This window comes from Spinactinospora alkalitolerans, assembly GCF_013408795.1.
GTDB lineage: Bacteria > Actinomycetota > Actinomycetes > Streptosporangiales > Streptosporangiaceae > Spinactinospora > Spinactinospora alkalitolerans.
The window spans coordinates 5538162-6453603 of record NZ_JACCCC010000001.1 but is presented as its reverse complement, the minus strand read 5'-3'; the positions used below and the strand labels follow the sequence as shown (position 1 = coordinate 6453603).

The 915442-nt window shown below is 70.5% G+C and carries 851 protein-coding genes, 17 tRNA genes, 1 other RNA gene, 19 pseudogenes, 4 CRISPR repeat arrays and 3 riboswitches (2 of these 895 only partly in view); of the genes and pseudogenes, 486 read left to right on the top strand and 402 right to left on the bottom strand.

The annotated features are described in order from the left end of the window. Both HDA32_RS28965 and HDA32_RS28960 read right to left on the bottom strand, forming a co-directional pair. Positions 1-822 carry the 5' end (the start) of an acetoacetate--CoA ligase gene (locus tag HDA32_RS28965; RefSeq protein ID WP_218882640.1) on the bottom strand. Its footprint begins 1128 nt before the window's first position, so only the first 822 of its 1950 coding nucleotides appear in the window; it begins with the start codon at positions 820-822; its stop codon lies beyond the left edge, outside the window. A 27-nt stretch (positions 823-849) separates the two neighbouring features. Further along, positions 850-2256, bottom strand: a complete 1407-nt coding sequence (locus HDA32_RS28960) for a short-chain fatty acid transporter (RefSeq protein WP_218882639.1) — start codon at positions 2254-2256, stop codon at positions 850-852. Positions 2257-2403: 147 nt separating this feature from the next. On the opposite strand from HDA32_RS28960, the gene HDA32_RS28955 reads away from it, so the two are divergent. The 3 genes and pseudogenes from HDA32_RS28955 to HDA32_RS32200 form a co-directional block, all read left to right on the top strand. Then, complete coding sequence (locus HDA32_RS28955) at positions 2404-3006, top strand: TetR/AcrR family transcriptional regulator (protein ID WP_179646166.1); 603 nt, start codon at positions 2404-2406, stop codon at positions 3004-3006. A 383-nt stretch (positions 3007-3389) separates the two neighbouring features. Continuing rightward, positions 3390-4316 carry an endonuclease/exonuclease/phosphatase family protein gene (locus HDA32_RS28950; RefSeq protein WP_312863371.1) on the top strand — a complete coding sequence of 309 codons (927 nt, stop codon included), beginning with the start codon at positions 3390-3392 and terminating at the stop codon, positions 4314-4316. A gap of 1367 nt (positions 4317-5683) precedes the next feature. Further along, positions 5684-5950: pseudogene (locus tag HDA32_RS32200) on the top strand (tyrosine-type recombinase/integrase); the annotation flags it as partial. Here HDA32_RS32200 and HDA32_RS30370 read toward each other — a convergent pair. After that, the gene (locus HDA32_RS30370) at positions 5926-6126 is read right to left on the bottom strand and encodes a hypothetical protein (RefSeq protein WP_218883487.1); all 201 of its coding nucleotides are present in this window, start codon (positions 6124-6126) and stop codon (positions 5926-5928) included. The pseudogene HDA32_RS32200 and the gene HDA32_RS30370 sit on opposite strands and share 25 nt — an antisense overlap. Positions 6127-6527: 401 nt before the next feature. Between HDA32_RS30370 and HDA32_RS32195 the strand changes: the two genes are divergently transcribed. Next, entirely contained in the window at positions 6528-7016 is a 489-nt protein-coding gene (locus HDA32_RS32195) for a tyrosine-type recombinase/integrase (protein WP_376767030.1), read from the top strand. A 94-nt stretch (positions 7017-7110) separates the two neighbouring features. Here HDA32_RS32195 and argS read toward each other — a convergent pair whose 3' ends face one another. The 6 genes from argS to HDA32_RS28915 all read right to left on the bottom strand — a co-directional run bounded on the left by argS (position 7111) and on the right by HDA32_RS28915 (position 12693). Further along, a complete protein-coding gene (argS, locus tag HDA32_RS28940; protein WP_218883458.1) occupies positions 7111-8838 on the bottom strand; it encodes an arginine--tRNA ligase in 1728 nt (575 codons plus the stop codon). A gap of 82 nt (positions 8839-8920) precedes the next feature. Continuing rightward, on the bottom strand, positions 8921-9649 hold the full coding sequence (locus HDA32_RS28935) for an SDR family oxidoreductase (RefSeq protein ID WP_179646163.1): 729 nt from the start codon (positions 9647-9649) through the stop codon (positions 8921-8923). Further along, the gene (locus HDA32_RS28930; protein ID WP_179646162.1) at positions 9646-11166 is read right to left on the bottom strand and encodes a hypothetical protein; all 1521 of its coding nucleotides are present in this window, start codon (positions 11164-11166) and stop codon (positions 9646-9648) included. The genes HDA32_RS28935 and HDA32_RS28930 overlap by 4 nt, the downstream gene beginning before the upstream one ends. Then, complete coding sequence (folK, locus tag HDA32_RS28925) at positions 11166-11696, bottom strand: 2-amino-4-hydroxy-6-hydroxymethyldihydropteridine diphosphokinase (RefSeq protein ID WP_179646161.1); 531 nt, start codon at positions 11694-11696, stop codon at positions 11166-11168. Before folK (HDA32_RS28925) ends, HDA32_RS28930 begins: the two co-directional genes overlap by 1 nt. Further along, positions 11693-12301, bottom strand: coding sequence for a GTP cyclohydrolase I FolE (gene folE, locus HDA32_RS28920; protein ID WP_425566327.1), 609 nt, complete (start codon positions 12299-12301; stop codon positions 11693-11695). Before folE (HDA32_RS28920) ends, folK (HDA32_RS28925) begins: the two co-directional genes overlap by 4 nt. Further along, entirely contained in the window at positions 12298-12693 is a 396-nt protein-coding gene (locus HDA32_RS28915) for a dihydroneopterin aldolase (RefSeq protein WP_179646160.1), read from the bottom strand. The genes folE (HDA32_RS28920) and HDA32_RS28915 overlap by 4 nt, the downstream gene beginning before the upstream one ends. 246 nt (positions 12694-12939) lie before the next feature. Here HDA32_RS28915 and HDA32_RS28910 point away from each other — a divergent pair, with 246 nt between their 5' ends. Both HDA32_RS28910 and HDA32_RS28905 read left to right on the top strand, forming a co-directional pair. Then, on the top strand, positions 12940-14151 hold the full coding sequence (locus HDA32_RS28910) for a hypothetical protein (RefSeq protein WP_179646159.1): 1212 nt from the start codon (positions 12940-12942) through the stop codon (positions 14149-14151). Between the two features lie 53 nt (positions 14152-14204). Continuing rightward, positions 14205-14981 carry a glycosyltransferase family 25 protein gene (locus HDA32_RS28905; protein WP_312863370.1) on the top strand — a complete coding sequence of 259 codons (777 nt, stop codon included), beginning with the start codon at positions 14205-14207 and terminating at the stop codon, positions 14979-14981. On the opposite strand, the gene HDA32_RS28900 is transcribed toward HDA32_RS28905, so the two are convergent. Then, entirely contained in the window at positions 14893-15570 is a 678-nt protein-coding gene (locus tag HDA32_RS28900) for an acyltransferase (protein ID WP_179646157.1), read from the bottom strand. The two genes, HDA32_RS28905 and HDA32_RS28900, sit on opposite strands and share 89 nt — an antisense overlap. After that, positions 15567-16355: an alpha/beta hydrolase gene (locus HDA32_RS28895; protein WP_179646156.1), complete on the bottom strand. Its 789-nt coding sequence runs from the start codon at positions 16353-16355 to the stop codon at positions 15567-15569. Before HDA32_RS28895 ends, HDA32_RS28900 begins: the two co-directional genes overlap by 4 nt. Positions 16356-16688: 333 nt before the next feature. Between HDA32_RS28895 and HDA32_RS31205 the strand changes: the two genes are divergently transcribed. Together HDA32_RS31205 and HDA32_RS28890 are read left to right on the top strand one after the other, a co-directional pair. Further along, positions 16689-16841, top strand: coding sequence for a hypothetical protein (locus HDA32_RS31205; protein ID WP_246334530.1), 153 nt, complete (start codon positions 16689-16691; stop codon positions 16839-16841). Continuing rightward, the gene (locus tag HDA32_RS28890; RefSeq protein ID WP_246334529.1) at positions 16841-17527 is read left to right on the top strand and encodes an SAM-dependent methyltransferase; all 687 of its coding nucleotides are present in this window, start codon (positions 16841-16843) and stop codon (positions 17525-17527) included. The genes HDA32_RS31205 and HDA32_RS28890 overlap by 1 nt, the downstream gene beginning before the upstream one ends. Before the next feature lie 236 nt (positions 17528-17763). On the opposite strand, the gene cas6e (HDA32_RS28885) is transcribed toward HDA32_RS28890, so the two are convergent. From cas6e (HDA32_RS28885) to cas3 (HDA32_RS28855), 7 genes are read right to left on the bottom strand one after another with little or no spacing between them, the layout of a single operon-like run. Continuing rightward, positions 17764-18489: a type I-E CRISPR-associated protein Cas6/Cse3/CasE gene (cas6e, locus tag HDA32_RS28885; protein WP_179646155.1), complete on the bottom strand. Its 726-nt coding sequence runs from the start codon at positions 18487-18489 to the stop codon at positions 17764-17766. Continuing rightward, complete coding sequence (cas5e, locus tag HDA32_RS28880) at positions 18480-19238, bottom strand: type I-E CRISPR-associated protein Cas5/CasD (RefSeq protein WP_179646154.1); 759 nt, start codon at positions 19236-19238, stop codon at positions 18480-18482. The genes cas6e (HDA32_RS28885) and cas5e (HDA32_RS28880) overlap by 10 nt, the downstream gene beginning before the upstream one ends. Further along, on the bottom strand, positions 19235-20401 hold the full coding sequence (gene cas7e, locus HDA32_RS28875; protein ID WP_179646153.1) for a type I-E CRISPR-associated protein Cas7/Cse4/CasC: 1167 nt from the start codon (positions 20399-20401) through the stop codon (positions 19235-19237). Before cas7e (HDA32_RS28875) ends, cas5e (HDA32_RS28880) begins: the two co-directional genes overlap by 4 nt. Further along, positions 20398-21039, bottom strand: coding sequence for a type I-E CRISPR-associated protein Cse2/CasB (gene casB / locus HDA32_RS28870; RefSeq protein WP_179646152.1), 642 nt, complete (start codon positions 21037-21039; stop codon positions 20398-20400). Before casB (HDA32_RS28870) ends, cas7e (HDA32_RS28875) begins: the two co-directional genes overlap by 4 nt. A 4-nt stretch (positions 21040-21043) precedes the next feature. After that, entirely contained in the window at positions 21044-22810 is a 1767-nt protein-coding gene (gene casA, locus HDA32_RS28865) for a type I-E CRISPR-associated protein Cse1/CasA (protein ID WP_281370419.1), read from the bottom strand. After that, complete coding sequence (locus HDA32_RS28860) at positions 22803-23168, bottom strand: hypothetical protein (RefSeq protein WP_179646150.1); 366 nt, start codon at positions 23166-23168, stop codon at positions 22803-22805. Before HDA32_RS28860 ends, casA (HDA32_RS28865) begins: the two co-directional genes overlap by 8 nt. Next, positions 23165-25636, bottom strand: coding sequence for a CRISPR-associated helicase Cas3' (cas3, locus tag HDA32_RS28855; protein ID WP_179646149.1), 2472 nt, complete (start codon positions 25634-25636; stop codon positions 23165-23167). Before cas3 (HDA32_RS28855) ends, HDA32_RS28860 begins: the two co-directional genes overlap by 4 nt. A gap of 433 nt (positions 25637-26069) precedes the next feature. On the opposite strand from cas3 (HDA32_RS28855), the gene HDA32_RS28850 reads away from it, so the two are divergent. Further along, entirely contained in the window at positions 26070-26867 is a 798-nt protein-coding gene (locus tag HDA32_RS28850) for a hypothetical protein (RefSeq protein WP_179646148.1), read from the top strand. A 250-nt stretch (positions 26868-27117) separates the two neighbouring features. After that, positions 27118-28611: a CRISPR direct-repeat array (repeat unit 29 nt; unit sequence GGGACCATCCCCGCGTGTGCGGGGAGCAG). 357 nt (positions 28612-28968) lie between these two features. Here HDA32_RS28850 and HDA32_RS28845 read toward each other — a convergent pair. From HDA32_RS28845 to HDA32_RS31200, 6 genes are all read right to left on the bottom strand, one after another. Continuing rightward, complete coding sequence (locus HDA32_RS28845; RefSeq protein ID WP_179646147.1) at positions 28969-29355, bottom strand: hypothetical protein; 387 nt, start codon at positions 29353-29355, stop codon at positions 28969-28971. 331 nt (positions 29356-29686) lie between these two features. Continuing rightward, positions 29687-29974 (bottom strand): hypothetical protein, encoded by a 288-nt coding sequence (locus HDA32_RS28840; protein ID WP_179646146.1) that lies wholly within the window; start codon positions 29972-29974, stop codon positions 29687-29689. 92 nt (positions 29975-30066) lie between these two features. Continuing rightward, positions 30067-30852, bottom strand: a complete 786-nt coding sequence (locus HDA32_RS28835) for a hypothetical protein (protein WP_179646145.1) — start codon at positions 30850-30852, stop codon at positions 30067-30069. Continuing rightward, positions 30849-31301, bottom strand: a complete 453-nt coding sequence (locus HDA32_RS28830; protein ID WP_179646144.1) for a hypothetical protein — start codon at positions 31299-31301, stop codon at positions 30849-30851. The genes HDA32_RS28835 and HDA32_RS28830 overlap by 4 nt, the downstream gene beginning before the upstream one ends. Before the next feature lie 49 nt (positions 31302-31350). Then, entirely contained in the window at positions 31351-32001 is a 651-nt protein-coding gene (locus HDA32_RS28825; RefSeq protein ID WP_179646143.1) for a hypothetical protein, read from the bottom strand. An 89-nt stretch (positions 32002-32090) separates the two neighbouring features. Continuing rightward, positions 32091-32717 (bottom strand): hypothetical protein, encoded by a 627-nt coding sequence (locus HDA32_RS31200; RefSeq protein ID WP_246334527.1) that lies wholly within the window; start codon positions 32715-32717, stop codon positions 32091-32093. Here HDA32_RS31200 and HDA32_RS31195 point away from each other — a divergent pair. Continuing rightward, positions 32716-33045: a hypothetical protein gene (locus HDA32_RS31195; protein WP_246334526.1), complete on the top strand. Its 330-nt coding sequence runs from the start codon at positions 32716-32718 to the stop codon at positions 33043-33045. The two genes, HDA32_RS31200 and HDA32_RS31195, sit on opposite strands and share 2 nt — an antisense overlap. On the opposite strand, the pseudogene HDA32_RS32190 reads toward HDA32_RS31195, so the two are convergent. Beyond that, positions 32926-33195, bottom strand: a pseudogene (locus tag HDA32_RS32190) (N-6 DNA methylase); the annotation flags it as partial. The gene HDA32_RS31195 and the pseudogene HDA32_RS32190 overlap by 120 nt on opposite strands. Between HDA32_RS32190 and HDA32_RS31190 the strand changes: the two are divergent. Beyond that, the gene (locus HDA32_RS31190) at positions 33175-33657 is read left to right on the top strand and encodes a hypothetical protein (RefSeq protein WP_246334525.1); all 483 of its coding nucleotides are present in this window, start codon (positions 33175-33177) and stop codon (positions 33655-33657) included. The pseudogene HDA32_RS32190 and the gene HDA32_RS31190 sit on opposite strands and share 21 nt — an antisense overlap. Before the next feature lie 398 nt (positions 33658-34055). Here HDA32_RS31190 and HDA32_RS28815 read toward each other — a convergent pair whose 3' ends face one another. Next, positions 34056-34199, bottom strand: a complete 144-nt coding sequence (locus HDA32_RS28815; RefSeq protein ID WP_179646141.1) for a hypothetical protein — start codon at positions 34197-34199, stop codon at positions 34056-34058. 224 nt (positions 34200-34423) lie between these two features. On the opposite strand from HDA32_RS28815, the gene HDA32_RS28810 reads away from it, so the two are divergent. From HDA32_RS28810 to HDA32_RS28800, 3 genes are all read left to right on the top strand, one after another. After that, complete coding sequence (locus HDA32_RS28810; protein WP_312863369.1) at positions 34424-34834, top strand: hypothetical protein; 411 nt, start codon at positions 34424-34426, stop codon at positions 34832-34834. 84 nt (positions 34835-34918) lie between these two features. Further along, positions 34919-35533 (top strand): site-specific integrase, encoded by a 615-nt coding sequence (locus HDA32_RS28805; RefSeq protein WP_179646139.1) that lies wholly within the window; start codon positions 34919-34921, stop codon positions 35531-35533. 39 nt (positions 35534-35572) lie between these two features. Continuing rightward, on the top strand, positions 35573-35899 hold the full coding sequence (locus tag HDA32_RS28800; protein ID WP_179646138.1) for a hypothetical protein: 327 nt from the start codon (positions 35573-35575) through the stop codon (positions 35897-35899). On the opposite strand, the gene HDA32_RS28795 is transcribed toward HDA32_RS28800, so the two are convergent. Further along, complete coding sequence (locus tag HDA32_RS28795; RefSeq protein WP_179646137.1) at positions 35890-36357, bottom strand: helix-turn-helix domain-containing protein; 468 nt, start codon at positions 36355-36357, stop codon at positions 35890-35892. The genes HDA32_RS28800 and HDA32_RS28795 overlap by 10 nt on opposite strands. Before the next feature lie 305 nt (positions 36358-36662). Between HDA32_RS28795 and HDA32_RS28790 the strand changes: the two genes are divergently transcribed. The 3 genes from HDA32_RS28790 to HDA32_RS28780 all read left to right on the top strand — a co-directional run bounded on the left by HDA32_RS28790 (position 36663) and on the right by HDA32_RS28780 (position 37905). Beyond that, positions 36663-36893 carry a hypothetical protein gene (locus HDA32_RS28790; RefSeq protein ID WP_179646136.1) on the top strand — a complete coding sequence of 77 codons (231 nt, stop codon included), beginning with the start codon at positions 36663-36665 and terminating at the stop codon, positions 36891-36893. Between the two features lie 94 nt (positions 36894-36987). After that, positions 36988-37620, top strand: coding sequence for a hypothetical protein (locus tag HDA32_RS28785; RefSeq protein WP_179646135.1), 633 nt, complete (start codon positions 36988-36990; stop codon positions 37618-37620). A 42-nt stretch (positions 37621-37662) separates the two neighbouring features. Further along, positions 37663-37905, top strand: a complete 243-nt coding sequence (locus HDA32_RS28780) for a helix-turn-helix domain-containing protein (protein ID WP_312863368.1) — start codon at positions 37663-37665, stop codon at positions 37903-37905. 167 nt (positions 37906-38072) lie between these two features. Here HDA32_RS28780 and HDA32_RS28775 read toward each other — a convergent pair. The 9 genes from HDA32_RS28775 to dnaA all read right to left on the bottom strand — a co-directional run bounded on the left by HDA32_RS28775 (position 38073) and on the right by dnaA (position 50855). After that, positions 38073-38146: transfer RNA gene (locus HDA32_RS28775), tRNA-Ile, on the bottom strand. Positions 38147-38328: 182 nt separating this feature from the next. After that, complete coding sequence (locus tag HDA32_RS28770; protein WP_179646134.1) at positions 38329-38931, bottom strand: DUF3566 domain-containing protein; 603 nt, start codon at positions 38929-38931, stop codon at positions 38329-38331. 134 nt (positions 38932-39065) lie between these two features. Further along, a complete protein-coding gene (gene gyrA, locus HDA32_RS28765) occupies positions 39066-41648 on the bottom strand; it encodes a DNA gyrase subunit A (RefSeq protein WP_179646133.1) in 2583 nt (860 codons plus the stop codon). 55 nt (positions 41649-41703) lie between these two features. Continuing rightward, complete coding sequence (gene gyrB / locus HDA32_RS28760) at positions 41704-43641, bottom strand: DNA topoisomerase (ATP-hydrolyzing) subunit B (RefSeq protein ID WP_179646132.1); 1938 nt, start codon at positions 43639-43641, stop codon at positions 41704-41706. 393 nt (positions 43642-44034) lie between these two features. Further along, on the bottom strand, positions 44035-44565 hold the full coding sequence (locus HDA32_RS28755) for a DciA family protein (protein ID WP_179646131.1): 531 nt from the start codon (positions 44563-44565) through the stop codon (positions 44035-44037). Then, the gene (gene recF / locus HDA32_RS28750) at positions 44558-45691 is read right to left on the bottom strand and encodes a DNA replication/repair protein RecF (protein ID WP_179646130.1); all 1134 of its coding nucleotides are present in this window, start codon (positions 45689-45691) and stop codon (positions 44558-44560) included. The genes HDA32_RS28755 and recF overlap by 8 nt, the downstream gene beginning before the upstream one ends. 131 nt (positions 45692-45822) lie before the next feature. Next, the gene (gene gnd / locus HDA32_RS28745) at positions 45823-46728 is read right to left on the bottom strand and encodes a phosphogluconate dehydrogenase (NAD(+)-dependent, decarboxylating) (RefSeq protein ID WP_179646129.1); all 906 of its coding nucleotides are present in this window, start codon (positions 46726-46728) and stop codon (positions 45823-45825) included. Between the two features lie 55 nt (positions 46729-46783). Next, positions 46784-47923: a DNA polymerase III subunit beta gene (gene dnaN / locus HDA32_RS28740; RefSeq protein ID WP_179647021.1), complete on the bottom strand. Its 1140-nt coding sequence runs from the start codon at positions 47921-47923 to the stop codon at positions 46784-46786. Positions 47924-48716: 793 nt separating this feature from the next. Beyond that, positions 48717-50855 (bottom strand): chromosomal replication initiator protein DnaA, encoded by a 2139-nt coding sequence (gene dnaA, locus HDA32_RS28735; protein ID WP_179646128.1) that lies wholly within the window; start codon positions 50853-50855, stop codon positions 48717-48719. Between the two features lie 739 nt (positions 50856-51594). Between dnaA and rpmH the strand changes: the two genes are divergently transcribed. The 9 genes from rpmH to HDA32_RS28690 all read left to right on the top strand — a co-directional run bounded on the left by rpmH (position 51595) and on the right by HDA32_RS28690 (position 59025). Then, complete coding sequence (gene rpmH / locus HDA32_RS28730) at positions 51595-51738, top strand: 50S ribosomal protein L34 (RefSeq protein WP_179646127.1); 144 nt, start codon at positions 51595-51597, stop codon at positions 51736-51738. Positions 51739-51958: 220 nt separating this feature from the next. Next, the gene (rnpA, locus tag HDA32_RS28725; protein ID WP_179646126.1) at positions 51959-52414 is read left to right on the top strand and encodes a ribonuclease P protein component; all 456 of its coding nucleotides are present in this window, start codon (positions 51959-51961) and stop codon (positions 52412-52414) included. After that, positions 52404-52721, top strand: coding sequence for a membrane protein insertion efficiency factor YidD (gene yidD, locus HDA32_RS28720; protein WP_179646125.1), 318 nt, complete (start codon positions 52404-52406; stop codon positions 52719-52721). The genes rnpA and yidD overlap by 11 nt, the downstream gene beginning before the upstream one ends. Before the next feature lie 47 nt (positions 52722-52768). After that, complete coding sequence (gene yidC / locus HDA32_RS28715) at positions 52769-53731, top strand: membrane protein insertase YidC (protein ID WP_179646124.1); 963 nt, start codon at positions 52769-52771, stop codon at positions 53729-53731. A gap of 150 nt (positions 53732-53881) precedes the next feature. Next, positions 53882-54388: a Jag family protein gene (locus HDA32_RS28710; protein WP_179647020.1), complete on the top strand. Its 507-nt coding sequence runs from the start codon at positions 53882-53884 to the stop codon at positions 54386-54388. Positions 54389-54691: 303 nt separating this feature from the next. Further along, positions 54692-55342, top strand: coding sequence for a 16S rRNA (guanine(527)-N(7))-methyltransferase RsmG (gene rsmG, locus HDA32_RS28705; RefSeq protein WP_246335326.1), 651 nt, complete (start codon positions 54692-54694; stop codon positions 55340-55342). Further along, the gene (locus HDA32_RS28700; protein ID WP_376767003.1) at positions 55339-56415 is read left to right on the top strand and encodes a ParA family protein; all 1077 of its coding nucleotides are present in this window, start codon (positions 55339-55341) and stop codon (positions 56413-56415) included. The genes rsmG and HDA32_RS28700 overlap by 4 nt, the downstream gene beginning before the upstream one ends. 31 nt (positions 56416-56446) lie before the next feature. Continuing rightward, on the top strand, positions 56447-57400 hold the full coding sequence (locus HDA32_RS28695) for a ParB/RepB/Spo0J family partition protein (RefSeq protein ID WP_179646122.1): 954 nt from the start codon (positions 56447-56449) through the stop codon (positions 57398-57400). Positions 57401-57933: 533 nt separating this feature from the next. Beyond that, on the top strand, positions 57934-59025 hold the full coding sequence (locus HDA32_RS28690) for a peptidoglycan recognition protein family protein (protein WP_179646121.1): 1092 nt from the start codon (positions 57934-57936) through the stop codon (positions 59023-59025). A gap of 164 nt (positions 59026-59189) precedes the next feature. Here the strand turns inward: HDA32_RS28690 and trxA are convergent, their stop codons facing one another. The 8 genes from trxA to HDA32_RS28650 form a co-directional block, all read right to left on the bottom strand. Beyond that, positions 59190-59513: a thioredoxin gene (gene trxA / locus HDA32_RS28685; protein WP_179646120.1), complete on the bottom strand. Its 324-nt coding sequence runs from the start codon at positions 59511-59513 to the stop codon at positions 59190-59192. Between the two features lie 78 nt (positions 59514-59591). Continuing rightward, on the bottom strand, positions 59592-60524 hold the full coding sequence (gene trxB / locus HDA32_RS28680; RefSeq protein ID WP_179646119.1) for a thioredoxin-disulfide reductase: 933 nt from the start codon (positions 60522-60524) through the stop codon (positions 59592-59594). 146 nt (positions 60525-60670) lie between these two features. Next, the gene (locus tag HDA32_RS28675; protein ID WP_179646118.1) at positions 60671-61525 is read right to left on the bottom strand and encodes an anti-sigma factor family protein; all 855 of its coding nucleotides are present in this window, start codon (positions 61523-61525) and stop codon (positions 60671-60673) included. Further along, positions 61522-62142 carry an RNA polymerase sigma factor SigM gene (sigM, locus tag HDA32_RS28670; RefSeq protein ID WP_179647018.1) on the bottom strand — a complete coding sequence of 207 codons (621 nt, stop codon included), beginning with the start codon at positions 62140-62142 and terminating at the stop codon, positions 61522-61524. The genes HDA32_RS28675 and sigM overlap by 4 nt, the downstream gene beginning before the upstream one ends. A gap of 8 nt (positions 62143-62150) precedes the next feature. Then, entirely contained in the window at positions 62151-63686 is a 1536-nt protein-coding gene (locus tag HDA32_RS28665) for a protein kinase family protein (protein WP_179646117.1), read from the bottom strand. Between the two features lie 264 nt (positions 63687-63950). Further along, complete coding sequence (gene murJ, locus HDA32_RS28660) at positions 63951-65735, bottom strand: murein biosynthesis integral membrane protein MurJ (protein WP_179647017.1); 1785 nt, start codon at positions 65733-65735, stop codon at positions 63951-63953. Positions 65736-65875: 140 nt separating this feature from the next. Next, on the bottom strand, positions 65876-67591 hold the full coding sequence (gene murJ / locus HDA32_RS28655) for a murein biosynthesis integral membrane protein MurJ (RefSeq protein WP_179646116.1): 1716 nt from the start codon (positions 67589-67591) through the stop codon (positions 65876-65878). 414 nt (positions 67592-68005) lie between these two features. Continuing rightward, on the bottom strand, positions 68006-70507 hold the full coding sequence (locus tag HDA32_RS28650; protein WP_179646115.1) for a DUF6049 family protein: 2502 nt from the start codon (positions 70505-70507) through the stop codon (positions 68006-68008). A gap of 445 nt (positions 70508-70952) precedes the next feature. Between HDA32_RS28650 and HDA32_RS28645 the strand changes: the two genes are divergently transcribed. Continuing rightward, positions 70953-72488, top strand: coding sequence for a CCA tRNA nucleotidyltransferase (locus HDA32_RS28645; RefSeq protein WP_179646114.1), 1536 nt, complete (start codon positions 70953-70955; stop codon positions 72486-72488). A 220-nt stretch (positions 72489-72708) separates the two neighbouring features. Here HDA32_RS28645 and HDA32_RS28640 read toward each other — a convergent pair whose 3' ends face one another. Further along, positions 72709-73314 carry a TetR/AcrR family transcriptional regulator gene (locus tag HDA32_RS28640; RefSeq protein ID WP_179646113.1) on the bottom strand — a complete coding sequence of 202 codons (606 nt, stop codon included), beginning with the start codon at positions 73312-73314 and terminating at the stop codon, positions 72709-72711. Between the two features lie 99 nt (positions 73315-73413). Between HDA32_RS28640 and HDA32_RS28635 the strand changes: the two genes are divergently transcribed. Beyond that, positions 73414-74148 (top strand): SDR family NAD(P)-dependent oxidoreductase, encoded by a 735-nt coding sequence (locus HDA32_RS28635; protein ID WP_179646112.1) that lies wholly within the window; start codon positions 73414-73416, stop codon positions 74146-74148. 153 nt (positions 74149-74301) lie between these two features. Here the strand turns inward: HDA32_RS28635 and HDA32_RS28630 are convergent, their stop codons facing one another. The 4 genes from HDA32_RS28630 to HDA32_RS28615 form a co-directional block, all read right to left on the bottom strand. After that, the gene (locus tag HDA32_RS28630; RefSeq protein ID WP_179646111.1) at positions 74302-74937 is read right to left on the bottom strand and encodes a LysE family translocator; all 636 of its coding nucleotides are present in this window, start codon (positions 74935-74937) and stop codon (positions 74302-74304) included. Positions 74938-75111: 174 nt separating this feature from the next. Beyond that, positions 75112-76446: an MFS transporter gene (locus HDA32_RS28625; protein ID WP_179646110.1), complete on the bottom strand. Its 1335-nt coding sequence runs from the start codon at positions 76444-76446 to the stop codon at positions 75112-75114. Between the two features lie 102 nt (positions 76447-76548). Continuing rightward, positions 76549-77628 carry an inositol-3-phosphate synthase gene (locus HDA32_RS28620; protein ID WP_179646109.1) on the bottom strand — a complete coding sequence of 360 codons (1080 nt, stop codon included), beginning with the start codon at positions 77626-77628 and terminating at the stop codon, positions 76549-76551. Positions 77629-77715: 87 nt separating this feature from the next. Further along, on the bottom strand, positions 77716-78339 hold the full coding sequence (locus HDA32_RS28615; RefSeq protein ID WP_179646108.1) for a PadR family transcriptional regulator: 624 nt from the start codon (positions 78337-78339) through the stop codon (positions 77716-77718). A gap of 846 nt (positions 78340-79185) precedes the next feature. Between HDA32_RS28615 and HDA32_RS28610 the strand changes: the two genes are divergently transcribed. From HDA32_RS28610 to HDA32_RS28580, 7 genes are all read left to right on the top strand, one after another. Further along, positions 79186-81816 carry a transglycosylase domain-containing protein gene (locus tag HDA32_RS28610; protein ID WP_179646107.1) on the top strand — a complete coding sequence of 877 codons (2631 nt, stop codon included), beginning with the start codon at positions 79186-79188 and terminating at the stop codon, positions 81814-81816. A gap of 3 nt (positions 81817-81819) precedes the next feature. Next, complete coding sequence (locus HDA32_RS28605) at positions 81820-83226, top strand: glycosyltransferase family 87 protein (RefSeq protein ID WP_312863366.1); 1407 nt, start codon at positions 81820-81822, stop codon at positions 83224-83226. A gap of 125 nt (positions 83227-83351) precedes the next feature. Next, positions 83352-83642, top strand: coding sequence for a 30S ribosomal protein S6 (gene rpsF / locus HDA32_RS28600; RefSeq protein WP_179646106.1), 291 nt, complete (start codon positions 83352-83354; stop codon positions 83640-83642). A 61-nt stretch (positions 83643-83703) separates the two neighbouring features. Next, positions 83704-84282, top strand: a complete 579-nt coding sequence (locus tag HDA32_RS28595) for a single-stranded DNA-binding protein (protein WP_179646105.1) — start codon at positions 83704-83706, stop codon at positions 84280-84282. 119 nt (positions 84283-84401) lie between these two features. Then, positions 84402-84638 carry a 30S ribosomal protein S18 gene (rpsR, locus tag HDA32_RS28590; protein ID WP_179646104.1) on the top strand — a complete coding sequence of 79 codons (237 nt, stop codon included), beginning with the start codon at positions 84402-84404 and terminating at the stop codon, positions 84636-84638. A gap of 25 nt (positions 84639-84663) precedes the next feature. Further along, positions 84664-85110, top strand: a complete 447-nt coding sequence (gene rplI, locus HDA32_RS28585; RefSeq protein ID WP_179646103.1) for a 50S ribosomal protein L9 — start codon at positions 84664-84666, stop codon at positions 85108-85110. A 357-nt stretch (positions 85111-85467) separates the two neighbouring features. Next, complete coding sequence (locus HDA32_RS28580; RefSeq protein WP_179646102.1) at positions 85468-86229, top strand: peptidoglycan recognition protein family protein; 762 nt, start codon at positions 85468-85470, stop codon at positions 86227-86229. A 10-nt stretch (positions 86230-86239) separates the two neighbouring features. On the opposite strand, the gene HDA32_RS28575 is transcribed toward HDA32_RS28580, so the two are convergent. After that, positions 86240-87592 carry an MATE family efflux transporter gene (locus HDA32_RS28575; protein ID WP_179646101.1) on the bottom strand — a complete coding sequence of 451 codons (1353 nt, stop codon included), beginning with the start codon at positions 87590-87592 and terminating at the stop codon, positions 86240-86242. A gap of 338 nt (positions 87593-87930) precedes the next feature. On the opposite strand from HDA32_RS28575, the gene dnaB reads away from it, so the two are divergent. The 3 genes from dnaB (at position 87931) to HDA32_RS28560 (ending at position 92045) form a co-directional block, all read left to right on the top strand. Continuing rightward, positions 87931-89688 (top strand): replicative DNA helicase, encoded by a 1758-nt coding sequence (dnaB, locus tag HDA32_RS28570; protein ID WP_179646100.1) that lies wholly within the window; start codon positions 87931-87933, stop codon positions 89686-89688. Positions 89689-90160: 472 nt separating this feature from the next. Beyond that, positions 90161-90334, top strand: a complete 174-nt coding sequence (locus HDA32_RS28565; RefSeq protein ID WP_179646099.1) for a hypothetical protein — start codon at positions 90161-90163, stop codon at positions 90332-90334. A 118-nt stretch (positions 90335-90452) separates the two neighbouring features. After that, positions 90453-92045: an OmpA family protein gene (locus tag HDA32_RS28560; RefSeq protein WP_179646098.1), complete on the top strand. Its 1593-nt coding sequence runs from the start codon at positions 90453-90455 to the stop codon at positions 92043-92045. 79 nt (positions 92046-92124) lie between these two features. Here the strand turns inward: HDA32_RS28560 and HDA32_RS28555 are convergent, their stop codons facing one another. Both HDA32_RS28555 and HDA32_RS28550 read right to left on the bottom strand, forming a co-directional pair. Continuing rightward, entirely contained in the window at positions 92125-92796 is a 672-nt protein-coding gene (locus HDA32_RS28555; RefSeq protein WP_179646097.1) for a class I SAM-dependent DNA methyltransferase, read from the bottom strand. A 42-nt stretch (positions 92797-92838) separates the two neighbouring features. Then, positions 92839-93192, bottom strand: coding sequence for a VOC family protein (locus HDA32_RS28550; protein WP_179646096.1), 354 nt, complete (start codon positions 93190-93192; stop codon positions 92839-92841). 367 nt (positions 93193-93559) lie between these two features. On the opposite strand from HDA32_RS28550, the gene HDA32_RS28545 reads away from it, so the two are divergent. Continuing rightward, entirely contained in the window at positions 93560-93847 is a 288-nt protein-coding gene (locus tag HDA32_RS28545) for a GntR family transcriptional regulator (protein ID WP_179646095.1), read from the top strand. 159 nt (positions 93848-94006) lie between these two features. Here the strand turns inward: HDA32_RS28545 and HDA32_RS28540 are convergent, their stop codons facing one another. From HDA32_RS28540 to upp, 7 genes are all read right to left on the bottom strand, one after another. Then, entirely contained in the window at positions 94007-94654 is a 648-nt protein-coding gene (locus HDA32_RS28540; protein WP_179646094.1) for a hypothetical protein, read from the bottom strand. 266 nt (positions 94655-94920) lie between these two features. Then, positions 94921-95832, bottom strand: a complete 912-nt coding sequence (locus HDA32_RS28535) for a haloalkane dehalogenase (RefSeq protein WP_179646093.1) — start codon at positions 95830-95832, stop codon at positions 94921-94923. Between the two features lie 604 nt (positions 95833-96436). Next, positions 96437-96664: a hypothetical protein gene (locus HDA32_RS28530; protein ID WP_179646092.1), complete on the bottom strand. Its 228-nt coding sequence runs from the start codon at positions 96662-96664 to the stop codon at positions 96437-96439. A gap of 222 nt (positions 96665-96886) precedes the next feature. Next, positions 96887-97411, bottom strand: coding sequence for a PH domain-containing protein (locus tag HDA32_RS28525; protein WP_179646091.1), 525 nt, complete (start codon positions 97409-97411; stop codon positions 96887-96889). 15 nt (positions 97412-97426) lie between these two features. Next, positions 97427-97591 carry a hypothetical protein gene (locus HDA32_RS28520; protein ID WP_179646090.1) on the bottom strand — a complete coding sequence of 55 codons (165 nt, stop codon included), beginning with the start codon at positions 97589-97591 and terminating at the stop codon, positions 97427-97429. 159 nt (positions 97592-97750) lie between these two features. Further along, on the bottom strand, positions 97751-97975 hold the full coding sequence (locus HDA32_RS28515) for a three-helix bundle dimerization domain-containing protein (protein WP_179646089.1): 225 nt from the start codon (positions 97973-97975) through the stop codon (positions 97751-97753). Positions 97976-98381: 406 nt separating this feature from the next. Beyond that, positions 98382-99035, bottom strand: coding sequence for a uracil phosphoribosyltransferase (upp, locus tag HDA32_RS28510; RefSeq protein ID WP_179646088.1), 654 nt, complete (start codon positions 99033-99035; stop codon positions 98382-98384). A 597-nt stretch (positions 99036-99632) separates the two neighbouring features. On the opposite strand from upp, the gene HDA32_RS28505 reads away from it, so the two are divergent. From HDA32_RS28505 to HDA32_RS28480, 6 genes are all read left to right on the top strand, one after another. Further along, the gene (locus HDA32_RS28505; protein WP_179646087.1) at positions 99633-100136 is read left to right on the top strand and encodes a tRNA adenosine deaminase-associated protein; all 504 of its coding nucleotides are present in this window, start codon (positions 99633-99635) and stop codon (positions 100134-100136) included. A 99-nt stretch (positions 100137-100235) separates the two neighbouring features. After that, a complete protein-coding gene (locus HDA32_RS28500) occupies positions 100236-100733 on the top strand; it encodes a tRNA adenosine deaminase-associated protein (protein WP_179646086.1) in 498 nt (165 codons plus the stop codon). Further along, positions 100730-101224 (top strand): nucleoside deaminase, encoded by a 495-nt coding sequence (locus tag HDA32_RS28495; protein ID WP_179646085.1) that lies wholly within the window; start codon positions 100730-100732, stop codon positions 101222-101224. Before HDA32_RS28500 ends, HDA32_RS28495 begins: the two co-directional genes overlap by 4 nt. A gap of 10 nt (positions 101225-101234) precedes the next feature. After that, positions 101235-101319 (top strand) — tRNA-Ser (locus tag HDA32_RS28490). Positions 101320-101694: 375 nt separating this feature from the next. After that, the gene (locus HDA32_RS28485; RefSeq protein WP_179646084.1) at positions 101695-101979 is read left to right on the top strand and encodes a hypothetical protein; all 285 of its coding nucleotides are present in this window, start codon (positions 101695-101697) and stop codon (positions 101977-101979) included. Positions 101980-102024: 45 nt separating this feature from the next. Then, a complete protein-coding gene (locus HDA32_RS28480; protein ID WP_179646083.1) occupies positions 102025-104820 on the top strand; it encodes a DNA methyltransferase in 2796 nt (931 codons plus the stop codon). A 196-nt stretch (positions 104821-105016) separates the two neighbouring features. Here HDA32_RS28480 and HDA32_RS28475 read toward each other — a convergent pair whose 3' ends face one another. Both HDA32_RS28475 and HDA32_RS28470 read right to left on the bottom strand, forming a co-directional pair. Beyond that, entirely contained in the window at positions 105017-105265 is a 249-nt protein-coding gene (locus tag HDA32_RS28475; RefSeq protein WP_179646082.1) for a DUF397 domain-containing protein, read from the bottom strand. An 8-nt stretch (positions 105266-105273) separates the two neighbouring features. Then, entirely contained in the window at positions 105274-106119 is an 846-nt protein-coding gene (locus HDA32_RS28470; RefSeq protein WP_179646081.1) for a helix-turn-helix domain-containing protein, read from the bottom strand. 175 nt (positions 106120-106294) lie between these two features. Here HDA32_RS28470 and HDA32_RS28465 point away from each other — a divergent pair, with 175 nt between their 5' ends. Beyond that, a complete protein-coding gene (locus HDA32_RS28465; protein WP_179646080.1) occupies positions 106295-106792 on the top strand; it encodes an ATP-binding protein in 498 nt (165 codons plus the stop codon). Between the two features lie 325 nt (positions 106793-107117). Then, entirely contained in the window at positions 107118-107588 is a 471-nt protein-coding gene (locus HDA32_RS28460; protein ID WP_179646079.1) for a hypothetical protein, read from the top strand. Between the two features lie 73 nt (positions 107589-107661). On the opposite strand, the gene HDA32_RS28455 is transcribed toward HDA32_RS28460, so the two are convergent. From HDA32_RS28455 to HDA32_RS28450, 3 genes are all read right to left on the bottom strand, one after another. Next, entirely contained in the window at positions 107662-108993 is a 1332-nt protein-coding gene (locus HDA32_RS28455) for a hypothetical protein (protein ID WP_179646078.1), read from the bottom strand. A gap of 409 nt (positions 108994-109402) precedes the next feature. Continuing rightward, the gene (locus tag HDA32_RS31630; RefSeq protein ID WP_281370418.1) at positions 109403-109528 is read right to left on the bottom strand and encodes a hypothetical protein; all 126 of its coding nucleotides are present in this window, start codon (positions 109526-109528) and stop codon (positions 109403-109405) included. Positions 109529-109583: 55 nt separating this feature from the next. Next, entirely contained in the window at positions 109584-110063 is a 480-nt protein-coding gene (locus HDA32_RS28450) for a hypothetical protein (protein ID WP_179646077.1), read from the bottom strand. 672 nt (positions 110064-110735) lie between these two features. On the opposite strand from HDA32_RS28450, the gene HDA32_RS28445 reads away from it, so the two are divergent. After that, positions 110736-111431 carry a DUF3558 domain-containing protein gene (locus HDA32_RS28445; protein WP_179646076.1) on the top strand — a complete coding sequence of 232 codons (696 nt, stop codon included), beginning with the start codon at positions 110736-110738 and terminating at the stop codon, positions 111429-111431. On the opposite strand, the gene HDA32_RS28440 is transcribed toward HDA32_RS28445, so the two are convergent. Further along, positions 111388-111858 (bottom strand): SDR family NAD(P)-dependent oxidoreductase, encoded by a 471-nt coding sequence (locus HDA32_RS28440; protein WP_179646075.1) that lies wholly within the window; start codon positions 111856-111858, stop codon positions 111388-111390. The two genes, HDA32_RS28445 and HDA32_RS28440, sit on opposite strands and share 44 nt — an antisense overlap. Before the next feature lie 296 nt (positions 111859-112154). Between HDA32_RS28440 and HDA32_RS28435 the strand changes: the two genes are divergently transcribed. Next, positions 112155-112952, top strand: coding sequence for a hypothetical protein (locus tag HDA32_RS28435; RefSeq protein ID WP_179646074.1), 798 nt, complete (start codon positions 112155-112157; stop codon positions 112950-112952). Positions 112953-113059: 107 nt separating this feature from the next. Here HDA32_RS28435 and HDA32_RS28430 read toward each other — a convergent pair whose 3' ends face one another. After that, complete coding sequence (locus tag HDA32_RS28430; protein ID WP_179646073.1) at positions 113060-113359, bottom strand: type II toxin-antitoxin system VapB family antitoxin; 300 nt, start codon at positions 113357-113359, stop codon at positions 113060-113062. Positions 113360-113573: 214 nt separating this feature from the next. Next, positions 113574-114260, bottom strand: a complete 687-nt coding sequence (locus HDA32_RS28425; RefSeq protein WP_179646072.1) for an SMI1/KNR4 family protein — start codon at positions 114258-114260, stop codon at positions 113574-113576. 270 nt (positions 114261-114530) lie between these two features. On the opposite strand from HDA32_RS28425, the gene HDA32_RS28420 reads away from it, so the two are divergent. Together HDA32_RS28420 and HDA32_RS31625 are read left to right on the top strand one after the other, a co-directional pair. Then, positions 114531-115031 carry a phosphoribosyltransferase gene (locus HDA32_RS28420; protein ID WP_179646071.1) on the top strand — a complete coding sequence of 167 codons (501 nt, stop codon included), beginning with the start codon at positions 114531-114533 and terminating at the stop codon, positions 115029-115031. 213 nt (positions 115032-115244) lie between these two features. Further along, on the top strand, positions 115245-118424 hold the full coding sequence (locus tag HDA32_RS31625) for a serine/threonine protein kinase (RefSeq protein ID WP_179646070.1): 3180 nt from the start codon (positions 115245-115247) through the stop codon (positions 118422-118424). A 227-nt stretch (positions 118425-118651) separates the two neighbouring features. Here HDA32_RS31625 and HDA32_RS28410 read toward each other — a convergent pair whose 3' ends face one another. From HDA32_RS28410 to HDA32_RS28370, 9 genes are all read right to left on the bottom strand, one after another. Further along, positions 118652-122842, bottom strand: a complete 4191-nt coding sequence (locus HDA32_RS28410; protein WP_179646069.1) for a DUF4132 domain-containing protein — start codon at positions 122840-122842, stop codon at positions 118652-118654. Positions 122843-122983: 141 nt separating this feature from the next. Next, complete coding sequence (locus HDA32_RS28405) at positions 122984-123805, bottom strand: hypothetical protein (protein ID WP_179646068.1); 822 nt, start codon at positions 123803-123805, stop codon at positions 122984-122986. Between the two features lie 615 nt (positions 123806-124420). After that, positions 124421-124969 carry a DUF6879 family protein gene (locus HDA32_RS28400; protein WP_246334524.1) on the bottom strand — a complete coding sequence of 183 codons (549 nt, stop codon included), beginning with the start codon at positions 124967-124969 and terminating at the stop codon, positions 124421-124423. A gap of 50 nt (positions 124970-125019) precedes the next feature. Further along, entirely contained in the window at positions 125020-127032 is a 2013-nt protein-coding gene (locus HDA32_RS28395; protein WP_246334522.1) for an ATP-binding protein, read from the bottom strand. Positions 127033-127178: 146 nt separating this feature from the next. Next, positions 127179-127763 carry a DUF6879 family protein gene (locus tag HDA32_RS28390; RefSeq protein ID WP_179646066.1) on the bottom strand — a complete coding sequence of 195 codons (585 nt, stop codon included), beginning with the start codon at positions 127761-127763 and terminating at the stop codon, positions 127179-127181. Beyond that, complete coding sequence (locus HDA32_RS28385; RefSeq protein ID WP_312863365.1) at positions 127760-128056, bottom strand: hypothetical protein; 297 nt, start codon at positions 128054-128056, stop codon at positions 127760-127762. Before HDA32_RS28385 ends, HDA32_RS28390 begins: the two co-directional genes overlap by 4 nt. Positions 128057-128068: 12 nt before the next feature. Continuing rightward, complete coding sequence (locus HDA32_RS28380) at positions 128069-128230, bottom strand: hypothetical protein (protein WP_179646065.1); 162 nt, start codon at positions 128228-128230, stop codon at positions 128069-128071. Between the two features lie 216 nt (positions 128231-128446). After that, the gene (locus HDA32_RS28375; protein WP_179646064.1) at positions 128447-128800 is read right to left on the bottom strand and encodes a hypothetical protein; all 354 of its coding nucleotides are present in this window, start codon (positions 128798-128800) and stop codon (positions 128447-128449) included. Continuing rightward, positions 128801-129274 (bottom strand): hypothetical protein, encoded by a 474-nt coding sequence (locus tag HDA32_RS28370; RefSeq protein WP_179646063.1) that lies wholly within the window; start codon positions 129272-129274, stop codon positions 128801-128803. A 158-nt stretch (positions 129275-129432) separates the two neighbouring features. Between HDA32_RS28370 and HDA32_RS28365 the strand changes: the two genes are divergently transcribed. Further along, positions 129433-130359, top strand: a complete 927-nt coding sequence (locus HDA32_RS28365; RefSeq protein ID WP_312863364.1) for a DUF5753 domain-containing protein — start codon at positions 129433-129435, stop codon at positions 130357-130359. A 14-nt stretch (positions 130360-130373) separates the two neighbouring features. Then, positions 130374-130568, top strand: coding sequence for a DUF397 domain-containing protein (locus HDA32_RS28360; protein WP_179646061.1), 195 nt, complete (start codon positions 130374-130376; stop codon positions 130566-130568). A 172-nt stretch (positions 130569-130740) separates the two neighbouring features. On the opposite strand, the gene HDA32_RS28355 is transcribed toward HDA32_RS28360, so the two are convergent. Further along, a complete protein-coding gene (locus HDA32_RS28355) occupies positions 130741-131004 on the bottom strand; it encodes a YetF domain-containing protein (RefSeq protein WP_312863363.1) in 264 nt (87 codons plus the stop codon). A gap of 118 nt (positions 131005-131122) precedes the next feature. Between HDA32_RS28355 and HDA32_RS28350 the strand changes: the two genes are divergently transcribed. From HDA32_RS28350 to HDA32_RS28335, 4 genes are all read left to right on the top strand, one after another. Further along, on the top strand, positions 131123-131326 hold the full coding sequence (locus tag HDA32_RS28350) for a DUF397 domain-containing protein (RefSeq protein WP_179646060.1): 204 nt from the start codon (positions 131123-131125) through the stop codon (positions 131324-131326). 19 nt (positions 131327-131345) lie between these two features. Beyond that, positions 131346-132599 (top strand): FAD-binding protein, encoded by a 1254-nt coding sequence (locus HDA32_RS28345; RefSeq protein WP_179646059.1) that lies wholly within the window; start codon positions 131346-131348, stop codon positions 132597-132599. Between the two features lie 132 nt (positions 132600-132731). Beyond that, positions 132732-133280, top strand: coding sequence for a TetR/AcrR family transcriptional regulator (locus HDA32_RS28340; RefSeq protein ID WP_246334520.1), 549 nt, complete (start codon positions 132732-132734; stop codon positions 133278-133280). Next, positions 133277-133939, top strand: a complete 663-nt coding sequence (locus tag HDA32_RS28335; protein WP_179646057.1) for a pyridoxamine 5'-phosphate oxidase family protein — start codon at positions 133277-133279, stop codon at positions 133937-133939. Before HDA32_RS28340 ends, HDA32_RS28335 begins: the two co-directional genes overlap by 4 nt. Positions 133940-134131: 192 nt before the next feature. Here HDA32_RS28335 and HDA32_RS28330 read toward each other — a convergent pair whose 3' ends face one another. From HDA32_RS28330 to asnB, 14 genes are all read right to left on the bottom strand, one after another. Continuing rightward, on the bottom strand, positions 134132-134854 hold the full coding sequence (locus tag HDA32_RS28330) for a thioesterase II family protein (protein WP_179646056.1): 723 nt from the start codon (positions 134852-134854) through the stop codon (positions 134132-134134). A 109-nt stretch (positions 134855-134963) separates the two neighbouring features. Then, a complete protein-coding gene (locus tag HDA32_RS28325; RefSeq protein WP_179646055.1) occupies positions 134964-135443 on the bottom strand; it encodes a holo-ACP synthase in 480 nt (159 codons plus the stop codon). Positions 135444-135451: 8 nt separating this feature from the next. Further along, positions 135452-136270: a hypothetical protein gene (locus HDA32_RS28320; RefSeq protein WP_179646054.1), complete on the bottom strand. Its 819-nt coding sequence runs from the start codon at positions 136268-136270 to the stop codon at positions 135452-135454. Between the two features lies 1 nt (position 136271). Continuing rightward, positions 136272-136544, bottom strand: a complete 273-nt coding sequence (locus HDA32_RS28315; RefSeq protein WP_179646053.1) for an acyl carrier protein — start codon at positions 136542-136544, stop codon at positions 136272-136274. After that, the gene (locus HDA32_RS28310) at positions 136541-137863 is read right to left on the bottom strand and encodes a type III PLP-dependent enzyme domain-containing protein (RefSeq protein ID WP_179646052.1); all 1323 of its coding nucleotides are present in this window, start codon (positions 137861-137863) and stop codon (positions 136541-136543) included. The genes HDA32_RS28315 and HDA32_RS28310 overlap by 4 nt, the downstream gene beginning before the upstream one ends. Continuing rightward, entirely contained in the window at positions 137860-139224 is a 1365-nt protein-coding gene (locus HDA32_RS28305) for a preATP grasp domain-containing protein (protein WP_179646051.1), read from the bottom strand. Before HDA32_RS28305 ends, HDA32_RS28310 begins: the two co-directional genes overlap by 4 nt. Before the next feature lie 4 nt (positions 139225-139228). Continuing rightward, entirely contained in the window at positions 139229-140194 is a 966-nt protein-coding gene (locus tag HDA32_RS28300; RefSeq protein WP_179646050.1) for a 3-oxoacyl-[acyl-carrier-protein] synthase III C-terminal domain-containing protein, read from the bottom strand. Continuing rightward, entirely contained in the window at positions 140191-141045 is an 855-nt protein-coding gene (locus tag HDA32_RS28295) for a class I SAM-dependent methyltransferase (RefSeq protein WP_179646049.1), read from the bottom strand. Before HDA32_RS28295 ends, HDA32_RS28300 begins: the two co-directional genes overlap by 4 nt. A 27-nt stretch (positions 141046-141072) precedes the next feature. Then, positions 141073-141330, bottom strand: a complete 258-nt coding sequence (locus HDA32_RS28290; protein WP_179646048.1) for an acyl carrier protein — start codon at positions 141328-141330, stop codon at positions 141073-141075. Positions 141331-141379: 49 nt separating this feature from the next. Continuing rightward, positions 141380-141799 carry a holo-ACP synthase gene (locus HDA32_RS28285; RefSeq protein ID WP_179646047.1) on the bottom strand — a complete coding sequence of 140 codons (420 nt, stop codon included), beginning with the start codon at positions 141797-141799 and terminating at the stop codon, positions 141380-141382. Continuing rightward, a complete protein-coding gene (locus HDA32_RS28280) occupies positions 141799-142626 on the bottom strand; it encodes a class-II aminoacyl-tRNA synthetase family protein (protein WP_179646046.1) in 828 nt (275 codons plus the stop codon). Before HDA32_RS28280 ends, HDA32_RS28285 begins: the two co-directional genes overlap by 1 nt. Next, positions 142623-143546 (bottom strand): diiron oxygenase, encoded by a 924-nt coding sequence (locus HDA32_RS28275; protein WP_312863361.1) that lies wholly within the window; start codon positions 143544-143546, stop codon positions 142623-142625. Before HDA32_RS28275 ends, HDA32_RS28280 begins: the two co-directional genes overlap by 4 nt. A gap of 699 nt (positions 143547-144245) precedes the next feature. Continuing rightward, positions 144246-145439, bottom strand: a complete 1194-nt coding sequence (locus HDA32_RS28270; protein ID WP_246334517.1) for an MFS transporter — start codon at positions 145437-145439, stop codon at positions 144246-144248. Positions 145440-145687: 248 nt separating this feature from the next. Continuing rightward, positions 145688-147529, bottom strand: coding sequence for an asparagine synthase (glutamine-hydrolyzing) (gene asnB, locus HDA32_RS28265; RefSeq protein ID WP_179646043.1), 1842 nt, complete (start codon positions 147527-147529; stop codon positions 145688-145690). A 226-nt stretch (positions 147530-147755) separates the two neighbouring features. Here asnB and HDA32_RS28260 point away from each other — a divergent pair, with 226 nt between their 5' ends. Beyond that, on the top strand, positions 147756-148121 hold the full coding sequence (locus tag HDA32_RS28260) for an ArsR/SmtB family transcription factor (protein WP_179646042.1): 366 nt from the start codon (positions 147756-147758) through the stop codon (positions 148119-148121). Positions 148122-148419: 298 nt separating this feature from the next. Further along, positions 148420-148908 carry a hypothetical protein gene (locus HDA32_RS28255; protein ID WP_179646041.1) on the top strand — a complete coding sequence of 163 codons (489 nt, stop codon included), beginning with the start codon at positions 148420-148422 and terminating at the stop codon, positions 148906-148908. 230 nt (positions 148909-149138) lie between these two features. Here the strand turns inward: HDA32_RS28255 and HDA32_RS28250 are convergent, their stop codons facing one another. Next, the gene (locus HDA32_RS28250) at positions 149139-149909 is read right to left on the bottom strand and encodes a MerR family transcriptional regulator (RefSeq protein WP_179646040.1); all 771 of its coding nucleotides are present in this window, start codon (positions 149907-149909) and stop codon (positions 149139-149141) included. A 55-nt stretch (positions 149910-149964) separates the two neighbouring features. Between HDA32_RS28250 and HDA32_RS28245 the strand changes: the two genes are divergently transcribed. The 3 genes from HDA32_RS28245 (at position 149965) to HDA32_RS28235 (ending at position 152584) form a co-directional block, all read left to right on the top strand. Then, positions 149965-151608 (top strand): amidohydrolase family protein, encoded by a 1644-nt coding sequence (locus tag HDA32_RS28245; protein WP_179646039.1) that lies wholly within the window; start codon positions 149965-149967, stop codon positions 151606-151608. 117 nt (positions 151609-151725) lie between these two features. Next, complete coding sequence (locus HDA32_RS28240) at positions 151726-152226, top strand: histidine kinase (protein WP_179646038.1); 501 nt, start codon at positions 151726-151728, stop codon at positions 152224-152226. Then, positions 152159-152584, top strand: coding sequence for a sensor histidine kinase (locus HDA32_RS28235; RefSeq protein WP_179646037.1), 426 nt, complete (start codon positions 152159-152161; stop codon positions 152582-152584). Before HDA32_RS28240 ends, HDA32_RS28235 begins: the two co-directional genes overlap by 68 nt. An 81-nt stretch (positions 152585-152665) precedes the next feature. Here HDA32_RS28235 and HDA32_RS28230 read toward each other — a convergent pair. Next, positions 152666-152750: transfer RNA gene (locus HDA32_RS28230), tRNA-Ser, on the bottom strand. Positions 152751-152892: 142 nt separating this feature from the next. Between HDA32_RS28230 and ffs the strand changes: the two genes are divergently transcribed. Next, an RNA gene (gene ffs, locus HDA32_RS28225) (signal recognition particle sRNA small type) lies at positions 152893-152988 on the top strand. 189 nt (positions 152989-153177) lie between these two features. After that, positions 153178-155223, top strand: coding sequence for a DNA polymerase III subunit gamma and tau (locus tag HDA32_RS28220; RefSeq protein WP_179646036.1), 2046 nt, complete (start codon positions 153178-153180; stop codon positions 155221-155223). Positions 155224-155465: 242 nt separating this feature from the next. On the opposite strand, the gene HDA32_RS28215 is transcribed toward HDA32_RS28220, so the two are convergent. Next, positions 155466-155885 carry a hypothetical protein gene (locus tag HDA32_RS28215; RefSeq protein WP_179646035.1) on the bottom strand — a complete coding sequence of 140 codons (420 nt, stop codon included), beginning with the start codon at positions 155883-155885 and terminating at the stop codon, positions 155466-155468. A gap of 256 nt (positions 155886-156141) precedes the next feature. Here HDA32_RS28215 and HDA32_RS28210 point away from each other — a divergent pair, with 256 nt between their 5' ends. Next, positions 156142-156327, top strand: a complete 186-nt coding sequence (locus HDA32_RS28210; RefSeq protein ID WP_179646034.1) for a hypothetical protein — start codon at positions 156142-156144, stop codon at positions 156325-156327. A 40-nt stretch (positions 156328-156367) separates the two neighbouring features. Here HDA32_RS28210 and HDA32_RS32235 read toward each other — a convergent pair. Then, a pseudogene (locus HDA32_RS32235) lies at positions 156368-156490 on the bottom strand (class III lanthionine synthetase LanKC N-terminal domain-containing protein); the annotation flags it as partial. Positions 156491-156991: 501 nt separating this feature from the next. On the opposite strand from HDA32_RS32235, the gene HDA32_RS28205 reads away from it, so the two are divergent. Further along, positions 156992-157288 carry a metalloregulator ArsR/SmtB family transcription factor gene (locus tag HDA32_RS28205; RefSeq protein ID WP_179646033.1) on the top strand — a complete coding sequence of 99 codons (297 nt, stop codon included), beginning with the start codon at positions 156992-156994 and terminating at the stop codon, positions 157286-157288. 22 nt (positions 157289-157310) lie between these two features. Beyond that, positions 157311-158030 (top strand): SdpI family protein, encoded by a 720-nt coding sequence (locus HDA32_RS28200; protein WP_179646032.1) that lies wholly within the window; start codon positions 157311-157313, stop codon positions 158028-158030. A 305-nt stretch (positions 158031-158335) separates the two neighbouring features. On the opposite strand, the gene HDA32_RS28195 is transcribed toward HDA32_RS28200, so the two are convergent. Then, positions 158336-158842 carry a hypothetical protein gene (locus HDA32_RS28195; protein WP_179646031.1) on the bottom strand — a complete coding sequence of 169 codons (507 nt, stop codon included), beginning with the start codon at positions 158840-158842 and terminating at the stop codon, positions 158336-158338. 134 nt (positions 158843-158976) lie between these two features. Between HDA32_RS28195 and HDA32_RS28190 the strand changes: the two genes are divergently transcribed. Together HDA32_RS28190 and HDA32_RS28185 are read left to right on the top strand one after the other, a co-directional pair. Further along, the gene (locus HDA32_RS28190; protein WP_179646030.1) at positions 158977-159297 is read left to right on the top strand and encodes an exonuclease/endonuclease/phosphatase family protein; all 321 of its coding nucleotides are present in this window, start codon (positions 158977-158979) and stop codon (positions 159295-159297) included. Positions 159298-159384: 87 nt separating this feature from the next. After that, positions 159385-159744 (top strand): YbaB/EbfC family nucleoid-associated protein, encoded by a 360-nt coding sequence (locus HDA32_RS28185; protein ID WP_179647012.1) that lies wholly within the window; start codon positions 159385-159387, stop codon positions 159742-159744. A 369-nt stretch (positions 159745-160113) separates the two neighbouring features. Here HDA32_RS28185 and HDA32_RS28180 read toward each other — a convergent pair whose 3' ends face one another. Next, positions 160114-160863: a DUF6882 domain-containing protein gene (locus HDA32_RS28180; RefSeq protein ID WP_179646029.1), complete on the bottom strand. Its 750-nt coding sequence runs from the start codon at positions 160861-160863 to the stop codon at positions 160114-160116. A 217-nt stretch (positions 160864-161080) separates the two neighbouring features. Between HDA32_RS28180 and recR the strand changes: the two genes are divergently transcribed. The 9 genes from recR to HDA32_RS28135 all read left to right on the top strand — a co-directional run bounded on the left by recR (position 161081) and on the right by HDA32_RS28135 (position 167552). Then, a complete protein-coding gene (recR, locus tag HDA32_RS28175) occupies positions 161081-161680 on the top strand; it encodes a recombination mediator RecR (RefSeq protein ID WP_179646028.1) in 600 nt (199 codons plus the stop codon). 219 nt (positions 161681-161899) lie between these two features. Continuing rightward, positions 161900-163171, top strand: a complete 1272-nt coding sequence (locus tag HDA32_RS28170) for an aspartate kinase (protein WP_179646027.1) — start codon at positions 161900-161902, stop codon at positions 163169-163171. Beyond that, positions 163168-164229 (top strand): aspartate-semialdehyde dehydrogenase, encoded by a 1062-nt coding sequence (locus HDA32_RS28165; protein WP_179646026.1) that lies wholly within the window; start codon positions 163168-163170, stop codon positions 164227-164229. Before HDA32_RS28170 ends, HDA32_RS28165 begins: the two co-directional genes overlap by 4 nt. A 258-nt stretch (positions 164230-164487) precedes the next feature. Beyond that, the gene (locus HDA32_RS28160; RefSeq protein ID WP_179646025.1) at positions 164488-164715 is read left to right on the top strand and encodes a hypothetical protein; all 228 of its coding nucleotides are present in this window, start codon (positions 164488-164490) and stop codon (positions 164713-164715) included. 327 nt (positions 164716-165042) lie between these two features. After that, positions 165043-165270 carry a hypothetical protein gene (locus HDA32_RS28155; protein ID WP_179646024.1) on the top strand — a complete coding sequence of 76 codons (228 nt, stop codon included), beginning with the start codon at positions 165043-165045 and terminating at the stop codon, positions 165268-165270. 332 nt (positions 165271-165602) lie between these two features. Further along, positions 165603-165830: a hypothetical protein gene (locus HDA32_RS28150; RefSeq protein ID WP_179646023.1), complete on the top strand. Its 228-nt coding sequence runs from the start codon at positions 165603-165605 to the stop codon at positions 165828-165830. 352 nt (positions 165831-166182) lie between these two features. Then, positions 166183-166416 (top strand): hypothetical protein, encoded by a 234-nt coding sequence (locus HDA32_RS28145; RefSeq protein WP_179646022.1) that lies wholly within the window; start codon positions 166183-166185, stop codon positions 166414-166416. 335 nt (positions 166417-166751) lie between these two features. After that, positions 166752-166982, top strand: coding sequence for a hypothetical protein (locus HDA32_RS28140; RefSeq protein WP_179646021.1), 231 nt, complete (start codon positions 166752-166754; stop codon positions 166980-166982). Positions 166983-167309: 327 nt separating this feature from the next. Next, positions 167310-167552: a hypothetical protein gene (locus tag HDA32_RS28135; RefSeq protein ID WP_179646020.1), complete on the top strand. Its 243-nt coding sequence runs from the start codon at positions 167310-167312 to the stop codon at positions 167550-167552. A gap of 158 nt (positions 167553-167710) precedes the next feature. Here the strand turns inward: HDA32_RS28135 and HDA32_RS28130 are convergent, their stop codons facing one another. The 8 genes from HDA32_RS28130 to HDA32_RS28095 form a co-directional block, all read right to left on the bottom strand. Further along, a complete protein-coding gene (locus HDA32_RS28130) occupies positions 167711-168466 on the bottom strand; it encodes a GntR family transcriptional regulator (protein ID WP_179647011.1) in 756 nt (251 codons plus the stop codon). After that, on the bottom strand, positions 168463-170256 hold the full coding sequence (locus tag HDA32_RS28125) for a S9 family peptidase (RefSeq protein WP_179646019.1): 1794 nt from the start codon (positions 170254-170256) through the stop codon (positions 168463-168465). The genes HDA32_RS28130 and HDA32_RS28125 overlap by 4 nt, the downstream gene beginning before the upstream one ends. 458 nt (positions 170257-170714) lie before the next feature. Beyond that, on the bottom strand, positions 170715-170939 hold the full coding sequence (locus HDA32_RS28120) for a hypothetical protein (RefSeq protein WP_179646018.1): 225 nt from the start codon (positions 170937-170939) through the stop codon (positions 170715-170717). Between the two features lie 83 nt (positions 170940-171022). Further along, positions 171023-173077, bottom strand: coding sequence for a SpoIIE family protein phosphatase (locus HDA32_RS28115; RefSeq protein WP_246334513.1), 2055 nt, complete (start codon positions 173075-173077; stop codon positions 171023-171025). A gap of 144 nt (positions 173078-173221) precedes the next feature. Continuing rightward, positions 173222-173431 (bottom strand): hypothetical protein, encoded by a 210-nt coding sequence (locus HDA32_RS28110; protein ID WP_246334511.1) that lies wholly within the window; start codon positions 173429-173431, stop codon positions 173222-173224. A 980-nt stretch (positions 173432-174411) separates the two neighbouring features. Next, positions 174412-174984, bottom strand: a complete 573-nt coding sequence (locus HDA32_RS31180; protein ID WP_179646016.1) for a DUF2034 domain-containing protein — start codon at positions 174982-174984, stop codon at positions 174412-174414. 321 nt (positions 174985-175305) lie between these two features. After that, positions 175306-176217 (bottom strand): Lrp/AsnC family transcriptional regulator, encoded by a 912-nt coding sequence (locus HDA32_RS28100; protein WP_179646015.1) that lies wholly within the window; start codon positions 176215-176217, stop codon positions 175306-175308. Positions 176218-176527: 310 nt separating this feature from the next. Further along, complete coding sequence (locus HDA32_RS28095) at positions 176528-177211, bottom strand: phosphatase PAP2 family protein (RefSeq protein ID WP_246335317.1); 684 nt, start codon at positions 177209-177211, stop codon at positions 176528-176530. A gap of 714 nt (positions 177212-177925) precedes the next feature. Between HDA32_RS28095 and HDA32_RS28090 the strand changes: the two genes are divergently transcribed. The 4 genes from HDA32_RS28090 to HDA32_RS28075 all read left to right on the top strand — a co-directional run bounded on the left by HDA32_RS28090 (position 177926) and on the right by HDA32_RS28075 (position 182480). Then, positions 177926-178603 carry a GntR family transcriptional regulator gene (locus tag HDA32_RS28090; protein ID WP_179646014.1) on the top strand — a complete coding sequence of 226 codons (678 nt, stop codon included), beginning with the start codon at positions 177926-177928 and terminating at the stop codon, positions 178601-178603. Between the two features lie 410 nt (positions 178604-179013). Beyond that, positions 179014-180114 (top strand): pyruvate dehydrogenase (acetyl-transferring) E1 component subunit alpha, encoded by a 1101-nt coding sequence (gene pdhA, locus HDA32_RS28085; RefSeq protein ID WP_179646013.1) that lies wholly within the window; start codon positions 179014-179016, stop codon positions 180112-180114. Positions 180115-180133: 19 nt separating this feature from the next. Next, entirely contained in the window at positions 180134-181132 is a 999-nt protein-coding gene (locus tag HDA32_RS28080) for an alpha-ketoacid dehydrogenase subunit beta (protein ID WP_179646012.1), read from the top strand. Between the two features lie 19 nt (positions 181133-181151). After that, a complete protein-coding gene (locus HDA32_RS28075; protein WP_179646011.1) occupies positions 181152-182480 on the top strand; it encodes a dihydrolipoamide acetyltransferase family protein in 1329 nt (442 codons plus the stop codon). A 382-nt stretch (positions 182481-182862) separates the two neighbouring features. Here the strand turns inward: HDA32_RS28075 and HDA32_RS28070 are convergent, their stop codons facing one another. Further along, complete coding sequence (locus tag HDA32_RS28070; RefSeq protein WP_179646010.1) at positions 182863-183270, bottom strand: GNAT family N-acetyltransferase; 408 nt, start codon at positions 183268-183270, stop codon at positions 182863-182865. Positions 183271-183383: 113 nt separating this feature from the next. Here HDA32_RS28070 and HDA32_RS28065 point away from each other — a divergent pair, with 113 nt between their 5' ends. The 5 genes from HDA32_RS28065 to HDA32_RS28045 all read left to right on the top strand — a co-directional run bounded on the left by HDA32_RS28065 (position 183384) and on the right by HDA32_RS28045 (position 188584). Next, positions 183384-183914: an NUDIX domain-containing protein gene (locus HDA32_RS28065; protein WP_179646009.1), complete on the top strand. Its 531-nt coding sequence runs from the start codon at positions 183384-183386 to the stop codon at positions 183912-183914. A 190-nt stretch (positions 183915-184104) separates the two neighbouring features. Then, a complete protein-coding gene (locus HDA32_RS28060; RefSeq protein WP_312863360.1) occupies positions 184105-184695 on the top strand; it encodes a TetR/AcrR family transcriptional regulator in 591 nt (196 codons plus the stop codon). A 76-nt stretch (positions 184696-184771) separates the two neighbouring features. Beyond that, a complete protein-coding gene (locus tag HDA32_RS28055) occupies positions 184772-185635 on the top strand; it encodes an ABC transporter ATP-binding protein (RefSeq protein WP_179646008.1) in 864 nt (287 codons plus the stop codon). Next, entirely contained in the window at positions 185632-187200 is a 1569-nt protein-coding gene (locus tag HDA32_RS28050) for a fluoroquinolone export ABC transporter permease subunit (protein WP_179646007.1), read from the top strand. The genes HDA32_RS28055 and HDA32_RS28050 overlap by 4 nt, the downstream gene beginning before the upstream one ends. 199 nt (positions 187201-187399) lie before the next feature. Further along, positions 187400-188584 (top strand): glycoside hydrolase family 64 protein, encoded by a 1185-nt coding sequence (locus tag HDA32_RS28045; RefSeq protein WP_179646006.1) that lies wholly within the window; start codon positions 187400-187402, stop codon positions 188582-188584. 54 nt (positions 188585-188638) lie between these two features. On the opposite strand, the gene HDA32_RS28040 is transcribed toward HDA32_RS28045, so the two are convergent. Next, positions 188639-189568, bottom strand: a complete 930-nt coding sequence (locus tag HDA32_RS28040) for a Gfo/Idh/MocA family protein (protein WP_179646005.1) — start codon at positions 189566-189568, stop codon at positions 188639-188641. A gap of 192 nt (positions 189569-189760) precedes the next feature. On the opposite strand from HDA32_RS28040, the gene HDA32_RS28035 reads away from it, so the two are divergent. The 4 genes from HDA32_RS28035 (at position 189761) to HDA32_RS28020 (ending at position 193746) form a co-directional block, all read left to right on the top strand. Next, the gene (locus tag HDA32_RS28035; protein ID WP_179646004.1) at positions 189761-190561 is read left to right on the top strand and encodes a L,D-transpeptidase family protein; all 801 of its coding nucleotides are present in this window, start codon (positions 189761-189763) and stop codon (positions 190559-190561) included. Positions 190562-191255: 694 nt separating this feature from the next. Continuing rightward, positions 191256-192185: a ferritin-like domain-containing protein gene (locus tag HDA32_RS28030; protein ID WP_179646003.1), complete on the top strand. Its 930-nt coding sequence runs from the start codon at positions 191256-191258 to the stop codon at positions 192183-192185. A gap of 76 nt (positions 192186-192261) precedes the next feature. Then, positions 192262-192528, top strand: coding sequence for a hypothetical protein (locus HDA32_RS28025; protein WP_179646002.1), 267 nt, complete (start codon positions 192262-192264; stop codon positions 192526-192528). Between the two features lie 33 nt (positions 192529-192561). Beyond that, positions 192562-193746, top strand: coding sequence for an oxygenase MpaB family protein (locus tag HDA32_RS28020; RefSeq protein ID WP_179646001.1), 1185 nt, complete (start codon positions 192562-192564; stop codon positions 193744-193746). 61 nt (positions 193747-193807) lie between these two features. Here HDA32_RS28020 and HDA32_RS28015 read toward each other — a convergent pair whose 3' ends face one another. Further along, positions 193808-195295, bottom strand: coding sequence for a SulP family inorganic anion transporter (locus tag HDA32_RS28015; RefSeq protein ID WP_179646000.1), 1488 nt, complete (start codon positions 195293-195295; stop codon positions 193808-193810). Positions 195296-195847: 552 nt separating this feature from the next. Here HDA32_RS28015 and HDA32_RS28010 point away from each other — a divergent pair. Genes HDA32_RS28010 through HDA32_RS28000 form a run of 3 tightly spaced genes read left to right on the top strand, consistent with a single transcriptional unit; the run spans position 195848 to position 197608 of the window. After that, positions 195848-196090, top strand: a complete 243-nt coding sequence (locus tag HDA32_RS28010) for a hypothetical protein (RefSeq protein ID WP_179645999.1) — start codon at positions 195848-195850, stop codon at positions 196088-196090. Positions 196091-196144: 54 nt separating this feature from the next. After that, positions 196145-196465 carry an ArsR/SmtB family transcription factor gene (locus HDA32_RS28005; protein WP_179645998.1) on the top strand — a complete coding sequence of 107 codons (321 nt, stop codon included), beginning with the start codon at positions 196145-196147 and terminating at the stop codon, positions 196463-196465. 48 nt (positions 196466-196513) lie between these two features. Continuing rightward, positions 196514-197608, top strand: a complete 1095-nt coding sequence (locus HDA32_RS28000; RefSeq protein ID WP_179645997.1) for an ArsO family NAD(P)H-dependent flavin-containing monooxygenase — start codon at positions 196514-196516, stop codon at positions 197606-197608. A gap of 45 nt (positions 197609-197653) precedes the next feature. Here HDA32_RS28000 and HDA32_RS27995 read toward each other — a convergent pair whose 3' ends face one another. Beyond that, positions 197654-198064, bottom strand: a complete 411-nt coding sequence (locus tag HDA32_RS27995) for an arsenate reductase ArsC (RefSeq protein WP_179645996.1) — start codon at positions 198062-198064, stop codon at positions 197654-197656. A gap of 180 nt (positions 198065-198244) precedes the next feature. Here HDA32_RS27995 and arsB point away from each other — a divergent pair, with 180 nt between their 5' ends. After that, on the top strand, positions 198245-199348 hold the full coding sequence (gene arsB, locus HDA32_RS27990; protein ID WP_218882634.1) for an ACR3 family arsenite efflux transporter: 1104 nt from the start codon (positions 198245-198247) through the stop codon (positions 199346-199348). Between the two features lie 113 nt (positions 199349-199461). On the opposite strand, the gene HDA32_RS27985 is transcribed toward arsB, so the two are convergent. Then, positions 199462-200805 carry an NAD(P)-binding domain-containing protein gene (locus tag HDA32_RS27985; protein ID WP_179645995.1) on the bottom strand — a complete coding sequence of 448 codons (1344 nt, stop codon included), beginning with the start codon at positions 200803-200805 and terminating at the stop codon, positions 199462-199464. A 95-nt stretch (positions 200806-200900) separates the two neighbouring features. On the opposite strand from HDA32_RS27985, the gene HDA32_RS27980 reads away from it, so the two are divergent. Both HDA32_RS27980 and HDA32_RS27975 read left to right on the top strand, forming a co-directional pair. Beyond that, positions 200901-201779 (top strand): helix-turn-helix domain-containing GNAT family N-acetyltransferase, encoded by an 879-nt coding sequence (locus HDA32_RS27980; protein WP_179645994.1) that lies wholly within the window; start codon positions 200901-200903, stop codon positions 201777-201779. Positions 201780-201995: 216 nt separating this feature from the next. Continuing rightward, a complete protein-coding gene (locus HDA32_RS27975; RefSeq protein ID WP_179645993.1) occupies positions 201996-202532 on the top strand; it encodes a hypothetical protein in 537 nt (178 codons plus the stop codon). Positions 202533-202610: 78 nt separating this feature from the next. On the opposite strand, the gene HDA32_RS27970 is transcribed toward HDA32_RS27975, so the two are convergent. Continuing rightward, positions 202611-203285 (bottom strand): YqeB family protein, encoded by a 675-nt coding sequence (locus HDA32_RS27970; protein ID WP_179645992.1) that lies wholly within the window; start codon positions 203283-203285, stop codon positions 202611-202613. Between the two features lie 506 nt (positions 203286-203791). Here HDA32_RS27970 and HDA32_RS27965 point away from each other — a divergent pair. The 4 genes from HDA32_RS27965 to HDA32_RS27950 all read left to right on the top strand — a co-directional run bounded on the left by HDA32_RS27965 (position 203792) and on the right by HDA32_RS27950 (position 207681). After that, complete coding sequence (locus HDA32_RS27965; protein WP_179645991.1) at positions 203792-204775, top strand: SDR family oxidoreductase; 984 nt, start codon at positions 203792-203794, stop codon at positions 204773-204775. Between the two features lie 180 nt (positions 204776-204955). Further along, positions 204956-205441 (top strand): hypothetical protein, encoded by a 486-nt coding sequence (locus tag HDA32_RS27960; protein ID WP_179645990.1) that lies wholly within the window; start codon positions 204956-204958, stop codon positions 205439-205441. A gap of 502 nt (positions 205442-205943) precedes the next feature. Then, positions 205944-206159 (top strand): hypothetical protein, encoded by a 216-nt coding sequence (locus HDA32_RS27955; RefSeq protein ID WP_179645989.1) that lies wholly within the window; start codon positions 205944-205946, stop codon positions 206157-206159. Between the two features lie 229 nt (positions 206160-206388). Beyond that, positions 206389-207681, top strand: a complete 1293-nt coding sequence (locus HDA32_RS27950) for a glycoside hydrolase family 6 protein (RefSeq protein ID WP_179645988.1) — start codon at positions 206389-206391, stop codon at positions 207679-207681. Between the two features lie 115 nt (positions 207682-207796). Here the strand turns inward: HDA32_RS27950 and HDA32_RS27945 are convergent, their stop codons facing one another. The 21 genes from HDA32_RS27945 to HDA32_RS27845 all read right to left on the bottom strand — a co-directional run bounded on the left by HDA32_RS27945 (position 207797) and on the right by HDA32_RS27845 (position 227919). After that, entirely contained in the window at positions 207797-208384 is a 588-nt protein-coding gene (locus HDA32_RS27945; RefSeq protein WP_179645987.1) for a TIGR03086 family metal-binding protein, read from the bottom strand. 664 nt (positions 208385-209048) lie between these two features. After that, positions 209049-210131 carry a LuxR C-terminal-related transcriptional regulator gene (locus tag HDA32_RS27940; protein WP_179645986.1) on the bottom strand — a complete coding sequence of 361 codons (1083 nt, stop codon included), beginning with the start codon at positions 210129-210131 and terminating at the stop codon, positions 209049-209051. Between the two features lie 235 nt (positions 210132-210366). Continuing rightward, positions 210367-211506, bottom strand: a complete 1140-nt coding sequence (locus tag HDA32_RS27935) for an alpha/beta hydrolase family protein (RefSeq protein ID WP_179645985.1) — start codon at positions 211504-211506, stop codon at positions 210367-210369. Positions 211507-211559: 53 nt separating this feature from the next. Next, complete coding sequence (locus HDA32_RS27930) at positions 211560-212780, bottom strand: NAD(P)/FAD-dependent oxidoreductase (protein ID WP_179645984.1); 1221 nt, start codon at positions 212778-212780, stop codon at positions 211560-211562. After that, complete coding sequence (locus HDA32_RS27925; RefSeq protein WP_218882633.1) at positions 212755-212958, bottom strand: ferredoxin; 204 nt, start codon at positions 212956-212958, stop codon at positions 212755-212757. The genes HDA32_RS27930 and HDA32_RS27925 overlap by 26 nt, the downstream gene beginning before the upstream one ends. Before the next feature lie 31 nt (positions 212959-212989). Beyond that, a complete protein-coding gene (locus tag HDA32_RS27920; RefSeq protein ID WP_179645983.1) occupies positions 212990-214189 on the bottom strand; it encodes an amidohydrolase family protein in 1200 nt (399 codons plus the stop codon). Next, the gene (locus tag HDA32_RS27915; protein WP_179645982.1) at positions 214186-214773 is read right to left on the bottom strand and encodes an amino acid synthesis family protein; all 588 of its coding nucleotides are present in this window, start codon (positions 214771-214773) and stop codon (positions 214186-214188) included. The genes HDA32_RS27920 and HDA32_RS27915 overlap by 4 nt, the downstream gene beginning before the upstream one ends. A gap of 222 nt (positions 214774-214995) precedes the next feature. Then, positions 214996-216288, bottom strand: a complete 1293-nt coding sequence (locus HDA32_RS27910) for a TRAP transporter large permease (RefSeq protein WP_179645981.1) — start codon at positions 216286-216288, stop codon at positions 214996-214998. 62 nt (positions 216289-216350) lie between these two features. Next, a complete protein-coding gene (locus HDA32_RS27905; protein ID WP_179645980.1) occupies positions 216351-216857 on the bottom strand; it encodes a TRAP transporter small permease in 507 nt (168 codons plus the stop codon). Then, positions 216857-217927, bottom strand: coding sequence for a TRAP transporter substrate-binding protein (locus HDA32_RS27900; RefSeq protein WP_179645979.1), 1071 nt, complete (start codon positions 217925-217927; stop codon positions 216857-216859). Before HDA32_RS27900 ends, HDA32_RS27905 begins: the two co-directional genes overlap by 1 nt. A 429-nt stretch (positions 217928-218356) precedes the next feature. After that, positions 218357-220000, bottom strand: a complete 1644-nt coding sequence (locus HDA32_RS27895; protein WP_179645978.1) for a thiamine pyrophosphate-binding protein — start codon at positions 219998-220000, stop codon at positions 218357-218359. Beyond that, positions 219991-220779, bottom strand: a complete 789-nt coding sequence (locus tag HDA32_RS27890) for an SDR family NAD(P)-dependent oxidoreductase (RefSeq protein ID WP_179645977.1) — start codon at positions 220777-220779, stop codon at positions 219991-219993. Before HDA32_RS27890 ends, HDA32_RS27895 begins: the two co-directional genes overlap by 10 nt. Then, positions 220776-221054: a hypothetical protein gene (locus HDA32_RS27885; protein WP_218882632.1), complete on the bottom strand. Its 279-nt coding sequence runs from the start codon at positions 221052-221054 to the stop codon at positions 220776-220778. The genes HDA32_RS27890 and HDA32_RS27885 overlap by 4 nt, the downstream gene beginning before the upstream one ends. A gap of 21 nt (positions 221055-221075) precedes the next feature. After that, positions 221076-221591, bottom strand: a complete 516-nt coding sequence (locus HDA32_RS27880; protein ID WP_179645976.1) for a 3-phenylpropionate/cinnamic acid dioxygenase subunit beta — start codon at positions 221589-221591, stop codon at positions 221076-221078. A gap of 5 nt (positions 221592-221596) precedes the next feature. Further along, positions 221597-222913: an aromatic ring-hydroxylating oxygenase subunit alpha gene (locus HDA32_RS27875; RefSeq protein ID WP_179645975.1), complete on the bottom strand. Its 1317-nt coding sequence runs from the start codon at positions 222911-222913 to the stop codon at positions 221597-221599. 3 nt (positions 222914-222916) lie between these two features. Continuing rightward, positions 222917-223963 (bottom strand): dihydrodipicolinate synthase family protein, encoded by a 1047-nt coding sequence (locus HDA32_RS27870; protein ID WP_179645974.1) that lies wholly within the window; start codon positions 223961-223963, stop codon positions 222917-222919. A gap of 68 nt (positions 223964-224031) precedes the next feature. After that, positions 224032-224877 carry a DODA-type extradiol aromatic ring-opening family dioxygenase gene (locus tag HDA32_RS27865; protein ID WP_179645973.1) on the bottom strand — a complete coding sequence of 282 codons (846 nt, stop codon included), beginning with the start codon at positions 224875-224877 and terminating at the stop codon, positions 224032-224034. Further along, positions 224877-225128, bottom strand: coding sequence for a hypothetical protein (locus HDA32_RS27860; RefSeq protein ID WP_179645972.1), 252 nt, complete (start codon positions 225126-225128; stop codon positions 224877-224879). The genes HDA32_RS27865 and HDA32_RS27860 overlap by 1 nt, the downstream gene beginning before the upstream one ends. Before the next feature lie 410 nt (positions 225129-225538). Further along, entirely contained in the window at positions 225539-226000 is a 462-nt protein-coding gene (locus HDA32_RS27855) for a RidA family protein (RefSeq protein WP_179645971.1), read from the bottom strand. A gap of 39 nt (positions 226001-226039) precedes the next feature. Further along, positions 226040-227167 (bottom strand): PLP-dependent cysteine synthase family protein, encoded by a 1128-nt coding sequence (locus tag HDA32_RS27850; RefSeq protein WP_179645970.1) that lies wholly within the window; start codon positions 227165-227167, stop codon positions 226040-226042. Then, positions 227164-227919 (bottom strand): helix-turn-helix transcriptional regulator, encoded by a 756-nt coding sequence (locus HDA32_RS27845; RefSeq protein ID WP_179645969.1) that lies wholly within the window; start codon positions 227917-227919, stop codon positions 227164-227166. The genes HDA32_RS27850 and HDA32_RS27845 overlap by 4 nt, the downstream gene beginning before the upstream one ends. A gap of 165 nt (positions 227920-228084) precedes the next feature. On the opposite strand from HDA32_RS27845, the gene HDA32_RS27840 reads away from it, so the two are divergent. From HDA32_RS27840 to HDA32_RS27830, 3 genes are all read left to right on the top strand, one after another. Next, the gene (locus HDA32_RS27840; protein ID WP_179645968.1) at positions 228085-229458 is read left to right on the top strand and encodes an APC family permease; all 1374 of its coding nucleotides are present in this window, start codon (positions 228085-228087) and stop codon (positions 229456-229458) included. 7 nt (positions 229459-229465) lie between these two features. Then, on the top strand, positions 229466-230656 hold the full coding sequence (locus HDA32_RS27835; RefSeq protein ID WP_179645967.1) for an FAD-dependent oxidoreductase: 1191 nt from the start codon (positions 229466-229468) through the stop codon (positions 230654-230656). A 567-nt stretch (positions 230657-231223) separates the two neighbouring features. Next, positions 231224-232261: a DUF2332 domain-containing protein gene (locus tag HDA32_RS27830; protein WP_218882631.1), complete on the top strand. Its 1038-nt coding sequence runs from the start codon at positions 231224-231226 to the stop codon at positions 232259-232261. Here HDA32_RS27830 and HDA32_RS27825 read toward each other — a convergent pair. Next, positions 232258-232701 (bottom strand): 3-oxoacyl-[acyl-carrier-protein] synthase III C-terminal domain-containing protein, encoded by a 444-nt coding sequence (locus HDA32_RS27825; protein WP_218882630.1) that lies wholly within the window; start codon positions 232699-232701, stop codon positions 232258-232260. The genes HDA32_RS27830 and HDA32_RS27825 overlap by 4 nt on opposite strands. 255 nt (positions 232702-232956) lie before the next feature. Here HDA32_RS27825 and HDA32_RS27820 point away from each other — a divergent pair, with 255 nt between their 5' ends. From HDA32_RS27820 to HDA32_RS27810, 3 genes are all read left to right on the top strand, one after another. Continuing rightward, positions 232957-233442, top strand: coding sequence for a DUF1440 domain-containing protein (locus tag HDA32_RS27820; protein ID WP_179645965.1), 486 nt, complete (start codon positions 232957-232959; stop codon positions 233440-233442). After that, a complete protein-coding gene (locus HDA32_RS27815; protein WP_179645964.1) occupies positions 233439-234464 on the top strand; it encodes an SDR family oxidoreductase in 1026 nt (341 codons plus the stop codon). Before HDA32_RS27820 ends, HDA32_RS27815 begins: the two co-directional genes overlap by 4 nt. Positions 234465-234588: 124 nt before the next feature. Then, a complete protein-coding gene (locus tag HDA32_RS27810) occupies positions 234589-234813 on the top strand; it encodes a hypothetical protein (RefSeq protein WP_179645963.1) in 225 nt (74 codons plus the stop codon). A 74-nt stretch (positions 234814-234887) separates the two neighbouring features. Here the strand turns inward: HDA32_RS27810 and HDA32_RS27805 are convergent, their stop codons facing one another. Together HDA32_RS27805 and HDA32_RS30360 are read right to left on the bottom strand one after the other, a co-directional pair. Further along, positions 234888-235487: a class I SAM-dependent methyltransferase gene (locus HDA32_RS27805; protein WP_246334508.1), complete on the bottom strand. Its 600-nt coding sequence runs from the start codon at positions 235485-235487 to the stop codon at positions 234888-234890. A 381-nt stretch (positions 235488-235868) separates the two neighbouring features. Further along, positions 235869-236297 carry an NUDIX hydrolase gene (locus tag HDA32_RS30360; protein ID WP_312863358.1) on the bottom strand — a complete coding sequence of 143 codons (429 nt, stop codon included), beginning with the start codon at positions 236295-236297 and terminating at the stop codon, positions 235869-235871. Between the two features lie 181 nt (positions 236298-236478). On the opposite strand from HDA32_RS30360, the gene HDA32_RS27795 reads away from it, so the two are divergent. The 9 genes and pseudogenes from HDA32_RS27795 to HDA32_RS27755 all read left to right on the top strand — a co-directional run bounded on the left by HDA32_RS27795 (position 236479) and on the right by HDA32_RS27755 (position 243177). Further along, a complete protein-coding gene (locus tag HDA32_RS27795; RefSeq protein WP_179645962.1) occupies positions 236479-236673 on the top strand; it encodes a hypothetical protein in 195 nt (64 codons plus the stop codon). A gap of 22 nt (positions 236674-236695) precedes the next feature. Further along, complete coding sequence (locus HDA32_RS27790) at positions 236696-237184, top strand: DUF4913 domain-containing protein (protein WP_179645961.1); 489 nt, start codon at positions 236696-236698, stop codon at positions 237182-237184. 31 nt (positions 237185-237215) lie between these two features. Further along, a pseudogene (locus HDA32_RS27785) lies at positions 237216-237908 on the top strand (M48 family metalloprotease); the annotation flags it as partial. 154 nt (positions 237909-238062) lie between these two features. Continuing rightward, complete coding sequence (locus HDA32_RS27780) at positions 238063-239466, top strand: type IV secretory system conjugative DNA transfer family protein (protein ID WP_179645960.1); 1404 nt, start codon at positions 238063-238065, stop codon at positions 239464-239466. A 98-nt stretch (positions 239467-239564) separates the two neighbouring features. After that, a complete protein-coding gene (locus HDA32_RS27775) occupies positions 239565-240668 on the top strand; it encodes a hypothetical protein (RefSeq protein ID WP_179645959.1) in 1104 nt (367 codons plus the stop codon). Positions 240669-240721: 53 nt separating this feature from the next. Then, the gene (locus tag HDA32_RS31970) at positions 240722-241006 is read left to right on the top strand and encodes a hypothetical protein (protein ID WP_179645958.1); all 285 of its coding nucleotides are present in this window, start codon (positions 240722-240724) and stop codon (positions 241004-241006) included. 2 nt (positions 241007-241008) lie between these two features. Next, complete coding sequence (locus tag HDA32_RS27765) at positions 241009-242280, top strand: zeta toxin family protein (RefSeq protein ID WP_179645957.1); 1272 nt, start codon at positions 241009-241011, stop codon at positions 242278-242280. A 135-nt stretch (positions 242281-242415) separates the two neighbouring features. Further along, positions 242416-242724, top strand: coding sequence for a site-specific integrase (locus HDA32_RS27760; RefSeq protein ID WP_179645956.1), 309 nt, complete (start codon positions 242416-242418; stop codon positions 242722-242724). 3 nt (positions 242725-242727) lie between these two features. After that, positions 242728-243177 carry a hypothetical protein gene (locus tag HDA32_RS27755; RefSeq protein WP_179645955.1) on the top strand — a complete coding sequence of 150 codons (450 nt, stop codon included), beginning with the start codon at positions 242728-242730 and terminating at the stop codon, positions 243175-243177. Between the two features lie 292 nt (positions 243178-243469). On the opposite strand, the gene HDA32_RS27750 is transcribed toward HDA32_RS27755, so the two are convergent. The 3 genes from HDA32_RS27750 to HDA32_RS27740 form a co-directional block, all read right to left on the bottom strand. After that, positions 243470-243850, bottom strand: coding sequence for a hypothetical protein (locus HDA32_RS27750; protein ID WP_179645954.1), 381 nt, complete (start codon positions 243848-243850; stop codon positions 243470-243472). Positions 243851-243886: 36 nt separating this feature from the next. Next, positions 243887-244477 (bottom strand): transposase, encoded by a 591-nt coding sequence (locus tag HDA32_RS27745; RefSeq protein ID WP_344732058.1) that lies wholly within the window; start codon positions 244475-244477, stop codon positions 243887-243889. Between the two features lie 179 nt (positions 244478-244656). Next, positions 244657-244860: a cold-shock protein gene (locus tag HDA32_RS27740; protein WP_179645952.1), complete on the bottom strand. Its 204-nt coding sequence runs from the start codon at positions 244858-244860 to the stop codon at positions 244657-244659. A gap of 355 nt (positions 244861-245215) precedes the next feature. Here HDA32_RS27740 and HDA32_RS27735 point away from each other — a divergent pair, with 355 nt between their 5' ends. From HDA32_RS27735 to HDA32_RS27695, 9 genes are all read left to right on the top strand, one after another. Continuing rightward, on the top strand, positions 245216-246886 hold the full coding sequence (locus HDA32_RS27735) for a DEAD/DEAH box helicase (protein WP_179645951.1): 1671 nt from the start codon (positions 245216-245218) through the stop codon (positions 246884-246886). Between the two features lie 500 nt (positions 246887-247386). Further along, positions 247387-247689: a hypothetical protein gene (locus tag HDA32_RS27730; RefSeq protein WP_179645950.1), complete on the top strand. Its 303-nt coding sequence runs from the start codon at positions 247387-247389 to the stop codon at positions 247687-247689. Between the two features lie 352 nt (positions 247690-248041). Beyond that, the gene (locus HDA32_RS27725; RefSeq protein WP_312863357.1) at positions 248042-248416 is read left to right on the top strand and encodes a pilin; all 375 of its coding nucleotides are present in this window, start codon (positions 248042-248044) and stop codon (positions 248414-248416) included. After that, positions 248413-251484 carry a type IV secretory system conjugative DNA transfer family protein gene (locus HDA32_RS31965; RefSeq protein WP_312863356.1) on the top strand — a complete coding sequence of 1024 codons (3072 nt, stop codon included), beginning with the start codon at positions 248413-248415 and terminating at the stop codon, positions 251482-251484. Before HDA32_RS27725 ends, HDA32_RS31965 begins: the two co-directional genes overlap by 4 nt. Beyond that, positions 251481-252293: a replication-relaxation family protein gene (locus HDA32_RS27715; protein ID WP_179645949.1), complete on the top strand. Its 813-nt coding sequence runs from the start codon at positions 251481-251483 to the stop codon at positions 252291-252293. The genes HDA32_RS31965 and HDA32_RS27715 overlap by 4 nt, the downstream gene beginning before the upstream one ends. 52 nt (positions 252294-252345) lie before the next feature. Next, positions 252346-253395 carry a C40 family peptidase gene (locus HDA32_RS27710; RefSeq protein WP_312863355.1) on the top strand — a complete coding sequence of 350 codons (1050 nt, stop codon included), beginning with the start codon at positions 252346-252348 and terminating at the stop codon, positions 253393-253395. A 447-nt stretch (positions 253396-253842) separates the two neighbouring features. After that, on the top strand, positions 253843-254214 hold the full coding sequence (locus HDA32_RS27705) for a hypothetical protein (RefSeq protein WP_179645948.1): 372 nt from the start codon (positions 253843-253845) through the stop codon (positions 254212-254214). A gap of 128 nt (positions 254215-254342) precedes the next feature. Further along, the gene (locus HDA32_RS27700) at positions 254343-256256 is read left to right on the top strand and encodes a polymorphic toxin-type HINT domain-containing protein (protein WP_179645947.1); all 1914 of its coding nucleotides are present in this window, start codon (positions 254343-254345) and stop codon (positions 256254-256256) included. Continuing rightward, on the top strand, positions 256253-256771 hold the full coding sequence (locus HDA32_RS27695) for a regulator of G-protein signaling domain-containing protein (RefSeq protein WP_179645946.1): 519 nt from the start codon (positions 256253-256255) through the stop codon (positions 256769-256771). The genes HDA32_RS27700 and HDA32_RS27695 overlap by 4 nt, the downstream gene beginning before the upstream one ends. Positions 256772-256886: 115 nt before the next feature. On the opposite strand, the gene HDA32_RS27690 is transcribed toward HDA32_RS27695, so the two are convergent. The 4 genes and pseudogenes from HDA32_RS27690 to HDA32_RS27675 all read right to left on the bottom strand — a co-directional run bounded on the left by HDA32_RS27690 (position 256887) and on the right by HDA32_RS27675 (position 259882). Beyond that, on the bottom strand, positions 256887-257246 hold the full coding sequence (locus tag HDA32_RS27690; RefSeq protein WP_312863453.1) for a DUF397 domain-containing protein: 360 nt from the start codon (positions 257244-257246) through the stop codon (positions 256887-256889). A 95-nt stretch (positions 257247-257341) separates the two neighbouring features. Then, on the bottom strand, positions 257342-258202 hold the full coding sequence (locus tag HDA32_RS27685; protein WP_179645945.1) for a helix-turn-helix domain-containing protein: 861 nt from the start codon (positions 258200-258202) through the stop codon (positions 257342-257344). A 330-nt stretch (positions 258203-258532) separates the two neighbouring features. Continuing rightward, a pseudogene (locus HDA32_RS31170) lies at positions 258533-258998 on the bottom strand (IS5 family transposase); the annotation flags it as partial. Positions 258999-259285: 287 nt separating this feature from the next. Next, positions 259286-259882, bottom strand: coding sequence for a TetR/AcrR family transcriptional regulator (locus HDA32_RS27675; protein ID WP_179645944.1), 597 nt, complete (start codon positions 259880-259882; stop codon positions 259286-259288). A gap of 386 nt (positions 259883-260268) precedes the next feature. On the opposite strand from HDA32_RS27675, the gene HDA32_RS27670 reads away from it, so the two are divergent. The 18 genes from HDA32_RS27670 to HDA32_RS27585 all read left to right on the top strand — a co-directional run bounded on the left by HDA32_RS27670 (position 260269) and on the right by HDA32_RS27585 (position 280444). Next, complete coding sequence (locus tag HDA32_RS27670; protein ID WP_179645943.1) at positions 260269-260445, top strand: hypothetical protein; 177 nt, start codon at positions 260269-260271, stop codon at positions 260443-260445. Next, positions 260442-260960 (top strand): flavin reductase family protein, encoded by a 519-nt coding sequence (locus tag HDA32_RS27665; protein WP_179645942.1) that lies wholly within the window; start codon positions 260442-260444, stop codon positions 260958-260960. The genes HDA32_RS27670 and HDA32_RS27665 overlap by 4 nt, the downstream gene beginning before the upstream one ends. A 168-nt stretch (positions 260961-261128) precedes the next feature. Further along, positions 261129-262484 (top strand): MFS transporter, encoded by a 1356-nt coding sequence (locus HDA32_RS27660; protein WP_179645941.1) that lies wholly within the window; start codon positions 261129-261131, stop codon positions 262482-262484. Between the two features lie 270 nt (positions 262485-262754). Further along, a complete protein-coding gene (locus HDA32_RS27655; RefSeq protein ID WP_179645940.1) occupies positions 262755-264287 on the top strand; it encodes a 4-hydroxyphenylacetate 3-hydroxylase N-terminal domain-containing protein in 1533 nt (510 codons plus the stop codon). A 67-nt stretch (positions 264288-264354) separates the two neighbouring features. After that, on the top strand, positions 264355-265122 hold the full coding sequence (locus HDA32_RS27650; protein ID WP_179645939.1) for an SDR family NAD(P)-dependent oxidoreductase: 768 nt from the start codon (positions 264355-264357) through the stop codon (positions 265120-265122). A 148-nt stretch (positions 265123-265270) separates the two neighbouring features. Beyond that, positions 265271-266767: a class I adenylate-forming enzyme family protein gene (locus HDA32_RS27645; RefSeq protein WP_179645938.1), complete on the top strand. Its 1497-nt coding sequence runs from the start codon at positions 265271-265273 to the stop codon at positions 266765-266767. A 65-nt stretch (positions 266768-266832) separates the two neighbouring features. After that, positions 266833-268110: an aminotransferase family protein gene (locus HDA32_RS27640; RefSeq protein WP_179645937.1), complete on the top strand. Its 1278-nt coding sequence runs from the start codon at positions 266833-266835 to the stop codon at positions 268108-268110. A gap of 2 nt (positions 268111-268112) precedes the next feature. Beyond that, complete coding sequence (locus HDA32_RS27635) at positions 268113-269600, top strand: NAD-dependent succinate-semialdehyde dehydrogenase (RefSeq protein ID WP_179645936.1); 1488 nt, start codon at positions 268113-268115, stop codon at positions 269598-269600. A 1068-nt stretch (positions 269601-270668) separates the two neighbouring features. Beyond that, the gene (locus HDA32_RS27630; protein ID WP_179645935.1) at positions 270669-271058 is read left to right on the top strand and encodes an MmcQ/YjbR family DNA-binding protein; all 390 of its coding nucleotides are present in this window, start codon (positions 270669-270671) and stop codon (positions 271056-271058) included. A 6-nt stretch (positions 271059-271064) separates the two neighbouring features. Beyond that, the gene (locus tag HDA32_RS27625; RefSeq protein ID WP_218882626.1) at positions 271065-271430 is read left to right on the top strand and encodes an MmcQ/YjbR family DNA-binding protein; all 366 of its coding nucleotides are present in this window, start codon (positions 271065-271067) and stop codon (positions 271428-271430) included. An 83-nt stretch (positions 271431-271513) separates the two neighbouring features. Further along, positions 271514-273022, top strand: coding sequence for a GMC family oxidoreductase (locus HDA32_RS27620; RefSeq protein WP_179645933.1), 1509 nt, complete (start codon positions 271514-271516; stop codon positions 273020-273022). A 14-nt stretch (positions 273023-273036) separates the two neighbouring features. Next, the gene (locus HDA32_RS27615; protein ID WP_218882625.1) at positions 273037-274029 is read left to right on the top strand and encodes a zinc-binding dehydrogenase; all 993 of its coding nucleotides are present in this window, start codon (positions 273037-273039) and stop codon (positions 274027-274029) included. Positions 274030-274369: 340 nt separating this feature from the next. Further along, entirely contained in the window at positions 274370-275161 is a 792-nt protein-coding gene (locus HDA32_RS27610) for a hypothetical protein (protein WP_179645932.1), read from the top strand. 810 nt (positions 275162-275971) lie between these two features. Next, positions 275972-277084, top strand: coding sequence for an alanine dehydrogenase (gene ald, locus HDA32_RS27605; protein WP_179645931.1), 1113 nt, complete (start codon positions 275972-275974; stop codon positions 277082-277084). Positions 277085-277250: 166 nt separating this feature from the next. After that, the gene (locus tag HDA32_RS27600; protein WP_312863354.1) at positions 277251-277769 is read left to right on the top strand and encodes a MaoC family dehydratase; all 519 of its coding nucleotides are present in this window, start codon (positions 277251-277253) and stop codon (positions 277767-277769) included. Then, the gene (locus tag HDA32_RS27595) at positions 277766-278710 is read left to right on the top strand and encodes an amidohydrolase family protein (protein ID WP_179645929.1); all 945 of its coding nucleotides are present in this window, start codon (positions 277766-277768) and stop codon (positions 278708-278710) included. The genes HDA32_RS27600 and HDA32_RS27595 overlap by 4 nt, the downstream gene beginning before the upstream one ends. A 16-nt stretch (positions 278711-278726) precedes the next feature. Continuing rightward, complete coding sequence (locus tag HDA32_RS27590) at positions 278727-279182, top strand: hypothetical protein (protein WP_179645928.1); 456 nt, start codon at positions 278727-278729, stop codon at positions 279180-279182. Between the two features lie 134 nt (positions 279183-279316). Then, positions 279317-280444: a zinc-dependent alcohol dehydrogenase gene (locus HDA32_RS27585; protein ID WP_179645927.1), complete on the top strand. Its 1128-nt coding sequence runs from the start codon at positions 279317-279319 to the stop codon at positions 280442-280444. Here HDA32_RS27585 and HDA32_RS27580 read toward each other — a convergent pair. Next, positions 280390-281510, bottom strand: a pseudogene (locus tag HDA32_RS27580) (IS630 family transposase). The gene HDA32_RS27585 and the pseudogene HDA32_RS27580 overlap by 55 nt on opposite strands. Before the next feature lie 315 nt (positions 281511-281825). Between HDA32_RS27580 and HDA32_RS27575 the strand changes: the two are divergent. The 4 genes from HDA32_RS27575 to HDA32_RS32185 all read left to right on the top strand — a co-directional run bounded on the left by HDA32_RS27575 (position 281826) and on the right by HDA32_RS32185 (position 285260). Next, positions 281826-282362, top strand: a complete 537-nt coding sequence (locus HDA32_RS27575; protein WP_179645926.1) for an NUDIX hydrolase — start codon at positions 281826-281828, stop codon at positions 282360-282362. A 160-nt stretch (positions 282363-282522) separates the two neighbouring features. Then, a complete protein-coding gene (locus tag HDA32_RS27570) occupies positions 282523-282894 on the top strand; it encodes a hypothetical protein (RefSeq protein WP_179645925.1) in 372 nt (123 codons plus the stop codon). Between the two features lie 137 nt (positions 282895-283031). After that, complete coding sequence (locus tag HDA32_RS27565) at positions 283032-284825, top strand: polymorphic toxin-type HINT domain-containing protein (RefSeq protein ID WP_179645924.1); 1794 nt, start codon at positions 283032-283034, stop codon at positions 284823-284825. Between the two features lie 9 nt (positions 284826-284834). Next, a complete protein-coding gene (locus tag HDA32_RS32185) occupies positions 284835-285260 on the top strand; it encodes a DUF6896 domain-containing protein (protein WP_376766999.1) in 426 nt (141 codons plus the stop codon). A gap of 131 nt (positions 285261-285391) precedes the next feature. Here the strand turns inward: HDA32_RS32185 and HDA32_RS27560 are convergent, their stop codons facing one another. Next, positions 285392-285577 carry a DUF397 domain-containing protein gene (locus HDA32_RS27560; protein WP_179645923.1) on the bottom strand — a complete coding sequence of 62 codons (186 nt, stop codon included), beginning with the start codon at positions 285575-285577 and terminating at the stop codon, positions 285392-285394. 29 nt (positions 285578-285606) lie between these two features. Beyond that, complete coding sequence (locus HDA32_RS27555) at positions 285607-286467, bottom strand: helix-turn-helix domain-containing protein (RefSeq protein WP_179645922.1); 861 nt, start codon at positions 286465-286467, stop codon at positions 285607-285609. A 1169-nt stretch (positions 286468-287636) separates the two neighbouring features. Here HDA32_RS27555 and HDA32_RS27550 point away from each other — a divergent pair. Beyond that, positions 287637-288257 (top strand): tyrosine-type recombinase/integrase, encoded by a 621-nt coding sequence (locus HDA32_RS27550; RefSeq protein WP_312863353.1) that lies wholly within the window; start codon positions 287637-287639, stop codon positions 288255-288257. Between the two features lie 696 nt (positions 288258-288953). Here the strand turns inward: HDA32_RS27550 and HDA32_RS27545 are convergent. The 6 genes from HDA32_RS27545 to HDA32_RS27520 form a co-directional block, all read right to left on the bottom strand. Then, complete coding sequence (locus HDA32_RS27545; RefSeq protein ID WP_179645920.1) at positions 288954-289946, bottom strand: NUDIX hydrolase; 993 nt, start codon at positions 289944-289946, stop codon at positions 288954-288956. 130 nt (positions 289947-290076) lie between these two features. Then, positions 290077-291171 (bottom strand): hypothetical protein, encoded by a 1095-nt coding sequence (locus HDA32_RS27540; protein ID WP_179645919.1) that lies wholly within the window; start codon positions 291169-291171, stop codon positions 290077-290079. Continuing rightward, the gene (dcd, locus tag HDA32_RS27535) at positions 291168-291716 is read right to left on the bottom strand and encodes a dCTP deaminase (RefSeq protein WP_179645918.1); all 549 of its coding nucleotides are present in this window, start codon (positions 291714-291716) and stop codon (positions 291168-291170) included. The genes HDA32_RS27540 and dcd (HDA32_RS27535) overlap by 4 nt, the downstream gene beginning before the upstream one ends. Then, positions 291713-292255 (bottom strand): dCTP deaminase, encoded by a 543-nt coding sequence (locus HDA32_RS27530; RefSeq protein WP_376766998.1) that lies wholly within the window; start codon positions 292253-292255, stop codon positions 291713-291715. The genes dcd (HDA32_RS27535) and HDA32_RS27530 overlap by 4 nt, the downstream gene beginning before the upstream one ends. Positions 292256-292258: 3 nt before the next feature. Beyond that, positions 292259-293182, bottom strand: a complete 924-nt coding sequence (locus HDA32_RS27525) for a phosphotransferase (protein ID WP_179645916.1) — start codon at positions 293180-293182, stop codon at positions 292259-292261. A 29-nt stretch (positions 293183-293211) separates the two neighbouring features. Further along, complete coding sequence (locus tag HDA32_RS27520; RefSeq protein WP_179645915.1) at positions 293212-294171, bottom strand: cytidine deaminase; 960 nt, start codon at positions 294169-294171, stop codon at positions 293212-293214. A gap of 77 nt (positions 294172-294248) precedes the next feature. Between HDA32_RS27520 and HDA32_RS27515 the strand changes: the two genes are divergently transcribed. Together HDA32_RS27515 and HDA32_RS27510 are read left to right on the top strand one after the other, a co-directional pair. After that, the gene (locus tag HDA32_RS27515; protein WP_179643860.1) at positions 294249-294764 is read left to right on the top strand and encodes an IS630 family transposase; all 516 of its coding nucleotides are present in this window, start codon (positions 294249-294251) and stop codon (positions 294762-294764) included. A 17-nt stretch (positions 294765-294781) separates the two neighbouring features. Further along, the gene (locus tag HDA32_RS27510; RefSeq protein ID WP_179645914.1) at positions 294782-295336 is read left to right on the top strand and encodes a transposase; all 555 of its coding nucleotides are present in this window, start codon (positions 294782-294784) and stop codon (positions 295334-295336) included. 405 nt (positions 295337-295741) lie between these two features. On the opposite strand, the gene HDA32_RS27505 is transcribed toward HDA32_RS27510, so the two are convergent. Both HDA32_RS27505 and HDA32_RS27500 read right to left on the bottom strand, forming a co-directional pair. Beyond that, positions 295742-295814 (bottom strand) — tRNA-Arg (locus tag HDA32_RS27505). 181 nt (positions 295815-295995) lie between these two features. Beyond that, a complete protein-coding gene (locus tag HDA32_RS27500; RefSeq protein ID WP_179645913.1) occupies positions 295996-297261 on the bottom strand; it encodes an aspartate aminotransferase family protein in 1266 nt (421 codons plus the stop codon). Positions 297262-297493: 232 nt separating this feature from the next. On the opposite strand from HDA32_RS27500, the gene HDA32_RS27495 reads away from it, so the two are divergent. Beyond that, complete coding sequence (locus HDA32_RS27495) at positions 297494-298966, top strand: NAD-dependent succinate-semialdehyde dehydrogenase (protein ID WP_179645912.1); 1473 nt, start codon at positions 297494-297496, stop codon at positions 298964-298966. Between the two features lie 185 nt (positions 298967-299151). Here HDA32_RS27495 and HDA32_RS27490 read toward each other — a convergent pair whose 3' ends face one another. The 5 genes from HDA32_RS27490 to HDA32_RS27470 form a co-directional block, all read right to left on the bottom strand. After that, complete coding sequence (locus tag HDA32_RS27490) at positions 299152-299475, bottom strand: glyoxalase/bleomycin resistance/dioxygenase family protein (RefSeq protein ID WP_179645911.1); 324 nt, start codon at positions 299473-299475, stop codon at positions 299152-299154. Between the two features lie 146 nt (positions 299476-299621). Further along, positions 299622-300320, bottom strand: coding sequence for a GntR family transcriptional regulator (locus HDA32_RS27485; protein ID WP_179645910.1), 699 nt, complete (start codon positions 300318-300320; stop codon positions 299622-299624). An 81-nt stretch (positions 300321-300401) separates the two neighbouring features. Next, complete coding sequence (locus HDA32_RS27480; protein WP_179645909.1) at positions 300402-301145, bottom strand: maleate cis-trans isomerase family protein; 744 nt, start codon at positions 301143-301145, stop codon at positions 300402-300404. A 50-nt stretch (positions 301146-301195) separates the two neighbouring features. Next, positions 301196-301957 carry a maleate cis-trans isomerase family protein gene (locus HDA32_RS27475; protein ID WP_179646998.1) on the bottom strand — a complete coding sequence of 254 codons (762 nt, stop codon included), beginning with the start codon at positions 301955-301957 and terminating at the stop codon, positions 301196-301198. 302 nt (positions 301958-302259) lie between these two features. Further along, positions 302260-302742 (bottom strand): DUF3830 family protein, encoded by a 483-nt coding sequence (locus tag HDA32_RS27470; RefSeq protein ID WP_218882624.1) that lies wholly within the window; start codon positions 302740-302742, stop codon positions 302260-302262. 490 nt (positions 302743-303232) lie between these two features. Here HDA32_RS27470 and HDA32_RS27465 point away from each other — a divergent pair, with 490 nt between their 5' ends. The 4 genes from HDA32_RS27465 (at position 303233) to HDA32_RS27450 (ending at position 308242) form a co-directional block, all read left to right on the top strand. Beyond that, positions 303233-304213, top strand: a complete 981-nt coding sequence (locus tag HDA32_RS27465; RefSeq protein WP_179645907.1) for a D-2-hydroxyacid dehydrogenase — start codon at positions 303233-303235, stop codon at positions 304211-304213. A 229-nt stretch (positions 304214-304442) separates the two neighbouring features. Then, positions 304443-305915, top strand: coding sequence for an amidase (locus HDA32_RS27460; protein WP_376766996.1), 1473 nt, complete (start codon positions 304443-304445; stop codon positions 305913-305915). Between the two features lie 392 nt (positions 305916-306307). Beyond that, positions 306308-306817, top strand: a complete 510-nt coding sequence (locus tag HDA32_RS27455) for an NUDIX domain-containing protein (RefSeq protein ID WP_179645905.1) — start codon at positions 306308-306310, stop codon at positions 306815-306817. An 843-nt stretch (positions 306818-307660) separates the two neighbouring features. Next, the gene (locus HDA32_RS27450; protein WP_246334503.1) at positions 307661-308242 is read left to right on the top strand and encodes a TetR/AcrR family transcriptional regulator; all 582 of its coding nucleotides are present in this window, start codon (positions 307661-307663) and stop codon (positions 308240-308242) included. A 398-nt stretch (positions 308243-308640) separates the two neighbouring features. Here HDA32_RS27450 and HDA32_RS27445 read toward each other — a convergent pair whose 3' ends face one another. Both HDA32_RS27445 and HDA32_RS27440 read right to left on the bottom strand, forming a co-directional pair. Next, entirely contained in the window at positions 308641-310818 is a 2178-nt protein-coding gene (locus HDA32_RS27445; protein WP_179645903.1) for a bifunctional polysaccharide deacetylase/glycosyltransferase family 2 protein, read from the bottom strand. Continuing rightward, positions 310815-311528, bottom strand: a complete 714-nt coding sequence (locus HDA32_RS27440) for a hypothetical protein (RefSeq protein WP_179645902.1) — start codon at positions 311526-311528, stop codon at positions 310815-310817. Before HDA32_RS27440 ends, HDA32_RS27445 begins: the two co-directional genes overlap by 4 nt. 736 nt (positions 311529-312264) lie before the next feature. Here HDA32_RS27440 and HDA32_RS27435 point away from each other — a divergent pair. The 3 genes from HDA32_RS27435 to HDA32_RS27425 all read left to right on the top strand — a co-directional run bounded on the left by HDA32_RS27435 (position 312265) and on the right by HDA32_RS27425 (position 313783). After that, complete coding sequence (locus HDA32_RS27435) at positions 312265-312927, top strand: response regulator (protein WP_179645901.1); 663 nt, start codon at positions 312265-312267, stop codon at positions 312925-312927. Between the two features lie 64 nt (positions 312928-312991). Beyond that, positions 312992-313429 carry a pyridoxamine 5'-phosphate oxidase family protein gene (locus tag HDA32_RS27430; RefSeq protein ID WP_179645900.1) on the top strand — a complete coding sequence of 146 codons (438 nt, stop codon included), beginning with the start codon at positions 312992-312994 and terminating at the stop codon, positions 313427-313429. Positions 313430-313438: 9 nt separating this feature from the next. Further along, positions 313439-313783 carry a VOC family protein gene (locus HDA32_RS27425; RefSeq protein ID WP_179645899.1) on the top strand — a complete coding sequence of 115 codons (345 nt, stop codon included), beginning with the start codon at positions 313439-313441 and terminating at the stop codon, positions 313781-313783. A gap of 84 nt (positions 313784-313867) precedes the next feature. Here the strand turns inward: HDA32_RS27425 and HDA32_RS27420 are convergent, their stop codons facing one another. After that, positions 313868-315565, bottom strand: a complete 1698-nt coding sequence (locus HDA32_RS27420; RefSeq protein ID WP_376766995.1) for a sensor histidine kinase — start codon at positions 315563-315565, stop codon at positions 313868-313870. Between the two features lie 660 nt (positions 315566-316225). Between HDA32_RS27420 and HDA32_RS27415 the strand changes: the two genes are divergently transcribed. After that, entirely contained in the window at positions 316226-317116 is an 891-nt protein-coding gene (locus HDA32_RS27415) for a hypothetical protein (protein WP_179645898.1), read from the top strand. 367 nt (positions 317117-317483) lie between these two features. Next, a complete protein-coding gene (locus HDA32_RS27410) occupies positions 317484-318281 on the top strand; it encodes a hypothetical protein (protein WP_179645897.1) in 798 nt (265 codons plus the stop codon). A gap of 352 nt (positions 318282-318633) precedes the next feature. On the opposite strand, the gene HDA32_RS27405 is transcribed toward HDA32_RS27410, so the two are convergent. Continuing rightward, positions 318634-319341, bottom strand: a complete 708-nt coding sequence (locus tag HDA32_RS27405; protein WP_312863352.1) for a TenA family protein — start codon at positions 319339-319341, stop codon at positions 318634-318636. Next, positions 319329-319436: riboswitch (TPP riboswitch) on the bottom strand. (Overlaps the previous gene by 13 nt.) Before the next feature lie 81 nt (positions 319437-319517). Beyond that, positions 319518-320756: an LCP family protein gene (locus tag HDA32_RS27400; RefSeq protein ID WP_179645896.1), complete on the bottom strand. Its 1239-nt coding sequence runs from the start codon at positions 320754-320756 to the stop codon at positions 319518-319520. Between the two features lie 577 nt (positions 320757-321333). On the opposite strand from HDA32_RS27400, the gene HDA32_RS27395 reads away from it, so the two are divergent. Then, entirely contained in the window at positions 321334-321840 is a 507-nt protein-coding gene (locus tag HDA32_RS27395) for a hypothetical protein (protein ID WP_179645895.1), read from the top strand. A 252-nt stretch (positions 321841-322092) separates the two neighbouring features. Here the strand turns inward: HDA32_RS27395 and HDA32_RS27390 are convergent, their stop codons facing one another. The 3 genes from HDA32_RS27390 to HDA32_RS27380 form a co-directional block, all read right to left on the bottom strand. Next, entirely contained in the window at positions 322093-322686 is a 594-nt protein-coding gene (locus tag HDA32_RS27390; RefSeq protein WP_179645894.1) for a hypothetical protein, read from the bottom strand. Between the two features lie 43 nt (positions 322687-322729). Further along, positions 322730-323356 (bottom strand): hypothetical protein, encoded by a 627-nt coding sequence (locus tag HDA32_RS27385; RefSeq protein WP_246334501.1) that lies wholly within the window; start codon positions 323354-323356, stop codon positions 322730-322732. Positions 323357-323454: 98 nt separating this feature from the next. Beyond that, the gene (locus tag HDA32_RS27380) at positions 323455-324072 is read right to left on the bottom strand and encodes a TasA family protein (protein ID WP_179645893.1); all 618 of its coding nucleotides are present in this window, start codon (positions 324070-324072) and stop codon (positions 323455-323457) included. Positions 324073-324559: 487 nt separating this feature from the next. On the opposite strand from HDA32_RS27380, the gene HDA32_RS27375 reads away from it, so the two are divergent. From HDA32_RS27375 to HDA32_RS27325, 11 genes are all read left to right on the top strand, one after another. Continuing rightward, positions 324560-325051, top strand: a complete 492-nt coding sequence (locus tag HDA32_RS27375; protein WP_179645892.1) for a hypothetical protein — start codon at positions 324560-324562, stop codon at positions 325049-325051. Between the two features lie 32 nt (positions 325052-325083). Beyond that, positions 325084-325944 carry a hypothetical protein gene (locus HDA32_RS27370; protein WP_179645891.1) on the top strand — a complete coding sequence of 287 codons (861 nt, stop codon included), beginning with the start codon at positions 325084-325086 and terminating at the stop codon, positions 325942-325944. Between the two features lie 494 nt (positions 325945-326438). Next, positions 326439-327272, top strand: coding sequence for an MBL fold metallo-hydrolase (locus tag HDA32_RS27365; RefSeq protein WP_179645890.1), 834 nt, complete (start codon positions 326439-326441; stop codon positions 327270-327272). A 454-nt stretch (positions 327273-327726) separates the two neighbouring features. Next, a complete protein-coding gene (locus HDA32_RS27360) occupies positions 327727-328479 on the top strand; it encodes a signal peptidase I (protein ID WP_179645889.1) in 753 nt (250 codons plus the stop codon). 45 nt (positions 328480-328524) lie between these two features. After that, the gene (locus tag HDA32_RS27355; protein WP_179645888.1) at positions 328525-330099 is read left to right on the top strand and encodes a sensor histidine kinase; all 1575 of its coding nucleotides are present in this window, start codon (positions 328525-328527) and stop codon (positions 330097-330099) included. Further along, positions 330086-330799 (top strand): helix-turn-helix transcriptional regulator, encoded by a 714-nt coding sequence (locus HDA32_RS27350; protein ID WP_179645887.1) that lies wholly within the window; start codon positions 330086-330088, stop codon positions 330797-330799. Before HDA32_RS27355 ends, HDA32_RS27350 begins: the two co-directional genes overlap by 14 nt. Before the next feature lie 67 nt (positions 330800-330866). After that, the gene (locus tag HDA32_RS27345; RefSeq protein ID WP_179645886.1) at positions 330867-331112 is read left to right on the top strand and encodes a DUF6343 family protein; all 246 of its coding nucleotides are present in this window, start codon (positions 330867-330869) and stop codon (positions 331110-331112) included. A gap of 27 nt (positions 331113-331139) precedes the next feature. After that, a complete protein-coding gene (locus tag HDA32_RS27340) occupies positions 331140-331382 on the top strand; it encodes a hypothetical protein (RefSeq protein ID WP_179645885.1) in 243 nt (80 codons plus the stop codon). Positions 331383-331594: 212 nt separating this feature from the next. Then, complete coding sequence (locus tag HDA32_RS27335; RefSeq protein ID WP_179645884.1) at positions 331595-332530, top strand: Rieske (2Fe-2S) protein; 936 nt, start codon at positions 331595-331597, stop codon at positions 332528-332530. Beyond that, positions 332523-333974 carry an aldehyde dehydrogenase family protein gene (locus HDA32_RS27330; protein ID WP_218882623.1) on the top strand — a complete coding sequence of 484 codons (1452 nt, stop codon included), beginning with the start codon at positions 332523-332525 and terminating at the stop codon, positions 333972-333974. Before HDA32_RS27335 ends, HDA32_RS27330 begins: the two co-directional genes overlap by 8 nt. Before the next feature lie 143 nt (positions 333975-334117). Continuing rightward, positions 334118-334375: a hypothetical protein gene (locus HDA32_RS27325; protein ID WP_179645883.1), complete on the top strand. Its 258-nt coding sequence runs from the start codon at positions 334118-334120 to the stop codon at positions 334373-334375. Positions 334376-334396: 21 nt separating this feature from the next. Here HDA32_RS27325 and HDA32_RS27320 read toward each other — a convergent pair whose 3' ends face one another. Beyond that, the gene (locus tag HDA32_RS27320) at positions 334397-334903 is read right to left on the bottom strand and encodes an Lrp/AsnC family transcriptional regulator (RefSeq protein ID WP_179645882.1); all 507 of its coding nucleotides are present in this window, start codon (positions 334901-334903) and stop codon (positions 334397-334399) included. Between the two features lie 131 nt (positions 334904-335034). Between HDA32_RS27320 and HDA32_RS27315 the strand changes: the two genes are divergently transcribed. Together HDA32_RS27315 and HDA32_RS27310 are read left to right on the top strand one after the other, a co-directional pair. Continuing rightward, positions 335035-335187, top strand: coding sequence for a hypothetical protein (locus HDA32_RS27315; RefSeq protein ID WP_312863351.1), 153 nt, complete (start codon positions 335035-335037; stop codon positions 335185-335187). 440 nt (positions 335188-335627) lie between these two features. Next, positions 335628-336896 (top strand): glycoside hydrolase family 16 protein, encoded by a 1269-nt coding sequence (locus HDA32_RS27310; RefSeq protein WP_218882622.1) that lies wholly within the window; start codon positions 335628-335630, stop codon positions 336894-336896. 130 nt (positions 336897-337026) lie between these two features. Here HDA32_RS27310 and HDA32_RS27305 read toward each other — a convergent pair whose 3' ends face one another. The 3 genes from HDA32_RS27305 to HDA32_RS27295 all read right to left on the bottom strand — a co-directional run bounded on the left by HDA32_RS27305 (position 337027) and on the right by HDA32_RS27295 (position 341807). Further along, positions 337027-337620, bottom strand: coding sequence for a hypothetical protein (locus HDA32_RS27305; RefSeq protein WP_179645880.1), 594 nt, complete (start codon positions 337618-337620; stop codon positions 337027-337029). Then, positions 337596-338618: a serine/threonine-protein kinase gene (locus HDA32_RS27300; protein ID WP_179645879.1), complete on the bottom strand. Its 1023-nt coding sequence runs from the start codon at positions 338616-338618 to the stop codon at positions 337596-337598. The genes HDA32_RS27305 and HDA32_RS27300 overlap by 25 nt, the downstream gene beginning before the upstream one ends. A 93-nt stretch (positions 338619-338711) precedes the next feature. Continuing rightward, entirely contained in the window at positions 338712-341807 is a 3096-nt protein-coding gene (locus HDA32_RS27295) for a type I restriction endonuclease subunit R (RefSeq protein WP_179645878.1), read from the bottom strand. A gap of 400 nt (positions 341808-342207) precedes the next feature. Here HDA32_RS27295 and HDA32_RS27290 point away from each other — a divergent pair, with 400 nt between their 5' ends. After that, entirely contained in the window at positions 342208-342627 is a 420-nt protein-coding gene (locus tag HDA32_RS27290) for a YciI family protein (protein WP_179645877.1), read from the top strand. 178 nt (positions 342628-342805) lie between these two features. Further along, positions 342806-344083, top strand: coding sequence for an RNA polymerase sigma factor (locus tag HDA32_RS27285; protein WP_179646993.1), 1278 nt, complete (start codon positions 342806-342808; stop codon positions 344081-344083). A 26-nt stretch (positions 344084-344109) separates the two neighbouring features. On the opposite strand, the gene HDA32_RS27280 is transcribed toward HDA32_RS27285, so the two are convergent. After that, positions 344110-344442, bottom strand: coding sequence for a DUF4333 domain-containing protein (locus HDA32_RS27280; RefSeq protein WP_179645876.1), 333 nt, complete (start codon positions 344440-344442; stop codon positions 344110-344112). A gap of 1306 nt (positions 344443-345748) precedes the next feature. On the opposite strand from HDA32_RS27280, the gene HDA32_RS27275 reads away from it, so the two are divergent. After that, complete coding sequence (locus HDA32_RS27275; RefSeq protein WP_179645875.1) at positions 345749-346996, top strand: amidase family protein; 1248 nt, start codon at positions 345749-345751, stop codon at positions 346994-346996. Here the strand turns inward: HDA32_RS27275 and HDA32_RS31165 are convergent. Beyond that, positions 346977-347072 carry a DUF397 domain-containing protein gene (locus tag HDA32_RS31165; RefSeq protein WP_246335295.1) on the bottom strand — a complete coding sequence of 32 codons (96 nt, stop codon included), beginning with the start codon at positions 347070-347072 and terminating at the stop codon, positions 346977-346979. The genes HDA32_RS27275 and HDA32_RS31165 overlap by 20 nt on opposite strands. A 319-nt stretch (positions 347073-347391) precedes the next feature. Here HDA32_RS31165 and HDA32_RS27265 point away from each other — a divergent pair, with 319 nt between their 5' ends. After that, on the top strand, positions 347392-350952 hold the full coding sequence (locus HDA32_RS27265) for a WD40 repeat domain-containing protein (RefSeq protein ID WP_179645874.1): 3561 nt from the start codon (positions 347392-347394) through the stop codon (positions 350950-350952). On the opposite strand, the gene HDA32_RS27260 is transcribed toward HDA32_RS27265, so the two are convergent. The 3 genes from HDA32_RS27260 to HDA32_RS27250 form a co-directional block, all read right to left on the bottom strand. Next, positions 350946-351245, bottom strand: a complete 300-nt coding sequence (locus tag HDA32_RS27260; protein WP_179645873.1) for an NIPSNAP family protein — start codon at positions 351243-351245, stop codon at positions 350946-350948. The genes HDA32_RS27265 and HDA32_RS27260 overlap by 7 nt on opposite strands. A 63-nt stretch (positions 351246-351308) precedes the next feature. After that, entirely contained in the window at positions 351309-351569 is a 261-nt protein-coding gene (locus tag HDA32_RS27255) for a DUF397 domain-containing protein (protein ID WP_179645872.1), read from the bottom strand. Positions 351570-351580: 11 nt separating this feature from the next. Beyond that, positions 351581-352429: a helix-turn-helix domain-containing protein gene (locus tag HDA32_RS27250; RefSeq protein ID WP_179645871.1), complete on the bottom strand. Its 849-nt coding sequence runs from the start codon at positions 352427-352429 to the stop codon at positions 351581-351583. A 183-nt stretch (positions 352430-352612) separates the two neighbouring features. Between HDA32_RS27250 and HDA32_RS27245 the strand changes: the two genes are divergently transcribed. After that, entirely contained in the window at positions 352613-352951 is a 339-nt protein-coding gene (locus HDA32_RS27245) for a hypothetical protein (protein WP_179645870.1), read from the top strand. Between the two features lie 2 nt (positions 352952-352953). Further along, entirely contained in the window at positions 352954-353475 is a 522-nt protein-coding gene (locus HDA32_RS27240) for an ATP-binding protein (RefSeq protein WP_179645869.1), read from the top strand. 69 nt (positions 353476-353544) lie between these two features. Here HDA32_RS27240 and HDA32_RS27235 read toward each other — a convergent pair whose 3' ends face one another. From HDA32_RS27235 to HDA32_RS27225, 3 genes are all read right to left on the bottom strand, one after another. Beyond that, positions 353545-354843, bottom strand: coding sequence for a restriction endonuclease subunit S (locus HDA32_RS27235; RefSeq protein ID WP_312863350.1), 1299 nt, complete (start codon positions 354841-354843; stop codon positions 353545-353547). Further along, on the bottom strand, positions 354840-356810 hold the full coding sequence (locus tag HDA32_RS27230; protein WP_179645867.1) for a type I restriction-modification system subunit M: 1971 nt from the start codon (positions 356808-356810) through the stop codon (positions 354840-354842). Before HDA32_RS27230 ends, HDA32_RS27235 begins: the two co-directional genes overlap by 4 nt. A 120-nt stretch (positions 356811-356930) precedes the next feature. Continuing rightward, a complete protein-coding gene (locus tag HDA32_RS27225) occupies positions 356931-359000 on the bottom strand; it encodes an N-6 DNA methylase (RefSeq protein ID WP_312863349.1) in 2070 nt (689 codons plus the stop codon). Between the two features lie 207 nt (positions 359001-359207). On the opposite strand from HDA32_RS27225, the gene HDA32_RS27220 reads away from it, so the two are divergent. The 10 genes from HDA32_RS27220 to HDA32_RS27180 all read left to right on the top strand — a co-directional run bounded on the left by HDA32_RS27220 (position 359208) and on the right by HDA32_RS27180 (position 371033). Further along, positions 359208-360908: a TIGR04141 family sporadically distributed protein gene (locus tag HDA32_RS27220; RefSeq protein WP_179645865.1), complete on the top strand. Its 1701-nt coding sequence runs from the start codon at positions 359208-359210 to the stop codon at positions 360906-360908. Between the two features lie 141 nt (positions 360909-361049). Beyond that, the gene (locus HDA32_RS27215; RefSeq protein WP_179645864.1) at positions 361050-361691 is read left to right on the top strand and encodes a DUF4352 domain-containing protein; all 642 of its coding nucleotides are present in this window, start codon (positions 361050-361052) and stop codon (positions 361689-361691) included. Further along, positions 361688-362440 carry a hypothetical protein gene (locus HDA32_RS27210; RefSeq protein WP_179645863.1) on the top strand — a complete coding sequence of 251 codons (753 nt, stop codon included), beginning with the start codon at positions 361688-361690 and terminating at the stop codon, positions 362438-362440. Before HDA32_RS27215 ends, HDA32_RS27210 begins: the two co-directional genes overlap by 4 nt. A 195-nt stretch (positions 362441-362635) precedes the next feature. Next, positions 362636-363079, top strand: coding sequence for a type IV toxin-antitoxin system AbiEi family antitoxin (locus HDA32_RS32250; RefSeq protein ID WP_512700861.1), 444 nt, complete (start codon positions 362636-362638; stop codon positions 363077-363079). A 109-nt stretch (positions 363080-363188) separates the two neighbouring features. Further along, a complete protein-coding gene (locus tag HDA32_RS27205; RefSeq protein ID WP_179645862.1) occupies positions 363189-363542 on the top strand; it encodes a DUF559 domain-containing protein in 354 nt (117 codons plus the stop codon). A 297-nt stretch (positions 363543-363839) separates the two neighbouring features. Beyond that, positions 363840-364193: a DUF5808 domain-containing protein gene (locus tag HDA32_RS31610; protein ID WP_179645861.1), complete on the top strand. Its 354-nt coding sequence runs from the start codon at positions 363840-363842 to the stop codon at positions 364191-364193. A gap of 228 nt (positions 364194-364421) precedes the next feature. Continuing rightward, on the top strand, positions 364422-365819 hold the full coding sequence (locus HDA32_RS27195; RefSeq protein WP_179645860.1) for an AAA family ATPase: 1398 nt from the start codon (positions 364422-364424) through the stop codon (positions 365817-365819). Positions 365820-366098: 279 nt separating this feature from the next. Then, positions 366099-366506, top strand: coding sequence for a YybH family protein (locus HDA32_RS27190; RefSeq protein WP_179645859.1), 408 nt, complete (start codon positions 366099-366101; stop codon positions 366504-366506). Between the two features lie 168 nt (positions 366507-366674). After that, the gene (locus tag HDA32_RS27185; RefSeq protein ID WP_179645858.1) at positions 366675-368861 is read left to right on the top strand and encodes a WD40 repeat domain-containing serine/threonine protein kinase; all 2187 of its coding nucleotides are present in this window, start codon (positions 366675-366677) and stop codon (positions 368859-368861) included. 111 nt (positions 368862-368972) lie between these two features. Then, complete coding sequence (locus tag HDA32_RS27180; RefSeq protein WP_179645857.1) at positions 368973-371033, top strand: WD40 repeat domain-containing serine/threonine protein kinase; 2061 nt, start codon at positions 368973-368975, stop codon at positions 371031-371033. Positions 371034-371327: 294 nt separating this feature from the next. Here HDA32_RS27180 and HDA32_RS27175 read toward each other — a convergent pair whose 3' ends face one another. From HDA32_RS27175 to HDA32_RS27165, 3 genes are all read right to left on the bottom strand, one after another. Then, entirely contained in the window at positions 371328-371606 is a 279-nt protein-coding gene (locus HDA32_RS27175) for a GlsB/YeaQ/YmgE family stress response membrane protein (protein WP_179645856.1), read from the bottom strand. 200 nt (positions 371607-371806) lie between these two features. Then, positions 371807-372583, bottom strand: a complete 777-nt coding sequence (locus HDA32_RS27170; protein ID WP_179645855.1) for a GAF and ANTAR domain-containing protein — start codon at positions 372581-372583, stop codon at positions 371807-371809. 511 nt (positions 372584-373094) lie between these two features. Continuing rightward, positions 373095-373316 carry a hypothetical protein gene (locus HDA32_RS27165; RefSeq protein ID WP_179645854.1) on the bottom strand — a complete coding sequence of 74 codons (222 nt, stop codon included), beginning with the start codon at positions 373314-373316 and terminating at the stop codon, positions 373095-373097. 168 nt (positions 373317-373484) lie between these two features. Between HDA32_RS27165 and HDA32_RS27160 the strand changes: the two genes are divergently transcribed. Further along, entirely contained in the window at positions 373485-374327 is an 843-nt protein-coding gene (locus tag HDA32_RS27160; protein ID WP_179645853.1) for an LLM class F420-dependent oxidoreductase, read from the top strand. Positions 374328-374373: 46 nt separating this feature from the next. Here the strand turns inward: HDA32_RS27160 and HDA32_RS27155 are convergent, their stop codons facing one another. Continuing rightward, positions 374374-375648 (bottom strand): multidrug effflux MFS transporter, encoded by a 1275-nt coding sequence (locus HDA32_RS27155; protein ID WP_486387597.1) that lies wholly within the window; start codon positions 375646-375648, stop codon positions 374374-374376. 927 nt (positions 375649-376575) lie between these two features. On the opposite strand from HDA32_RS27155, the gene HDA32_RS27150 reads away from it, so the two are divergent. Beyond that, positions 376576-378954 (top strand): Tex family protein, encoded by a 2379-nt coding sequence (locus tag HDA32_RS27150; protein ID WP_312863348.1) that lies wholly within the window; start codon positions 376576-376578, stop codon positions 378952-378954. 632 nt (positions 378955-379586) lie between these two features. Here the strand turns inward: HDA32_RS27150 and HDA32_RS27145 are convergent. From HDA32_RS27145 to HDA32_RS27115, 7 genes are all read right to left on the bottom strand, one after another. Further along, positions 379587-380225 carry a hypothetical protein gene (locus tag HDA32_RS27145; protein WP_179645850.1) on the bottom strand — a complete coding sequence of 213 codons (639 nt, stop codon included), beginning with the start codon at positions 380223-380225 and terminating at the stop codon, positions 379587-379589. Positions 380226-380372: 147 nt separating this feature from the next. After that, positions 380373-380615, bottom strand: coding sequence for a hypothetical protein (locus tag HDA32_RS27140; protein ID WP_179645849.1), 243 nt, complete (start codon positions 380613-380615; stop codon positions 380373-380375). 73 nt (positions 380616-380688) lie between these two features. Continuing rightward, positions 380689-381282 carry a hypothetical protein gene (locus HDA32_RS27135; RefSeq protein ID WP_218882620.1) on the bottom strand — a complete coding sequence of 198 codons (594 nt, stop codon included), beginning with the start codon at positions 381280-381282 and terminating at the stop codon, positions 380689-380691. 166 nt (positions 381283-381448) lie between these two features. Then, complete coding sequence (locus HDA32_RS27130; protein WP_179645848.1) at positions 381449-381982, bottom strand: globin domain-containing protein; 534 nt, start codon at positions 381980-381982, stop codon at positions 381449-381451. A gap of 638 nt (positions 381983-382620) precedes the next feature. Next, the gene (locus HDA32_RS27125; protein ID WP_218882619.1) at positions 382621-383493 is read right to left on the bottom strand and encodes a hypothetical protein; all 873 of its coding nucleotides are present in this window, start codon (positions 383491-383493) and stop codon (positions 382621-382623) included. 617 nt (positions 383494-384110) lie between these two features. Further along, the gene (locus tag HDA32_RS27120; RefSeq protein ID WP_179645847.1) at positions 384111-385577 is read right to left on the bottom strand and encodes a phytoene desaturase family protein; all 1467 of its coding nucleotides are present in this window, start codon (positions 385575-385577) and stop codon (positions 384111-384113) included. A gap of 422 nt (positions 385578-385999) precedes the next feature. After that, the gene (locus HDA32_RS27115) at positions 386000-386932 is read right to left on the bottom strand and encodes an SAM-dependent methyltransferase (protein ID WP_179645846.1); all 933 of its coding nucleotides are present in this window, start codon (positions 386930-386932) and stop codon (positions 386000-386002) included. 260 nt (positions 386933-387192) lie between these two features. On the opposite strand from HDA32_RS27115, the gene HDA32_RS27110 reads away from it, so the two are divergent. From HDA32_RS27110 to HDA32_RS31600, 3 genes are all read left to right on the top strand, one after another. Then, a complete protein-coding gene (locus HDA32_RS27110; protein WP_179645845.1) occupies positions 387193-388587 on the top strand; it encodes a YcaO-like family protein in 1395 nt (464 codons plus the stop codon). 367 nt (positions 388588-388954) lie between these two features. After that, positions 388955-389221 carry an acyl-CoA dehydrogenase family protein gene (locus HDA32_RS31605; RefSeq protein ID WP_218882618.1) on the top strand — a complete coding sequence of 89 codons (267 nt, stop codon included), beginning with the start codon at positions 388955-388957 and terminating at the stop codon, positions 389219-389221. A 5-nt stretch (positions 389222-389226) separates the two neighbouring features. After that, a complete protein-coding gene (locus tag HDA32_RS31600) occupies positions 389227-389367 on the top strand; it encodes an acyl-CoA dehydrogenase family protein (RefSeq protein WP_218882617.1) in 141 nt (46 codons plus the stop codon). 473 nt (positions 389368-389840) lie between these two features. On the opposite strand, the gene HDA32_RS31595 is transcribed toward HDA32_RS31600, so the two are convergent. Next, complete coding sequence (locus HDA32_RS31595) at positions 389841-389963, bottom strand: hypothetical protein (RefSeq protein WP_281370416.1); 123 nt, start codon at positions 389961-389963, stop codon at positions 389841-389843. An 84-nt stretch (positions 389964-390047) separates the two neighbouring features. Between HDA32_RS31595 and HDA32_RS27100 the strand changes: the two genes are divergently transcribed. After that, positions 390048-390257 (top strand): hypothetical protein, encoded by a 210-nt coding sequence (locus tag HDA32_RS27100; protein ID WP_179645844.1) that lies wholly within the window; start codon positions 390048-390050, stop codon positions 390255-390257. A 91-nt stretch (positions 390258-390348) separates the two neighbouring features. Here HDA32_RS27100 and HDA32_RS27095 read toward each other — a convergent pair whose 3' ends face one another. Further along, positions 390349-390936 carry a hypothetical protein gene (locus HDA32_RS27095; protein ID WP_218882616.1) on the bottom strand — a complete coding sequence of 196 codons (588 nt, stop codon included), beginning with the start codon at positions 390934-390936 and terminating at the stop codon, positions 390349-390351. Positions 390937-391435: 499 nt separating this feature from the next. Next, a tRNA-Ser gene (locus HDA32_RS27090) sits at positions 391436-391524 on the bottom strand. Positions 391525-391839: 315 nt separating this feature from the next. On the opposite strand from HDA32_RS27090, the gene HDA32_RS27085 reads away from it, so the two are divergent. Beyond that, complete coding sequence (locus HDA32_RS27085) at positions 391840-392874, top strand: glycoside hydrolase family 43 protein (RefSeq protein WP_218882615.1); 1035 nt, start codon at positions 391840-391842, stop codon at positions 392872-392874. 100 nt (positions 392875-392974) lie between these two features. Here the strand turns inward: HDA32_RS27085 and HDA32_RS27080 are convergent, their stop codons facing one another. Continuing rightward, positions 392975-393493 carry a SigE family RNA polymerase sigma factor gene (locus HDA32_RS27080; RefSeq protein ID WP_179645843.1) on the bottom strand — a complete coding sequence of 173 codons (519 nt, stop codon included), beginning with the start codon at positions 393491-393493 and terminating at the stop codon, positions 392975-392977. Between the two features lie 365 nt (positions 393494-393858). On the opposite strand from HDA32_RS27080, the gene HDA32_RS27075 reads away from it, so the two are divergent. From HDA32_RS27075 to HDA32_RS27065, 3 genes are all read left to right on the top strand, one after another. Beyond that, positions 393859-394815 carry a hypothetical protein gene (locus tag HDA32_RS27075; protein ID WP_179645842.1) on the top strand — a complete coding sequence of 319 codons (957 nt, stop codon included), beginning with the start codon at positions 393859-393861 and terminating at the stop codon, positions 394813-394815. Positions 394816-394817: 2 nt separating this feature from the next. Then, the gene (locus HDA32_RS27070; RefSeq protein ID WP_179645841.1) at positions 394818-395684 is read left to right on the top strand and encodes a MauE/DoxX family redox-associated membrane protein; all 867 of its coding nucleotides are present in this window, start codon (positions 394818-394820) and stop codon (positions 395682-395684) included. A gap of 810 nt (positions 395685-396494) precedes the next feature. Beyond that, positions 396495-396809, top strand: a complete 315-nt coding sequence (locus tag HDA32_RS27065) for a hypothetical protein (protein ID WP_179645840.1) — start codon at positions 396495-396497, stop codon at positions 396807-396809. Between the two features lie 193 nt (positions 396810-397002). Here HDA32_RS27065 and HDA32_RS27060 read toward each other — a convergent pair whose 3' ends face one another. Continuing rightward, positions 397003-398202 (bottom strand): ATP-binding protein, encoded by a 1200-nt coding sequence (locus tag HDA32_RS27060; protein WP_179645839.1) that lies wholly within the window; start codon positions 398200-398202, stop codon positions 397003-397005. A gap of 582 nt (positions 398203-398784) precedes the next feature. Between HDA32_RS27060 and HDA32_RS27055 the strand changes: the two genes are divergently transcribed. Both HDA32_RS27055 and HDA32_RS27050 read left to right on the top strand, forming a co-directional pair. Next, positions 398785-399474 carry a hypothetical protein gene (locus HDA32_RS27055; RefSeq protein WP_179645838.1) on the top strand — a complete coding sequence of 230 codons (690 nt, stop codon included), beginning with the start codon at positions 398785-398787 and terminating at the stop codon, positions 399472-399474. A gap of 103 nt (positions 399475-399577) precedes the next feature. Next, entirely contained in the window at positions 399578-400369 is a 792-nt protein-coding gene (locus HDA32_RS27050) for a heme ABC transporter ATP-binding protein (RefSeq protein ID WP_179645837.1), read from the top strand. A 108-nt stretch (positions 400370-400477) separates the two neighbouring features. Here HDA32_RS27050 and HDA32_RS27045 read toward each other — a convergent pair whose 3' ends face one another. Both HDA32_RS27045 and HDA32_RS27040 read right to left on the bottom strand, forming a co-directional pair. Next, on the bottom strand, positions 400478-401566 hold the full coding sequence (locus HDA32_RS27045) for a ribonucleotide-diphosphate reductase subunit beta (RefSeq protein WP_179645836.1): 1089 nt from the start codon (positions 401564-401566) through the stop codon (positions 400478-400480). A gap of 94 nt (positions 401567-401660) precedes the next feature. Continuing rightward, positions 401661-405218 carry a ribonucleoside-diphosphate reductase subunit alpha gene (locus HDA32_RS27040; RefSeq protein ID WP_179645835.1) on the bottom strand — a complete coding sequence of 1186 codons (3558 nt, stop codon included), beginning with the start codon at positions 405216-405218 and terminating at the stop codon, positions 401661-401663. A 196-nt stretch (positions 405219-405414) separates the two neighbouring features. Continuing rightward, positions 405415-405634, bottom strand: a riboswitch (cobalamin riboswitch). A gap of 86 nt (positions 405635-405720) precedes the next feature. Here HDA32_RS27040 and HDA32_RS27035 point away from each other — a divergent pair. The 3 genes from HDA32_RS27035 to HDA32_RS31150 all read left to right on the top strand — a co-directional run bounded on the left by HDA32_RS27035 (position 405721) and on the right by HDA32_RS31150 (position 407410). Continuing rightward, entirely contained in the window at positions 405721-406362 is a 642-nt protein-coding gene (locus HDA32_RS27035; protein WP_179645834.1) for an HAD family hydrolase, read from the top strand. A 63-nt stretch (positions 406363-406425) separates the two neighbouring features. After that, positions 406426-406848: a VOC family protein gene (locus tag HDA32_RS27030; RefSeq protein WP_179645833.1), complete on the top strand. Its 423-nt coding sequence runs from the start codon at positions 406426-406428 to the stop codon at positions 406846-406848. Positions 406849-406882: 34 nt separating this feature from the next. Continuing rightward, positions 406883-407410: a VOC family protein gene (locus HDA32_RS31150; RefSeq protein ID WP_425566304.1), complete on the top strand. Its 528-nt coding sequence runs from the start codon at positions 406883-406885 to the stop codon at positions 407408-407410. On the opposite strand, the pseudogene HDA32_RS27025 reads toward HDA32_RS31150, so the two are convergent. From HDA32_RS27025 to cutA, 5 genes and pseudogenes are all read right to left on the bottom strand, one after another. Next, a pseudogene (locus tag HDA32_RS27025) lies at positions 407407-408075 on the bottom strand (DUF6597 domain-containing transcriptional factor); the annotation flags it as partial. The gene HDA32_RS31150 and the pseudogene HDA32_RS27025 overlap by 4 nt on opposite strands. 48 nt (positions 408076-408123) lie before the next feature. Next, a complete protein-coding gene (locus HDA32_RS27020; RefSeq protein ID WP_179645831.1) occupies positions 408124-408678 on the bottom strand; it encodes a hypothetical protein in 555 nt (184 codons plus the stop codon). Between the two features lie 32 nt (positions 408679-408710). Further along, a complete protein-coding gene (locus HDA32_RS27015) occupies positions 408711-410360 on the bottom strand; it encodes an NYN domain-containing protein (protein ID WP_179645830.1) in 1650 nt (549 codons plus the stop codon). Positions 410361-410872: 512 nt separating this feature from the next. Then, the gene (locus HDA32_RS27010) at positions 410873-411499 is read right to left on the bottom strand and encodes a hypothetical protein (RefSeq protein ID WP_376766993.1); all 627 of its coding nucleotides are present in this window, start codon (positions 411497-411499) and stop codon (positions 410873-410875) included. After that, positions 411496-411840, bottom strand: a complete 345-nt coding sequence (gene cutA, locus HDA32_RS27005) for a divalent-cation tolerance protein CutA (RefSeq protein ID WP_179645829.1) — start codon at positions 411838-411840, stop codon at positions 411496-411498. Before cutA ends, HDA32_RS27010 begins: the two co-directional genes overlap by 4 nt. A gap of 55 nt (positions 411841-411895) precedes the next feature. On the opposite strand from cutA, the gene pyrE reads away from it, so the two are divergent. After that, a complete protein-coding gene (gene pyrE / locus HDA32_RS27000) occupies positions 411896-412429 on the top strand; it encodes an orotate phosphoribosyltransferase (protein ID WP_179645827.1) in 534 nt (177 codons plus the stop codon). Between the two features lie 121 nt (positions 412430-412550). Here the strand turns inward: pyrE and HDA32_RS26995 are convergent, their stop codons facing one another. Then, entirely contained in the window at positions 412551-412913 is a 363-nt protein-coding gene (locus HDA32_RS26995) for a RodZ domain-containing protein (protein ID WP_312863347.1), read from the bottom strand. Positions 412914-413292: 379 nt separating this feature from the next. On the opposite strand from HDA32_RS26995, the gene fbaA reads away from it, so the two are divergent. From fbaA to HDA32_RS26950, 9 genes are all read left to right on the top strand, one after another. Next, on the top strand, positions 413293-414315 hold the full coding sequence (fbaA, locus tag HDA32_RS26990) for a class II fructose-bisphosphate aldolase (protein ID WP_179645825.1): 1023 nt from the start codon (positions 413293-413295) through the stop codon (positions 414313-414315). A gap of 145 nt (positions 414316-414460) precedes the next feature. Then, positions 414461-414877, top strand: a complete 417-nt coding sequence (locus tag HDA32_RS26985; RefSeq protein WP_179645824.1) for a DUF3151 domain-containing protein — start codon at positions 414461-414463, stop codon at positions 414875-414877. 203 nt (positions 414878-415080) lie between these two features. Beyond that, complete coding sequence (locus HDA32_RS26980) at positions 415081-416364, top strand: adenylosuccinate synthase (protein ID WP_179645823.1); 1284 nt, start codon at positions 415081-415083, stop codon at positions 416362-416364. Between the two features lie 58 nt (positions 416365-416422). Beyond that, positions 416423-417676: a phosphoribosylamine--glycine ligase gene (gene purD / locus HDA32_RS26975; protein WP_179645822.1), complete on the top strand. Its 1254-nt coding sequence runs from the start codon at positions 416423-416425 to the stop codon at positions 417674-417676. Between the two features lie 71 nt (positions 417677-417747). Further along, entirely contained in the window at positions 417748-419055 is a 1308-nt protein-coding gene (purB, locus tag HDA32_RS26970; protein WP_179645821.1) for an adenylosuccinate lyase, read from the top strand. After that, positions 419055-419711, top strand: coding sequence for a hypothetical protein (locus HDA32_RS26965; protein WP_179645820.1), 657 nt, complete (start codon positions 419055-419057; stop codon positions 419709-419711). The genes purB and HDA32_RS26965 overlap by 1 nt, the downstream gene beginning before the upstream one ends. Positions 419712-420064: 353 nt before the next feature. Then, entirely contained in the window at positions 420065-420973 is a 909-nt protein-coding gene (locus HDA32_RS26960; protein WP_179645819.1) for a phosphoribosylaminoimidazolesuccinocarboxamide synthase, read from the top strand. Positions 420974-421322: 349 nt separating this feature from the next. Further along, the gene (murA, locus tag HDA32_RS26955; protein WP_179645818.1) at positions 421323-422624 is read left to right on the top strand and encodes a UDP-N-acetylglucosamine 1-carboxyvinyltransferase; all 1302 of its coding nucleotides are present in this window, start codon (positions 421323-421325) and stop codon (positions 422622-422624) included. Positions 422625-422872: 248 nt separating this feature from the next. Then, positions 422873-424132: a transcriptional regulator gene (locus HDA32_RS26950; protein WP_179646985.1), complete on the top strand. Its 1260-nt coding sequence runs from the start codon at positions 422873-422875 to the stop codon at positions 424130-424132. A 394-nt stretch (positions 424133-424526) separates the two neighbouring features. Here the strand turns inward: HDA32_RS26950 and hisC are convergent, their stop codons facing one another. Next, on the bottom strand, positions 424527-425609 hold the full coding sequence (gene hisC, locus HDA32_RS26945; protein WP_179645817.1) for a histidinol-phosphate transaminase: 1083 nt from the start codon (positions 425607-425609) through the stop codon (positions 424527-424529). A gap of 113 nt (positions 425610-425722) precedes the next feature. Here hisC and HDA32_RS26940 point away from each other — a divergent pair, with 113 nt between their 5' ends. Beyond that, on the top strand, positions 425723-426445 hold the full coding sequence (locus tag HDA32_RS26940) for a hypothetical protein (protein WP_179645816.1): 723 nt from the start codon (positions 425723-425725) through the stop codon (positions 426443-426445). Between the two features lie 22 nt (positions 426446-426467). Here the strand turns inward: HDA32_RS26940 and HDA32_RS26935 are convergent, their stop codons facing one another. Continuing rightward, positions 426468-427574, bottom strand: a complete 1107-nt coding sequence (locus HDA32_RS26935) for a FecCD family ABC transporter permease (RefSeq protein WP_312863346.1) — start codon at positions 427572-427574, stop codon at positions 426468-426470. Between the two features lie 11 nt (positions 427575-427585). Next, positions 427586-428581 carry an ABC transporter substrate-binding protein gene (locus tag HDA32_RS26930; protein ID WP_312863345.1) on the bottom strand — a complete coding sequence of 332 codons (996 nt, stop codon included), beginning with the start codon at positions 428579-428581 and terminating at the stop codon, positions 427586-427588. Positions 428582-428673: 92 nt separating this feature from the next. After that, positions 428674-428861, bottom strand: a riboswitch (cobalamin riboswitch). A 293-nt stretch (positions 428862-429154) separates the two neighbouring features. Here HDA32_RS26930 and putP point away from each other — a divergent pair. Both putP and HDA32_RS26920 read left to right on the top strand, forming a co-directional pair. After that, the gene (putP, locus tag HDA32_RS26925) at positions 429155-430684 is read left to right on the top strand and encodes a sodium/proline symporter PutP (RefSeq protein ID WP_179646983.1); all 1530 of its coding nucleotides are present in this window, start codon (positions 429155-429157) and stop codon (positions 430682-430684) included. 117 nt (positions 430685-430801) lie between these two features. Next, positions 430802-431374: a putative glycolipid-binding domain-containing protein gene (locus tag HDA32_RS26920; protein WP_179645814.1), complete on the top strand. Its 573-nt coding sequence runs from the start codon at positions 430802-430804 to the stop codon at positions 431372-431374. Positions 431375-431414: 40 nt separating this feature from the next. Here HDA32_RS26920 and HDA32_RS26915 read toward each other — a convergent pair whose 3' ends face one another. After that, the gene (locus HDA32_RS26915) at positions 431415-431972 is read right to left on the bottom strand and encodes a Uma2 family endonuclease (protein WP_179645813.1); all 558 of its coding nucleotides are present in this window, start codon (positions 431970-431972) and stop codon (positions 431415-431417) included. 211 nt (positions 431973-432183) lie between these two features. On the opposite strand from HDA32_RS26915, the gene HDA32_RS26910 reads away from it, so the two are divergent. Next, positions 432184-433005: an alpha/beta fold hydrolase gene (locus HDA32_RS26910; protein WP_179645812.1), complete on the top strand. Its 822-nt coding sequence runs from the start codon at positions 432184-432186 to the stop codon at positions 433003-433005. 3 nt (positions 433006-433008) lie between these two features. Here the strand turns inward: HDA32_RS26910 and HDA32_RS26905 are convergent, their stop codons facing one another. Further along, positions 433009-433344 carry a hypothetical protein gene (locus tag HDA32_RS26905; protein WP_179645811.1) on the bottom strand — a complete coding sequence of 112 codons (336 nt, stop codon included), beginning with the start codon at positions 433342-433344 and terminating at the stop codon, positions 433009-433011. A 179-nt stretch (positions 433345-433523) separates the two neighbouring features. Between HDA32_RS26905 and HDA32_RS26900 the strand changes: the two genes are divergently transcribed. Continuing rightward, the gene (locus tag HDA32_RS26900) at positions 433524-434285 is read left to right on the top strand and encodes a maleylpyruvate isomerase family mycothiol-dependent enzyme (protein WP_312863344.1); all 762 of its coding nucleotides are present in this window, start codon (positions 433524-433526) and stop codon (positions 434283-434285) included. Between the two features lie 31 nt (positions 434286-434316). Here the strand turns inward: HDA32_RS26900 and HDA32_RS26895 are convergent, their stop codons facing one another. Next, entirely contained in the window at positions 434317-434715 is a 399-nt protein-coding gene (locus HDA32_RS26895) for a MerR family transcriptional regulator (RefSeq protein ID WP_376766992.1), read from the bottom strand. Positions 434716-434759: 44 nt separating this feature from the next. Here HDA32_RS26895 and HDA32_RS26890 point away from each other — a divergent pair, with 44 nt between their 5' ends. After that, positions 434760-435980 carry an alkene reductase gene (locus HDA32_RS26890; RefSeq protein WP_179645809.1) on the top strand — a complete coding sequence of 407 codons (1221 nt, stop codon included), beginning with the start codon at positions 434760-434762 and terminating at the stop codon, positions 435978-435980. Here HDA32_RS26890 and HDA32_RS26885 read toward each other — a convergent pair. Further along, positions 435907-438816 carry a glycoside hydrolase family 48 protein gene (locus HDA32_RS26885; protein ID WP_179645808.1) on the bottom strand — a complete coding sequence of 970 codons (2910 nt, stop codon included), beginning with the start codon at positions 438814-438816 and terminating at the stop codon, positions 435907-435909. The genes HDA32_RS26890 and HDA32_RS26885 overlap by 74 nt on opposite strands. A 917-nt stretch (positions 438817-439733) precedes the next feature. Between HDA32_RS26885 and HDA32_RS26880 the strand changes: the two genes are divergently transcribed. Beyond that, entirely contained in the window at positions 439734-442439 is a 2706-nt protein-coding gene (locus HDA32_RS26880; RefSeq protein ID WP_179645807.1) for a cellulose binding domain-containing protein, read from the top strand. A 479-nt stretch (positions 442440-442918) separates the two neighbouring features. Here HDA32_RS26880 and HDA32_RS26875 read toward each other — a convergent pair whose 3' ends face one another. The 6 genes from HDA32_RS26875 to HDA32_RS26850 all read right to left on the bottom strand — a co-directional run bounded on the left by HDA32_RS26875 (position 442919) and on the right by HDA32_RS26850 (position 449476). Then, positions 442919-443401 (bottom strand): phage antirepressor KilAC domain-containing protein, encoded by a 483-nt coding sequence (locus HDA32_RS26875; RefSeq protein WP_312863342.1) that lies wholly within the window; start codon positions 443399-443401, stop codon positions 442919-442921. Positions 443402-443918: 517 nt separating this feature from the next. Then, entirely contained in the window at positions 443919-444857 is a 939-nt protein-coding gene (locus tag HDA32_RS26870) for a Gfo/Idh/MocA family protein (RefSeq protein ID WP_312863341.1), read from the bottom strand. A gap of 44 nt (positions 444858-444901) precedes the next feature. After that, positions 444902-446074, bottom strand: coding sequence for an ROK family transcriptional regulator (locus tag HDA32_RS26865; protein ID WP_179645805.1), 1173 nt, complete (start codon positions 446072-446074; stop codon positions 444902-444904). 84 nt (positions 446075-446158) lie between these two features. Continuing rightward, positions 446159-447025 (bottom strand): carbohydrate ABC transporter permease, encoded by an 867-nt coding sequence (locus HDA32_RS26860; protein ID WP_179645804.1) that lies wholly within the window; start codon positions 447023-447025, stop codon positions 446159-446161. Continuing rightward, entirely contained in the window at positions 447022-448038 is a 1017-nt protein-coding gene (locus HDA32_RS26855) for a carbohydrate ABC transporter permease (protein ID WP_179645803.1), read from the bottom strand. The genes HDA32_RS26860 and HDA32_RS26855 overlap by 4 nt, the downstream gene beginning before the upstream one ends. 46 nt (positions 448039-448084) lie before the next feature. After that, positions 448085-449476 (bottom strand): ABC transporter substrate-binding protein, encoded by a 1392-nt coding sequence (locus HDA32_RS26850; RefSeq protein ID WP_179645802.1) that lies wholly within the window; start codon positions 449474-449476, stop codon positions 448085-448087. Between the two features lie 227 nt (positions 449477-449703). Here HDA32_RS26850 and HDA32_RS26845 point away from each other — a divergent pair, with 227 nt between their 5' ends. The 4 genes from HDA32_RS26845 (at position 449704) to HDA32_RS26830 (ending at position 455160) form a co-directional block, all read left to right on the top strand. After that, positions 449704-450750 carry a zinc-dependent alcohol dehydrogenase gene (locus HDA32_RS26845; protein WP_179645801.1) on the top strand — a complete coding sequence of 349 codons (1047 nt, stop codon included), beginning with the start codon at positions 449704-449706 and terminating at the stop codon, positions 450748-450750. 5 nt (positions 450751-450755) lie between these two features. Then, the gene (locus HDA32_RS26840) at positions 450756-451574 is read left to right on the top strand and encodes a sugar phosphate isomerase/epimerase family protein (RefSeq protein WP_179645800.1); all 819 of its coding nucleotides are present in this window, start codon (positions 450756-450758) and stop codon (positions 451572-451574) included. Then, entirely contained in the window at positions 451571-453061 is a 1491-nt protein-coding gene (locus tag HDA32_RS26835) for an MGH1-like glycoside hydrolase domain-containing protein (RefSeq protein WP_218882612.1), read from the top strand. The genes HDA32_RS26840 and HDA32_RS26835 overlap by 4 nt, the downstream gene beginning before the upstream one ends. Before the next feature lie 62 nt (positions 453062-453123). Further along, the gene (locus HDA32_RS26830) at positions 453124-455160 is read left to right on the top strand and encodes an amylo-alpha-1,6-glucosidase (RefSeq protein WP_179645799.1); all 2037 of its coding nucleotides are present in this window, start codon (positions 453124-453126) and stop codon (positions 455158-455160) included. A 276-nt stretch (positions 455161-455436) separates the two neighbouring features. On the opposite strand, the gene HDA32_RS26825 is transcribed toward HDA32_RS26830, so the two are convergent. The 3 genes from HDA32_RS26825 to HDA32_RS26815 form a co-directional block, all read right to left on the bottom strand. Further along, positions 455437-455685, bottom strand: a complete 249-nt coding sequence (locus HDA32_RS26825; protein ID WP_179645798.1) for a DUF2795 domain-containing protein — start codon at positions 455683-455685, stop codon at positions 455437-455439. A gap of 1827 nt (positions 455686-457512) precedes the next feature. Next, on the bottom strand, positions 457513-459126 hold the full coding sequence (locus tag HDA32_RS26820) for an amidohydrolase (RefSeq protein WP_179645797.1): 1614 nt from the start codon (positions 459124-459126) through the stop codon (positions 457513-457515). A gap of 114 nt (positions 459127-459240) precedes the next feature. After that, positions 459241-460560 (bottom strand): MFS transporter, encoded by a 1320-nt coding sequence (locus HDA32_RS26815; RefSeq protein ID WP_179645796.1) that lies wholly within the window; start codon positions 460558-460560, stop codon positions 459241-459243. 289 nt (positions 460561-460849) lie between these two features. On the opposite strand from HDA32_RS26815, the gene HDA32_RS26810 reads away from it, so the two are divergent. From HDA32_RS26810 to HDA32_RS30335, 3 genes are all read left to right on the top strand, one after another. Beyond that, positions 460850-462376 carry a PucR family transcriptional regulator ligand-binding domain-containing protein gene (locus tag HDA32_RS26810; RefSeq protein ID WP_179645795.1) on the top strand — a complete coding sequence of 509 codons (1527 nt, stop codon included), beginning with the start codon at positions 460850-460852 and terminating at the stop codon, positions 462374-462376. 470 nt (positions 462377-462846) lie between these two features. Beyond that, positions 462847-463302, top strand: a complete 456-nt coding sequence (locus HDA32_RS26805) for a VOC family protein (protein WP_179645794.1) — start codon at positions 462847-462849, stop codon at positions 463300-463302. Continuing rightward, positions 463299-463484 (top strand): hypothetical protein, encoded by a 186-nt coding sequence (locus HDA32_RS30335; protein ID WP_218882611.1) that lies wholly within the window; start codon positions 463299-463301, stop codon positions 463482-463484. Before HDA32_RS26805 ends, HDA32_RS30335 begins: the two co-directional genes overlap by 4 nt. Before the next feature lie 507 nt (positions 463485-463991). Here the strand turns inward: HDA32_RS30335 and HDA32_RS26795 are convergent. From HDA32_RS26795 to HDA32_RS26785, 3 genes are all read right to left on the bottom strand, one after another. Further along, positions 463992-464624 carry a maleylpyruvate isomerase family mycothiol-dependent enzyme gene (locus tag HDA32_RS26795; RefSeq protein WP_179645793.1) on the bottom strand — a complete coding sequence of 211 codons (633 nt, stop codon included), beginning with the start codon at positions 464622-464624 and terminating at the stop codon, positions 463992-463994. A 105-nt stretch (positions 464625-464729) separates the two neighbouring features. After that, the gene (locus HDA32_RS26790; RefSeq protein ID WP_179645792.1) at positions 464730-466109 is read right to left on the bottom strand and encodes a sodium/glutamate symporter; all 1380 of its coding nucleotides are present in this window, start codon (positions 466107-466109) and stop codon (positions 464730-464732) included. Between the two features lie 112 nt (positions 466110-466221). Next, complete coding sequence (locus HDA32_RS26785; protein ID WP_179645791.1) at positions 466222-467355, bottom strand: NAD(P)/FAD-dependent oxidoreductase; 1134 nt, start codon at positions 467353-467355, stop codon at positions 466222-466224. Between the two features lie 75 nt (positions 467356-467430). Here HDA32_RS26785 and HDA32_RS26780 point away from each other — a divergent pair, with 75 nt between their 5' ends. Beyond that, positions 467431-468354, top strand: coding sequence for a MurR/RpiR family transcriptional regulator (locus HDA32_RS26780; RefSeq protein WP_179645790.1), 924 nt, complete (start codon positions 467431-467433; stop codon positions 468352-468354). A gap of 229 nt (positions 468355-468583) precedes the next feature. Here HDA32_RS26780 and HDA32_RS26775 read toward each other — a convergent pair whose 3' ends face one another. Together HDA32_RS26775 and HDA32_RS26770 are read right to left on the bottom strand one after the other, a co-directional pair. Then, positions 468584-468739, bottom strand: coding sequence for a hypothetical protein (locus HDA32_RS26775; protein ID WP_179645789.1), 156 nt, complete (start codon positions 468737-468739; stop codon positions 468584-468586). A gap of 218 nt (positions 468740-468957) precedes the next feature. Further along, positions 468958-470577, bottom strand: a complete 1620-nt coding sequence (locus HDA32_RS26770; RefSeq protein WP_312863340.1) for an amidohydrolase — start codon at positions 470575-470577, stop codon at positions 468958-468960. An 88-nt stretch (positions 470578-470665) separates the two neighbouring features. On the opposite strand from HDA32_RS26770, the gene HDA32_RS26765 reads away from it, so the two are divergent. Continuing rightward, complete coding sequence (locus HDA32_RS26765; RefSeq protein WP_179645787.1) at positions 470666-472141, top strand: APC family permease; 1476 nt, start codon at positions 470666-470668, stop codon at positions 472139-472141. A gap of 124 nt (positions 472142-472265) precedes the next feature. After that, positions 472266-472892 carry a TetR/AcrR family transcriptional regulator gene (locus tag HDA32_RS26760; RefSeq protein ID WP_179645786.1) on the top strand — a complete coding sequence of 209 codons (627 nt, stop codon included), beginning with the start codon at positions 472266-472268 and terminating at the stop codon, positions 472890-472892. A gap of 65 nt (positions 472893-472957) precedes the next feature. On the opposite strand, the gene HDA32_RS26755 is transcribed toward HDA32_RS26760, so the two are convergent. Further along, on the bottom strand, positions 472958-474220 hold the full coding sequence (locus HDA32_RS26755; RefSeq protein ID WP_246334499.1) for an MFS transporter: 1263 nt from the start codon (positions 474218-474220) through the stop codon (positions 472958-472960). Positions 474221-474306: 86 nt separating this feature from the next. After that, positions 474307-475377 carry an MBL fold metallo-hydrolase gene (locus HDA32_RS26750; protein WP_179645784.1) on the bottom strand — a complete coding sequence of 357 codons (1071 nt, stop codon included), beginning with the start codon at positions 475375-475377 and terminating at the stop codon, positions 474307-474309. A gap of 113 nt (positions 475378-475490) precedes the next feature. Here HDA32_RS26750 and HDA32_RS26745 point away from each other — a divergent pair, with 113 nt between their 5' ends. Continuing rightward, positions 475491-476414, top strand: coding sequence for a LysR family transcriptional regulator (locus tag HDA32_RS26745; RefSeq protein WP_179645783.1), 924 nt, complete (start codon positions 475491-475493; stop codon positions 476412-476414). Positions 476415-477020: 606 nt separating this feature from the next. Here HDA32_RS26745 and HDA32_RS26740 read toward each other — a convergent pair. Further along, positions 477021-477518, bottom strand: coding sequence for a S1 RNA-binding domain-containing protein (locus HDA32_RS26740; protein WP_179645782.1), 498 nt, complete (start codon positions 477516-477518; stop codon positions 477021-477023). Between the two features lie 378 nt (positions 477519-477896). Continuing rightward, positions 477897-478322, bottom strand: a complete 426-nt coding sequence (locus HDA32_RS26735; RefSeq protein ID WP_179645781.1) for an ATP-binding protein — start codon at positions 478320-478322, stop codon at positions 477897-477899. A 158-nt stretch (positions 478323-478480) separates the two neighbouring features. Here HDA32_RS26735 and HDA32_RS26730 point away from each other — a divergent pair, with 158 nt between their 5' ends. From HDA32_RS26730 to HDA32_RS26695, 8 genes are all read left to right on the top strand, one after another. Further along, positions 478481-478789: a putative quinol monooxygenase gene (locus tag HDA32_RS26730; RefSeq protein WP_179645780.1), complete on the top strand. Its 309-nt coding sequence runs from the start codon at positions 478481-478483 to the stop codon at positions 478787-478789. After that, positions 478786-479988, top strand: a complete 1203-nt coding sequence (locus tag HDA32_RS26725) for a helix-turn-helix domain-containing protein (RefSeq protein WP_179645779.1) — start codon at positions 478786-478788, stop codon at positions 479986-479988. The genes HDA32_RS26730 and HDA32_RS26725 overlap by 4 nt, the downstream gene beginning before the upstream one ends. Before the next feature lie 153 nt (positions 479989-480141). After that, positions 480142-480546, top strand: a complete 405-nt coding sequence (locus tag HDA32_RS26720) for a plasmid replication, integration and excision activator (RefSeq protein WP_179645778.1) — start codon at positions 480142-480144, stop codon at positions 480544-480546. Positions 480547-480658: 112 nt separating this feature from the next. Next, complete coding sequence (locus tag HDA32_RS26715) at positions 480659-480907, top strand: hypothetical protein (RefSeq protein WP_179645777.1); 249 nt, start codon at positions 480659-480661, stop codon at positions 480905-480907. Continuing rightward, positions 480907-482307 carry an FtsK/SpoIIIE domain-containing protein gene (locus tag HDA32_RS26710; RefSeq protein WP_179645776.1) on the top strand — a complete coding sequence of 467 codons (1401 nt, stop codon included), beginning with the start codon at positions 480907-480909 and terminating at the stop codon, positions 482305-482307. Before HDA32_RS26715 ends, HDA32_RS26710 begins: the two co-directional genes overlap by 1 nt. Beyond that, positions 482308-483993 carry a replication initiator gene (locus tag HDA32_RS26705; RefSeq protein WP_179645775.1) on the top strand — a complete coding sequence of 562 codons (1686 nt, stop codon included), beginning with the start codon at positions 482308-482310 and terminating at the stop codon, positions 483991-483993. Positions 483994-483998: 5 nt separating this feature from the next. After that, positions 483999-484217, top strand: a complete 219-nt coding sequence (locus HDA32_RS26700) for an excisionase family DNA-binding protein (protein ID WP_179646979.1) — start codon at positions 483999-484001, stop codon at positions 484215-484217. Continuing rightward, complete coding sequence (locus HDA32_RS26695) at positions 484218-485408, top strand: tyrosine-type recombinase/integrase (protein WP_179645774.1); 1191 nt, start codon at positions 484218-484220, stop codon at positions 485406-485408. It abuts the gene before it with no gap. 100 nt (positions 485409-485508) lie between these two features. Here HDA32_RS26695 and HDA32_RS26690 read toward each other — a convergent pair. Beyond that, positions 485509-485579, bottom strand: a tRNA-Gly gene (locus HDA32_RS26690). A gap of 180 nt (positions 485580-485759) precedes the next feature. Here HDA32_RS26690 and dcd (HDA32_RS26685) point away from each other — a divergent pair. Next, positions 485760-486335, top strand: a complete 576-nt coding sequence (gene dcd / locus HDA32_RS26685; RefSeq protein ID WP_179645773.1) for a dCTP deaminase — start codon at positions 485760-485762, stop codon at positions 486333-486335. A gap of 33 nt (positions 486336-486368) precedes the next feature. Here dcd (HDA32_RS26685) and HDA32_RS26680 read toward each other — a convergent pair whose 3' ends face one another. Next, complete coding sequence (locus HDA32_RS26680; protein ID WP_179645772.1) at positions 486369-486980, bottom strand: rhomboid family intramembrane serine protease; 612 nt, start codon at positions 486978-486980, stop codon at positions 486369-486371. Between the two features lie 529 nt (positions 486981-487509). On the opposite strand from HDA32_RS26680, the gene HDA32_RS26675 reads away from it, so the two are divergent. From HDA32_RS26675 to HDA32_RS26665, 3 genes are all read left to right on the top strand, one after another. Next, positions 487510-488781 (top strand): quaternary amine ABC transporter ATP-binding protein, encoded by a 1272-nt coding sequence (locus HDA32_RS26675; RefSeq protein WP_179645771.1) that lies wholly within the window; start codon positions 487510-487512, stop codon positions 488779-488781. Next, the gene (locus HDA32_RS26670) at positions 488781-490037 is read left to right on the top strand and encodes an ABC transporter permease (protein ID WP_179645770.1); all 1257 of its coding nucleotides are present in this window, start codon (positions 488781-488783) and stop codon (positions 490035-490037) included. Before HDA32_RS26675 ends, HDA32_RS26670 begins: the two co-directional genes overlap by 1 nt. 110 nt (positions 490038-490147) lie before the next feature. After that, a complete protein-coding gene (locus HDA32_RS26665; protein WP_179646978.1) occupies positions 490148-491074 on the top strand; it encodes a glycine betaine ABC transporter substrate-binding protein in 927 nt (308 codons plus the stop codon). Positions 491075-491174: 100 nt separating this feature from the next. Here the strand turns inward: HDA32_RS26665 and HDA32_RS26660 are convergent, their stop codons facing one another. After that, positions 491175-491666, bottom strand: coding sequence for a hypothetical protein (locus HDA32_RS26660; protein WP_179645769.1), 492 nt, complete (start codon positions 491664-491666; stop codon positions 491175-491177). A 166-nt stretch (positions 491667-491832) separates the two neighbouring features. Continuing rightward, complete coding sequence (locus tag HDA32_RS26655) at positions 491833-492144, bottom strand: hypothetical protein (RefSeq protein WP_179645768.1); 312 nt, start codon at positions 492142-492144, stop codon at positions 491833-491835. 122 nt (positions 492145-492266) lie between these two features. On the opposite strand from HDA32_RS26655, the gene HDA32_RS26650 reads away from it, so the two are divergent. Beyond that, entirely contained in the window at positions 492267-492692 is a 426-nt protein-coding gene (locus HDA32_RS26650) for a TIGR03668 family PPOX class F420-dependent oxidoreductase (RefSeq protein ID WP_179645767.1), read from the top strand. Here the strand turns inward: HDA32_RS26650 and HDA32_RS31145 are convergent. The 6 genes and pseudogenes from HDA32_RS31145 to HDA32_RS26625 form a co-directional block, all read right to left on the bottom strand. Then, positions 492677-493837, bottom strand: coding sequence for a DUF2267 domain-containing protein (locus tag HDA32_RS31145; protein WP_179645766.1), 1161 nt, complete (start codon positions 493835-493837; stop codon positions 492677-492679). The genes HDA32_RS26650 and HDA32_RS31145 overlap by 16 nt on opposite strands. 413 nt (positions 493838-494250) lie before the next feature. After that, positions 494251-494529: pseudogene (locus HDA32_RS32180) on the bottom strand (ABC transporter permease); the annotation flags it as partial. An 18-nt stretch (positions 494530-494547) separates the two neighbouring features. Next, on the bottom strand, positions 494548-495375 hold the full coding sequence (locus HDA32_RS26635; RefSeq protein ID WP_179645765.1) for a thioesterase family protein: 828 nt from the start codon (positions 495373-495375) through the stop codon (positions 494548-494550). An 85-nt stretch (positions 495376-495460) separates the two neighbouring features. Continuing rightward, positions 495461-495637 carry a hypothetical protein gene (locus HDA32_RS31140; protein WP_246334498.1) on the bottom strand — a complete coding sequence of 59 codons (177 nt, stop codon included), beginning with the start codon at positions 495635-495637 and terminating at the stop codon, positions 495461-495463. A 28-nt stretch (positions 495638-495665) separates the two neighbouring features. Continuing rightward, positions 495666-495923 (bottom strand): annotated as a pseudogene (locus HDA32_RS32175) (ArsR/SmtB family transcription factor); the annotation flags it as partial. Positions 495924-496302: 379 nt separating this feature from the next. Beyond that, positions 496303-496542, bottom strand: a complete 240-nt coding sequence (locus HDA32_RS26625) for a hypothetical protein (RefSeq protein WP_179645764.1) — start codon at positions 496540-496542, stop codon at positions 496303-496305. A gap of 186 nt (positions 496543-496728) precedes the next feature. Between HDA32_RS26625 and HDA32_RS26620 the strand changes: the two genes are divergently transcribed. From HDA32_RS26620 to HDA32_RS26595, 6 genes are all read left to right on the top strand, one after another. Next, entirely contained in the window at positions 496729-497340 is a 612-nt protein-coding gene (locus HDA32_RS26620; RefSeq protein WP_179645763.1) for a hypothetical protein, read from the top strand. Then, the gene (locus HDA32_RS26615) at positions 497337-497543 is read left to right on the top strand and encodes a hypothetical protein (RefSeq protein WP_179645762.1); all 207 of its coding nucleotides are present in this window, start codon (positions 497337-497339) and stop codon (positions 497541-497543) included. Before HDA32_RS26620 ends, HDA32_RS26615 begins: the two co-directional genes overlap by 4 nt. Further along, the gene (locus tag HDA32_RS26610; RefSeq protein ID WP_179645761.1) at positions 497540-497725 is read left to right on the top strand and encodes a hypothetical protein; all 186 of its coding nucleotides are present in this window, start codon (positions 497540-497542) and stop codon (positions 497723-497725) included. The genes HDA32_RS26615 and HDA32_RS26610 overlap by 4 nt, the downstream gene beginning before the upstream one ends. Beyond that, positions 497722-498573 carry a DUF2637 domain-containing protein gene (locus HDA32_RS26605; protein ID WP_179645760.1) on the top strand — a complete coding sequence of 284 codons (852 nt, stop codon included), beginning with the start codon at positions 497722-497724 and terminating at the stop codon, positions 498571-498573. Before HDA32_RS26610 ends, HDA32_RS26605 begins: the two co-directional genes overlap by 4 nt. A gap of 219 nt (positions 498574-498792) precedes the next feature. Beyond that, positions 498793-500031, top strand: coding sequence for a helix-turn-helix domain-containing protein (locus HDA32_RS26600; RefSeq protein ID WP_179645759.1), 1239 nt, complete (start codon positions 498793-498795; stop codon positions 500029-500031). Positions 500032-500081: 50 nt separating this feature from the next. Continuing rightward, positions 500082-500372: a hypothetical protein gene (locus tag HDA32_RS26595; protein WP_179645758.1), complete on the top strand. Its 291-nt coding sequence runs from the start codon at positions 500082-500084 to the stop codon at positions 500370-500372. Positions 500373-500565: 193 nt separating this feature from the next. On the opposite strand, the gene HDA32_RS26590 is transcribed toward HDA32_RS26595, so the two are convergent. From HDA32_RS26590 to HDA32_RS26555, 8 genes are all read right to left on the bottom strand, one after another. Beyond that, complete coding sequence (locus HDA32_RS26590) at positions 500566-500847, bottom strand: hypothetical protein (protein ID WP_179645757.1); 282 nt, start codon at positions 500845-500847, stop codon at positions 500566-500568. Then, complete coding sequence (locus HDA32_RS26585; protein WP_179645756.1) at positions 500844-501260, bottom strand: hypothetical protein; 417 nt, start codon at positions 501258-501260, stop codon at positions 500844-500846. Before HDA32_RS26585 ends, HDA32_RS26590 begins: the two co-directional genes overlap by 4 nt. A 16-nt stretch (positions 501261-501276) precedes the next feature. After that, positions 501277-501462 carry a hypothetical protein gene (locus HDA32_RS26580; RefSeq protein ID WP_179645755.1) on the bottom strand — a complete coding sequence of 62 codons (186 nt, stop codon included), beginning with the start codon at positions 501460-501462 and terminating at the stop codon, positions 501277-501279. Further along, positions 501455-502081, bottom strand: a complete 627-nt coding sequence (locus tag HDA32_RS26575; RefSeq protein WP_179645754.1) for a hypothetical protein — start codon at positions 502079-502081, stop codon at positions 501455-501457. Before HDA32_RS26575 ends, HDA32_RS26580 begins: the two co-directional genes overlap by 8 nt. Continuing rightward, positions 502065-502490, bottom strand: a complete 426-nt coding sequence (locus tag HDA32_RS26570) for a helix-turn-helix domain-containing protein (RefSeq protein WP_179645753.1) — start codon at positions 502488-502490, stop codon at positions 502065-502067. Before HDA32_RS26570 ends, HDA32_RS26575 begins: the two co-directional genes overlap by 17 nt. A gap of 18 nt (positions 502491-502508) precedes the next feature. Beyond that, positions 502509-502661 carry a hypothetical protein gene (locus HDA32_RS26565; protein WP_179645752.1) on the bottom strand — a complete coding sequence of 51 codons (153 nt, stop codon included), beginning with the start codon at positions 502659-502661 and terminating at the stop codon, positions 502509-502511. Then, complete coding sequence (locus HDA32_RS31960) at positions 502658-505093, bottom strand: AAA family ATPase (protein WP_179645751.1); 2436 nt, start codon at positions 505091-505093, stop codon at positions 502658-502660. Before HDA32_RS31960 ends, HDA32_RS26565 begins: the two co-directional genes overlap by 4 nt. A 238-nt stretch (positions 505094-505331) precedes the next feature. Then, complete coding sequence (locus tag HDA32_RS26555) at positions 505332-505562, bottom strand: hypothetical protein (protein ID WP_179645750.1); 231 nt, start codon at positions 505560-505562, stop codon at positions 505332-505334. A gap of 103 nt (positions 505563-505665) precedes the next feature. On the opposite strand from HDA32_RS26555, the gene HDA32_RS26550 reads away from it, so the two are divergent. After that, a complete protein-coding gene (locus HDA32_RS26550) occupies positions 505666-506337 on the top strand; it encodes a helix-turn-helix domain-containing protein (RefSeq protein ID WP_179645749.1) in 672 nt (223 codons plus the stop codon). 331 nt (positions 506338-506668) lie between these two features. On the opposite strand, the gene HDA32_RS31130 is transcribed toward HDA32_RS26550, so the two are convergent. Then, a complete protein-coding gene (locus tag HDA32_RS31130; RefSeq protein ID WP_246334496.1) occupies positions 506669-507121 on the bottom strand; it encodes a hypothetical protein in 453 nt (150 codons plus the stop codon). Between HDA32_RS31130 and HDA32_RS31125 the strand changes: the two are divergent. After that, a pseudogene (locus tag HDA32_RS31125) lies at positions 507099-507614 on the top strand (site-specific integrase); the annotation flags it as partial. The gene HDA32_RS31130 and the pseudogene HDA32_RS31125 sit on opposite strands and share 23 nt — an antisense overlap. 233 nt (positions 507615-507847) lie before the next feature. Here HDA32_RS31125 and HDA32_RS26540 read toward each other — a convergent pair. Next, positions 507848-507920 (bottom strand) — tRNA-Lys (locus HDA32_RS26540). A gap of 340 nt (positions 507921-508260) precedes the next feature. Beyond that, positions 508261-508461, bottom strand: a complete 201-nt coding sequence (locus tag HDA32_RS26535) for a hypothetical protein (RefSeq protein ID WP_179645748.1) — start codon at positions 508459-508461, stop codon at positions 508261-508263. Positions 508462-508916: 455 nt separating this feature from the next. On the opposite strand from HDA32_RS26535, the gene HDA32_RS26530 reads away from it, so the two are divergent. Beyond that, entirely contained in the window at positions 508917-509756 is an 840-nt protein-coding gene (locus HDA32_RS26530; RefSeq protein ID WP_179645747.1) for an alpha/beta fold hydrolase, read from the top strand. 159 nt (positions 509757-509915) lie between these two features. Here the strand turns inward: HDA32_RS26530 and HDA32_RS26525 are convergent. After that, positions 509916-510584: pseudogene (locus HDA32_RS26525) on the bottom strand (carbon-nitrogen hydrolase family protein); the annotation flags it as partial. Positions 510585-510849: 265 nt separating this feature from the next. Here HDA32_RS26525 and tcuA point away from each other — a divergent pair. The 3 genes from tcuA (at position 510850) to HDA32_RS26510 (ending at position 515823) form a co-directional block, all read left to right on the top strand. Then, complete coding sequence (gene tcuA / locus HDA32_RS26520; RefSeq protein WP_179645746.1) at positions 510850-512364, top strand: FAD-dependent tricarballylate dehydrogenase TcuA; 1515 nt, start codon at positions 510850-510852, stop codon at positions 512362-512364. A 139-nt stretch (positions 512365-512503) separates the two neighbouring features. Then, positions 512504-513628 carry a type 2 periplasmic-binding domain-containing protein gene (locus HDA32_RS26515; protein ID WP_179645745.1) on the top strand — a complete coding sequence of 375 codons (1125 nt, stop codon included), beginning with the start codon at positions 512504-512506 and terminating at the stop codon, positions 513626-513628. Positions 513629-513744: 116 nt separating this feature from the next. Next, positions 513745-515823: a tripartite tricarboxylate transporter permease gene (locus tag HDA32_RS26510; protein WP_179645744.1), complete on the top strand. Its 2079-nt coding sequence runs from the start codon at positions 513745-513747 to the stop codon at positions 515821-515823. 78 nt (positions 515824-515901) lie between these two features. Here the strand turns inward: HDA32_RS26510 and HDA32_RS26505 are convergent, their stop codons facing one another. After that, positions 515902-516600 carry a GntR family transcriptional regulator gene (locus tag HDA32_RS26505; protein ID WP_179645743.1) on the bottom strand — a complete coding sequence of 233 codons (699 nt, stop codon included), beginning with the start codon at positions 516598-516600 and terminating at the stop codon, positions 515902-515904. Between the two features lie 150 nt (positions 516601-516750). Further along, positions 516751-517860 carry an isocitrate/isopropylmalate dehydrogenase family protein gene (locus HDA32_RS26500; protein WP_179645742.1) on the bottom strand — a complete coding sequence of 370 codons (1110 nt, stop codon included), beginning with the start codon at positions 517858-517860 and terminating at the stop codon, positions 516751-516753. 91 nt (positions 517861-517951) lie between these two features. On the opposite strand from HDA32_RS26500, the gene HDA32_RS26495 reads away from it, so the two are divergent. Both HDA32_RS26495 and HDA32_RS26490 read left to right on the top strand, forming a co-directional pair. Further along, positions 517952-519049, top strand: a complete 1098-nt coding sequence (locus HDA32_RS26495) for a PrpF domain-containing protein (protein WP_179645741.1) — start codon at positions 517952-517954, stop codon at positions 519047-519049. Positions 519050-519225: 176 nt separating this feature from the next. After that, on the top strand, positions 519226-520128 hold the full coding sequence (locus HDA32_RS26490) for a transposase family protein (protein WP_218882607.1): 903 nt from the start codon (positions 519226-519228) through the stop codon (positions 520126-520128). 60 nt (positions 520129-520188) lie between these two features. Here the strand turns inward: HDA32_RS26490 and HDA32_RS26485 are convergent, their stop codons facing one another. The 6 genes from HDA32_RS26485 to HDA32_RS26460 all read right to left on the bottom strand — a co-directional run bounded on the left by HDA32_RS26485 (position 520189) and on the right by HDA32_RS26460 (position 526971). Next, positions 520189-520608 carry an SRPBCC family protein gene (locus HDA32_RS26485; RefSeq protein WP_179645739.1) on the bottom strand — a complete coding sequence of 140 codons (420 nt, stop codon included), beginning with the start codon at positions 520606-520608 and terminating at the stop codon, positions 520189-520191. After that, positions 520608-520937 (bottom strand): ArsR/SmtB family transcription factor, encoded by a 330-nt coding sequence (locus HDA32_RS26480; protein WP_179645738.1) that lies wholly within the window; start codon positions 520935-520937, stop codon positions 520608-520610. The genes HDA32_RS26485 and HDA32_RS26480 overlap by 1 nt, the downstream gene beginning before the upstream one ends. 273 nt (positions 520938-521210) lie before the next feature. Beyond that, a complete protein-coding gene (locus tag HDA32_RS26475) occupies positions 521211-522524 on the bottom strand; it encodes an MFS transporter (protein WP_179645737.1) in 1314 nt (437 codons plus the stop codon). A gap of 169 nt (positions 522525-522693) precedes the next feature. Then, positions 522694-524325, bottom strand: a complete 1632-nt coding sequence (locus tag HDA32_RS26470; protein ID WP_179645736.1) for a hydantoinase B/oxoprolinase family protein — start codon at positions 524323-524325, stop codon at positions 522694-522696. A gap of 1 nt (position 524326) precedes the next feature. After that, positions 524327-526333 (bottom strand): hydantoinase/oxoprolinase family protein, encoded by a 2007-nt coding sequence (locus tag HDA32_RS26465; protein ID WP_179645735.1) that lies wholly within the window; start codon positions 526331-526333, stop codon positions 524327-524329. Positions 526334-526374: 41 nt separating this feature from the next. Further along, positions 526375-526971, bottom strand: a complete 597-nt coding sequence (locus HDA32_RS26460) for a helix-turn-helix domain-containing protein (protein WP_179645734.1) — start codon at positions 526969-526971, stop codon at positions 526375-526377. A gap of 171 nt (positions 526972-527142) precedes the next feature. Here HDA32_RS26460 and HDA32_RS26455 point away from each other — a divergent pair, with 171 nt between their 5' ends. Continuing rightward, on the top strand, positions 527143-528579 hold the full coding sequence (locus tag HDA32_RS26455; protein ID WP_179645733.1) for an NAD(P)/FAD-dependent oxidoreductase: 1437 nt from the start codon (positions 527143-527145) through the stop codon (positions 528577-528579). 286 nt (positions 528580-528865) lie between these two features. Here HDA32_RS26455 and HDA32_RS26450 read toward each other — a convergent pair whose 3' ends face one another. Together HDA32_RS26450 and HDA32_RS31120 are read right to left on the bottom strand one after the other, a co-directional pair. Further along, on the bottom strand, positions 528866-529255 hold the full coding sequence (locus HDA32_RS26450) for a TIGR03086 family metal-binding protein (RefSeq protein ID WP_246335276.1): 390 nt from the start codon (positions 529253-529255) through the stop codon (positions 528866-528868). Beyond that, on the bottom strand, positions 529216-529485 hold the full coding sequence (locus HDA32_RS31120; RefSeq protein ID WP_312863338.1) for a maleylpyruvate isomerase N-terminal domain-containing protein: 270 nt from the start codon (positions 529483-529485) through the stop codon (positions 529216-529218). The genes HDA32_RS26450 and HDA32_RS31120 overlap by 40 nt, the downstream gene beginning before the upstream one ends. 192 nt (positions 529486-529677) lie before the next feature. Here HDA32_RS31120 and HDA32_RS26445 point away from each other — a divergent pair, with 192 nt between their 5' ends. The 6 genes from HDA32_RS26445 (at position 529678) to HDA32_RS26425 (ending at position 532934) form a co-directional block, all read left to right on the top strand. Then, entirely contained in the window at positions 529678-529815 is a 138-nt protein-coding gene (locus HDA32_RS26445) for an FAD-dependent monooxygenase (RefSeq protein ID WP_218882606.1), read from the top strand. Further along, positions 529805-530056, top strand: a complete 252-nt coding sequence (locus HDA32_RS32170) for an aromatic-ring hydroxylase C-terminal domain-containing protein (protein WP_344732490.1) — start codon at positions 529805-529807, stop codon at positions 530054-530056. Before HDA32_RS26445 ends, HDA32_RS32170 begins: the two co-directional genes overlap by 11 nt. Continuing rightward, positions 530043-530660, top strand: coding sequence for a TetR/AcrR family transcriptional regulator (locus HDA32_RS31955; protein ID WP_179645732.1), 618 nt, complete (start codon positions 530043-530045; stop codon positions 530658-530660). The genes HDA32_RS32170 and HDA32_RS31955 overlap by 14 nt, the downstream gene beginning before the upstream one ends. A gap of 47 nt (positions 530661-530707) precedes the next feature. After that, entirely contained in the window at positions 530708-531151 is a 444-nt protein-coding gene (locus HDA32_RS26435) for a hypothetical protein (RefSeq protein WP_179645731.1), read from the top strand. Positions 531152-531283: 132 nt separating this feature from the next. Then, entirely contained in the window at positions 531284-531772 is a 489-nt protein-coding gene (locus HDA32_RS26430; RefSeq protein WP_179645730.1) for a MarR family winged helix-turn-helix transcriptional regulator, read from the top strand. A gap of 121 nt (positions 531773-531893) precedes the next feature. Continuing rightward, entirely contained in the window at positions 531894-532934 is a 1041-nt protein-coding gene (locus HDA32_RS26425; protein ID WP_179645729.1) for an NAD(P)-dependent alcohol dehydrogenase, read from the top strand. Between the two features lie 285 nt (positions 532935-533219). Here HDA32_RS26425 and HDA32_RS26420 read toward each other — a convergent pair whose 3' ends face one another. From HDA32_RS26420 to HDA32_RS26395, 6 genes are all read right to left on the bottom strand, one after another. Next, positions 533220-534809: a monocarboxylic acid transporter gene (locus HDA32_RS26420; protein WP_312863450.1), complete on the bottom strand. Its 1590-nt coding sequence runs from the start codon at positions 534807-534809 to the stop codon at positions 533220-533222. 38 nt (positions 534810-534847) lie between these two features. After that, positions 534848-535198 carry a DUF485 domain-containing protein gene (locus tag HDA32_RS26415; RefSeq protein WP_312863337.1) on the bottom strand — a complete coding sequence of 117 codons (351 nt, stop codon included), beginning with the start codon at positions 535196-535198 and terminating at the stop codon, positions 534848-534850. 150 nt (positions 535199-535348) lie between these two features. After that, a complete protein-coding gene (locus tag HDA32_RS26410) occupies positions 535349-537052 on the bottom strand; it encodes a sodium/solute symporter (RefSeq protein WP_179645726.1) in 1704 nt (567 codons plus the stop codon). Next, a complete protein-coding gene (locus HDA32_RS26405) occupies positions 537052-537402 on the bottom strand; it encodes a hypothetical protein (protein WP_179645725.1) in 351 nt (116 codons plus the stop codon). Before HDA32_RS26405 ends, HDA32_RS26410 begins: the two co-directional genes overlap by 1 nt. Then, positions 537402-538208: a LytR/AlgR family response regulator transcription factor gene (locus HDA32_RS26400; RefSeq protein WP_179645724.1), complete on the bottom strand. Its 807-nt coding sequence runs from the start codon at positions 538206-538208 to the stop codon at positions 537402-537404. Before HDA32_RS26400 ends, HDA32_RS26405 begins: the two co-directional genes overlap by 1 nt. Next, positions 538208-539203, bottom strand: coding sequence for a sensor histidine kinase (locus HDA32_RS26395; RefSeq protein WP_246335273.1), 996 nt, complete (start codon positions 539201-539203; stop codon positions 538208-538210). The genes HDA32_RS26400 and HDA32_RS26395 overlap by 1 nt, the downstream gene beginning before the upstream one ends. Before the next feature lie 301 nt (positions 539204-539504). On the opposite strand from HDA32_RS26395, the gene acs reads away from it, so the two are divergent. Both acs and HDA32_RS26385 read left to right on the top strand, forming a co-directional pair. Then, a complete protein-coding gene (gene acs / locus HDA32_RS26390) occupies positions 539505-541481 on the top strand; it encodes an acetate--CoA ligase (RefSeq protein WP_179645723.1) in 1977 nt (658 codons plus the stop codon). Positions 541482-541640: 159 nt separating this feature from the next. Further along, positions 541641-541901: a PspC domain-containing protein gene (locus HDA32_RS26385; protein WP_179645722.1), complete on the top strand. Its 261-nt coding sequence runs from the start codon at positions 541641-541643 to the stop codon at positions 541899-541901. A gap of 31 nt (positions 541902-541932) precedes the next feature. Here the strand turns inward: HDA32_RS26385 and HDA32_RS26380 are convergent, their stop codons facing one another. Then, entirely contained in the window at positions 541933-543141 is a 1209-nt protein-coding gene (locus HDA32_RS26380) for an MFS transporter (RefSeq protein WP_179646976.1), read from the bottom strand. Between the two features lie 481 nt (positions 543142-543622). Beyond that, positions 543623-543967: a metallopeptidase family protein gene (locus tag HDA32_RS26375; RefSeq protein WP_179645721.1), complete on the bottom strand. Its 345-nt coding sequence runs from the start codon at positions 543965-543967 to the stop codon at positions 543623-543625. Between the two features lie 158 nt (positions 543968-544125). Here HDA32_RS26375 and HDA32_RS26370 point away from each other — a divergent pair, with 158 nt between their 5' ends. The 4 genes from HDA32_RS26370 to HDA32_RS26355 all read left to right on the top strand — a co-directional run bounded on the left by HDA32_RS26370 (position 544126) and on the right by HDA32_RS26355 (position 546168). Further along, positions 544126-545694 (top strand): metallophosphoesterase family protein, encoded by a 1569-nt coding sequence (locus tag HDA32_RS26370; protein ID WP_246335272.1) that lies wholly within the window; start codon positions 544126-544128, stop codon positions 545692-545694. A 108-nt stretch (positions 545695-545802) separates the two neighbouring features. Next, positions 545803-545875, top strand: a tRNA-Glu gene (locus HDA32_RS26365). A gap of 118 nt (positions 545876-545993) precedes the next feature. Continuing rightward, a tRNA-Asp gene (locus tag HDA32_RS26360) sits at positions 545994-546068 on the top strand. 26 nt (positions 546069-546094) lie between these two features. Next, positions 546095-546168: transfer RNA gene (locus tag HDA32_RS26355), tRNA-Phe, on the top strand. A gap of 75 nt (positions 546169-546243) precedes the next feature. On the opposite strand, the gene HDA32_RS26350 is transcribed toward HDA32_RS26355, so the two are convergent. From HDA32_RS26350 to HDA32_RS26325, 6 genes and pseudogenes are all read right to left on the bottom strand, one after another. Then, on the bottom strand, positions 546244-547497 hold the full coding sequence (locus HDA32_RS26350) for a tyrosine-type recombinase/integrase (RefSeq protein ID WP_179645720.1): 1254 nt from the start codon (positions 547495-547497) through the stop codon (positions 546244-546246). Further along, positions 547497-547673, bottom strand: coding sequence for a helix-turn-helix domain-containing protein (locus HDA32_RS26345; RefSeq protein WP_179645719.1), 177 nt, complete (start codon positions 547671-547673; stop codon positions 547497-547499). Before HDA32_RS26345 ends, HDA32_RS26350 begins: the two co-directional genes overlap by 1 nt. Next, positions 547666-549367, bottom strand: a pseudogene (locus HDA32_RS26340) (replication initiator). The gene HDA32_RS26345 and the pseudogene HDA32_RS26340 overlap by 8 nt, the downstream one beginning before the upstream one ends. After that, positions 549368-550807: an ATP-binding protein gene (locus tag HDA32_RS26335; RefSeq protein WP_179645718.1), complete on the bottom strand. Its 1440-nt coding sequence runs from the start codon at positions 550805-550807 to the stop codon at positions 549368-549370. Between the two features lie 100 nt (positions 550808-550907). Beyond that, positions 550908-551183 carry a hypothetical protein gene (locus tag HDA32_RS26330; protein WP_179645717.1) on the bottom strand — a complete coding sequence of 92 codons (276 nt, stop codon included), beginning with the start codon at positions 551181-551183 and terminating at the stop codon, positions 550908-550910. After that, the gene (locus HDA32_RS26325) at positions 551183-551611 is read right to left on the bottom strand and encodes a plasmid replication, integration and excision activator (RefSeq protein WP_179645716.1); all 429 of its coding nucleotides are present in this window, start codon (positions 551609-551611) and stop codon (positions 551183-551185) included. Before HDA32_RS26325 ends, HDA32_RS26330 begins: the two co-directional genes overlap by 1 nt. 290 nt (positions 551612-551901) lie before the next feature. Here HDA32_RS26325 and HDA32_RS26320 point away from each other — a divergent pair, with 290 nt between their 5' ends. Then, positions 551902-552639, top strand: coding sequence for a DUF5919 domain-containing protein (locus tag HDA32_RS26320; protein ID WP_179645715.1), 738 nt, complete (start codon positions 551902-551904; stop codon positions 552637-552639). Between the two features lie 13 nt (positions 552640-552652). Next, complete coding sequence (locus HDA32_RS26315; RefSeq protein WP_179645714.1) at positions 552653-553129, top strand: NUDIX hydrolase; 477 nt, start codon at positions 552653-552655, stop codon at positions 553127-553129. On the opposite strand, the gene HDA32_RS26310 is transcribed toward HDA32_RS26315, so the two are convergent. The 3 genes from HDA32_RS26310 to HDA32_RS26300 all read right to left on the bottom strand — a co-directional run bounded on the left by HDA32_RS26310 (position 553126) and on the right by HDA32_RS26300 (position 554537). Continuing rightward, positions 553126-553677 (bottom strand): HD domain-containing protein, encoded by a 552-nt coding sequence (locus tag HDA32_RS26310; RefSeq protein WP_312863335.1) that lies wholly within the window; start codon positions 553675-553677, stop codon positions 553126-553128. The genes HDA32_RS26315 and HDA32_RS26310 overlap by 4 nt on opposite strands. A 9-nt stretch (positions 553678-553686) precedes the next feature. Then, a complete protein-coding gene (locus HDA32_RS26305; protein ID WP_179645713.1) occupies positions 553687-554169 on the bottom strand; it encodes a GntR family transcriptional regulator in 483 nt (160 codons plus the stop codon). Positions 554170-554315: 146 nt separating this feature from the next. Further along, complete coding sequence (locus HDA32_RS26300; RefSeq protein ID WP_179645712.1) at positions 554316-554537, bottom strand: hypothetical protein; 222 nt, start codon at positions 554535-554537, stop codon at positions 554316-554318. 438 nt (positions 554538-554975) lie between these two features. On the opposite strand from HDA32_RS26300, the gene HDA32_RS26295 reads away from it, so the two are divergent. The 3 genes from HDA32_RS26295 (at position 554976) to HDA32_RS26285 (ending at position 556594) form a co-directional block, all read left to right on the top strand. Then, complete coding sequence (locus HDA32_RS26295) at positions 554976-555716, top strand: XRE family transcriptional regulator (RefSeq protein ID WP_312863334.1); 741 nt, start codon at positions 554976-554978, stop codon at positions 555714-555716. Between the two features lie 552 nt (positions 555717-556268). Continuing rightward, positions 556269-556330, top strand: a tRNA-Ser gene (locus tag HDA32_RS26290). Between the two features lie 93 nt (positions 556331-556423). Further along, the gene (locus HDA32_RS26285; protein WP_179645711.1) at positions 556424-556594 is read left to right on the top strand and encodes a hypothetical protein; all 171 of its coding nucleotides are present in this window, start codon (positions 556424-556426) and stop codon (positions 556592-556594) included. 60 nt (positions 556595-556654) lie between these two features. On the opposite strand, the gene HDA32_RS26280 is transcribed toward HDA32_RS26285, so the two are convergent. The 3 genes from HDA32_RS26280 to HDA32_RS26270 form a co-directional block, all read right to left on the bottom strand. Then, positions 556655-557005 carry an Hsp15 family ribosome-associated heat shock protein gene (locus tag HDA32_RS26280; RefSeq protein ID WP_179646972.1) on the bottom strand — a complete coding sequence of 117 codons (351 nt, stop codon included), beginning with the start codon at positions 557003-557005 and terminating at the stop codon, positions 556655-556657. Between the two features lie 191 nt (positions 557006-557196). Next, positions 557197-557358, bottom strand: a complete 162-nt coding sequence (locus tag HDA32_RS26275; RefSeq protein ID WP_179645710.1) for a glycine zipper domain-containing protein — start codon at positions 557356-557358, stop codon at positions 557197-557199. A 164-nt stretch (positions 557359-557522) separates the two neighbouring features. After that, a complete protein-coding gene (locus HDA32_RS26270) occupies positions 557523-558044 on the bottom strand; it encodes a hypothetical protein (RefSeq protein WP_179645709.1) in 522 nt (173 codons plus the stop codon). Positions 558045-558143: 99 nt separating this feature from the next. Here HDA32_RS26270 and HDA32_RS26265 point away from each other — a divergent pair, with 99 nt between their 5' ends. Then, positions 558144-558341 (top strand): hypothetical protein, encoded by a 198-nt coding sequence (locus HDA32_RS26265; protein WP_179641204.1) that lies wholly within the window; start codon positions 558144-558146, stop codon positions 558339-558341. Between the two features lie 62 nt (positions 558342-558403). Next, on the top strand, positions 558404-560077 hold the full coding sequence (locus HDA32_RS26260; protein WP_179645708.1) for an ABC-F family ATP-binding cassette domain-containing protein: 1674 nt from the start codon (positions 558404-558406) through the stop codon (positions 560075-560077). Positions 560078-560303: 226 nt separating this feature from the next. Here HDA32_RS26260 and HDA32_RS26255 read toward each other — a convergent pair whose 3' ends face one another. Then, positions 560304-561029, bottom strand: coding sequence for an rRNA methyltransferase (locus HDA32_RS26255; protein WP_179645707.1), 726 nt, complete (start codon positions 561027-561029; stop codon positions 560304-560306). 144 nt (positions 561030-561173) lie between these two features. Further along, the gene (locus tag HDA32_RS26250) at positions 561174-561509 is read right to left on the bottom strand and encodes a YnfA family protein (protein WP_179645706.1); all 336 of its coding nucleotides are present in this window, start codon (positions 561507-561509) and stop codon (positions 561174-561176) included. Positions 561510-561720: 211 nt separating this feature from the next. Between HDA32_RS26250 and HDA32_RS26245 the strand changes: the two genes are divergently transcribed. From HDA32_RS26245 to HDA32_RS26235, 3 genes are all read left to right on the top strand, one after another. Then, on the top strand, positions 561721-563184 hold the full coding sequence (locus HDA32_RS26245; protein WP_179645705.1) for an alanine/glycine:cation symporter family protein: 1464 nt from the start codon (positions 561721-561723) through the stop codon (positions 563182-563184). Positions 563185-563356: 172 nt separating this feature from the next. After that, on the top strand, positions 563357-564136 hold the full coding sequence (locus tag HDA32_RS26240; RefSeq protein WP_179645704.1) for an ion transporter: 780 nt from the start codon (positions 563357-563359) through the stop codon (positions 564134-564136). Positions 564137-564225: 89 nt separating this feature from the next. Beyond that, positions 564226-564657, top strand: coding sequence for a DUF488 domain-containing protein (locus HDA32_RS26235; protein ID WP_179645703.1), 432 nt, complete (start codon positions 564226-564228; stop codon positions 564655-564657). Positions 564658-564844: 187 nt separating this feature from the next. On the opposite strand, the gene HDA32_RS26230 is transcribed toward HDA32_RS26235, so the two are convergent. Both HDA32_RS26230 and HDA32_RS26225 read right to left on the bottom strand, forming a co-directional pair. After that, complete coding sequence (locus HDA32_RS26230) at positions 564845-565471, bottom strand: HAD-IA family hydrolase (RefSeq protein ID WP_179645702.1); 627 nt, start codon at positions 565469-565471, stop codon at positions 564845-564847. Further along, positions 565468-566376 (bottom strand): DNA-3-methyladenine glycosylase family protein, encoded by a 909-nt coding sequence (locus tag HDA32_RS26225; protein ID WP_179646971.1) that lies wholly within the window; start codon positions 566374-566376, stop codon positions 565468-565470. The genes HDA32_RS26230 and HDA32_RS26225 overlap by 4 nt, the downstream gene beginning before the upstream one ends. A gap of 175 nt (positions 566377-566551) precedes the next feature. Between HDA32_RS26225 and HDA32_RS26220 the strand changes: the two genes are divergently transcribed. Genes HDA32_RS26220 through HDA32_RS26210 form a run of 3 tightly spaced genes read left to right on the top strand, consistent with a single transcriptional unit; the run spans position 566552 to position 569351 of the window. Beyond that, on the top strand, positions 566552-566785 hold the full coding sequence (locus HDA32_RS26220; protein WP_179645701.1) for a heavy-metal-associated domain-containing protein: 234 nt from the start codon (positions 566552-566554) through the stop codon (positions 566783-566785). Continuing rightward, positions 566782-566991 carry a hypothetical protein gene (locus tag HDA32_RS26215; RefSeq protein ID WP_179645700.1) on the top strand — a complete coding sequence of 70 codons (210 nt, stop codon included), beginning with the start codon at positions 566782-566784 and terminating at the stop codon, positions 566989-566991. Before HDA32_RS26220 ends, HDA32_RS26215 begins: the two co-directional genes overlap by 4 nt. A 29-nt stretch (positions 566992-567020) precedes the next feature. Continuing rightward, the gene (locus tag HDA32_RS26210; RefSeq protein ID WP_179646970.1) at positions 567021-569351 is read left to right on the top strand and encodes a heavy metal translocating P-type ATPase; all 2331 of its coding nucleotides are present in this window, start codon (positions 567021-567023) and stop codon (positions 569349-569351) included. A 500-nt stretch (positions 569352-569851) separates the two neighbouring features. Here the strand turns inward: HDA32_RS26210 and HDA32_RS26205 are convergent, their stop codons facing one another. The 3 genes from HDA32_RS26205 to HDA32_RS26195 form a co-directional block, all read right to left on the bottom strand. After that, on the bottom strand, positions 569852-570535 hold the full coding sequence (locus tag HDA32_RS26205) for a TetR/AcrR family transcriptional regulator (protein ID WP_179645699.1): 684 nt from the start codon (positions 570533-570535) through the stop codon (positions 569852-569854). Positions 570536-570686: 151 nt separating this feature from the next. Next, on the bottom strand, positions 570687-571382 hold the full coding sequence (locus HDA32_RS26200; RefSeq protein WP_179645698.1) for an AAA family ATPase: 696 nt from the start codon (positions 571380-571382) through the stop codon (positions 570687-570689). A gap of 7 nt (positions 571383-571389) precedes the next feature. Then, positions 571390-571737 carry a TFIIB-type zinc ribbon-containing protein gene (locus HDA32_RS26195; RefSeq protein WP_179645697.1) on the bottom strand — a complete coding sequence of 116 codons (348 nt, stop codon included), beginning with the start codon at positions 571735-571737 and terminating at the stop codon, positions 571390-571392. Between the two features lie 376 nt (positions 571738-572113). On the opposite strand from HDA32_RS26195, the gene HDA32_RS26190 reads away from it, so the two are divergent. Beyond that, entirely contained in the window at positions 572114-573742 is a 1629-nt protein-coding gene (locus HDA32_RS26190; RefSeq protein WP_179645696.1) for a serine/threonine-protein kinase, read from the top strand. 61 nt (positions 573743-573803) lie between these two features. Here HDA32_RS26190 and HDA32_RS26185 read toward each other — a convergent pair whose 3' ends face one another. The 4 genes from HDA32_RS26185 to HDA32_RS26170 all read right to left on the bottom strand — a co-directional run bounded on the left by HDA32_RS26185 (position 573804) and on the right by HDA32_RS26170 (position 579615). Beyond that, positions 573804-574307, bottom strand: coding sequence for a DUF7144 family membrane protein (locus HDA32_RS26185; protein WP_179645695.1), 504 nt, complete (start codon positions 574305-574307; stop codon positions 573804-573806). A 177-nt stretch (positions 574308-574484) separates the two neighbouring features. Then, the gene (locus HDA32_RS26180; RefSeq protein ID WP_179645694.1) at positions 574485-575294 is read right to left on the bottom strand and encodes an MBL fold metallo-hydrolase; all 810 of its coding nucleotides are present in this window, start codon (positions 575292-575294) and stop codon (positions 574485-574487) included. Positions 575295-575410: 116 nt separating this feature from the next. Next, positions 575411-576703 carry a citrate synthase gene (locus HDA32_RS26175; protein ID WP_179645693.1) on the bottom strand — a complete coding sequence of 431 codons (1293 nt, stop codon included), beginning with the start codon at positions 576701-576703 and terminating at the stop codon, positions 575411-575413. Positions 576704-577008: 305 nt separating this feature from the next. Then, on the bottom strand, positions 577009-579615 hold the full coding sequence (locus tag HDA32_RS26170) for a glycoside hydrolase family 9 protein (RefSeq protein WP_179645692.1): 2607 nt from the start codon (positions 579613-579615) through the stop codon (positions 577009-577011). 810 nt (positions 579616-580425) lie between these two features. Here HDA32_RS26170 and HDA32_RS26165 point away from each other — a divergent pair. The 10 genes from HDA32_RS26165 (at position 580426) to HDA32_RS26120 (ending at position 595051) form a co-directional block, all read left to right on the top strand. Further along, positions 580426-581790, top strand: coding sequence for a family 2B encapsulin nanocompartment shell protein (locus tag HDA32_RS26165; RefSeq protein WP_179645691.1), 1365 nt, complete (start codon positions 580426-580428; stop codon positions 581788-581790). A 218-nt stretch (positions 581791-582008) separates the two neighbouring features. After that, the gene (locus HDA32_RS26160; protein ID WP_179646969.1) at positions 582009-583364 is read left to right on the top strand and encodes a family 2B encapsulin nanocompartment shell protein; all 1356 of its coding nucleotides are present in this window, start codon (positions 582009-582011) and stop codon (positions 583362-583364) included. Positions 583365-583375: 11 nt separating this feature from the next. After that, positions 583376-584416: a family 2 encapsulin nanocompartment cargo protein polyprenyl transferase gene (locus HDA32_RS26155; RefSeq protein WP_179645690.1), complete on the top strand. Its 1041-nt coding sequence runs from the start codon at positions 583376-583378 to the stop codon at positions 584414-584416. 154 nt (positions 584417-584570) lie between these two features. Beyond that, the gene (ispH, locus tag HDA32_RS26150; protein ID WP_179645689.1) at positions 584571-585851 is read left to right on the top strand and encodes a 4-hydroxy-3-methylbut-2-enyl diphosphate reductase; all 1281 of its coding nucleotides are present in this window, start codon (positions 584571-584573) and stop codon (positions 585849-585851) included. Positions 585852-586441: 590 nt separating this feature from the next. Beyond that, positions 586442-586585 (top strand): hypothetical protein, encoded by a 144-nt coding sequence (locus HDA32_RS26145; RefSeq protein ID WP_179645688.1) that lies wholly within the window; start codon positions 586442-586444, stop codon positions 586583-586585. 126 nt (positions 586586-586711) lie between these two features. After that, the gene (locus HDA32_RS26140; protein WP_179645687.1) at positions 586712-588160 is read left to right on the top strand and encodes a polysaccharide pyruvyl transferase family protein; all 1449 of its coding nucleotides are present in this window, start codon (positions 586712-586714) and stop codon (positions 588158-588160) included. Positions 588161-588489: 329 nt separating this feature from the next. After that, entirely contained in the window at positions 588490-592005 is a 3516-nt protein-coding gene (locus tag HDA32_RS26135) for a bifunctional glycosyltransferase/CDP-glycerol:glycerophosphate glycerophosphotransferase (protein WP_179645686.1), read from the top strand. 145 nt (positions 592006-592150) lie between these two features. Then, entirely contained in the window at positions 592151-593164 is a 1014-nt protein-coding gene (gene galE, locus HDA32_RS26130) for a UDP-glucose 4-epimerase GalE (RefSeq protein ID WP_179645685.1), read from the top strand. Positions 593165-593199: 35 nt separating this feature from the next. Further along, complete coding sequence (locus HDA32_RS26125) at positions 593200-593394, top strand: hypothetical protein (RefSeq protein WP_179645684.1); 195 nt, start codon at positions 593200-593202, stop codon at positions 593392-593394. A gap of 181 nt (positions 593395-593575) precedes the next feature. Then, entirely contained in the window at positions 593576-595051 is a 1476-nt protein-coding gene (locus HDA32_RS26120; protein WP_312863333.1) for a cytochrome P450, read from the top strand. Between the two features lie 59 nt (positions 595052-595110). Here HDA32_RS26120 and HDA32_RS26115 read toward each other — a convergent pair whose 3' ends face one another. Together HDA32_RS26115 and HDA32_RS31950 are read right to left on the bottom strand one after the other, a co-directional pair. Further along, positions 595111-595320 carry an SHOCT domain-containing protein gene (locus HDA32_RS26115; RefSeq protein ID WP_179645683.1) on the bottom strand — a complete coding sequence of 70 codons (210 nt, stop codon included), beginning with the start codon at positions 595318-595320 and terminating at the stop codon, positions 595111-595113. A 35-nt stretch (positions 595321-595355) separates the two neighbouring features. Next, on the bottom strand, positions 595356-595802 hold the full coding sequence (locus HDA32_RS31950) for a DUF4429 domain-containing protein (protein WP_179645682.1): 447 nt from the start codon (positions 595800-595802) through the stop codon (positions 595356-595358). A 262-nt stretch (positions 595803-596064) separates the two neighbouring features. Here HDA32_RS31950 and HDA32_RS26105 point away from each other — a divergent pair, with 262 nt between their 5' ends. Further along, the gene (locus HDA32_RS26105; RefSeq protein ID WP_179645681.1) at positions 596065-597270 is read left to right on the top strand and encodes an MFS transporter; all 1206 of its coding nucleotides are present in this window, start codon (positions 596065-596067) and stop codon (positions 597268-597270) included. Positions 597271-597608: 338 nt separating this feature from the next. Here HDA32_RS26105 and HDA32_RS26100 read toward each other — a convergent pair whose 3' ends face one another. Next, positions 597609-598931 (bottom strand): PP2C family protein-serine/threonine phosphatase, encoded by a 1323-nt coding sequence (locus tag HDA32_RS26100; RefSeq protein ID WP_179645680.1) that lies wholly within the window; start codon positions 598929-598931, stop codon positions 597609-597611. A 137-nt stretch (positions 598932-599068) separates the two neighbouring features. Between HDA32_RS26100 and HDA32_RS26095 the strand changes: the two are divergent. Next, positions 599069-599212 (top strand): annotated as a pseudogene (locus HDA32_RS26095) (sigma factor-like helix-turn-helix DNA-binding protein); the annotation flags it as partial. A gap of 58 nt (positions 599213-599270) precedes the next feature. After that, entirely contained in the window at positions 599271-600020 is a 750-nt protein-coding gene (locus tag HDA32_RS26090) for a polyamine aminopropyltransferase (RefSeq protein ID WP_179645679.1), read from the top strand. Positions 600021-600075: 55 nt separating this feature from the next. On the opposite strand, the gene HDA32_RS26085 is transcribed toward HDA32_RS26090, so the two are convergent. Genes HDA32_RS26085 through HDA32_RS26075 form a run of 3 tightly spaced genes read right to left on the bottom strand, consistent with a single transcriptional unit; the run spans position 600076 to position 603279 of the window. Then, the gene (locus HDA32_RS26085; RefSeq protein ID WP_179645678.1) at positions 600076-600954 is read right to left on the bottom strand and encodes a carbohydrate ABC transporter permease; all 879 of its coding nucleotides are present in this window, start codon (positions 600952-600954) and stop codon (positions 600076-600078) included. Further along, complete coding sequence (locus HDA32_RS26080; RefSeq protein WP_179645677.1) at positions 600941-601912, bottom strand: carbohydrate ABC transporter permease; 972 nt, start codon at positions 601910-601912, stop codon at positions 600941-600943. The genes HDA32_RS26085 and HDA32_RS26080 overlap by 14 nt, the downstream gene beginning before the upstream one ends. Then, positions 601909-603279, bottom strand: a complete 1371-nt coding sequence (locus HDA32_RS26075) for an ABC transporter substrate-binding protein (protein WP_179645676.1) — start codon at positions 603277-603279, stop codon at positions 601909-601911. Before HDA32_RS26075 ends, HDA32_RS26080 begins: the two co-directional genes overlap by 4 nt. A 623-nt stretch (positions 603280-603902) precedes the next feature. Between HDA32_RS26075 and HDA32_RS26070 the strand changes: the two genes are divergently transcribed. Further along, entirely contained in the window at positions 603903-604994 is a 1092-nt protein-coding gene (locus HDA32_RS26070) for a glycoside hydrolase family 172 protein (protein ID WP_179645675.1), read from the top strand. A 67-nt stretch (positions 604995-605061) separates the two neighbouring features. Here HDA32_RS26070 and HDA32_RS26065 read toward each other — a convergent pair whose 3' ends face one another. Continuing rightward, the gene (locus tag HDA32_RS26065; RefSeq protein ID WP_179645674.1) at positions 605062-606054 is read right to left on the bottom strand and encodes a LacI family DNA-binding transcriptional regulator; all 993 of its coding nucleotides are present in this window, start codon (positions 606052-606054) and stop codon (positions 605062-605064) included. A gap of 313 nt (positions 606055-606367) precedes the next feature. Here HDA32_RS26065 and HDA32_RS26060 point away from each other — a divergent pair, with 313 nt between their 5' ends. The 3 genes from HDA32_RS26060 (at position 606368) to HDA32_RS26050 (ending at position 609656) form a co-directional block, all read left to right on the top strand. Further along, on the top strand, positions 606368-607777 hold the full coding sequence (locus HDA32_RS26060; protein ID WP_179645673.1) for an L-fucose/L-arabinose isomerase family protein: 1410 nt from the start codon (positions 606368-606370) through the stop codon (positions 607775-607777). A 48-nt stretch (positions 607778-607825) separates the two neighbouring features. Continuing rightward, entirely contained in the window at positions 607826-609322 is a 1497-nt protein-coding gene (locus tag HDA32_RS26055; protein WP_179645672.1) for an FGGY-family carbohydrate kinase, read from the top strand. Between the two features lie 61 nt (positions 609323-609383). Then, positions 609384-609656, top strand: a complete 273-nt coding sequence (locus HDA32_RS26050; RefSeq protein ID WP_179645671.1) for a hypothetical protein — start codon at positions 609384-609386, stop codon at positions 609654-609656. Between the two features lie 133 nt (positions 609657-609789). Here the strand turns inward: HDA32_RS26050 and HDA32_RS26045 are convergent, their stop codons facing one another. Beyond that, positions 609790-611565, bottom strand: a complete 1776-nt coding sequence (locus tag HDA32_RS26045) for a glycoside hydrolase family 6 protein (protein ID WP_179645670.1) — start codon at positions 611563-611565, stop codon at positions 609790-609792. A gap of 851 nt (positions 611566-612416) precedes the next feature. Then, a complete protein-coding gene (locus HDA32_RS26040; protein WP_179645669.1) occupies positions 612417-613841 on the bottom strand; it encodes a glycoside hydrolase family 28 protein in 1425 nt (474 codons plus the stop codon). 382 nt (positions 613842-614223) lie between these two features. Between HDA32_RS26040 and HDA32_RS26035 the strand changes: the two genes are divergently transcribed. The 8 genes from HDA32_RS26035 (at position 614224) to HDA32_RS26000 (ending at position 623019) form a co-directional block, all read left to right on the top strand. After that, a complete protein-coding gene (locus tag HDA32_RS26035) occupies positions 614224-615279 on the top strand; it encodes a LacI family DNA-binding transcriptional regulator (RefSeq protein ID WP_179645668.1) in 1056 nt (351 codons plus the stop codon). 197 nt (positions 615280-615476) lie between these two features. Further along, positions 615477-616067: a TRAP transporter small permease gene (locus HDA32_RS26030; RefSeq protein ID WP_179645667.1), complete on the top strand. Its 591-nt coding sequence runs from the start codon at positions 615477-615479 to the stop codon at positions 616065-616067. Beyond that, complete coding sequence (locus tag HDA32_RS26025) at positions 616064-617362, top strand: TRAP transporter large permease (RefSeq protein WP_179645666.1); 1299 nt, start codon at positions 616064-616066, stop codon at positions 617360-617362. Before HDA32_RS26030 ends, HDA32_RS26025 begins: the two co-directional genes overlap by 4 nt. Before the next feature lie 78 nt (positions 617363-617440). Continuing rightward, positions 617441-618457: a TRAP transporter substrate-binding protein gene (locus HDA32_RS26020; RefSeq protein WP_179645665.1), complete on the top strand. Its 1017-nt coding sequence runs from the start codon at positions 617441-617443 to the stop codon at positions 618455-618457. A gap of 107 nt (positions 618458-618564) precedes the next feature. Next, a complete protein-coding gene (locus tag HDA32_RS26015; RefSeq protein WP_179645664.1) occupies positions 618565-619443 on the top strand; it encodes an NAD-dependent epimerase/dehydratase family protein in 879 nt (292 codons plus the stop codon). A 40-nt stretch (positions 619444-619483) separates the two neighbouring features. Then, the gene (locus HDA32_RS26010; RefSeq protein ID WP_179645663.1) at positions 619484-620401 is read left to right on the top strand and encodes a 5-dehydro-4-deoxyglucarate dehydratase; all 918 of its coding nucleotides are present in this window, start codon (positions 619484-619486) and stop codon (positions 620399-620401) included. Then, positions 620398-621468 (top strand): mandelate racemase/muconate lactonizing enzyme family protein, encoded by a 1071-nt coding sequence (locus HDA32_RS26005; RefSeq protein ID WP_179645662.1) that lies wholly within the window; start codon positions 620398-620400, stop codon positions 621466-621468. Before HDA32_RS26010 ends, HDA32_RS26005 begins: the two co-directional genes overlap by 4 nt. A 69-nt stretch (positions 621469-621537) precedes the next feature. Continuing rightward, positions 621538-623019: an aldehyde dehydrogenase (NADP(+)) gene (locus HDA32_RS26000; RefSeq protein WP_179645661.1), complete on the top strand. Its 1482-nt coding sequence runs from the start codon at positions 621538-621540 to the stop codon at positions 623017-623019. Positions 623020-623330: 311 nt separating this feature from the next. On the opposite strand, the gene HDA32_RS25995 is transcribed toward HDA32_RS26000, so the two are convergent. The 5 genes from HDA32_RS25995 to HDA32_RS25975 all read right to left on the bottom strand — a co-directional run bounded on the left by HDA32_RS25995 (position 623331) and on the right by HDA32_RS25975 (position 628237). After that, the gene (locus tag HDA32_RS25995; protein ID WP_312863332.1) at positions 623331-623660 is read right to left on the bottom strand and encodes a VOC family protein; all 330 of its coding nucleotides are present in this window, start codon (positions 623658-623660) and stop codon (positions 623331-623333) included. Between the two features lie 21 nt (positions 623661-623681). Continuing rightward, the gene (locus HDA32_RS25990) at positions 623682-624056 is read right to left on the bottom strand and encodes a VOC family protein (RefSeq protein ID WP_179645660.1); all 375 of its coding nucleotides are present in this window, start codon (positions 624054-624056) and stop codon (positions 623682-623684) included. Between the two features lie 132 nt (positions 624057-624188). Continuing rightward, complete coding sequence (locus tag HDA32_RS25985; RefSeq protein ID WP_179645659.1) at positions 624189-625784, bottom strand: MFS transporter; 1596 nt, start codon at positions 625782-625784, stop codon at positions 624189-624191. Positions 625785-626240: 456 nt separating this feature from the next. Beyond that, the gene (locus HDA32_RS25980; RefSeq protein WP_179645658.1) at positions 626241-627065 is read right to left on the bottom strand and encodes an NmrA family NAD(P)-binding protein; all 825 of its coding nucleotides are present in this window, start codon (positions 627063-627065) and stop codon (positions 626241-626243) included. Positions 627066-627235: 170 nt separating this feature from the next. Beyond that, on the bottom strand, positions 627236-628237 hold the full coding sequence (locus HDA32_RS25975) for a LacI family DNA-binding transcriptional regulator (protein WP_179645657.1): 1002 nt from the start codon (positions 628235-628237) through the stop codon (positions 627236-627238). A gap of 238 nt (positions 628238-628475) precedes the next feature. Here HDA32_RS25975 and HDA32_RS25970 point away from each other — a divergent pair, with 238 nt between their 5' ends. The 6 genes from HDA32_RS25970 to HDA32_RS25945 all read left to right on the top strand — a co-directional run bounded on the left by HDA32_RS25970 (position 628476) and on the right by HDA32_RS25945 (position 636842). Then, the gene (locus HDA32_RS25970; protein WP_246334494.1) at positions 628476-628952 is read left to right on the top strand and encodes a TRAP transporter small permease; all 477 of its coding nucleotides are present in this window, start codon (positions 628476-628478) and stop codon (positions 628950-628952) included. Continuing rightward, complete coding sequence (locus HDA32_RS25965; protein WP_179645655.1) at positions 628949-630223, top strand: TRAP transporter large permease; 1275 nt, start codon at positions 628949-628951, stop codon at positions 630221-630223. The genes HDA32_RS25970 and HDA32_RS25965 overlap by 4 nt, the downstream gene beginning before the upstream one ends. 42 nt (positions 630224-630265) lie before the next feature. Continuing rightward, complete coding sequence (locus tag HDA32_RS25960; RefSeq protein ID WP_179645654.1) at positions 630266-631264, top strand: DctP family TRAP transporter solute-binding subunit; 999 nt, start codon at positions 630266-630268, stop codon at positions 631262-631264. A gap of 45 nt (positions 631265-631309) precedes the next feature. Beyond that, positions 631310-633205, top strand: a complete 1896-nt coding sequence (locus HDA32_RS25955) for a bifunctional sugar phosphate isomerase/epimerase/4-hydroxyphenylpyruvate dioxygenase family protein (RefSeq protein ID WP_179645653.1) — start codon at positions 631310-631312, stop codon at positions 633203-633205. Then, entirely contained in the window at positions 633202-634122 is a 921-nt protein-coding gene (locus HDA32_RS25950; protein WP_376766991.1) for a shikimate dehydrogenase, read from the top strand. Before HDA32_RS25955 ends, HDA32_RS25950 begins: the two co-directional genes overlap by 4 nt. Before the next feature lie 272 nt (positions 634123-634394). Then, positions 634395-636842, top strand: coding sequence for a PEP/pyruvate-binding domain-containing protein (locus HDA32_RS25945; RefSeq protein WP_179645652.1), 2448 nt, complete (start codon positions 634395-634397; stop codon positions 636840-636842). Between the two features lie 36 nt (positions 636843-636878). Here HDA32_RS25945 and HDA32_RS31945 read toward each other — a convergent pair whose 3' ends face one another. Beyond that, positions 636879-637463 (bottom strand): substrate-binding domain-containing protein, encoded by a 585-nt coding sequence (locus tag HDA32_RS31945; RefSeq protein ID WP_312863448.1) that lies wholly within the window; start codon positions 637461-637463, stop codon positions 636879-636881. Between HDA32_RS31945 and HDA32_RS31100 the strand changes: the two genes are divergently transcribed. Next, positions 637370-637708 carry a hypothetical protein gene (locus tag HDA32_RS31100; protein ID WP_179641203.1) on the top strand — a complete coding sequence of 113 codons (339 nt, stop codon included), beginning with the start codon at positions 637370-637372 and terminating at the stop codon, positions 637706-637708. The two genes, HDA32_RS31945 and HDA32_RS31100, sit on opposite strands and share 94 nt — an antisense overlap. A 404-nt stretch (positions 637709-638112) precedes the next feature. Here the strand turns inward: HDA32_RS31100 and HDA32_RS25930 are convergent, their stop codons facing one another. From HDA32_RS25930 to HDA32_RS25890, 9 genes are all read right to left on the bottom strand, one after another. After that, positions 638113-638766 (bottom strand): bifunctional 4-hydroxy-2-oxoglutarate aldolase/2-dehydro-3-deoxy-phosphogluconate aldolase, encoded by a 654-nt coding sequence (locus tag HDA32_RS25930; RefSeq protein ID WP_312863331.1) that lies wholly within the window; start codon positions 638764-638766, stop codon positions 638113-638115. A gap of 47 nt (positions 638767-638813) precedes the next feature. Further along, positions 638814-639800 carry a sugar kinase gene (locus tag HDA32_RS25925; RefSeq protein WP_312863330.1) on the bottom strand — a complete coding sequence of 329 codons (987 nt, stop codon included), beginning with the start codon at positions 639798-639800 and terminating at the stop codon, positions 638814-638816. After that, a complete protein-coding gene (locus tag HDA32_RS25920) occupies positions 639797-640789 on the bottom strand; it encodes an NAD-dependent epimerase/dehydratase family protein (protein WP_179645650.1) in 993 nt (330 codons plus the stop codon). The genes HDA32_RS25925 and HDA32_RS25920 overlap by 4 nt, the downstream gene beginning before the upstream one ends. Before the next feature lie 2 nt (positions 640790-640791). Continuing rightward, on the bottom strand, positions 640792-641676 hold the full coding sequence (locus HDA32_RS25915) for an energy-coupling factor ABC transporter ATP-binding protein (protein ID WP_179645649.1): 885 nt from the start codon (positions 641674-641676) through the stop codon (positions 640792-640794). Further along, positions 641673-642545, bottom strand: coding sequence for an energy-coupling factor ABC transporter ATP-binding protein (locus HDA32_RS25910; RefSeq protein WP_179645648.1), 873 nt, complete (start codon positions 642543-642545; stop codon positions 641673-641675). Before HDA32_RS25910 ends, HDA32_RS25915 begins: the two co-directional genes overlap by 4 nt. Continuing rightward, positions 642542-643339 carry an energy-coupling factor transporter transmembrane component T family protein gene (locus HDA32_RS25905; RefSeq protein WP_179645647.1) on the bottom strand — a complete coding sequence of 266 codons (798 nt, stop codon included), beginning with the start codon at positions 643337-643339 and terminating at the stop codon, positions 642542-642544. The genes HDA32_RS25910 and HDA32_RS25905 overlap by 4 nt, the downstream gene beginning before the upstream one ends. A gap of 30 nt (positions 643340-643369) precedes the next feature. Beyond that, the gene (locus HDA32_RS25900) at positions 643370-644002 is read right to left on the bottom strand and encodes a hypothetical protein (protein ID WP_179645646.1); all 633 of its coding nucleotides are present in this window, start codon (positions 644000-644002) and stop codon (positions 643370-643372) included. Between the two features lie 74 nt (positions 644003-644076). Continuing rightward, positions 644077-645267: a sialidase family protein gene (locus tag HDA32_RS25895; RefSeq protein WP_179645645.1), complete on the bottom strand. Its 1191-nt coding sequence runs from the start codon at positions 645265-645267 to the stop codon at positions 644077-644079. Between the two features lie 98 nt (positions 645268-645365). Then, positions 645366-646133 carry an FCD domain-containing protein gene (locus HDA32_RS25890; RefSeq protein WP_218882602.1) on the bottom strand — a complete coding sequence of 256 codons (768 nt, stop codon included), beginning with the start codon at positions 646131-646133 and terminating at the stop codon, positions 645366-645368. A gap of 206 nt (positions 646134-646339) precedes the next feature. Here HDA32_RS25890 and puuE point away from each other — a divergent pair, with 206 nt between their 5' ends. After that, the gene (gene puuE, locus HDA32_RS25885; protein ID WP_179645644.1) at positions 646340-647323 is read left to right on the top strand and encodes an allantoinase PuuE; all 984 of its coding nucleotides are present in this window, start codon (positions 646340-646342) and stop codon (positions 647321-647323) included. Positions 647324-647497: 174 nt separating this feature from the next. Here puuE and HDA32_RS31095 read toward each other — a convergent pair. Beyond that, positions 647498-647704 (bottom strand): annotated as a pseudogene (locus HDA32_RS31095) (IS256 family transposase); the annotation flags it as partial. A 74-nt stretch (positions 647705-647778) separates the two neighbouring features. Then, positions 647779-648690: a helix-turn-helix transcriptional regulator gene (locus HDA32_RS25875; protein ID WP_179645643.1), complete on the bottom strand. Its 912-nt coding sequence runs from the start codon at positions 648688-648690 to the stop codon at positions 647779-647781. Between the two features lie 137 nt (positions 648691-648827). On the opposite strand from HDA32_RS25875, the pseudogene HDA32_RS32165 reads away from it, so the two are divergent. The 5 genes and pseudogenes from HDA32_RS32165 to HDA32_RS25855 form a co-directional block, all read left to right on the top strand. Continuing rightward, positions 648828-649202, top strand: a pseudogene (locus HDA32_RS32165) (hypothetical protein); the annotation flags it as partial. Between the two features lie 70 nt (positions 649203-649272). Then, the gene (locus HDA32_RS31090; RefSeq protein WP_312863329.1) at positions 649273-650070 is read left to right on the top strand and encodes an MFS transporter; all 798 of its coding nucleotides are present in this window, start codon (positions 649273-649275) and stop codon (positions 650068-650070) included. Between the two features lie 178 nt (positions 650071-650248). Beyond that, positions 650249-651271 carry a zinc-dependent alcohol dehydrogenase family protein gene (locus HDA32_RS25865; RefSeq protein ID WP_179645642.1) on the top strand — a complete coding sequence of 341 codons (1023 nt, stop codon included), beginning with the start codon at positions 650249-650251 and terminating at the stop codon, positions 651269-651271. A gap of 198 nt (positions 651272-651469) precedes the next feature. Continuing rightward, positions 651470-652237, top strand: coding sequence for a glucose 1-dehydrogenase (locus tag HDA32_RS25860; protein WP_179645641.1), 768 nt, complete (start codon positions 651470-651472; stop codon positions 652235-652237). 816 nt (positions 652238-653053) lie between these two features. Beyond that, entirely contained in the window at positions 653054-653812 is a 759-nt protein-coding gene (locus HDA32_RS25855; protein ID WP_179645640.1) for a DUF2637 domain-containing protein, read from the top strand. A 49-nt stretch (positions 653813-653861) separates the two neighbouring features. Here the strand turns inward: HDA32_RS25855 and HDA32_RS25850 are convergent, their stop codons facing one another. After that, positions 653862-654572, bottom strand: a complete 711-nt coding sequence (locus HDA32_RS25850; RefSeq protein ID WP_179645639.1) for a hypothetical protein — start codon at positions 654570-654572, stop codon at positions 653862-653864. A 774-nt stretch (positions 654573-655346) separates the two neighbouring features. Here HDA32_RS25850 and HDA32_RS31940 point away from each other — a divergent pair. Beyond that, positions 655347-655679, top strand: a pseudogene (locus HDA32_RS31940) (helix-turn-helix domain-containing protein); the annotation flags it as partial. Between the two features lie 70 nt (positions 655680-655749). Here HDA32_RS31940 and HDA32_RS25840 read toward each other — a convergent pair. From HDA32_RS25840 to HDA32_RS25810, 7 genes are all read right to left on the bottom strand, one after another. Continuing rightward, positions 655750-656568: a carbon-nitrogen hydrolase family protein gene (locus HDA32_RS25840; protein ID WP_179645638.1), complete on the bottom strand. Its 819-nt coding sequence runs from the start codon at positions 656566-656568 to the stop codon at positions 655750-655752. A gap of 67 nt (positions 656569-656635) precedes the next feature. Further along, complete coding sequence (locus tag HDA32_RS25835; RefSeq protein WP_218882601.1) at positions 656636-657493, bottom strand: ABC transporter permease; 858 nt, start codon at positions 657491-657493, stop codon at positions 656636-656638. Between the two features lie 18 nt (positions 657494-657511). Beyond that, positions 657512-658411 (bottom strand): ABC transporter permease, encoded by a 900-nt coding sequence (locus HDA32_RS25830; RefSeq protein WP_179645637.1) that lies wholly within the window; start codon positions 658409-658411, stop codon positions 657512-657514. An 11-nt stretch (positions 658412-658422) separates the two neighbouring features. Continuing rightward, positions 658423-659097: an RraA family protein gene (locus HDA32_RS25825; protein ID WP_179645636.1), complete on the bottom strand. Its 675-nt coding sequence runs from the start codon at positions 659095-659097 to the stop codon at positions 658423-658425. A 104-nt stretch (positions 659098-659201) separates the two neighbouring features. Beyond that, a complete protein-coding gene (locus HDA32_RS25820; protein ID WP_179645635.1) occupies positions 659202-660326 on the bottom strand; it encodes an ABC transporter ATP-binding protein in 1125 nt (374 codons plus the stop codon). Position 660327: 1 nt separating this feature from the next. Then, positions 660328-661416 (bottom strand): ABC transporter substrate-binding protein, encoded by a 1089-nt coding sequence (locus HDA32_RS25815; protein WP_179645634.1) that lies wholly within the window; start codon positions 661414-661416, stop codon positions 660328-660330. Beyond that, positions 661385-662137: a GntR family transcriptional regulator gene (locus HDA32_RS25810; RefSeq protein ID WP_179645633.1), complete on the bottom strand. Its 753-nt coding sequence runs from the start codon at positions 662135-662137 to the stop codon at positions 661385-661387. Before HDA32_RS25810 ends, HDA32_RS25815 begins: the two co-directional genes overlap by 32 nt. A 549-nt stretch (positions 662138-662686) precedes the next feature. Between HDA32_RS25810 and HDA32_RS25805 the strand changes: the two genes are divergently transcribed. Then, entirely contained in the window at positions 662687-662869 is a 183-nt protein-coding gene (locus tag HDA32_RS25805; RefSeq protein ID WP_179641202.1) for a hypothetical protein, read from the top strand. A gap of 115 nt (positions 662870-662984) precedes the next feature. Here HDA32_RS25805 and HDA32_RS25800 read toward each other — a convergent pair whose 3' ends face one another. Both HDA32_RS25800 and HDA32_RS25795 read right to left on the bottom strand, forming a co-directional pair. Beyond that, a complete protein-coding gene (locus HDA32_RS25800; protein WP_218882600.1) occupies positions 662985-663137 on the bottom strand; it encodes a hypothetical protein in 153 nt (50 codons plus the stop codon). A 736-nt stretch (positions 663138-663873) separates the two neighbouring features. Continuing rightward, a complete protein-coding gene (locus HDA32_RS25795) occupies positions 663874-664923 on the bottom strand; it encodes a LacI family DNA-binding transcriptional regulator (protein WP_179645632.1) in 1050 nt (349 codons plus the stop codon). Between the two features lie 154 nt (positions 664924-665077). Here HDA32_RS25795 and HDA32_RS25790 point away from each other — a divergent pair, with 154 nt between their 5' ends. Together HDA32_RS25790 and HDA32_RS25785 are read left to right on the top strand one after the other, a co-directional pair. Beyond that, complete coding sequence (locus HDA32_RS25790) at positions 665078-665995, top strand: dihydrodipicolinate synthase family protein (protein ID WP_179645631.1); 918 nt, start codon at positions 665078-665080, stop codon at positions 665993-665995. Positions 665996-666066: 71 nt separating this feature from the next. After that, complete coding sequence (locus HDA32_RS25785; RefSeq protein ID WP_179645630.1) at positions 666067-667314, top strand: Nramp family divalent metal transporter; 1248 nt, start codon at positions 666067-666069, stop codon at positions 667312-667314. Here the strand turns inward: HDA32_RS25785 and HDA32_RS25780 are convergent. The 8 genes from HDA32_RS25780 to HDA32_RS25745 form a co-directional block, all read right to left on the bottom strand. Further along, entirely contained in the window at positions 667298-667756 is a 459-nt protein-coding gene (locus HDA32_RS25780) for a hypothetical protein (protein WP_179645629.1), read from the bottom strand. The two genes, HDA32_RS25785 and HDA32_RS25780, sit on opposite strands and share 17 nt — an antisense overlap. A 227-nt stretch (positions 667757-667983) precedes the next feature. After that, the gene (locus HDA32_RS25775) at positions 667984-668322 is read right to left on the bottom strand and encodes an IS3 family transposase (protein WP_179645628.1); all 339 of its coding nucleotides are present in this window, start codon (positions 668320-668322) and stop codon (positions 667984-667986) included. A gap of 166 nt (positions 668323-668488) precedes the next feature. Then, entirely contained in the window at positions 668489-668683 is a 195-nt protein-coding gene (locus tag HDA32_RS25770) for a transposase (RefSeq protein WP_179645627.1), read from the bottom strand. A gap of 158 nt (positions 668684-668841) precedes the next feature. After that, positions 668842-669105: a transposase family protein gene (locus HDA32_RS32160; RefSeq protein WP_376767028.1), complete on the bottom strand. Its 264-nt coding sequence runs from the start codon at positions 669103-669105 to the stop codon at positions 668842-668844. A gap of 177 nt (positions 669106-669282) precedes the next feature. Next, the gene (drmB, locus tag HDA32_RS25760; protein ID WP_179645625.1) at positions 669283-671085 is read right to left on the bottom strand and encodes an MrfA Zn-binding domain-containing protein; all 1803 of its coding nucleotides are present in this window, start codon (positions 671083-671085) and stop codon (positions 669283-669285) included. Then, positions 671066-674245, bottom strand: coding sequence for a helicase-related protein (locus HDA32_RS31935; protein ID WP_179645624.1), 3180 nt, complete (start codon positions 674243-674245; stop codon positions 671066-671068). The genes drmB and HDA32_RS31935 overlap by 20 nt, the downstream gene beginning before the upstream one ends. Further along, on the bottom strand, positions 674242-675759 hold the full coding sequence (locus HDA32_RS25750; protein WP_179645623.1) for a nuclease-related domain-containing DEAD/DEAH box helicase: 1518 nt from the start codon (positions 675757-675759) through the stop codon (positions 674242-674244). Before HDA32_RS25750 ends, HDA32_RS31935 begins: the two co-directional genes overlap by 4 nt. After that, positions 675756-680474: a DEAD/DEAH box helicase gene (locus HDA32_RS25745; RefSeq protein WP_179645622.1), complete on the bottom strand. Its 4719-nt coding sequence runs from the start codon at positions 680472-680474 to the stop codon at positions 675756-675758. Before HDA32_RS25745 ends, HDA32_RS25750 begins: the two co-directional genes overlap by 4 nt. Before the next feature lie 375 nt (positions 680475-680849). Between HDA32_RS25745 and HDA32_RS25740 the strand changes: the two genes are divergently transcribed. The 18 genes and pseudogenes from HDA32_RS25740 to HDA32_RS31070 all read left to right on the top strand — a co-directional run bounded on the left by HDA32_RS25740 (position 680850) and on the right by HDA32_RS31070 (position 703523). Further along, positions 680850-681320 carry a very short patch repair endonuclease gene (locus tag HDA32_RS25740; RefSeq protein ID WP_281370413.1) on the top strand — a complete coding sequence of 157 codons (471 nt, stop codon included), beginning with the start codon at positions 680850-680852 and terminating at the stop codon, positions 681318-681320. Between the two features lie 601 nt (positions 681321-681921). Further along, a complete protein-coding gene (locus HDA32_RS25735) occupies positions 681922-683118 on the top strand; it encodes a DNA cytosine methyltransferase (RefSeq protein WP_218882599.1) in 1197 nt (398 codons plus the stop codon). Positions 683119-683369: 251 nt separating this feature from the next. Beyond that, positions 683370-683648, top strand: coding sequence for a Z1 domain-containing protein (locus HDA32_RS32155; RefSeq protein WP_376766990.1), 279 nt, complete (start codon positions 683370-683372; stop codon positions 683646-683648). 220 nt (positions 683649-683868) lie between these two features. Then, on the top strand, positions 683869-684105 hold the full coding sequence (locus HDA32_RS32150) for a Z1 domain-containing protein (RefSeq protein ID WP_179646960.1): 237 nt from the start codon (positions 683869-683871) through the stop codon (positions 684103-684105). Further along, the gene (locus tag HDA32_RS25720) at positions 684096-684581 is read left to right on the top strand and encodes a hypothetical protein (RefSeq protein WP_179645620.1); all 486 of its coding nucleotides are present in this window, start codon (positions 684096-684098) and stop codon (positions 684579-684581) included. Before HDA32_RS32150 ends, HDA32_RS25720 begins: the two co-directional genes overlap by 10 nt. A gap of 220 nt (positions 684582-684801) precedes the next feature. After that, positions 684802-684990 (top strand): AbrB/MazE/SpoVT family DNA-binding domain-containing protein, encoded by a 189-nt coding sequence (locus tag HDA32_RS32145; RefSeq protein WP_376766989.1) that lies wholly within the window; start codon positions 684802-684804, stop codon positions 684988-684990. An 869-nt stretch (positions 684991-685859) separates the two neighbouring features. Next, a pseudogene (locus HDA32_RS31930) lies at positions 685860-686174 on the top strand (DUF2637 domain-containing protein); the annotation flags it as partial. Between the two features lie 214 nt (positions 686175-686388). Beyond that, positions 686389-686613 carry a hypothetical protein gene (locus HDA32_RS31925; protein WP_312863456.1) on the top strand — a complete coding sequence of 75 codons (225 nt, stop codon included), beginning with the start codon at positions 686389-686391 and terminating at the stop codon, positions 686611-686613. Between the two features lie 591 nt (positions 686614-687204). Further along, positions 687205-689076: direct repeats of the CRISPR family, unit length 29 nt; unit sequence CTGTTCTCCACGCACGTGGAGGTGAACCG. 239 nt (positions 689077-689315) lie between these two features. Next, positions 689316-692090, top strand: a complete 2775-nt coding sequence (gene cas3, locus HDA32_RS25710; protein WP_179645618.1) for a CRISPR-associated helicase Cas3' — start codon at positions 689316-689318, stop codon at positions 692088-692090. 327 nt (positions 692091-692417) lie between these two features. After that, entirely contained in the window at positions 692418-693983 is a 1566-nt protein-coding gene (gene casA / locus HDA32_RS25705; protein ID WP_179645617.1) for a type I-E CRISPR-associated protein Cse1/CasA, read from the top strand. Then, complete coding sequence (gene casB, locus HDA32_RS25700; protein ID WP_179645616.1) at positions 693980-694618, top strand: type I-E CRISPR-associated protein Cse2/CasB; 639 nt, start codon at positions 693980-693982, stop codon at positions 694616-694618. The genes casA (HDA32_RS25705) and casB (HDA32_RS25700) overlap by 4 nt, the downstream gene beginning before the upstream one ends. Before the next feature lie 32 nt (positions 694619-694650). Then, the gene (cas7e, locus tag HDA32_RS25695) at positions 694651-695799 is read left to right on the top strand and encodes a type I-E CRISPR-associated protein Cas7/Cse4/CasC (protein ID WP_179645615.1); all 1149 of its coding nucleotides are present in this window, start codon (positions 694651-694653) and stop codon (positions 695797-695799) included. Further along, positions 695796-696551 (top strand): type I-E CRISPR-associated protein Cas5/CasD, encoded by a 756-nt coding sequence (cas5e, locus tag HDA32_RS25690; protein WP_179645614.1) that lies wholly within the window; start codon positions 695796-695798, stop codon positions 696549-696551. The genes cas7e (HDA32_RS25695) and cas5e (HDA32_RS25690) overlap by 4 nt, the downstream gene beginning before the upstream one ends. After that, the gene (gene cas6e / locus HDA32_RS25685; protein WP_179645613.1) at positions 696548-697186 is read left to right on the top strand and encodes a type I-E CRISPR-associated protein Cas6/Cse3/CasE; all 639 of its coding nucleotides are present in this window, start codon (positions 696548-696550) and stop codon (positions 697184-697186) included. The genes cas5e (HDA32_RS25690) and cas6e (HDA32_RS25685) overlap by 4 nt, the downstream gene beginning before the upstream one ends. Next, positions 697183-698172, top strand: a complete 990-nt coding sequence (gene cas1e, locus HDA32_RS25680; protein WP_218882598.1) for a type I-E CRISPR-associated endonuclease Cas1e — start codon at positions 697183-697185, stop codon at positions 698170-698172. The genes cas6e (HDA32_RS25685) and cas1e overlap by 4 nt, the downstream gene beginning before the upstream one ends. Positions 698173-698178: 6 nt before the next feature. Further along, positions 698179-698484: a type I-E CRISPR-associated endoribonuclease Cas2e gene (gene cas2e / locus HDA32_RS25675; protein ID WP_179645612.1), complete on the top strand. Its 306-nt coding sequence runs from the start codon at positions 698179-698181 to the stop codon at positions 698482-698484. An 18-nt stretch (positions 698485-698502) separates the two neighbouring features. After that, positions 698503-701825: a CRISPR direct-repeat array (repeat unit 29 nt; unit sequence CTGCTCTCCACGCACGTGGAGGTGAACCG). Positions 701826-701940: 115 nt separating this feature from the next. Beyond that, a complete protein-coding gene (locus HDA32_RS31920; protein WP_218882597.1) occupies positions 701941-703275 on the top strand; it encodes an ISL3 family transposase in 1335 nt (444 codons plus the stop codon). Beyond that, positions 703158-703523 (top strand): transposase, encoded by a 366-nt coding sequence (locus tag HDA32_RS31070; RefSeq protein ID WP_312863447.1) that lies wholly within the window; start codon positions 703158-703160, stop codon positions 703521-703523. Before HDA32_RS31920 ends, HDA32_RS31070 begins: the two co-directional genes overlap by 118 nt. A gap of 66 nt (positions 703524-703589) precedes the next feature. After that, a CRISPR array of direct repeats spans positions 703590-704289; the repeat unit is 29 nt; unit sequence CTGCTCTCCACGCACGTGGAGGTGAACCG. Positions 704290-704353: 64 nt separating this feature from the next. Here the strand turns inward: HDA32_RS31070 and HDA32_RS31065 are convergent. From HDA32_RS31065 to HDA32_RS25610, 13 genes and pseudogenes are all read right to left on the bottom strand, one after another. Further along, positions 704354-704680, bottom strand: a complete 327-nt coding sequence (locus tag HDA32_RS31065; protein WP_246334493.1) for a hypothetical protein — start codon at positions 704678-704680, stop codon at positions 704354-704356. A 20-nt stretch (positions 704681-704700) separates the two neighbouring features. After that, positions 704701-705267: pseudogene (locus tag HDA32_RS32140) on the bottom strand (phosphotransferase); the annotation flags it as partial. A 227-nt stretch (positions 705268-705494) separates the two neighbouring features. Then, positions 705495-705860 carry an NUDIX domain-containing protein gene (locus HDA32_RS25660; protein WP_312863328.1) on the bottom strand — a complete coding sequence of 122 codons (366 nt, stop codon included), beginning with the start codon at positions 705858-705860 and terminating at the stop codon, positions 705495-705497. Between the two features lie 284 nt (positions 705861-706144). Further along, positions 706145-706324, bottom strand: a complete 180-nt coding sequence (locus HDA32_RS25655; RefSeq protein ID WP_179645609.1) for a hypothetical protein — start codon at positions 706322-706324, stop codon at positions 706145-706147. A 374-nt stretch (positions 706325-706698) separates the two neighbouring features. Then, the gene (locus HDA32_RS25650; RefSeq protein WP_179645608.1) at positions 706699-707535 is read right to left on the bottom strand and encodes an SAM-dependent methyltransferase; all 837 of its coding nucleotides are present in this window, start codon (positions 707533-707535) and stop codon (positions 706699-706701) included. A gap of 65 nt (positions 707536-707600) precedes the next feature. After that, positions 707601-710558 carry a type I polyketide synthase gene (locus tag HDA32_RS25645; RefSeq protein WP_179645607.1) on the bottom strand — a complete coding sequence of 986 codons (2958 nt, stop codon included), beginning with the start codon at positions 710556-710558 and terminating at the stop codon, positions 707601-707603. Next, positions 710555-711238 (bottom strand): class I SAM-dependent methyltransferase, encoded by a 684-nt coding sequence (locus HDA32_RS25640; protein WP_179645606.1) that lies wholly within the window; start codon positions 711236-711238, stop codon positions 710555-710557. The genes HDA32_RS25645 and HDA32_RS25640 overlap by 4 nt, the downstream gene beginning before the upstream one ends. Before the next feature lie 37 nt (positions 711239-711275). Beyond that, positions 711276-712568, bottom strand: coding sequence for a styrene monooxygenase/indole monooxygenase family protein (locus HDA32_RS25635; protein ID WP_179645605.1), 1293 nt, complete (start codon positions 712566-712568; stop codon positions 711276-711278). Then, a complete protein-coding gene (locus HDA32_RS25630) occupies positions 712565-712891 on the bottom strand; it encodes a DUF742 domain-containing protein (protein ID WP_179645604.1) in 327 nt (108 codons plus the stop codon). The genes HDA32_RS25635 and HDA32_RS25630 overlap by 4 nt, the downstream gene beginning before the upstream one ends. After that, positions 712884-714074, bottom strand: a complete 1191-nt coding sequence (locus HDA32_RS25625) for a cytochrome P450 family protein (RefSeq protein ID WP_312863327.1) — start codon at positions 714072-714074, stop codon at positions 712884-712886. Before HDA32_RS25625 ends, HDA32_RS25630 begins: the two co-directional genes overlap by 8 nt. Next, the gene (locus HDA32_RS31060; protein ID WP_312863326.1) at positions 714041-715348 is read right to left on the bottom strand and encodes a cytochrome P450; all 1308 of its coding nucleotides are present in this window, start codon (positions 715346-715348) and stop codon (positions 714041-714043) included. The genes HDA32_RS25625 and HDA32_RS31060 overlap by 34 nt, the downstream gene beginning before the upstream one ends. Positions 715349-715446: 98 nt before the next feature. Then, positions 715447-715722 (bottom strand): hypothetical protein, encoded by a 276-nt coding sequence (locus tag HDA32_RS25615; RefSeq protein WP_179645603.1) that lies wholly within the window; start codon positions 715720-715722, stop codon positions 715447-715449. 95 nt (positions 715723-715817) lie between these two features. Then, entirely contained in the window at positions 715818-717032 is a 1215-nt protein-coding gene (locus HDA32_RS25610; protein ID WP_179645602.1) for a helix-turn-helix domain-containing protein, read from the bottom strand. Between the two features lie 96 nt (positions 717033-717128). On the opposite strand from HDA32_RS25610, the gene HDA32_RS25605 reads away from it, so the two are divergent. Continuing rightward, complete coding sequence (locus tag HDA32_RS25605) at positions 717129-717860, top strand: HAD hydrolase-like protein (protein ID WP_179645601.1); 732 nt, start codon at positions 717129-717131, stop codon at positions 717858-717860. A 344-nt stretch (positions 717861-718204) separates the two neighbouring features. Here the strand turns inward: HDA32_RS25605 and HDA32_RS25600 are convergent, their stop codons facing one another. The 9 genes from HDA32_RS25600 to HDA32_RS25560 form a co-directional block, all read right to left on the bottom strand. Continuing rightward, positions 718205-719215 carry a sulfotransferase gene (locus tag HDA32_RS25600; RefSeq protein ID WP_179645600.1) on the bottom strand — a complete coding sequence of 337 codons (1011 nt, stop codon included), beginning with the start codon at positions 719213-719215 and terminating at the stop codon, positions 718205-718207. 26 nt (positions 719216-719241) lie between these two features. Then, positions 719242-719973: a phosphotransferase gene (locus HDA32_RS25595; RefSeq protein WP_179645599.1), complete on the bottom strand. Its 732-nt coding sequence runs from the start codon at positions 719971-719973 to the stop codon at positions 719242-719244. Further along, positions 719966-720661: a class I SAM-dependent methyltransferase gene (locus HDA32_RS25590; protein ID WP_179645598.1), complete on the bottom strand. Its 696-nt coding sequence runs from the start codon at positions 720659-720661 to the stop codon at positions 719966-719968. Before HDA32_RS25590 ends, HDA32_RS25595 begins: the two co-directional genes overlap by 8 nt. Before the next feature lie 147 nt (positions 720662-720808). Next, a complete protein-coding gene (locus tag HDA32_RS25585) occupies positions 720809-721333 on the bottom strand; it encodes a P-loop NTPase family protein (RefSeq protein WP_179645597.1) in 525 nt (174 codons plus the stop codon). Between the two features lie 59 nt (positions 721334-721392). Beyond that, positions 721393-722250, bottom strand: a complete 858-nt coding sequence (locus HDA32_RS25580) for a radical SAM protein (protein ID WP_179645596.1) — start codon at positions 722248-722250, stop codon at positions 721393-721395. Beyond that, entirely contained in the window at positions 722228-723295 is a 1068-nt protein-coding gene (locus HDA32_RS25575; protein ID WP_179645595.1) for a hypothetical protein, read from the bottom strand. The genes HDA32_RS25580 and HDA32_RS25575 overlap by 23 nt, the downstream gene beginning before the upstream one ends. After that, positions 723292-725010 (bottom strand): carbamoyltransferase family protein, encoded by a 1719-nt coding sequence (locus HDA32_RS25570; protein WP_312863325.1) that lies wholly within the window; start codon positions 725008-725010, stop codon positions 723292-723294. The genes HDA32_RS25575 and HDA32_RS25570 overlap by 4 nt, the downstream gene beginning before the upstream one ends. A gap of 11 nt (positions 725011-725021) precedes the next feature. Further along, positions 725022-725963: a thymidylate synthase gene (locus HDA32_RS25565; RefSeq protein WP_179645594.1), complete on the bottom strand. Its 942-nt coding sequence runs from the start codon at positions 725961-725963 to the stop codon at positions 725022-725024. After that, positions 725960-726943 carry an NAD-dependent epimerase/dehydratase family protein gene (locus HDA32_RS25560; RefSeq protein WP_218882595.1) on the bottom strand — a complete coding sequence of 328 codons (984 nt, stop codon included), beginning with the start codon at positions 726941-726943 and terminating at the stop codon, positions 725960-725962. The genes HDA32_RS25565 and HDA32_RS25560 overlap by 4 nt, the downstream gene beginning before the upstream one ends. 318 nt (positions 726944-727261) lie before the next feature. Here HDA32_RS25560 and HDA32_RS25555 point away from each other — a divergent pair, with 318 nt between their 5' ends. From HDA32_RS25555 to HDA32_RS25545, 3 genes are all read left to right on the top strand, one after another. Continuing rightward, positions 727262-728620, top strand: coding sequence for an NsdA family TPR-like regulatory protein (locus HDA32_RS25555; RefSeq protein WP_179645592.1), 1359 nt, complete (start codon positions 727262-727264; stop codon positions 728618-728620). 58 nt (positions 728621-728678) lie between these two features. Then, positions 728679-730622 carry an ABC transporter ATP-binding protein gene (locus tag HDA32_RS25550; protein ID WP_312863324.1) on the top strand — a complete coding sequence of 648 codons (1944 nt, stop codon included), beginning with the start codon at positions 728679-728681 and terminating at the stop codon, positions 730620-730622. Positions 730623-730897: 275 nt separating this feature from the next. Then, entirely contained in the window at positions 730898-732982 is a 2085-nt protein-coding gene (locus HDA32_RS25545; protein WP_312863323.1) for an SNIPE associated domain-containing protein, read from the top strand. Between the two features lie 165 nt (positions 732983-733147). Here HDA32_RS25545 and HDA32_RS25540 read toward each other — a convergent pair whose 3' ends face one another. Both HDA32_RS25540 and HDA32_RS25535 read right to left on the bottom strand, forming a co-directional pair. Further along, the gene (locus HDA32_RS25540) at positions 733148-733357 is read right to left on the bottom strand and encodes a DUF397 domain-containing protein (protein ID WP_179645591.1); all 210 of its coding nucleotides are present in this window, start codon (positions 733355-733357) and stop codon (positions 733148-733150) included. Further along, a complete protein-coding gene (locus tag HDA32_RS25535; protein ID WP_179645590.1) occupies positions 733354-734220 on the bottom strand; it encodes a helix-turn-helix domain-containing protein in 867 nt (288 codons plus the stop codon). Before HDA32_RS25535 ends, HDA32_RS25540 begins: the two co-directional genes overlap by 4 nt. Positions 734221-734455: 235 nt before the next feature. Here HDA32_RS25535 and HDA32_RS25530 point away from each other — a divergent pair, with 235 nt between their 5' ends. From HDA32_RS25530 to HDA32_RS25400, 28 genes are all read left to right on the top strand, one after another. Next, complete coding sequence (locus HDA32_RS25530) at positions 734456-734992, top strand: ATP-binding protein (RefSeq protein ID WP_179645589.1); 537 nt, start codon at positions 734456-734458, stop codon at positions 734990-734992. Between the two features lie 412 nt (positions 734993-735404). Beyond that, positions 735405-735941: a P-loop NTPase family protein gene (locus HDA32_RS25525; RefSeq protein WP_179645588.1), complete on the top strand. Its 537-nt coding sequence runs from the start codon at positions 735405-735407 to the stop codon at positions 735939-735941. 335 nt (positions 735942-736276) lie between these two features. After that, the gene (locus tag HDA32_RS25520) at positions 736277-736825 is read left to right on the top strand and encodes a hypothetical protein (RefSeq protein WP_179645587.1); all 549 of its coding nucleotides are present in this window, start codon (positions 736277-736279) and stop codon (positions 736823-736825) included. A gap of 419 nt (positions 736826-737244) precedes the next feature. Then, positions 737245-737649 carry a hypothetical protein gene (locus HDA32_RS25515; RefSeq protein ID WP_179645586.1) on the top strand — a complete coding sequence of 135 codons (405 nt, stop codon included), beginning with the start codon at positions 737245-737247 and terminating at the stop codon, positions 737647-737649. Positions 737650-737691: 42 nt separating this feature from the next. Next, positions 737692-738399 carry an SAF domain-containing protein gene (locus HDA32_RS25510; protein WP_179645585.1) on the top strand — a complete coding sequence of 236 codons (708 nt, stop codon included), beginning with the start codon at positions 737692-737694 and terminating at the stop codon, positions 738397-738399. Continuing rightward, positions 738399-739154, top strand: a complete 756-nt coding sequence (locus tag HDA32_RS25505; protein ID WP_246334488.1) for a CpaE/TadZ family protein — start codon at positions 738399-738401, stop codon at positions 739152-739154. The genes HDA32_RS25510 and HDA32_RS25505 overlap by 1 nt, the downstream gene beginning before the upstream one ends. Then, entirely contained in the window at positions 739151-740503 is a 1353-nt protein-coding gene (locus tag HDA32_RS25500; RefSeq protein ID WP_179645584.1) for a TadA family conjugal transfer-associated ATPase, read from the top strand. The genes HDA32_RS25505 and HDA32_RS25500 overlap by 4 nt, the downstream gene beginning before the upstream one ends. Continuing rightward, positions 740491-741363, top strand: a complete 873-nt coding sequence (locus HDA32_RS25495; RefSeq protein ID WP_179645583.1) for a type II secretion system F family protein — start codon at positions 740491-740493, stop codon at positions 741361-741363. The genes HDA32_RS25500 and HDA32_RS25495 overlap by 13 nt, the downstream gene beginning before the upstream one ends. Next, on the top strand, positions 741360-742250 hold the full coding sequence (locus tag HDA32_RS25490; RefSeq protein ID WP_179645582.1) for a type II secretion system F family protein: 891 nt from the start codon (positions 741360-741362) through the stop codon (positions 742248-742250). Before HDA32_RS25495 ends, HDA32_RS25490 begins: the two co-directional genes overlap by 4 nt. Positions 742251-742272: 22 nt before the next feature. Then, entirely contained in the window at positions 742273-742446 is a 174-nt protein-coding gene (locus HDA32_RS25485) for a hypothetical protein (RefSeq protein ID WP_179645581.1), read from the top strand. A 4-nt stretch (positions 742447-742450) separates the two neighbouring features. Then, entirely contained in the window at positions 742451-742849 is a 399-nt protein-coding gene (locus HDA32_RS25480) for a TadE/TadG family type IV pilus assembly protein (protein WP_179645580.1), read from the top strand. Beyond that, the gene (locus tag HDA32_RS25475; RefSeq protein WP_179645579.1) at positions 742846-743259 is read left to right on the top strand and encodes a TadE/TadG family type IV pilus assembly protein; all 414 of its coding nucleotides are present in this window, start codon (positions 742846-742848) and stop codon (positions 743257-743259) included. Before HDA32_RS25480 ends, HDA32_RS25475 begins: the two co-directional genes overlap by 4 nt. Beyond that, positions 743256-743654: an Rv3654c family TadE-like protein gene (locus HDA32_RS25470; RefSeq protein WP_179645578.1), complete on the top strand. Its 399-nt coding sequence runs from the start codon at positions 743256-743258 to the stop codon at positions 743652-743654. Before HDA32_RS25475 ends, HDA32_RS25470 begins: the two co-directional genes overlap by 4 nt. Before the next feature lie 33 nt (positions 743655-743687). Further along, a complete protein-coding gene (locus HDA32_RS31590; RefSeq protein ID WP_179645577.1) occupies positions 743688-746216 on the top strand; it encodes an AfsR/SARP family transcriptional regulator in 2529 nt (842 codons plus the stop codon). Positions 746217-746971: 755 nt separating this feature from the next. After that, positions 746972-747262: a hypothetical protein gene (locus HDA32_RS25460; protein ID WP_179645576.1), complete on the top strand. Its 291-nt coding sequence runs from the start codon at positions 746972-746974 to the stop codon at positions 747260-747262. A gap of 45 nt (positions 747263-747307) precedes the next feature. Next, complete coding sequence (locus HDA32_RS25455; protein ID WP_179645575.1) at positions 747308-747673, top strand: hypothetical protein; 366 nt, start codon at positions 747308-747310, stop codon at positions 747671-747673. Positions 747674-747749: 76 nt separating this feature from the next. Next, the gene (locus HDA32_RS25450) at positions 747750-748280 is read left to right on the top strand and encodes a hypothetical protein (RefSeq protein ID WP_179645574.1); all 531 of its coding nucleotides are present in this window, start codon (positions 747750-747752) and stop codon (positions 748278-748280) included. 100 nt (positions 748281-748380) lie between these two features. Further along, the gene (locus tag HDA32_RS25445) at positions 748381-749277 is read left to right on the top strand and encodes an ArdC-like ssDNA-binding domain-containing protein (RefSeq protein ID WP_246334486.1); all 897 of its coding nucleotides are present in this window, start codon (positions 748381-748383) and stop codon (positions 749275-749277) included. Between the two features lie 82 nt (positions 749278-749359). After that, positions 749360-749698, top strand: a complete 339-nt coding sequence (locus HDA32_RS25440) for a hypothetical protein (RefSeq protein WP_179645573.1) — start codon at positions 749360-749362, stop codon at positions 749696-749698. An 81-nt stretch (positions 749699-749779) separates the two neighbouring features. Then, the gene (locus tag HDA32_RS25435) at positions 749780-750112 is read left to right on the top strand and encodes a hypothetical protein (RefSeq protein WP_179645572.1); all 333 of its coding nucleotides are present in this window, start codon (positions 749780-749782) and stop codon (positions 750110-750112) included. 101 nt (positions 750113-750213) lie between these two features. Then, a complete protein-coding gene (locus tag HDA32_RS25430) occupies positions 750214-751407 on the top strand; it encodes a DNA polymerase III subunit beta (RefSeq protein WP_179645571.1) in 1194 nt (397 codons plus the stop codon). Positions 751408-751486: 79 nt separating this feature from the next. Beyond that, positions 751487-752404 (top strand): N-6 DNA methylase, encoded by a 918-nt coding sequence (locus HDA32_RS25425; protein ID WP_179645570.1) that lies wholly within the window; start codon positions 751487-751489, stop codon positions 752402-752404. Next, positions 752401-752745: a hypothetical protein gene (locus HDA32_RS25420; protein ID WP_179645569.1), complete on the top strand. Its 345-nt coding sequence runs from the start codon at positions 752401-752403 to the stop codon at positions 752743-752745. Before HDA32_RS25425 ends, HDA32_RS25420 begins: the two co-directional genes overlap by 4 nt. A gap of 117 nt (positions 752746-752862) precedes the next feature. After that, positions 752863-753339 carry a hypothetical protein gene (locus tag HDA32_RS25415; protein WP_179645568.1) on the top strand — a complete coding sequence of 159 codons (477 nt, stop codon included), beginning with the start codon at positions 752863-752865 and terminating at the stop codon, positions 753337-753339. 3 nt (positions 753340-753342) lie between these two features. Further along, a complete protein-coding gene (locus tag HDA32_RS31585) occupies positions 753343-753471 on the top strand; it encodes a hypothetical protein (RefSeq protein WP_281370411.1) in 129 nt (42 codons plus the stop codon). 761 nt (positions 753472-754232) lie between these two features. Continuing rightward, positions 754233-755546, top strand: coding sequence for a hypothetical protein (locus tag HDA32_RS25410; protein WP_179645567.1), 1314 nt, complete (start codon positions 754233-754235; stop codon positions 755544-755546). Then, positions 755543-756100 (top strand): RipA family octameric membrane protein, encoded by a 558-nt coding sequence (locus HDA32_RS25405; protein WP_179645566.1) that lies wholly within the window; start codon positions 755543-755545, stop codon positions 756098-756100. The genes HDA32_RS25410 and HDA32_RS25405 overlap by 4 nt, the downstream gene beginning before the upstream one ends. 116 nt (positions 756101-756216) lie before the next feature. After that, positions 756217-756960: a TetR/AcrR family transcriptional regulator gene (locus HDA32_RS25400; RefSeq protein ID WP_218882593.1), complete on the top strand. Its 744-nt coding sequence runs from the start codon at positions 756217-756219 to the stop codon at positions 756958-756960. A 34-nt stretch (positions 756961-756994) separates the two neighbouring features. Here HDA32_RS25400 and HDA32_RS25395 read toward each other — a convergent pair whose 3' ends face one another. The 8 genes from HDA32_RS25395 to HDA32_RS25360 all read right to left on the bottom strand — a co-directional run bounded on the left by HDA32_RS25395 (position 756995) and on the right by HDA32_RS25360 (position 767130). After that, on the bottom strand, positions 756995-758080 hold the full coding sequence (locus tag HDA32_RS25395) for a C40 family peptidase (RefSeq protein WP_246334485.1): 1086 nt from the start codon (positions 758078-758080) through the stop codon (positions 756995-756997). Further along, on the bottom strand, positions 758073-758945 hold the full coding sequence (locus HDA32_RS25390; protein ID WP_179645565.1) for a replication-relaxation family protein: 873 nt from the start codon (positions 758943-758945) through the stop codon (positions 758073-758075). Before HDA32_RS25390 ends, HDA32_RS25395 begins: the two co-directional genes overlap by 8 nt. An 18-nt stretch (positions 758946-758963) precedes the next feature. Further along, a complete protein-coding gene (locus HDA32_RS25385) occupies positions 758964-761285 on the bottom strand; it encodes a DUF8128 domain-containing protein (protein WP_179645564.1) in 2322 nt (773 codons plus the stop codon). Continuing rightward, a complete protein-coding gene (locus tag HDA32_RS25380) occupies positions 761282-763087 on the bottom strand; it encodes a VirB4 family type IV secretion system protein (RefSeq protein WP_246334483.1) in 1806 nt (601 codons plus the stop codon). The genes HDA32_RS25385 and HDA32_RS25380 overlap by 4 nt, the downstream gene beginning before the upstream one ends. Positions 763088-763089: 2 nt before the next feature. After that, a complete protein-coding gene (locus HDA32_RS25375; protein WP_179645563.1) occupies positions 763090-764019 on the bottom strand; it encodes a PrgI family protein in 930 nt (309 codons plus the stop codon). Next, complete coding sequence (locus HDA32_RS25370) at positions 764020-765576, bottom strand: TrbL/VirB6 family protein (RefSeq protein ID WP_179645562.1); 1557 nt, start codon at positions 765574-765576, stop codon at positions 764020-764022. A 306-nt stretch (positions 765577-765882) separates the two neighbouring features. Then, the gene (locus HDA32_RS25365; RefSeq protein ID WP_246334481.1) at positions 765883-766233 is read right to left on the bottom strand and encodes a pilin; all 351 of its coding nucleotides are present in this window, start codon (positions 766231-766233) and stop codon (positions 765883-765885) included. Between the two features lie 183 nt (positions 766234-766416). Continuing rightward, positions 766417-767130: a hypothetical protein gene (locus HDA32_RS25360; RefSeq protein ID WP_179645561.1), complete on the bottom strand. Its 714-nt coding sequence runs from the start codon at positions 767128-767130 to the stop codon at positions 766417-766419. Between the two features lie 285 nt (positions 767131-767415). Here HDA32_RS25360 and HDA32_RS25355 point away from each other — a divergent pair, with 285 nt between their 5' ends. From HDA32_RS25355 to HDA32_RS25340, 4 genes are all read left to right on the top strand, one after another. Continuing rightward, on the top strand, positions 767416-768291 hold the full coding sequence (locus tag HDA32_RS25355) for a hypothetical protein (RefSeq protein WP_179645560.1): 876 nt from the start codon (positions 767416-767418) through the stop codon (positions 768289-768291). Continuing rightward, a complete protein-coding gene (locus tag HDA32_RS25350) occupies positions 768288-769229 on the top strand; it encodes a DNA-methyltransferase (RefSeq protein ID WP_179645559.1) in 942 nt (313 codons plus the stop codon). The genes HDA32_RS25355 and HDA32_RS25350 overlap by 4 nt, the downstream gene beginning before the upstream one ends. Beyond that, entirely contained in the window at positions 769226-770296 is a 1071-nt protein-coding gene (locus HDA32_RS31915; protein ID WP_179645558.1) for a DNA-methyltransferase, read from the top strand. Before HDA32_RS25350 ends, HDA32_RS31915 begins: the two co-directional genes overlap by 4 nt. Positions 770297-770546: 250 nt before the next feature. Then, positions 770547-772280, top strand: a complete 1734-nt coding sequence (locus HDA32_RS25340; protein ID WP_179645557.1) for a recombinase family protein — start codon at positions 770547-770549, stop codon at positions 772278-772280. Here the strand turns inward: HDA32_RS25340 and HDA32_RS25335 are convergent. Next, a tRNA-Leu gene (locus tag HDA32_RS25335) sits at positions 772262-772346 on the bottom strand. The two genes, HDA32_RS25340 and HDA32_RS25335, sit on opposite strands and share 19 nt — an antisense overlap. Before the next feature lie 129 nt (positions 772347-772475). Here HDA32_RS25335 and HDA32_RS25330 point away from each other — a divergent pair. The 4 genes from HDA32_RS25330 (at position 772476) to HDA32_RS25315 (ending at position 777507) form a co-directional block, all read left to right on the top strand. Continuing rightward, a complete protein-coding gene (locus tag HDA32_RS25330; protein WP_179645556.1) occupies positions 772476-773798 on the top strand; it encodes a M20/M25/M40 family metallo-hydrolase in 1323 nt (440 codons plus the stop codon). 279 nt (positions 773799-774077) lie between these two features. After that, positions 774078-775118 carry a hypothetical protein gene (locus HDA32_RS25325; RefSeq protein ID WP_179645555.1) on the top strand — a complete coding sequence of 347 codons (1041 nt, stop codon included), beginning with the start codon at positions 774078-774080 and terminating at the stop codon, positions 775116-775118. A gap of 188 nt (positions 775119-775306) precedes the next feature. Further along, a complete protein-coding gene (locus HDA32_RS25320) occupies positions 775307-776176 on the top strand; it encodes a chaplin family protein (RefSeq protein WP_179645554.1) in 870 nt (289 codons plus the stop codon). 320 nt (positions 776177-776496) lie between these two features. Continuing rightward, entirely contained in the window at positions 776497-777507 is a 1011-nt protein-coding gene (locus HDA32_RS25315; RefSeq protein WP_179645553.1) for a chaplin family protein, read from the top strand. 375 nt (positions 777508-777882) lie between these two features. Here HDA32_RS25315 and HDA32_RS25310 read toward each other — a convergent pair whose 3' ends face one another. Then, on the bottom strand, positions 777883-778068 hold the full coding sequence (locus HDA32_RS25310; protein ID WP_179645552.1) for a DUF5703 family protein: 186 nt from the start codon (positions 778066-778068) through the stop codon (positions 777883-777885). 234 nt (positions 778069-778302) lie between these two features. Between HDA32_RS25310 and topA the strand changes: the two genes are divergently transcribed. Beyond that, positions 778303-781032 carry a type I DNA topoisomerase gene (gene topA, locus HDA32_RS25305; RefSeq protein WP_179645551.1) on the top strand — a complete coding sequence of 910 codons (2730 nt, stop codon included), beginning with the start codon at positions 778303-778305 and terminating at the stop codon, positions 781030-781032. 281 nt (positions 781033-781313) lie between these two features. After that, a complete protein-coding gene (gene tmk, locus HDA32_RS25300) occupies positions 781314-783371 on the top strand; it encodes a dTMP kinase (protein ID WP_179645550.1) in 2058 nt (685 codons plus the stop codon). 151 nt (positions 783372-783522) lie between these two features. Here the strand turns inward: tmk and HDA32_RS25295 are convergent, their stop codons facing one another. After that, on the bottom strand, positions 783523-784260 hold the full coding sequence (locus tag HDA32_RS25295; protein WP_376766988.1) for an adenosylcobinamide amidohydrolase: 738 nt from the start codon (positions 784258-784260) through the stop codon (positions 783523-783525). 179 nt (positions 784261-784439) lie between these two features. On the opposite strand from HDA32_RS25295, the gene HDA32_RS25290 reads away from it, so the two are divergent. The 8 genes and pseudogenes from HDA32_RS25290 to HDA32_RS25260 all read left to right on the top strand — a co-directional run bounded on the left by HDA32_RS25290 (position 784440) and on the right by HDA32_RS25260 (position 792177). Further along, positions 784440-785612, top strand: coding sequence for a DNA polymerase III subunit delta' (locus HDA32_RS25290; RefSeq protein ID WP_179645548.1), 1173 nt, complete (start codon positions 784440-784442; stop codon positions 785610-785612). A gap of 135 nt (positions 785613-785747) precedes the next feature. Then, on the top strand, positions 785748-786614 hold the full coding sequence (locus HDA32_RS25285) for a PSP1 domain-containing protein (RefSeq protein WP_179646947.1): 867 nt from the start codon (positions 785748-785750) through the stop codon (positions 786612-786614). Further along, the gene (locus HDA32_RS25280; protein WP_179645547.1) at positions 786611-788143 is read left to right on the top strand and encodes an alpha/beta hydrolase; all 1533 of its coding nucleotides are present in this window, start codon (positions 786611-786613) and stop codon (positions 788141-788143) included. Before HDA32_RS25285 ends, HDA32_RS25280 begins: the two co-directional genes overlap by 4 nt. Before the next feature lie 332 nt (positions 788144-788475). Beyond that, positions 788476-790038, top strand: coding sequence for an aminotransferase class V-fold PLP-dependent enzyme (locus HDA32_RS25275; RefSeq protein ID WP_246334479.1), 1563 nt, complete (start codon positions 788476-788478; stop codon positions 790036-790038). Between the two features lie 96 nt (positions 790039-790134). Next, a tRNA-Thr gene (locus tag HDA32_RS25270) sits at positions 790135-790207 on the top strand. A 218-nt stretch (positions 790208-790425) separates the two neighbouring features. Beyond that, a pseudogene (locus HDA32_RS31910) lies at positions 790426-790497 on the top strand (hypothetical protein); the annotation flags it as partial. 88 nt (positions 790498-790585) lie between these two features. Then, a complete protein-coding gene (locus tag HDA32_RS31905; RefSeq protein WP_312863446.1) occupies positions 790586-791644 on the top strand; it encodes an NAD(P)H-binding protein in 1059 nt (352 codons plus the stop codon). A gap of 152 nt (positions 791645-791796) precedes the next feature. After that, the gene (locus HDA32_RS25260; RefSeq protein ID WP_179645546.1) at positions 791797-792177 is read left to right on the top strand and encodes a hypothetical protein; all 381 of its coding nucleotides are present in this window, start codon (positions 791797-791799) and stop codon (positions 792175-792177) included. 523 nt (positions 792178-792700) lie between these two features. Here HDA32_RS25260 and HDA32_RS25255 read toward each other — a convergent pair. After that, positions 792701-794083: a 6-phospho-beta-glucosidase gene (locus tag HDA32_RS25255; protein WP_179645545.1), complete on the bottom strand. Its 1383-nt coding sequence runs from the start codon at positions 794081-794083 to the stop codon at positions 792701-792703. Between the two features lie 174 nt (positions 794084-794257). Here HDA32_RS25255 and HDA32_RS25250 point away from each other — a divergent pair, with 174 nt between their 5' ends. Then, positions 794258-795421, top strand: coding sequence for a carbohydrate kinase family protein (locus tag HDA32_RS25250; RefSeq protein ID WP_179645544.1), 1164 nt, complete (start codon positions 794258-794260; stop codon positions 795419-795421). Positions 795422-795590: 169 nt separating this feature from the next. On the opposite strand, the gene HDA32_RS25245 is transcribed toward HDA32_RS25250, so the two are convergent. From HDA32_RS25245 to HDA32_RS25235, 3 genes are all read right to left on the bottom strand, one after another. Next, complete coding sequence (locus HDA32_RS25245; RefSeq protein WP_179645543.1) at positions 795591-795746, bottom strand: hypothetical protein; 156 nt, start codon at positions 795744-795746, stop codon at positions 795591-795593. 174 nt (positions 795747-795920) lie between these two features. Then, the gene (locus tag HDA32_RS25240; protein ID WP_179645542.1) at positions 795921-797759 is read right to left on the bottom strand and encodes a BCCT family transporter; all 1839 of its coding nucleotides are present in this window, start codon (positions 797757-797759) and stop codon (positions 795921-795923) included. Positions 797760-798027: 268 nt separating this feature from the next. After that, the gene (locus HDA32_RS25235) at positions 798028-798894 is read right to left on the bottom strand and encodes an exonuclease domain-containing protein (protein WP_179645541.1); all 867 of its coding nucleotides are present in this window, start codon (positions 798892-798894) and stop codon (positions 798028-798030) included. A gap of 331 nt (positions 798895-799225) precedes the next feature. Between HDA32_RS25235 and HDA32_RS25230 the strand changes: the two genes are divergently transcribed. Next, positions 799226-799462, top strand: a complete 237-nt coding sequence (locus HDA32_RS25230) for a hypothetical protein (protein WP_179645540.1) — start codon at positions 799226-799228, stop codon at positions 799460-799462. An 83-nt stretch (positions 799463-799545) separates the two neighbouring features. After that, the gene (locus tag HDA32_RS25225; protein WP_179645539.1) at positions 799546-799917 is read left to right on the top strand and encodes a hypothetical protein; all 372 of its coding nucleotides are present in this window, start codon (positions 799546-799548) and stop codon (positions 799915-799917) included. A 14-nt stretch (positions 799918-799931) separates the two neighbouring features. Here HDA32_RS25225 and HDA32_RS25220 read toward each other — a convergent pair whose 3' ends face one another. Next, on the bottom strand, positions 799932-800519 hold the full coding sequence (locus tag HDA32_RS25220; protein WP_246334477.1) for a hypothetical protein: 588 nt from the start codon (positions 800517-800519) through the stop codon (positions 799932-799934). Positions 800520-801311: 792 nt separating this feature from the next. Between HDA32_RS25220 and HDA32_RS25215 the strand changes: the two genes are divergently transcribed. Beyond that, positions 801312-801971 (top strand): hypothetical protein, encoded by a 660-nt coding sequence (locus HDA32_RS25215; RefSeq protein ID WP_179645538.1) that lies wholly within the window; start codon positions 801312-801314, stop codon positions 801969-801971. Positions 801972-802174: 203 nt separating this feature from the next. Next, a complete protein-coding gene (locus HDA32_RS25210; protein ID WP_179645537.1) occupies positions 802175-802795 on the top strand; it encodes an RNA polymerase sigma factor in 621 nt (206 codons plus the stop codon). A 227-nt stretch (positions 802796-803022) separates the two neighbouring features. Here the strand turns inward: HDA32_RS25210 and HDA32_RS25205 are convergent, their stop codons facing one another. Further along, positions 803023-803541 carry an inorganic diphosphatase gene (locus HDA32_RS25205; RefSeq protein ID WP_179645536.1) on the bottom strand — a complete coding sequence of 173 codons (519 nt, stop codon included), beginning with the start codon at positions 803539-803541 and terminating at the stop codon, positions 803023-803025. A 57-nt stretch (positions 803542-803598) separates the two neighbouring features. Between HDA32_RS25205 and dacB the strand changes: the two genes are divergently transcribed. The 18 genes from dacB (at position 803599) to HDA32_RS25110 (ending at position 824444) form a co-directional block, all read left to right on the top strand. After that, the gene (gene dacB / locus HDA32_RS25200; protein WP_179645535.1) at positions 803599-804984 is read left to right on the top strand and encodes a D-alanyl-D-alanine carboxypeptidase/D-alanyl-D-alanine endopeptidase; all 1386 of its coding nucleotides are present in this window, start codon (positions 803599-803601) and stop codon (positions 804982-804984) included. A gap of 92 nt (positions 804985-805076) precedes the next feature. Beyond that, a complete protein-coding gene (locus HDA32_RS25195; RefSeq protein ID WP_179646944.1) occupies positions 805077-806219 on the top strand; it encodes an Rv3626c family coenzyme F420 biosynthesis-associated protein in 1143 nt (380 codons plus the stop codon). 223 nt (positions 806220-806442) lie between these two features. Next, positions 806443-807564: a tRNA lysidine(34) synthetase TilS gene (gene tilS / locus HDA32_RS25190; protein ID WP_179645534.1), complete on the top strand. Its 1122-nt coding sequence runs from the start codon at positions 806443-806445 to the stop codon at positions 807562-807564. Between the two features lie 109 nt (positions 807565-807673). Further along, on the top strand, positions 807674-808225 hold the full coding sequence (hpt, locus tag HDA32_RS25185; protein ID WP_179645533.1) for a hypoxanthine phosphoribosyltransferase: 552 nt from the start codon (positions 807674-807676) through the stop codon (positions 808223-808225). 400 nt (positions 808226-808625) lie between these two features. Then, positions 808626-810689 carry an ATP-dependent zinc metalloprotease FtsH gene (gene ftsH, locus HDA32_RS25180; RefSeq protein ID WP_179645532.1) on the top strand — a complete coding sequence of 688 codons (2064 nt, stop codon included), beginning with the start codon at positions 808626-808628 and terminating at the stop codon, positions 810687-810689. Next, positions 810686-811309, top strand: coding sequence for a GTP cyclohydrolase I FolE (gene folE, locus HDA32_RS25175; RefSeq protein ID WP_179645531.1), 624 nt, complete (start codon positions 810686-810688; stop codon positions 811307-811309). The genes ftsH and folE (HDA32_RS25175) overlap by 4 nt, the downstream gene beginning before the upstream one ends. 106 nt (positions 811310-811415) lie before the next feature. Next, complete coding sequence (gene folP, locus HDA32_RS25170) at positions 811416-812327, top strand: dihydropteroate synthase (RefSeq protein ID WP_179645530.1); 912 nt, start codon at positions 811416-811418, stop codon at positions 812325-812327. After that, a complete protein-coding gene (locus HDA32_RS25165) occupies positions 812324-812761 on the top strand; it encodes a nuclear transport factor 2 family protein (RefSeq protein WP_179645529.1) in 438 nt (145 codons plus the stop codon). The genes folP and HDA32_RS25165 overlap by 4 nt, the downstream gene beginning before the upstream one ends. A 1-nt stretch (position 812762) precedes the next feature. Then, the gene (gene folB / locus HDA32_RS25160) at positions 812763-813146 is read left to right on the top strand and encodes a dihydroneopterin aldolase (RefSeq protein ID WP_179645528.1); all 384 of its coding nucleotides are present in this window, start codon (positions 812763-812765) and stop codon (positions 813144-813146) included. Next, positions 813143-813664, top strand: a complete 522-nt coding sequence (gene folK / locus HDA32_RS25155) for a 2-amino-4-hydroxy-6-hydroxymethyldihydropteridine diphosphokinase (protein WP_179645527.1) — start codon at positions 813143-813145, stop codon at positions 813662-813664. The genes folB and folK (HDA32_RS25155) overlap by 4 nt, the downstream gene beginning before the upstream one ends. A 16-nt stretch (positions 813665-813680) precedes the next feature. Continuing rightward, the gene (locus HDA32_RS25150; RefSeq protein ID WP_179645526.1) at positions 813681-814175 is read left to right on the top strand and encodes a DUF3180 domain-containing protein; all 495 of its coding nucleotides are present in this window, start codon (positions 813681-813683) and stop codon (positions 814173-814175) included. A gap of 499 nt (positions 814176-814674) precedes the next feature. After that, the gene (locus HDA32_RS25145) at positions 814675-815262 is read left to right on the top strand and encodes a PH domain-containing protein (protein ID WP_312863322.1); all 588 of its coding nucleotides are present in this window, start codon (positions 814675-814677) and stop codon (positions 815260-815262) included. Between the two features lie 1596 nt (positions 815263-816858). Continuing rightward, positions 816859-818190 (top strand): PH domain-containing protein, encoded by a 1332-nt coding sequence (locus HDA32_RS25135; protein ID WP_179641201.1) that lies wholly within the window; start codon positions 816859-816861, stop codon positions 818188-818190. Between the two features lie 470 nt (positions 818191-818660). Beyond that, on the top strand, positions 818661-818924 hold the full coding sequence (locus HDA32_RS25130; protein WP_179645525.1) for a chaplin family protein: 264 nt from the start codon (positions 818661-818663) through the stop codon (positions 818922-818924). Between the two features lie 231 nt (positions 818925-819155). Beyond that, complete coding sequence (locus tag HDA32_RS25125; protein ID WP_179645524.1) at positions 819156-820049, top strand: Rossmann-like and DUF2520 domain-containing protein; 894 nt, start codon at positions 819156-819158, stop codon at positions 820047-820049. A 32-nt stretch (positions 820050-820081) separates the two neighbouring features. Beyond that, entirely contained in the window at positions 820082-820954 is an 873-nt protein-coding gene (gene panC, locus HDA32_RS25120; RefSeq protein ID WP_179645523.1) for a pantoate--beta-alanine ligase, read from the top strand. 70 nt (positions 820955-821024) lie between these two features. Then, a complete protein-coding gene (locus HDA32_RS25115) occupies positions 821025-823637 on the top strand; it encodes an L-aspartate oxidase (RefSeq protein WP_376767027.1) in 2613 nt (870 codons plus the stop codon). A 27-nt stretch (positions 823638-823664) separates the two neighbouring features. Further along, positions 823665-824444 carry a type III pantothenate kinase gene (locus HDA32_RS25110; RefSeq protein WP_179645521.1) on the top strand — a complete coding sequence of 260 codons (780 nt, stop codon included), beginning with the start codon at positions 823665-823667 and terminating at the stop codon, positions 824442-824444. Here HDA32_RS25110 and vapC read toward each other — a convergent pair whose 3' ends face one another. Both vapC and HDA32_RS25100 read right to left on the bottom strand, forming a co-directional pair. Further along, complete coding sequence (vapC, locus tag HDA32_RS25105; protein WP_179645520.1) at positions 824445-824864, bottom strand: type II toxin-antitoxin system VapC family toxin; 420 nt, start codon at positions 824862-824864, stop codon at positions 824445-824447. Between the two features lie 6 nt (positions 824865-824870). Further along, positions 824871-825083, bottom strand: a complete 213-nt coding sequence (locus HDA32_RS25100) for a type II toxin-antitoxin system VapB family antitoxin (RefSeq protein WP_179645519.1) — start codon at positions 825081-825083, stop codon at positions 824871-824873. 69 nt (positions 825084-825152) lie between these two features. Here HDA32_RS25100 and lysX point away from each other — a divergent pair, with 69 nt between their 5' ends. The 3 genes from lysX to HDA32_RS25085 all read left to right on the top strand — a co-directional run bounded on the left by lysX (position 825153) and on the right by HDA32_RS25085 (position 828199). Further along, the gene (gene lysX, locus HDA32_RS25095) at positions 825153-826649 is read left to right on the top strand and encodes a bifunctional lysylphosphatidylglycerol synthetase/lysine--tRNA ligase LysX (RefSeq protein WP_179645518.1); all 1497 of its coding nucleotides are present in this window, start codon (positions 825153-825155) and stop codon (positions 826647-826649) included. A gap of 650 nt (positions 826650-827299) precedes the next feature. After that, positions 827300-827605 carry a LuxR C-terminal-related transcriptional regulator gene (locus tag HDA32_RS25090; protein ID WP_179645517.1) on the top strand — a complete coding sequence of 102 codons (306 nt, stop codon included), beginning with the start codon at positions 827300-827302 and terminating at the stop codon, positions 827603-827605. A gap of 69 nt (positions 827606-827674) precedes the next feature. Beyond that, positions 827675-828199: an amino-acid N-acetyltransferase gene (locus HDA32_RS25085; protein ID WP_179645516.1), complete on the top strand. Its 525-nt coding sequence runs from the start codon at positions 827675-827677 to the stop codon at positions 828197-828199. 261 nt (positions 828200-828460) lie between these two features. Here HDA32_RS25085 and HDA32_RS25080 read toward each other — a convergent pair whose 3' ends face one another. Continuing rightward, the gene (locus tag HDA32_RS25080; RefSeq protein WP_179646942.1) at positions 828461-831679 is read right to left on the bottom strand and encodes a UvrD-helicase domain-containing protein; all 3219 of its coding nucleotides are present in this window, start codon (positions 831677-831679) and stop codon (positions 828461-828463) included. Positions 831680-832248: 569 nt separating this feature from the next. On the opposite strand from HDA32_RS25080, the gene HDA32_RS31025 reads away from it, so the two are divergent. The 4 genes from HDA32_RS31025 to HDA32_RS25065 all read left to right on the top strand — a co-directional run bounded on the left by HDA32_RS31025 (position 832249) and on the right by HDA32_RS25065 (position 837043). Continuing rightward, positions 832249-832524 (top strand): hypothetical protein, encoded by a 276-nt coding sequence (locus HDA32_RS31025; protein WP_246335235.1) that lies wholly within the window; start codon positions 832249-832251, stop codon positions 832522-832524. A gap of 220 nt (positions 832525-832744) precedes the next feature. After that, positions 832745-833080, top strand: a complete 336-nt coding sequence (locus HDA32_RS25075) for a histone-like nucleoid-structuring protein Lsr2 (protein ID WP_179645515.1) — start codon at positions 832745-832747, stop codon at positions 833078-833080. 464 nt (positions 833081-833544) lie between these two features. Continuing rightward, the gene (locus tag HDA32_RS25070) at positions 833545-836052 is read left to right on the top strand and encodes an ATP-dependent Clp protease ATP-binding subunit (RefSeq protein ID WP_179643634.1); all 2508 of its coding nucleotides are present in this window, start codon (positions 833545-833547) and stop codon (positions 836050-836052) included. Positions 836053-836320: 268 nt separating this feature from the next. After that, positions 836321-837043 carry a thioredoxin-like domain-containing protein gene (locus HDA32_RS25065; RefSeq protein ID WP_246334476.1) on the top strand — a complete coding sequence of 241 codons (723 nt, stop codon included), beginning with the start codon at positions 836321-836323 and terminating at the stop codon, positions 837041-837043. A 192-nt stretch (positions 837044-837235) separates the two neighbouring features. Here the strand turns inward: HDA32_RS25065 and HDA32_RS25060 are convergent, their stop codons facing one another. After that, positions 837236-838111, bottom strand: coding sequence for an iron-sulfur binding domain-containing protein (locus HDA32_RS25060; protein WP_179645514.1), 876 nt, complete (start codon positions 838109-838111; stop codon positions 837236-837238). Between the two features lie 95 nt (positions 838112-838206). On the opposite strand from HDA32_RS25060, the gene HDA32_RS25055 reads away from it, so the two are divergent. Next, positions 838207-838947, top strand: coding sequence for a hypothetical protein (locus HDA32_RS25055; protein WP_312863321.1), 741 nt, complete (start codon positions 838207-838209; stop codon positions 838945-838947). A 27-nt stretch (positions 838948-838974) separates the two neighbouring features. Here the strand turns inward: HDA32_RS25055 and radA are convergent, their stop codons facing one another. Then, complete coding sequence (radA, locus tag HDA32_RS25050; protein ID WP_179645512.1) at positions 838975-840336, bottom strand: DNA repair protein RadA; 1362 nt, start codon at positions 840334-840336, stop codon at positions 838975-838977. A gap of 303 nt (positions 840337-840639) precedes the next feature. Between radA and HDA32_RS25045 the strand changes: the two genes are divergently transcribed. Both HDA32_RS25045 and HDA32_RS25040 read left to right on the top strand, forming a co-directional pair. Beyond that, on the top strand, positions 840640-841545 hold the full coding sequence (locus HDA32_RS25045) for an SGNH/GDSL hydrolase family protein (RefSeq protein ID WP_179645511.1): 906 nt from the start codon (positions 840640-840642) through the stop codon (positions 841543-841545). Between the two features lie 158 nt (positions 841546-841703). Beyond that, positions 841704-842387: a hypothetical protein gene (locus HDA32_RS25040; RefSeq protein WP_179645510.1), complete on the top strand. Its 684-nt coding sequence runs from the start codon at positions 841704-841706 to the stop codon at positions 842385-842387. Between the two features lie 178 nt (positions 842388-842565). Here the strand turns inward: HDA32_RS25040 and HDA32_RS25035 are convergent, their stop codons facing one another. Then, positions 842566-843276, bottom strand: a complete 711-nt coding sequence (locus HDA32_RS25035) for a class I SAM-dependent methyltransferase (protein ID WP_179645509.1) — start codon at positions 843274-843276, stop codon at positions 842566-842568. Positions 843277-843332: 56 nt separating this feature from the next. On the opposite strand from HDA32_RS25035, the gene HDA32_RS25030 reads away from it, so the two are divergent. Together HDA32_RS25030 and HDA32_RS25025 are read left to right on the top strand one after the other, a co-directional pair. Beyond that, positions 843333-844301, top strand: a complete 969-nt coding sequence (locus tag HDA32_RS25030) for a sugar phosphate isomerase/epimerase family protein (protein WP_179645508.1) — start codon at positions 843333-843335, stop codon at positions 844299-844301. A gap of 14 nt (positions 844302-844315) precedes the next feature. Further along, a complete protein-coding gene (locus HDA32_RS25025; protein WP_179645507.1) occupies positions 844316-844888 on the top strand; it encodes a TetR/AcrR family transcriptional regulator in 573 nt (190 codons plus the stop codon). A gap of 27 nt (positions 844889-844915) precedes the next feature. On the opposite strand, the gene HDA32_RS25020 is transcribed toward HDA32_RS25025, so the two are convergent. Together HDA32_RS25020 and HDA32_RS25015 are read right to left on the bottom strand one after the other, a co-directional pair. Then, on the bottom strand, positions 844916-845089 hold the full coding sequence (locus tag HDA32_RS25020) for a DUF397 domain-containing protein (protein ID WP_376767026.1): 174 nt from the start codon (positions 845087-845089) through the stop codon (positions 844916-844918). After that, the gene (locus HDA32_RS25015) at positions 845089-845898 is read right to left on the bottom strand and encodes a helix-turn-helix domain-containing protein (RefSeq protein ID WP_179645505.1); all 810 of its coding nucleotides are present in this window, start codon (positions 845896-845898) and stop codon (positions 845089-845091) included. The genes HDA32_RS25020 and HDA32_RS25015 overlap by 1 nt, the downstream gene beginning before the upstream one ends. A gap of 174 nt (positions 845899-846072) precedes the next feature. On the opposite strand from HDA32_RS25015, the gene HDA32_RS25010 reads away from it, so the two are divergent. From HDA32_RS25010 to ccsB, 11 genes are all read left to right on the top strand, one after another. Then, positions 846073-846240: a hypothetical protein gene (locus HDA32_RS25010; protein ID WP_179645504.1), complete on the top strand. Its 168-nt coding sequence runs from the start codon at positions 846073-846075 to the stop codon at positions 846238-846240. Then, on the top strand, positions 846237-846404 hold the full coding sequence (locus HDA32_RS25005; protein WP_179645503.1) for a hypothetical protein: 168 nt from the start codon (positions 846237-846239) through the stop codon (positions 846402-846404). Before HDA32_RS25010 ends, HDA32_RS25005 begins: the two co-directional genes overlap by 4 nt. 186 nt (positions 846405-846590) lie before the next feature. Next, entirely contained in the window at positions 846591-847523 is a 933-nt protein-coding gene (locus HDA32_RS25000; RefSeq protein WP_179645502.1) for a proline dehydrogenase family protein, read from the top strand. 78 nt (positions 847524-847601) lie between these two features. Next, a complete protein-coding gene (gene proC / locus HDA32_RS24995; protein WP_179645501.1) occupies positions 847602-848396 on the top strand; it encodes a pyrroline-5-carboxylate reductase in 795 nt (264 codons plus the stop codon). Between the two features lie 84 nt (positions 848397-848480). Next, complete coding sequence (locus tag HDA32_RS24990; RefSeq protein ID WP_179645500.1) at positions 848481-849659, top strand: acetoin utilization protein AcuC; 1179 nt, start codon at positions 848481-848483, stop codon at positions 849657-849659. Positions 849660-849914: 255 nt separating this feature from the next. Further along, complete coding sequence (locus HDA32_RS24985; RefSeq protein ID WP_179645499.1) at positions 849915-850712, top strand: phosphatase; 798 nt, start codon at positions 849915-849917, stop codon at positions 850710-850712. 253 nt (positions 850713-850965) lie between these two features. Then, a complete protein-coding gene (locus HDA32_RS24980; protein ID WP_179645498.1) occupies positions 850966-851169 on the top strand; it encodes a helix-turn-helix domain-containing protein in 204 nt (67 codons plus the stop codon). 184 nt (positions 851170-851353) lie between these two features. After that, positions 851354-851980 carry a TlpA family protein disulfide reductase gene (locus HDA32_RS24975; protein WP_179645497.1) on the top strand — a complete coding sequence of 209 codons (627 nt, stop codon included), beginning with the start codon at positions 851354-851356 and terminating at the stop codon, positions 851978-851980. Beyond that, complete coding sequence (locus tag HDA32_RS24970; RefSeq protein ID WP_179645496.1) at positions 851977-852798, top strand: cytochrome c biogenesis CcdA family protein; 822 nt, start codon at positions 851977-851979, stop codon at positions 852796-852798. Before HDA32_RS24975 ends, HDA32_RS24970 begins: the two co-directional genes overlap by 4 nt. Positions 852799-852800: 2 nt before the next feature. After that, positions 852801-854396, top strand: a complete 1596-nt coding sequence (gene resB, locus HDA32_RS24965) for a cytochrome c biogenesis protein ResB (protein ID WP_312863319.1) — start codon at positions 852801-852803, stop codon at positions 854394-854396. A 3-nt stretch (positions 854397-854399) separates the two neighbouring features. Then, complete coding sequence (gene ccsB, locus HDA32_RS24960) at positions 854400-855419, top strand: c-type cytochrome biogenesis protein CcsB (RefSeq protein WP_312863318.1); 1020 nt, start codon at positions 854400-854402, stop codon at positions 855417-855419. Between the two features lie 246 nt (positions 855420-855665). On the opposite strand, the gene HDA32_RS24955 is transcribed toward ccsB, so the two are convergent. From HDA32_RS24955 to HDA32_RS24945, 3 genes are all read right to left on the bottom strand, one after another. Next, a complete protein-coding gene (locus tag HDA32_RS24955) occupies positions 855666-856145 on the bottom strand; it encodes a hypothetical protein (RefSeq protein WP_179645495.1) in 480 nt (159 codons plus the stop codon). 203 nt (positions 856146-856348) lie between these two features. After that, positions 856349-856711 (bottom strand): PLD nuclease N-terminal domain-containing protein, encoded by a 363-nt coding sequence (locus HDA32_RS24950; protein WP_179645494.1) that lies wholly within the window; start codon positions 856709-856711, stop codon positions 856349-856351. A 70-nt stretch (positions 856712-856781) separates the two neighbouring features. Then, on the bottom strand, positions 856782-856982 hold the full coding sequence (locus HDA32_RS24945; protein WP_179645493.1) for a BldC family transcriptional regulator: 201 nt from the start codon (positions 856980-856982) through the stop codon (positions 856782-856784). A 392-nt stretch (positions 856983-857374) separates the two neighbouring features. Here HDA32_RS24945 and HDA32_RS24940 point away from each other — a divergent pair, with 392 nt between their 5' ends. After that, positions 857375-857752 carry a DUF4229 domain-containing protein gene (locus HDA32_RS24940; protein ID WP_179645492.1) on the top strand — a complete coding sequence of 126 codons (378 nt, stop codon included), beginning with the start codon at positions 857375-857377 and terminating at the stop codon, positions 857750-857752. Positions 857753-857762: 10 nt separating this feature from the next. On the opposite strand, the gene HDA32_RS24935 is transcribed toward HDA32_RS24940, so the two are convergent. After that, positions 857763-859040 (bottom strand): delta-60 repeat domain-containing protein, encoded by a 1278-nt coding sequence (locus HDA32_RS24935; protein WP_179645491.1) that lies wholly within the window; start codon positions 859038-859040, stop codon positions 857763-857765. A gap of 167 nt (positions 859041-859207) precedes the next feature. Here HDA32_RS24935 and HDA32_RS24930 point away from each other — a divergent pair, with 167 nt between their 5' ends. From HDA32_RS24930 to HDA32_RS24840, 19 genes are all read left to right on the top strand, one after another. Continuing rightward, positions 859208-859918, top strand: a complete 711-nt coding sequence (locus HDA32_RS24930; RefSeq protein ID WP_179645490.1) for a demethylmenaquinone methyltransferase — start codon at positions 859208-859210, stop codon at positions 859916-859918. A gap of 345 nt (positions 859919-860263) precedes the next feature. Then, complete coding sequence (locus HDA32_RS24925; RefSeq protein ID WP_179646938.1) at positions 860264-861559, top strand: geranylgeranyl reductase family protein; 1296 nt, start codon at positions 860264-860266, stop codon at positions 861557-861559. A 181-nt stretch (positions 861560-861740) separates the two neighbouring features. Beyond that, the gene (locus HDA32_RS24920) at positions 861741-862100 is read left to right on the top strand and encodes an NADH-quinone oxidoreductase subunit A (protein WP_179645489.1); all 360 of its coding nucleotides are present in this window, start codon (positions 861741-861743) and stop codon (positions 862098-862100) included. 120 nt (positions 862101-862220) lie between these two features. Beyond that, on the top strand, positions 862221-862778 hold the full coding sequence (locus HDA32_RS24915) for a NuoB/complex I 20 kDa subunit family protein (RefSeq protein WP_179645488.1): 558 nt from the start codon (positions 862221-862223) through the stop codon (positions 862776-862778). Next, positions 862775-863533 (top strand): NADH-quinone oxidoreductase subunit C, encoded by a 759-nt coding sequence (locus HDA32_RS24910; RefSeq protein WP_179645487.1) that lies wholly within the window; start codon positions 862775-862777, stop codon positions 863531-863533. Before HDA32_RS24915 ends, HDA32_RS24910 begins: the two co-directional genes overlap by 4 nt. 103 nt (positions 863534-863636) lie before the next feature. Continuing rightward, complete coding sequence (locus HDA32_RS24905; RefSeq protein ID WP_179646937.1) at positions 863637-864929, top strand: NADH-quinone oxidoreductase subunit D; 1293 nt, start codon at positions 863637-863639, stop codon at positions 864927-864929. Then, positions 864926-865633: an NADH-quinone oxidoreductase subunit NuoE gene (gene nuoE, locus HDA32_RS24900; protein ID WP_179645486.1), complete on the top strand. Its 708-nt coding sequence runs from the start codon at positions 864926-864928 to the stop codon at positions 865631-865633. Before HDA32_RS24905 ends, nuoE begins: the two co-directional genes overlap by 4 nt. Then, positions 865630-866928, top strand: coding sequence for an NADH-quinone oxidoreductase subunit NuoF (gene nuoF, locus HDA32_RS24895; RefSeq protein WP_179645485.1), 1299 nt, complete (start codon positions 865630-865632; stop codon positions 866926-866928). Before nuoE ends, nuoF begins: the two co-directional genes overlap by 4 nt. A gap of 133 nt (positions 866929-867061) precedes the next feature. Beyond that, positions 867062-869548, top strand: a complete 2487-nt coding sequence (locus HDA32_RS24890; protein ID WP_179645484.1) for an NADH-quinone oxidoreductase subunit G — start codon at positions 867062-867064, stop codon at positions 869546-869548. Positions 869549-869559: 11 nt separating this feature from the next. After that, positions 869560-870921, top strand: a complete 1362-nt coding sequence (nuoH, locus tag HDA32_RS24885) for an NADH-quinone oxidoreductase subunit NuoH (protein ID WP_179646936.1) — start codon at positions 869560-869562, stop codon at positions 870919-870921. Then, positions 870914-871465, top strand: coding sequence for an NADH-quinone oxidoreductase subunit NuoI (nuoI, locus tag HDA32_RS24880; RefSeq protein WP_179645483.1), 552 nt, complete (start codon positions 870914-870916; stop codon positions 871463-871465). Before nuoH ends, nuoI begins: the two co-directional genes overlap by 8 nt. Beyond that, positions 871462-872388 carry an NADH-quinone oxidoreductase subunit J gene (locus tag HDA32_RS24875; protein WP_179645482.1) on the top strand — a complete coding sequence of 309 codons (927 nt, stop codon included), beginning with the start codon at positions 871462-871464 and terminating at the stop codon, positions 872386-872388. The genes nuoI and HDA32_RS24875 overlap by 4 nt, the downstream gene beginning before the upstream one ends. After that, positions 872376-872675, top strand: coding sequence for an NADH-quinone oxidoreductase subunit NuoK (nuoK, locus tag HDA32_RS24870; RefSeq protein WP_179645481.1), 300 nt, complete (start codon positions 872376-872378; stop codon positions 872673-872675). The genes HDA32_RS24875 and nuoK overlap by 13 nt, the downstream gene beginning before the upstream one ends. A gap of 50 nt (positions 872676-872725) precedes the next feature. After that, a complete protein-coding gene (nuoL, locus tag HDA32_RS24865; protein WP_179646935.1) occupies positions 872726-874678 on the top strand; it encodes an NADH-quinone oxidoreductase subunit L in 1953 nt (650 codons plus the stop codon). Positions 874679-874733: 55 nt separating this feature from the next. Beyond that, positions 874734-876302, top strand: coding sequence for an NADH-quinone oxidoreductase subunit M (locus HDA32_RS24860; RefSeq protein ID WP_179645480.1), 1569 nt, complete (start codon positions 874734-874736; stop codon positions 876300-876302). Beyond that, the gene (gene nuoN / locus HDA32_RS24855; RefSeq protein ID WP_179645479.1) at positions 876299-877960 is read left to right on the top strand and encodes an NADH-quinone oxidoreductase subunit NuoN; all 1662 of its coding nucleotides are present in this window, start codon (positions 876299-876301) and stop codon (positions 877958-877960) included. Before HDA32_RS24860 ends, nuoN begins: the two co-directional genes overlap by 4 nt. 139 nt (positions 877961-878099) lie before the next feature. Beyond that, complete coding sequence (locus HDA32_RS24850; protein WP_179645478.1) at positions 878100-879104, top strand: polyprenyl synthetase family protein; 1005 nt, start codon at positions 878100-878102, stop codon at positions 879102-879104. 220 nt (positions 879105-879324) lie between these two features. Next, entirely contained in the window at positions 879325-880182 is an 858-nt protein-coding gene (locus HDA32_RS24845; protein WP_179645477.1) for a PRC and DUF2382 domain-containing protein, read from the top strand. Positions 880183-880392: 210 nt separating this feature from the next. Continuing rightward, a complete protein-coding gene (locus tag HDA32_RS24840) occupies positions 880393-880791 on the top strand; it encodes a PRC-barrel domain-containing protein (RefSeq protein ID WP_312863317.1) in 399 nt (132 codons plus the stop codon). Between the two features lie 15 nt (positions 880792-880806). Here the strand turns inward: HDA32_RS24840 and rarD are convergent, their stop codons facing one another. Continuing rightward, complete coding sequence (rarD, locus tag HDA32_RS24835) at positions 880807-881760, bottom strand: EamA family transporter RarD (protein ID WP_179645476.1); 954 nt, start codon at positions 881758-881760, stop codon at positions 880807-880809. A gap of 153 nt (positions 881761-881913) precedes the next feature. Here rarD and msrA point away from each other — a divergent pair, with 153 nt between their 5' ends. Then, positions 881914-882582 (top strand): peptide-methionine (S)-S-oxide reductase MsrA, encoded by a 669-nt coding sequence (gene msrA / locus HDA32_RS24830; protein WP_179645475.1) that lies wholly within the window; start codon positions 881914-881916, stop codon positions 882580-882582. A gap of 171 nt (positions 882583-882753) precedes the next feature. Here msrA and HDA32_RS24825 read toward each other — a convergent pair whose 3' ends face one another. From HDA32_RS24825 to HDA32_RS24795, 7 genes are all read right to left on the bottom strand, one after another. Next, a complete protein-coding gene (locus tag HDA32_RS24825; RefSeq protein ID WP_179645474.1) occupies positions 882754-883482 on the bottom strand; it encodes a hypothetical protein in 729 nt (242 codons plus the stop codon). Between the two features lie 76 nt (positions 883483-883558). Next, complete coding sequence (locus HDA32_RS24820) at positions 883559-883837, bottom strand: hypothetical protein (protein ID WP_179645473.1); 279 nt, start codon at positions 883835-883837, stop codon at positions 883559-883561. A gap of 58 nt (positions 883838-883895) precedes the next feature. After that, positions 883896-884486 (bottom strand): Uma2 family endonuclease, encoded by a 591-nt coding sequence (locus tag HDA32_RS24815; RefSeq protein WP_218882589.1) that lies wholly within the window; start codon positions 884484-884486, stop codon positions 883896-883898. Between the two features lie 189 nt (positions 884487-884675). Then, positions 884676-884885, bottom strand: a complete 210-nt coding sequence (locus HDA32_RS24810) for a hypothetical protein (RefSeq protein ID WP_179645471.1) — start codon at positions 884883-884885, stop codon at positions 884676-884678. Positions 884886-885016: 131 nt separating this feature from the next. Continuing rightward, positions 885017-885454: a GNAT family N-acetyltransferase gene (locus HDA32_RS24805; protein ID WP_344733907.1), complete on the bottom strand. Its 438-nt coding sequence runs from the start codon at positions 885452-885454 to the stop codon at positions 885017-885019. Positions 885455-885751: 297 nt separating this feature from the next. Next, positions 885752-886273 carry a hypothetical protein gene (locus HDA32_RS24800; RefSeq protein ID WP_179645470.1) on the bottom strand — a complete coding sequence of 174 codons (522 nt, stop codon included), beginning with the start codon at positions 886271-886273 and terminating at the stop codon, positions 885752-885754. A 151-nt stretch (positions 886274-886424) separates the two neighbouring features. Beyond that, entirely contained in the window at positions 886425-887087 is a 663-nt protein-coding gene (locus HDA32_RS24795) for an SDR family oxidoreductase (protein WP_179645469.1), read from the bottom strand. A gap of 88 nt (positions 887088-887175) precedes the next feature. Between HDA32_RS24795 and HDA32_RS24790 the strand changes: the two genes are divergently transcribed. Continuing rightward, positions 887176-887340 carry a hypothetical protein gene (locus HDA32_RS24790; protein ID WP_218882588.1) on the top strand — a complete coding sequence of 55 codons (165 nt, stop codon included), beginning with the start codon at positions 887176-887178 and terminating at the stop codon, positions 887338-887340. Here the strand turns inward: HDA32_RS24790 and HDA32_RS24785 are convergent. The 4 genes from HDA32_RS24785 to HDA32_RS32135 all read right to left on the bottom strand — a co-directional run bounded on the left by HDA32_RS24785 (position 887330) and on the right by HDA32_RS32135 (position 892382). Continuing rightward, positions 887330-888880 carry a fatty acyl-CoA synthetase gene (locus HDA32_RS24785; protein ID WP_179645468.1) on the bottom strand — a complete coding sequence of 517 codons (1551 nt, stop codon included), beginning with the start codon at positions 888878-888880 and terminating at the stop codon, positions 887330-887332. The genes HDA32_RS24790 and HDA32_RS24785 overlap by 11 nt on opposite strands. 238 nt (positions 888881-889118) lie before the next feature. After that, positions 889119-890105 (bottom strand): 2-oxoacid:ferredoxin oxidoreductase subunit beta, encoded by a 987-nt coding sequence (locus HDA32_RS24780; RefSeq protein WP_179646932.1) that lies wholly within the window; start codon positions 890103-890105, stop codon positions 889119-889121. Positions 890106-890175: 70 nt separating this feature from the next. Further along, entirely contained in the window at positions 890176-892029 is a 1854-nt protein-coding gene (locus tag HDA32_RS24775; RefSeq protein WP_179645467.1) for a 2-oxoacid:acceptor oxidoreductase subunit alpha, read from the bottom strand. 254 nt (positions 892030-892283) lie between these two features. Further along, positions 892284-892382: a putative leader peptide gene (locus tag HDA32_RS32135; RefSeq protein ID WP_376766986.1), complete on the bottom strand. Its 99-nt coding sequence runs from the start codon at positions 892380-892382 to the stop codon at positions 892284-892286. A gap of 185 nt (positions 892383-892567) precedes the next feature. Between HDA32_RS32135 and HDA32_RS24770 the strand changes: the two genes are divergently transcribed. After that, entirely contained in the window at positions 892568-893431 is an 864-nt protein-coding gene (locus HDA32_RS24770) for a M48 family metalloprotease (RefSeq protein ID WP_179645466.1), read from the top strand. 63 nt (positions 893432-893494) lie between these two features. Here the strand turns inward: HDA32_RS24770 and HDA32_RS24765 are convergent, their stop codons facing one another. Then, positions 893495-893992, bottom strand: coding sequence for a YajQ family cyclic di-GMP-binding protein (locus HDA32_RS24765; RefSeq protein WP_179645465.1), 498 nt, complete (start codon positions 893990-893992; stop codon positions 893495-893497). 261 nt (positions 893993-894253) lie between these two features. Between HDA32_RS24765 and HDA32_RS24760 the strand changes: the two genes are divergently transcribed. The 15 genes from HDA32_RS24760 (at position 894254) to HDA32_RS24690 (ending at position 910255) form a co-directional block, all read left to right on the top strand. Next, positions 894254-894335: transfer RNA gene (locus tag HDA32_RS24760), tRNA-Tyr, on the top strand. Positions 894336-895075: 740 nt separating this feature from the next. Beyond that, positions 895076-895294, top strand: coding sequence for a cousin-of-CoaP protein (locus HDA32_RS24755; RefSeq protein ID WP_179645464.1), 219 nt, complete (start codon positions 895076-895078; stop codon positions 895292-895294). 11 nt (positions 895295-895305) lie between these two features. Further along, on the top strand, positions 895306-895635 hold the full coding sequence (locus tag HDA32_RS31020) for a cousin-of-CoaP protein (protein ID WP_246334475.1): 330 nt from the start codon (positions 895306-895308) through the stop codon (positions 895633-895635). Between the two features lie 239 nt (positions 895636-895874). Continuing rightward, positions 895875-896462 (top strand): hypothetical protein, encoded by a 588-nt coding sequence (locus HDA32_RS24745; RefSeq protein ID WP_179645463.1) that lies wholly within the window; start codon positions 895875-895877, stop codon positions 896460-896462. 553 nt (positions 896463-897015) lie between these two features. Next, complete coding sequence (locus HDA32_RS24740; RefSeq protein ID WP_179645462.1) at positions 897016-897792, top strand: DUF2397 family protein; 777 nt, start codon at positions 897016-897018, stop codon at positions 897790-897792. Positions 897793-897900: 108 nt separating this feature from the next. Continuing rightward, positions 897901-899148: a TIGR02678 family protein gene (locus tag HDA32_RS24735; protein ID WP_179645461.1), complete on the top strand. Its 1248-nt coding sequence runs from the start codon at positions 897901-897903 to the stop codon at positions 899146-899148. A 163-nt stretch (positions 899149-899311) separates the two neighbouring features. Beyond that, positions 899312-903697, top strand: coding sequence for a TIGR02680 family protein (locus HDA32_RS24730; RefSeq protein WP_179645460.1), 4386 nt, complete (start codon positions 899312-899314; stop codon positions 903695-903697). Positions 903698-904084: 387 nt separating this feature from the next. Then, the gene (locus HDA32_RS24725) at positions 904085-906166 is read left to right on the top strand and encodes an AAA family ATPase (protein WP_179645459.1); all 2082 of its coding nucleotides are present in this window, start codon (positions 904085-904087) and stop codon (positions 906164-906166) included. A 121-nt stretch (positions 906167-906287) separates the two neighbouring features. Continuing rightward, positions 906288-906363 (top strand) — tRNA-Thr (locus tag HDA32_RS24720). A 106-nt stretch (positions 906364-906469) separates the two neighbouring features. Beyond that, positions 906470-906545 (top strand) — tRNA-Met (locus tag HDA32_RS24715). Positions 906546-906630: 85 nt separating this feature from the next. Beyond that, positions 906631-906795: a 50S ribosomal protein L33 gene (gene rpmG / locus HDA32_RS31015; protein ID WP_179645458.1), complete on the top strand. Its 165-nt coding sequence runs from the start codon at positions 906631-906633 to the stop codon at positions 906793-906795. A gap of 303 nt (positions 906796-907098) precedes the next feature. Beyond that, a complete protein-coding gene (locus HDA32_RS24705) occupies positions 907099-907560 on the top strand; it encodes a MaoC family dehydratase N-terminal domain-containing protein (RefSeq protein ID WP_179645457.1) in 462 nt (153 codons plus the stop codon). Between the two features lie 19 nt (positions 907561-907579). Continuing rightward, positions 907580-908008, top strand: coding sequence for a MaoC family dehydratase (locus tag HDA32_RS24700; protein WP_179645456.1), 429 nt, complete (start codon positions 907580-907582; stop codon positions 908006-908008). 102 nt (positions 908009-908110) lie between these two features. Continuing rightward, entirely contained in the window at positions 908111-909181 is a 1071-nt protein-coding gene (locus HDA32_RS24695; RefSeq protein ID WP_179645455.1) for a UDP-N-acetylmuramate dehydrogenase, read from the top strand. Positions 909182-909664: 483 nt separating this feature from the next. Next, positions 909665-910255 carry a TMEM165/GDT1 family protein gene (locus HDA32_RS24690; protein ID WP_179645454.1) on the top strand — a complete coding sequence of 197 codons (591 nt, stop codon included), beginning with the start codon at positions 909665-909667 and terminating at the stop codon, positions 910253-910255. A gap of 43 nt (positions 910256-910298) precedes the next feature. Here HDA32_RS24690 and HDA32_RS24685 read toward each other — a convergent pair whose 3' ends face one another. Together HDA32_RS24685 and HDA32_RS24680 are read right to left on the bottom strand one after the other, a co-directional pair. Next, a complete protein-coding gene (locus HDA32_RS24685; protein ID WP_179645453.1) occupies positions 910299-911327 on the bottom strand; it encodes an adenosine deaminase in 1029 nt (342 codons plus the stop codon). Between the two features lie 139 nt (positions 911328-911466). Continuing rightward, a complete protein-coding gene (locus tag HDA32_RS24680; RefSeq protein ID WP_179645452.1) occupies positions 911467-912675 on the bottom strand; it encodes a pyridoxal phosphate-dependent aminotransferase in 1209 nt (402 codons plus the stop codon). A 206-nt stretch (positions 912676-912881) separates the two neighbouring features. Here HDA32_RS24680 and HDA32_RS24675 point away from each other — a divergent pair. From HDA32_RS24675 to rplA, 5 genes are all read left to right on the top strand, one after another. Beyond that, positions 912882-912954: transfer RNA gene (locus HDA32_RS24675), tRNA-Trp, on the top strand. A gap of 115 nt (positions 912955-913069) precedes the next feature. After that, the gene (secE, locus tag HDA32_RS24670) at positions 913070-913324 is read left to right on the top strand and encodes a preprotein translocase subunit SecE (protein ID WP_179645451.1); all 255 of its coding nucleotides are present in this window, start codon (positions 913070-913072) and stop codon (positions 913322-913324) included. A gap of 150 nt (positions 913325-913474) precedes the next feature. Beyond that, on the top strand, positions 913475-914302 hold the full coding sequence (nusG, locus tag HDA32_RS24665; RefSeq protein WP_179645450.1) for a transcription termination/antitermination protein NusG: 828 nt from the start codon (positions 913475-913477) through the stop codon (positions 914300-914302). Positions 914303-914531: 229 nt separating this feature from the next. Then, positions 914532-914960, top strand: a complete 429-nt coding sequence (gene rplK, locus HDA32_RS24660; protein WP_179645449.1) for a 50S ribosomal protein L11 — start codon at positions 914532-914534, stop codon at positions 914958-914960. A gap of 82 nt (positions 914961-915042) precedes the next feature. Next, on the top strand, positions 915043-915442 hold the 5' portion of the coding sequence (rplA, locus tag HDA32_RS24655) for a 50S ribosomal protein L1 (RefSeq protein WP_179645448.1). The gene runs 299 nt beyond the window's last position; only the first 400 of its 699 coding nucleotides appear in the window; its start codon is at positions 915043-915045; its stop codon lies off the right edge, out of view.

Below are 915442 nucleotides of genomic sequence, written 5' to 3'. Positions count from 1 at the left end.
CAACCCTGTCGTGCCCGAGGTATAGACGATGTAGGCCGGATGGTCGAAGCCCACTCGGACGAACTCGGGCTCAGCCCCCGGATCACCACTGGGATCAACGTCGCTGTGCACTCGTGCGGTGCCCGCCCGCGTGGCCGGGGCGCCTCCGCCGATGACCATGATGTGTTCCAGCCCCGGCAGACCGGCGGCGACCTCGAGACCCTTGGTCACCAGAGAATGGCGTTTTCCGTTGTACACATAGCTCTCGGCGACGATGAGCACCGCTGGGCTTACCTGTCCGAAACGGTCGAGCACACCGCGGACTCCGAACTCCGGCGCGCACGATGTCCACACCGCACCGAGGGACAACGCCCCCAGGGTGTAGGCGAGCGCGTCGACCGTGTTCGGAAGTATTCCGGCAACCCGGTCACCACGCTGAACGCCGAGGCTGGTCAGCAAACGCTGGGCCTTCCCCACCATGGCGCGCAACTCGCCGCGCGTGACCTCACGGACCCGTTTCGTCTCGTCGGCTTCGACGACAGCAGGATCGTCGGAACTTCCGCGGAGCAGATTCTCGGCGATGTTCACCGAGGCATCGGGGAAGAAACGCGATTCTGTCATCGGCCTGTCCGCGTTGCGGACGAACGTTCGCCGGCCCCGGTCTCCGATCACGTCCGCGTAGCGCCACATGGCGGACCAGAACTCGGCTGGTTCGGCGATAGACCACCGGTGCAGGGCATCGTACGACGCGTCCGCGAATCCTGTCTCCTTCATGAATTCGCTGAGGCGGGTGTGCCGCACGCGTTCCGGGTCCGGGGCCCACATTACGGACTCGCTTGACATCGACATCCCTTCCAGAACGGAGAACGGTCAGACAATGTAGCTGGCGACGAGCAGCGTCGAGGCGAAGGAAATTCCGGAGACCACGAAGACAATGGACGTGTAGCCCAGGATGTCTCGGATCCTCAGCCCGGCGATAGCCAACAGCGGCAGCGCCCAGAACGGCTGGATCATGTTAGTCCACTGGTCCCCGTACGCGACCGCCATCACGGCTATCGACGGGTCGACCCCCAGCTCTTGGGCGGTTTCGAGAAGGACCGGTCCCTGGACCGCGAACTGACCACCCCCGGACGGAACGGCAATGTTGACCAGCCCAGCGGACAGCAAAGCGATAACACCGAAACTGTGTGGTCCCGAGATGTCCACGAAGCGATCCGTCACCCAGGCCATCAGGCCCGTGGATGCCATAATTCCCAAGATTCCAGCGTAGAGCGGGTACTGAAAGGCGACCTCGCCAACGTTGCGCGCGGAGTTACGGATCAGCGCGATCAGCTCGTTGCTGTTCCGCACCAGCAACAGGATCGCGCACATGAACGTCCAGTTGACGATGTCGAGGGTCAGCGCGCCACCGTCAACGAAGTGCACAACAATGTAGACCGCGAGCGGGAACCCGACGACGAACGTGGGGACGCGGCTGTTATCGACTCGTTCCGCCGGCGTGGACACCTCGCCACGGGTGTAGATCTCGTCCGATTCCTCGGTAACGACCTCGATGATTCGCCCGCCAGTCCGCGGACGAAGCAGATAGATCGTGGTCGCCACCAGAACGACGGCCACGACGACGCCGACCATGTTCCACACGCTGAACGTGGTCTGAGACATCGGGACGACTGACCCGGTCATGTCGGCGGCGAAGGAGTCTTCGGTTGCCGCGGTGAGCGATGCGGAGCCCGAGTACCCCATGTGCCAGACCACCCAGCCGGAGTAGCCCGCCGCCACCAGCAACGGGAAATGCAGACGCAACCCCCGTCCCCTGCCTTGCCGCGCGACCTCCTTGGCGAGGAGCGCGCCGACGACAAGCCCGAGCCCCCAGGAGATGAGCGAGGCAATCGAGGTGAGGACGACGACGAACACATACGCTTGCCCGGTCGACCTCGGCAGTCCGCTAAGACGCACCAGTATCCGGCGCGCAGGGCGGGTATGCGCCAGCATGTGCCCCAGCAGCAGGATCAGCACCATCTGCATGGTGAACTCGAGGAGACCCGCGAACCCCTCGCCCCAGCCGACCAGCACACCCTTGGGTCCGGCATCGGTCACCAGCAGCGCCGCGACGGCAACGATCGCCGTCAGAACCACCGCGAAGACGAAAGCGCTGGGGATGAACCGTTCGACGACGACGTTCAGCGGCCGCATCACCGCGTCCACCCGTGAAAAGGAATCACCGGCCGCCGGAACGGTCTCTTGTGATCTCCCTTCGCCCCGCTCTTCACTCGCCACAGGTCTCCTCCCGGTAGTGCCGCGCCGCACCGCTTGGCAGCGACCGCGCTACTTCTGTACCGATCGGTCGGTACACTACCGATAGGACACCGAAGCGTAAAGGGTGGGCGAAAATGGAGGTGCGACAGTCACGATCTGGAGGAAGGCATGAACGCGCGAGAGCCCCGGCGCCGCAGACCGCAAGGCCGGCAGGAACTGTTCCAGAAGGCGGCCGAGCTCTTCGCCACCAACGGCTACCACGGCACCGCCATGAGCGACCTGGAGCACGCCACGGGCCTGGGACGGGGAAGCATCTACCACTACGTCACCAGTAAGGACGACCTGCTCTACGAGATCACCACGCAGTACCTCGTGCGGCTCATCACGGCCGGGGAAGACCTCCTGGCCCAGGAACTCCCGGTCGAGGAGCGACTACGCCGGTTCTCTCGCAAGGTCGTGCGTGTCATCGTCAACCATCAGCCCGAAATGACCGTGTGCTTCCGTGACATGCATGAGGTGCCCGAGCCGATGCGGGCCGAGGTGCTGAGTCTGCACCAGCGCTACGAACACATCTGGGCACAGATCCTTAAGCGGGGACAGGACGCCGGTCTCTTCCGGACCGCGGACACCGTCACCGTCAAGGCAGTCCTGGGCCTGCATCATTACGCGTACCTGTGGATACAGTCCGACGGACGGTTGTCCCCCGAGGAGATCGCCGACGTCTTCGTCGACTTCACCCTGTCCGGTATCACACGCACCGATCGACGGTAGGGCGGACCGTGGCGCCTTGCCGGTAGGTTTCCACGGCCCCGCTGCCGATGGACGGAACGGCCGCCGCCTCCTCCGCGGCTCCGCCGGCCGAGGCCCGCCATGGCCCGCACGGTGAAGATGCCCGGAGAACTCCAGCGGGTGCGGCAACGGAGCCTGCAGCAGGGGTGGGCCGACGTGGCGCGGGGCCGGACGGAACGCGTCGGCGGGCGGCGTCGTCCAATTCGCTCGGGGACCGATGGGTCCGTCACAGCGACACGAGTCGAGGGATGTTCATGAGCCAGGCCGCGCGGACGCGCGATGGGGGACGGACCCTCGAGGGGAGGGAACGGCGGCGTCCCGGTCGGCGTGGCCGTCGCCGGGGGACGGCCGTCGCCGTACTGGCCGTGCTGCCGTGGGTGGTCTTGGCGCTGGTGCGTTGGCTCGGTCTGGACCGCGCCCTGCCGTTTCCGCTGGTGCCCGTGCTGGCGTTCACGCCTTACCTCGCCGCCGCCGCGCCGCTGCCCGTTCTGCTCGCCCTCCTGCTGCGGCGGTGGCGCACCGCTGTCCTCGGAACGCTGGCGGCCGTGCTCCTCGCCGCGCTCGTGCTGCCGCGCGCCGTCCCCGCAGGGCCGCCCGACCCGGCGCCCACCGGGCCGCCGCTGCGGGTGCTCACCGTGAACCTCCACTTCGGCCACGCCGACCCGGTCGAAGTAGTGCGCCTGGTCGAGGCCGAAAGGGTGGATCTGCTCGCCCTGCAGGAGGTCACCCCGGAGGCCGCGGAAGGGCTGGAGCACGCCGGGCTGGGCGAGGTGCTGCCGCATGCGGTCACACACGCCGCGCCGGCGGCGGCCGGCGGCGCCGTCCACTCCCGCTACCCGCTCACCGACCTCGGGGATCCCGGTCGCGACATCGAATCGCTGTACATGCCCCAGGCGCGGGTCGACGTCCCGGACGCCGCGCCGGTGGAGATCACCTCCGTGCATCCGATGTCGCCGAGGAGGCCGGGGTCGATGCCCCAATGGACGGCCGGGCTGCGCGCGCTGCCCGAGACGGAGCCTGGTGGGGCCGTCCGCATACTGGCCGGCGACTTCAACGCCACCCTCGACCACGCCGAGTTGCGCGCCGTGCTCGACGGCGGCTACGTCGACGCGGCCTCGGCGACGGGCCGCGGTTTCGAGCACACCTGGCCGGTCCGGCATCCCCTGCCCATGGTGGCCATCGACCACGTGCTCGTCGACCCCAGGGTCGGCGTCGAGTCCGCCGCCGTGCGCGAGGTCCCCGATATCAAGCACCGCGCGGTGCTGACCGAGCTCGTCCTCCCGGAGGGGTGAGGGGCATCGGGATCCCCGGGCGGCACCGGTGGAGCGCGCGCTTTCGCGCTCCCCTTGCTGCGCGGTACTTGGCACCCTCGCCTCTCCAGCGGGGCGCTTCACGATTCCCCGATGCGGCCTCGCGAAGCCGGGCACCGCCCGGTCGGCCCCCGAAGGGACCTCGGCCGCCGACCGGTGCGGAAGGAGCGCCACGTCTGTTTCCATCTCTGGCCATCGCCAGGTCGTGCATCGATCCGGGAGACGAGCCTGGGGTCCACAGCGGTGTGCCGCCCGGGGCGGCCACGACCTGCACGGCGTGCTTTTTTGTGCTTGCCGGAGTAGAAGGACCGGTCGGCACCCGCCCGGTCGATCGCGATTAGGGTGCCGTCCAGCACCACATATCCCCAGCCTGCGCGCTGAGCCCGGCGCAGGGCGTCCGGCCCGAGGCCGCCGCACGGCGGCGCGACCGGCTCGTCCTCACCCTCGCCCGCACCACAGGCCTGGGCCCCGACCCGCTCCTGGCCCTGACCGTCGAGGCCGCTCGACAGGTCGACACGTCGACACCGCATGTCGACTCCGCGCCCCAACCGCTCCTGGTGCCCGCCTCCACGCAACCGCCGGACTGCCCGGTGTGCGCGTTCGTCCAGTGGCGCGAACTCCTCGACGTCGCCGACGAGCCCGATGCGCACCCGTCCGCCTGCTCGCCCTTCTCAGGGGCACCCGGCACAGCGACGAGCAGGAGGAGTCCCCGACCGAGGGCGGCCCGGCGCCGTCCGCCGCAGACGTATCGGTGCAGGGGAAGGACACGGGACCGCTGAAGGGCGGTACAACGGTGCCCGTCCGTGCTCTGACGGACACGACTGCCCCGTCCGCACGGACGAATGACGGACAAACAAGCAAGAGCCCGGCTCTCACTCGTGAGAACCAGGCTCTGAGCTGGGGAAATGTGTGGACGTACCAGGACTTGAACCTGGGGCCTCATTCTTGTCAGGATGAACGGCCGACTCGCTCCCCCGGCGAAGAAGTTCGCGAATCCGCATGTTTTCCCTGGTCATCGCGCCATAAGCTGTCCGCCTGCTACCGCCCGGCTGGGGTGCGTGTCGGATGCTGCCACGGACAGATCACGGACAGGCCGCGGCTTCCCGCCCAGGCGCCGTTCCACCGCCCGACCATCCCTTTTCCCTTGCCGGACAGGATCACACTCCGTTACCTCTCCGCTGAGACTCCGGTCCCGTCACGAGTCACCGCTTTCCGCCCTTCCCCGCCCGTAGGAGCTCGTCCGGGGAGTCGCCGACGCCGCGAGGCACCGCCGATCTCCGTCGGTGCCTCAGGGACGGCCACGCACAGGAGCGAGGGGGCGTGACGGCGTGGGGTTCAGCAAGAAGCGCATGGGCAAGCACGGCGCGGTCAGGCTCACGGCCTGCTACACCGACATCAAGGGGCGCGAACGGTCGGCCGGCACCTTCGCCACCGAGAGAGAGGCCGACAAGGCGTGGCAGCGCGCCGAGGCCAAGACCGCCGAAGGACGCATCACCAGCCTCAGCCACGGCCGGCGGCGCTTCGCCGAATACGTCGTCGACACATGGCTGCCCAACCACGTCCTGGAGACCAACACGAGGCAGAACGTCACCTACCTCATCCACAGGCACATCCTTCCGGAGTTCGGGAGGATGCGCATGAACGAGATCCAGCCCAGCCACGTGCAGGAGTGGGTCCGCACCTGCCAGAAGAAGAGGCTCGCCGCCTCCAGCATCCAGCGGATGACGACGGTGCTCAGCGCGATCTTCTCCGCCGCCCTGTACAACCAGATCGTCTTCTTCCATCCGTGCAAGGGTGTGGTCCTGCCCACCGTCGGCAAGAGGCCACTGACGATCATCACACCGGAGCAGTTCGACGCGTTCTACCGGGAGATCGAGGGCGAGCGCTTCAGGTTGCTGGTCGAGGTGGAGATCGAGACGGGGCTGAGGTGGGGCGAACTCACCGAACTGCGCCCCAAGGACCTCCACCGGCCGACCTGCATGCTCACCGTCAGCCGAGCCGTGGTGAAGGTGCAGCCGCAATACCACCCGGACGGGCGGCGCTTCCCGGTCAAGGACTATCCCGAGGACGGCGAGTTCCGGCGACTGAAGCTCCAGCGCCCTCTGGTCACCAGGATCGCCGCGTTCGTCCTCGCCAACGGCATCGAAGACGACGACCTGCTCTTCCAGATGCCCCCCACCCGGCGACGCCCCGATCCCCGGCCTGCCGGAGGGAGACCTCGGCCGCACCGAGCCGAACGAGCGGGGCAGGCGGTACGCACACGGCACCACCACCGCCTACACCAGTGGCAAATGCCGCTGCGAACACTGCCGCACCGCATTTGCCCACTACCGGGCCACCCGGCGGGCGCTGAGCAAGGACCGCCCTCGCCGCCGACGCCGGGTCGAGACCGACGGGCACATCCCCGGCGACTGGTTCCGAGCCAACATCTGGAACCCCGCACGCGAGGCCGCCGGAATCCCCAGGGAGATCACCCCGAGATCCCTGCGCCACGCTCACGCGTCATGGCTGCTGGCCGGCGGCGCCGACCTCCAGATCGTCAAGGAGCGCCTCGGCCACGCCTCCATCAACACCACCCAGCGCTACCTGCACACCCTTCCCGACACCGACGACCTGGCGCTCCAGGCGCTGAGCAGCATCCGCAACCGGGCGAAGACCGGCGCGGTGCGCACCGCTCAGTAACAGGAGTGCCGCCATCCCGAACAGCCCTACTGACTCGGAGGGGTGAAACCAACGGACACAGGGGGGGGACGGCCGGAGGTCGTCCCCCCGATGCCTACAACCGTTCGGGGGTGTCGATCCCGAGCAGGTCGAGTCCTCGGTTCAGGACGGCGGCGGTGTGCAGGGCCAGTGCGAGGCGGGACTCGCGTACGGCGCCCTCGGACTTGAGCACCGGGCAGTTCTCGTAGAAGGTGCTGAAGGCCGTCGCGAGCTCGAACAGGTAGGTGCACAGGCGGTGCGGCTGCAGGTTGACGATCGCCATCTGCACCGCGTCGGGGAAGCGGGCGAGCCGCAGCGCCAGGTCGCGTTCGGCCGGCTCGGTCAGCCGCACCGGGGCACCGGGCTCGGGGACCCGGTCCGCGCGGCGCAGGATCGAACGGATCCGGGCGTGGGCGTACTGCAGGTAGACGGCGGTGTTGCCGTCCATCGCCAGCATCCGGTCCAGGTCGAAGACGTAGTCCTTGTCTCGGTCGACGGACAGGTCGGCGTACTTGACCGCGCCGATACCCACCGCGCGGGCGATGCGCGCCCGCTCCTCCTCGGGCAGGTCACTGCGCTCGGCCACGAGGCCGGCGGCGCGTTGGACGGCCTGGTCGAGCAGGTCGGTGAGCTTGAGCGAGGCCCCGGCGCGGGTGCGCAGCATGCGGCCGTCGGGCCCCAGCACGCTTCCGAACCCGACGTGGGTGGTGGTCGTCTCCGGGCTGACCCATTCGGCCTTGCGCGCGGCGGCGAAGATCATCGCGAAGTGCAGCGCCTGCGGTGCGCCGACGACGTAGACGAGGTGGTCGCCCTTGAGGTCTTGGGCGCGGTAGCGGATGGTCGCCAGGTCGGTGGCGTCGTAGCCGAATCCGCCGTCACGCTTGCGCACGATCAGCGGCACCGGCTGGTCGTCGCGGCCGGTGAAGCCGTCGAGGAACACGCACAGGGCGCCTTCGCTGTCCTCGGCGATACCGCGGCGGCGCAGTTCGTCGGAGACGTCGCCCAGCCAGGGCTGGTAGGTGCTCTCACCCTTGTAGTCGTCAGGGGTGAGCCGTACGCCGAGGAGGTCGTAGACGGCCTCGATGTGGTGCTTGGACTCGGTCAGCAGCCGATCCCACAGCTTCAGGGTGTCGGGGTCGCCGGCCTGCAGGGCGACCACGCGCATGCGGGCGCGTTCGGCGAAGTCCGCATCGGCGTCGAACTTGGTGCGGGCCTGCTGGTAGAAGACGTTGAGGTCGCCGATGCTGAAGCTCTGTTCGGCCAGGCCCTCGTCGATGAGATGCTCCACGAGCATCCCGAAGGGGGTGCCCCAGTCGCCGATGTGGTTCTGGCGGACGACCTCGTGCCCGGCGAACTCCATCAGGCGCACGAGGGAGTCGCCGATGATGGTCGAGCGCAGGTGGCCGACGTGCATCTCCTTGGCCATGTTGGGCGAGGAGTAGTCGATGACGACCCGCTGCGGCTCGACGGCGGGGAGGTACCCCAGCCGCTCGTCGGCGGCCAGTCGAGCGGTGCGGTCGGCGAGCCAGGCGGTGGACAGGGTGATGTTGACGAACCCCGGCCCGGCCACGTCGACGCTCTCGGCCATGCCGCCCAGGTCGATGTGCGCCACGATGGCCTCGGCGATCTCACGGGAGGGCCGTCGGAGTCGCTTGGCCAGCGCCATGGCGGCGTTGACCTGGTAGTCCACTCCCTCGCGCTGCGAGGGTCGGACCACCGCGTCCTCGATCGTGCATGCCACGTCGAACGCGGCACCGACGGCAGCGGCGACCCGCTGCCCCAGATCGTCTCCGATGTCCCCCAGCACGGTGACTCCGTCTCTCCCATTGGTCGGCGGACTTGCGCCGCTCTGCTTGGTGTCAAGTCTGTCATGACGTCCCGCCTGCTCATGTGTTCTCCACGGCTCCGAGGTGCTCGCCGGCGTCCACGTGGATCACCTGCCCGGTGACCGAGGTGGCGTTCTCCAGGAAGAGCAGAGCCGCGGCGACGTCGTCGAGACGCGCCGTCCGATGCTGCGGACTGCGCCGGAGGGCGAGCCGCGCGAGCCCGTCCTCGCCGCAGCCGGGCGAGGGCAGGAGCAGGCCGGGGGAGATCGCGTTGACGCGGACCTTCGGCGCGAGCCGTTTCGCGGCCAGGAGGGTCTGGTGCGCCAGCGCCTGTTTGGACAGTTCGTAACCGGGTCGCTCGCCGTCCAGGAGAGGAAGGCGGGCGTCGAGCATGTTGACGGCGTGCCCTCCCGCGTCGGGAAGGGCTTCGAGCAGCACGGTCGCCGTTACCAGGTGGACGAGCATTCCCTCGGTCAGAGGCCCGATGTCGGTGATCGCGTGCGGACCGGGGAAGCGGGAGGCGTTGTTGACGACCAGTGTCGGCGGGTCCTCGCCCCTCCTCACGGCCTGCGCCCATTTCCGCACCGCGTCGGTGTCGCGCAGATCCAACCGGTGAACGGACACGGGAACGTCGAACTCCCGGCGGAGATCGGCCGCCGTGGACTCCAGGTCACCGGTGTGGGCGTGCAGATGGAGGACGTAGCCGCGGGCGGCGAGTCGCCGGGCCAGATGGGCGCCGACGCGCCGCGCGGCACCGGTGACGAGGGCGGAACGCCGATGCCCGGTCATCCGGCCGGTTCCTCGTGCGTCCGCGCCTCCAGCTCCCCGCTGTGGGCCCGGACGAAATACCCGAACACGTCGGGTGAACCGCCGACGTGACGCATCGGTGCGACGAGTCGTGTGAGCCTGGCGAACTCGTGGTGTTCCAGGTGAGCCAGTCGGTCGGCGACGAACAGGCTCCGCGCCGGATCGCGGGTCATCCCGGCGACGCCCATACGCGCCCCCTCGTTGAGGTAGACCCAGTCGGGGCGGGCCACGGCCGCGTAAGTCCGCCGGACCGACTCCAGCAACCGCGGTGACGGCGGGTGTGTGAACAGCGGCATGACATCGATGTCGCTGAGGTAGGGATGCCACATTCCCCACGGGGCCTGCGTCAGGGAGCCGGTCAGTGCGAGCGCGACGTCGGATGAGACGTGCGCGGGAAGCCGATCGCCCAGCTCCCGAACGACCTCTCGGTGGCGGTCGTACTCGCGGACGCACTCCTCATCGCCGTATCGGGCTGTGAGATGGCAGAACAGTTTCTTGATGGTCTGCTCGGTGGCCCACCCCGGTTTCATGGGACGGGATCCGACGGCTTCGAGGAGCTCACGGACCCGAGTGCGGTTCACGGAACCACCGGCGAGGACGTCGTTGAGGGCTCGGACCTCGCGCTCGCCCGCCCGGCGCGTTCCGGGGGTCAGGATCTTGGACAGGGCTTCGACGACGGGGAGGAGGAGTCCGGGACGCACGGCCCCGGGGGTTCGGGGCAGATCGGCGATGTAGAGCTCCAGCTCCTCCCGGAGGTCGCCGAATCCTTCGGGAAGCGCTGCCGCGGGGGTGGCCGGGGTCGCGACCCGGCCGTAGTCTGCGGAGAGGGCCATCGACGCGAACCCTTCGTCCAGTAGGGACATCAGACCGATCTCCTCGGCCGTCCAGGGGATGTAGGCCGCGATGTTCCACCGGCGCATGAGCCTGCCCTGAACGGCGTAGTTGGCGAGCTGGCTCGCCGCCCTCCGCCGAAGCGCCGCCTCGCCGTCCCTCCGTCCGGTCTCGCGCTCGAAGCGCCGGCGCCTGCGGATCTCCTTCTCCATCGCCGTCTTGACGGTCCCTTCCGGACCCGACAGCGCGGTCAGGAAGCGCTCGACGGTCTCCGCCACCTCGGCCTCGTACTCCCGCTCTCGGGCCCCTAAGACCTCGGAGAACCGCAGCACCCGGGGATCGACGTCCTTCGCCTTCGACAGCAGCCGCTCCAGTGAATCCCTGACCTCGGGCCACAGGCTCTCCACCGGTGCCGCCGAGTCGGGAAGCATCCAGCTCCGCCGTACCGCGAGGTCGTCAACGACCAGGAGGAGCCTTGTGGCCCCGTGCCCGCGGAGCTCGGCTCTCACATCGGGCCGTTTCACCAGATCAGCCAGGTGGATCGCCGGATGCCGCCGCTCGGCGCCGTCCAACGAGGCCAGGACGAGGTCGGAGACCGGGACGAAGTGACCGCCGCGGCGCCGGCAGGGCATGCAGACGACGGCGACCGCGCACCCTTCGCCGCGCATCAGGCGCCCACCCGATACGTCCAGGCCGTGCCGACAGGACGCAGGCCGGAGGAGTCCAGCGACGCCGCGATCTCGGCGTAGCTCCGGCCGGACACCGGATGGGTCCGGTCACCGGCCAGCTCGGCCAGTGGGACCGCGACATGGGCGAACCGTTCGATGTCGGGATGCGGGACCGGCGATGACCGTTCCGCGTAGGCGCCGACCAGGTCACCGGCGACCAGGACGTCCAGGTCGATCGTCCGGGACACCCATGTCGGAGACGCGGCGGCGGGGCGGCCGAGCCGGGTCTCGATCCGCCCCAGCCGCGCCTTGAGGCCGCGGAGATCACCCTCCCATTCGAGGCGCACCACCAGGTTGAGGAAGTCCGCCGCGTCGTCGGCCAGTCCGATCGCGGGCGAACGGTAGACGGTCGACGCCGCCCGGAGGAGTCCCATGTCGTCCAATGCGGACAACGCGGCGCCGATGTGCCGGTCGGGGGAGATGTTCGACCCGATCCCGACGAGGACCGGGTCGGTGGGGGTGGTCCTCATTGCGAGGCTCCGCCGAGGGTGAAGAACTCGCCCCGGGTCCGGTCGTCCTCCAACAGGAGGCCGCGCAGGGACGACGTGACCGTCGTGGTCCCCGGGGTCTGGACGCCGCGCAGCGTCATGCAGGTGTGTTCGGCCCGGATGACGACACCGACCCCGCGAGGGGCCAGGCGCTCGTCCAGCCACCCGACGATCTGCTTGGTCAGGCGCTCCTGCACCTGCGGACGGCAGGCGAGCAGTTCGACGACGCGCGCGAGCTTCGACAGGCCCACGATGCGCTCGCCCGGCAGGTATCCGACGGTGGCCCGCCCCGTGAAGGGCAGTGCGTGGTGCTCGCAGACGCTGATGAACGGGATGTCCCGCTGGAGCAGCAGCTCCTCGTACCCCTCGTCGTTGGGAAAGGTCGTCAGGTCGAAACTGCGCGGTGTCAGCAGTTCGACGTAGGCCTTGGCCATGCGGATCGGCGTCTTCGCCGTGGACTCGGTCTCGATGTCGACCCCGAGCGCCCGGAGGAGCGCCGCGGCCGCGCGCTCGGCGGCTTCGACGTCGGGCAGGGGTGTCTCGGGCATGAACCGGTGGCGTTCCTCCACCATCCCGTTGACGCTCACGCGGAGGCCACCACCTCTCGGGAGGGAACAACCGCGAAGTCCTCGATACTGCGCTCGATGACCAGCCCGACGCTGGACGAGAACCGCAGGGCACCGGGTTTGTGGACCCGGACCCGCACGTGTGAGGCGCGGTGCTCCACCACGACGATCCGGGCGATCTCCGCCGCCAGGGCCTCCACGGTGGACCAGGTCCTCCCTTCGGCCGCTCGGATGACGCTCTTGGTCGGGGTCCGGTAGTTCCAGGCGTCGGCCAGGTCGTCACTGTGTCCGGCCGCCCGCGCGTCCACCCGGACCCTCAACTGCACCAGCACGTCCTGGCGGTCGCGCCGTTCCTCGTCGCTGCAACCGATGACGCATCGGAGCCTCAGGTCATCGATCTCGATCACATCCATGCGGACCTCTTTCTCGAGACTCGGGGCCGGTCCCACCGGGAACGTCCGATGCCGGAACCGCCGGTGGAGGGGGCTGTTCGGGCGTTCCCTCCACGGCCTCGCCGCCGCTCGTTCCGCCCGCCGGCTCCGGCGATCCACACCCTGTGGGATCTGCGTCGATCGTGCCGCCCTATGGCCGCACCGGGCCATCCCACGAAAACCCCAATCCTTGGACAGGGAGAGGCCCTCTGGACATAAATTGGTCGGGTGGTGTCCACCGGGTTCGATCCGTCCGTCAGAGAGATCTCCGAAGAACTCAAGAAACTGCGCAAGGGGGTCGGTCTCGCGCGTCCGTCGGTCGTCATGGAGCTCGGCGATGAACTGCGGGAACGGATTCTGGGCCCACTTCCGCAGCAACGGACGTCGGTGGACGAGGCCATGGAACTGGCCGGTCGGCTCCGTGAGACGATCGGCGGACTCAGCGACCACGAACGGGTTTACGTCGAGACCGACTTCAACCTGGATTCCGCGCACTCCTATCCCACGCTGACCGAGCGGCAGGAATCCCTGGCCACCGCGCTGGGATGTGCGTCGAAGACGGTGCGGAGGCGGTCCGAACGGGCCTTGGAGACCCTGGCCCTGCTCATAGCCTCGGGCCCCGGACCGGACAGCGGAAGTCGGAACCGGGTAACCGAGGCTCCGGACGAAGCGGAGACCGGCGAACGGGCCACGGACGGCCGGATCCAGCAGGGGTTCTGGAACGTGTTCCCGGGCGCGCGGGTCGACATCGTGTGCTCGGAGATCCCCGAAGAGGAGCGCCCCTACTTCGCCTCACCCAAGGACCGCAACTACCTCCGGTACGCGAAGTTCGCCGACCTCGACACACTCATCTACGTGCGCACCCGGCTCGCCCAGCTCTGTCCCGAGGCGGTGGCGCGCGACTTCGCCCCGTCGGAGTACCACGACGCCGACGCCGACACACTGATCGTGATCGGCGGGCCCCCGTGGAACGCCAAGTACCGGGAGTTCCTCCCCCAACTGCCGTTCCACTTCGAGCCGCATCCCTTGGGGCACGACGATCCCCTCGTCGTCCCCCAACTCGACCGGCTGACGATGAGGCCGTGCTGGAGCGCCGAGGACGACCTGCTCGAGGACCTGGCCGTCTTCACCCGCCTGTCCCTCACTCAGGGAACGACCGTCCACCTGCTCGGCGGCTGCCTGACCCTGGGGGTGCTCGGTGCGGCAAAGCTCTTCCTGCAGGGGGAGCACGGCGCCCGGAACACGGCCCACCTCCACGGCATCGTCGGTGGGAACGACTTCGTCCTGGTGACCGAGGCCCGCCGGGTGGGCGGCATCACGGACATGGCCGACCTCGAGACCACCCCGCCGCTGCTCCTGCTCTCGCGCTCCAGCAGCGGCCCCTTCCGTCCGATCGTCAACAACACGGACCGCTACCGAGGAATCCGGAGTTCGACGTGAGACCGGACGGCAACGATGGGACCCGTGTCGCAGCCACCGACATCAGAACCTACGTGGTGAACCTCCGACGCCGTCGCGACCGCCGGGAACGGATGGAGCGGATTCTCCCCGCCGAACTGCCCGCGGCGTTCACATCGGACTGGGAGGGTCCGTTCGACGGGCGCTCTCTCGACCTCGAGACCATCAGCGATCTCGGTCACCGCCTCTTCCCGTGGCGCATCGAGTCGGACAACCCCTGGTGGAGCCGACCACTCAAGTTCGGTGAGATCGGGTGCAGCCTGGCGCACCTGGCGTGCTGGCGGGACGCCGCGGACAACACCTCCGCGCCCTACGTCCTGATCCTGGAGGACGACGCGGTCCTCGGATCCGGGTTCCTTCCCCGCCTACTCGACGGTCTGGGCCGGCTCGCCGCGGAGGATCCGTTCGACCTCCTGTACCTGGGGCGCTTTCCTCTCGACCCCGATCGGCCGGCCCTGCCCGGCTTCGTCGTCCCCGGCTACAGTCACTGCACGTTCGGCTACCTGCTCACCCGACGGGGTCTGGGGCGAATTCTGGACGCGGCCCTCGACCAGGCCGTCGTTCCCGTCGACGAGTTCCTGCCGGCGCTGTACACCGACCACCCGAGGGCCGACCTTCGAGCGCGGTTCCCGCGCTGCCTGGAGGCGCGTGCGTTCGACCCGCCGATCGTGCGGCAACTGCCGAAGGAGGAGGCCGGAAGCGACACCGAGGATTCGGCGTTCGTCAGCGAGACGCCGCAGGGGGACGGGGAGACGTCCAGTGCTCGATCAGGGCCCGCAGCCGCGTCCCCGTCCAGTCGCGTATCGGAGTGAGGGTGTTCACGCCGGTCGCGATGTGCTCCGGTGGGACGTCGCGGGTGACGACCGCGCCCGCCGCGACATAGCTGCGGGGCCCGATCCGGATCCCGCCCACCACGCGGGCACCGTAGCCGACCACACTGTCGTCCTCGACCCGTGGGGACTCCTCGTCAGCGTCCCACCAGTCCACATGGGGCCGGGTGTACTCGTGGACGAGGTCGCCCATCACCGTGCAGCGGTCGCCGATCCGAGTGGCGTCGCAGACGAAACCCGCGATCCTGGCCTCGGCCCCGATCGAGACCCGGTCGCAGATGTAGGCGCCGTAGACGATGCGGCTTCCGGGACCGACCCGGGAGTCGTAGCCGATGCGGACCCGGTCCTCGACGAGGCAGCCGTCAGCGATGGAGACGCCCTCGTACACGATGACCTGGTTGAAGAGCATGCACCGATCGCCGATGCCGACCGGCTCGCCGGCCTCCGCTGTTGCGGGGTCCTCCCGGAAGGCACGGATCCGGGCCTCCTTGGGATAGCCCAGCGTGCAGTGCTCGCCGACGGCACTCCCCTGTCCCATCGAGACCGTGCCGTACAGGTGGTCGAGGTTCATCTCCGAGCCCTCTCACTCCCGGCCAGCCAGGCCGTGGTGGTGGCGATGGCCTCGTCCTCGAACTCCGGAGTGTCGAAGCCGTGGTCGGAACCGGCGATGGTGTGGAAGGCGGTGTCGGGCCGGGAGAGCGCCGCGGCCTTGGCGATGTCGAAGGAGACATAGGTGTCGCGGTCTCCGTGGACGACCAGAGCGCGCGTCCCGTCGGCGGCGAAGGCGTCGGCGGGCCGGTAGTGATGGAACTCCTCCCACATGACCCGGCCGAGCCGGAACTCCCCGTCGATCAGCAGGTATCCCTGCTCCCGCACGGCCCGCCGCCCATCGGCTCCGAAGTTCTCCCGCCCCCAGGGCAGTTCGGGAGAGAGGAAGGTGTGCTCCAGGTCGAGCACGGGGTTCCACAGCACCAGGTTCGCGACGCGCTCGCGAAGCAGCCGCAGCGACAGGCACGCCGACACCGCGCCGAAGCTGGCCGCCACCAACGAAACCGGCCCGGGAGCGACCTCGGTGGCTCTGTCGATGACCGATTGCAGGTCGAGCATCTCCCCGGCGATGGTGGCGCCTCGCTGTTCACCTCCGCTCAGTCCATGGCCGCGGTAGGAGAACCGGACGGCGGTGAACCCTTGGGCCGCGAGCCGCTCGGCCAGGCGGACGAACATGCCGCCCTCGTCCCTGTCCACGGTGATCCCGTGGGCCTGGACGACGGTCCCCCGACTCGTACCGGACGCAGGGGGATGGACGACGGCATCGAGTTCGATGCCGTCAGGAGTGGTCACTTCGAGAGGTCGCATGGGGCACCGATCCGGGGAGAGAGGGCGATCGAGTTCCTCTGCGCCATGGGATGGCGGACGGGGGAACGGTAACGCATGGAACGCCCCTCTGTCCGGTTCGAGTCGGCTTCGCCCCCTCCCACTCCGGCCCGGACCGAGAGGAAGTAGTCGATGGCCGATCCCTTGAGTAGACAGGCACGAACAGACCGCGTCATCAGGGAGACGACGAAGGCGGTCGTGTCCGGTGTGGCGGCGGTCGTGGACCGACGGATGTGGCGGGCAATTATGTGAATCGCCTTCATGGCAGGGTCTGCGGATCGTAGGATGCGCGAAAAAGCATCCGGACGGAGTCCCATGAGTGACAGCTTCCTTCGCACCTCTTCCGCGCAGCGTTCGTCATTCCCGCCCGACATCGACATGACCCGGCCGAGCGTGGCGCGCATCTACGACGCGGCGCTGGGGGCAAGGACAACTTCCGCCCCGACCGTGAGGCGCTGGCCGCGCTGATGCAGAACACGCCGGAGACGATCCAGGTGTGCTGGGAGAACCGCAACTACCTGGGCCGGACCGTGCGGTTCCTCGCCGAGGAGCACGGCATCCGCCAGTTCATCGACATCGGCTCCGGCCTGCCCACCCGGGAGAACGTCCACGAGGTCGCCCAGCGTCACCAGCCCGACGCCCGCGTCGTCTACGTCGACAACGACCCCATCGTGCTCGCCCACGGCCGGGCGATTCTGGCCGACAACCCACACACCACGGTGATCACCGCCGACGTGCGCCAGCCCGCGGCGATCCTGGGAGCCGAGGAGACCCGGCAACTCATCGACTTCGACGAGCCGGTTGCGCTGATGATGATCAGCCTTCTGCATTGCATCCCCGACGAGGACGACCCCTTCGGCATCGTCGCCACCCTGCTCGACGCGCTGCCCTCCGGATCCTGGCTGGCGGCCTCGCACGTGGTCTCCCACGTCCCGGCCGAAGCCGAACGATTCACCAACGAACTCAAGGCCACCGGCGCCGAATGGGGCCGGGCCCGCTCCCCGGAGGAGGCCGCCGCCATGTTCACCGGCCTGGAGATCGCCGACCCCGGACTGGTCGAGATCTCCACCTGGCGCGAGGGCGAACCGGCCGACCGGCTGGCCGATCCCGAGAAGATGATCTGGGAGTTCGGGGGAGTGGCGCGGAAACCCTAGTGCCAGGACAGGATGTCCATGGTTTCGGTCCCTGCCGGCACAAAGAGCGATTGACCGCGCACTGCGATGCCGGAATTGCGCGAACTGGAGCAGGCAAGCTCCACGAAGGAAGCCATCCCCACGTGTGCGGGGAGCAGGCCGCCGGGCCCTCGGTTCACCCCGCGTAGCCGGGGCCATCCCCGCGTGCACGGGCGTCCGCGTGATGTCCGCCGACGGCGCCCGTGCCCGCTCTGAGGTCAGCCTGATTGCCGGGCCGGGTGACGGTCGGGGGCCAGGCTGAGCAGACCGCACCCGTACGCCTTGGCACGCCCGAGGCCCTCCTTCAGCGCGGCGGTGAAAGCGTCAGGGTCTGTGACGATGAGGCGCCCGTCGTAGGCCACCGGCAGCACACTGATCTTCAGGCGGGCGTCAGGGCGTGCATCGGGACGGTCGTCGAGCCTGCGGCCAATGCGCGAGGGCGTGGAGGATGCCACGACCTCGGGGGCGCCGTCGGGGGCCGCCGGGACGGCGAAGCCGTGCCGCTCGCCCTGCCGGATCAACCATTCAATCTGCTGCTCCGGTTCGTGGATCGGTTCCCGCTTACCCCTTTTCCGGTTTCCGGGCTCGTCGCCGACGGGAGGCGTGCTCCGGGTCGGGTTGGCGACCAGACGGAATGCCAGTCGGCGGCCGGGCCGGATCGCCGCCAGCACGGGTTGAAGGCACTTCACCTGCACCCGGGACGCCGCATACCCCTCGGGCAGCCGTGTCCAGTCGGGCCGTTCACGGCTCTGTACCAGGAGAACCCGGACACGCCCGTCGCCCTCCAGCCGCCACAGCAGACCGTTGTGCCGTCTCGCCGCGGCCTTCCCATCGGTCACCTCGGCGAACGCGGACATCAGGGTGCGGTGCATCTCGTGGACATCGGCGTGGTCGCGCCGGAAGGTCCGCGACATGACGTTCACGGGAATCCTGCTCAGGAACACGGATCGACTCCAGTGATCATCGCGTCTTTGAGTTTGACATGGCCGGCGCACACCGGTCGGGAACGGAACCGGCGATCGCCGTGCGCGAAGGACTCGGGATGGTCGTGGCGGAGCTCCGCCGGGAAGGTGCGGTCGGACTGCTCGGAGAGGCGGACGTCGGCCACCGTTCTCAGCCAGACGTCACCGTTGACGAGGCCGACCTCGTTGCGCTGCTCATCCCGGTTCTCCAGCCACGGATGCTCCTCCAGCCTCTCCTCCAGAGTCCCCGGGTGGACGCCGGTCCCCCACCGACGTCGGCGCCACTTGTCCCGTTCGATGAGGGGCGCGGCGGGGACGAAGGCCTTTCTGCCGAAGAACAGCGGCCAATGGGGATTGCGCACCGCATCGTCCAGCCGTTCCGCCGTCTCCACTGCGCCTTCGACCACCACCAGGAACAGCGCGTCCGCCAGGTAGTAGCGGTTACTCTCGATGGTGCGGTGCTCCTTGCCCTTGGTGTTGGGGACGTCCTGGGTGACGTGGTAGTCGCGTTCGAGCAGCCCTTCGCGTTCGACGCGCACCCCCATCCGCAGGTCCGCCAGCTCCCGGATCCGGGCGTCGTCGGTACGCTCCACGCCGCACGCCGCGGCGAGCAATCCGACCACGCCCGATTTCGTGGGTTCGGTGGCGGTGAAGCGGTTCGTGAATCGCGACCGCACTCCCCACGACTGCATGGGCGCGTCGATGCGCAGTGCGAGCGTCGCCGTGGTCACCGCTTCTCCCGGGCCGCCGCCACGATGCGATCGGTGAACTCCCCGAGAGAGGTGACCGTCGACGTCGCTTCCAGGTGGGGAAGGGCGCCCGTCGGCGAGGCTCCGATCACCGCCTTGATCTCGCCGTCACCGTAGAAGGCGTTCAGATCGGTGAAGTGCTTGAGCATCCGCTCGGTGGAGTCCCCCATGATGTCGGTTCCCTCGACCGGCTTGAGGAAGGCGTTGGCGAGGTTCCAGGCACTGTGCTCACGGACCACGGCCAGCAGGGCTTCGGGACGGGTGTGAGCGGCCATGGAGTTCTGTTTTCCGCTGGGAGTGGCCTGCACGAACGCCTTGATCCACGCGCTGGTCGCGCGCTCGACCAGGTCGTCCTCGTCGTCGCGGATGGCGAGGTTTTCCTCCAGTTGGGCGAGGTTGACGTTGGCGTAGCGGTAGTAGCAGGCAGCGTTGAAGTCGACGGTGCCGATCATGTCCGCGCCGGCGTCCTCGTCGGTCTCCGCTGACTTGAGGTCGTCGACGGCGGTGTAGTAGTCGAACTCGGTGGTCACGGCGTGGGTCGAGACGGCGTGTGCGACCTGGGAGGCGGCGTCGACGTTGAAATCCCTGTTGTTGGCGATCATCCGACCGAACAGGGCGATGTCGGCGGCGCGGCCGGCGCTGAGGATGTGTCGGGCCGCCTCGACCGCGGCGGCGTCGGGGCCGACTTTCTTGGTCTTGCCGTCCTTCTTCTTCGCGCCTTCGCCACGCCGCGCGGCGGCGGCCTTCTCCAACCTGTCCCGGTGCTGCCGACAGAAATCAGCGAGGTGTTCGGCGGCATCACGACCAAGGAAGAAGAGGTACTGGGTGAGGTCCTCCTCCGTAACCTTGAAGCCGAGCACTCGGAGCGCCTCGCGGACGATGTCCTTGGTCTCGTCGGTGGGCTCCCCTTTCGTGCCGTCGAGGATGCGGGCCGTCGCGAGGAGCAGCCGCTTGGTGCGCACCCCTCTCTCATCGGCACCGAGGCCGAATCGGGGGAACAAGCCGCGGGCCGAACGCTTGAGGCACTGGCTGGAGATCCGTCCGCGGGTGACCCCGCCGAAGGTGACGCTCTTCGGCTGGCCCACGTCGTCGCGGTTGAGGTTGCTGGCGGGGAACGACTGCAACAGGTGCAATTCGATGATCACGAGAGGTCTCCGGCTTCATCGTCGGTGTCGTGGTCGGGTCCGGCATCGCCGTCGTCGGACCGGTCCTTACGGGCGCCACGTTGGAAGTCGCTCGCCCAGCGCAGGTGCACGGTGTGCACTCGGACTCCGCCGATCGGCTCGCGGTGGAGCACGACCAGGTCGTCGAGGAGTGTGCGGTAGTCGAGCGCGATCCCGGATCCGCCGAGCATTTGCACCGCCTGGCGGAGGCGGTTGCGCAACGTCGGCCAGTCGGCGGCGAGCAGCTGCCGCAGGCGCGCCTGGACGGACGCTCGTGCGCTGTAGGTGCGCAGGGCGGTTCCGAGCGGGAGCCTTCGGTCTCCGTCCCGAGGCGAGAGCGGGTGCAGTGCGTACAGCCCGGCCGTGAAGAGCCATGGCTCCGTCTCGTCCCGCTTCCCGCCTTTGGGCGGGTCGAATTCATCGGCAATGGCCATGGCGTCGAGAAGGAATCGATCGTCGACGAGGCTGCGGCGCAGCCTGGCGAGCGTCCGGCGCGCCGTGGCCACCTGGTGCCGGTCCTTCGATTCCAACGCCCTGCCGAACTTGTAGAGCTCGGCCACATAGCCGGACCGCCGCTGCCAATGGCTCTGCGATCGCGGATCCTTGGCGGTCTCCGTCACCGGTTCACTCATCCTCCTCCGGCCCGACGGGCCAGTAGTCGCGGACGGCCAGGCCGTATTCGTGGTACAGGCGCGAGGTGGCGCTCTTGAGCGCACGGTCGTGATCCGCCAGGGCGATCAGATCCCGTCCGGGTTTGCGCGGCGACCGGTCGACCCAGCGGTGACGGGTCTGGTCGGCGATGCGGCGAACTCGATCGCTCCAGCCGCCGAACAGCCCGATCACGGTGCCGGCCACTCTGGCCTCAGTGTCGGTCAGAGGTTCCTCAGGTGGTGTCTCGTGGAGCACCGCCCCCAGGTCCTGCAGCAGCATTCCGAACGGCGCCACCAGCTCGGGCCAATACCACTGCGTCAGAAGTCGCCGCTTTTCCGCGTCGCGTCGGGACAGCCGCTCCCCGAGCGTCGCCGCATACCCCCGCTCCAGGCGGTCCAGTTCCTTGCCGACACCGTCCGCCAACTCGACGGCGTGCCCGAGCAGCTGCTCCAGTTGTGGCAGCCGCCGGTCGGCGCGGAGCAGCGCGATTGGTGTCGGCAGCGACTCCTGGAGCCAGGCACGGACCGCCCCGGCCTGCGGATCGAGCCGCTGGCCGAATACCCGCAGGGTGTAGACGGCCTCCGGGGGAATGTGCTCCCGCCGCGCCATGTCGGCGATGTGGTCGAGGGTCCGCGGCCGTATCCGCTCACCCAGCTCGGGGGCTGGAAGCAGCAGTTCCCTGCTGTGCCGCCAGATACCGCGTAGGTCCTCCAGCACAACCGGGCGCGGCTCCCCCAGGGTGACACCGGTCCTGCCCTTCGCGCCCTTCTTGGAGCGCTTATCCCGCTCGAAGGCGGCCATGTTCTCGACGTCGTAGAGTGGCACGCGCAGCCGTGTCCCGGGAAGGATCGCGGCCCCGTCGACGCGGATCTCGGTGCCGCGGCGGACCGGGCGAAGGCGTATACGGCGGGAGGGCCAGGTGAGCAGTTCGGTCCACCCGGCCGGCGGCGGCCCTTCCTTGACCGGCTTCGGTCCCGTAGGCTCATCCCGCTCCCATATCGGAAGGTCCCCGGGGAAGGTGTTGTGCGGGCGCTCCCGCCCGGGCGCGTACACCGGCATGTTGAGGAGCAGCGTCTCCTTCAGCGTCGCCCCCTCCACGAGGAGGGTCGCGAAGTGGTTGCACAGGCCGCGCTCAGAGGACTTGTCCGTGTCGAACGGCGTCTTCATGCCGCCCGTGTCGTAGGCCTGCACGGTGACGAGCCAGCGGGCGGCGTCGGCGGGGTGCAGCTCCACCCGGTCCTCCGCGACCGTGTGGTCGAAGAGGGTGACGTTGTTGCCCGTGGCCCTGTACATGGTGAGTTGCGCCGCCGAACCGATTTTGGTGTCGGGGATCCCCGGAGTCTGGAAGAAGGGGCGCTCCCCGAACAGGTCGAACCGGTCCCCGAAATCATCCAGATAGGCCTCCAGCGGCCCGGCGGGGAGGCTGGGCGCCTCCCACAGCTCCGCCCACTCGGACTCGTCGCCGGGCCCGTAGACGCGGTGCGCGAAGGCCAGGAGCAGCCGGTGCAGCGCGGCGGTGACCACCGGCGCCTCGGCGTCGATCCACCTCAGCTCGTGCGCCCGCAGCACCGCATCGACCAACCCGACCTGACACAGCCGCCCGTCCAGCGCAACGGCGGGCAACCAGAGCGATCTGAGCAGATCGTAAGTTTCGTGTTGCTGTGGTCCCCGGTGGTTCCCGCCATCCTCATCTGGCGATCTCAGATCATCCCTCCCTCGCCGGCTTCCTGTGTCACTCATGAATCTCCAGCCCTCGCTGCGGGTGGTGGACGATGCTGAACCCTCCGAAGTCCCGGCGGCCGCCGTGCAGGACGAGGGCGTGGTGGTCGGCCAGCCAGCCGGAGTGGTCGAAGACGTCCGGGACGGACAGCACTTCCCGAAGGGTGGCCAGTTCGGCCGGGTCGAGATCGATCGGGTGGGTGAGGTTGACCGCGGAATCGGCGAGTTCGGCCACGGTCTCCGCGGGAAGCTCGTCTGCGCTGAGATCAACGGGGGTTCCGCGGTGGGTGGCGGGGTGGCCGTCCGATGCTTCCCAGAGCGGAACGACCATGATGCCGTCGTCATAGGGCGTGGGAACCCAGTCGTCGTCATCGTTCACCGCGCGCCTCCGCCGTGCTCCTCCATGTCCCGCCTTCCGCTGTTCTTCCGGACCCGCGGCCTGACAGACCGCTTGGTGAGGCGAATCAAGCCGTCGGTGTCCCAGAGCATCGGGATGCACTGAGTGCCGCTCTCGAAGCGGTCCATCTCCTCGCGCGTGCTCCGCTTCCGCCGCGCCGCCTCCCAGCGGGTGCGCAGTCTCCCCTGCGGGATGCGGTCCCCGTCCGCATAGACCGCGTGGACGAGTTCGGGGATGTCCTTCGGAAGCAAGATCGCATCCCGCAGGGACAGCTCGTACTCGGTCGCCAGCAGGTGGCTCTCCGCGTATACAGCTGTCGTGTACGGCGGGAAGGTGAACCCCTTCTCCGATCTCACGACCAGGAGCAGCGGGTCTGCGACCGCCATCGGGCGCTCGACTCGGGCATGCCGGTGCAGTCGGCCTGCCCGCTGAACCAGTAGGTCCACCGGGCATGGGTCGGTCACCACCAGATCGAAATCGGCGTCAATGCCGTGTTCGAGCACCTGGGTCCCGACGACGATCGCACGGCGCGTACCGGACGAATCCGGGCCGCACAGACGCTCCAGGCGCCGCTCCAGCGCGCGACGCTTGTCCGGGTCGGTCTTCCCGTCCAGGTACAGCAGTTCCGGCCGGGGCTCCATGCCCTCCAGGCACCGCGCTATCCGGTCGTGGCTTGCGGTCGCCCGCCTGGTCGTGTTGTGGATGACCGCGGCGCATCCGCCGTCACGGAGGCGCCTGACGACCTCGTCGGCGATGACGTCGTAATTGTCGGGGATGCGCTGCACCGACACCCGGCGCGCCGGGTTGTCAGCGGATACCGGGACCGGAACCGATCTGCGTCCACTTGCGTCAACCCAGGTCAGACGCCATGCGCTGGACTCCGCGCCGTCCACGGCCGGCGCGGGCGGTGTGGTCGCCGCGCCCGCTTTCCACGCCGCGGTGAGCTCTTCGCGCCGCGCGGCCGGGAGCGTGGCCGACATCAGCACGACCGGCACACCGAGGCGCCCGCACCACCAGAGCAGGCGGTCCAGCAGCCTCGACATGTACGCGTCGTAGGCGTGCACCTCGTCGATCATCAGCACCTTGTTGCTCAGCGAGGTGAGCCGCATGGCGACGTGGCCGGTCCGCGTTGCGGCCATCAGCGCCTGGTCGACCGTTCCCACACCGATCGGAAAGGTGAGCGCCCTCTTCCGGGTGAAGGTCGACCTCGCCTCCTTGAGTGCGTCGGAGCATTCCCGCCCGACGTCCTTCGGCATGAGGAGGGACAGCTCGTCCAGGTCTCCGCTCCCGGCTTGCCTCCGCTCCTGCGCCTGCCGCTCCAGGTCGGCGGCGGCCCCGGAGTAGAGCAGATTCGCGCGCAGGGGTGACCCGGTGGCCTTCAGCACCCGGTTCACCTCGGCGTGCACGGGCCCGGCCGTGGCCCTGGTGGGGGTGGCCACGTACATGCCGCCCAGTCCGAGCCGACCGACCAGGGCGGCGCAGGCCTGAATCCCGGCCTTGGTCTTGCCTTCGCCGGTCGGCGCCTCGACCACCAGGATGCCCGGGCGGTCAACGCCGGCGAGCAGCTCCCGAATCCTCTCCTGGAGCGGCCGCGGCCGGTCGTCACGAGGGAAGAGCACGGCGTGCGAGGTGTTCCGCGGAGGGCGCCACGGCGTCCAGTTGACGCGGTTCAGCGTTTCCCCCACCCGACCGATCTCCCGCTTGCGGTACTCGGCCAGGTCTCCCGGCTCGGGGGTGTATTCACGGCGCGGCCTGCTCGACGCGGTCCAGTCACTGAGGATGGTCAATCCGGCCAGGCCGACAGCGGCCGCCGTGGAGAGGGAGACATCGGACCAGCCCTCGCTGTGCGGGTCGAGTTCCCACAGCCGGGCGATCTCGGTGATCAGATCATCGCGCGCACGTGCCCACCTCACGCCTCCGAGTTGGCGCTTCGCCCGCGTGGCCTTCTTGACCTCGTCGGGATCGACGATCCATCCGTGGTGCCCGCCGAGCAGGTCCACAAGGGCGGAGCGCGCCGACCATGAGGCCTTCCTGCCCTTGAGCCAGCCGTCCATATGGACCGCGCTCAGGAGTCCGTGGTGGGTTTCCCTGCGACCGAGCAACGGGTCGGGCCGGACGGCTCGCAGAGCGCCGACCGCAATCTCTCCCAGCAGCTTCTCCGCCTGGTCGATACGGACCGCCTGAAAGGCCGGGGTCAGTTTCCCGATGTCGTGCAGCCCGGACAGCACGGCCGTCCAGGCGCGTCGGTCCTTCTCAGAGCCGAGAGGGGCGAGCCCGCGCTCGATCTCTTCCCGCACGTACGGTCCGAGGACCACGTCGTAGAGCGCTTCGGCGACCACAGCGGTGTCGATCGCGTGGCAGATCAGCGGATGCGGGGTGTTGCCGTTGCCCAGCTTCCCCCAGGCCGCCCGCGCCCAGTTGGTCGGGATGCCTTCACCGTTCCCACTCATCGCCCCGTCCCTTCACGTCCCGATCGCAAAGCCGAGGACGGCAATTCATCTCTATTCGGACATAAATGACCGAAACGGACACGACTATCAGGCGCGGTCGACCGGTACTTTCGGCTCTTTCACGTCAGGATCCCGCAGGTTACCGCCCCCCGGAGACAAGATCACCGAAATCGCGATGACCGAAAGCGGACATCGCCGCCCCGCACCCGGATCTACAGGCTCGGCACCACGGCGGTTCAGAATTCCGTCCGAATTCGGAAACGCACCTGCTCGAATGGTCTCCTTGATGAGACACGTTCCTCACTTCTCCGCAACACCAGAGTGGCTCGATTCGGATTCCCCTCTCCGCCCCGACGTGAAATGAATAGAAACCGGCTCGGTCATCGATCGCTTCACCTCACTCCGCTCCTCGCCCGCCGGCAACGGAGGCCCCATGGCGCACAACAGTCCGTGCGAGAATGCGAAGTCCCCCAAATGCAGGTGTTCCGGATGCGGCGGTAGTCTGCACGGCTGGCCCGGCCACCTTCTCCTCGCCCAGCGGCCCTCGGAGGACCGGGACGCACTACGGTCGGCGGCGGACCAGAGCTGGTTCTCCGCCCTCGGCCCTGAGGGCGGCCGCGCTGCGCTCCTGAAGAAGCCGAATATACCCATGAAACGTGCGGCGGCCGACCGGGCAGTGGCGGATATCGTCGACTGGCTCGCAGGAGATGATGACAAGATCAAACGCGTAGCGACGATCGGCCGCCTAATCTCTGAAGACACTCTCAAAGACCTCGACGCCTACGCGGAGAAAGGAACAACAGATAACAGAGATCTACTGAAGCTCCGAAGCATCATCCCCGGACACTTCTGGTGCTCACTTCTGGCCGATCTATCCGGAGCTGCCGACACCGCGCACGGAAACCTCGAAAAAATACCAGGACAGGCGCAGGAAGCACTCCTCGGCAGCGAGGAGCAGCCGGGCTGGGGAGATGTGCAGCGCTACGTCGCGGGATTCACATTGGCCGCCATATGGACTTACGTGAAGCCGCTCGCGGTCACTTGGGACCTGGAGAGCCTCGTTCGCATCATGCGTATCCTTGCGGTCCTCATCTGCCCAGATCCCGGCCGGCACCCGCGGGTCGCCCGGCTCTGCCTGTCGCCACTGGTGAAGGACGTCATCACGGAGACGGCCGAGAGCAGACTCCACCAGAGCTTCGGCGCCGCACTGGATCCCGTCTGGGGAGCCTGAGCGGCCGCGGTTCAGGGCGAGCCGTCCGCTGGTCGGGCTTCCTTGCAAACCCATAGTCGGCCATTCAGGTGACACGGTCCTTGAAGCGGCCTTGCCTTCCCCCACTACTTAGTCAGTCGCCCCGACACTCCTTGCGGCCAAAGTGACCCGCAATCTGCTTGCCGGGGCAGCGAGCGAATCTTCCCACGTCGGTGGAGCAGCGCTCACTGCCATGCACCCACCTGGACGTGGAACACGTCAGCAGATCGGGCGCCCCATCCCCGCGTGTGCGGGGAGCAGTCGTTGTTGGACGACATTCCCTGCTGCCTGTTGGGACCATCCCCGCGTGTGCGGGGAGCAGCGGGCGATCGCGTCGCGCATGCTGGTGCCGTGGGGACCATCCCCGCGTGTGCGGGGAGCAGCGGAGATCGCCGGTGCGGAGGTCCACCGTGCCGGGACCATCCCCGCGTGTGCGGGGAGCAGGCGGTCGCCAACGCCATCTTCACCGCCGCGCAGGGACCATCCCCGCGTGTGCGGGGAGCAGTGGTGGGCGCCGAGGTCGAAAAGCAGGCCGCCGGGACCATCCCCGCGTGTGCGGGGAGCAGCGCGCAGGTGCAGTGGCGCGACATGGAATCGCGGGACCATCCCCGCGTGTGCGGGGAGCAGCTACGAGACGGACACCCGATAGGGCGCCATCTGGGACCATCCCCGCGTGTGCGGGGAGCAGTCCACGCCGTCATAGAGCGCCTGGGAGTAGGCGGGACCATCCCCGCGTGTGCGGGGAGCAGCGACCCGGGTGAAGGACGGGTTCGCCAAGGTCGGGACCATCCCCGCGTGTGCGGGGAGCAGCCGAGGTCGACCAGCCGGTCCACGTCGGATGAGGGACCATCCCCGCGTGTGCGGGGAGCAGGTCTGGGCCCGCGACCACGCGTTCGTCACGCCGGGACCATCCCCGCGTGTGCGGGGAGCAGATCTTTACCTTTTCGTGACCTAATTCGGTTGTGGGACCATCCCCGCGTGTGCGGGGAGCAGCGGCGTCCGTACTCCTGTGCGCCTAGAATGACGGGACCATCCCCGCGTGTGCGGGGAGCAGTCTGCGCACCAGCCGCGCATGAACCAGTGGCCGGGACCATCCCCGCGTGTGCGGGGAGCAGACCTCTCTGGGGCGGCGGTGGACCACGGTGGTCCGGACCATCCCCGCGTGTGCGGGGAGCAGCGCGGCCGATGCGGAGGCGCCGGGTGAGGCTGGGGACCATCCCCGCGTGTGCGGGGAGCAGACGACTCGAGCCGAGTCGTCTCCGTGGCCTTCGGGACCATCCCCGCGTGTGCGGGGAGCAGGCCAGGCACGCCGAGCAGGCGGAGCGGGCGGAGGGACCATCCCCGCGTGTGCGGGGAGCAGATGATGTGGACGCCTTTACCGGGGTCTCCGCCGGGACCATCCCCGCGTGTGCGGGGAGCAGAAGGGCGGCTCCCCGACTGGGAGGGTCCTCAAGGGACCATCCCCGCGTGTGCGGGGAGCAGTGGCCTCTCGGGCAGGATCCCGGATCGGACGTGGGACCATCCCCGCGTGTGCGGGGAGCAGATGACCCTCGAAACCCTGCCGGCCTACGTCCCGGGACCATCCCCGCGTGTGCGGGGAGCAGTATCGCTCCTCGTCGCGGATGTAGGGCTGGATGGGACCATCCCCGCGTGTGCGGGGAGCAGCGGCGGCCGATCAGGTGCTGGTAGAGAGTGTGCGGACCATCCCCGCGTGTGCGGGGAGCAGGCTGAATGACCTGCATGTTTTCTCGCCTTGGACGCTGGTTTTATTCACTTCTCAAGAATCGGGCAAAACACCCATCAGGTTAGAACCTTTCATGCAGCGGATCTACTCTCAGGTGGGTGGCGCGGCCGCAGGTACACGACGATCATCGCCGACAACTACGGTCGATGGCGAGCCACCGACTGAATACGTAGCAGGAATGCCACGGTCGAACGGTCGCACAGCGACGCAGTCTGGACCCGCTCGAATCGGACCGGTATCGCGGCGTGTGACTGTCGCCGGTCACCTACTCGTCAGCGGCAACACCCCTCTTCCGTTGCTCAGAAGACATCACTCCTGGCAACCGGATGTACCGAGCCGTCACGTGTCGAAGACGCCGATGACGTCGACCCCGCACAGGCGGGCGTGGAACAGGCCGGCCTTTGGGTGAGGGCAGTCCCGGTGTGGGCGGACGCAGAAGTGGTGGCCGGCATAGGTGACGCCGCCGGGCTGCAGCGCCGCTGCGGCCAGGCCGCGTGCCAGGGCGGCGAACGTCGGTGCGCAGTCGCGTCCTCCGTACACGAGGTCGTCACCGTGCGCGGTGAGTGCGTCGGCGCTGCGTTCGGCCAGGGCGCGGCGCTCCCTCGTGGTGAGCCCGGCGACCTCGGGAAGCGCGGTCAGGACGGCGGTGGGCAGCATGGCCGCCAGTAACGCCGAGTCGCCGGATCCGCGTTCCGCTCTGCCGCTGGACCGATGTCCGCGGGTCATCGCCGACGTCCTTCCCTGAACTCCAGCGCGGCCTCGACGGTGGGTTCGCAGCAGGCGGCGACCTCCCGCAGCGAGACGCGGTAGCGCGAGGCGATTTCGGTCGCCACCGCGAAGGCGTTGTCTGGGGCCAGAAACCGTCGCTCCACCCTGCGACGTGCTCGGTGGGGGTCATCGGCAGGAGGAGTTGGGACAGCGGCGCGGCGAGTCCCAGATGGCGCATCCACATCTCGCCCAGGACGGCGCGTTTCGGACCGATGGCTAGCTGTGCTCAGGCTCGCCGGAAATGGATTCCGCAGGCCTTCTTCCAGAGCGCGGTCGCTATGCCGCGGCGTCATCTGCGGGGATGGACGTAGAGCATCGTGGCGATCCCCAGGTGTTCGCTCCAGCGGATCGCGCCGAGCTGGTTGGCGTTGATGTCGTCCCGGCAGTCGCCGTCGCCGATGTGCGGCACGGTCTCGCCGGATGTGCGGATTCCGCCCGCTTCGCAGGGCATGGCGACCAGGTCCCGGACCGTGGAGTGCGGGCCGGAGTCGGCCGGCCGGTGGTCGTAGACGTAGAAGAGGTCGGGCATGGCATCGGGCACGGTGTCCTCCGGGTCGGTGTGGTTGTGAGCGGACATGGCGCTCTTTCGGGCACGGCTGGGAAACCCCGCTCACGCGGGAGTGGCATGAGCGTGGAGGGCGGCCCGGTGTCGGACCGCCGCCCGGCGGGTCAGTGGTTACGGCACAGTGCTGCGGCGCGTTCCTCGCGTGCCGCCTCAAGCCAGTCGGGCTCTTCGGCGGTGCCGATCAGGACGTCGCGGCCGAGTCCCCACAGCACGGCGTTCACCGCCAGGCACGCGGCGGCGAGATCGTCGATTTCGCGCGCCTGCCAGCGGATGCCTGCCGGGTCGATGTCGCGGCGGCGCAGCCGGGCGGCGATGTGCATGAGCCGGGTCCCGGTCCCCGCTCCCTGGATGGTGAGGGTGCAGCCGGGCTGGATCCTGGCGACGTTGTGTTCGTCATCGCGATGCAGTCCGGCCCGGATCGGGTCGGGCATGCCGGTGAACATCTCCCGACGCAGCCGGTGCAGCACGACGCCGAGCAGATCGACGTTGCGGCGGCGGAACGGATCGCCGAGGAAGCCGCTCAGTCCGGCGTCGATGCATCCGGCGGCCACGGCCTGGGCCCCGGTCAGCAGGTTGCGGTCGGAGCCCGGTTCCATCCATTCGAAGAAGGGCACCCAGTGGTGGTGCAGGGTCGGCCAGATAGTGGTGGCGCGGTTCCACTGCGTCCACCGTTCGCGCCTGAAGTCGCCCGGCCCCACCTCCGACAGCAGGTACAGCAGTGGCGGCGCCGCGTAGGCGGTGGGCTGCTCGGCGTGCAGCAGGCTGATCGATGCGACGACGCTCATCGGCACCTCCAGCCGGGACGGCCCGTAGCAGTGGACCCAGCGGTCGGTGACGGCTGCGGCGATCCGGCGGGCGTGGTCGCGGGCGGGTTCGGTTCCGGTGGTCACGGGGTCGCCTCCCAGCCGTCGGCGACGAGGTCGCGGCCGATGCGGACGAGTTCGGTGTGGGCGTGCGCGCGGTCGCTGTGCCAGGTGGTGGTGCCGGAGTCACCGGGCACGCCGAGCGGCATGCGGTGCAGGGCGTAGTGCCTGCCGTGCGGAAAGGCGCGCAGAACGCATTCGGCCTCGGGGAGGCGGAGTCTCCAGACGATGGGCGGCTGGGTGATCAGGCCGAGGGCGCCGGCCAGGGTGGTGACGCACCAGCCGCGGTGCGGCAGACGCACGGTCGCCCCGGCGAGCCGGTGACCCGCGTCGGGCAGACTGTTCCAGGTGGTCCGGACGACGAAGACGTCGCGGCGCAGCTCCACCGTCGTGCACGGAACACCGGTGTCATCGGTGCCGTGGGTGAGCGTGTGGTCCCAGGTGTGGGCCAGACCTGCGTTGAGCAGCCGCGCCATGCCGGGCGGCGGGTTGAACCGGGTTCCTGGATCGGCGGTGCGGGGACGCTCATCGCTTCGCCACCTCCGTGCCGGCGGACCGGCCGTGCGCATCGGCGGCGGTGACCGCGTCGCTGTGCCAGTGGGCGACCGGGATGCTGTTCCGGGTGTCGGGGACCACGACGAGCAGGTCGAGGACGCCGCGCTCGGCGTTGCCGTCCAGGTCGATGCGCGGGTAGGTGTAGCGGGCGCGGCCGTCGTCCAGGGCGGTCAGGCGCCGCTCGTAGAGCGCGTAGTCGGCCGCCTCGGTGACCACGGCGTTGGGGACGGAGAGCAGGCGCGGGAACACCCGTACGGCTGCCCGGGCGCAGGCGGTGTGCAGCGGCGGTGCAATGGTCGCGGGCCTTCCGATGATGCCGATGAACACCAGCGGCCCGGTCTCGATCACCTCACCGCAGTGGCCACAGCGCCGCCCGGCCATCAGCAGGCGCTGGGCGCTGGAGCAGTAGCGTCCCGGAACCGGTGCGCCTGCCCCCGGTTCGCACGGGCAGTGCAGCACATCCCCTCTCACCGGGTCGCGCCAGGTCTGCGGTCGTGGCGGTGTGCGGTGGTACTCGCGGGCGTGCGCCATCAGCGTCGGGAAGCCGGGCAGGTTCTGCGGTGCGGGTGCGAGCGGGAGCGCGATCGCGCCCCGGGTGAGCTCGGCCCAACGAGGAGACATCGATTCCTCCGATGATCGGATGAAGACATGCCGAGATAGGCCCGTCTGTGGGCGTTGCGGTCATGGTCGGTTCGGCGGTGGGGGCGCGGTCATCCGTGCCCGGTGCGTCGGCGACGGTGGTCGAGGATCGCGCGGGCGATCAGCGGAGCCGGGTCCTTCCCATCTCCGGTCGACCGCTCCAGAACGCGCGTGATCAGCGCGCTCAGTTCCTGTTCGCGGGCCTGGTCGAGGTACGTGGCGTTGGCTTCGACCGGGACGTCGACCTCGGTGACGGACCTGACGTGGGTGCGGGGCAGCACCCGGTATCCCTCGCGGTCGAGGTCGAACTCGTAGTAATCCCCGTGCATCCACTCCGGCGCGTCGGGGTGGATCTTCCCCGGTTGCCTGATGTCCAGGAAGAGACCGGTGTCGCTGATCCGGGCGCCGTCGGGCACGTCGCAGACGACGTGGACGCGGTGGCCCAGCAGGAGCGCGTTGCCCGTGCGGTGGTCGCGAGCGGGGCCGTGTTCCCGGGCGACGTGGTTCACGACAGCCCTGGCCGCGTCGGCGGGAGTCCGGTGGTTGCGGCCCTGCGCGCCGCAGTCGGCGCAGCTCCAGTGGCGGCCGTGCCACAGGACGAAGTCGGGCAGGGCCTCGACCGCCTCCAGGTCCAAGTCGTCGGGATGGCGGGACGCCGCGTTCCTGATGCGGCGGAACGCCCGGTCGGTGATCGGCATGACGGACTCCTACCTCCTGGTGAGCGCCGGCCCCCCGAACGGGGCGGCCCGTGTTCGCCTCGGGCATTCGGGGCATGTGCCGGGCGGCGCGCAGGAGCAGGGCCCAGCGGGCGATGTCGACGCCCTGCCGCCGCTCAAGGGCCGCGCGCTGCTGCCAGCCCTCGTCGAGGACGTCGGCGCAGCCGATGAGCACGTCGGTTCCCAGATCCCAGAGGTGGATGTTGACGGCCAGGCATGCGGCGACGAGCGGTTCCCTGTCCACCGCGCTCCAGTGCATCGAGGTCGGGGCGATACCGCGTTCGCGCAGGATCCGCGCCGCCGCCGTTAGCAGTGAGTCGGTTCCCGAGCAGATGTCGCCGATCCGGTCGCCGGGCCGCACTTCCGCGTCGAGCCGGAGCAGCGCGAGAACGCGGGCGACATCGGGCGGGGTGAAGAACTGTCCCGCGTCCCGGCGGATGTGGTTGCCGTCGCGCAGCACCGTCAGCAGTTCGCCGAGCACGTCGACCGTGTGCACGGCCTCGGAATCCGCAGTCAGGCCGAACAGGTCGGCTTCGACCACGGCGCGGGTGATCACGGCTACCTCGTCGGCGAGCCGCTTCCCGTCCCGCGGCTCGTGGAACGGTTCCACGAACGGGAGCACGCGAACCATCAGGTCGGGGCGCAGGCGGACGAACTCCGACCAGATGCCGCGGACCGCCGCGACGATCTCCCCCGGTTCGGCATCGGCCAGGAGCACATCCGGCGCGGGACCGTCGGAATCGGCGCGCCGCACCAGGCACAGCGCGGCGACCACGCTCAACGGCACGGTCGCCCCCGAACCGCCGAACTGCGTCCGCCACGCCCGGTCGACGCGCTCGGCAACTCTGCGGGCGTGCCGCTGCGCCTCGCACGGCCTCGACATTCTCTGCACCACACCCCCCTTGTCCGTGACTATAGATAATTAAGTAATTAATATTCACGAGCATGTCAAGGCGACGGCGTGTGGCGTGTCGTCGAGATGCGGCCATGGCGATCAGTCGTCTTGTGGCCTCGTTCCGAACAGACCACGCATGGGCAGACCCATCAGGGGTGCACGAGTCGACAGGCGCGTCACCGGACCGGCCGGTGCCACATGGGACAACGACGCCTTCGGGGTGCGCGGTCTTCTGCGCACCCCGAAGGGGAGTGGCTACCGTTCCGGCTCGTGCGGGTGGCGCTCGATGGCGCGGGCCGGTTCGGCCGACGTCGGTCGGTTGCGGCGCATGCGGCGGAGCTCCTCGAGGTACTGCGTCGCCGCCTCGGCGAGGAGGCGTGCGGCGCGCAGGTCCTCGTCGACGACCCGGTCCGGTGCGACCGTGGTCAGCTGCGCGTACAGCGCCCCTGGCTGACGGTCAGGATCGGCGTGCGCTCGGGATAGCGGAAGCAGCAGGCGCGCGGGTTGCCCACGCTCGCCGGCCGGCCCTCGTCCTCGAAGAGCCCGCCGGAGTGGAACGTCGCCTGCACGCTGTGGTGGTCGGTGAAGTGGGAGACGCTCAGGCCGCTGAACGGACTGAGGATCTGCTCGATCGGGATCGGTGCCCTCCGTTGTCGCCGGAATGCCCTCGACCGGAGGAAGGAGGGAGCGCTCCGTGTTGTGACACGCCGAGATTCAACCGTTGATAACTAAGTTATCTGCAGTCGGATTAAGCGCCATGACGACAAGTGGTCATTCGGCTTTGGGGAGTCACATGGCGATCAACGGTGGGGACCGCGGCGACGCGGGTCTCGAACTCGATCGGGCCGCCGGGGTGCTGCTGGGGGCGCGATGGGGCGCTTCCGCGGTCCCGTGGGAGTGGCGGCGCGCGGTGCACGGCCGGTCGGGCCTGGACTCGCGCGGCCTGATCGACCTGGCGGCGCGCGCCGTGGCCGGGCTGCGTGCCGAAGGCAGGCGGGTGCTGCTGCACTGCGCGGTCGGGCGCAGCCGGACTCCGGCGGTCGCCGTCCGCTACGCCGCCCTGACCGGAACCGACACCGCGGCCGCGTTCCGCGACGTGCTGAAGGCGCTGAAGCCCAACCGGCCGCTGCTCGACCACGAGCTCGAGCGGGCGGTGTACGAGCTGGCGGGGGAGCACGCGCCGCCGCACCACGACCGGCTGTAGCCGACTCGCCCGCTCGCGGTGCGCGAGAATCGGCCCAGCGCACCGGAGAACGACACGACGCCGATACTGATGGAGGAGTAGGCCGTGGCCGTCCCGGCCCTCACGCACGACGAGCAGGTCCGTGCGACCCTGCCGCCCGGGCTCCGTCCGGTCCTGGACCGCCTCGCCCCCGTCCCGCGGGAGGCGTCCCGTGCCGCGTCACCTGAGGTCGAGGACGAACTCGCCCTGCTGGGGTCCCACCTGGCCGGCCGGTCCGCGAACACGCGGCGCGCCTACGCGGCCGACTGGCGGCGCCGGCGCGTCTGGTGTGAGCGCAACGGCAGGACCGCGCTGCCCGCCGATCCCGGTGACGTCGCGCTCTACCTGGCCTCGGCCCACCTGACCGACCCCGGCGCAGGGCGTCCGGCCAACAGTTCCGCGGCCGTCGCCCGGTGGAGCGGCGCCATCGCCGCGGTGCACACCGCCCACGACCTGCCCACCCCCACCACCCGGCCGCCGGCCGCCGCCGTGCTGCGCCTCCTGCGCGCCCGCGGCTCCACCAGGAGGCCGGCCTCCCGGCCGCTCACCGACGCCGAGTTCCGGCGGCTCCTGGCCGCACTGCCCCCCCCGACGTCCGGCCCGAGGCCGCCGCACGGCGGCGCGACCGGCTCACCCTCGCCCGCGCCACAGGCCTGGGCCCCGACCCGCTCCTGGCCCTGACCGTCGAGGCCGCTCGACAGGTCGACACGTCGACACCGCATGTCGACTCCGCGCCCCAACCGCTCCTGGTGCCCGCCTCCGCGCAACCGCCGGACTGCCCGGTGTGCGCCGTTCGTCCAGTGGCGCGAACTCCTCGACGTCGCCGACGAGCCCGGTGCGCACCCGTCGGCAAACGGCTTCGTCGACTTGTCACCCGTGCGCGTGGCCGCCGACGAGCACCTGCGCGCCCGCGTGACGGCCCCCACCGAGGAACTCGACCAAGGCGCCGTCAACGACCTGGTGCACGCCTACGCCGACCGGGCCGGCATCGACACCACCGGGCTGTCCGCGTTCTCCCTGCGCCGCAACGAGCGCGCTCACCCCTGACCCGCAGACCTCCCGGCCCGCCGCGCATCGCTCTGGGCCAGGTCCCACTCATGGGCCTTGACCACCGTCTCCACGCTCACCTGGAATACCTTGGCCAGCTCCACGGCGTCGCTGTGGCGCAGCCGCCGCACCCGGCCCGACTCCAGGGCCTGATAGGCCCCGACCGTCAGGTCAGGGGTGCGAAGCGCGGCGACGACGCCCTGCTGCGACAGCCCCCGCGCGGCCCGCAGCGTGGCCAGCCCGCCCTCCTCCAGGAAGTCGCGCGGGTCCGCATCGAGCGCGCCGGCCACCAGGACGAGGTTCTCCGGCGTCGGCGCCGCGCTCCCGTCCTCATAACGCAGCACCATCGCGTGGTTCAGTCCGGTGCGCCGCGCCAGTTCCGACACCGACAACCCGGCCCCCTCCCGTGCGGCCCGCAGCACCCGAGGCCGGAAACCCGGCACACCCCGCCTCGCCATCGCAGCACTCCTCATCCCGCCCGACTCGCTGTCCACCCTGCCCCAGCCGGAGGCCGGAACAGTACGTCGGCACAGGGACGACACGCACCGCTGATTGTGTTTATAGATGAATAGAATATCTATAGTAAGAACAGTGGCAGAGGTGGCCGCCTCAGGCCCAAGACGGTCCCGGTGGACTCTTCGTCAGGAGACCCGCGGATGAGCAAGCGACCCACGGCTCCAGGCCCAAGCCCTCGGTCGTCGAAAGCGCCACCGACGGCTACCGGGCGATCTGTGGCGAGAACTGGGAGCGGATCGCGCCCGCCATGGTCGACGCCCTGGAACCGCACCTGCGCACCCGCACCGGCTCGGGCCGCGAACAAGCCCGCGCCACCGCACGCCGCGCGGTGATCGCGACCGGCCTCATCCCCATCGGCGGGGACATCGGCGTCGGCCACGCCACCGAGGTGGTCAGCGCCGTCCTGGCCGCGTTGGCCCAGGAGCGGCGGTTGAACGACCGCGCACTGGCCCACCTGCGCTCACACCCCGCCTCCTGAGGCCGGAACACCCCGCCACCGATCGGACCGGCCGGACCGGAGCCGTCCGTGTCTCCGTCATCCCGGCAACCCACGAGCGAGAAGGAAGCTCTCCATGATCACGTCTGTGCACCGTCCACGGACCGGTTCCGAACCGCAGCGGACCATCGCGGACCGGGGGCGGCCCGTGCCCGCGACCGCGGCCCAGGCCATGCACCGGCTCCAGCGGCTGCTCACCGGCGCCGGCCTGGATCGCATGCTCCTCGGACACGAGCGCGGGGTCTCCGTGCTCTCCGTCCCCTCCGATCTCACCGTCTGGTGCGTCAACGGCCGCATCACCTGGCGGCACGGCACCGACCGCCACGTCACCGTCGAGATCCACCCCGCCACCGATCCCGAAGGCGCCGCCCACCACCTGCTCGCCCTTCTCAGGGGCACCCGGCACAGCGACGAGCAGGAGGAGTCCCCGACCGAGGGCGGCCCGGCGCCGTCCGCCGCAGAAGTATCGGTGCAGGGGAGGGACACGGGACCGCTGAAGGGCGGTACAACGGTGCCCGTCGGCGCCGCCGCGGACCGCTCGCGTCGGCCCGTCACGAGTCGGCTCATCGGCCCGCTTCCTCACCCGCGAAGACAGCACACCGATCGCGGCTCGACGAGCCGGCAGGGGAGCCAACGTCATGCAGTCCGACCCGCCCGACCACGACGACCACGCCCCGTCACCGCCGCACGACCACCCCGGGCGGCGTGACCGTCCCGACAGCGGCCCGCTGCCTCGGCAGAGGGGCAGTCGGTGAGGCCGCTGACCATCGTCGAGCTCTACGCCCTGCCCGCGGCCGTGGACTTGATGACGGCCGCGCAGGCCCTGAACATGGGACGCACCATGGCCTACGAGCTCGCCAGGCGCGGAGAGTTCCCCTGCGCGGTCATCCGCTACGGCGACACCTACCGCGTCCCGACGGCGGAGATCCTGCGGCTGCTGAACGTTCCCATCCCGAACAGAGAATCACCGACAGTAACGGAATCCGGACAATGATCCACGCTCGAAATCCAGTGCCACCGGTCCGCCCGGTGCCGTCCACGGACGGTCCCGTCCGTGCCCTGACGGACACGACCGTCCCGTCCGCACGGACGAATGACGGGCAAACGATCAAGAGCCCGGCTCTCGTGATCGAGAACCAGGCTCTGAGCTGGGAAAATGTGTGGGCGTACCAGGACTTGAACCTGGGGCCTCATCCTTATCAGGGATGCGCTCTAACCGACTGAGCTATACGCCCTGCGTTCCGCAGGAACTCTACCGCATGTGGGGGACCGGGGTGAAACCCGTTGCCCTGGGCGGTGGTGGAGGGGTGCGGGGTCCGCGTTCCTCTCCACCTCTGATTTTAGCGTGTTCGGAAGGGTGCTCGGGCCCCGCGCCGGTGGGGTGCGGGGCCCGAGGCGGGCGTCGGGCGAGCGGGTCCTACTCGGACTCGCTCAGGGTGACGTCGATGCCGCCCACGAGGTCGGCGGCGAGGTTGTAGAGCATCGCGCCGACGGTGGACAGGGCGGTGATCAGGATGATGTTCAGCGCCCCGATGAGGCCCGTGTAGCCGAGGACCCGGGCGGGGGAGAACCAGTTCTCCGGGTCGAGGGAGAGATCGTCGCCCTCACCGCCGTCGGTGAGGGAGGCGATGAGGTCGGTCACCGCGTCGAAGACGCCCAGGGTCGACAGGATCGTGTAGGTCACGGCGACCGCGACGAACAGGATGATGAAGCAGACCAGCGAGATGACGAAGCTGAACTTCATCACCGACCAGGGCTCGACCCTGCTCAGGGTCAGGTGCGCCTTGCGAGCGGACTTCGCGGTCTTCGGAACGGAACCGGACCGCTCCTCCGGTGCTGCCATGATCACGCCACCCTGTTCGGCACTCACGGCCGTCGACGACTCGGCTTCCTCCCGGTCCTCGACGGCCGCCGGAGCCGAGGGAACGGAAGCCTCGTGTTCTTCTTCCTTGCTGCTCTTGTCGGTGTCCACCTCGGCCGACTCCTGGGCAGCGGACTCCCGTTGCGCGTTGTCAGACATAGCCACGTTACCGCTGGACTTTCCATGTGACGGTTGGGACCCGGGAGAGGGGGAGACGAGCCGAACTCCGCGGGATGGATATCAGGTTCTGCTTGCAGACAACCCTATTGGTCTTCACGACCGATTGCCCGGCGCTACTCGGCGCCGGTCGCCTCCACGGACCCGCCGCCCTCGGGGGTTCCGCCCTCGGCCGCCTCGGCCGCCTCCACGGCCTCCTCGACCTCCTCCTCGGCCTCGGCGTTGCGCGCGAGGGCCACGACGTGGTTGCCCTTGCTGAGGTTCATCAGGCGGACGCCCATCGTGGACCGGCCCGACTGCTTGATCTCCGAGCAGTGAGTCCGGATGACCCCGCCGGCCGAGGTGATCGCGAAGACCTCGTCCTCCTCGGGCTGCACCATCAGCGCCCCGACGAGCCTGCCGCGCGCCTCGACGACCTTGGCGGTGAGCACGCCCTTGCCGCCGCGCTTCTGCTGCGGGTACTGGTCGGCCGGCGTGCGCTTGGCGTAGCCGCCCTCGGTGGCCACGAACACGTCGGTGGCGCCCTCGCCGTCCCGGATGACGTCCATGCTCAGCAGGTAGTCGCCCTCCAGGAACCGCATGCCGATGACGCCGCTGGTGGCGCGGCCCATCGGCCGCAGCGACTCGTCGGAGGCCGGGAACCGGATCGCCTGGGCGTTGCTGCTGATGAGCAGCAGGTCGTCGGTCGGGAAGACCAGCCGCACCGCGATGAGCTCGTCGTCCTCGCGCAGGTTGATGGCGATGATGCCGGCGGCGCGCGCGGAGTCGAACTCCTCCAGGCGGGACTTCTTCACCAGGCCCTCGCGGGTGGCCAGGACCAGATACGGCGCGGCTTCGTAGTCGCGCAGCGCCATGACCTGCGCGATCTCCTCGTCCGGCTGGAACGGCAGCAGGTTCGCGACGTGCTGGCCGCGCGCGTCGCGGGCGGCCTCAGGGAGCTCGTAGGCCTTCGTGCGGTACACCCGGCCCTTGTTCGTGAAGAACAGGATCCAGTTGTGGGTGGTCGTCACGAAGAAGTGCTGGACGATGTCGTCCTGCTTGAGCTGGGCGCCCCGCACGCCCTTGCCGCCGCGCTTCTGCGCCCGGTAGTTGTCGATCCGGGTGCGCTTGGCGTAGCCGCCGCGGGAGATCGTGACGACGATGTCCTCCTCGGCGATGAAGTCCTCCATGCGCATGTCACCCTCGGACGGGATGATCTGCGTGCGGCGCTCGTTGCCGAACTTCTGCACGATCTCGGTGAGCTCGTCGCGGACGATGCTGCGCTGGCGCTCAGGCGAGGCGAGGATGTCGTTGTAGTCGGCGATCTGCGCCATGAGCTCGTCGTACTCGTCGGTGAGCGCCCGCGCCTCCAGCGCGGCGAGCTTGCGGAGCTGCATGTCGAGGATCGCGCGGGCCTGGATGTCGTCGATCTCCAGCAGGCCCATCAGGCCGGTCTTGGCCTCGTCGGCGGAGGCGCTGGCCCGGATCAGCGCGATGACCTCGTCGATGCGGTCGATCGCCTTGAGCAGCGCGCGCAGGATGTGGGCGCGCTCCTCGGCCTTGCGCAGCATGTAGCGGGTGCGCCGGACGATGACCTCGATCTGGTGGGCCACCCAGGTGCGCACGAACTGGTCGAGGCGCAGCGTGCGCGGCACCCCGTCGACCAGGGCGAGCATGTTGGCGCCGAAGGTCTCCTGCAGCTGCGTGTGCTTGTACAGGTTGTTCAGCACGATCTTGGCCACGGCGTCGCGCTTGAGCACGATGACCAGGCGCTGGCCGGTGCGGCCGCTGGTCTCGTCCTTGACGTCGGCGATGCCGGTGACCTTGCCGTCCTTGACGAGCTCGGCGATCTTCAGCGCGAGGTTGTCCGGGTTGACCTGGTAGGGCAGCTCGGTGACGACGAGGCACTGCCGGCCCCGGCGGTCCTCCTCGACCTCGACGACGGCGCGCATGGTGATGGAGCCGCGGCCGGTGCGGTAGGCGTCCTCGATGCCGCGTTTGCCGACGACGAGGCCGTTGGTCGGGAAGTCCGGGCCCTTGATGCGCCCGATCAGCGCGTCGAGCAGGTCCTCGTCGGATACCTCGGGGTGGTCTAGGTACCAGTTGACGCCGTCGGCCACCTCCCGCAGGTTGTGCGGCGGGATGTTGGTGGCCATGCCGACCGCGATGCCGTTGGAGCCGTTGACCAGCAGGTTGGGGAACCTGGACGGCAGCACGTCGGGCTCGGCGGTCTTGCCGTCGTAGTTGGGCGAGAAGTCGACGGTCTCCTTGTCGATGTCCCGCACCATCTCCATGGCGAGGTTCTCGAGCTTGCACTCGGTGTAGCGCATGGCCGCGGCGGGGTCGTTGCCCGGCGAGCCGAAGTTGCCGTTGCCGTCGATCAGCGGCATCCGCATGGACCACCGCTGCGCGAGCCGGACCAGGGCGTCGTAGATCGCGGAGTCGCCGTGGGGGTGGTAGTTGCCCATGACGTCGCCGACGACGCGCGCGCATTTGAAGTAGCCGCGGTCGGGCCGGTAGCCGCCGTCGTACATCGCGTAGAGGATCCGGCGGTGCACCGGCTTCAGGCCGTCGCGGACATCGGGCAGGGCCCGGCCGACGATCACCGACATCGCGTAGTCGAGGTAGCTGCGCTGCATCTCGACCTGGATGTCGACGGGTTCGACCCGATGGAGGCTTTCGGTTTCCTCGGGAGCTCCGGGGGTGTTCGCATCCGTCACTGGATGTCGATCCTTTTCTGCTGAGTCGTTCGCTGCCGTGGAGGGAGCCGGCCGGCTAGATGTCCAGGAAGCGAACGTCGCGGGCATTGCGCTGGATGAAGCTGCGTCGCGATTCGACGTCCTCGCCCATCAGCACGCTGAACATCTCGTCGGCCTGCGCGGCGTCGTCCAGCGTCACCTGGAGCAGCATCCTGCGCTCGGGGTCCATGGTGGTGTCCCACAGCTCGTTGGCGTTCATCTCGCCGAGGCCCTTGAACCGCTGCACGAGGTCGCGCGGGCGGGGGTCCCTCTTGCCGGCCGCGATCCCGGCGGCGATGACCTCGTCGCGCTCGCGGTCGGAGAAGACGTAGTCGGCGTCGTTGCCCCGCTGGTCCCACTTGATCTTGTACAGCGGGGGCTGCGCGAGGTAGACGTGGCCCGCCTCGATCAGCGGCTTCATGAACCGGAAGAGCAGGGTGAGCAGCAGCGTCCGGATGTGCTGGCCGTCGACGTCGGCGTCGGCCATCAGGATGATCTTGTGGTACCGCAGCTTCTCGAGGTCGAAGTCGTCGTGCACCCCGGTGCCCAGGGCGGTGATGATCGCCTGGACCTCGTTGTTCTTCAGGATGCGGTCGATGCGCGACTTCTCGACGTTGAGGATCTTGCCGCGGATGGGCAGGATCGCCTGGTAGTGGGGGTCGCGGCCGCCCTTGGCCGAACCGCCGGCCGAGTCGCCCTCGACGATGTAGACCTCGCACTTCTCCGGCTCGGTCGACTGGCAGTCCGACAGCTTGCCGGGCAGGGAGGTCGACTCCAGCAGCGTCTTGCGCCGGGTGAGGTCCCTGGCCTGGCGGGCGGCGATGCGGGCCCGCGCGGCCTGGCTGGCCTTGGTGACGATGTCCTTGGCCTCGCCGGGGTTGCGGTCGAACCAGTCGCGCAGGTGCTCGTGGCAGACCCGCTGCACGAACGACTTGGCCTCGGTGTTGCCCAGCTTGGTCTTGGTCTGCCCCTCGAACTGGGGGTCGGCCAGCTTCACCGAGATGATGGCGGTGAGACCCTCGCGGACGTCGTCGCCGGTGAGGTTGTCGTCCTTCTCCCGCAGCAGCTTCTGGTCGCGGGCGTAGCGGTTGACGATGGAGGTGAGCGCCGAGCGGAAGCCCTCCTCGTGGGTGCCGCCCTCGGCCGTGTTGATCGTGTTGGCGAAGGTGTGCACCGAGGAGGTGTAGGACTGGTTCCACTGCATGGCGATCTCCGCGGAGATCCCCTCGCCCTCCTCCTCGAAGTCGATCACGGAGGCGTGCGAGGCCTCCTTGCTGGCGTTGATGTGGCGGACGAAGTCGGAGAGGCCGCCCTCGTAGTGGTAGGTGTGCACGACGGGGGAGTCGTCGACGAACTCCGGGCGCTCGTCGCGGATGGTGATGGACAGCCCCTTGTTCAGGAACGCCATCTCCTGCAGCCGCCGCGACAGCGTCTCGAAGCTGTAGGCGGTGGTCTCGAAGATCGAGCCGTCGGCCCAGAACGTGAGCTGGGTGCCGGTCTCCTCGGTGGCCTCGCCCTTCTCCAGGCCGGTCACCGGGCGGGTCGTCTCGTAGCGCTGCCGCCAGATGTGGCCGTCGCGCCGGACCTCCACCTCCAGCCGGCTGGCCAGCGCGTTGACGACGGAGACGCCGACGCCGTGCAGACCGCCGGAGACCGCGTAGGACTTGCCGTCGAACTTGCCGCCCGCGTGCAGGGTCGTCAGGACGACCTCGACGGCGGGTCGCCTCTCCACGGGGTGGAGGTCGACCGGGATGCCGCGGCCGTTGTCGGCGACGCGGACGCCGCCGTCGGCGAGCAGGGTGACCTCGATGGCGCTGGCGTAGCCCGCGAGTGCCTCGTCAACGGCGTTGTCCACCACTTCGTAGACCAAGTGGTGCAGACCCCGCTCACCGGTGGACCCGATGTACATGCCGGGGCGTTTACGTACCGCCTCGAGCCCCTCAAGAACCGTGATTGATCGAGCGTCGTAGGCCAAGTGTGAACACCCTCCTGCTGGGGACGCCTGCCGACCTCAGGACAGCGGGTGAGCGACGCGGTGGCCCCGGGTGAAATCGCTGCTGCGCAGCCGCCCCCGCCGGGTACCGCCGCTTCCCCGATTCCCTGCCCCGCTCTTGTGCGGGTCTCGTCGGTGGAAGCGTCCGAAGAACCGTGTCCATGATACCGCGCACAGCGTCAGAAAGTGTCATTCGCGGCTCTGTGCTGCCTCACAACGGACGAACAGAGAGGGAGACGACTCCCCACACGCGCCCCGCCCTGCCATCGACTTCCCGCGCCATTCAGTGCGCGTTCGGGGGATGGGACTCGTGGGGCCGCCGTTGCCGCTGCGTAACCGGGCGGCTTCCGTCCGGTCACGTCCGGCCGGACCGGGTCAGCGCACCCTCCACTGGCCGGCGGCGCCCCGGCCCCGGCCCGGCCCGCGGACCTTGATGGAGCGGACGCTGCCCTGGCCGAGTTCCTCGTTGAGGCGGCGCAGCAACTGGGGCGTCAGCGCGCGGACCTGCGTGGCCCAGGTGGGGGAGTCCACGCTCACCACCAGTTCGCCCTCCTCGAAGGTCTCGGGGCGCACGTGCTCGGCCAGCCGGTCGCCCACGATCTGGGCCCAGCGCCCGAAGACCCCGCCGATCGCCACCTGCTCCTGCCAGCCGTTCTCGATCAGCCACGCGCGCACGGCGTCGCCGAAGAGCTGCGGTTCGCTGCGCGAGCGCACCGGGCCGCGGCGCACCCGGCGCGGAGTGGAATCGGGGGCCGCCCCGCGGTCCTTGGCCGCGGCGCGCGCCTGGGCCAGCGCCTGGCGGGCCAGTTCGATCCCGCTGGGCGCGGAGCGGTCGCCGCCCTGATCGCCACCGCCGCCGGCCGGGGTGCCGGGGGGCGGGGTCGGGGGGTCGGCGTCGCTACTCACGGCGCACGGCCCCCTCCTGCACCCGGAACCGGGCGCCGGAGAGCTCCTCGGGGATGTCACCGGGCACGGCGGCGCTCACGAGGACCTGCTCGGCGGTGCGCACGTGCTCGGCCAGCCGGCGCCGCCGCTCGGAGTCGAGTTCGGCGAAGACGTCGTCGAGGATCAGCACGGGGTCGTCGCCGTCGGCGCGCAGCAGCTCGAACCCGGCGAGCCGCAGCGACAGCGCGTAGGACCAGGACTCGCCCTGGCTGGCGTAGCCCTTGGCCGGCATGTCGTCCAGGCGCAACTGGAGGTCGTCCCGGTGCGGGCCGACCAGGCTGACGCCGCGCTGCAGCTCCTGGGTCCGGGCCTCGGCCAGTGCGCGGCGCAGGGTGTCCACAAGCTGGGGACGGTCCATCGGCAGGGGGACGTCGTCGTCGGCCGCCGAGCCGCGGTAGTGCAGGGTCGGCGGCCCGCCGGACGTGGTGAGCTCGCTGTAGGCCTTGGCGACCAGCGGCTGGAGCTCGGCCACCAGCGCCAGGCGCGCGGCCAGGAGTTCGGCGCCGGCGCGGGCCAGGTGGTCGTCCCAGACGTCGAGGGTGGACAGGTCGGGCTCGGCGCGCTGCTTGAAGTACCGGGCCGACGCCGACTTCAGCAGGGCGTTGCGCTGCTTGAGGACGCGCTCGTAGTCGGATCGGACACCGGCGTACCGGGGCGTCCGGGCGACCAGGAGCTCGTCGAGGAAGCGGCGGCGCTCACCGGGGTCGCCCTTGACCAGGGCGAGGTCCTCGGGCGCGAACAGCACGGTGCGCAGGACGCCGAGCACGTCGCGGGGGCGGGTGGCGGGGGAGCGGTTCAACCGCGCCCGGTTGGACCGGCCGGGGTTGATCTCCAGCTCGACGATGGCGCGGCGCTCGTCCTTGACGACCGCGGCCCGCACGACCGCCCGCTCGGCCCCCTTGCGCACGAGGGGCGCGTCGGTGGCGACGCGGTGGCTGCCGAGGGTGGCCACGTAGCCGATGGCCTCGACCAGGTTGGTCTTGCCCTCGCCGTTGGGGCCGACGAACGCGCTGATCCCCGGCTTCAGTTCCAGGTGGACCGACTCGTAGGACCGGTAGTCGGCCAGTTCGAGATGTGATACGTGCACTGGCCCTCCTCGCGGTCGGTTTCACGTGAAACAGCGGTCGCCGTACATGTGGGAGGGGTGCGCTCAGCGGCCGGAGGGACCGGCGGGTCGGGCGCACTCCCTCCACAGGGATACCAGCGACCTACGACGAATCAGCTCCGCAGGGTCTGCGACGGGTCGTCGACGGTGCGGGTGACGGCGTGCCCGCCGAACTGGTTGCGCAGCGCCGCGATGACCTTCATCGCCGGGCTGTCCTCCTGCCGCGAGGCGAACCGCGCGAACAGCGCGGCCGTGATGGCCGGCGCCGGGACCGCGTGGTCGACCGCGGCCTGGACGGTCCAGCGGCCCTCGCCGGAGTCCTGGGCGTAGCCGCGGAGCTGCTCCAGCTCCGGGTCCTCCTCGAGCGCGTTGGCCAGCAGGTCGAGCAGCCAGGAGCGGACGACCGTGCCCTCGCGCCAGCTTTCGAAGGTGCCGGGGACGTCGTCGACGATGTCGGCGGCCGCCATGAGCTCGTAGCCCTCGGCGAACGCCTGCATCATGCCGTACTCGATGCCGTTGTGGACCATCTTGACGAAGTGCCCGGCACCGACGCCGCCGGCGTGCACGTAGCCGCCGCCGGTGTCGGGGGTCAGCGCCTCGAAGACCGGCTTGGCTCGGGCGACGTCGTCGGCGTCCCCGCCGACCATGATCCCGTAGCCGTTCTCCCGCCCCCAGACGCCGCCGCTCACTCCGGCGTCGACGTAGTGGACGCCCTTGTCCATGAGCTCGTCGGCGCGGCGGCGGTCGTCCACGTAGTGGGAGTTGCCGCCCTCGATGATGAGGTCGCCGGGCGCGAGGAGGCCCGCGAGTTCCTCGATGGTGGCCGCGGTGGGCGCGCCGGCCGGCACCATCAGCCAGACCACGCGGGGCGCCTCCAGCCGCTGCACCAGCTCGGCGATGCTGTCGACGTCGCGCACGTCCGGGTTGAAGTCGAAGCCGACGACGTCGTGGCCCTTGTCGCGCAGCCGCGCCGCCATGTTGCCGCCCATTTTGCCCAGGCCGATGAGACCCAGTTGCATGCTCTCGTTCCCCCTATGTGCGACCGGTCTGTGGATATGTGGATGAGCCCGCGGGTCAGCTCGACAGCCGGACCGGCATGATCAGGTACCGGTAGTCGGAGGCCGCTCCGTCCTCGGCCGGCTTGCCGGTGATGATGGCCGGCTTGGTCGATGTCGTGAACTGCAGGCGGGCGATGTCGGAGTCGATCGCGTTCAGGCCGTCGACGAGGAAGGCCGAGTTGAACGCGATCTGGATGTCGTCGCCCTCCATGGTGGCATCGAGGACCTCCACGGCCTGCGCCTCGTCGCCGGTACCGGCCTCCAGCACGAGCTTGCCGTCGCCGAAGGCCAGGCGGAGCGGGGTGTTGCGCTCGGCGACCAGCGACACGCGCTTGACCGCCTCGATGAACTCCGACTTCTGCACCTCGGCCACGGAGTTGAACGAGTCGGGCAGCAGCGCGCGGTACTTGGGGAAGTCTCCGTCCAGCAGCCGGGAGGTGGTGCGGCGGCCGCCGCCCTCGAAACCGATCATGCCCTCGCCGCTCTCGGCCGCCGACAGCGCGATGGAGACCTCGGCGCCGCCGGTGAGCGACTTCGCGGTGTCGGCGAGCGTCTTGGCCGGCACCAGGGCGACCGCGGACAGGTCGGGGTTCTCCGGCTTCCAGGTCAGCTCGCGCACGGCCAGGCGGTAGCGGTCGGTGGAGGCGAGCGTGACGGTGTCGCCCTCGATCTCGACCCGCACGCCCGTGAGCATCGGCAGGGTGTCGTCCCGGCCAGCGGCGACGGCCACCTGGCTCACGGCGGCCGCGAAGACGTCGCTGCCGATGGAGCCGGTGAGCCCCGGCATCTCCGGCAGGGTCGGGTAGTCCTCCACAGGCAGGGTGAGGAGTGTGAACTTCGCGCTGCCGCAGGAGACGACGACCTTGGCGCCGTCGGTGCTGATCTCCACCGTCTGTGGAGGAAGGTTGCGGGTGATCTCGGCGAGGAGGCGGCCGGAGACCAGCGTGGTGCCGGGCTCCTCCACGTCGATGTCCACCGACACCTGGGCGGAGACCTCGTAGTCGAAGCTGGACAGCTTGAGCCGCTGGCTCCCGTCGTGCTCACCGGCGTCCAGCAGCATCCCGGCCAGGACCGGAACCGACGGCCGGGCCGGCAGCGTACGAGCGGTCCAGGCAACGGCGTCGGCGAGCACGTCGCGTTCGACCCGGAACTTCACCATCCGACTCACTTTCCTCGAAAACCACGGGCCCCTGAGCGGTGCGCGCGGCGAGGCGCGTGGCCGCCGCGCACCCGGCGACCGGCGCCCGACCTGCGGGCACCGACTCGCCCGGGGGGCGGTGCGGCGCGGTCGTGCCACCGGACGCTTCAGGGGACGGGTTCACACGGTACCCGGATTCGAGCCGCGACGCTGCCCACCACACCCTTTTGGCTCCGACCGCCTCCGACCGGGATCGGATCGGCGGGCCGCGCCGGACCGGGTGCGCGGGCCCGTCCTCACCTCGTCGGTGCGATCGGTCTCACCCCGGCCGCGGGGGCGGTGCGGGTCGGGAGCGGACTTGTCCACAGAATCGGGCCGAACCTGTTTTCCAAGCCAATCGAGTTCTTAAGGAGGCGTAGTAGTAGTAGGGGCTGTGGACAGTGTGGATAAGCACTGTTTCAGCAGCTCGGCCCGTGAATTTTTATCCACTGGGGCTGTGGGCGGCGCTTGGGGAAAACCCCGGCGGCTGTGGACCCCCGAATCTCCTCCACAGTCCGTCCACCGGTTTTCCACGTGTCGTCCACGAGTTATCCACGGTTTCCCCACAGAGTCCGCGCCCCCGCCCCTCGGCCGCGATCCCGTAACCCACAGGGCTCCCACAGGTTACCCACAGCCGAAACGGGGTTATCCGCAGGGTTATCCACAGGTTTTCCCCTACTTTGTCCTTACTCCGTCCATGCTCGGTCCATAAGAGGGCTTGACCCGCGCTTGACGGATGTCCGTTCCGCGGTGGTTCTTCCCCATGGGCGGATCAACCGCGCGACTGCTGCTTGATCCGGTTGGTGAGTTCGGTGACCTGGTTGTAGATCGAGCGCCGCTCCGCCATGAGGGAGCGGATCTTGCGGTCGGCGTGCATCACCGTGGTGTGGTCGCGGCCGCCGAACTGCTGGCCGATCTTGGGCAGGGACAGGTCGGTGAGCTCCCTGCACAGGTACATCGCGATCTGGCGGGCGGTGACCAGGACCCGCGAGCGCGAGGTTCCGCACAGGTCCTCGGTGGTCAGCCCGAAGTAGGAGGCGGTCTGGGCCATGATCGCCGAGGCGGTGATCTCCGGGCCCTCGTCGTCGGGGATCAGGTCCTTCAGCACGATCCCGGTGAGGTGGAGGTCGACCGACTGCCGGTTCAGGCTGGCGAACGCGGTGACCCGGATGAGGGCGCCCTCCAGCTCGCGGATGTTGGTGGAGATCTTGCTGGCGATGAACTCCAGCACCTCCGGGGGCGCGGCCAGGCCCTCCTGCGCGGCCTTCTTGCGCAGGATCGCGATGCGGGTCTCCAGCTCGGGCGGCTGGACGTCGGTGATCAGGCCCCACTCGAAGCGGTTGCGCAGCCGGTCTTCCAGCGTGACCAGCTGCTTGGGCGGGCGGTCGCTGGAGATGACGATCTGCTTGTTGGAGTTGTGCAGCGTGTTGAAGGTGTGGAAGAACTCCTCCTGCGTCTGCTCCTTGTTCTCCAGGAACTGGATGTCGTCGACGAGGAGGACGTCGATGTCGCGGTAGCGGCGGCGGAAGCCGTCGGCCTTGCCGTCGCGGATCGAGTTGATGAACTCGTTGGTGAACTCCTCGGAGCTCACGTAGCGCACGCGGGCGCCGTCGTAGAGGCGCTGGGCGTAGTGGCCGATCGCGTGCAGCAGGTGGGTCTTGCCCAGCCCGGATCCGCCGTAGATGAAGAGCGGGTTGTAGGCCTTGGCCGGGGCCTCGGCGACGGCGACGGCCGCAGCGTGCGCGAACCGGTTGCTCGACCCGATCACGAACGTGTCGAAGGTGTACTTCGGGTTCAGCCGGGCGGGCTCGGCCGACGTGTGCGGCTGGTTGCCGTCGGAGGTGTCGGGGGCGCTGGGCAGCGGGGCCGGCGGCACCGGACCGAGGTCGTCACCGGGCGGCGCGGCGCCATCGGGAACCCGGCCCCCGTCCCCGCGCTGGACGGCGGACTGCTGCGGGTTCTCCCAGGCCGGGGTCTCCCAGCGGTTGGGCGCGTCCCACTGCGGGGACGCCTCCCAGCCGCGGTAGCGGGGATCGCCCCGGTCCTGCTGCTCGCGCTGTCGCTCCTGCTGCTCGCGTTGCCGGTCCTGCAGGTAGCGCTGGACATCGGGGGGCATGCCGCCGCCCGAGGGCCGGCCCGGACCCTCGTCCCAGGAGGCGAGCAGGTCCTCGCCCCCGCCGCGCGCCGGGCGGCCGCCGGATCCATAGCCCTGTGGATAACCCGGCCGGGGCTGCTCCCGGTGCGGCCCCGGACCCTCGGCGGCGCCGTCGGCGCGGTGCCCGGGGTGCTCGGCGCGGTGCCCCGGGTGCTCCCTGGAGTCGAAGGCGGGGTCGCCGGGCTGGCCGAAGTGGCCGTCGGGCAGCGCCTCGGAGGTGGCGGGCGAGGTCGGGACGTCCTCGGGCACGATCGGCTGCTGCTGCCAGGACCGGTCGTGCCGCCCCTCGTCGCGGTGGCCCCGCTGCTCGGCAGGGGCGTCCCACTGGGGGCCGGAGGGCAGATCGGGGTAGCGGCCGTAGTCGGCCCGCGGCCCGCCGGCCTCGTGGCCGGAGGGACCGGTGTCGGCGGGCAGCATCGGCTGGACGCCCGACCCCCCCGAGGAGCCGTAGGGGGAGTGCTGCATCGCACCGGGGGGCGGGGCCGGCTGGACGGCGGTGGGGTCGACGGTGACCGCGACCCTGATCTCGCGGCCGAGCTCGGCCGACAGGGCCTGGCTGATCGCCGGGCGCAGCCGCGTCTCCAGGATCTCCTTGGCGAACTCGTTCGGCGCGGCCAGCAGCGCCGTGTCCTCGATCAGGCCCAGGGGGCGGGTCTGGGGGAGCCAGGCGCGCTGCTGCGGGGGGAGGGCGCTGTTGTCCAGGGTGTCCAGCACGCTCGTCCACACCATTGCGAGGTTGACCTGTGCCTCAGACACGGTGACCTGCCATGGGTTCGCCCCCTTCTAGCGGTTTCCTGCCGGGTCCCCCGGGCGCCGGACCCGGTGCGCCGTCCCGCCGTGATCACGAGTGTTGTCCTGTGGGTAACCGGGGGTGTTTCTGTGGACACCGGTGTGTACGGCCTCGCGACTCCGTTCGGCGCCCGTGGCCCCGCGCATCGCCGCGTTTCCACAGCTTCCGCGCTTCATCCACATGTTGTGCACCGGTTTGTACACAGCCTTTCAGATCTCCGGCGACACAGCGTACTTATCCACAATCCCCAGTTGGAGAGCCATGCCGACAAGCCGGGGACCAGGGAAGGACCGGTTCGGGCAACCCTCCGGCGGGGTACTGTTCATCTCCGACGCTATCCACAGCTTAGGTGTCGTTGTGGGAAGCTCACAGTCTGTGGACAACAGGTTTTCCACAGGGGGTTGATCTTGCTTGGGTTCGGTGGGTGACCGGGATCGTCACCGCTGGTCCGGGGCTCGCGCGATTTGACCGCCGCCCGGCCGGCCCGTATCTTCTTTATGCTTGAGTCGCTATCTGTGTGTGCTCGGCAGCGTGCCTGAGACACGCACGTTGCCACGGCCTGCGCGGCCCGATCCGGCCAACAGAGGACGGCGACGTGAGCGGGCGATGTTCCGGCTGAACGTCCCCGCGACAGCAGCAGGAACAACCAGCCCCGCACAGGCGGGGATGATCCGTAGTACTTCTTAACGCCCCTGGAGCCCAGCAGTGAGCAAGCGTACGTACCAGCCGAACAACCGGCGTCGCGCGAAGACCCACGGTTTCCGGTTGCGCATGCGCACCCGTGCGGGACGCGCGATCATCGCGGCGCGCCGGCGCAAGGGGCGCGCGGCGCTGACCGTCAGCCAGTAGCCGCAAACGAGTCAATCGTCACAACGGACCGGTCTGCCCGCTCAGGCAGCCGGTCCGCTTGTTGTGTGAAGAGGCACCCGATCGAGATCTGACCACTGCGTTCGCGAGGCGAGGCGGGAGTTCCGGATCCCGGATCCGCTGTGCCGCCGGCGGCTTGCGCGCACCGCGGCAGCCGCCCCCTGTGCGAACCCGATCGCCGAACATCAGTGAGGACCGGCCGATGTTGTCCCCGTCCAACCGCATGCGGCGCAGCGCCGACTTCGGTCGCGCCATGCGCGGGGGCCGACGCGCCGGCCGGGAGGCGCTGACGGTGGTCTACCTGGAGCCCCCGCGCGTCGCAGGGGCGTCCCCCGCCGCGCGCACCGCCCCCCGCGTCGGCTTCATCGTCAGCAAGGCGGTCGGCGGGGCGGTCGTGCGCAAGCGGGTGCAGCGCCGCCTGCGGCACCTCATGCGGGAGCGGGTCGCCGACCTGCCTGCGGGTAGCCTGCTAGTAGTGCGGGCAAAGCCCTTGGCCGCGACTCAAGGACACGACACGCTGGCCGCGCAGCTCGACGGCGCTCTGGCCTCGGTCACGCGCCCCCGCAAGAATGCGACACGCCGTCGCCGGGGACGCGGCGAGGCCCCGTCCGAGACGCTGCCGGCCGGCGGGAGAAACGGTCGACCCCATGACGCATGACGGACCCAACCCCGTGGCGCGGACGCTGATCCTGCCCATTCGGGGTTATCAGCGTTTCATCAGTCCGCTGTTCCCCCCGGTCTGCCGGTTCTACCCGTCGTGCAGCGCCTACGCGGTGGAGGCGCTTCAGGTGCACGGGGCGCTGCGAGGGCTGTGGCTGGGCGCCCGCAGGATCGGCCGGTGCCATCCGTTCAACCCGGGCGGAATCGACCCGGTCCCGCCGCGCAGGGGCGAGCCGGCCCGAGAACCCAACGGCCCGGGACCCGGCACCGGTGGCGCCGCCGCCCCCGACCCATCGGGCCCGTAGAGGCCAACCCCGTCAAAGCTGGACTTTCAAGCAAAGGGAGTTAGCCGGTGCTGGACTGGCTGTACAACATCGTCGGCACGGTGCTGATCTGGATCCATTCCGGCCTGAGCACCTTCCTGGACCCGGACAGCGGGATGGCGTGGGGCCTCTCCATCGTCACCCTGACGGTCCTCATGCGGCTGCTGATGGTGCCGCTGTTCGTGAAGCAGATGCACACGCAGCGCAAGATGCAGGACATCCAGCCGCAGATGATGAAGCTGCGCGAGCGCTACAAGAACGACAAGCAGCGCCAGCAGCAGGAAATGATGAAGCTCTACCAGGAGAGCGGCACCAACCCCGTCATGGGCTGCCTCCCGCTGCTGCTGCAGATGCCGGTCTTCTTCGCGCTGTTCAGCGTGTTGCGCAGCGTCGCAGAGGGCAACGCGCAGTACGGCTTCACCGCCGAACTCGCCGACAGCGCCCGCAGCGCCCTGGTGTTCCACGCGCCGATCGCCGCGCAGTTCACGTCCTCGGCCACCGAGCTGGAGCAGTTCGGCGCCGACCCGATCATGGCGAAGATCGTCATCGCCATCGCCTGCGTGATCATGGGCGCCACGACGTTCTTGACGATGCGCCAGAGCATGAGGCGCAGCAGCGCGCAGATGGCGCAGATGCCCGAGAACCCCATGATGCAGTCGCAGAAGATCATGATGTACCTGGCGCCGGCCTTCGGCCTCTTCGGCCTGGGCATGCCGATCGGCGTCCTGATCTACTGGGTCAGCTCCAACGTCTGGACCATGGGCCAGCAGCACTTCCTCTACAAGAAGCACCCGGCGCCCGGTGAGGAGGGCGCCGCCGCTTCGGCCAACGGCGCGAGCGCCTCGGCGAACGGGTCCGGCAAGGGACTCTTCGGCAAGCGCAAGGAAGAAGAGGCCCCTGAGCCGGTCGAAGAGCCTAAGATCGAGCGTAGGCAGCCGAAGAAGCAGTCCCGTTCAAAGCGCAGCGGCGGCAATCCGCCGAATCGGCAGTAGGGTCCCGACTTTCCCGGGGGAATTCCGGGCACGGGTGCGCAGGTGTGCGCCTCCGATGCGCATGACCGGCAGGATCGCGACATAAGGAGACACCCCGCTGTGAGCAACAGCAACACCGACAGCGTGGAAGAGAGCAACGCCGCCGTCGCCGTGGCGGACGCGCCGGAACCGGGCGATTCGGCCGAGGACGGCGTCGACGTCGAGGAACTGGAGCACGAGGGCGACATCGCGGCCGACTACATCGAGGGCCTGCTCGACATCGCCGACTTCGACGGCGACATCGACATGGACGTCGAGGGCGACCGCGCGATGGTCTCCGTTGTGGGGGCCACGCTCGACGAACTCATCGGCGACAAGGGCGAGGTCCTGGAGGCTCTGCAGGAGCTGACCCGGCTCGCGGTGCACCGCACGACCGGCAGCCGCAGCCGGCTCATGCTCGACATCGGCGGTTTCCGCGAGGGGCGGCGCAAGACCCTGACCCGGATCGGCGCCGAGGCCGCCGCGGAGGTCAAGAAGACCGGCGAGGTCAAGCCGCTCACGCCGATGACCCCGTTCGAGCGCAAGGTGGTCCACGACGCGATCGCCGCGGCCGGCCTGCGCAGCGAGTCCGAGGGCGAGGAGCCGCACCGCTACGTGGTCGTCCACCCGGCCGACTAGAGAAGCCGCGCCGCTTCGGTGTTTCACGTGAAACACGGGCCATCCGGGCGGTGACATGAAACGACGGGCGCCCCTCACGCATAGGATCGTGAGGGGCGCCCGTCGTTTTGTCGATGACGTGACATGTGGATGAAAAGGCCAAGGTGGTAGCTGATGACCCCTTCTCGAGACTTCGCCTCGCGAGCTCTCGGGCCGGTCGAGCAGTACCGGGGGGAAGCGCAGGCCGACCCGCAGTCCGCGCCGGAGCGCTCCGCCGGGAACGCGGTCCCTCCGGACCGCGCGCACGAACTGTTCGGTGCGTCCATGCCCGTGATGCGCCGGTACGCGGACCTGCTGGCCGACGCCGGCGTGCAGCGCGGGCTCATCGGTCCGCGGGAGGTCCCGCGGCTGTGGGAGCGCCACCTGATGAACTGCGCCGTGGTGGAGGAGCTCATTCCCCGGGGCGCCGAGGTCGTCGACGTCGGATCGGGCGCCGGCCTTCCCGGCGTGGTCCTCGGCATCCTGCGGCCGGACCTCTCGGTTACGCTGCTGGAGCCGCTGCTGCGCCGGACGGTGTTCCTGCAGGAGTGCGTCGAGCTGCTCGAACTGGAGAACGTGGCCGTGCGCCGGGGCCGGGCGGAGGAGATGAAGAAGGAGCTGCGGGCGGACTTCGTGACCGCCCGCGCCGTCGCTCCGCTCACACGCCTGGCGGGGTGGGCGCTGCCGCTGCTGCGCCCGAAGGGCAGCCTGCTCGCCATGAAGGGGGAGCAGGCGGAGAGTGAACTCGAGGCCGCGCGCGCGGATTTGTCCAAGCAGCGCCCTTGCGTCGCAGATGTGATTCGGGTCGGGCGCGGTAAGGTCGATCCCGCCACCACGGTCGTTCGCGTCACGGTCACATCCGAGAGCGGCCGGTCAACCACGTCCAGGTCCCAGCGCGCACCGGGCGGTAGGAAGAAACGCGGACGGAAGAGGTGAACTCATTCGTGCCCCAGAACCAGTCCGATGGTGCTCATGTTTCACGTGAAACCGGATCGGCCCCAGGCGCGGAATTCGTGCTGAACAACGGCTACGACTCCTATGTTTCACGTGAAACACCGCACTGGGAGGGCGGCCCGTCGCTCTCCGCCGAGGCTCCGGAGGCCGCAGTGGTCGCCGCCGGGGCGCCCCCCGGCGGCTTCGACGTCGAGATGGACACGCCGATCGCTCGCGCCGCCCGCACGGCGATGTCGGTGCGCGGCCGCGGCGACGACCTGTGGCCGCGCCCCGATCGCTGCCGCGTCATCAGCGTCGCCAACCAGAAGGGCGGGGTCGGCAAGACGACCACCACGGTGAACCTCGCCGCGTCGCTTGCGATGCACGGCAACCGCGTACTGGTCGTGGACCTCGACCCGCAGGGCAACGCCTCCACGGCGCTGGGCATGGAGCGCACGCAGGAGTCGCGTTCGATCTACCACTGCCTGGTCGAGGACGAGGAGATCCGCGAGCTGGCGCGCCCGGTGGAGGATGTGCCCAACCTGTGGTGCGTTCCCGCGACCATCGACCTCGCCGGCGCCGAGATCGAACTCGTCTCCCTGGTGGCGCGCGAGGCCAGGCTGAAGCGGGCGTTCGCGGCCTACGACAGCAGCGAGCTGGACTACATCCTGATCGACTGCCCGCCGTCGCTGGGGCTGCTGACCGTCAACGCGATGGTCGCGTGCGAGGAGGTGCTGATCCCGATCCAGTGCGAGTACTACGCGCTGGAGGGGCTCGGTCAACTGCTGCGCAACGTCGAGCTGGTGAAGTCGCACCTCAATCCCGCGCTCACCATCTCCACGATCCTGCTCACCATGTACGACGGCCGCACCCGCCTGGCCTCGCAGGTCGCCGACGAGGTGCGGGGCCACTTCGGTGAACTCGTGCTGCAGTCGCTGGTCCCGCGCAGCGTCCGCGTCTCCGAGGCGCCGAGCTACGGCCAGTCGGTCATGACCTACGACCCCGGATCCACCGGAGCGGTCGCCTACATGGAGGCGGCCAGGGAGATCGCCTTCCGCGCGAAGACGGCCGCCTGAAGTCAATGATGAGTTGTGAAGGGAGTCGGCGGTGAGCCAGCAGCGGCGCGGCCTGGGCAAGGGACTGGGCGCGCTCATCCCGCAGGGGCCGGTGGGCGACGGCGTGAACGGGGCGAGCGCGCCGGTCGGCGCACCGGTGTCCGCATCAGCGGGCCCGGAACCGGTCGACGGCGCCTATCTGGAGGAGATCCCGCTCAGCGCGGTGACCCCGAACCCGCGCCAGCCGCGCCAGCACTTCGACGAGGAGGCGCTCGTCGAGCTCACGGCCTCCATCGGCGAGGTGGGGCTGCTCCAGCCCGTCGTGGTGCGCAAGCTGGACGGCGAGCGCTACGAGCTCATCATGGGGGAGCGGCGCTGGCGCGCCAGCAGGGAGGCCGGACTCCAGCGGATCCCGGCGATCGTCCGGGAGACCGGCGACGACGAGCTGCTGCGTGACGCGCTCCTGGAGAACCTGCACCGCCAGCAGCTCAACCCCCTGGAGGAGGCCGCGGCCTACCAGCAGCTCCTGGACGACTTCGGCGCGACCCACGACGAACTGGCCAAGCGCATCGGCCGCTCCCGGCCGCACATCACCAACACGCTGCGGCTGCTGAACCTGTCGCCGGCGGTGCAGCGCCGGGTCGCGGCCGGGGTGATCACCGCGGGGCACGCCCGGGCGCTGCTGTCGGTGGAGGAGTCCGAGACCCAGGACCGCCTGGCGCAGCGGATCGTCGCCGAAGGGCTGTCCGTGCGGGCGCTGGAGGAGGTCATCGCCCTGGGCGCCGACGACGGCAGATCGGCCGAGCGCCGCAGACCGGCCGCGCGGCAGGAGACGCCACCGCAGATCGAGGAGCTGGCGAGCCGCCTCTCCGACGTCTTCGACACCCGGGTGAAGGTCAACATGGGCCGCAACAAGGGCAAGATCGTCGTGGAGTTCGCGACGATGGAGGACCTGGAGCGGATCATCGCCACCATGGCCCCGAACGAACCCGGCGACTGGGACTGACCGGATCGACAGGTCGACTTCACCGACAAGTCGACCTGTCCACGGGTCGCCAAGTCCGCAATCCTTGGCCACTGGGGACCTTTGACATCAGCCCCAGGTGGGATCCGCGGTGACCGGGCGATTCTCTCACGTGGCCGAAGGCCCATAGACGGAAATCGCCCACCCGCGCGCCCACTCCCCCCTGGGGCCGGGCTTGAAGACCCCCTGGGGTCGAGGTGGAGGGGGTCCGCCCGCGCGCCGTCCCTTCTGGGGTTGGCCTTCACGACCCCCTGGGGTCGAGGTGGGCGCGTTCCATCTGCGTGTCACCTCCTCCTGGGGCGGGCCTTACCAACCCCCTGGGGACCGGCGTTATTACAGCCTCTGGCCGGAACCAGCCGGGATCCACACGGCTACCACGGGGTTCCCTAGACTCCTTGGGCCGGGACCGACCGTCCGGCCGGGGCCGTCCGCCGGGCGATCTGTATCGAGGAGCGCTCCGACGCCCCCTCCTCATCTCTCTTGGAGCGCGATCCATGCTGCGAAGGCGACAGTTCATGACCCTCGGAGCCGTGGCCGGCGGCGCCATGGCCGTCGGCGGCGCAACGGCCGCGGCGCGTCCCGCCGCCGCGAGCGGCACGGCCGGTCCGGACGCCTTTCCCGCCACGCTGGCGGAGCGCTCGCCCGGCGGTGCGGGGCCGGTGCGGCCCGAATCGGGGTTCGACCACGTCGCCGTCCTCTCGGCGGAGGGGAGCGCCGAGACCGCCGAGATCAGGTTCGTAGGGGCCGACGGGCCGGGGTCATGGCGTCCGCTGAGCTTCGGCGACCACGCCAGGGACGGCGACGCGGCGGCGCCGGCCGCGCTGCTGGCGGTCCCCGCGGGCAGCGTCGGCTACGAGGTGCGCGCGTCGGACGGCGGTGCCGTGGAGACCGTCGCCATCAACACCAGGGACGGCCGGCCGGTGCGCTCAGGGGGAGCGGCGACCGGGATCCTGACCGGTCCGGGTCGGGGAGGGGGCGCGACGCCGGTGCGCTACGTCTCCCGCGCCGGATGGGGCGCCGATGAGTCGCTGCGCTTCGACGAGCACGGCAACGACCTGTGGCCCGCGGAGTTCTCTCCGGTCCAGGCGCTGACGGTGCACCACGCGGCGATGCCCGTCGACGCCGACCGCAGGGCGACGGTCCGGGCGGTCTACCAGTTGCACGCGGTGGAGCAGGCGTGGGGGGACATCGGCTACCACCTGCTCATCGACCCTGAGGGCACGGTCTATGAGGGCAGGGTCTCCGGGGACGACCGGCTGCCGGTCTTCTCCGGCGTCCCCCGGCCCGGCGGCGCGCGTTCGGTGACGGCCGGGCACGTCGGCGGGTACAACTCGGGGAACATCGGCATCTGCCTCCTCGGCGACTTCACCTCGGAGATGCCGAGCGAGGCGGCCCGGGACGGCCTGGTGCGGGTGCTCCGGCTGCTCTGCCTGCTCACCGGTGTGGATCCGATGGAGCGGATCGACTACGTCAACCCGGTGAACGGCGTGACGGCCGCGGTACACGGGCTGTCGCGCCACCGCGACTGGCTGCCCACCGAGTGCCCCGGCAACGCCTTCGCCGAGAACTTCGCCGCCCTGCGCGAGCGCGTCGCCGCCGGGCTGTGACGCCGATGGGCCGTCGGCGTTTCACGTGAAACATCGGCTCGCGCCCCGCTGAGCGTCCTGCCATGCGCCCCGCTGCGCGCTCCGCCGGCGCGTCACGGCCCTCCCACGGCAACGAGAACGGCCCCCGGGTCTCCCCGGGGGCCGTTTCACGTGAAACATCGGGCTCAGATGTAGCCGTCCAGCTCCTTGAGCATCAGCGACTTCGGCTTGGCGCCCATGATCTGCTTGACGACCTCGCCGTCCTTGTACAGGTTCATGGTCGGGATCTGCATGATCCCGTACTCGCGCGGCACGTTGGGCTGCTTGTCGATGTTCAACTTGACGATCGTGATCTTGTCCTCGTGCTCGTCCGCGATCTCCTTGAGGATCGGGGCGACCTGGCGGCACGGGCCGCACCACTCGGCCCAGAAGTCGACCAGCACCGGCTTGTCACTCTTCAGGACGTCGGCGTCGAAGCTGGCGTCGGTGACCTCTTTGATCTCAGCCACGGGAATGCTCCTCACGGGTGGAACTGGTGGAAACGGGTGTGAAAAGGCTTTTCAGCGGGGCCGGCCGCCCCCGCGCCCTCACTCGCCGAGTTCGGCGAGGTGGCGCTCGGCGTCCAGCGAGGCGGAGCAGCCGGTGCCCGCGGCGGTGACGGCCTGACGGTAGCTGTGGTCGACGACGTCACCGCAGGCGAACACGCCGGGGATGTTGGTCTTGGTCGTGGGGGCCTCGACCGCGAGGTAGCCGTCGGCGTCGAGGTCGAGCTGGCCCTTGAAGAGCTCCACACGCGGGTCGTGGCCGACCGCGATGAACAGGCCGGTGATGTCGAGGACGCTCTCCTCGCCGGTCTCCCGGTTGCGCAGGCGCACGCCGTTGACCTTGGTGTCGCCCAGGACCTCGGTCACCTCGCTGTTCCACACGAAGCGGATCTTGTCGTTGGCGAACGCGCGGTCCTGCATGATCTTACTGGCGCGCAGTTCGTCGCGGCGGTGGATGACCGTCACCGACCGGGCGAAGCGGGTGAGGAAGGTGGCCTCCTCCATGGCGGTGTCGCCGCCGCCGACGACCGCGATGTCCTGGTCCCGGAAGAAGAAGCCGTCGCAGGTGGCGCACCAGGAGGTGCCGCGCCCGGAGAACTGCTCCTCGCCGGGGATGCCGAGCTTGCGGTAGCCCGACCCGGTGGCGACGATGACCGTGTGCGCGCGGTAGGCGGTGTCGCCGACCTTGACGATCTTGGGTGCGGCCGTCAGGTCGACCTCGGTGACGTCGTCGGGCACGAGTTCGGCACCGAAGCGCTCGGCCTGCTTGCGCATGTTGTCCATGAGCTCCGGGCCCATGATGCCGTCGGGGAAGCCGGGGAAGTTCTCGACATCGGTGGTGTTCATCAGCGCACCACCGGCGGTCACCGATCCTTCGAACACCAGCGGCCGGAGCTCGGCCCGTGCCGCGTAGACGGCGGCGGTGTACCCCGCGGGACCCGACCCGATGATGATCACATTACGGACGTCGCTCACGCTTATAGGCCCCTTAACCACTCGTACATTCATTCGCCTTGCGGCGAAGCGGGAAGACTATCCACTTCAACCGATGGTAGGCGTCGGTGATTCCCGCCGGGGTGCGAATGCCCGGGGCAGGGCCTCGGACCTCCGGGTGAGCTGCGCTACGGTCCCGGGATCGAGGTCTCGGCCAGGGTGGTGTCGGCAGGCCCCTTCCCCTCGGAGCAGTCCGTGGAGACGACCCGGAGGCCGTAGCCGTCCGGGCCCGCTGCGCCGGCCGCGCCCTCGAAGACCATGATCCAGGCGGGCTCGCCCTCGTACTCGGCGATGTCGAGGAGCACCGGACGCGCGGCCTTCTCCTCGTCGAGGCCGCGGACGCACGATGAGACGTCGGAGGGGAGGTCGGTGGTGTCCGTGGCTAGGGGAGAGGCCGCCGTCTCCTCTCCGTCGCTCTCAGGGGCCGCTGCGAGCGAGGAGCGCTCGATGACCGAGGCGCCCTGCTCGGCGAGGCGATCCTCGGTGTAGTCGGTGCCGCTGGAGACCACGACGGGGTGGTAGGCCAGCGCGGCGTCGGGCTGGTCCTGCGTGGAGGGCTCCGTCTGGAGGCCGGGGGCCTGGGAGCCCAGGACGGTGTTGAGGACGGCGGCGCCGCCGCCGATGACGAACACCGCGGCGGCCGCGGCGACGAGGTAGGGCATCCAGCGGGTCGGCCCGCTCTTGCGGCGCAGTGGTGTGACCCGGGCGGCTTCGTCGATCGACGGTGCGTGGGCGCCGCCCGGCGCGTTAGGGCGCTGCCGGGACTCGGACCGCAGCGCCTCGTCTATGCGCTCGGCCAGGCCGTCGGGAAGTGGAGGGGCCGGTACCTCCGCCAGCACGCGTGAAACGTCGGCGAGCGCGGCCACCTGCTCGGCGCATTGCCCGCATTCGGACACGTGCGCCTGAACGGAGCGCTCCTCACTTTCCTCCAGCAGTCCTTCGGCCAGTAGTGCGAGGGTCTCCGTATCGACATGAGACGTCACGATCTCCTGCCACCTCCTCTCGGAGGTGTGACGTCTTGGGAGGACTCAGGGTTCCGGAGATGGGAAAGATATGGCAGAAGTCTTGCGCGACCTCGGGCACACCGGCTCTTCACCGTGCCGGACGCGACCTCCAGGATCTCGGCGGCCTCGTCGACCCGGTAGCCCATCATGTCGACGAGGACCAGGGCCATGCGCTGCTCGGCGGGCAGCCGCTCCAGCGCGGCGTGCACGTCCATGGACGCGTCGCTGCGGCCGGTCGGGTCGGGGGCCGTGCCCTTGAGGCGCTCGTTGGAGAGCACGTCGAGGTTGACGTCGTCGGTGGGGACGGCCGGGCGCACCATCTTGCGGCGCATGCGGTCGTGGCAGGCGTTGACGACGATGCGGTGCAGCCAGGTGCTCACGAGCGCATCGCCGCGGAACCGGTGCGCGCCGCGGAAGGCGGAGAGGAAGGCGTCCTGCAGAGCGTCGGAGGCCTCTTCGGGGTCGCCCAGCACGCGGATGGCGACGGCCCACATGCGTTCGCGGTGCCGCCGCACCAGTTCGCCGAAAGCGTGCTCGTCACCCTGGTTGTGCCTGACCAACAGCTCCTTGTCGGGGAGCTCCTGAACAGCGTCCATCACCGTGTTCACGTATTCCCGCGCAGCTCGACCTCGTTGATGGTGCCTCGGTACTCGCCCCCGTCTGAAGGCAGCGGAGCGGTGAACCACACCACGACGTATCGACCTTGAACGGGTTCGTCCAGCTTAATGTCTACTTCGCCGCCGACTCCAGTCCCCTCGTAGACGTCGGTGAGGGCCGACTCCGTCGGCTCGTCGCCCACGCGGAGTCGGAAGTTGTGCTCGGAGTCGCCCAGAGTGACCGTCGCCTCGTGCAGTTCGACGGGCTCACCCATGTCGACGATCAGGCCGACACCGGACTTGAGGTTGCCGAGGTCGGCGCCGTGGACGCCCTTGTAGCCCTGGGTGCTCCACGCCGTCGCGGGGTCGCCGTCGACGGCGAGGCCGGCCTTGTCGCCGTGCTCGTCGCCGTCGTCGCCCTGGGGGTCGAACCCGTCGGCGTCCTGCGGGGCGAGGACCTGCAGTTCCTCCTCGCCGGTCCCGGCCTGCTGCTGTTCGTCGTCGGAGGTGGTCCGGCCCTCGTCGGGACCGCCCATGGTGCTGCCAACGGTCCACGCCCCGACCACGACGGCGACGAAGACGAGCATCGCCACCGCGCCGACCAGGATCCGGTTCGTGAGCGAGGACGCGGGCCGCGATCGTGCGGCCCGGCGGGGGCCGCGGGCGGGAGGAGCCGACCGCGGCGGCGGCGGGGGCGCCGCGCCGAACTGGCCGCTCGAACGGGAGGTCCCGACCGCGGGCTTCGGGGGCGGGGCGTGCCCGGTCGGCGCGACCGGCAGGGGCACCAGCCGCGGGACGTCGGCCAGCGCGTCGGCGATGTCCTGTGCGGTGCGCAGCGGCCCGCTCCTGCCGCCCGCCTGGAAGGCCGATCGGCAGACGATGTCGTTGAGCCGTCCGGGGATGCCGGCCCGGATCTGGCCGGGTTCGCAGGGGCCGCCGGGGACGGCGGGGGCCGGGCGCAGACCGGTGCGCTCGTCGCCCGGCCAGTGGGCGGTCAGCGCCGCGTACAGCAGCCGGCCGATCCCCCGCGCGTCGGCGACGGCGGGGTCGTCGGAGGTGACGCCGCGCAGGGCCGCGTCGACGCCGATGCCGGTGACCTTGACCGCGCCGCCCGTGCTCCAGGTGAGCTTGTTCGGCGACAGGCACAGGTGGTGGATGCCCGCGGCGTTGGCCGCGGCGACCGCCTCGGCGGCCTCGGCGATCAGCCCCGCGGCGCGCTCGGCCTCCAAGGGGCCCTGCGCCAGCAGGTCGGTGAGCGACTGGCCGGTGACCCACTCCTCGACGACGTAGGTGCTGGGGCCGGAGTCGTCGGCGTCGAAGACCTGGGTGACGCGGGCGTCGGCGATGCGGCTGGCCGCTCTCGCGGCGCGCACCACCTCGTTGGTTCGGGGGAACCCTTCGGCGAACGTCCAGACTCCGACCAGTCGGGCCAGCGTCTCGTCGGTCGCCTTCCACAGCGCGGCGCCGCTGGTCTCGCTCACCAACTCGTCGAGTCGGTAGCGACCGGCGAGACGCGCACCTGGCTCAATCATGAAGGTGCTCATGCCGGGAGTGACGGACACGACGGCCGGCGGTTGAGGCGGTGCGGGCGGAGTGCTCCGCCGGACCCTGGACCGCCTCGGTGCGCACGGCCACGTCGCCTGTCCCCAACCTCCCTTCGGGCAGTTCAGAAAAACGCGGGTGATGAAGAGGGGAATTGCCGTTCCATGCTAGGACGCTCGGCCCATACCTCCGGAGGACAAGTGATCCGGGTGTGCGTTGCATAGCGGTCCTTCCGTCGGTTACCCACCGTCATGCGTTCCAGGTGATCAGCGGCGCAGCAGTCGGGTGCTGACCATGTCCAGGAAAGTTGTGACTTCGGTCACTCCCATCCGCCTGGCGACCAGAATGAACAGCGCCGCACCGACCACACCGCCCACGGCCATTGACAAAAGCGACGACCACACCACCCCGGGCAGCAGCCCGAAGGTGAGGTTCATCGCAAAGGCGAAGATCGCACTGGGGACCGCGGCCACGTGCAGCAGGACGAGGGTGCGCAGCATCCGCCGCCCGTCGAGCCCGTTCAGCCGCCGGCGCAGCAGCAGCCACGCCAGCACCGATCCCACGATGTAGTACAGGCCGTAGGCCACGGGCAGCCCCACCACGATGAAGCGGGGCGGCGCGGCGAAGAGCAGGGAGACCGCCACCGAGGCGTGCGCGACCTCGGCGGGGATCGCGATGAGCGCCGGCGTCCTGGTGTCGCCGAGGGCGTAGTAGACCCGCAGCAGCAGTTGGAACAGCGTGAACGGGATGAGCATCACCGCGAAGACCATCAGGATCGCGCCGATGCCCTGGGCGTCCTCGACCGACGTGCTGCCCCGGGCGTAGACCAGGACGCAGAAGGGGACGGCGAACACCACGAGCGCCACCGAGATGGGGACGATCAGCACCGAGGACAGCCGGAAGCCCCGGGAGAAGTCCGAGCGCACCAGGTCCTTGCGGCCCTCGGCGACGTGCGCGCTCATGCGCGGCAGCAGAGCCGTGATGACCGAGACCGCGATGACCGCGTAGGGAAGCTGGAAGAGCTGCGACGCGTACTGGTAGGCGGTGATGCCGGCGCCGGCGGAGGCCTCCCCGGCCTCGGCCGCGCGCACGCCGGCCCGGGTGGCCACGTTCGTCGTCACCAGCAGGCCGGCCTGGGCGACGCCGATGTAGAGCATCATCCACGACGCTGTGCGCACCGCCTCGCCCAGGCCGGAGCCGCGCAGGTCCAGCCGGGGCCGCCAGCGGAACCCCGCGGCGGCCAGCGCCCAGATCAGCACCGCGCACTGCGCCAACTGGCCGAAGGTGGTGCCCAGCCCGAGCAGCGTCAGGTCGGCCTCGGTGACGGAGCCGGGGGTGCTGCCGGGGCCGGCCACCCACAGGAACATCGCGCCGACCGCGATGATCACGATGTTGTTCAGCACCGGGGCCCACATCGGCGCGCCGAACCGGTTGCGGCTGTTCAGCATCGCGCTGGCGATGCCGCTCGCGCCGATGAAGAAGATCTGCGCCAGCAGGAAGCGGGCCAGCGTGACCGCGACCTCGTGCTGGGCCGCGGTGAACTCGCCGGCGTAGATCCTGATGAGCCACTCGGCCGCGAGGATCGCCAGCACGCTGATCACCAGCAGCGCGAGCACGGTGGCGGTGAACAGCCGCTGCTCGGTGGCCTCGCCGCCGTCGGCGTCCTGCTTCTTGCGCTTGACCAGGAACGGGACGAGGACGCTGGCCAGCAGGCCGCCGATGAGCAGGTCGTAGACGGCGAAGGGGACCATGTTCGCCGTCTGGTAGGCGTCGCCGAGCAACTGGGTGCCCAGCGCCGCGGCCAGCACGATGGTCCGGATGAACCCGGTGGCGCGGGAGAACACCGTGCCGACCGCCATGATCGCGCTGGAGCGCATCAGGTTCGGCGGCGCGGAGTGGGCCGCGCCGCCGATCTCGTTGCCCTCTTCGCCGGGCCGGTCGGCGGTCCCGAGGTCGCCGACGTCACTGGGGTCGTGCCGCGGGACGAGGCCGGGCTCCGGCTCGGTCGCCGGCTCCGACCGCTCGACCGCGTCGAGCATCTCCTCGGGCATGGGGAGGCGCCGGGACCGCGGTTTCGTGTGCTCGGGGTTGTCGTCCAGCACCGTGCGGATCTTCCTTGTTCGGGACCTGCGGCGCCGTGCCGCGGGGGTCAGGGGGGACGCGGCGCCGTCGGGAGGGCGGGGGCCGCCGGTCAGCCGCGCCGCGACACCCGGGCGCGCACCAGCTCCACCACCGAACTCAGCTCACGGACCCGCAGCAGTTTGGCGAACAGCACGAAGAGCAGCGCACCGACCGCGCAACCGGTGACGGGCGCTCCGAGGTTCGTGGCCAGGCCCTCGCCGAACCGGTCGGTGAAGAACCACAGGACGCCGACGCCGGCGGCGATGCTCGGTACCGCGGCCAGGTGCAGCCGCAACAATGTGCCAAAGATGCGCCGCCCGTCAAGTCCGCCCAGTCGCCGGCTCAGGATCGCACCGGCGATGAGCAGGCCGGAGAGGAACGAGGCCATGAACCCGGCGGCGACGCCCACCACGACCTGGTCCGGCGGCAGCACGAGGTAGGCGGTGACGGCCAGCGCGCCGTGCACGGCCACGTTGGCGATGCTGATCAGCGCGGGCGTCCTGGTGTCGCCGAGGGCGTAGAAGACCCGCAGCATCAACTGGAAGATCGTGAACGGCACCAGGCCGAGCGCCATGGCGGCGAGGACGGTGCCGATGTTCTGCGCGTCGGCCGCCGAGGTGTTGCCCCGGGCGAACACCAGGATCGAGAGCTGCACCGCGTACAGCGCCAGCGCCAGCCCCAGCGGGACCAGGATCAGCGCCGAGACCCGCAGCGTCCGGGAGAACCCGGAGCGCACCTCGTCCCAGCGCCCGTCGGCGGCGAACCCGCTCATCTGCGGCAGCAGCACCGTGATCAGCGAGACCGCGATGATCGCGTAGGGAAGCTGGAAGAGCTGGTAGGCGTAGTTGTAGGCGGTGATGCCGGCGCCCACCGCCTCGCCGCTGCGCACGCTGGCCACACCCGCCCGGGTGGCGATGTTGGTGGTGATCAAGAAGCCCACCTGGGTCATCAGCGTGTAGAGCATCATCCAGCCGGCCGTGCGCAGCGCCTCGCCCAGGCCGGAGCCGCGCAGGTCCAGCCGGGGCCGCCAGCGGAATCCGGCGCGCCACAGGGAGCCCAGCAGCACCACGGTCTGCAGCGCCATGCCGCAGCTCGTGCCCAGGCCGAGCAGGGTGAGCTCGCCCTGGGTCACCGTCTCCGGGGTGCGGCCCGGTCCGGCGATCCACAGGAACAAGGCGCCGACGGAGATGATCACGAGGTTGTTCAGGACGGGCGCCCACACCGGCGCGCCGAACTTGTCCCGGGTGTTGAGCATCGCGCTGATCAGGCCGCTCAGCCCGACGAAGAAGATCTGCGCCAGCAGGAAGCGCGCCAGGTAGATCGAGGTCTCGGCCTGGGCCGGTGCGAACTCGCCCGCGTACAGCCGGATGAGCAGCTCGGCGGCCGCGATCGCGGCCGCCGTGATCACGAACAGCAGCAGCACCGCCCCGGTGAACAGCCTGTTCTCGGTCGCGGTGCCGCCATCGGCGTCGCGCTTGCGCCGCCTGACCAGGAACGGCACGATGACGCTGGCCATCAGGCCGCCGATGAGCAGGTCGTTGATGACGAACGGAATCGTGTTCGCCGTGTTGTAGGCGTCGCCGAGCAACTGGGTGCCCAGCGCCGCCGCGAGCACGATGGTCCGGACGAACCCCGTCACGCGCGACACCATCGTGCCCGCGGCCATGACGGCGCTGGAGCGCATCATGCCGCCGGAGGAGCGGCCCCCGGAGTTCGCGGCGCCCGCGCCCTCCGAAGGCGCGTCGGGGTCTTTGCTGCCGTTCGTGGTCTCGGTCGCCACCGGCATCGGCTCCTTTCGGATGAGGCGGCGTCCGCGGGCGCGCCTGTCGTCTTCTCTCCCGGCGGTCTCGGCTTTGAGCTTCAACCCCGGGCCTCAGGGTTTAACGCCTGCCCCAGGATGGAGCAGGCGTGCGAGTGGGCGTTCCCTCGCGTGGCCGAAGACCCCTGAAAGGAATCGACCACCCGCGCGCGAAGCAGACCTCTTGCTTTGGGCGCACACCGAAACCATGGTTTCGATCTGATGCCCATGGTGGCGGCGTGGGCGGCGCGGCGCCGGTGCGATCCCTGCAATGGGCCTTCGGCCACGCGAGAGGATCGCCCGGTCACCGCGGATCCCTCCTTCGGCTGAGGTCGAAGACCCCGGTGGTCAAGGTCGGAACTCAAGCCCGAGATCACCGAGGTTCCCGACGGGGACCGCCCGCTACTGGGGCCGGGACCCGTCCGTGGAGTCGGCGGAGGAGTCCGGTCGGTCACCGGACGGCTCACTGCCATTGTGGGGCATCGCGTCCGGTGCGGCGGCAGCATCGTCCTCCCCGACCGGCGGATCGCCGTCCTCGGCACCCTCCCCGGCGCCGGGGGCCGCCGTCCCTGAGATCATCCGGGCGGTCCCGACCCGCGCGCCGGCGGACGCCGACGCCCGCCTCCTGCGCTTACGGGCCCACCTGCGCAGTGCGCGCGGCGCAAGGGCCACGATCAGCACCAACGCCGCCGCGCCGCTGATGAGCAGCGCGCTGGTTCCCAGGCCCGTGACGTTGACCGGGGTGGTGACCTCTTCGGAGCTGATCGGTTCGCCGTCGGCGTTGTGCAGGCTCATGTGCAGCACGGTGCGGCCGTTGATCTTGGCCGAAAGCGGAACGTAGACCGTTGTCTTGCCGCCGGGGCCGATCTCCATCGAGTTGTCGAAGCGGCCGATCGACAGCCGTTCGGAGTTCTCCGAGAAGATCGACAGGTGCACGGTGACCGGGTGGTCGCTCAGGTCGTTGGCCACCAGGATGCCGAGCGTGCCGTTCTTGCTGGCCAGCGTCACCGGCTCGCCGGACATGACCCGGACCTGGGACTTGGTCTCGCGCACCGATGCGGCCACCCTGGTGCGCAGTTGCGCCGCCGTCTCCTCCTCCCCGCGCCACCAGGCCGACTCCAGTCGCAGGACGGCGGGGCGGAACGGGTCCTCGTCGTCGGCCAGGATGCTGTTGAACAGCCGGATGTCGCTGCGGATCTCCTTGACGCGGTCGAGGTGGTCGCCGCTGAGTTCGGCATCGGCGCCCTGCCCGGCGTAGGTCAGCTCCTGGCGGTCCTGCCCGGCGGCGTCGCCGCCCTCGATGTCGGTCAGCGCCACGGGGTCCAGCCACGGGAGGTCGTCGCTGGCTTCGAGCAGGTCCTCGGCGAGCCCGGGGGCCGGGTTCCAGTCGCGGGGCGGGGCCGCCACGACCGTGCGCGAGGTGCCCGGCCGCTCGGCGGTGATCATCGCGGTCTCCGCCGCGAACCGCTGCCGGGCGAGGGCGCTCCCACCCGGTCCGCTGCTGTCCTGAGCGAGCACGTCGGTCAGCCCGCTGTCGGCCACCAGTGCGGTGGCGTCCTCCTCGGCGTCCTCCACCGGCAGGTTCGCCGCTGCCGTGGGGGTGTGCTGGACCCACGGCTGGGCCGGCATCGCGTCGTCGCCGAGAACGAAGGACTCCGCGCCGTTCGCGCTGAGGAAGTCGCGGGTGGCCGCGTTCATGAGGCCGTCGGCGGGCCAGGCAAGGCTCGGGTCGGCGGAGCGGCCCAGCACCCGCTGGACGGTCTGCCGACCCAGGGAGACCGCGTCGTCGGCGTCGTCCTCCAGGCCGGCCTCCAGCAGCGCCGCGATGTCGGGGGTGGCGTAGGGGGTGGCCAGCATCGGGTCGTCGCCGATGACCGCGTTGGCCTGCTCCAGCCACATCTGCGCGTTCGTGCTGGCCTCGTGGTCCTGCAGGCTGGAGTCCGGGTCGTCGGGGTCGGTCTGCGCGGACCCGTCCAGCACCTGGTAGCCGGCCGAGGAGAGGCGGTCGACGTCGTCGAGCAGACCGGGGTCGACCGCCCAGGTGATCGGCACGTCGCCGGCCGCGTCGTCCGGCGCGGCCCCGTCCTCCGCGGCGTCGGAGCCCCCGCCTCCGGCGTCGCCGCCGTCGCCGTTCCCGTCGTCCTCGGTGTCCTGGTCCTGATCGGCGCCCTCACCGGCGCCTTCCGCCCCCTCTTCTTCGGTGAGCTCCTCGCTGAGGGCCCCGCTCTGGGCGCCGGCGCTCAGCAGCCGACCGAGTCGGCCGTCGGGCGCCAGCGACGCGTCGAGCCCGTTGTCCAGGTAGGTGTCGTCGTCGGTGCGCTGGGGGCTGTCCATCAGGGGCCACAGCCAGGCGACCTCGATGGGGTCGACGTCGCCGCCGGCGGTGTAGGGCAGGAACGTGTTCTGCGCGCCGATGCGCTCCCCGGCCCCGTCCACGGCGTCGACCGTCAGCGGGTACACGCCGAAGCCGCCGTCGAGCCCGAGATCCTCGGCATCGGCCTCCAGCTCGTAGGGCGCCGAGGCGTCCGGCGCCAGCTCCTGGTCGAGGGTGAGGGTCGGGCCCAACGCCTGCGGCTCCCGTCCCTCGCCGCCGGCGTGGGAGTCCAGCGCGTCGCGGCCGCTCAGCGGGTAGGAGGAGTAGCGCAGGCGCACGGAGACGTCGGTGAGGGGCTCGTCCGTGGTGTTGGTGATCCGCCCGGTGACCGTCACCGTGCTCTCCTCGTCGACGGCCTGCGGGGTGATCCCCTCGACGATCAGCGGAGCGGCCTCGTCGGCGGCGCCGTCGGCCGACGGCGCGGCGGCGGGCTCGCCGGGGGCGTTGTGGGCAGGTTGGAACGCGGCCAGTGCCGGAACCAGCGCGAGGGCCGTGGCCGTGACCGCGCCTAGATGAGCAATTCGACGCACGCCTCTGGGATTTTCCGAATCGGGTTGCCAATGGCCAACCGGCGGTATCACGTGAAGTGGTGAGACCACGAGCTTCGAGCGCACCGTCGGTCGCCCAAGGCTGTGAGCATCGCTGTAAGGCCGCTGTGAACAGCGGCGGAGGTGCCGAAGCGACGTTCTTCAGGCTGGTCATCTGTTGGTGGTCGGGTGGCGCGCCGCGGTGGCGCCGAAGGTGCCGCTACGACGGGGACCGCCGAAGCGGGAAGGACGGCACCGGCGGGAACGCCACGGCCGGTCGCGCCGGCCTGGTCCGACGATACCGTCTCCGCGACCGACTTTTCGAAGCTTCCCGGCCGTGCGCCGCCGCGGCGTCCCCGGCGATCCAGGTCACGCGGCCGGGAGCGCGCGGTCGCGGCGGTCTTCACCGATTCGCACGACGGGGCCGGGCCACCTAATCTCTGTGCCTGTGTCGAACACCGCGTTTCCCGGCGAAAGCCAAGACCCCCGGACCACCGAGGCGGCCCAGGGCCCCGTCCCCGCGAGCGGATCGGGTCCCGAGCCGACGGGTGAGCAGCCGCTGACGGGTGAGCAGCGCGCCGCGATCGCCGAGCTGCTGGGCTCGATCGACACGATCGCCGACGAGCTGGGGCGGCGCTTCGCGGCGAACGGGCACGAACTGGCGATCGTCGGCGGGCCCGTGCGCGACGCCCTGCTGGGCCGGGAGGTGCACGACATCGACCTCACCACCGACGCCGTCCCGCAGCGCATCCTGGAGACCGTCGAGGGGTGGGCCGACGCCGTCTGGACCGTGGGGATCGACTTCGGCACCGTCGGGCTGCGCAAGGGCGGCTACCAGTTGGAGATCACCACCTACCGCAGCGAGGCCTACCAGCCGAAGTCGCGCAAGCCCGAGGTGAGCTACGGCGACTCGCTGTACGAGGACCTCGTCCGCCGCGACTTCACCGTCAACGCCATGGCCTCCCGGTTGCCGGGCAACGCATTCGCCGACCCGTTCGGCGGCCTCGCCGACCTGGCCGGCCGCAGGCTGCGCACGCCGGGCAGACCCGAGGACTCCTTCAGCGACGACCCGCTGCGCATCATGCGGGCCGTCCGCTTCGCCGCCCAACTCGGCTTCACCCTCGCGCCGGAGGTCAAGGAGGCCGCGGCGGGGATGGCCGACCGCCTGAAGATCGTCTCGGCCGAGCGGATCCGCGACGAGCTGGTCAAGCTGATGCTGAGCCCGGACCCGCGCACGGGCGTCGAGCTCATGGTCGAACTGGGCGTCGCGCAGTACGTGCTGCCGGAGATCCCGAAGCTGCGGCTGGAGATCGACGAGCACCACCGGCACAAGGACGTCTACGAGCACTCCCTGACGGTGCTGGACCAGGCCATGGAACTGGAGCGGGAGCGGGGCATGCAGCCCGACCTGGTGCTCCGCCTGGCGGCGCTGCTGCACGACGTGGGCAAGCCCAAGACGCGCGCCTTCGAGGACGGCGGCCGCGTGACGTTCCACCACCACGAGGTGGTGGGCGCGTCGATGAGCAAGAACCGGCTGAGCGCGCTGCGCTTCCCCAAGGACGTCGTGGCCGACGTCAGCAAGCTGGTCGCGCTGCACCTGCGCTTCCACGGCTACGGCAAGGGGGAGTGGACCGACTCGGCGGTGCGCCGCTACGCCCGCGACGCAGGCCCGCTGCTGCAGCGCCTGCACGTGCTGACGCGGGCGGACTGCACCACCCGCAACCGCCGCAAGGCCGCGGCCCTGGCGCGCGCCTACGACGACATCGAGCGGCGCATCGAGCGGCTGGAGCAGGAGGAGGAGCTCAACAGCATCCGCCCCGACCTCAACGGCAACGAGATCCAGGAGATACTCGGCATCGGCCCCGGCCCGCTGATCGGCAAGGCGTGGCGGTTCCTGCTGGAGCTGCGCCTGGAGAACGGCCCGATGGGCAGGGAGGCCGCGGCCGAGGAACTGCGCCGCTGGGCCGAGAAGCACGCCGACTAGGTCATCGACGGGAGTCGGGAGGCTGCGGTCGCAGCCTCCCGTTCACCACCGCATGACCCGGGAAGGCTGCCGCCAGCGCCGGCGCGCTGACAACAGCCTCGTCAGGCCCGCAGGACCGCAGCAGGACCTGGAAACGGTCCCCGCCCTTTCCCGTCACCGGTCCAGCCGCCGTGTCGACCGGTCGACACGGCGACGTGCCGACACGGCGGCGGATCGCCGCTCAGCGCGCGGTCAGAGCGCCCCAGGCCGCCATGGCGGAGTCGACCACGCCGAGCAGCTCGGAGCAGGACGCGCCGTCGCGGGCCCGGAGCGACAGGCCGTTGTGGACGGTGTCGTAGAAGGACGCGAGTGCCCCGGCGTCGGCGTCCCCGGGCACGTCGCCTTCGGTGACGCCCCGCTCGATGCGCTCCCGGACGGACGCGTGCACCCGGCTGCGGTACCCGGCGAGGAGGTCGCGCACGCCGGCGTTGTCCTCGCTGCAGTTCGTGGCCGCGAGCACGATCATGCAGCCGCTGGGCCTGCCGGGAGTGGTGAAGGCGACGGCGTTGGTCCGCAGCATGGCCTCGACGGCCGCGCGGGCGGTGGGCTCCTCGTCGAGGGCGCGCCGCCAGCCGGAGCCCTCGGTGGCGCTGTAGATCTCGACGGCCTCGCGGAAGAGCGCCTCCTTGGAGCCGAACGCCGAGTAGAGGCTGGGTGAGTTGATGCCCATGGCCGAGGTGAGGTCGGCCACCGAGGTCGCCTCGTAGCCGTTCTCCCAGAACACCCGCATCGCCCGCAGCAGCACGGCGTCGCGGTCGAAGCCGCGCGGCCGTCCTCGTCCGGCCACCGCCCCTCCTTTTTTGTGCCGACTGATACAGAAAACCCTTGACTCTGCATCATACGTCGCGCTCTAATTATGTACCGATCGATACAAAAAGGAGGGTTCATGGGAACGGGCAAGACCGCACTGGTGACCGGCGGGAGCAGGGGGATCGGCGCGGCGACCGCGCGCAGGCTGGCGCGGGACGGGTTCGACGTCGCGCTGACCTACGCGGGCTCCAAGGACCGCGCGCACGCCGTCGCCGAGGAGATCGCGCAGACCGGTCGGCGCGGGCTGGCGCTCCAGGCAGACAGCGCCGACCCTGACGCGGTGCGCGACGCGGTCGACCGGACGGCCGCCGAATTCGGCGGGCTGGACGTCCTGGTCAACAACGCCGGCATCTTCCCCAACGGTCCGCTGGAGGGCGTCACGGTCGAGGAGATCGATCGCACGCTCGGCATCCACGTGCGGGCGCCGTTCGTCGCGGCGCAGGCAGCGGCCGGCCACATGGGGGCCGGAGGCCGGATCATCACCATCGGCAGCAACCTCGCCGAGCACGTGCCGATGAAGGGTGTCGTGCTCTACTCGGCGAGCAAGTCGGCGCTGATCGGCATGGTCAGGGGGCTGGCCAGGGACCTGGGGGACCGGGGCATCACCGCCAACCTGGTCAACCCCGGCCCGACGGACACGGACATGAACCCGGCCGACGGGGAGTCGGCCGACACATTGCGGGGCTTCTCCGCCCTCGGCCGCTACAGCCTCCCCGAGGACATCGCCGCGGCGGTCGCCCACCTCGCGGGGGAGGGCGGGCGCAACATCACCGGCACCGTGCTGACCGTCGACGCGGGCACCAACATCTGAGACCGCGCGAGCGCGGCGGGAGGGCGTCCGTGCGGAACGCCGCGCGGGCGTCCTCCCGCCGCCGGGGCACCGGGCCGATCCGGCGCCTCATCGCCTCATCGCCACATCGACTCGTCGACGTGGCGACCTGTCTCCTCCCGCCGATCCTCCCGGTCACCCCCTCCGGCCGGTGAGCGCGAACTGGGCACCCAGGCCGATCATCAGGACGCCGGAGACGCCCCTGGTGATCTCCATGCGCCGGGGAACGTCGGCGAACCACCGCCGGACCGTGCCGGCGAGCAGTCCGTAGCAGGTGTCGGAGGCCAGCGCGATGGCGACGAACACCGAGCCGAGGACGAGCAGCTGCACAGGCATCCGCCCCAGGGCGGGATCGGCGAACTGCGGCAGGGCCGCGACGAAGAAGACCAGGGTCTTGGGGTTGGTCACCCCCACCACGAACCCGTCCCACAGCACCCGTGCTCCGCGGGCCGCGGTCCGCCCGTCCGGCGGGTCGATCGGGTCGCGGCGGTGCCGGACCGCCTGCACCCCGAGGTAGACCAGGTAGGCGGCGCCGATCAGCTTGACGGCGGTGAACAGCGCGGCGAACCGCGTGACGAGCGCCCCCACGCCCACGGCCACGGCCGCGACGAGCACCAGCGCGCCCAGCGCGTTGCCGACTGCGGTGCGCACCGCCGTGCCGCGCCCGGACGCGATGGCGCGGCCGACCACGAACAGGACGCTGGGGCCGGGGATGACGATCAGCACCAGCGAGGCCCCTGCGAAGGCCAGCAGTGCGGTGGATGCGGGCATGGGTCCTCCTCCGAACCTTCGTGCAGAGCCTAGGCAGGGCGGGTGCGCCGCCGCCAGGGAGTTTCCACGCCCTGTGGACGGACCGCACGCGCCCGAACGGACCCCGCGGACGACGGAGGGACGGATCCGGGGACGTGCGGCCATGGGGACAAGCCGCCATGTCGACCCGGCACACTAGCTCCGGGCGTCCCCGGGACGGCCGTGTCCGCTGCCGGGCCGCCGCCGCGGCGCGGAGGCCGCAGGGGTCCTTCTGGAGCGCACCAGCCAGAACGCGCACATCAGCGCGTAGCACGCGGCCATGGCGACGACGACCGCGGCGGAGACGCCCGACGGCGGGACGGTGACGGCGGCGACGGCCGCGGCGGCGACGAAGGCGGCGTTGAACAGCATGTCGTAGACGGAGAAGACGCGGCCCCGGTAGGCGTCGTCGACATGTCGCTGAACCAGCGTGTCGACGCTGACCTTGACCCCCTGCGACACCACGCCCAGCGCGAAGCCGGCCACCGGGAACAGCGGTTCGGCGAACGGCAGGCCGAACACGGGCAGCGACACCGCGCCGAAGGCGAGCAGAACGGCTATCCACATCCCTGTGGACATCCGCGCGGTCGCCCACGGGGTGGCGACCGCGCCCACGAAGAAGCCCGCTCCGGAGGCCGCCAGGGTCACGGTGAAACCCGCCAGGCCCGCCACGCCCCCGGCGGTGAAGGTGTTGTTGTACAGCAGCAGCGTCATGATCGTGGAGATGCCGTACACGAAGCGGTGCCCGGCGATCGTGGCCAGGCCGTCGCGCGCGGGGCGCCGCCGCCAGATGTGCGCGGCGCCGTCGGCCAGGCCCAGGACGACGTTGCGCAGGGCCGCGCGGACCTCGGTCGACCCGGCGCCGAAGTCGGGGCCGAGCTCTCTGCGCCCCATGGCCGTGGAGACCAGCGCCGCCGCCGCGAACCCGATCCCGGCCCCGAGCAGGATCAGCGCCGTCCCGGTGCTCCCGTCACCGCCGAGCAGCCGCAGCCCGGCACCGGCGCCGGCCCCGAGGAAGCTCGCGAAGGTGCCGCAGGTGGGCGTGACGGCGTTGGCCATGACCAGCCGGTCGCGCGCCACCACGTGGGGCAGCGCGGCCGACAGCGCCGCGAGGAAGAACCGGTTGACGCTGAGCAGGCACAGCGCCGCCACCAGGAACGCCGGGCCGTCGGAGCCGACGGTGACCAGGACGGCTGTGACCACCGCGAGCGCGGCCTTGACCGCGGCGGAGACCAGGAGGACCTGCCGGCGCGACCACCTGTCGATGAAGACCCCGGCGAACGGGCCCACGAGGGAGAAGGGCAGCAGGAGCACGGCGAACGCCGCGGCCACGGCCCCGGCCGTGGTGTGCTGCTCCGGGGCGAAGAAGACGTAGCCGGCCAGGCCGGCCTGGTAGGCCCCATCGGAGAACTGCGAGACCAGCCGGGTGGCGAACAGCCTGCGAAAGCGCGGTCCCCGGAGCACCTCGCGCAGATCACCGTAGAAGGACACGGCCCAAGGGTATGGGGCGGGTTTCACGTGAAACCCGCCCCATACCCTCGCTCTTGGCTCTTCGACCGCGGAGCGCGGTCCCCGCTCCTGCGGCGACCGCGCCTAGCGCTCCGTCTCGTCGGTGATGAACTTCTCGACCAGGGCGTGTGCCTCGCTGTCGGAGTACTGCTCCGGCGGGGACTTCATGAAGTAGGAGGACGCCGAGAGGATCGGGCCGCCGATGCCGCGGTCCTTGGCGATCTTGGCGGCGCGGACGGCGTCGATGATGATGCCGGCGGAGTTGGGGGAGTCCCAGACCTCCAGCTTGTACTCCAGGTTCAGCGGGGCGTCGCCGAACGCACGACCCTCCAGCCGGACGTAGGCCCACTTGCGGTCGTCCAGCCACGGCACGTGGTCGGACGGGCCGATGTGCACCGAGCCGGCCTTCAGCTCGTGCGGGATCTGGGAGGTGACCGACCGGGTCTTGGAGACCTTCTTGGACTCCAGCCGCTCCCGCTCCAGCATGTTCATGAAGTCCATGTTGCCGCCGAAGTTGAGCTGGTAGGTGCGGTCCACGATGACCCCGCGGTCCTCGAACAGCTTCGACAGCACGCGGTGCGTTATGGTCGCGCCCACCTGCGACTTGATGTCGTCGCCCACGATCGGCACCCCGGCGTCGGTGAACTTCTGGGCCCACTCGGGGTCGGAGGCGATGAACACCGGCAGCGCGTTGACGAACGCCACGCCCGCGTCGATCGCGCACTGGGCGTAGAAGCGGTCGGCCTCCTCCGAGCCCACCGGCAGGTACGAGACCAGCACGTCGGCCTTTGCGGCCTTCAGCGCCGCCACGACGTCCACCGCGTCCTCGTGGGACTCCTCGATGATCTCGCTGTAGTACCTGCCCAGCCCGTCGAACGTCGGACCGCGCTGGACGGTCACGCCGGTCGGCGGGACGTCGCAGATCTTGATCGTGTTGTTCTCGCTCGCCCCGATCGCGTCGGCGAGGTCGTGGCCGACCTTCTTGGCGTCGACGTCGAAGGCCGCGACGAACTCGACGTCGCGCACGTGGTACGGGCCGAAGCGGACGTGCATCAGGCCGGGTACGCGGGTCTCCGGGTCGGCGTCCTGGTAGTAGTGGACGCCTTGGACGAGGGAGGCGGCACAGTTACCCACTCCCACGACTGCTACGCGTACCGAACCCATTGGTCCTGCTCCTTCTTGTCTGCTGACTTGTCAACGCCGCCGCGCCGTTCTCGGGCGGGCGCGGCGGCACGGCGACGGCGTCGCCGTTCACACTGCCGATTGGTCCGAGGGCCGGAATCCCGTCCCGTCCTCGGACCCGGCATCGGGGTCCGCCCCCGCTCCGGTTCCGGAGCAGCGGCGTTCCCGCCGGATGAGCTCGTTGAGCCACCTGATCTCGCGTTCCACGGACTCCGCGCCGTGGCGGTGCAGCTCGAACGCGTAGGCGTCGGCGTGCTCCGGCGCGCTCGCCAGCCGCTCGCGCAGGCGCTCCAGCCGCTCGCGCAGCCGGTTGCGCCGCCCTTCGAGGATGTGCAGCCGCACGTCGCCCCGGGTGTGGCCGAACAGGGTGAAGTGCACGCCGAAGCACTCGTCGTCGGCCGCCGCCGGGGCGACCTCCGACAGCAGCCGGTCCAGGTGGTCGTGTCCGGCGGCGGTGAGCCGGTAGACGATGCGGGACCGCCCCCGCGGCGATCCGGCGCAGGCCGGTGCCACCGAGACGTGCTCCCTGCGCAGCATCCCCTTCAGGCAGGGGTAGAGCGAGCCGTAGGAGAACGCCCGGAACGCACCCAGCTCGGAGTTCAGCCGCTTGCGGAGCTCGTAGCCGTGCATCGGGCCCTCGTGGAGCAGTCCCAGAACGGCGAGTTCCAGGACCCGGGCCCTGTGTGCGCTCATCCGGACACCCCCTGCCCCTCGTGGACGCCGTGCGCCGCCCCGCACCCCCGCTCGCGCAGCCGCCGGCGGGAGCCGGATCTGCGGTCCCTTTGCGGCGGAGCGGGGTCATAAACGTGGTTTGTACACGAATGACTATATCGCTTCGATATATAGGTCGCCGTGTTGCCTTGGTAACACGGGGAGAGGTGCGGGTCCACGACCGGATGCCGCCACCTCGACGATGTGAACTGCGCAAACTTGGAGTTACCGGAAATCGGTCCGAACGGGCTCTCCGACCGCTACCCGCACGTCGTACTCTGTCACCCATGTGTTCGGAGTAACGGATCGATACGAAGGGCCGCGTCGACAGGTACGCTCACGCGTGGGTTGTGCTATGCGGCGCCGCCGCCCTAACGTAACGATCGCTTCCAGGGCGGGCACCGACCCCCGGTGCCATGCCGTGAAGTGCTTGGGCGGCCATCCGAGAGGCTCGGGCGGTCGACCCGTCGTTCATCAGGAGCGGCCCAGAAGGGAGCGACGACGCAAGCCGCGCCGGGCGTGCACCTACGTACCCGGTGGTGTCCTCTCCACACGTACGCAGTGGTCATTGCGCACACGAGAGGGGTGTCGCGCTCCGTAGTTTTCGCCCCGAAAGGTCCCGACAGGAGGAAGCAGCGGCCAACGTCTTCGGTCCCCCCGAGGAAGCCCCCGATCCCCAGCCGGACGTCACGACGACCGGCGTCCCGCGGCCGGGGTGCGGAAGTCTTTCACCAGGGCGGCCGGATCCGTGCCACTCGGGTCGCGCATCGCGCACCGACCCTCCCCCACAGTCGCCAGGCCGATCGGCCGTATGAAAAACGAGGACGCGTGAGTACCGAAAGACGACGGAGCGCCGGCGGGCGCCGCAGGGCCGGTGGCCCGGAGGACCCGCGCGGCAACGGCGGCAGGCGGGCCCCCCGAGGCCCTGCCGAGGACGAACGCGCTGCCGGCGGTCGCCGCAGGGCCAGGGAAGACAACGGATTCTGGGACGACGACGCCGAGCGCCGCCCGCGCCGGTCGAGGGACGACTACGACGACGACCGTCCGCGCCGCCGTTCCGCGGCGGCCGCGGCCGCGGCTGAGGGCGGGCGCGAGGGCGCCCGCCGGCGGCCGCGCGGGGACGACCACGGCGACCGTCCGCGCCGTCGGCCCGGCGCCGAGGCCGGCCGCAGGGGCGGCGGCCGCCGGCGCCCGCCCGGAAAGGACGACGAGTACGACGAGCGCGGCCCGGTCAAGCGCTTCTTCGCCAAGGTGTGGAAGCCCGCCCTGGTCGTCTGCGCCATCGGCTTCATCACCGTGGTGGCGGCCTTCGGCGTCGCCTACGCACTGATGCCGAGCCCCACCGAGATGGGCGCGCAGGCCAGCGCGACCGACGCCTCCACGTCGATCCGGTTCGCCGACGAGACCGAGGCCACCACGTTCGGCGAGGTCAACCGGATTCCGGTTGAGCGGGAGCAGATCCCCGAGAGCGTGGTCAGCGGCGTGATCGGCTCCGAACAGCGCGGCTTCTGGGAGGACCCCGCGATCTCCCCGACGGGTACGGCCCGCGCCGTCCTGAGCGGCGGCAGCGCCGGCGGCGGTTCGTCCATCACCCAGCAGATGGCGCGCAACTACTACGACGGCCTGTCCCAGGACCGCTCCTACCTGCGCAAGTTCAAAGAGATCATCGTCGCCTTCAAGGTCGAGCAGTCCCTGACCAAGGACGAGATCCTCACCCAGTACCTCAACACCATCTACTTCGGCCGCAACGCCTACGGCGTCCAGGCCGCGGCGCAGGCCTACTTCGGCAAGAACGTCGAGGACCTCAGCAGCGCCGAGGGCGCGTTCATCGGCGCGATCATCCAGCAGCCGGGCAACTTCCAGAACGTGGAGCCGGGCTCGGAGATGGAGGAGGTCCTCAAGGGACGCTGGGATTACGCCGTCAACGGCATGGTCGTCCTGCACGAGGAGGACCCCGAGCGCGGCATCAGCCAGGCCGAGGCCGACGAGCTGGAGTTCCCCGAGACCATCCCGTTCGAACCGGGCGACAACTACGCCGGCTACAACGGCTACATCATCCAGGCGGTCCAGGAGGAGCTGAAGGAGCGGTACGACCTCACCGACCAGCAGCTCGCCCTCGGCGGGTACCAGGTGACGACCTCCCTGGAGAAGAAGTACATGGACGCCGCGAACAAGGCGTTCGACGAGGGCCTGCCCGGGGGCATGGAGGCCATGCCCGAGCGGACCAACTACGGCCTGGCCTCGGTCGACCCGCGGACGGGTGAGGTCAAGGGCTTCTACGGCGGCGCCGACTTCTCCACCGACACCAACAACTCGCTGACGGAGCGCGCCCAGGCGGGTTCGGCGTTCAAGCCCTACGTGCTGGCCACCGGCCTGTCCCAGGGCATCAGCCTGAACAGCACCTTCGACGGCGACTCCCCGCAGGAGTTCCCCGGCGTCGGCGAGCCGATCCAGAACGACAGCAACGTCTCCCACGGCCAGGTCAACCTGGTCGAGTCCACCGCCGAATCGATCAACACCAGCTTCGTCGAGCTGGCGATCCAGGTCACGCCGGCGGCCGTGACGGAGACCGCGCGGAAGGCGGGCATCCCGGAGGAGCAGTTCGAGACCGCCGAGATGGGTCCCAACATCGCGCTGGGCACCTACCAGGTCACCGCGCTGGACCAGGCGGCCGGCTTCTCGACCTTCGCCAACGGGGGCGTGCACATGCCCCAGCACATGGTCACGGGTGTCAAGGACGCCGAGGGCAACGTGCTGGAGCCCAACGACGCCGACCGACTGGAGAGCGGGAATCGGGCGTTCAGCGCCGACGTCGCCGCCGACGCCACCTACGCGATGACCCAGGTGGTCGACGGCGGCGGTGGCGAGAACGCCGCGCTGCCCGACCGCCCGGTGGCCGGCAAGACCGGTACCTCCAACAGCGCCAAGTCGGCCTGGTTCGTGGGCTACACCCCGCAGCTCTCCACCGCCGTCGGGCTGAGCCGCGACGACGGCCAGGCACTGGACATCCCCGGCGTCGACGCGATCTACGGCGGCACCACCTCGGCCAAGGTCTGGAGGGCCTACATGAGCGAGGTCATGGAGGGCGAGGAGGTCATGCGGTTCCCGCCCCGGGCCAACGTCGGCGACGACCAGAACTTCGCCCCGACGCCGAGCACGACGCCCAGTGAGACGGCGACGCCCGACACCGAGACCTCGGAGCCGCCGGACCTCGAGACCTCGGAACCGCCGGACCCGAGCACGTCGGAGTCGCCGGAAGAGGTGGACTGCGACGACCCGATGAACATGGGAAATCCGCAGTGTGAGGACGAGCAGGGTGAGACCGGCGATCCCGAGAATCCCGACGACTGCGTACCGAGCGTGTTCAACGACTGCGATGACCAGCAGACGGAAGAGCCGAACAACAACAGCCGGGACAACAACAACGCGGCCGGCGACTACGCGGCTCGTAGAGAGTAGCCCGTGACCGACCGTCCCACCGGTGCCGGCGACGACCCCGTCGCCGGCACCTCTCCTATCCCCGTCTCCTCCCGGGCCTCGCAGGTCTCCCGGACCTCCCGCAGCGGTGCGACGCCGTGGCTGCCGCTCACCGGCATCGCGCTGCTCGGAGCGGTGCTGGGCTACCTCGCCAAGGCGCCCTGCCGGTTCGGCGGGGCGTGGCTGGACGGCACCCAGTTCCAGAAGGCCTGCTACAGCGACGTCTTCCCGCTGTACTACCGCGACCAACTGGACGCCGGGACCGTCCCCTACCTCGACAAGCCGGTGGAGTACCCCGTGCTCACCGGCGGCCTCATGCACGTCCTGGCCAGGGCGGTCTCCTGGCTGCCCGATCCGGTGGCGCGCGGCCTGGGCTACTTCGACGCCACGGCCGTCGTGATGGCGGGCTGCCTGGTCGCGGTCGTGCTCTCGGTGGGCCACCTCGCCGGGCGCGGCGGCGTCGCGCCGGCGGCCGGCCGTCCGTTCGACCGCCGGGCCGCCCTCGCAGCGGGGGCGTTCACCGCGCTGGTCCCCGCGGCGCTCCTCACCGCCTACATCAACTGGGACCTGTTCGCCGTGGCGCTGGCCGTCGGCGGGCTGGCGGCCTACGCTCACGGCCGCCAGTGGCTGTCCGGAGCGCTCATCGGCCTCGCGGTCGCCGCGAAGTTCTACCCCTTCCTCTTCTTCGGCCCGCTGTTCGTGCTCGCGGTCCGGGACCGGCTGCGCGACGGCCGCCCCCTCAAGGAGTCCCTCGGCGACTTCGCGCGCCCGCTGGGCGGGGCCGCCGTCGCCTGGGCCGCGGTGAACCTGCCCGTCATCGTGGCGGCCCCCGAGGGGTGGGCCACGTTCTTCCGGTTCAGCAGGGAGCGCGGCGCCGACTGGGGGTCCGTCTACTACGTCCTCGGCGGGTTCGGCCTGTTCGACACCGCCGACCTCGACGCGGTCAACCTCGCCGGCACCCTCGGCCTGCTGCTGGCCTGCGTCGGGATCGCGCTCCTCGGCCTGTTCGCGCGCGGCCGCCCGCCGCTGGAGCAGCTCGTCTTCCTGGTCGTCGCGGCGTTCTTGATCACCAACAAGGTGTGGTCGCCGCAGTTCGTGCTCTGGCTGCTGCCGCTGGCCGCGCTGGCCTGGCCCCGGCACGTCGGCCTCCGGCCGGCCCTGGTGGTCTTCGGGCTGTGGCAGGTGGCCGAGATCGGCTACGTCCTGGGCATCTGGCAGTACCTGCTGTCCGTCTCGCCGCCGGAGGGCACGAGCGGCCTCGGGATCGAATTCGGGGCCTACGCCCTGCTCACGCTGGGCCGACTGCTCTCGCTGCTGCTGGTGTGCGCCCTCGTCGTCGCCGACTGCGTGCGGGCGCCGGCGAAACCGGGAATCGGGGCCGAAACGTCTTGACGGCCTGGTAGCCTTGGCGTTCGTCTGGCTATCCGAGCCCTCACCACCGAATACCGGCGGGGGCTCTGGCCCTCCTGCCATGGAAAGACCATGGCCGCGACAGTCCAGAGGAGGTACGAACGCCTATGCGTCGTTACGAAGTCATGGTCATCCTCGACCCCAACCTCGACGAGCGCACGGTATCCCCGTCGCTGGAGCAGTTTCTGGGCGTCGTCCGCAACGACGGCGGCTCGGTCGAGAAGGTCGACGTCTGGGGGAAGCGCCGCCTCTCCTACGACATCGCCAAGAACACCGAGGGCATCTACGCGGTGATCGACCTCACCGCCGAGCCCGCCACGGTCAAGGAGCTGGACCGCCAGCTCGGCCTCACCGAGGCGGTCCTGCGCACCAAGGTCCTGCGCCCCGAGGTGCACTGACGCGGACCCCGCGTCGCCCCCGCACCCGCCTGATCCGTACCTAGGAATCCGGAGCCAACCAATGGCAGGCGAAACTCAGATCACGCTCGTCGGCAACCTCGTCGACGATCCTGAGCTGCGATTCACCCCCAGCGGAGCCGCGGTCGCGAACTTCCGCGTGGCCTCGACCCCGCGTCAGTTCGACCGTCAGTCAGGGGAGTGGAGGGACGGCGAGTCCATGTTCCTCACCTGCTCCGTCTGGCGCCAGTACGCGGAGAACGTCGCCGAGAGCCTGCAGCGCGGCATGCGCGTCATCGTGCAGGGCCGGCTCAAGCAGCGCTCGTACGAGACCAAGGAAGGCGAGAAGCGCACCGTCTTCGAGATCGACGTCGACGAGGTCGGCCCGGCCCTGCGCAGCGCCACCGCCAAGGTGACCAAGACGCAGCGCCAGGGCGGCTTCGGCGGCGGAGGCCAGGGCGGCGGCGGCTTCGGCGGCAATCAGGGCGGTGGCGGCGGAGGCTACGGCAACCAGGGCGGCGGCTTCGGCGGCGGCCAGGGCGGCCGTTCCGGTCCGCCCGCCGACGACCCGTGGGCCACCGGCGGCGGTGGCGGGGGCTTCGGCGGCGGTGGCGGCGGCTACTCCGACGAGCCGCCGTTCTAACCGCCCCGGCACCCCGGTCGCGCCGGTCGCGGTCCGCGCCGCTTCCCGCGGTTGTCGTTTCTGTTCTGTCCCAATGACCATCCCCGGATGATCCGGGGCTCTTGCAAAGGAGCACCACGATGGCAAAGCCGGCAGCGCGCAAGCCCAAGAAGAAGGTTTGCCTGTTCTGTCAGGAAAAGCTGTCCTACATCGACTACAAGGACACCACCCTGCTGCGCAAGTTCATCTCCGACCGCGGCAAGATCCGCGCGCGTCGGGTGACCGGCAACTGCACGCAGCACCAGCGCGACGTCGCCACGGCGATCAAGAGCGCTCGCGAGATGGCGCTGCTGCCCTACACCAGCACCGCTCGCTAACGGGGATCCGAGGGAGGTTTAAGTCGTGAAGCTGATTTTGACCCACGAGGTCAATGGTCTCGGCGCCCCGGGTGACGTCGTCGAGGTGAAGGACGGCTACGGCCGCAACTACCTGCTGCCGCGCGGGTTCGCCATCCGGTGGACGCGCGGTGGGCAGAAGCAGATCGATTCGATCCGCCGCGCCCGCGCCGCGCGCGACATCCGCAGCCTGGACGACGCCAAGCAGATCGCCGGTCGGCTCGGCTCGCTCAAGGTGCGGCTCACCCAGCGGGCCGGTGACACCGGCCGCCTGTTCGGCTCGGTCACCGCGGCCGACGTGGCCGAGGCCGTCAAGAACTCCGGCGGTCCCGAGGTCGACAAGCGCCGGATCGAGATCCGCAACCCCATCAAGTCCGTGGGTGACCACAAGGTCGAGGTCCGCCTCCACCCCGAGGTCAGCGCCACGGTCGCGCTTGAGGTCGTCGGCGCCTAGAGAGGTTCGAGGACGGAGGTCGCAGGGGGCGGCCGCCGCGGCGCGCGTAGCGCCGGCGGCACGCGCGAGGCCGCGCCTTGGCCGCACGCCCTCGCTGTGACCCCGGGAATCAGACTTCTCCGGGAACGCGGCCGGAAGGAATCGGCCGGTCCCCGATCCGAACGGATCGGGGACCGGCCTTTCTCATGTCCGGTTGATGACACGCCACATTGCTTAAAGTAACTCTTTGATTACTATTGGCAACTTATCCTGTTCGGGTGGGCCTGTTACTCCACCGGAAGGGTGAGGCCATTGTGCACTCATGAGCAGCACGGTGAACGTGGCGAGATATCCAGGCGAAACGTAGTCCGCGGCGCCATGGCGGTGACCGGGGGCGTGCTCCTGAGCGGCGCCGCCGACCTCGGAACGGCGCGGGAGGCGCTCGCCGCAGCGGAGCCCACGCTGTACCACCGCGGTCATTGGAACGCGAGCAGGGCGCGCAGGAACGCCCAGGTCATAGCCAACGGGCCGGACCACGTCGTCGTGCACCACACCGCGACGGCCAACAGCACCGACTACTCCAAGGAGCACGCGTTCGAGCTGTCCCGGCGGATCCAGCGCTACCACATGCAGAACAACGGCTGGGACGACATCGGGCAGCAGCTCACCATCAGCCGCGGCGGGCACATCATGGAGGGCCGCAACACCTCCCTGCCCGCCATCCGCCAAGGCAGGCACGTGGTGGGCGCGCACACCGCCAACCACAACAACCACACCATCGGGATCGAGAACGAGGGCACCTACTCCTCGGGCAAGCCGACCGACGAGCTTCTCGAATCGCTGGCCGACACCTGCACGTGGCTGTGCCTGACCTACCGGCTCGACCCGGGCGGGGCCATCGTCGGGCACCGCGACTACAACGTCACCAGCTGCCCCGGTGACGGGCTGTACGCGCTGCTGCCCGCGCTGCGCAGGGAGGTCGGGGCCCGAATGGCCAAGGTGCGGGCCAGGTGGCGGCAGATGGGCGGCACCGAGTCGCGCGGCGGCAACGCTCCGGCCTTCCCCGACCCGCCGGTGCGCGAGCGGAAGGCGGAGTTCTACCACGGCCCCACGCTCGGCGAGCACGACCGGACCCGGTGAGGAGCGGGCGTCAGGGACGCGTGGCGCCCGTCACCAGCCAGGCGCGTCCGCTGGCCCGCAGGCCCAGTGTCAGGCCGCGGGCCAGCATCCACACCCCGAAGGCCAGCCAGAGCCCCATCAGGCCGAACGTCGAGTCCTCCGGCGTCGCCCACAGCACCAGCGCCGCGAACGGCAGGTGGGCCAGCATCGTCCAGAAACTGGCCCACGCCAGGTAGCGCTGGTCCCCGGCGCCCATGAGGATGCCGTCGAGGACCATCACCACGCCGCTGACCGGCTGCAGGGCGGCCACGACGAGCAGTGCGCCCAGGATGAGGTCCGAGACCTCGGGGTCGGCGGTGAACAGGAGCGGCGCCCAGGGGCGCACCAGCAGCACGACGGCGGCGAACAGCAGCCCGGCCATGACGCCCCACTCGACCATCCGCCGGGTCGCCGCCCTGGCCCCGGGGACATCGGAGGAGCCCAGGTGGCGCCCGATGATCGCCTGCCCGGCGATGGCGATGGCGTCCATCGCGAACACCAGCAGCGACCACAGTTGGAACGCGACCTGGTGCGCCGCGATCTCGGGGTCGCCCAGCCGGGCCGCCACCGCCGTGGTGACCACCAGCACCACCCGCAGGGAGACCGTGCGCACGAACAGCGCGAAGCCGGCCGCGACCGAGGACCTGAGGCCGCTCGCGCTGGGGGCCAGGGAGACGCCGTGCCGCCGGGCGGCGCGCACCACGATCGCCACGTAGACCGCCGCGCCGGCGGTCTGCGCGATCACCGTCGCCCAGGCCGAGCCGGCGATGCCCCAGCCCAGGCCCAGCACGAACGTCACGCACAGCACGATGTTGGCCAGGTTCGACGCGACGGCCACGACGAGCGGGGTCCGCGCGTTCTGCAGGCCGCGCAGCACCCCGGTCCCGGCCATGATGACGAGCAGCGCCGGCGTGCTGAGCAGGCTGATCCGCAGGTAGGTGAGCGCATGGGGGGTGATGTCCGCCGACGCGCCGAGCGCGCTCACCAGCCAGGGCGACAGCGGCCACCCCACGGCGATGACCCCGATGCCGATCAGCACCGCGAGCCACAGCCCGTCGACGCCGTTGCGGATGCCCGAACCGACGTCGCCGGCGCCGAACCGCCGGGCGACCGCCGAGGTGGTGCCGTAGGCGAGGAAGATGCACAGGTTGGCCAGGGTCATGAGGACCTGGCTCGCCACTCCGAGCCCGCCGAGCGCCTCGGTGCCCAGCCGCCCGACGACGGCGGAGTCGGTGAGCAGGAACAGGGGTTCCGACACGAGGGCGAAGAACGTCGGGACGGCGAGGCGGAAGATCTCGCGGTCGTGGGCGTGGCGGAAGGGCGGTGCCGACAGGGGTTTGGGCATGACCCTGCAACGTTACCGGTCAGGTGTTCGAGAGGATGGCCGCGGTTATCCACCGGACCCGGCAAGCCCTGTGGATAACTTGTGGAAAGTTGGCCGTGTACTTTCTTTCACACACAGCCGGTGCATAGTGTCTCCGCAGCTCATACCGCGTGTAGGTAGGTGGGGGAAAAGTTATCCACAGGTGTTGTGCACAAGCTGTCCGCAGAAACCGCCCGTTCATCCACAGGATCTCCCCAGGCTCGTCCACAGGTCGCTTTGCGGACTGTCACCACCGGCGAGGACAATCCAAACTCGAGCACGTTGTCAGTCGCAGGGGGAGAGACCGTGGGGGAGACGCCATGAGTGTTGGCGAGCATCCGCAGGAGGAGGGCGGCTTCGAACGCACGCCACCACACGACATCATGGCCGAGCAGTGCGTGCTGGGCGGCATGCTGCTCTCCAAGGAGGCCATCAGCCAGGTGGTCGAGATCGTGCGCTCGGCCGACTTCTACCGCCCGGCGCACCAGACCGTCTACGACACCGTCATCGACCTCTTCTCGCGCGGCGAGCCGGTCGACGCGGTCTCGGTCAACGCCGAGCTCACCAAGCGCGGCGAGATCACCCGCGTGGGCGGCGCGCCCTATCTGCACACCCTCACCGAGGCCGTCCCGACCGCGGCCAACGCCGGCTACTACGCCCGCATCGTGGCCGACCGCGCCGTCCTGCGCCGCCTGGTCGAGGTGGGCACCCGCATCGCCCAGATCGGCTACGCGGGCGACGGCGAGGTCGACGACCTGGTCGATCGGGCCCAGGCCGAGGTCTACCGGGTCGCCGAGAAGCGCGCGGGGGAGGACTACCTCCCCCTCAGCGAGATCATGCCGGGGGCCCTGGACGAGATCGAGGCGATCTCCGCCCACGACGGCTCGATGACCGGCGTCCCCACCGGCTTCACCGACTTCGACGCCCTCTCCAACGGCCTGCACCCCGGCCAAATGGTCATCATCGCGGCCCGTCCCGCAGTGGGCAAGGCCCTGGCCCTGGACACCCCGCTGCCCACCCCCGGCGGCTGGACCACCATGGGCGAGGTCCGGGTCGGCGACGAACTCCTCGCCGCCGACGGCACCCCCACCCGCGTGGTCGCGGCCACCGACGTCATGACCGACCGCCCCTGCTACGAACTCGCCTTCGACGACGGCACCACCGTCACAGCCGACGCCGAGCACCGGTGGCCGGTCGGAACCGACCCCGCGTCCTCCACCGACATACCGACGACGCGGGAACTCGCGGCTCGGGTCCCCGACGAGAAACCCCATGTCGGAGCCTGCCGCATCACCGACGTCCGGCCGGTGGGAAGCGTTCCGGTGCGGTGCGTGCAGATCGACCATCCGGACCGCCTGTACCTCGCGACGCGGTCGATGATCCCGACGCACAACTCCACCCTCGCCTTGGACTTCGCGCGGGCCGCGTCGATCAAGCACCAGTTGACGTCGGCCTTCTTCAGTCTGGAGATGGGGCGCAACGAGATCGTCATGCGGCTGCTGTCGGCCGAGGCCCGGGTGCCGCTGCACACCATGCGGTCCGGGCTCATGACCGACGACGACTGGACGCGGCTGGCCCGCCGCATGGGCGAGGTCGCCAGCGCGCCGCTGTTCATCGACGACTCCCCGAACATGTCGATGATGGAGATCCGGGCGAAGTGCCGCCGACTCAAGCAGCAGCAGGACCTCAAGCTGGTCATCGTCGACTACCTCCAGCTGATGAGCTCCCCCGGCCGGGTGGAGAGCCGCCAGCAGGAGGTCTCGGAGATGTCGCGGTCCCTCAAGCTCCTCGCCAAGGAACTCGAGGTCCCGGTCATCGCCCTCTCCCAGCTCAACCGCGGCCCTGAGCAGAGAACGGACAAGAAGCCCCAGGTTAGCGATCTACGCGAATCGGGCTCGATCGAGCAGGATGCGGACATGGTCATCCTGCTCTACCGCGAGGACGTGCACGAGAAGGAGTCGCCGCGGGCGGGGGAGGCGGACCTGATCGTGGCCAAGCACCGCAACGGGCCCACGGCCACGGTGACCGTGGCGTTCCAGGGGCACTACAGCCGCTTCGTCGACATGGCGCCCGGGTGACAGGTCGACAGGCCGACACCGCCCCCCCTCGGCCGGAACCCGCCGTCCGGCTGTGCGTCCGGGGCATACGGGCCGAGAGCGAGGGCGGGACGCCGACGCCCTCCTCACGGGCCTGCTCTCCGGTCTCCACGTCCGCGCCGACCGCACGGCGCCGGGCGCGGTGCTGCCCGCCTCCATGGGGACCTCGGCACCGACGAGGACCGGGGGCGGCTCGTCACGGCGCTGCGCATGGTGCGCGCGGCCCGGTGCCTGCCGGAGGGCGAGCAGCATGCCTCGGCAGGGCGATCGGCTCGTCGACCACCGGCGCATCCGCCTGAAGCGGTCGGCCGACCGCCGCTCCTCACCCGTCCACCGGCGCGGGGCCGGCAGGGGTCCGCGCCGTTCGCCGCCTGCGCCGCGCAGCGCGGAGCAGGTCTTTTAGCCGGGGGCCGATCGGGAGCGGTCGAGCGTCGCCACCGCGGTCCTGGTTCCCGTGACCTTCGCGGTCTGCGCGGCCCTCGACGACGGCACGCAGACGGGCACCTACCACGGCCTGTGGCAGCGGATCAGTCTGGGCATCGGCCTCGGCTGGTTCGGCGTGCTGGCCCTCCGGCTGCTGTTCGAGCGGCCCCGAGTGCGGTCGCGGCTCCAGGAGGCCGGCCCATAGGCCGTCCGGCGGAGGGCGGCGGTGCGGCGGAGGCCGCCCGCGCGGTTTCGCCATCCGGTCCGCGCGTACTGGAGGATGTCTCCGGCACCGTTCCCCCCGACGATCGGAGTTTCCCCCTATGGCGCGGACGACGCCCATATCCGTGATCGCGCTGCTGGCATCGGGCAGCCTGCTCCTCAGCGGCTGCGGCATCACCGATGACCCCGGCCCCTGGGCGCAGTGGTTCGGTGAGGAGGGGCCGCCTCCGGTCGAGGAGGAGTTCCCCTACACCAAGGAGGGGCGCATCTTCCAGGACACCGGTCAGGACGCGACGATGCGCTTCTCGATCACCGGGCTGGAGCGCACCCCCGACCACACGGTCATGTACTACGAGGTGGAGTACCTCGACGAGTTCGCGGGCAGCAACCGCAACCTCAGCATGGCGCACACCCTCGTCGACCCGATCACCGGCCGGGTCTACCGCCAGTACCACGACGACGAGGGGCTGAAGTACGGCTCGGTCAGCCCCGGCCCTCCCGGGCTGTATCCGGTGCACGACGGGGTCGCCAACGAATACCGCAGGTACTTCCCGCCCATCCCCGAGGAGGTGCGGCAGGTGACCTTCATCGGCAGCGGGCTGGGGGCCATGACGGGCATCCCGATCCAGGACGTCGACGAGGAGCGGCCGGACCCGGAGGATCCCAACGGCGCCGATCACCTCTCCCCCTCCGATCCGCCGCCCGCGGGGCGCGACCTCACATTCGAGAACCGCCGGCCCGACGACGGCGCCGCGGCGGGCGAGGGCTGGGTGGAGAGCTTCGTCGACTCCGAGATCGCCTCGATCACGCGCGACGGCGACACGGAGACGATCTCGCTGCACTCCGATGTGATGTTCGAGTTCGACGAGTCCGACCTCACCGACGAGGCCGATGAGGTCGTGCGCCAGGCGGCGGAGACACTGGCGCGCAACGTCGATCCGGACAACCCGGAGATCACCGTCATCGGCCACACCGACGGTGTGGGCGGTGACGCCTACAACGAGAGGCTCTCCGTCCGGCGCGCCGAGACGGTGCGGGACCTGCTGGCCGAGGAGATCGGCTCCGGCCACACGTTCGTGGTGGAGGGGCGCGGCAGCACCGAGCCGGTGGCACGGGAGGGCGGACCCGATGACGAGCAGGCGCGCTCCCGCAACCGGAGGGTGGAGTTCGCCTACGGACTCGGCGGCGCCGCCGAACCGGAGGAGGAGTCCGATGACGGCGGGCTGGGCGTCGCGGAGCGCACCGTCGGCTGGCCGGCGCCGTTCACCGACGACAGCGGCGACGTCGTCGCCGAGGCGGAGCGGGACGGCGTGCGGCTGGAGGTGTACCCGCTGCGCAGGGACGGCTCCTACGTGATCGGGAGCGTGGCGCTGACCAACACCTCCGATGAGCCGGTCGACCCGGACATGGGCGGGCTGGACTCGCTGCAGCAGGGCGGGCCGGAGAGGTTCAGCAAGGGAACCCTGGGCGGGTTCCAGCTCCTGGAGCCCGAGACCGGTCTGGTGCGCTACGTCGCGCAGATGAACTTCGGCGGCGGCACCTACAGCGGCTTCGCCGAAGAGGTGCACGAGCTGCAGCCCGGCAACACCTACGAGCTCGTGGCGGTGTTCCCCGCCCCGCCGGCCGACGTCGAGGAACTGACCCTGCGGGCCGGTCCCTTCGGCGAGCTCCCGGAGATCCCCGTCGGGGCGTGAGCGGGACGGGGTGCCGGTCTCCCGCCGTCGTCGGCACCGGCGCCCCGCTCCGGCGCACGACGGGCGGGGCCGCCGCGCGTCATGGCCGGCCGCCGTCGGCCGGTTTGCGGGCCAGCAGGTAGGCCTGCTGCGTCCTCTCCACCCCTTCCCCCTCGTCGGGCTCGCGCAGCAGCCGGGCGCGCACGTCCAGCCCGGCCCGGCGCAGCAGCTCGGCGACGCGGTCCGGCCGCCGCCGGTGGAAGTCGAGCGACACCGCGTGGCCGAACGGCCGTGCCAGGTGCAGCGGCTCGTCGCCGACCTGGAAGGCGAGCAGCAGGTGGCCGCCCGGGGCCAGGACCCGGTCGAACTCGGCGAAGACCTCCGGCAGATGCTCCTGCGGGGTGTGGATGATGGAGTACCAGGCCGCGATGCCGCCGAGGGCGCCGTCCGGCAGGTCCAGAGCCGTCATCGAGCCCTCGTCGAACCGCAGGTCCGGGTGCGCCCGCCGGGCCAGCGCGACCATCCGCGGCGACAGGTCGACCCCGAACGCGGACAGCCCCAGGGCGTGCAGGTGCGCCGTCACGCGGCCCGGGCCGCACCCGAGGTCGGCGACCGGGCCGGCGCCGGCGTCCCGAACGAGTTCGGCGAATCCGGCGAGCACCGCCCGGTCCAGCGGCTTGGCCGCCAGTTCGTCTCGGAAGTGATCGGCGTAGTCGGCGGCCACGGCGTCGTAGAACGTCCGGGTGGTGCGCAGAAAGGACGGTTCGGTCATGGCGGAGTACTGTAGCCCACCCGGACGCGCCGCACCGCCGTCCTACTCCCACTCCAGGCAGAAGGGGTGCCCGGCCGGGTCGGCGTAGACGCGGAAGCGGGGCTCGGTGGCGGAGAGCAGGGTGGCGCCGAGGGCGAGCACCTTCGGTTCGGCCTCGTCGATGTCGTCGACCCGGATGTCCAGGTGGATCTGCTGCGGATGCCGCGGGTCCGGCCACCGCGGCGGCACGTGGTCCGGTGCGTGCTGGAAGCTGATGCGTCCGGTGGTGGCGTCGCCGATGTCGACCCATCCGCCGTCGACGCCGGTGATCGGCACCCCGAGCACCTCGCAGTAGAACCGCGCCAGCGCGTGCGGGTCGGGGCAGTCGAGGACCACCGAGGACAGGCGACCGATCATCAGGGCTCCCTTCGTTGAACCGTCCCGTCAATGGTGCCGGACGGGGAAGCCCCGGGGACACGCCTGTTCCGGCGCGGTCGCGACCGCGCGACGCGATCCGGGCGGGCGGTGCCGCACCCGCGCTGGTGCCCGCGGTGTTCAGCGCCGGAGCCGCCGTCGTCGCGATCGCCGCCGCGGCGGGCGTGGTCGCCACCGTCGGGACGGGGGTCGGCGGCGGCCGGCCCGAGGACCCCATGAGCGGCGTCGCGAACGGCCTGAGCGTGGTGCTGCTCGTGCTGGCCGCCGCCTATGCCGGCGCGGCGGCCACGGTCGTCCCGGGGCGGCGCTTCCACGAACGGCTGTCGACCTGGGGCTGGCGCCCAACACCGTGGCGCGCGCCTACCGCGAGCCGGAGCAGGAGGGCCTGCTCCGCAGCCGCGGAAGCAGGGGGACCTTCGTCGCGCCCCCGCCCGCACAGCGGGCCGCGCCCCCTGAGCCGGGTGCGGCGACCGGGCCCGATGCGGCCGCGCCCGACCTCCGGACACCGGCCCGCGCCCTGGTCCAGTGCGCCCGCCGCGCGGGCGCGGACCGCGAAGCCCTGCTGTCCCTGGTCGCCGAGGAATGGGACGGCGCGGCCGCATCCGAGGCCTCCCCGACCGAAGCGGGCCGGTACTGAGGTTCGCAGAAGCCGCGTCGGGTGGTCGGTGCGCCGCAGCACTTTCGGCGATCGTGACCTTGTGGGGGGTTATCGCAACGTTTTCAGGTCCCGCAAGGTCAAGATCGCCGTGAGGGCCGCCACCCGGCCACCGCGGTGACCACGGCCTCCGGCGGCCTGTCAGGCGCCGGCCTCCTGTGCGGCGGCGAGGACCACCTGCTCCATCTCCTCCTTGGTGGCCTCCGAGGAGACCGTGAAGACCGAGACGTGCAGGTCGCCGGGGAGCGACAGGTGGAGGTGCCGGTTGGAGCCCTCGACGGTCGAGACGAGCTTCAGCTCCCCGCCGAGCTCGTCGGTCCGGTCGGTCCGGTAGGTGTCGACGTTGACATCGACGTCGACCTCCCAGTCCATCTCCTCCTGCGCGCCGGCCGGCCGGACCACCGCGGCCCGGTCGCCGGGGTCGGCGTTCACCGTGAAGACGAGCGCGACCGACTCGCCGCCGGGCTCGGTGCCGCCGACCCAGGTGCAGGACAGCTGTTCGGAGTCGGGGACGTCCTCGACCCCTCCCGCCTCCTCTTCGAGCGCGGCGCCCTCCGGCGCCAGGTCACCGACGAGTTCGGCCGCGCCGATGTCGGCGCACGAGGCCGGTACGGCGAAGGGGGCCTCCTCGGCGCTGGGCTCCGGCAGCGGTGTCGCCTCCCCCGCGGCGGGTCCCTCCGCGGCGTCGTCGGGGAGCACGTCGCAGCCGACGAACAGTGCGCCGGCCGCGACGGCGACGCCGACGGCAGCGACGGACCAGGAGACGGGGGATGACGGAACGAGTCGCATGGGCGGCTTTCGCGGATCGGGGGGATGGAACCGCGCGCGCGGCGACGGGCGCCGGCGCGAAAGGACAACCGGAACCGTAGCAAGAAAAGGCCGACCCGGAGGTGTCCGCCGGCGCCGGGGTCCGGGGCGCCCGCCGGATTCAGGGACCCGGTGCCGGCCGGGAGGGGGTCGACCGGCGGAGGCGCCGTGTCGACTCCGCGACATGTCGCCGTGCCGCCGTGTCGTCGAGGTGACACGGCGGCACGGCGATGTGCACGCCCTTCAGCTCACCGGGTGCGGCGGACCAGGTCGGCGATGATCCGGGCGAGCTCGGGGCCGGCGTCCTCCTGCAGGAAGTGGCCGGCGTCCTCGATGGTCGCGTGCGGCTGGTCCTGCGCGCCGGGAACGAGCTTCTGGAAGGGGCGCTCACCGCCCGCGGTGATGGGGTCGCCGTCGCTGAACGCGGTGAGGAGGGGCTTGTCCCACTCCTTCAGCACCTCCCAGGCGCGCCGGTTGTCGGCCGACGCCGGGTCGTCGGGGGCGGTGGGGACCAGGGAGGGGAAGACCCGCGCGCCTGCGGTGTAGGAGGCGTCGGGGAAGGGCGCGTCGTAGGCGGCGACCACCTCGGGCGGCAGGTCGCTCCGGACGCTTCCGTTGATCAGGCGCCCGATCTGGAAGTCGGGCGTCTGCCGGGCGAACCGCTGCCACTTCAGGAACGCCTCCGTCGGCGGGTGGTCCCCGGTGGGCAGGCCGGTGTTGGCGACCACGGCGCGGGCGAAGCGGTCCGGCGCCTCCGCGAGCATCCGCAGCCCGATGAGCCCGCCCCAGTCCTGGCCGAACAGGGTGATCCCGCGCAGGTCGAGCCGGTCGAGGAGCAGGCTCCGCAGCCAGGACACGTGCGCGGCGTAGGTGTAGTCGTCCTGTTCGGTGGGTTTGTCGGAGCGGCCGAATCCGACGAGGTCGGGGGCGACGCACCGGAATCCGGCGTCGATCAGGGGCGGGATCATCGAGCGGTACAGGTAGCACCAGGAGGGCTCGCCGTGCAGGAGCACGACGACGTCGCCGTCGCGCGGGCCCTCGTCCAGGTGGTGCATGCGGAGGGTGCCGCCGTCGCCGTCGCCGACCTCGGCGTAGTGCGGCGCGAAGGGGAACCCGGGGAGATCGGTGAACCGGTCGTCGGGTGTGCGCAGGACCTGCATGGCGGACTCCTGGTGCGGAACGGGTTCGGGTTGTCGGGGCGGGCCGGCCGGTGGCGCGGTGGCCGAGCGTGCCCAGCAGCCTACAAACGTCCGGGAGAACGCGCCATACCAACGGGTCGGTTTGTCCGTCTCCGACGGTGCCTACCCGAGCCGGCCGCAGCCGAAGACCTGCTGTGCGGCCTTGTCCGCTGCCGGGCGCGCACGAGAGTGCTCGTTTACCGGCTCTTCTCGTCGGTCTCGGCCTTGATTCCGGCGGGGGCGGGCGCTCAGACCATCGGATGGTCATGGGGAGATGGGTAAGGCTGCCTGGCGGCTGCCTGGTGCTCGACGGTCGGGTTCGCACAGGGGGTCGGCTGTCGCAGTGCGCGTAGCGCCGACGGCACAGCAGGTCCGAGCCTTGGACGTCTCACCCCGACCCGCGAGCGCAGTAGTCGGAACTCGATGCGGTTCATGGTGATCCGGGCGCTCGATCCCATCGGAGGACGCAGCGGAGCCAACGGTCGGCGCGCCCCCAATGCGACCACCGGCGGTTTCGACGTGCACAGCCGTGGGGCGGCCGGTCACCTCGGTGACCGGCCGCCCCACGGCGCGATGCGCGATCGCGTTACTGCCAGCGCGCCTCGGGGCGCGTGCGGCCGTTGTCATCGGTGGTCAGCACCCAGCGCAGTAGCGGGCGGGCGGGTGCGGCGGTCTCCTCGGTCTCGCGCGGCTGCGGCAGCGTCATCCCCATCGGGGCGGTGCCGCGGGTGCGGGCGACGGAAGGACGACGCCGACGGCGCGTCGAGACCGGACGGGCGGTGGACAGCGACGCCTCGCTCACCTTCCGGGCCATGGCGACACCTCCTCGTTCAGCTTACTGAGGACTATAGTTAACCTTCCGTTCACCTTGAAGTCAACTTGGATATACCGGCATGTGTCTGAGGGAACACGGGGGCGCAGGGAGGATGCGGAGGAGACGTGGAGGGGCGGCAGCGAAGCGGGCAACCAAGAAGCGGGCAACCAAGAAAGAAGCGCCCGCCGACGGCGGACGCTTCGTGTCGCTGGCGGTGCGCGGCTAGGCCGCGTCCTCCTTGCCAGGGAAGATCAACCCGACGACCTCGAGGTAGAGCTGCTCGGGGTAGGGAACGTAGTTGATCCTGCTCAGAGCCTGGTCCTGACCGGCGGACTCCATGACGAAGGTGCCGTAGCCGACCATGCGCCCCACGATGGAGCGCTCGAAGCGCATGTCCGTGACCTTGCCCAGCGGCATCATGTTGACCTGCCGGGTGATCAGCCCGCTCGTGGCCAGCAGCCGCGCCGAGGTGATGACGAAGTAGTCCACCGACCACTCCGCGACCTTCCACACGAACCAGACGAGGATCAGCAGCCAGGCCCACCAGATGACGGCCAGTACGGTGGAGCTCCCAGCGATCGCGGTGTTGCTCAGAATGCCGGCGAAGATGAGGCTGCCGAGCACCATCGCCACCGGCCCCATCAGGATGGCCGGATGCCGACGCATGGTGATGACCTGCTGCTCGTGCGGCAGCAGGTAGCGGTTGACCGATGCCGGCGCGGCATCGCCCGGGGTTACCAGCCTCATTGGCACGTCGGCCCCCTAAACGGCCAGGGCGTTGACGAAGCGGGACAGTGAATCAGCGGCGCCCATCAACCCGTTGAGCCCGGTCTGGATCACGCCTGCGGCGGATTCGGGCTGAGTGAGCAGATAGAAGGCGACAAAGGCAACGAGGCCATACCCCAGCCATTTCTTCAACTTCGCCATGACCGACTCCCCAAGAAGCTGCTGACCCACTAACCCAAGGTGATTGTTACATCGCGAAGCAAGCCCGTAAAGGCAGATACCGGTTACCGGCGTGGCGTTCCAGTTCGCGGCCGATGTGGTGCTGGTCACCTCGGGGGTCCGGTCGCGGGCGGGCGCCGGTCAGCGTCGCTCCGCGAAGGCCAGGGCCAGGACCTTGAGGTGCTGGCGGGCGATCCGCTCGACGAGGTCCGGCGTCGCCCTGCCGGTCACGTCCTGGGCCCCGTGCCGGGCCGCGTCCACGCATCTGGAGATGGTCGGCTCCGGGTGGACGCCGTCGAACTCGGCGCTGAGCCGACGGATGACGGGGGTGAACTCGCGTGGGGCGGCGGCTGCCTTTTCGGTCATGTCACTCCTTGAGGGGTTAGGGGTGATCGATGGCGCTCCGTGCCCGGCCGTCTGCAACGTGTGACCGCCACAGGGGTCGGGGGACTCAGTAAGGGAATGGAGTTTGGGCAGGTGAGGGTGGGTGTCTGTGCTGGGAGGGGGGTCAGGGGTCGGTGCTGCGGTCGGGGTCTGGTGCTGTTCCCGGGTCAGGGGTTGGCAAGTGGGACAACCCTAATGTGCCACGTCTCCGCCTTGAGTGGAATTCGGCTAATACAAAAAACGCCAGGTCGAAGCGTATTTGTTACCGAAGTGTCCTATGGTGAGAAGTAGAGGGTTCCCGGTTTCGGGCGGACGAAACCACCTATATGTACTTTTCTTTAAAAGAGCGCGCGGCCGCGGCCGGACCGTGCGCGCCGGACGCCCGCGGTCACACGCAGCCGTAGAGCCGGTCCCCGGCGTCGCCCAGCCCCGGCATGATGAACCCGTTCTCGTTCAGCCGCTCGTCGACGGCCGCCGTGACCACGCGCAGCAGCGCGTTGTGCTCGTCGCCCAGCGTCTCGACCAGTTTGGCCTTGACCGAATCCAGGCCCTCGGGCGCGGCGAGCAGGCAGATCGCGGTGACGTGGTCGGCGCCGCGGTCGACCAGCAGCTTCAGCGAAGCCGCCAGCGTGCCGCCGGTGGCCAGCATCGGGTCGAGCACGTAGCACTGGCGCCCGGACAGGTCCTGGGGGAGGCGGTCGGCGTAGGTCGCCGGCTGCAGGGTCCGCTCGTCGCGGGCCATGCCGAGGAAGCCGACCTCGGCCGTCGGGAGCAGCCGCGTCATGCCGTCGAGCATGCCCAGGCCGGCGCGCAGGATGGGGATCACCAGCGGCGTGGGCCGGGTGAGCTGCACGCCGGGAGCGGGGGCCAGAGGCGTCTGCACGGTGACATCGGCCACCCGGACGTCCCGGGTCGCCTCGTAGGCGAGCAGGGTGACCAGCTCGTCGGTCAGCCGCCGGAACGTCGGAGAGTCGGTACGCACGTCGCGCAGAGTCGTGAGCTTGTGCGCGACGAGCGGATGGTCGACGACGTGGATGTCCATCTGGAAAACACACTCCGGTGAGCTGGGGAGACGGGGTGGGGTCGGCGTCCGAGTCTAACGGCGGCCGCGGGCCCGGTCGGATGGGGGTGTGACCGGCGCCACTCCCGGCCGTTCAGCCATGTTCGGCGGTCGGTTCGCACAGGGAGGAGATCGGCTGTCGCGGTGCGCACAAGTCGTCGGCGGCACGGCGGCCCGGGTCCCGAGAGTCCATCCGGCCCCGTGAGCGCGGCGGTCGAAGCCCGGTCGGCGCCGGCCGACGCACTTTGGGACGGTGATTTCCGCGGTTCCGCAGACCGCCGTTTCCCTCCGCTATCGGTCGGTTCGCCGCCGTGTGCGGCGCCACCCACCAGGGGGTTCACGGCCTCGGACGGGCGGGCGCCGCAGTGTGGCCGCTGTGCCGCGTGGGACGAAGTTTTCCGATCGCGTTCTGTTGGGGACGGGGCGTCCGTTCTAATAGGACATGTGAGCGCGGACTTCTATCACGGAGACAGCCCCCCTTGGGGAGACCGAGTCACGGGCGAGGGCAGCCGTTACGATGACGCCGTCCCGGACGATCTGCGATCCTGGCCGCATCAAGGCCTTCCGGGTGGAGTGACGATGACGGGACTCGAACAGGATGACGACGGCTCCAGTGACTTCGCCGCCGTCGCTTATCGCGAAGAGGACTACTGGGACGTCGACCTGCTCCCGGTGGCCCTGACGCAGGATCTGAAGGGACTTCTGCACGCGCTGCGGCAGCAGCCCAGCATCAGCGGCGCGATCGGGCTGGTCTCGGTCGGCGACGACTTCTTCATCATCGCCCGCGTGTACGGGCGCGACGACGTCAGCCTCTTCCTCTCCGACGTCACGGCATCGGTCGACTGGAAGGTGGCGCGCTCGGTCCTGGAGTACCTGGACATCGACGTCCCCGACGAGGAGGACCTCGACCAGGTGCTGCCAGCGGGCGACCTGTCGATCCTGGCCGACCTCGGCCTGGACGAGATGGAGCTCGGGGCGCTCGCGGGCGACCTCGACCTCTACCCGGACGAGGTGCTGGCCAGCATCTCCGAGCGGCTGGGATTCCCGCAGTCCTTCCAGCGTGCGTTGGATGCGATGGGGTAAGCCCCCAACGACGGCGGGCGCACGGTCGGCGCCCGCTGCAGCACGGTCAAGCCGAACGGGGTGGGCCCTGCCTGCCCGGGGAGAGGAGCGGGAGCGCACGTGTCGATCTTCTCAGCGGTTTTCTCCCGGTCCGCCGCCGGCTGGACGGGGGCTGAGATCGATCTGGCGGAGGCCGACGGCATCGACGACGTCGCCGATCTGATGCGCGACGTCGCGGGGGCGCGCGACCCCGGAGCGGCCGAGGGCACCATGATCCTCATGGTGGAGGCCGACGACGAGTGGTTCGGGATCGTCAGGGTCGACGACCACAACGACCCCCAGGTCTTCCTCTCCGACGCGCGGGTCGTGCCCGGCTACCCGCTCGCCGCGCTGCTGCTGGACGGCAAGGGCGACGGGGAGCCCGAGGAGGCCGAGGGCACCGGGCAGACGCCCTACCCCGACCCCGCCGGCGACTCCGGCCTGCTCTCCGACTTCGGCACGTCCGGCGAGGAGCTGCTGGCGCTGACGCTGCGCGAGGGCCTGCTGCCCGCCGACGCCCTGGACGAGGTCGCCGGTCGCGCGGGCTTCGCCGAATCGCTGGACGCGCTGCGGGCATGAGCGGCGCGCAGCAGGCGCGGGACCGCTACGACGAGGCGCTGCGGCTGGCCCTGGACGAGGCGGAGCGCACCTCCGGCAGTGGGGACGTGCCGGTGGGCGCCGTCGTGCTGGACCCGGCCGGGACCGTCATCGGGGCCGGCCACAACGAGCGCGAGGCCACGGGCGACCCCACCGCGCACGCCGAGGTGCTGGCGCTGCGGGAGGCGGCGGCGCACGCGGGCGCGTGGCGGCTCACCGGGTGCACGCTCGCCGTGACCTTGGAACCCTGCACGATGTGCGCCGGCGCGATCGTCCTGGCGCGGGTGGACCGCCTGGTCTACGGGGCGCGCGACCCCAAGGCGGGCGCGGTCGGCTCGCTGTGGGACGTGGTGCGCGACCGCCGGCTGAACCACCGCCCCGAGGTGATTCCGCCCGATCTGGTCGGCCCCGATGTCGCCGCGCGCTGCGGCGCGGTCATAACCGAGTTTTTTGCACTCCGTCGTCTCCGGTAGAGTTGCTCCCGGTGGAGTCGCATAGTGGCCGAGTGCGCGCGCCTCGAAAGCGCGTGAGGGGAGACCCTCCGTGGGTTCAAATCCCACCTCCACCGCCCACCGGAAGCCGCCCGGGCAACACGCCCCGGGCGGCTTCTCTCGTTTGCCGGGGGTTGTTCAGGGGGTTGGCTGTCGCAGTGCGCGTAGCGCCGGCGGCACGTACAGACCTCGCCTTCTACGCTCTCCCGCACCCGCGGCAGAGACGGCCGGGCTCGCAGGCAGGCGTGGGCCCGCTCGCGCCGCCATCATCACGCGATCGCGGCAGCCCACCCCTGTACTCACCTCGCTTGACATAGAAGCGTCGTGCGGGAACCCGGGAGCAGGGATCGCGGGCGCGTGCGCGGAAAAGTCTCCGCCGGTCATTAAGCTCGGTGGCAGCAGTGCGGGTCCTCACCGCACGCGTGCCAGAGCAGTCACCCGATCGGAGCGGCATGCCCGAGCCAACCTCGACCCCCGGCAACGACCACAACAGCGACGGGACCTCGACGAACCCGGCCCGTGAGGAAGGGATGCGGCACGTCTCCAGCCTGCTCACCAACCTGGAACAGTTGATCAAGACCGCCGACAAGGGCGAGCAGGCCACCGCGGGCGATCCCGATGTGGAGTGGCTGAACCAGGTCCTGGCGCACGCGGGCGACGAGCTCCGCAAGACCCGCGAGCACCTCTTCCAGGAGGGGCTCTTCGGAGAGAGCAAGGACCCCAAGCTGTTCTTCTAGCGTCTCTCCTCCCCCGGACACATCCACAGCAGGAGTGGTCAGCGCATGGCAACCCCCAGCACCGTGCTCAGCGGTCCCGAGATCCAGGCCCGCATCGTCAGGTTCGTCAAGCGCTGGTCCGGCTACTCCGGTACCGAACGCAGCGAGGCGCAGACCTTCCTCAACGAGCTGTTCGCGGCCTACGGCAGCGACCGCAGGGCCGCCGGTGCGGTCTTCGAGGACAGCAAGACCTCGCAGGGCATCATGGACCTGCGCTGGGGCGACCGGCTCATCGTGGAGATGAAGGCGCCGGGCGAGACCGCGCAGTTGGAGAAGCACCGCAAGCAGGCGCTGGACTACTGGCGGGAGTCCTCCGATCCGGGCAGCGACAGCCCGGCCGCGCAGTACGTGGTGCTGTGCTCGTTCCACCGGTTCGAGATCTGGGAGCCGGGGCGGTACCCCACGCAGCCGCGCGCCGACTTCCCGCTGTCGGAGCTGGCCGACCACTACGAGAAGCTGCTCTTCCTCACCAATGCCGGTGACGAGGCGCTCTTCCACATCGCCGACCGCAGGATCACCACCGACGCCGCGCAGATCATCGGGCGGGTGAACCACTCCCTGATGACGCGGGACGCCGCGCCGCCGGAGGTGGTGCAGAATTTCCTGCTGCAGATGGTGTGGCTGTTCTTCGCCGAACGGTTCAACATGATCTCGGGCCACCCGAGCTGGCACATCCTGCGGGAGGCGAAGCAGCGCAGGGCCTTCGCCCCGGCGCTGATCGGCGGCCTGCTGTGGTCGTTGAACCAGGACGACCCGCACCTGCGGCACGGCGTGCTGAAGGGCACCGCCTACGTCAACGGCGGCCTGTTCAGCAGGCCCGCGGTGGTCGAGCTCACCGAGACCGAGATCGATCTTCTCCTTGAGGCCGGCGAGTACGAGTGGGACAAGGTCAACCCGACCATTTTCGGGTCGCTGGTCGAGAGCTTCCTCGGCGAGAAGCGCGGTGCGCTGGGTGCGCACTACACCCACGAGGCCGACATCATGAAGATCGTCCGGCCCACGATCGTGCAGCCGTGGCAGGCGCGCATCGACGCGGCGGAGACCTTCCAGGAGTGCCACCGGCTGCTCCAGGAGCTGTGCGACTTCAAGGTGCTCGACCCGGCCTGCGGGTCGGGCAACTTCCTCTACGTCGCCTACCGTGAACTTCGCGGACTTGAGAAGAGGCTCAAGGAGAGGCTGCGCGCGCTGGCGAAGGAGAGCGGCTTCCCGATCCCGGGCGACGCGCTGCCGTTCTACCCCCTGGGCAACCTCTACGGCATCGACGTGGTCCAGGCCGCGGTGCAGGTCGCCCAGCTCACCCTGTGGATGGGGCACCGCCAGGTCGCGGCCGACTTCGAGGCCGCCGAGCGCTTCCTGCCGCTGACCAACCTCGAAGCCCTCCGCAGTCAAGATGCGCTGAAGGCGGACTGGCCCGAGGTCGACTGCGTCATCGGCAACCCGCCGTTCGTCGGCTCTCAGCACCTGCGCTCGGCACAGGGTGATGAGTACCTGGACTTCCTGAAGGACACGTTCGGGGTCGGGATCAAGGACTTCTGCGTCTACTGGTTCCGCAAGACCCACGACCACCTGAAGCCGGGCCAGCGGGCGGGGTTGATCGGGACGAACTCGATCAGGCAGCCCTCGGCGCGCGCGGCCAGCCTCGGCTACGTCGTGGACCACGGCGGCGTGATCACCGACGCGATATCAAGCCAGGTCTGGCCGGGGGAGGCAAAGGTCCACGTCAGCATCGCCAACTGGGTGAAGGAGCCGGGGGAGGCGTCGGGACTGCCGGGGGAGCCGGGAGCACCGGGAGAGTTCGTGCTGGACGGCGAGTTGGTTTCGGGGATCTCGTCGCGCTTGCAGGCCATGTCGGATGGGAGCGGGGACGCGGTCTCTCTGTCGGTGAATCGCGATCACGCGTTCCAGGGACCGATCCCGATCGGCGCGGGGTTCATCTTGGACGAAGAAGAAGCACAGCGGCTGCTCGCCCGAGGCGATGCCGACTACCGGGATGTCGTGCGCCCGTACCTGGTCGGCGATGACATCGCGGACGACCCGGGGCAACGCGCCCGTCGCTGGGTCATCGACTTCGGCCTTCGCGCACTTGAGGAGGCCAATGCCTACCCCGCTGCCATGGAGATCGTTCGGGAGCGGGTCAAGCCGATCCGCGAGACCAACAACCGGAAGATCTACAAGGAGCGCTGGTGGTTGTTCGGCGAGCCTCGGCGCGCGATGCGTCTGGCGTTGGAGGGGAAAGAGCGTTATATCTCTTGCCAGGGGCAGGGTAAGCGTGCACTTTTCATCTGGACGGATGCGTGGACCTGTCCGAGCAATCTAGTGAACGTTTTCGCCTTTGACGACGATTATTCCATGGGAATCCTCAGTTCAGCAGCGCATGTGGCCTGGAGCTGGGCGCAGTCGGGGACACTCAAGGCTGACCTTCGCTATTCGCCGTCCAATGCCTTCATGACCTTCCCCTGGCCCGATCCGGTGACGGAGGAGCAGCGGGAGCGCATCGCTGAGGCCAGCCGGGAGATCATCGCCCGACGGCAGCAGATCTGCGAAACCGAGCAGATCGGCCTTACCGCGCTGTACAACCAGGTCGATGAAGGAGCTTACGCCGACCTCAAGAAGCTGCACCTGGAGTTGGACAAGGCGGTTGCCGCCGCGTACGGCTGGTCGGCCTCTGTCGCGCAGGACCACGATGAGCTCGTCGCTCGGCTTCTCAAGCTCAACCAGGAGATCGCTGAGGGCAAGCGCTCCTACTCCCCGTTCCCCGAGAAGACCGGTGAGGGAGCACTCCAGCCCATGTTCGACGTCTGACTGATGTCTGACGATCGCGTTCGCACAGGGGGTTGGCTGTCGCAGTGCGCGTAGCGCCGGCGGCACAGCAGGTCCGGGCCCTGGAAATTCCACCCCGTCCCACGAACGCGGCGGTCAAAGTTCGATGAGCCGACCGCATGACACCTGTGGCCCGCGCCTTCGGTGCGGGCCACAGGTGTGTCTCAGAGCTGTTGGCCTAGAGCCGGTCGCCCTTCACGGCGGTGAGGAAGGCGTCCCACTCGCCGGAGGCAAAGCCGAGGTGCCCGGCATCGGGACGCTTGGAGTCGCGCATCGCCGCGCCAGTGGGAAGGTCTGCGACCTCGACGCACTCGTTGGCGCCAGCGCTGTAGCTCGACTTGCGGAAGGTGAGGGCGACTTCCACGCAGTTCTGCGGGTTGCTGTAGCTGGACTTGCGGAAGTGGAGTTCGCTGAGGGGTGAGGACACGATCTTCCCTAGTGGATCAGCTCGGACATGAGGTCTATGGAGTCCGCTTCGGACATAGCGGTCATCTGAAGGCTATTGAATACCTTCTTGTAGTCCTCCACCTGCTCGGGCTTTTCCAAGTAAAGTCCGTCCGCTCGGGCTTCCAGGTAGACGACGGATGGGTCCAGCTCATCCGGGAAGTCCAGGATGACGAAGCTGCCGTGGCTACCAGCATGGAGTCCGGCTGAGATTGGAAGCACTTGTAGCGTGATGGTGCTGCTGCGGTCTGAGGCCACGCCGATGAGGTGCTGTAGCTGCTCTTTGGCCATATCAGGAGTGCGCATCAGACGCAGCAGAGCAAGCTCGTCCACGATGGCGAGGAACTCCGGAGCATCGTCGCGGGCAAGAATCTCCTGACGTCGTTGCCTGGACTCTGCGATCCGTTCGATTTCCGAGGCTGACCGCGTTAGGGACGCGGATGCCGAAGCCGCAGCATAGCTCGGGGTCTGCAACAGCCCTGGGATCACAATGGGTTGATAGGTGGAGATCACAGAGGCTTCTGCCTCGAACCCGACGTATGTATCGGTGAACACATCGTCGAACTTGGTCCACCAGCCTCGCTCCCGCGACTGCCTTGCGAGAGTCAGGATCGCTTCGCGCTGCTTCTCGTCGGTCACCTTGTACAGGTTCAGCAGATCTCGCATCACGCTGGCGTCTGGTCGAGCCAATCGGCCACGCTCCATGTGGTTCAGGCGACCACGCGACCAGTCAAGCTTCTTCGTTGCCTCTTCCGCTGTCATCCCCGCCGCTTCGCGCAACCGCCGCAGTTCCGCTGCGAGCCGTCGACGGCGGACGGTTGAGCTCTTCCTCGTCATACCAACCCCATCGATTGCGTGCCGTGGCGAAGCGATCCTATGGTCCACGCCACAAAACAGGCATTTATGTCAGCCTGAGAGAAGTACTTGAAAAACTGTCAGGCTGACTGTTTACTCTCTAAGTGTAGTCACTCACCGACGGTCCGCTCGGCCGCCCGCACCCCCGGGAGTCCCTATGCCTGCCTCGTCCTCGCACGTCTTGCCCGCCGTCCGCTGGTGGGAGCCGCGGCTTTACCCCGGTGAGATCGCTTTCTCGCCGCGGGTGCGGGCCGATGCCCGCACCGCTCTGTCCGGCTTCCCCGATCGGATCGCGGGCGACGTCGAGCTCGTCGTCTCCGAGCTGTTCGCCAACGCGGTGCGCTACACCGCCTCCGGCGACGGCGGCGAAGTGTGGGTGCAACTCTCCATGCCCGACGCCGACCTCCTCCGCCTCGACGTCGCCGACGGCGGGTGGACCGACACCGTGCCCAGGATTCCGGCCCTGGACGGCGTGGACTGGCTGAACAGCGAGGGGCGGCGCGGCCTGCTGCTCGTCGAGGCCGTCACGTTGAACTGGGGCTACGTCGACCCCTACGCCGACCGCCCCTACAACCTCGGCCTGATCGTCTTCGCCGAGTTCGCCGTGGACCCCGCCCAGGTCCCGGCCCCGACCTCGTCGCCGACCACCGTCTGAACCGCCCGGGCAAAGCCGGAGGGAACGCGCTCGGAACATCGCGCCGCCAATGCCGTTCCAGGCCCTGCTGAGCTCGCGCCCGCCTGTGAGGCTGTTGTCGGCGCGTCGGCGCTGACGGCAGCCTTCCACGGTCACCGGTGGTGGATGGAGAGCCGCGTGGTCCCGGCAACCTTCACTCGCCGGCAACCTTCACTCGGTCGCCCGAGAAGCCCGGGAAGAGCGGTGTCCGAGCGTGTCCCTTCCCCGGCACGGCCTCACACGGTTCACCGGCACAACCCCGCCTCCCCCACCTTTCGTCCACAGCCTGTGAGGAACGTCGACCACCATGGCCACCACCACAGCGACCAACCCCGCCGACATCACCGATCCCACCAACCCCACCGGCCGCCTGCGCGCCGTCACCGCGCGCCCGCGCGGCCGACGCTTCTCCGCGGCGCCCCAGCCGCCCCCGCCCCGCCGCGAGCCTTACCCGGTCCGCCCGCTCCGCCCCGGCAACGATCCGGCCGACCCCGCTCCGGAGGGCAGCGTGCTGCCCGCCTGGATGCACCGCGCCAACGCCGAGGCAGCCCAGCGTCCCCAGGACTCCCGGCACTCCCGGCACCAGCACGTCATCACCGACGCAGATCTCGCCCGGCTGCGCGCCCAGGCGAACGGCGTCGCCTACTGGCCGCGGCACAGCGGCAAGAAGCCCCGACGCCCCTGGCACCACCGCCACGCCTTCACGGCCGGCTTCCTCACCGCCCTGGCCCTCACCACCCCGGCGATCCCGGTGATCCTCCTCGTCCTCACCCCGTAGCGTCTGACGCCCGCCGATCTCGACAGCCGCAGCCGTCGCCCGTTTGCCGTCAGGGTGCGCCCGGCACCGTGCTTCAACGCATGACGACCTGAGTCTGTATCGGACTGTCTTCAGACGAGCGGTGGATGAAGGCGACATCGGTCCAGCGCTGGGCGTCACCGGTCTCATAGACGGTGGCTCCTTCGCCGCGCCAGGCGACCTCCTGTTCCGGGCTCACCAGGGGCGGGGTGCCAGAGGGATGGAAGGCGACGAGGGTCCGGGGCGTGTCGTCGGGTTCCGCCGGGGAACCGAAAGCCGCCGCCCCGCTTATCCCGCGCAGGCGGCCCACGCGGCTCGTGTCCTCCTCCTCGTCGTCGCCGACGGCGTCGACGTAGCCGGTCGCCTCGGGATCCTGCGGGTCGGAGATGACCGCCGGGTACCCGTCGTCGAAGTAGATCATCCACAAGGTCGTCGCGGTCGCCTCATCACCGGTGCCCCACGAGATGCGGGCCGGGCGGCCGGCCACGTTATCGGTGGTGAACTCGGCCTCGACCGCGGTGTTCGGATCGAAGACAGCGGACATGAAGTGTCCTTCGATGCCGTGCCCGTGCGGGCCCATCCGGTAGAGGTCGGCCAGCGGGGCCGCGGAGACGAACGCTCCCTCCGAGGGGAAACACCGACCCCCCGATTCGTCCACACACACGTCCCTGCCGTCCAGACCGATGTAGCCGGTTTCACCGTCGCGCTCGTAGCGCAGGGCCGGGTAGCGATCCTCGTGGAGGTCGTCGTAATCGCGGTAGCGGGTCCGTTCGAAGTCGGACTCATCCATCTCGGAGGCGTTGCTGATGCCGGTGGTCTCCAGCTTGTCGGCGCGGACCTCGCCGGCCTCGACGTCGTGGTACAGCTCCACGATGCCGTGTGTGTCCGCGGGAAACAGCCACGCCTGGTCGTAGTCCTGGTCGATCGGCTCGATCTCGAAGAGCGGGTCATCCGGCGAGAACGCCGTCCGCTCCTCAGCGGGGGAGTCCTCCACCGCGCCTTCCATCCGGAAGGTCCGGACCCGGAAGTCGGTCGCAGCGCCCTCGGAGTCGTCGTACTCGGCGACGTAAGCCAGTTTCTCCACCGGATCATCGGGGTCGGCCGTGTCGGATTTGCCGACCTCGGCCCACAGCACGTGGCACAGGTCCGGATCAGCGCATTCCCTGCGGGCGTCGCCGAGGAAGTCCTCACCCTGGTAGCCGGCCGTGGGCCATAGGGTACGCAGTTCAGCCATCCGCTCTGCGCGGTAGCCGACGGCCGTGTCGCCGTCGCCGCTGACATCGTCGTCGCCGTTGCTCCACCAGATCAGTCCTGCGACCACGGCGACGGCCACGGCGCCGACCAGGAGTTTATGGCCGGCGATCCAGCGCAGCAGTCCTCGGTGCATGGGGGATTCTCCGTTCAGCGGTGTGGCAGCACGGTCCGAGAGCACGACCATCTGTACAGCGGCGCCGACCGGCACGGTCGACCTCGCGAGCAGACCGATCGTTCCCGGCCGCTCGGCGCATGTACCGACGGCACCCAAGGGTGCTCGACAGGACCTTCGCGAAGGGGGTCACATGTGAGCGGTCCCGCCGCCGACCGCCGTGTCGCTGATCGTCAGTCACGATGCCTTCCTACCGCACAGATCATGACGCACAGCAGGCGGCAAGCCTGTTCGAGCCGGTCGCGATCTCCGTGATCGGCATGCACAGGATCACGGATGTCCGTGCATGGGAGCACGGCCGCTGCCGCGGTCGCCCCCGTGCGGGGACGCTGCGCACCGCCGGCACGGCTTCGGTCCGGGGAGTGCCCGGTCAGGCCCGTTGGACGCCGTTGGCGTTGCGCAGGTCGGCTTGGGACCATCCCTCTGCCTGGACCCAGTGCGCGAGCAGGGTGCGCGAGATGAATCCCGCCTGGTCGACCGAGAGGGACCGGGCCACCGGGCCGCGCGACCGGGTGGTTCACCGCGGCGACGGGGTCGGATGTCCGCGCGGGTCAGGAAGCGCCGCTGCGGTAGTAGGCCAGGGTGACCCGGTTGCTCATGATCCCCAGCATCAGTACGGCGGGCACGACCGTGAGGAGGGTGCCGCTGCCGGTCAGCAGGGTGAGCAGCGACCACGCCAGGGCCACCGCATGGAAGGCGATCACCGACCAGTAGACCAGCACCGAGCGCCGCTTCATGAAGGCGGCCAGGATCACCGACACCACGCTGTAGCCGCCGACGACCACCAGGACCATCGCCACCACCGCCGCGAGGGCGTCCGGGGTGAAACCGCTCTCGCCCATGGCCTCGACCATGCCGGCGCGGGCCGAGGGCAGGGCCGCGGCGACCACCATGAACGCGGCGAGAAGCAGGCCGAGGCCGCCGAGGACGAACATCAGCACCCGAACGGTCTTGGCCGTGCCCGGCATGGGCGGCGGCCCCGGCCACGCATAGCCGGGGAACGGCCCTCCCGCGGGCGCGGGATAGGGCATGCCCCCGGGATGGGGGTGAGGAGCCTGCCCGCCGGGCCCGGCCTGCGGTCCATAGCCGGGCGGGAAACCAGCGTGATGCTGCTGGTACTGCGGGTGGTGCGGCTGCACGAGGCCTCCAGCATGAGGGCGGGGGAAGAGGGGCGGACGGACCGCGACGCGCTCGCCCCATGCGCGACCGACGGACCAATCCGCACGGTGACCCTACAACCGCACAGCGACACCGGTCCCCGTCCTGGGACCGCAGACGGAAGAAGGGCCGAAAGCGGCCACACGGACCCCGCGGCGTTCCCGCCCTCGGGGCCGGGCACGCTCTGGCGGCCGCTCAGCCACTGCCCGCAGTACGCGGCCGCGATGCGGACCCGGCACGGCGTTCCCGGTGGGAGAGTAGGAGGGTCGATTCCGGTCGCCTCCCCACCAGACAAGGCATCCATGAACGAGAACCGGCCGTCCACGCCCCCGTCCGGACCGGGCAATCCCGGAATGGGAGGGCACCCGCCGCAGCCCGGACCTCCGCCGCACCCGCGTCCCCCGTATCCCGGTCCTCATCCGGGGACGTGGCAGGGCGGGCAACCGCCCCACGGGCCCGGCGGCGCACCCGCGGGCCCGTCGGGACCCGGTGCGCCGCAGCGGGCCGGCCAGTGGATCATCCTCGGCGTCGGCGGGCTCGTCCTGGTGCTGCTGATCGCCATCGGCGTGGTGCTCGTGACCGGGTCGGGCACCCCCGAGGGCACCCCGGAGGCCGCCGCCCCGACCGGGGCCGACGCCGCCGAGGAGGAGGCCGGGCCCGGGAGCACGCCCGATGCCGCGGAGACGTCGATGCGGACATGGGAGCCCTACGCCGGCCCGGCAACCCCGACCGAGGTCAGCGTGGGCGAAGGCCCGCACTCCCTGCCGGAGGATCCCTGCGCGGCCTTCGGTGCCGAGACCCTCGCCGGGATGCGGGTCGAGGAGGACGATCCGTACCTCCACGTGACCGACTTCCTCTCGTCGTGCAGTTGGAGCGGCCGGACCGACGACAACGTCTCCGTCTCCCTGGACCTCGAGTACATGGTCTCGACGGACGACCCCGAATCGGTGTCGCAGGCCGAGGAGCGCTTCGGGCCCAAGAGCGACGTCTTCGGGATGTTCGGCACCAGGCTGGAGAAGCGGGCGATGGACATCGGCGACGAGAGCGTGCTGGTCTACAGCGACAACAGGGACGACACCACCGAGAGGCTGGCGGAGCTGCTGATCCGCCGGGACAACATGCTCGTCGAGGTGAAATGGGGTCCCAGGGGCACCGATTCGATGGGACCCGTGCTGACGTTCGAGCACGCCGAGCAGGTCATGCCCGAGCTCGGCCGGCAGGCGCTGAACCACCTCGGCTGAGCCTGGCCCGGACCCCGCCCGACCGTTGGCCGTGGGCGGGCGGGCTCTCAAGGAGAGCCGGGCCGCAGGCGGCCGCCGCGGCCAGGTTCACGGTCAGGGTCTCGCGCCACAGCTCCACCGTCGAGGCGGCCACGGAGGCGACCGGCGCGACCCCCGCGCAGTGGACGAGCGCGTCCAGCCCGGCGATGCCGGTGACGGCGTCCGCCAGAGACTCCGGACGCCGCAGGTCGGCCGGGACCGGCCGGACTCCGGGGTGCGCCTCGGCGATCGCGGCGAGCCGCTCGGAGTCGCGCCCCATCGCGAGCACGCGCCGTCCCCGTCCCGCCAGGGCGCCGACCACGGCCGAGCCGATGCCGCCCGCCGCCCCCGTCACCACGACCCCGTCGGCCACCTCGGGCGCCGCGGTCTCCTCGGTCGTGTCGGTCATGCGGAGCATCCTGGCACAGCGGCCGAAGCCGGAACGCACGGGCGCCACCGGTTCCGCGCCGGGCCCCCGGAGGGCCGACCGCAGGGAGCCCGCGCTTCCCACCCCGCCCCAGCCGTTCGGCCACGGGCTCGTCCGCTCCACCCCGGCGATCCTCCTCGTCGCCGCGGTCGCTCGGTGGCCGCCCCGGCGACCGTGCCATCATGGCCGTATCCGGCCCCGCGCGGTGGAACACGGCGTCGGAGGGGGATCACCTCGTCTGCCCCCGTGACCGGGGCACCGATCGGAAAGGGACCCCCATGCCTTCCCCGTTTCGCCATGCCGCTGTGCCCATGCTGCTCGCGCTGGCGCTCGCAGGGTGCGGATCCGGAGTCGAACTGCGCCCCAGCGCGCGACTGGACGCGCTGCTGCCGCCCGACGACGTCTACCCCGACGGCTACCTGGTGCAGACGGGCGACGTGGCGGAGATCGAGAGCGAAGGGTCCTCCTCTCCCGACTTCGATCGGGTCGAGCCGGCGGAGTGCGGGGCGGCCATGGAGGAGAGCGGATCCGAGCAGGTGCCGCAGGGAGCCGCCGAGGGGGCGCTCCAGACGGCGAGGCCGGACGGCGCCTCCGGCCCGACCACCTCCTACAGCTTCATCCTGGTGACCGAAGACCCCTCCGAGGACGCCTCCGATACCGGGCCGCAGGTCCGGATGATCGACGCCTGTTCGAGGTTCACCGGTTACGTCGGTGACGAGAGGATGGAGGGGAGGATCAGGCGCCTCTCCCAGGATGACCTTCCGGAGGGGAGCGACGGGTTCATCATGGAGTTCTCCGGCGGGGGAACGGACATGTCGACGCAGATGGCCTGGGGCAAGGCGTCCGATGTCCACTTCGCCCTGCTCTCGGTCCACGTCGACGACGGCTCGTCCTCGCCGTCCGTACCGGAGCTGCTGGACGCGTGCCGCGATGAGCCCAGGGAGGATGGCGAGCGCCCCACCACCTGCTACGACAACCACCGGGTGCAGTCCGAGGCCATTGAGGAGCTGGAGCGCGAGGAGGAGTTCGCGGGCATCATGGCGTCGGCCGCGCGGCACCTGGAGGAGGCTGCGTAGCGCCGGGCCGCGTGTGGGCGCTGTGCCCATCCCCACCTCCCCGGCTGCGGGCACGACTCGGTGGTCCTGGCCGGCGACGCCCTGATCAGGGCGTGACCGGGCCCTGATCAGAGCGCGTGGAAGTCGTGCACGCGGGCGGGCATGGTGCGGCGCTGCTGGAGGGCCGAGCGCAGGGCGCGGTGCAGGCCGTCCTCGAGGTAGAGCCGGCCCTCCCAGTGCACGACATGCGGGAAAAGGTCGCCGAAGAAGGTGGAGTCCTTGGCGAGCAGGTGCTCCAGGTCCAGCGTGGACTTGGTGGTGACGAGCTCGTCCAGGCGCACCTGACGTGGGGGGATCCGCGCCCAGTCCCGGGGCGCCAGCCCGTGCTCGGGGTAGGGACGGCCGGTGCCGACCTGTTTGAAGACCATGGGCTCATCGTATTGGCGCGCCGGTCGCCGGGGCCGGAGCGGGGCCGCATCGCAGGCCGCGGCGGTCCGGCCGGAACCGGAAGAGGCGCACAGGAGCACCGAGGAGACCGGGCAACCGGCGGCGGGGGGAGAGGAGGACCCGGACGGTCGCCCGGCGCCGGATCGGTCAGGCCAGACGCGACCTTTCCAACCTTGGTGGCCTCCGGCGCGGCCGTCACGGGGCCGCCGCGCTCCCCGTTGCGGTCTCGGCCTCGCCCCTGGCCCGGGTCTCCGCGCGCGCGAGCCAGCGCAGGTACCACTCGGCGAACGTCATGCGCTCCTTGCCCGGGCGCCGGAAGGGGACGGCGCCCTCGTCGGTGGCCCGGACGTCGGCCCACATGGTGCCGCGTTCGGGGCCGGTCACGGCGAGCAGCGTGAAGTAGCCGCAGCCGTGCTCGCTCACGCGGAGCGAGCCCTCGTCCAGCGCGTCGAAGAGCTCGTCGTCCCGCTCGTCCCAGGCGTGGTAGTCCCGCACGTACTCGTCCGGGTCGGCGTAGGTTCTCCGAAGGGGCTTGCCGGCCTGGTGCGCCGTGGTGAGCTCCTGCACGTGGACGGGCCGGAAGGGCCGCCGCAGGTGCTCGGCCGACGCGGCGCCGCCCTCCTTCGGACGCGTCAGCGGGAGCACCCCGTAGTCGGGTCCCGCACCGGCGGCGGCGACCTCCAGCAGGAAGCCGCGGTACTCCTCGGGCAGCCTGACGCCGAGCGCCTCCTCGGTCTCCAGCAGCTCGGCCTCGGTGAGTGGGGGCCGCAGCGTGAAGCGGTGGCCGAACCTCCCCACCGAGGCGCCGAACACCCGGTGCGCCCCCGGGGCCGTGCGCAGCGCGAGCACCCGCTCGCGCACCCCCGTCCACATCATGTCCATCGCCGCAAGGTACCGGACCGCCGCGCCGACGACGGCCGGTGGCGACAGGGATGTCCCCTTCCGGTCACGCCGGATCTCCTCGCATGCCCGGCCGGTGCCGTCCGGCCGTGATGATGCGCTGCTCCAGCAGGGCCGCCTCGTCGTCGAGAACGATGGGGGCAAGGCGCCCGGAAGGCCGGATCCGGACCACCGCCGCAGGTCGGGATACTGGTGAGGAGCCCGGCCCGGAGCGGGTTCCGGAGATTCGAGAGACGCTGAGAGGGTGCATCCGTGAACGACGACCGCGAGAACCTGACCTATGAGCTCTTCGGCACCGCCATGCGGGAGCTGGCGCAGGCCGTCGCGGACGACGGTTACGAGCCGGACATGATCCTCTCGATCGCGCGCGGCGGGCTCTTCGTGGCCGGCGGGCTGGGCTACGCGCTGGACGTGAAGAACCTGCACGTGATGAACGTCGAGTTCTACACGGGCGTGGGCGAGACCCTGGACATGCCGGTGATGCTTCCCCCGGTCCCCAGCACCGTCGACCTGAGCCGCAGGAAGGTGCTGGTCGCCGACGACGTCGCCGACACGGGCAAGACGCTGAAGCTGGTGTACGACTTCTGCCACGAGCACGTGGCGGAGGTGCGCAGCGCGGTGATCTACGAGAAGCCCCGGTCGTTGGTGAAGTGCGACTACGTGTGGAAGCGCACGGACCGGTGGATCAACTTCCCGTGGTCGGTGCTGCCTCCCGTCGTCCACCGCGAGGGCCGCCGGGTCCTGGACGCCTGAGCCCGCGCCGCGTCCGGCGAACGCGTCGGCGGTCGATCCGCGCTCTCGGACCGCCGCGCCCGGGTGGCGCCCGCGGGAGGGGCGGTGCCCGTGGGGGCCGCGCACGATGCAGCCGTGCCCGGATCCGGTATAACCGGAGGGCCGGTTATACCGAGCGACCCTTTCCCGCCCCCGCCCCACGACCGCCCCTACGACACCGCCGCGGAGCACGTGATGGAATCCGACGGAGCACGGTCGGCCCCCCTCGCCCCCCTCGCCCTCGACGACCCGGACGAGATCGGCGCCTTCCGGCTCATCGGCCGCCTCGGAGCGGGCGGCATGGGCGTCGTGTATTTCGGACGCGACGCCTCCGGGTACCCCGCTGCGGTCAAGACCGTGCGCGCGGAGTACGCCGCCGACCCCGGTTACCGGGCGCGCTTCGCCCGCGAGGTGGACCTCGCCCAGCGGGTCCGCGGGCGCTGCATCGCCCCGCTGCTGGCGGCGGGACCCGACGAGGAGCGCCCTTGGCTCGCGGTCGCCTACGTCTCCGGCCCGACCCTGCGCTCCCACCTGGCCGAGCACGGGCCGCTGCACGGCGGCGACCTCACGGCGTTCGCGGCCGGGCTGGCCGAGGCCCTCGCCGCGATCCACCGCGAGGACATCGTGCACCGCGACCTCAAGCCCGAGAACGTCATCCTCTCGCCCGAGGGGCCCAAGGTCCTCGACTTCGGCATCGCCCAGGCGCTGGACGAGGTGTCCATGACCCGCATGGACATGGTCGTGGGCACCCCCGGTTGGATCAGCCCGGAGCGCTACGACGGCCGCCGCGCCGGTCCGGCGTCCGACATGTTCTGCTGGGGCGGGCTCGTCGCCCTGGCGGCCAGCGGGCGGCTGCCCTACGGCACCGGCCCGATGGAGGTGCTGCGCCACCGCACCGTCAACGAGGAGCCCGACGCCGCGGCCGACGTCCTGCCCGACGCGCTCCGCGGCATCGTCGGGCGCGCACTCAGCCGCGACCCCGCCGACCGCCCCGACGCCGCCGAGGTGTTCGCCGCCATCACCGGGGAGTCCGTCGACGACGCCGACGCCGCGGCCGCGCAGGAGCACATGACGCGGGTGGCGACCCGGCTCATCGACGCCGACTGGGGCCTGCGGGTCTCCGACGCCGGCGCCCGCTTCCCCACCGATCCGGTGCGCGCGAGCACGGCCCGGCGCCCCGTCACCTTCGCCGGTGAAAGCGTGCACGAGCCCGCCGCGCTGGCCGAGCTGTTCCGCAGGCACAGCGGGCGGGCCGAGCAGTGGCTGCGCGGCGACGGCTCCGGCAAGCTCCGCGACTGGCTCGACGACATCGGCGACACCGTCTACGACCGCGACTACCTGCGCGGGATCGGTTCGGTGGAGCAGGCCGCGGTGGCCGTGACCGCGTTCGTCGCCGGATACCTGCGCGACGGCGTCCCCGTTTACCGGGGGCGCGAGGTCGACGCCGAAGGGCTGCGCCGCCTCGCCGCGGGCGGCCCGGCCGAGCGGCGACTGCTCAGCGAGATCGTCCTGAACGAGGTCCCGCTCATCACGGCCGTGCACCGCTGCGGGCATCCCGGCTGCGGGCCGCGCTGCGCCCGGTTGGAGCGCATCGGCCTGCGGACCCGCACGGTGGTCGACGCGGCGCTCACCGCCGCCGGCCGCATCGGCCTGCGCCCGGCCCCCGCCGAACGCGACCGCGCGGTGGCCGTCGCCGTCGAGACCGTCGACGACCCCACCCGTCGGGCCGCGCGCGAAGCCGTGCTGCGGTCCTGGAGCGCCCTGCCCGTGCCGTGGTGGCGCCATGTCGCCCGGCGCGCGCTGCGCGCCGACCCCGGAACCGACGAGGGGTGCAGCGAACTGGTGCTGGCCCGCCTGGCCGTGCCCTACGCCAGGACCGCCGCCGCACCGGCCTGGCGCCGGACGCTCTCGCCGCGGACCTGGCTCGGCCGGGGAACGCTGCGGGTGGTCGTGCTGTCCTTCCTGCTGTGGTGTACCGTCGGCGCCGCCTGGTCCGGGATCCTGCGCATCGGCGAGATGTCCCCGTCGTCGCACCCCTTGCACCCCGACGCGTCGCGCTACGGCGTCCTCGTCGCCCACCAGACGGTGGTGTGGCCGCTCCTGCTGCTGATGTCGCTCGGCCTCGCCGCGCTCCCGGCCCGCCGCAGACTGGGCGGCGCCGTCTTCGGCACGCTGATCGCTCTGGTCTATGCGACCGTCGCCGTCGTGTCGCCGCCGCGGCTGCCCGTGCTCGTCCCCGACCTGGTCCGCGAGCCGGTGGTCGGCGTCGTGACCGGCATGGGGACCTGGGGCTGGGCCCCGCTGCTGCTGTCCGGCCTGGCGGCGCCGCTGTTGTTCATCTGGCTGGCCGCGACGCTGCCCCAGGACCCCGCCCCCCAGCGCGTCGCCCGCCCGCTGTTGCACGGCAGCGGCGCGCCGGTCCGGATCTCCACCGCGATCGCCGGTCTCGGGCTGGTCGTGTGGTTGCCCGGGTGGTCGGTGATGCTGCTGCTGGCACTGGGGTTCTCCGGCGAGCCCGGAGTCGCGGAGGAGATGCGGGAGGTCTTCGGCGCGCTCACCCTGATCGCCCTGCCGGTGGCCCTGGCCTATGCGGCGCTGGCCTACCTGCTGTGGCGGCCGCTGGGCGGCCACACCCTCTACGTCGGGGCGCTCGCCCAGGTGCTGCTGGGCTCGGAGTTCCACGGCGTCTACCTGTCCATGGGGCTCACAGGCTTCGGCGGGTTCTCCACCTGGCTGGTGCTGGAGCAGCCGGCGCCGGCGACGTGGATCGCGCTGCTGCTGCCGCCCGCCGCGTACGGGTTCGGCGTATGGCTGTGCGAGCGGCTGCGGTACCGCCGCCCGCAGCCGCGGACAGCGGTCCCCGCAGCGGGGTACCCGTACCCGCCCCACCACGGCTACCCGCCCCCGATGCCGGGTCAGTCCACTCCGATGCCCGGATACGCGACTCCCATGCCGGGGTACGGCACGATGCCCGGGTACGCGGCCCCGATGCCCGGGTACGGCGCGCCCCACCCCGGCCCGGTGGCGCAGGGGTACCCGGTGCCGACGTCGCCCCCGTACCTCGGGGGACCGGCCCCCGGGACCGGGGACCACCGCACCGGCCCGCGCGTCCCTGCGCTGGGCCAGTGGGCCCCGCAGTCCCCGCCGAGCCCCCCGGCGACGCCCACCGGCGGCCAGGGGACGCCCCCCGCCCCGACATGGGTGCAACCGGACCCCACCCGGGTGGAGCCGGACGCGACGCGCGTGGGGGTGGACCCCACCCGGATCGAGCCCGATGCCACCCGCGTGGGCGTCGAACCGACCCGGGTGCAACCCGGCGTCGAAGCCCGCACCGAGATCGTCCCCAACCCCGGCGACCGCCCGGAGGACGGCTAGACCGTCGATGGGAACGGGAGGCTGTGGTCGCAGTCCTCCCGTTCACCACCGCATGACCCGGGAAGGCTGCCGTCAGCGCCGGCGCGCCTGGCAACGGCCTCACCAGGTCCGCGGAACCACAGCAGGGCCTGGAGACGATCCCAGTCCCCTCCCATCAGCGATTTAGCCGCCGACACCGCGTGCACTGTGGCGGTCGGCCCTCTGCGGCCCCCGTCGCCGGGTATCGGTCAGTCGTCGCGGGTGCGCCGCCAGGCGAGGTCGAACATCTCGTGGAGCGGGCGGTGGACCAGGCCGGGGGCGAGCGGGGAGACGCCCCGGTTCTTGAAGTCCTCGATGGAGGGGTAGAGGCCGCGTTTGCCCTCCTCCATCACCCAGTCCCTGTAGGGGTGCACGCCCCGCACCCGGGTGAGCCCGCCCGGCAGGACGGTCGTCCGGCCTTCGACCGCGAGATCGGCCTCGACCTCGCGTTCCGGCTGGACGACGACGGCGCCGGTGCCGAGCAGTTCGCGGCGGGCCTGCTCGTGCCGCTCGGGGGTCCAGCCGTTCCATGCGCGCACGTTGGCGTCGGTGGGATCGGTCAGCGCGGCCAGTTGCAGGTAGAGCGCCGCGGCGTCGGCCCCGACACCGAGGGTTCCGCCCACCTCGACGACGAGGTCGGGCGCGCTGCGGGCCGGGTCGGCCTCGTGGTGCCCCTCAGGGACGGGGGTGTCGACGGCGCGTTCGGCCAGACGGGTGTAGCCGTCGCTGAACAGCAGTTCCAGAAAGGCCCACTGCTCGGCGAAGTCACCGTAGGACTCGGTGAGCAGCCGCCGTTTCATCGCGATGTCCGGCTCGTCCCACCGCTCGGTCAGCCGCGCGGGACGGAAGAGGAACTCGGAGGGGTAGCGCGGATGGACGCCGACGACGAACACCCCGTCGTCGTACACCGCGAGGTTCCCGCCCCGGAGGGTGTCGGGCCCGAACACCTCCTCGGCGATCCGGTTGTTCTCCTTCTGCCTGCGCGCCAGGGTCGTCCAGCCGATCTTCAGGACCAGGTCGGGGTGGCGCAGCCGTTCGCGCAGCAGGCCCAGAACGGCGGGCAGCTCCCGCGCGGCGGGATGCCCCACGGGCAGCCGGGTGGCGGCCCACGGCAGCAGTTGGACCAGGGCCTCCAGGTTGCTGCGCAGCCACGAGGACGGAAGTTCGGGCCGGGAGCCGGTCAGTTGGATCGTCGAGTCGGGATCGCGGGTCAGGCCGTCCGAGCGCCGCGGCGACTGCAGCACGGCCAGGCGGTACACGCTGACGTAGCCGGGCGACGTGAGCGTGGTGGCGATGTCGACCCGGTCGGAGGGGAGGCCCTCGCCGCGCCACACCGCTTCGACGCGTTCGACCGCGTCGTCCGGGCCGTCCTTGGCCCACAGCCGGGCGGGATCGCCGGGCGGCACGGCGGCGGCCAGCCGCAGCCGCTGGCCGCTGTCCAAGCGTGCCAGGAAGGTCTGGGCACCCGTCGTCTCGCGGACCTTGGCCTTGAGCGCGCGGCGCTGGTGGTCGTCCAGCGGCTTGCCTCGCTCGGTGGTGGAGGGGAAGCCGTTGAGGACCAGCGTGGCGGCGGACGGGGTGATCTCCAGGCGGTCGGCGAGGCGCTCGGCCGCGGCCCGGGCGGGTATGCCCCAGCGGATGGGGCCGCGCCGGGCGAGCTCGTCGCAGAACGCGGTGATCTGCTCTGCGCCGCCCCAGCCGGGGGCGATGTCGCGGACGAAGACGACGTCCTCGCCGAGCGGGTCGGCCGCGCCGGATTCGGGCGCGGGGCGGACGAACCAGAGGACCTGGTCGGAGCCGGGACCGAAGGTGCTGTAGTGGCCGCCGTATCCACCGAGGTGCAGCACCACGGCGTCGGGGGGATCGGTGAACGCACGGTCCAGGGCGCCGTACTGCCAGCCCCGGGCGGGATCGGCCGCGAACGGCAGCTCGGCCCAGGCGCGCAGGAACTCGATGAGGGCCGCGCGCTGGTCGGGCGGTGTCGCGGGGGAGGCGGCGCGCAGGGCGACGGCGCCGATGCGTTCGATCAGCAGCGCCCAGTGCAGGGCGGGGCGGTCGAGGTCCTCGGGCGGCGCCTCCTCGCCGCGCAGCCGGGCGGCCGTGCTGCGCAGCGATCGGAGGGTGGAGTCCTGGTCGCCGGGGTCGCGGCTCTTGTCCGGGGCGTGCAGGTGGAGACCTGACAGGGCCCGCATCAGCAGGGAGTCGGTCGCGGAGGGTGGCGCGGGCGTCTCCTCGACCGCCGCGGCAACGGCCGGCTCCTCCGCGCCCTTGGCGGTCTCGGCGGCCTTGGTGTCCTCGTTTGCCGGGGCGGGGGCCTTGGGCGCGAGTTCGGGGTGCAGCCGGGTGACGATCGGGGCGAGTGCGGGAAAGTCCAGCAGTCGGTCGCGTTTGAACGGCGGAGGGGTCCTGCGGCGGTAGCCGCGCTCGGTGGCGGGTTCGGGCGCGTCCTCGAAGGCGCCGATCTCGCGTTCGAGGACGGCGGTGCAGCGGGGATCGGCGGCGACGTGGGCCAGGGGGCGGCGCGCCTCCTCGCCGGAGCGGTACCACTCGGTCAGCGAGAAGCCGGCGACGGGGCGGGCCAACGGGATGCGGTGCTCCAGGGCGATGTCGAGCGCGTTGGGGTCGACCGGATCGTCGTCGGCGGGGGCAAGGCGCAGCCCCTCGTCCTCGGCGATGAGAGTGGGGGCGAAGAAGGCGAGCAGCTCCAGCAGGGCCGGGGAGGCGTGGGCACCGCGGGCGCGCTCCTTGACCAGCCGGTCACCGAGCCATTCGGTGACCGAGGAGGGCGGGTCGAGCACGCCGCCGCGCAGCCGCCGGGCGACCGCCTCGTCGGCGAGCAGGCGCTGCAGCACGCCGTTGGACTGGGCGTGGGTCAGCCACATGTCGTCGCCGAGGACCAGCTTGCGCAGGAACGCGTCGTCGGTGCGGGCCAGCCGCACGATGGCGGTGCGGTGCTGCTTCCAGAACGAATCCGATCCGGAGCTCCCGCCGCCTGCGAAGAACTCGCCGAGGTTGCGGACCTTCTCCTCCGCGGGATCCTTGCCCGCCGCCTTGGCGAAGCGGTTCAGGTCGCGGAAGAGCGAGTTCTCGTTGTAGAACCCGCGCAGCGCCCGGGACCGGAACTCCTCGTAGGCGGCTTCGGGGCCCTCGTGCTCGGCGAGGACGGCGCAGAAGGCGTCCAGGTCATCGAGCCCTTCGCGCAGCAGTGCCCGGCGCAGCTCCAGGTCGCCGGCCATCCCGGCGTCGGCGAGCGACTCCTGGACCGCGCGGCGGCACTGTCCGGCCCAGTGGTGGTTGCCGATGTCGGCGAACACCTGCCGGGCCTGGGCCCAGAAGGCCGGCAGGTGGGAGAAGGGCAGCCTGTGGCGGGCGAAGGCCCGCAGCGTGTCGAACGCCCGGCCCGGCTTGGCCGCCGCCTCCTCGCGGGCGCCGGCGTAGAGGTCGAAGGCCCTGAGCGCGACGTCGGCGCGGTCGGGATCGTGGACGACGGCCCAGGCGGGGTAGCCCAGCAGGGCAGGGCGGCGGGCGGCGGACACGGGCGGACCCGGGACGGCGGGTGCGCAGCCGACCCGCTCGGCGCGCAGATCGGCGGCCGGCGCCTCGGTGTCGGAGGACAACCGGACCACGGGCCGCCCGCCCAGGGCGGGGTGGCGGTAGGTGCGGGCGCGCACCGCCTGCTCGGCCGGGTGGCCGTCGGCGTCGACGGAGAGCGCGGTGTCGACGCCGGCGGGGGCGATGAGCGCGCCGAGCAGGTGTCCGCGCCGCCAGGTCCGGTGCCGTTCCGCACCCAGCCGCTCGGCGTTGTACGACTCCAGGGGCCGGTCGGAGCGGACGAGCTGGTCGGTGCCGGGCTCGATGCCGAGGTCCACGGCGAGGTCGCGGACCTCCTCCAGGTCGGTGAGGTGGCGGGGGTGCGGGAAGACGAGGTGGCTCGTCTCCAGCCAGGCGGTCTCGGCGTCCAGGGTGAGCACGCCGACGCGGCCGGTCCCGTCGATCTCGCGCAGCAGCCCGGAGACCTCCAGCGGGGGATCGAGGGGGCGCTCGTCGCAGGCGCGCACCGCCGCGTCCTTCAGCACCCGCTGCCAGGTGGGATCGGGCCACAGGCGGCCCAGCAGCGCCACCGGCACGGGCCAGGAGCCGCGGGTCCACTTCCGCACCAGGCGGCGGCATTCGGTTTCGTGTTCGGCCAGCCAGGCGCGCAGCCGCTCGAGCCGCCGTCCGATCTCGGAGTCGGCGATGTGCTTGGGAGTCCGTTTGAGGACGCGCCCCTTGGGGTTGCGGCACTGGAGGCCGGTGTCGCTCAGGGCCAGTCCGTAGCCGTCGGGACCGGCCACCCAGGCGATGCCGTCGGGGGTGTCATGGTGGGAGGAGTCGACCATGGCCGACATTGTGCCGCCCATGGCGGTGTCCTTCTGCCGGTCGTGGGGGCGGAGACGGGGGCCGCCCGCCGGGCCGGCAAGGGCCCGGCCGGGGCCCGACCGGTCTCCCCGCTGACGCGGGCGGCGGTCGCATCAGGGCCGCGCCGCGAGAGCCGCGCGCCTTCAGTAGCCGCGGTTGTGCCACTGGGGGTGCGGCTGCCCGTACTGCTGAGGGTGACCCTGCGGGGGCTGCTGCCGGGGGTGACCCTGCCCGTACGGAGGCTGCTGAGGCTGCTGCCGGGGATATCCCTGCCCGTACGGGGGGTACGGGACCTGCTGCTGCGGCTGCCCCTGCCCGTACTGCTGGGGGTGACCCTGCCCGTACGGAGGCTGCGGAGCCCGGCCGGGCCGCGGCGCCTGCGGCACGGGCCGCCCGTCGTTCCCCGTGGGGGAGAAGGTGACCATCTCCTGCCCGCTCCGGGGGTCGGTCCAGTACCGCTCCTGCACGCCGTCCTGCCGCTGCGTGAACCGCGGACCGGCGTAGTGGGCGAGCACCGAACGGATCCGCTCCTCCGGCTCCTTGATCTCGTCGATCTGCCCCAGCAGGTAGGCGGGGTGCCCGTTGCGGTCGAAGCTCGGGTCGGTGCCCAGGTTCGCCTCTCTGGTCGGCCACAGCACGATGTAGGGCGCCCGGTCCTCCTTGTCCCCCGGCTTGCGTTCGATGGTGAGCGCGGCGATGTGGGGCCACGGGACCGAGGTGTTCAGGCCTTCCGGGGCGTGGCGCGTCGTGATGCCGTGCTCGTCGACGCGGAGCCGGAACGGTATGAGCGCGTAGGCGACCACGCCGAGGCCGACCAGCAGGAGCAGCGGCGCACCGAACAGGATGATCGGAAGCCGGCCGCCTTCGAAGAACCACCCGATGAGGAGGGCGGTGCCCAGGCCACCGAGGGCGGTGACGACCGCGCCGATGGCGAAGAGCTTCCCCTTTGCCTTTGTGAATTCCATGGTGTCCTGCTCTTCTCTCAAGACGATGGCGGAAAGGCCGCAGGAGCCCCGCCGTCGGGGCGGTCGGCCCACGGCGGACGGCCGCGGCGGGCCCCGCCCGACCGCGTGGTCCCGCGTCTGCCGGTTGCCGTTGGATCTCCGAGGTCCGCACCGTCTGCGACGCACCCGGACGAGCGCGCACGGTATCCGCCTTACCTGGTGCGCGACAAAGACCTTGACGGCTGCTCGGGCCGGATGGTTCCAACGGCGGTGACGCTTCCATGCCAAGTGAGGCGGGTGCAGGGGGTTGGCTGTCGCGATCGCGTAGTGATGGCGGCACGAGCGGGCCCGCACCTGCTTCCGGCCCCGGCCGCCTCTGCCGGGAGGTGCGGGAGAGCGTGCAAGGCGAGGTCTTCTGCGCCTTCGGCGCTGCACGCACTGCGGCAGCCGCCCCGGGCGGATCCCGTTTCCTCCGGCGGTGATCTTGCTCCTGGAGTCATGTCGGACTTGAACATGACCCCGATCGTTTCTGAAAATCCGACAGATCGGGCGAGGGGGCCACCGTAAAAGCGGGCGTTGTGCGCGCCTGCCTGGAGTCGCCAGACGAGGTCGTGCAGCAGGTGATCGGACCGGGGGTCAATGGGCGGGGGTAAGACCGGCGGTTTGCAGGTACTCGTGCAGGGGGACGGCGGCGGCCTGGGCGGTGTGCCGCCACTCGGCGTGCTGCTTGACGCGGTCGGGGTCGGTGACGAGTTCGACGTCGATGAACTCGCCGTCCGGGGCGTAGCGGAGGAGCGCCGAGCGCTCGTCGTCGAACAGCCAGTAGTCCTCTCCGTCGGGCAGGTCCAGTGTGTCGGCGGAGGCGCGGGCGAGGACGCGCACGTCCTCTCCTGCTTCGACGCTGGCGGGGTAGGCGCAGGTGAGTTCGAATCTGAGGTAGTCGGTCAGTGGGTCGGGCACGATGTGGACGCGCCCGATGCCTCCCCCGTTTTCGCGGATGCCTCGGACGGTCCGCTGCCATGGCCGTCGCCAGCTCAGGTCCTGGGATCGGCCTGACTGGAAGCGGCGGTAGGGTTCGCGCTCGTTGTCGGCGATGTAGAAGTCGAGGGTCTCCAATCGGAACGCCGACGTGCGGAACAGTGACGGGAACCGGGCGGCGAACTCCGACGCGGGCATGGTGGGCATGGCACTCCCATAAGGCGGGTGGCGTGATTGGCGAGGTGGGATGGCCTTGATCAGGGCAGGCGTGCGATCAGTGCTTCGACGTCGTCGGCTCTGGGGTCGTCCACGGACGTGAGGATGTCCAGCGCCGCGCCGAGGTGGGTGCGCGCCCGGTCGGGATCGCCCATGGCCGCGTGGGCCTGCCCCATTCCGGTCAGCGCGACGGCTTCGCTGTCGCGGTCGTCGATGTCGCGGAAGACCGCGATCGCCGCCCGGTACTCCTCCAGCGCCTCGGCGTACCTGTGCGCCGAGTTCAGGACGGCGGCCGAGGAGCACCGTCCCCAGGCGACGCTCCAGGTGTCGGCGACCTCGGTGAAGATGCCGATCGCGGTGCGGCAGTAGGCGAGGCCGTCGTCGAACCGGCCGGCCGTCCGTTCGCATTCGGCGAGGCTCAGCAGGGCCATGCCCTCTCCGCGCCGCTCACCGGCGCGGCGGAACGCGTCGATGCCGCGCAGGATCAGCGCGCGGGCCCCGTCGCCGTCGATGTCACCACGCTCCAGGCGGATCGCCCCGAGCTGGCGCAGCGCGAACCCCTCGATCCAGCCGTCGCCCACGTCACGGCTGGCCGCGAGCGCCGCCTCGTAGTGCTCCAGGGCGGTGTCGGCGTTGCCGAGCAGCCACTCGGCGTCGGCGAGCCCGAGCAGGTTGCGCGCCTGGCCGTGCCGGTGGTCGAGCGCGCGGGCCGCGTCCAGGCCCCACTGGTTGAGCCGCCGCCACTCGTGCCAGTGCCGGTGCAGTTCGAAGAGGGGGCAAACGGTCGTGGGGAGCCGCCAGGCGAGGTCGTGCAGCCGGTGGTCGAGCGCGGCCCGCACCGAGCCGACGAGGTTGGCGCGCTCCTGCTCGAACCAGGTGAGGGCGGCGTCGGTGGTGTCGAAGGCGATCGGCTCCGTCCGCGCCCCGCCGTCGGGAACGCCGACGAGGCGGAAGTTGGGCGTCATCGCCCGCACAGCGTTGCGCGCGGTGGTCAGGTACCAGCGCACGAGGAGGCGCAGCACCTCGACGTCCTTGCCGGGGGGCTCGTCGGTGCGGAAGCGCTCGACCGCGTACAGCCGCAGCAGGTCGTGCAGCCGGTAGCGGTCGTGGCCGACCCGTTGCAGCAGGCTCGCCGCGGTGAGCCGGTCGAGGAGGGGGAGCGCCTCCCGCACGGACAGCCCCGCGGACGCGGCGCAGGCCGCAGCACCGAAGTCGGTCCCCGGGTGCAGGCCGAGGCATCGGAACAGCCGTGCCGCTTCGGCGGGCAGCGCGGCGTAGGAGGCGGAGAAGACCGCCCGGACGTCGCTGAGTTCGTCGTCGGCCGTGCCGAGCGCGTCCAGCCGCCGGTCCTCGGCGGCGAGATCGGCGACCATGTCGCCCAGCGACGCATCGGGCCGGTCGATCAGGCGCTCGGCCAGGATGCGCAGTGCCAGGGGGAGGCGGGCGCAGTGGGCGACGAGGTCCCGCGCCGCCTCGGGTTCGGCGTCGATGCGTCGTGCTCCGACGGTGCTCCTGAGGAGGGCGAGCGCCTCGTCCGTTGAGAGCGTGTCCAGGGTCATCCGTCGTGCCCCTTCTCGTGCCACGAGTCCGGAGAGTGTGCTGCGGCTGGTCACCAGCACCAGGCAACCGGGCGAGGCCGGAAGCAGCGGGCGGACCTGCTCGGCGGACACGGCGTCGTCGATCAGGATGAGCATGCGCCTGTGGTCGAGCCGTGACCGATACAGGGCCGCCCTGCCGTCGAGGTCCAGGGGGATGCCTCCGGGCGGGACGCCGAGCGCCTGCAGGAGCGAGCCGAGCGCCTCGGAGGTGTCCAGGCGGGGTCCGGGCCCGTGGCCGCGCAGGTTGACGTACAGGTCGCCGTCGGGATAGCGGGAACGGACGCGGTGCGCCCAGTGCAGCGCCAGCGCGGTCTTGCCGATCCCGGGGGCGCCGCCGATCGCGGAGACGACGACCGCCGTGTCGCCCTCACCGGTGCTCCCGCCCTCCGGCGAAGACAGCAGCCCATCGAGCCGGGCGATCTCGGCCCTGCGGTTGACGAATCCGGTGACCGCCATCGGAAGTTGCCGGGGCGGAGATCCGTCCACAGGGGTGGGGGCGGACGCCGTGATGTGCACGTCGCCATGGACGGCACCGGCTTGCACGACGGCGCCCGCACCTCCCCGGATTTCGTTGCGGGTACCGGCGTCGTCGGGGTTGTCTTTCATCGCCACCGTTCTTCAGCGGGACGCATGTCAGCGTCGAACCGGGTCTCGTACTCGGTGAACGGGATCGACAGGTGCATCGCGCGATCGCGCCAGAGGTTGGCCGCCACGATCTGCCCGGGGTCGTCGACCAGTTCAGGGGCGAGCAGCCCACCGTCGAGACCGTAGTTCATCTTCACCAGCCGGTGGGAGTCGAACAGCCAGTAGTCCAGACGCGGTATCCCGTCGGGCCAGTCGCCCTCCTTGACGGGGAGGATGCGGATGTCCTCACCGGCGGTGACACTGAGCCGGTATCCGCATGCACATTCGAAGCGAATGTAATCCGACAGGGGCTCGGTGACCACGTGCACCCGGCTGTACCGCCGTCCTTCGACGGTGCCCGCGCGGATTTCTTCCCCCCAATCGTGGACGTCAGCGGAGAACCCCTGGAACCCATCGGATATAAATTCCTCGAAGGGGCCTTTCTCGTCACTGACGGAGTAATTTTGGAGCGTCTCCAACCGGAAAGCGGTATAGCGGAAATCTGTGAAGAGGCACTCAAACTCGTCGCGGTCGAGATGCTTCCCTCCACGCGACTCGGTCAATGCTTCGAACCCTGCTTGTAGAGCTCCATCGCCCTGAGGGCGATCTCCGGGTCGATGCGCACGGCGGTCTCGCCAGAGAGGGGGCTCTGCAGTTCCTGTATCTCTGTGGCGTCCAGCTCAGGTCCCTGTACGACGAGTTCGCCGGTATCGGCCATGTAGACGGAGGGGCAATCCTTCAGCTGAGACTTACCGTCTTTCGCCAGTAACGTGAGTCTCATGATTCTCCTATTCATCTCACTATGGAGAACAGGGGAACTCACCGTAACACGCGCCGTCGCGACTCTCTGGTTCATGGCCTGATCCGGCTACTCAATTGCGTAGTTCCGTCTGATCTCCGCGACGCTCTCGTCATCGTCCTCCTGTGAGGCTTGGACCAGGCGTTTCAGATCGGCGGCGAACAATGCGTCGCGCAGCCTCTCTGCTGTCCGCTGGTTCTCGCCCTGATCCGGGCGCTCGTCGGCGGTCATGCAACAACCTCCTCACCGGAGAGAGCCGGAAAGAGTCGTCGGAGATTCGGTCTGCTTCCATCGACGGTAGCCATCGAACTCCCTTCTTGTCGTGCTTCTGTCGTGAGTCGGAGAGATTGTTTCGGGAGGGGAGGGGTGTCCGGCCCTTTTCTCCGGGCCCCCTGTGGGGCCGTGCCCCGGCGGGTGGGTGGGGAGGTTTGCCGGGGCGCGGCGGTCTCATGGGTGGATGAGCGGGGGGCGGGGGCGCTGCCCTGCTCGTGTGGTGCGGGTCGCCGGGGTCTTCGGGGGTGTCTGGCCGCAGTGTCCGCAGCGCTGTTGCCAGCTTTGGCCGTGGGCGTCGAGGTGGTGTCCGGTGTGGCCGGCGGGGCGTATGCACGGCAGGCGGCGCGGCTCGGCGCCGGGGCGGTGCTGGTTGCAGGCGTCGCCGAGCCATTGGGCGATCCGGCGCAGGATCGCCACGGAGGTGTCGCGGGCGCCGCCGAGCCGGTAGGCGCGGTCCTGGGTGCCTTTGACGATGTCGTCGGCCATGGTGCGCAGCAGGCGGGCCTCGTCAGGGGTGAGGTCGAGCATTCAGGTCACCCCGGCCGTGATCGGCCGCCCGCGGGCAGGGGCGGAGTCGGGGCGGCGGTCGAGGTAGGGGCGCGCGTAGGACGGCGGCGTGAACGCGGTCAGCGCGAAGTCGAGGGTGTCGGGGTCGCCGGCGGCCGGCACGATGCCGGTCCTGGTGCGGTGGTGGGCCTGGTACGGCGCGGCCTGGCCGGGGGCGTAGGCCAGGTGCCGGCGGTGCCGGTGGCGTGCGCCGACCTCGCCGAACCGGTCGGAGTCGGCCACCGCCACCGGCGCCGCGGCGTAGGAGCGCAGGCGCTCGGCCTGCCGGGGCCTCGGTTCGGGGACCGCGCTCTTACGGCTTGCCGGGGGAGCGGAGCGAGCCGGAGGAACCACGGGCCCCGGCGGGCGGGGAGTACGGGCGTGGCGCGGGGGCGGCTGGTTCGGGCGCCGCCGCGCCTCGAACAGGGACGCGTAGAGGGTCCGGATGAGTCGCATGGGCGAACTCCTCGGGAGTGGAGCCGGATGGGAGATCCGGCGGGAGCTGTTCAGGTAGCCCCATCGTGCCGCAGCGTGACTGAGATTGCAATATTCACTTCTGATTGATGGAATTATTCTGCACTAGTTATCTCTGTATAGACTGAATGATGCACTAAATGTCACAGAAATCAACCCGACGCGTAGAATCGCGCCACCGGACGTCACCCTCAGCGAGGAGTGCTCACGAGTTGGCTGCCAGTCCTACGCTCCGTCGACGCCGTCTTGCGCGACAGTTGCTGACGCTGCGTGCCAACAAGGGCTTCACGGTCGATGCCGTCGGCAAGGAAGCGAAGAAGCGAAGTCCTGGCCGTCCGTGGTCAGCGGCCAAAGTGACCCGTATCGAGAATCGGCAGCTTCAGCACCTGCGCGAGGCTGATCTGCTCACCCTGCTCGATATCTACGGGATCACTGACGAGGAAGAGCGCGCCGCTTACGTGAAGCTGGCAAAGGAGGCCAGCCAGGCCGGATGGTGGGTCGGCTACCGGGATGTGCTCGGCACCGGCGCCTATATCGACTTGGAGACCGAAGCGACAGAGCTGCGCACATACGAGGCTCTGTACATCCCGGGCCTGCTACAGACCCAGGAATACGCCAGGGCCATCGTTCGAGGTAGCGGCATCACTGATGAGCACCAGGTAAATCGGCGTGTGGAGGCGCGGATGATGCGCCGACAGATCTTGGAGCGTTCTGATGCACCGGTCTTCACCGCTCTGATCGATGAAGCTGCCGTCCGCAAGCTCCCACGTGAGGTAGCTCCCGCGCAGCTCCGGCACCTCATCGTTATGCAGCGCCCTGCCCTCCGGGTGCGTATCGTGCCAGATGCCTCAGGCCCGCATCCCGCAATGAACGGCTCGTTCGTCGTGATGGGGTTCCCGCACGATCCCTCGGTGGTCTACCTGGAGCAGTCAATGACCGGCCTGTTCCTTGAAGACCAGCGCGAAGTGGAGCACTACGAGAGGGTCTTCGCAGCGGTTGAGGATGCCGCGCTGTCCGTCGATGACTCGGTGGCATTCTTGGAAGAGAGCCTGACACGTTCCCAGTAGAAGAGCAGATCATCATGCCCGAGCAGTCCCACCTGGCGTTCCGCAAGAGTTCCTACAGCAGCGGAACGGGCCAGAACTGTGTTGAGGTCGCGGAGACGTCCGCCGGTACGGCCGTCCGCGACAGCCAGAGCCAGCATCTCGGCCATATCGAGTTCGGCACGGTTGAGTGGCGAGCGTTCATCGCTGATGTGAAGGCCGACAGACTGTAGCTGATACACGGCGAAAGCCCCCGGCAAGCGCCGGGGGCTTTCGCCGCTGTTACCTGAACAGTCCCACCGCGATCATAGCGGGCGCCGAGTCCGTCAGCCAGGCACCGCTTCCGGTCGTGCCGGGGCCGTTCCCGTCCGGGGCTCTGTCCGGCCTTGCCCGGGCGCCGGGGGCTTACTCCTGCTGCGCCGGGCTCTTCGGCAGGATGCTGATGCCCCCCGAACGCTCCAGGATGGCGTAGTCGATCTGGTCCATGCGCGACAGGCCCTGGCTCTTGCGCGCGGCGCTGAGGATGTCGCTCTCGTCGACGTGGGACTTGGCCATGTGCTGCCGGATCGGCGTGCCGCTCTCCACGAGCACCACCGGGACGCTCTGCGTCATCTTGGTCACCCAAGGGAACTTCCACTGCAGGTAGTCGAAGGTGCGGTCGATGGCCACCAGGCACCGCTTCCGGCCACATGGGGTCCGCGGTACAACCCCGCCCGTGTTCAAGGCCGTACGGCCCTGGCAGGATGAAAGCGCGTTCCCAAGGACGAACGACCGTGAAGGGGCCGAGATGACCGACCTGTCTCCGAACGACGACCTGCGGTTTCGCAAGTCGGGCTACAGCGGGTCAGTGACGCAGAACTGCGTCGAGGTCGCCGACACCCCCGTGGGCTCGGCCGTCCGGGACTCACAGAACCGGGGGCTCGGGCATCTCGCGTTCGACGCGGCCGAGTGGCGTGCGTTCCTCGATGACGTGAAGCACGGACGCCTGTAGGGCGGAGAAAGGAACACCGATGGCCGCACACGCGACGAACTGGGCGGGCAACGTCGAGTTCGCGGCGCGCAGCCTGCACAGCCCGGCGTCGATCGCCGAGCTCCGGGAGGTCGTCGCCGGGAACGACCGGGTGCGCGCGCTGGGCACCGGCCACTCGTTCAACCGGATCGCCGACACCACGGGCGCACTGGTCACCCTGGATCGGATGCCCGCCGTCGCCGAGGTCGACGCCGACCGCGCATCGGCCCGGGTCGGCGCCGGCGTGCGGCTCGACGCCCTCTGCGCGGCGCTGCGGCGGCACGGGCTGGCCCTGCCGAGCCTGCCGTCGACGCCGCACTTCACCCTTGCCGGGGCGTGCGCCACCGGCACCCACGGCTCGGGCGACTCCGTCGGCACGCTGGCCGCGGCCGTCAGCTCCATCGAGCTCGTCACCGCCGACGGCACGCCCGTCGTCCTCTCGCGCGGCTCCGAGGGGTTCGAGGGAGCCGTCACCTCGCTCGGCGCCCTCGGCGTCGCCACGGCCCTCACCCTCGACCTGTGCCCGGCGTTCGAGGTCGAGCAGCACGTCCACGAAGGGCTTGCCTGGTCCGCGCTCACCGAGCGCTTCGACGACGTCTTCGCCGCCGCCTACAGCGTCAGCGTCTTCACCGACTGGGCGGACAGGATCCGGACGTGGGTGAAGCGCCGCGTCGGCGACCCGCTGCCCGATCTCGCCTGGACCGGCGCCCGGCCCGCCGACGGCGCCCGCCACCCGATCGAGGGGATGCCCACCGCCAACACCACCGACCAGATGGGCGCGGCCGGGCCGTGGGACGAGCGGCTCCCGCACTTCCGCGCCGGGTTCCTGCCCAGCGCGGGCGCCGAGCTGCAGTCGGAGTACTTCGTCGCCCGCGCCGACGCCGCCCAGGCCGTGAAGGCGCTCAGGGAGATCGGGCCGGAGGTCTCGCCCGTGCTCCAGGTGTCGGAGATCCGCACCGTGGCCGCCGACTCCGACTGGCTCAGCCCCAGCCACGGCCGGGACAGCGTCGCCTTCCACTTCACCTGGATCGCCGACGCCGCCGCCGTCGCGCCCGTGCTGACGCGCATCGAGGAGGCACTTGCCCCCTTCGACGCCCGCCCCCACTGGGGCAAGCTCTCCACCACCGCCCCGGAGACGCTGCGCGCCTCCTACGAGCGCTGGGACGACTTCCGCCGGCTGCTGCGCCGGTTCGACCCGGCGGGCAAGTTCCGCAACCCCCTCATCGACCACTACTTCCCCGCAGCACCGGCGTAGCACCGCGCACTCGCGCGGGCACCCGCGGGTGCGGGCGCCGGCGGAGAACCGATTAAACGGTACCGGACGGTTCCGTTGTGGTCGCCGGGTTGTTAACCTGACGGTATGCCGACTCACGCTCGAGAGCGTCTGATGTCCGCCGCCGAAGACCTCTTCTACAGGGAGGGGATCCAGGCCGTCGGGGTGGACCGGCTGCTGTCCGTCTCCGGTGTGGGTCGGGCCTCCTTCTACCGCCACTTCGCCGGCAAGGAGGAGCTGGTGGTCGCGATCCTCAAGAGGTACGACACGCGCTGGCGCGCCTGGCTGGAGGAGGTCGTGACGGCACAGGGCGGGGACCCGCTCGCCGCCTTCGACGCGTTGGGCGAGCAGTTCGCCTCCCCGGACTTCCGCGGCTGCGCCTCCGTCAATGCGATGGTGGAGGCGGCCGACCCGGACTCCCCCGCGTTCCGGGTGGCGGCCGAGCACAAGCGGTCCGTGATCGCCTATCTGGACGGTCTGCTGGCCGAGGCGGGCCACGAGGACCACCAGAGGATCGCCGAGCGCTTCATGCTGCTCATTGACGGGGCCACAGTGACCGCGCTCCGCGAGCAGGGTTCGGCCGCGGCGCAGCACGCCAGGGCCATGGCGCAGAGCCTGCTTGATCGACCCCGCGAGGGAAGCAGAGGGGCGAAGGTCGGATGAGACGCTACGCTCAGGTCGCGTTCACGGAATCCGTGCGGCGGTTTCAGGAGGAGCAGGGGAGCCGCCGGGCAGGCGGGCGCCTGGCGGACGGGGGCGACGACGGCCCCGACGCGCTCGGCCCCGATGAGGCCGAGTTCATCACCGGCCGCGACGGCTTCTACATCGCGACCGTGGGCGAGACGGGCTGGCCCTACGTGCAGTTCCGAGGAGGGCCGTCCGGGTTCGTGCACGTCATCGACGAGCGCACGATCGCCTACGCGGATGTGCGCGGCAACCGCCAGTACATCAGCAACGGGAACATCAGCGCCAGCGACCGGACTGCGCTGTTCTTCATGGACTATCCGGCCCAAGCACGGCTCAAGGTCTTCGGCCACGCCTGTACGCAGGACCTGGACGCGGACCTCGAGCTGCGGCGACGTGTGGATTCCAGGCGCACCGACGGCCGCGTCGAGCGGGTCGTGATCGTCAGCGTCGAGGCCTACAGCTGGAACTGTACCCAGCACATCCCACGGCGGTTCACCGAGAGGGACCTGGCCCCCGTGGCCGAGAGGATGCAGGCCTTGAAGAGGGAGAACCGGGAACTGGAGCTCGAGGTCCGGGCGCTGCGGCGGAGGTTGGAGGGCATCGGGGACCGGGATCCGGGCCGGCCGGGATCCTGACCCCGGCCGGCCCGGCACGGTCGGCGCTCCGCCCGCCCGGGTGAGGACCGGTGCGGCGCACGCTCACCGCCGGTGGCGTGGAAGGCGCCCCGGCCTCCTCGCGGCGGCTCCCCGCGCCCCCGCCGATCCGGAGCCCGTCACCGCGGGACCGGCGGGAGGCCTGTCACCGTACCGCGCTACCTCCACGCATCCTCAGCGGACGGGGCGTGAGAGACCCGCCCTGACCTCGCTGATCACGGCGTCGGATGACGTGAGGAGGAAATCGTGGCCACCGGGGAACCGCACGACGTCCAAGTCCGACTCGGTGTGGTCCGCCCACCCCTGCGCGCCCTCACCGTCGACGTAGGGGTCCTCGTCGGACAGCAGGAAGGTGATGGGCGAGAGCACCCGTGTTCCGGTCGGGCACCGGTAGGTCGCGTTCGCATGGAAGTCGTGGCGGAGCACCGAAAGGATCGACTCCCGGTAGGCGGCGCGCTCCAGCAGCTTCCGCGGGACGGCGTCGGTCCTGCGCAGTTCGGCGACGATGTCGTCGTCGCTCTCGGGGGGCGGCAGCCCCAGCCCGGCCCCCGGGGCGCGCCTGCCGGAGACGAACAGCCGGACGGGGGCCGTGCCGTCGTCCTCCAGCCTGCGGGTCACCTCGAAAGCCACCGCCGCACCCATGCTGTGGCCGAGGACGGCCATCGGCCGATCGGTCCAGGGCCGCACCTCGTCCGCGATCCGTTCGGCGAGCACTGACACGTCGCGGACCGCCGGTTCGCTCCTCCGGTCCTGTCGGCCCGGGTACTGGACGGCAAGGAGTTCGACGCCGGGGGCGAGTCCGCCGGCCAATGCGGTGAACGCACCGGCGGACGCGCCCGCGTGCGGGCAGACCAGCACCCGGGACGCGGCCTGCGGCGACGGCTCAAGGGCACGCACCCAATCCTCCGTTCTCCGGACGTGCGGCCGTGTCATCGCCGCCCTCCTTCTCCGCGGCTCTGCCGGATCGGTTCCACGGCGCGGCGGGCCGCGCCGACGTGTGGTCTCATCAGGCTCTCCTCTGCTTCCATGTGTGTTCGTCCAGACGGCCGGTGATTCCGGTGGCGAGTGCCGCGGGGTCGGCACCGGGACGCGCCGTCGACCGTCCCGAGGCGCGCGCGGGTAGGCCGACGGCGACGGCGATGACCAGTCCGCGTTTGTGCGCGATGGAGACGGTGACCTCCGCGACCCCGACGGCCCGGGCGCGCTCGGCGGCGTGTCCGGTCAGCCGGACCTCCGGAGCGCCGGCCGTGTCGCGCAGCACCGACACCTGGTTGGGGACCACGCCGCCGGAGAAGCCGCAGCGCAGTACCTTCACCACGGCCTCCTTGCAGGCGAAGCGGCCGGTGAGGAACTCACGGGCGCGCTCCCGGCCCCACGCCCCGGCGGCGGCCAGTTCCTCCGCGGAGTAGGCGTACCGGCGAAACCACGGACGTTCGAACAGCCCGTCCAGCTCACCGACGCACAGCACATCGACCCCGACCCGCACGCGGCCGTTCAGTTCCGGGCCGGGGAGTCGAACACCGCGAGGTGGCTGCGCCCCGAGACGGGGTCGGTGTCGCACAGCACGATCCGGCGGTACCGCTCGGCCCAGGATCGCCACTCCTGGGCGAGGGCCAGCCAGACACCGGTGCAGTAGGTGTCCGAGCGGGCTCGATGGCACCCGGCCGCGTCGGCGACCCCCTCCGCACCGACTGAGGGGCCGACGACCAGCAGCGTGCCCTCCGGGTCGGCCGCGGCGATCCCGTACAGCCTCGACGCGGGCGAGTGGGGCGGGCCGACCGCCTCCACGCCGTTCAGGCCCGGCCCCTCGCCCGCACCGAATTCGAGCAGTACCCCGGAGTCGATGAGGCCGTCGGCCGGAACGCCCGGATGCGGTGTCGGCAGCGTGCTCTGTTCGAGAACCGCCACGACGGCCCTGTCACAGCGCCCGGCGCGCTGGAAGGCGCTGACCACGCGCAACGCGGTGAAGGGGGCCGAAATCCCTTGCTGGGAGATCCCGAAGCTGCTCGCCGTGCCACCGAGCAGCATGTTCAGGTAGGGGGCAACGGCCGTGAACGGATGCAGGTCGGGCAGCGCATGGGTGAGGACGATCAGCCCGGGGGCCCTCTCCCGGTCCTGCGGGCCGACGAGATGATCGACGAGATCACTATGGGCGACGCGGGTTCCGGCGCGAACGCCTTCCTCGTCGACGACTCCGCCGAAGGGCTCGACGAGATCGCGGTAGTACTCGAGCAGCGCGGTGTCGTCGGAGGGCGGCGCGCTCTCCGGGGAGACCACCGCTGAGGCGGACCGCAGTACGGGTGTCGTCCCCATTTCACACCTGCTCGGCGCCGGTGGGCGCCGCTTCCTGCGACTGCAGGTAGGTGGCGAGCGTTCCCACCGACGCGAAGTCGTTCATGTCCAGGTTCTCAGGGTCCACCTCGATCCCCGTGCCGTCCTCGATGGACATCAGCAGCTCCAGAACGGAGGTGGAGTCCAGGTGCAGCTCGTCGAACAGGCGGGTCTCCTCGGTCGTGCCCTCCACCTCTCTTTCGAGGACCGAGCTCAATGCGGCCGTGATGGCGGTGATGATCTCCTGGCGGCTCATTTGCGAAGCTCCTGTTCCCGGTACTCGTACGTCTGCTCGGGGTCGGCGGTGAAATCGATCAGTCTCTGCTTGACGAGCAGGTCGGTGCTGCGGTCGCGGGTGCGCACCAGGTGCGGAACCCCGTTGTGCACCAGGACCTCGCTCGGGTAGCCGTGGCTCAGGAACAATCCTGGGGAGGCGGTGGGGCCGTAGGCGCCCGACCTCTCGACACCGAGCAGGTCCCCGGGCTCCACGGCGGGTAGGAGGACCCGTCTGCCCAGCACGTCGTTGGGCGTGCACAGCGGTCCGGTGACGGTGTACTCCCGGCTTCCGCCGTCCCGGCCGCGGCTGAGCGACCGCATCGGAAAGTTGCGTTTGACGAAGCTGCCCACTCCGACCGCCGCCATGTGGTGGTTGGTCCCTCCGTCGGTCACCACGAAGTGCTCGCCCATGGACTGCTTCACATAGAGCGCGCTGACCATGTAGGTGCCGCACAGGGCGGTCAGGTAGCGGCCGAGCTCGGTGATGAGCCGGCACCCGGGGTGGTCCCTGAGAAAGGACCGCACGACATCGTTGATCCCCGCCACGAGGAGGTCGATGTCGAGGTCCTTCTCATTGTCGAAGTAGGCGATGCCGAACCCGCCCCCGAAGTCCACGGTCTCCAGGGAGGTCCCCGTCTCCACCGCGAGCTCCGAGACGATCCTGAGGATCTGCTCGGTGTTGTGCACGAGATCCTCGTGCTTGAGGAAGCGCGTCCCCATGTAGACGTGGAACCCCAGCACCCGTACCCGGCGCAGTCCGGCCAGCATGCCCGAAGCGCCGCGCAGGACCTCCACGTCAGTGCCGAACTGCCTGGGTTTACCGCCCATCGCCAGTCCCGAGCCCTTGGTGTGGAAGTCCGGGTTGATCCTGAGCAGGACGGGCACGTCGTCGACGCCGGCCTCCCGGGCGATCCGCTCGAGGACGAGGAGCTCCTCAAGGGACTCGCACACCGTGGCGTGGAGGTCGCCGGAGACGCATGCCTCGAGTTCCCGGCGGGTCTTTCCCGGGCCGAGGAAGATGGTCCGCTCGGGAGGGATGCCCGCCCACTGCGCGGTGTTGAGTTCCGTCAGCGAGGAGACTTCCGCCCCCGCTCCGAGGGACCCCAGGTAGGAGCAGACGCTGACGTTCGGGTTGGCCTTCAGCGACAGAAGTACGTCGACGGCCGGATGCAGGCGTTCGCGCAGGCCCGCGTAGCTCGCTTTCAGTACCTCCGAGTCGTAGACGAAGAGAGGGGTGCCGAACTCTCGGGCGAGTTCGGAGGCGGAGACGCCCTGAACCCGCCACTCGCCGTCGCTCATACCGATGCCTCCTTGGTCGTGAGGCGGCCGAGCCGGTCGGCGACCCGGCCGTCGAGTTCCCGGAGCCGGGCGTCGTCCGGAGCGATCAGCACCGTGTACAGGCGCCCCTCCCGGGTGCCGGCGCGTTCGATTTCCGCGCGGGCCGCGTTGAGGGTCCCGAAGCACGTGACCACCAGCCCGCTGCCACCGGTCGGCGGCGCCGCCAGGTCCCCGAGTTCGTGGAGGACCTCCTCGAATCCGACGGTGCGTCGGAGCCGCAGTGTGTAGTGCTTGGCCAGCGCCACCGCGGGCGGGCGGTGGAACCTTTCCAGGACCCGTCCCTGGTAGCTCGACATGTTCAACCGGGCGTTGATCTCCAGGACCGGGTAGAGGAGGCCGTCGTCGCTCAGCAGCGCGTCCACGCCGACGATCCCGAAGAAGCCGTCGGCGAAGAGCCGGTTGCCCAGATGCTCGGCGACGGTGCCGATCTCCTCGATGTGGCCGCAACTCAGCCCGGCCGGGATCACATGCCCTTGGTGGACGCCCCCGGAGGTCAGCGCCCTCTTGACGAAGTCGAGCCGGACCCGGCCCGTGCGGTCGACGGTGAACTGGTAGTTGAGGTCGAAGCGCTTGTCCAGGAACTCCTCGACGACGACATGGATACTCGGGTCGCCCGTGCGCTGCGCTCGGCGTTCGACCATGCGCAGCAGGCCTTCGGCCCGCCGCGGCGAGTCGAGGACGAGGAGGCCCTTGCCGGACATCCCGTAGGCGTCCTTGACGATCAGGGGGGATTCCGGCGTCGGGAGCGGCCGCAGTGCGTTCCGGAGCTCTTCCACGGTTTCGCAGGTGTGGCCGGGGATGCCGCGGAGACCGAGCTCCTCGACCAGTCTTCGGCTGTATATCTTGCTGTTGACCCGCTGAGCCGTGTCCGCGTCGGGAGCGGCCAGCTTCAGTCCGGTCGCCGTGGTGATCTCCTCCTCGTTCCGGGAGACCCCCATAGGCATGAGGTAGGCGCCCCGGTCGGCGAGCGCGCGCAGTCGGTTGATCGCCGCCGGCGACGAGAGCACGGCCCTGGCGGTGTCGGCGCCGTCGACGACGATCTCGCCGGGTGGAGGGGACACCGTCCTGCCGAGGTAGGCCCGGTAACCGGGATCGAGGGCCGACCCCAGCAGCAGGTGATCTCCGGGGGCGGCCAGAAGTGCTCCAAACTCCTCCATGCGCTGAACGATCGATGCGGTGGCCGATGCCTGTGCGGACGGGAGGCCTGGAAACCCCCGCGCCCACTCGTGCTCCACTTCGAAGTTGCACAGCCATACGAACTCGGCGTCGCGGTCGCCGACCAGGGCTTCCTTCACGGCTTCGGTGTAAGAGGCGTCTGCCATGCGATCACTTCCCGGAATGGGTGAGCACCATGGCGCCGAAGGTGGCGCCGAGGCCGACGGATGCGAGAACGTAGTTGCGGCCCTCGACAAGGCGCCCTTCGTCGCGCAGGGTGGTGTAGTTGACGAAGACGTCCGACGAGTAGCAGTGGCTGAGCCTGGGAACGTTGTCCAGGAACACCAGCTCCGGATCGATCTTCAGCTCCTTGATCACCTGGCGCCAGGAGATCAGGTTGACGTTGTGCGGAATGATCCGGTCGATGTCGGAGAGGCCGAGGCCGGCCTCGGCCACGGCCTGCCTGATCACGTCGGCGAATTCGGGGGCGTAGACCTGGCCGAAGCGCTGGATCTCCTCGCTGCCCATCTCCAGCCCGGCGGCGAACTCGCCATGGGTCCGGTCAACGTAGGAGACCACCGCGTCACCCGGCCCGTCGAGGGTGATCAGGCAGGCCGCCGCCGCCTCAGCCATGATCGCGCTGTGCGGAATCAACTGAATCCGCGGTGAGTAGGCGCGCTCTCCGGTCACCATGAGGGCGTAACCGGGGCGTGAGCGACTCCCGGTACCGATGTCGGCGCGCATGAGCTCGGCCACGACATCGATCGCGCCCATGCTGCTCACACATGCCTGCTGGTTGAGTGCGAACGCCTCGGCGCCCCGCAGGCCGAGCTCGTCGCGGATCACCTGGGCGGCGTCGGTATCGGGCGGGGCGACGGTCTGCATGGTGTGCGCGAACACGACGTAGTCGATCCGTCGGCCCTCCGGGAGCGCGGCGAGCGCTTGGCGGGCCGCGGGCATGACCAGGTCGAACAGGTCCATGTCCGGGTCGAAACGCAGTTCGCCGAGGCCGTAGATCTTACGGAACACCCCGATCTCTGTCGTGCGCAGGCCCAGCCGTTCGGCCAGGTCGCCGATGTCCACGCGCCGCTCGGGCAGGAAGGACTCGACGCGTTCCAGGGTCGCGGTCCCCGTCATGGGCGGACCTCCTGTTGGGGGGAGGAGATTTCGGTCAGGGCCGCGTTGATCAGCCAGTTCCGCGGCGCGTTCGCGATCCCCCGCGGAGGCGGCGGGTAGGGCCATCGGTCCTCGCCGGCCCCCGGCTCTCCTGGCTGCTTGAGGTCGTGTACGGCCCAGCCGCAGCCGGAGAGGAAGCCAACCGGGTCGTCGGTTCCGAACAGCCAGGGCGTGTCCGCCTCGCGCAGGGCCCGCAGAAAGGGCTGGGTCATCGGATGGGCGAGCAGCGACGCACTGGTCATGTCGACGGCAAGTTCGCTTCCGGGGGCGGACTCCTTGGCCAGGGCCGAGAGCAGATCCGCCGCCTGTTCCTCGGTCAGGAAGAACAGCAGTCCTTCGGCGACCCAGAGGGTGGGGCGTGCCGCGTCGAATCCGACGTCCGCGAGCATCGGGCGCCACTCTTCGGCGAGGTCGGCTCCTACGTGTACGGTGCGCACCCTCGGCCGCGCCGACAGGCCGCTCAGCCGGTCGTGCTTCTCCGCGAGTAGCGCGGCGTGGTCCACTTCGTAGACGGTCGTGCGGTCCGGCCAGGCCAGCCGATAAGGGCGGGTGTCCATCCCGCTGGCCACCATGACGACCTGGTCGATCCAGCCCTCCGCCATCACCCGCCCCACCGAGTCGTCCATGTACCGGGTGCGCACGGCGATGAAATCGGCCACCGCCGCACCCCGGTACTTGTTCAGCAGTTCGAATCCGCGGGGAGCGGCGAGTGTTCTCGCGTATTCGTCCCGGAAGAGCCGGTCGCCGGTCCGTTCGCTTTCGACCGCCCGCGCTGCCGCGGTCCACTGGGCGGTGTATGAGATCTCTTTCATGGAATGCGATCTCCTCTTCCGGCGCGCCTAAGAGCGGCGCGAGTCGGTGAAGTAGGCCTTTTCGATGCTGCCGAGGGTCCGCAGGTCATCGAGGTTGAGGTCGTCCATCGGGATCTCCTTTCCGCTTGCCTGCTCGATGGTGAAGATGAACTCGACGAACGACAGCGAGTCGACCAGGCGGTTCTCGACCAGGTCCTCGCTGTTGTCCAGGCTCTCGCGCTCCGGATTCCGGGCCAGAATCCAATTCCTGACGTCGTCGATCTGGTCGGCAGTGGACTGGGACATGTGATCCCTCTTTCTTGACAGGATGGGCTTGTCCGTTCCATCCGGGCGGTCAATCCGCCGTGGGAGGAGACGGCTCGTACACCGGGTCCGCTATTTCGCATACGGCTGCGGCGACGGCGTAGTCCCCGTCATGCGAGATGCTCACCGATATGTCGGATTGGATTCCTGATGCCTGCGCGAGGGAAAGCGCCTCTCCTTCGAGAGCGACCTTCGGCCACGTTCCGCTCTTGGCCGAGACCCCGATCGACAGCCAGGGAAGAGGCACGCCGTCTTCGCGGAGCAGTTTGAAGACCGCCTCTTTCGCCGCGATACGGCCGGCCAGTGCCGGTACGTCGAGCCGCCCCCCGCGCCTGCAGTTCGAGATCTCGTCCGGCCGCAGCATCCGTTCGAGTACCTCTCGCCGTTCGGCGGCGAGCAGGGGGCGGATCCGGGCCAGCGGTACGAGATCGACGCCGATCCGCTGGGACATCAATCCGATCCGGTGTTCAAGGCGGCCGAACGTGCCACCTCGGCCGCCTTGGCGGCCGTACCGTACCGGTCGACGAGCACGCTCACCCACCGCTCGAGCCCGAAGGCGACGCAGCTCGTGAAGGCGTGCGACGAACCGTTCTCCACGGTGATGCCGCACCTCTCACCGAAGAAGTTCCGGTGCGTGTTGACGGACGCGATCGCCAGGCCGTCGACCGTGAACTCGCGCTTCACCTCCTGCAGTCTCTGCAGAAGCGCCCGCCCGCCCTCACGATCGAAGAAGGGGTCTGTCGCGGCCTCGGAGGTGAAATCCAGGTCCAGTTCCCCGAGGAACGCCTCGATTCTCGCCTTGAAATCCTCGATGACGTTCCGGGTGTGCTCATACGTCCCCAGGGCCACGATTTCCCGCATCCTGAAGCTGAGCAGTCGGCGCAACCCGTCGAAATACTCTTCGTTTCTGAAGCAGTGGTTGGCGAGAGTGACGAGGGCGGAGGAGGGAACCCGCATTCCCTCGAAGAAGAGATAGGCGCCGAAGCACGTGGCGGTGGGGAGGCCGAGATGGGCGTCGGCGAGCTTGCCGGGGTGGAATCTGTGGGCATCGGGCCGTGATTCGTCGGCCGGTCTCAAGGGGCCGGCGACGAGCGCCAAGTGCGGGAAGTTGTCGTAGACGTCGAATTTCTCCAGCTGTGCGACTCGGTAGACGGGAGGCGGAGATATCTTCTTCGCCCCTGCTTTCAGTGCCCACTCGGTGAAAACCGAGTCCAGGGTGTCGAGCAGCTCCGTGTGGTCGGAGTCCAGGATCGCCAGACCGTCGGATACCTTGTTCATCGTCGTTCGGCTCCCTTCCCCGACTGCTCCCCGGAGGAGTCCGAGAGGTCGCGGTCGGTCAACATTCCGGTCTTGGTGAGGAAGGAGAGCGTCTTACGGAACACCTGCTGCTCGAACTCCTTGCGCCTGGGACTCTCAAGAAGCCGCCTGCGGACGTCCAGTGGACTGTCGATGCCCGCGTCCCTGTAGACGTGCGGGTTGTACAGCGACTCGAAGCTGAAGGTGATGTAGCGCTTCAGGTAGTCGCTCACCTGGCCGATCTCGGCTTCGGTCGCCTGCTTCTGGAAGTCCTCGAAAAGGACCCGGACCAGTTCCCGCCCGAACGCGATGTGCCGGGATTCGTCCTGGTGGTGAATTCGGTTGACTTGCCGGATCGTTTCGTGCAGGTTCGTGTCCAGAGCCATTTTCGAATTGAAATGGTCAACGAGTTCCTCGAAGATGAGGATGCGAGCGAAGACGAGAAGACTCTCAGCGTTGCTCGGGGGAATGGTTTCGGCGCCGCCGCGCGGCTGAGCATAGATTTTCCCGCCGTAGCGCAGGCAGAACTCGGCGAAGAACCACATGTGCTCATTCTCTTCGCCGATGAAGTGGTGGAAGAATTCGGAGGGGGTCGCGAATTCCGTCGTGTGGATCCTCTTGGTGACCTCGATCAGGAGTTCTCGGATCCCGTGGACATTGAGGCTGTAGAAATTGATGCTCTCGTATCGGGAAAGCGCGTGGAGCTGCTCCCGCGAGAGGCCGTCCGCGATCTCACTTCCATGTGTGGTGGTCAGCTCCGGGGTCATCCACCACATTCCTGCAGGAAGTTCGTCCGGCCATTCGAATACCCGGTACGGGTTGTAGTAGTCCTCGACCGACTTCGAATTGAGTCTGTCGATGATCTCCTTGAAACGAGGGTTCTCGTCGATCAGGGTGCTCACCACAGCAGAAATACCTCCGAGCTGGGAAAGTGAAACGCCGGTTTCAGTCCACGGCTGCCGGAGATTCCGTGCCCGCTCCGGAGCTGTTCGCTCCCTCGGGCAGCGGTCGCGGAGTCCCGGTCAATTCCGGAACCAGTTATATCCGAAATGACTGAGGCCGGACAGGGGGGTGCTGTGGCAATTTACTACCCTGTGTAATCAATGGTCGCCGGCGCCTCCGTTCTTCTATCCGAGACTTCGGAGGGTTTCCAGTAGAGCGGTTATCGGTTGTATCGGCGCTGATTTTTGGACGGAAAGAGGCGGCCGATATCGAGCGCGCCGAGTGATGGCCGGTCCGAATGAGGACAAGTAATTGACAAAAAGCTGCGCCCGTGCTGCCAAATGTTTTGCCGATTGATAGGCCTGTCTTCAATCCGAGGGCGGGAGGATGTTCCGTTTGTTTTCCGACTCGAATGCATGTCTTCGTGTCGCCGAGCGCCCGCCCGGAGGTTGCGGGGTACTCCGAGCAAAAAACGGTACGTGAAAGAAGTGCTCTCCTGATTCATGCGCGGGCGCCTTCGGTCGGACACGCGAAAAGGCCCTTCGATCTGTGGAGATCGAAGGGCCTTTACGGCACCGGTTACCTCTGGGGGCTGCGGCTTCCCGCGGGGCCGGGAAGGACGGCTTCCGCGGCCCCGCCGTCCGGGAGAGAGCGGCGGGTCAGGTGCTCAGGCCGGCCGCGGACTCCTTGCCGGACTCCCCTTTCTCCGGTTCCGCGGTCGTCGAACCGCGAGCCGACAGCCGGTGTGCCAGTTCGGACAGCAGGAGGGCGAGCAGCGCCAGACCGCCGGCCAGGAGTGTCAGCATGCCCGCGCCGACGAGGCTGATCCCCGCTGCCCCAAGCACGCCGGACATCGTGATGCCCAGGTAAAGGATGGCGGCGTTGAGCGAGATCAGAACGGATGCCGACTCCGGCTTCAGCGTGATGAGGCGGTGCTGTTGCGGTGTGGTGATGGCGAAGGCGGCGAAGCCGTAGAGGAAGACCATGACCAGGGCGGCGGGGTAGAGCGAGGTCGCCAGCGGAATGATGAACAGGCTGGCGGCCAGCCAGACGAGCGCGCCCGCGACCACGGGACGGCTGCCGATGCGGTCGGCCAGTGATCCGGCAACGTAGTTGGCGAGCGTGCCGACGACTCCGACGATGGACATGAGGACGGCCAGCCGCACGCTGCTGCCCCCGGTGGCGGGCGCGAACACGACCGAGATGTAGGTGTAGGGGATGTAGACCGCGGTGAATGCCACCAGGGTCGTCGCCAGGACGGTGACCACTCTGCGGTCGGCCAGGGGGGCGATCCGTTCGCGCAGCCTCTCGGGGGCCGGAGCGTCCACCTTCTTCGGAACCACCGAGACGATCCCGAGCATGGCGATCAGGGCCAGGGCGGCGACGAAGAACATCGCGGCCCGCCAGCCGAGCAGTCCGCCCAGCACGGTGCCGATCGGCGCTCCGAGCGCTGTCGCCGCCGTCAACCCCGTGGTCACGATGGCGATGGCCCTTCCGCGCCGTTCCGGCTGGACCAGTGCCGAGGCGGTGACCGAGGCGATGGGGACGAAGAGGCCGGCTCCCGCCGCCGCCACCATCTGGGTGACGAGGAGGACGGGGAAGGACGGCGAGAGCGCGGTCCCGACGTTCCCCGCGAAGTAGACCGCAGCCGCGATGAGCAGGACCTGGCGACGGGGACGGCCCGCGGTGGAGGTGGCCAGCACGGGGGCCAGAACCGCGCAGGTCAGCGCGAACACGGTGACGACCTGCCCCGCGGTGGGGATCGTGACGTCGAGCGACTCCGCCAACTGGGGCAGGAGGCCGGCGAGGACGAATTCGCACGTGCCGATCGCGAAGGTCCCGAACGCCAGCATAGGGACGCTCCACGGCGACGGCCGGTCGGCCGCCGCCGGACTCGGCGAGGATCGGTCCTGGGACATGCGCTTTGGATCCTCTCTTGGTCGCACTCGCTGAACAGCGAGATGCCGGTCGGGAGGAGGAGTAGCCGAAGGGCCGTTCCGCCGAGCGGTGCCATGTATTGGCGTGTCCATCCACTGCAAGACGGTACCGATCGGTACCGTCTTGCGTCAAGAGGGTGCGGCGAAGGAAGTGTGGAGCGGGGTCAGAGGTCGAGGGCGACCGAGTATGAGACCAGCCACGAGTTGAGGCCGAGCACGGTCTCCAGGCCCATCCGCTCGTATTTCCGGCTGGTGTCGCCCAGCGGCGACTCCAGGAGCGTCCGCACCGCCGCGGTGTCCAGCAGCGGGACCACCGGTGAACCGGGGTCCTCCAGCACGCGGGCCATCTCGCCGCGCAGGGCGAGCTCGTATCCGGGATCCTGGGTCGTCGGGTAGGGGCTCTTCACCCGCTTCACGACGGAGTCGGGAAGCAGGTCTGCGACCGCGGCGCGCAGCAGGCTCTTCTCCTTCCCGTCGAAGGTCTTCATGGACCAGGGGACGCTGTAGACGTAGTCCACCAGTCGGTGGTCGCAGAAGGGCACGCGGACTTCGAGGCCCACCGCCATGCTCATGCGGTCCTTGCGGTCCAGCAGCGCCTGGTTGAAGCGGGTCAGGTTGACATAGGTGAGCTGCCGCATCCGGCGTTCCAGAGGGCTCTCCCCCGGCAGCACGGGGGCCTCGGACACGGCCTGGGAGTAGCTGTCGCGCAGGAAGGCCCGCATGTCCAGCTTGTCCAGGAGGGACGGCTCGAACAGTCCCTGCCCGTCGAACAGCGCCTTCGTGGGCGAGGCAAGCCAGGGGAAGGTCGAGGCGTTCACGGCCTCAGGGGTGTGGAACCAGGGATAGCCCCCGAAGACCTCGTCCGCGGACTCACCGGACAGGGCCACCGTGGACTCCTTCCGGATCTCCTGGAACAGCAGGTACAGCGACGGCCACATGTCGCCCCAGTACGTCGGCGGAAGGTCGGTGGCCCGGACGACGGCTGCGCGCAGCCCGGGATCGGCGAGTTCTCCGCTGTTCAGGATGACCTCGCTGTGTTCGGCCCCCACGTGCCGCACGAGGTCGCGGGCGAAGGGAGCGTCGGGCGATCCGTGAATCGAGTCGCCGCGGAAACCCGTCCCGTGGTCGGCGAAGTCCACGGAGAACGACCGTACGGGGGTGTCACCGAGCCCCTTGGCGGCCAGAGCGGTGATCGCCGACGAATCCAGCCCGCCTGAGAGCAGCGAGCACAGCGGCACGTCGGCGACGAGCTGCCGATCGACGACGTCCTCCAGCAGTGAGCGCACCGTCGCGATGGTGGTGTCCAGGTCGTCGCCGTGCTCGCGGGCCTCAAGGGCCCAGTAGGTGCGCCTGGTCAGCCCGCCGCGCCGCACCCGCACGATCTCCCCCGGGCGGACCTCGGACATTCCGGAGAAGACCGCCTGCCCGGGAGTCTTCACCATCTCCAGGACCTCGCGCAGACCGTCCTCCCCGATCCTGCGCGGAACGTTCGGATGGGGGAGGATCGCCTTGGGCTCCGAGCCGAACACCACCCCATCGTCCAGCGGGAAGTAGTACAGGGGCTTGATCCCCATCCGGTCGCGGACCAGGAGCAGTTCCTGGTGGACGGCGTCCCAGACGGCATAGGCGAACATTCCGTTCAGGCGGTCGACGAGCCCCTCGCCCCATTCCAGGTGCCCGCGGAGGACGACTTCGGTGTCGCTGCGGGTGCGGAACCTGTGCCCGCGGGAGATCAGCTCCTTGCGGAGTTCCCGGAAGTTGTAGACCTCGCCGCTGTAGGTCAGACAGGCGAGGGAGCGGCCCCCCTCTTCGGCGGCCATGGGCTGACGGCCGCCTTCGATGTCGATGACGGAGAGCCGCCGGTGGCCGAGTGCCACATGCACGTCCGTCCAGGTGCCGGAGGCGTCCGGACCCCGGCAGGCCATGGTCTCCGTCATGCGGGAGAGGAGGTCCCGCTCATCGTGGACGCCCTGATCGAAGTTCACCCATCCAGCGATTCCACACATGTGAATTTTCCTCACGGTCGATGGTCGTACATAGGGGGTACGCCCATGTCGCCATGCGCATGCCGCCATGGGCGCGATCGAGGTAGGCGGCGACCTGTACCGAGGCCGGGAGCCGTTCGGGCATGGAGGCCCGTCGCCGGTTCTTATGACGACGGTGATCTATAATTACGATCGTTGTCCATAATTACGATGGGCATCGTAACAAGCGGAGGGAGACGATGAAAGCGTGAGTTCTCTTCCCGAGACGAGTGCGGAGTTCACCTGGCTGCCGCAGCCGGACCTCGCGACCCTTGACGTCGGTGTTCTGCTCCATGCGCTGGCCGACCCCACGCGCCTGCAGATCGTCCGCCTTCTCATGGAGAAGGGGGAGGGCTCCTGCGGCTCTCTGGAGCTTCCCGTCAACCGGTCCACGGTCTCCCATCACCTGCGCATACTGCGCGACAGCGGCGTGGTGTCGACCAGACTGCAGGGGACCTCCCGGCTGAGCCGTCTCCGCTGGGACGAGATCGAGGAGCGATTCCCCGGCCTCTTCCCCGCGATCATCGACGCGGCCCCGCCCGCGGACCGCACGAGCGGCGGCCGCTCCCACTGAATTCCACGGAAATCCGGATGTGCCTGGCCCGGCCGTGGCACAGCGCGCCGCGTCTTTCCCGCGAGCGGCCGCGGGGAACGCGGAACACGGGGCGGTGAAAAATCGCGAACTCAGGGTGAATATCCGGAGACCGAGTGCGCATCCTCCGATCCCGTGCCAATCTGGTACGGGGCCGGAGGCGGCCGGGGCGGCGTGGTGGTGGGCGCTCCGGGACAAGGGCTCTCCGGTGACGACGCGACCGCCGCGCGGCTTCGTCCGCCCCTCGGAAAAAGCGCGGCCGAACCCTGGACGAGGCGCCATGACCACGACCCTCCCTCACCGGATCGCCGCCTCCGCCGCCGTGTCCGGCGCCCTGGCCGCCGTGCTGTGCGGCTGTGCCGGAGCAGACGGCGGAGCGAGCCCGGAACCGGCGAGCCCGAGCTCGGCTGCGGGCAGTGCCGCGGCGTCCCCGGCCGGCGACGGCGCCACGGCCTCGCCCGCCCCTGAGGGCCCGTCGGAGGCGGCCGGCGGCACCGATCTCGACGCCTGCGCCGACGCCGACTGCGAGGTCAGGATCGAGGAGGGCGACGAGATCCCCATGGGCGGGACCCAGGGCATGGACCGGCTGGTGGTCGAGGCGGCCGACCAGGAGCAGGTGTCCTTCACCGCGTACGGCCCCGGCATCATGATGTCGTCCAGCATGGGGGCGCCGTTCGACGAGGAGTCGGCGCTCTACCTCAACGATGTGGCCATAAGGGTCGTCGAAGCCGGCGCCGACCACGCGGTCGTCCGGCTCTCGCTGGAATAGGAGAGCCCCGCCGGGCCTTCGGCTGAAGGCCGCCTTGCCCCCCGTTCGGTACCGGGATGACCGCCGGCAGGATGTAGGCGGACCCGTTGAGCAGGCGCCCGACCATGCGCGGTCGCGGACCGGCCGGGAGGGTGCGCAGACAGGGGTCCCAGGCGCGGGCGCGATCGTTCGCCGTACGCCGTACCCGCGCCGCCCGAACGGGACGAGCACCGGGCCCCGGACTCGGGACACTAGCCCTCCACGTGGCCGAGCCTGCGCACGGCATAGGCCTGAACGGCCGCCGACAGCCAGGGCGGGAGCTCCGGATCGACGGCGGCGATGATGGCGCGCTGCTCCGGGTTATCGATCAGGAGGTCACCGAGGGCGTGGTAGGCCGCAGCGTCGGCCGGCCACATGGCGCGGACCCCCTGGTAGTGCTCGACCATGAGATCGAGCGCCTCCTCGTCGTCAGGGGCGACACCGCGTCTGCGGGCGCGTGCCATGCGGGCGAACAGGCGCCGTCCCTCCTCGGCGGCGTGCTCGTGGTCCTCGCGGGTCCACCCGCTCGTGGCGAGCTCGGCGCTGGCCAAGTGGCCGTCGACGTTCTCGCCGTACCGAGCTCGGAGGTCCTCGCGGAGGCGGTCCTTGGCTTCGGCCAGTCCGACGAAGAAACCCTCATCGCTGACGGGTCGCCCGCCCGAGAGGTCGGCGACGGTGCGGTCGACGGTGTCGAGGATCCGGTCGAGACGGTCCCTCTCGGCGGTCAACTGTTCGCGGTGCCGGCGCAGCGCGGTGAGCTCGTCGGTCTCGCCGTCGAGCGTCTCCGCGATGGTACCGAGAGGCATCGCCAGTTCTCGCAGCAGCATGATGCGCTGCAGGCGCAGGAGCTCCGGGCGTCCGTACCAGCGGTAGCCGTTCGCCGAAACGCGCGCGGGCGGAAGGATCCCGATGTCGTCGTAGTGCCGCAGCGTCCTCGACGAGATCCCCGCCATTCGGGCGACCTGGCTGATGGAGTACTCCATGCCGAGAGACTAATCGCTGGACCTTCTCGTTACGTCAACTTCTACCGTCGTCGGCATGAGCACACATCAACCGTTCACCATCACCGATGTCCGCGTCTTCGACGGTCATCGGATCGCCGATGCGACCCACCTGCGCGTCGCGGACGGACGCATCGACGCCCTGGGCGGCGCCGCGATCGCCCGCGCCGGTGACGCTCTCGTCGACGGGCGCGGCGGCACGCTGCTGCCGGGCCTCGTCGACGCGCACGTCCACCTGCTGCCCGGGTGCACCCAGCTCGCGGCGGCCTTCGGCGTCACGACGCTGATCGACCAGTTCAGCAAGCCCGAAGTCATCGACCCGGAAGTGGCCGCGATCACCGCATCCGCACGAGGGGAAGGGCCCGTCCGGGCCGACCTGCGCACGTCGAGCATCGGGGCGACGGCGCCGAACGGCCACCCGACGATGGCGTACTCGCCCTTCCCGTACGTCACGGGGCCGGCGGAGGCTCGGCCCTTCGTCGAGTCCCGGATGGCTGAGGGCGCCACGCACATCAAGGTGATCTACGACGACGGCTCGGGCGCCATGCTGGACATCCCGTCGCTGGACGGCGCGACGATCGAGGCGCTCGTGCAGGCGGCCCACCGGCACGGCCTCCCGGTGGTGGCGCACGCCTCGACGGCGTCGGGTGCGGTCACGGTCGCGCGGTGCGGGGTCGACGTGCTGGCGCATGCGCCGTTCGACCGCATGTCGGACGGTGAGATCCGCGACGTGGCCGGCATCGGGGTCTCCATGATCGCGACGTTGGGCGTCATCGACGGTTTCCCGGGTCCGGACGGTGTCATGCCGCTGCTGGCTCAGCGTGAGCTCGCGGCCCGTCTGACGCCGCGGTGGCGCAGGGTCCTGGTCGCCCAGTCGACGCGGTGGACGCCGCCGGAGCCACCGGACGGCGCCGCGGCGCGGTACAACACCGCCGCCCTGATGGAGTCGGGGGTGCGGGTACTCGCCGGCACGGACGCGCCCAACCCCGGACTGGTGTTCGGGGCGGGCCTGCACCGTGAGCTCCAGCACCTCGTCAGGGCGGGGCTGCGGCCCACCGAGGCGCTGACCGCGGCCACCGCCGGCCCCGCCGAGGTCTTCGGTCTGGCGGACCGGGGGCGGCTCGACGTCGGCTCGCGGGCGGACCTCGTCCTCGTCGACGGAGACGCGACGACGAACATCGAGGCGACGCAGTCGCTGCGCCACACGTGGGTGCGGGGACGCCTGGCCGCGCCCGAGGCGTACACCGGAAGCGAGACCGAGCGCGAGGGCATCGCCTGGCTCCGGGAGTCGACCGCGAAGATCAGCGCGGCGATCCGGGACATGCGGCCCGACTTCCCGACACCGGAGGACGTCACCCGTGACGACGGCCAGGTCTTGGGGCGCCTCGTCCCGACCTCGGGCGGGTGGCGGGCCACGACGACGTTCGGTGCGCCCCTGGGCGACGTCGTGAGCCGCGAGGAGGCGCTGGACACCCTCCACACGAGAGGGCTGTCGTGCCTGGCCGAACCGTGGTGGGTGCTGACGTTCGACGAGGCGGAATGGCGGGAGGCCGAGCTCGTCGAAGTCCGCCCGGGCCGCGTTCGGCTGCGCTGGACCGACCGGATGGTCGACCAGGACCCGTCCGGTCAGTGGCTCGACCTGGACGACATCGAGCTGATCCGGGAGCGGCCCGTCGCCTGACCCCCGAAGGGCCCGAGGACTCCCCTGAAGCAGGCGGCCTTCGCCGTGCAGGTCCACCGGACGGCTCGCCTGCGCGCGCTACCGGGGCGGTGCCGGCTCCTCGCCGCGCAGACGGCGTTGTCCGTCCTTCTGCTGCTGACGGGTGGATGGCTGTGGCACGGCATGACGGGACCGCTGACCGCCACGGCCCTCGTCGTGCTACGGCCCCGGATCGGATGGGCGGTGGCGGCCGTGGTCACCGCGGCTCTTCTGCCCTTCGCCCTTCTGCTGTCGCTACCACTGGACAAGGCCCTGCACTGGGCCGCCTGCCACACGGCCGCCATGGTGGGCACCTACGTCCTGGCGCGGCTCGTGGACATCGTCCACGAGCGGTTGCGGGACCGGCGGTCATCGGAGCGGAGCGCGCTCGCGGAGGAGCGGGGCCGGATCGCCGCGGACGTGCACGACATCCTCGGCCGGACGCTCACCGCCATCGCGCTCAAGGGCGAGATCATCCCCCGCATGGGCTCCGATCAACCGGGGTTGCAGGATGGCGAGCCGATCCCCGGTGATGCTGACGCGCAGTGCGCGCTCCGAGGTCCGGTCCGCCATCGCGTCCTCGTGGACCACCACCCGTGAGGCGGAGCTGGTGCACGCGCGCTCGCTCCTCGCCGACGTGCCGGTCGACCTCGTCACCGATATCGGGCCGTACTCGGTGCGGGCCGAGACGGAGCAGGTCCTGGCCCTGGCGATCCGGGAAGCGGTGACCAACGCCCTGACGCACAGCAGGGCCACCGAGATCCACCTGTCACTGAGCCAGGCGAAAAGCCTCGTGGCGCTGCGCGTGCGCAACGACGGCGTCCTCCGGACCAACGGCGTCCACGGGACGGGACCGCGCGGCATCGCGAGCCGCTGCTCCGCGATCGGCGGCGACATGGTCGCCGGCCTGGACCGGGCGGATCACCTCACTTCGACCCGCCGGGTCCCGGCGGACTGAACGGCGGCTGAGGCCGAGACACGACGAAGGCCCCGACCGGATCACCGGTCGGGGCCTTCGTCGCTGCCTGTTCAGGCGGTGCGGAGGATACGAGATTCGAACTCGTGAGGGGTTGCCCCCAACACGCTTTCCAAGCGTGCGCCCTAGGCCACTAGGCGAATCCTCCGCGAACAACTCTACATGCCGCCACGGGGTGCCGCGAACGGGTTTGCGGGAGCGCCGCGAGCGGGTCCGAGCGCGGACGGGCGGGGCGGGGCCGGCGCCGCGGCGCTGTTTCGACGAAGCGGCCGCAACCCTATAGACTCATGGACAGCCCCTCGCGCGGCGTCACCTTATGAACCTCCCCAGGGCCGGAAGGCAGCAAGGATAAGTAAGCTCTGGCGGGTGCGCGGGGGGTCTTTCTGTTTTCCGGGGCGCCCCCGAGGTCCGCGCGTCCGGGCGCTCGCGGTCGGCGGTCGGCGAAAGCCGCCCTGGCTGTCGTCGGTTCGCGGTTCAATGGGTGGCGTGGATGCGACCATGAGGCCGGTGACCGCGACCGCGGTCACGCATGCGGCCACACCGTGCCGGTCCGCGGAGGGAGCAGTGAGCGCACCGTGAGCATCGCGTTGTACCGCAAGTACCGGCCTGCGACGTTCGGCGAGGTGCGCGGGCAGGAGCACGTCACCGACCCGCTCCGCCAGGCGCTGCGCAACGGCCGGATCAACCACGCCTACCTGTTCAGCGGCCCGCGCGGCTGCGGCAAGACCTCCAGCGCCCGGATCCTCGCCCGCTCGCTCAACTGTGAGAAGGGCCCCACTCCCGATCCGTGCGGGACGTGCGACTCCTGCGTGGCGCTCGCGCCCGACGGCGGCGGCAGCATCGACGTCATCGAGATCGACGCCGCATCCCACGGTGGCGTCGACGACGCCCGCGACCTGCGCGAACGGGCCTTCTTCGCGCCGGTGAGCTCGCGCTACAAGGTCTACATCATCGACGAGGCGCACATGGTGACCCGCGAGGGCTTCAACGCGCTGCTCAAGCTCGTCGAGGAGCCGCCGCCGCACCTGAAGTTCGTCTTCGCCACCACCGAACCCGAGAAGGTCATCGGGACGATCCGGTCGCGCACCCACCACTACCCCTTCCGGCTGATCCCGCCGAGCACGCTGCGCGAGCTCATGGAGGAGGTCCTCAGCGAGGAGGGCGTGCCGTTCGACCCGGCGGCGCTGCCGCTCGTGGTGCGGGCCGGCGGGGGCTCGGCGCGCGACTCGCTGTCCATCCTCGACCAGTTGCTCGCCGGCTCCGACGAGCAGGGCATCACCCGCGACGGCGCGGTGGCGCTGCTCGGCTACACCGACTCCGGACTGCTCGGCGAGATGGTCGACGCGCTCGGCGCGCGCGACGGCGCGGCGGTGTTCGGCCTGATCGACCGCGTGATCGAGGGGGGCAACGACCCCCGCCGGTTCACCGCCGACCTGCTGGAGCGCGTCCGCGACCTCGTGGTGCTGGCCGCCGTTCCCGACGCGCTGGACAAGGGCCTGATCAACGTCTCGCCGGAGTCCGTGGAGCAGATGCGCGACCAGGCGACCCGGCTCGGCACCGCCGAGCTCACCCGCGCCGCCGAGGTCCTGAACAAGGGCCTGACCGAGATGCGCGGCGCCACGTCCCCGCGCCTGCTGCTGGAACTGCTGTGCGCGCGTGTGCTGCTGCCCGGCGCCGAGGCCGGCGGCGGCGACGGTTCGGCGCTGACGGCCCGGCTGGAGCAGTTGGAGCGCCGGGTGGCCGCCGGAGCCGCTGCGCCCGCACCGGCGCCGCCCGCACCCGCAGCGGCCCCGCCGCCACCGGCCGAGCCGCGCCCGCAGCGCCCGACCCCAGCCGCCGATCGGCCCGACGACCCCGCGCCGCAGCGGCGTCCGGAGCCGCCCCGGGCCGAACCCGCCCGATCGGCGCCGCAGCGCTCCGCGCCGCCCGCCGGCGACGGGTGGGGCGACCTCCCCGACCGCGCGGCGAGCCCGGCCCCCGCGCCGCAGCCCGCGCCGCAGGCGCCGTCGTCGCCCCCGGCCGCCTCCGGGCAGGTCGACGCCGGGACGCTGCAAGGCGCCTGGCCGCAGATCCTGGAGGCGGTCAAGCGCCGCCGCCGGTTCACCTGGATGATCCTCACCGGCAACAACGTCCGGATCGTCGGGGTCGACGGCAACATCGCCCAGCTCGGCTTCGAACGCCCCAACGACGCGAAGGGGTTCTCCAACAGCGGCAGCGACCAGGTGGTCCAGGGCGCGATCCAGGACGTGCTGCGGGTGGAGATGCGGGTGGCGGCGGTCCCGGCGAACGGCGCGCCGCCGCCCCCGGCGCCGCAGCGGCCCGCCGCGCCCGCGCCCGAGCCCGCGGACTGGGACGCCCCGCCGTCTCCGGCGCCCGCCCCGCCGGAGCCCCGACGCACGCCCACGGGACCGCAGGAGCCCGCGCGTCCGCCGTCCGCGCCGGAGCCGCCCCCGGTGGTCGACCGGGAGCCGCCCCCGCCGGAACCCGACCCCGGGCCCGACATCCCCGACCCGGAGAACGACCTCGACGCCACCGACGCCCCGTCCCCGTCGGGCTTCGCCCTGATCGAGACCGAACTGGGCGGCAAGGTCATCGACGAGGTCGACCACAACGCGGTGTAACCGTCTCCCGTTCCGTCCGGTCGGGTTCTGTTCAAAGCGATGAACTCTTGCCGATGACGTCAGATGTCCGCTCTGCCGCATACGGAGGTCGGCCAGAGGGACCGGTCTGTCAAATGACGTGAGGAGAATGGCGCGCCTGGTGACTCGTGGCGATCCCTGCGAGTCAGGCCTCCCGCTTCCCCATGCGCCATACTGCGAGAGCCAGGCAGGCGATGGTGGCTGTGACCGAAACGGCGAATGCTTCAATTGAGCACCGCTGTTTCGTACCAGGCCGCGGTCGCCCCGGCAACGTAGGCGCTGATTACCCCGATCGTCAGTACCGTGTAGCGCGGGAGTACCAGATCGCGGGGGTGGCGCACGCGGGTGCGGTAGAAGAGCGCGAGCGGTCGGCGGGCGTCGACCGCCATGGTTCCCGCCGCGATGATCACGGTGATCAGCATGCTAAGGCCGATCCCATTGTCGACGTAGGCCTCCACACCGTCAGCAGGTGTGGGCGGGGGCAACTCCACGTGCGCTTCTGGACTTGTACCGGCGAAGAGCTCCGCCGCGTACTTCGCCAGAAAGGGACCCGTGAAGCCGAACACCATGTAGACGGCGGCGATGGCAATCCATCTATGCGCCCGGAACAGGCGGAGCCATTCAAGCCGCCACAGGCCAGGCATCACTCGATCTCCTCCCCGACAAGCGACAGGAACGCCGACTCAAGATCGGCCTCCTCGGGGACCAAGCTGTCAGGCCGAGCCCGGCCGCTGCCACAGCCGCCGGTATTCCCACCTCACCCGCATCCACCGACTCCGCGTCGACGAGCACGGTGTCCTCCCGTGGAGACCGGATACGGCGGACCCACGACTCCCGGGCCAGCACCGAGTGCAACCGCTCTGCCGGACCCCGTACCTGGATTCGCCAAGACGGCCGGACGTGTTGCTGCACGAGCCCGGACATCGCCCCTTGATAGACCAGTCGGCCCGCCCGCAGCACTCCGACGTCGTCGCAGACGCGCTGGACATCGGAGAGGAGGTGGCTGGAGAAGATGACGGTGACCGTCTTCCGCAGCCCGGTGATGAGGTCCAGTACTTCGGCGCGCCCCTGAGGATCGGTATTTGATATTGCGTGCGATGAGTGTTGACTCATTCACCAGGAATTTGAAGGCAACGCCCTTGTCCAGACAGTATTCCGAGACTGTGTTGAGGACTTCCTGGGCGGTATCCTTGCTCGCTGATACGTGAATCTTCCACCCTTGCTTGGGTAGTCGGGAAGATCGGGATGTGTAGTGAAACCAAGGTCCTTTTACGCCGGTTACCCATCCCGAGGGTGGAGGTGTCCGAGTCTGGTCTTATCCGTCCTGATCGGCGTTCCACTTATTTGGCTCATCGTAGAAGAGACGATCAGCGAAGCAATACTCAAAGTAATGGAGTTCCACTCTCTGCTCCTAGTTGATCATCTCTGTTCGGTCTGCGGAGTCAAATAGAACGCTAAGAGGGCAGATTAGGATTTTGCGCTCCATGGAGCCTGAATATCTGACCGGATCCGGACGTGGAATCATGTTGACGGTGGCGTGGGACTGGATGGACGGCTTGCCGGTTAACCGGCCTACTTCCGCCTGACCTGTAGTTTTGTATACGCTTCCGATAGGGCCCGGGAGTTCTCCGCGAGCTGCTGGAACCCTATGCGGTGACTCCCGCCCTCGCTGACGCGTGAGGACATTTTGGCCCCCGCTGCTTGCCGGCTGGTATTTTCTTTATTCCCGAATAAAAGAAGGACCAAAGTAGTGTCCAGGAACAAGGCTTACGAGGCGCTGGCGCATCCATCTCGCCGTGCTGTGCTGCGCATACTCCGGGACCGGGATCACGTGACCGCCGGGCAGATGGCGAGTGAGCTGCAGCTGGCCAAGCCCACACTGTCCGGACACCTCAACGTCTTGAAGGCCGCCGACATCGTCATCGGCGAGCGTGAAGGAACGTCCATTCACTACAGGATCAACACGACCGTGCTGGAAGATGTGCTGGACGCGCTGCTGAGCCTGGTGCGTGCCGGTGCGGACACGCGGCAGAACCGAGATGAGTAGGAAAGAGCCCACGGGACACGACGTGGAGAAAGGCGATGACATCTTGCCGAGCCCCGCTGACACCCTCGATGCGAACGCACCGTCGCTCCGTAGCGGTGCACTCGTCACACTCTTCTGTATCGCCGCGATGCTCGCCATGACATGGTCCCTATGGGACCGGCTACCGGAGCTCATCACTACGCGGCGGGAGACGGAGTACCGAGAAGCGACCGAGGTGCCCAGGTGGATTATCTCTCTGGCCACACCGGCCGCACTCATTCTGGTCGCCGGGCTGCTGCCGCTCTCGTTCCGACTCGAAGGCCTGGTCGAGCGGGGGGTCGGTCACCAATTCGGCGGCGGCCGGCGAAACAAGTCGATGCGGCACAACCTCATCCTCATCGTGCTCTCTCCCGTGTTCACCACGGTCCATGTCGCCGTTCTGCTCTTCTACGCGGGGCAGCAGATCCCCGTCATGACCATGGTGACCATCGCACTCGGTGCGCTCATCGCCGTGGTCGGCAATTTTCTGCCGAAGATCGCCTCTGGCCGGCCGCGGTCATCCTCTCCGGAGAGCCGTCGACTTCTCGAAGCCTGGCGTTCCTCGCACAGAGTCGGCGGTTGGATCATGATGGCGGTCGGCGCACTCACCATCCTGCTCGCACCGTTCCTCAATCAGGTGGCATTGACCTTTCTCGTGCCGTTCGCCGTCCTGATCCCCTTCATCTCCATGGGAATCCGTACGGCCGTGTCGCTCCGTCGATGAGGACACTCGGTGAGCAGCCTGGCGCCCCCGCCCCGTCGGGCTTCGCCCTGATCGAGACCGAACTGGGCGGCAAGGTCATCGACGAGGTCGACCACAACGCGGTGTAGCCCGAGCGGCTCCGAACGGCAAGGCCCCGCACCCGGAGACCGGGGGCCTTGCCGTGGTTCACACCGTCGGTCGACCACTGCCCGGGCAAGTCCCTCGACTGCCTTGGGGCTGGTGCGGCGGCGTCGTCGCGACGTCACCCACATAGGCACCGCATTCCGGGCAACCGGCTTCGAGTACCACGGGCAGTCTGCGGATCCTCATACGGCCTCCAGCACCTTGAACTCGGTGTCCGCGGACGGTCCCTGCCCCGATCGCAGGGTGTGCACGAACAAGATGTAGATGGCCGCGCCGGAGTGGAAGAAAACCCGCACGCCGTAGGTCTGGCCGGACTCGGCCGGAGCCTCGGAATACCCCTCGGTGTCTTTGAGCTCCGTGCTACCGGAGTTCGTGATCAGCGCCTTGATGTACTGCTCCAGGTCCCTTGTGCGGACCTGCCCGCCACCGTCCGGCAGGGGCCGCGGCTCGATGGGCGTCGGCGGCTCACCTTCCACGATCGGCTCCTCGGGGCGCTGGTCGGAGCCGTCCGAGGGCGAGGTGCGCACCAGCTGGAGATAAGCTTGCCCGCCGCTCGCGAACTGGAGACGGAACCCGTGGGGGCGCTTGGCGTAATCGGCCTCCGCGAACGTCTGCACGGACGTGATCGAGGGCGAGGCATCGCCGGTGAGCAGGTCCTTCAGGTAAGTCTCGAAACGAGGCAGGCGCATGGGAACTTCCGTGGTGGGTGCGTGAGGCAGCGGTATAGGCGAAGCCCACTATATGAGCGCACCCCGACTCCGGAGGGATGACGCCGAAGTCCGCGTTCCGGTTCGCCGCGTATGAGGTGTGTCGCCCGCCTACGATGCCGGTACGTCCGACCAGCGTGCGCTTCTGGACCGGTCGGCAGTCCCTGAGCGGCGCCGGCGTCTGCTACCTGGACGCCTGGGAGAGCGCGCGCCCCGGAGACCCCGGCCCCACCTTCTCGCCGCGCAATCCGCTGGTGACCGCAGGCGAGATGCCGCTGGAGCAGGGCCGCAGGATCGACTACGTCCTCGTGCGCTGCGGTGACCGCGGGCCGACGCTGAAGGTGTCCGCCTGCGCGCCGGCCTTCGACGAGCTGGTGGGCGGCGTCTGGGCGAGTGACCATTTCGGGGTCGTCGCCGATCTCGCCGTCCCGCCCTGAGAGCACGCGCCTCCCGGCCGGTGAGCGGCTACGCTCGCAGGGGACGGACAACGCGTGCGAGGAGTGACAGTGAACCCTGGTGGCGGAATGGACATGCAGGCGATCCTGCAGCAGGCGCAGCAGATGCAGCAGCAGCTGATGGCCGCCCAGCAGGAGCTTGACGAGGCCAAGGTCGAGGGGACCTCGGGCGGCGGGCTGGTCACGGTCACCGTGAGCGGGCGCGGCACGGTCGAGGACATCAAGATCGACCCCAAGGCCATCGACCCCGACGACGCGTCCGAGAGCGCGCAGACCATCGCCGACCTGGTGCTCGCGGCCATCCGCGACGCCGAGCGCGTGGTCGAGGAGCTTCAGCAGCAGAAGATGGGCCCGCTGGCCGAGGGCCTGGGCGGCATGCCCGGAGGAGGCATGCCCGGAGGCGGAATGCCGGGGCTGCCCGGCTTCTAGCTCTAAGGGCAAGCCCTGGCCTCCGGGGTTTTGAAGGCCCGCCTCAGGAGGGTCTGAAGGGGGCTTGCCCCCAGGGGTCTGTCACCTCAGCCGCAGGAGGGGGCTCGTGCGGGTGCGGTTCTCTCGTGTGGCCGAAGGCTCCTTGAGGTGGACGTCGCACCCGTGCGCGAAGCGGACCTGTTGCCTTCGCTCCGGGCCGACACCGTGGTTTCGGCCCGGAGTACAGGGCGTCCGGTGTGCTTCGCGCGGAGCCGGGCACCCGGCTTACGGGCCTTCGGCCGCACGGCGGGCCGCCCGTTCTCCGCGAGCCCTTTGGTCGGGGTTCACAACCCCCGGTGGCCGGGCAATCCACTGAAGACGGGACCGGCCTCAGGCCCCGGCGGAGCCCTCCCGGTTGCCCGGTGACGGCTGCACCGAGATGTTGCCGAGCCGTCCCTGGTCGTCGAACTCCAGCTGCACGGCGCAGTCGGGGCGTTCGGCGGTGATGCCGCCCGCGGGGGAGTGCTTGACGCGGAAGCCGTGCCGGTTCAGGTAGCCGGTCGCGGTGGCGCGGTGGTCGTGCGGGAAGACCTCCAGGGCCTGCATGATCATGCGGGGCAGGGTGACCGCGTCGAACTCGGCGGCGGGGATGGCGGGGTCGTTCATGACCATGTAGAAGCGCGCGCCCGTGTTCGCCGTCACACCGCCGTACCCGCGCGCGCCGAGCGCGCCCATGGCCGCGATGGAGAGCCGCTCGGCGGCCATCCTCGGGTCGGCGAACTCCGACAGCTCCAGCCGCGGCGTCACCAGCTCGGGAATGTCGTGCCGCTCCCCGATGTTGCGCAGGGCGAGGACCGGAGCGAGGCGCGGCGAGCCGGGCGGGTGCATGTGCTCGTTCGCCCAGGCCCACAGCCAGCTGCCGTCGGTGCCGAACGTGCCGAGCGGGGCCATCCCGACCGTGACGTCGCCCTGCCGGAACGTGCTCTTCTCGACGTCGACGTGCCAGTCCCCCATGGGCTGGTAGTCGTTGAACACGGGCACCTGCTCCATCGCCACGGCGACATGGGCGGCGCCCAGTTCCTCCAGGCCGGGGCCGAACCAACGGCGCTGCGGGGTCTGCGTGCTCGGGGCGTCGTTCATCTGCGTCTCATCCTTCGTCGGGTCCCTGGTCCCGGCCGTCCCGCGGCCGCCTGCGCGCCCGTGCGATGCGGGCGGGTACCGGGGTCAGACGTTGCCGGGCCGGTCCGGGTTGCACCCGTGGGCGCCCGGCCCGAGGTTGCCGGGCCGAGGATTCGCGGGACCCCTCCCACCTCCATTACCTTGGAAACGACGCGAGTGAGTGAGTGGGTAGACGACGATGTACGAGGGCGCGGTCCAGAATCTGATCGACGAGTTGGGGCGGTTGCCCGGCGTCGGTCCGAAAAGCGCGCAACGCATCGCCTTCCACCTGCTCGCGGCGGAGACGGCCGACGTCAAGCGGCTGGTGAACGCGCTCGTCGAGGTCAAGGAGCGCGTCCGGTTCTGCACCGTCTGCGGCAACGTCGCCGAGGACAGCGAGTGCCGGATCTGCCGCGATCCCCGCCGCGACGCCGCGGTGATCTGCGTGGTCGAGGAACCCAAGGACGTCGTGGCGATCGAGCGGACACGCGAGTTCCGCGGCCGCTACCACGTCCTGGGCGGCGCCATCAGCCCCATCGAGGGCGTCGGCCCCGACGACCTGCGCGTCAAGGAACTCATGACGCGACTGTCCGACGGCCAGATCACCGAGCTGATCTTGGCCACCGATCCCAACCTGGAGGGCGAGGCCACCGCCACCTACCTGGCGCGCCTGGTCAAACCCATGGGCCTGAAAGTCACCCGCCTGGCCAGCGGGCTGCCCGTCGGCGGCGACCTCGAGTACGCCGACGAGGTCACGCTGGGCCGGGCGTTCGAGGGCCGGCGCAGTCTGGAGTTCTAGTCCGCCTCCCGGTGCGCGCCGCCGCCGCGAACAGCGGATCCGCGCGGCGCCGTTCCGTGAGCTAGCAGGCCGATTTACGGCAATCGCGCGTATTCGTCCCTTCAGGGGGTAAACCCTCGCGCCGGTGGCCTTGTCGCAGGTGACAAGGGTGCCGAAGAAATACGATCGCTACACTTGACGGTTGATTACCTTGATCCCAACTCCTCAGGAGCGCCGACCGTGGCTCTAATCGTGCAGAAGTACGGTGGGTCTTCCGTGGCTGACGCGGAAGCCATCAAGCGGGTAGCCCAGCGGATCGTCGCCCAGAAAAAAGCGGGATATGACGTCGTCGTCGTGGTCTCGGCCATGGGCGACACCACCGACGAACTCCTCGATCTCGCGGAGCAGATCACGCCGCTGCCTCCGGGCCGCGAGCTCGACATGCTGCTGACCGCCGGTGAGCGCATGTCCATGGCGCTGGTCGCCATGGCCATCGGGAACCTGGGCTACGAGGCCCGTTCCTTCACGGGCTCGCAGGCCGGCGTCATCACGACGTCCCTGCACGGCAACGCCAAGATCATCGATGTCACGCCAGGCCGTATCCAGGAGGCCCTCGACGAAGGCTCCATCTGCATCGTCGCCGGGTTCCAGGGGGTGTCGCAGGACAGCAAGGACATCACCACGCTGGGCCGCGGCGGGTCCGACACCACCGCGGTCGCGCTCGCGGCGGCGCTGAACGCCGACGCGTGCGAGATCTACAGCGACGTCGACGGCGTCTTCACCGCCGACCCGCGCATCGTGCCGAGCGCCCGGCGCATCCCCAAGATCTCTTATGAGGAGATGCTGGAGATGGCCGCGAGCGGCACCAAGATCCTGCACCTGCGCTGCGTGGAGTACGCACGGCGATACGGCATGCCGCTGCACGTCCGCTCGTCGTTCAGTCAGAAGCCCGGTACCTGGGTCGTCTCGGAAGTTGAGGAAAGCGAAGGCATGGAACAACCGATCATCTCCGGCGTCGCGCACGACCGGACGGAGGCCAAGATCACGGTCGTCGGCGTTCCCGACCGTGTCGGTGAGGCCGCGGCGATCTTCAAGACCCTCGCCGACGCCGAGATCAACATCGACATGATCGTGCAGAACGTGTCGGCCGCCTCCACGGCGCGCACCGACATCTCCTTCACGCTCCCCGCCGACTCCGGGCAGACCGCGCTGTCGGCGCTGAAGAAGGTCCAGGACAAGGTCGGCTTCGAGTCGCTGCGCTACGACGACCAGATCGGCAAGGTCTCCCTGGTGGGCGCCGGAATGCGGTCCTACCCGGGCGTCACCGCGCGCTTCTTCGACTCCATCGCCGGCGCCGGCATCAACATCGAGATGATCTCCACCTCGGAGATCCGCATCTCGGTGATCGTCGGTCAGGACGACGTCGACGCGGCCGTCGCCGCGGCGCACACCGAATTCGCGCTCGACGCCGAGCAGGTAGAGGCCGTCGTTTACGGAGGTACCGGCCGATGAGCAACCGTCTTCCCACCCTCGCCGTCGTCGGCGCCACCGGCGCCGTCGGCACCGTCATGCTGGACATCCTCTCCACCCGCGAGAACGTGTGGGGCGAGATCCGGCTGGTCGCCTCGCCGCGTTCGGCCGGCAAGCGCCTCACCGTGCGCGGTGAGGAGGTCGAGGTCCAGGCGCTGGCCCCGGAGGTCTTCGACGGCGTCGACGTCGCGATGTTCGACGTCCCCGACGAGGTCTCCAAGGAGTGGGCGCCCATCGCGGCCGCCCGCGGCGCGGTGGCCGTCGACAACTCCGGCGCGTTCCGGATGGACCCCGACGTCCCGCTCGTGGTGCCCGAGGTCAACGCGGAGCAGACCCGCAACCGGCCGCGCGGCATCATCAGCAACCCCAACTGCACCACGCTGTCGATGATCGTCGCCATCGGCGCGCTGCACCGGGCCTACGGCCTCGACCAGCTCGTCGTCTCCTCCTACCAGGCGGCCTCGGGCGCCGGCCAGGAGGGCGTCGACACGCTGCACGACCAGATCGAGAAGGCCGCCACCGACCGCACGCTGGGCAGCCGCGCCGGTGACGTCCGCGCGGCGGTGGGCGAGCTCGGCCCGTTCCCCGCCCCGCTGGCGATGAACGTCGTGCCGTGGGCCGGTTCGCTGAAGGACGACGGCTGGTCCTCGGAGGAGCTGAAGGTCCGCAACGAGTCCCGCAAGATCCTCGGCCTGTCCGACCTGAAGGTGTCGGCCACCTGCGTGCGCGTCCCGGTGATCACCACCCACGCGCTCGCCGTGCACGCCACCTTCGAGCGGGACGTCGACGCCGGCGCCGCCCGCGAGCTGCTGGCTTCGGCGCCCGGCGTGGTCGTGCAGGACGACCCGGCAAAGGCGGAGTTCCCGACCCCGGCCGACGTGGTCGGCACCGACCCGACCTGGGTCGGCCGCATCCGCCGCTCGATCGACGACCCCAGGTCGCTCGACCTGTTCCTGTGCGGTGACAACCTGCGCAAGGGCGCGGCGCTGAACACCGCCCAGATCGCCGAGGTCGTGGCCCGGGAGTTCACCCGCGACTAAAAGGGGCGACCGGGCCCGCCACGCCCGGTGGGCCCGGTGACGAGAACCGCGAGGGGCGGGGACGCGCTGCGTCCCCGCCCCTTTCGCGCGCCGCAAGGCCATTGCCGTCCCCACGGGCGGGCAAAGCTACGGTATTTCGCCGAGCTGCGGGTTTTTTTCTGGCCCATGCCGGTTATGGTTACTTTCGGTCACTATCCGAACACGCGGAGTGGGGGGAGGTGGCCTGTCCTGAACGAAGCACGAGGAAAGGTGAACCACATGCGTATCGCCAAGAAGGTTGCCGCTGTCGGTCTGGTCACGGGCGCGATGATGACGTTCGGCGCGGGCGCCGCCCTCGCCAAGGGCGGTGACGAGATCACCAACACCAACACCAGCGTGGGTCAGTCCTGCACCGCCAACCAGGGCCTCGGCCTGGGGATCGCCGCGGGCATCCTGGGTCAGGGTCAGGCCAACCCGGCCTCCACCTGCGGCAACAGCAACGGCTAAGAGCGCCGCTGCACGTTCGATCGCCGGGTCGGGCGGGTGCGGGGCGGCGAACCGACCGCATCCGCACGGCCGGTGGAAGCCGCGGGCGCCGCGAGGGTCGAGGAGACCCTCGCGGCGCCGTCGTGTGTACGGGGGCAAGGCGCCGTGCGCGCACCCGCCGGCCTTTCGATCCTTGCCGCCTCTGTGACCGGCAAAGATACGGTATTTCGCCGAGCTGTGAGGTTTTCGTCCGACCCGTACTGGCTATTGTTACTTTCGGTCGCTATGCCAATACATAGAGTGAGGTAAGTGGCCTGTCCGAAAGAAGTACGAAGAGAGGGAGAACACATGCGTTTCGCCAAGAAGGTCGCTGCTGTCGGTCTGGTCACGGGCGCGATGATGACGTTCGGCGCGGGCGCCGCCTTCGCCGGTGGTGGTGACGAGATCAGCAACACCAACACCAGCGTGTCCCAGTCCTGCGCGGCCAACCAGGGCCTCGGCGTGGGCGTCGCCCTGGGTCTGCTGGGTCAGGGTCAGGCCAACCCGACCGCCACGTGCGGCAACAGCAACGGCTAAGAGCGCCGTCGCGCTTCTGACCGCCGTGCCGTGCGGGTGCGGGGTGGCGAACCGATCGCATCTGCGCGGGCCGGTACGGCCGCGGGCGCCGCGAGGGTCGAGGAGACTCTCGCGGCGCCGTCGTGTGTGCGAGCCGAAAGTGCGTGGGCCCACCACCTCCCGGGGGCGGACGGGCATCGCCGTATCCGCGAGTGGCAAAGATACGGTATTTCGCCGAGCTGCGGGTTTTTGGCCGACCCAAGTTGGTTATGGTTACTTTCGGTCACTATCCGAACACGTGGAGTGGGGGGAGGTGGCCTGTCCTGAACGAAGCACGAGGAAAGGTGAACCACATGCGTATCGCCAAGAAGGTTGCCGCTGTCGGTCTGGTCACGGGCGCGATGATGACGTTCGGCGCGGGCGCCGCCCTCGCCAAGGGCGGTGACGAGATCACCAACACCAACACCAGCGTGGGTCAGTCCTGTGTCGCCAACCAGGGCCTCGGCGCGGGCGTCGCCCTGGGCATCCTGGGCCAGGCCGAGGCCAACCCGAGCGCCGGCTGCTCCAACGCCAACGGCTAAGAGCGCCGCTGCACGCTCGACCGCCGGGTCGGGCGGACCGCTGAGTCGCCGAACCGATCGCGTTCGCCGACCGGTGATGTCCTAGGCGCCGCGGGGATCTCCTCGATCCTCGCGGCGTCGTCGTGTGCGCGGAACGACGGTGCGGGGCCGCGCCGCAGGTTGATTCGTCGCTTTCCCGGCTTTTGGGTGCCGGAAAGGAATGGGAACCCCTGGAAACGGCAAAGAGACGGCATTTCGCCGGTCCGCGGACCCCCAGCCGTACCGCGCCGATTACCGTTGCCCGCGGTCACCATTTGACAACCAGGAGTGGTGACGGTCTGTCCTGAACAACGCGAGAAGAAAGGCAAGACGCATGCGTTTCGCCAAGAAGGTCGCTGCTGTCGGTCTGGTCACGGGCGCGGTGATGGCGTTCGGCTCGGGCACCGCGTTCGCCGACGAGAAGGGGGACGGCGAGCCCATCACCAACACCAACACCAGCGTGTCCCAGTCCTGTGTCGCCAACCAGGGCCTCGGCGCGGGCGTCGCCGTGGGGCTGCTGGGCCAGGGCGAGGCCGACACGGGCGCCGGCTGCGGCAACGCCACCTGAGCCCTGCGAGCTTGACCGTCCGGCCGGGCGGGTCCGGACCACCGGTCTGACCGCCTGCACCGGTCGGCGGCGTCGCGGGCGCCGCGAGGGTCTTTCGACTCTTGCGGCGCCTTTTGCGTGTTCCGGGACCGTACTGTACTGAATCGCCGCTTTCCCGGCTTTTGGGCGCCGGAAGGGAATCACCACCCCTGGAAGCGGCAAAGACATGGCATTTCGCCGGTCTGCGGGTTTTCATCTGACCCGTGCCGGTTATTGTTACTCTCGGTCACTATCCGAACACGCGAAGTGGGGGGAGGTGACCTGTCCTGAACGATGTACGAGGAGAGGTAAGACGCATGCGTTTCGCCAAGAAGGTCGCTGCTGTCGGTCTGGTCACGGGCGCGATGATGACGTTCGGCGCCGGCACCGCCTTCGCCGATGGTGAGGGTGACATCATCACCAACACCAACACCAGCGTGTCCCAGTCCTGCGTGGCCAACCAGGGCCTCGGCCTGGGTCTCGCCGTGGGCCTCCTGGGCCAGGCCTCCGCCAACCCGACCGCCGCGTGCGGCAACAGCAACGGCTAAGAGCGCCGTCGCGCGCTTGACCGCCGTGCCGTGCGGGTGTGAGTCGCCGAACTGATCGCACCCGCCGGCCGGTGGCACCGCAGGCGTCGCGGGAGTCCCGAGCTCCCGCGGCGCCGTTTTCGTGCTGCGGGGCGGTGTGGTGGGCAGACCCGGCCCCTTCCCCGGAAGGGAATCGTCGCCCCACGAGGCGGCAAAGACACGGCATTTCGCCGATCCGCGGGTTTTGGTGGAACCCGTGTCGGTTATCGTTACTCTCGGTCACTATCCAACACGAAGAGTGGGGGGAGGTGGCCTGTTCTGAACGATGCACGAGGAGAGGCAAGACATATGCGTTTCGCCAAGAAGGTTGCCGCCATCGGTCTGGTCACGGGCGCGATGATGGCGTTCGGCTCGGGCACCGCCTTCGCCGACAAGAAGAAGGACGAAGGCGACACCATCACCAACAACAACAGCAGCGTGTCCCAGTCCTGCGCGTCCAACCAGGGCCTCGGCCTCGGTATCGCGATCGGCATCCTGGGCCAGGCCGAGTCCAACACGACCTCCGGCTGCGCCAACACCAACGGCGGCTGAGAGCGCGGTCGCGTTTGACCGCCGTGCCGTGCGGGTGTGAGTCGCCGAACTGATCGCACCCGCCGGCCGGTGGCACCGCAGGCGCCGCGGGAGTCCCGAGCTCCCACGGCGCCGTTTTCATGCGTGCGGGCCGCTGTGCGCGCGGACCCGCACGCGGGTCAGCGGTGCGGGTCCGGCCGGGGGCCGCCCCCGGCCGGCGTCCGCGCCAGACTCAGCCGGTAGGACAGCCGGCAGCGCTCGACCACGGCCACCAGGTCCGACGTCTCCACCGGACGCTGCCCGCTGTAGTGCGTCCGCTCCACCACCAGCACCGGCGCCCCCGGGGCGAGCCGCAGCAGTACGGCCTCCGGCTCGGTCAGGGGGAGCACCGCCACCTCCTCCACGACGCGGTCGATGACCACCCCGGCGGCGGCGAGCCGCTCCAGCACGCCCGTCTCCGCATCGGCGTCACCGGGCGCGCGGGTGGTGTTGTGGGTGAGCACCGCGGGCTCCCACGAGGTGTGCACCGCGACCGGCGCGCCCCCGGCCGTGCCGACGCACCGGGTGCGGTACAGCGGCTCCCCCTCCCCGATCCCCAGCCGCTCCGCCATCCGGTCGCACGCCGGACGCGTGATCGTGTCGCGGTCCTCGCCCGCCAGCGGCCGCAGGAGGGACCCCGAGAAGCGGTCGGTGCGCGCGAACCGGTAGGACTCCGGCACCTCGCGCACGTAGTACCCGGAGCCCGGACGGCTCTCCACCAGCCCCTCGGCGATGAGCAGCCGCAGGGCGTTGCGCGACACCTGCTCGCTGACCTCGTGGCGCCGGGCGAGCTGGGCTCGGGAGGGCAGGCGGGCGCCCGGGGGCAGCGCGCCGTCGAGGATGGGGACGCGCAGGGCGTCGGCTACCCGGAGGTAGCGTGGCCGGCCCACGGTCAGGTGTGCCCTGAGCGCGTTCCCTCCGTGCGCAGGCCGGTGCTTCTGAGCGCGAAGTCCAGCTCGGCCGCCATGTGCCGGATGCGCTCCTCGACGACGAACGAGCCGTGCCCGGCGTCGAACCGGTGGACCTCGTGCGGCCTGCCGAGCTCGGCGAGCCGGGCGATGTAGTTGTCGATCTGCCGGATCGGGCACCGGGGGTCGTTCTCACCGGCCAGGACCAGCACCGGGGCGGTGACGTCGGCGGCGTAGGTGATGGGGGAGGAGGCGCGGTACAGGTCGGGCACGTCCTGCGGCGACCCCCCGAACAGGGAGCGGTCGAACGCGCGCAGGGCCTCCATCTCGTCCTCGTAGGCCGCGACGTAGTCGGCGATCGGGACGGCGGCGATGCCGGCGCTCCAGTCGCCGGGGTGGCGGCCGATGCCCAGCAGGGCCAGGTAACCGCCCCACGACCCGCCTTCGAGGACCATCCGGTCGGGGTCGGAGAGCCCGGAGCCCACGGCCCAGTCGCGCACCGCCTTGATGTCCTCCAGCTCGGTCAGGCCGACCCGGCCCTCCAGCGCGTCGCGCCAGGCGCTGCCGTAGCCGGTGGAGCCGCGGTAGTTGACCCGCACCACGGCGAAGCCGTGGTCGACCCATGCGGCGACGTCGGGTGCGAAGGAGTCGAAGTCCTGCGCCTGCGGGCCGCCGTGCACGATGAACACGGTCGGGTGGGGGGCCGCACCCTCCTCCGGCAGCGAGACCAGCGCGTGGATGTCGCCGCCGGGGCCCGCCACGGTCACGTCCCGCACCGGAACCGACGCCGGGGCCTCGGGACCGGGCGGCGCCAGCACGACCGCACCGGTGGTGCTGCGGATCACCGGCGGCCGGGCGGAGCTGGACCAGGAGTACTCGACGGTGCCGTCGGGCCGGGCGGCCGCCGCGGAGACCAGCCCGCGCGGGACGTCCAGCGAGACGAGCTCACCGGTGTCGAGGTCGTAGCGGTGCAGTTGGGAGCGGGCCTGGTGGTCCTGCGAGATCAGCAGCGAGCGGCCGTCGAGGTACCACCCGGCGAGCAGGTCGCCGGGCAGGTCGATCGCGATCTCCCGCTCGATCCCGGCGACGGCGTCCCAGATGAGCGGTTCGAGCCTGCCGCGCCGCTCGTGCAGGACGAGCAGCCGGTGGTCGTCGGGTGCGAAGCCGACCGGGGTGAGGTCCCGGTGCGGGCCGTCCCACAGGTCGGCGACGGCCTCGGCGGTCCCGGCGGCGCCGAGGCGGAGCACGCGCACGGCCATGTGCCGGCTGTCGCCGTGCTCGCTGTGCCCGATGGCGAACAGCGACTCGTCCCGGGAGAGGTCGGCGAGGTAGCCCTCCTGGCGGTGGGCGTAGAGGGTCTGCGGCTGGGCTCCGGGCCTGCTCAGGTGCACGCTGAACCCGTCATCGGTGGACCGGCCGACCAGCGCGGCGCCGGAGGCCCCGAGCGCGAGGCCGCCCGCGTAGGAAGGGGCCAGGCCGGGGGCCGCGGTCTCGTCGGGGCCGCCGGTGAACGGCTGCCGGCGCCAGACGCCGAACTCGTCGCCGTCGGTGTCGTCGAACCACCACGCCCACGTTCCGGTCGGGTCGATCACCCCGGACATGGTGCCCTGGTGCCGCTTGGTCACCTGGCGCTGCTCACCCGTGGTGCGGTCCCAGGCGTAGATCTCCCAGGTGCCGCTCGCGTTGCTGCGGAACAGCCCGCGGTCGGGAGCCTCCCTGGCCGATGACGGGAGACTGATCCTGGCCGCACGGAACCGGTCCTGCCAACGCTCGCCCATGATCTCCAGTAAATCAACGCCGTGCCTCTGAGGAGGAGGAACGCGGAGTCGGGTTGACCACTCCGAGACGGCCGGGGAACGAAACCCCTGTTCAGAGCGGTGTGCCGGGGCGGCGGTGCGTCCAGGGGTCAGGTGAATGTCACCTTTGCGCGGCACAATGACCGGTATGCCGACTGATACACCGATGTCGCTCGCCGATCTCCTCGACCGCGTGAAGCGGACCCGTCGCCTCGGGCGCGCACCGACACCGCGGTTTCGGCCTGGCACGCACGGTGGCGGCGTGGGCGGCGCGGCGCCGGGGCGATCCCTGCCAAGGGCCTGCGGCCACACGAGAGGATCGCCCGGTCACCGCGGATCCCTCCTGGGGCTGAGCTTCAAAACCCCCGGTGATCGAGGTTGAATCTCAAGGTCAAGATCGCCGGAAGCACGCCAGGCCGAACCGGTCGCCGCTGGGCCCGCTAGGTCATGCGTTCGACGCGGGCGGCGTCGTGGTCGCCCTCCTTGCTCCACTCGCCGATGCGGCGGTAGCCGGCGGCGTCCAGGGTGGAGTCGCGGTCGCCGCCCATCGACACCTCGTGCGCGTCGTCGAACTGGTGGTGGCTCTGGGCGCTCTGCGGGTCGACGGCGATGATCCGGATCCTGTCGCCGAAGTCGTGGGCGACGTGGGTTGCGGCGGTGTCCATGGTGTCCCCCCGGACGGTGCGCGATCCTCCTGCTTGCGGCCATCGGGCAGCTACCTCCCGCCGTCCAGCGCAAACCACCGCGCTCACGCCGGGGCCGCTGAGGGCAGTCGCAGCGCGATCATCGCGATGTCGTCGCGCCCGGTCTTGGGCAGTCCGGCCAGCAGCTCGTCGCAGAACGTCTCCAGTGGCTCGCGGGCGAGCGACTCGGCGTGCCGGCGCAGCCGGAGCAGGCCCTCGTCGAGGTGCTCGCCCGGGTGCTCGACCAGACCGTCGGTGTAGAGCAGCAGCGTGCCGTCCGGCGGGAGCGGCTCGACGGCACTGCTGCGCGGGTGGTCGGAGACCAGGCCGAGGAGCGGCTCGGACGGCTCCGTGAGGAAGCGGCCGCCGTCACCGGTGACCAGCAGCGGCGGCGGATGCCCGGCGATGGTGTAGTTCAGTTCCCACCCGCCGTCGCCGGTGCCTTCGACGCGCGCCAGGACGCAGGTCGCGGTGCCCTCGTACTCGTGCAGGGCCGCCAGGGCGACGTCCAGGCGCCGCAGGATCTCCCCCGGGGGCTCCTCCCGGTCGACGGCCAGTCCCCGCAGCATGTTGCGCAACTGGCCCATGGTGACGGCGGCGGACAGGTCGTGCCCCGCCACGTCCCCGATGACCAGCGCGGTCGCGCCGTCGTGCAGCACGAAGGAGTCGTACCAGTCCCCGCCGACCTCGGCTGCGGCGGCGGAGCTCGGCCGGTAGCGGGCGGCGATCCGCAGGCCCGGGACATCGGGCGGCTCCGAGAGCAGGCTGCGCTGCAGGGCCAGCGCCACGCTCTGCGTGCGCTGGAACTCCATGATGTGGCTGAGGGGGACGCGCACCCGGTCGAACATCCGCTCCAGCAGGATCACGTCGTCGCCGTTGAACGGGGTGCGCCCGCCGCACGCTGCGGCGGCCACCACCGCGGCCACGGCGCCGTCGACGACGACCGGCAGGATGATCATGCTGTTGGCCTCGGCCTCGGCCAGCCATCGCCCGCTGCCGGTGGGGGCGAACCCCGGTGGCGGAACCCCGGGAGGGAACGAGCTGCGGACGGGGGAGCGCCGCCGCACCGCGCTGGCGAACGCGCTGTCGGGGGAGAAGTGCTCCTCGCGGCGCGGAGGCACCTCCGGCAGCCCGTCCCGCGCCGCCCCCGCGACGCGCTCGGCGACGAGTAGGCCCTCGACGGGCCGCTCCACGGGCTCGGGGAGCAGGTAGACGCCGCACCCGTCGGCCAGCGCCGGCACGATCACCCGGGCCAGCGCCGAGAACATCTCGTCCAGGCGCATGGCGTCGGCCGTGGCGGCGGCGGCCCGGCCGAGCAGATCCCTGCGACGGCGCTCCTGCCACTGCTCCTCGATGTCGTTGGCGATTCCCACCCACTCCACCACGGAGTCGTCTTCGAGCACCGGCGCGGCGCGGACGTAGAGGTGCCGGAATGCGCCGTCCACCGTGCGTATCCGGTAGGTGTGCTCGAACAGCGGGGACACCTCCCCGGTCGCCAGGGCCCAGGCCCGCGCGACCGGATCACGGTCGTCGGGGTGGACGGCGTTCATCCACCCGAACCCGCGGGCCTCCTCCCACGCCTGCCCGGTCATCTCCTCCCAGCCCGGACCCGCTTCGACGATGGCGCCGCCGGCGTCGGCCACCCACACCACCTGGGTGCCCGCCCGCACCAGGCTCTGGTACCGCTGGAGCGCACGCCGCCGCTCCTCGGAGATCAGGCGGACCCGCTGCACGGCGTCGACCTGCTCGGTGACCTCCACGGCCACCACCAGCACCCCGCGTTCGCCGCCGAGGGAGACCGCCGAGAGGCTGAAGTTGAAGAAGCGCTTCGGTGCGGCACCGCCGAGGCCGTCCACGTCCACGGGCTCCTCGGTGAGGCGGACGGCCTCTCCCGTCTCCACCACCTGGTCGAACAGCGCCAGGTGCTCCTGCGGGATGAGGTCGGAGAAGACCGTGCGCACGGGCCTCCCCAGCGGCCGTTCACCGAAGATCGACCGGTAGAGGGAGTTCGTGTACACCAGCCGGTGCTCCGGGCCGACGGTGACCAGGACCCCGACCGGCACCGGGTCGAACACCTCCAACGCCAGACCGCTGGCCCGGTTCTCGCGGGCATCCATCATCGCGCCCCCCAGGCGATTGGTCCGTGCACGTCAACGCGGTCGTCGAGTACGCGCCGCCCTGACTGGTCCGTATGCCCGGAACAGGGGGACCTATGCCGACGCCCGCGGGGTGCGCGGAGCGCGCTCCGCGCACCCCGCGGGCGCTCAGGCGTTGACGCGCACGGCCTGGAACACCTCGATCCTCCGGCCGTCCTCTTCGGCGGTCCGGCCGGTGGCCTCGAAGTCGACCGAGACGTCGTCCCGCCGGTAGCGGTACGCGCCGCGGGGGTCCGCCACCTCGGCGACCGTGCCGTCGAGGTCGCGCACCACGTCGAAGGCGGGGTCGGCGGGGACGGACAGCTTGATGCTCTTCATGTCCGGCTGGAGGATTGACAAGGGTCACCTCTCGGCTGAGGGCTGGTCTTCGGCTGCCGTCCGGCGCCGATCACGGATCCGTGTCCGGGGCGGCATGCCCAATGTAGGGCTCGTGCGCCCTCCACGCGGACGTATTGGGACGGGGTGTCCCCGATACCGGACGAAGCGGCTGTGAACTGCGGTTTCAGTGGTCGGAAAACCGGGACGAAAAAAACTCGGCACGCATGTTTTCCACCGATCTCATGGGTAGTGGCAGGGCCAACGGCAAAGACGGCGCTGGTGTGGACGGGGGTCACCCAGGACGACGCCGTCGGCTCGCGGCCCCGATCGGGGGATCTTGGGGCAGGGAAGATGCTGGGGGGCTCTCTTCCCGGGCGAGCGGCCGTGTGCGGGGCCCGCGAGGGCGCGCGGCGAGCAGCCGTGCGCCCGCGGGCCCCGCAGGTCTGTGCACGGACCGGATCCCGGTTGCTCTTCGGCGCGGTCGGCCCTGATGGCCCGGGGACGGACCGGCGGAACCGACCGCGATCGCGTTCCCGCTCGTTCCCGCGGAGTGCGGATGACGAACCGGGGTGGCCGGCCCTGGCCATATCGGGGGAAATGCCAGGGCCGGCCGAGCGGGGCGCAGGACCCGCGCGCCGGTAGGGAGGCCCCGCCCTCGTACGGCGGTGCGAAGGGGGAAGATTCGCACCGGCCACGTGCACGAACCTACAAACTCCACCGGGATTTGACCACTTTTTCGTCACATTCGACCCAATATGACTAGGCGAATAGTTAAAACGAGCGGTGTGCGCCCAGGGAGATCAGGGCCTATAGGCACTGGTTCGTGCGTTCGCCCCGTGCCCGGCGGCCCCTCATCGGGTTGTGGCCGCTGCGTTCGCGGGGCGAGGCGGGACTTTCAGGGCCCGGGTCCGCTGTGCCGCCGAAGGTCTGCACGCACCGCGACAGCCGACCCCTGTGCGAACCCGATCGTCGAACACCGGTCAGGCCGCCGGCTCCGATCCGGCGAGATCGGGGCGCCACCTCCCGGCCGCCCACAGCGCGAGCCCTTCGCGGTCCACCAGCAGGATGCCGTCGGCGGCGGCCCGCGCGGCGGAGGTGTAGCCGTGGGAGGCCACGAAGACGCCGACGCGGCCGCGGTGGGTGACGTGCAGGACCCCCTGGAACTCCCGGACCGCGCCGGGCCGGACGGGGGTGCTGTGCAGCTTGCACTGGACCACGAACGGGCGGCCGCCCGGGGCCGCGCCGGTGATGTCGATTCCGCCGTCGCCGGCGCCGCCGACCACCGTGACCCTTCGGCAGCCGTCGCGCCTGAGCAGTTCGGCCACGTAGTGCTCGAAGGCGCGCCCGGTGAGGCCGTCGATGTAGGACAGGTCGGCGTTGCGGGCGAGGAACTCGCGCCGGCGCCCGGCTCGCAGCCGCTGGAACAGCCACAGCACGGCCGCGATGCCGACCACCGCCGGCAGGGCCGCGCCGGTGACCCACAGCCAGGGGTGCTCCGCGCGCGCCGTGACCCACTGCCAGAGCACTCCGCCGATGAGGAGCGCCGCGAGCACGGCTCCGGCTCCCGGCCGCCGACCCCGGCGCCTGGTACGCGAACGCCCCACGAAGGCCCTTTCACCGCAGACGATTGAATTTTTCACTTCCCGGATGAAACTACCGCGCTCGGCGCGCACCGAAACGGCGCGATCCCCGTCCCCGCCGGGGTTCGCGGAAGTTGGCGGCCCGGAGTCGCCGGGGCCGGTTCCCCGGGAGGTCGCCGGGGGAGTGCGGCCCTTCACACCCGTCCCGACCACAAAGGGGCCGCACTCTCGCCGCAGCCTCCGTACACTCCGCCCCGTGCGGCCGACGCGGCCCCTCGGCGGGCCCTTCAGCGCTCACCCGCTCCGCGCGCACTCGGGCCGGGGGGCGTCGTGGGCCTGCTTCACCGGTTCCACGTACACCCAGGTCTCGGTGACCCGGACGCCGGGCAGCGCGCGCATCCGTTCGTAGACCGCGTGCAGGTCGGTGACCGACTCGGCCGCGACGGTCCCGATGACGTCGGCGCGGCCCAGGCAGCGCGCCAGGAACCGGATCCGGCTCCACGCGGCGATCCCGGCGAGGACGCCGGCGTCGGCGTCCTCCAGCCGCAGCATGAACCCGCCGAACTGGACGAGTCCGAAGGCGCCCGGGTCGACCAGGGCGGTCACCCGGACCGCCGAGGCCGCCAGCAGCCGCAGCACCCGGCTGCGCACCGCTCCGGCGGACAGCCCGATCCGGCCCGCCATGTCGGCGAAGGAGACGCGTCCGTCGCGCTCCAGCAGCTCCAGCAATGCCGCGTCGGTCTCGTCGAGGTCGATCTCGGGAACGGTGTCCCGGGGCAGGTGCGGGTCCTTGAGGACGTCGGTGTGGACCACCGTGTTGGCGTCGCGCACGCCGGGCAGCGCCCGGATCCGCTCGATGGAGCCGGTCAGCTCCGGCAGCCCCCTGCCGCGCAGCTCGGCGAGCACGGGGAACCGGCCGGCGGTGAGGCTCACCAGCGCCACCTGCGGCAGCGCGGCGACGGCCGCCGCCACCGGTGCGGCGTCGGCCTCGACGTCGATCGACAGGTGCGCCTGCACGCTCATGCCGCGGACCTCCGGGTGCACCACCCCGACCACACGGATCGCGCCGGAGTCCACCAGCCGCTGCACCCGCAGCCGCGCCGCCGCGCGGGAGAGCCCGACGCGGCCGGCCAGGCTCTCGAACGCCAACCGGCCGTCGGCCTGCAGTTCGCGCACGATCGCCAGATCCGTGTGGTCGAGTTCCACCGCGTCATCCCTCCCGGCGCCTGGGTGTCCGACCTCACATTGTCCATGGGAGAACCGGCCGGGAGCCGCCGCGGACCCGATACGGCCAAACCCGGCCACGCCTGAGACGACGGTGGCCGCCGCGCGGGGTTCCGCGCGGCGGCCACCGTCCGATCACCGCCGACAGGCGGGGGCGGGCCCGCCTCACTGATGTTCGACGATCGGGTTCGCGCAGGGGGCGGCTGCCGCGGTGCGCGCAAGCCGCCGGCGGCACAGCGGCCCGGGCCCCGAAAGCCCCGCCTCGCCCCCGAACGCGGCGGTCAGAGCCCGATCAGGGCTGCTCGACCGGTTCGCCGTCCGCTCTGCGGCCGTACCACGGCCACCAGTACGCGGTCCGCCCCTCGGGGATCATCTCGTCGAGCCGCATCGTCAGGCGCAGCGCCAGCGCGCCGGCGATCATCCCGGCCACCAGGTCGGTGAACCAGTGGAAGTGCAGGTAGACCGAGACCATCGACTGCAGGACCGCGATCGCGGCGATGCAGTAGGCCAGGCGTCGCACGATGTGCGGCCGGGCGGCCCGGTAGCGCACGATCATGTAGAGCACCAGGCCGTAGATCAGGATGGCGTTGGCGCCGTGCCCGGAGGGGAAGGAGACGTCGCCCGTGCCGCTGAAGAACGACGGGTCGAAGGTGCGCGGGTGCGATCGGGCCAGCACCACCTTCATCGTCGCGACCAGGCAGACCATGACGAACCCGCCGCCGCCGGCCAGCACGATCGGGCGCCACGAGCGGTGGTGGTAGGCCAGGTGCAGCGAGACCACGCCGAGCACGGGCAGCGCCACGAAACGCGAGGCGACCGTGTCGGGCCAGAGGATGAGGAACTCCCTGATGTCGGCCTCGAACGGGCGCGGCAGCGTGTTGACCAGGTTGTCGATCGGCTGCAGCACGCCCGCGGAGAGGACCGTCATCGTGACCAGCACCACGGCCAGCAGGATGGCGGTCTTGTCGGAGGCCATGCCCCACGCGAGCTCGCTCGTGCTGGGCCAGACGACCCTCCGGGGCCTCCCGGTCTTGGGGCGCAGGGCGAACGGTCCCGTCGCGACCCGGTTGACGTCGACTCTGCTGAATCGGTAGAGGACTGGAAGGAGGAGGGGATTGCCGGCTCGGTTGGGCGGCTTGGGCCGGATCCGCAATGTATGCATCATGTGCTCAGTGCTGTCTCACGGGTGTGGGCTGGCCTGCGGCACGATCGTGCGTAAGGGGGACGGGCTCGCCGCTGGGACTGGTCGTCGGGTCGGAAGGGACGCGACGCGTCGGGCGGACGCGTCGGCACGGGCCTGGGGGAAGGAGCCCTGGAACCGGTGCGGGCGCAACCGCTCGTGACGGCGCTCCCGCGAGACCGCAGCACACCGCAGGGTCTCTTTCGACCGGGGACCGGGTGACTCTTGTGGGGGTGGTCACCTGGACGCCGCGGTCAGCGTTTCAGAACATTTCCGACAGGAGAGCATACCGTCCCCCGTGGTCAAGCCACCCGGAGACCTGGGAATTACGATCGTCCTACCTCGTGCTTTGCCGATGGGTAAGGCACCGAGCGCGCACTGTTCATCCTGCTGAGACCTCCGCGTGAGCGTTCCGTGAGGAAACAGCGTCACGTGTCGGTGGCGCAGACGCGATGTGGCACTCTCAAATGAGCCTTCGCCCATGGTCCACCCAGAACAGAAAGGTCGTTGATGGTCGACCTCCCGGAGAGGCCGGATGCCCCTTCCCGGTTGGCGCGCAATCCGCTGCGGGAGCAGATCCGGCGCGTGCTGGTCGATGGCCTGCTGTCCGGACGGTGGCAGCCGGGGGAGCGCATCGTCGAACGGCGTGTGGCGGCCGAGCTCAACGTGAGCCAGGCGCCCGTGCGGGAGGCGCTGCGCGAACTGGAGACGCTGCGGCTGATCGAGTCCGTGCCGAACAAGGGGGCGCGGGTGCGCGCGTTTGGTGTCGCGGACATGGCAGAGATCTATCCCGTTCGGGCCGGTCTCGAACTCGTCGCGGCCGAACTCGCCGCCCCGGCCCTGGCCGAGGACATCCGCCCGCTGGAGCGCGAGGTCGACGCGCTGAAGCGGGCCACCACAAGCGGTGACGTGGAAGAACAGATCAAGCACAGCGTCGATTTCCACCGCGAGATCGTGCGCGCGGCGGACAACAGTGTGTTGCTTCACACATGGGAGTCGCTGGGCGTGGAGGTCTGGACGGCGCTCTCGGTCCGCTGGCTCAACATGGAGCTGCACGCCAAGGCCGCCGACCACCACCAGATCACCCGGGCGTTCCGCGACCGCGATCCCGGCGTCGGCCGGATGCTCAGCGACCACGTGCTCAATTACGTGGAGGCCGCGCTGAAGTCCCGGGACGCCGTCGGCTGAGCGTCTGCTCCGCCGCGGTCCGCGGCGCCGTCTCCTGCGCCGTCCGGACCTCTCTCACCTCACCCTTCGCGGGGCAAAAGTCCGGGATCTACTCTAAAGTCGTATTGATCGATCATCGATCAGTACGTAGAGTGTGCGCGACGAACCTCACACGACAACGCTGACGACACGGTGAGCGAAGTGGTCGGATTACATTCCCCGCAACCCCAGCGGCTACACCTGCGGGGGCCGACCGCGCGGCGATCCGAGGAGTCCGGCGACCAGGTTTTCCAGCCACTCCAGCGCCCGCCGTTGAGCCCGGCGACGGCGCACCTTTGCCGTGCTTACGCGTGACCGCGCGGCACGGCGCCGGCTCCCGGCGGACCCACCGGTCCGGTCGGGGCCGACCCCGCACGTAGAAAGGCACCACCATGGCTGACACGGCCAAGAAGGGCGGCGGCACCGCCAGAAGCACGGGCGGCCGCCGGCGGAGCCGCAAGGACGCCGCGCCGAGCATCGCCGACGAGCAGCCGAAGGCGCTGCTGGAGTACTACCGGCAGATGCTGCTGATCCGCCGCTTCGAGGAGCGGACGGCACAGGCCTACACCCAGGCCCGCATCGGTGGCTACTGCCACCTGAACCTGGGTGAGGAGGCCACCGTCGTCGGTCTGATGACCGCGCTGAAGGAGCGCGACTACCTCTTCACGAACTACCGCGAGCACGGCTACGCGATCGGCAAGGGCATCAGCCCGCGCGAGGTCATGGCCGAGCTCTACGGCCGCTCCACCGGTGTGTCCAAGGGCTGGGGCGGCTCCATGCACATGTTCGACACCGAGGCCAGGCTGCTCGGAGGCTACGGCATCGTGGGCGGTCAGCTCCCCCTGGCCGCCGGCGCCGCGCTCGCCGTCTCCTACCGGGGCGGCGACGAGGTCGTCATGTGCCAGATGGGCGACGGCACCACCAACATCGGCGCGTTCCACGAGACGCTGAACATCGCCGCGCTGTGGAACCTGCCCGTCGTGTTCGTGGTGATCAACAACTACACCGGCATGGGCACCACCGTCGACAAGTCCTCGGCAGAGCCCGAGCTGCACAAACGGGGGTCCGCCTACCGGATCGAGGGCGTGCGCGTCGACGGCCAGGACGTGATCGCGGTCCGCGACGCGGCGAGCGACCTCGTCGAGCGCGCCCGCTCCGAGCAGCGCCCGTACCTGCTGGAGACGATGAGCCACCGGATGAAGGGCCACTCGGTCGTCGACCCGGCCAAGTACCGGACCAAGGAGCAGGTCGAGGAGGCCAGGGCCAACGACCCGGTCGCCGCCTTCGAGGCCAGGCTGGAAGAGGCCGGCGTGCTCGACGACGACGCCAAGAAGGAGATCGCCGACTCGGTGCGCGACGAGGTCACCGACGCCGCCGACTTCGCGGAGAACAGCCCGAACCCCGAGGTCTCCACCCTCTTCGACTACACCTACGCCACCCCGGTGGCCAACGAGTCCACCCGAATGCCCGCCGACCCGGTATTCGCCGAGTAGACAAGGAGCGGGTAAACACATGTCCGTCATCACCTACCGCCAGGCGCTGCGCGAGACGCTGCGCGCGGAGATGCACCGCGACGAGGACGTCTTCCTCATGGGCGAGGAGATCGGCGTCTTCGAGGGCTCCTACAAGATCACCGAGGGGCTGCTCAAGGAGTTCGGCGAGCGCAGGGTGCGCGACACCCCCATCGCCGAGGAGGGCTTCGTCGGCGCCGCCATCGGCGCGGCCATGCTGGGCCTGCGCCCGGTCGTCGAGGTCATGACGATCAACTTCTCGCTGCTCGCGCTGGACCAGATCGTCAACCACGCCGCCAAGATCTACGGGATGTTCGGCGGCCAGAACAGCGTGCCGATGGTCATCCGGATGCCGGGCGGCGGCGGGCAGCAGCTCGGCGCCACCCACTCCCAGAACATCGAGCTGTACTACTCGTTCGTCCCCGGCCTGAAGGTCGTCGCCCCGAGCACCCCGGCCGAAGCCGCCGCCATGCTGCGCGCCGCGATCCGCGACGACGACCCCGTGCTGTTCCTGGAGAACCTGGGCCTGTACAACACCAAGGGCGAGGTCCCCGACGACGATGACACCGTCGCCGAGATCGGCCGCGCGGCCGTGACCCGCGAAGGCAGCGACATCACCCTGATCGGCTACTCCCGGATGGCCGCGGTCGCCGGCCAGGTCGCCGAGAAGCTGGCCGAGGACGACATCAGCGTCGAGGTCGTCGACCTGCGCAGCCTCCGCCCGCTGGACCGTGAGACGATCGTGGAGTCGGTGCGCAAGACCGGCTGCGCCGTGGTCGCCGAGGACGACTGGCTGACCTACGGCATCGGCGCCGAGATCGCCGCCACCATCCAGGAGGGCGCGTTCGACTACCTGGACGCCCCGGTCCGCCGGGTCGCCATGGCAGAGGTTCCCATGCCGTACTCCAAGCCGCTCGAAACGGCGGCCCTGCCGTCGGCCGAGTCGATCACCACCGCCGTTCACGAGACCCTGCGCGCCGTCGGCCGGCGGGTCGGTTGATTAGGGGAATGACACCACGATGACTGACATCTACATGCCGCGCCTCTCCGACACCATGGAGGAAGGCGTCATCAGCTCCTGGGTCAAGCAGGTCGGCGACAAGGTCGCCCCGGGGGACGTGCTCGTCGAGATCGAGACCGACAAGGCCGTCATGGAGTACGAGGCCTACGAGGAGGGCTACCTCGTCAAGCAGTCGGTGAACGAGGGCGACACCGTCCCGATCGGCTCCGTGATCGGCGTCCTGGGCGACAGCCCCGAAGCGGCCCCCGACGACTCGGGCGCCGGAAAACCGGAGGAGGGCGAGAAGGAGGCCGCTCCGAAGGAGGCCCCGGCGAAGGAGGAGGCCGAGGAGCGCCAGCCCGCGCCGCAGCAGCCGGCGCCGCAGGAGACCGCGCCGCAGGAGACCGGCAAGGCCGAGGACAAGGGCGCCGGTGCGCCGCGCACCCGCACCTCCCCGCTGGCCCGCCGGCTGGCCAGGGAGTACGGCCTCGACATCGACGAGATCAAGGGCTCCGGGCCCAAGGGGCGCGTGGTCCGCGCCGACATCGAGGCCGCGGCCAAGGAGCGGGGCGAGGCCGGACCGGCCGAGCCCGCCGCGAAGGAGACCCCGGCGCAGGCCCCGGCCAAGGGCGCGCCCCAGGAGGAGTTCGACGACGGCCGCGCCTCCGAGGAGCTCACGGTCACGAACATGCGCAAGGTGGTGGCGCGCCGCATGCTGCAGAGCAAGCAGGAGGCGCCGCACTTCTACCTGCGCCGCACGATCGACGCCGAGGCGCTCAAGGCGTTCCGCGCCGACATCAACGAGCGGCTCGCCGACACCGGCGTCAAGATCAGCTTCAACGACCTGATCGTCAAGGCCGCGGCGACCACGCTGCGCCGCCACCCCAGGGTCAACTCCTCCTGGGTGGACGGCAGACTGCTGCGGCACCACCGCATCAACGTCGGCGTCGCCGTGGCCCTGGACGAGGGCCTGGTCGTCCCGGTCGTCCACGACACAGACAAGACCACGCTGTCGGAGATCGCCACCAGGACGCGTGAGCTCGCCGGCAAGGCGCGCGACGGCAAGCTGAAGCCGCAGGAGATGGGCGGCGGCACGTTCAGCGTGAGCAACCTGGGCATGTTCGGCATCGACAGCTTCTCCGCCGTCATCAACACGCCCGAGGCCGCGATCCTCGCGGTGGGCGCGATGAAGCAGGAGGCCGTGGTGCGCGACGGCGAGGTCGTCGCCCGCAACACCATCGCGCTGGAGCTGTCGGTGGACCACCGCGCCGTCGACGGCGCGGTCGGCGCGGAGTTCCTGAAGGACCTCGCCGAGACCCTGGAAGAGCCGATGCGGATCATCCTGTAGTCCGTCACCGTCCTCAGCAGACGCCCGTCCCGCCGAGCGCGGGGCGGGCGTTCCGCGTTTCCGGGGTCCCGAACGGGCGGGTGCGGCGGCCGCCCGGGGCGGGGCCGCTCACACTCCGGGTCTGCTTCGCGGGGATCCTCCCCGCGCCCCGCCGAGCGGCGGCGGGGCCGGAGTCCGCGGCGGGCCGCGTACCGGATGAGCGGTGAAGTTCCACGTGAAACATGGAGAGGACGCGGAGAGGTCGCCGTGCGGGGCAACGAGGGGCTTCCGAAAGGGGTCGACCGGACCGCGCGGCCGATATGCCCATCCGGGGCGGCCGCACGTTCGCCTCCGGCTACGAGGCCGACCTTCTCTCCCGGTCCTCCCGGGGTCTCGGTCCGGTTCAGGCCAGGCGCAGCAGCCCGGCCGCCGTCGGCCGGAATCCGCAGCCCGCGTAGAACGAGGCGAGGTGCGGTTCGTAGTCGACGTGCAGCCATGCCGCCCCGGCCTCTCGGGCGAGGTCGGCGGCCCGCGCCACCAGGCGCCGTCCCAGGCCGCGTCCCCGCTCGTCCGGGTGCACCGTGACGTCGAGGACGAAGGCGTGCGCACCGCCGTCCCAGGCGACGTTGACGTAACCCGTGAGCCGGTCGTCGCGGCGGGCGCCGACCCAGGCCAGGCTGTGCTCCAGCACCGGGCGGAAGTCGGTCTCGCGGTGCTCGGGCCACGAGGCGCCGAAGAGGTCGTTGAGCTCCGCGTTGCCGAGTGCGGGCCGCACCGCGAGGACAACCCCGTCATGCTGGTGTCCGGTCATGCCGGACAGCCTCGCACGGCTCCCCGCCCGGCGCCACCGCACGATTCAGGAGACCACCGACCGACTCGGCCCGCCCGACCGGCCCCGCCGACCGACCCCTAAGGACGCCCCCCATGACGACCGCCTCCGACGCCTCGAACCAGCCGATCGAGAACGATCTGATCATGGCCGCCGTGGCCATCGTCCCCGGACCGGAGGCGAGCGTGACGTTCGTGCTGCAGAACCGCGGCGCCTACGCGGGGCACTGGCTGCTGCCGGGAGGGCGCATCGGCCCCGGCGAGAGCGCCGAGCAGGCCGCGCGGCGGGAGGCGGCCGAGGAGGCCGGCGTCGCCGTCGGCGAACTCGTGCCCGTCGGCGTCTACGACATCCGCGGGCGCGCCGAGGAGGGCGGGGAGCCCTACGGGTTCCGGGTGCACGTCTACCGCGCCCTCGAACCGTGCGTCGTCCCGGCGGACTTCGTCCTCGACCCGATGGAGGTGAGCGACATCGGTCAGGTCCACCCCAGCGAGATCCTGCCGCACCCCACCGACATGCGCATCCTCAACGAGGCCGGATTCGCCGATTACGACCCGGAGCTGGTCCGGCGCCTCATGGACGCCGACCGCGTGACCATGGCCCGCGTCGGCAGCGGTCCGATTCCGTGAACCCGCGGACCGCGCCGTCGGCCGCGAGAGGACGTGGCCGACGGCGCGGCGACCGCGTCGCGCCCCTCGCGCCCCCGCCTCCCGCTCCTCCGGCGACGTCGACGGCGCGATCCCCACGGCGGCGGCCGCGTCGACGAGGTAATGTTATTAACTAACATCTACTTCGGCGGTGCGGTGGAGGCGGGGGAACGTGGACCGGCGGGCGCGGAGGAAGGCGGAGACGCGGCAGGCGATGCAGGAGGCGGCGTTCGAGCTCTTCCTCGCGCAGGGGTACGAGAACACCACCGTCGCCCAGATCGCCGAGGCGTCCGGCGTCTCGCACATGACGTTCTTCCGCCACTTCCCCACCAAGGAGGACGTCGTCCTCAGCGACGACTACGACCCGATGCTGGAGGAGCTGATCCGCGCGAGGCCGGAGAGCGAGCCTCCGATGGAGCGGATCCGCGCGGCGGTCGGGATCGGGTTCGAACAGGTCTACCCCGGCAACCGCGAGGCCCTCTTCCTGCGCTCCCGGCTGCTGCTGACGACGCCCGCCCTGCGCGCCCGCATCTCGGAGAACCTCGCCGCGTCCCAGAAGGCGTTCGAGCGCGGACTGTGCCGGTCCGATTCGGCGCACGACCCGCCTCTGCGGGTGCGGGTGGTGGCCGCGGCCTGCTCGGCGGCCCTGGCCACCGCCATCACCGCATGGGTCGAGGAGAACGGCGCCTCGGAGCTCCCTGAGCTCGTCGAGCGAGCGTTCGACGCGCTGCGCACCGGCTCGGGTGGCGAGCCTGCGCCCTGACGCCCCGGCGGCCGACCCGCCGACCCTCGGTCCCCACCCCGACCTTGAACGAAACGCCCAGGAGAGGACGCCGAACATGACCGACCCGGTCATCGCGGTCCAGGACCTGCGAGTGCACTACGCCGGCGCCGCGGCCCCCGCCGTCGACGCCATGTCCTTCACCGTCGGGCGGGGGGAGATCTTCGGGTTCCTCGGTCCGAGCGGTGCCGGCAAGACGACCACCCAGCGCGTCCTCACCCGGCTGCTGCGCCGCTACGAGGGTGCCGTCAGCGTCCTGGGGCGCCCGCTGAAGGACTGGGGCGGCGGCTACTTCGAGCGCGTCGGCGTCGGATTCGAGCTGCCCGCCGAGTTCACCAGGCTCACCGCGCGCGAGAACCTCGCCGCCTTCGCGTCCCTGTACCGCGGGCCGGTCGCCGACCCCGACGAACTGCTGCGCGCCGTCGACCTCGGCCACGCCGCCGATCAGCGGGTCGGCACCTTCTCCAAGGGCATGCGCATGCGCCTCAACCTGGCCAGGGCGATGGTCAACCGCCCGGAACTGCTGTTCCTGGACGAGCCGACCTCCGGGCAGGACCCCGTGCGGGCGGCCATGCTGCGCGGCGTGATCCGCGGTGTCGCCGACAACGGGGGAACGGTCTTCCTCACCACCCACGACATGGCCACCGCCGACCTCCTCTGCGACCGGGTGGCCTTCGTCACCGGGGGACGCATCGCCGCCGTCGACACGCCCCGCGGGTTCAAACTGCGCCACGGCCGGTCCGGTGTCGTGGTGGAGTACCGCAGCGACGGGCGCCGGGTGCGGCGCGAGCTCCGGATCGGCGCGCTGGCCGACGACCCCGAGCTCACCCGGCTCCTGCGCGCGGGGGCCGTCGAGACGCTGCACACCCGGGAGGCGTCGCTGGACGACGTGTTCGCCACCGTCACCAGGGAGACGCTGTGAGCAGGCTGCCGGCCGCCGTCGCCCTGGAGGCGCGGGTCGAATGGCGCTACGGGATCGTGGCCGCCGCCGGTGCGCTCGCCCTGCTGTGGACGCTGGTGCTGCTGGCCGTCCCCGCGGAGGGCGCCCGGGTGCTCGCCCCGTACCTGCTGTTCCTCGACACCGCCGGGTTCGGCGCTCTGCTCGTCGTCGCGCTGCTGCTGTTCGAACGCGGCGAGGGCACGCGCGCCGCGCTCACCGCCACTCCGCTGCGCACGGGCGAGTCCGTCGCCGCGCGGCTGATCGTGCTCGTCGCGCTGTCCCTGGCCATCGCCGCCCCGATGCCGGCCGCCGCGCTGCGCGGCCGGCTCGACGAGGTCGCGCGGGCGCTCGCCCCGGTCCTGCTCGGCGTCGCGGTGACGTCGCTGCTGCTGCTCACCCTGTGCCTGGCGATCGGCGCGCGCGCCCGCACCCTGCAGGGGTTCCTGCTGGCGATGCCGCCGGCGCTGGTGCCGCTGATCGCGGTGCCGATGCTGCACGCGTCCGGAGTGGTCGAGCATCCGGTCATGTACGCGGTGCCGACCACGGTCGGCGCCGACCTGATCCGGCTGGGCGTGCGGCCCGGATCGGTCGAGGCGGGGCCCGCGCTCGTGGCCCTGGGGCTGGGCTACGCGCTGCTGTGGATCGCGGCCGGCGCCGTCGCGGCCCACCGGGCGATCGAGTCCGGCGCCGCCGCGGCCCCCCGGCCGGGCCGGGCAAGAGTCCGGGCCCTTGCCCGGCCCGGCCGCCCTTCGGCCGCGGTCGGGCGGGGCGCCGCCGGACCGGGTGCCGCGGCGCGGACCGGCGCGATGCCGCCGGTCCTGCGGTTCGCCCGCGTCGACCTGCTCGGCGTCGGCCGCGACCCGATGCTCCTCGTCCTCCTGCTCGCCCCGGCGCTGCTGGCGGTCGCGCTCCGGTTCGGCTATCCGCCCGCCGTCGAGCACGTGCGCTCCTCCTACGGGTTCGACCTGGCCCCGCACACGCCGGCGGCCCTCGCCGCGTTCGTCCTGCTGCACGTGCCGATGATGTTCGGGGTCGCGGGCGGGCTGCGCGCCGTCGAGGACATCGACGAGCACGTGCTGCCGGCGCTGCGGGTCTCCCCGCTCTCGTTGGGGGCCTACTTCGGCTACCGGATGCTCGTGACCGCGCTCGCCACCCTGGCCGGGCTCGCCGCCGCACTGCCGATCAGCGCGATGGCGGGTGCGGCCGACCCGGCGGACCTGGCGGCGGCGGTCCTGCTCGCGTCGCTCCAGGCGCCGGTGCTGCTCCTCGCGATGACCGCGCTGGCCGGCAACAAGGTCGAGGCGCTGGTGGTGGTGAAGGGTGCCGGGGCCGTGCTGGTCCTGGTGCCCGTCGCGATGTGGGTCCTGCCCGGCGGCTGGTGGTGGCCGCTGCTGGCGCTCTCCCCGGCGTGGCCGGTCCTCGCCCTGCCCGGGTACTCCGACGCGGGCCCGCACCCCCTGGTGTCGCTCGCCGTCGGCACGCTCGTCACGGCGGCGACCGCCGCCGTCCTGATCCGCCGCACGTGGCGGCGCCTCGACGCCGGATGAGGCGAGCGACCTCGGCCCCCGGGGAGGAGGGAGGCCTCGACTCCAGGGATTCCAGAAGTGTGATCTGCATCACCTGTTAACTTTGTTACCAGTAAGGATGCTGCCTTAACGTCGTGTACTCATCACTCAGGGTTGACGTTCGTCTCGCCGGATCGCCAGATTGGTTCCCCACTTCCGACCCCTATGTGAGGAACCTCGAATGATGAAACGAAGGTCCTTCCTCGGCGGTGCGGCACTGGCCGCCGTCGGCGCCCCTCTGCTCGGGGCCGCCGGGTGCGGGCGGCCGTCGACCGCGAGCCTCACGGGAGGCTCCGCATCGGCGGGAGCGCTCCCGATGACCATCGTCAACAACAGCGGCGCCCACGCCGACAGCGCGGTGCGCGTCTACATCGTCGGCACCGACCTGGAGACGGGCCGGCAGTCCTACGTCACCCCCGACGGGACGCTGACGCCGGTCAAGGAGGCCGACAACGTCGACGGCGGCTTCACCGACTACTCCATCCCGCTCGACGAGGTCGGCGCCGGACTCTCGCTGCCCTTCATGTCGGGCCGCGTCTACTTCGCACTGGGGGGCAAGCTCCGCTTCAAGGCCGTCACCGACGGCAACGGCGACGCGGCGCTGCAGTACCCGGCCGGCTGGGTGGAGTCCGACCCGAACTACGACGTCCTCCACGACACGGTCGAGTTCACCCACAACGCGTCAGGCATGTTCTGCAACACGAGCATGGTGGACCAGTTCAGCGTCCCGCTGTCCATCCGGCTGTCCGGTGAGCAGGAGCAGACCACCGGAACGCTGAAGGAGGGCGGCCGCGACGCCGTCTTCGACGCCATCGCCGCCGACGCCGACCACTCCCCGCTCGTGGTCGGCGACCGGCTCCGCGTGATCGCACCGGGGCACGGCGTCGACGCCGGTCTCTTCTCCGGCACCTACTACGACCCCTACGTCGACGAGGTGTGGGCGCGCTACGCGGCGACCGACCTGTCGGTCACCACGAACGCCGGCACCTTCACCGGACGCGTGGACGGCTCGGGCCGGCTCCTCTTCGACGGGGGAGTGGCGCCCATCGCCAAGCCCTCGACCCGCGACGTGTTCTTCTGCGACGGCGCTCTGGCCGCCCCCAACGACGGCGTCACCGGCCCGGTCGCCGCCGTCCTCGGGGCGGCCTTCAACCGCTCCACCCTGCTCGACTCGGCCGAGCAGCCCACGACCGACCCGGCGGCCTTCTACCGCCACGCGGTCACCAACACCTACGCCGAGGTGTTCCACGACAACACCGAGGACGGCAGGGCCTACGGCTTCGCCTTCGACGACGTCGGCGGCTTCGCCTCCTACATCCAGGACCACGCGCCCGCGTCGCTCGAGGTGACGTTGACCCCGTTCTGACCGGTCCCGGCGTGCGACCGCCGGAGCCCCCGGCCGACGTCGGCGGGAGAGGGCTCAGGCCGGGTCCGTCCCGGTGACCTCGGAGACGCGGACGGTGCCGCGCCGCCGCAGCGCCGCCTCGGCCGCGGCGAGCACGTCCACGACCTCCCGGCCGAACCGCACGTCGCAGGGGTCGCCGGTGACGCCCCGGTCCACGTCGCGCACCAGCCGGTCGATCGCCGCGCCGAACGCCTCCACGGGAGTGCGCTCTCCCTTGGGGACCGCGGCCCAGCCGCCGCTGCCGTGGAACGCGATCTCGTGGCGGGTCGCCGCCGGCGCGGCGTCGAGGGTCAGCGAGAGCGTGCCGGCCGCGCCGCCACTGTGCCGGGTGAGGAGGTGCACGGTGCCGCGCGGCCCCTCGACCGCCGCCACCTCCTCCACCGGGCCGAGCACCGGGAGGATGACGGACAGGGCGTGCGGCCCGATGTCCCACAGGCCGCCCTTCTCCCGGCGCCACGGCGAGGCGCCGTAGGGGTTGCCCGGTTGGAAGACGGACGCGAACAGCGTCGCCCGGACGCCGTCCCAGCCGCCCGCTTCGGCGGCCTCGTGCAGGAACGCCTCGACGTCGTCGCAGAACCGGTTGGTGAAGAACACCATCGACGCCAGGCCGTTGCGCCCGGTCTCGGCCGCGATCAGTTCGGCGGCGGAGGCGGACAGCGCCACCGGCTTGTCCAGCAGCAGGTGCCGACCCGCCCGCGCCGCGCGCAGCGCGAGCTCCGCCTGCACGTCGGGGGGCAAGGCGACGGCCACGGCGTCGACGTCGGCGAGCAGGGCGTCGACATCGCGGTAGGCGCCGACGCCGTAGCGGTCGGCGAGCGCCCCCGCCTTGGCGGCGTCGCGTCCCCACACCCCCGCGAACGTGATGCCGGGATGCCCGGCCAGCGCCGCGCCCTGCGTCTCCGCCGCCCAGTACCCCGTTCCCAACAGCCCGAACCTGAGGCCCATGCCCTCGCTCCTTTTCTCGACCGTGGCCATTGTGCCCGGATGCGGCGCCGCGCATCCGCCGCCGACCGGGCGATTCCGGCGAAATCCCGATCCGCGGATTTCTCGTCCGAGAAGGCGCAGGTGGTGCGCTCCCGCCGCCATCCGGGGCGGCAAAGCGCCAATGCCGATGTCAAAGACGGGTAAAGAGCACGTATGGCTATTCGAGAATCCGGAAATCCCCCCAGGTACGCGGCGAGGGCGGCGACGCTGGCGCTGTCGGCGGTCGTGGCGGCCGGGTACGGCGGCGCCGCGGCGCACGCCGGCACCGCCCCGGCCGCGGACGCCCCCGCGGCCCATTCGGCCTCCACCGCCCGTTCGGCCCCCGCCGCCGCGGCCGTCTGGCCCGGGGCCGAGGCCGCGGACCTGCTGCACCGGGGCGACTCGGGGGCCGAGGTGGTCCGACTGCAGGAGCGGCTGCGGGAGCTCGGCTACTGGGTCGGTCCGGCCGACGGCGAGTTCCAGGACCTCACCGTCCAGGCCGTCTACGCCGCGCAGAAGGCGGCCGGCATCGGCCGCGACGGCGTGGTCGGGCCCGACACGCGCGCGGCCCTCGACGAGGGCGTCCGGCCGAGCGCCACCAGCGGGTCGGGCGACGTGGTCGAGATCGACCTGGAGCGCCAACTGCTGCTCGTGGTCTCCGACGGGGAGGTGCGGCAGGTCTTCAACACGTCGACCGGTTCGGGGGAGAGCTACGAGTCCCGCGGGCAGCAGCAGGTCGCCGTCACCCCGACCGGCGAGTACTCGGTGTTCCGCCAGGTCGACGCCTGGGACCCCGGCCCGCTGGGCTCGCTGTACCGCCCCAAGTACTTCAACGGCGGCATCGCCGTCCACGGCTACTCCTCGGTCCCGCCCTACCCCGCCTCCCACGGCTGCGCCAGGGTGAGCATCGCCGCGATGGACTGGCTGTGGGAGAACGGCAGCCTCGACCACGGCACCCCCGTCATCGTGCGGTGACACCTCCGGCGGCCCCGGCCCCGGGGCCGGGGCCGGGGCCGGGGCCGGGGCCGCTTGGGATCGAGGTCGCCCTCGCCCGCAGGCCCATCGTGTCTTCGGCGTGGGCGGGCGCGGCGGTCGCCATGACGCTCAGCGGCACCGCGAGCGCGATCAGAGCGAATTCCCCGCTTTTCGTGGATCTCCCTCCGTGGCGGTACCGGAGCCTCGTGTGCGCGACGCCGTACGGAGGCCCGTAAACGCGCCTCTGAGGAATTTAAGAAGCTATCCGAGGTGATGGGGGGATGAGCGTGTTTTTAGTGGGGAAGCGTCTGAAGAGGGAATGAAACTCGCAATGCGTCCGGTCCGGCTTTGCCTGTGGTTTGTGCTTCGATGCCGTTCGGAGGGCGATCTCCCGTGGAACGCCCAGCAATGGGCCGGGTTTTCCCTGTTCGGGGCTCTGTCGCCCTCTGCGGAGAACGCGTTTCGCGAGATACGAATTCGTAGCCGACGGCCTGGCGGATGGGGTGACATTAAACACAGGAGACGGAAATTCACATTGGACGCTCCGAGGGTGATCATTGGCCGGGATTTCCGCTCCACTCACTTGGAACGCGCTTCTCGCCGTCTCGCGGTGCACGTTTCACGCCGAGTCGGAAAACGGGCGGAAATACTGGTTTGCGGGAATTCCCGCACGAATCGACACCGAGGAAGCAGCGTGTTCAACAATTCCTTCATCAAGAACGCGATCGACCGCAGCGCCGAGAACGGCCTCGACCGGCGCCGGTTCTTCACGGCGGCGGGTGCGGCGGGGCTGGGGGTGGCCGGCGCGAGCCTGGTCCCCGGCTTCGCACTGGCCGACACGTCGAGCGACGGGCCCAGCGACGCAGCCGTCCTGAACTTCGCGCTGAACCTGGAGTACCTGGAGGCCGAGTTCTACCTGAGGGCGGTGACCGGCGAAGGGCTGCCGAGGAACCTCATCGGGGGCAAGGGCGAGACCGGAGCCGTGTCGGGCGGCCGGAAGGTGAAGTTCGAGACCAAGCTGATCCGGCAGTACGCCGAAGAGATCGCCGCCGACGAGAAGGCCCACGTCCGGTTCCTGCGCGGCGCACTCGGCTCGGCCGCGGTCTCGCGCCCCGCCATCGACATCGACGCGGCCTTCACCGCGGCCGCGCGGGCCGCAGGCCTCGTCGGGTCGGGCGAGAGGTTCGACCCCTACGCCAACGAGAACAACTTCCTGCTCGCGGCCTACGTCTTCGAGGACGTCGGGGTCACCGCCTACAAGGGCGCGGCCCCCCTCGTCGACAACAAGGCCTTCCTGGAGGCCGCGGCCGGCCTGCTCGCCGTCGAGGCCTACCACGCGAGCAACATCAGGACCACGCTGCTCGCCCGCGGGCTGGAGGCCCCCTCGGTGCGGATATCCGACGCGCGCGACAGCCTCGACGGGCCGGAGGACCTCGACCAGGGGGTCGTCGACGCCTACGGCAAGGCCAACATCGTGCCCGCCGACGACGACGCCCTGGCGTTCAGCCGCAGCGCCGGCCAGGTGCTCAACATCGTGTACCTGACCCCGGAGGAGGCCACCTCCGGCGGCTTCTTCCCCGACGGCGTCAACGGCCCGATCAACCGCAGCGAAGACAACACTTGAGCCGGTCCCGAAACGCCGGGGCGCCCGTCAGGACCGGCCTGGTCCGGGGCCGCCCCGGCGCACCGGGTTCCGGGGCATGCAATCCCGCCGCCGCGGCATCGTCACCGCGGCAGCGCTCGTCCCGTCGGCGCTGACCGTCCTCTACGCGCTCGGGTGGGGCGCCTTCTCCCTGCTGCCAGGGGCCCTGGGGCTGCCGGTGGCCCTGAGCGCCGTCGCGGGGTTGGTGTACGGCGTCCTCCCCGGCGTCGACGGGAGGCGGGGCGCGGCGGCCGTGTCCGTCCTCGGGTGGGGCGCCGTGGTGCCGGCGACGGCGGCCGGCGGGGCCGCGGCCGCCGGTCGGTAGGGTTCGTGTCGAAAACTCCCTATGGAGGCGTGAATGTCGACCGAATCCGCGCTGACGGCACCGCCGCGGCGACTGCTCAGCGCCGCCGAGGTGCGGGCCCGGCACGGGGAAGCCGGGCTGGACCTCCTCGCTCAGGGGCTGCGCGAGGGCGATCCGGTCGCCGACGCGGTGATCGCGGAGTTCGCCGAGTCCGGCGGCGCGGCGCGCACCGCGCTCGGCGCCGGCCTGAACGACGGCCTGGCCGCGCTCGCCGATCCGCCCCCCGCGGTCGCGGCCCTGCTGCGCGAGTCGGAGGGGGCCGTCGCCGAGGCCGACCGCGACCTGCTGGAGCGCGGCGACCTCGCCAGTCTCACGGTGGACCCGTTCTGGAGCCGGATGGCGTTCGCGCTCGGCTCGCTCGTGCACACCTACAGCGCACCCGGGATCGCGCGGGTCCTCATGGGCACCGGCAAGCTCACCGAGGGGGCCGCCCGGCGCCTCGGCGAGACCGGGCTGTGGCGCGGCAACGCCATCCTGCCCGGCGGGCTGCTGCGCGGCGCCCCGGGCTACGTCGACACCGTGCAGGTGCGCCTGCTGCACGCCCGCGTCCGCGCCAACGCCCTCAAGCGCGGGTGGGACGTCGAGGAGTGGGGCGTTCCGATCAACCAGGTGGACGCCGCCCGGACCTGGCTGGACTTCACCGTCGTGCCCTTCAGGGCGCTGGAGCGGGTCGGCATCGTCCTCACCCCGGAGGAGGAGCGCGACCTCTACCGCTACTGGCGGCACATCGCCGCGCTGGTGGGCGTGGACCCCCGGTTCTACCTCGACGTGCACGACCACGCGTCGGCCGGCGCGCTGCTGGACCTCATCGACGGCACGAACGCCGCCCCCGACGCCTCGGCCCGCGCCCTGGTCGAGGCGCTGGTCGACGCCCTCGTGTCGGGCCTGATGGGCGGCTCGCTGTCGCTGCCGGAACCGTCGGTGCGCACGCTGCTCGCCGCGCTGACCCGGCTGATGCAGGGCGACGAGGCCGCCGACGCCCTGGGGATCGAACGGGTCGACGTCGCCCCGTTCCTGCCGCTGCTCGCCATGGGCAACTCCGGGGTCCGCCGCTGGCAGCGCGCCACCCCGGAGTCCTGGCGGCAGGCGCTGGCCGAGCACACCGAGTACCGCCGCACCGAGTTCGCCCACCTGCCGGGCACGGAGTACCGGGCGAGCATGGCCGACGCCCGGAACTGAAACCGGGGCCGCCCCCGCCCGGAACGCGGGCGGGGGGGGCGGCCCCGGAGGCGTCGCCGGGTCAGTGGCCGCCGCTGAGGGTGCCGGACAGCTCCTTGTGGAGCTCCTCGCTGGGCACGTTGAGTCCGGTGATCTCGACCTCGATGTGGTGCCGGGCGAACTTCTCGGTGGCGTGGTCCAGGGCCGCGACCGCCGAGGAGTCCCATATGTGGGCGTAGGACAGGTCGATGACGACCTTGTCCACGCCCTCCTCGGTGTAGTCGAACTCGGTGATGAGTTCGTTGCTGGAGGCGAAGAACAGGTCGCCGCGCACGGAGTAGACCCGCACGCCGCCGTCGGGGTCGAGCACGCTGGTGACCTGGGTGAGGTGGGCCACCCCGCGGGCGAAGATCACGGTGGAGGTGATGACGCCGATGATGACGCCGATCGCGAGGTTGTGGGTGGCCACGACCACGGCGACGGTGACGGCCATGACCAGGGTCTCGCTCCAGGGCATGCGGCGCAGGGTGGCGGGGTGGACGCTGTGCCAGTCGAAGGTGGCGACGGCGACGAAGATCATCACCGCGACCAGGGCGGCCATCGGGATGACGGCGACCACGTCGCCGAGCGCGACCACCAGGACGAGCAGGAACACCCCGGCCAGGAAGGTGGACAGCCGGGTGCGGGCGCCGGACTTGACGTTGATCATGGTCTGGCCGATCATCGCGCAGCCGGCCATGCCGCCGAAGAAGCCGGTGATGACGTTGGCCCAGCCCTGGCCGCGCGCCTCGCGGCTCTTGGAGGAGTGGGTGTCGGTGATGTCGTCGACCAGCTTGGCGGTCATCAGCGACTCCATCAGGCCCACCAGCGCCAGCGTCAGCGCGTAGGGGGCGATGAGCCGCAGCGTCTCCAGGGTGAGCGGCACCTCGGGCAGGAAGGGCACGGGCAGGCTGCCCGGCAGGTCGCCCATGTCGCCGACCGTGGGGGCCTTGAGGCCCATCACGACCGCGATGGCGGTGAGCACGACGATGGCGACCAGCGGGGCGGGAACGGCCTTGGTGATCAGGGGCAGGCCGAAGATGATCGCCAGGCCGCCGGCCACCAGGACATAGACCGGGACGCCCACGCCGACCAGGTGCGGGATCTGGGCCATGAAGATGAGGACGGCCAGGGCGTTGACGAACCCGGTCATGACGCTGGGCGGCACGAACCGCATCAGCTTGGCCACGCCCAGCAGGCCCAGGACCACCTGGAACACCCCGGCCAGGATCGTGGCCGCGAGCAGGTAGTCGACGCCGTACTCCTTGGACAGCGGCGCCACGACCAGAGCCATCGCGCCGGTGGCCGCCGAGACCATCGCCGGGCGCCCGCCCAGGAAGGCGATGGAGACGGCCATGATGAAGGAGGCGAACAGGCCGACCCGGGGGTCGACGCCGGCGATGATGGAGAACGAGATCGCCTCGGGGATCAGCGCCAGGGCCACCACCAGGCCGGCCATCACCTCGGTGCGCAGCACCGTCAGGGTCGGGAACGTGGGTCTGCGACGCGTCTTCGTCTTCTGCGAGGTCACGGGGGCCAATCTCAAGCGGGCAGCCCCCAGTGGGGCCGCGGTGCGGTCAGGTCTGTCGGTCGGCACGAGCGCATGCGGGCACGGCGCACCGCCACGGCCGGTGCCGGTGGAAGTGGGAGTGACCTCGGGGACGCCTCGGGCGTCCCCGGCGCGGCGACGTTGCCGCCGGCCTGACCGCTCTCATGCGCAGCGGCCAGGAGGAATCGGGGCGAGCGGAGAATCCGCGCGCAAAAGCCCCGAAGGGCTCAACGAGTCACAATCCTACCGTTACGTAAGGGATCGGATCGCGGTGGCGCATGAGAGAGCCCTCACAGCGGTCGGTGAGCGGGGACCCGTGCGCCAGGTCGGCGTGGATTCCGGCGGAAGCGCCGAAGCCGGTGACGGTCCTCTCCCCCCACTCGGCGTCCCTACCTTCACGTGAGAGTAGGGTGGTGGGTGCGCGCCGACTGCGCGCCGCGCCTCGGCGCCCTCCCCTTCCCGCAGGTCATGGGATTACTCCAGCGGCGTCGGGGCGCACCTTCGCCGATTCCCGACCGCGATTGAGAAGGGACCATGGCGTTCTACCGCATCCGCATGACCAACGGCTCCACCCGCACCCAGCAGGCGCTGCGCGTGCGCACCGACGCCCACAGCCTCTACCTGGAGAACCGCTCCGCCGGCGCCTGGCGCCCGGTGCTCGACGTCCGCCTCGACGAGGTCGAGCAGCTCCAGCGCCGCTTCACCGAGAACAACGGAAGCTGGGTCTGGATCAGCGAGGCGCTGCCCGCCCCCGCCGGCGTCCACGCCCGGCCCTGACCCGGACCCCCGGCGGCGTTTGACTCCGCCGGACCGGCGTGGTGGCATCAAAGCATGCTGATGTCCGATGAGCGTTCGGCCGAGGAGTCCGTCGTCAAGCTGTTCGGCGACCCGCTGCGGGCGCGGATCGTGCGGCTGCTGGCGTCGGAGCAGATGTGCACCTGCCACCTCATCGAGGAGACGGGCGCGCGCCAGCCCACGATCAGCCACCACCTGAAGGTTCTGCGCGAGGCCGGGCTGGTCGAGGCCGAGCCGCAGGGCCGCTTCACCTACTACCGGCTGCGGCCCGAGGCCGTCGCGGCGGTGGCGCGGGACCTGGACGGGCTCGCGGCCCGGGCCGAGCGGGCCCAGCGGGTCCGGCGACCGTGCGACTGACCTCGGCGTCCGCCCGGCACGCGGCCGGGCGCGCACCGCGGGCGACGGGTGAGTAGGGCGCCGGGGCCGGGCTCCGCCGTCGACGTGGCCGTGATCGGGGGCGGGCAGGCCGGGCTGGCGGCCGGGTACTTCCTGCGGCGCACCGGCGCCGACTTCGTCATCCTCGACGACCGGGAACGCCCCGGCGGCTCCTGGTCCGACTACTGGGACTCGCTGCGGCTGTTCTCGCCCGCCGCGCACAGCCCGTTGCCCGGCTGGTGGATGCCCGACCAGGACGGCGAGGAGTTCCCCACCGCCGACCACGTCGCGCGCTACCTCACCGCCTACGAGCAGCGCTACGCCCTGCCGGTGCGCAGGCCCGTCAGGGTCACCGGGGTGCGCCGGACGGCCGGTGCGCTGGAGGTGGCGGGCGACGCGGGGACGTGGCGCGCCCGCAGCGTGATCAGCGCGACCGGCACCTGGCGCGCACCCGTCGTCCCGCACCTGCCGGGGCGGGCGGAGTTCACCGGGCGGCAACTGCACACCGCGTCCTACCGGCGCCCGGAGGAGTTCGCCGGCCAGCGGGTGGTGGTCGTGGGCGGGGGCAACTCCGCCGCGCAGATCCTGGCCGAGGTCTCCGAGGTGGCCGAGACCACCTGGGTGACGCGCCGCCCGCCCCGGTTCATGCCCGACGACGTCGACGGCCGCGCGCTGTTCGACATCGCCACGCGGCGCGAACGCGACCGCCGCGCGGGCGGGCCCGGGACCGGGGCGGTGGCCGCGCTCGGCGACATCGTGATGGTGCCGAGCGTGCGCGAGGTGCGCGAGCGCGGGGTGCTGAAGGCCGAGCCGATGTTCGCCCGGCTGACCCGCGACGGCGTCGCCTGGTCCGACGGCAGCGCCCAGCCCTGCGACGCGGTCGTCTGGTGCACCGGTTTCCGCCCCGTTCTGGACCACCTCGCCCCGCTGGGGCTGCCCGACGCCGACGGGCGCGTCGCGACCGAGGGCACCCGCAGCGTCGCCGAACCGCGCCTGCACCTGCTCGGCTACGGGGACTGGACCGGCGGCGCATCGGCCACCCTCATCGGCGCCGGCCGCACCGCCAAGACCGCGGTCGCCGAGATCACGGCGTCACTGCGGGAGGGCGCCGACGGTGCGGACTGAGGCGTCGACGCCGCCGGGGACTCCGGCGGTCCCGAACGCGCGGCCTTACCGGGCCGCGGCGCCGAGTTCGGTGATGAGGGCCTCGACGCGGCGGCGGATCTCGTCGCGGATGGGGCGGACGGCCTCGATCCCCTGCCCGGCGGGGTCGTCGAGCTCCCAGTCGAGGTAGCGCTTGCCGGGGAAGACCGGGCAGGTGTCGCCGCAGCCCATGGTGATCACCACATCGCCGGCCGCGACCGCGTCGGAGGTGAGGGCCTTGGGGCGCTCGGCGGTGATGTCGATGCCGATCTCGCGCATGGCCTCCACGGCAACGGGGTTGATCGCCTCGGCGGGGGCCGAGCCCGCCGAGCGGACCTCCACGGCGTCGCCGGCGAGGTGGGTCAGCAGGCCGGCGGCCATCTGGGAGCGTCCGGCGTTGTGTACGCAGACGAAGAGCACGCTGGGCTTGTCCGACACGGGAGCGGCCTCTCTCGGGGAAGCGGGTGTTCGTGCCGACACCGGCGCCGGTTCCCGGCGCGCACCGGCGGGTGTCCGGTGGCGCGGCTGCCGGAGTCGACCTCAATCTATCAGCCGTTGTTGATATCAGCATAGGCTGATGTACCGTGGGTCCGGTACACGACGACGGGAGGACGGGTCATGGCCCAGGCCGACACGGATGCGCCGACTTCGCGGGCGGGCGAGGTGAAACGGCTGTCGACGCTGGACCGGTTCCTGCCGGTGTGGATCGGGCTGGCGATGGCCGCCGGGCTCGGTCTGGGCGGGCTCGTCCCCGGCCTGCAGGGCGTACTGGACGCGGTGCAGGTCGACGGCGTCTCGCTGCCGATCGCGCTGGGCCTGCTGCTGATGATGTACCCGGTGCTGGCCAAGGTCCGCTACGACCGCCTCGACACCGTCACCCGCGACTCCCGGCTGCTCGTCTCCTCGCTGGTGCTGAACTGGCTGGTGGGTCCGGCGGTGATGTTCGCGCTGGCCTGGATCTTCCTGGCCGACCTGCCGGAGTACCGCACCGGTCTGATCATCGTCGGGCTGGCCCGCTGCATCGCGATGGTCATCATCTGGAACGACCTGGCCTGCGGCGACCGCGAGGCCGCAGCCGTCCTGGTCGCGCTGAACTCCGTCTTCCAGGTCGTCGCGTTCGGGCTGCTGGGCTGGTTCTACCTCGACGTGCTGCCCGGGTGGCTGGGCCTGTCCCAGAGCGGCATCGACGTCTCGGCCTGGCAGATCGCCAAGAGCGTGCTGGTCTTCCTGGGCATCCCGCTGCTGGCCGGCTACCTCACCCGCACCTTCGGTGAGAAGGCCAGGGGCCGCACCTGGTACGAGGAGCGGTTCCTGCCCAAGATCGGCCCGGTGGCGCTGTACGGCCTGCTGTTCACCATCGTGCTCCTGTTCGCCCTGCAGGGCGACGCGATCACCTCCCAGCCGCTCGACGTCGCCCGCATCGCCGTCCCGCTGCTGGTCTACTTCGCGGCGATGTGGGGGGTGTCCATGCTGCTCGGCCGCGCCGTCCGGCTCTCCTACGAGCGCTCCACCACGCTGGCCTTCACCGCGGCGGGCAACAACTTCGAGCTGGCCATCGCCGTGGCGATCGGCGTGTTCGGGGTGACCTCGGGCCAGGCGCTGGCCGGCGTGGTCGGCCCGCTCATCGAGGTCCCGGTCCTGGTCGGCCTGGTCTACGTCTCCCTGTGGGCGCGCCGCTTCTTCGCCCGCGGCACCGCGGACCCGGCGGCGGTCGGCCGCTGAGCCGATCCGTTTGCCCGGCCCCGCTTGCCCGGCCCCGCTTGCCCGGTCCCGGCGCGCCCGCGGGGCGGCCGGTGCCGCCGCGGGCGCGCCGGGTACCGCTCCGGGCCGGTCGCTCACTTCAGGGCGGGGACGGCCGGGCGCGTCAGCTCGACGGGTTCCGGACCGGTGCCGCAGCATCCGCCCTCGGCCTGGGCCGCGGGGTCGTCGAAGAGGCCCGATCCGCCGCACACCCCGGTCTCGGGCAGGGTCAGCTCGACCTTCGCCGCGGCCTCGTGGTCGCCCGCGATCGCCGCGGCGATGCTGCGCACCTGCTCGAAGCCCGTCAGCGCCAGGAACGTCGGCGCGCGGCCGTAGGACTTCATCCCGGCCAGGTAGAAGCCGGGTTCGGGGTGGGACAGCTCCGCGGCGCCGTGCGGGTAGACGGTGCCGCAGGAGTGCACGTTCGGGTCGATCAGCGGCGCCAGCTCCACCGGCGCCTGCAACGCGGCGTCCAGGCCCAGGCGGACCTCCGACAGCCACGACAGGTCGGGGCGGAACCCGGTCAGCGCGATCACCTCGTCGACCGGCTCCAGAGCGCGGTCGCCGTCGTCGACCAGCAGGACCCGCCCGCCGTCGGCACGGACCTCGGCGGTGCGGAACCCGGTCACGATCTCGATGTGCCCGGCCTGCACGGCCTTCTCCGCACGCAGTCCCAGCGCGCCGCGCGCCGCGAGCTGATCGGCGGTGCCGCCGCCGAATGCGTCGCCCACCTCGCCGCGGCGCAGCACCCACAGCACACGCGTCCCCGGCGCCTCCTCGGCCAGCTCGGCGAGCGCGACCAGGGCCGTCAGCGCCGAGTGGCCGCGGCCGACCACCGCCGTGCGCCGACCCGCGTACCCGGCCCGCACCGCCGGGTCGGCGACGTCGGGGATCCGGTGGGAGACCCGGTCGGCGGCGGCCGCCTCGCCGAGGGCGGGCAGGCCGTCGCCGCCCAGCGGGTTGGGCGAGCCCCACGTGCCCGAGGCGTCGACGACCGCGCGGGCCAGGACGCGCTCCTCGCCGCCGTCGGCGGTGCGCACGCGCACGGTGAACGGGTGCTCCTCCCGGTCGGCGTCCACGACCCGATCGCGGCCCCTGCGGCTCACGCCGACGACCTCCGCTCCGAGGCGCACGCGCTCGCCCAGGGCCGCGGCCAGCGGCTCCAGGTAGGAGGCGACCCACTCCGCCCCCGTGGGGTAGGTCTCGTCGGCCGGACGGACCCAGCCGGTGGCGGCGAGCAGCTTCTCCGCGGCCGGGTCCACCAGATCCCGCCACATCGAGAACAGCCGCACGTGCCCCCACTCGCGCACCGCCGCGCCCGCGGAGGCCCCCTTCTCCAGCACCAGCACCGGCAGGCCGCGTTCGGTGCCCTGCGCGGCGGCGGCCAGCCCGACCGGTCCGGCCCCGATGACGACGACGGGTGGTTCGGTAGCAGACATGTCGACGATCCTTTCATCGATCGGCGTCGATTGATACGGACTTTATCGATATCCTTCGATGGACGCAAGCATCGATTGTGGTCGATAATGGGGGCATGACCGTGTCGACGCCCGCCCCCGAAATCCCGACCCTGCGCCCCGACGACGCCGAGACCTATGCGGCCTGGTTCGCCTGCCTGGCCGAACCCACCCGGGTCCGGCTCCTGCACGCCATCGCCTCCAGGCCCGGCACCAGCGGCGTCGGCGAACTCGCCGCCGCACTCGGGATCGGCCAGCCCACCGTCTCCCACCACCTGCGCAAACTCGCCGAGGTCGGGTTCGTGACCACGGCCAAGGAGGGCACATCGACCCGGGTGGCCATCAACCCGGCCTGCTGCACCGGGCTGCCGCACGCCGCCGACGCCGTCATGGGTCTGCTCGCCTCCCGGCCGTGCTGCCCCACCGACCTGCCCGCCGACGTGTCGGTGCGCGCCATGGAACCCGCCGACTTCGGCGCCGTGCGCCGGATCTACGCCGAAGGCATCGCCACCGGCGACGCCACCTTCGAGACCCGGGTTCCCGGCACCGAGGCGCTCGACGCCAAGTGGCTCAAAGAGCACCGCTGGGTGGCCCAGATCGACGGCGAGGTGGTCGGCTGGGCCGCCCTCGCCCCCGCATCCACCCGGGAAGTCTACGCCGGGGTCGCCGAGAACTCCCTCTACGTCGGCGAAGGCGCCCGCGGGCGCGGAGTCGGCAAGGCGCTGATCCACAAGCAGGTCACCGCCGCCGACGCCGGCGGCCTGTGGACCCTGCAGACCTCGATCTTCCCCGAGAACAAGCCCAGCCTCGCCCTGCACCGCAGCGCCGGCTTCCGCACCCTCGGCGTCCGCGAGCGCATCGCCCGCCACCGCGGAGTCTGGCGCGACACCGTCATGCTGGAACGCCGCCGCGACGACGGCTGCGGCCCCGCGGACGGCTGCCACCCCGCCGGGTGACCTCCCGGCCGCACCGGCCGTGCGGGTTCACCGGTGCCCGACCGGCCCTTCGGCGAGGGCGGTCGACGCCCGCGGGGCGGCGGATCGCCGGACCGGCGGGGATCGCCGTCGCGCTGATGGCCGCGCTCAGCGGGGCGGACCCGTACGGCGAGGACGGGACCGCCCGGTGCGGACGCGGGAAGAGTATCCCGGCCCCGTTCGGGTAGCCGGACGGCCATGTGGCGCAGAGCGATGGTGCGGGGCATGGCCGCCGGGCTGGTCGGCGTGGTCGCGATGACGGCCGTCGAAAAACTGGAGCAGTCCTGCACCGGACGTCCGAACTCCCACGTACCCGGGCGGACGCTGGAGCGGCTGCTGGGGCTCAGGGAGGGGGCCGGGCGCCGGTCCGGCTCGCTGAACCTCGCCATGCACGCAGGGCAGGGCGCCCTCCTCGGGGGCGTGCGCGGGATCATGGCGGCCTCGGGACTGCGGGGTCCGTGGGCCTCCGCCATGTTCTTCAACCTGCGGCTGACCAACGACCAGATCCTGGAGAACGCCACGGGCGTGGGGGCTCCGCCGTGGACGTGGCCGCGCGACGAGTTGGTGATCGACCTCGCGCACAAGGCGGTGTACGCGTTCACCACCGGGGCGGTGGCCGACCGCCTGGTCGCCGGTCTCGGGCCGGGACCGGGGCGGGCGCACGCGATGATCCGCCCGGGGCGGCGCACCGGCGTGGGGCCGCCACCTGCGGGGCCGGTTCTCCGGCGGTCGTGACCGGCCCTGAACCGGCGGTTCCGGCGCCGATGAGGTCGCGGCCACGGGAGAGGAGAGGTGCCGACGGCCACCGCCCTCTCACTCCCGGGGCGGTCGTCCGGTGCGGCGCCAGTACTGGCGGCCGTCCCGGTCGCGGAGCACGATGCCCAGCTCGGCCAGCTCCGCGCGCAGCAGCTCGGCGTCCGCGCGGTCCTTCTTCTTCAGCGCCCGCGCTCTGGCCTTGAGCAGCGCGTGGGCGCCGGGGGACAGGTCCGGGAGATCGGGCACCCAGCGCCGGTAGTCGGCCCCGTGCGGGTCGCCGTCCGCGCACCACGGGTACCCGTGGGCCAGGAAGGCCCGTTCGAGCCGCCCGGTGTCGATGTCGCCGCCCTGCCGCACCAGCTCCTCGGTCTCCCGGCCGAGCAGCACGAGCTGCTTTCCGTCGAGGAACACCGCCTCGATCGAGGCGCGCCGCACGTCGCGCGATGAGGAACCGCGCGCGACGGTGACCCGGTCGTCGTCGACGGTGACGGCCATGTGGTCGTCCTCGGCCAGGAGCGCGACCACCAGCCCGCCGACGAGGCCGAGGACCAGGCAGCCGACCGTGGCCTGCGGTTCCGGAAAGGAGGCGATGAGCTCCAGCGGCCCCTGGAACGGCGTCCACGGCAGGGACGCCGCCCAACCGGCGACGGCCTTGACCAGCCACCCGAGCGCGGCCCCGGCCAGGGGAAACCCGGCCCACACCAGGGCGCGCTCCCCGCGTGTCAGGGCCACGACCGTCGCTCCCCGGGGCGGTGGTGCGTCGGACGGCATCGGTCGGGCTCCTCTCGGCCGGGTTCGTGCGTGCGGAACGGGTCCGCGTCGCGCCTCCCGCGCGGGTGCGGGCGGTCGCGTCGACGAAGCGCGGGCGGTCGCCGTCCGGCGGACGACCGCGCCGGTGAAGGGCGACCGGACGGATCCGCCCATGCCCCGACCCTAGGGACGGGCGCCGTCGCGCCGCGTCGGTCGTCGGCACCGGTCCCGCCGACCGACGTCGCCGATCGGCGCGCCGCGGTCGGCTGAAGGTATCGCCCGGTGCGACTTCGGTCGCCTCCGCCGCCGCAGTCTCCCGACTCCCGTCAGCGATCTGGTGTGCTGAGTCGTTGATCCGGTGGATATCGCCGTGCCGGGGGAGAACGCTCAGGTCATCGGGTCGGACCGGGGGATTCGCCGCTCTCGGCGATTCTGCTGAGAGCAGGCGCGGGTTCCCGCACGTCCGGCCGGCGGGCAGAGTGACCGGTATGAGACTTCTGATGCTGGGCGGAACGGAGTTCGTCGGTCGGGCCGTCACCGAGGAGGCGCTGGCGCGGGGCTGGGAGGTGACCGTCTTCCACCGCGGGCGCCACGAGCCGCCGCGGGGCGTCACGGCCCTGCGGGGCGACCGCGGCGCCGCGGACGGTCTGGCAGCCCTCGAACAGGGCGAGTGGGACGCCGTCGTCGACACCTGGACCAACGCGCCGTCGGCGGTGCGCGACGCGGCCCGGCTGCTGGCCGACCGGGTCGGGCGCTACGTCTACGTGTCCAGCCGGTCGGTCTACGCCTTCCCGCCCCCGGCGGGACTGGCCGAGGACGGCCCCCTGGTGGAGGCCTCGCCCGATGACGACGAGGTCGACTACGCGCAGGCCAAGCGGGGCGGCGAGCTGGCCGCGATCGAGGCCTTCGGCGACCGGGCGCTGCTGGTGCGCGCGGGGCTCATCATCGGCCCCTGGGAGAACATCGGACGGCTGCCGTGGTGGCTGCGGCGGATCGCCCGCGGCGGTCCGGTCCTGGCGCCCGGACCGCGCGACCTGGACCTGCAGTACATCGACGCCCGCGACCTCGCCGTCTGGGCCCTCGACGCCGTCGAGCGCGGGCTCGGCGGCCCCTACAACCTCGTGAGCCCGCGGGGGCACACCACGATGGGCGAGCTGCTGGAGACGTGCGTGCGCGTCACCGGATCCGACGCCGAGCTGCGCTGGACCGACCCGGAGCCGATCCTCGCGGCGGGCGTCCAGCCCTGGACCGAACTCCCGATCTGGCTGCCGCGGGGCGAGCTCTACGACGCCCTGTACCAGGGGGACGTCACCAAGGCGGTCTCCGCGGGGCTGCGCTGCCGCCCCGTCGCCGAGACGGTTGCCGACACCTGGGCCTGGCTGCAGGAGCTGGGCGGGGAGCCGCCCCAGCGGCCCGACCGCCCCTCGGTCGGACTGGCCCCGGAGACCGAGGCGAAGCTCCTGCGGGGCTGAGCCGCCGGTCGCGCAGGGATCCGGGCCGGGCGGAGCCGCCGGCTCGGCGCCTTCCGCGACCGTGCGGCCGACCTCCCGCCCCCTTCCGCCTCGCGTTTCCGGACTCCCTAGACTGCGCCCCGGCCATCGGCGCAGCGGGGAGCGGTGCGCGAGACGACTCGAAGAGGACGGGAGGTCGGCATGCTCGACCGCCAGGGACTGCTGAACTGCATCCACCAAGCGATCCACGACACCTCCTACACCATGGCGGCGACCCCCGGCGGCGCCAGGGTGTGGGGCAGCATGCAGAACCGGTTCGGGACCATGCACCAGGACACCGTGGTCACGGTGGACGTCGAACTGAACGACGCCGCGGGCACCGCCAAGGTGATCGACCGGGTCGAGGAGGCGCGACGGAACGTCCTCGGGGCGCAGCGCGGGTTCTCCCGGGGCCCGGCGAACTACAAGCGGATCACCTGGACGCCCGGCCAGGGCAAGCGCACGCTCGACGCGGGCGACCTGCACGCGCGGGTGGTCGGCGCGGTCCGGCGCGCCGGCTGGCGGCCCGTGGAGGACACGGCCGCGAGGACGGGCGCCAACGTCGTGTTCACCGTGGGAATCTGCGTCGCGCTGGTGGCGGCCTTCGTCCTCTCCATGACGGCCCTGATGATCAGCATCTCGGGCTGAGGAACCGGCTCCCGCCCGATCCCGCTCCCCGCGCTCGCTCATCCTCCGCGGCGGCGCGCGTCGTCGGGGGAGTCGGCGCTTGCGCAGGTACCCGCGGCTCGTCGCCCGGGCGACGAGCCGGCCGGCCCCCGACCGGTCGATGCCCAGCTCGTCGGCCACGCCGTTGACCGCCGCCCCCGCTCCGCCGCCCCGCGGCCGCCGGTCACGCGTCCTCAGAGGTCGGGCCACACGTGGGGTTCCACGTAGTTGTGGCGGTCCTGGAAGAACCAGTCGGCGAGGTCGCCGAGCCGTTCGACGCAGTCCTCGTAGTACCGGGCTGGCTCGGCGGTCCGGCGGATTCAGCGGTGTTTGTCGCGACAGCCGCCGGAATCGCCGGAGAGGACCGCCCTCCGGATCGCGGAGGACCGCCGTTCCTAGTGTGGCCGTGTGAACGCGGAGCACCGCCCGTTCGGACGGCCGCGAGCGTCCGCGATGGACCGCACGACATCGACAAGGACTCATCATGAAGAAAAGACGGCGCCGCATGATGGACGACCCCGAGGTCCGCGCCGCGATCGAGCGTCTGGTGGCCGACGTCCCACCGCCCGCCCAGGACCGCGAGGACCGGGTCCGGCCCCTCGTCCACCCCTCGACCGCACCTTCGCGCGCGACTTCGGAGCGCCGGAGGCAGGGCCCTGACGAGGGCGAGGACGCGCGCTCGCGCAAACGGTCCGCATAGGGCCGCCGCGGTCGGCGCGCCCACCGGGTCCCGCCCGGGGCGCGCCGGCCGTCCCCGCCCGGTCGGGGGCCGCCCGGCCCGGTCCGAGCGCGGTCCGGATAATGACGGGATGTCCCCACCTCTTTACAGAACGCTTTCGCTGGTTTAAGGTTCGGCGTTATATGGGAGCGCTCCCATATTCGGGGGATCCACCGTCCACGGGGGCCGCTGCAACGACAAGGACTCGTGCATGTTCCGAAAACTCATGCGTCCAACGCTGGGCGCCGCGCTCGTCCTGGCCGCCGCGGTAGCGGTCGGCCCCTCTCCCGCGTCGGCCGCCGAGTCGGCGTTCTACGTCAACCCCGACACCCAGGCGGCCGAGTGGGTGCGGAACAACCCCGGCGATCCGCGCGCTTCGGTGATCGGTGACCGCATCGCCGATGTCCCGCAGGGCACCTGGTTCACCGAGTACAACCCGAACGAGGTCCGAGGGCAGGTCGACGCGCTGGTCGGCGCCGCAGCGGCCGAGGGCAAGACCCCGATCATGGTCGTCTACAACATCCCCAACCGCGACTGCAGCAACCACAGCGGCGGCGGTGCGCCCGACCACTCCGCCTACCGCTCGTGGGTCGACCAGGTCGCCGCGGGCCTGGAGGGCCGGCCGGCCACCATCGTCATGGAGCCCGACGTCCTCTCGCTGATGGGCAACTGCATGGACCGGGGCCAGCAGGACCAGGTCATGGAATCGATGGCCTACGCGGGCAAGGCGCTCATGGCCGGTTCGTCGCAGGCGCGCGTGTACTTCGACGCCGGCCACTCGAACTGGCACTCCCCCGCGGAGATCGCGTCACTGCTGAACGGCGCCGACATCGCCGGCAGCGCGCACGGCATCTCCAGCAACGTCTCCAACTACAACTGGACCTCCGATGAGGTGGCCTACGCGGAGCAGGTCATCGCGGCCACCGGCCACTCATCGCTGCGCGCGGTGATCGACACCAGCCGCAACGGCAACGGGCCCCGGGGGTCGGAGTGGTGCGACCCGGAGGGCCGGGCGATCGGCACGCCGAGCACGACCGACACCGGCAACGGGATGATCGACGCGTTCCTGTGGGTCAAGCTGCCCGGCGAAGCCGACGGCTGCGCCGCGTCCGCGGGGCAGTTCGTCCCCCAACTGGCCTACGACATGGCGATGGCCGCGCCGGACCCGGGACCCGAACCGGAGCCGGAACCCGAGCCGGAGCCCGGCGACGGCTGCACGGCCGCCTACTCGGTCACCAACGAGTGGTCGGACGGCTTCCAGGCCAACGTGACCGTCACGGCCGACTCCGGTATCGACGGGTGGACGGTGACGTGGGACTTCGCCGACGGCCAGAGCGTCAACCAGGCCTGGAACGCCACGGTCACCAGCAGCGGCACGCAAGTCACCGCGACCGACGCGGGCTACAACGGCCTTCTGGGCTCCGGTGAGAGCACCGACTTCGGCTTCACCGGAAACCACAGCGGGGCCAACGGGATCCCATCCCTGACCTGCACCGCCGACTGAGGCCGACCCGCACACCGGCAACCGGCACCTGAATGGGGAGGGCGCGACGGTGGCGCCCTCCCCGTTCCCCGTGCGCACCGCGCGGGCCGGTTCCGGTGCCGCTCGAGGGCCGGGGTCAGCGCGGTGCCCAGAAGGGGTCGCGGCCGCTGAGGCCCAGGGCGCGGTCGAACAGGGGAGCGTCGGCCGGGACGGCGACGACCGGGCCGAACAGGCCTTCGCGCGCCTGCGGATCGTCGGGGACGCTCGATGCGAAGGCGAAGCTTGCCCGGGCGTCGGCGGGAGCGCACTCATAAGGCCGCCCGATGGCGCGGGAGAGGTCCCAGCCGTGCAGCACCAGCTCGTTGCGGGCGACCATCCCGGCCTCCTGAGCGGGGAGTTCGAACCCTCCCGCGGCAGTGGTGCCCTGCCACGCCGCGGGGTCGCGCCACGCGGCAACGAGGTCGTCGAGGCGTCGCGCCAGGCGCTCGCGCCAGTCGGCGGGCAGGTCCGCGGCCGAGGGCGTCGGGGGCCCTCCGTCGGAAGGCGAGGAGGTCTTCTCGGCGGCGAGCCGGAAGACGCGCGCGAGCGCCAGGACGTGATCGAGCAGGTCGCCCACGGAGTAGCCGGCGCACGGGGTGGGGGCCGCGAGGTCGTCGTCGGTGATCTGCGCGGTCAGGGCCCTCATCCGGTCCGCCGCCGGCGCCAGATCCGGTTGCTCGTTCATGTTCGGCTCCTCTCGTCGCGGTCTCATCCGCCACGGTGTCCACTGAATCGTAGATCCCGGTACCGACGGAGAGAGCGACCGCGCACTCGGCCCGAGTCGTCGACGGCTCCCACCCGCGGGGAGGCGCGCCGTCTTCTGGTGGCGGGGCGCGAGCACCGGCGTGAAGACGGTCGGTCCGGGGTGCCGGACGGGAGGCCACCGGAGATCACCGAGACCGGCAGCGGAGCCGGTCCGGCAGGAGGTGCCGTCTGCCGGGCCGAAAGGCCTGCGGTGTCCGGAAGCAGGCTTACCGCTTCGTCGAGACGGGGCGTCCGGTCCGTCCGGTGGGACGTGCAAGCGGGTCTCATCTCGGTCGAGGTGGAAGGCCGCCGCGGCTTGTCTCCTCGCGGTCGAGACGCCGGGGTCTGCGGTGCGGAACGAGCCGAGGAGAGGAGGACCGGCCAGGCCGCCCGACTTGTTCGGCTCCCACGGCGGGAGCGGCCGTGGTGGTGTGCCGAACATGTTCGTGAACGTCACGCCGGCGGCGAACGGGCCGCCGTCGCGCTGTCCGCGCAGTCGATCGAGGTGATCCGGGTCGGCCAGGCGCTCGCCGGGCTGGGCGCGGCCGCGCTGCCGCCCACGACTCTGGCGCTGATCAGCCACGCGGTAATGGAACCCGGGAGGCTCATTCCCCGGGAATCGTCTCCCGGTCGCGGGAAGACCAAATGAGTTGGACGAGTTCGGCCCGGTTGTGAACGTTGGTCTTGGCGAATATCCGTTTGAGATGCTGCTTTACCGTGTTCTCGCTGACAAATGCCTTCTGTGCGATATGCTTGGTTGTGAGCCCTTGGCTGACAAGTGTGGCGATCTCCTGTTCCCGGGGGGAGAGCACTCCCCATACCGGAAGTGCCGAGGACTGCTCGTCGGCGCACTCGTACAGAAGGCTGATGACCGACTCCTTGCCGGGTCCGCGGTACGACCTCACGATGACCTTCTGTCCGGAGGCCCCGTCGCGCACACTGGTCGTCCCGGCCTGCCGGCCGTCTTCGGCGAATTCTGATATCACACCGTCGACGAGACCTTCGAGGCCAGAGGACCGTGAAGTACCCGGTGCACTGTCCAGGCACCCCATAATACGCTTTGCATTCCGGTTGGCGAACAGTCTTCTTCCCTGGAGGTCACTGACGACGACACCATGAGGGAAATGGTCGAGCACTCCCTGGACCAGAGTCGCCTGCTCTCCCAGCGCGTCCAGTCTCCGGGCACGTTCGATGGCCAGGCTGAGGTGTTCGCTGATTAATCTCGCCAGGCTCAGGTCCTCTTCGCAGAAAGGACGACCATCGGTCGCACGGGCGAAGTTGATGGTGCCGACCACGTTTCCCGACTCCATGATGGGCGCTTCCATGGAGTAGGCGAGGCCCTCGCTGAGCAGGATCGATCTCGCGGCGGACGAGTGCCATCGCAACGGGCTCAGCATCACGTGGGAGTCCGCGGGGAGACCGTGCTCGAGAACCGCCTCCAGCACGGGGTCGTCGCGACGCCCCTGCTCCTCGTAGGCGTGCATGAAGAGGTCACTGAGGGTTGACGTCCTCTCCAGCACCGGAGTCGCGTCATTCACGAAACGGTAGAAACCGATCCCGTCGGCAGGGAGCACTTCTTCTACGGTCCCGAAGTAGACTTCACGGACCTCGTTGATCGTCTGCGTCTGGTTGAGTTCGCGAGCGAATTTGTAGAATCCGTTGCCGGTGAGGTCGACTTTCCCATTCACGGAACCACCCCCCAATTTGCCGACCGATAGGATTCCCTGGCCAGATGGTAACCTGACTCGACACGGCGAACATTAACATTTCGGAAACGAATGTTAACTCCGAATTGCTCTTGCCTGGCTACCCACAGCACATGCAAAACCGACGGGGAATCCGGCCGAAGGCGCAGGGGGCCGCCGGCAGGAGTCTCCCGCCGGCGATCCCGGACTTCCGGCCTCGCAGCCACGAATCGTGTACTCAGATTCTGTGCAGCATCCAGTCGGCCAACCTCGCCGCGGCGACGGCCAGGTAGTCGTAGTTGCAGTGCAGCGAGCCCGCTCCGCCGTAATAGTCGACGGTCACGTCGTCGACGGTCAGTGCCGCCTCGAAACGACGCGCTCCCTTGATGTCCATGATGATGTCGTTCTCGCCGTGCATGACGTATACCGGGATGTCCAGCTTCTCGGCAACGCCGTCGAGGGTGAACCGGGCGAGCTTCTCGCGGGCCTCGGCGTCGTCCTTCGAGCCGGACAGCCACTGGAGCTGCTGCTGCAGGGGAGGGTAGTACTCGTAGAAGTCCGTCAGGATGCTCCAGGTACCGCACCAGGCCGCCACGGCCTTGACCCGCGGCTCGAAGGCCGCCGCACGCGGCGCGTAGTACCCGCCGAAGCTGACTCCGGCGAGGCCGAGCCGGTCCATCTCGACGTCGTCGCGCTCAGCCAGGAAGTCGAGGATGGCCTTCACGGGGACCTCGTAGTCGTGGCGGCTGTACATCTTCTTGAAACGCAGGGAGCCGCCGCGCCCGGGGGTGTCGACCATGACGACGTTCATTCCGCGGGCCGGGAACTCGGTGCCACCGAGGAAGTACAGTTCCTCGGCCCACGAGTCGGCGCCACCGAGCATGAGCACCGTGGGACGCTTCTCGCCTGAGGCGTCCGGACGAACGACGTAGCCGTCCATCGTCTGGCCCTCGAAGGGAACACTGATTCGCTCGATGAGCCCGCCGGTGAGCTCCGCCGCCTTCCGGAAGTTCCGCGTTCCCTCGATGTAGGCCTCGTCCCGGCGCGGATCCGTGGAGGAGAGGAAGAACTCGGAATGCCGCCAGTAGCTCATCGAACGGAACAGAGCGCGGCGACCCGTCGTGATGTCGCCCGCTTCCAGGGCGGAGTGGCCGGCCTCCGCGGTCTCCTTGGCGGTCCGGCTCCACTCCCGCTGCCAGACCTCGGGGTCAGTGGTCTGCGAACCGATACGGGCCGCCGTCCGCGCGCACTCGAACAGGTCGGAACCCCCGACCGCGACCTGGGCGAGCAGCCGCATCGTCTGCAGCGACCAGTCCTCGTGCTGGGGGAACAACTCGATGATGGACAGGGCGTCGCCCTGGGGCTTGGTCTCGGTCACGTCTACTCCTTTTGGTCGTTCCGGAAGGGTTTTCGGGGAGGTGGTCGGGGTCCTCAGCCGCCGATCGCCGACGGTGCCTCCGTGACGTCGCCCCAGAGGACCTGGTCCCGGATAGCGGTGCGGTATCGGGCGAGCTCTCGGGGCACGTTGACGCACACCGCGCCCCGTACCAGGCCGTCGCGCCCGTACAGTGCCACGAGCCTGTCGTCGTCGAGTTCCTTGATGGCGACCTCGCTCGCCGCGGACGCGCGTCCCACGAAGCGCATACGGGCCTCGTACTGGTCGGTCCAGAAGTACGGGACCGCGCTGAAGGCCTCCCCGTGGCCCAGAAGGGTGTGGGCGGCCCGTCTTCCCTGCTCGACGGCGTTCGTCCAGTGCTCGACGCGGATCTCCTCGTCGAACAGCGGGTTGTACCAGCGTGCGACGTCCCCGGCCGCCACCACACCGGGAACGGAGGTCGACAGGTCGGAGTGGCAGACCACGCCGTTGGTCGTCTGGACGCCGCTGCCGTCGAGCCATTCGGTGACCGGGCTCGCCCCGACCCCCGCCACGACGACGTCGGCGTTGACGACGCGTCCGTTGCTCAGGGTGAGGACAGCGCCGTCACCGAGGCGCTCGATCGTCTCCACGGTGCACGTGCAGACGATCTCCACCCCGTTGCGTGCGTGCAGGGCGCGGAACCAGGCCCCGACCTCGTCGCCCAGAGCACGGCTCAGCGGGACCAGTCCGACCTCGACGATCGTCACGTCGAGACCCAGTTGCCGGACGGTCGCGGCGATCTCCAGTCCGATGAATCCGGCTCCGATGAGAACGAGGTGCCGGCCGGGGCGCAGGCGCTCGCGAAGTCGCAGACCGTCCTCGATCGACCGGAGTACCTGGACGGGCGGGGCGTTCTCCGTGCTGGGCAGGCGCCGTGCCCGTGAACCGGTGGCGATGACGAGGCCGTCGTAACCCACGGTCGTGCCGTCGTCGAGCAGGACCGTGCGCCGCGCGGTGTCGAGCTGGACGGCGGCGTTCCCGAGCCGGGTGGTGATGGCGTTGTCCTCGTACCACTCGGGCGCGCGAAGGCTCAGCCTCTCCACCGCCACACCGCTGAGCAGCGCTTCCTTGGACAGGGGCGGCCTGTCGTAGGGCAGTTCGTTCTCCGCTGAGATGAGCGTGACGTCGCCCTCGAACCCGTGCTCCCTCAGCGCCTCAGCAGCGTGCACCCCGGCCAGTGAACCCCCGACGATGGCGATCCGCCGCACGTCAGGAGCTCTCGATGGAGATCGCACGTGCGGGGCATCCTCGTACGGCCGCCTCGGCCTCGGCACGACGGTCCTCCGTCGGGGTCTCGTTCAGCAGCACGGCCTTGTCGGTGCGATCGTCAAGGTCGAACAACCCGGGGCTCTCGATCAGGCAGTTCGCGTACCCCTGGCACGCCTCCAGATCGAGGACCAGCTTCATTCCCATGTCCTGTCACCTCCGTGACGTCCTTCGAGACTCAGTGAGCGCTCGAGTCCAGGTGCGGGATCCGCGGCTCGACGTTCGCGCTGCGCGCGGAAGCGGGGGTGTTCCGGCTCTTCAGCGCGCGAACGCGGCCCGCGGTGATGACCGCGGAGATTCCGGGGATGTCGCCGACGGCGAGCGCGCCGCGCGCGCTGTCACGGGTCGAGCCCCACGGCGCGTCCATGACGACGAGGTCGCCCGCTCGCCCCGGGGTGACCAGTCCGGCCGGAAGGTTCCACGTTCGGGCGTTGTTGCCCGAGGCGGCCGCCCACACGAGCGCGGGGTCGAGACCGGTCAGCGACGCGAGCTCGGCGACGGTCTTGATCACTCCCAGGGGCATGACGCCGGTACCGGTGGGCGTGTCCGACCCGATGACGATCCGGGACAGGGCGTCCTGCCGCACCGCACGCTCGAGAATGCGCACGGCCGACCTGAGGTTCCCGGCCTGGACCAGCTGGAGCGCCATACCGGTCTCGTCCATGATCGTGTCGACCCCGTCAGGGTCCAGCGACGTCGGTCCGCCGTTGATGTGGCCGCAGACGTCCGGTGCCAGCGCCAGCAGGTGCTCGGGCGTGATCGGCTTACTTCCCGGGATGCTCGCCCCGCCGGAGTGGCACATGACCGTGATGCCGTGCTGTTTGGCCCATCTGACCTGGTCGACTCCCTCGGCGGGGTCCTTGTAGCGGCCGAAGCCGAACTTCGCGAGGACGACCCCGGCATCCTGGAGGTCGGCGAAGTCGCGTTCCTGGAGCGTCGGCTCCAGGACCACGGAACCGGCGTGGACGGTCATCCCGCCGGGGTGGAAGTTCTCGAAACAGGTCCGTGCGGCGATGGCCAGGGCCTTGACCCCGACAGCGGTGTGCGGGCGTCCCGGAGCGTGGATCTCTCCGGGGCTCACAACGCTGGTGATCCCGCCGTGGACGTAACCGGCGAGGAAGTCGACGGTCTTCTGCCTCGGTGTGTAGTCACCGAGCACGACGTGGCAGTGGGAGTCGATGAGTCCCGGCGCGACGGTCGAACCCCGGGCGTCCACGACGGTGTCGGCGTTGTCGATCGCGGCTCTCAGGTCACGCGCGTTCCCGACGTCGCTGATCGTGCCGTCGGTGACGACGACTGTGTCCGCTCCGTCCACAATGGGCGCTTCGATGTCACCCGAGAAGACGGTGGCGGCCCCGGTGACAGCGAGCGTGTTCATCGCGCCCCGCCCTTCTCGGCGACCTCGGCTACGCTCATGCCCCCGACCCGCGCGTTGAGCCGACCGCGGTTGGTCACCACGCCGATGACGACGAGCTCGTCCGGGTGAGGCGCGTCGGGAACGCGGATCTGCACGCCGTCGTAGTGGCCGCGCACCCAGACGTCGTCCTTGTACGCGGTCGGCACGTCGATGACGTCGCCGGCGACCGCGGGTTTCGTCATGGACGTGATCCAGGCCTTCCCGCCTCCGATGGCCTCACGGAAGGCGTCCCCGAAGACCGAGGTCAGAGCCGCGTTGACGTGCTCCTGTTCCCCTTCCGAGCCCACGAGGCCGCCCTTGCCGTAGCTCTCCACCGGCTGCCCGAGGAGGCGGACGGCCTCGAGTCCCAGGGACCGTCCCAGCTCGTTCGAGGCGCTGATGACGCCGGAGAGGTCGTCCACGTACCCCTGTCCTGCATACGGGTTCCTGATGACCGCGCAGACGGCGACCTTGCGCAGTTCCTCCCCGTCCGATCTGCCTGCCGACGATCGGACCGCCTCGATCTGTGCGAAGGTCTTTCGGACCTCAAGCGGAGAGCCGGCCACGGGACCTCCTCCTTTTCCATGGTGTTCGCCGGGTTCGTCAGCACCGGCTCCTGCGATTGGTAGCGACGCTACGGCGGCTTTGGTCTCGCCGACATCACCCGGTCGGGTAGATCCGGGGCCTGCGGTGGGCGGCGGCACGAGGGCAGGCTGAAGGCATGCCGGGGCCGGGGGCGGCGGGCCGCCTGCCGCCGCCCCCGGCTCCGGCGGACCGGGAGCGCGGACTCAGTCGACCGCGAAGAGGACCGTCCCCGGCCAGACGATGAAGACCGTCATCGCCACGGCGAACGGAATCAGGAAGGGGAGGGTCCCGCGGAATACCGTCACGGCGTCCAGCGATCTGTCCAGGCCGGAGGTGATGAAGGCGTTGACGCCCACCGGCGGGGTGACCGCTCCGATCGTGGTGACCAGGACGACGATGACCGTGAACCAGACGATGTCATAGCCCAGTCCCGTGATCAGCGGGAACAGTAGAGGGATGCTGATGACGAGGAACCCCAGGGCGTCCATGATCGCGCCGCCGACCAGGTAGATCGCCACGACTATGAGCACGATGACGATCGGTGCGACCGGCAGGCTTGCGACCCGCTCGGCCAGATCGAACGGCAGTCGGCTGAGCGTGAGGAACCGGCCGAAGACGACGGCGCCGGCCACCAGCAGGATCACCATCGCTGAGACCCGCAGCGTCTCGATGACCGACTTCCAGAACACGGCCCAGGTCAGGCTGCGTCCTATGACGCCGATGACGATGGCTCCGAACGCGCCCACCGCGGCCGCCTCCGTCGGTGTGAACAGGCCCGCGAACAGTCCGCCGATGGCGACGAGGAAGAGCACGCCGACCTCGATCACGCCGCTCAGGGAGGCGAGCCGCTGCCTCCAGGTCGCCTTCGGTCCGGGCGGGCCGAGTTCCGGTCTGAACCAGCACATGACGAACACGGTGGCGAGCAGCAGCACGCCGACGAGGATCCCCGGGGCGAGAGCGGCCTGGAAGAGCTTGGTGATGGACTGCTGGGACTGGACCGCGATGATGATGAGCGCGGTCGACGGTGGGATGAGGATCCCCAGGGTCCCTCCGACCGCGACCGCTCCCCCGGACAGGCGCCGGCTGTAACCGTACTTCCTCATCTCCGGCAGGGCGACCGCGCCGATGGTCGCGGTCGAGGCCGAGTTCGAGCCGGAGACGGCCGAGAAGCCGATGCTCGCGGTGATGGTCGTCGCGGCCACGCCCCCGGGGAGGTGCCCGATCCAGGTGTAGGCGGCGTCGAAGAGCTTCCCGCTCATCCCCGTACGGAAGACGATCTGACCCATGAGGATGAACAGCGGGACGACCGCCATCGTGTAGGAGGAGAACTGCCGGTAGACGTCCGCCGCCATCAGATGCAGCGCCGCTTCCACGTCGCTGATGATCACGGCACCGACGAAGCCGACACCGAGCATGGCGAAGGACACCGGCATCCTGAGGAAGAGGATGCCCAGCATGATGACGATGCCGAGGATCGCGACGAGTGTCGGGGTCACGAGATGCTCCGTTCAGCGCGAGGGGGACGGGGAGTGGGGCCGGGGGGCCGCTGGTGAGCTGGTCACCAGATGTCCGCTTCGGCCGACGGAGAACGCCATGAGCGGGTGACGCGGCCGAGGTCGCCGATGAGGGCGGCGAGCAGACCGAGGACACCGACGAGGAGAAGGCACACCAGGGGCCAGAGCGGAATGCGCAGGGCCTCGGTGGCGGAGCCGGTCGCGTACATGGTGAGTCCGTATCCGAGCAGGCTGAGCGCCAGCTGGACGAACAGCGCGATCGAGGCGAGCGTCACGACGGCCCCGATGACGAGGCGGACGCGCCTGCCCAACCGGTTGGTGACGATGTCGACGGAGACGTGCGACCTGTGGACCTGCGCCTCACCGAGCGCCAGCGCGCTGACCACGAGGCCCGCCATCGACACGACCTCGTAGGTGCTCTGGATCGGTGCGGCGAACGTCCGCAGAACGATGTTGGCGACGAGCAGCAGCATCATCGCGACCAGCGCCGTACCACCGATGTGGGCGAGAGACCGCGAGAACCGGTCTGTCACGGCGACGAGCTCCGTCATCACGAGGTCTCCGTTTCGAGTTCTTCGGCGTGCTGGTCGGCCAGCTCGCGCATGCGGTCCAGCACCTCCCGGGCGTCGAAGTCGGCGTCGGAGCGCCGGGCGACCCAGTCGTCGGTGAGCCGCTCCATGCGCGCGTCCAGCTCCTCGCGGACCTCCGGGTCGAGCTCGGCCGTCTCCACGCCGTGCTCGCTCCTCGCCCATGCGATGGCCTCCCCGACGTTCTCGTCGTCGTGGAACTCCGAGGCGAAGGCCGTCATCTCCTCGCGCAGGTCGAGGATGGCCTCCTGTACGTGCTCGGGCAGGGCGTCGAAGGCCTGCTGGTCCATGACGGCCACGAAGCTGTTCGAAAGGCCGAAGGGATAGTCGGTGACGTATCCGACCTGCTCGGCGAGCGAGAAGTCCCGCAGGACCTCGCGCGAGGAGACGTAGCCGTCGATGACACCGATCTGGAGGTTCTCCGCGACGTCTGCCATGGACAGGCTGAGCGGCGACGCGCCCAGGGACTCCAGCGTGGGGATCGTTGCGCCGGAGCTGCGGAGGTCTCGTCCGGCGAGATCCGACAGGCTCCGGACCGGTGTCTGCGTCTGCAGGTAGGCCGGCTCCGTGGTGAACGCGGTGATGATCTGGTAGCCGTCGAACTCCGCGGGCTCGTATTCGAGCAGGAGGTCGAGGAACGCGGCGCTGCCCACTCGCGCGCTCTCGATCCCGACCGGCTGGTTGATCACCGAGGAGAACGGGAACCGCCTGCTGTCGTAGGCCGGGGAGTCCAGACCGACGTCCACCACTCCCGCGGACACGCCGTCGTAGATGTCGCCCGCGGACATCAGCGTTCCACCGGGGTAGGTCTGGACCGTCACCTGCCCGTCGGTCCTCTCAGCGAGCCGGTCGGCCCACTCCTCCATCTGCACCCCCGGAAACGACGCGGCCGGCGCGAAGAACGCGTAGCTCAGCCGGATCTCGTCGTCAGGGGCGATCGCGGCGGCACTCCCTCCTCCGCCCATACACGCGGTGAGCAGGAGCGCGGTGCCCGACGCGGTGATCGCCGCGATAAAGCGGTTCCTTCGAGACATCTCGATCTCCAGAGTTCTGGTCAGCGGCAAGCGGCGGGAACGAGCGGGAAAGCGGCGACGGCCCCGAGACCGCAGCGAGCGTGTTGAGGGACGTTACCGATGGCTGACGGGCTGGTCGTGACCCATACGGGTACAAAGTGCGGCCGGAGTCGGTGACCAGTGGCCGGGGATTACGTTGCGTGGCCGTCTCGTTCGAGGGCCACCCACGTGTCGTGGTGGCGATGGAGGAGTGCCGGCCCCGGATGGTCGGCGGGGACTGCTCAAGCGGGTGGCGTCCGCACCAACCCGGCTCCGGTGCGCGGGAGGCGGGCGCCGCGGTGAACGGGGGGTGCCGGCCGCGGTCGTGTCCGCGGACACCGCCGGGTGCGCCCGGCGCCGGCTCCCACCGGCCCGGGCCTGAACCACCCGGCGTCGCGGGCAGGTGGTGGATCAGTGCCCGGCGAAGTCCTGCTCGGCCCAGGGGCCGACCACCGTCGGATCGATCCGGATGTCAAGGACGAGGACACCGCGCGGTTCGGCGAACCAGTCGGCGGCCTGCGCGAGGTCGGAGTGCTCCCGGACGGTGACCGCCCGCGCCCCGGCGCCCCGGGCGAGCCCCGCGATGTCGACGTCCGGGAACCGCACGAGGTCGAGTCCTGAACCGTAGTGGAGGAAATGGTGGACCTCGGCGCCGTAGGCCTGGTCGTCGTAGACCACGACGAGGACGTCCAGGTCCAGGCGCACGAGCGTCTCGAGTTCGGATACCGCCATGAGGAACCCGCCGTCGCCGGTGGCGAGGACGGTGAGCCGGTCGGGTCTGGCGATGGCCGCGCCCACAGCGGCGCCCAGGCCCAGCCCGATGGACTGGAACCCCGCGCTGGTGAAGACGAATCCGGCGGGGTCGGGCACGGACCAGCCCATCGCCGGCCAGCCGATGAAGTGACCGCCGTCCAGCACGACGGAGCGCTCGGCGGGCAGCATCCCTTCCAACCGGGCGGTGATGTCGGCGGGATGGCATGTGCCCTCGGCGGAGGGCCCGGACTGAGCGAGGTCGCGGGACCGCTCGACCCGGCCGAACTCGCTCGCGGAGGGGCGGTCGCCGACCTCGGCCAGCAGCGCGCGTACCGTGGCGTCGACGTCTGCGACGATGCCGACGCCGACGTGTTCGTTGCGGCCGAGAGCGCTGTGTTCCCGGTCGACCTGGACCACCTTGACCTGCCCGTGGAAGATCGTGTCGCCGCGCGTCGTCCACGTCGTGAGCGTGGCCCCCAGCGCCAGGATCAGGTCAGCGGACTCCAGGGTCTCCACCGCGGTGGAGGTGGAGAACCCTCCCGCGATGCCGACGTCCCGGGGGTGCCCGGCGAACATGCCCTTGGCGACCGCGGTCGTCGCGAGGCGCGCCCCGATCCTGTCGGCGAGCGCGGCGGTCGCGTCACAGGCCCCCGACAGCCATGCGCCTCGACCCGCGAGGAGCACGGGACGGCGGGCGGACAGCAGGTCGTCCGCCAGTTCGGCGACAACGTGGGCCGCTGGTCGCGGACGTCCCGTCGGCCGGAGGATCGAGACGGGGCCGTCAGGTGAGGACGCGGTGGACGCCTGCACGTCCAGCGGCATGTTGAGGACGACCGGACGGTGCTCGTCGAGTGCCCGGCGACAGGCGCGGGCCGTATCGGCCGCGACCGTGCCGGGCCGGTGGAGATGCTCGGCGATCCCGCCCGCGGCGGTGATCAGCGCGGCCTGGTCGAGGTAGAAGTTGGAACGGGTCATCCCGGCCGATGTCGCCCCGGAGAGGACCACGATCGGGCTCCGGCTCTTGGCGGCCTCCGCGAGTGCCGTCAGGGTGTTGGTCAGGCCCGGCCCCTGGTGGACGCTGCAGACGGCGATCCGTCCCGTGGTCCGCCAGTGGGCGTCGGCCATGGCTAGGGCGCCCGCCTCGTGGCGGGCGCCGACGAATCGTGCCCCGCTTCGGACGAGCGCGTCGGTGGCGACGAAGTTGCCGCTGCCCACGACCCCGAAGACGGTGTCGATCCCGCAGGCGGCGAGCGTCGCCCCCACCACTTTCGCCCCGTTGGCGGCGTCTCCGGTCACGTCCATGCACCGCTTCCGGCATCGGTGTTGATGACGATCCCGGTGACGATCCGGGCGGCGCTCGGATCGGCGAGATAGGCGTAGGCGCCGCTGTGGTCCTCCGGCCGCGGCGTGACCCCGAGGACGTTGCTGCGGGCGATGCGTTCGTCGCGCCCCTCGACCCGATCGGCGGTCAGCTCTTGGCCGAGGGACCGCAATCCACCGAAACGCGTGCCACCGGTCCCGCCTGGCGCGACACCGTTGACCCGGACTCTCGGTGCGAGGTCGGCCGAGAGGTGGTCCACGACCCCCCGGAGCGCCCACTTCGAGCTGCCGTAGAGCACGCCGCCGCCACGCGGGTGGAACGCCGACTCCGACAGCGTCAGCGTCACCGAGCCGCGGGCCGCGCTCAGCGCCTCGTGACACACGTTGATCGCCTTCAGAGAGCCGAGGACGTTGGTGTGCCACATCTCGTCGCCCGCCGATTCCAGCTCCGCAGGGGTGAGCTCACGGATGGACACGTAGTGGTCGAACACCCCGACACAGCTGGTGAGGTGGTCGAGGCCGCCGTCGTCGTTGCGCGCGACGGCCAACGCCTCGGCCAGGGCCTCGCGGTCCGTGGCGTCGCCGACGACCACCCGGAGACGGTCGCCACCGCCGCGGCGCAGCACGTCGGCGTGCTCGGGGGATCTCTCGAGCACCGTGACGCGGGCACCGAGGGCGAGGTAGCGTTCGCAGACAGCCTGCCCGATACCCGATCCGCCCCCGGTGACCAGCATGCTCAGTCCCTTCAGGCCCCCGCTCATGGTCCCGGTTTCCTCGCCAGCAGGGACGTGATGAACTCCGGTTCCTGGTAGCTCAGACAGTCCAGCGCGACCGCGTCGAAGCGGACACACGTGTTGCGCCTGGGCGACCAGATCTCCAGCCTCACCCCGTTGCGGGTTTCGACTCTGCGTACGACGACGTCGACGAACTCGTTGGCGACGACAATGGGTCCCTCGTCGCCTCCGTCCCGCGGGTAGTGGAGAACCTCGCCGTCGCCGGGGTTCTCCGCCTCCGGGATGGGAACGGCCTCACTCATGGGTGCGCTCCTTCGGTCGGGTCAGAGGAGGATCGACAGGTTGTGCCCGTTGATGACGGACTGGTCGAGCACCGCGTAGCGCCGCGCCAGCAGCAGCCCGCCGTCCACGCGACGGACCGTGTCCTTGCGGGCGATCGAGTAGAGGTTCGGCTCGACGCTGTCGCCCCGGCTCCGGTAGATGAGGCAGTTCGACGACACGAGGAGTTCGCCCTCCCGCTCGCCCGGGTCGGCCACGACGTTCGTGACGTAGTGACGCGTGCGTGACGGTGGCTGCTCCGCCCAGGCGAAGTCCGTCTCGAGCCGTTCCACCCGCAGCGTGAGCGTCTGCTTGTCGTCGTCGAAGATCCTGGACGTCGGCGAGACCTCCCAGTCGGCCTGGCCCTCCCGGGTCACACGGAGCGGCACGATGTACCTGATGTCGTCCGTCAGGTGGTCGAGCCAGTCCCGAAACCTGCGTTCGTCGAGTGCGAGGGCTTCCCTGTGGAGGAAGTCGGTGGCGTCGAGGACCGCGTCCCGGTCTGGTTTCTTCGATGCCACGCCGATCACACCTGTCCGGTCATGTAGTCGGACCACCGGGACCACAGGTTCCGGAAGTTGGAGTCGTTGACGTAGGGCTTGACCACGTGTCCGGGCCCGGGGAAGTCGGGGTCCCTGACGCTGTCCATCCCCATGACGTAGGGGAACTCGATGTTCCTGGCCATGGTCGACCCGGCCGAACGGGTCACGCGCGCCCAGTTCTCCAGGTCGTCCTGCTCGAAGGTCCCCGCCTGGGCGAAGGTCAGCGTGTAGGCGCGGTAGGCCTCCTGCTTGTACTCGTCCGAGGCGTCCTTGGGGACCAGGCACCAGGAGTACATCTCGGTCTTGCCCGGACCGATCGGGTGGTACAGGCGCATGGTCACGAACCGCACGCCCGTCTGCCCCGGGACGATGCTGAACGGCTGCATGAGGAAGGACAGGTTGGGGAACACCGTTCCGACCGCGGTCCGGGTCTGGGAGAAGACCTCGACCTGTTCCGGCGACAGGCTGCGGCGCATCTCGTCGGCCAGTTCCTCCGGGAACCCCGCGAAGGGCGGGAAGCCCGGCGTGTGGCCGAGCCCGATACCGTGCCCCTTCCCGGGGATGCTCGCGGCCCAGCCCTGGCTGTGCGTCGCCCCCGAGGAGGCGAAGTAGCCGAGGTTGAACCCGAACTGGTGGGCGACCGGGGTGTGGTATCCGTCCCCGGAGAAGTTCTCGGCGGCGATCTTCCAGTCGGTCTCCGTCACCCAGTGGTCAGGGGGACCGTGCACCTCGCTGCCCGAGTTCCCCTGCTTGAGGTAGAGGTCCAGGTAGAACTGGAATCCCCCGAGGTACTCGTCGAGCGGCGGCGCGTCCGGGTCGAGCGTTCCGAACACCAGGCCCGCGTAGGTCTGCGTACGCACCTTGATCAGGCCCCAGTCGCGCTTGTCGATCCTGCCTTCGTAGCCCTCCTTCATGTAGGGGACCCCGACGAGCTCCCCGGAGTTCTTGTACACCCATCCGTGGTAGGAGCAACGGAAGTGCGAGGCGTTGCCCATCTCGGACTTGCACATCATGTTGCCGCGGTGGCGGCACATGTTGAGGCTGGCGTGGATCTCCCCCGACTCGTCGCGGGCGACGATGAGGTTGTTGTTCGCTATGTAGCGCGTGACGTAGTCACCGCGGTCGGGGATCTCGGACTCGTGGGCCAGGAAGCACCAGGCCTTGGAGAAGACCCGCTGCTGCTCGATGTCGAAGATCTCCTGGTCGTTGAAGACACGAGCCGGGAAACGCCCCTGCGCGATACCGTCCCTGATGCTTTCGAGGCCCGCTTCGACGCCGGCACCGATGGGCTTCGTCGCCATGGCTCACACCTTCTCGGCGGTCCGGGACGAGGAGGAGTCCAGCCGCGCCTCGATCTCGGCGGTGATCTGCTTGTAGCGCTCGACGTGCTCGAGCGTCGTCTTGTGGTGGACCTCGGGAAGCAGGTCCTCGGTGTAGGGCACCCGGCTCTTGCCGACGTCCATGTAGCCGGCGGCGTTGACGCGGATCTTCTCGAGGGGAATGTTGTACTTCGCGAACTCGAAGAAGTCCTGTCCGACGATGAAGGGCTCGTGGGCCCACCGCAGACGCTCCGTCAGCCAGCGGGCGTCCTCGGTGCGCCCTTCGCGGAGGGCGTCACGCAGCGCGAGGACGGGAGCGGGACCCATGGCGGTGGTCGACGACCACGCCATTCCGACCAGCTCTTCGCCGTACATCTCCCACGCCGGGAACCAGTCGGTCTCGATCGGCATCAGGGGGAAGTTCGTCCCGGTGTGGGCCATGTCGTTGTGGTACCGGAAGCCGACCGACGCTCCTCCGGCGTACTTGACCGCCACGACCTGAGGCAGGTCGACGAGGGTGCGGTAGACGGAGCGCGGGATGACCCCGCCGAAGGCGGCCGTGTTGTCATAGACGACGATGGCCAGCTCGGGCACAGCCTCGGCGACGTCCCGGTAGAACCTCTCCATGATCGGCGCGACCATGTCGCCCCACATGGGACGGCCGAGCAGGGTCCCGGTGACCCCGATGTCCGCCAGGAACCTCATCCGCGCAATGGTGTCGCGGGTGTTGAGGGTGGTGGCGCCGACGAAGACGGGGAAGTCGGGGTTCTCCGACCGTGCGGTCTCGGCCACACACGAGGCGTACGCCTTCCACTCCTCCAGCGTCAGCGTGCCCATCTCGCCCAGAGTGCCGTTGGTGGCGATCGCGTCCACGCCGTCACGGATGAGGGACCGGATCATGCGCTCGGTCTCCTCGAGGTTCACGGTGTTCTCGGCATCGACCCGGTCCGCTCCCGGAAGGGCCGGCGTAGGGGGGTAGGCCATGACGCCTCGCATGTCGCGACCGGTCACCTTGGGAAGTCTGCTGCTCATCGGGTCCTACCTTCTTCTCGATGTTGAACGGGGTGCTCGTGGGGCGTTCGCGGGTCGGGCGGCCGGATTCAGATCCGCGCCGCGGCGACGGCGGTCCCTGTGAGCCACTCGGGGACCGGCTCGTAGGCCAGGACGTCGAACGGCACCTGGACCGAGCCCGCCGCGACGAGCCACGTCCGGATCTCGTGGGCGCCGTTTCCGGCGGCGTCGATCTCCTCGGCGGTGTAGGAGAGGAGGCGGCTCTCGTCACCGCTCTCGAACCGGCTGATGAAGTCACGGTCGAACTCCGTGTTGACCTGCCCCGACTCCGGCAGACCGACCCAGTGGGACAGGCCGCCCGTGCCGACGACGACCACCCGCTGGACCTCGGTCTGCGCCTCGACCGCGCGGCGGATCATCCTTCCGAAGTCGTGGCAGCGCCTCACGGTCGGCCAGGGCGGGTTGACGCCGTTGACGATGATGGGAACGAGGGGGTACTTCGACTCGGGATCGAGGTGTTTGAAGGGAACGCAGAAGTTCTCGTCGAACTCCAGCCCGCCTTCCACCAGGGCGGGGTCGAAATCCGACTCCAGGGCGAACTCGTACACGTGCCGACCGAGCCGGGAGTGCCCCGGATACTGGTGCTGTTCTACGTTGAGGAAATCTCCCATTTCCTTGGTGACCGGCCCCGTATACGAGTCGCTCGTCGCGACGGCGAATGCCGGAAGGTTTCCCAGGTGGAAATTGGTGAAATGCTCGACGGAAACAGCGATGATCACGTCCGGTGCGAGCGCGTCGATTCGGCTTCGAGCCTCAGCGAAAGCGGATTCCACGGCCTCGCGCTTCGCGGGTTCCGCGCGTTCGGGCCATCCCGTGATGCCGGGTGAGTGCGAAGCGGTGAAAGCACCCACAACACGTCCGGTGGTCTCAGCCATCAGTTCTTCTCCCCCCGTATCTGGGCGTAGTAGTCAGCACGGTCGACCTTCAGCTGGATCGCGCAGAAATAGATCAGGTAGGGGTTGAACCCACGCTCGTACATGGCTTTGAAGTCGAGTTCGCGCATAGCGACGCGGTCCTCACCCCCAATACCGTAGGAATCGAGTATCGGGTCCGGATCAGCGAGGTACCGATCCGCCAGGTTCGGGTCCTTGCGAATGTCCCACAGCAGTTTGTGGAGGCTGTACACCGGCTCACCTTCCTCGTTCCTCTGATGGCTTTTCGTCGACACGGCGCGGATACGCCCGACCAGTGGATTTCCGTTGTGGACCCTCCGACCCGGGTCACGAAGCGGTGGGTTTCCTGGTGTTGGTGTCCAAAGCCTAAGGAAATGGTGTTGCCGGCCGCGTTACCCTTTCGGGTAGTTTCCGGCGAGGAGGCCGGACGCACTCCGGCGTCCGGCGACGCCGGGGCGCTCCGCGTCTTGCGCACGTGGGGGTGTGGGGCAGGGACGGCGGTCCGAGGCGTGCTCCGGCATCGCGGCGGCCTGCCGCGGCAGTTCGGGCGCCTACGCCGAGGCCGTGCGCCGTGCCCTGCCCGGCGCTTTGCGGGTGGCCGACCGACCGCCCACCTCGCCGCCCGCCTCGACCGCGCTGCGACTCAGGCCAGGGCGGCGGTGATCTCCACTTCGACCGGTGCGTCCAATGGCAGGGCTGCCACGCCGACCGCGCTGCGGACGTGCGCCCCCGCGCCGCCGAAGGCGATGCCGAGCAGCTCGCTCGCGCCGTTGAGGACGGCGGGTTGGCCGGTGAATCCGGGTGCGCCGGCGACGAACCCGGTGACCTTCACGACCCGCGCGACCGCGGACAGGTCGCCGACGACCGCCCTGACCGCCGCGAGGGCGTTCAGCGCGCACTGCCGGGCCTGCTCCTCGGCCTCCTCGGGAGAAACGTCGGCGCCGACCTTGCCGGTGATCGCAAGGACCCCGTCCTGCAGCGGGAGCTGGCCGGAGGTGTACACGTATCCGCCGCTGACGGCGGCCGGGACGTAGAGCGCGACCGGGTCGGGGGCCGGGGGGAGCTTGAGGCCGGCGTCGGCGAGGCGTTCTTCGGGGGTGGACATGGCGTCCCTCCTTGCTGTTGAGCGCACGGATGCGGGATGTCAGGCCAGGTGGCCGGTGCGCAGGAAGTCTTCGAGGCGGGCGGAGTAGGGGGCCGGATCCAGGCCGGCGGAGGCGAGCCACTGATCGTCGTAGTAGCGGTCGAGGTAGCGCTCGCCGGGGTCGCACAGGAGGGTGACGACACTGCCGCGCTCGCCGCGTTCGCGCATCTGCGAGACGAGTCGGCAGGCGGCCCAGGTGCCGGTGCCCGTGGAGGCCCCGCACTTGCGGCCGAGCAGGCGCTCCAGGACGCGGATCGTGGCGATCGACGCTGCGTCGGGCACCCGCATCATGCGGTCGATCGCGTCGGGGACGAAGCTGGGCTCGACGCGCTGCCGGCCGATTCCCTCGATGCGTGAGCCCCGGGCGGCGTGCGCGTCGGGGTCGTGCTCCGCCCAGCCGTCGAAGAAGGCGGAGTTCTCCGGGTCGGCGACGCAGATGCCGGTGGCGCGCTGGGTGTAGTGCACGTACCGCGCCAGGGTCGCGGAGGTGCCGCCGGTGCCGGCGCCGGTGACGATCCAGGTGGGTTCGGGGAACCGCTCGTCCCGCATCTGCTGGAAGATCGATTCGGCGATGTTGTTGTTGCCCCGCCAGTCGGTGGCGCGCTCGGCGTAGGTGAACTGGTCCATGTAGTGGCCGCCGGTCTCGTCGACCAGCCGCGCCGCGACGTCGTAGACCTCGCAGGGGTCGTCCACGAGGTGGCAGCGGCCGCCGTGGAACTCGATCAGCTCGATCTTCGAGAGGGCGGTGCTCTTCGCCATGACCGCGATGAAGGGAACGCCGATCAGCCGGGCGAAGTAGGCCTCGCTGATCGCCGTCGATCCGGAGGATGCCTCGATGACGGGGCGGTCCGGACGGACCCAGCCGTTGCACAGGCCGTAGAGGAACAGCGAGCGGGCCAGGCGGTGCTTGAGCGAGCCGGTGGGGTGGGTCGACTCGTCCTTGAGGTAGAGGTCGACGCCCCACGCGGGCGGCAGGGGCACGGCGAGCAGATGGGTGTCGGCGGAGCGGTTCGCGTCGGTCTGGACCTTGCGGACGGCCTCGCGGAGCCAGGCGCGGTAGGCGGGGTCGTAGCGGTCGATGTCGGTCTCGGCGGGGGCGCCGACCGGGGTGCCGGGGAGTGCGGTCATCGGGTGTCGTCCTCCGCTCGTCGGCCGGTGCCGCGTTCGGCGAGTTCGTTGAGGTAGTTGTAGACGGTGAAGCGGGAGACCGAGATCGCCTCGGCGATGATCTCCACCGCGTCCTTGACGAGGAAGACCCCCCACTCCTGCAGCTGCGCCACGATCTGGAGCTTGTGTCGCTTCTTCATCAGTTCCACCGGGATGCCCTGCGCGGCCACGGCCTCCCGGACGAGCGCTGAGGTCAGTTCCTCGACGCTGCGTGGGAAGCTCTCCTTCGGTCCGTCCTCGGCGGGTGGGGCCGGTACCGCGTTCGGCGTCCCCGGCACCAGCAGCCCGCCGATCAACTCGTGCGCCCGCCGCAGGTCGGTGACGTCGACGTTCAGGCACAGCGCGGCGACCGGTGCGCCGCCGGGGAGACGCACGACGATGGTGCTGGAACGGCCCTCGCGCCCGTCGGGCAGCTGCGTGGAGTAGCCGATCAAGTGGTCCGGGGCGCCTGCCCGCACATGCTGGATGAGCAGGTCGGTCGCCGGAGCGCCGGGACCGCGCCCGGTGACGCCGCCCGCGATCCGGTGGACGGAGTCGGGCAACCGGGTGAGGTCGTGCAGCACGACCTCGCATCCCGGGCCGAGCGCCGCCGCCAGCGGGTCGACGACCTGCGCCAATACGTCGAGCATGGCGCCAGCCTGCGCCTGCTCCGATTCCGTCAACTCGATGTCCCCGGACACGGGCCGTGCCCGGGGCGTGTGTGTGCTGTCCATGCTTGCTCCCTCTTCGGCCGGGTCGGACGCGCAGAGCGGCCATGGGCAATTTTCAACCATGAGACAAGGTATTGCAATAGAGGTTGACATCTGCCAATCTCTGTGAGGTCATCCAACTCTGCGTGAGAATGCTCACGGTGTGGCACCTCTACCTGCGGGAGCAGCATGTCCTCAACGGCGCAGCAGGCATCGGCCCAGGGCGGATCGAACCACTTGAAGCGGGAGATCGGACTCGTCGGTGCCCTCGGCATCTCGTTCCACCAGATCGTCGGCGGCGGCGTCATCGCCCTGACCGGCACGGCGATCGCCATGACCGGCGGTGGTACGCCGATCGCCTTCGCCACCGCCACCGTGCTCGTCATGGTCGTCGCCGCGCCGATCTCGGCACTCGGCGCAGCCATGCCGACCACCGGCGGCGCGTACGTCTATCCGGCCCGGCTGCTCCACCCCCTGGCCGGGTACCTCAACATGTGGCTGTGGACGCTCGGCAACCTCTCGCTGAGCATCTACGGCATCGCGGCGGGGCAGTACCTGCACTCGCTCGATCCGTGGTTCGACGCGCAGCTCGTCGCCATCATCATGATCGTCGGCTTCTACGCGGCCAACCTGCTCGGCGCCGCCGTCTCCGCCCGGATCGGCGTGGTCCTGGGTGTCGTCATGATGCTGGCCTTCGGGATGTTCATCGTCTTCGGGCTCCTCGGCGTCGAGCACTGGGAGGTCTTCGCCCATCCCATCCCCAACGGCACGCTGGAACTGTTCAAGGCAGCCGCACTGCTGTCCTTCGCGACCCGCGGCGGTCAGGTCGTGGCCGAACTCGGCGACGAGTTGAAGAACCCCGGGCGCAACATCCCCATCGCCTGCCTGGGCGGCACGGCACTCGCGGGCGTGCTGTACATCCTGCTCGCGCTGCCCTCCGCCGGCGTTCTGCCGATCGAGGAAGTCGCGAACCAGCCGATGTCGGTGGTCGCCCAACACATCACCGGGCAGGCCGGCTTCGTCTTCTTCGTCCTGGGCGGCAGCGTCGTCGCGCTCGTCGGCTCGCTCAACTCCAACCTCTTGTGGGGCACGAAGGCCCTGCTCGCCGCGGTCCAGGACGGCTGGTTCCCGCGCCGGCTCGGCGCCGTCAACCGCCGCTTCGGGACCCCGCACTGGTTGCTCACGCTGATGTTCGTGATCGGCATCGCCCCGGTGCTCACCGGACTGGACATGGCCGACATCGCCAACGCGGCATCCGCTCTCCAGCAGGTCAACGCGGTACTCATCGTCGCAGCGGCGGTCCGGCTGCGCACCGTGCGGCGTGACCTGTACACCGCCGCGCCGTTCAAGCTCGGCGCGAGGACCATGCGAGTGCTGCTGGCCGCCACCGTCCTCATCTCCGCCTGGCAGTTCACGCTACTGACCGCCGACCTGACGCCCTCGGTGATCACCGCAGGGGCGGCGTGGATCGCGCTGGGCGCCGCCTGGGCCGCCTACCGGTACCCCAAACTCCCCACTCGCGACGACGGCGCGGTCGGCACCGCGCCCGCAGGAAAGGACTGACACCGCGATGGAAGAGATCGTCGTCTACGGCGCCCCCTGGTGCCCCGACTGCGTGCGCAGCAAGCGCTTCCTGGCCACGCACGGCGTGCCCTACAGTTGGATCGACGTCGACCGGGACCCGGCCGCTGAGACCCGCGTGCGCGAGCTGCAGGGCGGCGCCCGGCGCATACCGGACGTCGTCTTCCCCGACGGCAGCCACCTCGTCGAGCCCTCCGACGAGGAGTTGGCGCGCAAGCTCGGCCTGGTCGCGCGGGCCGAGCGCGGAATCTATGACCTGATCGTGATCGGCGGCGGCCCGGCCGGGCTGACGGCCGGTGTGTACGCGGCGCGCGAGGACCTGGCCGTGCTCGTCGTCGACGCGGGCGGATTCGGCGGCCAGGCCACCACGACCCAGCGCATCGACAACTACCCGGGCTTTCCTGATGGGATCGGCGGCCCCGACCTGGTGGACCTGTTCATCCGCCACAGCAGGAGCGGCGGCGTCGAACCGCTGCCCGCCACCAGAGTCGAGAGCCTGGCGCGGGACGGCGGTGCCGTGGCAGCCGAGCTGTCCAACGGGCAGCGGATCACGGGCACCGCCGCGCTCGTCGCCACCGGTACCACCTACCGCCGCCTGGGCGTCCCCGGCGAGGAGGAACTCGTCGGCTCCGGCGTCCACTTCTGCTCCACCTGTGACGGCCCCTCCTACCGCGGCCGCCGTCGGCTCGCAGTGATCGGCGGCGGCAACAGTGCCTGCGAGGAGGCTCTCTACCTCGCCCAACTCGTCGATGAGGTCGTCATCCTGCAGAACCTCGGCGACCTGACCGCGGACGCCGTCCTGCGCGAGCGCGTGCGCCGGGCCCCGAACATCCGTGTGCGCACCGGTGTGCGCGTCACCGGGTTCCGCGGTGGCGACGAGCTGGAGGCGGTGATGTTCACCGGCCCCCACGGTGCGGAGGAGATCGCACCTGACGGCGTCTTCGTCTTCATCGGCCTGACCCCCAATTCCGCCTTCCTGCAGGGGAGCGTCGAGCTGGATCCGCACGGCTACGTCCGCACCGACGCCCACCACCGCACCTCGCTGCCCGCCGTCTTCGCCGCGGGCGACGTGCGCACAGGAACGGCCAAGCAGCTGGTCACGGCTGCCGGCGATGCGGTTGCGGCCTTCCTCTCCGCGCGAAAGGAGATCGAGCAGGTCCGCTTGGCCTCCGTACCCTGATGCCCCGCACAGGAAGAGCGGCGCCGACCGGAGCCGGAGCCTCGTCAGGCATCGGTCGGCACCGATGGGGCATCCGCCGTTCGAGTCGACACCGCCTGGAACGCGTCCCGCAGACGTTCCTGCGGTCCTTGTTCGAGGCGCCCCGTCTCGACATCGGCTTCGACGAGGACCGCGGCGAGCTGCGGACCGCGGTGATCCCGCTGCCCGAGACCGCCGCCGCGAAGCCCCTCGTCGGTCCAATGGTCGGCCGGTTCTCCATGCCCTCGGGACCCTGCCGGACCTCGTCCGCGGGTCCGAGCTCTTCTCAGGGCAAGCCGCTGCGCCGACCGGGACATGATCACTAGGGTGCACGAATCGCCCCTGCCCCGCTAGTGTCCTGTCAGGCTGGAGCGTTCGCTATTCGTTGAGGGACCGGCAGTAGCCGGCGAGTCGGTCGAGGATCTCCTCGGCGCTCTTGTGCCAGGTAAAGGGTCGGGGGTTTCGTTCCAATGGCTGGAATCGCCGGGATGCCGGGATCGACCGCGGGAAGCGCCATACCCCGTGGGTAGGGCCCGCACACTCGCTCAGGTGTACCGACACTTCGGTGAGGTCGACGCCGCCGAAACATCGCCGCTGTACGAGCGCGTCGCCGTCGCCCTGAGCGAGTCCGACGAGGCGCTGCGCGCCATCGAGGCGGCGCCGGCGCGCAAGCGGCACCCCACGGTGATCCTCGCCGCGCTGCACGACCTCGCCCTCGCCGGACGCGCCCCGGCGCTTGCCGCGGCCTATGCCGCTGCGGACGGCGACGCTGCCGCTGGCGCGGCGATCGACACGCTGCTGCGAATGACCGACTCGGTCGTGGCCATCGCCGTGCGCCGGCAGACGCGGACCAACGAGACCGGACGCTGCGCCGTGCTGTATCCGGCCATTGCCGAGGCGGCGCGCCGGGTGGGCGCGAATGCGGTTGGGCTGATCGACGTGGGCTGTTCGGCTGGGCTCAATCTCAATGTCGATCGCGTTGGCATCACGTACAGCAACGGACAATCGCTGGGCGACCCGTCATCTCCCGTGCAGCTGTCGTCTTCGATCGTGGGAGACCGGCCCATCCCGACGCGGGCGATGCCCGAGGTCGTCGCCCGGGTCGGCGTCGACCTCGATCCGGTCGACGTGACCGACGCGGATGGCGCCCGATGGTTGCGCGCCTGCCTGTGGCCGGACCAGCCGGAGCGGGCCGCGAGGCTCGAAGCGGAGATGGCGTTGGCGGCGACGGCCCCTCCGCTGCTGCTGCAAGGTGACGCCGTCGAGGTGGTGCCCGACGCCGTCGCCCGTGTGCCCGCGGACGCCCTGCCTGTCGTCACCACGACGTGGGCGCTGTCGCACTTCCCGCTCGAGAGCCGCCTGCGCTTCCTGCACCGCCTCGACGAAGCGGCGGCCGGCCGGGCGGTGGCGTGGGTGTCAGCGGAGGGGGTCGGAGTCGCGCCGACGATACCGACACTCGGCGATCGCCGCGCCTCTGGCCACAGCATCATCGGCCTGGCGGTGTTCGACCGGTCGGCTCTGCACGCCGAGGCCGTTGGCCGCTGCTGGTCGCAGGGCCGCTTGCTGGCGTGGCTGGCAGACTCCTAGTCGCCGCTCGAGCTTCGCAGAAGTGCGGCGTAGAAGGTCAGACCCGGCCCGAACGTCATGGCGACCGCCCATCCCCCGACCGGGGCCTCGCCGGTGGCGCGGACGCGGTTCAGGACCAGCAGGACGGCGGCGCTGGAGCAGTTCCCCGTGTTGCGCGGGGTGTCGTAGGAAGCGGTGAGGCGCTCGTTGTCGAGCGCGAGCGCCTGGCCGCCGATCTCACCGGTGTCCGGGTCCAGCGAAGGGGTCACCTGCAGGACCGGTCCGGCGAGCGCGTAGTGGATCAGCGCTCCGAGCAGGCCCCACAACCACAGGCCGCTCTCAACGCTGATCACGAGGAGGAGCACCGCGTACCCGATCGCGATTGCCGCGGCAAGGAGCTCATGGGACACCATCCCGACGAGGTGGCCACCGGTGTCGCGCAGGCCGAACAGGTTCCCCACGTACGGAAGAGTTCTGTTTCACCGGAAGCCCGAGCGCCTTCTGCGGATAGGCGGGCCCTTCCATGAACGCCCCGGCGGTCAGTCCCGCCCTTGGGAAGGCCGGACGCTCAAGTCTGCGACCTTGGAGGCAGCCACGGACAACGTGGCTGCAGCACACCGAGAAGGCGCCGTTTGGCCCATTCGGCCTCGGGTAGCGGCGCGTCCACACTGCAGCTGCTGGACCGTGAGCACGACGTCCGGAGATAGGAGCGCCTGATGAGGGACGCAACGGTCGACGGTGCGGTAGCCGGTGCGGTCGGGGTCTGGGCGATGGATGTCGCCACGTGGACCATGTATCGCAAGGAGCCGCCGGAGCTGCTCGAACAGGAGAAGCGGGCCCGGGTCTTCGGTAAAGACGTCGCGCATGCCGCTGCCCGCCGCCTCGCCAGGATGGCAGGGAGCGACGTAGCTCGAGACGAGCCCAACGCCGGCGGGATCTTCGTTCACTACCTGCTGGGTATAGGCCCGGGAGTGGCATACGCGCAGTTGCGCCGTCGTCACCCGTGGATCGCAGCCGGTAAGGGCGCGTTGTGGGGCACCGCATTGTTCGTGATCAACGACGAGGTCGCAGGGCCACTCGCTCGCGTCGCAAGCGGACCACGGAGTTATCCCTGGCAGACCCATGTACGCGGCCTGGTCGGCCACGTCGTACTCGGCGTGGCGACCCACGTCGTGCTCGATGCCTTGGACCGGGCGCCGTGAGATGGCCCGGCACGTCACCGGGCGCAAACCGACGGCGCCTGAATGACCAGGTCGTGGTCATCACCGGAGCATCGTCAGGCATCGGCCGAGAAGCCGCCCGACAGTTCGCCGGCCGAGGTTCCTCGCTGGTGCTTGCGGCCCGCAGCGAACAGGCACTGCGGGCGACCGCGGACGAGGTCGAGCAACTCGGTGGGACAGCGCTGGTGGTTCCCACCGACGTGGCGGAGTGGCCACAGGTGCAGGCCCTGGCGGCCGCTGCGCGGGACCGTTTCGGACGGGTGGACACATGGGTGAACAACGCGGTCCTAGGCAGCTTCGGATCTCTCATCGACACGCCGATCCAAGCAGTCGACCGCGTCCTCCAGGTTGGGCTGCGCGGGCAGATCTACGGAGCGAAGGCGGTGCTCCCGATGATGCGGGAACAGGGCGGCGGCACCATCATCGGTGTCTCGTCGGTGCTCGGTATCCGTTCCATTCCGCTCTACGTGCCGTACTGCATAGCCAAGCATGGAAACACCGCGCTGTACGAAGGCCTCAGAGTGGAGGAGCAAATCGCCGGCTCTGGGATCGAGGTCACGACCATCCTTCCCGCGACGGTCAACACCCCCTTCTACGACGCTGTCCCCTCGTTCATGGACACCCGTCCTCCGCTCATCCCGCCGATCTACCAGCCCTCCGCCGTCGCCGAAGCCATCCTGTACGCCGCCGAGCATCCGCGCCGGCGCATTTGCATCGGTGCCGCGGGGCCCATGTCCGCCTGCCAGCGGATCAGTCCACGTGCTGTCGACACGGTCCTTCGTGGCGCGGGCCGTCTTTTCGTCCGCAAGCGACCCCAGCAGCCGGACGCGGGACAGAACAACCACTTTCAACCGATGTCCGGAAGCGGCGCGACGACCGGCCGGGCGCGCATGGCGTTTCCCCGCAGCCGCTACACCCGTACTGTCGGCTTCCACCCCGGCATGGCGAGGACGCTCGCTGCGGTGGCTGCACTGGCAGTCGCACGCCGACTCTGGAAGCGGTGACTGCGGCGGCCCCGAGCATGACGGCGAGGCCACGAGACGACACGGGCCCAAAGGTCCATCGAGGTTGCTACCGCGCCAGGGCCTGGCTCCTGCTCCGAGCCGGTTCTGCCGCGCTGGTGAGCCGATGGCCTGGTTCGCGGCGCTGGTCGGCCTGGTCGCGCTCGAGCGTGTCGCAGAGCTCGCGGTCCCGCAGCGCAACCTCCGCTGGAGTCGGCAGCGCGGAGGCCGCGAGTACGGGGCAGGCCATTACCCGTTCATGGTGGCCCTGCACGCCGGCCTGCTGGCGGGATGCGCCGTCGAGGTGTGGACGCTGGACCGCCCGTTCCTCCCGGCCCTCGTCGAAGAGTGATGAAGGGCAGAGCCGGCGATGATCCGCGCCTCGATACTGATCAGACGTGCCCACCGGCGCGTGCCGGGCCTGCGTCACTCAGCGGCACGGCGGAACCGGTACCACTTCGGCGAGGTCTGGTTCATCGGCCATCCCAGGCCGGTGGTGTCCGCATCCTCGACCGCGAGGAGCTCCCATCCCGGGAACGCGGCCTCGATCTCCGCCTGCGAGACGCCCTCGACAAACCGCCGGTACCGCGACGGCCCGAAGGCGAGCATCAGCAGGGTGGCCCCCCGCGCGGCGAGCGCCGTCACACCTCGCCCCTCCGCGGCCCGCTGATCCGCATCAAGGCCCTGGAAGCAGCCGATATCGAGGAAGAGGTCGAATGTGCCCGGGTTGGCCGACTCAAGGTCGGTCACGTCGCCAACGACGTAGGTGACCTCCGCCGGCCCCTTGCGCCGAGCGGCCTCGACCGCCTCCGGCACGAGATCGACGCCCACCGCCTCCCACCCGCGCCGGGCCAGCTCGGGGGTGAACTGCCCGCGTCCGCAACCGATGTCCAATGCCCGCCCGGGGCTGGTCGAACGCTCTTCCGCCTCGCGGTCGAGCAGGGCGCCGAGCTGTGCCGCACCCGCGGCGCCGTAGCGCTCCCACGGAGTGAAGCCAAGACGGTACATCCACGCGTATTTCGTCATGGCCCCAAGGTAAGTCGATCCCTCGGCGCGAGCCGGTCACCCCCGTTAATCGTCGCCGTAGCAGCACCGCGGCACGCCCAGGGTCTGGCGCGTCGACGAAGGGCGGGACGGACCTCCTCATAGGCTCCGCGCAGCTCGTCGGAGAGCCCGGCCGACTGGGCCCTCTCAGCGGAGGTCAGCCCGTCGGCGTCGGCGACGCGTTCGTCAAGCCGGTCGAACGGGTCGAGCTCGGGCAGGCTGAGCTCCGGCGGGGGAGCCGGTGCAGCCGCGTCAGGAGTGTCGCCAGTTCGGTTGGGACCGCCCACTCGTCCTCGACCGCCTCCCACAGTGTGACCACCGTGCCCGCAGCGTCCCAGGGCCGGCTCCCGTCCAGCGGCCGCCCTACGGGCAGGCCCTCCCGATCCAGCCAGCGGGCCACGCCGACCCTCGGTCGAGCGGACCGACCGAACCCGCTGGAAGAGCGTGTGCCCGATGTGCATGGCCGGCCAGCAGCATGCCGGTGAGCTGCCGCGTCGTGGACGCCTCGAACCACCAGCGCCCGTAGTCGTGCGCGGACACCGCAGCCCACGGTCCGGGGCCGTGTTCATGGACCGAGCCCAGTAGCACACAACCGGTGCGGGCGCCGATGTCCATGGAGAGCAGGCGCGCCAGGAAGAAGTGCTGGACGCCGATGCCTTCGTCGAGCCGGTCGGTCACGATGCGCACCTGCTGGACGCCGCCGACCTTCCCGCCCAGTTCTTCGAAGACCTCGCGGTGCAGGGCCGCCTCGACCCCGTTGTCCTCGGGCTCGACTCCGCCGCCGACCGTCACCCAGTAGGGATCTGTCCGGGGCGGGTGCGTTGCACGACCGGTCCGATGTCAGCAACTTCGTCCGGGGAGTCCGGTCAGGATGCGTGAGCGACATCGAGGTGCGGGCCCGGCTGCCATCGCCGAGAACGCCTCTGCTCGGAACGAGGCGTCGAGTCCACTCGGAGTCGAGGTGTCCGAGCCCATGATCGGGCAGGACACGTTCACGGTCCGGTGCACTTTTGACGAACGGGTCGTCGCCACCGGGACGCGGCAGCGCATCACCAAAATCTCAATGTGCACCGTCGAAGGGGACTGGATCGTACGCGAGGAGGCGTTCTTCTACAGTGCTCCCGGTGCACCAGGGCCGGGTACGGTCACCGCGTTGACACCACTGTGACCACGCGGCCACGCTGGGGCGCGTGACCGACGCGTCCTCTCCCTTCCACCCGCCCGATCCGCCGACCGACGAGCCGCCCCCGCCGGATGAGCGCGAGCGGTCGGGGAGGCGCGCGTGGGTGGACATGGACCCCCACCAGGCCCACCAGGCGCTGGAGCGGCTGCGGGAATGGATGGGCGACGTCCTGGCCTACGAGGTGCGCGCGGCGCAGCTGCTCCGGCCGTGCTGGTATCGCCATCCCGCCGTCGTGCAGACCCTGCTGGACGTGTCCGCCGCCTGGACTCGCGCTTACCGCGGCGCCGACACCGAGATCCCGGGACTGGAGTGGGCCCAGCGCCACCTACCGCACCTGGAGGAGCGCCTGGCCCGCGATCTGCGCCAGTGCACCAGCGTCCGCCACGACCCCGAATCGGTGGCGCTGCCCCGCCCCGCCGCCGCCGAGGTGCACGCCTATCTCGCGTGGTGGACCGGTGGCCGCGACCCCGCCACCGAACCCGGCCCGCGAACGTGAGTGCCCCGCCCGCAGTGGCGTTCTGCGACCAATGCGGCCTACGCCTGGACCTTGCGGCCACATCCTGTCCCCGCTGCGCCACACCGGTCACCGCCCCGCCCCCGACCCCCACCCCGGCACCGACCGCACCACGGCCCGCAGCAGCCGCTCAGGGCACCGGCCGCCGGATCCAGTCGAGCGCAGGCCGCAACCTCGCGGGCAACGCGGTCGGGCTGGCCGCCGCGTGGCCGCGTGGCTGGAGCCGATCGTGGCCGAGGCCGCCCGCCGCCTCGGCGCAACCGGGGTGCCGGTGCTGCGCATCGACGACAGCCGCGAACCCAACGCCACCGCTGGCGCGCGCCACATCGTGATCACCCAGGGCCTGTTGGAATTCCTGCGCTACGACGCCGAGGCGGTGGCCGGGGTGATCGCCCACGAGGTCGCGCACTGGCGCGCGGGTGACGCCGTCACCATGGCATGGGGCAAGGGTGTTGCTCTGCCGCTGTACCTGGCCTACAACCTCGCGGTGCGGGCGGAGCAGGCGACGCGGTGGGGGCCGCTGCGGATCCTGCTGTGGAGCGTCAACGCGACCATGCGCGGGATCGTGGTCCCGGTGCACGCTCGGTACTGGCGGCGGTGCGAGTACGCGGCCGACGCCGCAGCCGCCCAGGCCGGCTACGGCGATGGCCTGTACCGCGCCCTGGCCCAGCTGCGCACCACGTTCGACGGCGCCCGCGCCGGATGGGAGGCGTCCATGCTCGCCACCCACCCGCCGACCGAGCTGCGGCTGGAGCGCCTGGAGGCCCCTGGCCGCGACTACCCCCTGCCTCACGACCTCTCGGCCGGCCAGGGGTTCAGCGCCCCCAGGTCGAGCGCCGAGGCCCCGACAAGGACTGACCGTGACGTTGGCATTCGAGCCCATCCCGCCCGTGCGGCTGCGCCCCGAGCACCGGGTGTTCCTCGGCCTGGACCCCGCCGACAGCCACAAACGCGTCTGGTCGTCGGCGTCGGATTCGGTGGGGATCGTCGGACCGCCCCGTTACGGCAAGACGTCGGGAATCATCATTCCCGCGCTGCTGTACTGGGCCGGGCCGGTGGTGTCCACCTCGACCCGGGGAGACATCCTGGCCGCCACCGGGGACTGGCGCCGCCGCATCGCTCAGGCCGCCGGTGGCCGGGTCTACGTCTACGACCCGTTCGGCAGCGAGGGCCTGGGAACCGCCACGCTGCGGTGGTCTCCCCTGGCCGGGTGCGCCGACCCCAGCGTGTGCTACCGCCGCGTTCAGGCCATGACCGCTGTGGCCGGAGGCGGGATCACCGACGCCGACCACTGGCGGTCGGGCGCCGCGCTGATCCTGCGCGGCCTGTTCCACGCCGCAGCCCTGGCCGACGCCCCGATGTCCGAGGTCCGCCGCTGGATCGCACGCCAGGACGTGCGCCGCCCCGCCGAGCTGATCCGCACCCACCCGGGCGCGGCCGAGGGGTGGGCCGACGACCTGGAGGCGCTGCCGCTGCTGGGCGAACGCGAACGAGGCAGTTTCTACAGCGTCGCCAGGACGTGCCTGGAGGCCACCGCCGAACCCCGCGTCCTGGAGTCCTGCTCCGCCGTTGACCTGGATATCGACGAGTTCCTGCGCACCAACTCATCGCTGTACGTGGTCGGTCCCAGCCACTACCAGGACGCCATCGCACCGATGATCGTCGGCTTGGTCGACGCCATCGCCCAGCGCGCCGCCGAGGTCGCCGTCGGCCAGGGCGGCCGGCTGGCCAGCCCGCTGCTGCTGGCTCTGGACGAGGTCGCCAACATCGCGCCCCTGCGCAGCTTGCCGTCGCTGGTGTCCGAGGGGGGCGGGCGCGGGATCATCACCCTGTGGGCGGCCCAGTCCCTGGCGCAGCTGCGCGCCCGCTACGGCGCCGACGCCCAGCAGGCCATCCTCACCGCCACCACCGCGAAGCTGATCTACGGCGGGGTGGCCAACGATGCCGACCTGCGCAACATCAGCGCGTGGGCCGGAGAACACCGCACCCCCGAGGTGACGCTGTTTGGCGGGGGCATCGACCCGGCGCTCCTGCCGCCGGACCGGCTGCGCGCCCTGGGCACACCGGCAGACACCGCCCGCCAGCACTCCATCAGCGGGTCCTACCGGCCGATCCTGCCGGTCGAGGCGATCCAGCAGATGCCCCCGCACCACGCGTGGCTGTGGTGGCGCTCCGAACCCCCTCTGCACGTCGAGACGCGTCCCGCTGGGCTGATCCCCGAGTACCAGCGCGTCGCCGGATACACTCCGGAGCACCAGCCGTGACCGGCCCCTGGCCCGACGCGCCGCCGCCGTCATGCCCGCGCTGCTCCGCCCCAGCCGCCCGCTCCGGCGCCCGATTCTGCCGCGCCTGCGGCGCCCCCATGGCCGAGCCCGGGACGGCGCCGCCGGCCGAGGCCGGGTGCCCGGGCGCAGCCCCCGCTCCCGAGCCCCCGCGCACACCTCGCTGGAGACGCCCCCGCGCCCTCATCGCCATCGGCGCCGCCGTCGTTGTGGCCGTCCTGGCCGCCACCGGCCAGCGCGCCGCCCAGGTCCGCACCACCGACCCCGCCGCCCCGGTCGAGGAGGTCCTGGCCCTCATCACCGACCGGCGGGGCAGCGCCCTGGCCACCCAGCTCGGCATCGAGTCGCTGCTGGTCACCGATGAGGCTCTGGCCCGCGGATACGAGCCGCCCGAGGACCTGCGCACCGCTGGAGCCTCCTACGGCGCCGCCGACGCCGACACCCGGCGCCCCGACCGTGACACCGCCACCGTCGCCGTCGCCTACCGCCTCGGCGCCCAGGAGCACCGCACATCGGTGCGCGTGCAGCGCGAGACCACCGGATGGGTGCGCGAATGGGAGGTGGTCGACGCCACCGGCCTGGCCGGGGCGCTCACGATCACCAGTACCCACCTGGAGCAGGCCCGCGTGGCCGGTGCGGACCTTCCGACCACACCGCCCGACAGCAGGATGCTGAACGCCCGACACCCCGCCCTGCCCGGCACCTACACCATCACCACCCCGCCGTCCCACCCGCTGTTCGAGGCGGCCGAGCTGGGCGCGGTGGCCGTCGCCGCCGACGACACCGACCGGCGCCCCGCCACATTCGACGTCACCGGTCTGAAGGTCCGCTCCGGCCTGGCCGCCGACGTGCACGAGCAGATCACTGCCCGCCTGGACACGTGCGCCGAGCAGACCGCCCTGGCCCCGCCCGGATGCCCGCTGCACCTGGACCGCGACAGCTACCAGTCCGTCGAGGACGTGTCCTGGACCATCACCGCGCAGCCGCAGATCCGGCTGCTCCCCGCCGACGACACCGCCCTGCACGGGGCCCCGCTGACCGTGGAGACCACCACCCCCGGCGCCGCCGAGGTCACCTACCGCCACACCTACGGTGCCGACGAGCCCAAGCAGGAGACCGTGGACATCACCGTCGGCGGTGGTGTCGGCATTGACGAGGACGGCCGGGCGGAGTGGGAACAATGACGAGGGCCCGCCCCCACACGGCCGACCGGCCACTACGAGGAAGAGGAGCGCACGTGACCGATCCGGATCTTCAACTGACCCCCGAAGAGGAGGACTTCTACGCGAAGTCCTCGATCACCGTCGTGTTCGACATCTTCGCCGACACCGCGACCCGCATCGGCGGAAAGTACGTCCACCTGGCCGATCACGCGGCGACCGAGGAGGAGCGGCGGCACTGGAAGGCCAAGATCTACGAGGTGCGAGACCAGCGGCGCGCGGCCGATCCCGACGACAGGGAAGCACTGGTCGCCCACATCAAGCGGTGGCAGGCCGAGGTCGCCAGACTCAAGGACCGCTGACCGTGGCGATCAGCTCTGAGCGGTACCGCCTATCCGATGAGGCCCTCAAGGACCGCTTCGACGAGTACGTCAGGGCATACGTCTTCGAGGAGCACGCGCCGAGCGGGTCACCCGTGCTGGTGCTGCTGGGAGCGCAACCGGCCGCCGGCAAGTCACGAGCGCAGCAGGCGGTCGTCCGCGCGTATCCCGGGATCGTCTCGCTGAGCGGAGACGACCTGCGCCAGTTCCATCCCGACTACGACGACCTGATGGAGCAGGACCCCCTGGCGATGCCCAACGCCACGGCCCAGGCATCCGGCGCGTGGGTGGCCATGAGTATCGACCACGCCAGGGAAAACGGCTACAGCCTGCTGCTGGAGGGCGTCTTCCGCGACCCGGAGATGACGCTGGGCACCGCCGCGGAGTTCGCCCAGAGCCCGAAGAAGTACCGGGTCGAGGTGGTCTCCCTGGGCGTCCCTGAGGAGGTGAGCCGACTCGACTCCGTCAGGCGCTACCTCTCGCCAGGCGACTCTCCCGCCAGATGGACACCGGCCACCGCCCACGACCTCGGCTACCGGATGAGCCCGCAGACCGTGCAGGCGTGCGAAAACAGCGAGCACGTCCACCGCATCACCATCACCGACCGCTCCGGCGCCGACCTGTTCACCAACGAGCGCGGCCCCGACGGCGCGTGGACCGGCCCCACCGGAGCCAAGGACGCCATGCTCCAGGCACGGCAGCGCCCACTGGACCCGGCCGCCGCCCGCGACTGGCTCGCGCGGCGTGACGACTACACCGCCGCCATGGTCGAACGCGAAGAACTCAACGCCACTACCCTGCCGACGCTGGAGCGGCTGCACGCCGACGCCGACCGCATCGCCGCCCAGGCATACCCCCACCCCGAAGACGCCCGCCTCAAACACCGACATGCGGCCGGACAGCACGTGCACCGCCACATCATCGACTCGGCCGCGCACGGCACCCCCAACAAGCTCCTCCCCGCCACCCCCGAAACCTTCCTAGCCGGCGACCACCAGCTCGCATACCACCGGGACCACCCCGCCGAGCACGGCGACCAGCAGCCCGCCCCCGCCCGCGTAGAACGCGAGCAGCAGCGCCGCGCAAGCATCACCACCGAGCAGGCCGAGGCCGAAGAACAGGTGCGCCGACACGCCCATTCCATGACAACACCAGACCACCAGCAGCCGCAGCACCCAAGCCGGGACGCCGCCGCCGTCGGCCGACCGCGCGATCCCCTCCGCCGCGACGACCACGAGCCAGAGCCCGAAAGGTGACACGGCGACCGCAGGGGTGCGGCCCCATCCGGTCGGGCGCTCCGGCGGCACAGCGGTCCTTCGCGCCATCTGTCTGCGCACAGCAGGGCCGCAGTCCCGAGCAGCCGCCAGGTCCCCGCCCTGAAACTCGACCAGATGTGCGCCCTCATCGAGTGCACCGACCCGACCACCTTGGTCGGCCGGCGCAACCGCACCCTGCTGCTGCTCGACTTCACCATGGTGGCGCGGCGCTCCGAACCCGCCGGCCTCGACCTCGTAGACGTGCGCACCACTGCCAACAGCTTGGAGGTCTTCGTCGCCACCTCCAAAACCGACAAGGATTCCGCTGGCACCACCGCGGGCGCCGTGCTCAGGGAAGCGGAGCGCCTGGAGATCACTATTCGGGACGAGAACGGCCGGGTGCACGAACTCCCCGACGACGAGGGCGAAGCGGATGCGAGGTGAACAGTGAACTCGGCTGAGACCGCCTACTGCTTCAGGTGGAGCTCCCGGCGCAGCAGGCCGGGCAGCCCGATAACAGAGGAGGAGGCCCGCGAGCGCGGCGAGAGCGGCGAAGAGTTCACCGCGGTCGCTGTGCGCCCGGGGCAGCCGACCCCCGCGCTGGTGACGGTGGTCTGGAAGAACGCCTATGCCGCCACCAGGTTCCTGGACGAGCACGGCAGGGAGTCGGTGAAGTACGTCTTCGAGAGGGTCGACGAGGAACGGCTCTTCCTGCACCGGGTCTTCATCCGCACCTATCCCGACGAAAGGCCCGGCCTGATGCTCGGCGACGCCGTCCGCGTCGAGGAGATGCGGATCGGCCTGGACGGCTGCGTCAGTGCACGAAAGGAGCAGGCGCACCCCAGAGGGAAGCGTCACCAAGAGGGCAAACGTCGAACTCGGCTCGCATCATCTTGACCAGGAAGTCGACCATGCCGCAGTCGAAGAGTGCCCATCTGGAGCCGCCATAACGGATCTGTCGACGCCAGGCCACCACCGGCCACCTGTCGGGGTCCGGGTCAAGCATCAGCCAGCCCAACTCGTTGGCATTGCAGCCAGAGCCCCAGGGCAGAACGGCACTGCTGTCCGCCGCGATGCCGGGGACACCGCTCTCCCTGTCCCACAGGTCCTGAGAGGGCGTTTCGTGGGTCGAATCCCCTTTCGTTGCCGGGTTTGGATGAGGCGGGCAGGTCGGGGGACCGCTGGTGGGCTATGGGTGCGGCTGGGTGAACAAGCCCGGCTCGGTCTCGACGAGGATGCCGCGGCTGACCAGGCGTTTGAGCTTGGAGCGGATGTTCTCGACGTTCTTGGACACGATGGGCAGGTCCAGGGTCTGGCACAGGTCGCGGGCGCGCAGCGGTCGGCCGAGGTCGGCGAAAGCGTCCATGATCTGCCGGTAGGCGGGGTGGTCGGGCAGCACGGGAGGCGGCGCGGCCGGCTCGGCGCCGTCCTCGCCGATTAGGGAGAGAAGGGTGGTGCGGGTGATCTGCAGATGCGCGATCGCCTCGTCGAGTTCGCCCAGCGTCGCGGTGAGCTCGCCGATGCGGGCCCGGGTCTGCTCGGCCTCGCGGGCCAGCGCCTGCTCACGCATCGATGGCTTCCGGCAGCGGTTTCGCCTCGCGGTGGCTCATGCGCCGCGCCGGGAGGGAGTGGAGGTGTGGGTGGGCCGCCGGGCCGTCGCGTCGCTCATCGTCCAGTACACGTGCGATTCGGAACTGGCGGGGCGGTGCTCGTAGTCGCGGAGCAGGCGCCGGTGCAGGGCCAGGGTTCTGTAGGTCTGCTCGACCACCCATCGTTTGGGCTGGGGGACGAACCCCCGATCGGCCGGGTTGCGTTGAATGATGTCTACGCCGATGCCCAGCGCGGCGCCGTGGTCGGCGACGGCGTTCTTGAGGCCTTGGTCGGCCAGGGTGGTTTGCACGGTGTCGGTCTGGGCGGCGGCGCGGTCCAGCAGGGCGGTGTCGGCGGTGTTGTCGTGGGCGGAGGCGGCCAGGACCACCACCGCCGCGGCCAGGCCCAGCACGTCCGCGGCCAGGCCGCGTTTGCGTCCGCGCACGCGTTTGCCCGCGTCGTTTCCGGTCGTGTGGGAGGGGACGGCGACCGCCGCGCGGATGCTCTGGGTGTCCAGTACGACCAGGCTCGGGTCGGATAATCGCCCCCGTTTCTCGCGCGTCTGCCAGCTCTGTGACTCACGCCGCGAATCACTCCGGACTGACACGCCCGCGCCGTTGCCTCCGTGCAGGAGTCGGCACTGCCGTTTCCCCTCAGGGACTCACACCTTTTGACGACTGCCCGTGCCGGGCGTACCAAAAAGCCGCCCCCACCCGGGAGGGTGGGGGCGGCTTGAGCGTTGCGGTGGATCCGCCGATCGCGCCGTGGCGCGCGGTGTCGCGGTGCTTAGAGTCCGCGGACCTGCTCGGCCTGCGGGCCCTTGGGACCCTGCGTGACCTCGAACTCCACGCGCTGGTTCTCGTCGAGGTTGCGGAAGCCGCTACCGGCGATGTTGCTGTAGTGCACGAAGACGTCCGGGCCGCCCTCGTCCTGGCTGATGAAGCCGAAGCCCTTCTCGCCATTGAACCACTTCACGGTTCCCTGAGCCATGTCTGTCTCCTGACAGGTCGATGGGTTGCGGACCCGCGGCGCGGGCCCCCTTGATCGCACTCGAGCCGCGGCGCGCCCCACCATCACTGGCCAGACAACTGCTCGCGTCGACTTCAGCGAGCGTCAAACACAAGGTCGAACACATACACAGAAAATCACGATCACCCTGTACAACAACATCCCCCACGACCTATTCCCCGACGGCGAGGCCATGGCCGCGCTTCAAAGCCGCACACTGTGCTGGAGTCGGCAGAACCGAAAATCCGGGTAGTCGCAGAGTGGAAACATCTCGCAGGTGGAACAGACCGCCAACGTGAGTTCCGCGTGGAACCGTCTCGGAGCAAGGAGCTCAGCCATGACCCCGAACGCAACCGACGGCACGATCGGCTTCGCCGACCTGTCACTACGACCAGAGCTTCTGGACGCGCTCTCCGGCCTCGGCTATGAGGAGCCCACGCCGATCCAGCGCGAGGCGATTCCGCCTCTACTGGAGGGACGCGACCTGCTCGGACAGGCTGCGACGGGGACGGGAAAGACGGCCGCGTTCGCGCTCCCGGTGCTCCAGCGGATGTCCCCGGACGGCCGAGGTGCGGAGCCGATGGCGCTGGTACTCGTGCCAACGCGCGAGCTGGCCGTCCAGCTTTCGGAGGCGATCCACCGCTATGGCCGTGAGCTGGGCGTACGGGTCCTCCCGATCTACGGCGGGCAGCCAATCGGCCGACAGCTGCGGGCGCTCGAGCGCGGCGTCGATGTCGTGGTCGCGACACCCGGGCGCGCGCTCGACCACATGAGCCGCGGGACGCTTCCTCTGAGCGGTCTCGAGACGGTCATCCTAGACGAGGCGGACGAGATGCTCGACATGGGGTTCGCCGAGGACATCGAGGCGATCCTCAAAGACACTCCCGACGATTGCCAAACGGTGCTCTTCTCGGCGACGATGCCGCCACGCATCAACGGAATAGCCCGTCGCCACCTGCGTGACCCGATCCGGATCCAGATCGCGCGCGAGACGGCGGCCCCGGGCGAGGCTCCGCTGGTGCGGCAGAGCGCCTATGTGGTCCCGCGGGCGCACAAGCCCGCGGCGCTCGGGCGCCTGCTGGACGCGGAGGCTCCAACTGCCACGGTCGTCTTCTGCCGCACACGCGGCGAGGTCGACCAGCTCACTGAGACCCTGAACGGACGCGGCTACCGTGCCGAGGCACTGCACGGCGGGATGAGCCAGGAGCAGCGCGACCGCGTCATGGGACGGCTGCGGAGCGGGACGGCGGATCTGCTCGTCGCGACCGACGTGGCCGCGCGCGGACTCGACATCGAGCAGCTCACTCACGTGGTCAACTACAACGTGCCCTCCGCGTCCGACTCCTACGTGCACCGGATCGGCCGGGTCGGCCGGGCCGGCCGCGAAGGTGTGGCCATCACCCTGGTGGAGCCGCGAGAGCACCGGATGCTCAAGAGCATAAGGCGGGCGACCGAAGGCAAAATCACGGTCGAGAAGGTACCGACCGTCGCCGACATGCGGGCCCGGCGGCTCGAGCTGACGTGCGCCGCGCTGCGTGAGAGCCTCCTAGAGGACGACCTGGAACGCTTCCGCGTCGTGGTCGAGACGCTCGCCGATGAGTTCGATGTCATGGAGGTGGCGCTCGCCGCGGTGAAGCTTGCGCACGAGGCCTGCGGACCCGCGGCCGACGAGGAGGAGATCCCGGAAATCGCAGTCAAGCCCGGGCGGGACAAACGTGGTCTCCGCGACGCTGCCGGGCGCGGAGAGCGACGCGGTCGTACAGCGGCAGGCGGGATGACGCGCCTTTTCGTCGGCGCCGGGCGCAGTGCCAGGATCCGACCGCAGGACCTGGTCGGCGCGATAGCCGGCGAGTCAGGTCTCAGCGGACGCGACATCGGGGCGATCGAGATCGCAGACCGCTTTTCGCTGGTGGAGATCCCCGAGTCCGCAGCCGACGAGGTGGTCGCGGCCCTGCGGGGTAGCACCATAAAGGGAAAGAAGACGGTGGTCCGCCGGGATGCGCGATAGCCGCGGCCGGGAGTGAAGTGCCCTGGGGCTGTTCTGCACCGGCACTCCTTTGACGGACACAAACACCCGGCAAACCGGCTCTGACCTGCGGTTACGCTGCCACCGCTCGCCGAGGGTTCCCGGGGGCTTCCAACGCCATGTGTACCGAATATGTACCGGCAACGCCGAACCCCGGGCGCACAGCCGGCCACGCGCACGGCCCTTACGGGACACCCCGCCGGAACACGGCTGACGCCCGAAGGCAGCCGTTGCACATTGCAGGCCCGGAGCAGGAGGGACCCACCACCCACACAGCCACCCGACCGGCCCCCGGAAGCTGATAGTGGAGGCGACCTATCCCCTGCCGAGCACGGGGGCGTGATCGCCAGGTTCCGGTAACGGCACCGTCCCGGCCGATGTGCGGGTAAGGAGTTGGGGACCAGGGGATTCTCACCAGTAGTGAAAATGAGGGATGGTCGGCCAGGTTGGAGTCTCTGAACTATGAAGGGCGGTGGAGACGTGTGGGCCTGCCCGGCCTGAAGTCGATGAAGGCCCGCACCGCCCGCGGCCTGGGCATGGCGGGCGAGGCTGAGGTCGAGGCGGAGCTGGTCGCGGCGACCCGGCTGGAGGGGCGGTCGCTGGCCGATCTGGCCGCCGAGCAGCAGGTGCCGTACAAGACCTTGGCCAAGCGGCGTGAGCGTGCCGAGGCCCGGCTGGCGCGCGCACTGACGGGGCGTGCCGGTGCGGAGCCGGCGGGACTGTTCGCCGTGGCGGCTGCTCCGGGGCAGGCGGGGCCGACCGCGGCAGAGCGAAGGGCGGCCTGACGGCCGGTAGTCACGCGTAGGGCCGGTAGCCGCATATGGGAGAGAGGGCTCGGCGCGCTGCGCCGGGCCCTCTTGCGGTCGGCCAGGGCCGCATGGCTTGGCCGCGGCCGCACCGTCCGCGGGTTCTCTGGATTTCTTCTGCCGCGGGTGTCGAATTCCCGGCATTGCTCGGCTTTATGACGGGCGAGTCTGCCGGTGCTGCTCCTGGTATCGCCTTCACCGACGCCCTGGATGCAGGCGAACGAAAAGTTATCCACACCTTGTGGAAAGGGGGAGTGCTCGCGCACGGGAACGGCACCGGCTCACTCGCTGCTCGTGCAATGCGAAGGCGAAGGGAAAAGGGGGCCGGGCCGTGGGGGAGAAGTCGTATGAGAAGCCGCGCACCTGGGTGTGGTGGGCTACCGCGCTGCTGGGGGCCGCGGTGTGGCTGCTGTTCGACGGTACCGGGTCGGCGTGGGCGCAGGAGGACCCGGCTACGACCACCACCCAGGACCTCAGCGCGGTCGTGGAGCGCCTGCGCAACGTCATCGTCTCGCTGGCGATGGCGCTGGCGACCCTGTTCCTGACGGTCGGGGGCCTGCGGTGGATGCTGGCCGGCGGGGACTCCGGTGAGATCGACGCCGCCAAGCGCGCTCTGAAGGGCGCGGGCATCGGCTATGCGATCGCTCTGCTGGCCACGGTGCTGATGACGGTGCTGAACTACGTCGTCAAGGGCACGACTCAGTGACCACCGCCGAACCCCGGCCGGAACCGAATCCGGCTCCGGGGGCGGAGCCGGAGCCGCCGGAGGACACCCCGCCGCCCGCCCCCGAACCGGAGCCCGAGCCCGAGCCGGGGCCGACGCCGGACCCGCAGCCCGGCCCGCCTCCGCCGGACAACCCCGCCGACCCCGGTGATCCGCCCGCCACCGACCAGGAGGCTCCCGAGGAGCCGCTGTTGGAGTGCGGGGTCATGGAGGTCTCCTGCCACATCTCCAATTGGTTCCACGACCTGGTGGAGTCCGCGCTCAACCCGCTGTTCGGCTGGCTGGGGGCCATGGCCTTCCGCACGCCGACGCCCACCGACGGGATGGAGGGCCTCTGGTCGGGCACCCTGACCACCGCCAACGCCCTATACGTGCTGCTGGTGGTGGTCGGCGGGGTGGTGGTGATGTCGCACGAGACCGTGCAGGCCCGCTATGCGGCCAAGGAGGTCCTGCCGCGCCTGGCCGCCGGGTTCATCGCCTCCAACGCCTCGCTGTGGATCGCCACCGAGATGATCCGCGCCGCCAACGCCGTCTCCACCGCGGTCTCCTCCGACGGCATCGACGCCGAGGAGGCCGCAGCCAATCTGCGTGAGCGCATGGAGTGGCTGCTGATGGAAGGCGTGCTGTTCATCCTGCTGCTGGTCGTGGCGGCGGTGGTGCTGCTGGTGGTGTGGTGCGCGGTGGAGGTCGTGCGCATCGCCATGGCCATCGTGCTGGTGACCGCCGCGCCGCTGCTGCTGGCTCCCCAGACCAACCGGATCGCGGCGCTGTGGTGGCGCTACATGGCCGCGCTGCTGGCCGTCCCGATCGGCCAGGCGATCGCGTTCATCGCGTTCATGCGGCTGTTCTTCGAGGGGCGGTTCCAGTACTTCGGGTCCTGGGAGAGCGCCGCCCTGACACCGGGGCCGGCGGTGCAGGGCACGGTCGTGCTGGGCTCGCAGGTGGTGGAGCTGGCCGCCCACGATCCCGGCGGCGAAGGCGGCGTGCTGCTCAACATCATGCTGCTGCTGACCATGCTGTATGTGCAGATCCGCATCCCGTTCTGGGCGATGAAGATCGCCGCGGGAAGCGGCAGCGACTCCTCCCCGCTGATGCGGCTGGCCCGCACCGCGATGATGGTGCTGATCTTTCGCAGGGCCGTCCCGGGCCTGCGCGGCCGGGCCGCGGCCACAGCGCAAGCCCTCGCCGCCACCGCCAGGGCCGCGCCGCAGGGGCAGCGGACCGGCGGGTGGCTGCGGCTGGCGCGGGGGGACGAGTACCCGCTGCGCACCCGCTTCACCGACGATCCGCTGCGCGGCCTGCTCGGCGCGGTCGGCGACCTGGACCCCGACCAGCGGGTGTGCGTGCGAGTGTGCGCCCGGCCCGCGACCGGGCGTCGGACAGCCAGGGCCCGCACGGCCGCGGCCCGGCTCAAGCGCACGCACTCGGCCACGCTCGCCGGGCTGCTGCTCGACCCGCTCGGCCCCGGCGCCAAGAACGTCGCGGGGGCGCCGTGGCCCGACGCCGGCGACAACATCCGCGCCATCCTCACCAAGGCCGCCGCACCCCGGCTGGCCTGCGCGATCTCCTACCAGCTCACCACCACCGCGACCGGCCCGGCCGCGGCAGCGCGGCTGCAGGGGCGCGCCCACGGCATCGCAGGGGCGTTCGCGGCGTTCACCAGCGGCACCAACCACCTGCGCCGCCGCCCCATGTGGCAGCCGGCGCTGTGGGCCGACCGCCGCCACCTCGCACGCGGCTCCCTGCTCAGCGTCCCGGAACTGGCGGCGATCGCGCACCTGCCCACCGACACCGCCGTGGCCGGACTGGAGCGGGCCGTCGCCCTGGGCGTCGCCGAATCGCGCCAGCACACCCACATCATCGGCAAGACCGGATCGGGCAAGTCCACGCTGCTGGCCAACCTGGTCCTCCAGGACGCCGAGGCCGGCCGGGCCGCGGTCGTGATCGACCCGCGCGGCGACCTGATCACCGACATCCTCACCCGGCTGCCCGCACCGGCCGCCGACCGCACCATCCTGTTCGACCCCGACGACCGGACCCGCCCGCCCCGGCTCAACCTGCTCCAGGGCGAAGACCCCGAGTTCACCTCCGACACCGTCACCGGCATCTTCCACCGCATCTACGAGCGCTCCTGGGGGCCGCGCACCGACGACATCCTGCGCGCCACCACCCTGACCCTGACCCGCGCGGGCGACCCGGCCCTGACCCTGGCCCACATCCCGCGCCTGCTCGCCGACGACGCCTTCCGCACCGGCCTGGTCGACGCCGTCCGCGACCCCGCCCTGGCCGGGTTCTGGGACTGGTACAACCAGCTCACCCCTGGCGCGCGCAGCACCGTCACCGGCCCCATCCTCAACAAGGTCCGCACCGCCCTGCTGCGGCCCTGGGTCCGCAACGTCTTAGCCTCGGGCCCCTCCACCATCGACCTGACCCGCGCCTTCGACGAGGGCGGCCTGGTCCTGCTGCGCCTGCCCAAAGGCCTGCTGGGCGAGGACACCGCCGCCCTCATCGGCTCCTTCGCCCTGGCCGCGACCTGGCAGACCGTCACCGCCCGCGTCCACCAGAGCGAGCACCGGCGCAAGGACGTGGCCGCCTACATCGACGAGTGCCACAACTTCCTCAACATGCCCGGCAGCCTGGCCGACATGCTGGTCGAAGCGCGCGGCTACCGGCTCGCCCTGGCCCTGGCCCACCAGGAGCTCGGCCAGCTCCCCACCGAGCTGCGCAAGGCGGTCTCCGCCAACGCCCGCTCCAAGGTCTACTTCAGCTGCAGCCCCGACGACGCCGCCCAACTGGAGCAGCACACCCTGCCCAACCTGGGCTCCTACGACCTCATGCACCTGAGCGACTACCAGGCCGCCGGCCGCCTCCTCGTCGGCGCCCGCGAACGCCCCGCCTTCACCATGCGCACCCGCCCCATGCCCGCGCCCGTCCCCGGCCGCGCCACCGCTGTGCGCGCGGCCGCGCGCCGCCACAGCCCGCCCGGCGGCGGCACGGTCCCGGCCCGCATCGACAAGCGATTCGAAGACACCGAGGAGAACAGCGCATGACCCGCCGCGTCCACACTGCCCACCTCGCCGACAGGCTCACCGACCGCGACTACGCCATCCTCGGCACCGTCCACACCCACCGCGTGCTCACCACCCTGCAGGCCGGTGCGCTCTTCTTTACCGGCCCCACCGCCCGCAACGCCCGCCGGCGCCTGCTCGCCCTGCACCGCTACGGACTCCTCGACACCTTCCGCCCCACCACCCCGGGACCCGGCACGCGTCCCGTGCACTGGACGCTCGCCCCCACCGGCGCGCGCGTGCTGGCCCACCACCGCGGCCTGGGCCTGGACGAACTCGGCTACCGTCACGACACCGCAGCCGGAATCGCCCACTCGGCCAAACTCGACCACACCACCGGACTCGTCCAGACCTTCACCGCCTTCACCCTCGCCGCCCGCGCCACCCCGGGCGCCCACCTCGCGGTGTGGTGGGGCGAGGTCCAGTCCGCGGCCGAATGGGGCGGCTACGTGCGCCCGGACGCCTACCTGCGCTGGATCGAAGAGGAGGCGCGGGTGGACGCCTTCCTCGAATACGACACCGGCACCGAAGCCCTGACCCGGGTCGCCAGGAAACTCCCCGGCTACGCCCGCCTGGCCGCCGCCAGCCGCATGCCCTCGCCCATCCTGTTCGCCGTGCCCGGCACCGCCCGCGAAACCAACCTCGCCGCCGCCCTGGCCCCGCACGCCACCCCAGCCACCCCGATCCGGCTCACCACCCACGCGCTCCTGGCCGTCCCCGGCCCGGCCGCCGCCATCTGGCGCGCCCCGGACAGCGACCACCGCCACCGCCTCGCCGACCCGACCCCCTGAACCATCGGGTTGCTGCAGGAAGCGGGGGAAGAGCAGGAAGAAGGGGAGCAGCGTGGTCAAGGCAGCGATCGCCGGGGCGGCCGCGCTCCTGCTCTTCCCGGTGCTCGTCGGCGCGGCCCTGGCTGGAAGCTCTCCCCGTAGCCTGGCCCCCGCCCACGTCGAAGGCATCCCGGATGTGCTCCTGGACGCCTACGTGCGCGCGGCCGCCGCGCTGGAGGGCATGCACCCCCGGTGCACCGGGATGCGCTGGCAGATCCTGGCCGGCATCGGCTCCATCGAATCCGACCTGCTCGCCGGCCGCACCATCGACGCGCGCGGCGACGTCGACCCGCCGGTGATCGGCCCGCGCCTGGACGGCACCGGCAACGGCGGCAACACCACCCCGCACCACGACACCGACGGCGGACGCTGGGACAACGACACCGAATACGACCGCGCCGTGGGCCCCAACCAGCACCTGCCGTCGGGCTGGGACACCTACGGCGCCGACGGCGACGGCGACGGCACCGCCGACCCGCACAACGTCTACGACTCCGCGCTGGCCAGCGCCCGCCACCTCTGCCTCACCGCCGGAGGCGGCCCCGTCGACTTCACCGACCGCGACCAGCTCGACGCCACACTCTTCCGCTACAACCCCTCCCGCGCCTACGTCGAAGACGTCCTCGCCGAGATCGACCGGTTCGACGCCCTCCCTGCCCCGACGGCAGCGGTCGGCCGCGGCGGAAGCCGGGCCGGACGCACAGCCGCGCAATGGGCCCTGGCCCAGGTCGGCAAGCCCTACATCTGGGGCGGCGTGGGCCCCGCCGGCTTCGACTGCTCCGGCCTGACCATGAAGGCCTGGGAGGCCGCCGGAGTAGACATCCCCCGCGTCACCACTGACCAGGCCCGCATCGGAACCCCCGTCTCCCTCAACGAACTCCAACCCGACGATCTGCTCTTCTACGACACCGGATCAGGCCCCTCGCCCAGCCACGTCACGATGTACATCGGCGACGGCCAAATGATCAACGCCCCCTCCAGAGGCAAGACCGTCCGAGTCGAGCCCGTCCAAAGCGACTACTACACACCTCGGTTCACGCAAGCTGTCCGACCGAGTGGGTGATAGGCCGTTGAACCACGCATCGCTCGTGCCGGCCTCGTTGGTTTCGCCGCAGCGGCCGGTTTCGGAGAGCTTGCCGTCCAGGATGAGGTGATCACCGCACCGAGTCGCCCCGATTGGTCGATGGCGGCACATCTAGCCCGCGTCGAGAAGCGCCTCGCACAGACCATCGACCGCGAAGGAGCTTTCACCATCACCACTCGGCAAGGAGTTCTCACGGGCAGGGCCTGACTGATGTTTGGCGATCGGTCCGCGCAGGGGTTAGCTGTCGCAGTGCGCGTAGCGCCGGCGGCACAGCAGGTCTGAGTTCTGGAGATCCGCAGCACTCCCGCGAACGCAGTAGTCAAAGCTCGATGAGATGACGGCTCAGCCATACGGCCCTTTTGGTCACGGTTGGTTGTGGTTGCGCTACGTTTGCCTGCGTTGCCTATGCGCCGTGGAGTCTTTGTTGTGAAGCGCGAGTTGCCTCCTGATGTGAAGGTCGTGCGGGTCCTGCTGTTCGTGTTGGCGGGGTTGTCGGCGGTGGGGGTGGTGGCGGCGCTGGTGCTGGCCGGGGCGGTCACCGATGCGCTGATCGGGGCGCTGCTGTGGGCGGTGTTTCCCGGGGTGCTGTCGCTGGTGTTCGGGTTGCGGCTGCCCAAGGGCGGGCGTGTCCTGTTCTGGTCGATTGTGGTGCTGCAGGCGTTGAACCTGTTTCTGGCGGTGGGCAACCTCAGCGAGGGCGTCCAGGGGTTCACGCAGATGCTGATCCCGGTCCTGACCTTGGTGTTTGTGCTGCGCGCGCCGTCGCGGCGATTCTTCGCCGAGCGCGCCGCGCAGTAGCGCGGTTGGGCCCGCAGGCCCAATCGGGATGTAAGGGTTGGGCCTTGAGGCTCTATCGCTGTGCGTGATGGTTTCACTACTGTTGACCGGCTTGCCGTCTTCGCCCCTCGACAAACCGGTGAATACCTGTGCTGCGAAGAATCCATGATCCCGAGCGTGGCGCGTCCTTTGTCGAATACACCGCAGTCGTTCTACTGGTGGCCGGTATCGCCTCGGTGCTGCTGGGCTCGGGCCTGCCGCAGATGATCCGGTCCGGGATCGAGAGCGCGGTGGCCTCGGTGTTCGCCGCCGACGGCACCGGTATCGAGACCGCCGACGGCTCCGGTACTCCCGACGGCGGCGGTGGCGGCGGCTCTGCGGATCCGGACGGCTCGTCTGGTTCCGGTTCCTCCTCGCCCCCGGGCGGTGACGCCCCTGGAGGGCAGGCTCCTGGCGGCGAGGACTCATCCAGTCAGGGAAACCAGGAAGGCCAGGAGGGCGGAGAGGACTCCGAAGGTTCTCCTGGGGTGGAGCCCGCCGACCACGACGCCCCGTCCGAATCCCCGGCCGATCCCGGCCCCCAGGAGGAGGAGGGGTTCCTCGACCACGCCGGCGACATCCTTGGCGAGGGGATCTGGGGCGGCGTCAAGCGTGATGTGGCCGACACCGTCGACACCGCGCTGAACCCGATCGACACCGTCACCGGGGCCGCGGCCGGCACCTACGACCTGATCAAGACCAGCGCCGAAGAGGACGGTCTGGCCTTTGCCCAGCGCTGGCATGAGGGCGACCGGGTCGGCGCGCTGGGCGGGCTGGCCTTGGACACCGGGGAGTTCGCGCTGTGGGACTCGCCCTTCAGCCTCGGCAACAACACCCGCATGATCGCCGACGAGGACGTGGTCGACTACGCCCGAGACGGCGAATGGGATGCCGCGATCGCCCGCGGCGGCTACAACCTGGGCACCATGTTCGCCCCCGGGGTCGGCACCCTCGGCAAAACCGGCACGTTCCTCAAAGGCCTCCCCGAAACCCCCGACGCCCCGAATGCGCCCCGGAACCGAGACGGCAACGGCGACCCACCGGACGAGGACACCACCACCCGGGCCGGCGGCGATCCCCCCGGCACCCGACCAGACAACGACCGCGACGGCAGCGACGACGGCGACCGCGACAGCGATAGCAATGACGGTGCTGACGTGCCCAACTGTGCCGCCAACAGCTTCGTTCCCGGCACCCCGGTCCTGCTCGCCGACGGCAGCACCGCCCCGATCGAAGACATCGCGGTGGGTGAGGAGGTGCTGGCCGCCGACCCCGACACCGGCCAGACCGGCCCCCGCCAGGTCACCCGCCTGATCGGCAGCGGCGGCGAGAAGACCCTCGTCCAACTCACCATCACCGACGACTCCGGCCACACCGACACCGTCACCGCCACTGATGCCCACCCCTTCTGGGCCCCGCAATACCGCGCCTGGATCGAGGCCGCCGACCTCCAGCCCGGCACCTGGCTGCAAACCAGCGCCGGCACCTGGGTACAGATCCAGGCAACCCGAACCTGGACGGTCCAAGACCAGCAGGTCCACAACCTCACCATCGCCGACCTGCACACCTACCACGTCACCGCCGGCAAGACAGACCTCCTCGTACACAACAGCGGAGGCCCTCTTAAGCCTGGGCAGAGATGTGTAACGAGCAGTGGTGCTCAGAAGTGGATACCGGATGACAGTAATCTTCCATCCGCAAGTACCCTGATCAATAATGGCCAGGAATACACGCCTCCACCTGGAAGCAGGGGGAGAAGTAAGAATAAGTTCCCAGCGCAAGGTGGCCCCGCGAATGGAACGCTATACAACCGTAATCCGCAGACAGGTAACGTGACAAACTACATCGTTTACGACGCCAATGGTATGGCGATCAAGCGAGTTGACTTGGAGGGGAGAGCGCATGGAGGCGTCCCGACTCCGCATGTGGTGTACTACGAGCGTAACCAACCCAAGCCGGACGGCCGGATATTCCTAGAGGGGCAGAGGCAGGTACGTCCAGCCAAGCCAAGTGAGATCCCATGACGAAACTCGAACACCATGAAACTCCGCGGTGGTTTCCGCGGAAGGTCCCCCGGTTTGTAGTGGAATGGGCTCGGGAGGCCCTTGGAGACCCCAACTGGGGAGACCCCCTTAATTTCCTTGACCAGGATGAGGGCGTGAAGTTCGTGATCGCGTCATCTTGGCTCTTCTGCCCGGAGACAGTCGAGTACCGTGGCGGAATATTCATCAAGCGCAGATTCTCGGAGAGTAACGTCGATCAGTGGCTGAGTGAACATGACATTGTATCGACGCAGGCGACCGTCAATCTGACGGCTATGTGGTCGCTGTTCGTCAACGCCGACTCTCCCGCGTTCGACGACATGGACGAGCGCGAACTCACTGCAGCGCTAGGGGAGTGCTGGAATGGTGTCTTGAAGCAGCGGTACCCTCAGCACAATATTGTGGTGTCCGTTGATCTGGACGAAGAGGACCAGTCGTCCCGCGGCCCGAGTGTGACCCTGTGGAGTTCGGGATACAAGGAAGCCCATCCAGCTTGATGTGCAGGTTATCGCCGTCCATGGATGGCTGGTTGGGGTGTGCCGTTCATAGGAGCGTGATTCCTATAGTGGAAAGTTTCTTCAGGCGAGATGCCTGTATCGGTCGATAGGTTACTCAGGCAATCTTGCCTACGAGAACTCCTGCTTCTCGGTGGCGAAAGCGGCAGTGTTCAGGAAAGGCTAATGATATCGAGCAGGGGATAGTGGGCGTAGCTCCCCGTCTTTCGCGCCGGAGCGGAAAGCCTCCCACTCGGCTCGTGTGAAGGCCAGCGTCGCTGACGCCGCTGTGTCGCGGAGGATGAAGCCGCCCTCGGGAGGAAGGGGGCAGGAGTCGGCCTGAGTACTCGGTGACTCCAGCGGCCACCTGGTCGAGGAAGGCGTCCCAGTCGGGGTTGGGGACGGTGAGCGTGGGGCCGTCAGGGTTCTTGCTGTCGCCGATCTCGGTCACGCCGCTGTGCGGCGAGCGGATGCGCACGCAGCTTTGTCCGCTGCCCGAGCTGTAGGAGGACTTGATCCAGGCGCTGGGGGCCTCACCGGTGTGCTTGTCGGCCGGCCGCTCGGGCGCGTGGGTCACTCGTGCTCCTTCGCCAGTTCCATGAGCAGGCGCCTCGACTCCTCGGTCGCCGCAGCCTTGTCCCGCAGGAGGTTCATGGTCAGCTTACAGCGCCGTAAATCTGCCGGTTTCTCCAGATAGAGGTTGCCGCCCTGGCTCTCGACGAACAGGATGTCGGGGATCTCCTGGTCGAACTCCATGATGGTGAAGGGGCCGGAGAGCCCGGCGTGCGCGCCGACGCTGGTCGGCATGATCTGGACGTGCACGCTGGGCAGTTCGGTGACCTGGAGAAGGTGCTCCACCTGCGCGCGCATGGTGCTCGAACCGCCCACGGGGCGACGGATGGCTCCCTCCTCCAGGATGGCCCAGAGCTGGAGGGGATCGTCGCTTCGGGTGAGCGCCTCCTGGCGCTTGACGCGTAGTTCGGAGAGTTCGTCGACCTCTTCCGGATAGGCCCGCGGCATGGTGGCGTCGATGATCGCGTGGGCGTAGGCGCTGGTCTGCAAGAGGCCGTGCACGAAGACCGTCTCGTAGGCGTTGAGAGCGGTGGCGTCGGTCTCCAGGCCGATGTACACCTGGAACTTCGGGTGCATGATCCGCCCGTAGGACTCGTACCAGCCCTTGCGGTTGGCCTCTGTGAGGAGGTCGAAGAGGAGCTGCCGTTCGGAGTCGTCCTCGACCCCGTACATCTCCAGCATGATCCGCAGGTCGTCCCGGTTGGGGACGAGGTCGCCGCCTTCGATCCGCGATATCCGGGACGTCACGCATTTCAGCTGTCTGGCGACGTCGGCTCCTTTGAGGTCGGCCGCCTCCCGCAGCCGGCGGAGTGCCTTGCCGAGTTTCCTCCGGCCCACCACGGGGCCGCGCCGCTTAACCATCGACACCTCCTGTGCGGCGTGAGCCGTCCGTCCCTGCGCCCCGTCCGGCAGGAGCAGCCACTGGGGTGGGCGCTCAGTCTCTCGCATGTCTTGCACCGGTTCTCCAGAAAACTCTATATAACTTGGCGAATCACTTGCTCTGTAACGTTACGAGAGACGTTATGGAGCGTGTTCCGGCGGCGTGTGTGCGTCGTCACGCTCGGAAGTCCTTGGGAGAGGTCATGGATGACGGACGGGATGTGCTGGTGCGGTGGGTGAAGCCGCAGAAGAGGGATGTCGCGGTGACCCGGGGGCTGGTCGGTGAACTACTGGGGCCTGTGTCGAAGTCGGTCAGAGCCATTCGTTGATCGCGGCGATGTGGACGGTGGCCTCGTATCGCACAGCGAGCTTGTCGTAGCGGGGGGCCACGCAGCGATGGCGTTTGAGTCGGTTGATACCGCACTCCACGGCGTGACGCTGCTTGTAGACCTCCCGGTCAAAGGCCGGTGGCCGACCGCCCTTCGCCCCCCTTCTTACGCCGATTCGCATCCTGGTCTGCCTTGGTCGGAACGGTCGCTCGGATCCCCCGGCGACGCAGGTGGGCCCGGTTGGCCTTGGACGTGTACGCCTTATCTGCCAGGACACGATCGGGACGGGTACGGGGCCGGCCACCGGTCGGCCGCGGCACACAGACACCGGTCAGCACCGGCACGAACTGCGGACTGTCGCCACGCCGGCCCGCGGTCAGCACGATCGCCAGTGGCTTTTGTCCCTGCTCGCAGCCCAAGTGCAGCTTCGTGGTCAGCCCGCCCCGCGAAGGGTGTGCACGAGGTCTCCGGTCTTCAGGTTCTTCTTGGTCGATGAACCCTTTACCGGAGACCTCGCTCATTTCCGGGAACCGACACGCCGGACAGTGCTCAGTCGAGGTAGGACATCACATCCGACTTCGATACAAGCACTAGTGGCGAGACTCGATGCGGCCGAAGCGGTGCGAGGTACGCGGTGAACTCGGAGAAGGACCGAGACCAAGTCTCGAGATCAGTGGTGGCCACACACGATCATCTACCGTGTGTGGCCACCACATCGCAACCTGTCGTTGCAGCACTAGGAAGGGTTGCCTCGCCACGGCGCAAGCAACTCAGAAGCGGCAGCGAGCGCGCCTTCTGTATCGAAGCTCTCGTCGGCCACACGCTGAAGCGCCAAGCCCTTCATCAGGGCCAGAACGACTGCTGCTCGTGCTTCGTCTCCAAGGGTCCGTCCGAGGTTTCGGCGGAAGTTCCGATCAGTTTCTTGGAGCATCGCTTTGGCGAATTCGTTGTGGGTTGCCTCCGCCAAGAACGCGATATAGACCTGCCACCAGTCGCTACCCGTTGATGCGAGGCGGACCACTAGAGCGGTGACACTGCCGAGGTCTGCTGATTCCGTCACGATCTGATCGGTGGCGGCGCTGGCATTCCGCACTGCGCTCTGCAGGGCGGCGCGCAGGATCTCGTCCTTGTTTTTGAAGTGGTGGTTCACCACTCCTCGCGACGTACCCATGGCCGCCGCAATGCGCGCGATCGTGACGGCGCCTACCCCTTCAGTCGCAATGAGCTCACGCACGGCCATAACGATCTGATGTCTGCGCACCCCGCCAACGTCGAGGCGTCCTGAACCGTCAACGATCAAGCGGTCGACGTCAGAGGGCACTGAATTGGTCACTCTCCGCCTCCAGAGTCATGATGGTGTTCCAAGTCGAGTCCAGCCAACCACTCCAGGTGCAGCATCAACATGTTTTCATGTTGCATGACATACGTCAACGGTCGCGAGTACGGCACAGCACAGCGGTCAGCCGCTCCACACGGGCCGCGAGCCCCCAGGTCCAACTCGGCATCGCACGGGTGCAGCATCCCACCTGGCGAGCGCCGTGACACGAGATTTTCGAATCGATAGCACGTGAGACCTTGTGCACCCCGCCAAGTGTGTGCATGATTCTGGTCACGCCCTTGGCATGGAACAAGAAGTCTTCCCGAGGTGCGGCCCATGTCTGCGAACTGTTCAGTTTGCCATCGAGCCCGCACGCTCAACGGTGGAAGGACTTTGAACCCATGCGCTTGATTGACACGCACTACGTGCCAGACCGACCTGACGGCCTGGAGGTCAAGTTCTGGTCGGGGCCGATCGACGAGGTCTCCGACTACACCCCCTACGACGAGACGGTGTCGAGCCGCCCCGCTCCTGGCGGCGTGCCCGCATGCTCTCGTGATGGGCGGTTCTCGGCATGATGGGCGATCAGGCGACAGCAGACGTCCGTGTCGACTTGAAGCAGCACTTCCAGGATGCTTTCGGCCGCGTCGCAGCGACCGTCGGCATCATCGGAGTCTGCGACGAGCACGGGAACGTGCATGGCATGACAGCCACCGCGATCTCATCGCTGTCCAATGATCCGCCCTCGCTGATCGTGCTCCTCAATCGGGAAAACCAGACGTTCCACATGATCTGTGAGCGCAAGCGTTTCTCCGTGAGCTTTCTGTCCGCGGGGTCCGAGGAGCTGGCGTACAAGCTCTCCCGGCCGGGGCAGAACAAGCTCGTCGACGCCGCATACCTCGACCGGCCCATAGGCTGGCCGATGCCGGCGCTGCGAAGCGCGACCGCAACCCTCGTCTGCGATCTCGACGACTGCATTCCGCAGTTCACCCACGGAATCCTGGTAGGCCGCATCACCCACGTGCGAACTAGCGAAGGACCGGCGAACCCGCTGCTTTATCTGCAGCGCAGGTTCCAGCATTGCGCTACCTGACCTTTCGGTGCGATCTCTAGCGTGGAGATGACCCCTTGGCCACATGGCCCCTGGCCGGCGTGCCCGCCATCACTACCAAAAATTCAGGCCATCCACCCAGCTGAAGGGCGATGGCGGGCACCCACATTGCGCGGCCGCGCTATGCCCACTCGAGAAAGCAGGAGTCTCGTGACCACTTCAGTGAAACGCCCGAGCAATCGGACGCTTATCGCCTCGAGCTTGACTGGTACCACCATCGAGTACTTCGATTTCTTTGCCTATGCGACAGCGGCATCACTGGTCTTCAACAAGGTATTCTTCCCGGACCATGATCCGCTGGTTGGTACCATTCTGGCCTTCGGTGGAATTGCTGTGGGGTTCGTCGCCCGCCCCTTCGGAGCTGCGTTGTTTGGGCACTTCGGTGACCGTGTCGGTCGCAAGTCGGCCCTATTCGTGACGCTCAGCATCATGGGGATCGGCACATGTGGGATCGGCCTCGTCCCCAGCTACGATCAGATCGGCATCTGGGCGCCCATCCTGCTCATGGTGCTACGCCTGCTGCAAGGTCTTGCACTCGGGGGCGAATGGGGAGGAGCGGTACTGATTACGCACGAGCACGCCAAACCGGGCAAGGAGGGCGCGCTCACAAGCTTTCCCTCTTCTGGCATGCCGCTCGGCCTGATGCTTTCGACGCTTTGCTTCCTTGGGATGTCGGCCATGATTTCTGATTCGGCCTTCGAGTCCTGGGGATGGCGAGTGCCGTTCATTATCGGCGTGGCTCTAGTGGGCGTCGGCCTCTTCATCCGTAGCAGGATCCCGGAAACCGACGACATGATCGAACTCAAGAAGAGCGACGACCACGCCAAGATGCCGCTCGCAGTGCTTTTTCGGACTCGCATGGCCAGTCTCCTGTTGTGTGCCTTTGCCTTCCTGGCCCAGGGCTTCTACTTCTATGCCGCCTACAGCTTTGGCGTGGCCTACGGCACGGAATCGGTCGGCTATTCGTACAACTCGCTCCTCGTTTCGACTCTGCTCTTCTCGTTCATGTACCTCGTGAGCATCCTCTTCTCGGGCTGGCTTTCTGATCGGCTTGGGCGAAAGAGGGTCATGTACTTCGGTTTTGCGGCAACGTTCGTGACCGTGATCCCATTCTTCGCAATGCTGAGTTCGGGATCTCTGTCGGTGGCGGTCTTGGCATTCGTCATGGCCGGTATTTCGAATGGTTTTATGTACGGGCCATACGCCGCACTGTTGTGCGAAGCCTTCGAGGCGAAGGTCCGTTACACCGGTATCTCGCTGGGTCTCACAATCGGCGGTGTACTCGGGTCCGCGTTCTCCCCGATGCTCTTCACCGAGTCCTTCCGGATGACCAACTCCTGGATGCCTGCCGCTGCCTTTGTGATGGTCTCCGCGATCATCAGCGCTGGTGCCGTCGCAGCGCTGAAGAAGGCCAATGGAAGCGCATCGGGTGCCCTTGGCTCGCGGGGGTCCTTGGGCGAGCAGCCGCCGAGTGCCGACGCGCCAGCAACGGCGATGCGCTCCTAGGCCGTTCGACGTCCACCGCCGACTTGCCCTGGGCGGGCGGCCGCGTCGAAACAGGTTCGTCTCCGCCTGTTCGCTGCTCCCGCCCGGTGCAGGCGCCAACCCCACGGCCCGTCTCCAAGGGGGAGTGGGCTCGGGGGCGCCTCGTTTCGTTGCATTCCTCGTAAAAATTCTTTCAAGTGCACGCCAGCAGGGAACCAAGCGTTGACATGTCGGTCAGCATGTAACTATGCTGATTGACATGCGAGTGTGGTGATCGCTCCGGGACCCCACGTGGAACTCGACATGCCCTGTGCGCGAGAAACCAGCGGACCGGTGATCGCTTGTTTCCAATCGGTGAATTCTTCTGAAAGGACGGCTTTTATGCTTCGCGCTGGTGATGAATACCTTGCGTCCATCCAGGACGGTCGGCAGGTGTATGTTGGGAGAGATCTCGTCGCCGACGTTACGACGCACCGCGGTTTCGCCGGTCCGGCCAGGATCGTGGCTCGCCTGTTTGACCGCAGCTCTGCAGACCCGTCGCTGTCCTACGTAGAACAGGAGACAGGGGAGAAGACGAACGTCAACTTCCTTCGCCCTCGCTCGGGCGAGGACCTCACCTTGCGGCGACGACTGCACACGGCCTGGGCGGATGAGAGTAACGGTCTCTTCGGGCGCTCGCCCGACCATGTGGCCGCTATGGTCACCGGCATGGCGTGCCGCCCGGAGGTCACCGGAAATGACCAGTACGCCGAGAACCTGCTCAACTACTGGCGCCACATTCGCGACAACGACCTCTACCTCTCTTTCGCGGTCCTTCCCCCAGCCGGCAGTAAGTCGGTTAAGTCGTCCGCCGTGCAGAATGCCATGCGTGTGGTCGAAACCAGCGAGGCGGGGGTCAAGGTTCGGGGTTTCAAGATGCTCGCCACTGGCGGTGCTCTTTGCCACGAAATCCTGGTCGGTAACGCCCAGCCGCTGCGTTCGGGCGATGAAGCGGTGGCAGTCAGCTTCGGCATCGCGGCCAATCACCCCGGCGTGAAGATCCTTGCGCGCAAGCCGTACGCCGCCCACGCAGTGAGCAATGTCGACGATCCGCTCGCCGACTTCGATGAGTCAGACGCGGCGATCTACTTCGACGATGTCGTCGTCCCGTGGGACCGGATCTTTGTCCTCGACGACCCGAAGGCAAGCTACGGACTGTTCGTCGAGACTCCGGGGCACACGCTCGGCAACGCCCAGGCCCACATCCGTCTGCTCGCCAAAATGCGTTTCATGCTCGCGGCGGCCAAACGCCTGGGTGACGCGCTGGAGTTCACGGGCAACCCTGCCGTGCAGGGCGTCTTGGGAGGTCTCGCGGCACGGGTGAAGATGCTAGAGGCCTCTGTGATCGCCCAGGAGTCTCAGCCCACACGCTGGGACCACGGTTTCGTGTCCCAGAACCGTGAGTTCATGTACGCGAACAGCAACTGGTCGATGGAGTACTTCTCGGACTTCGCCACCGAGATGAGGCACATGCTGGCCAGCCACGCGTTCCAGCAGCCGGCGGACGTGGGCGCCTTCGGTAACGAGTACACACGCAAACTCTTCCTGGAGCTCCATCGCACAGACGACTTCGAGGTCGCTATGAGCCGGTACCGGCTCATCCGCCTCATGTGGGGCATGGTCGGCTCCGAGCTAGCCAGCCGCAACAACCAGTACGAGCTCTTCTACGCCGGTCCGCCGCACGTCACCCGGAGCCGTATGTACGACTGCTTCGATTGGGAGTCGGCAGAGGCCCGCGTCGACGCGTTCCTTGCCCAGACCGCTGCGGCCGACGGCATCGCCTGAGCGGAAGTCTCAGTGGAACGTAGTGAAGACAACCAGCTGCCCTGCGTAGGACCTTCAGGAGTGAACGATGGGAAGCAGTGATCGACGTGTGGCGCTCGTCACTGGTGGAAATCGCGGAATCGGCCGCGAGGTTGCGCGTCGGCTCGCCGAAGCGGGATTGACGGTCGTGATCGGAGCGCGTGACCTGGCCGCCGGCGAACGAGCAGCCAAGGGAATCCAAGACGAACTGACGGTCGACGGACCCGAAGTGATCGCTGTTCACCTGGACGTGGCAGCGCGAGACGACGAGTTCGGCAACGCGCACAGCGCGGCCGAGGAGATCAGCAGGCGGTACGGCCGACTCGACATCCTGATCAACAACGCTGGACGGATGGTCGAGGTTCGCCCTCAAGACATCATCGGCAAGGATTTGGAGGCGGCGTTCATCACCAACGTGGGAGGTGTCGCCGAGACCACCCACGCCTGTCTACCGCTACTCAAGCAGGCTGAAGCACCGCGCATTGTGAACGTGTCAAGCACGACCGCGTCCCTGAAGCTGACCGCTGAGGACAAGGACTTCGGCGGCGACCACTCGGTGCGGGCGGCCTACTCCACCTCCAAGGCGGCGCTGAACATGCTCACGCTGCACTACAACAAGGCATTCCAGGCTGATGAGTCGCTGAGCCACATCAAGGTCAATGCGATCACTCCCGGATACGTCGCCACCGAAATGAACCGCGGCCTCGGTGCCCGCACTGTCGAGCAGGGTGCTCGCGCCCTGGTCGCGCTGGCGTTGAGAGGCGAGGACTCGCCGACCGGTGGCTACTTCAACGAGGACGGTCCGCTGCCCTGGTGACCTGCGGATCAACGGCCGCTGTCCGAGCTGGCCCGGTGATCCTTGCCGCGACCGGGCCCTGCCGGCCGCATCGGTACGGCCATGTGACCTGCTCCCGGTCGGCAAACCCGGTTACCAGGTTGGTTCAACGAGACGAGGGAGCTGAAACATGAGTAGTTTCGCCGACGACGTCCTCTATATGGGACTGACGGAGGGCCCGGACCGGCACGCGGTCGCCGACACCTTCGGTGACTGGACCTGGCGCGAACTGCACGAGCAGGTCCTCAAGATGGAGGCTTACCTCCGCAGCCTTGATATTCCCCAACTCTCGCGAGTCGTGCTCGTGGGACCAGACAGTGTGTGGCACCACATCATGCTCCTCGCTTGCGCCCGCGCCGAGATGATCTTCGTGCCCGTGAACAATCGCTACACTCCCGCTGACGCCGACCATGTAATGCGGCTGATCAAGCCGGCAGTCGGTCTTCTCCACCCGGATTTCGTGTCGATCTTTGCGCACACCGGCTACCACGCCTCCGGAGAGAGAATGGGGGCGTTCGACCTGGTCACCTGGGACGTCAGCAAAGTAAAGGACCTGTCCAAAGTCCAGACGCAGCGCACGCCGATCCTGATCACGCTCACCTCCGGCTCGACTGCGGCACCGAAGCCGGTGCTGTACAGCTCCGAAGGTGAGAAGGCGGTCTCTCGACTCCACGGCGCACTGTGGCGGCTCAACTCGAGTGACGTCCTGCTCGCACCCCCTGCCTTCTCCTGGATCTACGGCCTGGGTACCGCTAATCTCACCGGACTCATGTCGGGCTCAAGAGCAGTGATGCTCGAGCGCTTCAGTCCAACGCTCATGTGTGACCGAGCCGCAGGCCGTGGTGTCACGGTCTTCATGGGTGTAGTCACTCACTTCCGGATTCTCGTCGACTACTGCGAGAAGACCGGTCGGCGGCCTTTCGGCCCAGAGCTGCGCATGGCCGTCAGCGGGGGAGAACGGCGCGACGAAACCGCTTTCGCCAAGTTCGAGGAGATGTTCGGTGTACCGGTTCTCGACCTTTACGCCTCATCGGAGGGCAGACCCGGCTTCGGCTATGATCCGCACACCGACCCCCGCCCGATGTCGGGTTCCTGCGGCCGGGTCATCCCCGGGGTCCAAGCGAAGGTTGAAGCGCAGCAAGATGGCGATCCCACTGGGCAGCTCCATCTGCGTTCTGAGGGCAACTACATGGGCTACTTCGACCCCGAGAGCCTCGTTGAGCTCGAGATCACTCCCCAAGACTGGCTGCCGATGGGCGACCGGTTCGAGATCAGTGACGACGGCTGGGGTTTCGTGGCCGGTCGGAGTAAGGAAGTGATCATCCGAGGCGGTGCCAACATTTCCCCGGTCGAAGTCGAGGCCGTAATCGCGCAGCATCCCGACGTCACCGGGGTCGCTGTTGTCGGCATCGACAGCGCCAGCCATGGTGAATCCGTGGCAGCCGCGGTCGTTGGGGACTTCGACGACGTAAAGAAGCTCCGCGCCGCTCTTGCCGAGCACTGCCAGGCGCGACTCGCGAACTTCAAAGTCCCCACCGAGTGGCTGGTCCTCGACCGGTTGCCCCGCAACAGTAACGACAAAGTCGACAAAATCGCAGTCAAGGGCCTGTTCAGCGCCAACGCCTGACGCCCTCGTCACCAGCTTATGCGCCCCGCCGATGCACCCGCGCAATTCACTCCCAGGAGACTTCCATGGTCAACGAGGCTCACCCGGTACTGACCGGGCCAGCCCTGTGGAGCGCCCAGGCACACATGCCCTCCGTCCTCGGCCGACAGATCATCATCGAGCGCGCCCAGGGCTCCTATGTCTTCACCGCCGATGGCCAACGCCTCTTCGACGGTACCGCCGGCCTCTGGCACGCCAACGTCGGGCACTCCCGTCCTGAGCTTGCCGAGGCTGCGTACACCCAGATGCAGCGCGTGGAGACTTACCACATCTTCGGCCGATACCTGAACGACCGGGCCGTCGAACTGGGGGAGGTGCTGGCAGGACTCTCGCCGATCGCTAACCCGAAGGTCATCCTCAACAGCGGTGGATCGGATGCCATCGACGTGGCCTGTAAGCTCGCACGCCGTCACTGGCAGGCCGAGGGCCGTCGCACCAAGACGGCGATCTTAAGCAGGGAGTTCGCCTACCACGGACTTCACGCCTACGGCACCAGCATCGCCGGGCTGCAGTTCAACCGCGACGGCTACGGCACGGAGTCCTTGGTGCCTGAGACGGCCCGTGTCTCGGCCTACGACATCAACGCGGTCGAGCAGACCGTCCTGGAGATCGGCGCGAGCAACATCGCCGCGATCGTGGCCGAGCCGATCCAGGGCACCGGTGGAGTTAACCCGCCGCTGCCCGGTTACCTCGAGGGCCTGCAGCGGATCTGCCGCGAGAACGACATCCTGCTTATCGCTGACGAGGTCATCACTGGCTTCGGCCGCATGGGCGAGATGTTCGCCACCGAGCGCTACGGTCTTCAGCCGGACCTGATCACCTTCGCGAAGGGAATCACTTCCGGCTATGCGCCGCTTGGCGGTGTCCTTGTCTCACCGCGCGTTTGGGAGCGCTTTTACCGCGACACCGACGAGACACCCGTTTTCCGCCACGGTGCGACGTACGCCGGCCACGCGACCGCGTGCGCCGTGGCCCTGCGTCACCTGGATCTTTTGGAGGAAGAGAAGCTGCTGCCTCGGGTCAAGGAACTCGAAGGCGCGCTCACCGAGGGACTCAAGAGCCTGGATGGCCTCGCCGGGGTGGCCGAGACCCGCGTGGCGGGCCTGCTGGGCGGGATCTCGCTACGTGAGGACCTCAGCGCCGAGGCCCTCACCGATGCGCTGATCAAGGACGGCTTCATCACGCGACCGCTGCGTGGCAACACCGTGCAGGTCAGCCCGCCATTCATCACCACCAACGAGGAACTCCGCGAGCTCGTGGGTGCCATCGAAGCCGCAGTTGTCGCACAGCACGGAGGTCGCTGACCATGAGCACGTCCGACGTTCTTCTCGAGCCTGATCCGCTGTCCCGCGCTGCTGTGGCGAAGGTCGTCGCCCGGATCGGGGCCGACCGTGCGGCTGTGCCTAACGCCATCCCTGTCCGCGATCCGCATGATGACTCCGTCATCGGTTACGTTCCCGACCTCGGCACCGCTGAGGCGCTGGACGCTGTTTCCCGCGCCGACGCAGCGGGTCGCGACTGGGCCGCCACCACACCGAGACACCGCGCCGACGTTCTGCGCCGCTGGTATGACCTGCTGATCGACAACGCCGACGACATCGCCCTGCTCATCACCCTGGAGATGGGCAAGACCCTGGCCGACGCTCGAGCCGAGGTCACCTATGGGGCTGACTTCGTCCGCTGGTACGCGGAGGAGACCACGCGCCACACCGGCACGGTGCGTGAAGCACCGATGGGTGGCGCGCGGCTTCTCACCCGACGCGTCCCGGTTGGCCTGGCCGTGCTCATCACCCCATGGAACTTCCCGCTGGCAATGGCTACCCGCAAGATCGCTCCTGCGCTGGCCGCAGGTTGTGCTGCTGTCACCAAGCCCGCCACACTCACACCGCTTACTACGCTCTTTGCGGTGCAGCTGGCCGTGGCCGCCGGAGTGCCCGGGGATCTGCTCCAGACCGTGACCACCAGCAACGCCGGCGCCTTCAGTAACGCAGTACTGGCTGACCCTCGGGTCCGCAAGGTTTCCTTCACCGGTTCTACCGGTGTGGGCAAGGTGCTCCTTCGCCTCGCCGCGGATAACGTGCTCAAGAGTTCGATGGAGCTTGGCGGCAACGCGCCTTTTATCGTCTTCGACGACGCCGATCTCGAGCGTGCGGTCGAGGGTGCCTTCAACGCCAAGATGCGCAACGGTGGGCAGTCCTGTATCGCGGCCAACCGATTCCTGGTCCAGGACGGCATCGCGGACGCGTTCGTCGAGGGCCTGACCGAACGGTTGACGTCATTGCGGATGGGTAGCGGTCTCGCGTCCGGCGTCGGCCTGGGGCCGATGGTCGACCACAACGCCGTCGACCGGCTGCACGGTCTCGTCGACGACGCCGTCGGTCGAGGTGCGAAGCTTCTCACTCACGGTCGTACCCACGAGGGCCCCGGCTCTTACTTCGGGGCGACAGTGGTGGACCACGTGCCCGCCGACGCTGAAGTGGCCACCACCGAGATCTTCGGACCGATCGCGGCTGTGCAGCGGTTCTCCACCCAGGAGGAAGCCGTAACGCGGGCGAACGACACTGAGTTCGGGCTCGCGGGCTACGTCTTCACCGAGAGCCTTGACCGGGCGTTCCACGTCGCTGACAGCCTCGGCACCGGCATCGTTGGCATCAACCAGGGTGTGCCCTCCAACGCCGCAGCGCCTTTCGGCGGTGTGAAGGAATCCGGTCTCGGTCGAGAAGGCAGCGCCGAGGGTCTCGAGGAGTACCAGGAGATTCGCTTCTACAACCTGGCCCTGCGCAGCACCAGCTGAACCTGTTGGGTCGAGAGAGTGCCTGGCTGACGGTCGGCAGCCAGCGTGCGCTGCGAATCGTGTCGGATCACTGAAGTGATCTCGTGTGTCCTGAACGTGGAGGATACTGATGTAGGTAAAGCATGCTGAAGCGGTGCTACGTAGAGGATGAAGGTTCTTGGCCCTTTGGAGTCGTCCGGCGGAGGATGGCTCCACCGGCTGCTCCCGGCCCCCGCTCGAAGGAGACTGGTTTCAGGGGGTGGTGGTCATGTCTGGAGTGGGTTCGGTGTAAACGCGGTGCGGATGCCGAGGGACCAAGAGCGCGAAGGCCGGAGAGGGCGCTGTGCCGGACTGTCGAGGCAGGGGCATGGAGCTGTTACTTCTCGTTGGAGTTGGAGCACGCTCCCGGTGGGAGACACTGGGTGCGTCGAGGTGGGTTCGCTTCCCGGGAAGCCGCCCGGGAAGGGCTGCGCCGGGCCCGGGAACTGGACAGAGCCGGGGCGGATCCGGCGGTGTTGACGGTGGCCCGGTGGCTGGAGCGGTGGCTGGCCACCCGCACTCGGCTGCGGCCTTTGACCTGCACTGGTGTGTCCTGCGTTTCTCGGAGTCGGATTTTTGGATTCTGGGACCACGTGACCTCGAGGAGATCGCCGTGGCAAGTGCCGGACCCGGTAGAGAGTCTGGAGGGCTCGGAGACCGCGCTGGCCTTACCAGTCGAGTCGAGAGCGTAGACGACATTGCTCGTCTGTGAGGCGATCCGGGCGGCAGCCGCCTGGGATCGGTCGTCAGGCATCTGCTGCGAAGGCGGCCGGATACCGACCGACGCACGGCGGAGGCGATCCCGTCCTGCGATGTTCACCCGGTGTGGCGCCTCATGGCCTGGCGGCGGATGTGTGCGGCGCCCACGCGCCGTTCACGTCGCCGGCGGCGATGCAGCAGGACTTTTCGTCAGGTTGGTGAGATGGTCAAGGCTGGCAGGGTCTTCGCCAGTCGACGAGAACCCGCCGATGCGGCGTTGACTGCGCGTTCGCCGACACCGAGGCTCGAGGGACGGACCGATCCTGGCGGCGAACGGGATGGAGGTGCACCGTGAAGGGACGGAAGCTGCAGGACGCTGCGCGCGAGGTGGCCGAGGAACTGCCCGCGTCGACGATGGGCCATCCTTTCGGGCCCGAGTACGAGGTCTTCAAGGTCAAGGGCAAGGTCTTCATGCTGCTGACAGAGGTCCCCGGCGATCCCATCGTGGTCCTCAAGGCCGATCCGGAGGACTCCAAGGCGCTGCGCCAGTCGCACCGTGACATCACGCCGGGCTACCACATGAACAAGAAGCATTGGATCACGCTCGAGCCGGGGGAGAGTGTCGACAAGGGCCTGGTCAAGGACCTGGTGACCGATTCGTACCGGCTTGTCGTGGCTGGACTGCCGCGAGCGCAGCGACCCGTGGATCCCGAGAGCTTCGGCGCAGCGGGCGAGGAGTAAGGGGTGATGCTCTCCGGTGAGCAGTTGCAGCAGATCGCCCGCAGAACGGCCGACTCCCCGCCCGGGGTCTCGAACGGACGGCCCTTCACCCAGACTCTGGACGTGTACAAGGTCACCGACAAGGTGTTCCTGATCGTCACCGACGACCCGGACGAGCTGGTCATCACCGTCAAGGCCGAGCCCGACCACGGTAGCGCCCTGCGCCGGGAGCATCCGACGATCACCCGCGGTCGCTATCCGGACAAGGACCACTGGGTGAGCGTCGGCGCCGGCAGTGGCATCGGCGAGGATCTGATCGAGGATCTGGTGGAGGGTTCGTACCAGCGCGTCCGGGACGCCCTGCCCCGGAAGGAACAGCCCGACAGCACGTGATTGGTTGCTCGCTGTTCAGTTCGAGACCCATGGCTCGTTGCGGGACCGAACCCCACGGAAAGCACCTGAGGAGGATCTGGTTCGTGGACCAGTGGGATGTGATCGTGGTCGGTGCAGGCTCTGCCGGAGGAGTGCTGGCGGACCGTCTGAGTGAGGGCGGGCGGCGTTCGGTTCTGCTGCTGGAGGCGGGTCCGGACTACGGCAGCGAGCCGGCCGGGATGCCTGAGGACGTAGCCGCCAGCCCGCGGGAGACGTTCAGCCACGACTGGGGATCGGTCACCGAGCCCGGTGACCTGGGTCGCGAGATCGCCGTGGCCCGCGGCAAGCTGGTCGGCGGCTCGTCGGCCATCAACAACGCGATCGCTCTGCGCGGTCGGCCGGAAGACTACGACGCCTGGGCAGCACGAACCGGTGCGTGGTCCTTCGAGGAGCTGCTGCCCGACTTCCGCGCTGTCGAGCGCGATCTGGACTTCGCCACCGACTGGCACGGTAACCAAGGGCCCGTACCCGTGCGCCGCCACGGTCCCCATGATCTTCATGCACTGCACCGCGGCTTCCGCGACGCCTGCCTGGCCCTCGGGTATCCGCCGGTGGCCGACCACAACGCACCCGGGGCCCATGGCATCGGCCCGGTGCCGGTCAATCGGCTCGACGGTGTCCGGCAGAGCACCGCCTTGACCTATCTCGCCCGAGGCCGCGGTCGCGGCAACCTCACGATACGAGCGAAGACGCTCGTGGACCGCGTGACGCTGGAGGACGGGCGGGCGGTCGGGGTCCGGCTCTGCGACGACCAAGGCACGGTCTTGCGGGCCCGACAGGTTCTTCTCGCCGCCGGTTCCTATGGCAGCCCTGCCCTGCTGATGCGCTCGGGCATCGGACCCGCCCAGCATCTGCGCGACCTGGGCATACCGGTCGCGGTCGAGTTGCCGGGCGTGGGCCAGAACCTGCAGGACCACCCGGTCACCACCCTTGCCTACCGCACGGCGACTGCTCCGCCCGACGAAGTCCTGCAGATGATCCTCACCTGCACATCCGGTGCCGGCACCGAGACCGACCTGCATGTCTTCCCGCTGGGACCGGAAACGAGCGCCGACGACAGCGCCGTGCTGACCCTGTACGTCGGTCTGCTGAGTCCGCACTCCCGCGGACAGGTGCGGCTGTACTCCGATGATCCCCGGCAGGGCCCGCGCATCGACCTCGCCTTCCTCACCGATCCACGGGATGGCGAACGCCTGGTGGCGGGCATGCAGCTGGCCCGCCGCCTGGCACATACCCCGCCTTTGGACGGCATGCTCGGCGAGGAGCTGGCCCCCGGAACCGCCACGGACACCGCCGAGCAACTGCTGGATGCGCTGCGCCGGTCCGTCACCACCTACCAGCACCCGGTGGGCACCTGCCGCATGGGCCCAGCGGAGGATCCGGGAGCCGTCGTCTCACCCACCGGCGCAGTCCACGGCATCGAGGACCTATACGTCATCGACGCCTCTGTGATGCCTGGGCTGCCCACCGCAAACCCCAACCTCACCACCATGGCCCTTGCCGAGCACTGCGCCGCTGCCATGACGACACGAAGCCGCGAAACGGGCTCTTAGAAAGGAACACCACCATGGCAGACACGATGCACGCCATCTGTCTCGCCGGCCCCGGGGGCCCCGAGGCTCTGACGGTTACAGAGGTGCCCACGCCGCAGGTGAAGTCGGGTTGGGTGCGGATCCGGGTGAAGGCGTTCGGGGTGAACGAGTCCGAAGTCACCAGCCGCAAAGGCCAAGCATCTCCCGACTTCAGTTACCCGCGCATTCTCGGCATCGAGGCCGCGGGCGTCATCGACGCCACACCGTCAGAGAGCGGACTGCGGCCGGGACAGTCGGTGGTCACCATGATGGGCGGGATGGGCCGGTCGTTCGACGGCAGCTACGCCGAATATGTGCTCGTCCCCGAGGCGCAGGTGATTCCCTTCACCAGCGACCTGCCCTGGGACACCGTCGGCGCACTGCCGGAGATGTTCCAGACCGCCTACGGGTCCCTGACCACCGGGCTTGCCCTCCAGCCCGGGCAGACCGTTCTGATTCGCGGAGGGACATCCACGGTCGGCCTCTCGGCCATCGCCCTTGCACACGACCTTGGAGCAACCGCGATCGCCACCACCCGAAGTGCCGACCGGGAAGCTCTCCTCCGCGAACACGGCGCAGACCACGTCGTCATCGACACAGGTCACCTCGCCGGCAAGGTCCGGAACCTGTACCCAAAAGGCGTCGACTCGGCACTGGAACTGGTCGGTCTCGACGTCCTGCCCGATACCCTTCGCGCCGTCCGACGGGGCGGGACGGCGTGCTTCACCGGCGCGCTCGGCGGGGTATGGGCGCTTGACGAGTTCTCCCCGCTCGCCGTGATCCCGACGGGGGTGTGGCTCACTGCTTATGCCGGGGAAGCGACTGATCTTCCCGCGACCGTGTTCGCACATCAACTCGAGGCCATCAGCCAGGGACGCATCCGACCTGCGATCGCTCACGTTCACCGTGGGCTTGAACAGGTCGTTTCAGCCCAGACGGACATCGAAACGGGGCATACGCCAGGCAAGCATGTGGTCGTACTCGACTGATTCCGCCTCCTGAGCAGCCTGTCGAAGGCCCGCTGCACTGTAGAGGACCAAACCCCTCCAGTGAGGAGCTGCTGCGCGGGCGTCTTTGCGAGCGATGCAGTCTCACTGACCGCTTCGCCGCCGTGCTGGATGACGGCACCGGTCGCATCAGCCCGGACCTGCGCGCGCTCTTCGATGGGCTCTGCGCGATACCGAACCCGCGTATCAGGCTGAACTGGCTACTCAACCCCAGGTCCCCGAACTGCTCTCCGACCTGGCCACCGGCCGCATCGAACTGACCCACCAGGCCCTGCACATCCTGCCGAGCTGGAGGACGGCCGCCCACCTGCGCGATCTCCTCATGGAGCTTGGCGTCCTGCCGCGCACCGACAAGCAGCTGCTGCACTTCGAGGCCTGGCTTCACTGCCGCCTGACCGAGCTCGACGGTTCCCCGCACCTACCTCTACTGCGCCAGCTCGGAACCGGGCACCAGCTCCCCACACTCCGCCGACGGGCCACACGGCGACCGCTCACCCCCAGCGCTCGGAGATTCGCCAGTGAGGAGCTCACGCGCGCCAGCGAGTTTCCGACCTGGCTCAACGCCCGCAACACGGACCTGGATCAGCTGGCCCAAACCGATATCGACGAGTGGCACACCACCCACCTCTCCCGCGAGATCCGCTCCCTGCGGGCTTTTCTGAACTGGGCGATGGCCACGGGGCGGGCGCCGCGCCTGCACCTACCCGCCCAGCAGACGAGGCGCGGACAGGTGCTGACGCAACGCCGTCGGCTCGAACTCGTACGCAAGGTCCTCAACAGCGGCTATCCGGCCAGGTTGCAGATGGCCGCCTGCCTGATGTTGCTCTACGCCCAGCCGGATCGTCCGCCCCACCCTCGACGACATCACCGAGGCATTGCCGGGGAGGTCATCACCCGTCTTGGCGAGCCGCCCACACCCGTCCCCGAACCGTTCGACGAACTGTTCCTCCAGGCCAAGGAGGAGAGGGCCGGCTTGGCCATGGGCGCAAACCCCGACAGCCGCTGGGTCTTCCCTAGCCGCCGGGCCGGGCAGCCCATCACCCAACAGACGCTGGCCAACCACATCCACGATCTCGGCATCCCGGCGCAGGCCGCACGAACCGCTGCTCTGTGACAACTCGTTCTCCAGGCACCCGCCCCCGTTGTCGCCCGCTCGCTGGGCTTCCACTTCCAGGAGCCAGCAGCCACTGCGCTGTTCGTCGGAGATCCATGGCAGATGTGTCAGCCCCGACACCGGGTCACGTTGCTGACCGCCGCTGCGTCGGCCCGGGGTATCTCTGCCCAGGGGGTTGTGCGCCGCCAATCCCTGTTCCATGAGGGGTCATGGAACAGGCGTGTCGGCACCGGTCACCGCTGGATCGGCGTATTCACCAGTCCGGATCCGGAATCGATCGACGTCGCACTCGCGCCTTGTCAGGCTGTCGGTCCACGGCAGGCGTTTGCCTGCGGAGCACGCCCGGCCCGCATTCGAATCGCTGGCTGAGCGCCGCCTGCGCCGGTCACTCCGCCGCCAGGCCAGTCGTAGCAGCACCGGTCGTCTCCCCCAGTCCGTGTGTGCGCCGAAAGATCTGTAGCGCCAGGACCTTTGGGGGCATGCCGCCGCGTAATGCGAACAGATGTCGGCCCCGGGCGTGATCGGCGCGGGGAGCTACCTAGGACAGCCGCCTTCAGCGCACCTCATGGACCCCGACTGGTCAGCCCGTCCCCAGTGGCGCGGGCGGACCATACCCGTCCTCAGCCCGCCCAGAAGGCCAATTGGTACCCCGGCCTACGGGCAGCACTGCCGACTAGCCTCGCCATTGACATGCCAAGTAACATGTTAATATGCTACTTGGCATGTGATTCGCCCCTCTGCGGTTTGGAACCACATGGCGTCCTCCGTGAGAGAACCCGCCGAACTATTTCTTCGTCAGAAAGGTCGGTCATGAGGATCGGTGTTCCGAAGGAAGTCAAGAATCACGAGTACCGAGTCGCCGTCACCCCGGCCGGGGTGCACGAGTTGGTCGCGCACGGTCATGAGGTCGTCATCGAGAAGGGCGCAGGCAGTGGCTCGTCCATCTCCGACGAGGAGTACTCCGCTGCGGGCGCTCAAGTGCTCGCCACCGCTGAGAACGTGTGGTCCACTGCTGAGCTGATCCTCAAGGTCAAGGAGCCCATTCGCGAGGAGTACGACCGCATGCGGGAGGGCCAGGTACTGTTCACATACCTGCACCTCGCCGCCGACAAGGCTCTCACTGAGGAGCTTCTCGCTCGCAAGGTCACGGCGATCGCCTACGAGACCGTCCAGACCGATCAAGGTGGCTTGCCGCTGCTCAGCCCGATGTCCGAGGTCGCCGGTCGGATCGCTCCGCAGGTTGGCGCAGCCACTCTTCTCCGCAGCGCCGGCGGTCGAGGTGTCCTGCTTGGCGGCGTCCCAGGTGTCCTCCCAGCCGAGGTCGTCATCATTGGCGGTGGTGTCTCCGGGCAGCACGCCACTCGAATCGCGGTGGGAATGGGGGCCCAGGTCACCGTCCTGGACAAGGATCCACACGTCCTCAAGGCGATCGACAAGGAGTACCACGGTCGCGTTCGGACACTCGCGTCGAACGCCTTTACCATCGAGCAGGCGTGCCTCAGCGCCGATCTCGTCATCGGTGCGGTGCTGATCCCGGGTAGTAAGGCTCCAACGCTCGTCTCCAACGACCTGGTCAAGCGCATGAAGGTTGGCTCTGTTCTCGTTGACATCTCCATCGACCAGGGCGGCTGCTTTGAGGATTCTCGTGCCACCACGCACGCCGAGCCGACCTACACCGTGCACGGCTCTGTGTTCTACTGCGTCGCCAATATGCCCGGGGCGGTGGCGCACACCTCCACGCATGCACTGACCTCGGTGACTCTGCCCTACACCGTGGCGCTGGCTGACAACGGCTGGCAGGAAGCCCTTCGGGCGGATGCCCAGATCGCCCGCGGCCTCAACACCCATGACGGCCTGCTCACCAACGCACCCGTGGGCACCGCCCTCGGTCTCGACTCCGTAGAGGTCACCTCACTCCTCTGACAGCCAGCACGCGGAGCGCCGCACGCTCTTGGACTCGCGCACCGTCAGCTTCCCACAGAATGTTGCTCCGTCTGGTGCTGTTATGTGCACCGCCAGAACGAATTCACAGAAATGCTGTTTAGCTTAAATTCATTTCACTCGACATTCTCTTTGTGCTGCGCCCTTAATGCCTGAAAGGTTGGTTATGTCTTCACTCCAAGAGGCCGCTTCGGCCGCCGACGTCTCGCCTCCGATTGATCTACTCGAGGGTCGCTATTATGAGGAGGTCCAGGTCGGCCAGCGATTCATAGCCCCGGCCGTTACGATCACCGAGAGCATGATCACCACCGCGTGTGGCCTGTTCCAGGATCTCGCCCTCCTCCACCGCGACCACCGCATCGCCGCGGAGAACGGGTTCCGCGGCCCGATCGCCCCCGGGGCTCTCACCCTAGGAGCGTGTATCGCTCCGCTGGCACTGGTCATCGGCAAGAAGACCGCGACGCACCTCACCGACGAGATCACCTACCGAGCTCCGGTCTACGCCGGCGACACGCTCGACATCGAGATCGTCGCCGTGCGCCGCGAAGGGAAATCGCGGTTCGGCCTCATTGAATATGCAACGCACGTGACCAACCAGGACGGCCAGAAAGTGGCAGACATCCTCACCAAGATGGGCCACGCCTACGCACCGAAGGAAACAGCATGAGCGACCGCAAATGGGATGTTGTTGACACCCACGTGCACCTGTGCAGAACCACGCAAGAAGGCTGGAACGCGCGCACGATCGAGGACCGATGGGACAGGGGAGGCGACCTGGCCCAGCTGAACCGCTATATGGCTGAAGCCGACGTCGCTTCGTCGTGGATCATCAACGCGTGGCCAACCGAGGCGATGGGGCAGGCAATGCGTGCCCGCGCTCCCCAGGACCTCTCCGAAGAGGACAGAGCTGCTCTCGAGAAGCGCATGCTGGAGCAGCAACGCGAGCGGTGCGACCGCAAGAACGCCTGGTTGTGTCAGGTCGCCGCCGCGAACCCCAAGAAGTTCGCAGCGCTCATAGGTGGCATCGACCCCTACTTCGGTGCCGACTGGGTTGAGGACCAGGTCGTGAAGTATCACGCCGCTGGTGCCCGCGGCGTGAAGATCATCTCGACCTGGGGCCAGTACTATCCCTCCGACCCCGCACTCGAGCGCGCGTTCGCCAAGATCGAGGAATTGGACCTGGTGATCCTCGCTCACAGCGGCGGTCTCGACGGCCACGTCGGTGAGGCCGAGCACGATGACTATGCGTTCCCGGTTCAGTGGCGCCCTGTGCTCGAGCGGCATCCGAAGCTCAAGGTCGTCATGGCCCATCTGGGCTACCTTCAGCCTCTCACCGGCTACGGCACCGAGATGCATGACCAGCGTGTGCAGATGGCGCGGGATTTCGAGAACGTTTACTTCGACCTCTCCTGCGGTTTCGAGGAGGGATTCGACGAGGTCGGTATCGAGTCCGTGCGGCAAGTCGGCGTCGACCGGTGCCTTTGGGCGTCTGACTGGCACAGCCACCGGGCCATTCTCGGCCTGCAGGGTGTGAAGCGCTCCCTCCTCACCGACGACGAAAAGGCAGCGATCCTCGGCGAGAACGCCCGGCGCGTTCTCCCACTGTGAAAGGTCCAGATTTCCAATGAGCATTGTTGTACCGACGACGAATCTTCACGACTCTGCTGTCGCGCAGATCGCGCGGACCATGTTCTCCTTCGCCAACGGAGAGGTCTATCCCGGGCTCATCAACCCGACGTGGGGCACCTACACCAACGTGGGCGAGAAGCGGATGCCCGTCCACCATCGGTGGGAGGGCACGCTGTGGCCCGACATCGTGCTGGTGGACACGGCCAAGGACAACTCACCCCGGTTGATCGTCGAGGTGGAGACCGAGGACACCATCAACGAGGTAACCCTCGACCGGGTCTGGAAGCTGGACATGGACGAGTGCCCGATCTTCTACCTCTTCGTACCAGCCGGGACTGCCACCAGGACCGCCGAGCTGTTGCTGAAGTTCCGAGGCATGTGCAAGGTCCCACGGGCGCTCTACACCTACGAGTTCGATGACCTCTACAACATCGTCGTGACGCCTGTCTGACCACATCCTCCCTGCGCCCGCAGTAAGGACGGCTCCACGAGCGCCACTGCGGGCGCTGTTACGCATCCGAGGAAGGAGCCCGCAGGTCGCTCCTCCGTGAGCCAGGCCCTGACCAACACGAAAGTGAGACGACCATGGCCACAGCAGTTGCTGCGGTTCTCGAAAGCGCCCGTAACCTCCAGTTCCGTGAGTTCCCGATTCCCGAGGTAAGCGACGACGACGCCGTCATGGAGGTCGAGGCCAGCGGTCTCTGCGGCACTGATTATGAGCAGTACCTCGGCGGGCTGAGTTTCGGCGATGGGATGCCGATTATCCCTGGCCACGAGATCATCGGGCGAATCACACGTATCGGGGCCGCAGCGGTGAAGCGCTGGGGCGTCGACGTCGGCGACCGGGTCACCGTTGAGCCGATCATCCCGTGCGGCGTCTGTGAAGGCTGCATCGAGGGGGCCTTCACGCGCTGCCAGTCGGGCCTGGGGTACGGCATGTACCGAGGCACCGGCACAGCTCCGTCGCTGTGGGGTGGTTACGCCACCCACGTCTACCTCCACCCCCGGGCACTCATCCACAAGCTGCCCGAGGACATCCCGACCAACGTCACGACCTTGATCAACCCACTGTCCAACGCCATCCGCTGGATCTACGAAGTCGGAGGCGTTGGCCTCGGGTCGACCGTCGTGATCGCGGGCCCCGGCCAGCGAGGTCTACTTGCCGCAGCCGCGGCCAAGAAGGCCGGTGCAAAGACCATCATCGTCACCGGTACCACCACCGACGGCTCCAGACTCGATCTGGCTCGCAACCTCGGCGCAACCACGACCATCAACATCGACGAGGAAGATCCCGTCACACGAGTCACCGAAGTGACCGACGGTGGCATGGCCGACATCGTCCTCGACGTATCGGCGGGGGCGATGACGCCCATCCTGCAAGGCATTGACATGCTCCGGCGCGGCGGCCGACTCGTTCTCGCCGGCCTGAAGAGCGGGAACAAGCTCAACGATGTGCCTATCGACCAGGTCGTCCTCCGTGAGATCGAGCTGAGGGGCGTCGTCAGCGGAGGCTACCAGTCCACCGAGCTGGCGATCGGTATGATCCGCGAGAGCGCCGAGACACTCGCCCCGCTGTGTACCCACGTCTTCGCCCTGCGAGACGTCACCAACGCGGTCCGGACGCTGGGCCGGGAGATCACCGACGGCACAGACGCCGTTCACATCACGCTGACCTCAGATATGGACCAGTGTTCTGAGTCGTTGATTCGGTGAAGATATGCGGTGATGGTCGCGAAGATCTCCTCGGCGCTCTTGGTCCATGTAAACGGGCGCGGGTTCTCGTTCCAGTCCTCGATCCATGCCTGCAACGCCAGTTCCAGTTCCTTGACCGAGGTGCAGGTGCCCCGCCGGATCATCCGGCGGGTGATCTCGGCGAAGAACCGCTCCACCAGGTTCAGCCAACTGGAATAGGTCGGGATGGAATGCAGGTGGAAGCGGGGATGGGCCGGCAGCCAGTCCTTGATGATCGGCGCCTTGTGCGTGCCGTAGTTGTCGACGATGAGATGGATGTCCAGCCCGGCGGGGGTTTCCCGGTCGATCTGGTTGAGGAACCTGCGGAACTCCACGGCGCGGTGGCGGCGGTGCTGGGCGGAGATCACCGTGCCCGAGGCCGCATCCAGGGCGGCGAACAGGGGGTGGTGCCTGCGCGGATGTAGTCATGGGTCTGGCGCTGGGGCACCGCCGGCATCATCGGCAGCACCGGGGCCGAGCGGTTCAGCGCCTGGATCCGGGGTTTCTCGTCCACGCACAGAACCAGGGCCGCCTCCGGCGGGTTGAGGTAGAGGCCGGTGACGTCGCGGACCTTCTCGATGAAGAACGGGTCGGTGGAGGGTTTCCATTCATCGACCAGATGCGGCTTCAAACCGAAGGCCCGCCAGATCCGCGACACCGCGGTCTGGTTCAGCCCTGCCTTTTTGGCCATCACGCGCGTGGACCAGTGCGCTCTCCCGTCAGGAGGGGGCTCTGCCAAGGTCGTCCTGATGACTTCTTCGCCCTTTTCATCGCTGATCTTGCGCGGCTGGCCGGGCCGGTCCTTGGCGGAGAGCGCCTCCAGCCCGCCGTCGATGTAGCGGTTGCGCCACCTGCCCACCGCCTGCGGCCACACACCCAGTTCCTCGGCGACCTCGCCGTCGGAGCCGCCTTCGGCGCAGCGCAGAATGATCCGCGCGCGCTGCGCCATCACCTGCGCCGATGTGTGTCTGCGCGCGATCTGCTCCAGCACACGCCGGTCCTCAGCACTGACCACCAGGGGCCTCTTGGGCCTACCGCGTTCCGCCATGAGAACATCGCAACCAGTTCTTCACCGATTTAATGACTCAGAACACTAGGTGCACCGCTACGCCGGCCTGGCCATCGTGCGGGCCTAGCGGGGAGACGCGGCCGAAGCGCTCGAACCCGCGAGGCAGATGCTGCTCCGGGCCAGGGGGAGTGGAATCCGGCCGCCTGCACGACCGTGTCCGGTCGGTGCGGTCGGCGCTCATGCGCAGCGGTGAACCGGAGGTACGGGGGTTCTCCGACGAGGTCGATGCGGAACTCGCCCTCTCTCCGTGGTTGTCTGGGCGTGGACCAGGAGTCGGGCCCGAGGAGCCGTCGCATGCGTTGGACCGTCCACTCGGAGGAGCCGCTGTACCGGAACCGGTGGCTGGACATCCGGCTCGCCGACGTGGAGGTCACCGGAGGACGCCACCTGGCCCATCGGGTGATCCGTTCGGCGCCGGGTGCCGGCGCGGTCGTGATCAACGACGAGCACGAGGTGCTGCTGCTGTGGCGGCACCGCTTCATCACCGACTCCTGGGGTTATGAGATCCCCATCGGCGGCATCAAGGACGGCGAGGCTCCGGAAGCCGCGGCGGTCCGTGAGGTCGAGGAGGAGACCGGATGGCGGCCCGGCGGCCTGCGCCCCCTCGTCTACGTCCAGCCCTCCAGCGGGATATCGGACTCCGAACACCACATCTTCCTCGCCGAGACCGCCGAGCACGTCGGAGAACCGGAGGAGGACTGGGAGGCCGAGCGCATCGACTGGGTTCCGCTCGCCCGCGTGCCGGAACTGATCGCCGAACGCGAGCTTGTCTCGGGCACCACCATGAACGCGCTCCTCTATCTCATGGCGATCCGAATCGATCGGGAGTGAGTTACCCGCGGTCTCGCATCGGCTCAGGCTGAGCGCTGCGCGAACGCCCCCGTCTTTGCCGCTGCGGTGCTTTCCTCCGCTTAAGGTGTCTTTGGTGACGGCTTGCACTCTCTTCGCTACGTTTGCGGGCGCCTTTTGAGCTGCCGTGGAGGTCTCTTCTGTGAAACGCCAACTGCCCACTGATCTGAAGGTCGTGCGGATCCTGCTGTTCGTGCTGGCAGGGCTGTCGGCGGTGGGGGTGGTGGCGGCGCTGGTGCTGGTCGAAGCCGTCACCGATGCGGTGGTCGGTGCGCTGCTGTGGGCGGTGTTTCCCGGGGTGCTGTCGCTGATCTTCGGGCTGCGGCTGCCGCGGGGCGGGCCTGTCCTGTTCTGGTCAATCGCGGTGCTGCAGGCGCTGAACCTGTTCCTGGCAGTGGGCAACCTCAGCGAAGGCGTCCAGGGGATCACGCAGATGCTGATCCCGATCCTGACCTTGGTGTTCCTGCTGCGGGCGCCCTCGCGGCGATTCTTCCGTGAGCGCGCCGCGCAATAGCAGGATTCGATCGACGCGTCCAATCAGAGCGCCAAAGCGCGTGGCTACGGGCCGATAAGTCCTGTCGCCGTGTGTGGCCGCTTCGTTACACTTGACCGGCTTGTCGTCTTTGCCCCCTGACAAACCGGTGAACGTCTTTGCTGCGAAGAATCCACGATCCCGAGCGTGGCGCGTCCTTTGTCGAATACACCGCAGTCGTTCTACTGGTAGCCGGTATCGCCTCGATGCTGTTGGGCTCCGGTCTGCCGCAGATGATCCGCAGCGGGATCGAGAGCGCGGTGGCTTCGGTGTTCGCTCCAGGTGGTTCCGGTATCGAGACCGCCGACGGCCCCGGCAGCACTGGGAACTCCGCGGACCCGGGCGGTCCGTCCGATCCCGGCGCCTCCTCGCCCCCGGGCGGTGTCGACCCTGGCCAGGAGGCGCCTTCCGGTGAAGACTCCTCCGGCCAGGACAGCCAGGGCGGCCATGAGGGAGGCCAAGAAGGCGGGGACGTCGCCGAAGGGGCCCCTGAGGTAGAGCCCGCCGGCAACGACGACCCGCCCGAGTCTGCCCCGGCCGGCCAAGAGCCCCAGGAAGAGGATGAGGGGTTCCTCGACCACGCCGGCGACATCCTTGGCGAGGGGATCTGGGGCGGGATCAAGCGCGACGTGGCCGACACCGTCGACAGCGCCCTGAACCCCTGGGAGACCGTCACCGGGGCGGTCGGCGGCGTCCACGACACCATCAAGACCAACGCCGAAGAAGACGTCCAGGCCTTCGCCCAGCGCTGGCACGAAGGCGACCGGGCCGGCGCGCTGGGCGGGCTGGCCCTGGACGCCGGAAAGTTCGCGCTGTGGGACTCCCCCTTCAGCCTCGGCGGCAACACCCGCATGATCGCCGATGAGGACGTCGTGGACTACGCCCGAGACGGCGAATGGGACGCCGCGATCGCGCGCGGCGGCTACAACCTCGGCAGCATGCTCGTGCCCGGCCTGGGCACCGGAGGCAAACTCGGCAAAATCCTCAAAGGCCTCCCCGACACCCCCGACACCCCGCGCGCTCCCGACCGGCCCCAAGACAGCGGAGGCGAGGGCACCACCCGGGCCGGCGGCGAGGCCCCCGCCAACCGGCCAGACGACAACAACGACGGCAGCGACGGCGACCGCGACTCCGGCGCGCCCAATTGCCGCACCAACAGCTTCGTTCCCGGCACCCCGGTCCTGCTCGCCGACGGCAGCACCACACCGATCGAAGACATCGCGGTGGGTGAGGAGGTGCTGGCCGCCGACCCCGACACCGGCCAGACCGGCCCCCGCCAGGTCACCCGCCTGATCAGCAGCAACGGCGAGAAGACCCTCGTCCAACTCACCATCACCGATTCCTCCGGTGGCATCGACACCGTCACCGCCACTGATGCCCACCCCTTCTGGGCCCCGCAATACCGCGCCTGGATCGAGGCCGCCGACCTCCAGCCCGGCACCTGGCTGCAAACCAGCGCCGGCACCTGGGTACAGATCCAGGCAACCCAAACCTGGACCGCCCACAACCAGCAGGTCCACAACCTCACCATCGCCGACCTGCACACCTACCACGTCGCGGTCGGCAAAACAGACCTCCTCGTACACAACGATGGGTTGTGTGGAAATGCAGATCCGTTCGAACTGAGCCGCACAGAGGCAATCCGAGGTAACTCTGGAAGCAGGAGGGTTGGAAGGCTGGCGGAGGACATGCGAGTTAACGGATGGAACGGTCCTCCCGTGAGGGTATTCGGAATCAATGGCCAGAATTACATAATCGACGGTCACCATCGAGTTGCAGCAGCAAAGCACGCCGGCTTGGACAGGGTTCCGTACCAGCAAATATCGGAAGAAGAGTTGGCGAGCTTTGGGTACGACGGGCCAGACGATGTCATTGATGCATATGCAAATGCCCCGGGGGATAAGATTCGCTAGGATGGCCATGTGAGTAGCTCGGGCGATTGCGAGTACGTTAGGGGCTTCGGCAAGCTCTTGGCGTACATGGAGTCCACTGTGAAGAATGATTTGCTTCTAGTGGCATCCTTGTCTGATGTCCACAGGCTAGCGCGCAGAAAAATACTCCCTAAGGAAGGGGTGACGAGGAGCGGTGTCCACTATGTAGTCCATGGTGCTGGGTGCCGGTTTTCTCATGCTGACGGGCGTGAGGTGGACGTCGACTTCCTTTCTGACGGGAGACCAATATTCGATTCATGGAGAGTGCTTAACTATATTATAAGTGTAGACCCCGACTATTTCGGTGGGCGAGAGTCTGTCTATCGCGCATGTAAAGCTATGGTGGGTATGGGGGAAATCTTCGAGCCCCGATCTGCTTGGTTCTCCCTGGTTTCAGGTTCCCCGCCTGAGGAGTAAAGAGGGCCATGCGGGCGAGTGGGACCTCTATCAGGAATGCGTGCATTTCCTTGATGATGTGGCCCTACTGGTAGACCGGCTTACGTTCAACTGTTCGAGTGAAGCTGATCGCCACTCGGCCAGCGGAATACTCAGAGCCCGATGGCTTCAACTGCCTTGATGAACGCGGACCACTCCGGGGCGGGGACGAAGAGCGCCGGGGCGGAAAGAGTCTTAGAGTCGCGGATCCCGTACCGGCCCGAGGGCAGCTCGGCGACTTCTACGCAGTTGCTCTGTGCGGTGCTGTAGCTGCTCTTCCGCCAGCGGATGTCCGTCATCGTGTTCACCTTGCCCTGTCTGGGTCTCTTCACGTCGCTATGTCGATTTTGTCAACGATCAGCCGGGCCGATTCATCCGGGGACAGTGCCAGATCGCTCAGGGCGGTGAACGCGTCCTGGTAGCGCTGGACGCCGACGGTGTCCTCGATGTAGACGTCACTGGTCATGAGCTCGACGTGCACGAATTCGAGTCGGCTCATGCCGAGCACGGTGAAGGCTCCGACCAACGCCGGATGGGCGCTGGTCGCCAGGGGCAGGACCTGCACCGTGATGTTGGGCCGCTTGGTGCACTCCAGCAGATGTTCGAGCTGGGCGGTGAAAACGTCCGAGCCGCCGAGCCGCTGGTGCAGCAGGGCCTCATGCACCACGGCGTGGAAGGCGACAGGGTCTTCATCCCGAACGAGGATCTGCTGGCGCTGCTTGCGTACGGAGACGAACTGGTCCAGCTCGCTGTCGCTGAGAGCGGTGCCGCTGGTGGCCTGGACAGCGGCCCGGGCGTACCCCTCGTGCTGCAGCAGCCCCGGGAGCACGCCGACCTCGAACGTGCTGATGCGAGTGGCGGTGGCCTCCAGGCGCACCAGGTCGAGGTAGGAGGGGGAGAGCCCGTCATCGTGCTCGACCCACCAGCCGCGTCGCTCGGCCTGGACTTCCCCGGCCACCGCGATCAGGGTCTCGCGCAGGTCGGTGTCGGTCACGTTGTAGGCCTCCAGCAGCGGGCGCACGTCCCGGGGCGGAAGCGCCACCAGGCCGTTCTCGATCCGGCTCAAGGACGCGGTGGAGCGCTCCGCGCGGCGTGAGGCCTCCTGCAGCGAGAAGCCGGTGTCATGGCGCAGTTCGGCCAGTCGGTTCCCCAGCCAGCGCTGCCGTAGTGACGGCTCGTCCCCGATCAATGAGTACCTCCCGGATGTTGTGCGCCCGAGGCGGGCACACTCAGCTTGCCATATTTACTGAGCGTAAAGATTACGCTCAGTAAAGAGTGCGTGCATCCTGTGGTGGGCGAACGCAGTGATCACTCCATCACCGAGTGTTGCTCGCCTCTTGGGAGGGGTTATGGATGCCAATGTGCTGGCGCGTTGGGAAACGCGCGATGAGGAAGACGTCGCTGATGCGCGCCGGCGCCTGAAAGCCCGGCTGGACGAGTTGAGTGTGCCGCGTGGTCTGGCCGGTGACGCCGAGCTGATGGCCAGTGAGCTGGTGACCAATGCGGTGCGCTACGGCAGGGCGCCGATCAGCCTGGTGGCGCGGCCCAGCGTGCTGGGGTGCGGGGTGCGTGATCGTGGAGGTCTGCGACGCGCGGCCGGGGCGTCTGCTGCTGCCCTCGCCGGTCCCCGTAGGCGGCATCGGCCCCGAGCAGGAAGGCGGGCGCGGGCTGCCCGCGGTCACGGCGCTCTCCGGCGGGCTGTGCGGGACGTCCCCGCTCGGTACGGGCAAGCCGGTGTGGTTCGTGCTGCCCTCCGGAGAGACATTCCCGATGGTCGAGGCCCTACGGGCGCGCAGTCTTCTCCCACCGGGAACACCCCGATCCCTACTCATGTCAGGCGGCTGCGGCCGCCGCTCAAGCCGCCGTGGTGGAGGCATGCAGCGTCCCTTCCCCCCAAGGGAACTGCCGCCGGTCTCCCTCCCCTCTCGGGTCGGCACCGCCACCACGGCCTCCCGTGCGCTCGCCGGCGACGGGCCCTACGTCCACGCTCCGGACGGACGGCGGCTGCTGGACGCCACCGCCGCGGACGACCGGGCCGTCCTGGGGTACGGCTGGGGACTGCCTGCCCGGCCTCAGCCGCGCCCCGAGGCTGCCGACCCTTCCCGAAGGCTGGACCTCCCTGCCCCGACAGCGGCTCGCGGAGGACCTGCGGCCCCTGCTGGGATGGGAGCACACCGTCGAGGTCCCCTCGAGTGACCACGCCCAGGGATGCCTGCGCGAGGTCGCCGAGCACGGCCGCGCGTGCCGGTGACCAGACGTTCGGCGTGGTCGTGCACGTCCAGATCAGCCACGCCGGACCCGAGGTCTTCACCGGCGGCGGCGCCCTCGGCGTGCGGCCCGTCCTGGTCCCGGCCGAGCGTGGCGGGCTACGGCGGCTTCGGGCTGCTGCTCGCCACCGAAGAGCTGGCCGGACGTGCCCGGCGCGAAGCCCGGCAGGGCCCGGAAGCGCCGCATCCCTTCGCTCCGGCCATCGCCGTCAACGCCGCGCACCACATCCTGTGCGAAGGCCTCCTGCCCGCGGCCGAGACGAACGGGACCTGTCTCGCCCGCCGCCTCACTCGCACCTTGGGAAGCCGGGCGCGCATCGATGCGGGCACGGCGGCGGTCCTCAAGGCGCACCACGGGGCCCAGGAGGCCGACCGTTCGGCGGCGGGGGAGGAGTGGCGGGGGGCCGGCGACTACATCTTCACGACCGGGTGGGGCGATCCGGTGTGTCCCGAAGGGGTGTCGTCGCTGATGTCCACGCTCATCCGGCGCCACAACGAACCGGCCGAGCCGCCGGCGTGCGCCCGGCCGCACGGTCTGCGGCACGTCCACGCGGCGACGCTGCTGCTGGCCGGCGTCCCGACTCACGTGGTCGCCGCGCGGCTCGGGCACGGGGATCCCTCGATCACGCTGCGGGCCTACGCGCACGTGGTCGACGAGCAGGTGGCCGCCGTTGCCGGCACCTTCGCCGACATCGTCGGCGACGCCGGATAGCGCGTGTTAGCAAGGGTGTCAGCACAAAGGCCGGTTCCGAAGACGGAACCGGCCTTTGACCTGGGCGCGCTCGGGAGGATTCGAACCCCCAACCTTCTGATCCGTAGTCCGAGATGTTCCGTTTTAGGCGGTACTTGATTGTGTCGAGGGCCGTCGATAAATCTGGTGTTCTCGCTGGTCAGGGATGCCGAAGTGTGCTGCGGTGTCCAGACGGTGGCGTATGGTGCCCAGAACTCCAGGGCTCCCGAGGGGCTCCCATCAGACGTATCAACCGGTTCCGCTCATAGATCCAGGTACTCGATGGCTGAATGACTCGATCAGAAGGTGCTGGAGTGTGTGGCTGAATATCCTGACCGATGCTTGACGATCGGGTTCGCGCATGGGGCGGCCGTCGCGGTGCGCGCAGCGCCGGCGGCGCTGCGGTTCCACGCCTGGAACTCCCACCCTGCCTCGCGAACGCGGTAGCCAAGGCTCGATGAGTAGGCATCCTGTCGATGCCCGCTTCTACAGTCGTGTCCTTGAGGGGTGCATGCGGAAGGCCGCGTGGACTCCTGAACCCCGAGCGCTATTGTCACCTTCGTCCTCGCGCCGGCTGGTTCAAGTCCAGGGCAATCGCCGCACCCGACGGCACCCCGCTGTGGGGACCTCCCATTCCCCGAACGTAAGGCCGAACGTGAGAAGTCGGCCGGGGAGATACTAGAGGATTCCCGTGCCGTCAGTGGGGATCTCAGCGACCGGTGCCGCAGGATCCGGTTCGGTGATGCCCAGGGCTCGGGCCGTACCGATCGCGGCCTTGGTCTGTCGATCGGCACCGCGTCCCCAACCGCACAGTTCGGCCAGGAGCCGCGGTGGAACCAGCAGGCGGCGATGGACGGTGCCGGTGGCCGGGTCCGGCGCGGCCGGGCCGATGGCGGCGATGGCGGCGGCCATCCGGACCCGTGCGACCGCTTTGCCACCGGGCTGGTCGTCGTGGAGATAACCGAGATAGATCGGATCCGCAATCTCGATCTGAGTCTCCTCTCGGACCTCGCGTACCGATGCCGCTGCGGGGTTACGGTGTTCGAAGTCCTCCAATGTGCCGCCGGGAAGCCCGATGAGGCCGTTGTCGTCGACGTAGACGACGACCCTGCCATCGGGGGCGAACACCCACGCCCAGGCGTGCCGAATCGGCAATTCGTCTGGGACGGGCTCCTCATGCCAACTCCAAGCGGCGCCGCCGCTGTGCACCCCTGGCACGATGCCGAAGCGGCGCATGGCAGCAAGCGTCGATGGGGTGCGCCCGTACTCCAGATGCGCGGTGCGGCCTTCACCGCGGGCGCGAAGTGCGGCATCGATGCGGCGCACATCGGCCGGGGCCGCATAGGCCGGAAGTTCGTCGACGGCGGTGAAGAGGGCGGCGGACGAGTTCTGGCCGGGGACCCCGATCCGGCGAGCGGCGGCAGAGCTGATTCGGCCGCCGTCGAAGATGTAGAGCGCTCCTGCATGGGGGCCGCCGCGGTCGGTGGTCCAATCGGAGACGAGTAGATCGCCGAGTCTCGGTATGAGCCCGATCCTGTCGCCGACCCCTCGGATCGCGGTCTGACGCGGCGTTTCGCCGGACACCAACCTGTCGGCGGGCAGAGTCCACCGCCTTGGGCGGTCGCTTGACCGCACCAGTAGCACTCGGCCGTCCGGGCCGGTGATCAGCACGGAGGCCTCCACACCGATGGCGGTCCACCCTCCGGGTGCAGAGGTCGGAGGATCACCGGTGGATCGGTCGGGGCGGGATGCGGTGGCCACTTCCCCTCCTTTGCGGGCTTCCTGCGGATGGGAGGCTCCCTCACTCCGAAACGGCACGACTGCGATCCCCAGGGCGCCGATCGACCACTCTGTCTGTGAGGGCATCGAGCATCAGGCTGGTCGCCTCGTCCAACCGGTGCATATTCTGCGAAAGCCGGTAGAACGACGCCTCCTCCAAGAGCCGTTCGATGAGGCGCTCCCTGCGCAATCGGTCCGTGTCCGGGAACCAGTCGGCGAGAAACGGATCGTACTTCGACGCCTGTCGTTCAACGTTCTCCATCAGAGAGCGGATAGCCGAATCACGGTCCATGAGCGTGATCCGCGGGGCATCCTGTGAGGCGCCGAACTGCGGGAACACAACGGAGTCGATCCGGCTGTGGGCGGCCAATCCACAACCGGTGACATGTGCAAGCTCCGCACAGCGGACCCAGATGGACCCGGGAAGCGTCGTCCCTGAATCCGACCGGATGGAATCCACGGTGTGATGCCTTCCCCTGTATCCGTTCGCCGGATGGCTCGATCCGGAGAGGAAGCCGGCGGCGACCGGAGCGGAGGCCGCCAGCGCGAGAAGGGAGTCGGTGCGGACGTTGACCGTTCGCGGGGACCCGTATCCGACCAAACCGGTGTCCGTATCGGTTATCGCGACATCGTCGTTCGAGACGAAATCGGCTCCGCCGTGAAGAATCATGCTCAGCACGCTCGATGTCTTTCCCGAGCGCTTGCCGCCCAGAAACGCGATGCCGACCCCGCCGACCTTCACCAGCCCCCCGTGGAGGAACAGATCCCCCTTCGCGAACGCCTGCCAGCGCAGCAGGTGCCGGACGGAGCGGAGCAGCTGCTGGGTCCGCCACGGCGAGGGTTCGCTGACCACTGCGATGCGTTGACCGACGTCATCGACCCAGAGCACTCGGTCCGGCTCGTACTCGGACGGCAGGGCCAGGCGGCGCCAGCCTGGCTCCTTCGGAGCGGTCTCGCGCACGATCACTGCGGGACGCCCCGCTCCGGCATTGTCGAGCGGAGCCACCTCAATGAAGGGATGCGCCAACACAGCGAGTTCCGAAACGGTGTCTCTCGTAGCGGAGACCTCGACCTCGGCGGAACCAACCGACAGCTTCATGCGGATTCCATCATTCATTTGTCAGCGGCTCCGTGCAGTTTATCCCAGTACCGGTCGCGGAAGATCATGGACTTCATCGGCCCCGCCGAACCCTGGTATTTTCCCGAATAGAGCGTGATCTCGCCCATGGGTTTCCAGAACGTCACCTGCGCGATCCGCATGCCGGGGTAGACCCGCAGCGGGAGCGTGGAGAAGAGCTGAAAGGTTATGGTGCCGATCGAACCGATGTCGATTAGATCCGCGGTGACGTGCACGAAGAGCCCGGCCCTCGCTGTGCTCGACTTGGCGTGCACCATCGGTACGAACTCGGTGCTTCCGACTATCTCCCGGGAAGACCCGAGACAGAAACCCATCGGCTCCAGGAGGAGCCCGTCTTCCGGGACCGTGAGCTTGACGACTTCCGGTTCCACCCGGGGATCGATGACCGGATCGCAGTACCGGAGAATCGTGTCATCGAGTGTGAGGTCGATGCTGTTGGGGTTGATGTGATCGGAATCGAATGGGCTTACCGTGATAGCGTCGGCTTCGACTTGGCGCCTGATTTCATGTCCGCTGAGGATCATCCTGGTTCTCGAATCTCTGCGTGACCCTCAATACTTGTGTGCAGCTTGGAAGGCATGGGGCGGTCGTGCCTCCCGTACCACCCTTGATAAGCAAGGACGTCGCCCATGGCAGACCAGAACGAGACCTGCCCGATGATCTGTCCCGGATAGACGTAGATATCGATCGTGGGCAGAAGTTCCAGGGTCCAGCGGTGCACCGCACCGCAATGACCCAAATCGGCCGAGAGCTGGACGAAAAGCCCTAGCCTGCCGATCGAGCTCCTGCCGATCAGCGAGGTTACATACCGATTACTGCCGATCCGTTCCAGCGTGTGGCCCAGATAGAGCTGGCCCTTGCGCAGGAGACAGCGGCCTCCGACCGGCTCCAGTCGGCTCTGGAGCACTCCGGAGTGTGGATCGCCACTCGCCTGAACGCAATGGATGTCCGGTCCCAGGCGGTAGTTGTAACTGTTCGGATTGACGTGTGACGAGAGGAACGGGTCGATGACGATGTCGCCACGGTCCACGGCTTCGGTAATGGCATTTCCGGTTAATATCACTGCTTACCCGCTTATGACCCGGGTCTCGACCAGACTCCTGAAATCCTCGTCGAGAGGGACCGGCGAGCCCCAATTCTGCCATTCCCTTTGCCGGTCCGGCTCGCGTACCGCGTAGAATGAGAGGATGCCGAGCAGCTGCCACAGCTCGAAATGTGGGACCATTTCAAGATCTTCCGTGCAGATGCCTTCCGCGGCCGCATCGAGAAACTGATGGCGCACCTTCCGGTTCCGCAAGTGCGCGCTGATGGCCGCGACCGCGTGCGCCGGGGTGGAGACCGCGGCGATCGGGACGTTGAGAACCACGATGCGGCCATCCGGTGCAACGACGAAGTTCTTCAGGTTCGCGTCGATGGGGACGACACTGAACGGTGCCGGGCAGCGGCTCGCCGCGGATGCGAAGCCGCTGGCCAGCCATTCATCGACGGCCGTGGCGATCCGAGTCCCGTCGTAGAACGGCCTTGCGCGGCTCCAGTACCGATTCCCGTAGTACTCCACGAACTCTCGATGTGTTTCCTTGGTCGGCGCACCGCGCTTATACATGCCGAAACCGTCATGCATTCTCGGCAGGCTCCGGCAGGCCAATACGAACCTGCACAGATGGCTGACGAGGTCGTCAGCCGGCGGCGCGACCGCGTCTCCCGCCAGGGCCGCTGCCAGATCATGTCCTTCGACGTACTCCGCGAAGACGGCGTCGAACGGGTCCCCGCGATCCTTCTCATAGACCTGGAGGATCTTTTGGACAGGAATCAGTTCCGCCAGCCGGGCGTTGGCCTCGGCCAAGTACGAGAGTGGAATGTCGGTGTCGGTCACGTGCTTTGCGATGATCGTCTCTTTGGCGGACCTCACCAGGTAAACAAGGTTATTGGATCCGCTGAGCTCCCGAATCTCTGCGCCAGGGAACTCCGAAATAAGGAATGAACGGAACATGCCTACTCATTAAAAAGAACGCGCGTCGGTTACTTTCCGATATGGTCCGGATCGGTTGCCTTCCACTTCGTCCCAACATACTTGTGGGGCAGCATCTGAGAGAGCGGGACCAAATTCAGTTCTCCCTGCATACTGATTACGGCGTGGATGTCCGGCCCGTAGTCCAGGAGCAGTTCGCGACACAGACCGCAGGGCGGCACCAACCGGGGCTCGCGCTGTGCCTCCGACGGCTTCGGATGGCGGACGGCCAGCACGATCCGCAGGTCCGTCACACCGGCCTCGCGGGCTTTGCCGAGGGCCACCGCCTCGGCGCAGACCGAGGCCCTACCCACCATTGCCTCTACATGCAGGCCGGTGAAGACGCGTCCATCGCCGGCGAGGATCACCGCGCCGATCTGATGCCGATTCTCCGCATAGCGTCGAGATATCATCGCGCCTGCATGGCGGATGAGTGATTCGACGGCGTAGTTTCCATCGCGCTGATCGCCGCCGATAACGCCGTCGGCCGGGCCGGGGCCGGTGATCAGCGTCTTCGCGATTTCGGTCACCTGCGCCTCTAGTCCGGAGAGGCTTCCGGAGTTCTCCAGTGTGAAGTCCACCGAGATCGACTCGAGGCCGGCCTCGGTGGGATGCTCGTCATTTCCGACGGTTCTGTCACCACGCTTGGACTTCCGCAGTCGACGAAGCGGGTCGGGAGCGGATACCTGAACTACCGTGAAGCCCTGCTTCGTCAGGCCGGCGGCATCGGTCGGCCGTGCGTCATCACAGATGACCGCATCCGCTCCACCGAGGATGGCGCCGGCGCACCTGTCTGCGAAGTCGTCCAGAAGGAAGTCGGGTGCCGTCCGTCGGAAGTGCGAACCCAAGAAGTTCAGCAGGGCACCGTCCTGCTGTCCCTCCGGGAGGTCCGTGTTCGCGCGCTCGTAGAAATATCCCTGAACGTCGTAGAGCGGTGCGGCGATCTTTACCACCGCGACTCTGCGCTCCATTTCGGTGAGGATTCGCCTTACTGAGCTTTTCGTTAGTTCTGTGGGCGCGAAGAAGGCGATCGTAGGACCCTGAAGCCATGCCCCTCGCTACCAGATCCGGCACCCCCGCAGAAGCCGTCCCGGCGCTGAGGCGCCCGCAACTGGCCGAGGCCCGGCGCGTCCGCGCCGCCGAACTGCTGGAACAAGGCCGCCCTCAAACTGAGATCGCCCGGATACTCGGCGTGACACCGGAAAGCGTGCGGCGCTGGAAGCGCCGATGGGAACAAGGCGGAACCGCGGCGCTGCGCCGCCGCCCGGCCACCGGGCGGCCACCCAAGCTGGCCGATGCGCAGGTAGAACAGGTGCGCGCCGTGCTGGAGCAGGGCGCTGTGGCCCACGGATTCGAATCGGAACTTTGGACCCTGGAGCGGGTAGGGCGTGTCGTGGAGCGCACTACCGGCGTGGCGCTGGCGCGGGCCTCGGTCTGGCGGCTGCTCACCGTGCGGCTGGGCTGGAGCCTGCAGCGTCCCCAGCGCGTGGCGGCCGAACGCGATGAGTCCGAGATCGCCCGGTGGGTCGCCCACGAGTGGCCGCGCATTAAAAGGGGGCCGTAGAAAACCGGGCATGGATCGTGTTCTTTGACGAATCGGGCGTGTCGCTGCTGCCGGTCGTGCGCCGAACCTATGCTCCCCGCGGACGCACGCCCGCGCTGAGGCACCGGCTGAACTGGAAACGTGCCGGCATGGCCGCCGCGCTGGGCTACCACGCCGCCGATGCATGCCGCGGAGCGCGCTTGTGCTTCGACCTGCGCCCGGGGACCTATGACACCGTCGCGTTGATCGAGGTGCTCGAACAACTCAAGCGGTTCTACCGGGGTGAGCCGGTGGTACTGGTCTGGGACGGGCTCGGGGCGCACTGGAGCCATGCGATGCGGGACTGGGCGGCGCGGCAGGACTGGCTGACCCTGGAGCGGCTGCCCGCCTATGCTCCCCAGCTCAACCCGGTGGAGATGCTGTGGTCGGCCATCAAGGCACGGGAGCTGGCCAATGTGGCCGGGGAACATCTGGCCGACGTTGCCGATGCCGCCGAGGCCGGGATCAACCGGGTGTGTGAGGAGGAGCGGCTTGCCTGGTCGTTCCTGGCCCACACCGGCCTGGAGATCCATACTTCGCGCCCACAGAACTAACGAAAAGCTCAGTACTGAGGTTTGCAGAAGTTGTGCGGGGTGGGATGGCGGGGAGGCTGCGGCGGGAGCGCGGCCCCTTTCCTCGGGCGGGATGCTTTATCGCCGCCGGTGGGCCGCGCCCCGCCGCCGAAGCAGACGGCAAAGGTGTGCGCGAATCCGCGCCACCGCTTCGGCCGGGAGGCGCGGCCCCACGCCGGGCTCACCGGTGAAGGACGCGCCAAGAGGGCCGCACTCTCCCGGCAACCTCCCGCAGAACCGTCCCTGCACCTAAAGGCCCACTCGACTTCTGCAAACCTCAATAGTTTGCACCCATGCACATGGCGGACGTCGCAGGCGCCTATGCATACGAAGAGGCCCTGACCTGTCAGTCCAGGTCAGGGCCTCTTCGTCGCTGTCTCAATGCGGCGCGCTCGGGAGGATTCGAACCCCCAACCTTCTGATCCGTAGTCAGATGCTCTATCCATTGAGCTACGAGCGCTTGTTTCAGTTGTGGTCGGCTCTCTGGCCGACGGGAAAAACTCTAGCACAGGGGAGAGGGCGGTCCCGACCGGTTAATCGGGGACCGGGCGGGGGTGTGAGGGAGGCGACAGGGAGACCGAGCGCGTTCGCGGCCGCTCGGACCCCTGTCGCCCCGCGCCGCCCGCCGTCGGGCGGGACCGTCAGGCGGTCGCCTGGGCGACCGATTCGGCCCAGATCTCCACGGCGGCGTCCACCTGGTCGGCCGTCACGATCAGCGGAGGGATCATCCGCACGACGTTGCCGTGCGGGCCGCAGGTCAGCAGCAGCAGGCCCTTGTCCGCCGCGGCCCGGTGCGCCCGGGCGGCGGCCTCGGTGTCGGGGGAGCCGTCGGCCGCGGTGAACTCGTTGCCGATCATCAGGCCGAGCCCGCGCACGTCACCGACCACCGAGTGGGCGTCGGCGACCTGGGCCAGCCCCTTGTGCAGGCGCTCGCCCATCTGCGCGGCGTTGTCGACCAGGCCCTCCTCCTCGATGACGTCGAGGGTGGCCAGCGCGGCGGCGCAGGAGACGGCGTTGCCGCCGTAGGTGCCGCCCTGCGACCCCGGCCACGCCTTCTCCATCAACTCGCTCGGCGCGGCGATCGCCGACAGCGGGAAGCCGCTGGCGAGCCCCTTCGCGGTGATCACGATGTCGGGCCGGACACCTGCGTGGTCGTGGCCCCAGAACCGGCCGGTGCGCCCGAAGCCGGTCTGCACCTCGTCCATGACGAGCAGGATGCCGTGCCGGTCGGCGCGCTCGCGCAGCCCGGTCAAGAACGACGCGGGCGCCGGGACGTAGCCGCCCTCGCCCAGCACCGGCTCGATGAAGATCGCGGCGGTGTCCTTGGGCGAGCTCACGGTCGCCAGCAGGTAGTCGAGTTCGCGCAGCGCGAACTCGCTCGCCTGCTCCTCGCTCATGCCGTACCGGTAGGCGTAGGGGAACGGCGACACCGCCACGCCGGGCATCAGCGGGCCGATGCCCGCGCGGATCTTGACCCCCGAGGTGGTCAGGGACGCCGCCGCCATGGTCCGGCCGTGGAAGGAGCCCTGGAACACGATGGCGTTCTGCCGCCCCGTCGCCTGCCGCGCCAGCCGCAGCGACGCCTCGACGGCCTCGCTGCCGGAGTTGACGTAGAACAGCCGGTCGACGCCCGCGGGCAGCACCGAGCCGAGGCGCTCGGTGAGCCGCAGCAGCGGCCGGTGCATCACGGTCGTGTACTGGCCGTGGACCAGGGTCGCCACCTGCCGCTGCGCGGCCTCGACGACCTTGGGGTGGCAGTGCCCCGTGCTCGTGACGCCGATGCCGGCGGTGAAGTCGAGATAGCGGCGGTCGTCCTCGTCGTAGATGTAGACGCCCTCGCCGCGCGCGGCGAGAACCGGCGTCGCCTGCTTCAGGATCGGGGAGAGCTCGGCCGACTGCTCAGCCATTCTCGGACCTCATTCCGTAGGATTGTTGACAATCGACAGCGCTATGGAATCATCCGCGCCAGGGTGGTGTCCAGGCACGGACACCTCGCCCCTACCCCGGTCGAGCCGTTAACGAACGCGCCAGGTGGGAAGGCGTATTCAACGGGACCATGTCCGCGAGGGCGACCCGGGGCAGGGGCGACCCACGACGCACGAGCATGAGCATGAGCACGAGCCCGGAAGGGGACTGGATATGACCGCGGCAGACCGTGAGGCACGGGTCGTCGACCAGGTGTCCAAGCAGCTCTTCATCGGAGGGCGGTGGCGCGACGCCAAATCCGGCGCGACGTTCAAGGTGGAGGACCCCTCCACGGGTTCGGTGCTGTGCGAGATCGCCGACGCCGGGACCGACGACGCGTTCGCCGCCCTCGACGCCGCGACGGCCGCGCAGCCGACGTGGCGCAAGCACCCGCCCCGCGAGCGCGGCGAGATCCTGCGCCGCGCCTACGAACTGCTCATGGAGCGCCAGGACGACCTCGCCCTGCTCATGACGCTGGAAATGGGCAAACCGCTGGCCGAGGCGAAGGGGGAGATCGCCTACGCCGCCGACTTCTTCCGCTGGTTCTCGGAGGAGGCCGTGCGCATCGAAGGCGGCTACTCCGTCTCCCCCAACGGCCAGGCGCGCTTCCTGGTCATGCGCCAGCCGGTGGGCCCGGCCATGCTCGTCACCCCGTGGAACTTCCCCATGGCGATGGGCACCCGCAAGATCGGGCCGGCGATCGCCGCCGGCTGCACCATGGTGCTCAAGCCGGCCCAGCAGACCCCGCTGTCCGCGCTCGCGCTCGCCGACATCCTGCGCGAGGCCGGCCTGCCCGAAGGCGTGCTCAGCGTCATTCCCACGACCGACGCCGGCGGGGTCACCGAGCCGCTGCTGCGCGACGGCCGGATCCGCAAGATCTCCTTCACCGGATCCACCCCCGTCGGCCGCAAGCTCATCGAGCAGAGCGCCGAGCAGGTCCTGCGCACCTCCATGGAGCTGGGCGGCAACGCGCCGTTCCTGGTCTTCGACGACGCCGACCTGGACGCCGCCGTCGAGGGCGCCATGATGGCCAAGATGCGCAACATCGGCGAGGCGTGCACCGCGGCCAACCGGATGTACGTGCAGGCCGGCGTCGCCGACGAGTTCGCCCGCCGGCTGACCGAGCGGATGGGCGCGCTGAAGATCGGCCGGGGCACCGACGAGGGCGTCCAGGTCGGCCCGCTGATCGACGCCAAGGCGCGCGAGAAGGTCCAGGGCCTGGTGGACGACGCGGTGAACCGGGGCGCGAAGGTGATGGTCGGCGGCGGTCCGAGCGATGGGGACGGCTACTTCTACCGGCCGACCGTGCTCGCCGACGTGCCGCAGGAGAGCCAGCTGTCGCACACCGAGATCTTCGGCCCGGTGGCCCCCATCATCCCGTTCCAGACGGAGGACGAAGCCGTCGCCGCCGCCAACGACACCGAGTTCGGCCTGGTCAGCTACCTCTTCACCCAGGATCTGGGCCGGGCGTTTCGGGTGTCGGAGGCGCTGGACGCCGGCATGGTCGGCCTCAACCAGGGCGTGGTCTCCAACCCGGCGGCCCCGTTCGGCGGGGTGAAGCACTCCGGCCTCGGCCGCGAGGGCGGCAACGTCGGCATCGAGGAGTTCCTGGAGACCAAGTACGTGGGCATCGCCGGGATCGACTAGCCGGAGAGGGCCGGCCGCGGGGCCGGCGAGGGAACGGGGAGGGCCGGAGAACCGCCGGCCCAGGAGGACCCCGCCCGGGGGCCCGGCTCCGGCCGGGCCCCCTGTTCCCGGCGCCGATGCGGCGGCGGGGATACCGGGGGGCTCACGTTGCGGCCGCGGGCTTCCCCAGGGCGGCGGGGCCGCGGTCAGCCCGCGTGCACCTCGGCCGTCCGGCCGTCCGGGGCGGTCAGCGGATGCCGGCCGGGCCGCGACGGCGGATCGAGGGCGGCGCCGTCGACTCCGAAGCCGAGGCGCACCGCGCCGGTCCGGCGCTCGACCGTGGCCGGGTAGATCTCGAACACGGTGCCGTCGGGCAGCACGGCGGCGTAGCGCTGCGGGCCGCGGCCGTGCCGCTCCCGCTCGAAGCCGAGGCCGAGCGCGCCGCAGAACACGCGGCACTCCTCCACGCGATCGGTGTAGAGGACCAGCAGGGTGCGGGCGGCCGCGGTGGCCGACTCGAAGCCGTGCACCCTGCCGAGTCGTGCAAAGTCGGACTCGGCTCGCGCCGGTTGAGTCCGGGCTCGGCCATAGAGGAGCGCAAGGCCGGACCCCGCCCCGTGGCGAAGCCCGAGCCTCGCGACCCGTGCGTGGCCCGTAGTCCGTGGCCCGGCGGGGCCTACTCCGCCGTGACCGGGGAGGGGCCGGCGCCGCCGTCGCCGGGGTGGTTGATCCGCTCGATCGTTTCGAGCATGTGCGACTCGATGAGGCGCAGCAGGAGCTCCTCGTCGCCATCGGAGATGGCGTCGACCAGCTTCTGGTGCTCCTCCACGAGCTCGCCCGGCTCGGGGTAGGCCTCCTGCATCACCGTCAGGCACATGCGCGTCTCCACCAGCAGCGTCTGCGCCATCCGCTCCAGCCGGGTGTTGCCCGAGCAGCTCACCAGGGTCTGGTGGAACTCCTGGTCGGCATCGCTCATGGCCACCCGATCGCCGGTCCGCCCCGCCGTCACCAGCGCCGCCAGAGCGGCCGTGAGCCGGGCCAGCGCCTCACCCCGGTTCCCGCGCATGATCAGCTCGCACGCGCTGCGCTCGACGGCGAGGCGGGCGGTGTAGACGTCGCGCACGTCATCGGGCGTGAGCTCGGTGACGAAGAGCCCGCGGTGCCGCTCGCTGCGCAGCAGCCCCTCCTGCACGAGCCGCTGCATGGCCTCGCGCAGGGGCCCCCGACTGACCCCCAGCCTCCCGGCGAGGTCGGTCTCCCCGAGCTGGTCCCCCGGGGCCAGCGAGCCGTACATGATCGCCGACCTCAACTGGTTGGCGATGAGGGCGGCCGTGGACTCCCTGGCAACGGGTTCGAGTTCCCCTGGGGTGCTCATGACATTCGATCGCCTCTCTTGAATCGGCGGTGCGGTCAGGGCCGGATCCGACCCTAACCGCACCCTCGTCACGGTCGTTCGCTAGGCGCCCGCCACGGAGACGGCCGGCGCGGAACGGAACAGCGTACCCAGTCCGCTGCGGGGCGAGGTCGCGCCCGCCAGCCGCAGCCCCTCCCACACGCTCACCTGATTGGCGGTGAGCACCGGCTTGCCGAGACGCTCCTCCAGGTCCTCCAGGATCGCCGCGCTGTGCAGGGCGGTGTCGGGGACGAGGACCGCCTCGGCGTCGGCGCGGTCGTTGAGCGCGACGAAGTCCAGCACGTCCGGGGCCGGCAGCGTGCCCACCTCGGCGGCGGTGACGATGCCGCGGCTGGCCATGGAGACGACCTCGATGTCGGCGTCGCGCAGGAACTCCACGAACCGCTGCGCCACGTCGTCGGGGTAGGTCGCGGCGATGGCCACCCGGCGCGCGCCCAGGTGCCGGATCGCGTTGACGAACGCGAACGACGTGCTCGACGCCGGTGCGCCCGCCGCCTCGCGGACGCCGTCGACCTGCTGCTTCGCGCCCTCCCAGCCGAACACGAAACTGCCGCTGGTGCACGCCCACACGGCGGCGTCGACGCCCTGCTCGCGCAGCGTCCGGGCGCCCTCGCCCAGCACGTCGGGGCCGCCGACGTCCAGCAGCGCGTCCACCCGGTGCGCGTCCTCGCGCATCAGGGTGTGGACGAGGCGCAGCGAGACGTCGTCGCCGAGCAGCCGCTGGAACGCGGGGTAGTCGTCCTCGGCGCTGTAACCCGGGTAGAGGAAGCCGATCGTCGCCCCCATGAACCCTCCTTTTCCGGTGTCGGTGTCCGGCCGGGTGCCGTGGCCGCGCACTAGGCCGCGGTCCGGTCGGTGGCCTCCAGCAGCCACTGGTCGTTCGCCACGGCCCTGCGGCCGATGGCGTTGAGCGCGCCCCACATCGTGACCTGGTTGGCGGCCAGGACCGGCTTGCCGAGCGTGCGCTCCAGCGGCGCGATGATGTCGTAGGTCAAAACGTTGGTGCAGCTGATGAAGACGGCTTCGGCCTCGGGGCGGTCGGCGTCGCGGACGGCCTGCACCACCTCGGAGTAGGTGACCTTCCAGATGTGGTTCAGCAGGCCCAGACCGACGCTGTTGACGGTCTCCACGCCGAACTCGCCGAGGTAGCCGAGCAGGCGCTCGGTGACGCTGTCGACGTAGGGCGTCACCACGGCGATCCGGCGCACGCCGAGCGCCTCCAGGGCCCGGATGAGCGCCCCGGAGGTGGTGACGGCGGCGGGTGCCCCCGCGTCGAGGATGCTGGTGTGCAGCCGCCGCTCGCCCTCGGCGCCGTCGACGAAGCTCCCCGACGCGCAGGCGTAGCCGACGACGAGGGGTTCCGGCGCGAGCAGGTCGCGGGTGGCCCGGCGCACGTTCTCGCCGTCGCTGAGGGCCGAGGCCATGTCCACGGTCACCGGCACGGGCACGAAGGGCAGCCGGGTCAGGTACAGCGAGATGTCATCGGGCGCCCACCGCCACAGTTCGCGGTCGAGCGCGAAGTCGAAGGGGGCGACCACCCCCACCCCCGACTGCCCGGGGGGCTCACTCAGCGCGGAGATCTCCACGACGTTGGCCATGTCCGCGGCGTCCGTGCCCGCCCGCTCCTGTTTCGGTCCCGCCGCCTGCTCCCTCGCCGGTTCCGTCGTCGATGTGGCGGCGGCCGCGCGCGGGGACGTCGACGGCCGCGCCGGTTCGGCGGTCCGCAGCCGGGTGTTCTCGACCCGCTCCTCCTGCTCGATGCGGCTCAGTGCGTGACTGGTCGGCCGATCGGTCCGCATTGGTCACTCACCTCCTTCTGGATCTTGTTCAGCGCTCAGCTTTCGACCGGCTCCCGGCCGGTCCTCGGCCGGCTCTCGTGGCGGGGCGTGCGGGGCCGCGGTTACTCTTCGAGCCTTCGGTAGGTCAGGCGCTCGCCGATGCTGCCGGAGCGCCAGACGTCGTTGCAGGCCTCGGCCATGCGGCCCAGGCCGTCGACGATCGTGGCGTAGACGTTGCCGGGCACCCAGCCGACATCGCCGTTGAGCAGGAGGTTGTTGCGGCCGTAGAAGATGGCGAGGTCGATGACGCCGGGGAGCGCGTCGATGCCCTTCTCCTCCTTGAACCGGCGGTCGAGCATGCCGCCGTCGAAGGAGAAGTAGACGACGTCGCCGGGGATGGGGGTGACGGTGGGGTTCTCCTGACCCGGTTCCTCGTCGGCGAACCGGGGGACCATCGCATAGACCTCGTTGCGGGCGTACTTGGCGTGGTAGATGTCGCCGCCCTGGGGGAGGGCGTTCCAGACCGCCTCGCACGTGCGCGGCGCGTCCTTGTCGAGGAGTTCGGCCACGCAGCTGACGCCGCGCTTCTCCAAGCTGATGGTCATGTACCTGGGCATCGTTGGGTCGGCCCTTTCGGGTTGGGCTTACGGGTTGGTGACGCCGGCGGCCCCTGATGGCCGCCGTTTCCGCCCTGCTCGAACGGCAGAGCGGGCCCGCCGGTGCGACCGGCCGGAAGCGCGCCGAGGACGTGCGGAACCAGGGATAGCACTGTCGACTTGGACCCCACTGGCTGAGAGCCGCGGATTGTTGACAATCATACGATTGCTACTTAGCGTGTCAATGGCTTTGAGGGGGCCAAGTGTTACGTGTCTGTGACTTCTGGGAATGGGGGGACGGAGTGATACAACCGCCCCTATCCCCGGGGGTCCCCCAGGGGTAGGGGGAGAAAACGGTCCCCCACTCCCAAGTCCACCCGAGTCGGCCTACCCGCGGCCAGAAAAGTTCACGACTTGTGGATAAGTCGCATCCAGGCATGGGCACCACCGACATCGACAACCATCAGCCGACCGCGTCGAAGAACCGGGAGCCGCCCCCGTGAGCAACGAACCGCCGCACCTCGTCGTCCTGCACGGTGACGACCTGCCGCCCAATCGGGACCGGATCGACGCCGATCCCCGGCTCGCCTCCGTCCGCTACGCCACAGCGGACCGGCTCGCCGAGGCCCTGCCCGGTGCGCGGGCGCTGTTCGTCTGGGACCTGTTCTCCGAGGCCGTCGCCGCGGCCTGGCCCAAGGCCGACTCGCTGCGGTGGGTGCACGCCGCCACCGCCGGGGTGGACAACCTGATGTTCCCCGCCCTGGTCGACAGCGACGTCGTCGTCACCAACTCCCGCGGCGTGTTCGATCAGCCCATGGCCGAATATGTGGTCGGCCTGGTGCTGAGCTTCGCCAAGGACTTCCAGACCAGCCACGACCTCCAGCGGCGCCGGCTCTGGCGGCACCGCGAGACCGAGCGGGTCGGCGGCCGGCGCGCGCTCGTCGTGGGCACCGGCCCCATCGGCCGGGCCATCGCCCGCGGGCTCTCCGCCATCGGCATGACCGTCGAGGGCGTCGGCCGCGTCGCCCGCGACTCCGACCCCGACTTCGGCACCGTCGTGGCCTCCGGCGACCTGGCCGAGGCGCTGCCCCGCGCCGACTACGTCGTGCTCGCCGCCCCGCTCACCGACGCCACCCGCGGCCTGATCGACGCGGCGGCGCTGGAGCGGATGAAGCCCACCGCCCGGCTGATCAACGTCGGCCGGGGTCCGCTCGTGGTCGAGGACGACCTCGTGGCGGCGCTGCGGGACGGCGCCGTCGCCGGCGCGGCCCTGGACGTGTTCGAGACGGAGCCGCTGCCGGAGTCGTCTCCGCTGTGGGACCTGCCCGGGGTCGTCGTCTCGCCGCACATGTCCGGCGACGTCGTGGGCTGGCGCGAGGAGCTGGTGGAACTGTTCCTGGCCAACCTGGACCGCTTCCTCACCGGCCGCGACCCGCACAACATCGTGGACAAGCACCGGGGATACGTGTCCGGTTCCTGACGGGACCGCTCCGCCAGAGGGCGGCCGTCCAAGAGGTCCGGTCGCCCGAGAGGTCCGGTCGTCCGAGAGGCCCGGTTCCCCGATGGATCCGGTTTCCGCGGGAGCCGTCCCCGGAGGGACCCGCCTCCCGGGTGGACCGCCTCCCGGGGAGCTCCGCTTCCCGGCGGACCCGGCCTCCCGAAAAGACCCGCATTCCAGTGAGCCCGAGCGAGATGGAGAGAGGCAGCCCGTGCGGACCAAGGCCCAGGGAGAGAGCCGGTTGAACGCGGACAACGGGGAACCCGTGCCCCACCGGGCGGAGCGGCGAGGTTCGTCGCCCGCCGACCTTCCGGCGACGGAGCTCGTCGCGGCCTACGCCCGCCGCGAGCTGTCACCGGTGGAGGCCACGGAGGCGGTCCTGGACCGCATCGAGCGGGAGAATCCGGCGATCAACGCGTTCTGCCTGGTGAAGCCGGACGAGGCGCGCGCGGCCGCACGCGCCGCACAGGAGCGCTGGCAGCGCGGCGAGCCCGTCGGGCGGCTCGACGGCGTTCCGGCCTCCATCAAGGACATCATGCTGACCCGCGACTGGCCCACGCTGCGCGGTTCGCGCACGGTCGACCCGGAGCAGCGCTGGCCGGAGGACTCCCCGGTCGTCGCCCGGCTGCGCGAGCACGGCGCGGTGTTCGTCGGCAAGACCACGACCCCCGAGCTGGCGTGGAAGGGCGTCACCGACAGCCCGCTCACGGGCGTCACCCGCAACCCGTGGGACCTCGCCAAGACCCCCGGCGGCTCCAGCGGCGGCGCGTCGGCCGCGGTCGCCTGCGGCATGGCGCCGCTGGCCACGGGGACCGACGGCGGCGGCTCGGTGCGCATCCCGGCGAGCTTCACCGGGATCTTCGCCCTGAAGCCCACCTACGGCCTGGTGCCGCACTACCCGGCCAGCGCGTTCGGCACGCTGGCGCACTCCGGCCCCATGACCAGGACGGTGGCCGACGCGGCCCTCATGCTCGACGTCATGTGCGGCGCCGACAGCCGCGACTGGTCGGCGCTGGCCCGGCCGACCGAGAGCTTCACCGAAACGCTGGAGCGCCCGATGTCGGGGCTGCGGATCGCCTTCAGCCCCACGCTGGGATACGTGGACGACGTCGCCCCGCAGGTCGCCGAGTCCGTCGCCGCGGCGGTGCGGGTGTTCGAGGAGCTCGGCGCGCACGTCGAGCAGGCCGACCCCGGGTTCGCCGACCCGGTCCAGGACTTCCACGTGCTGTGGTTCTCCGGCGCGGCCAAGGCCACGGAGCACCTGACGGCCGAGCAGCGCGAGCTGCTCGACCCGGGGCTGCGGGAGGTCATCGAGGAGGGCCTGACCTACTCGGCGCAGGACTACCTCACCGCGATGGCGACCCGCATGGCGCTCGGCGGGCTGATGGGCCGCTTCCACGACACCTACGACCTGCTGCTCACCCCGACGATGCCGATTCCGGCGTTCGAGGCGGGGTGCGAGGCCCCGCCGGACTCCGGGCAGCGCCGCTGGACGAGCTGGGCCGGGTTCAGCTACCCGTTCAACATGACCCAGCAGCCGGCGGCGAGCGTCCCTTGCGGGTTCACCGCCGAAGGGCTGCCCGTCGGCCTGCAGATCGTCGGCCCCCGCCACGCCGACGGCCTGGTCCTCTCCGCCGCGCACGCCTTCGAGCAGGCGCGGCCGTGGACGCGGACCTGGCCGTGAGGCGAGGCGGCCCCGGCGGCCGGTGAATCGGCTGCCGACCGCCGGCCATCGGGGCCGCAGCCGCCGTCTGAGCACCGCCGCGGCCATCGCGCTGTGGGCGGTTCCGCCGGGACCGCCCACGGCACGCGATCGCCAGTGGGCGGCTGCGGCGCACGCCATGCCCACGGAGATACTCACCCGCGGTTGAGCACCGGCGCACTATGCGCCGCGCCGTCCCGGCCCGTGGCGTCCCGTCCATGGACGGCGGCGGTGTGCAGAAGGCGACGGTGTGCAGAAGAGGGCGGATACGGCAGAGCGGGGCACGGCACCACCGCGGAGAGGCCGGTCGGCGCCGCCCGGCCGATCGGGACGCCTGACGATCAGCCGATGCCGAACGGCTGGGGTCGGCTCCCATGGTGCTGAGGAAGCGGTGGACCTCTCGTGTCCTGCTGGCCGACGAGCGCGACCGCCTTCTCCTGCTGTGCGGACGGGATCCGCGCAAGCCGGGGTCGGGGTGGTGGTTCACCGCCGGCGGCGGGGGCGGGCCCGGTGAAGAGTATCCGCGGGCCGCGGTGCGGGAGGTGCGGGAGGAGACGGCGCCGGATCTGCCTGCGCGGCGGCTGGGGCCGGTGGTCTGGATGCGGCAGGCGCTTTTCAGGGTCGACGGCCAAGGTTTCGACCAGTACGAGGAGTACCGGCTCCTTCGCGTCACCGCTGAGGAGGCGGGCGCGATGCGGGTCGGGACCGACGAGGCCCGCTACGGGCGTCACTGGTGGACGATCGAGGAGTTGACGACCACACGGGTGACGGTGGTCCGCCCCAAGAACACGGCTGCCCTCCTGCCCGGCGCTCTGAGGAACGGAGAGCCTCGCGCGGAACCGTTCCATCTGGGGCACGTCAACGAGGACACCGATTCCGGGTAGCACCGTCCGGAGACGGCCGGACCAGCCGTATCAGCCGTATCAGCACCATCCGGCCGCCGCCCTTCCCTGCGGCCCAACCCCGATCACGACGCCCTCGACGCCAGGTTCCCCGGCCTCCTCGACTCCGTTCTGGCCGCCGTCGGCGAATCCGCGGCGCTCGCGGAGCCGGAGCGCGTGCGATGAGGGAACCCGTGGCGAGGGAACGCGCGCCGGAGGGCCCCGAGCGGGGCCGGTGAACGCGAAGGCCCCGCCGGCAAAAGTCGGCGGGGCCCTCAACGCTGCAGGACGGTACGGCGGTCGCCTCACGGCGTGGTGCACAACGCGGCTCCGAAGACCGTCCGTACGCCCACCGGAGTGGCCGTGCCGGACGCGGTATTCCACGAAGGCTTTGTAGTGGAGCCCGGGGGACACTTGCTACCGCACCGACCCGCACACGGCACAACCAGGTGGCCCCCCGCGATATTCCCGGCCCCGCCCGCTCGATCGCGCGGAGCGCGGGACCCCGAAGCGTTCGGGCTGGAACCGGTCGAACCGGTCGAATCGACCGAACCGATCGGGCTCACTGGACCCGCCGAATCCACCGACCGGGCCGGTGAGGGTGCTTGGGCCACGCTGCGCCGCATTGCGATTCGATCCGGCCCCTCCTGTCCCGGATCGGCCTCGCGGCGGACCGCGCGCGGCCCAAGTCCCTCACGGAGACGCCCGTCGGGGTCCCGCCTCGGCGCGTTCATCCTAGCGGCTGCAGACAGACAAGTCTGTCTGGTTTGGTGAAGTGGCCGCTGCTGTACTGTCCTGCATGTGACGGCACCGGTGGACGGCGCTCCCTCGCGCGCCCGGAAACGCTTGATCAGCGCCGCTGACGAGCTCTTCTACGCCCACGGCATCCACGCCGTCGGCATCGACAGGGTGATCGCCCGCGCCGGTGTCGCCAAGGCCACCCTCTACGCGCACTTCCCCTCCAAGGACCACCTGGTCGCCGCCTACCTCACCGAGCGCATCGGGATGATGCAGGGCCGGATCCGGCAGGCGGCCGACGGCGCCCCGCCCCGGGACGGGGAGATGATCCTCGCGACGATCGACGAGGCCGGGAAGTGGTGCGGGGAGGAGAACTGCCGCGGCTGCAACTTCGTCAACGCCGCGGCGGAGTACCCGGAGCCGGGCATCGTCATGGACGTGCTCGACGAGTACCGCCGCCGCCTGCACGACTTCTACGCCGAGCTGGCCGACCGCTGCGGCTACGACCGGGCTGAGCGGCTCGCCGCCATCTGCGTCTCCCACTTCGACGGGATCATGGTCTCGGCGCACATGGACCGCGACCCCTGCGTCGGCGAGAAGGCGAGGGAGTCCCTGACCCTGGTGCTCGCCGCCTGGCCGCACCGCCACACGTCAGACCGCACCGCGCCGACGGAGGCCGACCGGCCGTGAACGCGCCGGCCCGCGCCGCCGTGAATGCGGCGGCCGCCGCACGGTCGGCTTCGGGGCCGGCGACCGGTTCGCGGGTGATCAACAGGCGGTGGAACGGCGGCCCCACCGCGGCCCCGACCACTTCCGCCGGGTCGGTGCCCTCCGGCAGCCCGCCGCGTTCGACCACGGCCACGAACTCGGCGGGCCGTCGGGTGGAGAGCGGTCCCGCCTCGCCCTCGCCTGCCTGACGGCGGCGACAGCGGGGGACTTGTCCACAGGCTGGTGGGTGGGGGTTGGTTCTGGGTCTTGACAGGGTGAGGGTGGGTTTTACGCGGTTCTGCTGAGGTGGACACCCCACCCCAAAGCCCACCCCGGCCCGCCCCACGTGGACAACCCACCACCCGAACCACCCCTCGGCCTTACTGCGCGCCCGCGGGATGACGGCGGTCGGTGTTCGCGGCCTCTTCTCCGGCGAGGGCGCGCAGGCCGCCGATGCGTTGCAGTTTCCGCCATCCCATGCGCTTGCCGGTGATCGCGGTGACGACCGACTTCAGCACGATCGCGTACATCAACTGGCGGTACACGAACTGCTGCAGCGGCAGCACCAGCAGCGGCCACATCCGCTCCCGGTCCAGGCGGAACGCGTAGACGCCCCCGGCCAGTTGCAGCGCGAGCACGGCGCACCAGGCCAGCAGCGTCTTCGCCGGGTCGAGGAAGAGCACCCCGTACAGCGTGAACACGTCGATCAGCGGTGCCAGCACCGGCAGCAGCACCTGGAAGACGGCGATGTTGCCCAGCCCGATCCGGCCGAACCGCCCGGACGCGCCGCGTTCCACGAACGCGCGGCGGTGCTTCCACAGCGACTGCATGGTCCCGTAGCTCCAGCGGTAGCGCTGTCGCCACAACTGCCTCAGCGTCGAGGGCGCCTCCGTCCAGCCGCGCGCTCGTTCCTCGTAGACCACCCGCCACCCGGCCCGGTTGACGGCGATGGTCAGGTCGGTGTCCTCGGCGAGCGTGGCGTCGCTGACCCCGCCGGCCTGCTCCAGCGCCGTCCTGCGGTAGGCGCCCACCGCCCCGGGGATGGTGGGGATGCAGCGCAGCAGGTCATAGACCCGCCGGTCGATGTTGAATCCGATGACGTACTCGATGTGCTGCCACAGCCCGATCAGCCGCCGCCGGTTCGCCACCTTCGTGTTGCCCGAGACCGCGCCGATCTCCGGGTCGGCGAACGGCTGCACCAGCCTGCGCACCGTGTCCCGTTCGAAGACGGTGTCGCCGTCCATCATCACGATGATGTCGTGGCTCGCGGCCGCGACGCCCGTGTTGAGCGCCGAGGCCTTGCCGCCGTTGGGTTTGCGGACCACCCGCACATCGGGGTGCCCGAACGCCTCGGCGACGTCGGCGGTCCGGTCGGTGGAGCCGTCATCCACCACGATGATCTCGACCGGGTGGTCGCCGCCGACCAGGGAGGCCAGCGTGTCCTCGATGCACGCGCGCTCGTTGTACACGGGCACGACGACCGACGCGGGCCGCGCCACGGGCGGTCCCCACCGCCCGCCGTTCGCGCGCCGCCGCCGGGCGTGCCGGCCCGCCGGCAGGAACATGGCGAGCAGCCGGACGATCACGAGTGCGCCCACCACCATGAGTGCCACGGTCAGCACGCGCACCGTGAAGACGGACGCGGTCACGGCGAACAGCAGGCCGTTCCCGCGCGCCTGCTCACCGATGTCGGCCGGCGGGTTGGCGGTCTCGCTGCCGATCACGTCGGCGACGGTGGAGAAGGTGTAGCCCTCGGCCTTCAGCCGCGGGATGAGCACGTCGAGCGCAGCCACGGTCTGGGCGCGGTCGCCCCCCGCGTCGTGCAGCAGGATCGTGCCGCCCTTCCCCGGCTCCGGTGTGCCGTTGGCGACGATCCGGTCGGCGCCGGGCCGCTGCCAGTCCAGCGTGTCGATGTCGGACAGCACCGTGATGTAGCCGCGCTTCCCGGCCTGGCGCATGATCTCCCAGGTCCCGTTGTGGATCGCGGCGGGGCTGGAGGAGTACGGCGGGCGCAGCAGCGAGCTGGTGACGCCGGTCGCCCCGGTGACCGCCAGTTGCGTGTAGGCCAGCTCCAGCCGGCGGCGCTGGTCGGACAGCAGTCCCATGTCGGCGTGCGTGAACGTGTGGATGCCGATCTCGGATCCGGAGTCGGTGATCCGGCGGGTGAGCTCGGGGTTCCGGGCGACCTGGGAGCCGACGACGAAGAAGGTCCCCGGCACGTCGTGCTCGTCCAGCACGTCCAGGACGCGCGGGGTCCACGTGGGGTCGGGGCCGTCGTCGAAGGTCAGCACGGCGGTGCGGTCCGGGACCGCGAGCGTCCGCGGGGCGCCGTGCGTGGGGTCGATGATCGCGCCGCCCTCGGTGAGCCCCGGCGGCACCAGGTTCGACTCGTGCGTGGGGTCGATCCTGCTGTCCACCCCGATCTGGGCTCGGACGACGCCGCTGATCAGCAGCGCCACGATGAACGTGTCCAGCATGACGACGCCGACGATCCAGTGCGGCCGCAGCCGGACGCCCGGAGCCGAGGGGATGCGGTGCGCGCCGCCCCGGCGGGTCATCCGGCCGTCCCCGGCGAGGCGTCCACCGGACCGGGCGAAGGGGACGGGGCGGGTTCCTGCGGGGAGGGCTCCTGCGTAGCCGGCGGCTCGGACGTGCCGGGCGCGGGCGGTTCCGCATCGGTGCGGTCCCCCGGCGCGGGATCGGCGCCACCGCTGTCGCCGCCGCCACCGGCGGGCGGGGCCGGTGCTTCGCCGCCGTCCGCGGCAGGAGGCGGCGCTTCGCCTGCGGGAGCGCCCGGTTCCGCCCCGGCCTGTTCCGCCGGTGCGGCGGGGTCTGCGCCGTCGCCGGATCCGGTCGCGGCCTCGGGGACTCGGGCCGGGTCCGGGGCGGCGCCGGCGCGGTCGTCGGGTGAGGGCGCGGGCGCCCCGGAGGAGCCGGGGGAGCCGGGGGAGTCGGCGGAGGACGGGCTCCCGGAGGAGGGCTCGGTGTCCAGCAGGCCGGGCGGCAGGCCGCTGATGAGCCGATCGACCGCGTTCTGCGGTGCGAACGGCAGCGACAGCAGACCGTGCGGAACGGTGCCCGACCCCAGCAGCACGCCGATCCCGACGACGATGACGACGCAGCATCCGGCCGCGCCGTAGGCGAGGCGCAGGGCGAGACGCCGTCGCCGTCCGGTGGCGTCGACGAACACGGGGGCGCGCCCGGCGGTCGCGGTGGTCGTGCCGGAGCCGTCGGCGAGGGGTCGGCCCGGATGCGTGGTGTCGCTCAAGGCAGAACTCTTCCGGCTAGGAGGCACGGGAGAAAGGGCGCCGAGCGGGGGCGTCGGTCGATACTCAAAACAGCGTACTCTTGCCGACTGAAATGCGAGAGTAAAGAATGGTTTGTCGTTCCGGACCGTCCGGTTCCCAGTGCTTTCAGCGGGTTCCGCGGAGGTGCTCCGAAACGCGACCGGGCGGATGTGAACCTTATGGCCTGGAATGTTGTGCAGCCCTGCGTGTACCTTGCGGCTACCTGGAGTGATCGATCCGGCGCCCGATTCGGAGGAACGAATTTCGGCCCCGACCGTTTTCCGGCCGTCGGGACGCGCCCGTCCCGCATCCGCTCCGCACCCGTCCCGCATCCGTTCCGCCCCCGGTTCTGCAGCCTTTTCCGCGGTCGGTGGAATGGCGGGAAATCCTTTCTGTATTCCCTTTGAATGTGTGCGTATTCTGTTCCGCCGGTGGATTCCGCTCCGCCCGCGGTTTCCGCGCCTTGCGCGGTCGCCCCGTGCGATCGCGGATGAAGCGGACGGCCGGAGTGCGCTGCGGAGCGTTCGGCCGGTCCGGTGCACGGCCACGGGGCGTCACGAAGCGGAATTCGCTGGTTGCCGTGCGTTTTCGGGGGGATATGGCCGCCGGATTCGGGACATTGGTCCCTGCGCAAACGAGCCGTTCGCCGCCTACGGTTCCTCATGTGCGCGTTACCGTCTTTGTCAGGCGACGACGTGACGACTGCGGAGGCGATCGATGGCGAGGACGGCCGCGCCGAATCCGATCAGGGTGTTCCTGGTCGATGACCACGAGGTGGTGCGACGGGGCGTCGCCGCGCTCCTGGAGGGCGAGGGCGACATGCGGGTCGTCGGCGAGGCCGGAACAGCCGAGCAGGCGATCAGCCGCATCCCGACCGTGCGCCCGCACGTCGCGGTGCTCGACGTCCGGCTGCCCGACGGCTCCGGCGTGAGCGTGTGCCGCGACATCCGTTCCGGCCACCCCGAGATCGCGTGCCTGATGCTGACCTCGTTCGCCGATGACGAGGCGCTGTTCGACGCCGTCATGGCCGGTGCGGCCGGCTACGTGCTGAAGCAGATCCACGGCGCCGACCTGGTGGGCGCGGTCCGCACGGTCGCCGCCGGCGGGTCGCTCCTGGACCCGCGGAGCACGGGGCGGATGCTGGAGCGCCTGCGCGGCAGCTCCTCCCAGCCCGACCCGCTCGCCGTGCTCACCCCGCAGGAGCGGCAGATCCTGGACCTGATCGGGGAGGGCCTCACCAACCGGCAGATCGGTGACCGGCTCTACCTCGCGGAGAAGACCGTAAAGAACTACGTGTCCAGCCTGCTCGCCAAACTCGACCTCAAGCGCCGCACCCAGGCCGCGGTCCTGGTCGCCCAGCTCCGCAGCAAGGGGAACTGAAACCGGCGCGGGAGAGGTCCAACCGGCGGGCCACGATGGTGCGTGGGCCAAGACGAGGGGGGACATGACGATCGACACCGCCGGTCTCGAAGTGCTCGAACGGCAGGAGTGCCTGTGGCTGCTGGCCGCGGCGCCGATCGGGCGCATCGTGTTCACCGACAGGGCGCTGCCCGCTGTGCAGCCGGTCAATTTCGCCCTGCACGGCGCGGACATCATCGTGCGCACGTCCTCCGGCTCCAAGCTCGCACGGGCCACGCGCGACGCCGTTGTGGCCTTCGAGGTCGACGACTACGACGTCTGCGCGCGCACGGGCTGGTCGGTCATGGTGGTCGGGACCGGGCGCGCCGTGACCGACCCCGACGAGGTGGCCGAACTCGAACGGCTGCCGCTGCGCCCTTGGGCGCCGGGGCCGAGGTCGCACTTCATCCGGGTCGAGACCGACATCATCACCGGCCGCCGGATCCCGGGTCGCTACGTCGAGCCGGACGGGGCGTGCGGTTAGGCTGCCCCCATGGCCGTTGGAAAGCTGCACGAGGTCGTCGTCGACTGCGCCGACCCCGCCCGCCTGGTGCGGTTCTGGGCGTTCGTGCTCGGGGGCGAGCCGGTCGACCGCTCGCCCGACTGGTCCTACGTCGATCCGCCCGGCGGGCCGCGGCTGGCGTTCCAGCGGGTGCCCGAGCACAAGACCGGCAAGAACCGCCTGCACATCGACGTCGAGGTCGACGACATCGTCCAGGCCACCGACCCCCTGCACGCGTCCGGCGCGGAGGTCGTCGGGGACGTCGTCACCGACGAGCAGGGCTCCTTCCAGGTACTGCGCGACCCCGAGGGCAACGAGTTCTGCCTGGTGCGCTAGATGTCTAGATGTACTGACCGCGGAGGTCGGTGACGCGGCCGGCTCCCCGGCCGTCGGCCCCGCCCCGCCCGCTGAGCGGGGCGGCTACGCCTCCGGCAGCGGGACGCTCCAGGTGAGCAGGGTGCCGCCGGCCTCGCGGGGGGAGGTGGAGAACGCGCCGCCCAGGGCCGCCGCCCGCTCGGCCATGTTGCGCAGGCCGCTGCGCCGCCCCTGCGGGGGGATGCCCACCCCGTTGTCGGACACCTCCAGTGTCAGCTCCCCGTCCGCCGCCACGCGCACGTGGACCTCGGCCGCGCGCGCGTGCCGGGCGACGTTGGACAGCGCCTCGCGCAGGACCGCCAGCAACTGCTCGCCGACGCCTTCGGGCACCGCGGCGTCGATCGGCCCGTCGAGGCCGACCCCCGGCTGGCAGCCGAGCGTGCGGGTCGCGTCCTCCACCGCCGCCAGGATCCGCCCGCGCAGCGACGCCTCCTGGGGCGCGGGCGGGTTCTGCAGCGCGAACACCGTCGAGCGGATCTCGCGGATCGTCTCGTCCAGGTCGTCGATGGCGCGCCGCACGCGGTCGCCGGCCTCGGGGTCGTCGATCAGCCGCAGCGTGCTCATCAGCGTCATGGCGGAGGCGAACAGCCGCTGGATCACGATGTCGTGCAGGTCCTTGGCGATCCGGTCGCGGTCCTCCAGCACCACCAGGCGCTCGGCGTCGCGCCGGGCCTCCGCCAGCTCCAGCGCCACCGCGGCCTGGCCGGAGAACGCGTCGAGCATGCCCCGCGTCGAGGGGTGGAACGGGGCGCGCACACCGGCCTTGCCCAGCAGCAGGACGCCGCGGGTGTGGTCGGGCGTGCCCAGCGGGATCAGCAGCCCCGGCCGGAAGCCCCGGTGGCTGAGCATCAGGCAGTCGGCGTGGCGCAGGTCGGGAATGTCGACGGCCGCACCGTCGCGGTAGGCCGCGCCGCACCGGGTCTCGTCGATCACCACGGAGGTGCCGACGATCTCCTTGGCCAGCGGGCCGTCGGCGATCTCGGCGACGAGGTGGCCGTCGGCGGCGTCGGGCAGCATGACCACCGCGATGTCGGCGTCGGCCATCTCCCTGGCCTGCTGCGCCAGGTAGCCCAGCACCTCTTCGGCCGCGACCCCCGACAGCAGCCGCGTGGTGATCTCGGTGGAGGCCGACAGCCACCGTTCGCGCTGCCGGGTCCCCTCGTACAGCCGCGCGTTCTCGATCGCGACGCCGGCCGCCGTGGCCAGCGCGGTCACGATCGCCTCGTCGTCCTCGTCGAACTCCCCGCCGTCGTTCTTGTCGGTGAGGTAGAGGTTGCCGAAGACCTCGTCGCGCACCTGGACGGGCACGCCGAGAAAGCTGGTCATGTGCGGGTGGCCCGGGGGGAAGCCGTGGAAGTTCGGGTGGTCCTGCATCCTGCTCAGCCGCAGGGGGCGCCGCTGGTCGGTCGGGAACGCCAGCAGCCCCTCCCCGTGCGGGAAGTGCGCCACCCGCTGGGCCTCCTCGTCGCTGATGCCCACCGGGATGAATTCGATGAACCGGCCGTCGGAGTCGACCACGCCGAGGCCCGCGAACTTGGCGTTGACCAGATGCGACGCCGCCTCGGTCAGCCGCCGCAGCACGGTCGCCAGGTCGAGGTCGCTGCCGATCGAGACCACGGCCTCCAGCAGCGAGTGGATGCGGTCGCGGGTCGAGAGCGCGTCCTCCAGTCGGGCGTGGAGCTCGCACAGGAGCTCGTCGAGGTGCATTTGCGGAATCAAGGGGCGCTCAGGGGGTTCGGGCACGTGTCCACACCTCCGAGGACACGCTATCTCCACGAATGCCTGTGGTGAGCACTAAACCGCTCAATGTGAAAATTTGTGTCGATATTCCTATTCCACGCGGCTTTCGGGGCGGAATCCCCACTCGAAAGGCACATGGATAACGGATCCCGAAACGGTGAAGGGACGGACCCGGCGGTTCCGCGTAACCGGCCGGGTCCGCCGGTTCCCGGGGCCACCGGTGGCGGGGATCGCCGCGCGATCCAGAGGGGAGTTCCGCCGGGCCCCGGATTGCGGTGTTCCTCTCCACAAGGAGCCGATCAGGCTCCCACCTGCAAGGAAACCGCGTCGCCCGCGTCGGCGGCAATGGCCGAAGGGCACGCGGTGGCGAGGGCTTTGGTCCCGAACCGGGGGCTCGGTCCGCGCTCCGGAGTCGTCGGTTCCGGGCCCGGATGCGGTCGGGCCGCCGGAGGGTTCGGGCATGCGGTGCGGTTCGAACGCGTGTTCCTGTTTTTGTTCTCAGGCTCTGACCAGGCATTCTTCCCCAAATGGCCGTGGAGTGGCCGATGAATTCCGGTGATCGGTTTGCGGTGATGAGTCAGCGTGCTACGGTCACGTTTTGTCGGCGGGGCGGAGTATTCCGTGTCCGCCCGGCTCATCTGCCGCCGGTGAAGGGATCTCGCTGTGGCGTGGAACGGTCGACGGGGACGCGGTGCGCGCGTCTTCGCAGCCGTGCGCCGCCTCGGGAACCCGATGCTGCGCCGCCTGCTGCTTCTGGGCGGGTTCGTGTGCGCGGCCTGGCTGATCGGTTCGGCGCCGGCGAGCGCCGATGCGCTGGGCGCGGCGGACGAGGCGGCCTCGGCGGTGACCGGGGCGCCCGCGTCGCAGTCTTCATCGCATTCTCAGTCCCCGTCGCAATCCCGGGCCCACGACGATCGCGGGCCCGCTCAGCAGGCCGTCGAGCGGAGCACGCGGACGACGGCGGAACGCGCCGGTTCGGCGGCCCCTCGGGCCACCGAGCCCGCCGAGCCCTCCAGGGCGGCCGCCGATCCGGTTCGGCCCGCCGAGCCGGATGTGTCCGAGGTCGCGGCCGTGCCGCAGGCCGAGGACGCCGTCGACGCGGTCGCCGACATCGGGGAGCGCGTCGAGATCGAGGGGCGGCACCGCGACGACCGTCCCGAGCGCGGGCGGGAGAGCGGGCCGTCCGAGAAGCGGGACGGGCAGGACGCCCGGACCCACGAGCCCCGCGAGGCCGAGTCCGCCGATCGCTCCGACCGCGCGCACGACACCGCTGCGGCCGCCGCGAGCGCGCCGGACGCGGTCGAGCGGCCCGCGGCCGACGACGACGGTGACGCCGACGACCGCGCGCACGACACCGGGGCCACGGGCCCCGGCGCCGCCGTCGCGGGGTCCGCGCAGCCGCAGGTCGCCAATCCCTTCGGCGGGATGTTCGCCGGATTCCTCACCCACACACCGGCCGCGGCGCGCTCCGGCGCCCTGCCGCAGGCCGACCGGATCGCCTCCGACGCGGTGCCGCAGAGCCCCGTGGACGATCCCTCCTTCTCGCCCGACTAGCCGCGGCGACACCGGTCAGCGGAGCGCGCGCGGCGCGTGACCCGCGACGCCGCCCGGCGGCGGTCCGGCGACGGCACCGCCCGGCCGCACCGCCGATTCCCAGCCCTTCTCTCCTACCTGGGGGCTGACGTGAGTCCCGTGCCCCGACCGCACGGAATTGACGTCAGCCGGCGGTTCGCCAGACCACTCGGCTGATCCCGGCGCATCACCGGCGCGCCCATCCAGACGCGCCGCCGACGCGGCCGGAGGCTCCTCCTGAAAACATCCGCCGCGAAGCGCTCACGGCCGGGGCGCACCGCGGTTCCCGGGCGCGGGCACCACCGCCCGCTCTCCCGATACGACAGTCACGATCCGAGAGGACGTTTCGATGCTGAAGTTCACGCGCAAGTCCGCCAAGGCCATCCTGCTCACCGCCGGCGTCGCCGGGTTCGTCGGCCTGGGCGCCGGCGTCGCCTCGGCCGGCGTCGCGAGCCCGGTGGACGACGCGGCGCGCACCGTCGCCCCGCACACCGCCCCGGCGACCGGCCTGACGGAGCGGCTGAGCGGCGCGGTCCCCGGTGCGCCCGGCACCGTGCACACCCTGCCCGCCGCCCACGGCTGCGAGTCGTCCGGCGCACACGGCCTGCTCGGCGGGCTGAACGGAACCAATGGCAAGCTGAACGGCACCAATGGCAAGCTGAACGGCACCGCGGGCAAGCTGGAGGGCACCGTCGACGGGCTGTCCGGGGACGTCGAGCGGACCGTTCCGCTGACGGCGCCGGTCAACCCCGGCGTGGCGGCCCCCGGCGTGGCGGTGCCCGCCGAGGTCTCCGAGGCCTCCGAGGACGCCCGGCAGCGCGTCGACCAGCAGGCGGCCGAGGCCGAAGGCGCCCTGGGTGAGGCCGAGGGGACTCTGGACGAGACCAGGGCCGCGCTCCCGGGCACCGGCGACGCGGTCTCCGAGACCGAGCGGCTGCGGGCCGGGGCCGAGCAGGCCGCCGACGGCGCCGCGGCCGATGCCGCGGAGGTCACCGAGAGCACCGAGAGCACCGACGCGCTCCCCGACGCCGAGGCCGTGTCCGAGGAGCCCGCCTCCCTGACCGAGGAGCCGGTGCAGGCCCTGGAGGACGCCGCCGACGTCGACTCGGTGGACGTCGCGACCCCCGTCGACACGCCGCTGCTCTGAGCGCTGCCGACCCCATGAACGGGTGTCCCGTCGACCGTCCCGGCGGGGCACCCCGCTCCGGCGGAAGGGCCGTCCAGCGGCCCTGATCCCCGGAGCGGTCTCCCGGCATCGGAGGGCGGTGCAGTTCGGGAGACGGGGGCCACCACCTCTTTCCTGATCGGAGGGGGAGGAGAGGGGCGGTGGCCTCAACGCGGCGGCGGCGCCCAGGCGCCGCCGCCGACGCCGATCAGCAGCCGCGCCGGTCGGCGTTTTGCCTTTCCCGCCGATCTCGACCTTGGGTTTCAACCTTGTGGGGCCTAAAAATCCCAGCAAGGTCACGATCGCCGGACACGGTGATCGGTCGCCGCGGCCCTCACGCGCCGGTCGGTGCGCTCCACTCCTCCAGGGTCCAGGCCATGTTCCAGAAGCGGACCTCGTGGTGGCAGCTGTCCTCGAACGCCCGCTCCATCCTGGCGCGTTCGGCCGCGCCGGCGTCGGCCGCCAGCGAGTCGAGCATCGAGCGCAGCTCGGTGGTGACGGACTGGCAGCCGGGATCGGCGTAGAACGTCCACCAGCCGAGGAACGGGTTGTCCGGGCCGGGCCGCTCGTCGCGGACGAACCGGTCGGCGGCCCAGGTGTAGGTCCACGGGCAGGGCAGCAGCGAGGCGAGCAGTACGCCCAGGCTGTCGCGTCCGGCCGCCATCATGTGGTCGACGTAGGCCTGCGCGCTCGGCGCCAGGCGGCCGACCTGGGCCTCGGCGTAGCCGGTGCCGGCGTGCTCGCACAGGACCTGGTGCGGGTGCGACTCCTCGTCCAGGACGAAGGCGATGCTGTCGTGGAAGTGCCGCATCCACCCGCGGTCCGGCGAGAGCGCCAGGCCCAGGCCGTAGCAGCGGATGTAGGCGCTCAGGTACTGGTGGTCCTGGCCCACGTAGTGCAGCACCTTCTCCTTGGCCAGGGTGCCGTCGCGCATCCCGGCCAGGAAGGGGTGGTCGTAGAACGCCTCGAACAGGTCGGCGTGGCGCCGGCCCAGCTCGGCGGTGAAGCCGGTTTCCATGGTGGCGACAGGGGAGTTGCCCACCGCGTTCCCTCCGCTCGTACGAACGAGATCAGGTTCAACGGGTTCGGGCGCCGCGCCCGTCTCAGTCCCGTTCCGGGACACCCCGCGTGGTTACCCGGGCCACGTTACTAGGGCCGCCCGATCGGCGGTACCCCGGAGGGGCCGCGGCCACCGGAGGCGGCGGCCGCGGCCCGCGGTCACCGCCGGTCGGTTCCGGTGCCCTCGCCCAGGCCGTTGACGCAGGGGTCGGAGGTGGCGTCGCGGCCCTCGATGCTCCCGGCGGAGTCGCCGGAGGAGGACTCGGGCGCGACGGGTTCGGTCGAGGGCTCGGCCGGATACGACGGCGAGGGGGTGCCCGACGCGCTCGGATCGGGGGTCGGCGCCTCGGGGCTGCCGCTCTCCAGCATCGCGTCGGTGACCTGGCCGTCGGTGTTGACGGCTTCGAACAGTTGGGCGGCCTTCTCCTCGTCCCAGACCACCCGGTTGGGGTTGTAGGGGGCCGGCCACCACGGCACCGTGTAGAACGTGATGTCGTCGAGGTCGACGTCGGCCAGCGTGGAGCCGATGGAGATCATCTTGTCCAGCGTGAGCTCGTCATCGGTCGCCGTGTGTTCGGTGACGGCCTTGAGCAGGGAGGTCGTCTTGCTCGGGCTGGTGAGGACGTCGCTGCTGGTCACCTGCTCGGCCAGCGCGGCGAGGAACATCTGCTGGCGGTCGATGCGGCCGATGTCGCCGCCGTCGCCGATCTCGTAGCGGGCGCGCACGAACGACAGCGACTCCTCGCCGTCGAGCGTCTGCACCCCGGCCTGCAGGTCGAGCTTTGAGCGCTCGTCCTCCATCGGCTTCGGGATGCACATCTCCACGCCGCCGACCGCGTCCACCACGTCGCGGAAGCCGACGAAGTTCAGGTGCGCGAAGTGGTCGATGCGGATGTCGGTCAGCGACTCGATCGTCTTGACCGCGCACGGCGGGCCGCCGTGGAAGAGCGCGGCGTTGATCATCCCGTAGTAGCCCTCGGTTCCCTCGGTGCCCTCGTAGGGCCTGCACTCGGGGAGATCCACGAGGGAGTCGCGCGGGAAGTTGACGACGGTGACCCCGTTGTCGGGGGAGATGTGGGCCAGCATTAGGGAGTCGGAGCGCTCGCCCACGAAGTCGCGGCCGCCGTATTCGGCGTTGTCGCCCTCGCGCAGGTCGGAGCCGATGAACAGGATGTTCACGTCCTCGCCGATCTTGGGCGGGCGCTCCTCCTCGTCGAGGGCCGAGGCGAGGTCGTGCTGGACCATGTTCCCGCGCAGGGAGCGGTAGTAGCCGTAGACGGTTCCCGCCCCCGCGAGCACGGCCAGCACCAGTGCCACGGAGGTCCAGGCGACCACGCGCTTCCACTTGCGGCGACGGGGCGGGGTTTCGGACGCTGCCGCGGGAGACTCATCGGACATAGAAAAGGGTGCCTTCTATCGGCGGGGCTGGAGGGTGCCGGGGCGAAAAACGGCCAGGGGTCCGGACATGACAGGGCAGAGCGCCACGAGGGGATGCGGACCGCATGGTACCGAGCCGATCTTACGAGAATCCCCGAGGGAACGCGTCCCGGGGAAGACCGGGAAACCGCCGTCCCCTCCGCCTTCCGGCGGAGAGGACGACCGGAACGCCATGGTGGCCTCCTTCGGTCAATCCTCTTTCGAAAGCGGGGTTGCGACATGAGGGCTGCGTTGAGCGCTGACATTCCCGTTCGGTGGGTTTTGAAACGGTTCGTCCGGGTCGGTGGCCGCGCCAATGGCGGAAAGGCGCGCGCAGGAAAGTGGGGAAGAGGGGATGGTGCCGCCCGATCGGACCGGAATGGGCACGGTGCGTACCGCCGCGGTCACGGAGACAGTGGACTCGCGTGGGTGAGGACGCGGCCGTGCTTGTAAGGTTTACCTACCGATGCGAAAAATATTCACGACGTCCTCATTCCTGCCCCGATGAGCCCCGGCGGTCGTGTGTGCCCAGCCTCTGCACGTTTGAAGCGGACCTTTGATGCCGATCTCTGCGCACCCAGCCGATTCCAACCCCGAGCCCGTACGCCTGCCCCACACCCACGTGCACGAGCAGCAGCCCGACCTGGTCGAACGCGTCACGGTCGGCCTACGCGCCCACGAGAGCGTCGTCATGGGCGCGCCGACCGAACGAGACCGGCAGCGCATCGTCGCCGCCGGCAAGGTCGCCGGAAAACGGATCAAACGAAACGTCGCCATCGCTGTGACCGAAAACGGCGTCCTGATCGAGTTCGAGGACCTGCGCGACCCCCTCGCCCAGCCCCGGCAGTCCCCGGAGGTGTCGCGGGAACGAGAGCTCGGCCCGGTCCCCGAGGAGGAGGACGACCCGTCGCCCCTGCTCCGGTTCGACCCGGAACTGCTCAACCCCGCCGGGCCGCGGGGCGGCGAGGTCCCGGACGGGACGGACCCCGAGGCCGACGCCCCCTTGCCCCGCCGGGTTCCCGGCACCTCCCCGCGTCCATGGGAGTGGTCCCGGCGGCGATCTTGACCTTGTGGGCGTTATTTCAACGGTGGTTTCCGGCGGTGGTTGCAGCGGGGTGGTCGATGGTCGCTCTCCCGGCCCTGCTGAACCGCTGCGGGCCTGATGGGGCTGTTGTCAGGCGCGAAGCGTCCGGCGACGCGCTGGCGGCGGCCCTCCAGGTCACCGTTGGTGCACGGAAAGCCCGCGGCCACGGTCTCCGACACCACGCAGCCGTTGCGACAGCCCCCTGAAACCGCCGCTGCGATCACCCCGACAAGGTCAAGATCGGCGAGAGCGGACCGTCGCGGTGAGCCGGAAGTCGCTGGTGGAGCCGGCGTAGTCCGCGGCGTCCCGGTCTTCGGCGAAGCGGACCTTCAGGTACAGCGTCCGGGTCCGGCCCTCCTCCAGCTCACCGAGGTCGGAGCCGATGGTGCGGCCGTCGGCCTGCTCGGCGGTCGCGACCGGCTCCCACTCCAGGCCCGGGTCGCTCCAGTCCTGCCGGGACCGGTCGCTCCAGGCGACCTCCAGCGCCCGGCTCAGCGGTTCGGCGCCTTCGGGGGTCCGGTCGGAGACGGTCGCCGTGGCCAGTTCGGAGACCACCCCGTCGATGTCGCCGGTGTTGCTGAGCTCCAGTTCGAACGCGCCGGACTCCGGCCACATCCGCCCCGGTCCGGCGTCGCCGAAGTCGATCCGCACGGCGCCGGCCGGGCCCGTGCGCAGTGCGACGTCGAGCTCTCCGGCCGTGACGGGCAACGCCCCGCTGTCGGCCTCCGCGGTGAAGGACGCCCGCGTCCCCAGGACGGCGCCGCCGATCGCCCCCGCGACGGCCACCGCGCCGATCCCGGCGAGCACGGGCCTGCTGAGCCGCATCATCCTGCCCTCTCCTTCACGGCCCGCCCGTCCGGCGGGGCGGGCCTCACGCCTGCCCGAGCCGCACGGTGAACGCGAACTCGGTGCCGGCCCCCTGGAAGCGGTTGTCGTGGTCGGGGTCGCCGTCGGGCCAGCGCACCTGGAAGTGCAGCTCCTGGGTTTCGCCGGCCCCGACGGTCCCCGGCCTGCGGCGCAGCGAGTCGAGCACCGAGGCCGACGTGCGGGGCAGGGCCGCCCAGCCGCTGCCGCCGTCCCAGTCGGGGGCTCCGCTGCGCTTGGCCTCGGTGGTGTAGCGGATCTCCAGGGCCTCGCTGAGGTTGGGGCGCCCGTCCGCGCCGCCGCCGGTGATGGAGATCAGCAGCTTCTCGATCCGGGCGTCCACGGAACCGGTGTTGTTGACGACCAGCGTGTAGGAGTCGCCGTCGGAGGCCGGCCACCGCCGCCCCGGTGCGGCGGCGGTGATGGCGACCGGCCCGCTGCCGTCCTCGGGGCCGAGTCCGGCCGCGTCGACCGACAGGTCCCCGGCCCGGATCTCGCCGGCCTGGCCGCGCGCGTTCGCGGTGAAGTAGGCGTAGGTGCCGCCGACGCACAGCATCAGCGCGCCGACCGTCGCCGCCGCTCCCAGGGCCAGGGCCGCCCTCTTCTTCAGGGCCGTCCTCTTCTTCAAGGTCATGGTCGCGCCTCCCCTCTCCAAGGGCGCTCCCGGACGCGTCCGAGGTCCCGCACCGGGCGCCCGGTGCGGGACCTCGCCGCTCGCTCGGCCGTGAACGGTCAGGCGCCCTGGTTCCTCTGGTCCAGGTTCACCTGGAACCTGAACGAGGTGTCGGCGTTCTGGTACGGGTTGTCCTCGTCGGGGGTCCCGTTCGGCCACCGGATCTGGAAGTAGACGTAGGTCGATTCGCCCGCGTCCAGGTTCTCATCCCCCGGCAGATCGCTCAGCGCTCCGGCGTCCAGCGCCTCGAACGCCGGCGGGCCCCAGTTGCCGGGCTCCCACGAGGTGGGCTTGATGACGGCGCGGATCTGCAGGCGGTCGGCCAGGTTCGGCGTTCCGCCGGTCAGGTCGACGATCTCGACGGAGTCGATCTCGCCGTCGACGGAGCCCTCGTTGGTCACCTTCATCCGGTACCAGTCGTCGCCCCAGTGACCGGGCAGGTCGTCCAGGTACACCCGCCCCGGTGCGGCGTCGTCGATGCTGACCGGCTTGTCGGTCAGCCCGCTGCCGCTCTGGGAGACCGTGACCGACAGGTCGCCGGCGGCGACGTTCTGGCCGGTGGTCCGGTCGCTGTCGGTGAAGTAGGCGTAGGTTCCGCCGGTGATCGCCACGGCGGCGCCGATCACGGCTGCCGCGCCGAGACCGGCGACGAGTTTCTTGCGCTTGCTGCTGGCCATGGAGGTCCACGTCCTTTCGAGCCGGGCCGGTCCTGATGGGGGATGGCCCGATGGGGACTTCGGGGGCGGCGGAAGGCGTGCGGCGGGCCGTCGGGGGGAATCGGGGTCCGGCCGCGCCGCGCGGTGTTCCTCGCGGCCGGGCATCGGGCCGGGAACGTCTCCGGCCGCGCAGGTGTCGCCGACTCGCCGGGATGCCCGCCCAACGGGGCGGGCAAGGGGGGCGTGCAGGAGGCGGAGCACGCCGCCCGATCCGCCTCCTGCGTCGCAGCCCTTCCGACTGCCGAGTACGACTCTGCCGGTCCGGAGCCGATCCGGTCATCCCCAAAGTCGATGAAGTCCGTTTCCCCTTTTTTGGCGATGTCGCAGCGAACGCGTTCCGGCAGGGTGGTGGGCCCGGCACGTGCGTTCTCGGTCCGCCGGCGCCGCGCGCACCGCTGCGGCCGACCCCTGCCCCCGATCGCCGCCGTTGCAGTGAGGACGTGAGCCCATGAGCGCGAACCGCGCCCGTGACGTGCGGGGCCGCCCGCCGGGCGCCGCGGCGGCCGCCGCGGCGCCCGGCACGGGTGTCGCCGCGCGGCTGCGGCGGGTGCGCGGCCACCTGGTGCCGGCCCTGGTGCTCGTGGTCCTGGCCGCCGCGGTCGCCGCGTCGATCGCCGGACACCGGCGGGTGACCGACGCCGCGTTCAGCGTGCGGGCGACGACCGGCCCGATCACGGTGACGGGGCCTTCGCCGTCCCCGTCCCCATCGCCGTCGCCGTCGTCGCCCTCGGCCGGGCCGGACGGCACGACCGGGACCCCGTCCCCGACCCCGTCCGAATCGTCGGCTCCACCGCGCGGAGGATCGCGGGAACCGCGGCCCGAGGCGGCACCGGAGGAGTCGGCCGAGGCGTCGGCCAGGCCCGACGGTCCCGACCCCGCGCGGACGCGTCCGGCCTCCACGGCGGACCCGTCCCCGGAACCGGGAGAGGTGCACCCGTGACCCCCGTGGCCCCCGTGTCCCCCGTGGGTTCCATGACCCCTGAGAGGTCCGTGGACCCCGGGACCTCCGTGAGCCCGGGGACCCCCGCGGCCTCCGCGGGCTCCGGGATCCCCGGCCGTCGGCGCGCCCCGCGCCGGATCGAGACGTGGGCGGCGGTCCTCGCGCTGCTCGCCGCGCTGACCGCGGCCCCGGCGTCCGGCGCCACCGCGGACGCGCCCGAGTCCGCCGGCCTGGTGCGCGTGGGCGCGGACGGCGTCGACGCCGCGGGCATGAGCCGCCTGCGCGCGGCCGACATCGCCCCCGGCTACAGCGGACGGTGGTCGGTGACCCTCGCCAACGACCGCGCCGAGCCGGTGGCGGTCGGGGTGCGGGTCGAGGACCTGGCCGACGACGACAACGGCTGCACCCGCCCCGAGGCCCGCGTCGACGGCACCTGCGGCTCCGGGGAGGGCGAGCTCGCGGAGCACCTCAGGCTCGGCGTGGGGCCCGAGGGCGCCGGAGGCGGACGGCCGTCCGGCGCGGCGCTCGGCGACGTGGCGGCGGGGAGCGGCCCGCGGCCGGTCACGGTGCCCGCCCACGGGCGGGTGAAGGTGCTCGTCGACCTGGAGCTTCCCGCGTGGACCGGCAATGAGGTGCAGAGCGACTCCGTGGCCTTCACCCTGGTCTGGCGGGCCGACGCCGGACCGGCGGGGGAGACGGGCGGCGGATTCGACGGGCCCGCTGCCGAGGACGGCGTCGAGGTGCGCTCCGACGCGGTCGGCGGCGCCGGGACGGCCGGGCTGCCGCTGACCGGCGCCGCCCTGACGTCACTGCTCGGCCTGTCCGTCGCGCTGCTGGCCGGCGGCGGCCTGCTCGCGGTCCGGTTCCACGGCCGCCGAAGGACATCCGTCTGATGACCGGGCCGGCGTCCGACGACCCCGCCCCGCGAACGCGGTGGTCGAAACCCGATGGGACGGCCTCAGCGGGGCGGTCTCGGTGAGGCCGTGAAAACCGCCCCGTCCCACCCGCACACCCCCATCGTCGCGACCGGCCGGGACGTACTCGAGCAGGCGGGACAGCGCTGCGGGATGGGGGCACCGTGCCGCCTCGCCTCGAGACAGGATGGAGTCTCTGGTGGAAGAGGTCTCACCGCAAGACCTCGGTCTCCACCGGAAGGGCCCCGCTGGTTGCCCGCCGTGCCACGCCTGATGCGCCGAGGGACCGGGGCCGGGGGCTTTCACGCGAGCGCCTCCGGCATCGTGCAGCCGCTGTTCGGAGGGTCTGCGCTTCTCGCGCGCCCAGTGGGCGGACTCCGACGGCTCCGGTTCTCGGCGGAGTGATCCGGTCCGTGTGTTTCCAGGTCACGTCTGGGTAGCAGCCGGCAGACACACGCCAGGAGGGTTTTTCTGTGAGCATCGAGCTGTCGACTACGGAAGCGGCCGACTTCAGCGAGGGCGAGCTCTACTTCGTGGGCAACGCCACGACGCTGATCCGCTACGCCGGGTTCTCCATCCTGACCGACCCGGCTTTCCTGCACGCCGGGGAACACGTGCACCTGGGGCACGGAGCGTACGCGCGCCGCGAGGTCGAGCCGGCATGCCAGATCTCCGAGCTGCCTCCCGTGGACCTCGTGGTCCTCTCGCACCACCACGGCGACCACTTCGACGATGTGGCGGCGCGGGAGCTCGACAAGAACCTGCCGATCATCACCAACGACCACGCGGTGCGCCTGTTGGGTGAGCAGGGGTTCAACCGGGGGTACGCGCTCGACACATGGGAATCGCAGGAGGTGACCAAAGGCGACGCCAGACTCAGGGTGACCTCGATGCCCGGCAAGCACGCGCCTGACCACGTGGCGGGACTGCTCCCTCCGACAATGGGCAGCATGCTGGACTTCCAGCAGGGTGCGGACCGCCGCTTCCGCCTCTACATCAGCGGCGACACGCTGCTGCACGAGCGGCTGTACGACATCCCCCGCCACTACCCGGGCGTCGACTTGGCGCTGGTGCACGCGGGCGGAACGACACTGCTGGGCACGGTGGTGACCATGACGGGAGAGCAGGCGGTGAGGTGCGTGGAGATCATCGGGCCGAGGACGGCGGTCCCCATCCACTACAACGACTTCTCGGTGTTCCAGTCGGGGCTTGAGGACTTCCAGCGCGCTGCCGCTCGATCGTCTGGGAGCACCGAGTTCCACTATGTCTCCCACGGTGACACCTACCGCTTCCGCCCCGGCGTGTGAGCGCACCACGGCGCACCCGCACGTTTCACCGGCATCGCGGCGGAAGGCACACGGCCGTAGCAGGCCTTGTGGGAGGCGCGGGCCAGAGCGGCCGATGCGGGCCGCGTCGCCAAACCGGCGCAGCGCGCGGGCACCGCCCGGCCGTGGCACGACAGCGCACGCCGACCCGTGATCCGGAGCGCAGAAAAACCGGTATACGGGCGTGCTGACTCGGGGACCGGGACCGTTGATGTCACGGAAGTTCGCGGGAACACGGGAATTTGTCGGCGGTGTTTCGTAAAATCCGTCACGGGCTCCTTTGCCGGTGCCCTTCGACGCGGCCGGGTCCGAATGCCTTTCATGATCCGCGCTTTTTCCGTCGAAGGCGCACGACCCCGGTCCGGGGTCTGTTCCGGTCGGCCGGCGGGAGGGCCGGACCGCCACCGGGGCCCCGCGCAGGCCGGGAGGGGGCCGGATGGACGACAGCGAGGCAGCGCTCGACGGCGGCGGGCCGTCGGCGCGCGGACGGCCCGAGAACGGCCGGTCACCGCGGGCAGAAAGAAAGCGGTCCGTAATTCGGCGCTTTCTTTCCGCGCTTTTCGCCCTATTCGTCACCCTGCTTCTTCTCGGTGCCGCGGGCGTGGTCCTCTCCGTGTCCGTACTGCCCCGGGTCACCGGGGCCCAGGCGCTGATCGTCCTGAGCGGGAGCATGGAGCCGTCGATCCCCGTGGGCTCGGTCGTCATCGCCCGGCCCGTCGATCCCGCCGCCGTCGAGGTCGGCGACGTCATCACGTTCGAGCACGGCGACCCGGCGCAGACCGACTCCTTCGACCCGGAGCTCACGCCCCTGGTCACGCACCGGGTCGTCGAGGTCGAGGAGACGGGGGAGGGGAGCCTCCTCCACACCCGGGGCGACGCCAACGACGTCCCCGACGACCCGCCCGTTCCCGCCGCCGACGTCCGCGGCGAGGTCTGGTACCACATCCCCTACTTCGGCTACGCCCAGCAGGCGATGGAGCAGGGGCCCACGCTGATGTACGTGCTGGCGGGGATACTGCTCGTCTTCGGCCTGTGGCTGCTCGGCGTCGCCCTGAGCGACGACGGCGACGACGAGGACGGCGGCGGTGACGACGACGAGGACGGCGGCGAGGCGGTCGGCGCCGGCGAACCGGAAGCCCGGCCGGCCGCGACCCCGCCGCGGGCGGGCACCCGGCCGCCCGGCGGCTGACCGAGATCCCGGCCGAACACCCCCGTCCTTAAGGAACACCTCGCCGTGCGCAAACTCGCCCTGGAAACCGTGGCCCTGCTGTCGGTGGTCGTCGCCGCCGCGGTGACGCTGCACCACATCGAGGCCGGACCGACCGGGATCACCGCGCAACTGCCCGCGATGCTCGCGATGTTCGCCTCCGGCGGCGCCGCGTTCGCCGCGCTCGTCGCGGAGTTCACCGCCCGGACCGCCGATCAGCCCGCGCTGCGCAGGATCGCGGCCGCCATGATCGTCTACGCGGTGATCGTCGTCCCCGCGACGGCCGCGGGGTCGGCCAACGCGGTGGACACCATCGTCGTCTCGGCCGCTCGGCACACCGCCAGCCTCGCCACCGTGGGGCTGCTGCTGGCCTCGCTGGCCAGGTTCGACCGCCCGCACCCGTGGCCGCTGCCCGGGTTCCGCGGCCCGGTCACCGGAACGCGCGGGACGGTCGTGGCCGTGGCGGCCACCGCGGCCGTGGCCCTGGTGGCCGCGGCCGTGCCGCAGTTCGGCTACCCCGTGGTCACCTCGCGGTTCCTCGTGGTGGGGATCGTGCTGTTCTGGCTGAACGGCGGGGTGGCGCTGATCGTGGCCGGGCTGGTGCGGCGGCGTCGGCTGTGGGTGTGGACCGGGTTCGGCATGATCAGCATCATCGGCGGCAACGTGCCGCGGGTGCTGGAGTGGGAGCCGATCCTCTCCTCCCCGATGCTGGTGCCGGGGATGCGGCTCCTCGGCCTGGCCCTCATCCTGTGCGCGCTGCTCCGGGCCGCGCTGCAGACCCATCAGCAGCTCGTCCTCGACCAGGAGCGGCTCCGCGACGCCCAGGCCGAGGCGTCGCGGGTGCAGGAGCGGATGTCGGAGCAGGCGCACGAGCTCCGCAACGCCCTCGCCGGTGTGGACGGGGCCGCCCAACTGCTGGCCATGGACCCGCAGGACGGCGCCGACATCGACCGCACCGCCCTGCGCGCCGCCATGTCCGCCGAGCTGGACCGCATGCGCGCCATGCTGGAGACCGACCCGTCGCGGCGGCCCAATCGGCGGGTGCGGCTGAAGGCGCTGCTGGAGCAGCTCGTGCTGATCCGGCGGACCACCGGGATGGCGATCGAGTTCGCCGCCGAGGAGGACCTGACCGTCGACGTGCCGCCGGAGATCGTCGCCCAGGTCGTCACCAACGTCCTGGCCAACTGCGAGCGCCACGCCCCGGGGGCGCGGGTGTGGGTGGAGGCTTACCGGCTCGGCGACCGGGCGCGGATCCAGGTGCAGGACGACGGCCCCGGGGTCCCGGCGGGCAAGGAGGAGGAGATGCTGCGGCGCGGCGCGAAGGGTGGAGCGTCCGTGGGGCAGGGCATCGGGCTGCACGTCTGCCGGCAGGTCCTGGACCGGTACGGCGGGCGGCTGCGCCTGGCGCCCGCGATCCCGGAGCGGCCGGGCTGCACGGTCATCGTGGACCTTCCCGTCGAGGCGCCCGAGCCGCAGGGGCAGACGCTGCGCGCCCGCCGCAGCCACCGCGGCTCCCGGGTCCGCTGGGTCGGCAGCCGCCGTTCCCCGTCCGAGGCGGCGTCAACGTCAACGAGTACCGGAGGTGGCCATGTCGATCACTGACGAGCGCGCGGAGGACGACGACGGCGGCGAGGCGAGGACCGCCCGCTGTCCGAACGTGCTGATCGTGGACGACCACGAACTTCTCAGCACCACCATGGAGCTCGCGCTCAGAGCCCAAGGCATCGCGGCGGTCCGGGCACCGGTGCTCGGCGCCGACGCCGTCCGGCGCAGCGCGGCCGACCTGGCCCCCGGCCTGGTCCTGCTCGACCTCGACCTGGGGACCGGCGCGGAGGGGGAGTCGCTGGACGGCGTCCCGCTGGCGCGGGAGTTCCACGCCGACGGCTGGCTGGTGCTGATCCTGACCGGGACGACGGGGCGGGACCGCATCGCCGCGGCGGTCGCGGCCGGCGCCATCGGCTGGATGCCGAAGTCCGCGCCGTTCCCGGACCTGATCCAGACCATCCTGGACGCCGTCGCCGGCCGTCCGGTGATGAGCGGGCAGGAGCGCGAGCGTCTGATGACCGAGCACCGGGACGCGGTGGCGCGGCGGCGCGCGGAGAGCCGCCTCATGGGCCTGCTCACCGCCCGCGAGCACGAGATCCTCGACGCGCTGGTGGACGGCAGGCGGGCCGCGGCCATCGCCGCGGATTCCTTCGTCGCCATCTCCACGGTCCGCTCCCAGATCCGCTCCATCCTGGCCAAGCTGGAGGTGACCTCCCAGTTGGAGGCCGTCGCCCTGGCCCGTTCCCTGCGCCGGTGACCGCCCGGGGCCGCGCCGCGTTTCGGTGTCCGCCGCGCGGTTAGGGGGTCGGGTGGAGGGAGGGAGCATGGGACGTGCCAAACCCCCGAGGGGCAGCCATGACCGGCCCTACAGCGCGCTGAACCTGCGGCTGCTGATGGCGGTGATCGGCGTCGTCGTCTGCATCGCCCTCGGTGCGATCGCCCTCACCGCCGACTTCACCGTCCTGGCGGTCTTCCTCTGGGTGCTCGCCGTGGTGGGGGTGGTCGACATCGTGGTCGTCCTCAGGCGCCGACGGCAGCGGGGACCCGGCCACGGTTCGCTCTTCGAATGACCGGACGGCCGATGAAGGAGGAGGAGCATGTCCGAGCCTCTGGGCCACGAACCCGAACCCGAGCACACCGACGACCGCGGGTTCGCGCCCGTGCTGCGCGACGAGGACGAACCGCAGGCCAGCGACCGCGCCCGCGCGCAGGGCCGCAAGGTCACCGGCACCGGCGTCCCGACGCCGGTGCCGGCCGACGGCGGTTCCGAGGCCCGTTCCGACCTGGAGGGCCCGCCCTGCGACGACTCCGAGCCGGCCCTCGACCGGGACCCGGACTGACCGATCGGAGCCCGCGGACTTTTCGGCGATCTTGGCCTGATGGACTCTTGGAACGTTTGAATAACGCCCGCAAGGTCAGGATCGCCGAGGGAACCACCGCAGAACGGACATGTGCGCCCGCCCGGATCCATCCGGCTCCCGCGGACCTCTGCAGGAGGCCGGGGACGGCGGGCGTCCGGTTCGATCTGCGGGTTTGGGGTAGCCGCCCGCGCATGAGACTGGGAGAACGGATTCACCGGATCGAGCGGGCCAAGGGCCTGGACCGGGTCGCGGGCGCTATGAAGCGGGTGGTGGACGCCGTCCCGGAGGGGCGGTTCCGCGACGTGCTGCACGGCGTCCAACTCGGTCATCCGATGCACCCGCTGATGGTGCAGGTGCCCATCGGGGCGTGGCTGTCGGCCGCCGTCCTCGACTGCTTCCCCGGAACCGAGCGCTCCGCGCGGCGGCTGGTCAACACCGGCATCATCGCCGCCGTCCCGGCGATGGCGGCCGGGGCGGCGGACTGGTCGCGCCAGCACGAGCGGCACCAGCGGGTCGGGGTCGTGCACGCCGCGGCCAACAACGTGGCGCTGATGCTGTACGGCGCGTCCTCGATGGCGCGCTCGCGCGGCAGGCACGGCTGGGGCAAGGCGCTGGGCGCGGCCGGGCTCGGGGCGGTCGGCGTCGGCGGCATGCTCGGGGCGCACATCGCCTACCACCTGGCCGGCGGCGCCAACCGCGCCGACTACGTGACGGACCGGATGCCGTCGGAGTGGCACGACATCGGCATGCTGACGGAGTTCCCCGAGGAGACGCCGATGCACGGCGTGCTCGGCGACACCCCGCTGGTCATCGTCCGTTCGGGCGGCGAGGTGCACGTCATGGCCGAGATCTGCTCGCACATGAGCGGGCCGCTGTCCAAGGGCGAGGTCTCCGACGACTGCATCACCTGCCCGTGGCACGGCAGCACGTTCCGGCTGGCCGACGGCGGCGTGGTCAGCGGCCCGGCCACCGCTTCGCAGCCGGTGCTGGAGACCCGCGTGCGCGACGGGGTGGTGAGCGTGCGCCGCCCCGAGAGCGGCGCGCTGGTGCCCCCGCCGCGCTCCGAGGCGGCCGGTGCGGGCAGTGAGCAGGAGAAGCAGCCGACGACAGGGAGAGCACGTGGTTGAGTCAACGCGCACCGCACCGACGGCGGCGACGGCGGCGGAGGTGCCGTCGGTGCGGGAGGCGAGCGGCGACCTGACGGTGGTCGACCCGCGCGACGGGACGCTCGTGGGGCGCCTGCCCGCGGCGACCGCCGCCGACGTCGACGCGGCCCTCGACCGCGCCCGCCGCGCCCGCGCGCAATGGGCGCGCACGCCCGCGGCCGAGCGCGGCGCCGCGCTGCGGACGATCGCGCGGGTCCTGCGCGACAACGAGGAGAACCTCGCCCGGCTGAACAGCCGCGAGACCGGGCGGCCGCTCGCGGAGGCGCGGGAGGGCGTCGAGGCCGGAGCCGGGACGCTGGAGCAGTACGCCGAGATCGGCCCGCTGCACCGCGGGCGCAGCCTGGTCGGGGACTGGAGCGCCACCGATGTGATGGTGGCCGAGCCGCGCGGGGTCGTGGTCGCGCTGACGCCGTGGAACGACCCGGTCGCGGTGAGCTGCGGACTCGTCGGCGCGGCGCTGGCCACGGGCAACACGGTCGTCTACAAGGCGAGCGAGCGGGCGCCGCACACCGGCGCACTGTTCGCCGAGATCGTCGCGGCGGGACTGCCCCAAGGGGTGCTGACCGGCCTGACGGGGGGCGGCGAGGTCGGCGTCGCGCTGGCGGAGGATCCGCGGGCCGATGTGGTCGCGCACGTCGGCAGCACCGCCGCCGGCGCGTCGATCCGGGCGGCGACGGCGCGGACGGGGGCCAAGGCGCTGCTGGAGAACGGCGGGAACGACCCGCTGGTCGTGGACGCCGACGTCGACCCGGTGTGGGCCGCGGAGCAGGCGGCGCTGGGCTCGTTCGCCAACAGCGGGCAGATCTGCACGTCGGTGGAGCGGATCTACGTGCACCGGGCGGTCGCGGACCGGTTCGTCGAGGCGCTCGTCGAGCAGGCGGCCCGCCGGGTCCCCGAGTCGGCCGCGGCCGGGGAGATCGCGATGGGGCCGCTGGTGGACCGGCGGCACCGGGAGGCGGTGCACGCCCACGTGGAGCAGGCCGTGCAGGCCGGGGCCACGTGCCTGATCGGCGGTGAGATGCCGGGCGGGCTGAGCGCCTATTACCCGGCGACGGTCCTCACCGGGTGCACCGACGGGATGGCCGTGATGCGGGAGGAGACCTTCGGCCCGGTCGCCCCGGTGCAGGTGGTCGACGGGTTCGACCAGGGCCTGGCCGAGGCGGTGCGGGACCGCTACGGCCTGGCCGCGACGGTGCTCACGGCGTCGATGGAGCACGCCCAGCGGGCCTGCCGGGAACTGCCGGTGGGCACCGTCAAGGTCAACGCCGTCTTCGGCGGGGCCCCCGGCGGCGCGGCCCAGCCCCGCGGCGCCAGCGGGCAGGGGTTCGGCTACGGACCCGAGCTCATGGACGAGATGACGACCGTGAAGGTCCTCCACATGGGGCTGCCCAAACAACTCGGGTGACGCCGATATTTCGGCTCTGACCAGCATGGACGTGTGATACAACCCACGGCGCGAAACCGTGTGGAAACGGCCTCCGATGTTGTCTTACCAGTGGCCGCCCCGATCGGGGCGGCCACCGGTGTGGCCGAAGAAGGAGACAGCACGTGTTCCAGGCGACCTTGCCCCGCGACATCGCAGAGCAGGTTCTTCGCGTTCCCGAAGTCGTCGCCGTGGTCCCGTGCCCCCGCGCCACGGGCGCCGCGGCCGACGGCGAAGCCCCGCTGGAGATCCACGTCCGCGCTCGCCGGGACCGCCCCCTGCCCGTGGTCGCCGCGGCGATCCAGGCCGTCCTGGCCGAGTCCGGGCACAGGATCACCGTCCGCCTCGACCCGGTCGACGAGATCGTCGAGTGGCCGCTGTAGGTCCGGTGTAGGTCCGGCGGTTCAGGAGCTCCAGGGGTTCACCGGGACGGTTCCGATCCGGTGGCCGCGGTGGTCGAGCAGGTGACCCATGAGCTTCATCGGCTGCAGGACGGTCGCCCGGTCGCCGATGAGGATGCCGGGCAGGCGCTCGGCGAGGCGGGCCTCGAACCGCTGGGCGTCGCCGACCGAGCGGATCCACGCCGTGATCATCAGGTTGTACCGCCCCGACACCCCGACGCACAGCCGGACCTCCCGCATCCCCGAGACGATCGGGGTGATCTTGGCCATGTCGCCCGACGCGACCCGCACCCACAGGGTCATGGCCACCGGCCACTCCGACAGGGACCGGGCGATCTCGCAGCGGGCCGTCAGGACTCGGCCCGCCGGCATGCGCCCGACGCGGCGCCGCGCGGAATCGGGGCCGGTCACGGTCACGGCGGCGAGGTCGGCGTAGGGCGCCCTGCCGTCCTCGGCCAGCGCGACCGCGAGAGCGCGGTCGACCGCGTCCGGGGCGAAGGGGGCCGCCACGCGCGAGGAGGAGCGGTCCCGGGTGAGCCGGGACCGCTGCCGGCCGTCGTGGTCGCGACCGCCTCCTTGCAGGATCGCGACGGTGCCGGATCACCGCGGTCCAGTTCCTCGCCGCCGCGATCTCGGTCCCGGTGTTCGGCCGCCTCGGCGACCTCTACGGGCACCGCCGCATGCTGCGGGTCTCGCTCGTCAGCGTCACGGTGGGCAGCGTGCTCGTCGCCGTGGCGCCGAACCTGACCGTGCCGCTGATCGGCCGCGCCCCGCTCCTTCCGCGCCGATCTTGACCTTATGGGTCCTAAAAACGTTGCAATAACCCCCGCAAGGTCAAGATCGACGAGCGGCGCCCCGAGCGTCGCGGCCGCCTCCCTGAGGGCTGTCTCCGCGCGACCCTGTGGGAGCGCTCTCAATTTCAGGCCCTTGGTCCTTGTGCCGACCCGGAGCGAATAGTAAGTTCTCTTAACAAATACAAAGGGTGACGAACTCAACCTCTTCCGTCGCCGCAGCGTGCCGGGTGAAGGGCCATCGGCCCGGCCGCCCGGCACCGTGGCGACACCCCGGGTCCGCCGACCCGGCCCCCGCTACCCCCACCAGGGCGCCGCCCGGCCCGTGTCACCCCGCTGCGACGCCCGTCGCGCGGGCCGCCGACGTCCGGATCAGGAAGAACATGAGTGCAGGAAGATCCCGACACCGACGCAGGACCTCCCGCAGGCTCCTCCCGGCGCTGATGTCCACGACCGCGGTCGCCGCGGCGGGGCTGCTCGCCGTGGGCGTGCTGGGTGCGCCGTCCGAGGGGGTGCCCCAGACGAACGCCGAGCCGGTGGCGCAGACCGCGGCGGCCCCGGTGTGGTCCGACGAGTTCGACGGCCCCGCCGGGACCCCTCCCGACCCGGCCAAGTGGAATCTGGAGGTCAACGGCGACGGCGGCGGCAACAACGAGCTGCAGTACTACACCGACAGCACCGACAACGCCGCCCACGACGGCAACGGCCACATGGTCATCACCGCCCGCAAGGGCAACCCCGCCGGCTACCAGTGCCACTACGGGCCGTGCGAGTACACCTCGGCCCGCATGAACACGGCGGGCAAGTTCACCCAGGCCTACGGCAGGTTCGAGGCCCGCATCAAGATCCCGCGCGGCCAGGGGATCTGGCCGGCCTTCTGGATGCTGGGCGACAACTTCGGCTCGGTCGGCTGGCCCGACAGCGGCGAGATCGACATCATGGAGAACGTCGGCCACGAGCCGAGCACCGTGCACGGCACCCTGCACGGCCCCGGCTACTCGGGCGGCAACCCGATCACCGGCTCCTACCGGCACCCCAGCGGGGGAGCGTTCGCCGACGGCTTCCACACCTACGCGGTGGAGTGGGACCCCGACTCGATCACCTGGTTCGTCGACGGCGTCGCCTACCAGACGTTCACCCCCGCTGACACCCGCGGCAACCCGTGGGTCTACGACCACCCGTTCTTCATGATCCTGAACGTGGCCGTCGGCGGCAACTGGCCCGGCTCGCCGGACGCCTCCACCTCCTTCCCGCAGCAGATGGTGATCGACTACGTCCGCGTCTACGACCAGGGTTCGGGCGGCGGCGACAACGGCGGCGGATCCGGGGCGACCGGGGCCATCACCGGCATCGGCGGGATGTGCGTCGACGTGGCGGGCGCCGGAACCGCCGACGGCACGCCCATCCAACTGCACCACTGCAACGGCGGGCCCGCCCAGAGCTGGACGATGGGCGCCGACGGCACCGTCCGCGCGCTCGGCAAGTGCCTGGACGTGTCGGGGGCCGGTACGGCCGACGGCACGCCGGTCCAGTTGTGGGACTGCAACGGCACGGCGGCCCAGCAGTGGGTCTACACCGAGGCCCGCGACCTGGTGAACCCCAACGCCGACAAGTGCCTGGACGCCACCGGGAACTCCTCGGCCGACGGCACCCGGCTGCAGATCTGGACCTGTGCCGGCACCGCCAACCAGAAGTGGAACGCCCCGGTCTGACCGGCGTCTCCACGGCCCCGGCCGCCGCTCCCCCTCCCCGAGCGGCGTCCGGGGTCTTTTCCGACCATGGGGCCCGGTGGACAGGCCCCGGGCCGGCCGAGCGCTGCGGGCGATCACGTCCGGCGCCGCATCAGCCGGGAAGGGACGTTCTCCGTCCCGAGGAATCGGACGCGGAAGGTCGGCGCTCCCCCTGGACGCCGTCGATCGCGTCGCGGACGCGCATCCAGTCGGTGACGACCGCTCGGGAGAGGGCGTCGTCCGGCCCCCGTCCGGCGACCGCGTGATCGGCGATCTCCCGCAGCCAGGCCTCGGCCGCTCGGTGATCGCGCGCCTGTTCCAGGATCGCGCCGATGCGCCGGCCGATCTCCAGGGCCTCCCGGCCGCGCGGCTCGGCCGCGTAGCGGTCGGTGTAGAGATCGCGGAGAGCGTCGGCCGCGGCGGTCATTTCACCGAGTAGTGCCAGGCAGTCGGCGATCTGGCGCCTGCAGTCGACGACGGGTTCGGAACCGGAGCCGAAGTACTCGACCGCCTGGGGGAGCAGCTCCTCGTACTGCCGCAGGGCGTCGCGGTGGTCCCGTGCGCTCACGGCCAGCCCCGCACGCTGCCACAGCAGGCGGAGCCGTTCGCGTTCCGGCAGGTCGGCGCCGTCGATCGCCTTGGTCAGGACTTCCGCGGCCTGGGTGTAGCGTTCGGCCCTCCTCAGCCGCTCGGCCTCGGCGAGCAACGCCGCCGGATCGGCCGCGGGAGCGCTCGGCGCCTGCCGGGCGGGCGCCGTAGCGGCGCCGCCGACACGTGCGCGGACGGCCCGTTTGGGCATCGGGGCCATCGGCCGGAGGTACGGCCGCGTCGGGTCGTGGAGCGGCCTGGTCGGCTCGTCGCCCGTCCCGGGAAGGAGCGGTTCCAGCCGCCGGTACACGGAGTGGGCGTCGTCGGGACGGTCGTCCGGCCGTTTGGCGAGGAGGTCGCCGACGAGGCGCTCGAGTTCCGCCGGAACACCGTCGCGCAGCGCTCCCACCGGTTCGGGAATGGAGTTGACCTGCTGGTGCGTGATGGACGCGACCGTGCGCCCGGTGAGGGCGGGCGCTCGGTCAGGAGCTCGTACATCAGGCAGCCGAGCGAGTACAGGTCACTGCGCGGGGTCGCCGGCTTGTCCTCCAACTGCTCGGGGGCCATGTAGTGGGGCGTTCCCGGTACCACGCCCATGGTGAGTCGGGTGGTCCCGGGGTCGAGGACGGCGGCGATCCCGAAATCCAGGAGCTTCAGTGATCCGTCCGGACCGAGGATGATGTTGCCGGGCTTCAGGTCGCGGTGGACCAGGGACCGATCGTGCGCCGCGGCGAGGATCGAGGCGAGTTGGGCCGTGATCGAGGCGACCCACGGGACGGGCATGGGGGCCTCTTCGGCGATCACATCGCTGAGCAGGTGGCCTTCGATGAACTGCATCACCAGGAACAGGGTGTCCTCGTGCACGCCGGTGTCGTACACGGCGGGGACACCGGGATATTCGACCCTGGCGGTCGCCCGCGTCTCCCGGTGGAACCGTCTCTCTCCGACGTCGTCGCCCCGGTCGGTTTCCGGCAGGGTGTCCCTGCGCAGCAGTTTCACCGCGACCTTGCGGTCGAGGCCGCGGTCGTAGGCCTCCCACACCTCGCCCATCCCGCCGCGGCCGACGAACGCGGTCAGTTCGTAGCGATCGGCGATGACGACGCGCTCTGCGCTCACGTCCGTCCTCTTTCGTTGCCGGTCCGTGTCCCGCGGTGAGGTCCTCTCCTCTCCCCGCGGTTCCCCGCCGCGGGCGCGGAGGAACCCGCGCGGCTACCCCCAGTCCTTCTGCGCGCGGCGCGCGGCTTCGGAGTCGATGAGGTCACGCAGGTCCCGTCTGTTGTTGTAGGCGCGGAAGAGTTCGGCGTCCTCGGGATCGGCCTGGACCCTGGCCAGGAACCGCTTGCGGAACGGTGCGATGAAGAGCCGCTTGAAGTCCTCCGGCGATGCCTTGGCCGCGGCCTTCTTCAACCGGGGCGTCTGCTCCGCCACGTCGACGATCGGTCCGTCGATGTGCTCTTGGCGCAGGCCGAGTCCGTACATGTCGTTGATCTCGGCGATGACATCGGACAGCCGGCCCGTCTCCGGGGTGCGCTCGCCACCGGGCCCGCGCTCGTCGACCGTGAAGCCGCCGAGGGTCCCGGGCTCTTCGGCGGAGAGCCTGATGCGCTGCTCGCTCGACTTGACGGGGCGGTACTCGGCGACCTCGGTCCGGGACAGGTCGATTCCCCGCTCCTCGGCCCGGCGCGGCAGCCGACCCAGCAGGATCCCGCCGAAGCGGTACAGGCCGCGTAGGTCCGCGTCCTCGCTCACCCACTTGGCGATGAGCTGCAGGAAACCGTAGCCGCGCTGGTAGCCGTCGAGTCTGCCGCGGAACTTCTCGGCGGCCGTGCCGTCGTGCCCGATCAGCTCCCCGAACCGCTCCAGGGCCGGTCCGGTCAACCGGACCATGTCGGCGTGGGCGGGGGTGTCCTCCCCCGGGAGGCAGAGCCGGTCGAACTCCGCGATCTCGTCGCGGTCGAGCACGTCGGAGGCCAGGAGTTCGCTGTGCCTCTCGTAGAGGAGGTTCGGATCGACCTCGTCGGCCAGCGTGGTGGAGTAGTAGTCCTGGAAGGCGGCGGCGATCTCGTCGGCTGTGTTGCGGAAGTCGAGGATGAACAGGTCGTTCTGGCTCTTGTGCGGGTGCGTGCGGTTCAGCCGGGACAGCGTCTGCACCGCCTGGACGCCGCCGAGCTTCTTGTCCACGTACATCGTGGTGAGCAGTGGCTGGTCGAAGCCGGTCTGGTATTTGTCGGCCACGACGAGGACGCGGTACTCGTCCTTCGCGCCGCCGGTGCCGTGCGGGTCATCGGCCCGGGTGTAGCCGAACGCCGCGGGGAGCCTCTGCTCGCTGAAGCCGTTGACCCTGCTTTCGGTCAGCTGCTGCCCGTCGAGTCTCAGTTCCCCGGAGAACGCGACGAGCGCGCGGCAGTCCTCCCAGCGGAGCTCCTTGCGGCGTTTCTCGATGGCCCGGTGCAGCAGCACCGCGTGTCTGCGGCTGCCGGTGACGACCATGGCCTTGGAGCGTCCGCCCATCTGCGGCGCGATGTAGCGGTGGAAGTGCCGCACGATGAGGTCGGCGAGTTCCCGGATGCGCACGTCGCTGACGTCGACCATCCGCATCAGGGCTGCCTTGGCCTTCTTCACGTCGACCTCGGGGTCCTCGGGGCCGGTGGTGTCCTGGACGGCCTTGTTGACCAGCTGGAAGCTGCGGTCGTAGGTGATGTAGCGGCTGAGGACGTCCAGGATGAAGCCCTCGTCGACGGCCTGGTGCATCGAGTAGAGGTGGAAGGGCCCCATCGTGCCGTCGTCGCGCTTGACCCCGAACAGGTTGAGCGTCTTCTTCTTGGGGGTGGCGGTGAAGGCGAAGAACGACAGGTTCGGGTAGGCGCGTTCGGCGAGCGGGTCGGCGGCTTCGGGGACGCCGTCGTCCTCGGCGGCCGTGTCGGCGTCGTCCTCGCCGCTGTCGCTGAGCGCGGCTCGGACCTTCTTCGAGGTCGTGCCGCTCTGGGAGGAGTGCGCCTCGTCGGCGATGATGGCGCAGCGCAGTCCCGGGAGCTCCTTCATCAGCTTCAGCGCGTAGGGGAACGTCTGCAGGGTGACCGTGACGATCCGGGTGGTGGAGTCCTGCAGGGCATCGAGTAGACCGGCGGACTTGCCGCCGTCGTCACCGGTGACGGCCTTGAACGCGCCCCTGGTCCGGACGAAGTTCTTGACGGTCGCGCTGAGCTGGTCGTTGAGGACGGTCCGGTCGGTGACGACGAGGATCTTGTCGAACACGGGGACGTCGGGCCCGATCCCGCGCGCCCGCCCTTCCAGCTTCTTCCGGTCCGAAAGCGTGTGCAGGTCGACCAGGCGCAGTGCGAGCCAGGCGATGGTGTTGGACTTGCCGGAGCCGGCCGAGTGCTGGGCCAGGTAGTTCTCGCCGCTGCCGTGCCGCGCCGCGTGCTTCGTGATCTCGCGCACGGCGTGCCACTGGTGGAAGCGGGGGAAGATCAGCGTCGTCCCGCCGTTCTCCTCCTCCGAAAGGAAGCGCTGCAGGATCTCCATGAAGGCGTCCCGCTCCAGCACCTCGCGCCACAGGTAGGCGGTGGGGTAGCTGCCCTCGCTCTTCTCGACGTTCTTGCGGTTGCCCTTGCCGCCGACCTTGCTGGGGCCGTTGGAGCCCTGGTTGAACGGGAGGAACACGGTCTTCCGGCGGGCGAGCCGGGTGGTCATGTGCACCTCGTCGGTGTCGACGGCGAAGTGCACGAGCGCCCGCTTGGTGAACAGCTTCTCCCTCGGGTCCCGGTCCTCGCGGTACTGCCGCATCGCGTGCGCGACGGTCTGCCCGGTGGGCGGGTTCTTCAACTCGGCGGTGGCCACGGGGAGGCCGTTGACGAAGAACGCCAGGTCGAGGGAGTTGCCGTTGTGCGCGGAGTAGCGGAGTTGCGGGGTGACGCTGAGGATGTTCTCCCGGTAGTGGGCCAGGGCGTCGGTCGCCTCGGCGCCTTCGGGCTTGAAGTGGGCGAGTTCGAGGTCGACTCCCTGGTCCTTGACGCCGTTGCGCAGGACGTCCAGGACGCCGCGCTTGTCGAGCTGGTCGGTGATCCGCTTCAGGACGCCGCGCTGGAGGTCGGCCTCCCCGCCGTAGGCGGCCCTGAGCCGGTCCATCCGCTTGCGCTGGGAGGGCTTGCCGAGGAACTCGAAGAGCCGGGCGGTGTCCACGGCGCGCTCGACGTCGTAGCCGCCGTCCTGCTCGACGACCCGCCAGCCCCCCACCCTTGCGAGGTCCGCGACGATCGCGTTCTCGAACCGGGATTCGAAGTACGCGGGGACGGTCGAGCTCATATGGGCGGCTCCCGGTGGCTCATGGTGCCGGGGGTCACGTCCAGTATGCCGACGGGAGGCGATCCCCGCGCGGCGAATGCGACGTATCAGGGCATACGAGGACCGGCCGGTGGGGAGCGCCGCGAGGCGGTGCGGACGCGCATCGGGTTCCGGTCTCGGCCCTATAGGAAAAATGAGCCAATGACCTGGGAAAGCAGGGAGTCGCCACCACTCGCCGGGAAAGAATCCGGATTCCCCGAAGATTTTTCGGGTGACGTGTCGATCCCGGCGTCTCCCGTTCGACGCGTTGGTGAAGGCAGGGGTCGGCCGGTCGGAACCGTCCGCCGGACCGTCCGCCGGACCGGCCGCCGGGCCGGCCGATCGACCTGATCGGGCAGATGGAACAGAAGGAGACACGACGATGCGGTTCATGATTCTGGTCAAGGCCGACGACGACAGCGAGGCGGGCGTCCCCCCGTCCCAGGAGCTCATCGAGGAGATGGGCCGGTACAACGAGGAGCTGGTCAACGCCGGTGTCCTGCTCGCCGGCGAAGGGCTCCACCCGAGCTCGAACGGTGCGCGCGTCAACTTCTCCGGGGACGGCCGGACCGTGGTCGACGGCCCCTTCGCCGAGACCAAGGAACTGATCGCCGGCTTCTGGATGATCGACGTGAAGTCGATGGACGAGGCGATCGAGTGGGCCAAGCGCTGCCCCAACCCCACCGGTGAGGAGTCCGTGCTGGAGATCCGCAAGGTGTTCGAGGACACGGACTTCGAGAACGCGACCGAGGAGCAGATCGCCCGCGAACAGCGCCTGCGCGACCGGATCGCGGAGTCCTGACGTCCGGCGCCCCGGCGCTCTGACGGTCCGGTGCCGCGGTGTCCGGGCACCGCGGCGTCCAGACGGATCGGAGCCCCGACGGCACCGCCGCGGCCGCCCACGGCCGCGGAGACACCACGACCACGGCACCTCCGGCCTCCCTTGCGGGGCGAGGTCGGAGGTGCTGTGATTGGTCGTTGTGACGGGTTCCGACACCCACCGCACGATCGACGCGGTCTGGAGGATCGAGTCGGCGAGGCTCATCGCCGGTCTCGCCCGGATCGTGCACGACGTCGGCCTCGCCGAGGAGCTCGCACAGGACGCGCTGGTCGCCGCGCTCGAACGGTGGCCGGAGACGGGTGTCCCGGACAACCCCGGCGCCTGGCTCATGGCCACGGCCAAGCACCGCGCGGTCGACCTGCTGCGCCGGAACAAGCGCCTTGAACACAAGCTCGAGGAGATCGGCCGCGACGTCGAGAGTCGGCAGGACGGCGCGCCGGGCTTCGACGCGGTCCTCGACGACGACGCCATCGAGGACGATCTGCTGCGGCTCGTCTTCACGGCCTGCCACCCGGTTCTGTCCACCGAGGCGCGGGTCGCGCTCACGCTGCGCCTGCTCGGCGGCCTGACCACCGGCGAGATCGCGCGGGCGTTCCTCGCCGCGGAGCCGACCGTCGCCCAGCGGATCGTCCGGGCCAAACGCACCCTCGCCAAGGCCGAGGTCCCCTTCGAGGTGCCGCCGAGGGCCGAGCTCGCCGACCGCCTGTCGTCGGTGCTGGAGGTCGTCTACCTCGTGTTCAACGAGGGCTACGCCGCGACGGCGGGCGACGACTGGATGCGGCCCGCGCTCTGCGAGGAGGCGCTGCGCCTCGGCCGCGTCCTGGCCGGGCTCATGCCCAAGGAAGCGGAGGTGCACGGCCTCGTCGGGCTGATGGAGATCCAGGCGTCGCGCACGCGCGCGCGGACCGGCCCGTCCGGCGAGCCCGTCCTACTGCTCGACCAGGACCGCGCCCGCTGGGACCGACTCCTCATCCGCCGCGGCCTTGCGGCCCTCGACCGCGCCGAGGAGCTCACCGGCCGGCCCGGCCCCTACGCGCTGCAGGCCGCGATCGCCGCCTGCCACGCGCGGGCGCGCACCCCGGAGGAGACGGACTGGGCGCGCATCGCCGCGCTCTACGCCGCGCTGGCCCGGCGCACGCCCTCCCCCGTCGTGGAGCTGAACCGCGCGGCCGCGCTCGCGATGGCGTTCGGCCCGGCCGTGGGCCTGGAACTCGCCGACGAGCTGGCCGCGGAGCCGTCGCTCAAGGACTACCACCTGCTGCCGAGCGTGCGCGGCGACCTCCTCGCCAAGCTCGACCGCTTCGACGAGGCTCGGGAGGAGTTCGAGCGCGCCGCGTCGCTAACCCGCAACGAGCGCGAACGCGCGCTGCTCCTCGACCGCGCCGCCGCCTGCGGACGCGCGACGGCGTCGCCGTAGCCGCCGCCGTGGGCGCCGACCCCGGCTCACCCGCTGGGCTGCTCGTCGACCTGGATGTCGAAGTTGACGTCGCTGCCTTCGACGGTGGTCGTGGTGACCGTCATCCCGTAGGTCGCGCCGTCGGCGGTGAGCTCGCAGCGGATCTCGGCGCCGACCTCGGCCGGCAGGTCCTCGGGGCAGGTCACGTTGTCCGGCGCCTGCCCGACCTGCTCTTCGAGCATCGCGGCGGACTCGTCGGCCACGGTCTGCCCGTCCACGCTCGATCCGCCGACGCTGAAGTTGAAGCTGCAGGCCCCCGCCGACATCAGCGCCAGTGCCCCCAGCCCGATGGCGGCCCCTCGCCGAATCCCCGCGTTCATGTTCGATGTCCCCTCTCCCGCCCGGTTCCGTCCGGACGGCTGTTGCCGGTACCGGCAGGTTGGACGGCCGGGGGCGTCGCGCGGGTTCCGTGGTGCGGTGAGACCACCCGCGGTCACCCGGGAGGAGAGCGGGGAGGAGCGGGGAGGGCGGGCGATGCGGTGCACCCGCACTCGGGGTGACGGCCCGGGCGGGCGGAGGTCCACCATCTGGTGGCCCCTGGCCTCAATGCCGTTCGGTTAGGTGTTGCGCGATATTCGTCGAGGCGGTTGTGGGTCCGTTGCTTCCTTGGTCGGAGTCTGCGGGGTCGCGCTGACAGCAGCTCTCCCAGGTCGCCACGGGCCCGGCCAAGGCCTGGAGGCGATCCCCGCCTTCCCCCGTCAACGATCTGGCCTTGGAATCCTCCGATGCCGGAACGCTCACCCGCCCCTGCCCCCGCCCGGCCCCGGCGCGGGAGGCCGCGCGCGGCATGGTCGGCGGCGGGCGCCGTTCCGCTGCTGGTCGCCGCCTGGCTGTCTACGGCTCGAGGCCGTTCGCGAGCCTGCCCGACTGCGCGGAGCTGTTCCCGGAGAGCGGACTCGCGGATGTCCCCGGGGTCGGAGGCGGCGGCTTCGAGCAGTCGGACAGGGAAGAGAGCGGCGAGGGACTCGCGGAGTCGACCCGCTGCACCGCGGAGGGCGGCGTGACCGGCGGCCCGATCGGCGGCCCGCTGGAGATCTCGGTCAGGCGGAATCCGCCGATGAACGACTACGCCGCTACGCGGGACGGCGTCGCCGACCTGCGGGAGGCCCTGGAGGGAAGCCTGCCCGCGGACACGGGGACACCGGTCGCCCTCGGCCCCGACGACCCGGCCGACGCAGACAGCGGGGGCGTGGTCCGCAAGCGCGAACTCGCCGCGGGCGGCGGCGGGTCCGCCGCCGCGGTGACCGGGAGCGGGCCGGAACGCAGGAACTCACCAGCGCGAGGTTCAGCGACCGCAACGTCCGCGTCACCGTCCTGCCGATCTCGGCCCGCAGCGGGAACTGGACGTCGCCGCCGACATCGCGATGACGGTCGGCGGCAACCTCACCCGGCACGCCTGGACGTGGTGGTGGCACCGGCTGCCTGCCTGCCTGCCTGCCTGCACCGCGCCGCCGCCGAGCCGGGGAGGGTGGTGGGCGGTGCGCCGGAGCCGCCGACGAACCGGAACCGCGGGTGGGATCCACCGGACCCGCCCGGACTCGCCGGATCGCCGATCGGCGCGCGGGGAGAGGCCCTGGGGGAGGATGAGCAGCGGGCACGGGGACGGGACGGCGGGGACGGGACGCGATGCTTCGGGACGTGGCGCGCCGGGTGGCGCGGGGTGAGACGACGGCTGTGGAGACCACCGCGGCCGCGCTCGACCGGATCGCCGAGCGGGACGGCCGGCTGCGGGCGTTCTGCGAGGTGTGGCCGGAGCAGGCGACGCGCGCGGCGCGCCGGGTCGATGAGGCGGTGTCCGGCGGCGCGGCCCTTCCGCTCGCGGGCGTGCCGATCGCCGTCAAGGCCTGGGGCGGCACCGGATCGGAGATCGCCCGCAGGCTGGTCGCGGCCGGGTGCGTGCCGGTCGGGTCGGCGTCGGCGCCCGGTCCGGGAACGATCTGGCAGACGTGGGGATGCACCGACCGCGGGCCGACCGCGAACCCGTGGTGCGCCGAGCGGGTGCCGGGCGGGTCGTCGGCGGGGTCGGCCGCCGCCGTCGCCGCGGGCATGGTGCCGCTGGCCACCGGCGGCGACAGCGCCGGGTCCGTCCGCATCCCGGCGGCGTGGTGCGGCGTGGTGGGGATGAAACCGACGAACGCGCTGCTGCCCACCGCGCGCGGTGACGGGCTGGGTGCGCTGGGCCCGATCACCGCGGACGCCGACGACCTGGCCGCCGTCCTCGACGTGCTGTTCCCCGATGCGGGGGGACGCTACTCGCGGACCCTGCGGGACCTGCGGACGCTGCGGGCCCGGTGGGTTCGGCGTGATGACCTGCGGGACGCGCCGATCCGGCCGCGCCTGAGCGCCGTCTGGTCGGCGACGCTGGGGTTCGCCGACCCCGATCCGCGGGTCGCCGCCGTCGCCCGCTCCGCGGCCGAGCGGCTCGCCGCAGCGGGGGCCGTGGACCTGCGGGAGGAGCCGGACGTCGAACTCCTCGATCCGGCGCGCGCGTGGACGGCGCTGCGCTCGGGGCCCGACCCGGAGGCGGAGGCCGTCCGGGCGGAGAACGACCGCAGGCTGGGCCGGGTGTTCGAGCGGGTGGACCTGATCCTGACGCCGACGGTGCCCCATCCGCCGCACGGCCACGACGGCCCGGGAGAGCTGCTGAACACCACCCTGACGTGGGCGTTCAACGTGAGCGGCCATCCGGCGCTGAGCGTCCCTGCGGGCCTCGCCGACGATGGCCTCCCGGTGGGCCTGCAGCTCGTCGCCGCCCACGGCCGCGACCCCGTCCTCCCGGCGACCGCGGCCGCTCTGCCCGCCCCGCTCGGGACGCCGCCGTCCTGCGACGGGCGGGCCGACGAATGGGAACGGCCTAGAGCTCGCCGCGCTTGACGGCGGTGAGGAACGCCGACCACTCGGGCGCGGCGAGGGAGAGGTGCCCGGCCTCGGGGTTCTTGGAGTCGCGCAGGGCGACGGAGGAGGGGAGAGGAGCCCTCGAATCCTCGGTCGCCGCAATCGCTCCGGTTGTCTTTCGGTCCTGGATGCGTCTATTTCGGGTCTTCCATCGGCCGATCAGTGATCTCCGTGGCTTCCAGGGAAGACGGCGGGATCACCGGTCTCCGCCGATGAAAATTTCCAACGGTGTGCTTGATCGACTCCTGGCCGTTTCGGGCCGAGGACTGGCCCGCGACCGTGATGCGGGTTAGCGTCGCGTTCGGTGTGCAGCCGTGGCGAGCGGTCGATGCGGCGGCACCGATGATGCATCCCAAGCCGAATACGGAGGGTCTGTGCGGCGTCGTCAGAGAATCGCCCTCCTGCTCCAGCTCCTCCTGGTACTGGCGACCAGCCTGCTCGGGATCGTCACCGACTACGCCACCGGAGAAGGACCGGCCCCGCTTCCACTGCGGGTGTTGGAGCAGGTGGCGGTGCCCGGGCTGGTACTCCTGCTGGTGGTGCTCGTCATCGGGCATTTCGTCTCCTACCGGCTGGAGAACCCGGTGAAGCCCTCGACGCACTGGGAACCCGGCCGCACGCCCTACCCGGGTCTGGAGGCGTTCGACGAGGACGAGGCCGCGGTCTTCTTCGGCCGCGACGCCCAGGCCGAAGAGGTGGTGCGCCGACTCAACGATTCGGCCTCCGATCCGTCCACCCGGTTCATGACCGTCGTCGGTGCGTCGGGCAGCGGCAAGTCCTCCTTCGCCCAGGCCGGCGTCCTGCCCCGGTTGCGCGGTCAACGCTGGCTGGTGCTACCGGTCGTGATCCCCGGAGGGGACCCGATCGGCGCGCTCGCCAAAAGCATCACGGCCATTACGGACGAACCGGTGGAGCCGGTCATCCGCCGACTGCGCCGCAACGCGAACGAGTTCCCGGCCCTCCTCGAACGGCTGCGCCGTCGGTCCGGGCGACGATTCGGCCGCACTCTGCTCATCATCGACCAGATGGAGGAGCTGGTCACCCTCAGCGGTGAGCGCGATAGAGAGCTCTTCCTCCATGCCCTCGGTGAAGCGGCCCGACACGATCGGCACTTCCGGGTGCTGGCGACGCTGCGGGTCGAGTTCCTCGGTGATCTCCTCGACAGCGGGGAATCCCGGTTGTTCACTCAGCCGGTCGCGATCGGTGCGCTCGGCAGGGCGGAACTGACCGAGGCCGTCGAACGCCCGGCGGAAGCCGTGGACATGCGGTTCGAGCCGGGACTGGTGGACACGGTCGTCACCGATACCGGCAGCGGCGACGCCCTACCGCTGCTCGCCCACCTGCTCCAAGAGCTCTACCTCCGGATCGGGGCCGGACGCACCGCGACCTATGCGGACTACCGCGCCCTCGGTGGCGTGCCGGGGGCACTGGCCCGGCACGCCGATCAGGTGGTGGCCGAGCTGCGCGAAGAGGAGGACGCCGCCGAGATCATGCGGGTGCTGCTTCTCTTCGTCACCATCACCAGCACCGAGGCCACCCGGCGCAGAGTGCCGGTGACCAGCCTGGACCCGGGCGAGCGCAGGATCGTCGACGCGTTCGTCGACGCCCGCCTCCTGGTCTCCGATGTCGGCGACGGCGGTCCTTCCGCGCAGGTCACCCACGAGGCCCTGTTCCGCCGGTGGGCACCGCTGCGGCAGGAGGTGGAAACGCACGCGGCCCTGTTGCGTCAGCGCGCGGAGCTGGAGCGGTGGGCGGCCGACTGGAAACAGTCCGGCCGCAGCACCGATTACCTGCTGACCGGAAACCGGCTGACCGTGGCGCAGCAGTGGCTGGACGGTCTGCGGGCGGTCGGCCAGGACCAGCCGGAGCTGGTGGAGTTCGTCGACGCCTCCCGGCGTCGGGACCTCGTGTTCCTGCGCCGAGTCTCACAGTCGGTCGGCGAGTACGTGCTGGCCAACGCTGAGAAGTACCCCGAGCTTGCGGTCCTGCTCTCTCTGGCTGCGCTGAGCGAGTGCGCTCCGACGCCGATGGCGCAGCGTGCGCTGATGTCGGCGCTGACGTTCAGCCACGGCAGGTTCGTGCTGTCCGGCCACGCCGACACCGTTCGCAATCTTGCCTGGTCACCTGATGGAACGCGCATCGCAACGGCGTCCCGGGACGGCACGACCCGAATCTGGGATGCGCGCTCAGGAGCATCGTTACGCGAACTCACCGGGCACCTGGGCATGGTGGAGATGGTGGCGTGGTCGCCTGACTCGGCCCGCGTCGCCACGGCGTCCCGGGACCGCACGGTGCGGATCTGGGACGCCGAAACCGGTCGATCCATCCTCGCCCTCAGCCAGGCGACCGACGTGGTCCGCGGCGTGGCCTGGAGTCCGGACGGCCGCTGGGTGGCCGGTGCCTCGCGCGACCGGGTGGTCCGCCTGTGGGAGGCCGGCACCGGGCGTCTGTCGGTGGAGCTGCGTGGCCATGGGGACAACGTCCTCGGTATCACCTGGTCGCCGGATGGTTCGCGTCTGGCGACGGCGTCGCACGATCGGACGGTCATCGTCTGGGAGCTCGATGAGGCTCGGCCCGATGTCGTCCTGCGTGGTCATCAGGATTTCGTGGAAGGCGTGTCGTGGTCACCGGACGGCACTCGTATAGCCACGGGGTCGGGAGACCACACGATCCGGGTGTGGGACGCCGAGGACGGACGGCAGGAACTTCTCATCCGTGGACACCGGGACCGCGTGTGGAACGTGGCGTGGTCCCCGGATGGCGGAATGCTCGCCTCGGCGTCGGCCGATGGCACTGCGCGCGTGTTCTCGCCGGTGAACGCGGAGGAGGCCGCGGTGCTGCGCGGCCACTCCGATGGGGTGTGGGCCGTGGCGTGGTCCCCGGACGGGGAACAGCTGGCCACCGGTTCCGAGGACGGTACCGCTCGGGTGTGGGATCTGGCACCGCGCGGGGTGGAGGAGAGCTCCTTTCCAGCGCGCACCGACTGCGTGCGCGCAGTGGCGTGCTCGTCTGTGAACGCCGCTGTCGCGGCCGCTTCCGACGACGGCGTGGTTCGGGTGTGGGGGACGAGGGATGCGGATTCCGCCGTTGAGCTGTACGGGCACGCGTTGACGGTTCGGGCGCTGGCCTGGTCCCCGGACGGTGGGCGGCTGCTGACCGGTGGCACCGATCGCACCGCACTGCTGTGGCGCACCGACGGGTCAGAACCGTACGCCCGTATCGACCACGGCAGCGCGATCGTGGAGTCGGTTTCGTGGAGTCCGGATGGTGCCCGCGTCGCCACGGGCGGACAGGATTGCACGATCCGCATCTGGGATGCGGGGGACGCCACTCCGCTGGCGGCTCTTCCGGGGCATCAGGACTGGGTGGTGGGACTGGCCTGGTCGCCCAGCGGCCGGTTCATCGCATCGGCCTCCGACGACCGCACGGCTCGCATCTGGGAGCTCGGTAACGGACGGGAACGCGCTGTGCTGCACGGACACGGCAATTGGGTGGACGCCATCGCCTGGGCTCCGGATGAGAGCCACGTCGTCACCTCGTCGGCCGACTGGACGGCGCGGATATGGAACGTCGCCGACGGCCGCCAGGTGCACGTCCTGAAGGGACACGAGGACCGCGTCCCCTCGGTGGCCTGGTCTCCGGACGGCAGTCGCATCGCCACCGCCTCCTACGACCGCACCATCCGCGTCTGGGACGCGACCACCGGTGAGGAGATCTCGGTGGTCGGTGTGCACCGGGACCGCGTGACGAGCGTGGCGTGGACGCCCGACGGCGAATGCGTGGTCTCGGGATCGTTCGACGGCACAGTGCGGATATGGCGCGCCGACGTGGATTGGGAGCGGACGCAGGCGTTCGCCCGCACCCGCGTGTTCCGAGCGCTCACACCTGAGGAGCGCAACGGGCACATGCTGCCGGTGCCGGACGGGGCTCAGTAGACGCGGGTGACGTCGCGCTTCTCGGTGGAGACCAGGTAGTCGTTCGGGTCGAGGCCCATCGCATCGCGCTTCGGTGACGCCCAGTACTGTCGGTTGCGCTCCTCGAAGCCTTCGGGGCCGTCGTAGGACAACGTCCAGACGAACTGGTTGCGCTCCCGGTCCACCCACGCGCCGTCGATGGTGAAGCCGAACTCCAGGCGCAGTGGAACGACCTCCGCGCGCCAGCGCTCCACCCATGCGTCGAGTAGGCCTTCCTTGGCGGTGTAGACACGGTGCTGGCTGGTACCGGCCATGGGAGAACGCTCCTTCGCGCGGTTGGGAGTGCGGCTGGTGGAGGAGGTCGGAGGGGCGGAAACTTAGAGCTCGCCGCGCTTGACGGCGGTGAGGAACGCCGACCACTCGGGCGCGGCGAGGGAGAGATGCCCGGCCTCGGGGTTCTTGGAGTCGCGCAGGGCGACGGAGGAGGGGAGGGAGGCCCACTCGACGCAGTTACTACTCGTGGCACCGCTGTAAGAGCTCCTGGCCCAGGAGGCGCTCGCGCACTCGACGCAGTTGGCGTTGGTGCCACTGTAGGAACTCTTGCGCCAATCGAGGCGGTTCACTGCTGGCGCTGTCATCTCCGCCGTCCTCAGTCATGGTCGAGTTCTTTTGCAGCGGCCGCAACAGTATCCACCGACTCTTGGGAACTCCGCGCGACCGACTTCAGCCTATCGACCTCGGTGCGGAAGAAGGAGACTTGTTCCGGCTGCTCAAGGAAGAGGCCGGAAATCTTGTGGTCCAGATAGACGACAGGCTTGTCCTTGGCGAAATCGAGCATGGCGAATGCGCCGTCCAGGCCGGTGTGGGCACCGAGGGACAGCGGCAACACCAACAGGGTTACGTTGGAACGCTCGGTGGCTTCCGCGAGGTGTCGGAGCTGTCGGGCCATCATCTTCGGGGTTCCGACGACGCGGCGCAGCACACCCTCATCGATGATCACCTCGAAGGCCGGAGGTTTATCCCGGCTCAGGATCGCCTGTCGGCTCATGCGCGCCGCTACACGGACCTCCGTATCCTCTTCTGAAACGCCTCCCGCTTTCATCAGCGCACGGGTGTAGTCCGGTGTCTGCAACAGACCGGGAACAAGCAGCGGTTCGAAGTTGAAGATGCCGGTGGCCTGCGGCTCCAGCTGGATCAGCGTGCGGGATTCGGCGGACAGCGGCCCCTGGAGCTCCCAGAGGTTGGGCTCGTCGGCACGCTCGGTCTTCGCGAGCAACCGGTCACGCTCTTCACCGGTGACGCCGTAGATGACCAGCAGCGATGCCACGTCCTCGGTCGTGATGCCCTGCTTGCCGGTCTCGATGCGCGACAGTTTGGATGGCTGCCACTCCAACTGTGTTGCGACATGCCGCAGGCTGAGGCGCTTGCTGTTGCGCAAAGATCGCAAATCCGAGCCCAGACCACGGCCTCCGATGGTGCCCTGTCGTGCGGTCGTCATGCCGTCCTCCGGGATCGGAAAGCCCGCCTGATCGGCTGCTTGAGCTACCAGCCTTCGTAAATGCGGACATGTTGCTCTTGTTTCAAGGATTTCTTCGGAAAGCTTGGCACATTGCGAGAGTGTTGAGCTACTGTTGCGATTAGTATCGCAACACTCTCAATGCTGAGGGGGCAAACAATGTCCATGTCCTTGGTCAAGGCGTCCACACCGGGCGAAACCCGGCGGGTGATGCTCGCTCGACTCGCCGACGAGCTGCGTAAACGCGGCCGGCGGGTGCTCGTCGCTCTCTCGGACTCCGACCACCCCGTCCTGTACACCGTGCGCGACGGCGGCCGCCGTGTTGCGGTCGTGGCCGTGCAGGCGGGTGACTCGTGGTGGTACTTGTGGGGTAAACATGAACAGATGTCCGCTGACTCTTCCGGGTTGGCCGCCTGCTTTCTCGGCGCGTCCACGGAGGCCGACGTGATCGACCTCTTCGCCCGGCGCCCCGAACCGCGCGGACACGTGAAGGCGGTGGCCTGACGATGAACGACGACGACCTGTACACCGTCCGGGCCGGGCGCACGTTTCCCGGCACGGTGGACCAGTGCCGTGAGGCGCGGCTGTGGGCGCGGACACTGATGCGGCCGTTCAGGGACGTCGCCGACCCGGTCGAGCTGGTGGTCAGCGAGTTCTTCACCAACGCGGTCACGCACACCGCCTCCGGGGAGCGCGGCGGCGAGGTGTTCGTGAGCATCGTCGGCCTGGTCTACGGCGTGGTCCACCTGGAGGTGGTCGACCAGGGGCCGCGCTCGGACCGCCCGAAGACGGTGGCGCGGGTGCTGATGCCCGACCCCCGGCGCCCCGGCGGCTGCGGTCTGTTCCTCACCTCGGCCCTGAGCAAGGAGTGGGGCCGCCTCCCGGCGGAGGGCGGCCCGACGTATGCGGAGAAGGGCTACACGAGCATCTTCACCACCGAGCACGGCGACGACTACGACGGCCCGATGATCACCTGGGCCGAGTTCATGACAAAGGCCGGCCTGCGCATCCCCGCCCAGCGCTCATAACGCCCGACCTCTCCTCGAGACAGCGGCTGTCTCCCACGCGCGTCGTCACCCACAGCCGCTCACTTCCCCTCAGACCCCCGAGGCCGCGACCTTCCCCGCCCGTCCGGCAGTCGTCACGTCGAGTTGACCGGTGACAGCGGCGGTGATGAGCGCCTGTCGGCGCTCGGCGAGAAGGGAGAGCTGGTGGCTGACCTTAGCTCGGAGTTCTGCGAGCTGGGTGAATTTCTCTTCAAGTGAAGAAACGACTAGGCGCTGTACATCGACCGGAGCTCGCGGGATTGGCCAAGCGCGGATATCTTCACCGCGAAGCTTGACCATGGACTGGGACGAGCCTCGGGCGACTGCCTGGATAAGCCCTCGTACTCGGGGGCCCCGTAGTGTAATCGCTGCGAACTCTGGCAACAGTGCATCGGTTAGCCCGACGCGATAGATTAGGTCAGGAAGAAGGCGCCGGTGGTAGGCATCGGTGACTACAGCGGTATCGCCGACGAGTTCCGGTGTATTTGCTCGGGTGACTAGCAAATCTCCTGTGCGCACTGCGAAGCGCGGTTCGGGGCGTATTCCTTCAGGGAGGCGTTTATTCTCATCGGAGGAGAAGGTGCCATCCTTAATGCTACTCAGCTTTAGAACGCCCCATTCGCTGTCTCCTGCACGGGAGCTCTCACATTGGGGGCTCTCTCCCTGCTCGATCTTAGTCACAAACCGACGAAGCGGGACCTCTCCGTGATCTTGCGCAAGCTGCTCTAAGGTGGACGCGCGCAAAGCTTGTTTACGTTCTTGTGCCAACCAGTCACTCTCTTTGAAGAGACTGGAAACCTGATCGATCCGAGTCAGCTCGGCATCAAGGAATCCGGCAATATGCCGCTGCTTATCCAAGGGTGGCAGGATTACAGGGGCCGACGCCAGACGGTCACCGCTAAGTTCGATCTGGTTCGTTGCTCCGATGACCAGCGCTGAGTAGATGTAGCTGTAGAAGAGGTCGCTGCTTAAGTAATAGAATGCGAATCGGGGATCCCAGCGATTGGCGTCCGTGCGAGCGACCGTTACGTGTGCGTCCGCCATGCAGAGCTTCCCGTCTGGCCCGCCGCTGAAATATCCAACCCGTCCCAAGGTTCCGCGCCCGGTCGAGTTGATGAGTATGTCACCTGGCTGAAGGATACCCTTGATTTTTTTCGTAGAGCCATCGTGTTCATGAAAGCGAGTCCTTGACCAATCGAGTCCGCCGGGCTGGTTCGATGCCTGACTAATAGCCCGCACTGGGCCGTCATCAGCGTAGTTCGGTGTCGTTCCACGTCGAAGTACCGTGGTCACGTGCTTCAGTGGAATCCATTCCCAGCCCTTAGGAGGCGGAGTGCCGGTCAAGCTCACTCCGTCACCTCTCCCAACAGCCGCTGAATCTCTCCCTCAAGCTCCTTCAGTTCCGCGTCGATCTCCTCCAGCGGCCTAGGCGGGACGTACTCGTAAAAGTGCCGGGTGAACGGGATTTCGTAGCCCACCTTGGTTTTGTCCTCGTCGATCCAGGCGTCCGGGACGTGCGGCAGGACCTCCCGCTCCAAGTACGCGTGGACGTCCTCCTCCAACGGCACGTTCTCGTAGTCGCGCAGGTCCGGATCGGGTTCTGGTGAGCCGTCCTTCTTCCGCTGCACCTCGCCCTCCGGAGCGGTGACCGACACCGCCGCCCACACCGCCTTCCTCACCGGTGTGGGCAGTCCCTTCAGCCCGCCGGACAACGTCTCCGACAGCACCTTGGTGAACTCCTGCTTCGTCCACACCGGTTCGCGGCCGACCAGCTTCTTCACGTCCGCGGTCAGTACTTCGCGGCCCTCGTACTTCGCCAGGGGGCGGCTCGACTCCAGCTCGGCCAGAGTCTCCTCCGTCACCTCGAAACGCAGCTTCAACGGCCGCTCGACGGTGATCCGGTGGTAACCGAAATCCGACGGCTTGAAGACCTTCACCTTCGGGTGGCTCTCGCCCTCCTCCAGCGCGTTGACGTAGAGACTTGTCAACTCGTCGATCTGCTGACCGGTGATCTGCTTGCGCTTGTTGCCGAAGCTCTTGCGCATCTTCGCCCACTGGTCGCGGGCGTCCAGCAGGATCACCCTGCCCTTGTGGGCATCGCTCTTGCGGTTGGACAGGATCCAGAAGTAGGTGGAGATCCCGGTGTTGTAGAAGAGCTGGTCGGGCAGGGCGACGATGCCCTCCAACAGGTCCTCTTCCAGGATCCAACGGCGGATCTCCGACTCGCCCGAACCGGCTCCGCCGGTGAACAGCGGGGAACCGTTGAAGACGATCGCGATGCGCGCGCCCTCCTCCTCCCGATCGCGCATGTGGTGAACCATGTGCTGCAGGAACAGCAGAGAGCCATCGTTGATGCGCGGCAGTCCCGCACCGAACCGGCCGTCGAAGTCCAAGTCTCTGTGCTCGCGTTCGACGACGTCCCTCGCCTGCTTCCACTCCACGCCGAACGGCGGGTTCGCGAGCAGGTAGTGGAACCGGCGGTCGCCGTGTCTGTTCTGGGTGAAGGAGTTGCCGAACTCGATGTTGTCGGCCCTCTCGCCCTTGATCAGCAGGTCGGATCGGCTGATCGCGTAGGACTCCGGGTTGATCTCCTGGCCGAAGACGTCCACCTCGGTGTCCGGGCTGCGCTTCTTGATGAACTCCTCGGCCGCCGTCAGCATGCCGCCCGTCCCGCACGCCGGGTCGAGGATGTCGATGAGGAACGACTCCTTCAACCGCTCCTCGTCGGGGGCCAGCAGCAGGTTCACCATCAACTCCACGACCTCGCGCGGGGTGAAGTGCTCCCCGGCGGTCTCGTTCGACAGTTCCGAGAACCGGCGGATCAGGTTCTCGAAGATGTAGCCCATCTGGTGGTTGCCCACGGTCTCCGGGCTGAGGTCGATCCCGGCGAACTCGCCCACCACCTGGTAGAGCAGGTCCGCCTTCACCAGCTTCGTGATCTGGTTGTCGAACTCGTAGGACTCGAAGATCTCCCGGGCGTTCTCGGAGAAGTTCGCCAGATAGGTCCGCAGGTTCGTGGCCACGATGTTCTGCTCGGTGCTCACCGCGATCCGCTTGAGCGTGAGTCCGGAACGGTTGTAGAAGCCGTACCCGCTGGCGTCTGTGAGCATGAGGTCCATGTCCTCGACGCCCATGTCCTTCAGCCGGTCCTTCTCCGCCAACACCGCGTCACGCGTCGGGGCGAGGACGCACTCCAGCCGGCGCAGCACCGTGAACGGAAGGATCACCTTCCGGTAGTCGGCCTGGGAGTAGCTGCCCCGCAGCAGGTCGGCCACCTGCCAGATGAACTGCTCGAGTCGTCCCTGATCCGTGCTCAACTGCCGTCCCTCGCCGATCGTGGATACGTGGATATGCGGAATGGGTCTTGAGTCTCCCCTGCGGCACCGACACCCGGCCGCCCGCACGCCCCTCCCATTGTCGCGCCGCGGTGTCGGCGCTCACTCCTGTTCGGGGGAATCGGGAGCCCCCGGCCGCAGCGTCCCCGCCGCCAGGCCCTCGGCCATCGAGGTCCACAGCCCCCTGCCGACGGCATAGGTCCGCTTCACCATCCGGCGGAACTCCGTCACCTGCTTGAACGTCGCGCCGTACGCGCGCTGCTCGGTCAGCGGCAGCCTCGGCACCTCCACCTTCCGCAGGTCCGATACGCGGGTGGTCCCCGGTCTGCTGGTGGACGTGGCCGCCAAGGACGCGCCGGCGCCGATCAGGAACCCGGCCAGGAACCACGGGTCGAGAACGTCGGGATCGGGCCGCAGCGCATAGGCGGTTCCGTGCAGGACCGCCTTCTCATCGGTGACCACGCGCGCCGCGGGTCGACGCGTGACCCGGGGGAGGACGACATCACCCGGTCTGAGCCGGACCACGTCGCCGCTCCGTGGCACCCGGCCCGACGGGGGGCCGTCGTGGACGACGTCCCCGCCGGTGAGGGCGGCGACGCTGTCCCGGCCGCCACCGCCGCCACTTCCCGTTGCGTCATCGGCCGACCGCGCCTGCAGGATCTCCAGCCCACCGGTCCGGACGAAGTCGCCGATGGAGATCATCGCCTGGTGGCCGCCGTTGCCGCCCCCGCCCGGCCGTACCGCCGGCAGCGCGTCGCTCAGCGCGCCCGCCAGCCGGAGCAGTTCGTCGCGGTCGCCGGTCAGGTCGGTGATACCGGGTCCCGGCCGCTGCAGGTAGCGGCCTGGGGTGACGTCCACCGACTCGTCAAGGAGATCCGAGACCGGCATGACGCGGTGGCGCCCCGGCCGCTCCACCACCGTCGCGGGGTCCTCTGTGAACATCCGATGGACCTCGATCACGGTCGCCGCGACGTCGGGCCATGGCGGGGAGCCCTCCGGCCCCGGACCGGCGGCCGCGTCCTGCCCGTCGGCGGCGTCGAACAGCAGCACCTCGCCCGGCACCGGCTCCCCCTGCACCGGGCGGCGCAGGACCCAGACGGACAGGGGGACGCCCATCGGCGGGGTGACGCCCGCGGGCAGCGAGATCACCGCCCGCAGCGCACCGCGCCGGATGAGATCGCGGCGCACCCGTCGGCCGCTGCTGCGTGACGCGACAGTGGGCGGGAGCACCATGACGACGGCCCCGCCCGGCCGCACGTGCGCCAGGGCGTGTTGCACCCAGGCCAGTTCCGATTCCCGCCGCGCCGGGAACCCGTACTCCCACCGGGTGTCCAGGCTGAGTTCCTCAAAACCCCAATCGACCTGGTTGAACGGCGGATGCCCGATCACGGCGTCCGCGGTGAGACCGGGGAACGCGTCGGCGCGCAGGGAGTCGCCGCAGCGGATGTCGGGGTCGCCCCCGGCCAGCAGCAGCCGGACGCGGGCCAGACGGGCCACCGCCGGTTCGATCTCCTGGCCCATGACCGCGGCGCCGGGGACGGCCTCGGCGACCGTGCGCAGCAGCGAGCCGGTGCCGCACGAGGGGTCGAGGACGGTGCCGTCGGGGCGGCCGGCCAGCCCCAGCATCAGCGCGCCGACCTCGGGGGTGTCGGCGAAGAAGTTGCGCGCGACCGAGGTCAGGTAGCGCTGATGCAGCAGTTCGAAGGCGTGCGCGGCGTCCCCGAGCCCGTTCACGGAGCGGACGGCGTCGAGCAGGGCCGCTCGGAGCGTGTGAACATCGGGCAGGGGCAGCGGCGGCGTTCCGGTTTCCTCGGCCGCCATGATCTCCGTGAGCCGGTCGGCGAACTCGGTTCCGGCGAGGCCCTCCAGGCCGGACGGCTCTCTTTCGGCCAGCAGCAGAGCGGCCCCCACCAGGGCGACCGCGTCGGCGCCGTCCATGCCTGCGCGCAGCGGGTCCAGCGCCTTCCACGCGGTCTCGATCGCGGCTGCCGGATCGTCGTCCTCGTTCAACTTGCCCGACTTCATCAGCCACGCCCTGACCTGGCCGAGGTCGAACAGCGGACTCCCGTCGGTGCCGCCCACAGGCTGTGGAAAGTCCGCGTGCCGCCGTCGCCAGTTGCTGACGGCCGCCCGCCCCACGCCCGCCAGGCGCGCGATCTCAACCGAGTTCACGGTTGTTCCGGACGGGGTGTTCGCCATGAGGACTCCTGTGCTCAGCTGCTGCGACGTGCACTCTATCGTACGCCTGTTTGACTGTTTAAGTAAGAGAGTGGCTAAGTCTCCGTTGACTAGGTTCACAAGCTATGGTTCTATTGTCTTGGTTGATGGGGCATGGTCTGAGGCTCCAGGAAAGCAAACATTCCGGTGAGGAGGCCCCGCATGTCGAACTCACACGTCGGCACCAGGACGAGCCGCCGTTGCGGCAAGCGTGTCGCGGCACGTACACAAGAACTCACCCTGCACCGCCTCATCGGAGTCGAACCGCGCCCCGAAGACATGCGTGCCGTGTTCGACGAACAGGGACTGCGGAATGACGGGCTGCGCATGGAGAGTGTGAACGTCGGTGGCATGGTCGCCGTGGTGGTCCACGGACTACGCGGCGGCGTTCACCCTCCCGACTGGCTGGACAACGCCCGGAGCACCACCGGACTCCACATGGAACTGGAGGTCGGCAATCCGGCGGTCACGGTGCTGATCGCCGTCGACGCGTCCGTGTACGCGTTCAGCTACGGAGAAGGCCACCACCTCGTCCCGCGAGAACTCAGGGAATCCGCTTTCGGACGCCGCTTCGCGGCGCGGGTGGCGGACTCCACCGCGGTCACCACGGTCCGCCGCCGACGGATGGACGTGCCCGGTCGCTACGAGCACACCCGAATCGCCCACGGGGGGAACGTGCGGACCTACGGTGTGCGCCCCGAGCGCGACATCGTCACCGGGCTTCGGGTCCGCTCCGGAGCGAACGGGCTCACCTACACCGGGATCACGGGACGGCTCCCCTATGTGGACTGCGCGGACGGCGTCCGCACCCGCCTCGGAGTCGCTCCCGGCGACCTGGTCAACGACATCCGGTGGATCGCGGAGGTCGAGCGGTCGGTGGACCCCCGCGATGACTTCCGCATCCTCGAGGCCCACACGGAAGAGCGGGATCCCGAACGGCTGCAGGTCCTGTGGGACCTGTTCGCCGAATGCCTGGGCGACCCCGAATCCCTGGAGCTCGCGATCGCCCCGCCCGAGGACGCCCTCGACGATCTGGAGAGGACCCGCTCCTTCGTCGCCCGTATCGGCCCGAAGTCCTGCCCACTGCGGACGGACTGCGACCCGGACAGTCTCCGGACCCACCTCGTGGCCCGGCTCAAGCAGTTGCAGACGGGCAACGTGGTCGCCGCGCTCCGTGCCGGATGGATCCAGCTCTACTCCGACCCCGACGGACGCTGGGAGATCCGGAAGCACACCAGGCCACTGGACTGGATCGAGGCCACCGTGAACATGGAGTCGGAGATCTTCGTCCTTCGCCACGGGCACTGGTACCGCTACGGCGCGGACTACCTCCAGGCCGTCCGCGACAACCTGCAACGGCTGCTCTCACGGGGATCACCGATCGAGCTGCCGGCCTGGGGCGCCGGCGACGAGGGCGACTACAACGACGGCGTCCACGATCCGGCCGCGGGATACCTGTGCCTGGACAGGAACCTCGTCAAGACTCCCGCGCACTGGGGGCGCGGCATCGAACTGTGCGACCTCCTCGGTCCAGGGAACCGGCTCATCCACGTCAAGCAGGCCGCTTCGGCTTCCGCGTTGAGTCACCTGTTCATCCAGGTCAGATCGGCTCTGGAGAGCCTGGAATTCGAGACTGAAGCCCGGGAGCGCTTCGTGAGGCGGGTGAAGGAGCTCGACCCCGACCGCGACATCGATGAGTCCTTCAGGCCGCGCACGGTGGTCTTCGCCGTACATCTGAGGAACCACGGCGAGGTCGACGTGGACACGCTCTACCCGCTGGCACAGGTCGAGCTCTACCGCACGACCAAGGCCCTGGACGAGCGCAACATCGACGTCGAGCTCGTCGGCATCCCGCACGCCTGACCCTCCTCCGCCCTCTCCGCCCGTAGACCTCCAGCCCTCCGGTCCTCCACTCCCGAAGACCCCGCGGCGTCGTCCGCTCTGCTCGTGCTGCCCGGATTCCCGGGGTGGCGCTCCGCTCCTCGACGATTAAGGAAGACGACAATGAACTACCAGCCCGGATACCCCCAGCCCGCGCCGAAGAAGAGCCGCGGATGCCTGTGGGCCTCACTGATCACCCTCGGCGTCTGCGTCCTCTTCGGGTTCGTCGGCTGCGTCGCCGTCGTGGCGAGCATCGACAGCGGGAGCACCGACCCCGGTTCCTCCGGTTCCGACACGGCCGCCGAGGGCGGCGCCTCCGCCGGCGACGGCGGGGACGCCGAGGCCGGTGCGGAGGAGGAGCAGGCTGCGGCCGGCATCGGGGACACGGTGGAGGACGGCAAGTTCGCGTTCACCGTCACCGACGTCGAGACCGGCGTGGAGTCGGTGGGGGACGGGGTCCTGTCCGAGACGCCGCAGGGCCAGTACGTGATCGTGCACGTCACCGTGGAGAACATCGGCGACCGGGCCCAGATGTTCGACGGCTCCAACCAGACGCTGGTCGACGCCGACGACACCGAGTACTCCAACGACACGGGCGCCGAGATCTACCTGGGTGAGGACGCGGAATCGTTCCTCAACGAGATCAACCCCGGCAACAAGGTCGAGGCCCAGGTCATCTACGACGTCCCCGCCGACGTCCAGCCCGACCGCATCGAGCTGCACGACTCCGCGTTCAGCGACGGCGTGACGGTGTCCCTGTCATGAACCCGCACCTTCTGACCACGGTCGGCGTCCTCCTCGCCCTGCTCGCCACCGCCTGCGGCGGCGGGCAGGACGCCCCCGCCGCCGCCGACGCCCCCATCGCGGACGGGAACGACCCGTCCCGCCCGGCCGACTCCCACACCGACTCCCACGACGCACCGGAGGCCGAGGAACCGGAGACCGAGGAACCGGAGACCGAGGAACCCGAACCGGCCTACACCCCGCCCGAGACCGTCTCCCTTGAGGGAAACGGCGACGCGGTCGAGGAGGTCGAGCTCCACGAGGACCCGCGGATCGCCACCATGACGCACGACGGCTCGGCCAACTTCATCGTTCACGGCGTGAACTCCTCCGGCGAGGAGGACCAGTTCCTCGCCAACGAGATCGGCTCCTACGAGGGGACCGTCCTCTACAACGGCCACGTCGGTGACGAGATGGCGGCCGTGCAGGTCGAGGCCGACGGGGCGTGGACGGTCGAACTCAGGCCCCTCACCGACGCCCGGGTCTGGGAGGGGGACGAGGTCTCCGGCACCGGCCACGACGTGCTCCTCTTCGCCGAGGAGTCCGCCGGGCTGCAGACGGTCGCCGCCACCCACGCCGGAGAGGGCAACTTCGCCGTGTGGGCCTACGGCGAGGACTCCGACCTCCTCGTCAACGAGATCGGCTCCTACGACGGCGAGGTCCTCATGCCGACGGACACCGCCGTCATCGCGGTCGAGGCCGACGGCGAATGGTCCATGGCGCTCGACTGACCACGACTCGCACACCTCGGTCGCCCCCCACAACTCTCCGCGGCGACTGGGCGATCCTCTCGCGTGGGCCGAAGGCCCACTCAGGGATCGCCCCGGCGCCGCGCAGACCAACCTGCACCTTGCCCTCGAACAGGCTTTTCCACAGGCCGTGAAGAACGACTTCCGGGAATCCTGCCTCGCCGGCATCCTCGCATCATGCAGAAGCCACCTGTCTCCTCCGGGTTCACTGCTCTCCGGAACAGTGAGCGGCAATCCCCGAGTCACCGCGCCCGGCTCCTGGCTTCCTACCTCCCGCCCCATGCCATCGTCGTGGGCCGGACCGCCGCCCGGCTCTGGGGGCTGGATGTTCTTCCACACGGTACGGAGAGCCGGATCCGGCCCGTCGAGATCGCCGTACCTCCCGATAAGCGGCAACCATGGCGGGCTGGATGCCGCGAGTACCGATGGGAGGTGCCTGAGCAGGACGCCATATCCATGGAAGGCGTGAGAGCCACCACCCTCGAACGGACCGCTCTTGACTGTGGACGGCTCCTTCCCCGTTTGGAGGCGCTGGCAGCGCTTGACCAGTTCGTTCGTATCGGGGTTTCTCGCGTGGACCTGCTGCGGAGGTGCGCCGACATGAGGGGCGCGCCGGAGTGAGAACGCTTCGGGACGTGGTCGAACTCGCGGACCCACGCGCCCAGTCGCCGCGGAGAGCTGGACGCGCTGCTGCATCGTCGACGCCGGCTTTCCTCGCCCTGATCTGCAGGTGCACGTCATCACTGGGAAGGGGTGCGATCGCTATATCGATTTGGGGTTTCCGGAGTACCGGCAAGGGGTCGAATACGACGGCAGAGAGCACCACGGCCGCCCCGAAGACCGTATGCATGACCATGCGCGTCGAGCCGCTTTGCGGGACATGGGATGGAATGTGCTGGTCTGCACTCAGGCAGGCGTGCTGATCGATCCTGGTGTGTTCCTGCGTCAGCTTCTCGGGCGGTTGTCGGAGCGAGGATGGGACCCCGGCAGGACGCGGATGGCGGTGATTCGCAGGAACATCGATCGCATCGAGGCGCTACGGAAGCGTGAGCGGCAGAACAGGGCGCGTGGTGATCTCGTATGAAGGTGCGGGGGATCTGCGCGGCGTCGTGATCGGTGACCGGGCCTACGCCCGCCTGACCGATCCGCTCACCGTGGTGGGGGCGTCGCTGGAGGCGTCGAACTTCCACCCGGCGCGCAGCGGCCGCGCCCACCTGCGGATCTACTGCCACGCGGCGGGGATCGCCCCGCGCAGGGTGGACGAGGTGCTCGCGCTGACCGACCTGACCGAAGCCGCCGACCGCCCGCGCCGAGTAGCAGGAGACCCGATGACGCTTCGACTGATCTCCGTGGAGTTCCGCAAGTTCTTCAGCACCTGGACGTGGCTGTGGGCCTCGCCGCCGCGGTCGGCGCCATCGCGGTCGTCCTCGCCGTCGGCCAGGGCGGGTGGCGGCTGCGGCACGGCGCGCCCGCCGACGAGGACACCGGCTACGTCCAGCGCGACGACGACCGCTTCTGGCACCTCGCCGGGACGGTCTACGCCAACCGCGCCGACCCCGCGGTGTGGGTGTCCAAGCGGGCCATGGGCGTCGGATGGACGATGAACGTCGGGCACCCGGCGGGCCTGGCGATCGCGTGCGTGCTCCTGGCGGTCATCGCGGTCCTGGCCGGACTGGGGATCTGGGGTCTGCTGCCCGAGGAGGGACCCTTCTACGGCTGGGAGCTGCGGCCCTGACCCGATCCGGCACCGGAGCGGGTGGAGCGGACGGAGTGGACGGCCCGCGGAGCCGGGCGTCCGGCCCGATGGCCCGGCCCGCAGCGCGGAGCCGGGTCATCGGGGGTGAAACGGGGCGGCCGCGGGACGAAACACCAGGGCGCCTTCGTCGGCCAAGGCAGTCATTCACGGTGCGCGCCGCTATAGTAACTCTCCGTAATGATTTCTGGCGTTCCAGGGAGGCCGCGGATGCTGCTGAGTTTTCAGGCGTCCAACCATCGATCCCTCAAGGGCAGGCAGCAACTGCTGCTCGTCCCCCTGTCCGAACCCGCGGCCGAACCGGAGACGGAGGAGCCGGCGCTCCCGGTGGCGGGCATCTTCGGGGCGAACGCATCGGGGAAGTCCAACCTCCTGGACGCCATGCGGTTCATGCAGCGGATGGTGCGCTCGTCCATGACGGAGAACGAGCCGGACGCCGGGATCGAGCGGTTCCCCTTCGCGCTGCGCGCGGCGAGCCTGACCGAACCCTCCACCTACGCGGTGGAGCTCCGGCTCGGCGGAGTCCGCTACACCTACGGGTTCTCGGTCGACGACGCGCAGGTCGTGTGGGAGCGGCTGCACTCCTATCCCAGGGGTGAGCGCCGCGTCGTCTTCGAGCGCGACCCGGACGGCTACCGCTTCGGCGCAAGCCTGCCCGGCTCCATGAGCCAGGTCAAGGAGATCACGGAGGACAACGCGCTCTTCCTCACCGTGGCCGCGCGGTCCAGGCAGGAGGCGGTGCGGCCGGTCTACGACTGGTTCGTGTCCCGGCTGGCCTTCCGGTTCGCGGAGCGCTCGCCCGCCTCGCAGGCTCACGCCGCGCGCGCGGCGGACGGCGGTTGGATGAAGGAGCTGGAAGGGCTGCTGCGCGCGGCGGACACCGGCATCGAGCGCCTGGAGCTCAAGCGGCAGGAACCCACCGAGGGCGAGATCGCCGAGATCGAGGAGCGCTACGCCGGCACCCCGGAGAGCTTCCGCAGGCGCCGCGTCCAGGCCCTCGGCCGCGTCGAGGTCCTCTTCCACCACCGCGCGGCGGACAGCGCGGTCGAGCCCCTGGGCATCCGGCAGCAGTCGCACGGCACGGTGGCGCTGTTCGAACTGGGGCAACGCATCATGGCCGCGCTGCGCTCCGGTTCGGTCCTGGTCGTCGACGAGCTGGACGCGAACATGCACTCGCACCTGTCGGCCAAGCTCATCGAGCTGTTCGAGAACCCGGCGACCAACCCCAAGGGCGCCCAGCTCGTCTTCTCCAGCCACGACATCGCCCTCCTCGGCTGGATCCGGGGCGGCAACGCGCTCCGGCGCGAGGAGGTCTGGTTCGCAGAGAAGGACAAGGAGGGCGCCTCCCACCTCTTCCCGCTGAGCGACTACCAGGACGAAGGGGAGGCGAACCGGGCCCTGTGCTACCTGACCGGCCGCTACGGCGCGGTCCCCGAGGTCGCCGACGACGAGTTCGACGCGGTGGTGGCCAGAAAGGAGGCCGCCGCCGCGGGGCCCTGGGCCATCGGCACGGCCTCGGGGACCGCCGGCGCGGGCCGGGAGGCCGGGAGCGGGCGCCTGGTCGCCGTCTCCGGACTCACGCTCAGAACCACGTACCCCACCCGCTGAGGGGCGGCGGCTCCGGTCCGGGGGTCTGCAGCCTGGCTCCAGGAGGCTTGTCCCGGCCGCCCTCGGCCCTGCCTGGAGCCACGGCTCGCCCCGGGAGGGATGGCGCGCGAGAGGATCGCCCGGTCACCGCGGGTCCTTCCTGTGGTTGAGGTTCACGACTCCCTGGGGTTAAGGAAGACGCGCGCCATCATCCGGCCACCGCGGATCCCTCCTTCGACTGAGGCTTCACGACCCCCGGTAAGGCGGAGCGGCATCCTCCCGCGTTATGATGTGTATGTCATGACGACCAATCATGACGCCCACGGCCCCCGCGCGGCTCTCCCCGACGATCCGGCTCTGCTGCACTCGGTCTTCGCCGCCGCGTTCAACTCCGGCGACTCGCGCGCCGTCGACCTGGCCTACGAGGATCGCGGTGTCCTCGTGCCCGCACCCGGTCAGCCCATGACGGGCCCGGCCCGGGTCGGCGCCGTCGAGCATCTGCTCCGGCTGGGACTGCCGATCGACGCGCGGACCCGGCACGTCTACACCGCCGACGACATCGCCCTGCTCGTCGTCGACTGGTCCATTCGCGGCACCGCGCGCGACGGTTCCGACGTCCACCTGGAGGGAACCGCGGCCGACGTCGCCCGGCGCGGCCGGGACGGGCTCTGGCGATACGTCATCGACAACCCCTTCGGCACCGCGTGACCGGCATCGCCTGACCGGCACCGGGATGCCGCCGCGCGGCGGCATCCCGGTGCCTGAACTTCTTCGGCCACATCCGGTCGTTCCACGACGCCGACCCTTCGGTAACCGAATCATCGTCGTATATTGCACTCGCGCCCCGCCCGGTGGGCACGCCCTCCCCATATCCCCATGAGTCCGGAGGTTCGGGTGCAGCCCCTTTCCAATGCCGATCCGCGGCGGGTCGGCCGGTACCGGGTGCTCGCACGCATCGGTGGCGGCGGCATGGGACGGGTCTACCTGGGGCGTTCCAAGTCGGGGCGGCTGCTCGCCATCAAGGTGGTGCATCCCGGGCACGCCGGCGACACCGACCTCCGCACGCGGTTCGTCCGGGAGGTCGGGGCGGCGCGCGGGGTGGGCGGCGTCTTCGGCGTCCCCGTGGTCGACGCCGACCCCGACGCGGAGACGCCCTGGCCGGCCACGCAGTTCGTCCCCAGCGTCTCGCTGCGCGAGGCGGTCGAGCGGTGCGGGCCGCTGCCCGCCCGTTCGCTGGCCACGCTCGCGCCCGGCCTGGCCGAGGCGCTGCGCGCCGTCCACCGCGCCGGCCTGGTGCACCGCGACCTCAAGCCCTCCACCGTGCTGCTGGCCGCCGACGGTCCCCGCGTCATCGACTTCGGGATCGTGCGCGTTCTCGACGGCGCATCGGTGACCAGGACCGGCCAGGTTCTGGGGACGGCGGCGTTCATGTCGCCGGAGCAGGCCAACGGCCTCCCGGTGACCCCGGCCTCCGACGTCTTCTCCCTCGGCTCCGTGCTGCACCACGCCGCCGCCGGGCGGCCCCCGTTCGGCGGCGACGAGCGCACGGTGCTGTTCCACATCGTGCACGACGATCCCGACCTCGGCGCCGTGCCGCCGGGGCTGCGCGACCCCCTGCGGCGCTGCCTGGCCAAGGATCCCCGCGACCGCCCCACCCCCGACGACCTGGTCCGGGACCTGCCGGGACACCTCTCCTCCGGTCCGGACCCCTCCGGGGACAGCGGGCCCGGCGGCCCCGCCGCGCAGCCGGGTTCCGATCGGCGGCCCGTCCCCGTCCCGCAGGCTGACGCCGGATGGCTGCCCCCGCCGGTGCGGGAGCTGATCGCCGAGCGGGACCGCCTGGCGCGCCGCAGCCTCGCCGCACCGCCGGCCCCGGCGTCCGGCGCCCCCTCCCGCCGGCGGCGCCGGACGGCGGTCGCGGCCGCGCCGGCGGCCGCCCTGGTCGCCGGCTGCGGGGCGGCGTTCGGGACAGACCTCTACCTGCGGGAGCGCTCCACCTCGGAGGCCGGCTCGGAAGGGGCCGGAGGGGGCGCCGGGGCCTCCGAGGGGCGCGACGAGACGCTGTACCCGCCGCCGCCCGGCCCGGCGTGGGGTGCCGACTTCGTCTCCGGCGACACCCACCCCGACCTGCTGGAGGACCGGGGCGACGATCCGGAGGCCGCCCCCGTCACCTCCCTGGCCTTCGACCCCGGCGAGCCCGAGCGGCTGTACACGGCCAGGCTCGGCAAGCTCGACCGATGGGACCTGACCGCGGAGCTCGCCGGGCACGAGGACGTCGAGCACGGCGGGGAGCCGCTGGTGGGATCGGTGGCCTTCTCCCCGGACGGCGCGTACCGGGCGACGGGCTCGGTCACCGGAGAGGTCCTGCTCACCGACACCGCCACCGGCGAGACCGGCACCGTGGTCCCGGCGGTGTCCGAGGCCGGACTCGATTCCGCCGAATCCGCCGGGCTGCCGCTCGCCGAACGCTACCCTGAAACAGTCGGTGCCGACTTCAGTGCGGAGAGTGACATTCTGTACGTGGTCGGCGCGGACGGCTGGACGCGCTTCGACGTCGCTTCCGGTGCGCGGCTGCCGACCCCGGAGCAGGCGCGGGGCGCCGGGTTCCGCCTCCACCCCGACGGCGGGAGCGCGGTGGTCGCGGACGGCTCCACCGTGCGCGTCGTCGACCCCGCGACCGGGGCCGAACGCGACCGCTTCGACACGGGGGCGTCCGGCGGCGTCACGGCGGTCCCTATTCCCGGCGGCGAGCGGATCGCCACCGGAGGGGAGGACCACATGGTCCGCGTGTTCGACGCGGAGTCCCATGAGGAGCTGCACGCCCTGGCCGGGCACGAGGGCGCGGTCACCGCCATGGCGGTGGACCCCGGCGGCGAGGTCCTGGTCTCCGGTGACGAGTTCGGCAGGGTCCGCATGTGGAACCTGGCCACGGGCGAATGGATCGGCGGCGACGACTCGCAGCAGAGCCCGGTCCCCGGGTCCGCCTTCGCCTTCAACCCCGGCGGAACGCGCGTCGCCGTGGGGTACGAGAACGGCCTGGCCACGGTCTGGACCCGGCCCTGAGCAGCCCACCGCCCCCCACCACCCCATGAAGCAGTGAAGGTCGGGGCTTTCTCAGACAGCGGGGAGGCCCTGACACCTGGGCCACGATGGAGAAGACGAACGGAGTCCGGCGTGAAACCGCTGACCGAGAAGGACCCGGCCGCGATCGGCCACCACACGCTGCTCGCCCGCATCGGGGCGGGCGGCATGGGCCTGGTCTACCTCGGCCGCTCGCCCGCGAACCGGCTGGTGGCGATCAAGGTCATCCGGTCCGACCTCGCCGCCGAGCCGGGGTACCGCCGGCGGTTCGCCCGTGAGGCCGAGCTCGCCCGCCACGTCAGCGGGCACTTCGGCGCCGCGGTGGTGGACGCCGAGCCCGACGCCGCCCAGCCGTGGCTGGCCACCGAGTACGTCGCGGGCCCCTCGCTGAGCGAGGCGGTCAAGGAGCACGGGCCGCTGCCCGAGCACTCCCTGTACGCGCTGGCGCTCGGCCTGGCCGAGGCGCTGCGCGCGATCCACGCCGCCGGCCTGGTGCACCGCGGCCTCAAGCCCGGCAACGTGCTGCTGGCCGCCGACGGCCCCCGCGTCATCGACTTCGGCCTCGCGCGCACCACCGAGTCGGGCGGGCCCACCCGCACCGGCGAGATCATCGGCACCCCGGGGTTCATGTCGCCCGAGCAGACCTACGGGCACATGGTCTCCTACCCCTCCGACGTCTTCGCGCTGGGCGGCGTCCTGTACTACGCGGCCACCGGGCGCGACCCGTTCGGCGACGGCCCGACGCCGGCGGTCCTGTACCGCATCGCCACCGCCGACATCGACATGGCCGGCGTTCCGGAGTCGCTGCACGAGGTCATCGAGCACTGCACGGCCAAGGACCCCGTCCGGCGCCCCACGCCCGACGACCTGATCGACCGCTTCGAACCCGCGGGATACGGCACCGCGTGGCCGCCCGAGCAGGCGCGCGACGGCGTCGAGTCCATGGAGCGGCGGGGCCGGGAGTTCGCCGACGGCACGGCCGGCCCGATGCGCAGGCGGAGGTGGCCGCTGGCCGCCGCCGCTGCCGGGACCGCCGTGGTCGTCGCAGCGGGCACGCTGACCGCGGTCCGGCTGCTGCCGGGGGAGGGGGCCGCCGACGCCGGGACGGCGGCCGACACCGGTGCGGCCGCGTCCTCCCAGGCCGCCGGTCCCGAGGTGCCCGACTCGCCCACCACGGACCTCACCGCCGAGGACTTCGCCGAACCGGCGTTCGTGCTGACCGACCCCGGCGGCCGCGACATCACCGAACTCGCGTTCAACCCCGAAGGCGACCGGCTCTCGGTGGGCGGCCCCGACCTCTACCAGGCGTGGCGGATGGAGGACCGCCTGCCGGCCGGCGACAACGTCCTGCCCGAAGGGGACGGCGCCGAGTCCATCGCCTACGCCCCGGACGCGGATCGACTCATCGGGGCCCTCGGCCTGAGCGACGGGCGGGTGCGGCTCACGCCGGTGGAGGGCGATGCCTGGACCGCGCAGTTGCACGGCGGCGGGGTCCCGGTCAGCGACGTGGAGTTCTCCCCCTCGGGCGACCGGCTGGCGACCGCCGGCATGAACGGCAACCTCGCCGTCTGGAACACGGAGTCGGAGGAGATGGAGATGGTCACCGACTTCTTCGCCCAGCCGGGCGCCTCGGGCGCGGGGTTCTGGATGCAGATCTCCTGGCACCCCGACGGCGACCGGATCGCCGCGGTCGGCGGTGCCGCCCCCGCGGTCTTCGAACCGGAGACCGGCGAGAGCGTCTTCGTGCTGGAGGCGTCGCAGCGGGTCTGGGACGTGCGGTTCAGCCCGGACGGCGACTCGATCGCCACGTCCGGCCAGGGACACTCCGTCAAGCTGTGGAACGCCCACACCGGCGAGGAGTACGGCGAACTCACCGGGCACACCGGGCCGGTCCACGACATCGCCTACAGCGCCGACGGCGGCCTGCTGGCCGGGGTCGGCGTGGTCGAACCCGAGGACCCCGAGGTCCGCGAGCTGATCGGGCCGTCCTTCGACCCGACCCTGCGGCTGTGGGACGTCGCCGGGCAGGAGGAGATCACCGTCCTCGAATCACCGGACGGCGCGGCCCCCACGGCGGTGGCCTTCAGCCCCGACGGCTCCCTCCTGGCCGCCGCCTACGACAACAGCACGGTGCAGGTGTGGGAGCTGGCTTGAGAGTCCAGTCCCGGCCCAGGAGTCTTCAAGGCCCGCCGCAGGAGGGGTCCGTGCGGGTGCGGTCCTCCCGTGTGGCCGAAGACCCATTGAGGTGAACGTCGCATCCGTGCGCGAAGCGACCCGTGCCTTGGGTCGGGCCGATACCGGGGTTTCGGTCTGGACCGCAAAACGGCCGGTGTGCTTCGCGCGGAGCCGGGCACCCCGCACACGGGCCTTCGGCCACAACGGCGGACCGCCCGTTCACCGCGAACTCCTGTGGCCGGGGTGAAAGACCCCCGGTGGCCAAGGGTGCGGCTACCTGTGGCTGCCCTTGCGGCCGCTCCACAGGCCGGCGACCACCGAGACGCCGACGACCGCCACGACCAGCTGGGTGATGAGCTCCCACCAGTCGATGCCGGGGGTTTCGGCGTACCCGCCGAACCCCGCGATCGCCGTGCCGATGAAGGCGGCGACGATGCCGACCAGGATGGTCAGCCAGATCGGGATGCTCTGTTTGCCCGGGAGGACGAGCCGGGCCAGAGCCCCGATGATCAGGCCGATGACGAGCGCACTGATGATGCCGGTGATCTCCACGATCACACCTCCTCGATAGGAGAGCCATCACTGTGCGTTCTGCCCGATTCACCGAAACTAACGCATCGTTTCGTGATCACCTCTCATGGACGTGATCTTGTGAATAGGATCGGACTCGCCCGGGCGGACGGATTCGGCTGCCCACGAGGAGGGGCGTGGACACCGGCCGGGGGCGACGGAGGGGGTGCCCTCGGCCGGTCTCAGCCGCTCCCCTCCGCCTCCTCCCGCGGTGGGGACTTCTCCGAGGAGGACGGCTCCTCGGGGGACGCGGCCGCCTCGGTGTCGGCCACCACCCGCCTGCAGATGTCGACCAGCCGGATGTTGAGCTCCTGGGACGTCCTGCTGATGATCTTCCAGGCCTCCTCCTCGGCGATGCTGTGCCGCTCCATCAGGATGCCCAGTGCGCTGCCGATGAGGCTCCGGGTGCTCAGGGCCCGGGTCAGGTTCGCCACCTCGATCTTGTGCTGCAGGGTGATCGCGACGTGGTCGGTCACGGTCGCGAGCAGCGCCGTCCCCTGCTCCTCGAACGCGTCGGGGCTGTCGGAGTAGAGCGTGAGGACGCCGATCCTGCGCTTGGACGTGGTCAGGCGCGCCGCGTACATGCTCCGGACGTCGTGGGCCGCGGCCCTGGTCAGGAAGCGGGTCCAGCGCCCGTCGCTGTGCTCGGTCGCGGTGCGCGTGAGGGGATCGGCCAGGGTGATGTGCAGCTTCGGCGACGTGCCCAGGAAGACGTAGGAGTCGCCGAGCCGCTTGGCGACACCGTCGCTGTGCGCGGTGATCCAGGGGCCGTTCTTCCCCGTGCGCGCGGTGACGTGGGCGTGGTCGCACAGGTCGAGGTCGCCGACCATGGCGTCGACGATCCGCTGGGCGGCCTCTTCGAGACCGGGGGAGCTGCCGAGCTCCTCGGTCAGCGACACCAGACGCCGGACCAGCGCGATCCGGTCGTCCGCGCCACCGGGGGCGGGGGCTGCGACCAACTCCCTGTGCTCCGGGAGGGGCGCTCCCTCCGGAAATGCTGAACGGCTGTTCGCTCGGCTCTTCTTCATCGGGTCCGGAATATCTCCACCGTGCCGTGGCACCTATGGCTCGCGCCACGGGGATGTGTGGCGCCGACGACTGATTCCGGCGGCCCCGCGCGCTCCGCACCGACGCCGCCGATCGTCCCCGGAGGGAGATCGGGCGCGTGCACACCGAAGTCCTCATCGTGAATCCGATGAGGTCGCGGCGGAGCGGATATGCGTTTGCGGCGTCATGAGGCCCGTTGGTTCACAGGCCACGCGGGTGCATGAGACGCGCAGGGTCACTGAAATCTAGGCCACGCTTCCGGACCTTGAAGAAACGAGTCTAGAAGAGACCGGAGGCCAACGGGCACAGGGCCTCCCGGTCCGCCCGGCCCCTTCCGGCCTTCCGGCCTTCCGGCCTTCCGGAGCCAGGACCACTGCGCATCGGTGCGGCGCCGCCCGCTCGGCGGCGGGCGGCACCGGGCGATCAGCGCTCCCAGGCGCGCTCGGACCGCGCCTCGTAGTGCTGGAGCGCGGTGGTCAACCCGATGCAGACCTCGGCGGCGGTCTCGAACAGACCCTGGGCCTTCGGGTCCGCGACCTTGTTGGCGTCGTTGCGGGCGTATTCGATCACCTCGGTCAGCAGGCCGCGCAACTGCTCTGCGTGGTGGCGCGGGTCCTCGTCGCCGTGCTGCGCGTGCTCGGTCATCGCGGTCTCCACAGGGCTCGGGATCATGAGCCCGGCCCGCTACCCCGATATCGGTCCGTGACACCGGACGGCCCCGCGCGCGCAGGGAGCCCGGCGGACGGTCTCGGCGGTCTCGGTGGCGGGCCGGCCCCGCGCATGGTCGGGCCGCCCGCGGTTAAGGGGAGACACATGGAATTCGGTGTTTCGACGTTTGTCACTGACGAGGGGATCGGCCCGGCGGCCCTCGGCCGCGCCCTGGAGGAGCGGGGGTTCGAGTCGCTGTTCGTGGCCGAGCACAGCCACATCCCGGTGAGCCGGGAGACGCCCCTCCCCGAGGGCGGTGAGCTGCCGCGCAAGTACTACCGCACGCTCGACCCGTTCGTGGTGCTGTCCGCGGCGGCGACGGCCACCGAGCGCCTCGTGCTGGGCACCGGGATCGCGCTGCTGGTGGAGCGCGACCCGATCATGACGGCGAAGGAGGCCGCCTCGGTCGACCGGGTCAGCGGCGGGCGGTTCGTGCTCGGCGTGGGTTCAGGCTGGAACCGGGAGGAGATGCGCAACCACGGCACCGACCCGGCCACGCGGGTGTCGCTGCTCGGGGAGCGGGTCAAGGCGATCAAGCGGATCTGGACCGAGGACGAGGCGGAGTTCCACGGCGACTTCGTGGACTTCGACCCGATCTACGCCTGGCCCAAGCCGGTGCGGCGGCCGCACCTCCCGGTCCTCGTCGGCGGCGAGGGCCGCACCGTCCTGGACCGGGTGCTGGACTACGGCGACGGCTGGTTCCCCCGCTGGAAGGGCGAGGCCGAGCCGCTGGTGTCGGCCATCGCCGAGTTCCGCGAGCGCTGCGCGCGGGAGGGGCGGGAGCAGCTCCCGGTGACCGTGTTCGGCGTACCCGAGACCCGCGAGGCAATCGCCGCCGCTGCCGGGCTCGACGCCGAGCGGGTGCTGGTCAACCTGCCGACCGAGCCCGAGGACGAGACACTGAAGCGGCTGGACGACATCGCCGTCATGATCGACGAGGCCCGCTGACCCGGCCCGGCCCGGCCGGTCCGGCCCGGCGCGCCCGGCGCCCGCGTCAGAGCACCGAACGCGTGTGGCCGCGCAGCGCCGCGTGCACGAAGATGAGCGCCGCTGCGGCGACGGTGCCGAACATGACCGCGGTCATGCTGGTCAGCGTGGCCTGACCGGTGGAGGTGAGGCCGGAGGCCGCGGCCAGCCCGCCGCCGAGCGCGAACTGCAGGGTGCCCAGGAGCGCGGAGCTGCTGCCGGCCACCGAAGCCGACTGGCTGGAGATGGCCAGCGTGGTGGCGTTGGGCGAGATCAGCCCGGTGCAGAACATCATCACGAACAGCACGGCGGTGACCGAGACCAGGTTCGCCTGCCCGCTGACGCCCAGGACGGCCAGGGCCGCCACGGCGGCGACGCTGCCCGCCAGCCCGGCCAGCAGCCGCCGGGAGGTGTGCATCCTGCCGATGAGCGCGGCGTTGACCTGGTTGCCCAGGACCATCCCCAGGGTGTTGACCGCGAAGACCAGGCTGAACTGCTGGGCGGAGGCGCCGAACTCGTTCTGGGAGATGAAGGAGAACGTCGAGATGTAGGTGAAGGTCATGGCGAAGCTCAGCGCCATGATGAGCGCGGGCCCGATGAAGCCGGGGTCGCGCAGCAGCCTGCCGAACGTGCGCAGCGTGGCCGCCATCTGGGGCGCCCGGCGCCGCTCCTTCGGCAGGCTCTCCGGCATCCCGAAGAACACCAGGGCGAAGCTGATCAGCCCGGCGGTCCCCAGCGCGGCGAAGATGAGCTGCCAGGGACCCAGCAGCAGCAGCTGGCCGCCCAGGATCGGCCCCAGCATCGGCGCCAGCCCGACGATCAGCACCAGCCGGGAGAAGAACTTGGCGGCGGAGTCGCCGTCGAAGGTGTCGCGCACGACGGCCTTGGAGATCACGGCACCGGCGGAGGCCGCGAGGCCCTGCACGAACCGGATGAGGCTGAACATCTCCGCCGACGGCGCCACCATGCACAGGAACGACGTGGCGGTGAACAGCGAGACCCCGATCAGCAGGGGGACGCGGCGCCCCCACATGTCGCTCATCGGGCCGATCACCAGTTGGCCGACGGCCAGGCCGACCATGATGGCGGTCAGCGTCAGTTGGACCTGCGACGCCGGAGCGTTCAGGTCCGCGGCGATCTCGGGGAAGGCGGGCAGGTAGAGGTCGGTCGCGAGCGAGCTGGTGGCCGAGAGCGCGCCCAGCACGAACACCAGCAGCACCACGGAGCGCCGCGGCCGCGGAGCCTCGGTGAGGGTGCTGGTGTGCGAACCGGTCGCGGCCGGACGCGCGGCGACGATGGACACGAGGATCACCTCGGGCGGAGAGAGGGCGCAACAGCGGAGAAGGCGACGAGAAGGAGGATCCGGAGGGAGACTGAAGGGATCTCCTCGGGGGTCACCCCGTCTGCAACCACACGCGCCATACCCGAAATCCATGTGTTCCGCGTTTTCAAACGTGACGTCCCCCACGTGCGCGGAACCGCCCCCGGCCCCCTGTCATGCGGGCATTCCCGCAGGTGAGAGCTGCATCGCCACCTCTTGAGGGCTGGGTCACCATGCCCGCTCTCCTCAGCCTCAGGGGCCGTGAACCTCAACCACAGGAAGGGTCCGCGGTGACCGGGTGACGGTGCACGCCGTCCTCGGCCTCAGGGGGTCGTGAACCTCGGCCGAAGGTGGGATCCGCGGTGGCCGGGCGATCCTCTCGTGTGGCCGTAGGCCCCTCAAGGGATCGCCCCGGCGCCGCGCCGCCCACGCCGCCACCTCGTGTGCCGGGACGCGACCGGGGTTTCGGTGCGCGGTGAGGGCGCGGACCACCGCGCCCGCCGACCTCGGCCACCGAGGGCGTGAAACACCGGCCACAGGGGCGTGAACCCCGGCCCGAGGACGCGACCGCACACCGCCGCTTTGGGCGCCGGGCCGAAACCGCGGTGTCGGTCTGTGCCCATGGTGTCGGCGTGCGCTTCGCGCGTGAGGGCGATTTTGCGTCCACGGGCCTTCGGCCACGCGAGAGAATCGCCCACCCGCACGCCATCCCTCCTGGGGCGGGTCTTCACAACCCCCTGAGGCCGAGGTACGCGTGCCCTCGTCCGCGCGTCCTCCCTCCCTGGAACGGGTCTCGGCCCGCGGGATCGGGGGAGCGTGCCGCGCGTTCGTCGCGGGGGCGGCGCGACAATTGGGCCGGAGTCCTGGACAATGCACCCCGGACCCCAGTTGAGAAGGCGGATCAGGAACGTGACGACGTCCATTCATCAGCGGATCGCCGAGGAGCTCGGCGTGCGCGAGCGGCAGGTGGATGCGGCCGTCGAGCTGCTCGACGGCGGCTCCACCGTGCCGTTCATCGCCCGCTACCGCAAGGAAGTGACCGGCACGCTCGACGACGCACAGTTGCGCACGCTCGAAGAGCGGCTGCGCTATCTGCGCGAACTGGAGGAGCGGCGCACGGCGATCCTGGAGTCGATCCGCACGCAGGGCAAGCTCGACGACGCGCTCGAGGCGCGGATCATGGCGGCCGACTCCAAGGCCCGCCTGGAGGACATCTACCTCCCCTACAAGCCCAAGCGCCGCACCAAGGCGCAGATCGCCAGGGAGGCCGGGCTCGAACCGCTCGCCGACCGGCTCCTCGCCGACCCCGGGACCGACCCGCAGGCGGCCGCGGCCGACTTCGCCGACCCCGACAAGGGCGTGGCCGACGCCGCTGCGGCGCTCGACGGCGCCCGCGCGATCCTGGTCGAGCGCTTCACCGAGGACGCCGACCTGATCGGAGAGCTGCGCGAGCGGATGTGGACGCGGGGCCGCCTCGTGTCGCGCGTGCGCGAGGGCAAGGAGGAGGCCGGCGCCAAGTTCGCCGACTACTTCGACTTCGCCGAGCCCTTCACCCGGCTGCCCTCGCACCGGATCCTGGCGATGTTCCGCGGCGAGAAGGAGGAGGTCCTCGACCTCACTCCCGAGCCGGAGGAGCCGCAGGCCGGGGAGGAGGCGCGGACCGGGCCGGGCGACTACGAGCTGCGCGTCGCCCGGCACTTCGACATCGCCGACCGCGGCCGCCCGGCCGACCGGTGGCTGATGGAGACGGTGCGCTGGGCCTGGCGCACCCGCATCCTCGTCCGGCTCGACATCGACCTGCGCATGCGCCTGTGGCAGGCGGCCGAGGACGAGGCGGTCGACGTCTTCGCCGCCAACCTGCGCGACCTGCTGCTCGCCGCGCCCGCCGGGGCCCGGCCCACCATGGGCCTCGACCCCGGGTACCGTACCGGTGTGAAGGTCGCGGTGATCGACGCGACCGGCAAGGTGGTGGCGACCGAGACGATCCACCCGCACCAGCCGCAGCGGCGCTGGGACGAGGCGATCGCCGCACTGGAGCGGCTCGCCGCGCGGCACGGCGTCGAGCTGATCGCGATCGGCAACGGCACCGCCTCGCGCGAGACCGACCGGCTCGCGGCCGACCTGATCAAGCTGCACCCCAAGCTCAGGCTCACCAAGATCATGGTGTCGGAGGCCGGCGCATCGGTGTACTCCGCCTCGGCCTACGCCTCGGAGGAGCTGCCGGAACTCGACGTGTCGCTGCGCGGCGCGGTGTCGATCGCGCGCCGGCTGCAGGACCCGCTGGCCGAGCTCGTCAAGATCGACCCCAAGTCGATCGGCGTCGGCCAGTACCAGCACGATCTCGCCGAGATGAAGCTGTCGCGCTCGCTCGACGCGGTGGTGGAGGACTGCGTGAACGGGGTCGGCGTGGACGTCAACACCGCATCGGCGCCGCTGCTGACACGGGTCTCGGGCATCGGATCGGGGCTCGCGCACAACATCGTGCTGCACCGCGACGCCAACGGCCCGTTCCGCTCGCGCGCCGCCCTCAAGGAGGTCGCGCGGCTCGGCCCGAAGGCGTTCGAGCAGTGCGCGGGCTTCCTGCGCATCCGCGGCGGCGACGACCCGCTCGACGCCTCCAGCGTGCACCCCGAGGCCTACCCGGTGGTGCGCCGCATCCTCGCGGCCTCCGACACCGGCATCACGTCGCTGATCGGCAACGGCGCGCGGCTGCGCGCGCTCAGGCCGGGGGAGTTCGTCGACGACACCTTCGGCCTGCCGACCGTCACCGACATCCTCAAGGAGCTGGAGAAGCCCGGCCGCGACCCGCGTCCCGCGTTCACGACCGCGAGCTTCAAGGAGGGCGTGGACAAGCTCGCCGACCTCGAACCCGGCATGCTGCTCGAAGGCGTCGTCACCAACGTCGCGGCCTTCGGCGCCTTCGTCGACGTCGGCGTGCATCAGGACGGCCTGGTGCACGTCTCGGCGATGTCGAAGTCCTTCGTCGAGGACCCGCGCGACGTCGTCAAGTCGGGCGACATCGTGCGCGTGAAGGTGCTCGACGTGGACATTCCGCGCAAGCGCATCTCGCTCACGCTGCGGCTCGACGACGAGATCGAGGCCTCCGGCGAGCAGCGCGCGCCGTCGGGCGCCGAGCGCCGGGACCGCAAGGGCGGCGGCAAGCGCGGCGACCGCGGGGGCGGCCAGAAGCAGAACCGCGGCGGCAAGGGCCAGAACCGCGGCGGCAAGGGCCCGGCCCCGAGCGGAGCCCTGGCCGACGCCCTCCGCCGCGCCGGCCTGGCCGAATAGCGCCCACCCCGACGACCCGGGTTCCGCCCCCGGTCCCCGGGCTCCACGGCACCGCCGCGAGCCCCAGGGCCGGGGGCTTTCGGCGCTGATCTTGAGCTCGAGTTCTCGTCTCACCGATGTCCGACGGCCGCGTCCGCACAAGGGGGTCGGCTGTCGCAGGGCGCGCAGCGCCGGCGGCACAGCAGGTCCGAGCCCTGGAAACCCCACCCCACCCCACAGACGCAGCAGTCAAGGCTCGGCCAGACCGAGGGAGCGGCCTTCAAGGCCCACTCGCGCGCGAAGCGGACCCGCCGCTCGGCAGCGGGCCGGATGTGTAGCCGGCGGAGCGGGCGCCGCCGCTCTCTTGAGTTCTGCATTGGTGACGGGCCCGGATCGCCGGTGAACGTGCGGATCCGATCCACTGTGCGGCCTTGTGGTCGGCCGAGTGGCGGGTGGGCTGCACGGAAAAGCAGCGGCGGGGCCGGGGGGGCGGCTCAGGCGGCGCGGATGCCGTTCCGCCGCATCCCTGCTCGTCGAGCTTGGCCTTCTCGTCGATCTTGGCCTTATGGAGCCTAAAAACGTTGCGATAACCCCCGACAAGGCCAAGAAGCGTCGGCGAGAGAACCACCGCAAGGCCGGGCGGCCCGAGGACCTCAGGAGTCGCCGGAACGGGCGTCGTCGGCGGCGGCCCCGTCGGTTCCGATGGTCGAGGCGCTGCGCGGTTTGCGGCGCACCTTGCGGCTCGTCGGCGGTTCCGGGGACGCCGCCGCGGCGGGTGCGTCGGCGGCCGGGGCCTTCGGCGCCGACGCCTGCTTCGGCGCGCCGCCGGCGTGGATGTTGAGGGCCTCCTCCTCGGCGTCGAGCATCTTCTGCACGTTCTGCGGCAGCGCGGGGAGCCGGTCCCCGCGGAAGTGCGCTCCCAGTACTTCGAGCGCGTGGTCGCACAGCATCTGCACGGCCCGTTCGGCCTTGACCCCGCTGAGTTCCTCCAGCTCGGGGAGGCGGCACTCCCGCAGCAGCCGGATGACGTCGCGGACGCGGTCCCGGACGCGGCGGTCGGCGATCGTCACCGACAGGATCTCCGCCTCGGCGAGAGCGGACGACGCCGTGCCGTCGCCGGGGGACGGGGTATCCCGCTCGGTGATGAACAGCCCCGTGAGCTGACGCGTCGCCTCGCGCGCCGCGGCGCGGCCCTCGGTCCTGCGGGAGTGGCGGCCCTGCAGCCAGGTGACGGCGGCGCTGCTCACCAGGCTGATGCCGCCGCCCGCCAGGACGAGCAGGAAATCGTACACGGTGGGGCCTCCGAGGGGTGAGGGGATGATCCGGGTCCGAGCGCCTTCGCGTAGGTGGCGAGCATTGGGGGCAACGGCCGGATTGTCAAGTGCGCGGGCCCGGAGCGCACCGGAAGAGCGGGCGCCCCCGCACGGTGTCCCGCCCGGTCACGGGCACCGCGCGGGGGCTCCGTGCCGGTCGGCCCTCGCGCGGCGGGCCTCCCGCAGGCGCAGCACCACGAAGCAGACGAACGCGACGACGGCGGTGACCACGACCGCCTTGGAGAACACGCCCACGTACCGCTCGACCGTCCACCGGTTCTCCCCGAACAGGTGGTCGGCCACGACGAAGGCGGTGTTCCGGATCAGGCCGCCGAGCGCGGTGCAGACGAGGAACGTGGTCGTCGGCATCCGTTCGATCCCGCAGGGACCGAGACGAGGCCGCGGAGGATCGGGCCCATGCGGCCGAAGAACACCGCCCGGGTCAGTCGCCCATGTGCAGGCGGGAGCCGGCCTTATGGATGAGGCCGAGTTTCTGCTGGGAGGGCCGCTGCTGCTCCCCGTGCAGGGCGTTGAGGGCCACCAGTGCCCCGGTCAGGACCGGCACACTCCACTGCGCCGCGCGCAGTTGCCGGTGGGCCTGCTTCAGCGACACCGCGCGCTCGGCGAGCTCGCCCTCCTTGTCCGACTTGTCCGCCCCGTTCGGTTTCACGGCGGCCTCCAGCCGCTTGCCCAGCATTCGGGCATAGACGCTGGCGGCCAGCGCCGCGCCGGTGAGCACCGTCTTGGCGGCGGTCGAGGCGCCCACGCCCTTCTCGTGTTCCACCCGGGAGCGGTTCGCTTCGAGCAGGGCGGCCCCGCCGACCAGGTGCACGGCGACCGCGGCGGCGTTGGCCGGAGCCCATTTGTTCCATCCCGCGCTGGAGATCCGGACCCCGCGAACGGCGTCGTCGTCCTCCCTGGCGGCGCCGTTGAGGCCGATCGCCCCCATCAGCGATCCGCCGAACCAGGCGGCCAGTCCCAAGTCGTGCAGGCTGCGGATGACGGTGTTGCGATCCGCCACCTTCATCATTTCCATTGATTTCATGACACCCCCCAGAAGATGAACGGCCCGGCAGGAGATCCTGCGGCCGGTGCACCCTCTACCGAGGTGGTGCCGGTGTATGCGCGTTCCGCACGGGACGCCGCTGATCGGAGCGGGCCGGAGGGGGACCGGGCCGCCGAGGGCGGCGAGAGCCCCCCCGTCACCTGCGGGCGGCGCCGTGGGCCGCGGTGCGGACGGTCTGGGCGGTGCGGGGCTCGGCGGTGTTCGCCGCGCGGGCGGCCGCGGCCTCGGCGTCCGCCTCGGCGCCGGCGAGCATGTTCGCGGTGATCCATTCGTAGACCATGATCCACGAGGAGCTGAAGGAGGAGGACCACGACGGGGACAGGTCGCGGACCGCGCGGACCATGGCGCGCCCCACGTTGGGGTAGTGCTCGGGTTTGATACCGAGCTCCCTGTGGTGGTGGGCGCCGAGGCGGCGCAGGTACTGCTGCACCTCCTCCGGCCGGTCCAGGTAGCGCACCACGTCCAGCAGGGCCTGGCTCATCCGCTCGTGCTGGGGGCTCATGTCCGCGGCGAACATCGACCGCGCCTCCGGCGCGATCTCGAACAGGTGCCGGTAGAAGGACTCGGCCAGAACGGTGGAGTTCTCGGGCAGGTCAGAGCACGTCAGGCGGACCTGCTCGATGACGTGGGCGCTGGGGAGCCGGACGTCGTGGATGGACCGGGGGTGCATTTCGCGTCTCCGGGAGTCTGTCGTCGGCCCGGTGGGGGCACCTGAGCGGAACGAGTGGCGGGGACAGGATTCTCGTGTCAGGAGGCGGGACGGCCGGTGGGCCCGGGGAAGGCCGCGGGGCGGAGGCGTCCGGGCGCCGGGGTGCGGCGGCTCCTCGGAGGGGGCGGCGGCCGCTGCCTCGGCCATTCCTGCTCCACCCTTGCCGTCAAAGGTGGACGCGTACCCATCCGATCGTCCGTTGTCTCCGAATACCGAATGAGTGCGCAGAATGACACCCTATGTGTACACCACGCCACCCATGGAGAGCCAACAGGAGGCCTCCGTGCCGCAGGAGGTGACCCTGCGCGTCGCCCGCGCCGACCTGGCCGGACTCGTCGTACAGGCCGAAGCGGGGAAGACGGTGCACCCGACCCGTCGGGGCGCACCCGTCGCCGCGATCGTCCCTTTTGCCTCATCAGCCCCTGCTGCCCCCGCCGACGCGACTCAAACCAGGCGCGCCCGCGCCCTCACCCGGCGACTCCTCGACATCGCCCGCGAGTCTCGACGATCTGCACATCCCCCGATAGCCCCGTCCCACGCCGAAAAGGCGGGCGCCCGCCGGGCGCCCGCCTGTGCTCGTCGGCCCGCGGGCCGGTGCGCTACTCCTCGGATCCGCCGGTCGGGGCGGTCTTCTTCCTGCGGGCGAAGTACACCGCCGCGCCGCCGCCGCCGATCGCGACCAGTCCGGCGGAGACGAGGCCGGTCAGCGCGGCGCCGGTGACCGGGAGGCCGCCGGCGGCGTCGCCCTCGTCAGCGGGCGCGGGGGCTTCGTCGGCCTCGGGGGTCTCCGAGCCCTCGTCCCCGCCGCCGGGGGTCTCCTCGCCGGGCTCATCGCCTTCGGCGGGCGGCTCCTCGGCACCGGGGGTCTCCTCGCCGTCCGACTCCTCCCCGTCGGCGGGCGGTTCCTCGTCGCCGGGGTTCTCCTCGCCGTCGCCGGGCTCTTCACCGCCCGGGTTCTCCTCCCCGTCCCCGGGGGGCTCCTCCTCGCCGGGCTCGTCCCCGCCGGGCTCCTCCTCGCCGCCGGGGGTCTCCTCCTCGCCGCAGTCGACCCAGAAGACCTTGTGCTTGCCGCCGTTGCCGTTCTGGCCCTCGAACTCCCAGAAGACCTTGTAGTGGCCGTCGGGCAGTCCAAGGTCGCCGGTGCGGCCGTGGCCCTCGCCGTCGAGGGTCAGCGAGCCCTCATCGACGACCTCCTTCGTCCCGGTGGGCGGCCAGGACTTGATCCGCCACGAGACCTCCTGAGCCTCGTCGAAGTTGGAGCCGACCAGGTAGAACTCGCAGACCTTCGGTTCGTTGCGCGGGTCCTCCGCGTCCGTCGCGGAGTCGTGGACCTTCACGGTCCCGTTGTCGCCGTTCGGTCCCTTGAAGGGGGCCGCGGCCGCGGTGCCGCCCATGGCCAGCGACGCCGATCCGAGGATCAGGGCCCCGCCGAGGAGGCGCGCGGTGTTCTTGAGCCAGAAGTCGTGTGACAAGAGAGTCCTCTGAGATGGGAGGAAACGGGGGGAATGAAACGAAGATATCGACCTTCCGAAAATCCGGACACCCCTTCAGGTCACAGCTGTACAACTCATGATCATCCGGCCGGACGCGAACCCGCGCCCGCCGTTCCTCACGATGCGCCCGGGACGACCAGCCCGCTCTCGTAGCGTCCTGAGTCGTTGATTCAGTGGATGTCGCCGTGTCGGGGGAGGGCGCTCAGGTCATCGGGTGGCGCCGCTGCGGTCCTGAGGGCATGGCCGGTGTCTGGCGACCGGGTCCGTACGGGGGGTCGGCTGTCGCGGTGCGCGCAAGCCGTCGGCGGCACAGCGGATCCGGGTCCCGCAAGCCCGCCCCGCCCCGCGAACGCGGCGGTCAGAGCCTGATGAGCGCCCCACCTCCGCGGAACACGCATCGAACCGACGACCCGGCACACCAGGTCGCTGATGAGGGGGTGGGAGGCTGCGGCCGCAGCCTCCCGTTCACCACCGCACGACCTGGGACCGGTGCGGCCGGGGAGCCCCGCCGATGCAACCGGGGGGAGTCCCGCACCGCCTTTTCCGCCGATCGTGACCTCGCGGCCCCTGAAAGCGCGGTTTCGACGTCCACAGGGTCAGGACCGGCGGGGGCTCAGCGAGGGCGGCGCGTGGATGCCGAACTCGGTGCGCAGCGCGCTCCGGGCGGCGTGGTAGCCCGCCATCCCGTGCACGCCGGGGCCGGGCGGGGTCGCCGCCGAGCAGAGGTAGACCCCCTTGAGCGGGGTGCGGTACGGGTCCCACCGGAGGGCGGGGCGGGCGAGCATCTGCCGGATCCCGATGGCCCCCGCTCCGATGTCGCCGCCGACGTAGTTGGGGTTGTAGGACTCCATCGCGGCCGCGGGCACGCCGCGGGAGGCCAGGACGGTGTCGCCGAACCCGGGGGCGAAGCGCTCGATCCGCGACCGGACCGCCGCCACCGGGTCGCCGGGGTCGCCGTTGGGCACGTGCGCGTAGGCCCAGACCGGCCGCCTGCCGGGGGCGCCCCGGGACGGGTCGGCGGCCATCGGCTCCGACAGCAGCACGAACGGCTCGGCCGGGAGCGCGCCGCGGGCCACGGCGGTCTCGCGCGCGAACACCTCCATCTGGTCGCCGCCGAGGTGCACGGTGCCGGCCCGGCCGATCTCCGGCACGGCCCAGGGGATCGGCTCGGAGACCAGGAAGTCGACCTTTGCCGCGCCCGGCCCGTAGCGGTAGCGCTCCAGCCGCCCGCGGTACCCGGCGGGCAGCAGCGGGCCGGCGACGTCGAGCACCCCGCGCGGGGCGAGGTCCAGCAGCACGGCGCGCGCGGACCGCACCTGCCGGATGTCGGTGACCGGGCTGCCGGTGTGCACTCGGCCCCCGTGCGCGGTGAAGTCCTCGATCAGCGCGTCGGCGATGCGCGCGCTGCCGCCGCGCGCGACGGGCCAGCCGCTGCTGTGGGCCAGGTGGCCGAGCAGTAGGCCCACGGCCGCGGCCGGCAGGCTCGGCAGCCCGGTGACGGCGTGCGCCTCCGCGCCGGCGAGCAGCGCGGGGGCCTCGGGGCCGGAGAAGAGGTGCCGGGACCACGCGGTCCCGTGCCGCAGGATCCGGGTCGGCAACCGGGGCAGCAGGGACAGGGCGCGCGGGTCGGCGGGGAGCCGGCGCTGGTCGGAGAGCAGCAGGTCCACCATTGCCTCGCTGCGCCGCACCAGCGGCAGCATCAGGTCGCGCCACCGCGCGCCGTCGGCGCCGAGCCGGTCGCAGGTCCGGTCCAGATCGCGGTAGGCGAGCCCGGCGCGGCCGCCGTCCAGCGGGTGCGCGAAGCCGATCTCGGGCTGGAGCAGCTCGACGCCGCGCCCGGCGAGGTCGAACTCGCGGAAGAACCGCGAGGCCGCCGCCATGGGGTGGACGGCGGAGCAGACGTCGTGCACGACGGAGGAGTCGAAGAGCGGCGCGCTGCGCAGACCGCCCCCGGCCTCCGCCGCGGCCTCGTGGATCTCCACGCTGAGGCCGCTGCGCGCCATGACGACACCGGCGGCCAGCCCGTTGGGACCCGACCCGATGATGACCACATCAGCAGACACGGCACCCACGCTCTTCGACTGCGTCGAACGGTCACCCGAACGCTACCGCGCCCGCACCGCCACAAGTTGCGCGCCTCGCCTCAGGAGGAGTCGCGTGCCCGTCCCAGTGCCGCCCGCGCCAGGAGGGATGGCGCGCGTACCTCGGCCCCAGGGGGTTGTGTAGGCCCGCCCCAGGAGAGGTGGAAGAGGCCTTGACTTCAGGGGGTTGTGTAGGCCCGCCCCAGGAGGGAGGGCGCGCGGGTGGGCGATCCTCTCGCGTGGCCGAAGGCCCATCAAGGGATCGCCCGGTCACCGCGGATCCCTCCTGTGGTTGAGGTTCAACCCCCCTGAGGCCGGGGGCGGCGTGCACCGTCGCCCGGCCACCGTGGATCCCTCCTTGGCTGGGGCAAAGACCTCGGTGGCCGAGGACGGTGCATGAAGGATCAGCGCGGGGCCTCGGCGATGACGACGGCCATGCCGTGCGGGGGCGTCTCGACCTCCCGGATGCCGTGGTAGCCGGCCGCGGTCAGCCGTTCGGCCAGTTCGGCCGGGGGCCACGGGGTGATGCCCCTGCGGGCCGCCCGCCACCGGATGACGGCCTCCCGCACGGCGCCGGTCCCGTCCGGCCGCCCGCCGCGCAGCGCGGTGGCGCAGATCAGCCGGCCTCCGGGGCGCAGGGCGGCGCGCACGCGCGGCAGGGCCCGGACGGCGGCCTCCGGCGCGATGACCGACAGCGGCAGCCACGCCAGGTCGTAGGCTCCGGTCTCGGCGAGGTCGGCGACGTCCTGCAACCGCAGCTCGACGCGGTCGAGGAGGCCGCGGTCGGCCAACCGCTCCTCGGCGAGGCGCAGGATCCGCGGCTGGACGTCCAGCCCGACGGCGCGGGCGCCCGGGACCCGGGCGACCACCGTCGCCGCGATGGCGCCGGTCCCGGTGCCGACGTCGAGGAAGCGCAGGCCGTCCCGGCGCAGCAGGTCGCCGAAACCGGGGGCGCGCGCCGCCAGCAGGTCCAGGAACCCGGCCATGTGCTCGCCGGAGGACCTCCCGGCCGAGACGAGAGCGGCGTCGTCGTCCTCGCCGTCGTGCGCCTCGGCGGCGCCCCCGCCGCGTCCCTCGGCGGCGTCGGCGGCGTCGCGCAGGATCCGGGCGATCTGGGCCGGGAAGGCGTCGGCCCGGTCCGCCAGCACCGCGCGGTGGGCGGGCGGCAGCCGCCAGCCCTCGGGGCCGCGTTCGGCGTACCCGGCGGCTCCGAGGAGCGCGCCGTGCTCCTCGGACAGGGGCCGCCCGCCCGCCGCCGCGGCCAGCGCCGCGAGCAGCCACGCGCCGTTCATCAACGCGTCGACGCGGGCCGGCAGGTCCGATTCCGATGTCGCCATGGCGCGAGTGTCCCAGCCTTTCCGGTCGGCGGTCCGGGAGCTCCAATGAGTGACAAAGCTCTCATAACAAGGTAGAAACATGGGTGCGTAGGGATGATCTACGCGTTCGAGGCAACCAGCCGAGGAGTGAGTCATGGCCTGTGCCGGTTACGACCTGACCGTGTCGCTCGACCACGTCGACACCGAGATCGCCCTGGACGTCGACGAGCTGGACGAGGAGACCGCGCAGGAGAGCGTTGCCGCTGCCTGAGTGGACTCCCATGGTCGGAGGGGAGGGGGCCGGGCCCCTTCCCCTCCCGCCCGCTCCGGGGAACGCCGCCTGGTCGGGCGCGCGCGAGCGCGAACTGCCCCTCGCCGAGGCGGAGCGGCGGGTGCACGCCGAGATCCGCGCCCTGGGATGGCGCTCCCGCTACCGGGTGCTCGACGAGGACGAGCCCACCGCGACCCAGTGCGAGCTCTGGCACTCCGACGGGACCGAGGTCCCCTACGGCCTGGGCAGCGGGAAGGGACTGAGCGCGCCCGCCCGCGTGGGGGCGCAGTTCGAGGCCCTGGAGCACGCGCTCAGCGGCCCGCTCGTCTTCGACTCCCTGCCCGTGCGGCTCTGCGACGCCGCCGACCTCCTCTCCGGCCCGTTCGGCGCCGACCGCGCGGTCCGCGACGCCGCCCGGCAGCCCGGCGCCCGGCTCGCGTGCCTGCGCCATTCCGCGCTCGACGGCGGCCCCGACTTCGACGTCCCGCTGTTCCTGTGGGCGCCGTGGTATCCCGTCCCCACGCCGGGAATGCTGGAGCGCCGTTCGCGGCTCGGCGACACCGCCGACTACCGGTCGATGCTGTCCTACAGCGTCAACACCGGCTGCGCCATCGGCGCCACCGACGACGAGGCGCTGCTGCACGCGCTGAACGAGTGGGCGGAGCGTGACGCGTTCTCCCTGTTCCTGCTGTGCGGCGTCTACGACCGCGGGCCGATGCCCGCGCGCATCCCCCGCGAGGCGCTGCCCGGTTTCCTGCGCGAACGGCTGGACCGCGCGGCCGCCGTCGTCGGCGGCCCCGTCGTCCTGCTGGACCTGACCACCGACCTCGGCGTGCCCGTGGTCATGGCCTACGCGCCCGCTCTGGCCGGCTCCTCGGCGCGCTACTACGGGCTCGGCGCGTCGCTGTCGGGCGAAACGGCCGTGGAGCGCGCCGTCACCGAGTTCGTCCAGGGCGAGCTGCTCGCCGGGGTCGTGGCCGAGCACGCCGCCGCACCGCGCGAGCGCCCGGCCCGGCGCCCCGCGGAGCGCCCGACGTTCGACCAGGTCGTGGCCGAGCACGACATCGCAGCGGCGGTGCGCGAGCGGCTCGCCGGCCACCCGCGGCTGCTGGCCTGCGCCCACCTGGACTTCGCCGACCGCCTCGCCGACGCGCCGGTGGCCGGGGTCCCGCCCGAGACCGTCCCGCCCGGGACCCCGGTGGCGCGGCAGCGCGCCGCGGTCGTGGAGCGGATCGCCGCCGCCGGGCACCGGGTCGCGGCGCACCGGCTCGCGGTGCTGGAGCACGGCACGACGGTGGTCCAGGTGCAGTGCCCCGGCCTGGAGCGGTTCCACCTGATCACCAAGGGCCACCTCGCGCTCCCCGGGGAGCGCGGCCGCCGCCTGCGCGCCCGCGACCGGGTGTGACGGGCCGCGGACCGATCCCGTGCGAACGCGGCCGTGAATTCGCCGAACTCGATACCGTGATGAAGACGTCGCCGGGCGGCAGCGACGGCATCCGGCACATGCTGGAGCATCCGGGCCCCGGCATGCGGCGGCGCTGGAGGGCGCTCGGCACACCCGAGCTGCCCCCGCCACCATCGCGGCGCCGGTCGAGGCGGTCGAGGACGCCCACGGCTCCGGCCCGCAGGCCCAGCGCGACCGCGCCCCCGCGCGCGACCGCGGGCACCTCGCCCTGATCGAGGCGCTGCGGCGCGCGGAACAGGGGTGAACACGGCCGCATCGACGTCGCGGCGACGCCCCACACCCCAGACGCTCAGGAAAGAGACACGCCATGCCCAAACCCGCCATCGCCGACTCCGACTTCTTCGGCTACGCCGAGCTCATGCCCGAGTCCGAGCGCGCCGAGCTCGCCCGGATCCGGGAGTACCTGGAGGCGGAGATCAAACCGCTGGCCGACGCCTGCTGGGAGAAGGCGGAGTTCCCCCTCGAGGCGATCGGGAGGTTCGCCGAACTGCGTCTGGCCGGATACTCCTACCCCGAATACGGGACGGGACCGTCCGCAGCCCGCTGTTCGCCGGGTTCCTCAGCCTCGAACTGAACCGGGTGGACCCGTCCATGGCGGTGTTCTCCGGCGTGCACACCGGCCTGGCCATGGGCAGCATCTACGCGGGCGGCGACCAGGAGCAGCGCGACCGGTGGCTGCCCGCCATGGCGTCGATGGAGAAGATCGGCGCCTTCACCTAGACCGGCGGCCCTTCGGGCGGCAGCGGGGGCGCGGCCGGCACCCCCGTCGATGCTTCAGTCGCCGTCCGGCGCCTTGCCGAGGAGGGTGCGGAAGGCGCCGGCCGTGTCGAAGCCGTCCGGGTCGCCCAGGTCTACCTGGCTCCGCGGGCCTCGGGCGGGGACACGGCGTCGTCGTTCGAGGTGCTGCGGACGCTGCGCGATCGGGGTGTGCCCAAGCCCGAGGAGTGCGCGGAACCCGTGGCGCGGCTCTGACCGAAGAACCCGTGCTCTACACGATGATGACCCGGCACCTCTACTCAGGCGCGTGGAGGAGACGATGCGCGGAATCGTGTGTGTGGCGGGTGCGGTGGTGCTGTCGGGGTGCGCCGCGGAGCCCGCCGAGCCGGAGCCGTCGAGGAACCGAGTCATCGACGTGCGCCTGTGGACCGCGGACGGGAGCGTCGGCGGCCCGACCGGCGCGCGTCGGCATCCGCTCACCGCCCGCGCCTCATCAGGATCACGATCACCGTGATGAGGAGCAGGATCGCCACGCCGACGCTCGCGAACATCAGAAGCTGCCCGCCCACCCCGATTTCCAGACCGCTCTCCACCCTCATGGCGGTCCCGCCTACCCGCCGCATCACCCGCTAACCGCGCCGCCGACCATCCGACGCGGCCGGAGACCGGGCGGATCCGTCCCGGTGAATCGCTCATTCCCGCTCCCGGCGGCATCGGGGGCCCGGGCGCAACCGGCGCACAACGGCGGAGATGCCGGGACACGGCAGATCGGCGAGGAGGAGACCGCGGCGAAGCTCACGGGCATCCTGCGCCAAGAGGAGGAGATGGCGCGCTTCCTCGAAGAGAAGCCGCCCGAAGCCGTCCGCGAGGCGCCGGCGGCGGTCGACCGGTAGCCCCGCCCTCCGGTCTCCGGCGCGGCCGTCGCCCCCGGCCGGCGGGAGGGACGGCCGCGCCCGCCGCACCGGCCCGATCCGGAACGGCTCCTCAGAGGGGCAGAGTGTGGCCGGAGGCGAAGTTCAGCGCCGCGGCGAAGGTCAGGTACATCAGCCAGATCCCGGTGGCCAGGTGCGCCGCGCCGAGCGAGCGCTCGCCGGCCGTCTTGCCGAGGGTGGTGACGAACTCGCTGACATACACCCAGGTCAGACCGACGAACAGCAGCCCGACCGGCCATGCCCCGGCCCCGAAGAACACGATGGCTCCCAGCACCGACAGCAGGGTGAACGCCACCGACATGCCCACGTTCGGCCGCGGGTCATTGCCCTGATAGCGGTTCCACCCCAGCGCGAACCAGTGGATGCCGTACGCCGAGAACGCCAGCGCCGCCATGTACAGCGCCGGGTCGTAGGCGAACACCTGGAACCAGGTCAGGCCGACGAACAGGATGACGCCGGTGACGAACTGGCAGAACCCGGGCAGCAGGATGCCCCACACCCCGGATGACCGGTCGACGGAGTCGTCCCGAGCGGGGAACCCGAACAGCTCCTGCGGCCCCCAGATGAGGTAGCCGGTCCCCAGCCCGAAGAAGCCCAGGGCAAGAGGGGGAAACATCGAGTTCTCCAGTAGCGGTTGCATAAGCCCCACTCGTTCCGTTCTCCTCGGCGCCACCTTCCTTGCGAGCGTGCGGGCCGCTGCCCCGGAACCGCAGTGGCAAACACCGAGTACGCACCGACCGGCCGGGGGGAGAACCGCAGGTCTCGGGATGGTGCGCGTGTCGCGGCACCTCGGATTCCCGGGCTCTTCGGATGCCGCCCACGGCGGAGGCTTCCCGGAGTCCCCGACCCGGCATGCGCGTCAGGGCCGCCGTCCCGTGCGGAGCACGGGCGCCGGCCTCATCGGGTCCGCTTCGCGTCGTCGCCGCAGGGAATCTCGGACCGGGCCCGGGAGGTCGTGCGCATCGGCTCTGCGAGGTCGGACCGCTCGGGGCCGGATGCTCCGGGGAGTGGTGTCCGTTGAGCCGGACGGGCGCGCAGGCGTCCGCGATTGCGCCCACCGCGTGCCCACCAGGCCCGGAAACGACGAAACCTGGGGCTTCTCGCCGCTTCCGCGGTGCGAGAAACCCCAGGTCGGAGCGCGGAGGATCGGGGATTTGAACCCCGGAGAGCGTTGCCACTCAACCGCATTAGCAGTGCGGCGCCATAGACCGGACTAGGCGAATCCTCCCGGCTGGGACAAGAGTACCGAGCGGGACGGGCAAGGTGCAAAACGAATGTCCGATGTCGTGGCAGGTGGCCGCGCCGGATGCCCGAGAAGGCGTGCGGCGGATGCCCAAGCCGGTTTACAACGATGTAAATATGTGTGACGATGTGACTCGGGTAACAACGGAGTTGCGCGACGTGGGCGCCGCGGGACGGCCGGAGCGCGTGCGGCGGTATCGCGACCGACCGGGCCGCGCGGGCGCCGCGTCGCTCACCGGCCCTTTCGACGCGGAGCGCCGCCGCAGGCGCCCCCCGCCGCGGATCGAAGGAGTGACGCGTCTTGCACCCCCACAGAACCCGGCACGCGATCCGGTCCGGACTCGCCGTGCTCTTCGCCGCCTCCCTGATGACGGCGCTCACCGGCGCCGCCGCATCGGGCCCCGAGCGACCGGACCCGCCGAAGGGCGGGGCCACCTTCACCAACCCCGTCCACGAGGAGAACTTCCCCGACCCGCAGGCCATTCGGTCGGACGGCTCGTGGTGGGCCTATGCCACCAACGGGGAACTGGGCAACGTCCAGACGCTGCGCTCCACCGACCTCGTGGACTGGACGCCGGTGGGCGACGCGCTGCCCGAACTGCCCGCATGGGCCGACGCCGGTCGGACCTGGGCGCCCGAGGTCATCGAGCTCGCCCCGGACCGCTACGCGCTGTACTACACGGCGGCCGCGCGCGACGCGGGACGGCAGTGCATCGGCGTGGCGATCGCGTCCCGGCCGCAGGGCCCCTTCGTCGACTCCTCCGAGGCCCCCCTCGTGTGCCAGGCCGACGAGGGCGGTTCGATCGACGCGAACCCGTTCCGCGACGCCGACGGCACCCTGTGGCTGACCTGGAAGAACGACGGAAACGCCGTGGGGGTCGACACATGGTTGCAGTCCGCGCCGCTGGCCGCGGACGGACTGTCCCTGAGCGCCGAGCCCACCCGGCTGCTCCGCGGGGACCCCGGCTGGGAGGGCGGTCTGGTCGAGGCCCCCTTCCTCTGGCGCGACAACGGGCGGCTGTTCCTCTTCTACTCGGCCAACGGCTTCGCCACCGCCGACTACGCGGTGGGCTACGCCACCTGCGAGAGCCCGACGGGGCCGTGCACCAAGGCCGCGGAGAACCCGATCCTGTCCTCGTCCGAGCACGCGGCGGGGCCCGGCCACATGTCCCTCGTCGAGAAGGACGGGCGCACCTGGATGCTCTACCACGCGTGGCCGCCGGACTCGATCGGCGAGGAGCCACCCGGGCGCCGACTCTGGATCGACGAGGTGACCTGGGAGGGCGGCAGGCCGGTCGTGCACGGCCCCACGCACGGCCCGCAGCCGGCGCCCTGACCGCTCCCGATCGCCGCGGCGCTCCGATGCCGGGAGCGCCACGGCGATCGGGAGCGCCGCGGGGCCGCGCCCGCCGACGGCCGCGGGCGCGGCCCCGCGGTCAGGTCCTGGCGCGCTCGATGGTGAGGTCGGCGTCGTGGCGCAGCTTGGCGACGGCCCTGGACACGGTGCTCTTCACCGTGCCGACGCTCACGCCCAGCGCCGCGGCGATCTCGGCCTCCGACATGTCCTCGTAGTAGCGCAGCAGCACGGTCATCCGCTGCCGCCGCGGCAGGCGGTCGACCGCGCGGCCGACCGCGTCGGCCAGGTCGGTGCGCCAGGTGGGGTCGTCCACCCGCTGCTCCGGGATCTCATCGGTGGGGTAGACGTCCAGCCGGCGCCGCCGCCACTCCGAGATCTGGGTGTTGACCATCGCGCGGCGCACGTAGCCGTCGCGGGCGTTCGGGCTGGCGATGCGCTCCCACGCGAAGAACGTCTTGACCAGGGCGGCCTGCAGCAGGTCCTCCGCGTCGGCGTGGTTGCCGGTCAGCGACTGGGCCATGCGCAGCAGCGCGGGCCCGCGGCGCTCGACGTAGTCGGAGAACTCCTCATACCTGGTTTGCCGCGTTGACCCACTCACACGACCACCGACCCGGTCCCCTGAGCGCGCACCGGCCGCCGTCCCGGGACGCGCCCTCGATCACAACCTCACGCTCATCACTGTTGCACGGCGGATGTAATCATTGGCTCCCATTAGTGCCATCTTCCAACAAACCGGACTATGGGTGCGGAGCGGGACATCCGGCGGGGGCGGGCCTGCCGTCGCCGGACCGGCGGCGAACTTTCCCCGGCCCCGCGCCACCCGCCGCGCGTTTCGTCCGGACGATTCTGCGCGATTGGGGCCCTTCGGCCCTGGATTGGGAGAGAATAAGAGGGTTCCCGTGCCTCCTCGCGGGTCCGGGACGCCGTTGACGCCACAGCAGGTGCGACCCCCGGGAGGCGACCTTGACGGCGGTGGACGCGCACGCCCGCCGGCGGCTGGCGGCGGCGCTGCTGGGAGACCGCGCCGCGCCCGCGCCGCACGACCCCGCCGAGCGGGTCGCCCGCGGGGTGCTGCTCGACATCAGCCCGCACATGCTCAGCCTGGCCACGCCGCGAGGCGAGGAGCGCTTCGTCTTCGCCCGGTCCACGACGTTCTGGCGCGGCCGCGAGGTCGACTTCAGCAGGCTGCGGCACGGCCAGGACATCATCGTCCGGCGCGACCCCAGCAGCCGCTGGGTGGCCGAACGCGTCTGGTCGGACCCGGCCCGCGTCACCGGAGTCATCACCGCGCGGGACGGCGACGTCCTGGAGATCGACCCCGGCCACGACCGCGAGCGCCGGACCGCCGTCATCCCCTACCGCTCCTCCGGGCGCATGCGGGTGCGCCACTCGGTGCTGGAGCCCGGATACCTCTTCGACGCCATCGGGGTGTGGGAGGACGGGGTGGTCCAGGCGCTGCTGCCGGCGACGTCGCAGCCGACCTACCCGGTGGCCGAGACGCCGCAGCGCCCGCCGGTGCGCCGACGCCCGACGTCCGTATCGGGCATGGTCACCTGGTACGACCCCGTCCTGGGCCGCGACACCCACGCCGACCCGCGCGCAACGGCGCCCGGAGCCGCCTACTCCGCGCTGGACCGCGCGAGCGACTGCGGCCCCGAGTGCGACCGCGCCGCCTCCTGCGCGCCGTTGCCGCTGCTGTCCATCGGGGCGACGCTGCGGCTGCGCAGCGACTGCACCGGCGATTCCGCGGCGGTTCCGGTGACCTCCTGCGGCTCCGCCGTCAGCCACTTCTGCGATCGCTGCGTCACCTGCGCCACCGAGGAGCGCGGCCGCATCGCGCAACTGACCCTGGCCGGCTTCGTCGCCCTGGGCGGGCGCCTGGAGGACGGCTGCTTCAACGCGACCCTGGCGGTGGACTGACCGTGTCCGACGTGCTCGACGTGCTCCGCGAGACCCAGTTCCCGATCCTGACCGCGATGCTGCTGCTCGGCGCGGCGGCCAAGTTCACCGACCGGTCGGCGCGGGGGCAGGGCTGGGTGGCCCTGCTTCCGGTGCGCCTGCGCCGGCCGGCCGCGCTGGCCGCGGCCGGGGCCGAGGCGCTGCTCGGCCTGTCGCTGCCGGTCCTGGTCGGCCTGCCCGGCGACCTCGCCCGCGGCGCCACGGCGGTGCTGTTCGTCGTCGCCGTGGCGACGCTGCTCCAGTTGCGCAGGCGCGACCCGGAGATGGGCTGCGGCTGCTTCGGCGGGGTGAGCAGCACGCCCGTGGGCCGGCGCAGCATCGCGCGGGCGGGCCTGCTCGCGCTCGCCGCCGCGGCGCTCGTGGGGCTGCCGGGTTCCGGCGTCGAGATGGCGGCGGGCTTCACCGCCTGGCACGGTCTGGCGCTCGCGGCCGAAGCCGCGGTGCTCGGCGCGCTCTCCCCCGAGCTGAAGGAGATCGCGCGGCGGCTGGCCCACCCGGTCCCGTGCGAGCTGCGCGAGGTGCCGCTGCGGCGGACGATGGCGCGGCTGCGCTCCAGCGAGGCCTGGCGGGCCAACCGGGACGTGCTCGCCTCCACCGAACCCGTGGACGTGTGGCGGCAGGGCTGCCTGCGCCTCGTGCGCTTCAACGGCCGCAGGAGGGGGCGCCCGGTGGACGTCGTGTTCGGGGTCCCGGTGAGCGGGCGGCGCCCCGCCGTGCGCGCCGCGATCGTCCCGGCCGAGCCCGGCGCCCCGCAGACCGCCCCCCACGGCGCGCCGCGACCGCGACCCGGCACCGGGAGCGACCCGGCGACGCCGTATGAATCCGTATAGCGCTTTCTAGCGTTATCCATAGAAAGCCTTAGAGAGCGTGATGCGCGGAAGCTCTCGTGAAGTGTCGACCCGTACAGCGGGTCCCCGGACGGTTGAGTCCGATGCATCCAGTGGCCGTGGGCTGTCAGGGGGTGCTTGACCGGGGCGTCGGTCTCCCGGTCGTGTCAGTTCGCTGCTGCCGGGGGCGGGAGACGGCGCAGGGCAGCGGGGCGGTCCGGTACCGGAGCGTCGGAGCGGGCGGCCGGCCCTCCGGGGGCGTCACGACGCGTCGCAGAAGACGCGGAGTGCGGTGAGAAGGGCGCCGGGACTTCGTGTCGCGGCTCGGCCGCCGGGCGCCCTTCGATGTGTTCGCCACCTGCGCGCATATCGGATTCACTCATTCGAAGAAAATACAAGGGCGTGGCCGTTAACGGCCCCATATCGCTGCCGAATCGCGGGCCTGCCGCCTCCGGCGCTCAGCGGCATCCGCCGGGCTGTTATCGGAGGTGCGACCGGAGTCGTCCATGGAATGGCTTCGCGCGCGACACCCTCGGCGCCGGGTGGGGGCAGCGCCATCGCTCCTCCCCGCTCGCCGCGGACACCTCGCGCGGCGGCCATTTCCGTCGGTGGATCGCCGCGACTGTACCAGTTCACCGATCGAGTTATCCCAATGGCAGAAAACCGCTTCGCACCTCTCCTGCGCGGCGGCTGCATTCCTCTGAGCCGTTCGACGCGAAACGGTCAGCGCTCCCACGTCGGCCGCCTGTGCGCTGAACGGGTCAAGACCCGTAGAACCGGACCTGCCCGGAAGACAGAAAGAGTTCTCATTTCATGCCGATGAAACGCACCTTGGTCTCCGTCGCCGCGAGTCTGGGTTTGGCGGTGGCGTCCTTCGGGGTTATGGGCGCCGCTGCTCCGGCGGCTGAAGCCGGATTGGTCTGCTCTCCCGTGATATCGAGTGACAGAGGGCACGTCTACACCGTGTGCAAGGGCTCCAGCGGCAACAGTTACAACGAAGTCCGCGCGATCGCCCGCTGCGGCACCCAGAAGACTTATGGCCCATGGGTCAACGGCAATGTCGCAACGAGTCGCGCCTACTGCGGCAACCGCTTCGCGGCAGAAAGCGGTGCCGTCCAGCTGCGCTAAACCGACCGGGGCCGGGGTGGGGAGATGCCGCCGCCCCACCCCGATCGACCCTGACCCGACCTATCCGGACGGCATGGGAGACGGTCGGCCACCGGTGGTTCGCGAATTGCAGGACGAGGTTCCTCTCCTTGAGCGGGTCCATGATGGCTAAAGGGCACAGGCGCTGCTGGGCCGACGGACGCGCGCCGCTTCCTCACTCCGGCTGCCTGCGCAGGAACTTGCCGAAGTGCGGGACGGTGAACGCGATCAGCCCGCGCTCGGCGCTGTAGATCAGGCCCTTCTTGATCAGGTTGTCGCGCGCGGGGGAGAGGCTGGAGGGGCGCCGGTCCAGGGACCTGGCGACCTCGTTGGTGGGCACGGGCTCGTCCCCGAGCGTGGCCATCGCGCGCATGTAGTCGCGCTCGGCCGGGGTGGCGCGCTCGTACCTGCTGCCGAAGAAGCCGACCGCCAACTCCTCCTCGGCCTCGGGCGCGGCCACCCTGACGTCGTCGGCGGTGATGGGGCTGTGCAGGGAGAGATCCCAGGTGACCTTGCCGTAGGCCTGGACGAAGAAGGGGTAGCCGTCGGAGGCCTCGTACAGCGCGTCGAGCGCGCCCTGCTCGAACTCGACCTCCTCCAGCCCCGCCGGAGCGGTGAGCGCGTGGTCGGCGGCCGAGCGGCTCAGGCGGTCGATGCGGGCGTAGCGGAACAGCCGCTCGGAGTAGCTCTTGCTCGCCGAGAGCACGGCCGGCAGGTGCGGCAGGCCCGCGCCCACCACGATCAGCGGGCCGCCGATCTGGGACAGCTCGTGGCAGGCGGTGCACAGGGCCGAGACGTCCTCGGCCGGGACGTCCTGCATCTCGTCGATGAACAGCGCGATGCCCACGCCGAGGTCGGTGGCGATCGACGCGGCGTCGACGAACAGCTCCACCAGGTCGATTTCGAGGTCGCCGGAGTCGGCCCGGCCGCGCACCGCGACGGCGTCGATGCCGGGCTGCCAGCGCGAGCCGGCCTTCGCGCCCTTGGCCGACTTCGGGTCGTCGGTCTTGGCCTGGGCGAACGCCTTCAGCACGCCGAGCACGCGGTCGATGCGCTCCGGCGCCCGGTGCCGCGGGGCGAGCTCGCGCAGCGCCATGTGCATGGCGGCGGCGACGGGTCGGCGGATGGACTGGTCGGGCCGCGCCTCGATCTTCCCGCTGCCCCACAGCCGCTGGATGGCCATCGAGCGGAACGTGTTGAGCAGGACGGTCTTGCCCACGCCGCGCAGCCCCGTGAGGATCATGCTGCGTTCCGGCCGCCCGCGCGCCACGCGTTCGAGCACGATCTCGAACTGCCGGACCTCGCGCTCGCGGCCGGCGAGCTCCGGCGGACGCTGGCCGGCGCCGGGGGCGTACGGATTCCGGACGGGGTCCATGGGATGGGACTCTATACGCGTCTCTAGCGCCGCTTCTAGAGAGCGGTAGAAAGCCGCAGACGAGGTGGCGCCCCAGTCGACGCGCTGGAGCGCGCGGCGATCGTCGAGACAGGAGCGGGGAGCCTGTCCGACCCCACCGAGCCGTATCGCCGTGCGGCCGGGTGCGGGCGCTGCCGTGGTCATACTCCCCGTCTCCCTTCTCTCGAACCTGTGTTCGATTGAGTGAGACTGTAGTGGATCCGGGGGCGGCTCCGCCACTTCCTCCGGGGAGTGTCACGCGGCGCGCCGCGGGCGATCGAGGCCGCCGCGCGCCGTCCGTGCAGGTGGCGGCCGCGGCCGGATCGATCCGAAAACGTGTGGATCGGTGGAACGGACACCGGCCCCGGCTGCGTCCAACCCGGCCGTAAGTCCCCCGTTGTCCGAAAAAGCCCTCGACCCGCTGATGTCCGACGACCGGGTTCGCGCAGGGGGTCGGCCGTCGCAGTGCGCGCAGCGCCGGCGGTGCAGTGGATCCGAGCTTCGCAAAGCCCGCCCCGTCCCGCGAACGCAGCAGTCAGACCTCGATCAGGAGAAGACACCCTCATGGACCGACTCCCACCCCCCAAGAACCCCGGCCCCTGGCCCGCCGCCGACGCCGCGTTCGTCAACCACGGGCGCAGCGGAATCGGATGCGTGCTCGTCGGCGCCGGCCTGCTGTTCTTCTTCACCGTCTGCGCGATCCTCGGCGCGGTGTCGCCGGAGAGGTTCCTCACCGAGAGCGGCAACCCGGGAGCCCAGCGCATCATCGCCACGGTGATCGCCGTCTTCTTCGGCGCCCTGTCGTTGTTCATGATCGCCGCCCTGCCCGCGGCCCTGCGTACGCACGGACTCGCGGTGGACCGGTCCGGGATCTGGTACGTGACCAAGAAGAAGGCGGAGCCCGTGCCCTGGCCGCAGATCCGGGCGATCGGCGGGAGCTGGGTGATGGCGCCGAAGAGGCCGACCACCAGCCTCGGCGGGATGATCGGCAGGGCCATCGTGCGCGCCGCCACCACCGACGACGGGCGCGAGAGGTTCGCCGTCGAGTTCTTCCTGCGCGACCCCCGGTCCGTGGCCGGCCTGACCAGGCTGGAGCTGCTGCAGAAGAGCACCGAGCGCGAGCAGCCGCCCCGGCCCGGCCTGCCCGGCGCGCGGCTGCGCTTCGTCATCCGCGGCATCGGCGACTACCGCGAGATGGCCGCCCACCTCCACCGGTGCGCCCCCGGGCTGTGGGTCGGCGAGTACCGGCGGTAGCGTCGTCCTCCTCGCGCGCCGCGACCCCTGCGGGAGGCGGCGCGGCCCCTCCCGCGGCGGATCCGCGCGGGAGGACGGCACTCGAAGACGCGGGAGAGACGCGATGAGCCACCACACCGTCCACCCGTCCGCGCTGGCCGTGCGCGGGGCGGGCTACGAGGTCGACGGCGCCAAGCTGATCGCCGACGTCGACCTCGACGTCGCCCCCGGCGAGTTCGTCGGGGTCATCGGGCCCAACGGGGCCGGGAAGTCGACGCTGCTACGCACCGTCCACCGGGTGCTGCGCCCCACCGCCGGGACCGTCCGCATCGACGGCGACGACCTGTGGGCGCTGCCGCCGCGCGCGCTGGCTCGGCGCATGGCCGCGGTGCTGCAGGAGAACGTCGCCGAGTTCGACCTCACCGTGGAGGAGGTCGTCGCGATGGGGCGCTCCCCGCACAAGCGGCTGTTCTCGGCCGACAACGACGACGACCGCCGCCTCGTCATGACCTCGCTGGAACTGGTCGGCGCCGCGCACCTGGGCCCGCGCGGCTACCCGAGCCTGTCCGGCGGCGAGAAGCAGCGCGTCCTGCTCGCCCGCGCGCTCACCCAGGAACCCGCGCTCCTGGTGCTCGACGAGCCCACCAACCACCTCGACATCGCCCACCAGATGGAGGTGCTCTCCGTCGTGCGGCGGCTGGGCACCAGCGTGCTCGCCGTGCTGCACGACCTCAACCTCGCCGCGCTGTACTGCGACCGCCTCTACGTGCTCGCCGAGGGCCGCGTCGCCGCGAGCGGGACGCCCGCCGAGGTGCTCACCCCCGGGCTGCTCGCCGACGTCTACCACGTGCGCGCCGACGTCGAGGTCCACCCGCTCACCGGGGCGCCCAACGTCGTGCTGCTGCCGCCGGAATGAGCGGGCCCGGCGCGGGCCGCGGTCACCGGGGGGCGACGGCAGCGGGGAGGCGGCGGCCCGGACCGCGCACCATCCGGTCCGGGCCGCCGTCGCGCGTGATCGAGGGGGTCAGTCCCAGTCCAGGCCGCCACCCGTCTGGTACTCGATCACCCGGGTCTCGAAGAAGTTCTTCTCCTTCTTCAGGTCCATCATTTCCGACATCCACGGGAACGGGTTGTCCGCCTCCCCGAAGATCGGCGCCAGCCCGATCTGCTCGGCCCGGCGGTCGGTGACGAAACGCATGTACCGCTCGCACAACTCGCCGTTGAGGCCGAGAATTCCCCGCGGCACGGTCTCCCGGCCGTAGGCCGCCTCCAGCGCGCACGCCTCGGCCAGCATGGTCCGCACCTCGGCCTGGAAGTCCTCGCTCCACAGGTGCGGGTTCTCGATCTTGATCTGGTTGATCACGTCGATGCCGAAGTTCAGGTGGATCGACTCGTCGCGCAGGATGTACTGGTACTGCTCGGCGATCCCCACCATCTTGTTGCGCCGGCCCAGCGACAGGATCTGGGCGAACCCGGTGTAGAACCACATCCCCTCGAACACCACGTAGAACGCGACGAGGTCGCGCAGGAACGCCTGGTCGGCCTCTGGCGTGCCGGTCGCGAAGTCCGGGTCCTCCAGGTTGCGGGTGTACTTCAGCGCCCACGCGTCCTTCTCGGTGATCGAGGGGACCTCGCGGTACATGTTGAACAGCTCGCCCTCGTCCAGGCCGAGGCTCTCGCAGACGTACTGGAACGTGTGCGTGTGCACGGCCTCCTCGAACGCCTGGCGCAGCAGGTACTGCCGGCACTCGGGGTTGGTGAGGTGCCGGTAGACGGCGAGCACGATGTTGTTGGCCACCAGCGACTCCGCCGTGGCGAAGAAGCCCAGGTTGCGCTTGAGCATCAGCCGCTCGTCCTCGGTGAGGCCGTCGCGGGACTTCCACAGCGCGATGTCGGCCTGCATGGCGACCTCGGTCGGCATCCAGTGGTTGTTGCACCCGGCGAGGTACTTGTCCCAGGCCCAGCGGTACTTCAGCGGGAGCAGCTGGTTGACGTCGGCGCGCGCGTTGATCATCGCCTTGTCGCCGACGCCGATCCGCGCGGCGTCGCGCTGGATCTCGCCGAGGCCGGTGGTGCGGGCCGCACCGGAGTTCGCTTCGAACAGGCTGGTCATCGTGGTCGTCTCCCGGGACGGGGGTGAGTGGGGCAGGGGACGCGGGCGCGGGCGGCGGCAGCGGCGCCCGCGCCCGCGAAACGTCGGCGCGCGGCTACTGGCACGCTTCGCAGTCGGGGTCCTCGACGGAGCAGACCGCCCCGGGATCGGGGTCGGCCACCGGGACCGGGCTCGGGCTCGGCGCCGGGCTCGGCGCCGCCGGAGCGACCGCGACCGCGTTGAGCCTGCCGTCGGTGCCCCGGAGCGTGCTCTTCTCCACGTGCGTGGCGCTCTGCGAACGCAGGTAGTAGGTGGTCTTGAGCCCCTTGCGCCAGGCGCGGCGGTACAGCTCGTCGAGCTTGCGCCCGCTGGGCGCCGCCACGTAGAGGTTCAGCGACTGCGCCTGGTCGATCCACTTCTGCCGACGCGCGGCGGCGTCGACCAGCCAGGCCGGGTCGATCTCGAACGCGGTGGCGTAGAGCTCCTTGAGGTCGGCCGGGACGCGCTCGATCGCGCCGAGGCCGCCGTCGTGGTACTTCATCGCCGCCACCATCTCCGCGTCCCACAGTCCGCGCGCCTTGAGGTCGCGGACCAGGTACGGGTTGACCACGGTGAAGTCGCCGGACATGTTCGACTTCACGTACAGGTTGCGAAAGACCGGCTCGATCGACTGGCCCACGCCGGTGATGTTGGCGATGGTCGCGGTCGGCGCGATCGCCATGACGTTGGAGTTGCGCATCCCCACGGTGCGCACCCGCTCCCGCAGCGCCTCCCAGTCCAGGCGCTCGGTGCGGTCCACGTCGAGCGCGCCGCCGCGGGCCTCGTCGAGCAGCCGCAGCGAGTCGATCGGCAGCACGCCCCGGCTCCACAGCGAACCGTCGAAGCTGGGGTAGGCGCCGCGCTCGGCGGCCAGGTCGGCCGAGGCCGCGATCGCGTGGTGGCTGATCAGCTCCATGCTCTCGTCGGCGAACTCCACCGCCGCCTGCGAGGCCGGCGGAACGCGCAGCGCGAACAGCGCGTCCTGGAAGCCCATGAGCCCCAGGCCCACCGGGCGGTGCCGCAGGTTCGCCCGCTCGGCCTCGGGGACCGTGTAGAAGTTCACGTCGATGACGTTGTCGAGCATCCGCACCGCCGTGCGCACGGTCCGGCGCAGCCGCTCGGCGTCCAGACCGTCCGGGCCCACGTGGTTGGCCAGGTTCACCGAACCCAGGTTGCAGACCGCCACCTCATCGGCGCCGGTGTTCAGCGTGATCTCGGTGCACAGGTTGGAGGAGTGCACGACGCCGGCGTGCTGCTGCGGCGAGCGCAGGTTGCACGGGTCCTTGAAGGTGATCCACGGGTGGCCGGTCTCGAACAGCATGGTGAGCATGCGCCGCCACAACTCGACCGCGCGCACCCGGCGGTGCACCGTGATCCCGCCGGCGTCGGCGGCCCGCTCGTAGGCCTCGTAGCGCTCGGCGAACTCCGCGCCGTAGAGGTCGTGCAGGTCGGGCACCTCGTCCGGGGAGAACAGCGTCCACTCGCCGTCGGCCTCGACCCGCTGCAGGAACAGGTCCGGCACCCAGTTCGCCGTGTTCATGTCATGCGTGCGCCGCCGGTCGTCACCGGTGTTCTTGCGCAGGTCGAGGAACTCCTCGATGTCGATGTGCCACGTCTCCAGGTAAGCGCACACCGCGCCCTTGCGTTTTCCGCCGTTGTGTACGAGACCGGCGGCCGTCATGTACGACTCGTCTCCCTCGACCTTGAGGTCGAAAACCGAGGGAGCGGTGTCCGCGGCGTTCACGTCGCGGACCCGGGAGAAGACCATCCCCTCGTGTTCGATCCGGTTCGACTTGGTGAGAGGACGGCATCCCAGCAGCTCGGCAACCCCGGAGACCGCAGGGACCCGGATGTCGAAGGCTTTCACGGCTTTGGAGGACGGGATCCTGGTGCCGTCCGATCGGGTGCCGACATGGCCCTGCTCGCGTTCCCGGTACCGCCCCGCCGCCGGAATGCCCAAGCGCAGCAGCTGATAGCGCACCCCTTCCGCGAGTGGCCGGGAGGCCGTCGTGAAGTAGATCTCCACTCCCCGCGAGACTCCTCCGTCCGTTTCGAGTAGCCCCTGGAGGAGCGCGCGCGTCTGCGCATGCGGAAGATGGGAGAACCGGCGCGCTATGCGCTTCCTGCGGTCATCGTCGTAGAGGTCCGCGTGGGTGAAGGGAAGTGTCGGCTCACCGGCACCGGTGACACGGCCGGTAGCGGGATCCCGCAGCACCCCTCGTCCGGATGCCCAGCGGATCTGCAGGCAGGCCTCGTCCCGGCCCGTCTCCCGGAAGTGGATACCGTGCTCCATGAGGTAGTTCCGCACGAACACCAGATGAGTGTCCAGTTCCGGGTCGCCCGAGACGCCCCACTCGAGTCCCCCCTCCGAGAGGTGGCCGTCCCCCAGGAGGATCCCGTAGAGCCGGGCATCGTCCTCGGTGAACCCTTGGACGGGTAGGACCTCCTTCGGGATGACCTGGCCGACGTAGTCGCCCTTGCTCAGCTCACCCGCTTCCACCCATTCAGGCCGCACTTTGCCGTTGGCCGGCCATTCCAGGGTCCGGGTGTTCGACTGCTCCAGTTGAACGCCCTGAATGGCGCGGAACGGGTGCCCCGCGGTCACCTTCAGCGTCTCGATCGAATGCTTGATGTCCACTTCGACCATCGGATCGGTCTGGTCGTAGGCGAAAACCTCCGTTACCTCGCGGTAATGACCGCTCTTCCCCAAGACCAGATCGCCGATTCGCACGTCGCGGATCGCCTTGACGCCATCGGCCGTGTACACCGATGTCTCCGGCGCGAAGCACTGGTTCACCGCCACCGCGGTGTCGTTGGCGATCTTCAGGAACGGGACGACGCCCTGGCTCTGGCCGTTGGTGCCCTTGATGTGGGCGCCCATGCCGCGCACCGGGGTCCAGTCGTTGCCGAGGCCGCCGGAGTACTTCGACAGCAGCGCGTTGTTGCCGATGCCGTGGAAGATGCCCTGGAGGTCGTCCTCGACGGTGGTGAGGAAGCACGACGACAGTTGGGCGCGGCGGGTGCCGGAGTTGAACAGCGTCGGCGTGGAGCACATGAAGTCGAACGAGGACAGCAGCTCGTAGAACTCGATCGCGCGGGCCTCCCGGTCGTCCTCCTTGAGCGCCAGCCCCATGGCGACGCGCATGAAGAACGCCTGCGGCAGCTCGTAGCGGACGCCTCCGCTGTGCAGGAAGTAGCGGTCGTAGAGGGTCTGCAGGCCGAGGAAGGTGAAGTCCAGGTCGCGCTCGGGGCGCAGCGCGGCGCCGAGGCGGGCGAGGTCGAACGCCGCGAGCTCGGGGTCGAGCTGCTCCAGCTCGACGCCGCGGGCGACGTAGTCGGCGAGGTAGCCGGCGTAGCGGTCGGCCATGGCCGCCTGGTCGGCCTCGTCGAAACCGCCGGAGAGGAAGGTCAGCGCCTCGCGGCGCAGCTTGTCCAGGAGCAGGCGCGCGCTGGCGTAGGAGTAGTCGGGGTCGGCCTCGACGAACGCGCGCGCCGCCATGACCAGCGCGAGCTCCAGTTCGTCGGGGCGGATGCCCGGGTAGAGGTTGCGCCGCGCCTCGGCGATGACGGTCTCGGCCGAGGCGCCGTCCAGCCCCGCGCAGGCCTCCCCGACCACCAATCGGACCCGGTCCATCGGGTCCGAGGGGGGGAGGCGTCGCCGCCGAGGGGGCGACGTCGGTGTCGAGGGTCATGGTGGCTCCAACCAGGTAGACGAAAACCGGTTGGGGTTTCGAGGTCGGAGCGCACACGAACGGGGCGGGCTGCGACGGCCCACGCTGATCTACCGGGTTCGCGGCGGCCCACCCTCGAGGCCCCGTTGCGGTGCGCGCCGCGCGCGCACGCCGGTGGCAGGTCTTCGGACTCGCGGGCACCGGGCCCGTGGCCCGTCCTACCGGCCGTCGCTTCCCGGGCGCCATGGCGCGGCACCCAGTGCACAAGACGGCTTCCGTTCCCGCTCACCGCTGCGGGGCAGTCCCGGATTCGCACCGGGTTCCCTCTTGCCTCACCCGAACCTCTCACCCCGGGTGAACCACCAGCGGAAGGGATACTACATCTGGTGCCCACCACTCGCGACAACCTCAAGATATCGGCGTGCTGGTTCGGCTGGTGCCTCACGGAGGCGATAATGGGACGCGATGACGTTTCTGCATGTGTTCGACATGGACGGCACGCTGCTCAACGGGTCGACGGCGAGTCTTGAGGTGGCCGGGGTCCGCGGCACCGTCGCCGAGCTCACCGAGTTGGAGCAGCGGTTCGCCGGCGGGGTGATCGACACGCGGGGGTTCGCCCGCGAGATCCACAGCCTGTGGAGGGAGCTCACCGCGGCGCAGGTCGAGGAGGCGTTCCGGGCGAGCCCGTTCCTCACCGGCGTCGCCGATGTCTGCGCCGACATCCGCCGCCGCGGCGAGCGGTCCCTGGTGATCACGATGTCGCCGGACTTCTACGCCCGGCACCTGCTGGAGTTCGGCTTCGACGAGATCGTCGCGTCGCGCTTCCCGCCCCCTCCGTTCGCCGAACCGGTCGTGCCCGAGAACATCCTCACCCCCGCCGACAAAGTGCGGATCGTCGACGAGGTCCGCGGGCGCGAGGGCATCGGGCCGGAGCGGTGCGTCGCCTACGGGGACTCCATGAGTGACGCCCCGCTGTTCCGGCACCTGGAGCGCACCGTCGCGGTCAACGCCGACCACCACCTCGCCGGGATCGCCCGCGCCGAGTACCGGGGGCCGGACCTGCCTGGCGCCTACGCCCTCGGCAGGGAACTCCTCCGGTCCCCCTGACCGGCGGGGACGCGTCCGTTTCCTTCAAGACCGCCGCGGCGGGCGCGGTCTAGCGTCGTCGGCATGGCAATCAGGTTCAATCTCATCGGTATCGCGGTCGCCGACATGGGGCGGTCGCTGGCGTTCTACCGCCGCCTCGGGGTCGACGTCCCCGCTGAGGCCGACTCCGAGCCGCACGTCGAGGCGGAGCTGGGCGGCGGGCTGCGGATGGCCTGGGACACCGACGAAACGATCCGCTCCTTCGACCCCGACTGGAAGCCGGCCCCCGGCGGCGGACGCCTCGGCCTGGCCTTCGCCTGCGACGACCCCGCCGAGGTGGACGCCGTCTACGCCGAGCTGACGGCGGCCGGCTACGAGGGGCACATGGCGCCCTGGGACGCGTTCTGGGGCCAGCGCTACGCCGTGGTGAACGATCCGGACGGCAACGGCGTCGACCTCTACGCCCCGCTGTCCGGTCAGCCCGTCGGACCGGGCAGGGGCCGGTAACCGGGGCGGGGGAGAGGTGCGGCATGATCGTCGGATGCCGCACCTGGGACTGGTGACCCTCGTCGTGCGCGACTACGACGAGGCCGTCGCCTTCTACGTGAACGCCGTCGGCTTCGAGCTCATCGAGGACACCCGCATCAGCGACGAGAAGCGCTGGGTCGTGGTCGGCCCGCCGGGGGCGCGGGAGACGGCCGTGCTCCTCGCGCGGGCCGCGACCCCCGAGCAGGCGGCGCGCATCGGCGACCAGACCGGCGGGCGCGTCGGCTGGTTCCTCAACACCGAGGATTTCGACCGGGACCACGAGCGGATGCGGGCGGCCGGGGTCGTGTTCGAAGAGCCGCCCCGGCACGAGCCCTACGGAACGGTGGCCGTCTTCCGGGACCCCTACGGCAACCGCTGGGACCTGATCGGGCCGCGCCGCGACCGCGGCGCCGACGGCACCGGTTCCGGTGCCCCAGGGCGGGGCGAACCGCCGGACCCGGCGCGCTGGCCCACCAGCGAGCCCGGGGGGACGCCGGTCAGGGAGCGCACCTCGCGGGTGAGGTGGGCCTGGTCGGCGTAGCCCGCCGCGGCCGCGGCCAGGGCGAGCGGCGTTCCCGCGCGCGCCATGTCCAGCGCCCGGTTCATCCGCAGGATCCGGTCCAGGGTCTTCGGCCCGTACCCGAAGGCGGTCAGGCAGCGCCGGTGCAGTTGCCGCTCGCTCAGCCCGACCGCGTCGGCCGCGGCGCGCACCCGCGGCCCGGCGCGCCCGCTGCCCGGCGCCGTGCCGCCGGGCGGCGGGCGCAGGTGGGCGAGGACCGCGGGGGCGATCGGGTCGGCCAGGCCGCTGTGGCGCGGCAGGTCGGCCGCGATCGACTCCAGGACCCGCCCCGGGGCCGGCGCCTCGGCGAGCCGCTCGGTGAGGATCCGCACCTGCTCGGTCGGCCACAGCTCCGCCAGCGGGACGCGCAGGTCGCGCAGTTCGGCGGCCGGTGTCCCGATGACGGACGGGCCCAGCCCCGGGTCGAACCGCAGTCCGGTGTAGGCGTCACCGGGCGCGTCGGTCACCGTGTGCGCGGCCGTGTCGGGCCCGGCGACCAGCAGTCCGCCGCCGATCCAGATCAGGTCCATGCACCCGTCCGGCAGGACGCGCCGCACCCCGCCGGTGCCGGTGCCGGTGTCCGCCTCCGGCGCCCCGCCGCGCCACAGCACGGCGCCGGCCACGCGTGACGGCCTCTCCTGGTACATCGCCGCCGGCTCCTTCCTCGCGCAGAACCGGTTCCGTCCCCTGCTCGCCTACTCGTCGAGGAGCCGGTCCAGATCGTCCTCCGGCTGACCGAGGTCCATGCGGATCCGGAACCGGGCCCGCAGCAGCTCCAGCAGCAGGTCGTGCACGTAGGGCGAGACGTCCTGGTGGCGGAACCGCTGCACGCCGAGGGTCGCCCAGTCGTGGGCGCCCTTCAGGTCGTCGTGGGCCTGGAGGGTCTCGGCGATGTGGATGTAGGTGGGCAGGTTGCGCGCGCCCTCGGCGCGCAGCCGGTCGAACTGGGCGTAGGCGTCGTCGATGCGGTCGAGCTCCAGCAGCGCGCCGGCCTGCAGGGCTCGGGCGTCGATGATGGTGGTGCCGCCGTCGTCGATCGCGCGCTGGTACATGGCCGTGGCGCGCTCGAACTCCTGCGCCATCTCCCACTGCTCACCGGAGCGGACGAAGAGTTCGGCGCGGGAGATCTCGCTGTCGGCGTCGACCCGGTTGGCCAGGTCGGTCAGTTCGCGCGCGACCGCGTCGTGATCGCCGGACTGCACGGCTCGGAACTCCAACCGGTCGAGGTCGGCCGTTGTCACCCGGGTCACTGCACCCTCCTTACGTCCTCGCCGTCACCGACTCAGGCGCGAGCACGCTCCAAGGCGTTCCAGAAACCTTCCCGCAGCGCGTGGCGGACCTCGTCGCGCAGCAGGAAGTCGACCGGCAGCGCCGATCCCTGCAGCAGCCGTGCCTCCAGGTCGGAGGGCATGCGCGGCCTGCGGGCCAGGACGGCCTCCAGCCACAGCACGGGGGCGTCGCGCGCTATCGACTCCGCGAAGTCACTGCCCTCCTTGCCTGCGACGCCGACGGCGTCCTCGGCCGTCCGCATCGATGAGGGGCCCGGCTGGACGTAGCCCAGGCGGGGCGTCGGGTTGGTGTAGGGCCCGTGCTGGACCCGGTGGTCGGGGCGGGGGCCAGTAGCGGGCTCGGAGCCCTGCTGGGCTCGCTGAGCGCTCCTGAAGCCGGAATCAGCTTCCGTACTGGCCCCAAAAGTAGGGTTTGGGCCGCTGTTACCCCCAAACCCGGGATTCTCGCCCGTGTTCGGCCCGTACCGGGGGTCCGGCCCTGGAGGCGCGCCCCGGGATGGTGGTGGCGCCTCCCGGTCGTAGGGCGAGCCGCCCATCATCGGATTGCGGTGCGCCCCCGTCTGGTGCTGCTGCGCGGGGTGCTGCGGCGGAACGCCGCCCTGGCCCGGCCCGGTGTTGCCGTAGCCGCCCTGCTGCCGGGCGTCGTGCATGCCGGGGTGCGCTCCCGTCTGCGGACCCGAGGGGACCTGGTTGGGGCCGGTGGGCGGGTTCGGCGCCATGCTCGGGTGCGCGCCCGTGGGCGGCGACTGCGGCGGAGCGGGGTTGCCCCGGGGGAACCCGCCGGTGTCGATCGGCCCGGAGCTGTTGCCGCGCGGCTCCATCCCGGCCGACCCCTGCGGCGCGAGGTGGTCGCCGCCGCGCTGCTGGGCGATGCTCTGCTGCATCGCGCGCAGCTGGTCCATGGCGCTGCCGGTCATGGCCGGCTGGGCGCCGGTGCCGGCGAACACGGTGTCCATACCGGAGGAGGACGGCACGGGCTCGACCCGGGTGGAGCCCGCGTGCGCCGTCACGGGCTGGCGGGTGACGGCTCCGGTGTTGGCGCGGGAGCGCCCGTTGCCGAGCGGGCCGTGCGCGGCCGGCACGGTGTCCTCGGCGGGGTCGGGGGCGCCGGCGAGCAGGTTGACGTGGGGACGCAGGTGCCCGGCACCGATCTCGATCAGGTCGTCGCACTCGCGGCGCAGCGCGCGCGAGATGGTCCAGTTGCCCTCGACCGAGATGTGCACGACGGTGACCCGCACGCCCAGGTCCTGGACGTCGGCCACCACCTGCGCCATGTCCTCGTCGCCGCTGACCAGCACGGCTTCGCACAGCACACCGGTCCTGGCGAGTGTGGTCAGGTCCCGTTGGACATAGCTCTCGACGCCCTCCCGTCTGCCCGGACGGATACGCGCGGCTCGGAACTTGATGCCGGGAATGTCCGCGATGCCGTCCTGCTCCTGGGCGCGGCGACCGTCGGCGGTCGCCTCGTACCAGTAGCAGCGCAGCAGCGGAAGCCCCGTGCGGTCACGCGCCACCTCGTTGAGCAGCTGAACGAGTCCCGCGTAATCCCAAGACACGGAGTCGCGATTGCGAGTTCCGTGCACAGCCATCGCACCGTCGGCCAGGAGGTAACCGGCGTCTACGAACAGCGCGCAGCGATCCACGCGACACCGCCCCTTCCCTCGATCTGGTCGCCCGGACCGGTGAGGATCCGGGTGTCTGCCGGCACTTGACCAAAGACAGGCCGGGCCACAGCCTAGCCAAGTCTGTGCCGGTTTGTGTGCCGCCCCGCACACCGGCAGTCGCCGAACGCGTTCGCCGGATGCGCGCGGGGCGCCCGGATCCCTTGCGGGGCAGGGGTTCCGGGCGTTCCCGGTCACGTCGGCGCTGTGACCGCCGCGGTTCCCGTACACCGGATTTCCGCGAGGCGTCACCAGATCGTCGATGGAAGGCCGGTGGGGGTTGACGGGGGTCGACGGAGGGCCGCCACGAGGGGGGCGGAAGGGCCGCGAAGGGGCGGCGGGTGGTCCGCGGCCGCCCCCCTGACCGTCGGCGGGTTGACGGGGAAGGTGGGGACCGTTTCCAGGTCACGCGGTGGTGAACGGAGGACTGCGGCCACAGCCTCACGACTCCCGTCAGCGATCCAACGGGGCGCCGCATCGACGTCAAGGGACCCCTAGGGCGGACCGGAGGGGCCGGAGGGAGCGTCGACGAGCCCCAGCAGGGCGGCGGCCACGTCGGCCGGTCCGCCCGCCCCGGTCCGGCCGGTGGTCAGGTCGGCCACCGGCCAGCCGCGCAGGGCGGCCAGGTGGGCGCAGTCGGCGTGGCGCGCGTCGGTGAGCAGGTAGCCGCACGGGGCGTCGGGCCAGTCCTGGGGCATGGGCAGCGGCTCGGTGAAGAACTCCGGCGGGCGCGAGCGGGCGTCGGGCTCGCCGGGGGCGTCCCGCAGTTGCGCGGCGGCGATCTCGGCGCGCGTGGGCGTGCCCGGCTGCGGCAGGGGCGCGTCCAGCAGCACGTACCCGCTCAGCGCCCGGTGCGCGGCCCGCTGCGCCGCGCCGATCTGCGGCAGCAGCGGCCCGGCGGCCCCCGCGGCGACGAGCAGGACCGGCGGGTCGAGCGCGGCCCGGCCGATCTCCAGCGCGGCCCGGGCCACGTAGCGGGCGGCGTAGGGCGGGCGGTCGTCGTCGGCGATCTCGGCGATCGCCACCGCCGCGCCCAGGTCGGCCAGCGCCTCGGGCAGCGGCCCCCACTGCCGCGCCGTCGCCAGGGGGCTGTGCAGCAGGACGACGGAGGGCGGGGTCACGCCGACGGCCGGGTCTCGCCGACCAGCCAGTCCAGGTACTCGGGGCTGCCGCCCTCGATGGGCACGGCGATGATCTCGGGCACGTCGTAGGAGTGCTCCTCGACGAGGTGGGCGGTGAGCGCGCCGAGCCGGTCGCCGGCGGTCTTCATGACCACCAGCCACTCCTCGTCGGCCCGAACCTCGTCCTCCCACCGGTAGAAACTGGTGATGGGGCCGCTGACCTGGGCGCACGCGACGAGTCGGGCCTCGGTCACGGAACGCGCGAGGCGCTCGGCGTCGGCCCTGCCGTCGGTGGTCGTCTCGACCCGCACCTGCTCCGCGACGTCGCCGGGGTCGGCCATGGGCACCTCTTCCGCTGCTCGGTCCGGTGATCGACAGGTTCTAGGCTCGTGAACCATGAGCGATCGCGACGATCTCCTTCGACACATCAACGATAAGGCCGTGGTCCGCGGCAAGGTCACGCTGTCGTCCGGCATCGAGGCCGACTACTACGTCGACCTGCGCCGGATCACGCTGAACGGCGAGAGCGCCCCGCTGGTCGGCAGGGTCATGCTGGACGCCACCGCCGACCTCGACTACGACGCCGTCGGCGGGCTGACCCTGGGCGCCGACCCGGTGGCCGCCGCCATGCTGCACGCCGCCGGGGCGCGCGGGCGCCGCCTGGACGCCTTCGTGGTGCGCAAGGCGGGCAAGGCGCACGGCCTGCAGCGCCGCATCGAGGGCCCCGATGTCGAGGGCCGCCGCGTGCTCGCCGTCGAGGACACCTCCACCACGGGCGGTTCGGTGCTGACGGCGGTCGAGGCGCTGCGCGAGGCCGGTGCCGAGGTCGTGGGCGTCGCGGTGATCGTCGACCGGGGCGCGCACGAGAAGGTCACCGGGGAGAGCCTGGCCTACCGGGCCGCCTACGAACTCTCCGACCTCGACGTCTGAGGCGGCGCCCGAAGGGGCCTTCGGGGCTTCGGGGGCTTTAAGGGGCTCCGGGACCTTCGGACCGGCGCCCGAAGAGCGGTCCCCGCTGCGCCGGGGCCGCGGGAGCCGCGGGGCAGCCGGACTACTCGGCCTGGGCGGTGAAGCTGTAGCCGGGCTGCTCCTCGCTGACGTCCTTGCGCTCGCCGTTGACGAAGACCTCGACCGCGTCGGGGGCGCCGATGGTGACGTCCAGGACCGGCTGGTCGTAGGTGACGAACTGCCCTTGCTGCATGGTCGTGTCGGTGAGCACGTCCTCGCCGGGGATCCGCACGAGCACGTCACTGGATTCACCGATGACCCTGATGTAGAGCACGCCCATGTCGGCGGTTTCGGCGTTGGGGGTGGCCAGCGCGCCGGACTCGTTGGGCACCACGACGTCGCCGTTTCCCGGGAGGGAGCGGTAGAAGAAGTACCCGCCCAAGACGACCAGGGTGACCAACAGCACGACCGCTCCGACGATGGCCGCCAATTGGCCAACGCCCCGAGGATCATTGCGATGTCGTCCCACGGAGCTGAATGTAGCGCGAATCACCGCGAACAATCGACGGGCCCCGGTGACTTGTCGCTTCTTCAACCACTCTTACACGAAGAGTCATGGAATGGACGCGGAAAGTCAACGGCGCGGGCGCTCCGGTGTCCGCCCGCCGTCAGGGGAGGATGGGAGGGAAACGGTGGACGCGTTTTGGTCTAGACCTTTCGTTCGCCGCCGCTGTTCGCGATACTGGCTCGGGTAACCCAACGGGTCATCCAGTGCCAAACCTGGTCTCACGCCAAACGCCGGGACCAGTTCGTCAACACTCCAGGTCAATCAGGGAGTCATCACCATGCCCATCGCCACCCCAGAGGTCTACGCCGAGATGCTGGGCCGCGCGAAGTCGCAGGGCTTCGCCTACCCGGCGATCAACGTGACGTCCAGCCAGACGCTGCACGCGGCGCTGCGCGGTTTCGCGGAGGCCGAGAGCGACGGCATCGTCCAGGTCTCCACCGGCGGTGCTGAGTTCCTGTCGGGTACGACCGTGAAGGACATGGTCACCGGCTCGGTGGCGTTCGCGGAGTACGCGCGCGTCGTGGCCGACAAGTACCCGGTCAACATCGCGCTGCACACCGACCACTGCCCCAAGAACAAGCTCGACGGCTTCGTCCGCCCGCTGCTGGAGATCTCCAAGGAGCGCGTGGCCAACGGGCAGCAGCCGCTGTTCCAGTCGCACATGTGGGACGGTTCGGCCGTCGAGCTGACCGAGAACCTCGAAATCGCCGAGGAGCTGCTGGCCGCGGCCAAGGCCGCCAACATCATCCTCGAGATCGAGGTCGGCGTCGTCGGCGGCGAGGAGGACGGCATCGTCGGCGAGATGAACGAGAAGCTCTACACCACGCCGGGCGACGGCCTGCGCACCGCCGAGGCCCTCGGCCTCGGTGAGAAGGGCTACTACATGGCCGCGCTGACCTTCGGCAACGTGCACGGCGTCTACAAGCCGGGCCACGTCAGGCTGCGCCCGGAGGTCCTCAAGGAGATCCAGGACGCCGTCGGCGCCAAGTACGGCAAGGACAAGCCGTTCGACCTGGTCTTCCACGGCGGCTCGGGCTCCTCGCTGGAGGAGATCCACGCGGCGATCGAGTACGGCGTCGTGAAGATGAACATCGACACCGACACCCAGTACGCGTTCACCCGCCCGATCGTCGACCACGTCATGAAGAACTACGACGGCGTGCTCAAGATCGACAACGAGGTCGGCAACAAGAAGGCCTACGACCCGCGCGCCTACGGCAAGGCCGCCGAGGCCGGCATGGCCGCCCGCGTGGTCGAGGCCTGCCAGAGCCTCAAGGCCGCGGGCACCAGGATGAAGTAGGGCCCCGGCCCCGATCGGTCCCCGGTCCGCCCGGACCGGGGACCCCGCCGTCCGCGGTCGGCCTCCTGCGGGCGGGGCGGCGCCGCGGCCGGCGGAGCACCGCCGTCCAGACCGGCGAGGCTTCGACGCCTGGCAGGATGAGGTCATGGACCTGCATCAGAACCTGCTTGGAGAACCTCCGGCCACCCGCCTTCCCGATGACGTCGAGGCGCGCGAGGCGCTGGCCGGGGCCGCCGAGCCCGGCGAGGCCGCGGCGCGGTTCCCGTCCTTCTCCGTCGCGTGGGCCGAACTCGCCGCGCGGGCGCTGGACGGCGGCGACCCGGTGGCCGCCTACGCCTACGCGCGCACCGGCTACCACCGCGGGCTCGACCAGTTGCGCCGCGCGGGCTGGAAGGGGCACGGCCCGATCCCGTGGGAGCACGAACCCAACCGCGGCTTCCTGCGCGCGCTGCACCTGCTCTCTGTCGCGGCCGAGAGCATCGGCGAGACCGAGGAGGCCGAGCGCTGCGCCGCATTCCTGCGCGACAGCAGCGCCGAGGCGGCCGAGTCGCTCAACGCCTGATCCGCGGATCACCGCGCCGATGACCAGGCGCTCCGGTGCCGTGGCCCCGGGTGACCGCTCTTAACGGGCGATCCCCGGTCGTGTACCCTCGATACGCAAGAGCCCCTGTCGCGTCTTGCGCCAGGGGCTCTAGCGCGTGCAGGGGCACCGTGCGACGGTCCTCGGTCGGATCAAGAGGAACCAAGAGGAAGAGGTAGACGCCGATGCCGGCGATCACACTCGTTGGAGCCCAGTGGGGGGACGAGGGGAAGGGCAAGGCCACCGACCTCGTCGGCAACCGCGTCGACTACGTGGTGCGCTACCAGGGAGGCAACAACGCCGGCCACACCGTCGTCATCGGCGACCAGAAGTACGCGCTGCACCTGCTGCCTTCGGGCATCCTCTCGCCGGACGTGGTCCCGGTCATCGCCAACGGCGTCGTCATCGACCCGGGCGTGCTGTTCGAGGAGCTGCGCGGCCTGAAGGAGCGCGGCGTCAACACCGAGCGCCTGCTGATCTCGGCGAACGCGCACCTGATCATGCCCTACCACCGGGCGCTGGACAAGGTCAGCGAACGCTTCCTGGGCAAGGGCAGGATCGGCACCACCGGCCGCGGCATCGGCCCCACCTACGCCGACAAGATCTCCCGCGCCGGCGTGCGCGTGCAGGACATGTTCGACCCCAAGATCCTGCGCAAGAAGCTGGAGCTCGCGCTCAACGACAAGAACCAGATCCTCACCAAGGTCTACAACCGCCGCGGTCTGGACCTGGAGCAGATCCTGGACGAGTACCTCGGCTACGCCGACATGCTGCGCCCGCACGTGGCCGACACCGGCCTCGTGCTGAACAGGGCGCTGGACGAGGGCAAGACGGTCTACCTGGAGGGCTCCCAGGGCACCCTGCTCGACATCGACCACGGCACCTACCCGTTCGTGACCTCCTCCTCGCCCACCTCCGGCGGCGCGTGCGCCGGCTCCGGCATCGGGCCGACCCGCATCACCAAGGTCGTCGGCATCATCAAGGCCTACACCACCCGCGTCGGCTCCGGCCCGTTCCCGACCGAGCTGCTGGACGAGTCCGGCGAGTGGCTGCGCCAGCAGGGCCACGAGTACGGCGTCACCACCGGCCGCAACCGCCGCTGCGGCTGGTTCGACGCGCCGATCGCCCGCTACGCCACCCGGGTCAACGGCATCACCGACTTCTTCCTGACCAAGCTCGACGTGCTCTCCGGCCTGGAGCGCATCCCGGTCTGCGTGGCCTACGACGTCGACGGCGTCCGCAACGACGAGATCCCGATGACCCAGACCGAGTTCCACCACGCCACGCCGGTCTACGAGTACCTCGACGGCTGGAACGAGGACATCAGCCACGCCCGGTCCTTCGAGGAGCTCCCCAAGAACGCCCAGAGCTACGTGCGCACCCTTGAGGAGATGGCCGGGGCGCCGATCTCCGCCATCGGCGTCGGCCCCGGCCGCGACCAGACGCTGGAGCTGCGCGCCCTCGTCTGAGGCGACGCGCCGGTCCTGCTGCCCGTTCCCCACGACGAAGACGAATAGGTTTCCTCCTGTGAAAGCCCTCGTTCTCGGCGGCGGCGGCCGCGAGCACGCGCTCGTCCGCGCGCTGTCCCTCGACCCCGGTGTGACCGCCCTGCACTGCGCCCCGGGAAACCCGGGGACGTCGGAGCTCGCGGAGAACCACGTCGTCAACGTCACCGACGGGCTGGCCGTCGCCGAGCTGGCGACCCGCATCGGCGCCGAGCTCGTCGTGGTCGGCCCCGAGGCGCCGCTGGTCGCCGGGGTCGCCGACGAGCTGCGCCGGCGCGGCGTCCCGGTCTTCGGCCCCGACAAGGAGGCGGCCCGGCTGGAGGGCTCCAAGGCGTTCGCCAAGGAGGTCATGGCGGCCGCGGGAGTTCCCACCGCCCGAGCGCGCGTCTGCGCCTCCGACGCCGAGGTCGCCGCTGCGCTGGAGGCGTTCGGCGCCCCCTACGTCGTCAAGGACGACGGGTTGGCCGCGGGCAAGGGCGTCGTCGTCACCGACGACGCCGGCGCGGCCCAGCGGCACGCCCGCGAGTGCGGGCGGGTGGTCGTCGAGGAGTACCTCGACGGCCCCGAGGTCTCGCTGTTCGTGCTCAGTGACGGAAGCAACGCCGTCCCGCTGCTGCCGGCCCAGGACTTCAAGCGGGCCCGCAACGGCGACGAGGGCCCCAACACCGGCGGGATGGGCGCCTACGCGCCGCTGCCGTGGGCGCCGCCCGGCCTGGTCGACGAGGTCATGGACGCCGTCGTGCGGCCGACCGTCGCCGAGATGGCCCGGCGCCGCACCCCCTACCAGGGGCTGCTGTACGTGGGCCTGGCGCTGACCTCGAAGGGCCCGCGGGTCGTGGAGTTCAACGCGCGCTTCGGCGACCCGGAGACCCAGGTCGTGCTGGACCGCCTGGCCACCCCGCTGGGCGCCCTCCTGCAGGCCACCGACCTCGGCGGGCTGGGCAAGGCCGGCGCGCTGGAGTGGCGGCCGGGCGCGGCCGTGACCGTGGTCGTCGCGGCCGAGAACTACCCGGGCGACCCGGTGAAGGGCGGCGCCGTCACCGGCCTCGACGCCGCCAACGCCGTCGAGGGCGCCTACGTGCTGCACGCCGGCACCGCCCGCGACCGCGACGGCGGGATCGTCGCGAGCGGCGGCCGCGTCCTCAGCGTCGTCGGCACCGGCGCCGACCTGGCCCTGGCGCGGGAGAGCGCCTACGCCGCGGTCGCCGAGATCGGCCTGCCCGGCTCCCACCACCGCACCGACATCGCGGAGAAGGCGGCGACGGGGGAGGGGTGAGGTCCGGCCCCGATCTCGCCGAACTCGTCGCCGTCCGACGTAGAGCGCGCGGCACCTGCCAAAATGGGTGCGTGATCGAGCGCTACACCCTTCCGGAAATGGGCCGCGTCTTCAGTGACGCGCACAAGTACGAGCTCTGGTGCCGGGTCGAGACCCTGGTCCTGGAGGCACACGCCGTGGCGGGCACGGTCCCCACCGACGTGGTGGAACCGGTGCGCAAGGCGCCGCCGCCCACCCCGGAGCGGGTGGCCGAGATCGAGGCCGTGACCCAGCACGACGTCATCGCGTTCCTCACCGCCTGGGCCGACAACACCGAGCCCCGCGACGCCGCCAAGTGGGTGCACTTCGGCATGACGTCCTCGGACCTGCTCGACACCGCGCTCGCGGCGCAGCTGGTCGAGGCCACCGACATCCTCCTGGCCAAGGCCGACGACCTCGTCGCGGTGCTGCGCGACCACGCGCTGGAGCACCAGGCGACGCTGCGGGTCGGCCGCACGCACGGCATCCACGGCGAGCCCGACGTGTGGGGGCACCGGGTCGCCGACTTCGCCTTCGCCATGGCGCGCTCCCGCGACCGGCTGCACCGCGCCCGCGAGGCGGTCGGCGTGATGGCCATCTCCGGCCCGGTCGGCACCTACTCCAACATCGACCCCAGGATCGAGGGCTACGTCGCCGAGAAGCTGGGCCTGCGCCCCGCCGAGGTGTCCACCCAGGTGGTCATCCGCGACGGCATCTCCGAGTGGGTGGGCGCGCTGGCGATCATGGCCACGGTGTGCGAGGCGATCGCGCTGGAGGTGCGGCACGGCCAGCGCACCGAGGTGCGCGAGCTGTGGGAGCCGTTCGGCAAGGGCCAGAAGGGCTCCAGCGCCATGCCGCACAAGAAGAACCCGATTCTGTCGGAGCGCATCTGCGGTATGGCGCGGATCGTGCGCGGCCAGATCGTGCCCGTCATGGAGGGCATCCCGCTGTGGCACGAGCGTGACATCTCCCACTCCTCGACCGAGCGCATCGCGCTGCCCGACGCCGCCGTCGCGACCGACTACCTGCTGCACCTCACCACCCGCCTGATGCGCGGCCTGGTGGTCGACGGCGAGCGCATGCGGGCCAACCTCGACTCCACGCACGGCCTCATCTACTCCTCGACCGTGGTCTCCGAGCTCATCGAGACCGGGATGTCGCGCGAGGACGTCTACGCCCTCGTGCAGGCCGCTGCGATGCGGACCTGGGAGAACGGGACGGCGTTCCGCGAGACGCTGCGCGAGGAGGCCGGAGCCCGCGGCGTCGAACTGGACGAGGCGCGGCTGGACGAGGTGTGCCGGCCGGAGCGCTTCGTGCGGCGGCTCAGCGGCGTGTTCGACCGACTGAAGAGCCTGAGCTGATGCTCACGACAGACGGCTACACCGGCGTCGTCCGGCAGCGGCTCTACGAGACGCGGGCGCGGGTGATGGAGCACCAGCAGGTCGGGCCGGGCCAGGCCCTGGTCGGTCTCAGGTCCGACAACGTCGCCCTGACCCCCATGACCCTCTGCGTCGCCGTGACCCAGATCGAGCACGCGACGCTGCCCATGATCCGCGACTTCTGCCGGCACGCCGACGCCTACGCCAAGCGGCTGGCCGGCGGGGGAGTCGGCTGGGTGAGCGGGGCCTGCACGATCGCCGCCGTCGTGTGCGCGCGCTCCGACCACGACGCGCAGGTCTTCGCCGGCCAGCAGACCCAGGTGGGGTGGGGCACGACGCTGCGCCCCGTCCTGGTCGACCTGAGCACCGGCAACGTCAACACGTGGCTGGGGACCCAGTTCGTGGGCGCGCTGGCGATGGGCTTCGTCCGGGACAACGTGCGCCGCTACTTCCCGCTGCCGGCCGAGGCCGGGGCCCGGCTCAACGCCGGCCCGCCCCCGGGTCCGCAGGCGCCCCCGGGCCACCCCGGACCGCCCCCGCAGGGGCCGCCGCACGGCGCGCCGCCCTACGGCGGCCACCCGCAGGTGCCCCGGCCCCCGGGACCGCCGCACCCGCCCTACCCCCCGCAGCGCCACTGACGCCGCACACGTCCGCCGATCTTGAAGTTATCGGGGCTGAAACCGCTGGAATAACCCCGATGACTCCAAGATCGGTGAAAGAAACACCACGAAACGGACACCGTGTGCGCCTGTCCGAGCCCACACGGCCTTCGAAGACCTCGGTATTGAGGTTTGCAGAAGTCGAGTGGGCCTTTAGGTGCAGGGACGGTTCTGCGGGAGGTCGCCGGGAGAGTGCGGCCCTCTTGGCGCGTCCTTCACCGGTGGCGATAAAGCATCCCGCCCGAGGAAAGGGGCCGCGCTCCCGCCGCAGCCTCCCCGCCATCCCACCCCGCGCAACTTCTGCAAACCTCAGTAAGGAAGTAACGGACAGCATGAGCGGCTTCGTCGAAAAACCCGTGCCCGTGGAGGTCCCGGGCCTGACCCACCTGCACACCGGCAAGGTCCGCGACCTCTACGCCGCGGCCGACGGCTCACTGGTCATGGTCGCCAGCGACCGGATCTCGGCCTACGACTGGGTGCTGCCCACCGAGATCCCGGGCAAGGGCCGGCTGCTCACCCGGCTCTCGCTGTGGTGGTTCGACCGGCTCGCCGACCTGACCGACAACCACGTCGTCTCCGACACCCCGCCGCCCGGGGCCCCCGCGGACTGGGCCGGGCGCACCCTCGTCTGCCGCGCCCTCGAGATGGTGCCGGTGGAGTGCGTGGCGCGCGGCTACCTCACCGGGTCGGGGCTCGCCGAGTACGAGGCCGACGGCACCGTCTGCGGCGTGCCGCTGCCCGAGGGGCTGGTGGACGGCTCCCGGCTGGCCGAGCCGATCTTCACCCCGGCGACAAAGGCCGAAGTGGGCGAGCACGACGAGAACGTCTCCTACGAGGCCGTGGCCGCCCGGCACGGCGAGGCGCTCGCCGCCGAACTGCGGGAGCGCACCATCGCCGTCTACGCGCGGGGCCGCGAGATCGCCGAGGAGCGCGGCATCCTGCTCGCCGACACCAAGTTCGAGTTCGGGCGCGGCGCCGACGGCCGGCTCGTCCTCGCCGACGAGGTGCTCACCCCCGACTCCTCCCGGTTCTGGCCGGCCGACTCATGGGAGCCGGGCCGCCCCCAGCCCTCGTTCGACAAGCAGTACATCCGCGACTGGCTGACCTCGTCGGCCTCCGGCTGGGACCGCGCGGCCGACGCCCCGCCCCCCGAGCTCCCCGACGAGGTCGTGGAGCGCACCCGCGCCAAGTACGCCGAGGCCTACGAGCGGCTCACCGGGCGGGCTCCCGACATCGGGTGATCCGTCGCACTATGGCACCGGCCGCCGCGCGCAGCGCGTACAGTTGTAGCTGCCCTTGGCGGCGGCGCGCGGCGCCCCATATCCGCCCGAGTCCGCGCCGGGGGCGCTCGCACAATCACCAACGGGCAATCGGCTTGACCGCTCGTGGCTGCTATGACGCGATTTCGCGAGGTATCCGGTGAATCGCCGCGCGATCAGCGGGCGTACGACGTGCGTTGCTATAGAGTCGTCGCCAGATGGCTACCGTATGAGCCCGCCTCGTCGGAACGCTCCGCGTGAGATCCGCGTCTGAAGCACACAGGTAATCCCGGCGAGTACCACCCCAGCAATCAGCCTCACGAAGGAGCACATGAGCATGGGCCAGGAGGTTCGTTACCGCGTCCGCGGCGGCCGTCCCCTCAACGGGACCGCGTTCATCCAGGGCGCGAAGAACGCCGTCCTGCCGATGATCGGCGCCGCCCTGCTCGCGGCCAAGGGGCGCACCGTCCTGCGCAACGTCCCCATCATCGAGGACGTACGCCGTGCACTGGAGCTCGCCGAGCACATCGGCGCGAAGGTCGAGTTCCACGAGGCCGAGCGCACCATCGTCATCGACGCCTCCCAGCTCAACGACCCCGAGCGAGCCGTGCTCCCCGCCGACATCGCCGCGCGCTTCCGCGGGTCCGTGCTGTTCGTGCCCGCCCTCATGCACCGCATGGGCCGCGCCCGCATCGAGGGCGTGGGCGGGTGCAACCTCGGCAGCCGCAACCTCGACTTCCACTACCGCGGCTTCGCGCGCCTGGGCGCCGAGGTGTCGGAGGACAACGAGCGCAACCACATCAACGTCGAGGCCGGCAACCTCAAGGGCGGCCACCTCTACCTCGACACCCCCTCGCACACCGGCACCGAGAACCTGATCATGGCCGCGGTGCTCGCCCCGGGCACCACCGTCATCGAACACGTCGCCCTCGAACCCGAGGTGCTCGACGTGATCGAGTTCCTCACCCGCATGGGCGCCAGGATCAAGGGCGGCGGCACCGGCATCATCACGGTCGAGGGCGTCGAGGAGCTCACCGCCGTCGAGCACACGATCATGTCCGACCGCATCGACGCCGGCGTGTTCGCGATGATGGCCGCGGCCACCGGCGGCGACGTCAGCCTGGTCGGCGCCCACCTGACGCACCTGGGCGTCGCGCGCTGGAAACTGGAGCAGATGGGCGTGCAGTTCGCCCAGCAGGGCGCGGTGCTGCACGTGCACCGCGACCCCGCCATGGCGCTGCGCCCGATCAACGCCGTCACCTCCCCCTACCCGGGCTTCGCGACCGACCTGCAGTCGCCGCTGATGGCCCTGGCCACGCTCGCCGAGGGCGAGAGCTACATCCACGAGGCCATCTACGACGGCCGCTTCGCGCTGGCCGACGAGCTGAACAAGATGGGCGCCAAGATCGAGGTGGACGGCACCCGCGCCATCGTGCACGGCCCGAACGCGCTGCACGGCGCCGAGGTCGTCGCACACGACCTCCGCACCGGTGCCGCGCTCGTCCTCGGCGGCCTGGTCGCCGAAGGCGAGACCGTCATCGCTCCGGGCTACCTGGTCGACCGCGGTCACGCTCAGTTCGCCACCAGGCTGGCCGCTTTGGGCGCCGATGTCATCCGCGAAGAGCCGGTCTAACCTGTAACGTCCCAGCTCAACCCTTGGCGGGGGCGAAGGCTCCCGCCAAGGCCTTTGACGTTCTGTGTCAAACGATCTTCATCGGCCTCGAACAATGGGTACGATCGCGGCAATCATGCCGTGACAGGAATTGGGTCGGGACCAGTGGGCGCACATAGTGAAGAGCGTGGAATGGTAGCGGGGAGCAGCCCGAGGTGAGTGCGCAGCGTACTGGCGATTTGACGATTGGCGTCATCGGGCCGCACGAAGTGGTGGAACGCGTCATGCTGATGGGCCCCGGGTCGACCGGGCCGCTCAACGCCAGACTCATCGCCGCTGCCTATCGAGATGAGCAAGAGGCCACCGACAAGGTGCTGCGCCTGGGGTCCGCGATCGACGCCTATTTGTTCGCGAGTCCGGTCCCCTACGAGTTCGCTCGCAAGGCCGGCGTGCTGACGATGCCCGCCACCTACGTCCCTCTCGGCGGGGCCAGCCTGCACGAGGCGCTGCTGCGGGCCACCCTGGACGAGAGGTTCGACCCGACCAGGGCGAGCCTGGACGTGCTCGGCCGGACCGACGTGGTCGAGGCCTACTCCGAGGTCGACCTGCCCGTCGACGGGATCCACGTGCACGAGGAGCTCGCCAGCACGGCGGCGCTGACCTCGTTCCACGAGGGCCTGTGGCGGCGCAAGGCCACCCGGATGGCCATCACCTGCGTGCGGGGCGTCGCCGAGCGCCTGGAGGCGGTGGGGGTGCCCACGCTCCGGCTGCGCCCGACCAACGCGGGCGTGCGCAGCGCCCTGCAGACGGCGGGACTGCTCGGCGCGCACCACCGGCTGGAGGAGGCGCAGTTGGGCGTCGTCATCGTGGACGTGCCGACGCTGCGCGACTCCACCCGCCGCTCCACGCCCCGGTACTGGCGCGACGAACTGCGGCTCGCCCTGCAGCGGCTGCTGCTGCAGGAGGCGCACCGCATCAACGCCACGGCGCACCCGGTGGACGACCACACGTTCATGGTCACCGCCACCCGGGGGTCGCTCGTGTCTGCCACCGAGGGGTTCCGCCAGCCCCCGTTCGTCGAGCGGATCAAGGCCGAGCTGGGCATCGCGATCGAGGTGGGGATCGGCATGGGCCGCACCACCCAGGACGCCGAGACGCACGCCCGCGCCGCGCTGAGCCGGGCGCAGGCCACGCGGCAGAGTTTCGCGGTCGACCGGGAGGGCCGCTCGCTGGTGCCGGCGCAGCGGGCGCCGCAGCGCCAGAGCAGCGAGCAACTGCGCACCAAGGGCCGCGAAACCCTGCTGCGGCTGTCGGAGAAGATCGCGGAGGAGGAAGGGCCGCTGGTGGTCGACGCCGAGGGCGCCGGCCGCATGCTGGGCGTCACCCCGCGCACCGCCCGCCGCCTGCTGCGCACCCTGGTCGAGGAGGGCCTGGCCTGGCCGCTCCCGCCCAACCGGACGCTGCAGCCCGGCCGCCCGCGCCAGTTGTACCGGCTGATCGTGGAGAAGCTCGACAAGGCCGGCAAGTAGCGCCGCCGACGCGGTGAGCCGGTAGCGGAGGAGGGGCCCGCCGCCCGCGCGGCGGGCCTTTCGGTTCTCCAGGTGGCCTTGGCCCCAGGGGGCCTTGAGGGCCCGTCCCAGGAGGGGGCTCGTGCGGGTGCGGTTCTCTCGTGTGGCCGAAGGTCCGTTGAGGTGAACGTCGCACCCGTGCGCGAAGCAGAACCGTCGCCCTTACCTCGGACCGACACCGGGGTTTCGGTCTGGACCGCAGGGCACCCGGTGTGCTTCGCGCGGAGCCGGGCACCCCGCACACGAGCCTTCGGCCGCACGACGGGCCGCCCGTTCACCGCGAACCCTTGTGGCCGAGGTTTCAAGACCCCCTGTGGCCGAGGTTCACGACCCCCTGCGGCCGAGGCCGGGATCGCTACCCGTTTCGGGTGGGGAAGGCCCCGGCGACCGCGAGGAAGGCGTCGTCGGCGTCCGGCGCTCCGATGCTGATCCGCACGCCCTCGCCGGCGAAGGGCCGGACCGCGACGCCCGCGGCCTCGCATTCGGCGGCGAAGTCGAGGGTGGCCTCACCCAGGCGCAGCCACACGAAGTTGGCCTCCGTCGGCGGCACCGTCCAGCCGTCGCCGATCAGCGCGTCGCGCACCCGGCCGCGCTCCTTCACCGTGGCCGCCACGCGCTCCAGCAGCTCCTCCTCCGCGGCCAGGGAGGCCTCGGCGGCGATCTGGGCCACGTGGTTGACGGCGAAGGGCACCATCGTCTTGCGCACGGCCTCGGCGACGTGCGGGTGGCCGACGAGGAAGCCCACGCGCAGCGCCGCCAGGCCGTAGGCCTTGGAGAAGGTCCGCAGCACGGCGACGTTGGGGCGGTCCCGGTACAGCCGCAGGCCGTCGGGGACGCCGGGGTCGCGGACGTATTCGCGGTAGGCCTCGTCCAGGATCACCAGCACGTGGTCGGGCACCCGGTCCAGGAACGCGGTCAGCTCGGCCTCGCGCACGGCCGTTCCCGTGGGGTTGTTGGGGTTGCAGACGAACACCAGCCGGGTGCGGTCGGTGATCGCGGCGGCCAGGGCGTCGAGGTCGTGGGTCTCCTCGCGCAGCGGCACCTGCACCGGTGTGGCGCCCGACAACCGCACCAGCAGCGGGTAGGCCTCGAAGGAGCGCCAGGCGTAGACGACCTCCGCACCGGGTTCGGCGGCGGTCGCCAGCAGCTGCTGCAGGATCCCCACTGAGCCGGCGCCCAGGGCCACGTGCTCCTCGGGGACGTCGAAGCGCCGGGCCAGCGCCGAGGTCAGCCCGGCGGCCCCGCTGTCGGGGTAGCGGTTGAGGTCGGCGGCGGCCGCGCTGACGGCCTCCAGGACCGAGGGCAGCGGGCCGTAGGGCGACTCGTTGGAGGAGAGCTTGTAGGACCGCCCGTCCGGCCCCTCGACCTTGCGCCCCGGCCGGTACGGCGGGATGGAACCGAGCACAGCCCTGAAATACGGCGAATTCCGCTCCGACACCGTTGTCCTTTCATCGATACTCTGTGCAAGGCTCAGATTACGCACAGCAAGGTCATGCTGGGGCTCCCCATTGAACCCCAGCCGCAATATCGCACAGAACAGGAAATAACACCATGGACCACCGGTGGAGGCCGCTGAAAGCGGCGGCGGCGTCGCTCGGAGTCGCGGCGGTTCTCGGCGGCCTGGCCGGATGCGGCGACGCCGACGGCGGCGCGGCGGCGCAGGAGGCCGACCCCAACGCCGAGGCCGCCACCCGGCTGAACGAGGCGCAGATGGTGCAGTTCGGCGAGGCCGATTTGCTGGCCGACCAGAGCGAGACCGGGACCTACGCCCAGTTGGCGTCGGTGCGGCGCACGGAGGAGCTGCGCGAGGACACGGAGCTCGACAAGCCCCAGTGCATGGACGCCGTGAACCAGTGGGGGCGGCTGCCCGAGGTGCGCGAGGCCCCCGCCTCGGTGGCCTCCTTCGGCGGTCCCGGCGCGACCATCACCCACACGCTGATCGGACTGTCGGAGCAGGCCGCCGTGAAGGCGCTGGACGCCGCCCCGCCCGAGGAGTGCGCCAGCTACGAGGCGACCGTCGAGAACGGCCTGAAGGCGCCCTACACGCTGCGCGACCTCGATCTGGCGACCGTGGGCGAGGAGTCCAGGGCCTTCGTGGTCGAGACCGAGGTGCAGGGCGAGCCGGTCCTGCTCTACGGCATGGTCTACCGCAACGGCGACTACCTGGGCAGCACCTCCGTCCTCGGCCCCGACGCCGACGCGCTGGAGGACACCCTGGTGGAGTTCTCCGAGGCCGCCCTGGAACGCGAGGAGAAGGTCCTGGGGCGGGGATAGAGGGGAGGGGCGGGCGCGGCTCTCACACCCGCCCCTTCGTCCTGCGGGCGTCGCGGCGCATCAGCCACAGGAAGAACGGGCCGCCGCACAGGGCGGTGAGGATGCCCACGGGGATCTCCTCCGGGCTGGCCAGGGTGCGGGCGGCCAGGTCGGCCAGGACCAGGAACGCGGCGCCGAGCAGGGTCGCCACGGGCAGGGCGCGGCGGTGGTCCGCGCCCACCAGCAGGCGGGCGACGTGCGGAACCATCAGGCCGACGAAGCCGATCATGCCGCTCACCGCGACCATGACGCCGGTGACCAGCGACGTCGCCACGACCATCACCGCGCGGAACCGGTCCACGGACAGCCCCATCGTGACGGCGGCCTCCTCGCCGGCGAAGAGCAGGTTGAACGCCCGCGCCTGGGTGAGCAGCAGGGCCAGCGCCACCGTCACGACGGCCGAGGGGAGCAGCAGCTCGTCCCAGCCGGTGCCGCCGAGCCCGCCCATGGTCCAGCGGGCCACCTGCGCCATCGCGTGCGGTTCGCCGGAGGTGATGATGAGCAGGCTCGCGACGGCGGAGAGCACCTGCCCCACGGCCACGCCGGCCAGCACCAGCCTTGTCGTCGTCATCCTGCCGCCCACCCGCGCCATCGCATAGACCAGGAGCAGCGCCACCAGCGCGCCGAGGAACGCCGAGACCGACAGGGAGTACAGCCCGAACAGGTTGATCCCGAGGATGACCACGGCGACGGCGCCGAACGTCGCGCCCGACGACACGCCCAGGAGCAGCGGGTCGGCCAGCGGGTTGCGCACCAGGGCCTGCAGCACCATGCCGATCAGCGCCAGCCCCGCCCCGACGACCGCGGCCAGCAGCACCCGCGGCAGCCGCGACGTCAGCACGATCGTCTCGTGCACCCGCGGCCAGGTGGGCTCGGCCAGGCCGGGCAGCGTCCGGTGGATCAGGATCCGCCAGGTGTCGGCGAAGGTGATGTCCACCGACCCGGCCATGACCCCGAATGTCATCATCACCAGCAGGGCCGCGCCCAGCAGCGGCAGCACGACCGCCGCGCGCAGCCGGCCGTTGCGCGTGAACGCGGCCCGGCCGCCGCCGCGCGGCCGGGCCGGGGCCGCGGCGGTCCGCGCGCGCACGCCGCGCCCGCTCAGAACGCGTCCGGGTGGAGCTGCTCGGCGATGTCGGTCACCGCGTCACCGGTCCTGACGCCGACCAGGGCCGATGTCAGCGGCAGCACCGCGAAGCGCTCCTCCTCGACCGCCGGCGCGCCGGCCAGCACGGGGTCGGCGAGGACCGCCCGGCGCTTCTCCTCGACGGAGGTGGCGCCGTAGTCGTAGAACAGGATGACCTCGGGGGAACGCGCGGCGGCCTGCTCGATGGAGACGTCGGCGAAGGTGTCGTCGACGTCGCCGAACACGTTGCGCCCGCCGGCCCGCTCGATCAGATCGGAGCCGATGCCGCTGCCGCCGGAGGTGAAGACGGTGGTGTCGATGCTGTCCACGACCAGCACGTCCACCGGTTCGACGCCTTCGAGCCGCGCGCCGACCTCGGCCAGGTCGGCGTTCATCTCCTCGATCAGCTCCTCGGCGCGCTCCTCCACGCCGAAGATCCGGGCGACGTTGCGCAGCTCGGTCTCGACGGTCTCCGTCGTCACCTCGTCGGCGCACTGCTCGATGTTGAGGTAGGTGGCGATGCCCGCATCGGCCAGCGCCGGCCTGCCGCGGCCCTCGGTGTCGTCGAACGCGCTGGTGAATCCGCCGTAGACGAAGTCGGGTTCGGCCTCCAGCAGGACCTCGAACGAGGGGTAGGCGTCGGCGAGCACCGGGACCGAGGCGTAGGCGTCGGCGTACTCGGGCGGGACCTCGTCGTCCAGGTAGGCCGTGCCCACCATCCGATCCTCCAGGCCGAGCGCCAGCATCACCTCTGTGACGTGCTGGTTCAAGGTGACCACGCGCTCCGGCGGCGCGTCGACGCGGGTCTCGGAGCCGCAGTTGCCGATGGTCACCGGGTAGCCCTCGGCGGGCGGGCCGGAGCCGGTCGCGGTCTGCGCGGGGGCGCCGCAGCCGGTCAGCGCCACCGCGGTGGCGAGCGCGGCGGGCAGCAGGAGGCGGTGCGGTCGGTCGGGAACGGGGGTGGTGGGCACGTCTGGGTCCTCTCCCGGGATCCGGGCGCGGCGGGGAGGACCGGCAGCGGCGATCGGGCCCGCGGCCGCTTCCCCCGGGGTCCGCGCCCTCGTGGACGAAGCGGCGACGGCCCAGTCTCCTGACTCCCGGATCATCGCCTCCCCCGGCCTTCCAGCGCTTTCGCGCCGTGGCCCTGCGCGGGGTCGGCTCCTCGGTCACAGTGGCGGGACCGTGCCGGATTCGCACCGGCTTCCTGGTTTCCGTCGCGCCCACAATGCTAGCCGCCGGGGACCCGCGCGGACATGGCGACCGCCGGGGAACGGCCGGGGCCCGCCCGGCGCCGACCGTGCGCACACCCCTGATGACCGGCGAATACGGGCTCTGAAAAGGGGAGAGATCCATGGCCGATACGACAACGCGCACGCGGGGGCGCTGGCCATCTCGACAACCCTGGACCACGAATGAATCGATGATGTCTCGAATCGGTCAGCAGCTCGATATCGGTCATTGCCCGTGCCGGACCGCGCAGTCATGATCCGTGTAGTCCTGCGCCGTCGATTCGTGAGAGATGGGGAAGCCGCGTGAGCAGCTCCATGATCGGATCGGTCGTCACCTTCGCCGTTTACTTCGTGGTGATGGTGGCGGTCGGTCTGCTGGTGTACAAGAGAACGACCTCGCTGTCCGACTTCGTGTTGGGCGGCCGGCAGCTCAACAGTTGGGTGGCCGGCCTGAGCGCCAACGCCAGCGACTTCAGCGGATGGCTGCTGCTGGGCCTGCCCGGCGCGATCTACCTCTCCGGCCTGGGCGAGGCCTGGATCGCGGTCGGCCTGGGCATCGGCTTCTACGCGAGCTGGCGCATCGTCGCCCCCCGGCTGCGCGTCTACACCGAGCGGGTCAGCGACCTCCGCAACGGCGGGGAGTCCAACTCCCTGACGCTCTCCTCCTACCTGGAGAACCGGTTCGGCGACCACAGCGGGCTGCTGCGGGGCATCTCCGCGATCCTGATCCTGGTGTTCTACCTGTTCTACGTCGCCTCCGGCCTGCTGTCGATGGGCGTGCTGTTCGACCAGGTCTTCGGGTGGCCGCCCGCCATCGCCGTCATCGTCGGCGCGTCGATCATCGTCCTCTACACCTTCCTGGGCGGGTTCCTCGCGGTCAGCCTGACCGACGTGATCCAGGCCGCGATGATGTGGATCGCGCTGCTGATCGTGCCGGTCGTCGCGGTCGTCACCATCGGCGGGTTCGGCACGGCCCTGGACACGGTCGGCGACCGCAACGAGAACCTGCTGTCGGCGTTCGGCGGCGCCTCGCTCGCCGACGGGAGCTGGCAGACCACCGACGCCCTCGGCGCCGTCGTCATCGTCTCCGGCCTGGCCTGGGGCATCGGATACCTGGGGCAGCCGCACATCCTGGCGCGCTTCATGGGGATCCGGTCCATCGCCGACATCCCCAAGGCCCGCGTCGTGAGCGTCGGCTGGGCCGTCACGGCCATGTTCCTGGCCGTCCTCGTCGGCTTCTCCGGCATCGCCTACTTCGACACCCCGATCGACAACCCCGAGAGCGTCTTCCTCTCCCTGATCCAGGCGCTCACGCACCCGCTCGTGGCCGGCCTGCTGCTGGCCGCCGTGCTCGCCGCCGTCATGAGCACCGCCGACTCCCAGCTCCTCGTCGCCGCCGCGGCGCTGACCGAGGACGGCTACCGCGCGTTCATGGACCGCGAGGCCCCGGCGCGCAGGCTGGTGCTGGTCAGCAGGCTCGCCGTCATCGGCGTCGCGGTCGCCGCGGGCCTGCTCGCCCTGTACAGCGACGAGAACGTCCTCGGCCTGGTCGGCTACGCCTGGGCCGGGTTCGGCGCGGGCTTCGGTCCGGTCATCGTGCTCTCGCTGTACTGGAAGAAGATGAACTGGATCGGCGCGCTCGGCGGCATGATCGGCGGCGGCGCCACCGCCATCATCTGGGACATCCTCGACGAGCGGGTCCTGGGCACCGGCCTGTACGCGATGGTGCCCGCGGTCGTCGTCTCGCTGGCCGCGATCTTCATCCTCAACCCGCTCGGACGGGCCACCGAGCGGATGGGCGACGACTTCGACGTGATGGAGCGCGAGGTCGGCGCGGGGGTCTGACGCCGGTTCCGGTGAAGGGGCCGCGGGCGCGGGGAGTCCGCGGTCCCTTTTCTCCCATTGGAGGCTGTGACGTCCCGGTTATGGCGCGGGACGCGCCGTGACGGTAGAACGGTCGGCATGACCGCCACGAACGAGCGCCCCGCCGCATGGACCCGGCTCGACGTTCCCGAAGGGCTGTGCCTGGGGACGCTGGCCGCCGAACCCGGCGGCTTCCGGCTGGAGGCCAGCGAGGTCGTGGTGGACCGGCGGGAGCGGTTCTCCTGCCGGTTCACGGTGTGCACCGATCTGGCGTGGGCGACCAGGGAGGTCCGCGCCGAGGTGCTGACGGAGGAAGGGGCGCGCTCGATCGAGCTGACCTGCGGCGGAGGGCAGTGGCGGGTCGACGGCAGGCGCGACCCCGCGCTGGACGGCTGCGTCGACGTCGACGTGGCGGCCACGCCGCTGACCAACACCCTGCCGATCCGCCGCCTCGGCCTGGCCCCGGGGGAGTTCCGTGACATCGGGGTCGCCTGGATCGACGTCCCCAGCCTCAAGGTGCACCGGATGAAGCAGCGCTACACCCGGCTGACCCAGTCGGGCGGCCTGGAGCGCTACGAGTACCGCGCCCCCGGTTTCGGCGCCTTCGACCTGACCGTCGACGGCGACGGCCTGGTCATCGACTACGAACACTTCGCCAGGAGAATCCGCTGACCGGCGCGCTCGGCGGGCGAGGATCAGGGGAACAGCCTGGTCAGATCGACGTCGATAGGAAGGGGACCGCCAGCCGCAGCCGCTCGCGCTCTATGGCGGTGGGCACGTACCGCCCGGTCACGTCGTCGAGTTCGTAGACGTGGACGACCGGTGACTCCTTCTCCTCCTCGATCCGCCGGAAGTGCCGGATCCCGGCCTTGGCGTACTTCAGGGGCCTGGTCTCCCGGTCGCGCTCCTCGGACTCCTCCGAGACGGTCTCGACGACGAGCAGCACGTCCTCCGGCAGGTGGAACGTGCGGTCGTCGTCCGGCCCGCTTTCGCGAAAAGCGATGATGCCGGGCTCTGGCCGCTGGCGATGGCCGAGTTTGACGGTCCTCTCGATCTCGACGCCTATGCCTTCAGGAGCGGCGGCGTCCAAAGCACCTCCCAACCGCAGCATCACCCGCGAGTGGAAGGACCGCTGGGGTGCCATCACGATGAGCGCTCCGTCGATCAGTTCAAGGTGCCGGGGGGCTTCCGGCGGAAGCGAGTCGAGGTCGTCCGCCGTCCAGCCGCCGGGCGGAGGGAAGAACCAGTCGGGCAGCGGCTCAACGGACATCGTCGGCTCCTTCACCCGGATCGACATGACCGGCCTGCCTCCAATCGGCGTATGGCGGAATCGTCGGAGACAGACCTTATGACGAGAATACCCAGCGGGGTGGGGAAAACCCCGGAACCGCTCGCGGCTCCGGGGTGGGCGATCGGGATCACGGTGGATTTCGGGGGAAGACCGCGACGGTGGTCGGACATATGGGGTACACCTGGTGTTCATGGACCCGTCCACCATCGTGTACGACCGCCGGGGCGCGGGCAGTCCGCTGGTGCTGCTGCACGGTCTCGGGCACCGCAGCCAGGCGTGGTATCCGACCATGGCGGAGCTGGCGCGGCGGCACGACGTCATCGCCCTGGACCTGCCCGGGTTCGGCGGGTCTCCGGCTCCGGGCGGCGACGCCCGCTACGACATCCCCGCGCTCGTGGACGCGGTGGCCGGGGTGTGCGACGCGCTCGGGCTGCGGCGGCCGCACGTCGCGGGCAACTCGCTCGGCGGCGCCATCGCCCTGGAACTGGGCGCGCGCGGTGTCGCGGCCTCGGTGACCGCGCTGTCCCCGATCGGGTTCACCACCGCGCGCGAGACCGCCGGAACCCGGCTGCTGACGCTCGGCCTGGGGCTGGCGGCGCGGGTGCCGGAGCGGGTCCGGCTGGCCGCGGCGGACAGCCCGCCGGCGCGGGCCGTCGCCCGGCGGATGCTGCGCGGCGCCCCGGGCGACGCGGGCAACCGGGAGCTCAAGTTCGACGCCACCGTGCTCTCGGCGGGGTCCCCGTTCGTGCGGCTCACCCCGCACGTGGTCGGCTACGCCTTCACCGCTGGCCCCGTCCCGTGCCCCGTGACCATCGGCTGGGGCGACCTCGACCGGGTCCTGCCCGTGCGGGCAGGGCGCCGCGCGCTCACCCGCATCCCGCACGCCCGCCAGGTCACCCTGCTGGGCTGCGGCCACGTTCCCATGGCGGACAGCCCGCGCGCGGTCGCCGCGACGATCACCGACACCTGCCGCGCCGCCGAGCGGGCGGCCGGGGCCGCGGTCCCGGCCTGACCCTCACCGCCGCCGCGCGCCCGGCCGGACCGAGCGGCCCTTGCCCAGCGTCAGCTCGTAGGCGAGCCCGACCGCGTCCTTGGCCGGCATGCCGGTCATCAGCGAGGCCATGCGCCGCTCCGCCTCCTCCTGCGTCCGCGGTCCCCAACCGGTCACCCCGACCAGCAGCGCGCTCCCGGCGAAGTCGATCCCGGCCCAGGCCAGGTTGCGCGTCGGGGAGGAGTCCGGTCGGCCCGGCGTCAGCATGCGCTTGCCCGTGGCGCCCATGATCAGGTGGGGGACGGCGTCGGACAGCAGGATCCCGGCCGCGACGTCGGCCATGACGGTGCGCTTGCGCATACCGGCTTCCTCCAGGGACGCGATGGTTCCTCGCACGCGGGCGGTCCGCCCGGACAGCAGGCTCTCATACGGATCGGCCGAGGCCGCCTTCCGCGGCGCCGCGGCCGTGTGATGTGATGCCGGGGCCGCGGCGCACGGCGCGGCCCCGTGCCCGCACGGGTCGACGACGAGGGGTGAGGGTGCAGCGACACGACCACATCCGGTTCCTGGACGCCGAGGGCGAGCGCATGGCCGAGGCCGCCGAACGGGCCGGGCTCGACGCCGAGGTGCCGACCTGCCCGGGGTGGCGGGTCCGCGACCTCCTGCGGCACACGGGCGGCGTGCACCGCTGGGCGACGGAGATCGTCGGCGCCCCGTGCGCGCGGCCGCCGGGCGGGCAGCGGACCCGGGAACTCATGGAGTCCTGGCCCGAGGACGACGCCGGGCTGCTCGGCTGGTTCGCCGAGGGCCACCGCCGACTGGTGGAGATCCTGGACGCCGCACCGCAGGACACCGAGTGCTGGAGCTTCCTCCCGGCCCCCTCGCCCGTGGCGTTCTGGGCCAGGCGGCAGGCCCACGAGACCACCGTGCACAGGCTCGACGCCGAGGCGGCCGCCGGTGCCGCGGCCGCGGCACCGGTCCCCGCCGACCTCGCCGCCGACGGGATCGAGGAGCTGCTGACGGGCTTCTTCGCCCGGCGCGACGGCAGGATCACCGCCGATCCGGCGCGGACCCTGGCGGTGCGGGCGGCCGACACCGGCCACCACTGGCCGGTCACCGTCGCCCCGCACGGGGTGGACGTCGCGCCGCACCCGGACGCGGCCGAATGCACGGTCTCCGGCCCGGCCGCCGACCTGTACGCGCTGCTGTGGAACCGCGCGGACGGCGACGGACTCGCGGTGGCGGGCGACCCCGCGGTCCTCACGTTCTGGCGCGACCGCGCCCACGTCACCTGGGGCTGAAGAGCCCGGTCCCACCCGGCTTCTGCGGGCCTCAACGGGACCGTGCGGCTTCGCCGGGGGCGGCCGAGGGCGTGCGTGCGGAGTCGATCACCTCGTCGAGGATGTCGCGCGAGGCCAGCAGCCGGTCGATCATGCCGTCGATGCGCTCGCGCTCGACCGCGAGGTTGTGGAGCAGGTCCGGCGCCGGTCCTCCGGCCTCCTTCGAGCGCATGCAGGGCAGCAGCTCGGCGATCTTGGAGCTGCACAGGCCCGCGGAGAACAGGCACTGGATGCGGTCCACGGCCGCCACCGCGGTGACGTCGTACTCGCGGTGCCCGCCCGCGGTGCGCCGCGCACTGATCAGCCCCTGCTGCTCGTAGTAGCGCAGCGACCGCTCACTGACCCCGGTGCGGCGCGCCAGCTCCCCGATGCGCATCGTGACCTCGCTCACAAAGAGTTGAACCTGACACAGGTGTCAAATTCTACGGTGATCCCATGAACGCAGCCGACACCGCATCCAGCCCCCTGCTCGCCCCCTACGCCCTCGCGGCGCTCGACCTGCCGAGCCGGGTCGTCATGGCGCCCATGACCCGGTTCCGCGCCGACCGCCGCGGTGTCCCGACCCCGATGATGGCCGTCTACTACGCGCAGCGGGCCTCCGCCGGACTGATCGTCTCCGAGGGCGTCTGGCCGAGCGTCCAGGGCCAGCAGTACCTCACCGAGCCCGGCCTGGCCACCGACGAGCAGGTGGCCGCGTGGCGCACGGTGACCGACGCCGTGCACGCCGCGGGAGGGCGGGTCTTCGCCCAGATCATGCACGCCGGCCGCAACGGGCACCCGGCCAACCGCATCGACGGGGGGACGCCCCTCGCCCCCTCGGCCGTCCCCCTCACCGCCCCGATGCACACGCTGGAAGGCAAGCGCGCCCCCGTGGCGCCGAGGGCGATGAGCACCGCCGAGGTCGGGCAGGCCGCCGCCGACCACGCCGCCGCGGCGCGCAACGCCCTGCGCGCCGGATTCGACGGGGTGGAGATCCACGGGGCCAACAGCTACCTGCCGCACCAGTTCCTCGCCGACAACACCAACCTGCGCGGCGACGCCTACGGCGGCACGGCGGTCAACCGGGCGCGGTTCGTGATCGAGCTGGCCGAGGCCGTGGCCGACGCCGTCGGGGCGGAGCGCGTCGGGCTGCGGCTGGCGCCGGGCAACCCGGAGAACGAGATGGTCGAGGCCGACCCGGCCCCGGTGTACCGGACCGCGCTCGCCGCGATCGACCGGCTCGGCCTGGCCTACCTGCACCTCACCGACGGCGCCGACTACCCCGCACTGGCCGACCTGCGCCCCCACTGGAGCGGCGCCCTCGTCGGCAACACCGGCGAGCACGAGGTGACGACCCTGGAGTCGGCGGAGCGCCTGATCAGCGAGCGCGGGGCCGACCTGGTCTCCATCGGCCGTCCCTACATCGCCACCCCCGACCTGACGGAGCGCATCGCGGCCGGCGTCCCGTGGTCGCTGCCGGAGGGGGACTTCCACTACGGCGCGGGCGAGCGCGACTACATCGACTACCCCAGGGCGGTGCCGGAGCCCGCGGCGGCGGTGCGGCCACCGCCGCGGGCCCCGGACGGGCTGCTCGGGAAGGGGGTTAACCGAACAGCTCGTCGTGGGCGGCGAACGCCGTGGCGATGTCCACCTGGGCCCAGAACCGGTGGTAGGTGAAGGTCGGGACCTCCCCGCCGTCCAGGTACTCCTGAACCTCGGGCCACGCCGGATCGTCCTCGTAGAAGGACCGGATGGAGGCGAAGGTGGAGCCGGGCTCGACCGGGTCGCCGTTGGGCATCTCCCCGGACCAGCCTTCGGGGATGTAGACCTCGTCGGCGAACCGCCGGTAGTCGGCGCGGGTCTCCTCGGTGGCGATGCCCAGCTCGTCCTGGTTGGCGAGCAGGGCGTCCAGCAGGTCCTCACCCATGGCGCGGGCCTCGGCGTCGCCGGACTCGGCCGCGTAGTACAGCAGCGTCTTGGCCAGGCCTGCGGCCACGCCCACGTCCTGCCCGTGCGAGACGACCTCGACGTGCAGATCGGGGTTGCCGGTGGAGGTGCCGTCCCAGGTGTCGGGCCGGCCCTCCCACTCCATGTCGGCCGGGACGGCGAAGTCGCCGCCGGTGCCGACCTCGGTGTTGGCCATGGCCCAGGGCACCCAGTCGTCCAGGATGGCCCCGGCCCGCTCGTCGCCCGTCTCGTGGTAGAGCTGCGCGACGCGCTCGATGCCCCACACCTGGAAGCCGAACCACCGGTTGGACGGCGGGTCGTGCCAGACCGGCTGCCAGTCGTAGTACATCCCGTAGAACTGCGGGGTGCCCGCGGGCGGTGCGGAGTAGTCGCCGGCCCAGCTGTTGGTGGCGCCGCCGGCGATGCCGCCCTCGGCGGACTGCAGCCACTGCAGGAACTCCAGCTGCCGGTCCATGCTGGTGGCCCAGTCCTCGGTGCCCGTGGCCGAGTCCGGCTCAAGGGCGTCGACCTCCGACAGCGCGTAGGCCGCCAGGGGGTTCTGGTAGCCCTGGTGCGAGGAGCTGCCGCCGATCCGCCAGGCCCACGGGTACTGGGCGCTCTCCAACGCGCCGCCCCAGGCGTAGTACCAGGACATCAGGTAGTGCGCGCTGTTCTTGCCGCTGCCCGCAGCGCATTCGGTGGCGCCCACGCAGTCGCCGATCTCCTTGAAGTACTTGTCGTACATCGCGTAGCGCAGGTAGTCGCCCATCATGGCGGCCTTGTCCACCGACTCCGAGACGGCGCCGGCGTTGCCCTGCTCGCCGGCCCACTGGTGCGCCAGGTAGGCCACCTGCACCGCGCGCGCGTCGGCGTCGGGCGCGTTGGTGTAGCGCCACTGCTCCGAGTAGGTGCCGTCGTCGGTGAACAGGTCGAGGAACCCGTTCTCGCCGCCGTGGTCGAACGTCTCGCATGACGGGTGCGGCACCGTCTCCCAGACCGACTCCTGCGAGCCGCGCTGGAAGGTGTTGACGAACGCGGGCGCGTCGTCGGTGCCGTCGCCGCAGAAGCCGTACCCGTAGGTGTTGTCCACGTCGAGCAGCCAGTGCATGCCGTACACCTCGTCGGTGCCGTAGGTGCTGCTCAGTTCCTGGGCGAGCGGGTCCTCGCCCACCGACACGCCGTTGTCGAGCGCGGACGGGTAGCCCTGCGGGGTGTCGTGCTCGGGGATGTAGGTCGCCGGCGCCGACGGGTCGTAGGCGCCGTTGGTGGGCTGGTCCTCGGTGCCCGGGATGATGAACTCCTCCATCGACTCCCAGGCGTCGTTGAACGGCTCCCACTCACCGGTGATCCTGCCGTAGGCGGCCTCCAGCCACAGGTAGTAGCTGAACGCCTCCGACGTCGTGGCGTGCCCGTGGTCGGGCGCCTCGACGATCAGGGTCTCCACCGAGTGGTAGGGCACGAGAAGGCCGCCGAACTCGCGGAAGTAGCCGCTCGCCGGGTCCTTGATCTTCTCGTACTGCTCCAGGAACGCCGTCTCGTAGTCGGAGGTCGACGCGTCGACCTCGCGCACCTCGACCGTCGCGGCGTCGTAGCCTTCGGCCGAAGCCGTGAAGACGGCCGTGCCGAGGTCGCCGCCGTTGTCGGCGGAGGCGATGGAGACCTCCTGGGCCTCGTCCCAGTCGTCGCCGGTGAAGGTCAGCTCGGCGCCGCCGGAGACGGTCAGGTCCTCGCTGCCCTCGGTGCGGGCCACCTCGACGGAGACGTCACCGGAGGGCTCGTTGGACAGGGAGACGTCGAAGGTGCCGCTGTCGCCCTGCCGCACGCTCAGCGACGAAGGACTCGCCACCAGCGCCGGAGCGGACAGCACCTCGATCGCCACCGGGGCCGATTCGGTCTCGGCGCCGCCGTCGTCGACCGCCGTGGCGGTCAGCGAGTACGGGCCGACCTCGGCGTCGGTCCAGGAGTAGGTGTAGGGGGCGGTGTCGTCGGTGCCGAGGACGGTGCCGTCGGCGCTGAACTCCACGTGCTCGATCGAACCGTCGGCGTCGGCGGCGTCGGCCGCGAGCTCGACGGTGTCGCCTGCGAGGAAGGCTGCGCCGTCGGCCGGCGAGGTGAGCTCGACCTCCGGCGGCGCGTTCCCCCCGGTCCCGCCGCAGTCGACGCCGTTGACGGTGAACCCGGTCGGTTCGCCGTTGGCGCCGCTGATGCTGCCCTGGAAGCCGACCGTCGCGGTCTCTCCGGGGTCGAGGTCGGGGTTCCAGCCCGGGTGGTTGACGGTGACGGTGTCGCCGCTCTGGCTGAACTCGCCGTTCCAGCCGTTGGTGATCTGCTGGCCGTCGGGGAAGGTCCAGCCGAGGGACCAGTCGGGGACCGCGTCGCCCTCGTTGGTCACGGAGACATCGGCGGTGAAGCCGCTGCCCCACTCGTTCGTGACGTTGTACTCGACGGAGCAGGCCACAGCGGCGGCCGCGGGCGTCGCAGGGAGCAGCGCCGCGACCAGAGCGGTCGCGAGCGCGCCCGGCACCGGCGCTCTTCGGCGCCGGCGTGCTGACAGTTGGGGAGTCATCTTCCTGGCAACCTCCGTTTTCGGGGGATCCGCGCGGCCGCGCGGAGCTGTGGGCGTCGCGGGGGACGCGGGGAGGACGTCGGATCCGATGGCGGGCACGGCGAGCGGCGGCGCGTCGGGGCAGGGGCCGCGTCGCGCCGGACCGGACTGTGGAAGGGGGAGCGGGACGGCGTCGGCGCGCGTCCGGCTCGTGCGGGGGAGGGGGATGCGGGGTTCGGGGCGGGGACGGGTCGGTGTCCTTTTGGGAGCGCTCCCATGACCGGAGGAGGAGGCGGTCGCATACGTTCGTCCGGGACGGGCACCACCTTTGTCCAGCCCCGCGGACGCGCGATGTGACCTCAGTCACGGGAGCGCTCCCATAAGAAGGGTAATCACTTCGAAGCGTTATGTAAACATCCCGTAACCAGGCGATTCCCCGCCCGGATTTCCCGGCCGACCTTTTTGATCTTGTTTCCCGCCCGTTGATCCGATTCCCGCTTCGACGGAGGCGGGACGCTCGGATCACCGGGCCCAAGGTGGCAGCGGCGGGATTGTCCCGCCGCTGTTCTCTTCGGATTCCGTCTGCTGCGCCCGCGGGGCGAGGTGGGATCCCAGGGCTCGGGTTCGCTGCGCCGCCGGCGCCTGCGCGCACTGCGACGGCCGACTCCCTGCGTGGACCCGGTCGTCGAACATCGGTCGGCCTCATCCGATGATCTGAGCTCCCTACCTCTGTCGAAACGAGTGTCGAAATCAATGGTGGGAAACGAGACCGGAAATGAATTCCCGCGCACCACTTTCACCCTCCGTTAATGGGTGTTACATTCGTGCGCAGTATCTGGGAGCGCTCCCAGCAAGGTCGGTCCTCCGTCGCGGCACATCCCCCCGGTGCGGACGCACCTTCTCTCAGAAAGCGCGTGCACCGCTGAAGGAAGGCGTACATGCGAAGAGCACTCACGATCGGGTTCGCGGCCCTCACGCTGCTCGCCCCGTCGGCGGGCGCGGCCCAGGCGGTCTCCGCGCCGGCCGCCGCACCGGCCGAGCAGGCGGCCGACACCGCCTACGACTGGCGCAACGTCGAGATCGTCGGCGGCGGTTTCGTCCCGGGGATCGTCTTCAACCAGACCGAGCCGGACCTCGTCTACGCGCGCACCGACATCGGCGGCGCCTACCGCATGAACCCCGACACCGGGCGCTGGATCCCGCTGCTGGACCACATCGGCTGGGACGACTGGAACCTGACCGGCATCGTCAGTCTGGCCACCGACCCGGTGGACCCCGACCGCGTGTACGTCGCGGCCGGCAACTACACCAACGACTGGACGTCGCAGAACGGCGCCGTCCTGCGCTCGGCGGACCGCGGGGAGACCTGGGAGCGCACCGACCTGCCGTTCAAACTGGGCGGCAACATGCCCGGCCGCGGCATGGGCGAGCGCCTCGCCGTGGACCCCAACGACAACAGCGTCCTCTACCTCGGCGCCCCCAGCGGCCACGGCCTGTGGAAGAGCACCGACCACGGGGAGACCTGGGCGGAGGTCACCGCCTTCCCCAACCCCGGCGACTACGTCCAGGACCCGAACGACGAGAGCGGCTACCTCTCCGACAACCAGGGCGTCGTGTGGGTGACCTTCGACCCGACGACCGGCACCGACGGCGGCGCCACGCAGGACGTCTACGTCGGCGTCGCCGACAAGGACAACACCGTCTACCGCAGCACCGACGGCGGCGAGAGCTGGGAGGCGATCCCCGGCCGGCCCACCGGCCACCTGGCGCACAAGGGCGTCCTGGACCACGAGAACGGGATCCTCTACATCGCCACCAGCGACACCGGCGGGCCCTACGACGGGGGCAGCGGCGACGTCTGGAAGTACGACACCGCCACCGGTGAGTGGACCCGCATCAGCCCGGTGCCCTCCGACCACGAGGACAACAACTACGGCTACAGCGGGCTGACCATCGACCGGCAGAACCCCGGCACGATCATGGTCGCCACCCAGATCTCCTGGTGGCCCGATGTCATCTTCTTCCGCAGCACCGACGGCGGCGAGAGCTGGACCCGGATCTGGGACTGGGGCGCCTACCCCGAGCGCACCGAGCGCTACGAGATGGACGTCTCCGGCGCGCCGTGGCTGACCTTCGGCCAGAACCCGGCCCCGCCCGAGTCGACGCCCAAACTGGGCTGGATGACCGAGTCGCTGGAGATCGACCCGTTCGACTCCGACCGGATGATGTACGGGACCGGGGCCACCGTCTACGGGACCGATGAGCTGACCGACTGGGACCGGGACGAGACGTTCACCATCGAGGTCATGGCCCAGGGCATCGAGGAGACGGCCGTGCTGGACCTGGTCAGCCCGCCCGAGGGCGCGCCCCTGATCAGCGGCCTCGGCGACATCGGCGGCTTCCGCCACGACGACCTGGACACCGTGCCCGACATGATGTTCACCGGTCCCGGCTTCGACAGCACCACCAGCCTCGACTACGCCGAGTCCGACCCCGGCGTCGTCGTCCGGGCGGGCGACTTCGACAAGTCCGCGCGGCCCGACGACAGCAGCGTCGCCTTCTCCACCGACGGCGGCTCCAACTGGTTCCAGGGCGGCGAGCCCGAGGGCGTCACCGGCGGCGGCACCGTCGCGGCCGCGGCCGACGGCAGCCGGTTCGTGTGGTCCCCCGAGGGTACGGCGGTGCACCACTCGGTCGGCTTCGGCACCACCTGGACGCCGTCGGAGGGCATCCCGGCCGGTGCGGTCGTGGAGTCCGACCGCGTGAACCCGGACGTCTTCTACGGCTTCGCCGGCGGCACGTTCTACCTGAGCACCGACGGCGGCGCCCACTTCACCGCGACGGAGGCGGGCGGGCTGCCCGCTGAGGGCGACGTGCGGTTCAAGGCCGTCCCCGGCCTCGAAGGCGAGATCTGGCTGGCCGGCGGCGCGGAGGGCGGCACCTACGGCCTGTGGCGCTCGACCGACTCCGGCGCCGGCTTCACCAGGGTGGAGGGCGTCGAGGAGGCCGACAGCATCGGCTTCGGCAAGGCCGCGCCGGGACAGGACTACATGGCCCTGTACACCAGCGCCCAGATCGACGGCGTGCGCGGCATCCACCGGTCCGACGACGCCGGGGCGAGCTGGGTGCGCGTCAACGACGACCAGCACCAGTGGGGCTGGACCGGCGCCGCCATCACCGGCGACCCGCGGGTCTACGGCCGGGTCTACGTCGCCACCAACGGCCGCGGCGTCGTCTACGGAGACCTCACGAACCCGCCGACCGACGACGGCGGCGGTGACGACGGTGGAGGCGACGACGGCGGCGGTGACGACGGCGCTGACGGGTCCTGCCGGGTCGACTACGCCACCCAGGACTGGTCCGGCGGCTTCACCGCGACGGTCGGCGTGACCAACACCGGCGACACCGCCGTCGAAGGCTGGAGCCTGGAGTTCGACCTCCCGGCGGGCCAGCGGCTGGAGCACGGCTGGAGCGCCGAGTGGTCGCAGAGCGGCAGCACGGTCACCGCGACCGGCATGGCGTGGAACGCCGATCTGCGGCCCGGAGCCTCGGTCGAGATCGGGTTCAACGGCTCGGCCCCCGACGGGACCTCACCGCCGTCGTCCTTCACCCTCAACGGCGCGACCTGCAGCGGCGGCGAGTAGCGACCAGCCGGAAAGAGACCTCACCGACCTCCGAGCCGCGGGCGCCGGAACCAGCGCCGGGCCCTGCGGACCCGAGGTCGGAGGAGGGGCGGGGAGACGAGCGGGCCGTCAGGAGTGGGCGGCCCGCTCGGCCGCGCCCTTGAAGCGGGCCGGCCGCCGAACTCCTCCCCGGGCTCGCGCGGCCGGAGACCCTCCCCGGTCTTGACCAGGGTCGGTTGTTCGAGGCCGGAGACGAAGGGCACCCAGTCTCCCCGACGCCGGCTCCCGCCCTTCGCGCCACCTCGTCAGGAGCCCTTCGAGTCGGCGGCCGTCATGCCGGACCCGGCACAACCGGGTCCCTTCCGGCGCGCAGCCGGGGGAGCGGGGAATGCGGGGGGCACGCTCGACGACGGTGCCGAAGACATCGGTGCTCCGCCTCCACCGGAAGCCCTGCGTCACCGCTCATCCGCTCATCTCCGCTCATCATGGGGGCGGTCCGCTCACACCGCCTGTTCCAGACGGTCGAGGGGAGCGGTCCCGCCCAGCCGCCGGTGCAGGTGGCGCAGCCCTTCGGCGGTCACCCGGAGCTGCGGCCTGCCGGGCATGCGCCTGCCGGTGCGGGGGTGGTCGTAGGACGTCGGCCGCAGCCGCAGGTGGCGCTGGTGCCGGGCCAGGGGGACGTCGGTGTCGGGGGAGACCATGCCCTCGGCCCGGATGAAGGCGAACAGCCGCCGCTGGCCCGTGGAGACGGCGGGGTCCCGGTTGAGGATGTAGGCCGCCTCGCGCACGGAGTAGTCCCCGTCGGCCGACACCAGGACGCTCCACGCGTGGGCGGCCGGCTCCGGCTCCCCAAAGGCCGCCCGCGCTTCGAGCGCCTGCTCCGCCGCGTCGGAGATCGCCTTCCCGAGCCGGCTGATGTGTTCGAGCGTCTCGGGACTCATCGAACTGAAATCGGTGCTCTCAATGCTTCCGATCTGTTCCACCGTTCCTCCTGGGAGGTCTTTCCTTGACCGATGCGAGGGTTTGTTCAAAAGCGCTGCTTCGGGGCGGAGCGGATCGACTCATCGGACGGACCCGTCCGATTGATACAACAATGACGGGCCCACGGGAATTCCCCGGTACCTCCTTTTCCGGATTCGATCCTGCCCGCCCGGGATGTCCGCGGCCAAGACCTGCTGTGCGGCATTCTCCGCTGCCGGGCGGCAGGTGGCCGTGATCGGAGAAGCGGCGGCGAGGGCGGCAGGGCGGGGCTGCGGGAATGCCCTCCCGCCCCGTCCCTTCCGTGACGGTCTCGCTCCTGGAGTGCTGTCGGGAGGCCGATATGACTCCAGGATCAAGGCCATTCTCGAGAACCCGGTAAAACGGGCGCATTAAAACGGACGCGTGTGCGCCCGTCCGGACCCGCCGCCGGCCTTGCCGCCGCTTTTCCACCCGGGACCACCCGATGCCCGAGAGCGAGCAAGGCCGCACAGCGGACCGGGGCCGCGTACCCGCCGGCGGTCAATTCCCGGTGTCGCGCCCGGCGTCCCTCGCGGCCATGTCCAGGAGCTCCTGCAGGCGCAGGCCGCGTTGGGCGTCGAGTTCCGGCGGGGTCCCCGAGCGCACCGCCGCGGCGAACTCCCGGCGCAGGACCGGCCAGCACTCGTCGTGGTCGATGCCGCCGGTGTCGTAGACGAGCTCCTCGTCCGGGCCGTACAGCTCCACCCGGGTGCGCGCCTTGGACAGCCGTACCGACCCCGACAGCGAGGCCTGGCTGACCGCGCCGTTCTCGTGCTCGCAGGCCAGCTCGATCCACGTGCGGGGGTCTCCCGTCGCCCGGACGGCGGCGATGCGCCCCACCGAGGCGTCGAGCAGGTCGAGCAGGTGGGGGCCGAGGTCGAGCAGCGCGCCGTGCTCCAGGCGCCACTGCGTGGCGAGGTCCCCGCCGAGGAACGCGCCGTGCAGGTAGCAGGAGCGCGCGCCGGTGACCGCCATCCGCTGCGCGCGCGCCAGGAACCGCCGGGTCTCCGGGTGGTAGCGCTTCGTCAGCACGAACTGGGAGACGACGCCGGCCCGCGCGACCGCGTCGGCGACCGCCCGCGCCCCGTCGAGCGTGGGGGCGAGCGGCTTCTCCAGCAGCACCGCGCGTCCGGCCTCGGCGGCCAGCGGCGCCAGCTCCGCCTGGACGGCCGGGGGCACCGCGAAGGCGACCGCCTCGCAGGTGTCGAACAGCTCCCGCACCGACCCGGCCGCGACCGCCCCGAAGCGGTCGGCGAGAGCCGCGGCGGCATCGGGCCGACGGGCCCAGACGGCGGTGAGCCTGGTCTCGGGGCCCGCGGCGAGCACGGGGGCGTGCATGGTCGACGCCCAGGGGCCGGCGCCGACGAGCCCGACCCGCACCGGCCGGTCCGGGCCGTTCACGCCGTCGCCGCCTCCGACGCCCCTTGCGCCACCGCTCACGCCACCGTTCCCGGCGCCGCCCGCAGCACCACTCGCACGGTCGGTCATGACGCCGCCCCTTCCGCCAGTCGGGCGTCGGCCTGCGCGGGCGCGTAGAGGTGCTCGACCACGAGGTGGCCCACCCCTTGCAGCCCGGCCCGCTCACCGAGCCGTCCGGTGACGACCTGCAGGTTGCGGGTGGCCCTGGGCAGGGCGCGCTGGTAGAGCACCTCGCGCACCCCGGTGACGAAGTGGGTCTCGGCGAGGTCCCCGGAGACCATCAGCACGCCCGGGTTGAGCAGGCAGACGACGGTGGTCAGCACCTCGCCGACCCGCTGCCCGGCCTCGCGGGCCAGCCGCACGGCCTCGGGCAGCCCGGCCATGAGGTGCTCCCGGACCCCCGAGCCCGAATCGGTGGGCACGCCGAGCCCGGTCAGCGCCTTGGCGAGCGCCCCTCCGCTGGCGACGGCGGCCAGGCACCCGTAGGACCCGCACTGGCACAGCGCGTCGGCGCGGTCGTGCAGCCGGATGTGGCCGATGTCGCCGGCCCCGCCGTCGATGCCGCGGTACACCGAGCCCGCGGTGACGACGCCGGCGCCGATGCCGGTGGAGACCTTCACCAGGACGAACGCCGGGCAGTCGCGGTAACCGGCGACCTGCTCGCCCAGCGCCATCATGTTGGCGTCGTTGTCGACGAGGACGGGGACGTCGAAGCTCTTTCGCAGGTGCTCGGGGACGGGGTAGCCGTCCCAGCCGGGCATGATCGGCGGCCGGATCACCCTGCCGGTCCCGAACTCCACCGGACCCGGCACGGCGACGCCGATCCCGCACACCTCCCCGGGGTCGCGCCCCGCCCGCTCCAGCAGCCTCCCGAACCGGCCGGCCAGGGCGTCGAGCACCGGCTCCGGCCCGTCGGCGACGGCGAGGTCGCCGGTGTGCTCGGCCAGCGGGCGGCCCGCGAGGTCGAGGACCGCGGCGCGGGCGCGCGTGGTGTCCAGGCTCGCCGCGAGCACGACGGCGTGGTCCTCGCTGAACTCCAGCCGGGTGGGCGGGCGCCCGCCCGAGGAGGAGTCGACGCCGGACTCGCGCAGCCAGCCGGCCCCGAGCAGCAGGTCGAGCCGCTGGGCCACGGTGGAGCGGGACAGCCCGGTGAGCGCCTGCAGCTCCCTGCGCGTGCTCGCCCGCCCGCTGCGGATCAGCTCCAGCATGCTCCCCGCGCTCGTCGGTGCGGTCGCCATCGCGTTCTCCTCTCCCCTCCTCGTCACGGCCGCCGCCCTCCCCTGCGGGGCGGCCCTCCACGGGGCCGCTCGGTTCCCGGCCGCTCAGCTCTTGTCGGCCCCGCTGGTCAGGCCATCGGTGAGCATGCGCTCCGCCGCGTAGAACAGGGCGACCACCGGAACGGTGAGCACGACCGAGCCCGCCATGAGGACGGTCTTGGGCACCTCGATGCCGTTGGCGAGCTGCTGCAGGCCGAGGGAGACGGTCCACAGGCTCGGGTCGGCGGCCAGGAACAGCAGGGCGAACAGGAACTCGTTCCAGGCGATCATGAAGACGTAGAGCCCGGTGGCCATCAGCGACGGCGCGGCAAGCGGGAGCACAATCCTACGCATGATCGACAAACGTGAGCAGCCGTCCAGCGCCGCGGCCTCCTCGACGCTCCTGGGGATCGTGGCGAAGTAGTTGCGCAGCATGTAGATGGAGACCGGCACGGTCTGCGCGATGTAGACGATCGCCAGCCCCACCAGGCTGCCCTGGAGCCCGATCTTGGCGAACATCACGAACAGCGGGACGGCGAGCAGGGTGGCCGGGAACAGGTAGACCGCCAGGAACAGCGCGCCGACCTGCCGGCCGCCGAAGAACCTCAGCCGGCTGATGGCGTAGGCGCCGGGGACGGAGGCCAGAAGGGTGAGCGCGACCGTGCCCAGCGACACCAGCGCGGAGTTGCCCAGCAGCCGCAGGAAGCCCTGGCCGCCCTCCTCCGTCGGGGTGAGCACGGCGCGGTAGGTGCCGAGCGTGAACTCCGACGCCGACACCCAGATCCGCCCGGGGTCGAGGAGCAGGTCGTCGATGGGCTTCACCGACAGCACCAGCATGTAGTAGAAGGGGAAGAGCGTGATCACCGCGAGGAAGGCGATCACCACCCACCGCAGGACCGCGAAGAGCCTGATCTCGAACTGGGCGCGGGTCACTGTGCCTCCTCCTGCGTCTTCCTGGCGAAGAACGTGAAGTAGACGCCGAGCAGCACGGCGAGCACCGCCGCGAGGACGAGCGCCTGCGCCGCCGCGGCCCCGACGTCGAAGCGGGCGGTCAGGAACTCGTAGACCCGGACGGCGACCACGTCGGTACCGGCGCCGCCGCCGGTGAGCAGGTAGACGTCGTCGAACTTGTTGAACGTCATGATCAGGCGCAGCACCGCGAGCAGCGAGATCACCGGCATCAACTGCGGCAGCAGGATGTGCCGGAAGTTCTGCAGCGGGCTCGCGCCGTCGATCCTCGCCGCCTCCTCCAGCCCCGACGGCACGGCCTGCAGCCGGGCGAGCAGGAAGAGGAAGGCGAAGGGGAAGTAGCGCCAGATCTCGAACGCGATCACGGTCAGCAGCGCGACCGGGACGGGCAGTTCGACGCCGAGGACGGTGACGTCGGTGTTGCGCTGGCTGAGGAAGGCGACGGGGCCGTCCCAGCCGAGCACCCCGGTCCCCCACTCGTTGACGATCCCGTACTGGGGGCTGAGCATGACCTCCCAGACGAACGTCACGGCCACCACCGGGGCGACGTAGGGCAGCAGCATCGAGCCGCGCAGCGCGGCGCGGCCGCGGAACGGGCGGCGCAGCGCGAGCGCGGCGACGAGGCCGAGCGCGATCGAGCCGAAGGTGGAGCCGGCCGTGTAGAGCAGGGTGGTCCACAGCGACGACCAGAACCCGGGCGAGGCGAAGACCTGCTCGAAGTTGCGCAGCGTCCAGTTGCCCAGCAGTCCCTGGGTCTGGATGTCGACCAGGCGTGCGCGCTGGAAGGCCAGCAGCACCGTCCACGCGATGGGCAGCACGACGACCACCAGCACCACGATGAGCGTGGGGGAGACGAAGGCGAGCCCCGCCCGGTTCTCCTGGGCCGCGGCGGTGCCGCGTTTTCGGCGCTGTTCCCCGCCCTTCGGCGCGGATCCGGAGTCCGACCGAGCGGGCGGCTCGGTGAGTCGAGTCGTCATGTGTGCACCTCGGATCATGGCGTACCGGCCGGTTGCGCGCGGCCGGTCACTGGAGCGACGTCTGGATGGCCGTGACGTCTTCGTGGGCCTGCTCGGCGGCCTCGTCCGCGCTGATCTGGCCGCCGGCCATGGCGCTGATCGCCCGCGGCACGGGGAGTTCGCCCATGGTGGCGCCGATCAACGCGCCCCGGCCTTCGGTGATGCCCCAGCGCCGCATGCGGGTCAGGCCGTTGCGCTGCTGGTCGAGGACCTCCTGGGGGAAGACCTCGGACAGCGGCGCCCTGGTGTCGACCCCGGCCTCGCTCTCGTCCCAGGCGCGCTGGAACCGGTCGGGGTCCTCGGGCGTGCCGTTGCGGGCGGGGAACTTGCCTTCGGGGGCCATGCCGAACCAGTCCGCGTAGCCCTCGCCCAGCATGTGCTCGACGAACGCGCGCGAGGACTCCTCGTGGGCGGTCGTGGTGACGGCCCAGGAGGTGACCTCGCCGAACTGGGCGGGGGCGGCTCCGTCGGGGCCCTGGACGGCGGCGACGACGCCGCTGTTGTCGGCCAGCCACCGCGGGTCGTCCTGGCAGCGGGGGCAGCTCGGCAGCGCGTCGGCTCGCAGGCCGGCCAGCTCGTCGAGCAGGAACGACGACCACACGATCATCGCGGATCTCCCGGCGAAGTAGGTCGCGCGGGTGGAGTCCACCGTCTGCGCGCCGCTGGCCGAGTACTGCGTGACCAGGTCGCCGTAGAAGGAGAAGGCGCGCCGGCACTCCGGGGAGTCCAGCGCGACCCCGTCGGAGGGGGCCACGAGGTCGCAGCCGTTGGCCAGGGCGACGTACTCGAAGCTCTGCTGGGTGAAGGCGTCGCCGGGGTCGGTGGCCAGCGAGATCCCGTCCATGCCGGGCGCGTCGAGGGCCGCGGCGGCCTTCTCGATGTCGGCGTAGGTGGTGGGCGGCGCCAGCCCGGCCTCCTCGAACAGGTCCGTGCGGTAGACCAGCAGCTGCGTCCAGGCGTCGGAGGGCACGGCGAGCCGGGCGTCGCCGTCGCCGGTGAGTTCGAGGGCGCGCTCGTTGAAGGTGCCGGGGTCGAGGTCGGCGACGATCCGCGTGGCGGCCTCGGTGTTGAGGAGGTCGTTGGAGGCCATCTGGCGCACCGACGACAGCGGAACCGCCCCGATGACGTCGGGGAGGGTGCCCGCGGCGGCCGAGGACATGATCAGTTGGCCGAGCTGGTTCTCGTCGACCCCGACGAGCTCGACCTCGATGCCGGTCTCCTCGGTGAAGCCGTCGATGATCCGCTGTGTGGCCGCGGTCCTCTCGGTGAGGTTCTCCAGGCTCCACACCGTGATCGTCGTGCCGTCGTCCTGGGCCGGCTGCGTCGAGCACGCGCTGAGCGCCATGCCCGTGGCGGCGGCGGACGCGACGAGCGCCGCCAACCGGCGAGACCTACGCATCGTCTGCCTTTCACATGCGGGTGTGCTGGTCCGGCGAGGACGGGATACGGAATACGGGCGGTTTGCCCGAAATCCTTGCCGGTGTGCCTCATCACAGCACTACTTTTGCGTGCTGACAATACCTAAGATAGAGATAGATCCAACCGAACCTTTACTGTTTTGATCGCCGCTCACGGTCCGGCGCCAGGCATCGGACCCCGGAGCGGGTCCACCCCCGGGAGCCCCTGTTGGAACGAGTCGTCCAGTTCATCGGACCGCGTCAGGTCGAGGTCGCCGAGTACGAGAGCGCCCCGCTGCCGGCCGGGCACCTCCGGGTGCGCACGCGCTACTCGGGCATCTCCGCCGGCACCGAACTCACGGCCTACCGGGGCACCAACCCCTACCTCACGCGGGCGTGGAACCCGGAGTCGCGGCTGTTCGGCGAGGGCGGCGCCGGCCTGGAGTACCCGGTCGTCGGCTGGGGCTACTCCGAGGTCGGCGACGTCGTCGAGGTCGCGCCCGACGTCGCGGGCGGCCCCGGCGTCCCCGAGGTCGGCGACCCGGTGTGGGGCATCTGGGGGCACCGCAGCGAGGGGACCGTCCCCGCCGCGCGGATGACCGACCACCGGCTGCCCGGCGGGCTCGACCCGCTCTCCGGCGTGTTCGCGCGCGTCGGCGCGATCGCCCTGAACGCGGTCCTCGCCGCCGACATCAACCTCGGCGAGACCGTCGCGGTCTTCGGCCAGGGCGTCATCGGCCTGCTCGCCACCCGCATGGCCGAACTCAGCGGCGCACGGGTCGTCGCCGTCGACGCGCTGGACGCCCGCCTCGACGCGGCCTCCCGGTTCGGGGCCGCGGTCGTCCTCAACGCGCGCACCGACGACGTCGCCGAGCGCGTCCGCGCGTGCACCGGGGGAGCCGGCGCCGACACCGCCATCGAGATCAGCGGCGCCTACCCCGCCCTGCACGAGGCGCTGCGCTCGACCGCCGTGGGCGGCCGCGTGGTCGCCTCCGGCTTCTACCAGGGCGACGGCGCGGGCCTGCGCCTCGGCGAGGAGTTCCACCACAACCGGGTCGAACTCGTCTCCTCCCAGATCGGCGGGGTCCCGTCCAGGCTCGGGGGCCGCTGGACCGTGGACCGCCTCCAGCAGACCTTCCTCGACCTCGTCGCGACCGGGCGGGTCGAGACGAAGTCCCTCGTCAGCCACCAGATGCCGGTCGCCGAGGCCGGTTCGGCCTACCAACTGCTCGATGAGCGGCCCGAAGACGCGCTGCAGATCGTTTTGGAGTTCTGATCACCATGGCCACCGCCGACACCGCGCCCCGCATCGCCTGCCAGGAGCAGCTGCTGCCCGGGGACACCCTCCAGCGGAAATGGGAGTTCGCCGTCGCCGCTGGCTACGACGCCATCGAACTGCGCGGCAAGGGCGACTTCGCGTTCCGCGACCGCCTGCCCGAGCTGCACCGCGCCCGGCGCGACGGCGTCGTGATGGCCACCGTGTGCGTCGAGATGCCGCACTTCTTCGGGGCCTTCGACCCCGACCTGCGCCGCGACGCGATCGAGCAGATGAAGTCCCAGTTGTCCGTCATCGCCGAGATCGGCGGCGTGGGCGCGCAGACCCCGGCCTCCTACGGGATGTTCTCCCGGCGGCTGCCCCCGTTCGAGCCGCCGCGCAGCGAGGCCGAGGACCGCGACGTCCTGCTCGCGGGCCTCGCCGAACTGGGCGAGCACGCCGAGCGGGAGGGCTCCGTGCTGCTCCTGGAGCCGCTCAACCGCTACGAGGACCACATGGTCAACCGTCTCGACCAGGCCGCCGACCTGATCCGCGCGGCCGGTTCGAGCGGCGTGCGGATCGGCATCGACAGCTACCACATGAACATCGAGGAGGCCGACCCCGCCGCAGCGGTGCTCGCCGCCGCGCCCCTCATCGGGCACGTGCAGGTCAGCGACTCCAACCGGTTCCAGCCCGGCGCGGGCCACATCGACTGGCCGGTGTTCCTCGCCGCGCTCGACGCCATCGGCTACGGCGGCCACCTGGCCGTGGAGTGCCGCCTGAGCGGAGACCCGACCACCGCCGTCAGCGGGATCCCGGCCTTCCTCCGCAAGGTCGCCGCATGACCCCCGACCCGACCCTCACCGAGGCCGCCGAGGTCGGCGGGGCCGTGGGAGCGGTGCCCGCCGAGCCCGCCCGGACCGGGGCCGCCGGGACCGCGGGTCCCCCCGAGACCTCCGGGGCCACCGGACTCGCCGGGTCCGCCGTCGACGGCGTCGTCGACACCGCCGTCGACACCACTGTCGACACCACTGTCGACGTCGAGCGGCTGCGCCGGGACGCGACGCGGGTCCTCCTGGGCAACTGGACCGGGAGCTCGACCCTGCCCTCGCGCACCCTCTACCCGCACCAGTGGAGCTGGGACTCCGCGTTCATCGCGCTGGGCCTGCGGCACGTCTCGCCGTACCGGGCGCAGCGGGAACTGGAGTCGATGCTGGGCGCGCAGTGGGCCGACGGGCGGTTGCCGCACATCGCGTTCCACCAGGCCACCCCGCACGGCGCGTACTTCCCCGGCCCCGAGTTCTGGCGGTCCGGCGACTCCGGCGCCGGCGCCCCCGCCGGCGTGCCGACCTCGGGCATCGTCCAGCCGCCCGTGCACGCGCTGGCCGCGTGGGAGACCCACCTCGCCGACCCCGAGGAATCGGAACGGCGCGGCTTCCTGGCCCGCGTCCACCCGCGCCTCGCCGCCTGGCACCGCTACCTGTCCAAGCGGCGCGGCCTCGGCGGCCGCGGTCTGGCCGCGATCGTGCACCCGTGGGAGTCGGGCATGGACAACAGTCCGGCCTGGGACGCCCCGCTCGCGCGGGTCGTCCCCGCCCCGGCGGGCACCTTCCAGCGGCGCGACCTCGACCACGCCGACGTGGGAGACCGGCCCACCGACCTCGACTACGGCAGGTACGTCCGGCTCGCCGCCGACTACCGGGACCACGACTACGACGACGGCGCGACGCCGTTCGCGTTCGCGGTCGAGGACCCCTCGTTCAACGCGCTGCTGGTCCTGTCCGAACACGCCCTGGCCCGGATCGCCGAGGTCCTCGACCTCGATCCCGAGCCGCACGAGGCGCGCGCGGCCGAACTCACCGCCGCCATGGTCGGCACGCTCTACGACCCGGACGCGGGGCTCTTCCTGTGCCGCGACCTGATCAACGGCGAACCGATCCGCGAGTACGGCGCCGCCGGGCTGGTGCCGCTGGCCGTGCCGGGGCTGCCGGTGGCCGGTGAGCTGCTGCGCACCGCCCTCGGCGAGCGGTTCCGGGTCGGCCGGGTGCACCTGGTGCCCAGCTACGACCTCACCGGGCACGCCTTCGAGCCGGGCCGGTACTGGCGCGGGCCCGGCTGGTTCAACGTGTCCTGGCTGGTCCACCGGGGGCTGATCCGACACGGCGCGGTCGGGCAGGCCGCGGCGCTGCGCGCGTCCATGCTCGCCTCGGCCGCGCGCACGGGCTTCGCCGAGTACGTCGACCCCCACAGCGGCGAAGGCCACGGCTCCCGCGACTTCAGCTGGACCGCCGCCACGACCCTCGACCTGCTCGCCGAAGGCGAGAGCCGCTGACCGGCCTTCCTCCCCCTCCACCGGATACACACGAGATGTCGACTCGGCGGCAAGGAGACCTGATGACGGATCGACGGGTACTGGTCCGCCGGGGCGTGTTCGCCGCGGTGGACGGGAACGGCGACGTCCACGGCACCGGCGGCGCCGCGCCCGACGGCCTCTTCGCGCGCGACGCCCGCCACCTGAGCCTGTGGCGGATCGAGGTGGACGGCGCCGAACTCACCCCGTTGACGCAGGGCGTGCTGGTGCCTCCGGGCACCCGCGACGAGCCGCCCGCCCACGTGGTCATGCGCGACCAGGCGGTGGGCGCCTTCGGGCTCGCCGAGCGGGTGCGCGTCGTCAACCACGGGGACGCGCCCCGCACCGTGCGCGTCCGCTACCTGGTGGACGCCGACTTCGCCGACCAGTTCGAGCTGCGCGCCGACGACCGCCGCTACGCCAAGCCCGGCGCCCGGCGCAGCCGCGAGGCCACGGCGGACGGTTTCGCGTTCACCTACCGCCGCGGCGACGACTGGCTCGCCAGGACCGTCGTGGCCGCGGACCCGGCCCCCGACGAGATCACGGTCCCGGGCGAGGCCGCGCCCCCGGACGCGGACACGTCCCCGGACGCGGCCGCATCTCCGGACGAGGCCGCGACCGGTTCACGGCACTGCACCGCCGAGTGGACCCTGCACCTGCCCGCGCACGGTTCGGCCGCGCTTACGCTCAACGTGCGCGCGCTGCCGTCCGGCGGCGGAGCCACCGGAGAAGGCGAAGGCGCACCGGTCATCCCGCCCTCCGCCGTAACGCGGGAGGTGACCGCCGAGACCGAGGCGTTCATGTTCGCCGAACCGCGCCCCCGGGACCGCGCCGACTTCACCGTTCCCGCCGTTCCCGCCGATCTCGCCGATTCCGCCGACCTCGTCCGGGCCTGCGAGCAGGGGCTGGCCGACCTCGTCGACCTGCGGGTGCCCGCGACCGGCCCCGGCGGCGAGCCGCTGCTGGTCCCCGGCGCGGGCGTGCCCTGGTTCCTGACCCTGTTCGGTCGGGACTCGCTGCTGACCTCGCTGTTCACGCTGCCGTTCCGATCGGGGCCGGCCGCCGCCGTGCTCCCCGCGCTCGCCGCCGTGCAGGGGAGCGGGTACGACCCCGCGCGGATCGAGCAGCCGGGCAAGATCGTGCACGAGGTGCGGCACGGCGAACTGGCCCACTTCCGCCAGGTCCCCTACGGCCGCTACTACGGCGCGGTGGACGCCACCCCGCTGTTCCTTGTGCTGCTGCACGCCTACACCGAGGCCACCGGCGACCGGTCGATCGCGGAGGCGCTGGAACCCAACGCCCGCGCGGCCGTGGACTGGCTGCTGGGCGACGGCGGCCTGGAGGAGCACGGCTACCTGGTCTACACGCCCGACCCGTCGGGGCTGGTCAACCAGTGCTGGAAGGACTCGGCGGGCGCGATCTGCTTCCCCGACGGCAGGCAGGCGGACGGGCCGATCGCGGTGTGCGAGGCGCAGGGGTACGCGTTCGACGCGCTACGCCGCACAGCAGACCTGGCCGAGCGGGTGTGGGGCGACCCGGCCTACGCGCACCGACTGGAAGGTGTCGCCGAGCGCCTGCGCGCGGACTTCCACCGGGACTTCCCCGTCGCGGCCGAGGGCGGGTTCCCCGCGCTGGCGCTGGACGGCGAAGGGCGACAAGTCGACGTGCTCGCCTCCAACGCCGGGCACCTCCTGTGGTCCGGGCTGCTCGACGCCGAGCTGGGGGCGGCGGTCGGCCGCCGGCTGGTGCGGCCGGACTTCTTCTCCGGGTGGGGCGTGCGCACCCTGGCGTCGGGGCAGGCACCCTACCACCCGCTCAGCTATCACCGGGGCAGCATCTGGCCGCACGACAACGCCGTGATCGTGGCGGGGTTGGCGCGGTACGGCCTGCACCAGGAAGCGGCCCTGGTCACTCGGGGCCTGGTCGACGCGGCGGCCCGGCACGGCCACCGGCTCCCGGAGGTGCTGGCGGGCTACTCGCGCGACGAGCACCCGACCCCGGTGCCCTACCCGCACGCCTGCTCCCCGCAGGCCTGGTCCACGACGACCCCGCTGGCCCTGCTGACGGCGATGGGAGGTTGACCTTCCCTCCCGTCTGCGGAGGCAGGGCGTTCGAGACTCACCGGATGGGACCTGGTGTTCCGAGCCGTTGAGCCGATGCGCACTTCAGTGGAGGAATGCGCTCATATCGCCGCGGACCACAACGGCGAGTGGCGAGGCTGCGGAGCGTGCGGAGCGGCGCACAGTAGGGGTGCGCGGTCCACAGGCGGCTTTACCACTCACCGCTGCGGTCGGCTGGTCTACAGCGGCTACCCCACCGGTGTCGCCGTCGCCTGGGGCATGACCCACGGCGGCCGGTCAGGCGGACCGGTCGCCGCGGGACCGACCCGCCTCCGGGGCGTCGTCGGCGGCGGTGTCGATCGGGATGAAGCGCAGCACCTGGTCCTCGTCGTAGTACTCGGTCTGCGGCATCGCCCGCAGCGCGCTCACCACCTCGACGTCGGCGCCTTCGCGCTCGACGCGGGCGACGATGTCGTCCTTGCTCGCAGGGAAGCCCATGTCGGCCAGAACCCGGCGGACGGGCTCGATATCGCGCGGTGCGGCCATAGCGGATCCCCCCTCGTGGCTCTGTCGGCTCCACCGAACACCGGCAGGACGGCTGCCCGCGCACCCGCGGTTCAAACCCGCCCCCGCGGCGCGCCCGTCCCGACCGCTCCCTCGCCCGGGGCCGCTGTCGGAGGTCCACTGGGACGAGGCCGAGGCCCGCTGGGACGACGATGCCGAGGTTCGAACGAGCAGCGACGGCAGCAGTCGGCCGGGTCCGCTCGTCGGGCGGCGGGATGGTCTGCGGCCGGAGCCCAGACGGCGGCGACAGCGGGGGACTTGTCCACAGGTTGGTGGGTGGGGGTTGGTTCTGGGTCTTGACAGGGTGAGGGTGGGGTTTACGCGGTTCTGCTGAGTTGGGTGGTCTGCCCCCGGATGGGGCGGGGCTTCGCCCGGTGGATTGGTGGAATGAAGGCGAGGGCTCTGCCGGGCGGCGCGGCTCCGGCCTGGTTGTCGGGCGGCGGGATGGTCTGCGGTCGGGGTGCAGGCGGGCGGCGACGGCCGGGAGCCGGCTGGGCCTGCTGGTCGAGTGGCGGGGTGGTTTGGGGTCGGGGTTTCAGGCGGGCGGCGAGGGCCGGAGCGGGGTTCGGGGTGGTGTGTCGGGTGGCCGGCGGGCCAGGGAGCCGGTTTGGGCCGGGGGCCGGTTCGGGCGGGGCGGGATGGTCACGGGTGCCGCTCCAGGAGTTTGGTCTAGACCAATCAGGGGAGGCGGAGGGGTGCCGCCGGGGCTGCGCCTGGTCAGAGACCCGGGCGTGGCGGGCGGGCCCGCCGGGACCGGCCCGCGCGCAACGAGACTGCTGCCGTGAGCGCCGCCAAGCGTCACCAGAGCGGTGTCGTTGCCCGATCCGACCACCCAAAAGCGGCAAAACCGACATTGCGCCGCGCGCACTCGACCGGTCCGGTGATTTTGTCCCGCATCCCGGAAGTCTCCTTACGTGAAGCGGATCGCGGCCTTGCCTCCCTCCCCGGGAAACAGACAAAAGGGCGCATATCCACCCCGCAGGGTGCGTCTACGCGCGCATCACCCCGCACAAGGCGCTACTGAGCGCCGCCCTCGCACGCCCCCGCCCCTTCCGGACCGCCGAGACAAGCGGGAAGAACCGCCACCCCCGACAGACCCAACACCCGACCAGCAGACCCAGCCCACTCCCGGCCCTCGCCGCCCGCCTGCACCCCGACCCCAAACCACCCCGCCACCCGACCAGCAGGCCCGGTCCGTTCCCGTCCTCGCCGCCCGTCTGAGCCTCAGCCCCAGCCCATCCCACTGCCCGACCAGCAGGCCCAGCCGGCTCCCGGCCCTCGCCGCCGGTCTGCACCCCGACCCCAGACCACCCAGTCGCTCAACAAGCAGCCCGAACCGACTCCCGGCCGTCGCCGCCCGCCTGCACCCCGACCGCAGACCATCCCGCCACCCGGCAACCAGGCCGAAGCCGCGCCGCCCGGCAGAGCCCTCGCCTTCATTCCACCAATCCACCGGGCGAAGCCCCGCCCCATCCGGGGGCAGACCACCCAACTCAGCAGAACCGCGTAAACCCCACCCTCACCCTGTCAAGACCCAGAGCCAACCCCCACCCACCAACCTGTGGACAACCCCATTCCCACACCTATAGGTGGCCGCCACTTTCATGGAGAGCAGGGGCGGAGAGGACGCGCCGGACGTCGACTACGGCCGTCCGGCCTGGTCCGAAGTCGCCGGCATCACGGCGCTGGCCGTGCGGCTGAACCTGGGGACGTCGGTGCGGCGCCCCGCCCGGCCCGGTAACGCCCTGCCCGGCTCTGTGGGACGCCGCGGGCCGCTCCGCGCCGGGGGTCCGGTGGGGCGGCGGGGCGTTACCGGGCGTCGTGGGCGATCTCGCCGTCGAGGACGGTGACCCAGGCCGATCCCTCGCTGAGCAGGTCCGCCGGTGTGGCCTCGATGTCGCGGTCCAGGATGACGACGTCGGCGAGCTTGCCGCGGGCCAGGGAGCCGATGCGGTCCTCCATGCCGAGCGCGTGGGCGGCGTCGAGGGTGTGCATGCGCAGCGCCTCGTGCAGGGTGACGGCCTGGTCGGCGCCGATCTCGGCGCCCTCCCGGGTCAGCCGGCGCACGGCGTTGGCGATGGTGTCGAGCGGGCGCAGGCTGGAGACGAAGGAATCGCTGGACAGGACCGGCCGCAGGCCGAGGTCGAGCTCCTCCCGCATCGGCTGCAGCCGGTGCGCCCGGTCGCCCAGGCGGCGCAGGAAGTCGCCGCCGCTGTCGTGCAGGAAGTTCGGCTGGTTCACCGGGATCACCCCGTAGTCGGTGAACCGCTTGGCCTGCTCGGGGGTGGGGTAGCCGCAGTGCTCGATGCGCGGCCGGGGGTCGGGCCCGCTGACCCGGGCGGCCGCGGCGATCGCGTCGAGTGTGTGCTCCATCGCGTAGTCGCCCTGGGTGTGGACGGCGACCTGCCAGCCCTCCCCGGCCGCGCGGGCGACGAGGGTGCGCAGCTGCTCGGGCTCCCAGTACATGGAGCCGGTGAACTGGTCGTGCTCGCCGTAGGGCCGGGTGAACTTGGCGGTCCCGCCCAGCAGGGTGCCGTCGGAGTAGAACTTCATCGCCCCCAGGCGCAGCCAGTCGTCGCCGAACGGCCCGGCCAGGCCGATCGCGGCGAGTTCGTCGAGCTGGTGCGACAGCGGCATGCCCACGGTGCGCACCGGCAGGGTGCCGGCGGCCCGCGCCGCGCGGTAGGTGCGCAGTTCCCGCTTTGACACCTGCGGGTCGCAGATCGTGGTCAGCCCGGCTGAGAGGAAGGGGGTGCGGGCGTCGGCCAGCCAGCCCAGGAGCTGCTCGGCGGGCAGGTCGGTGTGGAAGTTGGGGCCGTGGCAGCCGATGTCCACGGCGAGCGGGAGGAGCAGCTCCATCGCCGAGTCCACCACCATGCCGGTGAGCCGGCCGCCCTCGTCGCGCAGCAGCGCGCCGCCGGCCGGGTCGGTGACGTCCTCGGAGATGCCGCGCCACTGCAGCGCCGCGGTGTTCACCGCGGCCTGGTGCCCGGAGACGTGGTAGACGATCACCGGGTGCTCGGTGGTGGCCTCGTCCAGGGCCTGCCGGGTCGGGCGGCCCTCCGGGTACTTGGCGTCGTCCATGCCGAACGCGCGGATCCACTGGCCGGAGGGGGTGCGCGCGGCCTCGTCGGCGACGGCGGCGACGAGGCCGGCGACACTGGCCACCACCGGGTAGCGGGCGTCGACCGCCGCCAGCGACTCCGCGGTGGACAGCAGGTGGTTGTGGGGGTCGATGAACCCGGGCAGGACGGTGCGCCCGCCGGCGTCGATCTCCCGGGCGCCCGGGCCCGCTGCGGCGCGGGCGCCCGCCTCGTCCGACACCTCCAGGACCCGCCCGTCGGCGATGGCCAGGGCCGTGGCTCTCGGCGCCGCGTCGTCCATGGTCAGGACCTTGGCGTTGTGGATGAGAAGAGCGGACACGGTCGAAAAACCTCCTGGGGGTCGTGGGGCGGTGGGCGGTCTTCCCGGCGACCTCGACGTTGCGCGCCCCGGACCGGCGGTTTCAGCGTGCACGACGTCGAGGTCGGCGCGTCGTCAGGCGGAAGCGATCTCCTCCAGGACCTTGTCGTCGTCGTAGCTGGGCGCCTTGAGCAGGCAGAAGATGCTGAGCAGCGACATCGCGACGAGCAGGGCCGCGACCGGGTAGATGCTGCCGGTGGCGGAGAGCAGCGCGGTGCAGGTGATCGGCGCCAGCCCGCCGAACAGCGCCCCCGCCACCTGGTAGGCCAGCGACACGCTGGTGTAGCGGACCTTGGGCGCGAACATCTGGGACAGGATCCGGGCGATGGGCCCGTAGGTGGCGGCCATGGCCAGCCGCATGACCGACACCGAGACGAAGACCATCACGGTGCCCCAGCTCATCGCGAGGAACTGCGGGACGGCCAGGACCGCGACGGCCAGCAGGCCGATGATCACGATGCGCCTGGTGCCGACACGGTCGCCCAGCCACGACACGCCCAGTGTCGCGACGAGTTCGATGAACGCCGCCGCCGAGAGCGCGTTCAGGATGACCTGCGTGCTGACGCCGGCCTCGGTGGTGGCGTAGGCCTGCAGGAACGTGGTCACGATGTAGTAGCCGCCGACGGCGACCGGGAGCGCGCCGAGGCCGAGGAGCAGCGTCCGCCACGACGTGCGCACCGCCTCGCGCAGCGGGGCCTCCCGGGGCGCGGCCGCCGCCTGCTCGTGTACGGCGCTGAACACCGGGGACTCCTCGACCTTCAGCCGGATGAACAGGCCCACCAGCACCAGGACGATCGAGGCGAGGAACGGCAGCCGCCAGCCCCACTCCTGCAGGAACGGGTCGCCGCCGAACGCCGTGATCAGGCTGAACGACCCGGTGGCCAGCAGCGCGCCCGCGGGGTTGCCCAACTGGGCGAAGGAGCCGTAGAAGGTCTTGCTTCTGCGCGGCGCGTGCTCGACGGCCATGAGGACGGCCCCGCCCCACTCGCCGCCCACGGCGATGCCCTGGACGAAGCGCAGCACCACCAGCGCCAGCGGCGCCCAGAACCCGGCCTGGGCGTAGGTGGGCAGCAGGCCGACGGCGAACGTCGCCGTCCCCATCATCAGCAGGGTGGTGACGAGGGCGGACTTGCGTCCGAGGCGGTCGCCGAAGTGCCCGAAGACGATGCCGCCCACGGGCCGGGCGAAGAACCCGACGGAGAACGTCGCGAACGACGCCATCAGCCCGATCATTGGGTCGGTGCCCTCGGGGAAGAACTGGGTGCCGAAGACGAGTGCGGCGGCGGTGGCGTAGACGTAGAAGTCGAACCACTCGATGGTGGTGCCGACGAACGCCGCGATCGCCGCGCGCGCGGGGTGCGGGCGGGCGGAGGCCTGCGGTGTGCGCTCTGACATGGCTGCTCCGTGCGTGTTCGGTGGCGGGGGATGACGGGCCGCCGCTCTCGGCGGTCCCTGTACTCGGCCCTGACCTGCGGTTGGCGAAGATCTTGTGGTGACGGTAGACACGATCCGCGCCGGACATGAACGACACTGGTGACAGTCTCAGCCGTTACACGTGTGCGGTTCGCACACCATGCCGCGCACCGCACACACCATGCCGCGCACCGCACACACCATGCCGCGCACCGCGCACCACCGCGTCGCGCACCGCGCACCGCACCGCCGAAGGCCGAGGGAGGGCTCCATGGCGCTCACTGTCGGAGGTCTCGTCGAGCTGCCCGGACTGCAGGTCCGGGTGGTCGCGGGCCGCTCGGGGCTGGGCAGGGAGGTCCGCTGGGCGCACGTCACGGAGCTGGCCGACCCCGTCCCCTGGCTGCGCGGCGGCGAACTCGTCCTCACCGTCGGCCTGGGGATCGGCGCGAGCGAGCACGAGCAGCGGGAGTACGTGCACCGGCTGTTCGACGCGGGCTGCGCCGGGCTGGGTTTCGCCTTGGACACCTGGATCGAGCGCATCCCGCCGGTGGTGCCCCGGGTCGCCGAGGAACTCGGTTTCCCGCTGTTGCAGGTCGAAGGGGAGACGCCGTTCATCGCGGTCGTCGAGGCGGTCGCCGACCACCACGCCCGGGCCAGGCTCCGCGAGCAGCAGCGGGTGCTCACCGCCCAGGACGCGATGGTCAGGGCCGCGCTGCGCGCCGGATTCCGCGGCGTCCTGCACGAACTCGCCGGCGCCACCGAGGGCGACGCGGTGCTCCTCGACCCCAACGGGATGATCAGGGAGACCTCGGCGCAGGCCGAGCGGCCGTGGCACGCCGCCGTCCGGACGGCCGCCACCAGCGGGGCCCGCCCGCACGGCATGACGGTGTTCCAGGACGGCGACGCGGCGGTGCTGATGCAGAGTCTCGGCATGAGCGGCAACGCGCTGGGCTGGCTCGCCCTGCGGTGCGCCTCCCCGGTGTCGTCGCACACCCGCGTGCTGGCCAACCACGCGGCGTCGCTGCTCGCCGTCGACCTGCAGCGGTCGCGGGCGGCGCGCCGCGAACGCAACCGCGGGCGCGCCCGTTCGCTCGCGCTGCTCCTCGACGACGCCGCGCCCGCGCACCTCGCCGAGCACGCGCCGGCGCTGCTGGCGCTCCCCGCGGCGCCGTACGAGGTCGCCGCCTACCCGGCGCGGCGCCCTGAGGACCTGCTGGACCCGGCGGCCGACGCCGTCCACGACCTGATGGGCGACACCGCCGCGGCCGAGCGGACCGCCGTGTGCGCGGTCCCCGGCGCGCTCGTCGCCGTACTGCCCGAGTTCGCCGAGGCGCGGCCGAGGCTGGGCGAGCGGCTGCTGGAGGCGCTGCGCGGCGCGGCGCACGGGCCGGACCGCGCCGGTGCCTGCGCCGCCCGCGACGCGGCGGAGCTGCGGACAGCGGCCCTGCGCGCGCAGCGGGCGGCCGCCGTCGGGCCGGGCTACCACCACGCCGACGACGTCGACGCGTGGTCGCTGCTGCGCCGTTCCATCCCCCGGGCCGCCGCGGAGGAGTTCACCACCAGGGTGCTGGGCCGGCTGCGCGAGCACGACGAGCGCAACGGCAGCGCGCTCCTGGTGTCGCTGCGCCGCTACCTGGAGCGCGACGCCAACATCGAGGCCGCGGCCCGCGACCTCGGCGTGCACCGCAACACCCTGCGCACCCGGCTGCGCGCGGCCGAACGCGTCTCCGGGACCCCCTTGACGGCGCGCCACCGCATGGAGCTCGCCCTCGCCCTGTCCCTGGACGAGGGGTATTGAGGTTTGCGCTGGTTGTGTGGAGGGAGGCGCTCAGATCGTCTGGTCGTGGGGGCGGCGGTGGTGGGGCCGCCGGTGGGCTGCATACTCCCCTACTGCGCGCCGCTCCGCGGGCTCCGCACGACCGCGCATCGGTACCGGGGTTCGCGTTGGCTGTGCGGGGCTGTCAGGGGCGGACCGCCGGTGAGTAGGCGGCCCAGGCCTGCTGTGCGGCCTTGCGGCCGGCCGCACAGAACCGCCCCTTTTGCGGTGATCTTGCTCCTGGAGTCATGTCGGGCCCTGAACATGACCACAGGAGCAAGATCGCGCCAAAGCAGGCCCGGTACGCACGTTCGCCGGCGGTCCGATCCCGGCCAACTCGTGCGGACTCCGGCGAATCGGCCGTTCCGCCCTATAGCGTCGGGCGGGGGTGGAGACCCGCCCCCTCCCGAGCCCCTCGGACACCCGGCCGACCCGGAAGCGGTGATGCAGCGATGACGGCCTTCTACCACGTCTGCTTCGCGGTGCCCGACCTCGAAGCGGCGATGCGGGACCTGCGCGGCGCGGCCGGGGTCGAATGGAGCGAGCCCAAGCGGGACCGGCTCGCGGAGTGGGACTACCGGATCGTGTTCACCCGGGGCGGGCCGCCCTTCATCGAACTGATCGAAGGCCCCGCGGGCAGCCCCTGGGACGCGTCGGACGGTCCGCGCTTCGACCACCTCGGCTACTGGTCGGACTCCGTGGAGGCGGGATCGCGGCGCCTCGCCGACCAGGGGATGGCCGAGGACTTCTCCGGCTGCCCCTACGGGCGCCCGTTCGCCTACCACCGGGTGGACAGCATCGGGGCCCGCGTCGAACTCGTCGACGCCGCCCGGCAGCCGGGCTTCCTCGCGAACTGGCACCCCGGCGGGGACGCGATGCCCGCCATCAGCGAGAAAGGCGGTCGATGAACCAGGACACCGCACCGGTCGCGCTGGTCACCGGCGGTTCGACCGGCATCGGCGCCGCGACCGTGCACCGGCTCCTGCTCAAGGGGCACCGCGTCGCCGACAGCATCGCCTGGGTCCTGGACCAGCCCGAGGGCGTCGACGTCAACCACGTCCTCGTGCGCCCCACCGGCCAGGCCGGCTGACGACGGCGGCGGCTTCCACACGCATCTCGACGGTCCCCAAGGTCTAGTGCGCCGAGTCGCTGATTCGGTGAATTCCGTCGTGCCGGGGGAGGGCGCTCAGACCATCAGAACCGCAGCGGTGAGTGGCGGCGCTGCCTGACGACCGCGTACTCCTCATCGGGGCGGTTCGCGGTTTCCCCGATGCGGTTCCCGCGGCGGCTGACGATCTCGGTGTCAGCGCTGCGCAACGGAGACGGGACCAAGAACCACGCAGCGTCCCCTTCCGTGTAGCGCTCATTCCCGTACAGCCAGGCCCTTTTGGTCCCGTGCGACTGGCGGTCGAGGTGCCTCGCGATCTTCAGCCGCGGCGGAGCCCCGTCGCGCGGTCGTGCGGAGCCTGCGGAGCAGCCGCGCAGCAGGGGAGTGCGCGGTCCGCAGGCGGCCTTGCCGATGCCGCCTGGACGATCCGATGATCTGAGCGCTCTCCCCCACCGGAGTCCACGCCATCGTCGCAGCAACCCCACAACCTCAAGACCGGCGGGTGAGTTCCGCTGTGCCGGGGCCTGTGAGGCGGGGGAGGGCGGCGGCGGTCCGGCCGGTGACCAGCAGTAGGAGCGCCTCGATGGGGCCGGTGACCTCGGGGCCCTCCCCCTTCGCCCACGGGACGTCGGTGGCCACCAGGCGCAGGCCCCGCAGCCTGCGGCGGTGGAAGAAGAGCGGGGCCAGCGCCCAGGCCCGGTCGGCCGAGACGCGGGCGGCGGTCAGGGGCATCGCGCGGTGCCGACCGAGCGGCAGGGCGATGTCCTGGCCGTGCACGAGGACGTCCAGGAGCGGTTCGCGCGGCGTCGTCCCCGGAGCCAGGCGGCGCAATCCGACGATGCCCCGCAGGTCCGCGACCAGCTCCCCGGTCGGGCGGGCGGCCTTGCGCCGGGCGGTCTCGCGGACCATCCGGTTGTAGCCGCCGCGCGCCCGGGCCAGCTCCACCAGCGCGGAACCCAGGGTGAACTCGGGCGCCATGCTCAGGTGTGCGGCGACGTCGCGCACCCGCCAGTCGGCGCAGAGCGAGGGGTGCTCCCACTCCTCGGGCGCCAGCCCTTCGAGTAGGCCGGCCAGTGCGAGCCGTTCGGCGTCGATGGTCTGCCATACCTCGTCGCGATCCATACCGGCCCCCGCCTCCGCGATCGGCACGATGCTCTGACCAGGGTAATCGGCCTCTCCGGCCCTTGTCAGCGCATCCCGCCCCGGCCGCCGCCGTCCGGCGCGGCGTCAGACCCCCGCCCCGGCGCCGACGCGCGCGGCCGGCCGCTGCCAGATCCGCAGGACGCGGGCCAGGACGTAGACCGCGAGCGCCGCCGCGACCCCGCCGACCCCCAGCGCCCACGGGCCGTAGTTCACCGCGATCAGCGGCAGGACCGCCGTCAGCAGGCCGCCGCCGGCGATCGGGCTGAAGAACGGCGCGCGCAGCGCGTAGGACCGGGCCGCGTCGGTCTTGAGCTCGGGGTCGGCGGAGCGCAGCAGCATCAGCCCGACGGAGGCCACCGCGGTCAGCGACCCGAAGTTGACGATGGAGTGCTCGAACCAGGAGTCGCGGAACATCCGCGGACCGGCCCAGTAGAAGAAGCCGACCGCGATCAGCGAGGCGACGGCGACGAGCACCGTCAGCGGGACGATGTTGTCCAGAACCACCGGCACCGTGATCGAGGCGACCGCGGAGACGACGAGCAGGTCCAGGGCGACCCCCTGGACGGCGCGCAGGCTGCCGGGGTCGACGGCGTCGCCGAGCGGGGTGCGCACGATGACGGCCTGCACGACGGCGCCGCCGATCATCGCCATCGGGAACAGCGGCATGCCGGGCACGACCAGCTCCAGCGCGGACTGCAGCACCCACCCGATGAGGATCGCCGCGGCGACCAGCGCACCGTGGAAGGCCAGGCCGTCGACGAGGTCCCTGTTGAGGGTGACCCTCCCGAGCCCGGAGCGGGACTCCTCCGGCAGGATGTCGGGCGCCGCCGCACCGCGTCCGCCCGCCGTGACGTGGCTGAGGTGGCCGCGCCGGGCTCCGATGTTGATCAGCACCATCCCCACCACGATCCCGAAGATCAGGCCGGCGGTGGCGCAGGCCAGCGCGAGGGCGCCGCCGTCGGCCCAGCCGAGTTCGGAGTACACCGGTCCCATGCCCGCGGCGGTACCGTGCCCGCCGGGCCAGCTCACCTCGACGAGGGTGCCGAACATCGCCCCGACGTCCCAGAAGGGCATCAGCAGCGCGGCGCAGACGAGCATGGGGATCCCGATCATCAGGAAGTCGCCCATGTAGCCGAACAGCAGTTGCGGCGCGATGAGGTGGTAGCTGCGCCGGAGGTTGGGGATGCGCATCCCGATCAGCATCGGGGCGAAGACGACCGCGATCAGCACCCCGGGCAGCCCGGACCAGGTCGCGGTCATGCTCTCGGGGAACAGTCCCGCGCCGTAGGGGCCCAGCGCGGCCCCGAGGACCCCGCCGATCAGGGCGGCGGGGATGAAGAGCCGCCGCAGCGGGGCGATCAGCAGCCGCAGCACGACCCCGGCGAGCACGAGCAGGCCGAGGACGGTGAGGGAGAACAGGAGGGTGTTGACGGCTTCGCCGCTGACTTCGTCTGTCGGGAACATGCCGCTCCTTCGAGCAGTGATCCGGTGCGGGGGAGGACGGCCGCCGTCACGGCCGTCCGGTGGGCCCCGCTCGGCCGGTTCCGTCGGGGCGCGGGCGCGGCGCCCGCGCGGATCAGAACCGGGCGAACGAGAACGGGGCCAGGCTGTCCGGGCGCGCGCCGGTGCGCGCCCAGAACGCGAGGGCTTCGGCCACCGCGGGGGCGATGGCGAACCCGTGTCCGGTCCATCCGGTGCCGACCAGGGCGTTGGCGGTGCCGGGGACGATGTCGACGATCGGGATCTCGTCGGCGCTGCACGACTCGGGGCGCGCGGCGTCGGCGAGGTCGAGTTCGGCGTCGGCGAGTCCGGCGTAGACCTCGGCCGCGGTCTGCAGATTGCCGAGCACGTTCGCCTCGACGGTCTCGCCCCGGCCGAGGCCGGTGTTCCAGCGGCCGCGCCAGCCCCCGCTGACCATGACGCGGCCGTCGGGCAGCGCCTTCAACGACAGCGACCGGTGGTCGTGGCCGATGAGGTGCGACATGGGCGGCGCGGCCTTGGGGACGACGCGCAGCGCCTGGGGGAGGATCCGCCAGACCGGCGGTTCGAGGTCGAACTGGTCGCGCAGCAGGTCGATCGCCCCGGTGTTGTTGAGCAGCAGCAGCGCCTCCCCGACCTCGTGGCGCTCCCCCCGTGCGGTGCGGACGGCGGTGACGCGGTCGCCGGAGCGCTCCACGGCGGTGACGGGGCTGTGCTCCTCGATGGCGGCGCCCCGCTCCCGCGCGGCGGCGGCGAAGGCCCTGGTGGTGGCGGTGTGGTCGGCCGCGCCGTCGAGCGGGCAGTACAGCGCGGCGCGGACCGCGGGGCCGACGTCGGGCTCCAGTTCCAGCAGCCGGTCGCGGTCGAGCACCTCGGTGGGCACTCCGAGGCGGCGCTGCACGTCGGCGTGGACGCGCGCCGCGACCAGTCCGCCCCTGGTCCCGGTGGTCTCCTGTTCGATGAGGGACAGGCCGCCGGTGCGCTCGTAGCCGGTGTCGGCGCCCAGGCGCTCGGCGAGCATGGGCCAGATGCGGTACGCGGCCCGCATCAGGGGGAGCTCGCGCAGGTCGCGCCGGTTGGCGCGGACGCCGCGTCTGCCGAATCCCCCGGAGGCGCCCGAGGCGATCTCGTCGGCTTCGAGGAGGAGCACGTCCTCCCCGGCGTCGGCGAGCAGCCACGCCGCGGCGCATCCGTGGACGCCACCGCCGATAATCACGAATTGGTGTTTCATCAGGCCGGATCCTCGCTGTGTGACCGGTTTCACCTGGAAGAGTAGTGTTCACTTCATGGATGGGTCAATGGCGAAATGAAAACTTCACACGATGAGGGTGGCGGCTTCCGCGACCGGGTGACGGCGCGGATCGACTCGCTGTCCCCGCGCGAGCGCGCGGTCACCGACTTCCTGCTGAACCACCCCTCCGAAGCCGTCACGGCCTCGGCCGCGGAACTCGCCTCCCTGACCGGGACCAGCGACGCCACCGTCGTGCGCACGGCCCGCTCGCTCGGCTACAGCGGACTGCGCGAACTCAAACGCTCGGTCCTCGACATGCTCACGGCGCGCCGCGACCCCGCCCTCGTGCTCGACCAGCGACTGGAGCGCCTCGGCGGCGCGAAGGTCTTCGACCAGGTCCTCGCCGACAGCGCCGACCTGCTGCGCCGACTCCCCGACGTGCTCGACGGCCGGGCGTTCGACGCGGCGGTCCGGCTGATCGAGGACGCCGAGCGCGTCGTCGTCTACGGCATAGGACCGGCCTCCGCGACCGCCCGCTACCTCGCGGTCGAACTCGGCCGGATGGGCCGCCGCTGCGTCGCGGTCGAGGCGACGGGCTTCCGGCTCGCCGACGACCTGCTCGGCATCGGCGGCGGCGACGCGGTGGTCGTGCTGGCGCCGCTGCGGCTCTTCCGGGAGATCGAGGCCCTGCTGGCGCGCGCCGAGGAGGTCGGAGCCCCGGTCGCCGTGGTCACCGAGGCCCTGGGCCCGGCCCTGCGCGACCGGGTGCGCGCGGTCCTCAGCACGCCGCCGTCCACCTCGGGGGCCGCCAGCGAGAACTTCGCGAGCTGGCTGGTGGCGCACGCCATCACCATGGAACTCGCGGCGCGCGACCGCAGCGGCTCGGTCGCGGCGCGCCAGCGGCTCAACCGGCTGCGCCGAGAGATCGCCGGAACCGAGATCGACACCGACGTCGTGGCCGCGGACAGGATGGACGACGGCGCCCCGCCCCCGCCGTGACGGACGGCGCGGACGTCCTCCCGCCGCGCCGATCCTCCGCTCCTCCGCCGGTCTTGGCGTTGTGGGGCCTGAGAGGTCGCCTCATTCGGGTCTCCCGGTGGTCCGGCCGCGTGCCGATCGTGGAGAGCCTGGTGCCGGACCGGTTTACCGCCTGCCGCCGGGATCTCCGATGCCGATCCGCGCGGCGGCCGGGCCTGCGGCTGAATCGCGGGGAACAACCCCCACAACTTCAGGATCGGCGGGTGAGTTCCGCCGTGCCGGGGCCCGCGAGGCGGGGGAGGGCGGCTGCGGTCCGGCCGGTGACCAGGAGCAGGAGCGCCTCGGCGGCGCCCGTGGCCTCGGCGCCCTCCCCGTCTCCCTTCGCCCACGGGACGTCGGTGGCCACCGGGCGCAGGCCCCGAAGCCTGTGGTGCGCGCGGTAGGGGAGGCTCTTCGTCCAGACCCGGTCGGCCGAGGCGCGGGCGGCTCCTTCAAGACCGTGCGCCGCCCGGGAGCCGACGAGGCCGCACAGCGGACCGTTGCCGCCGGTTCGCCGAAGAACCGGGGCCGTCCAACTCTTACGAACCCCACCGAGCGGACCTTCCGGGCGGGCCCTCCGCCCGGTCAGGCGGTGTGCGTGCGGCGGCCGCCGAGCCAGGTGCCCCGCTCGGTGAGGTGCCGGATCGCCGCCGGATCGACCGCGCGCGGGTCGCCGTCCAGCCAGACGAGGTCGGCCTCGGCGCCGATCCGCAGCGACCCCCGGGAGTCCTCGGCCCCGGCCTGGTGGGCGCTTCCCGCCGTGTAGGCGTCCAGCGCCTCCTCCACCGTGAGGCGCTCATGGGGGAGCCACCCCTCCAGGGGCGCGCCGTCGAAGGTGCTGCGGGTCACCGCCACCTGGATCCCGTCCAGGGGACGCTCGCTGCTGACCGGCCAGTCGCTGCCGAAGGACAGGCGGGCGCCGCTGCGCAGCAGCGACTTCATCGGGTACTGCAGCGCCGAACGCCGCCGCCCCAGGCGCGGGATGGTCAGGTCGGTCTGGAGCGGGTCGAGCTGGGCCCAGTAGGGCTCGAAGTTGGCGATCACGCCGAGAGCGGCGAAGCGGGGCAGGTCCGCCGGGTCCACGAGCTGGGTGTGCGCGATCACCGGCCGCCGGTCCCACGCCGGGTTCCGCTCGATCGCGCGCTCGATCGCGTCGAGCGCGTTGCGGATCCCCGCGTCGCCGATGGCGTGGACGTGCACGTGGAACCCGAGCCGGTCGAACGCCGCCACGGCTCCGGCGAGTTCGGCCGCGGGCCACACCGGCATGCCGCAGGAGTGCGGCGCGTCGTCGTAGGGGGCGAGCAGCGCCGCGGTCCCGCCTTCGATCACCCCGTCGGCGAAGAACTTCACGGTGCGCGCGGTGAGCAGGCCCGCCGCCGCCGGGTCCGCCTCGACCTCCGCCCGCAGTCCGGGGAAGCGCGCCAGTTGCTCCTTCCAGTCGGCCGGATCGGCCCGCAGCCCGAGGTCGGCCCGCGTGCTCATGGCGCCGCGCCGCGCCGCTGCGAGGTAGACCCCGACCATGTCGGGGTCGACCCAGGCGTCCTGGAACCAGGTGAGGCCGCACGCGGCGTAGCGCCGCCCCGCGTCGGTCAGCGCGCGCACGCGGTCGTCGAGGGACTTCGGCTCGACGAGGTCGAGGACGAGGTCGACCGCGCCCCACTCGCGCAGCGTGCCCATGGGGGTGCCGTCGGGGCGGCGGACGATCGCGCCGTTCTCCGGGTCGGGTGTGTCCGCCGTGATGCCGGCGCGGCGCATCGCCTCGGTGTTGACCCAGGCGGTGTGGTAGTCGTACGCGCGGAGCACGACCGGCCGGTCCGGCACGACCGCGTCGAGCCAGCGGGCGTCGAACTCGCCGCGCTCCGCGATCGAGGGGTCGTAGCTGCCGCCGACGATCCACTCCGCGTCCGGGTGCTCCGCGGCCCAGCGGCCGACGGACGCCGCGACCAGCTCGGGGGTCTCCAGGTCGCGGATCGGCGGCCCCTGCAGTTCGAGCCCGCCGAAGACGGGGTGGGCGTGGCCGTCGCCGAAGGCGGCGAGCAGGAGGCCGCCGTCCAGGTCCACCACCTCGGCCGCGGCACCGGCCAGCGCCGCCGCCTCGTCTCCGAGCGCCGTGATCCGGCCGCCCGACGCCGCGAGCGCGTGGGTCTCCTCGCTGTCCTTTCCGGTCCAGACCGTTCCCCCGGTCCAGACGGTCACGTCCGGCACGTCGCCACCTCCGACGGTTGACATTGTTTGAACAAGTGTTCAGATTATAGTGATCCGCATCACCAGCGCATCCTCTGGAAGGTCCGATATGGAACACCCCCCGACATCGGCGGCCGACCGGCGGCCGAGCCCCGCCCAGGGCGACGGACTCGGGCGCGGAGCCATCGGAACCGGCGACCTCGTCTTCTTCGTCGTGGCCGCGGCCGCTCCGCTCACGGTCATGGCCGGCGTCGCCCCGCTCGCGATCTCCATCGGCGGTGTCGCCGCCCCCTCCGGCTACCTGCTCGCCGGTGTGCTGCTGCTCCTGTTCGCGGTCGGTTTCACCGCCATGAGCCGGCACATCCGCAACGCGGGCGCGTTCTACGCCTACGTCGGCCGCGGTCTCGGTCGGCGGGCCGGGACGGGCGCCGCGCTGGTCGCCCTGGTCTCCTACAACCTGATCGAGATCGGGCTGCTCGCGGCGTTCGCGTTCTTCACCTCGCAGACGCTGGACTCGCTGTTCGGCGTCGCGATCCCGTGGCAGGTCTGGGCGCTCGTCGGGCTCACCGCGATCGGCCTCCTCGGCTACCTGAAGGTGACGCTGTCGGCGAAGGTCCTCGGCGTCGCGCTGGCCCTCGAAGTGGCGATCCTGCTGGTGTTCGAGGTGGCGCTGATCGCCGGCGGCGGCGGGCCCGGCGGGTTCGACCTCGCCTCGTTCGACCCCGCCAACCTCGCGACCTCGGGCGCGGGCGCGATGTTCGTGCTCACGGTCGGCGCGTTCATCGGCTTCGAGGCCACCGCCATCTACGCGGAGGAGGCACGAGACCCGGAGAGGAGCGTGCCCCGCGCCACCTACCTCGCCGTCGCCTTCCTCGGCCTGTTCTACGCGTTCACGGTCTGGACGTTCGTCGTCGCCTACGGCTCGGACCGGGTGCAGGCCGTGGCGTCGGGAGAGGGCGGCGCCGACATGGTCTTCGCCGCGGCCGCGTCGTTCGCGGGCCCCTGGGCGAGCGGCACGATGCGGGTGCTGATCGTGGTCAGCGCGTTCGCGGCGACGCTGGCCTTCCACAACGCGGCCAACCGCTACCTGTTCGCGCTCGGCCGCGAAGGGGTGCTGCCGAGCGCGCTCGCCCGGGTGGACCGGCGCACCCGGTCGCCGGTGGCCGCGGTGCTCACCCAGTCCGCTTTCGCGCTGGTCGTCCTGGTCGCCGGGATGCTCCTCGGCGCCGACCCCTACAACGACCTGCTGCTGCTCACCAACGGACCGGGGATCCTCGGCATCATGGCCCTGCAGGCCCTGGCCGCCGTCTCCGTCATCGCCTTCTTCCGGCGCGACCGGCGCGGGTTCTCGGCCTGGCGGATCGCGGTCGCACCCGCTGTGGCGGCGGCCGGCCTCGGGGTGCTGTGCGTCCTGGTGGCCGTGAACTTCGAGCTGCTCACCGCGCGCGGGGCCTCAGTGAACGCCGTGCTGATCGCCACGCCCCCCGCCTGCTTCGCCGCCGGATGGGCCGTCGCGGCCCGCATGCGCCGCACCGACCCCCGGCGCTACGCGAGACTGACCACCGTGGACGCCGAGGAGAACTGACCGATGTTCGGCGGTCGGGGGTGGCGGCCGCAGTGCGCGCAGCGTCGGCGGCACAGCGGGTCCGGGCGTGAGGTCCCCCTCGCCCGCGAACGCAGCAGTCGAGATCCGATGAGGACACAGGACCATGGCACGGACGAAGGACCAGGGCCGCAGGCGCCGCCTCCTGATCGACGCGACCATCGCGGTGATCGCGGAGAAGGGCCCCGCGGCCGTCACCGCCCGCGCCATCGCCGGGCGGGCCGGGGTTTCACCGGCCACCGTCATCTACTACTACCCGCAGATGGACGACCTCGTCGCCGCGGTTCGCGACGACGCCGTGGAGCGGTTCTGCGTGCAGCGCGAGCGGATCGCCGACCTCGGCCCGGACGCCCGGTCCGCGCTCGTCCGGCTGGTCGCGGAGGGGCTCCCGACGGGTTCACACGACGCGCTCATCACCGCGATCGTCCAACTGCTCGCCGTCGGACGCCAGGACGAGCGGCACGCGCGGCACGTCACCGAGTTCTGGCTGCGCCAGGTCGACCTGTTCCAGCGGGTGGTGGAGCGAGGCGCGGAGGAGGGGGTCTTCGCCCCCGCACTCCCCGCCCGGCGGGTCGCCGAGCACGTGGTGGCGTTCGAGGACTCCTACGGAATCCACATCATCAGCGGCAACAGGGCGGTCACCCGGGCCTCGGCGCTCCGGCTGATCCACGACTACGCGGAGGCCGTGCTCGACTGCCGGCTGCCCGAGCAGGCCGCCGCCACCGGGCCGTGACCGGCGCTCCGGCCGCGGCGCCGGGACATCGGTCCGCTGCGCTTTCTCGTCCTCGGCGCCGGGCCTCACCTCATCGAGGCCAGATCCCGGGTGCGGCCCTCCCTGGTCAGCAGGATCGCGGCGGCGGCGGCCGCGAAGGCGAGGATCCAGAGGCCGCCGAGGAGCGTCAGGCCGCCGCCCGCAGCGAGCACCAGCCCGGACGCGATCGCGGGGGTGAAGCCGGCGCCGAAGGTCGACGCGCTCTGGTAGGCCAGGGAGGCGCCGGTGTAGCGCATTCGGGTCGGGAACAGCTCCGCGGTGAAGGCGCCGAAGGGCCCGAAGATGACGCCCTGCAGGCCCTGCCCCAGGACCACCGCGGCGGTGAAGCCCCACACGGTGCCGCTCTCCACCAGCCACAGGATCGGGAACGCGCACGCTGCGGCCCCGACCACCCCGGCGAGCATGACCGGCCTGCGCCCGAACCGGTCGCTGAGCCTGGCGCTGAGGATCACCGTGAGGACCATGACGACGGCGGCCGCCGCCTTGGCGTTGAGCACGCCGGTCTTGTCCGCGCCGCTGTCGACCGCGTAGGAGACGGCCCACACCGTGACGATGCCCGCGATGGAGTAGACGCTGGTTCCCGCGATGATCCCCAGGAACAGGTTCTTCGGGTTCTTCGTGAGGACCTCGACCAGCGGGATCTTCTTGGCGTCGGCCGTGGCCTGGAGCTCCTGGAACAGCGGCGTCTCGGCGACCTTGAGGCGGATGACGAGGCCGACGGTGACCAGCACGGCGCTGAGCAGGAACGGGACGCGCCAACCCCAGGAGAGGAACTGGTCGCCGGGCAGGAGCGTGAAGACGCTGACGACCAGGGTGGCCAGGGCGGCACCCGCAGGGGCGCCCATGTTCGCGAAACTGGCGGCGAAGCCCCGCTTCTTCTCCGGGGCGTGTTCCAGCGCGATCAGCATGGCGCCGCCCCACTCGCCGCCGACGGCCAGGCCCTGGACGACGCGCAGCAGGACCAGGAGGACGGGCGCGATGACGCCGATGTCGGCGGTGGTGGGCAGCAGGCCGATCATGCAGGTGGCGACGCCCATGGTCAGCATCGAGACGACCAGGACGTTCTTGCGCCCCACGCGGTCTCCGAAGTGGCCGAAGACCGCCCCGCCCAGCGGCCGGGCGACGTAGCCGGCCGCCAGGGTGCCGAAGGAGGCGAACGCGGCGAAGCCGGGCCCCATGTCCGTGAAGAAGATCTGGTTGAACACGATCGCGGCGGCCGTGGCGTAGAGCAGGAAGTCGTAGTACTCGATGAGGCTGCCGGTGAAGCTGGAGGCGAGGATCCTCCGCATGTTCCTGGTGTTCAGGCTCTCACTGATCACGTTCTGCCGCGGCGGTTCCGGTGTCCGCGGGGTCCGATTGGCTGCAGTCATCGCTTTCACGCCTGTTCTGGTGCTGCGGGGGATGGGGCTTGCCGGCGGGCGAAGGAGATGCTTTCGAGGTCGTCCGGCACGTGAACCGTGCGGTCGAAGGACTTCTCGGCCTGCCGCCAGACGGCGGGGTCGGCCGTGCCCGGCACGAGGTGGTGCAGGGCCAGTGCCCCGGCGCCCGCCCTGGTCGCGATCTCACCGGCCTCGATCGGGCCGGTGTGGGACTTGCGGTGGTGGTCGACGGAGGCCTGGGCGGTCTCCGGCTCCTCGTGCGCGTAGGCCCGATCCACCCAGTCGAAGTCGATCGCCTCGTGCAGGAGGAGATCCGTCCCGGACGCCAGGCGGACGAGGTTGTCGCAGGGCGCGGTGTCCCCGGAGATCGTGACCGAGCCCTCGGCCGTGTCGAAGCGGAAGGCGAAGGCCGGCGCGATCGGGGGGTGCTTCACCAGGGTGGCGGTGACGGTCACGAGCTCGTCGCGGTAGACCTCGAAGGGCTCCGTCTCCGGAGTCGGGTTCTCGTTCGGGTGGAAGCCGGTGCTGCGGGGAACCTCGATGTCCTCGGCCTGGAAGTACGCCAGCGGCGACGGCCGGAGCGAGTCCATGACCCTGTCGTTGATGTCCGTGGAGTACGCGCGCATCAGCGAGTGCACCATCTCCCGGGTGCCCGGGGTCGGATTCTCCGGGAAGAGCGGCTCCGGCCGCCTGCGCGCCCGCGGCGACACCGGAGGGAGGGCTCCCCGGTTGCCGGGTCCAAGAATCCTGATGGGCGGCTGGTTCGGGTCGGTGATGTGCAGGAAGCCGAAGACCGCCACGCCGGCCAAGTCAATGGTGTGGTCCGAGTGCAGGTGAGTGAGGAAGACCCCTCGGATCGACGGGATGCCGATGCCGGCCATCATCAGTTGGCGCCCGACGCCGTGACCCGCGTCCACCAGATAGGCGGCGTCCCCGACGACGACGGCGGTGGCGATACCGGCCCGCTGTCCCTGGGTCGGTCCCTTCCACCAGCGAGGTCCGCCGGCGGTGCCCAGCGTCACGACGTGCGGGTCCACGTCTGCCGCCGGGGCGAGATCGTTCGTCATCGGTCCTCCGAGTCGGGCGCGTAGCGCGGGTCACATCGACTGGACAACCACTATGGCGGGGGGCACAATTTTTGTAAATTTAAAATAAGTCGACATTAAGTTTAGGAAAACCGGTGAAAGAGATAACGCTGCGCCAGCTCGAGTACTTCCTGGCCGTCGCCGAACTCGGCTCGATCAGCGCAGCCGCCCGCCGCTGCCATGTCTCCGCGGGAGGGATCTCCCTGGCCCTGAACGAGCTCGAGGCCGGCTTGGGCGTGCAACTGATGCTGCGCCGCAAGGCCAAGGGGGCGGTGCTGACGGCGGCGGGGCGCTGGGTGGCCGAGCAGGCGCGGTCGATCGTGCGCGACACCAAGGAGCTGCAGTACGGGGCGCAGATGCTGCAGGGCAGGCTCGTCGGGCCGCTGAACATCGGCTGCTTCAGCACGTTGTCCCCGTGGCTGCTGCCCCGGATCGTCGAGCACTTCTCCCTGAACCACCCCGATGTCGACGTCGATCTGGTCGAGGGGCCCTCCGACCACCTGCAGCGGCTCCTGCACCGCGGCGAGATCGACGTCTGCCTGATGTACTCGAAGCACGTGGAGACCGACCTGGAGTACAGGATCATCACTCCGGTGCGGCTTCAGGTCCTGCTCAGCGCCGACCATCCGCTCGCGGGCCTCGACGAGGTGTCCCTCAACGACCTGAGGGACGAGCCGGCGGTGCTGCTGGGGCTGCGACCCGCGCGCGATCTGGCCGAGACGGTGCTGCGCAGCGCCGGATTCGAGCCGTGGATCAAGTGGCGCAGTACCAACGTCGAAACGATCCGCTCCATTGTCGCCCGCGGCCTGGCCTACTCCGTTCTGATGGGGCGCCCCCTCGGAGACCGCACGTATGAGGGGCTCCCCGTGGCGTATCGGCGGATCAAGGACGACCTCCCGGCGAACTCGGTCATCATCGCCCACCCTCGCGGCAGCTCGCCTTCGGCGAAGGTCCAGACGCTCATCGACTACTGCCGCGGTGAATTCGGCTCGACCCGGGCACCGGGCCTGTCCGACTGACCCCTGAGACGCGGGGCCGCCGGGAGGCTCCGGACCACCCCCTGGCCGGTCGTCGCCCCGGAGGGGCCTCCGAGGCGCGGCGCTCCTGGGCGGCCGGTGGCCCGCACCTCACCACCGAGGTGGGCCCCTGCCGCCCTTGCTGCCGCTTTCCGAGTCCAGACCACCCGCCGTCCGGGGGCGAAGAAGGCCGCACGGCAGGCCGCGGCCGCCTGGGCGGAGGACGCGGCCGTCAGGCAGCCCCGGCATTCACCGCCGCGGCCGGTGATGATCCGGGCGTCCCACCCCACTGAGATACACATCCAACCGATGACTCGGCACACTAGGAGTGGAAGCCGTCCCAACGGAAAGGGCCGGACCCTCGGTAGCGGCGGAACGACGAAGGCCCAGGCTCGGGATCGTGTCCCTGACCTGGGCCTTCGTCTTGAAGAGCGGATGACGGGAATCGAACCCGCGTTATCAGCTTGGGAAGCAAAGGCGGCGGGTCTCCGCTGACCTGGCGTTCGTCTGACCTGCACGGGCGTGGCCGGTTCGCCGCTCATTCCCCGTGAATCCCCATGATCGTCCGCTCCATCTGGCATGGATCTGGCACGGTACCTGAAGGCGGTTCTAGTGAGTTCTGCTGCGGTGGCTGTAACCGACGGCGGTGACGCGGGCTCGTTCCAGGCTCTCCGGATGCAGAACGTCCAGGAGGCATGCCCGGTGCGCGACGATGGTGTGGCTTCCGGGAGCTTCGGCGCTTTTCACGTCCATGGCCACGCCGTCACCCCCGAGACTCAATGTCGTAGGGGTCATGCAGAGGTCGCAGCGCCACCGGAACTCCTCCAGGTCCTTGGCGCGCAGCGATAAACGGACATGGCCGGGCGGGGTCCAGCGCCGAACCTCCTGAACGACCGCTGTGACTTCCGTGCCGACGGATGGCCGTTCCTCAGGTAGTGCGATGAACGATCCGGACGGGCTGTCCATGGCCGAAGCGTCCACGGACGCGATGACGCCTTCGGGGTCGACGATCCGTACGAATATCCCCCATGGCTGATGGTCGATGACCTCTGCTCGTACTGTCTGTCCCGGAATGAGGGCGATTCCTGCACTGTCAGGATGGGCCATGCGTCCAGTATTCCGGTGTTCCACGGCACCCAGCGGTGCGCAACCACGGTTTCCGGTCCGAGGTGCTCGATCGCGCCGGAGCCGGTTACCCGAGACAGGCAGGGTCGCGCGATCGAGTGCCTCGGGACCGAGGGCGCCGGATGGTCGAGGGGGAATGATCAGGGCGGCGTGTGACGCTTCTGCACCCTGTCCGTGGGCGGCGGCGCGCCCCCGTGGGGCGGATGGGGTTCAGGTGACGTTCGCCTCTGCCGACCCCGGCCGTCGGGCGCGCGCTCGGGACCGGGCGGCAGCCCGCAGCCCGAGCGAGGGGCCGGCGTGCCGGTGCGACGGCGCGAAGCGCCGTCGCCTTGATCCCATACAGCCCAATTCGGCAATGCTCTACGCGCAGTCCAGTTCGAACCAGACGGTCTGGTCACCGGGCCTGCCCTTGGCGGCACTCCACCGGTCCGCGATGACCTCGACGAGGTAGAGCCCGCGTCCGTGTTCGGCGCCCGGGCTGGGCTCGGTCATGGCAGGGGAGCTCTCCCAGCTTCCGGCGTCCTGGACGGCGACGCGGACGCCTTCACTCGTCGTGTGCTCGATGGAGACGAGGAAGCCGGTGGTCCAGTTGCCGGACAGGCTGTGCTCGATGGCGTTGGTCGCCAGCTCGCTGGCGAGTAGGGCGGCGTCGTCTTTGCGGGGGCAGTCTTCAAGGCGGTTGGTGATGAAGCGGCGGACGTCGCGGACTGAGGTGGGGTGACCGGGGAACCAGTGGCAGGCGGCATTGATCGGCGGGTGCGGGCTGCTGTTGGTGGGGGTGGGCATCGGGTCTGTACCTCTCGTCTGGCAGCTCGCGGGTAGAGTGAGCTGCATGACTAGTACTATTAGTACGGACACAGTACATTAGGTAGCTGTGATTTGTACTGCGCTTGGCGCACAATTAGTACGGATAGCGAGATGTCGATGCGATGTGAGGAGCGGCTGTGTTCGGACTGGTCGTCAAGTTCACGCTGAAGGACGAGGAGAGCGCCGGGGGCTTTGACGCGTTGGTGGGCGAGACGCTGCCCAAGATCCGGGAGGCCGAGCCGGGCACGTTGGTCTATGCCGTCCACCGGGTGGAGGGCAAGCCGCTGGAGCGGATCTTCTATGAGCTCTACGCCGATCGTGCGGCCTTCGACGCCCACGAGGAGCAGCCGCACGTGAAGCGGTTCCTTGACGCGCGGGGGGCGTTCCTGGCCTCGACCGAGGTGGACTTCCTCGACTTGCAAGACCACAAGGGCGTGACGGGATGACTTCGGAGTATCAGAAGGCGCTCGGGCGCAAGATCGCCCAGTACCGGCGCCGTCGGGGCCTGTCGCAACGCGAATTCGCCGGACTGATCAAGCGCTCTGAGGCGTGGGTGTCCCAGGTCGAGCGGGGCGTGCGCAAGGTCGACCGCATGTCGGTGCTGGAAAACGTCGCCGAGGTGCTGGAGATCCCGATAGCGGACCTGGCGGCTGAGGCGCCCATCGTCGCCGCCGCCAGTGAGGAGGCGCCGGGCAGTACCCGGCTGCGCCTGGTGCTGAGTGCGGCTCATGCGCTGTCGGCGCTGCTGGGCACGCGGGTCACCGCCGATGTGGAGGAGCTGCGGGCGCGCAGTGATCAGGCGTGGGCGCTGACCCATGAGGGCCGGTATCTGGAGCTGACCGAGCTGCTTGAGACGCTGGTTCCCGATCTGGAGGCGGCCGCGCGCTCGGCGGGCAACGGGGAACGTGCGGCGTTCTTCCGGGTGCTGGCCGTGACCTATCAGGCGTGCTCGGCTGCGTTGACCAAGCTGGGCGAGTTCGAAGCGGCCTGGATCGCGGCGGACCGGGCGATCATCGCGGCCGAGCGGGCCGAGGATCCGCTGTTGATGGCGGCCGGTGAGTTCCGGCTGTGCCTGACCTTCCTGGGCGCGCGCCACCTGGATCAGGCCGAGATGACCGGGCGCACTGCGGCCGATGCGCTCGAACCGTTGGCCAAGAAGCAACACGAAGCGATGTCCCTGGTGGGGGCGCTGACGCTGCAACGCGCGGTTGCCGCCGCTCGGCGCAATGACGCCACGGCGGCCTATCGACACATCGCCTATGCGCGCTCGGTCGCCGAACGCCTCGGCGGGGACCGCAACGACTACAACACCGAGTTCGGGCCGACCAACGTCGGCCTGCATGAGGTGGCGGTGGCGGTCGACCTGGGTGACGCAGGCGTGGCGCTGCGAGCCGCTGAGGCGGTGGATGCCTCCGGGCTCTCGGCGGAACGGCAGGCGCGCTTCCTGATCGACGTGGCGCGGGCACACCTGCAACGGCGCAACGCCGATGCGGCCGTCTCGGCGCTGGAACAGGCCGAGGGGGTCACGCCTGAGCAGATCCGTAGCCATCCCATCGTGAAACAGGCCGTGGGTGACCTGCTGACCATTCAGGATCCGGCGGGGCCGGCGCTTCAGGGACTGGCGCGACGGGTGGGAGCACTCTAAGTACTAGCTAGTACTCGAACTACTAGACAAAACTAAAAGTACGGGTTAGCGTGTGGTTCATCGCCACTGACCTTCCGTGTCTGGGAGGGGCGATGGACCACACGTTTTTTCGTGCGCGACCCCGGCCTGCGGGCCGGGCAAGGAGGACAAGCAATGGCGATTCAGGGTGCGTTGCCGGTGGCGTTCGGCACGGTGTTCCCGGCGGGGGCGTATGCGCTGGGGGTTGAGGCGATCACCGATTTTGAGACCAAGCGGCCGCAGTTGGACAAGGAGTCGGGGTTGCCGCTGTGGGCGATGGACGTGATCGACGCCGACCCCGAGGCGCGGGGCAAGGCCAAGAGCGTGAAGGTCAAGGTCGCCGCCGAGGTGTGCCCGACGCTGCCCGATGAGGTGCCGGGCCTGCCGTTCCGCCCCATCGAGTTCGAAGGGATGGCGGTGATGCCCTACGTCGACGACAACGGGCGCCGTCCCCGCGTGGCCTACTCGCTGCGGGCGCGCGGGATGAAGACGCCCGGTGCGGGCCGTCGCTCGGCTCCGGCGGCGAAGGACGCTGCCTGACCAAACGCAAGCGGGGCGGCCAGATGCGCCAACATCTCGCCGCCCCTCGAAACCTTCTCCCACACTCACAGGCTCCCCAGCCGATGAAGAACAGAAGAGGTGTGTCCAGGTTATGTCTGAACAGCCAGAACGCGTAACCGCCCGAGACGTCGAGGACTTCCTGTCCGAGGTCCTGGGCCGCTTCGGCGGAACCGCCCCGGCAACCCCGGCCGAGGATGTGGCGTTCTTCGAACGCAAGGCCGAGTTGATGGGCCGGATCGCCGCCGAATCCGACGATCCGGAAACCCACGCGGCCGCGACCAACGCGCGCGCTCAGCTTGAGGAGACCCGCGCCTTCTACGGCTTCGGGGGTGGGCTCTGATGCTGCGTTCCAGGAACGCCGGGGCCGCGGTGCAGCCGACCGCGCCGGTCCCTGCACAGACGGTGCGGTTTTCGACTCCGGTGGTGGAGACCCCGGGCGTCTTCATCCTCGCCCGCTGGATCGCCCGCCTGGTGGGTCTGCTCGTCCTGCTGCCGTTCCGCTTCCCGGTGGCGGTGGGCACGGTGGCGGTCTCGGCTGCGGTGTGGCACGTCTTCGGCTGGGTGGCGCTCGCGGTCGTCTGGACAATCGCCGATATCGGGCTGTTGGTGTGGTGGCGGCGCTGGCCGGACGCCTTCCGCCACTGTGTGGCGCTGCGGGCCTTGGCGGCCTGGCGGTGGGTGTGGGTGTATTGGCGGCATTGGCAACCGGTGCTGGTGGTTGCCGGGTTGGCGGAGTCCTACCAGGAACGCCAGTACCTGCCGCGCATCCGGCGGGTGGCCTGCTCTGCGTGGTCGGATCGGGTGCGGGTGCGCCTGGTGGCCGGCACCGCCCCGGCCGACGTGGAGCAGCGGGTCACGGAGTTGGCGCACGGCTTCGGCGCGCCGTCGTGCCGGGTGACGGTGCTGGATGCGCGGGATGTGGTGCTGGAGTTCCCGCGCTTCGACACCCTGGCCAAACCGATTGGCGCTTTGCCAGTACCGCGCCATGTCGACTTGGCGGCACTGCCGGTCGGCAAGCGTGAGGACGGCGAGGTGTGGCGGCTGCGGCTGCACGGAACCCACGTGCTCATCGTGGGCGTGACCGGGGCGGGCAAGGGCTCGGTGATCTGGTCGGCCATCCGCGCCATGCTGCCCGCGATCGAAGACGGCACAGCCGAGGTGTGGGCCATCGATCCCAAACGCATGGAGCTGTCCTACGGACGCGCCCTGTTCGCCCGCTACGCCGACACCGGGGAGACGGCGGTGGACCTGCTCGAAGCGGCTGTTGCCACCATGCAGGACCGGGCCGCGCGCTACGCCGGACGCCAACGTGTGCACGTGCCGACGGTCGAGGATCCGTTCGTGGCCGTGGTGGTCGACGAGGTCGCGTTTGTGACCGCCTACCACCCCGACCGCGACATCCGCCGCCGCGCCGAAAACGCGCTGGCCACCCTCACCTCGCAAGGCCGCTCGGTCGGGGTCTCGGTCCTGGCCGCTCTCCAGGATCCACGCAAGGAAGTGCTGAACCTGCGCAACCTCTTCCCCGACAAGATCGCACTGCGCCTCGACGAGGCATCGCAGGTGGACATGGTGCTCGGCGACGGCGCACGCGAGCGCGGCGCCAATGCCCACCTGATCGACCCCGACTTGCCCGGCGTGGCGTTCGTGCGGCTGGAGGGCTCCCCGGTGCCGGTCCGCGTCCGGGCCGCGTTCGTCTCCGATGACGACATCGACGCCATGACGGCTGAGGGGGTCGCCTGAATGCCCACTCCGACCGGCAAGACCACCCGGGCCGAGCGGATGGCCCAACCGCTGGCGCGGGAGGTGGCCGAGCAGATCGCCTCCGACAAGGGCGTGTGCATCCGGCCCGTGAGCCTGCGGCGCACCGACCTGGCCACCGGGCAAACCGAGATCGTGGACGTGCCGTGCGGCTCCACGCTGGAGTCCCGCTGCCCGGCGTGCGCCAAGCGGAAACGGTCCATCCGGCGCACCCAGTGCGAAGAGGGCTGGCACCTGGCCGAAGAGCCGACCGTCACGCCGGATGAACCGTCCGAGGTGCAGCGCTCTTGGGTGGAGAAGCGCGCGGTGGTGGCGGCTGAGCGGGACCGGTTGGCCTCCTCCGGCCGTGCCGATCTGGATGCGTTGGCGGCGCTGGATGCGGCGATTGCCGATCTGGATGAGGAGATCTCGGCGTCGGGGCTGCGGGGCAAGGCCGCTCCCTCTCCGGACTCGGGCTCCTCGTCGAAGCCTCGGCGGGTCCGCTCGACGAAACGGCGCCAGGATGCGCCGGAGCTGCCGAAGCGGCCGATGGTGCGGCGCACCGTGGGCCAGACCTTCGAGGATCCGGCCTCGGGCAAGGTGTTCCGGCCGTCGCTGTTCGCCACGCTGACCTGTGACAGCTACGGGCGGGTGCGCTCGGACGGGACACCTGTCGACTTCTCGACCTATGACTACCGGCGGGCGGCTCGGGATGCGCTGCACTTCTCCAAGCTGGTTGATCGGTTCGTGCAGAACCTGCGCCGGGTGGCCGGCTTCGATGTGCAGTACTTCGCCACCGTGGAGCCGCAACGCCGCCTGGCGCCGCACCTGCACATGGCCACCCGGGGCACCATCCCGCGCGCTGAGCTGCGCCAGATCGCCGCGGCGACCTACCACCAGGTGTGGTGGCCTGCGGCCGACGAGGTGGTCTATGACGGCGCAGATTTGCCGGTGTGGGATGAGGAGGCAAACACCTATGTCGATACGACGACTGGTGAAATCCTGCCCACCTGGGATGAGGCCCTGGACGCGCTCGATGACGATCCGGACGCCCAACCCATGCACGTAGTGCGGTTCGGGCCGCAGGTGGATGCCAAAGGGGTCCTTGTCGGGTCGGCCGATGCCGACCGGTGCGTCCGGTACCTGGCGAAGTACCTGACCAAGGACATCGCCGAATGCCACGCGATCGAGAGTGACGCTCAACAGCGCCACGTTGACCGGCTGGTGGAAGCGCTGCGGTTCGAACCCTGCTCGCCGAAGTGTGCCAACTGGCTGCGCTACGGTATCCAGCCCCAGGACGCCAAGGCGGGGCTTCGCCCCGGCTACTGCCGGTCCAAGGCCCACAAGCGCGAACACCTGGGCTACGCCGGACGCCGCGTCCTGGTCTCGCGCAAGTGGTCGGGCAAGACGCTGGCCGACCACAAGGCCGACCGGCTGGCCTGGGTCCTCGATGCCCTCGGCGTCGACCCCTCGGCCGACCTCGAAGACGGCACCGGGCAACCGGGCTCGCCCGTGCGGCTCTCCGTAGCGAGCAACGACGTCGCATGGGAGCTCGCCCGACCCACCGACCCCGACGTTGCCCCGCGTGAACACCGGCTCCTGCGCGCGGTCGGCGAAGCGCTGAAACGCCGCGCCCAACTCGACGCGGTGAGACAAGCCAATCTTTCGGCAAAGGAGGAAGCTGCGTGACGTCCATGAGGAAGACCCGTGCCACTGGTCGACTGCTCACCGTGGCCCAGGCAGCCGAGCGGCTCAACACCTCCGAGCGCTACCCGCGTCGCCTCATCGAGGAACGCCGGATCACCTTCGTGAAGATCGGGCGACACGTGCGCATCCCGGAAACCGCGCTGGACGAGTTCATCGCCTCCGGCGTCGTCGAGCCGGTGCGGCTGCGGGCGGGGAGGGCCGCGTAGATGGGCGGCAACAACAAGGGGTACCGGCGGCAGTTCGGGGCCGTTCGGCAGTTGGCCTCCGGGCGGTGGCAGGCGCGTTATCAGGGACCTGACGGCATCGACCGGACCGCCGATCGCACCTTCGACAGCCGGAAGTCGGCGGAACGGTGGCTGAGCCTCAAGGAAGCGGAGATCGCCCGACAAGAGTGGGTGGATCCGGACGCCGGGACGGTGGAGTTCGGCGTCTACGCGGCCGAGTGGATGGAAGACCGGGACCTCAGTCCCAAGACGGCGCAGCTCTACGAAGGGCTCTTGCGCATCCACCTGAACCCGACCTTCGAGCACATGCCGATCAAGGACATCCGCGAAGCGCACATCCGCAAGTGGCGCACTGCTCGGCGCAGGTCCAAGGTCGGCAGGAGCACGGTCGCCAAGGCGTACCGGCTCATGCGGGCGATCCTGAACACCGCCGTCCGCGACGAACTCATCCGCAAGAACCCGTGCCGGATCGAAGGGGCCGGCCAGGAGCACAGCGAGGAACGCCCGGTGCTGTCGGTGGCCGAGGTGTTCAAGCTCGCCGATGCGATCAAGCCGCGGTACCGGGCGCTCGTGCTGCTCGCGACGTTCGGCAGTCTGCGTTGGGGCGAGCTGGCCGGGCTGCGCCGGTCGCACCTCGACCTCGAACAGCGGACCGTCACCATTCGGGAGACCGTCTACGACGTGGGGGAGCTGATCAAGGGCGCTCCCAAGTCCAGGGCGGGCTACCGGACGGTCGTGCTCCCGTCGCTGATCGTCGGTGACCTGAAACGCCACCTCGGCGAGTTCTCCCAGGCGGGGCCGAACGGGCTGGTCTTCGTCGGGGTCAAGGGCAACCAGCTCCGGCGCGCGAACTTCTCGAAGTACTGGGCGGACGCCTGCGCGGCCGTGGGGCTCGAAGGCATCCACCTGCATGACCTTCGGCACACCGGCAACACCTACGCGGCCGAGGCCGGGGCGTCGCTGCGGGAGCTGATGAACCGCATGGGGCACTCCAGCACGCGGGCGGCGATGGTCTACCTGCACGCGCGCGACGACCGGGCGCGGGACATCGCCGATGCCCTCGGCGAGAGGGCGGCCGACGAACTCAGGAGGGCCGGGGGAGCGTCGGGGGCCGTCGCGGACGGTGACGACGACGATGAGGACGGGCCGTCCGGCGTGCGGGTTCCCGGCTGAGCATCTGGCACGGAACTGGCACGCGGGCCGCCTCCGGCCCTCTCGACGACGAAGGCCCAGGCTCGGGATCGTGTCCCTGACCTGGGCCTTCGTCTTGAAGAGCGGATGACGGGAATCGAACCCGCGTTATCAGCTTGGGAAGCTGAAGTTCTACCATTGAACTACATCCGCGATGAGGAGCGGTTTCCCGGCTCGCATCGAAGGTTATCGTACCTGAGATCCGCGCGGGGCGGGCAACTCGGGCTCGGACGGTGTCGCCGCGTCCTCCCCTCGTCCTCCCCGTGGTCCGCATGCCGCCTCTGTTCGACGTTCGGTGCGGCGCGGTCCAGGTCAACAGGTAAGTTCTGGAACGTGCTGCTCTCTGATCGTGACATCAGGTCCGAAATCGAGTCCGGCCGGGTCAGGATCGATCCCTACGAACCCGGGCTCGTCCAGCCGTCGAGCATCGACGTCCGGCTCGACCGGTACTTCCGTGTGTTCGAGAACCACAAGTACCCGCACATCGACCCCTCGGTGGAGCAGCCCGACCTCACCCGGCTGGTCGAGCCCGACGGCGACGAGCCGTTCATACTGCATCCGGGCGAGTTCGTCCTGGCCTCCACCCACGAGGTCGTCACGCTCCCCGACGACATCGCCAGCAGGCTGGAGGGCAAGAGCTCGCTGGGCCGGCTCGGGCTGCTCACCCACTCCACCGCCGGGTTCATCGACCCCGGGTTCTCCGGCCACGTCACGCTGGAGCTGTCCAACGTCGCGACCCTGCCCATCAAGCTGTTCCCCGGCATGAAGGTCGGGCAGTTGTGCATGTTCCGGCTCACCTCGCCGGCCGAGCACCCCTACGGCTCGCCCCAGTACGGGTCGCGCTACCAGAACCAGCGCGGACCGACCCCCTCGCGCTCCTACCGCAGCTTCTCCCGCACCGAGGTCTGAGACCGGGCCGGCGCACGCCCGGGTCCGGACGGATCAGTACCCGTAGGAGCCGTAGGATCCCCGTGAACCGTAGCCCCCGGTGACCCGCGCGGGCCTGGTCCGGGTGGGCAGCACGTAGGCGGCGAACAGGCCGCCGAGGAACCCGAACAGGTGGGCCTGCCAGGACACGCCGGACTGCTGGGGCAGCACCCCGAAGATCATGGTCCCGTAGAAGATGACCACGCAGATCATGATGACGATGTCGACCGTCTTGCGTTCGATGATGCCGCGCAGCACCAGGAAGCCGAAGTAGCCGAAGATCAGGCCGCTGGCCCCGAGCGTGACGCTGCCGGGCGGGGAGGTCAGCCACACGCCCATGCCGCTCACGATGACGATGATCAGTGAGGCGCCGATGAAGCGGCCCAGGCCGCTGAAGGCCACCAGCGCGCCGAGCACCAGCATCGGGATGGTGTTGGCGATCAGATGGTCGAAGCCGAAGTGCAGGAACGGCGCGGTGAACACGTGGCCGAGCCGGTCGATCGACCATGGGTAGATGCCGAAGCCGTCCAGTGCGTTTCCTGCGAGGTGGTCGAAGATCTCGAGGATCCACATCACGGCCGTGACGGCCGCGACGACCACGATGGCGCTTATCCGAGACTGCGTCACCCTTACGACTGTATGCGACGAGTCCGGGGAGTGGCTTGGCCGCAATGAGCCACGCCGGTCGACTCCAATCACAGTGGCAACACGCCGAAAATCGCTGGGTAACCAATCTGAGCAGGCGAAACCCATATTTAGTGGCATAGATCACAGTTTCGATCTGTGTGACCTAAATCACTAAATCTTGCTTTTTGCCGTCGGTTTTGCATCCCGAGGTTGGGATTTGGGGTCCGCGCGTCCTAAACGCGTTATTTCGCCGTGACGCACTCTCAGGAAAACCAAGATCTTCGTCTGTATGGTGATCTATCGACTCAAAACGGGCGTGGACAGCACTGTTGGCACGGACACCCGCGGGGTCCCCTCGCGCCTTTAAGGAAGGTACTCCGCTAGCGGTCGCCACGCGCATGCACCACCGTACGCGCGCCGCGGAAGTGGGGCGGGGGAGTGACGCCGGTCCGGGCGGGCCGCCGCTTCCAGCGGCTGAGGAAGCGAAGAGGAGACCGTGCCAGCAGTACGCGCAGACAGGCTTTACAAGGTGTTCGGGAAACGCGCCACCAGAGCGGTCGAACTGCTCTCCGACGGCCGGCACCGCGGCGAGATCGGGCACCTGAACGTCACGGCCGCCGTCATCGACGTGTCCTTCGAGGTCAAGGCGGGGGAGATCTTCGTCGTCATGGGGCTGTCCGGGTCGGGGAAGTCGACCCTGATCCGCATGCTCAACGGCCTCCTCGAACCGACCGCCGGCGCGGTCGAGATCGACGGCACCGACATCACCGAGCTGTCCTCCCGTGACCTGCGCACCCTGCGCAGCAAGAAGGTCAGCATGGTCTTCCAGCACTTCGCGCTGTTCCCGCACCGCACGGTCCTGGAGAACGCGGCCTACGGACTGGAGGTCCGCGGCGTCCCGCGGGAGGAGCGCAGGGAGAAGGCGGCGCAGGCCCTGGAGCTGGTCGGCCTCGAAGGCTGGGGGGACCACGTCCCGCAGCAGCTCTCCGGCGGCATGCAGCAGCGCGTCGGACTGGCCAGGGCGCTGGCGGCCGACACCGACATCATCCTGATGGACGAGGCGTTCAGCGCCCTGGACCCGCTCATCCGCCGCGACATGCAGTCGCAGCTGCTGGAGCTGCAGGCCACCCTCGGCAAGACGATCATCTTCATCACCCACGACCTCAACGAGGCGATGCGCCTGGGCGACCGCATCTGCGTGCTGCGCGACGGCCGGGTGGCCCAGATCGGCACCGCGGAGGAGATCCTCAACGACCCCGCCAACGACTACGTGGCCCAGTTCGTCGAGGACGTCGACCGGACCCGCGTGCTCACCGCCTCCTCGGTGATGGAGCCGCCGATCCCGGTGATCGACCCCGGCCACGGGCCGAGGACGGCCCTGCGCACGATGCGCGAGAACCAGACCGTCTCGGCGTTCGTCGTGCACCGCAACCGCCGGCTGGTCGGCGCGGTGCGCGAAGGGGTGATCGGTGAGGCGGTCCGCACGGGGGCCAAGGCGCTCGACGGCCTCGTCGACACCGAGATCGAGCGCGTGCACCCCGACACCGCCGTCGCCGACCTGTTCGGGCAGGCCGCCGAGAGCCCGTACCCGCTGGCCGTCGTGGACGACGAGGGGCGCCTGGTCGGCGTGATCCCCCGGGTGACGCTGCTCGCGGCGCTGGCCCCCGGCGGTACGGAGGCCGCCGACGGGGCGGGGGAGCCGGAGGAGCCGCAGGGGCAGCGGGCGGACACCGGCGGGCGACCGCCGGAACCGGTCGCCGCCGTCCGGGAAACCGCCGATGACGAAGGGGGACAGCGCTGATGACCGTGTACGCACTCGATTCGGTCCGCTCCGTGAGCGTGCCGCGCATCCCCGTCGGCGTGTGGTTCGAGAACGCGATCAACTGGCTGCGCGCCAACCTCGGCCCCGTCTTCGACCTCATCGGCAGCATCATCGGCGTCAGCGTCGAGACGCTGTCGGAGCTGTTCACCGAACCCCCGGCCGCACTGCTCACCGTGATCGCCGCGAGCGTGGTGACGGCGGGACTGCTGCGCCGGAAGTGGACGCGCCTCGCCGGAGTCATGTGGGCGGCCTTCCTGGTGCTCTACGCCGTGGAGCTGGCCTTCGGCGGCGTCGCCCTGGCCATCCAGTCCATGCCGCCGGCGCTGTTCGTGTGGGCCATCACCCTGTTCGGCGCCGAGTACGTGTATCCGCCGCTGGTCCTCGCGATCCTGCTGCTGGCCGCGCTGGTGATCGGGAGCTTCGTGGTCACGCGCGAGCCCCGGCAGCGCTACATCTGCATCGGCTCGGTGGCGGCCCTGCTCGCCGCCCTGGTGCTGCACTTCATCGTCGGCATGCAGATCGACCTGATCACCGTGCTGCTGCTCGCCGGCCTGGCCTGGGTGGTCGCCGGATGGCGGCTCGCCGTGTTCAGCCTGCTCGGCTTCCTGCTGATCATCAGCATGGACAAGTGGACGGAGGCCATGAGCAGCCTCGCGCTGATCCTGGTCGCCACCCTCATCGCGGTCGTCATCGCCGTCCCGATCGGCGTGCTGGCCGCCTACAGCAACCGGGTCAGCGGGGTCCTCAAGCCGCTCCTCGACTTCATGCAGACCCTGCCCGCGTTCGTCTACCTGATCCCGGCGATCTTCTTCTTCGGGATCGGCCAGGTCCCCGGTGTGATCGCCACGGTGATCTTCGCGATGCCCCCCGGCGTCCGGCTGACCGAGCTGGGCATCCGGCAGGTGGACAAGGAGCTCGTGGAGGCCGGTGAGGCGTTCGGCGCCCCGGAGCTGCAGATCCTGCGGCGCATCCAGCTCCCGCTGGCGCTGTCCACCATCATGGCCGGCATCAACCAGGTGATCATGCTCAGCCTGTCCATGGTCGTCATCTCCGGCATGGTCGGCGCCGGCGGCCTCGGCAACACCGTGTACACGGGCATCGCCCGCAGCGACATGCCGCTCGGCTTCGAGGGCGGTATCGCCGTGGTGATCCTGGCCATCTTCCTCGACCGCCTGACCGGAGCCATCACCCGATACTCCCCGGCGGCCAGGGCGCAGCGAACCGCGGCCGGCTGATCCCCCGGGGGTCCGTCCGGGAGGGCGGCCGGCCCCCGACGAGAACGCGGGCCCGCTCCGCCGTGTTCTCGCTTCACCCCACACAGAGGAAGGAAAGACACGTGCGATCGATGAAGCGCAACTCCCGTCTGCTCGGCCTGGGCGCCGGGCTGGCCTCCCTGGCCCTGCTGGCCACCGCCTGCGGCGGCGGCGAAGGCGGCGTCGCGACCGGCCCCGAGGAGGGAGAGGGGCCCAAGGAGATCAGCATCGGCCTCATCCCCTGGGAGGAGGGCATCGCGGTCACCAACATGTGGAAGGTGATCCTGGAGGAGAAGGGCTACGAGGTCACCGTCGAGAACGTCGACGTCGCGCCCCTGTACCAGGGGATGGCCCAGGGCGACATCGACCTGTTCATGGACACCTGGCTCCCCGACACCCACGGCGACTACTGGGAGGAGTACGGGGAGCAGGTCGAGGACGTCGGCGTCTGGTACGACAACGCCACGCTGGAGCTGACCGTCCCCTCCTACGTGGAGGACGTCGACTCCATCGAGGACCTCGTGGGCAAGGCCGACGAGTTCGGCGGCGAGATCGTGGGCATCGAGTCCGGCTCGGGCCTGGTGCGCACCACCAAGGAAGAGGCGGTCCCCGCCTACGGCCTGGAGGAGTACGAGCTCGTCGAGTCCTCCACGTCGGCGATGCTGGCCGAGCTCGACAGCGCCGTCGCCGAGGAGCGGCCGATCGTCGTCACCCTGTGGCGGCCGCACATCGCCTACTCCGACTACGACCTGAAGGACCTGGAGGACCCCGAGGGCGCGATGGGCGAGGGCGAGCAGATCCACGCCGTCGGCCGCGAAGGCTTCGGCGAGGACTTCGCCGAGTTCAACGGGTGGCTGCAGAACTTCACGATGAACGACGAGCAGCTCGGTGAGCTCGAGGAGCTCACCATCAACGAGCACGCGGACAACCCGGAGGAGGGCGCCCGCGTCTGGCTGGCGGACAACCCGGAGTTCCTGCAGGAGGTCATGGGCGACGACGCCGAGGGCCTGGAGTTCTAGGACTCCAGGACCCTTCCGCGGCCGGTCCCCGGTCGGCGAAGAGACGGCGATGGGCCGCACTCGTCCGGAGTGCGGCCCATCGCCGTGCGCGCCGGGGAGGTCAGGACGCCGCCCCGCCGCCGGAGGTCAGCGACCGGTCCCTGGGCGGGATGCCCGCGGTGCTCATGAACGAGTCGATCCGCGCCGGGGAGACCAGACCGGTGAGCGGCAGGTAGGGCCGGGTCGCCCGCCGTCCCTCGACGGAGGGGAAGATGCGGGGGCGTCCGGCCGCGTCGCACAGCCCGAGCGAGCGGGTGCGGCCGGGCAGCACGTAGTAGGAGCCGATGTCGCTGAAGGGGATCCGCACCACGTAGCGGCCCCGCGTGTAGCGGAACTCACCGGAGTCGACCTCCAGCACCGGCGCGCGGAAGCGGGAGCCGTGCCAGGCCAGGCCCGCCCCGCCGATGACGAGGACGATCCCCGGGACGAGCCCGGTCCAGTGGGTGGGGGCGAGCGCGGCGACGACGAGCCCGAGCGCGGCGACAGCGGCACCGCCCCACAGCTCCGCGTGCTTGCGTCCCAATGGGCAGACCAGGCGGACCCTCTCGGTCACGGACACGCCTCTCTCGCTGTGTGTCGCAGGGAATCTTCGGCAATCGCCGAAGGAACCATATCGGTTTCAGGACGGCCGAGAAGGCCAAATGAGTGATGACGGAAACTCGGGTTTCCGGGTTTGCCGAAATGTGAGATCGCCTGTGGTGCGGGGCGTGTCGCCGCGGTCACACGTTCCAGCGCCCGTCCGGAACCGATGCCACGCAGGCGTCGATGAGCGCGGCCTCGCGATGCCGGGGGCACAGCGGGTCGCCGTCGCATCGGGGCTCCACGCACCGGGGTTCGGCGCAGCCGCGCCCGCCGAGCCGCGCGCGCAGTTCGCGGATGTGCGACGCGCAGTGGCCGCAGTCGGGATCGGTGAGCTCGATGCAGTCACCGACCGCGCAGACCCGCGTGCCGTTCAGCCAGCGCGACAACCGCACCCACCAGGGCCGGGCCGGCTCGTCCATGACTGCGTGGTCGGTGTCCGCGACGCCCATGCCTCCAACGTGCGGGCGCGCGGCGGTCCCGGCAAGCGCCGGGGCCGACCCCGGACGAAGTTCTCTGCAGAGGTTTGGCGGGGGAGCGGAGCGGATACCGGCCGCCGTGCGAGGCTGGAGGCATGCGCTGGAGCCCCGAACAGGCCCGCCGGCGGTTCGGCCGCAGCCGGGTGGCCCGCCTGGCCACCGTCGCCGCCGACGGCAGGCCGCACCTGGTGCCGGTCGCCTTCGCCCTCGACGGCGACACGGTGGCCATCGCCGTCGACAACAAGCCCAAGACCACCCGCAGCCTCAAACGGCTGGCCAACATCGAGGCCGACCCCAGGGTCTGCCTGCTGGCCGACGAGTACGGGGAGGACTGGGCCGACCTCTGGTGGGTGCGGGCCGACGGCGAGGCCGACATCCACCACGACGGCCCGCTGTTCGACGCGGCCCTGACCCGGCTGTGCGCCCGCTACCCCCAGTACCGCGCCGACCCGCCGCGGGGCCCGGTGATCCTGGTCCGGGTCACCCGATGGTCGGGCTGGTCCGCTCATGGACCCCGCTGAGTCCCGGTGCTGTCCGGGGGGCGGTCGGCGGCCTCGTTCTTCTCCTCCTTCTCGCGTTTCTTGGCGCGGCGCTCCCGCTCCCGCCTGCTGAAGGTCGCCTCGCGGACGGTCTCCTCGTCCTCCAGCCCCGAACCGAGGGCGCCGGCGACCGTCCCCAGGGAACTCGCCAGCCACGCCAGGACCGCGTAGTCCAGTGGACCGACCGGATGCCCGAGGACCGACTCCAGGATCGTCGCGGCGATCACCACCAGGGCCAGCGTCAGCAGGACCCCGTACAGTACGACGTACATGCACGCCACGCCGAGAACGATGGTGATGAGGGTCGCGGCGTTGTAGAGAACCGCACGGTGGCGCGCCCCCGGTCCGGTCGGATGCTCCCACAGTCCGTTGTGGAGGATGATCCAGGCACTCATCACGCCCACCGAGATGAGGCTGATCAGCGCCAACCGCAGCGGACTCAGCGCGCCGGCCATGCTCCAGATCGTGGAGTAGAACACGCCGAAGGCGCCGGTGCCCGCGGCCGTGGCGATCGCGCTGTTCAGATTGAGGACGAGCCGCCATGGGCGGTTGTCCCGCACCATGCCGAACAGCAGCCGGACCCGGCCGCGCACCCCGGACAGCGCCAGGTAGGCGTCGACGCAGTCCTCCCCGGAGGAGAAGGAGCGCACGGGGGAGACCAGCTCGCTCGGTCGGCGCCACATGCTGCGGGGGCGCCGGCCCGCCGCGTCGGTCATCTCGGCGATCAGGTGCACGATCGTCTCGCCGGCGCGCGAGCGCAGTCGGACCCACCCGACGGCGGGCAGCGAGACCAGCGCCGCCCTGTGGACCCTGCTGAGGTCGGCGAGGACCGGCAGCGTGCCGACGCGTCTGGGCAGGTCGGTCATGCAGACCATCAGGTCCCAGCCTTCCCGCGGCCTCCTTTCGCGGGCGATCTCAAGGAAGGGGATGGAGTCGTGCTCGTCGAGGGCGAGCGCCTCGGAGACGACGCGGACCTCCCAGGAGACGCGGCCTCCGACCCTCTGGGACAGCCGATCCGGCAGCTCGCGGACCAGCCCTTCGGCGACCTTGGTGGGCAGACCGGGGTCGGCCAGCAGCCCCACCACGGTCTTCCGGTCGTCATCGGTTCCGCTGCCGCGCTCCGGCATCGCTGTTCGCCTTCTTCCGCGCCTCTCTTCTCTTCCCCATCGGGACGTCGGCTACCCGGGTGAGCCCCGATCAAAGACAGATCGCGTCGAAGGCGGTGACGGGGCGGGGCGGGACGGCACCTGGTCGACCGCCCCGCGCGTCCGCCGTCAGACGGCGGTGATCGCGGAGAAGTCCGTGGGCTTCCTGACCAGCCCGCTGTCCAACTGGAACGCCATCGCCGTCTCGTAGGGGCCGCGCCGCACCTCCGGGGAGGCCGGCATCTCCGCGCCGAGGATCGGGACCAGCGCGTCCAGCGCCTTCGGATCGGTGTCCTTGTAGATCCCGAGCAGCGCCCTCGACCGCTCCGGGTCGCCGTGGACGCCGTCCAGCGCGCGCTGCCCAGGTTCACCAGCGCTGAGTCCGTCGCCGCGTCGATCAGCCCGCGGTCGACCTCGCGGACCCCCGCGGCGGTGTTGAGGAAGACCAGGAAGGACACGGTCGCTGCGGCGAGCAGCACCTTCATGTGCATGCCGATGCCGAACCACACGATGAACAGCGGCGCGAGTGCGACCTTCGGAACCGAGTACAGCGCCATCACGAACGGGTCGAGGACGCGGTAGAGCAGGTTCAGCGAGGCGAGCACGAACCCGGCGAGCGTGCCGGCCGAGCACCACCACGCGGCCGCCGCTGACGGCCCTCGCTGATTCGAGATCGGCGAGCGGGCGACGGGTCAGGGGGTGCGGTGGCGCGTGCCGTCTCCGTTGAGGGCGGCGAGCTGCCTCGCCTGGGCGACGAGCGCGCCGCCGGAGTCCCAGATCTCGAAGTCCTCCTCGTGGTGGCCGTCGATGATGTGGCGGGTGGTGACGCGGCAGGCGAGCCATCCGGGAGCGGGGCGGGCCCGCAGGTGAACGGTGAGCTGGAGGGTCGAGGAGCCGGTCTCGCCGATGTCGAGCACGACCGGGGCGGCCGCGTCCACCAGCAGCGCGAGCGCCGGGAGGTCGGCGTCGCGGCCGTCCTTGAACCTCATCCAGAACTCCGCGGTGAGCTCGCCGCCCGGCTCTCCCCGCCACCAGCCGGGGACCCGCGCGAAGCGGTACTCCACGCGCTCGGCGATCGTCACGCCCGGCATGCCCGCACCGCCCAGGAGGTCGGTGCAGGCGTCCGGCGGCGGCAGGAGCGGCGCCGCGTTGCGGACCAGTGTGCGGCCCGCGGCCCGGGCGAGGTCGGTGAAGGTGGCGCAGATCCGCACGGCCTCCTTGCCGCCCTGGTGCAGCCGGGCCTCGCCCGTGGCGAAGCGGCGCCCCGCGCGGGCGACCTCGGTGCGCACCCGCGCCGGGCCGGGGACGCCGGGGCGCAGGAAGAACGCCGAGACGGCCAGCGGGTCGGGCAGCGGCATGTCGCGGCGGAGGGCCTGCAGGCACAGGGCGAGCAGGTAGCCGCCGTTCGCGGTCCCGCCGAGCGCGTTCCAGCGGTCGGTGACCGTCGCGGTGTACTCGTTGTCGCCGGCCCGGGCGGCGCGGGTGTCGGCGTCGAAGCCGCCGGCCGTCGTTGCGGTCATGGGCGCCCCGTTCTCCTCGCTGTCGGGTCTCCGCCCAGGGTCGCGCCGACCGCCCGACCGCGTCGATTACCCCGCAGGTCAACCGCTACCGGGTGCGCCGCGTGGGGCGCACGAATCGCACCGCCTGGGGCGGGGGCGCGGGCCGGAGAGCCGGGAGGCCGCGCGTCTCGCAGCGGCGCCGGTGGTCGCCGACGATGTGCGCGAAGTCGTCCGCCAGGTCGCCCAGCAGGCCCCTGCCCCGCTCCGCGGCGACGCGGCGCACCCGGTTGCGGTGCCGTCGGCTGGCTGACGAGACCGGTGTCGCGCAGCACGGCGACGTGCTCGCTCACCGTCGCCACCGAGATGTCCAGCCGCCGGGCCAGGTCGCCCGTCGTGTCGCCCTCGACGGCGGCCTCCAGCACCAGCGCGCGCGTATGCCCCGGCGGCCGCGCGTGCGGCGTCGCCACGAGTTCGCCGAGCCTCAGCTCGATGCCCTCGCCCGCGCACCACGGGGTCAGGAAGTCCGGCGAGTAGCCGTTCGGCGGAGCCAGTGAGGCGAGCGCCTGCATGGCGGGCGCCATGCTCGCCCGGACCCGCGACTGCCACCACGCGTGCGCGGCCCCTGCCCTACGTCACCGGGCGGCTCCGGCCCCTCCTCCGTCCCGGCCCGACGCGGGGACGATCGCCGTCGACCACCGCCGCCGAACGATCGAGGGCGTTCACCGTGGCCGGTGAACGCCCTCGCCGTCTGTGGTGGGCCCCCAGGGGATCGAACCCTGAACCCGCGGATTAAAAGTGCCCGTGAAGACATGCCGGGCGGTGGCGAGTCGTGACGATCGTCGGTGTTTTCGCTGATAAGCGGCCTTCCTGCATGGCAGACGGTGCCGCTTCCCCCGCTTCTCTCCGGACGGTTCCGGTCCGTGCGGGCTCCCCCGGGGCTCCCGTGCCTCACTCCCGCTTGCGTGGCCGGCCGCCCTTCCGCGCGCGCCGCTCGGCGAGTTCCTGCTCTGCCTGTGCCAGGTCTGCGCGGTCCGTCTCGTCGCCATACTCCCGGATGCGTTCTCGCATCCGGTCGAGGAGATCGTTCGTTCGGTCGGTGGCGAGTCGTTTGCAGACGCGCCCGTATGCCTCCCAGAGCACGACCGGCACCCGGATTGGCCGGGTGGTCGTGTGCTTCGGCTCGTTCATCCGCACTCCCTTGCTTGTAGCTACAGGAATCGTGGCACATCTATTGCGTAGCTACAAGGTTTCTGCCTACCGTGTAGCTACGCAGTTTTACGGGCCTTAGTCCGGACAACGAAGCGGCCCCGAACCGGTGATTCCAGCACCGGCCGGGGCCTTGATCCCAACCCTTAACCAGGAAGGGCAGGACCCATGCTCAACCTTAGTCAGCTCCCCAACCTCGCAGAGGTCACCGACGACGACCGCGCCCACCAGGGCCGCGCGGCCGCGGTGCTGCTGCACCTGCTCGCCCTCGACCTGCCGGGCTGCGACTGGAGCATCACCCACACCGACGGCATGCCGCTCGACGGACACCTGCCCACCAACGACCGCGCCGGCCTCCAGGCATGGGCCGACGCCTTCGGCGTGCCGGTGGACTGGCAGCACCTTCGCGGCAAGTTCCCGCAGGCGCGGTTCACCGTGGAAGGCATCCCCGTGTGCGTGTGGGTGAAGGCCGACCCGGCCGAGGTCGAGCCGGAGCCGGCCGCCCCGGCCGTTCCCGCGGCGGCGGTGGCCATGGCCGAACTGCTGGCGTTCATCTGGCAGCTTCGCGTGTGCGTCGGGGTGCCGCTCGACGGTACGGCGCCGTTCTGGGAGACGACCGGCGACGGCATCACCGCCGAGCTGGAGCCGGGTTCGGAGCCGCTGCTGGCGCTGTTCTCGGCCCGGTACGGATCCCCCGTCGAGCACACCGGGGCCACGGTCGAGACTTCGTTCACGGTGCGCGGCGTGGCCGTGCGCGTGTGGTGCGGGGTGGCCCGGTGAACGTGCGCATCTTCGAGGCGCCGTTCCCGGCGCACATCCCCTTCGTGAAGGTCACCAGGCCGGGCGACGCGGACACGGTCGTCTTGCTGTTCCGTGCGGACCTCGACCACGCGGGCCGCGTGCACGCGGTGCGGTCCGTGCTGGGCGGCAACGTCGCGGCGCGCGCCGTCGAGCTGCTCGACGCGAAGGAGGCCGGCCAGTGACCACGATGCAGATGATCCACGCTTCCGGTGTCCTGGTGGTGCTGGGCCTGGTGCTGCTGGCACTGGCCGTGGCTGTGCTGCGGCTGGTGGCGCTGCCGCTGGCCGTCGTCGCCCTGGCGCTCGACGGACTGGCCGACCTGGCGTCGCTGCCGCTGCTGCTGGCCGGGGGTGAGCGCCGATGAGCAGCGACAGCAAGACCGTTCCCTGGGTGGCGTTCGTCGCGGGTGCTGCCGTCAGCATCGGCGCCAACGTGCTGCACGCGACTAACGGCCCCGGGCCGATGGATGCGGGCCGGGTTGCTGCGGCAGCGTGGGCGCCAGTGGCGCTGCTGCTGGTGGCCGAGATGGTCACCCGGTCGCGGCAGCGCGGTAGCCGTTGGATTGTGGCGCTGCGGTGGGTCGGTACCGCGATTGTGGCCGGGGTCGCCGCGGTGGTGTCCTACGGCCACATGCGGGACCTGCTGATCTCCTACGGCGAAGACCCGTTGGTGGCCTACCTGCTGCCGCTATCCGTTGACGGCCTGGTCCTGGTGGCCAGCATCGCCATTGCGGGCGGCAGCGAGCAGCGGCAGGACGACGGCCGCGCGGCGGCAGGACCAGCGGTAGTCGAACCGGCAGAGCCGGAGAGCACCGTCACCGCTGCCGCTGTGGAGCAGGCGGCAGAACCGGCCCCGGAACCGGCGCCCGCTACCGCGCTGACGGTCGGCCTCGACGAGGCGACCGAGCGCGTGATCCCCGTGGCTGCTGCCGCTGATCCTGCCGCGGCGCGCAGGCGGCAGCGGCGGCAGAGCAGGCGCCAGGAACCGGCGCGGCTGTCGGCCGAGGAGGCGGCAGCGCGCGCGGCCGAGCTGATCGCTGCTGCCGACAGCGCCGGGCGCGAGATCACCGGCAGCGAGATCGGCGCCGAATGCCAGCGCTCGCAGTCCTGGGGCCGCACGGTGCTGCGCGAGCACCGGCAGAACCAGCGCCCCGACCCCGCCGAGGTCGACGGTAGCGCGGCCGAGCTGCCGCTCGTCGGGGCGAATCGGTAGCGCCCGCGCCGCTACCGGTAGCAGCCCCGCTATCACCCGTATCGGTGCCTGACCTGGGGTGGCAGCGGGTAGCAGCCGAACCGGCCAGCACGCCAAATGGCCCCACCGGGCGGGAACCGGTGGGGCCGCTGTCGTGTTGCCAGGTGGCGCCAACCCCTGACGTGAAAACGGCTCTACCCGTAGCCTGATGAGTGCGACCTGATCAGGAAGGGCAGAGCCATGACCGATGGTACTCCGGACCCGTTCGAGGTGTCGCTGTCCTTTGGGCAGCGGCTGAAGCTGCTGCGGACCCGGCGCGGCATGACCCGTGAGGTTCTCGCCGGTCTGACCGGCAAGTCCGCGTCATGGGTCAAGGCGGTGGAGTCGGGCCGGTTGGGTATGCCGAAGCTGTCCATCCTGCTGCGCCTGGCCGAAGCGCTGCGGGCACGCAACCTCTCTGAGCTGACCGGGCAGCAGTCGATCCCGGTGGACATGTTCACCGGCCCCGGGCATGAGCGGCTGCCCGCCGTGCGCGCCGCGGTCAACGCCTTCCCCGCGCTGACGCAGCGGCCGGCCCCGCCGGTGGCGCACCTGCGCGCGCGTCTTGACCAGGCGTGGGCGGCACGGCACTCCGCACCCAACCACCGTGAGGTCCTGGGGCTGCTGCTGCCGGGGCTGATCACCGATGCGCAGCTGGCCGCGCACCAGGCCGACAGCGGGCGACAGCGCCGCGCCGCCCAGGCGGTGTTGGCCGAGGTCTACGCGCTGGCCCAGTTCTTCATTGCCTACCAGCCCGCGCAAGATCTGCTGTGGCGGGTGGCCGAGCGTGGCATGGTCGCCGCTCAGGACTCCGGCGACGCCCACGCGATCGGGGTCGCTTCCTGGCTGATGGCCCAGGCGCACCGGGATGCCGGCGACTGGGACGCTGCCGACGTCGTGACCTCCCAGACGGTGCGCGTGCTGGCGCCGATGCTGCCGGACGGCCCCGATGACGTGCTGGCGATCTGGGGTGCGTTGCAGTTCGAGGCCGGCTACACCGCGGCGCGCCGCGGGGAACTCGGCAACGCCTGGGGGCACTGGGACACCGCCAACGACGCAGCGCAGCGCCTACCCGCGGCCTACTACCACCCGGTGACGTCGTTCTCGCGCGCGATCATGGGCGCCCACGCGGTCACCGTGGCCGTGGAGCTGCGCGCCGGTGGCGAGTCCGTGCGCCAGGCCGAGCACGCCCCGGACAGCGCGATCCCATCGCGGCCGCGCCGCGCGCGCCACCAGATCGAACAGGCGCGCGCCTACCACCTCGACGCCCAACCGGATGCGGCGCTGGCGGTGCTCGACGCAGCGCACGACGCAGCGCCGGAAACGATCAAGTACAACGGGTACGCGCGCCGGATCCTCCTTGAAGAGCTCGACGCCCGGCAGAGCCAGCGCCGACAGCGCGCCACCGCCCTGGCCGACAAGGTCGGCCTACTGACCTAGAGGCACAATCTGTACCCCTTCGCCCCGCCGCACCGGCTTAGCGTCGCGGCATGGCTACCACGACCCCCAGCTCTGACCCGCTGTTGGCCATCCTGCGCGAGCACTACGCAGGCCGGTGGCGGATCCGGCGCACCGATCATCTGTGGATCGCCACGACCGTCGACCGCCGTACCGAGCACGCGCCCACGGTCGCCGAGACCGACGTCGAGGAGTTCGTGCGCCAACTCGAAGACCCGCCGGCGCGAGCGGGCCGGTCGTTGCTTGACCGTGGATGGATGGGCAACCGCCTAGAGCAGATCGGCGACGGGGTGTACTCCAGCCCTGAACAGCCGCAGACGTGAGAGACCACCGCGCGCCGGATACCGCCCGGGGAGTCGGCGCGCGGTGCCGATCCCGCGGTCGGGTCCGTCCGTGTCCTTCCCACTGGCCGCGCGGCTGTGGCCCCGGCACCCTCCAAAGGAGGGAGCGCCGGGGCCACTTTTCGTGTCCGTTTCGCGTGGTTTGTAACTTCCGATAAATGGGCGTTATCGGAAGTTACAAAGCCAGTCGGGTGAGCTCTGCTGTGATCCGCTCGGCGAAGCCGGCCGCGTCGCCCTGGCGCGTCCGGGCGAATACCTCGACCGCGACCAGGGCGAGGTATCCCACCAACGCCACCTGCCGCTTGTGTGCCCTGGCCGGGTCGCTGGAGTCGGCGCCGGACAGCGCGAGCCCGGCCGCGGCCGCAACCGCCCCGGGATCGCTCGAAGCGCTCTCTACCGCCGTGAGCAGGTCGGCGCCGAGCCGGTGCACGAGCAAGGTGTCTGCGTCGAGGTTCATTGCTGTCCGCCTTCCTGCTGTCCGGTGTGCCATGTCTGGATGCCGGTGAAGATCATCCCCAGCATGGACTTGGAGTGGTCGAGGTCGGTGTCGTCGCTGGCGTCAACGGCGACGAGCTGAGTGTGCGAGTTCACCAGCTCCGACACTGCGCGCGCGGAGTGCATGAGTCCTTGCGGCCGGTCGGTGCCGCGCAGCACCGACCGCACATGCTCGACGTCGTCGAGGAGGTCCAGCGACAGTTGAGCGCGCCGGGCCTTGGCGTCGGCCACCTTCGCCTTGGTCGCGTTTTTGGTTCTTGACCGGTCAAACGCGACGCCCGCGGCCGCGGCGACGCGGGACACGGTCGCGGTGGACACCTCGGCGCGACGCGCCACCTCGTTACGGGACAGCCCGGACCTGGCGAGCTCGACCACGCGAGCGCGCGTCTGATCATCGAGGGGCGCGGCCATCGGGTCTCACAGTCCCTTCCTCGCGCGCGCGAGAACGTACCGAGACCGCGTGGGCCCTGCCCTCCCGCTCCAACTGCGCCATGATCGTGTCGCGGTGCTGGGCGTACTCGTCCCGGGTCATGGTGGCGATCTGCTCGCGCGTGAACGTCTGGGCTGCCTCAGCCACGGTTGACCTCCAGCAGACGCGCAGGCACCGCGACACGGTGAACGAGGGTGTGCAGGTCTGTACCTCCCACGGGAAGCCCGCCATGCCGGGCGGCGACCTGGTGCACGATGTCGGCGACGTGGGCGCCCGCCCTGATCTCCTTGACGCCGCGTTCTGAGGTGAAGACCCCGTTACCGGTGGCGCTGGCCACCCATCCGAGACCGGAGGGGTCGCGTTCGCCGGCCTGGCCGTTGGGCACGTCGAGCTCCTTCATGCGGCGGACCGTTTGGCGTATCCACCGGTTGCGGTCGTCGCATGCCTGCGCGAACGCCTCGACGGCCTGTTCGGCCTGGGCGCGAAGCTCGACGATGCGGGTGACGTCGTCGTCTCGCGCGTCGATGTCGGCGCGCAGCGCGTCGAGCTGGCGGCGGCGTTCCTTCTCCCGCGCCTTCTCGGCCTTGCGGCGGGCGGCCTCGACGCGCAGGCGGGCGAAGTGGGACAAGCCGCGCTGCTGCTCCACCTGTTCGGGCGTGACGCTGTCGTCGCCGTCGCGCACCCGTTCTTCGAGTGCCTCGACGAGGTGCTCGGCTTCTGCGGCTTCGTGTTCGGCATCGGCCACGGGATCAGATGTCTTGGCCATGGGTTCCCTTCCGGTAGGCGTCGAGGCTGGTGTGGTCGACGAGCCAGCAGCGGGCGCCGGCTCTGCGTGCCGAGAGTCGGCCGGTGCTGATCAGATGGCGCACCCATCGGGGGGAGCACTCCAGCAGCGCGGCGGCTTCGGTCACGCTCACCACGTTGCCGGGCGCCGCGGTGGCGCTTCCGCTACCGGAACCGGGCGGGTCGTGGCGGGGGTGTTCGGCGGCGTTGTGGAGCGCGTACAGCAGCGTTCGCAGGCCGTTGGACACTTCGCCGCCGTCGGCGCGCACGCGCACGGTGGTGTCGCGCATGAGCGCGCGCAGGACTTCGCCGGCGACCTCGGCCGGAACGACGACGGACCCGTCCGCGCGCAGCAGCGCGGACAGGTCCTGGTGTCGCGGTCCAGTGGACATCGTTGGCCTTCGCGGTCCTCACGTAGGCGAGGTGGGTGGGGCCGGTTCGGTGCTGGCCTCCTCGGTGGCCGATGTGGTCATGGCGTAGATGTCGGCCACGTGCGCCTCGAACTCGCGTCGGATCTGTTCGAGCTGTTCGGCCAGGTCGATCCAGGTGGCTTCGGTGCTCATGCGGCGGCTCCGCGGTTGGGGTATCGGCAGTCGTGGCAGTAGTCGGGAGACTCGGCCGAGCGGAAGGCGTTGCCGCACTTCCGGCATTTGCGCGACGGGCCGAGATCGGATGTCGCGTCGAGGTGCCGACCGGCCCCGGTCCCACCAGTCCCACTCTCTAAAGAGAGTGGGACTTGGGACTGGTCTCCGGCTGTCTCACGGGACTGATTGGGACTGGATGGGACTACCCTCGGTGCCGCCCCTTCGGGCAGCGTGTAGAACGGGCTCTTATCGGTCCCTGTGTTGCGCAGCAAACCCTTTTTGAGCAGGCCGTTAAGCGCGCGGTAGAAGCTCGACTTGGAGGCCTCGGAAGCGTCGCGGAGCTGCGTCCCCGTCGCCCCGGTAGTCCCAAACGAGTCCCGCATGACGTCGAGAAGCTTCCGCTCGGCACCGGCCAGTTCTTCGGCGAGTCCCACGCCCGAATGGGACTGGAGAACCGCGCCGGCACCGTGGAAGACCAAGCGGAGCAGGATCGGCGGAAACGGTTCGGCGTCCTTCTGCTTGGTGCAGTCCACGCGCACGGTCGGGCCGTCCTTGGTGATGCGGATAAGCGTCGTCGCCGCGCCTTCCAATGCGGTGGATCCGCGCAGCGTGTCACCGGCGCGCGCCTCGTGGTGGACCAGCAGCACGCATGCGCCGGTGGCCTCCCGAATGGTGTCGGCGGCTGCGACAAGCTTGCCCATGTCCTGGGCGCTGTTCTCGTCGGCGCCGACCGTCACGCGCGCCTGGGTGTCGATGACGACGAGGACCGGCGCCAGCTCGGCGACGAGCCGCACAAAGGCGTCCCGGTCGATGTGGGACAGCAGTTGGACGGCGACGGGCAGGAACTTCACGCCGTCCATGCGCGTGCCTGCCGCGTCTTCCCATGCGCGCACGCGCTGGCGCACACCGGTGACGCCTTCGGCGACGAGGTAGACGACCGTGCCCGGGTGGCTGATCGTGTGCTGTTGCCATGTGCGGCCGGTGGCCACGCAGCCGGCCCAGTCGAGGGAGACGAAGCTCTTGCCGTGTCCCGGTTTCCCATGGACCCACGCGAGACTGTCCCGGTACAGAACGCGGTCGATGATCGGTTCGGGGTCGGGGATGCCATCGAGCCCATCGGAGTCGATGAGGAGGGCGCGCAGCGCGGACAACCGGTCCGTGATGGGGGCGCCGGGCGATTCCTCGACGGCGGCCCTGGCGTTCGCCGAGTGGACATCAGCGGCGTTTGCCGGAGGCGGCAAGATGTCGGCGATCATTGCCGCTTGATCGCTGTTCGTGTGGCACGTCTGCCGAATGGCGGTGAGCACCGGGCTCGGCAGTCGCCGAGCGGCCGCGGTGGCGCGCGGGTCGTCGAGGGCGGCCCAACGCAGATCGCGGGCGGCGGCGTGTTCATCGCCGCCGTGGTTCAGGTGAGCGAACAGCCGTCCCATGGTGAGCGGGTGCCCGCCGTGTTCCTCGACGGTGGGCAGTCCGGCACTGGTTGAGTGCACGTTGAATGTGGGGATTCCCTTGTACCCGGCGCGCGCGGAGTGCGCCGAGGTTGCATCGCCGGGGCGTAGCCACAGTTCGGCGCCGTCGCGGTCGCTGCCGACGTAGGTCCAGCCGTGCGGTTCAAGCAGGTTGGCCCAGGCGGCTTCTTGCGAGAGAACATCAAAGGGGCCGTCACCATGGGACGGCGTCGGGCTGGCCGCGGGCGCCTGCTCCGCGGGAGCAGGCGCGCCGGATTCCTCGTCGAGCAACTCGCGCAACCGGTCAAGGCTGTAGATCTCGCCGGAATACTCCGCGGTGGCCACTCGCCCCACGCCGGGCTTGCGGTTGACTGTCCCGGGGATGCGCAGAACACGCGCCAGGTCAGACACTCCGGTGCCGTAAGACCAGCCGAGCCGCTCGGCTGCGGCCTTGATGCGGGTATGCCAGCGCCGAGATAACCTCTTGATTTCCTCGCGCGCCTGGACGTCGGCAATGTCGCAGGGCTCATCGAGAAGAACGTGATGGTAGAGCCCGCCGCCGCTGTTGACCAGGATTGTGGGCGCGGGAAGGCCGGCTTCGGCATAGACCTTGTGTGCGGTCTCCTCGTCGGGTGGGAGGCCATCATCCTTGTGGCCGGGGCCGGCATAGTCTAGATCGGTCCAGAACCCCAGGAACGACCGGGAGTCGGCGGCGCCGCCGCGCTTGCCGGGTTGCAGCTCATGCGCGAGCGTGGTCGGGCGGGCATAGATCCCTTGCGACCCGGCGGCGTCGCGTTCGCCCACGTAGGCCACGGCGGCGTTGATGCCATTGGGGTCGGTGGCGAACGTCTTTCCGGCGAAGTCCTCTTTCGAGCCGATGTGCAGCAGGCCGGGCGCGCCCAGGTAGTAGGCCGTCAGGAACTTACCCACGGCGTCGAGGTCGGCACGTGTTGCCTTATTCACCTGCGGTTCTCCGGCCCATGGTCGCAGTCGGTGACGTAGACGACGGCGCCGTCCGCCCACTGCGCCAGCGCACGCGCTACGGGGTCGTTGGCCATCGCTTCGGCGGCTTCGCGGACGCACGCGGCGCACGGCTGAGCTTCGACAGCGGCGCCGATTATCCTGGGGGAAGTCCGAGCGCATTGGACTTCACTACGACCCTCGACGTTGCCGCGTCGGGGGTCGTTCTCATTCCTGGTGTTCACGCGGCAGCACCGCCGTTCGTTAGTTGGTTTGGAGTGCCGCCAATACCGAGTGCTTCTAGGAGGTCGCAGCGGCGGACCCGGTAGGCGTTGCCGATGCGGAGCAGCGGCACGGGGAACTCGCCGGCTCGCGCGAGCTCATAGCTCTTGGTCCTCTGCATGCCGAAGGCACGTCCGGCGGTTACGAGGTCGATGCTCACCGGTAGGGATAGCGCCTCATCGACCGACATTCCTCTGTGGATCATAAAATCACGATTTCTGTGATCGTTGGTTACTGGTCAGCAGTATCCGCCAAGGATCGACAGAGCGCAAGTTTCGAGTTACTGTGATCTCATGTCACAAGATGAGTGGGGTGCTGCGGTAGCGCGCGTAGTAGGCCGAGAGGTTCAGCGGTATCGGAAGCGGCAGGGGCTTAGCGCTGAACAGCTCGCGCAGAAGTGCACCGCTGCTGGCCTTCCCATGAAACGCCCAGTCCTGGCCAACTTGGAGATTGGGCGCCGTCCCACGGTGAGCCTGGTGGAGCTGCTAGTACTCGGCAAGGTCCTGGGAGTGCCCCCACTGCTGTTGATCTTCCCCGTCGGCCGTGAGGAGATGACCGAGGTCCTTCCTGGTCGTGAGATCCCTACCTGGCAAGCCGCTAAGTGGTTTACCGGTGAAGAGGCGTTCCCGACCAGAGCATCGGACGAATGGGTGGTGTCTCACGAGGACCATGCGGCCTGGGAGAAGGGCGGCGAACCTCTCGACCGCTTCCGTTGGAACGATCGCTACTTCGCTGATCTAAGAGGAGCTAGGGGGCGCGCGACCGGCCAGCGCAAGGCCGCTGAGACGGCTAAGACCGATGCCGAACGTGACGCCATGCTCAGTGCAGCCAAAGCTGAAGACCATCTCGCGAAGCAGATCGAAGCCAACATTCGCCGCAATCGACAGGGCATGCGCGAGGCCGGGCTAACCCCCGGCAAGCTTCGCCCGGAGTCGGCGCACATCGACCCGGAGGGCGATGAATGAAGGGCTCGACCTACAAGCGGTGCAAATGCCGCGACGAGGCCGGCCGGGAGCTCGGCCAGTCCTGCCCGAAGCTGCGCAGGAAGAACGGCACCTGGAACCCCCGACACGGCGCCTGGTACTTCCGACTTGAGATCGAAGCCGGCAAGGGCGGCAAGCGGCGCATGGTGCGCCGGGGTGGGTTCGGATCCCAGGAAGCCGCCCAGGAAGCGCTTGACGAGGCCAAGGTCAAGCACGGCCGCGGCCGTGATATCACCACCAAGCTCACCTTCGGCCCGTTCTTTGATGGGTGGCTGAAGGGGAAGGGCAACATCGAGAAGTCGACCGTGCGCAGCTACGAAAACCACGGGCGCCTGTATCTGAAACCGCACCTCGGACACGTCGAGCTCGACCGGTTGCGTGTCGACCACGTCGCCGCGATGTTCGACGCGATCGAGGCGGAGAACGACCGGATCCGGAAGGCGCGCGCGTCCGATGATCCGGAGGTGCGGGCATCGGTGAAGGGCAAGCGGGTGGTGGGGCCGGCGACGCAGCAGCGGATCCGGGCAACCCTGCGCTCTGCGCTGTCGTCGGCGGTGAAACAGCAACTGATCACGGTCAACGTCGCGAAGCTGGTGGACCTCAAGGCGGGCAAGCGACCTAAGGCCGTCGTGTGGACTCCGGAGCGCGCCGCGGTGTGGTTTACCGCGTTCGAGGCGGCGCTGGCCGAGGCGAAGGAGCACGCGCGCGGCCAGGAGGTCGGCGGCTTCAAGATCTGGCGGGCGATGGCCCGGCCGTCGAGGGTCATGGTTTGGCCCCCGGCGCAGGTTGGGGCGTTCCTCGACGCCGCGGCCGGGCATCGGCTGTACGCGCAATTCCACCTGATCGCATTCCGCGGCCTGCGTCGCGGGGAGTCCTGCGGGGTGCGCTGGCCAGACGTCGACCTCGACGCGGGAACCCTGACGGTGCGCAAGCAGATTCGGCAACTCGGCTGGGAACCGGAGGAAGCCGACACCAAGACTGACGCCTCAGACGCCACCATCGCCTTGGACAAGGGGACCGTGGCGGTCCTGCGCGCACACCGCAAGCGGCAACTTGCGGAGAAGCTCGAATGGGGGGAAGCGTGGCAGGGAGACGGCCACGTGTTCACCCGTGAGGACGGATCGCCGCTGCATCCGGCCAGCGTCACCGATGCGTTTGAGCGCCTGGCGTTCGCTGCCGGCCTGCCACCGATCCGGCTTCACGACCTTCGGCACGGCGCGGCGACCATCGCCCTGGCGGCCGGTGTCGACATGAAGGTGGTTCAAGCGATGCTGCGGCATTCCTCGATCACCATCACGTCGGACACCTACACGAGCGTGCTGCCGGAGGTCGCCCACGAGGCCGCGGAGGCGTCGGCGGCGTTGGTCCCGCGGGCCGCTTCGGGGGGCACTCCCAGCACTCTCGGGCTCCCTACGGGCTCCCAAAGCGGGGAGAACGAGAACGGGCGCCCTTCCGGAAGGAAGAACGCCCGGGTGAAGCGGATGTCTAGAAGTGGGCCCCCAGGGGATCGAACCCTGAACCCGCGGATTAAAAGTCCGCTGCTCTGCCAGTTGAGCTAAGGGCCCTCGCGCGTACCACATACCGTGCCACACACGCTCATGTAAGCCTAACGGGTTTTCACCCCCGCCACGGCACCCCGGCCCCGCAGGGAGCGTCACAGTGCCGCCCCGGCCGACCCGGTGCCGCAGAGGCGCGGAACCTGCCGCGCCGCCTCCGTCCAAAACTCAAGAGCCGACATCGACGCTCGCAGAGTGGCTGTTCGCATCGCTGATGTTCGACGATCGCGTTCGTCCAGGGGGCCGGCTGTCGCAGTGCGCGCAAGCCGTCGGCGGCACAGCAGGTCCGAGCCCTGGAAACCCCACCCCACGAACGCGGCGGTCAAAGTTCGATGAGAGGGTCTTACTCTCATCGAGCCGTGAGCCCCATCATCTGCCGCGACTCCGTCGCCTGAGGAGGACGGCCGAGCGGCCTTCCCAGGACGCGTTCGGCGGCCAGCGTGTATTTATCGACCCCGGCTTCCTCCCCGGCCTGCTCGAGCAGTTCGAGTGGCTCGGGCCCTCCCTGGTGCAGCATTCCGACGAGAGGCGGCCTGGTCGTGGCTGCCACGTCCGCGATGCGGTCGGCCGGCACGTCTCCACGGAGTGGGCCGCCCCACGCCTAAATGATCAGCGTGCCGATTACCGGAACCGCGATGGCGAGGGCGAGAGCGGCCCAGCGCACCAGGGCCCGCCTCCGCCACCGCCACGCGGCGATGGTCACCGGGATCGGCAGTACGGCCAATCCGGCCAGGACAAAGGTCGGCGTCAGATCATGATGCCCGCGCCGGGCGGGCCCGCTCGCATTGGAACTGGGCCGCATCCGTCAGTGTCATGAAGCACTCGGGGGTTCGGAGAGCGCCGACGTCCAGAATCCGAGCCACAGCACCGCCGGCGGTGCGAGGAAGGTCGTCGCTATCAGGGCCGGCAGGGCACAGGGAGGTAGGTTCCGGAGACCGGCCGCGCCACGCACGCGGTCGCTGGGCACACAGATGTGCACACATACCGGAGAAAGAGGGCGGCGCCATGGGAGATTGGCAGCTGAACAACACCTACCGCAGCTCCTCGGGCATGGTCCGCTGGGACCGCTTCGGCAATCCGGACGGAGAGGCCGTCGTGCTGCTGCACGGCACGCCGTTCTCCTCGTTCATCTGGCGCGGCATCGCCCGCGCACTGGCACGCCACCACCGGGTCCATGTGTGGGACATGCCCGGCTACGGGCTCTCGGAGAAGTCCGAGGACCAAGACCTCTCCCTGGCCGCGCTGGGCGGGGTCTTCGCCGAGCTTCTGGAGCACTGGAGACTGACCCGCCCCCTGGTGGCGGCCCATGACTCCGGCGGGGCTATCGCGCTGGGCGCCCATCTGCTGCACGACGCGCACTACCGCCGGCTTGCCCTGGTCGACGCCGTCTCCCTGGCTCCCTGGGGGAGTCCGTTCTCCCGGCTGGTCGGCGAGCATGCCGCGGTGTTCGACCGACTCCCGCCCCCGTTGCACGGCGCCTTGGTGCGTGAGTACGTGAACTCGGCCAGCGGCCCCGGGCTGCACCCGGCCACCCTTGATGCGCTGATCGAGCCATGGCTCGCCGACGGCGGGCAGGCGGCCTTCTACCGCCAGATCACCGCACGCCTTGATGACCAGCGCTACACCGACGCGATGCAGGACAGATACGACACGATCACCATCCCCGTCATGGTCTGCTGGGGCGAGGACGACACCTGGGTTCCGGTGGAGCGGGGCCGTGAGCTCGCCTCCCGCATCCCCGGTGCGCGGCTCCACACCATCCCCGGAGCCGGCCACCTTGTGCATGAGGACGGCCCCGCCGAGCTCGCCGCGGCGCTGCTCGCCTTCCTGCACGACCTGGATTGAGACGGTGGTGGAGATCGGGGGAGGAACGGACCGGATCATCGAGGTGGCACGCCCTGTCACGTGGATAACCGGGAGTGCGGGCGGCGGGTCAACAGGCGGGCCGGAGATCGGCGTTGGTGCCGTGGTCAGCTGAGCGTCGCGCGCGATGGCGTCGCTCTCGGGCCCCGCCTGGGCCACCACGGCACCACCGGGCCTCCAGACGCCGGAACGGCCGGCGGTGCTGGAGAACCCGCCGCCGGTCGCCCCCGCGAAACTGGCGATCGCGACCCACACCCGGTGATCGATGGCGACGCGACGGGCTCGCTCGATCTGGAGGGCCGCCTCGTCCGCGGTCTTCACGGTGGCCGCGACATAGGCGTCGGTGCCCAAGGCGGCGGTGTCCGCCGCGTGCCGCGGAACCCCGGTGTCCTTGCAGACGGCGAGACCGAGCCGCCAGCCGTCGACCTCCAGCACGGCCGGCGTGTCGCCCGGGGCGAACCGGTGAGACTCGGTCGTTCCCAACCACATCTTGTGGTAGGCCACGGTGGCTCCGGTGCCGTCGACGGCCAGCGCCGCGATGTGCGACCGCTCCCCCTCGCCGAACACAGGGGCGCCCACCAGCGCCAACGCGCCCGACTCGGCGCAGGCGCCGACGATGGGCGTGAGTCGGGGGTCCTCGGCTGTGAGCGCCGGGGACTCCAGCTCGTATCCGGTCAGGGAGAGTTCGGGAAAGGCGACGATCCGGGCACCGGCCGAGCGAACCGCCGCCGCGTGGGCCATCGCGTTCGCCGCGACGTCGTGGGAGATGAGTCGCGGTTGGGCCACCGCGAGGGTCAGCGGATCGCGCATGCCGTCACGGTATATCGGCATCCTGATCGTCACCCTCACAGGATTGCATGCAATCCGGATACAATTAGGTGGTCGCAGTGAGGGGCGGCAGCGGGGGAGCCCGCCCGATGCCTCCTGGACCGCAGTGGGCCTGTTCCGGCTGTCGCCGACCAGCCGGGCCGGGTGGCCTGTGGCCCAGGAGGTCCGGGAGGCGCCTTCGGGCCCTTCCCTTGCTGAGACCACCTCAATAAGTCCAACGTCGCATCCGATGAAGAGAGGCGCCCGCATGCCCCACAGCAGGACCCCCGCCGACGGGGAGCGTTACGACGTGGTCGTCGTCGGCGGCGGCAACGCCGCCTTTTCGGCGGCCCACTCCGCCAGGGAGAACGGGGCCTCCGTGCTCGTTCTCGAGAAGGCCCCCGAAGCCGAGGCCGGCGGCAACTCCTACTACACGGCCGGTGCGTTCCGGCTGGCCCACGGCGGGCTCGCCGACGTGCGGCCACTGCTGGACGACCCCTGCGACGAGCGACTCGACTCCACACGCCTGCCCGCCTACCCGGTCTCCGCCTTCACCGCCGACATGGAGCGCGTCACCGATGGGCGCAACGATCCGGAGATGACCCGCGTGATGGTCGACGACAGCGCGGCGACCGTGCGCTGGCTCCTGGAGAAGGGTCTGCGCTGGGAGCTGCTCTACCAGCGCCAGACCTACCTGGAGGACGGCGTCTGGGTCTTTTTCGGCGGACTCGCCCTGGGCACCGTTGGCGGCGGCAAGGGCCTGGTCGCCCAGCACACCGAGGCGGCGCGGGCGAGCGGCGTCGAGATCCGCTACGGCGCCCGGGTGACCGACCTGCTGCGCGAGGGCCCGGCGGTCACGGGGGTCGCGGTGCGCGGGGAGGACGGCGAGGAGCGGCGGATCGCGGCCGGAGCCGTGGTGCTGGCCGCCGGCGGCTTCGAGTCCAGTGCCGACCTGCGCCGCAAGCACCTCGGCGAGGGCTGGGAACGCGCGCTCGTGCGCGGAACCCCGCTCAACACCGGGGAGGTGCTGGGACTGGCCTTGGCTCACGGCGCCGCCCCGCACGGCGACTGGTCCTCCTGCCACAGCGTGCAGTGGGACGCGGGCGCCCCGCCCGAAGGCGGCGAGCGCGACCTGACCAACGGGCTGACCCGGCAGAGCTACCCGGTGGGCATCGTGGTCAACCAGGACGGGGAGCGCTTCATCGATGAGGGGGCCGACTACCGCAACTACACCTACGCCAAGTACGGGCGGAAGGTGCTGCGCCAGCCCGGCGGCCGCGCCTTCCAGATCTTCGACGCCAAGACCCGCCCGCTGCTGCGCGCGCACGAGTACGACAACGACGCCATCACCGGCGCCACCGCCGACTCGCTGGAGGAGCTCGCCGCGGAGCTGGGCATCGACCCCGGCGGGCTGACCCGTACGGTGGAGCGCTTCAACGCCTCGGTCCACGGCCCCGAGTTCACCCCCTCCGTCAAGGACGGCCGGGCCGCGCACGTGCGGCCGCCCAAGTCCAACTGGGCGCTCCAGGTCGACTCCCCGCCCTACTACGGCTACGCGGTGGCCTGCGGGATCACTTTCACCTTCGGCGGGCTGCGGATCGCCCCCGGCTCCGCCGGCGTCATCGACACGGCGGGCGCGCCGATTCCAGGGCTGTACGCGGCCGGTGAGATCGTCGGCGGGCTGTTCTCGGGCAACTATCCGGGCGGTTCCGGCCTGATCGCCGGCGCCGTGTTCGGCCGCCGCGCCGGAGCCGCCGCGGGCGCGGCGGCTCGGCGGGGCTGACCCGCGCCCCGGCCGGGCGCCGGGTCGGCTCCGCAGTCCGTTCCCCTCCTTTTTCGGGGATCAGGGTTTACATCACATCGAGTTGCGTGCAAGATGTATCCAATCTGAATCCAATTAGGAACGGGAGGTGGACCCGACCATGCCAGGTTCGCTGACCCGGCGCCGGGCCCTGGGCGCCCTGTCCCTACCGTTGCTGACGCTCGCCGGATGCGCCACACCCGCACCGCACCGCGCCGCGGCGGTCGCCACCGAGGGCGACACCCTTCCCGAGCAGGTCCGGATGGTCATCCCCTACGCCGAGGGCGGGGGGACCGACGTCTGGGCCCGGTTCCTGGGCCCCAACCTCACCGGCGCCATGGACACCCCCTGCCGGATGCTCCCGGAGAACCTGCCCGGCGGGGAGAGCATCATCGGCTCCAACCGCTATGCGCGCGAGGCCGCCAACGACGGCTCCTCCGTGCTCGTGGCCTCCGGGACCACCTACTTCCAGTACCTCCTCGGACGCCCCGAGGTGGAGTTCGACTTCTCCCGCCTGCGCCCCCTGGTGATCAACGCCGGCGGTGGCGTCGTCTACGGTGCCGCCCACGCAGGGATCCACGGGATCGGCGACCTCTTCTCCGAGGGCGCCGACCTGCGCTACGGCGGCATCAGCCCCACCGGGCTCGACCTCAGCGTCCTGCTCGCCTTCGACGTGCTGGGCCTCGATGTGCGGAGCGTGTTCGGCCTGGAGGGGCGCGGCCCCGCCCGCCTGGCGCTGGAACGCGGGGAGCTCAACCTCGACTACCAGACGACCTCGGCCTACTTCACCCAGGTCGAGCCCTTGATCGCCGACGGGCGCGCCACCCCGCTGATGTCCTTCGGCCGGCTCGCCCCCTCGGGCGAGGTGGTGGGCGACCCCGCGCTCCCTGACCTGCCCAGCGTCCGCGATGTCTACGAGGACGTGCACGGCGACGCGCCCTCCGGTCTTGCCTGGGACGCCTACCGCACCTTCCTCGCCGCCGGCTTCTCCTACCAGAAAGGGATCTGGGTCGCTGAGGACACCCCCGACTCGGTCGTCGCCCCCTTCTTCAACGCCGTCCGCCGCCTTGAGAACAACGAGGAGTTCCTCTCCGAAGGCGACAAGGTGCTCGGCGGCTACCCCGTGTTCGCCGGCGACGAGGCCGAGGAGGAGATCCGCTCAGCGCTCACCGTCTCCGCGGAGGTTCGCGACTACGTGTTCGACCTGCTGGCCACCGAGCACGGAACGGTCGTCTCCGGCGCCTGAGCCGCTTCCGCCCGCACGCCTCCTCCGGGCTCCGCGCGCCCTCGCCCCAGGTCCGGCGCGCTCCAGAGACCCTCCACCGCAGTCCCCTGAGTTCCGCAGAACAGACGGGTCCCTCAATGATCGACGCAGCCCTGTCCGCACTAGCCGGACTCCTCGACCCCGCCATGCTCGCCACCCTGGCCATCGGCGTCCTCGCCGGCCTGGTCATGGGCATGATCCCCGGCCTGGGCGGCACCGGTGCCATGGCGGTCCTGCTCCCGTTCGTCTTCCTCCTGGAGACCCAGCAGGCCCTGGCGCTGGTGATCGGCGCCGCCGCGGTCATCCACACCTCCGACACCATCAGCACGGTCCTACTCGGCATACCGGGCTCGGCCTCGTCCAGCGTCACCCTCCTTGACGGCCACACCATGGCGAAGAAGGGCCAGGCCTCCCGCGCGCTGTCGATCGCGTTCGTGTCCTCGGCCGCCGGCGGCCTCATCGGTGCGCTCGGCCTCACCGTCTCGATCGTCGCGGCGCGGCCACTGGTCCTGCTGTTCGGCTCGCCCGAGCTGTTCATGCTGACGGTGCTCGGCATCTCCCTGGCCTCGCTGCTGTCCCGCGGCAACATCGCCAAGGGCCTCCTGGCCGCCTGCTTCGGTCTGCTGCTGGGCCAGGTCGGCGCGGCGCCCACCTCAGCCGAATACCGCTACACCTTCGACTCGCTGTTCCTCGCCGAAGGGCTGGATCTGGTCGCGGTCGCGCTGGGGGTGTTCGGCCTCGCCGAGATCATGGCGCTGATCGCGCGCAGGACCAGCATCGCCGACGGTGTCGCGCTCACCGGCGGCTGGGGCCAGGGCGTGCGCGACGTGCTGCGGTACTGGGGTCACGTGTTGCGCGGCGCCCTCGTCGGCGTGTGGGCCGGCATCCTCCCTGGAGTCGGCGCGACGGCGGGCAGTTGGCTGGCCTACGGGCAGGCCGTGGCCACCTCCAAGGACAAGCGGCGGTTCGGCAAGGGCGACCCGCGGGGCATCGCGGCCCCCGAGAGCGCCAACAACTCCATCTCGGCCGGAGACCTGATCCCGACGCTGCTGTTCGGCATCCCCGGCAGCGCGGCGGCGGCCCTTCTGCTGGGGGCCCTGCTCGTATTCGGCGTCGAGCCCGGCCCCTCGCTGATCAGCGAAGACCTCGATCTCGTCTACACCATCGTGTGGTCGTTCGCGGCGGCGGCCGTGCTCGGCGCCGTGCTGTGCTTCCTGCTGGCCGGCCCACTCGCCCGGCTCAGCTTCGTGCGCTTCCCGATCCTCGCGGCCGGGCTGATCGTCATCATGTTCATCAGCGCGTTCCAGGCCGCGCAAGAGTTCGGCGTCCTGCAGATCATGCTCATGCTGGGGATCATCGGGTGGTTCATGAAGATGTGCGACTACCCTCGAGCGCCGTTCCTCATCGGGTTCGTCCTCAGCGTCCCGCTGGAGCGCTACTACTTCCTCACCGACAGCCTCTACACCCCGGCCGAGTGGATGAGCCGACCGGCGGTCCTGGTGATGGCCGGGCTTCTGGCCGCGCCGCTGCTGTACAAGGGCGCCATGTGGGCCTCGCGGCGCCGCAACGCGCACGCTCCGGCCGACGAGCGCGTCCCCGCCTCCGTCGGCGGCGGTGGCGGTGACGGCACCTCCGCCGACGGCTCCGGCGCGGGTCAGGAGACCGGCGGGGAGAACGCGGAGCACGGCGAGGCGGACCACGAGGCCGGGCAGGACACCGGACTGTTCGAGGGGACCGCCTGGCCGGCCGCGACCGCGGCCCTGTTCGTCGCGCTCTTCGGCGCCGGCCTGCTGCTGAGCCAGGCCTACAGCCCCTCCGCCCGCCTCGTGCCCCAACTGGTGTGCACCGCCGGACTGCTGCTGGCGCTGGTGGTAACCGGACGCGAGGTTTACCGCCTGCGCGCCTCGCCCGCCTCAGGCTCAAGATGGCGCGGCGAGCTCGGGTGGACGGCCTACGCGTTCGGCTGGCTCTGCCTGTTCCTCGCGATCACCTACCTGGTCGGCGCGGTGCTCGCGGCGGCGGTGTTCGTCCCGGTGTTCCTGCGCGCCGTCGCCCGGCTCCGGTATCCGGCGATCGCCGTGTACACGGTCGCGGTCATGGCGCTGCTGCTGGTACTGCAGTTCGTCGCGGGCATGGCTCTGCCGCAGGGCTGGTTCATGCCCGGGTTCCTGCTGTGACCGCCGCCCGCGGTCCGACTCGGACCGCGCCCGCACCGCGCTGGTGTCCGGCGGCGGGGGCCGCGGTGACGGGCCGGTTCAGGCGCCCATCATCTTGGAGAAGCGGATCTCGCGGGCGTTGCGCATGTGCCGCTTTCCGGCCTCCTCCGCGGCGTCCGGGTCGCCGGCGGCGATGGCCTCGATGATCTCGGCGTGCTCGGCGCACCCGGTGACGGCCCGCCCAGGGAAGGCGAACGTGGTCGGCGCCAGGCGGCGCACCGCCTGCTCGGCCTGGCCGAGGAAGCGTTCCAGGTAGAGGTTGCCCGCGGCCTCGCGGATGAGTCGGTGGAAGGTGATGTTGTGCCGGGACAGGGCGGCGGCGTCGCCGGTGTCGGCCAGCGCCTCCATCCGCGCCTGCACCTTGCGCAGCGCCGGGACGAGGCCGGGCTCGCCTCGGGTGGCGGCCAGCCGCGCGGCAAGGCCTTCGAGGTTCTCCCGGATCACGTACAGGGCGAGGATGTCCTCCATCGACATGGGCGAGACGACGGTCCCGTGATGGGCGGTCTTGTGCGCCAGCCCCTCGTCGGCCAGCCGCCGCAGCGCCTCGCGCACCGGGGTCCTGCTCACGTCGAGGGTGGCCGCGATCTCGTCCTCGCGCAGCCAGGTGGACGGGGCCAGGGCGCCGTCGAGGATGGCTTCGCGCAGCGCGTCCGTGACGGCCTCGGTGGTCCTGCCTCGGCTGGGCTTGGACCGCAGGTATCCGCGGACCGGGTGCAAGGGCTTGTCTTCGACGCTCATGCCCGCTTCTTCACTTCCGCAGGACCGTCCCGTTTCGCTCGTCATACCGGTGGGGCGCCCCCGCAAGCGGGGACGCCCGGGCTCCTTACTCTACTTCGCGGTAGGCGGTGGGCGTGGCGTCCCGCCCGCGCGCTGGTCCCCGCACCGCCGTCACATCCGCCCCAGCCCGTCGAGCACGGCCGCCGTCGCCGCGGCGGTGCCGCCCTTGGGGCGGCCCCGGTCGTCCAGGGCCACCGCGCCGGACGCGTAGGCCCCGGCGACCGCCGCGCGCACCGCGCCGGCCTCGTCGACGTGACCGATGTGCTCCAGCAGCATGGCCGCCGACAGGATCTGCGAGGTGGGGTTGGCCGCCCCCGTCCCCGCGATGTCCGGCGCGCTGCCGTGGATGGGCTCGAAGTAGGCCGCGGTGTCGCCGAGGTTGGCGGAGGGGCACATCCCGAGGCCGCCGACGGTGGCCGCGCCGAGGTCGCTGAGGATGTCGCCGAGCAGGTTTTCCATGACCAGCACGTCGAACCGGGCCGGGTGGGCCACCAGGGCGGCCGCCGCGGCGTCGGCGTGGAGGTGCTCGGCCTCGACGTCGGGGTGGCTCGCGGCCACCTCGTCGAACACGTCGCGGAAGAAGGCGAAGGAGCGCAGCACGTTCGCCTTGTCGACGCAGGTCACGCGCCGGACGCCGTCGGCCGGCGCGCCGTTGCGCCCGCGGGCCAGGGCGAAGGCCCGGCGCACGACGCGCTCCACCCCCTTACGGGTGAGCAGGAGCTGGTCGCTCGCGGCGCGCTCGTTGCGCACCCCGCGCCCACGCGAGAGGTAGAGGCCCTCCGTGTTCTCCCGGACGATGACGTAGTCGATGTCCTCGGGCCGGTGCGTGGTGGGCGCGGAGACACCGGGCAGCAGCCGCATCGGCCGGACGTTGGCGTAGGCGTCCAGTCCTCCGCGGAGCAGCCCGCCGAGCAGTCCCGCCTCGGTGCCGTCGGGATGGCGTACGTCTGGCAGGCCGACCGGGCCCTTGATCAGGGCGTCATAGTCGCGGATGCGCTCCAGTGCCCCGTCGGGCAGTGCGGTACCGGTGCGGCGGTGGGCGGCGGCCCCGGCGTCCTCGAGGTGGAACTCCAGGCGCACGCCGCGGGGCCTGAGCGCCGCCTCCAGCACGGCGGTGGCGGCGGCGGTGAGCTCGGGGCCGATCCCGTCCCCCTCGATCACACCGATGTGGAAGGTGCGGTCGCTGTGCGCGGGGCCGGAGATGGGCGCAGAATTTTGCATGCAATTAGTATGCAAATCGGATACGGTTGCGGTCAACCCTCGGCGGGCCCGTCGGGGTCCGGCTCGCCGATCACGTACGCGGAGGTGTCCAATGCAGGTTCGAGCGGTACTGATGCGGGGCGGGACCAGCAAGTGCTGGGTCTTCGACGAGCGCGTCCTGGACCGCCTCGGCCTTGACCGTGACCGGACACTGCTGCGGCTTTACGGCAGCCCCGACCCCCGCCAGCTCGACGGCGTCGGCGGCGCCACCTCCACCACCAGCAAGGCGGTGATCCTCGCCCCCTCAACGCGCTCCGGAGTCCACGTCGACTACACCTTCGCCCAGATCGGCATCGCCGACGAGCGCGTCGACTGGAGCAACAACTGCGGCAACTGCTCGGCCGTCGTCGGGCTCTACGCCGTCCAGCAGGGCTGGGTGCGTCCCGAGGGCGACACGACCCGGGTCTCGGTGTACAACACCAACACCGCGAAGACGATCGTGCAGGACGTGCCCACCCCCGGGGGCGCGGCCACCAACGAGGGCGACAGCCGGATCACCGGAGTCGCCTTTCCCGCGCCCGGCGTCGGCCTTGGCTTCGTCGACCCCGCCGGAGCCGTGACGGGGTCGCTGCTGCCCACCGGCCGCCCCGTCGACGAGCTGCGCTCCGGGCGCGGCCCGGTGCGCGCCTCACTCGTCGACGCCGGCAACCCCGCCGCCCTGCTGTGGGGACCCGACATCGGCCTCATGGGCGGGGAGGAGCCCGTGGACGTGGACGCCGATCCGACGCTGCTGGCCGACCTCGCCCAGGCGCGCGCGCACGCGTCGGAGCTCATGGGGATCTCCGCGCACCGCTCGGTCGCCGACGAGGTCTCCCGTGCGGTCCCCAAGCTCGTGTGGCTCGCCCCTGCCCCCGAGCCCGCTGCTGCGGGCGCCGCCGGCATCGCCGCCCGGATGCTGTCCATGGGGCGCACCCATCCCGCCCTGGCCATCACCGCCTGCGTCGCCATCGCCGCGGCGGCCGCCATCCCCGGCACGGTGGTGCCCGAGGAGGCCCGGACCGTCCCGCTGCTCCTGGACACGCCCTCCGGAACCATCCCGGTGCGCGCCGAAGCCGCCCCCGACGGCCGGATCGACACGGTCTTCGTCGAGCGCACCGCCCGCCGGATCGCCACCGCGGAGCTGGAGGTCCCCACACTGGCGCGGTCCTGACCGCCCGGCTCGACCTGCCCGTGCCGTCTCACTGGGGACCCCGCTGCGAGACGGGACCGGCGAGGGGCGGCGCTTACGACTTGGTGTGCGATAGCTGAGGGTCGGGTGCGACGGGAGTTTGCGCCAACGCAAAGAGCCACGCGAGCATGTGGACTGTGACATCAACATGGGCCCGCGTGGCTCTCGCTCAGCCTATCCTCACCGGCCTGGCCCTGCACCACCTCGGCGCCCTCATCGCTGAACTCGTCGATCCCTGGAGCGCCCAGCAGGACTCGCGCCTGCGACAGCGCCGTGGCCACGGCCGAAAGCGCGCAGCCGGGGCCGGGCCCGGCCACACCCTGATGTTCACCGACCGGGTCATCGCTACCCTGGTCATTCTGCGCTTCCAGCTGCCCCACGCCGCCCTGGCCGCGCTCTACGGGGCGGACCGCTCCACCGTCACCCGCGCCGTCCACGAGATCCGGCCCCTGCTGGCCGCGCGCGGCTGCGCCGCCCCCGAGGCGCCGGGGGTGCGGCTGCACACCCTGGCTGATGTGTTCGCCTACGCCGCCGCCCACGGGGGGCACCTGCGTGTCGACGGTACCGAGGTGCAGGTCCGGCGGCCCCGAGCCAAGCGTCCCGAACGCCGGGCCTTCGTCTCGGGCAAGAAGAAGCAGAACACCGGTAAGGCCACCGCCGTCAGCGATGAGAAGGGCCGCCTGCTGTTCTTCGGCGCGTTTCGGCCCGGGCGTATGCACGATGCGACCATGCTGCGGACCGAGGGCGTGGATGACCTCCTGAGGCAGTATCCCGGGGTGGGAGTCGAGGCCGATTCGGGGTATCAGGGGCTGGTGCGTGACTATCCCGGCCAGGTCAGCGGACCGCCGAAGAAACCGGGCAAAGACGCCTCGGAGGAGGAGGTGCAGCGCTGGCAGGACCAGCGCAAGGCCCAGTCCTCAGGCCGGATCTGTGTGGAGCACGCGATCGCCGAACCCAAGCAGTGGCGCAGTTTGCAGCGCTACACCGGGCGACGTGAACACTTCCCCGAGACCGCTGCGGCCATCGCCGGGCTGGTCTCCGACCGCTGCGTTCAGCGGTAGGCCCCATCCGGGCCGACCGTCCAGACCGGCACGTCCCACCCCTAATCGCGCACAACGTCGTTAGCGCCCGTCCAGTACGCCAGTGAGCGCATCGAGGCAGCGTACCCAGCCGGCCTCGGTCTGTGCGGCCCAGGTCCTGTCGGCGAAGGTGTGGGTGAAGACGAGCCGGCAGCCCTCGCCGTCGGGCACCAGTTCGAAGTGCAGCCCGTGGGCGCCGGTCTCCTCGTCGAACTCCTGGAAGGCGAAGACCTTCGGCGGCAGGAGCTCGGTGATCTCGGCGCGCAGTTCGGTGCTCTCCTCGTCGCGGAACCGGATGGCTCCGCCGACGCGCAGGTCGAGCTCTGTGGCGGCGAAGGGGTACCACTGGTTGAGGTGCTCCGGTTCGGTGATGGCGCGCCACACCTTCTCCGGTGGGTGCGCGAGGCGCCGTTCGAAGCGCAGTGCCCAGGTGTCTCCCACGCGACGCAGGGTGCCGTTCATCAGTCGTCCTTCCTTCCGGGGTTGTCCGGCATGGTGTCCAGGTGCCGTTCGAGGGCGTCGAGGCGTTCGTCCCAGAACCGCCGGTAGGGCGCGAGCCAGGCGTCGACCTCCACCAGCGGCTCCGGCCGCAGCCGGTACCAGCGGCGCTGGGCGTCGCGCCGGACGTCGACGAGTCCGGCGTCCCGCAGCACCTTCAGATGCTTGGAGACGGCGGGCTGCGCGAGCGCGAGCCGGTCGACGAGATCGCCGACGGCGCGTTCGCCGTCGCGCAGCAGATCGAGGATCTCCCGGCGCCGAGGTTCGGCCAGCACCTCGAATGTTGTTGCCATGCGAGGAATATAACCAACATAGAATGTAACCGCAACCGGAAACCGGCCCGATCCCCCGGAGACCCAGGTCCGAGACCTCGTCGCCGTCGGTGCCCAGGGTTCTCAGCGCCGGGGCCCGTTTTTGGCGATCTTGACCTTGTGGGGCCTAACAACGCTGAAATGACCCCGACAAGGTCAAGATCGGCGAGAGGACCACTGCGAAACGGACATGTGCGCGTCGGGTCGAGCCGGGGGCCGTCGCCGCCCCGGAGAAGAGGGCCGGGCGGTCATGCGTCATCCCGCCTCCGGGGTGCTGCCGATCTGGAAGCGGGCGAGGACTGCGCAGCTCAGCGCCATCGCGAAGGCGATCACGCCGGAAAACACCGCGACCGGCCACACCGATCCCGTGGCGTCGAGCATCGCGGTGGCGATCACCGGCGACAGCCCGCCGCCCAGGACCGCGGCGAAGTGGTAGCTCAGGGAGGCCCCGGTGTAGCGGTTCTCCGGGCTGAACAGCTGGGCCACCTCCGCGGCGAGCACGCTGTAGGAGGCGCCGATGAAGACCATGGCTCCTCCAACCGCCACGTACAGGTACAGCGGGTCGGCCATGCCGGCCAGCCAGAACGTGGGGCCCGACCACAGCAGCAGGCCGACCGCGCTGAACGCGGCGATGGCGCGCGGGTTGAACCGGCTCGCCGCCATGGCGGCGATGACGATGGCGCAGCCCTGCACCACCGCGGCGACCAGGTTCGCCGACTGCGACACCGACGCGGGCATGTGCAGCGTCTCCGTCGCATAGACCAGCATGAAGCTGGTCATCAGGTAGTAGGTGACGAAGACGGCGGAGAACGCGCCGAGGCCGATGAGGAGCTGCGTGAACTGGGTCTGAAACACGCGGGCCAGCGGCGCCTTGCGCGACTCCTGGTTGCGCAGCGCCTCTTCGAACTCCGGCGACTCCGCGATCTTGCTGCGGATGAGGAACCCGATGGGCACCAGGATGATCGAGAGCAGGAACGGAACGCGCCACCCCCAGTCCGACATCGCGGCGTCGCCGACGATCGCGCCGGTGCCGATGAAAACCCCGGTCGCCAGCAGCAGCCCGATGGGCGAGCCCAGTTGGGCGAAGGAGCCGTACAGGGTCTTCTTGCGAGCGGGGGCGTGCTCGATACCGATGAGTGCGGCGCCGCCCCACTCGCCGCCGACGGCCAGCCCTTGGAGGAGCCGGCACAGCACGAGCAGGATCGGGGCGGCCAGGCCGATCTGCTCGTAGCCGGGCATCAGGCCGATCGCGAACGTCGCACCGCCCATGGTGACCAGGGTCACGATCAGGGTCTTCTTGCGCCCGATGCGGTCACCCCAGTGACCGAAGAGCACCGCGCCCAGCGGGCGGGCCACGAACCCGGCGCCCAGGGTGGCGAACGACAGCAGGATGCCGGTCATCGGGGCGGTCTCGGGGAAGAAGACCGCGTTCAGGACCAGCGCGGCCGCCTGGGCGTAGATGAAGAAGTCGTACCACTCGATGGCGGTGCCGATCGCCGACGCCGCGGCGACGCGGGGCAGGGACACCGATGGGCGCTGGGCCGCGGCCGACGGGGTTGGACTGTTCACGGCGTGAACCTCCTGGGGGTGACGGACGGTGGGACGGGGGCTGCGGGCCGGGCGTGTCCGCCGTGGGGCGGTGGGGTGCGGGCCGCCGGCAGACGCCGGGCCGCCGCCGTGCGGCAGGGCGGCCCACCGGGTCGGCGGTCCCGCGGAGCCGGTCCGGTGCGGGCTCGGATCAGGCGATCTGGTGGGCACGGTCGGCGGCCCGCTGGTCGGCGGGCCGTCCTGCGGGGTCGCCGAAGCCGCCGCCCCCGCCGGTGACGACCGCGATCCGGTCGCCGGTGTCGAGGACCTCGCTGAAGACACAGTCGAGATGCTGGACGGTGCCGTCGGCGCGGGTGATGCTGAAGTCGCCGGTGCCGCCCTCGGTCCCCCCGGACAGCCCCGAGGCGCCGGTGCGGTGGCGGTCGGCGTAGCCGGAGACCCGGACTCCGTCGCGCAGCGCCTCATAGACCCGGCGGATCCCGAGGCCGCCGCGCTGGGCGCCGTCGCCGCCGCTCCCGCCGACCAGCGCGTACTCGGCGATCCGGAAGTGGTCGTAGTCGGTCTCCAGCGCCTCCACCGGGGAGTTGGCGCAGTTGGAGATGGGGTTGTCGAGCGCGTCGGCGCCGTCGTGCTCGGCGCAGGCGCCCCATCCGCCGCCCAGGATCTCCAGGACCACCTGGTAGTGGCCGGTCTCGGCGGCGAGGTGGCTCACCGCGAACGCGGTCGTGGTGTCGAAGCCGGTGGCGACGGCCTGACCGGGAAGCACCGAGCCGAGGCCGCGCACGATGGCGTTGAACACCCGGCTGGCGGGGGTGAGCCGGGCCCGCACCGCCGCCGGCGGGCGCGGGTTCAGGATGGAGCCGTAAGGCGCGGTGATGGTGATCGGGCGGTTGCAGCCCTCGTTGAACGGCAAGTCCTGATCGTCGAGCATGCATCGGATGGCGCTCTGCGCCGCCGAGACCGTCGAAGCGAACGGGCAGTTGACGTTGCCGTTGATCTGCGGGCTGCTGCCGTCGAAGTCCACCCGGAGTTCGTCGCCGTCGACCGTGATGTGCGCGATGACGCGGGCGGTCCCGCCGTCCCACGGGGAGGCGTCGAGATACTCGGTCACCTCGTGCACGCCGTCGGGGATGCGGGCGATGGCGGCGCGCACCCGGCGCTCGGCGTAGTCCTTGAGCTCGTCCATGGCGTCGAGGAAGTCCTCGGCGCCATGGCGGGCGGTCAGCTCGGCGAACCGCCGCTCGGCCGTGCGGTTCGCCGCGAACTGGGCGTTGAGGTCCCCGATGACCAGGTCGGGAACGCGCACGTTCGCTCGGATCAGCTGGTCGACGAACCCGCCGCCCCAGTCGCGCGACACCGAGAACCGGGACAGCGGCAGCCGCAGCCCCTCCTGGTAAACCTCGGTGGCCTCGGCGTTGAGTCCGGCGTGCCCGCCGCCGACGTCGACGTGGTGGGCGACGCTCGCCGCGAACGCCACCAGGCGGCCGTCCAGGAAGATCGGCGTGAACAGGTAGATGTCCTGGAGGTGCTGGCCGCCGCTGTAGGGGTCGTTCATCAGCAGTGCGTCGTCGGGGGTGAGCGCGTCGATGTCGACGTGCTCGGCCAGTCCGCGCAGTGCCAGCGAGATGCCCGCCGTCATGATCGGGATGCACTCCGCCTGCACGATCACCTCGCCGCGCCGGTCGGTCAGCGCGACGGAGAAGTCCCGCGCCTCGCGCACGATGGAGGAGAACGCGGCGCGCTTCAGGTCGGCGGCCATTTCCCTGGTGATGGACTCGTAGGCCGATTTCAACACGCCCATGCGGGCGGCTTCGAGTGTCATGTCAGTCCTTCTCCAGCAGCAGGTTCGTGTGGACGTCGACCCGGGCCCGCCACCCCGAGGGGACCAGGACGGTGGAGCTGGCGTCCTCGATGACGGCCGGGCCGTCGAACGCGGTCTCCGGGGCGATGCCGTCGCGGTGCAGGAATCGGGCGGTCACCGCGCGGCCGTGCTCGACCAACCGGGTGTGCCCCGATGCATCCGATGACGGGATGACATGAGGCAGCGGTAGATCCGGGCGCCGGTCCTCGACCGTGAGCCGCAGCGCGACGATCTGCACGGTGCGCCCGGGATCGCTGTGCCCGAACCGGCGGGCGTGCGCGGTGTGGAAGTCGGCGATCAGCGATTCGGGGCCGAGCGGGCCGTCGGCGTCGAAGGGGACCGGGAGTTCGAAACCCTGTCCCCGGTAGCGGAGGTCGGCCGCCCACAGGTGGTCGGCGCCCTGCGCGTCGACCCCTTGCCCGGCCAGCTCCTCTGCGGCGTCCTTGGCCATTTCCGCCATCACCGTCCGCAGGTCGGCCGCGGTGGTATCGGTGGCGTCGGAGACCAGCCAGGTGCGGGAGAACTCGCGCCGGAAGCCCGCGGTGAGCAGGCCGTAGGCCGAGGTCAGCCCCGAGTAGGGGGGGATGAGGACGCGGCGCATCCCCAGCTCGTCGGCCACCGCCGCGGCGTGCAGCGGACCGGCGCCGCCGTAGGCGAGCAGCGTCGTCCCGTCGAGTTCGTGGCCCTGCTCCACCGACACGACCCGGATGGCGTTGGCCATGGCGACATTGGCCAATCGGACCGCCTCCTCGGCGACGGCCTCCACGGTGCTGTCGAGCCGCTCGGCGATCGGCGCGAGCGCGGCGACCGCGGCCTCGCGGTCGAGCGCGAAGCGGCCGGCGAGCTTGGTCTCGGCGCGGATGGAGCCGCGCACCAGGTTGGCGTCGGTGACTGTGGGGCGGCGCCCGCCGCGCCCATAGCAGGCCGGCCCCGGGTCGGCGCCGGCGCTCTCGGGGCCGACCGTGAGCAGCCCGCCGCGATCGACCGCGATGATGCTGCCGCCTCCGGCGCCCACGGTGTTGATGTCGACCAGCGGGACCCGGACGGGCAGGCCGTCGACGGCGGTCTCGGTGGCGATCGTCGGCCGGGGCCCGCTGACGAAGGCGACATCGGTGCTGGTGCCGCCCATGTCCATGGTGACGATGCCGTCGAAGCCGGCGTTGCCCGCGGCCGTGATGGCGCCGGAGACGCCCGCCGCCGGGCCCGAGAGCAGCATGGTGACCGGCCGGGCGATGACGGCCGCCGGGGGGACGATGCCGCCGTTGGACTGCATCACCTGCAGAGACCGGACCCCCAGCGTCCCGACGGCATCCTCCAGGTTGCGGATGTACTCGGTGACCCGGCCGCGGATGAACGCGTCGACGGTGGTGGTCGTGGTGCGCTCGAACTCGCGGAACTCCCGGATGACCTCGCTGGACACCGACACGGGCAGATCCGGCGCCATCTCCGCGATCAGCGCCCGGACCCGCTGCTCGTGCTCCGGCGCCGTGTAGGAGTGCAGCAGGCTGACGGCGATGGCGGCCACCCCCGATTCGAGCAGGGCGGCGACCGCCGTCCGCACCGAGTCCTCGTCGAGCGCGCGCACGACCGTTCCGGAGGCGTCGACGCGCTCCTCGACCTCGCGGATCTCCCGCCGCCCCACGAGCGGTTCGGGCTTGCGGTACTTCAGGTCATACATCGTCCGGCGGTCCTGGCGCTGGAGGAACACCACGTCGCGGAAACCGCGTGTGACCAGCAGGCCAATGGGACCGCCCTTGCGCTCCAGCAGGGCGTTGGTGGCGACGGTGCTGCCGTGCAGCAGTTCGGCCCCTTCGACCAGCTCGTCGGGGAGTTCGCGCAGGGCGGTGACGACCGCCTGCGCGGGGTCGGCGGGGGTGGAGAAGACCTTGTCGGTCGCGAGGATCGCGCCACTGTCGTCCAAGACCACCAGGTCGGTGAACGTGCCACCGCACTCGATGCCGATTCGCACGGATGTCCTTTCGTCGAGAGCCGGTTCCGCTCGGGATCCGTTCAGTAGCTGGGCGGGCTGATGCTCCACAGCACTTGGGCGGTGCCGCCGTCGGCCTCCCTGGCGCGGTGGGGGGTGGCGCTGGAGTAGCTCACGGAGTCGAGCGGCCCGAGCAGGTGCGTCTCTTCACCGAGGGTGACCTCGATCCGCCCCGATATGACGAGGAGGAGCTCGTCGGAGTCGCCGTGCGCGTAGGGCTCGTCCCCCGTGCTGCCTCCCGGTTCGAACTCGCCGAGGAAGACCTCCAGATGGTTGTTGCCCTTGGGGGTGAGGCGGATCTTGCGCGCGGCGGTGCCGAAGCGGAACGGCGACGCCTCGGCGTAGCGGTGCAGCGCGGTGTCGTCCGACCAGGACTCGTCGAACAGTTCGCCGACGGTCAGCCCCAGGACGGCGGCGACGCGCTGCAGTGTGGCCACGCTGCCGCTGACACGGCCCCGTTCGAGCTGGCTGAGGAATCCCTCGCTGAGACCGGCCTGCCGGGCGGTCTGGGCGAGGGTGAACCTCTTGGCCTTGCGGCGGCGGCGCAGACGCGGGCCGACGCCCTCCTGGGCGTCGCGACCCGGGTCGGAGGCGGGGGGTGGAGCAGTCGGCTCGGTCATGGTCAGTGAAGCTACCGAGCGCCCCGGCACAATGCAAGATTCTTTTTGCTGTAGATAAGTTTTCTTTACACGCCGCTCTGAACTGTGCTTTCATGGGTGAACTCGTGCCGCGGCGGATTGCGGCCCGCCCGAGCGATCCCCGGAAACCCAGCTCACGGAGTTGTCACGACCATGTCCGGAAGCGCACTGAGCCACGTTCCCCGCGCGAACGGCTTCGCCAACGGAAGAGTGTCCTTCTGGTTCCGGCAGACCGGCAGACCGGGTCCGCGCCCCGCGCTGCCGGGCTCCGCCGACTACGACGTGTGCATCGTGGGCGGCGGCTACACCGGCCTGTGGACCGCCTACTACCTCAAGAAGGCCCGACCCGGCCTGCGCATCGCCGTGCTGGAGAAGGAGTTCGCCGGCTTCGGCGCTTCGGGGCGCAACGGCGGCTGGCTGTCCGCCGAGCTCGCCGGGTCGCGGCGGCGCTTCGCCGCCACGCACGGCCGCGGCGCCGTCCTCGCCCTGCAGGAGGAGATGCGCGCGTCCATCGGCGAGGTCGCCGCGGTGGTCGACAAGGAAGGGCTGGACACCGAGGTCGTCCGCGGCGGCATCTTCAGCGTGGCCGTCGGCGACGCCCAGCGCGACCGGCTGCACGCCAAGGTCGCGGGCCTGCGCGAATGGGGGTTCACCGAGCAGGACCTGCGCCTGCTGTCCCCGGAGGAGCGCGCCGGGCGGATCGCGGTCCGCAACGCCTCCGCCGCGACCTGGTCCCCGCACGGCGCGCGGATCCATCCGGCGCGGCTGGCGCTGGAGCTGGCCCGCGCGGTCGAGTCGCTCGGCGTGGACCTGTTCGAGGGCACCGCGGTGACCGAACTGCGGCCGCGCACCGGCGGTGCACCGGCCTGCGCCCGCACCGACCGCGGCACCGTGCGCGCCGAGTATGTGATCCGGGCGACCGAGGGCTTCACCGCGTCACTGCGCGGCGCCCGGCGGATGCTGCTGCCCATGAACAGCTCGATGATCGTCACCGAGCCGCTGCCCGCTGCGGTGTGGGAGGAGATCGGCTGGCAGGAGCGCGAGCTGTTCAGCGACAACGCCCACACCTACGTCTACGGCCAGCGGACCGCCGATGACCGCATCGCCATCGGCGGGCGCGGCGTCCCCTACCTGTTCGGCTCCCGGTGGGACCCCGACGGCGGCACCCATCCGAAGACGGTCCTGGCGCTGTGGCGCGTCCTGACCCGCTACTTCCCCGCCGCCCGGCACGCCGGAGTCGTCCACACCTGGAGCGGGATCCTGGGGGTGCCCCGCGACTGGTGCTCCAGCGCCGGGGTCGACCACCGCACGGGGCTGGGTTGGGCCGGCGGGTACGTCGGTCACGGCGTCACGGCCACCAACCTGGCCGGTCGCACCCTGCGTGACCTGGTGCTGCGCGAGAGCACCGAACTCACCCGGCTGCCCTGGGTCGACCACAGCGCCCGCAACTGGGAGCCCGAGCCGCTGCGCTGGATCGGCGCCCAGGGCGTCTACGCGCTGTACCGCGAGGCCGACCGCAGGGAGAACGCCGGCCTCGCACGCACCTCCGCCCTCGGACGGCTCGGCGACCTGGTCAGCGCACGGGAGTAGCCGGCGGCTCCGCCCCGGCCGGCCCCGGACGAGTCCGCCACCTGCCCGCAGAGGTGCCGCATGCCCGTCCGGAGAAAGGCCGGTTCACTCGGCCCCGACGGGCTCATTTTCGCCGATCTTGACCTTGTCGGCGTTATTTCAGCGTTTTTAGGCCCTATAAGGTCAAGATTGCCGAAAACGGAGGCGCCGGCGGCACAGCAGGCCGAGTCCTGGAAATCTCGCCCCGCCTCGCGAACGCAGCAGTCAAAACCCGATCAGTCATCGCTCGCTTCGAAACCTCCGTCGCTCACAGCCGCTCCGGTGTTCCCCAAGGGCCGGGTGTCAGCGCGGGGTCCAAAGGGTCGCGGCCGCTGAGGCCGAGGACCCGGTCGAACACGGGGGCGTCCGCCGGTACGTCGACGACCGGGCCGAACAGTCCCTCGCGCGCCTGCGGATCGTCGGGGATGCTCGATGTGAAGGCGAGGCACGCCTGCGCATCGGCGGGATCGCACTCATAGGGCCGCCCGATGGCGCGGGCGAGGTCCCAGCCGTGCAGCACCAGCTCGTTCAGGGCGACCATCCCGGCCTCCCGCCCGGAAAGCTCGACCCCTCCCACTGCGCAGACGCCCTGCCACGCCGCGGGATCCCGCCACGCGGTCACGAGGTCATCGACCGCCGCGCCAGCCGCTCCCGCCAGTCGGCGGGCAGGTTCGCGGCCGAGGGCTGCGGGGGCGGTCCATCGGAGGGCGAGGAGGCCTTCTCGGCGGCTAACCGGAAGGCGAGCGCGAGCCCTGAGACATGGTCGAACAGGTCACCCGCGGAACAGCCCGCGCACGGGGTGGGCGCCGTAAGGTCGTCGTCGGTGATCTCCGCGGTCAGAGCCCTCATCCGATTCGCCGCAGGCTCCAGATCCAGCTGCTCGTTCACGCGGCCGCTCCTCCTCTCATCACGATCTCACCCGCTGTGGTGTTCACCGCATCGTAGAAGCCGGTACCGACGAACGAGGCGACCACGGTGCCGATGTCGCCACCGGTGAACTCTCCCCTTGCCGTGACCGCTGAGCCAGCATGCGATACAAATGTAGCGCTACGATAGTAGCGAACCGGCTGGGGAGGCGGAATGGACGACGTAGTCATCGTCGGCGCAGGACCGACCGGCCTGATGGCGGCCTGTGAGCTGGCGCTGGCAGGCGTGACCAGCCGGGTCGTGGAGCGCGGGGCCGACCGACCAGGGGCGGCTGTACGAGGTGCTGCGTGACGGGCGCTTCGCGCTACTCACCAGGGACGGGGCCGCGTCCGGGCCGTGGAGCGACCGGGTGCGGCCGGTGCGCGCGACCGGCCCGTTGCGGGTGGCGGCGGCGCTGATCCGCCCGGACGGGTACGTCGCATGGGCCGCGGACACCCCGGCCGACACCGATGTCCGTTCGGCTCTGCTGAAATGGTGTGGTCCGGCAGAGAGCACAGATCAGGAGGACGACCCGCACCGTGCCGCCACCTAACCCTCGACGCCGCGACCGGCTGGCCGGCGCCGCCATCGAGGTCCTGGCGAGGGAGGGATCCCACGGGCTGACCCACCGCGCGGTCGATGCCGCAGCCGAGGCCCCTCCCGGGACCACCTCGCGGTACTTCCGCACCCGCGCCGCCCTGGTGAACGGGGTCGTGGACCGGGTGACGCGCCGTCTCGCCGATCGGATCGACGGCAACGTCGTCCAGCCGATCGATCCTGCGGGCCTGGAGGACGCACTGGTCACGGTCCTCCGGCAGATGCTGTCGGCGGACCGGTCCCAGCCGATGGCGCTGCTGGAGCTGCACCTGGAGGGCAGCAGGGACCCGCATCTGCGCGACGTGCTGGCCGACGCCATGACCGCACGGCGGGACCTCATCATCCGGCAGTGCCGTGCAGCCGGGATCGACGTGTCAGCGCAGGACGCGTTGCAACTGGAAATGACGGTCATGGGAATTCTGTTCACCGCGCTGACGGTCAATCCCCAGGCATTCGACGACCTGGACGTCTTTGTGCGCACCGCGGTGCGTTCCACCCTCGCCCGCTATCTGCCCGAGAACGCGGCCCGGTACGGCGACGACGACCCGATGCCCCGCTGAGCGGTCTTTGCCGATCGCCTCGCCGGTGTCATGTGGTTCTCCGGTCGATGCGTGTTTCCTTGGATCTGCGCCTGCAGGGCCTGGACGACAACGTCCACTCCGTCTGGAACCGCTCGGCCCGCCCCATCGAGGGCTTCGCCGGGTACAACTATACGCCCACCCCGCCGGAGACCATCGGGGCGATGTTCCGCTTCGGGGCCTACGACGTCCCCCGCGTCCTGAACGACTTCACGGGCAGCCCGCTGAGCTCGGTGCGCGTCTGGGAGGGGCTCACCGGCTGGTACACGGCCAAGACCGGTGTCGACAACTCCCTCCCGCTGCAGGCCATAGGGGCGTCCCCGTTCGGGTTCGTCAACTACGCGCGCCTGCCGGGCCGTGCGGTGCCCTTCCTGGTCAACCAGCTCACCCGCCCGAGCTTCCACACGTTCGTCCGCAGGCGGCTGAAGACGAACGGCATGGTGGCGCTGCCACTGCTGTGCCGACCGGTGTGAGCGGGCGGCACCGGTTCCCCGCCGAGCTCCTCCGCTTTCTCCGCCACTCGTTGTGGCCCCCCTTTCCCCGGTCCACCGCTCCGGCGGAATTCCGGTGGCACTCGGGATTTCCGCGCTCGGTAGCATCGGGGCATGGACCAGCAGGAGGACTCCGCCGAACCTCGGCTGCCGGACCCGGAGCTGGTGGAGGGCGTGCTGCGCTTCGTTCCGCTGCTGGAGGCCTACTACCGGCGCGCCCCCGACGAAATGCCCGAAGAGCTCCAGAAGGTGTTCCGGCGCCACAGCCTCACTGGTCGGCACGGCGGCGTCCTGGCGCAGCTCACCCTCGGTCAGGAGCTCAGCGTGAGCGGACTGTCCGCCCGGCTGGGCGTGCGGCTCTCGACCGTCAGCGAGCTGGTCGGCGACCTCGCATACGTGGGCCTGGTCGTCCGCCGCGCCGACCCGGGGAACCGCCGGCGCACCCTCGTCACACTGGCCGACGCCTACCGCGAGCCGATGCGGGTGTTCATGGCGCAGCGCGCGGCCCCGCTGCTGCGCGTGCTGGAACGCCTGTCCCCGGACGACTTGAGGGGGTTCACGGCGGGGCTGGAGGTCTGGGCCGACGAGGTGGGCACGGACTGACGGCCTCCCACGCGCCGCGGGACGGTACCGCGCCGCCAGGCATGGGGGCGGCCGGAGTGGATAGAGGCCCTGACGTGCGCCGATGACGGGGGCGCCGCTGCGAAGGGGGAGAGGGAGGCCGATGCGAGCCGTGCAGTACCTGGAGGTCGGGGAGCCGCCGAGGGTCGTCGACGTCGATGCGCCCGAACCCGGACCCGGGCAGATCCTGCTGAAGGTCACCGCGGCGGGGGTCTGCCACTCCGACCTGGCGGTGATGGGCTGGCCCGCCGACGCCTTCCCGTACCCGCTGCCGCTCACGCTGGGCCACGAGGGCGCCGGGCGGGTCGAGGCCGTGGGCGCCGACGTCGGCAGCGTGGCGGTGGGCGACTCCGTGGTGGTCTACGGGCCGTGGGGCTGCGGCACCTGCCGGGCGTGCTCACTGGGCATGGAGAACTACTGCCCGCGCGCCGCCGAGCTGGGCATCCGGCCTCCGGGACTGGGCCGGCCCGGCGCGCTGGCCGAGTACCTGCTGGTGGACTCCGAACGCCACGTGGTGCCGATCGGGGACCTCGACCCGGTGCGGACCGTCCCGCTCACCGACGCCGGGCTCACCCCGTACCACGCGATCAAGCGGTCCCTGCCCCGCCTCCACGCGGGTGGCACCGCGGTGGTCATCGGCGCGGGCGGGCTCGGCCACGTCGGCATCCAACTGCTGCGCGCGGTCTCGGCGACCACCGTGGTGGCCCTGGACGTCCGGGAGGAGAGCCGCGAACTGGCGCTGCGCAGCGGGGCGCACCACGCGCTGCCCTCGGACGAGGGCGCCGTGCGGACGGTGCGCGAACTGACCGGCGGCACCGGCGCGACGGCGGTGTTCGACTTCGTGGGGGCGCAGGCCACGGTGGACCTCGCCGCGCAGATGGTCGGCATGGACGCCGACATCACCGTGGTCGGCATCGCCGGCGGGGTGCTCCCCGTGTCGTTCGGGTCGCCCCCGTACGGCACGCGCGTGGGCACCACCTACTGGGGAACGCGCTCGGAACTGATCGAACTGGTGGAGCTGGCCCGGCAGGGGGCGGTCGGCGTCCACGTGGAGCGCTACGGCCTGGAGGAGGGCCCGGAGATCTACGAGCGCATGGAGGCGGGCCGCATCCAGGGCCGCGCGGTGGTCGTCCCGGGCTCCTGAACGACTACGCGGGCGGCCGGTTGAGCTCGGTCCGAGCCATATAGCCGGGCCGGGTCGCCACAGGCGACGGCACCGCGGTGGCGTGGAGATCCGGGGGATCCCCACGCCACCGCGTGAACGGGGAGACCGGTCCGGGGACCTCCGCCGATCTTGACCGTGCGGGGCCTGAAAACGGTGCGACAACCCCCAAAAGGCCGAGATCGCCGGTGGACGAAAACGGCCCCGGACGCCGAACGCGTCCGGGGCCGCCCTGGGTGGGGGAGGGGTGCCACCCAGTGGGGAGGGTCAGTGCGCGGTGGCCTTCTCCGCGCCCGCACCGGTCAGGGAACGAACCTCCATTTCGGCCTGCTTCCTGCCGTTGCCGTCCTTCGACATCACCGTGCCGAGCCAGCCGAGGAAGAACGACAGGGGGATCGACACCAGGCCGGGGTTGGACAGCGGGAACCAGTGGAAGTCCACGCCCTGGATCATGGCGCTCTCGCTGCCGGAGACCGCGGGCGAGAACACGATCAGCGTGATCGTCACCGTGAGTCCGCCGTAGATGCTCCACAGCGCGCCCGAGGTGTTGAACCGCTTCCAGAACAGCGAGTACAGGATCGTGGGCAGGTTCGCCGACGCCGCGACCGCGAACGCGAGCGCGACCAGGAAGGCCACGTTCTGCTCCTTGGCCAGGATGCCGCCGAGGATCGCGGCCGCGCCGATCACCAGCGCGGTGATCCGGGCGACCCTGACCTCGCCGCCCTTGCTGTCGGCCGCGCCCTTCTTGATCACGTTGGCGTAGACGTCGTGCGCGAACGAGGCCGACGCCGTGATCGTCAGCCCAGCCACCACCGCCAGGATCGTGGCGAAGGCGACCGCCGCGATGAACCCGAGCAGGACCGGACCGCCCAGCGCCAGGGCCAGCAGCGGCGCCGCGGAGTTGACCCCGCCCGGAGCCGCGTTGATCTGCGCCGGCCCCACCAGCGCGGCCGCGCCGTAGCCCAGGACCAGGGTGAACAGGTAGAAGGTGCCGATCAGCGCGATCGCCCACACCACCGAGCGCCGCGCCTCCTTCGCCGTCGGCACGGTGTAGAAGCGCATCAGGACGTGCGGCAGGCCGGCCGTGCCGAGCACCAGGGCGATGGCCAGGGACAGGAAGTCGAGCTTGGTGATCTCGCTCAGGCCGTACTGCGCGCCCGGCGAGAGCAGCGCCTCGCCCTTGCCGCCCTCCGCGGCGACCGCCTCGGCGAGCAGCCCGGAGAGGTTGAAGCCGTACATGGCGAGCACCCACACGGTCATCGCGAAGGCGCCCGTGATCAGCAGCACGGCCTTGATGATCTGCACCCAGGTGGTGCCCTTCATGCCGCCGATCAGTACGTAGATGATCATCACGACGCCGACGGCGGCGATCACCGCGTTCTGCCCGGCCCCGCTCTGGATGCCCAGCAGCAGGTTGACCAGGCCGCCGCCGCCGGCCATCTGGGCCAGCAGATAGAAGAAGGACACCGCGAGGGTGGAGACCGCCGCGGCGGCGCGGACCGGCCGCTGGCGCATCCGGAAGGCCAGCACGTCGCCCATGGTGAACTTGCCGGTGTTGCGCAGCAGCTCGGCGACCAGCAGCAGGGCGACCAGCCAGGCCACCAGGAAGCCGATCGAGTAGAGGAAGCCGTCGTAGCCGTTGAGTGCGATGGCGCCGCAGATGCCGAGGAACGACGCGGCCGACAGGTAGTCGCCGGCGATCGCGATGCCGTTCTGCGGGCCGCTGAACGCCCGGCCCGCGGCGTAGTAGTCGGAGGCGGTCTTGGTGTTGCGGCTCGCCCGGAACACGATGATCAGGGTGATCAGGACGAAGGCGCCGAAGATGCTGAAGTTCAGCACCGGGTTGATGCCCTCGATCACCTGCGACTCCTGCGCGAGGGCGGTGGAGGTTCCGTTCACTTCGCAGCCCCCTCGATCTCCTCGCGGATCTTGTCGGCCATCGGGTCCAGACGGCGGTTGGCGTAGCAGACGTACAGCCCGGTGATCACGAAGGTCGACACGAACTGCAGCAGGCCGAAGACCAGGCCGACGTTGATGTTGCCGACCAGCTTGATCGCCATGAAGTCGCTCGCGTAGGCGGCCAGCAGGACGTAGAGCAGGTACCAGACGATGAAGAACGCCGTCATCGGGAACACGAAGACGCGCAGCCGCCTGCGCAGCTCCGTGAAGTCGGGGCTCGCCTGGATCCTCTCCCACTCGCCGTCGGGCGGCTGCCCGCCGGTGCGGTCGTGCTCGATGTCTGTCACCACAGACCTCCGCGACTGTCGGGGATGTGTCGTGCGACACATTAAGGAGCGGGGGGTCGGCCTCGACACCTTCCCGGGCTCGAATGAGCGAGCGGTGCGACGAACGGTCGACGAGCGGCGCCGGGGCCGCGTCGAGCGGTCCGGTCCGGATCAGGCGGCGTCGGGCGGGCGCTGCGCGGAACCGCGCAGGTGCTCCTCGTCGAGGTGCAGCCGCAGCACCGCCTTCCTTGACCAGGGCGGAGGGCTGCCGCGCAGCGAGACCGCCACCATGGTCGCGAACGCCAGGGGCACCGACCACGGCGCGGGCTGGATGACCAGGATCGCCGGCCAGCCGTCCAGGGGCGGGCCGAACAGCGCGACGAGGATGGCCCCCGAGGACGCCAGCAGCCCGGCGATCACGCCGCTGATCGCGCCCTCGGCCGTCAGCCCGGACCACCAGATGCCCAGCACGAGCAGGGGGCAGAAGGTGGAGGCCGCGACGGTGAAACCCCAGGTCACCAGCAGGCCGGCGTCGAGGTGCGCCGAGGGTAGCGCGAGCAGGACGATGGCGGCGGCGGCCGGCACCGCGGTGAACCTGAGCCTGCGCAGCCCCGCGGGGACGAGGTCGTGCGCGATCGCCCCGGAGATCACCAGCAGCAGGCCGAGCGACGTGGCCAGGAACGCTGCGAACGCGCCCACGGTCAGCAGGGCGGTCATCAGCGTGCCCTCCCAGCCGGTGTCGACCTGGGACGGCAGCGCGACGACCACGGTGTCGGTCGCGCCGGAGAGGTAGAGCTGGGGGAGCAGGACCCGGCCCAGCGCGCCGTAGATCCCGGGGAACAGGTAGAAGACGCTCAGCAGCGCGACGGTGATCGCCGCGGTCCTGCGCGCGGCGCGGCCGTCGGGACTGGTGTGGAAGCGCATCAGGATGTGCGGCAGCCCCATCGTCCCGAGCACGATCGCGACCACCACGGCCATCGTGCCCAGCAGCGGGTGCCCGGCGTCCTCCAGGTTGAGCAGGGGCCGCTGCCAGCCGGGGCCGCCCAGCGGCGCGCCGCCGCGGACCTCCGGCACGGGCGCGCCCTCGGCGAAGACCAGGGTGCGGCCGGCCTCCACGGCGTGCCGGCCCGGCTCCAGGTCGGCGACCGAGCCGTCGGGGGCGATCACCGGGGTGGGCTCCTCGACCTCCAGCGTGACGTCGACCTGGAACGACACGGGCGTGTCGCGCCCGAAGACGGTGAACTCGACCGGGTGCACGGCGTCGTGGCGGACGTCCGGGCCGACCTGCACCACCAGCCAGATGGCCGGGACGATGAACAGCAGCAGCTTCAGGCAGAACTGGAACGCCTGGACGTAGGTCGCCGCGCGCATCCCGCCCAGCGCGATCGTCGCGCTGACGACGGTGCCCGCGATCACCACGCCCACCCAGTACGGGGTGGCGCTCACCGTGCTGAGCACCAGGCCGGCGGTGCGGAACTGGGGCACCAGGTACAGCACGCCGATCACGAGTACGACCAGCGCGCTCAGCCGCCGCAGCGCGGGCGAGGCGAGCCGGGCCTCGGCGAAGTCGGGCACGGTGAGCGCGCCCGACCGGCGCATCGGCGCGGCCACCAGGATGAGCATCGTGATGTAGCCGGCGGTGAAGCCCACCGGGTACCACAGCGACCCGATCCCGTCCTTGACGATCAACCCGGCCACGCCGAGGAACGACGCCGCCGACAGGTACTCCCCGGACACCGCTGCGGAGTTCAGCAGCGGCGACACCCGCCGCGACGCCACCAGGAAGTCCGACGTGGTGCGCATCGCCGCGACCCCGCGCAGCCCGATCAGCAGGGTCACCAGCACGACGGGGGCGACGGCGAGCAGCGCGACCATCAGCGCTCCTCGGCGCGCTCGGCCCGGCGCAACTGCCAGCCGGCCAGCAGCACCATGGCGGGGTAGGGCAGCACCGCCAGCATCAGCCAGGACAGCGGGACGCCCAGCAGCCGGACGCCGTCCAGTTCCGGCCACGCCGCGAACAGCAGGGGCAGGCCGAGCAGCAGCGCCGTGATCAGCGCCAGGGCGAGCAGCCCCTGCGCGCGCTGGCGCCGGTACAGTACGGCCGCGCGCTCGGCGTCGCCCTGGTCCAGGCGCGGCACCCGCCAGCGCCCGCGTGCCCGGCCCCGCGCGTGCGCGAGCCTGGTCTGCGGGCTCGTCACCGCCACCCGCTTGGCGCGGTGCGGCATCAGGGCCGCCCCTCGGAGCGGCCGAGTTCGCCGCGCTGGGCGGCCAGCAGCAACTGCTCGCGCAGCACCCGCGCGCATCGGCGGCTCACCGGCACGTCGCCGAGGTCGGTGTGGGCCAGCAGCCCGCCCAGCGAGTCGCTGCGCAGCTCCAGCACCGCGCTCAGCGCGACCAGGAAGCCCCGGTGCACCCGGGTGAATCCGGTGTCGGCCCAGTACTCCTCCAGCCGGGATATCGGCATCCGCACGACGTGCACCCCGCTCGGGGTGTGCAGCCGCACGTAGTCGCCGTTGGCCTCGGCGAACCGGACGTCGCTGCGCCGCACGTAGCGCGTGCGCCCGGCCGTCTCCACGGGCAGTGCGGCCAGCGCGTCGGGCGGCTGCCGCGCCTCCGCGGTCTCCGCCGCCGGCGGCGCGTCGCCGGCGGCGGCGGCCATCCGGACCACCTTGGCCAGCGCCGTCGACAGACGCTCGGCCCGCACCGGCTTGAGCAGGTAGTCGACGGCCCCGATGCCGTAGGCGGTGACGGCGTGGCGCTCGTGGGCGGTGACGAACACGATCACCGGCGGCTCGCTGAGCTTGGCCAGCAGCGAGGCGAGCTCGATTCCGTCGAGGCCGGGCATCGAGATGTCCAGGAACACCGCGTCGAAGCGGTCGCCCTGGATGCTCTTGAGCGCGCTGATCGGATCGTCGGCGGCGACGACCTCGGCGACCTCCGGTGCGTCGCGCAGCAGCCGGCACAGCTCCTCCAGCGCCAGCGGGACGTCGTCGACCGCCAGCACGCGCAGTCCTGAGGGGGTCGGTGTCATCACGGCATCACTCCCGGCTGGAATCTCGGAACTCGCACGACGACCCGGGTCCCGGCCCGCACGGCGGTCTCCACGACGAGGCCGTACCAGGGGCCGTAGACGTGGCGCAGCCTGCGGTCGACGTTGGCCAGGCCGACGCTGTCGGCGCTGCCCTTGCCCGCGAGGACGGCCTTGGCCTCGGCGGGGTCCATGCCCATTCCGTCGTCCTCCACGCTGATCACGCAGTCGCCGCCCTCGGCCTCGCCGGAGACCTGCACGAGGCCCGAGCCCGAGTGCGGCTCGATGCCGTGCCGGATGGCGTTCTCCACCAGCGGCTGCAGGACCAGGTAGGGCACCGCCACGCCGAGCACCTCGGGGGCGACCCTGATCTGGACCCGGAGCCGGTCGCCCAGGACGGCCCGCTGCAGGGCGAGGTAGGTCTCGATCGCGTGGAACTCATCGGAGACCGTCGTGTAGTCGCCGCGCCGCGCGAGGCTGTAGCGGGTGTAGTCGGCGAAGTCGACCATCAGCTCCCGCGCCCGGTCGGGCTCCGAACGCACCAGGGACGCGATCACGGTGAGCGCGTTGTAGACGAAGTGCGGCGAGATCTCCGCCCGCAGCGCCCGCAGTTCGGCCTGCGCCGCCCGATCGGCCGAGGCCTCGAGGCGGGCGCGCTCCAGCGCGTCGACGATCCAGGCCGCGGCCTCCCGCACCGTCGCCCTGCGCACCTCGCCGGAGATCACCAGCGCGCCGGCCAGTTCGTCGTTGACGTGCAGCGGGACGGCCAGCAGCGGCGGCCTGCCGCCGGGGAGCTCGGTGTGCAGCACCTTCTCGACCAGCGTCCCGGTGGCCTCGTCGGGCCCCGGCCGGCCCGACCACAGCAGGGAACCGGACAGGTCCGCCAACGCCAGCCCCCGCACGCCCAGCAGGACCCGCATCCGGCGCGCCGCGGTGCGGGCGCCGCTCCCGGAGAGCCCGTCCTTGAGGTCGTCCACGACGGCGCGCGCCACGCGCAGCACCGTCACCGGGTTCGGGCGCGAGCGGGACCGCCAGCGCCGGGACGGTCGCTGGCGGGGCTCTCGGCCGGAGGACGGCTGCATCGGCGGTTCCAGCATCGGTGGAGGAACGGAGTCGGCGGTGGAGCGCTGAAGACGGGATAAATACTAAAACGCCGGGGGTGACACCGGTCGACCGTTCGTCCCGCACGCGGCGCCTTCCGTCGCGTGCAGGGTACTGCCGGTCGCACCGGCCGTGTCCCTCCGGCCCCTTGGCCCTACGGTGGCCGGATATCGAACATCACGCGGATCAGGAGTTGACATGGGCAATGAGGTGTTGTCGAACCTGATGACCGAGAGCGAGGCCTTTCCACCGAGTGAGGAGTTCGCGGCGGGGGCCAACGCCACCGCCGCGCTCTACGGCGAGGCCGAAGCCGACCGCGAGGGCTTCTGGGCGCGCCAGGCCGAACGGCTGCACTGGGAGACCAAGTGGAGTCAGGTTCTGGACTGGTCGGACGCGCCGTTCGCGAAGTGGTTCGTCGGCGGCAGGCTCAACGTCGCCTACAACTGCGTGGACCGCCACGTCGAGTCCGGGCACGGCGACCAGGTCGCCGTCCACTGGGTCGGCGAGCCCGGCGACACCCGCGACATCACCTACGCCGAACTCAAGACCGAGGTCTCCAAGGCGGCCAACGCGCTGGCCTCACTCGGCCTGGAGGCCGGCGACCGGGTGGCCGTCCAGCTTCCCATGATCCCCGAGGCGATCATCGCGATGCTCGCCTGCGCCCGGCTCGGCCTCACCCACAGCGTGGTCTTCGGCGGATTCTCCCCGGCCGCGCTGCGCTCGCGGGTCGACGACGCCGCGGCCAAGGTCGTGATCACCTCCGACGGCCAGTACCGGCGCGGCAAGGCCGCGCCGATGAAGGCCAACGTCGACGAGGCGCTGGAGGGCGCGGCGACCGTCGAGAAGGTCGTCGTCGTGAAGCGGACCGACACCGACGTGGCCTGGACCGAGGGCCGCGACCTGTGGTGGCACGAGCTGGTCGGCTCCCAGCCGCCGGAGCACGCGCCCGAGGCGTTCGACTCCGAGCACCCCCTCTACATCCTCTACACCTCCGGCGCGACGGGCCGGCCGAAGGGCATCCTGCACACCTCGGGCGGCTACCTCACCCAGGCCGCCTACACCCACGACGCGGTGTTCGACCACAAGCCGGGCGAGGACGTCTACTGGTGCACCGCCGACATCGGCTGGGTCACCGGGCACAGCTACATCGTCTACGGCCCGCTGGCCAACCGCGCCACACAGGTCGTCTACGAGGGCACCCCCAACACCCCGCACGAGGGGCGGCACTGGGAGATCGTGCAGAAGTACAAGGTGTCGATCTACTACACGGCACCCACGCTGATCCGCACGTTCATGAAGTGGGGCGTGCAGATCCCCGCCTCCTACGACCTGTCGTCGCTGCGCGTGCTGGGCAGCGTCGGTGAGCCGATCAACCCCGAGGCCTGGGTCTGGTACCGCGAGAACATCGGCGGCGGCGCGGTCCCGATCGTGGACACCTGGTGGCAGACCGAGACCGGCGCGATCATGATCTCCCCGCTGCCCGGCGTCACCTCGGCCAAGCCGGGGTCGGCGCAGAAGGCGCTGCCCGGGATCGGCGCGAAGGTCGTCGACGACTCCGGGGCCGAGGTCGCCAACGGCTCCGGCGGCTACCTCGTGCTCGACCGGCCGTGGCCGGCGATGCTGCGCGGGGTGTGGGGCGACGACGAGCGCTTCAGGCAGACCTACTGGTCGCGCTTTGCCGACCAGGGCTTCTACTTCGCCGGCGACGGCGCGAAGTACGACAAGGACGGCGACGTCTGGCTGCTCGGCCGGGTCGACGACGTCATGAACGTCTCCGGGCACCGCATCTCCACCACCGAGGTGGAGTCGGCGCTGGTCTCGCATCCGACGGTGGCCGAGGCCGCCGTCGTCGGCGCCTCCGACCCGACCACCGGCCAGGGCATCGTCGCCTTCGTGATCCTGCGCGGCAACGTCAGCCGGGACGAGGCCAAGGGCGAGACGGCGACCGCCGCGCTGCGCGACCACGTCGCCAAGGAGATCGGCCCCATCGCCAAGCCGCGCCAAATCATGATCGTGCCCGAGCTGCCCAAGACGCGCTCCGGCAAGATCATGCGCCGGCTGCTGCGCGACGTGGCCGAGAACCGCGCGGTCGGCGACGTCACCACGCTGGCCGACTCCTCGGTGATGGACCTGATCTCCTCGGGGCTGCGCTCCGACAAGGCCGACGAGGAGTAACCCGGGGCTCTTCAGCCACGGTTCCCCGGCTCCGCCTCCCCGGTTCCGGCGCGCCTTCCCCTCCCCGCCCCGGGGCAGGGAGGCGGTCAGGGGTGATTCAGGGATCGGCCAGGGGCGTTCCGGATGGGACGGGCGCCGCTCATCGGGCAGGGTGAAGGCATGAACGGAAACCTCGGCAAGAAATCGCTCCGGCGCAGCACCGACCAGCGTATCCTCACCGGCGTCTGCGGCGGCATCGGCGAGTACGTCGGCATCGATCCCAACCTCGTCCGGCTGGCCTTCGCGGTCTTCACCATCCTGGGCGGCAGCGGCATCCTGCTCTACATCCTGGCCTGGCTGGTGATGCCCGAGCAGGGCGCGCAGTCCTCGGTCATCGAGCACGTCATCCGCAACTTCCAGGGCAAGCGCTCCAACCTCTGACCGGCCGGGCCGCTCGCGCACCGCGCGCGGATCACCCGGTCGGCCGGGGCCGGTGCATCAGCTCGATCGTCCCGCCGGACAGCCGCGACCAGGGCAGGCCCAGCGCCACCGCCCCCGCGGTGCCCAGCACGCCGGCCGCGGCGATCACGACGTAGGGATCGGCGATCTCCGCCATGAGGCTGCCGACGCCGATCCCGATGCCCTGCACGGCCTGCAGCCCGGCCGCCACCAGGCCGAACGCCAGACCGCGACCCTCGGGAGGCACGCACAGGACGAACGCGGCGTTGGCGACGAACTGGTAGGCGCCGGCCATGCCCACGGCCACCAGCAGCGCGACCATCAGCCACAGCGGCGGCTGGAGAGCCCAGGCGACGAGCGGCAGCGACGCCATGACGGCCATCGGGCCGAGGAGCCGCATCCGGGTGTCGGGGTTGATCAGGCGGGTCAGCACGAAACCGCCGAGCACGGCGCCCAGGGACGGGCCGGCCATGATCAGGCCGGCCGCGGCCGCCCCGGCGCCGAGGTCGGCGGCCAGCGGGTTGGCCAGCCCGTAGGGGATGACGTAGAAGCCGGCCAGCCAGGCGAGCATGCCGAGCGTGCGCAGCCGGGGGTCGCCGAAGACCAGCCGGAAGCCGCCGCTGGTCAGCTCCCACAGGCGCGGCCGCTCGGCGCCCTCCCGAGCCGGCGCGGGACGCGAACGCACCCCCAGGCAGATGATGCCGGCGGAGACGACGAAGGTCAGCGCGTTGTACATGACCGCTGAGTGCGGGCCGATCAGGGTGACCACGGCACCGCCGAGCACCAGTCCCAGCAGCGTCCCGGCCTGGGCGGTCATGCCGATGATCGCCGAGCCGGCGACGTAGCGCTCGCCCTGCACGATCTCCGACATCAGCGCGGCCCTGGCGGCGCCGAACGGGATCATGGGCAGGATCGAGCAGAACAGCAGCGTCCAGATCGCCCACAGCGGCAGCCCCGGGATGCCGATGCACAGCACCAGCGCCGCGCGGACGAGGTCGCTGACCACGATGACCCTGCGGCGGGGGAAGAGGTCGGCGAGTCCGGAGAGCAGCGGGCCGCCGATGATCTGCGGCAGGAACGTCAGGGCCATGGTCAGCCCGGCCGCGAGCGCCGACCGCGTCTGCTGGTAGACGAGGACCGACACGGCGATGTTGAGCAGGTAGTTGCCGGTCATCGACAGCGCGTGGGCCGACCACAGGGCCCGGAACTCGCCGATCCGCATCACGTCGCCGTAGCCGGTGCGCCAGTTCGAGGACTGCTGCTCCGGCGCCGCGGCGTCGGGAGCGTCCGCCGGGTTCGGGGCGCTCTCCGCTTCGGGGGCGTCCGCGTCCGCCGCGGCGCCCTCCGGCGGCGCGGCGGATGGCGCGCCGGAGGCGGAACCGCGGTCGGAGACGTCGAACCTGTGGCTGCCCGTACGTGGATTGCCCACCCGGCGACTCCCTCGATCGTCCGCATTGACGTCACTCTAGGTCAATAGTTGGTAACATACCGTCCTGGGTCAACGGCGCTTTTCGCAAGCGGTTTAACTGAATTCGTGTCTCATTCGTTGCTCTTCGTGACCATCGGCGCCGCGCCCACTCCTGCGGTCGTCCCCGAGGTGAGGGCCGCCGCGGAAGCGGGAACCGGGGAGGCCGGCGGACGGCGCGGCCCTCCCGCGGCCGCGCGCCGTCACGCCGAGTCATACGCCGCCCGGCCGCGCGCCGTCACGCCCAGCCGAGCTCGTGCAGCCGGTCGTCGTCGATGCCGAAGTGGTGCGCGATCTCATGGACCACGGTGATGCGGACCTCCTCGACGACCTGCTCCGGCGTTGCGCAGAAGGCGCAGATCTCCCTCCAGTAAATCAGGATCCGGTCGGGGAGCACGCCGGCGTATCCGTCCCCCCGTTCGGTGAGCGGAATCCCTTCGTAGAGCCCGAGCAGCCCCGGCTCGGGAGGGTCCTCGTCGAGCGTGATCACCACGTTGTCGATATAGCGGGTCAATTCCTGGGGAATGGTGTCGAGGGCGTCGGCTACGAGCTCCTCGAACCGGGCACGAGACAGTTCGACCACATCTCGTATTGTGCGGCAGAGGACCGGGAGGTGGCGACGGCGCACGGCTGCGGCGCACCTTGACGCGCCGGAGACCGAACGCGGATGTGCGGGAAGGGTGCGCGGTGGAAGATGGAGGGGTGTTCTCTCGGTTGAGGTCCACCCTGCGCGCCACGCGGCTGGACGCGCTCGCCGGCGGCATCGGACGGTTCCGCCGCGGTCGCCCCTGGCGCATCACAGCGGTCGTCATCGCGGCCCTGGTCGGCGGGTGGCTCGGGCTCTCGCTGGGCGGCCAGATCGTGACCCCGGTCGGGCCGGCCGACGTGAGCCTCAGCGTCAGCCCCTCCTGGCGCGGCGAGACCGTGCTCAACGTCGCACCGCTCGGCAAGCTCGGCTTCGACACCCACGCCACCCCGCTGCGCTTCGAGGCCACGATCTCCGAGATCCGGCTCGCCGACGCCCAGGTGCTGCTGGAGGACCCCAACGCCGTCGACCGGCTGGCCGCGAGCATCGGCAGCGACGTCAAGCAGGGCGTGATCCACCTGTTCCTGCGCGCCCTGCTGTCCGCCGTCGGGGGCGCGGCGGCGGCCGGGCTGCTGGCCTTCCGCGACCTGCGACGGGCCGGGTGGAGCGCGCTGACCGCGCTGGCGACGCTGGCCGCGACCGGCGGGCTGACCTACGCGACGTTCACCCCCGGCGCCATCGCCGAACCCCGCTACACCGGGCTGCTGGCCGGCGCGCCGCAGGTGGTGGGCAGCGCCGAGGACGTCGTGAACCGCTTCTCGGAGTACCAGCAGCAGCTCGCGGGCCTGGTGGGCAACGTCTCACGGATCTACGAGGTGACCTCCACGCTCCCGGTCTACGAGGACGACGGCTCGACCATCCGGGTGCTGCACGTCTCCGACATCCACCTCAACCCGGCCGCCTGGGACGTGATCCGGTCGCTGCGGGAGCAGTTCCAGGTGGACCTCATCGTGGACTCGGGCGACATCAGCGACCGGGGCAGCGCGGCCGAGGACGCGTTCGTCGACGAGATCGCCGACCTGGAGGTCCCCTACGTGTGGGTCCGCGGCAACCACGACTCCATGGGCACCCAGCGGGCGGTCGGGGCGCAGGAGAACGCGGTCGTCCTCGACGACGAGGTGCGGGAGGTCGCGGGGATCCGGTTCTACGGCGCCGGCGACCCCCGGTTCACCCCCGACAAGGCCCTCGACAACCCGACCAACAGCGAGGTGGCGGCGCTCGGGGCCGAGCAGGCCGCCTCGATCGCCGACGCCGACCCGCCGGTGGACGTCACGGTCCTGCACGACCCGCTGCAGGCGCGGGCGTTCAGCGGGGAGGTGCCGTTGGTCCTCGCCGGCCACGGACACGACCGCAGGACCGAGGTGCGGGAGAGCGGGACGCGCTTCTTCGTGCAGGGCTCGACGGGCGGCGCCGGCCTGCGCGGCCTCGACCACGGCGAGGACCAGCCGACGCCCTATGAGGCGTCCGTGCTGTACTTCGACGCCGAGACCAGGCGGCTGCAGGCGTGGGACGACGTCACGCTGGGCGGCCTGGGGCTGACGTCGGCGCGGATCGAGCGGCACATCGAACCCGAACCGCAGCGGGAGATCACACCGGCCTCCCCGTCGCCCACCATGCCCGCGGCCGGGACCGGTTCGCGGGAGGCGCCCCCGTTGTCGCCCTCCCCCTCGGCCTCGCCGCCGATCTCGCCGTCACCAAGCCCCTCACCTGCGGTTTCGCCCTAATGATCGGACACCCGGAAACCGCTTTGGCACTTGGTCGCGATCTCCCCTATGCTTAACCCGTCCCCGACGGCAGGCGAAGCGGGAAATGACGACTCGTTCGTCGTCGAGGCCCCCATCGTCTAGAGGCCTAGGACGCCGCCCTTTCAAGGCGGTAACACGGGTTCGAATCCCGTTGGGGGTACGGGCTCCGTCCAAAGCACTGCTGAAGGTCTGGCAGAATGGAGGACACGGAGCGCGGGGCGCGAAACATCCGGTAAGATCGGGGGGAAGCGCCAAGCGGTACAAAAGAAGAACAACAAGGTCCTGTGGAGCAGCTTGGAGTGCTCGCCACCCTGTCAAGGTGGAGGCCGCGGGTTCAAATCCCGTCAGGACCGCTCGCCACACCACACGGTGTACCCGGGGCCAGGTAGCTCAGTTGGTACGAGCGTCCGCCTGAAAAGCGGAAGGTCGGCGGTTCGACCCCGCCCCTGGCCACCCCGATGATCAGCACAGAAGCCCGGAGCCGAACAGGCCCCGGGCTTTTTTGACAGCAACGTGACAGCAACCGCGTCAGCCGAGCGCTTCGCCGAGCCGCCCGAGCGCCCGCCGCTTGTCGTCGAGGGATGCGTGCGCGTAGATCGTCATGGTCACCCCGATGTCGCTGTGCCCCACGATCTCCCGGACCACCTGAGGCGGAACGTCGAGGTTGAGCAGCAGCGTCACGCAGGTGTGGCGCAGGTCGTGGAAGCGCACCCCGCCGAGGCCGGCCCGCTCGCGCAGCGGCCCCCAGCTCCGCCGGAGGTTGTCCGGCTCCAGGGGGGTGCCCCGCTTCGACGGGAACACCAGCCCCTGTTCCTCCCAGTCCGGCCAGGCGTCCGAGCGCTCCGCGAACTGCCGCCTGCGGTGCTCCTTGAGCGCGTCCACGCACAGACCGGGCAGCGGCACCGTCCGCGCGGAGTCGTCGGTCTTGGGCGGAACGAGCTGCAGTTCCCCGCCGACCCGCTGGAGCGTGTTGACCACCTCCAGGCGGCCCGCGTCCAGGTCGACATCGGCCCAGCGCAACCCGAGCAGTTCGCCGCGCCGCAGGCCCAGGCACAGCGCCAGGACGTAGAGCGCGTGGAACCGGTCGTCCCTGGAGACCTTGAGCAGGCGTTTGGCCTGGGCGACGTCGAGGCCGCGGTTCACCGCGTAGCGCGGGGGAGAGACCCTGACCAGCTTCGCGACGTTGCGGGGGATGATCTCCTCGCGCACCGCCGACTCCAGGGCGTTGCGCAGCACCGCGTGAACTGACTGCACCATGCGCGGGGACAGCGTGGAACCGCAGCACGCCTTGGGCTCCAGGGCACAGCACCGCGGTTTCTCCCGAGCGGCGTCGACGCCGTCGTGACAGCACCGGCACTGTTGCCGAACGCGCGTGACGAACGTGCGGACGTCGCGCGCGGTCAGCTTGCCGAGCCGCTTCCTCCCCAGGCCGGGGACGAGGTGGCGCCGGATCACGCCCTCGTAGCCCTGCACGGTCTTGGGACGCCGCTCGGCCCGCACGACATGCTCCAGCCAGTAGGACAGGTACTCCTGAACCGTCCAGTTCTCCGAGGCGACCGGGATGCCCTGATCGGAGTCGGCGAGCAGCTTGTTCAGCTTGGACCGGGCGTCGTCGTAGTCCCTGCCGTAGCCCTGGACGCGCTTGTACGTGCCGTCGGTGGTCAGCACGTAGCCCGCGAAGGCGTAGCGCCCGTCCTTGCGCTGCCAGACACTTCCGTCCCCGTTGGCCCGCTTGCTCCGCTTCCGCCTGCCCCGGTTGCCGCCCGTGGGGTTGCCGGCCATCACGCCACCTCCGCCAACGCGTCGAGGCACTCGGACAGGGACGCAACCGGAACGAGTCGGCGCCGCCCGATCTTCACCGTGCGGAGCCGTCCGGACCGGATGAGGTTGTAGAGGGTCCAGCGGCTCACCCGCAGGCGAGCGGCGGCTTCATCGACCGTCAGAACGAGATCACTCACCACTAAGCCGCCTTCCCGGTTGCCGAAAGATCGGTTTGTTGTGTCTGCCGTGCCGTGCCGCGTCGAGTTGGGCGCGGCGTTTGAGCGACTCCCCCACTGCGCGTAGGAGCCGGTGTTCGCGTGGGGGTACGTCGGGGTCGGTGGGTCGGGCGAGTTTCCAGGCGATGTCGTTACCGGCCACGGCCAGCCGGATCGGCGAGCCGGGTTGCCCGGTGTCGTCGTCGGGGTCGGCTGTGGGGTCGACGCCGAGGGCGTCGAGGACCCAGGCGAGTCGGTCGGCCTTGTGGTCGGCGAGCGTCTTGCCCGACCATTTGCGCGAGACCAGCACGCGGCGTCCGGCGTAGCCGAGGTGTTCGCGCTTGTGGGCTTTGGAGCGGCAGTAGCCGGGGCGCAGGCCCGCTTTGGCGTCTTGGGGTTGGATGCCGTATCGGAGCCAGTTGGCGCAGCGCGGCGAGCAGGGTTCGAACCGCAGGGCCTGCACCAGCCGGTCGACGTGGCGTTCCTGCGCCTCAGTCTCGATCGTGTGGCATTCGGCGATGTCCTTGGTCAGGTACTTGGCCAGGTAGCGCACGCACCGGTCCGCGTCGGCCGAACCCGCGAGCACGCCCTTGGCGTCGACCTGCGGCCCGAAGCGCACCACGTGCATCGGTTCGGCGTCCGGGTTCGGCGTCGAGGGCGTCCAGTGCCTCATCCCAGGTGGGCAGGAGTTCACCGGTCGTCGTGTCGACATAGGTGTTTGCCTCCTCGTCCCACACCGGCAAATCCGCGCCGTCATAGACCACCTCGTCAGCGGCAGGCCACCACACCTGGTGGTAGGTGGCCGCCGCGATCTGGCGCAGCTCCGAGCGCGGGATCGTGCCCCGGGTGGCCATGTGCAGGTGCGGCGCCAGGCGGCGTTGCGGCTCCACGGCGGCGAAGTACTGGACGTCGAAGCCGGCCACCCGGCGCAGGTTCTGCACGAACCGGTCGATCAGCTTGGAGAAGTGCAGCGCATCCCGAGCCGCACGGCGGTAGTCATAGGCCGCCGGATCCACCGGGGTGCCGTCGCTCTTCACCCGCCCGTAGCTGTCACAGGTCAGCGTGACGAACAGCGAGGGCCGGAAGGTCTTGCCCGAGGCCGGGTCTTGGAAGGTCTGGCCCACGGTGCGCCGCACCATCGGCCGCTTCGGCAGCTCCGGAGCGTCTTGCCGCCTCTTGGTCGAGCGCACCCGCCGCGGCTTCGACGAGCCCGACGAGGAAGCCACCGATCCCCGCAGCCCCGAGGCCGAGATCTCCTCATCCAGGTCGGCGATGGCCGCATCCAGCGCCGCCAACTCGGCCGGGTCAGCCGAGCCGGAGGAGGCCAACGCGTCACGTTCGGCGGTGATCACCGCGCGCTGTTCCACCCAGGCCCGCTGCACCTCGGACGGCTCATCCGGAACCACGGTGGGTTCCTCGGCCAGGTGCCAGCCCTCTTCGCACTGGGTGCGCCGGATCGAGCGCTTACGGCGCGCACACGCCGTACAGCGGGACTCCAGCGTGGACCCGCACGGCACGTCCACGATCTCGGTGGCACCGGTGGCCAGGTCGGTGCGCCGCAGGCTCACGGGCTGGATGCACACGCCCTTGTCTGCGGCGATCTGCTCGGCCACCTCCCGCGCCAACGGTTGGGCCAGGCGTTCGGCGCGGGTGGTCTTGCCGGTCGGGGTCGGCATTCAGGCGACCCCCTCATCCACGACCGGACGCAGGGACGGAGCCCCGTACTCGGCCGCCATGGCGTCGATGTCGGCATCGCAGACGAACGCGGCCCGCACCCGCACCGGCACGGGTGAGCCCTCCAGCCGGACGAAGGCCACCCCGGGTAGATCGGGGTCGATCAGGTGGGCATTCGCGCCCCTCTCGCGCGCCCCGTCCCCGAGCACCATGTCCACCTGCGAGGCTTCATCCAGCCGAAGCGCGATCTTGTCCGGAAACAGGTTGCGCAGGTTCAGCACCTCCTTGCGCGGATCCTGCAGCGCGGCCAACACGCTCACGCCGACCGAGCGCCCCTGGCTGGTCAGCGTGGCCAATGCGTTCTCCGCCCGCCGTCGCACGTCCCGATCCGGGTGGTAGGCGGTCACAAACGCGACCTCGTCGACCACCACGACCACGAACGGGTCCTCGACCGTGGGTGTGTGGACGCGCTGTTTACCGGCGTAGCGCGCGGCCCGTTCCTGCATCATCGAGACCGCCGCTTCGAGCAGGCCCACCGCCGTCTCCCCGGTGTCGGCGTAGCGGGCGAACAGGGCGCGTCCGTAGGACAGCTCCATGCGCTTGGGATCGACGGCCCACACCTGCGCCGTACCGTCCTCAATCGCGGGCAGCATCGCGCGCACGGCCGACCAGATCACCGAGCCCTTACCGGCACCCGTCACCCCCACGGTGAGCACGTGGGTTCCGTGCAGCCGCAGCCGCCACACCTCGCCGTCCTCACACAGCCCCATCGGCAGCGCCCGAAGGTCCACCGCCTCAGGGACCTCCAGCGCATCAATGGGCTGGGCCAGGGTGTCGAAGCGGGGGAACTCCAGCACCACATCCCGAGGCCCGTTGACGGTCACCCGGCACGACGGCGCGCCGAAGCCGTGCGCCAGCTCGCTCACCCGCTGTTCCACATCGGTCGGGGCGGTGCCGGCCACCAGGCGCACCCGCACCCGGTCCGACCACTCAGAGCAGGTCACCCGCCGGATGCGCGGCAGGTACTGGCGCTCCTGGTAGGACTCCGCCAACCCGGCGACCACCAGCACCGGTTGCCAGTGCCGCCGATACACCCACACCCACCGCCACGCCGCCAAAGCCCGCAGCGCCACACACCGCCGGAACAAGTCCGGCCACCGACGCCACCACACCAACAGCCCGAGATCGGCGACCGTCCAGACGACCGCGAGCGCCACCCAGCCCAACCAGTGCCACACCGCCACCGAGACCGCCACGGTTGCCACCGCCACCGGGAAGCGGAACGGCAGCAGGACGAGCAGCCCGACCAGGCGAGCCACCCAGCGGGCGAGGATGAAGATCCCCGGCGTCTCCACCACCGGAGTCGAGAACCGCACGGTCTGGGCCGGAACCGGCGCGGTCGGCTGCACCTGGGTGGAACCCGCTCGATTACTGCGCAACATAAGCTGAACACACCTCTTCCACGATCAAAGGCAACGGTCAGGGATGGAGTTGAAAGGGGCGGCCGTAGGTGTTGGCGCACCAGGCCGCCCCGCTTGCACGTCAGGCAGCGTCGGGGGATGCGCGAAGACGCTCCAGCTCCGACAGGTAGGTCTGAGCGGCCGCGACCAGATCGCGGGCGAAGGCCACATCGGCCGTAGTGACCGGGGTATCGTGGCCGTTCGGGCTCAGCGTCAGCGAAACGCCCCCGGCTTGCACGTAGAGGATCGGCTTACTCGTGGGGTAGCGGTGGCACAGCACCCACGCGCCATCCCCCAGATGCAGCCGCAATCCGCCCCAGGAACTCTGCTCCGGCCCACTCGTCTGCGCGCCGCTCATCAGGCACCGTCCTTGCCCGCACCAGCCGGGGCCGAGCGGCGCCCCGCACCCGCACCCGCATCCGCACCGGGTGCCTTCACGCCCCGGGCGCGCAGGGAGTAGGCCACGCGGGGGCGGCGCCCGTTGTCGTCGACGTAGGGCATGACCGCCATGGACTCGAACTCGATGGGCCGGAACGGCAGCCCCGGCACCTCATCGGGCAGGGTCGGGCAGACCTCGGCGGCGACCTTGACCTTGACCGACTTGGCCTTGCCGCGCGCTTCGGGGTCGGCGTCGATCACGTCCACCGCCCACAGCGGCAACCCCGACTCCTTGTCGAGCTGGGGCCGCTTGGTCTCGAAGTCGGTGATCGCCTCCACCCCGAGGGCGTAGGCACCCGCAGGGAACACCGTTGCGAACGCCACCGGCAACGCACCCTGAATCGCCATCAGTCACTCCTGTTCACTCGTTCGATGGACCGAACCGTTTGCCCTTCCGCGCCGATGTCCGACCCGGAAGAGATCGATACATGTATAGCATGTATCGATTCTTGTTGTGAACGACCACGCCCCGCTCTCCTCCACGACCTTGGACCGCTCAGCCGGTCAGACGGCCGACTCCTTCGGACATGTAGGCAGCATCCGGCACAAGGCGGGGACGCCATCACTACATGGCTGGACGTGTTCAGGACGTCCCGATAATGTGAGGCCGTCCCCAGACGTCCTGCGAACACGGGTACATGCCGAACGAGAGATTGCGCGCCGCGCTACTTGAGCAAGGGCTGACGCCGGCCGATCTCGCCGAAGCCGTAGGCGTGGACACCAAGAGTGTCGAGCGGTGGATCGGCCTGGACCGCACCCCCTACCGGCGCCATCGATACGCGGTCGCGGCGCGACTCGGCATGGACGAGACGTACCTTTGGCCGCAGGCCCTCACCCCCAAGCAGAGCGCGGCGGCATCCGAGAGCGAGATCATCGCCGTCCACCCGCACCGCTGGACCGTGCCCCGCGACGCTTGGCGACACCTCTTCGAGTCCGCCAAGGAGGAGATCGGGGTACTCGTCTACAGCGGTTTCTTTCTGGCCGAGGACGCCAGCGTGCTGCACCTGCTCGCCGACAAGGCCAAGGCCGGAGTACGCGTGCGCATCCTGCTCGGCGACCCGGACAGCGCAGCGGTCGCACAGCGCGGCGCCGACGAGGGCATCAACGATGCGATGGCCGCCAAGATCCGCAACGTGATCGTGCTGTACAGGCCGCTGCGCGCCGTGGAGGGCGTGGAGTTCCGCCTTCACAGCACGGTCCTGTACAACTCGTTCTACCGCGCCGATGATCAGATGCTCGTGAACACCCACGTCTACGGGGCTCCCGCTGCCAACGCGCCGGTCTTACACCTGCGCAAGATCGTCGGCGGCGGCATGGTCAACACCTACGCCGAGAGCTTCGAACGGGTGTGGAGCGAAGCCGCACCGCTCGACTGAAAGAGAGCCGACCTTGGCACGCCGCATCGACTACTACGACGACCCCCAGGCCCCCGCAGCCAACAGCCTCGTCCCCTCGGTGAACGTGATCGTGGCCAACGACCGCGACGAGATCCTGATGATCCGCCGCTCCGACAACGGCAACTGGGCCGTCCCCGGCGGAGCCGTCGACCTGGGCGAGTCCGTGCCCGAGGCCGCGATCCGCGAGACCCGCGAGGAAACCGGGATCGAGTGCGAGATCACCGGGATATCGGGGATCTACAGCGACCCCAAACACATCATCCTGTACACGAGCGACGGCGAGGCCCGCCAGGAGTTCTCCATCGTCCTCTTCGCGCGCCCCGTCTCCGGCGAGCCCACGCCCAGCGACGAATCCCGCGAAGCCCGCTGGGTGCCCAAGGCCGACATCGCGGACTACGACATGGACCGCTCCATGCGGCTACGCATCAGCCACCACCTCGACGGCCGACAGGCCCCCCACATCGGTTAGTCGGCAGCGCTCAACCGCTCCTTGACCGCTTGCACCGCCTTCAGCAGGTCGGGCGAGGATCGCGTGATGGAACGGTGAACGATGTCCCCCGGTTCGTAGCGGGTGAGGATCTCCGACAGGCGCTGTTCCACCGGAAGGTGTGTGCCGTCAGGACCGGTCGTCATGTCGGAGTAGGTGAGCGCTTCCAGGAGGTCAGAGCGCGGAAGCTCGAACTCTCCCGCGAGGTCGCCGCGCAGGCCCCGTTCTTCTGCCTCGACCAGCGCGCCGGAGTGGTGCGCGACCAGTGAACACAGCCGTTCGTCTGTGTGCTCAACACTGCGCAGGTAACGGGCACCGTCCAACGGATGGAAACCCGTGGCAACCAGCGCGGGGGAGTATCCGATGTCGTGCAGCCAGGCCGACGCCGCGACGAGGTCGGCGTCACCGCCGAGTACACCCGCCAACGTCTCGGCCTGCTGTGCCACCCCCTGGGTGTGCGCCCATCGTCGCGGCAACGGCTCTTCGAGGAGACGCCGAGCGAGGTCGCGCGCCCACAGCACATGTCCCACATGTACAGGCTAGCCTGACGGCGTTTCGGCCTCCCGGACGAACCGGCCCCTGCCGTGGACGGAGCGGACCAGGCCCGAACCCTCCAGCTCCGACAGCGCCTGCCGCGCAGTACCCCGCGAGACGCCGTAGCGCTGCACGATCGCCGATTCACTGGGCAGCGGCGCGCCGGGAGCGAGGACACCACTGCTGATCTGCTCCCGCAGTTCCGCGGCGATCCGGCGATACTGCGGCAACCGCGCGGAGTCGTCCCCGGCCTTCTCTGAAGGGTCGCAGACGACGCGCCCGGTACCAGGAAGCGCCCGGATCAGCCGTTCCTCTTCCAGCGACGCCAGCGCCCGTCGGACGGTCGTGCGCGACACCCCGAACTCCCGGCCCAGCGCGGATTCCGAGGGGACCGGTGCCCCGGGCGACAGCTCGCCATCGGCGATGCGCCGGCGCAGGGCGTCCGCTATCTGCATGTAGGTCCCCCACGGGGTAGAGCGTGGGCTCACCTGGCGTTCCCTTCGATGTCACTTGAGCCGTACTGCACAATGATCCCAGCCCTCGTTTGCCCTCTTCGCTGGTTGCCTTGCGTCCGACGGGGGGAGCCGCGCGACCGATTGGGGAGGGACGGAGCATCGGCCGCGCGGCGGTCTTTTCAGGCTGTGGGTTCCTCCCGCAGAGGCCGCCCGACCTTGGCCGGAGGGTTCTCCAGCTGCCGCACGAACTCGTCAACGTCGCTCTCAATGAGGGTCGGCGCGTGATCGGCATCGGCCACGCGGGTACTCGCGATCCACAGGCGTTCGGTCCTGCGGATGTTCCACCGCTCCCCGTAGCCCCGCCGGAGCAGGCGCAGCAGCGGGTCCGTCGCCCCCGTCATGCCGCAGCCTCCAGCGGCCGCGCGATGTCCAGGAGGACCGCGACGCCCAGGCGAGTCCGGTCGTCGCGCCGCTGCCGTCGCCTCCACTCTTCGCGGAGGACGTAGGGGCGGACCATGGCCGCTTTGGGCAGTACCGGATAGGCCGGAGGAGCCGGAGTGAACGGGATGGGCACATAGGGCCGCGGGCGATCCGCAGACGCCCGCCCGCGAGGAGGCCGGGCCTGATATCGGACGATAGGGTTCCGCATGTTCCGCCTGCTTCCGTCAGGTTGGGACCACGCCCCCGGAGTGTTCGCCGCACTCGCGGGGGTCTTTGCTGCCTGCGGAAACCCTCGTCTGATCAGCCGGACATGTGTACCTCGTATCGGACATCTTGAGGGACGTCTTGGGACGTCTTCTGTTATCGTCGGGATCCCCCGCGTCCCGGAGGTCACCGACGTGAACGAGGTTCTACGCCAGGCACTGGCCACCGCCCGCCTGACAGACACCGAAGCCGCCGCCCGCCTGGGCGTGGACCCCAAGACCGTCCGCCGCTGGATCACCGGCCAGAAGCCCTACCCCCGCCACCGCTGGGCCATCGCCGATCTCGTGGGAGTCCCAGAGGGCAAGCTCTGGCCCGAGACCGAGGCCAGGAAGGCCGAAGCGCACCCGCCACCGCCCGCAACAGGATTGCATCACCTCTACCCCCACCGCTGGACCGTCCCACACCAGGCATGGCGCGAACTCTTCGAATCCGCCGAACACGAGATCGGGATACTCGTCTACAGCGGCCTCTTCCTGGCCGACGACACAGGCATCCTGCGCCTCTTCGAGCGCAAAGCGCGCGCCGGTACCGCAGTCCGAATACTGCTGGGCGATCCGAACAGCCCCCAGGTCAAACAACGGGGAGAAGAAGAGGGCATCGGTGATGCGATGGCGGCCAAGATCCGCAACGCACTCGTGCTGTACCGCCCTCTACTCGGCGTCGAAGGCATCGAGCTCCGGCTACATCAGACGGTGCTGTACAACTCGATGTACCGCGCCGATGATCAGTTGTTCATCAACCAGCACGTCTACAGCGCCCCGGCATCGGCCACCCCGGTCTTCCACATCGACGGCCGAGCGAGCCACGACATGGCAGCGACCTACCTACAGAGCTTCGAACGCACGTGGGAGTCAGGGACGTCCTATAGCCCTTGAGTACCGTTTGGCTTCCGCACAGCACTGCCGAATTGGGCTATGTGAGATCAAGGCGACGGCGCTTCGCGCCGTCGCACCGGCACGTCGGCCCATCGCTCGGGCTGCGGGCTGCCGCCCGGTCCCGAGCGCGCGCCCGACGGCCGGGGTCGGCAGGAGCGAGCGTCACCGGAACCTCATCCCTCCACACGGGGCCGCGCCGTCGCCCACGGACAGGATGCAGAAGCGTCACACGCCGATTCGATCATCCCCCCTCGGCCATCCGGCGCTCTCGGTCCCGAGGCACTCGGTCGCGCGACTCTGTCTGTCTTCGGTCGAGGCCCCGGCGCGACCGAGCACCTCGGACCGGAAACCGTGGCCGGTCGCCGCTGGGGTCGCCGGAAGATCGGGCCAGGGGAGGAGCGCCCCCTTCCCTCTGCTGTAGTGGTCGGCCCCTGCCGCCCGTTGAGCAGGAAGATACGGGGCGCGAGTGACAGCAACGGTGACAGCAACGGCGGCGACCACGGGCAGCCGAGCGCGGTCACCGGCCCGCGTCGGTCCACGCTCGTTCGGTCAGTCCAGGCCGGTTGCTCCGCCTGAAAAGCGGAAGGTCGGCGGTTCGACCCCGCCCCTGGCCACCCCGATGATCAGCACAGAAGCCCGGAGCCGGACAGGCCCCGGGCTTTTTTGACGGCGTGGACACCTCCCGTGGGCGTGGCTACGATGCGGCGATGCTGAGAACAGTGGGTATGTGGGTGGCCGGTGTCTGCGCGGTGCTGCTCGTGGTCTTGGGAGTGGTCCAGATCCTGCTCGGCTCGGACGAGGGAAGGGTGACGATCATCGCCGGCGTCGCCACGGGCGGCTCGATCGCGTTCCACCGACTCCGGCGGCGCAGGCGGTAGCGCCGGGAGGTCGCCCCGCCCCGAAGAGCTGAGGCCTCGCTCAAGGAAGGGCCGGGAGGGTCAACCGTTGTCGGCGCGGAGGCGGTCGAGCCTGCGGCGGTCGCGCTTGGTCGGGCGGCCGGCCCCGCGTTCGCGGCGGGCCACCGGTGCCGCGGCATCCGGCGGCGGGGCGGGGGTGTTGTCGACGAAGCAGCGCACGGCGACGGGCGCGCCGACCCGCTTCTCGATCACGTGGCTGACATCGACGATCCGGGTGATGCCGTGGACCCGGGCCTTGACCACGTCACCGACGCGTACCGGGGTGGCGGGCTTGGCCGCCCGGTCGTTGACCCGGACATGGCCGCCCCTGCACGCCTGCGCGGCCTCCGCGCGGGTCTTGGTGAGCCGGACGGCCCACAGCCAGCGGTCCAGCCGACCGGTGGGCGGCCCCGGCGGAAGGGGACGTGCCGGCGGGGCCGGCTGCTCCGACGACTCGGCCGACCCGGGTTCCGGCCGGGCCGAGACCTCTCCTGGATCGTTCACGCTGGCGGGTCCTGTTCGTCGACGCGGGCGCACGGCTTTTCGAGGAGGCCCTCATATCGCACTGTAGCGCCCCCGCGGGCTCAATCCTTCTTGTCGGGCTGGGAGAACGCGATCCCGAAAGCCATGCCGATTCCGATGCCGAACGCGATTCCGACGGCCACGTTGTCCATGGTCATCCCCAGAGCGGCGCCGATGGCCACGCCGATGGCCATCCCGCTGCCCATGGCCGCCTTCTTGTTCATGGTTCCTCCCACGCCTCACGTCCCTCACGTCCGGTTTCCGCTCCGCTGTGTGATCGGACGCAGCGGGCGCGCCGCACGGTTCCGATGAGCGGCATCACACGGCGTCGCCGTCCGCATCCGGCCGGTACCGCGCCCCGCGTCCGGCGGCGGCACGCCGGTCCGCCTCAGGGGAGCGGAACGGCGCCGTCGGCGAAGTCCTCGGGCCAGGGCACGCCCAAGGCGTCCCACCACCGCAGGTAGGGGGTGCCGAGGACGGACGGCCGCGCTCCGTCGGCGTCCCAGGTCCGCGACACCTCGTCGAGGTCGGCGCGGTCCACCCCGAACAGGGCCGCGGCCCGCCGCCGGGCCGCGGAATCATCGTTCTCGGGTATCCCGGAGTCCTGCTCGTCGATGGCCGCCTGGTGAACGGTCTTGCCGTCCGAATCGATGATTTCGTTGATCACGCCGTATTCGTCGAAGTCGGTCGCCACGACCGCGCGGGCGGCCGCTCCCGGGACGAGGGCGGCCCCCGCGTCCGTCAGCGGCAGGGGCGAGCGGGGAAAGAGCAGGAAGACCCTGCGGTCCCGGACGAGGACGTGCGCCTCCTCGTCCGCCAGCGCAGGCAGATCGCGTACCTTCCGGAGGAAATGCTGTGAATCCTGATCGGGCAGCAGATCGAAACAGGCCCAGCCGCTGAAGGAGGACATGGCCGGCAGTGTAGGAGGTGCCGCCGACGGAGATCCCCGCGCGCATCGCCGCCCGGGTCGTGGCGGGGCGGGGCGCGCCTCCGTTCCCGCCTTCTCCGGATGACGATGACGGCGCCGCAGACCAGCGGGGCCGTACGGGCAGGAGTGCGGCGGTGGGGAGCGGGGCAGGGGGACACCATGTTCGTCTTCTTCAGCAACCGGCTCGGCTGCTTCGGGTCGATCGCCGTCTCGATCGCGGCGACGGCCCTGCTGCTGCTGATCCTCTACGCCTGCAGTTCGGGCGCCGTCCTCGGCTGAGCGGCGCGCGCCGCGGAAAACGGTTCGCGCCGCCCGCGCTTCCGGCGGGATAGTGGGGTCCCATGGGCCATATCGATCTCGCCGGAGTGGGTTTTCAGCTGCCCGACGGCCGGACGCTGCTGGACGAGGTGTCCTTCCGCGTGGGCGAGGGCATGAAGGCGGTGCTCGTCGGCGCCAACGGCAGCGGCAAGACGACCCTGCTGCGCATCATCGCGGGGGACGAGGCCCCCTCAGCCGGAACGGTGAACCGCAGCGGCGGCCTGGGGATCATGCGCCAGTTCATCGGCTCGCACGCCAACGCCGGCGCCGGGGCCGACGGCGTGGCCGCCCCCTTGGGCGCCGACTCCACAGTGCGCGACCTGCTCCTCTCGGTGGCCGTGCCGCAGGTGCGGGCCGCGGCCCGGGAGCTCGACGCCGCCGAACTCGCCATGATGGAGCGCGACGACGAGGCCGTCCAACTGCGTTACGCCCAGGCGCTCGCCGACTGGGCCGACGCGGGCGGCTACGAGGCCGAGGTGCTCTGGGACGTCTGCACGGTCGCGGCGCTCGGCGTGCCGTTCGCCCGGGCGCAGTACCGCGAACTGGGCACGCTCTCCGGCGGCGAGCAGAAGCGGCTGGCGCTGGAGGCGCTGCTGCGCGGACCCGACGAGGTGCTGCTGCTGGACGAGCCCGACAACTACCTGGACGTGCCGGGCAAGCGGTGGCTCGAAGAGCGGTTGCGCGAGACCGCCAAGACCGTGCTCTTCGTCAGCCACGACAGGGAGCTGCTCGCCCGCACCGCGACGCACCTGGTCACGCTGGAGGGCGGTATGGCCGTCGGCAACTCGGCGTGGGTACACGGCGGCGGGTTCGCGAGCTACCACCAGGCGCGCCGCGACCGGCACGAACGCTTCGCCGAGCAGCGCCGCCGATGGGACGAGCGCCACGCGAGCCTGCGCGAGCTCGTGCGCAACCTGCGGCAGAAGGCGGCCAACAACGACGGGATGGCCAGCCGGTACCAGGCCGCCATGACCCGGCTGCGCAGGTTCGAGGAGGTCGGGCCGCCGCCGGAGCCGCCGCGCGAGCAGAACATCAGCATGCGGCTGCGCGGCGGCCGCACCGGTGTGCGCGCTCTGACCTGCACGGATCTGGAGCTCACCGGTCTGATGAAGCCGTTCTCGGTGGAGGTGTTCTACGGCGAGCGGGTGGCGGTGCTCGGCTCGAACGGTTCGGGCAAGTCGCATTTCCTGCGCCTGCTCGCCGACCCCGCCGCCGTCGCGCACACCGGACGGGCGAGGCTGGGCGCGCGGGTGGCTCCCGGCCATTTCGCCCAGACCCACCACCACCCGGAGTGGAACGGCCGGACGCCGGCCGGGATCCTGGAGCAGGACCACGCCCGCCCGCTGGACCTGGCAGCGCCCGTCCTGCAGCGCTACGAGCTGGCGCGCCAGCGCGACCAGCGCTTCGAGACGCTGTCCGGCGGCCAGCAGGCCAGGTTCCAGGTGCTGCTGCTGGAGCTGTCCGGGGCCACGATGCTGCTCCTCGACGAGCCGACCGACAACCTGGACGTGGAGTCGGCCGAGGCGCTGGAGACCGCGCTGGAGGCGTTCGAGGGCACGGTGCTCGCCGTGACCCACGACCGCTGGTTCGCGCGCTCCTTCGACCGCTACCTGGTCTTCGGGGCCGACGGCGCGGTGTACGAGTCGGCCGACCCCGTCTGGGACGAAGGCCGGGTGCGGCGCGAGCGGCACCACTGAGTCCTCACCGGCCACGTCCGGGGCCCGGGCCCCGGATCCTGGGTGCGGCCCTGCCCGCCGCCGGGTGGCGGGCGGTCCGGACGGGAACGGGAGAAGCGGCGGTGAGGGCGGGCGGGGACCCGCGTCGGCGTGCCCCTGTCCGCCGGTCTTGACCCCGCGGACCCCACCGCCGCCGTTTCAGGCCCCGCCCTCCGCAAGGACCCCGTCGAGATCGGCGAGAAACCGCTCAGTGCAGGTCGGCGGCTCGCAGGAGGACGGCGGCCCGGTTGCCGACGCGCAGCCGCTCCAGCGGGCGGACGCCGTCGGGCACCGCGATCCTGCGGGTGCGGGCGGTCACCGCGAGCACGGCCGGTCCGGGCAGGACCCCGGCGAGCGAGCGCAGCAGGGCCGGGACCGGGTCGGCGCCGGGGACGGCGCCCGACCAGTGGGTGAGGTCGCCGTAGGGCACGTCGGTGAGCACGAGGTCGACCGGGTGCCCGGGCTCGGCCGGTGCGAACGCGTCGCCCGGCCACGCCTCGTGCGGGAGGTCGCCGCCGAGGCCGGACAGCCGCGCCGCGAGCCGGCGCGCGGCGTCGGCGGTCTCCAGGTAGGACGGTTTGCCGAACTCCGCGGCGCGCGCCCGCAGCTCGCCTTCGCGCCCGGCCAGCCCCCGCTCGGTCAGCAGCTCCAGGTTGCGCGCCGCGAGCCGCACCGCCGCGTCGTCGACGTCGGACGCCAGCACGCGCGCCAGCCGGTCGCGGTGCAGCAGCCCCAGCACCGCGGCGAGGTATCCGCTGCCGCAGCACGGGTCCCACAGCGTCACAGGCCGGTTGGGCGAATGCGCGGACGCGCGCTGGAACAGCTCGTCGGCCAACCGCACCGGGAACCCCGGATGTCCGGGCGCCGAGCGCAGCACCTGCCCGCTCGCGAGGTCGGAGCGGTCGGCGCGGTCGGTCGCGTAGCGGTAGGCCATATCCTCCCCATGATCCCGCACTCGCCTCCCGGGGGCCGGGTGGTTCGGGGTCGGGGGTTCAGGCGGGCGGCGACGGCCGGGTGGGGGTTCGGGAAGGTGTGTCGGGTGTTGGGTCTGCCGGGGCGGCTCTTCTCGCTTCCCCGCTCAGCCTCCGCGGGGGGCGTACATGATGACCGCGACCCCTGCCAGGCAGAGGGCCGCGCCCGCCAGGTCGTAGCGGTCGGGGCGGAAACCGTCCACCAGCATGCCCCAGAGCAGGGAGCCGGCCACGAACACGCCTCCGTAGGCGGCGAGGATGCGGCCGAAGTGGGCGTCGGGCTGCAGGGTGGCGACGAAGCCGTAGAGGCCCAGGGCGATCACGCCGGCGCCCGCCCACAGCAGGCCCCGGTGTTCGCGCACGCCCTGCCAGACCAGCCAGGCGCCGCCGATCTCGGCCAGGGCGGCCAGGGCGAACAGCACGATCGATTTGAGAACGGTCACGTTCCCGCAGCCTAGGACGTTGCAGCCGCAGCGGCCGCACCGGGACAGGCCTCTATGGTGATCTGGATCGCTCTTGGGGGTGAGATGCGGCGCTTAACGGGTATAGAACGGCGTTGCCGTCTCGGTGGAACCAGAAGAACCTGGCGAACCGGAAAGAACCGGCGAACCGGAAACCCCCCGGTGAACCAGAGGAACAAGGAGCAGTCCCCGCGTGGAATCCCTCAACGATGCGATCGTCGCCTTCGACAACGCTTTCTGGTCGTACCTCATCATCCCCCTGCTCGTCTTACTGAGCCTGTACTTCACGTTCCGCTCGGGCCTGGTCCAGTTCCGGATGATCCCCGAGATGTTCCGGGCCCTGAGCGGCACCAACGAGACGGCGCCCGACGGCAAGAAGCCGGTCTCGTCGTTCCAGGCCTTCGCGATCTCCGCCGCCGCGCGGGTGGGGACCGGCAACGTCGCCGGCGTGGCCACCGCCATCGCACTGGGCGGCCCGGGCGCGGTGCTGTGGATGTGGCTGATGTCGCTGCTGGTCGGCGCGACGAGCTTCGTGGAGTCCACGCTCGCGCAGTTGTACAAGGTGCGTGACAGGACCGGCTACCGCGGCGGCCCCGCCTACTACATGCAGCACGGACTCAACGCGCGCTGGGCCGGCGTGATCTTCGCGATCGTCATCACCGTGACGTTCGGGTTCGTCTTCAACGCCGTGCAGAGCAACACCATCTCCCTGTCCGTCAGGGAATCGGTGGACGCCTCGGGGATCGGGGTCGCCGGCTGGATGGCCCCCGCGATCGGCGTGGCGCTGGTCCTGGTCACCGGAGCGGTGATCTTCGGCGGCGTGCGGCGGATCGCGCACGTCGCGCAGGCCCTGGTGCCGTTCATGGCGCTCCTCTACATCCTGATGGGCCTGGTCGTGATCGCTATGAACATCGAGAAGATCCCCGGTGTGCTCGCCGAGATCGTGACGCACGCGTTCGGGTTCCGCGAGCTCGCCGCCGCCGGTGTGGGCACCGCGATCGTGCAGGGCGTGCGCCGCGGCATGTTCTCCAACGAGGCCGGCCTGGGCTCGGCCCCCAACGCCGGCGCGACCGCCGCGGTCAGCCACCCGGTCAAGCAGGGCCTGGTGCAGACCCTCGGTGTCTACTTCGACACCCTGATCGTCTGCTCCACCACCGCCTTCATCATCCTGCTGTCCGACCCGGTCTACGGCGAGAACCGCGGCCCGGTCATGACGCAGGAGGCGCTGGAGGCCAACCTCGGCACCTGGTCGCTGCACCTGCTGACCGCCATCATCCTGCTGCTGGCCTTCACCTCGGTGCTGGGCAACTACTACTACGGCGAGGCCAACATCGGCTTCCTCACCCGCAGCACCGGCGTGATGACCGCCTACAAGTGGGTCTTCCTGCTGATGACCTTCCTCGGCACCATCGGCTCGGTGGACCTGATCTGGAACCTCTCCAACACCTCGATGGGCGTCATGGCGCTGGTCAACCTGCTGGCCATCGCGCCGCTCGGCGTGATCGCCGCCCGGCTGGCCAAGGACTACATCGAGCAGCGCAGTCAGGGGCTCGACCCCGTCTTCGAGCGGGACCGGATGCCGGACCTGACCGGCGTGGAGTGCTGGGGGCCCGGCGAGGCGGCGCCGTCACGCAGCTCGGCGGGTATCCGGGCCTGAGTCCGAACGACGGCCCGAACGACACCTCATGACGGGCGTGCCGGACCCGGTTCCGGCACGCCCGAAACCCGCTCAATGCGGGCGATGCGGGACGATCGCCGCCGTGCTCCGGCCGGCCTGCGAGTAGGCTCTTGCCTCCCTACTCTCGGTCACACCTGAGCGGAGCCCTCTCTTGGTCCTGCGGCACCGTGTCCGGGCGGTCGTGGAGGCCCGCTGGTTCCAGTCGGCCGTCATCGCGGTCATCCTGGTCAACGCGTTCGTCCTCGGCGTGGAGACGTCGCCGCGGTGGGTCGACCGCTACGGCGAGACCCTGCACCTGGTGGACATGTGCGTGCTCGCCGTGTTCGTGGTCGAGCTGGCCCTGCGCCTCTACGCGCACCGCGGGAACTTCTTCCGCGACCCGTGGAGCTGCTTCGACCTCGCCATCGTGCTGATCGCGCTGCTCCCGGCGTCGGGCCCCTTCGCGGTCCTGCGCGTGCTCAGGGTGCTGCGCGTGCTGCGGCTGATATCGGTCGTCCCGACCCTGCGCCACGTCGTCGCCGGCCTGCTCAAGGCGCTGCCGGGGATGGCCTCCATCGCCCTGCTGGTGGCGCTGCTGCTCTACGTCGCCGCCGTCATGGCCACGAAGCTGTTCCGCGCGATCGCCCCGGACCACTTCGGCGACCTCTGGGTGTCGCTGTTCACCCTGTTCCAGATCATGACGGGCGACGGCTGGAGCGGCATCGCCAAGGCGGTCATGGAGGAGCAGCCCGCGGCGTGGATCTTCTTCGTCGGCTACATCCTGGTCTCCACCTTCATCGCGCTGAACCTGTTCATCGCCGTGGCCGTGGAGGCGCTGGAGCACGAGGACGACGAGGAGAAGGAGCGGCGGCAGGTCGGCCAGGAGGAGATCCTCGCCGAACTCCGTGAGCTGCGCGCCGAGGTGGCGCTGCTGCGGAGCAGGGGCGACTGACCGGCCCGGCGCTCACGTCGCCGGGGCGCGGGGCCGCGCGTACGCCGCGCCCGCGTATGCCGCGCCCGCGCATCGGGTAGGCGCCGGATATGAACGGTGAACGCGGGGACGCGGGAGGCGCGGGGAGCACAGAGGGCACCGCCGACATCGAGATCCGGCGGGTCCACGACGCCGAGGTGCGCGACGGGTCCGGGCTGCGGGGGCGCCGGGTCTTCCTGGTCGACGGCATGTGGCCGCGCGGCGTGCGCAAGGCCGACCTCCCGCTCGACGGGTGGCCGAAAGGGCTCGCACCGAGCAGGGAGCTGCGCACCTGGTTCGGGCACGACCCCGACCGCTGGGACGGCTTCCGGGAGCGCTACCGGGCCGAGCTCGACGCCCTCGGCGCCGATGCCCTCGCCCCGCTCCTGGACGCCGCCCGCGAGGGGCCGGTGACCCTGCTCTACGCGGCCAGGGACACCGAGCACAACAACGCCGCCGCCCTGCGCGAGCACCTGCTGGACCGACTGCACGGGCCGCGTTGACGCCGCGCCCGGGGGTAACGCCGGACGCGGGCGTGCGAGGGCGGGGCGAGAGGTCGCGGGATCCGGGAGGACGGTCGGCACGGCCGGAGCCCTCAGCCGCGGGCCCCGTCGCCTCCAGGGTGGCCGTCGGACGATTCACCTGTGGTTCTCCGCAGCCTCGACGGGAAGGGGACGCGCCCGCCTCTGCTCATCCGAGCAGGGCGTGCAGGTCGCGGCGGAGCGTCTGGTCGTCGGTGAACGCGATCGAGCGGATGCCCAGTTCCTCGGCCGCGTCGGTGTTCTCGACGCGGTCGTCGATGAAGACGACGTCGCCGGGGTCGGCGTCCATGCGGGCGAGCGCCGCGCCGAAGCTCGCCGCGTCGGGCTTGACCAGCCCGAGGTCGCAACTGAACAGCATGGGGTCGAAGCGGTCGGCCAGCGGTGACTCCCGCAGCGCGGAGGCGAGGTCGCGGGGCAGGTTGGACAGCATCGCGATCCGGTGCCCGCGCGACGCCGCCAGCGCGTCGACGAGTTCGAGGACGCCCGGCCGCCAGTGCGTCCGCGCCGCGATGTCGAGGCGGACCAGCTCCGCGGCCCGGGCCTCGTCGCAGGGCCGGCCCAGCCTGCCGGTGACCGCCCGCCAGTAGCCGGTGCCGTCGAGCGCGTCGATGTCGTAGTCGCGGCGGTCGGCCCAGTAGGCGTCCCAGAACTCGGCCTCCGTGACCGCGCCGGAGGCCGCGGCCAGCGCCGCGGAGTCGGAGGCGTGCGGGTCCTCGGTCAGGACGCCCACGTAGTCGAACAGCAGCCATGTCGGCGCGGCGGTCGCACGGGTCACGGGCTCTCCTCCTCGGTGGCGGCGGCCGGTCCGGGGCGGGCCGCGGCCGCCCATAGGTGGTGCAGGGCGTAGGAACGGAAAGGGGTCCAGTTCCGGGCCAGCTCTTCGGCGCTCTTCGGATCGCCGGAGCGGCCCAGGCGGCGCAGCGCGTTGCGCACGCCGATGTCGGTGGGCAGGAACGCGTCGCCGTCGCCGAACGCGCGCATGCGCACGTAGCCGACGGTCCACGGGCCGATGCCGGGCAACGCGAGCATCCGGGCCGCGGCCTCCTCGACGTCGGCGTCCGGGCCCAGGTCGATCTCGCCGTCGGCGACCGCGCGGGCCAGGCCGAGCAGCGCGCGTTTGCGGCCGGCGGGCATCGGCAGATCGGCGGGGTCGGCCGCGGCGAGCGCGTCGGGGGAGGGGAACAGGTGGGTCAGGCCCATGACCGGCGCGCCGAGCGGGGTCCCGTAGCGCGCGGTGAGCCCGGCGGCGACGGTGCGGGCGGAGGCCACGCTGACCTGCTGGCCCAGCACCGCGCGCACCGCCATCTCGAACCCGTCGGCCTGGCCGGGGGAGCGCGTGCCCGGCGCGCGCTCCACCAGCGGGGCCAGGACGGGATCCCGGCCCAGGCGGGCGTCGATGCGGGCGGGGTCGGCGGCGGTGTCGAAGATCCGGTGCGGCGCGCCCAGCGCGTCGGCGAGGTCTCGCGGGTCCGCGGCGTACACCCGGCAGTCGAGCGCGTGCCCGTCCCGCCGCCACCGCGCCTCCAGCGCGCCGGGGCCGTGCGGCAGCCGCAGCGTGCGCCGGTAGACCGATCCGTCGCCGGCCTCGACCCCGGCGACCGCCCGGGTCGCCAGGAAGCCGAACAGGGCGTCCGCCGCGAACGGCGCCCGCATCGGGACGCGGACCGGTTCGGTGTGCATCTCCACCACGCCCTCCGCCCTTCTGCGCCGATCCCGACCTTATCGACCTCGGAGCGCGGCCCTCTCGGATCCGGGCTTCGGCGTCCACGGGTTCCGGAATCGACGAGACATACCCTAGGGGGGTATGGTACTTATAGAGGGAAGGCGATCGAGTGCGTGTCTCCAGGAGGTTGGAATGGCCGTCACTGTTTACAGCGTTGAGGGAATGACCTGCGGCCACTGCGTCGGCTCGGTCCGCGAGGAGGTCGGCGGGATCGCGGGGGTCGAGAGCGTCGACGTCGACCTGGCCACGGGCGCGGTCACGGTCACCAGCGCGGCGCCGATCGACGACGCCCTGGTCCGCGGCGCCGTCGAGGAGGCCGGATACGAGATGAAGGGGAAGCGGGAGAAGCGGGAGAAGCTGTCATGAACGTCCCCGCGCGACTGGCCGGCTACGGGGCCGGCCTCGTGCTGGTCTTCGGGGCGGCGTTCGGGCTCGGCCAGGTGGTGGAGCCGGCCCTTCCGGCGGCCCCCGCCGGGGCCGGGAGCGACTCCCCCGGTCCCGTGACCGAGGACGGCGGCGGCCCCGCGCCGGCCCGCGGTGCGGAGCACGGCGATCCCGGTCAGGAGCACTGACCATGGCCACATTCTCTGAAGGAGCGGTGATGAACGGCGGTTCCCACGGCGGCGACCGGTCCGATGGCCGGATCGAGCTGGCCATCGGCGGCATGACTTGCGCCTCCTGCGCCGCGCGGGTCGAGAAGCGGCTGAACAGGCTCGACGGCGTGACCGCGACCGTCAACTACGCCACAGAGAAGGCCCGCGTCACCTTCGACGGCGGCGTCGCGCCCGAGGACCTGGTCGCCGCGGTCGAGAAGGCCGGCTACACCGCGGCGCTGCCCGAACCGTCCCGTCCGGCCGGTACCGGCGGGGCCGAGGGCGAGGAGGCCGACCCCACCCGCCCGCTGCGCGACCGGCTGATCGTCAGCGCCGTGCTGTCGGTGCCGGTGATCGCGATGGCGATGGTCCCGGCGCTGCAGTTCACCTACTGGCAGTGGGCCTCGCTGACGCTGGCCGCGCCGGTGCTGGTGTGGGGCGCGCTGCCGTTCCACGTCGCGGCGTGGAAGAACCTCAGGTCGGGCGCCGCGACGATGGACACGCTGGTGTCGCTGGGCACGGTCGCGGCGTTCGCCTGGTCGCTGTACGCGCTGTTCCTCGGCACGGCGGGCGTGCCCGGCATGACGCACCCGTTCGAGTTCACGATCGCCCGCACCGACGGCTCGGCCAACATCTACCTCGAGGTCGCCGCGGGGGTCACCACGTTCATCCTGGCCGGGCGCTACTTCGAGGCCCGCTCCAAGCGCCGCGCGGGTGCGGCGCTGCGCGCCCTGCTGGAGCTGGGCGCCAAGGAGGTCTCGGTCCTGCGCGACGGGCGCGAGGAGCGGATCGGCGTCGACCGGCTCGCCGTGGGCGACCTGTTCGTGGTGCGCCCCGGGGAGAAGGTCGCCACCGACGGCACCGTCGAGGAGGGCACCTCGGCGGTCGACATGAGCATGCTGACCGGGGAGTCGGTGCCGGTCGAGGTCGGCCCCGGCTCCCCGGTCGCGGGCGCGACCGTCAACGCCGGCGGCCGCATCGCCGTGCGGGCCACCCGGGTCGGCTCCGACACCCGGCTCGCGCAGATGGCCAGGCTGGTGGAGGACGCGCAGAACGGCAAGGCCGAGGCCCAGCGCCTCGCCGACCGGATCTCGGCGGTCTTCGTCCCGATCGTGATCGCGCTCGCCGTGGCCACGCTGGGATTCTGGCTCGGCACCGGCGGCTCGGTGGCCGCGGCGTTCACCGCGGCCGTGGCGGTGCTGATCATCGCCTGCCCGTGCGCCCTGGGCCTGGCCACACCGACGGCGCTGATGGTGGGCACCGGCCGCGGCGCCCAGCTCGGCATCCTGATCAAGGGCCCGGAGGTCCTGGAGACCACCCGCGGCATCGACACCGTCGTCCTGGACAAGACCGGCACCGTCACCACCGGCGAGATGACGCTGGTCGATGTGCTGGTGGCCGAGGGCGAGGACGAGGCCGAGGTGCTGCGGCTGGCCGGTGCGCTGGAGAACGCCTCCGAGCACCCCATCGCCCGGGCCATCGCCGCCGGCGCCGCCGCGCGGATCGGCGCGCTGCCGGCCGTGGAGGGCTTCGCCAACGTCGAAGGCCAGGGCGTGCAGGGCGTCGTCGACGGCCGCGCCGTCGTCGCCGGCCGGAGCGCGCTGCTGGCCGACTGGTCCCAGCGGCTTCCCGAGGAGCTGGAGCGCGCCAAGGCAGCGGCCGAGGCCGAGGGCACGACCGCGGTCGCGGTCGGCTGGGACGGGCGGGCCCGGGGCGTGCTGGTCGTGGCCGACGCCGTCAAGCCGACCAGCGCCGAAGCCATCCGCCGACTCCGCGACCTCGGGCTCACCCCGATCCTGCTCACCGGGGACAACGAGACCGTCGCCCGGACGGTGGCGGCCCGGGTCGGCATCGACGAGGTCATCGCCGAGGTCATGCCCCGGGACAAGGTCGAGGCGGTCGAGCGGCTCCAGGCCGAGGGCCGCACGGTCGCCATGGTCGGCGACGGCATCAACGACGCCGCGGCCCTGGCCCAGGCCGACCTCGGCCTGGCCATGGGCACCGGCACCGACGTCGCCATCGAGGCCTCCGACCTCACCCTGGTCCGCGGCGACCTGCGGGCGGCGGCCGACGCCATCCGGCTCTCCCGCAGGACGCTCGGCACCATCAAGGGCAACCTGTTCTGGGCCTTCGCCTACAACGTCGCGGCCCTGCCGCTGGCGGCGGCGGGCCTGCTCAACCCGATGATCGCGGGCGCGGCGATGGCGTTCTCCAGCGTCTTCGTCGTGAGCAACAGCCTGCGGCTGCGCGGCTTCAAGCCCCTGACCGGCAACGGCGAGGAGCCGGTGCGCTCCCCGTCCGACGCCCCGGAACGCAGGGAACCGGCCCGAACGGGCTGAGACCGCGAAGCCGCGGAGACCACGGCGGCCCCCGCCCGTGCGGCGGCCCCCGCCCGTGCGGCGGGGGCCGCCGTGCGCTGCCACCGGCGAGGTCCGCGCCCCTGGCCCGAGACCGGAGTCCGCGGCGCTCGGCCACCGGGGGTTGTGAAGCCTCAGCCACAGGTGGGATCCGCGGTGACCGGGCGAGCCTCTCGTGTGGCCGTAGGCCCCCAAAGGGATCGCCCCGGCGCCGCGCCGCCCACGCCGCCTGCTCGGGCTCCAGGCCGAAACCGGGGTGTCGGTCTGTGCCCATGGTGTCGGCGTGCGCTTCGCTCGCGGGTGGGCGATTTTGCGTCCACGGGCCTTCGGCCACGCGAGAGCATCGCCCACCCGCGCGCCGTCCCTCCTGGGGTTGGCCTTGAAGACCCTCTGGGGTCGAGGTGGAGGGGGCTCACCCGCGCGCCCACTCCCTCCTGGGGCCGGGCTTCACGGCCCCCTGGGGTCGAGGTTGAAACTCAGGATCAAGACCGGCGGGCAGAGGCGGGCGCGGCGGGGGAACATCCGCATCGCTCGGATCCGCCACCGCCCGTCTCCACCGGGTCGAGGCGGCGGATGAAGGCGAGGGCGGCGGTGGTGACCTCCTCGGCCTCTTCGGCGGATTCGCAGACGGCGACCTCGCGGCCGGCCTCGGCGATGACGGTGGTCAGGACCGCCACAGCCATGCGGTCGGAGGGGGCGGAGCCGGCGCCGAGGAGGGCGGCGCTGTGCCGGACCCACTTCCTGGTGCGGGTCCGGCGGACCAGCTCGAAGCCGGGCGGGCCGTCGCCGTCTATGAACAGCCGGGCCAGGTCGCGGCGCTCCCATGACCCTTCCAGGAACGCGCGGGCCCCCACGGTGAACAGCTCCAGCGGGTCCTCCTCGCCCGAGGCGCGGGCCGCGGCCACCGCTGCGGCCGCGGCGTGCTCGTGGGCCTGCTGGTGCTCCTCCCACAGCGCCATGAACAGCTCGGCCTTGCCGCCGAAGTGGTGGTACATGCTGCCGACGCTGGAGCCCGCCCGTTCCACCACCTCGGCCACGCCCGCCTCGGCGAAGCCCCGCTCGGCGAAGACCTCCCTGGCCGCCTTCAGCAGTCCCTTGCGCGTCTCGGCCGTGCGGCTCCACCGCCAGGCCGCCGCGCCCTTCCGACCGGTCGACCCGCGTGGCATGCGACCACCACCCATCCGTGTCCACTCCCGGCCACCGGGGCCGGTCACGACACCGTATCCAGCGCCGCGCCCACCGGGGGGACGACGTCGGGGAGCGGCGTGTGGCGGGGCCGGGCACGGAGGGTACGGCTCCGCGTCCGCCGCGGGCGGGTCAGGACCTCCTGGCCGGCTGCGGCGGGGAGCCCGGAAGGGCCTCCGGAGGGCCTTCCCTCGCGGGGGCGGCGGGCGCGTCCGCCGTGATCCACGCGCACACCTCGGCCGCGGTGGACTCGACCGTGGCGCGCGTGGTGTCCACCAGGGTCACCGGCGGGTCCATCGCCGCGGCCCCGGAGCGGACCCACTCGGCGTAGTCGAGCATCTCGGCGATCCGCGGCTCGTCCCACCCCCGCCACGCCGGACGCGACCGCAGCCGCTCGGCCAGCACCTCGGGGTCGCACACCAGCGCCAGGTAGCGGATCTCGGGGAACAGCGCCCGCTCCGGCAGCGGCTCGAACTCCGGCGGGACGACCGTTCCGCACAGCACGGCCGGCCGTCCGCTCTGGTGGATCATCGCGGCCAGCCGCAGCCACGCCGACCGGAACAGCCGGTGGTCGTCGGCGGGGTCGCGCAGCCCGGCCTGCCACAGCACGTCCTGCTCCAGCAGCACGAACCGGCCGGCCAGCCGCTCGGTGAGCAGCCGGGCGACCGTGGACTTGCCCGTCCCGCTCGGGCCGGTGACGCAGTACAGCGGGAGCCGGAGGAACGGCTGCCGGTGGCCGCATTCGACGCAGCGGACCACCGGATCGCCGGACTCGACGACGGGGGAGTCGGTGCGCGCCCCGCAGCGCGCGCAGATCAGCAGGTTCAACGGCGCGTCAGTCGAAGAGGCCTTCGAGGAAGCTCTTGCGCCGCTTGTGGCCGTAGGGGCGGGGCGAGTCGGGGTAACCGCCGCGGCCGTAGGGCCGTGGGGAGTCGGGGTAGCCGCCGCGGCCGCCCCGGTACGGACCGGGGGAGTCGGGGCGCCCCCGGTAGGGGCCGGGGGAGTCGGGGCGCCCGCCGTGGCCGTAGGGGGCCGCGCCACCGTAGTGGCGCTGCTCGGCGCTGACGATCTGCTCCAGCTCACCGGCGTCGAGGAAGACCCCGCGGCAGCGCTCGCACTGCTCGATGTGGATCCCCATGCGGTCGAAAGTGATCATGCGGCTCTGGCACTTGGGACAAATCACAGCGCCATCGTATGCAAGAACCGCCGGCGCGTGGCGGCGCCGCCGTTTCCGGCCCGCTCCCGCCCGACCGGGGGCACGACCGCAACGCCGGGGACGGACCGGCTCAGCCGCGTCCAGCCGCGTCCAGCCGCGTCCAGCCGTGCGGTCTCCGGGCGGCTCCACTGCGCCGGACCTGCGGCTCCGGCCGGTTCGGCCGCACCGGTCCGTGCGGCGCCCGACCGGCTCGGCGCGCCGGACGGCCGTGCCTCGGGCCGCTCCGGTCCGGTCGGCGCCTCGGTCGCGTCCCCTGCGGCGCCCCGCGGCCTTTTACACTCCCCAGAGTGGCGCCGCGGCCGTCGCGCGCGTCTGCCTCCCAGCACGAGGAACCTCGAACCTTATGAGCACTGAGCAATCGGAACCGGGACACCTGCTCGCCGGGCGCTACCGGATGTCCCATCTGATCGGCGAGGGCGGCATGGGGCGCGTGTGGCAGGGCTCCGACGAGCTGCTGGACCGCCCGGTCGCCATCAAGGAGCTCACCCTCTCCACCCACCTGCCCAAGCACGAGGTCGAGATCCTGCGGACCCGGATGCTGCGCGAGGCGCGCAGCGCCGCGCAGCTCAGCCACCCGTCGATCATCACCGTCTTCGACGTGGTCGAGGGCGACGACCGCCCGTGGATCGTCATGGAGCTGGTGCGCGGCCACTCCCTCAGCGAGCTGATCAAGGAGCACGGCACGCTCCAGCCCGTGCGGATGGCCGGAATCGGCCTGCAGGTGGTCGCGGCGCTGGCCCTCGCGCACTCCCGGGGCGTCGTGCACCGCGACATCAAGCCCGGCAACGTGCTGGTCGCCAAGGACGACCGCGCCGTGCTCACCGACTTCGGCATCGCGCGGCTGGAGGGCAGCACCAGCCTGACCAACACCGGCAACCTCCTGGGCTCGCCCAACTACCTCGCGCCGGAGCAGGCCCGCGGCGAACCCGCCGGGCCGGCGACGGACATGTGGGCCCTCGGCGTGACCCTGTACGCGGCGGTGGAGGGCACCCCGCCGTTCCAGCGCTCCAGCCCCATGGCGACGCTGACCGCCGTCGTCACCGAGGACGTGCCGCCCCCCGAGGCGGCCGGCCCCCTGCGTCCGGTGCTGGAGGGGCTGCTGCGGAAGGACCCCGGGCGGCGGCTCACCGTGGAGCAGGCCCGCGAGGCGCTGTACCGCGTCGCGGCGATGGACCCCGAGGAGGCGCGGGCCGTCCGGGACGGCGGTCCCGAGCCCACCGGGAACACCGCCTCCTTCGCCGCGGCTCCGGCGCCCGCCCCGGCCCCGCCGGGGCCGGGCGCCGGCAGCGGTCCCGGCGACCCCCAGAGGTACGCCAGGTACGTCCTCGCGGCCGTGCTGGCGGTCGTGGCGCTCGTGGTCGTGGCCGGGCTCGCCCTGTGGCTGGGGCGCGAGACCAGCGCCGAGTCGACGGGCGGCGGCGCGGGCGGGAGTTCGGCGGGCACCGAGGCCGGTCTGGCCGACTCCGCGGAGTCGGCGGGGCAGGAGGAGCCCGCCGACGGGGCCGAGGAGTCCCCGGAGCCGGAGGAGGCGGGCCCGCCCATGGCCCGGCACGAGGACGAGACCGGCTTCTCCCTCGACGTGCCCGAGGGCTGGGAGGTGGAGCGCCGCGACGGCGGGGTGTTCTTCACCGACCCGGCCGGCGGCTACCTCCAGGTCGACCAGACCGACGACCCGGGGGACAACGCCAAGGAGGACTGGGAGGCCCAGGAGGGCGCGATCTCGGCCAACTTCGGCGGCTACGAGCTCGTGTCCATCACCGCGCTGGACGAGCCCTACCTCGACGACTACGTCAGCGCCGCCGACTGGGAGTTCGCCTTCGACGGCTCCGGCGGCCGGATGCACGCGGTCAACCGGGCGTTCCACACCGAGGAGAAGGGCTACGCCCTGTTCCTGGTCTCCCCGGAGGAGGACTGGGAGGCCGACCGGGCCCTGCTCGACGAGATGACCCGGTCCTTCGAACCGGCGGGGTGAACCGGGCGGCGCCCGGTGAGTCCGTGCTCACCGGGCGCCGCCGAACGACGACGTCGACTCCTCACGGGCGCTGGCGCTCGTGCGCGCCCGGTGCGTTGGGGGACGTGTCGGGAGCGGCGTGCGTCCCGGACCGCGGTTCGGGCATGGTCGCGGCGTCGCTGCGCCCCGCCCGGTAGGCCGACGGGGTCGCTTCGGCCTTGCTCTGCCCGGTGGTCATGCCGTAGATCGCCAGGACGCTGAGGGCGACCATGATCGCCGACCAGAACGGGTAGGCCGGCAGGAAGGCGAGCTGGATCACGGCGCTGATCGCGGCCAGCGCGACCCCCGCCGTCCGCGCCCAGGCGGCCTCGTTGAGCGACCCGAACGCGGCCGCCCACAGGAGCACGCCCCAGATGAGGAGCAGGGTGCCCCACAGTCCGAAGTTGAAGCCTAAGAGATCAGCCTCGGCTATGACGTAGTAATCCGGAATGGTCAACGCCACCAGGCCCTGCATGATGGTGAACGTTCCCGCGATCATCAGCATGACCGCGGCGAAGACGCTCCATCCGTTGGCTCGCATGTTCATCTGCCCCTCCAAGGTCGTGCCACGAGACTGTGCCGGGCCCGTCGGGGAACCGAGCAGGACGGATCCGCGGGGACCTCCTTAGTCCAGGATGCGCGCGCCCGGGGCAAGCAATGCTCGAATCAACGTAATAACCCCGCAAAGCGGCATAACGGGCGATGAGGGTCCGGTCGCGCGCAGCTACAGCCGCACGGACTCGCCCCGTTGCAGGTAACGGATCCGGTCCTCCAGGCCGCGGGCGAACACCTGCTCCCGGAAGTCGTGCAGCGGGGACTTGAACACCCCGTAGTCGTCGTAGTGGATCGGCGCCGCCCGCCGGGGATCGACCGTCTCGATCAGGTCGGCTCCCTGACGCCCGTCCATGGTCACCATCACGCCGCCGGGCAGCGTGGTGCCGCCCAGGTGGAGCAGTGCGAGGTCGATGTCGGGGTGGCGCCGCGGGATCTCGCGGACGCCGTCGAACATCAGGGTGTCGCCGGTGACGTAGATGCGGATCTCGGCGTCGCCGCCCGTCGGCCCGAACTCGATGACGCTGCCCATGACGGGCGGCAGCAGGCGGTGTACCAGGCGCGGCCCGTGCCGGCCGGGGACGGCGACCACCCGCATCCACGTCCGTTCCCGGCTCAGCGACCACTCCTGCCAGGTGTCCAGGCCCACGGAGCGCTCGAAGCCCTGCGAGCGCAGGCGGCGCGCCGCCTGCCGGGTGGTCGCGACGGGCAGGTCGTGGTCGAGGTTGTGCCGGGCGACCCGGTCGAAGTGGTCGCCGTGCAGGTGCGACAGCACGATCGCGTCCAGGTCGGGCAGGTCGCGCACGTCCAGCGCCGGGTCGCGCAGGCGCCGGGAGACCAGCCCCTTGCCCAGGTAGGCCCACTGTCCGCGGTGCAGGAAGTTGGGGTCGGTGAGGACCGTGACGTCGTCCCAGCGGATGAGTACCGTCGCGTTCCCGACGAAGAGGAGGGAGCGCTCGAGCTCCCCGGCTCCCGGACGCATCGGGGACCACCTCCGCACTTTCTCCGAGGAGTGCCGGACGAAGGCCCTCTATCCGGGAACGCGGGATCGATGCGCGCGGGAACGGCGCACCGCCCCCGCGCGCCGGTCCCGGGCGGTCAGCCCCCGGCGGGCAGGTCGCGCTCGTTCGGGCCGGTGTAGAGCTGGCGGGGGCGGGCGATCCGCGCGTCGGGGTCGGCCAGGAGCTCCCGCCAGTGGGCGATCCACCCGGGCAGCCGTCCGATGGCGAACAGCACGGTGAACATGTCGGTCGGGAAGCCCATGGCGCGGTAGATCAGTCCGGTGTAGAAGTCGACGTTGGGGTAGAGCCTGCGGTCGACGAAGTAGGAGTCGGACAGCGCCTTCTCCTCCAGTTGCAGGGCGAGGTCGAAGAGCTCGTCGCTGCCCTGGCGGGCCAGGATCTGCTGGGCCAGCCGCTTGATCTCCTTGCTGCGCGGGTCGAAGTTCTTGTAGACGCGGTGGCCGAAGCCCATGAGGCGGGTCCTGCTGTCGGGGTCCTTCACCTTCTTGATGAAGGAGTCGACGTCGCCGTCGACCCGCCGGATCTCCTCCAGCATCTCCAGCACCGCCTGGTTGGCGCCGCCGTGCAGCGGGCCGGACAGCGCGTTGATGCCGGCGGAGACGCTGGCGAACAGGCTGGCCTGGGAGGAGCCGACCACGCGGACGGTGGCCGTCGAGCAGTTCAGCTCGTGGTCGGCGTGCAGGACGAACAGCAGGTCCATCGCCTTGGACAGCAGCGGATCGACCCCGGCGCCGCCGCTCGGCGGTCCGAAGGCCATGCGCAGGAAGTTCTCGACGTAGCCGAGGGAGTCGTCCGGGGGCACGGGGGCCTGCCCGGTGGAGGTGCGGTGGATGTGGGCGGCGATCGTCGGAAGCTTGGCGAGCAGCAGGACCGTGGCGAGCTCCACCTGCGCGGGGTCGCCGGGGTCGCAGTCGTCGGCGTGGAAGGCGGCCAGCGTGTTGACCGCGCTCGACAGCACCGTCATGGGGTGGGCGCCGCGGGGGAAGGCGTTGAGCAGGTCCCGCAGGGCGTCGGGGATGTCGGCGTGCTCCCGCAGCCGCTCCGACAGCGCGTCGCGCTCCTGCTCCGTGGGCAGCTCGCCGTGGATCAGGAGGTGGCAGACCTCGACGAACGTGCTCGCCTCGGCCAGCCGCTCGATCGGGTAGCCCCGGTACCGCAGGATCCCCGCCTCGCCGTCGATGTAGGTGATCTCCGAGCGGCACGCCGCGGTGTTGGCGAACCCGGGGTCCAGCGTGACCAGTCCGGTGCCGGACAGCAGGGTCTTCAGCGCGATGGCCCTTTCGCCCTCGCTGCCGGAGAGCACCGGAAGGGAATGCTCGTCCCCGTCGTAGCGCAACGTCACCGCCTGGTCTTTTGCACCTTCGTTCATGCTGGGGAAAACCCTTCCGGATGGGGATGTGCGGGTGGTGAATCCTCTGGGAGAATTATTTGGCCGCTATTATTTTTTATTTTTTACGTATCTGCACGTAGCGGTATCCTAAGGTCATCCGACCAATAGCGAAAAGGTGACGTGAGTCACATTCGAGAAAATGCGTGCCGGAGTTGAGCCACGATTAAAAAGCTCCTCTTTTTCCGGCGCCGTCCGGCGCGCCGCCGCCATCCGGCCGCCACACGCGAAGAGGCGCGGACCGGCGACGTTCTCCGGTCCGCGCCCGGGTGGTCGGGCGGGGGGGCTCAGGCGCAGGCGTCCCCGTTGAGGGTGAACAGCTCCGGTGCCGGATTCGGCCCTGAGGGGCTGGTGCCGATGAAGCCGAAGGTCACGCTCTGGCCCGGCTCGATCGTCCGGTTCCAGTCGAGGTTGCCCGCCGTGAAGGTCGACCCGTTCCGCTCGACCTCGGCGCTCCAGTGGTCGGTGAGCGTCTGACCGGCGAGGAAGGACCAGCGCAGCCGCCAGCCGTCGATGCGCTCCGCGCCGGTGTTCTCGACGGTCACCTGGGTGTTGAAGCCGTCGGCCCACGCGCCGTGCCGGACGTGCTCGACCGTGCAGGCCGCCGGAGCGGGAGACCCGGCGCCGTCCTGGTCGGCGAGGAAGGAGGCCGTCCACGCCAGGGCCGAGTTCCAGTTGATCGTCAGTTCGTTGGTGGACCAGGACTCGATGTCGTCGATGTAGCAGAACTGCGGCGCGCAGCCCTGCAGGTCCGCCTGCGCCACCGGGTCCCAGGTGCCGGTGTTGGAGTTGGGGCCGCCGGAGAGGGTGCCCGGCGGCGGGTTGGGCAGGTCGGGGTCGAGCTGGTGGGCGTACCAGCGGCTGTGCTGGTTGCGGGCGTCGTTCTCGCCGTAGCCGGTCACGTAGGACTGGTTGAGCGCGTTGCGGCCCAGGATGTAGTCCATGCCCTCGATCACGCCGTCGCGGTAGGCCGCGTCGCCGGTGATGTCGTAGGCCGTGGCCATCACCACCATGGTGTTGAGCACCAGGCCGTTGGAGCCCCAGTCGAACACGCCGCCGTCCGGAGCGTAGGACAGGCCGTAGGGGTGGTCGCGCTGCGCCTCCAGGTAGCCGTCGGCGCCCTCGGCCACCGACGCGCGCACGCGCTCGCGGTCGGCCAGGTCGTTGGGGACGGTGGCCAACTGCAGCCGGCCCAGCGCCCCCGTCCACTTCCAGTCGAAGCCGCTCGCGCCGAAGACGTCCTCGGTGTGGACCGGGGAGGAGGTGACCGCGTCGGCGTACTCCTGCTCGCCGGTGGTCAGGAGGAGCTCGGCCGCGGCCCAGTAGAACTCGTCGGCCACGTTGTCGTCGTCGTAGGGGCCGCCGCCGACGCCGCCCGGCTCGGCGTAGTGGTCCGGGTTCGCCTGCGCCGCGTCCCACGCGGTCTCGGCGGCGTCGCGGCACTCGGCGGCGAAGTCCGCGTCGTAGGGCTCGAACAGCCGGGCGCACTGCGCGGCGGTCGCGGCGAGGTTGAGCGTGGCCGCGGTCGAGGGCGGCTGCAGGTAGCGCGGCTGCGGGTCGTCGGCCGGCATCAGGGGCAGGCCGGTCCACTCGGCGTCGTGGATCTTGTGGTGCGCCATGCCGGCGAGCGGCTCGCCCTCCGGGACCTGCATGCTCATCAGGAACTCCAGCTCCCACCGGGCCTCGTCCAGGACGTCGGGGACGCCGTTGCCGCGCTCGGGGACGCGCAGCGTGGAGTCGCCCAGCGCGTCGGGCTGGGCGGTGGGTGCCGTCTTGGTGCGCTCGAAGGTGCTCATCAACTGGTGGACGGAGATGCCGCCGTTGACCACGTACTTGCCGTGGTCGCCGGCGTCGTACCAGCCGCCCGACACGTCCAGCGAGTAGTCGCAGGTGCCCGGGGCGCACGGCACGTCGGTGTCGCCCTGGTTGGGGGCCTCGCCGACGTGGCCGGCCGCGCGGCCGTAGCCCGGGGCGACGTCGTCGGAGATCTCGATCCCGCTGCGCTGGGGGTAGTAGAACGACAGCGAGTCGGTCCGCAGCCGCTCGTAGGGGTCCTCGGCCACGTCGAAGGGGTGGCTGGTCTCGCCGTCGGCGCTGAGCGTGTAGCCCTCGCCGACCTCGGTGTGGTCGCCGAAGTCGATGGTGTGCACGTTCTGCCCCGAGGAGGCGTCGACCCCCTCCGGCGCGGTGCTCCCCTCGGCCACGACCTCGCCGCCGGCGTCGGCCAGCTCCCACGGCAGCGGGTCGGCGGCGTCGGTGACCAGGGTGGCGTTCTTGGGCCCGTGGGGCAGGTAGCCGACCTGGTTCACCCGCACCCGCGGTCCGGTGTCGGGTTCGTAGACCGGCGGTTCGGCGCCGCCGCGCAGCGACACGTCGTCGACGCAGAAGGTCCACGCCTCGTCCGAGCCGCCGACCTGGAACGCGACCTGCGCGTCGTCCCAGCTCTCGGTGGAGGTGAAGGCGAAGGTGCGGGTCTGGGCCTCGGTGTCCAGCCGCGGGCGCTCGTCGAGCTGGGTGGGGTAGGGGTCGACGTCGCGCTGGATCAGGGCGCGGACGGTGACCGGCCGGTCGGCCGATGCGGTGAAGGCGAACTCGTAGGATTCGCCGGCCTCCAGCGAGACGTCGTTCTGCCCGATGATCACGTCCCACGGGCTGGCGGTGCCGCCGGGGACGTCGGCGCACAGCCTGCCGTCGACGGCTTCGACGGTGGTGTTGGCGGTGCCCCACCAGCCGGTGGTGCCGTTGTCGAACGTGCCGTTGACGATCTGCTCGGGCGCCTCCTCCTCGGCGAGTGCGGCGGCGGCGGTCGCGGTCGATCCGGTGCAGGCGAGTGCGGCGGCGAGCGGGGCCGCCGCGAGAGCGAGGGTTCTTCTCCGTCTCGGTCGTCGGATCACGGGAGTCCTTTCGGTGCAGCGCGGCGCGCGGGGATCGGGGGATTGGCCGTGCTCGTGAAAGACATGTGGGAGCGCTCCCACATGACGGAATGCTGACACCGCGACTGCGCAGTGTCAATGGCCGGAGGGCGGCGGCCGAACGTCCCTTTTCCGGCGCGTCGGGAGCGGGGTCGGCCTGCGGGCGGTTCCGGGCGCTTTCGTACCCGAACCGCCCGACAGGCCCGTATTGCCGCACGGTTATCCGGTGATCTCGCTTTTCGCGTTCCGTCTTCCTTTTCCTTCGGATTCCTCCCGGTGTCGGAGAAGGGTCGGAATTCGCGGCTCCGCTTTTTGTCGGGGGATGTGCCGTCCGTAATCGGTCCGCCGGCACCGGGGCGGTGATGTGGAATCCGCGTCGGAGACTTCCGGTTCCGCGTGGCCGACCCTGACCGAAACTCGCGCCCCTCCGTCGTCGTCGCACATGGGGGCCGTGTTCTGTGAGACCGGACCGGAACCGCCGTACGGTCCGAATCCGGGGACCGGCACGCCGATGCGCCTCCCGGGCGGAAAAAGATTCTCCGCCCCGCGTTTCGGGGAATTCATCGGGGTACGATCGGGGCCGTCGCGATCGGCGACATATCGACTCGGCGATGAATTTCCAGCGCGCCCGAATTGCACAACGAGGTGGAATTGCGGGTGGCGGCCGGTCGCCCGTCGCAGCGCGCGGCGTGGTGACCCGATTTCTCTTCCTGCCCGTTTGCTCGTGGATTGGCGGTTTGTGCTGTGACTGTGACGGAACCGGGGACCGGTGTTGACGGCGAACGGCCCCAGATGAGCCTGGGGACCGCGGCCGCGCGCAACCTGGCGACGACGACCAAGTCGACCCCGCAGATGCAGGGGATCTCCTCGCGCTGGCTGCTGCGGATGCTGCCGTGGGTGCAGGCCTCCGCCGGCACCTACCGGGTCAACCGGCGGCTGAGCTACGCGGTGGGTGACGGCCGGGTGACCTTCACCAACACCGGGGCCGACGTGCGGGTCATCCCGCGGGAGCTGTGCGAGCTGTCGCTGCTGCGCGGGTTCGACGACGAGGAGGTGCTGGGCGCCCTGGCCGACCGGTTCGAGCAGCGGGAGTTCGGGCCCGGCGACGTGATCGTCGAGGCGGGGCGCCCCGCCGACCAGGTCGTCCTCATCGCGCACGGCAAGGTGAACATGGTCGTCCCCGGCCACTACGGCGACGAGGCGGTGCTGGGCACGCTGGCCGACGGCGACCACTTCGGCGACCGGGCTCTGGCGCAATCCCCGGGCGACTGGGACTTCACCGCCAAGGCGGTCACCGCGTGCACCGTCCTGACGCTGCGGAGCCAGGCGTTCGACGACCTCAACGACCGCTCCGAGACGCTGCGCGCGCACGTCGAACAGGGGCGGAGCGGCCGGGAGGCGCCCAGCAACGGAGACGGAGAGGCCGACGTCGACGTGGCCTCGGGCCACGTCGGCGAGCCGCTGCTGGCGGGCACCTTCGTCGACTACGAGGTCAGGCCCCGCGAATATGAGCTGAGCGTGGCCCAGACCGTGCTGCGGGTGCACTCCAGGGTCGCCGACCTCTACAACCAGCCGATGAACCAGGTCGAGCAGCAGCTCAAGCTGACGATCGAGGCCCTGCGCGAGCGGCAGGAGCACGAACTCGTCAACAACCGCGACTTCGGGCTGCTGCACAACGCCGACCTCAAGCAGCGCATCCACACCCGCAGCGGTCCACCCACCCCCGACGACCTCGACGAACTGCTGGCGAAGGTGTGGAAGGACCCGGGGTTCCTGCTGGCCCACCCCCGCACCATCGCGGCGTTCGGCCGCGAGTGCAGCCGCCGGGGCATCTACCCGCAGAGCATCGACATGCAGGGGCACAAGGTGCCGGCCTGGCGGGGCGTGCCGCTCCTGCCCTGCAACAAGATCCCGATCTCGCCGACCCGCACCAGCTCCGTCCTGCTCATCCGCCCGGGCGAGCACGACCGGGGCGTGGTCGGCCTGCACCAGACCGGGATCCCCGACGAGTACGAGCCCGGCCTGTCGGTGCGGTTCATGGGGATCAACGACCAGGCGGTCATCTCCTACCTGGTGAGCACCTACTACTCCGCGGCCGTCCTCGTTCCCGACGCCCTCGCCGTCCTGGAGAGCGTCGAGATCGGGCGGGAGGGCTGACCCGCCGTCCCCACCCGGCCGCCCGCACCCGCCGACGAGCCCGGGCCGGACGCCTCGGCCGCCCGCATCGGGCCGCGGCGCCGCTCCGGCGCCGCGGCCCGGCAACCGACACCTGCCATCAGCACGCAGTCCATCAGTACGCGAACGAAACCGGATTGGCGGTACCCGCCGTGACCGTGACCGAACCGAACCGCACCACCGGCAACGGACAATCCCAGATGAGCCTGGGGACCGCGGCCGCGCGCAACCTGGCGACGACGACCAAGTCGACCCCGCAGATGCAGGGGATCTCCCCGCGCTGGCTGCTGCGCAAGCTGCCGTGGGTGCAGGCCTCCGCCGGCACCTACCGGGTCAACCGGCGGCTGAGCTACGCGGTGGGTGACGGCCGGGTGACCTTCACCAACACCGGGGCCGATGTCCGGGTCATCCCGCGGGAGCTGTGCGAGCTGCCGACGCTGCGCGGATTCGACGACGAGGAGGTGCTGGGCGCCCTGGCCGACCGGTTCGAGCAGCGGGAGTTCGCGGCCGGCGACGTGATCGTCGAGGCGGGGCGCCCCGCCGACCAGGTCGTCCTCATCGCGCACGGCAAGGTGCACAAGATCGCCCAGGGGCACTACGGCGACGACGCCGTGCTGGGCACGCTGGCCGACGGCGACCACTTCGGCGACCGGGTGCTGGCGCAGGACTCCGCCGAGTGGGACTTCACGGTCAGGGCGGTCACCCCGTGCATCGTCCTGGTGCTGCGGCGCCAGGCGCTGGAGGAGCTGGACGGCCGGTCAGAGTCGCTGCGGACGCACCTGGAGCGGATCCGATCAGGTGAGGAGGCGCCGCAGAACAAGTACGGCGAGGCGTCGATCGAGCTGGCCTCGGGCCACGTCGGCGAGCCGCTGCTGGCGGGCACCTTCGTCGACTACGAGGTCAGGCCCCGCGAATATGAGCTGAGCGTGGCCCAGACCGTGCTGCGGGTGCACTCCAGGGTCGCCGACCTCTACAACCAGCCGATGAACCAGGTCGAGCAGCAGCTCAAGCTGACGATCGAGGCCCTGCGCGAGCGGCAGGAGCACGAACTCGTCAACAACCGCGACTTCGGGCTGCTGCACAACGCCGACCTCAAGCAGCGCATCCACACCCGCAGCGGTCCGCCCACCCCCGACGACCTCGACGAGCTCCTCTCCCGTCGGCGCAAGTCGGAGTTCTTCCTCGCCCACCCCGAGACGATCGCCGCGTTCGGCCGCGAGTGCAACCGCCGGGGCATCTACCCGCAGAGCGCGGACGTCGACGGCCACCTGGTGACGGTGTGGCGCGGGGTGCCGATCCTGCCCTGCGACAAGATCCCCGTCACCAGGTCCCGGACCAGCTCGATCCTGGTGCTGCGGACCGGTGAGCAGAACCAGGGCGTGGTCGGCCTGCACCAGACCGGGATCCCCGACGAGTACGAGCCCGGCCTCAACGTCCGGTTCATGGGGATCAACGACCAGGCGGTCATCTCCTACCTGGTGAGCACCTACTACTCCGCGGCCGTCCTCGTTCCCGACGCCCTCGGCGTGCTGGAGAACGTCGAGATCGGACACTGAGGGGGCGGCCGATGTCCTCCACTGAGGAGATCACCGGGCAGCGGTCGGCGCGCGAGGTGCTGGCCTGGGGCCGCGATTCGGTCGACCCGGCCCTGCGCGAAGCGGCCGAGGCGCTGCCCGCGTCGATGCGGCGCATCGCCGGCTACCACTTCGGCTGGTGGGACGAGGACGGTCGGCCGACCCGGACCGACGGCGGCAAGGCGCTGCGCCCCGCACTGGCCCTGCTGGCGGCCGAGGCCGTCGGCGGGGCCCCGGCCGCGGCGTCGCCGGCCGCGGTCGCGGTGGAACTGGTGCACGACTTCTCCCTGCTGCACGACGACGTGATGGACGGCGACGCGACCCGCCGCCACCGGCCCACGGCCTGGAGCGTGTTCGGTTCGGGCCCGGCGGTCCTGGCCGGGGACGCGCTGCTGACGCTGGCCTTCGACGTGCTCGCGGCCAGCGGGCACCCGGCGGCCCCGGACGGGATGCGGATGCTCAGCAGGGCGGTGCTGGACCTGGTGGGCGGCCAGAGCGCCGACATCGCCTTCGAGGACCGCTCCGACGTCGACCTGCGCGAGTGCCTGAGCATGGCCGAACGCAAGACCGGAGCGCTGCTGGGCTGCGCCTGCGCGCTCGGCGCCGCGTTCGGGGGCGGCGACCGCGAGCAGGTCGCCGGGCTGCGCGGCTTCGGCGAGCGGTTGGGCCTGGCGTTCCAGTTCACCGACGACCTCCTCGGCATCTGGGGGGATCCGGCGGTGACCGGCAAGCCGGTCCATTCGGACCTGGTCAACCGGAAGAAGTCCCTGCCGGTGGTGGCCGCCCTGACGTCGGGCACCCCGGCGGGGGAGGAGCTGGCCGCGCTCTACCGCCGGGACCGGCCGCTGTCGGGGACCGAACCGGCCCGCGCCGCGGAGCTGGTCGACATCGCGGGCGGGCGCGCCTGGAGCCGGATCCGGGCCGACGACCTGCTGGCGCAGGCGCTGGAACTGCTGCGCTCGATCGGTCCGCCGCAGCGGGCCGCCGCGGAGCTGACCGCGCTGGCCCGGCTGATCGCCCGCAGAGACCACTGACCGGTGCTCGACGGTCGGGTTCGCGGGTGGGACGGGATCTCCGGGGTTCGGACCCGTCGTGCCGCCGGCGCTGCGCGCACAGCGACAGCCCACCCCCTCTGCGGACCCGACCGTCGAATATCAGTGAGACACCACGAGCCGAGGAGGCACACAGATGTCCGTCACCGGAGCGCGCGGCACGGTCGCAGCGCGCAACCCCGGCCGGCTGGAGTCGGGGGCGGTGCTCGTCGCCGACGAGCTGGTCCGCCCCGGCGGGGCCGCCGTCGAATGCCGCGCGGCCGCCCTGCTCGCCGGCACCCTGCGGCGGCAGGGCGCGGCGACGGTCCGCGGCCCCCTCCACCTCGACGCCGACGCCGACGCCGGGGAGGCGGGGGCGCTGGCCGCCGTGCTCCCCGCCTCGGGCGGCGGCCTGACCGGTCTCGGCGCGGCGGCGGCCGACGGCGACCGCGCGGGCCGGACCGCGGTCCGCGCCGCGCTGGCGGCCTGGCTGTCGGTCGCGGGTCCCCGCGAGGTCGTGCTGGCCGCGCCGCGGTCGTTCTGCGCCGGGGTCGAGCGCGCCATCGAGATCGTGGAGTACGCGCTGGAGCAGCGGGCCGGCCCGGTCCACGTGCGCAAGCAGATCGTGCACAACACCCACGTGGTGGCCGACCTGGAGGCCCGCGGCGCGGTGTTCGTCGACGAGCTGGACGAGGTCCCCGACGGGGCCACCGTGGTGTTCTCCGCGCACGGGGTGTCTCCGGCCGTCCACGCCGAGGCCGAGCGGCGGGGGCTGGAGGTGATCGACGCGACCTGCCCACTGGTGACCAAGGTGCACGCCGAGGCCCGCAGGTTCGCCGCCCGCGGCGACACCGTGGTGCTGATCGGGCACGCCGGGCACGAGGAGGTCGAGGGCACCCTGGGCGAGGCGCCGGACCGGACGGTCCTGGTCGAGACCCCCGCCGACGTCGAGGGCCTGCGCGTCGGCGACCCGGAGCGGGTGTCCTACCTGACCCAGACCACCCTGGCCGTGGACGAGACGGCCGAGGTGGTCGACGCGCTGCGTGCCAGGTTTCCGGCCGTGCGCGGGCCGGCCTCCGACGACATCTGCTACGCCACCACCAACCGCCAGGACGCGCTGAAGGCGATCGCGGAAGAGGCCGATCTGGTGCTCGTGGTCGGCTCGGCGAACTCCTCCAACTCCGTCCGGCTGGCCGAGCTCGCCCGGCGCAGCGGCGCGCCCGGCCACCTCGTCGACGACGTCGGCGGCATCCGCCCCGAGTGGCTGGCCGGCGCCCGCAGGATCGGCCTGACCGCGGGCGCCTCGGCCCCGCCCCACCTGGTCGGCGCGGTCGTCGCGGCCCTGTCCGGGCTGGGGCCGGTCACCGTGACCGAGCACGAGACCGCCCGCGAGACCATCCGCTTCACCCTGCCCCCCGCGGTGCGGCCGTCCTCCTGAGATCCGCGGAGTCCCCGCCCGGCCCGAGTCGCCCGTGGTCCGGGCGGCTCGGGCCTGTCGTCCTTCATTCCGGCATGAGCAGGACCGCGCCGCCCTCGGCGACGGGCGAACCGACCCCGCGAAGCCGCCCCCGCACGGCCCCGGTCCGCGCCGTGGTGGTTCCCATGGAAGGTGAACATCGGGGAACGGAGAGGTAAACCTCGGGCGTTGGTGGCGAGTCTTACTTACATGTCCGGCATGTCCGACCTGAAGGGATACGCCGACTCGCAACGGAACCGCTCCGGCACGCCCGCCCGCGCGGAGCCGCTGCGTACGAGCCGAAACGGTGGTCGACGGCGGCCACCGTCATAACGATCCGGCCTTGAGTTCGTAGAGGGATGGCGGCTGAGTACCGGTCTTCCGTCCCTAAAACGCCTTCTGAGCAGGACCTACGGTCGCTGCGGTCGGTTTTGGGGAGAAGAGGAGACCGGATTGTCGGTGTTGTTGCGATATTCGGCAAATGTACGCCTGGTGTCTGCGTACTGGATGCCCCCGACGCTCAGACATCCCCCAACTGGACGTCTTCTCAACCAGAGCGTGCTCTGGCGCGATTGATACGCGACCGCTTCGCGGTGCTCAGCGGCTCCCAGTGCAAGGTGGTCGCCCTCGTCGTGCCCGCGCCTCCCCATGTCACCGACGTCTCCATCGCCGACGACGCCCCCGCGGCGCGGCGCCGCCCCGAGCCCGGCCGTTGAGGCGGGGGAAGAGCAGCCGCCGCGGTCAAAGCGGCCCCGGAAGCCATCAATCGTCCGTCCGCCGATCCCGTTTGGACCAAGCCGGATTCACCGCGGTGAATCCGCACGACCAAGGAGCCCAGCCCTGTGAAGAGGATCCTGATCCGATCCGGAAAGAGTCCGTTCGATGTGGTCTCGCCCGAAGCCGTGATGCGACAGAGCATCGGTGGGGCCAATCTCGGCAACCTGGTCTTCAGTGACTCGGCGTACAAGATGCTGCTCACTCCTGATGTGGAACTCGTGCCCACCCGAGGAGACCGGATCAGACCCGATGACGCGGCCCGGATCAACGAGGAGTACGACGCCGTCGTCCTCCCGTTCGCCAACGCCTTCCGCTCCCAGTACGAGCGGAGTCTCACGACCTGGACGAAGGTGATCGAGCGGTTGAGGATCCCGGTCGTGGTCCTCGGCATCGGAGCGCAGTCCAGCCTCGACTACGACCTGGAGCGGTTGCGCCCGATCGACGAATCGGTCAAGGAGTTCGCCAAGGCGGTTCTGGACAGGTCCCCGTCGATCGGCGTCCGAGGCGAATTCACCGGGCACTACCTCGACAGCCTGGGCTTCAAGGACGTCGAGGTCATCGGCTGTCCTTCGATGTTCAGGTACGGCGGCGAGCTCAACGTCGAGAAAAAGGCCTCGGCCCTTGGCCGTGACTCCAGGATCGCGGTCTCGGTCACCCGCGATGCCGGTGACATCGAGAAGATCGTCATGGCGAATTTCGACCGGTATCCGGAACTCGTCTACTTCGCGCAGGATCACCGCGAGCTCGAATTGCTCTACTGGGGGGACACTTCCGAGGCGGCCGACCGCCACGCGGAGTTCCCGCAGCACCGCAGCCACCCGCTGTTCCGCGACGGCAGGGTTCGCCTGCACCTGGACCCCGTGACGTGGATCCGCTCGCTGTCGGAGTACGACTTCGCGTTCGGCACCAGAATCCACGGCACCATCACGGCTCTGCTGGGCGGGACTCCGGGCATGGTGTTGTGCCACGACTCCCGGACTCTTGAACTGAGCCGGTACTTCGAGATCCCGTACAAGAAGACGACGGAGCTGTCGGCGGACGTCGACGCGGCCGCCCTCTATGAGGAGGCCGACTACACCGCGCTGCTGAAGGGACACGGGGAACGCCTGGACACGATGACCGGATTCCTTGAGTCGCACGGTCTCGACCACGTCTACGCGGCCGGCGGGGACGGAGGCGCGTCGTTCGAGGAGGGCATGCGCGGGCTCGACTTCGCCCCTCCGATCCGCGCCTGGGACGGTGAGGACGACGGCGGCCTCGGCTACCGCCTGGGCTGGCTGAAGGAGAACGCCGCAGAGCTCAAGAGGACCCAGACGCGAGCGGACAAGCACATCGATGCGTTGACCAAGCGGAACAAGGCCCTGGAAGACGCATTGGCCAAGCAGGGCAAGACCCTGGAGAAGGCCGTCAAGCGGATCACGGCACTCGAGCGAACGGCTCGCAACACCCCCTACCGCCGTGTCCGGCGCACCGTGGGGCGCCCCGTGCGGCGCATCCTCAAGGGCCGGGAGTGACGCGGCCGGTCCAGGAGATCCGGACGGTTTTTCCGCGGCCCGTGTTCGGCGCTCCACCGGTGGGCGCCACGCGTCGATCACATGACCACACCTGACTCCGCGTATTCGACGCCCTCTTTGTGTAGTTATAAGGCTTTAGCGGAAAACTTCATAATTTCTAGCATTTTCATGGCTTACTAACTCTCTGTCCATATAGAGTTCCGTGTCATCCCTGTGCTCGGTGATCCCTCTCCCCGCAGTGGTCTCTTCCCTTCCCCCTCATCCCCCTCATCCCGTCTCACCGTTCTGTCGGCCGTGCGCCCTGTTTCCAGGCGGTCTTGGAGAAGCCTGTGGTTACTCTCAGTGTCATCGTGCCCATCTACAACGTCGAGCGTTACCTGGAGGAGTGCCTCCGGTCGCTGTCGGGGCAGACCCTGACCGATCTCGAAGTCGTCATGGTCGACGACGGATCCCCCGACAACAGCGCGGCCATCGCCAAGCGCTTCGCGGCGGACGACCCCCGGTTCACACTGGTCCAGCAGCCCAACGCCGGTCTGGGCGCGGCGCGCAACACGGGCATCCGCAACGCGAGCGGTGAATTCCTCACGTTCGTGGACAGCGACGACGTCATCCCGCCGTACGCCTTCGGATACATGGTCAACAGCCTGCGGGACAGCGGCTCCGACTTCGCGACCGGCAACGTCCACCGACTCGACGAGCTCGGCACGCGGCAGTCCCCGATGCACCGCAGGATCTTCCGGACACCGGCCTCCCGCACCCACATCACGCAGCGGGACACCCTGCTCATCGACCGGCTCTCCACCAACAAGGTGTGGCGGCGCACCTTCTGGGACGCCCACGGCCTCTGGTTCCCCGAGGGCGTGCTGTACGAGGACGAGTCGGTGGTCATCCCACTGCACTTCCTGGCCACGGCCGTGGACGTGCTGTCCGCTCCGGTCTACCTGTGGCGGGAGCGGCCCAGCGATGACAAGTCGATCACCCAGGACCGGCTGAGCGTCAAGGCGTTGGAGGACCGTTTTCGAGCGGTCACCGCGGTGAGTGATTTCATCGTTGAGCGTGGGACGCCGTTGGACAAACGGCGCTGGGATGTTGCGGCCCTCGGCAATGACCTGCGTACCTTCCTGCAGGTTCTGGACCAAGCGGATGAAGTCTTCCTGCAGCGCTTCTTCGATCTCGGCAACGCCTACCTGGACACCGTCGACCCGAAGGTGTATCCGGAGCTGCCGGCGGTCGAGCGACTGAAGTGGTACCTGATCCGTAAGCGACTGGGGCCTCAGCTCGCCGAGATGCTCACCTTCAACAAGAGCGTCGAGCAGAAGAAGGCCGAGGCGGTCCGGCACGGGGCGAGGTTCTACGCGGACTACCCGTTCAAGGACGATCCGGCACTGAAGATCCCGCGCGAGGTCTACCGGCTCGACAAGGAACTGGAGATCCGGCAGAAGGCCGAGGGAATCGCCTGGCGCGACGGCAGACTGGTCGTCACCGGTCGCGCGTGCCTCAGGTTCCTCCGCCCGAACAAGCGGATCCAGCAGTACCTGCGCGCATGGGTCGTCAACCCCGAGACCGGGGCGCACGTGCGGGTTCCCGTCTCCATTCACCGGGCCAACGAGTTCCGGCTGCCGCCGGACGCCGCGACCGCGCGCCAGGACTGGAGCGGCTACGAGATCACCGTCGACCCCGCACGACTCAAAAGCGACGGCCGATGGCGGGCCGGCGAGTGGTTCGTCGAACTGTGGATGTTCAACCGCGCCCTCATCCGGCGGGACCGTCTGGCCCGGCCCACCGCGGGAGCCCCCCAGCGTCCCACCGCCTACGAGGTCGCCCCGAACGTGTGGGTGCGGCCCTCCTGGCGCGGCTCCGACGGCCTCTCCCTCACCATCGACCCCCTGCGAGCCCAGCTCACGGGGCACCGGACCGAAGGCGACGACCTCGTGCTGACCGGGGTGCTCGGGCATGAGGCCGCCCGTCCCGGCTCCGTCGTCCGGCTGAACCGGCTTCCCGGAGACGTCCGGCTCGATGTCCCCCTGGAGGGCTCGTCCGACGGCGCCTTCACCGCCAAGGTGCCGATGTCCGCCCTGACCGACGGGTTCGCGCAGCGCCGTTCGATCGCCGGAGGACCCGACACCTCCGAACGCTGGGAGGCCCACGTCATCGCGGAGGGCGGGCCCGCAGCCCGGCTCTCCATCGCCGACTCCGCCCCCGAAGGGCGGTACCGCGATTCCGGGCGCGAGATCAACGTCGAGCGCGACAACGCGGGCTGGGCCATCCTGCGCATGGGGATCGACCGCCCGACCATCAGCGAGGTCACGTGGGTCGGCGGCGAGCTGCGGATCGCCGGCGACTACCACGTCGACGACCCCACGGGCCTGTCGTTCGTCATCAAGGCCCGGGGACGCACCGAGGAGCACCTCTTCCCGCTGGAGCTGGACGGATCCCGGTTCAGCGTCCGGTTCCGTCCCACGGCGATGCCGGCCTTCGGCGCGCGGCTGCCGCTCGGCGCCGGCGGCTACCGGTGCCTGATCCGCAGGAGCACCGGGCCCAACGAGTGGGACGACGGTTTCGCCCGGGTCGACCACGACCTGGTGCCCCGGCTCCCCGTCGCCGCCGACCTCGACGGCCGTACGGTGTCCTTCGACGCCGTCCGCCACGACGTCCCGGTGCTGACCGTCGGATCCGCGCTGCGCCCCGAGGAGCAGGGGCCCTACGCCCAGCAGTTGCTGCGCGAGACGACCTACCCGCGGCTGCGGAAGCGGCCCGTCACCGACGGGATCCTGTTTGACAGCTACTCGGGGAAGCAGTACTCCGACAGCCCGCGGGGGATCTACGAGGAGCTGCGTCGCCGGGGCAAGAGGTACCCGGCCTCCTGGCTGGCCAGGGACGGCCAGGTCGCGCTGCCCGACGATCTGACCGAGACCCGCCACTCGAGCCGGGAGTACTTCGAGGCGCTGGCCCGAAGCAGGTACATCGTGTCAAACACCCACCTGCCGATGTGGTTCGAGCGCCGCCCCGAGCAGGTCGTGGTGCAGACCTGGCACGGATCGATGCTCAAGCGGATCGGGTTCGACATCGAGCGGGTCCAGTTCGCCAGCCGCGACTACCACGACAAGCTGGTCCGCGAAGTGAACCAGTGGAACCACCTCGTCTCCCCGAGCCCCTGGGCGACGCCGATCCTGCGGCGGGCGTTCCGGTTCGAGGGCGAGATCCTGGAGACCGGTTACCCGCGCAACGACATCTTCCACTCGCCCGAGCGCGAGAAGCTGACCCGCGAGGTGCGCGAGCGGCTCGGGCTGCCCGAGGGCAAGAAGGTCGTGCTCTACGCGCCCACCTGGCGGGACGACAAGTTCTACTCACCGGGCAAGTACAAGCTGGACCTGCACCTGGACCTTCAACGCATGTACGAGACCCTCGGTGACGACCACGTGCTGATGGTGCGCCGCCACCCCAACATCGTCGACCGTGTCCCGGTGGTCGGGCGCGACTTCGTCCACGACGTCTCGACCTATCCGGAGATCCAGGAACTGTTTCTGGTCACCGACGTGCTCATCACCGACTACTCGTCGCTGATGTTCGACTTCGCCAACACCGGTCGCCCGATGCTGTTCTTCACCTACGACCTCGAGGACTACCGGGACAACCTGCGCGGCTTCTACTTCGACTTCGACGCGACCGCGCCGGGGCCGCTGCTGACGACCTCCGACCAGGTGATCGAGGCGGTCCGCGACGTCGACGAGGTCCACGCCGGCCACAAGGCGCGCTACGACGCCTTCGTGAACCGGTTCTGCCCCCTGGACGACGGCAAGGCGGCCGCCCGGATCGTCGACCGGCTCTTCACCGGACTCCACTGACCACCTCTTCCACACCAGGCGGTCCGTGCACCGGCGAGAGCCCGGTTCGTCCGGCGGGCCCACAGGAAGACCCGGCATCGAGATCCCCGTTCGAGAGCCCTGCTGCCGGCGGCAGGGCTCCCTCACATCCCCCAGGCGGTGAACCATGAGAATCCTGCTGACCGGCGGTGCCGGTTACATCGGTAGTCACACGGCGGTCGAGCTGATCGGCCGGGGGCACGAGGTCGTCGTCGTCGACAACCTGGTCAACAGCCACCCGGAGGCCGTGCGGCGGGTCGAGCGGATCACCGGCCGCGCGATCGCCTTCCACAAGGGGGACTGCGCCGATCCGGCGTTCCTCGACGGGGTCTTCGCCGAGCACCGGATCGACGCGGTGGTGCACTTCGCCGGGCTGAAGGCGGTGGGCGAGTCCACCGCGCAGCCGCTGCGCTACTACCGCAACAACCTCGACGCGCTCCTGACGCTGTGCGAGGTGATGGACGCGCGCGGCGTGCGGCGCCTGGTGTTCAGCTCCTCGGCGACCGTCTACGGGGACCCTGCGGCGGTCCCCATCACCGAGGAGATGCCGCTCAGCGTCACCAACCCCTACGGCGCGACCAAGCTGTTCGGGGAGCGCGTCCTCACCGACCTCGCCGAGGCCGACCCGGAGTGGCGGATCACGCTGCTGCGCTACTTCAACCCCATCGGCGCGCACGCCAGCGGGCTCATCGGCGAGGACCCCGACGACGTCCCGAACAACCTGTTCCCCTACATCTCCAAGGTCGCGGCGGGCAGACTGCCGAAGCTGCGGGTCTTCGGGGACGACTACGACACCCCGGACGGCACCGGGGTCCGCGACTACCTGCACGTCGTCGACCTCGCCCTCGGGCACTCGGCCGCCATCGACCGCATCGACGACCGCTCCGGCCTGCGCGTCTACAACCTCGGCACGGGCCAGGGCACCTCGGTCCTCGAAGCCGTCAGGGCCTTCGAGCGGGCGTCCGGCCGGGAGGTCCCCCACGAGGTCGCCGCCCGGCGTCCGGGGGACATCGCCACCTGCTACGCCGACCCGGCCGCGGCAAACCGGGACCTGGACTGGAAGGCGGCCAGGACGGTCGCCGACGCCTGCGCCGACGCCTGGCGGTGGCAGTCGGCCAACCCCGGCGGCTATCGCGGCTAGCCGACGGCATCCCCCAACGTGAAAAGGAGCGCGTCTTGCGCTGGACAGACGCCTCGTCCTGGCTGGACCGGCTGCTCAGGGGCGACCCCGAGGAGCGGATGTCGGAGCAGGACCACTACGACGAGGGCGCGGAGCACCACGATGACGACGACGGCACGTTCGGAGTCGGCCCGGTCCCCCGCTGGGGTGACGACGAGGACGACGAGGACCACGACTCCCTGTTCCACTAGATCGTTGACGGGGTTGGAAGCTGTGGCCGCAGTCCTTTCGTTCACCCTGGTGGCCTGGGAAGGCTGCCGTCAGCGCCGGCGCGCTGACGGCAGCCTCACCAGGTCCGCGAAGGCCAAGCGGGGTCTGAAGACAATCCCGGCCCTCCCATCAGCGATCTAGCCTCCGCCGCCGCTCCGGCGGGTGAGCGGGCGGCGCGGCCGCGCCGCCGGGCCCCGGCACCGCCGGGGCCCGACGCGCGTACGGAGCCCCGCGGTCCCGCTGGCCGGGCTCTGGCTGCTGCTCGCCCGCCCCCGGCTCGACCTGGAGCTGCACCACAACCCCGGCCACTTCTGGCTGGTCCTCGCCGTCGTCCTTGTCGGGGAACGGACTCTCGGCCATCATCGGCAGGGGCCGGTTCCCGACAGCGCCCCGCCCTCACCCGCCGTCCGCTCGGAGGCAGAGACCGTGGACATCGCCGCCCTTGAAGCGCTGCAGCGCGACCCCTACCCCCTCTATGCGCGGGCCCGCCGGACCCCGGGGCTCACCTTCGTTCCCGAACTCGACGCCTGGCTGGTCGCCCGGCACGACGACGTCCGCGAGGTGCTGCAGCGACCGGAGGACTTCTCCTCGACGAACGTGCTCCGGCCGGACTTCCCGCCCACCCCGGACATGATCGCCGAGCTCTCCCGGGGCGTCAGCGGGGGATCCACCGTGCTCGGCTCCGACGGTGAGCAGCACCGGCGCTACCGTGAGCCGCACACCCGCGGCCTGTCCTCCGCGCGGGTCGCCGCGGTCACCCCCTTCATCGCCGAACGCGCCGCGGCCCTCGTCGACGGGTTCGGCCCCGACGGCGAGGTCGAGCTGATGAGCCGGTACGCCGAGCGGCTGCCGGGCGAGGTCCTCGGACGGATCATCGGCCTCGACCCGGCCGACGTGTCCACAGCGGTCCGCACCAATTACCGCTCCGTGGAGATGCTGTTCCGGCCGCTCGAAGCGGAGGAGCGGGTCGGCGCCGCCCGCGACCACGCGGCCCTGCAGCGCCTGCTGGACGGCTACGTGCGCCGGCGCCGCGCGGAGCCGCGCGACGACCTGTGCAGCGAGATGGTCCGCGCGCTCGTTCCGGGAACGGGGGAGCCGACGCCGCAGCAGCGGGGCGAGGTGGTGTCGACCCTGATGAACCTGCTGCTCGCCGGGCACATGAGCACGACGGCGCTGATCGGCACCGCTGTACTGCACCTGCTGGAGGACCGGGCGCAGTGGGAGCTGCTGTGCGAGCGCCCCGGGCTCATCCCCGACGCGATCGAGGAGGCCGCCCGCTACGACGCCCCCATCCAGGGCTTCCGCCGGACCACCACGCGTCCGGTCGCGCTCGCCGGGACCGACCTCCCGGCCGGCGCCGTCGTCTTCGTCGCGTTCGGCTCCGCCAACCGGGACGCGGCCCGCCACGGCCGGCCGGACGTCTTCGACATCACCCGGGGGCCGCAGCGGCACATGGCCTTCGGGCACGGGGCGCACGCGTGCCCGGGGTCGCAGCTCGCCCGCGCGCAACTGCGGATCACGCTGGAGACGCTGGTCCGCCGGCTGCCCGGACTGCGCCTGGCACCGGACCGGCCCGTCACCATGCGGCCCACGCTGATCCACCGCTCCCCCGAGGCGCTGCACCTGGCCCCGCGGTGACGCACGCGGGATGGACGCAGCTCTTCCGGAGCCGGGCCCGCCGCGCTGGCCCCGGCCGATCACAACCGGTCGAGGAGCTCGGCCTTCTTGGTCGTGAACTCCTCGTCGGTCAGCAGACCCTCCTCGTGCAGCCGCCCGAGCTCGCGGATGCGGTCGTAGACGGTCCGGGGCGAGTCGGCGACGGCCTTGGGCGGGGCGTCGGCGGCGATCGGTGACGCGGCCTCGCGGGTGCTTCCGGCCCAGAGGTGGGCCGTCACGGTCGCCGCCATCAGCAGCGCCCGGGCCTCCTCCGTGCTCCCGTCGGTCAGCAGGCAGCGCAGGTCCCTGCTCGGTTTGGTCGCGGGGTCGGCGTCGGACTCCCGGGCACGACCCGCAGGTAGCCGTTGCTCCACTCGCTGGAGGGGACCCAGTCGACCTGCCGGATGCCGGCGAGCCCGAATTCGCGCCGCTGCTCCTTCCTCTTGCGGGAGCTCGCGTCCTCGGACCACATCAGATGCACCGCTCCGCCGTCGAAGGCGGCCGTTCCCTCCGAGGTCCGGATGTGCAGCGGCGGATCCGGGACGAGACCGGTGGCGAAGTCCTCCGGGCGGCCGGACGGGCCGTCCTCCCGCGCGGCGTTGACGGAGAAGGCGAGCTGGTCGGCGTAGTACTCGGCGATGAGCTCGGTTCCGGCCTCACCGGTCAGCAGGAACGGCTGGCCGGTTTCGGACAGCGTCGCGCCGCGGGGCCTCAGGGCGCGCCGGTTTCGCACCAGACCTTCCGGCCGCGTCTTGCCCGAGCGGTGGCACCGAGCTCATCGGCCGCGGCTGCTACGCGGTCCACAGGCAGCTTTACCGATCACCGCTGTGGCCCTGATGATCTGAGCGCCCTGCCTTCTCGGCTGAGAGCGCGGCGAGGGGGCAGCGACCCCGGCCGAGGAGCCGGTGAACCGGGGGTGTTTACTGCGGTGGAGGAGCGAGGCGCGATGATGTTGTCCGATGACCGGATGAGAGCGGTCCGACGTTGCTGCGACCATGACCGTGACTGACGCCGGAAGAACACGCTGGCTGTGGTGGCTCATGGCCTGCGCCGTCTGCACGCAGACCTCGCTCAACCTCGCCCGCCCCCTCCTCTCCTACCGGGCGATTTCGCTGGGCGGCGACGCGTTGGCGATCGGGCTCATCACCTCGGCCTACGCTCTGCTCTCCCTCGTGGTCGCGGTCCCGCTGGGGCGGTTGACCGACCGCGTCACCCGCATGGCCTGGATCACGCTGACGGGCACCGTCCTGCTCGCCGCCGCGCCCCTGCTCATGGCGGCGGCCCCGTCCCTGACGCTCGTGGGCGTGGCGGGGACCGTGCTGGGGTTCGGCCACATCGTCTTCATGATCTCCGGTCAAGGGCTCATCGCCCGTCGCTCCGCCGAGCAGGACCTGGACCGCAACTTCGGCTGGTTCACCGCGGCGGTGTCGTCGGGGCAGATGGCGGGGCCGCTCATCGCCGGCCTGGTCCTGGGGGAGGCCAGCGGCGCCGCCCTGGAAGGGCCGACCGTCGAGGCGCTGGTCATCGCCTCGGTGATCGCCGTGTTGGGCCTCACCGGGGTCGCGGGGCTGGCACGCAGCAGCCCCGCACCGCCACGAGGAACACCCCGGCGGTCCAAGGCGGCGGCCCCGATGCCGGTGACCGCCCTGCTGCGGCGCCCAGGGGTCGGCGCGGGGCTGTTCGTCAGCCTGGCGCTGCTGGTCTCGGTCGACCTGCTCACCGCATACCTCCCGCTGATCGCCGAACAGCGTGGGATCGCTCCGTCGGTGGCCGGGGTGCTGCTGGGCGTGCGGGCGGGCTTCTCCCTGCTGTCGCGTCTGCTGCTCCCGTGGCTGCTGGCCCGCTGGTCCCGGCGCGCGCTGGTCATGGCCAGCGCCCTGGGTGCCGCGGGGGCGCTGGGCGCGGTGACCCTGCCCGCCAACGGCGACCCCTGGATCATGGCCGCGGCGCTGGCCGTCGGCGGGTTCCTGCTGGGCATCGGCCAGCCGCTGACCATGACCATCGTGGTGCGCGCGGTGCCCGGCGACGCGCGCAGCACCGCGCTCGCGCTGCGGCTGTGGGCCAACCGCATCGGCCAGGTCGCCCTCCCCGCCGGAGCCGGAGTGGTGGCCGCCTCCCTGGGAGCGTCCGGGGCGCTGTGGTTCGCCTGCGGGGTGCTCGCCGCCGCCGCGGGCGCCGCCCGCCTCGCCCACACTCCCTGACTCCCCGCCTCCTCTTCGCCATCCCTCCAGCCGTCGCCCCGGGTGGGCCGACCGGCATTGGGCAGCGGAACGATGGACTGGGGGGCGGACGGGCGGCCCCTTGGGTCTACAGCGTTCGGACACCGACTGCGCGCCGGAGTTCGCCGATGCCCCGGAATCTGGCCTCCCACTGATCTTCAGCCTGATCGGCGCGCTGTTCGTCGGCGTCATCCTCGGGGCGGTCGGCCTCGTCGCCCTGGTGCGGGCCGGCAAGGCCGGCCGAGGGCGGACGCCCGTCATCGTCGCGGGAGTGCTGCCGGTCCTGGCCGGCCTCGCCCTGACCGGTCGGCGCTTCCGGCTCAACCTGTACCGCCCTGCGCAGCGGGGGCGGCGGCCTCGGGGATGCGCAGGGCGAGCAGGACGACGTCGTCCTCGGGAGTGTCGACCATGCTCTCCAGCAGGCCGTCGCAGAAGGCGTCGACGGATTCGCGGGCGAGGAGGGCGGCCTGCTGGCGCAGCCGGACCATGCCCCGCTCGATGAACTCGCCGCGGCGCTCGACCAGGCCGTCGGTGTAGAGCAGCAGCGTGGAGCACGGCGGCAGGTCCGTCCTGGCATCGAGGCGGGCCAGGGTGTCGTCGACCCCGAGCAGCACGCCGTGCCCGGCGTCGAGGTAGCGCGTCACGCCCTCGTCGGTGACGAGCAGCGGAGGGAGGTGGCCGGCGTTGGCCCAGTGCCACTGCCAGGGCCCGCCGGCCCCGCCCTCGACGCGCCCGTAGACGACGGTGGCCGTCTGCGGGATGGACGGCAGGTACTGCAGCAGGCTGTCGAGGCGCCGCATGATCGCGCTGGGCGGTTCCCGGTGGTCCCAGACCAGCGTCCGCAGCATGCTCTGCAGCTTCGACATCTGCACCGCGGCGGCCAGGTCGTGGCCGCTGACGTCGCCGACGGTCAGCGCGGTGGCGCCGTCGGGCAGCACGAGCGCGTCGTACCAGTCGCCGCCCACCTCGGCGCCGGCCTGGGCGGGGGTGTAGCGGGCAGCCAGTCGCAGGCGGCCGATGTCGGGCAGCTCGGGCAGCAGCGCGCGCTGGAAGTCATGGGCGGTGTCGCGCTGGGCGGCGTAGAGGCGAGCGTTGTCCAGGGCCAGTGCGGCCCGGTGTGCCAGGTCCTCGACCAGCGCGAAGTCGGCTTCGGTCAGCGGGCGTTCCGGGTCGGTGCGCACCAGGCTCAGCGAGCCCAGGATCCGCCGCCGCGCGCGCAGCGGGATCAGGATCTCGGTGTGGGCGCCCAGCGCGTCGGTCAGCTCCTTGTGCGCGCGGCTCAGCGGGGTGGCGGCTTCGGGGAACTCCGTGACCAGCAGCGGGCCCTCCCCGGCCAGCACGCGCTCCACCGGGCTCTCCGACAGCGGATCGGGGGGCGGCAGCACGCCTTCGGTGTCGGGCGGCACCGCGCCGGGATCGCGGTGCACCAGCGCCACCCGGCGCAGTCGGTCTCCGAGCAGGCTCGCCGTACACCAGTCGGCCAGTTGCGGCACCAGCAGCCGGGTCAGCCGCCGCAGCACGTCATCGCCGTCCAGGCTGCTGCCCAGCGCCGTGCTCACCTCGGCCATGAGCGTCAACCGCGACAGCGGTCCCTCCAACGCCGAGACCGCCCCGTTCCCGGCTCCCTCGGTGTCGTGAGCCATGCGTTCACCTCCTTGGCGGCCCAGCTACCCGCGTTCCCGCCGTTACCACGCATCGGCCGGAACCGACCGCGCGAGCGCGGGGAGGAACGACCGGTCGGCCCGGGCGGGCGGCGTTCGGAGTCCCGCCGCCGCGCCGGCGCCGCATCCTGCTCCTGCGCTTCTTCGGCAACAAGACCCAGTCGGAGATCGCCGCCGTCATCGGCGTCTCCCAGATGCAGGTCTCCCGGATCCTCAAGCAGACCCTGCGGGAACTGCGCGTCGAAATGGCCGCCGGCACCTGAGCACCGCCCCTGACCACTAGGGTCTTGGGGACGTGTGTACGACGGAGCGGGGGATCGGGTGAGTGTTCGCTTCGAGGAACTCGATTGGCGGCCGACGCCGATGGGCGTCATCAGTCTGCGCCGCCGGTGGGACCCGCTGTTCCGCAAGGACGTCCACGAGATCAAGCTCGACGACGACTTCCTGATGTCGAGCCTGTTCACGGTGGCCGAGGTCGAGATGGCGCGACTGGCCCTGGCGGAGTCGTCCGGGCCGTCCGGGCCGTCCGGGACGGGCCTGGACGTGGCCGTGGGCGGGCTCGGGCTCGGCTACACCGCGCAGACCGTGCTCGAAGACCCCGACGTGGGCTCGCTGGTCGTGGTGGAGGCGCTCGGCGAGGTGATCGAGTGGCACGAGCGCGGACTGATCCCGGCGGGCGCCACGCTGACGGCCGACCCCCGGTGCCGACTGGTGCACGGCGACTTCTTCGCCATGGTCGACTCCGAATCGGGCCTCGACCCGGAGGCCGCGGACCTGCGGTTCCACGCCGTCATCGTCGACATCGACCACTCGCCGCGCCACCTGCTGCACCCGGGCCACGCCGGGTTCTACCGGCCCGAGGGGCTGCGCCGCCTGGCCGGGCGCCTGCGTCCGGGCGGGGTGTTCGCCCTGTGGTCCAACGACCCGCCCGACGACGACTTCACCGCGGTGCTCGCCGAGGTCTTCGCCGACGCGCGGGCCGAGGTCGTCGCCTTCCCCAACCCCCTGCAGGAGCGCGAGGCGACCAACACCGTCTACCTCGCCACGACGGCCCCCGCGTCGATGGCGTAAGGGACCGACGCGAAGGGCCGGGGAGCGGTCTCCCCGGCCCCGCGCGGGCGTCCGGCTACTTCAGGCCGGTGGTCTTGATCGACTCCACGATCTGGCGCTGGAACATGAAGAACACCAGCATCGTCGGCAGGGCCGCGACGGTGGCGGCGGCGATGATGTAGTTCCAGTCGGCGCCGTACTGGTCCTGGAACCCGGCGATGCCCAGTTGCACGACGGTCAGTGCCTGGTCGCTGGTGGCGACCATCGGCCAGACGTAGGCGTTCCAGTTGGCGAGGAAGAAGAACACCGCGAGCGCGGCGAAGATCGGCCGCGACAGCGGCAGGACGACGCGCCAGTACACCTGCCAGTACCCGGCCCCGTCGATGCGCGCGGCCTCCTCCAGCTCGTCGGGGATCGACAGGTAGAACTGGCGCAGCAGGAAGATCCCGAACGCGTTGAAGATCGCCGGGATGATCAGTCCCGCGTAGCTGTTCAGGATGCCCAGCTCCCGCACGATGAGGAACAGCGGGACGATGATCGCCGGGACGGTGATCAGCAGGGTGGAGAACACCGCGACGAACACCGTCTCCCGGCCCCGGAACCGCAGCCGGGCCAGCGCGTAGGCCGCCATCGAGTGGAACAGCAGCGCCACCACGGTCACCGTGACCGAGACGAACAGGCTGTTGGCCATGTAGCGCAGGAACGGCACCTGGGTGAACACGTAGACGTAGTTGTCGAAGGTGGGCTCCTTGGGCAGCAGGCGGCCGTTGACCACCTCCTCCGGTCCCTTGATGGAGCTGGTGAGCATCCACAGCAGGGGGAACACGGCGACGATCGCGAGCACCGCCGCGAGCGCCACGTAGAAGCCCTTGGGGACGCCGCCGCGAGCGGCGGCGGCGGGGCGCCGCGCCGGTGCCGGGCGGCCGGTGCGCGGGCTGGTGTCAACGGCGGCCATGGCTGAACCGGCCTCCCCTGGTCAGGGCGAACATCATCAGGGACCAGCCGAGCAGGACGAGCACCAGGAACGAGCTCATCGCCGACGCGTAGCCGAACTCCCCGAAGAGGAACGCCTGCTGGTAGATGTAGAAGACGAGGACGGCGGTGCCGTTGGACGGGCCGCCGTTGGTGAGGACGAGGATCAGCTCGAACCCGCCGGTGACCGCCGCGACGGTGAGCGTCAGCAGGACGAAGAAGCTCGTCGGCGCCAGCAGCGGCCAGGTGATGTGCCGGAACACCGACCAGGGGCTCGCCCCGTCGAGCCGGGCGGCCTCGTAGTAGTCCTTGGGGATGTCCTGCAGCCCCGTCAGGAAGATGATCATGTAGTAGCCCATCCAGAACCACACGCACACACCGATCACGGTGAACAGCGCGTACTTCGGATCGCCCAGCCACGACGGCGGATCGACGCCGATGGCGCGCAGCGCGGTCCCCACGACCCCGACGTCGTCGGCGAGCATGAACTCCCAGACCAGGCCGACGACCACCACGCTGACCGCGTACGGCAGGAAGAACGCGCTGCGGAACACCGAGACGAACGGCATCCTGCGCTGGATGAGCAGCGCGAGTCCCAGGCTCACCAGGAAGGTCAGCGGCACCACCAGGAGCAGGTAGACGAGGGTGAGCCGGAGGCTGTCGAAGAACTGCGGGTCGGAGAACATCCGGCGGAAGTTCTCCAGGCCGACGAACTCGTAGGTGCCGAACCCGTCGACCCGCATGAACCCCAGCACCACCGTCAGCAGCATCGGCAGGCCGAGGAACAGCAGCAGCCCGACCAGGTCGGGGGCGAGGAACAGCCAGGCCGCCCGGGTCTCGGCGCGCCGCCCGACCATGCCCCTGCGCCCGCCCCCGCGGGCGGGGGCCGCGGCGGGGGCGCGCTCCGGCGCGCTCGGGGCCTTGGCTCCGATCGTGGTCATAGCAGCTCGGCCCCTTCGTAGGTGAGCATGAAAGCGTCGATCGTCTCGGCGGCGCGCTCGGCCTCGAGGGCGGGGTCGCCGCCGCCGAGCATGCACGACTGGATGGCGTCGGAGACCGCCTTGTACACGGGTGGCGGGAAACGGGGCTCGGAGCGTCCGCCGGGGTAGATCTCCTCGCGGAACGCCTTCATCACCGGGTTGTCGTAGCCGCCGGCGGCGTCGGCGCGCTCCAGGGAGCTGCGGCGCGGCGGGATGTCGGTCTTCACCCCGATCGACCAGTCGGTGAGCCGGTCGATGGAGGCGTCCGACATCGACGCCAGCGACTCGGCGCAGAACCGGGCGGCGGCCTCGGGGTTCCTGCCCCGGGAGTTCGCGGCGAACGCCCAGCCGCCCAGCGAGGTCACGTACTCGCCGCCCTCGGGGATCGGCAGCCGGATCACGCCGTACTCGAAGTCGGGCGCCGCGCTCTCCATCTCCTTCACCGTCCAGATGCCCCGATGCCACATCGACGCCAGGCCCTGGGTGAAGCCGGTGACCGCGTCGCCGGCCGCCGGGTTGCGGCGCGGGGAGATCCCGGACTCCACCATCTCCTTCCACAGGCCGAGCGCCTTGGCGGCGGCGGGGGAGTCGAAGACGACCTCGCCCTCGGAGGTGACGACGTCGCCGCCGGTCTGCCACAGCAGCGGGTACCAGACGAAGTTCTGGTAGTAGCCGGGCTCGCTCTCCAGCGCGATGCCGGCCTGGCCGGCCGAGCGCAGCCGGTCCCCGACGTCGAGCAGCTCCTCCCAGGTCTCGGGCAGGTCCCCCTCGGACAGCCCGGCCGCCTCCAGGGCCGGGACCGAGTAGAACATCGCGATCGGCTCGACCTCGAACGGCAGCGCGTACACCCGCCCGCCGACGCTGCGGGTGTCGAGCACGCCGGGCAGGAAGTCGTCGAGCGCCTCGTCGGAGATGTGCGGGGTGAGGTCCTGCAGGACTCCGCCGTTGTAGTAGCGCAGGAAGTCGCCGGGGGAGATGACGAACAGGTCGGGCCCGTCCCCCGCGGCGAACGCGGTGGGCAGCTTGCTGCCGTTGTTGTAGACCGGGAGCGGGACGTACTGCGCGGCGACCTGCTGCTCGTTGGCCGCGTTCCAGTCGGCGATGATGTCCAGGTACCACTGGCTCTGCTGCTGGGTGAACGGGTCCTGCTGGGGCGCGCCGCCGTTGAACGACCAGAAGGACAGCGCGCCGGAGTCGGCCCCCGGCGAGCCGCAGCTCGCCAGGGCCGGGGCGAGGGCCGCCGCGGCGCCGAGGCCGAGGCCCCCGCGCAGGAAGGCGCGCCGGTCCGGGCCGGGGGACCCGGGTGGGCGCGCGGCTCTGCTTGTCATGAGAGGTGGCTCCTCAGAAAGAGCGTGGTCGAGTGGGGGAGCGGCGGGCGCCCCGGAGGACGGCCGGGGCGCCCGGCCGGATCAAGCGGCCGGGGAGCGCGGCGGGGGCGGCGTCGGCGTCGGCTTCGGGGGAGCGGGAACGGCGGCCGGGCCGGTCCGCCGGGCGGTGCGGGGATGTCGGAGGACCATCACGAACTCCTGTACCGTGCGGCTCGGTGGGGTGCCGAGCGGTGGTCTCGGGAGGGAATGGGCGGATACGCGGGCCGGCCGTGCGCCTCATTGCCCGGTGTGGTGCTGAGAGGTGCACCGGGAACGGAGCAAACGATTTCTCGGAAACATAAGACCGAACCCGGAGCACTGTCAAGATCCTGTTTCCGGGCCGTTAACCGCAGTGGATGCCCGGCGTCTTCTCCCTTGACGGGGTTTTTCCACCTGGCTAGCGTCGGAAAAGGATTTCTTGGATTGTTCCGCACGCCCTGCGGGCCGAGCTTCGACTGTCGAGTCTGCGGGGCGATGTGAGACTTCCGGGGCTCGGACCGCTGTGCCGCCGGCGCTACGCGCACTGCGACAGTCGGCCTCCTGTGCCAACCCGATCATCAGACATCAGTCGAGAGGACTCTGCGATGGAAGACGCGTCGAGCTACGGGACGCACGGCAGCAGCCTGCGCGATCTCGCCCGGCTGCGCACGGCCCGGCGCGGGCGGGCGTCGAGCTGGGACCGCAGCGGCGGCAACGACGACCGGCTCACCGTCGGACCGGGCGAGACCGCGGTGCTCGCCGACATCGACGGCCCCGGGGCCGTCACGCACATCTGGTGCACGGTCGCGCTGCCCGACCACGAGGGGCCCGGCGAGGCCGAGACGGATCTGCTGCGCAAGCTCGCGCTGCGCATCACCTGGGACGGGGCCGAGCACCCCGCCGTGTGGGTCCCCCTCGGCGACTTCTTCGGCGTGGGGCACGGCCGGACCGTCAACTTCGTCTCGGCGCCGCTGCAGATGAGCCCCGAGGACGGCAAGTCCTTCAACTGCTGGTTCGCGATGCCCTTCGCCGAGCACGCCAAGGTCGAGCTGGTCAGCGAACTGAGCCGTTCACCGGTGTTCTTCTACTACTACATCGACTACGAGCGCTACGCCCGCCACGAGCCCGACCTCGCCTACTTCCACGCCCAGTGGCGCAGGGAGAACCCGACGGACGGGCGGCCGGAGGCCGGGCAGACCAACCCGGAGTTCCTGTTCGAGGGGACCAACCTCGACGGCGCGGGCAACTACACGATCCTGGAGGCCGAGGGGCGCGGGCACTACGTCGGCTGCGTCCTCAACGTGCACAACCTGCGCGACACGCGCGAGTGGAACTGGTACGGCGAGGGCGACGACATGATCTTCATCGACGGGGAGTCGTTCCCGCCCACGCTGCACGGCACCGGCACCGAGGACTACTTCAACACCGCCTGGTGCCCGACCCAGACCCACCACGCCCCCTACCACGGCGTCACCCTGCCCGGCGGGCCGAACTGGAGCGGGCAGGTCTCGCTGTACCGGTTCCACGTCGAGGACCCGGTGATGTTCGAGCGCTCGGTGCGGGTCACCGTCGAGCACGGGCACGCCAACAAGCGCAGCGACGACCTGTCGTCGGTGGCGTTCTGGTACCAGGTGCCGCCGCACCGCCCGTTCACCCTGCCCCCGGCCGCGGAGAGGATCCCGCGGGGACTGCTCTAGCGAGCGCCCCGGGCCGGCGATCCGAGCGCGCCCCCTCATCAGGGGCGGGGCGCTCGGATCGCCGGGCTCACCGCTGCGTGCTGCCCCTGGGGACCAGGGTGGCGTGCAGGGTCGTGGTGGTCGCCGCGCGCTCGGGGGCGGCGATGCGCGAGAGCAGCATCCGGGTGGAGACCAGCCCGAGATCGTAGGCCGGCTGCGCGATCACGGTCATCGGGGGCGTGATCAGCGTCGTCCACGGGTCGTCGTCGAACGCCGCCAGACCGACGTCGCGGCCGCTGTGCAGGCCCAGCTCGGCCATCGCCTCCAGCACCCCGCGCGCCATGACGCAGTTGGCGACCAGCAGGGCGTCGGGCCGCTCCCTGCGGTCGAGGAGCTGCATGGCCGCGCTCCTGGCCCCGGCCGCCTTGAACTCGCTGTGGCGCACCAGCCGGGCCGGGACGCGCCGGCCCGCCGCGCGCAGGGCGTCGCGGTAGCCCTCCAGCCGGTCGTCGGCCGTGGCGATCCCGGCGGGGCCCGCGATGCAGCCGATCCGCTCGTAGCCCTGCTCGATCATGTGCCGAGTGGCGGCCGCGGCGGCGCTGCGGGTGTCGACCACGGCCGTGTCGGTGGGCGCGCCGGACACCGGGCGGTCCACCGCGACGAAGGGGATCCGCTGGTCGCGCAGCATGCCGATGCTTTCGGTGGAGCCGGTGGAGGACAGCACGACCCCGGCCGCGCGCTCCTGCAGCGCCACGTCGACGTAGCGGCGCTCCTTGGCGGCGTCCTCGTCGGAGTTGCACAGGATGACGGAGTAGCCCTCGGCGTGCGCGGCGTCCTCGACCCCGCGGGCCAGCGAGGTGAAGAACGGGTTCTCGACGTCGCCGATGATCAGCGCGATGACCGTGGTCTCGCGGCGGCGGAGGTTGCGGGCCAGCCCGTTGGGCCGGTACTGCAGCTCGGCCGCCGCGGCCTGGACGCGCTGGGCGAGGTCGGGCGCGACGGTGGACTTGCCGTTGAGCACCCGCGACGCGGTCGCCGGTGAGACCCCGGCCCGCGAGGCGACGTCGCTGATCGTCGGCATCGGATGAACCATCTCCTCCCGCGCATACGCGCAAGCACCAGACGTGCGGCCTGTTGGCGACCTGCTTTCTCGGCCCGCACCCGCCGGAGCGGCGCCCGCCGGCCGGGGCCCGCGCCCGACGGACCCGGCCGGTCGGGTGTCCCCGCGATGCATTGACACCCGGCAGGATCTCAGAATAGCGTCACCCGCGAAAACGATTTCTCCCGGTTGCCCGAACAGGCCGCCCGCCCGGCCGGCCCCCGGTACCCGGAGCACGAAGCCCCGTGCGTCCGCGCCCCCGACGGCGGACGTCCGCAGATGAGGAGAGCCAGCCATGGCCCGTATCGGCGTGATCAGCATTTCCGACGGCAGGGAGCACGTGCACCGCGGCGTGCGCGACTTCGTCCTCGGCAAGGAGGACGCGCTCGTCGGTGCACTGGAGGCCGCAGGGCACGAGGTGGTGCGCGGCGGGGAACCGGTCGGGAGCAACGTGGCCGCCACATCGGCGGCCAGGCAGGTCGCCGCGGCCGGCGTCGACCTGACCGTGCTCCACTACGCGGTCTGGGCGTTCCCGCACTTCACCATGCTCGCCGCCGACGCCACCCCCGGCCCGCTGCTGCTGCTGGCCAGCATCGACCCGACCGAGCCCGGCATGGTCGGCATGCTCGCCGCCGGCGGCGCGCTGGACCAGATCGGGCGCGCCCACACCCGGCTGTGGGGCGCCCCCGACGACGCCCTGGTCGCCGACATCACCGCACGCGCCGACGCCGCGCACGCGGTCGGGGCGCTGCGCGGCAGCACGTTCGGCCGGATCGGCGGCCGCCCCATGGGCATGAACACCGCCGTCGCCAACACCGACCAGTGGCAGCGGCTCTTCGGCGTCGACGTCGAGGAGATCGACCAGTGGGAGATCGTCCGCCGCACCGAGGCCGCCGACCCGGCCGAGCTGCGGCGCGGCCGCGAATGGTTCGAACGGCACGCCAACGTGCACTACGACGGCAAGAAGCTCACCCCCGACCTGCTGGAGCGCCAGATCGGCACCTACGTGGCGATGCGCGGCCTCATCGAGGAACACCGCCTCGACTTCACCGGGATCAAGGGCCAGCCCGAGCTCACCGAGCACTTCTGCACGATGGACGTCGCCGAGGCGCTGCTGAACGACCCCTACGACCACAACGGGCCCAAGGACCCGCACGTCTGCGCCACCGAGGCCGACATGGACGGCGCCCTGACCATGCAGCTCCTCAAGCACGTCGCGCGGACCCCGGTGCTCTTCGCCGACGTGCGGCACTACCACGGCGACCGCGACATCTGGGACCTGTGCAACTCCGGCCAGCACGCCACCTGGTACGCGGCGCGCAGCGACGACCCGGCGGACAACCTCGCCAAGGTGCACCTGTTCCCCGAGGTCTTCTTCTTCCCCGCGGGCGGCGCGTCCGTGCAGCACATCGCCGCGCCGGGGCGGATGACCCTGGCCAGGCTCACCCGCATCGACGGCGACTACCGGCTGCAGCTCATGCTCGGCGACTTCGAGAACTTCGACGAGGCCACCACCGACGCCCTGACCAAGCAGTCCACCCCGGAATGGCCGCACGCGTTCGCCAGGCTCGACGCCGAGGCCCCCGACTTCCTGTCCCGGTTCGGCGCCAACCACATCCACGCCGTGCCCGGTGACGTCCGCCCGCAGATGCGTGCGGTCACCGAGCTGCTCGGCATCCGGCTGGACGAGTTCACCCGCAACTGAGGCACCGGCGAAACCGTCTCGCCCCCCACGACCAGGGAGTTCACGCACATGGCCACCGAGGCGCTGCTCGGGATCGACATCGGCACCTCCAGCTCCAAGGGGGTGCTGGTGGCCCCGGACGGGACGCTGATCGCCCGCGCCGACCGGCCGCACCGCACGTCCACGCCCCGGCCCGGCCACGTCGAGCACGACGCGGAGTCGGTGTGGTGGGCGGACTTCACCGCGATCGTGCGCGAACTGCTCGACCGGGCCGACGGGGTGCGGGTGCTCGCGGTCGGCGTCAGCGGGATCGGGCCCTGCCTGCTGCCCGCCGACGCCGCCGGAACCCCGCTGCGCCCCGCGATCCTGTACGGGGTGGACACCCGCGCCACGGCCGAGATCGCCGAACTGACGGCGGAGTTCGGGGCCGAGCGGATCGTCGAGCGGGGCGCGAGCCGGCTGACGTCGCAGGCGGTCGGCCCGAAGCTGGCCTGGCTGCGGCGGCACGAGCCCGAGGTCTACGCCTCCACCGGGATGCTGCTGATGGCGAGTTCGTTCCTGGTGCACCGGCTCACCGGGCGCTACGTGCTGGACCACCACTCCGCCAGCCAGTGCGACCCGCTCTACGACATGCGGCGGGGGGAGTGGGCCCGCGACTGGGCCGACCGGGTCGCGCCGGGCCTGGAGCTGCCGGAGCTCGCCTGGTCCACCGAGATCGCGGGGACGGTCACGCGGGAGGCGGCCCGGCTGACCGGGCTGCCCGCGGGCACACCGGTCGCGACCGGCACCATCGACGCCTGGGCCGAGGCCGCCAGCGTCGGGGTGCGCGGCCCCGGCGACGCGATGGTCATGTACGGCACCACCATGTTCCTCGTCCAGGTCGTGGACCGGCTGCGCCCGCACGCCGGGCTGTGGGGCACCAAGGGGGCGTTCGACGGCACGGAGACCCTGGCCGCGGGGATGGCGACGTCCGGGGCCGTCACCGACTGGCTGCGCGAACTGGTCGGCGGGGAGTTCCACGACCTGGTGCGCGCGGCGGAGAAGGTTCCGGCGGGCAGCGAGGGACTGCTGCTGCTCCCGTACTTCGCCGGCGAGCGCACCCCGCTGTTCGATCCGGACGCGCGGGGCGTCCTGGCCGGGCTGACCACCCGCCACGGCAGCGCCGAGATCTACCGCGCCGTCCTGGAGGGCACCGCCTACGGGGTGCGGCACAACCTGGAGGCGATGCGGGAGGCCGGCGGCGCCCCGGACCGGATCGTCGCGGTCGGCGGCGGAGCCCAGGGGGGCCTGTGGCCCCGCATCGTCTCCGACGTGGCGGGGGTGGTGCAGGAGGTCCCGGAGCAGACCATCGGGGCGGCGTTCGGCGACGCGTTCATGGCGGCGAAGGCGATCGGCCTGGACGCCGACGCACGGGCGTGGAACCCCGCGGCCACCACCATTCGACCCGACCCGGAACGCGGCGCGGTCTACGGCGAGTTCTACCGGCACTACCGCGACCTCTACGCGGCGACGCGCGGCATCACGCACTTCCTCGCGGGCAGGCAGCACGACGCGGCGGAGGGGTAGAGGCCCGTCCGGGCCGGACCGCCGCCGCAGCGGCTCCTCGCAACCGTCGTCAGCTCTGGGCGTGCCGCTCGCACCAGGCTCGCAGGACGCGGTCCGCGTCGCCTTCCGCGCCGGGCCCGGCCGCCTCGTCGGCGACGGGACGGCCATGCACAGCGGCGGCGTCGTGCGCGCCGGTGACGGCGCCTACCTCAATCTGCACCGGCCGGGAACCGTGCGGGCGGTGATCGACGTTCCCGGTGCGCTCGGCCGGGACCTCGACCGCGCCGCCGAGGTCGACGGGTGGTCCCTGTTCGACGCGGTGCTCCGGCGGTGCCGAACGGCACGCGGACAGTGAGCCCGCGCCGATCCGGCCTGCTGGAAGACCCGCCGGACGAGGGGAACGAAGCGTCCCCGGCCCGTCGGAACGGACCGGGGACGCGGCTCGCACGGTGCGCTTCTCAGCTCGTCAGGCCGTCACCTCCTCACGGTCACTGGACGGGCGGGTAGGCGTTGGCCAGGAGCTCCTGGAACTGCTCGGAGAACCAGTGGCCGGAGATCGGCGCGTTCGCCAGGGCGCCGCTGTCGCTGTCGCCGTTGCGCGGGTTGCCCCCGTAGGTCGGGTCGCACATCCGGTCGAAGCCCTTGCCCTCGTCGTTCGGGATCTCCTCGCTGGAGCCGTCGGACTCGCCCGGAGGCTTCACCCACACGTAGGCGTCGATGCCGGACTCCGGGGCGGCGGTCGGCCGCTCGCCCAGACCCGCGCCGGACTGGTTGCACCAGTTGCCGAGGTGGATCCGGCGGTCGACGCGGCCCTCGTTGACGTAGTCGTTCACGCTGGTCTGCGGGCCAGGACCGGTCGGCCGCGCGTCACCGCCCCAGCCGTTGCGGGAGGTGTCGATCAGCATGCCGATGTCGGAGGGGAACCCGGTCGAGACGGCCTCGTCCCGCAGCGCCTGGGCGAAGGACAGCTCGTCCGCGTAGTTGTTCCAGTCCACCCAGTCGGACTGGCGCACCATCTGCCCGTTCACGTTGTCGGTGACGTCGAAGTACGGCTCCACCAGGGCCGAGTAGTTGGCGGTGTTGACGATGAAGCCGTGCACGTCCTCGGGGGACGCGCCGCCGGTCTGCGCCGTCTCGTAGAACAGGTCCACGGACGCGCCGAAGTTGTCCTCCCAGCCGATCCAGCCGTGGTGGCCGGCGTCGACGTAGTTGTAGACGTTGGGGACGGCGCCGAGCGCCTCCAGGGCGTAGGCGACCCCTTCGACGTAGTTGCCGTTCTCCAGCATCTCGTCGCAGTTCTCGGTGGCCGTCTCGCGGCCGCCGACGTTGGTGACGAGGTTCGGCAGCGAGTCGGGCTCGATGGTCGTGACGATCCGCAGGTCGGAGTATTCCGGACGGTCGATGATCTCGGCGATCACGTCGATGTAGTCGTTCTTGTACTTGCCGATCTCCTCCGGGCCGAGCGTGCCGTTGGAGGCCAGCGCGGCGCAGTCCCGGCCGGGCAGGTTGTAGATGACCACCTGGAACACCAGCGGTTCGCCGTTGGCCTGCTCCACCGCCTCGTCGAGGTGGTCGACCAGCCCCATGCTGCCGGTGGTGGGGCTGTCGTTGCCCTCGATGGCGCTGATCTGGTCCAGCCAGACGGCGGTCGGCTCGTCGGCGACCGCGTCGCCGCCGGGCTCGGCCTCGGCGTTCGCCGCCCACTGCGGGTTCACGTACACGTCGGCGCCCACGTAGGGGTTGTCGACGCGCTCACCCGGTTCCGGCTCCTCCGGCGGGTCCGTGGGGTCCGGGTCCGGCTCCTCCGGCGGGTCCGTGGGGTCGGTCGTCCCGCCGTCGCACTCGACGCCGTTCAGCGTGAACGACGACGGCACGCTGTTGCTGCCGGAATAGGTGCCGTTGAAGCCGATCTCCACGCTGGCTTCGGTGCCGAGGGTGCCGTTGTAGCCGGCGTCCTCCACCGTGACGTGCTGACCCGACTGGCTGTAGGAGCCGTTCCAGCCGTTGCCGACCTGCTGGTCGCCGGCGAAGTCCCATTCCAGGGTCCAGCCGTCGAGCGCGTCGCCCAGGTTGGTGACGGTCACGCCGGCGGTGAAGCCGGTGCTCCACTCGTTGACCACCGTGTACTCGACCTCGCAGCCGGTCGCCGCACCGGCCGGGCCGCTCGTCGCGACCAGCGCGGTGCAGCCGAGCGCGAACGCGGATGCGGCGGCCGCCGCTCGCGCCGGCCCGGAGCGGACCGCTCTCTTTCTGCCTGACCTCACGTGTCCTCCTTAGTGGGGGTGATCCGCCGGACGGAGATCTCCGGCGGATCGGGATCGGAAGCAGGTGTTCGGGGTGGTGCGCCGCGACCCGCTGCTTCCATCGGGTGGCGGCGCGATGAGCGCCGGGGGTGGCGGTCATCGGTTGGGCGGGAATGGGGGTGCGCCGTCGGGCGCGTCGGATCCGTCGGTGGGCATGGCGGGGGCGGCGCGACGGTGGCGGCACGGTCGCGCCGTTCGGGGAATCAGGGAAGTAGGGGAGTGGGGGGAACGGGGGCTGCGGGCGCTCGGCCGCTCGGCCGCGCGGCCGGCTACGGGCGGGGTGCGGCGGTCGGGGGAGGCGCCGTGGCCGGTGCCCGGACGGGGCGGGGGAGCGGAGTCGGGGGACGGGGGTCGGAGCGAGCCGGTGGCACGGTTACCTCCCGGGGGACGGAGGATCGGTCGGGCCGGTGCTGAATGCGTCTTCGCCTCTCTGGGAGCGCTCCCACTCGGCAGGGACAAGGGTTGCCGGGCGCCGACCGCTCCGGAGGTGCGAGCCTTGTCTGGGCCGGTCGGTGTGACCTAGGTCATGGGAGCGCTCCCAATAAGGAGGGTAACCAGAACACGGTCGGCTGTAAACAGTCAGTGAGTTTTCCGTTGCGCGGAAGACGCCGGACGGGCCCGAGCCGCGCGCGGGCGACCAGCACGAAGGGCCGCCCGGGGATCCGGGCGGCCCTTCGTCGGCCGGTGCGCGCGATCGCCGCCGGGCGCACACGGTGGTTCTCTCGTCGATCTTGGCGTTGTGGGGGGTCAAAACCGCCGTTTCAACCCCGATGAGGCCAAGACCGACGTTGGAGGAGGCGCGAGGAGAAGGGTCAGGCGCCCTGGTTGATGGTCTCGTCGTAGTGCTCGCCGTTGATGGTCACGTCGTTCAGCGTCAGGCCGTCGACGTGTTCGAGCCGCATCGGGGTCTCCACGTCCGCGAAGGAGGAGTCCGTGATGGTCACGTCGCTGATGGGGGAGCGCTCGTAGCCGCGCAGGTACAGCGCGAACTCGCCGCCCACGCTGTGGACGTCCTCGATGTTGATGTCGCGCACCACCGGAGTGTGGTCGCCGGCGTCACCCTCCTCGTACCGGAAGTTCACCCGGATGACCTCATCGGAGATCTGCGGGACCCTGTTGTCGCGGAAGTACACGTGCTCCACGGTGCCGCCGCGCACCGAGTTGGTCTTGATCCGGAGCGCACGCAGCAGCTCCGGACTGTCCATGGTGTTGTCCTCGGCGAACACGTTGTGCACGCTGCCCGACATCTCGCTGCCGATGACGACGCCGCCGTGCCCGTCGCGCATCTCGTTGTCGTAGACGACGATGTTCTCGCTGGGGACGTTGACGCGGCGGCCGTCGGCGTTGCGGCCGGACTTGATCGCGATGCAGTCGTCACCGTTGTCGAAGACGGAGTTCTTGATCACGACGTCCCTGCTCGACTCGGGGTTGACGCCGTCGCTGTTGGGGCCGTCCGGGCTGTCCAGGACGACGCTGTCGACGGTCACGTTCTCCGACAGCACCGGGTGGATCATCCACATCGGCGAGTTGGTCAGGGTGACCCCTTGGACCAGGATGTCCGAGCTCTCGTAGAACTGGATGAAGTTGGGCCGCAGGCGGCTGTCCGCGCCGAAGTCGCGCTCCTCGACCGGGACCCCCTCTTCGGCCATCTCGAACAGGGCGTCGCGGTCCTCGGTCTCGATCACCCCGCCCTGGCCGTTGGACTCCTCCTTCCACGGCCACCAGTGCTCCTCGTCGGCCTGCCCGTCGAGGGTGCCGCCGCCGGTGATGGCCACGTTGTGCACGTCGTGGGCGTAGATGAAGGGGGAGTAGTTGTAGAGCTCGACCCCCTCCCAGCGGGTGTACACGGCGGGCAGGTAATCCTGCGGGTCCTGGCTGAAGCGGACCGTCGCCCCCGTGCTGACGTGCAGGTTCACGTCGCTTTCGAGGTGGATGGCGCCAGTGAGGAACTCGCCCTCGGGGACGACGACCGTTCCGCCGCGCTCCGATGCCGCGTCGATCGCGGCGGCGAACGCGTCGGTGCTGATCCGCTCACCGGTCGGGTCGGCGCCGAAGTCGGTGAGCAGGAACTCCCGGTCGGGGAACTCCGGCGGCTGCACGCGCTCCTTGATCTGCTCGGCGAGCTCCCAGCCCTGAGCCGGTTCCGCCTGCTCCTCGGCGTTGACCGGCCCCGCTGTGCCCGCTGCGAGCGCGACCGCGCTCGCGATGGTGGTGATTGCGGCTGAGATCCTGCGCAATGGTTTCCTTTTCCGTCTTCCGTGGCTGTGGAGTTTCGGCGCAGGGCGCTGCGACGCGCCCGCACCCCCTCCGGGAACCGGTTTCTCATGAGAAGCCCGGATTCGTCTCCGTGTCAATGGAGAAGGGAGAATTCGTCAACGATCCCCGGAGGTTCGCGGCGGCGCCGCGCCGCCGCCGGTAAAGTGGCGGTCCACTCCCCTGTCAGAGCGCACCGAATGAGCCGCGGTACAGGCATTTCAGCGGAGAGGGCCGCGTTGCGGGCTGGAGCCGGAACCGGACGGCGGCGCACATGAAAGCCGGCAGGCGGTGCTGTACCCTGACGCTTAGAAAGCGGTTTCTTCCCGAGGGGCGCGCTATGACGGAAGCGGGGTCAACGTAGGCATGGGAGAGGTCGGAGAAGCCGCCGTCGGGGCGGCGGACGACAGGGCGCCGCAGCGTGGACGGGGACAGACCGTCACCATCCGCGACGTCGCGAAGGCCGCCGGCGTCTCCCCGGCCACGGTTTCGCGGGTGATGAACAACCAGGAGTCGGTGGCCCCGGAGCTGGCCCGCAGGGTCCAGCAGGCCGCGGTGTCCCTGGGGTACCGCCCCAGCGCGATCGCCCAGGGGCTGGCGCGCGGGCGCACCGGGCTGGTCGCCATCACAGTCCCCGACCTGGGCAACCCCATGTTCCAATCGGTGCTGCGCGGGGTGAGCCGGGCGGCCGGCCGGGACGGTTACCGGCTGCTGGTCACCGACAGCCACGAGTTGCCTCTGGAGGAGCCGTTGCTGGCCCAGGAGAGCCGGCTACGCGCCGACGGGCTGGTGCTGTGCTCCCCGCGCAGCCATGACAGGGAACTGGTCGAGCTCGCCCCCACCATCGAACCCTTCGTCCTGGTCAACCGGCACGTCGACGGGCTGGAGGCGCCCACCGTCTCGGTCGACTACTCCTCCGGAGTCCGCGCGGTCTGCGCCCATCTTGCCTGGCTGGGGCACACGCGCGTGGCCTTCCTGTCCGGTCCGCGCGCCAGCGTGTCCAACCGGCAGCGGATGGAGGCGCTGGAGGAGTCGGCGCGCGGGCGTTTCGAGCTTCACATCGTGGAGTGCGGCTCCATGCTGGAGGAGGGCTACGAGGCGGCCGATCGCGCGCTGGCCACCGGAGCCACGGCCGTCATCGGCTACAACGACCTGGTGGCGCTGGGGGCCCTGGGCAAGATGACCGAGATCGGTGTGGCGGTTCCCGACCAGGTCAGCGTGGTCGGGTTCGACGACATCCCCTTCTCCCGCTACATCTCTCCCCGGCTGACCACGGTGTCGGTCCCGCAGGAGGAACTGGGGCGGGAGGCCTGGCAGCGCCTGGCGGCGATGCTGCGCAAGGAGGACCCTCCGGCCGACGTCTGCTTCACCCCGCGGTTGGAGGTGCGGGACAGCACCGGCCCCGCTGACGTGCGTCGATAGCGGCGCAGCATCGGGCAGCCCCGGGGTGGGCCCCGGGGCTGCCTGGCGTGCGCACAGGACGGGCTGAACCGGCGATCGGCATGATCGGCGCCATAAGGGGTTGACAGATGTATCACTTTGGTTAGGTTAGAAACCGGTTTCTGACCTGTTGGCGTGCAGTGACGCACGCATTGCAGCGAGTGTTGATCGGAGTCGAGATGCCGGATTCGACACCGCCCGTCCATGCGGCGGCGCGGATCTACCGACGAGGTCTGAAGGTGCTCGACCTGGCGACCGACGCCTTGGCCCTCACCGGCCTTGTCGTGCTCGTCCTGGTCGTGACCTGGCAGGTCTTCAGCCGCTACGTGCTCGGATCCACGCCCGGATGGTCCTCGGAGACCGCGCTGCTGCTGCTGGGGTGGATCGCCTTCCTGGGCATCGCCAAGGGCATCCGCGACGGCAGCCACATCGCGCTCGGGTTTCTGGTGGACCGCTTTCCCGGTGCGTTGCACGCCGTCGTCGGTCGGCTGGCCCCCGCGCTCATGCTGGTGTTCGGGGTCTACCTGGTGGTCCAGGGCAGCGAGTTCACCCGGCTGATGGCCAACTCGACGCTGCCGGCCACGGGACTGCCCACCTCGGTGCAGTACGCCGTGATGCCCGTCGCCGGTGTGCTGATCACCCTCTACAGCGCTCTGCAGCTGTTCGGGCTGCTGCCCCAGGCCGCTGCCGAGACGACGACCGGAGACGGACCGGACGCGGCCGGCAGCGACGGCGACGCGGACCCCGACGGAAACGAGAAACACCGGTGAACATCGACCCCGTGGGCGCCGCCCTCCTCTTCGGCGGCTTCGCCGTCCTGCTCCTGCTGCGCGTGCCGATCGCGCTGTCGCTGGCGATGTCCTCCATGGGCGCGGCGCTGTGGTTGGACATCCCGATGCCCGTCATCGGCCAGAAGATGGTCCAGGGGCTCAACTCGTTCCCGTTGCTGGCCATCCCCTTCTTCATCCTGGCCGGCGAGATCATGGCCACCGGCGGCATCGCCCGCAGACTCATCGACTTCGCGAGCGTGCTGGTCGGGTGGCTGCGCGGCGGCCTGGCCATGCTCAACGTCGTGGCCAGCACGTTCTTCGGCGGAATCTCCGGGTCGGCGGTGGCCGACACCTCCTCCATCGGGGCGGTGATGATCCCGATGATGCGCAGGCAGGGGTACCGTCCCGCCTATGCGGTGGGGGTGACGATCTCCAGCGCCGCGCAGGGGGTGCTCATCCCGCCGAGCCACAACATGATCATCTTCGCGCTCGCCGCCGGCGGCGGCGTCTCCATCGGCGGGGTGTTCATGGCCGGCCTGGTCCCCGGGATCGCCCTGGGCCTGCTGCTGCTGGTGACCTGCTACCTGCTCGCGCGGCGCCACAACCATCCGCGCGGGGAGCCCATCCCGATGCGCGACGTCCCCCGCGTGGTCCTGCAGGGCCTTCTCGGCGTGCTGACGCCGGTGATCGTCATCGGCGGCATCCTCAGCGGCGTCTTCACCGCCACCGAGTCGGCCGCGATCGCCTGCGTGTGGGCCTTCCTGATCACGTTCGGCGTCTACCGCGAGGTGCCGCTGCGCGCGCTCGTCGGGATGCTGCAGCGCACCATGCGCACGCTGGCCACGGTGCTCTTCCTGATCGCCGCCGCCGGCGCCTACGGCTACCTGCTCACCGTGATGCAACTGCCCGCTGCGCTGACCCAGTGGCTGACGGGGCTCACCGAGAACCCGATCCTGCTGCTCCTGCTGTGCAACCTGCTGCTGATCATGCTCGGCGCGGTGCTCGACATGGCCCCGCTGATCCTGATCACCACCCCGATCCTGCTGCCGGTCGTCACCTCGGTGGGCATGGACCCCATGCAGTTCGGCGTCATGCTCATGCTCAACCTCGCGATCGGGCTGATCACCCCGCCCGTGGGCAGCGTCCTGTTCGTCGGCTCGGCCGTCGGCAAGGTGCGCATCGAGGAGGCGTCCCGCGGCGTCCTGCCCTTCTACGTCCCCCTGGTGATCGCGCTCCTGCTGGTCACCTACGTCCCCGAGTTCTCCCTGACCCTGCCCCGGCTGCTCGGTTTCTGACCCGCGAGCGGATGCCCCGGGGCCGAACACCCCGCCCGCGCCATCCCCATGCATCGCCTGAAGAGAGGACCCATCACCATGAAGCGCGACCACGGCCGCCGCCCGGCACCGGGACTGCGGATCGCCGCCCTCGCCGCTGTGCTGCCCCTGGTCCTGGCCGGATGCGGCGGGTCGTCGGGGGACGGGGGCACGATCTCCTGGCGCCTCGCCGAGACCCACCCCGAAGGACACCCCACCGTCGAGGCCGACCAGTGGTTCGCCGACGAGCTGCGCGAGCGCAGCAACGGCCGCATCGACGTCACCGTCTACACCGACGCCCAGCTCGGCGAAGAGCGCGACGTGCTGGAGCAGATCCAGCTCGGCTCGGTCGAGATGACCCGGACCAACGCCAACCTGGTGGCCGAGTTCGTCCCCACCTGGGAGGCGTTCGGGATGCCCTACATCTTCGACGGCCCCGAGCACTTCTGGGCCTTCCTGGAGAGCGAGGAGGGCACCGCGCTGATGGAGGACCTCAGCGAGGGCGGCTTCACCGGGCTGGCCTACTACGACTCCGGCGCGCGCAGCTTCTACACCACCGAGCAGCCGGTGGAGGAGCCCTCCGACCTGGAGGGGCAGAACATCCGGGTGCAACCCGGCTCGCTCACCGCCGAGGCGATCGAGGCGATGGGCGGATCGGCGACCGCCATGGACTTCAGCGAGGTCTACAGCGGCATGGAGACCGGCGTCATCGACGGCGCCGAGAACAACCTGCCCAGCTACGTCTCCACCATGCACTACGAGGTCGCCCCCGAGATCGCACTCAACGAGCACCAGCGGGTCCCCGAGGTGCTGCTGGTCGGCGAGTCGGTGTGGCAGTCCCTCAGCGAGGAGGACCGCGAACTGGTCCGGGAAGTCGCCGCCGAGTCCTCGCAGAAGCAGCGCGAGCTGTGGGCCGAGGAGACCGAGCGCAGCCGCGGCGTGCTGGAGGAGAACGGCGTCGAGATCCACGAGGTCGAGGACAAGGACCCGTTCCGCGAGGCGCTGGCCGGCGTGCGCGAGGCCCACGAGGACGACCTCGGCGAGGCCCTCGACGCGATCGAAGCCGCCCGCCCCTAGCTCGGTGACGGGAAACGACGGAGAGCCACGGCCGCGGCCCTCCGTTCCCGTCGATGATCTGGACCGCCCAAAGCCCCGCACGCAGAGACACAGGAGGAGTCAACCCAATGCATGTGCTCGTGACCGGAGGATCGGGGCGCCTGGGGCGCAGCGTCCTCCGTGGCCTCGCCGAGCGGGGACACGAGGTCACCGGCGTCGACACGGCCCCGGCGCGAGGAGGAGAGGGGTTCCCCTTCTTCCCCGCCGACCTCACCGACGCCGGCGAGTGCTATTCGGTGATCGCCCACTTCCGCCCGGACGCCGTCGTGCACCTGGCGGCCGTCCCGGCGCCGTTCCAGCGCAGCGACATCAGCACCTTCGAGACCAACGCCCGACTGGCCTTCAACCTCTGCCAGGCAGCCTCCGACCTGGGCGTCGGCACGGTGCTGGTGGCCAGCAGCCCCACCGTCGCGGGGTACGGCAACCCCGGCGGGTGGCGGCCGTCCTACCTGCCGCTGGACGAGGACCACCCGATCGCCCCCTGGAACTCCTACAGCATGTCCAAGGCCGTCGCCGAGCAGATCGTCCGGGGGTTCGCCGCGCGCGGGCGCGGCCGGTTCCACGCGTTCCGCCCCTGCTTCGTGGTCTCCCAGGAGGAGTGGAAGGGCGCGCCCATCCAGGGGGGAGGAACCATCCGGGAGCGCCTGGAGCGCCCGGAGCTCGCCGCGGTCTCCCTGTTCAACTACGTCGACGCCCGCGACGCAGCGGATTTCGCCGCCCTCCTGCTGGAGCAGGCCGACACCGTCCCCAACGGTCAGACGTTCTTCGTCGGCGCCGATGACGCACTCGCCGAGGGCCCGCTCAGCGACCTGCTGCCGCGCCACGCGGGCGTCCCGCAGGAGTGCGCCGCCGACCTGGCCGAGGGCGTCGCCGCGTTCTCCTCCCGCAAGGCGCGCGAACTGCTCGGGTGGCGCCCGCGGCACACGTGGCGCACCGAGATCGACTGAAACCGACCCGGCCATCCCCATCGCGATCACAAGGAACACCATGAACCTCGAAGGCATCCTGTTCTTCCCGGTCACACCGTTCGACCGGGACGGCGCCGTGGACCACGCGGCGCTGGCCTCCCACATCGGCGCCGGCTTGGAGCACGGGCCCGGCGGCGTCTTCGCCGCCTGCGGCACCGGCGAGATCCACGCACTCTCCAACGCCGAGCAGGCCGCGGTCGTGCGCACCGCGGTCGAGACCGCCGGCGGACGTGTCCCGGTCGTCGCGGGCGCGGGCGGAAGCCTGCCCACCGTCGTCGAGCAGGCCAGGGCCGCGCACGAGGCCGGTGCCGAAGGCGTCCTGCTGCTGCCCCCCTACCTGGTCGGCGCCCCCCAACGCGGCCTGGTGGACTACGTCCGCGAGGTCACCCGGGCGGTGCGGCTCCCGGTGATCGTCTACCAGCGCTCGACCATGGCGCTGAGCGTGGAGTCCGCGGCCGAGATCGCGGCCCTGCCCGGTGTGGTGGGGATCAAGGACGGCATCGGCGACCTCGACCGGATGCGCCAGATCGTGCTCGCGGTGCGCGGACGGGTGGCCGGGCCCTTCACCTTCTTCAACGGGCTGCCCACCGCGGAGCTGACGGTGCACGCCTACCAGGGGATCGGCGTCGACCTGTACTCGTCGGCGGCGTTCGCCTTCGTCCCCGAGGTCGCCACCGCCTTCTACCGGGCCTGGCGCGCCGGGGACCCGCTGGCCGAGGAGCTGCTCGACGCGTTCTACCGCCCCCTGGCAGCCCTTCGCGACCGCACCCCCGGCTACGCGGTCTCGCTGGTCAAAACCGGACTGCGGATCCGCGGGACCGACGTGGGCCCGGTGCGCCCGCCGTTCGTGGAGCCCTCCGAGGCGGAGGCGGCCGAGCTGGAGCGGATCATCGGCCGCGGACTGGAGCTCGCCGCAGCGGGAGAGGGCCGGACATGAGGATCGCGAGCACGTCCGCGTCGGTGCGGAGGTTCCCGCTGCACGGCACCTGGGACGGCGGCGTCTCCTTCCACGACGTCGTCGTGGTCACCGTCACCACCGACACCGGCGCCGAGGGCATCGGGTTCGCCTGGACGCCGCGGGTCGGCGCCCAGGCCGTGCGCGCGGTCATCGAGGAGGACTGCGCGCCGCTGCTGGAGGGCCGCGACCCCGCGCCGGCCCCGCGGTGGGAGCAGCTCTACGCCCACCTGCACGAGGCCGGTCCCGGCGGGATCACCGCGATGGCGCTCGCAGCGGTCGACATCGCGCTGTGGGACCTGCGCGCCCGCTCCTTCGAGGTGAGCCTGGTCGAGCTCATCGGCCGCCGCAGGGACTCGGTGCCCTGCTACGGCAGCGGGGTCAACCTGGACCGCAGCCTGGAGGAGCTGTGCGACCAGGTGCGCCGGTTCACCGCGGCGGGACACACCGCGGTCAAGATGAAGGTCGGCTCCCCCGACCTCGAACGCGACCTGGAGCGCGTCGCCAGGGTGCGGGAGATCCTGGGCCCGCAGGGCCGGCTGATGGTCGACGCCAACCAGCGGTGGGACCTGTCGCGCGCCTCCCGGGCGCTGGGCGCCCTGGCCCGGTTCGACCCGTACTGGATCGAGGAGCCGCTGGCAGCCGACGACCTGGAGGCCCATGCGCGGCTGCGGGCGGTCACGCCGATCCCGTTCGCGATCGGGGAGAACCTGCGCACCGTGCGGGCCTTCCGCGACGCGCTGGTGCGCGGCGTGTGCGACATCGCCCAGCCCAACGTGGTGCGGGTCGGGGGGATCACCCCCTTCCTGCGCATCGCCGACCTCGCGGCCGCGTTCAGCGTCCCGATCGCCCCCCACCTGCTTCCCGACCTCTCCGCGCAGCTCGCCCAGTGCGTTCCGGCGGTGGAGATGGTCGAGGACATCGAGCGGGCCTCCTTCGCCGACCTGGGCGCCCTGGAACGCCCCTCCGGGGTGTCCGTGGGCCCGTCCGGGGCGACGAGCTCCACCCCTCCGGGGCACGGGCTGGTGTTCGCCGCGCCCCCGCAGTAGCACCCGGGAGCGTCTCGGTGCTCCCGGGCACAGGCCCCATCCCAAGCGGAAAGGAAGGAATCGAGGCTCATGAGCACCTACCCCGACACCTCGGCGCAGGAGCTCGAGAACACCCTCGCCGCCGCGCAGGGCGCGGCCCGGGAGTTCTCGGCGCTGCGCCCCCGGGAGCGCGCCGCCGCCGTGCGAGCGGCGGCCGACGCGCTGGACGCCGCGGCCGACGAGCTCGTCCCCGTCGCGCGGGAGGAGTCGCACCTGCCCGAGCCCCGGCTGCGCGGTGAACTGGCGCGCACCACCTTCCAGCTGCGGCTGTTCGCCGAGCTGGTGGAGGACGGCGGCTACCTGCGCGCCTCCCTCGACACCGCCGACCCCGAGTGGCCGCCCGGGGCCCGGCCCGACCTGCGCCGCATGATGATCCCGCTGGGGCCGGTGGTGGTCTTCGGCGCGAGCAACTTCCCCTTCGCCTTCAGCGTGGCGGGCGGGGACACCGCCGCGGCCCTGGCGGCGGGCTGCCCCGTCATCGTCAAGGCGCACCCCGGCCACCCGGAGCTGTCGACCCGCACCGCGCGGATCGTCGCCGGCGCCCTGGCCGAGGCCGGTGCGCCGAAGGGCGTCTTCAGCCTGATCCACGGCGAAGAGGCGGGACGTCTCGCGGTCCAGGATCCGCGGGTGAAGGCCGGCGCCTTCACCGGCTCCCTGGCCGGCGGGCGCGCGCTGGGCGACCTGGCCGCCTCGCGTCCGGAGCCGATCCCCTTCTACGCCGAGATGGAGAGCCTGAACCCCGTCTTCGTGACCGAGCGCGCGGCCGCCGAGCGCGGTGACGAGGTCGCCGAGGGCTACGCGGGCTCCTACACGATGGGTGCGGGCCAGTTCTGCACCAAGCCCGGGCTGCTGTTCGTCCCCGAGGGCTCCGGCATCGAGGAGGCCGTCGCCGAGCGGGTGCGCGGGCTGGCGTCTGCACAGCTGCTCAACGACCGGGTCATGGGCGGGTACGACTCCGGACTGGAGCGGCTGTCCGGGCACGACGCCGTGCGCACGGTCGTCCCCGGCGGCACCGGCGAGGCGGGAGAGCGCAGCCCCGCCCTGCTCGCCACGACGGTCGACGAGGTGCTGCGGCACGGCGAGGAGCTGATGGCGGAGTGCTTCGGCCCCGCGTCCCTCCTCGTCACCTACACCGACGAGGCGCAGCTGGTGGCGGCGGCGCGCGCCCTGCGCGGGCAGCTGACCGCGACGGTGCAGGGCACCCCCGCCGAAGCGGGGGAGGGGGCCGTGCGCGAGCTGCTGGACGAGCTGCGCGACCGCGCGGGCCGCGTGCTCTGGAACTCCTGGCCGACGGGGGTCGCCGTGACGCACGCGATGCACCACGGGGGGCCCTACCCGGCCACGTCGGTTCCGCTGCACACCTCGGTGGGGACGGCGGCCATCGAGCGCTTCATGCGCCCGGTGACCTACCAGGCGATGCCCGACGAACTCCTGCCCGAGGCGCTGCGGGACGCCAACCCGCTGGGCGTGCCGCGCAGCGTGAACGGAGGGGCGCCCGACCGGGACGCCTGAGCCGCACCCTGCCCGGCCGGCCCCGCCCCCGGTCGGGGACGGCCACCGGCCCGCGGCGGACGCCCCCTCGGAATCCGCCGCGGGCCGGGCCCGCTCTCGGGCGGGTCTTTCAGATCACCCCTCGGCCCGCGCACCGGCCGGGCACGCGACGGCGGTGCGCCGTCAGCCCCCGCGGACGGCGTCCGCGAGACTCGCGGAGCCGCCCGCGGCCGGAGCGTCCGCCGGGGGCGTGCGCATCCGCCGCGGTCGCCGGCGTCACCGGTCCTGCAGCACGGAGAGCACGTTCCCGGCCGGGTCGGCGAACCAGGCGATCAGCGGGCCCCGCCGCGGCTGACGCCCTTGTCGTCCTGGTCGAGGCCGTCGTAGCGCAGAAGGCGCACGCCCCGCCTGCCCAACTCGTCGACGGCCGCGTCGATGTCGTCCACCGGGAAGTTGAGGACGGTGTGGGCCGCCGGCACGTGGTCGGGCTTCGGGTAGACCAGGATGTCGCCGCCGCCCGCGATGTGCAGGGTGAGCAGGCCGTACTCCTCCATCCCCTCGACCTCCGACACCTTCAGCCCGAGCGTTTCGCCGTAGAACCGCCTGGCCGCGGCGGGGTCGTCCACCGAGAAACCGCTGAACGCCCTGCTGTCACCGAACATGATCGCCTCCTGACCGGCCTCCTACATGGCCGCTCGGTGCTCCTCGCTGAGCTGGATGAACTGGACGTAGTTGCCGTCGGGGTCGATCGCCGTGGCGAACAGGCTGCCGTCCCGGTCCTCGATCTCGGCGAGCCAGCGCGTGCCCATGCCGTCGAGGCGCTCGGCGATGGCGCGCACGTCGGTCACGTCGAAGTTGACGATCATCCGGCCGGGCTCGGGGTTGCCGCCCCCGATGTCCTCGCGGGAGTCGATCAGCAGGTGGAACCCGCCGAACTTGAGCACCCGGTAGGAGTCGACCTTGCTGTCCTCCTCGGGGTCCAGCGCGGCGTACCACGCGTGCAGCCGCTCCGGGTCGGTGCTGGCGAGCAGCATGCCGTCCAGCTTGGGCTTCGTCATGTTCTCCTCCTGGTTTCTCCGGTGATCTCTTTCGTCCGTCACCGGTGCAGACCGCGCGGCGAGCGGGAACTCATCGCTCGGGCCGCGGTTTTCTCGGTGCCCCGTGTTCCGGACGCCTCCGGGCCCCGACGCTCAGGGGGCGGCGGCCCGCTCGACCTCCCGCTCCGGCTCCTGCGCGGTCCCCTGCCCGGTCGGCCGGTGCTCGCCGCTCGGGCGCCCCGGCCGGAGCAGCACCACGGTGAGCACGGCGAACACCGCCATCGCGACCGCGCCCAGCCCCGCGACCGCGTTCAGTCCGTGGGTGAACGCCTCGCGGGCCGGTTCGAGCAGGTGGACGGCTGCGTCGGCGGGGAGCCGCTCGGCCGCGGCGACCGCGCCGGCGAGGGTGTCGCGGGTGGCGGCGGCCGCCTCGGCCGGGACGTCCTCGGCGACGGTGACCTCGCCCCGGTAGATCGCGGTGCTGAGGCTGCCCAGCAGCGCCACCCCCATGGCGATCCCGAACTCCCCGCTGGTCTCCGACATCGACGCCGCCGACCCGGCCTTCTCCGGCGGGACCGAGCCGACCACGATGTCGGTCCCCAGCGCCCCGCCGGGTCCCAGCCCGATCACGGCGATCACCATCCCGAGGACCACCACCGCCGCCCCGCCGGTGGCCGGGGCCTGGGTCAGCACCGCGAACCCGACCGCGGTGACCGCCATGCCGCCGCCGATCACGTTCCCGCGGCCGATCCGCTGCGCGAGCGACGGGGCCAGCAGCGTGCCGATGATCATCGCGACGGCCGGGGGTATCAGCCACAGGCCCGCCCGCAGCGGCGAGAGCCCGCCGACCATCTGCAGGTACTGGGAGATGAGCAGGAACATCCCGCCCATCACCACGGCCCCCGCCATCATGGCCGCCACCGCGGCGCCGAACGAGCGGCTGCGGAACAGGCGCAGGTCCAGCAGCGGGTCGGCCGACCGCAACTGCCTGCGCACGAACACCGCCCCGACCGCGGCGCCCACCGCGATCGCCGCGGCCGCCCCGACCGACGGGCCGTCCTTGGCCAGCTCCTTGAGCCCGTAGACGATCGGCAGGATCGCCGCCAGGGACAGGGCCACGCCGACCAGGTCGAGCCGCCCCGCGGCCGGGGCGCGGTACTCGGGCAGCAGCACCGGAGCGGCGACCAGCAGCAGCACCATGACCGGCACCCCGAGCAGGAACACCGACCCCCACCAGAACCACTCCAGCAGCACCCCGCCGACCACCGGGCCGATCGCGGTGCCGCCCATGAAGCAGCTCATCCACGCCGCGATCGCCATCGACCGCTGCTTGGGGTCGGTGAACATGTTGCTGATCAGCGCCAGCGTGGAGGGCATCAGGGTGGCGCCGGCGACGCCGAGCACGGTGCGCGCCGCGATCAGCATCTCGGCGCTGGTCGAGTACGCGGCGAGGACGGAGGCGGCGCCGAACGCCGCGGCCCCGATCAGCAGCAGCCTGCGGCGGCCGATCCGGTCGCCGAGCGTGCCCATGGTGATCAGGAACCCGGCGATCATGAACCCGTAGACGTCCATGATCCACAGCAGTTGGCTGCTGGTGGGCCGGAGGTCGGCGGCCATGTGCGGCAGCGCCAGGTACAGCACGCTCATGTCGAGCGACAGCAGCAGCGTCGGCAGCGCCAGCACCGCGAGCCCGAGCCACTCGCGCCGCCCGGCCCGAGTCCCGCGCCCGGTCAGGGTTTCGGTTTCCATGGAGGTCCTCTCGTCCACAATGGCGAACGCCTGTTCGAGGCGCTGCTTATGTAGACGACGGGTCGACGCGGAACTCATCGGCGCCCGATGTGACGTGGGCCTCTTCGAGTGGAACGGCCCGGCGCGAGGCCCGGCCGCACTCGGCGGTCAGGCGGTCGGCGCCCCGGACGGCGGAGCGCCCTCCGGCCCGAGCCGGCGCCAGGTGACCATCGCGGTGCTCCTCTTGGGTTCCGCCCTCATCCCAAGGGGCTTTCAAGGCCCGCCCCAGGACGGAAGCGGCGTGCGGGTGGACCATTGTCCCGCGTGACCCCTGGTGTCCTGAGTCGTTGATTCGGTGAGGACCGTCGTACCCCGGTACGCGGAGCGGACCCGTCGCCTTGGACGCGCACCGACACCGCGGTTTCGGTCCGGAGCCCGAGCAGGCGGCGTGGGCGGCGCGGCACCGGTACCGCCGTTTCAGCCTCCGAAGGCGGCGGCGTTCTCCCGCACCCACTGTGCGAAGGTCCGGGCCGGGCGGCCGGTGACCTCCTCCACGGTGGGCAGCACGGTGTACCCGGCCTCCGGCGGGTCGGTCCGCATGGCCAGGAAGAACTCGATGTCGTCCTCGGAGAAGCCGCTGCGGCGCCACTCCGCGACGATCTCGTCCCCGCCGAGTTCGACGTAGCGCACGTCGCGGTCGAGGACGTCGCCGATCGTGCGCACCTTGTCCGGGTGGGTCAGCACCTCCGGCCCGGTCAGCCAGTACTCCCGGCCGGCGTGGCCGTCGCCGGTCAGCGCGGTCGCGGCGACCGAGGCGATGTCGGCTTCGTGGACCATCGCGCTCTTGGCCTCGGCGAACGCCTCGCGGACCACGCCTTCGGTCCGGACCGACTCCGCCCACTCCAGGACGTTGGACATGAACTCCACCGGCATCAGGTGGGTCCACTCCAGCCCGCTGGCCTCGACCGCCTCGTCCAGTGGGCTCTTCGCCACGTCCTCCTTGAGGACCGTCACCCTGCGCACGCCGGCCCGTTTCGCCAGGTCCATGATCTCCGCGCCGTTGGCCAGCGGCGCGAAGTCCGCTCCGTTGAAGCTGATCAGATGTGCGGCGACGACGCCCTCGAAGGCCGCGGACAGGCTCGCCGCCTCGGTCAGGTCGCCCGCGACCACTTCGGCGCCGGCCGGGAGGCCGGCCTTCTCCGGGGTGCGGGTGAGGGCGCGGACCCGGTGCCCGGCGGCCAGAAGCCGCTCGACGAGCGGGCGGCCCACGTTGCCGGTGGCGCCGGTCACGAGAATGGTCATGGAAACTCCTTCCGTCATGGCGGAGACGCTAGGAGCATTTGCGGTCACCCCTTGTCCGTAATCGGTGCGACGTCCGCGGACTCATCGAACCGGTGGAGCACATCCGGACCCCGACCACCCGCCTCCACCGGTCCGCCCGGCCGCGTCCCCGCCCCGGGCCCCGGCGCGCCTCACCTCGGAGCCGGGCCGGTGGAGTCGCGGATGACGAGGTGGGAGGAGAGGGTGACGCGGCGGGGGGCCGTCTCCGCGGCGGAGGGGGATCCTCTCCTCAGGAGGAGCTCCACGGCGGCGCGGCCCGCCTCCTCGTGCGGGCCGGCGAGGGTGGTGAGCGCGGGCACGCAGAAGTCGGCGCCGAAGATGTCGTCGTAGCCGACCACGCTGATCTCCTGGGGGACGCGCACGCCGCGCTCGGCGAACCGGCGCAGGATGCCGATCGCCAGCAGGTCGTTGTGGGCCACGACGGCCGTCGCCCCGGAGACCAGGGCGGCGTCCGCGGCCGCGCCGCCGCCGACGACTCGCGGTGGGAACGGTCCCAGCCGCGCCGCCGTCATACCCCGCTGCTCCGCTCCCGCGCGCAGCGCGCGCCACCGCTCCCCGGCGAGCCACGACTGGTGCGGTCCGGAGAGGTAGACCAGCGAACGGTGCCCCAGTGAGGCCAGGTGCTCCACGATCTGCCAGCTTCCCGGTCCGTTGTCGACGACCGCGCTGGGCAGCCCTTCGACCTCTCTGTTCACCAGAACGAGGTTGTGCTCCCTGGCGAGTTCGACGGTCGTGCCGTCCGACATCCGGCTCGCCGCGAGCACGAAGCCGTCCACCGACCGGGCCAGCCGCTCGATCTGGCTGCGCTCGTTGTCGGCGGACTCCTCGGTGTAGCTGAGGATGAAGGTGATCCCCGCCGCGCTCGCCCGGCGCTCCGCGCCGTGGATCGTGCCGAAGAAGTGCGGGTTGGTGATGTCGGGGACGAGCATCGCGATCGTGGCCGTGCGCCCCGACTGCAGGGCGGTGGCGAGCGGGTTGGGCCGGTAGCCGAGGCGTTCGGCGATCTCCAGCACGTGTTCGCGGGTGGTGGCGTTGACCCGCCGGGGATTGCTGAAGGCGCGGGAGACGGTGGAGGCCGCGACGCCGGCCTCGCGGGCGACGTCGTAGATGGTCGTGCGCTTGGGGGAGCTCATGCGTCCATTTTGCACACCTGATGACAATATTTGGCAATCGCTTGCCGTCGCCGTCCCCGGAAATCTAGTGTTCACACACATGTTCTGCGGATGGGGGCTGATTTGCTCTCTGAGCAGCGCATATACGTGTCTTGTTCGTTGAGCGGAGCCTTTCCGGATGACTGATGCCCCCGAAACATCCGGCGATGGACCACCGCGGTCCCGCCCTGCGCCGATCCGATGGCTGGAAACCGGCGAGATGATCGTCGGTGTCGCGCTGCTGTTCGTGATCTCCGCGTTGATGCTGACTCAGGCGAGCCAGCGCCACCTGCCCGTCGTCGGCTGGGTCTGGACCGGTGAGCTCGCCCGCTACGCGCTGGTGTGGCTGACCTTCTCCCTGGCCGGATACCTGGTGGGCCGTGATGAGCACATCACCCTGAAGCTGGCCGACTTCCTGCCCTGGGCCGGGGTCAAGCGCACGATCTGGATCCTGTCGAACCTCGTGGTCGCGGCCGTGTGCCTGACGTTCACCGTTGAGGCCGCCGAACTGGTGCTCAGCGCTTCGCCGCAGACCACGCCGGCGCTCGGCATCCCCGTGTCCTGGACCTACGCGATCCCCATGGCCGGGCTGGCCCTGGCCGCGCTGCGCGCCGTCGCCAACGCGTTCCTGCCGGGATCCCCCGATCCCGACGCGCTGCCCGCCGAAGGCGCCGACCCGGAGGAGCCGATTCGATGAGTGCCGGACTGGTCATCCTGGGAATCCTCGTCCTGCTGGCGCTGCGGGTCCCCATCGCCTTCGCCATCCTCGGCCCGTGCGTCACCTACATGGCGGTGACCGACCAGTCCACCGGCCTGAGCCTGCGGACGGCCGCGCAGGAGGTCAACAGCTTCCCGCTGCTCGCGGTCCCCCTGTTCGTCCTGGTCGGTGTCACCGCCAACCACACCGGCATCGCCGAGCGCATCTTCGCCTTCGCCCAGGTGCTCTTCGGCCGGGTGCGCGGGAGCCTTGGCTACGTCAACATCGGCGTGAGCGTCGGCTTCTCCTGGATGAGCGGGGCCGCGCTGGCCGACGTCGCCGGGCTGGGCAAGATGGAGGTCCCGGCGATGGTCCGCCGCGGCTACCCCCGCCGCTTCGCTCTGGGGCTCTCCGCGGCGTCCAGCCTGATCAGCCCGATCATGCCGCCCAGCATCCCCGCGATCGTCTACGCGTCGGTCGCCGCGGTGTCCACCGCGGCCCTGTTCGCGGCCGCGGTGGTCCCCGCCTTTCTGGTCGCCGGCGGGCTCGTCCTGGCCGTGTTCCTCTGGAGCCGCGACAAGCCCCACCTGGCGGGTCGGCGCGCGACGCGGGGCGAGGTGAGCGCGGCCACCGTGCGCGTCATCGGCCCGCTCGGCGCACCGGTCATCCTGCTCGGCGGCATCCTCGGCGGGCTCTTCACCCCCACCGAGGCCGCCGCGGTTGGCGCGGCCTACGTCATGGTGCTCGGCTTCTGCTACCGCGAGCTCAGCCTCCGCACACTGTGGCGGATCGCGGTGGAGACCGCGACGGCAGCGGCGTCCATCGCGATCATCCTGGCGGCCTCCGGACTCCTCGGATGGATCCTCGCCCGCGAACGGGTGCCGCAGGACGTCGCGTCGTTCCTGCTGGGCCTCACCGACAGCCCGGTCGTGTTCCTCCTCCTGGTCAACCTCGTCCTGATCCTCATCGGCATGGTCCTGGAGCCGGTCGCCGCGCTGGTGATCACCGTGCCGGTGCTGCTGCCGATCGCCGTGCAGTTCGGTGTGGACCCGGTGCACTTCGGCGTCATCGCGATCCTGAACCTCATGCTGGGCCTGCTCACTCCGCCCATCGGCGGCGTGCTCTTCGTCCTCGGTTCGGCGACCAGGTCACCGATGCACGAGGTGTTCCGCGGCACCGCCCCGTTCCTGATCCCGCTCGTACTGGTCCTCGTGCTGCTGACCGTGGCGCCGGATCTGGTCCTGTTCCTCCCCGACCACCTGGGCCTCTAACCCCGAATCACCCCGCCGCACCATTCCCCTAGGAGGCGTTCGATGCGTACCGGATACCGCTGGATGGCGCTCGTCCCCGCTGCCGCTCTCGGCCTCGCCGGCTGCGGCGGTGGCGGCGAGGCCGCCGACGGGGAGCTCACGCTCTCCTTCGCCAACAGCTACACCGAGGACCACCCGCACACCCGGTGCGGCATCGACCTGGTCGCACAGCAGGTCGAGGACGCCGGTGTCGGCGTCTCCATCGACACGTTCCCCAACAGCCAGCTCGGCGCGAACACCGAGACCTTCGCCTCGGTGATGTCCGGCGACATCGACATGGACGTCCAGGGCTCCGCCGCGCTCGGCTCGGCCTACGAGCCGATCGGGGTCTTCGACGCGGCCTACGCCTTCGAGGACGCCGACCAGATGTTCGCGTTCTTCGACTCGGACCGGTCGGAGGAGCTGAAGAGCGACTTCGAGGAGGCCACCGGCGCCAGGATCCTGGACGTGTGGTACTTCGGCGACCGCCACTTCACCGCCGACAAGCCGATCCGCACCCCCGGCGACCTGGACGGGCTGCGCATGCGCTTCCCGGACTCGCCGATCTACCTCGCCAACGCCGAGGCCCTGGGCGCGACCCCGACCACCGTCGCCTTCGAGGAGGTCTACCTCGCCCTGCAGCAGGGCACCGTCGACGGCCAGGAGAACCCCGTCCCGACCATCCACGGGGACAACTTCCAGGAGGTCCAGACCCACATCAGCCTCACCAGCCACCAGATCGGCTCGCAGATGATCGTCGTCTCCGGCCAGACCTGGGACCGGCTCAACGAGGAGCAGCGCGAGGCGGTCCAGACGGCGGTGAGCGACGTCCGCGCCGAGAACCGCGCCTGCGTCGAGGAGGCCGAGGCCGAGATCCTCGCCGAGTGGGAGGAGACCGGGGCCATGGAGGTCGTCGACGACGTCGACGTGGACGCCTTCCGCTCCCGGGCCCGGGAGTACTTCCTGGACGACCTCGACGGCGATGAGCTGGCGCTCTACGAGTCCTTCCAGGGGACCGAGTAACCCGCCCGACCGCGAGCCCGACCACGAGGAATCGGAGTGAGGAGCATGCGGCGTTCCATCGCCACCGTGTCGCTCAGTGGAACCCTGGAGGAGAAGCTGCGGGCGGCCGCGGCAGCCGGATTCGACGGCGTCGAGGTCTTCGACAACGACCTCGTCGCCTCCCCGATGCCGCCGCGGGAGGTCCGGGGGCTGGCGGAGTCGCTCGGACTGGGCCTCGACCTGTACCAGCCCTTCCGCGACTTCGAAGGCGTCGACGACGCCCGGCTGGAACGCAACCTGCGGCGGGCCGAGGCCAAGTTCGCGCTGATGGTGGAGCTCGGCGTGCACACCCTGCTCGTCTGCTCCAACGCCTCGGAGTCGGCCATCGACGACGACGCGCGCGCGGCGGCGCAGTTGCACCGTCTCGCCGAGACGGCCGCGCCGTTCGGGGTGCGCATCGCCTATGAGGCGCTGGCCTGGGGCAGCCGGGTCGACGACTACGCGCACTCCTGGCGCGTCGTCGCCGAGGCCGACCACCCCTCATTGGGGGTCTGCCTGGACAGCTTCCACATCCTCTCCAAGGGCGACGATCCCGCCGGGATCCGCGGCATCCCCGGGGAGAAGATCTTCTTCCTGCAGCTCGCCGACGCCCCGCACATGGCCATGGACGTGCTGCAGTGGAGCCGCCACCACCGGTGCTTCCCCGGGCAGGGCGGGTTCGACCTGACCGCGTTCACCGGGCACGTGCTGGCGGCCGGCTACACCGGGCCCCTCTCCCTGGAGGTCTTCAACGACGTCTTCCGCGCCTCCGACCCCCGGCGCACGGCGGCCGACGCGCTGCGGTCCCTGTCGGTTCTGGAGGACGCGCTGAGCCGCGAGCAGGACGGGCCGGGAGGCGACGGTGCGGCGCCCACCGGTGCGCGGCCCGCGGTGACGCTCACCCGTCTGCCCGACCCCGTCGAACCCGCCGGGTACGCCTTCGTCGAGGTGGCCGCGGAGGAGGACTCGGCGGAGCGCGTGCGCGCCGTCCTGGCGGCGCTCGGCTTCGAGCACACGCGTGATCACCGCTCGAAACCCGTCCAGATGTGGCGGCACGGCGCCACGCGGATCCTGCTCAACTCGGCGGATCCGCGGCTCGGGCACACCTGGAGCGGGGACGCGGCCGCGACCGCCCTGGGGATCGCGGTCGCGGACCCCGACGGTGCGGCGCACCGGGCCGAGCGGCTGCTCGCGCCCCCGCTGCCGCGGCGGCGCGACCCCTCGGAATCGCGCCTGCACGCGGTCGCGGCGCCGGACGGGACGTCCGTCTTCTTCTGCCCGGCCGGCGCCGTGGAGGGGGACTCCTGGCTGGAGGACTTCTCCGCCCCCGCCGCGCAGGGGCTTCGGCGGGGGAGCGCCACTCCGCTGACCGGGATCGACCACGTGGGCCTGTTCCAGCCCTTCGACCACTTCGACGAGGCGTCGCTGTTCTACCGTTCCGTGCTGGGGCTGGAACCCGCGCAGAACCTGGAGCTGGCCGCCCCGGACGGGTTGGTGCGCAGCCGGGCGCTCACCCGGCCGGACGCCGCGCTGCGCATCGCGCTGAACGCGTCGGTGCTGGGGCGCGGCTTCCAAGCCGACGCCGCGGGCGGTGCCCAGCACATCGCACTGGGCTGCGGCGACGTCTTCGCCGTCGCGCAGGCGATGGGCGAGGGCGGTGTGGCGACGCTGCGCATCTCGGACAACTACTACGCCGACCTCGCGAGCCGTACGGATCTGAGCCCCGCCATCCGTGAGCGCATGCGGGAGCACGGGATCCTCTACGACCGCGCCGGCGACGGCGAGTTCTTCCACTTCTACACACCGATGCTGGACGGCCGGCTGTTCTTCGAGGTGGTGCAGCGGAAGGGGGGCTACGACGGCTACGGCGCCGCAAACACCCCCTTCCGGATGGCGGCCCAGCGAGCAGAGCGGTCCCAGTGACCGGCACGATCCGAAACGAGGTAGCGGTGCAGGCCACCGGCGTCGAGGCAGATTCCGACCCCAGATCCTTCCTCGTGGGGCTCATCGGCTCGGGGGTCGGCCCGTCGCTCACCCCGCCGATGCACGAGCGCGAGGCCGGTGAACTCGGGCGGCGCCTGGTCTACCGCACCATCGACATCGCCGATCTCGGTCTGGCGCCGGAGTCGGTCGGGGACCTGGTGCACGCCGCGCGCGGGTTCGGCTTCAACGGGCTGAACATCACCCACCCGTGCAAGCAGCTCGTCCTGGCGGCCCTGGACGGCCTCTCTCCCGAGGCGGCCGCTCTGGGCGCGGTGAACACGGTGGTCTTCGAGGGCGGATCCGCCATCGGGCACAACACCGACTGGTCGGCGTTCGCCCGGTCGCTGGCCCGCGGGCTCCCGGGCGCGCCCCGGGAGCGGGTGGTGCTGCTGGGCGCCGGGGGCGCCGGGGCCGCCGTGGCGCACGCCCTGATGGTGTCCGGAGTGGGGGAGCTGGTCATCGCCGACGTCGCCGCGGACCGGGCCGCCGCGCTCGCCGCGCGCATCCAGGAGCGGTTCCCCGGGGGCCGGTGCCGCCCCGGAGACGCCGCCGAGCCCGGCCGGCTCCTCTCCGGAGCCGACGGCCTCGTGCACGCGACGCCGATCGGAATGGCGCACCATCCGGGAACGCCCGTGCCGGTCGCGCTGCTGCGGCCGCCGATGTGGGTGGCCGACATCGTGTACCGGCCGGTGCGCACCGAGCTGCTGCGCCGCGCCGAAGAGCGGGGCTGCCCGACGCTGAACGGCGGCGGAATGGCGGTCTTCCAGGCCTGCCACGCCTTCGAGCTGATCACCGGCATCGCCCCCGACCCCGAGCGCATGCTCGGCCACTTCCGGGAGCTGCTCGCCAGGGAGTAGCCGGCCCGATCTCCTGTGCCGAGGTCCGCGGAGGCCGCGTCGGGGCGCCGGCGGCACGGCGGGTCCGATCCCCGGAAACCCCGCCCCACCCCGCGAACGCGGCGGTCAGAGTCCGACCAGAAGGCCATAAAGGCTTTTCGGGCGACCTCGATGCGCCGTTGGGATGCGGACGGCGCCGACGCGGTCGGGGGCGGAGTGGTATACCGCATTGAGGCGCTCGTGCGGTTTTTCAGCCGCAGAGTCGTTCGCCGAGGCCGCGAGGAGGATGCGCGATGAACGTGACCGCTCTGGGCGAGATCGCGGCGGGAACGGCCGACACGGTCGGCGGCAAGGCCGCCGGACTCGGCGCGATGGCGGCGATGGGGGAGCGCGTGCCCCCGGGCTTCTGCCTGACCACCCGCGCTTACGAGTCGGGTGAGCTTCCCGAGGACGAGCTGGTCCACGCCTACCGCCGCCTCGGCGGCGGACCCGTCGCGGTGCGGTCCAGCGCGACAGCGGAGGACCTGCCCGATGCCAGCTTCGCCGGCCAGCAGGACACCTTCCTGGACGTGCGGGGCGAGCGCGAGGTGGTCGAGGCCGTGCGCCGCTGCTGGGACTCCCTGGACTCCGAACGCGCGCTCGCCTACCGCGAGGCGAACGGCATCGCCCGCGAAGGAGTGCGCATGGCGGTGGTCGTGCAGCGCATGATCGACGCGGAGGCCGCGGGAGTGCTGTTCACCGCCGACCCGCTGACGGGCAGCCGATCCCGGATGGTCGTCGACGCTGCCCCCGGCCTGGGCACCTCCGTCGTGGAGGGCACCGTCGCACCCGACCACTACGTCATGGACGCCGCCGGTCCCCCGGAAGGGCCCGAGGACGGATGCCTGACCCGCGCCCGGCTGGACGAGCTGCGCGCGGCCGGGGAGCGGCTCCAGCGGCACTTCGGGGCGCCGCAGGACGTCGAGTGGGCCTACGATCGCGACGGCACCCTCTGGCTGCTGCAGTCGCGGCCCATCACCACGCTCTTCCCACTCCCCCCGGACACCGGGCTCCCCGATCCCCGCCTCTACCTCGAAGTCGGCCACGTCCAGGGCATGCTCCGGCCGTTCACCCCGATGGGCATGGCCATGATGAGACTGGCCTGGGAACGCGTCCTGGCCGTCGCCGGCTTCACACCCGGCCCCGGCGGGGCCCTCTTCGACATGGTCGACATCGGCGGGCGGCTCTACATCGACATGACCGGCCTCATGCGCAACAAGTGGGTCCGTCCGCGTCTGGCCGAAGGACTGGAGGTCTACGGGCCCCGTGTCCAGTCCTCCGTCGAGCACCTGCTGGACGATCCGCGCTTCTCCCCCGGGCCCGGCGCGTCCTTCCCCGTGGGGTCCGTCCTCCTGCTGGCGTTGAGGTTCGGCCCGCCGGCCCTCTTCGGCATCGCCCACGCGATCGCCCGCCCCGAGGCGGCCCGCGCCCGGGCCCGGCGGGGGGTCGAGGAGTTCAGGCGGCAGAAGGGCCCCGGCGGATCGGCCTCCGCCGCCGAGCGGCTGCGCTACCTCGTCGACGACGCCTACGCCTCTGTCGTCGGAGGGCCGATGGCGAAGGTGGTGATGCCGACGATGGCCGGCGTCCTCCTTCCCCAGATGGTCCCGGCGCTGCTGAAGGGCGTCGCCACCGAAGCGGAGGCGGCGGTCGTCCTCGGTGGGATGCCGTTCAACGTCACCACCGAGATGGACCTCGCCCTGTGGCGCATGGCCGCGGACGCCACCGAGCACCGCGCCCTGCTGACGGAGACCGACCCGGGCGAGCTCGCCGCCATGTACCGCGCGGGAACACTGCCCGACATCGGCATGGCGGACTTCCTGGGCCGCTACGGCCACCGCGCCACCGCGGAGGTCGACATCGGCACGCCTCGCTGGGCGGAGGACCCCGCCCCGCTCTTCGCGAGCATCGCGAACTACCTCCGCCTCGACGACCCCGACCAGGCCCCGGACCGGCGCTTCGAACGCGCCGCGGCCAGGGCGGAGGCGAAGATCGGCGAACTGTCGCGCCGCGCCCGCCGCGCCCGGCCGGTGCGCGGCCGCCTGGCCGCCTTCCTCATGCGCCGCTCGCGGGAACTCGCCGGTATGCGCGAGCTGGCGAAGTTCGCCTGGCTGATCCCGTTCGCCGAGATGCGCCGGCAGCTTCACCTCGTCGGCGGGGAACTCGCCGAGCGCGGACTCCTCGACGCCCAGGGCGACATCATGTTCCTCGACCTGGCGGAGGCGCGCTCGGCCGTTCACCGGGACGTCGACCACCGGCGGCTCGTCGCCGAGCGCAAAGCCGTCTATGCGCGCGAACTGCGCCGCAGGAGCGTCCCCGGCGCGCTGATGTCGGACGGCACCGACGTCGAGGCGCTCCTGCCGCCGCCTCCCGCCTCCGACGGGACACTGGCCGGAGCGCCGGCCGCCCCGGGGAGGGCCACCGGCCGCGCCAGGGTCGTCCTCGACCCCGTCGGCGCCCGCGTCGAGCCGGGCGAGATCCTCGTGGCACCGACCACCGACCCGGGCTGGACGCCGCTGTTCATGACGGCCGGCGGCCTGGTGACCGAGACCGGATCGGTCGTGGCCCACGGCCCCACCGTCGCCCGCGAATACGGCATCCCCGCCGTCATCTGCCTCAACGGCGCCACCCGGCGGATCTCCACGGGGCAGATGATCACGATCGACGGCGGGACCGGCACCGTGGTCCTGGAACCGACCGAATGAACACTCCTCCGCTGCCCGGCCGGATCCCGGCGGTCTCTACGGCGCCGCGGTGCGAGGGGCCGGGCCGGTGGACTCCCGAATGACCAATCGGCCCGGCTGCCGGACGACGCCGGAGGTCTTCTCTCCCCTCAGCGCCCTGAACAGGTGCTGCACCGCGGTGGCGCCGAGCTGTTGGAGGTTCAGGTCCACGGTCGTCAGCGGCGGACGGCACTCGGCCGCGAAGACCTCCCAGTTGTCGTATCCGACGATCGCCACGTCCTCGGGGATGCGCCGGCCCAGGTCGCGGACCGCCTCGACGACGGCCGACCGGTGGGCCTGAGCGTGCGCACCGGCTACCCCGACACCGGCACCGTCACCGTCCGCGTCACCGAGACCGGCGGCGGGCCGTGGTCCCTCACCCTGCGGGTCCCCGAATGGGCCTTCGGCGCGTTCCTCACCGACGCCGCAGGCCGCCGCCTGGTGGAACCGGGAGCCGCGGTCTCCACCGCGCGTTCGAGGTCGGCGAGGAACTGCGGCTGGAGCTGCCCATGCCGCCCCGCTGGGCCTTCCCCGATCCGCGGATCGACGCGGTGCGCGGCTGCGCGGCCGTCGAACGCGGCCCGCTCGTGCTCTGCGCCGAATCCACCGACCAGGACGGCGGCGACCTGGACGACCTGCGCGTGGACACCGGCGCCCGCCCCCGCGACGCCGCGAGCGGTGCCACCGTGCACGGCCGCTTCCAACCCCCGGTCGGCGACGGAGCGCCCTACGCCCCGACCGAACCCGCGCGAGAGGGGGCCGAAGCACAACCCGTCCGCCTCGTGCCCTACCACCGCTGGGCGCGGCGCGGGCCGTCGACGATGCGCGTCTGGCTGCCCAAGGACTGACACGGACTGACCAGTCGAACTTCGACCCCCGCATCCCGCCCTCACCACGCTGCGCAACCACCTCGCCTCCATACAGCCCTTCCGTCCCGACATCGTCGAGACCTGGAAACCGACATGGGCCCGGCGTTCCGAATCGCCGCGTTAGACCGGGAGTCTGACAATGGCCGGGAACGGGCCTTCAGCAGCGCGGGATACGGTCGCCACGGCTCTCAGAGGTCCCACGCGCCCTGCGCGGCCGCGGTCCGGGCGTAGTCGGCGAAGTCCCGACCCCGCAAGACACTCCAGTGGAAGACACCCGCCGAGGCACTCGATGACCAGCTAGCCTTACTCCAGTAAGCCGGTGTTGCATCGACCGGTTGAGTCCAGTGTGGCAACGGGCGGCCCTGTGTCAGTGCTTGAGGCCATCAGGGGGTCGACGGCTCTTCGCTGTCGGCTGGGTTCTTCGAGATGAGCGCGGTGACGCGATCGAGCTGGGTTGGATCTATCAGGGCGGAGCCCAGCGCGACGACGCGTGCACCGGCGTGGAGGAGCGACGCGGCGTTCTCGGCGTCGACGCCGCCGGTGGCGACGATGCGCAGGCTCGGGAACGGCGCCCGTACCGCGCGTATCCAGGAGGGGCCGAGGTGGGAGGCCGGAAACGCCTTGACCCAGTGGATGTCACGCCGTTGCAACTTGCTTACCTCTGTGGGCGTGGAGACACCTGGGAGGTGCGGGAGGCCGACGTCGAGGCTTTCGTCGAGGACGTCTTCGTCGTACCCGGGGGCGACGGTGTAGGCCGCACCCGCCTTTCGGGCGATGTGGACTTGTTCGGGTGTGGTGATGGTGCCGGCTCCCACGCTCAGATTCCGTTGTGCCCCGGCGGTAATGGCCGCCTCGAGGGACGGTACGGCGTCGGGGTCTTGGAGGGGGACTTCGACCTGGGTCACGCCGAGGTCCCAGGCTCGGGTGGCCAGATCGACGGTGCGTTCGGGCGAGTAGCCGCGGAGGATGGCCATGAGTGGGGCGGCGGCGAAGGAGTCGTCGAAGAACCGGGCGAAGTCTGCTGGGGTGGCGGGCACGAGGGTGGGTTCCTGTTCCTGTTCGGATGGCGGGGCTGGGCCAGGCCCTAGCGGGCGACGTCTTCCGCCGCGGTGAAGGTGTCGATTTCGTGACGGAACGGCAGGCCCTCACAGTCTCCCGGGACCGTGACCGCATAGGCGCCGGCGCGTGTCGCGGTCGCCAGGCGCGTTCGGGCGTCGCTGCCGGCGAGGAGTTCTACGAGGTAGCCCGCTACGAACGCGTCGCCGGCGCCCACGGGGTCTACCGTGTCCACGGGGACTGCGGCTTGTACATACGGCTGGTTGTCGATGACGGCGGCGCAGCCCCGCGGGCCGTCCTTGACGATCGCTGAGCGTGCGCCGAGGGTGGTCATGGCGTGAGCGAGTGCCATCGGCTTGCGAGTCTCCACGGCGGCATACGCCTCGTCGATTCCCAGGACGAGCGCGGCCTCGTCGGGGCCGGCGAAGACGGTGTCGGCATGGGTTGCCAGTTCTCGAAGCACCGGTGCCGCCTCGTCGGGACGCCAGAGCTTACTGCGGTAGTTGACGTCTACGGACACTCGCACGCCTGCTGCTTGTGCGGTGCGCACGGCCCACAGCGTCGTGGCCCGCGCTGTGTCGCTCAGGGCCGGCGTGATGCCGGTGACGTGGAGGACGGCCGCCTGACGGATCAGGTCTTCGCCTACGTCGTCGGGTGTCAGGCGCGAGCCGGCGCTCCCGGCGCGGTGGTAGTCGACCCGGACGCCGGCGTTGGTCCTGCGTGAGCAGACCATGAGCCCGGTGAAGCTGTCGTCGCGCGTGATCTGTCGCTGTACCCCTTCTGTCCTGAGGCGTCGTTCTATGAGGTCTCCGACACTGTCACGACCCAAGCGGCCCGCCCAGGTCACGTCCGCGCCAAGACGAGCGGCGGCGATGGCGACGTTGCTCTCGGCGCCTCCGACCGAGATGGTGCATGTGCGGGAGAAGTCAAGGAGGCCGATCTGGTCGGCGGCGATTCGTCCCATTGACTCGCCGAAGGTGACGAGCCCGCTGCGCTGTAGTGCCACGGCGGTCACCGGCCTGCCGCGAAGCAGTCCGGGTGCTCGCGGGCCCATTCGACGTATTCAGCGACCTGGTCTTTGAGGTCGGTCGGCGTCCAGGCCAGTTCGCGCTGCGCGCGGTCGGATGCGTAGATGCCGTTCTTTCCGTGCTCGGTGTCAGAGTCCATGTCGGCGTCAGCCGCTTCGGCTGGGACTTCGACGGGGTCAACGCCGAACAGGGATAGGAGATCGGGGACGCTGGTTCGGATGCCGCTGGAGATGTTGTAGGTCCCGTTGCCTTCACCCTCCCCACGGGCGAGCAGGTGCAGGGCACGGGCGGCCTGGGTGGCGCTGAGCCAGTCACCGCCCGCTTGAAGTGTCCGTTCGGTGAGCGGGATGGGTTGGCGCCGTACCACTGCTGCCGCGAGGTGGTAGGGCAGGGACATGATGGCGCGCCCCGAGCTCGGCCGTTCCATGGGGCCGAACATCTTGGTCAGTCGTGCGACGGGAACATCGAAGCCGTACAGCCGGCCGAATCGTTGCGTGATGAGTTCGCCGGCCACCTTGCTGATGCCGTACATCTCGTCGGGCACGGGCGGGGACTCCTCGGTGAGCAACCGCTCCGGGGAAGATCCGTAGACGGCACCGCTGCTGACGAGGAGGAACCGCTGCACGCAGTCGGTGCGCCGCGCAGCGTCGAGCACAGTCGTCGTGCCCCCGACGTTGGCATGGATGAAGCGCTTGGGATCACGGTGCTCGGCCTGCGCGTCGTGGGTGACCGTGGCGCCGTGGACGATCACGTCCGGTGTAGCTCTCGCGAGGGTGTCCGTTACCGTGCCGCTGTCGGTGACGTCGGCTTGGACGTACTGCACTCGCCCTTCGTGGCCGGCAAGGAAACTTGTGAGCATGTCATCGGGTGCGTGCAGGTCGACGGCGGTGACGACGGCGTCGGGCTCGATGGTGAGAATCTCCTTGACCAGGACGCTCATGACGAAGCCGCGGGCGCCGGTGACCAGGTAGTGCATGTTCAGTAGACCTTGTCGCCGTGGGGGAGGGGTGTGTTGGGGTGTGCGTGCGTGCGGACGTTGCTCATCTCGCGGACCGCGTCGTTCACCGTGAGGACGGCTGACAGGCCGAGTTCGGCGGCGAGTACCGCCGCCTGCGGGGGCCGGATGTTGGTCTCCTGGAGCACCTCACGCTGCGAGAAGACCTCCGTCGGCGTGCCGTCGGTGAGGACGTGGCCGTTGCGCATGGCGATGACACGGGTGGCGTATTCGGCGACCAGCGCCATGTCGTGGGAGATGATGACGACCGTTCGGCCGCGGGCGTGGTGGTGGGCGAGTGAGTCGAGGATCTTGCGTGACTCTGCCCGGTCCTGGCCCGTGGTGGGTTCGTCGATGACCGCCACGTCGCAGCCCATGATGAGGGTCGAGGCGATGGCGAGGCGCTGGCGTTCGCCTCGGGAGAGGCGGATGGGGTTGGCCTCCTCGCGTCCCTCGAGACCTACCAGCTCCAGGGTCTCGGACACCGATCGGGCGAGGGCCGCGGGGTCCACACCGATGTTGCGCGGCCCGTATTCGAGTTCTTCCCGGCAGGTGTCGTGGAAGATCTGGCGGTCCGGGTTCTGGAAGACGTATCCGACGGTCGGGGCGAGGTGGTGCAGCCGTGAGCGGCGGGTGTCCATGGTCTTGCCGTCCCCGGTGTGGAGACGGACCTGACCGTCGGAGTTCGTCGGCCGGAGCAGGCCGTTGAAGTGCTTGGCGAGAGTCGTCTTGCCGGAGCCGTTCTTGCCGATGATCGCGACGAATTCGCCGCGGCCGATCGTCAGGTTCACCCCTCGCAGGGCCTTTGTGCTCCCGCCGTAGGTGTGCTCGACGTTGACGATCTCGATGGCGGCGTCTGAGTGGCTCATGAGGGGTTCCTGTCGCTGTGCTGGTCGTGCGTCATCGACTGCCAGGTGGCCACTGCTGCCGGGACGGACAGCGGGAGCTCAGCGTCCCAATGCCCCTGCTCGCTCAGCTGCAGGGCGATGTCGAGTACCTGGGGCCGGTCCGGTGCCGCGGGGCCCGGGAGCACCTCGCGCGGTGTGCCGACCGCTTCGATCCGGCCGTGCCGCATGGCGATGAGGCGGTCGGCGTAGACGGCCAGCTCTTCGACCTTGTGCTCGACGACGATGACGGTGACGCCCTCGTCTGCGAGCACGCGGACGGCGTCCATGACGCCTTCGGTGCCGGCGGGGTCGAGCTCGGACGTCGGTTCGTCGAGAAGCATGATCCGCGGGTTGAGGCAGAAGATCGAGGCGACGACGACGCGCTGCTTCTCCCCGCCCGACAGAGCGTGGGTGAACCGGTCCAGGAGGTTGCCGAGGTCGAAGAGGTCGGCAGCCCGCTGCAGGCGCCGTTCGATCTCCGGTACCGGGACTCCCCGGTTCTCCATGCCCCAGACCAGCTCCTCTCGCACCACGGTGTTGACGAGCTGCACCTCCGGGTCCTGCATGACCAGACCGACTGTCTCGGTGACCTCCGAAAGGCCGGCGAAGTCCGACAGCCGGCGCCCAAAGACTTCGATGTCGCCCCGCATCGCGGCGCTGTCCTCGTGCCGAGGGATGACGCCGGACAGGCACTGCAGGAGGGTGGACTTCCCGGCGCCGGTCGGACCGAGGATGCCCAGGATCTCTCCCTGGGCGACGTCGAAGCCGACATCGTCGAGCGCACGCCGGTCGGCCCCCTCGTAGCGGACGGTCAGGCCGGACACTGCCAGAGCCGGCGCAGTCATATTCATGCCCCCTCAGCGATCAGTGCGGGCAGCTGCCATCGCATGGCGAAGAGTGCGGCGGCCAGGACGAGCACGCCGATGACCAGGAAGGCGTCGCTCGCGCGGAACGAAGAGGCCCGGTAGAACGTCCGCGGACCGGACAGGCTGTAGCCGCGCAGCTCCATCGACAGGGCGATCTCACCGCTGCGCTTCATCGAGCCGGCGAGCATGGGGAACAGCATCCGGACGATCGCGCGGCCGCGGCGGAGCGGATGGCGTGAGCTGCTCTCGGCCGATCCCCGGACCGCCATGGCGGTGAGCAAGGTCCTCGCCTCGTCCTGCAGTAGGGGCAGGAACCGGAACGCGAAGCTCGTCAGGTAGGCGAATTTGTACGGCACGCCGACCTTGTGAAGCGCGAGCGCGATGTCCGACGGGCTGGTGGTCACCGAGAACCCGTAGAAGCAGATGCCCATGGCGAACAGGCGCATCCCGATACCCAGCCCGAGCAGGACGCCCTCCTTGGAGAGGGATACTCCGCCGATCGTGGCGATCGCCGGCCCGCCTTGGACCAGGGCCTGCAGGAGGGTGAGCAGGAGGATGAGCGGGACGATCAGGAAGAGCGCCTTGGCGTACGAGGCCGGCGTGATCCGTGCGAGCACGGCGAGGCCGAGTACGACGGCGGCGGTCAGCGCGACGAGAACATCGATGCGCGTCGTCGTCAGTGCGACGACGAGGACGACGATGATGGCGGCGATCTTCGCTCGTGCGTCAGCACGGTGCAGGAACGTTTCTCCTGGCTGGTAGAGCATCGTTCCGCTCATCGTGGAACTCCTCGGAGCCGTGTGGACCGGTCAGATGGCATCGGTGGCCGCCTTGAAGTCGCGTTCTTTCCGGACGAGTCCCGTGTTGATCAGCCTGCGCATGATCCCGTAGGTGATGAAGGAACCTGCGAGGTAGCACGGCTGGACGACGAGGATCTGGCCGACGATGAAATCCCAGGGCAGGTGAAGGATGGCACGGTTGCCCACACCGAACATCAGCGCGTCGCCCAGGCCGCCGATCTGGCCGATGATGACGAGCTGCCACAGCTTCAGTCCCTTGTCACGGGACTTCATCAGCCACACCAGGAGCGCAACGGGGACCGTGTGCGCGGCGTTGGTGAGGAAAAGGAAGGGTGCCATCGGCTGGGAGGCCGTGAGGTTGGAGATGATCGGGTTGATCCAGGCGGTGATCAGTGCTCCGGTCAGACCGTAGAACGCCGCGGAGGGCACCCAGATCGCGCAGACGACGATCGCCGAGACGATCGGGATGCTGCCGCCGGTCAGGGCAAGGTCGAGGCGCTCGGTGATCTGGAGGATGACCGCCATGGTGAGCCCGAGGAACACGCACGTGATGATCGTGCGGGTGTCCCGGGGGAGTAGCTGGAATTTCCAGTTGGGGAGCGTACTCCAGCGCTTCGCCGACATGGATTGTGCCGCTGTCATGGATCTTTCCTCTGCTGGTGGGTGCGGAAGCAGATGTGGGTTTGCGCCCTTTTGCGGATGTGATCACCGTGGGGTCACCCGGTCGTTGCCGGGTTGAGCGGCGACGGTGAGTCGCCTTCGGGTTCGGGCAGGGCGAGGGCGCGGTTGACCAGGACACGGGTGGCGGAGCCGGCGCTGTTCAGTCGGCCGGCCAGGATGTCGTCCTCGGTGAACCGGGCGAGGTAGACGCCCCGGTCGCCGAAGCGGTCATGGTCGTAGACGACGAAGATCTGGCCGTCGGGACCGATGGCTGCGTCGGGGTAGGAGACGTCCTCGCGGTCGTCGAGGCGGAGCCGGTGTGGCCACGTCGCACCGTCGTCGTCGCTGAGGAAGGCCGTGAGGTTGGTGCGGCCCTTCCACTCCTTGACGTTGCCCTGCTGTTCGATCTCCTCGCGGGACCGCCGGTCACCGAAGTCCGCGTGATTGATCATGAGCAGGCGGCCCGACGGCAGTCGGCGGATGTGGAAGCGGGAGCAGGGGCCGTCGATGTGGCTGAGGCGGCCGGGCGACCATGTCTTGCCGCCGTCCTCCGAGAAGCTCTCGCCCACGCCGTCGAACCGCCGCACGAGCATCCACAGCCTGCCGTCGCTCTTCTCGACGACCATGTGCTCATCGAAGCTGCGGTTGGGCACGTCGGCCCCGCCGAGGTAGGAGACCGTCTCACCCTCGTCGGTCGACACGTAGACGTTGGAGAACCGCTCCGCCTCCAGCGGGTGCTCCTCAGTGGGTGTGTGGCAGGCCCAGATGGCCGTTGGGAACAGCCACGTACCGTCAAAGAGCACGGTGGGCTTGTTCATCATGAGTCCGTTGGCGATCCGGCGAGGCTCGGTCCAGACCGGCTCGTCGCTGTCGGGATTGTCGGTCGTGGCGATCCAGACACCCACCCTGCCGTCGAAGAAGTCGCGGCTCTGATTCCACGTCAGCCAGAGCCGGTCGGAGGGGTCCCGCCACAGGCACGGGTCGTACACGCGCACCTCGGGGTCGTCGTGCTCGACGACGAACCTGGGACCGCTCCAGGTGGCGCCGTCGTCGTCACTGCTCGTGACGACGACGAAGTTCCCCCCGGTCTCCGTCTCCATCCCGGTGTACCAGTTGACGTACAGCCGACCGCCGCGCGTGCGCTCGATCGACGGGATGCCCTGCCACTTGCGGTGCTCGTCCTGGTACCGGGCCCCGCTGGGGCGCGAGTAGATCCGGGCTGGGGACATGGTGCCTGCCTGGCGCATGCCTACTCCTGTCGTCGGTGTGCTGCACCATCGCACGTGCGATGGTGTCCGACAGTTTTGAACAGGAAAAGATGTCTGTCAATAGTGACGAACGTTGCTCACTGATGGTCACCCGCAGGCACCCAGTCCAGCAGTCGTTGAACGAGCACCTCGTTCCCCCCGACGATCGACGTCTCCACGGCCGCGATCATCGCCTCGAAGTGCGCCCTCATCGCCTCTTCTGCGCCGTCGGCGTCCCGCTGCGCAATACGGTCCAGGACCGCCTGATGCTCGGCGACGACCTTCTCCTCGTCCCGGCGAGTGGCGAGGACCGTGTCGAGCACCGCCTCGACCCGGTCCAGGCGCGGCGCAAGCATCATCTCCGCGGCCACCTTGAGCATCCTGTTCGTCGACATCTCAACGACACCTCGGTGAAACTGCAGCCCTGGCTGCTCGATCAGCGGAGCGCTGCCGACGACACGGGAATGCCGGGCGCACAGGTCCCGCAGCTGCAATAGCCGACCTTCATCGGGTGCGCGGGCGGCATCGCCCGCGACCGCGCTTTCGACGGCGCAACGCGCCCTGAGCAGGTCAAGGAGGTCCTTGGCGTCACGCACCGAGTGCTGCAACGAGTCCGAAGCGCGATGGGCCAGCACCGCCTCGGCCGCGCGGCGCCGCCCCTCCCTGGCCAGTGTCCGCCCCTTGGTGCCCACGGGCGTGGTCCACTCCCGAGCGTCCATCTCCCGCAGCAGACGCGAGACGGAGGACTCACTGAGCTCCCTGCCCCGTTTCGCCAACTCGCGCTGGGCGTTGCGCGTACCGAGTGGTCCGCTCGACGCCGACATCAGCTGTAGGAGCGCGAGCATTGCTCCTTCGCGGTCGTTCACGGTCGTCCTCTCGCTTGTCCTTCCGGACGCCTCGTCTCTCTTGCCGGCTCATCCTCACCCCGCGGCCGGGGGCAGGCTGCCGAGGCGACGCACTTGACGCGGCGCCCCTCGGCGACCATGGTTAGTCAAAACTGACCGACGCTTGCCGCGCTCAGGGTATCGTTCCCCTTCTGCAGCGGCATCCCCGATCAAGGCAAGGATTTCCGATGACGCTCGCCTCCCCGTCCAGCGACTACCCCCGCGACCTTGCCGGCTATGGCAGCGAGCCCCCCCACGCACAGTGGCCCGGTGGCGCGAAGGTGGCTGTCCAGTTCGTCGTCAACGTCGAGGAGGGCGGCGAGAACAGCATCCTGCACGGCGACGAGGCCTCGGAAGCCTTCCTCACCGAGGAACCGACCACCGCGCTGCGGGGCCGCCGCAACCTCAACGTCGAATCCCAGTACGAATACGGCACTCGCGCCGGTTTCTGGCGGCTGCGCCGGCTCTTTGAAGAGCGGGGTCTGCCGGTGACGGTCTTCGGCGTCGCGGAGTCGCTCAGCCGCAATCCCGCCCTGGTGGCGGCCGCGCGGGAATCCGCATGGGAGATCGCCTCGCACTCCCTGCGGTGGGTCAACTACGCCGAACTCGAGCCGGAGGTCGAGCGCACCCACATCGAGCGCGCCGTGCAGATTCACACCGACGTCTGCGGCGAGGCGCCGCTCGGCTGGTACACGGGCCGCAACAGCGCCAACACCCGCCGCCTCGTCGTCGAGCACGGAGGTTTCCTCTACGACTCCGATTCCTTCAGCGACGACCTGCCGTACTGGGTCGACGTCGAGGGCACCGCCCACCTCGTGCTCCCCTACACTCTCGACAACAACGACGGCCGGTACGTCAACACCTACGGCTTCCAGTCCGAGTCCTTCTCCACCTACCTCACACGGGCCCTCGAGCTCCTCATCGAAGAGGGCGCGGAGCGCCCACGGATGATGAGCGTCGGCCTGCACCTGCGTATCAGCGGACGACCAGGACGTGCTGCGGATCTGCGCCGGTTCCTCGACCTCGTGGCAGAGCATCCTGACGTTTGGGTGGCACGCCGAGCAGACATCGCCCGCCACTGGCGCACGGTCCACCCCGCCTCGCAGTGGTTGCCGAAATCCCTCGATCCACTGGCGAAGAACGACCTGTTCCCGGCCCGGGCGCGGGTCTAGTCCCCGGGACGACGCAGGCCTGGAAGGCCCCTCAATGATCGCCGACAGCTCCTACCGGTACGTGGAATACATCGGGGAGTCACCGCAGCTATTCGGCCGCCGGCGGGACCCGCACGGACTGCACGACCTGGGGGAGGGAGAGTGTCAAGTTAATGGTGTGGCTGTTTTTCCTGGTCAGCGGCGTGTCGTGGTGGGGCGGCCGTCGAAGGTGAGGTCGAAGGCGTTCAGCGCCTTCTTCCGGCGTGCGCTCCAGCGGGCCCGGCCGGTGCCCTTGGGATCCAGACTCATCAGCGCCAGGTAGACGCATTTGGGTGCGGCGTGTTCGGTGGGGAGGTGCCCGCAGGCCTTCACCGCCCGGCGGATGCGGGCGTTGACCGCGTCTCGGCGACGGATTCTTTGTCCGACCGCGTCCTCACCCGTCCGTGATCTTTACGGAGCTCCGGTCGGAGCCAAATTCAAAGGTCCCTATCGCCGGTGGACCCTGTTTCCCGGAACCGGGTCGCTGTCCAGCTGGCGAGGAGCTTGAGCCGGTCCTCGTCGGTGGTGCCCGGTTCGGCGGTGTAGATGGTCAGGGAGTGCGCCTCGTGGGCGGACATGGGCAGGTCCAGCGGCTGGTAGGTGAGCTCGAGGGGGCCGGCGTCGGGGTGCTGGAAGCGTTTGACGCCGCCGTGGTGGATGCGCACGTTGTGGGCGGCCCACCGGGTGCGGAACTCGGCGCTGAGGGTGGATAGCTCGCCGACGAGCTCGCGCAATGCCTTGTCGTTGGGGTATCGGCCGGCCTCGGCGCGCAGCAGTGCGGCGGTGGTGTCGGCGGCGCTGTCCCAGTCGTCGACGAAGTCGTGCGAGGCGGGGTCGAGGAAGTAGTACCGGGCGAAGTTGGGGCGGCCGCGTTCGTCTGTGGTGCCGCTGCCGAACATGGGCGCGAACAGGGCGCGGGCGAGTGCGTTGGTGGCCACGATGTCCAGGCGGCCGTTGCTGACGAACGCCGCGGACAGGGTCATGGAGTCGAGCAGCCACTGCACGCGGGGCGGGACGTCGACGGCCTTGCGACGGCGCCGGGCGGCGGGCCGGGTGGGTTGCGCGGCTTTGGCCAGGTCGAACAGGTAGGTGCGTTCGTCCTCGCTCAGCTGAAGGGTGCGGGCCACCGCATCGAGGACGTCCTCGGACACGCCGCTGATGTGGCCTTTCTCCAGCCGCGTGTACCACTCGGTGCTCACGCCCGCGAGGACTGCGACCTCCTCGCGGCGCAGCCCGGGCCCCCGGCGCCGACCGCTGGTAGGCAGCCCGACCTGCTCCGGGGCGAGCTGGGCGCGCCGACGGGCGAGGAAGTCACGGATGTCGGCGCGGTTGTCGGAGCGGCGTTCCATGCCCTCCACGCTACGGCCCGAACCCGGCGGAAGGGGGGTTGAGCTTGTGCCCCCCATAAACGCAGCCTCCCGCGCATGCGAGAGGGACGGTTTCGTGGGATGCGTACCTCGATTCCGATCTCCTGCGGAGACAACGCATGACTACGCGAGGAGGAACCCTCCACGCCCCCGCCGACCTGCGGGTCGGTGACCGCGAGCGTCCGCCCACTCGGCTTCCGCTCGTGGTGTACGTGCTGGCCCTGGGCACGTTTCTGATGGGCACGACCGAGTCCGTGGTGGCGGGTCTACTGCCCCAGATTGCGGGAGAGGTGCAGGTCAGCGTGGCCCAGGCCGGGCTGCTGATCACGGTTTCCGCGGTCGGGATGACCGTCGGCGCGCCGCTGATGGCGATGCTGACGCTGATCCTCGCGCTGGGCGTCTTCGCGGCCGGACACGTCATCGTGGCTCTCGGCTCCAGCTTTGCGCTGCTGCTGGCGGCGCGGTTCGTGACGGCCTTGGCGACGGGAGCGTTCTGGGCGGTGGCCAACGTGGTGGCCGCCCGCGCCGCCGGTCCCGCCGCGAGCTCCCGCGCCCCTGGGCGTCGTGGGCGCCGGCGCGATGCTCGCCAACGTCGTCGGGGTGCCGCTCGGCGCTTTCGCCGGGCAGCTCGTGGGCTGGCGGGGACCGTTTTGGGCGCTCGCCGTCCTCGCGGTGGCCGCCATGGCGCTCATCGCCCGCTATGTTCCGCACGACGCCGTCGGCCACCAGGCGGTCTCGATGAGGTCCGAGCTGTCCGCTCTGCGCTCTGGCCGCCTGCGGCCGGCGCCGGCGGCCTGCGCGACCACGACCGGCGGCGTGCTGTCGACGTACTCCTCCATCTCGCCGCTGCTGACCGGCCGGGCCCATCTGGCCACCGGCCTCGTGCCGCTGGTCCTGGTCGGCTTCGGCGTCGGCGCCCTGGCGGGCTTCCTTGCCGGAGGCCGTTTCGGAGACAGGCGTCCGCACGCGACGACGATCGTTGCGGCTGCGGCGACCACGGTCCTGCTGCCGGTGATCTGCCTGCTGTCCGGCTACGCCGCGCCGACGGTCGCGCTGGTCGCCCTGCTGGGGCTGTTCGGGCTCGGCGCCAACCCGGTGCTGATCTCCTTGGGCGTCCGCTTCGCAGGCGAGGCACCCACCCTGGGCTCCGCACTGGCCGTTTCGGCGTTCAACCTCGGCACCGCCATCGGCTCCTGGATCGCCGGCCTCGCTCTCGATTCCCCCTGGGGAGCACGTCCCTCTGCGGTCGGTACCGCCATCACCGCGCTCACTCTGATCCCCACGATCGCCATCGCCGTCGTCCAACGGCGCCGACCCACGACACCCACGGGCGCGGGCATCCACCGCGCAGCCGGAACGTAAGACTTCCCCGCCGACTGCGCGGTCGGCGGGGAGGGGGCCTGCCCGGAGCGGGCGCGCAGGTGACGAAGGGGCGACACTCCCACGTACCGCACAGCGCCCACCGGCCCGGGCCCTTCCAATCGCCGATAACCATCCCGGCCGCCTCCGCGGCCGGCCCGAAACACGAGGAGTAACTCTCATGCGCGCTGCTGTACTGCACGCTCCCGGCGACGTCCGGGTGGAGGAGATCGCCGACCCGAAGATCACCGCCCCGACGGATGCGGTCATCCGGCTGTCGGCGGCCTGCGTCTGCGGCTCGGACCTGTGGCCCTACCGCGGCATCGAGCCGGTCGAGGGGCCGATGCCGATGGGGCACGAGTACGTCGGCATCGTCGAGGAGGTCGGCAGCGAGGTCACGAACGTCAAGCCCGGCCAGTTCGTCGTGGGCTCGTTCGTCGCCTCCTGCGGCACCTGCGAGATCTGCCGCTCCGGCTACCCCTCCTCCTGCGTGAACCGCGTCTTCATGGCCCAGGTCGGCACCCAGTCCGAGCGCGCCCTGATCCCGCACGCCGACGGCACCCTCGTGCCCCTGCCGGGCACGCCCGACGCCGACCTGGTCCCCGACCTGTTGGCCGCCTCCGACGTGCTGGGCACCGGATGGTTCGGCGCGGTCGCCGCCGAGGCCGGCCCCGGCAAGACGGTTGCGGTCGTCGGCGACGGCGCGGTCGGCCTGCTCGCGGTCCTGGCCGCCAAGCAGCTCGGCGCGGAGCGCATCATCGCGATGAGCCGCCACGAGCCGCGCCAGAAGCTCGCCCGCGAGTTCGGCGCCACCGACATCGTCACTGAACGCGGCGACGACGGCGTGGCGAAGATCGAGGAGTTGACCGGCGGGCTGGGCGCTCACTCCGTCGTCGAAGCGGTCGGCACCCAGGAGTCCATGGAACAGGCCATCCGCTCCACTCGCCCCGGCGGGCACGTCGGCTTCGTGGGCGTCAACCACGACGTCACCCTCAGCGGCGAGGAACTCTTTTTCTCCCAGGTCCACCTGATCGGCGGCCCCGCGCCGGTGCGGCGGTTCCTGCCCGAGCTGATCGACCTGATCTGGCAGCGGAGGATCAACCCCGGCAAGGTCTTCGACCTCACCGTCCCGCTCGGCGAGGCCGCCCAGGCGTACCGGGCCATGGATGAGCGCCGCGCGATCAAGGCCATGCTCACCGTCTGATCCAGTCCCCTTCGCGGGCCGCCCAGCCCTGGGCGGGCTGGGCGGCCCGGGCACCCTCGCACGCGTCACTTCTTGGATCTGATCACGACCAGGTTCGCCCTCATCGGCGCCGACTTGGACCCACCACTCGCCACCGCCGGCCACAGCCTCACCCTGATCTTCGCGCCTTCACACCGTTGAGCCTTCGAAAGGGCCGTCATGAACCCGACCTACGACTTCACCGGGCAGGTCGCCTTCATCACCGGAGCCAGCTCCGGCATGGGGCTGGCCACCGCTCGCGCCTTCGCCGCCTCCGGCGCCGCCGTCACCCTCACCGACATCAACGAAGCCGCACTGACCGCAGCAGCCGATGACCTGACCGCCGCAGGCCACCAAGTCCTCGCCCTCCCCTGCGACGTCAGCGACGAGGGCCACGTCGCCGCCGCAACCGACCAGACCGTGGAGAGCTTCGGACGCCTGGACATGGCCTTCAACAGCGCCGGCATCCAGATTCCACTCAGCGACGCGGCCGACGAAGGCGCCGAAGCGTTCGACCGCGTCAACGCCATCAATCTGCGCGGCGTATGGGCCAGCACGAAGCACGAACTGCGGCACATGCGTGCCCAGGGCAGCGGCGCCATCGTCAACTGCTCCTCCCTCGGCGGCCTCGTCGGCGGCCCAGGGCGCGCCTCCTATCACGCCACCAAACACGGAGTCATCGGCCTCACCAAGAGCGCTGCTCTCGAATACGCCCCCCGGAACATCCGCGTCAACGCCGTCTGCCCCGGCACCATCGACACCCCCATGGTCAGCGACATGATCGCCAAGGGGGATCTCGACGAGGCCGAGGCTGTAGCTCTTGAGCCCATCGGCCGACTCGGAACGTCCGAGGAGATCGCCCAGGCCGTCCTGTGGCTGTGCAGCACCGGAGCCGGCTTCGTCACCGGAGTCGCCCTGCCTGTCGACGGCGGCTACACCGCGCGATGACCGTACCCTCCGTCGATAGGCACAGCGACGGCGGTTTGTCCACACCCCGGCTGCCCACGACCAGACCCACGCTTGCCTATGTCCTGCGGCGAAGACACTTCTGTCCAGCCGTGCTCTCGTGTACGGCTGGAACCCCACCGTTACGGTGATGCCGGGGCTTCCCTCTGGAGTGTGGAGACCTGGTAATCAGGCGGTGAGCTTCAGACTAGCTGTCTGTTGCTCGTAGGCGATGGGGCTGAGCAACGTCTACCTGCGCGAAGACCTATTGGTCCCGAACTGGACGCGTGGCTGTCGCGCGAGTTCGCTCCGGAACGGCTGAACCAGGCGATCGCCGCCATGGCCGCCGACCAAGGAGACGTCCCGCACACGGCAGAGGAGCAGAAGATCCGCATGGAGATCGAGGAGTGCGAACGCAAGCTTCGCCAGTACCGCGAAGCGCTTGACGGCGGCGCTGCGGTCTCAGCCACCCGAGACCGAGACTCAGCGCCAAGCCGCCCAGATCCGACTGAGTCGACTTCAAGCCCCTCGTGACCGTCTCGACGAGACAGCTATCGCTCAGATGATCCGTGAAGTCGGTGACATCGTCGATGCCCTGGCGCAGGCTGATCCTGATGACAAGGCCGACCTGTACCGCACGCTCGGCTTGAAGCTCACCTACGAGCCCGACGAACAGAAAGTGCGAGCCGAAGTGGTCTTCAGCCCGCACCTCATAGGAGATCCGAAAGTGTCCGAGGGGGGACTCGAACCATTCCCCCATACGGATCGCAACCCCTGGTGCTGTCCACATCCTTCGCGCTGGACGGGCGGTGACCTGGAATGGATTCTTCCCGCTGGTCCCGCTGGACAACCATCGCCGCCGTCTTCATGCTGGCCGTCATCGCCGCGGTGGTCTCCTACTCGCATATGTACGAGCTGGCCCAGCGCCACGGCGAACCCGCCTGGCGCGCGGCCCTGTTTCCCCTCTCCGTAGACGGGATGATCGTCGCCTCATCCATGGCGCTGCTGACCGACGCCAGACACGGTCGGCGCGGCGGCCTGCTCCCCTGGACGCTGCTCGTCCTGGGCAGTGTCGCCAGCCTCGCGGCCAACATCGCGGTGGCCGACCCCACCCTGTGGTCGCGAGTGATCCACGCCTGGCCGTCGTTCGCTCTGATGGGTGCCTACGAGTTGCTCATGCGCGAGTTCCGCATCGACGCCCATGACGTACGCACGGCGAACGCCGACGATGAGCAGGCCGCACGCCCGTCCGAGGCCGAATCGGCCGCGTCGGAGGCGCCCGCTCAAGCCGAGCACGAAGGCGTGCTGTCTCACCACGTTGACGGTCGCCCGCGCCTGCACGTGGTAGAAGCAGCGGACGAGCCTGGGGTGGCCGTTACCACGGAGACCGTGAACCCGTCGGATGCAGTGCCGCGGGTCCAGATCGAGGCCTGGCACTGGGCCCTGGCCAACCGCCACGAAGACGGCTCCCTCCCCACCGGCCGCGAGATCGCGGCCCGCTTCGACCACAAGGACCGCTGGGGCCGGTTGATCAAGCAATGGGGCCAGCAAGGACGATTCGACCAAGCAGTGGTGTGAGGCCGCCCCGATCTATGTTCCAGGTGGAGTCACCACTTGGGTCCTGGCGTCACTCCGCTTCCTCGTTGGGAAGCGGGGCGTCGAACACATCCACCACGAATTCTGATGTGGCCGTGCCTTCGGCATCGCTGCTGTCCCCGTGGGAGAGGGTGTGGATGCGGACGTATCTCCCCTCTAGGGAGGCCTTACGGGCGACGGCGAACGCCGCACCGGCCGGGTGACCGCCGGTGGGTTCCTTTGAGGTCCAGGTCCTGATCAGCGGCAGACCTTCGGGGAGCGGCCAGCTGCGGGGTTCAGCAGTGGCGGGAACGAAGGACTCCTCGGAGCGCATCTGGAACTCCCAACCTGTCTCCCCGTCACTTCGGATCTCGTTGGCGACACGGACACCGAAGCCGATCATGTAAGCGGCGTCGAGGAATTCGATCACGTCTTCGGGGGAATCGCTGAAGTAGATCTGACGGACGGTACTGATGGGCCCCATATCGGTGTAGTCCCCCGGAGCAGGTGGCCCGGCCTCGTGGAGGAAACGGCGGACGGCAGTCTGGACCGGGTCAGGGAGCTGGTCCAGCACACTTGTGAGCTCATCCTCGTCCCTTTCAAAGAGGTGGAAGTTGAGGGCGTCCACCAGCTCTCCCGCGAGGGCGGTGTGGTCGGCGGACAGGGTGGTGACGGCTTCGAGGTCGTGTTCGCCCTCGTTGGTGAGCGCGAAGATGCGGGCCTTGCTCGGGCTGTGGTGGGCGACGAACCGTTCGATGCGCACGGGAGGCTCCTCAGTGCAGGGGTAGGCGGGTGCGCCCGCGACGCGACCGCGGGCACACCCGTGGGAGGGAAATCGAAGATCGAGGAGGCATGTCGGCTGGGTCCGCGCCCGCCGTGTTGCCGTGGGGCTCGTGTCAGCCCGGGTACCGCCCGGACTGCGTGGAGAAGGATTCAGCATCGCACATAGGGAAGCTCTCCGGGGGACTGGCCCCCAATAATCCTTGGGAATCTTGCGACTTGTGTCGGCCGTGCGCTGCGTGAGGCATCGTTCCGGTCGACAGGCGCCCTGACGGGAGGCGCCACTACTCCGGCCGGTACCGCACCACCACCGGACGAGCGATGGATACTGGCCTCAGCTCGGAGTTCGGCGTGGCTGCCACGTGGGTCGTGGCCGCGGAACTCGTGGCCGGAAGCGCTCCTATGTGGATCGGAGCCAAAGGCCCGGCTTGGTAGCAGGGATCGCGCCAGGCGCACCGCGGGTCTGGCGGCGGTAGGCGAGCAGCCCCCGGAGGGTGCCCATGACCGCCCTGCGGGTGAACACCGAAAGGATCTCAGTGATCCGGTACCCCTTCGAGCGTGTGCCGATCACGAGCTCGGCGTTGAAGAACCATCTGGGGGCCTCGGCCTTGTCGAACAGGTCTTGGGGCGCTTCGCGCCGCAGGAACTTGAACCCGGTCTCGGGTCTAAGCTAGTGCTCTGACCGGAAACGTTCGCCGGGTCGAGTGATCGGTGCCAGGGTTGACTGCGACCGCGCAGTCAACCCTGGGGAAAAGCAGTGGCGGAACCGGTCCGAGCCCGCCGACTCACCGACCAGGAAGGACAGAAAGTCCAGCACATCGTGCGCCGCGGCAGCAGCAGCACCGTGCGCTACCGCCGCGCGATGATGATCCTGGCCTCCTCCAGCGGCAACACCGTGGGCGCCATCGCCAACCTGGTCGCCGCCGACGAGGACACCGTCCGCGATGTCATCCATGCCTTCAACGCCCAGGGGCTGGGCTGCCTGGACCCTAAGTGGGCGGGAGGCCGTCCTCGCCAACTCCGCCCCGACGAACAGATGCTCGTCGTTCAGACGGCCACCACCCGACCGGCCAAGCTCGGCCGGCCCTTTCCCGCTCCTGGAGCAAGGACCGAGCTCCTCACCCCGATGGCGGAGCCCCACGAAAGATCGAGGCTAGGGGTCAGTATTCACGTGTCGCCGACAGCCCCATTCCTGTCACAGCGAATTTTCGGTTGGCGAGACTGGGGTTCTTCGCGCGCACGGTCTCTAGGCGGGACGGGTCGAGGACGGCCGATGCGATTCCAGGAGCCTCGCCCGCGCTCGCGGCGAGGTGTCCCATGGGGTCAATGATTGTGCTCTGCCCTGTGCAGGCGGGCCCGGTTTGCCCACTGGCCAGAACGTAGACCGTGTTCTCGATCGCGCGGGCGCGGGCCAGTGTCATCCAGTGGTCCTCCTTGGCTGGGCCAACCGCCCATGCCGCCGGGAGGATCAGGGCCTGAGCACCGGCGTCGACGAGGAAACGGGCCATCTCGGGGAAGCGAATGTCGTAGCAGGTCATCACACCGAAGGTGATTCCGCCCAGCGTGAAGGTGAGTGCCTGTGGCGCGCGGGCCTCGATGCGGTCCGACTCCCGGTATCCGAACGCGTCGTACAGGTGGACCTTGCGGTAGACGCCCAGGCGGGTACCGTCGCTGCCAACAGCAATCACTGTGTTCGTCGGCTTGCCCGAGTCGTGGTGGCTGGCCTCCGACATTCCAACGACGACCGTGATGCCGAACTCACGCGCGGACTTCTCTACGGCGACGGTGAACGGGCCATCGAGGGGTTCCGCCGCAGTGGTGATGTCGGCGGCGTGACCGGGGTCGGACCACATTGCGTTCTCGGGCAAGACGACGAGTTCGTTGCCACTGGCAGCGGCGCGTTGGATGAGGGCGGACACAGTGCCGAGGTTGGCGGATTTGTCGGTTGCGGCGGCGAACTGTGCGACCGAGGCGAGCATGTGATGGGCCTCCTTCGTGAGTGGGGGTGGGGCCGTCGAACTCTGCGCTATTCACGGTCGGGAGTGATCACCGCAACGCCCGCTTCAGGCCGAGGATGCGCTCGATGAGCACTACGAAGATGACCGAGACACATACGACGAACACGGAGACAGCGGCGATCTGTGGATCAGTTCGGTATTCGACGTATCGATAGATCTCGACGGGCAGAGTTGTGGCATCAGGGCCGACGACAAACAGTGCGATCACTGCCTCGTCGAAAGAGATGATGAAGGCGATCGCCGCACCGGCCAGGATGCCGGGTGCGGCCAACGGCAAAGTGACCCTGCGGAATGTGTTCCACGGACTGGCCCCCAGCGTCCTGGCCGCCTCCTCGCAGCTGACATCGGCGGAAGACAGCGCGATCATCGTGGTTCGGATGACATAGGGAATTGTGATGGCGAGGTGCGCCACTACGAGCCCTGGGTAGGTGCCGATCAGCCCGAACGGGCTCAGAGCCAGCAGGAGTGCGAGCCCCAGGACGACCGTCGGCACCAGCAGTGGGCTGAGGAACAGGTTGGCGAAGGCGCTGCGCCCCCGGAAGCTATGGCGTGTCAAGGCCAGTGAGGCTGGCAGGCTCACCAGCACGGCTACGGTCGCGGTGGCGGTGGCGACGACCGCGCTGACCTGGAGTCCCCGGATGAACTCCTGGTTGTTCAGAAAGCCGATGTACCAGTCCAGAGTGAAGCCTTCGGGCGGAAATCCCAGGTAGGTCTGGGTGTCGAAGGAAATCACGAAGACGATGAGGACGGGAGCCAGCAGGAACAGGTACAGCAGGAAGATGATGCTGTTCCATACAGTTCGGCCGAGCCGGGGTCGGCGCCGTCGGGGCCGCGTCCCGCGACGGGTCATGTCCTGCCACGGGACAGTGGTTTGAGATTCCGACATTTGTCTCCTCCTTCCGGGTCAGAACTCAAACCGGCGGATGGTTCGCAGGTACAGGGCGACCAACACCGAGAAGATGGTCAACAGGATCATTGAGAGGGCGGCTGCCAGCGGCCAGTTCAGGGTCAACATGGCCTGGTTGTAGATCTCGGTGGCAAGCACGAAGACCCGTCCGCCACCCAACAGTGCCGGGGTCACGAAGGAGCTGATGGCCAGTACGAACACAAGCAGGCCCGCGGTGAAAACTGCCGGCAGGGAGAGTGGGAAGGTGACGCGCCAAAAGCGGTGCCAGGCGTTCGCTCCCAGCGACCCGGCCGCCTGTTCCAATTCTTGAGAGATTCTCCCGAAGCCCGCAACCATGACAAGGATGCCGTAGGGCATCAGGATCTCCACAAGGGCGATGATGACCCCGGTGAAGTTGTTCGCGAGCGGCAATGCGGAGTTGATGAGTCCCATGGACAAAAGGCTCTCGTTGACCACCCCGGAGTTGCCGAGTATGACCATCCAGCCGTAAGTCCGCACCACTTGGCTCGTTAGCAGCGGAGCGACCGCCAGAGCCAGTAGCAGGCCACGCCAACGAGACGTGGTGCGGGTGAGGAACAACGCCACGGGATAGGCCAGGACAAGCGTGATCACCGTTACGAGGGCACCCAGCTGGAGCGTATTGAGTGTGACTTCCCAGGTGAAGCCGTCGGTAAGCGCCTCGACGTAGGTCCTTAGCGTGATCGTCTCGATGATCGCGCCAGCCGAACCACCCTCGTTCAGCGACATCCGCGCCACCCATAGCAACGGGATGATGAACGAGATACCGAGGCCGATGATGCCCGGGAGCAGCAACAGCAGCGGGATCGGCTTGCTGCGCCGGGTGCGAGGGACCCGGTCTCGGCCGGAGTCTGGGCGTGTCGCGACAGGGCTGGCCATAGGGATCGGCCCTAGCTGGAGACGCTGAGTTCGGCCAGCAGTGCATCCGCCTTGGATAGCTGAGGGAGGGCCTCACCGTTATCGATGCGGCGCAGCAGCTCGGGCTCGTTGTCGTCAGAGGCCCGCGCGGCGGGGAGCGCACTCTGTACCGCTGCGGGATCAGCGATGATCAGGCCGTTCTCGTCGCCGATCACGACGTCGCCCGGACGTACGACGACGTCGCCGCACACGACTGGCACATTGATGCCCCCGGCGTTGATGCCGTGCAGCTTGGTGGTCAGTACGGACGTTCCGCGGGAGTAGACACTGAGCCCACTGCTGTGCAGTGCCGCGAGATCGGTGCAGACGCCGTCGACGACCACACCGAGTGCTCCAGAGACGGCGACAGCGTGGCCCACGACTCCCCCGACCGGGGCGTGGCGCACGTCCCCACCGGTGTCGACGATGAGCACGTCCCCCGGGCTCAGCAGCGATGTGGCTTTGTGTACCAGCGTGGAGTCGGTGGCGGTGGTCCGTACCGTGAATGCGCGTCCCACTAGCACGCCGGTGCCGGTCCGCCGGGAGATCGCCGGGTCACAGAACCCTTCCTCCAGAAAATGTCCGAAGGTCGGCGGCTCGATGGCGGAGATGACGTCGACCAGCTCCTTTGGAAGCTCGGGGAGGTCTTTGTTGATGATAATCGACATTGCGGTTTGTCCTTTCTGGAGTCGCATTCAGGGCATGCGCGAGGCATCGCGGGCCGCGGCAGGAAAATGGCGAGAGACGGTATGTGACCGAAAGCGGTGCGCGATTACGGGAGAATAAGGGAGTCGAGCGGGTCCCAGCTTGCGAACACGTCGGTCCCGGTCGCGTGGTCACTGCCGCCCATCCCGGCCAGTGAGTCCGCGATGATTTCGCGGGTTCCGACCCGGATGGTGTAGGTGAGCAGTTCGCCCTTGTAGGAGCGGTCGCTGATGTGGCCCTTGATGTGGAAAGGGGCGCCGCGAGGCGTATCGGTGGCGACCGTCACCTGGTGCGGGCGGATTAGGACGGTGACCTCGGTCCCGGGTACCGCGCCGTCGATGGGAACGGCAGCGGGGACCGCCCCCAGATCGCTAACCTCGACGCTGACCGTATCGCTGTCGGCCTCGACGATGGTACCGGTGAGCAGGTTGGCGCGTCCGACGAAGTCGGCGACGAACTGGGATGCCGGACGTTCGTAGATCTGTTCGGGGGGCCCAACCTGCTCGATCTGCCCATCGCGCATGACCGCGATCGTGTCGGCCAGGGACAGTGCCTCGTCTTGGTCGTGGGTGACGAAAACGGTGGTCACCCCCAAGCGGTGAACGATGGAGCGGATCTCCGTGCGCATCGAGTCGCGGAGTTTGGCGTCCAGATTCGACAAGGGCTCGTCCAAGAGCAGCGCGGCCGGCTCAATGACTAACGCCCGTGCGAGCGCGACACGCTGCTGCTGGCCCCCGGACAGTTCCTTGACCCGTCGCTGGCCGAGATGGCCCAACTGGACCATCTCCAGGGCCTCACGCACACGTCTGTCCCGCTCGGTTGCCGAGATGCTACGCATCTCCAGTCCGAAAGCGACATTGCGGGACACGTCCAGGTGAGGAAACAGCGCATAGGACTGGAAGACCATGCCCATTCCACGTTTGTGGACAGGGACATGAGTCAGGTCCGCACCGTCGACCTCGACACGTCCGCTCGTGGCGTCGATCAGCCCGGCGATCATCCGTAGCATGGTGGTCTTCCCACACCCAGATGGGCCAAGCAGTGCGAGTATCTTGCCCTTTTCCAGGCTGAGGGATACGTCGTCGACCGCGGGCACGGACTGCTTGGGATAGATCTTCGACAGGTGGGAGAGACGCAGGTGTGTGGCGTGATCCGTCGCCGCGCTCGGCGGTTGCGGTGCCGGACTGACCATGTCAACCTCCGATAATGTCGCGCCGCCAGACTTCGGTCCATGCATCGTTCTGCTCGGCGACGTAGTTCCAGTCGATATCGATGATGCTCTCCAGCCGCTCAGGCGTAGTGGCGGTCCGAGCGGTCACGGCGTTGTCCAGCTCTGCCTCGCTGTTGGCGGGGGCGTAATACATCGTCTCGCTGAAGGACTGCTGGGCCTCAGGGCTCAGCGCGTAGTTGATGAAGGTCTGGGCGGCCTCGGGATACTCCGTCCCGGCGACGAGGTTGATGGAATTGGTCTGAAAGACGCTTCCCTCTTCCGGAATGGCCACGCCGAGGTTGGAGTCGGGTTCATCAGCGTAGAACTGGGCACGCGCGTTCCACCCAACCCCAATGGCGCCGGTCCCGTTGTTGATCATGGTGTAGGCGTCGGGAGTGGGCTCCCATGATTGAACGTCGGGAGCAATTTCGGCCAGTCGAGCGATCCCCGGGTCGACGGTGTCCTTGTAGTCGGCCCCCTCGATGTCATTGAGAATGAGCATGAGGCTCATCCCTTGGAGGTCGGGTGCGCCGTCGATAATGATCTCACCTGCGGCCTCGTCGCTCCACAGTGCCTCCCAGCTGGTCGGTTCCTCGCTTATTTTCTCCTTGTTGTACAGGAGTACAAGGTTGTCGAAGGTCACCGGAGGTCCGAAGTCACCGTCGATCTCCGAATCGGAGTCCTCGATGTTCTCCGAGTTTGGAACTTTCTCTGGATCCAGCTCCTGGAATATCCCCTCCTCGTTTCCGGTGTTCGCGATGGATATATCCAGGAACGCGACATCGGTGTTTGGGGAATTCTGCTCACTGCGGAGCGTTCCAAGCATCTCGGCGGACGAAGCGCTGGGGACATACTCCACTTCGATATCGGGATACTCTTCCATGAACGGTTCGATGACCGCTTCCGTGTAATGCTGCTCCACCACACCGGCGTACCCCATTACTCTGAGCTGCCCACTGCTGCTTGAGTCTTCGACGGTCTCGCCGACGCTGCAGGCAGTGAGCATTAGCGTGGAGGCAGACGCGATTGCGATTCCGGATTTACTGGCATAGGCGCGTCGCAGATTCTGCACGGGTTGACCCCTTCTCGTCTGATGGGGCGGCAAGTTCTAAGGAGAGTCGGCCAATGTTGGTTGACGGATCGACGAGAGTCTCGAAATTGATCTTGATCTGGCGCTCATAAGAGGTCCGAATATGGTCCCGGACCGCTCGGGCCGTTGACTCCGGAGCGTTTTTTCGCAGGGCGTCAATGATCTCCTGGTGTCGCTCCGCAGCCTTTTCCACACCCACTCGCTCGTGGGCGACGTACCACAGCCGAAGCGATCGACAGTTCAACCGGTCCACGGCTTCGGTCAGGAACTTGTTGTTGGAACCTTCGGTGATGGCGATGTGGAGGGCGTGGTCGGCCTCGATGGACCCGTAGACATCGCCAACTTCCGCAGCCCGGCGGAGTTCCTCCTGCCGTTGCTGTATCAGCTGGATCTGACCTGATGTCGCTCGGGACGCCGCGAGACTGGCAGCGGGGACCTCCATCAGCATTCGTGCCTCGTATAGCCGGTGCACATCGTCCAGCGACATGCTCCGCACGTAGGGGGTCTTGTGTGGGGGCCAGACGACGAACTGTTCCTGTTCGAGACGCTTGAGTGACTCGCGGACCGGGGTCCTCCCGGACTCGACAATGGCCATCAGTGCGGCCTCGTCAATCGGCTCGCCTGCGGGGATCTCGCCGGTCACGATCATTTTTCGAAGCACCTGGTAGGCATGGTCGGCCTTGGTTCTCGCACCGGGGGGCATCAGGTCTCCTATGTCTCACGGGTCTGCGAATGCAGACGGTATATCCGACCTGTGCGGCGCAAGAGAACTGGACCATGTATCCGTATAAATCGTGACCCGCCTGGTGAACCTGTGCGCCCGCACGTCCACTACGAAGCGCATTACCTACGCAGTGACGTCGTATGACACTGCGAGAGGATCGACAGCCGCAATTCCGACGAGGTGAAAGATCGGCCAGCGCGGTCAGCGGAGAGAAGCTGGTCGGCCCGAACCGTCCGGCTGCGCGTCGTCTTGGGGGCTCTCGGCACGCCCGGATGTATTTTCCATATATGGAGTTTGTATCGAGAGGCTAGTGAAGTCAATGGGGCGACGTGAAATCAATGTGACTTCGTCTGGCTACCGCCGCCGGGCACGCGCTGGTGGGTGCCCGCCTGTATCTACCGGCCGAGCAGGCCGCCGACCAGGAGCGCCGCAGCCAGGCCCGGGGGCCCGAGGAGGTCGCCTTCGCGACCAAACCGGAACTGGGCCGCCGACTCTGGCCGATCTGCACGCCGAAGGCCGCCTGTCGTCGTGGGGGCCGGCGACGAGGTCTATGGCACCCACCCGGGGCTGCGCGCCTGGCTGGAGAGCCCCGAGGTCAACACCGGTTACGTGCTGGGAATCGCCATCTCCACCCCGGTCTCCTCCACTCCGGCAGCCACGGCCCGCGCCGATGCGGCGCTGAAGACGTTGATTGGATTGTCTCGGGTTTGATGGAGACATCGAAGACCCGGAAGGATTCCGAGCATGACTGCACCCCGTAAGTACCCCGATGAGTTGCGCGAGCGCGCGACGAGGATGGCGATCGATTCCTCGACATCTCTAGCAGTCAGGCCATCGATGCCGGGGTCCGGGCTCCCTGGTTGCCCGCGACCCGGTCGAACGCCACCAGCAGCGTCGCTGGGTCGTGCACGAAGTTGAACAGGTCATCAAACCGGCGGCCGGGATCGGCCACCGCCCAACGGTGAAGCTTGGCCTGCATCTCCAGTACCCGAGCCCCAGGGCCCGGCGCCCCGCCATTCGGCGGGGCGCCTTCTGGCATTGCAGCATCCGTCCCTTCTCGATACCGCTGCCGCCCTTCCCCGTGCGGCCGGCTTTCCCGGCCTCGGAGTACTACGGCGGCTCCGCCCCGCCCCGAACCGATCGGCGGTCGATGCGCCCAGCCCCGACAGCCTGTCGGAGACAGGTATGGGGCGAAGTTCGGGGCGGTTCCCGTGTTCACTGTGGTTCGTTCGATGAAGGAGGAGCCCGACTGTGTCCCTGCGGTATCGCCACGAGTACGCCGCAGCCTTTCCCCGGGCTTCCCGGGCGGCTTCTGTATATCGCCCCAAGAGTTCTCCAGTCCCGGAGGAGTTCTCCCTGGATGCGCACCGCTTCCGGCCCTGGTCCGCCAGGTTCGAGCCGGTGTCCCATTAAGAGACGTAAAGCGCCGGTTTCTCGCGTACTCCTCTCCATCACGCTTGCCGGACCCGCCCCATCTGGCGGTGCTGGTCACGTCCCGGCGTTGTCAGGGCGGCTCTCGCCCTTCCCGGCATCACCCGGGGCGGCTGCCCTCAGCTTCACCCCCGCTGCTGCGACAGCGGTTTCACCTCCACTCGAACCAGCAGCGCCTCACGGCGCAAACCGAAAACGGGACAGAGCCATTAACTTGACACTCCCGGGAAGGCTCGGTCGGGCGTTTGTCGAGCCGTCGGGCAGGGGCGCTGTGCCGACGGTCTCTACGCGTCGGCGGGTGGGGCCGTTGAGGCGCGGGGGATGAGGGTGGGGGCGTGGACGTATCGGCGTTCCTCAGCGGTGTCGGGGTCGGCCAACAGGAGGTCGACTGCGCTCGCGGCAATGTCGCGGAAGGGGACGCGCATCGTCGTCAGCGGGAGTGGCAGGTGGCCGACGAGGGGGATGTCGTTGTAGCCGACGATGGAGAGTTCGTCGGGGACGGCGAGGCCGGCCCGGTGCGCCGCGGACAGGACGCCGATGGCGGTGTTGTCGTTGATCGCGAACACGGCTGTGGGCCGATCGGGCGCACGGAGCAGGGCGTCCGCAGCCTCCTCGCCGGCCTCGATGCTGAAGGCCGAGGGATGGATCAGGGCGGGGTCTGGTTCGACGCCCTGATCGCGCAGCGCCCGTACGTAGCCTTCGCAGCGGCCGGTGGAGCTGGAGGCATAGGAGGGGCCGGCCACGCATGCGATCCGGCGATGTCCCAGGTCGAGTAGATGGCGGGTGGCGAGGTAGCCGCCGAGTTCGTCGTCGCCGAGCGAAGACGGGCTGATGCCGTCGGTGCGCAGCGCCAGGGCGTGGGGCACACCCTGGGAACGGAGGTGGTCGAGGTAGGAGTCGTTGAGTCGGGCGGTGGTCAGAACCAACCCGTCCACCCGCCGCTGCAGCAGGGATTGGGCGGCGGAGCGCTGCTCCTCGACGTCGTCATGTGTGGTGGCCACGATGGCGAAGTAGCCGCGCCGCTGGCAGGCGGCGGCCAGCTCCTCGTAGGCGATGGCCATCACGGTGTCACTCAGTCGCGGCACCAGGACCCCGATGGTGTTCGTGCCGCGTCGGCGCAGGCTGGAGGCCACCGAGTGGGGGGTGTAGCCGAGTTCGCGAGCGGCTTCGCGTACGCGGGCGGCCGCGGCGCTGCGCGAGCGGGGCAGGCGCGGGTCCAGTGCCCGGGAGACGGTCGAGGTGCTGACCCCGGCCCGCCGTGCGACGTCGTGGATCGTCGGCGGCGTGCTCGCTGGAGGCGGTGCGCCGCCGGTGTCGGTGTCCTCCTGGCTCATCGCGTCCTTTCCGTTCGTGCTCGCTGAGGCCACTGTAGACCGCCCGCCGTCGGTGGCCCGAGTAGTCCTGAGGCTGCGGTCACGACTTGACGTGGGGACGGTCACAACAGCAGAATGCAAACGTTCCCGCAAACGTTTCCTAAGGAGTTCGACCATGGCACTCGATCTGCGTGGAGTCACCCCGGCTCCTGTCACGCCGTTCACTGCCGAGGGCGCCGTCGACCACGCGGCCCTTGCCGGTCTGGGCCGCTGGCTCGCCGGAATCGAGGGGGTCTCCGGGCTCGTGTGCCTGGGCCATGCGGGCGAGGGCACCAGCCTGACACCCGAAGAGCAGACCGCGGTGGTGCGGACGCTGGTCGAGGCCGTCGACGGCGCGGTGCCGATCATCGCCGGCATCACCGCCGAGGGCACTATGAACGCTGCCCAGGAGGCCCAGCGCGCGGTCGAGGCCGGTGCCGCCGCCGGCCTGCTCTACCCCTCGCACGGGTGGCTGCGCTTCGGCTTCCAGAAGGGCGCCCCGCAGGAGCGCTACCGCGCTGTCCATGAGGAGTCCGGGCTCCCGCTGATCCTTTTCCAGTACCCCGACGTCACCAAGGCCAGCTATGACCTTGAGACCCAGCTCGACATCGCTGCCCAGCCCGGGGTGTTCGCCACCAAGAACGGTGTGCGCAACATGCGTCGCTGGGACACCGAGATCCCCGTCCTGCGCGCGGAGTTCCCCGAACTGCAGATCCTCACCTGCCACGATGAGTACCTGCTGCACACCATGTTCGATGTCGACGGGGCGCTGGTGGGCTACGGGGGCCTCGCCCCCGAGCCCATGGTGCGTCTGGTCGCGGCCGGCAAGGCGCACGACTACGCAGCCGCCCGCGCCGTCCACGACGAGCTGCTGCCGTTGACCAAGGCGGTCTACCACCGCGGCTCTCACATGGAGGGCACCGTCGCGCTCAAGATCGGGCTACACCTGCGCGGGATCATCCCCGACGCGACCGTCCGCGCGCCGCTGCTTCCCCTGCCCGAGTCGGCCACCTCGGAGATCGCAGACGCACTGAAGCACGCCGGACTGATGTAGACCCATCCCCCACACCACCCGCCGCGCCGCCTGCGGCGCCGCCCGCGGCGCCGCGGGCCAGGAGGCATCTCATGCACGACGCCCGACCGCAACCCGAGCGAGCAGGTTCGGCGACGCGCCGCCGCTCCTCGCGCATGCTGCGCGCCCTGGCCCTCATGGGGCCCGCCTTCATCGTCGGGGCCTGGCAGTTCGGTCCCGGCAACCTTACCTCCGCGATCCAGGCCGGCGGCGAGTACGGCTACACACTGATCTGGGTCATCGTCATTTCCACCGCGCTCATGGTCGTGTTCACCGACATGTCCGTGCGCATCGGCCTGGCGGCCCGCCATTCGCTGATCGAGACGGCAAAGCGGACACTGGGCCGCTGGTGGGGCATCTGCGCGGGTCTCGGAGTCTTCGCCATCACCCTGATGTTCTCGGTCGGCAACGCCGTGGGGGCAGGACTCGGGATGTCCATGGTCTTCGGCGGCGATCCGGTGCTGTGGACACTGGCATGCACGGCAGTGGTCGCGGCGCTGCTGTTCGCTCGCGATTACTACCGCGTCTTCGAGCGAATGACGCTGTTCGTCGTGGCGCTCATGGCCGCCGGTTTCGTCGCAGCGGCCGTGCTGTCGCGGCCCGACTGGGGCGCGGTCGGCGCCGGGTTCGCTCCGACGCTGCCCTCGGGGGTGGGGCTGCTACTCATCGCCCTGGTCGGCACGAACTTCTCCATCAACGCCGCCTTCTACGCCGGCTACACCACCCGGGAACGCGGCCGGGCGCCCGCGCAGTACCGCGAGGCCACCCTGTCGGACACCGTCCCAGGCATCGTGGCGCCGGGCATCATGACGATCCTGGTCATTGTGGCCAGCGCGGCGGTGCTGCAGGGGACCGGCGGTGCCGACGCCTCGCGGCTGGGCGGGGTCCTGGGCTCGGTGGCCGGGCCTGCGGGCAGCCTCGTCTTCGCCGTGGGATTCGCGGGCGCGGCGTTCTCCTCGATGGTCGCCAACGCTAGCGCTGGCGGCACCCTCCTCTCCGACGCTCTCGGATGGGGCAACCTCCTGCGTGACCGGCGCGTCAAGGCAGCGATCCTCCTCGTGCTGGCCTTCGGTGCGGCGGTGACAGCCGTGTCCACCGCCGCACCGATCGAACTGATCATCGTGGCCCAGGCACTGACTGTGGTCGTGGCGCCCTTCCTGGGGCTGCTGATTCTGGTGCTTGCCAACCACCGCGGCTTGATGGGGACGATGCGCAACCGTTGGTGGCAGAACATCCTCGGCGTGATCGGCTGGCTGGCGATCGCGGCTACCTGCTTCCGCCTGGTCACCACCCTGCTGTGATCCCGCCGGTCCCGTCGAGTCTGCAGATCGCCGCGGCGGTCTCGACCCCGTCGTCGTGTAATACAAAGCGCATGCGGGAGACGTCGATGTAGGCGGCGTCGAGGGGATGCTTGGCCAGGCGCGAGAGCGCGGTGCTGTACTTGTCCATCGAGTCCCTGCCCGGGATGAATATCGACATTTCGTCCCGGGCCGCGAAGTTCTGCACCTCGACCTCCTCCGACAGCGCCGCGACCGCTTGCCCGTCCGCCGTGACGGGAACCTTCTCCAGCCAGTGCGGCCCCTCGGCGGTGATGCTCCGCCCCTTCCGCTCCGGGGTCTCGTTGGCCCAGGCTCGCCACGGGATCCCGGACACGGCGGCTCCGCACGACTCCACGGTCTCGACCACTTCCGCAACGGTGGCGGTGACAGCTACACCGGCCTTGTCCCAGTCAGTCGTAAGCACGAGCCAGGTCGTTTCGGCGGCGGTGGCTTCATCCTCACAGCCGTAGCAGTCCCCGATCGTTCCCATCGACGGCAGCAGACCGGACTCCCCGGCCCGACGCGTGAAGGCCCAGGACCCAACTGCCCCCCGTGACCGGAGTGGATCGCCCCCGGGGCCGGATTGCGGTCCTCGATGGCCATGCCGAGTGCGTTCGTGGCCAGAGCAGCGGTCGGGGAGGAGTCGCTCGCCTACCCGACCACGCGCCGGGAGCACACATCGAACACGACCGCGCAGTAGACCTCGCCCTCCCTGGTGGGATGCTCGGTGATGTCGGTAACCCACAGCTCGTCCGGGCGCTCCCGCTGGAACTGCCGGTCCACCAGGTCGGAAGAGGCCAGGTCCGGACGCGGCTGGCGCCGCTTCGGCCGCCCGCCGATCCCTTTGAGCCCGGCGCGGGCCATGAGCATCGCCACCGTGTTGCGCCAGATCCGGACCCCGTACCCGAGGGCGAGTCCGGCATGGACGCCTCGCAGGCCGTAGACACCTTTGGAAGCCGCGTGGATCCGGTGGAACGCGCCGGTAAGCATGACACGGCGGATCGACCTCGCCGAGGGGCCTCGGCCGCGCCAGGCGTAGAAGCCCGACTCGCAAGGTGCCCAGGACCCGTGTGGCGACCTGCACCGCGTGGCCTTCGTCGGCCATCACCCCGATCGCTCCGAACCTTCTTTCGGGGACACCGCCTTCCCCAGCAGCTCACCGGCCCGGCGGCGCACGGCCAGTTTGGCGATGCGTTTCTTCGCCGCGGCCGATGCGGTCCTGGCGCCGCCAGGTGTAGACGGTCTCGGTGCTGATGTCGGGGTCGCGCGCCACGTCCGCGACGCTGCGTCCGGACTCGACCAGGTCCACGGCCTTGCGTCGGAACTCCGGCGGGTATCCACGACGTCCCACGATGCCCTTCTCGGGTCAGGTGGAACCAGAGCCCAGGAACCCGAATCCATGAAACACGGGACACACCAGAGCCTCCACTACACCCGGTACAGAACAAGGCGTTGGAGGGCGGTGAGTCCGGGTACCTGCTCGGCGAAGATCTTGCACTGGCATCCGGGTTACTCGCAGAAGAACTGGCGAACTCCCAGGTGGATCAGCACTTCCTGGCCGGAGACGGGGGGATCGGCGAGGCGGCGGCCATAGCGGCTGTGCACCCGACGCGACGGGGATTCGCAGACCGGGCAGAGGGCTTCCGGCACTCGGGTGGTCACCGCGGTCCGGATCGAGAGCCCGCTCCGGACGACGTCGTCGATCCGCAGACCGGCCAGGTGCGGGAGAACAGCGTCACTAGAGAGGAGGGAGCGGAGAGCGAAACTTCGCATCATTGCGGGACAGGAGGGGCCTCCGCAGGGGCTTCACCGAATCCGTGTCGGAGCCCACATTCGAACGGTGTTGACGGCCTGAACACGAGGAGTGCCATCACATCATGCCGACGGCCGAGGAGGCCTGCTCTGCCCCGGCGTCCCCCGCCGGACCTCAGAACGGCCGTTCAAGAGTCGTCATCTGGGCCGCCGGACCTCCGTCAGAACGTCGTCCAGCAGTCCCCTCACGTCGCTTCCGCCCAGGACCAGCTGTCGATCCAGCAGTCGGTTTCCGGTCTCGCAGGAGGTCTCGCTCACCAGGGAGCAGCCGTGGCAAGCCGAGAGGTTCAGCTGCGAGGCCCCCTGCCGGTCACTCTCGATGCAGACCGGGTCGTTGGAACAGAAGTCTGCGTCGTCCAGGGCTGACACCAGGAGCGGGATCAACTTGTCAGGCTCTCCGAGCCTGACGAGCCCGCCGAGAGTCCCCTGAGCATCTCCCGCTGCGGTGTAGATCAGGATCCCGGCGGTCTTGTCGGTACGGTCGGAGTTCGCGTAGATCCGCTCCTGCAGCGCGGCGGACGCATAACCGCTTGCGAACGCCAGCCGACGGATGAGCAGGTGCGCCAGCGTGTGCAGGGCGATGTACCTGGGCTCGGGCACGTCGAGGCGGCCGGCCCATGCAGAGTCGACTCTGCGCTTCTTGAGGATGCCGGCGCGTGCCTGCACCTCCGGCTGCGCCTCCCATTCGGCGAGTTTCTCCTCGTCGAACCGCAGGAAGATCCCTTCTCCGAACAGCTCGATCGCCGGATAGGTGGGCCGACGCCACTGGTCTGGTCCCAGATCGGCGTTGATCATGGCCGCGTCCGCATCGTGCCGCCGGAATCCACGGAGGGCACGGACCTCACGGACCCGACGCACCTGCCCGATCCCCCTGATCTTGCTGAGGAGGCTCTGCGGTCCCGCGACGCCTTCGAGGCTTCGCCCGTCGACGACGAAGTCGCTCCCCGTACGGTCGCGCCCGCCATCGAGCTTCTTCAGGAATGCCGCCCACTCACCGTCCTTGAGGTCGAGCAGCATCTCGTCCGCGCTTGTCTCCTCTCCTCCTGCCACGGCGAGAACGGTCTCCGGCGTCACTCCGAGCTCCTCGGCGATCCACCCTGCCACCATCTGCGCCTGGGGGCCGCCGTTGTCCGTCACGACCTTCTCGAAGTACACATGCCCACGGATCTGGTCTGCCGCTTCCGCCGACTGCGGACGTTCTTCCGGTATGTCGAGAGCCGAGATCCTCTCGGCGATGTAGTTACCCGTGGCACCGCGCTGCACGGCGACCAGCTGATGCGGGCAAGGCTTTTTGACCGAGCCTTCCGGTTCCCAGGGCTGCCGCCCCGCGCAGCGGATCCCGTCTCGCTGCAGAGCCCCGTTCGTGACGAGTTCCGCGAGGGTGCGCGAGTTCCCACACCCATGACACTTGACCATCAGTGATGCGAGGCCCTCACCACGATTGGCCAGTCTCCTGAACCTGAGCGACTTGTAGTCACGGCAGAACCGGACTGCTTCGTTCAGGCTCGCCGCACGCCCACGATGCACCCACCGGAACCAGCTGATGTCCTGAACGTGGCTGCCCTTTTCGCAGATGGCGATGTATCGCATCGGCACCAGCAGGCCACCGCACTCGCAGGTGTTGCTCCACTTGCCCTTTTTCTTCCCGGTCAGCTTCGAGAGCTTGTCGCAGCGCTCGCAGAACCGCCATGCAGGGAAGCGCCAGTACGGCAACGCAGGAGTTTCCTTACCGGCACGGCTCGCATGCGTCGGCGGTTGTCTCAGGACACCGGCCCCGAGGCGGGCCATCAGACGCTCACAGCTGATCTCCTGAGCGTATTTCTTGTCCCACCAGGACGTGTCCGGCGCCATGAGAGATTCGCCTCGGACGTCGACGATCGCTCCGACACCGAAGGGCGAGATCGTCTCGGAGAGGCGCAGGTCATGCCTGATCTTCTCCACGGTGCACCTCTTCCTGCGGTTCCCGGACCTCGACCGCCACGTTGGGCTCGACGGATCTCATCGAGTCTCCGACGAGCCACCCTTCGCCGGGCTGACCGAATCTCTTCAACAGAGCCGCCTGCTCCTTCTCCGAACGCTCGTAGTACAAGGAGTCGCCCGACTCGCGTGCTTGTGCCGCCCGACGGTCCCAGTCCCTCAGCAGGCTCCACACGGCGTCGCTCGTCTCCTCGGCTTCGAGGCGATCGGCACGCGTCACGTACCCGAGGAACCGCTCGACGAGTCGCTCGACCGCGTCGCTGATCCTGTCGTCCTCGAGGTCGAACCGACCTGCCGCGTCGTTGTCGGCGAGCGGGCCGAACGACTGCCTCAGCAATGCGACGAGTGCGCCGGCGAGAGATCGGTCGCGCGAGGCCAACGACCATGGCGTCACGCTCGTGGGCTCCACGCTGCGGTAGAGAGCCTCGTGGTAGCCACGGAAAGTCTCGAAGTGCGACCGATCGCGGGCCCTGCTCGACCTGAAAAGCGTGACGACGACGCCCTTCGTGTCTCCGCGCCCGACACGGCTGGTGGCCTGAACGTACTCGGCCGTGGTCTTCGGCTGTCCCACCATGAGCATCAGGGCGAGCCTCGGAATGTCGATGCCGACGGAGAGCATGTTCGACGAGAGGACCACGTCGACGGCGTCCGACGTCTCGTCGGCCCTGACTCGAAGCGCACGGAGATCCTTCGGTAGCTCCTCGGCTCCGCGGCGGCTCGTCAATTCCAAGACCTTCCCCGCCCTGACAGGACGCAGCGGGAAGCCGAGCCGATCGGCGCGAGGCTCCAGACGGCCGTTGACGTCGTCGACGACCAGCGTCCCCGTCCGGCCGAGCTCACGAAGACTGTTGTGGTACATGACCAGTGTCCAGTACGCATCTCGGGATGCGGCAGACGGAACACGGGCAGCGAGCGCCTCCGGCATCTCCACCATCGGAGTGACCGCCGCGATGACGGCCGACGGCTGAGAGACCGACTGCGGCATCAGGCCGACGTAGAGACGTCCTTCTCCACTCTCCACGGGGCGAGAGAAGAAGGTGCGGTCGTCGTCGAGCCCTGATGGCGGGTACAGGGCGACGTCACGCCCGTACAGTCCCTGTACCTGCTCCTCGGACGCACGGATGGTGGCAGTCGACGCGATGATCTTGGGGCTGGCGCCGGAACGGCTCAGCAAGAGCTGGATGACTGCGTCGAAGACGGCGACAGTGGTCCCGAGCGGCCCCGAGAGCAGGTGCAGCTCATCCTGGATGACCATGGACGGCTGCTCGAAGGCGGTCCCGATCCCGAGCAGCCTGCCGGCTTCGGGCCTGAACTGCAGACGCGCGAACTTGTCGACGGTGGCCAGCAGGATCGTGGGCGGTTCGTCGTACAGAACCTCGTCGACGACCGCGAGCGGAAGTTCGCCGCTGAACGCGCACGATTCGTCGACGCAATGGAGTACGACGTCGTTTCCCACCAGGCGCATGCCATAGTCCTGCGGCTTGTTGCTCTTGGCCTTCGGCACCGACGGCGTCAGGCACCACGGACAGCTCTCGACCTGGAACTGGTTCGCCTCTTCCGGACGCGCGGCCTTCTGCAGACGCTCGAGCGCACTCCGCGCCTCTCTGCGCGTGCCAGGGGTGACTTCGTTGCCCACCCAGAGACCGATCGAGAACCGCACCATCCCTTTCACTCGTTCGTCCGTGGCCCGCAGCTTCTCCATTGCGCAAACCAGCGCCGCAGCACGCTGGAACTGCTGAGAGGTCAGGAGCCGCAATGTGTACCGGGTGATCACGGCGGTCCCTCCACCGGCCACGTCATGAGCAAGCCGCCGACGGAAGATCTCGATCGCGGCGAGACCGAGGTATGCCTCGGTTTTGCCGCCACCGGTCGGAAACCAGATGAGGTCGACGAGGTCCCGATCCTTGTGCGTCACGTCAACGGTGGATGCCAACGAGACGAGCAGGAAACCGAGCTGGAACGGGCGCCACCGCGGCTCCGGCACCCGACCTTCCGACCCCCCGCGGTTGATCGATGCCTGCCGCATCTGCAGACGCATGGCAGCCATGCCGAGCGAAAAAGCCGTTCGCAGGTCTTGCCGTCCCGGCGCCCGGAGGAGGTTCACGCCTTCCCTCATCCTGTCGACGGCATCCTGAGAACGCTCGGCGATCCGGATCGCCACGGCCTTGTCATCGCCGAAGGCCTCTGCTCGTTCCATCTGTTCGGCAGCCCACCCGGCGAAGGCGTCGACAAAGGCGTCCAGCGACCGAAGTACCGCATCGGGATCCGTGTCGACCTGCTGGAGGTGCTCCAGCTCCAAGGACTTGGCCTCGGCCGTCCCCTCGTCGAACCCCGTGGTTTCGACGGCGGGCACGACGAAGGCCGGTATCGGGTCGAGGAAGGCCCTGGTGCAGCGGCCCGCCGTGAACTCCCAGTCCGCAGCCATGCCGTGCCCGACCGCGTAGACCTTTCTGTTGCGGTATCGCAGGCGCAGCTCGGCGGTTTCCGGATCGGCGTCGAACGAGCGCGTCGTGTCGTACTCCAGGATCTGCGCACCTGCGGAAGGAGCGACGGCCAGCCGAACCTGGAACAGCATCCGAGCGATGTCGAGTCGGTCGTCTCTCGTGGATTCGGTCAGAACCCGGACGTGCACCGTGACCAAGGAGTCACCCTTGAAATCGCGCCAACGTGCCCCGACCTCGACAGGAACGTCTCCTACGTCCAGAGCGACGGGCCCTTCTCCCCGACGGAGAACGAGGTCGTCTGCAGAGAACGGGGTACGACGCCACCTCGGCGGTCCGTCTCCGTCGACAGCGGCGTACGTGCCGCACGAGAAGTCGACGTCGACGGAGTCGCCGTCGGTGACGAAGGAGATCGCGACCGACGAGGGCCGCCAGTCCTCGGCCAGGGGGATCCCGGCGCCGTCCTCCTCGACATCGCCGTCGGGGACGTCGGCGGAGACCTCTTCATCCGCGTCCTCGCCGTCATGAGAACCACGAGCCACGGTCTCGCTCGGGAACAGCATGCCGACGGCATACTGCCGGTGAGGCAGGTTCGCCGTGACCTCCTCGTCCCCCGCCTCAGGCCCCTCGTAGGACGCGCGGAGGTGTTTCAGCGCCTCCTGCTGGGCCGCTGCGAGCTTCACTTGCCAACCTGCTCTCGAAGAAGGTCCTGGAGCCGCTTCTTGTCTTCCTTGGAAGCGATCACGTGGAGCGTGACTCGGGCCCTCGTGACGGCCACGTAGAACGCGGCCAGTCCCCGGTCGTCGTATTCCTGCGGCAGATCGCAGACGATGACGTGCTCTGCTTCCAGCCCCTTGGTGAACCGCGGGTTCGTCACGAGGAATCCGGCCCTGCTCCTTCGCGGCTCGGCATCTGCGGAGACGCTGATGATCCAGATGTCCTCGCGGCGAGCCCCGTTCCCGACGAGGTCTCGAGCCACGGCCTCGGCCGCCGCGACGTCGGCCGTCCCCTCGGTCCACCGCCACTGAACTCGGTCACCGTGGACGATGCCCGGGTCTCCGACGTCAGCGCCGAGGTACTCCTGCACGACGTGGACGATCGCCCGGGTGTTGCGAACGTTCCGGTCGAGGTCGTACTGGAGCGCCTCCTGCTGCACCAGCTCGCACACGTCGGGATCGAACTCGCCGTCCACGCGTGCCTGGTTGTTGGGGTCGAGGAACATCCTCCACCGGCCGCCCGCTCGACCTCCGCGGATCACGGCGTCCAGTGCGTCCATGCCGGCGGCGTTCATGAGGTCCTGTGCCTCGTCGACGAAGACGGCGTCGTACTGCTTGTCACCGGACAGGTCGGCGAACGGAAGGAGATCGATGTCTCTCCCCACGATCCGCGGGCCGAAGAAGTCGACCAGGGAAGGCGAGTGGAAGGTGATGAGAACCGACTTCCCCTCGCCCGCCTCCTGCTTCGCAGCCTCTGCCAGCACCAGAGACTTCCCGGTACCCGCACCACCGAAGACGAGCATCCTCGGGTTGCGCGAGAGCGCGGCCAGAACCCGGGCCTGGCCATCGGTCGCTCGGTTCTGTTCCTCGATGACGGCGCCACGCTGCGCATCGATGACGGGCATCCGCGTGAACTCACCGAACAGGCGAGCCCGAAGATGCTCGGACCGCGCGATCTTGACCCCGAAGGGGGCGGTCCTGGCCTCGTCGGCGACCTCTTCAAAGGCTTTCGTCATTCCAGCGATGCTCATCTGGTCCTTGGCCCACCAGTGGCTCCCCTTCCACTCGACGGCAGGAGGAGGGGCATCGATGTCAGGCGTGACGGCAACGGCCTCGGTCGCGAACCAACCGACACCTTCCTCGCGCAGGATGCCCCGCAACGCGTACATCGCCGACTGCGCCTGGTCCATCGGAGATTCACGCAACTTCTTCCAGTCACCGTGGCGGTCGATGCTGTACCAGACGCCGTCGTACTTCCTGACGCCCCCTCCCTTGACCTCGATGAGGATCACGATTCCGTCCCAGAGAACGACGAAGTCCGCCTCTCCCTGCTGCTTGACCGCGTGGCTTCGCAACTTGACGGAGTGGAAGGCGACCGCGTCGCTGGGCCCGTCGACCGACTGCAGCAGGCGCGCGACCCGACGCTCGGCGCTGCTGGTGGTCGTCGTCTCGATGTCGGCGAGGTCCGGAACGAGGATCATGCTCCCTGCTCCAGCCAGAGGTCCTCGTAGGCGCGATACCCGAGAAAGTCGTTGACCGCCCCGAAGTTGTCGGCGACGTCCACGATGAGGCACTCCTTACTGCCATCGTTCGCGGGACCGCGCAGCCCGCGGCCGGCCATCTGGATGTATGCGCTGGGGCTGAACGTCGGTCTCGCGATGTACAGAGCTCGGACACCAGGTGCGTCAAAGCCCTGGATCAGCAGGTCGCAGTTCGCCAGAACCTGGATATCGCCGTTCTTGAACTTCTCGATGATGTCGCGGCGCTCTTGCCGTCCGGTCTGACCGCTGACCGCTGCGGCTTCGATCTGCCGATAACGAAGCGTCGCGGCAAGGACCTGGGCGGACAGGACGTTCGGCGTGAACACGAGGATGGGCCATTCGGGGTCCTGGCTCAGAATGTGGTTCACGAGAGCCTTTATTCGTGCCTGGTCTCGGCCGATGCGGTCGAGCACCTGAGGCTCGAGCTTGCCCTTGGACTGCACGTGTTTCAGTTCTTCCGGCTTCAGGTCGACGTCGATGCCCGGCAGCACCTCGTGCTTGACCCGAGCGAGGACGCCGATCCGCGACAGCTCCTCGTAGGCGTTGCCCTCGAAGGCCTTGATCTTGCGGTTACCGAAACGAGCCGCCAGTTCCTTCGTCGGCTCTCCGTCGTCGATCTTCCCCTTGAACGGGGTCGCCGAGAGACCCACCAGAGGCCGCTCCCAACTACGGCCGTCGACACCGAGCCACCTCAGGATTCGCGTGTACCGTTTCGATCCGCCGGCACGGTGTGCCTCATCGATGAAGACGGCAGAGGCTCGGCTCAGCCACTCATACGCAGGGGTGTCGATCACGGTCTCGAGCTTGGCGTCGGTGGCCACGATCACGCTGAATTCGGTGTCGGGCTCGTGGACGGTGTTGCTCTCCCAGAGCCGACCGATCGTCAACGGACGTTCATCGCCGAGCCCGCGCCAAACGGTGCTGAAGGTCTGCACCGCCTGCTCGCAAAGCTCGGCCGACTGCGCGACCCAGAGCACCGTTCCGCGCATTCCGCCGCCGATGAAGAGTCGCAGCACGGTCTCGGTGGCGACACGGGTCTTCCCGGCTCCCGTCGGAAGCTCGACCATGCCCTTGAGCGCGCGACCGTTCGGCTCCTGGAGCGTCAACACATCCTGCAGCTGCCGACTGATGTGCTTCTGGAAGTTGTGCAGAGGGTTGAGCTTCACGGCACCGGGCACGACGAACTCGTCGTCCTGGCGCTGGCTCCGACGTCCGGCGTATTCGGTGCCGAACCCCATCTTCCGAAGCCAGGCGATCGTCGGTGCGCCGCCCGCCCACGTCGTCGGAACGTCCGTGTATCCCTCGTTACGGAACTGGTCTTCGAGGAGCCGGATCGAGTCGCTGCCGTAGACGGTCAGGAAGAGTTTCGCGACGGACGTCGAGTCGTCCACCAGGTCCTGTCCCTCGAGCGCCTGCCAGAGTCCCTTCGGCAGCTTCTCCTTCAGCGTGTCCTCGCCGAAGAACACCTCGAGACGCTCTGCATCACTGGAGGCGACACGGGCTTCCTGCCGCTGTTCCTCCAGACGCTGGTCCACGCCTGCCTGAAGGACATCGCTCAGCTCGGCGTTCGACAGCCTCAAGTCGAATGCCTCGTTGAGGATCTCGAGGACACGCCGTTCGTCGAGGTCCGCGCGGACCACGAGCGTCAGCCCGTCCAGGTGCCACTCGAGCGACTGGTCCTCGACGCCGTCCTCGGTGGTCACGCGCTTCGCGATGTGGACGGCCTTCGCCACGGTCGCGTTCATGACCTTGTCCTCCGCGAACGTCGAACGGAGTCCGGTGTACAAGTCGATGACGCGCTCCCCGTCCTGCCGGCCCTCGGCCAGCAGGGAGAAGGAGAAGCTGTCCTCGAACCGGCGACATCCGACCGCTTCGACGAGCAGGTCCACCTGATCTTGATCTGCCCGGAGGTACGGCTTGTGCCGCGAAGCGAGGAAAGTACGTTCTTCCTCGGTGGTCGCCAAGTACACCGTGTCAGGCCGCCTCGCCTCGATGCCGCGTCCCACCCGGGCAGGGATGAGCACCGGGTGCCCGTCGGGGAACGCGATCCCGCCGGCGACGAGGACGAATTCCGTCAGAGTGCCGTCCTTGACCTGCGAGGGGATGAGCTCCGCCTCGAGCGCTTCACGCAGCACGTCGGCGGGAACCTTGTCCAGTTCCTTCGGCAGCGCCAGAGCGTCTTCGACAGGGCGCGGTCCGCGGAAGAGCGGCAGCAGGGCCTCGAACTCGACGAGCGACGCAGACACGACCCGGCCCGGAGCCCGGTAGCCGCGAGTCGACCGCACCAACCCTGCCCGCTCCGCTGCCCATCGAACAGGGGAGACGACTCGGTGGGTCTGGCCCGTGTCGATGTCCTCGCAGGTCCAGTCGTCCCCCTTATCGAAGGCGAGCAGATGAACCGTCCACGTCTCACGGACCTGGTCCGGTGCTTGTGCCTCCTTCAGCATGAGGAGCGTCGAGAAGGGACCGGGGCCGTCGTTCCTGTCGAACTCGATCCGTTCGACGGGGCGCTCTCCAGGCCCGAGCCTCCGGTTGAGCTCGTCTATGACGTACTGGTGGTAGTCCTCGAAGTGGACCTCGTCCTCGACCGAGTACACGGACACCGCAGCATGGATGACCCCTGCTGCATGCGCGACCTGCGGAACGCACCTCGTCCGGTCCAACATTCGAATTCGAATGCCGTCACCGAGCCCGTCGATGTCCAACACGTGCCTGGGCGAAGACCAGCCGCCGTCGCGCGTCGGTACCTTGATGCAGCCTGCCGTGTCGCGGGACACGACCTTCCGAGCCTGGTCCATGGGTACGTCGAGGACCGCGTCCCAGAACTTCGAGAGTTCCTCGTCTCCCGACGCAGGAGACAGCTTGCCCAGCCTGGCCTGGAGGATCGCGAGCGGATCCAGGTCCCGGAACCCGGCCTTCTCACGGAGCTTCTTCTCGATGCCGGGGATCGCCAGGAAACCCGGGTGGACGAAACTCGCTCCTTCGATGTCGACGTCGTCCACACGCTTGAGGAAGACCTCGTTACGATCATTGACGGACCGCATCCCGCTGGTCGTCGGGATGACCTTCGCAGACCTGATGCCGTCGATCTTGGGGTTCATCAGGACGAAGTCGAGTGCCCTCGCGGCAGAGTCCATGTCGGCTCCCTCTGCCCACTCACGCAGCCACGACAGGACGCCTCTCTTGGGCATCTCCTCCAGCGCTTTCATCTCGTCCCTGGACCGTCGGTCCGGGAAGGCAGAGGAGAACTTGTAGACGTAGAGCTGCCGCAGACGAGTCACACGCTGGTTGTTGACGTAGCAACGCCAGTGCGGAACGTCGTCGCCGGTGTTGGGTGACTTGATCCACTCTTCGTGGTCACTCTCGGACGTGTCACTGACGGTGAAGTCGAGAGGACGGAGATCCTGCGGCGTGCACATGACGCCCGTCGCGTCGGGGATCAGCGCCGTCTCGGCCCCGATCTGCGGGACGTGGGCACAGAGGATCTCGTCGCCGAACGAGTGGGCCTCACGACCACGCGCCGGCATGTAGTCCAAGTGCGCAGCCGGATCGTCGACAGACGAGACCTTCGGCAGCATGTCGACGAACATCTCCGAGAGAGTCACGAGGATCTCTCGGTTGTAGGTGTTCTCGAGCAGCGTGGTGCGGTCGTCGTTGACGCTCCAGGGAGCGTTGAAAAGGGCGGATGCAGAGGTCTTGTCCTGAAGCGGGAAGTACGACCAGAACTCGCCCGTCCTCCTCTGGGCGAAGCGCGCCGGCATGGCGACCGTGACCTTCACCTGGTCGCGCGACACCGCTTCACCGACCTCGGCCCGAGCCTCGGAGCTGGGTGCATGCATCCGGTTCTCGACGTACCACTCATCGTGGTCACCATCGGGACGTTCGATCCGGAACCTGCCGTCGCCGAGGTCACGCGACACATGGCTCGTCACGAAGTCTTCGTCCGTCCCGATCACCCGGAGCCGGACCTCACGCACCGCGTTGACGAAGAGGAGGAACTCGGAGCGGAACTCCTCGATCTCCTTCTTGAGGTTCTCCAGCTTCGACGCGTGCGGCAGCCTGACGATCGTCACCGCCCACTCCGCGAGCTCGGCCAGGATCGGGTCCTTGGTGAACTCGGCCTGAGCATCCATCCGCGTCGCGGTTCTCAAGGCCGGGAACCTCTTGGCCGCCGACCCGATCGACGCGATCGTCTCCTTCGCCTTGGTCGAATTGAACTCGAAGGAGATCGATCGGCTGAAGACCTGCGGAGCATCGGTGACGGCGAGCACCGACTTGAACCCGAGTCCGAACCGCCCGATCTCGTCGCCCCTCTTGCCACTGAGGTGTGCGTGAGCGATCGCGGTGAGGCCACTCCGCGAGAACGGGCGACCGGCGTTCGCGCAGTACAGAGTCTGGTGGTCGAGGTCAAGGACGATCTCGACCCGCCCGGCTCCCTCCTCGTGCTCGTCAGCTCCCGACATGGCGTCGGCCGCGTTCTGCACCAGTTCCAGGAGCGTGCGGCTGGAGTAACCGCCGACCCGGATGGACTCCTCGTGGTTGGCGTGCTCCGCAATCAGGTTCGGATTAGCACGGTATGAATCGATCGCCCGCCCGAAGAGGTCGTCGACCTCACGGACCAGCCCCGCGTCGGGGATCCACTCGGTACGCTTCATCGTCACGATTGCACCGCCTCGGCCGCCGACAACGCAATGCATCCCTGCCAGACCTGCACCTATGTGGCTCCTGAACGCCGATCGCCCATGTTCCTCGGCAGTGCGTCACGTCACGCACCATCGACCTGCCATGGACTGTAGACGCAACCACCGACAAGGGCGACTTCTCACCATCGGACCGGTTCCTCAAGGCAGGGGATGGGAACCTACAACGAACATTCCATTCTTTCAGATGCCGGCAGATCGTGGGGCGTTTTCAACGGCCAGCGATGTTCCCGTTGGCGTGCTCACTATCGTGGGGCGTAGCGAGCACGGGAGTCCACAGGAGGCGGGGCCTGAGCAGTTGCAGCGGCACACTCTGGGGCGAGGAATCATATGACCGGACACACCAAGCGCAATGCCCCGGGCACATCGTGGGCTTCCACTCCCGGCACGCGACGCAGCATGCAGTCCAACAAGGGGCGTGACACCAAGCCCGAGCTGGCCTTGCGGCGCGCGATTCATGCCATGGGTCTCCGATACCGTGTCTCCTTCCGACCGATTCCTTCTGTCAGGCGCACGGCAGACCTCGTATTCACTCGTGCACGGTTGGCCGTGTTCCTCGACGGATGCTTTTGGCACGGGTGCCCCGAACACCACACGGTCGCCAAGGCCAACGCCGAATACTGGGCGTCCAAGGTCGAGGCGAATCGCGAACGTGATCGACAGACGGATCGCCTGCTTGAAGAGGCAGGGTGGGCGGTACTCCGTGTCTGGGAACACGAAGATCCCCTTGAAGCCGCCGCCCGCGTACGCGCTCTGTACGAGACCGCCTCGCGGCAATCGGTGAAAAGGCCGCAACCGTGATTCCGCGGGTCTGCCGCGATCTCCGTCGACGGTTCCGGGCGTGTGGAACCTCTCGGGACCATCTGGCCGAGGTGGGGGCGTCCCCCCGGAAACCGTCTCAGCGCCTTCGGCGAAGGGTGACGGCGGAATCGTTCTCCGCCGTGCTGAGGATACTCGTGCGAGACCTTCCGAAACGTGGACGGCTCTTCGACATTCGCCCGTGCGGGACCCGCTGTAGTCGCTCCATCTCACTGAACGGAAGGGCGATGGACTCTCGAGGAGAGCCGAGTCCTCCCACTTCGCACCGGCAGACCGCTTCCAGGCTGCCTGTTCGATCTCACCAGGGACCTTCGTCTCATACGACCGGTGCGACAACCGCTTGAAGCTCGACCGGAGGACGGCCGCCTCGCCACGCTGATGAAGCACGGGATCCGGACGGCGAGCGACGAGAGGAAGCCGCGCCGACCGGGCATGGAACCGGGTGTCCATGGTGGCTGGCCACCATGGACAGGGATATGCTGTGTCGCCGTCAGTGGCGAGCTTCAAGGGTGGAACAGCGGCGACTGCCCGCACGAGATTCTTCTGCCACCACTCGCCTCCACCCCCACAGCCAGGAGAATACGTGCACGCCGCCGAGATCGTGGATCTGTTCGCAGGACCGGGCGGACTGGATGTGGCTGCATGCTGGCTGACGGTGCCCGTGATCGGCATCGAGATGGACGCGGACGCCTGCGCCACTCGCCGCGCAGCCGGGCTGCGCACAGAGGAGGGCGACGTGCGCGCCTTCGGGCCGGCGGATTTTCCCGACGCCACCGTCCTCGCGGGCGGGCCACCGTGCCAGACGTATACCGTCGCAGGCAGCGGCGCCGGACGTCGCGCCCTGGACGATGTGCTCCACTTCGCCAAGCGAATGGCCGCCGACGAGGACGTCACCGCGGACCTGGCCGAACTGAAGGACGAGCGCACGGCCTTGGTGCTGGAGCCCCTACGGTGGGCACTGGCGGCGGTCGAGAGAGGCCGCCCCTACGAGGCGATCGTGCTGGAGCAGGTGCCCGCCGTACTGCCGGTGTGGAAGGCGGTGGGCGAAGCCCTCGAGAGCCGAGGCTATTCGGTGGCCTGCGGGGTGCTGTGCGCGGAGGAGTTCGGGGTTCCGCAGACTCGCCGACGCGCCATTCTGATCGCTCGTCTCAACGACAAGGCCGAGATGCCCAAGGCGACCCATCGCCCTTATCGAAAGAGGGTGCCCCGGGACGCCGGAGACCCGGAGCGGAAGCAATGGGTGACGATGGGCGACGCACTCGATCGATCGGAACCGTTCGTCGTGGTCTCCAACTACGGAACCGGCGGCGATCCCAAGGCTCGGGGCCGGCGCACTTCCGCCGAGCCTGCTGCCACCGTCACCGGAAAGATCTCCCGTAACCGCGTGGTGACGCTCGGCGGTCTCGAACGTCCCCGCTTCACTTTCGCCGAGGCTGGACAGCTGCAGACCTTCCCGGCCGACTATCCCTGGGCCGGTCGTGACATCGCACAGCAGATCGGCAACGCCATCCCACCACGCCTCGCGGCTCACGTCCTCGCCGCCGCACTCGACTTCGGCGACGAGGTCCTCACGGCTGCGGTGTCCGGCGGAACTCCCTGGAAAGCGGCCGGTACGGATTCCACGTACAGCAGCCCACGCCCGGAGAACGGCGACGCTTCCTTTCCGGCGCCCGCCGTACGCGCTCGCCGCTCCGTGGAGACCGTGAACCCGACGACTCGGCAGGCCGCCGGCGTCGTCGGCACCGTTCGCCGTGAACTGCCACAGACGATCCGAAGATGATGTAGGAGCCCATGAGTCGGCACGGCGGTGGAGAAAGCCTCCCCGCCGAGGTCGGCTGTCATCGGGTAGATACGGCTGTGTCCGCGCGTCGCCATCGTATGGCCGATCGCACCGCCGACCTGCTCGAGCGCTGTTCCCACCGCAGCTCAGCCCCTTACCCGAGGTGCCTCCCCACCTGACTCGGACGCCGAGAGCCGGAGACCCTGTTCGGACGCAACCCCCTGGACGGGGAGGTCCCCGGCGGGCTCGACATGATCAGGACCGTGCCCGCCGATGAGCTGAGCAGTCTCCGACCGGCGAGCAGGGCCGCCGCTGCGGGATTCGCTCCTCGAGCCACGGCTTCCCTCCGCCGCGTCGTCCTCCGGTTCTGGTTGGCCACTGCCGCCAGGCATGTCCGCGGTCAAAGCGGTCAACACTCCTCGATGTTGATCCACGCGCACTCGGACACCCGTGTCCACGACTCTTACGGGCCGGTACTCAACGCCTTGTGCGGCGAAGTCGCCCGTGGCTGTTCGAACACACCGATGTGATCGACGAGCTGCGAGTCCTGTGGGAGGAGGAGGCAGGCAGGGGCGACCCCGCGTCGTGGAACAACACCGTGCTCGACTTCGACGAGATCCTCCCCCGACTCGGGGATGTCGCTTCACGACGATCATCGTCATGGACCATTACCGGAGCAACGACCGTCTCGACTACGACTCCGGTCCCGTCAACGTGATCGCGGTCGGCGGCAACACCTCTTCGTGAGGACTGACTCTGGAAGGCCTGGTCGTCAGCTACTTCGTCCGTTCTTCCAGCGTCTACGACTCCCTCCTCCAGATGGGGCGCTGGTTCGGATATCGGCCCGGGTACGAGGACCTGCCGCGGATCTTCATGCCCGAGGAGAGGCGTCGATGGTTCACCCACCTGGCCACCGTCGAGGCGGAGATGCGCCGGGAGATCGATCGGCACCTCACCGAGCGTGGCACCTTATCGATATGGCGGTGAGAATCCGCACCCACCCGAAGATGCGCGTCACCGCACCCTCGAAATCCAAGAACGCCGTACGCGCGGCGGCCTTTACGGCGGCCAACTGGTGGAGAACCGGTATTTCCCATGTCAGAAGACCGGGGAAGACGAGAAAATGGCATGCGGCCAACGCGACCGCCGTCAGAGCGCTGCTGGCGGAGGCGAACCGTGAGGGACGGGCCGACCCCGACTTCGCGCCCGGCCGAGCGCTCTGGCGCGGTGTCTCGTTGCAGCCGGTGCTCGATTTCGTCGACGCTTACAGGTTCCACCCGAAGACGGTCGACGCGGCCCGGGACCTGATGCTCGAGTACATCAGACGACGCAACAAGTCGGGAGCGCTCGTTCGTTGGAACATCGGCGTGATCGGCAACAAGCCCGTGCCGGACGGTGGTCGAGTGGTCCTCCCGGACGGCGCTGTCAGACGGCGAGTTAGACCACCCGCAACGTCACCATGAACATCATCACTGTCAGGCGGGTGCGCTCCGAAGCCCGTGCGGCGCTGACGCGGTGCCACGGCGGCCTGGCCGAGCTCGGAGAGTCCGGGGCGAGCCCTCTCATGAGCCGGTCGAGCTTTCGACGATCTGCTGAGAAAAGGCTCCCGGGACCTCCGGGCGTGGATCCCACACGTCCGAGCCGTGTCGCTACGTGCTGGTCGATGCTTGTCACACTGGTGGCATGATTCGAGAGCCTGCGGAATTGACGATCGGCGAGAGCGGCCAGGTTGTGATCCCTCTGGGAGTGTTGGCAGAGGCCGGTCTGGATCCGGGCAGTCATGTGCTGGTCTTCAGCGGGGACGATGGATGCCTCATAATTCGACGAGCTGAGGACGCCATGCGCGGCCTGTTGGAGGGCGGACATCTGTAAGCCTGTGGGGATGCGCCGATGTCGGCGATGACCTTGACTTATGACTGCACTGGATCCAACTCTCGTCGGAGTATCTCTATGACCAGACGGTGAAGGAGCCGGCTTGTCAGGTACACTGGCGGAGTGCTCCGGCTTCTCGCTGCCATGCGAAAGCAGCCATTGCTCGCCGAGGTCTTCGAGACGTCGTACCACCGACGTGAAGATGCCATCGGCTGACATACCGCCCAGCTCGACGTCTACGGGCTGGTACCCATCGGTGTCGAGGACGGCAGGGAGCTCCCGGTTCCTCCGCACCCGGAATCGCGACTCGCCGAGCGAGACGAGTAGTTTCTTCGGTCAGTGGCCGTAGGCGCTCAGGGAGCGCGTGACCAGTGCTCCGGTGTGGTGGTTGTGTCAGGTCGCTGCGGCCATGGTCGGGATCTGCCGGCCGATCTGACCGAGACGTCCTCGAAGGTTCACCCGTCGATCGTTCCAGGTCGCGCTGGCCCTTAAAGGGCGTTGATCGACTCGATCAGCTGCTGCATCAGACTTCAGCAGGTGCTCGCCGGGCTGGGGCTTCTCCCGCTTGGGCGAGGGTCGAAGCAGCGTGATCCCCTGCTCGGCCAGCCCGACCCCGAACGTCGTGGAGCCGCTTCCTTGCCGGCGATCAGCAGGGTCGGCCGAGCCACGGCCGGCTGTGGCCCGGCCTCCAGCATCCCCAGCTTCTCGTACTCGTCGATCTTGGGACTGGTCGAGCACCACAGGGTCGGCATCCCGTGCAGGGTGCCACGTAGATGGGAACGCGGGCCAGCTCGTCATCGAGGAGCGTGTGGAGCTTCCGGAGTCGGGCCGCGCGTCACCACCCGTCCCCGGACGGGCGGTGACGCGCGGTGGAGCGGTCTGTCTGGTCCCGGTGGACCACGATCCTGGCGGTGCTGCTGCCGGCGGTGATCGCGGCGGCGGTGTTCTACTCGCACATGCTCGAGCCGGCGCAGCGCCACGGTGAACCGCGATGGCGAGCCGCCCTGCTCCCGCTGTCGGTCGGCGGGATGATCGTGGCCTCGTCGATGGCGCTGCTCACCGACGCCCGCCACGGCCGCCACGGCGGGGCGCTGCCGTGGACGCTGCTGGTTCTGGGAAGCGTGGCCAGTCTCGCGGCCAACGTCGCGGTCGCCGACCCGGCCCTGTGGTCGCGGGTGATCCACGCCTGGCCGAGCTTCGCGCTGATGGGCGCCTACGAACTGCTCATGCGCGAGTTCCAGGCGAGTGCCCATGGCGTACGCACCGCGATCGCAGGCGATGAGCAGGCGCAGCCCACGGAGCAGAGCGGGCTCCGCTGTCGAGGTCGGGTCCACCCATGCTGGCCGCTCCGCCAGCGATCCTGTACACGGGGAAGAGGAGCGGCGTCCGCGACTGCGGGTGGTCGAAGCGGCGGACGATGGCGGGGAGGCGGCCGTCTCGGATATTTCGGAGTCCTTCGAGGCTGTGCCACGGATCCAGCTGGAGGCGTGGCGCTGGGCGCTGGACAACCGGCGCAAGGACGGTTCACTGCCCAGTGGCAAAGAGATCGCCGCACACTTCGACCGCAAGGACCGCTGGGGACGGCTGATCAAGCAGCGGGGACAGCAAGGTCGTTTCGGGTAGACGCTGTCACTGCTGTTCGGGGATACAGATTCCGGATCTGTGGCTTCTGCCTTGCCAAGGTAACCGCGAGTGGGAGATGTTCATGTCTCACCGCCTCTCTCCAGCGTGGGCCTCGTTCTTTCGTGAGGTGTTCGGCACGTCGTTCAGCCGCCGCTTGCCCCCTCTGGTCCCAAGGAAAATGGGCCGGTAATGGAGCCCTCTCCGAGGCTACGGTGGGGATTGATCGTGGCGGGCCCACCGCTAGCGATGATCAACGCGGTGGTGCCTACTTCCGCATACTCGGACTGGTGCACACTACGGTGGCCGCAATGGCAGTCTTGTTCTCGCTGTCAGCGGATGGCAGTGTCAAGGCCTTGTGTTCAGGGCATTTCTATGCATCCGTCTACCAGGCTGGCCATCTACGTTTCAGGGAATCTGAGGAGCGTGAAAGGTATGAGGGATGTGCTGGTGTGTACCTCTCGCAGGGGTACCGGGCAGCGCTGCGCGCCCGGCGATGGCTGGGGTGGGACTGTTACTACTGACCGTTCCCGGTTCGTTGAACTTAGACATGAAAACGGTAATGTGCTTTTGTGAAATCGCAGGTCAACAAGTCTGTTCTCCACGCACGTGGAGGTGAACCGGAGGTGTAGCCGATCACGGGCCGCTGAGTACCCTGTTCTCCACGCACGTGGAGGTGAACCGCTGTCGTGGGCGCCCAGGATGGTGGCCTGGCGCTGTTCTCCACGCACGTGGAGGTGAACCGATCGCGCTCGACTTCGAGTGCGAGCGCCTGGTCTGTTCTCCACGCACGTGGAGGTGAACCGACCGCTGCCAATGTGTACATCGGGTGTCCTTCCTGTTCTCCACGCACGTGGAGGTGAACCGCTGCTGGAATCCGGCCGCGTGCGGAGGGAACGCTGTTCTCCACGCACGTGGAGGTGAACCGCATGGACGACCGTGGAGGGCTGATCCGTGAGAGCAACGGTGCCCTGTTCTCCACGCACGTGGAGGTGAACCGCAGTGTTCCCCTTGATGTGTCCCGCTGGGGCGCTGTTCTCCACGCACGTGGAGGTGAACCACACAGGGAACATAGGGAACACAGGGAACATGGCTGTTCTCCACGCACGTGGAGGTGAACCGGTTCTCAAGCTTGGTGCCGAACAGCAGGTGTACTGTTCTCCACGCACGTGGAGGTGAACCGGACCACCGGACCTGATGGTCTCAGTGGAATTGCTGTTCTCCACGCACGTGGAGGTGAACCGAAGATGTTCTGCGGCACCGCCAGCAGCTCCTGCTGTTCTCCACGCACGTGGAGGTGAACCGGACTCCAACAGTTCGTCAGCGTCCTTCAAAAGCTGTTCTCCACGCACGTGGAGGTGAACCGGTGGCTTCGACGGCGAGCGGGCCCGTGAGGGGCTGTTCTCCACGCACGTGGAGGTGAACCGAAGATGTTCTGCGGCACCGCCAGCAGCTCCTGCTGTTCTCCACGCACGTGGAGGTGAACCGGCCGCGACCCTAGAGAGACGACCGCGGAGGAGCTGTTCTCCACGCACGTGGAGGTGAACCGCCGATGAAGTTGCCGCTGCCGCAGCCGGGTTCCTGTTCTCCACGCACGTGGAGGTGAACCGTCGAAGGCACCCCCGACATCGCGGCGTTTCTGCTGTTCTCCACGCACGTGGAGGTGAACCGCAAAGGTGGGTGTGGTTCAGGGGTTGGGGTGCCTGTTCTCCACGCACGTGGAGGTGAACCGGCCGCGACCCTAGAGAGACGACCGCGGAGGAGCTGTTCTCCACGCACGTGGAGGTGAACCGCCGAACCGTGGAAGGACCGCGGCGGCAAGCCCCTGTTCTCCACGCACGTGGAGGTGAACCGGCCACCACTCCGGCTCCGGCGGGGAGGGCGACCCTGTTCTCCACGCACGTGGAGGTGAACCGAGATAGAGAAGAATCCTTCGGCGGGAAGGGGTCTGTTCTCCACGCACGTGGAGGTGAACCGGTGGAGTTCAGAATGGTTTGTACCGCCCTATGCTGTTCTCCACGCACGTGGAGGTGAACCGCGTCGGCGGCTAGGCATTGCGTTCCTCCGGGTCTGTTCTCCACGCACGTGGAGGTGAACCGGTCGGTAATTTCGGAGGCAGCGACTTCTCGAACTGTTCTCCACGCACGTGGAGGTGAACCGGGGAGCCACCGGAGGTACACCAAGTCCCGCGCCTGTTCTCCACGCACGTGGAGGTGAACCAGTGCGTCTCGGCCCACGTCAGGCGGCGCGGCGCCTGTTCTCCACGCACGTGGAGGTGAACCGCTGGACGTGGTCGCGTTCTACGCCGAACCCGGCTGTTCTCCACGCACGTGGAGGTGAACCGCGATGCGGCGCACGCCACCGCGCTCGGCCTACCTGTTCTCCACGCACGTGGAGGTGAACCGAAAGGGCTTGGGCAGCATACCGATGATGCTGGCTGCTCTCCACGCACGTGGAGGTGAACCGGGAGTTCTCGGGTTCATCGCCAGCGGGGGGTCGCTGCTCTCCACGTACGTTGAGTTGAGCCTTACTACTTACCTCTTTAGAAAAGGTTGCTTATGGGCAGGGCTCGGTCGTTCTTCTAAGAACAGTCTGGATGCGCACTGCAGTTGCTCTCAGCCTTGCGTTGTATGCAGGCTCCGGTGTCATTGCCTGTGTCTAGTATCAGCGGTGCTCGCCGCATACGGGTGTCTGGAGGGGCGCTGATGGAATTTGAAGATGCAGGAGAGGTGAGCGTCGACCTGCAGATATGGGGAAAATCGAGAGGCCTCGACGAAGAGCGCTATCCTCTAGTCTGCCATCTGCTTGACGCGGCGGCCGCTATGCGGATTCTGTGGCGTGATGTGGTTTCTGCCGGGATGCGCCGGTGGCTGGCTCGGCAGATGGAAGTCACGGTGGACCATGCTGGCAGACTGCTGGAATTTTGGGCAGGTCTGCACGATATCGGTAAGATCACCCCGTCGTTTCAGCGGCAGGTGTCTGTTCCGCATGGGTACCCGCTGAGCCCCGATGACCGGAAGGTCGGGCATGATGTTGCTGCGCACCTGTGGCTGGCGAGTGCCCTCCAGCAGGCCGGATATGCCGATGGGAGGCGTACCCCGGTTGCCCGGCTTGTCGCTCAGTTGCTCGGTGGGCACCATGGCTGCTTTCACGAAGTCGATCCCGGTAAGGTGCGTCTGGAAAAGCGCCCCTATCTGGGGATCGGCAATGGCCTATGGGATGAGCAGCGCACTGCCACGCTCAAGACGGTGCAGTCGGTACTCGGATCACCAGAGCCGCCGCCCCAGATTGGCCGCGATGCAGCCGTCTTGGCGTGTGGCCTGATCATCTTGGCCGACTGGCTGGCCAGCCAAATCCCCTTCATCAAGCGCCGCCTCAAGCATCGGCCGGTATCGGGAGATCTTGCGTCACTACGGTCCTTCTTCCGCGGATCACTGGCCGAAGCGCCGAAGCTGGTCGCCGATGCCGGCCTGATGCGGCTGCGACTGCGGGGCGGGAGCTTTGAGCAGGAGTTTCCTTTCCCTCCCAATGCTCTCCAAGCGGGTATCGCCGAGAAGCTTCCCGGCTTGGTCACGGGACCGGGGCTGTTGATGATCGCGGCGCCGATGGGCACGGGGAAGACGGAGACCGCCTTCCATGCAGCTCGAATCATCGGCGATGTGGCCGGCACGTCCGGAATCTACGTGGCTCTTCCAACCATGGCGACCGCTGACCAGATGTATCGCCGTCTTTCGGAGTACCTGGGGCGCCGAAGCCCGGACCCGGCCGCGCTCACCCTGCTGCACGGCATGGCATGGCTGAGTCCGATCTATTCGATGCTGGAGGGGAAAGAACAGGCAGAGGATGCCGGTGAGGTATCCAGCGATGACGAGTGGTTGCGTACTGCGGTGACCGAGTGGTTGCTCGGGGCCAAGCGGGGACTGCTGGCCCCGGCTGCTGTTGGCACCATCGACCAGGCGCTGCTGGCGGTTCTACCGGTCCGCCACAACGTGCTGCGGATGCTGGGACTCGCGCACAAGACCGTCATCATCGACGAGGTCCATGCCTTCAGTCCGTACATGCGCAAGCTTTTGGCGATCCTACTGAGCTGGCTTGGTCAGTTGGGAGCGCCGGTCGTCCTGCTTTCGGCCACCCTGCCTCGACACGTCGCTCAGGAACTGTCCGCCGCCTACCTCGGGCGAGACGGCAACGCCGCTCCGCCAGATCTGGAGCAGACGTATCCGAGCTGGACCTACGTGCAGCGCGACATGCCCAAGCCGGTCACCGAAGCAGTGCCGGTGCCAGAGAAGGACAGACGCGAACTTGCGGTGTCCCTGCGGCCGCTCACGATCAGAGAAGGTGATCTGGTCGATCGGCTGCCGGCATTGCGCACCGAATTGCAGCCGCTGGTGGAAGAGGGCGGGTGCGCGGCGGTCATCTGCACCACGGTGGCCCAGGCACAAGAGACGTATCGGGCTCTACGGGGATGGTTCGCTGATCTGGCGGAAGCCGGCCATGAACCTCCGGAGCTGCGCTTGCTGCACTCCCGCTTCCCGGCACAGCAGCGAGAAAAGATCACCAACAAGGTGATCGCCGCCTTCGGTAAGAACGGGAAACGGGCGAAACCCTCCGTTCTGGTGGCAACGCAGGTCATCGAACAGAGCCTCGACGTGGATTTCGACCTGGTCATCAGCGACCTGGCCCCAATGGAACTCCTGTTGCAGCGAGCCGGCCGAGGGCACAGGCACAAGGGCAACGACAAGTCACGTCCCGGATGGGCGGCAACTCCACGACTCGTAGTGCTCACCGCTCCCGGCGGGGATACCCCTCGAATCCCTGAAGCGTGGAAGTACGTCTACCCCCATGCCTCACTCATCCGTGCCCAACGCCTCCTCACCAAGCAGGGCGCCGACCCGATCAGCATCCCTGACCATGTGCAAGGAATGGTCGACTCCGCTAACCCCGGCGATGGCATCGGCCCCGAAGATCCGCTGCTCGAAGGCTTCGAGTCTGCAGAGATCGAACGCATCGGTGCCAATCTCGTCGAGCTGCAAGCCGCCGACATGCTCGGGATCGACACGCCTGAGAGCCTGAAGCATCTGCACAGGATCACCGATCGAGAGGTGTCCGAAGAGCTCGTCTCCACCCGATTCGACGCTGACTCGGTCCGCGTCCTGCCCTGCTTCGTCGACCAGGACGGAACCTACCGGCTCGGAGCCGCCGACGGGCCCTCGTTCCCCCAGCCCAATGAGCAGGGCCGGTTCACCCGCGCTCAGCGGGCCGCTGTCATGCGCCACACCATCCCGCTGCGGGCCAAGCTCGTGGAGGGGCGCGGGGAAGCCAACAAGCCACCAGAGGAGTGGGGCAAGGAGCCGCACCTGCAGAATCTGGTGCTGCTGCCGCACCGTGTGGCCGAAAACGGCCAAATCGAGACTGTGTGCATCCGTGACCAGGTATTTCTCCTAGACAGTGAGCAGGGACTGCTGATCGAGAAGAAGTAAAAGTCGGAAACCGCAGAAGTCCTCGGCAACCTTCCGATAGCTTTCTTCTAGCACTAACGGCAAGTACGCGGCCTCTTTCGAGCTCGGAGCGAAGGGTGCTTCCGAGAAATGTCAGAAGCCACTGCTTCAGTGCTACATAACTCTGCTGATGGTCCGTGTATCGAACTGCAGTGGGCCGCCCTGACAGGGCGGCCCAACCTCCACATGCGTGGAGAGCAACTGGATCAGATCGTGGACTGATCCTCGGCAACCGGTTCACCTCCACTTCCGTGGAGAACCTCATGAACCTTATCCCCTGCCTCCCGAGGCGTCCGTGAGGAGCCTGCGATGTCTCCCCCTTCCTACGATCTGACGAATCAACCGTGGACACCGGTCCGATGGCGAAAGGAAACTGCCGACCGTCCGTCTGCTGTCGGGTTGCGTGACCTCTTCCTGCGAGCCCATGACATCGCTGATGTCAACGTGCCGCTGCCTCCAGCGACGTCAGGGCTGATGCGGCTGCTGTATGTGATCGCCGCTGAGGTAGCCGGCCTTGCCCTCCATGGCGATCACAACGACTGGCTGGACGCGCGCGATCGGTTGCTGGAAGCGGGGCGCTTCAAGGAAAAAGACGTCCGTGAGTATTTCGATGCGCCGTTCCGTTGCTTCGATCTGTTCCATCCCCGTCGGCCTTTCCTGCAGGACCGGCGGTTGGCGGAGGAGTGCGTCGACAGCAAGGGCAATCCGGTCAGCTCAGGTGTGAACAAGCTGGTGTGGGGGCGAGCCGCCGGCAACACCCAGGTGTGGCTCTCTCACGACGTCGACGCCCGGCCGCGCCTGGTGCCCACGGCAGAGGCGGCCTGGCATCTGCTCGCCTGGCTTTACTACGGGCCGTCAGGGATGAGCACGCCCCGCGCGGTGAACAACCCGAGCGCGAGAAACACCACGAGCGCGAGAAACACCACGGCCGGCCCGCTGCGCAGCACAATCTCCTTCCATCCCATCGGAGGGAACCTGTTCGAGACGCTGCTCCTGGGAATTCCTTTCCTCAAGGAGGGCAAAGGCGGGCCTGCGCCGTGGGAGGAGCAGGACGATCCAGATCCGCTCGGCGTTCCCGCTCCGCCCGTCGGGTTGGCGCGGCTGCTGGCCGGCCGCTTCCGGCATGCGCTGCTGCTCAGCCCGTCCGATGACGGCCGCTCCGTGGTCGATGCCCGCATCACCTGGGCCTGGCGTGAACCGCAAGGGGAGGCCGAAGATCCGTACCTGATCTATCAGCGCAGCAATAAAGGGGAACGCTACGCGCGCCGAGCCAACGCCGACCGGGCGATCTGGCGCGACTTCGACACGCTGCTGCGCAAGACCCCCGGCGACAGCGATGAACGCCGCCCGGCGATCATCGACGACCTGGCCACGCTGCACGACAGCGACTTCTACCGGTCACGTGTCGACCAGGTGCGGGTGCGCTCGTTCGGATTCGACCAGGAGGGCCAGGCACGCGATCGCCAGTTCTTCTCCGGCGCCACCCCGCCGGTCCTTAACTACCTGGAGGAGAAACGCCCCGACCGGTGCAACTACATCGGCCGGGCGCGCCAGGACGCCGAGGAGGTCGGCGGCAATCTGCGCACCGCCTTGATGCGTGCCTGGCGCGAGCTGGTCGGCAGTAGCGAAGCCAAGGTGCCCTGGCTCGGCGTCGGCGAGGCGCGCTACTGGAGTACGGCAGAGCGCAGGTTCTGGCGGCTCATCACGGCCGATGAGCCGCCTGTTCAGGTGCGCAACGAATTCATCCGAATCGCGCTGGTCGCCTACGAGGCGGCCACCGATGCCTACACCCACGACCCGCGGCACGTAGCGGTCATCGAAGGCTGCCGCACCCATGTGCTGCGCGGCTGGCAACGCGAAGAGGAGCAGGTATGAGCGCGCCACCGTCCACGCGCGACAAGCGACGCGCAAAGATCCGTGAGAGAGCGACGAGCCTGGTCGCAGACGTGCGCGGCATCCTCGATAAACCGGGACCGCGGGCAGAGCTGCGGCGCGCGGTCGGCATGGAGCCGGGCAACCCGCGCTGCTGGCACGCCCACCGCCACGTCGAACCCCACCTTCCCGGGGACCGGGACGAGGCGACCGAGCGGGCATTCCTGGCTGTGGCCGCGCTGATTGCGGCTCAGCCGCCGGCCGCACGAGGCCAGGAACGCGGCCGCGGGGTGGAGAGCGAGGAGCCGGATTCCACCCAGGTGCCCGGAGAGCCCGCTTCGCCGTTCACCGGCAACCTCGGGGTGGTACTGGCCCACGCCGTGGACCGCCGCGCCATCGGCGACACCGCGGCTGAGGGACGCCTGCACCTGCTGTGCCGACAGGATACGGCAGGAGTCCACCGCCAGCTGCCCCGGCTCGTTTTCCAGCTGCGCAACTCCCGCGTCCACGTCGACTGGGTCCAGCTCGCCTGCGACCTCTCCGAGTGGGAGAACGACCGCGACCGAGTGGTCAAGAACTGGCTGCAGGGCTACCACCGCACCCTGCACCGGCTCAAGGCCCAGCGCGACCGCAAATAGCACACCAGCATCACCGACACCGATGAGGACACATGAGCACCCCCCGATTCATTGACATCCACGCCCTGCAGACCGTCCCCTTCTCCAACCTCAACCGTGACGACCAGGGCGCGCCCAAGACCGTCGTCTTCGGCGGGGTCGAACGCACCCGGATCTCCAGCCAGAGCTGGAAGCGCGTCATCCGCCACGAGGTCGAGCGCGTCCTGGGCGATCCGGCTGTGCGCACCCGCCGCGTGGTGCGCGGTGTCGCCGAGCGCCTGGAGAAGCAGGGCTGGCCCAAGGAGGAGGCCGAGGCCGCCGGCCGCCAGGTCGCCCGCTCCGCGGGCAGCGGCATCAAACTGGAGCGCAGCAAGGACGAACAGGACGAAGAGGTGCTGACCACCTCGGTGCTGCTGTACCTGCCCGAGGCCGGCATGGAGGAGCTGACCGCGATCGCCGCCGAGCACCGCGATGCGGTGGTCGTCGAGGAGGCCAAGCCGGAAAAGAAGCGCAAGGGCGTGCTCCCCGGTGCGGCGATCGCCGAGGTGCTCGGCCGACGCAACGGCACCATCAACCTGTTCGGGCGCATGCTCGCCGAGCTTCCCGGTGCCAACGTCGACGGCGCGGTGCAGCTCGCCCACGCCTTCACCACCCACAGCACCAGCGTGGAATACGACTTCTTCTCCGCGGTCGACGACGTCGAGCAGGAGCTGGGCATTCCCGGCAGCGGCCACATCAACACCGCCATGTTCAGCGCCGGCACCTTCTACCGCTACGCCAACATCGATCTGCGCGGACTGGACGCCAACCTCGGCAAGGACACCGCCGCCGCCCGCGAACTCGTCAAGACCTTCCTGGACGCCTTCATCACCAAACTGCCCACCGGCAAAGCCAACGCCACCGCCCCTGCCAGCGTCCCCGACCTGGTGCACGTGGCCGTGCGCGCTGACCGCCCGCTCTCCCTGGCCACGGCCTTCGAAGCGCCCGTCCAGCCCGCCGAGGGGCACCTCGCGCCGTCGCTGGACAAGATCGTCGCCTACGCCGAATCGGTCAACACGCTGCTGGGAGCCGATCAGCGGCTGTGGAGCGGCCACACCATCGCCGGCCGCGACAAACTCACCCAGCTCGGCGACCACCACGCATCCTTCGCCGACCTCACCACCGCCGCGGTCGCCGCCGCCTACGGCAGGGAGTCCGCGTGAGCGGGCTGCTTCTGCGGCTGGCCGGACCGCTGCAGAGCTGGGGCGAGCACAGTCTCTTCGGCGAACGCGACACGCTGAGCTTTCCCAGCCGCTCCGGATTGCTCGGGCTCATCGCCGCCGCCCAAGGTATCCAGCGCGGACACCCCCTCGGGGACCTGCACCAGCTGCGGTTCACCATCCGCGTCGACCGCCCCGGTGTACGCCTGGTCGACTTCCACACCATCGGCGGTGGTCTGCCCCGCGCCCGCACTGTGCTCACCGCCGACGGCAAACGGCAGAGTGCAGCCACCGCCACCATCGTCACCAAGCGCCACTACCTCTCCGACGCGGTCTTCACCGTCGCCACCGAAGGCCCCGACATCTTGGTCACCGATGTCGCTGCGGCGCTGCGCCGCCCACGATGGCAGCCGTTCCTAGGCCGACGCTCCTGCCCACCGGAACAGCCGCTGCTGCTGGACCGTCCCGTCGACGATCCGGTCGCCGAGCTCCGCCGCCACGTGCCCGTGCCCCGATGGGCGCCCCGCGACGGCAGCGACCTCGAACTCGACTTCGTCCACGAAGGCGACCACGACGACGCCTGGCAGCGAAGCGAACTCTATGACACCCCCACCGAGTTCACCCGCCACGACCGCCGCTACCGCCCGCGTCCCGTCAGCGTCGTCTCCACCCCCGTGCCCGCCGCACGCTGCTTCGGACGCAGCGAGACCTACCAAGCCGAACTCATCCGCTACATCCAAGGGGCGGCCCGATGAACGCCTGGCTGACCCAGATCACCCTCAACCAGCGCCACCCCGGCATCGCCAAACAGATCACCGACGCCAACCGCCTCCACCAGGAACTGATGTTCCTGGCCCCCGACGACCTCGGGGAGCGCCCACGCAGCGCCGCCGGCCTGCTGTACCGGCTGGAGGAAACCCCGGCAGGCGTCAAGATCCTCGTGCAGACACACACCCAGCCCCGGCTCGACCGACTCACCAACGGCTTCGCCGCCACCATCGTCACACGCGAACTCACCCCACTGCTGAAGAACCTCAGCACGGGCGCCCACGTGCGCTACCGCATCGCGGCCAACCCCACCCAGCGCGTGGGCAACTCCACCACCGACCCCCGAAGAAAAGGAAAGCTCACCGTGCTGACCGGGGAACGCGGTGAACTGTGGTGGCTGGCCCGCGCCACGACCAACGGCCTGCACCCCTTCAGCCTGACCCAGAGCCGTCTGCCCGACATCTGCGCAGGCAAGACTCGCCACGCCGCCACCCGATTCGACGGCGTCGGCGTCGTCACCGACGCCGACCTGCTGCGCCAAGCCATCCTCAACGGCATCGGCCGAGCCAAATCCTACGGCTGCGGCCTGCTCAGCCTCGGCCCAGCACAAAGACCAGAATGAGCCTCCTCGTGTCGACCTCCTTCAGCAGCGCCAGGCGCGCCCTCTCAGCCCCCACCCTGGCGATGCTGCCGCGCATCGCCGACTCCCTGTCCTTCCTCTACCTGGAGAACGTGCGCGTCGTCCAAGACGACACCGGAGTGTGCGCCCAAGTCGCCAAAACCGACGGCAGCGCCGACCGCGTCTACCTGCCGGTCGCATCCCTGGCATGCGTGCTACTGGGCACCGGCACCTCGGCCACCAACCCCGCGATGGCCACCATGGCCCGCCACGGCACCACCGTGGTGTGGACCGGCTCCGGCGCGGTACGGATGTACTCGGCCAGCCAACCCAGCGAACTCACCACCGACTGGCTCGAACGCCAAGCCCGGGCCTGGGCCGACGACACCGCCCGTCTCGCCATCGCCGTGCGCATGTATGAGATGCGATTCGGCGCCGGTGTCCCCGAAGGCATCACACTGCAACAGCTTCGCGGCCTGGAAGGCCAGCGAATGAAGCTCATGTACCAGATGCTCGCCGACAAGCACCGCATACGCGGCTTCAAACGCAACTACAACCCCGAGAACTGGGACCAGCAGAACCCCGTCAACCAAGCACTATCAGCCGCAAACACTGCACTGTACGGCGTCGTGCACGCCGCCATCCTCGCCCTGGGATGCTCACCCGCCCTCGGCTTCGTCCACAGCGGCAAACAGCATGCCTTCGTCTACGACATCGCCGACCTGTACAAAGCCAAACACACCATCCCGATGGCCTTCTCCCTCAACAAAAGCGGTAACCCCGACCGAGAAGCCCGCCGCAACCTCCGCGAAGACTTCCGGCTCTACCGACTCATGCCGGCCATCATCCACGACATCCAACGACTCCTCGCCCCCGAGCTCGACGAGACCGGAGAAGAGACACAAAACCCCGAACTCGTCCATCTGTGGGACCCCGACCTTGGCCCCGTCGATGCAGGCATCAACCACGCACTCGACCCCGGGTGGTAGGCGCACATGTCCAACATGGTCGTCATCTCCACAACCGCGGTCCCCGACCACGTCAGAGGAGCCATCAGCCGATGGCTCACCGAACCCGCTCCAGGCCTCTACGTCGGCACGGTCTCAGCCAAAGTCCGCGACAAACTCTGGGAAGCCGTAAGCGCCTCCGTCGGCGAAGGAGCAGCGGTATGCATCCACCCCGCCGAAAACGAGCAGCGCTATGTCATCAAAACCGCAGGGGAGCGCCGTCGGCGTGTGGTCGACTTCGATGGCCTCCAGCTCATCGAATTCAGAGCCGAAAACGGTAACGTGCCTTTGTGAAACCGCAGGTCAACAAGTCTGCTCTCCACGCACGTGGAGGTGAACCGGGGGCGAGGGCTTCGCTGATGTGCCTGTTGAGCTGCTCTCCACGCACGTGGAGGTGAACCGCACGACCAGTTCGTGTCCGACTTCGACCACCCCTGCTCTCCACGCACGTGGAGGTGAACCGGCGATGGCGCCGGTCATCAAGGCCGTGGGCAACTGCTCTCCACGCACGTGGAGGTGAACCGGAGTAGCCCACGTCCACCCAGCCGCGCGCCGGCTGCTCTCCACGCACGTGGAGGTGAACCGGTCGCGCAGATGGAGGCGTACCGGAAGGCCGCCTGCTCTCCACGCACGTGGAGGTGAACCGGGGACAATCACCTACATGACTCGCTACAGGGACTGCTCTCCACGCACGTGGAGGTGAACCGCGTGCGCTCCAGCCGCTCCAGCGACTTAGTCACTGCTCTCCACGCACGTGGAGGTGAACCGAGGGTGGACTTCTGCGTGTTCGGGTCCGCCTCCTGCTCTCCACGCACGTGGAGGTGAACCGAACTTCCCGGTCCACCCCGAGGGGTTCACGGCCTGCTCTCCACGCACGTGGAGGTGAACCGACGGTGTCCTCCGGAAGGGCCTCGTTGATCGCCTGCTCTCCACGCACGTGGAGGTGAACCGTGGCTGCTGGAGGCCGGCCTCGACACCGACGACTGCTCTCCACGCACGTGGAGGTGAACCGGGCTCCTCTCGCAACGGGCGCCGCCCGGGACCCTGCTCTCCACGCACGTGGAGGTGAACCCCCGGGCGCGGCCGCCACTCAGCAGACTCTCACCTGCTCTCCACGCACGTGGAGGTGAACCGTAGACGGATTCCACGCGCTACCCGGTCTTCTACTGCTCTCCACGCACGTGGAGGTGAACCGCTCCAGACCCAGCATGCAACGCGCGGGGCCGCCTGCTCTCCACGCACGTGGAGGTGAACCGGACGCCCTTCGCGCGGTCTCCCGGCTGGCCCCCTGCTCTCCACGCACGTGGAGGTGAACCGCGGAGCGGGAAGCGGACGCCGCCGGACTCCCCCTGCTCTCCACGCACGTGGAGGTGAACCGAAACGCAAAGGCCCGCCGATGGACACCAAGAACTGCTCTCCACGCACGTGGAGGTGAACCGGCCAGGGGGTGACGCGGTGTCCTTCGGTCCCACTGCTCTCCACGCACGTGGAGGTGAACCGTCGGAAGGCAACCGGCCCGTGAGCCTTTCCGACTGCTCTCCACGCACGTGGAGGTGAACCGCGCTCGTGCACTGGGCCGCGAAGCTCAGCGCCCTGCTCTCCACGCACGTGGAGGTGAACCGAAGCTGGCGAGCCCTTCGGCCTGCTCACGCGCCTGCTCTCCACGCACGTGGAGGTGAACCGAAGGCGCGCGATGCTTTCACCGCCGCCCAGTCCTGCTCTCCACGCACGTGGAGGTGAACCGGCCGAGTACGAACAGGTACAGGCCATCGCCAACTGCTCTCCACGCACGTGGAGGTGAACCGCTCCAGACTCAGCACGCAACGCGCGGGACCGCCTGCTCTCCACGCACGTGGAGGTGAACCGCCGGTAGAGATGCCACTGGTCCAGATCGCCGCCTGCTCTCCACGCACGTGGAGGTGAACCGCGGACCGTCGATGACCCCCGACCGGTGCAGCACTGCTCTCCACGCACGTGGAGGTGAACCGTCGCGGCCGGACATCACCGCGGTGCCGCCAGCCTGCTCTCCACGCACGTGGAGGTGAACCGTCGCGGCCGGACATCACCGCGGTGCCGCCAGCCTGCTCTCCACGCACGTGGAGGTGAACCGAGATTCCAGAGGTTCGCCGCACGCTGCAGCGTCTGCTCTCCACGCACGTGGAGGTGAACCGGCCACGACCGCTCTCGGCGTGGGCGGGACCCTCTGCTCTCCACGCACGTGGAGGTGAACCGCGGTCGGTCGGTGTCAGCCGTCGGTCGGGTTGCTGCTCTCCACGCACGTGGAGGTGAACCCTGTTCTTGTTATCAAACAGACACAGACCGCTCCTGCTCTCCACGCACGTGGAGGTGAACCGGCCGTCGACACCGAGATGGAGAAGGCGCTGCGCTGCTCTCCACGCACGTGGAGGTGAACCGTTGCGTCGACTTCATTGCCGACCGGAACGACTCTGCTCTCCACGCACGTGGAGGTGAACCGGCTGGGCCGACTTCAGCACGGCCATGTCGTGGCTGCTCTCCACGCACGTGGAGGTGAACCGCTCGCGAGCACTTCGCCCTCATACACGCTCGGCTGCTCTCCACGCACGTGGAGGTGAACCGAGTTGTGCTCCCGTGCTGGGATCACGACGACCCTGCTCTCCACGCACGTGGAGGTGAACCGGCGCTAGGCGGCACGCACATGGACCGCCTCCGCTGCTCTCCACGCACGTGGAGGTGAACCGCCGCGATTGAAGAATCGGCGGAGGCCGTCCGGCTGCTCTCCACGCACGTGGAGGTGAACCGCACAATGAACGAGCCGGACACGCCCGGGTGTCCTGCTCTCCACGCACGTGGAGGTGAACCGAAGATCGAGCAGGGCGGGTCCGCGCGGATGGACTGCTCTCCACGCACGTGGAGGTGAACCGTCATCCAGCGCGCCGGTGAACTGCTCGATCGTCTGCTCTCCACGCACGTGGAGGTGAACCGTGGATGTCGCCGGTGGGTTCCTGGACGCGTTCCTGCTCTCCACGCACGTGGAGGTGAACCGTCTCCGTCAGGTTCCGGCTCCAGGACGACCCGCTGCTCTCCACGCACGTGGAGGTGAACCGACGCCGGAATCCTCGTGGACGGGGAGTACGGTCTGCTCTCCACGCACGTGGAGGTGAACCGCGAGAAGACCACTGATGAGTGAGACCTACGAGCTGCTCTCCACGCACGTGGAGGTGAACCGTCTTGAGAGAGGGAAGAAAATTGCCCTGCCCCCTGCTCTCCACGCACGTGGAGGTGAACCGGCCAAACCCTGGACGACCGACGGCGGGGAGGTCTGCTCTCCACGCACGTGGAGGTGAACCGGCCGCAGTCGCACCCAAGGCGATGTTGGACGCCTGCTCTCCACGCACGTGGAGGTGAACCGCGCGAATGCGGCGGAAAGCTCCTGCTGCGCGTCTGCTCTCCACGCACGTGGAGGTGAACCGGGGGAGAGGCCGGGCCTATGACGCGGCCGGGCCTGCTCTCCACGCACGTGGAGGTGAACCGTGTCCGCGTGGCCCCCGCGATGGGACCTGAGCCTGCTCTCCACGCACGTGGAGGTGAACCGCTGCGGGACTCGGCGCGGCGGTCGCAGAAGGACTGCTCTCCACGCACGTGGAGGTGAACCGTTGGGCTTTCACCCTGCGGGACAGGTTCGCGGTGTCAACGTCGCTTGAAAATGGGCTCTGGCACGGATTCGGTGAATCGCCTGCGGATGTCGGTCCGATCCCGCGATGATGCGGGGTGTCGCTCTCCTCCCTCTTCACGCTGCTCTTCCCGCACCTGGTCGATCTGCGGATTGATGACGTGTACCGGGCCGGGCTATCGGTGCGGATCGTGGCGTCCACCCGAGCCGAAGACGCCGCCTGCCCGGTCTGCGCGACCCGGTCACAACGCGTGCATAGCCGCTATGTCCGCCGCCTCGCCGACACTCCCGTCTCCGGCCAGGAGGTGCTGATCCACCTGGGCGTCCGCCGGTTCTTCTGCGATGTGCCCGCCTGCGGGCGTCGGATCTTCGCTGGGCAGGTGCCCGGTCTGACCGTGCCGCACGCCCGTCGCAGCCGGGGGCTGAGCGACGTGCTCGCCGGCATCGGCATGGCGCTGGGCGGGCGCGCCGGAGCACGCCTGGCAGCGCGGGTGGCCGCGGCCGTGAGCCGGATGACGCTGCTGCGCCAGGTGCGCGCCGAACGCGAGCCCGAGGTCTGCGTCCCCCGGGTCCTGGGCGTCGATGACTTCGCCCTGCGCAAGGGCCATGTCTACGGGACCCTGCTGGTCGATGCCCAGACCCGGCGCCCGGTGGAGCTGTTGCCGGAGCGCTCGGCCCAGGCCCTCAAGGAGTGGCTCATCCAGCACCCCGGGGTGGAGGTCGTCTGCCGGGACCGGGCCGGGGGTTATGCCGACGGCATCGCCCAGGGCGCCCCGGAGGCGGTGCAGGTGGCCGATCGGTTCCACCTGTGGCAGAACCTCGCCGCGGCCGTGGAGCGCGCTGTCGCCCGCCACCGCCGGGACTTGCCCCGCACCACGCCCGAACCGGCACCGACAACACCGCCGGCCGAGTCTCCCGGAATCAGGCAGGGGCCGCTGGCCGAGCGCACCCGCCGACGCCACCGACAGGTCCACAACCTGCTGGCTCAGGGGCGCACCATCACCGAGATCGTCGGCGAACTCGACCTCGCGCGCAACACTGTGCGCCGCTTCGCCCGCGCCGCCACAGCCGAGGAGCTGCTGGCCCACGACGGCACCGGCAAGCGCCCCCGCCGACTGGAACGCTACGACGCCTACCTGCGCGAACGCTTCGCCCACGAGTGCACCAACGCCGTCGTGCTCTGGGACGAACTCCAACAGCAGGGCTATGGGGAAGCTATGCGAGCGTGCGCGACCACATCCGCCCCTGGCGCGGCCAGTCAGTGCCTGCGCCCGAACCCGCCCAGCCGCCCACCGTCCGTCAGGTCACCGCCTGGATCCTCAGCCACCCCGACCACCTCGAACACGAGCAGCAACTCCAGCTCAAAGCTGTACTCCGAGCTTGTCCCGAACTGGCTGGTCTCAGCGAGCGTGTTCAGGGCTTCGCTCGCATGATGGCCCACCGGCAGGGCCACCGACTGGACGAGTGGATGAATGCGGCCCGGGGCGAGCGGATCCCCGAACTCGACTCCTTCGTCCGCGGTCTGGGCCGCGACTGGGACGCCGTCGTGGCCGGGCTGACGCTGCCGCACAGCTCCGGCGTGGTCGAAGGCCACGTCAACCGGCTCAAGATGCTGAAGCGGCAGATGTATGGGCGCGCCAACCCGGACCTGCTGCGCAAGCGCGTGCTGCTCGCCGCCTGATCGGAGAAGAGCCAGGCTTCACCGAATCCGTGCCAGAGCCAGTATTCACGCGTCGGCGACACGCGGCTGCTCTCCACGCACGTGGAGGTGAACCGTGAGTCGATGCCACCGGAAGCTATCGCGGGGACTGCTCTCCACGCACGTGGAGGTGAACCGGTGCAGCAGGATCGGCGGCAGGTCGTGACGGCCTGCTCTCCACGCACGTGGAGGTGAACCGGTGCAGCAGGATCGGCGGCAGGTCGTGACGGCCTGCTCTCCACGCACGTGGAGGTGAACCGCCGGTCAACCATCAGATCCTCAAGGCACCCAACTGCTCTCCACGCACGTGGAGGTGAACCGTGGAGCCCGACAGGGTGGGGAGCAGAGTATGACTGCTCTCCACGCACGTGGAGGTGAACCGAATCATCAGGCCGGACACTCTTCCTCAGGGTGCTGCTCTCCACGCACGTGGAGGTGAACCGCGGCGCACGGCAGATCGGCGCATGGTGTGGGCCTGCTCTCCACGCACGTGGAGGTGAACCGCGACCTCCAGGCCGCCCTGGAGCGGGTCTAACCTGCTCTCCACGCACGTGGAGATGAACCGGGTCCGCAGTTCGTCAACGAAGCCGTGGGTTTCTGCTCTCCACGCACGTGGAGGTGAACCGGCGCAAGGCGTCGTGTTCGGCCTCGGGCGCCACTGCTCTCCACGCACGTGGAGGTGAACCGCGGCCACATGCAGATACGTTCTCCTACGTCATCTGCTCTCCACACACGTGGAGATGAACCGGTCATGCCAGCCGGAAGGAGATGGAAACCAGCTGTCGCTGTGCGTCAGAGCCTGACCTTGAACGTCAGGTGCCCGGTGTCCAGGTGTGCGGGGCTCGCGGGTCGCGCAGTGAGGCGATGCGCCTGCGTGCTTCGGGTAGCAGGTGGGGTTCGCGGCCGGTGCGGGCGCACAGCCACGCGGTCATCCGCAGCCTGCGCATCGCGGCCAGGACGTCGAAGCCGGACCAGTCGGTGATGTCGAAGCCGTAGGCGTCGGCGAACCCGGCGTACTCCTGCGTCGAGTACCAGCCCAGCCGTTCATAGACCGCCGCGACGACGAGATCCCATTCGCGCGGCCCGACGCTGAAGCGCTCCAGGTCCAGCAGCACCGCGGCGCCGTCGGAGCCGCGCACGGCGTTTTGCGGTGGGCGTCGCCATGCACCACGCCCGGTTCCAGGGCGAAGTCCAGGCCGCGGTAGGCCCGGCGCAGCTGCCGTAGGCGGCGGTGCAGGAAGTCGAGGTCGCCGATGGAGAGCCCGGCGGCCGAGGCCAGGTAGCGTTCGGCTCCGGCCAGCGGATCCAGCGTCGGCAGTTTCAATGTCCGGGGCGGCGGCAGCGCGTGCAGTCGGTGCAGCAGGCACCCCAGTTCGCCGGTGTCGGCGAGGGCGGGGTTGTCGATCTCCTGCCACAGCGTCACCGCGTGCCCGTCGACGGTCAGCGGTTTTGAGCGGGCAGGCCGTACAACGGGAAACCCCTCACCCAGCAGCCAGTGCGCGACGCCGAGCTCGCGCTGCACGCGCGGCAGGTTCGCCGCGGAGGTCACCCGCACCACCACGTTCTCGCCTGCGGCGCGGAAGCTGGCGTTGTCGCCGATGGGGCCCAGGCGCTCCAGCTTCGAGGCGTCCACACCGGCCAGCGCACACGCCCGCCGCGCGATCTCCTGCGCGGTCGCCTCCGTGAGGTGTGCACGGCCCTGCGGCTGCGGGTCCTCACCGTCCATCGGACCACCTCCGGCTCCACCATGCCCCACGCGCCCGCACAGCACGCATATCCGGCATAGGGTTCTTCCTCTACAGTCGGACGCCAAGCACGGCGGCCCTGGTCATCCGACACCTTGGAGAAGAGATGGGTCGGGGGCCTGTAAAACCAGGATGGTTCCGATGTCGCCGTTGCCCAGCGCCCGGCGGGCTTCGGGACGCACCCACAGCCACCGCGGCGCCGTCGTGCTCATCGCAGCGGGTGGTCGAACCAGGCCCGCACCGAGTGCTTGTAGCCCTCGGGCATGACCAGCCCGTCGATCTTGTCGCGGCCGACCAGGGCGGCCTCCTTGTGCTCGTGGGAGACCCGCACCGGCGCCCGGGCGGTGGTGCGGCAGCCGTAGGTGATGATGAAGACCCGCCGGTCCACCGCATCGATGTGGTACATCCAGGAGTCCGGGATCGGGCCGACCATCACCGGCCAGGCCGTCTCCTTCTCGATCTCGCGGGCCACGCACTCCTGGGACGTTTCGCCCAGGTCGGTCTTGCCTCCGGGCAGTTCCCATTCCTGGCGTTCGTTGCGCAGCAGCAGGCCCCGCTCGTCGCGGATCACCACGCCCTTGACCGATACCGGGAACGCCAGGGGGCCATGGTTGGCTCGCTTTCCGAGAGAGGCACGGACGATCCGGACCACAGCACCGGCGCTCTGAGGCGAGGGCCGTGCGGGCGTGACAGATTGTCACTGGCCCTGCCACCCCTGGCCTCGGAAGGGCCTTGGTCCTGAAGACGGCGGCGCCGGTGGCGATGCCTTCGGCGTAGAGCCGGCGCATGACGCCAACGGCGGTCACCAGATCCCGCGGTGCGGGTGGGGCCGCGCTGCGGGCCAAAGGGCCTCGCCGGTTAGGCCGGTGCATTCATGAGGCAGTAGTTGCGCCAGCACCAGCCCGAGCTCGAGTCGCTGACGGTTGAGGTCGCAGTGGGCTCGGCGGGTGCGGCGGCGGCCAGTGCCGCCGCGCCGAGGCTGAGGCAGGCGGCGAGGGCGGTGACGGTGAGGGCGAGCAGAATCCGAGTGCGGATCATTGAGGAGACTTCCTAGATCGATGCCATAGGTGGATGGGGGATGGTGGGGCCGGGCCCGAAGGTGGAGTAGGCCGGCCAGGCCGGCATCGAATGTGGCTGGGGGAGCAGGTGCGCGGGCGGGGCTTCGGGGACGAGCCATCGTCACCCCTGAGCGGGTGGAGCCGGGCTCGCGTCGCCGGTGGCGTATGTCGTCGCCTCGGGGGAAGAGGAGGTAGCAGTCACGATTGGTTTTCTGGTTCGGGGAGGCCGGTCGCTGTCGTGGCGAGGCCAGAGGACAGTGGTGGGCTGTGCAGGGATGTGCGATCCGCTTCCTTCAAGAGGTGGGCGAAAAGCGGCAGGATTCGGGAGGCCCGCGGCTTGGTGCCGTCATCGGCTCACTCGTGAGCGTCGGTGGCTGCGGGGCGGAGGATCCGTCCTATGCCGCCATAGACCCAGGCCTTCTCGGGCGGAAAGTAGGTGTCGCCGGACTCGGGGCGCCAGTCGGACACGTAGGCCAGGCCGGGATCGACCGGTTCCAGCCCGTTGAAGAAGGCGGCGATGTCGTGGTGGCTGCGGGTCTGGCCCGGCGCGCTGGAGGCGGCGTAGACTGATTCGAGGAACGCCGCCCGTTCCGGCGCGGTGGTGTTGTCGACGTGGGAGATCGCGAGCTGGGAGCCGGGGCACAGCGCGTCGCGCAGTTGGCGCACCACTCCGTAGGGGTGGTCGGCGTCGCGGAGGAAGTGCAGCACCGCGATCAGGAGCAGTCCGACGGGTTGGGTGAAGTCGATCAGCCGTCGGGTCTCGGGGTGGGTGAGGATGGCGCGCGGATCGCGCAGGTCGCCCTCGACGACCGTGGTGGTGGCCGGGTCGTCGGCGAGGAGCGCGCGGGCGTGGACCAGCACGATCGGGTCGTTATCGACGTAGACGGCCCGGCAGCCGGGGGCGTGGCGGTGGGCGACCTGGTGCACCGGGTCTTGGGTGGGTAACCCGGAGCCGATGTCGATGAACTGGTGAATGCCGGCCTGGGCCATGTGCTTGACCACCCGGCGCAACCACATCCGGTTGGCCAGGGCCATGCTGCGCAGCTCGGGAATCTTGGCATAAAGGCGCTGGGCGGCCTGGCGGTCGCTGGCGAAGTTGTCCTTGCCGCCGAGGTAGTAGTCGTAGAGCCGCGCCGGGCTGGGAGTGCTCGTATCGATGTCGGGCGGGAAGGAAGAGTTCTTGCTGGGCATGGTCGTTGGCCTGTCGGGTGGGAAGCGGTTACGGGCGCAGAGTGGCGAGCCGAGGACTGGGTCCCTCATGGGCTGGGAGGCTTGGTTGGCGGGTGGGCGGCCTCGGGGCTTCGCTGCTTGGATAAGTGGGGCAGGAGGGCGTCGGTGATGCCGTTGACGGTGGGGGCGTGGAGCAGGGTGGGGGCGTCGATTCCGGTCAGGGTGGGGTGCAGGCGGCGGATGCGCTCGCGCAGCACCATGACGTCACGTGAGGCGATGCCGAGCAGGTCGAGTTCGGTGTCGCGGTCGGCGATAGTCAGCATCCGGTCAGGTAGGAGCGAGGTGACGCTGGCGTGGACGGCGTCGACGAGGATGGCGCGGCGCTGATCGGGTGGGGCGGTTGACAGCGCCTCGGCCAGTGGGGACCGGGGCGGCGCTGCGGGAGTGGAGTGGTGGTGCCAGCGCGGGGGCGGTAGTTCGGCGGGTCGGCGCCGGGCGCTCACCGGCCAGGCGGGGGCGTGGCCGTGGGTGAACAGTTCGGCGGCGGCGGCCAGGAAGCGGGCGTGCTCGTCGCCGGCTGCGGAGACGCCGGGGGCGACGATCGTGCCGGGCAGGCGGTGGTGGGCCAGGGTGTCCTCGATCGCTGCGGCCAGGGTGGAGCGTGCGGTGATCTCCACGAACACCGTGGTCGCCTGTTCGGCGATGCGGCGGATGGCGGCGTGCAGCTCGACCGGGTCGCGCAGTTGGCGTGTCCAGTAGGCGGCGTCGAGTCGGCCGCCGGGGATCGGCTCGGTGGTGACGGTGGAGACCAAGTCCACCGGGCATGCCTTCGGACGGATCCCGGTGATCTGAGCGGCGAAGGATTCCAGCCGGGTGTCCAGGAGCGGGCTGTGCGCGGGTGGGCTATCAGGTACTCGGCGCGCGAACACGCCGTCGGCGTTCAGGTGGGTGTGCAGGGCGTCGAGGTCGGTGGCGGGACCGGTGAGGACGGTGTGGGCGGGGCCGTTGTCGGCGGCCACCGACATCCGCCCGTCGTGGGCGGTGACCATCTCTTCGGCGGCTTCACGGGTCAGGCCGGTGGCCAGCAGGTGGCCTTGGTCGGCGACGGCGGCGAGGTGTTGGCTGCGGGCGCAGACCAGCCGCGCGGCATCGTCCAGGGACAGCGCGCCGGTGGTGTGGGCGGCGGCGATCTCACCGAGTGAGTGCCCCACCACCGCATCCGAGTCCACCCCCAGGGAGCGCCACAGTCCGGCCAGCGCGATCTGGATGGTGAAGATCGCCTGCTGCACGGCGGCCACTCCGGTCGGGACGGTACCGGGGCGCCAGGGCACGTGGCCGTCGTAGCGGGCCATGGCCGCCTGGACCTGCTCGACCGTCGCGGAGAACACGGGGAAGCGGGCCGCCAGCACCGCGCCCATGGCCGGTTCGTGGGCGCCCTGGCCGGGGAACACGAACACCGTCCGAGCCCGGTGCTCGGCGTGGTGCGATCCGATGAGGGCCGGGTGGGTCTGGCCGTGGGCCAGCGCGTCCAGTGCGGCGCGGGCGTCTTCGGGGATGGTGGCGATGACGGCGGCGCGGTGGGCGTGGTGGTCGCGGCCGGTGGTGGCCAGTGCCGCGACGGAGGGCAGGTCGACGCCGTCGTCCAGAGCGGCGGCCAGGTCCGCAGCGGTATCAGAGAGCACCTGGGGCGTGTGGGCGGAGACCGGGAGGATGACCGGCTCCTCGGGCTTTCGCGGGATGGGAACCGTGCGGCGGTGGGAGCGCGGGGCGCTGGTGAGGATGACGTGGGCGTTGGTGCCGCCGTAGCCGAAGCTGGAGACTCCCACCACCCGGGTGCGGTGTCTGCGGCGCGGCCATGCCGTGGTGGCCGTGGGGACGCGGAGGGGGAGGGCGGTCAGGGTCGGGCGCATCTGCGTGTGGTGCAGGGTGGCCGGGATCTGGCCGTGGTAGGCGATCAGGGCGGCCTTGATCAGACCGACGATTCCGGCGGCGCCTTCGGTGTGGCCGAGGTTGGACTTCACCGACCCGATGAGCAGCGGGTCGGCGTCGGTGCGGGCGAACGCCGCGGCCAGGGCGAGGGCTTCTTCGCGGTCGCCGGATTTGGTGCCGGTGCCGTGGGCTTCGACGAACCCGACCCGCTGCATGGGCACCCGCGCAGCGGTATATGCCTGCTCGAGCAGGGCGGCCTGGGCGGTGCGGCTGGGCGCGAACAGCCCGCCCATGGATGTGCCGTCGGAGTTGACGGCGCTGCCGCGCAGCAGCGCATAGGCACGGTCTCGATCCGGGCCGGTGTCATCAAGGCGTTGGAGGATGACCGCGGCGATGGCTTCGCTGCGCACGTAGCCGTCGGCCTGGGCGTCGAAGGGGCGGCAGCGCCCGGTCGGGGAGAGGACGCCGCCGTCGTTGAAGGCGCGGGTGATCAGCGGGTTCTGCAGCAGGTTGGTTCCGGCGACGATCGCGGTGTCGATCTCACCGGACTCGAGGTCGCGGCGGGCGTAGTGGGCGGCCACCAGACTGGAGGAGCAGGCGGTGTCGATGGTCAGGGCGGGGCCGTGCACATCGAGGGCGTGGGCGGTGCGGGCGGCGAGCATGCTGGCCCCGGCCCCGCCGGCGGTGAGCATGCCGGGGCGCCGGCCGGGGGCGAAGGCGAGCATGGCGTGGTCCACGCTGGCCGATCCGACGTAGACGCCGGTGCGGCCGCCGGCGATCGCGGCCAGCGGCAGGCCGGCGTCGTAGAGGGCCTCCACGACGGTTTCGAGTAGGAGCCGCTGCTGGGCGTCCAGGACCGCCGCCTCCTCGGCGCTGATGCCGAAGAAGCCGTGGTCGAAGTCGTCGATGTCGATGGTGCCGGCCTGCCACGGCTCGACGGGTGCATCCTCGGGCGCCAGGAGATCGCGCATGGTCTTCCACCGGGAGGCCGGAACCGGGGCGACGGCGCCGCGGCCCTGCACCAGCAGGTCCCAGAACGCCTGCGGCCCGCGCACGCCGCCGGGCAGGCGGCAGCCGATCCCGGTGATCGCAGCCGTACGCTTGGGGGTCTTCACCGGGCCACCCCCGCAAACAGCGCGACACAGCCCACGACGTCGAGGTGCACGGAGCCGAACCGGGCCCGAAGCTCGGTGTCGAGGTCGGCGAGATGGTCGCCGCGGTTGGAGAACACCCCGGTGCGGTTGTAGAAGGCCGTGAGCCGCCGCGCCACCGGACTGGCCGGCACGCCGCGGGCCAGGACGGTGGCGCCGAAGACCACCCCGCCCGGCCGCAGCGCCCGGGCGACGTGGTCGAACACCGCCGCCTTCTGGGTGATCGAGGCACCGCGCACGCAGTGCAGCATCAGTGTCAGATCGGCCGAGTCGAACAACCGCGCCGGGACCGGCAGCGGCTGTGTGGCGTCGGCCCGGTGGGTGGTGGGGCGGTATCGGACGAGTCGGGCTGCGGTGCGGCGCAGCGGACCCGGATTGAGGTCGAGCAGGTGCAAATCGGGCTGCGGCACGGGGAAGTCGCCCCGGTCCAGCAGCGCGCCCGATCCCACGCCGATGCTCAGGTGCCGCGCGCCCACGTGCGGGCGGTACAGGCGCTTCAGCAGAACGGAGCGGGGGCAGCGCCACACCGCCGCGCATGAGGCGGCGACCACGGCCTCATAGCAGGCCAGGCCGAAGCTGCTGTAGACGATCCGGTCGGCAAGAGACGGGGCGCGGGCGGGGACGTCGTGGTGGGAGGTGGGCATGCCGGACTCCTTCAACGCACAGGCAGAGGCGAGTCGGTCACGAAGCGGAGGTGGTGAGCTGGGCGAGGTAGGCATGGGCGCGCTCGGCGTCGAACATCCAGTCGCGCAGCTTGCGGGGGTCGTCGATGCCGTCCACCCACCGGTCGGCGACCTCGCCGAAGGCGCCGGCCGCGCCCAGCAGGTGCGGGAAATGGGCGGGGAAGACGCCGTGGCTGATCTCGGAGAACGCCGCGGAGGCTTCGCCGTAGGTGTCCCAGAACGCGGTGAAGGCGGCGTCCATGAACATCTCGTCGAAGGGCCGGTCCCCGTGGGCGAGGACGTGCTCCAAATAGACCTGGGCGCACCGGGTGGAGGTGTTCCAGCCCTGCCCGCACAGCGGCCCGGTGGTCACCACCGCATCGGCCATCCCCAGTACCAGGCCACCCGAGGGCAGCACCCCGACGGGGTGGCGCACCACCGGATCCACCCGCTGGCCCAGCACCGCCGAGCCCCGGATGGGACGTGCGTGGGCGATCCGCGCAAAGACCTCCGGCGCCCACGTCTTGGTCTGGGTCAGCAGGGTGTGCAGTGCCAGGTCGGGGGAGAAGGCGTGGCGGACACGCTCACGTGCTCGCCGGGCCGCAACCGCCGCATCCAGCGGCCCGCCGGGCGCGGCCAGCGCCATCACCGCATACCCGGCCCCCTCGTGGGTGAGCACCGGGGCGAAGAACACCTCACCGGCATCGTCCGGGCCGCCGGGCTGGGCGGAGACCACGTCCATCACCCCCTCCGCCGGGCCGTCGACGGTGTCGCCGTCGAGGTAGGCCTGGACGACGGTGCGCGGATGCGCCCCGCCCTGGCGCGTGGGATCGGGGTCGAAGAGCTCGCCGAGTTCGCCGTTGCCGACCGCGACGATGACCAGGTCGAACAGGCGGGTGAAGTAGTCCAGGTCGGTGACGGTGACGCCGTGGGTGATGACCCGGCCGTGCCCGGTCTCGTCGGCGCGGGCCTTGAACAGCTCCAGCCAGTCGGCCATCTTCAACCGACGATCCACCGAGACGGCGTAGCCGGCGCTGAAGGCCCCGGTGAAGGCCACCTCGTGGGCACCCGTCCGCACCCGCATGCGCAGACGTTCGATGGGCGGAGCGTCGTTCTCCCACACCGGCAGGCCGGCCTCGCGTTCGCTCAGCAGCACAGTAGGCGGGGTGAACTGCAGCACCGAGGGCAGACCGGCGCGCACCTCCTCGGTGGTCTGGGCGGTCATCAGCGTCACCTCATAGCCGTGCCGCAGCAGCCCGTGGCCCAGATACAGCGCGGACTGGCCGCCGCCCACGATCAGAATTCTCCTCACGCGGCACCCCTTTCGGCCCGGCCACCGGCCAGGCGAGTGCCGGCCGGGTCGATGCGCACCAGGCCCGCGTGCTCCAGGTCGGCGACCAGGGCCAGGGCGACGGCCTCGGGCAGCTCCGCTGCGGTGGCCAGACCGGTGACCGAGCACGGCCCGACCCGGCGGGCCAGAGCGAGCAGGCCGACGGCGTCGCCGTGCAGGGCTGCTGCCGGTTCAGGAGCAGGGGCGGCCGCGGCCACGAGATCGGTGACCTGGATAGGGTGGCGCGCCCGCTGAGGGCCGGGATTGACGTAGCGGTAGGGCGGGACAGAGATCCGTTCAGACACGGTTCCGGGTTCCTTCATCGGTGTGGTCGGGCGTTTTACGTGTGAGTGGCTGGGGTGCGCCGGTGGCGACTGCGGCAGGCCCCGGCCGCACACGCACGGCTGCGGGGACGTTGATGAAGACCGAGGCCGCCCGCGACGCCGCGGAGCCGTCAGCGAGGCTGATGTCGGGAAAGCGGGTGAACAGCGCCGACAGCGCGACCTCCAGCTCCAGCCGCGCCAGCGCCGCACCCAGGCACACGTGCGGGCCGTGCCCGAAGCCCAGATGCCGCGGGCGCGAGCGGGTGATGTCGAATTCTTCGGCGCCGGGGCCGTAGCGCGCCGAATCGAGGTTCGCGGCCAGATAGCACAGCAGCACCGGTTCGCCGGCCGCGATCGTGTGCCCGGCCAATGTGATGTCCTCTCCGGCGAAGAGGAACGGCAGAGCGGCGACGCCGGTGGCCTGGCGCAGGACCTCCTCGACGGCGATCGGCCACTCCAGGGCCCCGGCACACAGCCGGGCGAGCTGATCAGGGTTCGACAGCAACATCTCGACGGCGTTGGCCAGCGCCGAGGCGGTGGTCTCGAATCCGGCGGTGATCAGCAGCCACAGGGTGTCGCGCAGTTCGGCGGTGCTGAGCCGGTCGCCGCGGTCGCGCGCTCCGATCAGCGCCGAGACCGCGTCGCCGCCCGGGCGGGCCTGCTTGGCGGCGACCAGCTCGTCCAGGTAGGCGTCCACGTCGGCACGCATGGCGCGGACCTGCTCGAGCGGGGCGAAGGAGAATGCGGTCTCCACCATCTGGCGCAGGCGGCCGTGCTCCTCGGCAGGGATGCCGAACAGCTCGCCGAACACCGCCAGGGACAGCGGGTAGGCCAGATCCGCTCTGATGTCCACCGGGCCGGGGACTGCGGTGATGCCGTCCAGCAGGCGCTCGACCGTGGCCGCGATGCTCGGGCGCAGTGCGTTGACGCGTCTGGGGGTGAAGCCCTGGGAGATCAGGCCGCGCAGCCGGCGGTGGTCTGCACCGTCGCCGGTGAGCATGTTGTCCAGGTAGACCATCGCCGCTGCCGGGTGATCCGGCGACACCTCGCCCTCGACCAGTGCCGTCCAGGTGCGCCAGTTCCGCTTGAACCGGCGATCCGTCAGCGCGGCGCGCAGCTCACGGTCGCGGGTCAGCGCCCAGGCCTCCAGACCTTCGACCACCACGCGTGCCAGCGGGCCGATCGCCTGGAGGTCGTGTGCCTGGGCGCGGGCCTGTCCGGGGACGAGGACGATGGGGTCGGGGCGTGGGGGCATGACGGCGCTCCGGTCGTGGACGGGGATGCGGGCGGGGCGATGGTGGTAGGGGTGAAGACCACGGGCAGTGCGTCCAGGCCGTGGGCGAATGGTGAATGCCGCCGTTGCAGTGCCTGCGGTGCCACAGCCAGGTGCAGGTCGGGAAGCAGGTCCAGCAGCGCCCCGACGGCGTCGACACCGATCTGGCGGGCCAGATCGCGCGCGGGGCACCGGTGCGGACCGGTGCCGAACGCCAGGTGCGTTCGTGCCCCCGAAGACCCGACCGGGCCGGCTTTCGGGGCGACGACCGGATCGGCGTGGGCGGGGCCGTAGCCGATGATCAAGCAGTCGCCCTCGCGCAGCCGCGCGCCCGCCAACTCCATGTCGCGTGTGGGGTAGCGGCCGGGCAGCAGCGTGATCGGCGGGGACCGCCACAGCACCGCATCGATCGCCTCTTCGATCCGGGTGCGCGCCCCGGCCACGTCCGACCGGAACTCCCGGTCGGCCAACAGGGTGTGGACGGCGTTGGCGATCAGGTTCATCAGCGGATCGTGCGCCGCGGAGATGACCAGGATGAGCTGGTGGGCCACCTCCTCGTCATCGAGCCCGTGGGGGTGGGCGACCATGCGCGAGACGATGTCGGTGCCCGGACGGGCGCGCCGGTCGACGGTGACGGCTTGGGCATAGCCGAACAGCTCCAGCCGGGCGGCTTCGGCGTCCTTACCGCCGTCCCACACCCGCCGCATCAGGCCGACCAGCCTCGCCCCTTGCTCGCGGGGCAGCCCGAAGTAGCCGTTGAGCAGCAGCAGCGGCAGGTGGAACGCGAAGTCGGCGACCAGATCGCACCGGCCACTCAGAGCCTTCTCGGCGAGAAGCTCCGCGGTGATCTCGCGGACGGCCAACCGTGCGCCTGAGGCGGTGATCGCCGCCAGCGCGTCCGCGATCACCGCGCGGTAGCGGCTGTGGTCGGGCTCGTCGGATGCCAAAGCGTTGCGGAAGTACCAGAACGGCCCCGGCACCGTCTCCGGCGTTGCACGGCCTTCGCGGGCCTCGCGCCAGCGCCGTGGATCCCGTGGAAAACCCGCCGGGTCCCGCAGAACCCGCTGGTTGAGGTCATAGCTCAGCAGCACCCACGCCGCCACCCCGGGCGCGATCTCCACCGGAGCGATCGACCCGAACCGACCCCGCAGATTCTCCAAAGCCACCGGCAGTTCTGCTGTGAGCGCGTCACCGTAGAGCGGTACGGCCGCCTCATGCAGAGGCGAGGCCGGTCTCATGCTCTGGGGCGGAGTGTGCGGCACCATCAGCGCTCCCGCGGCGCATCGGAGGAACGGAGCACCGAGAACGCGCCCGAGCAAGGCAGGAGGACACGGCGGTGGCCAAGAGGTGGCGGAAAAGCCGTCATGGAAACTCGCTCATTGCGCAGGTCGACGCTGAACGTGCTGTGCGCAGTCGAGTCTGTGCGGCGGAAACCGAGCGAACTGTTTCTGCTGGAATCGTTTCTACGGGGACGACCGATCCCCGTGTCCTGTCTGGAACGGTCGACGAATACAGGCGTGTTCAGCCGGAATTCGGCCATCGTTTCTCCTCGCGGCATTTCGGAGCATGCGGCGAGGATGACGCTAAGGCGGTCCGCAGGCGGCCCTACCGAGTTCGCAGAGTCCTAGCGCAGAGCTAGGAAAGCGTGTGATCGGCGACGATCTGCTCTTCGATTCCGACGCGTTGGGCAAGACCGGTCACCTGGGAGCGCAGCGAGGGCCGCGCGCGGTGAAAGACCCGCCGGATGGTGTCGTGGGCGGCTGGGTTGTACCGCAGCTCCTCAGGGCTGGTCCGTTCGGCCTGCAGTAGGTGCAGCAGCGAGGCGCCGGCCTCGAAGCGAAGCGCATGCCCCCGGGCGAGATCGAGCGCCAGGGTCGTGTGGCGCTCACGGGAGGCCATGGGCGCCGGATCGATCCGGTCGGCGACCGCCAGCGCATTGGCGGCCTGGCCGTCTTCCAATTCGATGCTCACCAGGTGCAAGGCCACGTTGGCCGGACCGAACGCGGCCCGACCGACGTTGGTCTCTCCGGTTCGCTCGGCGAGCAGGGCAGCGTGTTCCTCCACGCGCTCCAGGGCCACGAATTTGCGCCGGCAACGAGCCGCGGCGACGGCCGCGGTGAGCCAGAGTGCGCCGGTCATGGCCAAGGTGTCCCGATCGCCGCCTGGGCGAAGCTCGGCGATCGCGGCCAGAGCGATCTCCTCCGCCGTTTGAGGCTCCTGTTGGGCGAGCAGCGCATGCGCCAGATTCCAGCGCGCGCCGGCCAGCCGGATCGGATCATCGGCGAGCTCGGCGGCCCGCCGCCCGCGGTCGGCCGCGACCAGCGCGAGGTCGGGACGGTTGATCCGGCGCGCCACCGTGCGCAGCAGCGTGTAGGCGTCGGCGGCCAGCCGCTGTTCCTCGGTTCCCGCCGTGCGCCCGGTTTCGCAGACGCGCACGACATCGCCGATCAACCCCGGAATCAACGCCGCCAGGCGGCTGTAGCGATCCGACACCCCCTGCCAGGTGTCCCAGGCATGGTCGACGCGCTCGCGCAGTTCCACCAGACTGGTCTCCGGCTCGCCGTCACGGGAGGCGCCGAGGAGGAGCGACTGGTGGAGTTCGGAGGCCAGGCGGATGTCCGCGGCCATGGGCGAGGGATCGGTGGCGTCGGTGACCAGGTTGGTGACGGTGACGCCGAGAGCGTTCGCGATGGCCTCGACGACATCCAGCGACGGAGTGCGCTGTCCCCGCTCGATCTGACCCACGTATTCGGCGTTGACGCCCGCAAGACCGGCCACCACGGCCTGGGATTTTCCCTGCCTGCGACGGTGCCACCGTAGCCGCTGCGCGAACGTCCTCCCGAGCGACATCGTCCCGCCTCTCCGGCTGGAATCCCATTCCCGGGGTACATGGTAAAACGCCATCCCCACGAATACGCCCCTTCAATGATTCACTCGGAGCCGCCGATGCCGGACCATTTGCTTCTGCTCTGGGACGTCGACCACACCCTGATCGAGACCCGCGGTGTCGGGGGCGTCGTGTTCGGCGAGGCATTCGAGAAGGCCACCGGTCGGCCCATGAGCGCCGGTATGGCCAAGGCGCACGGGCACACCGAACCCGTTCTGCTGGAGCAGACACTCGACCTCAACAGAGTCCACGACCGCGACGAGGACCTGTTCCGCCGATTCGCGGACGCGCAGGCAGACTCCTACCTCGCTCATCTGGACGAACTGCGAGAACGGGGCCGGGCGCTGCCAGGAGTCGAAGTGGCGCTACGCGAGCTCAGCCGTGTTCCCGGCACCATCCAGACCGTTCTCACCGGAAACACCAGGAAAGCCGCACAGATCAAAATCAGCGCCTTCGGTCTTGACCAGTACCTCGATCTGGAAATCGGTGCCTACGGAGACGACGACTCCGACCGGCCCGCCCTGGTCGGCATCGCCCGAAAGCGCGCTGAGAGAAGGCGCGGCGCTGCGTTCAATCAGGCGAATACGGTCCTTATCGGGGACACCCCTAAAGACATCGAGGCAGCACACACAGCAGGAGCCCGCGTGATCGCGGTCGCCTCGGGGGGCAGTACCCCCGAGGAGCTGACAGAGGCGGGTGCCGACCTCACCCTGAAGACGCTGGAAGGAGCTGACAGCCCAGGCATCCTAGCCAGCCTTCTTTCAGATGATGCCTGGAGCCGCCGCCCATGACCTATCGATCCTGCATCGTGGTGGGACCCTTACTTCGAATCGCACACTCAGGATTGGGCTGACGAACAACCTGTGCGAAGTTCTGGAAGCGTACGTCGGCGATAGGCCGGGGCCGGAAGCGGTGAGGTCGGTGGCCCGCGGTAGCCGGGTCAAGGTGCAGGCCGCCGGTTATGCCGACGTTGACGGCGTGGTCCCGGCCGCCAGGCCGATCACCATGGTCGATCTGCTCACCACCGCTCGCAGGTCCCAGGCGTTCCGCTGCCGATGGTTTCACCGGGAAGGCGCCACCAGGCCATCGCCGGCCGCTGCCATCATCACCGATGGAGCAGGCCGCGACTGTAGTACTAGATTCTGGCGTCTAGCCAGGCGAGGATTTCAGGCACGACGTATTGATGCGCTCTCATCAGGTCATGGTGGGTAACGGTGAGGGTTCGTTTTTCGGGGGCCATGGAGACGATGGTGGAGACGAATAGGTCGTGCGCCTGTCCACTGTCCAGCGCTCCTCCGCCATGGCTGAAGGAGAAGCGGTTGCGGGTCATGGAGGCGGCGACGTCGTTCCGGTCCCGTGTGATGTGGATGTAGCGGATGGTCTTGCCGTAGAGCTCTTCGAGTTGAGGGATGCGGAAGGCGTTGAACGGTGACTTGGTGAGGAAGCGCTGTCGGCCGAGGTTGCGGGTGTGGGCGTCGATCGCGTGCCGCAGAATCGAGGCGTCAGTGGTTGCGGCCGGTTGAATGTCGTAGCTGTGGCCGGCGACGTGGCGGTAGGTCGGAATGGCGCGGGCGTAGACGTCTTCGGCTTCGTAGGGCATGACGAGGCCGGGGATGATCCGGGTGGTTCTGTTGTCGACGGTCAGGACGTCGTCGGAGAGCATTTCGAAGGAGTGGCGCTGCCGGACGCGGAGATTGCGGGTGGGCCAGGCCCAGCAGGTGACCGTGGTGAAGTAGGCGAATAGCCGCTGGTAGGCGAGCAGGTTGTGCAGGTGGCTGGTTCCCGATCGAGGCGCGCCGAGGATGCAGACGATCTGGCGGGGCTGTGCGGTGCTGCCGGCACTGTGAACGGTGAAGGGGCTGCGAGTGCGCAGTTCGGCGTCAAGGTCGATGTCTTCGGCGTCGGTGATCCGCGGATCGAAGGGAAGTGGGCGGCCGATGTTTCGGATGCCGTTCAGGCAGCAGGCGACGTAGTCCAGGGTGGCCTGCTGTGGCGGGCGGCCGTCGACGAAGCGTTCTTCCAGGACTTCGGCCAGAACGTAATGGCGGCGGTCGTCGCTGAAGCGATACAGCCGGGTGCGCAGCAGCGCCAGGTCGATGCCAATGGGGTCGGGGCTGTGGAGCTGGGCGAGCAGGGCGGCGTTCATGGATCCTTCCGGTTCGACGGGGCCGGTCAGAGGCGAGGTGCCCGCCATGGGTGCCGGTAGCCGTTGTGGCCGAGGTAGGGAGAGGTGAACAGGTTCTGGATCTCCAACCAGTGGGCGAGATCGCCCTGGGTATATGCATCGGCCGGTCCGCCGGCACTTTCGACGCCGTCGATGTAGGCGGCCAAGGTCTCGGTGTATGTGGTGCGGGGGAGAGGGCCGTGGGTCATGGCGGCGCTGACGAGGAGTTTGGCGAGGTCGTAGCCGAAGGGGGCGAGCGTGAGATCGTCGAAGTCCACCAGGATGGGACCCGAGCCGGTGATGAGCACGTTGCGGACGTTGGAGTCCTTGTAGAAGGTGGCGGGCCACTCGGCGGCCTGGGTGATCAGTTCGGCGGCTTCGGCGCGTTGCCGCGGGGTGATCAGCCCTTCGTTGTGGTGCCGACGCAGTCTGGCCAGTCGCGGGGCGGTGAATCCGGGCAGCACCAGATCACCGTCGGTTGTGAACTCCTTTTCCAGGTGGGCGTTGCGGAGTTCCCGCAGGTATGCGGTTGCGTTCAGGCGTCCCAAGAGGTGCGCGACGCTGCGGAGGTCCTGCGGGCGGGCGTGGTGGCCGGTGAGCTGCTCAAACTGCAACCGGTGTGCTGTGACGCGGTGCAGTGCCGGGGTGGGGGCGCCCAGCGCGGTGAGCCAGTGGCGGTGGCGGGCCGCGATCTGGGCGTGTCCGGGATGCTCGTAGGTCTTGGTGAAATGCTCAGGCACGCCGGGCTCCGACAAGGTAGGTGACGGTGGAAGACGCCTCCACCGGGCCGTCGACGAGGTGTTGGCACAGCTCCTTCGCGAGTTGCTGCGGGGCGTCACGGAACCGGTCCGGCAGCGGATACTTCGGCGTGGTGGCGAGGTAGCGCGCGAGGTGCTCCAGGCTGGTGAACCGGAATCGGTGCTCGTCGTGGCGGATCTGGAGGACGTCGAGGACCGGCGCGGCCAGGGCGGCGATGTTGTGGCTGTGTGCCGCCTCATACAGGCTCGGCCGGTCATCCGGACGGGGAACCAGGCCGCTGGCGGCGAGCAGGGTGTCGAGTTCGCTGTAGCTGTCTAGGGATTTGGTGACTGCGATGAACAGCCCTTCGGGGCGCAGGCAGCGGGCGATCTCGGTGATCACGGTGATCGGGTCAGAGGCGTGGTAGAGGCAGAACGCCGCCACTGCCGCGTCGAAACCCCCGCCGCTGAAGGGCAGGTGGTGGAAGTCCGCGGCGATCACCGCATGGGGATCCGGAAGGCGAGCGCGCGCGGTGGCGGCGAGCGCAGACGAGAGATCGAGGGCGACCAGTGCGCGTGGCGCCAATGCGGCCAGTGCCCGGCTGGTGGTGCCGCGCCCGCAGCCCACATCGAGCAGCTTCGCCTCGGCGATGGGCGTGTGGAGTCGGCCACGGATCAGCTCTGCCAGCACCTCGACAACCGGAGATCCGCTGATGCGGGCACTGATCAGCGCGTCGGTGCGCTGAGCGAGCCGGTATGGCGCGGCGTACAGAGGACCGCGTATCTGGTCGATGTCGAGGAACGGGTTAACGGAAGGCAGGGTGTGCCTCCCCCCGGGTCAGGAACCGGCTGCAGCGGCCTGGGCAGCGATCTTCTCGACCAGCCGGTTGGCGGCGCGGCGGGACCGCACGATGTGGATCTCGGCGTGGGCGCCGTGTTCCAGGACCAGGTTGCGAACCCGAGGCCCCATGGTTTTGCGGTAGTTCCACACGTAGGTGATGAAACCCCAGTGGATGCGGTCGTAGACGCCGGTGGCGTCGTTCTGGCCGCCGCCGTGGACGAGGCGGCGCTGCAGGATCCCCCACAGGCAGGTGAGCGGGCCGATGTCGAGAAAGACGACCGCGGTGGCGCGCTTGAGCCGGATGGGGAGGGTGGAGGCGAAGTTGCCGTCGATCACCCAACGCGGCTCGGCCACCAGTTCCTCTTGGACGGCGGCGAATTTCTCCTTGGGCAGGGTGTTCCACTCGTCGTCGTAGTAGACGGCGTCGAGATGGGTGACCGGAGCGTTCAAGGCGGCCCCCAGCAGGCGGCTGATGGTGGTCTTGCCGCTGCCGCCGCATCCGATGATTGCGATCCTGTCCATGAACAGTGACGTTACTCCAGAGGGGAGTGCGTCGGAGGGGAATCAGAACCATCACCGTGTCACCTGGTCACCGACTCTGTCGCATTCACCAACGCAGCGCGGGCGAAGTCGAAACGGATATCGCGGCCGTTGCCCGCCACCTCGGCGCAGGAGAGGTAGACGCGGCCGTCCGGGGCGATCTCCAGCTTCTCCACCACGTCACCGGAGGCAGGGCAGCGCTCGGGCAGCAGGATTTCCCGGTTGATGTGCAGACCGGTGAGATTCATGCCGGTGAGTGCCACGTGCAGGCGTTCGGTGTGCTCCCAGGTGACCTCCCGTAGAGAAGTCTGGGCGGCGTTCCCCATCGTGCGGAGCCGGTGCAGGATGAGTTCGCGCGCCCCCAACTCATGCAGCCGCATCGCCAACGCGGGGATCGTGCCGATGTTGTCCTCGGTCAGCGTGCACGTCGCTCCGAAGACGAGTCCGCGGTCGCGCGCCCAGGTGAGAGTGTCGAAAGCCGCTGCGAAGGAGCCGGGACGCCGGATCCGGTCGTGGGCTTCGGCAGTGCCGCCGTCCAAAGAGACGCGCAGCAGGTCCAGATGCGATCGGCATCGGTCGAGCACGTTGTAGCGCCTGTAGCCGTTGGTGCAGATCTCGGTGTGGAATCCGCGCTGCTTGGCTGCGGCCAGCAGGTCGGGCAGACCGGGATAGAGCAGCGGCTCACCGCCGAGGAAGCACACCTGTGCGCAGCCGTAGTGCTCGGCGAAGTAGTCCAGGGCCCCGACCGCCTGCTCAGGCTCTACTCGTTCGGGTCGGTTCAGGTCGGCGCCGTGGTAGCAGTGCAGGCACCGGAAATTGCAGCGGAACAGCAGCTCCAGGTAGAGCTTGTCCACACGTCGGATACCCGGCAGGGGCTCATGCTTGGTGGGGGTGATCACCGCTGGATTCCTTTCTCCGGACGGATACGCAGGGGCGCAGGACGGCATCGATCACCGCGAGCTGACGAGAGAGCCGGAAGGCGTCGAGGCGGTGCAGGCAGGCTGCGATCAGGTCGATGTGTTGCGCGGTACTGGCGATGTGCCTGAGCCGGTCGATGAGGTCGGCGGCCTCGGTGCCGTCGTTCACGATCAGCTCCGTGGGCAGTACCTGGCCGGCGCCGCGCACCTCGGCCGGTCCAATCGGCAGACAGCCGGCCAGGACCGCCTCGAAGAGCCGCTGGGTGAATTGACCGTGCACGGCGTAGCGGTGCGGGGTGAGCAGGATCGTGGCCAGAGCACGGCGGTGGAGTCGTTCCACTTCGGAGAAGGGGCGCCGCCCGGCGAAGGTGACGTGCGGCCATGCCGTGGTGTGGGGCCATTTCCCGGCCACCACGTGCTCGTGGCGTGCGGCGGCCGGTGCGAAGAGGCGGCCGAAGGCGTCGTCGCGGTCGTACTGGTTACCGACGTAGACCAAGGGCAGGTCGCGGTGGGCCTGTGCCAGGGAGATCGGGTCGGCACCGTCGATCGCGCTGTCAGACACCGGGAAGAGGAGCGAGCGGGTGCCCGACTGAGGGAAGAGAGCCGGCTCGCACACGGTGACGCCGTGCTGCGTGCGGAGCGGATCGTCTGCTGCGAGCTGCTGGTCCTTGTCCCACAGCAGTGCGGGAAGGCCGCGACCGAGGATGTAGTGGCGGACCAGGTCGGTTTGCCGATGCAGGTCGCAGGTGTGTCCGCGGCCGGGACACGGGATGGTGTTGCGGCCGGGGATCGGCCAGCGCCACTCCAGGAACAACGCGTCGATCTCCGGAAGGCCGCCGTCCCAGTCGTAGGTGTCGGTGAGGTCGTCACCGGCTTCGAGGAGATCGCGATTGGACTGAAGGAAGACGATCTCGTATCCGCGGTCCAGGAGCCCGTCGACGAGAATGCGGCGGTGGCTGCGTCCGCCGTCGGGGGTGTCGGTGACCCCGTGCCCGAGGAACCCCCAGAAGCTGTAGCCGATCCTCATTCCTTGTCCACCCACCACGTCTCCAGCAGCAGGGCGTCCAGACCGGATTCGGCGAGGCAGTCCAGCGCCATCTCCGGTGTGCCGCAGATGGGTTTGCCCTTGATGTTCAGGCTGGTGTTGATCAGCACCGGAACGCCGGTCAGCTCCGCGAATGCGGCCAGCACGTCGGCGAGGAAAGGGTTGCGTTCCCGGGTCAGTGTCTGGATCCGTGCGGTGCCGTTGGCGTGGATGACGGCGGGGACGGTGCGGTGCGCCAGCTCGGTGACGCCGCTGGCGATCGACATGAACGGAGCGGGCTGGTCGAGCGTGAAGTAGTCCGCAGCCTTGTCCTCCAACGCCACCGGTGCGAATGGCCGAAACGACTCGCGGAACTTCACAGTGGAGTTCAGCCGCTTGACCACATCGGGCAGGAGCGGAGAGGCGAGGATCGATCGGTTGCCCAGCGCCCTCGGGCCGGCTTCCAACCGGCCCTGGAACACCCCGACGATCCGGCCGGCCGCAAGCTCATGCGCCAAGCGCCGTGTCGGATCGGTGATGGTGTGTGCGGCGAGCCCGCGGCGCGGATGCTTCGGCAGACGGATCCTTGGAAAGGAAGGGCCGAGATAACAGCGGCGGGCGGCTCCACTGGCCAGAACGCCGGACGTATCGAGGTGGTGCGCCAGGGCGGCCCCGGCCGCCGTACCCGCATCACCTGGTGCGGGCGGAACGGCGACCTCATCGAAACCGGCCTGCTCGACGATGCGGCCGATGGACACGCAGTTCATCGCCACCCCGCCACCCACACACAGCAACGGTGCGCCGGTCAACGTCCGGGCGCGGCGGGCCAGGTGCACCATCACCTGCTCGGTGCGCTCCTGCAATGCCGCGGCCAGGTCGGCGTGGACGCTCTCGACCGCGCTGTCCGGCGCCCGAGGCGGGCAGGTCATGCGGACGAAGTCCTGTGAGAGACGCGAATAGCGGCTGGAGATCACCCGTAACGGAAATGCCCGCGGGTTGAGGGCGAAGCCGTCCTCGGTCAGCACGATGGCGCGGGCGAACAGAGCGCGGAAACGTGCCGGATCACCCAGCGCGGCCAGCGCCATCACGGTGCCCTCTTCGTCGCCGCGCCGCCATCCCAGATGCTGGGTGACGGCGCCGTAGGCGTATCCCAGCGACGCCGGGTCGGTGATCTGGTGCATCGGCCGGTACCGCAGACCGGCGCCGTGCAGGCGTGCGTGCGCAATGCTGGTGGTGACGGTTTCACCGAGGGAGTCAACGATGAGTACGGCCGCGTCCTCATACCCCGAGGCGGTAAAGGCATAGATCCCGTGGGCACGGTGATGGGCCACCCCGCTCACTCTCGCCAACGGAAAGCGGTGGGCGAGGTCGGCGAGACGTTCGCTCGCACGGCGGTAGACCGTATGGAAGCTGCGGGCCCGTGCTAGCGCGCGCCTTCGGGAGGAAGGCGGTGCGAGATAGGCGAGGCTTGGGACCACACCGCGCATATACAAGGACGGGCTGAAGTTGTAGGCCACCGAGGAGACGTCCTCGCTCACGAGGCCCGCACGGTCCAGCAGCCAGTCGATGGCGTGTTCGGGGTAGGCGCGGGTGTGCTTCTCGCCGTTGAGCCGTTCCTCTTCCACCAGCCCGACGAGTCTGCCGTCGACGATGAGGGAAGCGGCGGAGTCATGGGTGCCCGAGCACAGGCCGAGTACCACAGGAGCGCGAGATGTCACGATTCTCCTCCTCAGCGCGCGGGGATGCTGGGACGGCCGGACAGATGCCGGTACCAGGACTCAAGGGCCGGACCGAGAACACCGCCCGTTGCTCGCGCGAGTGTCCGGGCCGCAGGGCGCTTACCGGATTTCCACAGCCGGTAGCTGCGCATGGCCTGGGCGAACTCCCTCCATGCGCCCGCAGGGACGGGACCGGCCGAGCGAACCTGCGCCAGGACCGTGTCAAAGTCCTTCCATGCCACGCCGAGCGGTGATCCTTGGCTGCTCGCGATCACGCGAGGCGGAATCCGGGAGGCAAGGTCCCAATGCCCGGCGTAGAGATGCAGGGAGTCGACGTGGTGGTGATACTCGCCCACCTCGACGCCGGTCCAATGTGCCATCAACTCATGCAGCACGGTGAAGGTGAAGACGTCATAGCAGAACCCCAGCCACAGATCCTGGCTGCGCATGGTGGTGTGCATGTGCAGCCGGCCACCGCGCAGATAGAAGCGGAAGCCCAGCGTGCACGGCACGTCCTTATGTGTCGAGACGTCCCGACCGGGGTCATAGAGCTGGATGACCGCCCGACGGGTGTCCGGATCACCGAGCAGTACCCGACGTACCTGCTCCAGTTGGTCGACGGCGCCACTCCAGCGGCGCAGCCGCGGCCCGTAAGCGCCGAGCAGCACTCCGTCATCTGCGAATTCGGACATTCGCTGGTTGTAGTCATAGATCCAACCGGCGTCGCTGCCCGAAAGGATCCAAACCGCTTCCGCGGCAGCGAACGCCGGATTCACCACCCGTGTCGGCGCCAACTCGACCAGTCGACGGCGAGGATCCGTCAAGCATAGGTGCGCTCCCAGCACCTCCAGGGTCTCCAACCCCCGAGGAGCGCTGTGCGCGCCGTGCTCCAGCACCGCTCGCACAGCCGCAGTGAACAGTTCGTTGGCCGAGCCGGATTTCAACAAGATCACTGCTCACCGCCCGCTACGGCCACAGACCGCCGTGACGCGGTCGGCCTGCGACCTGTCCGGAGGTACCAATCCCAGTGACGGGTGATTCCCTCACCCAGGTCAACACGTGGCTCATAGCCCAGTACTGAACGCGTGAGCTGAAGATCGGCTTCAGAGGCCTCCACGTCTCCGGCGCGATTCGCCTCAAAACGCAGCGGGATCGTTCGACCGGTGGCCTGTTCGGCAGCGGCGATGACATCGCTGATTGTGATACTCCGCGGTCCCGCCACATTGACTACGATTGAGTCCGCCAGCGAACACGTTCCCGCCATCACAGTGGCCGCAACCGCGTCACCGACAAAGGTGAAGTGCCGGCGCTGCGAGCCGTCACCGAATAGCGTCATCGGCTGCTGCGTGAACGCCGCATCGAGTATCCGCGCCATCAGCATCGTCGAGCGCTGCCGCGGACCATAGACCGTGAAATAGCGCAACGCGAGGACGTCAAAGGGGACCCCGGTACGCGCGCCATAGGCCAGCGCCAACCGCTCGGCCGCCAACTTGGAGACTCCGTAAGGGGACACCGGAACAGGTAGATCGCTCACTCGAGACGAGCCACCAGGGGCAGAGCCGTACACGCTCGACGACGAAGCGAGCACAACACGCTGGACACCTGCTGAACAGCATGCTTCCAGAATCCGCTGCGTCCCGACCAGATTCACAGTCGCATAGTCCTCGAAACGCGCCCCCCAGGACTCGCGGACTCCACTCACACCCGCGAGGTGGAACACGGTGCTCACATCCTGCAGGAGCGCAGTAACATCGGTGATGCGCAGATCGCATTCCACGAACCGGAAACGCGGATGGTCAAGAACCTCCGAGAGGTTTCGCATGGCGATCGTGCTCCGCCGCGGAGAGGAATGATCGGCGCCTATCACCCAGTAGCCATTAGAGATCAGACTCGCCACTAGATGTGAGCCGATAAAGCCGCTCGCTCCTGTCACCAGAACAGGGGCTTGCCGGTAAGGAACGGTAAATCTTGGCTGTCGGGTAAGCATTGACTCCCCGTTGGATCGCTCGGTTTGCCGATCAGGCGTTCTCTGTAGAGGGATAGAAGAGTCTGTGGCGTGCGGAGCGGCTCTCCAGTAGGGATGCCTGCCTCCGCAAGGACCGGTGGTGAGGTCGATGCGCAGCGGTTAAGGCCATCGTTGGCCTCCCGAGGCACACTCGGCAATTGCGGAAAAAGTCGCAACCCCGGTTGCGGGCAACCCGCAAGTAGGGCTGTCTTCACAAACCGGAGGAGTCTGTTTAGCGTCACCGGTGTGGATCCTCGTCAGCGCTCCCGAGTCGCCGCCGATCTCCGTGAACACGTCGCCGAGCAGGGTTGGACCCGTTGGGATCTGGTGCAGGCGGTCCACTTCAAGGCGGAGACGCCGACGCTGCTGATGGCCTGGCGGCTGACCTGCGGCCACACCCAGCGCCAGGTCGTCGACGGCCTCGGTCAGGTGGGAGACGAGGCCGGCGCTCCGTGCGCACCCAACACCTCTCAGCTGTCTCGCTGGGAGGCCGGTGCCGACCGTGTCGGGCCGTTCTACCGGCGGCTCTTCGCCCTGTTCTACGGCGCGTCTCCGGCCAAGCTCGGTTTCCCGGTTCCACCCCCGCCGATTGCGCCTGATCCGATCGACCGTGAAGGGGACGATGACGTGGACCGACGCGGTTTCCTGGGAATCGCTGCCACCACGGCCCCCGTGGTCCTGCCGCTGGGGGAGGTCCGCCAGCGCCTGGAAAGCCCGCTGAAGCGGCTGCTGCCCGCCGCCGACCTGGAGCACTGGGTGAGCGTCGCCGACCGCCACATCGCCGCCTACGGCACCTGCACCCCCGCCGACCTGCTCTCCGCGCTCTCCGAGGACCTGGAGGAGATCAGCGCGCTGGCCGGGCGCTACTCCCACCAGCGTGAACTCCAGATGGTCGCCGCGCGGCTGTGCGGGCTGACCGGTGCCCTGCACACCGACCTCGACGACGACGCCGAGGCCCGCGACTGGCTGGCGACCGCCGGCGGCTATGCGCGTCTCGCCGACGACGCCTCGATGCGCACCTGGGGCGCGATGGCCCAGGCGATGCTGGCCTATTACGGCCACCGCCCCGCCGAAGTGATCGCCGTCGCCGAGCGGGCCCGCCGCGGCATCGGCGGCGACGGCGGCGCCGCCCGGGTCCAGCTCACCGGTCTGGCCGCCCGCGCCCACGCCCGCCTCGGTGACCACGACACCGCCCGCGACGCCCTCACCGCGGCCACCGAGCTCTTCTCGTCGGTGCCGGATGAGGAGGCCGACGACGGCTTCTTCGGCTTCCCCGAAACCCAACTGAGCATGTACGAGTCATCGGTGCTGAGCCTGATCGGGGATCCGGGCGCCTGGAGCGCCCAGACCACGGCGCTGGACGCCTACGCCGGGGACCCGCTGTCCTACAGCCTGATCCTGTTCGATCGCGCCCGCTGGCAGCTCCGGCGCGGCAGCGTCGATGATGCCGCCGCCACCGCCGTCACCGCGCTGGCCGACCTGCGCCCCGCCGAACGCCTGCCGCTGCTGCTGGATCAGGCCCGCGCACTCGGTGGCGGCATCGCCGAGCGCAGCCCCGGCACGGCTGAGGACTACCGCGGCCGCATCGACCGGCTCGCCGCGTGAACGCGATACGCAGTGCCGGAGCCGTTATGGACCCTTTCGGAGTGTGAGGAGCGGATTGGTGCGTATCGGCGGGAAGCAGAAGCCCAAGCGGAGGATGGAGGAGCCGGGGGCGGCCACGGGGCTGGTGCTGCCGCCGCTGGCGGAGTTCAAGTGGCAGCGCCACGCGGGTGCGGCGACGCGGGCGGGCTGGGCCGGGGTGGGGCGCCGGCTGCCCTCGCTGGTGGCGCGGGCGTTTCGCCTGGCGTGGCGGGCCGACCGACTCGACACCGTAGTGTGCCTGGTGCTCAACGTCGCGGCCGGTATCGCCACCGCCACCGCCCTGGTGGCCACCGCGGGCGTGTTGGAGCGGCTGCTGGCCGCGGGACCGACCCCGGAGCGGGTGTGGGCGGCGCTGCCCGCACTGGCGTGGCTGGCGGGCGCGGCGCTGCTGCGGGGCGTGCTCTCGGCCGGCGCGGGCTGGGCGCAGGCCCGGCTGGAACCCAAGGTGGCGCGAGTGGCCGAGATCGAGCTGCTGGAGCTGACCACCCGGGTGGAGCTGCGCGCCTTCGACGACGAGGGGTTCCACGACGGGCTGCACCGGGCCTACATGCGCGGGGTGGACGAGGCCCAGCGGGTGATGTCGCTGAGCGTGGACATGCTGACCGGGCTGATCAGCCTGGCCGCGGCCTGCGGGGTGCTGGGGGTCCTGCACCCGGTGCTGATCCCGCTGCTGATCCTGGCGGTGCTCCCCGAGGCGTGGGCGGCTTCGGCCGCCGCCCGGATCCGCTACGTATGGCTGCTGGCGCTGATCACCGGCGACCGCCGCAAACGCATGCTGGACTGGATCATGACCGATCGCTCCACCAGCGCCGAGATCCGCAGCTACACCATGCGCCGGCCCCTGCTGGCCGAATACGCCCACCTCAGCGCACACATCGTCGACACCCAGATGGGAGTGGCACGCAAGCAGGCGTGGGTGCGCCTGGGCGGCGACGCCGCCGCCGGCGCCGCGATCGTCGGCGTCTTCACCGCACTGGGGGCGCTGCTGGCCACCGGCGCGATGGAGCTGGCGGTGGCCGGGGCCGCGGTGGTGGCCATCCGCACCGGCCAGAACGCGATCTCCAACCTCCTGGCCTCGGCCAACCGCACCTATGAGTCCGGGCTGTACTTCGACGACTACCTGTCCTTCCTGGATCGCGCCCGCGCCCGGCTGCCCGCCCCGGCCGCCGCCCCGGCCCCCGCCGACTTCACCGAGATCACCGTGGACCGGGCCACCTTCTGCTACCCCGGCCAGGACACAGCGGCCCTGACCGAAGTCTCGCTGCGCATCCGCAAGGGCCAGGTCATCGCCCTGGTCGGCGAGAACGGCTCGGGCAAGACCACCCTGTCCAAACTCCTGGCCGGCCTCTACACCCCCACCTCGGGCACCGTGTGCTGGGACGGCACCGACCTGGCCGAGGTCGACACCGAAGGGCTGCGCCACCACATCGGCGTGATCGCCCAGGAACACAGCCACTGGCCGCTGACCGCCCGACGCAACGTCACCATGTCCAGCCCCGACGACCCGACCCGCCTTGAGGGCGCCGCCCGCGTCGCCGACGCCCACGCCGTCGTCGACAACCTCGACCACGGCTGGGACACCCTGCTCGACAAGCGCTACGAAGGCGGCGTCGACCTCTCCGGCGGCCAGTGGCAGCGCCTGGCCGCCGCACGCGGCTTCTACCGCGACGCGCCCCTGCTCATCTGCGACGAACCCACCGCGGCCCTGGACGCCCGCGCCGAACACAAACTGTTCACCGCCATACACGACCATGCCCGCGCCACCGGCAGCGCGGTCGTGCTCATCACCCACCGCCTGGCCAGCGTCGCCATGGCCGACCACATCCACGTCCTCGACGCCGGCCGCATCATCGAACACGGCACCCACGACCAGCTCATGGCGGCCCAGGGCCTCTACGCCGAGCTCTACACCATCCAGGCATCCGCCTACCAACGACCCGAGGCCGAAACCGTCCACGACTGACAGTGAAAATCCTTCTGAGACGCGGTCCGTGAAATGCGGACCACGGTGAGCAAGGTCAGGCACAGGGCATGAAGTGCTTCGTCTCGATCACGACGGAGAAGGTTCTCAATTCCGCTTTTATACGGGACTGGGCGTGTTTCCGGTGGAGTTCCGGCCCGAATTCAGCCTGTGCCCAGTAGCGTGTGAGGTGTTGGGCCGGTCGCCTCAGGTGCCGGCCTCCTTCCCCCGTTGACGGCCGCGTCCCCCGCTCGGTCGCCGTTCCCCCTGGGAGCCCCGTGTCCACGATCAAACACCAGGAGGGCGAGGCGATCCTTTCCGCGGACTCGCTGACCCTGACCTTCACCGCCTGGACGGCCATGCCGGCGAAGAAGCAGGCATCGCCTCTGATCATCCCCCTCACCGGCATCGTGTGCATCGAACAGCAGCTCACCCGGCTCAACGAGCGCTATCTGCGCATCGTCACGCCCGGCTACACCCCGAACCGCAAAGTGGCCGAAGATCCACACGTCCTGCACTTCCAGCCGGTCCGCAGCGGCTACGCAGCCGAGGTCGCGGCTTTCGTCGAGAAACTGGTAGCTGCCGTCAACACCTATCGGGCAGGCGGCCCTGCCACTCCACCCGGCTGCCTGGTGGAGGTCGAGGACATCAAGAGCACGGCGGCACCTCGGACCCCCGCCGAGCACGTTCCCGGCGGCCACAGCTCCGCAGGCGTACAGCCCATGGGAAACACCGCCGTCGCCGGGTACCGGTACAACTCTCCGCCGAACTGGCCGGCGCCTCCACCCGGCTGGACTCCGCCCCCGGACTGGCGGCCCGATCCCGCGTGGGGACCGGCACCCGTAGGTTGGCCGTTCTGGGTCCCGGCAGAGCCGCCTCAGCCCAGCCCTGCAGCACCGCCTCCGGCCGCCCATGAGCAACCGCCGACCCACCCGGCCATCGCCGCGCCCTCCAACGCCGGTCCGCCTCAATCGGTGCCGCCCGACGGGCACGTCGACACCGACATCGGCGTGTTCGGTGCCCGCTCCAAGGCCCGGGAACTGGCCGTGCAGGTCAACCGGCTGACCGACGACAACGTCCGGCTGCGCGCCGACCTCGAGCGCCTCGGCGCCCTGGAGGCAGCCGAACTCGAACAGGCCAAGCAGCGCCTCAAGGACGACATCGCCGCCCTCGAAGCCGAAGAACGGGCTCAACGCGATCAGGCCGCGGCCGCCCACCGGGCGGCCGCCTCGCAGGCCGCCGCGGAGATCGCCCGACTCCAATCGCGCATGGCCGAGCTGCGCCGGGGCATCGTGGTCACCGAGGACCTGCTGGTCCTGCAGGAGGCCGGTGTCTACGAATACGCCCACCCGCTGGACGACTCCGTGGCCTACAAGGCCGCACTGGCCGAGCTCAAAGACCACATCAAGGCGATGAACCGCAAGGACGGGGGCGCAGTCCAGGCCACCACGGCCTTCACCATGAACGGGTCACTGACCGAGGGCCGCAAGATGGTCGGCGAGTTCTCCAAGCTGCTGTTGCGCGCCTACAACAACGAGGCCGACAACCTCGTGCGCGGCATGAAGCCCTACAAGCTCTCCACCGCCAGGGACCGGCTGGACAAGACCCGGGCCACCGTGGAGAAACTGGGCCGGTCGATGGACATCCGCATCTCCCACCCCTACCACCGGCTGCGCCTGCGGGAACTGGAGCTGACCGCCGACCACCTCAACAAAGTGGCCGAGGAGAAGGAGCGTGAACGCGAGGAGAAGGCCCGGCTGCGCGAAGAACGCCAGGCCCAGGCGGAGCTGGAGCGGGAGAAGGCCCGCCTGGACAAGGAGCGCCGACACTACGAGAACGCGCTCGCGGCGCTGCGCGACAAGGGCGACGAGGAAGGCGCCCGGCGGCTGCAGGACCAGATCGACGACATCGCCAAGGCCATGGACGACGTCGACCAGCGCGCCGCCAACGTGCGCGCGGGATACGTGTACGTGATCTCCAACCTGGGATCGTTCGGCGAACGGATGATCAAGGTCGGGATGACCCGGCGCCTGGACCCCATGGACCGGGTGCGCGAACTCAGCGACGCGTCGGTGCCGTTCAACTTCGACGTGCACGCTCTGCACTTCTCCGACGACGCGGTCGGCGTGGAGGCCGAGATGCACCGCAGACTCGCAGACAGGCGCGTCAACCGGGTCAACCACCGCCGCGAGTTCTTCCGCGCCACACCGGCGGAGGTACGTGACCTGCTGGCCAGTGTGGCCGGAGACCTGTTGCAATACGACGAGACACCCGAAGCCGCGGAGTACCGGCAGAGCATCACCGAAGCCGACGCGCCCGAGCAGGCACCGGCGGCCGCGTCGGGCGGCGGTACGGCCTCATGACAACCGCGTGCCCTCACACGGGAATTCGGTGGCCTGGCCGCCGAGGCCGCCTGCTTTCCGTCTTTCCGTATCGGCCCTTCGAAGAAAGCCCGGGCTGTGTCGGTTCCGAGACTGCGCCTCTGTGGCGCGGCTTCTCCACGGCAGGACGGCGGAAGGCCGACCGGATTAACCGTGGTGGAACTCGCCCTTGGCGGCGCCGTCGAGGAAGCAGGCCCATTCGTGGGGGGTGAAGAAGAGGTGGCCGGCGTCGGGGTTCTTGGAGTCGCGGACGAGGGTGCCGTCGTCGGTGTGGGCGATTTCGACGCAGCCGCTGGAGCCCTGGCTGGCGGTGGCCTTGCGCCATTCCAGGTCGGCGCCGGTGCGGTCGGTCGTCATCGCAGCTCCTTGATCGCTCGGTGGAGGAAGGCGCGGGTGTCCTCCCTGCTGAGGGCATCGGAGGTGAGCAGTTCGAACATCCGGGTGTGGCGTTCGACCTGGTCGGGTTTCTCCAGGTATGCGTTGCCCCCTTGGGACTCTACATAGACCACGTCGGGGTGGGTCGGGGCGGGGAAGCCGATGAGGTAGAAGGGGCCGTCCAGGGCCGCGTGCGCCCCCTTGGCGAAGGGCAGGACCTGCAGGGTGATGTTGGGGCGCTCACCGGCCTCCAGCAGGTGGGTGAGCTGGTCGCGCATGACCGCGGTTCCGCCGACGGGGCGGCGGATGACGGCTTCGTCGAGCACGAGCCCGAGCCGGAACGGCGGGGTGGTGCGGTCGAGGAGTTGCTGACGCTTGAGGCGCAGCGCGAGTCGGCGTTGCAGCTCCTCGTCGTCTTCGGCGAGGCCGAGGGAGGTCTCGTGCAGGACCGCGCGGGCGTAGGCGCTGGTCTGCAGCAGACCGTGCACGAGCTGGGCCTCGTAGGCGCGCAGAGAGGCGGCCTCGTGCTCCATTCCCATGTAGGAGCCGAACTCGGCTGACAGGACGTCTTCGTACTCGGTCCACCAGCCCGGCGTCTGGGCGTCGCGGGCGAGCTGGATGAGCTGCGCGCGCAGATGCTCGGGGACCTCGTAAAGCTCGCAGAGGTCGCGGACGTCGCGGATGCGCGGCTTGGCCTTGGCCAGTTCGATCCGGCTGACCCGGGTGGTGGAGCACTCCAGGTGCGCGGCGGCCTCCTCCAGCTTGACCTCGGCGTGCTCGCGCCATTTGCGCAGCTCCATGCCGAGCTGGCGAAGGCGGATGGTGGGTGCCTGGATCGGCGGCATGCGCTTCCTCCGTGCCCTGTGTGGTGCCACTTGCGCTACGTCATTGTGCCCGTGCCCGGACCGGGAAGACGAGTCGTCTTCCGCTGATGTCGTTCACCTTCATTACCTGTAGAGACTATCTCAGTGCCAATGGCACTGGACGAATGGCGTAGAGCGAGATAGCTTGTTGCTCGTTGCGTACGGCACTTGTCTCTCCGTGGTGCTCTGCCGCGGGCGAAGCCGACCTGGAGGAGTCATGGATGATACGGATGATGTCGTCGCCCGTTGGGTGAGGCCCGGCGGACAGCACGTCGCGCAGGCGCGCACACGGGTCACGGCGCGACTCCGGCGCCTGGGCGTGTCGGTCGAACGCCTCGGCGATGCCGAGATCATGGCCAGCGAGCTGGCCACCAATGCGCTCAGACACGGTGCGGGACCGGTCGCGGTGCTGGCGTGGCCCAGTGACCTGGGCTGTGTGGTGGTCGAGGTCCACGACGCCGGACGCACGCGTCCGGTCCTGCCGTCACCGATCGATCCGGCCGATGTCGATGCGCCGGCGGGATCGGGATGGGGCCTGCCGATGGTGACCGCACTGGCTCGGCAGCGGTGCGGAGTCGCCGAACTTCCCGATGGAGGCAAGTCGGTGTGGTTCGCCCTACCGCTGAGCGAGCTCTTCCCGCCGCAGCCGGTCCTGGCCGGCCTGGTGTGCGCCCGGACCTGGGCCCGCAGCGTCCTCCCCGCCCAAGGCGAGCTCCGGGTTCGACCTCAACCGAGCGGCCTCACGGCCGGATAGACCCCTGTGGCCGCGGGGCCGAGGCGAACAGCGCCGACAACGGGGGCGGTACTGCTCGACCTCCCGCGGTCACAGGGACCCAACCGTCCGCGCGGCCACAGCCGTTCCACCACCACTGCCCCGGCAGTGGCCGCGCAGGCCCACAGCCGCCGCGGTGGCGACATATGGCATCCCCTCTCCCACTCCTGGATGCCGTGGCCGGTCCCTCCTTCCCAGCCGGCCCGCCACCGCGGCCCTTCCTGCAAATGCCGTGGAGTACTGCGTCCAGCCGAGGGAAATCCGCTATGGAGGCGTTGACTGGAGGGCGGTACCCGCCGAGCTGTAGACGAGCCGAGACTCCCATGGAATCCTTCCGCCTGTCCGTTGAGTGATTCCTTCGGCATCCGCCCGCATTCGGGATAGCGTTGCCGGTGTGGAGCGGATCGCGATCATCGGTTGCGGTGGCAGCGGTAAGACCACCATGGCCCGCAGGCTCGGGGCGGCTTTGAACGCTCCGGTCATCCATCTCGACGCCGTCTACTACGACGACGAGTGGAATCCTCTGCCCCAGGAGGAGTTCGCCGCCGCCCAAGAGGAACTGGTGGCCGAGCCGCGTTGGGTGATCGACGGCAACTTCGCCTCCACTCTCCCCATCCGGCTCAAGCGCGCCACCGCGGTCGTCTTTCTCGACATCGGCCCGCTCACCTGCCTGTGGGGGATCCTGCAGCGCCGCCTCGCCCACGGCGGCGGCCAGAACGACGCCACCGGCGTCTACGACCGCATCCACTGGGGTTTCATCACCTACGTGTGGAACTACCGCAAAACCATGGGGCCTCGGGTTCGCAACCTGGTCCTGGAACACGGCGCCCACGCCGAGATCCACATCGTGCGGTCCCGCCGCGCCGCCAACCGGCTCACGGCACGCTTCAAGCTCACCCGGCACCCTACAGGCGGGGCAGTTACCGGATGAATCCGTCCGAATGGACATGGTCGCCGCGGTCGTCACCGTCTTCGCCGAGGCCGACGGCCGCAACCGAAGAAGTCCGGGAATGCACTGAGCGAGGTAGCGGTCTCTTCCGTACCCGAGTGCGCTGAAGCGTGGTGGCGGCCGTTCGTCTCGCTGGAGAGATTGCAGTAAAAGTGAAACTGTCTGTTGTGTATTCAGGAACGCTTCTTACCTTTTAGTGAGGGGTCCGTTTTTCGGTCGATATCTGCGCTGCTCCCCATTGGATGTCGTCGCTCTGCGTACTAGCGTCGTCACCCCGCGCGGAAGCGTGAGGTTGAAGTCGCGTAGTGAGGTAGCCGATGGCTTTCGGGCATCGTGGCGCCACACTGGCCGGTGGCGCGTTGGTGATGGCGGCGCTGCAGAGCTGCGCCGCGCTTGAAGGAAGTGAATCCTCGCCTTCGCCCACGCCGTCCCCGACGCCGTCGGACACGGGGAGTTCGGTTGAGGAAGCGGGTCTCGAAGCCTACGAGAACATGTGGGACGTCGTAATCGAGGCGTCCCACAACGGTGAAGCCGATCCTTCCGACCTTGATCGCTACGCGTCCGGGGACGCACTTGCGCTGATGCGGCAGACGCTGCAGGGCGCCGGCGACGACGGCGTCACCGTTGTCGGCGAACCGGCGTTGGACCCCCATGTCACCGAGGTCTCACCGGCATCGGATCCCGACACCGTCGTCATCCTCGACTGCGTAGACGACTCCCGTTGGGTCGAGCAGGGCCAGAGCAGTCCCACCGAAAGCGAAGCCCCCGACGAGGACCGGCCGCGCAAGGTCGATGCGACCGTCAGCCATGACGGGCTCGCCTGGCGGGTCTCCCAGCTTCGGATCTGGGAGCAGGGGACATGTTGAGGCGCTGGTCGGTCCTTGTTCTCATCTTCGCCGGAGTCGGATCCGTCTGCCTCGCCACGCCGGCGTTCGCTGATGATCCGGAGTTCCTGGGCCGTGCCGAGTGCGGGTCGAACGGCGGTCCCGGCTGCGACGTCTCCGCGGAGTCCGGCCGGGACTCACCGGGATCCTCCTCCGATTCAAGAGGTGACGGTTCTGGAGGCGCGGACACCGGAGGCGGGGGATTGCCTCAAGCCGCTGCGGAGGCCGAGCCGAATTGTGAGGAGGTCGCTCCGGGGGAGCAGGAGTGCGCCACGACGTTCGATCAGCCGGGGATCGCTGACGGTGAGGCCGTCGCCCCGGAGGCCGTTGCCGATGACGCTCGGGACTCCTTGCGGTTGCCAGAGCCGGGAATCGCCACGTCCCCGGGCGCCGATGGTCCGGTGCTGGTGCAGGTGCCGGTGTGGCTGTGGGTGGACGAGGAGACGTGGCGGCCGGAGTCGGCGCGGGCCGAGGTGCCCGGCGGGTCGGTGTCGGTGACCGCGGCGCCGAGGAGCGCGGACTGGTCGATGGGCGATGGAGAGGTCGTCTCCTGCACCGGTCCGGGGATGCCGTTCGTGGTGGGGCGAGATGATCCGGCGGCGCCGTCGCCGGAGTGCGGCCACACCTACACGCGGGCCTCGGCCGGAGAGCCGGGCGGCGTATACGAGCTTGGGCTGGATGTCACCTGGGAGGTGACGTGGGAGTCCTCGGAGGGCGACGGCGGTGAGCTCGATCCGCTGGTGACCTCGTCCTCGGCGGAGTTCGATGTGGTCGAGTCGCAGGGATTGGTGGAGGCAGCGGGGTAGACGGGGGATGCCCTGAACTGCTGCGGAGGGAGTTCAGGCCAGATGGCGGGAGTTGCGGACAGGACCGACCGGGAACAGCCGGACACCGGCCGGGAGCCGGTGCGGCTGCTGGGCGCGGGGCCGCGGCGCTGGCGGTGGCTGGCGGCCGGTGCGGGGCTGATGGTGTTGGGCGCGCTGGCGGTGGTGACCGCGCTGGGCCAGGTGGACCAGCGCAGCGGGATCGTGGCCGCGGCCCGTGATCTTCCGGCCGGTCACGTGGTGGGGGCGGGCGACCTTCAGGTCGCCGAGATCGCCGGCGGGGAGAGTCTCGCGGTGATTCCGGCCGCGCAGCTCGACGTGCTGATCGGGCGGACGGTGCTCGCCCCGATCGGCGAGGACGCGCCGATCGCGGAAGGAACGCTGGGCGCCGACGCGGACCATCCGGGCGCGGGCGAGGCGGTCGTCAGCGCGAGCCTGGCCGACAACCGGGTCCCGGAGTCGCTGCGGAGCGGTGCGTACGTCTCCCTGATCACCACCGGGCAGGGCGAAGGCGACGGCGGCGGTGATTCTGCGGACGCCGAGGAGTCCGCTGCCGCCTCGGGGCCTTCTGAGGTGATCGAGGCCCGGGTGCAGACGGTGACTCCGCCGGGGGAAGGCGGTGAGGAGACGCGGGTGGAGCTGGTCGTGGACGGCGTCGATGCGGCCGAGGTCGCCCGCGCGGCATCGGCTGATGCGCTGGCGGTGGTCGAGGTCTCGGGGCGGGGGCGCTGATGCGCACGATCGCGCTGTTCTCGCTCGGTGGTGCTCCCGGGGTGACCACGCTGGCGCTGGCCTTGGCGGGCATGTGGCCGGTGCGGGTACCGACGGTGATGGTGGAGGCCGATGCCTCCGGCGGCGACGTGGCGGCGTGGCGGCGCATGCCCAGCGGGCCGGGGCTGGTGGAGTTGGCCGCGACGGCCCGCAACGACACCGCGTTCACCCCCGCGGAACAGCAGGACGTACTGCTGGACCACACGCAGAGGCTGCCGGGCGGGCAGTCGGTGTGCACGGCGCCGGTGACGACCGACCGCGCCGGCGGCGCGGTGCGGCTGCTGGCTCAGCATCCCGGCGTGCTGCGGCCGGTCACCGACACGGTGACCGTCGTGGACCTGGGGCGGCTGATTCCGCGCGCCCCGGCGGTGCACCTGGCCGCGTTCGCCGACGTCGCCCTGCTGGTGGTCGGCGACGATGTGGCCCAGTTGAAGCGGGCCAAGGAGAGCATCGCGGCGCTGCGGCTGGGCATCAGCGGCCTGGGGCTGGTGGTGGTCGGCGGCAGCGGAGGGACCGGGCAGGTCAGCCGTGCCGTGGGGGCGCCGGTGTGGGGCCGGATCCCCGTCGACGAACGCGGTGGGGCGTTCCTGCGCGGCGAGTACCACCAGGCTCGTCCGCGGCGCCGCCCGCTGCTGGCCGCGGCCCGTCGGCTGGCCCACACGATCATCGACGCCGAGGAGTCCGGGCAGCACCTGGCGGAGGTGAACGCCTCATGAGCGAGCCGCTGCACGAGGATCCGGCACGCGTGGTCGATCCCGCCTTCAGCGAGACCGTCGCCGAGTGGAGCCGCTACGTCGCCGCCGAGGCCACGCGCCGGTTGAGCACGGCGGTGGCCGACGGCGATGCGCCGGGAGGGGAGGGGTACCGGCGCCGCGCCGAGCGCACCATCCGCCAGGTGCTGGACGAGGCCGCGCAGCGGGCGCTGGGCCAGGGGCGCCCGGTCCTGGACGCGGCCACCGAGCAGGCGGTGACCCGACGCGCCGCGGCGCAGGTGTGCGGGCTGGGGCCGCTGCAGGAGCTGCTGGACGAGCCCGAGATCGAAAACATCAACCTCACCGGAACCGACGTGTGGGTGCGCTACGCCGACGGCCGGCGCGAGCAGCGCCCGCCCGTGGTGGCCGATGACGAGGAGCTGATGGCGCTGGTGCGCCGCATCGCCGCCGACTCTCCCTCGGGGGAGCGCCGGTTCGACCCGACCGCGCCGATCCTGGACATGCCGCTGGCCGACGGGTCCCGGCTGAACGCGATCATGGAGGTCGCCCACGCCCCCGTCGTCTCCATCCGGCGGCACCGCTACCGCACCACCACACTGGGCCGACTGCGCCGACTCGGGACGTTGGACGATGTCGCGGTGGCGCTGCTGCGCGCGGCGGTGCGCGCTCGGCGCAACATCGTCATCACCGGCGGCACCGGGGCCGGCAAGACCACCCTGCTGCGCGCTCTGGCCGCGGAGATCGGATCATCGGAGCGCATCGTCACCATCGAAGACGTCGCCGAACTGGGCCTGCAGCGCGACCGCCGGGCGCACCCGGACGCGGTGGCCCTGCACGCCCGCCCACCCAACGTGGAAGGGGCGGGCGAGGTGACGGTGGCCGAGCTGGTGCGGGCGGCGCTGCGCATGTCGCCGGACCGGGTGATCGTGGGCGAGACCCGCGGTAGCGAAACCGTGCCGCTGTTGAACGCGATGAGCCAGGGCAACGACGGCAGCCTGACTACGGTGCATGCCGCCTCCTCGGAGGGGGCGTTCGCCAAACTGGGGGCCTATGCCGCCCAGTCGGCCGAGCGGCTGCCGTTGGAGGCGACCGCGCTGCTGGTCGCCACGGCGGTGCACCTGGTCGTGCACATCTCCGCCACCCCGGCCGGGGAGCGGGTGGTGACCAGTGTGCGCGAGGTTGTGGGCGCCGAAGGTCGGCGGGTGGTCTCCAACGAGATCTACCGTCGCGCCCGCGACGGCGGCCTGCTTCCGGCCGCGCCGCCGAGCCCGGACACCATCGACGCCCTCGCCGAGAACGGCTTCGACATCTCCCGCCTGGTGGGCGGCGAAGCCCGGGGATGGGCGCCATGAGCACCTCCACGCTCCTGCTGGGACTGCTCGGGGGCGCCGCACTCGGGTTCGGGGTGTGGCTGCTCCTGCTCACCACGTCGGCCGCGCCCCGGAGTGCGGCGCGGGCGCGTCTGCGGCCCCTGGTCGGGGACCGGCGCCGGGCGGTGCGCCTCGTCGGAGCCGTCGGCGCGGGCGTGCTGGGCTGGGCGTTGACCGGTTGGCCCGTCGCCGTGGTGCTCGCGGCGGCCGGGGTGTGGTGGCTGCCCGCCCTGCTGGGCCCCGACCGCGGGCACGCCGAGCGGCTGGCCCGGATCGAGGCGGTGGCCTCCTGGACCGAGCAGATCCGCGACCTGATGGCCGGTGCGAGCGGGCTGCAGCACGCCATCACCGCCACCGCCCCTATCGCCCCTGAGCCGATTCGCGCCGAGGTGGGGCGGCTGGCCGACCGGCTGCGCGCCGCCCGCTCCCCGGACAAGGCGCTGGCCGACTTCGCCGCGGCGGTCGACACCCCGACCGCCGACCTTGTGGCCGCGGCGCTGGCCGGCGCCGCGAGCCGCCACACCGCCGACCTGGGCACGCTGCTGTCCAGCCTGGCCGAGGCCACCCGGGAGCAGGCGGCGATGCTGGTGCGCGTGGCGGCCGGCCGGGCGCGGGTGCGCACCGCGATGCGCATCATCGTCACCGTCACCCTCGCCCTGGCCGTGGGGCTGCTCGTGTTCAACCCCACCTATCTGGCGCCTTATGACGGCCTGTTCGGGCAGGTGGCGCTCGCCGTGATCGGTGTCCTGTGGGCGATCGCGCTAACCTGGCTGGCGCGGCTGGCCCGCACCGATCTGGGCCCTCGCATCCTCCGGCCCGACACGCAGGAGGTGGGGGCGTGAACCCGTTCGTCCTCGGCGCGCTCGGCGGAGGGCTGCTCGCCGCCGGGTTCTGGCTGCTGGTCGCCGTGCGCTTCGCCCGGCCGAGCCTGGCCGAACTGCTCGCCGACCCGCCCCCGCTCTCGCCGAAGCCCGTCACCCAGCCGGGCGGGTGGAGCGCCCGGCTCGGATCGGTCGGTGTCCCGGTGCTCTCCGCGTCAGGCCTGCCCACCGCGCGCACCCGGGCCCGGCTGGAGATCTGCGAGCGCGATGTTCCCGGCTATCTGGCGGAGAAGACCACTACCGGCCTGCTCGGGATCTGCGTCCCGCCGCTGCTGGGCGCGGTGCTGCTGCTCGCCGGTGTGGATGTGGTGTCGCTGTACGGCGTCGCCGTCTGGGGCGTCTTCGCCGCTGTGGTCTGGCTCGCCCCGGACCTGTCGCTGCGCGACGAGGCGGCCAAGCGCCGCGAGCAGATGCGCCACACCCTGGCGGCCTTCGCCGACCTGGTCGTGGTGGCACTGGCGGGCGGCGCGGGCGTGACCGGGGCGCTGGACGATGCAAGCCGGGCCGGCTCCGGCGCGGCCATGGCGCGCATCCGCACCGCACTGCGCGCCGCGGCGGTGCGCCGCCAACCACCCTGGCAGGCGCTGCGCGCCCTGGGCGAGCGCTACGGCGTGGAGGAGTTCTCCGAGCTGGCCGCCGGCCTGCAGCTCGCCGGGGCCGACGGCGCCCGGGTGCGCGCCTCCCTGGCCGCCAAGGCCAAGACCCTGCGCACCCAGCACCTGGCCGCCCTCGACGCCGACGCCCAGTCCGCGACCGAACGCATGAGCCTGCCGGTCGTCCTCTTGTTCGCCGGATTCCTCGTCCTGATCGGCTTCCCGGCCCTCAGCCTCATTCTGACCAGCCTGTAGACCCCGCGGAGGGGAGACTTCGATGCCGAACCGAACCACCGCCCACATCGCCGCCCGCCTCACCAGCCGCTCCGATGCGGGCTACTCCACCGAAACCGTCGTCGTCATCGCCCTGCTCGCGGCGCTCGCACTGGGCGCGCTGGCGGTGATCGGCGAGGCCGTGATGGACCGCGCCGAGTCCATCACCCTGGAGTAGTCCCATGCCCTCGCGCCGGACCCGAGCCGATGACCGGGGCAGCGCCGAACTGGCCATCGCCACACCGCTTCTGCTCCTGCTGGTGATGCTGGTCGTGCAGACCGTCCTGTGGGCCCACGCCGGACACGTGGCCCAGACCATCACCCACCACACCCTGGCCGCGACACGTACGGTCGACGCCACCGAAGCCGACGGCCGGGCCACCGCCGAGCAGGTCGCCGACCAGCTCGCCGGCGACCTCCTCACCGACGTCCGGGTGGACGTGGAGCGCACCGACATCACCGCCCGCGTCACCGTGCAGGCGCAGGTCCCCAGCCTGCTGCCGGGCCTGACCTGGCCGATCCGACACCAGCAGGAGGCACCGGTGGAGCGCTACGTGCCCGCGACCGGCGGTGCACCGTGAACAGGCGGCACGAGCACGGCGGCGCCTCGGTCGAACTGGCGCTGCTCACCCCTCTGCTGGTGCTGATCGCCCTGCTGGCGGTGCTGGCCTACCGCGTCGTCGCCGCCGAGTCCACCGCCGACGCCGTCGCCCACGCCGCCGCCCGGGCGGCCACCCTGCAACGCACCGCCGAAGGCGCGAACGCGGCCGCGCACGACGCCGCGGCGAACGCACTGCGTACGCACGGCCTGTCCTGCACCACCCACATCCTCGACCTCGACACCTCCGGCCTGGAACCCGGCTCAACGGTGAGCGCGAACCTGACCTGCCGCGCCGACCTGGCCGACCTGTCCGGACTGGGCGTGCCCGGCACCTACGAGGCGCAGGGCACCGCCACCGCGGTGGTCGACGTCTACCGGGGACAGCCATGAACACGCTTCGGAGCAGCGACCGCGGGCAGGTGACGGCCTTCGTCGTCACCGTCTCCATCGCCCTGATCCTGCTGTTCGCCCTGGTGCTGGAGGGCGGAACCGCACTGGGCACACGCAGCCGCGCCCTCTCGCTGGCCCAGGAAGCCGCCCGCGCCGGCGCCCAGCAACTCGACCTGACCGCCTACCGCGCCGGACAAGACGTGACCCTCGACGCCGACGCCGCCGAACAGGCGGCGCGAGACTTCCTGCGCCAGGCCGGCGCCGAGGGCACCGTGCAGGTCGACGGCGACACCGTCACCGTCACCGCCCGCCTGAACCACACCTTCACCCTGCTGCCGCTGGGCACCCGCAGCCTGAGCGGAACCGCCGGCGCCGGTCCCCACACCAGCCCATGAGCACACCGACCACAGCCCCGAGGTGAGACAGCCGTGGCCCGAGGAATCCAACAGCTCAGCGCCCTCCTGGTGACCATCGCCCTGCTGACCGGACTGCCCTATGCCGCCATCAGCCTGCCGGCCTGGCCCGACCTCGAGCTTTCCCTGACCGGCGTGCTGGCCCACCTGCGCGGCGGAGCGCTGCCTCCCGGGTTGGGCGCCGCGGCGCTCATCATCGCCCTGTGGGCGGTGTGGGGCCTCTACCTGCTCGCGCTTGCGGCCGAGGCCACCGCGCGGCTGCGCGGCCGACCGCCGCGCCGACGCCTGCTCGGCCCACTGCAGCTCGTCGCGGCCAGCGCGATCGGCGCCACCCTCACCGCCCCGACCGCCCACGCCGCCACCACGGCCGCACCCGCAACAGCCGAGCCGAGCACCGCGGGCACTCATCCCTCCACGCAGCCGAACAGCACCAGTGCCGACGAGCTTCCGGCAGGGGAGTCGCCGAGCGGGCTCGTCGAGCGCGAACGGGCCATCGACGGCTTCGGCTACGACTCCGCCCTCCTGACCGAAGACATGCGCGAAGACCTGGAACCGGTCGTGCAGATGATCCGCACCCACGGCACCACAGCGCCGATCACGGTCACCGGCCACACCGACCCCGCCGGCGCTCCCGACTACAACCAGGCCCTCTCCGAACGCCGTGCCGAGGCGGTGGCGAAATTCCTGCGTACGCAACTGGGCGAGGCGGCACCCGCCGTGCAGACCCGCGGAGTCGGTTCCGACCAGCTCCTGGACGGCGCCCCGGATGCGGCCCAGCGCCGAGTGGAGATCGCCTACACCGTCGTCACCCGCCCACCCGGCAAGCCCACCTCGTCCGAACCTGAAACCGCGGCGCCGCAGGAAGAACAGGACGACACCACTGGAGACGAGGAGGGCCAGGCGGTCGTGGTGCTGGAGCTGCCCTCCGGCCTTCTGCTCACCGCCACCACCGTGGGCGGGGCCGTCGGCGGCTTCGCGCTGGGACGACGGCGCCGCAGCCGACCAAACGCCCCCTCCTCTCAGCCCGTCGAGGCATCTGATGACACCTGCGACGCCGGGACGGTCGGAGACGAGGACATCCCACACTCAGACGAGGCAGCACCGGTGCCCCGTATCGACGCCCACGCAGTCATCGACCTGAAGACCGGCCTCGGCATCACCGGCCCCGGCGCCCATGACGCCGCCCGCAGCCTGCTGACCGCCGCACTGCACACAGCCGAGGAAACCCCGGCCCTGAACCTGGTCATCCCCGCCGCAGACCTGGGCCTGTTCCTTGGCGAGGACGGAGTCGCCCTGCTTGCCGAGCGCGAGACGCCAACGATCACCGTCGCCGACTCGCTCAGCGACGCCATCACGCTGCTCCACGCCGAACTTCTGCTCCGCCGTCCTGACGACGATCTCGATGAGCCCACCAAGAACGAGGACGAAGCGCCGTCGGCGGCACCGTTCCTTCTCCTGGCCGGCCCGGACCCCGCACACACCCCCGAAATCGAGGCCCTGCTGCGCCAGGCCGGCACCAGCCCCGTCACCGCGGTCCTGCTCGGCTCCTGGCCGCCCGCCACCTGCACCATCAGCGGCACCCACACCGTCACCACGGCCGGCCCGCACCTGGCCCACCTGCACGGCGCCCGCTGGCCCGGCACCGACCGCGGCAGCGTCCTGAGCCTCCTCGTGGACCTGCCAGCCGCCACCTCCGAACCCCGTGGGCGTCACCACGGCGGTGCTACGCCGCACCAGAACGGCACCACCCTCCAGACATCCGCGGAGAACCTCACACGCCCGCGATCAGAGGCTGAAGCAGCAGCCTCCGGCCAGGAGCAGTCACCCGTGGCGGTGCGCGTCCTCGGCCGCATCACCATCAGCGCCCACGGCCGGCCGCTGACACTGCGCCGCCGCTCCGCCTTCGAGGTCACCGCCTACCTCGCCGCCCACCCCGACGGCGTGATGCTCGAGCGCGCCGTCGAAGACATGTGGCCCGGCGAGAACGCGGCCCGCTCCACCCGCCGCTTCCACGACGCCACCAGCGCCCTGCGCACCGCCCTCCGAGACGTCCTCACCGACGACGAACGCCCCGTCATCCTGCACGAGAACGACCGCTACCGACTCAACCCGGAGCTGGTCGGCGTGGACGTGTGGGACCTGGAGGCCGCCATCACCCAAGCCGAGGACGATGGAGCAGAAGGATCGCCCCAACCGCCCCTGCGGCACGCTGTGGCCGACTACGCAGACTTCGCCGCCGAAGCCGGCTACGCCTGGGCCGAGGAGATCCGGCTGCGCCTGCGTCGCCGCCTCGTCGACGCCGTGCTGCGCTGCGCCTCCCACAGCGGCCACGATGACGCACGGACGCTTCTGTCCCGCGCCGTGGCCATCGACCCGCACAGCGAGGACGCCCACCTGGCCCTCATCCGGCTACACCTGGACCACGGCGATACCCGCGCCGCCACCAATGTTTACCGAAACCACGAACAGGCTCTCCGGGAAATCGACGCCGCCCCCACCACGCGAATCCGCGACCTGATCGAAAACATCCCGGAAAGCGCATAACGGAGTCCCTGTTCCCGCGCTGAATCACTTACCCTCGAAAAGAATGCTGCGACGCTCCAGTCCGTGTGCGGCCGGATCGGAACATGCAGGCTGACTCCTCCAGCGATAATTTCCGGATAAATACTCCGGCGGTCTCTGGGTTGCGTTGACATAAAGGTTCGGAGCTGAGCTCCCCGCCGATTCCTCTCTTTTGGCCGCGCCTGGTTTCTTGGTCCTCTGTGTCGATAATAGATTGTTTTCTGATTGCTAACCGGGTCTCTGGCCCTGTCCAACGGGTACCCGATCCGCCGGTCGATCCCTCCACCCGTATGAGCGACCACCCTTGCGTACGCAAAACCCCTGGCCGGCGATTCGCAGGGCCGGTCGGTGTCCCGCCCGACAGGTGCGGAGCGCCTGAGCAGACTCTCCTGGTGATGGATGACGTCGCCTGATGGGGTGGCTTGTATTCGGCTGCTGTTTTCTGGTGATTCTTTCCGGTTTTCGTGCTCGCTGGTTATTCATATCTCTTGATCTCGCTGGTAGTGCGTTCGATTCTCTGGATGAGAGGTAAGGTGTCGGCGCTTTCGTGCGCTGAACTCCGCTCGCCACTCCGAGGGTCCGGAATATCCGGCGTCGGCTGCCAATCGCCTTTCATTCGGTGGTCCCTGCTGCGTGAAAAAGACGAACGAGTTTCCGTGTCCGGCGTTAGATGATCTCGCGATTTGGGTATTAATGACAATGACCAAGCAATACAGTTCATCGCGAGGAGGCCGGTTATGGCCTGGTATGGAATCTGGCACGGTTGGCCATTTTCACTGTCCGGTACGGACGATCTCGAGCGTTTCGGTTCGCTCGCTGACGTCGCCGAGGTTCTGAAATCCCGCTGTGAAAGCGGCGCGGTGTGGCTCCAGCACTTCGACTACGTGTCGCGCGAGCCCGAGAGCGTCTACACCCCCGCCGTGACCGAGGAAAGCTACATCGACCTTTACCGCTCTGCTGACGCTGACCTGTCCTGCATTGAGCGGCGCGCGGTGTTCGGTCCGCGCGGCGGGGTCCGATTCGAGTAGCGCCAACCCTTCTCTCTTCCTGTAGTGCCGTTCATGAGGTGTGCCATGTCTACTTTCGTCATCGACGGATTCACTCCCGACCCTCACACACTGGTCATCGAGCCTGCGGGCGTGCGCCCGGACATGCGCGAGCGCTGGTCCTATGAGCTGTTCTGCGGTGACCGACTCGTCTTCTCCGGATCCGACCTGGGCAGTCCCAGCGGCGTTACCGAAGATGAGGTAGCCGCGCACGCGCTGCTCTGGCTCACGCTGCAGCCGGGCGACACCGACGGCGAGTATTTCGCCGACTACACCCCCGCCCAGATCGAATGGTGCGGAGAGTACGCCGAATCCCTCGTTACCTGCCTCTATGACGAGAACGGTTGTGAGGTGACCGACCTTTCGACCTACCGCGTGGACGACTGCGCATAACCGGACATCGGGCGCCGCCCCGTTTTCCGGGACGGCGCCCGCTGAGCGGGATTGGAGTACTCCCATGGTTCTGCACATGGTCACCAACGTTCTCAGTTACCAACGCGAGGAACGCCGCGCGGTCTGCGGTGTGTGGGTGCCGTTCTTCACCTCGGCCGTACACGCCGATTCCTGTGAATACGCCACCTGTGACGCCTGCTGGCAGGAGCTGCGCAGGAGCGACCCCGACCACTACGCGAAGATGCAGAGCAACCGGCGAGAGCTGATCACCAAATGGAACAGCGGCGACCGTCGCCCCTACCCGTTCCCTGCTCTCGATGCCGCACACGTCCGTAAGCGGCTGGACGTCATCGGCCGATCCCGGGTCTTCGCTCTGGTGGGAATGGAGCCGTTCAACCGTCTGCGCGCACAGGTGATGGCAGCGGCTGAATCCGGGGGCGGAACGGTCCGACTCAACAAGATGCAGGCGATTGAACTTCTGGTTGACGAAGAGCTGTGGGGCTACGTCACCACGGGCGACAGCAGGGAAATCGCCGTCAATCCCGATTACCACGCCTTTGAGCGCCAGCTCCACGCCTACTACCTGCCGGATTCCTCCGACGCCTAGACGGTCGTGCGGATCTCTGTTTCGGCTCGCAGAGCCTGCGTTCTGCGAGCCGCTACCGAGACCGTGCCCGAACCATCGGATTCCTGGTGGAGGTCACACCATGGGAAAGCAGAAAGGGAAGCTCACCCCCGAGCAGCGACAGGAACGACTCAAGGCCGCACACGATCGACTGACGCACGCCGTTGACGGCCTGCTCACCTCCGAAGGATGGCGCGCGATGATCGCGGCGCGCGTGTGGCTGCGCCGCTACTCGCTGAACAACGTGCTGATGATCATCTCGCAGTTCCCGGATGCGACCGACGTCCGTCCGCTGTCGCAGTGGAACGAGACGGGGCGGCGCGTCCGCAAGGGACAGAAAGGCATCCGGATCTTCGCGCCGTGCCGCTACAAGGTGCGCGACGACGACGGCAACGAGGAGACCGACACCAACGGCGATCCCGTCTTTCAGGTGCGCGGTTTCAAGCTGGTGAGCGTCTTCGACGTCTCCCAGACCGAAGGTGATCCCCTGCCCGCTGCGAGCGACGCCGCGCCGCAGGAGCTTCAAGGGATCGCGCCCGCGCGTCTGTGGGACGGCATCGCCCGACAGATCACCGCGCGCGGATTCACCGTTGAGCGCGGCGACTGCGGGCACGCCTACGGCTGGACCAGGTGGGACACGCGCACGGTACGCATGCGCGCGAGCGTCGACGAGGCGCAGGCGGCGAAAACCCTGGTCCACGAGCTGGCGCACATCGCCTGCGACCACGAGGCACGCCGCACCACCACGCCCCGTGCGCTGCTGGAGGTCGAAGCCGAATCGGTCGCCTGCATCGTCGTCGGCTTCGCGGGACTCGATTCACTGGCCTACTCCGTGCCCTACGTGGCCGGATGGGCTGGCGACGCCGAAACCGCCCACACCAGCGCCGGACGCGTGCTGAGCGTGGCCGATGCCATCGTCACCGCGCTGGAGAACGCGGCCGACACCGACCCTCACGCCCGGATCGGCGACGCGGCGTGAGTCAGGCGGGGCTCGCTCTGGACAGAGAACGGGCCCCGCGCACCGTTCCCGGTCCCTCACGCAACACCGAAAGGACGAAGCGATGGCCGTATTCACCCTCACCCTGCACACCCATATCCCCGACGACGCCGAACCGCTGACGGAGGCGAAGGCCGTAGAGGTCGGCGCGCTGTTCGGCGCCCTGCTGAACGGTGTCGTGCGGATTCAGGGCCCCGACGACGTCGTTGTGCGCCCGCTGGCCTACCGGGTGCGCGTGCACGAGCGCGGCGCGCTGCTGGACCTGCGGTGCACGGCTCCCGGTGCCGGTCTCGCCGCGCTGGGATGGCGGCTCACCCTGCGTCAGATGCTGCGAGAGTCCACCCTCTTCGACGGCTGGAGCGTCGACGTCGGCCCCGTCAGCACCGTGCACGGCGACTCCTGACACCACCGATGGGGCCGGTCGAGACAGCGGCCGACCCCACCCCTTCCACCCCGGTCCCTCACACAGGAACGGAGCCACACCATGGCCGTGCTGACGGTCGAGATCTTCGCCCACGCCCCCGAGGACACCGACCCCGCCACCCTGCCCGAACACGACTGGATCGCCGCGCGCTTCCGGCACGCGCTCGCGCCGCTGGCCTGCGACCCCGCCGGCGCGCTGCCGCTGATCGGCTACGCGATCACGCCCTATGCGGGCGCGGCCATGGTCGAAGCCCAATGCGTCACCGGATCCGGTACCGAAGCCATGGACGTCATCGCCGCCCGGCTGGAGGCGGCCATGCAGGACCACCCCGACGCCTTCGGCGGCTGGCACCTGCACGCCGGACTCACCCACATCCACATGAGCGACAACTAACCCCGCTGGCCGGGGCGGGCTGGACAGAGCCCGCCCCGGCCTTCAACCGACCCCAGTCCCTCACACCCCCACCGCACCGTTTGGAACGGAGGAACCGCACCATGACCACGACCACCGACACCACCGGCACCGCACCGAGGTTCACCGCCGGCCGCGCCGCGCTCGCTGATGCGCTGACCACGGTCGGGCTGGCGGTCGGCTCGCGCCCCGCCGTGCCGCTGCTGGGCGCGGTACTGCTGGAAGGCCACCCCGACGGGTGCCTGAAGCTGTCGGGATTCGACTACGAGACCGCGATCACGGTCACGGTCCCCGACGCCGCCACCGCCCCGGGACGGGTGCTCGTCGACCACGCCGAAACCGTGCGGATGCTGTCCGCGCTGGTCAAGGGCAAGAGCAAGCGCAAGGCGGATGCGGTAGGGGTCACCATCGCCGCGCCGAGCCCGGACGCTCCCGCTATGACCGCCAACGGCTACACGGTGCCGCTGACGGCCTACCCACTGGCCGACTACCCCACCCTGCCCGAGGCGCCGCCGACGGTGGCGGACCTGGACCGCGAGCGCTTCGTCACGGAGTTGGGGCGGGTGCTGTGCGCGGTCGGCCGTGACGACACGTTGCCGATTCTGACCGGCGTCAACATGGAGGTGACCGGAAACGGGCTGACGCTGGCCGCCACCGACCGCTACCGGCTGGCCGTGGCCCACCTGCCCACCCAGGACGGCACGGACGGGGCGGCGCTGGTGTCGGGGGCACTGCTGGCCAAGCTGGCCAGGAAACTCACCGGACAGCGCGTCACGCTGGGCCGTGATCAGAACCTGGTGTCGCTGGACTGCGGCAACGTGCGCGTGGTCACCCGCCCGATCTACGGCGAGTTCGTCAAGTACCGCAAGCACCTCCCGGCCGGCATGCCCGCCTCCTTCACCGCCGAGCGCGCCGAACTCCTGGCGCTGACCGCCCAGGCCGAGGCGATTCTGTCGGCCAAGCGCCAGAGCAGGAGCCTGGTCGGCATCACCGTCACCCCCGGCACGCTCACCGTCGCCCCGCTGCTCTCAGAGCGCGCCGACGACGTCGCGGCGCCCGAGCTGACCGCGAAGACCGAAGGCTACCCCGATGAGCCGATCCGGTTCGCCTTCGACTCCAGGTTCCTCACCGACGCCGTGACCGGCATCACCGGGGAGACGGCGACCGTGCACACCGGACTCGTCCCCACCCGGCCGGCCGTGATCACCGAGACCGGGCAGCGTCCCGGTGACCCCGCGGCCTACCGGCACCTGCTGATGCCGGTCCGGCTGTCCTGACGTCCGCCTGTGGGGGCCGGTCGGGACAGCGACCGGCCCCACCCGTCCCCAGTCCCTCACCCCATGCCGGAGACCCGCTATGCCCGAATCCAGGAAGAGGCTCCGCACACCTCCACATCCCGACGTCGACCAGCACGCCCACGCCATCGCCGAAGCCGTCGATGCGGCCTGGCACCGCGCCCACGGCTACGGGCACCTCGAAGTCCCCGCCTCGGTCGTCGCCGCGCTGTCCCTGCTCGCCCCGCCCGTCGAGGAGCGCGACGCCGCAGCCGACCACATCACCGGCCTGTCGACAGAGGAGTTCGCGGCGTTCATGCGCCACCAGTGGGCCGCCTTCATCAACCTTCGCCTGGACCTGATCAACCCCGTGTGGCCGCTGGCGGCGGTGTGGCACGGCGAACACGCCATCACCGGCACCACCGTGGACGCTGCCCGAAGCGCGGCGTGCGCCGCGCTGACGGCAGGACAGCTCCACCTGACCGGCGACCGGGAGACACGTTGGGAAACCGACCTGTTCGGCGTGCTGATCACCCTCATGAAGGGCCGCAACGCGCGCGCCGCGCACGGCCAGTACTACACACCGTCACCGATTGCTCAGCTCATGTCCCACATGCTCGGCATCGCCGACGGCGAGACGATTCACGAGCCGGCCGCAGGTACGGGCGGGATGCTGCGCGCCGCCGCTCAGGTCATGCGCGAGCAGGGCCGTTCCCCGGCGTCGGCGGTGTGGGTCGCCAACGACGTCGACGCACTCGCCGTGGCATGCCTGGCGGTCAACGCCGTGCTGTGGGAGCTGGGCACCCACGTGGTGATCGGGGTCGGCGACACCCTGACCGAGGAATGGATGAAACGCGCGCCGGCCCAGCGCGCCGAAACCATCCGCATCGCCGATGACATGCGCCGACTCCGACAAATGACGCACGCGTTCGAACCGGCCCAGCGCCTCACCGACACCGTCGCACACGAGCAAGGCGACACGGGAGGCGAGGCGGCGTGAACGGCTACAGCGCCACCATCGACGCGTGCATCCCGCCCGGCCACGACCGGTTCAGCGACACCACCAGCCCCTACCCGGCGCACCTGCTCGAACAGACCGTGATCTCAACCGCGGTGGCCATCCCCGTCACCCGCTCCTTCCGGATCACCGGCCGGCACGTGGCCGCCCATCCACGCGGCGCGATCCTCACCGTCGAGTGCACCGACCGCGACCGCGCCGCCGAACACACCCTCCGAGCCCTGCTCGACCCCGCCCGACACGAAGGCGAAGCGCTGTGGCGGCCGTTCGCCGCCTGGAACTTCACCCTCACCGAGATCCGCCCCCACCCCGCCAACACCTGACCGTCCACGGGGCCGGTCGGGACACCGGCCGTCCCCATTGCCCCAGTCCTTCACACCTCCATCAGAAGGAGAGAAGTCCCGTGCGCATCCGACTCACCGAGCGTCAGCACACCGAGCTTGTCCACGCCTCCACCACCCCCCGGCGGCACCTTCCGGCCCCAGGCGCCCAGCACCACCCTGGCCTCCCTGGTCGATCTGGGCTACGCCCTGTCCGCGGCCTACGGTCGGCCGCACCGGATCACCCCGGCCGGGCGCGCAGCCATCGCCGGCGATGAGAACGGGGCCCTGACCTGGCAGCGGCTCACCCCCACCCTGCGCGTGGTGCTGTGCGCGCTCTTCGACGGCCGCGATGCCGACCACGTCGGCCCCGCCCTCGCCGTCAATCCCGCGAGCTTCAAGCGGCTCGCCGCCGCGGGCTTCATCGACAACGGCGGCCGCAACGACGCCGCCCATTCCGAGCTGACCGGCAAGGGTCGCGATGCCGTCCTGCGCATCCGCGGCGAACGCCCGGCGATCGCAGAACAGGACATCACCGAGGTCTACGTGGACGAGCTGTGCGTCGGCGACACGTTCGTGGAGTACGGGCGACGCTGATACGTGGCGCTCCCGCCCGCCGACGGCGGCCGGACGCCCGGCGACATGACGGTCTCCGCCCACGCCGACGGCGACCCCAGCGGGACCGTGTACACGCTGAACCTGCCGGGCGACCGCGCGCTGAAGCGCTGAACCGCCTAGCGGGGCCGGCCGGACAGGACCGGCCCCGCGAAAACACCTGATCCCCAGTCCCTCACAAGAACCGAAAGGAAGAGGCAGAGCCCAGAGTAACCAGCGATCCCATACCGTCGGTAGGGGCCGCCGTCGATCCGGCCACCCATCAGGTCATGGCCTGGACGAGCGCGCCCGGACAACGCGCTTACCTCGTCCCTCTCCCTGCCCGGACCTGGCCCGTTCCCGGATCTCGCCGATCCTGACCGCCGCCGACACCTCCGAGACCATCACCAAAGAGGGAGACGACGCCGAGTAACGCCCCGAAAAAGCGAAGAACCGACCGGACTCGCCGGTCGGTTCTTCGGGCCGTTCCGTGCCTAGCGACCAAGCAAGACAGATCATCACGGCCACTATCCAGGCTACCGTGCGGTGGCGTCGGTGTCGCGAGCTTGTAAGTTCCACCTTGAGCTGCCAGCCGAGATCTCCATGACCAGCGATTCACGATCTTGAATCGGCAACCCTCCGCTCAGGCTCAAACCAAGGTGACGCGTAGCTCAGTAACGCCGTAGACGGTCGAGGCGTACTTCATGCTTGCTGCACTCGGCTTCTGGGCATCGACCCGTATTCCGGATCGGCTGCTGCCGCTCACCTGCCCTTATGTCTGCTTTCTTAGGGAATGTCACTATTTTAAGTGGCCACTTCGGGTAAACCCCTATCTTCTTCTATAAATAGGCGTTACTTTGTAGCTGACCATTACATTGATTATTGAAGGGGAAGCCTTGGAGAAGATCAACCTGGAGCGAACGGACTATCCCGATGACAAGGTCGTCTTCTTTGCGATGCCATACGAGACCAAACCGATCAGCGACGGAAGCCGGCAGGACTTCCAAGAGCTCTACGAGCATGTCTACGCACCTGCGGCGATGGACCTCGGCCTCACTCCTCGCCGTGCCGATCTCATCTTTGGCACCGGCCAAGGGGTCCTGGAGGCGGCCTGGCGAGGGGTCCAGGGCGCGGGTGTCGTCGTCGTCGACTTCTCCACACGCTCCGCAGATGTGGCGCTGGAGTTCGGGTGGGCGATGTGCCTGCACAAGCGCGTGGTCGTTCTTGCCGAGAACCTCGAAGACGTGCCGACCGATGTCCGTGGGCTGTTGCGCCCGATCATCTACTCCTTCCATGGAATGGGTACTTCGAAGATGAGTCGGGAGCTCAAAGATCAGCTACGCCAGGCTCTCAGCGAGCCGGCCTCGGCTGAGATGACGCTCAAGCCCCTTGAAGGCCACGCTGAGCCGAGCCATGCCGAGATCGTGGCGGTCGATCCGGAATGCGTGATCGTCCGCGACCTTCACAACCGCCGGATCGCTGAAATGCGTAAGGACGATGTGGATTACCGGCGTGAGATCCCCAAGGACATGACCACGCGGTTCAAGGTGGGCAGGGAGCTCGACGGCACGATCATCATGGAATCCGATGGTCGCTGCCGGTTCTCTCAGCGCGTCGGGCAACGGAACCCGTGGGCCAACCTCAAAGCCGAGTACCCGCAGGGACATGTCTTCACCAGCCGGGTGGTCAACCGGACACAAGCAGGGGCGTTCGTCGCGGTCGCCCATAACGTCAACGGTTACCTCCCTGGAGCGGATCTGCAGCCGGGCACCGAAGTCGAGGTCGTCGTCATCAACGTCGACCCGGACCGACAGAAGATCCAGCTCGCCTTGGCGCAGCAGGCCACCGTGTCCGCATCACTCTCCTCTTCGGACGACTACCCGAAGGTCGGGGAGCGCGGTCCGGGAACCGTGTGCCGGATCGAGGTGTCCAGGGGCTTCGTCCTGGTCGAGCTGGACGGCTACCCCGGTAAGAAAGGGCTCCTGCACTACTCGAACATGCCTCCGGAGCTGTGGACGGCGATACAGGACGGCTCTGTCTCCCTCGGCCACCGTCTGACGCTTCAGGTACGAGAAGTCCGCCCAAGCGTCAGGAATCCGGCGAATCGGGAGTTCGCCCTGCAGGTGGTGGAGCATGGCGAACACGCACGGGCAGCTGGAGAACCCGGTGGCGTGGCGACGAGGCCGATCGAGAAAGAACCGGTGACATGACCGGCTCCCAAGGAGTTCGAGAAGTCACCGACGGTGTTCCAGGGCTCGCCGACCGCCTGTGGAATCGTGCCGTCACCCCTGAGGACTATGTGACGGCCGCAGGTGAGAAATACCAGGCTGCAGTGCTTGAGCAGTACAGGCTGTACGTCGAGATGGCGGATCGGGTCAGCGCGCGCCGGAGCCTGACCAACACCTTCTTCCTGACGGTCAACGCGACCCTCATCGCGATGGCGGGTGCCTTCGGATCCTCGGTGCTGAAAGGCGTGTCCGTCTGGGGAGTCGTGCCAATCGGCCTGATCGCGGTGTGTCAGTGCGCGGTATGGTTCCTGCTGATCCTCTCCTACAAACAGCTCAACGGGGCGAAATACCGGGTTATCGGCGAACTCGAGCGGCGTTTGCCCGCACTGCCCTACCGGGACGCTGAGTGGCTGGAGCTGGGAGAGGGCAAATCGTGGCGGAGGTATGTGCCCCTCACTCGGGTCGAGCTAGGGGTGCCTGCGATCTTCGCGGCGTTGTATCTGCTGATCGTGGTTGCCGCACTCATCAGCAGGTGACGGCGATGGTAGGAAGGAGGGGGCGGGCACGTCTGCCCCCTCCAAAGCGGGATCGGTGGGAACGGTCTGTAGCCGGCGGCGAGGTGTCGTCGGTGGAATCTGGGAGGAAGCAGGCAGTGAGTCCGGAGACCCGGCGTGACCGCCTCCGTGCGCAGATGTCGGAAGACGTACGGGCCGCTGCGCGGGAGATCATCACCAAGCAAGGGATCGAGGCGCTCACACTCGCCGAGATCGCTCGCAAGGTGGGGGTGACACCGGCGGCTCTCTACCGGCACTTCGACGACTTGGCGGATATCGTCCGGTACACGGCCCGGGACATCGTCTCCGAGCTCACGAGTGAACTGCACGCCGTGGTGGATGCGCAGCCCGAGGACGACATCGCCACGCGTCTGATCGCGCCGTGCCGGGGCTTCCGGCGGTGGTCGCTCGACCACCGCCAGGAGTTCAGCCTGCTGTTCGGCACGCCAACATCGGCTGCGGGGAAAGCCCACGAAGATGTGACCAGCGACTGGGTGCTCCAGCTTGCCGCAGTCTGGGGCCCGATTTTCCTGAGGCTCTGGTCCACCCGCCCATACGAGATCTTGGACGATGACGAGCTCGATCCGCTTTTACGTCAACAGATGGCGGATTACCGCAAGTCAACCGGTGTGGACATGCCGCTCGGGGCGCTCGTCGTCTTCCTCTCCTGTTGGCGGTCGATTTATGGAGCGGTCGCGCTGGAGGTGTTCGACCACTTCACGCCGCTGATCGCCGACCAGGAACCGATGTTTGAGCTGTTGATGTGGGAACTCCTCACCCGATTGGGACTCGGGGATGAGTACCGTCCTCCTCGTTCTGACGGTGCACATCCGAAGGGCTGACCCTGGCAAGAACGGTCCCCGAAGTAATGTCTCGTCATCTGATGTCCCTCACTGATGTGCCTAGTCTGACTGCTCCCATGAACCGTGGGGAGTAGAGCTCGCTCTCGATCGACTCGGTACGGACATCGCTGCCGGTGGAGGGGGCGTTGATCATCTGTCCGTCGCCGATGTACATGGTGACGTGGCTGGGGGCGGGGCCGGGGGCGCCCAGGTCGGTGGTGTCGTAGAAGAGCAGGTCTCCGGGTTGGAGTTGGTCGAGGCTGACGCGTTGGCCGGCGTGGTACTGGTCGGTGGTGACGCGGGGGATGCCCACGCCGGCGGCCTGCCAGGCCTTCATGGTGAGCCCGGAGCAGTCGAAGCCCGCCGGTCCGACGCCGCCCCAGATGTAGGGTTTGCCGACCTGGCGCAGCGCCCATTCCACCGCTTTACGGCCTTGTCGGCTGCCCGTTCCGTCGTCGGTGAGGGGTGGCAGCGCGTCGAAGGTGTCGATGGCGTCCAGGACGTCGGCGACGTAGGTGCGGGAGTGGTTGTAGCGGAACAGGGTGTCGGAGAGCTGGGCGCGGTCGGTGAAGTCGACGCCGCCCTCGCCTGCACTCAGGCACAGTTCCCTCGCGCTGGCCAGGGCGGAGTCGTAGGCGTTGTGCGGGTTCTTTTCGCCGTCGCCGTTGCCGTCGGCGCCGTAGGTGTCCCAGCCCGAGGGCAGGTGCTGGTTGGGCCCGACGGCGCGGTCGTATTCGGTGTCGCCGTCGTAGCGGCCGTTGTCGGTGTCGTAGTGGGGGGTGAGGTTGCCGCCGTTGCCGGTGCCGTCCAGGCGGGGTCCGATCATCGGCGGTGAGACGTCGCCGTTGGGTGCGATGTCGTGGCCGGCGAGCAGGCTGGATTCGATCTTGCCGATGCCGGCCAGGATCTGCCAGCGCATCCCGGTGCACTGGGGCTCCATGCCTTCCAGCGCTTGGGCGGCGCGGACGTAGGCGTCGAGCAGCGTGTCGGGGATGCCGTCGACGTGGGCGGGCGCGGCCTGGGTGTCGTGGTCGTCGAGGACGGTGGTGACGGCGGAGAAGGCGAGGCCGATCAGAACGAGGGGGACGGTGAGGCCGGCCAGGCAGCCGGGGCTAGCCAACGTCGGCCTCCGGCCATCCGGGCGGGAACGCCTGCTCTGCCCTGCTGTCGTTCAGGTCGATCAGTCGGCGCGGTGTGGAGGAGCCCAGGGGCGTCCACACCTTGTGGGCGGGGTGGGTGCCGTGGATCGCGGTGGCGGTGGGCACGGGTGGGCGGGGGATGCGGTGGTGCAGGTTGTCCGCGCGTTTGGCCGAGGGCAGCCGGAACAGCACGATGCCGCGGTTGCCGGTGAGCCGGGCGAGTTCGTGGTAGGCGTCGAGCTTGGCCTCCAGGCGGCGCAGCGGCTCGGTGCCGGTGTCGTATTCCAGGAAGAAGTCGATGGCTTTATTGGCGTCGGTCCAGCGTCCGGCGGCGTCGGGGCGGACGATGTCGCCGAACTGGTGCTCGCAGTCGCGGGCGGTGCGCCAGGCCAGGCGGGTGCTGTGGGTGCGGGTGTGGGCCGTCAGGTCGACGAAGAACTCGTTGACGCCCAGGGTGTGGGTGAGGGATGAGCGGTAGGCGAGGGTGAGGACGCGGTCGCGCCGGTAGCCGAACTCGCGTGCGGTCTGGCCGTGTTCGGCGGCGAGGATCTCGGCGCCGGGGGCGTCGAGGACGTAGTGCCAGGGCGCGGTGCCCACCGGGGTCCAGGGGCGGAAGCGGTCCAGCGCGCGCAACGCGTAGAGGACGGGCAGGCGTTTCTTGGCGGTGTTGTAGGAGCCGAACTCCAGGCGGGCGAGCTGGTCGGTGGTGAAGACCCGGTGGTCGTGGACCAGGCGCATGATGCGCAGGTCGCGCGGGGTGAGGCGGGCGATGAGCCGGTGGATGGCCTCGGGCGTGGTGCGGGGGCGGACGGGGCCGCGATGGTCGGGTCGGGTGGGTGCGCGCATGAGCCGGTGTCCTTCCTTCTATGGAGCGGGCTGGGTGTGGGCTCGGGCGGTCTTGCGTACGGCGGTGGCGCGTCCCTTGGCCGGTGGCGGGAGGGGGCGGGTGCGCAGCGTGAAGGAGGGAGACAGCGCCCCGCCGGAGACCAGGCGGGCGGCGGCCTGGTAGGCGGCCAGGTGGGACAGGTCGTGCTCGGCGAGGTTGGGCCGCACATGGCGGGCGAGACTGCGGGCGTCTTCGGGGCTCACGTCGAAGAAGACCTTGCTTCGGGCGTTGGCGGAGACGGCTTCGCGTAGGTCGCGGGGGAGTTGGGAGAGGTCCTGGTGGGCCAGCACCAGGCCTGCGCGGTAGGCGCGGGCTTCGGCGAGCATGTCGTCGATGCCGTAGGGCAGGGTGAGGAAGTTCTGGCACTCGTCCAGGTAGATGCCGATGTCGCGGCGCTCGGATTCGGCCTGGCGGGCGCGGGAGAGCACCGCGTTCCACACCTGGGCCAGCAGCAGCGAGCCGAGCAGGGATGAGGTGTCCTCGCCGAGTACGCCCTTGGGCAGGCGGGCGATGATGACGGCGCCGTCGTCGAGCAGGGCGCGCAGGTCGAGTCCGCGGTCGGTGGTGGCGAGCAGGTCGCGGGCGAAGCCGCGTAGCAGCACGCTGCGGAGCTTGTTCATCAGCGGGGCGGTGGCGTGGGCGCGGGCGGGCTCGGACAGGTCGTCGAACCAGCCCCAGAAGCCCTTCAGCACGGGGTCGTCGAGACTGGCGGTGGCGCGGCGCCGGAAGGAGGCGTTCTCCAGCAGGCGGGGGATGTTGGCCAGGCCGGCGTGGCCGGTTCCGGCGAGGGTGAGGCAGGCCGAGCGCAGGATGTCCTCGGTGCGCGGCCCCCAGGAGTCGGCGAAGATCCGGCGGAAGATCCCGGTGACCATGTCGGCGGAGCGCTCGCGCTCCCCGCGGCCGGCGGCGAGCACGTTGAGCGCGGGCGGGGGCGCGTTGTCGTCGGGATCGATCAGCACCATCTGGTCGGCCGCCTCCTTGGGGACGCGGGAGAGCAGGTGGTCGGATTCGCCCTTGGGCTCGATGAAGACCAGGCCGCGGCCCTTGGCGACGTCGTCGAGGATCATGTTGAGCAGGAAGGTGGTCTTGCCGGTCCCGGTGCCGCCGATGACGTGCATGTGGTGGCGCGCGTCGGCCACCCGCAGCCCGATCGGGCGGGCCCCGGCCGCGTCGGCGAGGCCGAGCAGCCGGGTGCCGGGGTCGTCGGCGGCGATGCCGGGCGGGGGCGGGGTGGGCCGGGCCGGAGCGCGCTCCAGGCCGGGCACGGTCTCGTCGACGGGCAGATGCGCCACAGCGGCGAGTTCTTTGGCTGAGAGCAGGTCGCCGTGGCCGAGCCAGCGGGCGTGGGCCAGCCGGTCGGCGAGCAATGGCACCCACCGGCGGCGGTAGTGGTTGAAGCCGGTGAACACCGCGAACGCCGCGGCGACGGCGTGGGCGCGGCCCCGGCGCCGCTCCCGCCCCTCGGCGCCCTCAGCGGGGTGGGTGATGAGGTAGCGGACGCAGGTCTCCAACCTGGGCGCGGTCGACTTGGCCAGGATGGCACGGATCTCGCCGGAGACCTCGGGGCGCAGGGCCATCAGTGAAGCGCTGCGCCGACTGCCACCGGGGGTCAGGGCGTCGAACACCCCGGCGCCTGCGCTGTGCGCCTGCCTGAGTTGGGCGGCGGCGCGGTTGGCGCGGCGCAGCCGCCGCCCGGTCACCGGACGCACCGCCACCTGCACCAGCACCTGCTCAGCGGGGGCGGGGGCGCCGGCCGCGCCGATCAGCGAACGGATCGGGTCGTCCTCATGCTGGGCGGCGATGGGGTAATGGTCCGGGCGGGCCAGCCGCAGGTGCCCGCCGTGGGTGCGCACGGTGGCGCGGGGCGGGACGGGCCGGGCGGTGGCCGCGGCGCCGGGCCAGGCCGCCTCGACGGCGCGCTCGACCAGGCCGGGCGGGGTGGGGCCGGGGACCCACAGCCGCACATGGAGCCCGTGGGCGTCCATGACGTACTCCCACACCACGTGCGGCTGCCCCGACAGCAGGCGTTTCCAGGCGGGCCGCAGCAGCCCGAGCATCTGCGTCCACAGGGCCTCGGCGCCGGACAGGTCGCTGTCAGGGGGCGGCAGGATCTCCACCAGTCGCGCCTGGCGTGCCCATGCGCGGTGCCGCAGCCAACCGGCGACCATCCGGAGCGCCAGGAGGACGGCGACGGTGACCAGGGTGGTCAGTAGCAGCGTCCAGCCGTGGACGGTGATGAGGCTGATGACGAGGTCGGCCAGAGCGGTGGGGAACTCGTCAAGGTCGGTCAGCAGGTTCACAGCAGGTCGTCCTCCTCATCGAGCCCGTCGACGTCCAGGGCGGCGTCGGCGGTCCCGTCGGGGCGATCGGGAAGATTGAGTTCGGCGGGGTTGGTGGTGACGAGCTGGTGCTCGTAGTCGCTGGCCACCACCTGGAAGGCGACCCGCCGGTCTCCGCTGCACAGCAGGGCATCGCCGGGGGAGGCGGTGAGCAGGTGCTGCCGCTCGCCGTCGGAGAGCCCGAAGGCGGCGGTGATCTGGTCGATGGCCTGCGGGGCTTGGCGCATCAGCACTTGGGTGGCGGAGTTGGCCACGACGGCCTTGCCCAGCTCGGAGCCGAGGACGTCGGCGGCGTCCTGGGTGGCGACCGTGAGCCCGACCCAGCGTTTGCGGGCGGCCTTGGCCAGCCGGAACAGGAACTTGGCGCCTTCGGGCTCGGCCATCAGCAGCCAGCCCTCGTCCACCAGGACCATGCGCGGGTGATCCGGTGTGGAGTCGGCGACGGTGCGCCAGATGGAGTCCAGCGCCATCAGTGTGCCGATGGCCTTGAGCTCCTCAGGCAGGTCCCGCAGACTCCAGGACACGAGATGACCCTGCGGGCGCCGGCTGGTCGGGGCGCGGAAGAGTTCGCGGTGGGAGCCGGTGGTGTAGGGGGCGAGCTGGACGGCGAGGTCCCGGGCGTGCTCGTCGGGTTCGCTCTGCAAGGTGGCGACCAGGTCGGCGAGCAGGGGCGCGGGCCGGTTCCAGGTGCGCTCGTCGGCGGTGATCCCGGCCTGGCGGTAGGTGGCGATCAGCGCTCGGTCGAAGGCGGCGCGCTGGTGGGGCGAGAGCGCGCCGCCGAGCATGACCGCCAGCAGGGTGTGCAGGAACAGCGCTCTGCGGGACAGGGCATCGCGTCTGGCTGATCGGTCCAGGGCCAGATCGAGGGGGTTGAGGTGCACGCCCGGCGCGCCGAGCCGGATCACGGTTGCGCCCACCGCATCGGCGAGCCGGGAGTACTCGTCTTCGGGGTCGATGACCGCGGCACTCACCCCGGCATACATCGACCGCAGTAGATCCAGCTTGCAGAAGTAGGACTTGCCAGCGCCGCTGCGCGCCAGGACGACGGTGTTGTAGGTGTCCAGGGCCCAGCGGTCCCAGACCACCACGCCGGAGGAGTCGGAGTTCAGACCGTAGAGCACGGCGGTGGGCGAGGCCTCCACGGCCAGGTCGGGGCTGGCGAAGGGGTAGGAGGCCGACAGGGCGGCGGTGTCCATGCTGCGGCGCTGCTCCACCAGGTCCACGCCCAGCGGCAGGCACGAGGTCCACCCGTGGAGCTGGCGGTAGGTCGCGGGCCGGGCGTCCAGCAGCATCGAGGAGGCCAGCGACTGGACGTGGCCGACCTCCTCCTCCAGCTCTTCCTCGGTCGTGGCGTGGACGGTGACGTACAGCCCGACGCGGAACAGCTTGCCCTCGCCGCGGGCCAGGGAGGAGGCCATGTCGCGGGCGTCTTCGGCGGCGCCCTCGGCCTCGAAGTCCTCCAGCTTGCCCTTCTCCGCGCCGGTGCGCGAGGAGGCCTCGAGCCGGGCCATCTGGCGGCGCAGCCTGTCGGCGGCCACGTTGGGCGGGACGGGCTCGACGTGCAGGGACACATCCAGACGGCCCGGATAGGTGAGCAGCGGTTCCAGCCAGCCGTAGCCGACCTCGGCGGGGTAGCCGACGACGACGAAGCTCGCCGCCGCTCCATCGCCGAGGCGGATGCGGCGGGGCGCGATGTCGACCTCGGCCGCCACCGCATCCCCGCGGTTGGCCGATCGCTTTGTCCGGGATCTGAACAGCGCCATCCTCATGCCTCCCGCAGCGTTTCGGGGCCGGTAATCACCGCGTCCGGGGCAGCTAAGCCCTCCGGCGGCGCGGCACCCGCACGGGTGGGGTTGGTCGCCGAGGCGAGCACGGCGGCGGCCCGCGGCCCGTCGAGCACGGCCGCGCTGCTGCCGGCGGCGGCCAGCGCCCGGATCGCGTCATCGGCACGCCGCTTCACGGTTGCCGCGGCATGCCGCCCCTGCCCGGAGGGTTCGCGCAGCACCAGCAGCACATGCCGGTAGAGCAGGTCACGGGTCTCGGCCAACCCGGTGAGGAAGTCGGCGTGATCGGTTGCGGCACTCTGCAGTGCCGGATGCGGCAGGGCCGGTGCCGCCCGGTCCAGGGCGGCGATCAGCGGATCCAGCCGCACCGACTCCGCCCGCACGAGCACCTGGATCGGGGTGGACAGCGAGTTGAGGTAGCCGGCGAACCCGGTCACCAGGGCGGCCTGCTCATCAGGGGTTCGCAGCCCGAAGTTCACCGTCGAGCACGACAGAATCACCGCGGCGCCGTGGGAGCCCAGGTCGATCACGCCGTCGTCGCCGATCGCCTCCAGCGGCAGATCCAGCGGGGCGGGCAGCGGTTCGGGCTCGGCGCCGATCCAGGACGGGAGCTCGAGCGGGGCGGGAATGCCGGTGACGCGGCGCTTGGGAAAGCGGTGGAAACGCAGCGCCGCCAGCAGGAATTGATCCAGGCCGAGGCCGTCGCGGCGCACCAGTGCCGCGGCCACCGCTATCCCCATGGTCGGCACCGTGATCGCCGCCAGCACCGGGAGAGGGAGGACGTCCTGCAGCCCGCTCACGGCGGCCCAGACCGCGATGGCCGGGGCGCCGATGATCAGGAGCTGGCGGGCGGTCAGCCCGGCGAGGATCTTGTCTTCGCGTTCCACATCGGCGGGCATCCGCACACGCATTCACGACCTCCTTCGGCGATCGGGGCGCTGGTAGTGGCGCGGTTTGGGCCGGATCGGCCGCTTCTGCAGCGCAGGCGCAGCAGAAGGCGGTGTGCGCGGCGGCGCCATGGGTCTCGTCGGCGGAGTCGGCACGTTCTTCGATGTCGAGGGCGGGTGCAGGCGGTAGGCCGGACGCATCGAGCGGTGGCGTCGAGGATCCGGGGGCGGGGTCTGCGGCGGCGGATCGGGGCGGTGCTGGGAGTAGCCGCCGGGGAAGTGCCGCCCGCCCGACCGCGCCTGTCGAGCATTGAATGCACCGGAGCCGAAACCGCGGCCGGACTTCGGCTGGGACCGTGCCCCGGACCCCGACGTCCCGGACCGCGCAGACCCCGATGCCGAAGCCCGGGAACCGGAAGACCACCGCTCGGAAGAACGCTGCGATGAGGATCCGGGGGAACCCTGCGCGGGCCCGGACAGACCACGCGCGGGGCCACCGGAGATCCCGCCGCCCGGCGCCGGCCTTGGGGGCGACCCGGGAGCGAAGCCGGGAGAGGCCCAATAGCGGTTACCGCGCCCCCAGCGGCGATGACCCGCACCGCCGGAGGGCGGACCCCACGGGCGGCCTCCTCCAGGACCGCCGCCCCCGCGTCCTCCGGGGCGGATACCGCCTGCTCCACCGGATCGGGCTGCGGCGCGCCCGGCCATGGCGCGGCCGATGTTGCGCAGCACCAGGACGCTCAACGCGAACTTCGCGGCCTTGAGCACGGGGGAGGTCTGGTAGTTGAACACCCGCTTGAACGCCCAGAACGGGATTCGGACCAGGATGTACATGCAGCAGATCAGCACCCCGACATCGGCCAGTGACCCGGCCAGGCCTTCGGGGTCGATGAAGTCCATGTCCTCGCGGGACAGGAAGATCGTCATCGCGATCCGCAAGGTCAGCGCCTGGGTGACCTGCACGAGCAGCAGCGCGCCCATCGCGCGCCACCACAGCCGGGCCAGTCCGTCGGTCTGGGGCAGGGCGTGGCAGGCCAGCGCCAGCGGCGCGGCCGCGGTCAGCAGGATCCACAGCATGATGCGGATCAGCAGCGCGAAGAAAAAGAACAGCTGGAGCAGGCCGGCCACCGCGAACAGCAGCAGCACGATCAGCAGCTCACCGACCGGATCCTCCAGGATCCGCCCGATCGTCTCGGCCACGTTGTCCGGGGTCGCGGTGCCGCTGAGCAGGCGCAGCGAGACCGCGTTGCCGATGTCGGCGAGCAGTTCGCACAGGAACCAGGAGGCGTTGGCGCCGACGAAGCCCAGCACCAGCCGCGGTGCGAGCTCCTTGACGCCCGCGGAGGTCTGCACCGTCTGATAGGCCGTCATCAGCACTCCGGCTGCGGTGACCACCAGCACGTAGACGGTGTTGGTCACGGCCAGCGACGTCGACCACGCCTGCTCGATCCCGGGCGGCGGCGGGGGAGTGGTGACCATCCCCGTCGCCGCGACCATCAGGTTGGCGTCGACGAACTCGGCGATCACCCCGACCAGCCAGCCGTTGAACGCCTGGGAGACCTTGCAGGCGTAGTCGAACATCCCGCACTCCCGGCCCTCGGGCTCGGGCGCCTCCTGCTCCCCGCCATCGTCCTCGGGCGGCGGGCCGGGCTCGGGACCCGGTGAGGGCGAAGGCTCAGGGCCGGGCTCGGGTTGGGAAGGCTCTTCCTCCGGCGGCGGCTCGGGCGGGGCTCCGGGGGATGGCTGCGGCGGCTCCGCATCGGCCGGGGCGGCGGCAACCGGGGCAGAGACGGCGGTTGCCGCCTCGATTCCGGCAACGGCCGATGCCACAAGGAGCAGTGCCGCTGCGCCGACGGCGATGCCGGATCGGGCTCGGGCGGTCATGGCCTACTCCAGCCCGATGAAGCCGCGCAGGATCTCCACCAGCAGCGGCGCCAGCAGCGCCACCCCGTAACCCAGCGCGGAGTACTTCAGGGTGTCCTTGGCCTTGTTGACCTCGCCGGGATCTCCGCCGGCCAGCAGGTAGCGCAGGCCCCCGATGGTCAGCAGCAGCGTGGCCAGCGCCACCAGCAGGCCCACCACCCAGTTGCGGATGTTGTCGATGACCTCACCCAGATCGGAGACCCCGGGCTGCTCGGCTTCGGCGGCCAGCACCGGCGCGCCATCACCGAAGACGGCAACGCCGACCACAGCGGTGAGGACGATGAATACGGGAATCTGCTTTTTCGGGACCGGCATAGCCGTCACCTCAAAAATGGAGCACGGATCAGTCGGTGAAGGGGCGGGTGCGCCGATCTCTCCTTTTCTGTCTCGCCTCTACTCTTCAAAGGACGTTCCTCGGCCGTGCCCCGCCCCTTCCAGATGAGAGCTGTTAAGTGCTCTCACTCATAGATGCAGAATTGGAGGGCCGTCTGCGCTCACCTACGCGGCGGCTTTTTCTCCGGCCACCGCGCGCACGAGCCGGGCTTGGGCGTCTCGGCGGTGGCGGCGCGCGGTGATGTAGGACAGGCCCAGTTCCTGGGCGACCCGGTTGAGCGGCCGGCCCTCCAGGTAGGTCCGCGCGATCAGCTCGGCCTCCAGCGCACTGACCACCCCGCCCTTGATGGCCTCGGCCAGCACCGTCACCGGGCCGCGCGCCGAGGCCGCCACCGCCTCGGTGGCCGTGGGCTCACGGTGGCGCTCCCGGCGTCGGGAACGGTCCAGCGCGTAGCGGTAGCGCATGCCCGCCTTGCGCGCGGCATAAAGCAGCCGGCCGCACACCGCCGCGGGCTCCAGGGCCATGGCCCGCATCTGCGCCACCAGCGCGGTCAGCATCTCGGCTTCCAGGTCGGCCACCTCATCGCCCAGGCCGTGGCGCAGCGGTCTGCGCGCGCCGTACAGGCCGGGCAGCGCCAGCCCGGCGGCGACCACCGTCCAGGCGGCATCGCCTCCGCGCATCCGGGTGATCATGCGCCGCCACACCTCGTCAGCGGTCTCAGACGAGGCATGAGGCAGCCAGCGCCCCAACTCGGCGGCGCCGACGGTCTGCTGCGGAGCCCCGGGCACGTCGGCGACATCGAGCACCGGATCGCCGGGTTCGCGGGCCAGCAGTTCAAACGAGCGGCGCAGTACGGAAAACGGAGTGGAACACGGCATCGGTGAACTCCCTCGCTTGTCGGGAGCCTCCATGAAGCCATGGCGCATTACGCAGAAAACGCGCACGATATTCGCCGATGGATCTGCGAGAACAGTGCGCAGATCATGCGTGAGTAGAAATCCGTCGGTGCAGGGAAGGCGAAGCGAAGACGGCGGTTAGCGCGGGCGTGTGCGCATGCGGTGCGTACGCACGGCGGAATCCGATGCCGAAAAGGTGAGCGCAGACGGCACTCTTGTTCTGCATATACAGATAGGACGTTTCCCGGCCGCCGCCGACACCTGCGCATGAGCCCAGACCGACTCCGCCCGCATCGCGGGCAGCCCCGCCTGCGGCTGCTCCACCTCGACGCCGGCATCGGCTCCAGCGCACTGCTGCTGCTGGCCGCCCAAGGCGCCATCCCCGGCTTCGACTACGCCGTCTTTCCCGACCCCGGCTGGTACCCGGCCGCGGTCTATACCCACGTACGCCGACTGAAGCGCATCGCCGCCGACGCCGGAATCCGCCTCATCCACACCCCCGCAGGCCACCCCACTGCGGCACACCACTGCCGCGCACCGGCGTTGCCGCTGCACAGCCGAGACGCCGATGGAACCCTCGCCCGCCTGCCCAACGGATGCGCGCGCTCCCGGCCCCGCGCCGTCGAGAGCGAAGCCGAACGGCTGCTCGGCAACCTCGCCGCCGATGCAACGCCGGAGGGCGCCGATGCCGAGTGCGCGGTCGGGCTCGGCGTCGACCACGCCGCCCACGCCACACGGTCCGAGGCGGAGCGTCTGCGTTTCACCTATCCGCTGCTCGACATCGGCTGGACCCGCCGGGACTGCCGCGCCTTCCTCTTCCTGCGCGGCCTCGCCGATGTCTTCGACCCGCTGTGCATCGCCTGCCCCAACCGCTCGGACTCCTCCTGGGCCGAGTTGAAGGCGACCGACCCTGCCGCATGGGAGCAGGCCGTGGCCGTCGACGCCGCGATCCGGCACGGGTATGCCGCCGCGGCAGCACGCGGCATGCCGTCCGGCAGCACCTACTACCTCCACCACGACCGGGTCCCGCTGGCCGAGGCCGACCTGGACGCCGACACCGGACCCGACCCCGACCAGGGCTCCCCGTGGGCATGCCGCGACGACCAGGCCGACAACGGCACGCGAGGCGGTGACGCCACATGATCGCCCCGGCTTACGACGACGGTCGGGTCCGGCTCTACTACGGCGACGCCCGCACCGTCCTGACCGAATTCCCCGATGCCTCGATCGACTGTGTGGTCACCTCACCGCCGTACTGGCGCAAACGCGATTACGGCGTCGAGGGCCAGTATGGGCTGGAGGAGACCTTCAACGGCTACGTCGACACCCTGCGCTCGGTGTTCGCCGAGATCCACCGGGTGCTGACCGACCGGGGAACGCTGTGGCTGAACCTGGGTGACTCCCACATCGCCGCCGCACCCGGTCCGCGTACCAACCCCGGCGCTCTCGACGGCACTCCGAACTCCCGTACCGTGCCGCGTGGATTCGGCGAGAAACGCGGGCTCACCCCGAAAAACCTGGTGGGCATCCCCTGGCGGGTGGCGTTCGCGCTTCAGGGCGACGGCTGGATCCTGCGATCGGCGATCGTGTGGCACAAGCCCAACGCCATGCCCGAATCGGTGACCGATCGGCCCGCCACCCGATACGAACTGCTGTTCCTACTGGTCAAACAGCGCTCATACTTCTTCGACCTCGACCCGATCCGTCAACCTCATCAAGGCCCGCGCAAACGAGGCTCCAACCGCTACACCGCCTACGAAACCGGGGACGCGGTCGGCTCCCGACACACCCTCGACCCGGGGCAGAGCCACCACGCCCAGGGACGCAATCCCGGCGACGTCTGGACCCTCGGCACCCGCCCGAGCCGGCACGGCCATCACGCCGGTTTCCCCATCGACATCCCCCAGCGCTGCATCGCCGCCGGATGCCCGCCGAGCGGCACCGTGCTGGACCCGTTCTCCGGCAGCGGCACCACCCTGGTCGCCGCGCGCAACCTCGGTCGGCATGGAATCGGCATCGATCTCCAGCCCGCCTACCACGCCATCGCCGTCGACCGACTGGCCGAGGAGGTGGAGGCGTGACGATCCCCTACCACGAGGACGAGGCCACCCGCATCTTCGTCGGCGACGCCCACGACGTGCTTTCCGGCATGCCCGACGCCTCGGTGGACTGCGTGGTCACCTCACCCCCGTACTGGGGGCTACGCGACTACGGACACCCCGACCAGTACGGCGCCGAGGACAGTCCAGAGGACTACATCCACACCCTGTGCACGACCTTCGATCAGGTCCATCGCGTGCTCGCCGACGACGGAACCCTGTGGATCAACATCGGCGATCGCTACGCCGCCAACTCCGATGGCTGCCGACGCGGCCAGGGCTTCCACGACCGGCAACCCTTCACCCGGCCGGCCTCGGACTTGGCGCCCAAGAACCTGCTCGGGTTGCCGTGGCGGCTGGCGTTCGCACTGCAAACGCACGACTGGGTCCTGCGCAACGCCGTCATCTGGCACAAGCCCAACGCCATGCCCGAATCGGTGACCGACCGGCTCTCCTGCCGGTACGAGCACATATTCCTCTTCGTCAAGCAGAGGAGGTACCACTTCGACCTCGACCCGATCCGCCGCCCCTACACCGACGACCGGACACTGCCGCGCCGCAGCCGTACCGGCGGCACCCGGCGCAACTCGATCACCACCACCTGGCCGCCCATCGGCGGAACCCGGGGTACCCAGGGCTGTACCGGTCCCAGCGCCCGACGCCGCTCGGGTACCGACGGCAAGTACGCCGACGCTGATCCGGCATTCCGCGGCAAGGCCCACGGCACGCAGATGCAACCAACCGGGACCCGGCATGCCGCGGCACACCCCAACGGCCGTAACCCCGGTGACGTCTGGACCATCCCCACCCGCCCCTACCGCCAAGCCCACTTCGCAGTTTTCCCCATCGACATCCCGCTGCGCGCCATCGCAGCCGGATGCCGCGAAGGCGGCACCGTGCTCGACCCCTTCGCCGGAGCCGGCACCACCCTGCTCGCCGCCCACCAGCTTGACCGTCACGCCGTCGGCATCGACGTCAACCCGGCATACGCCGAACTCGCTCTCACCCGGCTGCGCCGAGCCCATGGCGCGAAAGGCGGTAAGAGGTGACCGAACGGATAGAAAGGGCCTCCCGACAGCCCAAACGGATCGGAAAACCCGACGAGACCGCATACCCTGCAGGGCCCGGCAGGGACCACGATGCCGATCAGGAGAAAGTCCGCGTCGTGGTCCCTGACGAGCCGCCCCCGCTGACTCCGGAGGCGGCTCGAGCGTTGCTGCGGATCATTCGCAAGGCGTATGCACAGCGATCCGCACCAGAACAGCACACACCTCACTCGATCGAAGATGGAGATGACTGATGACCCGAAGCCCCGGTCACACCATCAGAGGTCCGAAGAAAGATCCTGTGGATTTCGCGTTCTTGGGGCGGGTGTCAACCGAAGACCAGCAGGATCCGGAGTCCTCACGCCACTGGCAGCACATGCGTGCTGAAACGCTGATCGCGCCCAAGGACGGGCGGATCGTGGCGGAGTTCTTCGACATCGACCACTCGCGCTCGGTGCCTCCGCAGCGGCGCCCGGAGGCCGGTCGGCTGCTGGGACTGCTGTCGGATCCGAATCGCGGGTTTGACGCTGTGGTGGTGGGCGAGCCGCAGCGTGCGTTCTACGGCAACCAGTTCGCGATGACCTTTCCGATGTTCGAGCACTACGGCGTCCAATTGTGGGTGCCCGAGATCGGTGGGGCGATCGATCCCGCCAACGAGGCCCACGAGCTGATCATGTCGATGTACGGCGGGATCTCCAAGGGCGAGCGCACCCGGATCAAGACCCGGGTGCGCACCGCCATGGCCGCCATGGCGAAACTGGAAGGTCGCTTCCTCGGTGGGCGCCCGCCCTATGGCTACATGCTCGCCGACGCCGGCCCGCACCCCAACCCGTCCAAGGCCGCTGACGGCAAGCGGCTGCACCGGCTGGTGCCCGATCCGCAGACCGAATGGGTCGTTCGCCGCATCTCCGCCGAGTTCCTGTCCGGGCTGGGCATCTTCGCCATCGCCGAAGGGCTGACCCGCGACGGTATCCCCTCGCCCTCGGCCTATGACCGTAAGCGCAACCGGCACCGCAGCGGGATCGCTTGGGCCAAGGGAGCGGTGCGTGCGATTCTGATGAATCCCCGCTACACCGGCCACCAGGTGTGGGCCAAGCAGCGCAAGGACGAAGTGCTGCTCGATGTCAACGACATCCAGCTCGGCCACCAGACCAAGCTGCGCTGGAACAGCGATGACGAATGGGTGTGGTCGGACCGGTCCGTCCACCAGCCGCTGATCACCCGGGAAGAGTTCGACCAGGTTCAGACACTGCTGGACTCACGTGGGCGCACTCCGGGAGGGCAGTATGCGGTGCGGCGTACCCGTCATCCCTACCAGTTCCGGGGATCGGTCGAATGCTGCCTGTGCGACCGGCGGATGCAGGGCCAGTGGTCCAACGGTGAGCCCTACTACCGGTGCCGGTTTCCCGAGGAGTACGCGTTGGCCAACAAGACCCACCACCCCCGCAACGTGTTTCTGCGTGAACGCGACGTGGTGGCGCCCATCGACGCCTGGATCGCCGCGGAGTTCGCCCCAGGCAGGCTCTCAGCGACCCTCGATGAACTCGTCAACGCCCAAGCGGAGGAGGATTCCGGCCACATGCGGGAGATCACGCGGCTGCGGGAGACGATCGCCGAGTGCGATCGCAAGCTCGCCCAGCATCGTGCCGCGCTGGAGGCCGGCGCCGATGCGGCGCTGGTCACCGGGTGGATGAAGGAGACCCAAGCCCAGCGCTCCGGCGCCCAGATCAAACTGGACCAGGCTGATCGGCCCACTCGGCGGATGAGCAAGGACGAGATCATGACGATCGTTGACGCGCTCGGCAACCTTGCCGACGTCCTGCACCACGCTGACCCGGCAGACAAGGCCGAGGTCTACAAAGGCCTCGGCCTTCGGCTGCGCTATCAGCCGGTGGAAAGCACTGTGCGGGCCGAGATCAATCTCGACCCGCACCACACGATCAACCAATCCCATGGGGAAAGGGTTCGTGTCCGAGGGGGGACTTGAACCCCCATGCCCTTAACGGGCACTAGCACCTCAAGCTAGCGCGTCTACCTATTCCGCCACCCGGACAGGGTCGTCTGACGCCCTCGGCGTCGAACACGGTCAACGATAGCAAACGTCTGGGGTTGGCCGTACATCGTTTTGCGGGAGCCTGGACCATGGGGAGCAGGAACCGAGAGCGGAGAGGAAACGAGAGCCATGGCGGACGAGCACGAGGGGTTGAGCGCGGGTGAGGTCGAGGTCGTGGACCTGTGCCGGGAGCTCATCGGAATCGACACCTCCAACTACGGGGACCACTCCGGGCCGGGGGAGCGGGCCGCGGCCGAGTACGTGGCGGAGAAGCTGGACGAGGTCGGCGTGGAGTCGCGGATCTACGAATCGCACCCCGGGCGCAGCAGCGTGGTCGCGCGCATCGCCGGGGCCGACCCGAGCCGGCCGCCGCTGCTGATCCACGGGCACCTGGACGTCGTCCCCGCCGACGCCGCCGACTGGACCCGCCATCCCTTCGCCGGCGAGATCGCCGACGGGTGCGTGTGGGGGCGCGGCGCCATCGACATGAAGGACATGGACGCCATGGTCCTCGCCGTGCTGCGCCAGCGGCTGCGCGAGGGGCGCACCCCGCCGCGCGACATCGTGCTGGCGTTCCTCGCCGACGAGGAGGCCGGCGGGTCGTGGGGCGCGCAGTGGCTGGTGGACCGGCACCCCGACCTGTTCGCCGACTGCACCGAGGCGATCAGCGAGGTGGGCGGGTTCAGCTTCACCGTCGGCGAGGACCGCAGGATGTACCTCATCGAGACCGCGGAGAAGGGGATCGCGTGGATGCGGTTGACCGCCCGCGGGACCGCCGGCCACGGATCGATGGTCAACGACGACAACGCCATCACCGAACTGGCCGACGCCGTCGCCCGGCTGGGGCGGCACGAGTTCCCGCTCCGGCTCACCAAGACGGTCCGCGGCTTCCTCGAAGAGGTGTGCGAGGCGTTCGGGATCCCGTTCGACGAGGACGACGTCGAGGCGACCATCGCCCGGCTCGGCCCGATCGCGAGCATGATCGGCGCGACCCTGCGCAACTCCGTCAACCCGACCGTCCTCGGCGGCGGCTACAAGGCCAACGTCATCCCGGGCGCGGCGACGGCCCAGGTGGACGGGCGCTTCCTGCCCGGTATGGAGGAGGAGTTCTTCGCCGAGGTCGACCGGCTCATCGGGCCGAAGGTCACCCGTGAGTTCATCCACCACCTGCCGGCGGTCGAGACGGAGTTCGAGGGCGGGCTGGTCGACGCCATGGCCGAGTCGCTGCGCGCCGAGGACCCCGGGGCCAAGGCGGTCCCGTACTGCATGTCGGGCGGCACCGACGCCAAGAGCTTCCAGCGGCTCGGCATCAGGAACTACGGGTTCGCCCCGCTGAAGCTGCCGCCGGAGCTCAACTTCTCCGGGATGTTCCACGGGGTGGACGAGCGGGTCCCGGTGGACGGACTGCGGTTCGGCGTCCGGGTCCTGGACCGCTTCCTCGATCTGAGCTGACCGGCGGATTCCGCCCGGGTGAAACGGGAGGGCGGCGGCGAATTCGGGCGCAATGCTCGAATTCGGCACCCTTAACCGAATTCACGTCGCAATCGCGCGCAGCGCGGAATGAATTCCGGTGCGTTTCGGTATTCGGGTTGCGCGCATACCTCTCCGTAGTGCTACGGTTACTTTCAGTCGAGAGGCAATGGCTCTCCGTGATGATCCGCGCTTCTTCCTGCGCGGAAACCACACGGGAACCAGTAAGGGCCACGCACACGAGGGGTAGAGGGGTCGTCCATGGTGTTCACGAACCGGCAGCGGCGGGGTGCTCCCCTCCGCGCGGTTCGCCGCACCGCGACCCCCGCGCTCCGCCGCCTTCTGGCCGTGGGCGGCCTGGCCGCCGCGGGATGGCTGCTGGGCGGAGCCGGATCGGCCCTGGCCGACGAGCTCCCCTTCGAGTCCCCCGCCGCGGTGTCGCAGGTGCGCGACGCCGCCGAGGACGGGATCGGAGCCGCGCAGGAGAGGGACGGCGCGACCGACAGCGCCGACAGCGCCGACAACGCCGCCGGGGACGCACGCGCATCACTGCGGGCCCTCCCCGGCTCCGCGCTGCCGGACTCCGACGGATCCGACGCGACCCTGCGGCGCACGGCCGCGGGCGCGGTCCGGGAGACGGCGGGGGAGACCGGGGACGTCGTCTCCGGCACGGCCAGGACCGGCCGCGAGATCGGCTCCTACGTCGATCGCTCCCTCGGTACCGAGGACGCCACGCTGACCGAGAGCGTCTCGCAGCGGATCTCCCGGCCGACCGGGGAGCTCCGGGACGGCCTGAAGGAAGCGATCCGGGACGACTCCGGATCGGGTCCCCTGACCGGCCTGACGGAGACCGGCCTGGACGCCTTGGGCGGCGCCGACCCCGGCGACGGGACGCGGACCGGCGGTCCGGGTCCCGTCGGCTCCGATGACTCCGACGATGCGGCTCCGCGACGCGACGACGCGCCCCCGGAGTCCTCGGAGTCCGAGGACAGTGGCGAAGAGCCGGCCGAAGCCGGCACCGCTTCCCGGAGCCCCGCCGACGCCTACGGCGCGCTCTCCACTGAGCGCGCCGACGAGCCGGCCGACGACTCCGGATCCGGTGACGCCCCGTGGCGCGGCGGATCCGACTCCGCCGGCACCGTCTCCCCCTCCTCGTCGCCGGTCCCCGGCCCGGCGGCCGCGGGTTTCCTGGCGCACCGCGCCGATTCGCTGCACCTGCTGGTCAAGCGCGTCGCGCTGCCGGGCGACCCCACTCTCGTCGTGCGCGACGCCGCCGACGACCCCTCCTTCTCTCCTGACTAGTCCAGGTATCTCAGGCGGCCGGACCCCGCGCACCTGAGCCGTGCGGACGCGCCCGTCCAGGGCCCCGCTGACTTCCAGGCTCTCGCTCACCGCGGTTTTCGGCCCGCCCCGCGCCCGTCAGCGACCCCTTCGGGGCCCGGGCATGTCGATCCCGCACTCAGCAACCTTTCTTCAACAGGGGGACTCCCATGGCTGCGAAAACCTACAAAACGGCATTTGCCGCTCTTGTCGCCGCCGGCTTCTTCACCGCCTCACCGATGGCCTACGCCGACGTCACCACCAGCGGTGACGGTTCGGTGGGCAGCGGTAATCAGGTGGTGGCCGATGTCGATGTTCCGGTGAACGTCTGCGGCAATGCGGTGTCGGTGGTCGGGAATTCGGGCGCCTATTGCGAGGACAGCGGGGCCGCTGTCACGGACCCCGGTCTCGGTGTTTCCACCGGTGGTGACGGTTCGGTCGGTAGCGGTAATCAGGTGGTGGCCGATGTCGATGTTCCGGTGAACGTCTGCGGCAATGCGGTGTCGGTGGTCGGGAATTCGGGCGCCTATTGCGAGGACGGCGGGGCCGCTGTCACGGACCCCGGTCTCGGTGTTTCCACCGGTGGTGACGGTTCGGTCGGTAGCGGTAATCAGGTGGTGGCCGATGTCGATGTTCCGGTGAACGTCTGCGGCAATGCGGTGTCGGTGGTCGGGAATCCGGGCGCCTATTGCGAGGACAGCGGAGCGGTCGCCGATGAGCCGGAGAAGCCGGAGAAGCCGGATGAGGACGAGCCCGAGAACCCCGGTTACCCGGATTACCCCGAGGGGCCGGATGAGCCGGAGGGGCCCGGGGACGACGAGAAGCCGGAGGAGTCCGACGATGAGTTCGAAGGTCCCGGGGCCCCGGAAGCCGGGGACGACGACATGGCCGCCCCGACCGGTCCCTCCGCCCAGGAGCAGCAGCTTCCGGTGACCGGCTCCAACCTCATGGCACTGGTCGGCATGGCCGTCGCCGCCGTCAGCGCCGGCGCCGGCGTGCTCTTCCTGAGCCGCCGCCGGAGCTCGGTGCCGTCCGAATAGCGGATCGTGGCTCCCCGGTCGGCCGACCGGGGGCCGGCGTGAGTCCCGCGCCGCCGCATCGAACGCCGCGGGATTCACGCTGGTCACCGCCCCGCCAGGGCGGAGCTGGACAAACGGGTGTGCACCACGCCGTCCATCGCGTATCCACTCCACGTCAAGGCGCCGCACACCCACTTTCACCCGGTCATCCGGTCACCCCATGCCCGCCAGGCACGGCACACCGGAGGACCACGGACCGCGACAGCGCTCCAGCCAGGAACGACCGCGTTCGCCGACAACCGATTCCATTTCATTTCATCCGTTCGAAAGGAAGACCCCAAATGCGCAAGTGGGTTCGCACCTCGGCCAGGACCGCGCTCATCACGGCCGGCTTCATCGCCATGGGCACCGGCGTCTCCCTCGCCGACAGCCACCCCGTCACCTCCGGCGACGGCTCGGTCGGCAGCGGCAACCAGCTCGTCGCCAACGCCGACGTGCCGGTCAACGTCTGCGGCAACGCCGTGGCGGTCATCGGCAACGCGGGCGCCTTCTGCCAGGACGTCGGCGCGGTCGTCCACGACAGGGCCGGCGGCGACGACATCGAGACCTCGGGTGAGGGGTCGGTGCTGAGCGGCAACCAGGCCGTGGCCGACCTCGAGGTCCCGGTCAACGTCTGCGGCAACGCGGTGTCGGTCATCGGCAACGCGGGCGCCTTCTGCGAGGACGTCGGCGCGGCCGTCATCGACCAGAGCGGGCACAAGGGCCACAAGGGCCACCGCGACCACCAGCTCGCCCCCGCCGAGATCGAGGGCGCGACCGGGTCCTCCGAGAACGTCTCGCTGTCCCGGACCGCCGAGCTGGCCGGGAGCACCGAGCCGCTCCGCTCTGAGAGCCGCGACGCCATGGCGGGCCCGGCGCGGCACCAAAACGGCGGCGACATCGAGACCTCGGGCGAGGGGTCGGTCGGCAGCGGCAACCAGGCCGTGGTCGACGCCGAGGTCCCGGTCAACGTCTGCGGCAACGCGGTGTCGGTCGTCGGCAACGCGGGCGCCTTCTGCGAGGACGTCGGCGCGGCCGTCATCGACCAGAGCGGGCACAAGGGCCACAAGGGCCACCGCGACCACCAGCTCGCCCAGGCGCCCGAGACCGCTCAGTTGGGCGGCGACCTGACCGAGGCCCCCGTCGAGCTGCCGGTGAGCGCGCAGAACGCCGACACCGACGCGGTCGGCGCGGCGCGCGAGGCCATGCGGCAGGAGGCGCCCCAGGAGCTGTCCGGCATGCCGCAGCTCACCCTGCCCACCGACGGACTGCCCACCGACGGCCTGCTGGACGGCGTGCCGACGGGGCTGTAGCGAGGACCGGGGCCGTGACGGCCTCCTCCTAGGGCGCCCCGCCTCCTCCTAGGAGACCCGCGCGCCGCGTGGCCGGGTGGACTCCGGCCCGCGCGCCGCGCGGCCGGCGGACGTGCGGTCGTCGGCCCGGCCCTTCGCCGCCTTTTCGAACGCGGTGGATCGGTGGCGAAGAAGCGGGCGGTCCAACCCTCCCGTCCTTGTCCGACGCGGTGGACCGGCGGGAACGCGGACGTGACGACCGCGACGCGAGAAGACGTACGCGAACACGGCGGGTCCTCCTGGAATTTCCGGGAGGACCCGCCGCTTGTCTTTGAGGGGACCCGACCGCGGAGCGCTCCGCGGCCGGGAAGGGCTCCGCCCAAGCTGTGAGTGAATTCACATGGTACGAATTTGTCGGATGATCCTGCGACGCAGAACCACGCGTCGGCTGCCGTCGGGATACACGCGCACCCGTGCGAGCTCCCACCGGCCGTACTCGGCGCGCTCGGTCAGGGCCTGCCGCGCGGCGCTGCGCGAGCTGCCACGTGGAAAGCGGAGTTCCTGGTACTCATACTCAAGCATTGCACTTATTCTGCGACTGCCGATGGGTGTTGTGCCATAGCGTTCACTCACACGGGTGATCGCCGTATTGCCGTCAAGAGAGCATCTCTGGTCGCGCGGCCACCCCCGGCCGACCGGAGCGATCCGGGAAGCGAAGCCCGGGGCCTTCGGTTACCGTCAGTGGCTGGGGACCGAACAGCCCGCGTGCGAAAAGCGACCGCACAGACGACGCAAGGCTAGACGTAGGGGAAGAGCGTGCCACCCAAGAAGGGCAGCGCCGGCAGGAACGGCTCGAACGACACCGGAGGCGGCGGAGGCAGTCGCCTCGTCATCGTCGAGTCGCCCGCCAAGGCGAAGACGATCGCCGGCTATCTGGGCCGGGGCTACGTCGTGGAGTCCAGCATCGGCCACATCCGCGACCTTCCCACCAAGGCCGCGGAGATCCCGGCCCGCTACAAGGGCGAGCCGTGGGCGCGCCTGGGCGTGAACGTCGAGCACGAGTTCGAACCCATCTACGTCGTCAACTCCGACAAGAGGTCCCACGTCAAGAAGCTCAAGGACCTCATGTCCGAGGCCGACGAGCTCTACCTCGCCACCGATGAGGACCGCGAGGGCGAGGCCATCGCCTGGCACCTGCACGAGGAGCTCAAGCCGAAGATCCCGGTCAGGCGCATGGTGTTCAACGAGATCACCAAGGACGCGATCCGGCACGCGGCGGAGAACACCCGCGACCTCAACCTGCGCCTCGTCGACGCCCAGGAGACCCGCCGCATCCTCGACCGCCTCTACGGCTACGAGGTCTCCCCGGTGCTGTGGAAGAAGGTCATGCCGAAACTGTCGGCGGGCCGGGTCCAGTCGGTGGCCACGCGCCTGGTCGTGGAGCGCGAGCGCGAGCGCATCGCGTTCACCGCGGCCGAGTACTGGGACCTCAAGGCGGTCTTCGACGCCGTCGGCCACACCGCCGGCGACGACCCCTCCTCCTTCGCCGCGAGCCTGGTCTCCGTCGACGGCGCCAAGGTGGCCCAGGGCCGCGACTTCACCTCCGAGGGCCGGCTGCGCTCGGCCCAGGGCGTGCTGCACCTGGACGAGGACGCGGCCCGCGGGCTGGCCGAACGCCTCGTCGGCGCCGACTTCGCCGTGCGCTCGGTGGAGCGCAAGCCCTACAAGCGCGCGCCCTACGCGCCGTTCCGCACCACGACGCTGCAGCAGGAGGCCTCGCGCAAGCTCGGCCTGTCGGCCAAGCAGACCATGCAGGTCGCGCAGCGGCTCTACGAGAACGGCTTCATCACCTACATGCGCACCGACAGCATCACGCTGTCCGAGAGCGCCATCACCGCGGCCCGCGACCAGGCCACGCGGCTGTACGGCACCTCCTACGTCCCGGCCAAGCCGCGCGTCTACGCCAGCAAGGTCAAGAACGCCCAGGAGGCCCACGAGGCGATCCGCCCGGCCGGCGACTCCTTCCGCACCCCGGCCGAGACCGGCCTGACCGGTGCGGAGTTCCGGCTCTACGAGCTGATCTGGAAGCGCACCGTCGCGTCGCAGATGAAGGACGCCGTGGGCGAGTCGGTGACCGTGAAGGTGGCCGGCGTCTCCAGCACGGGCGAGCAGGTCGAGTTCACCGCCGGCGGCAAGATCATCACCTTCCACGGCTTCCTCAAGGCCTACGTGGAGGGCTCCGACGACCCCGAGGCCGAGCTCGACGACCGCGAGCGGCGGCTGCCGCCGGTCGACGAGGGCGACGCGCTCAAGGCCGAGAGCATCGAGGCCGAGGGGCACAGCACCCGCCCGCCGGCGCGCTACACCGAGGCCACGCTGGTCAAGGAGCTGGAGGACCGCGAGATCGGCCGCCCCTCCACCTACGCCTCGATCATCGGCACCATCCTGGACCGCGGCTACGTGTTCAAGAAGGGCTCGGCGCTGGTGCCGTCCTTCCTGGCGTTCGCCGTGGTGCAGCTCCTGGAGCGGCACTTCGGGAACCTGGTCGACTACGACTTCACCGCGCGCATGGAGGAGGTCCTCGACGACATCGCACGCGGCGACGCCGAGCGGGTGCCGTGGCTGCGCCGCTTCTACTTCGGCGGCAACGAGGAGACGGGCCTGAAGGAACTGGTCGGAGACCAGCTCGGCGACATCGACCCCAAGGAGGTCAGCTCCTTCCCGCTGCCCGGCACCGACATCATGCTGCGGGTCGGCCGCTACGGCCCCTACATGGAGCGCGAAGGCCAGCGGGTCAACGTGCCGGAGGACCTCGCGCCCGACGAGCTCACCAAGGAGCGGGCCGAGGAGCTCTTCGCCCAGCCCAGCGGCGACCGCGACCTCGGCGTCGACCCGGAGACGGGCCGCACCGTCATCGCCAAGACCGGCCGGTTCGGCCCCTTCGTGACCGAGGTCCTGGAGGAGCCCGAGGCCGACGGCGAGGCCAAGACCAAGGCCAAGTCGAAGAAGGCCGCGGCCAAGCCGCGCACCGCGTCGCTGCTGAAGTCGATGTCGCTGGACACGGTGACCCTGGAGGACGCGCTGCGGCTGCTGTCGCTGCCGCGCGTGGTCGGCGAGATCGACGGCGACCAGGTCACGGCGCAGAACGGCCGGTTCGGCCCGTACCTGAGGAAGGGCACCGACAGCCGTTCGCTGGAGACCGAGGAGCAGATGTTCACGGTCACCATCGAGGAGGCCGAGGAGCTCTTCGCCAAGCCCAAGCAGCGGGGCCGCCGGGCCGCCGCCGCGCCGCCGCTGCGCGAGCTGGGCAACGAGCCGGGGACCGACAAGCCCATGGTGATCAAGGACGGCCGGTTCGGCCCCTACGTCACCGACGGCGAGACCAACGCCTCCCTGCGCAAGGGCGACGAGGTGGAGTCGATCACCGTTGAGCGCGCCGCCGAGCTGCTCGCCGAGCGCCGGGCCAAGGCCCCGGCGAAGAAGGCCACCAAGAAGAGCACGGCCAAGAAGACCGCGACCAGGAAGTCCACGGCCAAGAAGAGCTGAGGCCGCGCACCCGGGCCGGTACCGCGCCCCGCACCGCCGATCCGGGCGCGCCTTCCTCATGTCAGGCGCACTTTCCGCACGTCAGGGGAGTCCGCCTTCGTCGTGTCGGGGGGCACGGCTGCGTCCGCCGGACAGCGCTCCGGCCCACTGTCTGTGGTATGGATCACGTTTACCGCTATGCTGGCGAATGCGCAGGAGAGCGATGTTGTGCACATACCGTGATCTATAGGAGTCCGTCCGAAAGCATGGTTAAGGGCCGAACCGTCGATACGCTTTCCGCCATGAGCAGATCTGGATCACTCGCGGCGCCGGGCGAGGCGCGTACCGTTCTGGCGATCAAGCCGTTCCGCCGGCTGTGGATCTCGCTGTCGCTGTCCAGCCTCGGCGACTGGCTCAGCCTGCTCGCCCTGATGTCGCTGGCCGCGATCCTCACCCAGGACAGCGGCGGCCTGGTGCAGTACTTCGCGGTCAGCGGCGTGGTGGTCCTCAAGCTGCTGCCGTCGCTGCTGCTCGGCCCGATCGCGGGTGCGGTGGCCGACCGCGTCGACCGCCGCCTCACCATGGTCGTCGGCGACGTCCTGCGCGGTCTGCTCTACGTCTCGATCCCCATCGTGGGCCGGCTCGACTGGCTGCTCATCGCCAACTTCCTGGCCGAGTGCATCGCGATGTTCTGGGCGCCCGCGAAGGACGCCACGGTGCCCAACCTGGTGCCGAAGAAGAAGCTGGAGCAGGCCAACCAGCTCGGCCTGCTCACCGCCTACGGGTCGGCCCCGGTCGCGGCCGGCCTGTTCGCGCTGCTGGCCGCGCTCAGCTCGGTGCTGGGCGGCCTGTTCCCGTCGATGCGGGTGCCGGAGGCCGACCTCGCGCTCTACATCAACGGCGTCACCTTCCTGGTCGCGGCGGTCGTCGTCTGGGGGCTGCCGATCCCCGATCAGCCGCGCGAGCGCATCTCCCGGCCGTCGATGCCGCGCGCGATCTGGGAGGGCTGGCGCTTCGCCGGAACGACCCCGCTCGTGCGCGGTCTGCTCCTCGGCATGCTCGGCGCGTTCGCGGCCGGCGGTGCGGTCATCGGCGTCGCCCGGCTGTTCGTGGAGACGCTGGGCGCCGGCAACGCCGGGTTCGGCGTGCTGTTCGGCGCGGTCTTCAGCGGCATGGCGATCGGCGTGTTCGCCGGGCCGCGGATCCTGCGCGACTTCAACCGCCGCCGGCTGTTCGGCCTGGGCATCGGGCTGGCCGGCGCCGCGCTGCTGTTCGTCGGCCTGATCCCCAACATGGTGCTGGCCGCCGTGCTGACCACGGTGATGGGCGTGGGCGCCGGCATCGCCTGGGTGATCGGCCTGACCGCGCTCGGCCGCGAGGTCGAGGACGACGTCCGGGGCCGCACGTTCGCGTTCCTGCACGCCTCGGCGCGACTCGTGCTCATGGGATCGGTCGCGGTCGCCCCGGTGCTCGCCGGGCTGATCGGCTCCTACCGGCTCCGGGTGGGCGACCTCACCTACGACTTCTCCGGCTCAGCGGGCGTCCTGCTCATCGCCGCGCTGCTGGCCGTGCTGGTCGCCTTCGTCTCCTACCGGCAGATGAACGACGAGCACGAGGTGTCGCTGTTCGCCGAGCTCATGGCGTCGATCCGCGGCGTGCCCCTGGCGCGCACGACCGAGGTCGAGAAGCCGGGCGGCACCTTCATCGTGCTGGAGGGCGGCGAGGGCGCCGGCAAGTCCACCCAGGTGCGCCAGCTCGCGATCTGGCTGCGGGAGGAGGGCTTCGACGTCGTGACCACGCGCGAGCCCGGCGCGACCAAGGTCGGCATGCGGCTGCGCGCGCTGCTGCTGGACAAGGAGAACACGGGCATGTCCCCGCGGACCGAGGCGCTGCTGTACGCCGCCGACCGCGCCGAGCACGTGAACGCGGTGATCCGCCCGGCGCTGGAGCGCGGCGCGATCGTCATCAGCGACCGCTACGTCGACTCCACGCTCGCCTACCAGGGCGCCGGCCGCGCGCTGGCCGAGTCCGACATCGCCGGGATCAACTCCTGGGCCACCAATGAGCTGGTTCCGGACCTGACGGTGCTGCTCGACCTGCCCGCCGACCAGGGCCTGGCCCGGCACGGCCGCCCGGCCGACCGCCTGGAGTCGGAGCCGGCCGAGTTCCACGCGCGGGTGCGCCAGAGCTTCCGCGACCTGGCCGACCGCGACCCCAACCGCTACCTGGTGCTGGACGCGCAGGAGTCGCAGGAGGAGGTCACCCGGGCGATCCAGCGCCGGATCCGCCCGATCCTGCCCGACCCGGTCCCCGGCGACGCCGAGGAGATCACCGGCATGCTGCCGGTGATCAAGGAGTAGCGGATTCCCCCGCGGCTGCCGCGACGCGGCCATTGAGGTTTTCGGAAGTCGCGGATGCGCCGACGGGACCGGTCGCGACCCGGCGACAAGGTCGCACAGTGGACCTTGGCCACCCGTTCGCCAGACCCAGGCCACGCAACCTCTGCGAACCTCAGTGGCGGGCGGCTCGGCGCTGGGCGTCCTCGACCGCGCCCTGGTGGACGGCGGCGCGGACCGCGCGGGCGGTGCGCGCGCCCCAGCGCGACCGGGGGCCGCCGAACGCCTCGATCGGGGCCGTGCACGTGTCAGAGGCGAGGGCCGCGACGCAGACCGCGTCGGAGGCGGTCCCGGTGCAGGGGTACCCGGCCTCCAGGAGCGCCTGCACCTTCGCCTCGGTCGCGGTGGTGGCCGCGTTGACCAGCGCGGCGTCGGACAGCGGGGCGGGGACCGCCACGATGATGTTGATCGTCCCCGGCCGCTGGACGGGCGGGGAGGCGCCGATGCGGGCCTCGTCGAGTTCGGGCTCGGCGGCGGCCCAGGTGGGGCGGCCCAGACCGACCGTGGCGACGGCCTCGACCCCGCCGTCGACGGCGAACCGCGCCCGCTCGACATCGGCGGCCGTGAGCATCCCCACGCCGCGCCCGGACTCCCCGGCCGCCGCGGCGATCTCCGACAGGTGGCGCGCCGGGTCGGTGCGCCGGTAGTCGCCGTCGACCTGCGCGTTCACGACGTAGGAGCGGTCGCCGATCCCGCCGCCGAGCACGCCCGAGGCCACCATGCGCCACCCGGGGCCCGCGTCCCACACGAGCGCACTCAGCAGCCTCCCGCCCTCCTCGCGGTAGTGCGTGGTGAGCTTCAGCAGGGTTCCGCACGCGGTGCGGCCCGCCGCGCCGCCGTCATCGGCTGTCACGGCGCACGACCTTACCGGTGCGGGGGCCGCGCGCCCCGCGCCCACCGGGGACGGGGCGCGACGCGCGGGCGCGGGACGAGGTCGGCCCCCGGGAACGCGGCGCGCGGTCGGGGAACGCGCCGGCCCCGATCGAGCGGGACGCATCCCCGGTGTCGTCCCGGGCTTCTATGCTGAGGACGATGAGCGTCTTCGACGACCTGGTGGGCCAGGACACGGTGATCGAGCGGCTGCGCTCGGCCACGCGCGCGGCCGATGAGCTGCTCGCGGGCGGCTCCGGAGCCGGCATGACGCACGCGTGGCTGTTCACCGGGCCGCCCGGTTCGGGGCGCGCGCAGGCCGCGCGGGCGTTCGCCGCCGCGCTGCAGTGCCCCGACGGCGGGTGCGGGCACTGCCCGTCCTGCCACCAGGTGCTGGCCGGAACGCACGCCGACGTGCTCTACGTGCGGCCCAGCGGGCTGAGCTTCGGCATCGACAAGACCCGCGACCTCGTACTGCGCTCGGCCTCCCGGCCGACGGGCGGGCGGTTCCGGATCGTGCTGTTCGAGGACGCCGACCGGGCCACCGAGGCGGCCTCCAACGCGCTGCTGAAGGCGGTCGAGGAGCCCTCCCCGCGCACGGTGTGGCTGCTGTGCACGCCGACGGCCGAGGACCTGCTCGTCACGATCCGCTCACGCTGCCGCCTGGTGACCCTGCGCACTCCGGGCACCGACGCGGTCGTCGACGCGCTGGTCCGGCGCGACGGCATCGCCCCCGGCGCCGCGGCCGAGGCGGCCAGGGCCGCGGCCGGCCACCTGGAGCGCGCCCGCGCCCTGGCCACCGACCCGGCCGCCCGCGAGCGGCGCGACGAGGTGCTGTCGATCCCCGCCCGCCTCGACGGCCTGGGCGCGTGCGTGTCGGCGGCCGCCCGGCTCTACGAGCTCGCCGAGGCCGAGTCCAAGGAGACCACGAGCGCGCTGGATGAGCAGGAGAAGTCCGACCTCAAGGCCGCCTTCGGCGAGGGCTCCACCGGCAAGGGCGTGGCCAAGGCCGTCCGCGGCGCCGCCGGTGCGCTCAAGGACCTCGAAGAGCAGCAGAAGCGCCGGGCCACCCGGATCAAACGCGACACCTACGACCTGGCGCTGATGGACCTGGTCGCCTTCTATCGCGACGTGCTCACCCTCCAGTTGGGCGCGCAGGTGGAGCTGTCCACCGCGAGCCACCGGGCCGACCTCCGCCGCGTCGCGGGGGGCAGCACCCCCGAGTCCACCCTGCGCCGCATCGACGCCATCATGGAGTGCCGCCGCCGCATCGCGGCCAACGTGCACCCCCAGATCGCCATAGAGGCCATGACGGCGGCGCTGCACATGGGGTGAAGTCCGAGTGAGGTCCTTCGCCCCCCGCCGGAGCCCGCGCGACGGGACCGGGCCCCGAGAGCGCGGGCGACGGCGCGGAGGACCGGCCGCAGCACCCCCGCGGTGTGGTTCACCCCATAAGGTGGCCCCGTGGGCATGATGATGGCGGTCAGCTTCGAGCGGTACGGGCGGCTGTACTACCTCGACCCCGGAGGGGCCGAGCCGAAGGTGGGCGACAAGGTGCTCGTGCCCACCGACGAGGGCCCCGAAGTGGCCGAATGCGTGTGGGCGCCGCAGTGGGTCAGCGAGGACGTCGACGGCCTGCCGGTCTGCGCAGGCCCGGCCACGCGGGCCGACATCGCCAGGGACGAGCGCAACCGCCGGCGGCGGGCCGAGGCCCGGCCGGTCGCCAAGCGGCTGATCCGGGCGCACGGGCTGCCCATGAAGGTCGTCGGCGTCGACTACGTCACCGGGGAGTCGGGCGAGCCCGTCTTCACGATCTACTTCTCCTCCCCCAAGCGCGTGGACTTCCGCGACCTCGTGCGCGAACTCTCGCGGGCGCTGGCGGCCCGGGTGGAACTGCGGCAGGTCGGCGCCCGCGACGAGGCGCGCCTGCAGGGCGGGATCGGCCCGTGCGGGCGGGACCTGTGCTGCGCGACGTTTCTGAAGGACTTCGAGCCCGTCTCCGTGCGCATGGCCAAGGAGCAGGACCTCCCGGTCAACCCGATGCGCATCGCCGGCGCGTGCGGCAGGCTGATGTGCTGCCTCAAGTACGAGCACCCCCTGTACGCGGAGTTCAAGGCCACCACCCCGCGCCGGGGCGGCCGCGTCAGCACCCCCGAGGGCGACGGCGTCGTGGTCGGGCACAACGTCCCGGCCGAGAAGGTCGTGGTCCGGCTCAACGACGGCGGGCGGCGCTGCGCCTGCGACCGCGCCGCCGTCTGCGGCCCCCGGCAGGCCTACGAGGGCGCCCACGGCGGCACCGGCGACCCCCACACCGACACCGAGAGCGGGAGCGAGTGAACAGAACCGGCCCGGCGGGCTGCGCCCTCGCGATCGCGCTGCTCGCCGCGGGCTGCGGCGGCGGTGCGCAGGAGGAGCCGGCCGACCCGCTCGCCCTCTTCTACGAGCAGGAGATCTCCTGGGAGGAGTGCGAGGGCGAGCTGGAGTGCGCCACCCTCGAGGTCCCGCTCGACTACGCCGAACCCGAGGGGGAGCGGCTGGACATCGCGGTCATGCGGCTGCCCGCGGTCGGCGGCGGCGACCCCGCGGGGTCGCTGGTGATCAACCCCGGCGGGCCCGGCGGCTCGGGCCTGGACTACGTGCGCGCGGCCTCCGGCGTCGTCAGCGAGCAGGTGCGGCGCGAGTTCGACGTCGTCGGGTTCGATCCGCGCGGCGTCGGCGAGAGCAGTCCGCTCGTCTGCCTGGAGCGCGCCGATCTCGACGAGTACCTGGGCGGCCAGGTCGAGAGCGAGGACGGCGACGGCGACGCCACCGAGGTCACCCCCGAGGGCCTGGAGGAGCTGGAGGAGTCCAACCGGGAGTTCGTCGAGGCGTGCGAGGCGCGCTCCGGCGACCTCCTGCCGCATGTCGGCACCGCCGACGTCGCCCGGGACGTGGACGTGCTGCGCGCGGCCCTCGGCGACGACCGGCTCACCTACCTCGGCAAGTCCTACGGCACCTACATCGGCGCCCTCTACGCCGAGCGGTTCCCCGAGCGCGTGCGCGCACTGGTCCTCGACGGCGCCATGGACCCGGGCCTGGACCAGTTGGAGATGGGCGTCCAGCAGGCCGAGGGGTTCACCACGGCGCTGCACGCGTTCGTCGAGGACTGCCTCGCCCGCCCGGACTGCCCCCTGTCGGAGGGGCCGGACACGACCGTGCGGCAGGGCGTCGACCGGCTCGCCGGGCTGCTGGAGCAGGCCGGCGAGGAGCCGCTGCGCAGCACCCTCGGCGACGGCCGCGAGGCCAACCGGGCCCGGCTGGAGATGGGCGTGCTCGCGGCGCTGTACAGCGACCGCTACTGGCCGCAGGTCCGCGAGGGGATCGACGACGCATTCGACGGCGACGGCACCGCCCTGCTGGAGCTCGGCGACCTGCTCTACGGCCGCGAGCCGGGCGGCGACTACGAGAACGCCACGGCGGCCCTCGTCGCGGTCAACTGCGCCGACCACCGCAGCCCGCGCGACATCGGCGCCTACGAGGAGGCCGCCGCCGAGGCCGCCGAGGCGTCTCCGCTCTTCGGCCCGTCCATGGCCTGGGGCGCGCTGCCGTGCGCGTACTGGCCGGAGGAGGCGGTCTCCGAGCCGGTCGAGGTCGACGGGGCCGGCGCCGACCCGATTCTGGTCGTGGGCACCACCCGGGATTCGGCCACTCCGTACCACTGGGCGGAGAGCCTCGCCGCGGCCCTGGACTCCGGCGTGCTGCTCACCAGGGAGGGGGACGGCCACACGGCCTACCGCATGGGCAACGCCTGCGTCGACCAGGCCGTCGACACCTACCTGCTGAGCGCGCGGGCGCCGGAGGACGGAATGGTCTGCCAGGAGCGCTGACACGCGGATCGGACGTCCAAGGCCGCGCCGATATCGAGCTTTGACCGCTGCGTTCGCGGGCCGGGGTGAGGTTTCCAGGGTTCGGACCTGCTGTGCCGCCGGCGCTGCGCGCACTGCGACAGCCGACCCCCTGTGCGAACCCGACCGTCAGACCTCAGTGGTCGAAACAAGGCCGGTCATGTGTTCGGCGCCCGCTTTCGGATGAGTCGGTGCGGCGGTCCGGGCGTGCCGCCCCGACGGGGTCCCCTGGTCTGGGTTAAATTCTGCACAAAGCCGGCCCTTTCTCCGGATCATGGCTCCCACCTGCGGGAAAATGCGCGTCAGGGGGAGACATGGACCTGGGGGACCACGTCGCGCCCGCTCTGTTCGGGGCGGGCGCGACGCGTGAATCGGAGGGGATGCGGCCTCCGGCGCCGTCGGAGGCGCGGCCGGTTCCGGGGCGGGCCGCCTTCCTCGAGGCCTACCCGGACTACCTGCGGACCGTCCGGCTCGACGAACTGCGGGCGGAGGAGTACGGGTACCTGGACGAGGGCGACCACGTCTACCTCGACCACGCCGGGGCCGGGCTGCCGGCGCGGGCGCAGGTGCGCGCGCACGCCGCGCGGTTGAGCGGCGGCTGCTTCGGCCACCCGCACTCGACGGGCCCGGCGTCCCTGGCGTCGTCGGAACTGGTGCGGCGCACCCGGAGCGCGGTGCTGGCGCACTTCAACGCCGACCCCCAGGAGTACGCCGCGATCTTCACCGCCAACGCCACCGGCGCCTGCCGGCTCGTCGGCGAGGCCTACCCCTTCGGGACCGGCCGCCGGTTCGTGCACCTGCGGGACAACCACACCTGCGTCACCGGTATCCGCGATTTCGCGCGCGCCAGGGGCGCGGCGGTCGACGCCGTCGGCCTCACCGACCTCGAACTGCGCGGCGACGAGCCCGGGCTCGCCGCCGCGCTGCGCCGCCACGGCGGCAGAACGGGCCGCCTGCGGCCGCGCAGGGACGGGGAGCGCGGGGCCGGCCTCTTCGGCTACCCCGCGCAGAGCAACTTCACCGGCGTGCAGCACCCGCTGGACTGGATCGACCTGGCCCACGAGCACGGTTTCGACGTCCTGCTGGACGCGGCGGCCTACGCGCCGGCGAACCCGGTCGACCTGTCCGAGACCAAACCCGACTTCATGCCGGTGAGCTGGTACAAGCTGCTCGGCTACCCCACCGGCCTCGGCTGCCTGGTGGCGCGCAGGGACGCGCTGGCGCGGCTGCGGCGCCCCTGGTCGTCCGGCGGCGCGGTCCCGGCCTCCGGCGCGCGGGGCGAGTGGCGCGGGACGGCGGCGGAGGAGTCGGCGTTCGAGGACGGGACGCCGAACTTCCTATCCGTCCCCGACGTGGAGGCGGGCCTGCGCCGGCTCTCCGGAATCGGACTGGGCACGGTCAACACGCGGGTGCGCTGCCTGACGGGGTGGCTGATCGACCGGCTCACCACGGCCCGGCACTCCACCGGCATGCCGCTGGTCCGGCTCTACGGCCCGGCCGGCACCGAGGCCCGCGGCGGCACGGTCGCCTTCAACTTCCTCGACCCCGCCGGCGCGGTCGTCGACGAGCAGGTGGTCGCCCGCGACGCCGCCGCGCACCGCATCTCGCTGCGCACCGGCCGCTTCTGCAACCCGGGGGCCGGCGAGGCGGCGTCCAACCTGGACAGGGCGGCCCTCCCGGCTCCCGACCCGCGCACGGCCGACGCCCTCGGCTGCGTGCCGGGGCGCGCCGACCCGCCGACGGGCGGCGCGGTGCGCGTCTCGCTCGGCCCGGTCTCCAACCTCGCCGACGTGTCCCGCTTCGTCGAGTTCGCCGTCGACACCTACCTCGACCGGTTCCCCAGCGCCCACGACCGGTCTCCCCGCATCCGCTGCTGACACCGCCTCCCGCGCCCCGTGGACAAACCTGTGTCAGGGCGGTCCGCGAAGACGCTAAACTGGTACCGGCATCGTCGAGCACGAGGCCCGAACAACGCCGCCTTAGCTCAGTCGGCAGAGCGATTCACTCGTAATGAATAGGTCGTCGGTTCGATTCCGACAGGCGGCTCTCATCCGGCAAGGCCCCTCCCGTCTACGGGAGGGGCCTTTTCGCGTTTCCGCCCGCCGTGGCGGATGCCGGTCCCGCCGTGAGAGCGATGTCACACATGGGTACACCGGATTGACCTGAACCTTTGTTGAGGTTGAAGGCTTGTGGTGAGAGTCCGATCCGGCTCCTCCACCGATCGGCACGGTCGGTGTTCCGCCACCACGGAAGAGGAGGATTCCATGACCGAGCAAGGCAAGGTCCTGGTCATCGGGGCGACCGGCAACGTCGGACGGCACGTCGTGTCCCGGCTGCACGACATGGGCGCCGACGTCCGGGCGCTGGCCCGAGACTCCGGCACCCGCCGGCCTCCCGGACGGGGTCGAGGTCGTCCGCGGCGATCTGAACGCTCCGGAGGACCTGGACGCGGCCCTGAACGGCGTGCGGTCGGTGTTCCTGCTCTGGCCGTTCTTCACGACCGAGGCCGCGCCGGCGCTCCTGGACGTGGTCGCCGAGCACGCGCGGCGCATCGTCTACCTCTCCGCGATGTCGGTGCGCGACGACCGCGCACCGGAGGAGAACGGGTTCTGGGGCGAGGTCGAGCACCTGATCGAGAAGTCCGGGCTGGAGTGGACGTTCCTGCGCGTCGGCGGGTTCGCGACCAACACGTTGATATGGGCCGACCAGATTCGCGAGGGCGCGGTCCGCTGGCCCTACGGTGGGGCGGCCCGGTCGCTGATCGACGAGCGCGACATCGCGGCCGTGGCGGTGCGGGCGCTGACCGAGGAAGGGCACGCCGGGGCGAAGTACGTCCTCACCGGGCCCGAGGCGGTGACCCAGGCCGAACAGGCCCGCATCATCGGCGAGGCGACCGGCCTCCCGGTGCACTGGAACGAGCTCCCGCTCGATGAAGCGCGCGAGGAGCTGCTCGCCTCCTGGGGCGACCCCGGCTACGTCGACAGCGCGCTCGGCCACTGGGGCTCACTGGTCACCGAGCCGGAACCGGTCACGCACACGGTGGAGGAGGTCACCGGCGTCCCCGCGCGCACGTTCCGCGAGTGGGCCGCCGACCACGCCGACGCCTTCCGCCCGCTGTCCGCGCAGGAGGTCGGTGGCGCCTACGTCTCCCTGTTCCGGCAGAACAGGTTCGTGGACACCCCGAAGTTCATGTCGACGGACATGGTGCGGATCGCGCCGCTCGAAACCGCCGGGGAACGGAAGGAGCTGCGCGGCCTGGAGGAGATCATGGCCAACAGCCGCAGGCTCACCGCCGACTACGAGATCCACGGCGTGGAGGTCGAGGGCCCGTTCGTGGCGCAGGACCGGTTCGCCGTCCGCTTCACCTTCGACGAGATCCACGTACCGACCGGCGAGCGCGCCACGAAGACGAAGATGTCGCTCTACACCGTGGCCGAAGGCAGGATCACGCGGGAGGTCTACTACTACTACTACGAGCCGTAGGCGGTCCGGTGAGGGCCGCGGCCCGCGGGCTGAGGGCGTGATCGTGGGGACCCGGGCGGTCGGCGGGGAACCGGGTGCAGCGGAGGCGACCGGGACGCGCGGGCGGCCCGGGGGTGCCGGGTGCCGGGCGGGGTGCTGGTTAAGGTCGGGGCATGAGCCTGCTGCTGATGGTGTTCGTGCTGCTCGGCGCGGCCGCCGTGCTGGGGGCGGGCGTGGCGCTGGCGGCGTGGCTGACGCGTGGGCCCGAGGTCGAGGCGGCCCCGGAGGAGGAGCCGGCCGAGACCGTCGAGCCCGACATCGGCGGGTACTCGCCGCTGCCCGAGGCGCACGCCGATCCCCCGCCCGAGGCGCACGCCGGGCCCGCGCCCGGGGCCGAACCGCCGCCGCGGCTGCCGGACACGACCCTGGCCCTGGTTCGGGAGCTGCTGGCCCGCGGCCGCGCGTCCGAGGCGGTCGAGGTCGTGTGCGACGACACCGGAATGGACCCGCGCCGGGCCGAGGAGGCCGTCCGCCGTCTGCAGAGCGGCTGGTAGGACCGGTTCCCGCCCGCTCCGGCCACGGGGGTTTTGAAGCTCGGCCGGAGGAGGGATCCGCGGTGACCGGGTGACGGTGCGGGCCTTCCTTGGCCACCGGGGGTCTTGAGACCTCGGCCGAAGGTGGGATTCGCGGTGACTGGGCGATCCTCTCGCGCGGCCGAAGGCCCCCACAGGGATCGCCCCGGCGCCGCGCCGCCCACGGCCGCCACTCTGCGCGCCAGGACGCGACCGCGGTTTCGGTGCGCGCCCAAGACAGCGGGGGATCCGCGTCCACTCACCTCGGCCACCGAGCGCGTGAAACACCGACCATGAACCCCGACCCAAGGAAATAGACGCACAGCACCCCGACCACCGGGCCGAAACCGCAGTGCCGCTCCGCGCGCACGGCGTCGGCGTGCGCTTCGCGCGCGTGAGGGCGATTTTCCGTCCACGGGCCTTCGGCCACACGGGAGAATCGCCCACCCGCGCGCAATCTCGGGCGGGGCGGGCCTTGAGACCCACGGCGGCGGGTCCCGGCACACTAGGGACGGGGCAGCACCCGCTCCAGTTCGGGGAAGGCCTTCAGGTAGCCGTCCAGCAGAGTTCGGGCCGTGGCGACCGAGTCGACCAGGGGGTGGGTGGCGAACGCGCGCAGGGCCGGGGTGCGCGAGCCCGTCCGGACGGCGTCGACGATCTCGCGCTCCACCGCCTTCACCGCCTGCACCAGCGACGACTGGTGGCCGGTGAGCGCGCCGACGGCCAGTGGGCCGGCGCCGGCCGCGTCCACCAGGCACGGCACCTCCACGACCGCGTCGCCGTCCAGGCCGGCGATCGCGCCGCGGTTGCGCACATTGACGATCAGCCGGGCCGGTTCGTCTCTGGCGATCGCCCGCATCACGGCCAGCGCGACCTGCTCGTAGCCGCCGCCGTCCAGGTCCTCCTCGTCCCGCTCGACCCCGCCGGCCGCGCGGCGGTTGTCGGCCATGTAGGTCTCCTCGCGCTCCAACCGGGCGCGGTCCCACAGCTCGTAGGCCTCGGCCGGCCGCGCGGCGGCATCGCGGTAGAAGGCCTCCTGCTGGTCCACGAGCTGCTCGCCGCGGGTCTCCCCGCCGCCGGCCACCGTCTCGGCGATCGAGGCGCGCGACTCCCGCGCCATGTAGTAGTAGTGCAGGTACTCGTTGGGCAGCGCCCCGAGCGCGCGCAGCCAGGAGGGGCCGAACAGTCGGCCCTCTTCGAAGGAGGACAGCGCGGCCTCGTCGGCGAGCAGGTCCGGCAGCCGGTCGCGGCCGTCCGCGTGCAGCCCCCGCAGCCAGCCGAGATGGTTCAGGCCCGCGTAGTCCAGGCCGACCCCGGCCGGGTCCAGGCCCAGCGCCCGGGCGGCCCGCCGGCCCAGGCCCACCGGGGAGTCGCAGATGCCGATCACGCGGTCGCCGAGCACCGCCGACATGGCCTCGGTGACCAGACCCGCGGGGTTGGTGAAGTTCACCACCCACGCGCCGGGCGCGCGCTCGGCGGTCGTCCGCGCGATCTCCCCGGCCACCGGCAGCGTGCGCAGCCCGTAGCTGATGCCCCCTGCGCCCACGGTCTCCTGGCCCAGGACGCCGGCCGCGAGCGCGACCCGCTCGTCCAGCACCCTGCCGGGCATGCCGCCGACCCGGATCGCGGAGAAGACGATGTCGCATCCGTCCAGCGCCGCGGCGAGCCCGGTCTCGGCGCGCACCGCGAGGCCGGGCTCGCCGTGCGCCGCGCGGTGGGCGTCGCGCTGCCGGTCGAGCACCGCGCCGATCGCGCGCAGCCGCCGCGCGTCGGTGTCGCAGAGGACCACCTCGGTGATCGGCGCGTCACCGCGCAGGGTGTCGGCGAGCAGCGCCCGATGGACCAGGGGGACCCGGAACCCGCCTCCGCCGAGAATGGCCAACCGCACGTCCCAAGCCCCTTTCCCGCGACCGCTTCCCGCACCCCACGGTAGTGCGCCGCGGCCGTCCGTGGCCGGTCGCGGCCGGTGCGCCCGCGGCCGAGGCCGTCCGCCGCCGGTGAGCGGCCGGATTGACTACCCTTCACTATCTGACTCATCGCAGATCCGCGCAGGGGGGCCGCCATGGCGACGAAGGGACGAGCGAACGGCGGGGCCGCCGCGGACCCGGCACCGGAGTACGACAAGCTCGAATCCACGCCACTGGTCGGCGAACCGCGCGACGTGCTGGCCGGCGCGCGCGAGCCCGACAGCCCGACCATCGACCTCGCGCTCAGCGGGACCGTCTTCTTCGACATCGTGCTCACCGGCCTCGCGGCGCCGCCGGCCGGCGGCACGGAGGTCGACGCCGAAGGCATGGGCTCCTGCCCCGGGGGCGTGGCCAACCTGGCGGTGGCGGCCTCCCGGCTCGGACTGCGCACGGCGGTGGCCGCGGCGTTCGGCGAAGACGTCTACGGCGACTTCAGTTGGGACACGCTGGCCGGCCAGGAGATGGTGGACCTCTCGGCGTCCCGGCGCTTCCCCGAGTGGCACTCGCCGTTCACGGTCTCCCTCGCCTACCGCGGCGACCGCAGCATGGTCACCCACGAGCACCCCTCGCCCGTCCCGCTGCGCGAGATGGCCTGCGACCTGCCGCAGGCGCGGGCGGCGTTCGTGAGCCTGAGCGCCGACGGCGACGTGCCGGAGTGGGCGCTGCGCCAGGCCGGCAACGGCGCCAAGCTCTTCGCCGACGTCGGCTGGGACGTCAGGGAGGAGTGGTCGAGCTCGGTGCTGGAGCAGTTGCGGCACTGCCACGCGTTCGTGCCCAACGCCATCGAGGCGATGTCCTACACCCGCACCGGCAGCCCGGCCTCGGCCCTGTCCGCGCTGTCGGAGCACGTGCCGGTCGCCGTGGTCACCGACGGCCCCAGGGGCGCGCTCGCGGTCGATCAGACCACGGGCGAGAGCGCCGAGGTGGAGGGGCTGGTCCTGGAGGCGATCGACACCACGGGCGCGGGGGACGTGTTCGGGGCGGCCTTCATCGTCGGCACGCTGGCATGCTGGCCGCTGGAGCAGCGGCTGCGCTTCGCGAACCTGTGCGCGGCGCTGTCGGTGCAGCACACCGGCGGGTCGCTGTCGGCGCCGGGCTGGGCCGACATCGCCGCCTGGTGGGGGCGGCTGCACGTTCCCCACTGCGAGGCCGAGCGACGGCTGGCCGAGGACTACAGGTTCCTGTCCGAACTCGTCCCGATGCCATGGCTGCCGACGGCGCAGCGCCGCGCCAGCGCCACGATCGGACTGCGGCACTGACGGGGCCTGTCGGGGCCTGACGGGGCGGGGCCCGCCCGGCGGCGACCGTCGAATTCCGACCGCTGCGCTCGCGGGGTGGGGCGGGAGTTTCCGGGGCCGGGTCCGTTGCGCCGCCGGCGCTGCGCGCACCGCGACAGCCGACCCCCCGTGCGGACCCGACCGTCAGACATCAGGGGGTTCGCTGCCGCTGCAGCCAGCCCCACACGCCCGTCGCGGCGAACAGGACGGCGCCGATCACGAAGAGCCAGAACAAGCCCTCGATCACCAGACCCAGTACCGACAGCAGGAGCCAGATCGCCAACAGGACCAGAATGAGCTTGAGCATGCGGTCGCCTCCTCGGGGCGGATCGCGGCACCGGTGTCCCGGTTTCTGTGTGCGGTCGCGCCCCTACCCCCGAGAGCCCGCCCCATGCGGGCCGCGAAGCGGTCGGGAACGCGAAAAAGGGGCCCTTCCCCGCGCGGGAAAGGGCCCCTTTTTCGACGGGGAGGGACTCCGCCCCTAGGGGGTGGGGTCCTTGACGGCTCCGCCGTTGGCCGCGGCCCGTTCGGCGGGCGGTGCGGACGCGGAGTCCTCCTCGTCCTTCTCCCGCGCGGCCTCGCCGGAGTCCTCCGCCGGTGAGATCTCGATCTGGAAGTCGCCGTCGTACTCCTGCGCACCGGTGACCACAGCGGCCGTGACGACCTCCTGGGCCTTGTGCGAGCGCACGATCATCGGGTCGCGTCGCAGGTCCTTGACCAGCGCCACGCACAGCATCAGCATCACGATGGTCCACGGCGCGGCGACCAGGATGGTGATCTTCTGCAACCCGTCCAGTGCGCTGCCGCCGCCCTCGCCGACCATCAGCATGATCGCGGCGACGACGGCGATCAGCACGCCCCAGAAGACCGTCATGGGCTTCTGCGGGTCGTTGGCGCCGCGCTGGGACAGCGTGCCCATGACGATCGACGCGGAGTCGGCTCCGGTGACGAAGAAGATCGCCACCAGGACCGCGACCACCACGCTGACCGCCGTGGCCCACGGGAAGTTCTCCAGCAGGCCGTAGAGCTGGGCCTCGGCGCTGGCCTGGCCGGCCAGGTCGACCCCGGAGGACTGCAGGTTGATCGCGGTGCCGCCGAGGATGGCGAACCAGACCAGGCTCACCACCGAGGGGACCAGGATGACGCCGGCGACGAACTGGCGGATCGTGCGGCCGCGGCTGATCTTGCCGATGAACATGCCCACGAACGGGGTCCAGGAGATCCACCAGGCCCAGTAGAAGATCGTCCAGCCCTGCAGCCAGGCGCCGGTGCCCTCGCCGCCGGAGACCTCGGTGCGGGCCGCCATGGAGAAGAAGTCGTGCAGGTACACGCCCAGCGACGTGGGGATCATGTCCAGGATGTAGACGGTGGGGCCGACGACCAGCAGGAAGAGCAGCAGCAGCGCGGCCATCACCATGTTGGTGTTGGACAGCCACTGGATGCCCTTGTCGATGCCCGAGGCGGCCGACACCACGAAGGCGACCATGAGCGCCGCGATGATCCCGACCAGCACGCTGATGCCGACCGTGGGGATCCAGCCGAGGTGCTGGAAGCCGTAGGCGATCTGCAGCGTGCCCAGGCCCAGGGAGCAGGCGGAGCCGAACAGCGTCGCGAAGATGGCGAGCACGTCGATCAGCTTGCCCACGGGGCCGTTGGCGTTGCGCTCCCCGATGAGCGGGGTGAACGCGGCGCTGATCAACTGCCGCCGGCCGCGCCGGTAGGTGCCGTAGGCGATCGCCAGGCCGACCACGGCGTAGATGGCCCACGGGTGCAGGGACCAGTGGAACATCGTCGTCGCCATGGCGGTCGTCGCCGCCTGCGCCTCGGTGCCGCCCGCGGTTCCGGGGGGCGGCGTGGTGAAGTGCGACAGCGGCTCGCTCACGCCGTAGAACATCAGGCCGATGCCCATGCCGGTGGCGAACAGCATCGAGATCCAGGACAGCGTGTTGTACTGCGGCGCCTCGTCATCGCGGCCGAGCGTGATATTGCCGTATCTGCTGAAGGCCAGCCACAGCGCGAGGACCACGAACGCCGAAGCGGCGAGCACGAACCCCCACCCGCCGTAGTGGATCAGGCCGTTCAGCATGCCGCTCGCGACGCCGCCGAGGTTGTCGGGGGCGATGACGCCCCACGCCACGAACGCGAGCGTCAGGGCGCCGGCGAACCCGAAGACGACCCAGTCGGTCCTCGGTTTCTGCTCGGCCTTCGATACCTCGGGAGGCTCCCACAGGAGGTCTTCGGTCGTGTAAAGCTCACCGGTGGTCGAGCCCGCTGTCTCGGCGCTACCGCCCGGTTGCGGATTGTTGTCGTCTACCGCCACAGTGATCGGCGCTTCAGGCGCCGCCTCCTCCCAAACGAGATGGATGTCCGCCCGCACCGCCGCCCCGAGGGATCAAGGGAGCTTTCGCCGGCGTTTCGCCGGAGGCGCGCCATAGGGCGTACCGGACCGGGCGCTGTGTACCCACTACGTGGCCGACCGAACATCGCCGGTCGAAAATCCGCTCAGATCGCACGCAACGATCGAGTAACGGCACGCGCGCCGGATCGGTCGTACGGGGGCAAAACGACCACTCTAGGGTATCCGCAGGTCAAGGGGACACACTGATCGGCCAAGTGCCGTCGATCACCCTACTCCGCCCCGGCCTGCTCCGCTCCAGCCACTCCTGCCGCCTGCGGGCGTAGTCCAGCGCCCAGTCCACCTGCCTGTCGTGCAGCGCGTGCAGGTCCAGGCCGGCGACGTCGGCGTGGCGCGCGCCGATCTCGCGGGACAGGGACAGGCACGCCGCGGCGTCGGCGACCGCGGTGTGCGCCTCGGTGAGCTCCACGCCGTAGAACCCGCACATCGCGCCGAGGTTGCGCGGCCCCTTGCGGAAGGGGTCGATGCCGCGGTCGATCACCAGCGGATCGATGATCGGCCGCGGTGCGCTCCCCAGCCGTTCGGCGAGGGACTTCATGTCGCGCCGTCGCAGTTCGTTTTCGAGCACGCCGAGGTCGAACGGTGCGTTGAAGATCACCAGTCCCCGGCCGGCCCGCAGGTGGGCCGCGAGGGCGTCGGCGATCTCCTCCAGCGCCTGCTCCGCCGGCATCCCTTCGTCGCGGGCGCGTTCGGTGCTGATGCCGTGGATGGCGACGGCCTCGGCCGGGATCTCGCGGTCGCCCGGGTCGACCAGCCAGGTGCGCGCCGAGCCCGAGGCGTCGACCAGCGCCGCGGAGACGAGGAACGCCTTGTCGGGGTTGTTGGAGGAGGTCTCGCTGTCGTAGCCGGCGAGGTCGAGGGTGTGCCAGCCGGGGTGGTCACCGCGCCGCGGCGGGCCCGCGGGCCCGGGCGGGGCGTCCTCCGGCGCGTGCTCGGAGCAGTAGACCCGCCACCGGCCGGACTCCTTCACCGCGGCGCCGGCGTCGGCCGGCACCTGGACGCGGCAGGTCCGGCAGGACCCGGGATAGCGGTTGCGCATGAGCTGCCCCTGTCTTCTCGATCACCGCAATCGTAAGCGGATCGTGTGACAGTACCGGTTCCCCGATGACCTGGTGTAGCGCACCGCGCGCGCTCCGGAATCGAAGATCCCGGTGTTCTCGCAGGTGGAAGAGGTGAAGCAAGGTGAGAAATCCGACTCTCGTTTCGGGTTCGCCCGGTCGGTCCGCCCGGCCCCGGCGAATAGTCGGCTGACATGGGGTAGACCCAGCCGGGTAGGCATCTGTAGCGCGGAGGCGACCGCTGTGGCGGCGGGTTCCGCGGTGGCGCCGCGGCGCTGAACGGACCGTTGTGAGTCGGAGAAAGAGGAGAACATGAGCCTTGACGAAGCGGCGCGCCAGCTCGAAGCCGCGATCCACGACGCACGGGTGTCGTTCGACTGCATCGCGCTCGAAGAGCTGGAGCGGGCGCACACCAACGTGATCACCGCGCGCGCAGCGGTCGACGCGGCCGAGAACGCGATCAGGGTCGAGTTGGAGCGGCGCAAGGACGGGGAGAGCGAGGGGGAGTCCGCGCCGGACTCCGCGCCGGGAGGCACGCTCGGCCAGTAGCGCCGCGCCGCATCGCGGGCGAAGCGCCGCCGGTCGGCGTTTCGCCATCGAACACGTGTTCTAGTAGACGTTATGCTGAGGGCATGCCCGACCAGCATCTGCCTCCGGATTGGCCGGCGAGCGTGCATCCGCCGGGTTCTGAATCGTTCGAGCAGACGGCCATCGTGTGGCTGTTCGAGCACGTCCCGGCGGACTACCGGTTGCACGGCGTGCTGCGCAGGCACCCCGTGGCGCTCTCCAGGCTGGCCCGCCAGCACGTCGCCGCCTGCCTGGAGAGCGCACGCGAGGGATACCGCACGACCCGCGTCGACCTGCGCGGTCATCTGCCGCCGCACGCCCTCGACCAGGTCATGAACGCCTACCTGACCGAGGGGCGGCGCATGGCGGTCACCCTGAAGGCCGTCGCCCTGGTCGACGACGCGCTGCGCGCCGCATCGCAGGGGGCGCCGCAGTGAGCGGGGAGCCGGGGTCAGCCGCCGACCCTGACGACGACGGCGGTCTCGGTGCCGGTGTTGACGAGCTGGTGTCCGTCGGAGGCCCCGAGCACCCGGGTGCGTCCGGCGGTGAGCCCCTGGACGGCCAGCATCTCGCCGGTCGGCGCGGTGGCGACCGTGTGCGCGCGGCCGCTGACCAGGTGGAGCACCTCGGCGGCCGGACCGGAGGCTCCACCGGGCCCTTCGGCCGAGAGCGGGACGAACGCGTCGGGCTCCAGCGCCACCACGGTCACGCGCATGCGGCCGACCGCCCGGCGCCGGGCGGCGCGCGGCGCGGGCTGCCAGCGGCCGCGGCGGCGCGGCCACAGCGCCGGCCGCACCAGGGCCTCGGCGGCGCCGCGGGCGGCCGTCATCAACTGGCCCACCGTGGGCGCGGGGCGCGTCACCAGGTGGGAGTAGCCGCTGCGCCGACCCGCCATCACGATGTCACCGATGGTGGCGAGCGAGGCGGCGAGTTCGTCGGGGTCGGGGGGCGGTGTCGGCACGGCGGTGACCGAGGCGCGGGTCGGACGCGTCCCGGTGTGCGGGAGTACGGATGCGGTGCTGGAGACGTCGTAGGGCAACGGTGGTCCTTCGTGACGAGCGCGCGGGCATGGGGCCGCGAACGGCGCGGAAGAGTGAGAAGCGAGATCGGCCCTGCCTCAGAGCGACGGCGCACGGCGCGGCGCGGAGCCCAGCGGAAGCGGAGCGGGAGCGAAACGCAGCCTGAAGCGCCTCGGTTGAGGGCGGTGGCGGGTGACGAGTAGACGCGGTGGCGCGCAGCGCCTCGGTTGAGGGCGGTGGCGGGTGACGGGTGGGCCGGGAAACGGCCCCGTCCCCGCGGGCGCGGTCGGGTCTAGCGACAACACGAAGGAGGCGAACACAGCGCGCTGGCCACACGGCGCAGGGCCACGGAGGCCTTGCGGGCCATGACCGGCCGGCTCAGATGAATGCGCTGGTGCATGTTTGTAAGCAGACCAATCGGGGGAGGCGATGTCAAGCCGCTCCGTGAAACGGGCGTGTCGACTGCGTCACGTGGGCGGACGGCCGGGGAGTCGCAACCACCGGAATGAGCGTCAGAAGTTCTTTTCGTCCAGAACCTGTTATGTGAACGGGCCACTTTTTTGCCAAACACATTGCGATATACGGGTTTCGGTGATGGCATTGGGGACTGCCGGATGCGCATGTCATCCGGTGCCGCGGGCTCGGGGGGCCGGTGGCGAGAGGCGGCGGCGGACCCGGCGCCGACAGGAGAAAAACGACTCCCGACGACCTCCCCGGCGGTGCGCGGGCTCGGGAAGCGGGCCGGCGGCAGCGGGGACGACGGACGGACCGGCCTTCGTCGCCCGACGATCGGGCCGCGCCGGAGGTGACCATTGGGGGACGGTGGACCGATCCGCCCCGGGCGGCCCACCGCCGCGTCCGGTTCCATCGGCGCGCGGTCGGCCCGGTTCGCCGTACGAGTCCTGGTCGTCCTCGCCGCCGGCGTCATGGGCGCCGGATTCCTCGGTTGGCGGGCCGGGATCCTGGTGGCCGCCCTGGCCGCGCTCACCTACCTGCTGCTCGCCACGGTCGCGCCGCGGGTCCCCGCGCCCTACGGGCGGGGGCGGCTGCTGCGCGCGCTGCAGCGGCAGGGCTACCACGTGGTTCCGGTGGTGATGTCGCGCCACCTCGCGGTGGGGCCGGGCGGGGTCTACCTGCTGGAGACCAGGATCTGGCGGCACGCGGTCTCGCGGGAGGACGACGACTGGCGGATCGGCGCCGTGCCGGCCGCCCGCGCGATGGAGCGGCTGGTCGGCCACGCGAACCGGGTGGATCGGGCGCTGCGGCTGAGCGAGGACCGGCCCGGGGTGACGGTGGTGCCGGTGATCGCCGTCGCGGGTCGGCTGCCGGAGCCGGTGATGCGCTCCGGGCGGGCCATCATCGCCCGCCCGCGCAGCGCGGTCCGCTACATCCTGGAGCGGCCGGAGGTCCTGAGGGTGGAGGAGGTCGACGAGATCACCGAAGCGGCGATCGAGCGACTCGCCGAGGAGTGACGGACCGAACCGCGGAGCCGGGAACGCGGACCGGAAAACCCGGAACGCGGACCGTGAATCACCGGCCCGGGAATGGCGCCCAACATGAAATTCGTTCATGAATGCCCCGGTCGCGGAATCCGAACCGCCGGACACCGGCCCAACAGCGACTTTTTCGGGGAAAAGCGTGAACCGAGCCGGGAGAAACCGTAGATTTTGTGACCATGACGGACCGGGATCTGGCCAGAGCCCTGCGTTCCGGCGGAGTGCCCGCCTCACACGCCTGCGCGCTGCTCTTCGACGCCTACGGGGAGACCCTCTACCGGCACTGTCGGCTGGCGCTGCGCGACACCGACGTCGCGCGGACGGCGCTGCGCGACACCTTCGTCGTCGCCCGCGCCCACATCGACCAGCTCCCCGATCCCGACCGGCTGCGCGACTGGCTCTTCGCCATCGCCGACGCCGAGTGCGAGCGCCACCGCGCCACCGTCGAGGCCGCGTTGGAGGAGCGGCCGGCGCAACCGGGATGCCCCGGGGCGGCCGGAACCGCCGGGGGCCCGCGGTCGGAGACCCTGCGGGTCCGGGTGCTCAGCTGCGTGACGGCGCCGGAACTGGCCGGCTACCGCGCGCACGTCGCCAGGAGGGGCGACAGCTTCGACCGGCGGGGCTTCCCCAGACCGCCCGGGCACCAGAGGCCGGCCAGGCCCAGTTCCTACCTGCTGCCCGGGCTGATCGTCGCGGTGTGCGCGCTGCTGGCCATGGCGCTGGTGCTCATCGAGTTCACCGGGATCGCCACCGTGCCCGCCACGACGTGGGTCATCGGCCCCGTGCCACCGCCGAACTGACCGATGTTCGACGGTCGGGCCCGCACAGGGGGCGGCTGTCACCGTGCGCGCAGCCCCGGCGGCACAGCGGACCCGGGCCCTGAAATCTCCACCTCGCCCCGCGAGCGCAGCGGTCGAGACCCGATGAGCCGGGCGCCGGGAGCGCCCGTCCGCCGATCTTGACCCCCGGACCCCGCTCCGGGAGGTCCGGCGCCTCCGGCGCGCACAAGGCCAAGACCGGCGACCCGCTAGTCGATCTTGATGTGCGTGGTGTCGCCGTGCGCGCCGGCCTCTTCCGCGCGCTTGATGGAGGCCTTGATCTCCTCCTCGGCGTCGTGCCGGCCCACCCAGGTCGCGCCCTCGACCGACTTGCCGGGCTCCAGGTCCTTGTAGACCGTGAAGAAGTGCTGGATCTCCAGGCGCTCGAACTCGTTGACGTGGTGAATGTCACGCAGGTGCTCCATGCGCGGGTCCGTCGAGGGCACGCACAGCACCTTGTCGTCGCCGCCGGCCTCGTCGCGCATGCGGAACATGCCCACGGCGCGGCACCGGATCAGGCAACCGGGGAAGGTCGGGTGCTTCAGCAGGACCAGCGCGTCCAGCGGGTCTCCGTCGTCGCCCAGGGTGCCCTCGATGAACCCGTAGTCCGCCGGGTAGCTCGTCGAGGTGAACAGCATCCGGTCCAGCCGGATCCGGCCGGTCTCGTGGTCCATCTCGTACTTGTTGCGCTCGCCCTTGGGGATCTCGATCGTAACGTCGAATTCCATGCTGTTCTCGGCTTCCCTTACGACTAGTGTCGCTACATCAGTTCACAGGTTCTCGCGATGCCAAAGGAAGGCAGGTACCGGGTGCGGCGCGACCGAGTCCAGGCTCTCCTCACCTTGGCCTTGCTCAACATATTCGTGCTGGTGGCAGGTGTGGTCGCCCAAGACGTGATCGCGTCACGCCCACCGGAGACGATGCCCTACCCTGTCGCCCACGCCGAAGAGGCGCCGGATCCGGCGACGTCGGACGCGGAGCCGGTCGATCCGGATCGGCTCGCGGATAAGCTCGATGATCGCATGTCGGATTCCGGGATCGACGACGGGCTCTACGCATACGTCGTCGACGCCGAGACCGGGCAGGAGCTCTTCGCCAGGGACGAGACCGGGGTCGCCGTCCCGGCCTCCACCACCAAACTGGTCACGGCGGTGGCGACCCTGCACGCGGTCGGCCCCGGCGAGCACATCACGACCGAGGTCGTGCAGGGCTCGGCGCCGGACGAGGTCGTCCTCGTCGGCGCGGGCGACTCGACGCTCACCGAGGAGGTCGAGCCGGGCGCCTACCCCCGGCCGGCCACGATGGAGGAGCTGGCCGAGTCCACGGCGCACAAGCTGAGCGCCGCTGGGGTCGACTCGGTGAGCCTGGGCTACGACGACTCCCTGTACCCCGGCTCCGACATGGCGCCCGGCTGGAAGCAGGGCTACGTCGACGAGGGCAGCACCGCCACGGTGCACGCCCTGATGCTCGACGGCGGCCGCGTGTACAAGGAGCAGAACTACAGCCAGCGGGTCGGCGACCCGCCGCTGGCCGCGGCCCAGGCGTTCGCCCGGCGGTTGGAGGCCGTCGGCATCACCGTCGAGGGCGCTCCGTCCCCGGTGCGGGCGCCGGACGGGGCCGAGGCGGTGGCGAGCGTCGACTCCCCGCCGATCTCCGCCCTGGTGGAGAAGATGATGCTGGACAGCGACAACGTCATGGCCGAGGTGCTGGCCCGGCAGGTCGCACTGGCCGAGGGCGAGGAACCGTCGTTCGGGGGCGCCTCCGCGGCCGTCCACGCGGTGATGGAGGAGCTGGGGATCCCCGACGTCCACGTGGAGGACGCCAGCGGGCTGTCGGTGAACAACCGCATCACCCCGGAGGCACTGGTCGACCTGCTGCTGCTCGCCTCCGGCGACGAGCACCCGGACCTGCACGCCGTGCTGAGCGGCCTGCCCACCGCCCACTTCACCGGCACGCTGGACGACCGCTACTCCGACTACAGCCAGTCGGCCGCCGGCGCCGGCCTGATCCGGGCCAAGACCGGAACCCTGAACGGAGTGAGCACCCTGGCGGGCCTGGCCTACGACGCCGAGGGCCGCCTCATGGTGTTCGCGTTCATGGCCAACGACCCCGCGGCGCAGGGCAGCACGCTCGACACCTTCGCCACCGTCCTGGCCGAGTGCGGCTGCTAGCGCCGATCTCGGGGACACCCCTGAGCGAACCCCGATAATCCGCGCGCGACCCCGTGTAGGAGCGTTTCAGCGGGTACGTTGAGATCGTGACTTTGATCGACTGGGACGTAGCCGTCAACACCGGTGTCCGCCTCGTGCGGCCCGGCCCGCAGGTGGACCTCGCCGAGGCCCGCCAGGCCGTGGCCCAACTGCGGGACCTCTCCGTCACCGCGCAGCGCCACGTGCGCGAGTTCACCGGTATGCACAGCCTTGAGCCGGCCGGCCCGGCGGTCATCGTCGACCGTCCCGGCTGGATCAAGGCCAACGTCGATGGTTTCCGCGTGGTGCTGGAACCCATCATCGACCGCCTCAGCTCCGAACGCACGAGCGGTTCCTCGGCCGGCGCCCTCACCACCGCCGTGGGGTCGCGGGTCACCGGCGTCCAGCTCGGCGCCGTCCTCGCCTACCTCGCCGGCCGCGTGCTCGGCCAGTACGAGCTCTTCCTGCCGCCCGACCCCGAGGGCAACGCGCCCACCGGGCGCCTGACCCTGGTCGCGCCGAACGTCGTGCACGCCGAGCGCGAGCTCGACGTCGACCCGCACGACTTCCGGCTGTGGGTGTGCCTGCACGAGGAGACCCACCGCGCCCAGTTCACCTCCAACACCTGGCTGCGCGACTACGTGCAGGAGCAGATGCGCGAGTACCTGCTCGCCTCCGACATCGACGCCGCGGCGTTCCTGGACCGGCTGCGCTCCGCGGGCGAGGCCGTGGCCGAGGCGGTCCGCGGCGGCGAGGCCAACCTCATCGACGCCTTCCAGAGCGAGGAGCAGGGCGAGATCCTGGACCGGATCACCGCGGTCATGACCCTCGCGGAGGGCCATGGCGACTACGTGATGGACGCGGTCGGTCCCGAGGTCGTGCCGACGGTCGCCGAGATCCGCCGCCGGTTCCAGCGCCGCCGCGAGGGCGCCAACCGCATCGACAAGATCATCCGCCAGCTCCTCGGCCTCGACCTCAAGATGAAGCAGTACGAGGAGGGCGCGGCCTTCGTCCGCACGGTCGTGGGCCAGGTCGGCATGGCCGAGTTCAACAAGGTGTGGGAGTCCCCGGAGAACCTGCCCACCATGCGCGAGATCCGCACCCCGGAGGAGTGGATCTCCCGAGTGGTCCGCTCCCCCCTGGGCCTCCCGAACGGCCAGGGCCCCCCGGAGGTCGGCCCGCAGTCCCCGCCGCAGCCTCCGCCGACGGCCGAATGAACACTTTCCGCAGCGCCTGACTCGACGACGCCTCCGGCACGAGCCCGGGGGCGTCGTCGCGGCGCGCCGCCGCCTTCTCCCCTCAGGCCACCCGCCATCCGGCGGTCGACAAGGCCGCACAGCAGACCCGGTCCGCCTGTCCGCGGACGGCTCAGGCCAAAGGCGGCCTCCGCGGACCCCGGTAAAGTCGGGACCACCGTTTCCGCCGTGCCAGTGAGGAATCATGACCGGACCGCCGCCTGCCGTCGCCGCCGTGCGGGTCGCGGTGCGGCGGGCGCTGGGCGGCCTTGACGCCGGGGACCTCGTGCTGGTCGCGTGCAGCGGGGGGCCCGATTCGCTGGCGCTGGCCGGGGCCGCCGCGTTCGTCGCGCCCCGCATGGGGCTGCGGGTCGGCGGGGTCACCGTCGACCACGGGTTGCAGGAGGGATCCGCCGAGCGCGCCCGCGAGGTCGCCGCGGTCCTGCGCGGGCTCGGGCTCGACCCCGTCGAGGAGGTCGCGGTGGCGGTGCCGCGCTCCGGCGGGCCGGAGGGCGCCGCCCGGACCGCCCGTTACGCCGCGCTGGAGCGGATCGCCGACGCCCACCGCTCGGCCGCGGTCCTGCTCGGGCACACTCGCGACGACCAGGCCGAAACGGTGCTGCTGGGGCTGGCCCGGGGGTCGGGCGCGCGTTCGCTGGCCGGGATGGCGCCGCGCGCGGGCCGCTACCTGCGCCCCCTGCTCGACCTCGACCGCGCCACGGTGCACGCCGCCGCCGGGCTCATGGGGTTCGAGCCCTGGCGCGATCCGCACAACGCCGATCCCGCCTACACGCGGTCGCGGGTGCGCCACGACGCCCTGCCCGCGCTGGAGCGCGTCCTGGGTCCGGGAATCGCCGAGGCGCTCGCCCGCACGGCCGCGCTGCTGCGCGACGACGCCGATGCCCTGGACGCCTGGGCGAACCAGATAGAGGAGGGACGCGGAGCGTCTCCGTTGAGGGCGGTGGCGGGTGACGGGCGGGAGGAGGGACGCGGAGCGCCTCCGTTGAAGGCTGCGGCGGGCGACGGAAAGGGAGCCGATGACCCCGGCCACCCCGGCCACCCCGGCCACCCCGGCGACCCCGGCGGCCTTGACGCCGGGGCTCTCGCCGAACTGCCCCGCGCGGTCCGCACCCGGATCCTGCGCCGCGCCGCGCTGGCGGCGGGCTGCCCGGCGGGGGCGCTGACCGCGCGGCACGTCGCCGAGCTGGACCGGCTGGTGACCGAGTGGCGCGGGCAGGCGCACGTCGACCTCCCCGGGGGCCGCCGCGGTCGGCGGGTCGGCGGGCGGATCACCGTCTCCGCCGGTGGCGAGCGCACCGGCGGCTGATCCGGGCGGCCCGGGAGCCGGTTCAGGGCTGCTCATGGGACGGCCGCAGCGGCCCCTATCCTGGTCGGTGTTCCGGCAACCGCTAGCTGAGCAGCGAGGACTTGTAAGCGTGGACGCGAAAGACATGGGCGACGGCCTTGAGAAGGTCCTGGTCACCGAAGAGCAGATCAAGGCCAGGCACCAGGAGCTGGCCGCCGAGATCGACGCCGACTACGCCGGCAAGGACCTGCTGCTCGTCGGCGTCCTCAAGGGCGCGGTCATGGTCATGGCCGATCTCGCGCGAGAGCTGCACCACTCCTGCGAGATGGACTGGATGGCGGTGTCCTCCTACGGCGCCGGCACCACCTCGTCCGGCGTGGTGCGCATCCTCAAGGACCTCGACTCCGACATCAACGGCCGCGACGTCCTGATCGTCGAGGACGTCATCGACTCCGGCCTGACGCTGTCCTGGCTGGTCGGCAACCTGAGATCGCGCGGCCCGGCCTCGGTCGAGATCTGCACGATGGTGCGCAAGCCGCTGGCCTTCGACGTCGACCTCGACGTCAAGTACGTCGGCTTCGACCTGCCGAACGAGTTCATCGTCGGCTACGGGCTGGACTACGGCGAGAAGTACCGGAACCTGCCGTTCATCGGGACGCTCGCGCCGCACATGTACCGGTGATCGCCGCGCACGCGCCGACCGCGCACCGATGACCGGCGCCGCCGGGACGCCTCCCGCGGTCCCGGCGGACGCGGCTCCTGGAAGGCGGCCCGCGCCGCGGGAACAACGGAGCCCTCCGCAAGCGTTGACATCGTGACGGATCACGGCTGTGGACGATCCGCACGCGAGTGCGGTGGGCGGCCGCAGGGGTGTACCGTCGGTTATCCCGGCATCATTGTAGGGAGCACATGTCCGATAGGTCCCGCTTCCGGCGGCCATAGAGGCCCTTCGGTGGGGCGGTGGAGCCAGCGCGCCGATTTCACACGCGCCGAGTCCGCCCGTTCTCCCGGTGTGGTGTCTCCACGGTTTTCGGGGCAGGCCGCCTGGTCAGGAGGGACGGACCCAGCGGGGTTCCGTATAGATGAATCTGAAGCGTTTGTACCGCGGGCCATGGCTGTGGCTTCTGGCCATCGCCCTCATGTTCCTTGTCGTATACCAAGTCACCGACTTGGGCGGAGGGGCCGACCCCGTCAAGGCCGACACCTCCAGGGTGTTCTCGCTGATCGAGCAGGATCAGGTGCGGGACGCCCAAATCGTCGACAAGGAACAGCGAATCGAGCTGACCACCGTCGACGGCGACGTCTACGAGGCCTACTGGGTCAACGGTCAGGGCGCCGAGCTCGCCGAGCAGCTCCAGGCCAGTGAGAGCGTCGAGGCCTACGACGTCGAGGTCCCGCAGGACAGCGTGTTCGTGTCGCTGCTGTTCAGCTTCCTGCCGCTGATCATCATCATCGCCATCTTCCTGTTCATCATGAACCAGATGCAGGGCGGCGGCTCCCGGGTGATGAACTTCGGCAAGTCCAAGGCGAAACTGATCACCAAGGACACCCCGAAGAGCACGTTCTCCGATGTCGCGGGTGCGGACGAGGCCATCGAGGAGCTGCAGGAGATCAAGGAGTTCCTGCAGAACCCGGCCAAGTTCCAGTCCATGGGCGCCAAGATCCCCAAGGGCGTGCTGCTCTACGGCCCGCCCGGCACGGGCAAGACGCTCCTGGCGCGCGCGGTCGCGGGCGAGGCGGGCGTTCCGTTCTACTCGATCTCCGGCTCCGACTTCGTCGAGATGTTCGTCGGTGTCGGCGCCTCCCGGGTGCGCGACCTGTTCGAGCAGGCCAAGACCAACGCCCCGGCGATCATCTTCGTCGACGAGATCGACGCCGTCGGCCGGCACCGCGGCGCCGGCATGGGCGGCGGCCACGACGAGCGCGAGCAGACGCTCAACCAGATGCTCGTGGAGATGGACGGGTTCGACGTCAAGAGCGGGGTCATCCTGATCGCCGCCACCAACCGCCCCGACATCCTCGACCCCGCGCTGCTGCGGCCCGGCCGCTTCGACCGCCAGATCGTCGTCGACCGGCCCGACATGGAGGGCCGCAAGGGCATCCTGTCGGTGCACGCCAAGGGCAAGCCCATCGCCCCCGACGTCGACCTCGACGTGATCGCCCGTCGGACCGCCGGGTTCACCGGCGCCGACCTGTCCAACGTCCTCAACGAGGGCGCGCTGCTGTCGGCCCGCGGCGGGCGCAACCAGATCGACATGGAGACGCTGGAGGAGGCCATCGACCGCGTCATGGCCGGTCCCGAGCGCAAGACCCGGGTCATGTCCGACGCGGAGAAGAAGGTCATCGCCTACCACGAGGGCGGCCACGCCCTGGTGGGGCACGCGCTGCCCAACGCCGACCCGGTGCACAAGATCACGATCCTGCCGCGCGGCCGCGCGCTGGGCTACACCATGTCCGTGCCGATGGAGGACAAGTTCCTCACCTCGCGCTCGGAGATGATGGACCAGCTCGCCATGATGCTGGGCGGCCGCACCGCCGAGGAGCTCGTCTTCCACGAGCCCACGACCGGCGCGGCCAACGACATCGACAAGGCCACCAGCCTCGCGCGCAACATGGTGACCGAGTACGGAATGAGCGAGCGCCTGGGCGCCCGCAAGTTCGGCAACGGCAACACCGAGCCTTTCCTGGGCCGCGAGATGTCGCACAGCCGCGAGTACTCCGAGGAGATCGCCTCCCTCATCGACGAGGAGGTGCGCCGCCTCATCGAGTCGGCGCACGACGAGGCGTGGGAGATCCTGGTGGAGTACCGCGAGGTGCTCGACGACCTGGTCCTCAACCTGCTGGACAAGGAGACCCTGTCCAAGGAGGAGGTCCTGGAGATCTTCGAGCCGATCCGCAAGCGGCCGTCGCGGGGCTCCTACAAGGGCTACGGCAAGCGGCTGCCCTCCGACAAGCCCCCCGTTCTGACGCCCAAGGAGCTCGCTCTCATGGGGCCGAAGGACGTCCAGGAGCTGGGTAGCGGCAACGGCCAGTCCAGTCGGCACGCCCAGCAGGCGTGGCCGGAGGCCGACGAGTCAGAGGCGACCGGCGGCCGCAACGGCGACTCCGGTCGCGAGGGCGGCTCCGAGCCCGAGGACAGGGATTGAGCGCGAACAGCGAGTACATCGGCGACTTCCCGGAGGCCGGCCTGGCCCCCGGGAACGTCGACCAGCCGAGGATCGAGAAGGCGGTCAGGGAGATCCTGCTGGCCATCGGCGAGGACCCCGACCGCGACGGCCTCAGGGACACCCCGGCGCGGGTGGCCCGGGCCTACAGCGAGCAGTTCGCGGGCCTGAGCCAGGAGCCCGAGGACGTGCTGACCACGGTGTTCGAGGCCGGGCACGAGGAAATGGTGCTGGTCAAGGACATCGAGCTGTACTCCACCTGTGAGCACCACCTGGTGCCCTTCTACGGTTCGGCGCACGTCGGCTACATCCCCAACAGCAAGGGGCGGATCACCGGCCTGTCCAAGCTGGCCCGCCTGGTCGACGTCTACGCCCGGCGCCCGCAGGTCCAGGAGCGGCTCACCACGCAGGTGGCCGACGCGGTCATGGCCAACCTGGACCCCCGGGGCGTGATCGTGGTGATCGAGGCCGAGCACCTGTGCATGACCATGCGAGGCGTGCGCAAGCCCGGGGCCAAGACGGTCACCTCGGCGGTCCGCGGCGACTTCCGCGACCGCGACCGCACCAGGGCCGAGGCGATGAGCCTCATCCTGGGCCGCTGACGAACCGCCCGCCGACACGCGCGCCCGCCGCGGCCACCGCGCTGCGGCGGGTTTCGTTCGTCCCGGGCGTTTCCCGCCGTCACCGCCGTCTCATAGGCTGGTCGATATGAGTCCTCGCTCCACCGCCGCACCGCCCGGCCTGCCCGATCCCGGACGCTGCCTCGTCATGGGGGTAGTCAACGTCACACCCGACTCCTTCTCCGACGGCGGCAGGTGGTTCGACCACGGGCGCGCGGTCGAGCACGGGCTGCGCCTCGTCGAGGAGGGCGCCGACATCGTCGACGTCGGCGGCGAGACCACCAAGCCGGGGGCCCAGCGGGTGCCCGAGGATGAGGAGCTGCGCCGCGTCGGCCCGGTGGTGCGGGAGCTCGCGCGCCAGGGGGTGACGGTCAGCGTCGACACCATGCGCGCCGAGGTCGCCGATGCCGCGGTCCAGGCGGGAGCGCTGCTGGTCAACGACGTCAGCGGCGGAATGGCCGACCCCGAGATGGCGCGGTTGGTCGCGCGGACCGGTGTCGCATACGTGCTGATGCACTGGCGTGGGCATAGTCATGACATGCAAACCCGCGCGGTCTACACCGATGTCGTCCAGGAAGTCCACGACGAGCTGCAAAAACGCATGGAGGCGATGGTCGGAGAGGGGGTCGACCCCGCCCAGATCGTGCTCGATCCCGGGCTCGGCTTCGCCAAGCGCCCGGAACAGGGCCACAACTGGGCGCTGCTCGCCCACCTCGACCGCTTCCACGAACTCGGCCGGCCCCTGCTGATCGGCGGCTCCCGCAAGCGCTTCCTCGGTCGGCTGCTCAGCGACGCCGAAGGCGAGCCCAGGGACTTCACCGACTGCGACGCCGCCACCGTCGCGCTCACCGCGCTCGCGGCCGAACGCGGTGCGTGGTGCGCGCGCGTGCACGACGTCGCCCCCAACGCCGACGCCGTCCGCGTCGCGCAGGCCTGGCGCAGCGGCGGCGAGGACCTCGACGAGGGCCGCGCCCGACCCGTCGGCCGGGGCGGCCGGTGAGGGCCCGCAACGAGATCGTGGAGCGCGTGGCCGAGGCCAACGCCGACTTCTACGGTGCCATCGAGAACGGCGACATCGACCTGATGCGCCGCGTCTGGGCGGAGGAGGACCAGGCGCCCGATCTCGTCTGCGTCAACCCGGGCTGGCCGCTGCTGCGCGGCCGCGCCGAGATCATGCGGGCGTGGTCGCTGATCATGGCGAACGTGCCCTACATCCAGTACGTGCTCACCGAGACCCACATCGGGGTCAACGGCGACGTCGCCATGGTGACGTGCGAGGAGAACGTCCTGACCGCCGAGGACGACAGCCCCGGCTTCGTCGCGGGCGGCCAGGTCGTCACCACGAACCTGTTCATCCGCACAGAGCAGGGCTGGCGCCTGTGGTCGCACCACGCCTCCCCGGTCATGCTCGGCGACGAGGAAGACGAGGACTGATTTGGCGCGGGACCCCCGGCAACCGCCGGACCGGATCGCCGTGCGCGGGCTGCGCGCGCGGGGCCACCACGGCGTCTTCGACCACGAGCGCCGCGACGGGCAGGAGTTCGTGGTCGACGTCGTCCTCGGCGTCGACACCGGCGAGGCGGCGCGCACCGACGACCTCGCGCACACCGTGCACTACGGGCTCCTCAGCAGCCGCCTGGTCGAGGTCGTCGAAGGTGAACCGGTGAACCTCATCGAGACGCTGGCCGACCGACTGGCCGCCGTCTGCCTGGCCGAACCCCAGGTGCTGGAGGCGGAGGTGACGGTGCACAAGCCGCAGGCGCCCGTCCCGCACGAATTCGACGACGTGACCGTCACGATCCAACGGAGGCGCCCATGAAGAGTTGGGACGACGCCCGCAGGGTCGTCCTCTCGCTCGGCAGCAACCTCGGCGAGCGGCTGGACAACCTGCAGGGCGCGGTCGACAGCCTGTTCGACGCGAGCGGGCTGCGGCTGGTGGCGCTGTCACCGGTGTACGAGACCGCGCCGGTGGGAGGCCCGGAGCAGGACGCCTACCTCAACGTCGTCGTCGTGGCCGACACGCTGCTGACGCCCGTGACCCTGCTGGAGCGCGCCCAGAGCGTCGAAGAGGCGTTCCAGCGGGTCCGCGACGTGCGGTGGGGGCCGCGGACGCTCGACGTCGACATCATCTCCTACGGTGGCGAGACATCGGCCGATCCGGACCTCACCCTGCCGCACCCCCGGGCGCACGAGCGCGCGTTCGTGCTCCGGCCCTGGGCCGACGTCGACCCCGACGCCGAGATCGAGGGCCGGGGGAGCGTGAGCGAACTCCTCGGCGCGGTGCGCGACCAGGAGCTGCAGCGCCGCGACGACCTCGTCCTGCAGGTACCGCACTAGGAGACCCGGGACCCAGATGAGTCGGCAGCACAACGAGCACGAAGGCAGCGTCCGCCCGACCGGATGGCGGCTGCCGCTGGGGATCGTCGTGGTCAGCGGCTTGATCGCCTACCTGGTGGTCGAGCGGTTCTACGGCAGTCTGCCGCTGCTGCCCTGGACGGCCATCCCCACCCTGCTGCTGCTCGCGCTGGGCGAGATCGTCACGGCCGTGCACACACGCAGGCGCATCCGGCGGATGCCCGGCACCGAACCGATCGAGCCGCTGAGCGCCGCCCGCCTGGTGGCGCTGGCGAAGGCGAGCGCACTGCTCGGCGCGCTGGCGATCGGCCTGTTCGGCGGGATGGCGCTGGCGCTCGTGGACATGCTGGACATCCCCTCACCGCGCACCGACGCGCTCACCGCGGCGGGCACCGCACTGGCCGGTGCCCTGCTGCTGGGAGCCGCGATCTTCCTGGAGTACGCCTGCCGCGTGCCGGGCCAGGACGACGAGGATCCCCGGCATCCGGCATGAGGATGTCTCCGAGACCCGAGGGGCGGCCTGCACGCTGTCCTCGGCCGTCGGGGGCCGTGTCCGCCGCCCTTGGCCACCGGGGGTCTTTCACCCCGGCCACAAGGGTTCGCGGTGAACGGGCGGCCCGTTGTGTGGCCGAAGGCCCATGTGTGGGATGCCCGGCTCCGCGCGAAGCACATCGGATGTTCTGTACTCCAGGCCGAAACCGCGGTGTCGACTCGCACTCAAGGTGCCGGTCTGCTTCGCGCACGGGTGCGCGGTTTCCTCAATGGGCCTTCGGCCACACGAGGGAGCCGCACCCGCACGAACCTCTTCCTTGGGCTGAGGTGACAGACCTCCGGTGGCCAAGGCCTCCTCTGAACTCTCCGAGGCCGAGGCCCCGAAACCCTCCGGTGCTCGAGGTTCTGGCGAGTGGTGGGGCTTCAACAGGTACGGGGTGGGTAGCGACCCCGGGACGTAAGTGTGCGCCTTATCCGCTCCGGGATGATTGACTGGAATCGTGGAGTTTGCCGCTTCAGAAGAGTCGCCCGAGGCCGTCGAGCCGGAGGCCGCCCACAGCGGGACCGGGGACGCTCCGGCCCCGCCGGTCCCGCCGGTGGAGGCGGCGTTCGCCGCGCCCGCCGGAACGTCATGGAACCGCGTCGCCCCGACGTTGACGTGGTACCGCAGGCTGACCGTGCTCGCGGTGCTGGTGCCCGTTGCCGTCATCGGCGGCGTGTGCGCGTGGGCGTGGTCCGGGTGGGGCTGGGCGGCGGTCTGGGTCGTCCTGGCGGCCGCCGCGGGCGCGGCCTGGTGGTTCAGCGCCGCGCAGGAGCAGCGCTCATGGGGCTACGCCGAGGGCCGCACCGACTTCTACCTCACCTACGGTGTGGCGGTCCGCCAGCTCATCGTGGTCCCCTACGGCCGGATGCAGGTGGTGGACGTCACCGCGAACCTGCTGGAGCAGGCGCTGGGGACCGCCACGGTGCGCGTGCGCACGGCCGCCACCACCGCCGACGCGCGGATCCCCGGGCTGCGCCTCGATGAGGCCACGGCGCTGCGCGACCGGCTCGCGGCGCGCAGCGAGACCTTTTCCACGGGGCTGTGACGCGTGAACGACGCGAACCGGGAACCGGTGACGCCGTACCCGCAGGACGGGCCCGAGCAGCAGGCGGAGGCCTCCGGCGAGCGTGACAGCCGCCGCACCGCCGAGAACACCGCGCCGGGGCAGCGCGCGCCCTCGACCGGCCGGGGCTGGTTCGAATGGCGGCCCGGAGACGCCGACCCCGGCGATCGGGCACCCGGCGGCGCCCCGGAGCCGGACGCGGAAGAGCCGGCCTCCGCCGCGCCGGAGCCGGAGACACCGGAGTCGGCCCTTGCAGAGCAGGAGCCGGAGGCGCCTGAGCCGATTCCCGCGGAGCCGGGTGCGCCGGAGTCGGATCCGGAGACCCCCGAGCCGCGCCCGGCCGCATCCGAGCCCGGTGGGCGGCGATCCGGGGACGCGGACGGCGAATGGCCCTTCGACGAGTCGGCCGAGCCGGCGCCCGCGCTGCGCGAGGTCACCGCGCCGACGGACGTCAACTTCGCCGATTCCACCGCATCGCCCCCGATCGCCGGATGGTCGTTCGCCGACCTGCGCCGGGCCGCCCGAACGCGCACCGACGAGGGAGTGGACCCCATGTCAGCCGAGGACAGCGGCCGTCAGGACGCCTCCGGAGGCGAGCAGAACACACCGGGCGGGCGCGCCGACCACGGCGGTACGTCGCAGCCACCCGCCGGCCACCCCGCCGCCGAGCCGGACGCCCCGGCCGGTGCCGGTCGGGCACAGCGGCCGCCCTCTTTCGCCGCACCCGAGACCGGTGACGGGCCCGATCATTCGGGGAGCGGGGACGAATCCGCCCACCCGTCACCCGCCACCGCCCTCAACGGAGACGCTGGGCGTCGCGAGTCCGATCATCCGTCACCCGCCACCGCCCTCAACGGAGACGCCGGGCGTCACGGCCCGCCCGGGGCGGAAGGGCCGCCCGTCGCCGCTGCTCCGCTGTGGTCCGCAGGGCCTTCGGGGACCGCGTCCACCGGGCGGCCCCCGCGTGAGGGAGCCCCCTCAGGGCGGGAACGCTCCCCAGGCCCGGTGCCTCCGGACGCCCACGACGCCCCCGCGTCGCCACCGGGGGGCGGCGGACCCGCGCCGGGGACGTCCGCACCGCTGTGGTCGGACGCGGCGGCCCAGCCCCCCGGATCGGCCGAGTCCGGTCCGCCGCGGCCCGGCGGGGAGCCGCCGCGCGGCCGCAGGCCCCGGTTCGTCTCCGCCTATGAGCCGCAGCCTCCCGCCCCGCAGGGGTACGGTCGGCCCTACGCCCCGCCGAGGCCCGGCCCGCCGCCCGCGCAGCCCGGTCAGGGCCCCTCCGCGTACGGTCCGCCGCCCGGCAACGGGGGTCCGACGCCTCCGCCGGCCCCTCCGCCCTCGCAGACCCAGGCTCCGCCGCCGCCCGGCCCCGTGCAGGGGGCGGCCCACCAGCCGCCGCCCATGCGGCCTTCCGGACCGCCTCCGCCTCCCCCGCACCCCGCGGGACCGCCTCCGCCTCCCCCGCATCCCGCGGGACCGCCGCAGCACCCGGCCCCCCGGCCCGGCGGGCCCGTACGCTTCCTGCCGCCCGCACCGCCCCACGGCGGCGGCCCATGGCCGCACGGCGGGCCCCCTCCGATGCCCCGGCAGTACCCCGCCGCGCCGGCCAAGCCGGAGGTCGACGTCACGAAAGGCGCGCACCGGCTGCATTGGGCGACGATCCCGCTCCAGGTGACCGTCATCGCGCTGGTGTTCCTCGCGATGCCCGGCGTGCTGCTCATGCAGTTCGGGATCGGCTGGGTGCTGCTGCTCACACTCTCCGTCGCCCTCGGCGCCGGCGCGTACGCCCTGGTGTCCTGGTGGAACGTGTCCTTCGGCCTGCGGGGCGACCACCTGGTCGTGCACACCGGGCTGGCCCGGCGGCTCTCCCGCGAGATCCCGCTGAGCCGGCTGCAGGCCGTCGACGTGGTGCGACCGCTGCTGATGCAGGTCCTCGGCCTGGCCGAACTGCGCGTGGAGCTGGCCGGCGGCGACAACAGCGAGATCCGGCTGCGCTACCTGGGCCGCCGCACGGCCGAGCGGCTGCGCGCCAGCCTGCTCGCGCACGCGGCCGGCCTGTCCGGCCGGACGCCCGAGGCGCCGGAGCGGCCGTTCTACAAACTGCCGTTCGGCCTGCTGCTGGGGGCCCTGGCGTTCCGCATCCCGGTGCTGTCGGCGTTCCTGCTGTTCCTGCTGCTGATCGTGGCGGGGATCGCGTTCATCGAGTTCGGCGTGCTCGGCGGGGCTGTCCCGCTGCTGCTCGGGCTGATGCGCAGCTTCCTCGGCCCGCTGCTGCGCTACACGGACTTCTACGCCTCGTTCTCGCCCGACGGGCTGCGGCTGCGCTACGGCGTCTTCCAGGCCCGGATGCAGACCGTGCCGCCGGGCCGGGTGCAGGCGGTCCGCATCGTGGAGCCGCTGCTGTGGCGCTCCCTGGGCGTGGTGCGCGTCGAGGCCAACGTCGCCGGGTACGTGGGCGAGCGGCAGATGGACTCCTCGACGCTGCTCCCCGTGGTCCCGCGGAACCTGGCGTTCGCCTTGGTGAACGAGTTGTTCCCGGGGACGGAGACCGCCACGGTCAGGCTGCACCCGGCGCAGCTCGGCGGATTGGGCGACGACGCCCTCGGCGTGGACGAGACCGCGTTCGTCACCCGCCGCGGCCTGTTCTGCAAGGTCATCGAGATCGTTCCGCACGCGAGGGCGCAGAGCCTGCGGATGACCGCCGGGCCGCTCAGCCGTCGGCTGGGCGTCGCCACGGTGGAGGTCGACACCCCTCCCGGCCCGGTGCGGGCCCGCGCCGCCGGTCGCGAGCTCACCGAGGCGCGCCGCGTCCTCGACGGCGTGGCCGAACGCGCGCACAGGGCCCGGTCGAGCACCGCCGGCCCGGAGCGCTGGGCCACCCGCAGCGAGAGCGCGGACCCGGAGGAGTAGCGGTACGCAGCCGCGTTGCCGCCTATTCCGACCTTGGCCACTGGGGGTCTTTGGCCTCGGCCCCAGGCGGAGTAGGCGCGCGGGCGGACGATCCTCTCGCGCGGCCGAAGGCCCCTACAGGGATCGCCCAGTCACCGCGGAGCTCCGGTTTGCGGCTGAGGTCACAGACTCCCTGGGCTTGAGGCCGAAACTCAAAGTCAAGGGACTGGGCAGCAGGCGCGGAACTCGAGTGTGATCTACGCCACTCGACACGGCTCTCGTGAGGGGTGTTCGCGGGCCTAAATCCAGACATAGGTAACTACGTTCAGTCACTGATCAACTTCTCTTAGTCATTCACTTTCGTAAAAACCCCGGCAACTCTTGGCGAGATGTGGCTACATGGACTCCGAACACGGTTCGTGTTCGGAGTGGAACGCAAAGTCAATAGCAGTCGGTCGGCCCCAACGACCGGCTTTGAGAGGTGATTTGCTGTGCTGAAGAAGACCTTCGCCGCGGGTGCCGTGGCCGCCGCCGCTGCCGGTGTCCTGTTCACGGCCACCCCCGCCTTCGCCGTCGACGACGTCGAGACCTCCGGTGACGGCTCCGTCCTGAGCGGCAACCAGGTCGTCGTCGACGCCGACGCTCCGGTGAACGTCTGCGGCAACGCCATCGCGATCATCGGCAACGCCGGTGCGTACTGCGAGGACTCCGGTGCCGCCGTCATCGAGCACCACAGCCACTGGCACAAGTGGTAACCCACTCGCGCGCACGCTCCACGTGCGGCTGAGTCCCCGGCGCCGACCCATGCGGGTCGGCGCCGGTTCTTTTTCGGCCCCGCGCCCCGCCCCGCACTCCGCGGTCACCGTGGCCGAGAGGCGCTGGCACGGCGGTCTGGCCACCGCGGACCCCTGGACCGATGCGGGTGGTCGCGGGCAGTAGGCTTTGCGCAGCGTCCGGTACCTCAATGGACTGGAACGAGGACGAACATGGACCCATCCGAAGCGACCCGGCAGCGGCCGGCCCGCCTCTCCGTCGGCGTCATCGGCCCGGGGCGCGTCGGCTCCGTCCTGGGAGCCGCGCTGGAACGCGCCGGGCACGCCGTCGTCGCGGCCTCCGCCGTCTCCGAGGACTCCCGCGCCCGCGTCGCCGAGCGCCTGCCCGGCGCCAGGGTGTGCGAGCCGGCCGAGGTCGTCGCCGCGGCCGACCTCGTCCTGGTGACGGTCCCCGACGACGCCCTGGGCCCGCTGGTGCACGGGCTGGCCGAGACCGGGACCCGGGTCGAGGGCAAGCTCGTCGCGCACACCAGCGGCTGCCACGGCTACGGCGTGCTCACACCCCTGACGACCATCGGGGCCCTGCCGCTCGCGCTGCACCCGGTCATGACGTTCACCGGCCGGGACGAGGACCTCAGCCGGCTGGCCAGTTGCTCCTTCGGGGCGACCGCCCCGGAGCCGCTGCGGCCGATCGCCGAGGCGCTGGTCGTGGAGATGGGCGCCGAACCGGTGTGGATCACCGAGGAGCACAGGACGCTGTACCACGCTGCGCTGGCCGGGGGAGCGAACCACCTGGTCACGCTGGTCGCCGAGAGCGCCTCGCTGCTCGGTGCCGCGGGCGTGGAGCACCCGGGGCGGATGCTCGGCCCGTTGCTCGGCGCCGCACTGGACAACGCGCTGCGGCTGGGCATCGACGGGCTCAGCGGGCCCGTGCTGCGCGGCGACGCCGAGACCGTCGCCGGCCACATCGCCGAGCTGCGCGCCCATTCCCCCGAGAGCGTCGCGAGCTACGTCGCGCTGGCCCGCCTGACCGCCGACCGCGCGCTCGCCGCCGGCCTGCTCAAGCCGCAGGACGCCGAGCGCCTGCTGGACGCCCTCCAGTCGTGACCCCTCGAACCCCCATGAACCGGAGGCCAGGCATGACCGAACCGACCACCTCCCCCCGCACGGCCCCCGTTGTGGTCCGCACCCGCGAGGAGCTGGCCGAGCTCCGCCCCTCCGCGGGCCGCACCGCCCTGGTCCCCACCATGGGAGCGCTGCACTCCGGGCACCGCGGCCTCATCGCGGCCGCCCGAGGCCGCGCCGACTCCGTCGTGGTCAGCATCTTCGTCAACCCGCTGCAGTTCGGCCCGAACGAGGACTACGACCGCTACCCGCGCACGCTCGACTCCGACCTGGCGGTCTGCGCCGAAGAGGGCGTCGACGTGGTGTTCGCGCCCGACGTCGAGACGATGTACCCGGGGCCGCAGACGGTGACCGTGCACCCCGGGGAGATGGGCGCGGTGCTGGAGGGGGAGTTCCGGCCCGGCTTCTGCGAGGGCGTGCTGACCGTGGTGAGCAAGCTGTTCAACCTGATCCGCCCGGACATCGCGTTCTTCGGCCAGAAGGACGCCCAGCAGCTCGCCGTGATCCGGCGGATGACGCGCGACCTGTGCATGCCGATCACGATCGTGGGCGTGCCCACCGTGCGCGACGCCGACGGCCTGGCCACCTCCAGCCGCAACGTCTACCTCGGCCCGCAGGAGCGCCGCAGCGCCCTCGCGCTCTCCCGCGCGCTGCTGGCCGGAGCCGACGCCTCGGTGACCGGCCCGGTCGGCATCCTCAGCGCCGCGCGCGCCGTGCTGAAGGAGGCGGTGACGGCGACGCCGCCCGTCGTCGTCGACTACCTCGCGCTCGTCGACCCCGAGACGTTCACCGACGTGTCGGCGGACCACCGGGGTGAGGCCGTGCTCGTGGTGGCCGCGTGGGTGGGGGAGACCCGGCTGATTGATAACGTGCCGCTCACGCTGTAATGACCCGATACCACCGATATTGCCGATACCGCTCGAAAACCGGCGGAACTGGGAGTCACTGGTGAGCACGATCCCGTCGTCGTTACCGCTCCGGCTGGCCGCGCCGGAGCCCGGCTGGCAGACCGAGACCGACGTCGTGATCGTCGGGTCCGGCATCGCCGGGCTCAGCACCGCGCTGCACTACGTCCGGCACAGCCCCGAAGGCCGGGTCGTGCTCGTCACCAAGGACGTGCTCTCCACCGGGTCCACCCGCTGGGCCCAGGGCGGGATCGCCGCCGCGGTCGATCCGGGCGACGCCCCGCTCGCGCACATGGTCGACACCGTCGAGGCCGGCGCCGGCCTGTGCGACCCGCTCGCCGTGCGCACGCTGGTCACCGAGGGGCCCGACGCACTGCGCTGGCTGATCGGCCTCGGCGCGGCCTTCGACCGCACCGACGACGGGGAGCTGGCGCTGACCCGCGAGGGCGGGCACCGGGCCGACCGGATCGCGCACGCCGGAGGCGACGCGACCGGCGCGGAGATCCAGCGCGCGCTGATCGCGGCGGTCCGGGCCGAACCGCGCATCGAGGTGATCGAGCACGCGCTGGCGCTGGACGCGCTCCTCGGCCACCCCGGCGGCGACGAGGACCTCGTCGAGTCGGTCTGCGGCGTGACGCTGCACGTCATGGGCGAGGGACAGCGCGACGGCGTGGGCGCGGTCCGCTCCAGGGCCGTCGTCCTGGCCACCGGCGGAATGGGCCAGGTCTTCGCCGCCACCACCAACCCCGGCGTGTCCACCGGCGACGGCGTCGCGCTCGCGGCGCGCGCGGGGGCGCGCCTGGCGGACCTGGAGTTCGTGCAGTTCCACCCGACCGTGCTCTGGCTCGGCCCCGACGCCCGCGGGCAGCAGCCGCTCGTCTCCGAGGCCGTCCGCGGCGAGGGCGCGTTCCTCGTCGACGCCGAAGGCCGCCGCTTCATGGAGGGCGTGCACGAACTGGCCGACCTCGCGCCGCGCGACGTCGTCGCCGGGGAGATCGCCAGGGCCATGGCCGACACCGGAACCGACCACGTCTACCTGGACGCCCGCGGCTTCGGCGAGCAGAAGTGGCAGCGGCGCTTCCCGACCATCCTGGCCGGCTGCCGCGAGCACGGCGTCGACCCGGTCCGCGAGCTGATCCCGGTGGCGCCGGCCGCCCACTACGCCTCGGGCGGCGTCGAGGTCGACCTCGACGGCCGCACCAGCGTGGCCGGGCTGTTCGCCGTGGGGGAGGCGGCCCGCACCGGCGTCCACGGCGCGAACCGGCTGGCCTCCAACTCGCTGCTGGAGGGCCTGGTCTTCGCCGATCGGATCGCGGCGGCCCTGGCGAGCGGGCTCCCCGAGCCGGTCGAGCCCGCCGCGCGGCAGGACCGCGCCGCCGGCCTCGTCGCGCCGGAGGCGGTGCCCGGGCTGCGCGCGGCGATGTCGCGCAACGTCGGCGTGCTGCGCAGCGCCCGGTCGCTGTCGGAGGCGGCGAGCGCGCTGGAGGCCGTCGCCGTCGGCGAGCGCGCCGCGGCACCCGGCGTCGAGTCCTGGGAGGCGACCAACCTGTTCACGGTCGCGTGGCTGCTGGTGGCCGCGGCGCGGCGCCGCAGGGAGAGTCGGGGGTCGCACCGGCGCGCCGACCGGCCCGAGTCCCTCCCGCACCTGCGCCGCCCGTTGGTGCTGGAGCTCTCGGAGGAGGGGATCGACACCGAGCTGCGGTGGTGGTCGGTCGATCCGCCCCCGGAGCTGCGGGCCGAACTCGACGGGATCGGCATGCCGCTCTTCACCGGCTTCCGCCCCGGGAGCCGCCCCGAGCTGCTGCACCGGGTGAGCGTGCCGCACGCGTCCCACATCGACACGGTGGTGACCGCGCTGGGCGAGGACCTGACCGGCGGCGAGCAGATCGACGTGACCAGCGTCGCCACCGTCCCGGCCCTCCAGGTCCGCACCGCCGACGTGGTGGCCCGCGCCGACGGTGTCGTGGCCGGTCTGCCAGTCGCCGAGCTGGTCTTCTGGACCGTCGCCGAGGGCGTGGTCGAGGTCGAGCGGCACGTCGCCGACGGCGATCCGGTCCGCAGGGGCGACGCGCTCATGACCGTCACCGCCCGCACGCGCGACCTGCTCACCGCCGAGCGCACGGCGCTGAACCTGCTCACCCACCTGTCGGGCGTGGCCACGGCGACGCGGGCCTGGGTCGCGGCCGTCAGCGGGACGCGGGCCCGCATCCGCGACAGCCGCAAGACCCACCCGGGGCTGCGCGCGCTGGAGAAGTACGCGGTGCGCTGCGGCGGCGGCGTGAACCACCGCTACGGACTCGGCGACGCGGCCCTGATCAAGGACAACCACGTGGTGGCGGCCGGCGGCGTCGCCGAGGCGGTGCTGGCGGTGCGCGAGGCGTTCCCCGGCGTCCCGCTGGAGGTCGAGGTCGACCGGATCGACCAGATCGAACCCGCGCTCAAGGCGGGGGCCGAGGAGATCCTGCTCGACAACTTCACCGTCGAGGAGCTGCGCGAGGCCGTCGCGCTGGTGGACGGCCGCGCCCGGCTGGAGTCCAGCGGCGGGCTCACCCTCGGCGTCGCCGCCGACGTCGCGGCGACCGGGGTGGACTATCTTGCGGTTGGCGCGCTCACCCACTCCAGCCCGGCCCTCGACATCGCCCTCGACCTCCGGGGCACCCCCTGACCGCAACGACCATGGACAAGGCCACCAATGCTGCTCGCGATGGACGTCGGCAACTCCCACACGGTCCTCGGCCTCTTCGACGGCGGGGAGCTCCTGGAGCACTGGCGCGTCGCGACGGAGGCGCGGCGCACCGCCGATGAATGGGCCGTGGTCCTGCAGGGCCTGATCGCCGGCAGCGCGGTCGTGGACTCCGCGGGGATCGACGGCATCGCCATGTGCTGCACCGTCCCGACGGTGCAGCACGAGATGCGCGAGATGTTCCGCAGGCACCACGGCGACGTCCCCGCGGTCATCGTCGAGCCGGGGGTCAAGACCGGCGTGCCGATCCGCATGGACAACCCCAAGGAGGTCGGCAGCGACCGCATCGTCAACGCGCTGGCGGCCGTCCACCTCTACGGCGGCCCGTGCGTGGTCGTGGACTTCGGCACGGGGACCACGTTCGACGCGGTGAGCGGCAGGGGCGAGTACGTCGGCGGCGCGATCGCGCCGGGCATCGACATCTCGGTGGAGGCGCTCTCGCGGCGCGGCGCCCAGTTGCACATGGTGGAGATCGTCCGGCCGCGTTCGGTCATCGCCAAGAACACCACGGAGGCGCTGCGGTCGGGCATCGTCTACGGCTTCGCCGGCCAGGTGGACGGCATCGTGGACCGGATGGCCCAGGAGCTCGACGACAACGTCGACGACGTCACGGTGGTGGCCACCGGCGGCCTGGCCCCGCTGGTCGTGAACGAGTGCGAGACGGTCGACGTCCACGAGCCGTGGCTGACCCTCATCGGCCTGCGCCTGGTCTTCGAGCGCAACGCCTGATCAACAGCGGTTGTGGCGTTGAGTGCGTAGTTTCGGGACGACCTCGGCCAAATGGTCGAAATCACGGTCGCTGTGGACGAGGACCGCATCGGTGCGGAGAGCGACCGCTGCGATCAGGCAGTCGTAGGCCTTTCGGATGGTCTTCCCCTTTGACCGGGCCTCCCGATAGATGACGGCCGAATCACGGAAATCCAGGTGGGGCTCGACGCTCAGCAATGTGTGCTCGTTGAGCATCTGCTCGACGAGGAGGAACTGCTTCTCGCCCTTCGTGCCCATCAGCAGCTCGGCCATGACGGGCTCGGTGGTGGCGATGTCACTCCTGGCGTCGCGGAGCTCACGGACGAAGAGATGCGTATCGGATCCGGTGCCCTTCAGGTACTCGATCCACGCCGAGCTGTCGAGCAGGAACGTCTTTCCCACGCCGGCCTACTCCCAATCCTGGATCTTGCTGCGGCGCATCTGGTCGAGGTCGCCCTCCCAGCCACTCCCTTCGAGCTCCTCCATTAGCTGGTATCTAAGACCCGATCCCGCCAGGCGGCGCAGGCTGAAGTCCACGGCCTCGCGCTTGGTTTTGAGGTGGTACTTCTCCATGACAACAGCGATCAACTCGTCATCGATGTCGATATTTGTGCGACCCATGTGCCAAGGATACACATTCACTGAGAGCGAGCGTCAGCCGTTTCCGTGATCGCCGATAGGATCGACTGCGTGAGTGACGCGCTGGACGATTCCTACGAGGACCTGCCCGAACAGATGCGGGTCCGCCGCGAGAAGCTGGACCGCCTGCGGGAGGGCGGGGTCGACCCCTACCCCGTCACCTTTCCCCGCACGACCTCCATCTCCGCGATCCGTGAGAAACACGGGGACCTCGCTCCGGACGAGACCACCGGCGAGCGGGTCGGGATCGCCGGCAGGGTCATGCTCTACCGCACCGGCGGCAAGCTGTGCTTCGCCACCATCCGCGACTCCTCCGGCGACATGCAGATCATGCTGTCGCTGGACCGGCTCGGCGCCGACTCCCTGGCCTCGTGGAAGGGCGACGTCGACCTGGGCGACCACGTGGGCGTCGAGGGCGAGGTCATCACGTCGCGGCGCGGTGAGCTGTCGGTCATGGTCGAGTCCTGGACGCTGACCGCCAAGTGCCTGCGTCCGCTGCCGGAGAAGCACCGGGGGCTCACCGACCCCGAGGCCAGGGTCCGCCGCCGCTACGTCGACCTGATCGTCAACCCCGAGTCGCGCGACATGGTGTACCAGCGCTCCCGGGCCGTCCGCGCGCTGCGCGAGACGCTGCAGGAGCGCGGCTACACCGAGGTCGAGACCCCGATGCTGCAGCAGGTGCACGGCGGCGCGACGGCGCGCCCCTTCACCACCCACATCAACGCCTACGACCTCGACCTCTACCTGCGCATCGCGCCGGAGCTCTACCTCAAGCGCATGGTCGTGGGCGGGATCGAGAAGGTCTTCGAGATCAACCGCAATTTCCGCAACGAGGGCGCGGACTCCACGCACAACCCCGAGTTCACGATGCTGGAGTTCTACCAGGCCTACGCCGACTACAACGTGATGGCCGACCTCACCCGCGAGCTCGTCCTGAGCGCCGCGCGGGCGGTCTTCGGCGGCACCGTGGTCCGGCGCGGCGAGGAGGAGGTCGACCTCGGCGGCGAGTGGCCCTCGGTCACGCTCTACGGTGCGGTCTCCGAGGCGCTGGGCGAGGAGGTCACCCCGCGGACGGCCCTTGAGGCGGTGCGCAAGGCCGCCGACGCCCGCGGGGTCGAGTGGAGCCCCGACTGGGGCCAGGGCAAGCTGGTCGAGCACCTCTTCGAGGAGCTGGTCGAGCACACCCTGGTCCGGCCGACGTTCGTCCGGGACTACCCGGTGGAGACCAGCCCGCTGGTGCGCCGGCACCGCGAGGACCCGCTGCTGACCGAGAAGTGGGATCTCATCGGGTTCGGCATGGAGATGGGCACCGGTTACTCGGAGCTGGTCGACCCGGTGGAGCAGCGGCGCCGACTCACCGAGCAGTCGCTGCTGGCCGCCGGCGGCGACCCCGAGGCCATGCAGCTCGACGAGGACTTCCTCCGGGCACTCGAATACGCCATGCCGCCCTCCGGCGGCGTCGGAATGGGCGTCGATCGCCTTCTCATGGCGTTCACCGGAAAGAACATCCGCGAAACCATTCTGTTCCCGTTGGTGAAGCCCGGTTGACGGGCGGGCCTCCCCCGTGCCCTGCGCGGAGGAGGCCCGTGGCCACCGCCGATGTGTCCGAGACCACGTTCCGCGGCTGGCCGGGGACGGCCAATGTTGAATCCGCTGGCCAATGGGCCTGTCTTCATGGTCACTTTGAGAATACTCTTTGAGGCTCTGGAGCTCTCTTTCCCGTCTGGGAGACGGAGATTATCTCCGCAGGTCAGTACGCGTGTCGTAGGTTCTCGCGATTACTTTTCGTGACAGAGGTGAGCCGTTTGACCACGCTGTGTCAATAAATAGACCTTGACGGTCCGTCGTCATCCGCTTAGCGTTTCGAAGCGAGCGGAGAATTCCGCGTGTTTGTCGTAGCGGATCTACCATGACGGTGAGTGAGGATGGCTGAGAGCGGCTCCGGCGGTTTCCAGCATCCATTGCCGAGTGCGTCTTCGCGCGATCTGTCCGTCCCAGATCGCGGCGACCGGGCGCTCGAACCCTCCCCGCGCTCCGATCCTCGTTTCCGTGCCAGGGAAACGAGGACGAGGGTGCCGGGGGCGGTGTTCGGGGCGAGGCCCAGGCGCGCGCGGCAGAAGGCTCCGGCCTGCGCTCTTCCGAGGTCCCTGCGGCGACGAGTTGTTGTTCCGCACTCACCACGGATGAGGGAGGACGGAGTGGAACAGGCCACACTCGTGCGTCACGCCATCAAAGAGCCCAGCGTCCCGTCGCTGCGGGAGGCCATCGTGCCGCCTCTCGCTTCGCCGCGTGACGGAGGGCCGAGCGTGCACCCGAACCTGAGCGATGACGAGATCCAGTTGCTGGCGGAGATTGCCACCGGTGTCACCACCGATGTCGCGGCGCGCCGACTCGAGCTGAGCGCACGCACGCTGCGGCGCCGACTGCGCTCCATCTGCGACCGCCTCGGGGTCAACACCCCGATCGAGGCCGTCGTGTGGGCGGCCCGCAGGCAGCTCATCTGAATCCATTCCCGGGCGACCCGGCCCGGTCCCCGCGGCGCAGAGGAGGACCCGGGGGTAATCTGGCCGGTTATGTCGCCCATCCAGGTCACCATCCGCCGTGCGCGGACACACGATGTCGCCCGCATCCGCCGACTCGTCGACACCTTCAGCGGAGAGCGCCGGGTGCTGTCCAAGAGCACGGTCAACCTCTACGAGGACGTCCAGGAGTTCCGGGTGGCCGAGGCCGACGACGGGGAGCAGTGCACCGTCGTCGGCTGCGGCGCCCTCCACGTCCTCTGGGAGGACCTCGCCGAGGTGCGCACGGTCGCGGTCGACCCCGCGGTCCAAGGGACCGGCGTGGGCCACCGCATCGTCGCCGACCTGCTCGACACGGCCCGCGAACTCGGGGTGCGCAGGGTCTTCTGCCTCACCTTCGAGACGGACTTCTTCGGCAGGCACGGCTTCCGGCCGATCCAGGGCACCCCCGTGCCGCCGCGGGTGTACGAGGAACTCCTGCGCTCCTACGACGAGGGCGTCGCGGAGTTCCTCGACCTGGAGCGCGTCAAGCCCAACACCCTCGGCAACGTCCGGATGCTGGTGCATCTGGACGCCTGAGCCGAGGCCGTGAGCCCGCGGTGACCGGGCGATGGCGCACGTCGGCCTCAGTCACCGGGAGTTTTCGACCTGAGCCCCGAGCCGGAGCTTCGCGGTGACCGGGCGATCCTCTCGCGTGGCCGAAGGCCCCCCAAAGGGATCGCCCCGGCGCCGCGCCGCCCACGCCGCCACCACGGGTGCCAGACCGAAACCATGATGTCGGCGTGTACCCGAGGCGACAGGTCTGCTTCGCGCGCGAGGGCGATCTCCGTGAAACCGCTGTCACATCAGCCGCAACTGCCGGTCCCTGGGGCGCTTGCGGGTGGCGGACTCCTCGTCGACCGGCATGGTCAGGGATCCGTCGATCGAGGAGAGGAACGGTGAGGGCGCCGCCTCGTGCGCGGTGCCGCGGCGGGTGCGGCGGCGGGCGCGGGAGAGGTAGAGGCGCTGCTGGGCGCGGGTGACGCCGACGAAGAACAGCCGACGCTCCTCGGCCTCGTCGTCGCGTTCGGCCCCGGGGAAGCGGAACGGCAGCATGCCGTCCTCGCAGCCCACCATGAACACCACCGGGTACTCCAGGCCCTTCGCCGCGTGCAGGGTCAGCAGCGCGACCCGGTCGGCGCGCGGGTCGAGGGCGTCGACCTCGGCGCCCAGCGCCAGCGCGGAGAGGAACTCCGCGAGGTCGGCGCCGTGCCGCCGCGCGAGCGGCAGCACCAGCTCACCGGCCGTGCGCAGGTCGGTGACCAGCTTCTCGTCACCGGAGTGCCGCTCGCACAGCAGCGCGACGGCGGAGCGGACCCGGTCGGTGAGCGGTCCCTCCGGGTGATGCGGGAGCTCGTCTGCGACCAGTCGCACCGCGGGCCGGGCCAGCAGCCGGTCGTGCGAGCGCTTCTGGAACGGCACGCCCGCGGTGTTGAACGCGCTGATGACCGCGTCGCTCTGGGCCGCGGTGCGGTACAGCACGCAGATGTCGCCGAAGGACAGGTCGCCGTCGCCCTCCTCGGTGACCCGGCCGCTGTCCAGCGAGTGCCAGGACGTCCCGCCGAGCAGCCGGTCGATCGCGCGGGCCACGAAGGAGGCCTCGGCGCGCTCGTCGGCGGCGACGTGCACGCCGATCCGCGGAGGGTCGGTGAAGGCGCCGACCGCGCGCAGCTCCCGGCCCGGGACCAGCGACGCCGGCGCGATGGCCTGTACGGCCGCGGTCACGATCGTCGCGTTCGAGCGGTAGTTGCGGGTCAGCCGGACGGTGCGGGCGTCGGGGAAGTCGGTGCCGAACCGCAGGAAGAACCCCACGTCGGCACCCCGGAAGCCGTAGATGGCCTGGTCGGGGTCGCCGATCGCGGTGATGTTGCCGCCGGGGCCGGTGAGCAGCCCCAGCAGGGCGTACTGCGTCTCGTCGATGTCCTGGTACTCGTCCACGCTGATCCAGCGCCACCGCTCGCGGTAGCGCGCGGCCAGCCCGTCGTCGGCCCGCAGCAGTCGGACCGGCAGCGCCAGCAGGTCGGCGAAGTCCACCAGGTCGTCCTCGCGCAGCCCGCGCTCGTAGGCCGCCAGCGCCTCGTCGGGCTGCTCGGCGATCCCGTCGCGCCTGGCCAGCAGTTGACGGGCCTCCTGCTCCGAGCCGGTCACCGCCCTGGCGATCGCCGCCCGCTGCTCCTCGTCGGCGACCCGGAACCGCTCCGTGAGCCCGGCGCGCCCGTGCTGCTCGCGCAGGATGAGCGCGCCCAGGCCGTGGAACGTGGTGACGGTCATCCGCCCGGCGACCTCCGCGCCCAGCAGGGCGGTGAGCCGCTCCTCCAGCTCCTCGGCGGCCCTGCGGGTGAAGGTGATCGCCAGGCACTGCTCGGCCGGCACGTCCCGCTCGGCGACCAGGTGCGCGATCCGGTGCGTGACCGTCCGGGTCTTGCCGGTGCCCGGCCCGGCGACGATCAGCAGCGGACCGCCGGGGCGCTCCGCCGCCGTGCGCTGATCGGGGTCGAGCCCGTCGAGGAGCCCGTGCGGGCGGCGGTTCGGGTCCTGCGGGCTCTCGGGGAAGAGGGCCGGGTCGGCGTCGTCGGTCGGGGCCGCGGCGGCCAGCGTCCCCGGACCGCCGCCGGAGGGACCGGGGTCGGACGGGGCGTCGTCGCCGTCGTCGCCGTCGGCGGCCCGGGTCCGCTTCGCGGCCGGCTTCTTCTTCGCCGCGGGGCGCCGCTTCGTCGGCTTCGGCGCGATCTCGTGCTCCTCGAACAGGGCCGGCTCGCTCGCGGCGGCCCTGAGCTCCTCGGGTTCGAACATCCGGATGACGCCGTACTCGCCGTCGTAGCCGGCGTCCCTGATGACCTCGCCCCGGCGCAGCCGGGAGACGGCCTCGCCGAGCAGTTCGCCGCCGGCCCTGCCGACCTCGTCCAGCGGGGCGGAGTGCAGGATGGTCAGCTCGGAGCCGAGCGTGGCCACCAGCCGGGAGACCTCTCCCATGACGCGCTTGCTCTTGGGGCCCACGCCGACGATCTCGCTGACGATCTCCGGCAGCGGCACCAGGTTGGTGAACCCGGCCGCACCGGGCACCCGGTAGCCCTCGGCGCGGTCGGCGAGCTCGTGGATGCGGTGGAACACGCCCACGGTCAGCGGCCGCCCGCACACCGGGCAGCGCCCCTTGTGCGCGCGGGTGAGTTCGGGGTCGAACCGCACGTCGCATTTGCGGTGCCCGTCGAGGTGGTATTTGCCCTCTTCGGGAAAGAACTCCACCGAGCCGCGGAATCCCTCCCCGGTCTCCAGCGAGCGCCGGATCGCGTAGTAGTCCAGGTCGGTGTCGAAGCGCGTCGCCTCGCGGGCCAGCATCGGCGGCGAATGCGCGTCGGAATTGCTGACCAGGGTGTAGGAATCCAGCGACGATACCATCCAGTTCATCGCCGGGTCGCTGGAGAGCCCGGTCTCCACGGCGAAGACGTGCTCGGAGAGGTCGGCGTAGCAGTCCGCGATGGCGTCGAAACCGGATTTGGAACCCAGCGCCGAGAACCACGGCGTCCACACGTGCGCTGGGACGAGGTAGGAGCCGGGGTCGCTGGAGAGGGTGATCTCCAGCAGGTCGCGCGAATCCAGTCCGAGGATGGGGCGGCCGTCGGAGGCGAGATTGCCGATCTTCGCCAAATCCGCGGTGATGGCCTCCGCCGCCGCCATCGTCGGGGCGTAGAGCAAATGGTGTACCTTCCGGGTGTGCCCGTCCCGTTTGTAGATGGTGGAGATCTCCACGGAGAGCATGAAGCGCGGAAGTCTCCGACAAGTGGGGGGCAGCGTCCGGGCGATCCGGTCCTCGATTTCCGGGTGCAGCCGGAACAGCCCCGGTTCGGCCGGCACCAGATTGGCCCGCAGCTCCTCGCGCCAGGCGGGGTGAGTGAAATCACCGGTGCCCACGAGGTCAATGCCCTTGCGGGCGGCCCACCAGGCCAGGTGCTCGAGGTCGCAATCCCTGCTGCAAGCCCGTGAGTACTTGGAGTGGATATGTAGATCAGCGTGGAACTCCACGACGAGGCCTCCCAATGCCCACAGTGACGGGCTTGTCGGCACTTACGCCACTCTTAGGCGGGGTGCTTGACTCTTCTCCGTTACGGTGCCACGATCCCACAACTCGGCATCCTCTTAGGCCTAATGCCCACGGAGGCGGGGAGCAGTATAGATCGAGGTAATCTGTGCATCGCGACCAAGAAGTCACGGTCGTCTTGTTCGCCCTGCACGTGGCGCGGGCGGTTTGGGAACCAGTTGGATATTCTGGGGCGGTCGACCGGCACGGGGCCGAACGTTTGTGTTCCCCGGCGGCTACGGGGAGTCGTCTTTCCGGTCGCGATCCCCGTGTTTAAGGGCGATCGGGAACCCGCCGCGATACCGGACCTCTTTGGGGCCGGAGTTAAGGCGGCCCGGACCGAAACCCCGCCCCGCGCCGTCCGCGGTGCCGGGGTGAGAGGTTGCCGGGTCCGGGCCGCCGAGGCCATCCACGGGGGGCGTGAGGAGACGACACGACGTGGGCGTAAGCTGGCCAGAGCCCCAACGGGGGTAATTACTGCATAAAGTAACAACAAGGAAGGGGTTTGCGTGCGATGTGGGATGTTTTGTCGGCGCTGATCCCCCCTGCTGTTGTCGCGACGGTCTTCTGCACGTTCATCTACCGGCTGCTCCGCAAGGAGATGGCTCCGAGAACGTCGGATGGGCGGCTGATCGGTGAAGCAGGCGCCGCGCCGAGTACCGGCGCCCCGGAGGCCGAAACGGCGTCGCGGGCCGATACCGATGCCGTTACGTCGGAGGACGGGGCAAAGGGTGCACGGGGCTCTTCGAGTGAAGTCCCGGGCGCCGAACGCGGTCCTGGCAACCGCTAACCGGCAACGTTAGGGAATGGGACACGCCTCCCCGGCGTTATAGGCCCCTGGCCCCCTCGGCCAGGGGCGTATCGGCCGCACGGCCGGAGTTATCGAGACGCTCCCGGATCCGGGATAGCGGAGGCGGTTTTGCCACGCCGAGAATTGTCTTTCCCGCTGTATCCGGTATAGCTTTGTTTTTATAGTGCCATCGCACTTCTCTGCTGAAAGGTCCGTATCCATGGCGCAAAAGGTTCAGGTTCTTCTCGTCGACGATCTCGACGGTGGCGAGGCAGAGGAGACGGTCTCGTTCGCGGTCGACGGTTCCTCCTACGAGATCGACCTCAGCGGCGACAACGCCGCCAAGCTTCGCGACGCTCTGGCTCCGTTCGTCGATGCCGCCCGCAAGGCTCCGGCCAAGGGCGGCCGCGGCGGCCGTCGCCAGCAGCGCAACGCGCCCAGCCGTGAGCGCAGCGCGGAAATCCGCGCCTGGGCCAAAGCGGCGGGCAAGCAGGTCAACGAGCGCGGCCGCATCCCGGCGTCGATCGTCGCCGAATACGAGGCGGCCCAGCGCTAGGGCGCTTCCGCACCGTCGCCGACGGTGCGGAAGGGGCCTCCGCCGGCCCGGCGAAGCGCGATCCGGTGGAGTTCCGCCCGGCGAAAAACGTTGTTCGCTCAGAGCAAATAGCATCACGAACACGCAGCACGGCCCGTGTTCCCTCAGTTGGTGAGGGGCGCGGGCCGTTCGCTTGCGGCGTACTCCGGAACAGCGAAGGCCCGATTGGTAGTTGGATGAGGGTGAACGCCCTATCGTCGGGGAAAGTCTCTTGCACGGGTGGTAGTAGAACATCCGTGCGGGATGTGTTCGCCGGGTCGGCCGGAAAGCCGGGTGGTGCGGCGAACGGGTGCGGTGCCGCTCCCGGGAGGTTTTTCTCCTGTGGGGGTCCGTGGCCTTCACCGTTGGCGCCGTTGTGTGTGGTGGGTGTGTGGGACCGGGGGTCGCCTGGTCCTGGCCGGCTGCTGTGTGAGGAGCGACGAGAGATGTTCGAGAGGTTTACCGACCGCGCGCGGCGGGTGGTGGTTCTGGCCCAGGAGGAGGCCAGGATGTTGAACCACAACTACATCGGGACTGAGCACATCCTGCTGGGTCTGATCCATGAGGGTGAGGGCGTCGCTGCCAAGGCGTTGGAGAGTCTGGGGATCAGCCTGGAGGCGGTGCGTCAGCAGGTTGAGGAGATCATCGGGCAGGGCCAGCAGGCGCCTTCGGGGCATATTCCGTTCACGCCGCGGGCCAAGAAGGTGTTGGAGCTGTCGTTGCGGGAGGCGCTGCAGCTGGGGCACAACTACATCGGTACCGAGCACATCCTTCTTGGTCTGATCCGTGAGGGTGAGGGTGTGGCGGCCCAGGTGCTGGTGAAGTTGGGGGCTGATCTGAACCGGGTGCGCCAGCAGGTGATTCAGCTGCTGCACGGTTATCAGGGCAAGGAGCCTCAGGCGGCGGGGGCGGCGTCGGAGTCGGCGCCGTCGACGTCGCTGGTGCTGGATCAGTTCGGCCGCAACCTGACCCAGGCGGCGCGTGAGTCCAAGCTGGATCCGGTGATCGGGCGCGACAGTGAGATCGAGCGGGTGATGCAGGTGCTGTCGCGGCGCACCAAGAACAACCCGGTGCTGATCGGTGAGCCGGGGGTGGGCAAGACCGCGGTGGTGGAGGGCCTGGCCCAAAAGATCGTCAAGGGCGAGATCCCGGAGACGTTGAAGGACAAGCAGCTCTACACCCTGGATCTGGGCGCGCTGGTGGCCGGGTCGCGGTATCGGGGGGATTTTGAGGAGCGGCTGAAGAAGGTGCTCAAGGAGATCCGGACCCGCGGCGACATCATCTTGTTCATTGATGAGCTGCACACCCTGGTCGGGGCGGGGGCGGCCGAGGGCGCGATCGACGCGGCCTCGATTCTGAAGCCGATGCTGGCCCGGGGGGAGCTGCAGACCATCGGGGCGACCACGTTGGATGAGTACCGCAAGCATTTGGAGAAGGACGCGGCGCTGGAGCGCCGGTTCCAGCCGATCCAGGTCGATGAGCCCACGATCGCGCACACGATCGAGATTTTGAAGGGGCTGCGGGACCGCTATGAGGCCCATCACCGGGTCTCCATCACCGATTCGGCGCTGGTGGCCGCGGCGCAGTTGGCCGACCGCTACATCTCCGACCGGTTCCTGCCGGACAAGGCGATCGATCTGATCGATGAGGCGGGCTCGCGGATGCGGATCCGGCGGATGACGGCGCCGCCGGATCTGCGCGAGTTCGACGAGAAGATCGCCGGGGTGCGCCGGGACAAGGAGTCGGCCATCGACGCCCAGGACTTTGAGAAGGCCGCGTCGCTGCGTGATGACGAGAAGCAGCTGCTGGGCCGGAAGGCCCAGCGGGAGAAGGAGTGGAAGGCCGGGGACATGGACGTGGTGGCCGAGGTCGGCGAGGAGTTGATCGCCGAGGTGCTGGCCACCGCGACCGGGATCCCGGTGTTCAAGCTCACCGAGGAGGAGTCCTCGCGGCTGCTGCGGATGGAGGAGGAGCTGCACAAGCGGGTGATCGGCCAGGAGGACGCGATCCGGGCGCTGTCGCAGGCGATCCGGCGCACCCGGGCGGGGTTGAAGGACCCCAAGCGTCCGGGGGGTTCCTTCATCTTCGCCGGGCCGTCGGGGGTGGGCAAGACCGAGTTGTCCAAGACGCTGGCGGAGTTCCTGTTCGGTGATGAGGAGGCGCTGATCCAGCTCGACATGAGCGAGTTCATGGAGAAGCACACCGTGTCGCGGCTGTTCGGGTCGCCGCCCGGCTATGTGGGCTATGAGGAGGGCGGTCAGCTGACCGAGAAGGTGCGGCGCAAGCCGTTCTCGGTGGTGCTGTTCGACGAGATCGAAAAGGCCCACTCCGACATCTTCAACTCGCTGCTGCAGGTGCTGGAGGAGGGCCGGCTCACCGACGCCCAGGGCCGCAACGTCGACTTCAAGAACACCGTGATCATCATGACCACCAACCTGGGCACCCGCGACATCTCCAAGGGCCAGGCGATGGGCTTTGCCAAGGAGGACGACTCCAAGACCAACTACGACCGGATGAAGGCCAAGGTCACCGAGGAGCTCAAGTCGCACTTCCGCCCGGAGTTTTTGAACCGGGTCGATGACACCATCGTGTTCCACCAGCTCACCGAGGACGAGATCGTCTCGATCGTGGATCTGATGGTGGACAAGCTCGACGAGCGGCTCAAGGACCGCGACATGGGCCTGGAGCTGCGGCCCGCGGCCAAGAGCCTGCTGGCCGAGCGCGGCTATGACCCGGTGCTGGGCGCGCGGCCGCTGCGGCGCACCATCCAGCGCGAGATCGAGGACCAGCTCTCGGAGAAGATCCTCTACGGCGAGGTCAGGGCCGGCCAGATCATCATCGTCGACACCGCCGGCGAAGGCGCCGAGGCCGCCTTCACCTTCCGCGGCGTGCCCAAGCCCGAGGCGGTGCCCGACACCCCCCGGGTCGAGCAGGCCGCAACCAACACCGACTGAGCACCACCCCACCCGCGGCAGGGGCGGCCCACCCGGCCGCCCCTCCCGCATGTCCGGGGACACCGCCGCGATGCGGTCTCCCGGATTCCGGACCGGGGGAGAACAGGGTAGGGTCCGCAGCGTGTCGAATCCGTCAGAGCCGCCGCCCCACAACGGCCCGCAGTGGGGCCCGCCTCAGGGACCATCGCAGGGTCCGCCCCAAGGGCCGCCCCCGCAGGGCCCGCCGCCCGGCCAGGGCCCCTACGGTCAGGTTCCCCCTGGTCAAGGCATGCCCGGTCCGCCGCAGCCCGGTCAGGGGCCGCACGCTTCCGGGCAGTTCCCGCCCGGGCCGCCCGGACCGCCGCACACGGGCCCGTACCCGCCGCAGGGTCCGCCGCCGCCGCAACGCAAGTCCGGCGTCTCGCTGTGGTGGGCCCTCGGCGCGGGCGCGTTCCTTCTGGTGCTGCTGGCCGGCACGAGTGCGGTCGTCTTCTTCATGGACGGCTCCGGCAGCGGGGCCGGCGCCCACCCCGGGCTCGCCCAGGGACGGGAGGAGTCCGGTGACGTCCCCGGTGTGCAGACCTTCGACGGGCTGTCCTACGACCACACCCCCGGCGATGTGAGCTACCCGCAGAGCCCTCCGACCGGCGGCGAGCACGCGCCGGAATGGCTGAACTGCGGCGTCTACGACGAGGAGGTGCCGGAGGAGAACGCCGTGCACTCCATGGAGCACGGCGCGGTGTGGATCACCTACGACCCCACGATCCCGCAGGCCGACATCGACACTCTGCGCTCGCTGTACTCGCCCGGCTCCTACGTCCTGGTCAGCCCGGTGTCCGGACTTCCGGCGCCGGTCGTCGCCTCCGCGTGGGGCAAGCAGCTCGGCGTCGACTCCGCGGACGACGAGCGGCTGCTGGACTTCCTCGCCGCCTACGAGCAGGGCCCGCAGACCCTGGAACCCGGCGCCCCCTGCTCCGGCGCCCTCGGCGGCGAGACGGGGCAGCCCGCCTAGGGCTAGTGCCGCGAGTTGAGAAGTGGGTGGGGTTGTCGAGGGTGTTGCGAGTCCGGGGCTCCCTCGGCCGAAATCTGCGGGGTCAGGCTGTCGTCAGCGCTGGCGCGCTGACAACAGCCTCCCCAGGCCCGCAGTGGTCCGGCGGGGCCTGGAAACACCCACCTTTCCCGTCAACGGATCCGGTGCCCTGAGTCAGGCCGGCAGGGCGTAGTCACCGTCCTCCAAGGGGTCCACCAGGCCGTCGGCGACCAGGGCGTCCAGCGCGCGCTCGCGTTGCACCGGCTCGTCCCACACCGCGTCGAGCGCCGACTTGGGCACCGGGCCGGTGGCGTCCCGCAGGACGGCCAGCAGCCTGCCGCGCACCTGCCGGTCGGTGCCCGCGTAGGTCTGGCCGCGCCGGGGCGGGCCGTCATGGGCCGGCCTGCCGGCCAGCACCCAGGCGCACCCGTCGATGACGGGGCACTCCGCGCACTTGGGGGAGCGGGCCGTGCACACCAGCGCGCCCAGTTCCATCACCGCCACACCCCAGCGCGCGGCGACCGCCGGCTCCGGCGGGAGCAGCGACTCGGCGAGGCGCGCCTCGCTCCGTGTCGGGGTTTTCGGCGGGTACTCAACTCCGGTTTCCACGCGAGCGAGCACCCGGCGGACGTTGGTGTCGAGGATCGCGTGCCGCTGGCCGAACGCGAAGCCGGCCACGGCGGCGGAGGTGTAGGCGCCGACGCCGGGCAGCGCCAGCAGGTCGGCGTGGGAGTCGGGGACCCGGCCCCCATGGCGCTCCACGATCGCGCGGGCGCAGGCGTGCAGGTTCAGGGCGCGGCGGGGGTATCCCAGCCTGTTCCACATGCGTACGGCCTCGCCGGCGGGCTCGGCGGCCAGGTCGGCCGGCGTCGGCCAGCGCCGCATCCACGCCTCCCAGGCAGGCAGTACCCGCGCCACGGGCGTCTGCTGGAGCATGACCTCGCTGACCAGAACGCCCCAGGGGGTGGTGTCGGCACGGCGCCACGGGAGGTCGCGCGCATTGGCCTCATACCACGCTAGAACCGCTGCGCTGTAAGGGTTTTCGTTCATACGCAATCAGATGTCCAACGGCGGGTTGAGTAGGTGCAAAGTTTGAAAGCCGGGATACTACGCCCATGGCCTCAAGCACTGGACACCCGGGACCCGTGAGCCCTGAGACGTACTGGAAACGACGTGTCTTCGTGCTGGCCGGGCTACTCGTGGTCGTGGCGCTGATCGTCTACGCGTGTTCGAGGCCGTCCTCGGACGAGGGGCAGCGGGCCGCCGACTCCGGCGCCGCCACCGAGGAGACCCCGGACGAGTCCGCCTCCCCCAGTATCCCAGCCTCCCCGTCCGCGAGCGACGCCCCGAGCGCGAGCCCGGCCCCGGGAGGCGAGGAGGGCGGCGGGGACTCCGGCGGCGACTCGGGCGGCGGATCCGGCGGCGGTTCCGACGACGGGGACGAGAACAGGGGAGCCGGCAAGGACGGCGCGATCCCGGCGCCGGAGCAGCCGGAGGACCTCTGCCGGCCCGATGACGTCGTGACGACGCTGTCGGCGGACCGGGAGGACTACTCCTCGGGCGTCGAACCGCGGTTCGACATCACCGTGGTCAACACCGACGACCAGACCTGCACCGTCGATGTGGGCCCCAAGGCCATGGAGCTGCGGATCACATCGGGCGAAGATCGGGTCTTCTCCACCGCCGACTGCGTGCGGGGCGACGGCACCGACAAGGAGCAGTTGCGCCGCGGCGTCCCCCACACGGTCACCGTCGAGTGGGACCGCGAGCGCTCCTGGGAGGACTGCCGCGACTCCGACGTCAACGCCCGCGCCGGCACCTACGTCGCGTCCCTGAAGTCCGACTACGACAACGAAGCCGAGGACCAGGTGTTCCGGCTGAACTAGCGGATCGGCCCGGACGGCCCCGCACCGTCACGACCTGCGCTTGGCCGGCAGGGCCAGGCGCAGGGCCTCGCCGAGGTCGTCCACCCCGATGGTCTCGATGCCCTCAACGGGTTCCTCGCTGTGCCGGGGCACGATCGCCTTGGTGAAGCCGAGTCGCTGGGCCTCCATCAGGCGGCGCTGCACGCCGCTGACCGCGCGGACGTCGCCGGCCAGGCCGACCTCGCCGACGGCGACCAGGCCGCGGGGCAGCGGAAGGTCGGTGTGGGAACCGGCGAGCGCCAGGGCCAGGGCGAGGTCGACCGAGGGTTCGCCCAGCCGGACGCCGCCCACGGTGGAGGCGTAGACGTCGGAGGCGCCGACGCGCAGGTTCGCCCGGCGTTCCAGCACGGCCATCACCATCGCCACCCGCGCCGAGTCGAGGCCGGAGGTGGCGCGGCGCGGCTGGGGCAGCGCCGTGGGCGCCACCAGCGCCTGCACCTCGGCGATCAGCGGTCGGCGGCCTTCGAGGGTGACCGTGACGCAGGTGCCGGGCACCGGCTCGTTGCGGCGGGTCAGGAACAGCCCGCTGGGGTCGGGCAGGCCGATGATGCCGGAGTCGGTGAGTTCGAAGCACCCGATCTCGTCGGTGGGGCCGTAGCGGTTCTTCACCGCGCGCAGCATGCGCAACTGGGAGTGGCGGTCGCCCTCGAACTGCAGGACGACGTCGACCAGGTGCTCCAGCATCCTGGGGCCGGCGATGGAGCCGTCCTTGGTCACGTGGCCGACCAGGACGGTGGCGATGCCGCGCTCCTTGGCCAGCCGGATCAGCGCCCCGGCGACCTCGCGCACCTGGGTCACCCCGCCGGGGACGCCGGAGGCGTTGGGCGCGCTCATGGTCTGCACCGAGTCGACGATCAGCAGCCCGGGCGCGACGGCGTCGACGTGGCCGGCCAAGGCCGCCACGGAGGTCTCGGCGGCGAGGTAGAGCTTCGGCGCCAGCGCGCCCAGCCGCTCCGCCCGCAGCCGGACCTGGCCGGTGGACTCCTCGCCCGTGACGTAGAGCACGGGGCCGGCGTCGGCGTACAGCGCGGCGACCTCCAGCAGCAGCGTCGACTTGCCCACGCCGGGCTCGCCCGCGAGCAGCAGCACGCCGCCGGGGACGACGCCGCCGCCGAGCACGCGGTCGAGCTCGTCCAGTCCGGTGGCCGACGCGTGCGCGGCCTCGACGTCGATCTCGCTGATGGGCAGGGCGGGGGAGCCGACCCTGACCGGCTCCACCCCGCCCCAGGCCGGGGCCCCGGCCTCCTCGACGGTGCCCCATGCCTGGCATTCGCCGCAGCGTCCGACCCACTTCAGGGTCGTCCAACCGCACTCGGCACACCGGAACGTACTTTTCGCAGACCTGGCCATACCCGCACGCTAGCGCCCGCCACCGACAATCCGGCGGCCGTCCGCGGCGCACCCGGCGGAATCGGGCTCCGGGGGGACCGGGCCGTGCCTCCCCCGCTCTTCCGGGCCGGGCTCCGGGATCCGCGGTCCGCGGCCTCGCGTGGTGCGTGGACACCGCGTGCCCTTCTGCCTACTCTGCGTATTGCTACTGCTGCGTCAAGTGATTGGCCGCAGTCGGTCACGGTCGGTTGCGGGTGTTGACCGAGCGTGTGAATTCGGTCACGTTCGAGTGGCCCCGCTCATTCTCACTCCGAGGAGAACCGCGTGTCGCCTGACAGGACCGCACGCCGCGTCGTCGCGGCGGCCCTCGGCCTCGCCGGTGCCGTCACCGTCGCGGCCGCCCCGGCCCAAGCCGCCGACTCCGACCTCACCTCCCGCTACGTCGCCCTCGGCGACTCCTTCACCGCAGGCCCGCTGATCCCCGACCAGTACGGCGACCCGGTGTTCTGCCTGCGCTCCCGCAAGAACTACCCCAACGTCGTGGCGCGGGCGCTCGGCGTCGCCGACTTCCAGGACGCGAGCTGCTCGGGGGCGACCACCGAGCACATGACCGACCCCCAGGAGCTCCCGCTGGGGACGGAGAACGACCCGCAGTTCGACGCCCTGACCGAGGACACCACGCTGGTGACGCTGGGCGTCGGCGGCAACGACCTCGGATTCGGCGAGATCCTGCTCACGTGCGTCGGGCTCAGCGCCATCGACCCCACCGGCGACCCCTGCCGCACCTACTACACCGACGGGGACGGCGGCGACCGGCTCGCCGACCGGCTCGACGAGACCGGCGCCGAGGTCGCGGAGGTGCTGGCCGGGATCCGCGAGCGCAGTCCCGACGCGACGGTGGCGGTCGTCGGCTACCTGCAGATCCTGCCCGAGTCGCAGGGCTGCTGGCCGGTCGTGCCGATCGCCGAGGAGGACGTCGCCTACCTGGACCGGACCCAGACCCGGCTCAACGAGACGCTGGCCAAGGAGGCCGCCAACGCCGACGCCGTCTTCGTCGACGTCTTCGAACGCGGCCACGACGTGTGCTCCGCCCGCGACGACAAGTGGGTCGAGGGCATCTTCCCGACCAAGCCGGCCGCGCCGGTCCACCCCAACGAGACGGGGATGGCCGAGGCCGGAGCCAGGGTCGTGGAGGCCCTCGGCGGCGCGGCCCCGGCCCCGCTGGTTTAGAGGCGGCGCGAAAAACAGCACCGGCGGGCGGAACCGGATCACACCCGCACCGGTCTTACAAGGGAAAATCGACTCTTTTCGGGGCGCGGCCCGCGCCGGCCCCGCGCGCGGGCGCTCCTCCGGCGCCCGCGCCCCCCTTGTGAGAGAGGACCCCCGTGGTGGCTCCCCCTGCTTTCAAAACGTTTTCCCGCGTCACCTTCGGCCTGGCCGCGGCGGGCGCGGCCGTCGCGATCTCCGGGTGCAGCGTGCTCTTCCCGTTCGGCCAGAGGCAGCAGCCCCCGCCCGAGGTCTCCATGGACACGGCCGCCCCGGAGGAGACGGCCGCCGAGGCCCCGGCCGGCGAGCTGCGGAGCGGGCCGATCCCCGCGACCGCGCCGGAGTTCGACGACAGCCAACTGCCGCCGGAGCCGGGCGACAGCGCCTCGCCGGCCGAGCAGATCGAGTGGAACCTGCTCTCGGAGGTGAACTCGTTCGCGATGGTCTACGACCCGTCGTCCACGGCGGACTGCCCGGACACCACGGCCTCGGTGGACGAGACGATCACCTGCACCTCCACCTACCAGGGGATGACCAGCACCTGGACCGTCGACATCACCGGCGGCGAGTACTTCTTCAGCTACGAGTACCAGGCCGACGAGCTGGTCATGTCCCGCGAGATCGCCGAGGAGTCGCTGCGCTACTCCTACGACGCCGAGGCCGTCGCCTGCGACATGCAGGAGTACGAGCTGGTCACCCCCGGCGTCGACACCGGGTTCACCTGCCAGGCCCAGACCGAGTACGGACTGGAGACCTACACCATGGAGTCCTCCGCCTACGGCTCCCTGTACTTCTACTCGATGTAGCGCCGCGGGGCCGCGGCGCCGCGCTCGGGGCGGCCGGACTCCCGGAGAGCGGCGGCGGAGTACGCGCGGACCATCGGTCTTCGACGACCCGCCCAGGGGTGTCCCGCGTCGCGGGGCGCCCCTTCGGCGTCGTGCGGCCCGCGCCCGGCGGTCCGCGTCCCCGGCCGGGTGCGCCCGCTCAGTACTCCCGCCACCAGAGGTTGACCGCGTAGTCGACCTCCAGGCCGGGATGTGCCGAGACGACCTCCTCGGCGAGCTCCGGGGAGAACTCGATGCGTACCACCGCCTCGAAGTCCTCCCGCCGCCGGAACCGCCACCGCATCTCCAGGGGCCTGCGCTCGAAGCCCTGCGCGGCCCAGAAGCGCTCGACCGCAGCGGGGTCGTACCGGGGCAGGAAGCGCCGGAACCAGCCGCCGAACGTGCTGCGCGTGGCGTCGTTGTCGATGACGAACGCGACGCCGCCGCGGCGCACCACCCGCCTCAGCTCGGCCAGTCCCGGTTCGCATCCGGGGCCGAAGAAGTACGCCCAGCGCGCGTGCACCACCTCCACCGAGGCGTCGGCGACCGGCAGCCGCTGCGCGACGCCGGTGCGCACGGTGACGTTGGCCAGCCCGTGCGTCCGCGCTCCGGCCACGCCCGCGAGTTCGGCGTGCGGTTCGACGCCGGTGACCCAGCGGGCGCGCTCGGCGAAGCGGGGCAGGTGGAAGCCCGTGCCGCAGCCGATGTCCAGGACGTGCGCGCCGTCCCAGCCGCGGATCTCCCGCATGGCCGCCTCGATCACACCGTCGGGATCGACCGCCCGGTTCTCCAGTTCGTAGACCTGCGGGCTGTTCCAGATGTTGGGGCTGGGAATCGCCCCCGACACGGCGCTGTTCACGCGAGGGACCATAGCCGTATCCCGGGTGCGCGGGCCAAATCCCGCCGGTACCGCATAGGGTGGATGGAGTGAGCGCTATCCAGGTCCCAGACGCGCCCGTCGTCCTCTCGACGGCGTCGGTCTACCCGGAGAAGACCCCGGCGGCCTTCGAGATCGCCGCGCAGCTCGGCTACGACGGCGTCGAAGTCCTGGTCTCCACCGATCCGGTCAGCCAGGACATCGACATGCTCCGCCGGTTGTCCGACTACCACCAGGTCCCGATCCTGGCCGTGCACTCCCCGTGCCTGATCTTCACGCAGCGGGTGTGGGGCCGCGACCCGTGGGGCAAGCTGGTGCGCTCCAAGGAGATGGCCGAGGCCCTGGGGGCCAGGACCATCGTCGTGCACCCGGCCTTCAAGTGGCAGCGCGAGTACGCCAAGGACTTCGAGACCGGCATCGCGCGCATGCAGGACGAGACCGACGTCGTGTTCGCGGTGGAGAACATGTACCAGGTGCACATGCGCGGCAAGGAGGTCGTGCCCTACTCGCCGAGCTGGAACCCGCTGGACCGCGACTACCCCGACGTCACCCTGGACCTGTCGCACACCGCCATGTCCCGCTCCGACGCCATGGGCATGGCCAAGCAGCTCGGCGACCGGCTCTCCCACATCCACCTCGCCGACGGCATGGGCGGGCAGAACTTCGACGAGCACCTGATCCCCGGCCGCGGCGGCCAGCCCTGCGCCGAGCTGCTGGAGCACCTGGCCGGCTCCGGCTACGACCGCCAGATCGTCCTGGAGGTCAACACCCGCAAGGCGCCCGACAGCGCGGCCCGCCGGCTGGACCTCGCCGAGGCGCTCGCCTTCACCCGCCTGCACTTCGCGGGCGCCCGGGAGGGTGCCGCGGGGGAGTCCCGGCGGACCGCCTCCGCCAACGGCGGACCCGAGGGCGTGCGGCGGGACCGCCGCGAGCGGATCGCCATGCGGCACCGGCCCTCCGACGAGGAGCCGCGCGTGTTCGCGGTGGGGTCCGACGGCATCGTCGTCGGCGAGTCCTGAACGAACGAACACCCATGGCACGTACGGGACGGCGGCCCGGCGCGACGCAGACCAGGGAGAAGATCCTGGAGGCGGCCCGGGCGCAGTTCAGCGAGAAGGGCTACGACGGCGCCACGATCCGCGGCATCGCGCGGGAGGCCGGAGTGGACCCGGCGCTGGTGCACCACTTCTTCGGGGCCAAGGACCAGGTCTTCATCGCCGCGATGCGGCTGCCCTACGACCCGGGCGAGGTGTTGCGGCGCATCATCGCCGACACCCGGCACGACCGCGCCGAGGCCATCGTCCGGTTCTTCCTGGACGTGTGGGAGGACCCGCGGACCCGGGCCCCGATGCTCGCCCTCGTGCGCTCCGCGGCGACCCAGGAGCAGGCGGCCACGACGGTCCGCGGCTTCATGAAGGACATCCTCTTCCACCACGTGGCCGGTGAGCTCGGCATCCCCGCCCTGCGCGCGGCCCTCGTCGCCTCCCAACTGTTCGGCATGGTCCTGGTCCGCTACGTGATCCAGGTCGAGCCGCTCGCCTCGGCGGCGCCGGACGAGGTCATCGCCCTCTACGCCCCGGCCCTGCGAGCCGTGATCGAGGAGTAGGACCGCCCGACCGAGGGGCGGTACTCGCTACAGCGTTTCGATGTCCGCCAGGAATGCGCGCCACTCGGGTGCGGGGAACGACAGGTGTCCGAGGTCTCTGTTCCGGGTGTCACGGACGCTCACCCGGCCGGACTCCGTACGGCACTCGACACACTCACTGCCTGCATTCGAGTAGCTGGCCTTGTTCCACTCTTCAGTCATCATGCCGGTTGTGCCCTTCTAATCAACTCTATGGAGTCTGCCGGGGAGAGTGCCCACCCTTGCAAGATCCCGAAGAGGCTCACGAACCGCTGAACCTCTCTCGGCTGGTCCACCAACTCGCCGCCGCTGGCACTCTCCGTGAACGCCAACGGGAGCCGGTCCGTGAACGAGATCACGGAGAACGCTCCTGCCGCCTGACCGATGTGAGTCGGTACGCCATGGGGGATGACGTAGAGCCGCAGCAAGTTCGATTCTGCCAGGTTCACCAGGTGGTCCAGCTGCCCGGCAACTGTTTCGGCATCCCCCAGACAGCTTCTGATCACCTCTTCGGGGATCACCGCCGAGAGTGCGGGGTCACCCGGTCTCAGAAGCCGCTCAACACGCTTCGTTTTCAGTCCCAGAATCGCGTCTATCTCCTCCGTAGTGTCCAGCGGTCGCCCGTAGGTGACAACGGTCCTCGCGTAGTCCTCCGTCTGCAGTGATCCCGGGATCAGGGACGGGTGGTGGACTCGTAGTTCAACGGCGGCGGCTTCCGCGTCTTCTACGCGCCGGTACCAATCCGGGTCCGTTGCTTTTCGGGTCACGTCTGACCAGCGACGGAGCAGAGCACCGTTTGTACTGAACGCCTGGTCTAATTCTCCTACGGTGTCCCGTTTCGGTGCCCGAGTTGCCCGCTCCAGCTTGGACAGCATGCCCGGTGTGATCGACAGCCGCCCTCCTACCTCGTGTAGGGATAAGCCAGATGACGTGCGCAGACGACGGAGTTCGCGACCGAATGCGACCCAATCGGGTAGCTGCTTCTCTCCCATGAATCCGAGTATGTACTAGGCAGACCCTGTCTAGTACTGGGATGTACAAAAGCCTCACGGTTGTGTGCAACTCATGGAACGTCGCCGAACGGTCCGGAACGCTGGTCAACAGACAGAAGCCCCGGCGACTGCGGTAACAGTCCCGGGGCGCGGCCACCAGCTACGGGAGAGCTGATGACGAACCCACGCTACCAACCCCGGCACGCCCGGCAGGCGTCGATGATCCGGCCCTACCTGATCGCCCACGAGCGACGGCAGCGGGAAGCCGACGTGCGCCGTGCCGCCTCCTTCGCCCGGCGGCAGCGGAACGCCCTGCGAGTGCTGACCGGAGCCGCCTCGTGAGTCCGCTGACCCCCGCGGAGCGCGACGCCTTGACCGCCCTCCTCGATGAACTGATCTCGGCAACGGACGACCGCGAGTTCTGGCTCGGTCGGGTACGTGAGACCTCTCTGGAGCTCCGTGACAAGATCGCGGGCATGATCGGCGACGAAGAAGGCGGCGGGTAGGAGGCGGAGCCTTCGCCCCGGACCGGGAGCCCCGCGCCCCGGAAGAGGAATCGGGGCTCGCGGCCCTGCCGCCGCGTGCTCGGAGAACCACCGTGCCCGGCCCGGTCGGACCCCGTCGCGCGCGGGTCCGGACCGGTAGGGTCGGGGCCAGCGGGGCAATCCCAGCGCCAGGCGAGGAGCGACGCGATGGTCTTCCGGCGAACCGTGCTCTCGGTCGCGAGGAGTGACCGGCTGCGGTCCCTCGTCTCCGGCTCGGGCGTCACGCGCGGCGTCGTCAACCGCTTCGTCGCCGGGGAGGACGCCGACTCCGTCGTCGCGGCGGTGCGCGACCTGACCGGCCGGGGACTGCTCGCCTCGATCGACCACCTCGGCGAGGACACCCTCCACCCCGAGCAGGCCACCGGCGTCACCCGCGGCTACGTCCGGCTGCTGGAGCGCCTCGCCGAAGAGGGGCTCACCCCGGCGGCCGAGGTCTCGGTGAAGCCCACCGCCGTCGGGCTCGGGCTGGGCGCCGAGGGCGAGTCGCTGGCGGCGGCCAACATCGCCCGGATCTGCGCCGCGGCCCGGGACGCCGGGACCACCGTCACCGTCGACATGGAGGCCGAGGACGCCGTCCCCGCCACGCTGCGGATCGTCAACGGCCTGCGCGGCGACTTCCCGTGGCTCGGCTGCGTGCTCCAGTCCTACCTGCGCCGCACCGAGGGCGACCTCGCCGCCATGGCCCGGCCGGGAGCCCGCATCCGGCTGTGCAAGGGTGCCTACGCCCCCGATCCGGGCAGCGCCCACACCGACCGCCGCGACGTCGACGCCGCCTACGTCCGCGCGCTGCGCCGCCTCATGACCGGCCCGGCCCTCCCGATGGTCGCCACCCACGACCCCCGCCTGATCGAGATCGCCGGGACGCTGGCCGCGCTCGCCCACCGCTCCACCGAGGAGTTCGAGTACCAGATGCTCTACGGGGTCCGCCCCGACGAGCAGCTCCGCCTCGTCGACCTCGGCGCCAGGGTCCGCGTCTACGTCCCCTACGGCCGCGACTGGTACGGCTACCTCGCCCGCCGGCTCGCCGAGCGCCCGGCGAACCTGGCCTTCGCCGCCCGGTCGCTGGTCAGCCGATCCTGACCGAGGCCCCGCCCTCCGCCCGCGTGCCGACCCGCCGCGAACCGATACCGTGGTAGCAGCCCCGGAGGAGGACTGACCTTGATCGCGATCATTGGCGCCGGAAAGATGGGCGAGGCCCTGCTCGCCGGACTGCTGAGCACGGGACACGATCCGGCCGACGTGCTCGTCACCGAGCCCCGCCACGAGCACGCGCAGGAGCTGCGCGCCCGCTACGGCGTCGAGGTCGTCCCCGCCGGTTCCGCGGCGGAGCGGGCCGACACCCTCATCCTCGCGCTGAAGCCGCAGGACATGATCGGTCTGCTCGACGACATCGGCCCCAAGCTCACCGCCGACCGGCTGGTGGTCTCCGTGGCGGCGGGCATCACCACGTCCGTGCTGGAGAAGCACCTGTCCGGCAGCGTCCCGGTCGTCCGCGCCATGCCCAACACCCCGGCCCTCGTCGGCCGGGGCATGACCGCCGTCGCCGCGGGCCACTACGCCGCCGACGAGCACCTCGACCGCGCCGAGAGGCTGCTGAGCACGGTCGGCGAGGTGCTGCGGGTGCCGGAGCGGCACATGGACACCGTCACCGCCCTCTCGGGCAGCGGACCGGCCTACTTCTACTTCATCGCCGAGACCATGATCGAGGCCGGCGTCCTCATGGGCATGCCGCGGGAGACGGCGGAGAAGCTGGTCACCCAGACCATCGTCGGCTCGGCCACGATGCTGCGCGAATCCGGGGAGCACCCGGTCGTGCTGCGCGAGGCGGTCAGCTCGCCCGGCGGCACCACGTCCGCGGCGGTCCGGGAGCTGGAGCGCCACGGCGTCCGCACGGCGTTCACCGACGCCATCGAGGCCGCCCGCGACCGCAGCCGCGAGCTGTCGGAGGGGTAGGTGCCCACCCCGCACCCGGCAGCGCCCGCATCCGTCCGGTTTGGTTAATGTGTGGTGGTGGACACAACACCGTCGGGAGGGCGCATGGGCTGTTCACTGCGCGTGGCGTGGGACGAGGCGCTGACGACCTACAACTTCGGTCCGCAGCACCCGCTCGCGCCGGTCCGGGTGGAGCTCACGATGGCACTGGCCAGGGAGCTCGGCGTCTTCGACGCGCCGGGCGTCTCGTTCGCCGACGTGGAACCGGCGGGCGACGACCTCCTGGAGCTCATCCACGACCCCGGCTACATCGCCGCGGTGAAGCGCGCCGGCAGCACGCTGGTGCCCGACGACCCCTACTGCCTGGGCACCCCGGACAACCCGGTGTTCCCGCACATGCACGACGCCGCGGCGCTGATCTCGGGGGCCTCGGTCGCCGCCGCGAGCGCGGTGTGGAACGGCGAGGCCGAGCACGCCGCCAACATCGCGGGCGGACTGCACCACTCCATGCCCAAGAGCGCCTGGGGCTTCTGCGTCTACAACGACGCGGCGCTGGCCGTCGCCTGGCTGCTGGAGCAGGGCGCCAAGCGGGTCGCCTACGTCGACGTCGACGTGCACCACGGCGACGGCGTGCAGACGATGTTCTACGACGACCCGCGGGTGCTCACGATCAGCCTGCACGAGTCGCCGCTGACCCTGTTCCCCGGCACCGGCCGCCCCGACGAGACCGGCGGGCCCAACGCCGAGGGCTACGCCGTCAACGTGGCCCTGCCCGCGGGCACCAACGACCGGATGTGGCTGCGCGCCTTCCACGCGGTCGTGCCGCCGCTGCTGCACGAGTTCCAGCCCGAGGTGCTGGTGACCCAGCAGGGCTGCGACACGCACGCGCTCGACCCGCTCGCCAACCTCATGCTGAGCCTCGACGGCCAGCGCCAGACCTACGCCGCGCTGCACCGGCTCGCCAAGGAGACGGCCGGCGGGCGCTGGGTGCTGCTGGGCGGCGGCGGTTACGAGCTGGTCCAGGTCGTTCCGCGGGCCTGGACGCACCTGCTCGCCGAGGCGGCGGGCGTCCCGCTCGCCCCGGACACCGCCACCCCGGCGGCCTGGCGGGACTTCGCCCTCGAGCGCACCGGTGAGCACGCGCCGCTGTCGATGACCGACGGGCGCAGCCCCGACCATGCGCCCTTCGAGGAGGGCCTCGACCCCGACGACCCCGTGGACCGGGCGATCCAGGCCACCCGCAAGGCGGTCTTCCCTTGTCATGGGATCGACCCGACGCTGTGAGCGGGTGCGGGCCGCGCTCGGGGGTCGAAGGGGGTCGCCCCCTGGGTGGTGCTGCCGTGTCATGGGATCGACCCGACGCTGTGAGCGGACGTCAGCCGTGCGCCTCCCGGAGGGTTTCCCCTCCCGGGGTGCTCCGACGCTGTGAGCGCGTTCACTGTGGCAGAGTTGAACGGGGCGTGAACCGGGTATGACCGTGCCTCGATGATCCGTGAATGTCGGCATTCACGGATTCGCTGACGAAAAGGGGGACTACTGGTGACGCCGCCCTCCCGTGCGGAACTCGTCGAGCACCTGGTGCGCACCGGCATCGCCGGCCAGGTCGACACGCCCCGGCAGAACAACCTCAAGCACTACCGGCGGCTCGTCCAAGGCGACCCCTACTACCAGTTCGGTCTCACCTTCACGCACGAGTGGTCGTTCGGCGCCGTGCTGGCCCTGATGTCGAAGCGCTGCGGCGTGGTCGCCGACGAGAGCTACCTGTGGGGCATCGACACGATCGACCCCGACCGCACCGTCGACGCGCTGGAGTCGGTGGCCGACCGGCTGGCCGAGGCCGCGCGCGAGGGGCAGCGGGTGCTGTTCGCCACCGGGCACCCCAAGAACCTGCTGCAGACCTACCAGGGCTGGAAGCGGGCGCTGGCCGAGCGCGGCTGCCGGATCCTGACCGCCGCGGCCGGCTACTCCTACGACGTCTCCACCGAGTACCCGCCCTCGCGCCGCGTGCTGGTGTGGCGCGACGAGGTGGGCCTGGTCACCGACGGCAGCAGTCCGCGGCACAGCCACCACCCCTTCGCGATGCGGGCGATCCTGGAGGACCTCACCGAGCGGGACGAGCCATGGCCGCAGTTGGTCATCGCCGACCACGGTTTCGCGGGCGCGGCGGGCGAAGCGGGAATTCCGACGATCGGGTTCGCCGACAGCAACGACCCGGCCCTGTTCCTGGCCGAGCACGAGGGCAAACTGCACACCACGGTGCCTTTGGACGACGGTTACCTGCCGCATCACTACCGTCCGTTGTCGGACTACGTGCTCCGCCGGGCCGGGATGGGCTGAGGCGGGGGACCGTTTATACCCATCCCTTAAACCTCACGCGACCCGTTTCCCTCATGTAGCTGCAGAGACAGCAAACCCGACCTTTCAAAGCCGTCCGCCCGGATTTACTCTGAAACCGGACGTGACACCAGTTACCGAACGACACACCGGTACGGCGATGGGGCGTGGCCCGGCCACGTGGGGATGGCCGCGCCGGCGAGGTGAGACAGGCAGGGACGAGTACGGTCACGTCCGGAAAAGAGGGCGTCGGAACATGAGTGGGAGTAAGGCTCCTCTGGAAGAGGTCAGGTTCCTGACCGTGGCCGAGGTGGCCACGATCATGCGGGTCTCGAAGATGACGGTCTACCGAATGGTCCACTCGGGAGTGCTCCCCGCGATCCGCGTGGGGCGTTCCTACCGGGTGCCCGAGCGTGCCGTCCACGACTACCTCCGCGAGGCGTTCGTAGAGGCCGGCTGAGCGCGGGCACGTCACAGCGGGGCGGTGGCCCTCCACCATCGCCCCGAAATTCGTCGTGCCGGGCCCTCCCGCAGGGTGCGGTACGGCTTTCACGGGGCCTGAATCCCGGCCCGCAGGGCATCTACTACACTGTGTCGTTATCGACACATTGCCTGCTTCACCTCCTCTTTTGAGGTTCTTCACGATGCCCTTCACCGAATCCGGCACCCGCATGCGCTCGGTACTGCGACGCGGCGCCGCCGCCCTGGCGGCCGCGGCGGTCCTCGCCGGTTGCGCCGGGGGAGTCGACGCCCAGACCGACGGCTCCGACAACCGCTACGTCGAGGGCAGCGGGGCCAGCACCGCGTTCGCGCCCGACGAGCGCCAGGCCGCGCCCGAGGTCAGCGGGGAGACGCTCGACGGTGAGCAGGTGAGCCTGTCCGACTACGAGGGCAGCGTCGTCGTCCTCAACTTCTGGGCGAGCTGGTGTGCGCCCTGCCGCGCGGAGACCCCCGTCCTCGAGGAGGTCTACGGCGAGCACCAGGACGCCGGCCTGGAGTTCCTCGGCATCAACATCAAGGACAACCGGACCGCGGCCGAGGCGTTCGAGCGCAACCAGGACATCAGCTACCCGAGCCTGTACGACCAGCCCGGCAAGGTCTCCCAGGCGTTCCGCGACACCGTGCCGCCCCAGGCCATCCCGAGCACGCTGGTGATCGACCGCGAGGGCCGCATCGCCGCCCGCGTCATCGGCGCGACCGACTACAGCGACCTGACCGAACTCGTCGAACCGGTTCTCGACGAGGGCGGCGGGGACACCGGTCCGGCATGATCGCCGAAACCGTCTTCACGGGCTCGCTCCTCCTCGCCGTCCCGCTCGCGATGGCGGCCGGGCTGGTGTCGTTCCTGTCGCCCTGCGTCCTGCCGCTGGTGCCGGGCTACCTCTCCTACGTGACGGGGATGAGCGGCGCCGAGATCGCCGCCCACCGCCGCGCGGCCGCGGCCGAGGGCGGTGGTGACGGCGGTGGCGGCACCCGGGCCGCGGTGTCGGTCGACGAGGCCCTGGCGGCGCGCCGCTGGACCATGCTCGCCGGCAGCCTGCTGTTCATCGCCGGGTTCACCGCGGTGTTCGTGTCCGTGGGCGTGTTCGTCGGCGGCGTCGGCGGCCTGCTCCTCGACCACGCCGACGTCATCACCCGCGTCCTCGGCGCGGTCACCGTCCTGCTGGGCCTGGCGTTCATGGGGGTGATCCCCGGGCTCAACCGCGAGTTCCGCCTGCACCGGCTCCCCGGGGCCGGACTGGCCGGCGCCCCGCTGCTGGGGGTGCTGTTCGGGCTCGGCTGGACGCCGTGCATCGGCCCGACGCTGGCCGCCGTGCAGTCGCTGGCCTTCACCGAGGGCAGCGCCGGCCGCGGCGCGCTGCTGTCGCTCTTCTACTGCATCGGCCTGGGCCTGCCGTTCGTCGCGGCGGCACTGGCCTACCGGCGCGCCCTGGGCGCGTTCGGCTGGATTAGGCGCCACCACCGCGCCGTCATGCTGATCGGCGGCGCGATGCTCGTGCTCGTCGGCCTGCTCCTGGTCACCGGTGTCTGGAGCGGCATCACGGCCATCATGCAGGGCTGGACCGCCAACTTCACGACGGTGATTTAGCAGTGACCTCACTCGAAACGACCTCATCGAAGGGGTCCCCGAACGGCGGATCCACCGGCTCCGGGGCCCCCGCGCTCTCCGCGCTCGGCTGGGCGCGCTGGGCCTGGCGCATCCTGACGTCGATGCGCACCGCGCTGATCCTGCTGTTCCTGCTGGCCATCGGCGCCATTCCCGGGTCGGTCCTGCCGCAGCACTCGGTCAGCACCGAGCAGGTGCAGAACTACTACCTGGAGCACCCCGACCTCGCGCCGTGGCTGGACCGGTTCTCCCTGTTCGACGTCTACTCCTCGCCCTGGTACGCGGCGATCTACCTGCTGCTGTTCGTATCGCTGACCGGGTGCGTGCTGCCCAGGGCCGCGGCGCACTACCGCGCCATGCGGGCCCGCCCGCCCAGGACGCCGCGCAACCTCGACCGGCTGCCCTACTCGGCGAGCTTCAGCACCGACGCGAGCCCGCGGACCGCGCTGGAGCAGGCCAGGGCGGTGCTCAAGGGCTACCGGATCGACGCCGACGGCGAATCGGTCGCCGCCGAAAAGGGCTACCTGCGCGAGACCGGAAACGTCGTGTTCCACCTGGCGCTGCTCGCCCTGCTGGTCTCGCTGGGGATCGGCTCGTTCCTCGGCTACCGGGGCAACATGCTGGTGGTCGAGGGCGACGGCTTCGCCAACACCCTGCCGTCCTACGACGCCTTCTATCCGGGCACCGCCGTCGACGCCGGCGACCTGCAGCCGTTCTCGCTGCGGGTGGAGGACTTCGAGGCGGCCTTCATCGAGGAGGGCGATCTTGCGGGGCAGGCCGAGTCCTTCACGGCCGAGCTGAGCTACCGGGAGTCCCCCGAGGCGCCGGAGCGCGACCACCGGCTGGAGGTCAACCACCCGCTGTCGGTGGACGGCGCCCAGGTCTACCTGCTCGGCCACGGCTACGCGCCGGGCTTCGAGGTCACCGACGCCGACGGCAACGTCGTCTTCGACCAGCCCGTGCCCTTCCTGAACCGGGAGGACGGCGTGTTCACCTCCGACGGCGTGGTGAAGGTGCCCGACATCGCCCCCGAGCAGCTCGGCTTCACCGGCGTCTTCCTGCCCTCGGCGGCCGAGACCCCGAACGGGGAGCTCGTCTCCGACTTCCCGGCCCCGCGCGACCCCGTCGTCACGCTCACCGGGTTCAAGGGCGACCTCGGCCTGGACAGCGGCGACTCGCAGTCGGTGTACCAGCTCTACACCGACCAGATGACCGAGATCGGCGAGTCGCCGGAGCTGTCGCCCGGCGAGAGCTGGGAGCTGCCCGACGGGTCGATCATCACGTTCACCGGCTACAGCGACTACATCGCCATGCAGGTCAACAGCGACCCCGGCCGACTGCCCGCGCTGGTCTCCGCCGCAGCGGCCGTGCTGGGGCTGCTGGCCACGCTGTTCGTGCGCCCGCGCCGCGCCTGGGTGCGCGCCAGGACCGGCGAGGACGGACGTACCGTGGTCGAGGTGGGCGGACTGGGCAAGACCGAGAACGCCGGCTCGGCCGTGGAGTTCCACGAACTCAGCCTCCGGCTGAGAGACAGGCTGCGGGATCGGCCCGCTTCCGACACAGGCACCGAGAAGGAGTAGCCGGTGGTGCACGTTCTCGCCGCGGAAACGGCGATCGACCAGCAGATGGCGTCCGTCAGCGACACCCTGATCATCGCCATGATCTTCGCCTACGCGATCGCGATGTTCCTCTTCGCGATCGAGGCGGCCTACGGGCGGCGCGAGGCGCTGAAGGGCGGCGGGCTCGTCATGGCGGGCGCCGGTGCGACCGTCGGTGCGGGCGCCGGGCCGGGCGGCGGCACCGACGACATCAAGGTCAACCTGCGCACCGAGGAGCCCGAGGCCAAGGCCTCGCGGCACGTCCTCGGTTCGGTGGCGCTGGGCGTCACCGTCGTGGGCTTCCTGCTCAACGTGGCGCAGATCGCCACGCGCGGCCTCGCGGCCGACCGCTGGCCGTGGGGCAACATGTTCGAGTTCGTTGTCGCCATCTGCATGTGCTCGGTGGCCGCGTTCCTGTTCGCCGCGATCCGGTACAAGGCGCGCTACCTCGGCACGTTCGTCCTGGTCCCGGTGCTGCTGCTGCTGGGTGTCGCGGCGAAGTGGCTCTACAGCGAGGCCGGTCCGGTCGTTCCGGCGCTGGACTCCTACTGGATCGCCATTCACGTCTCGGCCGCCATCCTCGCGACCGGCGCCTTCATGGTGTCGGGGTCGGCGGCCATCACCTACCTGGTGGCCCGGCGCACCGAGTTCAAGCGGGCCATCGGCGAGAGGGTCAGCGGCATCGCGGCCAAGCTGCCCAGCGCCGAACTGCTGGACCGCATCTCGCACCGCTTCATCGTGCTCGGGTTCCCGCTGTGGACGTTCGGCGTCATCGCCGGCGCGATCTGGGCCGACGAGGCGTGGGGCCGGTTCTGGGGCTGGGACCCCAAGGAGGTCTGGTCCTTCATCACCTGGGTCGTCTACGCCGCCTACCTGCACGCCCGCGCCACCGCCGGCTGGCGCGGCAACAAGGCCACCTGGATCGGTCTCATCGGCTTCGCCTGCCTGCTGTTCAACTTCTTCGGCGTGAACTACCTCTTCAGCGGCCTGCACTCCTACGCCTAGACCGTTGATGGGAGAGGGCCGGGACCGTCTCCGGTCCCTGCTGTGGTTGCGCGGGCCCGGTGGGGCTGTTGTCAGCGCACAGCGTCCGGCGACGCGAAAGGCCGCGGGATCTCCGCCGTGCAGGTCCCCGGCCGTCTGTGGCGGGTGACCGGCACGGACAAGCGCGGCGCGGCCTTTCGCGCCGCCGGCGACTGGCTCGGCCGTCCATGTGCGGAGCCCATCATGGATGCCGGCGGCCGGGTTCCGTCAGGACGGGCGCGCCGGGTCCAGGTAGCGATCGAAGATCATTCCCGTGGCCGCGGCCTGGACGAACTTGTCCAGGACATCGACGGCGACATCCTGCTTCGACCACTTCCGCGGCTCGTACAGTCCCAGCATCACGTTCAGCAGGAGATCGCCGGTGAAGACGACGCCGAACACCGTCACCACCGCCCGTTTCCCCCGCAACCCGGTGCTGGCGGCCACACCGTAGGCGCTCCCCCACATGGCCCCGATCCCGTAGTGGGCGACGTAGTTCAGGCTGGTCTCCTGCTGCCGGTTCGCCGGCCGGACGGGAAGGATCCTCTCGGCGAACATCGCCGGCGCGTAGCTCTCCTCTCGCTGGGTTATGGGCATCTCGGCCAGTTTCTGGAATGCCGTCATCACCATGGTTCCGCCCAGACCGGCGAGAACGCCCCGGCCGACAGCCGTCGCCACGTTCAGCTTCTTCCCATTCGCAATGTTCATACGCCGACGGCTATCCGGAACCACCACGCACAAACGCCCCCATGCCGCCACGATCACCGAGACCAGCGCCCTATGCCGCTCACCGGTCGAGGCGGGCGCGGCCGCTGTGGGCACCCCGTTTGACGGGCGCGCCGCCGCGGATGGACCGGGAAAAGCCGAAGGCCCGCCCCAGAGCAAGGGGCGGGCCTTCGGCTTCGGGTTCTTCAGTCCTCGGGGTTGATGCGCTTGTTCAACCGGCGCAGGAAGTCCGGGTCGTCGTCGGGGCCGAGGGGCGGCCGATGGGTCGACGGCTTCTGGAAGTCCGAGGGATCCAGGTCGTCGAGCGACGCGGCCGTCATGGGAGCGGAGTCGTCCTCCGGCTCCGCCTCCTCGGGAACCGATGCGCGCGGCCGACCGAGGAACAGCCAGAGCAGCGGGCCGACCAGCATGAAGATCAGGATGATGACCAGCCAGAGGAGCTTCGGCAGATTGCGGACTTCCTCGGCGGAGCTGGTGAGCGCGTCAAAGAACGCGTACACCCAGAGCACAATCGAGATCAGCGTGATAAGGGCACCGAGCCACACCATGCTTCCAGACTATCTGCTGTGGCAGGGGCGAAGATCGGACGCGGTGTAACGCGCGGGCGGTCCGCGCCGGTCAGTGTGGGGCCTCGCTGGTCTCCCCGTGCAGTAGCGCCCGGACCTCGGACTCTCTGAACCGGCGGTGACCGCCGGGTGTACGGATGCTGCTGATCCGGCCAGACGCGGCCCAGCGGGTCACGGTCTTGGGGTCGACCCTGAAGAGGGAGGCCACCTCTCCGGGAGTCAGCAGGCGTTCGCTTCCTCTTTCCACCTTCACAATCCCCCTTCGGGCCCGCCACGGAATAGGAGGCGGGCGTTTGATCCCCTAGTGTGCACGAGTTAGTCCGTTTCCTCCCTAGTTTTCGTAAAAATTAGAAGGAACAGTGGAGGAGTGCACCATATGTGACCTGAACGTAACCTGCGTTTCGGTCCTCCGCTTTGCGGACGACCGGGTGCGCGCGCACCCGGACGGCCACGGGATCCCGGATCGCGCCGTCCCAGGTCCGGGCCGGTGTCCCGGGTGAGGGAACGCCCCTTACCCTGTGAAGAGGGGCGATGGGCGTCTCAGCGCTCCGAGGGGGCGCCGCCGTACCGCCGGCGGTGGCCACGTCCGGCCCCGGGCTCCCAGAGCCAATCTATTAGTCATCTCGTCCGTTGTGAGGCAGTTTCATGCGCAGCGTCATCGCCTACACCGGGGCCCGCCTTCTGCTGTTCGCGGTCACCTTCGGCGTGCTGTACCTCCTCGGCGCAAGGGGCTTCCTCGCCCTGGCGCTGGCGTTCCTCGTCAGCGGGCTCGTCAGCTACGTCCTGCTGTCCAAGCAGCGCGACGCGATGTCGGCGACCGTCGCCGAAGGCATCGCCGGAATGCGGGGCATGGGCGAACGCCTGGAGCAGGGCGCGGCGAAGGAGGACGAGGCCCAGCAGGGGGCGGACGCCGGACGCGCCGAGCAGAACGGGCGCGGTGAAACGCCGGAGCAGGACGGGCGCGGTGAAGCGCCGGAACGGACCGACGGGTCCGCCCCGGCGCGGGAGGACACCCGCCCCTGAGTCGGCCGGATCAGTCGAGCGGGAACATCCCCAGTCGGGCGTGGTACTCGCCGGCGAGCCGCTTGGTGTCGCTGCCGACGTAGAGCCCCTCCGGCGTGGCCGTCAGGGCCTCGACGCCGTGGCCGCGGGTCCGGCCCGGGTTCCACGCCAGCGCCTTCCCCGTCTCCGGGTCGACGGCGGCGATGCCCTCGCGCGGGGCCGCCCCGGGGCCGGCGCTCTTGTCGCCCTCCGGGTTGTCCATCCACCTCTGGTGGCCGCCGACGTAGACGGCGGCCCCGGTGACCTCGACCGAGTAGATCGCGTCGCCCCCGGTGTGGTTGGCCCAGGTGGGCCGCGCCCCGGGCCGGTCGTCGGCCTCCCAGCGGGTCACCGTCTTGCACAGGCCGGGCTTCTTGTCCGGGCCGCCGCTGGTCACCACGGTGAAGTAGGACCCGTCCGGGGCGAAGTCCATCTGCCGCATGTAGGTGTTGGTCCGCTCGTAGGAGCACTCCGCGGCGAAGGCCTCCGTCGACCAGTCACCGAGCCGCGCGCCGTCGGACCCGATGCGGATCATCGCGATCTGGGGTCGGCGCTCCCCCTCCACCTCGGTGAAGGTCCCGTTGATGACCAGGCGGTCGCCCGCAGGGCTGAGCGCGATCTCCTCGAGCCTGAGGGACCAGCGGCGGGCCCCGGCGATCGTGATGTCGAAGTCGCGGTCCAGGTCGCCGCCGGAGTCGAGCCGGGCCAGGCCGGTGCGCTCCTGGCCGTTGACCGAGCCGAAGCTCCCGCCGACGTAGAGCAGGTCGCCGTGCGACTCCAGCCGGCTGACCGCGCCGTCGTCCAGCCGCGCGCCGAAGTCGGCGTCCCGGTCGCCGTCGGAGACCGACAGCCGTGCGATGCCGCGCTGGGCGTGCCCGTTGACGGAGGTGAACGCCCCGCCCGCGTACACGGTGCCGTCGGGGCCGGGGGCGAGCGAGACCACGGTGCCGTCGGTGCGCGGCGCGAAGTCGTGGATGATCCGGCCGCTGTCGTGCTCGAACGCGAAGAGGTTCGTCCTGCGGAGTTCGTTGCCCCGGAAGTCGCTCACCCGGGAGAAGTCGCCGCCGACGACGATCGTGTCGCCGACGCGGAGGATGTCCTTGACGCTGCCGTCGAGGACGTGCGGCGTCCAGCCGACCGGCCGGTCGCTCACCACGGCGGCGTGCTGGAGGCCGGCGTTCGCGGTCGGAGTGAGGGGGCCGAGGGCGGTCAGCGCGAGCGCGCCCAGGGCGGTTGCGAGGAGCGGACGGGTACGGCGGGTACGGGGCACGAGCGGTCTCCATGGGGTACGTCGGGACTGAGACCACCTCGTATCACTGACGAGGCATGGGTGACTACATAGAGTAACGGCTCGTGTCTCGGAGGTGCGGCAACGGGCCGCCGATCGGCGTGGTGCGACCGGTCCACCGGGTGCGCGCGCCGCTTTAGGGTGGTCGCATGACCCGTGCCGAACTCGATAAGAAGCCCACGGACGTCGCCGCCATGTTCGACGGCATCGCGGGGCGCTACGACCTGCTCAACGACGTGCTCTCGCTCGGCCAGGACCGCATCTGGCGGCGCGCCGTCGTCAGGGCGGTCGAAGCCTACAGCGGCGAGCTCGTGCTCGACCTCGCGGCGGGCACCGGCACCTCGTCGGAGCCCTTCACCGCCAAGGGCGCACGGGTCATCGCCTGCGACTTCTCGCTGGGCATGCTGCAGGTCGGGGCCGAGCGCCGCGGCGGAGCCTCCCGGCGCGGGGTCACGGTCGTGGCCGGCGACGCGCTGCGGCTGCCCTTCGCCGACGAGACCTTCGACGCCGTGACGATCTCCTTCGGGCTGCGCAACGTCAACGACGTCGACCAGGCGCTGCGCGAGCTGCTGCGGGTCACCGGAGTCGGCGGTCGGCTGGTCATCTGCGAGTTCGGCCACATCCCCGTCGGGGTGCTCGACAAGGCCTACAGCGCCTGCCTGAGGAGCGCGCTGCCGGCGGTCGCGCGTAGGTTCACCTCCAACGCCGACGCCTACGCCTACCTCTCCGAGTCCATCGCCGACTGGCCCGACCAGCGCGCCCTGGCCGGGCGGCTGCAGGAGGCCGGCTGGTCGGAGGTCGCCTGGCGCAACCTCAGCATGGGGGCCGTGGCGCTGCACCGGGGCGTGCGGCGCAGGTGAGCGCCGTCCGCTGAGCTGCCCGTCTCCCTCAGCCACCGGGGGTCGTGAACCTCAGCCGAAGGTCGGAGTCTCGCGGTCCCGCACGCCACTTTCGTCCTGGGGTGGGCGTCAAAAGCCCCTCGGGCGGGCTCCCGAATCTCCAGTGGGCGAAACCCGGGCGCGCCACTCCCCTCGCGTGCGGCACGGGAAAGGTCTAGACTTCTTCCCAAAAGCTTGTGAAGCTCTTCACAAGCGTACGAGCCATTTCGTTGATTTGGACGCAGCCGCAAAGGCACAGCCAGTGCACCCCCAGCGCAGAGTCGCGCCGAGCAGTCAGGACCACTCGTGAGCGAGACAAGCGAGACAGTGTCGACACCACCGTCCGCCAGCAGAGAGTGCCCCCAGCACGAGGCCGATGTCATCGTCGTCGGTGCCGGCCCCTCGGGGGCCACCACCGCGTACCACCTGGCCCAGGCCGGGCTGGACGTGCTCGTCCTGGAGAAGACCGCCTTCCCGCGCGAGAAGGTCTGCGGCGACGGGCTCACCCCCCGCGCGGTCAAGCAGCTCACCTCGATGGGCGTCTCGTTCGAGGACAAGGGCTGGATCCGCAACCACGGGCTGCGGATCATCGGCGGCGGCGTCCGGCTGGAACTGCCCTGGCCCGAACTCGCCGAGTACCCCGGCTTCGGGCTGGTGCGCACGCGCTACGACTTCGACGAGATCCTGATCGGCCGGGCGGTCGAGGCCGGGGCCAGGCTGCTGGAGCGCACCAACGTCACCGAGCCGGTCATCGACCCGCGCAGCAACCGCATCGTCGGCGTGCGCGCGAAGAACGCCGACGGCGAACGGGTGAGCTACCGGGCGCCGCTGGTCGTCGCGGCCGACGGCAACTCCTCGCGGCTGTCGGTGGCCATGGGCATCCGCAAGCGCGACGACCGCCCGATGGGCGTCGCGGTGCGCACGTACTTCACCAGCCCCCGCCACGACGACGACTACCTGGAGTCCTGGCTGGAGCTGTGGGACTCCAGCGGCGGCAAGGACGTGCTGCTCCCCGGCTACGGCTGGGTGTTCGGCGTGGGCGACGGCACCAGCAACGTCGGCCTGGGCATCCTGAACTCCACCGCGTCCTTCCAGGACGTCGACTACCGCAACCTGCTGCGCCGCTGGACCTCCAGCATGCCCGAGGAGTGGGGCTTCACCGAGGACAACCAGCGGGGCCGGATCCGGGGCGCGGCGCTGCCCATGGGCTTCAACCGCACACCGCACTACTCCCGCGGGCTGCTGCTCGTGGGCGACGCCGGCGGCATGGTCAACCCGTTCAACGGCGAGGGCATCGCCTACGCCATGGAGGCCGGGCACATCGCGGCCGACGTCATCGTCCAGGCCCGCTCCCGCCCGACCCGGCAGGCCCGCGAGCGCACGCTGCTCGGCTACCCGCGCATCCTGCGCGACACCTACGGCGGCTACTACACGCTGGGCCGCTACTTCGTGAAGATGATCGGCAACCCCGACTTCATGAAGTACGCGACCAAGTACGGCCTGCCTCAGCCGCTCTTGATGCGCTTCACGTTGAAGCTGCTGGCCAACCTTACCGAGCCGAGTCACGGTGATGCGATGGACCGGGTGATCAACGGCCTATCCAAGATGGCGCCGGCGGCCTAGCGAGCGGCCCGAGAGACACCAGGGACCCCCGAGGATCTTCAGCCATGCCAACTCTGATTGAATGGCCAACCCCACACGTGAAAACGATCACATGTGGGCACATCACCGTATTCACGGGCGCGAGAAGCCGCATGACCCCTGCTCTTCGCGCGCCTCGTGGTGAGAAGGGGAACGGCTAGCAATGGAGCTGTACGCACCCATCTTCGTGCTCGGCGGGATCGGCGCGGCGTTCGTGGTCGTCTCGATGGTCGTCGGGTCGATCGCGGGGCCGAAGCGCTACAACCGCGCGAAGCTGCAGGCGTACGAGTGCGGGATCGAGCCGACGCCCCAGCCCGTCGGCGGCGGCCGGTTCACGATCAAGTACTACCTGACGGCGATGCTCTTCATCGTCTTCGACATCGAGGTCATCTTCCTCGTGCCGTGGGCGGTCCATCTCGACGCGCTCGGGATGTTCGGCCTGGTCGCGATGGTGCTCTTCCTCGTCAACGTCTCGATCGCCTACGCCTACGAATGGCGCCGCGGCGGTCTGGAGTGGGACTGAGGGAGCCGATGGACGCAGGCGTGAGGGATCGGGGCCGGGGTGCGCGCCGCCGCGGGCGCCCACTCCCGGTGACACCGAAGACACCGAAGAGATCGAACAACCGGAAAGGGGGTTCGCCGGATGGGACTTGAGGAGAAGCTGCCGAGTGGCGTCCTGCTCACGACGGTCGAGCAGGTCGTCGGATTCGTGCGCAAGACGTCCATGTGGCCGGCGACGTTCGGGCTGGCCTGCTGCGCCATCGAGATGATGTCCGTCGGCGGCCCGCGCTATGACATCGCCCGCTTCGGCATGGAGCGGTTCTCGGCCACGCCGCGCCAGGCCGATCTGATGATCGTCGCGGGCAGGGTGAGCCAGAAGATGGCTCCGGTCCTGCGCCAGATCTACGACCAGATGGCCGACCCGAAATGGGTGATCGCCATGGGCGTCTGCGCCTCCAGCGGCGGCATGTTCAACAACTACGCCATCGTCCAGGGCGTCGATCACATCGTTCCTGTGGACATCTACCTCCCCGGTTGCCCGCCGCGCCCCGAGATGCTGCTGGACTCCGTGCTGAAGCTGCACGACAAGATCCAGCACTCCAAGCTCGGCGCGCATCGTGACCGCGAGATCGAGGAGAACGAGCAGCGCCGGCTGCGCACGCTCCCCCTGATCCAGCAGAGTGAAGGGGCGACCCCATGAGCCCCAACAGCCATGAAGGTAAGCCTAACCTAGGCGAAGAGGGAAACCCGCCCGAGCGGGCGGGTGAGGAACGTCTCAGTTCCCCCGTGGTGCGCCAGGGCATGTTCGGCGCCAGGACCTCGGGCGACACCTCAGGATACGGGGGGCTCGCCGTCAGGGGTTCGGCGCCCCTGGGCTCCGAGCGCCCCTTCACCGACCCCGACGACCCGCGCACCGCGCACTTCGACGAGGTCGCCGACGCGCTGGGGCAGGCGCTCAAGGAGGCGGGCGGCGACTTCGACGGCGCGATCGAGCGGGTCGTGGTGGACCGCGGCGAGCTCACCTTCCACGTCCGCAGGGAGAGCCTGCGCGACGTGGCGCGGCGGCTGCGCGACGACCCCGCCCTGCGCTTCGAGCTGTGCCTGGGCGTCACCGGCGTGCACTACCCCAGCGACACGGGCCGGGAACTGCACGCGGTCTATGAGATGCGGTCGATCACGCACAACCGCGAGATCCGGCTGGAGGTCGGCTGCCCCGACGCCGACCCGCACGTCCCCTCGATCGTGGAGGTCTACCCCACGAACGACTGGCACGAGCGCGAGACCTACGACTTCTTCGGAATCGTCTTCGACGGCCACCCCGGACTGACCCGCATCCAGATGCCCGACGACTGGCACGGCCACCCGCAGCGCAAGGACTACCCATTGGGCGGGATTCCGGTGGAGTACCGGGGCGCCAAGATTCCGCCGCCGGACGAGCGGAGGTCGTACGCGTGACGACGACCGGAGCGCCGAGCCGACGAGCGGGCGGAGTCGCCGATGCCCCCTCGCGGAGCGTGTACGCCTTGACGGCGAAGGGAGTGAGGAGGTGAGCGCGACCATGGGTACCGAGACCTACGTCGATGCTTCGGGCGGCGACTGGGATGAGGTCGTCGCCGCCGCGCAGAAGGGCGGCGCCGAGCGCCTCGTGGTCAACATGGGTCCCCAGCACCCGTCCACGCACGGCGTGCTGCGGCTCATCCTGACCCTGGACGGCGAGACCGTCACCGACGCCCGGGTCGGCATCGGCTACCTGCACACCGGTATCGAGAAGAACATGGAGTACCGGACGTGGACGCAGGGCACCACGTTCGTGACCCGCATGGACTACCTCATGCCGATGTTCAACGAGACGGCCTACTGCCTGGCCGTCGAGAGGCTCCTGGGCATCACCGAGCGGATCCCCGAGCGGGCCGACGTCATCCGCGTGCTCATGATGGAGCTCAACCGGATGTCCTCGCACTTCGTGGCGATGGCGACGTTCGGGATGGAGCTCGGCGCGACCACGATCATGACGAACGGCTTCCGCGAGCGGGAGATGGTCCTCGACATCTTCGAGATGGTCACCGGCCTGCGGATGAACCACGCCTACGTCCGCCCCGGCGGCGTGGCCCAGGACCTCCCGGCCGGCGCGGTCGGCAAGATCAAGGAGCTGCTGACCGAGATGCCCAAGCGCATCACGGTCATGCGCAAACTCCTGGACGAGAACCCGCTGTACCTCAAGCGCACCCGCGACGTCGCCCACCTCGACCTCGCCGGGTGCATGGCGCTGGGGGCCACCGGCCCGCTGCTGCGCGCCTCGGGCCTGGCCTGGGACCTGCGCAAGGCCAAGCCCTACTGCGGCTACGAGAACTACGAGTTCGACGTCCCGGTCTCCGACGGCTGCGACGTCTACGCCCGCTACCGGGTGCGCGTCGCCGAGATGGAGCAGAGCCTGCGGATCATCGAGCAGTGCCTGGACCGGCTGCGGCCCGGACCGGTGATGATCGAGGACGCCAAGATCGGCTGGCCGGCGCAGTTGGCCCTCGGCCCCGACGGCCTGGGCAACTCGCCCGACCACATCGCGCACATCATGGGCGGCTCGATGGAGGCGCTCATCCACCACTTCAAGCTCGTCACCGAGGGCTTCCGGGTCCCGCCGGGGCAGGCCTACGCGTCGGTGGAGAGCGCGAAGGGCGAGCTGGGCTGCCTCGCGGTCAGCGACGGCGGGCCGCGCCCGTACCGGGTGCACTTCCGCGACCCCTCGTTCACCCACCTGCAGGCGGTGGCCGCGATGTGCGAGGGAGGCACGGTGGCCGACGTCGTCGCGGCGGTGGCCAGCATCGACCCCGTGATGGGAGGCGTTGACAGGTGAGCACGAACACCTTCACCGACGAGGTCCGCGCGCGACTGGAGGTCGACGCCAAGGAGATCGTCGCCCGCTACCCGCGGCAGCGCTCGGCGCTGCTGCCCCTGCTGCACCTGGTGCAGGCGGAGGAGGGCTTCGTCAGCTCCAGCGGCATCGCGTTCTGCGCCGAGCAGTTGGGCATCACCACCGCCGAGGTCACCGCGGTCGCGACGTTCTACACGATGTACAAGCGGCGGCCCGTCGGCGACTACCACGTCGGCGTCTGCACGAACACGCTGTGCGCGGTGATGGGCGGCGACGAGATCTTCGCCGAGCTCAAGGAGCACCTGGGGGTCGGCAACGACGAGGCCACCGAGGACGGCAGGGTCTCGCTGGAGCACATCGAGTGCAACGCGGCCTGCGACTTCGCGCCGGTCGTCATGGTCAACTGGGAGTTCTTCGACAACCAGACCCCCGAGTCCGCCAAGCGCCTGGTCGACGACCTGCGCCTGGGCAGCGACGTCCGGCCGACCCGCGGCCCCGGGTCGCTGTGCACCTGGAAGCAGGCCTCCCGCGTGCTGGCCGGGTTCCCCGACGGCCGCGGCGCCGAGGGCGTGCAGGCCGGTGAACCGTCGCTGACCGGCCTGAAGCTGGCCCGCGAACGGGGCTGGGCCGCGCCCGATCCCGCGAACCTGCCGCCCAAGGCGGCCGATGAGGAGGGCCAGCAGTGACCACCCTGACCCCGGTCCTGTCCAAGAACTGGGACCGGCCCGACTCCTTCACCCTGAGCGCCTACCGCGAGGACGGCGGCTACCGGGCGCTGCGCACCGCGCTGGGCATGCAGCCGGACGCGCTGGTGGAGATGGTGAAGTCCTCGGGGCTGCGCGGCCGCGGCGGCGCGGGCTTCCCCACCGGCATGAAGTGGGGCTTCCTGCCCAAGGACAACCCCAACCCGCGCTACCTCGTGGTCAACGCCGACGAGTCCGAGCCCGGGACCTGCAAGGACATCCCGCTGATGCTGGCCAACCCGCACTCGTTGGTCGAGGGCGTCGCGATCGCCTCCTACGCGATCAAGAGCAACCTGGCCTTCATCTACGTGCGGGGCGAGGTGCTGCACGTCATCCGGCGGGTGCGGCACGCCGTCGCCGAGGCCTACGAGGCCGGCCTGCTCGGCAAGGACGTCCTCGGCTCGGGCTTCGACCTCGACGTCGTGGTGCACGCCGGGGCCGGCGCCTACATCTGCGGCGAGGAGACCGCGCTGCTGGACTCGCTGGAGGGCTACCGGGGCCAGCCCCGGCTCAAGCCCCCGTTTCCCGCGGTGGCCGGCCTCTACGCCTCGCCGACCGTGGTGAACAACGTCGAGTCGATCGCCAGCGTGCCGAGCATCGTGGCCAACGGAACCGAGTGGTTCACCGCCATGGGCACCGAGAAGTCCGCCGGCTTCGGTTTCTTCTCCCTGTCCGGGCACGTCACCCGGCCCGGCCAGTACGAGGCCCCGCTCGGCGTCACGCTGCGCGAACTGCTCGACATGGCCGGGGGCGTCCGGGCCGGCCACGAACTGAAGTTCTGGACGCCGGGCGGCTCCTCGACGCCGATCTTCACGGCCGAGCACCTCGACACCCCGCTGGACTTCGAGTCGGTCGGGGCCGCGGGCTCGATGCTGGGCACCCGCGCGCTGCAGATCTTCGACGACACCACCTGCGTGGTGCGCGCCGTGGGCCGCTGGATCCAGTTCTACGCCCACGAGTCCTGCGGCAAGTGCACGCCGTGCCGCGAGGGCAACTTCTGGATGGTGCAGGTCCTGGACCGGCTGGAGAACGGGCAGGGCACCGAGGCCGACCTCGACAAGCTGCTCGACATCTGCGACAACCTGCTCGGCCGCTCCTTCTGCGCCCTCGGCGACGGCGCGACCAGCCCGGTGACGTCGTCGATCAAGTACTTCCGGCAGGAGTACATCGACCACCTCGAACAGGGTGGCTGCCCGTTCGACCACGCGAAGTCCACGGTGTGGGGAGGAGCGCGATGACGACGATCCACGCCCGCCACGCCGGGGGGTCCGGGGGGTCGTCCCCCCGCGCGGGAGAGCACCGCATCGACCACCTCGAACAGGGTGGCTGCCCGTTCGACCACGCGAAGTCCACGGTGTGGGGAGGAGCGCGATGACCGTCACGACCAACACGACCTCGGGCGGGACCCCTGCGGTGCCGCCGGAGGACCTCATCACCGTCACCATCGACGGATTCGAGGTCAAGGTCCCCAAGGGCACCCTGATCATCCGCGCCGCCGAGCTCCTGGGCATCCAGATCCCCCGGTTCTGCGACCACCCGCTGCTCGACCCGGTCGGCGCGTGCCGGCAGTGCCTGGTGGAGGTCCCCGACGCCGGCAACGGGCGGGCGATGCCCAAGCCGCAGGCGTCCTGCACCACCACCGTCATGGAGGGCATGGTCGTCAAGACCCAACTGACCTCCCCGGTGGCCGAGAAGGCGCAGCGCGGGATGATGGAGTTCCTGCTCATCAACCACCCGCTGGACTGCCCGGTCTGCGACAAGGGCGGCGAGTGCCCGCTGCAGAACCAGGCGATGTCCACCGGGCAGGGCGAGACCCGCTTCGCCGAGACCAAGCGGACCTTCCCCAAGCCGATCGCGCTGTCGACGCAGGTGCTGCTGGACCGCGAGCGCTGCATCCAGTGCGCGCGCTGCACCCGCTTCTCCGCGCAGATCGCCGGCGACCCGTTCATCGAGCTGCTGGAGCGCGGGGCCGAGGAGCAGGTCGGCATCGCCGAAGGCCAGCCCTTCCAGTCCTACTTCTCCGGCAACACCGTGCAGATCTGCCCGGTGGGCGCGCTGACCGGCGCCGCCTACCGGTTCCGGTCCCGCCCGTTCGACCTCGTGTCCACCCCGAGCGTGTGCGAGCACTGCTCGGCCGGATGCAGCCTGCGCACCGACCACCGGCGCGGCAAGGTCACCCGGCGGCTCGCCGGCGACGACCCGCAGGTCAACGAGGAGTGGAACTGCGACAAGGGCCGCTGGGCGTTCACCTACGCCACGCAGCCCGACCGGCTCACCCACCCGCTGGTCCGCGACGACGAGAGCCGCGCGCTGGAGACCGCGTCGTGGCCCGAGGCGCTGAGCGTCGCGGCCCGGGGGCTCGCCCGCGCGGGCCGCACCGGCCGCGTCGGCGTCCTCACCGGCGGTCGGCTCACCCTGGAGGATTCCTACGCCTACGCGAAGTTCGCCAGGGTCGCGCTGCGCACCAACGACGTCGACATGCGGGCCCGCGCGCACACCGCCGAGGAGGCCGAGTTCCTGGCCGCGCGGGTCGCGGGCACCGGGATCGACGTCACCTACGCCGACCTGGAGCGGGCCCCCGCGGTCCTGCTGGCCGGCGTCGAGCCCGAGGACGAGGTCCCGATCATCTTCCTGCGGCTGCGCAAGGCGGCCCGCAAGAACGGACTGAAGGTCTACTCGCTGGCCCCGCACGCCAGCCGCGGCCTGGCCAAGGTCAACGGCACCCTCGTCCCGGCCGCGCCGGGGCGGGAGCCGGAGGTCCTCAACGAGCTGGGCGAGGTCGAGCCCGGTGCGATGGAGGCGCTGCGGGCCTCCGGGGCGATCATCCTCGCCGGTGAGCGGCTCGCCGAGATCCCCGGCGCGCTGTCGTCGGTGGCGCGGTTGGCCGACCGCACCGGCGCCCGGACGGCCTGGGTCCCGCGCAGGGCGGGGGAGCGCGGCGCCGTCGAGGCGGGCGCGTTGCCCAACCTGCTGCCGGCCGGCCGTCCCGTCACCGACGCGACGGCCCGCGCCGAGGTGGCCCGGCTCTGGTCGGTCGGCGACCTGCCGGCCGAGGAGGGCCGCGACAGCGCGGCGATCCTGGCCGCGGCCGCCGCCGGTGAGCTGGACGCGCTACTCGTCGCGGGCGTCGAGCTCGACGACCTGCCCGACCCCGACGGCGCCCGCGCCGCATTGGCGCGGGTCCCGTTCATCGTCAGCCTGGAGCTGCGGGCCAGCGACGTCACCGACCGCGCCGACGTCGTGCTCCCCGTGGCCGCGGTCGCCGAGAAGTCCGGGACGTTCGTCAACTGGGAGGGCCGCGGCAAGCCGTTCGGCGACGCGCTGAAGGTGCCCGGCGTCCTCTCCGACCTGCGCGTGCTCGCCGCGATCGCCGACGAGATGGACGTGCACCTCGGGCTGCCCGACGCCGCGGCGGCCCGCCGCGAGCTCGGCGAGCTCGGCACCTGGAGCGGAGCCCGGGTCCCCGACCCGCTCAGCCGGCCCGCGCCCGCCGCCGCGCCGGAGCCGGGGCAGGCCGTGCTGGCCACCTGGAGCCAGCTCCTGGGCCGGGGCCGGATGGAGGACGGCGAGCCCTACCTCGCCGGGACCGCGCGGCCCGCCGTCGCCCGGATCTCCGCGGCGACGGCCGCCGAGATCGGGCTCGCCGATGGCGGGGGCCTGCGGATCACCGGCGACCGCGGATCGGTGCGGGTGCCGGCCGTCGTCACCGAGATGCCGGACCGCGTGGTGTGGCTGCCCGCCAACGCCCATGACTGCGCCGTACGGCGGGACCTCGGCGTCGGGGCCGGGGCGGTCGTGGCCCTGGCGCCCGAGTCCGCCGCGGTCGGCGCCGCAACGAGTACTGGGAGCGAAGAGTGATGTCCATTCCGCTGACGCCCCTGACCGTCGGGGACGGGGTGTCCCTGGCGGCCGAACCGGGACTGGAGGCGTTCGGCTCCGACCCGTGGTGGATCATCCTGATCAAGGCCGTCGCGATCTTCGTCTTCCTCATGCTCTGCGTGCTGATGATGATCATGGCGGATCGCAAGATCATGGGCCGGATGCAGCAGCGCCACGGCCCCAACCGGTTCGGCCCCTGGGGCCTGCTGCAGTCGCTGGCCGACGGCGTGAAGCTGTCGCTGAAGGAAGACCTCATCCCGCGCAGCGTCGACAAGGTCGTCTACATCGCGGCGCCCATGGTCTCGGCGATCCCGGCGTTCATCGCGTTCGCGGTGATCCCGATCGGACCCGAGGTGTCGATGTTCGGGGTGCAGACCCGGCTGCAGTTGACCGACCTGCCGGTCGCGGTGCTGCTGGTCCTGGCCACCGCGTCGATCGGCGTCTACGGCATCGTGCTCGCCGGGTGGTCGTCGCGCTCCCCGTACCCGCTGCTCGGCGGGCTGCGCGCGTCGGCGCAGGTGATCAGCTACGAGATCGCGATGGGCCTGTCGTTCGTGGCGGTGTTCATCTACTCCGGGACGTTGAGCACCTCGGGCATCGTCGAGGCCCAGCAGCCCGTCTGGTTCGCGATCGTGCTGTTCCCGTCGTTCGTGATCTACCTGATCACGATGGTGGGCGAGACCAACCGGCTGCCCTTCGACCTCGCCGAGGGCGAGGGCGAACTCGTCGGCGGCTTCATGACCGAGTACTCCTCGATGAAGTTCACGATGTTCTTCCTCGCCGAGTACGTCAACATGGTCACCGTCGCGGCGCTGTCGGTCACGCTCTTCCTCGGCGGCTACCACGCGCCGCCGCCCATCACCATGTTCTGGGCCGGCGCCAACGAGGCCTGGTGGCCCGCGCTGTGGTGGCTGCTCAAGTTCATGGCCGTCATGTTCATGTTCATCTGGTTGCGCGGATCGCTGCCCCGGGTCCGCTACGACCAGCTCATGCAGCTCGGCTGGAAGATCCTCATCCCCGTGCAGCTCGTCTGGATCACCGCGGTCGCGGTCCTGCGGGTGCTGCGCAACGAGGGCTACTCCCCGGTCGTCACCGGCACCGTCGTCGCGGTGTTCTTCGTGGCGATCCTGGCGGCGTTCCTCGCGTGGGGCAGGGCGGCCGAGCGCAGGCGGTCCGAGGAGGCCGAAGAGAACGCCAAGGAGGTCCAAGCGATGCGCGAGGACCCGATGCACGGCGGTTTCCCCGTGCCACCCATGAACGCTCCGCACTACGGCAGCAGCGTGGCGGCGGAGGAACCCCGTACGACCCCACCGGCCGCGACCGGCAAGCGGGAGGAGGTTACCGGTGCTTGATTGGCTCAACCCCGTCAAAGGGTTCGGCGTCACCTTCCACACCATGTTCAAGAAGGTGCCGACGATCGAGTATCCCGAGGTGAAGCCGCCCACGATGCCGCGCTTCCACGGGCGTCACCAGCTCAACCGCTGGCCCGACGGCCTGGAGAAGTGCATCGGGTGCGAGCTGTGCGCCTGGGCCTGCCCCGCCGACGCCATCTACGTCGAGGGCGGCGACAACACCGAGGAGGAGCGCTTCTCCCCGGGTGAGCGCTACGGCCGCGTCTACCAGATCAACTACCTGCGCTGCATCCTGTGCGGGCTGTGCGTCGAGGCGTGCCCGACCCGCGCGCTGACGATGACCAACGAGTACGAGCTCGCCGACGACAACCGCGAGAGCCTCATCTGGACCAAGGAGCAGCTGCTCGCGCCGCTGCAGGAGGCCATGGAGGCGCCGCCGCACCCGATGCGGCTCGGCGAGACCGAGGAGGACTACTACAGGATGGGCCGCGACGGCGCGCCCGCCTCCGGGTCCGGGGAGCAGAAGAGCGAGGCCGCTCAGTGACCGCGACCGCCCTCCAACCACTCCAGACCGCGCCCGCGGCGGCCCCCATCTCCGGTGGGGAGAGCGCGGCCTTCTGGATCATCGGCACCATCGTGGTGCTCGCCGCGCTCGGCGTGGTGTTCAGCCGCAAGGCCGTGTACTCCGCGCTGATGATGGCCGTCGTCATGATCGGCCTGGCGGTCTTCTACGGCATCAACCAGGCGCCGTTTCTGATGGTCGTCCAGATCGTCGTCTACACCGGCGCGGTGCTGATGCTGTTCCTGTTCGTCCTCATGCTCGTGGGCGTCACCTCGTCGGACTCCCTCGTCGAGACGATCAAGGGGCAGCGGCTGCTCGCCGCCGTCGTCGCCATCTGCTTCCTCGGCGCCGTGGCCACCGGCATGACCCGCATCACGCTGGCCGACCCGGTCGGCCTGGACGCGGGGGTCGCCGCGGCGGGCGGCAGCATCCCGTGGATCGCCGGCGAGATCATCTACCGCTACATCATCGCCTTCGAGGCCACCGGCGCGCTGCTCATCACCGCCGTCCTCGGCGGGCTGGTGATGGCGCACACCGAGCGCGTCCGGCGCAAGCGCACCCAGAAGGAGATGTCCAAGGAGCGCATCCGCGGCGACCACCCCACGCCGCTGCCCGGCCCCGGCACCTACGCGCGGCACAACGCGATCGACATGCCGGCGCTGCTGCCCGACGGGTCGGTCTCGGAGCTGTCGCTCAACCCGGTGCTCGCGGCGCGCGACCCGCGGGACCAGTCGCAGGTCCCCAGGGACATCCGACTGGGCACGGGCGCGGTCCCCGGAGGCGCGTCGGACTCGGCGTGGTCCAAGGAGGGGCACGAGGCCGGTGACGACGGCGCTCCCGGCGACAACGGCGACGACGACGGTGAGAACGGCGGACGGGAGGCGGACCGCTCATGGACCCGATGAACTACATCGTCCTCGCGGCGATCCTGTTCAGCATCGGCGCCGTCGGCGTCCTGGTGCGGCGCAACGCGATCATCGTCTTCATGTGCGTGGAGCTGATGCTCAACGCGTGCAACCTCGCGTTCGTCGCCTTCGCACGGATGCACGGCGGCATCGAGGGCCAGGTCATCGCCTTCTTCGTGATGGTGGTCGCCGCCGCGGAGGTCGTCGTGGGCCTGGCGATCATCATGCAGATCTTCCGGACCCGCAGGTCGGCGTCGGTGGATGACGCCAACCTGCTGAAGCATTAGAGGGCGGCGTGGCAGTGTCTTTCATGTCTTCTATGGCAGGCGTGCCCCCGATGTCTCCGGGGCACCTCGCCGCCGAGGCGCACGCGGTCACCGCGGCCGCCGACGGGGCGATCCACTCCTACGCCTGGCTGCTGATCGCGCTCCCGCTCGCCGGGGCCGCGATCCTGCTGCTGGGCGGCAGACGCACCGACGCGTGGGGCCACTGGCTCGCCGTGGCGATGTCGCTGGCGAGCTTCGCCTGGGCCGTGCTCGCCCTCGTCCGGCTGCTGGGGTACGCCCCCGAGGAGCGCAGCCGCTCGGTGCCGGTCTACGAGTGGATCGCCGCCGGTGACTTCCGGGCCGACGTCAGCCTGCTGCTGGACCCGCTGTCGATCACCTTCGCGCTGCTCATCACCGGTGTGGGCTCACTGATCCACATCTACTCGGTGGGCTACATGGCGCACGACGAGAACAGGCGGCGCTTCTTCGCCTACCTGAACCTGTTCGTGGCCGCCATGCTGGTGCTGGTCCTCGCCGACAACTACGCGCTGCTGTTCCTGGGCTGGGAGGGCGTGGGTCTCGCGTCCTACCTGCTCATCGGATTCTGGCAGCACAAGTCGTCGGCGGCGGTCGCGGCCAAGAAGGCGTTCCTGATCAACCGGGTCGGCGACATCGGCCTGCTGATCGCGATCATGCTGCTGTTCACCACGTTCGGCACGGTCGCCTTCAACCCGGTGTTCAACGCCTCCGACCAGGCCGGCAGCCCGGTCATGACCGCGGTGGGCCTGCTGCTCCTGCTCGGCGCGTGCGGCAAGTCCGCGCAGCTTCCGCTGCAGGCGTGGCTCCTGGACGCGATGGAGGGCCCGACCCCGGTCTCGGCGCTGATCCACGCGGCCACCATGGTCACGGCCGGCGTCTACCTCATCGTGCGCTCCGGCCCGATCTTCGAGCTGGCGCCCACCGCCCAGCTCGTCGTCACGATCGTCGGCGCGGCCACGCTGCTCGCCGGTGCGATCATCGGCTGCGCCAAGGACGACATCAAGAAGGCGCTGGCCGGTTCGACCATGAGTCAGATCGGCTACATGACGCTGGCCGCGGGCCTGGGCCCGATCGGCTACGCGGCGGCCATCGCCCACCTCGTCACGCACGGCTTCTTCAAGGCCGGACTGTTCCTCGGCGCCGGGTCGGTCATGCACGGCATGAACGACGAGGTCGACATGCGCAAGTACGGCGCGCTGCGCAAGGCCATGCCGATCACCTACGCGACGTTCGGCCTCGGCTACCTCGCCATCATCGGGTTCCCCTTCCTCTCGGGCTGGTGGACCAAGGAGGGCATCATCGAGGCCGCGTTCGCCTCGGGCGGCGTGACCGGCCAGATCCTGGGCTGGGCCGCGCTGCTGGGCGCGGGGCTGACCGCGTTCTACATGTCCCGGATGATGTTCATGACGTTCTTCGGCGAGAAGCGCTGGGACGACGCGGCGCACCCGCACGAGTCCCCGGCCTCCATGACGGTCCCGATGGTCGTGCTGGCGGTCGGCTCGGTGGGGCTCGGCGCGATCCTGGTGTTCGGCTACCGGTTCGCGCACTTCCTCGAACCCGTCGTCGGCGCCGAGGAAGGCCACGAGTTCAGCCTCGCGCACATGCTGACGAGCTGGTCCAGCATCGCCGCCCTCGGGCTGATGGTCGCCGGCGTCGGCTACGCCTGGCTGCGCTACGGCCGGGTGAAGGTGCCGCGCACCGCCCCCCGGGGCAACCCCGTCACCGTGGCGGCGAGCAACGAGCTCTACGGCAACGCCGTCAACGAGAGCCTGTTCATGCGGCCCGGCCAGGCCCTGACCAAGGCCGCCGTCGCCTTCGACACCACGGTGGTCGACGGCCTGGTCAACCGGATCGCGGCGAGCGTGCGGGAGAGCTCCGAGGGGCTGCGCCGGACGCAGACCGGCTTCGCCCGCACCTACGCGCTGACGATGCTCTTCGGCGCCACCGTCGTGGTCGCCACCATGCTGGGGGTCGGTATTGCTTAGCGACCGTCATCAGGCAATCCGGCGAGAAACCCCTGACCGGCAGGTGAGGAATTAAATGACCATCCCCTGGCTGACACTGGCCATCGCGCTGCCCGCGCTCGGCGGGCTGGGCGTGGCGCTGCTGCCCCGTGACAGGGCCGAGACCGCCAAGCGGGCGGCGCTGGGCGTCACCCTGGCCACGCTCGTGCTGGTCGTCGCGATGGCGCTGAACTTCGACCCGTCGGGTCCGCGCTTCCAGTTCACCGAGACCCACCCGTGGATCCCGCGCTTCGGCGTGCACTACGCGGTCGGCGTGGACGGCATCGCGCTGGTGCTGATCGCGCTGTCGGCGGTACTGGTGCCGCTGGTGGTGCTGGCCGCGTGGAAGGAGAACGACGCGGCGCCGGACCGCGGCACGGGCTACTTCGCCCTCATCCTGGTCCTCGAGGCGATGATGATCGGGGTCTTCGCGGCCACCGACGTCTTCCTGTTCTACGTCTTCTTCGAGGCCATGCTGATCCCGGTCTACTTCATGATCGGGCGCTACGGGCGGGGTGAGGAGCGGCGCCGCGCCTCGGTGAAGTTCCTGCTCTACAGCCTCTTCGGCGGCCTGCTGATGCTGGTCGCGGTGATCGGCGTCTACACGCTGAGCGCCCGGGCCGGCCAGGGCACGTTCCTGTGGGCCGACCTGGCCGGCTCCGAGGGGCTGCTCGCCGGCCTGGACCCGGCCACGGCCCGCTGGCTCTTCCTCGGGTTCTTCGTCGCCTTCGCGATCAAGGCCCCGATGTGGCCGGTGCACACCTGGCTGCCGTCGGCGGCCGGCAGCTCCCGGCCGGGCACGGCGGTGCTGCTGGTCGGCGTGCTGGACAAGGTCGGCACCTACGGCATGCTGCGCTACTGCCTGGAGCTGTTCCCCGACGCCGGCCGGTTCTTCGTCTGGCCGGTGGTGGTGCTCAGCCTGGTCAGCATCGTCTACGGCGCGGTCGTGGCGATCGGGCAGAGCGACATGCTGCGGCTCATCGCCTACACCTCGGTGTCGCACTTCGGCTTCATCACCCTGGGCATCTTCGCGATGACCACGCCGGGCCAGTCCGGCGCGGCGCTCTACATGGTCAACCACGGGTTCTCCACCGGAGCGCTGTTCCTCATCGCCGGATTCCTGATCGCCCGCAACAACTCCGCGGCGATCTCGGACTACCAGGGCGTGCAGAAGGTCGCGCCGCTGCTCGCAGGGACGTTCCTGGTGGCGGGGCTGTCCAGCCTCGCGCTGCCGGGGCTGTCCCCGTTCGTCAGCGAGTTCCTGGTGTTCATCGGCGCGTTCGCCTTCCACCCGGTCCCCGCGATCATCGCCACCGCCGGGGTGGTGCTCGCCGCGCTCTACATCCTGTGGATGTACCAGCGCACCATGACCGGCCCGCTCCCCGAGGCGCTGTCCCGGCTGCGCGATCTGTCCGGACGCGAGATGTGGGCGGTGGCCCCGCTCATCGCGCTCATCGTCGTCTTCGGGGTCTACCCCAAGCCGCTGCTGGACGTCATCAACCCGGCGGTGGAGCAGACCATGCAGCAGATCGAGGCGACCGATCCCGCCCCGGAGATCGACGCCGTTGACCAGGCCGCCCACGGCCAGGAAGGAGCGAGCGAGTGAGTCCCCTGAGCCTCCCGGCGCTCGTGGCGCCGCTCGCCGCATCCGCCCCCGTCGAGCAGGCGCCCGACCTCGACTACGGGCTGCTCTCCCCGATGATCGCGGTCTTCGCCGCGGGCGTCCTCGGGGTGCTGGTCGAGGCGTTCGTGCCGCGCCCCCGCCGGCGGGCGGTCCAGCTCGCGCTGGCGCTGGTCGGCGTGGGCGCGGCGTTCGTGCTGACCGTGGCCCAGGTGGGCCTGCTGCCCACCGGCGGGGCGGGCGTGGGCGTGGCGTTCGCGACCGTGGCCGTCGACCGGCCCACCCTGTTCATCCAGGGCACGATCCTGGTGCTGGCGTTCATCAGCCTGCTGCTCATCGCCGAGAACCGGCAGAACGAGAGCGCGTTCGCCGCGCAGGCCGCGGCGGTCCCCGGCAGCGAGGAGGAGCGCGAGCACGTCATCGCGGGCTCGCAGCACACCGAGGTCTACCCGCTGGTGATGTTCGCGGTGCTGGGCATGCAGTTGTTCCCGGCGGCCAACGACTTCCTCACCATGTTCATCGCCCTCGAGGTGATGAGCCTGCCGCTGTACCTGCTGTGCGGGCTGGCGCGGCGGCGCCGGCTGTTCTCCCAGGAGGCCGCGGTCAAGTACTTCCTGCTCGGCGCGTTCTCCTCGGCGTTCTTCCTGTTCGGCATCGCGATGATCTACGGCTACGCCGGCTCGGTGCAGTTCGGCGCGATCTTCGAGGCGGTCGGCGGCAACGGCGCGGGCGTGGTCGAGAACGGCGAGCCGCTGCTGCTGCTCGGCATCGCGATGGTCGGCGTGGGGCTGCTCTTCAAGGTCGGCGCCGTGCCGTTCCACAACTGGAAGCCCGACGTCTACCAGGGCGCGCCCACCCCGATCACGGCGCTGATGGCCTCGTGCACCCTGGTCGCGGCGTTCGGCGCGCTGCTGCGGGTGTTCTACGTGGCCTTCGGCGGGGCGGTGTGGGACTGGCGGCCGATGATGTGGGTCGTGGCCGTCCTGACGATGGTGGTCGCCGCGGTCATCGCCGTGACGCAGCGCGACATCAAGCGGCTGCTCGCCTACTCCTCGGTGGTGCACGCCGGATTCATCCTGACCGCCGTGGTGGCGGCCAGCCCCGAGGGCCTGGCCGGGGCGATGTTCTACCTCGCGGCCTACGGGTTCACCACGATCGGCGCGTTCGCGGTCGTCACCCTGGTGCGCACCCACGAGGGCGGCGCCGAGGCGGGGGAGCTGTCGCAGTGGGCCGGTCTGGGGCGGACCTCGCCCCTCCTGGCGGGGGCGCTCGCGCTGTTTCTGCTCGCCTTCGCCGGTATCCCGCTGACCAGCGGCTTCATCGGCAAGTTCGCGGTGTTCGAGGCGGCCGTGGCCGCGGGCGCGACCCCGTTGGTCGTCGTCGGCGTGCTGAGCAGCGCGGTGACCGCGTTCTTCTACGTCCGGATCATCGTGCTGATGTTCTTCTCGGACCCTGCCGAGCAGGGGCCGCGGGTGCTCAGGCCCGGCGGTCTGACCGGATCGGTCATCGGCATCGGCGCCGCCGCGACCATCGTGCTCGGCGTCTTCCCCGGTCCGGTCCTGGACCACCTGCTGCCGCAGCCGACGGAGTCGGCCGGGCAGGCCGAGGCCGGCGTGGCCCCGATCGACATGTTCGTCCGGTGAGCCGGACCGATCCGGTGTGCGGCTTTGGCGGTTCACCCCGGGTCGGATAACTTCTAGAGCGGTTGGTGTTCATCCCGAGAGCGCGCGGTACGTCCCATATGGGGGTATCGCGCGCCCTGCTGACACGTGGAGCTTTCAGGTGAGCGGTTCTGTCCCGAGCGGTTTCCTCGCTCTGCCGGGTATCGACGAGGCCCTCGCCCGGGAGGTCCAGGCCGGCCTGGACCGCGTCGAGGAGAGGCTGCGGGAGTCGGTGGCGGCCAGCGACCCGCTGCTGACCGCGGCCGCCACCCACCTGCTGTCAGCGGGCGGCAAGCGGTTCCGGGCCACGCTGGTGCTGCTGGCCGCCCGGTTCGGCGACCCCGAAGCCCCCGAGCTGACCCCCGCCGCAGCCGTGGTGGAGCTCACCCACGTCGCGACGCTGTACCACGACGACGTGATGGACGAGGCCGAGCTGCGCCGCGGCGAGCTCAGCGCCAACCAGCGCTGGGGCAACTCGGTCGCGATCCTCACCGGCGACTTCGTGTTCGCCCGCGCATCGGAGATGCTCGCCGACCTCGGCACCGACGCGGTCCGGCTGCAGGCCCAGACCTTCGGCCGCCTCGTGCAGGGCCAGATCCTGGAGACCTCCGGCCCGCGCGAGGGCGTCGACCCGCTGGAGCACTACCTCCAGGTCATCGCGGACAAGACCGCCTCGCTGATCGCCTCCTCGGCCCGCTTCGGCGCGATGTTCAGCGGCGCCGACCCCAAGGTCATCGAGACGATCACCCGGGCCTGCGACGCGCTGGGCATGGCGTTCCAGCTCTCCGACGACATTCTCGACGTCGCCAGCGAGACCGACCAGTCCGGCAAGACGCCAGGCACCGACCTGCGCGAGGGCGTGCTCACCCTGCCGATGTTCCACGCTCTGCGCGGCGCCGAGCCCGAGCACGCGCACCTGCGCGACCTGCTGGGGCGCCCCTTGGACGACGCCGAGACCGATGAGGCGCTGCGGCTGCTGCGCGCCCACCCCGCGATGGACGCGGCCCGCGCCGACCTCGACGCCTGGGCCGACCGCGCCCGCGCCGAACTCGCCACGCTCCCGGCCGGTCCCGCGCGCGCCGCGTTCGAGGCGCTCTGCGACTACGTGGTGGAGCGCAGCGGCTGAGTCCCCGAACGGGCCGCGGCGCGCAGCGGCCCGCAGTGCCGCCCGTTGTATAACAGCAGGTCACTGACGCACCCGATCTTCGTATGAACCGGGCAAAACCCGCATCGCCCCCGACCGATCGGGTAGATCTGCTGATTCAGGTGATTCCACGGTCACGAATAGTGGCCGTTCCCGTGGAACCGCCGTCGGCGAGCAATCGATTCGGGGAGAGTGATTCGCCGTGGCACCGCAGCCGAAAGCACAGGAGCTGATCGGGCACCGCCTGCTGGACGGGGACGGGAACAGCGTCGGCAAGATCAGTCAGGTCTACTTCGACGACCAGACGAACACCCCCAAGTGGATCACCGTCCGCACCGGAATGCTGGGGAGCAACGAGAGCTTCATCCCGTTCCAGGGGGCGCGGGCCGTCAAGGACGACCTCCAGGTGCCCTACGACAAGGACACCATCAAGCACGCGCCGTCCTTCGACACCGACCGGCACATCTCGGCCGAGGAGGAGACCGAGGTCTACCGCTACTTCGGCATGCGGCCGGGGATTCCGGGCCAGCGGCCGGGCGACTCCGGCGACGTGGGCCGCCACTCCCGCGGCGAGGCCGCGACCGCCGAGGGGAGGACGCGGCCGGGCACGGAGACCGGTCGTGAGGAGGGCTCGGCGATCCGCTCCGAGGAGCAGGTCCACGTCGGCGTCGAACGCCAGGAGAGCGGCCGGGCCAGGCTGCACAAGTCCGTGGAGGCGGAGGAGTTCGACGAGAACGTCCCGGTGAGCCATGAGGAGCTCCGGGTCACCCGCGAGCCCGTCACCGAAGCCGACAGGGCCGCGGGCGAGCCGCGGATGGAGGACACCGAGCAGGAGTTCGTCCTGCACGAGGAGCACCCGGTGGTCTCCAAGGAGAGCGTGCCGGTGGAGAAGGTGCGGGTGACCAAGGAGGAGGTCTCCGAGGAGCAGCGCGTGCACGGCGAGCGGCAGAAGGAGCGCGTCGACGTCGACGGCGACGACGGCATGCGCGAAGGCCGACGTGAGGGCCGCGGCGGGGAGCGCGGGAAGGGCGGACGCAAGGGCCCCGGCCCCATCGGCTGACGCCCGCCGGAGCGACGGGGGAGGGGCCGTGCCGGTGCGCGGTCCCTCTTCGCGTCCGGCGGGGTCACGGGATGCCCCGTTCTCGGTGCGGATCGGGCAAAAGGCGGCATCCCGGCCGGGCCCGCGGGTAGCCCCCCGACCGGACGGGCCCGCCGGGCGCGGCGGTCCCGGACGTCGACGGCGGAGGGAACCGGGGGAGAGGACGTCAGCGTGGCATCACGGCTGGGAGCGCAGCGGCTGATCGGGCGCCGCCTGTTGGACCGCGACGGCAACCGCATCGGCAGGATCGGTCAGGTCTACTTCGACGACCGGACCGACACCCCCAAGTGGGTGGCGGTCCGCACCGGCCTCTTCGGTGCGAACGAGCGCTTCGTCCCGCTCCAGGGCGCCCGCGCGACCGACGAGGGCCTGCAGGTGCCGTTCCGCGGCGAACTGATCAGGCACGGCCCGGTCCTCGACGCGGGGCGGCACCTCTCGGTGGCCGAGGAGGAACGGGTCTACTGGCACTACGGGCTGCGGCCGACCGTGCCCGGGCCGAGGGAGGAGCCCGGTTTCATCCGCGGCCGGCACGCCAGGCCGGCCGCCCACGACGGCCCCGAGGCGTCGTGAGCGGAGCCGTCGCCGCTACCCGCGTTCGGCCATGAGCTCGGGCGGCTCCTCGGTGACCGGTTCGCCCGCCGCGGCCGCGCGCAGCCGGGCGCCGCGCCGGGCGTTGCGCACCATGTCGAAGGCGAAGAGCGCCAGGGCGGCCCACACGACGGCGAACCCGATCCAGCGGCCCACCGGCATCTCCTCGCCGAAGACCAGCCAGGCCACCAGGAACTGCAGCACCGGGGCGATGAACTGCAGCAGTCCGATCATGCTCAGCGGGATGCGGAACGCCGCGGCGCCGAACAGCAGCAGCGGAACCGCGGTGACCAGTCCCGATCCGACCAGCAGCAGTGCGTGCGGCACCGACACGTGGCCGAACGTCCCCGTGCCCATGACCTCCAGCGCGACCACGAAGCCCAGGGCCGGCAGGAACATGACCATGGTCTCGATGGTCAGGCTCTCCAGCCCGTCCAGCTTGACGAACTTCTTCAGCAGGCCGTAGGCGGCGAACGAGAACGCCATCGCCAGCGCCATCCACGGCGGGGCGCCGTAGTCGAAGGCCAGGACGACGACGGCGAGCGCGCCGAGGGCGACCGCGGCCCACTGCACCCTGCGCAGCCGCTCGGAGAAGACGATGACGCCGAGCGCCACGCTCACCAGCGGGTTGATGAAGTAGCCGAGCGCGGCCTGCAGGGTGTGCCCGGCGTTGACGGTGAAGATGAACACCCCCCAGTTCACCGAGATGACCATGGCGGCGCCGGCCAGGAGCAGGAGTTGGCGCGGGCTGCGCAGGACGCCGGCCATCCAGCGCCAGTGCCGTCGGGCCAGGAGGATGAGCAGGACGGCCAGCAGAGACCACATCATCCGATGAGCGAGGATCTCCATCGACCCCGACGGCGGTGCGACGAGCGGCCAGTAGAGGGGGAGCAGCCCCCAGAGCAGATACGCGCCGGCACCGTAGACGGTGCCTCGATTCAACTCGGACACGCGTTTCAGATTATTGGAAGAATTGCCCGTTGAATAATTAATAATGCTTAACCCTGCTGTTTAGCTCCGCCTGGAGGCGCCCCGGTGCGGGGACGGCGGCGGGGAAACGGCAGGGCACTGGGCGGCGTTTCGCGGTCCGGATAGCCTGAAGGCATGTTTGGGCACATGAAGACGACGGTGGTCGGCCGGGCCGACGCGCTCCCCGGCCGCGACACTCCGATGCCGGTTCCCACCCGCCACGAGGTGCTCGGCACGCCCCTGGCCCCGCCGTATCCGGACGGCGCCGAGATCGCCGACTTCGGCATGGGCTGCTTCTGGGGCGTGGAGCGCACGTTCTGGCGGCTCGGCGCCGACAACGGCGTCATCACCACGGCCGTCGGCTACGCCGGGGGCCACACTCCCAACCCCACCTACGAAGAGGTCTGCACCGGCCGCACCGGCCACACCGAAGCGGTGCGCGTGGTCTTCGACCCGCAGCGGATCTCCTACACCGACCTGCTGAAGGTCTTCTGGGAGGGCCACGACCCCACCCAGGGCATGCGCCAGGGCAACGACGTCGGCACCCAGTACCGCTCGATGATCCTGTACCACGACGACGCCCAGCGGGCCGCCGCCGAGGCCACCCGCGACGCCTTCCAGCCGGTGCTGACCCGCTCGGGCCACGGCCCCATCACCACCGAGATCGTTCCCGCGGGGCCCTTCTACTTCGCCGAGGGCTACCACCAGCAGTACCTCTCCGACGCAAAGAACCCCAACGGCTACTGCGGCGTCGGCGGCACCGGCGCCACCTGCCCCGTCGGGGTCGCCCGGACGGACGGGTGAACCCGGCGCACCCGCCGGCGGAAGGGACGCCGGACGGCCTCACCCCGGCCGGGTGCGCCGAGGCGTTCGAGGCCGACGGGAGCCTCAGGCCGGACCTTCTGCGGCTCCCGGCCGAAGCGATCGGCAGACCGGCTGTCCTGACGCCCGAGAACGCCGGTGCCCACGCCTTCCTCACGGCGGACCCGCGGACGGGGGAGGTCCGCTACGGTCCCCTGCACGGTGCCGCGAGGACCTGACGCCCCGGGCCGGACCGCCGCGGGGGACGGCCGAGCGGGCGGCCGCGGGCGCGCTCCGGTCGCGCAGCCTGCGCACGAGCGCGGTCACCGGCCACGCCAGCGCGGTCACCATGATCAGCAGCGAGGCCCCGGCCGCGAGGAGGTGCAGGCTGGGGCTGCCGCACCACGGGACCCGCTCGTAGTTCTGCGACGCGACGGTTTCCAGCGCGAGGCCGGTGACCTCGCCGTCCCGCTCCGCGAACGCGAGCCGGTCGCCCTCCTCGGAGCGGAACACGCCCGGCTCCACCGGCGTCCACACCTGGCCGCCCAGCACCGGGCCGGAGACGCGCAGCCTGGCGTCGCCGGTGACGGAGACCGTCATCTGGGCCATCGCGGCCACCACCGCGGCGGGACCGCTGCGGCTGCCCCGGGTCGCGGTGTAGGTGCCCGCATAGCGCTCCAGCGGAAAGTCCTCCGCGGCGGTCGACAGGTCCGGATTCCGCCCGATGCCGGCGAACTCGGCCGGGAACTCCTCGACCATCAGTCCGGCCAGGCTGTAGCCGTAGTTGGAGTAGGCGACGAACTCCCCGGGCGCGTAGACGCGGTCCGGCCGGTTGTCGCGGACGTAGTCGGCCAGCGCCGTCGTCGCGCCGAGGGCGAGTGCGGATCGTGTTCGTGGTGACACGGCGCCGTCTCCTCGTACTCCGGGGACCCGGGTGGTCCCGTCTGGAATACGACGCTAGAGACGCGGCGGGCGCGAATCAGCGCCACTCACTGCCCTCTCGGGTGGTGTCGGCACCACCATCCGGATCCGTCCGCAGGTCGGGGACGTCGGCGAGCACCGTCGGTCCGTCCGGCCGTCGGCGGCGCAGGACGAGGTAGGTGACGGCGGCGCCACCGCAGGCTCCGGCGAGGACGAGGAATCGAAGGGGCGGCGTCTGACCGATGTCCGATGACCGCGTTCGCGCAGGGGGCCGGCTGTCGCGGTGCGCGCAGTGCCGGCGGCACAGCAGGTCCGAGCCCTGGGAATCCCGCTCCACCCCGCGAACGCGGCAGTCGGAGTCCGATGAGAAGGGACGGACGAACACCCGGACGGTCTCAGCCGCCGGCGATACCGGACTTCCACGCGCCGTCGGCGATCAGCCAGTGCGGCACCAGCGTGACGGGGAAGGGGAGGTCGGTCTCGAAGGTCTCCTCGCCGAAGACCTGGGCGGCCTCACGGTACTCGCCGTTGTCGAGCCGCAGCTCCGCGATCCCCGGCTTGTCGGTCGAGGGATTGATGATCCAGTAGGACCCGATTCCGAAGGCCGCGTACTCGCGCTTCTTGGTGTGGTGGTCGCGGAAGACGCTCTCGGGCGAGACCACCTCGACCGCCAGCAGCGGCGGCCGGGTGAGATAGGGGCGCTCGAAGTCCTCCGCGCGGATCACCGCGACATCGGGGATGCGGTGGTGGGTCCGGTCGGCGTTGAAGTTCACGCCGGGTCCGGTCAGGACCATGAAGTCGTCAGGAGCCACGTTGGTCAGGTGGAAGCTCAGCCGTGACTCGATCAGCGTGTGCACGGACACCGGTGCGGGCGACACGTCAAGCCTCCCGTCGACCAGCTCGTAGCGGCCGCCGTCGTCGGGCAGCCGTTGCAGGTCGTCGACGGTCATCGGCCGGTGCTGCGGTTCCGTCTGTCCGATGCTCATAACAGCCATACTGCCTCCCATCGCGCATGAGGACCAGTATCACGGGTCCGCGGCCGCTACAGGTGGGTATCCACAGGATCCGGGCGGAGCGAGGGCGGTTTCCCGATGACGTGGAGAGAGCGCGGGGCGCGGGCGGGGCTCCGGTGCGGTGGCGGCCGGAGCCCCGCTGCTCTTCGAGCGCCGGGCGGCCTAGATGTCGCCCAGGCCCCTCTCGCTGTCGACGTCGAGGGTGGAGCAGCCTTCGGGGGCGATGCTCGACGACTGGAACACGTCGGCGCAGACGGGGACCGTGACCTTCTGGGCCCCGGCGTTGTTGTCGGCGTGCGCCGGGGCGGCGAACGCCCCGAAGGCGAGGGCCGCGGTGGCGAGCAGACCGGAGACGGCGGCGATGCGCTTCATCGCGATTCCTTTCGGGAGATGACTCATGGAGGGCGACGCCCACCGCCTGTAACTTAGCGTAATTGCTTTATCGCCATGAGTGTAAGGAGTGAATGTGCTCCGTTCGCGTTCCCCGGCGAGGAGCGCCGGGGTCAGCGGGTGAGGGGGAGGGCCATCAGGACGTCGTCGACGTAGCGTCCGTCCAGGAGGAAGTACTCCTTCAGCACCCCTTCGACCTCGAAGCCGAAGGACCGGTACAGGGCCATGGCCTCGAGGTTGCCCGCCAGGACGCGCAGAGTGAGCTTGCGGGCGCCGCGCTCGGCCGCCACGGCGCGGGCGGCCTCCAGCAGCGCGCGGCCGACCCCGCGCCCCTGGGCCTTCGGCGCCACGGCGAGCCCCTTGACCTCCTGGACGTGCGCCGCGCTCGCCAGCGCCATCGCCCGGGACACCTGGACGTAGCCGGCGACCGCACCGTCGACCTCGGCGACGAGGGTGTCGGCGACCTCGGCCTCGTCGTCGAAGAACACCGCGTCGACCGGCCAGCGGGGCACCGGCGCCACCCGCCACGACCAGGTGTCGTGGTCGATCACGGCGAGGACGGGTCCGTCATCGGGACGGGCAGGGCGGACCACGGGGCCGGCGGGGACGGTGCGCGCGGGAATCGGAACGTGCCTCCCGTCGGATCGGAGCGTGCTGCCGTGACCCTAACGCCGGACGGGGAGAGGCGCGAGCACGCCCGCGGACCGCGCCGCGTCCGCGTCCCCGGTGACCCGGTGGCGCCTCCTGCGGGCCGCGGGGCCCACGCGGCGGGTACGGAACCGGCCCGGACACGGCTGCGGCCCCCGCGCGATCGCACGGGGGCCGCAGCCGTCGCTCTCACGATCGGGCTACCACTGCTGCTGCCCGTAGCCGGGGTACTGCTGGCCGTACCCCGGGTACTGCTGCTGGCCGTAGCCCGGCTGCTGCTGCCCGTAGCCGTAGCCCGGCTGCTGCGGGTACCCCTGCTGGCCGTACTGCTGGCCGGTCGGGTACTGGTACCCGGCGTAGGGGTCCTGCGGCTGCGCCCCGGTGGGGTACTGGTAGGCCTGCTGCTGCCCGGAAGGCTGGTCGTGCTGCTCCTGCTTGGCCTCCGCTGGCCCGGACTGCCCCGACTCCGGGGAGTCGGGCCGGAAGACGAAGAGCTGCGCCGGTTCACCGTTGTCGCCCTGGCTGTAGGAGGTCTGCTCCAGCCGCCAGCCGGCCTCTTCGATGCCTTCGAGAATCCGGGTCAGCCCCGGCCGGACACTGCTGGAAGCGTCGTCATAGGTGTTGACGCGCAACTGCACGACGAACATCTTGCGCTTCTGCTGCGCGGCGACCTTGGCGTGCTCGACGACGGTGCTGTCCCTCACGACCTGCGTGACGCTCATGTGTCAACCGTACCCATCTGCCCTGTGCGGCGCTTTTTCCTGCCCATTGGGCGTTGCCGTTCGTCCGCGTTGGTCGCGGAGGAGCACCGCCGGGCGTTCCCACCCATGATGCCCCCTATGGTCCCGTCCGGGCCACCTGAGCCCGGGAACTCTATCCTCCGATCGATGCGACGGCCTCGGCGATCGGCGTGTTCCCGCCGACCAGCTCCAGCACGTGGCCGATCGTGGCCGGGGAGTCCAGCAGCGCCACCAGCACCGCGGCGACGTCCTCGCGGCTGACGTCGCCGTGCTCGGCCTTGGGGGCGAGCCAGACCCTGCCGGTCCCCGGCTCGTCGGTGAGGCGGCCCGGACGCAGGATCGTCCAGTCCGCCGTCAGGCTCCGCTCCCGCAGGTCGTCGTCGGCGGCCTTCTTCGCCCGGACGTAGGCGGCCCACACCGGCTCGGCGTCGGGCGCGGGCCCGTCGTCCACGCTGATGGCCGACACCATGAGGTAGCGGCGCACGCCCGCCAGCGACGCGGCGTCGGCGAGCAGCCCGGCGGCGGCGCGGTCCACGGTGTCCTTGCGCGGGACCCCGCTGCCCGGCCCGGCCCCCGCGGCGAAGACCACCGCGTCGGCCCCCATCACCTTCTCGGTCAGTTCGGTGACGGTGGCCGTCTCGAGGTCGATCAGCACGGGCTCGGCGCCGACGGCGCGCAGGTCGTCGGCGTGGTCGGGGTTGCGGATGAGGCCCACGGGCGTGTCACCGCGCTCCGCCAGGAGTCGTTCCAGGCGCAGTGCGATCTTGCCGTGCCCTCCGGCGATGACGATACGCATACCGGCAGGCTATGCGTTCACTCCGATCCGCTCGCAACGGCGGCCGCCGTGTCGGGGGGGCGGTGAGCGGGCCGAACCGGCGGCGGACGTGGGCCGGGACGACGACGTCGGCGACTCCGTCTTCTCCTGGGACTACGACATGTTCGTCGACGGCTCCGAGGCGCGCCGGTTCGGGGTCCACGAGTACGTCGACGCCGAGGCCGTGTTCACCGGCGTCTTCGGCGATCTCCGCCGGCGCCGGATCATCCCCTGATCCGCTCGGTGAACTCGTCGCGGAGGACGCGCTTGAGGAGCTTGCCGCTGGCGTTGCGGGGGAGTTCCTCGGCGAGGTGCACCCGTTTGGGGACCTTGAACCCGGCGAGGCGCTCCCGGACGAAGCCGATCAGCTCGTCCTCCGTCGCCGGGCCCTTCAGCACGGCCACGGCGGTCACGGCCTCGCCCCACGTGTCGTCGGGCAGCGCGATCACGGCGACCTCGGCCACCGAGGGGTGCAGGTAGAGGGCGTCCTCGACCTCCCGGGAGGCCACCAGCACGCCGCCGGTGTTGATGACGTCCTTCAGCCGGTCGACGATGGTGAAGTAGCCGTCGGCGTCGCGGCGGGCCATGTCGCCGGAGTGGAACCAGCCGTCGCGGAACGCCGCCGCGGTCTCCTCCGGCTTGTCCCAGTAGCCGTCGCAGAGCTGCGGGGAGCGGTAGACCACCTCGCCCGGCTCGCCCACGCCCACGTCCGCGCCGGTCTCGTCGACCAGCCGGGCCTCGACGAACAGCGCGGGCCTGCCGCAGGAGTCCATCCGGCCCTCCACGTGCTCCTCCGGGCGCAGGACGGTGGCCAGCGGGCCGATCTCGCTCTGGCCGAAGCAGTTGTAGAAGCCGATGCCGGGGTAGCGCTCCTGGATCCGCCGCAGCACCGGAACCGGCATGATCGCCGCGCCGTAGTAGGCCTTGCGCAGCCCCGACAGGTCGCGCGCCGCGAACTCCGCCGAGTTGGTCAGCCCCACCCACACCGTCGGCGCGGCGAAGAAGGAGGTGATGCCGTCGGCCTCGATGCGCCGCAGCAGGTCGCCCGGCTCGGGAATCTCCACCAGGTCGTTGACGGCGCCCACCGCCAGGCTCGGCATCAGGAAGACGTGCATCTGCGCGGAGTGGTACAGCGGGAGCGCGTGCAGCGGGCGGTCCGCGCCGGTGATGTCCAGGGCCTGGACGCAGCTCAGGTACTCGTGCACCAGCGCCCGGTGGCTCATCATCGCGCCCTTGGGCCTGGAGGTGGTGCCCGACGTGTAGAGGAGCTGCACCAGGTCGGTGTCGGTGACCTCGGTCGGCACCAGGTCGGGCGCTGACGGGTCGCGCGCGACCTCCAGCACCGACTCCGGGGCCCCGCGCAGCGCCAGCACCTCGCGCGCCGGGATCTCGGAGCGGATGTCCTCGACCCTGCCGGCGAGCTTGGGGTCGGTCAGCACCACGGTGCTGCCGGACTGCTCCAGCAGGTAGACCAGCTCGCCGCCGCCCAGGTTGTAGTTGATCGGGACGTGTACCAGCCCGGCGCGGGCGCAGCCGAGGAAGGACAGCAGGAACGCGTCGGAGTTGTACCCGTAGGCCGCGACGCGGTCGCCCTTGCCCAGGCCCAATCCCAGCAGCCACGCCGCGACCCGGCTCACGCCCGCGTCGAGCTCGGCGTAGGTCCACTCGCGGTCGCCGAACCGCAGCGCGGTCCGGTCCGGAGTGCGCCCCGCCGATCTGCGCACGACACCGTCGACGGTGCTCGCCGTCACCACCCCCGGAACCCCAGCACCCATGCACGCCTCCCCTGAGTCGCGGGCCACGCGGGCGTGTGACCCGATGCACATCACAACCTAGTCGCGCGGCCCCGTGATGGGCCAGGAGCGATCCGGTGACGTGCCCGGAGCGGCCCGGGCGGACGAGCCGCGGTCCGGGCGGACGGCGCGGCGCCGGACCCGGGCCCGCGGACGCCGGCGGCCGCGCACCCGGGACTCCCGGTGCGCGGCCGCCGGTGCCGTGGCCGTGGCGGTCGGCTCAGTCCACCGTCCAGGTGTCGCCGCTGGCGAGCAGCGCCGCCAGGTCACCGCGGCCCTGGACCGTCTCCGCCTCGGTGACCTGCTCGGCCATCAGCTCGTCGTAGCTGGGCCGCTCGACGGAGCGGAAGACGCCGATCGGGACGTGGTCGAACGCCGGGTAGTCCAGCCGGGACAGCGCGAACGCGTAGCCGGGGTCGGCGCGGTGCGCGTCGTGGCGGACCAGCCGGTCCTCGCCAGCCTCCGCGACGTCGGCCACGGTCAGCTCGCCGTACTCGCCCTGCACGATCCCGCGGTCGCCGCCCAGGCGCAGCGGTTCGCCGTGCTCCATCCGCAGCACCCGCATGTCGCGTTCGGCCGGGTCCTTCAGCGGCTCGAACGCGTCGTCGTTGAAGATCGGGCAGTTCTGGTAGATCTCGACGAAAGAGGCGCCCTGGTGGTCGGCCGCCGCGCGCAGCACGCCGGTCAGGTGCTTGCGGTCGGAGTCGACGGTGCGCGCCACGAACCCGGCCTCGGCGCCCAGCGCCAGCGACACCGGGTTGAACGGGGAGTCCAGCGACCCCATCGGCGAGGACTTGGTGACCTTGCCCGGCTCCGACGTCGGCGAGTACTGCCCCTTCGTCAACCCGTAGATGCGGTTGTTGAACAGCAGCACGTTGATGTTGACGTTGCGCCGCAGCGCGTGGATCAGGTGGTTGCCGCCGATGGACAGCCCGTCGCCGTCACCCGTGACCACCCACACCGACAGGTCCGGCCGGCTCGCCGCCAGGCCCGTCGCGATCGCCGGCGCGCGCCCGTGGATCGAGTGCATGCCGTAGGTGCTCAGGTAGTAGGGGAACCGGGACGAGCAGCCGATGCCGGAGATGATGACGATGTTCTCCCGCGGCACGCCCAGCTCGGGCAGGAACCCCTGGAACGCCGCCAGGACCGCGTAGTCACCGCATCCCGGGCACCAGCGGACCTCCTGGTCGGACTTGAAGTCCTTCATCTTGTAGGCGGTGTCGCTGCGCGGCACCAGCTTCAGCCCGCGGAACCCTTCCTCGGGATTGAATCCGTTCTCACTCGGCACGGTCGATGACCTCCTGAACCACGGCCGCCAGCTCTTCGGCCTTGAAGGGCAGGCCGCGGACCTTCGTGTAACTGATGACGTCGACCAGGAACCTCCCGCGCAGCAGCAGCGCGAGCTGGCCCAGGTTGATCTCGGGCACGAGCACGCGGTCGTAGCCGCGCAGCACCTCGCCCAGGTTCTCGGGGAACGGGTTGAGGTGGCGCAGGTGCGCCTGGGCCACCCTGCCCCCGGCGCGGCGCACCCGCCGCACGGCGGCGCCGATCGAGCCGTAGGTGCCGCCCCAGCCCAGGACCAGGACGTCGGCGTCGCCGCCGGGGTCGTCGACCTCCAGCGGCGCGATGCCGCGCGCGATCCCGTCGATCTTGCCCTGGCGCGAGCGCACCATCAGGTCGTGGTTGGCGGGGCTGTAGGAGATGTTGCCGGTGCCGTCGCTCTTCTCGATGCCGCCGATGCGGTGCTCCAGGCCGGCGGTGCCCGGCACGGCCCAGGGGCGCGCCAGCGTCTCGGGGTCGCGCAGGTAGGGCAGGAACGCGCCGTCCTCGCCGTTGGGCCCGGCGGCGAAGTCGACGCTGATGTCGGGCAGCTCAGACACCTCGGGCAGGCGCCACGGCTCGGAGCCGTTGGCCAGGTAGCCGTCGGAGAGCACGATCACCGGGGTGCGGTACTCGGTGGCGATCCGGGTGGCCTCGATCGCCATGTCGAAGCAGTCGGCGGGCGAGCGCGGCGCCAGGACCGGAACGGGCGACTCCCCGTTGCGGCCGAACAGCGCCATCAGCAGGTCGGCCTGCTCGGTCTTGGTCGGCAGGCCGGTCGAGGGGCCGCCGCGCTGCACGTCGATGATGAGCAGCGGCAGCTCGGTCATCACGGCCAGGCCGATGGTCTCGGCCTTGAGCACCATGCCGGGGCCCGACGTCGTGGTCACGCCGAGCGAGCCGCCGAACGCGGCGCCCAGCGCGGCGCCGACGCCGGCGATCTCGTCCTCGGCCTGGAACGTGCGGACCCCGAACCGCTTGTGCTTGGACAGCTCGTGCAGGATGTCGGAGGCCGGCGTGATCGGGTAGGAGCCGAGGAACAGCGGCAGCCCCGACAGCTCCGAACCGGCGATCAGGCCGTAGGAGAGCGCGAGGTTGCCGGTGATGTTGCGGTAGCTGCCCGGCGGCAGCGCCGCCGGCTTGACCTCGTAGGAGACCGCGAAGTCCTCGGTGGTCTCACCGAAGTTCCAGCCGGCCTGGAACGCCGCGAGGTTGGCGGCCATGATCTCGGGCTTGTTGGCGAACTTGGCCTTGAGGAAGCCGAGCGTGCCCTCGGTGGGCCGGTTGTACATCCAGGACAGCAGCCCCAGCGCGAACATGTTCTTCGCGCGCTCGGCGTCCTTCTTGGAGATCTCGAAGTCCTCCAGCGCCTTGACCGTCATCGACGTCAGGGGCACGGCGCTGACCTTGAACTCCGCCAGGGACCCGTCTTCGAGGGGATTGGCCGCGTAGCCCACCTTGCTCAGACTGCGCTTGCCGAACTCGTCGGTGTTGACGATGATCATGGCCCCGTTGGGGACGTCGTCCACGTTGGCCTTGAGCGCCGCCGGGTTCATGGCCACGAGCACGTTGGGCGCGTCGCCGGGCGTCATGATGTCGTGATCGGCGAAGTGCAGCTGGAAGCTGGACACTCCCGGGAGCGTTCCGGCCGGGGCCCGGATCTCGGCGGGGAAGTTCGGCAGGGTCGACAGGTCGTTGCCGAACGACGCCGTCTCCTGGGTGAATCGGTCGCCGGTCAACTGCATGCCGTCGCCGGAGTCGCCTGCGAAGCGGATGATGACGCGGTCGAGTTGCTGGACCTCTTTGGTCACTGAGATCGCCGACCTCCTAGGGAAGCCGCCATGCGCGGGACGGCTCGTGGAACTGCCTCGGCCTCGCCGCGGGGCGAGCGGCCGGTCAGGGTTCGGCCGTGAGGCGGGTTTCGGGGTTGCGGTGGGCGTCTCCTGCGCCCGCGGGCGCAGGGGGATCGCCGCGGATGAATAGAATAATGATGAACAGGATTATCACGCCCGCAAATCGAGGCACTCCCGTGGGGGCGGCCGGGCCGACGTGATCACCGAACGCGTCAGCGGCTACACAGCGCGCTGGCGATCCGAGCGAGGTCCACGTGCCGCCTGCCGACGAGCAGGGCGCCAGGCGTTCCGGTCGAGGTGATAGCGGCCACCCTTGCAACTATAGGTTGTGCTCCGATGCGGAGTACGGCACGGGTGGGGCATATCACACTCCGTGATCCGATGATCCGGTGAACTTCATCGCCGCACTTCGGGAACGCACGACCCCGATCCGGACGTTTGTATCCATGGACAGGCCCGCAGAGGGCACCGGCGACGAGGGAGGCCGTGAGCAGCCGTGCACCGCAACACGCTCCGCACAGTGGGCCTCCTCACCGGACTCTCGGGAGTGCTCGTGCTGGTCTGCTGGCTGTGCGGCGGCCCGGCGGGCCTGAAGTTGGGCGTGGTCGCGGCGATCGCCGTCAACGGGCTGGTCTACTTCTTCGGCGACACCATGACCCTAAGGGCCATGCACGCCCGTCCCGTCAGCGAGATCGAGCAGCCCGAGCTGTACCGGATCGTGCGGGAGCTGGCCACCGAGGCCCGCCAACCCATGCCGAGGCTGTACCTGTCGCCCACGTCGGCGCCCAACGCGTTCGCCACCGGCCGCAGCCAGCGCCGCGCCGTCGTCTGCTGCACCACGGGCCTGCTGCGCCTGCTCAGCGAGCGCGAACTGCGCGGCGTCCTGGCGCACGAACTGGCGCACATCCGCAAGGGCGACACCCTCGTCTCCTCGGTCGCGGCCATGCTCGCCATGATCATCACGTCGCTGACGGCGCTGGCGCTGCTGCTGCCGCTGGGCGACTCCGAGGACGAGGACGTGCCGAGCCTGCTCAGCGGGCTGCTGTTCCTGGCCGTCGGCCCGCTGGCGGCCATGGTGATCCACCTGGGAGTGGGCCGGACCCGTGAGTTCCGGGCCGACGACGCCGCGGCGCGACTCACCGGCGACCCGATCGGCCTGGCCGGCGCGCTGCGCAAGATCGAGGTGGGCACCCGGATCCACCCGCTGCCCGCCGAACGCGGCCTACTCACCTCGGCCCACCTGATGATCGCCCACCCGTTCCCCTGCCAGGGGATGGGCCGGCTGTTCGCCGCGCACCCGCCCACCACCGAGCGCATCCGTCGGCTCCGCGAGACGGCGGACCGCTGGGACCTGGGCTGACCGGGGACGAGGGCGCCCGGGGCCGCGGCGGTCCCCGCCGGCGCCCGGGCCCGTCGCGAGGACCTACCGGAAGTTGACGAACTGCAGCGCGATGTCGAGGTCCTTCTCCTTGAGCATCGCGATGATGGCCTGCAGCTCGTCCTTCTTCTTGGAGCTGACCCGCAGTTCGTCGCCCTGAACCTGGGCCTTGACGCCCTTGGGGTAGGCGTCGCGGACGATCTTGGAGATCTTCTTGGCGTCCTCGGTGGAGATGCCCTCCTTCAGCGCGATCGGGAGGCGGTACTCCTTGCCCGAGACCCTGGGCTCGTCGGCGGGGTCGATGGCCTTCAGCGACACGTTGCGCTTGATCAGCTTCTCCTTGAAGACCTCAAGGGCCGCTTTGGCTCGCCCCTCGGAGTTCGCCTTGATCTCCACGCCCTGCTCACCGGACCACGCGATGGAGGAGCCGGTGCCCTTGAAGTCGAAGCGTTGGGAGAGCTCCTTGGCCGTCTGGTTCAGCGCGTTGTCGACCTCCTGCCGGTCAAGCTTGGACACGACGTCAAAACTGGATTCGGCTGCCACGTGCTCGTACCCCCGAAGCGGTTCAGGGACCGCCCCTGCCGGGGCGGTCGTCGGCTGATGTCGGCGCGGCCGGCCCGCCGCCGGAGGAGCGGTGCGGCCGCGGCAGAGACAGAGCTTAGCCAAGTGCCCGCCTCCCCGGCCGTGATCGGCGCGGACTCCCTGCTCAGAGCCTGATCAGGGGGTCCGGGACAATCGATTTCGTGTCGGGGCCCGATGTCCGCTATCCTCGTTCATGCGCCGACACCACGTCGCCGCGATCCAGGCAGGTTGCCCGAGTGGCCAAAGGGAGCGGACTGTAAATCCGCCGGCTCAGCCTTCCAAGGTTCGAATCCTTGACCTGCCACACCAACGGCCCCGCGCCCGGCGAGAACGCTGCGCGGGGCCGTTCGCGTCTCTCCGGTTCCTCCGGCCGCCGCCGTCGCCCCGGTGACGTGATCCGGCGCGGGACGACATCCGCATCGGCCCCGGAGTACCGACTGATGTCTGACGATCGGGTTCGCGCAGAGGGTTGGCCGTCGCAGTGCGCGTAGCGCCGGCGGCACAGTAGGTCCAAGCCCGGAGAATCCTTCTCATCCCGCGAACTCAGTAGTCGAAGCTCGATGAGGTCCGCAGAAATCGGGCGGGCCGGCAGGCGGCTGCTGTCTGCTGTGCGGCCCTGCTCGCTGCCGGACGACGGGTGGTCCTTAAAGCGGCGGCGGATCCGGGCGGGCGCACACGATGTCCGTCTTGCGGTGCTTCTCTCGGCGATCTCGGCCTTGTCGGGATTATTGCAATGTCTTTAGGGTCCACAAGGCCAAGATCGGCGGGCAGGGGGCCGGATCCGCCGCATCCGCACCGGCGGACCGGCCCAACGCGGCTTCTGCGGGTCTCGGCAATGGCGGGAAATCCCCGAATACGTTCAATCGCCATTCGGTGCCGCATTATCCGGAATGTCGCAGCGGGCGAAGTGGACATACTGATTTCTTTCCGTTCCGGCGTTGACAGAAATCGGTGTGCCGTCGATGATCGACGCAGTCCACCGCGGGCATTGGCGTCAGTCTGCGTCAATGTTGAATCTTGCCATTTGATTTCCCGGGGGAAATTATGCTCAAGAAGCTGACCGCTGTCGGTCTCATCGCCGGTGCCGCCCTGGGCGCGGCGCTCATAGCCGGTCCGGCCCAGGCCGCCGACCAGCAGTTCAACCAGAACGTGCAGGGCGCTCCGGTCCAGGTCTGCAACGCCGAGATCGTCGCCGTACCGGCCCTGTCGCCGCAGAGCACCGGCGACTGCAACAACGGCCCGGTCAACACCAACCTCGACTAGGAGCCGCCCTGATGCCGCGCGAGCCGACCGCCGCCGGACTGATCGCCGGCGCCGTGCTGGGCCTGGTGCTCACGGCTGCTCCGGCGCAGGCCCACGAGCAGCCGTTCGACCAGAACCTGCAGATCGCTCCGGTTCAGGTCTGCAACGCCGAGATCGTCGCCGTACCGGCCCTGTCGCCGCAGACCACCGGGGAATGCGTCAACGGCCCCGACATGAGCCTCAGCTCCGATGAGGCGATGGACGCCGTCCCCGAGAGGGACGGCGGCAAGGGGGCGGACGACCCGGAGGACGACGGGGAGGACGAGGAACCGGACGGCTACGGCCACCACCGCGGCCGCTGATCGGCGGAGCCCGGGACGGCGCCGCTGACCCGTCGCCGTCCCGGCGCGAAAGACCGACCGGCCTGTTCGGGGATCCCCCGGCACCGTCGTGTGAAACGACGGTGCCGGGGGATTCTTCCGTGTCGGAGGAATGCCCAGGTGGTGCGCGCGTCGTTCTCCTGCGGGCGGTCGACTCCTGCCTAGGGTTGCTCACAGTGATATCGGCCGGCTCGGGCGGTTCATCACCAAGGGAGGTCACCATGAGATCGACGCACGTCGCCGGAGTGCTCTGCTCGCTCGTCCTGCTCGCGGGCTGCGGCGGGCAGGACGACGAATCGCGCTCCGGATCGATGGAGGAGTCCCCGCCCGCGAGCCCCGACCCCGGCGGCTCCGCCACGGCGGACGCGGAGGACGGCACCACCGAAGGCACCGAGGAGGACGGCGGGGGCGCCGAGGAGGACGGGCAGGAGGACGCGGCAGGCGGAGCGGACGGCGCCGCGGCCGAGGTCTTCGTCTACAACACCCACGGCAACGAGCGGGGCGAGGACGACAGGAGGCCCGAAGGGCTGGTCGCCTCGGAGTTCACCACGTTCAACGACCTGGAGTGGCGCTCCTGGGAACGGGAGTCGGCGACGGCGCGGGGGGACCTGTCGGGCACCTGGTGCCTGCCGGACTGCGGGGAGGACCCCTACGAGGTGACCGTCACGCTCGACGAGCCCGAGGAGGTCGACGGCAGGCTCTACTTCACCGAGTACACCGTGGGCGGGTCGGGGGAGCTGCCGGAGGAGATGCGCGAGAAGATGGAGCGCTCCGACGGCGGCCGGCTCATCCTGCCCCAGGGGTCGTAGGGGCGTGTGGCGCCCTGCCGCCCGCGGCGGCCGGACCGCCTCACCCGCTCGCCTCGGCCATCGGGGGCCGTGAACCTCGGCCGCAAGGGTCCGCGGTGAACGGGCGGCCCGCCGTGTGGCCGCAGGCCCGTGTCCTCGAGGTCCCCGGCTCCGCGTGAAGCACACCGGATGCCCTTGTGCTCCAGACCGAAACCGCGGTGTCGGTGCGCGCCCAAGGCGACGGGTCCGCTTCGCGCACGGGTGCGACGTTCACCTCAATGAGCCTTCGGCCGCGCGAGAGAACCGCACCCGCGCGAACCCCCTCCGGAGTCGGGGGGTTCAAAACCCGGTCAATGCTCTCTTCACGCCCTTCTGGGGCTGGCCTGACATCTCCCGGTGGCCGAGGCCGCGCACGCCCCGGCCCCCGGTGCGGCCCCGACTCGGTCGGGAGTGAATCAAAACCCGGGGCGCGGGGAGAAACCGCAGTTCATCCGGTGTCTTCAAGGGTGCGGGCCGGGCGCTGTCGCCCGATTTTGGGCACGGGAGCGGCGCGGGGTCTTTAGTCTGCTGAGTTGTGGGTGATTCAGCGAACCAGGCGACGGCGGCCCGTCCCGGCCGACCCGAGACGGCCCGTGCCGCGTTCGCGGCCGGTGCCGCGGACGGCGCGGAGCGGCCGGTGCCCCGGCACGGCCGGGCCGCGCTGCTGCGCCTGGCCGCCTGGTTCGAGGGCGCCGACGCGGCGTCGGCGCACGAGGTCTTCACCGCCGCGTTCGCCGTACACCCGGCCCGGCACCTGAGCGGCACGGGCGAGGAGGCCGTCGCCGCGACCGCCAGTTGGTGGGACGCGCCCGCGGTCGGCGCGGCGGCCGCGCACCCGGTCGGCGCGGGGTCGGTCGCCCCCGTCGATGACCACAGCGAGCAGCAGGCCCGGCTGCGCGACGCCGCGGAGGCCGCGGCCCACTGGCGCCGCTCCGCGGCGCAGGAGGTGCGCCGCCTGCTCGCCGAACCCACCGGCGGCGACGACCGCCTGCACCTGTCCGACGCCGCGCTGCAGGTGCTCATGGAACTGCTCACCGCGGCCCTCGGCTCCGGCGACGCCATCACCGACGCCGTCTCGGCCGGCGACCTCGAACTCGACATCCGACTGCACGTCCGGCGCGTCCCCGACGCGTCGATCACCTTGAGCGAGTCCGGCGGGGACCTCGTGCTGGAGGGGCTGCGCCTGCAGGTGACGTCCTACGCCCGGCAGGAGCCGGCCCCCGAGGACGGAGCGCCGGCCGGCGCCGACCTCCTCTCCGGCCCCGACCCGGCCGGACGGCACTCCGGGCTCCGGCTGGTGCGCCCGGCATGACGACGCACCGAGCCCCTCCGGTGGCCGCGCGCGGTGCCGCCCCGGCACCATAGGACGACGACCCGGCGATCGACGACCCCCGCGAGCCCAGGGAGGTGACGCACACCCATGGCGGTCAGGTCCGGAAACGAGGACATCGCGCTCACCGTGGAACGGCAGGCGGCGGCCCGGCGGCTCCTCGCCGACCCGCTCGTCACCGCCCGCAGCCACCCCGAGGACTTCGCGCTGGTCCGCACGCACTCCGACTGGCTGGTCCAGCGCTTCCAGCGGGTCCTCGGCTACCGCCTCACCGTGGCCGCAGACCACGCCAGGCTGGTCAAGACGGGACTGGTCGACGCCGTCGCGACCCCCCTGACCCGCGCCAGCGGGGCCCACTTCACCCCGCGGGCCTACACCTACCTCGCCCTCGCCCTGGCCGCCCTCGCCGAGGCGCCGGCGCGGCTGCCGCTGTCGAGGCTCGCCGAGGACGTGCGGGCGGCGGCGGAGGAGGCCGGCCTGGACCTCGATCCGCGGGACCGGATGAGCGAACGCCGCGGGTTCGTCGCGGCACTGCGCCACCTGATCCGGTGGGGTGCGATCACCGAGCGCGGGGGCGCCCTCGCCGACTACGTCACCGACCCCGCCGAAGAGGTGTGGTTCGGCGTCGACCACGAGGTCGCCCGCCTCGTCCTCGCCCATCCCCCGCACTCGGCCCCGGATCCTCCCGCCTTCACCGCGGCCGTGCGGGGCGACACCGCCTCCGACGACGCGGGCGCCGCCGAGCTCACCGTCCGCAGGCTGCTCGCCGAGACCGCCGTCGTCTACCGGGCCGATCTCGACGAGCGGCGGCGCGAGCGGCTCGGCCACCACCAGTGGCGGGCGGTCGCCGAGCTGGGCGAACTGCTCGGCTGCGACGCCGAGATCCGGGCCGAGGGCGTCGCCCTGGTCATGCCCGACGACGGCGCCTCCGACGCCCGCGGCGCCGACCGCCCCGCTGCGTTCCCCAGCGCCGACCCCGTCGGCCGGACCGCCCTGGTGCTCATCGGGCGGCTCGCCGCCGAGCTCGGCCCCTCCGCGGGCCCGGCCCACGCGGTGGACGTCCCCGCCGACCTCCTCGGCGCCGAGCTGGCCGAGGTCGCCGGCGCGGACGCGCAGCGCCGCTGGTCGCGCACCGCCCTCAGCCATCTGCCCGACGCCGAGGACCTCGCCGATCGGGTCCTGGACCTGCTCCTGCGCACCCGGCTCATGGACCGGGGCGGTCCTCCGGGGGAGGGGGCGCCGTTCGAGGGCTGGCGGCTGCTGGCCGCGGCGGCGCGGTACGCGGCGCCGGCCGCGGGCGGCGGGAGCGCGCGGGACGGCTCAGAGGAGCGGCGGTGAACCGGGATCGGCCCGATCGCCCCGGTCACCGGTGCGGCCCTCCGTCCGCGGCCTGTGGACGGGGCCCGGCGCACCCCCGGGATCCGGGAGAATGGCAGGACCGCCGGCGGGCGATCCCCCGGCGGGGCGACGACCACGAGCGGCACGCAGCGGAGGAGGGCCGATGACCGACGCCGGGCAGACCGCGGACGCGTCCCCCGAACCCGCGCGCCCCAGCCGCTACCGGCTGAACCGCGCGGGCGTCCACAACGTCTGGCAGTACGACGACCACGTCTTCCAGTTCGCCGACGGCCGCCTGCTGCTGCGCGGCCGCAACGGCGCGGGCAAGTCCAAGGCGCTGGAGATGCTGCTGCCCTTCCTGCTCGACGGCGACTCCCGGCGCCTCGACACCACCGGCACCAGCCGCACCAGCCTGCGCTGGCTGATGCTGGAGGGCCGCTCCGCGCCCGAGGCCGACGGCGGCGCGGACGAGGGCGACGAGACCGCCCCCGACACCGTCCTCGGCTACCTGTGGGTGGAGTTCACCGGGCGCGGCGACGGCGGCGAGCAGCGGTGGCGCACCCTCGGAGCGGCCATCACCGCCTCGGTCTCCGCGGCCGAGGCCCGCTCCGTCCTCTTCGTCACCGAGCGCAGGGTCGGCACCGACCTCGACCTCGTCACCGACGGCCGCCCGCTGTCGATCGAACGGCTGCGCGCCGAGGTCGGCCCGGACAACTGCTACGACACCGCCGTCGCCTACCGGACCCGGGTCATGCGGGAGCTGTTCGGCCTCGACGACCCCGTGCGCTACCGCAACCTCGTCCACCTGCTGTACCGGCTGCGCCGCCCCACCATCGGCGAGCGCCTGGAGGCGGGTGAACTCGTGTCCGTCCTGGCCGAGGCGCTGCCCCCCATGGACGAGGCCGTCCTGGACGAGGTCGCCCGCAACATCACCGACCTCGACTCCGCCCGCGCCCGGCTCACCGCCCTGCGCGCGGCCCGCGACCAGGTCGAGGACTTCCTCGGCGACTACCGCCGCTACCTGCACGGCGCCCTGCGCGGCCAGGCCGGCGCCGTGCGCGAGCAGATCGAGGCCTACGCCCGGCGCGACGCCGAGGTGGCGCGCCTGGAGACCGAACTCGACACCCTCGTCGCCACGGAGAGCGCCGTCCAGGAGGAGCGCGACCGGCTGCGCCGCACCCGCGACACCGCCGCCTCCGACGCCGCGACGCTGGACGCCGGCGACCCCGGCGGACCGGCCCCCGCCGACTCCGAGCAGCAGGCCCGCTACGCGGCCGTCACCGCCTACATCCGCGCGGCCGAGGCGGCCTGGGCCGCGGCGGGGCACGCCCTCACCACCGAACGCCACGCCGAGGAGCGGCTCGCCGCCGACATCGCGGCCATCGACCGCCGGCTCGCCGGCCTGCAGCAGTTGCACGCCCAGACGAGCGCCTCCGCCCGTGCCTCGGGCATCGGCACCGCGGCCCTCGGCGAGGTCCCCGAACCCGTCCCCACCACCCTGGCGCCGCGCGAGAGCGTCACCAGGGTCAACCTCGAAGGCCTGGAGCAGGCCGTCGAGCGCGAACCCGTGTCCGGCGTCGACCTCGCCGCCCTGCGCTCCCGGCTCGCCGGACTGCACGACCGGCTCGGCCACGCCGACGACCGGGCCGCCGAGCGCGAGCACACCGTCGAGGCGCTCCACGGCCGCGCCCTCGCGCTCGAAGCGGCCGAGCGCCGCGAGACCGCACTCGCCGACGAGGCCGAGTGGGGCGACGGCCACGTCGAACGCGCCCGCGAGCGCGAGCGCACCGCCATCGAGGCGGTCCGGGCGGCCAGCGCCGACTACGCCGCCCGGGTCCGCGAATGGTGCGGCTCGCTGCGCTCCGCCGCACCGACCGAGGACCTCGCCGACCCCCTCGACGCGCTGGAGCAGCGCGTCGAACTTCCGCTGGACGACGCGCTGCGGGTCGTCGACGCCGAGACCCCCGCGGAGATCGTCCGCGACGCCCACGCCGTCGTCGACCCCCTGCTGGAGGAGCTGCGCGCCCGGCGCGACACCGCGCTCGGCGAGGAGCGCGAGCTCGCCGCCGAACTCGACGAGCTCTCCGAGCGCAAGGCCGGCGGCATCGACCACGTCGCGGCCCCGCCGCAGCCGTGGGCCACCGCGCCGCGCGACCCCGCGGCGGGCGCGCCGTTCTACCTCGCCGTCGACTTCGCCGACGGCCTCGGCGCCGCCGAACGCGCCGGCCTCGAAGCCGCGCTGGAGGCCGGCGGCCTGCTGTCGGGGTGGCTCACGGCCGACGGCGCCGTCATCGACCCCGCCACCCGAGACCTCCTGCTGAGCCCCGGCGAACCCGTCGGCGGCCGCACCCTGCTCGACGTCCTCAAGCCGGTCGGACCGCCCGGCTCGGGGATCGACTCCGGCGCCGTGACGGCCCTGCTCACCTCGGTCCGGCTGGAGCCCTCCCACACAGGGGAGCCGCCCCGCACCGGCGAGGAACCCGGGGCCCGGCTCCACGGCGGCGGGACCACCCGTCCCGCCGAGAGCTCGGTCGGCCTCGACGGCAGGTGGCGCCTCGGCGTCGCGAGCGGTTCGCACCGCAAGGCCGCTCCCGAGTACATCGGCGAGGCCGCCCGCGCCGAGACCCGCGAACGCCACCGCGCCAAGATCGACCGCCGCATCGCCATCGCCGAGGCCCTGCTCGCCGAGGCGGGCGAGCGGCGCGGCGACATCGAACGCCGGCACGAGACCCTGGTCGGCATCGCCCGGTCCGTGCCCTCCGCCGCCGGCCTCATCGCGGCCTGGGCCGCCCTGGACAATGCGCGTGAATGGCTGGCCGCGGCCAACCGCGACCACGCCGCGGCCCGGCGCGCCGCCGAAACCGCCCGCGCCACCACCCTGGAGCTGCGGGCCGACCTCACCGGCCCCGCGCAGGAGCACGCGCTGCCCACCGGGCGGGAGGAGCTCGCAGCCGTCCGCACCGCCCTGGGCCTGCTGCGCGTGCGGATCGCGGCGGCCCACCGGGACCTCGAAGTCCTCGCCGGGCTGCTGGAGGATTACCGGCTGCACGCAGGGGAGTGGGAGCGGGCGCGCGCCGACCGGGTCGCCGCCGAGGACGCGGGGACCGCGGCGATCGGCGACATGATCACGGTCCGCCGCGAGACCGAGCTCACCGACCGGGCCCGGGCCGCGGCCCCCGAGCAGATCGAGACCGCGGTCACCGAGGTGCGCGCCAGGGCGCGGGCGGCCGACGACGGCCTCCCCGAGCTGGAGCGCGCGGCACGCGGCGCCCGCGACGACCGGATCGCCGCCGAGACCCGCCACGACACCGCGCTGCGCGAACGGGCCGAGCAGGCCCACCGCGCGCTCGCGGTCGGCGCGGCGCTGCGCGCCATGCTCGCCGACGCCGACGGCGGCGTCGACACCGCCCTGCTCGACGCCGCCGGCCTCGCCGCGCTCGCCGGCGACGAGGGACCCGTCGCCGACCACGACGCCGCCGAAGCCGCCGAGGACGGTGCGGGAGAGCTCGCCAAGCGCGTCCAGACGCTCGACGCCCTCGTCACCGCGGTCGAGACCGGGCTGGACCCCGACCCGGAGGCCGACGTCGACAACAGCGGAATCCTGCGCCGCAGGGAGGAACTGCACCGGCTGCTGGCCGCGAGCGACACCGCGGGGGCGCGCACCGAGCTCACCGAACCCGCCGGGGTGAAACGCGTCACCGTCCACGACGACGACGGCTCCCACGACATCACCGCCTACGCCCAACGCCTCCGGCGCGCCATCACCGAGGCCGAGGAGACCGCGGCGGTGCGCGAGGAGGAGGCCTACGAGCGCCACCTCCTCGGCGAGCTCGCCGGGCACCTGTCCCGCCAGATCAACGAGGCCCGCGCGCTCATCTCCACCATGAACGAGGTGTTCGGCGAGGTCACCACGTCGCAGGGGCTCGGCGTCCGGCTGGACTGGCGGCTGGCCCCCGACGCCGACGAGGACATCAGCGCCGTCGTACCGCTGCTGGACCGCCCGGCCGAGAACCGGACCCGCGTCGAGACCACGCGGCTGCGCGACGCGCTGCGCCGCTGCATCGAGGCGATCCGGCGGCTCGACCCGACCGCCACCGGCGGCGCGCAACTGCGCGCAGCGCTGGACTACCGGTCCTGGTTCGCGTTCAGCGTCTACGTCACCGACGCCGCGCACCCGGAGCGCGAGCGCCGCCTCACCCACCGCACCGCGCTCAGCCAGGGCGAGCAGCGCGTCATCGCCTACCTCGTGCTGTTCGCCGCCGCGGCGGCCCAGTTCGGCGCGCTCGCCGAGCACGCGCCGCACGCCCCCAGGCTGATCCTGCTCGACGACGCCTTCGCGAAGGTCGACGAGCCCACCCACGGCCGGCTGCTCGGCCTGCTCGTCGAACTCGACCTCGACTTCGTGCTCACCTCCGAACGCCTGTGGGGCTGCTTCTCCAGCGTCCCGAGCCTGCACATCTACGAATGCCTGCGCGACCCGGCCGAACCCGGCATCGCCACCCTGCACTTCACCTGGGACGGCACCAGGCGCCGCCTGGTGGGGGTGTGATCCGTCCCCGGCCATTGGGGGTCTTGAAGCTCGGCCCGAGGCCGGAGCCCGTGGTGACTGGGCGATCCTCTCGCGTGGCCGCAGGCCCATGAAGGGGTCGCCCTGGCGCCGCGCCACCCACGCCACCACTTTGCGCGCCAGACCGAGACCACGGTGTCGGTGCGCACCCAAGGCGGGGCTCCGCTCCGTCCTGGGGCGGTCCTTAAAACCCCTGGGCCACGGTTTCCGCCACCCTAAGGGAGCGGGGTCCAAGACACCCCGGGGTGCGGGAGGCCATGCGACCCCCTGGGCCGCGGCCGCCCATCTCGGACGCCGCCCTATCTGGTTCGGCCGGACCTGTCCTACTCTCAGAGGCGAAGTCGACGATGAAGCGGGTGTGGTGACGACGTGACGACGGCCCATGAGGCGTTCGCAGCGTCCGCCGAAGAGGCTCCGCGGCGGCGGCGCGGCGGGAGCGCCCCGACCGGTTCGGTGTGGGAGCGCCTCGCGCGCTCGCCGCTGGACCCGGTGGCCCGGCAATGGGTCGCCGCGGCCCTGCACGGTGACGACGCCCTGGCGGTGTGCGTGCAGGGGGACGACCCCGAACTGCCGCTGCCGGCCGAGCCGGCGCCCGCCGCCCCGCGGCCGCGGCGCTGCTACCTCAGCCGCGTCGAGGTGCAGGGCTTCCGCGGCATCGGCCGCGCGGCGTCCCTGGAGTTCCCGCCGGGCCCGGGGCTGACCGTCATCGTCGGCCGCAACGGCTCGGGCAAGTCCAGCTTCGCCGAGGCCGTCGAGGCCGCGCTCACCGGCCGCAACCTGCGCTGGGACGCCATGCCCACGGCGTGGCGCGACGGATGGCGCAACCTGCACTTCGACGACCGCACCGAGATCACCGTCGAACTCCAGCTCTCCGGTGAGACCGACACCGCCCGCGTCACCCGCTCCTGGACCGGCGACAGCGTGCGCTCGGCGCGGGGCCGGGTGGAGCTGCCCTCCGGCGAGACCGGTTCGCTGGCCAACCTGGGGTGGGGCGAGGAGCTCGTGCGCTACCGCCCCTTCCTCTCCTACGACGAGCTGGGGCGCACCGTCACCGGCCGGGCGGCCGAGCTCTACGACACGCTCACCGCCCTGCTCGGCCTCACCGACCTGGCCGAGGCCGAGCGCAGGCTGGCCCGCGCCTGCGACCGGCTGGCCAAGCAGGAGCGCCGCCCGAGCCGCGACCTGCCCTACCTCGTCGAGCAGTTGCGCGCCGGGGACGACCCGCGGGCCGGGCGCGCCCTGGAGATCCTGCAGGCCCCCTCCATCGACCTCGACCGGCTCGCCGTCATCGCCGCCGACGACGGGCCCGCCGACCCGGCCCAGCAGGTCGTCCTGCGCCGGCTGCGGCGGCTCGCCGTCCCCGAGCGCGCGCTCATGGCCGACGTCGTCAACGAGCTGCGCGGCGCCGCCATGGAGATCGCGATGGCCTCGGGCACCAAGGGCGCGCGGGCGCGCAGCGTCGTCGAACTGCTGCGCCAGGCCATGGCGCACCACGAGCGCCACCCGGCCGAGTCCACCTGCCCGGCCTGCGGGACCGAGAACGCCTTCGGGGCCGACTGGGCGCGGCGCGCCCGCACCGAGATCGCCGCGCTGGAGCCGGTGGCCGCGAGCGCGGCGGCGGCCTACGACCGCGCCGAGAACGCCAGGGACCAGGCCCGGTTCCTGATGGCGCCGCCGCCCTCCTGGCTCCCGCCCGACAGCGACCTCGGCCGGATCTGGGAGCAGTGGGCCGCCGGTTCGGACCTGGCCGACCCGACCGAGCTCGCCGACCACATCGAGAACGTGGGCCGCCGACTGCGCTCCACCGCGATCGCGGCCCGCAAGGCCGCAACCGAACGGCTCGCCGATCCCACGGACGGCTGGGCGGAGCTCGCCGAGCAGGTGGGCGCGTGGGTCGAGGACGCCAGGCAGGCCGTGCGCGCCCGCGAGACCCTGCGCCCGGCCGAGCAGGCCCTGAACTGGTTCACCGGGCTGGCCCGCGAGATCCGGGCGGAGCGGCTGCGCCCGCTGGCCTCCCAGGCGGAGAAGGTCTGGCAGCGGCTGCGTCAGGAACGCCACATCGACCTGGAGGCCCTGCGGCTGGTCGGCCGGGGCGCGCAGCGGCGGGTGGCCGTGGACGTCAGCGTCGACGGCGCCGACGGCGCGGGCAACGCGCCCGGGCTGCTCAGCCAGGGCGAGTTCCAGGCGCTCGCGCTGTCCATCTGCCTGCCGCGCACCCTGGCCACGGGCAATCCCTTCGGATTCCTGGTCCTGGACGATCCGGTGCAGGCCATGGACACCGAGACCGTGGAGGGGCTGTCGGCCGTGCTCGCCGAGGTCGGCCGGCACCGCCAGCTCATCGTGTTCACCCACGACACCCGGCTGCCCGACGCGCTGCGGCGGCTGGGCCTGCCGGCGCGGATCCGCATGATCCAGCGCGACGCGATGTCCAACGTCTGGGTCGCGGATTGAAGGGTTCCCGGGTCGTGTCCGCCCGGGCCGCCGTTCGATTTGGCAGTGCACCCCCGGAGGCCTGTATAGTCATGAACACGCGAAGGGCGGAACCCCGGAAGGGGAGAAGCCGCAGGAGCGTGCCCCTTTAGCTCAGTCGGCAGAGCGTCTCCATGGTAAGGAGAAGGTCTACGGTTCGATTCCGTAAAGGGGCTCCACCACTTGACGGCGTCCGGTCCACTCAGGTGGGTGACCGGCGGAAATCTCATTCGCCGGTCTGAACGGGTTCCGGTATTCTCGAAGAGGTCCGGCACCCCGGCTCCAGGCGGAGTAGCTCAGTCGGTAGAGCAAGCGGCTCATAATCGCTGTGTCGTCGGTTCAAGTCCGGCCTCCGCTACCACCTGCGCGACCCCTGGCTCCACATCAGGGGTCAACGCGGGTCTTTTTCAGTGTTCGTATGTTGTCAGCGAGAAAGGCACTCCAACGTGGCTGCCACCGACGTGAGGCCGAAGATCACCCTGGCCTGCCAGGAGTGCAAGCACCGTAACTACATCACGCGTAAGAACCGTCGGAACACGCCCGACCGTCTTGAGATCAAGAAGTACTGCCCGAACTGCCGCACCCACCGGGGCCACAAGGAGACCCGCTAGTCTCCTTCGCCCCTCGGGCGAACACCGGCGGCGGCCGCGGCGCGGCGACGGACCACGGGGCCGCACGGCCCGCGCGAATAGCCCAGTGAGCGCTTCCCGCTCGCTGGGCTATTACTGTGTGAGGGTCCGTCGAGCGGCCCGGCGTGGCGGGACAACGGAGCCGACTGATGTCCGACCGACGGGTCCGCGGGGCGAGGCGGGGCTTTCAGGGCTCGGATCCACCGTGCCGCCGGTGGCTTGCGCGCACCGCGACGGCCGACCCCCTGTGTGAGCCCGATCTCAGACATCGATGAGAGGGAGTCCATGGCGATCAACCACGACCTGCTGGGGCGGGTGTACGAGTCCCCCGAGCCCTACGAGGTGACCCGGGGCAAGATCCGGGAGTTCGCCGACGCGATCCGCGACCCCAACCCCGTCTACCGGGACACCGCCGCGGCCAAGGCCGCGGGCTACACCGACGTCATCGCGCCGCCCACGTTCCCCGTCATCGTGGGCACGGAGGGCATGCACCAGGCCGTCGTCGACCCCGAGCTGCGCCTGGACTTCTCGATGGTCGTGCACGGCGACCAGAGCTTCCGCTACAGCCGCCCGCTGCAGGCCGGCGACGTCGTCACGGCGGTGACCAGGATCTCCCAGATCAGGGCCCTGGGGCGCAGCGAGATGCTGACGCTGGAGAGCGACGTCTCCACCGTCGAGGGGGAGCACGTCGTCACCGCCGTCAACATGCTCGTGGTGCGCGGCGGCGCCGAGAAGGCCGAGAAGTAGGGAAGCGGGGAGCGTCCGAATGACCGCCAACGTCCGTTACGCCGACGTCGAGGTGGGCACCGAGCTGCCCGAGCAGACCTACCCGGTCCGCCGCCTCGACCTCGTCCGCTACGCCGGGGCCTCCGGCGACTTCAACGAGATCCACTGGAACGAGCGCGTCGCCAAGTCCGTCGGCCTGCCCGACGTCATCGCGCACGGCATGTTCACGATGGCGGAGGCCGGCCGGCTCGTCACCGACTGGGTGGGCGACCCCGGCGCGGTCGTGGAGTACGGGGTGCGCTTCTCCGCGCCCGTCGTGGTGCCCGACGACGACAACGGCGCCGAGATCGTGGTGAGCGGCGCCGTCTCCGAGAAGCGCGACGACAACCAGGTCGTGGTCGCCATCACCGCCCGCTCGGGCGGCGCCAAGGTCCTGGCCCGCTCCAGCGCCGTCGTCCGGCTGGCCTGACCGTCCCCGCCGCCGGTCTCTCCGGACGCGGCCGCCGGCGATCCGTCGGCGCCCTCCGGACGGCCGCGGCCCCCTGTCTCCCGTCCGACCAGAGGTAACGCCGTGTCCGCTGTTCCCGTCCGCAACGTCTCGCTGGCCGACTACACCACACTGGGGCTCGGCGGTCCCGCCGCGACGTTCGCCACCGCCCGCACCACCGACGAACTGGTCGCCGCGGTGACCGCGGCCGACGCCGCGGGGGAGCCGCTGCTGATCCTGGGCGGCGGCAGCAACCTCGTCATCGGCGATGCGGGGTTCCCCGGCACGGTCGTGCACGTCGACTCCCAGGGCGTCGTGCCGGAGCCCCGCGCCGACGGCGCCGTGGCGGTCCGCGCCGAGGCCGGAGTGGAGTGGGAGCCGCTGGTCGAGCGCTGCGTCGCCGACGGCCTGAGCGGGATCGAGTGCCTGTCCGGGATCCCCGGCCGGGTGGGCTCCACCCCGATCCAGAACGTCGGCGCCTACGGCCAGGAGGTCGGCCAGACCGTCACCGAGGTCCTGGTCTACGACCGCGAGCGCGGCGAGCGCCGCACGCTGGGCAACGCCGACTGCGGCTTCGCCTACCGCGACAGCGCCTTCAAGGGCGGCGACCGCTACGTGGTGTGCGAGGTCGTGTTCGAGCTGACCCGCTCCGACCTCAGCCGCCCCGTGCGCTACGCCGAACTCGCCGGGAGGCTCGGCGTCGAGGTCGGCGACCGGGTGCCGCTGGCCGACGCCCGCCGGGCCGTGCTCGAACTGCGCCGCGGCAAGGGCATGGTCGTCGACCCGGCCGACCCCGACAGCCGCAGCGCCGGCTCGTTCTTCACCAACCCCGTCCTCGGCCCCGCGGAGTTCACCGAGTTCCGCAAGCGGGTCGCCGAGCGGCTGGGGCCCGATGTCGAACCGCCGGCCTATCCCGACGCCGACGGCAGGGTGAAGACCTCGGCCGCGTGGCTGATCGACCGGGCCGGCTTCGCCAAGGGCCACGGAACGGGCCCGGCGCGCATCTCCACCAAGCACACCCTGGCCCTGACCAACACGGGCGGCGCCACGGCCGCGGACCTGCTGGACCTGGCCCGCGAGGTGCGGGCGGGGGTGGCCGAGGCATTCGGCGTGACGCTGGTCAACGAACCGGTCATGGTGGGCGTCAGCCTCTAGGTCGCTGACGGGAGAAGGCCGGGACTGTTTCCAGGTCTTGGCCGGGCCCGTGCGGGCCTGGTGGCGCTGCTGTCAGCGCGCCGGCGCTGACGGCAGCCTGCCCAGGTCACCAGGGGCGAACGAAAGAACTGTGACCACGGCCCCCGGCCCCCGTCACCGGTCCGGACCCCCTTTTCGGTGTTCCTCCGCATTTTCTTAGGCGCGCCGAACTCGTTTATTCGGAATCTCTGCGGCATTTCATCGGTTAATCAATGAATTGCGCTCTCTGGATTTTTTGCTAAAGTCGGACGCGTCGAAGGGGAGTAGTCCCCAATTCGTGTGATCGACAGACCGGCCCCTGTCAGTGCAGGTGATAGCCCGGTCACACGAGCCTCGAACCTCTCAGGCGGACGAGACCTTCGGCCCGGTGGGACTATCGGGCCGAAGCGTGGCGTCCGCCTTTTGCTTCTGTCCGAAAAGACGACTCGAAGGGCAGAGGATCCGGTGGAATTCCTCACGGCGCTCGGTTTCAGCGCGGCGGCCATCTTCATCGCCGAGATGGGCGACAAGACCCAGCTCGTGGCGATGTCACTGGCGACCCGCTACCGGGCGCTCACCGTCGTGCTGGGCATCACCGCCGCGACCCTCGTCGTGCACGGGTTCAGCGTGCTCATCGCCGAGGTCCTGGGCATGGCCATCCCCACCGACTGGGTGACCCTGGCCGCCGGTGTCGCGTTCGTCCTCTTCGGCGTCTGGACCCTGCGCGGCGACGAACTCACCGACAAGGACGAGGAGCGCGCCGCCTCCCGGCGCATCCGCTCCGCCTTCGTGACCGTCTGCGTGGTCTTCTTCGTCGCCGAACTGGGCGACAAGACGATGCTCGCCACGATCACCGTCGGCACCCGGTACGACTGGCTCCCGGTATGGGTCGGCTCCACCGTCGGCATGGTGCTCGCCGACGGCATCGCGATCGCGCTGGGCGCCGCGCTGGGCAAGAAGCTCCCCGAACGTGCCGTTCAGGTCGGCGCGGCGCTGCTGTTCTTCCTGGCCGGCGCCGCAATGGTGTTCCAGGGCGTGCGGATGGTGGCGTTCTGACGCCCCTCCGCCGCCGCGGTCGGCGGGGCGCCGGCCGCCGGGCTCAGAAGTCCTCCGGCGCTGTGGTCAGCCAGGAGTCCACGCCGGCCAGCAGCTCCTTCTTGCGGCCGTCGGGCGCTGCCGCGCCCCTGATCGACATCCGCGCGAGCTCGGCGAGCTCGGCGTCGGAGAACCCGAAGACGTCCCTGGCGATCTCGTACTGCTCGGCCAGCCGGGGACCGAACAGCAGCGGGTCGTCGGTGCCCAGGGCGATCGGGGCGCCGGCGTCGAACAGGCGGCGCAGCGGCACGTGCGACACGTCCTGCACGACGCCCAGGCCGACGTTGGAGCTCGGGCAGACCTCCAGGGTCACCTCCTGGGTGGCGACCCGCTCCACCAGGTAGGGGTCCTCGATCGCGCGCACGCCGTGGCCGATCCGGTCGGCCTCCAGCATGTCCAGGCACTCCCGTACGCTGCGCGGCCCCTCCAGCTCGCCGCCGTGCGGCGCCAGCAGCAGACCGGCCCGGCGGGCGATCCGGAACGCGCCCTCGAACTCCAGCGCCCGGCCGCGGCGCTCGTCGTTGTTCAACCCGAACGAGACGACGCCCCTGCCCGCGTACTGGGACGCGAGCCGGGCCAGCGCCTTGGCGTCCAACGGGTGCTTGGTGCGATTGGCCGCGACCATGATCCCGATGCCCACGCCCGTCTCACGCTCCGCGCTGCGGGCGGCGTCCAGCACGAGCTCCAGCGCCGCGGTGAGCCCGTCGAACCGGGAGGCGTAGCCGCTGGGGTCCACCTGGATCTCCAGCCACCCCGACCCGGCCGCGCGCTCGTCCTGTGCGGCCTCCAGCAGCAGCCGGTACATGTCATCGGGCGTCTTCAGCACCGACCGGGCGATGTCGTAGAGCCGCTGGAAGCGGAACCAGCCTCGTTCGTCGACGGCTCTCAGCTTCGGCGGCCACTCGTCCACGAGCGCCTGGGGGAGGTGCACTCCGCGCAGGTCGGCGAGCTCCACCAGGGTGGAGTGCCGCATCGACCCGGTGAAGTGCAGGTGGAGGTGGGCCTTGGGCAGCAGGGTGATCGGGCGTTGCATGACACAAGGGTGCCGCAAACCGGCCCCGCCGTCGTCAGCCGTCCCGCGAAAAACCGCTCGCCCCGGCGTCGGGCGGACGCCGGGGCGAGCAACGGAGAAGGGGCACCGGTCCTTCGCGCGCGGGACCGGCCGGATCCGGCTACCGCGCCTCACTCAGCAGCTTGGCGATGCGGCTCACGCCCTCGGTGAGGTCGGCGTCGCTCAGCGCGTAGGACAGCCGGAGGTAGCCGGGGGTGCCGAACGCCTCGCCCGGAACCACGGCGACCTCGGCCTGCTCCAGGATCAGCTCGGCCAGTTCGGTGGAGCTCTGCGGGCGCCGGCCGCGCACCTCCCGGCCGATGACGTCCTTGACCGACGGGTAGGCGTAGAACGCGCCCTGCGGCTCGGGGCAGACCACACCGGGGATCTCGTTGAGCATCCGGACGATGGTCCTGCGGCGGCGGTCGAAGGCGGTGCGCATCTCGTCCACGGCGCTGAGGTCGCCTGAGACGGCGGCCAGCGCCGCGACCTGCGAGACGTTGGCGACGTTGGACGTGGCGTGCGACTGCAGGTTGCCCGCCGCCTTGACGACGTCCTTGGGGCCGACGATCCACCCCACACGCCAGCCGGTCATCGCGTAGGTCTTGGCCACGCCGTTGACCACGATCGTGCGGTCGGCGATCTCGGGCACCTCCGCCGGCATCGAGGCGAACCGGGCGTCGCCGTAGACCAGGTGCTCGTAGATCTCGTCGGTGAGGACCCACAGGCCCTTCTCGGCCGCCCACCGGCCGATCTCGCGGACCTGCTCCGGGGAGTAGACGGCGCCCGTCGGGTTGGACGGGGAGACGAACACCAGCACCTTGGAGCGCTCGGTGCGGGCGGCCTCCAACTGCTCGACGCTCGCGAGGTAGCCGGTGGACTCGTCGGTGACGACGTAGGTCGGGACGCCGCCGGCCAGCTTGATCGACTCGGGGTAGGTCGTCCAGTACGGCGCGACGACGATGACCTCGTCACCCGGGTCGAGCAGTGTGGCGAACGCCTCGTAGATGGCCTGCTTGCCGCCGTTGGTCACCAGGACCTGGCTCGGCTCCACCCGGTAGCCGGAGTCGCGCAGGGTCTTGGTCGCGATGGCCTCCTTCAGCTCGGGCAGGCCGCCCGCCGGCGTGTACCGGTGGAAGCGGGGTTCGCGGCACGCCTGCGCCGCGGCCTCGACGATGTAGTCGGGTGTCGGGAAGTCGGGCTCCCCGGCGCCGAAGCCGATGACGGGCCGGCCTTCGGCCTTCATGGCCTTGGCCTTCGCGTCCACCGCCAGGGTCGCTGACTCGGAAATGCCGCCGATGCGTGCGGAGATACGGGGTCGGTCAGTCATGTGACCCATGTTTCCATGTGGGGCCAAGACATTTGTGTCAAGGGGGCGAACAGGGGGAACGGGGAACACAGCCCGCCGCGACTTGGTCCCGGACGCGGATAGGGCATAGACTCTGGCAGTCGATGGACCGGGAACGGGCCGCCCGCCCGATTATTCGCGCGCAGCACGCTCCGGAACCGGCTATCGTGGGAACCACGCGGTACCCAAGGGCAGTGGCTCAATTGGAAGAGCACCGGTCTCCAAAACCGGCGGTTGGGGGTTCGAGTCCCTCCTGCCCTGCAAGAGCACTCCCGAGTGCGCGGCAAGTCCGAGTGAGCGAGTGGAATGAGCGCCCGGCTGAGGAGGCCGTCCGCCCGGAAGCGTCCAGTGACCGTCGAATCCCTAAGGACCTCAGGTGACACAGACTGACGCCGACGCCAAGCCCGAGAAGGAGCGCAAGCGTCGTACCGGTCCGGTGACCTTTACCAAGCAGGTCGTCGGCGAGCTCCGAAAGGTCCGTTGGCCCACCCGCCGTGAGCTGATCACCTACACGATCGTGGTCATGGTCTTCGTGGTCATGATGGTCGGCTACATCTCGCTGCTCGACTTCGGCTTCGGTGAAGGGGTCACCTGGCTCTACTCCACCGTCGCCGGCACCGGCACCTCCTGATCGCAGCCGCCTCCCCGGGACCACGCCCGGGTCATCGCGGCACGTTGGTCACATTTCGTCGGCCAAGACCGTAAGCTGGCATTGCCGGCGCTGGCCGTGTTCATTGTTGTGCCAGCCGAGAGCGTGTATCCGACGAGAGAAAGAGCAGCCGTGTCCGACTCCCCACTGACCTCTGGCGACCTCCCCACCGAGGAGCGGGATCAGTCGTCGGCGGAAGAGACCGGCCCGCGAGCCGAGCAGGCGGATGCTGCTGAAGCGGCCGAGGCGCCCGAAACGACCGAGGCGGCCGGTGCCGAGGAGACCGAGCTCGAAGCGGACGCCGAGCAGGCGGAGGACGCCGAGGCCGAAGAGGCCGAGGAGAGCGAAGAGGACGCGGTCCCCAGGCTCGACCCCGTCGAAGAGTTCAAGATCGAGCTGCGCATGCTGCCGGGCGACTGGTACGTGGTGCACACCTACGCGGGCTACGAGAACCGGGTGAAGGCCAACGTCGAGAGCCGCACCCAGTCGCTCAACATGGAGGACTACATCTTCCAGGTCGAGGTGCCCACGCAGGAGGTCACCGAGGTCAAGAGCGGCAAGCGCCAGCAGGTCACCGAGAAGGTCCTGCCCGGCTACGTCCTGGTGCGCATGGACCTCATCGACGAGTCCTGGGCGGCGGTCCGCAACACGCCCGGCGTCACCGGCTTCGTCGGTCTGTCCAACCGCCCCGCTCCGCTGAGCATCCAGGAGGTCGCCGACCTCCTCGCCCCGGAGCCGGAGGAAGAGGCCGAGCAGACCAAGAAGAAGGAGACCGAGGCCCGCTCCGACGTCGCCTACGAGGTCGGCGAGTCCGTGACCGTCATGGAGGGCCCGTTCGCCACGCTGCCCGCCACGGTCAGCGAGATCAACCCCGACACCCAGAAGCTCAAGGTGCTCGTCTCGATCTTCGGCCGTGAGACCCCGGTGGAGCTGGCGTTCAACCAGGTCTCGAAGATCTGATCCAGCGCGTAGACTTGGTGGGTCCGCCCTTCGGGGCCGACCCACCGTGCCCCGCCCTCGGCGGGGCTTATTCGCGATCCGCCCGGGTCCCGGCGGACGCGCGGCTCTCCACGCAGGTGGTAGGTGGACCTCGGTCCGACTCCCTGCCGGTCGGGCCGGACCCGCGCCGTCTCCGCGGCGCGGGGACGAGGGACCCACAACACACAGCAAATCCGGCAAAGGACCCGAAATGCCTCCGAAGAAGAAGATCGCGGCGCTCGTCAAGGTTCAACTGCCCGCAGGACAGGCCACCCCGGCTCCGCCGGTCGGTACCGCCCTCGGCCCGCACGGCGTCAACATCATGGACTTCTGCAAGCAGTACAACGCTGCCACCGAAGCCCAGCGCGGCAACGTCATCCCCGTAGAGATCACCATCTTCGAGGACCGGTCGTTCAGCTTCGTCACCAAGACGCCGCCGGCCCCGAAGCTCATCCTCAAGGCCGCCGGCCTGGACAAGGGCGCCACGACCCCGAGCCGCAGCACCGCGGGTTCCATCACCCGCGACCAGGTGCGCGAGATCGCGCAGACCAAGCTGCCCGACCTCAACACCGGTGACCTCGAATCCGCCGAGAAGATCGTCGCCGGCACCGCCCGTTCCATGGGCATCGAGGTCAAGTAGCGCCCTGCGGCGCCGTCCGTCCTCCGTGGCAGGGCCAGGCGCTGGCCCGCACACCACAGGCCCCTTGAAACAGGAGTTTTCAGTGAAGCGCAGCAAGAACCACCGCAAGGCCTCCGAGCAGGTGGACCGCGACCGGCTGTACGCGCCGGTCGAGGCCGTCAAGCTCGCCAAGGAGACCATCTCCGTCAAGTTCGACCCGACCGTCGAGATCGCCCTGCGCCTGGGCGTCGACCCGCGCAAGGCCGACCAGATGGTCCGCGGCACCGTCAACCTGCCGCACGGCACCGGCAAGACCGCTCGGGTCCTGGTCTTCGCCACCGGTGACCGTGCCGAGCAGGCCCGCGCCGCGGGCGCCGACTACGTCGGCGACGACGACCTCGTCGAGGAGATCCAGAAGGGCTTCCTCGACTTCGACGCGGTCGTGGCCACCCCGGACCTGATGGGCAAGGTCGGTCGCCTGGGCCGGGTGCTCGGTCCGCGCG

Excerpts from the sequence above, each read along its gene's own strand:
- HDA32_RS28955 (WP_179646166.1), top strand. The coding sequence starts at position 2,404 with ATGAACGCGCGAGAGCCCCGGCGCCGCAGACCGCAAGGCCGGCAGGAA.
- HDA32_RS28935 (WP_179646163.1), bottom strand. The coding sequence starts at position 9,649 with ATGACCGGGCATCGGCGTTCCGCCCTCGTCACCGGTGCCGCGCGGCGC.
- HDA32_RS28930 (WP_179646162.1), bottom strand. The coding sequence starts at position 11,166 with ATGCGCGGCGAAGGGTGCGCGGTCGCCGTCGTCTGCATGCCCTGCCGG.
- folK (WP_179646161.1), bottom strand. The coding sequence starts at position 11,696 with ATGAGGACCACCCCCACCGACCCGGTCCTCGTCGGGATCGGGTCGAAC.
- HDA32_RS28915 (WP_179646160.1), bottom strand. The coding sequence starts at position 12,693 with ATGGATGTGATCGAGATCGATGACCTGAGGCTCCGATGCGTCATCGGT.
- HDA32_RS28900 (WP_179646157.1), bottom strand. The coding sequence starts at position 15,570 with ATGAACCTCGACCACCTGTACGGCACGGTCTCGATGGGACAGGGGAGT.
- HDA32_RS28895 (WP_179646156.1), bottom strand. The coding sequence starts at position 16,355 with ATGCGACCTCTCGAAGTGACCACTCCTGACGGCATCGAACTCGATGCC.
- HDA32_RS31205 (WP_246334530.1), top strand. The coding sequence starts at position 16,689 with ATGAGTGACAGCTTCCTTCGCACCTCTTCCGCGCAGCGTTCGTCATTC.
- HDA32_RS28890 (WP_246334529.1), top strand. The coding sequence starts at position 16,841 with ATGCAGAACACGCCGGAGACGATCCAGGTGTGCTGGGAGAACCGCAAC.
- casA (WP_281370419.1), bottom strand. The coding sequence starts at position 22,810 with ATGAGTGACACAGGAAGCCGGCGAGGGAGGGATGATCTGAGATCGCCA.
- cas3 (WP_179646149.1), bottom strand. The coding sequence starts at position 25,636 with ATGAGTGGGAACGGTGAAGGCATCCCGACCAACTGGGCGCGGGCGGCC.
- HDA32_RS28850 (WP_179646148.1), top strand. The coding sequence starts at position 26,070 with ATGGCGCACAACAGTCCGTGCGAGAATGCGAAGTCCCCCAAATGCAGG.
- HDA32_RS28845 (WP_179646147.1), bottom strand. The coding sequence starts at position 29,355 with ATGACCCGCGGACATCGGTCCAGCGGCAGAGCGGAACGCGGATCCGGC.
- HDA32_RS28840 (WP_179646146.1), bottom strand. The coding sequence starts at position 29,974 with ATGTCCGCTCACAACCACACCGACCCGGAGGACACCGTGCCCGATGCC.
- HDA32_RS28830 (WP_179646144.1), bottom strand. The coding sequence starts at position 31,301 with ATGGCGCGGCTGCTCAACGCAGGTCTGGCCCACACCTGGGACCACACG.
- HDA32_RS28825 (WP_179646143.1), bottom strand. The coding sequence starts at position 32,001 with ATGTCTCCTCGTTGGGCCGAGCTCACCCGGGGCGCGATCGCGCTCCCG.
- HDA32_RS31195 (WP_246334526.1), top strand. The coding sequence starts at position 32,716 with ATGACGGACTCCTACCTCCTGGTGAGCGCCGGCCCCCCGAACGGGGCG.
- HDA32_RS31200 (WP_246334527.1), bottom strand. The coding sequence starts at position 32,717 with ATGCCGATCACCGACCGGGCGTTCCGCCGCATCAGGAACGCGGCGTCC.
- HDA32_RS28810 (WP_312863369.1), top strand. The coding sequence starts at position 34,424 with ATGGCGATCAACGGTGGGGACCGCGGCGACGCGGGTCTCGAACTCGAT.
- HDA32_RS28800 (WP_179646138.1), top strand. The coding sequence starts at position 35,573 with ATGTCGACTCCGCGCCCCAACCGCTCCTGGTGCCCGCCTCCGCGCAAC.
- HDA32_RS28795 (WP_179646137.1), bottom strand. The coding sequence starts at position 36,357 with ATGGCGAGGCGGGGTGTGCCGGGTTTCCGGCCTCGGGTGCTGCGGGCC.
- HDA32_RS28790 (WP_179646136.1), top strand. The coding sequence starts at position 36,663 with ATGGTCGACGCCCTGGAACCGCACCTGCGCACCCGCACCGGCTCGGGC.
- HDA32_RS28785 (WP_179646135.1), top strand. The coding sequence starts at position 36,988 with ATGATCACGTCTGTGCACCGTCCACGGACCGGTTCCGAACCGCAGCGG.
- HDA32_RS28770 (WP_179646134.1), bottom strand. The coding sequence starts at position 38,931 with ATGTCTGACAACGCGCAACGGGAGTCCGCTGCCCAGGAGTCGGCCGAG.
- gnd (WP_179646129.1), bottom strand. The coding sequence starts at position 46,728 with ATGCAACTGGGTCTCATCGGCCTGGGCAAAATGGGCGGCAACATGGCG.
- rnpA (WP_179646126.1), top strand. The coding sequence starts at position 51,959 with ATGTTGTCCCCGTCCAACCGCATGCGGCGCAGCGCCGACTTCGGTCGC.
- yidD (WP_179646125.1), top strand. The coding sequence starts at position 52,404 with ATGACGCATGACGGACCCAACCCCGTGGCGCGGACGCTGATCCTGCCC.
- rsmG (WP_246335326.1), top strand. The coding sequence starts at position 54,692 with ATGCCCGTGATGCGCCGGTACGCGGACCTGCTGGCCGACGCCGGCGTG.
- HDA32_RS28690 (WP_179646121.1), top strand. The coding sequence starts at position 57,934 with ATGACCCTCGGAGCCGTGGCCGGCGGCGCCATGGCCGTCGGCGGCGCA.
- sigM (WP_179647018.1), bottom strand. The coding sequence starts at position 62,142 with ATGGACGCTGTTCAGGAGCTCCCCGACAAGGAGCTGTTGGTCAGGCAC.
- HDA32_RS28665 (WP_179646117.1), bottom strand. The coding sequence starts at position 63,686 with ATGAGCACCTTCATGATTGAGCCAGGTGCGCGTCTCGCCGGTCGCTAC.
- murJ (WP_179647017.1), bottom strand. The coding sequence starts at position 65,735 with ATGCCCGAGGAGATGCTCGACGCGGTCGAGCGGTCGGAGCCGGCGACC.
- murJ (WP_179646116.1), bottom strand. The coding sequence starts at position 67,591 with ATGCCGGTGGCGACCGAGACCACGAACGGCAGCAAAGACCCCGACGCG.
- HDA32_RS28635 (WP_179646112.1), top strand. The coding sequence starts at position 73,414 with ATGGGAACGGGCAAGACCGCACTGGTGACCGGCGGGAGCAGGGGGATC.
- HDA32_RS28630 (WP_179646111.1), bottom strand. The coding sequence starts at position 74,937 with ATGCCCGCATCCACCGCACTGCTGGCCTTCGCAGGGGCCTCGCTGGTG.
- HDA32_RS28620 (WP_179646109.1), bottom strand. The coding sequence starts at position 77,628 with ATGGGTTCGGTACGCGTAGCAGTCGTGGGAGTGGGTAACTGTGCCGCC.
- HDA32_RS28615 (WP_179646108.1), bottom strand. The coding sequence starts at position 78,339 with ATGAGCGCACACAGGGCCCGGGTCCTGGAACTCGCCGTTCTGGGACTG.
- rpsF (WP_179646106.1), top strand. The coding sequence starts at position 83,352 with ATGCGTCGTTACGAAGTCATGGTCATCCTCGACCCCAACCTCGACGAG.
- HDA32_RS28595 (WP_179646105.1), top strand. The coding sequence starts at position 83,704 with ATGGCAGGCGAAACTCAGATCACGCTCGTCGGCAACCTCGTCGACGAT.
- rpsR (WP_179646104.1), top strand. The coding sequence starts at position 84,402 with ATGGCAAAGCCGGCAGCGCGCAAGCCCAAGAAGAAGGTTTGCCTGTTC.
- HDA32_RS28580 (WP_179646102.1), top strand. The coding sequence starts at position 85,468 with ATGGCGGTGACCGGGGGCGTGCTCCTGAGCGGCGCCGCCGACCTCGGA.
- HDA32_RS28575 (WP_179646101.1), bottom strand. The coding sequence starts at position 87,592 with ATGCCCAAACCCCTGTCGGCACCGCCCTTCCGCCACGCCCACGACCGC.
- dnaB (WP_179646100.1), top strand. The coding sequence starts at position 87,931 with ATGAGTGTTGGCGAGCATCCGCAGGAGGAGGGCGGCTTCGAACGCACG.
- HDA32_RS28560 (WP_179646098.1), top strand. The coding sequence starts at position 90,453 with ATGGCGCGGACGACGCCCATATCCGTGATCGCGCTGCTGGCATCGGGC.
- HDA32_RS28555 (WP_179646097.1), bottom strand. The coding sequence starts at position 92,796 with ATGACCGAACCGTCCTTTCTGCGCACCACCCGGACGTTCTACGACGCC.
- HDA32_RS28550 (WP_179646096.1), bottom strand. The coding sequence starts at position 93,192 with ATGATCGGTCGCCTGTCCTCGGTGGTCCTCGACTGCCCCGACCCGCAC.
- HDA32_RS28540 (WP_179646094.1), bottom strand. The coding sequence starts at position 94,654 with ATGCGACTCGTTCCGTCATCCCCCGTCTCCTGGTCCGTCGCTGCCGTC.
- HDA32_RS28535 (WP_179646093.1), bottom strand. The coding sequence starts at position 95,832 with ATGCAGGTCCTGCGCACACCCGACGACCGGTTCACCGATCTCCCCGGG.
- HDA32_RS28530 (WP_179646092.1), bottom strand. The coding sequence starts at position 96,664 with ATGGCCCGGAAGGTGAGCGAGGCGTCGCTGTCCACCGCCCGTCCGGTC.
- HDA32_RS28525 (WP_179646091.1), bottom strand. The coding sequence starts at position 97,411 with ATGAGGCTGGTAACCCCGGGCGATGCCGCGCCGGCATCGGTCAACCGC.
- HDA32_RS28520 (WP_179646090.1), bottom strand. The coding sequence starts at position 97,591 with ATGGCGAAGTTGAAGAAATGGCTGGGGTATGGCCTCGTTGCCTTTGTC.
- HDA32_RS28515 (WP_179646089.1), bottom strand. The coding sequence starts at position 97,975 with ATGACCGAAAAGGCAGCCGCCGCCCCACGCGAGTTCACCCCCGTCATC.
- upp (WP_179646088.1), bottom strand. The coding sequence starts at position 99,035 with ATGGACATCCACGTCGTCGACCATCCGCTCGTCGCGCACAAGCTCACG.
- HDA32_RS28505 (WP_179646087.1), top strand. The coding sequence starts at position 99,633 with ATGACGGGACTCGAACAGGATGACGACGGCTCCAGTGACTTCGCCGCC.
- HDA32_RS28495 (WP_179646085.1), top strand. The coding sequence starts at position 100,730 with ATGAGCGGCGCGCAGCAGGCGCGGGACCGCTACGACGAGGCGCTGCGG.
- HDA32_RS28485 (WP_179646084.1), top strand. The coding sequence starts at position 101,695 with ATGCCCGAGCCAACCTCGACCCCCGGCAACGACCACAACAGCGACGGG.
- HDA32_RS28480 (WP_179646083.1), top strand. The coding sequence starts at position 102,025 with ATGGCAACCCCCAGCACCGTGCTCAGCGGTCCCGAGATCCAGGCCCGC.
- HDA32_RS28470 (WP_179646081.1), bottom strand. The coding sequence starts at position 106,119 with ATGACGAGGAAGAGCTCAACCGTCCGCCGTCGACGGCTCGCAGCGGAA.
- HDA32_RS28465 (WP_179646080.1), top strand. The coding sequence starts at position 106,295 with ATGCCTGCCTCGTCCTCGCACGTCTTGCCCGCCGTCCGCTGGTGGGAG.
- HDA32_RS28460 (WP_179646079.1), top strand. The coding sequence starts at position 107,118 with ATGGCCACCACCACAGCGACCAACCCCGCCGACATCACCGATCCCACC.
- HDA32_RS28455 (WP_179646078.1), bottom strand. The coding sequence starts at position 108,993 with ATGCACCGAGGACTGCTGCGCTGGATCGCCGGCCATAAACTCCTGGTC.
- HDA32_RS28450 (WP_179646077.1), bottom strand. The coding sequence starts at position 110,063 with ATGCCCTATCCCGCGCCCGCGGGAGGGCCGTTCCCCGGCTATGCGTGG.
- HDA32_RS28440 (WP_179646075.1), bottom strand. The coding sequence starts at position 111,858 with ATGACCGACACGACCGAGGAGACCGCGGCGCCCGAGGTGGCCGACGGG.
- HDA32_RS28435 (WP_179646074.1), top strand. The coding sequence starts at position 112,155 with ATGCCTTCCCCGTTTCGCCATGCCGCTGTGCCCATGCTGCTCGCGCTG.
- HDA32_RS28430 (WP_179646073.1), bottom strand. The coding sequence starts at position 113,359 with ATGGTCTTCAAACAGGTCGGCACCGGCCGTCCCTACCCCGAGCACGGG.
- HDA32_RS28425 (WP_179646072.1), bottom strand. The coding sequence starts at position 114,260 with ATGGACATGATGTGGACGGGGGTGCGCGAGCGGGTGCTCGCGCTGCGC.
- HDA32_RS31625 (WP_179646070.1), top strand. The coding sequence starts at position 115,245 with ATGGAATCCGACGGAGCACGGTCGGCCCCCCTCGCCCCCCTCGCCCTC.
- HDA32_RS28410 (WP_179646069.1), bottom strand. The coding sequence starts at position 122,842 with ATGGGCGGCACAATGTCGGCCATGGTCGACTCCTCCCACCATGACACC.
- HDA32_RS28405 (WP_179646068.1), bottom strand. The coding sequence starts at position 123,805 with ATGGAATTCACAAAGGCAAAGGGGAAGCTCTTCGCCATCGGCGCGGTC.
- HDA32_RS28400 (WP_246334524.1), bottom strand. The coding sequence starts at position 124,969 with ATGCCCACCATGCCCGCGTCGGAGTTCGCCGCCCGGTTCCCGTCACTG.
- HDA32_RS28395 (WP_246334522.1), bottom strand. The coding sequence starts at position 127,032 with ATGGCGGTCACCGGATTCGTCAACCGCAGGGCCGAGATCGCCCGGCTC.
- HDA32_RS28385 (WP_312863365.1), bottom strand. The coding sequence starts at position 128,056 with ATGAACCAGAGAGTCGCGACGGCGCGTGTTACGGTGAGTTCCCCTGTT.
- HDA32_RS28380 (WP_179646065.1), bottom strand. The coding sequence starts at position 128,230 with ATGACCGCCGACGAGCGCCCGGATCAGGGCGAGAACCAGCGGACAGCA.
- HDA32_RS28375 (WP_179646064.1), bottom strand. The coding sequence starts at position 128,800 with ATGCTCGACCTCACCCCTGACGAGGCCCGCCTGCTGCGCACCATGGCC.
- HDA32_RS28370 (WP_179646063.1), bottom strand. The coding sequence starts at position 129,274 with ATGCGACTCATCCGGACCCTCTACGCGTCCCTGTTCGAGGCGCGGCGG.
- HDA32_RS28365 (WP_312863364.1), top strand. The coding sequence starts at position 129,433 with ATGTCACAGAAATCAACCCGACGCGTAGAATCGCGCCACCGGACGTCA.
- HDA32_RS28360 (WP_179646061.1), top strand. The coding sequence starts at position 130,374 with ATGCCCGAGCAGTCCCACCTGGCGTTCCGCAAGAGTTCCTACAGCAGC.
- HDA32_RS28350 (WP_179646060.1), top strand. The coding sequence starts at position 131,123 with ATGACCGACCTGTCTCCGAACGACGACCTGCGGTTTCGCAAGTCGGGC.
- HDA32_RS28345 (WP_179646059.1), top strand. The coding sequence starts at position 131,346 with ATGGCCGCACACGCGACGAACTGGGCGGGCAACGTCGAGTTCGCGGCG.
- HDA32_RS28340 (WP_246334520.1), top strand. The coding sequence starts at position 132,732 with ATGTCCGCCGCCGAAGACCTCTTCTACAGGGAGGGGATCCAGGCCGTC.
- HDA32_RS28335 (WP_179646057.1), top strand. The coding sequence starts at position 133,277 with ATGAGACGCTACGCTCAGGTCGCGTTCACGGAATCCGTGCGGCGGTTT.
- HDA32_RS28320 (WP_179646054.1), bottom strand. The coding sequence starts at position 136,270 with ATGGGGACGACACCCGTACTGCGGTCCGCCTCAGCGGTGGTCTCCCCG.
- HDA32_RS28315 (WP_179646053.1), bottom strand. The coding sequence starts at position 136,544 with ATGAGCCGCCAGGAGATCATCACCGCCATCACGGCCGCATTGAGCTCG.
- HDA32_RS28310 (WP_179646052.1), bottom strand. The coding sequence starts at position 137,863 with ATGAGCGACGGCGAGTGGCGGGTTCAGGGCGTCTCCGCCTCCGAACTC.
- HDA32_RS28305 (WP_179646051.1), bottom strand. The coding sequence starts at position 139,224 with ATGGCAGACGCCTCTTACACCGAAGCCGTGAAGGAAGCCCTGGTCGGC.
- HDA32_RS28300 (WP_179646050.1), bottom strand. The coding sequence starts at position 140,194 with ATGACGGGGACCGCGACCCTGGAACGCGTCGAGTCCTTCCTGCCCGAG.
- HDA32_RS28295 (WP_179646049.1), bottom strand. The coding sequence starts at position 141,045 with ATGAAAGAGATCTCATACACCGCCCAGTGGACCGCGGCAGCGCGGGCG.
- HDA32_RS28290 (WP_179646048.1), bottom strand. The coding sequence starts at position 141,330 with ATGTCCCAGTCCACTGCCGACCAGATCGACGACGTCAGGAATTGGATT.
- HDA32_RS28285 (WP_179646047.1), bottom strand. The coding sequence starts at position 141,799 with ATGTCCCAGCGGATCGGCGTCGATCTCGTACCGCTGGCCCGGATCCGC.
- HDA32_RS28280 (WP_179646046.1), bottom strand. The coding sequence starts at position 142,626 with ATGAACAAGGTATCCGACGGTCTGGCGATCCTGGACTCCGACCACACG.
- HDA32_RS28270 (WP_246334517.1), bottom strand. The coding sequence starts at position 145,439 with ATGCTGGCGTTCGGGACCTTCGCGATCGGCACGTGCGAATTCGTCCTC.
- asnB (WP_179646043.1), bottom strand. The coding sequence starts at position 147,529 with ATGTGTGGAATCGCTGGATGGGTGAACTTCGATCAGGGCGTCCACGAT.
- HDA32_RS28255 (WP_179646041.1), top strand. The coding sequence starts at position 148,420 with ATGACCACGACCCTCCCTCACCGGATCGCCGCCTCCGCCGCCGTGTCC.
- HDA32_RS28250 (WP_179646040.1), bottom strand. The coding sequence starts at position 149,909 with ATGGAGTACTCCATCAGCCAGGTCGCCCGAATGGCGGGGATCTCGTCG.
- HDA32_RS28245 (WP_179646039.1), top strand. The coding sequence starts at position 149,965 with ATGAGCACACATCAACCGTTCACCATCACCGATGTCCGCGTCTTCGAC.
- HDA32_RS28235 (WP_179646037.1), top strand. The coding sequence starts at position 152,159 with ATGCTGACGCGCAGTGCGCGCTCCGAGGTCCGGTCCGCCATCGCGTCC.
- HDA32_RS28215 (WP_179646035.1), bottom strand. The coding sequence starts at position 155,885 with ATGCCTGGCCTGTGGCGGCTTGAATGGCTCCGCCTGTTCCGGGCGCAT.
- HDA32_RS28195 (WP_179646031.1), bottom strand. The coding sequence starts at position 158,842 with ATGCGCCTGCCTCGTTTCGAGACTTACCTGAAGGACCTGCTCACCGGC.
- HDA32_RS28190 (WP_179646030.1), top strand. The coding sequence starts at position 158,977 with ATGCCGGTACGTCCGACCAGCGTGCGCTTCTGGACCGGTCGGCAGTCC.
- HDA32_RS28185 (WP_179647012.1), top strand. The coding sequence starts at position 159,385 with ATGGACATGCAGGCGATCCTGCAGCAGGCGCAGCAGATGCAGCAGCAG.
- HDA32_RS28180 (WP_179646029.1), bottom strand. The coding sequence starts at position 160,863 with ATGAACGACGCCCCGAGCACGCAGACCCCGCAGCGCCGTTGGTTCGGC.
- recR (WP_179646028.1), top strand. The coding sequence starts at position 161,081 with ATGTACGAGGGCGCGGTCCAGAATCTGATCGACGAGTTGGGGCGGTTG.
- HDA32_RS28165 (WP_179646026.1), top strand. The coding sequence starts at position 163,168 with ATGAGCAACCGTCTTCCCACCCTCGCCGTCGTCGGCGCCACCGGCGCC.
- HDA32_RS28160 (WP_179646025.1), top strand. The coding sequence starts at position 164,488 with ATGCGTATCGCCAAGAAGGTTGCCGCTGTCGGTCTGGTCACGGGCGCG.
- HDA32_RS28155 (WP_179646024.1), top strand. The coding sequence starts at position 165,043 with ATGCGTTTCGCCAAGAAGGTCGCTGCTGTCGGTCTGGTCACGGGCGCG.
- HDA32_RS28150 (WP_179646023.1), top strand. The coding sequence starts at position 165,603 with ATGCGTATCGCCAAGAAGGTTGCCGCTGTCGGTCTGGTCACGGGCGCG.
- HDA32_RS28145 (WP_179646022.1), top strand. The coding sequence starts at position 166,183 with ATGCGTTTCGCCAAGAAGGTCGCTGCTGTCGGTCTGGTCACGGGCGCG.
- HDA32_RS28140 (WP_179646021.1), top strand. The coding sequence starts at position 166,752 with ATGCGTTTCGCCAAGAAGGTCGCTGCTGTCGGTCTGGTCACGGGCGCG.
- HDA32_RS28135 (WP_179646020.1), top strand. The coding sequence starts at position 167,310 with ATGCGTTTCGCCAAGAAGGTTGCCGCCATCGGTCTGGTCACGGGCGCG.
- HDA32_RS28125 (WP_179646019.1), bottom strand. The coding sequence starts at position 170,256 with ATGGGCGAGCGTTGGCAGGACCGGTTCCGTGCGGCCAGGATCAGTCTC.
- HDA32_RS28120 (WP_179646018.1), bottom strand. The coding sequence starts at position 170,939 with ATGGACACCGCCGCAACCCACGTCGCCCACGACTTCGGCGACAGGATC.
- HDA32_RS28115 (WP_246334513.1), bottom strand. The coding sequence starts at position 173,077 with ATGATGGATGCCCGCGAGAACCGGGCCAGCGGTCTGGCGTTGGAGGTG.
- HDA32_RS28110 (WP_246334511.1), bottom strand. The coding sequence starts at position 173,431 with ATGAAGAGCATCAAGCTGTCCGTCCCCGCCGACCCCGCCTTCGACGTG.
- HDA32_RS28095 (WP_246335317.1), bottom strand. The coding sequence starts at position 177,211 with ATGGCCTCCGACAAGACCGCCATCCTGCTGGCCGTGGTGCTGGTCACG.
- HDA32_RS28090 (WP_179646014.1), top strand. The coding sequence starts at position 177,926 with ATGGTCGACCTCCCGGAGAGGCCGGATGCCCCTTCCCGGTTGGCGCGC.
- pdhA (WP_179646013.1), top strand. The coding sequence starts at position 179,014 with ATGGCTGACACGGCCAAGAAGGGCGGCGGCACCGCCAGAAGCACGGGC.
- HDA32_RS28080 (WP_179646012.1), top strand. The coding sequence starts at position 180,134 with ATGTCCGTCATCACCTACCGCCAGGCGCTGCGCGAGACGCTGCGCGCG.
- HDA32_RS28075 (WP_179646011.1), top strand. The coding sequence starts at position 181,152 with ATGACTGACATCTACATGCCGCGCCTCTCCGACACCATGGAGGAAGGC.
- HDA32_RS28070 (WP_179646010.1), bottom strand. The coding sequence starts at position 183,270 with ATGACCGGACACCAGCATGACGGGGTTGTCCTCGCGGTGCGGCCCGCA.
- HDA32_RS28065 (WP_179646009.1), top strand. The coding sequence starts at position 183,384 with ATGACGACCGCCTCCGACGCCTCGAACCAGCCGATCGAGAACGATCTG.
- HDA32_RS28055 (WP_179646008.1), top strand. The coding sequence starts at position 184,772 with ATGACCGACCCGGTCATCGCGGTCCAGGACCTGCGAGTGCACTACGCC.
- HDA32_RS28045 (WP_179646006.1), top strand. The coding sequence starts at position 187,400 with ATGATGAAACGAAGGTCCTTCCTCGGCGGTGCGGCACTGGCCGCCGTC.
- HDA32_RS28040 (WP_179646005.1), bottom strand. The coding sequence starts at position 189,568 with ATGGGCCTCAGGTTCGGGCTGTTGGGAACGGGGTACTGGGCGGCGGAG.
- HDA32_RS28035 (WP_179646004.1), top strand. The coding sequence starts at position 189,761 with ATGGCTATTCGAGAATCCGGAAATCCCCCCAGGTACGCGGCGAGGGCG.
- HDA32_RS28025 (WP_179646002.1), top strand. The coding sequence starts at position 192,262 with ATGCAATCCCGCCGCCGCGGCATCGTCACCGCGGCAGCGCTCGTCCCG.
- HDA32_RS28020 (WP_179646001.1), top strand. The coding sequence starts at position 192,562 with ATGTCGACCGAATCCGCGCTGACGGCACCGCCGCGGCGACTGCTCAGC.
- HDA32_RS28010 (WP_179645999.1), top strand. The coding sequence starts at position 195,848 with ATGGCGTTCTACCGCATCCGCATGACCAACGGCTCCACCCGCACCCAG.
- HDA32_RS28005 (WP_179645998.1), top strand. The coding sequence starts at position 196,145 with ATGCTGATGTCCGATGAGCGTTCGGCCGAGGAGTCCGTCGTCAAGCTG.
- arsB (WP_218882634.1), top strand. The coding sequence starts at position 198,245 with ATGGCCCAGGCCGACACGGATGCGCCGACTTCGCGGGCGGGCGAGGTG.
- HDA32_RS27985 (WP_179645995.1), bottom strand. The coding sequence starts at position 200,805 with ATGTCTGCTACCGAACCACCCGTCGTCGTCATCGGGGCCGGACCGGTC.
- HDA32_RS27980 (WP_179645994.1), top strand. The coding sequence starts at position 200,901 with ATGACCGTGTCGACGCCCGCCCCCGAAATCCCGACCCTGCGCCCCGAC.
- HDA32_RS27975 (WP_179645993.1), top strand. The coding sequence starts at position 201,996 with ATGTGGCGCAGAGCGATGGTGCGGGGCATGGCCGCCGGGCTGGTCGGC.
- HDA32_RS27965 (WP_179645991.1), top strand. The coding sequence starts at position 203,792 with ATGAGACTTCTGATGCTGGGCGGAACGGAGTTCGTCGGTCGGGCCGTC.
- HDA32_RS27960 (WP_179645990.1), top strand. The coding sequence starts at position 204,956 with ATGCTCGACCGCCAGGGACTGCTGAACTGCATCCACCAAGCGATCCAC.
- HDA32_RS27955 (WP_179645989.1), top strand. The coding sequence starts at position 205,944 with ATGAAGAAAAGACGGCGCCGCATGATGGACGACCCCGAGGTCCGCGCC.
- HDA32_RS27950 (WP_179645988.1), top strand. The coding sequence starts at position 206,389 with ATGTTCCGAAAACTCATGCGTCCAACGCTGGGCGCCGCGCTCGTCCTG.
- HDA32_RS27945 (WP_179645987.1), bottom strand. The coding sequence starts at position 208,384 with ATGAACGAGCAACCGGATCTGGCGCCGGCGGCGGACCGGATGAGGGCC.
- HDA32_RS27925 (WP_218882633.1), bottom strand. The coding sequence starts at position 212,958 with ATGGGAATGAAGCTGGTCCTCGATCTGGAGGCGTGCCAGGGGTACGCG.
- HDA32_RS27920 (WP_179645983.1), bottom strand. The coding sequence starts at position 214,189 with ATGAACACGCTCGCTGTCACCGGGGCCGCCACCGTCTTCTCGGGTGAC.
- HDA32_RS27905 (WP_179645980.1), bottom strand. The coding sequence starts at position 216,857 with ATGACGGAGCTCGTCGCCGTGACAGACCGGTTCTCGCGGTCTCTCGCC.
- HDA32_RS27900 (WP_179645979.1), bottom strand. The coding sequence starts at position 217,927 with ATGTCTCGAAGGAACCGCTTTATCGCGGCGATCACCGCGTCGGGCACC.
- HDA32_RS27895 (WP_179645978.1), bottom strand. The coding sequence starts at position 220,000 with ATGGACGTGACCGGAGACGCCGCCAACGGGGCGAAAGTGGTGGGGGCG.
- HDA32_RS27890 (WP_179645977.1), bottom strand. The coding sequence starts at position 220,779 with ATGAGCGGGGGCCTGAAGGGACTGAGCATGCTGGTCACCGGGGGCGGA.
- HDA32_RS27885 (WP_218882632.1), bottom strand. The coding sequence starts at position 221,054 with ATGAGTGAGGCCGTTCCCATCCCGGAGGCGGAGAACCCCGGCGACGGC.
- HDA32_RS27875 (WP_179645975.1), bottom strand. The coding sequence starts at position 222,913 with ATGGCGACGAAGCCCATCGGTGCCGGCGTCGAAGCGGGCCTCGAAAGC.
- HDA32_RS27870 (WP_179645974.1), bottom strand. The coding sequence starts at position 223,963 with ATGAGCAGCAGACTTCCCAAGGTGACCGGTCGCGACATGCGAGGCGTC.
- HDA32_RS27865 (WP_179645973.1), bottom strand. The coding sequence starts at position 224,877 with ATGGCTGAGACCACCGGACGTGTTGTGGGTGCTTTCACCGCTTCGCAC.
- HDA32_RS27855 (WP_179645971.1), bottom strand. The coding sequence starts at position 226,000 with ATGTCCACCCCCGAAGAACGCCTCGCCGACGCCGGCCTCAAGCTCCCC.
- HDA32_RS27850 (WP_179645970.1), bottom strand. The coding sequence starts at position 227,167 with ATGACCGCACTCCCCGGCACCCCGGTCGGCGCCCCCGCCGAGACCGAC.
- HDA32_RS27845 (WP_179645969.1), bottom strand. The coding sequence starts at position 227,919 with ATGGACAGCACACACACGCCCCGGGCACGGCCCGTGTCCGGGGACATC.
- HDA32_RS27840 (WP_179645968.1), top strand. The coding sequence starts at position 228,085 with ATGTCCTCAACGGCGCAGCAGGCATCGGCCCAGGGCGGATCGAACCAC.
- HDA32_RS27835 (WP_179645967.1), top strand. The coding sequence starts at position 229,466 with ATGGAAGAGATCGTCGTCTACGGCGCCCCCTGGTGCCCCGACTGCGTG.
- HDA32_RS27820 (WP_179645965.1), top strand. The coding sequence starts at position 232,957 with ATGAGGGACGCAACGGTCGACGGTGCGGTAGCCGGTGCGGTCGGGGTC.
- HDA32_RS27810 (WP_179645963.1), top strand. The coding sequence starts at position 234,589 with ATGGCCTGGTTCGCGGCGCTGGTCGGCCTGGTCGCGCTCGAGCGTGTC.
- HDA32_RS27805 (WP_246334508.1), bottom strand. The coding sequence starts at position 235,487 with ATGACGAAATACGCGTGGATGTACCGTCTTGGCTTCACTCCGTGGGAG.
- HDA32_RS27795 (WP_179645962.1), top strand. The coding sequence starts at position 236,479 with ATGATCGGGCAGGACACGTTCACGGTCCGGTGCACTTTTGACGAACGG.
- HDA32_RS27775 (WP_179645959.1), top strand. The coding sequence starts at position 239,565 with ATGGCCGAGCCCGGGACGGCGCCGCCGGCCGAGGCCGGGTGCCCGGGC.
- HDA32_RS27760 (WP_179645956.1), top strand. The coding sequence starts at position 242,416 with ATGTGCGCCCTCATCGAGTGCACCGACCCGACCACCTTGGTCGGCCGG.
- HDA32_RS27750 (WP_179645954.1), bottom strand. The coding sequence starts at position 243,850 with ATGCGTGAGCAGGCGCTGGCCCGCGAGGCCGAGCAGACCCGGGCCCGC.
- HDA32_RS27740 (WP_179645952.1), bottom strand. The coding sequence starts at position 244,860 with ATGGCTCAGGGAACCGTGAAGTGGTTCAATGGCGAGAAGGGCTTCGGC.
- HDA32_RS27735 (WP_179645951.1), top strand. The coding sequence starts at position 245,216 with ATGACCCCGAACGCAACCGACGGCACGATCGGCTTCGCCGACCTGTCA.
- HDA32_RS27715 (WP_179645949.1), top strand. The coding sequence starts at position 251,481 with ATGACCCGCCGCGTCCACACTGCCCACCTCGCCGACAGGCTCACCGAC.
- HDA32_RS27695 (WP_179645946.1), top strand. The coding sequence starts at position 256,253 with ATGACGAAACTCGAACACCATGAAACTCCGCGGTGGTTTCCGCGGAAG.
- HDA32_RS27685 (WP_179645945.1), bottom strand. The coding sequence starts at position 258,202 with ATGGTTAAGCGGCGCGGCCCCGTGGTGGGCCGGAGGAAACTCGGCAAG.
- HDA32_RS27670 (WP_179645943.1), top strand. The coding sequence starts at position 260,269 with ATGCGCTTGATTGACACGCACTACGTGCCAGACCGACCTGACGGCCTG.
- HDA32_RS27665 (WP_179645942.1), top strand. The coding sequence starts at position 260,442 with ATGATGGGCGATCAGGCGACAGCAGACGTCCGTGTCGACTTGAAGCAG.
- HDA32_RS27650 (WP_179645939.1), top strand. The coding sequence starts at position 264,355 with ATGGGAAGCAGTGATCGACGTGTGGCGCTCGTCACTGGTGGAAATCGC.
- HDA32_RS27645 (WP_179645938.1), top strand. The coding sequence starts at position 265,271 with ATGAGTAGTTTCGCCGACGACGTCCTCTATATGGGACTGACGGAGGGC.
- HDA32_RS27640 (WP_179645937.1), top strand. The coding sequence starts at position 266,833 with ATGGTCAACGAGGCTCACCCGGTACTGACCGGGCCAGCCCTGTGGAGC.
- HDA32_RS27635 (WP_179645936.1), top strand. The coding sequence starts at position 268,113 with ATGAGCACGTCCGACGTTCTTCTCGAGCCTGATCCGCTGTCCCGCGCT.
- HDA32_RS27625 (WP_218882626.1), top strand. The coding sequence starts at position 271,065 with ATGCTCTCCGGTGAGCAGTTGCAGCAGATCGCCCGCAGAACGGCCGAC.
- HDA32_RS27615 (WP_218882625.1), top strand. The coding sequence starts at position 273,037 with ATGGCAGACACGATGCACGCCATCTGTCTCGCCGGCCCCGGGGGCCCC.
- HDA32_RS27610 (WP_179645932.1), top strand. The coding sequence starts at position 274,370 with ATGGAGCTTGGCGTCCTGCCGCGCACCGACAAGCAGCTGCTGCACTTC.
- ald (WP_179645931.1), top strand. The coding sequence starts at position 275,972 with ATGAGGATCGGTGTTCCGAAGGAAGTCAAGAATCACGAGTACCGAGTC.
- HDA32_RS27600 (WP_312863354.1), top strand. The coding sequence starts at position 277,251 with ATGCCTGAAAGGTTGGTTATGTCTTCACTCCAAGAGGCCGCTTCGGCC.
- HDA32_RS27595 (WP_179645929.1), top strand. The coding sequence starts at position 277,766 with ATGAGCGACCGCAAATGGGATGTTGTTGACACCCACGTGCACCTGTGC.
- HDA32_RS27590 (WP_179645928.1), top strand. The coding sequence starts at position 278,727 with ATGAGCATTGTTGTACCGACGACGAATCTTCACGACTCTGCTGTCGCG.
- HDA32_RS27585 (WP_179645927.1), top strand. The coding sequence starts at position 279,317 with ATGGCCACAGCAGTTGCTGCGGTTCTCGAAAGCGCCCGTAACCTCCAG.
- HDA32_RS27575 (WP_179645926.1), top strand. The coding sequence starts at position 281,826 with ATGCGTTGGACCGTCCACTCGGAGGAGCCGCTGTACCGGAACCGGTGG.
- HDA32_RS27560 (WP_179645923.1), bottom strand. The coding sequence starts at position 285,577 with ATGACGGACATCCGCTGGCGGAAGAGCAGCTACAGCACCGCACAGAGC.
- HDA32_RS27540 (WP_179645919.1), bottom strand. The coding sequence starts at position 291,171 with ATGAATGATGGAATCCGCATGAAGCTGTCGGTTGGTTCCGCCGAGGTC.
- dcd (WP_179645918.1), bottom strand. The coding sequence starts at position 291,716 with ATGATCCTCAGCGGACATGAAATCAGGCGCCAAGTCGAAGCCGACGCT.
- HDA32_RS27525 (WP_179645916.1), bottom strand. The coding sequence starts at position 293,182 with ATGTTCCGTTCATTCCTTATTTCGGAGTTCCCTGGCGCAGAGATTCGG.
- HDA32_RS27520 (WP_179645915.1), bottom strand. The coding sequence starts at position 294,171 with ATGGAGCGCAGAGTCGCGGTGGTAAAGATCGCCGCACCGCTCTACGAC.
- HDA32_RS27515 (WP_179643860.1), top strand. The coding sequence starts at position 294,249 with ATGCCCCTCGCTACCAGATCCGGCACCCCCGCAGAAGCCGTCCCGGCG.
- HDA32_RS27500 (WP_179645913.1), bottom strand. The coding sequence starts at position 297,261 with ATGGCTGAGCAGTCGGCCGAGCTCTCCCCGATCCTGAAGCAGGCGACG.
- HDA32_RS27495 (WP_179645912.1), top strand. The coding sequence starts at position 297,494 with ATGACCGCGGCAGACCGTGAGGCACGGGTCGTCGACCAGGTGTCCAAG.
- HDA32_RS27485 (WP_179645910.1), bottom strand. The coding sequence starts at position 300,320 with ATGAGCACCCCAGGGGAACTCGAACCCGTTGCCAGGGAGTCCACGGCC.
- HDA32_RS27480 (WP_179645909.1), bottom strand. The coding sequence starts at position 301,145 with ATGGGGGCGACGATCGGCTTCCTCTACCCGGGTTACAGCGCCGAGGAC.
- HDA32_RS27475 (WP_179646998.1), bottom strand. The coding sequence starts at position 301,957 with ATGGCCAACGTCGTGGAGATCTCCGCGCTGAGTGAGCCCCCCGGGCAG.
- HDA32_RS27470 (WP_218882624.1), bottom strand. The coding sequence starts at position 302,742 with ATGACCATCAGCTTGGAGAAGCGCGGCGTCAGCTGCGTGGCCGAACTC.
- HDA32_RS27455 (WP_179645905.1), top strand. The coding sequence starts at position 306,308 with ATGGTGCTGAGGAAGCGGTGGACCTCTCGTGTCCTGCTGGCCGACGAG.
- HDA32_RS27445 (WP_179645903.1), bottom strand. The coding sequence starts at position 310,818 with ATGACCCGCCGGGGCGGCGCGCACCGCATCCCCTCGGCTCCGGGCGTC.
- HDA32_RS27435 (WP_179645901.1), top strand. The coding sequence starts at position 312,265 with ATGGCGAGGACGGCCGCGCCGAATCCGATCAGGGTGTTCCTGGTCGAT.
- HDA32_RS27430 (WP_179645900.1), top strand. The coding sequence starts at position 312,992 with ATGACGATCGACACCGCCGGTCTCGAAGTGCTCGAACGGCAGGAGTGC.
- HDA32_RS27425 (WP_179645899.1), top strand. The coding sequence starts at position 313,439 with ATGGCCGTTGGAAAGCTGCACGAGGTCGTCGTCGACTGCGCCGACCCC.
- HDA32_RS27410 (WP_179645897.1), top strand. The coding sequence starts at position 317,484 with ATGCTGAAGTTCACGCGCAAGTCCGCCAAGGCCATCCTGCTCACCGCC.
- HDA32_RS27400 (WP_179645896.1), bottom strand. The coding sequence starts at position 320,756 with ATGTCCGATGAGTCTCCCGCGGCAGCGTCCGAAACCCCGCCCCGTCGC.
- HDA32_RS27395 (WP_179645895.1), top strand. The coding sequence starts at position 321,334 with ATGCCGATCTCTGCGCACCCAGCCGATTCCAACCCCGAGCCCGTACGC.
- HDA32_RS27390 (WP_179645894.1), bottom strand. The coding sequence starts at position 322,686 with ATGATGCGGCTCAGCAGGCCCGTGCTCGCCGGGATCGGCGCGGTGGCC.
- HDA32_RS27385 (WP_246334501.1), bottom strand. The coding sequence starts at position 323,356 with ATGACCTTGAAGAAGAGGACGGCCCTGAAGAAGAGGGCGGCCCTGGCC.
- HDA32_RS27380 (WP_179645893.1), bottom strand. The coding sequence starts at position 324,072 with ATGGCCAGCAGCAAGCGCAAGAAACTCGTCGCCGGTCTCGGCGCGGCA.
- HDA32_RS27375 (WP_179645892.1), top strand. The coding sequence starts at position 324,560 with ATGAGCGCGAACCGCGCCCGTGACGTGCGGGGCCGCCCGCCGGGCGCC.
- HDA32_RS27370 (WP_179645891.1), top strand. The coding sequence starts at position 325,084 with ATGACCCCTGAGAGGTCCGTGGACCCCGGGACCTCCGTGAGCCCGGGG.
- HDA32_RS27360 (WP_179645889.1), top strand. The coding sequence starts at position 327,727 with ATGGACGACAGCGAGGCAGCGCTCGACGGCGGCGGGCCGTCGGCGCGC.
- HDA32_RS27350 (WP_179645887.1), top strand. The coding sequence starts at position 330,086 with ATGTCGATCACTGACGAGCGCGCGGAGGACGACGACGGCGGCGAGGCG.
- HDA32_RS27345 (WP_179645886.1), top strand. The coding sequence starts at position 330,867 with ATGGGACGTGCCAAACCCCCGAGGGGCAGCCATGACCGGCCCTACAGC.
- HDA32_RS27340 (WP_179645885.1), top strand. The coding sequence starts at position 331,140 with ATGTCCGAGCCTCTGGGCCACGAACCCGAACCCGAGCACACCGACGAC.
- HDA32_RS27335 (WP_179645884.1), top strand. The coding sequence starts at position 331,595 with ATGAGACTGGGAGAACGGATTCACCGGATCGAGCGGGCCAAGGGCCTG.
- HDA32_RS27310 (WP_218882622.1), top strand. The coding sequence starts at position 335,628 with ATGTCCACGACCGCGGTCGCCGCGGCGGGGCTGCTCGCCGTGGGCGTG.
- HDA32_RS27295 (WP_179645878.1), bottom strand. The coding sequence starts at position 341,807 with ATGAGCTCGACCGTCCCCGCGTACTTCGAATCCCGGTTCGAGAACGCG.
- HDA32_RS27290 (WP_179645877.1), top strand. The coding sequence starts at position 342,208 with ATGCGGTTCATGATTCTGGTCAAGGCCGACGACGACAGCGAGGCGGGC.
- HDA32_RS27280 (WP_179645876.1), bottom strand. The coding sequence starts at position 344,442 with ATGAACGCGGGGATTCGGCGAGGGGCCGCCATCGGGCTGGGGGCACTG.
- HDA32_RS27275 (WP_179645875.1), top strand. The coding sequence starts at position 345,749 with ATGCTTCGGGACGTGGCGCGCCGGGTGGCGCGGGGTGAGACGACGGCT.
- HDA32_RS27260 (WP_179645873.1), bottom strand. The coding sequence starts at position 351,245 with ATGGCCGGTACCAGCCAGCACCGTGTCTACACCGCCAAGGAAGGCCTA.
- HDA32_RS27255 (WP_179645872.1), bottom strand. The coding sequence starts at position 351,569 with ATGACAGCGCCAGCAGTGAACCGCCTCGATTGGCGCAAGAGTTCCTAC.
- HDA32_RS27250 (WP_179645871.1), bottom strand. The coding sequence starts at position 352,429 with ATGACGACCGCACGACAGGGCACCATCGGAGGCCGTGGTCTGGGCTCG.
- HDA32_RS27245 (WP_179645870.1), top strand. The coding sequence starts at position 352,613 with ATGTCCTTGGTCAAGGCGTCCACACCGGGCGAAACCCGGCGGGTGATG.
- HDA32_RS27240 (WP_179645869.1), top strand. The coding sequence starts at position 352,954 with ATGAACGACGACGACCTGTACACCGTCCGGGCCGGGCGCACGTTTCCC.
- HDA32_RS27220 (WP_179645865.1), top strand. The coding sequence starts at position 359,208 with ATGTCGAACTCACACGTCGGCACCAGGACGAGCCGCCGTTGCGGCAAG.
- HDA32_RS27215 (WP_179645864.1), top strand. The coding sequence starts at position 361,050 with ATGAACTACCAGCCCGGATACCCCCAGCCCGCGCCGAAGAAGAGCCGC.
- HDA32_RS27210 (WP_179645863.1), top strand. The coding sequence starts at position 361,688 with ATGAACCCGCACCTTCTGACCACGGTCGGCGTCCTCCTCGCCCTGCTC.
- HDA32_RS32250 (WP_512700861.1), top strand. The coding sequence starts at position 362,636 with ATGCAGAAGCCACCTGTCTCCTCCGGGTTCACTGCTCTCCGGAACAGT.
- HDA32_RS27195 (WP_179645860.1), top strand. The coding sequence starts at position 364,422 with ATGCTGCTGAGTTTTCAGGCGTCCAACCATCGATCCCTCAAGGGCAGG.
- HDA32_RS27190 (WP_179645859.1), top strand. The coding sequence starts at position 366,099 with ATGACGACCAATCATGACGCCCACGGCCCCCGCGCGGCTCTCCCCGAC.
- HDA32_RS27185 (WP_179645858.1), top strand. The coding sequence starts at position 366,675 with ATGAGTCCGGAGGTTCGGGTGCAGCCCCTTTCCAATGCCGATCCGCGG.
- HDA32_RS27165 (WP_179645854.1), bottom strand. The coding sequence starts at position 373,316 with ATGACCGAGCACGCGCAGCACGGCGACGAGGACCCGCGCCACCACGCA.
- HDA32_RS27160 (WP_179645853.1), top strand. The coding sequence starts at position 373,485 with ATGGAATTCGGTGTTTCGACGTTTGTCACTGACGAGGGGATCGGCCCG.
- HDA32_RS27140 (WP_179645849.1), bottom strand. The coding sequence starts at position 380,615 with ATGCCGACGACCACGTTCCTCGTCTGCACCGCGCTCGGCGGCCTGATC.
- HDA32_RS27135 (WP_218882620.1), bottom strand. The coding sequence starts at position 381,282 with ATGGAAATGATGAAGGTGGCGGATCGCAACACCGTCATCCGCAGCCTG.
- HDA32_RS27130 (WP_179645848.1), bottom strand. The coding sequence starts at position 381,982 with ATGCACCCCCGGTCCATCCACGACGTCCGGCTCCCCAGCGCCCACGTC.
- HDA32_RS27115 (WP_179645846.1), bottom strand. The coding sequence starts at position 386,932 with ATGGCGACATCGGAATCGGACCTGCCGGCCCGCGTCGACGCGTTGATG.
- HDA32_RS27110 (WP_179645845.1), top strand. The coding sequence starts at position 387,193 with ATGGTCGGAGGGGAGGGGGCCGGGCCCCTTCCCCTCCCGCCCGCTCCG.
- HDA32_RS31605 (WP_218882618.1), top strand. The coding sequence starts at position 388,955 with ATGCCCAAACCCGCCATCGCCGACTCCGACTTCTTCGGCTACGCCGAG.
- HDA32_RS31595 (WP_281370416.1), bottom strand. The coding sequence starts at position 389,963 with ATGAGGGTGGAGAGCGGTCTGGAAATCGGGGTGGGCGGGCAGCTTCTG.
- HDA32_RS27095 (WP_218882616.1), bottom strand. The coding sequence starts at position 390,936 with ATGCAACCGCTACTGGAGAACTCGATGTTTCCCCCTCTTGCCCTGGGC.
- HDA32_RS27065 (WP_179645840.1), top strand. The coding sequence starts at position 396,495 with ATGCCGATGAAACGCACCTTGGTCTCCGTCGCCGCGAGTCTGGGTTTG.
- HDA32_RS27060 (WP_179645839.1), bottom strand. The coding sequence starts at position 398,202 with ATGGACCCCGTCCGGAATCCGTACGCCCCCGGCGCCGGCCAGCGTCCG.
- HDA32_RS27055 (WP_179645838.1), top strand. The coding sequence starts at position 398,785 with ATGGACCGACTCCCACCCCCCAAGAACCCCGGCCCCTGGCCCGCCGCC.
- HDA32_RS27050 (WP_179645837.1), top strand. The coding sequence starts at position 399,578 with ATGAGCCACCACACCGTCCACCCGTCCGCGCTGGCCGTGCGCGGGGCG.
- HDA32_RS27045 (WP_179645836.1), bottom strand. The coding sequence starts at position 401,566 with ATGACCAGCCTGTTCGAAGCGAACTCCGGTGCGGCCCGCACCACCGGC.
- HDA32_RS27040 (WP_179645835.1), bottom strand. The coding sequence starts at position 405,218 with ATGGACCGGGTCCGATTGGTGGTCGGGGAGGCCTGCGCGGGGCTGGAC.
- HDA32_RS27035 (WP_179645834.1), top strand. The coding sequence starts at position 405,721 with ATGACGTTTCTGCATGTGTTCGACATGGACGGCACGCTGCTCAACGGG.
- HDA32_RS27030 (WP_179645833.1), top strand. The coding sequence starts at position 406,426 with ATGGCAATCAGGTTCAATCTCATCGGTATCGCGGTCGCCGACATGGGG.
- HDA32_RS31150 (WP_425566304.1), top strand. The coding sequence starts at position 406,883 with ATGCCGCACCTGGGACTGGTGACCCTCGTCGTGCGCGACTACGACGAG.
- cutA (WP_179645829.1), bottom strand. The coding sequence starts at position 411,840 with ATGGCCGACCCCGGCGACGTCGCGGAGCAGGTGCGGGTCGAGACGACC.
- pyrE (WP_179645827.1), top strand. The coding sequence starts at position 411,896 with ATGAGCGATCGCGACGATCTCCTTCGACACATCAACGATAAGGCCGTG.
- fbaA (WP_179645825.1), top strand. The coding sequence starts at position 413,293 with ATGCCCATCGCCACCCCAGAGGTCTACGCCGAGATGCTGGGCCGCGCG.
- HDA32_RS26985 (WP_179645824.1), top strand. The coding sequence starts at position 414,461 with ATGGACCTGCATCAGAACCTGCTTGGAGAACCTCCGGCCACCCGCCTT.
- HDA32_RS26980 (WP_179645823.1), top strand. The coding sequence starts at position 415,081 with ATGCCGGCGATCACACTCGTTGGAGCCCAGTGGGGGGACGAGGGGAAG.
- HDA32_RS26965 (WP_179645820.1), top strand. The coding sequence starts at position 419,055 with ATGCTCACGACAGACGGCTACACCGGCGTCGTCCGGCAGCGGCTCTAC.
- HDA32_RS26960 (WP_179645819.1), top strand. The coding sequence starts at position 420,065 with ATGAGCGGCTTCGTCGAAAAACCCGTGCCCGTGGAGGTCCCGGGCCTG.
- murA (WP_179645818.1), top strand. The coding sequence starts at position 421,323 with ATGAGCATGGGCCAGGAGGTTCGTTACCGCGTCCGCGGCGGCCGTCCC.
- HDA32_RS26940 (WP_179645816.1), top strand. The coding sequence starts at position 425,723 with ATGGACCACCGGTGGAGGCCGCTGAAAGCGGCGGCGGCGTCGCTCGGA.
- putP (WP_179646983.1), top strand. The coding sequence starts at position 429,155 with ATGATCGGATCGGTCGTCACCTTCGCCGTTTACTTCGTGGTGATGGTG.
- HDA32_RS26920 (WP_179645814.1), top strand. The coding sequence starts at position 430,802 with ATGACCGCCACGAACGAGCGCCCCGCCGCATGGACCCGGCTCGACGTT.
- HDA32_RS26915 (WP_179645813.1), bottom strand. The coding sequence starts at position 431,972 with ATGTCCGTTGAGCCGCTGCCCGACTGGTTCTTCCCTCCGCCCGGCGGC.
- HDA32_RS26910 (WP_179645812.1), top strand. The coding sequence starts at position 432,184 with ATGGACCCGTCCACCATCGTGTACGACCGCCGGGGCGCGGGCAGTCCG.
- HDA32_RS26905 (WP_179645811.1), bottom strand. The coding sequence starts at position 433,344 with ATGCGCAAGCGCACCGTCATGGCCGACGTCGCGGCCGGGATCCTGCTG.
- HDA32_RS26890 (WP_179645809.1), top strand. The coding sequence starts at position 434,760 with ATGAACGCAGCCGACACCGCATCCAGCCCCCTGCTCGCCCCCTACGCC.
- HDA32_RS26885 (WP_179645808.1), bottom strand. The coding sequence starts at position 438,816 with ATGACTCCCCAACTGTCAGCACGCCGGCGCCGAAGAGCGCCGGTGCCG.
- HDA32_RS26880 (WP_179645807.1), top strand. The coding sequence starts at position 439,734 with ATGCGAAGAGCACTCACGATCGGGTTCGCGGCCCTCACGCTGCTCGCC.
- HDA32_RS26865 (WP_179645805.1), bottom strand. The coding sequence starts at position 446,074 with ATGGCGACCGCACCGACGAGCGCGGGGAGCATGCTGGAGCTGATCCGC.
- HDA32_RS26855 (WP_179645803.1), bottom strand. The coding sequence starts at position 448,038 with ATGACGACTCGACTCACCGAGCCGCCCGCTCGGTCGGACTCCGGATCC.
- HDA32_RS26850 (WP_179645802.1), bottom strand. The coding sequence starts at position 449,476 with ATGCGTAGGTCTCGCCGGTTGGCGGCGCTCGTCGCGTCCGCCGCCGCC.
- HDA32_RS26840 (WP_179645800.1), top strand. The coding sequence starts at position 450,756 with ATGGCCACCGCCGACACCGCGCCCCGCATCGCCTGCCAGGAGCAGCTG.
- HDA32_RS26835 (WP_218882612.1), top strand. The coding sequence starts at position 451,571 with ATGACCCCCGACCCGACCCTCACCGAGGCCGCCGAGGTCGGCGGGGCC.
- HDA32_RS26830 (WP_179645799.1), top strand. The coding sequence starts at position 453,124 with ATGACGGATCGACGGGTACTGGTCCGCCGGGGCGTGTTCGCCGCGGTG.
- HDA32_RS26825 (WP_179645798.1), bottom strand. The coding sequence starts at position 455,685 with ATGGCCGCACCGCGCGATATCGAGCCCGTCCGCCGGGTTCTGGCCGAC.
- HDA32_RS26815 (WP_179645796.1), bottom strand. The coding sequence starts at position 460,560 with ATGTCAGAGCGCACACCGCAGGCCTCCGCCCGCCCGCACCCCGCGCGC.
- HDA32_RS26810 (WP_179645795.1), top strand. The coding sequence starts at position 460,850 with ATGGCGCTCACTGTCGGAGGTCTCGTCGAGCTGCCCGGACTGCAGGTC.
- HDA32_RS26805 (WP_179645794.1), top strand. The coding sequence starts at position 462,847 with ATGACGGCCTTCTACCACGTCTGCTTCGCGGTGCCCGACCTCGAAGCG.
- HDA32_RS30335 (WP_218882611.1), top strand. The coding sequence starts at position 463,299 with ATGAACCAGGACACCGCACCGGTCGCGCTGGTCACCGGCGGTTCGACC.
- HDA32_RS26795 (WP_179645793.1), bottom strand. The coding sequence starts at position 464,624 with ATGGATCGCGACGAGGTATGGCAGACCATCGACGCCGAACGGCTCGCA.
- HDA32_RS26790 (WP_179645792.1), bottom strand. The coding sequence starts at position 466,109 with ATGTTCCCGACAGACGAAGTCAGCGGCGAAGCCGTCAACACCCTCCTG.
- HDA32_RS26785 (WP_179645791.1), bottom strand. The coding sequence starts at position 467,355 with ATGAAACACCAATTCGTGATTATCGGCGGTGGCGTCCACGGATGCGCC.
- HDA32_RS26780 (WP_179645790.1), top strand. The coding sequence starts at position 467,431 with ATGAAAACTTCACACGATGAGGGTGGCGGCTTCCGCGACCGGGTGACG.
- HDA32_RS26765 (WP_179645787.1), top strand. The coding sequence starts at position 470,666 with ATGGAACACCCCCCGACATCGGCGGCCGACCGGCGGCCGAGCCCCGCC.
- HDA32_RS26760 (WP_179645786.1), top strand. The coding sequence starts at position 472,266 with ATGGCACGGACGAAGGACCAGGGCCGCAGGCGCCGCCTCCTGATCGAC.
- HDA32_RS26755 (WP_246334499.1), bottom strand. The coding sequence starts at position 474,220 with ATGCGGAGGATCCTCGCCTCCAGCTTCACCGGCAGCCTCATCGAGTAC.
- HDA32_RS26750 (WP_179645784.1), bottom strand. The coding sequence starts at position 475,377 with ATGACGAACGATCTCGCCCCGGCGGCAGACGTGGACCCGCACGTCGTG.
- HDA32_RS26740 (WP_179645782.1), bottom strand. The coding sequence starts at position 477,518 with ATGGCCCATCCTGACAGTGCAGGAATCGCCCTCATTCCGGGACAGACA.
- HDA32_RS26735 (WP_179645781.1), bottom strand. The coding sequence starts at position 478,322 with ATGCCCACCCCCACCAACAGCAGCCCGCACCCGCCGATCAATGCCGCC.
- HDA32_RS26725 (WP_179645779.1), top strand. The coding sequence starts at position 478,786 with ATGACTTCGGAGTATCAGAAGGCGCTCGGGCGCAAGATCGCCCAGTAC.
- HDA32_RS26720 (WP_179645778.1), top strand. The coding sequence starts at position 480,142 with ATGGCGATTCAGGGTGCGTTGCCGGTGGCGTTCGGCACGGTGTTCCCG.
- HDA32_RS26715 (WP_179645777.1), top strand. The coding sequence starts at position 480,659 with ATGTCTGAACAGCCAGAACGCGTAACCGCCCGAGACGTCGAGGACTTC.
- HDA32_RS26710 (WP_179645776.1), top strand. The coding sequence starts at position 480,907 with ATGCTGCGTTCCAGGAACGCCGGGGCCGCGGTGCAGCCGACCGCGCCG.
- HDA32_RS26705 (WP_179645775.1), top strand. The coding sequence starts at position 482,308 with ATGCCCACTCCGACCGGCAAGACCACCCGGGCCGAGCGGATGGCCCAA.
- HDA32_RS26700 (WP_179646979.1), top strand. The coding sequence starts at position 483,999 with ATGAGGAAGACCCGTGCCACTGGTCGACTGCTCACCGTGGCCCAGGCA.
- HDA32_RS26695 (WP_179645774.1), top strand. The coding sequence starts at position 484,218 with ATGGGCGGCAACAACAAGGGGTACCGGCGGCAGTTCGGGGCCGTTCGG.
- HDA32_RS26670 (WP_179645770.1), top strand. The coding sequence starts at position 488,781 with ATGACCGTGTACGCACTCGATTCGGTCCGCTCCGTGAGCGTGCCGCGC.
- HDA32_RS26665 (WP_179646978.1), top strand. The coding sequence starts at position 490,148 with ATGAAGCGCAACTCCCGTCTGCTCGGCCTGGGCGCCGGGCTGGCCTCC.
- HDA32_RS26655 (WP_179645768.1), bottom strand. The coding sequence starts at position 492,144 with ATGGGCGTCGCGGACACCGACCACGCAGTCATGGACGAGCCGGCCCGG.
- HDA32_RS26650 (WP_179645767.1), top strand. The coding sequence starts at position 492,267 with ATGCGCTGGAGCCCCGAACAGGCCCGCCGGCGGTTCGGCCGCAGCCGG.
- HDA32_RS31145 (WP_179645766.1), bottom strand. The coding sequence starts at position 493,837 with ATGCCGGAGCGCGGCAGCGGAACCGATGACGACCGGAAGACCGTGGTG.
- HDA32_RS26635 (WP_179645765.1), bottom strand. The coding sequence starts at position 495,375 with ATGACCGCAACGACGGCCGGCGGCTTCGACGCCGACACCCGCGCCGCC.
- HDA32_RS26625 (WP_179645764.1), bottom strand. The coding sequence starts at position 496,542 with ATGAACGAGCCGAAGCACACGACCACCCGGCCAATCCGGGTGCCGGTC.
- HDA32_RS26620 (WP_179645763.1), top strand. The coding sequence starts at position 496,729 with ATGCTCAACCTTAGTCAGCTCCCCAACCTCGCAGAGGTCACCGACGAC.
- HDA32_RS26605 (WP_179645760.1), top strand. The coding sequence starts at position 497,722 with ATGAGCAGCGACAGCAAGACCGTTCCCTGGGTGGCGTTCGTCGCGGGT.
- HDA32_RS26600 (WP_179645759.1), top strand. The coding sequence starts at position 498,793 with ATGACCGATGGTACTCCGGACCCGTTCGAGGTGTCGCTGTCCTTTGGG.
- HDA32_RS26595 (WP_179645758.1), top strand. The coding sequence starts at position 500,082 with ATGGCTACCACGACCCCCAGCTCTGACCCGCTGTTGGCCATCCTGCGC.
- HDA32_RS26590 (WP_179645757.1), bottom strand. The coding sequence starts at position 500,847 with ATGAACCTCGACGCAGACACCTTGCTCGTGCACCGGCTCGGCGCCGAC.
- HDA32_RS26575 (WP_179645754.1), bottom strand. The coding sequence starts at position 502,081 with ATGGCCAAGACATCTGATCCCGTGGCCGATGCCGAACACGAAGCCGCA.
- HDA32_RS26570 (WP_179645753.1), bottom strand. The coding sequence starts at position 502,490 with ATGTCCACTGGACCGCGACACCAGGACCTGTCCGCGCTGCTGCGCGCG.
- HDA32_RS26565 (WP_179645752.1), bottom strand. The coding sequence starts at position 502,661 with ATGAGCACCGAAGCCACCTGGATCGACCTGGCCGAACAGCTCGAACAG.
- HDA32_RS26555 (WP_179645750.1), bottom strand. The coding sequence starts at position 505,562 with ATGTCGGTCGATGAGGCGCTATCCCTACCGGTGAGCATCGACCTCGTA.
- HDA32_RS26550 (WP_179645749.1), top strand. The coding sequence starts at position 505,666 with ATGTCACAAGATGAGTGGGGTGCTGCGGTAGCGCGCGTAGTAGGCCGA.
- HDA32_RS31130 (WP_246334496.1), bottom strand. The coding sequence starts at position 507,121 with ATGACCCTCGACGGCCGGGCCATCGCCCGCCAGATCTTGAAGCCGCCG.
- HDA32_RS26530 (WP_179645747.1), top strand. The coding sequence starts at position 508,917 with ATGGGAGATTGGCAGCTGAACAACACCTACCGCAGCTCCTCGGGCATG.
- tcuA (WP_179645746.1), top strand. The coding sequence starts at position 510,850 with ATGCCCCACAGCAGGACCCCCGCCGACGGGGAGCGTTACGACGTGGTC.
- HDA32_RS26515 (WP_179645745.1), top strand. The coding sequence starts at position 512,504 with ATGCCAGGTTCGCTGACCCGGCGCCGGGCCCTGGGCGCCCTGTCCCTA.
- HDA32_RS26510 (WP_179645744.1), top strand. The coding sequence starts at position 513,745 with ATGATCGACGCAGCCCTGTCCGCACTAGCCGGACTCCTCGACCCCGCC.
- HDA32_RS26505 (WP_179645743.1), bottom strand. The coding sequence starts at position 516,600 with ATGAGCGTCGAAGACAAGCCCTTGCACCCGGTCCGCGGATACCTGCGG.
- HDA32_RS26500 (WP_179645742.1), bottom strand. The coding sequence starts at position 517,860 with ATGCAAAATTCTGCGCCCATCTCCGGCCCCGCGCACAGCGACCGCACC.
- HDA32_RS26495 (WP_179645741.1), top strand. The coding sequence starts at position 517,952 with ATGCAGGTTCGAGCGGTACTGATGCGGGGCGGGACCAGCAAGTGCTGG.
- HDA32_RS26485 (WP_179645739.1), bottom strand. The coding sequence starts at position 520,608 with ATGAACGGCACCCTGCGTCGCGTGGGAGACACCTGGGCACTGCGCTTC.
- HDA32_RS26480 (WP_179645738.1), bottom strand. The coding sequence starts at position 520,937 with ATGGCAACAACATTCGAGGTGCTGGCCGAACCTCGGCGCCGGGAGATC.
- HDA32_RS26470 (WP_179645736.1), bottom strand. The coding sequence starts at position 524,325 with ATGACACTCGAAGCCGCCCGCATGGGCGTGTTGAAATCGGCCTACGAG.
- HDA32_RS26460 (WP_179645734.1), bottom strand. The coding sequence starts at position 526,971 with ATGACCGAGCCGACTGCTCCACCCCCCGCCTCCGACCCGGGTCGCGAC.
- HDA32_RS26455 (WP_179645733.1), top strand. The coding sequence starts at position 527,143 with ATGTCCGGAAGCGCACTGAGCCACGTTCCCCGCGCGAACGGCTTCGCC.
- HDA32_RS26445 (WP_218882606.1), top strand. The coding sequence starts at position 529,678 with ATGGACGACGTAGTCATCGTCGGCGCAGGACCGACCGGCCTGATGGCG.
- HDA32_RS26435 (WP_179645731.1), top strand. The coding sequence starts at position 530,708 with ATGCGTGTTTCCTTGGATCTGCGCCTGCAGGGCCTGGACGACAACGTC.
- HDA32_RS26430 (WP_179645730.1), top strand. The coding sequence starts at position 531,284 with ATGGACCAGCAGGAGGACTCCGCCGAACCTCGGCTGCCGGACCCGGAG.
- HDA32_RS26425 (WP_179645729.1), top strand. The coding sequence starts at position 531,894 with ATGCGAGCCGTGCAGTACCTGGAGGTCGGGGAGCCGCCGAGGGTCGTC.
- HDA32_RS26410 (WP_179645726.1), bottom strand. The coding sequence starts at position 537,052 with ATGGTCGCGCTGCTCGCCGTCGCCCCCGTCGTGCTGGTGACCCTGCTG.
- HDA32_RS26405 (WP_179645725.1), bottom strand. The coding sequence starts at position 537,402 with ATGCCGCACCGCGCCAAGCGGGTGGCGGTGACGAGCCCGCAGACCAGG.
- HDA32_RS26400 (WP_179645724.1), bottom strand. The coding sequence starts at position 538,208 with ATGACACCGACCCCCTCAGGACTGCGCGTGCTGGCGGTCGACGACGTC.
- acs (WP_179645723.1), top strand. The coding sequence starts at position 539,505 with ATGGGCAATGAGGTGTTGTCGAACCTGATGACCGAGAGCGAGGCCTTT.
- HDA32_RS26385 (WP_179645722.1), top strand. The coding sequence starts at position 541,641 with ATGAACGGAAACCTCGGCAAGAAATCGCTCCGGCGCAGCACCGACCAG.
- HDA32_RS26380 (WP_179646976.1), bottom strand. The coding sequence starts at position 543,141 with ATGCGGATCGGCGAGTTCCGGGCCCTGTGGTCGGCCCACGCGCTGTCG.
- HDA32_RS26350 (WP_179645720.1), bottom strand. The coding sequence starts at position 547,497 with ATGGCCGGCAACCCCACGGGCGGCAACCGGGGCAGGCGGAAGCGGAGC.
- HDA32_RS26335 (WP_179645718.1), bottom strand. The coding sequence starts at position 550,807 with ATGTTGCGCAGTAATCGAGCGGGTTCCACCCAGGTGCAGCCGACCGCG.
- HDA32_RS26330 (WP_179645717.1), bottom strand. The coding sequence starts at position 551,183 with ATGAGCGGCGCGCAGACGAGTGGGCCGGAGCAGAGTTCCTGGGGCGGA.
- HDA32_RS26325 (WP_179645716.1), bottom strand. The coding sequence starts at position 551,611 with ATGGCGATTCAGGGTGCGTTGCCGGTGGCGTTCGCAACGGTGTTCCCT.
- HDA32_RS26320 (WP_179645715.1), top strand. The coding sequence starts at position 551,902 with ATGCCGAACGAGAGATTGCGCGCCGCGCTACTTGAGCAAGGGCTGACG.
- HDA32_RS26300 (WP_179645712.1), bottom strand. The coding sequence starts at position 554,537 with ATGACGGGGGCGACGGACCCGCTGCTGCGCCTGCTCCGGCGGGGCTAC.
- HDA32_RS26285 (WP_179645711.1), top strand. The coding sequence starts at position 556,424 with ATGCTGAGAACAGTGGGTATGTGGGTGGCCGGTGTCTGCGCGGTGCTG.
- HDA32_RS26275 (WP_179645710.1), bottom strand. The coding sequence starts at position 557,358 with ATGAACAAGAAGGCGGCCATGGGCAGCGGGATGGCCATCGGCGTGGCC.
- HDA32_RS26270 (WP_179645709.1), bottom strand. The coding sequence starts at position 558,044 with ATGTCCTCCTTCAGCGGCTGGGCCTGTTTCGATCTGCTGCCCGATCAG.
- HDA32_RS26265 (WP_179641204.1), top strand. The coding sequence starts at position 558,144 with ATGACGATGACGGCGCCGCAGACCAGCGGGGCCGTACGGGCAGGAGTG.
- HDA32_RS26260 (WP_179645708.1), top strand. The coding sequence starts at position 558,404 with ATGGGCCATATCGATCTCGCCGGAGTGGGTTTTCAGCTGCCCGACGGC.
- HDA32_RS26255 (WP_179645707.1), bottom strand. The coding sequence starts at position 561,029 with ATGGCCTACCGCTACGCGACCGACCGCGCCGACCGCTCCGACCTCGCG.
- HDA32_RS26235 (WP_179645703.1), top strand. The coding sequence starts at position 564,226 with ATGAACGGTGAACGCGGGGACGCGGGAGGCGCGGGGAGCACAGAGGGC.
- HDA32_RS26225 (WP_179646971.1), bottom strand. The coding sequence starts at position 566,376 with ATGCACACCGAACCGGTCCGCGTCCCGATGCGGGCGCCGTTCGCGGCG.
- HDA32_RS26220 (WP_179645701.1), top strand. The coding sequence starts at position 566,552 with ATGGCCGTCACTGTTTACAGCGTTGAGGGAATGACCTGCGGCCACTGC.
- HDA32_RS26215 (WP_179645700.1), top strand. The coding sequence starts at position 566,782 with ATGAACGTCCCCGCGCGACTGGCCGGCTACGGGGCCGGCCTCGTGCTG.
- HDA32_RS26210 (WP_179646970.1), top strand. The coding sequence starts at position 567,021 with ATGAACGGCGGTTCCCACGGCGGCGACCGGTCCGATGGCCGGATCGAG.
- HDA32_RS26205 (WP_179645699.1), bottom strand. The coding sequence starts at position 570,535 with ATGCCACGCGGGTCGACCGGTCGGAAGGGCGCGGCGGCCTGGCGGTGG.
- HDA32_RS26190 (WP_179645696.1), top strand. The coding sequence starts at position 572,114 with ATGAGCACTGAGCAATCGGAACCGGGACACCTGCTCGCCGGGCGCTAC.
- HDA32_RS26185 (WP_179645695.1), bottom strand. The coding sequence starts at position 574,307 with ATGAACATGCGAGCCAACGGATGGAGCGTCTTCGCCGCGGTCATGCTG.
- HDA32_RS26180 (WP_179645694.1), bottom strand. The coding sequence starts at position 575,294 with ATGCGTCCGGGAGCCGGGGAGCTCGAGCGCTCCCTCCTCTTCGTCGGG.
- HDA32_RS26175 (WP_179645693.1), bottom strand. The coding sequence starts at position 576,703 with ATGAACGAAGGTGCAAAAGACCAGGCGGTGACGTTGCGCTACGACGGG.
- HDA32_RS26165 (WP_179645691.1), top strand. The coding sequence starts at position 580,426 with ATGAGCCTGGGGACCGCGGCCGCGCGCAACCTGGCGACGACGACCAAG.
- HDA32_RS26160 (WP_179646969.1), top strand. The coding sequence starts at position 582,009 with ATGAGCCTGGGGACCGCGGCCGCGCGCAACCTGGCGACGACGACCAAG.
- HDA32_RS26155 (WP_179645690.1), top strand. The coding sequence starts at position 583,376 with ATGTCCTCCACTGAGGAGATCACCGGGCAGCGGTCGGCGCGCGAGGTG.
- ispH (WP_179645689.1), top strand. The coding sequence starts at position 584,571 with ATGTCCGTCACCGGAGCGCGCGGCACGGTCGCAGCGCGCAACCCCGGC.
- galE (WP_179645685.1), top strand. The coding sequence starts at position 592,151 with ATGAGAATCCTGCTGACCGGCGGTGCCGGTTACATCGGTAGTCACACG.
- HDA32_RS26115 (WP_179645683.1), bottom strand. The coding sequence starts at position 595,320 with ATGGCGGCGACCGTGACGGCCCACCTCTGGGCCGGAAGCACCCGCGAG.
- HDA32_RS26105 (WP_179645681.1), top strand. The coding sequence starts at position 596,065 with ATGACCGTGACTGACGCCGGAAGAACACGCTGGCTGTGGTGGCTCATG.
- HDA32_RS26100 (WP_179645680.1), bottom strand. The coding sequence starts at position 598,931 with ATGGCTCACGACACCGAGGGAGCCGGGAACGGGGCGGTCTCGGCGTTG.
- HDA32_RS26085 (WP_179645678.1), bottom strand. The coding sequence starts at position 600,954 with ATGGCCGCCGTTGACACCAGCCCGCGCACCGGCCGCCCGGCACCGGCG.
- HDA32_RS26080 (WP_179645677.1), bottom strand. The coding sequence starts at position 601,912 with ATGACCACGATCGGAGCCAAGGCCCCGAGCGCGCCGGAGCGCGCCCCC.
- HDA32_RS26075 (WP_179645676.1), bottom strand. The coding sequence starts at position 603,279 with ATGACAAGCAGAGCCGCGCGCCCACCCGGGTCCCCCGGCCCGGACCGG.
- HDA32_RS26070 (WP_179645675.1), top strand. The coding sequence starts at position 603,903 with ATGGAAGACGCGTCGAGCTACGGGACGCACGGCAGCAGCCTGCGCGAT.
- HDA32_RS26065 (WP_179645674.1), bottom strand. The coding sequence starts at position 606,054 with ATGCCGACGATCAGCGACGTCGCCTCGCGGGCCGGGGTCTCACCGGCG.
- HDA32_RS26060 (WP_179645673.1), top strand. The coding sequence starts at position 606,368 with ATGGCCCGTATCGGCGTGATCAGCATTTCCGACGGCAGGGAGCACGTG.
- HDA32_RS26055 (WP_179645672.1), top strand. The coding sequence starts at position 607,826 with ATGGCCACCGAGGCGCTGCTCGGGATCGACATCGGCACCTCCAGCTCC.
- HDA32_RS26035 (WP_179645668.1), top strand. The coding sequence starts at position 614,224 with ATGGGAGAGGTCGGAGAAGCCGCCGTCGGGGCGGCGGACGACAGGGCG.
- HDA32_RS26030 (WP_179645667.1), top strand. The coding sequence starts at position 615,477 with ATGCCGGATTCGACACCGCCCGTCCATGCGGCGGCGCGGATCTACCGA.
- HDA32_RS26020 (WP_179645665.1), top strand. The coding sequence starts at position 617,441 with ATGAAGCGCGACCACGGCCGCCGCCCGGCACCGGGACTGCGGATCGCC.
- HDA32_RS26015 (WP_179645664.1), top strand. The coding sequence starts at position 618,565 with ATGCATGTGCTCGTGACCGGAGGATCGGGGCGCCTGGGGCGCAGCGTC.
- HDA32_RS26010 (WP_179645663.1), top strand. The coding sequence starts at position 619,484 with ATGAACCTCGAAGGCATCCTGTTCTTCCCGGTCACACCGTTCGACCGG.
- HDA32_RS26005 (WP_179645662.1), top strand. The coding sequence starts at position 620,398 with ATGAGGATCGCGAGCACGTCCGCGTCGGTGCGGAGGTTCCCGCTGCAC.
- HDA32_RS26000 (WP_179645661.1), top strand. The coding sequence starts at position 621,538 with ATGAGCACCTACCCCGACACCTCGGCGCAGGAGCTCGAGAACACCCTC.
- HDA32_RS25995 (WP_312863332.1), bottom strand. The coding sequence starts at position 623,660 with ATGTTCGGTGACAGCAGGGCGTTCAGCGGTTTCTCGGTGGACGACCCC.
- HDA32_RS25990 (WP_179645660.1), bottom strand. The coding sequence starts at position 624,056 with ATGACGAAGCCCAAGCTGGACGGCATGCTGCTCGCCAGCACCGACCCG.
- HDA32_RS25985 (WP_179645659.1), bottom strand. The coding sequence starts at position 625,784 with ATGGAAACCGAAACCCTGACCGGGCGCGGGACTCGGGCCGGGCGGCGC.
- HDA32_RS25980 (WP_179645658.1), bottom strand. The coding sequence starts at position 627,065 with ATGACCATTCTCGTGACCGGCGCCACCGGCAACGTGGGCCGCCCGCTC.
- HDA32_RS25975 (WP_179645657.1), bottom strand. The coding sequence starts at position 628,237 with ATGAGCTCCCCCAAGCGCACGACCATCTACGACGTCGCCCGCGAGGCC.
- HDA32_RS25970 (WP_246334494.1), top strand. The coding sequence starts at position 628,476 with ATGATCGTCGGTGTCGCGCTGCTGTTCGTGATCTCCGCGTTGATGCTG.
- HDA32_RS25965 (WP_179645655.1), top strand. The coding sequence starts at position 628,949 with ATGAGTGCCGGACTGGTCATCCTGGGAATCCTCGTCCTGCTGGCGCTG.
- HDA32_RS25960 (WP_179645654.1), top strand. The coding sequence starts at position 630,266 with ATGCGTACCGGATACCGCTGGATGGCGCTCGTCCCCGCTGCCGCTCTC.
- HDA32_RS25955 (WP_179645653.1), top strand. The coding sequence starts at position 631,310 with ATGCGGCGTTCCATCGCCACCGTGTCGCTCAGTGGAACCCTGGAGGAG.
- HDA32_RS25945 (WP_179645652.1), top strand. The coding sequence starts at position 634,395 with ATGAACGTGACCGCTCTGGGCGAGATCGCGGCGGGAACGGCCGACACG.
- HDA32_RS31100 (WP_179641203.1), top strand. The coding sequence starts at position 637,370 with ATGCCGCCCCGCTGGGCCTTCCCCGATCCGCGGATCGACGCGGTGCGC.
- HDA32_RS25920 (WP_179645650.1), bottom strand. The coding sequence starts at position 640,789 with ATGCACTACCTGGTCACCGGCGCCCGCGGCTTCGTCATGAGCGTCCTG.
- HDA32_RS25915 (WP_179645649.1), bottom strand. The coding sequence starts at position 641,676 with ATGAGCCACTCAGACGCCGCCATCGAGATCGTCAACGTCGAGCACACC.
- HDA32_RS25910 (WP_179645648.1), bottom strand. The coding sequence starts at position 642,545 with ATGAATATGACTGCGCCGGCTCTGGCAGTGTCCGGCCTGACCGTCCGC.
- HDA32_RS25905 (WP_179645647.1), bottom strand. The coding sequence starts at position 643,339 with ATGAGCGGAACGATGCTCTACCAGCCAGGAGAAACGTTCCTGCACCGT.
- HDA32_RS25900 (WP_179645646.1), bottom strand. The coding sequence starts at position 644,002 with ATGACAGCGGCACAATCCATGTCGGCGAAGCGCTGGAGTACGCTCCCC.
- HDA32_RS25895 (WP_179645645.1), bottom strand. The coding sequence starts at position 645,267 with ATGCGCCAGGCAGGCACCATGTCCCCAGCCCGGATCTACTCGCGCCCC.
- puuE (WP_179645644.1), top strand. The coding sequence starts at position 646,340 with ATGACGCTCGCCTCCCCGTCCAGCGACTACCCCCGCGACCTTGCCGGC.
- HDA32_RS25875 (WP_179645643.1), bottom strand. The coding sequence starts at position 648,690 with ATGGAACGCCGCTCCGACAACCGCGCCGACATCCGTGACTTCCTCGCC.
- HDA32_RS25865 (WP_179645642.1), top strand. The coding sequence starts at position 650,249 with ATGCGCGCTGCTGTACTGCACGCTCCCGGCGACGTCCGGGTGGAGGAG.
- HDA32_RS25860 (WP_179645641.1), top strand. The coding sequence starts at position 651,470 with ATGAACCCGACCTACGACTTCACCGGGCAGGTCGCCTTCATCACCGGA.
- HDA32_RS25855 (WP_179645640.1), top strand. The coding sequence starts at position 653,054 with ATGGATTCTTCCCGCTGGTCCCGCTGGACAACCATCGCCGCCGTCTTC.
- HDA32_RS25840 (WP_179645638.1), bottom strand. The coding sequence starts at position 656,568 with ATGCTCGCCTCGGTCGCACAGTTCGCCGCCGCAACCGACAAATCCGCC.
- HDA32_RS25835 (WP_218882601.1), bottom strand. The coding sequence starts at position 657,493 with ATGTCGGAATCTCAAACCACTGTCCCGTGGCAGGACATGACCCGTCGC.
- HDA32_RS25830 (WP_179645637.1), bottom strand. The coding sequence starts at position 658,411 with ATGGCCAGCCCTGTCGCGACACGCCCAGACTCCGGCCGAGACCGGGTC.
- HDA32_RS25825 (WP_179645636.1), bottom strand. The coding sequence starts at position 659,097 with ATGTCGATTATCATCAACAAAGACCTCCCCGAGCTTCCAAAGGAGCTG.
- HDA32_RS25820 (WP_179645635.1), bottom strand. The coding sequence starts at position 660,326 with ATGGTCAGTCCGGCACCGCAACCGCCGAGCGCGGCGACGGATCACGCC.
- HDA32_RS25810 (WP_179645633.1), bottom strand. The coding sequence starts at position 662,137 with ATGCCCCCCGGTGCGAGAACCAAGGCCGACCATGCCTACCAGGTGCTT.
- HDA32_RS25800 (WP_218882600.1), bottom strand. The coding sequence starts at position 663,137 with ATGCAGGCCAAGCTTCACCGTTGGGCGGTGGCCGATCCCGGCCGCCGG.
- HDA32_RS25795 (WP_179645632.1), bottom strand. The coding sequence starts at position 664,923 with ATGAGCCAGGAGGACACCGACACCGGCGGCGCACCGCCTCCAGCGAGC.
- HDA32_RS25790 (WP_179645631.1), top strand. The coding sequence starts at position 665,078 with ATGGCACTCGATCTGCGTGGAGTCACCCCGGCTCCTGTCACGCCGTTC.
- HDA32_RS25785 (WP_179645630.1), top strand. The coding sequence starts at position 666,067 with ATGCACGACGCCCGACCGCAACCCGAGCGAGCAGGTTCGGCGACGCGC.
- HDA32_RS25775 (WP_179645628.1), bottom strand. The coding sequence starts at position 668,322 with ATGCTTACCGGCGCGTTCCACCGGATCCACGCGGCTTCCAAAGGTGTC.
- HDA32_RS32160 (WP_376767028.1), bottom strand. The coding sequence starts at position 669,105 with ATGCGAAGTTTCGCTCTCCGCTCCCTCCTCTCTAGTGACGCTGTTCTC.
- HDA32_RS25750 (WP_179645623.1), bottom strand. The coding sequence starts at position 675,759 with ATGATCCTCGTTCCGGACCTCGCCGACATCGAGACGACGACCACCAGC.
- HDA32_RS25745 (WP_179645622.1), bottom strand. The coding sequence starts at position 680,474 with ATGAAGCGTACCGAGTGGATCCCCGACGCGGGGCTGGTCCGTGAGGTC.
- HDA32_RS25740 (WP_281370413.1), top strand. The coding sequence starts at position 680,850 with ATGACCGGACACACCAAGCGCAATGCCCCGGGCACATCGTGGGCTTCC.
- HDA32_RS32155 (WP_376766990.1), top strand. The coding sequence starts at position 683,370 with ATGATCAGGACCGTGCCCGCCGATGAGCTGAGCAGTCTCCGACCGGCG.
- HDA32_RS25720 (WP_179645620.1), top strand. The coding sequence starts at position 684,096 with ATGGCGGTGAGAATCCGCACCCACCCGAAGATGCGCGTCACCGCACCC.
- HDA32_RS32145 (WP_376766989.1), top strand. The coding sequence starts at position 684,802 with ATGATTCGAGAGCCTGCGGAATTGACGATCGGCGAGAGCGGCCAGGTT.
- cas3 (WP_179645618.1), top strand. The coding sequence starts at position 689,316 with ATGGAATTTGAAGATGCAGGAGAGGTGAGCGTCGACCTGCAGATATGG.
- casA (WP_179645617.1), top strand. The coding sequence starts at position 692,418 with ATGTCTCCCCCTTCCTACGATCTGACGAATCAACCGTGGACACCGGTC.
- casB (WP_179645616.1), top strand. The coding sequence starts at position 693,980 with ATGAGCGCGCCACCGTCCACGCGCGACAAGCGACGCGCAAAGATCCGT.
- cas7e (WP_179645615.1), top strand. The coding sequence starts at position 694,651 with ATGAGCACCCCCCGATTCATTGACATCCACGCCCTGCAGACCGTCCCC.
- cas6e (WP_179645613.1), top strand. The coding sequence starts at position 696,548 with ATGAACGCCTGGCTGACCCAGATCACCCTCAACCAGCGCCACCCCGGC.
- cas1e (WP_218882598.1), top strand. The coding sequence starts at position 697,183 with ATGAGCCTCCTCGTGTCGACCTCCTTCAGCAGCGCCAGGCGCGCCCTC.
- cas2e (WP_179645612.1), top strand. The coding sequence starts at position 698,179 with ATGTCCAACATGGTCGTCATCTCCACAACCGCGGTCCCCGACCACGTC.
- HDA32_RS25655 (WP_179645609.1), bottom strand. The coding sequence starts at position 706,324 with ATGATCCGCACTCGGATTCTGCTCGCCCTCACCGTCACCGCCCTCGCC.
- HDA32_RS25650 (WP_179645608.1), bottom strand. The coding sequence starts at position 707,535 with ATGCCCAGCAAGAACTCTTCCTTCCCGCCCGACATCGATACGAGCACT.
- HDA32_RS25640 (WP_179645606.1), bottom strand. The coding sequence starts at position 711,238 with ATGCCCACCTCCCACCACGACGTCCCCGCCCGCGCCCCGTCTCTTGCC.
- HDA32_RS25615 (WP_179645603.1), bottom strand. The coding sequence starts at position 715,722 with ATGGCCGAATTCCGGCTGAACACGCCTGTATTCGTCGACCGTTCCAGA.
- HDA32_RS25610 (WP_179645602.1), bottom strand. The coding sequence starts at position 717,032 with ATGTCGCTCGGGAGGACGTTCGCGCAGCGGCTACGGTGGCACCGTCGC.
- HDA32_RS25605 (WP_179645601.1), top strand. The coding sequence starts at position 717,129 with ATGCCGGACCATTTGCTTCTGCTCTGGGACGTCGACCACACCCTGATC.
- HDA32_RS25600 (WP_179645600.1), bottom strand. The coding sequence starts at position 719,215 with ATGAACGCCGCCCTGCTCGCCCAGCTCCACAGCCCCGACCCCATTGGC.
- HDA32_RS25585 (WP_179645597.1), bottom strand. The coding sequence starts at position 721,333 with ATGGACAGGATCGCAATCATCGGATGCGGCGGCAGCGGCAAGACCACC.
- HDA32_RS25575 (WP_179645595.1), bottom strand. The coding sequence starts at position 723,295 with ATGAGGATCGGCTACAGCTTCTGGGGGTTCCTCGGGCACGGGGTCACC.
- HDA32_RS25540 (WP_179645591.1), bottom strand. The coding sequence starts at position 733,357 with ATGACGACCGACCGCACCGGCGCCGACCTGGAATGGCGCAAGGCCACC.
- HDA32_RS25535 (WP_179645590.1), bottom strand. The coding sequence starts at position 734,220 with ATGCCGCCGATCCAGGCACCCACCATCCGCCTTCGCCAGCTCGGCATG.
- HDA32_RS25530 (WP_179645589.1), top strand. The coding sequence starts at position 734,456 with ATGGATGATACGGATGATGTCGTCGCCCGTTGGGTGAGGCCCGGCGGA.
- HDA32_RS25520 (WP_179645587.1), top strand. The coding sequence starts at position 736,277 with ATGGCTTTCGGGCATCGTGGCGCCACACTGGCCGGTGGCGCGTTGGTG.
- HDA32_RS25510 (WP_179645585.1), top strand. The coding sequence starts at position 737,692 with ATGGCGGGAGTTGCGGACAGGACCGACCGGGAACAGCCGGACACCGGC.
- HDA32_RS25505 (WP_246334488.1), top strand. The coding sequence starts at position 738,399 with ATGCGCACGATCGCGCTGTTCTCGCTCGGTGGTGCTCCCGGGGTGACC.
- HDA32_RS25500 (WP_179645584.1), top strand. The coding sequence starts at position 739,151 with ATGAGCGAGCCGCTGCACGAGGATCCGGCACGCGTGGTCGATCCCGCC.
- HDA32_RS25495 (WP_179645583.1), top strand. The coding sequence starts at position 740,491 with ATGGGCGCCATGAGCACCTCCACGCTCCTGCTGGGACTGCTCGGGGGC.
- HDA32_RS25485 (WP_179645581.1), top strand. The coding sequence starts at position 742,273 with ATGCCGAACCGAACCACCGCCCACATCGCCGCCCGCCTCACCAGCCGC.
- HDA32_RS25480 (WP_179645580.1), top strand. The coding sequence starts at position 742,451 with ATGCCCTCGCGCCGGACCCGAGCCGATGACCGGGGCAGCGCCGAACTG.
- HDA32_RS25470 (WP_179645578.1), top strand. The coding sequence starts at position 743,256 with ATGAACACGCTTCGGAGCAGCGACCGCGGGCAGGTGACGGCCTTCGTC.
- HDA32_RS25460 (WP_179645576.1), top strand. The coding sequence starts at position 746,972 with ATGGCCTGGTATGGAATCTGGCACGGTTGGCCATTTTCACTGTCCGGT.
- HDA32_RS25455 (WP_179645575.1), top strand. The coding sequence starts at position 747,308 with ATGTCTACTTTCGTCATCGACGGATTCACTCCCGACCCTCACACACTG.
- HDA32_RS25450 (WP_179645574.1), top strand. The coding sequence starts at position 747,750 with ATGGTCACCAACGTTCTCAGTTACCAACGCGAGGAACGCCGCGCGGTC.
- HDA32_RS25445 (WP_246334486.1), top strand. The coding sequence starts at position 748,381 with ATGGGAAAGCAGAAAGGGAAGCTCACCCCCGAGCAGCGACAGGAACGA.
- HDA32_RS25440 (WP_179645573.1), top strand. The coding sequence starts at position 749,360 with ATGGCCGTATTCACCCTCACCCTGCACACCCATATCCCCGACGACGCC.
- HDA32_RS25435 (WP_179645572.1), top strand. The coding sequence starts at position 749,780 with ATGGCCGTGCTGACGGTCGAGATCTTCGCCCACGCCCCCGAGGACACC.
- HDA32_RS25430 (WP_179645571.1), top strand. The coding sequence starts at position 750,214 with ATGACCACGACCACCGACACCACCGGCACCGCACCGAGGTTCACCGCC.
- HDA32_RS25425 (WP_179645570.1), top strand. The coding sequence starts at position 751,487 with ATGCCCGAATCCAGGAAGAGGCTCCGCACACCTCCACATCCCGACGTC.
- HDA32_RS25405 (WP_179645566.1), top strand. The coding sequence starts at position 755,543 with ATGACCGGCTCCCAAGGAGTTCGAGAAGTCACCGACGGTGTTCCAGGG.
- HDA32_RS25390 (WP_179645565.1), bottom strand. The coding sequence starts at position 758,945 with ATGCGCGCACCCACCCGACCCGACCATCGCGGCCCCGTCCGCCCCCGC.
- HDA32_RS25380 (WP_246334483.1), bottom strand. The coding sequence starts at position 763,087 with ATGGCGCTGTTCAGATCCCGGACAAAGCGATCGGCCAACCGCGGGGAT.
- HDA32_RS25375 (WP_179645563.1), bottom strand. The coding sequence starts at position 764,019 with ATGCGTGTGCGGATGCCCGCCGATGTGGAACGCGAAGACAAGATCCTC.
- HDA32_RS25370 (WP_179645562.1), bottom strand. The coding sequence starts at position 765,576 with ATGTTCGACTACGCCTGCAAGGTCTCCCAGGCGTTCAACGGCTGGCTG.
- HDA32_RS25365 (WP_246334481.1), bottom strand. The coding sequence starts at position 766,233 with ATGCCGGTCCCGAAAAAGCAGATTCCCGTATTCATCGTCCTCACCGCT.
- HDA32_RS25360 (WP_179645561.1), bottom strand. The coding sequence starts at position 767,130 with ATGCCGTGTTCCACTCCGTTTTCCGTACTGCGCCGCTCGTTTGAACTG.
- HDA32_RS25355 (WP_179645560.1), top strand. The coding sequence starts at position 767,416 with ATGAGCCCAGACCGACTCCGCCCGCATCGCGGGCAGCCCCGCCTGCGG.
- HDA32_RS25350 (WP_179645559.1), top strand. The coding sequence starts at position 768,288 with ATGATCGCCCCGGCTTACGACGACGGTCGGGTCCGGCTCTACTACGGC.
- HDA32_RS25340 (WP_179645557.1), top strand. The coding sequence starts at position 770,547 with ATGACCCGAAGCCCCGGTCACACCATCAGAGGTCCGAAGAAAGATCCT.
- HDA32_RS25330 (WP_179645556.1), top strand. The coding sequence starts at position 772,476 with ATGGCGGACGAGCACGAGGGGTTGAGCGCGGGTGAGGTCGAGGTCGTG.
- HDA32_RS25325 (WP_179645555.1), top strand. The coding sequence starts at position 774,078 with ATGGTGTTCACGAACCGGCAGCGGCGGGGTGCTCCCCTCCGCGCGGTT.
- HDA32_RS25320 (WP_179645554.1), top strand. The coding sequence starts at position 775,307 with ATGGCTGCGAAAACCTACAAAACGGCATTTGCCGCTCTTGTCGCCGCC.
- HDA32_RS25315 (WP_179645553.1), top strand. The coding sequence starts at position 776,497 with ATGCGCAAGTGGGTTCGCACCTCGGCCAGGACCGCGCTCATCACGGCC.
- HDA32_RS25310 (WP_179645552.1), bottom strand. The coding sequence starts at position 778,068 with ATGCTTGAGTATGAGTACCAGGAACTCCGCTTTCCACGTGGCAGCTCG.
- tmk (WP_179645550.1), top strand. The coding sequence starts at position 781,314 with ATGAGCAGATCTGGATCACTCGCGGCGCCGGGCGAGGCGCGTACCGTT.
- HDA32_RS25290 (WP_179645548.1), top strand. The coding sequence starts at position 784,440 with ATGAGCGTCTTCGACGACCTGGTGGGCCAGGACACGGTGATCGAGCGG.
- HDA32_RS25285 (WP_179646947.1), top strand. The coding sequence starts at position 785,748 with ATGATGATGGCGGTCAGCTTCGAGCGGTACGGGCGGCTGTACTACCTC.
- HDA32_RS25275 (WP_246334479.1), top strand. The coding sequence starts at position 788,476 with ATGGACCTGGGGGACCACGTCGCGCCCGCTCTGTTCGGGGCGGGCGCG.
- HDA32_RS25260 (WP_179645546.1), top strand. The coding sequence starts at position 791,797 with ATGAGCCTGCTGCTGATGGTGTTCGTGCTGCTCGGCGCGGCCGCCGTG.
- HDA32_RS25250 (WP_179645544.1), top strand. The coding sequence starts at position 794,258 with ATGGCGACGAAGGGACGAGCGAACGGCGGGGCCGCCGCGGACCCGGCA.
- HDA32_RS25245 (WP_179645543.1), bottom strand. The coding sequence starts at position 795,746 with ATGCTCAAGCTCATTCTGGTCCTGTTGGCGATCTGGCTCCTGCTGTCG.
- HDA32_RS25235 (WP_179645541.1), bottom strand. The coding sequence starts at position 798,894 with ATGCGCAACCGCTATCCCGGGTCCTGCCGGACCTGCCGCGTCCAGGTG.
- HDA32_RS25230 (WP_179645540.1), top strand. The coding sequence starts at position 799,226 with ATGAGCCTTGACGAAGCGGCGCGCCAGCTCGAAGCCGCGATCCACGAC.
- HDA32_RS25225 (WP_179645539.1), top strand. The coding sequence starts at position 799,546 with ATGCCCGACCAGCATCTGCCTCCGGATTGGCCGGCGAGCGTGCATCCG.
- HDA32_RS25210 (WP_179645537.1), top strand. The coding sequence starts at position 802,175 with ATGACGGACCGGGATCTGGCCAGAGCCCTGCGTTCCGGCGGAGTGCCC.
- HDA32_RS25205 (WP_179645536.1), bottom strand. The coding sequence starts at position 803,541 with ATGGAATTCGACGTTACGATCGAGATCCCCAAGGGCGAGCGCAACAAG.
- dacB (WP_179645535.1), top strand. The coding sequence starts at position 803,599 with ATGCCAAAGGAAGGCAGGTACCGGGTGCGGCGCGACCGAGTCCAGGCT.
- tilS (WP_179645534.1), top strand. The coding sequence starts at position 806,443 with ATGACCGGACCGCCGCCTGCCGTCGCCGCCGTGCGGGTCGCGGTGCGG.
- ftsH (WP_179645532.1), top strand. The coding sequence starts at position 808,626 with ATGAATCTGAAGCGTTTGTACCGCGGGCCATGGCTGTGGCTTCTGGCC.
- folP (WP_179645530.1), top strand. The coding sequence starts at position 811,416 with ATGAGTCCTCGCTCCACCGCCGCACCGCCCGGCCTGCCCGATCCCGGA.
- folK (WP_179645527.1), top strand. The coding sequence starts at position 813,143 with ATGAAGAGTTGGGACGACGCCCGCAGGGTCGTCCTCTCGCTCGGCAGC.
- HDA32_RS25150 (WP_179645526.1), top strand. The coding sequence starts at position 813,681 with ATGAGTCGGCAGCACAACGAGCACGAAGGCAGCGTCCGCCCGACCGGA.
- HDA32_RS25135 (WP_179641201.1), top strand. The coding sequence starts at position 816,859 with ATGCCCCGGCAGTACCCCGCCGCGCCGGCCAAGCCGGAGGTCGACGTC.
- HDA32_RS25125 (WP_179645524.1), top strand. The coding sequence starts at position 819,156 with ATGGACCCATCCGAAGCGACCCGGCAGCGGCCGGCCCGCCTCTCCGTC.
- panC (WP_179645523.1), top strand. The coding sequence starts at position 820,082 with ATGACCGAACCGACCACCTCCCCCCGCACGGCCCCCGTTGTGGTCCGC.
- HDA32_RS25110 (WP_179645521.1), top strand. The coding sequence starts at position 823,665 with ATGCTGCTCGCGATGGACGTCGGCAACTCCCACACGGTCCTCGGCCTC.
- HDA32_RS25100 (WP_179645519.1), bottom strand. The coding sequence starts at position 825,083 with ATGGGTCGCACAAATATCGACATCGATGACGAGTTGATCGCTGTTGTC.
- HDA32_RS25085 (WP_179645516.1), top strand. The coding sequence starts at position 827,675 with ATGTCGCCCATCCAGGTCACCATCCGCCGTGCGCGGACACACGATGTC.
- HDA32_RS31025 (WP_246335235.1), top strand. The coding sequence starts at position 832,249 with ATGTGGGATGTTTTGTCGGCGCTGATCCCCCCTGCTGTTGTCGCGACG.
- HDA32_RS25075 (WP_179645515.1), top strand. The coding sequence starts at position 832,745 with ATGGCGCAAAAGGTTCAGGTTCTTCTCGTCGACGATCTCGACGGTGGC.
- HDA32_RS25070 (WP_179643634.1), top strand. The coding sequence starts at position 833,545 with ATGTTCGAGAGGTTTACCGACCGCGCGCGGCGGGTGGTGGTTCTGGCC.
- HDA32_RS25065 (WP_246334476.1), top strand. The coding sequence starts at position 836,321 with ATGCCCGGTCCGCCGCAGCCCGGTCAGGGGCCGCACGCTTCCGGGCAG.
- HDA32_RS25060 (WP_179645514.1), bottom strand. The coding sequence starts at position 838,111 with ATGAACGAAAACCCTTACAGCGCAGCGGTTCTAGCGTGGTATGAGGCC.
- radA (WP_179645512.1), bottom strand. The coding sequence starts at position 840,336 with ATGGCCAGGTCTGCGAAAAGTACGTTCCGGTGTGCCGAGTGCGGTTGG.
- HDA32_RS25035 (WP_179645509.1), bottom strand. The coding sequence starts at position 843,276 with ATGGTCCCTCGCGTGAACAGCGCCGTGTCGGGGGCGATTCCCAGCCCC.
- HDA32_RS25025 (WP_179645507.1), top strand. The coding sequence starts at position 844,316 with ATGGCACGTACGGGACGGCGGCCCGGCGCGACGCAGACCAGGGAGAAG.
- HDA32_RS25020 (WP_376767026.1), bottom strand. The coding sequence starts at position 845,089 with ATGACTGAAGAGTGGAACAAGGCCAGCTACTCGAATGCAGGCAGTGAG.
- HDA32_RS25015 (WP_179645505.1), bottom strand. The coding sequence starts at position 845,898 with ATGGGAGAGAAGCAGCTACCCGATTGGGTCGCATTCGGTCGCGAACTC.
- HDA32_RS25010 (WP_179645504.1), top strand. The coding sequence starts at position 846,073 with ATGACGAACCCACGCTACCAACCCCGGCACGCCCGGCAGGCGTCGATG.
- HDA32_RS25000 (WP_179645502.1), top strand. The coding sequence starts at position 846,591 with ATGGTCTTCCGGCGAACCGTGCTCTCGGTCGCGAGGAGTGACCGGCTG.
- HDA32_RS24990 (WP_179645500.1), top strand. The coding sequence starts at position 848,481 with ATGGGCTGTTCACTGCGCGTGGCGTGGGACGAGGCGCTGACGACCTAC.
- HDA32_RS24980 (WP_179645498.1), top strand. The coding sequence starts at position 850,966 with ATGAGTGGGAGTAAGGCTCCTCTGGAAGAGGTCAGGTTCCTGACCGTG.
- HDA32_RS24975 (WP_179645497.1), top strand. The coding sequence starts at position 851,354 with ATGCCCTTCACCGAATCCGGCACCCGCATGCGCTCGGTACTGCGACGC.
- HDA32_RS24970 (WP_179645496.1), top strand. The coding sequence starts at position 851,977 with ATGATCGCCGAAACCGTCTTCACGGGCTCGCTCCTCCTCGCCGTCCCG.
- HDA32_RS24955 (WP_179645495.1), bottom strand. The coding sequence starts at position 856,145 with ATGAACATTGCGAATGGGAAGAAGCTGAACGTGGCGACGGCTGTCGGC.
- HDA32_RS24950 (WP_179645494.1), bottom strand. The coding sequence starts at position 856,711 with ATGGTGTGGCTCGGTGCCCTTATCACGCTGATCTCGATTGTGCTCTGG.
- HDA32_RS24940 (WP_179645492.1), top strand. The coding sequence starts at position 857,375 with ATGCGCAGCGTCATCGCCTACACCGGGGCCCGCCTTCTGCTGTTCGCG.
- HDA32_RS24930 (WP_179645490.1), top strand. The coding sequence starts at position 859,208 with ATGACCCGTGCCGAACTCGATAAGAAGCCCACGGACGTCGCCGCCATG.
- HDA32_RS24920 (WP_179645489.1), top strand. The coding sequence starts at position 861,741 with ATGGAGCTGTACGCACCCATCTTCGTGCTCGGCGGGATCGGCGCGGCG.
- HDA32_RS24915 (WP_179645488.1), top strand. The coding sequence starts at position 862,221 with ATGGGACTTGAGGAGAAGCTGCCGAGTGGCGTCCTGCTCACGACGGTC.
- HDA32_RS24910 (WP_179645487.1), top strand. The coding sequence starts at position 862,775 with ATGAGCCCCAACAGCCATGAAGGTAAGCCTAACCTAGGCGAAGAGGGA.
- HDA32_RS24905 (WP_179646937.1), top strand. The coding sequence starts at position 863,637 with ATGGGTACCGAGACCTACGTCGATGCTTCGGGCGGCGACTGGGATGAG.
- HDA32_RS24890 (WP_179645484.1), top strand. The coding sequence starts at position 867,062 with ATGACCGTCACGACCAACACGACCTCGGGCGGGACCCCTGCGGTGCCG.
- nuoK (WP_179645481.1), top strand. The coding sequence starts at position 872,376 with ATGGACCCGATGAACTACATCGTCCTCGCGGCGATCCTGTTCAGCATC.
- nuoL (WP_179646935.1), top strand. The coding sequence starts at position 872,726 with ATGTCTCCGGGGCACCTCGCCGCCGAGGCGCACGCGGTCACCGCGGCC.
- HDA32_RS24860 (WP_179645480.1), top strand. The coding sequence starts at position 874,734 with ATGACCATCCCCTGGCTGACACTGGCCATCGCGCTGCCCGCGCTCGGC.
- msrA (WP_179645475.1), top strand. The coding sequence starts at position 881,914 with ATGTTTGGGCACATGAAGACGACGGTGGTCGGCCGGGCCGACGCGCTC.
- HDA32_RS24815 (WP_218882589.1), bottom strand. The coding sequence starts at position 884,486 with ATGAGCATCGGACAGACGGAACCGCAGCACCGGCCGATGACCGTCGAC.
- HDA32_RS24810 (WP_179645471.1), bottom strand. The coding sequence starts at position 884,885 with ATGAAGCGCATCGCCGCCGTCTCCGGTCTGCTCGCCACCGCGGCCCTC.
- HDA32_RS24800 (WP_179645470.1), bottom strand. The coding sequence starts at position 886,273 with ATGAGCGTCACGCAGGTCGTGAGGGACAGCACCGTCGTCGAGCACGCC.
- HDA32_RS24795 (WP_179645469.1), bottom strand. The coding sequence starts at position 887,087 with ATGCGTATCGTCATCGCCGGAGGGCACGGCAAGATCGCACTGCGCCTG.
- HDA32_RS24785 (WP_179645468.1), bottom strand. The coding sequence starts at position 888,880 with ATGGGTGCTGGGGTTCCGGGGGTGGTGACGGCGAGCACCGTCGACGGT.
- HDA32_RS24780 (WP_179646932.1), bottom strand. The coding sequence starts at position 890,105 with ATGAAGGACTTCAAGTCCGACCAGGAGGTCCGCTGGTGCCCGGGATGC.
- HDA32_RS24755 (WP_179645464.1), top strand. The coding sequence starts at position 895,076 with ATGCTCAAGAAGCTGACCGCTGTCGGTCTCATCGCCGGTGCCGCCCTG.
- HDA32_RS31020 (WP_246334475.1), top strand. The coding sequence starts at position 895,306 with ATGCCGCGCGAGCCGACCGCCGCCGGACTGATCGCCGGCGCCGTGCTG.
- HDA32_RS24745 (WP_179645463.1), top strand. The coding sequence starts at position 895,875 with ATGAGATCGACGCACGTCGCCGGAGTGCTCTGCTCGCTCGTCCTGCTC.
- HDA32_RS24735 (WP_179645461.1), top strand. The coding sequence starts at position 897,901 with ATGGCGGTCAGGTCCGGAAACGAGGACATCGCGCTCACCGTGGAACGG.
- HDA32_RS24730 (WP_179645460.1), top strand. The coding sequence starts at position 899,312 with ATGACCGACGCCGGGCAGACCGCGGACGCGTCCCCCGAACCCGCGCGC.
- HDA32_RS24705 (WP_179645457.1), top strand. The coding sequence starts at position 907,099 with ATGGCGATCAACCACGACCTGCTGGGGCGGGTGTACGAGTCCCCCGAG.
- HDA32_RS24700 (WP_179645456.1), top strand. The coding sequence starts at position 907,580 with ATGACCGCCAACGTCCGTTACGCCGACGTCGAGGTGGGCACCGAGCTG.
- HDA32_RS24685 (WP_179645453.1), bottom strand. The coding sequence starts at position 911,327 with ATGCAACGCCCGATCACCCTGCTGCCCAAGGCCCACCTCCACCTGCAC.
- HDA32_RS24680 (WP_179645452.1), bottom strand. The coding sequence starts at position 912,675 with ATGACTGACCGACCCCGTATCTCCGCACGCATCGGCGGCATTTCCGAG.
- rplK (WP_179645449.1), top strand. The coding sequence starts at position 914,532 with ATGCCTCCGAAGAAGAAGATCGCGGCGCTCGTCAAGGTTCAACTGCCC.